This window comes from Pseudomonas sp. JY-Q (assembly GCF_001655295.1).
In the GTDB taxonomy this organism is placed as follows: Bacteria; Pseudomonadota; Gammaproteobacteria; order Pseudomonadales; family Pseudomonadaceae; genus Aquipseudomonas; species Aquipseudomonas alloputida.
In genome coordinates this window covers 2438963-3361708 of record NZ_CP011525.1, presented here as the reverse complement: position 1 = coordinate 3361708, position 922746 = coordinate 2438963, and the positions used below count along the sequence as shown (strand labels likewise).

The window sequence follows — 922746 nt, the reverse complement described above, 5'->3', positions numbered from 1 at the left end:
GGCAGCGTGCAAGGTCGGGCAGGACTGCTCGTTCTTGAGCAACTCGGCAAGTTGATAGCTCAGCGGGTCACCCGCCAGTTCGGCCCAACACGCTTCGTTCAACGTGATTGGCGGACAGTGCGTGGATTGAGGCTGATTACCGCCGGATATCTGCATCCACAACCGCTTGCTCGGGTGTGCCACAGGGGCCCACCAGTGATGGATGGGAGCCAGCCATTCGCTAACCCCAGGCAGCTCACGGTGCCTGTCCAGCACTAGCAGAGCCGCGGCGGTGTGGAAGCGCAACAGGTACGAATGGCCGTCCGTGCCCGTGACGATGTTGGCGTGGCTCAAGTGTCCGGCGAGCCGGGCAGCGGGAAGCGCGCTGACTATCCAGCCGCACACGGCGCCAGCAGCACCTTGTTCAAGTTGCCATTGGAAGTCGTACTGGGCCGAGACATCGGAACCGAGGCGCGAACCGAACAACCAAGGGCCTGCTGTCCGCAGGTTGCTGAACTGGGCTTGCTGCAGCAGTGGCCAGCAGCGGCCGGTGTAGTGCCCGGTCAGTTGTTCCTGCACCTCGGGTGTCAAGTTGGCCATTTCCACGATGGCGCTGAGGCGATAGTGATCGGATGCCCGCAGCACATCGACCATTGCTCTGACAAATGGGCTGGGCATCAGCTTGCTCCTTCCATGCGAATGATGGTGTGGCCGTCGGCGATCGCTTTGAGCAGGCAGCTGAGGCAAATGGGTTCGCCCGGCGCCGGTACGCCAGACGTTGAAGTGACGCGATTGCTACCCGTAGCCTGCTGGCTGACAGGCCCTTTGAAGGCCAGCGCCAGGCCGTCCAGCGTGATACCGGCGCCGTCGACTCTCAAAAGCCCCGCGGGGCTGCGGATCGTCAGGCTTTCGCTGACCTGGATGTCATAAACCTTGGTGGTGTGCCGGATGGCTTCGCCCGTTTGCAACGTGCTGTGACCGGCAACCACCTGTTCGCGGTGGCCGCCGATTTCTACCGTGTGGTTTGCCTTGGTGATGTCCTGCCGGTGGTTCCCTACCTGTTCGATTCGGTCCTTGCCTGTGGTGATCCTGTGGTTGCGACCAATCCTCAGGCTGTCGTCGTTGCCGATTTCGTGTACCCGGTTCTGGCCGATGCCAACAGATTCGTCACGGGCGATGTCTTCGCGACGGTCCTGACCGATCGAAATCGTCTCGTCTCGTTCGACGCGTTCGGTACGATCGTTACCCACGCGTGTGGTTTCGTCGTGCTTGACGATGTTGTTCTGGTCCCGCTCGGCATGAATGAACACCTCCTGCCGACCCAGTTCATCCTCGAAGCGCAGCTCGTTGAAGCCTTCGCCTTTATGGGTCTGGCTCTTGATGGTCATGCGCGTCTTGTGCTCGGGCAGGTCATAGGGCGGCAACTGGTTACCGCAATAGGTGCGCCCGGTGATCATCGGCTGGTCCGGGTCGGCGTTGACGTACTGGATGATCACATCCTGGCCGATGCGCGGGATGGCCATCGAACCCCAGCTGCCCCCCGCCCAACCTTGCGACACGCGCACCCAGCAGGAGCTGAACTCGTTGTTTTCGCTTTCCCGATCCCAAGGAAAGCTCACTTTCACGCGGCCCCATTGGTCGCAATAGATTTCCTCGCCCTTGGGCCCGACCACCGTCGCCATGTGCGGGCCGTCGATGCGTGGCTTGGGCAGGGGGGCCGGGCGCCATTCGGCCCTGCCGGGAACCAGCAATGCGTTCTGTTTGTAGCGGGTGCCTTGCTGCGAGCCGGCGGCCTCTTCCTGCAGGCTGGTGAACTGGGTGCCTTCGTGATGCACGCTGACCGTGCGCCAGTGCACGTTGAGGTCTTCACGCGGGTGCTCGATGAGGGTGAAGCTCAGCCCCGGTTGCAGGCGCACATCGTCGCCTTCCACTTCGGCAATGCGCGCATCATGGCGCAGGGCCGCAAGGCGGGTGGCAGTGAACGGAACCCCGACCGCATCACGCTTGTATCGGCCGGGGTAGTCGAAGCGCTCATAGTTCAGCGATTGATGGGTGTTGCTATTGTCGTACGCCCTGTGTTCCTGACGGTATTGCGGATGAGTGAAGGTGTAGTCCCGTTGCACCTGCTGCGCTGTTCGCACCTGTTCGCTGTAACGCAAGCGCCGCAGGCAAGGCCTGGCCTGATCGCCGCCTCCAACGGATCGGTACAGCACCTGATCGGGGCCAACGTCGTCATTGTGAAACCCTTCATCCTCATCATCGGTCTTGATGGCCCCCCGGCTGATCTGGCCCAGCGCCAGCAGCCGGTCAGTGATGACCAGCAAGTGCTGTTTCGGCGTGTGTTCGAAGCGGTAGACAATGCCTTCCTCGGCGGCCAGGCGGGCCATGAAGTCGAGGTCTGTTTCACCGGCCTGCACGCAAAATTCGCGCACCTGATGCGGGTCGAGACACTTCAGCTCGTAGGCATTCACGCCTTGGCGTTTGAGCATGATCTCGAGAATCTGCGGCACGGTTTTCTGCTGGAAGATGCGCCAGTTCGAGCGCAGCCCGGCGCGGGCCAGCATGGGCTCGACCAGTGCGCGGTAACGGGTGCGATGGAAGCCTGTTTCCCCTTGGCTGAAGGTGCTGATCAGGCCGTGCACGTAGCGCAACGGGCGCTCACCCTGCCAGAGGGTGAACAGCACCGGTTTGTCGAGGAGCTGGCCGAAGTCGACATCGTCTTCGAAACTGATCAGCTCCAGCTGCAGCTGGAACGGTGAGCTGATGGCTTCGTCCAGCTCGAACGACACCACCTCAAACTCGCTTCGGCCAACCAGCGGCTGGAAAGTGAAGCGCAAATCGGATTGGCTGGGCATGTGGCGTCCCCCGTTACTGCTGCAGAATGGCGTTGAGCGATTCGAGGACTTCGGCGGTTAGCAGGTCGAGGCGGTAGCTGTAGTAGCTGTAGGCGCAGACCATGGCGATGACCGAAATGACCAGCGGGGTCCACCAGGGCCACTGCCAGCGGCGCATACGGTGGGGGCAATGGACGACGTTGCTATAGGGGTCGCTCACTGTTTGCGGCGTGGGGCCACGCAGTTGGCGAATGACCTTGTGCATCCGGCTGATCAGCGCGCTGAGGATTTCATCGCCCTTGGGGTCAAGGGCGTATTTGCCTTGCAGGCCCAGGCAAAAGCAGAAGTACAGGAACTCCAGCACATCCTGGAATTCCTTTGGCGATTGCATGATGCGCTCGAGCAGCACGAAGATCTTTTCGCCGCCCTGGGTTTCGTCGTGGAAGATGCTCAGCAGCGGTTCGTGGCTCCAGCACGAGTTCTGGCCCCAGGGGCGGGTCATCACGGCCTCGTCCAGGTGCAGGCACAGGGCGTAGGAATAGACTTCCTGATGGATCGCGCAATAGCCGTGCTGTCGCATTTCTTCGCGAATAGTACTGACCTGTGTTTGCACGGTCTTGTGCACGAACTGGATGTTGGGCAGGTCATCCAGCGTGCGCAGGCGAATGACCAGGCCGAACAGCTGGCTTGCCGCGTCGAGCATGAGGTTGTCGTAGCCGCCGCGTAGCTGAAAGTCTGGATCGGCCGGGTAGCCGGGTAGATCGGTTGCGTATTCAGGACCCGCGCCGTCAGGAGGCGGTGGGGTTTCGTTTATGTCTTCGAGCAGGATTGGCTTTTGGGGGGGGGGCACTGGTTTGCCAGTGCGGTCGGACTCTTTGGGCATCCTTGATCCTCGTCTCTTGGCAGCTCAAACACTCGCGGTGGCCCCCCGCGTCCATGCGGTCGGGCATTAGCAGTTGCGAAAGCCTGAAGAGTAACTAGGAATCAATTTTTGTGGGAGATTGAAAGTTCCTAAAGCATTGTAGGAAGTTTCTTTGGAAGTTGTTGTCTAATTATTTCTGTCAAAAAATGAGTGATGTTTTATAGAGGGCTGATTTTTCTCATGACTGTTGTGACCACGTCTGCAAGTGCTGCGGCGCAGCATCAGATAGGACTGGGCTAAGTTCAGCCGCCTGCAGCGCGATGCGTCCATAGAAGAGCAAGGCTGTTGCCCAGGTTGTAAGCCAGACAAAGATCCCGGCCCAGAACGTATGAGACATGTAGTGCCAGCCCTGTAATACTCGGGTAGTGCCGTACACGAACCCGATCAGCAGAATGGCCACCAACAACTTGCGAGCATGTGCCCACCGATGGCGCAGGGCCACGAAATACAGCGCCAACAGCGTAAACCCGCTGGATGCATGGCCACCCGGCCAGCAACGGCCATCGCCGGGCTTGCTCCATAAAGAGAAGTTTTCGAACCATTCGACCCGGGGCTGCGAACCGCCATACAGCGTGGTTTCCACAGGGCAATACACGCTGGTATGGCTTTTCAGGTAGTGAATCACGGTGGTGCTCAGCGCGAACGCTACCACCACGAACAACAGGTCGCGTCGGTGTTGGGTGGTAAAGCGCAGCACCGGTGCAATACGGACCTTTTCCAGCGCCCGGGCAAGGCCCAGTTGGGGGCGGTTGGCCAAGCGCGGCCAGATGAACGACAGCAAGCTGCCTATGACGGCCAGTTCACCGGTCCAGTCCGGCAGGATGCGTGGCCATTTGTGAGTGACTTTCTCGAATAACGGGTTGTGCAGCAGCGGGAACTGGCCAGTGGCCGGGTCAAGCAGCAGGTTGCTGATCCAGCGATCGAAGTCTGTGAGGTCGAAGGCCATGAACACAATGGCGGCCAGCAATAGCGGCAGCAGCAGGTTGTTGCGGTAGAAGGTGGCGCGGGAGGGCATGTTCAGAGTTCCTTGGCATCAATGAGTGTGTGCCATTCACTGGCCGCCATTTGGCCCAGCACCTTCGTCTTGCCATCGTTGCCACGCGTGATGAACAGGGCGCTGGCATAGCTGTTCGCTGTTGCGCTAGAAGGCGCTTTGAGTGCCTGCTCCAGTTGCTCCATGCAGCCGCTGTGGCTGACCAGCACGAGGTTGTGGCCTTTTCGCTTGAGGGCAAAGGCATTTTCGGCAAAGTGGCCGTCACACTGATTAAGCCAGTCTTGTGTGGCAATGGTTTTACCGAACATGGCTTGTGCGGTCTGCCGGGTTCGCACCTCTGGGCTGGTCCAGACATCAACTGCGCCCAGGCCAAGGTGTTGCAACCCGAGGCCTATATCGGTGGTCGCCTGCCTGCCCGCGACGGTGATGCCGCTGGGGTCATTCAGGCACGCCTCACTGGAGCGGTCGCAGCGTTCGGCATGGCGCAATACGACAATCACCGAGCCTTTCGCCCAATCGGTATACAGCCCACTGTGCTGCAGGTGATGGGGATTGCCCAGGTTGGGGATGGCCGCGCGCTGCTGAGCCCAGGCTGCCGCTACGTCGAGCAAGAGCAGCAGGCACAACACCACCCATTGCGCTGTGCCCCAAGGCCATCGGTATATTGGCCCAAGCCGTGAAGCGGGGGAGTCGTCGATCACGTCGTGCAGCATGTTTGCCACTCCAGTCAGTCTGCTCCATGCAAGAGCGTCGGCACTGTAGGCAGTGGAATGTCGGCAGAGGGTGAGGTGGGTGTGAAAAAAGCCTTGCGCTGATGGGCGTGCGGTGGAGGTCAAGCCGGGTGAGAGGGTAAAAATGAAACCGGTTTCAAAACCTGTCTGAACGCGCTAGATTATTCGGCTGTCTTCTTGATGGCCTATCAAGATCACCTCTTTATTGAAAATCAGATGGCGCTTATCAAGGCCACCCCCACAGCCGATGAGGATTCGCAATGCCTGAGCATGCCCCAGACAACCCGCGCAGGGATTTTCTGCGCAAGACCTTGACCCTGATCCCTGTCGTTACAGTGGCCAGTACAGGGCTTGGCGTGGGCGCCAGCCAGCTGCTTGCGGCCCCGCAACCGCATCAGCAACCGAAAGTGCCGGCCACGCCGCCTGCGGGCAATTATCAACCGACATTCTTCAGCGCCGAAGAATGGGCTTTTGTACAAGCCGCTGTGTCGCGCATCATCCCGGCCGATGAGCTTGGCCCAGGGGCACTGGAAGCTGGCGCCGCCGAATTTATCGACCGGCAAATGAACACCCCCTACGCGACTGGCGCACAGTGGTACATGCAAGGGCCCTTCAACGCCGACGCCCCGCCCGAGCTGGGCTACCAGCTGCAGCTCAGCCCGCAACAAATCTACCGCCTGGGCATCGCTGCCGTGGACGGCTGGTGCAAGGCCAATGGCGGACAGGTTTTTGCTGCGCAAGATAGCGCTACCCGGGACCGCATTCTCAGCAAGTTGGAGGCAGGAGAGCTGGTTTTCGAAACCGTTCCGGCCAAGGTGTTCTTCAGCCTGCTGGTGCAAAACACGCGCGAAGGGTTCTTCTGCGACCCGATTCATGGCGGCAACAAAGGCATGGTCGGCTGGACCCAGATCGGCTTCCCCGGCGCCCGCGCCGACTTCATGGACTGGGTCGAGCGCAATGAGCCTTACCCGTTCCCGGCTGTATCGATCCGTGGTGAGAGGGCCTGAGGCATGGCGACTGTGTTGAACAAAGTAGATGCGGTGATCGTCGGCTTCGGCTGGGCCGGTGCGATCATGGCCAAAGAGCTGACCGAGGCCGGGCTGCACGTGGTAGCCCTGGAACGGGGGCCGATGCAGGATACCTACCCCGAAGGCAGCTACCCGCAGGTGATCGATGAGCTGACCTACAGCGTGCGCAAGAAGCTGTTCGTCGATGTATCGAAAGAAACCGTCACTGTCCGCCATAGCGTGAATGATGTGGCATTGCCCAATCGCCAGCTGGGCGCATTCCTGCCGGGCAAGGGCGTGGGGGGCGCGGGCCTGCACTGGTCGGGTGTGCACTTCCGGGTCGACCCCGTCGAGTTGCGCCTGCGCAGCCACTATGAAGAGCGCTACGGGCGCACGTTCATTCCCGAAGGCATGACCATCCAGGACTTCGGCGTCAGTTACGAAGAGCTGGAGCCCTATTTCGACTTTGCCGAAAAGGTCTTTGGCACTTCGGGCCAGGCCTGGACCGTCAAAGGCCAGGTGGTCGGTGAAGGGAAGGGCGGCAACCCCTATGCGCCAGACCGTTCCAACCCGTTCCCGCTGCCCGCGCAGAAGAACGTTGTATCGGCAAGGCTGTTCGAAAAGGCTGCCACCCGTCTGGGCTACAAACCCTACAACCTGCCGTCGGCCAACACCTCGGGGCCATACACCAACCCCTACGGGGCGCAGATGGGGCCGTGCAACTTCTGCGGTTTCTGCAGCGGCTACGTGTGTTACATGTACTCCAAGGCCTCGCCCAACGTGAATATCCTGCCGGCGCTGCGCCAGGTGCCCAACTTCGAGTTGCGGCCCAATGCCCATGTGCTGCGGGTGAACCTGGACGACAGCAAGCGCAAGGCCACCGGCGTGACCTACATCGATGCCCAGGGGCGCGAGGTGGAGCAGCCGGCAGAGCTGGTGATTCTGGCGGCTTTCCAGTTCAACAACGTGCGTCTGATGCTGCTTTCCGGCATTGGCAAACCTTACGATCCGGTAAAGAACGAAGGTGTGGTCGGGCGTAACTTCGCCTATCAGAACATGGGGACAGTCAAGGCGTTCTTCGACAAGGACACCTACACCAACAACTTCATCGGCGCGGGTGGCAATGGCATTGCCATCGACGATTTCAACGCCGACAACTTCGACCATGGCCCGCACGGCTTCGTCGGCGGTTCGCCAATGTGGGTGAACCAGGCCGGTAGCCGGCCGATTGCCGGTACCTCCAACCCGCCGGGGACGCCGGCCTGGGGCAGTGCCTGGAAGAAAGCCACGGCCGACTACTACACCCACCAGGTGTCGATGGACGCCCACGGCGCCCATCAGTCCTACCGTGGCAATTACCTGGACCTGGACCCCACCTACCGCGATGCCTACGGTCAGCCGCTGCTGCGCATGACGTTCGACTGGCAGGAAAACGACATCAAGATGAACCAGTTCATGGTCGATAAGCTGAGCAAGATCGCCCAAGCGATGAACCCCAAGGCCATTGCCGTGCTGGGCAAGCAGGTCAAGGACCACTTCAACACCGCCAGTTACCAGACCACCCACCTGAACGGCGGGGCGATCATGGGCACCGACCCCAAGACCAGTGCACTGAACCGCTACCTGCAAAGCTGGGACGTACACAACGTGTTCGTTCCGGGCGCTTCGGCGTTCCCGCAGGGGCTGGGTTACAACCCGACCGGGCTGGTGGCTGCGCTCACCTACTGGTCGGCCCGCGCCATCCGTGAGCAGTACCTGAAAAACCCCGGTCCGTTGGTCCAGGCTTGAGGAGCGATGAGCATGAAGACACTGTTGATCGCCACCCTGGTGCTGGGTGCCGGCGCGGCTGCACAGGCCGTAGCGAATGACGATGCGCAGGTACGCCTGGGCGAGTACCTGGCCCGCGCCGGTGACTGCGTGGCCTGCCATACCGCCAAAGACGGCAAGCCCTTTGCCGGTGGGTTGCCGATGGAAACGCCGATTGGCACGGTGTACTCCACCAACATCACCCCGGCGGCCAGTGGCATTGGCCAGTACAGCTTCGAAGACTTCGACCAGGCCGTGCGCAGGGGTATTGGCAAAGACGGCAGTACGCTCTATCCGGCCATGCCATACCCGTCGTATGCGCGGGTCAGCGAGCAGGACATGCAGGCGCTGTACGCCTATTTCATGAAGGGCGTGGAGCCTGTCGAGCAGGCGAACAAGGCCTCTGACATTCCCTGGCCGCTGAGCATGCGCTGGCCACTGGCAATCTGGCGCGGCCTGTTCGCACCAGAGGCCACGCCCTGGCAGGCATCGGCGACAGCTGACCCTGTGGTGAACCGCGGTGCGTACCTGGTCGAGGGCCTTGGGCATTGTGGCGCTTGTCATACGCCGCGGGCGCTGACCATGCAGGAGAAGGCCCTGAGCGCGGCCGATGGCGAGCAGTTTCTGGCCGGCAGCGCACCGCTGGAAGGCTGGATTGCCAAGAACCTGCGTGGTGATCACAAAGACGGCCTGGGCAGCTGGAGCGAAGCGCAGTTGGTGCAGTTTCTCAAGACTGGGCGCAGTGATCGCAGCGCCGTGTTCGGCGGCATGAGCGATGTGGTCGAGCACAGCATGCAGCACATGAGTGATGCCGACCTGACCGCTATCGCCCGCTACCTGAAAACCCTGCCGCCGAGTAATCCGAATGACCAGCCGCATGTGTACGACAAGCAGGTCGCGGATGCGCTATGGAAGGGTGACGACAGCAAGCCTGGGGCGGCGGTGTACATCGACAACTGCGCGGCCTGCCACCGCACCGACGGGCAGGGCTACACCCGCGTGTTCCCGGCTTTGGCCGGCAACCCGGTGGTGCAGACGGCGGATGCCACATCGCTGATCCATGTGGTGCTCGCCGGTGGCACGGTACCGGCAACGCACACTGCGCCGTCGAACTTCACCATGCCGGCTTTCGGCTGGCGTCTGAGTGACCAGGAGGTTGCCGAGGTGGTGAATTTCATTCGCAGCAGCTGGGGGAACCAGGGCAGTGCCGTCACCGCCGGTGATGTGAAGTCGCTTCGCTGACGTGTTTTTCTGCGCCCTCGCCCGTAGGAGCGGATTTACCCGCGAACACGGGCGAAGCCTGTGCCATCCCTAACCTCGATCCCGTAGATCTAAATCTATTAATATCAATGACCTATACAATATTCTTAATGCGATTTAAAATTTCCTGTCTTCGTGCCCGACCAACGGCCTGTTGACGAATCCGCGCATTTTTGCTGTATTGAAACCGGTTTCATCACTATTAAAACAATCATAAGGAAAACCCATGACCGACGCGCCTGCCCATACCCGCGAACGGGTCACCATCAGCGAAGTGGCGCGTGTTGCTGGCGTTTCCAAAGCCACCGTCTCCCGTTACATCGGTGGCGACCGCCAATTGCTGGCCGAAGCCACGGCCAAGCGGCTGGAAGAGGTCATCGAACGCCTCGGCTATCGCCCCAACCAGATGGCTCGCGGCCTCAAGCGCGGCCAGACGCGACTGATCGGCATGCTGGTGGCCGATATCCTCAACCCCTATTCAGTGGCCGTGATGCACGGCGTGGAAACCGCCTGCCGTCAGCATGGTTACAGCCTGGTGGTGTGCAACACCAACCGCGACGACGAGCAGGAGCGTCACCACCTGGTGGCCCTGCAGAGCTACAACGTCGAAGGGTTGATCGTGAACACGCTCGGTCACCACCCCGGCGAACTGCTCAACCTGCAGCGCGACATCCCCATGGTGCTGGTCGACCGCCAATTGCCCGAGCTGAATGTGGACCTTGTCGGCCTGGACAATGCTGACGCAGTCGAGCAGGCCCTGGACCACCTGCAGGCCCAGGGCTACCGCGACATCCTGGCGGTCAGCGAACCCCTCGATGGCACCAGTTCACGCCTGGAGCGGGTGCAGGCATTCGGCGCGTCGATCAGCCGTCGGCCAGGCATGCGTCAGCAGGTACTTGAAATCAGCGCCGGGCTGCAGGGCCAATTGGCTTCGTTTCTTGCCCACAGTGGTCATGGTCCGCAAGCCATCTTCACCTTCAACGGCGTTGCCACCTTGGCGGTGACCCGGGCCCTGCTCGAGGCCGGGCGCAACCTGGTTGCCGATGTCGGGCTGATCGCCCTCGACGACCTCGACTGGTACCCCTTGGTCGGCAAAGGCATCACCGCGCTGGCCCAGCCCACCGAGCGTATCGGCGTGGCGGCCTTCGAAAGCCTGCTCGGTCGTTTGCGCGGCGACAGCGGCGCAGCCCGGCGCATCGACTTCAAGGCCAACCTGATCATCCGCGGCTCAACCCAACCCCAGTAAGAAAACGGCAGGCTTGTGCCTGCTGTTGATCAAAAATGAAACCGGTTTCATAAGGATAAGAACAATGCAAGCGAACCCCGTTTCCATCAGTCTCTCCAGCTACGGCGCTGATGTTGTGCGCCAACGTGGCCAGGAGCAGTTTCTGGACCTGCTGGCAGCCGCTGGCGTCAGCCGCGTCGAATTGCGCGAAGAATTGTTCGCCAGTGCACCGGACGCAGCTGCGCTGGGTAGGGTCATTGCCGCGCTGCGCCTGGAATGCCTGTATTCCACCCCCCTTGAACTGTGGACCGCGCAAGGCGTGCCCGACCCGCTGCTGGTGCAGAAGCTGGAAATAGCCCGGGCGCTTGGCGCAGTGGCGCTGAAGGTTTCCTTGGGGCACTTCGATGAGCACTGCGATGTGACGGCCCTGGCGTCGCTGCTGCCTGCCCATGGGCCTCTGTTGCTGGTGGAAAACGATCAGACCGCACAAGGTGGCAGGATCGAACCGATGCTGCAGTTTTTCCAGCGTGTCGACCTGCTTGGGCTGCGCGTGGGCATGACGTTCGATATCGGTAACTGGCAGTGGCAGGGCGAGCCTGCGCCGCAAGCTGCAAGACAGCTAGGCCGTTGGGTGCGCTATGTGCATTGCAAGGCTGTGCAGCGCCGGGCTGATGGCCGTCTGGTTGCCATACCGCCGCAAGCAGCGGACCTGCAAGCGTGGGCAGCGTTGATGGCCGAGTTCGCGCCGGGCGTGGTGCGCGCCGTCGAGTACCCCCTGGTTGGCGAAGACCTGCTGGCGCTGACCCGGGCCCAGGTGCGTCACCTTTCTGCACTGGGCGCGGCGCAGGAGCTGGACCATGCATGAACATGACGTGCTGTGTTTCGGCGAAACCATGGCCATGTTCGTCGCCGAGCAAGCCGGCGATCTGGCCGGTGTCGGCCAGTTCGGCAAACGCATCGCCGGCGCCGACAGCAACGTGGCGATCGGCCTGGCGCGGCTGGGTTTCAAGGTGCGCTGGCTGAGCCGGGTAGGTGACGATTCGTTGGGCCGTTTCGTGCTCGACAGCTTGCGCTGCGAAGGCCTGGACTGTTCCGGTGTCGAGGTGGATGCCAACTACCCGACGGGTTTTCAGCTCAAGGCCCGCTGCGATGATGGCAGCGACCCGGCAGTGGAGTACTTTCGCCGCGGTTCGGCGGCCAGCAGGCTGTCACCTGCGATGGTGAGCCCCGTTTGGCTGCAGGCTCGCCACGTGCACGCTACCGGTATTCCGCTGGCGCTGTCGGACAGTTCGCGGGCGCTGTCCCACGCGCTGTTGGACGGGATGCGCGCAGCCGGTCGCAGCATATCGTTCGACCCCAACCTGCGCCCCTCGCTGTGGCCCGATCAAAGCAGCATGGTGCGTGAAATCAATGCCCTGGCGGCCAAGGCCGACTGGGTTTTACCGGGGCTGGAGGAGGGGCGGTTGCTGACCGGTCAGCACACGCCGGCCGATATCGCCGCGTTCTACCTGGACCAAGGGGTGGAACTGGTGGTGATCAAGCTGGGCGACGCTGGCGCCTACTTCCGCAGCGCCAAGGGCGAAGGGCAGGTAGCCCCCGTGCCAGTCAGCCGCGTGGTGGACACCGTCGGTGCAGGTGATGCCTTTGCCGTCGGTGTGCTCAGCGCGCTACTGGAGGGCCGTCCGGTAGCCGAGGCGGTAGCGCGCGGCAACTGGTGCGGCAGCCGTGCCGTGCAGTCGCGGGGCGACATGGAAGGGCTGCCGCTGCGCCATGAACTGGAGGCCTACGACTTGCGCAGAAGCGCGTGAAGGCCCCAACCCGAATCACCTGTTGCAACAAAAAAAACAAGCTCAGGAGCAACAAACCATGCAAAGCCAAAGCCTGGCACCGCGCCGCTGGTGGTACATCATCCCGATCGTGTTCTTTACCTACAGCTTGGCCTACCTGGACCGCGCCAATTACGGCTTCGCCGCCGCCTCCGGTATGGCCGAAGACCTGCACATCACCCCCGTGCTTTCGTCATTGCTGGGGGCGTTGTTCTTCCTCGGCTACTTCTTCTTCCAGGTACCTGGGGCGATTTACGCCGAAAAGCGTAGTGTGAAGAAGCTGATCTTCGTCTGCCTGATCCTTTGGGGCGGCCTTGCCACGCTTACCGGCATGGTCAGCAACGTCTACATGCTGATCGGTATCCGCTTCCTGCTCGGAGTGGTGGAGGCTGCGGTCATGCCGGCCATGCTGGTGTACCTGTGCCATTGGTTCACCCGGGCCGAGCGTTCGCGCGCCAACACCTTCCTGATGCTGGGCAACCCGGTGACCATTCTGTGGATGTCGGTGGTGTCGGGTTACCTGATCAAGCATTACGACTGGCGCTGGATGTTCATCATTGAAGGCCTGCCCGCCGTGATCTGGGCGTTCTTCTGGTGGCGCCTGGTGGATGACCGCCCGGCCCAGGTGACCTGGTTGAGCGAGCAGGAAAAGGCCGCCCTGGCGCAGGCGCTGGCTGCCGAGCAGCAGGGTATCAAGCCTGTAAAGAACTATCGCGAAGCGTTCCGCTCGCCGCAAGTGATCATCCTGGCGCTGCAGTACTTCTGCTGGAGCATCGGCGTGTATGGCTTCGTGCTGTGGCTGCCGTCGATCCTCAAGCAGGCGGCGAACGTCGATATCGTGCAGGCCGGCTGGCTGGCCTCGGTGCCCTACCTGGCGGCGGTGCTGGCGATGGTGGGCGTGTCTTGGGCGTCGGACCGCCTGCAAAAGCGCAAGCGCTTCGTCTGGCCGCCGCTGCTGATTGCCGCGTTGGCGTTCTATGGTTCTTACGCCTTGGGCAGCGAGCATTTCTGGCTGTCGTATGCATTGCTGGTGGTTGCTGGCGCCTGTATGTACGCACCCTATGGCCCATTCTTCGCGATCGTGCCCGAGATCCTGCCGGCCAACGTCGCAGGCGGCGCCATGGCGCTGATCAACAGCATGGGGGCGCTGGGCTCGTTTGGCGGTTCGTGGCTGGTGGGCTACCTCAATGGGGCTACGGGCGGGCCCGGCGCCTCTTATCTGTTCATGTGCGGTGCGCTGCTGACTGCAGTGGCGCTTACCGCTGCGCTCAATACTTCCCAGACCTCTGGCCGAGCAAAGCGCGATAGCTCGCGTCTGGCCATGAACCATTAGGAAATCTGCAATGAAGAAGCGAATCGTCCTGTATAAACGGCTGTCAGACGACTTGATGGCACGCCTGCAAGATCGCGTCGAGGTGACCTGGGTGGACACCACCCAGCCCGATGGCCTGGCCCGACTGCGCGATGCGTTGCCGGGGGCGCACGGGTTGCTGGGGGCCAGCCTGCGCCTGGATGCCAGCCTGCTCGACCTTGCCCCGCAACTGGAAGTGGTGTCGAGCGTTTCGGTGGGCGTGGACAACTACGACATTGCTGAACTCAGCAGGCGTGGTGTGATGCTTACCAACACGCCCGACGTGTTGACAGAAACCACGGCCGACACAGGCTTTGCCTTGATCCTGGCTACCGCCAGGCGGGTGGTGGAGCTGGCGAACTGGGTGCGTGACGGCCGTTGGCAGGCCAACCTGGGGCCGGCGCATTTTGGCAGTGATGTGCACGGCAAGACGCTAGGCATCGTCGGCATGGGCCGCATTGGCGAGGCCCTGGCCCGGCGCGCGGCCGCTGGCTTTGGCATGCGCGTGCTGTATCACAGCCAGCGTGCCAAGCCCGAGGTGGAAGCACGCTATGCCGCATGCCAGTGCAGCCTGGATGAGCTGTTGCAGCAGGCAGATTTCGTTTGCCTGACGGTGCCGTTGAGCGCTAGCACCGAAGGCCTGATAGGCGCACGGGAACTTGCGTTGATGAAGCCTGAGGCAATCCTGGTGAACATCTCACGCGGGCGTGTGGTGGATGAGCAGGCGCTGATCGAAGCGCTGCGGGCCAGGCGCATCCGCGGTGCGGGGCTGGACGTGTTCGTGCACGAGCCGCTGCCGAGCGACTCGCCGCTGTTGCAGCTTGATAACGTGGTAGCGACCCCGCACATCGGCTCGGCGACCGAGGACACCCGCCAGGCCATGGCGCGTTGCGCGGTGGACAACCTGCTCAGCGCGTTGGCCGGTGAGCGGCCGGTAAACCTGGTCAACGGCTGACGCGCCCCGGTTCCCACAGGGGCGCGCAGCCTTTGAAACGGTCAGCGGCAGTTGCCTGCCTTGCGATACCCCGCTGCCTGCGCTTCACCTTCGTTTGCGAAGGTAACCTGGTTCTTCGCTGCAACCTGGTTGTAGCCCGGGCAGCCGACTGACAGGTGATAGACGTGGCTGTTGCGGTTGCCAAGCACGGCGCCGACCGAACCGGCGCTGGCCAGGCTTGGTTTGGCCTCTGGCTTGGCTGCTTTTACCGGCACCGCCTCTACCACGCCGCTGCCAACCGGCTTGTAGCCGGCGGTCCACTTGCGTTCGCCGCTTACGAACGGGTTGGCATGGCCCATGATCGCGGCAATGCGCCGGTCGCGTTCTTTCTCCCAGGCCGACACCGGGTGTTGCTTGTCCCAGGCCATCAGCAGCTGTTGCTGTTGGCGCGACATGTTCAGCTTGTAGCGGTCGAACATGTAGAACGTGGTGCGGGCCACCAGGCCTTTGACTTCGTCACGCGGTTCGGCGGTGCGCTGGACGAAATCGACCTTGGTGGTGCATTGGCCGTATTCGCCGGCATTGCCAGTGACCATGCCGTAGTTGAAGTTGCTGCGGTCACCGTTGACCTCACCCACGGCCGGGTAAAGGTTGAACAGGTCGGCCTCCATGGCGCGGAACACCGGGTCGTTGTCCACGCAGTGCTCACGGCCGCCGTTCTTCCAGCACTGGCGCTGGTTGCCGAAGGTGTGGGCGGGCACGATGTGTTCCCACTCGGTGCGTTCGGCACGGTTCTGCTGCTTGCGCGTCTGGTAACCACACGAGGCGGCATCGATGCGCCCGCCAGACTTGCCCACCCAGGTCCATTTGCAACCGCAGTACAGGTCGCCCATGGCACTGCTGGCCTGGTCCAGGTAGACCTTCTGCTTGGCCACCACCTTGGCTTCGGTGAAGGTGGCCGGCGGGTTGGCCAAGGCAGGGAGGGTAAAGGAAAATAATAAGGTTACGGCGTAAAGCAGTGATTTCATGGGGAAAACATATTTCAGGTTGGGCCGCGCATTGTAATGGTTTCCCCGGGGCTGACCAGCTCGCGGAGCCATACCAATGGTCGGCCAGGGTCATCGCTGCCCATACGGCTGAAGGTGGCTGAGTCGAGCATGTCCCGCACCTGGGTGCCCATGCGCAGCAGGTGCTCGACGAAACCGGCACCGACGTCACCGTAATCCTCCAGGGAAACCCCGCTCTGGTTGTGCTGGATTGCCAGGTGGTAATGACTGACACCATCGCCGTTGCCGCTACCGCCCAGTACCACCGTGAAGCGTGGGCCAAGCAGGGTGGCCAGGCGTTGCTGCACCAGATCGAGCAGGGCGACGGGTATTTCATCTTCGCGCAGTGATGTAGGGAAACAGGGTGTGAACGGAGGCATGAGGGTGTCCTGCTGGGCGGGGTTCGAGTGCTGGCCAGCTTAGGCAAGGTGACTGTCAACTTGGGTAAAGCGGGGGTAAAAGCGGGTAATGCTCAACCCCCGTGCTGCGCGGTTCATTTCATGAGCAGCCTCAGAAGGTCTGCCCCAACGAGAACTGGAACACCTGGGTTTCGGCGTTATCCGGCTTTTTCAATGGCGCCGCCAGGCTGAAACTCAGCGGCCCCATCGGGCTGTACCAGGTCACGCCAACCCCCAGTGACACAGCCATCTGCGCCAGGTCGACGCTGCCGCAGCCTTGGGTGGTGGACAGGTAGCAGGTGTCGGCATATACGTTGCCGGCATCGACAAACACCGAGCTGCGCAGCTGGCTCTGGTCCTTCACGAAGGGCAGCGGGAACAGGTACTCGGCACCGCCGGTAATCAGGATATTACCCCCCAGCACATCGGTGTCGCGGTCGGAATAGTAAGCCTGCCCAGCGCTGGAATAGGCCCCGGTAGCCGGTGTGCTGCGCGGGCCGAGGGTGCCGTCCTTGAACCCGCGTACCGAGCCCTGCCCACCGGCGGTGTAGCTTTCATAGAATGGCAAGCCGTCGGTGGAGCCATAGCCGTTGCCGTAGCCCAGGTTGGTGTGCAGGCGCAGCGTGGTGTTGCTGGTGACCGGCAGGAAAGCCTGGCCGTCGTAGTCGAGCTTGTAGAACGACAGGTCGCTGCCAGGGGTGGTAGCCATCAGCGTCAGGCTCTGCGAGTGGCCCCGGGTGGCTAGCACGCCTTTGTTGAGGGTAGATTCCGACCAACCGATCGACGCCTTGAGGTTGTTGAAGCTTTTGCCTTCGCGGGAGATGAAATCGTAGATCTCGTCAGCGCTGTAGGTGCCGGGCGAAATGTCGTCGTGCTGCAGGGTCAGGCCGTAGGTCAGGCGCGAGGTTTCGTTGATCGGGTAGCCGAAGCTGACCCCGGCGCCGTAGCTGTTGATTGCATAGTACGAAACCCCATCGTCGTAGTAATCGCTGTAGTCGGTGGTGTTGTAGAACAGGTTGTAGCCCAGGCTCACGCCGTCGGCGGTGAAGTAGGGGTCGACGAAGCCGAAGTTGTACTTGGTCTGGTATTCCGAACGGGTCAGGCCGATGGACACCTTGTTACCGGTACCGAGGAAGTTGCTCTGGCTGATCGAACCACCCAGGATCAGGCCGGCGCTCTGGGCGAAACCGACGCTGGCGGTGATCGAACCCGAGGCCTGCTCTTCGACGCTGTAGTTGACGTCGACCTGGTCGTCGGTGCCAGGCACCTGCGGGGTCTCGACGTTGACTTCCTTGAAGAAGCCCAGGCGCTCCAGGCGGGTCTTGGACTGGTCGATCAGGTAGGTCGACGCCCAGCCACCTTCCATCTGGCGCATTTCGCGACGCAGCACTTCGTCTTCGGTCTTGGTGTTGCCGCGGTAGTTGATGCGGTTGACGTAGGCACGCTTGCCCGGGTCGACCACGAACATGATGTCGACGGTGTGGTCCTGGTCGTTTTGTTGCGGCACGCCGTTGACGTTGGCGAAGGTGTAGCCTTCGTTACCCAGGCGGCGGGTGATCAGCTCGGACGTGGTGGTCATCACCTTGCGCGAGAACACCTGGCCCGGCTGCACCAGCAGCAACGACTTGACCTGGTCTTCCGGCACCTTGAGGTCACCGGACAGCTTCACGTCGCGAACGGTGTATTTCTCGCCTTCGTTGATGTTGACGGTGATGTAGACGTGCTTCTTGTCCGGCGTGATGGACACCTGGGTGGAGGCGATGTCCATGTTGATGTAGCCGCGGTCCAGGTAGTAGGAACGCAGGCGCTCCAGGTCACCGGAGAGTTTTTCACGGGCGTACTTGTCGTCGTTCTTGAAGAACGACAGCCAGTTGGTGGTCTTCAGCTCGAACAGCTGCCCCAGGGTCTCATCATCGAATACGTTGTTGCCCACGATGTTGATGTGCTGGATGGCGGCGACGGTGCCTTCGTTGATCTTGATCTTCAGCGCCACACGGTTGCGCGGCTGCGGCACCACCTCGGCGTCGACCTCGGCCGAGTAGCGGCCTTGGGCCACGTACTGGCGCTGCAGCTCGTTACGCACACCTTCGAGGGTGGCACGCTGGAAGATCTCGCCTTCGGCCAGGCCCGATTGTTTCAGGCCCTTCATCAGGTCTTCGGTGCTGATCGCCTTGTTGCCTTCAATCTCGATGCTCGACACCGACGGGCGCTCGACCACGTTGATGATGAGCACATTGCCATCGCGGCTCAACTGGATGTCCTGGAAGAACCCGGTCTTGAACAAGGAACGCGTCGAGTCCACCAGGCGGCGGTCGTCGGCCTGGTCGCCAACGTTCAGCGGCAAGGCACCGAACACACTGCCAGCGGAAACCCGCTGCAGGCCGTTGACGCGAATGTCGGCGATCCTGAACGGTGAGGCCTGGGCCAGCGTGGCTTTCAGCAGCAGGATGGAGAGCAACAGGCGCGGGTAGTTCATCGGGGGTTCCAGACAAGCGGATTTGGAGGGAGGCGAGCGCGGGCAACCCGCAAGCAGCGGGCGATGAGGATACGGGCGGGCTGTGTACGGCGCGGTTAGCCGAGGGTAAAGATGTGTAAAGTCCGACCGGCCGGCGGTGACAGTGCCGGCGCGTAGGGCGATCATTACCCCCCCTGCAATTGCGATATCTGGCCCTGATGATCCCTGTGCTGCTGGTCGACGACGACCGCGAACTGACCGAAATGCTCTCTTTGTACCTGGCGCGCGAAGGCTTCCAGGCAACGGCCGTGGACACCGGCGAAGAAGGCGAGACCCAGGCGTTGTCCGGTGACTTCCAGGTGGTGGTGCTGGACGTCATGCTGCCCGGCATTTCGGGCATCGAAGTGTTACGCCGCGTGCGAGCGCGCAGCCAGGTGCCGGTACTGCTGCTGACGGCCCGTGGCGACAACATCGACCGCATCGCCGGCCTGGAGCTGGGTGCCGACGACTATGTACCCAAGCCCAGCTCTCCTGGCGAGCTGGTGGCGCGCCTGCGGGCGATACTGCGCCGCGTGAAGCCACACCTGATGGGTGAAACCAGCGCGCCCGAGGTACCTGAACAGGTACGCAGCGGTGCATTGAAAATGTGGCCGGGGCGGCGCGAGGCACGCTGGGGCGCAGCCACGCTGGAATTGACCGGCTCCGAGTTCAGCCTGCTCGAAGCCCTGGCGCGCCAGGCCGGTCAGCTGGTCAGCAAGCAGGACCTGTCGCTCAATGCCCTGGGCCGGCCGCTGACCCGTTATGACCGACGCATCGATGTGCACGTCAGCAGCATCCGGCAAAAACTTGGCCCGCGTGCCGATGGCAGCAGCTGGATCCAGAGCGTGCGCGGCATGGGCTACATGCTGATCGTCGAATGATGCGCCGGCGTCTGTTCTGGAAGCTGTTCCTGGCGTTCTGGCTGGCCAACACCCTGACCTTCCTGGTGGGGGCGGGGGCCTTCATGCTCAATGAGCTGCGCGGCGATACACCCGGGCTGCGTTCGCTGCTGGCCACCGAGCTGCAATTGCTCGAACGGCATGGCGAGCGGGCCGGCCGCCAGTTGCTGGACGTGTCGCCACAGCCGCAGGATGTGCAAGTAGGCCTTTACGACGATCAAGGCCGCTTGCTGGCTGGCCAAACGGTGCACGTGGCGCGTTTCGAGCAGGCACTGCTCGACCGTGACGGCCGCCCGCTGGTGCTGCGCGCTTCGGTGGCCACCCGTGTCGGTATGGCACCGCGCCCACGCAACCTTGGCCCGTTTGTGACAGGGGCGGTGATGAGCGCGCTGTTCGCGCTGTTGTGCAGCTTTTACCTGACCCGGCCGCTGACCTGGCTGCGCGAGGCCATGGGCCAGGTTGCCCAAGGCCGTTTCGATGTGCGGGTCAGGCCGCGGCTGGGCAAGCGCCGTGACGAAATCGTCGACCTGGCCGAGGACTGTGACCGCATGGCCGGCCAGCTCAAGGCCCTGGTGCAGGCCCAGCAGAACCTGCTGCATGATATTTCCCATGAGCTGCGCTCACCGCTTACCCGCATGCATGCCGCCATCGGCCTGATGCGCCAGCAACCTGACCGGCCCGACATGCTGGAGCGGGTCGAGCGCGAGTCGCGGCGCATGGACGACCTGATCGAGCAACTGCTGACCCTGGCCCGTGCCCAGTCCCGTCAAGGCAACAATGACTTCGCCAGCGTGGATGTGGTCGAACTGCTGGCGCAGATCGTCGAGGATGCCCGTTTCGAGGCAGGCATGAAGCAGTGCCAGGTGTCCTTGCTGGCTCAGGGCGCGTTTCTCATGCATGGCCATGAAGAGCTCCTGTACCGGGCTTTCGAGAACGTCATCCGCAATGCCGTGCGCTACACCAATCCCGGCACGGCGGTATTGGTGGAGGCCGCACCGGCACCAGGTGGGCAATGGTTGCAGGTGTGCGTCAGCGACCATGGCCCGGGCGTCGACCCGGCGCGCCTGCAGCGCATCTTCGAACCGTTCGACCGTGGCACCGACAGCAGCGACGGCTTCGGCCTGGGGCTGGCGATCGCCCAGCGTGCCATCGCCTTGCACGGTGGCAGCATCACCGCGCTGGCCGCCGCCACAGGGGGCTTGCGGGTACGCATCGAACTGCCGCAAGCCATTGCTACTTGAAGCCGGTGACCGCGTGGGGAACGTAAGGGGCCTGCAAGCGCGCCACCTCGTCCTCGCTCAGCTGCAGTGACAGTGCGCCCAGGGCATCGTCCAGGTGGGCGGGCTTCGAGGCGCCGACGATAGGGGCGCTAACGCCGGCCCTACCCAGCACCCAGGCCAGCGCAACCTGGGCCATCGGCACCCCCCGTTCGCTGGCGATCTGCTCGACCACATCGATTACCCGGCCGTCCTCCACCTCGGTCTTTTCATAGAACGACTGCCCGGACACATCGGTGCGCGTGCGCTGGGTTTGCTGCCCATGCGGTCGTGTCAGGCGGCCGCGCGCCATCGGGCTCCAGGGCATCAGGCCGACGCCTTGATCCAGGCACAGCGGGATCATCTCTCGCTCTTCTTCGCGGTAGATCAGGTTGAGGTAGTTCTGCATCGACACGAAGCGGCTCCAGCCATGGTTGGCGGCTACCTGCTGCGCCTTGGCGAACTGCCAGGCATACATCGACGATGCACCGATGTAGCGCGCCTTGCCGGCCTTGACCACATCATGCAGAGCTTCCATGGTTTCCTCGATGGGTGTGTGGTAGTCCCAGCGGTGGATCTGGTAAAGGTCGACGTAGTCTGTGCCCAGGCGGCTGAGGCTGGCGTCGATGTTGGCCATGATCGCCTTGCGTGACAAGCCTTGCTCATTGGGCCGGTTGGCGCCTTCCCACATGTTGGCAGGGAAGAACACCTTGGTGGCGATCACGGTTTCTTCGCGGCGGGTAAACTCCCTCAGGAGTTTGCCGAGGATGATTTCCGAGGTGCCGGCGGAATAGCTGTTGGCAGTGTCGAAGAAGTTGATGCCTTGCTCGACGGCATGGCGAATGATCGGCCGGCTGGCGTCTTCGCCCAAGGTCCAGGGATGAGTGCCGGCGTCGGGTTCACCGAAGGTCATGCAGCCCAGGCACAGCCTTGAAATGTCCAGCCCAGTGCTACCCAGCTTTACGTACTGCATCGTCGTCTCCTTCAAGGGCGTGAGTGATGGAGTTAGCCTAACGCTGGCAGGGTTGGGCGAAAATTCCGTATTGATGCATGCGCCATCTGCAAGAATTCACAAGCGTAGCAGCGGCCGCACCTGTTGCTGAAGGAAGTCGGTAACCGCCTTGATCCGCGGCGTGGCACGCACGTCTTCATGCACGGCCAGCCAGATTTCGATGCTCATTGTCTGTTGGGCGCTGCCTGCTTCTTTCAGACCGTGTTCCTGTGCCATGAACGCGGGCAGGCAGGCGATGCCGATGCCGCCGGCACAGGCTTGGGCCTGGATGCGCAGGTCATTGCTGTGCAATGCGAACGGCTGCTGGCCGGCCTGGAGGTTGAGCCATTGCTGTTGTGGGGAACGGGCCTGAGACTCGTCGTAGCCGATATAGCGCCTGACCGTTGCGCTGGCCAGGTAACCGGGCGAGGCATACAGCCGGTAATCCAGGTGCCCCAGCAGGCTGACCACCAGAGTTGGCTCTGTCGGCCTGGCCAGGGCGATGCTGATGTCAGCTTCGCGGCGGACCAAGGATGCCTTGGATTTGCTGCCTACCAGCTTCAGGCGCAGCTGTGGGTAGCGCTGGTACAGCTCGCCCAGGCGCCGGGCGACGATGCTGCCCAGCAGCGCCGGTGGTGCCGAGAGCACCACTTCGCCTTCCACTGTCTGTTGGCCGGCGCTGGCGAAATGCGCCAGGGCAAACGAGGACATGGCCATCTGCTCGGCGAGTTCCGCAACACGTTGGCCTTCGTGGGTGAGGGCATAGGCGCGGGGACGTCGGTCAACCAGCTTGAGCTTGAGCGAAGCTTCGAGCGAGGCGATGCGCCGGGCCACGGTGGCGTGGTCGACACCCAGGGTCTTGGCAGCGGCCGACAGCGAGCCGGCCGAGCTGAAGGCGGAGAAATGGCGCAGGTCTTCCCAATCGAACATGAATGACTCGGCAGTGGCGGGTGCATAAAGGGGTAGGGTAACCCTTTATGACCCTGCCGGCTTCAATGCCCGCCTTTCATCCGCCGCGCCACCAGGTAGATGCCCAGGCCAACCAGCGCAGTCGCGGCGCCGATGTACCCGGTGCTGGTCCAGCCCATGCCGGCAGTGATCGCCATGCCTCCCAGCCATGGCCCCAGGGCATTGGCCAGGTTGAACGCCGCATGGTTCGACGCCGCTGCCAGGCTAGGTGCCTCATGGGCAATGTCCATGAGGCGGATCTGTAGCGGTGCCGCCAGCGCGATCATGGTGCCCACCAGGCCGATGCCCAGCAGCAGGCTCCACAGCGCCTGGGCGGCGAAGGTAAAGAACAGCAGCACGGCGACCGACCATATCAGTACCAAGCCCACGGCGCGGAACTGCAGGCGGTCGAACAGCTTGCCGCCAGCGATGTTGCCGACGATACCGCCCACGCCGAACGCCGCCAGACCAAACGGAATCCACTGTGGCGACACCTGGGTCACGTGCAGCATGGTCGGTGCCAGGTAGCTGAACACGCAGAACATGCCGGCAAAACCGATCGAAGCGATGGCCAGCGCCATCCATACCTGTGGGAGGGCAAAGGCTTGTAGCTCCTTGCGCGGGTCGCTGCGTGTTTCGTCGTGGCGCTGGGGCACGAAACGCCAGACCAGAGCGATGGTGCACAGGGCGATCGCGCCGACCAGCACGAATGCCGAACGCCAACCGAAGTACTGGCCCAGGAAGGTGGCAACCGGGTTGCCGAGCAACATGGCCAAGGTCAGGCCCATCATTACCCGGGCAACCGCCCCCGCGCGCTGATCCTTGGCGACCATGCTCGAGGCGACCACTGCGGCAATGCCGAAGTAGGCGCCGTGGGGCAGGCCGCTGATGAAACGAAATGTGACCAGGCCACCGAACGAGGGGGCAAAGGCCGTGGCCAGGTTGCCCACGGCATACAGCAGCATCAACAGCAGCAGCATGTGCTTGCGCAACAGTTTGGCACCGAGAATGGCCAGTGTCGGTGCGCCAACCATCACCCCCAGCGCATACGCGCTGATGGCATGGCCCACCTGCGGCTCGCTCAACTGCAAATTGCTGGCAATGTCGGGCATCAGGCCCATGATGGCGAATTCGCCGGTGCCGATGGCAAAGCTGCCCAGTGCCATGGCGGCTTCCATCTTGGCGACGGTGTGTTTACTGGGGAGCGGGGGGCGTTCCTGGACTGACATTTGTATCCCTATTGAAACATGCTGAAACGTTCAAGGCGGGATAATAGTCAATCGATGGCTGCAACGTCGAGGATGCTGCCCCGGCTTCCGCGACGTTGCAGCCCGTTTCCTGCTCAGTGCGGGCGCGCTTGCTACGCCCCTGGCTGAAGTGACGGGACCCTGTGGCAGCGGGTACGCCTGCTCTTTTAGACTGCGGGCGGTGACGCGCCAACCCTCGGCAAACGGTGAGTACACGCGCCACACATTCGGTTCACAAGGACAACTGCAATGTCAGATACCCCGCGCAACCCGCTGCTTATCGATGGGGCCGTCGGCCAGATCGAGCTGTTGATCGACTACCCCGACGGACCACCCAAAGGGCTGGTGCTGGTCAGCCATCCGCAACCGCTGCTGGGCGGTAGCCCACGGCATATCGTGCCACTGACCCTGGCACGGCAGCTGCGTGCAGCCGGCTGGCAAGTGGTACGGCCGAGCTTTCGTGGGGTGGGGCAGACGCAAGGCGCGCACGACCAGGGCATCGGTGAAGCCGAGGATTGCATCGCGGTCATCCGTCACTTCAATCAGCAACAGCCCGAGCTGCCGGTAGCGCTGGTCGGGTTTTCCTTTGGGGCCTACGTGTTCGCCCGGGTTGCCTGTGCGCTGGAAGGGCAGTTGCAGGCAGTCGCATTGATGGGGCTGCCGGTGGGGGATGTACCGGGAGGGCGCTATTACGAGCCATTGCCGCTGCCTGGGGATTGCCTGTTACTCCATGGTGAACAGGATGAAATGGCACCGCTGGCCAACCTGCTGCAATGGGCTGGCCCTGAACAACGGGCGGTGTCGGTGTACGCCGGTGCCAATCATTTTTTCAAAGGCTGCCTGGGGCGTGCAGCGGAGCAGGTGATTGCTCATCTCGCCCAGAAGACTGGCCCTCACCGCTCCAGGTAATGCGTCTGTGCAGCAAAATCGATAAACCGCTTGCTGGCCAGCGACAGGTATTCCCCCGAGCGCCAGCACAAGCGGAAACTCATCTGCTGTGCTGGCCGGAACGGCACGCCGACGATGCCTGGCGTGCGTTGCTGCACCGAGCGCAGCAGGGTCGCCACCCCCATGTTGTCCAGCGCGGCCTGCACCACCAGCGAGACGAAGTTGCTCTGTAGCGCCACCTGGTAAGTGATGCCATGTTCGGCGAAGAACGCATCCAGAAGATGGCGTTGAACGAAGGTGCGATCGAACACCACCATGTCGGTATTGCGCAGGTCTTCGGCGGTGAGGTAGGCCTTGCCGGCATAGGGGTGATCCGGGTGCATGCACGCCAGCATCTCGTCGCTGCCCAGCAGGATCGACTCCTTGTCCGGCGGTACACGCCGGGACTCCAGCAGCGCCAGGTCGATTTCCCGTTGCTCCAGGCGATGGCCAATGTCTTCGGCACTGCCTTCGAACACGGTCATGGCAATGCCCGGGTACGACTTGCGGAAGGCGTTCATCAACCCGGGGACGTAGTGCAGGCCGAACATCGGCGGGATACCCAGGCGCACTTCACCGCGCTTGAGGTCGGCCATGTCGCGCAGCTCTTGCCGGGCAACGTCCATTTCGCGCAGGGCAGAGGCAATGCGCGGCAAGAACTGCTCGCCTTCTGCCGTGAGGATCACTTTGCGCGTGGTGCGGTTGAACAGGGTTACCCCCAGTTCTTCTTCCAGCCGGGTGACGGCCATGCTCAGCGCTGGCTGGGCGATGTGCAGGTGCTGCGCGGCTTTGGTGAAGCTGCCTTGCCGGACGATTTCGACACAGCAGCGCAATGCCTTGAGGTTCATTGAGGGGTGCTACCTTTCATGCGGGATGCATTCATAACGAACTGTGATGCTAAGCATCATAACAATATATTTATTATTATTAACCAGAGGGCCTACGATGCGCGCCACTGAGACATCCTGCAACATCTCAGTCACGCAGCTTAATAAATCTGCAATCCCACAAAGATTTTGAGGTAGTACCCCAAATGGCCAAGGCCGCCGATGTCGTTGTGCAATGCCTGGAAAACGAAGGTGTCGAGTATGTATTCGGCATTCCCGGTGAGGAAAACCTCGACCTGCTCGAATCCCTGCGCAAGTCGAAGATCAAGCTGGTACTGACCCGTCACGAGCAGTCTGCAGGTTTCATGGCTGCCACCTACGGTCGTCTGACCGGCAAGACCGGCGTCAGCCTGTCGACCCTCGGCCCTGGTGCCACCAACCTGGTGACCGCCAGCGCCTACGCCTACCTGGGCGGCATGCCGATGATGATGATCACCGGGCAGAAGCCGATCAAGAAGTCCAAGCAGGGTCGCTTCCAGATCATTGACGTGTGCGGCATGATGGACCCCATCACCAAGTACACCCACCAGTTCGCCTCGGCCGACAACATCCCGGCCCGCATGCGCGAAGCCTTCCGCCTGGCCGAAGAAGAAAAGCCGGGGGCGGTGCACCTGGAGCTGCCGGAAGACATCGCCGCCGAGCAGACCGACGCGCTGCCGATCCCGCGCAGCCTGCACCGCCGCCCGCTGGCCGAGCACGTGGCCATTGAAGCTGCCGTCGAGAAACTGCAGAACGCGCGTAACCCGATCCTGGTGATCGGTGCCGGTGCCAACCGCAAGATGACCGCCAAGGTCCTCAAGCAACTGATCGACAAGACCGGCATCCCGTTCATCACCACCCAAATGGGTAAAGGCGTGGTCGACGAGCGCCACCCGCGCTTCCTTGGCAACGCTGCGCTGTCGTCGGGCGACTTCGTTCACCGCGCCGTCGAAGCCGCCGACCTGATCATCAACATCGGCCACGATGTGATCGAGAAGCCGCCGTTCTTCATGGTCCGTGGCGGCACCGAAGTCATCCACATCAACTTCCGCTCTGCCGAAGTCGATGCCGTGTACTTCCCGCAAGTAGAAGTGATCGGCGACATCGCCAACGCCGTGTGGCAGATCAGTGAAGCACTGAACGACACGTCGCACTGGGACTTCACCCGCCTGATGGCCATCCGTGAAGCCAACGAAGCACAGATCGCCGAAGGCGCCGACGACGACCGCTTCCCGGTCTACCCACAGCGCATGGTGGCTGACATCCGTCGTGTACTGCCGTCCGAAGGCATCGTCGCCCTGGACAACGGCATCTACAAGATCTGGTTCGCCCGCAACTACAAAGCGCACAAGCCAAACACCGTGCTGCTGGACAACGCCCTGGCGACCATGGGCGCCGGCCTGCCATCGGCAATGGCTGCGCACCTGGTGCACCCGGACCGCCCGGTAATCTCGGTGTGCGGCGACGGCGGCTTCATGATGAACAGCCAGGAACTGGAGACTGCAGTACGTCTGGGCATGCACATCACCGTGGTGATCCTGCGTGACGACGGCTACGGCATGATCCGCTGGAAGCAGGCCAACATGGGCTTCACCGATTTCGGCCTGGACTACGGCAACCCGGACTTCGTCAAGTATGCCGAAGCCTACGGCGCCAACGGCCACCGCGTGGAAAGCGCCGAAGGCCTGCTGCCGCTGCTGGAGCACTGCATCAAGACCCCAGGTGTGCACGTGATCGACTGCCCGGTCGATTACAGCGAGAACGACCGCATCCTCAACAGCGAGCTGCGTGAGCGCGCGCTGGCAGTGTAAGCCCTGACAGGCCGGCGCCGTCTTTTTGCCGGCGCGGCCTGGTGCTGTAAAGAGGCCCGTATAGCTGACGGTGATGTGTCGGCTTTACGGGCCTTTTCGCAATACAAGGCTGCTTCTGTATCCCATTCACCCCAGCTCAAGCAGACCTTGCAGGCTGGCCAGAATGGCATTGGCGTCATAAGGCTTGCGGGTGATGGGCACATGCTGCAAGTGCTCGGGAATGCTGATGCCGTCGCCATAGCCGGTGGCAAAGAGGAACGGGACCTGCCGGCGAACCAGTTCATCTGCTACGGAAATGGAGGTTCCGGTGCCCAGGTTGACATCCAGTATTGCCGCGTCCGGTTTGTGGCTACCAAGCAGTTGCATGGCTTGGTCCTCGGAGCTGGCGGTGATCACGTCCTCGATTTGCGCATCGTTGAGAATTTGCTCCAGGCCTACTGCAATTACCAGTTGATCCTCGAGTATCAGCACACACAAACCCGAGCGCGCTGCAAACGCACCGTTTGCACGGGCCATAGGCGTGGCCGGGAGAGCGGTTACTGCCGCTTCGGCTACGGAAAGGTGCTTGGCCGGGATTCTGAAAAAGCCTTGCAGGCCTTCGGGGTGATATTCCACCGCGCTGGTGCCACCCAGGTCGAACGGGATGCTGCGGTCGATCAGCACCGTACCGAAGCCGCTGCGGCTGGGCGGGCGTACCGTTGGCCCACCACTTTCCCGCCAACTGATGGCACAAGCGTTGGTGGCGTCGATTGCCCAGCTCACCGAAAGCTTGCCGCCAGCCCGCGATAGCGCACCGTACTTGGCCGCGTTGGTGGCCAGTTCGTGCAGCACCAGGGCCATGACCGAGTACGCGCGCGCATCGAGGATGACGTTCGGGCCCTGCAACTCGATCACGTCGGCAGCCGTGCGATAGGGAGAAAGCTCGGCCTCCAGCAGCTTCGCCAGGCGCCCGCCACCGTCACCGCGCACCACCTGGTCATGGGCCAACGACAAGGCCTGGATACGCCCTTTGAGCGTTGCCACATAGTCCTGCAGGGTCTGGCTTTCCGGGGTCGGATGGGCAACCAGTGCACCAATCAGCGACAGGATGTTCTTGACCCTGTGGTTGAGCTCTTCGTTGAGCATGCGCTGGCGCACGTCGGCTTTGGCGCGTTCACTGGCGAGCAGTTCGCTGTTGTGCAGCACCACTTCGACGATAGCGGTACGGATGGCATCGCCAAACTGGCGGTCCTGCTCGGTCCAGGGTAGCGACTGCTGGTGAACGGTTTCTTTCCAGATGGCGAAGCTCTTGCGGGGCGTCAGGCGGTCGCCCAACGCGCCGCTGTCATAGGTCTTGTTCGGGTCCCCGGCCCAGTCGAGTGTCTCGATCACCTCCTTGCGGAAGAAGATCAAGTAATCCCTTGGGTGTTGCGACATCGGGACGATCAGCACACCCGACACATCATTAAAATACGCCTGGGCCGACGGGAGCACTGTCGACAGGCGATTGGACGCCCAGATTCGGCCTTCGCTGACCATGTCTGCCAGACGCAGCAGATCAGGCACGGCCGTTTGGGGCGGCGCCAGCCCTGCGCACGACCAGCGGCCTAGCAGCGACATGCCGATGCCGTCGCAGGGAATCAGCGACATCAACCGGGGCAGGCGTGCGTGGAAGAACCCATCAATGTCCGCCGCCTGGTTGGCGTCGCGCAGCAGGCTGTCCAGGGCTTTGTGGATGCGCACGGCGGCTTCGAGTTTTTGCCGGCTACGCAGGGTCTCGATATGCAGGGAGAAGAACTCACCGAACATCTCGGCGGCCACACGTTGCCCCATGGCCAGCGTGCGCGGTGCGTAGTGATGGCAGGCAATCATTCCCCACAGCTCGCCATTGACGATGACGGAAATCGACATCGAGGCGCCCACGCCCATGTTGCACAGGTATTCGCAATGGATCGGCGAGACGCTGCGCAGGTGCGCGTAGGACAGGTCGAGCGGTTCGCCCGAGGGGTCGAGCACCGGGTTGATGGCGACCGTATTGAACTGGGCGTCGGAGATTACCCGGATCGGGTTGCGCAGGTAGAGCGCGCGGGCCTGCTGGGGGATATCGGAGGCGGGGAAGTATTGGCCCATGAAGCTTTCGAGGTCGCTACGCTTGGACTCGGCAACCACCTTGCCGGCACCGTCGGCTCCCAGCTGGTAGATCATCACCCGGTCGTAACCGAGCACCGCCCTGACAAAGCGGGCGGCGTCGCGGAACAGCTTGTGGGTCTGGTCGATTTCGCGCAGTTGGGCAATCAGTGTGCGGGCCAGCTCGATCGGTTCGGCGATGCTCGCCCCGGCGGGCTCGAATTCGAGGATTGCCGTGCCTTTGTACAAGTGGGCGGCGATGTCGACGGCCGCGCCGTTGGGCAACGTCACGCCGAAACTGAGCGCGGGCCGCGAGGCATCCCGGGTACGGGCAAGTGCGTTGCGAAGCGTATGCGTGACCTCGTCACCCAGCACCGCGTGCAGTTTCTGACCATTGATATCGTTTGCTACACCCAGCATCTGTGGGGCGTTGACCGAATGGCGCAGCACTACGGTCGCCGAGGCATCACAGGCCAGCAGGCAGCCATGGGGCTGGATGCTCCCGGGAATCTGGATGGGCTCCCGGTCGCAGTTGGTCAGGTTAACGTGAGGGTTGTAGGTCATTGGCCCGTGCCTGTGGGTAAGGGGAGGCGGGCTGCAGGTCCGCCATCGTCCGTCAGCCTAGCAGGCATTGCACGCCTTGGGGATGGCGGGTCGGGCAATGCCGGTCCATTCCCAAGGCAATGCTTTGATCACAGCGTGGAGTACGGATGTACTCCCGTCGAGAATCGCTTGAAGGCAGCTACGATCAATGGTCTTATCCCGCGCTTGAGCCAACTGGTATTGCAAGATGAACCGCCCGCTGTTTATTTCCATCGATGGCCCCAAGGGTACCGGCAAGACCACGCTGCTGGAGGCCGTCACTCAAGCGTTACGGCTGGACGGGAACAAGGTGATCCGCCTTTGCGAAAGAAAGAATGATCCTCACCGGGGCGAGACCATGGCCCTGGTCAACCAGCTTTCCAGAAGCCCTTGCCAGGACCTTGAGTTCAAGGTTTGCGAACGCTTCGCTGAAAGCCGAGCCTGGATTTCCCGGCATGTACTGCCCAGGCAGCCCGCTGACAGCATCATCCTGATTGATCGCTGGTACCCCTCTGACGCTGCGTTTCGCCGCACAGTGCCGTTTGACAAGATCCTGCGCCTGAACCTCGAACGAAACGTGCAAGTGCCCGATTTGCATGTCGGGGTTGTCACAACGCCTGAAACCTCATGGGCGAGGGCCGCGGCGCGCACGCGTGGGCTGGGCAGTACGGTGATCCATAACCTGGAAGAACAGGTTGCCTGTACCGAGGCGTTCGAGCGTGCGGTTGCAGAGCAAGGCTGGGTGCTGTGCCGTAATGAAGGGACCGTCGACGAGGCAACGCGGCAGGTCGTTCGCGAGATTCAGGGCGTGCTTCGACACCTGTGAGGCTTGGGTAAGTACGGCCTGTCTACTGCCTCTGCAGGTATCAGGCGCCCTGGCGGTCGATATCACGGCGCAGGACTACCGACGTGGTAATGTCATCCACTGATTCGTGACGTGCCACGTTGTCACGTACCTGGTTGAGGTCGTCGATCGTTCGGGTCTCCACTTCAACCACCAGGTCAAGCTGACCGCTCACCGACGAAACCCGCCGTACGCGCGCGTCCGTTGCCAACTGGTCGAGCAGCCCCATGGCAGGCGTACGCTGCAACGTAACCAGCAAGATCGCGCGTATCACGTTGGCGTCTATTTCGCCGATGTCAGCGCGATAACCGCGAATGACTCCGCTGCGTTCAAGGTTGGCGACACGCTCGGTGGTGGCACTTCGGGAAAGGCCTATGCGGCCGGCTAACGCCTTGAGCGCAATACGCGCGTCCTTCGAAAGTACCTCAAGAATCTCACGATCTTTAGCGTCCAGGTCACGCATTGCAGCCCCTTGATAAGCTTGCCGTCATTATGCCGGTCGGAACCGGCATAATGCCTGTTGCGCCCGACCGTATGCAGGGTGTCCGTTTCGGCGGCGCATGACAAGCTATTGAAAAACAATCAGCGCGCTCGGAACCTGATGATATGACAGACCTTTCCCACCCGGCACCTCGGTTTTCGGCAAGCGATGCAGAGGGCCTTGCAAAAGATTTCTTCAATGTCACCGGCACTGCAACGCCCTTGGATGGGGAACGTGATCGCAATTACCGGCTGGATACGGGCGTAGACGCAGGCTGGATACTGAAAATCGTCAATGCCAGCGAGCCCAGGGTAGAAAGCGAGTTTCAAACCGCGCTACTCGATCACCTGGCCGTGCATGGCGCGCATTTGGGCGTACCACACCTGCGGGCCAGCGTGACGGGCGACTACCTGCCGTCTGTGGCCAGCAGCACCGGTGAACAGCACGCTGTGCGCCTGGTCAGCTGGCTGGCCGGCACGCCACTTGCCAAGGCCAGACGCTCCCTGGCGCTGATGAGAAACTTCGGCCAGGCACTCGGTGAACTTGACCGTGCGCTGCAGGGCTTCATGCACCCGGGCGCAGTCCGCGACCTGGACTGGGACTTACGCCATGCTGCGCGCTCCCGTTCGCGGCTGCACTGCATCAAGGACCCTGATCGCCGGGCCGTTGCCGAGCGCTTCATCACCCGGTTCGAGCAGACGGTACAGCCTGAACTGGCGTCCCTTCGCGCCCAGGTGATCCACAACGACGCCAACGACTGGAACATCCTGGTCGATGCCGAAACGGCCGGCAACGTGACTGGCTTCATCGATTTTGGCGATGCCGTGCACACCGTTCTGATTGCCGAGGTCGCAATCGCCAGCGCCTACGCCATTCTCGACATGGACGACCCGATCGGCGCTGCGGCTGCGCTGGTGGCCGGTTTCCATGAGAAGTACCCGTTGCAAGCGCAAGAGCTTGATGTGTTGTTCAACCTGATAGCCATGCGCTTGGTCATCAGCGTCACGTTCTCCGCTTCCCGGCAGGACCAGACCGACGACAACCCCTACCTGGCGATCAGTGAAGCGCCTGCCTGGCGTCTACTGGAACAGCTCGATTCGATGAACCCACGGTTGGCCTCCGGCATTTTGCGCAAGGCCTGTGGTTTCGATGCCATCGAAGGTGCGGGGGAAGTCCGCCGCTGGATTGCCGACAACCACAAGTCGTTTGCCGACCTGGTGCGCCCGTCAGCCGCCATTCTCGACAAGGTCATCGCGCCGTTTGGCGATGCCAGCCATGAGATGACCATTGCCTCGGCCCAGCAGCGCCCTGCAGATGCGACGCGGTGGTGGAATGAATGCTCTGCCGCGCACAAGGCCCCGCTGGGCATCGGGCCATGGGGCGAGGTACGTGCCGTCTATACCGACAGCGCCTTTGAGTCTCGCTTCATCAAGGGGCAGCACCGGACCCTGCATGTGGGGGTAGATTTGCTGATGCCAGCGGGTACGCCGTTGTACGCACCGATTGCCGGCACCGTCAGAAGCGTCGAGGTTGAGCCAGACCCGCTGGGTTATGGCGGCCTGGTGATGCTCGAGCACACCCCGCCCGGTTGCCCGCCATTTCTGACACTGTGGGGGCACATGGCCCACGAGGCGCTCAGCCGTTTGAAGGCCGGTGACAAGCTCGAAGCGGGCGATCTCGTCGGTTACATGGGCAGCGATCACGAGAACGGCGGCTGGATTCCCCACCTGCATCTGCAGTTGGTCACCGATACCCAGTTGCGCGCGTGCGAGGTCATTGGCGTGGGTGAGCCCGCATACCGCGAAGCGTGGGCCGACCTGTTCCCCGATGCCTCGGCCCTGGCCGGTATCCCGCCAGAGACCTACATCCAGCAGGGGATGACCAAGGCCCAGATCATTGCCAGGCGCAAGGAACTGCTGCTACCCAACCTGTCCATTTCGTACACCGACCCGATCAAGTTCGTGCGCGGTGATGGCGTATGGCTGATCGACAATTTCGGGCGGGCCTACCTGGACTGCTTCAACAACGTGTGCCACCTGGGCCATAGTCATCCCGACGTGGTCGAAGCCCTGACCCGCCAGGCTGCGCTGCTCAACACCAATACCCGCTACCTGCACGACAACATTGTCGAATACGCCGAACGCCTGACCGGCACTTTGCCCAAGGGCCTTTGCGTAGCATCCTTTGGCTGCTCGGGGAGTGAGGCCAACAGCCTGATGCTGCGTATGGCGCGCAACTACACAGGCAGTGATCAGGCGATCGTGCTGGACTGGGCCTACCACGGCACCACTCAGGAACTGATCGATCTGAGCCCTTACAAGTACAAGCGCAAGGCGGGCAAGGGCAGGGCGGCGCATGTTTACGAGGCCGTGGTCCCGGACAGCTACTACGCCCCCGAGCACTGGCCCGTGGAAGCGCACGGCAAGCGCTTTGCCGAGTCGGTGGCAGAGCAGTTGGATGCCATGCGCAAGGCAGGCAAGCGCCCCGGGTTTTTCATTGCCGAGTCGATCCCGAGCGTGGCGGGGCAGGTGTTTTTGCCCGAACACTACCTCGAGGAGGTGTATGCCATGGTGCGAGCCGAAGGTGGGCTGTGCCTGGCCGATGAGGTTCAGGTCGGGTTTGGCCGGGTCGGCAGCCACTGGTGGGCATTCGAGACCCAGGGCGTGGTCCCGGATGCCGTCAGCATGGGCAAACCCATTGGCAACGGCCACCCGATGTCGGCGGTGGTGACCACGCGCGAGGTTGCCGATGCTTTCAACAACGGCATGGAGTATTTCAATACCTTCGCCGGTAACCCGGTGTCATGCGCGGTAGGCCTGGCGGTGCTCGATGCAATCGAGCGCGACCAGTTGAAAGAAAACGCCTTGAATGTCGGCCGTTACCTGCTCGAGGGTTTGCGCAAGCTTCAGCAGCAATTCGACGTGATTGGTGATGTGCGCGGGTTGGGCCTGTTCCTCGGCATCGTGCTGGTCACTGACCGCCAGTCAAAGGCGCCAGCCACGGCCCTGGCCAGAAAAGTGGCTGATGGTGCCCGGGAGCGCGGCGTGTTGATCGGCACCGAAGGCCCGCATGACAACGTGCTGAAAATGCGCCCTTCGATGATTTTCAGCCGGGCCAATGCGGACTTCCTTCTCGAGGTGCTGAAAGACAGCTTCATCGCGGCGCTTAAATAGCGTTTCAGCGCGGGCAGGGCGTGCGCATGTGCACGCCCTGCGGCGCACCTATCTGGCGTGCCGGGCAGGTTGCCAGCATCAAGCGCCCCTGATGCTCAGGCCTTCGCGAGCCTGGCCATGCAGGCCGGCGGCCTCTGGCAATGCCGTGACCTTGATCGCGCGCACCGGTACGGCGAACTTGGCGCCGATTTGCGAGAACCGCTCCAGCAGCCTGAAGTTGATCGCTTGCTGAATGTCCATGTAAAGGTTGTAGCCTGGGTCCCGGACAATGTAGACACACTCGAACTCCAGCGCCTCTTTGCCGAAGCCGCGCAGGTGAGCGCGATCGAAACGCGCCTGCTCCTGGGCCTTGATGGCGTCTTCTACGATGGCTGGCGCTTTCTTCACGGCCTCGGTGGGCGTGTCGTAGGAAAGCCCGAACTCGAACACGATGCGACGCTCTTGCAGGCGCTTGTAATTCTGGATGGTGCTGCTGATCATGCTGGCGTTGGCCATGACGATCTGCTCGCCGCCGAGGCTGCGGATGCGTGTGGTTTTGAGGCCGACGTGCTCAACGGTGCCCGCCAGGGGCCCGATGACGATGAAGTCACCGATCTCGAACGGCTTGTCCACGGCGATCGACAACGAAGCGAACAGGTCGCCAAGGATATTCTGCACAGCCAGCGCCACCGCGATGCCGCCCACGCCAAGGCTGGCGACGAAGGCGGTGATGTTCACCCCCAGGTTCGACAGCATCGCCAGCACTACGACTGACCACAGCAGGACCCGCGCGCCCCAGGCCGAAAGGGTTGCCAGTGCGCTGCCCTGGTTCAGGCCGTCGGTACGGTGGCGGGCGAAGTAGCGGCTCAGGCCCAGGCCGATGGCGCGGTTGGCCCACAGGCCAATCTGCAAGGCAGCGACCACGAACCACAGGCTGCTGACCCTGCTCAGCCAGCGCTCGGGCAGGTCGAGCATGCTCAGGCCCACCAGCAATGAGGCCAGCAACAACAGAACGTTGCTGGTGCCGGAAAGCACCTTGGCCATTATCTGGCTCAGTGGGCCTTCGTGTTCGGACCAGCGCCGTACCCGGCGGATCAGGAAACTGATGGCGGCACGGGCGACCAGGAAGACTACGGTGGCGACTGTCAGCGCCACCAGCAGATTGAGAATGGAGATGCCGAATAGGGTGGTTTCGGTGAAAAACGCGATGATGCGGTCGTTCATGAGTACCTCGCCTCTGGGGTGATTTGCCAAGGTGCTTTCTTGGGACGTCAAAGAGGCGCAACAGGTCGATCGGATTTCACCACGCTGGGCAGACGGAGTCAGTCTCGTTAGATTTTCTTTAGTAACCGCAACAGTTTGTTCAGCATTGGCACGACTTGCGGGGTTCGATTGCCAACGCACGCTTGCCGCAACGGCTGCAGGCCCATGCCAACCTACACCTGTTCGACGATGCCGTGCGCACGCTGCGCCGAGCGCCGGGTGACGCCGTGGCCCAGGACCCTGCATAGCACTTCCTTGGAGGGGCTAGTGCTGCTTGTGCAATGTCTCCTGCTCCGGTTCGGCGACCGTGACCCGGTTACGGCCCGATACCTTGGAAAGGTACATGGCGCTGTCTGCACTGCTGAGCAAGGCGCCGAGCTCAGTGGCAGGGGCCTTCGCGAACGCTAAACCTATGCTTGCGGTGACCGGGTGTTCATCATTCACACGCAGTTTGGCTATCAGGGCCCGCAGGCGCTCGGCAACCTCAATCGCCGTGTCTGGCGGCGTATTGGGCAGCAGGATGGCGAACTCCTCGCCGCCCAGCCTGCCGGCAATGTCGTTGTCACGCAGGCTGGCACTGATCGCTGCACCGATGCGTTGCAGCACCTGGTCGCCTGCGGCATGCCCGAACGTGTCGTTGATCTGTTTGAAATGGTCGACGTCCAGCATCAACACGGCCATGAATGTACCCGCATCCCTGCACTGGACGTGCTGCGCCGAAGCGTTGTCGAAAAAAGCACGTCGGTTGTTCAGGCCGGTCAGTTCGTCCGTGCACGAGGCCACCATGGCAAGCCGATGCGCGCGTTGCATTTCGTGTTTCAGGCGCCAGGCCGTCGTCAATGCCGAGGACAGGCTTTGCGTCGCGCTGACCACGAACCAGGCGAACACCAGCACCGCCAAGGCTATCCCTTGTTGCAGCGTAGAAGGTTGCAACAGTAGCCAGCCTGTAGAAGGCAGCAAGACCAGGCCCATCGACACCAGGGTCATGTTGCGGTAGGAGGAGTAACACGACACCGCGCTGACAGACATGCCGACGGCAAACAACATGATCAGCGTCTGCCCCAGCGCGTCGTCGGTGGGCATTACGGCAAAGGCGCCCCAGCCCCAGATAGCCGCCGACAGCATCAGCGTGACCCAGTAACGCCACTCCCAGCGTTCGGCCGTGCGCTGGTTGGCCGGTGCTCGCAGATAGGCGAAGAACATGGCGGTACGCACGCCGGTCGACAGGCCCAATAACGTCATCCACACGATGACCCTTTGCGGGTCGAAACGCTCCCAGCCCAACCAGCACAGCATGACGGCGGCCAGGAAGCTGCCAAGCACAGCGGGCGCCGACTGGACAAACAGCTGTTCAAGCCGATCCCTCCGTACGGAGTAGGCTATTTCATCGCCGGGATCAAGGTTTGTCATGGCTGGCGCCGCCGCGTGTGACCGGTAGCGGATTCTGGCACTTTGACGGCGTCCTGGAAAAGCCTCCTGGCGTTCACATGTGATGCCCTTCGCCCTGTTCGATTGCTGGATTCAGAAAGCGTTGCGGTAAGTAGTGGCAGTGCAGCACAGGTTATCGCCACGGTTACGGCACCTGCGACGTTTCCCGTATTTCACGTCGTTGCGCGGATCCTTTTCTTGATCGAAGGCTGCCTTGGCTACACAGTTTCCCCTCGCAAGTTCAATCACGAACATAGCGTGTTTTCCGGCACTTCGAAAGCCAATTGATCGCGACGGCCAACAAGCGGTCGAGCAAGCCAAGGCCACTGAGGGCGTTGCCCGAGCCACTGGCGCCGACCAACGTGCAGGCTTTCAGAAGTCGAACGTCACGCCGGCATACAGCGCACGACCGTCACCCGGGGCGTGCAGGGAAGCCTCCGCACCATCCGGGTCGTACCACACGTACTCATAGTAGTGGTTGGTGAGGTTCTTCAACTGCAGGTCCACGCTCATGGTTTCGCTGACCTTGTACGTTGCACCGAGGTTCATCAGTACGTAGCCGCCATACGTACCTTGGGTGTTATCCCGCTCCAGGTAGTAGTTGGTCTGCCCGTTCGCCCAGGCAGTCAGTTGCAGCGCGGGAGTGGCCTGGTAGCTGATGCCGGTGTTCCACAGATGGTGTGGCACGTGATCGATTTCCTGGCCTTTGCTGCTTGGTAACGCGCTGCTGGGCTCAAGGATCTTGGAGTACTGCCAGGAGTAGGACATCCACACCTCGGTGCGTTCGTCCGGGTGCAGGTTGACCTGCAGGTCATAGCCCCAGCGGCGTGTTTCGCCGACGTTGTCCGACTCGCCGCTAGGGTCGTTCAGGCGACGGCTCACTTCGCCAGAGGCGTCCTGACGCCAATAGGCCACGCGGCCATCGACCCAGCTGGCCGGGGTGAACTTGACGCCGGTTTCCCAGCCTTCGTTGATCGAAGGGTCCAGGTCCTCGTTGCGCGGCGGCACCTTGTAGGCTGCGGCGCCCGTCCCGACCTGGAAGGTGCGGCCCCAGTTGGCGTAAACGCTGGCGAACTTCCACGGCGAATAGACAATGCTGAGCTTGGGCTGCTTGATCAGCCCGTAGTCGTTGATGTCGTAGTCCTGCCCGATCATCTTGTTGGTGAAGTCACCACTGATCTTGTCCACCCGGTAGGCCGGCACGATCTTCAGCGATTCGAACGGCTCGATCTCCGCCTGCACGTAGGCACCGACCGTGTTGAAGTCGAAGTCCTGGTCGCGTGTCTGCGCCTGGCGTACACGCTCCACGGTGCGGTAGCGTTCGCTGCGATTCTGTTGCTTCTGCACATCGCTTCCGCCTTCAAGGGCAAACGCATGCAGCCAGTCCACCTGTGGTCGCCAAGTCAGCGAGGTAATGGCACCGTACTGATCCTCGTACGTGTCGCGTTCCTGCTGCGAACTGCTGCGCCAGTACTGCGTCCAGCGACGGTCGTCATAGGTGTTGAGGTAGGTCTTGGCCGACCAGGACAGGGTCTGCGCCAGTTCGGTATCGAAATGCAGGCTGACCTGGTTCATCCGCCGCGTGCCCTTGTCCGTGGCGTTGTAGTCGTTGCTCATGCGCGGGTGGTGGCGGGCGTTGTCCTCGGTGAGGTAGCCGGCCTCCTGCGCTTCGGACTCGTAATGGCGGGCGATCAGGCCCACGCGGTAGTTGCCATCGTCCGGGGTGTAGAACCATTTACCGCCGAAGCTGTAGCGTTCGGTGTCGGCATGGTCGCGGTAGCCGTCGACCTGCTGGCGGGCGAAGAAGTAGTTCTGCGTCCAGTTACTGGTCTCGATGCCCTTGGCCAGTTGCACCTCGCGGGTGTTGAAGCTGCCATAACGCATGCGCGCTTTGTTGTAGTTGCCGCCGGTACGGGTATTGATGTTGACGTTGCCCGCAATGTTGTTCAGGCCATAGCGCGGGTCGCTGGTGCCGCGCACCACCTCGATGCTGTCGATGTCCATGGGGAACACCGAGTCGATGAAGGGCATGTTGCCGTCATTGGTGTTGCTGGGAATGCCGTCGATCAACAGTTTCACGGCGTTGATTTCGCCTTCGCCATTGAAACCGCGGAACGAAAGCTTGCCGGAGGTGGTGCCTTGGTTGAACTCGGTGAGCATCACCCCCGGTGCCCGGCGGAACAGCTCCCAGCTGTAGGCAACAGGCATCTTCTCGAGGATGTCGCCGCCCAGAATATCCACCGAACTGAGCACGCTGGTTGTGGCCAGGGGGCCGCTGTCGGTGCCGGTCACATTGACCGCGCCGAGGGTGAGTACCGAGTTTTCGGCAGGCAGTGTTTCAGCGATGGCAAGTGACAGTGGGTTGAGGCCGAACAAGGCGAGCACGGGCAATACGGCGCGTGCGGTGCAACGGGACGCAGGCATGTGTGGTTTCCTGGCAAAAACGGTCGGGCAAGGTCAGGCGTCGTGCAGCGCACGCCATGACCACAAGACAGCAGCGACGGTTTAGGCCAGGGGTGAGGCGCGGGGATTCAGCCGAGGCCACTGTTCTCGTGGCAGCGGCAAGGCATGACGGTCTCCCAGTAGAAGGTCGGCCGGCCAGTAGCGGGGGAACAGATGGCGGTAGTAATCACCGCCTGCCAAGGCATGGCTGGCATGGCCACAACAGCAGTCACCACGCTGATGCTTGGGTTCAGGGGAATGGTCGAGTTGCGGCAGGTCTGCCTTGAGCTGGGTCAACAGTGACTTGGGCAGGCTCTGGGCACCGTGCAGGCTGCAGAAGCTGCCAAATATCAACGACTGGCTGTCGATGCGGGGTGCCTGCAAGGCACGGTCAAGCGGCATCGCCAGCAGGTTGAACAGCAGGGCGAAGCAGGCGAACAGACAAAGTTGTGCACGTGCACGTGAGAGCATGAGTCACCCGACCGAACGTGGCGCGAATTGAGCCGCATCCGTTGCGGGCTGTATACATTGCGTGGCAGGCCATTTTGTCGCAGGTGCACCACGCTGAGGGCTCAATGACTGCGCATGCTGGCGGCCACCCTGAACACCCGCATCAGCCAGGCGAACAGGCGCAGCGCCTTTAGCGGCTGTTGCGCCCAATGGTCGGGCAACTCGGCGCAGCACCCCGCCGGCAAAGCCGGCAGGTGGGCAAGGCGCTCGGTCGGTGTCAGCTTGGGGTAGCCGCCCTACAGCATGGCAACCCCAGAGACGAACCACCGCGCCATGAACAGGCAGGCGACGATGCCCAGCCAGCGGTGCCACAGGTACAGCTGGCTCCACGCTCATCAGTAGCGCCAGTGCACAGCGACTTCCAGGCTGCGCGGTTCACCCAGGTAGTACTGGGTGTTGGTCTGGTGGATGAAGCGGGCATACACCTCGTCGGTGAGGTTGCGCAGCCGCGCGCTGACTTGCACGTGCTTGTCCAGGTCGTGGGTCATGGACAGCCCGTAGACGGTGTACGACGGTACCCATGCGGTGTTGGCGGTGTTGGCGTACACCGATGAGACATAGCGGGCATCGGCCCCGACCTGCCAGCCGGGCGCCAGGTCGTAGGTCAACCAGAGGTTGGCCACGCGGTCGGGGATGTTGACCGGGTGCTTACCCTTGCGCGAGTACACCACGCCGCCGATGGTTTCGTTGAATTCATCGTATTCGGCATTCACCCAACTGAAGTTGCCCGCCGCCAGCAGCTTGGACGTGACCTTGAACGAGGCTGCCAGCTCGATGCCGGTGGAGGTCTGCTGGCCCGCCTGCTCGGTGGTGTTGGGCACGGTCGAGGAGGGCACGGAGATATCCTTGCGCACGATGCGATACGCCGCTGCCGTCGCCGAGCCGCGGCCGTCGAGGAAGTCGAACTTGCTGCCTATCTCGACCTGACGGCCGGTGCTCAGGTCGAAGTCGCCGACCTGGCTGATCGAGGCGCTGGTCAGGGTACCGCCTGGTGGTTCGGCCGAGGTGCTGTATTGGGTGTACAGGCTGACGTTGGAGGTCAGGTCATAGACCAGGCCCAGGCGCCCGGTGATGGCGTCCCAGCGTCGGTCGAGCCTGGCTCGCGCCACATGGTCGACCACGTCGAAGTCGATATGGTCGTAGCGCAGCGCGGTGATCAATGACAGTTGATCGGTCAGGCGGGTACGGTTCTCGACGAAGGCCGAGGTGGTGTCGGTGGTGGTGGTTCTGCCCTTGGTCATGGGCGCGTCCATGCCGGGGATATCGAGGAAGTGCCCGGGTTCGAAGCTATTCGGGTCAACCGTGTCGAACGCCCCTTTGGACAGCGGGTAGTTGGTTTGCTGGTTGGTGCTGTAGTCCATGCCGAACGCCCAGTCGCTGGCCAGGCCGAACAACTGGCCCTGGTGGGTCAGCTCCAGCTTGTTGCCGTTGACCTCCTGGTCTTGCCGCTGGCGATAGCCGCCGGAGCGAGCGATGGCGCTGTTGTCGGCGTTGTAGCGATACACCTCGAGATTGCGGTAATCGCGCTGGCCGTTGTAGTGGTAGAAGGTATTACGCAGTTGGGTGGTGTCGTCGAAGCGGTAGTCGGTGATCGAGCGCAGCCACCGGGTGCGCTGCTCGTAGCGACCGTCTTCGACGTTGTAGTTGTTGAAACGGTTGTGCTTGTCGATGTGCAAGGTACCGACCAGTGGCTGCAATACGGGTGAGCCCCAGTAGGGGCTGTCCTCTTGCTCTTCCAGGTACTCGATGGCCAGCGTGTGCGAGAGCTGGTCGTTGATGTCGCTAAGCAGCGAGAAGGCCAGGTTGCCGGCCCCATTCTCCTGGCGATCGATATAGCCGTTGGTGCTGGTGCGGCTGTAGTCGAGGCGCGCATAGTGGCGTGGGCCGTCGCCCGTGTTCAGCGCCTTGTTGAAGGCAACCGACGTTTCCATGGTGTCGTAGCGTGCATAACTGACGCGCCCTTCGAAGGTGTCTTCGTCACGGCTTGCCAGCCGGGTGATGAAATTGAGGCTGCCACCGACAGCGCCGCTGCCGTTGAGGAAGGAGGACGGCCCGCCGAGCAATTCGACACGGTCATAGATCCAGGCGCCCACCGGGCGCGCCGCGCCGCCATACTGCAAATTGATGCCATTGAACAACTGGCTGATCTGGGCACCGTTGAACCCTCGGTACGCCACATATCCCCCCCAGCCGGGCGGAGCCGAGGCGTTAACCCCGGGCAGTGCATTGGCGGCGTCCTGGAAGTTACGTGCGCCAATGCGCTCCATGGTCTTGCGGTCGGCAACGCTGACGGAGGCGGGGTTCTCCCTGGCGCTCAGGTTCAGCCGCGAGCCGCTTTCGATGGGGCGATCAAGGTCAAGGCGGGTTGCCTCCGTGGGTTGATTGGCTGTGGCCGTGACATTGCTGGCCGGCAGGGTCAGGGTGTCATCCTGCGCCCAGGCACAGGTTGCGCTGCCAACGAGCAGCGCCAAAGTGGTCATGCGGAACATGCAAGGCTTCCTGGCTGAAATCGGTGAGCACACGCCCGCTGCCGATCAGGCGGCACGGGGACGTGGCGATGTCAGAACGCGAGAAGCGAAGCGGGAGAGGCGCGGGGATTGACCAGTGGCCAGCGCTGCTTGGGCAGGCGTGGCGGAGGTTGGTTGGGTAAAGGGCTGCCCGGCTCGCCGGCGAGCAGGGTCAGCAGGCCGAAAAAGACGGCCAGCAGTGTGGCGCTGAACAGGCTGGCGATCACGCAGTCACCGCCGGCAGGCAGGCTCGGATCGCTGAAGTCTTGCTCACCTTGGACCATGCCGCTGCTGTCGGCCGCGCACCAGGCGGCATCATCCAGGCCAGCCAGGCGCAACCCGGCCATTTGCCCATGGCCCATGGCGCACAGCAACGAGCCGAACAGGATGCTGAAATACAGCACCCAGGCGACCTGTGATCGTGTGTGGTGGGCCAGCTTCATTGCAGGACTCGGCGTGACAACTGAATGATCAGGTTTAGAGGTTGGCGAGGGATTCTACATGTTCTGGTGCATCTGAACAGGGGGGATTTTTCAAGCACGAATAGTCAATCGGGTACTGTCGGGGGAGGGCTATCGCAGCAATGTCGGCTTCATGTACAGGCCCACCGAGACTCAGTGCTCACCGATGAGTTCGGCAGCAAGAGCGCGGCGTTCGTAAAGCACAAGTCCACTGCCCGCGTGTGCAAACAAGCGCGCGGCATGCCGGCTGCAGCCGGGTTAAAATGCGCAGGGGTAACGAGATGGGCGACACCCTCGGAGAGGTAGGCCGCCACGCCTGTTGTTGCCAGTATGGGCGTGGTGAGATCCGGCCCCGAGTCAGTTCAAGCATGATGGCTGAGGCAGTCAACGCAGCGCGTGTGTGATCGATGGGAAGCTGCAGTTATTCATAAGCTGTTCCTTCAAAACCTCCACCGCTTTAGGCCTTCTGGGGTTGGACTTGTAAAGCAGGACTACCTGGCGCATGTAGCGGTCAGCGTCCGACACGGGCGTTGCCTGTACGTCGTCAGTTTTCAATCCCGCCCATAGCGGGACGACGGAGGCCCCCATACCTTTTGCGACCATGATGTAGATTGCATCTAGCGCATCCAGATTGCAGAGGACATCGGGTTGCAGGTTATTGTCATTCAAGTATTGCTGTGCAATCTGCCCACCCCAGGCATTTGAGTCATATCGAATCAGGTTTCGACCAAGAATCGTCGAGCGGATGTCGCGCTTGTCAATCGGGTCTTTGGTCAAAAGCATCAGGGGTTCTTCTCGAAGCACCTGTACACGAATGGTTTTGGGGACGGTGAAGGGCGGACATACCATGATTCCCGCATCGAGCTCTCCGCAGGCTACTTGTTCGTAAAGACTGCGCGAGTCCCCTGGCGTGATGCGTAGCCTCAGTTGCGGGGCAATACTTGATAGCTGATTCATGGCCTCCGGCAATAGGCCTGTCAACGCTGTAGAAATCGCGCCGATTTTGAGGTACCCGGACAGGCTACTGGTGTCCAGATCCTCTTTCAGCTCTGCTGCCCCCTGGATCAGATCTCGAATTTTCGGCAGCAACGACAGGCATTTCTCGGTAGGTTCGACAGCGTGTGCGCTTCGGTTCAGGAGTTCGCACGCCAGCGATTTCTCGAGTGCTTGTATACGTTGGCTGACTGCAGGTGCGGTCAGGTTTTCCCGTCGAGCAGCCGCTGCAATCGAGCCAGTTTCTATCACCGCCATCAGGCTTTCGAGAAATCGAGTGTCCAAAACATTTCCTTTCGCTGAGAGATGGAAAAATGCGCTTTAGCACGTGCGCGAGGCTACGCTAACCTCCCCAAAAGTTCTATCACGAAGCAAAGAGGTTAGTTATGAAATCGTTATTTCATGTTTCGTACCACGTCACAGATCTCGAAACGTCTCGTAACTTCTACGGTAACATTCTCGGCTGCAAAGAAGGCCGTACGAGTGAAACTTATGTGGATTACGATTTCTTCGGTCATCAGATTTCGCTTCACAAAGGTGTTCCTTTTCCAACTACCCGTACCGGTAAAGTCGGCGACCATGAAGTGCTGATGCCGCATATCGGCTTGGTGCTGCATCTGGATGACTGGTTCGCGATGGCAGACCGCCTGGCGCTTCATGGCGTGCAGTTCGACATACCGCCGGTTGTACGATTCCCGGGCCAACCTGGGGAGCAGCGAACGATGTTTTTCCTGGACCCCAGTGGCAACCCGATCGAGATCAAAGGGTTCAAGGACTTTGAAGGTGTATTTGCCACCTGATTGGCATAAACCTTCGGGACGCGCCTCCCGCTTTGTCTGCGTGAGATAAGAGGTGTGTATCGATGAGTGGCCACTCAATAAAAATAACAGGCTCCAACGATGTGTTTGGCATTTTTGCCGGCCAATGTACAGTCCAAATTATAATAACTGGAGGACGTATGGCGAAGACTAGTCTGGTGACTAGAATTATTGTAGGTCTTGTGCTTGGGGTTGTAGTGGGGGCACTTCTCAATTTCTTTCCCGAGTACAAAGCCTGGATAATCAGTAGCTTTTTGCAACCCGTCGGCGATATTTTCATCAAGATGATGAAGATGATTGTCATACCCCTTGTATTCGCGTGCATGGTCGGCGCGATTGCAGGCAATGGTGATAGCAAGGCGATAGGGCGGGTAGGGGTGAAAGCCTTGTTCTACTTCTTTGTCGTGACCAGCATCGCAATTGTGTGTGGCCTGCTGGTTGGCAATCTTGCGCAGCCAGGCGTAGGTGCTAACTTGACGACGCTGACAAACACCCAATCGCTCTCGCTTCCCTCTACCTCGGAGAGCACAGGGTTTGCTCAAGTCATCCTCAATATCATCCCGGACAATATCGTCGGTGCAATGGCGCAAGGAAAGCTGTTGCCTGTCCTGTTCTTCTCGGTCATGTTCGGCTTTGGGCTAAGTGCTCTGGACAAAGAGAAGAAAATGCCGTTGATCGCGGTAGTCAATGCCATTTCCGCGACGATGTTCAAGGTGACGCATATCGTGATGCACTACTCACCCATCGGGATCTTTGGCCTGATCGGCGTGACGGTAGCCAACTTCGGGCTTTCCGCGTTGCTGCCTCTGGCAAAACTGATTGCCGTCACCTACGTCGCCGTCATTCTGTTCGGCGTGGTCGTGCTGGGCGGCATCGCGAAGGTTGCAGGGATCAACATCTTCGACCTGATCAAGGCGATCAAGGATGAGTTGATCCTGGCGTTCAGTACTGCCGCCTCGGCGACTGTCATGCCCCAGCTGATTGAAAAGGTCGAGGCCTACGGTGCGCCGCGTTCGATTGCTACGTTGGTTATTCCTACGGGCTATTCCTTCAATCTGGATGGCGCATCGCTGTTCGTGGGCATCGGCACGCTGTTCATCGCGCAGCTGTATGAAATTCCCCTGAGCTTGGCTGACCAGGTGATGCTGATCATCATCATGGTGCTGACCTCCAAGGGCGCAGCCGGCGTCCCGGGTGCCATGTTCGTGATCTTGACCGCTACGCTGACCAGTGCCGGTCTGCCGGTGGAAGGTATTGCATTCATCGCCGGAGTCTATCGCTTGATGGACATGCCGATCACGGCGCTGAATGTCTTGGGCAACGCACTGGCGCCTCTGGTTGTGGCGAAGTGGGAGAACCAGTACCGGATGCCTGCTGCCCCGGAGGTAGCGCCCGAGGAGCGCCCGCAAGTGTTGACCTCTTCATTTAGCGCTGGGGGCTCGGCAAACGCGACCTAGTGTGTTCATCAACATGATCGCCCTGCATGTGATGCAAGTGCCCATCATGCAGGTAATCGACAGGCCCATCGTGTTCGGTTGCCGTGTGGCCGCAGCTGGGCTTGTGCCAATGGTCATGGTGCGGATGCTGGTTGCAGGCACTCATTCCGAACGCCTCCAACTGCCATACCTCGGCCGTCACGGCCGAGGTAGGTCGCTTATGTTACTCGTGGTGCGGCTCACCCAGGAACGTCAGTGAACTGAACAGGCTCTGCTGGGCGACGGGGCTGCCGTCTGCCATTGGCAGGGTAGCCTGGGCCGCGATGATGTTGAGTCCTTCATTGCGTACGGTGATACGTGCCCGCCCTTGCTTGTCGGTGGTGGCGCTGACCTGATGAGGGGCGCCCCGGTAATCGCCCTGCAGCGGGATATCCGCAGCCGGATTGCCATCGAGCAGTACCTGCACTTCCAGCGTCTTGCCTGGCCCGACTTGCACAGGGTCGCTCAGGGGGATAATCGCCAAACGCAGCATGTCCAGTTTCGGCAAGCGAGCACCGCGCTGGTAGATTGCCAGGCTGTACTTCAAGCTGTGGGTGGAGGCGATCGCATCCTTGACGTGGGTGCGATCCTGATTGACCCATTGCCTGTCCGGGCGCTGCGACCAAGGCCCGTTGTCCAGCAGCACGGCAAGTGCCGCAGGCGGGGTAAGTGGTTGCAGCACGGCATGATCCGCCAGGCGCTCGACCGTGACCGGGACCATGTTCCCGGTCGCGTCGAATGCCCAGGCGCGCTTGATCTTTTCCGCCTTGTAGGCGTTATCCTCGGCGCCGTGGCCGTACACGGCCTCGATACTGCCACGTCGCTCCTCGGTCCACAGGCCGTGGGCGCCTGCGTTGACGCTGACCATCAGGGTCAGCAGGGAAGCGACTTTCAACGATGGATGCATGATGGTTCCTCGGTTCAAAGGCTAAGGGTCAGGCTGACACTGAAGTTGCGTGGCTCCCCGGGCAGCACCCAAGCGCTGTTGTACGAGCGTTCGTAATACTTGCGGTCGAATAGGTTGTTGAGGTTAAGGCCGACGGTGACCTGTTCGCTGGCCTTGTAGTGCGCCAGCAGGTCGACCGTGCTGTAGGCGTCCAGGGTGAAGTCGCTGCCGGCCTGGCCGGAGCGTTCGCCGACGTAGTTCACCGCTGCGCCCACATCCGAGCCGCGCAGGGCACCGTCCTGGAATTCGTACACACCCATCAGGCTGCCGCTGTTACGGGCGATGCCGAGCAAGTCGCTGCCTTTGGGCAGGGCTGCGTCGCCTTTGGTGACCTCGGCGTCGATGTAGGCGTAGGCGCCGATCACTCGCAACGCGTCGGTCAGCTGGCCGCTGAACTGCAGGTCCAGGCCTTGGCTGCGCGCTTCGCCCGCCGCCACGCTCTCGCCAAGGGCGTCGGTGGTGATGACGTTCTCCTTGTCGATATGGAACAGGGCGATGGTCGCGCCCAGGCGGCTGTCGAGAAGGTCGAGCTTGACCCCGGTCTCGTAACCCAAGCCCTTTTCAGGCTTGTACACCTGGCCCTGGGTGCCGATGGTGTTGGGTTTGAACGAAGTGGATGCGTTGGCGAACACGCCGACTTGCGGGGTCAGTTGGTACAACACCCCGATGCGCGGTGTGGCAACGTCCTTTTCCTGGCTGTTGCTGAGACCCGTGGTGCGGTTCTGCGAGGTCTGCTCGAAGCGCTCCAGGCGTACGCCCAGCAACCCGCGCAGGCGCTCGGTGAAAGCGATCTGGTCTTGCAGGTTGATCGCGTAGCTTTCAGTGTGCTCGAAGAAGTCGTTGGCACGGGTGATGGCTGGCTTCGGCTTGCCGTATACCGGGTTGTAGATATCCAGCCCATACGCTGCGGAGGTGGCGCTTTGCGGGTACTTCTGGCTGTTGCGGTAGTTTTCGTACTCCAGCCCGACCAGGGTCTGATGCTGCCAGCCACCCAGCTCGAACTGCCCGTGCAGCTCGGCCTGGGTGATGTTGTCGTTCCATTCGAAGTCGCGTTCGCGATAGAAGCGCGTGATGGTGGTGCCCACCAGGGCCTGGGGTTCGGAGCTGTTGCCCTTGAGCGTACCCTGGGTGTAGTGGTTGGCCAGGCGCAGCGTCCAGTTGTCGTTGAGCACGTGTTCCAGCGCCACGTCGAGGGTCTGGTTGTCGTTGCGGATCTCGCCGACATTCGGCTCGCCAAGGAAGGTCGAGCGCTTGACCGACCCCATTTCGCCGTTGACCGCCGGAATGCCGCGGTCGAACACCGACTCGGTTCGGGAGAACTCGGTGTCGATCATCAGTCGGGTGTCGGGTGACAGTTGCCAGCTCAGGGAGGGGCTGACGATACGGCGCTCGCTGCCGACATGATCGCGGAAGCTGTCGTTGTCTTCGACGGCGAGGTTGATCCGGCCCAGCAGATTCCCCTCGCTGTCCAGCGGCGAGTTGGCGTCTAGGGCGGTGCGGTAGCGGTCCCAGCTGCCTGCGCTGAGCGTGAGCGTACTGAAGGCTTCGGCCTGGGGGCGCTTGGTGACGATGTTGACCAGCCCGCCAGGGTCGCCACGGCCGTACAGGCTGGCAGCCGGGCCTTTGAGCACTTCGATGCGTTCGATGTTCGACGTGTCCGGCGCGCTGTAGCTGCCGCGGTTGATGGCGAAACCGTTCTTGTACAGCTCGCCCGTGGTGAAGCCGCGCACACTGTAGTTGAGGAAAGTCAGGCCGCCGAAGTTGTTCTGCCGCGACACGCCGCCAGCAAAGTCCAGGGCGCGGTCGATGCGGGTGGTGTTGAGGTCCTTGATCACCTGCGCGGGCACGACGTCGATACTCTGCGGTGTGTCGCGCAGGTCGGTATCGGTGCGGGTGGCGGTGGCAGAGCGGTTGGCACGATAGCCTTGCACCGGCCCGTCGGCGCGTTCTTCGAGGTAGGCGTCGGTGATGGAGGTTTCGTTCAGCAGCAAGGGTTGTGCCGCTGAAATCGGCTGGCCGAACAAGCCCAGCGTCAGGCCGGCCAGAAGGGGGGCACGAGGGTTCACGTAAAGTCTCCGTTTTTCACGCTATAACGTTGCAATTTTGGGTACGTCCTGACTTGGGCACTGTCCACGAGCTCGAAGGGGATCGACGGATACACCATCAGGCTCGACGGTGTGGGCTGTGCAGGCCGCACTCGATGCCAACATCGATGCCGCGCGCTGCTTCGGGCGGTGCTGCATCACAGATGACAAGAAACCCTTGCGAGTAGAGCGGCCCGTCTTGCGTCAGGCCTGACAAATGAATCCTGATGAGAGAATGTTCATGTGTTGGGATGCGCATGTTATTAGATGTAATAACGTAACACCAGTGGTTAGCGCTCATTACCGGTTGCAAATGATTCTTGTTGGTCAGGCCCAGATGCCTGCGGGGCGGACCAGGCCGAGGCATCGTGCGGGTGCAGGCTTTCCAGGTGGCGAACGTGCACTTGGCTACCGCGGTAACCCTGCAGGCTTACCTGAATACGCCGCGCAGCATCCTCGACAAACATCAGGTTCTGCCCGTTGAGTGCCGCGAAAGCCTGTTCGTCAGCCCGTTTCACGGCGGTCTGAACCGGCGTGCGCAAGGCGCCTTCGACTTGGTCGATCAGGCCCAGCAACCCGAGATTAGGGGCATCGGCAGGCACCGCGACGCGCACCCGAGCTTCGCTGCGCTGGCTATGCGGCGTCGCCAGCGACGCATTGCTGCGCAGCCACTGCGCGACGGCGCTGGCTTCGAGCAGCGGCTGGTCCTTGAAGGTTCGCAGGAAGCCGTCCTCAATCAATTGTCGGGAGAGAGCGGCCGAGCACGGGCAGGTCGAGGAGTAGCCGATCCTGACCTCGATACTCAGGTTCAGTGCCCCGCCGACCTTCGTGGCGAGCACGTGAACCGGGTACGACTTCCAGCCAGAGAGGCCCTCGGTCACCAGCGCAGGGCGGCGAACCAACAAGTCGAAATCCAGGCGCAACCTGGCATTGCGGCTTTCGCAGTCCTGATGGCTGTCGATCATCTCCTGCAACAGCGCAAAGAGACTTGCCGGCGACACCGCCGCAGCCTGCCCCCAGGCGTCCAGCAGGCGATACAGCCTGGACATGTGAATGCCTTTGACGTGCGGTGCCGGCAGGTCGACCTGGACATCCGCCCGGGCATGTAGCTCGTGCTGGTAGGTCGCTTCTTCGATCCTTACCGGCAGGTCGATACCCTGCATGCCGACCCATTGCAACGGGCTTAGGCTGGGGGCCAGGTCGGTGACGGAAACGTCGGGTAATGCTGAGCTCATCATGTCTATCCAGTGGTGGGAGCCTTGCACGTAGCAGCAAGGGGTATGAATCAGTTCCAGCCGGGGAAGGGGTTGGTCAGCTTCATCCAGCCTTCCGTTCCCTGGGCCCGGTTCGCAGGCGAGCCAGAGGTAAGGCTTAATGTGGCTAGTTATAACATAACATTAAGGTCAGGTTGCAAATCATGTCCGTGCTCTTGAGCAGGCAGAGGCAGGAAGCCGCTTCGCCTGTGGCTGCTGGAGTGGGAGAAAACTGCTGGACAAGATCGACGCTGGCCTGGACCGCGTTGCCCGGGGCGAGCTGAAACGTAGTCGCTCGGGCAATTTCCATGTGCAGGAATGTCACACAATACCTGCGCATCACCAAGGAATTGCACGGTCAACGCTTTGTGGTTCGCTGCCTGACGTGTCAGGGAAAAGAACGCTATGGGTGACGCCACTATTCCTTGCACTTGTCCTGATTGAATGTGCAGATTTAGTGTTTGCTGTTGACAGCGTGCCTGCATTTTTTGCAATCACGCAGGATCCGTTCATCGTTTATACGTCGAACATCTTTGCAATTCTCGGCTTGCGCGCGCTCTATTTTGCATTGGCTGCGATGATCAGTCGCTTTGTTTACCTTAAGTAAGCCCTGGCTCTGGTGCTTGTCTTTATCGGCGCGAAAATCTTCCTTCATGGCGTTGTGGGTAAAGTGCCAGTCGAAATATCGTTGAGCGTTACCATCGGCCTTCTGATTGGCGGCGTGTTGCTTTCGCTTTGGAAAACCCGAGCGTCCGCTAACGCTCATTGAATGATTACGGCCGTTGACCGGCAGGACAAGGACACGCTCCGTAAGCATGGCATCGTGGCCTGCGCGTCCAATTACGAACGCCATGGGGACTCGTCCGAGTGGGTGATGACAGTGGCCGAGGCGATGCAGTAACGATCGCCTCTTGGGCCTTCACACTCGGTCAGTTGTCCCCGCAGGTTCAGTTTGTACGCGCTGGCCTAGCGCTCAGGTGCAGCTTTCTGCGTGGCGGCGCTCACGATGACCCTGAACGGACAGAGCATTATGTGTTGTCCTATGGGACAGCGGCGCAGTCTGTGATAATGGGGAATGAAAAGGGCCCTATCATGTTGACCATCTCCAATAACGTGCATCTGCCGGATGCCGAAATCGAACTCACCTACATCCGCGCGCAAGGCGCGGGCGGGCAAAATGTCAACAAGGTATCCAGCGCCGTGCACCTGCGCTTCGACATCCCGTCTTCATCGTTGCCCGAGTTTTACAAGGCGCGGCTGCTGGCGCTGCGTGACAGTCGTATCACCGGCGACGGCGTATTGATCATCAAGGGCCAGCAGTACCGCACACAGGAGCAGAACCGTGCGGACGCTTTGGCGCGTCTTGCCGAGTTGATCATCAACGCTGGCAAGACCGATAAGAAACGTCGCCCCACCAAGCCGACCCTGGGCTCCAAGACCCGCCGCCTCGAAGGAAAAGCCAGGCGCAGCGCTGTCAAGGCGGGTCGGGGGAGGGTGGAGTTCTAGTGTGGTGTTTCACAAATAACGACCATAACTCGCGGCGCTTTTTGCGCTCATGCGGCGTTGTCGCTCCTCGCCGTAGCTGGGCTACGACTCGTCGCGACGCCTTGCTTGAGCGCAAAAATCGCTCGCGAGTTATTGGCCGTATTTGCAAAACACCACACTAGGCTCTGTCAGTTGCGGTAGTCGTAATGTCGGCTGAGTGGGCCATGCAGCGCTGGGATCTTCTACCCCGCATCGGCTACTGACCTGGATGATCTGCGTTCCTACAGGCCCGTCGTGTCTCCGCACGGAACCTGGGCGCGTGTCAGCGTAGATAACTTTCTACTCGCCAAGGTCAGGCTGGAGGGTTTCAAATTCAGGCATCTCTAAATGAGACATTGGCGGTGTGGCGCTTGCACTGCAACAGGAAAGTGGAGCAGGTAGCCCTGATTTTCATTTCGGTTTGAATTTAAACTGCGTTAGGATGTTCTAAAGGTCACCTGTCCAACTTCGGAGTATCCCCATGTCGCGTCTGGCAGAATTTAGACAACTTGAGCAAAAATTGGCCGCCCAGTTGGCCGAACTGGAGGCCATGAAAGGCAGCCGTGAGCTTCAGAAAGAAATCGAGTTTGAGACCAAACTGCGCGATCTGCTGGGCCAATATGGCTATAGCCTTCGTGACATCATCAACCTTCTGGATCCACAGGCCAGTCGCCGTGCCGCACCTGCTGCCGCAGAGAAAGCACCTCGTCGCGCTCGTCAGGTTAAGCAGTACAAGAACCCGCACAACGGCGAGATCATCGAGACCAAAGGTGGCAACCACAAACTGCTGAAGGAGTGGAAGGCTCAATATGGATCTGATGTGGTCGAGTCTTGGGTTTCCTAAGTTCGATCAAAGACGCAAAAAAAGAAACGACCTCAGAGGCCGTTTCTTTTGCCCGTGGATTGGCAGGCTGTATCCCATGGTTTCCTCGACACTTGCCACGCTCAGGAAATGGCGTTTCTCCTAGCGACCTGCGGCCAAGGTTAGCGTCGGTATGAAAAGCCTTGAGACGGCTTTTCATACAGCGCCTGGAAGGCTGCTTGCAGACGGCCTGTAGTGATTGATGTCACTCGGGTAACGCATACACCCTGAACAATTTCTTCACGATATCGTTGGTCCCTCCCAAGTATTTGTCGTAGTCCTTTTCAATGGAGCCCGAACGATAGGCTTCGCTCAAGGCCGTATCGACCAGCAGGCGGAAGTCGTCGTCATTGCGCTCCACCATCATCGCCACCGGCGAGTACTCGAATATGCGGTCCAGGAGCATCAGGTTTTTGGGAGCCCCTTCCTTGGCTATTTCGTTTTTCAGCAACATGCGCTCGGCAAAGAACGCGTCCGCCTTGCCGTCGGCGACCAGCTTGATGCCCTCATCGTTGTTGGCCACGGTAACCAGTGAAGCGATTACACCAAGCAGGCGCATCCTTTCGCGAATCCAGTCTTCGGTTACACCGCCCTCAATGGTGGCGTATGTGTGGTTGGCCAGACCGCTGTTGATGCTTGCTCGCCAGGTCGGTCCGCTATTGGCGACTTTGCCATTGAGTACATTAAGCAGCGATTCGGGGGCATCCTTGCGCACCACGACAGAGAGACCGGCGGTGTAGATCGGTATGGCGTAACTGATCGTCTTGCGCCGTTCCAGAGTGGGCGGAGTCGGCGTGCAGAGAATATCGACTTTCCCCTGGCTCACCGCACTGACCTGCTCGTAAACCGTAACCGGCTGGTAGCGCACTTGCAGGTCCGGCAGGCCAAGTTCGCGCTTGAGCTTGTCTGCAACTTTAAGGCACTGCTCGATGGCATAGCCGCTGGCTTTGTCGCCTTCCTGCGTGCTGAAGGGGGCCAGGTCTGGCAGGTAGCCCATGGTGAAGCTGTGGCTGCTGCGCACGCGTTCAAGTGTGGAGGCACTGGCCATCAAAGGCAGCGTCAAAAACGCCAGAGCGAGCAAAAAACGGGTGGTTTTGATAAAGGGTACGTTCATGTCCGGTTTCCCCGTATGCAGATGTCTGTGCAGTCCTGGCTGCCGCGCCTAAGGATTGCCGGCCCCGGCCTGTTCGGCTGGCAGCGTGTCGGTGAAACGCTTGGCGAGGAAACCGTAGAGCAGGTAACCGAAGGCCAGTACCAGGGTGCCGCCCATCACCGCATCCTTGCCGCAGGCATACAGGGCATACAAGGAGTACGTCACCGCAACCAGCAGCACTACCAGGTTGCGCGCGTAGATCGTCGTTGAGACACCGGCCTTGTACATGATGACCAGCAGACCGGTCAGCGCGGTTAAATATGGGATGAGGTTAGTCACCGCCGCCAGGTTGACCAGCTTGCTGAACTGGGCGGCGGCATCCGGTGAAATGGTCGACAGGGCCATCAAGGTTTGCAGCACGCCACAGACGATCATGCCGACGACAGGGGCGTTCATGGCGTTGACCTTGCTGAAGAACTTGAGGAACAGGTTCTGGTCGGCGGTCATCTTGGCAGTTTGCGCCAAGGTAAATTGCCACCCCAGCAGCGAGCCGACACACGCCATGACTGCCAGGGCCATGACGATATGGCCTACCAATGGATTGAACATCGTGGCGTAGACCAGCGCGAAGGGCGCCGTGGACTTGGCCAGATCGGCATTGGGAATGATGCCCTGGATGACGGTGGTCGACAGTATATAGACACCGGCAGCCCCCAAGGTGCCGAACAGGCAGGCCAGTGGCACGTTGCGCTTGGGGTTTTCCACGGCATCGGTGGCTTGGGCCGCCGACTCCATGCCCAGGAACGCCCACAGGGTCAGAGGAATGGCTTTGGCGATGGACTCGGAAATCGGCAGATCGTTAGGGTTCCAGGCGGCGACCAGTACATCGGGCTTGAACCAGAACCAGCCGATGATGCAAAGGCCCGCTACCGGAATGATCACGCCCCAGACCGTGAAAGCACCGATCTTGCCGGTGATGCCGGGGCCGCCGAAGTTGGCGAAGGTGGTCAGCCAGATTAGCCCGATGGTGCCTATGCACAACGGGATGGCACCACTACCCAGCCAGGGCAAGAAAGCGGTCATGTAGCCCACCGCAGAGATGGCCACGGCTACGTTGGCGATGGCCAGAGACAGGAAGTACAGGTACGAGCAGAGGAAAAAACCCGACTTCGCGTGAGCCTCTTCGGTGTAGGCGGACAACCCGCCAGAGCGTGAGCAGAAGACGCCGCACTGGGCAAAACAATAAGCGATGGCCATCGAGCCGATTGCCGTGAAAAGCCACGACAACAGCGAGACGGCACCCAGTTGAGCCATGTTGGTAGGCAACATGATGATCCCCGAACCCATCATGTTGACTGTCACCAGCGTCGTGAGCCCGACCAGGCTCATTTTTTTGCTTGAATCAGCCATCGCAAACTCCTTGCCGCGTTCAATGTTTTGAACCTTGGTCCGGCAACGTGCAACGCGTGGCCGAATAGGGGGCTAATGCTCAATGCTTGACTACGTAAACTCTGCAGGGTGGGCGCACCTGGCAGATCTCGCTTGATCTTGACAGCAGGTTGGCAGGTTCAAAGCCCGGGAAAGGGCCATCGAACAGTGCTATCGCCAACAGGTAATCGACGATGGATTGCTTACGGCGGGTACTCCGTGGCGGTGCGGCGTTGCGTCGTTATCAGCGTGAACTCGATTAACCGTTAACAATTGATAAAGATCAATGATCCTTGCCTATTTCACTTCGTCCAACCGGCAGCGCCTTTGATATGACCTTGGCGGGTTATGGATAATGACTGTCACATCAGTTAGCGGGTACGGTGATCACCGGGGCTTGCGGCGCCACGCCTGTTTCGGCAAGAGAGAACAGTACCAGTATGAACAAAAACTCCGATTTGGATTTCATGTCGTGGTCGTCGATCCAAAACCAATAGTCGCGATAGTGCACAGCAGCATAGGCATCAGCGGGTCGCTCTTCGCTCGAATGGATGCGAACCAGAGGATCGTCCCACGGACTGGGATGATCGGGCACGGGAGGCATGGGGTTTGCTCGCCCATCTTGCAAATGCGCGGCAGGGGCCTCGATCGTCGCGGCGAGTTCCAGAAAGATTTCTGACATGGAGCGTGTCAGGAGCGCAATCTCGGTATCGCTCCTGGATACCATACCGAAAGTAAGCGTCAGTTCATCCTTGTCGGGCCGCAAGTGAAGAATCTTTCGTACGGTAAGGCGATCCTTCTCCACATCATCGGGGATGTCACGTTCGATCATGAGCACTTCGCTTCTTTCGTTGGCGCGGGTACTGACTCTTACACCTAGCGATTCCGAACGCTGTATCCGCCTTAACGCATCCAATAGCTCATAGAAACGTGGATCTGCGGCACGCAAGCGTGTAGGCGATACCGATCGATTGTACACACCATTCGCTGCTCGGACGGTCAATTGCAGCACGCGGTCGACCGGGTAGCCTGCCTGAATAAGCGAAAAAACGGCCTCAGGAGATAAGGGTTGCAACAAGTAGCGTGAGAACCGCTCCCCGGAAAGCGGTGTATAGCTGATTGTTGGACGATCTGTGTAAACGCCGGATGCGCCTATGGCCTGACTGCTACCGTCGTTGGGCCATCCCGAAAACCAGCCTGCTGCGAGGTTGACCTGACTTTGTATGGCGCTGGAGCTGATCACCGAAGAGACTTCCAGATACACCGGTGCATCGGCGTAGCGCAACTTGACGATATTGAGCAGTGTCTGTTCTTTCCAGGTCGTGGCAATCACTGTGCCGTAGTCTGTGCGATCGCGCTGTATCGAGGTCGGCCCCAGCGTACCGCAGCCTCCGACGTAGCACGCCGTGGCGATCAGTACCAACAGGCGGATACGGTACGGTAGGTGCGTGATCTTCGGCACTGAGGTCTGGTGATCCATAGTGTTGCCTCATGACGCATTTTTGGTGGGCCTCAGGTAATGGCATTCAGCGCGTTCGGTTAAGGCAACAGCACGGGGCGGCGGTGTCAGTCTTCTTCTCTCAATGCTTTGATCCGTCCGGATTTTTCTGCGGCTACCAACGCGGCATAGTCTTTTGCATTTTGCTTTGCATAGGTCATGACAAATTTGCCGATGGCCTGATCGAAGGAGTCCGACTTACCCAAATAGCCGCTAATCAGTGCCGCATCCCCGGATTTTGCATGGGCACGCGCGAGGGTACGACCGCATAGCTCGGCGTACAGCTTCATTTGTGTGGTCGTTGCGCCTTCGATCGGCGCAGACATTTTCATGTCTCGCAACTGCCGCACAAAGAAATGGCGGCCTTTTTGGCCTTGCGTCCAGCCCAGAAAAATGTCGCTGGAAGACTGCATCAGCCGCTGCCCTGTGACAATGCGTTGCCCCTGGTTCTCGTACTCGCTTTTTCCCGCGTAAGGCCCCAACACGGAAGGACACGCTTCCTTGAATTGCAGAAGCAGGGGGTGGTTCTCCGCGGAAAAGAACAGGCCGACAAAACAATAGGTGCCGACGCTCCCTATTCCGACGGCTTTGACGGCAAAGTCTTCGAGACGGTACCGATCAAACAGTATGCGGCGTTCATGGGGTAGCGATAATCGATAGTCTTGCAGTGCCGCATGCACCCGTTTATCAAAGTCCTTTTCATAGATATGAAACAGAACAGGGGGTTGATCGATCAGGCGTCGACGGCCCGCCACTTCACTGCTGATCATGGGATAAAGGTAATCGCCGACTCGAACCTTGGCTTTTTCTATCAATTGCTCACGGTTTTTTTTGATTTTGGCATTGGGGGCCATATCGATGATCGTTTGTGCATCCAGGTGGTCATACCAGACTTCCAGCGGGCTCAATTTCGAAAGCTCGCGTAGACGTTCCCGGTAAGCTTTAACGGATTTGACGGCGATCGCGTGGGCATCTTTTTCGCTGAGCCTGTTATCTGCAGCCGCGACGGCGAAGCTGATCGCCAGGCGTTTGACATCCCACTCCCAGGGGGCGGGAAGGGTTTCGTCGAAATCATTGATGTCAAAAATCAGATTGCGCTCGGGTGTCGCGAACAGTCCGAAGTTCAACAGGTGACAATCACCGCACGCCTGTACCCGAATGCCGGTGTTGGGGAGGCTGGCCAAGTCATGAACCATCAATCCCGCAGAACCGCGCAAGAAGGTGAAGGGGCTGCGCAACATGCGTCCATAGCGCACGGGCACTAGACTGGGGAGTCTATATCGATTGGACGCTTCAAGGAGATCGATAGGGTTACGATGCTTGCGCGGTGGTTTCCACACTGCGTGAGATGAGTGTGGCAGGCTCTCGCGTATCCGCTCTCCTGCGTTCAGGCGTTCTTTTCGCGAGCGAAAAGTCGGCTCGTAAATTCCGAACTTTGGTTCTCGAGCCGCACCCTGGACGGATTTCTTCTTACTGGGAGACATTTCCACTCCTTTACTCAACGAAGTCGAAGTTGTTCAGGAGCAAGATCGCGTTATGGTTCGGTCCCATCACAAAAGCGTAGCAGCCTGCCCCTGAGCTGCGTGGATGCTCCGCTTGGAAAACCGCACATTTCATAGCCTTGGCGGGAGCGTTTTGTGGTTTGCCTGTGAGCCGGATCCGTCATCCCGCGACACTGTCCTTCCAGCGCAAGTGTTTAACCTCGAGAGGGCCAAGGTACAGCTACCGCTGGCGTTGGCACGGCTAAACCGGTCTGCCGACACGGTGTCTCCATCATGCTCATGGTCGCTTTTGATTGGCAGTTGCTGTCAGTTTGTCCGCCTCGGTCACCCAGCCACCACCAGTCGCCTTGTACAGATCAATCATGTTGGTGAACACCGAACCGCGGGTGCGGGTGTAATCCAATTCGGCGTCGAACAGGCTGCGCTCGGCGTCCAGCACCTCGATGTAGCTGGTATAACCGTTGTCGTAGCGCAACCGTGCGTAATGGGCATAAGTGCTCAGTGCCTCGACTTGCCTGGCTTGGTAGGCCATCCGTTCTCTGGATTTGCTCGATGCGACCAAGGCATTTTCCACGTCCCTGAACGCCGATTGAATCGACTGTTGGTAAATTTGCAGCGCCTGTTTCTGGATGGCTTCAGCTTGCTGCACCTGCCCGGCAATACCGCCGGCTGTGAAGATTGGCATGCTTACCGCCACACCATAGGACCAGGTGGAAGCGGGTCCAGTGAACAGGTTCGACAGTTGGTTACTGGCGGAACCTAACAGGCCGGTCAGGGAAATAGTCGGGAAGTATTGAGCCTTGGCAGCGCCGATCTGTGCATTGGCCGATATCAGATTCAGTTCTGCCTGACGCAAGTCCGGTCGCCGTTCAAGCAAGTCTGATGGTAAGCCGGCCGGCACCGTTGGCAGATTCAGTTGGGCCAGGTCACGGCCGCGGATGATTGGCCCAGGGTTACGCCCAAGCAGCACGGCCAAGGCGTTTTCCTGTTGCGCGACCAGGGGTTGGAGTTGCGCAACTGACGCCTGGGTGCGCTCGAGTTCGGATTGATTCTGTGCCAGTTCCATTTCGGAAATGGTGCCGGCACCGTAGCGCAGTTTGAATATTTCGTAGGACTCACTGCGAGCCTTGGCGGTCGTGCGGGCGATTTCCAGTTCCCGGTCGAGGTCACGCAGGGTCACGTAGCTCGACGCAACCGAAGCGACCAGACTCAAGATCACGCTTCGACGGCCTTCTTCCGAGGCCAGCAAATCGGCACGGGCGGATTCATCCAGGCGGCGCAACCGGCCCCAGATATCCAGCTCCCAGTTCACACTGAGAATGGCCTGGTAGTTGTTGAACACCGGGTCCACCGATGGGTCCAGCGAGACCGGACCGGTGTCACGCGGCGAACGGGAGCGCTGCCCTTGGGCGCCCAGACCGACTTGTGGAAACAAGAGGGAACGGGTCTGGCCGTAACGGCCCTGGAATTCTTCGACCCGCGCGGCGGCAATCTTGATGTCCTTGTTTTCGAGCAGCGCCGTGCGGATCAGTTCATTCAGGACCGGGTCGTGGAACTGCTCCCACCACAGCGTATTCGACAGGTCTTTTGCTTCCTTGTCCGCATAACGGTAGGCAGCGGGGGTGTCGATTTTCGGGGGCTGGTAGTCTGGCCCCACCATGCAACCCGCCAGGCTCAGGCACAACATCAGCGGGATAGGAGGCTTACGCATCTCAATCCCCCTCATGTCGGTTTTGTGCCGCGCCGTCGGGAATCGTCGGAGCCTGCGTCGAAGCAGTTGGCTTGGCGGCTGTTTGGGCGTTGTCCTTTTCCCCGAACATTCGCTCCACCAGGTAATAGAACAGAGGGATGAAGAAGATCGCGATCACCGTCGCCGCCACCATGCCACCAATTACCCCGGTACCAATGGAGTGACGGCTATTCTCCGAGGCGCCGACGGCAATGGCCAGAGGCACGCAGCCGAGGATGAACGCCAGGGACGTCATTACGATAGGGCGCAGACGTTCTTTTGCTGCGGTCATCGCGGCATCGTAGGTCGACATGCCGGTTTCCCGGTTCAATACCGCAAATTCGAAAATCAGAATGGCGTTTTTGGCGGCCAGCGCCACCAGCATGGTCAAGCCGATCTGGAAATAGACGTCGTTGCTCAAGCCCCGAAGCAGGACGGCGAGCAGGGCGCCGAACAAGGCAAAGGGTACGGCCAGTAGCACACCCACGGGCAGTGACCACTTTTCGTACTGAGCCGCGAGGATCAGGAACACCATCACCAGACCGAAGATGAATACCTGGGAGGAGGCACCTCCGCTCTTTTTTTCCTCGAATGCCTCGCCACTCAATGCCAGCGCATAGTCATTGGTCATGATCTCCGCGCCGATTTCCTCCAGAGCCTTGAGTGCCTGGCCTGAACTGTAGCCTGGCGCCGGGTTCGCTGTGAGTTTGACCGCCGGGAAGTTGTTAAAACGTGTTAGCAGGTCGGGACCGGTGACGTAGCGGGTGGTCAGCAAGGCCTTGAGCGGCACCATGTCGAGGTTTTTGCTGCGCACGAAGATCTGCTGCAGGTCCTCGGCCTTCAAGCGATAGGCCGGTTCGGCCTGCAGAATCACCTGCCACAGGCGACTGAACTTGTTGAATTGCGAGACGTAGAGCGAGCCGAACATGGTCTGCATGGCGCTGTAGACATCTTCGACCGGTACGCCCAGGGATTCCGCTTTCTCGCGATCGACGTCGACCATCAATTGACGGGAAAACACGTTGAAGGTGGAGGTGATGACGCCCAGCTCCGGACGTGTCTTGGCTTTCGCCACCAGATTGGCGACCAGTTCCGCCAGTTGGTCGACATTGCCGTCGCCCTTGCTTTGAACCCAGACTTCCATGCCTCCGGTGGTACCCAGGCCGGGAATGGACGGTGGGTTGACCGGCAAGATGATCCCTCCCTGAACGGTAGAAAACGCCCGCGTGGCCTTCTGGATCACTGCGGGGGCGCTTTGTGCCTTGATGGTTTCGGCGTCCTTGTAACGCCCCTCGAAATCCTTGAAACCGACAAAAAACGCACCGGCATTGTTCTTGTTCTGGCCGTCGAGCAGGCTGTAGCCGTTCACAATCGCGACACCTTCGACGGCCTCATCCTTCATGAAGAAGTCACTGGCCAGTTTGCCGACCTCGGCGGTGCGATCCAGGCTGGCAGCGTCGGGCATGATCACCGCGCCAAGCAAGTAGCCCTGGTCTTCCGGTGGCAGGAACGCGCTGGGGATGCGCTCGGCCATCAACAGGATCAGCACGATCATGCCGGCAAAGAGTAGCAATGCCAGCACAAAGCGCTTGATCATGAACGCCACCGAGCGTGAATAGCCCTCGGTCAAGCGCTCGAAACTGCGTTCGAACCAGCGGAAAAAGGCGTTCTTGTCACCGTGCTGCGGTTTGAGTAGCAGGGAGGCCAGGGCGGGGGACAAGGTCAGGGCGACCAGGCCGGAAATTACTACAGATATGGCGATGGTGATCGCAAACTGTTTGTAGAGTTGACCGGTGATGCCGCCCATGAAGGCCACCGGAATGAACACCGCGCACAGTACCAGGACGATGGCCACCACCGGGCCTGCCACTTCATCCATCGCCCGTTTTGCCGCGTCCTTGGGCGTCATCTTGTGCACCTGCATGTTGCGTTCGACGTTTTCGATCACCACGATCGCGTCATCCACCACAATACCGATGGCCAACACCATGCCAAACAGCGTCAGCATGTTCACCGAAAACCCGAGTGCGGACATGCCGATGAACGTGCCGACGATCGACACCGGCACCGCGAGCACCGGAATGAGCGTGGCCCGCAGGCTCTGCAGGAAGATGTAGACCACGATAACCACCAGTACCAGGGCTTCGAAGAAGGTGTGGATTACCTCGGAAATCGAAGCTCGGGTAAAGGCCGTGGTGTCCATCACGATCTTGTACTCGATGCCCTCGGGAAACGTGGCCTTCATGTCCGAGAGGGTCTTGGTCACTGCTGCGGAAACATCCAGGGCATTGGCGCCGGGTTGCTGGTACACGGAAATCAGCGTCGCCGGCCGGCCCTGGTAGGTGCTGCGCAAGGAATAGTCTTTTTGCCCCAGCTCGGCGCGTCCAACGTCTTTGAGTCGAACAACCGCCGCGCCGTTGTTGCTGGCACGCAAGATGATGTTCTCGAATTCCGAAGGCTCGGTCAGGCGTCCCTTGGTGGTCACGGCAAACGACTGCTCCACGGGTTGCCCCGTAGGCGACTGGCCAACCCTGCCTACGGCGAACTGCTGGTTCTGATTGGCGACGGCTTTCTGTACATCGGCGGCGGTGATGCCCAGCTGGGCCATACGGTCAGGCTTTAGCCAGATCCGCATGGCGTAGTCCGGCGTGCCGAAGATACTGGCCTGGTTCGCCCCTGGAATCCGCTTGATCGCATCGAGGATATAAAGGTTGGCGTAGTTGGCGACATAGGTGCTGTCGTAGCGGTCGCCGGCGGAATACACCGCAAGCACCATCATGAAGGCCGAGGATTTTTTCTGTACCTGGATACCCTGGTTCTGCACGGCGGAGGGCAGTTGCGGCAGGGCCAGATTGACCCGGTTCTGCACGTCGACTTGCGCCAACGAAGGGTCGGTGCCTATTTCGAAAAAAACATTGAGGGTCATGTTGCCCGTCGCGGAGCTCGACGAGTTCATGTAGATCATGTTGTCGGCGCCATTGACCTGCTGTTCGATGGGCGCGGCCACGTTATTGGCCACGACTTGCGCATCGGCACCGGGGTACGTCGCGGCCACCGTAATCTGCGGCGGCGTTATATCCGGGTACTGCGCAACAGGGAGCTTGAGCATGGCCACTGCACCGGCCAGGGTGATGATGATGGAGATCACCGAAGCGAAGATCGGCCGGTCAATGCAATAGTGGGAAATGCTCACTGGCTTTTCCCCTCATCGGCTTTTGCTGTTTGCCCATCGGCTGAGCCTGTTGACGAGGCACCAGGTATACCGACGATCTTCAATGGCCCGTCTGGCGTGACCCTGATCGCGCCATCGACCACGATGCGCTCGCCGACCCGTAGCCCCTTGTTGATGAACCAGTTGTCACCTTGCCAGTCACCCACTTCAACCACGCGTTGCTCAGGTTTTCCCTCGGCATTGAGGACCCACACGAAGTGACTCTTGGAACCTTCCAGCACGGCTTTTTGCGGCACAAGAATGGCATTGGGTCGCGTAGCGCCTTTGGCCAGGGCTCTCACAAACTGACCAGGACGCAGCAAGCCATCGGGGTTGGCGAGCACTGCCCGAACCAGGAAGGTGCCAGTATCCTGACTGTAGGAAGGTGCCAGAAAATTCACCTTGCCAGTGTTGGGCGCCACGGTGCCGTCAGCCAATACCACTTCAACGATAAAATCACTACGCGGTGGAAAAATGAGATGGCCGGCGGCTATCTCGTCGCGGTATTTCAGCGTCTCGTTTTCCGAGAGGCTGAAGTTCACGTACATCGGGTCCATCTGTGACACCGAAGTCAATAACCCCGACTCACCTGGCGTCACATAACTGCCATCCTGTTTTTTGGCATAGCTCGAAAGTCCGGCAAGGGGTGAGCTGATGGTGGTGTAGCTGAGGTTCAACTGCGCGGTACGCACAGTACCCTCTGCGGCCAATACGGCGGCATGGGTCTCACGTTCGTTGCCCACCGCATTGTCAAGGTCCATCTTGCTGACCGCATTCTGCGCCGCCAGCGGCCGTACCCGCGCCAACGTGGACTTGGCTACCTCCCAGCGAGCTTGTTGCTGGGCCAGTTGGCCTTGGGCCGACAACAGCGCGGCCTCAAACGGTTTGCGGTCCATCTGGAACAGCGTTTGTCCGGCTTTGACCAAATCGCCTTCGGTGTACAGCCGCTTATCAAGGAAACCGGCCACGCGCGCACGGATTTCCACCTCGCGGGAACTTTGGGTCTGGGCAACGAATTCGAAAGTCACTGGCGTGTCGCGGGCGGTGACCGTCATCACAGTGACTTCAGGCGGGTTATGCGCAGGGGAGACGGGTTCTTTGCCGCAGCCGGCAACTAGACTTAAGGCGCCTAGGACAATGGCGATGGGCAAACCGACAGGCTGTCTGACAACATTAATGTTCCAGCGCATACCCTTCTCCGTGAAGCTCACTTGAACAGATGCATAGCCCGTCTCTTGTCACAACGCTAGCACCCGCAGAGGGTGGCACTTCTGACAAAAATCAAGTTGCAGCACGAGGTAACCGTGAGCGCCCTGGATGAGTACAGACCAGAATGACGCATGCGATGGCTATGCGTTTATTGGGAATATTTGATATTTCTCAAGTCTCTAGCACTTATCCGGCAGAAACTTCGATGCATCTGCGGTCAATAAATACTCCGCCTTGGTGGGCAACCCGTAATATTACGAAAATTCTTCGGCGGCGTTACAAGGCTGTCGTTAATAGTCAACAGAATCAAAGCGCCCTTCGGCGTGAAGGTTTTTATTCGTAATCGGCATATCCGAAGAGAGAAAACGTGAAGGTTGGCCGCGAGATTGAGCTGATCAAGGGTGACTTTAAAATGAGCTTGCGGGTCAGCTCCGTGTCAGCGCGAATGCCGAGAGTCTTTGCGCGTAACAGGCAATAGAACCCATCAGGAGCGGCCGTGTGAAACTTCATCTGAAAGCCTCAAGCACAGCCCACTCTGACACGGCGTCACTTCGTCTCAATGTCGTTTCAGGGCTCACGGCCTCTGCAGTCGTACTACCCAAGGCAATGGCCTACGCGACTGTCGCCGGCTTGCCTGTTGCCGTCGGTTTGTATACGGCCTTCGTCCCAATGTTGATTTACGCATTCCTGGGCACGTCGCGAGTGCTTAGCGTCAGCTCCTCCGCCACGCTGGCGATTCTGGCCGGTGCGCAGATCGGTCTGGCAGTACCCGATGGTGACCCCGGGAAGCTGATCACGGCCACGGCAACACTGACCGCAATGGTGGGCACCATGCTGCTGTTGGCGCGGCTAATACGCCTGGGTTTTCTCGCGAACTTCATTTCCTCCCCGGTGTTGAGCGGCTTCAAAGCAGGTGTCGGCCTTGTGATCGTGTTGGATCAGGTACCAAAACTTCTCGGCATCCACATCGCCAAACAGGGCTTTTTTCTCTATCTCCTCAACATTGTGCATCATGTACCCAGGAGCTCTCTGATCACGATCGCGGTCGCTGCAGCGGCGTTCCTGATCCTCATCGCAATGGAACGCGCGTGGCCACATTCGCCAGCACCACTTGTTGTGGTGGCAGGGAGTATCGCCGCCTCGTGGTACTTCGGCCTGCAGGCGCTCGGCGTTTCGACTGTCGGCTTGATTCCAGCAGGGTTACCCCCAATCACACTGCCCGATCTCACATTGGTTGAACAAATGATACCGGGTGCGCTCGGGATCGCGCTGATGAGCTTTACCGAAACGATTGCAGCAGGTCGTGCCTTTGTCCGGCCAGGCGATCCCCCGATCAATGCAAACCGCGAGTTGGTTGCTACCGGCCTGGGTAACCTCGGGGGCGCACTGCTGGGGGCGATGCCCGCCGGTGGAGGTACTTCGCAGACGGCGGTTGTCCGTGCCACCGGAGGCCACTCTCAAGCGGTCTCGATTGTCACTGCCGGCATGGCTTTCGCCACGATGCTGCTGCTTTCGGGGCTTCTCGGGTATCTGCCTCACGCTACATTGGCGGCCATCGTCATCTACTACTCGGTCGGGCTGATTCAACCCCGGGAATTCCAGGCTATTCGCAAGGTGCGCCCGATGGAGTTCCACTGGGCGCTCGTAGCGACGTTTGGTGTGCTGTTGTTTGGCACGCTGCAGGGCATCACGGTGGCAATCGTCGTATCGTTGGTCAGTCTGGCCTATCAGACGGCTCGTCCGCATGTGTACGTCCTGGGTCGCAAGCGCGGTACCGACGTGCTTCGGCCTTTATCGGAGGACCACCCAGATGATGAGACTTTCCCGGGGCTGTTGATCGTGCGGCCGGAGGGACGTCTGTTCTTCCTTAACGCGGACTATGTCAAAGAGCAGGTCATCGCGCTGGAAGCGCAGTACCATCCACATGTGGTGGTCTGGGACATGAGTGCCGTTCCCGACATCGAATACTCGGCACTGCAAGCTCTGATTGAAGGCGAAAAACACTTGGGCGAACTCGGTGCCAGTCTCTGGCTGGCGGGGTTGAACCCTGGTGTACTTGAAATGGTACGGCGTGCTGGGTTCGACGAAAAACTCGGGAGCGAGCGTATGCTGTTCAACGCTCATGCTGCGATCCTGCACTATCAGGATCAGGACGCCACGCCGTTGACGGCGTCGTAGTCATGAAGTCCTGGTAGCGCAATACTTCAGGTTTTTTCGCCGCGGTCCTTGTCGGCATGGGTCATTTGGTAGATATGATTGACCTCGGCGAAGAACACACCCGTGGATAAGCCGCACATGATGATACCCGTCAACCCTTCAATCAGCCCGAATAGGCGCCAGGGTTTCACCAGCACCACGTCACCGTAGCCGATGGTCGCGTAGGTCACTCCAGAGAAGTAAAGCGCCGTTTCGAAATCAGGCAGAGATCCTTGCCACACATAGAATGTCGCCCAAATCGAGACGGCGATCAAATGCAGCATGATCATGTAGCAGACAACCCAAACCAACCGCGCGCTGATGGCGCCTAGTTGCCGTAGGGGAACATTGTTTCTGCGGGACAGAAACTTTAGCATCAAGGCCAGACCGACGGCATGCACAACCACAGTGATGGCTGCCAGCCCCAACGCGAAAAAGATGCTTGAATACATCAGTGCTCCTTCCGGGTTTCCGCGTGACGGTTGCCATCATTGCCCCTTCTTTTCTCGCGCGCTCCCAAGGGAGGTTCTTCGGCTGTTTAGTGGGGGCCAAACTGTGTTTCTCGAGGTCGAGCTTCTGTGTACGCTCCGATGTCTTTTGGTAAAGAGTCTCGACGAATGTAGGTAGACGGACTTGATAAATATCAAGCACCTCCCTCGAGCTCGCGCGGGCGGGGTTTACGTACAAACTGTCCTGATGCGGGGCATTGATATTTGTCGGTAGGAAAACGGGATTGAAATCCACGTCATTCCGCCGCTGTGGGTGAAAACTTCAGGAGGGCCAGGAGGTAAGACGCCATGTCCTCCCGCGACTAACATACTCCCTGCGCCAGTTTGGCGCTGATTACCTCCAGGCTGGGCTTGAAAGGTGCTCCGCGAAGAAGTCGGAAAGGGCCTGAACTTTTCTCGGCCGTGCACGGGCTGATGGCGTCACGAAATACAGACCGCCCTGCGTCATGCGCCACTCAGGCAAGATGTGCTGTAGACGTCCATCGGCGAGATATTCGGCGGCGATGAACTCCGGAAGCTCAGCGATTGCAACCCCCGCCAGCAAAGGTGCGACTAATGCATCCGAGTTGGTGACGCGCAGGGGACCGCGCGGGGCCACATCTTGCTCGCTGCCATTATCGTGAGTGAAACGCCACACCTGGCTCCGTGCTCGATAGGCGTAGCTCATACACGCATGAGCGGCCAAGTCGCGGGGATGAGATGGATGGCCACGCCGGGCCAGATATGACGGGGCTGCTACGAGGAATTGGGTTACAGAACAAATTCGGCGAGCCACCAGGGAGGAATCGGGGAGGGCTGCGATCCGCAATGCCGCATCGAAACCATCGGCCACCAGGTCAACTGTCGAATCAGATAGGTGTAGATCAAGCTCTAGCTCTGGATAGAGCGTCAGCAACGCTGGGAGTAACGGCGCGACCCAGCGCAAGCCGAACGACATGGGCACAGCCAGCCGCACCAACCCGCGTGGTTGTACCGACAGCTCTTGGGCTTCGCTTTCCATTTCTTCAGCCTGGCGATACAACGCACTGGCCTGGTCAACCATACGTTGACCAAACTCGGTCACAGAGAGTTGACGTGACGTTCGGTTGAACAAGCGACCACCCAGGCGCTCCTCCAAGCGCGCAACCGCCCGCGATACCGTGGGAACCGACACACCCATTGCCCTGGCGGCGGCCGCGTAAGAGCCTTCCTCCGCCACCTTGGCGAACATGGCAAGCCCTTCAAAATCCGGAATTCTTGACATTTCAATTCTGCAATGATGACTTTCAAATGATTCTATTTTGAAATTATTTAGAGGTCGATACGCTTCTCCCACACCAAATCGCAATCTCGACGGGAGAAACACCATGAGCAAGAAACTGGAAGGTAAAGTCGCACTGGTCACTGGCGGAAGCACTGGCATCGGTTTGGCCACCGCCAAACGCTTCGCTGAAGAGGGCGCTCACGTCTACATCACCGGTCGCCGTCAAGCTGAATTGGACAAGGCGGTGGAACTGGTTGGCAACGCCACCGGTGTTGCCGTCGACTCCACGAAGCTCGAGCAGCTCGATACGCTGTATGCCCGCATTAACCAAAACCATGGTCGGCTCGACGTGCTGTTTGTCAACGCCGGCGGCGGCTCCATGCTGTCTTTGGGTGAGATCACCGAAGCTCATTACGACGATACATTCGATCGTAACGTGAAAGGCGTGTTGTTCACGGTTCAGAAGGCGCTGCCGCTACTGGCGCCGAAAGCGTCGATCATTCTGACCGGCTCCACGGCCGGTAGCTCGGGCACTGCGGCATTCAGTGTGTACTCCGCGTCTAAGGCGGCTGTTCGGGCCTTTGCACGGAGCTGGATTCTGGATTTGAAAGATCGCGCTGTCAGGGTCAACACCCTCAGCCCGGGCGCAACGCGTACGCCCGGCCTGGTCGACCTGGCTGGCCCAGATACAACACAACAGCAAGGCTTGCTCGACTACCTGGCTTCGCAGGTGCCAATGGGGCGGGTGGGTGAGCCCATCGAGATTGCCAATGCAGCCGTGTTCCTTGCCAGTGAAGACTCAAGCTTCGTGAACGGGGCTGAATTGTTCGTAGACGGTGGCCAGGCACAGATCTAAGGAAACATTTTTTGCTGTTGTTGACTGCGCATGGGGTAGCAGGTATCCCGCAGACACGCTTGGGAATGGACACCGACTTCGACAATCAAGTGGCAAGCCAGTGTGACCGCAGATAGTTGGCCACGCTGATCGGACAAATCACAAGGGGTTCGTAGAGACCTGTCATGCGGCCCAGGCCCAGATTGATCTCCTCAATACCCCTGATTGTTTCTGAAATTTTTAGCGGTTACGTCGGAGTGCAGATATTCCCCCCCGGCAAAGCATACCTGCGAAGCAGGCAACGGGGCCACGTAACGGGCCCCGTCGCCACAGCCGGATTTAGCGGTGGCTAACCACAACCGCTGGGTTATCTAAGAGCGTTGGGGGTTGTTGAGCCCAGATACTCTGGTCGATATTCACATCCTGAAAGGCACTGGCGGTCAGGACGGGTTCGGTAACACCCGCTTTACGTTGCTTGTCGTAGTCTGCGAGCAGCCTCAGGCCAACCTTGCACAGTAGCGTCAGGGCGACCAGGTTTACCAAGGCGGAAAGGGTCATGGTGATGTCGGCAAACGCGAATACGGTTGATAGGTCTTCCATCGAGCCCCAGAGGATGAGTGCTAGCACGACTGCGCGGTAGGCTAGAAGGACCTTGCGGCTTTCACCAAGGATAAACTTCAGGTTGTTCTCGCCGAGGTAGTAGTTGTAGAGGATCGAGGTAAACACGAACAATGCCAGTGCAGCGCTAATGAAAATGCGCCCCCATTCGCCCACAACCGCAGCGAGTGAGTTCTGGGTCAGAACCAGACCGTCACCGGCAAAGCCGGCGGTGTAGAAGCCGGACAACAGGATCAGCAGAGCAGTGCAGGTACAAATGACGAACGTGTCGAAGAACACGCTAAACGCCTGTACCACACCTTGAGAAATTGGATGCCTGACCTCAGCCACTGCCGCGACATTGGGAGCACTGCCCAGGCCGGCTTCATTGGCGAACACGCCTCGTTTGACTCCCATTACGATGGCGCTGCCAATGAGGCCGCCGAATGCCTGGTCCAGGCCGAAGGCGCTTTTGATGATGGTCAGCAGCATCATTGGCACGTGATCGAACTGCAAAACAATCACGTAGAGCGTTACCGCTACGTAGGCTAGCGTCTTCACCGGTACCAGCAGGTCTGCCACCTTCGCGATACGCTTGATGCCGCCTACAAATACCAGCCCCAGCACGACCGCCAGGACGATGCCCGAATGGGTAGGCTCGATGCCGAAGGCATTTTGCAGGGAGTGGGTTACAGCATGCGATTGCAGACCGTTGAATGAAAAACCAAAGGTGACGGTGAGCAAGATTGCCATCAGTACGCCGAGCCACCGCTTGTTCAACCCGTATTCAATGTAGAAGGACGGTCCGCCGTAGAATTGGCCGCTGGCATCTTTACGCTTGTACAACTGGGCCAAGCTACATTCCATCAGCGTGGTCGCCATGCCAACCAGAGCGGTGACCCACATCCAGAAGACAGCACCCGGACCACCCATTGTTACAGCGACTCCAACGCCGGCAATATTGCCTGCACCTACCCGACCCGCGAGGCTTAACATGAGCGCTTGAAACGAGCTAATTTGCGCTGAACTGCTGGTGAGGCTGTCTTTGAAAACTTTAAACATGTGCAGGAAATACCGAAGCTGCACAAAGCGTGTCTTGAGGGTGAAATAAGTGCCTAGTCCGACGACCAGGACGATGAGCAGCTTTCCCGAAAGAAAACCGTTGATGGCTTCGAGCATGGCGCAACCTCATTTTTATTTTTACTGGGGGAGTGCGAGCTTCACGCGGCCGACTCAGCCGCGTGTTTAAAGATATGATTCGCTCAGGCGCGGTCTTGCAAAGCCTTGATGTGCTTCCACATCAGGGCGGGATTCGAATACATCGGGAAATGACCGCAATCAGGGATGCACGCCAGTTCCACGCCTTGTGCTGCGATATGGTCAAGGTACGACAGGTGTGAGTTGGTGACTCCATACATGTATTGGCGCGGGAAGGGCAGTGCGAGGAACTTGTCCATCAACTTGGCATTGTCGGACAAATCCACCATGGATTCGAAAATGCCACGCACCGCGCCGGTCCGTACTTTATGCGCAAGGCTGGCCGCATAGAGTGCACTTGCAGGATCCGAAGCCAGCCGAGTGCGATCGATAAAGTCACGGAAGAAGCCCACGTCGTCATCACGGTTATGATCATGGATCTGTCGACTGAGGAAGCAATCCTCAGGTGCAATGTTGCCTTCGATATCAACGAAACTTTTAACGCGATCAGGCTCCTCGTGAGCCAATACCAAGCCGGTAAGTCCCCCCATGGAATGGCCTACCAGATGGAACTTGTCGATTCCGAAATGCGTGAGCACGGCTTGCGCGGTTTTCACCAGGAATGCGATGTTGATGCGCGAGAGGTCGGCGCACTCCGTTTCACCGCAGCCTGGCGCATCATAGGCAATGAAGGGGTGTCCTTCGAAAGATGCCTGCAGCGTGATATCGGCGTAATCCTCTTTGGTGGAACCGAAACCGTGAAGGAACAGGATGGGCGTTTTTGGCCCGGTGCGGTGTATCACCGCCACATCGAGCTGTACACCATCGATGTTCAGTGGGACTTTCTCGTACGTGAAGCGAGCTGCATGGGACACGGATACAAACTCCTATAACAGAGTCCCCAATGTTGAACTCGCAAAATGATTTGTAAAATACGAAGCCACGAAGCCTGTCATACGCCTGGCCTATGACAGCAAATCTTTTGCATGGTCGATCATTGCCTCTACCAGCGGATTTTTGTGCTCGTTATGCCAGGCCATGGCCGTGATCACCACTTTCACTTCGGGATGCAGGGGGCGGATAAGGACGTTCTCCGGCGCGAGTTTACCCATAGACGTCGGTACCAATGCGATGCCCTGTCCGCAACTGACAAAGGCGACTTGTGACGATACGGACCGCACCTGGTGGACGATGCGCGGAGCGAAGCCGCTGGCTTTGCACTGCCCAACCAGGTAGTCGAAGTACACAGGACTCACATCCCGTGAAGCCATGACCAGGGTTTCGTCCGCGAGGGCTTGTAGAGAGATTGACTCCTTGGCAGCCAAGGGATGGTCTTTGGGTAGCGCTACAGCCAGCCTATCTTCGGACAACGGCAAGGATTGAATATGTCGACCGAGATTCCCTTCCAGGCGTGCGAATGCAATGTCGATATCACCCGCCTCCAGTGCGGGTATGGCTTCCGCGCTATCTATCTCCCGAACCGATACCGTAATCAACGGATGGTTCTGTTTGAAGCGCTCGATCAGCGGGGGTAGCACGTCGATCATCGCCGATGTAATGGCTCCGATGGTCACCACGCCGGCATGGCCTGCGACGGCTTCGTGAACCGCCAACTCTAGTCGCTCCAGTTGATCAGCGAATTTCCGGACCGCGGGAAGAATCGCGGCGCCGACGGCAGTCAGCTGTGCTCCGCGGCGAGAACGGGTAAAAAGTTGAACGCGTAGCGACTGTTCGAGCGCCTGGATCTGCTCGGTCAACGGGGGTTGCGACATACCCAACCGCTTGGCCGCGCGACTGAAATTTTGGTCTTCTGCCACAGCCAGGAACAGCCAAAGGTGGCGTATCAAGCGAAAGTTGATCACGGCGCTTTTCCATAGGTTTAGGATATAACAAGCTTAGCTTCTTCGTAATATACGTATCAAATCTCGGCGCCGATACTCAAGCCTCACCTACAAGAGGCCTGCAACAGATGAGCTTGAAAGCCCCGCTTGAACGCCTGGCCGCGCTCGATACCAACACAGTGTCGGACGCGCTGGACTTCCTCGAACTGCCTGGCGCCACTAACGGCCTGATGCCGCTCTGGAACTGCCCCAAAATTGTCGGCCGGGCAAGCACCGTGCAACTGGGGCCCAAGCAAGACGTGGCGCCCACGGTTCACCTTATTACCCCGGTGGTAGAACGAGTCACTACCGACGACCGCGTGCTGGTGATTGCAGGGGGCGTCGACGGTATCTCCAGCTGGGGCGACATCCTGGCCAACGCGGCCCAGCGCAAAGGCATCCGTGGGTCGATCATTGATGGCTTCAGCCGCGACATCCGCGGCAGCGCCGATATCGGTTACCCGGTCTTCGGTCGCGGCGTGACCATGATCAGCGCGCGCAACCGGCTCATCCAGATCGACGCGGCCGTCAAAGTTCGCATGGCTGGTATTGAAGTTGATGAGGGTGACTATGTGATCGCCGACGAATGCGGCACCGTTTTCGTGCCGGCCAATGCCATCGAGGAAGTGCTTGATTTGGCCGAGCGTATAGACCGCCGCCAAGCCGGCATGGTCGACGCTGTCCGTGCCGGTCGCTCGGTCGAAGAAGTCATGCATGACACGCAATTCGAAGCCCTCAAGGTGGAGCACTGACATGAGCCTTTCTGATAAAGACCTGGTTGCCTTGTTTGAAGGCTTGGATACCCCGGGTGTATCTGACGCGATGGACAAGCTGGGCCTTCCAGGCCAGGCCTTCGGTATCGCACCGCTGGCAAACTACAGCCAGGTTGTGGTCGGCCCAGCCTTCACTGTTCAGTACGTCAGTGCGAGCACACCGCCCGGCACTGTCGGTGACTTCATTGATGAAGTAGCACCAGGCGACGTGGTGGTCATCGCCAATGAGGGCCGTACCGATTGCACGGTGTGGGGCGACATCATGACCCAGTACGCACTGGCCCGGGGTATTGCCGGCACGGTCATTGACGGAGTCTGCCGCGATGTGAACAAGGCACTGGGCGAAGGCTACCCGCTGTTCAGCAAAGGCCGTTTCATGCGTACCGGCAAGGACCGCGTGGAAGTCGTGGCTGTAAACCAGCCGGTGTCGGTTGGTCAAGCCCGCGTTTGCGCCCGCGACATCGTCGTCGCTGATGCCAATGGTGTCGTCATCGTCCCGCGTAATCGTGCTCAGGAGGTCGCTGAAACGGCACGTCGTATCGAACATGTCGAAGCACAGATCCGCGAACAGATCGCTACCGGCAAAAGCCTCAAAGAAGCGCGTGCCGCCCTCGGTTACCACTCCCTGCAGAGCAAACAGCCATGAGCCTTCCACACGATTATCAGAACATTGTAAAGGTCCTCGGTAGTTCCACCCTTTATGAGGCCTCTGGGCTCCCGTCTGCAGTCGACCGCGAGATTCGCGCTGTCTGGAAGGGCGCCTTCATTGCCGCACCCGCTTACCCGCTGCAGTGTTCGCCTGGTGACAACCTGGGCTTGCACTTGGCCGTGGCCAAAGCGCCGCGCGGTAGCGTCCTGGTCTGTGATTGCGCCGACTTCATTGCTGGCTACTGGGGGGAAGTGCTCACGGTGGCGGCGCAAGCCGCAGGCATTGTCGGTTTGGTAATCAATGGCGGCGTACGCGACATCGCCGCGCTTGAAGCGCATGGCTTCCCGGTGTTCGCGCGGGGTATCTCGGTCAAAGGGACCGTCAAGGCGACCACGCCTTCAGTAGGCAAACCGTTCGACTTCAGCGGTGCACAAGTAAGCGCCGGCGATCTGGTTGTCGCGGATGAGGACGGCGTGATCATCATCCCGGCGGATGCAGTCGAACGCACGCTACGCGAAGGCCAGAAACGTGCGGACAAAGAGGCATTGTTCATGGCCAAGCTGCGCGAGGGTCACACCACCATGGACCTGATGGGCCTTACTCACCCGGAGGAACACGCGTGAGCCTGGAAACGCTGAACCGTCGTCTGGAGGCTGCCAAGCCTTCGGCAACCTACAAGATCATCGACCGCGTGGCTGCGCGACGCGCAGAAGGCGCGAAGATCATTTCGCTTTGCGCGGGTGAGCCTGACTTCGATACGCCGGAGCACATCCGTACCGCAGCCATCAGTGCAATCAACAATGGTCATACTCGTTACACCCAGGTGGCCGGCCTTCGTGCGTTGCGAGAAGCCATCGCACGCAAATACCAGCGTGAAAATGGTCTCGACGTCAGCTGGCAGGACACGCTGGTTTGCAGCGGCGGCAAGCAAGTCATCTTCAATGCCCTGGCCGCAACCCTCAACGAAGGCGACGAAGTTGTGATCCCTGCGCCGTACTGGGTCAGCTATCCAGAAATGGTTGAGCTGTGTGGAGGGGAGTCGCGCATTGTTGCCTGCGGCGCCGAGTCGAGCTTCAAGTTGACCCCGCACGCACTGGCCGAAGCCATCGGCCCGAACACCCGCTGGCTGATCCTGAATTCGCCGTCCAATCCCACGGGCGCTGTGTACGATCGCGACGAACTGCAAGCGCTGGCTGAGGTGTTGCTGGCCCATCCGCAGGTTCTGATTCTGGCTGACGACATCTATGAGCACCTGATTTTCGACAACCGTGACTTCCTCACGCTTGCGCAGGTTGAACCACGTCTGGCTGCACGAACGTTGACCATGAATGGCGTATCGAAGGCTTATGCCATGACGGGTTGGCGAATCGGGTTTGCTACCGCTCCCCGCTGGCTGCTCGAGGCGATGGAGAAGCTTCAGGGGCAGCAGACCTCAGGCGCCTGTTCCATCTCGCAGCACGCAGCAATCGCTGCCCTCGACGGCCCGAAAGACTTCATCGCTCATAGCTGCGATGTCTTCCAGCGGCGTCGCGACTTTATGGTCGAGCTGCTCAACCAGGCGCCGGGCATCAGTTGCGAAGTTCCAGGAGGGGCTTTCTACGCTTTCGCCGACTGTTCCGGGCTGATCGGCAAGCGTTCTCCCGCCGGTTGTGAGTTGGTCAATGATGAGGCGGTGGCCCTGGCGTTGCTAGAGGAGGCCAACGTTGCAGTCGTTCAGGGCAGTGCTTTTGGTCTTTCAGGCTACCTGCGCATTGCTTACGCGCTCGATGACGATTCGCTGCGTGCGGCGTGTCAGGCCATCCACCGCTTCTGTGAGGACGCGCGATAGCTAGATAACCACACTGAAGCAGAGCAGCGAAAGGCTGCACCTCCTCAATTGCATATCTGCGATACAGGTGGTGCAGCCTTTTTGTTTGGCCGCAATCAATGTCCGCTCTGGACGGGGGCTGCGTGGCGGAATATGCCGGAATCCAGATGCTCGCAGCCCTTCAGCTCACCGTGCGTGGCAGCCTGCTGAAGGGCTGAGAGCAAACTGTTAACCCAGCTCGCGTTTGAGTTGTTCTCTGTCCAGCGCGCCATCCCAGCGTGCAACGAATAGTGTGGCTACGCCGTTGCCGATCACATTGATCAAAGCGCCACCTTCAGAAATAAAGCGATAAACCCCAAGTACCAACACCAGTCCGGCAGCGGGAATGACGTCGATTGAACCCAAGGTCGCGGCCAGTGTTATGAATGCACCACCTGTCACACTTGCAGCTCCTTTGGACGTCAGCAGCAGGATCAAAAGCAAGGTCACCTGATGGTAGAGCGACACGTCAATGTCCAACGCCTGGGCGATGAAGATCGCGAGCACCGTCATGTTGATGCAGCTGCCGTCGAGGTTGAAGCAGTAGCCCGATGGTACGACCAGGCCAACAGTGGACTTCTCGCAGCCAAGCCTCTCCAGCTTGCCCATCAGGCGTGGGAGAGCAGACTCCGAGGAAGAAGTGCCTAGCACCAGGACCAGTTCCTCACGGATATATTTGAGGAATTTCCAGAGGCTGAATCCAGCCAGACGCGCCACGATGTTCAAGACCACGAAGACGAATACCAAGCCCGTGATGTAATAGCACACCAGCAAGTTTACGTAGGCCCCCAGCGACTGGACACCATACTTGCCCACAGTGAATGCCATACCACCAAACGCCCCAAGCGGTGCGAGGTACATGACGATCTTGAGCATCCGGAAGAACGCCTTGGCGATCAGGTCGATGGTATTCAGCAGCGGTCTGCCCACCTCGCCCATTAGTTGCAGCCCGAACGCGAACAATACGGAAATGAACAGCACCTGTAGGATGTCACCGTCTGTGAACGCACCGAATACCGTGCTGGGAATGATATGAGTCAGAAATCCCACAACACTCTGGTCATGAGCCGCCTTGGTGTACCCGGCAATCGCTGATGCATCCAGTGTCGCAGAGTCAATGTGCATGCCAACTCCTGGCTTTAGCAGGTTGACACCGATGAGGCCGACGACTAATGCGATGGTGGTCAGCACCTCGAAATACACCAGGGATTTGAAGCCGATCCGCCCGATGCGCTTGAGGTCTTGCATGCTGGCGATCCCGCTGACCACCGTACAGAAGATGATCGGCGCAATGAGCATTTTGATCAGCTTGATGAACGTATCACCCAGCGGCTTCATCTGCTCACCCAGCCCAGGACTGTAATGCCCGAGAATGACACCCAGGACGATGGCGGCCAGCACCTGAACGTACAGATGGTGATAGAACGGTTTGCGACATGGCAAGGCGACGTCAGCGGTTTCTATCGAAGAGCTAATTGTTTTTGTCATGGCTCTACCTATTGGTCTGATTGAATCGATATTGGGTTCAAGTCACCACGTTGATCGGATCACCTTTGGCAAATGCCGTGATGTTCGCGGCAAGTACACTTTTAAGCCGTGCAACGCTGCTCTGGCTCGCCCAGGCCACGTGGGGTGTGATAATCAGATTGGGATGTGTGCAGTGGAGCAGAGGATGATCCGGACGGGGTGGTTCGGCGTAGAGCACGTCCAATGCCGCCCCGCCCAGCTGCCCATTGGCGAGCCCTGCCAGCACGGCGTTTTCGTCGATCAGAGGGCCTCGCGCGGTGTTTATGAGAACTGCACCGGGCTTCATCCGGGCTATCTGCGCAGAGCCAATCAGATACCGGGTTTGCGGTGTCAGCGGGCAATGAAGTGTGAGTGCGTCTGACCGGGCCAGTACCTCGTCGAATTCGGAGTAGCCTTCTCGCACCTTATGGGCGCCGCGGTGCTCGGCGAACAACACATTGATCTCCAGAGCGCGGGCAAGCCGAGCGACGCGACTGCCAATATCGCCACGACCAATGATACCGAGAGTCGAACCTTGCAGATCCTGAATCGGCTCCCCATGAACGCAAAAGTGCGATGACGCTGGCCACTCGGATGCAGAAGCGGTTCTGTAGGCAAGCAGTTGACGGCGCAGCGCAAACAACGAACACATGACGTGTTCGGCAACGCTCACCGCGCTGTATGCCGGAACATTGCACACGGTCACGCCTTGATCGCGGCAGGCTGCAATATCGACGCAGTCATAGCCAGTGGCGGCTACACAGATCAGTTTGAGTTTGGGCAGTTGTTCCAGTGCAAGTCGATCAATGCGCACTTTGTTGGTAATTGCGACGTCTGCCTCGGCCAATGCTTCAACTAACTGATCGAGGGGTGTTTTCTCCCGCTCGCTCCACTCAGTGGCTTCGAGCGGACGTGCTAATGGGGACGGCAGGCTGGCGCCGTCAAGAAGGACGATATTCATGGCAATGGATCTCTTCAGCGATTGGGTGCGAGAAGCTCGGAGATTTCAATCAGATTCAGGTCGGGATCACGTACATACACCGAGCGAATAGGTCCGGTTGCACCCGTTCTTTGTACGGGGCCATCGGTGATTGGCCAGCCCTCCGACTCCAGGCGCACCATCACGGCATCGAGCCCAATGCTTGTGATAAAGCACAGATCCAGAGCACCTGGCACAGGCAAGTGTGCCTTGGGTTCAAACTCCCGTCCGCGCTCGTGGACGTTGATTTTCTGATTACCGAAACATAGCGCCAACCGACCGCTGCCGAAGGTCTCGGCGCGCATTCCCAGCACCCGGACGTAGAAGTCCTTGCACGCCTGGATGTCGATTGTGGTGAGCACCAGGTGGTCGAGATGATCGATCATTGCGCACGCTCCAATTCGATATTGGTCATCTGCTTAGTGAGCGTATGCACATGCTCCGGTATCGGATGCAAATCCAGGCGCCTGCCTGCCCTGAGGATTTGGCTGGGCGTATCGTGGCCGATTAAACCTGGAAGGCGCGCTGATGCTGCCAGTACCCGGTGGAGATCCATGCCAGTGTCGTAACCCATCAGTTCGAGCATGTGCACCAGGTCTTCTGTGCAGACGTTGCCGCTCGCTCCCGGCGCGTAGGGGCAGCCACCGAGGCCGCCCAGAGAAGCATCGAAACGGTTAACGCCTGCGGCAAGCGCGGCCAGCGTGTTGGCCAAGGCCATGCCACGGGTATTGTGAAAATGCAGGGTTACTTGCAGGTTGGGAAAGCGTTCAAGCACTTGCCGGGACAGCGCTTCAACCTGAGACGGGTAAGCCATGCCAGTGGTGTCGCAGAGCGTTACGCCTCGCACTCCCAGTGCAGCAAAACGTTCAACGAAGCGAAGCACATCAGCGCTCGGGACGTCACCCTGCATTGGGCAACCGAAAACTGTCGACAATGAGACGTTTACTGCCACGGGGCCAGAGCCTATAACGGCAACCACATCCTTGAGTTGGGTAAACGATTGCTCCCGAGTCATTCGCAAGTTTGAGCGGTTGTGCGGTTCGCTGACTGACATCACCAGGTTGGCCTCATCAATGCCACAGCCTAATGCGCGTTCAGCTCCCCTAACGTTCGGCACAAGCACCGTGTACTCGACGCCAGGTTGGCGAGCTATGCCGGCCATGACCGCTTCGGCGTCACGCAGCGCCGGGATGGCCTTGGGCGACGTGAACGACGTGACTTCGATCTTGGTGTAACCACACTGACTCAACTCATTGATGAGCGAGATCTTATCATCGGTTTGTATAAAGTTTTTTTCGTTCTGGAAGCCATCACGGGTCGCAACTTCCTGCATGAACAGGCGTTTCATTTAAGGTACTCCGCTAATTAAATTAGGCCGCGCTGCCGCCATTGCTCTAGGGTGGGAGCATCGATGCCCAAACCGCCGAGAACCGCGTCGGTGTGTTCGCCCAGCCTCGGGGCGGGCGAACGTAATTGCCCGGGCGTTGCTTCGAGCTTGGGGACGATTCCAGGCAAAGTGACCGGCGTACCGTCATCCAGCTCGCTGCGGACCAACATGCCGCGGGCCTGGTAGTGGGGATCGGCAGCGATATCGGCTGCATCGTAGATTTTACCGGAGGGGATGTTGGCTTCTTTAAGCGCAGCAAGTACTTCGTCCAGTGGACGTTCAGCCGTCCAAGTAGAAATCGCAGCATCCAACCTGGCGACATGACGGACACGTCCGTCGTTTTGCTGAAGCTCAGGATCGTTGGCCAGATCGTGCCGATCGATTTTCTCCATCAGACGCTTGAAGATGCTGTCGCCATTACCTGCGATCAGAGCGTACTTTCCGTCTTGGCAACGATAAGCGTTGGTAGGGGCAATCCCCGGAAGGCTACTGCCCGCTGGCTCGCGTACAGTGCCGAACACCGAATGTTCAGGAATCAGACTCTCCATCATGTTGAAGACTGATTCGTAAAGCGCCACGTCCACCTGCTGACCTGTACCCTGGTTTTGCTCCCGGTGACGCAGGGCGAGGAGGACACCGATCACCCCATGCAGCGCCGATAACGAGTCACCCATCGACACGCCAACACGCACAGGCGTGCGCCCTGGCTCACCGGATAGATGACGCAGCCCGCCCATTGCTTCACCTATGACTCCAAAGCCTGGAAGATCGCGATAAGGTCCGGTCTGCCCGTAGCCTGATACACGCAACATGATCAGCTTTGGATTGATGCCACTCAGCACATCCCATCCAAGCCCCCATTTTTCGAGGGTTCCCGGACGAAAATTCTCTATGAGGATGTCAGCGTCTTGCATCAGTCGCTTCACGACGTCCTGCGCCTCTGCCTGGCGAAGATCCAGCGTGACGGATTGCTTGTTACGAGACTGGGCGGCCCACCACACAGAAGTGCCATTGTGCAGCAAGCGCCATTTACGCAAAGGGTCGCCCGTCACGGGAGGTTCAATCTTGATGACTTCGGCTCCGAACTCGGCGAGGATTTTTGCAGCGAAAGGCCCAGCGATCAGCTGTCCCATTTCGACGACTTTGATGCCATCCAGCGGTAGGCTCATGACGTTTTCCGTTCTTGTTGGAGGTTCTGCTTGGATCATCTCCCTAAAGCGCCGGCGTGAGAATTTCAAAGTTTTCCATTACACTTTCCAAAATGGAAACGATGGGGCGGTGCGTGCTGAATCTTCTTCAACTCGACCTGGCGTCTCTGAGGCTGCTGGTACTGGCGGCGAACAGCCAGAACCTGACGAAGGCTGCGGATGGCGCTCACATGACCGTATCGGCAGCCAGCAAGCGGCTCGCCGAACTCGAACGCGTCACCGACTGCACCCTGTTCATTCGACTTCCGAGAGGACTGCAGTTAACGCCAGCCGGGAGAGGCCTGGCCGAACATGCTCGGTTAATCCTCGAAGGTGTCGAACGTATGGCACATGATGCCAATGATTTTTCTCATGGCATCCGCGGGCACGTCAGGCTGTTCGCCAATACGTCAGCTGTAATCCAATTCCTTCCCAAGGACCTCAACACTTTCCTTGCGGCGAACCCGCACGTGCGTATCGGCATGGAAGAAGCGCTTAGCGACTCGACGATCCAGGCCGTTGAGGACGGGCGTGCCGATATAGGCATCTTCGCTGACAACGTATTGGCACCCAACCTGGAGGTAAGGCCCTATCGCGCAGACCAATTGGTGCTTTTGGTGCCAAACGATCACCCCTTGGCCGAATTCTCACAGGTGAGCTTTGCTGACACGCTCGATTATGACTACGTCGCGCTGAATCAAGGCAGTTCGCTATTGCGGCGCATTAACGATGCTGCCCATGAGGCGAGAAAACTGTTGAAGGTCAGAATTCAGGTGGCCAGCTTCGATGGCATCTGCCGAATGATCGAAGCTGGGTTGGGTATCGGAATTTTGCCTTTGGAAGCGGTGAGGCACGGGCTTCTTGAGACTACATTGAAAGCTGTCCCGCTTGTGGACGCTTGGGCATCTCGAACTTTATTCGCAGGTGTCGCGGTCAATACGCGACTGTCCCCAGAAGCCGCGAATCTCTTCAACTTCCTGACAAGTCTGGAATAAAATTGAGCTCCAGCAGGTAGCGGACGCTCATGAACTGACTGCTATCGGGCAGAAACGGCCTTTGCCACCTGCCATATGAGTTGATGCGTGCGCTGATATGTGGAAGGGACCGTGTCTGTCAGACGCTCCGCCACGGGAGGGCTGATCGGCAGCGGGTTTCAATCCGCCAACCCGGCCTTTTCCAGCACCTTGTCCAGCCAGGATTGATCCACAGCTCCAGTGGCGATTTCGGCCTTTACCCGCTCCTCATGGGCTTGATGAGCGCGGGCCTGAGCCAGCACCTGCTCGGCTGCCGCGAGGGGGAACGCCACGACGCCATCCTCGTCACCGACGATGATGTCACCCGGGTTCACCAGCATGCCGCCAACCGACACCGGCACGTTGATTTCGCCTGGCCCAGTCTTGTAGGGGCCGCAATGCACGACACCCCGTGCGTAACAGGGGCTCGAACGGAAGGAATCCACATCACGAATCGCGCCGTCGACGATGAACCCCACACAGCCGCGTTGTTCGGCGTAGAGCTTAATGAGCTCGCCGATGACCGCATTGTTGGTGTCGCCCTGGGCGTCGATCACCAATACATGACCCGGCTCGAGCAAGGTCAGGGCCTTGTAGATATAGAGATTATCACCGGGCCGGGTTTTGATGGTCAGTGCGGTACCCACCAGTTTGCCTGTGGTGTTGTAGCGGGTCAGGCCTCGGGCGCCAATGTGACGGCCGAGGTTGTCGCTGATGTGCGGGGTGACCACCGAAGCGAAAGCTTCGATGACTGACGCGGGGGCCAGAGCAGGTGAAGCGAGGATGCGGGACCCGGGTAACGACATGTTCAATCTCCTAATCAAGGGGCAACTATCGGGGGCATGCGCCGATGTTAGGAGAGAACAGGCTTTGCTTTTAGCGATATTTTTTTATCATAAACCATCGCCTCAAGTGATGATTAGCTGGTTGAAATTACAAGTTTGCTGGGCGAGACGGGCTACTTCGACCGTCAGCCCCTGGTAGCGGTCGGCCCTGTGAACGCAGACGTACTTGATAGTTGGCAGTGGCTGCTGCGTGTGGATCACCTTCAAGCGCCCCTGGGTGATAAGTGTGCCCATGCAGGCGAGCGGCAGGTAGCTGATGCCCACACCTGAGATGGTCAGGCCAACCTGCGCCACGAGGTAGTTGCTGGTCAGGGTCTTGCCAAGGCGAATGTCGTGTTCTGCCAGCCAGCGCTCGTAGGTCAGGCCGGTCCCAGAGCTGCCGCCCTGGGTCAATACGGTGAAGCTCGCCAGCGCATTCAGGCTGATGGCGCTGTCGCCTGGATACAAGGCGGGTGCACACATCCAGGCGTTCTCTACGGCCTTCAAGGGCGTGCTGATGAAGCGCGGATCGTGAAAGATGTCAGGCACTACGATGAGGTCTATCTCATCGTTTTCCAGCCGCCGCAATAGGTCGGTGCTGAGTTCGATGGAAGGCTCGAGGTCGACCCGTGGGTAGGTCTGATGTATGCGCTCGACCAGCGAGGGCAGCCAGGTGAGCGCGGTGAGCTCCGTCACCCCAAGGCGAAACCGCCGGATCAGGGTTTCCTTCGAGCTGATGCGTTCGAGCAAGTCGTCACGCTGGCGCAGCATGTCCACCGCGCAGGCATGCAGTTCGATGCCCTTTTGCGTAAGCCTGGCAGTGCGCTTGGAGCGATCGAAGATCGATACGCCGAAGGCATCCTCCAACTCCTGGACCCGTTTGGAAATCGCCGACTGCGACATGTTCAGTTTGGCGGCGGCGGCCTCGAAACTGCCCAGCTCGACAATCCAGTAAATGGCTTCGATCTGCTTCAGGGTGATCACGTTTATTACCTCGGCACGGCTGCTGTCTACGGCGAGTGGGATTCAGACTGTCCACTAAAAGCGATGATTTGAGTTGAGTTTTTGTCGCTTTTTTTCTTGTATCACCGTGCCTAGATTACCCGCGAATTACAACAACAAGGGTGTGCACATTATGTTGACCGCTGAAATAGTCCATGCCAAAGGTCGCAGCAGTTACCGCTGGATCGTTGCCGGGATGATCTTTTCCATCTACACCATCGCAGCGGCGGACAGGGCCAATCTCGGTGTCGCGCTGCCGTTCATCCGGCAGGAATTCGAGATGAGCAACGCCCAGGCTGGCGGCCTCATGAGCCTATTCCTATTGGCCTACGCACTGGCCCAGATTCCAGCCGGGTTGGCGTTCAGCAAATACGGCGTAAGCCGAATCCTGCCCGGCGCAATGATCATGACCTCGGCGCTAACCGGCCTGGTCGGCACGGCTGGCTCGCTGTTGGCATTGAAGCTCTATCGCCTGGGCCTGGGTGTGGCGGAGGGCCCGTTACCGATCAGCATGACGACCACCATCAACAACTGGTTCCCGCCCCGGGAAAAAGGCATCGCCTCGGGCATCTTTCTGTCTGCGGTGAAGTTCGGGCCAGTCATCGTCCCCCCCCTGTGCGCCGTGATCATTTCGGTGTGGGGCTGGCGCGAGGTGTTCTACTTCTTTGCCGTACCCGGGATCCTGCTGTCAATCGCCTGGTACTTCCTGGTTGCCGATCACCCCTCCAAGAGCCGGTTCGTCAACCAGGCCGAGTTGGACTACATCAGCGATCCGGCAGGGGCCGGCGGTACCGGAACCGCTGCGAGCAATACCGGGCGACCTAAAGCGCGCAGCTTTGCTCGGTTGGATGCCTTCATTCGTCGACGCGAAGTACCACTGCTTGAAACCCGACGCCAGGTGTTCGGCTCCTGGCAGATATGGGGCAGCGCGCTGAGCTACTGCTTCCAGCTGGGCGTGTCCAGCGTGCTTCTGGCCTGGATCCCGACCTATCTGATGACCGTCAAGGGCTTTTCTGTAATGAACATGGGCCTGGTCTCGGCAGCGCCCTGGGTCGGCGCCGTGTTGGGCAACCTGCTGGGCGGCTACTGCTCGGACCGCTGGCTGGCCGGACGGCGCAAGCCCGGAATGCTGCTGTCGGCGCTGGGTACCTCGGTGATGATGTACCTGTTGATCAATTCGCCCGCCGACCCATTGGCGTATGGGCTGCTGCTGATGGCCACGGGCGTGGTGCTGAGCCTGGGCTTTTCGTCCTATATGGTTTACCCCATGGCGCTGGCCAGCAAACAGACCTTCCCGATTGCCAATGCCATCGTCAACATGGTTGGCCAGTTGGGCGCCGCAGCCACTCCATTCCTGACTGGTCTTTTGCTCGACAGCTACGGCTGGAGCTACGTTTTCTCCTACTTGGCGATCGGCTCGTTCGTCAGTTTCATGTTGCTGTTGACCATTATCGAACCGGTCCCCAGAACGGCTACGACCTGAGGCTTTTTGCCCTGCACATTCTTTTATTTGATTACCGTACCAAGGAGCTGCTGATGAATACCGAAGACAAAGAATTGGTCGCGCTGTTCGAGGGCCTCGACACCCCCGGCGTATCCGATGCCATGGACAAGCTGGGCCTGCCAGGGCACTGCTTTGGCGTGATGCCGCTGGCCGACTACAAGCAAGTCGTGGTCGGCCCCGCGTTTACCGTCCGTTATGTGTCCGCCAGCGTGCCGCCGGGCACTGTCGGTGACTTCATCGAGGACGTGGGCGAGGGCGATGTGGTGGTGATCGACAATGACGGCCGGACTGATTGCACCGTCTGGGGCGACATAATGACCCAGTACGCCGGCTCACGAAAAATCGCCGCGACGGTGATTGACGGCGTTTGCCGAGATGTCAACAAAGCGCTGGGCGATGGCTACCCGCTGTTCACCAAGGGCCGCTTCATGCGCACCGGCAAGGACAGGGTCGAGGTCGGCGCAGTCAACGAGCCGGTGTCCATCGGCCAGGCGCGAGTCTGCGCTCGGGATATCGTCGTGGCCGACGCCAATGGCGTAGTGGTGGTGCCACGCGGGTGTGCCCGTGATGTCGCCCAGCTTGCCCGCCAGATCGAAGCCGTGGAGGCCGATATCCGCGCCGCCATCAGCCAGGGCAAGACCTTGAAGCAGGCCCGCGAGGACCTCGGTTACCACACCCTGCAGCGCAAAAGGTAAGTCCACCAAAGCCTGCCGCCGGCAGGCCTGCTCACTCAGGCAGGCGCGCTTCAATACAGGCGAGCCTGCTGTTTTCTCCGCGACTAATCGCGTGAACACTGCGTCGGCCTGCATAGCTGAAATGCCGGGATTCAATAGCAGCCCTTTGCTCATCCCAGTAGAATTTTGCAGTCGCGCGATGCGCTTTGCGCGCAACAGTGCCCCTCGAAACACGTTGGCGACGGTACTCACCAGCGTCGATCTCCTCCGTACATGAAGGCTGCTTGTGAACGCTGCTCTACGTCTCCCCGGACCCGTCGGCATCTTTTGCCTGGGGGTACTCCAGATCATGGTCTGGGGTGGGTCCTTCTTTATTTTGGCGGTGATGGGTGAGCCCATCCTGCGCGAGACCGGCTGGGATGGCCACTGGGTCTATGGAGCGCTGTCGCTCAGCTTAATGGTGTCCGCACTGCTTGCGCCGCTGGCCAGCCGCCTGGTGGTTCGCTACGGTGGTCGCCTGCAGATGGCCGCGAGCGGAATCGTGGTCGGGGCGGGGCTGTTGATCGTCGGCAACGCTAACAGCCTGCAAGTGTTTCTGCTGGCCTGGGTCGTCATTGGCGTCGGCATGGCCATTGGTCTTTACGAAGCCCTGTTTGCCACTCTCGGCGCCTTGTACGCCGAGCGGGCGGGCAGCGCGATCACTGGCATCACCTTGATCTCTGGTTTTGCCACCACCATCACTTGGCCGCTGGTGGCGTTCGCCATCGAGCAGTTCGGCTGGCGAGTTACCTGTACCGCTTATGCGCTGATGCTGATTGTCGTGGTCGCGCCGCTGTACCTCTGGGTACTGCCTGCGGGCCCGCACGGGGCCACAAGCAAGCCTGTGGCGGCGGCGACCGATGTCAGCGTCGACCGACGTCTGTACTTGTTGCTCATGTGGATCTTTGCGATCGGCGCGATCATCATGACAGCAGTTTCGGTGCAACTGGTGGCAGTGCTGCAGGGGTTGGGCCACAGTCTGGCTACGGCAATCGCCCTGAGTGCGCTATTGGGGCCCAGCCAAGTCGCTTCGCGCGTGCTGCAGATAGTCGCCCGCAAACGTCACCCGATCTGGACCGCATTAGTGTCTTCAGTGCTAGTGGCCGTGGGCGTGGCACTGGTTGCCCTGGCACCTGGCGCAACGGCACTGGGGTTATTGCTCTACGGCTGCGGCAACGGCCTGCGGGCCATCGTCCGGGGTTTGCTGCCCCTTGCGCTGATGCCGCCGGCGCAGTATGTGGCGCTGATGGGCAAGATGTCGCGGCCTTCGCTCATCGGTCAGGCGCTGACGCCGCTGGTCGGTGGCTACCTGCTTCAGCACTTTGGCGCCATGGGGGTGCTGGCAACGCTCGCTGCCTTGGCCGCCGTCAATGTCGTGCTAGTGCTGCTGGTCATGCGGTCACTGCCGGCCCGGCCCCTTTGAGCGCAGCCACCGAGGAGACAATTGCAATGTCACAATTGGACCGTGAAGGGCTGCTAATCGATGGGCCGGTGGGTAAGCTCCACCTGCTGCTCGATCATCCATCAACCTCACCGAAGGGGGGTGGCTATCGTCAGCCATCCGCAACCAATGTTGGGCGGCAGCCCCCGGCACATTTTCAAAGGCTGCCTGAGCCGGGCAGCAGAAGAGGTCTGCCGCTATCTACAGCAGAAACGCCCAGAAAGCCCGTTCTAGACAGCCATGCCTGGCAGGCATAGCTGTTAGACCTGTGGCACCTCTTCCCCCAAAATGACGCTATGCAAAGCTGTACCCGAGTTGGCAAAAACAATAACAACAAGGGTAAGCGATCATGAATGCAGACATGAGCACGGCACGTCCGTTGACGCGCAAAGAGCGCACAACCGCAATTGTGGGTGTGTGTTCCGGCAACTTGGTGGAATGGTACGACTTCTTCATCTACGCCTACACGTCGATCTACTTCGCATCACTGTTCTTCCCAGCTGGCGACCAGACCAGCCAACTGCTGGCCACGGCCGGTATCTTCGCTGTCGGTTTCTTCATGCGTCCACTGGGTGGCTGGATTTTCGGCTACATCGCCGATACCCGAGGGCGCAAGATCTCGATGATCATCTCAGTGTTCATGATGTGCGGCGGCTCGTTGATGATCGCGGTCATGCCCACGTATGCCACGGTGGGTGTGGCAGCGCCGGTGCTGCTGGTGATCGCGCGGCTGATGCAAGGGTTGTCGGTAGGCGCCGAGTACGGCACCGGCGCCACCTACATCAGCGAGGTATCCCGCGCCGGGCGGCGCTCGTTCTACGGCTCGTTCCAGTACATGACGATCATCGCCGGGCAACTGCTGGCGCTGCTGACGGTTGCGGTACTGCAACTGGTGCTGTCGGAACAGGACCTGAAGGCCTGGGGCTGGCGGGTACCGTTCCTGATCGGCGCGCTGGCTTCGATCGTGGTGGTCATCCTGCGCCGCACCATGCGCGAGACAGCCACTGAAGCGGGCATGAAGAGCAAGGAGTCCGGCTCGCTCCGAGGCCTGATGCAGCACCGGCGCGCGGTTTTGCTGACCTTTACCATCACCATCGGCTGCTCGCTGTACTTCTATACCTTTACCGCGTACATGCAGAAGTTCCTGGTAGTGAGTGTCGGTATCCCGGCCCCCACTGTGAGCATCATCATGGCTTCTGCACTGGTGATCTTCATGCTGGTGCAGCCGGTGTTCGGCCTGCTCGCAGACAAAATCGGCGTGCGCCGCAACATGATCTTGTTCGGCCTGCTGTCCACCTTCCTGGTTATCCCGTTGCTGTCCGCGATCAAGACAGTGCAGGACCCGCTTGCCGCGTTTGGGCTCGTGCTCGCCGGGTTGCTTATCGCAGCCTTCTATACCCCGGTCACCGGTGTACTCAAGGCCGACTTCTATCCGCCGACCGTGCGCGCCCTGGGTGTAGGGCTGCCGTACGCCGTGGGGGCCGCAATGTTCGGCGGATCGGCCGAGTACGTGGCGCTGACCTTCCGGTCCTTGGGGATGGAGCAGTACTTTTACCTGTACGTGGCGGTCATCGGCGCCATCACCCTGGTGTCGGCCCTGCTGATGCCAGACCTTGGCAAACACGGTTATCTCGATGGCGACGGCAAGGTCGAAGCGAACATCGGCGTACGCAAGTTCATGGGCCGTAAAGCGCTGCCCACCCACCCCAGCCACTGAGGCAAGGCGAGCATGATTGCTGAAAGGAAGAAGATCGTGCGCTTCGACGTCTGGTATCACCCGGTGATGGCCCAGATCCTCGAAGCTTCGCCCGATGTCGTGCTGCAAACCGTTGCCCGTGACCAGCCGCCTGCCGTCATCCTGCAGGCGTTGCGCAGCTGCCAGGTGTACCAGGTGCCCTCGGCGCGGGACGAACTCCCGCGACAGTGGTGTGTGACCGAGGCGCTGCTTTGCCAGTTGCCTGACCTGCTGTGTGTCTCGACCAATGGCGCCGGTTTCGACACAGTAGATGTCGAAGCCTGCACCCGCGCAGGTGTCCTGGTCGTCAACCAGTCTGGCGCCAACGCCCAATCGGTGGCCGAGGCCACGGTTGGGCTGATGCTCGATTGCGCGCGGCGTATCAGCGAATCGGACCGGCGCTTGCGCCGGGAACGCGGGTTTTCTCGTGAAGACTTGATGGGTAGCGAGCTGTGCGGTAAGACCTTGGGGCTGGTCGGTATCGGTGAAATTGGTACACGTGTCGCACGCATAGCCCAGGCCCTGGGCATGCAGGTGCTTGCCCAGGATCCCCTGCTGAGCGCGGAACAGATCGGCCAGCGGGGCGCTGCCAGTTGCACGTTGCAGAGCCTGTTGCAGCACAGTGATGTCGTCTCGATGCATTGCCCGCGTCTGGCTTCGACCTTGAACCTCATGAACGCGTCGGCTTTCGCGGCAATGCGCAAAGGGGCTGTGTTCATCAATACCGCACGTGGAGGCTTGCATGACGAGGCCGCGTTGTATGACACGTTGGCCTGCGGCCATCTTGGCGCTGCGGGAATCGACGTTTGGGACCAGGAGCCGCCGGCATTGGATCACCCCTTGCTCGGCCTGGAAAACGTAGTCGGCCTGTATCACACCGCAGGCGTCACCCACGAGGCCCGCAAGCGCATGGGAGCGTGGGCGGCTGAGCAGATTCTGCAGGTACTGCGCGGCGAGCCGGGGCCACGTATGGTCAACCCGCAGGCGTTTGATGTGTTCCGGCAACGGCTGAAGGCCAGTGACCATCGCGATACCTAGTGCCGCTTGCAGTACGCTCTGGCGGGTGCTGATCCGCCAGAGCATGTATTCTCCACTCACCTTGAAGGCAGTTCGTCAACCGTGGCATTGCCCGGGCTGCAGCAAGGCATTGCACATACGCAAGATGTGCTGCTCGATCCATCCTTCCTCGAAGGCCGCATTGCCAACCCGCAGACTATTGGCGCTCTCGATGATCGCCAGGAGCGCAACGGCGGCCCGGGCTGTGTCGCGTACGCAGTACTGACCGATAGCGCAACCCCGCTCGATGACCTGGTGCAGTGGCTCGGCCAGTTGCCCCATTGCCCGCTCCAGCCAGAGCCGGTGGCGGCCGTGCAGGTGCCTGGTTTCGTGACGAAGGATCATCTCCTCCTGGGGAAGGGCAACTTGCCGTGCCAGCGCAAAACGCACATAAGCATGCAGATCTTGAGGTTGGGCGCGGTTTGCCCAGGCCTGCTTGCGGCGCTCGACGATGTCGAGCACCACATTGAGCAGCAGATCCTGTTTGCAATCGACGTGATGGTAAAGGCTGCCGGGGAGAATACCGACGCGCAGGGCCAGCTTCCTCATGGTCATGGCGGTGTAGCCCATCTCGACCATCAGTTCGGTTGCAGCCTGGGTCAGGGGGGAGGGGCTGGGACGGACGGCTTCAAGCATAGGCCGGCATCCTCGACAGTGCGCCCAGCAGCCGGCAGAGCAGGCGTTTGCAGTAGCGCCGGGACCGGGGTGTGCCAGTGAGCAGACACATGGGGCACCTCTCTGGGTAGATGCCCCCGGTACCGCAGGCCGCTGCGCGTCAGAACAGAAGGAGTATGCGGTGCCGGGGGCGATAACGGGAGCGTCAGCCGGCCTGGAGCAGCATGGCGCGGGCGCGCAGGATGACGGGAGCGTCGACCATCTGGCCATCGAGGGTGAACACGCCAGCGCCAGTTTCAGCGTGTTCGACCACCCGCTGCGCCCAGTCCAGCTCGGCAGCCGAAGGCTTGAGCGCGGCGTGAATCACGCTGACCTGGCCAGGGTGAATGCACAGGGCGCCGGCAAAGCCCATGTCCCGGGCGAAGCGCACCTGACGCTGCAGCCCGTCGGTGTCCTGGATGGCAGGGAAGACGCCGTCCAGCGGCGCAGCCAGCCTGGCGACGCGGCTGTGCAGCAACACCGCATAGCGGGCATGGTCCAGTACCTGCCCGGCGGCGGCACTGCCGACGTTCAGCCCGAGGTCCAGGCCCAGATCCAGGCTGCCGAACGACAGACGGTCGACGCCTGTCGCTGCCGCCAGGAGGGGCAGCGCAGCCAGGCCCTTGGCACTTTCGATGATCGGCCACACCGCCTTGCCGGTGGCATGTGCGCGTTCGATCTGGCCGACGGTTTCCGCCTTGGGCAGCAAAATGCCGACGACGCCGGGGTGGCGCTGGCACAGCGCCAGGTCGGCCTCATGGGCCCAGTGGCCCGGCGCGTTGACGCGCACAAGCACTCGGGCCTGGGGTTGATCGCTGAGAAACTGCTCGAGGTTGTCGCGCGCCTGTTCCTTCAGCGCCTCTTCAACGGCATCCTCAAGGTCAACGATGACTCGATCTGCGCCACTGACCAATGCCTTGGGTATGCGCTCTGGGCGGGTAGCCGGCACGAACAGCGCGCTGCGTACGATCTCGGCGTTCATGGGCGTGCCCCCTGGGCGAATTCGATTTCGCCAACCTGCGCCTGACCGGCCTGATTACCCGCCCAGACCTGCGCCTTACCGTCACCGGTCAACCGCCCGCCGACTTGGAACGCATCCGGGCAGATCAGCGGGCGCACACCGCGATAGCTGAAGCGGCGGACCTTCAGTTGCGGGTTCGCGCGCACGAAGGCACGCAGGTTCAGGGTAGCGATCAGTGGGCCGTGGACCACCAGACCCGGGTACCCCTCGGTTTCAGTGACGTAGGGCCAGTCGTAATGGATGCGATGTCCGTTGAAGGTCACCGCCGAGTAGCGGAACAGTAGCGTCGGATCTGGTTGCACGCTTTCGCTCCAATCGCCGTGGGGCATCGGCTCGGTGCCGCCAAGCTTGGGCGGTGAGGGCTCGCGGTAGACGATGTCCTGCTCTTCAAGCAGTGCTCGCTGCCCGTCCTGCACATATTCATGCTGCACGGTGACGAACATCAGGGAGCCGGTACGCCCGTGCTTCTCCTCGACATTGAGGATGGTCGAGCGGCGGGACACCTGAGCATCGATCCGCAGCGGGCGGATGAACTCCAGTCGTCCTCCGGCCCACATGCGGTTGCGGTTATCTGCCGGGGGCAGAAAACCGCCCCGCGCCGGATGGCCGTCGCCACCCAGGCCGGCCGCTTCGACAGGCTCCTGAAAAAACGCCCAGTGCCAGAGCGCGGGCAGGGCATCCCCAGGGGCGGGTGCCGGCTCGCTCAAAGTGGCAGCAATACGCTTGACCAGGTTATGGCTGATGCAGTCATGGACAGTCTCGCTACGGCCAATCCATGTTTGGGGTGCAGGTGTACTCATTTTTTATTGTCCTTTACAGCGTCGAAGTCAGTGCCGGTACGATCTCGAACAGGTCGCCGACCAAACCGTAATCAGCTACCTGGAAGATAGGTGCTTCTTCATCCTTGTTGATCGCGACAATGACCTTGGCGTCCTTCATGCCGGCCAGGTGCTGAATAGCGCCGGAGATACCCACGGCGATGTACAACTGCGGCGCGACGATCTTGCCAGTCTGACCGACCTGCATGTCGTTGGGCACGAACCCTGCGTCTACCGCCGCGCGCGAAGCACCAACCGCAGCGCCGAGCTTGTCGGCCAGGCTATACAGGTGGCTGAAGTTTTCACCGTTGCCCATGCCACGACCGCCCGACACCACGATCTTGGCGGCGGTCAGCTCGGGGCGGTCGGACTTGGCCAGTTCTTCGCCGACAAATGCCGACAGACCTGCATCTGTAGCGCCACCCAGGGCCTCGATTGGCGCGCTGCCGCCTTCTGCCGGCACGGCCTCAAAACCGGTGGAGCGCACGGTGATGACTTTTACCGCAGCGCTGGATTGGACGGTGGCAATGGCGTTACCGGCGTAGATTGGACGCTTGAAGGTGTCAGCGGATTCGACCGAAATGATCTCGGAGATCTGGTCGACATCCAGCAGCGCAGCTACCCGTGGCAGGAGGTTCTTGCCGTAGCTGGTGGCCGGGGCCAGCACATGGCTGAAGTCGCGACCCAGGTTGGCCACCAAGGGCGCCACGTTTTCCGGGAGCTGATGGGCGTAGGCGGCATCGTCAGCCAGCAGCACTTTGGTCACCCCAGCGCACTGCGCGGCAGCGAACGCCACACCGGCTGCGTCCAGTCCGGCTACGAGAACGACGATGTCAGCGCCGATCTGGCGAGCGGCGGCCAGAGTGTGCAGGGTAGGGCCAGCAAGGATGCGATTGTCGTGTTCAGCAACTACCAGAATGCTCATCAGATCACCTTCGCTTCGTTCTTCAGCTTTTCGACCAGTTCGGCTACCGATTTGACCTTGATGCCAGCGCTGCGGGCTGCCGGGGCTTCAACTTTCAGGGTTTTGTTGGTGGAGGCGAGGGAAACGCCCAGCGCGTCTGGAGTCACAGTTTCCAGCGGCTTCTTCTTGGCCTTCATGATGTTCGGCAGCGACGCGTAGCGTGGCTCGTTCAGGCGCAGGTCGGTGGTGACGATGGCAGGCAGGTTCAGCGAAACGGTCTGCAGGCCGCCGTCGATTTCACGGGTGACGTTCAGCTTGTCGCCAGCGACTTCGACCTTGGAGGCGAAGGTGCCTTGGGCGTAGCCGGTCAGCGCGGCCAGCATCTGGCCGGTCTGGTTGTTGTCACTGTCGATGGCCTGTTTGCCGAGGATGACCAACTGCGGCTGCTCCTTGTCGACAACGGCTTTCAGTGCCTTGGCCACGGCCAGGGAATTCAGCTCGTCAGCGGCTTCGACCAGGATGGCGCGGTCGGTACCCAGGGCCAGGGCGGTACGCAGTTGCTCCTGGGCGGTGGTCGGGCCAACGGAAACCACGACGATCTCGGTCGCAACGCCTTTTTCCTTCAGGCGCACGGCTTCTTCCACGGCGATTTCGCAGAAGGGGTTCATGGACATCTTGACGTTAGCAAGGTCGACGCCGGAGTTGTCCGCCTTGACGCGAACCTTGACGTTGTAGTCGACCACTCGTTTGATTGCGACCAGCACTTTCATAGGCAGGGATACTCTGTGTTTGAGCAATGGCAACGAATGAGGAACACGGGGTCAGATGACCCCTGAATTGCGCAGTTGCTGAATACGTTCTTGGGGCAGGCCGAGTTCGGCAAGGATGCCTTCGCTGTGCTGGCCCAGTGCGGGCACCGGGTCCATGCGCGGTGCATAGGCGTTGCTGGTGGCCGGCGGCAGCAGGCTGGGCACTGATCCGGCGGCGGTGTCGATGCGACGCCAGCGGTCCCGGGCCTGCAGTTGCGGGTGGGCCCAGACACCCTGCATGTCATTGACCTTGGCATTGGCGATGCTGGCCCCATCGAGGCGCTCGATTACCGTGTCGAAGTCCAGCGCAGCGAAGGTCTCGACGATCAGTCCGCGCAGCGCATCGCGGTTGGTCACGCGCTTGAAGTTGGCACTGAAGCGCTCGTCACTGGCCAGTTCTGGTTGCTGCAGCACCTGTTCGCAGAACAGCTGCCACTCCCGCTCGTTCTGCAGGCCAAGCATGACGGTGCTGCCATCGCCCACCGGGAAGGGGCCGTACGGATAGATGGTGGCGTGCGCCGCGCCGGCACGTGGCGGTGGTGCGGCACCTTCGTAGGCGTAGTAGAGCGGGTAGTTCATCCACTCCACCAAGGCCTCGAGCATGGACACTTCCACTTGGCTGCCGATGCCGGTCTTTTCCCGCAGTAGGACCGCCGAAAGGATACCGGTATAGGCATACATGCCAGCGGCGATATCAGCGATCGAGTTGCCGGCCTTGGCCATCCCGTCTTCGCCCGGCCCACCGGTGACCGACAGGAAGCCGCCTTCGCTCTGGATCAGCAGGTCGTAGGCTTTTTTCTGTTCATAAGGGCCGCCCGCGCCATAGCCGGAGATATCGCAGACGATCAGCCGTGGGAATCGCGCGTGCAGCGCCTCGAAGCTCAGTCCCAGGCGTGCGGCCGCACCCGGTGCCAGGTTCTGCACCAACACATCGGCCTGCTCTAGCAGTTGGTCAAGAATATCGCCAGCGATTTCCTGCTTGAGGTCCAGGGCGAGACTTTCTTTCGACCGGTTGGTCCACACGAAATGCGATGCCAGACCGTTGACCCGCTGGTCGTAGCCCCGGGCGAAGTCGCCACTGCCGGGGCGCTCCACCTTGATGACCCGGGCGCCCAGGTCGGCCAACTGGCGGGTGCAGAAGGGCGCCGCGATCGCGTGTTCGAGGCTGATGACGGTAATGCCGTCAAGGGGGCGGATGGGCTGGCTCATGCTGGTTGTCTCTCTTGTTATGGCAGGCCCCCGTGGTTAACGGGGGCGGTCCGGATCAGAACGAACGTGGCAACTCCAGGAGGTGTTCGGCCACGTAGGACAGGATCAGGTTGGTCGAGATCGGCGCGACCTGGTACAGACGGGTTTCGCGGAACTTGCGCTCGACGTCGTATTCGTTGGCAAAGCCGAAGCCGCCGTGGGTCTGCAGGCAGGCGTTGGCCGCCTCCCAGCTGGCCTTGGCGGCGAGGTACTTGGCCATGTTGGCGGCTGCCCCGGCGTTGCGCCCGCTGTCGTATTCGGCACAGGCGCGCCAGCGCATCAGGTCGGCGGCTTCGATCTCGATGTGGGCTTCAGCGATGGGGAACTGCACGCCCTGGTTCTTGCCGATCGGCCGGCCGAACACCTCACGGTCACGGGCGTACTGGCTGGCTTTCTCGACAAACCAGCGGCCATCGCCGATGCATTCGGCGGCAATCAGGGTGCGCTCTGCGTTGAGGCCGTCGAGGATGTAGCGGAAGCCCTTGCCTTCTTCACCAATCAAACTACTGGCTGGGATTTCCAGGTTGTCGAAGAACAGCTCGTTGGTCTCGTGGTTCACCAGGTTGGCGATCGGCTGCACGGTCAGGCCGTTGCCGATGGCCTCGCGCAAGTCGACCAGGAAAATCGACATGCCATCGACCTTTTTCGTTACCTCGGCGAGCGGGGTGGTGCGTGCAAGCAGGATCATCAGATCGGAGTGCTGCACACGCGAGATCCACACCTTCTGACCATTGACCACATACTTGTCGCCCTGGCGAACTGCGGTGGTCTTGATCTTGGTGGTGTCGGTGCCGGTGGACGGCTCGGTCACGGCCATCGATTGCAGGCGCAGTTCGCCGCTGGCCAGTTTGGGCAGGTAATAGCGCTTCTGCTCGTCGCTGCCGTTACGCAGCAAGGTGAACATGTTGTACATCTGGCCGTGGATGGTGCCGGAGTTGCCGCCGCAGGCATTGACCTCTTCGAGAATTACAGAAGCCTCGGCCAGGCCCAGGCCGGAACCGCCGAACTCCTCGGGAATCATCGCCGACAGCCAACCCTCGTCGGTCATGGCCTTGACGAAGGCTTCAGGGAAGCCCTTTTCCTCGTCGATCTTGCGCCAGTACTCGGCGGGGAAGTCGCCACACAGGGCACGCACACCCTCACGAATGGCGTTGAGTTCTTCGTTGTTGTTGTCGTTCATCATCATTCTCCAAGGTGGACCGGGCCGGCAGCGTCATCGTGGTTCGGCCGCCGGCCGGCCCTTTAACACGGTCAGATGGGCTGGAAGCCCAGGGCAGCGCGGAAGCGGTTTTTGATGTAATGGCCATCGCGCGGCGGCAATACGCGGGGCGGGTTCTCGGCCTTGATCTTCACCGTCGCCAGCTTGACGCCATCACGGGTGGCGAAACGCTCGCGCAAGGCATGCACGCCGTCCATTTCACGAATTTCCTGAGCCCAGGAAAAACCGCAGGTCTCGGCGACCTGGTCCAACTGGATGCCGAACCCGGCGTGGCTGACCTGCATGCCGGTCTCACCGAAGTGGCCGTTATCCAGCACCACAATGGTCAGGTTCTTGGGTTGCTGCAGAGCAACCGTGGCCAGGGCACCAAAGCCCATCAGCAGTTCGCCGTCACCGGTGACCACCACCACGCTTTTGTCTGGCTGGGCATTGGCAAGGCCCAGACCCACGGTGATGGCGCTGCCCATGGCGGCCCAGAGGTAGTAGTTGTTGTCGTGATCGCCCGCGGCCATCACATCATAGGAGGCCGAGCCTAGGCCTGTGACCACAAGCACATCGTTGCGATCGGCGAGCAGGGTACGGACGACTTCACGGCGGCAGAGCACGTGGTTGGCGCTTACTTGACCCATTTCTTTTCTCCGATCAGACGCTGGCCAAGCAGCAGGGCAGTGGCGGCATCGCCATTGAAGGCCATGGTGGCGGCACCATGGAGAAGGGGCGCCACATCCTCAGGCTTGTCAGCGCGCCAAGTCATCACCTTCATCAGGTTTAGAGAGGCTTCGGTGGCTTGGCCCATGGGGTTCTGCCAGGCATTGAACTCCGCCCAGTCGCCGCGCATGGTCACCACCATCAAGAGTGGAAAACCGGCGCAGTTCTGCAGGGCAAGGGTGTTGATGCAGTTACCGACGCCGCTTGACTGCATCAGCAGAGCACCGCGCTCTCCGCCCAGCCAGGCGCCGGCCAGGTAACCGATGCCTTCTTCTTCGGTGGTGAGCACAACGGCCTTGATATCAGGGTCGGCGTAGGACATGCGGATGGCTGCCGAGTGGCCGGCATCCGGGACGAACACGACGTGTTTGACGTCGTGGGCCTTAAGGACACGGAACACGTCCTCTTGCCAGTTCTGTTCAGCTTCTTGCGATGACATGGGTATCTCCCGGCAGTGCTGCTTTTGTTTTTCCACATGATGGGGGGAGTTGCTGTGCACGACGACTACCGTTTTTTTCTTTGAGATATGCCGGGTCGGCATAGGTTGGCCCGTGGGATGGCGGGTCAGCGTTCGGCGCGACCAGCTGCCGCATAAAGTCAGGCATGGCTCGCGCAGGAGAGGTTGCCTCTATAGAAAGCGGGCATAGCTGATAGACACATGCAGTGCTTATGGGCCGCAGGCGAAGACGTTAGGTTGTCCACTCGGTTGCGGCCGTGCCGCTGTCGAATCAAAACAACAATAAGATCGAGGGTTGTCCATGATGCTTCGTTACCTGCGCACACTCGCCGGGTGGCTCACTGCTGAGCCGCCATTGGCCGATTCGCCATCCTCGCCCTGCCGGTTCCGGCACCTTGCACTGTCCTACTTCGTTCCGTAATGCACTGCTCAGGCGGTGACGGATCCTATTGCTTGAATACAGGTGCTCAATGAGACTCAAATTACCGTTGGCGGGCTGGATACTGCTGGCCATGTTCCTCGGCGTGGTGATCGGCTACGTCATTTTTCTCACCAGCCCGGACAAAGCCGCTGCTGCCCATACTGCCGGTTACATTTCGGTGATCTCGGACGTGTTCCTGAGGCTAATCAAGATGCTGATCGGGCCTCTGGTGTTTTCCACCCTGGTGGTGGGCATCGCTCACATGGGCGATGCCGGTGCAGTAGGCCGGGTGTTCGGCAAGGCCATGATATGGTTCTTGACGGCCTCGCTGCTGTCGCTGGCGGTCGGTCTGATGATGGCCAATATCCTGCAGCCGGGGCTGCATCTGGCGCTGCCCTTGCCGGACGTCAGTGAAACCACTTCGCTGCAGACCTCGGCCTTTACCCTCAAGGCCTTTGTCACCCACTTGGTACCCAGGTCGTTCGCCGAGGCCTTGGCCAACAACGAGATCCTGCAAATCGTGGTGTTCTCACTGTTCTTTGGGGTCGCCCTGGCGGCGCTGGGGGAAAAAGCCAAGGGCCTGGTACGCCTGACCGATGAACTGGCGCAGGCCATGCTGCTGATCACTGGCTACGTCATGAAGCTGGCGCCCTTGGCTGTCATGGCGGCCATGGCTGCCACGGTGGCAGTCAATGGCTTGTCGATCCTGGCCACGTTCGCCGTGTTCATGCGCGACTTCTATCTGGGCTTGGTCTTATTGTGGGTGTTGCTGGTGCTGGCCGGGGCGATGTTCCTGGGCCGGCGGGTGTTCGCCTTGCTGGCACTCATCAAGGAGGCGTTTCTGCTGGCGTTCGCCACAGCCAGTTCCGAATCGGCCTATCCGAAACTCCTCGCGGCGCTGGACCGCTTTGGGGTCAGCCGCAAGATTTCCAGCTTCGTGATGCCCATGGGTTACTCCTTCAACCTCGACGGCTCGATGATGTACTGCACCTTTGCCGTGCTGTTCATTGCCCAGGCGTACGGAATCGAGATGACCCTCGGCACGCAAATCCTCATGCTGCTGACCTTGATGCTGACCTCCAAGGGGCTCGCCGGGGTGCCTCGGGCATCGTTGGTAGTGATTGCCGCAACCCTGGTGCAGTTCGATATTCCTGAAGCGGGGCTGCTGTTGATCCTTGGGATCGACACCTTCCTCTACATGGGGCGTTCGGCCACCAATGCCGTGGGTAACTCGATCGCCACTGCGGTAGTGGCCAAGTGGGAAGGGGAACTGCAGGAACCGGACGCACAGCCGGCGAGCCCACGCGCCACTGACCCGGAAGTAGAGCGTTCAACAGCTTGAGGTCGGCGCTTGGCTGACACTGGAGGCCTGCGGGCGATTGCAGCGGGTGGAACAGGGCATTCATCCGTGCGGCCACACGTGTGTGGCCAGCCCGAGGGGTTAGCATGGGGTTCTAGCTGCTATGCTCAAATTCTATAGCTGGCGCCCGAGGCTGTCTTTAGACTGTCAAACACGCCGTTTCAGAGGCGCTCCTTTCCTTGCCAGTGGTTGACCGATGGACGTAACGCAACTCAAAACCCTGATCCACGTGGCTGAGCTGGGCAGCTTGAGCAAGGCGTCGGACCGGCTGCATGTCGCGCAACCGGCGTTGAGCCGGCAGATTCGGCAGTTGGAAAAGGAGCTGGGCGTTTACCTGTTCGAGCGCCATGGCCGTGGGATGGAAATCACCGCGGCGGGGCTCGAGGTGCTTGAGCGGGCCACCCGCATCATGAACGAGCTGGAGTCTATTCGTACTTCGGTCGCTGGCGGGCGCGCGGCCTTTCGCGGCATGGTCGCCATCGGTACCACGCCGACGATCGCCGAGATCGTCACCGTGCCGCTGGTCAAGCGCATCTGCGATACCCACCCGGACCTCTCCATCCGCTTTTCATCAGCCTTCAGCGGCTATCTGCTGGACTGGTTACAGCGGGGCGAACTGGAATTGGCCATCTCCTACGATCCGCAGCCGCTGCATACCCTGCGCATCGAACCGGTGATGATGGAAAACCTCGTGTTGGTGGGCCCTCCCGATTCGGGGCTGACCCTCGACACGGCGATCCCTTTCGCCCAGCTGGCCAGTGAACCGATGGTCTTGCCCAGCCCCCGCCATGGACTGCGCAAGATCATGGACCAATGTGCCCTGGAGCGCGGCTTCAAGATCACCACTAGCGTCGAGGCGGATTCATTCGGCGCGATGATCGACCTTGTGCGCAATGGCTTTGGTTACACCGCGTTGCCCTTGGCCTCGATCTACTCGCGCTTGAACGACGGCACGCTATGCGCGGCACCGCTGGTAGACCCTACGCCCATGCGAAAACTGGTGCTGGTGCTGCCGGCCGATCGCCAGGTGAGCCCGGCTACCCGCTATGTCGGCCAGACTTTCGTCGACATTGCCTCGGAGCTGGTGGCCGAAGGTATCTGGGCTGGGCATATGCTCTGACGCAGCCAGCTATTCAATTGAGGCATAACTGCTAGAGGGGAGCGGGTCTGGCCGCTATCCAGGTGAGGGCGTAGCTTTGCTCGGGAATAAAAGTCAGTGCGCTTTCGCTGACTTGTAAAATAATAGATCCCAGAAGGTACCCCCCATGATGCGCGTTTCATCGCCTCGCGTTTTGCCGCCCGCTTTTTCCCATCGCGACTCCAAACCGATCAATCGAACGTAAACCGACGCTGTCGTTCCTGCCTTACGTTTGCCTTAGATCTGGAGTTACCCCATGCACGCCAACAATAACAATCCCGCTGCGCCTGATATCCGCAACCTGACCAACCGCCAACGGATCCGCGCCATACTCGGTGCCTGCTCCGGCAACCTGGTGGAGTGGTACGACTTCTTCATCTACGCGTACACCTCGATTTATTTCGCAGCCCTGTTCTTCCCCCAGGGCGACCAGACCACGCAGTTGCTGGCGACCGCCGGAATCTTCGCCGTGGGCTTCTTCATGCGCCCGTTGGGCGGTTGGATCTTCGGCTACCTGGCCGACACCCGTGGTCGCAAGTTCTCCATGATCATCTCTGTGTTCCTGATGTGTGGCGGCTCGCTGATGATCGCCGTACTGCCCACTTATGAGTCCATCGGCATGGCAGCTCCGGTGCTGCTGCTGGTAGCCCGCTTGATGCAGGGGCTCTCGGTCGGTGCTGAATACGGCACCGGGGCCACCTACATCAGCGAAATTTCCCGCAAGGGCAAGCGCTGCTTCTTTGGCTCGTTCCAGTACTTCACCATCATCGCCGGCCAGTTGCTCGCGCTGCTGACGGTGGTGGTGCTGCAAAATGTGCTGCCAATCGAGGAGCTCAAGGCCTGGGGCTGGCGGATTCCGTTCTTCATCGGTGCGGTCAGCGCACTGGTAGTGGTGTATCTGCGCCGCTCGATGCTTGAGACCGCCCATGCCCAGGGCGCCAAACACAAGGAAGCCGGCTCGATCAAGGCACTGATGAAACACAAGAAAGCCGTGCTGCTGACCATTGCCATCACGGCCGGTTGCTCGCTGCATTTCTACACCTTCTCCACCTACATGCAGAAGTACTTGGTGGTGTCGGCCGGCTTCGACCCCTCGACGGTCAGCTTCATCATGACAGCCGCCCTGGTGGTGTTCATGTGCCTGCAGCCGGTGTTCGGGATGATGGCCGACCGGATCGGCTCGCGTAACAGCATGATTGCCTTCGGCCTGCTGTCGAGCCTGTTGATCGTGCCGTTGCTCACGGGCCTGAAGAGCGTCAACAACCCGTACGAGGCTTTCGCGCTGGTCATGCTCGGGCTGCTGATTGCAGCGTTCTATACGCCGGTGACCGGCGTGCTCAAGGCTGACCTGTATCCCGCCACCGTGCGCGCACTGGGGGTAGGTTTGCCTTATGCACTGGGCAATGCGCTGTGCGGCGGCACGGCCGAGTACGTGGCGCTGTCGTTGCGCGGCGCAGGGGTAGAGTCGTATTTCTACTACTACGTGGCGGCCATGAGTGCCATTACCCTGCTGGCTGCCGTGCTCATGCCTGACTTGCGCAAGCATGGTTACCTGGATGGCACCGGTGCGGTGGAGGAGCACACCGGCCTGCGCAGTGGCCCTGTGTACTCCAACGCTCGGGGCTGAGCTCCGGCCTGGGCAGCCGCTGGTGGTTGCCCGGATATCTTCATGATCGTACTGCCCGGTGCTGCAGCGTCCTCAAAATGCTCGATCGATTGCTGGAGGAGGGGAACGAAGCTTTGGCACATGAACGAGCCGCATTTGAGCTAGAGCGGAAGGAGATGAAAACTGAGCGAAGCACACTTTCGGGCGACTGTATTGTCCGCTCGGCGGCAGCCTTGCAGCCAGAGGGCGTAACCATCCAGTGGCGAGAGAATCGACTCAAGCTGGCAAGCCAATGGTCTCGTCTACATCCAGAGCTCGAGTTTCGGCATAGGCGTAGAAAGTCTGGATCGCGCGCAGATGTGAAGCCGCCGTAAGTAAGCGCAGTACCTCCGCTTGGATAGAGTGAACTGCGCCAATCGCGAAATGGGTAACGCCCCAAAGTCCCATATTCCTTAGGCCAAACTGTTTCCGCTGACCGAAAACTGACCCAGTTTCGCCCGTTGTGATGACTGAGGCCCTGAATGGCTTGGGCGCTCATGGCGCCCGAGCTTAGAAAATGTTGATTGGAAACTCGGTGATCAGCCTAACCTCATCGATGTCAAGGTACCTGTAGCCGCTGGTAGCGCGGTGAGTCGATTGCCTGAGACGAAATGATAAATCGCGCGCCGGCCCAGACTGGATCACGTACTTGATGTCGAAATTTCTCTCCCAGTGCTTGTTGTCCTTGTCGGTGTCATACACGTAGCGAGCGGTGTAGTAGGGGTTATGACTGTGCGAGTTATCCATTCCATCCCCCCTGATATACCTGGTCATAAAGCTAAGCCCTGGTATGCCTAGAGCTGCGAAGTCGTAGTCGTACCTCAGTTGCCACGACCTCTCGTTCGCTTCCGTGAACGTTGCGTACTGAACCGCGTTGCCTATAGTGATGGTGCCGCCCATGGTGCCAAACCCGATCCAGTCTAAGGGCTCGTCACCGTTGATCCTCTGGTGAATGACTGAGAGCGTGTTGTTGCCGCTGACCGAAAACTGACCCAGTTTCGCCCGTTGTGCTGACTGAAAACTGACCCAGGTGTTCCACTGCACCTGCTCAATTTTTGAGCAGGAGAACACAGGGTGATCAGCATGGAAATGATGGGCAAAATTCGGCGGATGTATTTCCGCGACAAGCTGTCGTTGCATGAGATAGCCAAGCGCACCGGACTGTCGCGCAACACCATCCGAAAATGGGTCAGAGCGCCGGAGTCCAAACAGCCGGTTTATCAGCGTCGAGCCGTGTTCAACAAGCTCAGTCCCTTTCACGAGATGTTGGAGCAAGCGCTGCGGGCTGATGCCTTAAGGGCCAAGCAACATCGTCGCAGTGCCAAGGCGCTGCTGGCCATGATCCGCGCTGAAGGCTATGACGGCGGCTACAGCCAGCTCACTGCCTTCGTTCGTCATTGGCGCGGAGAGCAAGGCAAGGCGGTACGGGCATTTGTGCCGTTGGCATTCGCCTTGGGCGAGGCCTTCCAGTTCGATTGGAGCGAGGAAGGCCTGCTGGTTGGCGGTGTTTTCAGGCGCGTCCAGGTCGCGCACATGAAGCTATGTGCCAGCCGAGCTTTCTGGCTAGTGGCCTATCCCAGCCAAGGGCATGAAATGCTGTTCGATGCCCATACCCGCTCATTCGCCGCCTTAGGTGGCGTGCCGCGTCGCGGCATCTACGACAACATGAAAACTGCGGTCGACAAGGTCTCCAAGGGTAAAGGCCGCACGGTCAATGCTCGCTTCATGGTGATGTGCTCGCACTACCTGTTCGACCCGGACTTCTGCAACGTAGCGTCCGGCTGGGAAAAAGGTATCGTCGAAAAGAATGTCCAAGACAGTCGGCGCCGCATCTGGCTGTCCGCCCGCGACAATACTTTCCATAGCTTCGAAGAGTTGAATGCCTGGCTTGCCCAGCGCTGCCGGGCTCTCTGGCATGAGCTGATTCATCCGCAGTACAACGGCCTTACCGTCGCAGAAGTCTTGGAATTGGAGCGCGTCGAAATGATGCCGATGCCGACGCCTTTCGACGGATATGTAGAACGCACGGTTCGCGTTTCCAGCACCTGTCTGATCAACGTGGCTCGCAACCGCTATTCAGTACCCTGTGAGCGTGTTGGCCAGTGGGTCAGCAGTCGGCTCTATCCCTCGCGAATCGTCGTGATTGCCGATGAGGGTGTGATTGCTAGCCATGAGCGCCTGTTTGATCGCGATCAGGTCAGCTACGACTGGCAACACTACATCCCCCTCATTGAACGCAAACCGGGGGCCCTACGCAATGGTGCCCCGTTTGCCGATCTGCCTAAGCCACTACGCCTGCTCAGGCGCGGGCTGCTGCGGAATCTACAGGGTGACCGGGTTATGACCCAGGTCTTGGCCGCCGTGCCCATCGCTGGCCTGGATGCTGTTCTCGTAGCGGTTGAGCTGGTTTTGGAGTCTGGCAGCCTGAGCGCTGACCACATCCTCAACATCGTGGCCCGTCTGACCGCTCGTGAAGCACCACCCTCGGTCGAAACCAACCTGCAACTGAACGTTACCCCTGTTGCCAATACCGCACGCTATGACCGGTTGCGCAGCACGGATGAGGAGGTGCGCAATGCGTGATCTCACAGAGGAACTCAAAGACTTACGCCTGCACGGCATGGCCGATGCCTGGGCAGAGCTGGCCGCACAAGGCGAATCTTCCACTGCGTCATCGAAATGGCTGATCGAGCATCTCCTTGATCAAGAGCACGCCGACCGAGCAGTACGCTCGGTGCATCATCAGATGAGCATGGCGAAACTGCCCATGCACCGTGACCTGGCTGGCTTCGACTTCGGTGTATCCAGCGCCGATGTCCGATTGATCAGGGAACTGTCCACTCTGGCCTTCACCGACACAGCGCAAAATGTGGTGTTCATCGGTGGCCCTGGCACCGGTAAAACGCACCTCGCTACTGCCTTGGCAGTGGCCGGCATCACCCAACATAACAAGCGTGTGCGTTTTCACTCCACAGTCGATCTGGTCAACCTGCTGGAGCGTGAAAAACATGAGGGCAAGACAGGGCGTATCGCCCGAGGACTACTGCGTGCAGATCTGGTAATCCTTGATGAGCTTGGCTACCTACCTTTCAGTCAGAGCGGCGGAGCCCTGCTGTTCCACCTGCTTTCGAAGCTTTACGAGCACACCAGCGTGATCATCACCACCAACCTCAGCTTCGCCGAGTGGTCGAGCGTATTTGGCGACGCCAAGATGACCACGGCCTTGCTCGACCGATTGACACACCACTGCCACATCGTCGAGACGGGGAATGAATCATACCGCCTGCAAAACAGCACCTTGGTGGCCAAGACCAAGATCCAGGCGAGGGAGCGCAGACGGCAGGATGTCGAGGAATCGGAGGACGACCCGTTTTGACCTCTTTGGGCTGGCCTTGCTGAGTGCAGGGTCAGCACTTTCACGACGCTGTCGACTGCTAGGCTTATCCACAATTGCCGGGGTCTAAATCGGCAAGCAGCCCTGGGTCATTTTTCAATCGGCAGGGTGGGTCAGTTTTCAATCAGCGCCGACACTCTCACCTCAAACGGACGGTTCTGGTCTGCAGGAACGATTTCGGTAATCGAGCGTTTGGAGGCCGGCTGTTTTGGTTCGCGCAGAGGAGGAAGCTGGCTGTTGTGGCTTGGGAAGAAGCGGAGGTAGTCAGCAGCTGCCTTGAGTGCTTCTTCTTCATTTTGAGCCAGGTAGTCGCCGAGCCCGCTCATGGCGCAGTGCATGCGAGCACCGCCCATTTGCTCTTCGGTTACCTTTTCGCCGATTGCCGCTTCAGCCAGGCGCGGAGAGCCCAGGTAAGCAGTTGCCTGTTTGTCGACCATGATGACCAGGTCGCACAATGCTGGCACATAGGCAGATCCGGCAGGTGATGGGCCGAACATGACGCAGAGCTGGGGCACTACACCCGAGATTTGCACCTGCGTGTAGAAAATGTTGCCCCATGCAATCCGCCCGAGGTAGCAGTCAAATTGGCTGTCGATACGAGCGCCAGCACTGTCCACCAGGTAGATGATTGGCATCTTGGCATCGACAGGAAGGGTTCAGTGCGATTCGAGCGAGCAGAATTAACCTTCAGGCTAATGCTTAGCAGGCTAAGCATCGGTATAGTCAGCGCATCCCCGATTAGCGAAGTGGTTAACTCGTGTCTGCACATCACTCTTTGGCTAAAGCTCGCTTGCTTGTTTCCCTGGCCATTTTGAGCGCGCTCGTAGGCAGTACAGCCCCATCCCCCTTGTACGGTCTTTATCAAGCGAACCTGCATTTTTCGTCGACAACCCTGACCTCGCTTTTTGCCGTTTACGCCATCGGCGTCTTGCTGGCATTGGCAGTCCTGGGAAGGCTTTCCGACCGCTTGGAGGATCGCCGCTGTGTCTTGGTACCGGCACTGTTTGCCGTGGCGGCTGGGTCATTGGTATTCGCATTTTCGACGGAGCTTGATGGGCTCTTCCTGGGACGCTTTTTGGCCGGCGTAGGTACGGGTGCACTTACCGGCAGCGCCAATGCGGCGCTGGTTGGTTTTGATGCTCAAGACCGCAAGCGGCATGCAGCGGTATTGGCCACCGTTTCCTTCACGTCCGGCGCAGCCTTGGGGCCGGTTCTGAGCTCAGCTGCCATCGCCGTTGATTTTTACCCTACGCTCAGTCCCTTTGTACTTAACGCTTGCCTGGCCATATTGACTGCAATTGGCTTATGTCGCGTGCAGTGGAGCGGGGAGGTTGTGCATCACATTCCCAAAGCAAGCGACGGCAGAGTGCGCTTGACCCTTGACGAACAAATGCGAGGTAGCTGGCGGGCGTTCACTCGGATCTCATTGATCCTGGTGGTCGCCTGGTCAGTTGGATCGGTTTTCGTCGCATTAGGGCCTTCGATGATCATCAGCACGCTGACGGAGGTCTCAGCGCACAGTCATGCCTCGGCGGGTTTACTTGTTACCGCGTTCCAGGCGACAGCGGGGATAACGCAATTCTTCTGCCGACGCGTCAGGCCTGAACTCGCCATGGGCAGTGGTGGGGCGTTGATATGCGCGGCCTGGGTGGGGTGCCTGGTCGCCTTGTACGTACATCAGCCATCAATCTTCGTACTCTTTACTGTCCTCGCAGGGGTGGGATATGGCGCGACGTTCGTGGGCGCAATGGGTGTTTTCACATCGCTTGCTCCTGGTACTCACAGAGCTGCTTTGGGATCGCTTTTCTATCTCGCAGGATATTTGGGGAGTGCGATCGGCATCATCGGTATGGGCGCGTTGGTGGATGCCTTAGGTATGGAGAACGCCTCAGCGGTAATGCTGGGGGTAGTCGCCATGTCGCTGGGGTATCTGTTATTGGGCAAGGACAGGGTGGTAGTGCCTAAGGAGTAGCGCGCTGCGGCCCGCCAAGGCAATGCCGCTGAGGCAGGTAAACCTCACATCGAAAATTCGGTGTCCGGGCGCTTGCAAGGCAGCAGCAGGGGCTGTGTATTTCTGTACAATTTCACCATTAGGGTGCGTAAATTCCACCCCTTTCAGCTCAGGGCTCCATAATGGCGGTTAACACGTTTGACGGAATCAGGGAGTTTGTCACCTCAGCTCAAACGCTCAGTTTTACTGCGGCAGCGCTGGAGCTTGGCGTGACCAGCTCTGCAGTAGGTAAAAGTGTTACTCGCCTTGAGGCCCGACTCGGTGTGAAGCTTCTGCATCGCACGACTCGGCGTCTTATATTGACGAGTGAAGGAGAGGCATTTCTCGCCAGTTGCCTTCGGGCCATTGACGAGCTGGCAGAATCGGAAAGTTTCCTTACCACCGGCCAGCAGGAGCCCGTTGGTCGGCTGCGTGTAGACCTACCGGCTGCGTTTGGCCGGCGGCACATTTTACCGACACTGATTGATCTTTCGGTTCGATATCACAAGCTTGATCTGTCAGTGAGCTTTAGTGAGCGGCTTGTCGATATCATCAATGATGGGGTCGACCTGGTGGTAAGGATTGGAACGCTCAAGGATGACGGGGAGATTGTCGCGCGAAAGCTCGGTAGCCAGAGCTTGCTGATTTGCGCCACACCCAATTACCTTGAGCGGCGCGGTGTCCCGCAGACCCGAGAAGATTTACTGTCTCACGATTGTATAGTCGGTTGGCGAAACGGCACTCGAAAAACCTGGATGCTGCTGGATGATAAAGGGCATGTCAGCGAGCAAGAGGTATGCGTGAAGCACGAGATGGGTGATGGAGAGATGTTGTTGGAGATGACACTTGCGGGGGGAGGGCTGGCGCAACTTCCAACCTGGCTCGTTCACGATCAGATCGAGCAAGGCCTCTTGATTCCTGTCCTTCAGCAGTATGAGGGGGCTGAAATGCCAATCCATGTCATCTGGCCGCGTACACGCTACATTCAGCCCAAGGTACGGATGATCGTCGATGCGCTCCTCGAGCTCGCTCAACGGGACTCGAAAATTTTCCGTCCTGACAGATGAAGCGTGACTTTCTATATGAAAAAGGCGACCCACGTTGAGGTCGCCTTTTTGTTCGCAGCGTGCTTGTTGGCCGACGCATGCCACCACCGCCAGGGACTGGGCTCAGGCAGGTTCAGCGCGCAGATGCTCTTCAGGCTGGGTTGTAGAATGGATAATCGACATATCCTTTTTCGCCACTGTTGCCGTAGAACGTCTCACGGTCAGGGGTGGCAAGGGGCCAGCCATTCTTCATGCGCTCAACTAGATCAGGGTTGGCGATGAAGGGGCGGCCAAAGGCGATTAAGTCGAGCTCGCCCGCCTCCAGAGCGGCTTCAGCGGATTCGCGATCAAACCCTCCCGCCGCAATGAGCGTGCCTCGGTACGATGCTCTGAATTGCTTGGCGAATCCTTGAGGCATCCGTTCCGCACCGATGGTCAGTTGGTCGCTCAAATGCACATACGCGATGTTTCGCTTTTGCAGTTCGGCCGCAACCGTTACCCATGTCTCGGCTTCATCTTCAAATGGCGCCATGTCGAAAAGCCGTCCGAAAGGGGAGATACGTACGCCCACTTTCTCTCGGCCAATTGCTGCCGCGACTGCATCGATGGTTTCGAGGAGAAGCCTGATTCGATTTTGGATCGAGCCTCCATACTCATCAGTACGGTCGTTCACAGTTGGATTGATGAACTGCTCGAATAAGTATCCATTGGCGCCATGGATTTCAATACCGTCGAATCCTGCTTCCATCGCCCTGCATGCAGCACGGACGAAATCGCCTTTGATGTCAGCAATTTCAGGGACGGTCAGGGCGCGCGGCTTACTGGCCTGGATCGGGCCAGGCTGATGGTTTTCATCGTAGGCGTACGCGTTGGAGTTAGCTGCCAGCTTGGCGCTCGAAGAGACAGGCGCTTCACCGTTGGGTTGCAAGCTGGTGTGTGATACACGGCCCACATGCCACAACTGGGCGAAAATGCAGCCCTGCTTCTGGTGAACGGCTGCGTTGACCCTTTTCCATCCTTCGACTTGTTCTTGCGTATACAACCCGGGGTTGAACAGGTATCCCCGCCCTTGCACCGAAACGGGTACACCTTCGGTGATGATCAGTCCGGCACCAGCGCGTTGCTGGTAGTACAGCACAGTCAGGTCATCGGGAACTGTCGTTTCAGCGCGTGCGCGCGTCATGGGGGCCATGACCACGCGATTCTTCAACGTGAGGCCTGACAAGAAGTAGGGCGTAAAAAGTATGCTCATTAGGATCTCTCTAGGGCGCGCTGTGATGGGCTGATCATGGAAATATACGCGTATTGCCTCTGCTGATAACCGTTGATTGATTCCAGGCATTGCGGAACTCGGTTCCATAATAATGCGTTGTGCCGAGCGTTAGTCAGCGGTACTCTCAGGTACATGTTCCTAGCGCACCATCGCGTAGTGCCGATATTTTAAAGCTTTCATGCCGCCGCATGAGGGAGATTTGATTGTCTACTGAGAATTATGATTTTGACCCGGCGCGCCTGCGGTGCCTTGATCTCAATAAGTTAGTCGTCTTTGTTGCCGTTCACCGGGCGAGGAGTGCAAGTGCTGCCGCAAGGATGCTTGGTGTCACTCAGCCCGCCATCAGTAACACGCTTAGTGACTTGAGATTGTTTTTTGGTGATGAACTTTTTGTCAGGCGGGGGAATAGACTTCATGCTACGACACAGGCAAACGCCATCGCTGCAATTTTAGAGCGCTCGCTACATTTGCTTGAGGAAACCTTTAACAGGTTTGCGCTGTAGTTCTTTAGTTGCAGGCTCCCATAGTGGGTTTCGATTATGAGCGAGTCGCTATAATGCGCTGTGTGAGTTGGTGCTTACTTTGTGAATGTGGAGAAAAACCAATTCAGAAAGTGAATCGCTAGGCTAGATTTTTGCAATGGTTGCGCGTGGCTGATCACGGTATTTTGGGCGAATGACGCCTTGCCGATGACGAGATTACATGAGAGTCACACTCACAACCCCACATGATCTTGCCTTTGCCGACCTGAGCCTTGATCTCCCGAAACGTGAGGCTATCTGCAAAAACAAGCGGATAGTGGTGAAGAGCACTTCTTTCAGGCTACTCACGCTTCTGGTCAGCAATGGGGATCATATCGTTAGCCGCGAAAGTATATTCAAGGGCGTCTGGGGCTTCCATTTTGACCCGGGCACCAAGCGTATTGAGGTGCAACTTTATTACCTGCGTAAGGTGTTGCGTTTACTGGACTCAACGACCGTCATTGAGACACACCGTGGTAAAGGTCTTAGGCTGTACGAGGTCGCAAAGTAAAGGTGGGCCCGTCCGTTGTCACTTGGGAGGCCCAAACCAACTCTGAAGTGAAGCTCTTCAAGGCCATCGTCGATTCTCTCGTGAGGCAAGCGGAACAGACAATCGCGTACCGCCGGCAAGACCGTGCTAGCCCACCTGTCACCATGGGGGGCTGAGCGCCGCATCCGTGGCGTAAGCAGGTCATGACGGCTTGGAAAGGGGCAGGGTGGAATTTCTATCCCTAACCTAGCGATTGAGAGTGATCGTGGCCCTCCTGCGAGGGCGGATCGTTTGCTCTGTACCGTATCTGCCGAAGACTGACGGTTAGGTCTCTCCTGGTTTAACTACCTGAGCCACCTAAGCGCCAGAGGGGTCAATTCGGCGTCAGTACCCATGCTGGGCTTTGATTGCTAGGTGGCCAAAAGAGACGCGTGAGTCCACATGGCGCAGCGCAGACTTCATATCCTTCCACCCGACATAACCCATTAGTGCCTTGATGTCCCAGCCATTCGCCGATGCCCAGGTCGCAAAACCCCGGCGCATCGAGTGGCTAGTGTAAAGGGCCTTCGGCAGGCCCGCTTCTTTGAAGACTCGTCATGCCACTGGCAATTGACCTCAATTGGAAGCTGAAGGTCAGCGCAGGCGAACGCGAGGTCCACTCGTTTAGACTTGGGCATGTCGGCCTCTGTAAGCTCCCAGATACCGAACTGCTCCAGCTCTCGGCTGATGAGCATGGCAAAGCGGTCTCTGCAGATGTTCTCAATGTAGGGCACACCGTTGTCGCTCCAGAAATGCTTATCCGATTTGGCCTCCAGTAAACGTAACGGGGGTTTGCGGGAATTTGACCGGAGGTATGTGGGATTGGACACTGACCCTGGCTCCCTTACATAGCACATGATTTAACATAATACGCATTATGCATAACTGCGTATTAGTCACCGGTACCGCTGGGTGGGCAGATTTAAAGCCAGGTACATGACAGCTCAGGCGCCTTTCCAGCTGTGACAGTACACGGAGTACACGGAAGCATTTCTGACCCCAATTTCGGAAGTAAATCGGCCTAAGCCCATTTTCAACCATATTCTGATCCCATTTACTGATCAGGTTGACTGCGCATCTGCTAGACCTTTTTCTCAATTCTGTCCATTGATGCCATGGGTGCAATCTTGCTTCTCGGCGCGGTTCTCCTCGCATTTGGAGATTTCTTTACGTTCCAAGTGCGCATGTACGACCTCAATGGTGCTAGGCAGAGCCTCATCAGTCCAAGTGGACTTGCGGTGTTAAGCTCCGATTATTTATCGATGAAACCACAGCGTCGGCGGGCTCACCGTTTTTCTGACCAAAGGTCGAAATCAGAGAAAAGAATTAACATTTACCTCAGTGCCTCAAGAAGAAATTAAGGCGCTACGGCGCCGGTCTAAAATAGCCGCCAGCGCGGATCCAATTCCCAATAACTGCATCATGCAAGTGCAGCTGATTGAGACCAGCTGACGCTGAGGCGTCCACGCCAGTCCGTTGATTGCGATTTAGACACTTCAAACGCCAAGAGCTCTCGATAACGCAAACGGGGAGCCTGCGAGAATATAGGCTTACGATACTGAATCATTGGAGTGATGCCTGGATTGGTTGCACCCATACGCGATAAACGCCAAACTCCCCTTCTTTTTCTACTTGCTTAACTCCAACTCAACTAAATGAATATTTAGTTGAGTTACTTCAACTATCTTGATGGTCGGCGCCCTTCGACCGTTTACCCTTCCGCTCAAAGTGATCAGGGTCAAGCAAAACTATGACCTGTCGGGGCGAGACAGAATGTTGCTTCGCTAAACTATCTAACTCAGCCAAGAAGCGCACCATGCTTGCTACCCTGGGTTCCTCTAGCTCTGCGCAAGCCTCTGCGTATTGCTGACCGATGGCACTGTTAATTTCGAAGAGGCGCGCGACGCTCTCGACATCGAAGAAGCCCTCTTTGACAAGCCCTTCCAGTGCTCTGTTGCGCTTACTCGACATCGACATTGACCCAGCCTCTCACCCGGAAAGGTTTTTCAGAGCTGTGTGATGCCTGCACGTCTTTGAGCCCCAAGATGTACCGAAGCTTCAACACAGTCTCAAGGCTCACGGATTTTTGATCCACATCACCTCTGGCAAGCAAGAGCGCTATGACCTCCTCCGCACTGAGCCGGTATTTCCTCATCAGCTTGGTTAGCTTCAATGAGAAATCGGAATCTGGCGTCTTCTCCCTTTCCTGAAGGACACTAATCTCTTGCTCCAGCTCGCTTATGCGCTGTTGAGCGAGGCGTATGGCCTCATGGCGGTTTGGGGCGTTCATAAGGCCTCGGCTCCACGGTCTCATTCTCGAATTGTAGCGTACGGAGCGGTCAACCTTTGCCGCCTGTCTGATCTGATGCCGTCACGATAGGTAAGATTAATCACCTAGATTGGAATCGACTGTCATCATCTCAAAATCGGTAACAGTCGGCGCACAATCGTTATTGATATGCATAGACCCGCGGTTTCGGCGAGATAGCTGATATTTTAGGCTTATTAATGAACCGCATATGATCGATAAGAATCGAGTTTCCGGCATTATCAGCTGTTTATTGAGAAGAATCGTCTCTACGATGATTGGCATTTATTGACGGCTAGCCATCGCCAATAGCAGCATGGCGCCATAGATTTATGCACTCTACCCGCACTGGCCTTCGCCAGGCTTACCACGACGCTGGCAATATATCCTTACCCTTTTCCCAAGGAGGATGGCCCGGCTCGAATTAGACAATCACCACACACGTGAGACCAATCAGCTCCGGCGCGCCCAATCGAGCGACCTCGAAGAAGGCCGAATCGGCGTCGTTAAGAGCATAAATTGACCCTAAGTAAAATTCTCCGACCATTCGAAAGGCTTTTAGATGCGGTGCCTCGCCCTGCTCTGCTTCGTCGTGTAGGCATTCCTTGCAGGCTGATTCTACTGACCCGACGGAGAATCCCATTCCGACGATAGCGACATGATGGTAAATTGCCACCGACGTGAGGATTGGTAGCCGAAGGAGCGCTTTGTGAGGAATGATCTGGTTGTAGCCTGCTTGGCTCTATCTCTTACCGGATGTGGAGATGGAGGCGAATCCTACAGAAAGCAGGCGGAGAGTCTTCGCGGAGACGTCAAATCTCTTCAGACACAGATTGCAGCTGCAAACAGCAGGATCAGCCAGCTCGAACAGGAAAATAAGACTCTCAAAGAGACACCGGCAGTGTTCTTAGCCCAGGTAAGAAAAGCTGTGGATGCCGGGGACGAGACAACCGCGAAGGCAGCCTTGGCATCGTTAACATCCCGCTACGCCGACTCCGCTGAAGCCGCGATCGGAAATGGCCTTTTGCAAAAAATGGTCAAGGATCGCGAAGCTAAGGAACAAGAAGAGCGCCGACTGGCGGCCCTTGGGATGAAAGCGATCCCGGTCAAAGGCTCGTTCACCGCGGACGACAGCGCCGTCTCGCTTCAGTCTGCTCAAGTGGCCGGCCAATGGAGCTTCAACGACCACGGTGACGAGTATGAGTACCGATCAGCTGAGCGCGGCTCTCGGTACATCACTGCGAAGGTGACCTACTCATCCAAGAGCAAAGATCCCCGCCTGGCCCCTCTGATCGTTTACGCATCAAACGGTGGTGAGCTTAAGCGGCTTGGTGTCATGGGCTTTGAGTTCGTTAGCTGGAGCAGCTATGCGACCTTCCTGGGTAACTACCACGACGACGCTAACGACTTTGCTCACAGAGCAAGCATCCGTTTCTCTATGGGGCTCCAAGTCCCGAACGAGGCAATCACTAAGCCGCTGTACATCGTAGCTTCCTCCTCAGGTTGCGCTGATCGTAGCTCGGATCGATTCGGTAACCCACCGGTAAGCTACTTGACCTACAGCTGTGACCAAGCTGCTCCCGCTGTGCTCCGGGCAAGTGATTTCAAAGAAGGCCGGTTCGGCATCGTTAAGCGCATCGATTGATTCTGAGGTAGGACTCTCATTCCATGAAAAAGGCTTTAATCGCAGCGGGCATCGCCCTGCTCTGTTTGGTCGTTTACACCCAGATCGCTATCTTCGCAGTACCGCCTATTGGAGCGGTACCCGAAGGGCGGACAGTCATCATGCTTCGCCTCAACAAGACGAATTTCATCGATAGCGCTGATGCGATGTGCGTTCGTATCCAGGGCTACGTCAACCTGCTTTGCCGTGGCATGACGATGGGAGCTGTAGTGAACGCTACCACCATCATTGCGCGTCTGCCCTACTCCGAAACCATCTACAAGATCAGTACTGGTGGGAACACCTACGATCGATAGTCCTACGGAGCACGTCATGTCGCCGGCGTAGATTACCCGCTAACCCTGTCCTGTGTATCAAACGAAGCTCTTGCGGGGGCTGTGCAGATCGGCCGGGACATGCTGCCGTTCGAATTAGGGTCACGGTTTATTTCTCAAGTCTTAACTGGTTTCGGATTGAGCAGTTCGAGAACCGCGTGGCATAGCTCTGGTTCCCCTAAATCAGCAATCAAGTCGTCTTGCGCTACTTCTTTCAGGCCTTTGCTAATCCAAGAAATTGAAGAATGTCCCCTCGGCAGCAGGCTTTCAATAGCATGGATAGCCTCGTCGGTGCTCTCTAGCTCACGCCAAAGCAGTAGCAATACTAGTGCTCGACGTTGCGGGTTGGTAGCCAGGCCTCGAGCGAGTTGGATGCGTTCATCAGGCGTCAATCGCACCGCTGCGGCTATGGTCAGCAATGGAGCAACGGTATAAGGCACTGTCAAAAGCACGTCGGTGCTGAGGCTCCGGATTATAGCTATATCTAGTTGCAGGCACTTCGCGACCAGTGCCCGGGCTGCCGCACGTCTCAGTTGAATGCGACCTGGCTTAATGGCAAGTTCGGCCAGCCACCTCTGAAGGGGCGTGCCTCCAAAAGCTGCGATGGTGCAGAGCAATTCTAGTCTGACCGCCCTGTCGCTGCTCTCAAGCGCGATTGCCTGTAGCTCCTGCAAAACATCATGCCCAATTGAGTCCATGTTTGCGATAGCCTCAGCGGCCAAACGAGCAATCGGAAAATAGTCGTCCTCTCCATAATGTCGGGAGAACGTTGACCACTGATCCTTCACAAGATGCAACAAGGCTGGCAAATGTTCTTGATGAGGTTTAGAAAGCAGTGCAGTTGCCAGCGCTCTTCGCACCGGGCTACCAGTCTTGCTCATCAATGATAGCAACTCGTCCGGTAGTGGTGCGGATATTTCCTCTGCCCTGGCAGTCAAGGCTTTTGCAACTACATGAGCAAATTTATGACTTAGAGCTGCCTGGATAATGCCACTCATCCCCAGGCATACAGCAGCGCTAATAGCTTCAATGCAAAGTGCTTTGTCGTCGGAATGAGATAAGATCCATTCGATATCCTCGCCGACAATGTCAGAAAAAACTTTATGCATTCGGATACGTAGCATGCGAATACTCACGCTTGATGCGCTAACATTTCTCAGCAGATTACTTGATGCTTTCGATAATGATGGTGGGGTATCCTTCCGGAAGGAAGACGCTGCGTAATATAATTCTTTGTAAAGAGGATCAAGATTTTCAATGGCTGCTGAAGCATCAATATTGCGATCGTCATTGTCAAACTTCTGTGTATCGGCAAGGTCAATCATAAGCTCAATGATCCGCTCATGATTCCCATCATTTTTCAAGCTATTTACAGCTTGAACTAATGAGTCAGGTGTGTGCTTGAGTAAGCAGGCTGATGCTGAGTGCCGAACCGATGAAAAACATGAACCCTCTCGTATTCTGCATAAAAGTTTTTGTTCAAAATCATTGCGCCAATGGGATTGAATCACGCCCCAAAAAGTTTCTTCGTGCTCACTCCCTGAGACGCACGCGAACGCACCCAGCAGTTCATCGCTAGACGGTGTCACTGCATCAGTTTCAATGCTCAAAGACCGCAACCAGTGCGGGCGGAGAAAGTTTTCATGTCGATGGTTTACCAAGAAACGCCACCCATGTTTCTTTCGGGCAGCATCTACATAGCCTTCTAGGAACTCCCAAGCTGTGTAACCATCATCATTTTGCGCTAAGTGTTCAGCATAGTCTGAGTTATAGACCTCGTTGATAAGAGTGATACGGTTCTCATCCGCTTCCTTTTGCTGCGCATCCGTTAGTGTACACGCCTCAACTGCGGCATCAACGATAGGCTCAAAGCCCTCAAGATCGCGTAGAGCGCCAGCTAGAACCACGTCGCTCGAAGAGGCCACCCCATATCTGACCATGGTCGCAGCCGTGTCTAGGTAAGCGCTGGTGAGGTTTGTGGCGATTCGATCAAGGTCATCTAAAAGGGATACGTGGTAATAAATACTATCGTGAGGAAGAGCATCCGCAATAAAACGTCTTGCAAGGGCAGCTACTGCAGGATCTTTTCCTAGGCGAGCGTACCATTGCTCGTCATGGTCAGGGCGCTCCCAAACATCAAAGCCTATGAACGATGAATCTGGTCGATTGAGTAGGTAGCGACTCAGTTCAGCAACGTTGGAATCAGGTGATCCAGCTGCGGCTGCAAGCCTCATATACTCCTTTAGTAGACAGCCGTCATCATTGAGACGCGCTGCCAACCATGCATCAATTCTGGGTGCAGCTTTAGGGAATCTCCGAACAAGCCTTCAGTTATGCGAGAATCCCCGCAACACCTGATCCGAGCCGCCCATGAGCCAGATGAGCTTTTCCGACTTTGAGTACGCCGGCAAGCGCAAGCAAACCCGCCGAGAGCGCTTCCTCGCCGAAATGGATCAGGTGGTGCCCTGGGCAGGCCTGCTGGAGCTGATCGAACCGTTCTACCCCAAGGCCGGCGGCGGTAGAAAACCCTATCCTCTGGAAACCATGCTGCGCATCCATCTGTTGCAGAACTGGTTCTCCCTGAGCGACCCGGCCATGGAAGAAGCGCTCTACGAAATCACGCCCATGCGCCAGTTCGCACGCCTGACGCTGAGCGCGCCAATCCCCGAAGACACCACGATCATGAACTTCCGGCACTTGCTGGAGAAGCATCAGCTCGCACCGGCAATCCTTGCGGTCATCAATGGTTATCTGCAGGAAAAAGGCCTGTCGCTGCGCCAAGGCACCATCGTCGATGCCACCATTATTCATGCCCCCAGCTCGACCAAAAATAAAGAAGGCAAGCGTGATCCCGAGATGCACCAGACCAAGAAAGGCGGTCAGTATTTCTTCGGGATGAAGGCGCACATCGGTGCCGATGTCGAGTCCGGCCTGGTGCATCACGTCCATGGCACCGCTGCCAATGTGGCCGATGTCACGCAGGTGGCTGAACTGCTGCATGGCGAAGAAAACGCCGTGTATGCAGATGCCGGTTACACCGGTGTCGAAAGGCGCGAAGAGCATGAAAATCGGGGGGTGATCTGGCAGATTGCAGCGCGTCGCAGCACCTATTCCAAGCTGAACCAGCGCAGCGTACTGTACAAAGCCAAGCGCAAGATCGAGTTCTGCAAGGCTCAGACACGGGCCAAGGTCGAGCATCCGTTTCGCGTGATCAAGCGGCAGTTTGGTTACGTGAAAATACGTTTTCGTGGGCTGATGAAAAACACGGCTCAGTTGACCACGCTGTTCGCCCTGGCAAACCTGTGGAGGGTTCGAAAACAGCTCATGGGTATGGGTGAGGTTCGCGTTTAACACGGAGAACCGGTCGAAAAAGCTCTCCGTACATGATTTTTCGGTCACTTTTCGTCCAATGACGCTGTAGGTGCCTGGAAAATTGCAACTTGCCGCGGCTGCACGACAAGTTGATCGGAGCATCCTTAGGTATGGTTTTAAGAGAAATTTCGGGGATTTCGCTGCATGCGGAGATGAGGCGTGTAGCGAACTCTACACCGAGATTGTTGTGCTGCCCGTCTTGCTCGATTAATATCTCAATGAATGCACGTAGCGCTCTTCGGGCTGGAACGTTTCCTCGCTTCAAAGCAGTTTCGATCCCCGCTTCAACCCGTGGGTGATAAAACGTCACATAGCCGTCGTTGTTACGAAGGTTGCGCGCGGCAACGAAGAAATCCACTAAAGGTGAGGTTCCATTTCTAAGTGCGCTGACTCTCTCTGCGAGATCGAGATCTAGATCGCGCAGTACCTGTACAGAGAGCTGATAATTAACCTTCAAAATGCCCCATATGATGGCGGCAGCGCAGAACTCATCCCTTGCCTCGATCTGCTGAACGACAGTCGATTCGATGGAGTTTTCTATTGCTTTTTCGATCGCATCATGGATAAAGCTGTGACCTCTGGAAGATTTTGTGCAGTCTGAAGCTCGAAGCGCATCGAAAAATTTTTCGATCTCGAGTGGCGCCCCCAGTTGCTTGAGTACTTGGTCTTCCGCAGCAGCTGCGTGCATCTGTGTAGAGCGAGGAAGAGTCTTAATTCTCGTCCGATAAAGCTTTCGTCGCTCGGCTTTGCCGTAGTGCTCAGCCTCGAGTGGGATGACCCAACCTTCGACGGATTTCAGCCCGCCAGAGGCTGAAGCGATGTCCCGGCGACTTGTTGCAATGAAGAGACGGTCTGCTCTTGCGGAACTGAGGAGTATTGAAAACTCGTCATTCCATTGGCGGCTAGATGAGTTCAAATCGTAGCGACCCCACGGATCCTCGATATCATAAATAACTGGAGGAGCAGTCTGATCATCTCGTACCTGCTGCGGGCCCTTACGTATCGAGACTCGGGTTAGCCCAGGTATTTCGCGCCGTAGATCGTCATAGAGTTTAGCTGTAGCGAATGTCTTACCAGTTCCTGACTGACCCACGATGATAGCGGCATGCTTAGGCCCTAACATTGCCTCGCGCAGATCCTGCCAGTTTTTAGGTAGGACATAATTCTCGAGCTCTGGGGAGCTCGCGAGAAAACCATCATACCTCCTGATGATCTGAGCAAGCTCTTCGCGGTGCCAGCGCCCTTCCCCCGCTCGGCGAATACGCAGCCGAGCCTCCTCCCTGAGAGTTTCTAAGCAACTTGTCCAACGTGAGTAGGGAACTCCAAACCGTTCGATCAAAAGCCGCTTGAGCTCCAATACTAAGCGCTCTTCGTCCATGCCCCCGATGATAGCAACTCGGCCCGCTGCGTCCTTCGGCAGCTCATCCACCAATTTAGCTGGCATCGCGCTTTTCCTGGGCCAACTGCCTGCGTGCTTGACGGCTAGCACTTTGGCTGAGCTATTCAACGCTGCGCTTGTAATCAAAAGGTATCGAATTTTGGGATTGCTCAGCCTTGCCGCAGCTGAAGGTCGAGTAGGGCTGCCGTGATTGAGGAGACGGCTGACTCCTTTCATCGTCCAGGCATCTCCGGAACGAAGTTTTGCCTGGACTACCAGTGTGTAATCATCCATGCCAGCCAGGGTTGACACTCGGCCAGGCTCATCGTCGAGTAGCTGCGCTTCAATATCCTCTTCACTAGCCGGCTCCAGTTCGATAGTCTGAGTTAGACCAGAACTCAACATTACGTCCAGCGCCAGCCAGATAGAGACGTCAGCTTGGTAGTCGTATCCAGCTAGAGAATGAGCACCAGAGCCAGCTTTACTTTGCTCATCCTCTTCTGATGGTAAAGAGGCCTGGGTGTCGTCCGACTTTGTCATACTGAATTTTCTTCCGTCCTGGCTCAGATGTGGATGCAGATACTACCCGAAAGAGACCGAATTTTGACGAGGTCGTGCATGCTTCCTAGCAATGCCTACGAAGGTAGCCGGCCTCTACGATCCCGAAAGTGCCGACGGGCGCAATAGGTCTCAGGGCATTTCGCGAGTACGTGAAGCCAGATAGGGTCTCGCAGTTGTACCGTTGACTACTAGCGATCTCCCTAACTGGGGAGTCACAATAAATGCATAGCGTCCTATCGAAAACCCCACTACTATCGCAGCTCAAGTCTATCCAGATTGGAGAAACGGGAAGATGTGGTCTTTGGCTATTCAGCAGTCAGGGCAACTTCATGTCGCTTAAGACTTCATTCGCGAATGTACTCCGTGCCCTTCGGAGCAAGCGACATATCAGCCAGCGAGACTTCGCCGACACTACCAGCCGTACCTACCTCTCGAAGCTTGAGCTCGCTAAGTCCAGCATCACTCTTGACAAGCTGGATCAAATTAGTCGGCGCCTGGATCTAAGCCCTCTCACGCTCCTTACCCTGACCTTAAGTGAGGAAACACATTCCTCAGTAGCTGAACTGATCACCCAGATGCGCAGAGAGATGGTCGAGCTTCAGGAAGGCGGAGGGTTGCAGGGCCTAGCAGCGAAAATTTTTGACCTGACTGATCCCCCTACTCCCTCATAACCTTCTCTAGTTCGGATTTCACCAGCTAGTAACGCTCAAGTAGCAAACTCAATGCAGACTGAAATGGCCTTTACAGACTGACGTGCTGCTTGCTCAATCGTCCGATCGCTCAAAGCGAGGCTTCCAGCTTGTGCGTTCTCCTGTTGCTCATCATGTGGCTTGTCGGCTTAAGTGTACGAAGCAGCTCAACAATCCAAGCCAGCACATGTTACATGCAGTGAAAAATTCTGCTGTTGCCCAATGGTTGTTGTGTCTTCGCTGACGCTATGATCAGTAACTCATGTCGGCCTACTTTGGGTGGAGAGGGACAAAGCAATGGCAAGGATTCGCAAGCTTGAGATCCAGAATTTCAGGTCGATAAGGCTCTTCACATGGACGCCCTCACCTGGGATTAACTGTCTGATCGGCCCAGGAGACAGTGGGAAATCTAGCATCCTCGATGCTATTGATTGGTGCTTGGGGGCGCGTCGTAGCGTCTCAATTGGGGACACAGACTTTTATGGTCTGGACGTCACCGCGCCTATCGTGATCAGTGCAACCATTGGTGCCCTGCCTGATGACCTGATCAACCTCGACGCATACGGTGACTTCTTGCGCGGGTTTGATTCTGCGACTGGAGATATCGAGGACGAACCTAGGGTTGGTCTGGAGACGGTTTTAACGCTCCGTTTGACGGTGGATGGTGGTCTGGAGCCAGTTTGGACGCTGCACTCTGACCGAGCTGCCGAGCATGGGCTGGAGCGTGGCCTAGCCTGGAAGGATAGGTCTCGGATCGCACCTGCCCGCATTGGTAGCTTCGCGAGCATGAACCTGTCATGGAGTCGCAACTCCATTCTTAACAAACTGACAGAGGAGCGGGCTGAGCTAGGTGGCGCGTTAGCGGCTGCCGCACGGGAAGCTCGTGCTAGCTTCGGCGATCAAGCGAGAGTTCAGCTTGAGCAGCCGCTGCAGATCGTTACAGACACCGCCAATAATCTAGGCGTTCCTGTCGGTGGTGCAGCGCAAGCCCTGTTGGATGCCCATTCGGTTTCGATCGGTGACGGGGCTATTGCTCTACACGATGCCCAGGGGATTCCATTGAGATCGCTTGGTACGGGCTCGTCTCGGCTTCTGGTGGCCGGTCTTCAACGCCGCGCTGCCCAAGCTGCCTCAATAGCGCTGGTTGATGAAGTTGAGTTCGGCCTTGAACCGCATCGCCTGATCCGCTTTTTGGACTCGCTGGGTGCAAAGGAAAGTGTACCGCCTCTGCAGGTATTTCTGACCACTCACTCACCAGTGGCTTTGCGCGAGCTGTCGGGTGATCAACTCTACGTTGTGCGCAAGCAAGGCGATCAGCACGATGTGAGGCTTGCCGGTACTTCGAACGATGTGCAGAGCACTCTCCGCTCTGATCCAGAGGCGTTCCTGGCTAAGCACGTTATCGTTTGCGAAGGAGCGAGCGAGGTAGGTCTTGTTCGAGGCCTGGATCAATACTGGGGGACACAGAGATTGCCGTCATTCATGGCTCTGGGAGGAGCCTATGTGGACGTCACTGGAGGTAGCACGGATAACTGTTACAACCGCGGGCTCGCGCTTCTCAGGCTTGGATACCGTGTTCTCGCCATTGTGGATGCTGACAAACCTGCCACACCTGAGGTTTTACAGAGTTTCCTCCAGGCAGGGGGAATGTCGATCACTTGGGGTGTCGGTCGCGCACTGGAAGACGAACTTTTTGCAAGCCTGCCCGACACTGCTCTTGATGCGCTGATGGCCAAAGCGATCGAAGACCCCGGCCGTGAACTGATGGCGGAGCACATACGCTCGAAGTCAGAAGGCACTTTGTCCTTGGATCAGGTGCTGGAGGCACGCAGGCAATTCACTCCATATCCCGCTGAGTACCGCAGAATACTTGGGATCGCCTCCCGGATCAGGAAGAAAGGCTGGTTCAAATCGGTCACTACGTATCAACACGTAGGTAAAAACATCATCGGGCCTCACTTGGCCGACTCGGATGCTGGATTTCAGCAAGTGATCAATGGCATCAAGGACTGGATTCATGCCTCCTGAAATCAACCTTTTCGACTTCGAGCGTGGTTCCGTTACTGCCCCAGCCGGTTGCGGGAAGACTCAACTGATCGCTGATACTCTTTCCCTGCATCGCCATGCGAAGCCGGTGCTTGTGCTGACGCACACAAATGCCGGCGTCGCAGCATTGCGGAATCGCCTAAAACGAGCAGGTATTCCTTCCGGATCCTATGACGTTGCTACCCTGGATGGGTTTTGCATTCGGATCATAAGCAAGTTTCCTATGCGAAGCGGGCATGATCCCGCAATTTTGCAGTTTCTAGATCGTCGAAATGACTACCCTGCAATTCGAATAGCTGCATCCAATCTGCTTAGCGCCGGCCACATCACTGGAGTCCTCAGGGCCACCTATTCAAGGTTGATCGTCGATGAATACCAGGACTGCAATCAGGCACAGCACGTGATCGTTGCTTGGCTTGGCCAAGCGCTGCAGACCTACGTTCTCGGTGACCCTATGCAAGCGATTTTCGATTTCGGCGGAAACCTCTTGGTCGACTGGCATGCTGATGTTCAACCTCATTTTCCTGCCATTGGAGTGTTAAGCACGCCGTGGCGATGGCGTCGTGTCGGACGAGAGGATATTGGCATCTGGTTATTACAGGCACGTGGATTGCTCGAGGCTGGCCGGCCAGTCGACTTGAGAGGTGCGCCTGCTGGAGTTCAGTGGATTCAAACCGCCCCGGCTACTGCAGAACAGCAGCGACGTAATGCGGCAATGGTACGAATTCAGGATGGCGAAAATGTCTTGATCATTGGCGACCCTATCAACGCCAATAGTCGCCAACGGTTGTCAAGCCAGGTACCTGGCGCGACCGTAGTGGAGAATGTAGAGCTCACTGACCTCGTGACCTTCTCTAGGGGATTTGATCCAGAAGCGGCAGGAGCTTTGGAGCTTTTGGTGCGCTTTGCTGGAAGCTTGATGACTGGAATCGGCCCTGCTGCCTTGCTGCCACGGGTTCAAACCATTCTCAATGGAAGAAATCGAACTGCACCCTCCCCACTCGAGCAGGCAACCGTCGCTTACAGCCAAGCACCAAGCCTCGCGAAAGCCGCTGAGCTTCTCGATAATTATGCTGGGCTGCAGGGAACACAGCTGTATCGCCCAGAGATGCTCAGGTGTTGTACCACTGCCCTCAGATTGGCTATGTCAGGAGCACACTCATTCCATCAGGCAGTCGTACACATCCGCGACAAGGCGCGATTCTCCGGTAGGCCCTTAAACCGCCGGGCTGTCGGTAGCACTCTTTTATTGAAAGGCCTCGAAGCGGACGTTGCCGTCATCTTGGAGCCCCAGGGCATGGATGCTCGCCACCTATATGTCGCGTTAACGCGTGGCGCGAGAAAAATTCTTGTATGTTCACAAACTCCGATCTTGCAGCCAGCCTAAGATCTGAGAAATCTGATTCGTCGCTAGTGGCGTTGGCGACGGCAGCTGATAGGCCTACATCTGGAAGTCGGTGAAGAACTGGAGGGACTGCTCTGCTTCCATGCGAAGACTCCCTGCTTCACTGGCGCCAGCACCTTGGTGGTGACGCGCATTACCATTCGCGTATGTTGATCAGTCGCTCTTGAAGCTCCGGTATCAGAAGCGCGAAGTGACTATGGGATTCGCACACTTCTCGCCAAAAACGCTAAACCTCCAGTCCACACATCGCAATGGATAGCCTGAATGCAAGACCTTCTTGAACGCCTGGCTGGGAAGAACCACCAGCCTCTAGCCGAAGACCGCCATGCTTGGCTAAGTGTTGTGGAGGCTCTTGTCAACTCGGGAGAGCATGATGAGCGGCTTCAGGATGCATTCGATTGTCTCGTTGATTCAGCTGGCGACGCGCAAGATGCCGCGATATTGCAGCGTGCGACTGATCTGGCAGGCAAGGTCATGGCGCTCTGCGAACCTGCTGCTGGGTGCCTTGTCCTGTATTCCTGCGCCAACGCCTGGTCTCACTTGCATGTGCTCGAATATCAAGAAAATGAGGAAGCCATCGTCAACCACCCGGCTTTACTGAACGAGCTGTATTTCCTGCGTGCCGCAATTCAACATGAGGGATTCGCTGCCACAACGGCTGATCGGCGGGCAAAGATCCATTGCAACCTTGGCAATGCCCTGAGCGCCTGCGGTCGCTGGATTGAAGCGTTGGCCGAATGGCGTAGAGCTTTGGTGGAGCAGCCTATTCTAGGCATGGCACTCGGCAATATGGGAATAGGTCTCGCACGATATGGCGGTGCACTCTACGACTCTGGACATACCTACTGGTTTTTTATTCATGCGCGTCGGTATCTAGAGTCTGCGATTGAAGGTGGATTAGGGCGTGACGGAGCGACCACGGATGAAGCCATCCAGGCGTTCAAGTGGTATCAGGTGAAGCTCGCTGCAGAGGTCGACCACGAAGATGACGCCCGATTGTTCGAGCATGGCCTTGGGAAAACAAAAGCGGAGCGCGCGTATCGTCAATGGTGCTTGGATAACCAGTTTTTCCTAAACCCCATGAACGACCTTGGCGCCCTGCCTGTCGCGTCCTATGACGCTTTGCGCCTGCCTAACCATGACGCTCAGGTCGGGATTACGTTCTTAGCCTTCTTCAACCAGATGAAACAAGAGTATGCCTACGCCCGCCATTGTCTGTTTCAAGGCGTCCACGCCCGTTCGATCCATTACGCTGACAAAGAGGTCGCTCTGACTTTCAACTGTGACTATGCCCTCTATACAATGGGGCTGGAACAGATCAAGACCGCATTCCGTAACGCCTACTCGCTACTGGACAAGGTAGCGTACTTCATCAACGGCTATTGGCAGTTGGGAATCCCTGAGCGTAACGTGAGCTTTCGAACACTTTGGTTCGAGCCACGCAGAAAAGGTGGGCCACCGCAGGAGTGGGCTGTTAGGCCAGAGTTCAAGGTCACCCAAAACTTGCCGCTTCGAGCGCTGTACTGGCTCTCTCAGGACATCTACTCAGAGGTGCTCAGGAACGTCGCGAGACCAGATGCAAAGGCCCTGGATGACTTGAGGAACCATCTTGAACACAAGCATGCCAAGGTCGTTGATGCATTCCATTGGATTGCTGGGGCATCAGAGCGCCAGGTTGACCAGCTAGCCTTTGTCATCGAGAGAGAGGATCTCGTTGCGAAGACCCTCCTCATCATGCGGTCGTGCCGTGCTGCGTTGGTTTACCTCTGTTTGGCCATGCATCATGAGGAATCGCAAGCCAGGTCAGAAGACGGAGCTATCGTCGTAGCGCTTCCTGTGGATGATTATCCGGACGATCTAAAGCTCTAACCCTAGAGCAGATGATCGCCCTGTGGCCAGCACGCCGAATCCTGCTCTTTGACTCAGATCGCCATGACTGAATTCGAGCCCCCAAACTGCTGGGTCAGATACACCAGCCTCCGGTGGTTGAACCTGGCACAACGCGCCAGCGCCAGCTCGCGCCTACCGGAGTCTTTCGGAGCGTAGCAATCTGTCTGTGGTGATGGAACCCTGATGATGTGCAGTCACGCTTTGAAGGGCAATTTTCCGATACAGCAGAACACGGATTCGAACCGTTCTCTCACTGTAAGCGTCCGGTGATCACATCCGCCCCTGGGTGCAGCAATCCGCTCGACAAAAGTCAGCCCGGTACGCGTGGATGTGGCGCAAATGCTCAATTTCGCTGGCCCGCTGCGTCAGCAGGAGCGTTAGTACATTCTGAAGATAGGCATACGGATTATGCCTAATTGAGCTCGCAACTCATCAGTCTCCAGGTAATGTCACCAAATTAGCGAGCCGATGAGCAATGCGCTTTGCCATTCAAGCGCCGTCTTCTCCCTGCGCCAGCACTGACCTGGCTGCGGTGGTAGTGCCTGCTCAGGCCACCCCGGCCCTCTAACTGACCCGGGGATGCCTTAACCATAGGGCTCAATGCTCTCACCGAACCAAGCGAGACTGAGGGCCCCTGCTGATCAGGGTAAAACTCACCCACCGACTATTGAGCCAAATGCTCCTTTAGTTGAGTAAGCAGACCTCTACGAGCTTCTGCAAAATCGAGGTCTTGGCCGCCTCGCGGAGCCTCACGATGTCATAAGTGAAACTGGAGAAGAACAGCTCGCCCAGTGGGTGATTCAGAACAGGGACGCGGTTACCGGCCTCGTCGGTAATCACAACGTTGTACACCAAGCTTTGCTTCGCGATGGTTCCGTTTGTGGCTTTGTTGGACGATACAAAGAACCATGCGCCCTCCACGCCGTTGTCCTGGATGAACACGCTGTGACGCTGGTTCTGCTTCGTTGGCGTGAGGTAGTACGGCAGTGAAGCCACGTCAGCACTAACCTGACGGGACGGTGCGGTACCATCGTCCTGTCGCTCTTGGTTATCGAACAGGGTGTTGCCGATTATGCAGGGCACTCGGAGAGTGTTGTAAGCGTTCAGCCACGTATTCGACTCCTTGTCACGGATCAGGAATGCGCCGTTCCAGAGGGCATCAAACGCCTTCTTACCTTCTTTTCTAAGCACAGCGCTCAGCGACTTGAACTCATAGTTAAACTCACCCTTGCAGGTCTCATCGAAGCGGCGCGAGCGTTCGATCTTGATGGTCTCGCCGTTCACAGTCACATCGAGAACCTGGATGTAGACGTTCTCGTATCGGTCACCTCGGCAGCTCACCAGCTGCAATGCGTGGTGGGGCAAAGTTGCGCCGCTGATTATCACGGCTTTGTCTCGGAAGATCGACTCCTTGAGTGCCAACTCCTGCAGGCATTTTTCGATAGCCGAATCAGAAGGCTTTTTCTTGAGGTCTACGTCCAAGCCTTGGCAGATGGTATCGACGGATGCCGCAAAGCGATGAAGCTTCACTGATGTGTAGTAGTCGTACTGCGCATCTGGACTGCGCTGGCTGTCATCGAGTGCTTGCCAGAAGCTGTTGTATGCCTCTGTTGCCTCTCCTTTGGCTTTCGAAATGCTAGTGCCGTTTTTGCTTTTACCAGGGGTTTTTACCTTTGGGCTGACGACCAAGTAGTTGGTGTTGCCGACCTTCAGCTCAGAGGGCAATGGCAGCCCCTCGCCGCTTAACACCTTACACGCTCCGAACTTATCGGCTAGGTCGCCAATGGTGCTCAGCCAGGCTTCAGTGGCTGCTGTGTCCTTAGCGGTATCGAGCAGCCATAGCGGGTTCGACATGGTCGGTAATCCCTCCAGGAATGTCCTGACCTGGTGGGTTGCTTGGTACACGATTGGGCTGTAATCGATGTCAGCGCGCTTCAAAAGCCGTTCGATGCGGTTCAAACAGTCAGTCTGGTGGTAATTGATGCTGTTGTGGTAAAGGTCGAGCGCCTTGGCTCCAGGGTTGTTGGTGGAAAACGCCATGTAGTTGCGATCACTGTTGGTGGTCGCGCTGAGAGCCTGTACGCGCTGGTAACGTTTACCACTCCAATCGAACATCAACATACCGGAGTCGGTGACCGGCCTGCTTGCCGATTCCACAGACGCAGCGCACTCCATGATTGCACGCTTGAGGGTGACAACAAGCTCCTGCTCCTTGGAGAAGTACAGCTCGTATTCCAGGGCCTCGAATACGTCATTACCGTTTCTGGCTGTACGGCTGAACACGAGACCAAGGTATAGATCCGCGTTGTACTCGACAGGTTCTATCTCGTACCGCTGGTGGACGTCATTGAGGTACGAGAGCTTGAGCTTCAGATCCACCAGCGCTTGGATCACGTAGCACGGATCGAGGGAATGCTCGGTGATCACTTGGCTGACATGGCCAGGCGCCGGTGCGTGCGTGCTCAGGTAGAGGAATCCAAACACCCCTTTTCTGCCGCCGAATTTGCTGTAGTGCAGCTTGGTCGAAGCTGGGATGCCCAGCGTTTTCCGGATGAAGTCCTTGATGGTGGAGTCGACCCGCGGGTAATAGACCTGCGCTTCTTCGCCGTACTTTCTGGTTACCTCGACCACGGCCGCCTGGATGTGACCATATCCCTCTTCGAGGACTGACAACCGGTCAATGATGCTGGCGAGGTCGCCAGGCAGCTTCAGCATGTTGGTGCGCGCCTTAGCGGCAGCGCCATTTTCCAGAAGGTTGATCGGGGTCATTGCGCGTTCCTTAGCAGCTGTACCAATGTGGGATTGATCATCAGGCGATCATCCACCCGGTGAGCCATGCCAGCCTCGGTCAGTGGCACGTAGCGGGTAATGATCTTGAAAGCGTTCAGAAAGTGGATCGACTGTCCGTGGGTAAACTCACGTTCAGCATTGAGGTCGTTGTCGTCCGGCTGTGTGTTGACGTACAGGAAACGAGGCGTGAGATTCAGGCGATCGCACAACTCAGTAATGTCTCTGCGCTTGGTTTCTGCCCTGCGCAACGTTTTAACCGAGAGCTCATGGTTATCCAGGCTGCCCGACCATCGCTTGACGTCGATGCAGATGAGTGTGTCCTGCGTCCGAACGAAGATGTCATAGCTTTCGTAGACTGCGGGCCCCAAGAGCTCGATGAGCTGATTGAGATCCAGGGGAGTGATCGTAAGGGCGGCAAGCACTTGGGAGAAAATGAACTCGCCGACGTTGCCCTTTAGCAGCGGTAAGAGCGCCGGATTAGGCAGATGGACATCAATGCCTTCGCTGGCCATATTGCATGCCATGTTAATGATGCTAGTACCTGACTCCCGGTCATCGCCATCGTTGCGAACGTAATCAGGGACGAGCCACTTCCCAGGCTGATACACGGCATACCCGTGCAAGAGGTCGCTCAGGTGGTAACGGCTGTCGGGAGTCGTACAGATGGTGACCCGATCCGTCACCGCCCGCGGCAAGTAGAAGGCGTTGATGATTTCTTGGTAGTAGCCAGAGGTTTCTACAAGTGGAGAGGCCAAGAGCTGGCGCACGTACTTCTCTGGTGCCGTAATACTCTCAGGAGATCTGAGCATCTCGTTGAAAGCCATCGCGTCCCTGTCACCTTCACGTGCGCTCCTGAGAATCTTGCTTCGAAAGGCGCCGGTGAAAAAGTTATCTATGTCGTCTGCGTCTGCAGCCACCTTGGCAGTGAACTCCTCGCGCTCTTCGTTGGCACCAAAACAGCGGCTCTCCGCTTGAGCCAGGCAAAACTGCATCAGCCTGTGGTTGAGCAGAGAGAGGCTATTGATTAGCAGATCATTGCCCTCTCGACGTAGTCGGCTGTACCGCACCACAAGATCGTTGATCACATCGCTGGGCAGGAAAATTTCGCTGTGCAGGTGGGTATCACGTCGCTCGACACGCCCTACTGCCTGAATGATAGCTTTGAGCACCGCCAGGTCATGCTCTTGATTCAGGATGCGTCGATTCTTTGGCTGCATCAGGTTCGAGTCGAACTGCGACAACCGAACTGCCTCGTTTTCACCACCCGCAATATGCTTGAGCAGCAGGATGTGGTTCTTGACGGTATTCAGCCCGGTGTCCTTCTCATGGATAGCGCTGTAGAACGGCGTGTTCACCAGCACTAGGCGATCAAAATCCTGGTGGAAGCCATCCTCGGTGCGCTCGACGAAAAGGTTGAGGCCCGTGCCTGCGCTGCCGTAGGAGGAAATCAGGCAAATGCGGGTGTCGGCGTCCACCTTCAGGTATTCATCGATATTGACCTCTCTGGCCAGCTGGGCGCTGAACAGGATGACCCGTATCTTGGTTCCACCCACGAAGGGTTTGAGCTCGAAGATTTTATCTTTGTACTGTGTCGAAAGGCCCTTGATGCGGCCTTCGATCCCCTGCGCAAACAGCTTTTTGAACAACTCGGCAAACCGGTTATTGAGTGAGAGTACGAAGGTGTTTTTGCCATCCCACGCAGCCATCAACATCGCCTCGATCTGCCGACGGTAGGCAGACATCCGGTACTTGTTGTCACGGAAGCCAGGCGGCAAAAGGGAGTTTGACCAGAAGCCGAAAGCGCTCTTGAAAGCAGGGTCACTGCGTAGGCCGCTGATGTCGTCAGCAGATGTTTTGTAGAAGGGTTTTACCTCCATCGTCCTGGCTTTGGCTCGCGCTGTTCGAAGGTCTGCCATCGCATCTACATCTGCAAACGAGCGCTCAATGACGCGTACATCCAGGTTGTCAGGTTGGGTCTCGCCATAACGAACCAGCATCTTTCTCGAGAAATTGCCTGAGTAGGAGTTTTTGAAGCCAGTCGTTGCGCTGAGGCACATCGCGCTGTTCTGGGTGGCGTGCAGGATACGCAGCAGCTTTACCTCGGGGAGCTCAAGGATCAGGTCAAGGTGGAAGTCAACGAAGACACGATTCTTGACCGCCTCACCACCAAAGGGAATTTCGTTAACTTTGATGAGCGAAAAGACAATCTTCGGAGCGAAAAAAGTGAAGAAGGCATCGACGAAGATTTCGGCGTCCCTGGCACGGTCAAACACCGAGGCTACGTAGGAATGATGTTGCCGGGAGGTTTTGATGAACTCCAGTAGAGGGGCGTTCTGACTGGCCTCCTGCCCTAGCTCCAGCAGCTGTCTCAGCGGGCTCTTCTGGGGTACTTTGGAGCAGGCGTAGAGTGCGCACAACATGAGCTGTAGGAAGTCGTGCAGGGTGGGGTCGGGATCGTCTGTGGGGGCTCCATCATCAAAATACAGACGGATCTCACTTTTTCCGCACACTGACCGCATCCTGATTCGCTTGAGCGCCTCCTCATTGTAGAAGCGCCTCGGCGTGAGGCTAAAGATGTTCCGAGACAACGCAAGGATTTGTTCGACATCGCGATTGTTGATCGTGATGTGACCCACGTTGCCAGAGCACATCGCCAGGATGGCATCCAGAGGAACGCTGGTCTGGCAATCATCTTCGTAGTGCCGGCGAAGATCCTGCATGAGTTCAACTGTTTCGTTGAACGCGATAGGCTCCTCATCGTCTGGGCCATACTTTGCCGAGACCATCTCCATCAGACGGTGCAGGCCGGCAATGACATGGGGTGGTTTCACCCTCTCGCTGACTAGCTTCTTCTTGCTCTCTTCAAAAATCCTGTCGTAACTGTCGTGCTCCTCATCGACGACGAGGTTGAAGGTGATGCCATGGGCCTGGAAAAAATTCGCCTCGTCCGAGATGAAGAAATCGTCTTTGAGGTAGGCGATTTGCTTGTCATGGGAAAAGCTACAAGCGGCGCCGATTGGCGCGATGGTGTCTTCCTCGGCATTCGTGGGCGAGCGCTTGGCGCCCAGTATTGCGTCAAAGCTCAGCTTCTTGATGTTCGGTTCTTTCTTCTTGTCGATGTATACGATGAACGCGCGCTTGAGGAATCGCGCAGTGGTGGCGATGAAGATGGTCGGCCCCACCTTGGCCCGCTCAAACGGCAATAGATGGTCGATCACTTCGACTTTCACGCGTTCTCGTTCAGTTCGAACACCTCTGAAACGGTCTTCAGTAGTCACGAATTGAGAACCGATCTTCTCCCTGATCACGGATTTCGCCAGATCGTGCAGCGCAAAGAGCAAGCGTTGTTTCGATGCGTCGATGCGGCGCTGCAACTCTATGTCACGAAGATGATCCGTCACGCCCAATTTCAGGTACCGCATGTGCTCGGATTCAGTGGCATTGAGCCCGCTGATGGCGCTGCTCAGTTCACTGATTGCTTCGCGGTAGTAGTCGGTGCTCAGGGCCCTGACCCAGCCGGCGTAAAGGTCTTCATTGCGTACCTTGGTCACCCAGCCGACGAAATTGAGGTCAGATAAGTCCCGCTCAGCCAGGAAACTCAAGATACTGACACCCCGTGCAGCTGCCCTTTCCTGGGTGATCTTGGAGACGTCGATCTGTGCCTTGTGCGGGGTGATGAAGAAGAGGTTGCGGTGGCCTCCGCCGCCGTCACGCACAACGGAGTGTTCGACGAACTGGTCGAAGACGTTGTAGGACTTGCCAAAGCCAGTACCATCGTTGGCAAAGCTAACTGATGGGTTAGGTTTGGCGTTGCCGTTGAAGAATGGAGCCAGACGAGTCCGGTGCGAGTTTATTTCGTGGCTGAGCTCCGAACTGATGCGACCTTCCCTGGCGTCCATGGTTAACCTCGATTGATCTTTTGATGATGGCAATCTAATGCATACAAAAGTCGAGGGTGCTTACAAACCGTATGGATTGCAAGAGCGTCAGTCGCAATGCCTGGGCGCATTTGGTGCTCAACGATGCCTTCTAGAATGCATGCTGACCACCTCTCAAGCCCAGCCTGGCAGTCTAAGTGCAAGGCTGTCGCTCGGGGGCACTGATAGAGCATTAGCTAGGAGTACATCTGTACTCCTGTGTCCGATGCTTCATTCATTGCAGTCGTCTGATCTATTCCTTCGAGATTTCCGCATTGCTTGAGGCTCGCAATTCCTTGATTTCAGCTTCTGCGCTTGCGAGTTTCTGGACTAAGTCGCCTTCCCTCTGCTGTGCCGCGGAGGCATCGGAGCGGGCTTCGCTAACCTCTTTGGTTTTGGCTTCGAGCTGGTGCGCCAGCAGCTCTTTGGCACCTTCCGCGCGAGCAGTCGCAGCATTAGCGATGCCCAGGTCGCCTCTCAGATTTTCGATAGCATCGCGATGCTGATTAGCCTCCTTGGCATGCTGCCGGTTCTCAGCGATCAAGCGTTCGTTGTCGCGGATCATGCGGGTGGCATCTTCCTGCTTAACCATCAGCGTCTGCTGGAGAACTGTCACCTCTTGCTGCATCTGGTAGATTTGAGCCTCGTGACGGTTTAAATCCTGGTCGCGCTGTTCCTTTACTGCTACCCGGTAGTGCTCGAGTGCTTCTCTGGCATGCGAGTGCTTCTCCTCCAGAGATTCGATCTGGGCGTCCTTCTCTTGGACACGAACCTCAAGGTCACTGCAGCTCTGGCTGATGCGGGCGTTACGGGTAATCTCGGTCTGAAGACTGGATTGAACGGTCTTGAGCTCTTCATCTTGAGTCTGCAGTGCTGACTGTAGCTTTGCGATCTCACGCTGCGCCTGTTCTAGGTGACCTTGAAGTGTACTGCTCTCTGCCTTCATCGCCTTTCGCTCAATTTCGAATGCAGACCGCTCGTGCGCCAGCGCTTCATTCCCCTCCTCCAGTAGGCGCTCAAGCATTTTGCCCACCATTTCCGTGAGTTCATCACTTAGGCGCGAAGGCGAAGCGGATGGTCGGGGATCATGTGCCTCAATCTCCTTCAAATATCTCTGAATCGTAGTCTTTGAGCCGGTATTTCCAAGCTCGATGCGTATCGCGTCGATGCTAGGGTTCTGCCCTCTCGACAGCAGGGCTTCGCGAGCCTTTCGCACCAGCACCAAGTTAATACCACCTCTAGCCATGACTGCCCCTACGATTTCGTACTGTTTTACGTTTTATGTAATTACGTGCCACTTTATCACTTTTCTAACATTAAAATCCCACAATTATTGGCAAGACATAATTGAGGATTATGGCTTGTCATGGTCGGAGTCGGGGGTAAAATGGCCTGGTAAGCGGTACAAGTGGCGAGTAAGAGCTACAGGAGCTCGAGATGGAGGATTGGCGTGGTTGATGCAGCCAGCAAGGCAGAGAAATACTTAGAGGCGAGCGTCCGAGAGAACACGTCAAAGAGCTACGCGGCTGCCCTCACCCACTACGAGGTGACCTGGGGCGGCTTTCTGCCAACCACCACCGAGTCAGTGGTGCGGTACATCGCTGAGTACGCCGACCAGCTGGCGCTGAGCACGCTCAAGCAGCGCTTGGCTGCACTCGCCAATTGGCATCAAAGCAACGGCTTTCCCGACCCGACTAAAGCCCCTAAGGTCAGGCAGTTGCTGAAAGGCATCCGGGCTCTGCATCCCGTACAGCAGAAGCAAGCTGCCCCGCTTGCCTTGCTACATCTCGAAAAAGCGGTAGCCCACCTCGAATACGAGGTTGCCCAGGCAAGAGCCGCGGGCAACATGGCCACCCTGCTCAAAGCGACTCGCGATATCGCCCTGCTCACAATCGGTTTCTGGAGGGGGTTCCGCGGGGACGAGCTGGCTAGGCTCACGATCGAGAATACCCATGCTGAGCGGTACGTCGGGATCAAGTTCTACTTAGGGTCGAGCAAAGGAGACCGGCAAAACACCGGGCGGGAGTACAAGACACCCTCGTTGAGCAAGCTCTGCCCGGTGGAGGCGTACCTAAACTGGATCGAAGCTGCTGGCCTAACCCGCGGCGGTGTGTTCAGGGGTATAGACCGATGGGGCAACATCAGTGATCGCCCGCTTGCGGCCCATAGCTTGATCCCCCTCCTTCGCGACATCCTGGATCGATGTGGATTGCCGTCCGAGATATACAGCGCTCACTCGATCCGACGCGGGTTTGCTACCTGGGCTGCCAGCTCAGGCTGGGACATTAAAACGCTTATGGAGTACGTGGGTTGGAGCGATATGAAATCAGCCCTTCGCTACGTAGAACCGGCTCAGCAGTTCGGTGGGCTAATCAGGAAGCCGGAAGGATGATACAGGACATCCCCATCATGGACGGTATGTGATACTGAGCAAGCGGGAGGTGTTTGAAAATCTTCCAGGTTTCACCTCCTTTTCTCTTCTCAGGCAGAGCAGTGCCACTCAGCCCTGATGCTGCGCGATAGGAGTGGGCAAAGTCTTTTGGTTGTCACAAGCACAAGAGGCAGGAAACTGGTTATCAGTCAATTTTCTTGATTGGTAGCACAAAGCGGCATGATTGATAAAAGCAGAGAGGGATAGCCTCTCTGCAGTGCCAAAAATTGAAACTACTGCGCGTTTCGTATCAACATTTTCAATCCATCAAAACAAAGAGATGCTACGGGTACCGGAGGCTGCACTTGACATTGATAGGTGGCGAGCCTAGCGCAAAGTTCATGTATTTGCCCAACCGCTTCGTTACCCTCAAACCCTCGGGCGCGCTTTCTTTCCACCCTGCTTTTAAATGACCGAACCCCAGACATATCGAAGCCCGGTTGAAGTTTTGAAAGTATGGAAATGATCGACCACGTAGCATCAGAAGCCACCTCAAATACCTCATCAGCGTACCGTCGATGCAGATTAGTCAACGTGCTCGAAAGCCCAGTTAGACTAAATAGAGCGTCAGAAATATCGAGCTGCACCGAGTTAATATCATCAGATAGAGCGAATAGCACTAGGACTGCGCTCTCGACAACGCATCGGCACTCCCCCTCACAGACTGACCACTCTCTGTAAAACCCTCGTTCATTCGAAGTATGCTCCGCTTCTCGGAAGAGGCTTACAGAGTCGTCAGCACTACCCTCCATTCGATATAGTTTAGCAAGCTTTGTACGCGATCGATGATGTTCAGGCTCAGCTTTGAACACTGCCTCTAGTACTGCCACAGCCGCCCTGCTTTTACCTTTATCATAAAGCGAGTCTGCTAGCTTAAATCGCCAAAAATCCAGATTAGATACTCGCTCTCCACGAGAGCGCCGGACTTCAGAAACAGCAAGATCTACAAAGACGCTTCTGATGTCCACATCAAAAGTCGTCTCAAGCACCTCCACTATCGCTTTGGCAATATATTTATGCCTCGTAAACACTGCGGTAGATGTGGTTGTAGCAGCAGCTTCCTGACCTAGTCTATTAATAACATGCTTCTGCAGCCTAGGGACTGTTGTGCCCATTACAGCAGCTAGAACCTCAAGAGACAGCTTATCAAAGTCTTCGGCATGCATAGCTGCAATATAACCAAGCGCGTCGCGCAGAGTTTTATCACCATCAATTGAAATATCATTTAGCTTGGACAGCATCTCAGCAGCATGCGACAACAAATCACCATTGTGGCGAGAAAGAAGGAGCGCACCGAAAAAAGCACCTGACTTAGATTTCGCCTCCTGCTTCGCATAAAATCTTAACTTCTCAACTCTCACTGCAGCATCTAAATTATTGAGATCCTCTCCTAGCCCTCTAGCGCCGAATGCGGCCCATGCTTCAACTATCTTCTCTGCATCAAGCTTACTGAGATCATTGAGCATAATTGACTTGTATGCAGAGCAAAAAGCCCATGGTAACGAGATAGCTTCCGATGATTTCCAGTCCGAATCACGGCAGGCTAAAATAAAATCAATTTTACCGTTAAAGTCTGAATAGTCGGCTTCAATGAAATTGGTGATGGCGCGCGCGACCTGATCAGCATCATCAATAACGACCAACCAGTCCGAATGCTGGCTCAGCACTGGAAGTAGTTGCTCAACGTCAAACGGCCGAGAATTATTTTTCCTATACAGAATTTTCTTTGTAGGATTGCTGCTCAGAATCTCATGTGCGGCCTGGAGTAAAGCAGTGGTCTTGCCCTCACAACCTGCTGCCAAAAGCGTGCAAATTACCGGCTCTGAATCTTTAGCATGCCCTTGCTGCCTATAGAATGTTTGTACCAACTGGGTGACAACTTCACGCCGAGGAATAGAAACTGATAATGCTTCCTTCCATCCTGGAATCGCGCCATCAAAAAAAGCTACAGCATCGTTTTCGGACAAAGGCGCGGTGTATTTTTCCAGACCATCCATACTCAATACATGCCAGCCTCCCGGGGGAACAGCACGCTTTATCGAAACGATAGAGACCTGAGTTTTTGGAAGCTCATAACGCCACACATCTCGATCCCGGTGTGCTTCAGGAAAACCTGCTGAACTGTGCTTCCATGTTTGTTCCTCTAGGCTCCATTCATAAGGCTTCAACTCCAGGTATTTGTTCTCAAAGTTTATATAGCCCCAAAGCAAGCTGTTTTTCCAAGGCATTCCTTCTGGCGCTTGGAATGACGCTCCAGCCTGGATCGCCATAAAAGAGCTACCATTTACATACTCAGGCTTACCCCACGCAGCATGCATATGCCCATGCAGATACAACGCATTGTATTGGGACAATAGCGTTTTTATAGCATCCCGATGACTTCTATCAAGCCAATCTAATGGGTGGTGACCAAGGACTATCACTACATCCTGAGGCTGGGTCTTTTCCAATGCCGCGCGAAGAAGCGCAATGCCAGGAGTTAAATTTCCTTCATCATCACTGTCGCGACATAACCACGAAGTATTTAGACCCACGACGGACACCGAGCCGGACTCTGCAACTATTCTCTCATTGTAGGTTCCGTCAATACCTGCAAGCTTCTTAATATATGCCGGAACCGCTTGCTCAACAAAATTGCCAAACCTCCCGACTAACATCCAACGATCGTCGAGAGACATATCACTCGGTTCGAAATTCCCGTCATCAATCGTTAGAAATTCTTCGCGCCCAAAGCGTTTGTTTGTATTCCGTTGGACGTCATGATTGCCAGGAACCAGAAAAATTCTTTCACTAAATTGATCCCCAAACAATTGCATCAATGGTAAAAAAATGCACTCATTGAACTGCGTGTACTCATCGACACTTGCAGAGTTAGCGATATCGCCCGTGATGAAAACCGCATCAGGCTCACCGTTTGATTTTATATACTCCGTCACGTGGGATATTATTTTTTTTGCTATAAACGGCTGCTGATAGGTAGTATCTGGCTTCTTCCCAAAATGGAAGTCTGAAAGATGCAGCCACCTAAATCCTTTCATGATTATACTTTCCTGAAAACTTAAGCGCTTCTACCACGGCCAGTATATTTAGCTGCCATTAGAATCAAACCTTACCTTCCTTGGCTCGCATCTTATTTCTGACCCCTAAGAAAAACGCGTCTAAAATAAAAGTAGTCACTCTTAACAGGTTCACCTGTGCAACCGAACCTGATCACTAGCAGCGCTAGTCAGCTTTGGCAAAGCATCCATGCGCGGCACAGACAGATTACTACGAAAATAAAGGCATTTCGACATCACGCTATCATTTTTATGCTACTAGTACAGCAGCAACGCGTTTCGTCAATTGTGACTGGCCGAATGTAGGGGGATTTTTAGCGTCCTCTACCTGACCATTCTAAACGCCCATATGCTCGTAAGCGTGCGCCCAACTGACTTCTGTTCGCCGCTTGCTGGGTCAACAAACTTGCGGCGGGTGTGACCCATGTCGCCGATCTCAGTGACGCCTTGCTCCAATCCCGCTTAGCAGCGGGCCTTCTTTTGCTTGTAGCTGCGACCGGTTGACCATGCAGAAACATTTCGTAGCATTGTACTACTCGGGTGGGGCTGGACGGACAAAGCAGTTGAAGCAGTTCCGCGACAAATTTCGCGCATCATGCTGATTCCCTCACGACAACGGTATGACCTGTCTTGAGGGGATCCGCCTTCCTCCCACTCGGCCAATGCGAGGCCATTTACGATCTCAGCCTCAAACCAGTGTGCTCGCGCCCCCTTCAGTATCTGATACCAAACTTGGTTTTTACTCGCCGAAATCGGTCTGCGCCGCGCAGCTACCAGCGCATCAGTTCTTGATGCGCTTTTTGGGCCAATTACATTAGCGTGGAGACTTTCAGCACAGGCTTCCTCCAGAGACAACGAACTGACTAATTGTCATTCTGCCTGAGAGCGTTCGCAAGGTTGGTTCGCAAGTCGCTTACGCCTACACTGCATAACGTCTGGGGGCAACAGCCGTTACAGCGTTTAGCAGCTATTTATTACTAGTGGTTAATCTCGGATGGGCCGCCAAGTGCGCGCAACTGGTAGTCAGTGACTGCCTGAAAGCTGTGCTCAGCCAGCAGCCGCAGGCGCTCCAGCTCAGTATCTGTCACTCCATTTGCTTGAGCCTGTTGATACCGTTTCATAGCCTCCACGGCATCGGTGTACATCGGATGGTCAGGAAGCAAAACGCTGTTGAGATCCTTCACCATGTTGGTAATTCCCAAGGTCTTTACGATCAGCTGAATCATAGCCTCGAAAACGTCGGCGTCTGCAGTATCGGTTTCGAGCTCTGTCGCACAGGTGAGAACTCATTGAGGACAGCCCCGAAATCAGCCTCTCTGCGGATGAGTGGCCTGGCGATGGCACACATCAATCTAATGTGCCGACTCACCCAAGGTACCGGCTTTGTGCAGTTGATAGTCGACCACGGTCTGGAACAAGTGATCTGCCTCAATGCGAAGGCGCTCGAGTTCAGCCTCGGGTCGACCCTGGGCCATCGCCCCGTGGACGCTCTGATTGCCTCCAGCGCATGCTTCAGGAGAGGCTCACCTGCTTCCGCCATGCCCAGCAGTGTTCTTCTCATTCCGGGTCTTTGGCCTGCCGATCAGTAGTACCTATTACGGTACACCCCGCACCTCCAAAGGTCATCTCAGGCTCGTATTGAAAGCGCAATGATGCTTAACCCTATCGCGCCCCTAGCCCCTTCGGGGATAGGCGATGTAGCGGAATCCCGTGTACCCTGTAGGCCGCAAGAGAGCACAAATTGCTCATCGGGTAGGCAGAGAGCACGGAGAGGACAGGCGCAATCATGAGCCAGGTGAACGAGATTGATCGCGGTGAGCACAGCCATGAGTGAACTCCCTAAGCAAGCAGCTCCACATGACCTTCCCTTGTGCCCAAATCGCATGATTGTTGCCGTTGATGCTCTACGGGGTGCTGGCTTTGCCCTCGAATTGCTGCGCGAACACTTGCGCCTCCGTGCGTCAGCTAAGTTGGTCTACTCCGAGTACGCAGACTGCTATTTTCTGCAGCTAGACGACGTCGATCGCTACCAAAACTCAAGGGTAGGAATGCTCGATGCAATGTCGACAATGCCTTTTCGTTCGAGCGAGATTTTTAGGCAAGAGATTTCGAGCTGGACACCTTCAGATATCGCTCAAGTCGTGGACACCGACGGTCTGAAAGCTCTGGGCGAGCTCGGGCTGATTTCGCCAGTGAGCTAAGACCGTCTGGCCCACATCTCCGCCGTTGAGGCCGACCAGGCTTTTTTGATCCCATGGTTGGCCTCGGCTGCTCCATCAGGGATGCGCTACGATTCGGCGCCCCCTCCCTTACCAATGACTAGACCAAAGCGGTACATACCTGATCTACAAGATGCCAGTTACCTCGGCTGAGGTAACCGGGATGGTAGGTGCGGTAGGCTTTTGAAGGCAAAGACGAGTGGATCACTTTTGAGAGCTGGCGTTGGTCATACTCCTCTACCGAAGCCCACTCTAGGTTGGGAAATTCGAGCTCAAGGTAGCGGTCGTAATCAGGGCCGGTAAAGAACACAACAGCGTCTGGACGGAGGATTTCGATCTCACGAGTCAGCAGCTGAGCGGAGGCGCGCCAGATGTCATCCGCTTCGCGGATGCTGCCGTTTTTGACAATGCTCGTCCCGTTTACAGCAGTTTTGAAAAGGTTGGTGTACAGAACCTTCGTCTCAAATCCCTCTGGCTCGTCTCCAACCGCCTCCCTGATCTGACGATACGCACGCCAGAATGGACTGTTGACGTTGCCTGGCTGATATCGTGAAAACTGAAAAGCCCGGTAGCCATGGATCATGGCCTCGACGCTGTTGGGGACATCCAGGAAATCCTCAATACCCTTGATTGCTGGATACGGCCACTCGTAGTAGTCACCCGGCTCAAAATCCCATCCCAGGGTTTCCTGCCCGACAATCAACACACGGTTGGTAGCCTTGCTCCAACCTTTGGGCACATCCATCAATATCAACGGCTCAACGCCTGCTCGTGGGAAATCTTCGAGTTCGCGCACAGTTGATTTATGAGTGTGGTAAAGCGCATGTAGACGGGCTCGAGTGTTTTCGAGCATCCATTGCGAAGATTCATCATCTCGGAGGATCGCACCTTCCGCCTCAAGGCGGGCTATGGTGTCCAGTGCTCGTTGGTAGCCGAACCCAGAGACTCGCTGAACCATCGAGACTCCAAAAGCTTGGTGTCCTTCCAAGCGAGACAGCAGTTCCAGATCTTCCATCACCACTTTCCTTCCGTGAGCATCAATTTCATTGGCCTTCAATGCGCTGCCTTGGCTAAGGGACATACCATCTAGTAGCTTTGAGATGGACTCGATCCCAGCCCTCATCCGTTGCGCAGCGATTGGGTTGGCAGAGTGAACCAGGATCAGCGGCGGAGTGAACCTACCTAATGCCACTTGCTGCTCGATCTACGTGATTACGTCGTAGCCTGTACCGCGCTGATCATCGCCTAAGTCATGATCCATGACTAAGCACCTCTACCTTTCGGCTCCGAAGCAAGCGAATGACTTCATCGGGCCAGTAGGCTCGCGTCCAGCCGACCGGAGCCGGACGTTGATCATCTAAATAGACCTTCACTGCGTTCCACCTATTCCAGTTGAGGAATTGGGGAAGCCCTTAAGGGGGTCGATTTGTGACAGCAAAAATGATTTTTTTTGCGAATAGTCTGAGCGGTTGCTAGCTCACGCCTCCTCTGCCTCGGCTTCAGCCTGAAAAACCTCAATAAGCTTCTGGTTGTAGTCGTCGAGGTAAGTCTGAAGCCCTGCACGGTCAACCAGTCGAACGGCCGCCGTAGCTGCAAGCTCCTTGGCTGACTTGGTGTAGTAGGAGTTGGTGACAACCATTGCTTCATCGCAGCCATAGAAGGCTTTGGCTGAGATCGCCTGCTGCACAGCAGCATTGCCGACCGAACCGCTGTAGTTCTTAGCCTGGATCACCATCGTCTTGCCGAATCGGCTCACGAACAGATCCGCGCCCTGATCAGCGGTCTTCTGCGTCTCCCGGACGTCGTATCCGATAGTCTGGAAAATTTCGACCAAGAACGCCTCAAACTGAAACCCGTCCATCGCGTCGACTAAGTACATGGTGATGAAGCGATTCGGGTTGAAGTGCTCGAGCTGGCTACCCAAACGCTCAACCAGGATGTCGAAGTAGATTTCTTCGCACAGACCTAACCCGGACTGAAATGTCTGAAGGGGAAGCAACGGAACGCCGATTGTGGTGGCAGCCTGAGAGTTGAACTGCAGTCCCGGGAACGAAGCGTCGCTTTCCCAAAGGTAGAAGTAAAACAGCGCTAGGTCAGCCCTGAATGTGGTTCCGGCTTCCTCGATCCAAGACCTCAGCGAGCTGGCCAGGTCGGATCGGATGTGGCGGCTGACCTCTCGAGAGAAGCCGGCGTACACAGAGTTGAAGGCGGTCGTGAGCAGTAATTTATCTAGCAAGGTAGGCAGCTGCTCAAGCTCGTCAAAGCCCCTGCGAATCAGCACCTCCCTGAAAAGCTCACGCTCTGTGTAGATGCCATCCATTCGTGCGCCTGGTACTGCTGCTTCGTCCACTCCACCCCCAACAGGATTGCGGGTGGTGTGAATGAAGTTGGTGAAGTACGGCTGCTTCAGCTCTGCGTATTTTCTGAGAACGCTATTCAGCAAGTCGTTCAGCTGAGCCTGCTCCTTCTTCTTCCCCCAGATGTCCTTCAGGAATCCTTTCGACTGGTACTGGAAATCGGGGTAGAAGGACGGATCGAGGGGCGTCATACCTTGCTGGGTATGCTGAGGCTGGGTGGTCGGCTCTGAAGCCCCGCATCGGGAACAATAGGTCTCAAAGGTCGAGCGATGGCACTGATTGCACTGATAGATCACGGTATATCGTCCCTGTCTCGTTAGCCGTGCGCGGCCACGCGTTCTGCTTGCTGAATAGCCGGCTTAGGCAATTCCATACGAAGGCTTTCACGGTACTGCTCCGCCGGCGCTTCATGGGTGACTTCGACGACAGCATCGTAATTTTCCCGAATGATTCTCTCGATCTCAGCAATGTCAGCCCGGAAGAACTCTTTGCGCCCGTTGACCTTGTTGAGGCGGCCAGTAGCAAAGTGATCGTGGAGCTTTGCCTCCAACGCTGGTGCATTGTTCGAGAAAACCATCGCATGCACGTCGAACCAGAATGGCACCGATGCATCACCCAGCTCATCTACCCGATCCATGGGTTCCAGGCGGCGAGTCATGCCAATCTTGTAGATGCCCTCTCCGAACGCTCCCAGGTTAGAAATCACATACACATAACCGGCTTTGGCGTTCTGCTCGCGGTAATCAATGAGCTTTTCTTCGCTCTCGAGCTCGGCTCGACCTGCCTCAACTTCGGCTAGCTTCACCAGCAGCGCCGAGCGCTCCTCATCAGATTGCACTTGCTCAAGGCGAGCCTGCAGGTCACGCATAGCAGTCGTGAAGTGCTTCCGCTCCTTGGCGATTTTTTCTCGCGCCGCGCGAATTTCTTGCTCGAGCTTCTGCTGCTCCCGCAGCTCTTCCCGGGCGCGTTTTGCCTGCTCCTTCTCCTCTTGCTTCTTGATCTGGAATTCATGAGCAAGGTGAAGCTCATCAAGCTTGAGATCGAGGTAGATGCCAGATATCTCGACGCTCATGATCTTGCCAAGTCGATTGCAAGCTTCAAACGATTTGAGGATTCGCTTCTCGCCGAGCTCGACGTTGTCAAATTTCACGTTTGCCACGCAGGCATCAGCTTCATTGTTGAACGAGCGAATCACCAGCTTGATCATGTCGTTGACCAGCTTACGGCCTTGGGCCTGGCTGTTGTTCACCGTCCAGTTCATGTTGCCGGTGGCCGCCTGCCGATTCTTGATAAGGACTTTCTGACGATCACGGACGTGATCCAGTCGAGCTTTGTACTCCTGACTGCTGGTTAGCTTGAACTTGGGCTCATAGAGGGCGAAGCTTTCCAGGAGCAGCGTCTCTTCCCAGACGAGTATCTGCCCCTGCAGATCAGTGGAGCGCTGGGCGAGAGCAGCCAACTCCCTTTCAGCACGTTGGGTTTGCTCGCGTACACCCGTCAGCCTCGCTTGCTCTTGCGCAATCAGCTGCTGGATATTCACTACATCCATGGCGCCGATCTTCGTAACGAGCTCTTGCAGTTGCGAATGCTGCAGCTGAAGCTCCGCAAGCTGTGTTTCAAGGGCTTCAGCACGCTGTCGATGGGCTGGCCCTTTCAGATAGTCGCTAAACGACATGGGTTCCTTCCTCGTTTGAGTCGAATGCTTAGAGCGGAGAAGCACGAGGTAAGTATGCGATCGCCCTACAATGATCTGCCGTGCGGAGCATTTCCGGCGTTAGCTAAATGCACCTCTTCCCTGCTGCGAATGAGCGTAACCGGAGTAAAATCATAAAGCCATCACGGAAGACAGCAAGCGTGAAGGGAATTACGATCGTGCCGTGAAGCTCATATCAAGCTGCTGCCTTGCGTTACTCAACTCCGCCTCAGCTTGCCGTAGCGCTTCCTTGATGCCCGTCCACATCAAGACCAATGTGGCAATTTTCTCGCGGGAGGCCGCCAACTCCTCCCCCATTACGACAAGCTCGCTCTGGAGGAGGAGGCACTGCTGCTCCAACAGCTCCTCGCGCGAAAAGAAAGCGAAGCGGTCGTCGACGATCTCATCCGAGTTGTTCATAACGCTGTTCACTGCCAAGAGTACAAATGTTCTCCTACGCAGCTTAGCGAGATATACTGTATGCATCAACAGTATCTCGACGAAGTGGCTCGCCCCCATCAACAACCTAGCCAGCTAGTCGCGAAGCTCAGGGGGAACGGCGGGTGCAGCGTCAAGATCACTGAGGAAAGGCATATTCGAAGGAGCCGCACATGTCCTTGAAGTCATCATTCGCCATCGTCCTTCGAGCGCTTCGCTGCAAGCGCAAACTCTCGCAGCGCGACTTTGGTGATACGAGTCGGACGTTCTTGTCCAAATTGGAAGGCGCTCGATCAAGCCTGACGCTGGACAAGCTCCAGCAAGTGAGCCAACGACTTGAACTGAGCCCCTTGACGCTGCTGACTCTTACTCTGAGTCAAGAGACCGGCAAACCGGCGGCCGACCTCATTCACGACCTTCGCTCAGAAATTGAAGGTCTGGAATGCGATGGGGGTGTGCCAGGCTTGGAAAACGCCGTCCATTGCATCACTGCTCGCAAGCCTCACGAACCCCAGGCCTCGCAGGCTCAGCAAACACAGCCCTACTTTCCAGTGCCTTGACTGCTAAGAACACTCGGGCGATCCGCCCGCTGGAAATGGCATCAGATCAATCCAGCCCAGGCTTCGATTCTGATGAGATTGTTGGCCACGGTTCATCATTGCTCCAGGTTTCTTCCAGGATCGTTTTGAACACGCCACTGAGCCCAGGGTGCTTACCCGATGCCTGTAGGTCTTTCACCAGGGCCCGCAGATCATCAGCCTCTTGGGCTGTCAGGATCAAATCACAGTAGTGCAGCCCTTCCGTAGCTTTTGTGAGCTGAGCTTTGTAGTCGTCCTGCATGGAAAAGCCTCTCTGTGCCTGGGCATCTGCCCGTTTGTTTGCGGCATGGAAGAACACCCAAACCGAACTTCGACATAGATAAGCAGCCTGGCGCCGCTCGCACAGCCCATCTCTGTACCGCCATACCCCTGTATATCGAAATCCACCGATCTCAGCTCAAAAAAAATGGGGGCAGCTCTGAATTTGAGCACAAAAGCAAAGCTAGCCGGCCAGACGGCCGGAGGAAGCGACTTCTTGCCAAGGCACCGAAGCCATAGCGGAGCAAGCAAGGCGCCAGGACAAGATTTCTGATCAAAAGTAGTCAGAAATTGTAGGCAGTAACTGAAGTGCAAAGGTTGGAGCGCAGGAGCAGCGCTGGATACGGTTATAGAGCCTTGCCGCGCTGCTTTTGTTGATTACAAAATATATACTCCGTCTCGCAAAAAAAATTTCAAGGGGGTGTATTGAAATTATTATTCGTGAGCCCTTTTCAAATCCCCTGTCAGCTACACAAAAATGCATGCTCTGCTGGCCGAACCAGCTCAACCCGCACACGACAGGCATCGCTCACATCCCACCTGGGCGGGCTCATAAGGCTCCGAACTGAAGGTGGTTTCGAAACCGGCATCGAGTCAGCACGTCCCTACGCTTGCAGCGCATGGAGTCATTCATCGTCTGAAGTCTCAGCTATCTGCCTTACCGAAAGGAGACTCGCGATCCAGCACAGCCGGCGGGGTTGCGCATGAGGTGCCGTAAGTGGGCTGGGCTCACCAGATAAGACCTCGTTCCCACCCATAAAAAAGCCCCCAACCGGAGGCTGATTCATCTCAATCCGACTTACTTAGAAACCCAGCTCTCTACTTCGACAGCCCCATATTCTGCTTTCCACTCCTTCAATTTCTTGTGATTGCCACCTTTGGTCTCGATCACTTCCCCGGAGTGTGGGTTCTTGTACAGCTTGACCTGACGCGCACGACGAGGGGCCTTTTCAGCGGCGGCCGGAGCAGCGGCACGGCGGTTGGCCTGTGGATCTAGGATGTTGATGATGTCACGCAAGCTGTAACCGTATTTGCTCAAAAGATCGCGTAGTTTGGTCTCAAATTCGATCTCCGCTTGCAGCTCAGAAGAACCTTTCATAGCTTCCAGTTCGGCCAGTTGTGCGGCCAATGTTTGCTCGAGCTTACGGAATTCTGCGAGACGGGACATAGATGCTTCCTCAAATACCGGATGAAATTAGTCTGTTACTGTAAACCATTCACAGCTCGACCTACTTAAAATTTGAGTATGCATTTCTATTCTTGTTCAATTTCTGTGCACTGGCGTTTAAGTACACCCGCCTGAGTCAGCAATGCGAATAGCTGAGCCTGCCGGCGCCATCAAAGAGCTGCTTCGCTCCCGGTGATCATGAAGGCTTTTCTCGCTGACACCAGCGTTTGAACCTAGACCGAGAATTCCCGGTCAATCTGTAACGGGGGATTGCAACAGGTGAGATACAGCGAATGGTTTCATTTGATCTGCAAAGAATGCTCATTGGCGAGTTCCCGCTGACCTTTCTCTTGGAGGTCGCCGTCCGCGTTTCAGCGGCGTTTCTAGCCGTGTTCTTCTTTCTGAAATTCAGTGGTCGACGTGGAATTAGGCAGCTGTCCCGATTCGAGCTCGTGGTGATCCTCACCTTGGGCTCAGCCGCAGGCGACGTGACGTTTTACGAAGATGTACCTCTCCTCCCGGTCGCGTTGGTTTTCCTCACGCTGCTCCTGCTTTATCGCGGAACCGTCTACATGATGAGGCGCAGCAGAACATGCGAGGCGTGGATCGATGGGTTGCCCATCACGGTCGTAAAGGACGGAATGTACGAGATCCATTCGCTGCGAAATTTGAACATCTCATCCAACGAGCTCTTTATGGAACTGCGCCAACAAGGCGTGGAACATCTCGGCCAGGTTCGACTCGGCCTATTGGAAACCGATGGCGATATCAGCCTGTATTTCTATGGGCCAGATGACACCCGGCCAGGGCTGTCGGTGCTCCCAGTCGAACATCGTCCAGAGTACCTGGCACCGCCGAACGCGGGCCTGCACTGTTGCGTCAGCTGCGGCTTCCCAACCTTCCATGAACCTCAAGACTCAGTCGTGTGTGAACGCTGCGGACACAACGTCTGGTCACCTGCACTGAATACCTTACGCAGCCGCTAGAACACATTTTCGCCATTGCTATCCCACACAACACCATCCCAACCGGGCGTGTATTTAGCCTACCAATGCTGGTCAGCCTGGACGGAGTGGGCGTACATCAATGCTTCGTCCGCGAGCTCCAACATATCGGCCAAGGTCGCTAAATCCACGGCATGCGTATCACGTAGTGCATATGCCTGATGCAGAAGCTCCCTGTGATGTTTCTTAGGTGCGAGGAGCAGGGCCTCGGTGTCGGTGAGGAGCTGCCGCCACTCTTGGATCGACATCACCGGCAGATTGGTGCCTGTCATGGCGGCATCCTCTTTAACTGTATGCACATACAGTATTCTGAAAAAGCCCGGCTGCATAGGTAGTGCGGAAAAAATGCACCTGCGATGGGAGCCAAGGTTGGCCGAAATCGAGCAGGGCTTGCCGAGCATCCCACAAGGCCTGTTTTCGGCTTACACAGCTTGGGTTCACGTAAGCGGTACGCGATAGCCCTCGCCCGATACTATTCACGTCCTTTTCACATGCGATGTGGGAGCGTTAGCTATCCCTACGTGTGATAGAAGCTCCCTCGCCCGCCTAGCAGCGGGCTTTCTTTTGCCCACAATTCTTCATCAACTCGGGCCATTCGTCCGTTGGGCTGTCCGCTTCATCGGCCAAGGCTGTCCTCTAAGGACACCAGCCAGAGCCTTTCTCATGCGACAGCTATTCCAATCGATAACTCTTCCCCTCGCCTGCACTCTGCTGTGGGCCTGCTCCGCCCCCGAAACGAAGTCTCCTGTGGAAACACCAGGCAGGCCCGAGTCTGCTAGAACCCAGCTGCTGGAAGCCGGCGCCGCGACGCTGCAGTCCAAGCCGCCCATTGAAGCGATCAACGCCTACCTGGATGGCTTTCACTTCTACAACGGGCATCCGGAGGTGCAGATGGAAGCGCACCACTACTGCTCCATCCTCAACGAGGATGTCATTCAGTGTGTGATATTCGACGGCAATACCAAGGGTGCGAAGATCATGGGCGTCGAGTACATCATCGACGAGAAGCTCTTTGCCGGGCTGCCCCTAAGGAGAAGGCAATGTGGCACAGCCATGGTTACGAGGTCTCCTCTGGGCAGTTGGTCGCCCCAGGCATTCCAGCACCGGCTGAGCATGCCCTGATGGAGCGCCTGGCGCATACCTATGGGAAGACGTGGCACACCTGGCACACCGATCAAGATAAAGCGCTGCCTGTAGGTGTGCCGCAGTTGATGATGGGCTTTACCACAGATGGGCAGGCTGACCCGGCGATGGTCGAACAGCGCAATCGGCGCTTGGGTGTGGATGCTGCGAAAACCAAAGCTGAGCGGGCTGACATTCGTATTACTGATGCTGATCCCCAGGCGGATGGCTGGCAGCACGGTAACGTCATTCAAATCACCGATCCAACCGGCGCGCATCTACACCGCCCCGCTACATCGACTCCGGCGAACACTAACAGCCGTTCCAGTCACTAGCAGCGGTCAGATGCATGTAGCTCTATTGTGGGCGTGCCCCACTGGGGACGGCTGTCGTAAACCGCACCCTCGCATAGCCAGGTTACGGCCCTATCGGGCTTCCATCCTCACGCCTTTGGCCCTCTGCGGGCCGGCGCGCTCCGCTTGCTATGGATAACAGAGCAGTGTCGAGGTGCCCCTGCTGGAAGCTTAAGAGGTTGCCACCTCATGGCCGACATCAAACATCAATTCAGGTCAGGAGCTTCCGCCTTGCCTTCGGCGTAGCCAAGGCCGAGTCCGCTGTCATTAGAGGATGAACTACGCTTCCTAAACAACACCGTAGATCGAAGACGCATTGCAGACGGTCGTTACGGCCGGATGCTGGTGGTAAGGGAATGGCCATTCTTCGGGATCCGAGACCCTCATCACCATCGTCGGGGTGCGCTCCGTGAGAATAAAACAGCTCCAGATTGCCCTTCTGTCACTCACGCTTCTCTTTGGTGGTTGTACAACAGCCTACATTCCCTACGAACCCAGTCACGCCTTGCCTGCTCACGATTCGGCGTTCGGCCGATCTATCCAGAGCCAGGTTGTCCCCCATCAAGGTCAATCGGGCTTTCGCCTATTCCCGGAGAGTGCCGAAGCTTTCGCCGCCCGCGCGGAGCTGATTCGCAGTGTCCAAAGCAGCATTGACCTGCAGTACTACATCGTCCACGACGGTATAAGTACTCGCATACTGCTGAGCGAGCTCCTCGTCGCTGCCGACCGGGGCGTGCGCGTCAGGATCTTGCTCGACGACACCACCAGCGATGATCTAGAGGAGACAATCGCGACACTGGCTATCCATCCGCATATACAGATCCGCGTGTTCAATCCTCTCCATTTGGGCCGCAGTACCGTCGTGACACGCACGATGGGCCGTCTGTTCAACCTCTCTCAGCAACACCGGCGTATGCACAACAAATTGTGGGTGGTGGACAATTGCGTGGCCATCGTCGGAGGGCGCAATCTGGGAGACGAGTATTTCGATGCAGAGCCCAACAGAAATTTTACCGATATCGACATGCTCAGTGTCGGCCCGGTCGCAGAGCAGTTGGGACATAGTTTCGACGAGTACTGGAACAGTGTCCTCAGCAAGCCCATCGAGCAGTTTATATCGTTCAAGCCGACCAGCAGAGATCTGAAAGACCTTCGCGCTCGACTGGACGACTCCCTGGAAGAAACGCGCAACCAAAACCATGAGCTTTATCAACAATTGATGACCTATACCACTCAGCCACGCCTCAACAACTGGCGCAGGGAGTTGATCTGGGCCTGGAATAAAGCGATGTGGGATGCGCCGAGCAAGGTGTTGGCGAGTGGTGAACCCGCTCCATATTTGCTGTTGGCCACCCAGTTGGCACCCGAGCTTAATGGGGTCAGCAAGGAGCTGATTCTGGTATCGGCCTACATGGTGCCTGGCCAGCCGGGGGTGGTGTACCTAACCCGTCAAGCCGACGCCGGCGTGTCGATCAGCTTGCTGACCAACTCGCTGGAAGCCACCGACGTACCGGCTTCGCACGGTGCTTACGCACCCTATCGCAAGACCTTGCTTGAGCACGGTGTGCAGTTGTTCGAATTACGTCGTCAAGCCGGTGATCGAAGCGACAGCGATACCAGGCCGCGCTTCTCTCGCAAGGGCTCCTCCAGCGGCCCTTCTAGCAGCTCCGACTCCAGCCTGCATACCAAGGCGATGGTTTTCGACCGGCAGAAAGCTTTTGTTGGTTCGTTCAATTTCGATTCGCGCTCTTTGCTGTGGAACACCGAGGTCGGTGTTTTGGTTGATGATCCGGAGCTCGCCGGACGGGTGCGCGAACTGGCGCTGGAGGGCATGGCTCCCGCGCTGAGCTACCAGGCTCGGCTGGAAGACAAAAATCTGGTTTGGGTTACCGAAGAAAATGGCCAACAACGCACGTTGACCACTGAACCGGGCGGCTGGTGGCGGCGCTTCAATTCGTGGCTCAGCAGCACGATAGGGCTTGAAAAGTTGCTATAGGGTGGGAAGGACAAATCATGCGATTGTCGACGAAAGGCCGCAGGCGGGTTATCAGCCAACTGATTATGGCGGTGAGTGTTTGCGTTATAGCAATCATCGTTGACACGCGGGTAGTAGCGCTACCTCAAACCGCTAATGAAATAAGGGGATTGCTGGAGTTTATAGAGACCAGTGACTGCACATTTATTCGGAACGGCACCGAATACGCAGGCCCCCGAGCCCGAGCGCACTTGGAGCAAAAGCTGAATTATCTCGAAAGCAAGAACAGGGTGAAAAGCGCGGAAGACTTCATTGACCTCGCTGCGACTAAAAGCAGTATGAGTGGCCGTGCCTATGAGGTGCGATGCTCACAAGGTACGCAACCGGCGGGCATCTGGTTACACCGAGAGCTCCAACGGCAACGGGAATTTCACTAAATCTCTTGAGTCCTCCGCTCCCAGCAGAATCGACCCAGCAGTTCATCAAAGCGGGGGCTGATGGAGCATTCCGGTTACTTTATCCACAAGCAGCTGGATGTCGAACGGCTTGGTAATGACGGCGGTACTGGGCGTCAGGAACCCACCCTTGAGAACCGCTGCCTCTGCAAAGCCGGTAACGAATAGAACCCGGAGGTCTGGAAACGCCTCACGGGCAGCATCTGCCACCTGCCGTCCATTCAGCGCGCCTGGAAGCCCCACATCAGTGACGAGCAGATTATAGGGCGGACACGAGCGAAGCGTTTGCATGGCGCCAGATCCATCTTCGGCTTCGTCGACTTCGTATCCAGCCTCCATCAAGGCTTCCACAATAGACATGCGCACGATAGGTTCGTCATCGACCACAAGGATTCGTCCTACACCTTGATCGCTAAGCGCTACCTGTCTGGCTTCTGCCAATTCGAGTAGTTCCAATTGCCCCTCGAATTTGGGTAACAAAAGCCGAATCGTCGTGCCCACGCCTTCCTGGGAGTGCACATCAACCTGACCACCTGACTGCAGCACGAAACCGTGCACCATAGAAAGTCCAAGTCCGGTGCCTTGGCCCAGTGGCTTGGTGGTGAAGAACGGGTCAAATATCCGCTTGATGTTTTCCTGCGAGATTCCGCTTCCCGAGTCGGTGACTGAAATAGCGATGTATTCTCCAGCAGGTAGGTCGGCACGCGTAGCCATCAGCTCGTCGAGTTCGATTGTCTGCGTCGTGATGGATATCGCTCCACGACCTTCGGGCATGGCATCACGCGAGTTGATCGCCAAATTGAGCAACGAACTCTCCAACTGGGCGGGGTCGATCCGGGCCAACCCAAGTGCCGGCTCTAACTGCGTGATGACTGTGATGCCCGGCCCAACCGAGCGGTTGATCAGGTCGACCAGATCGTCGATGAGTAAGTTGATGTCCGTAGGGCGTGGATCAAGCGTCTGCCGTCGCGAAAATGCGAGCAGGCGCTGGGTCAGCGACGCTGCTCGCTTGGCGCTGACTTGAATTCCTTCGAGCAGCCGCTCGGTAGCCTCCCATTTGCCCTGTTTCAACCGTCGGGACAGCAGATCAGCGCTGCCCAGTATCGCCGCCAGGATGTTGTTGAAGTCATGGGCAATCCCGCCCGTCAGTTGCCCGAGTGCTTCCATTTTTTGACTTTGGCGCAGGGCTTCGTTGGCCTGTGACAGCTCGTCAGTGCGTTGAGCAACCCGCTCTTCAAGCGTGGCCTTCGCCTGCTGTACCTGCCGAAAAAGCTGGGCGTTGTCTATGGCCACTGCTGCCTGAGCCGCCAGGGCGACGATCAGCCGTTCGTGCCGCTCTGTGAATTTTCCTGGTTCGGGGTGACCGAAAAACAGTCCTCCCAAAACATCGCCTGTTCTCGACACGACTGAAATCGCCAGGTAACTCCGCACTGGCAGATGCCCCTTGGGCATTCCGCGATGCGGCTCGAACTGGCCGTAGCGATGGTCGGCCAGGATGTCCAAGGATCGAACGACGCCCTCATTTCGGAATGTAGGTGCAAACACGGGGGTAGCGCGCGGATGACCTAACTTTTCGAAGGCCGACCGATCAGCCCCCGACAAGGTATACAGCTTCAGGTGTGCACCGGCCTCATCAACCTCATTGGCAAAATACGAACCAAAAGCTGCCCCTGTGAGCGATGTCGCTGCATCCGTGAGGTTTTGCACGATCCGCTCCAGATTCAAGTCACTGGCGAACGCCGCGTTGATGTCTCGGAGGATCTCAAGGGTTCGGCTTTCCTCTCTAAGCGCTCGCTCGGTTTCCACTCGGTTAGTGACATCGAAGCCCTCGCAAAAGATACCGGTCACGGCTCCTGCATCGTCGAACACAGGCTCATAAACGAAGTCCAGATAGCGGGTCTCTAGGCGCTCTGATTCCCAGAGCAGCGAAATAGGCGTGCCTTTAGCTACGAAACGCTCGCCCGACTTGAACACGTCATCCAGCCAGGAGAAATAACCCTGCCCCTCAAGATCAGGGAACACTTCTCGGACAGAGCGATTGAGGTAGCCTCGATCACCAAAGCTTCGCCTGAATGCCTCGTTGACGAATTCGAATACGTGATCAGGGCCTCTCAGTATTGTGATGAAGCCCGGCGCTTGGTCGAACATGCGTCGGTCTCGGCCCAGGGTAATGTGCGACGGTAGAGGCTCAAGAGCTGATGGATGGACTTCTTGACCTTGCACCAGAACAGCGACGATGTGCCCATCTAGAGCCCTCAATGGGCTCAAGCTGAAAGCCCACGGTTTTTCACGATCCAGACGAACCGGAAACTCCGAGTCCGAGAGCAACAACAGGCTTGCCTTCTCCATTACAGCTTCGAGCTGCAAGCTGACCCGCCCCCAGACCGCAGTCCAGACCTCATGTGCAGGCTTGCCCAGTCCTCGGGGGTGACGATGCCCCATCGCAGGGATCCAGGTGTCGTTGTAGAGCAGTGTTCTATCAGCGCCCCAAAGAATTGCAGTGGGCAGATCTGAACTGAGCAAGAAACTCACGGCGTGCTGCAGCGGAACCGGCCAATGCCCTGGGTCACCTAGATGGGTACTAGCCCAGTCCACTTGACGCATCTGGGTGGCAATCTGGCCGTCGTGCGTCACGAACGATTCGATTGCTGAACGCTGATCACCGCAATTCATATGAAAAGCACCACCAGGGAAGACTTATAAATCTAACCCAAGATTCACGCATCGGCGTGTCTGGCTGACAAAGAAGCTCGCAGCCGTAATTGTCATGCCATCGCTTGGCGTAGCTTTCCCCCCGAATCGGGCTGGCCAAGTTGGCCACGTCTCAAAGTGAACGTTCAGCACTTCGCGCCACTCCATGTACCGCACCTTGTTTAGCGATCAACACGGCAAGGGAAGGATCCTGATCAACAACCATGGAGAGGAAAGCTGTGAGCGTCACCTTGAGATGCCTCAAATGCGGTGGGCAAGACCTTGTAAGACCTCAGAGGTTGAACAAGAAGGCCATTCTGACGTGTAGAGAGTGTGCGGCCATTGCCAATTATGGCGATCTGATGGAGGCAGAAGGTAGACGGCTCATCGCCGACATCCGGCAGCGTCTGCCTCTCTTGGAAGCCGGATAGCAGCGCTCCGATTGCGAACAGCGGCCCAAGCTATGTCGCAAACTTTATTACACGATACGTTGCGCTTCACGATCTTTCGCGCACCCGGTCAGCTAATAGGAAAGTATAGGGAGCCTCCAGAATTTGGACAGCGTCTGAACAGAACACAGGCTCTCTGTGTGAACACACGAGGTGCGAGATCATGGCGAACGATCAAAACAAGACAGGTCAGCAAGGCAACACCGCACAAAACAATCCTGGTAATTTTGCCAACGACCGTGAGAAGGCTTCAGAGGCCGGTCATAAAGGCGGCCAAGCCTCGGGCGGCAATTTTGCCAACGATCCTCAGCGGGCCTCGGAAGCCGGCCAAAAAGGCGGTCTAATGTCCGGGGGAAGATCTGAAGATCAACAAACAGGGCAAGGTAGCGGCAGTGACTTTCAGGAAGACGCTCTTCAGCGTGCCGGTGGCGCAACCCAACGTGGTGGTCAAGGAGGACATACCACAGGCAGTAAAGCTGACCGGGAGCAGATTATGGATGAAGGGTCGCAAGCTATTCAGGATGAAGACAGCGGGATGACGGAAGACAACCGCTGAGCAACTATCCAGGGCTACGGATAGCCCTGGTTATTCACCCGACCGGATGTTAGATGGAGCAGTTTGCGTTGAGCAGTTGGCCGTCAGCATCTCCGCTTAACGACCAACCTTGAAATACGTAGTGTCTAGGCCACCTGCTTCGCTGCTGGCCGTTGATCTGTAGCCAGACGTCTGGCTCTACCAACACCCCAAGCCAGAGCTCGAGTCATAGATTCGCCGGGGCGAGAATCGAAGGCTTCTTCATGCAATGCCATTCCACAGCCAGCGTACACACCGATGAACATTTGCGTCTGACCGGTGCGCGAGAGCCTGACCTGGACATCAATCGTGGTGCCGTCGTCCAGTGTCTCGTCATGAGTCCGATGATGAAGCACTGGATCCGCCCAATCCCAAAAAACATCACCTCGAATACGCATGCCGCCCTCCTACGACTTTAGTCTTATACGGAAACCTGACCATAGCAAAGCAAGGAGGCAGTTCCAGGACTTAGGCGGTAGCACCGCGAAGTATCAGACAATCGGCGCAATTTTCGATACAAGAAAATTTCCTTGTACAAGTTTGCAGCAGTGGTCAGGCGGTCAGAGCAGCCAACTGGGTTGCCAAGAGGCCGGCTGCAGCGGAATTCAGCAAGTCAGGCGTGAGCTTTTCACGAAGCACCCATTTACACGCGACTATTTCATGGTCGGCCACAGGCTTCTCAGTTTCGTGGAATCGGGTGGTGAAGATGTGATGCACGACGAACCCACCCTGATCGAGCATAAAGAAAGCAGGCCATGCCCTTCAATGGATGTCTCCTCACGTAGCTCACTTGCTGCAGCACTATGAGGGGTCTCACCAGGCTCAATCGAACCACCCGGAAAATTCCATTTGCCGCTATTTTCCGAACAAGCAGTACCTTGCCGCTTCGCAGACAGATTATCGTCGCCTTGGATTTACTTCTGCATTTTCGTTCGTCCCGCGTGCACACACTCGAAACATCACCACCAATCAAAACCACCATCACGCGACTCAGAGCATGGGCGTCTTCCCTGAAGACGTTTCCATGGGGCGAATCGTTCAATCTCATTGGCGCATCAGCCCTCGGTTCGCCTCGGGTGAGCAGAGCTTGGATAGGTAAGCTCTACCTCGATGGTGCCGTCGGCCTTGTGGAATTTCACCGAGACGGTTTTGCCCCCGAAGAACTAAGACAGTACCGTAGTGCTAACAATTTGCAATAACGATAAAATTCACACACACAAGTCAATATCATTTTAGAAGGGAAATTAGAGTAGGTATTCGATTCACCAAACCTTCGAAAAATCAATACATCAATATCCTTGCGTGCAGTCATGAACCTAGCTATTACTTACGTCTCCAAGAGAGGGGATGGCAAAATGCAACCAAGATTCGTTATCGTTCCAGCGGTTCCTATAGAAAACGAATCATTCCAGGTTGGAAATCGGTTTTACGCCGCTACAAGCTCGGGAGGTTTTGATATCTACGACAATCAGGAAAAAATTAGAATAAAACGGAATTTCTCAAGTAAATCGCTAGCCATGGCAGCGTGCGAGAAGATGATCTTAGAATCGCGAAACCCGTCCGAGCAATTTCCAATAATGCGGACGGAATAGATTTCAAGAGGAGATTGCCTTCATGGCTCCGCCCACAGACAAGACCTACATTTATTATGGTGCTATTTCAATCGCAGCTGCCTTTGTATTCATTTGCATGGCTTATGAATTTTCGCAGGCGCAGCTAATATGGACAATCATACGTCACTACTAGAGTGTCTCCTTATTCTCACTGGCTCACTGATAGGCGTGGGCTTGGCGGCAGCTTTACTCCATTGGATCGTCTAGCACACTAAGTATGAGCCGTTTTTGGCTCACCAATCCCATCTGGCAGCACCCGAGGCTCCACATGCCCACCAAGCGGCTTATCGCCGAACAGGCGAATCAATACAGCGACGATGAGTGTGTAAAACTTATAAGAGAATTTTGGAATTCAGGAAAATCCCTCAATGAGTTCTGCATAATCAAAGGCTATCCTTCCTGTCAGGTAATGAAAAGATTGTTAAGTATCTCAAGAGCCCCATGTGAGCGCTCTGACAGTTCCAGCTGGTGTGACATCGCAGACATTGATGATCAATATAATGACGAGCAACTCAGCAGAATTGCCAGCAGCCTCGCACAACTGCACGCCCAATTAAGATCCATCAAGCAAGAGATCGAATCACTTATGAATGGGCTCCACTGTTCACAACCTGACAAGTAACGCCAAATCATTTTCGCAGGAGCACGAACTACTTAACCCATCAAGGTAAATTGCTAGGACTAAGCGACCTGATCAACCCATTCTAATTGGCCAGCCTCCAAATTATTTAAAACACTCTCTTCCTGACTGATGGATGACCTGACGGATTGAAGTTCAGTTCCGACCAGCATTTTGACGGCTCGAATTACTACCTGCTTTGGAATGTCTCGAAACGTTTGAAAGCTCCGGAGTAGAAAGGACGAGCTAGGCTTGCCGTATGGAGATGTGACGAGGGGCCAAGGATGCGACATCGAGGAGCAGTATTTTGGGCTTGGGCAGATCCTGCCTTGCAACACCATTCGCATCTGGAGTCGCTAGGGATGCTCCGATCAACTTGCCGCGCAGCGGCGGCAAGTCGTAATTTGCTCGGCGCGCAGCGCTATTGGCTAAAAATCGAATGATGCATCGCGTATTGAGGGCTTTTTCGCCCGATTTACCGTGTTAAGCGCGCAACTCACCCATACCCATCAGCTGTTTTCGAACCATCCACAGGTTTGACAGGGCGAACAGCGTGGTCAACTGAGCCGTGTTTTTCATCAGCCCACGAAAGCGCACTTTCACGTAGCCAAACTGCCGCTTGATCACTCGAAACGGATGCTCGACCTTGGCCCGTGTCTGAGCTTTGCAGTATTCGATCTTGCGCTTGACCTTGTAGAGCACGCTGCGCTTGTTCAGCTTGGAATAGGTACTGCGGCGTGCTGCAATCTGCCAGATCACCCCCCGATTTTCATGCTCTTCGCGCTTTTCGATACCGGTGTAACCGGCGTCTGCATACACGGCGTTCTCTTCGCCATGCAGCAGCTCAGCAACCTGTGTGACATCGGCCACATTGGCGGCGGTGCCATGGACGTGATGAACCAGGCCAGACTCGACATCGGCACCGATGTGAGCCTTCATCCCGAAGAAATATTGACCGCCTTTCTTGGTCTGGTGCATCTCGGGATCGCGCTTGCCTTCTTTATTTTTGGTGGAGCTGGGGGCATGAATAATGGTGGCATCGACGATGGTGCCTTGGCGCAGCGACAGGCCTTTTTCCTGCAAATAACCGTTGATGACCGCGAGGATTGCAGGTGCGAGCTGATGCTTCTCCAGCAAGTGCCGGAAGTTCATGATCGTGGTGTCTTCAGGGATCGGCGCGCTCAGGGTCAGGTGTGCAAACTGGCGCATGGGCGTGATTTCATAGAGCGCTTCCTCCATGGCTGGATCGCTCAAGGAGAACCAGTTCTGCAACAGGTGGATGCGCAGCATGGTTTCCAGAGGATAGGGTTTTCTACCGCCTCCGGCCTTGGGGTAGAACGGCTCGATCAACGCCAGAAGGCCTGTCCAGGGCACGACCTGATCCATCCCGGCGAGGAAGCGTTCGCGGCGGGTTTGCTTGCGCTTGCCGGCGTACTCAAAGTCGGAAAAACTCATCTGGCTCATGGGCGGCTCGGATCAGGTGGTGCGGTGATTTTCGCATAACTGAGGACTTGTTCGGAGATTCCCTAGCTGACGGAGCTTGGCTAGACATCCAGGTTCGGCTATCTCGCACTGGCGATACTCAACTGTTTATCGGGATCTACGAGCAATCCGGCCTAGCACGTGTTGAGGAAGCCTATGCAAAGCGGCCAGGTGAGACAGTAACTCGAGCAATGGCGTGGGGCGCTCGCAGAGGTCGGGCACTCGCTGAAACAGGCTCTCAAAGCAAAGCAGGCACTGTTTAGGTCGACGGAGGGAATCCCATGATTGATCCGATCATGCAGCTAGACGCTGAGTTAGAGTGGCTGGGTCAGATCGCAGACGAGCTCGAACGGGAGGTAGCTATCTGCCCTCTTACTCGGCCAACGCTGATCGCGTGGCTAACGGAGTGGGCAGCAAGGCCTGACGGAAAGGCAGGATTGAAGCGGGAGATCCCTCACCTTCCCCAGGCCTTGAAGTCGGCCTACGCAGAGTGGATTCATCACGGTGGGGGTCGCTGATATTACTGCCAGCGACCACCAATCCGTTGCCTAGGCTTTTACGCTACATGCTTCTCGGCAGGACGCTGCTCGGTCGCCAAGCATCTGGCTCTACCTACCCCCCATGCCAACGCGCGTGTCATCGACTCACCCGGGCGAGAGTCGTAAGCCTCTTCGTGAAGAGCCATCCCTGAGCCGGCATAGACGCCAATGAACAACTGCGTATGGCCCGTCCGCGACAGCCGCACCTGGATGTCCATGCTTGTGCCGTTGTCCAAAGTTTCATCGTGAGTTCTATGGTGGAGCGATGGATCAGCCCATTTCCAAAACACATCACCGCGAATCCGCATGCCGCCCTCCTACGACTTTAGTCTTATATGTGGGGTACCTCTACCATAGCGCAGCGAAGCCGAATCGGCATAACCACCGAGCGGATTATGGATCCGAAATATGACGGGATGTGAATGGTGGAGAAGCAGAACCGAGCGGCTAATTGGCTTCGAGGTACCCCGCCCTTTTAAAAGCCTTCTCAAGGTTGCTCCTGAGTGCCGACGTACACCACCTACCAACAGTAATCAGCGCTCCATGTGATCTGAGCCTGGCAGCATCCAGCTCCACCTGCCGTCCGCGCTTTCTCATCACAATTCTCGTCTCCGCCGCCAGATGCAGGCTCGCATCATCAGCGTTGGGTAGCTGAGTTTCCCGAGCTGAACCAGCTTGACTGTGCACCGTGATTTGCCGCGAGCGCAGTGCTTCATAGGCAGTGCGCAACAAGCGCCGAGCGAGACCTCGGTCTTTCGCTGAGCCTGCATCGCTTCCTATGACCAGACAGGCCGCCGCGAATACCTCGGCAATCAACTGCTCAGCCTGATCTTGGTTCTGATGTGGTATGGCATCTTCTTCCGTTTTCCGAGGAGAGCTTTGTGTTGCTTTGATGAGACAACTGACAAAGATTTTAGAGGGCAAACCTCCGCTACCTCCGTTTGTGAATCTGCATTGCCGGCCCCGCTTGGCCTGGTCTCATAGAGAAAACGACCAACGAGGCAGCATTTTGTTCGCTCGAAACGACTTCCTAACCTGCAAGGAGTGTCAGTAGTGGACTGCAAGATCTTGCCCTTTCGATTGTCTCGGCGGCACTATCATTCTCTTGGAGCCAACGCCTCTTGGCCGAGCGGAGAATCGATCCATGGACATTCAGCGCAGGAACAACGTCAGAGTCCATGGCGAAGGCACTTCGACTTTGGTCTTCTCTCACGACTTCGGCTGCGATCAGACTATGTGGCATTACCTGTTCCAGCACTTCACCAACCGCTTCCGTGTAGTGTTGTATGACTTGGTCGGCGCAGGCAGATCAGATCTGGATGCGTATGAAAGTGGGAAATACGATTCACTGGCCGCTTACGCACAAGACCTGAACGACGTCATAGATCACTTTGGGCGCGGCCCTGTAATCGTTGTCGGCCACTCGGTGAGTGCGATGATCGGCGCACTAGCCGACCGTCTTTCCCCGAATCGCCTAGCCGCTCATGTCATGGTTGGGCCCTCTCCGTGCTATATCGATTCTGATGGCTATGTGGGTGGGTTCAAGCTCGAAGACATTCACTCGCTCCTTCACACCTTGGACAGCAACTATCTGGGATGGTCGAGCGCGATGGCCCCTACCATCATGGGTTCACCAGGGCAGCCAGCCCTAGGCGACGAGCTTACAAATAGTTTCTGCCGCACAGATCCGGAGATCGCGAAGCAATTTGCTCGGCTGACCTTCTTATCCGACAACCGCGAAGACATCGCCGGGCTGGATACACCGACGCTCATCCTGCAGTCTTCCGATGACATGATTGCGCCGTTAACCGTGGGCGAGTACATGCATGCACAGTTGCCCAATAGTGTCCTTCATCTCGTAAATAACGTGGGACATTGCCCGCACATGAGCGCTCCATAAGCGTGTGCGGAAGCCATGGACAACTTCCTTCAGCCCTGGGTAAGCAAAGATGTCGATTGATAAGCCTCCGGCTCCCGACTTCGAGGATCTTTTCGACGGTGCCCCTTGTGGCCTGGTTGTCACCGACGAAGACGGCACCATCCTGCGCAGCAATCGGATTTTCAGCCTTTGGATGGGCATCAGCCAAGAAGCTCTTACCCAGCGTAGGTTTCAAGATCTCCTGACAATGGGCGGAAAAATCTTCCATCAGACCCACTGGGCGCCACTAATGCGCATGCAGGGCTCCGTTGCAGAGGTAAAACTTGACCTCAAAAACGCGAGCGAGCAGACAGTCACCATGCTGCTCAATGGCGTGAGGCGCGAGCATGCCGATGGCGTTTATTACGAACTGGCGCTGTTCGGGACGACTGATCGGGACAAGTATGAGCGCGAGATTGTGGAGTCACGCCAACGCGCCGAAAAGCTGCTATGGGAAAAAACAAGCGCAGAGGCAGCTTTACTGCAGGCAAAGGTGGAGCTAGATCACGCTTATGAAAAATCCCAACAGCGGGCTTTCTTTGCTGAACAAATGGTCGCTATCGCAAGCCATGACCTCAAGAATCCCCTCACCGCGATCAAAATGGCCGCAGACCTCTTGGTAAGAGGAGCACGTTCTCCAAGAGACACAGAATTACTGGGCCAAATCAGCCAGTCATCCGAGCGTGCTCAGCGGATGATCGCAGATCTTTTGGAGTTTGCATTGGCTAGGGTAGGTCGTGGAATCGGCATCACGCGAAGGACAGTTAATCTGCACATGGTCATTGAGCGAAGCGTAGACGAGCTACGTGTAGCCTTCCCCCAGGCAAGAATGATCCATGAGCAGGTAGGGGTAGGTTTGGCAGAGGTCGACTCTGACAGAATGCATCAGATTGTTGGAAACTTGGTGGCTAACAGTGTGGCTTACGGGGATCTTGACCAGCCCATAAAAGTCACGTCTACCCTGCAGGGGGATATAGCCATGCTATCGGTTCATAACCTGGGTAATGCTATACCCGAATCTTCGCTAGGTAGCCTCTTTGAGCCGATGACAAGAGTGAGCGAGCTGGACACAGATCTTAGAAGCGTAGGTCTGGGCTTGTTCATCGTCCGGGAAATAGCCAAGGCCCACGGCGGCGATGTGGCCGTCAATTCCACGAACGAAATGGGTACGTCTTTTTGTGTGAGTTTCCCCCGTACCGGTACTCCGCCCCCAATAGACGCACCACCCTGCTAAACACCTGGTCGGCGCTTCTCCTCTCGGATGAGCTGTTAGCCCACCTCAGACACTCCCAGCAGCGTCCGTTGAATTCGTATCGGGTGGATTATTGCGGTTGGTGCATTCGTACTCAGCGTCGGCACGTGTCGGCAGACGCAGGATCAGCCGCGTTTTCTCTTGGTTATCATAAAGATCGAACCCCACCTCCAATGCACGCGGGAAGCCAATCCGCCTAGGAAAATACTCTTTTCCAGCAGGGACAGCGGGAACCACAACGAAGCGCTTCAGCATGGCCACCCTCAATCTACAGTTCTTTAGCATTAATCTTGCTGTAGGAAGGATGCCTGCAATCCAAAGTTCATTTTCTTTGGTGAGGCGGCATGGATGAGGCTACGGGTAGGTACCAGACTCACCAGATATCCGGCGGCAACGACACCTTCACGATGAAAATCTCAAAGGCCGATTGATGGGCAATAGCCTTTACTCGCGATGCCATTTTGATGGCCACCGCCGACTATCGCTTTCCAATGCCCTCGAGCATTGAATGGGGTAATCTCCCGCCGCTTTTGCACCTCCCCCTCACCGACCGGATTTCTGGAGTAGCTATACGTGGAATGCTGCAACATTGGTGCTGCCGCAATATTGGCTTGGCGTAACCGATTTCTGAGAACGGATGCCCTCGGTGAGGATGATTATGAGAGGGCGTGCCGTAGCGCTGAAGACTTAGAATCTTCCGGGATCATCAGCCGTAGAGAATGGGTTCACCTGGTGAGGCAGGCCAACGCTGCGCTGCTCAATTTCGATGAGACACGTGCGGCCTAGCCATCTCTGGGGAACCGCCAACTGCGGTAGTAGTAGATTGAACGGGAGCGTTGCCCAGCAGCCCAATATGATGAGCAAGCCCAACGCCACTCATGAGGTAAAAAGCTATGGCCGCCCCAAAGGATCCCACCAATCTCCCGCTTGATCCGTATGTTGATCCAATACCGCACAATCCTGGCGAACCTGTCCCACAACCTGAGCCGGAAGCTCCAGATTGGCCTGAAGGCCAGGTTCCGCCAGAGGAGCAATCTGATGGTTGAGCGGTCACGCTAGTCTATCGCTCAAAGCAGTAATGACTACCACCGGACTTGTTGGTCTGAACTTTGCCGTCTGTCATGGCTTCCCCTGCATACCTATCACGGAAATATGCGGCTGCAGGAGCTGACCCCCCATGAGAGCATTGACCTACCACGGAGCACACGACGTCAGGGTCGACAACGTCCCTGATCCCATCATCGAGCAAGCAGACGACATTATCCTTAGGGTCACCGCCACCGCGATCTGCGGTTCAGACCTACATCTGTATCGAGGCAAGATTCCGGAAACCGAAGCAGGGGATATCTTCGGCCACGAGTTCATGGGAATCGTCGAGGACACCGGAAGTGCAGTCACTAATCTACAGATTGGCGACCGAGTGGTGATTCCCTTTGTTATCGCCTGCGGCAGTTGCTTCTTCTGTCAGCACGATCTGTTTGCCGCCTGCGAAACCACCAACACTGGGCGCGGCTCAATCATCAACAAGAAGGGCATTCCTCCAGGCGCGGCGCTGTTTGGATACAGCCATCTCTATGGCGGTATCCCTGGCGGTCAAGCTGACTACGTCAGGGTACCTAAAGGTAACGTCGGCCCGTTCAAAGTGCCCACCGACCTCACAGATGACAAGGTACTTTTCCTGTCCGATATTCTGCCGACCGCTTGGCAGGCGGTCATTAATGCCGAAATTGGCCAGGGCTCATCGGTGGCCATTTACGGCGCCGGGCCAGTGGGTTTGCTGAGTGCCGCCTGCGCGCGAATGCTCGGTGCCCAGACCATCTTCATGGTCGATGACAATGATTACCGCCTGGCATATGCGCGGGACGCTTACGGCGTTGTACCCATCAACTTCGAGCAGGATGACGATCCTGCAGACAGCATCATTCGTCAGACGCCAGGTATGCGCGGCGTTGACGCGGTGATCGACGCGGTCGGCTTTGAAGCCAAAGGCAGCACTGCCGAAACGGTGATGACGGCACTGAAGATTGAAGGCAGCAGTGGCAAAGCGCTGCGCCAGAGCATCGCTGCCGTGCGACGTGGCGGCGTTGTCAGCGTCCCGGGTGTGTACGCCGGCTTTATCCATGCCTTCATGTTCGGCGATGCCTTCGACAAGGGACTTACCTTCAAGATGGGCCAGACCCATGTCCAGAAGTACCTACCCGAACTGCTGGAGCACATCGAAGCAGGACGCCTGCAACCGGAACTGATCGTCACCCACCGCCTGGCACTCGAAGAAGCGGCCATGGGCTACAAGATGTTCGATCAAAAGCAAGATAACTGCCGCAAGGTCATCCTGGTGCCAGGCGCTGCGGCGGGCACCCTAGGCCCTGACTACGTGTAGAGGAGCCAAGGTCATGAACGGTCTCGCCAGTTACTTCTGGATTGCCGTGGCGGCAATTCTCTTACTCATCGACCTGTGGGCCATCGTGAGCGTATTCAGGAGCGACAAGACGGATGCGGTCAAGGCCGCCTGGGCTCTGCTGATCGTGGCGCTACCGCTTGTTGGACTGGGTATCTGGGGCGTTGCTGGCCCGCGAGGCATCAAGCGAGGCTCTGGGCCAACTTCTGACGAGCACAGCAAAGGCTGACATTTCTGAGCACCACCTATAGGGGGTTGCAACATGATTGATCAAGCGACAGGCATGAAATTAGGCGAACGCTACAGCGTAGAGAACGTCGAGCGCGCCCATCAATTTCCCGGTTTCTTTCTGGATGGAAAATACTACCTTGGCCCTGAACTGCTGACGGCTGTCGGCTGGCTCGAGGGGACAAAGTTCATCTATGACAGCCTGGATGCGGAAGGCGAGCCAGTCTTCCCGGATCGGGTGGCAGGCACCATCGAGGGGCTGAAATTGGTGCTGATCGACGGCACCCCCCTCGAGCTCTCGAGGATAGAAGCCAGTTCCATCCTCGCGTCGGCGACTAACGAGCCGGAGCAAGATCCACCGCCAGCCGAGCAGTCACGCCCTGCACCGACAAAAGGCCCCCTGCGGGGCAAAGTGGTGGTCATCACCGGCGCCTCAAGCGGCATAGGCAGGGCCGCCGCGCATGCGTTTGCCTGCAAAGGTGCTCGCCTGGTGCTGGCCGCACGCGATGAAGAAGCGCTGTTCGATGTTTTGGACGAGTGCACCGATTGCGGGACGGACGCCGTGGCAATTACCACCGACGTGACCCGCAGCGACCAGGTGCAAGCACTGGCCAAGCAGGCAGCTGAATTTGGCCATGGAAGGATCGATATCTGGGTCAACAACGCCGGCGTTGGCGCGGTCGGCAATTTCGAGGACACGCCATTGGAGGCACATGAACAGGTCATTCAAACCGACCTGGTCGGTTACCTGCGCGGCGCCCATGTGGCCCTGCCCTACTTCAAGGCGCAGCGCAGCGGCACTCTGATAAACACCCTGTCACTGGGCAGCTGGGTTGCCCAGCCCTACGCAGCGGCGTACTCGGCAAGCAAGTTCGGCCTGCGTGGCCTGACCGACGCGCTGCGGGGAGAGTTGATGGAATTTCCCGACATCCATGTCTGCGACATCTACCCAGCGGTCATGGACACGCCGGGTTTCAGGGATGGCGGCAACTACACCGGCCACGCCCTCACCCCGCCTGGGCCGATCTATGATCCCGAATTGGTGGCAAAGGCCATGGTGGCATGCGCTATTTCCCCTCGTGCGCACACCACAGTCGGCGCCGCCGCCCGCGTCGCCCATCTGGCCAGCTTCCTGGTTCCAGGACTACCGCTGCTTTCCGGATGGCTGACACGCTGGGGCTTAAACCGCAGTCCCAGTGCAGCGATTTCATCGGGCAACCTGTTCGAGCCACCCAGTGGGCGACGCAGCGTGGACGGCGGCTGGAGAAACCACAAAAACAACAAGCCTTTGTTGGTGAGTGCGGCAGTCCTCGGCATCATTGCCGGGTTAGTCATTACTCGCACGCAACGGCGGCGCCGCTGATTCGAACCACTCAGCATCGCGCAGGAACTTTGCCTGCCGGTGCCGGCCCCTATATGAGTTCTATCGGTACGAGGAGATGAACAATGAGTGCACAACTGAACGGCAAGCGCGTGGCCTTTCTGGTCACCGATGGCTTCGAGCAGGTAGAGCTGACGGGCCCGCGTGAGGCCTTGGAAAACAACGGTGCGGTGGTCGATATTCTAGGTGAAAAGGAAGGTGTGGTTCGTGGCTGGAACCATGACAAGCCCGCCGACGAATTCGCCGTTGATGCGACGTTCGACGGTGCCGACCTCGACCTCTACGACGCATTGGTGCTGCCTGGTGGCGTGCAGAATTCCGACACCATCCGCCTAATTCCCGGCGCGCAAAAGCTGGTGAAGAGCCATGACACGGCTGGTAAGCCGCTGGCCGTCATCTGTCACGGTGCCTGGCTGCTGGTGTCCAGCGGTTTGGCCAAGGGCAAGCGGATGACCAGCTATAAGACATTGCAGGACGACATTCGCAATGCGGGTGGCAATTGGGTGGATGAGCAGGTGGTGGTGGACGGCAACCTGATCACCAGCCGCCAGCCGGACGATATTCCGGCGTTCAACGAACAATTGATCAAAGCGCTGGCTGGCTGAGCCCAGTGTTCTGCTTCGCGCCCTCCGGTGAGGCTTCAAGGCGTGTGGAGGGCGCGGGTCACGCCAGCTGGATGTAGACCGAATAGGTGCCCAGCAAGACCCAGAAGCCGAGGAAAATCCAAGGCGTGCGCAGGGAGAAGAGCAGCGATTTGCGGTGCCCCGCCTGCGAGGTTTCAGCTTCGCAGAACAGCGGCGACTCGTCATACGCCAACCCCATCATGGGCTCACTGCGCAGCAGGTGGCTTTGCTTGAGCTGCCAGTGCTCGATGATCCGAAAGGCCGCGCGAATGCCTGGCCAGGCGTTCAGTGAGCTCAGCACGCCGAGCAGTGCGAGAAACGCCGGCACCATCAACGTGAACATCTCGCCCCAACCCTGGTTCAGGTTGCCCATCGACGACCCGAACGCGATGACCAGAAAAGACTGTGCCGCAAGATATGCATCGGTACGGTTGGCCAGGATGGTGGTCTCGTATTGGATCTCGCGTCGATAGAAATCCAGCCGCTCTTTGGGAGTACCGAACATCCTCGCCTTCTGCTGATCGATCTCATGTTCGGGGGTGGTGGGCGTGATGATTCGAGGCACTTGGACGCTCCAGATAGAGATCAAGCCTTGCACCTAAAGCGCAAGACGGGTCAGCGGTAGAGTTATCCAACTTCTCGAAAATTCAATGGAGAGAGGGGGTGACCGCCCGTCGCGCAATCACTGAACTTATCTCAACGCTGAGCTTTCGCACCTCTCGAACGGTTATGACTATTCTCAACTACAGGAGCTTCCTCGATGAGCGACTACCCCACTCCGCCGTTCCCATCTCAACCGCAAAGTGTTCCCGGTTCTCAACGCAAGATGGAGCCCTATCCGGACTGTGGTGAGCAGACCTACACCGGCAACAATCGCCTGGAAGGCAAAATCGCCTTGATTACCGGCGCCGATAGCGGCATTGGGCGCGCAGTAGCTATTGCCTACGCTCGGGAGGGCGCTGACGTTGCCATTTCCTACCTGGATGAACATGAAGATGCACAAGAAACCGCGCGCTGGGTTGAGGCTGCTGGCCGCCAATGCCTGTTGCTGCCAGGCGACCTAGCGCAGAAACAGCATTGCTACGACATCGTCGACAAGACCGTGGCGCAGTTTGGTCGTATCGATATTCTGGTCAACAACGCCGCGTTCCAGATGGCTCATGAGGGCCTGGACGAGATTGACGATGATGAATGGGTAAAGACCTTCGATACCAACATCACCGCCATTTTCCGCATTTGCCAGCGCGCGTTGCCCTCGATGCCCAAAGGCGGCTCGATCATCAACACCAGCTCGGTCAACTCCGACGACCCGTCACCCAGCCTGTTGGCGTATGCCGCCACTAAAGGGGCCATTGCCAATTTCACCGCAGGCCTGGCTCAATCGCTGGGCAAGAAAGGCATCCGGGTCAACAGTGTGGCACCAGGCCCGATCTGGACACCGCTGATTCCTGCCACCATGCCCGATGAAGCCGTCAGGAACTTCGGTTCGAGCTACCCGATGGGGCGGCCAGGGCAACCTGTGGAAGTAGCGCCGATCTACGTCTTGTTGGGCTCCGATGAAGCGAGTTACATCTCGGGCTCACGATATGGAGTAACCGGCGGCAAACCCATCCTCTGAAGGCATTGCTGAGGCCAGATATTACTGGCCTCGGTGCTTCTTCGTCTCCCCTTCATGCCGCGCTGTTTTCTGCGCGGTCGAGTCATGATCAGTGCCTGACGAACCATCCGGTCGGTGAGCATCGTTGTCGCGTTCTTCTTCACCCTGAGTTTTTGACGGGGCCTGCGGTCTATGCTCGGCGTCGGTGTGCTTTTTCATGCCCTGCCCTACCCTTATATCTATCATTCAAATAGCGGTTCGGAGCATGGCCCCGTGTTCCCTAAAGTGATGTCAGTACGAGCAATAAAGTTCAGGTCAAGAAACCAAGCGAACCTGCGCTAAACCGGTGAACCATTTGCCTGACTGATACGTCCACCGCAAAAGAACAACGAGTCGACACCAAGATGGCAAGTGACCCCGTACTGGCCGTGCTCGGCTATCTCAAAGACCACCACCTGGTACTCACCACTGCCGAGTCCTGTACAGCAGGCTGCATGGTCGCTTTGCTGGCGGCCTTCCCTGGTACGGGCGAGGTACTGGAAAGCGGCTATGTCGTGTATTCGCCCTCCGCCAAGAAGCGGCTACTAGGTGTGAGTCCGGAAACCATCGAACGGTACGGGCTGACCAGCGAGCCAGTTGCCTGGGAGATGGCGTTAGGGGCATTGAAAGACAGCGATGCCAACGTCGTTATTGCAACGACCGGTGTAGCCGGGCCTGGCCCAACATCCGGGGTTTTACCCGGCACGCTGTGCTTCGCGTGGGCGTTCGCCGGCGAGCCGATTGCCGTGTTTACCCGTACCCAGCGATTTTTTGGAGAGCGAGCGCAGGTCATGCACGACGGCGCCGTCTATGGGCTCACCCGCCTGATCCATTATCACGAGCGCTGGCTACGTGGGGAGCGCGCCTGAGGGGTATAACTGTGGCTGAGGATGAACTGGTGTCGAGACAGCACCCTGTCCAGGAAGACATGGCCATGCAACAGCGCGTTTGGCGCTTCGAACGTGTGGGTTGGTACGTGCTGGTGGTCATTGTCTTACTTGGGTTGGCCGGCGTCTTCGGCAACGGCCCGCTCAGCAATGCCCAGGTCACAAGCGCAGATGGCCGTTTGCATGTCGAGTATCAACGCCTCAGCCGTAGCGGCACGACTGACTCCCTGCGCATCACGGTTCGCGGTAGCGCCCGAGAACCCATCATGGTGCTACTCGATGGTTCACTACTGCGCGAAGCCAGTATCGAAACCCTGCAACCCCAACCACAAGCCTCATTCTCACAGGGCAAGGCCATTCTGCTGAAACTGGGTACCAGCGAGGATGGTATTGCCACGCTCTACCTCACCGTGCGCAGCGAGTATGTGGGCACTCTTGAAGGTATGGTGCGTGCAGGCCCATCCAGTGCAGTCCACTTCACCACCTTCCTATTTCCTTGAGGAGCGAGTGATGGATTCGATCCTCCGCGCAACCGGCATGTACGTCGCATTGATGCTGTTGTTTCGTATCGCTGGCAGACGCTCACTGGCCGATCTGACCACCTTTGACTTCGTCCTGTTACTGATCATCGGCGAAGCGACCCAACAAGCTTTGCTGGGCGATGACTTTTCCTTCACCAATGCCATGTTGGTCATTGCGACGCTGATAGTGCTGGATGTCGGACTGTCGCTCGCAAAACTCAATTCCAAGCCCTTGGCGCGGCTGCTCGACGGCCACGCCACGCTGGTCGTCGAGAATGGACGTTTTCTCCACCATCGCATGCGTCGAGCTCGGCTCACGGAAGACGACATCCTCGAATCGGCCCGGGACAGTCAAGGACTCGAAAAAGTTGAGCAGATCAAATTTGCCATCGTCGAGCGCAATGGAAAGATCTCGATCATACCCGACGAGTGATGACGCCCTTCTGCCCGCGCTGATTAAGTGACGAGGATTGCATGATGAGGTTCGATAGAGGGGATAGACACACCACCGCGCCGGGTAGTGAGCCACTCTCGCATCCGGGAGGTGTCGAAGATTTGACCCTCTTCCATCATCACCAGAACGAGCGTTTGGGACATGCGATAGCTCCCGCACTGCGAGCAATGGCGCTCCTCCCAACCCGCAACACATTCAACGGACTCAGCATGTCCGGCGCAAATCAGACAAGTCATGAAGCCTCCTTTTGCTCTTGTTAGTAGGAGGGTTGAAGTCAGGCGACTGGCGCCTGTGACGCTATTGAGATTTCGATGGCCATTTGAAATTCCCTTTATTGTGAATCCGTGAAAAGCGCGCGAGCTGGAAACTGAGACGAACTCTGCATTCGACGGCTATGTCCGAACAGGACAACCTACCTCGGAGGCGTCGCGTGGAAATTACATCGGTCGATGGATGGCAACACGGGGAGCCTCAGCGGGATGAAGGCGGCTGGTTGTTGCTGGAGGAGTACGGAGCGCTCGGCGATGGGCGCTCTGTAGCCTTGATTGGCCTGGATGGATCCATCGACTGGTGGTGTGTCCCCCATATGGATTCGCCTCCGCTGTTCGACCGATTACTCGCGCCCCATTCAGGTGGGTTCTTTTCCATTACGCCTTGCGAAAACTACCGCGCAGAACGCCGTTACCTTCCAGACAGTAATGTACTGGAGACACTGTTCGTTACGCCCAATGGCCGTGCCCGACTCACCGAGTCACTCAACAGCGGGCCAGCGGGCCGTTTGCCATGGGCCGAACTCGCCAGACGCATTGAGGGTATCGAAGGGCAAGTCGATTTCAACATCGCCATCGACTTTGGCACCCAAGCCGACACCGTCAGTCCCTACCTTGCACCGAACGACAACGGCTGCGTTTTCCATGCCGGACACATACTCGGTATGTTCATCCACGACGCCCAGGTGCGTATTGATCGCAAGGACGATATGGGCGTCAGGGCATTCGTCAGCGTTGGCCAAGGACAAAGAACCGTACTGGCTATCGTCGCGGGACGGGATGAGCCGTTGGTGCTTCCCCCGCTCGAACTCATCGACGAACGTATCGATGGCTCCCACCGTGAGTGGCAGCAATGGTCGAAAGGCCTGATCTACGACGGCCCGTTCAAATCGTTGGTTGTCCGCAATGCGCTGGCATTGAAGATTCTGCTGTCCTCACCGAGCGGCGCGATCATGGCGGCGGGCACCTCGTCGCTGCCTGAGCGGATAGGCGGGAACAAGAACTTCGATTACCGCTTCGCCTGGATCCGGGATGCCGGATATACCATCGAAGCCTTCCTCGCTATCGGCGCGCAGCCTGAGGCCAAGGCAGCCTTTACCTGGCTGTTGAATCGGCTAGGTGAACATGGCCCACGTGTATTTTATACACTCGACGGTGCCATCGGCGATTGCACCCGCCCGGTAGACCTGCCGGGTTACAAAAACTCGCCACCGGTGGTGGGCAACGACGCCCGCGACCAGCTCCAGCATGGAATATTCGGCGACATATTCGAGACCGCCCGTTGCTTTATCGACAGCGGAAATATCCTTGACGCGACAAGCGCGACGATCCTCTCAGGGCTGGCCGATCAATGCGCTGACAGCTGGAGACAGGCCGACGCCGGTATATGGGAGCTGCATGAAAAACGGCATTACACCTTGTCCAAGATCAGCTGCTGGCAGGCGCTGAGTCGGGCCATAGAGTTGGCAGATGGCGGCCACCTGCCGACCACCTGCCGTGAGCGGTGGCACCGTGAGCGTCAGCGTATCCAAACGTGGGTAGATGAGCATTGTTGGAACGAGAAACGCCAAACCTATGTGTTCTATGCGGGCAGCGACCGCCTGGACGCGTCCATCGCACTCGCAGTGCGTTTCGGCTACCCCTCAGGGCCACGCTTGCATAGCACACTCGAAGTCATACAGGCGGAACTGGGGACAGGGCCCTTTCACTACCGATTCAGTCAGGCCAGTGAAGAGGAAGGTTGCTTCCTCGCCTGTACTTTCTGGCTCATCGAAGCTTGGGCACTGATAGGTCAATGCGACCGCGCAGAAGACGCCTTCCACCGTGCGGTAAACGGCCTTGATCACGGCGTCGGCATTTATTCCGAAATGGTTGATCCATCCACCGGCCAGTTTCTTGGCAATCTGCCGCAGGGCTTGACCCATCTCGCGGCATTGCGCGCCGCACTGGCGATAGGGGGGCAAGGGCCAGAGCGCTAAAACAGATCGGCCTTACGCCAGTCATCATGATCGTTGAACCCTGCTGTTTTGGGCCACTCAACTCCTAGGAAGTCAATATTTATCCGCCCGTGACGAGGTGCCGCCATGAATGCTATTGATCTGCTGATTCAAGACCATAAGGTAGTCAAGAAACTGCTGGAAGAACTGTCATCGACCACTGAGCGGGCCGTAAAAAAACGCGCTGATTTGCTGCACCGCATCGAACAAGAGCTGCAAATCCACACCGCGTTGGAAGAGGACATTCTCTATCCAGCGATCAAGGAAGCCGGTGGTAAAGAGGAGGCCAAGATGTACTACGAGGCCAAGGAAGAACATCGGACAGTGGACTCACTGGTACTCCCTGACCTGCTCCATACCGAAACAGGAACGCTCGAATTCGCTGGTCGAGTGAAGGTGATGAAGGAGCTGCTTGAGCACCACATCGAGGAAGAGGAAGGCGAGCTCTTCCCCACCGCGAAGAAGCTTCTCGGTAAAGATCAATTGCAGGAGCTAGGACAAGCCATGGAGACCCAGAAAAAGCTGCTGAAGGGCGAGCAGCGTGCCGCTTGAATCGCCGCTTGAATCAAAGGCGCTTTGCCGGATCAGCGATCTGGCAATGGCGTCATGAATTGACGATTGGAACAGGTGCCGATGGAGAACTGGATCGAATTGCTGGAATGGCCTGCCATGGCGGTCACGGTATTGGCAGCCTGGTGTATCGGTTCACACCGTCCTAGACGACGCATGGTGGGTTTCTGCTGCTTCATCGCGAGCAACGTACTATGGTCAGTGTGGGGCTGGCAGGCTGAAGCTTGGGCATTGATTGTGTTGCAAGTAGTGCTTTTCCTCATGAATCTGAGGGGGTGGAGGAAAAACAAAAACACCTCGAAGAAAGCTCAGAGGGCGACGGCTACCCCCCAGGCGAATTGACTCGATCAGCCACGAAGAAACCTATTTCTGACAGTGCCGGCGGCAGAATCATTGACTAGAAAAAACGTAAGGTGATCCTGCCTTCGATGACCTAGAAACGCCCCGGTAACGAAGCTCTCGATGATTGAGTCGAATGCTGTCCTTGCTTGGGGAGCGCCTGCTCTATCGCCACGGTCAGCTCGTCGAGAGACCAAGGTTTGAAAAGGTAAGTTACTGGGGGGGTGACTTGCGAAGCATCCAGTTGATAGCCCGAGGTGAGGATGGCTGGTAACCCAGGCCACTTCTCATGCGCCATCGAGATGAATTCCATTCCCTTAATACTGCCGGGGACTCCATGGTCTACGACCATCAATGAGCACTCACCTTTCAGACCCATTAGATGTATCAAGGCATCTTCCGCATTGCCAAAAGCCTCGCAGGCTGCTCCCAGCTCCACAAGGATGTCCACCAAGAGCGTTCGCAAGGTTTCATCGTCCTCTACCACAACGACTGTCATCCCTGACAGTGACAAACCCTCTACATCGAGTTTCATCTGCCTCTCCTGTCCATAGCGGAAGAACTGAGTGTTCCACTCGTGGCTGCATACGTCGATGGCGGCATATGGCCATGCACCATTCAAACCTCATCGCCTACCCAAACATGGCCCTGGGTCTCCCGCAAAAAGATCTCCAGGGTCTTTGGGCCTATGCCTTCAAAGGACAAAATCCAAAGCTTGAAATCTTCATTGCTGAGGTCGCCAGCTTGCAGCGCCTTAAGTTGAGCCGCCCACTCTTCTTCCAATCTGCTGGCCAGTGCATGAAGACGCCGGGCGGTGGACTCATCGTAACGAGCATAACCCCCCTGGCCGAGCAGACGGACAAGAGTCGAATGCGAGCAGCGAGCAAGTTTGCCCGGTGTGTCGGCTCCGTGCTGATAGACCAGGACTCGATAGGTCTGAACAGCAACGCTTGAGCGTATGCGTTTTCCCATCAGGAAACTGGCGAGCAACCACCTGAACAAACCGTCGGCGCTCGTGACATCAATGCCGAGATCACGCGCTGTGACAATGGTCACCCCTTGGTTCGACGCGGGTCAGCCGAACGAGGGTAAGTGCGCTCCTCTTCAATCGTGCCATCTGCTTTATGAATTTTCACAGAGGCCGTTTTGCCTTCAAAGAAATCTGGCAGCATGCTGACCAATTCCTGCTTCGTCGCAGCCCGCTTGGATGCCCGGTCAGCACCGGCTTTCTTCAACTCCCAGCCATCCGACGTCGGGCTTAGGTGATAGTTATCCATAGTCTTCTCCTCCTGGCTAAATTGACTGGCCATCGTCTTGGATATCTTCTTCAGCTTCCGCTGCATCCGTGGCGTCAGCGTCATTCAAGGGTGGCGAAGTAGGCTTTTCCGGATCATTGACGAAGGGGACGTCGCTTGGCCCCTTCTCTTCGGTGCCCTCGGTCTTCGGTTGCATGGCAAAACCTCCAAACTGATGGATCAGGTCTACACACTAAGCGCCTTCACTGGCGCCTGAAAATTTCCCGACATCAATAGGTTGAGGAACGAACTCAGGGCCTTGGCCAGCCACCCGCCATTGCACAAGGGCAATGCCGTATCGCTCGGCTACAGGGCGGCTAACCAGCTTGATTTTCTGCTGACTGAATCGGGGGATGATGCCAACGCCGGCATCACAGCTGGCCCAATGCCAGGCGACGGCGTTGTCCATTTTTTCCAAACGAATGATGAATGTTCGGTGCTCACCGTGCAGTTCGTAGTCGACCACGTATAGTTGCTGTCCAACCATGAGAATCCCTCCTTTGATCCGTTATGGAGGTGCTGCACGGTAAAAAATTCAGTCGAGAAGGTGAACGGTGTTGGGAAGATAATAAGTATTCAGCTCCTCAACCGCCTTGTTTCAAGGAAGGCAACCGTATGCCTGCGCATGAAGCCTAAGTCCGATACCTCGATGCGTATGAATTCGTACATTACAGCCCAAGGCCAAGAGAACCTTGCGCAGATAGGTCAGCTGTACCTCCAAAACCTTCGTACCAGGGTCGAACTGAAAGCCCCACACATCCGCAAACAAAGTGGTACAGGGCACAACCTGCTCCGCGCGCTCCATCAAAAACGCCAGTAGTCTGCAGGAGGTCGCTTTGATGACCACCCGCAGGGCTCCGCATTTCATCTCACGACGTGACCGATCTAAATCCAGATCAGCCAGCGACGCGACTCTCCTGCTCCCTCGTCAGTCATTGCTGGGACACAGTCGTTAGGAGCCTCAGCAAACGCACCGCCGCCTGCGCCCCGTATGAGCCCTCTCTAGCTAAGCAGTCAGGCTATCAACGGCGACTTGATTTGATCAGGACGAGGCCATATCGCCCCTCGGCACCAAATCAAAAGGTCAAATATCTTTGCCAGCGCCCAGCAGGAGCAGCACGCAGCCGTGTGAAAACCCGAAAGGCAGATCAGGTTTGGCGCCGGGCTCAGAACTACTAAAAACTATCCCTGATCAATAATTATTGGTTCACCATAATTTGACCAAAAATGGGATCGGCTTCGCGTTCAGCAATACTTACCACCAACCTATCAGGCAGATTTTTTGACCAGTCCGTATGCGACATCATCTAAAATCGCATCGCCTTCCTCATCAAACATTGCAGCAAGCCACCGCGTCCGCTTCATTTCCGCAGTCTGACCGAAAAAGCATCTTTCGCAGAGATGGAGTTCGTATTCCTCGCCGCAATGTCGTGAGCCCGTACCCCATGAAGCATGCATCGTCCCGTATCGGAGCTCGCCTTCCCCATCTCGCGTAGACATACCGCAGACATCGCATACCACGTCGACAACCACATCGGGCTCACTTGCTTGTGTGACCTTCATTCTGCACCTCCGCCCCCACCTGCATGGGTCGCACTTTCAATCTAAACCTAACCAGACTCCGCAACTTAATGCTCAGCGTCGAGCGGCCAGATTCGGGTAGCCCACCCTGGGGGAGTAGTAACAGGCGATTGAGTGTACGCATGATAACCTTGCCCCAAGATCAATCTCTGGAGCATCCCGCTTGAGCACGCTAGCTGCGCCCGGTTATTACGAGACACTCCTTCACGCTCCTACTTTCTCCTGCGACCCAACCGGCAAACGCCAAGCCGAGCGTTGGAAACGCCTGGTGGATGACATCCACAAATCCACAACAGAGCAAGACCTGCGCGAGGCCCGAGGGAAGGCGGAGGGTTACATCATCGGCCTAATGGAATGTGGTCATCTACCACCAGATGGCGAACGCGACTACGTGATTCTTAGCTCGATTCATCGCCGTCAAGATTTTTTGCGTACACTCCTCGCGACGCTCACCTGATCCGCATACTAGACCTTTCAGGCGCCCGTAAAGGCGCCTGTCTCGCTCGTAGGAGAAGCGTCAGTTTGGTCTGCGCTTGTAATGAATGTTCGAAGACTCTTTCGGCCCGCTCCGCGCTTGAATGAAGTCAGAACAAAATTCCCTGCCTTTGTATCAACCACCCAGAAACGCCCTACTCTAATCAACGAGAAGATCGGTGTGGTGGTAAGCAAATATGCCCCTGTGCGCTTCTCAATAAGCCCTGGAACGATTTGACCAACCACGACCCCGACTGCGCAATCATTCAAGATTTCAACGTCGGTCAGATAGGCAGTGATCGGCACAGGATACTGCTGACCCATCGCTTGTATGATGCGCGTAAGCTGAAAAATCGATGGTTCTTCACCTGGGTACCTGATGATCTCATCTGTCATGTGTACTTGCGCTCCTGCGTCCAATTCAACACCCTCTGAGAGCATTCGCTCCTAGAGGCGCTTAGATTTCAATGATGAAGTCCGGTACAAAGCCGGTCTTTTCACCTGGATACCCTCTGGGGTTCGATATGAGCCGACATCCCGAGATGACGGTGTCGACCGCGTAATGGGTATGGCCGAAGATCCAGGCATCGGTCAGCGAAACTAGGTCATGCCATTGGTTGAAATACGCAGCACCGAGATGTCCTTCGTGTCCGTTACCAGCTACCTCCTGGATGGGGCAGTGGTGAGTGATCACAACCGTTTTTCCCTCAAAATCCTTAGCGAGTTCGGTGGCGAGAAAATCGCGAGCGACAATGTTCCGGGCAATGAGATCGACGGGGCGAAGCTTCCTGAAACCCTCTCCGCTCCGGATAACCTTAAAGTCATTCATCCACTCCCAGCACTCGTACATGGCTTTTTTGTAATCGCCGGTTGAGGTGAAGTCTGTCCAAGCGGTGGTGACCAAAAATCGGGTATCACCAATGACAAGGCATTCGTTCTCGAGGACATGCACATGCCCCGCCGCTGCTTCCTTCATCTTGAGGAGCGTACGATCCAGGTGGCCACCTTTGTAGTACTCGTGATTACCTGGGACGTAGATGACTGGACAACTGAAGGCTTGGTTCGCCCAAGCCACGCCCTGACTGCGCACCGAAATGTCCCCAGCGAGCACCACCAAATCTGCATCGACCTGGGGAGGCTCGAAGCCTCTGAACTCCAAATGCAGATCTGAGTAGATCAAAACTCTCATCGGCTCTCTCTCACTCCCAAGCAGCATTGAATGGATCGCTTCTCCAAGGCTTCACCGAAGGGAAGCCGGGCTATCTCGGGTAGCTCTACGGACGCAGCGAGAAGACCGTATCGAGGCTTGCCTGCTTCCTGCAGCCATCACCTAAAAGCAGGTAAAGAGTACTCCCGGTTTCAAAGACGCATGGATGGTCATACGAGATTCCAAAGTTACTGCGTACCCAGTGCCCAGGCGGGAAACGATTGCGACTGTCTCGGACGACTTCGTGAGCAAAGAGCACCAGAGGCAGTACCGCCTCTGATCTGAATTGCTCAAGCTCCACTGGTGTGAGCTGCAGGTCGGCAACGATCCACTTACGCACCAAGCAATAAGGCTTACCTGGGTGGTACACGTGAGCGAGCTCTATCAGCGCGCCATCGCCCCCCTCCCATCCTGAAACAACCTTGCCTTCCCCGTAGAAAAACTCACTCACCTCTTCCAGCGTGGCAGCCATGGTCAGACCTCGTCACTGCTGAAAACACGACCTGTGTCTGTGACGAACTCATAGACAGGAGAGCTCTCGGTACCACCGCTGACTCGGATCTCAGACAGTGGCTCCATGTAGCAACCAGTCTTGCGTAAGGCCAGTGGAGGAATCACGTAGACCCTGTGCACGTTCAGGAGCTCAGGTGATCCGTCCTCCCAGAGCGACTGGATCGTAGATACGTCAGACACAAGCTGTGACGTAGGGCCCAGGGCGCCCGCATCGAAACCTACCCCTTCGACCAGAAACATATAGGTGCAGCGGCTCAGGTTGATGGATTTCCAGAACAGGACTTCTGAGTCCTCGATCCTGAATCTGCCATGGAGCTCATCGCTCTTCGTTAAAAACACATATCTTCCTAGTATTGCGGGTCGCATGAGGGTGGCTCCATCCGGCGGGATAGCCAACATGCGACGGTCACTGAAGGCCTTCCATCCGACCCTAATCGTCATTATTTACCATTCATTGGCGGGAGCCAGCAACGCTAGCCTCTGATTCCACGCGGGCTGCAAGACCCAAGGGAAGCATCCTATGCACACCATGAACTATATGTCATGGCGTGCATAGGATCAATATGGCCTTATCCTCACTTTTGAGGATTCGACATGGTATCGAGGGAATCCCTCGCAGCAGTCCTGCGTCTCGCGCGAGCCAGTCGCGGGATGTCCCGTGATCAGCTGTACGCAAAGATCAAAAGCAAAATCGAGCCCCGCCACCTGCAGCGGCTGGAAAACGCCAAAACTGGTGTTACGTTGGAGATGCTAGGCAGCATCGCTGAAGCGCTGTGCTACGATCCGATGGCTTTGTTGATGGTGGCCTCAAGCTATGACGAGCAGTTGTCCATCGGGGAGCGCCGTGCGGCTCTGAAAAAGGAAATTCAAAAGCTTGATGCTCTGGGCATTGTTGCTGACATGCCAAAACACTTCTCGGAGGGCAAGCTAGTAAAGGAAAAAGCAGGATGGAGCCTTCCTGATAGCATTATCCAGGAAGCATTGACGTCTCGGGATCAGGGTTTCAGCCAGAGTGAGACTGCGAGAAAGCTAGGGATCCACCAGACGACAGTTGGTAGAATTTGGCGTAAGGCCCAAGATTAGTGGCATTGGTAGGATGTTCGTACCCAAAAGCACTTTGCCTGCTTGAGTATCTCAAGGTTGATTACTCATAAATATCAAGAAGAGTATAATGAGAAGCGCCACCTTATAAATCAAGACGAAGATCGCCATTAGAGCTGACATTAAAAAATACACAAAAAATATTCTGATTACTCTTCAGTAAGTAGTTATCAAAAGGATCCACATTTACTAGCAAAGGATTTCTGCGACGACAGCTGCAATTTGCAACGCTAGCTGCGAGCGCTACTTCTGGATTTTCCATAAATATGAGCGCATCGCGATGAATATAATCGCGATACACGCGAGCAGTCTCAAATATCATTGGCGCAACGTAGCTGGTGTGGTCGCCGTCGTGCCTATAATTCAAGACCAGCATGCGACAATTCAATTTCGTATAATGACGAAGCACACTCCATATCCGATAAAAGTCACCAATAGATTTATACATGGCCACCTCAACTTCGCAGGCCAGTGTTTTACGGCTCAGGTAGATTCTATTGAGAAATGTCCCCACATGACTAGACTGCATATGGAGTAAATCCCAAGGTGAAACCCCCCATTGCCGAGATAGTGTAATCAAGTAAGCCATTACACAGGGGCAGACAAACTCAAGATTCAATGCATACCAGGACTCTTCATTCAAGCGAGCGATACGTGCCAAGCATTTTCTATGCAATCGCAGGTATCGTTTGAATATATAGCGCCTTATTGACTTGGCCATTGCAATAACATCATCTAGGTCAGCCCTAGGCCGCGTCGCCTCTGTCTCGTTTGCTATTGTAAACCGCGCCATATAATATTTTAGAATTTCATGATAATAGCTCTCCTCAGCTAACTTTGATCGCGGAATCCTTAGAATTGTAATTGGCAGATAATTTGTCGTTGGCCCAGTTCGAGAGGCATGCCATGCCAGATACTTGAAGACGATATCTGCATTCTGACGCTCAGAAGGCAGCCCCACTACAACCTCATATACACCTTCCCCGATCAGTTTTTGAGCATTTTTTATCCAGTCATTGAGGCCGTCACACCAGACCTCAGCTTGAACGATATAATCTTTTGGAGCCTCTTCAGGCGCCTCAATACCAAGTATTAGTCTCATGTGTCGACATGCTTCTGAAATAGCTGCAATACCATGTTTTCTGTGCCCCTTTCTCTGCAATGCGTCGGAGCAATTCCGGCAGTACTCCAGAGGTAAATGATGCCACGGGCAATGTGAGACACACTCAAAATAGAAGACTACAGAATGATATCCATATTTAATGCATTCCGGACAGTGCCTAATCTTTGGGCACGGCCTCATTTCCAACGTTTGACGTCTCCAATCTGTAGGTAAAGGGAACCATCCATCTATATACGAGTATTTAAGCTCGCTAAGCGGAAGCCCACATGCCCTTTCCACTCTCCAATGAGGAACATGCTCGCCGTCCCACCAGCGATCCCTGACTGAAACCTGTCCTCGCGGCAACCCTATGATATCGCGTATTTCAGAAAAGGATTTCAGATGATTCCATTTAATCACGTGAAGAAAAACAAGCCAGGATGACTGATATTTAAAGGGGGGGCGTAGGTATGTTAATCGAACTGAATTTATGGGATTCATAGGGCACCGATAGTCTTTAATACCTCTACATAGTCTTTCAGCTTTGACTCGATCACAGCGGACTCTATGTCTTCACGCGACAATGTAAAACCTGCACCATCTTGCTCACTAGAGCGAATCAAGACCAGCCTGCACACTTCGAAAATATATTCGGTAGGCACTAGAGGAAGACTGAGTGCTTTGGCAGACGTCGCCATAACCTTGTAAATATCTGGAGCCGCGGCAGCGATACGAAAGCCAGCGGCATAAGCCTGAGGCAAAAAAAACTGAGTATAGCTGCAATCACTTCCTGTCGGATAAGTAAAGTCACTATCGTAACTTTTAAGGGTTTGGCCTATCCAGCCTTGGTCAGCGCAATAGGGCAAGTCCCACACTTCATTGAGAAATCTAACAATCAACTCCACACGCTTTTGCTGGCTCAATAAGTTTATTTTATGAGCAATTTGTGTTTGGCTGAAGCCGATAAGGGTTGTGTCGATATTATGCAGCGCAAGCTCATTCTGAATATGCTGTAGATGTTCGAAATCTTCCATGCTAAGTGCTTGAAGCTCATCTATAACCAAGACCCAATGTCGACCTAATTGATTCCGCAACCGACTTTCTATTTCATGCAACACTTTTGTTCGTATCGACGCGATCACCGGCCTAGTAGGTATGAGGATCCCTAGAACTTTCGCAAGGCTTATCACGATGCTCTCCCTACGTTTCAGATCCCCAATGGTGTCCGCAGATACCAGGCTAACGGATCTATCCTTGAAGGCAGGATGATGTTCCAGTGCACTAAGCACGAACTTGCATATCGTAGTTTTTCCCATTCGAGGAAATGCCTTAAAGACAAGGCTTTTTTTATGAAGTGCGATAGAGTCCATGACCACCTCAAGCACTTGAGGCATACTCGGCGTCAGTGCAACATAGTTTTTCGTCACTAATGGATGGCTCCAAAAGAGATTTCGTTGCTGCTGAGCGTCAAGCGGATCATAGGTACTCATGATGTCCTCTCAAAGGTTTTTTACCAAATCCAGGAGATCTAAGTCACTGAGCGCCACAAGGTATTCGCGTTTCGGTATTGACGTAGCGGCCACTGAGGGAGAAGATATGGGGAATTCCTTTACCTCGCCTTCAGCCACAAGCTCATTCTCGAGCGAGCTCTGAGACTGTTCAGATTTTACTCTGCCGAGTTTAGCTGCCGAATTTTTATCTTGTTTCTTACGCTCCGCAGCAGCATTGAGTTTGGCTTCAAGATAGCGGGTATACACTGTAACAATACACACACCCTTAACTCGAAAAATAATCTTTCTAGCAATGAGCGAGTTTATCTCCTTTCGAGTTCTGAGGCTGTGCGACATTTCAGCCCAATCACCTTGAACGGTGAGTGGGCCTATAGGTGATCCATTTTCTAGATATGCGTTCACGACGCGCAGGTCTGATTCCTGGACTTCAATTATGAGTCGTTTTCCTATGAGTTCTGGACTATCAATGAGTCGATGCGAGGTATATCTAGCCTTATGAATAGTGACGTAAGGTCGATGGCCATCTCTTACCCCTCCTTTAACCTCACGAGGAATCGTCACAGTAACCACCCCTAACGTTTCCCTCAAATCATGAGGTGGAAGCCTCGGCAAATAATGATCTTTCTTGATCAATTGTGAAACGGCTTCCAGTGGAGATAGGAAACGTAAACCTTCGGATGGCTCCGCGTTGAAATTTGCGTAATAGGCATATACTAACTGATCCAAATCATCGCTTGCGATCCGAAATTTGCATGCAGCTAGTTCAGGATCCTTAGCTCTACCCTCATCAGGGCCGGAACCAGTAGTGCTTGGAAAACGCTGTATCAAATCTTTTGCTATTCGCTTGAACGTATGTTCAATTTTTGGACGTCTTTCTGGACGACCAGGCACGCCGAAATCAAGGATGCACCCAGTTTGTTTCCTCAGATCAGAGCTCACTTTATGGCCTAGATGCGCAAGTGCATTATCCAATTTAATAAATAATGGCAAAATTTGCACCATTTCAGGAAGCAACTGTGAGGGATACCCTGCACCCTCGGACAACTCTAGATCCTTGATGGTAAACTCAGGCTTTGGCAGTTGGGCACTCAGCATTTGCCGCAATAACATCAAAACATCTTCAGCACTCACGTCATCGCCATGAACGACATAATACCAAAGCACTACACCAGTCAAAGACTCAACCGCCACAAGAATATGTAGCCGTTTCCGTACATGATAGGTTTCTAGACCATGTTCGTGCTCAAGGATCAAGACAAACATGGAATCTAGTGTATGCGAATCAATTTCTATGCTTTCCATCAGGCCTCTCGACCTGATCAGTGAGCGATGGCCTGTTCCCACGGGGATGTGAGCTATTGCGCCACTATCTCCGGTGAGTTGCACTGCATGCTCATAATGCTCTTCTCGCACCTTGTTAAAAAATTTAGTCAAGGGTTTGATTCCGTGGTACTTTGTATTGAATGGCCATTCTGTTTTCGGATGCTCTTTCTCCTTAAGTATTGCTATAAATTCCGAGTGAATATCACTGGCTCTATTCGAAAACGCATGCTTTACATTGCTCATGCCGTCTGACTTCGGCTTTGGCTTTGGCTTTTTTCTCAAAATAAGCGTCTTGAGTCTTGACTCAAGTTCTGGATACCGCTTAAACGTAGCTCCCAACAACCCGGCGAAGCCTGCGCCCGATTGCCACCGCGACGGATCAACAACCTTTGTCCGCGTGTAAACCTTGATGGCCATGTTGGGTAGAAGAGCACTATATCCGTACACAAACCCGTCTGGTGCTATAGTCAGACATCGCTTGATCATTTTTTTTAGATAGCTGCCATCGACAGTGGTCTGGTGCTTTATGTCTGCTATCGTGCACCCTTTCATATACATCTCTAGCGCTTGTTTCCGATGCTTAAATACTGCCGCATCTTCTGGAGACAACAAATGCTCAGATATACTTCTCCAAGGCATTGATGCCTTTACAAGCTCCACAATTTCGGAGCGCGACCGCCTCTTCATGGTCGACGCCACACTGTATTATACCCGAATCCATTTTTTTCCACTTCAATGCTAATACCTCCTGAGATTATTAGTCTACAGATAACTCCTAGTGCGATAGACTGATCTGGAAAGGATAACTCAGCAAGTAGGGACTTGATAGTGCCCTCCTTCATCAACTGCACTTGAGCTCCAACAAGTTCGGTTTCATGGTCGAGCAGATAGCCCCTAACCTGTGATGCCATAGCAATTACCTTCAGCCAAAACCCCAACTTGTGGGCCGCTAAGGCAAGATGCGCATAAGAAATTGAAACGAGTTGTCCGTGCCGAATGACCTGATCTATAAGGCAATACCTAATCGGGATGGTTCTTCGGTCAGGTGCTAGCGTTTCACTTGGGTCGATTTGGTGGAGCGCAACCGAGCCATCCCTGTGCTCAACCCATATCCCTCTGACTTTCTTGAAATTTTCTATCCCTTCCGTATCCACGCTCACGCTGACGTCTTCATCGAACCGGTAGGTCAGCACATCGGAAGAAGTCTCCAGCTCCGTAGCCCAGTGGATAATTTCCAAATCGCCCAGGATGATGAGGTCAGCATCCATCTTGGGGCTGTATGTCACCCATAAACTGCGGTTGTGCCCGCTAGTCTTTCTGCTAGCTGTCAGCTGCTTCCGGAGGTGCCCTTTGAGTGATGGCATTTTGGAGAGATCTCATTGGATACGTAGGTACGAAATTTCTTCCTAAATTTTAGTGCGACGAATGGTGTCGTTTAGGATCGATTTGCTACTGTCGCATCCGTTTAAATACCAGTAAGATATAAAAAAACTAATTTTAAAGTTTTATGTTCCAAATCTATCAGGTATTGATTCCACTCCTTGAATCGTAATGAGCCGTGATGCTATGGGGTCAAATTTAGCTCCTGATGGTGCCATGGGTTCATAGTTGCTTCCACAAGCTAGAAGTAACTTTCACCGAAAAGGCTCACTGAAAAACGAAACACCCAATCCAACTCATTGATTTTCCGAATTAAAGTTGGTAGTCGGGATAGGGTTATCGTTTCATCCGTGTACTCACGGAAGCCTCTTACCCTAATCTCGAAAGTAAATCGACCTAGGCCGATTTTTTTGCCTCATTCCAATCCATCTTGCTGCTCGGATCGCTTTCACAGCCGCAGACCCATTCAACGCTTCTGTCCACCGATGCCATGGATACAAGGCGCTTCCTGGCGCGACGAGCCTCGTCATTAAGGTGTCGATTTACGTCTATGTGTTACTGCAGCCACGTAAACTGCGTTAAGCAACCGTGCCAGCGCCTTTGCTATTTCTGAAGACTTGCGAAGGCCGCGTATGCTTACTCATCGATGAAAACACAAGCATCGGCGCGAACTCCTTTTTCTGACCAGAGGTCGAACCTGTGAAATCAGAAGAAACTTTAAGCGCGATGGCCTCGAGTGACTGCGGTTGCGCTGTCAATTCTGTACGGTTCCGAACACGCAATATCGGTGAGATCTGTTTCAGGTAGCTCATCATTATCCATGTGAAAATAAAGCATGAGATATTTGTAGAGCCGGGTTTTTCCAATCGCATTTGGCTCTGATTGGCACAGACGCCACGACCTTTCAATAGCCTAAATGCCCAGATCAATCCCAATAGACGCTTTCGCCTAACCTTGGCAACCCCTCAACCTAGAGCGGTTTACTCACTCAATAAACGATAAAATCGGTCAAAATCATCGCCCTGTACAGCTCTGTCTCAGTCAGTACACCCGTTAAATCTGCCTGGCGCGCGGGTGCACGCCAGCCATTCTGTATCCTCAAAGCCCAATTCCAGGCTACCTGAGCGCTTCAGTTTGCCACGAAGCTGTCCGATATCAGCGTGCGCCCGCAGCCCGATAACCCAGAGAACCTGAGATAAAGCCAGTCGGTTGCATTGTCGAGCAATAAATACCAAACTACCCTTCTTTTATGTAAGCGCGCGACCCAACTCGACTAAATGAATATTTAGTTGAGTTATACGCATAGCCTGTCTGGAAAGTGCCCTTCACGCTTCCCTCAATATCCGATAACTCTCAGGCCGGGATATTGTGTATTCCTCAGCGCCACTCTTTATTCAGGTTGTCCCATGTCATCGTTATCACCCTGTCTTCGAAAGTTACCGGTGCTTTCTGATGCTGAATTTCCAGCAGCTGACCGAAGAACAGCCGACGGTGCGAGCCTACCTGGCCTCCTTCCCCGCCCCCTAAACGTGGCCGAGGGCTACAGACGACTATGCAACTGGCCGCGCCCTCACCCGCCTTCAATGGGCGACTTTCGTCGGGATGGCAATGATAACGGGTGGTTCCATGTCGTCGGTAAGGGCAACGGGGTTGTCTCCTCTGCCCTCACCCAATGAAACCCACCCGCTGTTGTCTACGCGGCACGGCCGCAGCTTGCTTTACGCCTGGCGGCTTTTACTAAGCACTTCCAGCCCATTGAACAGCGCCATGCCGGCCAGCATCGCTGCCACAAACAGCCAGCCTTGCCAAAACCCGCCGGCCAGCAGCACCAGGGCCGGCCCTGGGCACACCCCGGCTAGCCCCCAGCCAATGCCGAAGATCAGGCTGCCACCCACTAGCCGTCGGTCAATGTCGCGCCGGGCAGGCAACTGCATCGCGCCGCCGAGCAAGGACACAGCGTGCTGACGCGCCCAAGCCATCGGCAGCAGTGCAACACCGATGGCGCCCACCATGACGAGTGCCAGTGACGGGTCCCACTGCCCCGCGAGGTCGAGAAACCCCAGTACCTTGGTGGGGTTTGCCATGCCCGACAGCAACAACCCCATGCCGAACAGCAACCCCGCGATGAATGCGCTGATCCGGGTCATTTCATGCTCCTGGGTAAAGGTGGCGAACCACGAAGACGGTCGCAAAGCCGGCCGCCATGAAGCACAACGTGGCCACCGCCGAGCGAGGGGACAGGCGAGAAAGGCCGCACACACCATGGCCACTGGTGCAGCCACTGCCATAGCGGGTACCCACGCCCACCAGAAGCCCTGCGACCATGAGCAACCAGGGGGCCGTACTGAAATGTACCGGGGGCATCGCCGAGAACGCTCGCCACACAAGTGGCGCCGCGATGATGCCCAGCAGAAACGACAGTTTCTCGCCACGCCCTTCTCCCGTGCGCTGCAATAGCGAGCCGAGCAAACCGCTGATACCGGCAATGCGCCCGTTCGCCACCACGAACAGCCCGGCGGCCAGGCCTATTAGTGCTCCGCCTGCCAGAGCCGACCACGGTGTGAAGGCAGCCATATCAACCAACATTTCAGTGCTCCCTATCCAACTGCAGAAATGAACCGGTTCCATCTTAACGCTGTGCCTGCACCGCTGGAATCCACCCCTTCGCGACGGCCCTTCGGGCCCATGGCCAGCCACGGGTCCAGATCAGCATGACCGCCCCAGCCAGCCACCAAGCCCATTTTCTTTGCTGGATGACTCATGGTGCCCTCCTGCGCGTACAGGCCTTGACGAAACCGGTCGGCCCCCTGTCACACCCTCATTCTCGTGCGCTGCGCCCCAGCCGCCGCGCCCCCGGCAATGCACTCACGCCATGCAATACCACACTGAGCAGAACGCAAGCGATGGTGCACGCGATGATCGTGCCAGCCTCTTGCAACGGCGCATCCAGTATCAGTATCGCGAACACGATGGACGCGAGCCCACGGGGGCCGAACCAGCCGATGAACAAGCGGCTCTCGGCGCTGAGTGTGCTCCCCGCCAGGCTGAACCAGACAGGCAGCATTCGCACCAGCGACAGGCTCGAAAGTGCGTAGAACCAGACGGAGGGTGCCATGATCTGCGAAGCCTTGGGCGCCACATAGGCGCCAAACACCACCCAGGTCAGCAGTGACAGCGCTTCACCGCATGACTCGCCGGTGACGATCAACGGCTGGGTTTCCCGTTTGAATAGGTAACCTGTCAGCAGCCCTGCACAGAACGCGGCGATAAAACCGCTGCCCCCCAGTGCCTGAGCGCTGGCGAAGCTCAGTAATGCCAGCGCGGGCATCACCAGTTGCTGCCAGGCCTCGATCTGCAGGCAATGGCGTTGCGACAGGCGTAACAACCCGCCTACCAACAGCGCAAGCGCCGCCCCCGTGAGAACACCGATACCCAACTCCTCCAGGAAGAAGTAGCCCGCCAAGGCAAAAGGCATCGTCGAGTGAGCCTCCGTCAACAATGCCAACAGCAAGAGTAGTACCGGCACGCAAATGCCGTCATTCAAGCCGCTTTCGACATTCAGGCTCTCGCGCACATCGGCCGGAACGTCGGGGTTGCTCACGACGGCCTTGCCGAGGGCGGCGTCGGTCGGGGCCAGTATCGTCGACAACAGCGCCATCTCCAGCCAGGGCATCCGTGGGAACATCAGCCAGGCAGCAAGCCAGCCCGCAATCAGTGTCAGCGGCAGGCCCAGGGTCAGCAAGCGCAAGGGCAGGCTACGGGATTGCCGCAATTGGGCCAGGTTGGCCTTGGCGGCATCATTGAACAGGACGATTGAGAGGGTGAGCTCGGCCAGCAAGCGAAGATCGTTGCGGTCCAGCGAAAGGTTCAACAACCCAAGCCCGGAGGGCCCTGCCACCAGGCCTGCCAGCAGAAACAACAGCGGCCCATTGACAGGTTTGGACTCAAGCGCGCCGGCCAGGCTGGCGTACAGCACCAGCAAGGCGGCCAGAACAGCCAGGTTCTGATACATGGCCACGCCTCGGGATCAAAAGCGTATGTAGCAACGCTATCACTGCCCGCGCAACGCGACGATCTGAAAGGCGGCAGAAGTTATCTTAGGTCAACTATGCAGGTAATAAAGAGCTCGCGTGCCGGTAACGGCCATGGCCCATCAGTGTCATCAGCAGGCTATTGGTGCCTGCGCCCGTCTGGTAGATGCAGTAATCCGCGATGCACTGAAACTCAGGTTCCTGGCCCGGACTCCGCTGGCTATCACTTGGCTTTTATCAAGCCCACCTCTAGGTGCCCGGGTAGGCTCCCGCCCAGTGATATCCAATAAAGGAGAAACACCATGAATCGCCCCGCTCCATCGAGGGTCCGCCTGTATGACGAAGACGATCTGGACAGCGTGCTGCGCTCGATGGCCCGCCAGGCCATGGCCTGTCTGCCTGCGTCCGAAGTGGCACTGGTAGGCATTCAGCGGCGTGGTGAGCCGCTGGCGCAGCGCTTGCAACTGCACCTGCAGGCACTCACCGGTGCTGCGCCCTTGCCGCTCTACCCGATCAAGGTCAAGCGTTATGCAGACGACCTGAGCCTCCTGCATGCCCATACTCAACTCACCGAAAACCCTGAACTCGCCAAGCTCGACCTTGCCGCAACCACCTTGCTGGTGGTCGATGACGTGCTCTACGAAGGGCACTCTCTGCTACGCACCTGCGCCTACCTCGCCGAACTGGGTGCGCGCCACATCATCAGCGCGGTGCTCGTCGACCGCCACGTCTGCCGCCAACCGGTGCATGCCGATATCGTCGGCATTCATCTGCAGGTCGCGGCGCAGGATATCGTCGAATGCCATGTGCCCCCCTACGAAGGTCAATTCTGCGTGGAGGTGGTGCGCCATGGCCGAACAGGCGATACCGCCTGATTCAACTGCCAGGTGTAGGCCTGATCGTCAGGATGCTGCACGGCGCATGGCTGACAAGCCGCTCGGTGGTATCGCCGATCAGCTTGGCCCAACGCCTGGCCTGCACGGCGCCGACCACCACCACATCGGCTCCCAGCGCAGCGATATGGGCCTTGATGACACGCAACGGCGCACCTTCGCTGAAGAATCGATGGTTGTGGGCGATGCCGTGGGCATCGGCCAACGCATCGAACGGCAACTGCAGCGATTCCCGCAGCTCATCCGCCCAAGGGCCGGCGAGGTCAGGATTTGCCAGCATGGCGATTGGCAGGTCGTAAGCCGAAAGCAGGTTCAGCGGGCCCTGGCATTGTGTTGCCAGTTGCTGACCGGCCATCACCAGTGCGTCATTGAGCGGCGAGGCGTGGGATACATCCACCGCGACCAGCACGCTAGCTGGCATGGCTGGGGCATTCGCCGGTACGAACATCAACGGCACCTCGCTCCCATGCAACAGTACCTGGTCAAGTGAAGTCCGGGCCCGCTGATCGATCAGGGAACAGCCCGAGCAGTCCTTGATCACCAGGTCAGGCGCATAGCGGGCAATGCAGGCCGGCACCAGGTCTCGGGGATCGGAGGTTTCCACGGCCTCGAAACCTGGGCGTGCCCCCCTTGCCGGCTGTTCATCGAGCAGCGCCTTGAGCGCTGTCCTGAAGTGCACGAATGAAACGCAAGGCCGCGGGGGTGTCGGCAACTCGTGGCGCAGGCGCAGTTCGCCGGGTTCATGAATACCCAGCACGTGCAGGGAAGCACCAGACGCCGCAGCCAGGGCCATGGCCCGGTCCAGCGCGGCATTGGCTTGAGCCTTGGTCATGATCAGCAAAATCCGGCGATACGGGCTCATCGGGCACCTCCCGGTGCGGCTGCAGGATAGCCTACGCCGCCGCAGCTTCAGCAGCGCGGGGCGCTGTTCCAAAACGGGATATTCGAACGCATCCTGGTCGCCGACAGCATCAAGCCCTTTCGCCTGCCCGCCCCTTGCCAGGCCCGGCTGGACATCGTCGCCACCAGCGCCCTGGTCGCCGAGCGCCTCACGCCCATGGCGTAGTCATCCGCACGTTCCTACACCACCAGGATGTTGCAAGGTACCTGGTACAACACATGTTCGGTGGTACTGCCGAACAGACGGTCCAGTCCCCGTGCGATGGGCCGCCCCAGGACCAGTACCTCCACCGGCTGTGATTCGACGTATGCGCTGAGCACCGCGACCGGTCGCCCCAGCACGAAATGGCAACGTTGCGGTGGTGCGCCGAAGCGTTCGGCCAGTTTCCTGAAATCATCCTCCAGCGCTTGGCGCAAGGGCTCGGCAATGTCACCGATGGCCCAGGCGGCATACCCCATATCGCCCATGTAGGCCATCGACAGATCGCAGGCGTGCAGCAGGTCCAGTTGCGCCCCTGTCTGCAAGGCCAAAGCACCGGCCTGCCGGACGATGCTGTCATTTCGGGCTTGCCCCTCTGGCGAGGTGTCGGCCACGTCCACCGCCGCCACGATCTGGCGCGGCAACGCCGGCTGGCTGGCACCGAGCAAGTAGACCGGGACCGGGCAGTGGCGCAACAGTTGCCAGTCAAGCGGCGTGAAGAAGGCGCGCTTGAGCGCAGGCTCATGCTCGACCTGCTTGAGCAGCAGGTCCGGTTGCATCTCCAGCACGTGCTGCAGAATGTCATCCTGCAGGTCGTTACTCCAGGCCACCTCGGTCGTCACCTGCACGCCGGAGGCACGCAGTGCGTTTGCCTGGGCTTCCAGCTGTTCATGCTGAGCAAGCCGATAAGCCTCCCGCTCCGCTTGATGCTTACCGGACTCCAGCAGCCAGAGTTTGTCCAATGACTCGAGCAAGGCGACGATGTGCAGGCTGGCCGATGCCGATCTGGCCAGTGCAACAGCCTGCTCCAGGGCGACCGCCTGGTGCAGCATTGGACGCATGATCAGCAACAGCCGTTGATAGTGACTCATGATGGCCTCCAACGGTGGGCCGGCCTGATCACTCAGGTCGCTCGGGTTGCATCGAGACGGGGCTTTTCGGCCGGCAGTGATTGACCGCTGCTGCCAGCATCCGGTCAACGCCGCCCTTGGCGCTTGATTTTTATCAAGCGTGCAAATGCCTGCAGCGGTGTTCAATGTTGGTCAAGGTAACGGTACAAGGCCTCCTCCTGGTCGAAATGCAGTTTTGCCAAGGTGTCCAGGCGTATGAGCTGGTGCTGGATTTCGTCGGCGCTCGGGTTGGCGGCGGCCTGGGCGAAATCCTCGTTCATGCGCGTCAGCAAATGGATCAGCCTGAACATTTCCCGGTGGGTATGGCTGAGCGGCGAGAGCGGATCCTCGCCTCCCATGTAGCGGCTCAACAGGGGGTACAGCTGCTCGTCGTCCCGCTCATGGCGCTCCAGCGAGCCATGCAGGGCGGCGACCAGGCGCCCGAGGTCGGCCCGCGCCTGCTCCGCAGGGCGGCTGGCAAAGTCCCGCGCCATCTGGCTCAGGTCGGTCAACACCCCGTCCAGTTGTCGATGCTCGTCCTGCATGCGCTGCAGGCTCTCGGTCGGCAACCCGTTGTGGCCATCGCCCGCAACCGGGCCGAGGGCGCGAAGGGCGTTGAGGATGATCAACAGGTCGATGCCTTCCTGCAGTACCGCCCCCATCACCGCAGGCAGGTAGCCGGCCGCAGCGAACAGCATGGCCAGCAGCGAGAGGCTCATGCCCACCCACACGCCTTGCCGGGCGATGTGCACGGTGTGTCGGGCGATGTCGAGCGCTTCGATCAGACGATCCAGCCTGTCGACCAGCAAGACCACGCCGGCTGACTGTGCCGAAGCAGTCACGCCGGACGCGCCCATGGCAACCCCGACATCGGCGGCAGCCAGTGCTGGCGCATCATTGATACCATCCCCGACCATCAGCGTGGGACCTCTTCGGCAACCTTCCTGCACCAGGCGGACCTTGTCCTGCGGTGAGAGGCCAGAGTGAAGCGCATCGATACCCGCTGTCAGCGCGATCATTTGCGCTGTCTGGGGGCGGTCGCCAGTCAGCATGACAATCTGGTCGATGCCGCGGGCTCGAAGCCGGCGCAGGGTCTGGGGTGTTTCTCGACGCACATCGTCGGCCAGCCGCAGCATCGCTTTCAATTCACCGTCCACGGCTACGAAACTGCCACTGCTGGCCAGATAGTCCAGCTGCTGCAAGCACACCTGTGCCCAAGGGCCCGCATCCCTGCCCTGCTGCACGTAAGCCAGCAGCCCCAAGCGCACGGCTTTGCCTTGTACCTGGCCGGCCAACCCTTGGCCTGGCGCCTCCTGCACCTGTTGCGGCGCCGCCAGGCTCAGGCCCCGCGCGAGGGCCGCATCGACAATAGCCCGAGCGATCGGATGGGTGGATGCCTGGGCCAATGACGCGGCCCACTGCAAGATCTGCAGCGGCGCGCCCTCCCCGTTAAGCTCGATCGATTGCAGCCGAGCATGGCCGCTGGTCAAGGTACCGGTCTTGTCGAGAAAAACCTGGCGGATCCCGGCGAGCGCCTCCAGTACCGCGCCATCGCGCACCAGAATGCTACGCCGCGCCGCTCGCGAGATGCCCGACAGCACGGCAATCGGCACCGCCAATATCAGGGGGCAAGGTGTGGCGACCACCAGCACCGCCAGCACGCGTTGCGGGTCGCCACTGGCCCACCAGGCGAGCACGGCGATCAGCAACGTCAGCGGGATGAACGCCAGCGCGTAGCGGTCAGCCAGGCGCACGAAGGGCGCCCGTGACTGGCGTGCCGCCTCGGCCAGGCGCACGATGCCGGCATAGGTGCTTTGTGCCGCAGTCTGCGTGGCCACCAGCACCATCGGCGCGCCGGCGTTGCACACCCCGCTGGCCACCGGCTCGCCGCAATGACGAGTGACGGGTAACGACTCCCCGGTCAGCGCCGCCTCGTCCAGGGTGGCCTGGGGACTCTGCAGGCGCCCGTCCACGGGCACGATTTCACCCAGGCGCACCAGCACGGCCTGCCCTGGCCTGACCTGATCCACCGCAACTTCGCGCAGCCCGTCTTGCTCCTGGATCCAGGCACGTTGCGGCGCTCGGTCGATCAGCGCCCGCAATTCGCGCTCGGCATGACGCACGCTGAACGCTTCAAGTGCTCGGCCAGTGGCCAGCATCAGCGCGACCACCGCAGCCACCAGCATGTTCTCCAGGGCCAGGGCGGCGGTGATCGACAGCAAGGCAATCAGGTCGATACCCGCCTCACCCCGGGCTAGGCGCCTGAACATTTCCACCGCCAGGACCCCGGCCATGACCAGGCCACCAGTTGCCCAGACCAGCGCGGCCCAGGCAGGCCGCTGCGCCGCATAGGCCACGCCGCCAGTCAGCAGGGCCAGCGTGCAGACCACCAGCAGTGCGGGGTCGAGCCATCGACGTGGCATGGCGGGCTACTTGCGTCTGGCCTGCTGGCGCAGTTGCTGCACTTCCTCCTGAGCCTGAGTTGCCCGCTTTAGGGCCTCGTTGGCGGTCTGCTCGACCAGATCGATGCGGTAACACACTTGATCGGCGCGCAACCTTGCGGTGGCGGCGTTGTTCTCCGCTGATTCCAGGCGCGCATCGTATTCCTGGGCGCGCCACGCCGTGCAGCCGGACGCGGTAACCAGCAACAGGCTTGCCCACCCGCAAAGCACATAACGTCGCATGTCGGTACCCTCGTGCATGGCCAGGACACGCTAAGTATCGATGGCGGCGTGCGCCGCACGCCTGACATTTGTCAACCGCGACCGGCCTGTTCACCCGGTTTGACCTTTATCAATCGCGCTGGGGGGCACAAGGGTAGAAACAAAGACTCAGGGCACCGCCCCTACCCTATCTGCTACCGGAGCCGATCATGAACGACCTTGACCTGCGAGACCTTGTGCTCGAAGAGCTGGAATTCAAACCCGATATCAATGCAGCCAGCATCGGTGTGACGGTGCAGAACGGCGTGGTGACCCTCTCCGGGCACGTCAACAGCTACGCCCAGAAAGTCAGTGCCGAGCGCACGGTCAAGGCCATGAAAGGCGTGCGCGGCCTGGCAGAGGAGATAGAGGTACGCCTGAACAAGCTCGAAGGTACCGCTGACGACACGATTGCCAGCCGTGCCCTGAACATCATCGCCTGGAGCTCGGACGCCAACGTGGAGGGCATCCAGGTCACCGTGCAAAAAGGGACGGTGACCTGGAAGGCCAGCTCGATTGGCAATACCAGAAGGAAGTGATCGAACAGGCGGTCTTGCGCTTGTCGGGTGTGGTTGGCGTACACAACCGCATCACCCTCAAAGCCCGGGCCGACGTGGTCGATATCAAGCGCCACATCGAGGACGCACTCAAGCGCAGCGCCGAAATCGAGGCCGGAGGCATCCGCGTCACGGTCGACGGTGGTGTGGTCAAGCTGGAAGGCAAGGTGCACTTGCTGCGCGAGCGAGAAGTGGTCGAGCGTGCGGCCTGGTCGGTGCCAGGCGTCAGCAAGGTCGAAGATTATCTGTTGATCGCCTAGCGCCGCCGCGCCGAGGACCGATGGCCATGAACAAGGATAAGCCCTGGACGCTCTACCTCCTGGCAGTTGGCCTGGCAGTGCTCGCTGCCGTGCAGTTCGGCCTGTTCAGCCAGCCGGCCGTGCAAGCCATTCCTTACAGCCAGTTCCTGCAACTACTCGATCAGCAGAAGGTCAGCGACCTGCATATCGAGCACGAGCGGATCCTCGGCAGGCTGCAGGAGCCGATCGATGGCCACTCGGTATTCTCCACCGTTCGCGTCGACCCGGCTCTGAGCGAGCAGCTGGGACGCTCTGGAGTCGCGTTCTCTGGCGTCGTCGAGGACAACACGGTAGCGACCGTGATGGGCGCGTTGATGCCGCTGTTGATGATGCTGGCGCTGTGGTACTTCCTGTTTCATGGCCTGGGGCAGAAACAGGGGTTGGGCGGGTTGATGGGGGTGGGCAAGTCGCGTGCGCGGGTCTATGTCGAACACGACACCCAGGTGACTTTCGCCGACGTGGCCGGTATCGACGACGTCAAGGGCGAGCTGACCGAGATCGTGTCCTTCCTGAAAAACAAGGCGTGGTATGCGCGCCTTGGCGCCCATGTGCCCAAGGGCACGCTGCTGGTAGGCCCACCCGGCACCGGCAAGACCCTGGTCGCCAAGGCCATCGCCGGGGAAGCGGCGGTGCCATTTTTCTCGATCTCCGGCTCGGAGTTCGTGGAGATGTTCGTGGGCGTGGGTGCCGCCCGGGTGCGTGACCTGTTCGACCAGGCCCGCCAAGCGGCGCCTTGCATCATCTTCATCGATGAGCTGGATGCCCTGGGCAAGATGCGCGGCGTCGGCAGCTTTGGCGGCAATGACGAGAAAGAGCAAACCCTCAATCAGTTGCTCGCCGAGCTCGACGGCTTCGACCCACGGGAAGGCGTGGTGCTGTTGGCAGCGACCAATCGCCCGGAAGTGCTGGACCCGGCGCTGCTGCGTGCCGGGCGCTTCGACCGGCAGATTCTCATCGACCGGCCCGACCGCAAGGGCCGCCTGGCGATCCTGAAAGTCCACCTGCACAAGATCATCTACAAGAACGACCTGGACTGCGAGCGGATTGCCGAGATCACCCCGGGCCTGACGGGCGCCGACCTGGCCAACCTGGTCAACGAGGCTGCCATCGTTGCCACCCGGCGGTCCAGCCAGTGGGTCGAGTTGCAGGACTTCACCGCTGCGGTCGAGCGACTGGTGGCGGGCATCGAGCGCAAAGGCAGCGTATTGCGCAGCGACGAGCGCCAGGTAGTGGCGTACCACGAAATGGGCCATGCCCTGGCCGCCAGTAGCCTGCCGGCGATGGACCCGGTGCACAAGGTGTCGATCATTCCCCGCGCCGCGGGTTCACTGGGCTACACCCTGCAACGGCCGACCGATGACCGCTACCTGATCAGCACGCAGATGCTGCGTGACCGCCTTGTCGTGCTGATGGCCGGGCGCGCCGCCGAGCACCTTGCGTTCGGCCAGGTCTCCACGGGGGCCGCCGACGACCTCGGGCGCGCCACCGATATCGCCCGCCAGCTGGTCACCCGCTTCGGCATGAGCCCGGTACTGGGCCAGGCGGTCCTTGAGCGCCAGCAAGCCGGCTATCTGGGTGACTCGCTGTTGCGTCAGGAGCGCAAGGACTACTCGGAGCAAACTGCGCGCGAGATCGACCTCGCTGTCCGCGGCTTGCTCGAAGAAGCCTATGGCCGCGCCCGGGCTTTGCTGGAGCAGCGCCGCGACGACCTGGATGCAGGCGCGCGTCTGTTGCTGGCCAAGGAGACCATCACCCCCGAAGAATTCCCGGCGTTGCAACCGCAAGCCAATGAGCCCGCCACCTATGTGCTGGTCGATGCCACGAAATGAACCGCCGATCCTGGCCAGGGTACCTGCGATGCTCTTTGTCACGCTGATCAATATGCTGGTGGTGATCCTGGTGGTGATCATTCATTACGAATGCCTGCTGCGCCTGAATGACTGGCTACCTCGGCTCAAGCTCTGGAGCCGCTTTCGCATCGTCGCAGGCGTGTTCGGCGCGCTGCTGGCCCATGCCCTGGAGGTGTGGTGTTTTGCCTTGGCCTATTACCTGATGGCCCATGCCCCAGGCTGGGGTACGCTCAGCGGCAATTTCGACGGCAGTTTCCTGGACTGCGTGTATTTTTCCTTCACCACCTACACCACCATAGGCTTCGGCGATATCGCCCCCACTGGCCACCTCAAGTACCTCACCGGCCTGCAGGCGCTGACGGGCCTGGTGCTGATCACCTGGACCGCCTCGTTCCTGTTCCTGGAAATGCAGAAGTACTGGAAGACCAAGTAAGGCGGGGTCAGGCACGCGACGCTGATGTCCAGCGCCATTGCGCAACTTCAGGCATGTCTTCGCCATGTTCGATGAGGTAGAGCTTGTGCTTCTCCATCGTGGCCCAATAGCGGGCGCGGGCCTGTTCGAGCTGGGGCTGCAAACGTGGCACGCGCTCGAACACATCGAGCAGCAGCTGGTAGCGGTCCAGATTGTTGATGACTGCCATGTCGAATGGCGTGGTGGTTGCGCCCTCTTCGCGAAAGCCCCGGACATGAAACCGTTGCGGATTGGCGCGTTTGTAGATCAGGCGGTGGATGAGCGCCGGATAGCCGTGGAAGGCAAAGATGACCGGTCGATCTTCGGTAAACAGCCCGTTGAAATCGCTGTCGGACAGCCCGTGAGGGTGCTGTTGCGACAGTTGCAGCGCCATGAGGTCAACGACATTCACCACCCTCACACGCACGTCTGGAGCCTGCTCTTGCAGCAGTGTAACCGCCGCCAGTACCTCCAGTGTCGGCACATCGCCCGCGCAGGCAAGCACCACCTCGGGCATCTCGTCGTCATGGCAGGCCCAGCCCCAGCGCCCGATACCTGATTGGCAGTGCACGGCGGCCGCTTCGCAATCGAGCCATTGCCACTCCATCTGCTTACCGGCAACGATCACATTGATGTACCCACGGCTGCGCAGGCAATGCTCAGCCACCGACAACAGGCAGTTGGCGTCAGGTGGCAGATAGATCCGCGCAAGGTTGGCCTTCTTGTTTGCCAGCAGGTCGAGCAAGCCCGGGTCCTGGTGCGAGAAACCATTATGGTCCTGCCGCCAGACATGCGAAGTCAGGAGGATATTCAATGAGGCGATCGGCTTGCGCCACGGCACCTCGGCAGCTGTCTTGAGCCATTTGGCATGTTGGTTGATCATAGAATCGACGATATGGATGAAAGCTTCGTAACAGGAAAACAGGCCATGGCGGCCCGTCAGCAGGTACCCCTCAAGCCAGCCCTCGCAGATGTGCTCACTGAGGATCTCCATGACCCGCCCCTGTGCCGAAAGGTGTCTATCATCGCTGGCCCGAGCATCTAGCCACACCTTGTCGGTCACCTCAAATACCGCATCCAGACGGTTGGACGCCGTTTCGTCAGGGCCGAACAGGCGGAAATTCTGCGACGCAAGGCTGTTCTTCATGACATCGCGTACATAACCACCCAGCACTCTGGTCGCCTCGGCCCGCACCTGACCAGGGCCCGGCATCGGCACGCAGTAATCGGCGTAGTGCGGCAAATCCAGGGCCCGCAATAAGAGACCGCCGTTGGCATGGGGGTTCGCGCTCATGCGTCGCCGGCCAGTTGGGGTCAGCGCGGCCAGCTCAGGCAACAACGTACCCTGTGCGTCAAAAAGCTCATGGGGGCGGTAACTTTCCAGCCATTGTTGCAGCTGCATCAGGTGCGGCGGTTTGCCAAGGTCCGCCAACGGCAACTGATGGGACCGCCAGGTGCCCTCTACGCGTTGCCCATCCACGTACCTGGGCCCCGTCCACCCTTTGGGGGTACGAAGAATCAGCACCGGCCACAAGGGCCTGTCGACCACCTGCGGGTCTTCGGCATGCCGCGCGAGGCGCTGGATCTGGCTGATCTTCTCGTAGATGACATCCAGCGTCCTGGCCAACGCGCGATGGACCTCCATCGGCTCGTCACCCTCGACGAAATACGGATCATAGCCATAGCCATACATGAGGCTGGTCAGCTCCTCCTCGCTGATCATCGACAGCACGCTGGGGTTGGCGATCTTGTAACCGTTCAGATGCAAGATGGGCAGCACCGCGCCGTCGCGGGCGGGGTTGAGGAACTTGTTGCAGTGCCAGCTGGCAGCCAGTGGCCCGGTTTCGGCCTCACCATCACCAATGACGCACGCCACGATCAGTTGCGGATTGTCCAGGGCGGCACCATAGGCATGGGCCAGCGAATAGCCCAGTTCGCCCCCTTCGTGAATGGAGCCAGGCACATGGGGGCCGACATGGCTGCCAATGCCATAAGGCCAGGAAAACTGCCGAAAGAGCCGGGCCATTCCAAGTGCGTTGCGCTCGACCGATGGGTTGAGCTCGGTGTAGGTACCGTCGAGGTATGCCTGAGCGACCAGGGCAGGACCGCCGTGGCCAGGCCCCGTGACGAACAGCACATTGAGGCTGTACTGGCGAATCAACCGGTTCAGATGGGTATAGACGAGGTTGAGCCCCGGGGAAGTCCCCCAGTGGCCCAGCAGCCGAGGTTTGACATCGGCCAAGGTCAAGGGCCTGGTCAACAAGGCATTGCCCTGCAGATAGATCTGGCCAACGGTGAGGTAGTTCGCCGCCCGCCAATAGGCATCCAGGCTTTCGAGCTCTTCAGTACCGGGGAAATCACTCATGCCAGCCTCCTTTCGTCATCGCGCACGGGGCGCTCAAAGGTCTTCGCCGCGAAGATCTTCCTCCCGCCGGCTCTGTTGACGGATCAGCAGTGACAGTTCTTACAGGTGGTCCGACAGCAGGCCCATCAGGTCGTCCGCCGTGGCGATTCCGACCAGCAGACCGAGATCATCGACGACCGGAATGCGTCGGATAGTGGCGCGCCGCGGCATAGATGGAGATACCGGGTGGTGCGGTGACCACGTCCCGTTTGCAGTATTTGCCAATGGACATCATGTGCTACCTCCACAGGCGGAGCCTCCTTGCTCCTTGATGCAGTGAGGATGGGTGATCATTTACCGCTCTTGATCGGAATCACCTTTTCCGGATGGATGGCTTCGGCGCGTTTGGGCAGGTGCACCAGCAGCACGCCCTTGTTGAACTGGGCGTTGATCTTCTCGGCGTCGACTTCACGGGGCAGTTGGAAAACCCGTTCGAAGCTGCCGTAATGGCGCTCGGACAGGTGATACGCCTTGCGTTTTTCGTCCACTTCTTCCTGTTTCTCGCCGCGGATCAACAGGTTGCCATTGACGAGCTTGATCTCGATATCCTTGTCGTCCACGCCAGGCAACTCGGCGCTGATGCGGTACTCCTCGGCAAGCTCGCTGATGTCCATGGCCGGCATGCCGTGGGTGAACAGGTCACGCCGCCAGAAAGGTTCGACATCGAACGGTGTTTGGCTGAACGGCATGCGCATCGGCCGCCGTCCAAAATCCTCGAACAGGCTGTCGATCTGACGGCGTAATTGCTGGAAGGGCCGCCACAACTCCGAAGGTTCGACGCTTGGCGGCGAAGCTTTGGTTGGCTGGGTTGCGACGGGGGTAGCAGGCACTTTCTTGGCAACTTCTGACATGGCGTCCTCCTCGAATGAGTAATGCCTCCCAGGGAGACGCTTCGATCATGCGCCGTGGGGCAGCAGCCCATTTGACCTTTATCAACAACGTGAAGTCCCTGCCGCCCGCTGGTTTGATCCTGATCAAAGTGCCGGATTGCCCACGGTCTAGGCTGATTACAGCAAGTCATCCTTACAGTGCGAGGCAGTCATGGACCGCGAGGGTGCCAGCGTTCGCTTGCTCCAGACATTGCCCGGCCTGGGCATCCAGCAATTCGTGCGCCTGGCCCTTTGCAGCCAGCCATGCGGCGAGGCAATGGCTGGCCAGTACTGCGTGCTCAGTGGTCGTACCGAGTGCTGGCCGTGCAGTTACGTGACCCTACCTGGCGTGGCCGGGCAATTTATCGTCAGCACCCAGAGCGCGCAGCCCGTGGGCCGTGCGGGGGAGCTGCTCGACTATTCCGGGCCGCTTGGCAGCGCTTGGCCGTTGCCCCTGCAAAGCACAAGGTTGCTGGCCATCAGTCGCGCCGACGGCCTGCTGCCGTTGTTGGGTGCGCTGGATGAGATTCGCTGCTGGCTGCCCTGGTTACAATTGCAGCTGTCACATGACGGCATTGCGGCCGAACTGCTGCCGGACGATTGTCGAACCTGGCTGTCGGCACTGTCGCCATTGCCGCGTGACTACAGCAGTGGCTGGTGGCAGACCAGGCATTTGCTGACCACTTTCCGCCCGGACACGGTGTACTGTTGCGCGCCGCCACAGGTGGCGCGCCAAGTGGCACGGTTGTGCTGGCAAACTGGCGTAGCCGCGCAGCGTATCTGGATACGCACAGACCATGTGTCACGCCCGATCTGGGTGGGGCACTCCCCCGAAAGCTGGCCTGTGCAACGCTATGACCGGGTGCTTGCCGCGCTCAAGTGGGCTCCTCCAGGCGGGTCAGGTTGACCAGGCCTTGCATGTCGATGAGCCTGACCTCACGCCCGGCGCACAGCATGAAACCTGCATGGACGAAACGGCTGAACAGTCGGCTGACCGTTTCCTGCGTGAGGTCCAGGTAGTTGGCGATATCACCACGGGACATGGGCAGGTTGAACACATCAGCCTGCAAGCCTCGCGCCTGGTAACGCGCGGACATGCCCAGCAGGAAGATCGCCAACCGCTGTTCGGCACGCCCATGGCAGCAGCGCAGGTGCTCGTCCTTGCCCTGGATCCCCAGGCTGAGCATGTGCAGCAACTGATAGCGCAGCCCTGAAATCTGGCCGGACAGGTCCACCAGTTGGTCCAGCCTGATGGCGCAGACCAGCGAGACTTCCAGGGCAACGGCAAAGCTTCGGTAACAACTGGCACCAATAGCGTCCAGCCCGAGCATTTCCCCCGGCAGGAGAAAGCCGGTCACCCGCTCGGTGCCCTCGGCATCGAGCAGAAAATTCTTGATCGCCCCGGAGCGCAAGGCATACACGTGCTCCATGGGTTCATTGGCCTTGAACAGGTACTCACCCCGCTTCAACGGCCGGTTACGGCGGACAATTCGCTCCAGCTTGGCCACTTCGTCGGCACTGAGGCTGGCTGCCAGGCAAAGCCGGCTCAACGAGCACGCAAGGCACTTGACCTGGAGCTTTGCTCCCATTTCCGCAAGGCCTGACATGATGATGCCTCTGCTTTTTTGCAGGCGTGTATCTATTGAAGTTAGCGGTTCCACTAAACGTTAGCGGTCTGTCCGACCAAGGGTCGGACGCTATCCCCGGCTATACCCGCTTTTTTCTATCGGTTTGACAAGTCATGTGGGAAGCAATTGACAACTGTCAAGTCAGCGATGGGCCCGCTGCCGAAACTGAACTTCCTTGTTCATTCGACACAGAGGACATTGCCATGGCGCCCGCCGAGACTTCCCGTGAGCATAAAACGCCTTCGTTCCCAAAACCTTCGGGTGAATACTGGATCGAAGCCCTTGAAAACGGCGTTCACGTATTGATCAGGCCCTTGCAAGCCCAGGACCGAGAACGCGAAAAAGCCTTCATCGAACGGCTGTCGCCCGAATCGCGGCATTTCCGCTTCCTGTGCCAGCTCAGGGAGCCCGGTGAAGCCATGCTCGACCAGCTGATGAAGGTCGACCAGGATCGCCAGGCGGCTTACGTCGCCCTTGCCCACGTGGATGGTGAATTGCAGGAAGTGGGCATTTCCCGCTACGCCACTGCTAGCGGCAAGGACGAGTGCGAGTGTGCCGTTACCGTCATGGACAGCTGGCAGCACCATGGCTTGGGTCGCCTGCTGCTCAAGCACCTGGTCGACCATGCCCGGGCCAAGGGCTTGCGGCAGATGTATTCGGTTGATGCAGCAGCCAACCAAGCGATGCGCGAGCTGGCCAAAGCGGCGGGGTTCACCACCGTCGCTGACCCGGATGATCCCAGCCAGGTCATCCACCGGCTCTCCCTGATCTGAACCCTGGGCCGTCGCACTGACGGGTCAATGCGCGGCGGCCCGATTACGGGAGGCTCTCCATGAGCGGCCCTTCGAAGACATTGATGGAAAAACTCTACGGCAAGCAGTATCAGGTCGACACTGCCGATATTGCCCCGGTGCTTCATCAGTACGCCGAACCTTTGCCGGACCTGGATACGCCGGCATTCGCAGCGCTGTTCGACCGCTATGCTGACGCGCGCGTCATCCTGCTGGGCGAGGCAAGCCACGGCAGCAGTGAGTTCTATCGCGCCCGCGCGGCGATCACCCGGCGCCTGATCGAACAGCATGGTTTCAACATCGTTGCTGTCGAGGCTGACTGGCCGGATGCCGGGCATGTCGATCAGTACGTCCGAGGCTTGGCGCACTCGGCGTGGAAACGCCATATTTTCAGCCGTTTTCCTACCTGGATGTGGCGTAATAGCGAAGTCAAAGCCTTCGCCCAATGGCTTCACGGGCACAACCGCCTGCTGCCCACCGACCACCGCGTGGAATTCCGCGGCCTGGATGTCTACAGCCTGCGCAATTCCATCCATGAAGTCCTGGCCTATCTGGACCGGGTCGATCCGCATCTGGCCCATGAAGCCCGCCGCCGTTACGGTTGCCTGACGCCGTGGCAGGACGACCCCGCGCTGTACGGGCACTTTGTCGAGCGCGGTGGCGTCATGCCTTGTGAGCAACCGGTGATCCAGCAGTTGAATGTCATGCTCGCCGAGCAACTGTCAGGGCTTGTCCACAATGATGAAGCCTTCTTCAACGCAACGCAGAACGCCCGTGTAATCATCGCTGCGGAACAGTACTACCGCGCCATTTACCGAGGTTCGACGGCTTCCTGGAATCTGCGCGACCGGCACATGTTCGATACCTTGCACGCACTGCTGGAACACCGTGGTCCCCACGCCAAGGCCGTGGTCTGGGCACACAATTCACACATCGGCAATGCCGGAGCCACGGAAATGGGCTGGAAAGGCCAGTTCACCATCGGCCAGCTTTGCCGCAGCGCTTTCGGGCACGACGCGGTGCTGATCGGCATGGCCACCGACCGCGGCCAGGTGGCCGCCGCCAATGACTGGGACGGCGACATGCAGATCAAGGAAATCCGTCCTTCGCGCAGCGACAGCTGGGAGCACCAGTTCCGCCTCGCAGGCGTGCCAGCCAGCCTGAGCGACTGGCGCGACCCACAGCGCAAGGCGTTGCGCCATGTGTTGTCCACGGCGCTACTCGAACGCGCCATCGGCGTCATCTATCGCCCCGAGAGCGAACGGCTGAGCCACTACTTCGAGGCGGTGCTGGCCGAGCAGTTCGATGCGCTGCTCTGGTTCGAACAGACCCAGCCAGTGACTGCCCTGCCCTTGCCGAAACAACAGCACCTTGAGCCTGAGGACGAAACCTATCCATTTGGTGTATGAGCCTCGGCGAAGCGCTATCAGGCGGATACGCGCTGCAGGGACTTCACAAACCCGTCACCGGCAAGCGCAGTGGCCCCCGTGCCTGCACCGAACAAGCCGATGCGCAACTTGCCAGCTTCATCGTCTGCGTGCGAACTTCACCCCTGCGCTCAGTCATGGGGGGCACTCCGGCAAAGTGCTTGCTGATCAGCTTGCCCCATGAGCGTCATGACTTCCTCGTCCGACGTCTGCGGGAAATCCTGGTACCAATAGCCAACCGAGACCATCCGCTCAGGCACACGCGGGCACACCAGCTCATCCACTTCACCGTACAGCGCTTCGAGCGTTTCTGGCGGTGCGACCGGGACGGCGACGACGATCCGCGCCGGTGACTGGGCTCGTGCAGCCTGTATCGCCGCCCTCATCGTGGCACCGGTCGCCAGGCCGTCATCAACGAGAATCACCACCTGATCCTTGAGTTGCTGGGCTGGCCGCCCTCCCCGGTAAGCCCGCTCGCGCCGCGCCAGTTCCTCGGTTTCCCTGGCAACCACGGCGTCGAACACCGCGCGATCTACCGGATAGGCCCGCAACATGTCGTCATTGAGGAAGGTTACTCCGCCGCTGGCTATCGCCCCCATGGCGAACTCGGGTTGAAACGGCATACCGAGCTTGCGCACCATCAGCAGGTCCAGGCGAACGTTGAGGGCAGTCGCGACTTCATAGGCCACCGGAACACCACCACGCGGCAGTGCAAGCACGATCACGTCGGGCCTGCCGGCATACCGGGCCAGTGGCTCTACCAGGCAACGTCCAGCCTGGGTACGGTCGACAAACACAGTTGGCAAGGCAAGATCATGGGACATGAACACCTCCCGCGCCGCGATGGGCGCCGGTCGTTTCAGCTGCCGATGGGAGCCGTTGATGGCTTCAAGGCGTGGCTGCACGCCCCGCCTCGGGCAGCAGGTCGAACTGCGCGAGGCAACGCTGCTCATCAGCGGGAGTCAGCGCCTTCAGACCGCTCACTTCCTGCATGGGCGTTTCGAACAGGGCCAGGCGCAGCACCCCATTGCGCTCCAGAAAGGTCTGTGCCAGGCACGTGCACACGGGTTTGCCGACCAGCGCAGCGAGCTTGTCATCCTCAGGCACCTCCACCTGGGCCTGCAGGTTGGCCGTGCAATTCTCCACGATCTGCGCCACGGAGCGCCCCGCCAGCCACACGGTGCCAGCACCGAGTAGGACCAGGAGCAGCAACACGCTTATCAACGTGTTCGATTCCCGGGTGATTGAACGCAGCAACGCCAGCCTGGCCTGCCAACCCGTCTGCTGGCCATTGAAAATGGCCTTGCCGACCGTGCGCTTGACGCCCCGCTGCACCGCCCACCCCAGCGCGACACTCAACGCCAGCAGGCCAAGGAGTACCGCCGGATCACGCATGGGCATGCGCCAGCTAGCGCTTAAGGCGCGATAGACGGACGCGGCGACGAGTAAAGCGACGATGGTCACGATCCAACCCAGGCTGCCCCTGGGCCTGTGCAACCAGGCCCGCAGTTTCGCCCTTGCTTGTGTACTCATGATTCACCTCCCGCGCCCGGCTAGCGCACAGGGTCGATGGCAACCGTTTCCTGATACTCAGGCACGCACACCTGCCAGCCGAGTTCGAGGCTGATTCGCCGCCGTAAGGTGTCGGCAGCGTGTGGCTCACCATGAATGACATAGGTCTGACGGGGTGGCCGGGTGAACCCGCGCAACCATTCCATGATTTCATCGGCATCGGCGTGCGCAGAAAGATTCTCCATCGCATGCACCTGTGCACGGATGGGCACATCCTCGCCGTGCAACCGCACACTGTGGGCGCCCGCGACGATATCGGCACCCCGCGTCCCCCCGGCTTGAAAGCCCGAGAACAGGATGCTGTTGCGTGGGTTGGGGGCCAGCGCCTTCAGGTGGTGAAGCACCCGTCCGCCGGTCGCCATGCCACTGGCGGCGATGATCACTGCGGGCTCGCGCAGCTGGTCCAGGTGCCTGGACTCATCGACTGTCCGGACGATGTGCGTGCCTCTGCACATGGCGGCGCACTCGGCTGCGGTCAGCCGATGTTCACTGCGGTACTGCTGGTACAAGGCGGTGGCGTCGGTGGCCATCGGGCTGTTCAGGTAGACCGGGACATCAGGGATCAACCGGTCGCGCTTGAGCGTGTACAGGTAATACATGAGCAGTTGGGCACGGCCGACGGCGAACGAGGGTACCAGGGTAATGCCGTGGCGCAGGAGCGTTTCGTTGATGACCTTGGCCAGGTACTGCTCGGTCGATTCGGCGGGATGCTGGCGGTCCCCATAGGTAGACTCGATCAACAGCACGTCCGCCGTCCTGACCAGCTCAGGCGCACGCATGATCGGATCCTGAGGGCGGCCGAGGTCACCCGAAAACAGCACGGTCTGCCCTTCGGCGCTGATCTGGACCGTGGCTGCCCCCAGAATATGTCCGGCGGTACGCAACAGTAGCTCCATGCCCTCTGCGATCATGGTCACCTGATGTAACGCCACGGGCCGAAACAGTGCCAGGGCACGTTTGGCATCCTGCTCGGTATAGAGCGGTTGCGCCGGCGCATGCTTGGAGTAACCGTGGCGATTGGCATGTTCGGCCTGCTCTTCCTGCAGCCGTGCACTGTCGAGCAGGAGGATTTCCGCCAAGGCGCACGTCGCCGGCGTGGCGTAGATCGGCCCGCGGTAGCCTTCCCGAACCAGCACCGGTAGATAACCACTGTGGTCAAGGTGGGCGTGGGTCAGCACCACCGCATCAAGCGCCCGCAGCGCCGGGGGCAGTGGCTGCCAGTTGCGCAGGCGCAGTTGCTTGAAACCCTGGAAGAGTCCGCAGTCGACCAATACCCGCGTGCTGTCACGGGTCAACAGGAATTTGCTGCCGGTCACGGTGCCGGTGCCGCCAAGAAATGTCAGTTGCATGGCCAAGGCTCCCAACTTTCGGCTATTTGGGGATGAACGGCGAGCACGCTGCACGGTGGGCGGCTGACGATACGCTCGGTGGTGTCTCCCAACAGTTTGTCTAGGCCTTTGGGTTGCACCACGCCCATCACCACCGCGTCGATGTCCAGGGCCGCGACCTGTTCACGGATCACCTGTACCGGGCCTCCTTCCATGAAATGTCGGCGGTCAGGCGCGACGCCTTCGGCATCGGCCAGCGCTTCGAAAGGTTCCTGCAGTGCCTCGCGCATCTCGTCGATCCACGCCTGGGTGACATTCATGTCCGAGGCAAATACCCCTGCCAGGTTGTAGGCCGATAGCAGATGCAGGTGCGCGTCACACTGCAACGCCAGCGCCTGGGCAGCACGAACCAGACCACGATTGAAGCACGCCTGAACGGCAGGCGTCTCACTGAACGCCGTATCCACTGCGACCAGCACACGCCGCGGCAATGAGATGGCCCCCGCCGGCACGAAATGGCTGACGCCTTTGAAACCTCGCATCAGCGCACAATCCAGTGGGGTGCCGAACACGCGCACCAGGGCCGACGCGGCTTCGCTGTCCTTGATGACCATATCGGGCTGCAGTTCACTGATGTAATCGATCGCCTGGCTGCGGATATCCTCCGCATTCAGGCTGTCGACCGTCAGCGTTATACCGCTGCCGCGATGCCGCTCTACCAATCCCGTCAACTGAGCGCGATAGTGCTCGTACTGGCGCTTGATATCGGCCTCGTTCAGCCGCTCTTCGCGCAGAAGGTGCTCCTCGCTTGGCTCGAACAAGCCCAGTACATGCACGCTGGCGCCGCTGACATGCGCCAAGGCAAGGGCTCTGCGCAAAGCGGCGGAATGCGGTTCTACCTCGGTCAGCAGCACCAGCAATTGTCGATATTGCCCCATGGTGAACCTCCGCGCTTTCGTGAGTGGGTGTGATGCTGACGATATTCCGCGCGCAGGATCGCTGCTGCTTGATGCAGATCAGAAAACCGCTACCCAGGCTGAACTTGATGATTGTCAGAACCGAAACGGCCCGCCACGTTAAAACGGCTGCACCAGGTACTGATCAAGCAACGGGAGGCGTCATGAACGGGCAGCAAACAGCACAGCCACAGACCTGCGAACACTGGGTCGAAAACCTCGAGGACGGTTCGGCGGTGCTGATCCGCCCACTGCGCGAAGAAGACCGCGAACGGGACAAGCGTTTTCTGAGCACCATCGCTTATGAATCACGGCGTTTTCGTTTCATTGCTGGGCTCAGCGGCGGCTTGCCTAGCTTGGACACGCAAGACATGCCCGTGGACTATCACCAGCGCATGGCCTATGTCGCCTTGGTTCATGTAGACGGTCAATTGCAACAAATCGGCGTCAGCCGCTATGCAGGCATACCTGGTAGTCCGCGGTGCGAATGTGCAGTGGCGGTCAGCGAAGACTGGCAGCGCAAGGGGTTGGGCAAGCGCCTGATGCAACACCTGATTGAAGCCGCACGGCGCAATGGCTTTCAGTGCATGGTCTCCAGGGATCTGGCCAGCAACTATGCCATGCACCGGCTGGTCAAGGCACTGGGCTTCACCTCACGCTACCCTGGCGGCGATGTGAGCGAGATCCTGCACGAACTTGACCTGCGGCCTTGAAAAAACAAGGCCCTTGCGGGCCTTGTGCTTCAGCCTTTGGAGCGCTCTGGAGAAATCACCAGCACACTGCTGGACAACCGATGCAAAACGCGCTCGGCAGTACTGCCGATGAACCAGCCGATGCCATGGTGGTGATAGCTGCCCATGACCAGCACGTCGATATCATTGTTATCCATGAACATGGCCAGGGCCTTTGCCGGGTCGCCGATGCGCATATGGCGGTGTTCGACGGCGATCCCGTTGCGTTCGGCAAGCTCTTGGAAGGCAGCGCTCTGAACGTCATGCAAGGTCTGGGCACGGTTCGAATCGAACAGGAACGAATGTTCCCGGCTGCCGCCGGCGTCCAGGTACATGGAACCCAGGTCGTAGGTGTACAGCAATTCGATCTGGGCATTGCACTGCAAGGTCAGCTTCAGCGCTTCGCTGATGATCTGGTCGTTGAAACCTTCAAACTGATCCTCAGGCCTGGACAGGTCCACCGCCGCCAGAATCCTGCGTGGCAACGCATGGCTCGCCTTGTGTACCAAGTGCAAGGGTATTCGCGTTTCGCGCAGCAGCTGGATATCCAGCGAGGTGAACATTGCGCGCATCCACCAAGGCTCATGCTCGAGCTCTTTGATCAGCATGGCAAACGGTTGCTCACGCAAGTGAATCAGGATCTCATTCAAGGGCTGCTGCACCCACACCACCTCGGTTGTGACGGTGACACCATTGCGCCGCATCGGCAACGCCTGGGTTTCCAGCCATGCCCGGTGCTGCTGCACGTAACCCTCGCGCATGACTGCGAGCGCTTGATCATTCACCAAGCCCGCCGTGGCAAGCCCTTCCACGTAGTCGAAAGCGACGATGTGCAGCGCCATCCCCTTGGCCTTGGCCAGCGCAGCGGCCCGGTCATAGGCCGGGGTTCGGCGCATCAGGGGGGAGGCGATCAGCAGCAGTCTTTGCGGAGTTTCCATGGCACACCTCTGAGGTTGCAATACGTAGGTAAAGCATCTGCCACCTACGTGTTGCGAACTTGATGTTTATCAACTGGAGGCACCTACCGACCAGTGGCATTGCCCATGGCGCAAGAACTTGACGCGGATCAATACCTCGGGACTTCGCCGGCGCACCCTGTACCCAGATCACAGCCACTTCAGGCCCCGCAGGCGTGCCATGGCGACACCGCCCTGAGTTTCACCTGCACTGCCGGCAGGGACGCCTTCATTCTGCATTGTCTACCGATACATGCTTTGGAGGCCCTGATGAACGTTTACGTGGAGAAGAACACAGAGCAGGGACGCTGTTGGGTACACATGGATGACTGGCGGGTGGGTTTCAGGACGGCTGCCGAAGCCGAGCGGTTTGTCGAACGGCTTACAAGCCGCCTCAATGCCCCCCACTCGCGTGACATGCTTGCTGATTGGTCGCCCCATGCTGGCGTGACCGTGGAGCTCGGTGCGCGTCATGGCGCAGGGGCCCAAAGCGGCCTCCAAAATGCGAAGGAGGCCTGAAAATGCCTGGCCAGCTGAAGGTCACCCTGCTCGACTCACCCAACGCATTGTCCAAGGCAAACCCTATTCACCTGAAACCGCTGGTGAACCACTGCATGGATTGCCGGGTCAGCGGTCTGTGCCTCCCCACGGGTCTGCCGGTTGACGACAACAGCTGCCTGGGCGCGTTGATAGGCCCACGCATGCGCATTCGCAAGGGTGCCGCGCTGTTCAATGCCAACGATCCGCTGTCCATGCTCTATGCCGTACGTTGCGGCAGTTTCAAGACCAGCCTGAACACCGCCGAGGGGCAAGGCGTGGTGATCAACTTCTGGATGCCGGGCGATGTACTCGGCCTCGATGCCATTGCCACAGAGCACCATGTCTGTGACGCCATTGCCCTGGAAGACAGCGAAGTCTGCCCCGTCCCCTATCGTCGCTTGCAAACCCTGGCGCGTGAGTTTCCGGAGCTGCAGCAGAGCCTTAATCGCTTGATGAGCCGCGAGATCGTGCGTGAGCACGGGCGCGTGCTGATGCTGTGCAACCTGACAGCAGAACAGCGGCTGGCCAGCTTCCTGGTGGGGCTCTCCAGACGCTTCGTCAGCCGCGGTTACTCTGCGCATGGCTTCATGTTGCGCATGTCTCGTGAAGACATGGCTTCGTACCTGGGGTTACGCCTGGAAACCGTGTGCCGATCCGTCGCCCGTCTTCGCGTGCTGGGTATCGTCGACCTGCATGGCAGATTGGTAGAAATTCTCGATATGCCTGCACTCATGGCACTGGAACAAGGTGGCGGGGAATGTGAGGTCAAGGTCCCGCTAAAGGCACCATGCTCGACGCCTTGAATGTTGGCCACGGCGCTGTGGCGCTGGGTATCGGCATGCTGGTGGGGCTGGAGCGCGAGCGTAAGAAGGGGCGTAACGAAGACCACGCGGCCGCCGGGCTCAGGACCTTCGCCATCACTGCATTGCTGGGCTACGTCAGCATGTTGCTGGCAGGTGCGGTGCTGGTCGCGGTTTCGAGTCTGGGCCTGGTGCTGATGCTCTGCATGCACTACCGCAGACATGCCGATAAAGACCCTGAAGTGACCAGTGAAATTGCCCTGCTGCTGGTGCTGACACTCGGAGCGCTTAGCCTTCATGAGCCTGAGCTCGCCGCAGCGGTGGGCGTGGTGCTCACCGTGCTGTTGGCGCTGCGACGCGAACTGCATCATTTCGTGCTGCAACAATTGAGCGAGGAAGAGCTGCGCGATGGCCTGATGTTGTCCACGGTGGCCTTGGTGGTACTGCCGCTGACACCGGACCAGTTTCTAGGCCCCTACAACATACTCAACCCGCGCACGATTTGTAACCTGGTGGTCTTGCTGATGGCCGTGGGTGCTTTAGGACACATCGTCATGCGCCTGATGGGGCCTCGCTATGGCCTGCCCTTGAGCGCGATCGCATCGGGCTTTGCTTCAAGTTCTGCCACCATTGCCCTGCTTGCGCACCGCGTCAGACAGCAAGGCGCTGCTGCCAGGCCATTTGCCGGCGCTGCCGTATTGTCCAATCTCGCCAGCATCACCCAATTTGCACTGGTGTTGAGCATCGTCGACCGTCGATTGCTCGACCCTTTCTGGTCATCGATTGCGCTGGGGGCACTGGTCACACTCGTGTATGGCGTGCTTCTGCTAGCACCTTGGCGTGCTGCTCATGGAGGATCCGCCACACATCCGGGCGATGGCGCGTTCAGTCTCTGGACAGCACTGGCGATCACCGCTGCGATAACCGGCATCGCCTTGTTCTCGGCATTTCTGCTTCAGCTTCTGGGCCCCAATGGCGTCAATCTCGCGGCTTTCGTCGGCGGCCTGGCCGATGCTCATGCGGCCACGGCCTCGATCGCCTCGTTGGTCGCTGCCGGACGAATCAGTGCGAATGAAATCGTCATACCGGGGTTGCTCGCATTGACGGGGAACACATTGAGCAAATGTGTTCTGGCCTTGAGCAACGGAGGTTTCAGCTTTTCGCGATACCTCATTCCAGGGCAACTGCTCATCCTGGGGGCAATGTGGTTGGGGTTGCTCCTGTAAGGACACAAGAACTGCCTGCTGGTAGTAGGTGACTTACCCTCAAGCCAACCCGCCAAAACGCTTGTAGAAACTCTCGCTCACATCCGGCAATGGGCCATCTGCTGTTTCCAGTGCTGCATTCAACCATTCTTCGGCTTTGGCAAACACCAGTCGGTAGAGGTTACGGCACAACTGCCGCGCAGCCCTTCCCTCCCAGTCCCCTGGCAGCAGTTCGTCAGGCAGTTGCGGGTCGCGCAGCAGCAGGCGGCGGTACTCGTGAATCAGCAGCGTGCGTGCCAGGAAGCAATCTTGAGCATCCAGCAACGGCTGCTCTTTCAAACCTTGCCACAGCGGCCTGAACAGCTGGATAAACTCACTGTATTGCTGCCCCAGTTCGTCGATACGCCAGCTTTCCCGCACCTGGGCGCGCATCGCCTTGGACGCGAGCACCTCCTGGGTGTGGGTGTCGAAGACGATACTGTCGTCGCCGGCCTCAAGGTCACGCAACGTGGCCACCAGGTCGGCACGGTCTGCCCGTGGGCAACCTAGCAGGTTCGGCGCCATGACACCAAACCCCTGCCACTCCAGCTCTTCACGCACGGCCTTGCGTTTACCCGCCTCGAGTTGCGACAGCAACACCAGCGTCCAGGCCCCGTCCCAGGCTGGCTGGCTTGGGCTATAGACGCGCTTGAAAGCTTTTTCGAAACGCCGACGGCCAGTGCCTGTCAGGCTGTAATAACTGCGTCGACCCACCTTTTCTGCAGTGAGCCAACCTTCTTTGGTCAGGCGAAAGATCGACGTGCGAATCAGCCGTTCATTGATGCCGATCGGTTCCAGCAGGTTGATCAGGCTACCGAGCCAGACTGTACCGCCGTGCGGCTCGATGGCATCGCCGTACAACGTGATGATCAGGGAACTGGCGCGGATCGGCGTCTGTTCCTGAAAACGGGTGATCAAGTGGTTCAGTGGGGCAAGAGTGCTCATGGGCGAACTGTGCGCGGATAAAGCACCGACTATACCTGTGCGGTGGGCCGCCTGGCCATTGCGTGTCGCTGCCAGGCTCATGCGCTCGCCTGGCCCTTGGGCCTGACCCCGGTGTCTTCCATGCGCGGGCGTCCCGGCTCTGCCTCGGCCAGCGGCGGGCATTCGACCATGCTGTTCATGCAGCGCTGCGCCAGGTGCTGGTACTCCGCCGTCCCGCGCTGTTTCCAGGCCAGCTCCTGATCGGTCAGTGGGCGTTTGACCTGGGCTGGCGACCCCATCACCAGGCTCTGCGCCGCGCATTCGAAGCCTGCCTTGACGAAGGCAGTGGCCGCGACAATGCAACGTGGTGCTACATGGGCGCCATCCATCACCACGGCGTTCATGCCGACCAACGCGTCTTCGCCCACTCGGCAGCCGTGCAGCACGGCGCCATGGCCGATGTGCCCGTTACGCTCTACTACGGTGTCGCCCCCCGGGAAACCGTGCATCACGCAGGTGTCCTGCAAGTTGGCACCCTCCTCCAGCACGATGCGGCCGAAATCGCCCCTGAGCGATGCCAGTGGGCCGATGTAGCAGCGGGGTCCAACGATGACGTCGCCGATCAGGACTGCACTGGGGTGCACGTAGGCTGTCGGGTGAACCACGGGCGTCAGGCCGTCCAGTCGATAGCAAGGCATGGCATCACTCCTGAAATGATTTGAAATTTCTTTCGATCTTGTATCAGAAGCTGTTTGGTCGTCAATCGTGTATCACTTGTGTTGATTTGATTCTGCCAGGCAAAAACCAGCGTTAAATACCAGAAAATAACCAGATGAACCGATTCTTCTGCAGGCATTGCTCTGCGGCTTTGGCCGCTGGAAAATAAAAAAGAGATACGCGAATACATTTTGAAACTTGCATTGACGTATCACATAGAGCATATACTGACCTCACCTGGTCGTGATCCCGCATTACGCCCCTGCAAACAATTCCAAAAAATGCCGGCCACGCGATGTGCCGTGCGTGCAGCCAGAGGAACCCGACATGCCGCGATATATCGATGTGCAGGCGCCCGAACACGGCGTTCAGCTCATTACCCTGCAACGGCCCGAGGCCTTGAATGCCCTGTGCACCGAGCTACTGGCAGAACTGGCTGCTGCGCTGCAGGCTGCCGGGGACGACGAGCATGTCCGGGCCACAGTGATTACCGGCAGTGCCAAAGCATTCGCCGCAGGCGCCGACATCCGCGAGATGGCTGATCGCGACCTGGTCGGCATCCTCAATGACCCGCGCGTAGCGCATTGGCAAAGCATCGCCGCATTCGCCAAACCGCTGATTGCCGCAGTCAACGGCTATGCCCTGGGTGGCGGCTGTGAACTGGCAATGTGCGCCGACATCGTCATCGCCGGTACCGACGCCCGTTTCGGCCAACCGGAAATCAACCTTGGCATCATCCCCGGTGCTGGCGGCACCCAGCGCCTGTTGCGTGCCGTCGGTAAGCCGTTGGCCATGCAGATGGTACTGACGGGGGAAGCCATCACTGCCCACCGCGCCCAGCAGGCCGGCCTGGTCAGCGAAATCACCCAGCCCGAACTCACCGTAGAACGCGCCATGCAGGTTGCCCGCAGCATCGCCGCCAAAGCGCCGCTGGCCGTGCGCCTGGCCAAGGAGGCGTTACTGAAGGCCGGTGATACCGACCTGGCCAGCGGCCTGCGCTTCGAGCGCCATGCCTTCACCCTGCTGGCTGGCACCGCCGACCGCGATGAAGGCATCCGCGCCTTCCAGGAAAAGCGCCAAGCCCGTTTCCAGGGGCGCTGATCATCATTCTCTCGACTGACGGAGCGAGTCTGTCATGACTTTCCAGCACATCCTGTTTTCCATCGAGGACGGCGTTGCCTTCCTTTCATTGAACCGCCCCGAGCAGCTGAACAGCTTCAATACGGCCATGCATCTGGAGGTGCGCGAAGCGCTCAAGCAAGTGCGCCAAAGCAGTGACGCGCGGGTGCTGCTGCTGACGGCTGAAGGCCGCGGCTTCTGCGCCGGGCAGGACCTGTCTGACCGCAACGTTGCCCCAGGCGCCGAAATGCCGGACCTGGGCCAATCGATCGACAAGTTCTACAACCCGCTGGTACGCACCCTGCGCGACCTGCCTTTGCCGGTGATCTGTGCGGTCAACGGCGTGGCGGCCGGTGCCGGTGCCAACATTCCCTTGGCCTGCGACCTGGTGCTGGCCGCCCGCTCGGCCAGTTTCATCCAGGCCTTCTGCAAGATCGGCCTGGTGCCGGACTCCGGTGGTACCTGGCTGCTGCCGCGCTTGGTCGGTATGGCCCGGGCCAAGGCGCTGGCCATGCTGGGCGAGCGCCTTGGCGCCGAACAGGCCGAGCAATGGGGGTTGATCCACCGCGTGGTGGATGATGCCGCGCTGCGTGACGAAGCCCTCACCCTCGCCCGCCAGCTCGCCGCCCAGCCCACCTACGGCCTGGCACTGATCAAGCGCAGCCTCAATGCCAGTTTCGACAACGGTTTTGAGGCGCAGCTGGAGCTGGAGCGCGACCTGCAGCGCCTGGCCGGGCGCAGCGAGGACTACCGCGAAGGCGTGAGCGCCTTCATGAACAAACGCACGCCAGCCTTCAAGGGGCGCTGAACATGGGCGCACTCGCAAGCAATGTGCAGGTGGCGGTGATCGGTGCCGGCGCCATGGGCGCCGGTATCGCCCAGGTCGCGGCCCAGGCCGGCCACCCCGTCAAACTCTACGACAACCGCCCGGGTGCTGCCGCCCAGGCGGTGACGGGTATCGATCGCCAACTGGCCCGGCTGGTGGACAAAGGAACGTTGCCGGCCGCTGAACGCGAAGCGATCAATGCCCGCCTGTGCCCGGTCGATACACTCGAAGCCTTGGCAGATGCCGGCCTGGTCATTGAAGCCATCGTCGAAAACCTGCAGGTGAAGCAGGCGTTGTTCGGCCAGCTCGAAACCCTGTGCGCAGCCGACTGTATCCTTGCCAGCAACACTTCGTCACTGTCCATCACCAGCCTCGCCGCTGGCCTTGAACGCCCGCAGCACCTGGTCGGTATGCACTTTTTCAACCCGGCACCGCTGATGGCGCTTGTCGAGGTGGTGTCGGGCCTGGCAACCGACCCGGCAGTGGCCGCACGCATCTACGCCACTGCCCAGGCCTGGGGCAAGCAGCCGGTCCATGCGCGCTCTACACCGGGTTTCATCGTCAACCGTGTAGCGCGGCCGTTCTATGCCGAAAGCCTGCGCCTGATGCAGGAAGGTGCCGCCGATTGCGCCAGCCTGGATGCGCTGATGCGTGACGCTGGCGGCTTTCGCATGGGGGCGTTCGAGCTGACCGACCTGATTGGCCATGACGTCAATTACGCTGTCACGTGTTCAGTATTCGATGCTTTCTATGGCGATTTCCGCTTCCAGCCTTCGCTGGTGCAGAAGGAACTGGTGGACGCCGGTCGCCTGGGGCGCAAGACCGGCCAAGGCTTCTATCGCTATGCCGAAGGCGTCGAGCGTCCGCAGCCGGCCGAACTGCACAGCCCCGCCTGCGCAGAGGCCTGCGTTGTCGAGGGCAACCTGGGGGTGATGCAGCCGCTGGTCGAGCGCCTTCGCCAAAGCGGCATTGCCGTGACCCAGCGCACCGGTAGTGGCTTGATTCAGGTGGGCGATGCCACCCTGGCCCTGTCCGATGGCCGCCTGGCCAGCCAGCGCGCCCGCGAAGACGGCCTGCGCAACCTTGTGCTGCTCGACCTGGCGCTGGACTACAGCAGCGCCACCCGCCTTGCCATCAGTTGGTTCGCCGATACCACTGACAGCGCCCGCGACCAAGCCGTAGCCTTGCTGCAGCGTGCCGGCCTGAAAGTGACCGGTGTCGCCGACCTGCCCGGCCTGGTGGTACTGCGCACCGTGGCAATGCTCGCCAACGAGGCCGCCGATGCGGTGCTTCAGGGCGTCGGCAGCGCCGCCGACATCGACCTGGCCATGCGCGCCGGCGTCAATTACCCCTGCGGCCCGCTGGCCTGGGCGGCGAACATCGGTATTGCCCATACCCTGCGCGTGCTCGACAACCTGCAGCGCAGCTACGGCGAGAGCCGCTACCGCCCTTCCCTGTTGTTGCGCCGCTGTGAAGCCAAAGGAGGCACCCTGCATGACTGAAGTGGAACTGGCACAAGCCTGTGCCGACGCCATGTACGCCCGCGACCCGGCCACTCAGGGCCTGGGCATCAGCCTGCTGGATGCCGGCCCAGGCCGGGCCAGCCTGCGCATGGCGGTACGTGCCGACATGATCCAGGGGCATGGCACCTGCCATGGCGGTTTCCTGTTCGCGTTGGCCGATTCGGCGTTCGCCTTCGCCTGCAATAGCTACGACCAGGCCACGGTGGCGCTGGGCTGCACCATCGACTACCTGGCCCCGGCACTGCGCGATGACGTGCTCACCGCCCACGCCAGCGAAGTCAGCCGCAAAGGCCGCACCGGCCTGTACGACGTGCGCATCGACAACCAGCGTGGTGAGCTGGTGGCGATGTTCCATGGCAAATCCTACAAAGTGCGCGGCACCGTGCTGGCGCAGGAGACGCAAGATGAATGAACCGACCCACGCCGATGCCTTGATCATCGACGCCGTGCGCACCCCCATTGGCCGCTATGCCGGGGCCCTGAGCAGCGTGCGCGCCGACGACCTGGCGGCCATCCCGCTCAAAGCCTTGATCCAGCGTCACCCCGAACTGGACTGGAAAGCCATTGATGACGTTATCTTCGGCTGTGCCAACCAGGCCGGCGAAGACAACCGCAACGTGGCCCACATGGCGAGCCTGCTGGCCGGGCTGCCACTCGAAGTACCAGGGACCACGATCAACCGCCTGTGCGGTTCCGGCCTGGATGCCATCGGCAATGCGGCACGTGCCCTGCGCTGCGGTGAAGCGGGGCTCATGCTGGCCGGTGGTGTGGAGTCCATGTCGCGTGCGCCGTTTGTGATGGGTAAGTCGGAACAGGCATTCGGCCGTGCGGCCGAGCTGTTCGACACCACCATCGGCTGGCGTTTCGTCAACCCGCTGATGAAGGCCGCCTACGGCATCGATTCGATGCCGGAAACCGCCGAAAACGTGGCTGAACAGTTCGGCATCTCGCGCGCCGATCAGGATGCCTTTGCCCTGCGCAGCCAGCACAAAGCCGCAGCAGCTCAGGCCCGCGGCCGCCTGGCGCGGGAAATCGTGCCGGTCGAAATCCCGCAACGCAAAGGCCCAGCCAAAGTGGTCGAGCATGACGAGCACCCGCGCGGCGACACGACCCTGGAGCAGCTGGCTCGGCTCGGGACGCCGTTTCGTGAAGGCGGCAGCGTAACGGCGGGTAATGCCTCCGGCGTGAATGACGGCGCTTGCGCCCTGCTGCTGGCCAACAGCGCCGCGGCCCGCCGCCATGGGTTGAAGGCCCGCGGTCGCATCGTCGGCATGGCGGTGGCCGGGGTTGAGCCCAGGCTGATGGGTATTGGTCCGGTGCCTGCGACCCGCAAGGTGCTGGCGCTCACCGGCCTGGCACTGGCTGACCTGGATGTCATCGAACTCAATGAGGCCTTTGCCGCCCAAGGGCTGGCCGTGTTGCGCGAACTGGGCCTGGCCGACGACGACCCACGCGTCAACCGCAACGGCGGCGCCATCGCCCTGGGCCATCCACTGGGCATGAGCGGTGCTCGATTGGTGACCACTGCCTTGCACGAGCTCGAAGAAACGGCCGGCCGCTACGCCCTGTGCACCATGTGCATCGGTGTAGGTCAAGGCATCGCCATGATCATCGAGCGCCTCTGAGCGGTTCGGGCCCTGCGCTTGTTACCGAACTGAACGCAGCCGTATATGCTGCCTCCATGACACTCACCGCGTGGCCTGCAACCGCTGGCGCGCGGCGTACAAGAACAATTCGAGTGAAGCCATGAACATGTACCATGATGCCGATCGTGCCCTGCTGGACCCGATGGAAACCGCCAGCGTCGACGCCCTGCGCCAGCACCAGCTGGAGCGTCTGCGTTGGAGCCTGAAGCACGCCTACGACAATGTGCCGCTGTACCGCCAGCGCTTTGCCGAGTGCGGCGCCCACCCCGATGACCTCAAGTGCCTGGAAGACCTGGCGAAGTTCCCCTTCACCGGCAAGAACGACCTGCGCGACAACTACCCCTACGGCATGTTCGCCGTGCCCCAGGAAGAAGTGGTGCGCCTGCATGCCTCCAGTGGCACCACCGGCAAGCCGACGGTGGTCGGCTACACCCAGAACGATATCGACACCTGGGCCAATGTGGTTGCCCGTTCGATTCGTGCGGCCGGCGGGCGCAAAGGTGACAAGGTGCATGTGTCCTACGGCTACGGGCTGTTCACCGGCGGGCTCGGCGCGCACTACGGCGCCGAGCGCCTGGGCTGCACCGTGATCCCCATGTCCGGTGGCCAGACCGAAAAGCAGGTGCAGCTGATTCGCGACTTCCAGCCCGACATCATCATGGTCACCCCGTCCTACATGCTCAACCTGGCTGATGAAATCGAGCGCCAGGGCATCGACCCCCACCACCTCAAGCTGCGCCTGGGCATTTTTGGTGCCGAGCCGTGGACCGACGAGCTGCGCCGTTCAATTGAGCAGCGCCTGGGCATCAATGCCCTCGATATCTATGGCCTGTCGGAGATCATGGGCCCCGGCGTGGCGATGGAGTGCATCGAGACCAAAGACGGCCCGACCATCTGGGAAGACCACTTCTATCCCGAGATCATCGACCCTGCCACCGGCGAGGTACTGCCGGATGGCCAGCTGGGCGAGCTGGTATTCACCTCGCTGAGCAAAGAGGCATTGCCGATGGTGCGCTACCGCACCCGTGACCTCACCCGGCTGCTGCCCGGCACCGCTCGGCCAATGCGGCGGATCGGCAAGATCACCGGCCGCAGTGACGACATGCTGATCATTCGCGGGGTCAATGTGTTCCCGACCCAGATCGAGGAACAGGTCCTAAAAATAAAACAGCTTTCAGAGCTGTATGAGATCCATCTGTATCGCAATTGGAACCTGGACAGTGTCCAAGTGCATGTGGAACTGCGCGCAGAGTGCCAGCACCTTGACGAAGGCCAGCGCAAGCTGGTCGTCGGGGAGTTGACCAAACAGATCAAGACTTACATCGGCATCAGCACCCAGGTGCACCTGCAACCCTGCGGCACGCTCAAGCGCTCCGAGGGCAAGGCGTGCCATGTGTTCGACAAACGGTTGGCCAGCTGACCCAATCGGCTGCCATTTCGGCCCCGGCATTGCCCGGGGCCTTTTTTTTGCCTGCGTTCCCTCGGGCACGCGATGCAGGCGCAGCCTTGTGCCGAGAGTGGGCTGCAACAGCCCCTTGGCCGGCAATGTGATACACAAATATTACTTGATACACATAAATGTGTTTGACGTTATGTTTTGTATCGCTTACAAATGACTCATGCCTTAGCAGGAGTCGCAGCACATGTACGCACAGCTAGTGGAAACCGGAGTCAAGCGCGTCAAGACGCTGGAAGAAATGTCCCCCGAGGAACGCAACTTCCAGGAAAAGATCGACGCCGAAATCAAGATCGAAGCCAAGAACTGGATGCCCGAGGCCTACCGCCAGACCCTCATCCGGCAGATCTCCCAGCACGCCCACTCTGAAATCGTCGGCATGCTGCCCGAAGGCAACTGGGTTACCCGTGCCCCAAGCCTCAAGCGCAAACTGCAGCTGATGGCCAAGATTCAGGACGAAGCCGGTCACGGCCTGTACCTGTACAGCGCCATGGAAACCCTGGGGGCTGACCGCGACGAAGAGATCGACAAACTGCACAGCGGCAAGGCCAAGTACTCGAGCATCTTCAACTACCCCACCCTCAGCTGGGCCGACATGGGCGCTGTGGGCTGGCTGGTGGATGGCGCCGCCATCGTCAATCAGGTGGTGCTGCAGCGCACCTCTTACGGCCCCTACTCCCGCGCGATGATCCGTATCTGCAAGGAAGAGAGCTTCCACCAGCGCCAGGGCTACGAAATGCTCCTGACCATGATGCGCCAGGGCACCCAAGCCCAGCGCGACATGGTTCAGGACGCCATCAACCGCCTGTGGTGGCCGGCGCTGATGATGTTCGGCCCGAGCGATGAACACTCGCCCAACAGCGCCCAGTCGATGGCCTGGAAGATCAAGCGCCAGACCAACGACGAACTGCGCCAGCGCTTCATCGACCAGACCGTGCCGCAGTTGGAGCTGCTTGGCTGCACTGCGCCTGACCCTGAGCTGAAGTGGAACGCCGAGCGCGGCCACTACGACTTTGGCGAAATCCAGTGGGACGAGTTCTACGAAGTGATCAAGGGCAATGGCCCGTGCAACCTGGAACGTGTCGCCACCCGGCGCAAGGCCACCGAGGATGGCGCCTGGGTACGCGAGGCCGCCGTGGCCTATGCGCGCAAGCAACAGAACAAGAACGCCGCCTGAGCGGCGATTGATGCGGAGATCGAAAATGTCTGTCTGGACCCTCTACGAAGTGTTCGTGCGCAGCAAGCACGGCCTTAACCACAAGCATGTCGGCAGCGTGCACGCCGCCGATGCCGCCATGGCCATCGAGAACGCCCGCGAGCTCTACACCCGCCGTAGCGAAGGTGTGAGCCTGTGGGTGGTGCCTTCGGCGCTGATCACCGCCTCCTCCCCCGATGAGAAAGACCCGCTGTTCGCCCCCTCGGACGACAAGGTCTATCGCCATGCCAGCTTCTACGAGCTGCCCGACGAAGTCGGACACATGTGAGGTGGGCCATGCATAAAGAAGCCCTTATCCCCTATCTGCTGTTGCTCGGCGACAGCGCCCTGGTCCAGGGCCAGCGCCTCTGTGAGTGGTGTGGCCGCGCCCCGGCCATCGAGGAAGAGCTGGCCCTGATGAACGTCGGCCTCGATCTGGTCGGCCAGGCCCGCAACTGGCTGGAGTATGCCGCCGAGCTACTCGACGATGGCCGGGATGCCGATGCCCTGGCGTTCCGCCGTGACGAGCGCGCCTACCGCAACCTGCTGCTGGTTGAGCAACCCAACGGTGATTTTGCCGTGACCATGACCAAGCAGTTCCTTTACGACGCGTGGCACTTCGCCGTGCTGCAGGAGCTGGTCGAGTCCAGCGACGCGCGAATCGCCGGGATTGCCGCCAAGGCCCTGAAGGAAGTCACCTACCACCTGCGCCGGTCCAGCGAATGGGTACAACGCCTGGGCGGTGGTACCGATGCCAGCCGCCAGCGCATGCTTGCCGCTATCCCGGTGCTGTGGCGCTTCACCGTTGAACTCACCGCTGGCAGCGACAACGAAGTCCGTCTGGCCGAATGCGGTATCGGCGCCGATCCAGCTACCGTCGGCGCCACCTGGCTGAAGCAGGTCACCGCGACGTTTGCTTCGGTCGAACTGCCGCTGCCCAAGGCCGCCAGCCACTTCTACCTGGATGGCCGCAAAGGCCTGCACACCGAGCATCTGGGCCTGCTGCTGGCCGAAATGCAGTTCCTGCCAAGGGCCTACCCCGATGCAACCTGGTGAACTGATTGCCGGCGACCGCGGCGCGCGGGCACAGCAAGGCGACGACCTGGCTCGTGCCTGGGCGGTATTGGGCCAGGTCATGGACCCTGAAGTGCCGGTGGTCAGCGTGGTCGACCTGGGGATCGTGCGCGATGTCGATTGGCGCGCCGGCCACCTGCACCTGGTGGTCACCCCGACCTACTCTGGCTGCCCGGCCACCGAAGTCATCGAAGGGGATATCCGCCAGGCGCTGGAACAGGCCGGTTTCACCGCGCCAGACCTGGAGCGCCGGCTGACCCCGGCCTGGAGCACCGACTGGATCAGCGAACTGGGCCGCGAGCGCCTGCGCGCATATGGCATTGCGCCGCCGCAAGGCAGCGCCAGCAAGCGCAGCCTGCTCGGCGAAGCCCCCCAGGTGTGCTGCCCGCAATGCGGCAGCGCCCATACCGAATTGCTCAGCCAGTTCGGCTCCACGGCCTGCAAGGCGCTGTACCGCTGCCGCGAGTGCCTGGAGCCATTCGACTATTTCAAATGCATTTGAGCCGTGGAGACCACCATGAGCCAGTTTCACAGCCTGACCATCAAGCAAGTGCGCAATGAGACCCGTGATGCGGTATCGATTGCCTTCGATGTGCCCGAGCACCTGCAGGACCAGTTCCGCTTCACTCAGGGCCAGTACCTGGTCATGCGCACCCAGCTGGATAACGAAGAAGTCCGCCGCTCCTACTCCATCTGCAGCGCCGTACAGGACGGCGAACTGCGCGTGGCCGTCAAGCGCGTACCGGGCGGGCGCTTCTCGGCGTTTGCCAATGAAGTGCTCAAGGAAGGCCAGCAGCTGGAAGTGATGCCGCCATCGGGCAGCTTCTTCGTGCCGCTGGACCCGGCTCGCCAGGGCAACTATCTGGGGGTGGCCGCCGGCAGCGGCATCACCCCGATACTGTCGATCATCGCCACTACGCTGGCCAGCGAGCCGCACAGCCGTTTCACCTTGCTGTACGGCAACCGCTCCAGTTCGGGGGCGCTGTTCCGCGACAAGCTCGAAGACCTGAAAAACCGTTACCTCGACCGCTTGAACCTGATTTTCGTGTTCAGCCGCGAACAGCAGGACGTCGACCTGTACAACGGCCGCATCGACGCCGACAAATGCGGCCAGCTGTTTTCGCGCTGGCTGGACGTTGCCGGGCTGGACGCGGCATTCATCTGCGGCCCGCAGGCGATGACCGAGACCGTGCGTGACAGCCTGCAGGCCAACGGCATGGCCAAGGAACGCATTCACTTCGAGCTGTTCGCCGCCGCCGGCAGCGAGGCCCGCCGCGAAGCCCGTGAGGCGGCACGCCAGGTGGATTCGGCGCTTAGCCACATCACCGTGATCAGCGACGGCCGCGCCCTTGCTTTCGACCTGCCGCGCAACACCCAGAACGTGCTCGACGCCGGCAACGCCATTGGTGCCGAGCTGCCCTACTCGTGCAAGGCCGGCGTGTGCTCCACCTGCAAGTGCCGGGTGATCGAGGGCGAAGTGGAGATGGACAGCAACCATGCCCTCGAAGACTACGAAGTGGCGGCCGGGTATGTGCTGTCGTGCCAGACCTACCCGGTGAGCGACAAGGTGGTGCTGGACTTCGACCAGTTGTAGACCGAGTCGACTGCTTCGCGGGTAAACCCGCTCCTACAGGGCCTGGGGCAGCATCCTTACCTGCGAAGAGGGCCTAAGCAACAACGCAATACCCCGCGTGACCTCAACACAACAATTACAAAACCAAGAGATCGCTTGCCATGACACCCGAACGCATAGAAAGCATCGCCAACCACCCCGACTTCCAGCACCTGGTGCGGCGCAAGCGCCGCCTCAACGGCAGCCTGACCCTGGCCATGCTGGTGGTCTACTACGGCTTCGTCCTGCTGGTTGCGTTTTCGCCCAGCACCCTCGGCCAGTCCCTCAGCGGCGGCGTGACCACGGTCGGCATGCTGGTGGGCGTGTTGATGGTGCTGCTGTCCTTTGCCCTGACCGGCATCTATGTGCACCGCGCCAACAATGTGCTCGACCCGCTCAACGACAAGGTCAAGCAGGAGTGCGCACAATGAACTGGACCGCCATTTCGATGTTCATGGTGTTTGTCTGCTTCACCCTGCTGGTCACCCGCTGGGCTGCCCTGCGCACCCGCTCGGCCAGTGACTTCTACACCGCCGGCGGCGGCTTGACCGGTATGCAGAACGGCCTGGCGATCGCTGGCGACATGATCAGTGCCGCTTCGTTCCTGGGCATTTCCGCGATGATGTTCATGAACGGCTACGACGGCCTGTTGTATGCCCTCGGTGTCCTGGCGGGCTGGCCGATCATCCTGTTCCTGATTGCCGAGCGCCTGCGTAACCTGGGCAAGTACACCTTTGCCGACGTAGTCAGCTACCGGCTGGCGCAAACCCCGGTGCGCTTGACCTCGGCTTTCGGCACCCTGGTGGTGGCGCTGATGTACCTGGTGGCGCAAATGGTCGGCGCCGGCAAGCTGATCGAGCTGCTGTTCGGCATCAGCTACCTGTACGCCGTGATGCTGGTCGGTGTGCTGATGGTTGCCTATGTCACCTTCGGGGGCATGCTCGCCACCACCTGGGTGCAGATCATCAAGGCAGTAATGCTGCTCTCAGGCACCAGTTTCATGGCCTTCATGGTGCTCAAGCACTTCGGCTTCAGCACCGAGGCCATGTTTGCCAGTGCCGTGGCCGTGCATGCCAAGGGCCAGGCGATCATGGCCCCAGGCGGCTTGTTGTCCAACCCGGTGGACGCCATTTCCCTCGGTTTGGGCATGATGTTCGGCACCGCTGGCCTGCCGCATATCCTGATGCGCTTTTTCACTGTCAGTGATGCCAAGGAAGCACGCAAGAGCGTGTTCTACGCCACCGGTTTCATTGGTTACTTCTACCTGCTGCTGATCGTTGTCGGCTTTGGCGCCATCGTCATGGTCGGCACTGAACCGTCCTACCGCGACGCCACTGGCGCCATCATCGGTGGCGGCAACATGGTCGCCGTGCACCTGGCCCAGGCCGTGGGTGGCAACCTGTTCCTGGGCTTCATCTCTGCCGTCGCCTTCGCCACCATTCTGGCTGTGGTCGCTGGCCTTGCGCTGTCCGGGGCATCGGCGGTGTCCCACGACCTGTATGCCTGCGTGATGCGCAAAGGCAAGGCGACCGAGCAAGAGGAAATGCGCGTGTCACGCATTGCCACGCTGGTCATCGGCCTGCTGGCAGTGATCCTGGGCCTGATGTTCGAGTCGCAGAACATTGCCTTCCTTTCCGGCCTGGTGCTGGCGGTGGCCGCTTCGGTCAACTTCCCGGTGCTGCTCCTTTCCATGTTCTGGAAAGGCCTGACCACCCGTGGCGCGGTGTGCGGCAGCATGGCCGGGCTGGTCTCGGCGGTGCTGTTGGTAGTGCTGGGCCCGGCGGTGTGGGTCAACGTGCTGCACAACGAAACGGCGCTGTTCCCCTACAGCAACCCTGCGCTGTTCTCCATGAGCCTGGCCTTCCTCAGTGCCTGGGTGTTCTCGGTTACCGACAGCTCCGAACGTGCCGTTGAAGAGCGTGGTCGCTACCTGGGCCAGTTCATCCGCTCCATGACCGGTATCGGTGCGGCTGGCGCCAGCAAACACTGACTTCAAGGACGAACAGACATGTCGGGTAAAACAACAACAATGAACCGCACACACTTCCTGTCAGCCGCCTGGCTGGCCACCTTCGCCCTGCCGATGCCCGCGCTGGCCGACTTCATCGGCGACAGCCATGCACGCCTGGAGCTGCGCAACCACTACATCAACCGTGATTTTCGCCAGAGCAACGCCCCGCAGGCCAAGGCAGAGGAATGGGGCCAAGGCTTTACCGCCAAGCTGGAATCGGGCTTTACCGAGGGCCCGGTCGGCTTTGGCGTGGACGCGCTGGGCCAGTTGGGCATCAAGCTCGATTCCAGCCGCGACCGTCGCAACACCGGCCTGCTGCCTTTTGGCCCGAACAGCCACGAACCGGTCGATGACTACAGCGAGCTAGGCCTGACCGGCAAGGTTCGCGTGTCCAAGAGCACCTTGCGGCTGGGCACCTTGCAGCCGATCCTGCCGGTGGTGGTGTACAACGACACCCGCCTGCTGGCCTCCACCTTCCAGGGTGGCCTGCTCACCAGTCAGGACCTCGATGGCCTCACCTTCAATGCCGGCCGCCTGACCAAGGCCAACCTGCGTGATTCCTCTGGCCGCGACGACATCGGCTATGGCGCTGCCAGCAGTGACCACCTGGACTTTGGTGGTGGCAGCTACGCCATCACCCCGCAAACCACGGTCAGCTATTACTACGCCAAGCTCCAGGACATCTACCGTCAGCAGTTCGTCGGTCTGATCGACACCCGCCCACTGGCAGAAGGACTGAGCCTGCGCAGTGACCTGCGCTACTTCGACAGCCGCAATGACGGCGCCGAGCGTGCCGGCAACATCGACAACCGTAACTTCAACGCCATGTTCACCCTGGGCGTGCGGGCGCACAAGTTCACCGCCACCTGGCAGCAGATGTCGGGTGACAGCGCCTTCCCGTTCGTCAACGGCGGCGACCCGTTCACCGTCAACCTGGTCACCTATAACACCTTTACCCGGGCCGGGCTGGACGCTTGGCAAGTGCGTTACGACTACGACTTCGTTGCCATGGGCATCCCCGGCCTGAGTTTCATGACCCGCTACACCGACGGTCGCCACGCGGAAACTGCCACCGTGACCAATGGCCGTGAGCGCGAGCGCGACACCGACATCACGTATGTCATCCAGAGTGGCCCGTTCAAGGACGTCAGCCTGCGCTGGCGCAATGTCACCTTCCGCTCCGGCAACGGCCTGACCAACGCCGTGGACGAAAACCGCCTGATCATCGGCTACACCCTGGCGCTGTGGTAACAGCACCCCTCACATTTTGAACAGCATGGAGAACAGCATGTCTGCCGCCCCTACTCTGCAAAGTTTCATCGCCGGCCGTTGGCTCGGCCAGCACGGCGCCCAGGCCCTGCGCAGCGCCCTCGACGGCCACGTACTGGCCTACAGCCATGAAGAGCGCCCGGACTTCGCCGAAGCTGTGGACTACGCGCGTGCACGCGGTCTTGCCTCGCTGATGGGCATGGATTTCCAACAACGTGCCCAACGCCTCAAAGCCCTGGCCCTGTACCTGGCCGAGCACAAGGAGCAGCTCTACGCCCTGTCGCACCACAGCGGCGCCACCCGGGCCGACAGCTGGATCGATATCGAAGGCGGCAACGCCACGCTGTTCTCCTATGCCGGCATCGGCAGCCGCGAGCTGCCGTCGGGTAACCTGGTGCACGAAGGGCCTGCCATACCGTTGGGCAAACAAGGCCATTTCGCCGGTAGTCACATCCTGGTGCCACGGGCAGGCGTTGCGGTGCACATCAACGCGTTCAACTTCCCCATCTGGGGCATGCTGGAGAAGTTTGCCCCGACGTTCCTGGCCGGTATGCCCTGCATCGTCAAGCCAGCGACCTCGACCAGCTATTTGACCGAGGCCGTGGTACGCCTGATGAATGCCTCCGGCCTGCTGCCCGAAGGCAGCCTGCAGCTTGTTATCGGCAGCACCGGCGACCTGCTCGACCGCCTGCAGGGGCAGGACGTGGTGACCTTCACCGGCTCCGCCGATACCGCTGCCAAATTGCGCGTGACGCCCAACCTGATTCGCAACTCGGTGCCGTTCACTGCCGAGGCCGACTCGCTCAACTGCGCCATCCTCGGCCCGGACGTGACACCGGACAGCGAAGAGTTTGACCTGTACATCAAGGAAGTGGTGCGTGAAATGACCACTAAAGCCGGGCAGAAGTGCACCGCCATCCGCCGTGCGATCGTCCCGGCCAGGCACCTGGATGCCGTCGCCACCCGCCTGCGCGAGCGCTTGAGCAAGGTCGTGGTTGGCGACCCGTCCCTGGAAGGTGTGCGCATGGGGGCCCTGGCCTCCCATGACCAGCAGCGCGATGTCGGCGAGCGGGTGCGCAGCCTGCTGCAGAGTTGTGATCAGCTGTTCGGCGCCAGCGATGGCTTTGCCCCGCGTGGCGAAGGCGTGGCTGAAGGCGCGTTCTTTGCGCCAACCTTGTTGCAGGCCCGCGACCCACATGCCGAGGGCGGCGCCCACGATATCGAAGCGTTCGGCCCGGTCAGTACGCTGATGGCCTATGACGACCTCGACGAAGCCTTGGCACTGGCTGCCCGTGGCAAAGGCAGCCTGGTGGCGACCCTGGTCACCGCCGACCGCAGCGTGGCCGCCAAGGCTATCCCGGTGGCTGCTGCCTGGCATGGCCGTCTGCTGGTGCTCGATAGCCAGGCTGCCAAGGAGTCCACTGGGCACGGCTCGCCGCTGCCGCAGCTCAAGCACGGTGGCCCGGGCCGCGCCGGTGGTGGTGAAGAGCTGGGTGGCCTGCGTGCGGTCAAGCATTACCTGCAGCGCGCCGCCGTACAAGGCTCGCCGAGCATGCTCACGGCGGTCACCGGCGAGTACGTGCGCGGCGGCGAAGTGATCGAAACCGACGTGCACCCGTTCCGTCGCTACTTCGAGCAGCTGCGTATCGGCGAGTCGCTGCTCACCCATCGCCGCACCGTGACAGAAGCTGACCTGGTCAATTTCGGCTGCCTGTCAGGCGACCATTTCTACATGCACTTCGACGAAATCGCCGCCAAGGCGTCGCAGTTCGGTAAACGCATTGCTCACGGTTACTTCGTACTGTCGGCAGCGGCCGGGCTGTTCGTGTCGCCCGGTGCCGGACCGGTGCTGGCCAACTATGGGCTGGACACCCTGCGCTTCATCAACCCGGTGGGCATTGGCGATACTATCCAGGCGCGCCTGACCTGCAAGCGCAAGATCGACCAAGGCAAGACCAGCCCGCTGGGGCAGCCGCAGGGGGTGGTGGCGTGGGATATGGAGGTGACCAATCAGCTGGGTGAGTTGGTGGCCAGCTATGACATCCTGACCTTGGTGCTGAAAAAACCAGAATGAGGAGTTGAAGCTACTGGCCTCCTCTCGGGCAAGCCGCCTCTGATCGGTAATGCCCAGTGCCCTTTGTAGGAGCGGGTTCACCCGCGAAGAGGCCGGTAGCTGCTCAAGCCGCTTAAGGACAGTTCACGGTATCTACGTACCTTATAGGAGCGGGCATCTCCGCTCCTGCAGTTTCTTTACCGGTTGCACGCGAGCTATTAGACCATCGCCGCCGGATCGCCCACCGACTGGTTGGGCTTGCTCCCCGAAATCCGCCAGCTCACGGCGGTAATGCCGTAACGCTCGGCCATCGGCCGACTGACCTTCCTGATTTTCTCGCGACCGAACTTGGGAATGATGCCGATGCCCGCATCACAACTTGCCCAATGCCAAGCCTCGGCATTGTCCAGGCGTTCCAGACGAATGATGAAACTGCGCGGCTGGTCATGCAGTTTGTAATCGATTATGTACAGCTGTGGACTAGGCATCGCAGGGGGCCTCCTCTTCTCCATGGATGACATTTTGATTGATCGGGCGGTGGCCAGAAGATTCAAAATTTTGTCCAACAAAATGTCATGGCGCGACTCCGGGGCGGTTACCCCGAAATCGCTGCTGGGCACCTATGGGGAGCTGGCGTTCAGCGAAAGCTCCCTCTCACTGGCTGCGGCCTGCGCGGTGGCTGTTGCGCCCCCCCTTGCGTCCGGCTTCCGATGCCCGTTGGCGGTCGTTGGCAAAGTTGCCGCCAGATGCCTGGCCACCCTTGTGGCCAGCGCGCGATGCCCTCTCGCGGTCATTGGCAAAGTTACCTGGGTTGGTTTCCTTGGTGCCGCCGCGCTGGCGGGTTCGCTCTTGGTCCTGCGCCATGTCGTTTCTCCTTGCGATGGATTGGCTGATCGCATGAATCGATGCCATGCCTAGCTTCCGAGCCCCCGATCGGTCGCTGTGCTCAATGGTTTTACAATCAGCTGACCGGTGGCACTAAAAACATGCAGGCAGGCTGTTTGCGTAATGGAAGTGACCGTTCGTCAGCTTCAACGCAACGTTTATTGCCAGCCAGGGCCGAAACTTCATGCAATAAAGGAATCGCCCAGGAGCCGGAATGAAACCAGTCAAGCATCGCGCCACCATCATTTGCCGGCATGGCAAGCAGCGCCACAAGTGGTTGTGGGTGAGAAAGCCGAAGGCGCCCTGGACCCTTCCAGGCGGCAAGATCGAACCCGGCGAGACGCCGATGCAGGCCGCGCAGCGGGAGTTGCTGGAAGAGACTGGGCTACAGGCTGAATCGCTGGTGTTGTTGATGCGCCACGAAACGTCAGAGCGTGTGCATTACGTGTTTGCAGCGGAGTTTGCCGAAGCACCGCAGCCCAAGGCCCGGCACGAAATTGCCGACTGCCGCTTTGCCCACCTGGATCAGGTGGCTGTGGTGAAGGGCGAGATCAAGGCCCTGATCCGCTCCTTGCTGGCTTGTGACGCGGGCATGGCGGCGTCCGTTCGGTAAGCTAGGCGTGCACACTCCACTGAACGGCGTCTGACGCGATCGGCATCTCGTCGATGGCATGGATCATTCCGTTTTCCAGCGCCTCCCGCGGCGCCAGTATCCTTGGATAGGCCATTAGATAGCGCGGTACATCCAGGACCTCGGCCGCGCCTTTCGTGCGCTCGGCCACGATCTGCGCATACAGGCGCAGGTCGTAATCCAGGCTCATCGCATACTCGGACATCCGCGAATGGTCCACCGAACCATGCAAGGTCCAATGAAACGGGTGGAAAAGAAACTTGCTGAAACTGCAAGCCGTGCGTCGCGCTCCGGCAAGGAAGAGGATATTGCCCATGGATTCCACCGTACCCAGGTTGTGGGTATGCACCTCCACGGGTAACCCCCGCAGAAAGTTGTACAGGGTGAAGCCATAGCTGCATTCGCCGCCCATGGTGGCGATGTTCAGTTGCAGAAGCTCGGCACCCTGTTGCAATGCCCGTGAGCAGGTCGTGATCAGGTTGCCGCAGGTAGACGAATTGATCGGCCCGGTGAAGTGGATGATATGTCTGGCCATGCTTGCCTCCGCGGGTGGCAGGTCATTGCTTGTGCTTTTGCACATCGTCGCCCAGCCCGGCCATCTGGCAGTGGGAGAAAGGCTCGAATGTCATCCGGGCACCCTGCCAGGAAACGGGTATGCGGTGGAGACGCCAGCTGCCGCAAAGTTCAACTCGGCGTCAGCATTTCCGTTGGTCAAGCGTTGTGAACCCTCGCCGGCCTTTGCCGGTCGCACTTTCAGAGCGACCGAACAAGGAACCGGCAGTGAGGACGGCAGCGTGAGCGATATTCGCATCGGTATCTCCGGGTGGCGCTATGGCCCCTGGCGCAAGGACTTCTACCCCAAAGGCCTGAGACAGGACGATGAACTGGCATTCGCTTCACGGGCGGTGAACAGCATCGAGATCAATGGCTCGTTCTACAGCCTGCAAACGCCCGAGCGCTATCTGGGCTGGCGTGAAGAAACGCCGGACGGCTTCGTGTTCGCGGTCAAGGGGCCGCGCTATATCACCCATGTGCGGCGGCTGAAGGACATCGAAGAGCCAGTGGCCAATTTTTTCGCCTCCGGGCCGCTGCTGTTGGGCGAAAAGCTCGGGCCGTTCCTGTGGCAGTTCCCTCCCAACATGAAGTTCGATGAAAACCGTTTTGCCCGGTTTCTGGCGCTGCTGCCACACACCCGCAAAGCGGCCCTTGAACGCGCCCAAGGCTGCGCCGAGCGCCTGAAGGGTAATGGCAGCCTTGCCATCAAGGGCAATGCTCGATTGCGCCACGCCGTCGAAATTCGCCACGAGAGTTTCCTCTGCGAAGCCTTCATCAAGCTGTTACGCAAGCATCGCGTGGCGCTGGTAGTGGCCGACAGCGCCGGCAAATGGCCCTGTGTCGAAGATGTGACCGCCGACTTCGTCTACATGCGCCTGCACGGGGACGTGGAGCTGTACAGCAGCGGATATACCGCACGCGCGCTGCGGCGCTGGAAGCAGCGTATCCAACAATGGAGTGAAGTTAAGCAGGCGGACGATGCCCGCCTGATCGTGCCGGGGCCGCCGCCTCGGTGTGCGGCACGGGATGTGTACTGCTACTTCGACAATGACCAGAAGGTGCACGCGCCATACGACGCCAGGCGCTTGCTGGAAAAGCTGTCCTTGGACCATGAGCTGATGACCGAGCCAGGCGTGGTGCCGGAGGTGGCCTTGTGAACAAGCCCCTGCCCGCCCCACGCTGCATCATCGACAAGGTGACCGCTGTACGCCGGCTCAATGTGTTGACGCTGAACGTGCACAAAGGCTTCACCTTCTTCAACCGGCGCTTCATTTTGCCCGAGTTGCGCGAGGCCGTACGGGCCACCGGCGCCGACCTGGTGTTTTTGCAAGAGGTGCACGGCAGTCATCAGCAGCATGCCCTGCGCCACCCTGCCTGGCCCGAAACGCCGCAGTACGAGTTTCTGGCCGACAGCATGTGGCCGCAGTTCGCCTATGGCCGCAATGCGGTGTATCCCCATGGCGACCACGGCAACGCGCTGTTGTCGAAATTCCCCATCAGCCGCTTCAACAACCTGGATGTGTCGGTGCAGGGCAATGAACAGCGTGGCCTGCTGCATTGCCAGCTGGAGGTGCCGGGCCATGACGAGGTGCATGCGGTATGCGTACACCTGGGCCTGCGCGAAGCACACCGGCAGCGCCAGGTGAAGCTGATGCTGGACCTGCTGGCCAGCCTGCCGCCCAACGCGCCGGTCATCATCGCCGGCGACTTCAACGACTGGCGGCTGAAGGCGGACGCGGTGCTCAGCGAACACCTGACAGAAGCCTTCGGCACCCCGGCGCGCAGTTTTCCCGCGCGCCTGCCGTTGTTGCGCCTGGACCGCATCTACTTGCGAAACGCGATGCCGGGGGCTGCCCAGGTGCTGTCCAAATACCCGTGGTCGCATTTGTCCGACCACGTACCACTGGCTGCGGAGATCAACCTGTGAACCGACCTTGGGTAGATGGCAACAGTGTGCAGTTGCTGATCAATGGCGAGCAGTACTACCCCCGCGTGTTCGAGGCCATGGCCCAGGCGCGGGAAGAAATATTGCTGGAAACCTTCATCATCTTCGACGACAAAGTGGGCAAGCAATTGCAGCAGGTGTTGATCGAGGCTGCCCGGCGCGGAGTACGCGTGGAAGTGGCCGCGGATGGCTACGGCACAGCCGAGCTGCCGGCTGAGTTCATTTCAGCGATGACCGACGCGGGTGTAAGCTTTCACGCGTTCGATCCACAGCCCCTGTTGTTGGGCATGCGCACCAACCTGTTTCGCCGTTTGCACCGCAAGATCGTGGTGGTCGATGGTGAGCGGGCCTTCATCGGCGGTATCAACTACAGCGCCGACCATTTAGGCGACTTTGGTGCCATGGCCAAGCAGGACTATGCCGTGGAGGTCACTGGGCCGGTCGTGGCGCAGGTCCATGCAGCCAGTAAGCGCCTGATGTCTCCCGTGCTGCAGCCCCCCAGTGCAGTACGCCCGGTTACCGAGCCCGCCGGAAGCAGCAGTGCGGTGTTGATCGAGCGTGACAACGGCATGCGCAGCACCGATATCGAGGCACACTACCTTCAGGCGTTTCGTAAAGCCCGGCAACGCATTGTGGTCGCCAATGCGTATTTCTTTCCAGGCTACCGACTGATGCGTGAGCTGCGCAACGCGGCCCGGCGTGGCGTGGAGGTTCGGTTGATCTTGCAGGGCCAGCCCGACATGCGCTGGGTCCGTGCATTGTCGCGCCTGCTGTACAACTACCTGCTGCGCGACGGCGTGAAGATTCATGAGTATTGCCAGCGGCCGTTGCACGGCAAGGTGGCACTGGTGGACGACCAATGGGCCACCGTTGGCTCCAGCAACCTCGACCCCTTGAGCCTGTCGTTCAACCTGGAGGCCAACCTGTTCATTCGTGATCGGGCCTTCAACCAGCAACTGCACCAGCATTTGCACGCACTGGCCAGCGAGCAATGCAAACCGGTGACCTTGGAGCGCATGATTCGCGGCTACTGGTGGCGAGCACCGTTGATCTTCGTGTGCTTCCACGTGATCCGCCACTTCCCCCGCATTGCGGGTTGGTTCCCTGCGCACCGGCAGCGTTTACGCTCGGTGCAGCCGGAAGCCGAACCCCAGGGCAACTTGCACGAGGGCAACTCCTGATGGCGCGCAAAAGCTGGCAGACCTGGGGCAAACGCGTGTTCACGCTCGCGTTTCTGATCCTGATCCCTGTGCTGCTGTACCTGCTGGCGCGCAACCTGGACTGGAACGAAGTGCGCCAGTCTTTGCTGGCCTACAAGCCTGGCACCCTTGCTATCGGCTTGGCGATCGCGTTGAGCAGCTACCTCGCGTTCGCCAGTTACGACCTGCTGGCCCGGGCTTACACGGGCCATACGCTACCTGTCCGGCAAGTCCTGCCAGTCGCGTTCGTGTGCTACGCCTTCAACCTCAACTTCACGACCTGGGTAGGCGGGGTTGCCTTGCGCTACCGACTCTACGGCCGACTGGGCCTGGATACCGCGACCATTACACGAATCCTCACCTTGGGGCTGTTGACCAACTGGATGGGCTATATGCTGCTGGCCGGCACCGTATTTGCCCTGGGCCTGGTCGAGATGCCCGGCAACTGGGCGGTGGGCACTACAGGCCTGCGCCTGATCGGCCTGCTGTTGCTGGCGATTGCGGGCGGCTACCTGCTGGCCTGTGGTTTCGCCAAGAAGCGCACCTGGTGCTGGCGCGACCACGAAGTGACGCTGCCCTCGCTGCGTCTGGCGCTGTGCCAGGTGGCGCTGGGTGCCAGCAACTGGGCACTGATGGCGCTGCTGATCTTCTGGTTGCTGCCGGGTGAAGCGTTCTACCCATCGATTCTCGGCATCCTGCTGATCAGTTGCGTGGCCGGTGTGGTGGCGCATATTCCTGCGGGGCTGGGCGTGCTGGAAGCGGTGTTTCTGGCCCTGCTGCACGGGCAGATGGCCCAGGGCACGCTGGTGGCTGCCCTGCTCGGCTACCGCACGTTGTACTACCTGATTCCGCTGCTGTTGGCAGTGGTGACCTACCTGATCCTGGAAAAGCGCGCCAAAGCCATGCGCCGGCGCGACAAGCCTGCTCAGACCTGAAAGGGGCCGTGTGCGCTGGAGCTGGCTGCGTGGCACCGGCTTTGCCGGTGTTCGCGGGTGAACCCGCTCCTACGGGGGGGCGCGCCAAGAAACCAACCCGGCGCGAGCCATGCGCCGTAAATGTAGGAGCGGGTTTACCCGCGAAGCAGGCAGCACGTTGCATGGCACCGGCTTTGCCGGTGTTCGCGGGTAAACCCGCTCCTACGGGGGGGCGCGCCAAGAAACCAACTCCGCGCAACACCCGAGGCCCAAAGGACTGGGCGATCGGGTGAAAGGGCTGCCCGCCTACTGGCTTCAGGGTGAAATCGGATCACTCGCTGGAAAAGTTTCATCCAGCGCATTGTCCACCGCGCTCTCGCCCGGCTTTTCACCACAATGGCAGTCCTGCATCCGGCATGGCTCACCCTTGCGGTGGCCGCTGGCGCAGGCCTCGCAGCAATAGGCCTTGCCGTCGCGCTGCAAGGCATTGGCATCCACCGTGCAGGAGCAGTGCGTACACGCGCAGCGTTGGTCGTTCATGGCTTGCTCTCCTCGTCGTCTATCACATCATCGGTCCAGGGCACCCCGTCCAGCGGCGCGGATCGGGCCAGTTCGGCCTCGTCCAGGCCAATGCCGCCACCGATCTCATCGGCATCCACCTCGCGCAGACGCTGGTCTGCCGGGCCGTCACTGCCGCCCGGTTCGTGGGGGTCGCGGGCACCGGTTTCGTCCAGCAGGGTGCCCGGGCTCAAATCGTCATAGGTGACATTGTCCTCATGCAGGCTGTCACTCAGCGCCTCGCCGCCGGTCATGCCACTGTGTGCCACGCGCTGGGGTGGGAACTCACGGGCGACCTCGGCGGCGGGTCGTTCGTCGCCCACACGCCCTTCGCGCTCATCCAGGCGTTCATCGAAATCCAGCTCATGCACGCTGCCCATGCGGTCTTCGGTGTCATCAATTTCGGTGGGGGTGTATGGCTTAGGTGCATCGGGTCGGGTCATGTGCGTTCTCCATCAGGTGGCTTCATTCGGTCGACTGCACCCGCTCACGGAAGATTCAGAGTTTTTTGAACTACCGCCTCGGCCGGCACCTCCCACCTTAGAGACTGTGATCTGCCCGGAGCCCGCCATGGCCAAGCCCCTGCAGGAATATGCGCGCAAGCGCGACTTCAACGCCACGCCCGAGCCCAGCGGCAAACGCAAACGTGGCAAGCGGGCCCATGCGCTGCAGTTCTGCATCCAGAAGCACGACGCCAGTCACCTGCACTACGACTTCCGCCTCGAGCTCGACGGCACCCTGAAAAGCTGGGCGATCCCCAAAGGCCCATCGCTGGACCCCAAAGTGCGCCGCCTGGCAGTGCATGTGGAGGACCATCCGTTGGACTACGCCGATTTCGAGGGGCGTATCCCTGAAGGCCACTATGGTGCAGGCGATGTGATCGTCTGGGACCGCGGTGTCTGGGAGCCTGAAGGCGATGCGCATGAAGCCTACGCCAAAGGCAAGCTGCGTTTCCGCCTGCAAGGCGAGAAGCTAGGCGGCGTGTGGAACCTGTTCCGCACCCACCTGGCCGGCAAGAAAGAGCAATGGATGCTGGTCAAGTCGCACGACGCCCAGGCGCGCAGCGAATCCGAGTACAGCATTGTCGAGGCCCTGCCCGACAGCGTGCTCAGCGAGCGCACGCTGGTGCCACGCAAACCCGCTGCACCCAAAGCCGCAACACCGCGCAGCAGCCGTAAACGCCCCGGCAACGTTCAAACGGCACACTTGCCAGCACAGCTACAGCCACAGCTGGCAACGCTGGTGGACGCTCCCCCCAGCGGTGACTGGCGCTACGAAGTCAAGTTCGATGGCTACCGTATCCTGGCCCGCATCGAGGGCCAGGACATCCGCCTGTTCACCCGCAACGGCCATGACTGGAGCAGCAAGATGCCCCGGCAGGTTGCCGCCTTGCGCGCGCTCGGTATCGACTCGGCCTGGCTCGATGGCGAAATGGTGGTGGCTGATGAGAATGGCATGGCTGACTTCCAGGCGTTGCAGAATGCCTTCGATACCGAGCACGACGAATACATCACCTATTACCTGTTCGACCTGCCATTTCTGGGCGGTCAGGACCTGCGACAGCTACCGCTGCAGCACCGCCGCGAGACATTGCGCCAACTGCTTGAGCACAACCATTCCGACGTCATCAAATATTCCGCCGACTTCGACCAACCTGTCGACTCACTGCTCGACAGTGCCTGCCGGCTGAAGCTGGAAGGCCTGATCGGCAAGCGAGCTGACAGTGTCTACAGCGGCCGCCGTAGCCCGGACTGGATCAAGCTCAAGTGCAAGCAACGCCAGGAATTCGTGATTGTCGGCTACACCGACCCCAAAGGCAGCCGCAGCGGCTTCGGTGCCCTGCTGCTGGCCCTGCACGACAATGACAGTGGCGAGCTGCGCTATGCCGGGAAGGTTGGTACCGGCTTCAATACCACGACACTGGCCAGCATCCATGCCCGGCTCAAGCCCCTGGAAATCGCCAGCCCTGCCCTGCCCTCGCCGCCCGCCGGAGCCGAAGCGCGTGGTGTGCACTGGCTGCGGCCGCAGTTGTTGGCTGAAGTCGCCTTTGCCCAGATGACCCGTGACGGCATCGTGCGCCATTCGGTGTTCCACGGCCTGCGCGATGACAAGGCGGCAACCGCCATTGACCTGGAGCGCGCCATGCCCGCAAAAACTGTATCCAACCGCAACAAGCAGGCCAAGGCGTCTGAGAACCTGGGTGAACTGCGGCTGACCCACCCCGACCGGGTCATCGATCCCACCACGGGTGTGACCAAGCGCGAGGTCGCCGAGTATTACGCCGGCATCAGCCAGTGGATCCTGCCCCAGCTCAAGCACCGCCCGGTGGCATTGGTGCGCGCCCCGGACGGCTTGGGCGGAGAGCTGTTCTTCCAGAAAAACGCGGGCCAGCTGCATATACCCAACGTACTCAGCTACGAAAAGGCCGAGGCAGGCCAGGCGGCGATGGTCATCAATCGCCCGGACACGCTGCTGGGCGCGGTGCAGATGAACATGCTGGAACTGCACACCTGGAACGCCACGGACAAGAATTTCGACAAACCGGACCGTTTCGTGCTCGACCTGGACCCTGACCCTGCGCTGCCCTGGAAGGCGATGGTGGAGGCGACCCAGCTGGCCCTCACCCTGCTGGACGAACTGGGCCTGAAGGTGTTCCTGAAAACCAGTGGTGGCAAGGGTATTCACGTGGTTGTGCCCTTGACCCGGCGAGCCGGCTGGGACGAGGTCAAGGACTTCAGCCACGCCATCGTCAGTTACCTGGCCAAGCTGTTTCCGGAGCGCCTGAGCGCGGTGTCGGGGCCAAAAAATCGCGTGGGACGCATCTTCATCGACTACCTGCGCAATGGCAAGGGCGCCACCACGGCGTGCGCCTACTCACTGCGTGCCCGTGAGGGGCTGCCTGTATCGGTGCCTATCTGGCGTGATGAACTGGCGCACATCAAAGCCGCCAACCAATGGAACATCACCAACCTGCGCGAGCGCCTGGCGGAGGTCGACGACCCTTGGGCCGACATGGGCAAGGTACGCCAGTCGATCACCGCGCGCATGCGCAAGCAGCTAGGGCTCGAATGATGACGCCCCTGCGATTGGACACGACCCGGGAGCCACGCCCATGAGCATCGTTCAGGACTTCAACCTGACCACCCTTGACCGCCTTTTACGCGCCTTTGGCGAACGCCAGCTACCGCTCAACCTCGATACCCAATTGCCGCAACTGATCCAGGCGCTGCAAGCTGATCACCTCGACCTGCTACCGTTGCCGGGGCAAGGCAACACCTTGCGTCGCTGGCAGACCTTGGCACGGGTGGCCGGCTGTGACCTGGCACTGGCCAAGCTCTACGAGGGCCATACCGATGCCTTGGCGATCCTGGCGGAATGCGGCGCAGCGCACCACGCCAACGACGGCATCTGGGGCGTATGGGCGGCAGAGCCGCCCGATGCGCGAGTCCACATCACTGCGCGTGAAGGCGACCAGGTGCACCTGAGTGGCACCAAGGCCTGGTGTTCCGGTGCCTTGCAGATCGATCGAGCGCTGATTACTGCCTGGGATGAGGCCGAGCAGCCGCAATTGGTGGCAATCGAGCTGTCACAGCCGAGCCAGGGCCTGAACATCGAGCACTGGCAGGCCGTTGGCATGGCCACTACCGCCAGTGTCGAGGTGGCGTTCAACGATACCCCAGGCACGCTCATCGGCGCGCCGGGCCAATACCTCTCGCGCCCTGGCTTCTGGCAAGGCGGTGCAGGTATCGCTGCCTGCTGGTACGGCGCGGCCGAGGCGCTGGCGGATTACCTGCGTGAACATTGCCGCAAACCCCGCCCAGACCCGCATGCCGATGCGCATCTGGGGGCTGTGGACGCTGCGTTGCATGGCGCCCGTGCATCACTGCGTGAATGTGCTGCCTGGATCGATCAGCAGCCCGGTGTGGATGCCAGTTTCGAAGTTCGCCGCACCCGCGCCCAGGTAGAACAGGCCGTAGAGCAGGTCATCAGCCACGTCGGGCGTGCCTTGGGGGCCACGCCGTTCTGTCGCAGCAGTCATTTTGCCCGGCTGAGCGCCGACCTGCCGGTGTTCCTGCGTCAGAGCCATGCCGAGCGCGATCTGGCGATGCTGGGCCAGCAGTTGGCCCACTTGCCAGCGGGGGTATGGCAGCTATGAACCAGAACCTGATCCAGTCCGCCGGTGGCACGCCCTGGACAGCCTGGCAGCATAGCGCGCACCTGGCGCGTGCAACCTGGCTCGATTCACGCCAACTGTGCCCGCCGGGGCGCCGGCTGGTATTGATTGCGCCGCACCCGGATGACGAAATTCTCATGGCTGGCGGCCTGCTGGCAGGCTTCAAAGGGCGCGAGGACGAGCTGGTGCTGATCTCCGCCACCGACGGCGAAGGCAGCCACCCCGGCTCCAGCCACTGGACCGAACATCGCTTGCGCCGCCAGCGCCCCCAGGAAAGCCGACAGGCCCTGCAACAGCTCGACCTTGACCTTGAGCGCCTGGACTGGCGCAGGCTCCATCTGAAGGACGGCCAGCTGCCGCGCGAAGAAGCGTTTCTGGCCAGTCACCTCACGCAGTTACTTCGCCCCAATGACCTGCTGATGGCCACCTGGCGCAGTGATGGCCATTGCGATCACGAGGTCGTCGGCCGCGCCGCTGCGCAGGCGGCTGCAGCCCGTGGGGTGCAATTGGCTGAGGTACCGGTCTGGGCCTGGCACTGGGCTGAGCCTGACGACCCGCGCCTGCCATGGCCCCGTGCGCACCGCGTGCAGCTCGATGAAAGCCGTCTGGCACGCAAGCGCAAGGCCTTGGCCGCCCACGTCAGCCAGCTGCAGCCGGACGGCGAGCAGCCGCCGGTGCTACCGCCGCACCTGCTGGATTGCCTTCTGCAACCTTTCGAACTGGTGTTTCTTTGAATGGAGCTGTCATGAGCCTCGATCCACAGTATTTTGCCGAGCTATACGCCACCCATGAAGACCCTTGGGCCTTTCGCACCCGCTGGTACGAGAAGCGCAAACGCGAGCTGGTGATGGCCAGCCTGCCACGCCAGTGCTACCAGCGCGTGTTCGAGCCAGCCTGCGCAAATGGCGAGCTCAGTGCGTTGCTGGCCGAGCGTTGCGCCGAACTGCTGTGCCAGGACCTGGACCCGACGGCCGTAGGCCTGGCCCGCGAACGCCTGGCTCACGTGCACAATGCCTTGGTCGAACGGGCCCGGTTACCGGGGGACTGGCCGGGCGGCCGCTTTGACCTGATCGTGCTCAGCGAGGTGGGTTACTACCTTGATCCTACCGACTGGCTGCAGGTGATCGAACAATCGGTGGCCAGCCTTACCTACGACGGCGCGTTACTGGCCTGCCACTGGAAGCACCCTATCGCGGGTTGCCCGCAGGACGGTCGCGACGTGCACCGCCTGTTGACCCGGCATTTGCCGTTGCATCAGCAGTTCCGCCATGAGGAGGCGGACTTCTTGCTGGAGTACTGGTCATGCCAGCCAAGCGTTGTCGACCTCGACGAGACGTGCCCATGATTGCCGTTGTCATCCCTGCACATAATGAAGCCCGCCGCCTTGGGCGATGCCTGCGGGCAGTGCTGATCGCTGCCCAGCAGGCGCAGCATGCGGGAATGCACGTGGAAGTGCTGGTGGTACTGGACCGCTGCAGTGACGGCAGCGCCGCCGTGGCGCGGCGTTTCGGCGTACACCTACTGGAGGTGGATGCCGGTAATGTCGGCATGGCACGTCGCGTGGGCGCGGCGCACATGGTCGAGCGGGGCGCCACGTGGTTGGCGTGCACCGATGCGGACAGCCAGGTCCCGGCGCACTGGCTGCTGTCGCAGTTGGCCTGTAGCGCCGAGGTGGTTTGCGGCACCGTGCATGTCGAGTACTGGCAACCCTGGCAGACAGCCGCGCTGCGCAAGCTCTACCAGAGCCGCTACCAGGCGTGTGAAGGGCATCGGCATGTGCACGGCGCAAACCTGGGGGTATGTGCCGATGCCTATGAGCGTGTGGGTGGCTTTCAGCCCCTGGCGGCGCATGAAGATGTGCAACTGGTCAGTGACCTGCAGGCCAGCGGCGCCCAGATCGTCTGGACCGCCAGGCATAGTGTGGCCACCAGCAGTCGACGTGACAGCCGCGCCCGCGAGGGGTTTGGTGATTACCTGGCTGGGTTGCAGGCGCAGTCTTGAACTCAATGGCATTGGCCGTGTTCATGAAGCCTTTCGCGTCTTCTTCACCGGTTTCTTGCCACCCAGGCTGCGCTTGAGCAGTTCGGTCAGGTCGAGGATGTCCGCACCTTTCTCGGCCCCTCCTGCGTCGCCCTTCTCCACCGCCTCGATCTTGCCCTTGCTGGCCTTCTCTTCCACCAGGTCCATGATCGTCTGGCGGAAGGCGTCATGATAATCCTCAGGCTTCCAGGGCCCGCTCATGTCCTCTACCAGGCGCTTGGCCATCTCCAGCTCACGCTTCTCCACCTTGCTATCGGTCACGCTGGCATCCAGCTCCAGCGTTTCCAGCCCGCGCACCTCTTCAGGCCAGCGCAAGGTGATCATCACCAGCGCATGGTCCAGAGGCCGCAGCAGCGCCAAGTGCTGCCGGGTATGCAATACCACGGTGGCCAGTGCCACCTTGCCGGTCTTTTCCAGCGTCTCGCGCAGCAAGGCGTACACCTTGCCGCCACGGCGGTCCGGGGTCAGGTAGTACGGCGTATCGAAATGCTGCAGCGGAATATCGCCCGCTTCCACAAAGGAAAAGATGTCGATTGTCTGGGTCGCTTCCGGCCGGGCCTTGCGGATCTCCTCCTCACTGATCACCACATAGCGGCCCTTCTCGAACTCTACGCCCTTGACGATATTGTCCTTGTCGATTTCCTTGCCGGTCACCTTGTTCACCCGCTTGTAGCCGACCGGCTCCATGCTGCGCTTGTCCAGCCAGTCGAAGTCCACGCGCTCGGTGCGCACGGCGGTATTCAGTGCCACGGGGATGTGCACAAGGCCAAAACTGATGGCGCCTTTCCAGATTGCCCGAGCCATGAGGGTGCTCCCAGGGTTGCCTGCTGATACCAGAAGTGACTGCACCGGGCGACAAAGGTTTAGCTGCCCTGCCCTGCGGCAACCGTCACGCCTGGCTGAACAACACCCGCTTGAACGCTTCGGCCGCCAAGTGCACTTGCACCGCCCAATCCCCCGCGGCTTCGCTGCCGGCATCATCGGAGATGTATTTCAGGCACACGAACGGAATACCTTCGTCACGCGCGATCAATGCCAGCACGTAGGCTTCCATGTCGACCACGTCGTAAGGTGCGTCGCCATGGTTGATCTCGAAGCTGTCACCGCTGCCACAGGTTTCCACAGCCAGGCCGGGTATTGCCGCCCCGTGTTCGAGTATCACCGGGGTATCGGACAAGGGCGTTTCATAGCGGGCAAAGCCCAGCGCGGTCACATCCATGTCGCGTTGTACGAAGCGGTTACAGCACACGACTTCGCCCTTGCCATGACGCTGGCTGCCAGCCGAGCCCAGGTTGACGATAAGCTTGGGCCTGCGCGTGGCGATCGCCTTGGTCAGGGCGATTGCGGCATTGACCTTGCCAATGCCGGTGAACACGGTGTTCACCTCGGTAAAGACATCGCCAGCCTCGGCCTCAAGCGCAAAGACGAACAGCGTGTCATTCAGGGAAATGTCGGGGAATTGCTTGATCAGCATCATGGAGCAGGTGTTTCCGAGTGGCTGCAAAGGGCGCGGCCATTGTCGGTCAACCCGGGCTAAATGCAAGTCCCGGCAGCCACCACGGCGCGTAGCGCCTGCCCTTTGCCAAGCCCGTCTGCCCTGGCCTGTGCCAGGCAGCGCAATTGCTGATCGGCATGGGTACCATGGCGCAGCACGTGCAGGGCGTGCTGGCAGGCGCGCTCGGCGTCCGCGCTGTCTATGGGTATCTGGGCCTGCAGTTGGGCGAGCCAGCCTTGCGCCGTGACCGGCTGCTGCTCGTGACAACCTATGAATTGTGCGTGGCGCCCATGGCGCATGGCACGCCAGTAGTTCTCCTGGGCGATCCAGCGCAATTCGCGGCTGCAGGGTAGCGAGTCATGGCGGTAGGCAATGCTGTGTTCAACCAGGTGGCGAAACAGTGCTGCAATGCACAGAACGTCTTCCAGATTCGGGCAGCCATCGCAGATGCGCAACTCCACTGTCGGATAGCGCCGCGAAGGCCGGATTGCCCACCAAAGGTCGCCATCGGCAGCCAGTGCACCGGTTCGCTGCAACAGGGTACGGTAGCGTTCATAGGCGGCCCAGTCCGGCAACGCTTCGGGCAAGCCCATGTGCGGCCACTCACCACAGATCACACGGCGATAGCTCATGTACCCGGTAGGCTGGCCAGCCCACAGGGGCGACGAAGTGCTCAACGCCAGCAAAAACGGTAACCAGGGCAAAAGGCGATTGATCAGTTGCATGCGGTCACAAGCTGGCGGCACGCCAACGTGCACATGCAGGCCATTGAGCAGGCTACGCCTTGCCACATGGCGGTAGTCATCGAACAGCTGCTTATAGTGCCCTTGTGCCGCGGGCTTCTGCAGCAGCCACGCGGCGCAGGGGTGGCTTGCCGCAGCGTATGGCCCCATCCCCTCTTCGGCCAATGCCACGCGCAGCCGCTGACGGCTGCGCTGGAAAAACTCACGTGCTTCATACAGGTTGGTGAACACCGGCGACGCCAGCTCGATCTGGCTGCGGAACATTTCCTGGGCGAAATAGCGGCCAAGTGCTTCACGGCAGCGCCCCATCACCGCGGGTGACGGTGTGGCCGGAACCTGACCCGAGCCCAGTTTCACCAGCAGGTACTCTTCCTCGATGCCGAACGTACAGGGCCGGATCATGCTGCCTCAGCGGCTGCGGGTAACGGTGAGCGCCACGGCGGCGATGCGCTCGACCTGTTCGTAGCCCGGCTCTGTCAGTTGCTCGCCAAATACGTCGGGGTCGATTTCCCGATACACCCAGGCCCATTGCGGACCGGCCAGGCGCAGGCGGATGGCTTCGAGCAAGGCATCGCGGCCTTCGACAATGGCCACGCCTGTGTATAGCAGCAACGTACCGTGGCGGCTCAGCCGATCGCGAGCCTGCTCCACGATACGTAGCGACAGGTCGACGCCTAGCGCGCCTCCGCCGTGACGGTACAGGCGGGCGTTGGGGTCAAGCATGTAGGGCGGGTTGGCAACGATCAGGTCGAACGTGCCGCTGATACCGTCCAGCAAGTCGCTGGGCTCGACCGACAGGTTACTCACACCCGCCAGGGCTGCATTGATTGCCGTATAGCGCAGTGCCAGGGGGTTGATGTCAACGGCGCTGACCTGTGCGTGCTGGGCGGCGCGGGCAATCAGCAAGGCGCCCACCCCGCTGCCACAGCCGATATCCACTGCATGCTCGACCCGCTCGGGGCAGTGCTGGAGGTGATCGCGGATGACCTGGGCAAAGCGGTAACTGTCCGGGCCGAAGAACACGGCATCGCTGGTGTCGGTTGGAAACGCCGAATGCAGCAACAGAAATTCATCCAGGCTGGACCAGCGTACCGTGCTGGTCAGCAGTTCACCCTGCGCAACTAACGCCTGCGCGCGTTCGAGCAACTGCAACTGATCTGCCGACAGCAAACCGGGGTCGAAAGGTCGGCTCCAGCCGAATACATCGCGCAGGGTGCTGGCCTGCCCGCAGCCCTCGCGGGCATTGACGCGCGCGTGGGTGGCGGGCGTTACGCAGGTAAAGCGGTATCCATCGGCACGCAGGCGCTGTCCCAGTTGCAGCAACGCCTGGTCTGCCTCGATTTGCCTGAGTGCGAGCATCATCAACGCGGTTCCTCCTGGCGCAGCCCGGTTACGCGCATGTAGGCGCGCGTGGCAGACAGACCGTCCGGCGTGGCGTGGCGGTTGCCAGCCATCCGCTGGATCAAGGCCTCGGGGGCCACATTCAAGGCGTCGTCGGGTATTTCCTCATGCACCTCCGGCAGCCCCCAACTGCCAGGGGCCACGCGGCGGATGGACGGCCGCCAGTCGTCGGCGATCCAGTCATGCCAAAGCTGTTTTTCATAGGCGTTGAATACACCGAACATCGCCGCAGACGGCCCCTCGATCAGCGTCCACCAGCGGCTGTTAGCTGGCGGCTGCCCTCTGCGGATCCAGCCATGGGCCTGCAATGCGGCAACGAATGCGGGCATGGCGCCGGGTTCGGCCAGCCATTGATTGATCGTGCGCTGCTGCAGGCGGCAATGGTCGGCATGCATGAACTGGCCGTATACCCGCTTGCGTTCCAAGGCTGCGAACAGTTCGCCTTGCAGGTCGAATTGGCGGATGAGGTCTGGCGTGGCGATACCCCGGTCATTCAGACGGTAGCCGCGGCGCACCCTCGCGTAGAACCCCAGGGGGTCACGCGGGGGGCTTAGCTGGTTCAATGACTGGATTGCCAGGCGCGCGTGGCCGCTGGCGGCATTGTCGATGGTCACGTGCAGCTGAAAATACTGCCCGTCGATGCCCAGCTCGGCCAGCTCGTACGTGGTGATCAGCAGATGCAGCGGTGGCTGCTCATAACCGAGGTTGTAGCCAACCACCTCTGGCAGGTAAGTGTCGCAATGCTGCCCCAGGGCAAGTTGCAGGGCCCCTTGCAGATATCGCGTGTCATCCAGGGGCATGGCCTCTACGCAACCCAGGCGACCAAGCAGACGCTGATAGATCAGCACATGGTTGCAGCGTGGGTCGCCGTTGCCGAGCTCTTCCAGGTAAGTGCGAATCAGCCCGTGGTAACGTGGATCGCGCCAGTGATGAAGGGTGCCCTGTAGCCAGGCGCCGTCGACGGCCTTGGTCGGCGCAACCTGTTGCAGGAACCACAATGCGTGGGCGCGGTTGGAAAAGTAACGGCGTGGCATGCCTTGACGGCGTTGTGCCAGGTAACGGGTATAGGCCTCGGCAACCTTGGCAGTATGCTTTCTGCTCCAGGCCGGCAACTCGGACGGTGTGTCGGGCAAGTCGTCCGGCATGCTTGCGGCACCCGCCAGTTGTTCCTCGAGCCATGAGGCGCTGCCAGCATCCTGCCCTGCGAGCATTGTTTCATAGCGTTTTCGCAGACTGGTCGACTCGGCGGCCACTTGCGCAGCGCTTGCAGTATTGCGGTTCATCACCGTCATGCCGTGCTCCTTGTCTACTTACTGGCTCGGCTTCTGCCCCGGCATCGGCTCGGGGTCGGGCGCAGGCTGCGGTGCAGGCTGGGTATCCGGTTGCTGCATCTGCAGCGAAGGCTTGCTGGGGTCGGAATCTTTGCCGGGGTGGTCATTGTCGCGGTCGAAACAGCCGCCGACCAAGCTCAGCGCCGCCATCAGGATGATCAGTGGAGTCAGTCGCATGGAGTACCCCCTTGGATAATTGCAGTGCCAGGTCGCCCCGGCACTGCGCCTTGGTCAGTTACGAACGGCCGCCCTTGTGGCCCGACTCGCGGTCGTGGGGCATGTTGCCGCCCGAGGACTGGCCGCCCTTGCGACCGGCTTCGGAAGCTTTTTCACGGTCATTGGCGAAATTGCCCGGGTTCTTGTTACCGCCTTGGCTGCCTTGTTGATTGCCGGTGCGGCTGTTGTCTTTAGTGGCCATGGTGTTCAAACCTCATATGACTTCGGAATGCACGGCAAGATGCCGTACACAGATTCGGAGTTCGGCGATATCGGCAGATTCGCTTTATTACGAGAGGTTCGGACCGGTGGCGTTAAATAAGCGGCATCGCCGTATTTGGTGCGCGTGTCAGTGGTGCGGCGGGCGATCCATGCGCGCCTGGCGCCGGCCCAGCCAGCCACCCGTCGCGGCCCAACCCACGGCAAGCAGCGCGCCGATCAGCATCGCCAATTGCGGGTGCTCGCCCATCACGTCCAACCCACGCTTGACCCAGCCGCTCAGCGCATCGCCGCCACGGTAGACCACCGTGTCGATGAAGTTCTTGGCTTTGTACTTGTCCTCGGCGGGCAGCACGGTGAACAGCATCTCCCGCCCTGGCCGTACCAGTGCGTATTCACCTGCCCGGCGCACCACCATCACCACCACGAACAGGGCAAACACCGGGGCCAGTGCCAGCCACAAGAAGCCGGCAGCCATGACCAGCGGCACTGCAACCAGCAACACACCGACACCCAGCCGACGGGCCAGGCGCCCGGTAAGAAAGACCTGGGTGAGGATGGCCAGGGCCTGCACAACCGTGTCGATCAGGCCGAACACCTGTGTCTGTCGGGTGCGGTCCGTGAAGGTTTCGCTGACAATACGCGCCTGCTCGAAGTACAGGAATGTGCTGACGCTGGCCAGCAATACCACGAACAAAGCGATGCCTAGCAGATAGGGCGAGCGCAGGACGGCGGTGGCGCCGGTAAACGGGTTGCCACCCAGTGGCCGCGCGTCCTGATGTTCGGTTTGCATCGCAATGGGTTGACGGGCTCGCAAGCGTTGCAGGAACAGTGTCGCGCCGATACTGCCCAGCAGAAATACCGCCGCCAGCACCAGTAACCCGGCATGGCCGAGCGGCGCCACCAGCAGGGTGCCAAGCAGGGGGCCACTGAGCCCACCCAGGCTGGCCCCGGCTGCCAGCAGGCCGAACAGCCGCTTGCCTTGGGCGGTAGAAAACAGATCGGCAAGCACGCTCCAGGCCAGCGAGATCGTCAGCAAATTGAACACCGACAGCCAGACATAGAACGCCCGGGCGGTCCAGAGATCGTCAGGGTTACCGGCCAACAGTGCCGCGAACAGCAACAGGTTGCTGGCGAAAAAACCATAAGTCCAAGGCAGGATATGCCTGCGCTGCACCCTGGAGGCCAGCCAGCCAAACAGCGGCAGGCACGCCAACGTGGCAATGAAGGTGCCGGTGAACAGCCACTGCAGGTTTTCCACGCCACCGGCAACGCCCAGGGTTTCGCGCACCGGGCGCAGCATGAAGTAACCGGTGAACAGCAGGTAGAACAGCAGCAAGCCGGCGATGACCGCCGGCCCCTCACCAGGCTGGATGTTCAGCCCTTGGTCCAGGCGCCGCCGCCAGGCTTGCATCATCTCAGGCAAACTGCGTGATCAGCGCCTGTTGCTGCGCCGGGGTGAGCATTGGCTCATGCCCGGCCTTGAGCTGATCGAGCTGGCGGTCAGGCCGACTGGTAGCGGGGATGACCGTGGTCACTGCCGGGTGGCTGATGGCGAACTTGAGATACAGCTGTGCCCAGCTGCCGATGCCTGCTTCGGCGGCCCAGCCCGGCAAGGCCTGGCCCTTGACCCGAGCGAACAGCCGACCATCGTCGAAGGCCCGATTGATCAACACCGCAACGCCCTTGTCCTGGCACAGCGGTAGCAATTCACGGGCAGCGTCAGGGGCGTTGACCGAGTAGTTGATCTGGATGAAGTCCAGCGGCTCGCTTCGCACGATACGCGCGACGTCGTCGTGGCCACTGTTCAGGTAATGGGTGATGCCGACATAACGCGTGCCGCCCTGCTGCTTCAGCTCGCGGGCATAAGGCAGCTGGGTCTGCCAGTCGCGCAGGTTGTGAATCTGCAGCAAGTCGACCTTGTCGGTGCGCAGGCTCCTGAGGCTGCCGGCCCACTGCGCTTGGGCTTCAGCCCGGCTATTGGCGGCGATCTTGGTGGCCAGGAAGCACTGGCGGTGCCAGCCGCCCTCCTCCAGCAACTGGCCGAGAATGCTGTCGGCGCCCCCGTAGTTGGGCGAGGTGTCGATCACCCGGCCGCCGCCTTCGAAAAATGCCTTCAGCACCGTTTTGAGCTGAAGGTATTGGGGCGAACCGCTTTCTACCTCGAAACTGCCCGACGTACCGGCACCGATCACCGGCAACGCTTCACCGGTGGACGGGACTTTACGGGCCAGCAAACCCGCCGGCACGGCAGCGTGCAGCCAAGGGCTGGCGGCGGCCAGCAACCCCAATGTTGCACCTGCGCGTAGGACTTCACGACGTGCGTACATGGAAAATCCCCCGTCATGAATCGGAAATCTTCAAGCCTAGCCGCTCTGTCCCTTGCCTGCGGGTGTTTCTGTATCTGGATGTTTAGAGATCAGGCCCGCAGCAAGGAGCTCAGATCGACACCCGTCTCGCTCATTGGCGGGCACCAGTAGTAGCCCCCCGTCAGCGGGCGGCTAAAGCGGTACAGCCCGTCGATGATGCCGTCTTCCAGGCCACTCATGCGCCGCAGCTGCACTTCGAATGCCTCGAAACTCTTGCCCAGCGCGACAAAGGCCAGGCCGGCGCCGCGTTGGTCGGCCCAGGCTACCGAGCGACGGACCATGAACGCCTCAGGTTCAAAGCTTTCCTGGGCGGTGCGCTTGACGTGCGCGGACTCGGGGGCGTCGTCGAGTTCTTCGTTATCGCTCAGGCGACGGCCGATGATGTTGTCCTGGTCTACCTGGGGCAGCGACTTGAAGTATTGCAGGTCGTGCTTCCACAGCTGGAACGCGGCAAAGCTGGCGCCATCTGCGGCAATGGCCGCTTGCACCGCCTCTTCGTCTACCGGGTTTTCGGTGCCGTCTTCATAACCGGTAAGGTCATGGCCGCCCCGGTGCAGGAAGCCATCAACGCTGTCGGCCAGGCCCAGCGCGGGAGCCAGCGCCTGCTCCAGGGCCTGGGCGCGCAGCAGCAGGTCGCCACGTTCGTCGCCACGCAGCCACAGCCACAGGGCGTGTTGGGTGCTGGGGTTCTCCACTGCAGCATCCAGCAGCGGGAACGGGCGCAGGCCTGGTATTTCACGGCCCAGGGCCTTGGCCAGCGGGGCGCCTACGCCCAGCAGCAACTGTTTGCCATCGACCTGCGGCAGCAAGGCATCCAGCGCGGCAGGCAACGCCTCGGGCGACTGCAGGGTGAAGAACAGGTGACGGGCGTGGGCCGGCACCGGGGTGGCAAGCAGACCTTGCTGGAACGGCATATCAGGCTAATCCTAAGGTAAAAACGGAATGCTACTTCGCCTGCATGCCTGCTGCAATGCGGCATGCAGCCTCGCCAGCCGCTGCACGTAGTAACAAACGGTTACCAAGAGCTGGCCCTTTGCAATTAGCTATCAATCAAGGCCGACCTACACTGCTTCAGATCCTTCGCCCGAGATCCCCCTCATGACCGCCTCGCCCCTGCTCACTGCGTTTCTGCCGCTTGCACTGGGCATCATCATGCTTGGCCTTGGGTTGTCGCTGACCCTGGCTGACTTCGCTCGCGTGGTGAAGTACCCAAAGCCCGTGGTGGTGGGCCTGGTGTGCCAGATCCTGCTGTTGCCGCTGGTGTGCTTCCTGATCGCCAACGGCTTTGGCCTGGAATCTGCCCTGGCAGTGGGGTTGATGCTGCTGGCTGCTTCGCCGGGCGGTACCACGGCCAACCTGTTCAGCCATCTGGCCCACGGTGACGTGGCGTTGAACATCACCCTGACGGCGGTCAACTCACTGATCGCGATCCTGACCATGCCGTTGCTGGTGAACCTGTCGCTGAGTTGGTTCATGGCCTCGGACCAGGCTATTCCACTGCAGTTCGCCAAGGTCATGCAGGTGTTCGCCATCGTCTTGCTGCCGGTGGCGCTGGGCATGCTGATTCGCCATTTTGCCCCGGCGTTCGCTGCGCGCATGGAAAAGCCGATGAAGCTGGTGGCTGCGCTGTTCCTGGCCTTCACCATCGTCCTGGCACTGGCCAAGGACTGGCAGACAGTGGTCGAGTACGCACCGGTGGTGGGCCTGGCGGCGCTGCTGTTCAACTTGCTGAGCCTGACGGTGGGCTATTGGGTGCCGCGGTTGTTGAGCATTCCCAAGCGCCAGGCGATTGCCATTGGTATGGAAATTGGCATCCATAACGGGACCTTGGCGATTGCCCTGGCGTTGAGCCCTTCGCTGCTGAACAACGCGACCATGGCGGTGCCCGCTGCGTTGTACAGCTTGATCATGTTCTTTACTGCGGCCGGGTTTGGCTGGTGGGTGAGCCGCGGGCATGTGACGGCAGAGCCCAAAGGTGAAACCGTGAACTGACGTCACCCAATGCCCGGCAGGTGCCGGGGATGCGTCACGATTGGCTGCGCCTGCTGCGCAGTTGCTGCTTCAACACCTTCAGCGGCGGCGCATAGAAGAACCCGAACGACACGCTCCCCGTGCGCCCCTTCACCGCATGGTGCAGGCGGTGTGCGCGGTGCAGGCGTTTCAGGTAGCGGTTGACCGGCCGCGGCTTGCGCGGCCAATGCCGGTGAAAGAAACCGTCGTGGGCCAGTACATACAGTGCGCCATACCCTGCCACACCACCGCCTACCCACTGTAAAGGCGCATAACCACTTTTGCCCAGCGCCACCAGCGCCGTGGCGATCAGCCCCAGGGCCACCAGGTACAGGTCGTTGGTTTCGAGCATGCCCAGGTGTGGCTCATGGTGCGATCGGTGCAGCCACCAGCCCCAGCCATGCATGATGTACTTGTGAGCCAGCGTACCAACGCCCTCCATGGCCACCAGGGTGCCGAACAATACGGCGAGATTGAACAGCATGGAACGGTCCGGGTGATGGCAAAGGGAGGCGCAAGGTTACCGGCTGCCCAGGTTTTTTTCCATGTGGGCGTGACCGGCTGCAGGCCGTTCACGGATGAAGCCATTGTCATGTGTTTGCCCTTGACCTGCTCTGCCCTGCGGCGTATGGTCCGCGACGCAATTTTGCCTTCCTCAACAGGAGACCTGCCTTGGACAGTAGCCCCAGTCGCTTGCGACAGGCCCGCGTGGCGCGCTAGCCCGGCAGTGTTCTGCACTGTCTGGCCGTGCTGGCAAGACGGTGGTTTCCTGTAACCCCCGCTTCTCCTTCCCTCCTCGTGGTCCTGCGCAATTTTCTGGTTATTTCAACCGCGCCAACTGATGGCGTTCATGCGGGCGTGTGCCTGCGGAAGAGGTTTGCTATGGATTGGAAAGTATTTCTGCTGCGCGTCAGCATTGCCCTGGTGCTGGGGGCGCTGATCGGTGCCGAGCGGCAATTGCGCCAACGCCTGACTGGGCTGCGCACCAATGCGCTGGTCAGTACCGGTGCCTGCCTGTTCGTATTGATGACCCAGGCGGTGCCAGGCATGGCGCCTGCCGATGCGTCGCGGGTCGCAGCCTATGTGGTGTCGGGCATCGGCTTTCTCGGCGGTGGTGTCATCATGCGCGATGGCTTCAATGTACGTGGCCTGAACACCGCGGCCACCTTGTGGTGCACGGCTGCGGTCGGCGTGCTGTGCAGCCTCGGGCTGATGATGGAGGCGGCACTGGGTAGCCTGGTGGTGCTCTGCGCCAACATCTTGTTGCGTGACATCGCCCAGCGCCTGGACCGTCAGGATGTGGTGCCGGCCAGCGAGGTGGAACAGCATTTCGAAGTCCGCATCGTCTGCCGCGGCGAGGATGAGATCCAGGTGCGTAGCCTGATGTTGCATAGCCTGGGCGACCCACAACTGCGCCTGCAGTCGTTGCAGAGCCAGGACCTGGACAACCCTGCGCGCCTGGAAGTGCGCGCCGAGCTATTGGGCACCACGCAGGCGCCGGCGCAATTGGAGCGCCTGGTCAGCAGGGTCAGCCTGGAGAAAGGTGTAAGCTCGGTGCGCTGGCAATTACAGCCGCAGGTGCTGGCGACGGATTAGAACGACAGGAGTGACTCATGCTTATCCGCCCTACCCTTGACCGTGACATCACGTGGCTGCCGGACGTCGAGCGCTCGGCAGCCCAGGCTTTTGTCAGTTGGCCGGCACTGGCCTGGCTGGCGCAAGGCGAAGTCATGGATTGCGCGGCGCACAGGGCTTTCGTCGAGGCAGGTGGTAGTTGGGTGGCGCAGGACCCGGCTGGGCGCATTGTGGGTTTTGCCTGCGCCCGGCTGGCGGATCAGGCATTGCACCTTCATGAGATATCGGTTCGCCAGGAGGCCCAAGGGCAAGGTGTCGGGCGCCGGTTGCTGCAGCAAGTGGTCGATGCAGGCCGCTGCGCCGGTGTACGCGAGCTGACGCTGACCACCTTTGTGGATGTGCCTTGGAATGCGCCGTTCTATGCCCGTTTCGGGTTCGAGAGGCTTCAGGAAAGCCGGCTTTGCGAACGACTCCAGAGCATCCTCGCCAGCGAGCATGCTCACGGTCTCAGCGGGCGTTGTGCAATGCGCCTGGGGCTTTAGCGTTTCATCGCGACGCATGGCGCCCCCGCGCGCTCCAGCCAGGTCAGCAACCCTGCCCCGCCGCCACACTACCCGCCACGCAATACCCGTCCCGCCCCTGCTGTTTGGCCTGGTACAACGCCCTGTCCGCCGCCGCGACCAGCGCCTCGGCAGTGACGCCCTCCCGCGCCAGGTCGACCACCGCGACCCCGGCACTGAACGATACCCTCCCCAATGGGCTAGCGGCATGTTCCAGTGCCTGTCGGCGCACCAGCTGCCGTAACTCCTGCACCAGCAGTTCCGCCCCGCGGCCATCGGTATCGGGCAGCAACAGCGTAAACTCCTCCCCACCATAGCGCACCGCCAGATCGGCCGGCCGTTTCAAGGCCTGCTGCAGCACGTCGGCAAAGCGTCGCAAGCACTGGTCGCCAGCCGGGTGACCGTAGCGGTCGTTGTAGGCCTTGAAGTAATCCAGGTCTAGCATCACCAGCGCCAGGGGGTAGCCTTGGCGCCGTGCACGGCGCAGCTCAGGTTCGAACACCCCATCCAGCCGCCGACGGTTACCCAGCCGGGTAAGGCTGTCGGTCAAGGCCAACGCTTTCAGCGTCTGATGCGCCTGGAGCAGCGCCCGCTCGATGGCGATCCGCTCGCGCAGTTGGCGCAGCACCACCCCGCCAAACGCTGCCAGCCCTACCAACAACAGCAGCAATCCCGCCACCGACTTGATCGCATCGTACCGCCAGGGCGCGACAATGGATTCACGCGACAGCCCCGCCTCCACGACCAACGGGTAGCTGGACAACGCGCGGTAGCCGTACAGCCGAGGTGTACCATCGACGACCGCTACCGCCTCCGCTACCCCTTCTGTGGCATACGGCAAGTGGTTGCGGAAGATCTCACTGTTGGCAAGACTTCGGCCTATCACCTGTTCCACGAACGGGCGCCGTACCAGCAGGGTGCCGTCGCGCTTGGCCAGCACCAGCGCGCCGCGCTCGTCGATCTTGAAGTCGCCGTAGTAACGCACGAACCACGCCACTTTGATGGTGCCAAGCAGTACACCGGCGAAGCGGCCGTCGGCATACTCCAGGCGCCTGGAAATAGGAATGATCAGGTCGCCGGTGGAACGGCTGCGCACCACCGAACCGATACGTACACCAGGGTCGGTATGGCTGCGGTGATAGGCGAAGTAGTCCCGGTCGGCGTTATTGGCGTTGGGCGGGATGGCCGCCTGATCAGTGACGATCCAGCTGCCGTCCGGGCCGTAAACGAAAAGCCCGTGCAACTGCGGCATGATGCGTTTTTGCTGCGCCAGCAAGGCATGCAGGCGCGGTCGGTCGATGTGATCGAAACCATCGCCTTCCAGGCGCTCGGCCAAGGCCGCGGTAATGGCGTCGACCTGGCGGATAGCGTCCTCGGCGTGCTGCGCCGTGGCCCGAGCCAGGTTGCTGACCATGTTCTCGGCGTTGTTATAGGCAACACGGTAGTCACGCCAGATGCGCCAGCCTTCCACCAGCACGAATGCCAGCATCACCACCAGCATGAACGCCAGTACCAGGCGGAACAGCGGCACCGCGCGCCCCTCGCCACTGATGGCGAAAACCCCATCGTTATCCTGTTTCCGGGCTGCGCACATTGGATTTCCTGGCCATACCGCGTTCGCCGCCTTTCACTATAGTTCAGCGTCGAACGGCCGGAACCTGCGCAAAAAAGATTAAACCTTTGCCACGCCTCAACCCTCAACCGTACGCGACATTGAGGTCGCGCCACGGTTTAAAGGAGTGAAGCATGAAGAGTCTCTTCATCAGACGCGTTGGTTTTTCCATGGTGTTAGGCCTGGCAGCGGTGCACGCAATGGCCGCGACTTCCGATGATTTCGTTGATGCGGCCACCGAAGCCGGCATTGCCGAAGTGGTGACTGGCAACCTGGCTCAGGAGAAAAGCCAGAACGCCGAGATCAAGGCATTCGCCCAGCAAATGGTCACCGACCACACTCAGGCCAACCAGAAACTCGGCGACATTGCCCGCAAGCTGGACATTTCCGTGCCGGATGAGGCCGCCATGACCGACAAGGTCAAGAAAATGATCCTGGAATGGCGCGATGAGTCCTTCGACAAGTCGTACCTCAACAACCAGGTAGACGCTCACGAAAAAGCGGTGGAGCTGTTCAAGAAGGAGGCTGCTTCGTCCGACAAGGCTGAACTGAAGGCCTTTGCCAGCGAAACATTGCCCAAACTCGAACAGCATCTGAAGCATGCCAAGGCACTTCAGTCCAAGCACGGCAAGTGAGGCCCCACATGAGTAACGATGCATTGAAGACCGAAGTACTTACCCGTCTGTTGCATGCGCACCCCGAAGGGCTAGGCAAGGAAGTGCTGGACAACTACCGCGGCGAAAAGGCGGTGGCCGGCATGCTCAAGACATTGCAGGAAGCCGGTTTGATTCACGACGGTAGCGTGGCGGTAAGCAGTGATCACCAGATCAGCGTGCACTACCCGATCAAGCTGTCGGCGGCGGGCGTAGAGGCCGCCAGGCGCGCCGAAGGCTGACCGTTGCCTGTTGTGGCCGTCGCCGGCAAGCCCGTTCCCAAGGGATAGCACATGGCTTGCCGGCGATAAAGGCCAGCAATCAGGAAAGACAGGGAAGAAACCACCCGCCAGGAAACGTCTGATTAATCTGCAACCGAGGCCAACTGCGCGCGACACTGCGCCAGCGCCTCGTCGCGTGCCTTCAATTGTTCCTCAAGCCACTGCAACTGCCGCGCCTGCTCGGCGCACACGTCGCGCCTGGTTTCAAGGTTCTGGGCTTGCACATCCAGCTGCCGGCGCATCTCTTCGCTGGCGCCTTGTGCCTGGGCCAGGATCGTGCGCAGGCCTTGGATCTGCGCATCGCGTTGTTCCAGCAACTCATCCTGCGCCCGGCATTCACTGGCCGCCTGACGATGCTCTCCCAGCAAACGCTCATTGTCACGGTGCAAGCGGGTAAGTTCGTCCTGCTTGACGATCATGCCCTGCTGCATCTGGCGTAATTCCACCTGCATCTGCTGCAACTGCGCTTCGTGGCGGCGCTGTTCCTGCTCACGCTGTTCACGGCTGGCATTGCGGTAGTGCTCCAGGGCGTCGCGGGCATGGCGGTGCTTGTCCTCCAACGATTTGACCTGCTCGTCCTTGTCAGCCAGGCGCACCTGCAACTCACCCAGCGACTGGTTGAGGCTGGCACTGCGCAGCTGTTCGGCTTGCAGCGTGCTCTGCGTGGACAACAGTTTTTCTGTCTCTGCAGCCAATGCCGCTGCATCGATCTTGTGTTGCTGGTGCGCTGCAGCCAGTGCCTGCTGGGCGATTTCCAGCTGCGCCTCAAGCGTCTCGCGCTGTTGCGTGAAGGTGCTCTCGGCCTGCTCGATCTTCAGGTCGGCCTCGTCCTGCAGCTGGGTTGCCAGTTGCCCAACCAGGCGGCTCAGCACATCACTCAGCGCGACCCCGCCTTCGGAAGCCACCGGCTGCTGGCCGTTCAGTTCCTTCAGGTAGCGGTGAATCGTGGTTTTGGAGCCGGTATTGCCCAATTCGATACGTATGGCATCGATGCTGGGGTTCTCACCCCGGGCGATCAGTGCCTGACGCGCCTGCTGCACTACCACCTTGTTGATGCCGCCACGGGCCATGCTTGCTCCTACGATTTTGTACTGTGTTATGTAACATGTAATTACGTACCAATTATGGCGATAGAAAACCCCTCCTGCAAACATTTCCTCAGGTGGAATAATCACGGCTTATCGTATGTGAGCATGCAAATTGCTCGAATGAGAGGAGTCAGCAAGTGGTGATGAGGTATTGCAGGGTAAGCACGACGATTCCAGTCACTGGAGTACGCGGAGAATGAGCTGTGAGTCCGGTTTGTCGAGGAGGCTCAAGGCATCGTTGGGTTGTGCTGGATCCACCGGAGAAGGCGGTGCCCGCGCGGTGCGGGCACTGCAGCTGATTTTCAGTGGTACTTCTGAAACATCACGCTAGTTGCCAGGGGGCTGATACACGTCCACCGCACTGGTATCCACCGCCTTGGGTAACAACCCCTCGCGATAGAACGCGTCGGCAATCCGTTGCTGCTCGGTCAGGTTGTCCAGCTTCACCGGCTGCACATCGTAACTGCGCCGGGCGTTGGCCTGCTGCACCGTGGCGCTGTCCAGATTCCCCCACAGCGGGCCAAGGATGCGGGCAGCGGCCTCGGGGTTGGCCTTGGTCCAGGCGCCGGCTTCACGCAATGCCAGGTACACCTGCTGCAATACCTCAGGATGTGCCTTGGCATAGTCGCTGCCGGCGAGGTAATAGCGCTGGTAACTGGCCAGTTCGCTACCGTCGGCCAGGATCCGTGCGTTCTGCTGACGCTGGGCGCTGGCCACGTAAGGGTCCCAGGTTACCCAGGCATCGACCTTGTGGTTCTCGAAGGCGGCGCGGCCATCGGCGGGGATCAGGTATGCCGGGGTGATGTCCTTGAAGGTCAGCCCAGCCTTGGCCAGGGCCTGGATCAACAGATAGTGGCTGCCAGCGGCTTTGGTCACCGCCACACGCTTGCCTTTGAGGTCGGCCAGGGTCTTGAGCGGTGAATCCGCCGGCACCAGGATCGCCTGGGCGGTCGGCGAAGGTGCTTCCCGGGCGAAATAGGTCAACTGGGCGCCTGCCGCTTGAGTGAATACCGGCACGGTGTCGGCAACGTCCGCCGAGAGGTCGACATTGCCCAGGTTCAGGGCCTCCAGCAGCGGCAGACCGCTGGGGAACTCGTGCCAGGTCACACGAATGCCCTCGGCCTGCAGGCGCTGTTCGAGGCTGCCCCGGGCCTTCAGCAGGGTCAGCAGGGTCGAGGACTTCTGGTAGCCGATGCGCAAGGTCTGCTCGGCGCTGGCAAGGCTTGGCAGCAAGGCGCTGGCGAGCAGCGCCAGGCCCAATTGACGCAGGGGTTTAAAGGTCATGGGTACGTCTCCGGGATCAGGGTTGCGCTGCAAGCTTGGCGGCGGCGGGAAGGGTGAAACCGGTGGCAAAGGTCGGGGCCACATCGAGGCGCTCGGTCATCAGGCCGTGGGCGTGGTAGAAGTCGGCGGTGTCCTGCTGCTCGGCTACGGTTTGCGTGTCGATTACCTGCCAGCGCAACTGCCGACGCTCGAATTGCAAGCGGGCGGCCTCTACCGGAAAGCCAATGATCGCTGCCAAGGTTCTCGAGTAGGTATCCAGGTGTTGGTTGGCCCACACCTGGGCTGCGGCCAGGCGGTTGAGATAGTCCTGCAGCGCCGCACGACGCGCAGGCTCCTCCAGCGCCTTGTCGGTGGCGGCAAGAAAACTGTTGCCGCTGGACAGGCCGCGACCGTTGACCAACACACGGCCCTGCCCACTCAACTCGGCCAGCGCTGTGTAAGGCTCCCAGGTCGACCAGGCATCCACCGAGCCGTTGGCCAGGGCGATCTTGGCGTCCACCGGCCCAAGGAAACGGAACTCCACGTCCTTCTCAGTCAGCCCTGCCTGGGCCAGCGCCTTGAGCGCCAGGTGGTGCCCGATCGACCCTCGCCCGGTGGCGATGCGCTTGCCCTTGAGCTCGGCTGCACTGCGCAGCGGCGCCTCCGGCCGCACCAGCAACGCCGTGCCATAAGGGTCGGACTTGTCCACTGCGATGGCCTTGACCGGTGCTCCGGAGGCCAGCACGAACAGCAGTGGCGCATCACCAATGATGCCGGCGTCGATCGCCCCAGCGTTGAGCGCCTCGGCCAGCGGCGCGGCGGCGGGGAACTCAGCCCAGCGTATATCGTAGGGCAGGTCGCGCAGAGCGTCGGCGGCCTCCAGCTGGGCGCGCATGTTACCCTTTTGGTCGCCGATGCGCAGGGTCAGGCGCTCGCCGGCGCCAGCATGACCGGCCAGCAGCAGGGCAACGGCAACGGTCAGCAGCTTCGTTCGGATGGACATGATGCTCCTCGGTGTCTTGGCGGGCGGCCTCATGCGGCCCGGGTCAAGCGACTCTAGCGAGATCCTTCAAATAAATTAAATTGATTTTAGGAATAACCTAATATGCGTTTTGTCTTCTAAAATCATCCCGATGGCGCTGCCCTCCAGTGCGATGATGCTGATGCCAGATTTTTTCCCGTTCGACCCAGAGAGCGCCGATTATGAAAATCGATGATATGGACGCCTTCGTCGCCGTCATTCGTTGCCAGTCCACCAACCTTGCCGCCGAGGCCCTGCAACTGACGCAGCCGGCCATCACCCGCCGGCTGCAGAATTTCGAGGAAGACCTCGGCGCCACCCTCCTCGACCGCAACACCAAGCCGCTCAAACCCACCCCCATGGGCTTGCGGGTCTACGAGCAGTGCAAGGCGATCCTGCGCGAGATTGACTCGCTGCGTGAACTGGTAGCCAACGATGGCGCGCCATCGGGCACCTTGCGCCTGGGTGTGCCGCAGACGTTGGGCGACGTTGTGCTGCTCGACGCCCTGGCACAGATCCGCGAGACCTACCCTCAACTGCGCACCCAGGTCACCAGCGGCTGGGGCAGCAGCCTGATCGCGCGTATGGAAAATGGTGAGCTGGACGCTGCGGCGGCACTGTTCCCGCCAGGCAAGATTTTCCCCGAAGGGATCGCCAGCCAGTCGATCGCGCGCATGCCGCTGAAGGTGGTCACGGCCAAGGGCGGCGCCGGCAAGCGCAGTTACAAACTCAAGGACTGCTACACCCGCGGCTGGGTGCTGAACCCGGATGGCTGTGGCTTCCGCGCCGGGTTGCAACGGGCATTGAGTGAGCAAGGGCTGAGCCTGTCGATCAACCTGGAAACCTTCGGCACCGAGTTGCAACTGGGGCTGGTCGCCAATGGCCAAGGCCTGGGACTGGTTCCCGAGCCGCTGCTGCAGACCAGCCGGCACCGCAATGCGCTGGATGTACTGAATATCAGCGATTTCAAGCCGCAGGTGGATCTGTGGCTGTTCCATCCGCGCTACCTGGGTAATTTGCAGGAGCCAGTGGAGCTTTTTGGTGAGGTGGCGGGACATCGATTGCTGGGTTGAGATCACTGGCCTGTGCAGCCTTGTGTGGCGAAAGGGCTGCAATACGGCCCTAACTCTAAATGCAATATGCGCATAACCAGAAAGATACTAAATTAGAAAAACTAATAATTAGCATAGAACTAAAAAGACTTTTACAGCCTTCATCCATACGAATACGGTCTTAAGCAGTACACCGTCATTCAGGGATGAGCCTCATGAGTCAACCGTCCGACAGCGCGCTCGCCGAGCTGACGCAGGCCCTCGCAGCTAACGCCGAGCGCTACGACCGCAGCGCCCAGTTCCCCCACGACAACTTCCACTTGCTGCACCGCCACGGGCTGCTCGCCCTCACCGTACCCCGTGCCCTCGGCGGAGGCGGCGCGGACCTTGCCAGCGCCCGCCGGGTGATCGGCGCGGTCGGCAAGGGTGACCCGGCCACCGCGCTGATCCTGGTGATGCAATACCTGCAACATTTTCGCCTGCAGGACGAAGCACGCTGGCCCGAGCCTCTGCGCCAGCGCGTGGCTTACGATGCCGTGCGGCACGGCGCGCTGATCAACGCCCTGCGCGTCGAACCTGAACTGGGCACCCCGGCCCGTGGTGGCCTGCCCGCCACCGTGGCGCGACGCACGGCCGAAGGCTGGCGCTTGAGCGGGCGAAAGATCTACTCCACCGGCAGCCACGGCCTGACCTGGTACCTGGTGTGGGGCCGCAGCGACGACACCGACCCGTTGGTCGGCGGCTTCCTTGTGCACCGCGACACGCCTGGCATCACGATCATCGATGACTGGGACCACCTGGGCATGCGCGCCACCTGCAGCCACGAAGTGCGCTTCGACGATGTGCTGATTCCCCTCGACCACGCCGTCAGCGTCAGCCCCGCCAGTGCCCCGAAGGCCGAACTCGACGGCGAGAGCCTACTGTGGATGGCGGTGCTACTGCCGGCCGTATACGACGGCGTGGCCCGCGCCGCGCGCGACTGGCTGGCGGGCTTTCTCAAGCAGCGCACACCTTCCAACCTGGGGGCGCCGCTGGCCAGCCTGCCACGCTTCCAGCATGTCCTGGGCCGCATCGATACCCTGCTGTTCGCCAACCAGAGCCTGCTCGACGGTGCCGCCGCCGGGCACATCTCACCCCAGCATGCCGGGCAGCTCAAGCATCTGGTCAGCGCCAACGCCATCCAGGCCGTGGAACTGGCCGTCGAGGCCGCCGGCAATCCCGGGCTGTCGCGGCGCAACCCGCTGGAGCGCCACTACCGCGATGTACTCTGCAGCCGGATCCACACCCCACAGGACGATGTGGTGTTCGGCCAGGTCGGTCGTGCCGCGCTGACGGAGGTACAGGCATGAACCACTCGATCATCGCCAGCCAGCTCGACGACCAGGCCAACCAGCACCTGCGCGAACACTTGCCAGGCCATGAAGTCATTGATATCGCCCCCGACCAGTTGGCTGTCGAAGCCCCCGCCGATGTGTTCATCCTGCGCCCGATCAATGTGCGTGGGCGACGCGTAGGCACCCCGCCACCCGGGTGGCCCTGGGGCCTGAAGTGGGTGCAACTGGTGTCTTCGGGCATCGACTTCTACCCCGACTGGGTGTTCCAGGGTGCAACGGTAACCAGCGGCAAAGGCGCCAATGCCGAACAAGTGGCCGAGTTTGCCCTGGCTTTGGTGTTCGCCGCCGCCAAGCAACTGCCCGGTCTGTGGGTCAAGAACGCCGACTGGCGCCTGACCCCGCTGGCACCTTTGCGTGGCCGCACCCTGGGCATCCTCGGCTTCGGCAGTATTGGCCAGAGCCTGGCGCGCAAGGCCGTGGCCCTGGGGCTTCGGGTTCTGGCCCTGAGCCGCCCCGGCCAGGCCATCGCCGATATCCCTGGCGTAGAACGTGTGGCCGACCTGCGACAGCTGTTCGCCGGCAGCGACCATCTGGTGCTGGCCGCCCCGCTCACTGTGGCCACCCGTGGCCTGATCGACCGCCAGGTCCTGGCCTATGCCCGCCCCGGCCTGCACCTGATCAACATTGCCCGCGGCGGCTTGATCGACCAACAGGCCCTGCTCGACGCCCTGGACAGCGGCTTGATCGGCCGGGCCAGCCTGGATGTCACCGAACCCGAGCCACTGCCGGCAGGCCACCCTTTGTACCACCACCCACGGGTGTTCCTGTCACCACACACCTCGGCCATTTCCGAGGACGGCTACCCGGCCTTCCTCGACGCCTTCATCGCCAACTTCCACCGCTACCGCGAGCAGGCGCCCCTGGCCAACCTGGTCGACACGGCGCGCGGCTATTGATTACCGGAGAGCACCCATGAGTCCACTGTCTGCCGTCACCACCAGCACCTACAACGTACGCGACCGGGTCAGCGCCGAAGAGTGGGAGGTGCGGGTCAAGCTGGCCGCCGCTTACCGTCTGGCTGCGCTGCTGCGCTGGACCGACCACATCTACACGCACTTCTCGGTCCGCGTGCCGGGGCCGCACGAGCATTTTCTGATAAACGCCTTCGGCCTGCTGTTCGACGAAATTACCGCCTCCAACCTGGTCAAGGTCGACGTCGACGGCGCAATCATCGACGACCCGCTGGGGCTGGGCATCAACCAGGCCGGCTACGTCATTCACAGCGCCATCCACCGCGCACGGCCTGATCTCAAGGCTGTGCTGCACACCCATACTCGCGACGGCGCGGCGGTGTCCGCCCAGCGCGACGGGTTGCTGCCGATCTCCCAGCATGCCTTGGCCTACTACAGCCGCGTGGTTTACCACGACTACGAAGGCGTCGCCCTGGACCTGGACGAGCAAGCACGGCTGGTGGCCAATCTGGGCGACAGCAACATTCTTATTTTGCGCAACCACGGGCTGCTGACCGGAGGTGTCAGCGTGGAACACGCGTTCCGTGAGCTGCATGGGCTGGAGCGGGCCTGCAACATCCAGGTCGCCGCCCAGGCCGGGGGCAACGACCAACTGTTACATGCTTCAGAGGCGGCGATTGCCAAGGTGCATGAGCAGTCCAAACGGTTTTCCGATGGTCAGGGGGAAGGCATCCAGCGGCATTGGGATGCGCTGATTCGGCAGTTGGATCGCGAGGGTCGCGATTACCAGGACTGACTCTAAGGCACCTTTTGCCTGTTCCTGAATTGGCCGGAACAGGAGAGCCCCCATTCATTGAAGGACGAATCCCATGCCCCCACTGCACCAGCTGCTCGCCATCGGCACCCTGGCCCTGGCCCTCACCGCCTGCTCGCCGGCCGACAACACCTCAACCAGCAAGACCCTCAACATCGCCTTCTGGGGTGACAACACCACGCTGGTCAGCGTCGACCCCTTTCAGGTCTACTGGCTCGAACACCGCGTGCTGCTGCGCAACGTCGCCGAGTCGCTCACTGACCAAGACCCGCAGACCGGCCGCATCATTCCGTGGCTGGCGAAAACCTGGGAGGTCGGTGCCGATGCCCTGAGCTACACCTTCCACCTGCGCGAGGACGTCACCTTCAGCAACGGCGAACGCTTCGATGCTCACGCCGTGAAAACCGCCTTCGACAGCAACAAAGCGTTCGCCACCCAGTTGCCGGCCACCTTCGGTGCCACCTACCTCGCCGGCTACGACCACGCCGAGGTGATCGACGACTTCACCGTGCGCCTGGTCCTGGCAAAACCCAACGCGGGCTTCCTTCAGGCCACGTCCACCACCAACCTGGCCATTCTCGCCCCGGCCTCGTACCGGCTGAGCGCGCAGCAACGCTCGCTGGGCAAGATAATCGGTACCGGGCCATTCATCCTCGATCACTACACCCCGGAGGTCGGCGCACGCCTGGTCAAGCGCGCTGATTACGCCTGGCCATCGGCCAACGTGCGCAACCAGGGCCCGGCGTACCTGGATGCCGTGGACATCAGCTACATCCCCGAAGAGAGCGTGCGCAACGGCCTGTTCCTGCAAGGCAAGGCCGACATCCTGTGGCCACGCAACCCGTTCTCGGAAGTCGACCTGAAGCTGTTTCAGTCCAAGGGCGCGACCATCCAGAGCCGTTCGCTGCCGGGCCCGGCGCTGAACCTCTACCCCAACACCCGCAACGACCGGCTGCTCGGTGACCGCCAAGTCCGCCTGGCGCTGCAGAAGGCCATCGACCGCACCAGCTACGCGCACACCGTCTACAACAGTGCGTTCCCGGTGGTGAGTGGCGTATACGACGTCACCACACCGTTCTTCAAAGCCCAAGCCGACAAGCTCGCTTACGACCCCAAAGGCGCCGAGCAACTGCTCGACGCCGCCGGCTGGCACAAAGGCGACGACGGCTACCGACACAAGAACGGCCAGCGCCTGACGCTGCGTTACAACCTCACACCCGCCGAAAGCGCCGGTGACGTGCTGGTACAGGACCAACTGCGCAAAGTGGGTATCGACCTCAAGCTGAACGTACTGACCCGCGCCGAGTGGGTGACCGGCAACTCGGCAGGCACCTACGACCTCACCTCCACCTACATGACCCGCGCCGACCCGATCATCCTGCAGACCATCCTCGACCCGCGCGCCGCCAACAGCGCCACGCTCGCCACCAACACCTACGAGCCCACCACCCTGGCCAAAGCTCAGGCGCTGTTCGACAGCGGTATCACCGCCACTGCCGACACGCAACGGGCCCAGGCCTACGGCCAACTGCAGGACCTGCTGGTCGACGAAGCGTCGGCGTTCCCGCTGTACGAGCGCGTCTGGCAGGCCGCCACCGCGCCGCGGGTCAAGCACTTCCACTGGACTGCCGAAGGCTTCGCCCTGCTCAGTGACATCCAGGTTGGCCAGCCATGAGACGCTACCTGATCGGCCGCGTCGGCCAGGCCCTGTTGGTGCTGTGGGGGGCTTATACCATCACCTACTTCATCCTCTACCTGCTGCCCGGCGACACCTTGGCGATCATGCTGAGCGCCTCCGGCATGGAAGCCGACGGCCTGTCGCCTGAGGACCTGGCCAAAGCACGCACTTACTACGGGCTGGACAAAGGCTTGTTCGAGCAGTATTTCGACCTGCTGTGGCGGGCCCTGCACGGCGACCTTGGCCAATCGCTGTCGCTGGGCCGACCGGTCACGGCACTGTTGGCCGAACGCCTGCCGCAGACCCTGGCCCTGGCCGGTGCCGCCATCGCCCTGTCGCTGCTGGCGGGTGTCGGCCTTGCCTGCCTGACCGCCTACCTGCAATGGCGTCCACTGAAGATTGCACTGGCGCGCCTGCCCTCGCTGGGCTTCTCGGTGCCGGTGTTCTGGATGGGCCTGCTGCTGCTCCAGGTGTTCGCTTTCGCGTTGGGCTGGTTTCCGGCCACCGGCAGCCAAGGCCTGGCCAGCCTGGTGCTGCCGGCCATCACCCTGGCGATCCCCAGCGCCGCGGTGTACGCCCAGGTGCTGCAACGCGGCTTTCAGGGCGTGTGGCAGGAGCCGTACATCACCACCGCCTTCGCCAAGGGCCTTAGCCGGGCCCAGGTTCAGGCACGCCATGGCCTGCGCAACGCGGCGCTGCCGCTATTGACGCTGGTCGGCCTGCAAGTCGGCAATACGGTGTCCGGGGCTGTACTGGTGGAAACCATCTTCTCGCGCAACGGCGTCGGCCGTCTGGCCCAGGAGGCTGTGCTGCGCCAGGACATCCCCGTAGTGCTGGCGATCGTCGGGGCGTCGGCTGCGGCCTTCGTGCTGGTGAACCTGATCGTCGACCTGTTCTACCCCTACCTCGATCCGCGCATCAAACACACCGTAAGGGTGAACTGAGATGACCCTCGACATCCCCCTGTCACCCCTCGACACTGCGCTCACCGAGCCCCGCCCTGCCGCCACCTGGAAGCGTCGCACGCGTTGGCAGCGCGCATACCAGGTGTTGGCCCCGCTGCTGCGCCGACCCGGTTTCAGCCTGGCGCTGCTGATCGTACTGTTCGCCCTGCTTTGCGCGCTGGCCCCGCACTGGCTCAGCAGCTTCGACCCCTACGCTACCGCGCCCGCCGACAAGCTCAGTCCACCCAGCCTGGCGCACTGGTTCGGCACCGACGAACTGGGCCGCGACCTCTACACCCGGGTGGTGTATGGCGCGCGCCTGTCGGTGCTCGCCGCCCTGCTGGCGGTGGCCATCGCCTTGCTGGGCGGCTTGGGCCTGGGCGTGCTGGCCGGTTTTGCCGGCGGGCGCGTCGACGCGGCGTTGATGCGCCTGATCGACGTACTGCTGGCCCTGCCCAGCCTGCTGTTGGCCCTGGCTATCGTCACCGCCATTGGCTTCGGCACCGTGCCGGTGGCCATCGCCGTGGGCGTCGGCATCCTGCCCGGTTTTGCCCGCACCACCCGAGCCGAAGTGCTGCGCATCAAGACCCTGCCCTTTGTGGAGGCCGCACGCCTGTGCGGTGCCAGCTGGGCACGCACCCTGCTGCGCCATGTACTGCCCAATGCCTGGAGCCCGGTAGCGGTGCTCGCCACCCTGGACTTCGGCGCGGCCATCCTGGCCACGGCCGGGCTGAGCTTCCTCGGCTTTGGCGCGGCGCCACCCGCCGCAGAATGGGGCACGCTGATCGCCAACGGCCGTCACTTCCTCATCACCGCCCCTTGGGTATCCCTGCTGCCGGGGCTGTTCGTGGTGGCCGTGGTGTTCAGCCTCAACCACCTGGCGCGCAGCGCCGAGGAGCATGCCCGATGAGCCAGTCACCCCTGATCGAGGTCCGCGACCTAAGCGTCAGCTACAGCGTCGCCGGGCAACGCAGCCAGGCCCTGCGCCAGCTGTCGTTCAGCCTGGTCCAGGGCGAGACCCTGGCGGTGGTGGGCGAGTCAGGCTCGGGCAAGTCGACCCTGGCCAACGCCCTGCTTGGTCTGTTGCCGGGCAATGCACGCATCGACCAAGGCCAGTTATGGGTCGATGGTGTCGATATGGCGCAAGCCAGCGAACGCGCCAGGCGCCAGTTGCGCGGGCGCACCATCGGCCTGGTGCCGCAAGACCCAATGGTCAGCCTTAACCCCACCCAACGGATCGGCCAGCAAATCGCCGAGGCGCTGCAGCTGGCGCGTGGACGACGCTATCCAGGCCAAGAGGCCGAGGTGCTGGCGCTGCTGGACCAGGTCGGCCTTGACGAGCCGGTGCTGCGGGCGCGGCAGTACCCCCATGAGCTGTCCGGCGGCATGCGCCAGCGGGTGCTGATTGCCATCGCCCTGGCCGGCGAGCCACGGCTGATAATCGCCGACGAGCCCACCAGTGCGCTGGACGTGACCGTGCAGCGGCGTATTCTCGATCACCTGCAACTGCTGGTCGCCGAGCGTGGCATCTCGCTGCTGATCATCACCCATGATCTGGGCATGGCATGTGACCGCGCCGACCGCCTGTTGGTGTTGAAGCAGGGTGAGCAGGTCGAACACGGCTCGCCCCGGCACATCCTCTGGGGCGCCCAGCAACCCTACACCCGCGCCCTGCTTGATGCCGCGCCGGCCTTCGTGCCACGGCGCAGGCCAGCCGCACCGCGCGGCCAGACGCCTCTGTTGCGTCTGAGCCATGTCGGCAAACGGTTCGAACTGCCCGGCAACAACGCGCACTACACCGCCCTGCACGACCTGAGCCTTGAACTGCATGCCGGGCAGACCCTGGCGATTGTCGGCGAATCCGGCTCGGGCAAGAGCACCGCCCTGCGCATCGCCCTGGGCCTGGAGAAGCCCAGCCAAGGGCAGGTGGTGTTCGCCGGCGAGGACGTCACCGATTACAGCTGGAGCCAGTTCCGCCCCTTGCGCCGGCGTATTCAGCTGGTGCAGCAAAACCCGTTCGCCGCGCTCGACCCGCGCTTCACCGTGTTCGACAGCATCGTCGAGCCGCTGGTCGCTTTCGGCCTGCTCCGGGGCGAGGCACTAGAGCGCAAGGCCCGCGAGCTGATCACACGGGTGCAATTGCCAGTGCAGTTCCTCGATCGCCTGCCCAGGGAATTGTCGGGTGGCCAGCGCCAACGCGTGGCGATTGCACGGGCGTTGGCACTTGAGCCAGAGGTGCTGCTGCTCGATGAGCCAGTCAGTGCACTGGACGTGTCTGTGCAGGCGCAGATCCTCGCCCTGCTGGACGAATTGCAGCGCGAGCTCGGCATGGCCTATGTGCTGGTCTCCCATGACCTGGCGGTGGTGGCGAGCATGGCAGACCAGGTGCTGGTGCTACGGCGCGGGCAGGTGGTCGAGCAAGGGCCGGCGCTGCAGGTGCTCAGCAAGTCGGCCAGCGCCTACACACGGGCGCTGATCGACGCGATACCAGGGCATTCACGCAGCGTGTTGCCCGTGGCGATTTAACGGTTGTGCCGTGCGGCACTGACGTGTTGCACGGATTGACCCTTGGTGCACATCTGAAAAGAGGTATTGATCATGAGTAAACGGCAGGTCCATCTCGGCGCCATGATCCACGGCGTCGGCCACAAAAGGAGTTCCATTGCATGAGCCTCGAATTCATTGGCCTGATAGGCCCCCATGAAAGCAGCGAATCACAGGCGCCGCGCGGACCGCAGGTTGACCTGGGCTTCATCAAGGCCTTCGCCCAGGCCCAGGAGTACGCCGGCTTCGACAAGGCCCTGCTGGCGGTGAATACCAGCGCGCCAGACTCGATGATTCTCGCCAGCTACGTGGCCGCGCTCACCGAGCGCATCGGCCTGCTGGTGGCACACCGCCCCGGTTTCCAGGCACCGACCTTCGCCGCCCGCCAATTCGCCACCCTCGACCAGCTCAGCCGCGGCCGTGCTTCGATCAACGTGATAACCGGCGGCGACAGCGGTGACCTGCAGCGCGACGGCGACTTTCTCGACAAAGAGGCCCGCTACGCACGCACCGACGAATACCTCGATGTGCTGCGTAACACCTGGACCCAGACGTCGCCCTTCGACCACCACGGCGACCACTACCGGGTAGAGGACAACCTGACCTTGGTCAAACCCGTGGGTAAGCTGCCGGTGTACTTCTCCGGCGCCTCGGACGCGGCGGTAGAAGTCGCGGCCAAGCATGCCGACGTCTACATGATGTGGGGCGAGCCGCTGGAGCAGGTGCGCGAACGCATCGCCCAGGTGCGCAAGGCCGCCGCTCGCTATGGGCGGGAGCAGCACATTCGCTTCAGCCTGTCGCTGCGGCCGATCCTGGGGGCCACCGAGGAGGAAGCCTGGGCCCGCGCTGAACGCATCCTGGCCGATGCACAGCAGCGTATTGGCATTCGCCAGGGCAACCGCCGCGAGAAGAATTTCGGCAAGAGCAACGTGGGGTCCGAACGGCTGGTGCAACTGGCCAGTCAGCGCAAGGTCCACGACACTCGGCTGTGGACAGAGATTGCCGCACTGGGTGGCGGGGCCGGTAATTCCACCTCGCTGGTCGGTACCGCCGAACAGGTCGCCGAAGCGGCGCTGGCGTACTACGACCTGGGCGTGAGCACGTTCCTGTTCCGTGGCTTCGATCAGTTGCGTGATGCCGTGGAGTATGGGCAGGCGCTGATTCCGCGGATTCGGGCGCTGGTAGCAGACCAGGAAGCCGGTCGCAGCACCCGCAGCGCCTGATCTGCAACGGCCTCTCCACGGCGAAGGCCGATCCTTCAGGTGATTGAAGATCCCTGAAGGATCGGTTGCTAGCCGCGAAGAGGCCGGCCCAGGCGATCTAACGGCCAGATCGCGGTATCGGCAACCCCAAACTTTCCCGAAGGGTCGTGCCCTCATACGCCGTGCGATACACCCCACGCGCCTGCAGCAACGGTACCACTTCTTCGGTAAACCGCCGGAACTGGCCAGGATGACCAATGTAGATATTGAACCCATCCAGCGCCCGCGCTTCGAACCACTCGGCCATCTTCGCCGCCACGGTTTCGGCCGAGCCAACGAAGGCCCCTGGCCGCAACTGACGGCCAAATTCAACAGCCTGACGCAGGCTGAAGGCCTTGTCCCGCGCCTGTTCGGCAATCCGCTTGGCATTCGTGAAAAAGCTGCTCCGTGCGAACGCCAGGCTCTCTTGCGGGAACGGGGCATCCAGGTCGTACTGGCTGAAATCATGCCAGCCGAAGTTGCGCCCGAATTCCTTCAACGCCAGTTCGAAACTGTGGTCGGCCTGCTGGTAATGGCGCTCGATCTCACGGGCGTGTGCGTCGTTGTCACCCACGTAGATCTCCGCGCCGGGCAATACCAACAACTGCTCCGGATCGCGGCCCAGGCGTGCGGCGCGGTGCTTGATGTCGCGGTAGAAGGCCTGGCCCTGCTCGATGCTGGCAGCGTGGGTGAACACCACATCAGCCGTGGCGGCCCCGAGCGCTCGGCCTTGTTCGGAATCGCCCGCCTGGAAGATCACCGGCTGCCCTTGGGGCGAGCGCTGGATGTTGAGCGGGCCGACGACCGAGAAATGCTTACCCTTGTGGTTGAGCGCATGCAGCTTGGTCGGGTCGAGGAACCGGCCACTGGCCCGATCACGGGGGAAAGCATCGTCTTCGTACGACTGCCACAGCCCCTGCACGACGTGCACATGCTCCTCGGCACGGGCGTAACGGGTGTCGTAGTCATAATGCTCGTCGAGCCCGTAGTTACCGGCAGTGCCGGCATCGCCGCTGGTGACCACGTTCCACCCCGCACGGCCCTTGCTGATCAGGTCCAGCGAAGCCAGGCGGCGGGCGACGTTGAAGGGCGCGTTGTAAGAAGTGGTAAGGGTACCCACCAGGCCGATATGGCGGGTGCTGACCGCCAGAGCCGAGAGCAGGGTCAACGGTTCCAGCCGATTAAGATAGTGCGAAGGCGAGCCGGGGGTGATGAACTGGCTGTCGACGATGAACATCAGGTCGAACAACGCGGCTTCCGCCTGCCGGGCGATGGCGATGTACCAGTCGATGTTCACGCTGGCGTCGGCGGGCAGTTCGGGGTCGAGCCACAGGTTGTGCCGCCCCGGGCCGCCACTGCCCATGGTCAGGGCACCGAGTTTGATCTGTCGTTTGCTCATGGGGAATTCCTGTTGGAAGGTTCATATCTGAATGTCGCCGCGGTCCTTGCGCAGCGGCCTAGTTATTGGCGAATGCTGCGTTGAACGAGGTATCGAACAGGCTTTGCGCCGGGTATGCCTTGATCAGCCCGAGCCCGGAGAAGAAGTCCACGGTTTTCTGCGCATCGGCGATCACCTGCGGGTCCAGCGGCGCGAGGTCGGTGCGTGCACGGGCGAACCAGGCACGGGCGATGTCCCGATCAGCACGGGTGAGCTTGGCCCACGCGTCGGCGTAGGCCTCGGTATTGGCGGGGGCGCTCAAGGTCCAGTCACGGGCCTTTTTCAGGCGCTGGAGGAAATCGGCGATCTGCGCACGCTTGAGTTCCACCGCCTTGCTGTTGGCGACCACGAAGCTCTGCGCCGGGATTACCCCATCGGCGGTGGCCAGCACCCGAGCGCCTTGCCGCTCCTGCTGAGTGACGTAAGGCTCCCAAGTGGCGATCACATCCACCGAACCACCGTCCAAGGCGTGGGATGCATCCAGCGCACTGAGGTAACGCAGTTCCACGGCATCACGCGGCACGCCGGCCTTGTCCAGGGCACTGAACAGCAATTGCTGGCTCCACGAGCCTTTCCAGATGGCCGCGCGCTTGCCGCGCAGGTCCTGCAGGCTGTGGATCGGCGAATCCTTGCGCGCCAGGATGGCCACGCCTTCGAGGTTCTGCCGGCTGACCGCAATCACCTTGATCGGCGCCCCCAAAGCACCGAGGAACAGGGGCGGCGCGTCGCCCAGCAGGCCAATATCGAGACTGCCGACGTTGAGCGCTTCGGCCACCGGGGAGCCTGCGGTGAACTGCTTCCATTCCAGGGTGTAAGGCAGTTGTTCCAGCACGCCGGCGGCTTCCATCACTGCACGCGCGTTGTAACTCTGGTCACCGACCACCAGGGTCTGGGCGGCGGCGGCAAGGCTGAAAGTGGTGGCCAACACGGTGGCGGCCAGCTGTTTGAAGTAACGCACGTTCGTCTCCAGATACCCGCTTGGGGCATGTGAGGCGATCCGCGCGTGCGGTCTCGTCTGTGGTTGTTTATAGCCCCGAGGTATTAACGGGGTACTTTTTATAATCTAATCGGTGTTGCGCATCCTGTGAAATGCACGTTGGGCATATCCTCATGCCTTTCACTGCGGCAATTTCAAATCAAACGGCCAATCCTGTAAATGCATTATTTGCATATTAGCTTATGTTTATTTTGCATTTTGAGAATAGAAAAAAGGTTTGCTAGGGTTAACTGAAACCTGAGAGCAGAGCCTGAACCATGACCGAACACCTGCGCCCGCAGCGCTTGCGCCACTTCATTGACCAGCTCGCCGCGCTGCTTGACCAACAGCCTGACGAAGCCACCCTGCTCGACGCAGGCCAAGGCCTGCTGGCCGAGCTGGTCGCCCATGACGACTGGCTGCCGGACGACCTCGCCCAGCCCGACCCACAGCGCTATCAGCAATACCTGCTGCACTGCGACTCGCGCCAACGTTTCTCGGTGGTGAGCTTCGTGTGGGGCCCGGGGCAGCAAACACCGATCCACGACCACCGGGTCTGGGGGCTGATCGGCATGCTGCGCGGTGCCGAGCACGCTCAGGGCTTCGTGCGTGACGCCAAGGGCGCTTTGTTGCCAGAGGGCGCCCCCCTACGCCTGGTACCCGGCCAGGTGGAAGCGGTGTCGCCGCGCATCGGCGACATTCATCAGGTGAGCAATGCGTTCGCCGACCAGGTATCGATCAGCATTCACGTCTATGGCGGCAACATCGGCGCCGTCAAGCGCGCGGTGTACGCCTTGGACGGCAGCGAAAAACCGTTTGTCTCCGGCTATTCCAATACCCGCCTGCCAAACATCTGGGACCTGTCCAAAGAGAACCCTGCCCCATGAGCACCGTCACCACCCGCCGTTACCACGACATCCGCCGTGCTTTACTGGCCCAGGAGGAGCTGGCCCTGATCGACGTCCGCGAAGAAGACCCTTTCGCCCAGGGCCATCCGCTGTTTGCGGCCAACATACCCCTGTCGAAGCTGGAGCTGGAAATCTTCGCCCGCGTTCCCCGGCGGGACACCGCCCTCACCGTCTACGATGACGGTGAGGGGCTCGCCGCCGTCGCCGCGCAGCGCTTACTGGTCCTGGGCTACATCAATGTTGCCGTGCTCGATGGCGGCCTCGCCGGCTGGCGCGCTGCGGGCGGCGAGTTGTTTCGCGATGTCAACGTGCCAAGCAAAGCTTTCGGCGAACGGGTGGAAAGCGTGCGCCACACGCCTTCGCTGGCTGCCGAACAGGTCAAGGCGCTGCTTGATGGACAGGCCAATGTGGTGGTCCTCGATGCCCGCCGCTTCGACGAATACCAGACCATGAGCATCCCCGGCGGCATCAGCGTGCCTGGCGCCGAACTGGTGCTGCGCGTGGCCGAACTGGCGCCTGACCCGGCGACCCAGGTGATCGTCAACTGTGCCGGGCGCACCCGTAGCATCATCGGCACCCAGTCGCTGATCAATGCCGGCATTCCCAATCCGGTGGCGGCCCTGCGCAATGGCACCATCGGCTGGACCCTGGCGGGGCAGCAACTGGCTCATGGTCAGGACCGCCGCTTTGCCGAGGTGGGTGCGGGTACCCGCGCCAACGCCGCCGGCCAGGCCCGGGCGGTAGCAGACCGCGCCGGCGTGCTGCGCCTGGACCGCGCCGGGCTGGGCCAGTGGCAGGCCGACACGCAGCGCACCCTCTACCTGTTCGATGTGCGTACGACCGAGGAATACAGCGCCGGCCATCTGCCGGGCAGCCGCTCGGTGCCCGGCGGGCAACTGGTTCAAGAGACCGACCACGTCGCCAGTGTGCGCGGGGCGCGCATCGCGCTGGTGGACGACGATGGCGTGCGCGCCAACATGAGCGCCTCGTGGCTGGCACAGATGGGCTGGCAGGTCGCTGTGGTCGACGGGCTGACTGCAGCGGACTTCAGCGACCGGGGTGAATGGCAACCGCCGCTGCCCGAATTGCCGGATGCCAGCGAAATAACCGTCGAGCAACTGGCCAGCTGGCTGCAGGAAGACGGCACCGTAGTGCTGGACTTCACCGCCAGTGCCAATTACGTCAAGCGCCATATCCCGGGCGCGTACTGGGCGATCCGTGCCCAGCTGGCCGACGCGCTGGAGCGACCGCCCGAGGCCCGCCGTTACGTGTTGACCTGTGGCAGCAGCCTGCTGGCGCGCTTCGCCGCGCGCGACCTGCAGTCGCTGACCCGCACGCCGGTTTACGTGCTCGCAGGAGGCACCGCACGCTGGATCGCCGCCGGTCTTCCATTGGAAGGCGGTGAGGCCCGCCTTGCCGTACCGCGCAGCGATCGCTACCGGCGCCCCTATGAAGGCACAGACAACCCACACGAGGCGATGCAGGGCTACCTGGACTGGGAATTTGGCTTGATTGCGCAGCTTGAGCGCGATGGCACTCATGGTTTCAGGGTGCTTTGAACCGTATCCACGGTGGTATTTGAAACGACGTGCTGGATCGAAAGCGGGCCTGGACGGCCGAGCGCTTTCGAACCAGACGCGTTACAAGGGAAATAACCGTTGCTGGTCGGCCCTCGTCGATACACAACGCTTGATGAATGATGATCAACGGAGCCTGGACCAGATACTCAGTGGTACGTCTGAAACATCACATTAGAAATGCACCTTGATCAATGCACTCAACGCGTTCTGATCGGTCGGAAAACCGTGGCTGTCTTCGATGCCATATTTGTCGGACCAATAGTCCCACTCGATCCCCGCATAGAAACGCGCCGGCGCTTGCCCCATCGCCTTACCGACGTCGTACTTGATCTGGGGGTTGAAGTGGAAACTCTTGGCTACATAGTTCGAGGTACCCTTCGTGCCCACATCATTGACGTACCACTCCAGATAACCGTCGAACAAAATGTCTGAGCGCCCGAGCGGTATCGTCATCGCCCAGGTCGGGTTGATCTGCCACTGTCCAGACGCTTTGCCGGTTATCCCATCGGGCTTGCGGTAGTAAGTGTTCAGTGAAAAACGATCAAAACCAGGCAGGTTCAGGTCAACAGCGGGCCCAAGCAGGTACTTTCGATTGCGCCCTTCTCCGCGCTCATAGGTGGCAGCGATCAACACATCCTTGACGATGCCATAGCTAAGACGGTGGCCACTGATTTTGCCCAGCGACAGTCGCGGTGAAAACTCGCCGTAATAGGTATAGCCATCGTTGCCGGACAAGCCGTTGGACCACTTGTTATCGACGAACAAGAACATGTCGCCCCAGGTCCAGCCACTGGCGTGCTCAAAGGTGATGGTTTGCTGGATATCGTTGCCGGTGCCATCGACTTTATAACCGTGCCCGTAGAGGTAGCTTAGGCTGTTGTTGCTCCACATCAGCGGATTCGCCTGGGCACTGCCAGTGGCCAGCGCGCAGAGTGGGACGACGCTGTGAAGCAGCCAGGAAAGAGCGTTCGGTTTCATTTGCATCCCTTGGGTCGTGATTGTTGGTTTTCGCCAGCAAGGGTATGCAGCAGCGGACGACCTCTCCTCTGGCCCCGGCTCATGCCGAGGCGCCACCCTTGCCGGGGGGAGCGGCGCGAGGCCGCCAGAGCAATGTCCCATGCCAACTTTTGGCACTGACCGCTTCTACTCGAGTTAGCGCAAAGCAGGGCGCGTGCCAACTAATCGGATACACGTAATTTGCTTATTGTGAGCAATCCTCAGGATCAATGAACACCATCCCATCAGAACATTGCGCACTTTATTAGTGCTCAATCGGTACGTTCTGCACCTTCTCAACTCACGCGTCAGTCCAGGCCCCCTCGGAGGCGGGGCGCTACACCGCAAAGTCAGCGGCTTCATGAAATTGGCATGCTTCTGGCTTCTTGTAGCAGCGAGTAGAAGCGGTCAGTGCCAGGCATGGCATGGGGCATTGCTCTTGCGTCCTTCGGGGCGTACATCCGAGCGGATGTTTGAACGAGGCTATGGCAGCCCCGGGCAAGAGAGCAATGTCAGTCGCCAGTTCACGCCCTTTTGCTTCGCGACGCCATTCTCTTCCCACGTTCTCTCCGCCCGGCTCCTTCGCTGTCGCGCTATCCGGCGCACGGTGGTTTTTGAATCGGGGTGAAGAACACATGATGAAAACGCGTTTGGCCTTGGCTCGCCCGCTACGCTCGCTGTTGGCAGCAGCGTTGCTCCCCACCACGCTGACGATCGCTCCGCTGGCGATCGCTGGCGACAAAGTCGTGTTGCTGACCTCTTGGTATGCTCAGGCCGAACAGGGCGGCTTCTACCAGGCACTGGCCGATGGGTTGTACGAAAAGGAAGGCCTGGATGTGTCCATCCGCATGGGGGGACCACAGGTCAATGGCATGCAACTGCTGGTCAGCAAGCAAGCTGATTTCATCGTCAACTATGACCTGCAGATTCTAAAAAGTGTCGAGCAAGGCCTGCCAGTGGTCGCAGTGGCTGCGCCCTTCCAGGGAGACCCGCAAGGGTTGATGACCCACGCGGACGTCAGCGGACTTGATGGGCTTGGCGGCAAGCCTGTGCTGGTGTCCACCTCGGGCCAGCAAACCTGGTGGCCTTGGCTGAAGGGTAAATATCAATTGGCTGACAACCAGGCGCGGCCTTACACCTTCAACCTGCAACCCTTTCTAGCCGACCCGCAAACCACACAACAGGCGTATGCCAGCTCGGAACTGTTCCAGGCGATAAAGGCAGGCGTGACGCCTAACTTTTTCCTCTTCGCAGATGCCGGTTATCCACCCTACGGATCCACCGTGGTCACCCGTCAAGACATCATCGCTCAGCACCCGGAGCGGGTAGCAGGTTTCGTGCGCGCCTCCATGGAGGGTTGGAAGCGCTATCTGGATGACCCCAGCGCCGGCAATGCACTGATCAAGCGCGACAACCCCAACATGACCGATGAACTGCTGGCCTGGGGCGTCTCGACCCTCAAGCAGTACCGCCTGGTCACCGGTGGAGAGGCCGCAACCCAGGGGATCGGCACCATGACTGACAGCCGCTGGCAAGCGACCCGCGACTTCATGGTCGAGGCGGGTCTGCTCGGTCCCGACGCACCTTGGCGCAACGCTTACACCACGCGCTTTGTGCAAGACCTGAAGGTACTCCCTGAGGCCGAGCAGGTCGGCAGCCGCTGAACACCCTAACAAGCTCAACGCTGTGAGGAATCCTGATTATGTTGGTTACCAAACAACCTGTATTACGCCGTTTCTGGTATGCCCTGCTCCCTATGACAGCCCTCGAAGACGGCCCCAAGCCATTCACCCTGCTGGGTGAAGCGCTGGTGTTGTGGAAGCGTCCCGATGGTACCCCGGTGGCAATGCAGGACCGCTGCTGCCACCGCACCGCCAAACTGTCCAAAGGCTTCGTCAGTGCTGAGGGCACTATCGCCTGCGGGTATCACGGCTGGGAATACGACTGCACCGGCACCTGCGTGAAGATCCCGCAGAATCCCACCGGCGCTATTCCTCCGGGTGCCGCGGTGAAGGCTTATCACTGCCAGGAGAAGTACGGCTATGCCTGGGTCAGCCTGGACGCCCCGCTACAACCGATCCCTGAGTTCCCGGAAGACGGCGCCCCTGGTTACCGACGCATCTTCCAGTTTTACGAAGAGTGGAAGACCAGCCCGCTGCGGGTCATGGAGAACTCCTTCGACAACTCGCACTTTTCCTTCGTGCACAAGGCCAATTTCGGCTTGTTCGACCAGCCCCAACCGGCCAGTTACGAATTTCGCGAAACCGATTATGGCTTCGAAGCCGAGACCCGCGTGCCGATCCGCAACCCCGAGGCAAGCTTCCGTATCACCGGTACGACCGAGCCGATCACCCAACGGCACCTGCTCAACCGCTATTACCTGCCCTTCTCTCGGCGCTTTGGCTGCATGTATCCGGACAGCGGCATCCACCACATCATCTACAACTGCGCCACGCCCATCGACGACAACCGACTGATGCTCGTGCAGTGGTTGTATCGCAACGACAGCGAAGACCAATGCTCAACCCAGGAACTGATCGACTGGGACGCGGCGATCACAGCCGAAGACCGCGACATCCTGGAAGCCACCGATCCTGACGCCTGTGTCGACACCCGCCGCAGGGTGGAACTGCACATGCCATCGGACAAGCCTGGGTTGGTTATTCGCCGGCAACTACTGGGTCTGCTTGAAGCCCATGGCGAGAGCGAAGTGTTCCTCAGCCACTGACACTTGCCCAACGCCCCGGTGCGCCGGGGCATTCACCACCGCTCATGACCCACGGGGAGAGCGCTATGTTGATGCAGACCCTATCCAAGGCCGGCGTCCAGCCGCAGGCCCTGCCGAACACCATCGGTGTGGACACCCCTTTGTTCGCCAATCAGGTGGAAAAAACCTACAGCAATGGCACCCATGCCTTGAGCCGCGTGAAACTGGCGATCGAACGCGGCGAGTTCGTCTCGCTCTTGGGCCCATCGGGGTGTGGCAAAAGCACCCTGCTGAAAATGTTCGCCGGGCTCGAACAGCCCTCCGCCGGCCATGTGCGCTGGTGGGGCAAGGATGCCCCGGGTACGGACCACCACACAGGCACACCGGGGCGCAATTTGGCCATGGTGTTCCAGGAAGCCACCCTGATGCCATGGGCCAAAGTGCACGACAACGTGCGCTTGCCCCTGGACTTGGCTGGCGCCCCCAAGGCCCAGAGCCAGCCCAAGGTGCAAGCCGCCCTGGAACTGGTGGGGCTGGGCAAGTTCGGCGACGTTTACCCGCGGGAGCTCTCCGGCGGTATGCAGATGCGCGCCTCCATTGCCCGGGCATTGGCCACCGAACCCAATCTGCTGCTGATGGACGAACCCTTCGGCGCCCTGGACGAGTTCACCCGCAACAAGCTCGATAGCGATCTGCGCCAGCTCTGGCTCCAGCGCGACCTGACGGTGGTATTCGTGACCCACAGCATCTTCGAGGCGGTGTACCTGTCTTCGCGGGTGGTCGTGATGGGCGCGCGTCCCGGTCGAGTGATCGCCGATGTAATCATCGACGGCCCACGGGAACGCGACGAGGCATACCGTACTTCGCCGGCGTTCATCGAGCAATGCGCGCACCTGTCCCGACTCCTGGCCCAGGCCAATGGCGACCCTTCCTGAGAGCATCATCATGAGCCGACCCTCTACTCCCTGGCTACGCCACCCTTCTGTACTACGCATCGCTTCACCGCTGCTGGTTGGCGCCTTGCTGCTCGGCGTCTGGCAACTGGCATGCATCGCCTGGAAAGTCCCGGTGTACCTGGTACCGTCACCGGCTGATATCGGCCGCACCCTGGTCGTCGATGGCCCGATGCTGCTGGGGGCACTGTGGATGACCCTGAAGATCACCTTTCTGTCATTCGCCCTCGCCGTGATCATCGGCACGCTGGCGGCGTTCGTATTCGTGCAGAGCCGCGTCGTGGAGGCCAGTCTGTTTCCCTACGCGATTCTGCTGCAGGTCACGCCGGTGGTGGCCATCGCGCCGCTGATCATCATCTGGTGCAGCGACACGACCTTGGCGTTGGTGATCTGCGCCACGCTGGTGGCGATCTTCCCGATCATCGCCAACACCTTCCTGGGCCTGCGCAGCGTCAACCCTGGCCTGCTCAACCTGTTCCACCTGAACCGTGCCAGCCGCTGGCAAGTGCTGTTGCGCCTGCGCATTCCCAGCGCCTTACCGTGCTTTTTCGCTGGCCTGCGCATCGCCAGTGGCTTGGCATTGATCGGCGCGGTGGTGGCCGAGTTCGTCGCCGGTACGGGCGGCACGGGTGCGGGCCTGGCCTATCAGATCCTGCAAGCGGGATTCCAGCTCAACATCCCCCGCCTATTCGCCGCCCTGGTGTTGATCGCCCTGACCGGCGTGGCGCTGTTCAGCCTGATGGCGTTGCTGGCGCGCTTGAGCCTGCGCCACTGGCACGAAAGCGAACTGGGCTGACTTCCATGCAAAACGCCGTACTGCCTATGGAGACGAACATGAAACACAGCAACAGCTGGCTGATCCGTAACGCCAGCGCCATCCTCACTGGCCTGCGCGGCGGCGCCGCGCGCCATGTCGGGCCGGACATCCGTATCACCCAGGGGCGTATCGCCGCCCTGGGCTCGCTGCAACCGTTACCAGGTGAGCAAGTGCTCGATGCCACCGATTGCGTGGTGTATCCAGGCTGGGTGAACACCCATCACCATCTGTTCCAGTCCTTGCTCAAGGGCATTCCCGCTGGCATCGACCAGAGCCTCGGTGCCTGGTTGGGGGCCGTGCCCTATCGCTATCGCGGGCTGTTCGATGAGCACAGTTTTCGCTTGGCCGCACGGGTCGGGCTGGTGGAGCTGGCCCGTTCCGGCTGCAGCACGGTGGCCGACCATCATTACCTGTACTTGCCAGGCATGGCCTTCGACAGCGCACAGATCCTCTTCGAAGAAGCCGAGCGCCTGGGACTGCGTTTCGTCCTTTGCCGGGGCGGCGCAACCCAGGTACGTCAGGCGGAAGGCCCCGCGACGGCCGGACCTGAGACCCTCACGCAGTACCTGGACGATGTTCAGCGCTTGGTGCAGGTCTACCATGATCCCGCCGATGATGCCTGGCGCCGTGTGGTAATGGCGCCGACCAGCCCGCCCTACTCAATGCCGCCCGAGCACCTGCGGGAGACCGCCCGCACCGCACGCCGCCTGGGCATCCGCCTGCACAGCCATCTGAGCGAAACCGTGGAGTACCAGAACGAAGTCCATGATCGCCACGGCCTCTCGCCCGTGGTGTTCTGCGCGGAGCAGGAATGGCTCGGGCCGGACGTGTGGTTCGCGCACCTGGTCAAGCTGAGCGCCGAAGAAATCCAGCTGCTGGGCGCCACCGGCACCGGCATCGCCCACTGCCCACAAAGCAATGGCCGGCTTGGCAGTGGTATCGCAGATATCGTTGCCATGGAGGCTGCAGGCATGTCGGTTTCGATCGGCGTGGATGGTGCTGCCTCCAACGAAGCCTGCGACATGATCAGCGAAACCCACGCCGCCTGGCTGATGCAAAGGGCCAAGGCCGGCGAACGCGCCATGGCCCGCCATGCTGGCGGCGATCTGGAGGGCGGTGCGCATGTCGCCACCGTGGAGGACGTCGTGCGCTGGGGCACGGCAGGTGGCGCCCAGGTGCTAGGCCTGGACGCCATCGGCACGCTGCAGGTCGGCATGGCGGCGGACTTGGCGATCTACCGCCTCGATCAACCCCGCTACTTCGGTCTGCATGATCTGGGTATCGCGCCAGTGGTAGGCGGTGGCCGTCCGACGCTGCGGGCATTGCTGGTGGGCGGCCGCCTGAGCGTGGAAAACGATGCGCTTCCTGGCTTGGACCTCGCCGAACTGGGCAGCCAGGCGCGGCAGGCTGTACTTCGCCTGCAACAGGCCGCGGGGGTACGCGCATGAGCTGGACGCCTCTGCAGGTGCGGGCCCTACGCCTCGAAGCCGAAGACGTGCTGGGTGTGGAACTGGCCCCGTCGGGTCCTGCTCCCCTGCCCTTCGACTGGGCACCCGGTGCTCATGTGGACCTGCGCCTGGGCAATGGCGTGGTACGCCAATACTCAGTGGTCAGCCTGCCCGAGGACGGTCATGTCTACCTGGGCATCAAGCGCGAAAAAGCCTCCCGCGGCGGCTCGCAATGGCTGCACGAGCACCTGCGGCTGGGTGCCCGGGTGGAGGTGGGCCTGCCGCGCAACCTCTTTCGCCTGCAACCTGGCACAGGACAGGTCGTCTTGGTGGCCGCAGGCATAGGAATCACGCCACTGCTCGCCATGTACCGGCAATGCCAAGCGCAAGGTCGGTCGGTGCGCTTGCTGTTTTTCACCCGCGATGCCAAACAGGTGCCCTTTGTCCAGTACCTCGATGCGGATACCGAGGTTCATGGAGGCTTGCGCGCCCCGATGATCGCCGGGTACCTGGAGGAACACCTGCCGGCCTGGGACGGCAGCGCAAGCCTCTATTGCTGTGGCCCTGCAGGTTTCATGGATTGTGTTGAGCACGTCGCGCTGGCAAGCGGCTGGCCAACCACGGCGCTTCATCGCGAACATTTCCAGGCCGCAGAGCCCACCTTGCACGTCGAACGTCACTGCACGCTGGTGCTACAGCGCAGTCGTCTCCAGGTCGAGGTGCAACCGGGCGAAAGTTTGGTACAAGCAGCATCGCGGGCTGGCGTGGAGCTACCCGTGTCATGTGGGATGGGTATCTGCGGCGCCTGTGTCAGCCGGGTCATCGAGGGGCAGCTTGATCACCGCGACGAGTACCTCAGCGATGCCCAGCGCAACAGCGGAGAATGGATAACGCCCTGCGTATCGGGCTGCCACAGCGCCCGGTTGGTGCTGGACGTTTGACCATCGCCCGCAGCTGCCTGACGGCCAACGGCTGACGGTAGCTGCGCACGCAAAACCGCTGACGCAGTCAATGGCCAAGGCGAGCGGCTCGCAGCCAGGACTTGATCCTGACCCGGTAAAGCTCCGTCTTGTGCCCAGGATTCTCTAGGGCCACCATAGGCGATCTTCAATAGATCATTGGCTAATGCATGACACTGGAAAATTACCAGGCAATCGCTGAAAGCATTGCCCTGCTGCTGTACCCCCACGCGGAAGTCGTCATTCATGAGATACGCGGCCAGACAATCGTTCATATCGCCAATAATTTCTCACATCGCAAGCTCGGCGATGATTCAGCACTCGGTTCAGAACTGGGTGACCTTTTGAAGGGTACCAACCTTGGTCCCTACGAGAAGCTCAACTGGAACGGTCAGAAGGTCCGCTCGATCAGTGCTGTGCTGCACAATTCGCAAGGCGAAGCCGAGTATCTGATGTGCATCAATCTGAACGTGTCGGTGCTGGAACAGGCGCGTGTGGCATTGGATGCGTTCTTCCAGATGAGTCGGCTGGAGCCGCAACCGGATGCGTTGTTCCGCAACGATTGGCAGGAGCGCATCAACACCTTCCTGCAAGCGTGGCTGCAAGCGCATAACCTGTCGCTGCAGACCTTGAAGATGAAAGACAAACGCAACCTTGTCCTGGCCTTGCATGCCGAGGGTGCATTCGAGGGGCGCAGCGGCGCCGATTACGTTGCCAACGTCCTCAGCATGGGGCGGGCCACCGTGTACAAATACCTGAAGGAAGTCAGGGCCTAGGCGGTATTGCCTGGCTGTAGGCACACGCTCTTGCTGTTGGTGGAATATTATTCTATGGTGGACAAATTATCCATACGCCTGCAAGGACCCGTCATGCCAGCCACCCCGTCCGTTGATGCCCAGTTCCTTGATACATTGCACCAAAACATTCAGGACGCCCATGCGGCGCTCCGCCCGGCCGTCAGCATTACCCCGCTCTTGCACAGCGCTCGTTTGTCGGCACTGACCGGCTGTGAAGTGCTGCTCAAATGCGAACACCTGCAGCACACCGGTTCATTCAAGTTTCGCGGTGCCAGCAACAAGATGCGCCTGCTGCCGGCCGAGGCGCGCAAGCAGGGGGTGATAGCCGCCTCATCCGGTAACCACGGGCAGGCCCTGGCCCTGGCCGGCAAGATGGCGGGCGTGCCAGTGAAGGTCTACACCACCACGGGCGCATCGGCATACAAAACAGAGGCAATGCGCGCGCTGGGCGCCGAAGTGGTCTGCCTGCCCACCGACCCGCTGAGTGCAGAGCTGGAAGCCGCCAGGCAAGCCAAGGCCCAGGGCGTACCTTTCGTGTCACCTTACAACGACCTGCAAGTCATTGCCGGCCAGGGCACCATAGGCGTGGAGTTGTTCGAGCAGGCGCCAGACCTGGACGCGGTGTTCGTCGCCGTGGGCGGTGGCGGGATGATTTCCGGTATCGGCGCCGCCCTGCGCGTCCTCAAGCCGGGCACTGAGATCATCGGCTGCTGGCCGGCAAATGACCCAACCCTGCAGCAATCACTCAAGGCCGGTGAAATCATCGAATTGGATGCCTGCGAAACGCTGTCGGACGGCACGGCTGGCGGCGTCGAGCCAGGCTCCATCACCTTCCCGCTTTGCCAGGCGCTGCTCACCGATACCGTGCTGGTCAGCGAGGACGAAATCCGCTGCGCCATGCGCGACATCGCCAGCAGTGAGCGCTGGATCATCGAAGGCGCTGCAGCGGTTGCGGTCGCCGGCATGCAGAAGCTCGCCGAACGCTATCAGGGCAAGCGTGTCGCGGTGATCCTGTGTGGCCGTAACATCCTGCTGGAGAAGTTCCTCGAGGCCGTTCAATGAGGGTCTTCAGCAAGGCGCAGATCATCGCTCGCTTCAACCCCGAGCTCGCGGTCAGCCAACTGGAGGAAGGCTTCATCGCCTACTCCGAAGGCAAGGTGCAGGTGCCGCCCGTGCAGGGCTTCGCATTCAAGGGCGCGAACGGTGACTGTTGCGTGAAGTCGGCCTACATCGAAGGCAGCCCGACCTTCACCGTCAAGCTTTCGACAGGCTTCTACGACAACCCGTCCAAGGGCCTGCCGAGCAATGATGGCTTGATGCTTGTGTTGTCTGCACACACCGGTCAGCCGCTGGCACTGCTGCAGGACCAAGGCTGGCTGACTGCCATGCGCACCGCATTGGCCGGGCGTATCGCCGCCCGGCTGCTGGCGCCGGCCCAGGTCAAGGCCATTGGCATCCTCGGCACCGGCATGCAGGCGCAGATGCAGCTTGAGCAGCTTCGCGCTGTTACTGATTGTCGCCAGGTGATTGTCTGGGGTCGGCATGAACGCGGGCTTGCGGCCTATACGGCATTTGCCCGCGAGCTGGGCTTCGCAGTGCACAGCACGCAGGATGCTGCCGAGGTTGCGGGCGCGGCAAACCTGATCGTCTGCACCACGCCTTCTCGCCAGGCGCTGTTGCACAGCGATTGGGTCCAGCCGGGCACGCATATCACCGCCGTCGGTGCCGATGCGCCCGGCAAGCAGGAACTGGACCCGGCACTGGTGGCAAGAGCAGACCGTATCATCGTCGACGCCATCGCGCAGTGCAGCCAGTACGGCGAAGTGGCCCATGCCCTCGGCAGTGGCCAGATCGACGCTCACCTGCTGATCGAGCTGGGTACGCTGCTGGCTGGCCGTGCCAAGGGGCGTGAGCACGACAGCCAGATTACCTTGGCGGACCTGACCGGTGTGGCAGTGCAGGATGCACAAGTCGCAAGCTACGCCCTGGCAGCCCTGTGCACCTGAGGCGACAACAGCGTCAGTGCAAACGTTGCACCTGCGCTGGCGTGCGCTGCATCAGCACCTTGCCATTGCGTACCGATACCAACGCGTGCCCCTGGCTGCGCACCATCTCGTAATCATCCGGCGCCGACAGCAGCAACAGGTTCGCCGGCCGACCCACCTCGATGCCATAGCGCTCGCCCAGGTTCAGTGTGCGGGCGCTGTTGTCGGTAATCAGGTCCAGGCAGCGCTGCAGGTCTTCATAGCCAAGCATGTGACAGATGTGCAGGCCGGCTTCGAGAATGCGCAGGATATTGCCATTGCCCAGTGGGTACCACGGGTCGACGATGGAGTCCTGGCCGAAGCACACGTTCATGCCGGCGCGGTCGATCTCGGCCACGCGGGTCACGCCACGACGCTTCGGGTAGTTGTCGAAGCGCCCTTGCAGGTGAATGCTCTCGGTCGGGCACGACACGAAGTTGATGCCCGACAGCTTGAGCAGGCGGAACAGCTTGTAGCAATACGCATTGTCATACGAGCCCATGGCCACGGTGTGGCTGGCCGTGACCCGGGCCCCCATACCGCGTACCCGCGCTTCTTCGGCCAACACTTCGAGGAAGCGTGATTGCGGGTCGTCGGTCTCGTCGCAGTGCACGTCCACCAGGCAGCCGGTGCGCTCGGCCAGGTCCATCAGGAACTTCACCGACGATACCCCCTGGTCGCGGGTATTTTCGAAATGCGGAATGCCGCCGACGACGTCGGCACCAATCGCCACGGCTTCAGTCATCAGCGCCCGGCCGTTGGCGTACGACTCGATGCCCTCCTGCGGGAAGGCGACAATCTGCAGGTCGATCAGCTCCCGCACTTCGTCACGCACCTCGACCATGGCCTTGAGCGCGGTGAGTTTCGGGTCGGTCACATCGACATGGGTGCGCACATGCTGGATACCGTGGTCCACCAGCATGCCGATGGTTTTTTTCGCACGGGTCTTGATGTCGTCGTGGGTGGTGATTTCCTTGCGCTCCGACCAGCGCTCGATGCCTTCGAACAACGTGCCGCTCATGTTCCACTTCGGCTCACCTGCGGTCAGCGTGGCATCTAGGTGAATGTGCGGCTCGACAAAGGGCGCGACCACCAGGTTTTGCCCGGCGTCCAGGTCATTGCCCGTAGCGGGCGCCACGACGTCGGTCTGGGGCACGATGGCGGCAATGCGCTCGCCGTTCAGTTCGACGCGGAACAGGCCAGGCTTGCCGCGCAGGCGTGCGTTGATGATGTTCATGCTGTTACTCCTTGCCGTGGGCTTCGCTCATGCGCCATACCAGCATGGCGACCGAAGCATTCATGCGAAAAAGCGGGTCGTCCAGCGACTGCCCGCTCAGTTGTTCGATGCGCTGGATGCGCTGATTGATCGTGTTGCGGTGCAGCCCCAGACGCTGTGCGGCCTTGAGCCCGTTGCCATTTTCCATGAGCAAGGCGTCGAGGGTATGCACCAAAGCATGGGCGTGTTTGCGCCCAGGGGCGATCAGCGGGCCGAGGGTGCGGCTGACGAAATCGTCAACCAGCGAGCGGTCGACAATACCTTGCAGTAGGCGCAACACGCCGAGCTCGCTGAAGTTGCAATAACCGTTGGCCGGGCGCAGATGCTGCGCCACATCCAGCGCCTGGCGTGCCTCGTTGAGGGCCTGGCGGTAGTGCGCGCAATCGTCAGCGAGGCTCGACAGGCCCATGTAGAGGCCCAGTTCACCTGTCGCGGCTTGCAGCTGCCGGTACAGCGCGCCCAAGGTCTCGGGTAAGTCGTGTGTATCGGCCAGCAGCACCACGAACAGGTCGCCCGGCAACTGCGCCGTCACACTGCCGGGCCGCTGGCGGCACCAGGCTTCGAGCTGGTCTTCCAGGGCCTGCCGGGTGGCTTGCCAGGTACGCTCGCCGTGGGCCAGCCCTTGGCGCTCGAACAAGGCGTCCACGCCCGTCAGGCGCAACGCCAGCAGGCGCCGCGGTTTATCCAGGGCCAGTTGCAGGTGTGCTGCCCGCTGCCGGGCAATCGCCAGGCTTGGGTAGTCGCCTGTGAGCAGTTGCCCAAGGATGTCGTTACGCGAGCGGCGCGCCTGGCTCATCTGTACCAGTGCAGTGCCGATCAGGTGGGTGACCACCACCATCTTCAGTGCGTAGGGCTGTTCGATCAGCGGCAAGCCCAGCTGCTCGGCGCGCGCGACAACGGGCGCCGGGATGCTCTGGATGAAACTGCCGCCGGTGAGAATCACCATGCCGGCAATGCCCACGGCCTCGCCATCCTCCACCAGGCTCAGCAGGTTGGCTTCGCCGCGCGGGTGATTGATGCCGGTGACGAATACCAGTTCACCGCCCATCACCCATTCGGCGATACCCTCGTTCTCCGCCACGTAAGGCCAGCGTACCCGCCGCTGCAGGTTGCGCGCGCCGGCCCGCACCTGCATTTCGTGCAGACCGGGCAAATGCAGGAGCTCGTCCAGCGCCAGGCTCACGGCTCGACGCCCGCCTGGCCGGGCGCGCGGCGGCGTGCGCCCAGCTCTAGAATGACGATGTAGCACACTGCCGAGGCGGCGATGCCCACCAGCGGCGCGACCCACGGTGAGGCATAGGCCAGTACTGCGCCCACGGCATAGGCAAACAGCCCGGTGAGGTTGTAGCGTGGCAGGTGTGCCGTACCCAGTGCCGGGTATTTGCCGCGGTGGCGGTACCAGAAATCAGCCATGATCACCCCACCCACCGGCGGAATGATCGACCCCAGCAGCACCAGGAACGGGATCAGCATTTCGTACATGCCACCCATCGCCAGCACAATGCCAACCCCGGCCGCCACCAGCGTTGCCGTGCGCCGGCGCTCGCTGCGCAACAAGTGGCAGGCGGCGGCCGACACGTTGTAGATGGTCGGACCCTGAATGGTCCACAGGTTCAGGCACAGCATCACCACGGCCGCGAACGACAGGCCCTGCAGCATCATCACGTCGACGATATCGGCCTGCTGATAAACCATCGCGCACCACGCCCCGGCCACCACCATCAGGCCGTTGCCAAGGAGGAATGCCACCACGCTGGCGATCACCGCTACCCGGCCACTGCGTGCCAGCCGTGTCCAGTTGGTGGCTTGGGTGGCGCCACTGGCGAAGGTGCCGAAGACCATGGTCACTGCCGCCGAAAAGGTCATGGTTTCATGTGGGACGACTGCAGCCAGGCCGGCAAAGCCACCGGCATCGCGGGTGGCGATGTACATGGACACCAACAGCAGCACGAACATCAATGGCACCGACACCCGCGACAACAGGTCCAGCCCCTTGAACCCGATGATGGCCGTAATGCTGAAACCCAGCCCGAACAGCACCATCAACGGCATGCCGAAACCATCCGCCAGCCCCAGCAGCTTGACCAGCACGATGGCCACCGTGGCCGTACCCCAGGCATACCAGCCCAGTTCGGCAAAACCCAGCAGAAAGTCCGAGAGCCGGCTCCCCGCTTCACCAAAACAGAAGCGCCCCATCAACACGGTATTCAGCCCGCTGCGTGAGGCGATGAAGGCCAGCACTGCGGCATACAAGGCAAGCAAACTGTTGCCGAGGGTCGCTACCCACAGCATGTCGACAAAACTGAATGCCATGCCCAGCTTGCCGCCGGCGAACATCGTGCCGGTAAAGAAGGTGAAGCTGAACAAGACCATCGCGATCGGCAGCAGGCCCTTGCGGGCGGACTGGGGGGCTTCGCTGAGTGGAAATTCGCTGGGTGAGCTCATTGCACGGGGCTCCGGGTGTGTAGTTGGGAGCGGAAAGAGCAATATGCGGGCCGCTTTTTCCTGCGCCGCCACCCGGAAGAAATCGGGCTGCTCGCCCAGAAATCCATATGCACTGTGCACATTAAAGCTGCGATCTGACGATCTGGAGTGTGCGGGACGACTTATTTTGAGGCGCTCATGCACCAAAGCGGGCCTGGGCTGGGTAGTAATCACCCAGCCCACGGCGGTTTACACGGTCCCGTCCAACCCCATTTGCCAGAAATCAGCCTCCAGGCTGGAGGCCTGGCCAAAAATCCCTGCCAGTTCGGCGAACCGCTGCTCGGTCATGCTGCGCGCTGCCAGTTCGTCCAGGTGCTTGCGCGCTGCTGCGGCCACCCCTTGGTAGCCCTCCCCGGCATACTCGCCAATCCACTCGCGGTAGGGGTGATTGCTCAAGTCGCCAATGCGCTCGGCCAGGGTCCGGCCGATTTCGGCATAGCCGATCACGCAAGGTGCCAGTGCCACATGCAGCTCCAGCAGGTCGCCGGCTGCGCCGCAGTCCAGCACATAACGGGTGTATGCCACCGTGGCCTGATGCTCTGGCGCGGCCTCGATGTCTGCCTGGGTCAAGCCCCAGCGTGCGCACAGGCGCACGTGCAGCTCGGTTTCATCCAGGATCGCCGACAGCCCGGCCTGCGCTGCACGAATGTCGGCCGGGCGGCGGCTTTTGTAGGCGGCCAGCGCCCAGGCGCGGGCGAACTGGATCAGGAACAGGTAATCCTGCACAAGGTAGGTCCGGAACGCTTCCTCGCTCAGCGTGCCCTCGCCCATCTGACGCACGAAGTCATGGTCTACGTAGCGGTTCCATTGTGGCGTGGCAGCGGCTTTGAGGCGCTCGAAGATATCCATGCTCATTTGCCCTCCGGGTACACTGCATCGAAGAAAGCCAGCTCCAGCGCCACGGTGCGCTGGTAGAAGTCACTTGCCAATGCGGCCTCCTGCGGGCCGACGCGGTCCAGTTCGGCCTGCAGGAAAGCGACGAATGCCTGGAATGCCGGGTTGTCATGCAGGGTAATCCACTCGGCATGGACGAAGTTGTCCGGCATCGGTTTCGGCGCCTTGAGCGCCCAGTCCAGGTACAGGCCTTCGGCAACGTTCAGCACCGCCAGTGCCGCTGCGTAGGAACGGGTGGCTGCCGCTTCGCGCATGATCGCCTTGAAACCTGCGGTAGGCGCGGTATCGGCCGGTTCACTGCGTTGCGCCGGGCTGACACCCAAGGCCTCGAAGGCACGCAGGAAGTAGGTGTTCTCGTCACTGCAGATCATCCCGGTAAAGCGGCCGAAGCGCAGGCGGGCTTCAAACGTGTCAGCGGTGGCGATGGCCGCGCCTAGCAGGGTCACGAAGCTGTCGAGGAAACGGTGGTCTTGGACCAGGTAGTCGACCATGATCGGGTCCGGCAGGCTGCCGTCGCACAATCGGGTCACGAAACGGTGGCCAACGGCCGCCGACCAGGTCGGCTCGCTCTGGCGGCGCAGGGACTGGCTGAAACGTTCGGTCATGTTGCTGTCCTTGATGAGGGTGACAGCGAGACCTTGAAAGTTGGCATGGACTGGCCTCGCAGTGAGGCCGGCAAAAAGGCAGGTTACAAGCCCCATCCCTTCGCCGGCATGATCCGGATCAGGTTCGAAGGGTCACCGCGCTGCAGCGTTCAGCGGTTTCTCAGCCCATTGCCGGGCTCCCCTTGGTGGCGCTCAGGTATACCCGAGGGCGCCGCGCCTGTCACTACCCAAACGGTGGGCAATGGTGACCCGCTAATGGGTATCTGTCCCCATTCTTGACGCGCCATCTTTTAGTGCACGCCAGACACTGCAAGGTTTTGTATGTCAAAGCATTACTGAAATATCTGTTGGCATAGCTGTTGCTGATGGCCATTTAACGGGCAAAACGCCATTGATGGCTTAAGGCCCTAAGGCCGCAAAAGAGGCTTAAGCCAATGAAAACACCTGCTGCGAGTCACGCGTCCAGACGCGTGTTCCATCTGTCCTCTGTCACGGCACTGATGATCAGCCTCGGATTGATCACGGCCATGGCATCCCCCCTCGACGACAACAGCATGCCACCGCCGACCGACCCGTCGGCCTACACCGACCAGCCGGACGACCCGACCGCTACCTTGCTTGAGCTGAACACCATGCCGGAGGCCAACGAAGGCTCGCTGGAGCTGACCGATGGCATGTATGGCGACCGCAACACGGTACGCACCGACAACGTGCTGCCGCCTGCCCTGCAAACGTCGGACAAGTACCCTACCAACGGCAAACCCAGCCCGTTGTTCGGTGCGCAACCTTTCACCCAGCAACTGTTGCTGTTCGAAGAATTCGGACCAGAGAAGCTCGACCCGACCACGCCGGTGCCCGATCTGACCTTCCCGGTACCGACCCTCGGCGCGGCCCCCGCCCAAGACCCCAACGTGGTGGCACGCAGCGGCCCCAGTGGCAACGCACTGGAAGCGTTCCTCAAGCAACCCGGCCTGTACCCGTTTCCGACCCAGTACGCCAACGTGCTGGACCGCAACCCATGGAAGGCGCAGATCGAGATGTTCCTCAACCGCCAGCCGGTCGGCTCGCCCGCTGAAGGCCGGCCACCAGGAAAAGGCTGGTCGCACCAGCGCTGGAACGAGTTTTACCCGCAGGCAGCGTTCAAGACCGCCCAGGCCGGTGCGCGCATCAACCTCGGCCTGCGCGACCGTAAGCAACTGCACAACTATGCCGTCGGTGAATTTGCCCCGGGCGGCCTGTACTACCAGACCTCCGACATTCCGACCACGCTGGGCACCACCAAGGGCATCGACACACGCTTCCATCCGAACATGCCGCTGCAAAACCACAAATCGCTCTGGACCTTCGACGGCACTTTCCCGCCCAAGCTGCTGATGGTGCGCTACGGCCAGCCAATTCTGATGCGCCATTACAATGCCCTGCCGATTGACCCCTCGGCCAACGGTGGCTTTGGCCTGCATACCATCTCGACCCACGAGCACAACGGCCACTCGCCGGCTGAAAGCGACGGCTTTGCCAACGCGTACTTCTTCCCCGGCCAGTACTACGACTACCGCTGGCCGGTGCAGCTGGCCGGCTACGACACCATCAACACCCGTGCCCAGGACCCGCGTGCCGCTTTCCCCTGCTCGCCGGGTGAAACCTTGTTCGTCAACGATGGTTCACCGGGCCTGAAAACCTGCGAGAACGGCAGTATCAAGATTCGTGGCGACTGGCGCGAAACCATGAGTACCCACTGGTTCCACGACCACATGATGGATTTCACGGCGCAGAACGTCTACAAGGGCAACGCCGTGATGATGAACTACTACAGCGCCCTGGACCGCGGCAACGAGGCCCTGCAGGACGGTGTCAACCTGCGCTTCCCAAGCGGGTCAGCCATGCCTTGGGGGAACCGTGACTATGACGTCAACCTGGTGGTTGCCGACAAAGCCTGGGATGCCAATGGCCAGCTGTGGTTCAACCCGTTCAACACGGACGGCTTCCTCGCTGACCAGATTCTGGTCAACTGGCAGTACAAGCCCAGGCTCAAGGTGCGTGCGCGCAGTTACCGCTTCCGTCTCCTCAACGGCTCGGTGTCGCGCTACTTCAAGTTCGCCGTGGTGCGGGAGATTGCCGGTACCAGTGGTGAGTTCAAAGGCCCGTCCGGCTCCAACCTGTCGTATGCGCGGGTGCCGTTCCACATGATCGCCAACGACGGCAACATCATGGAACACGCGGTGCCATTCGACGGCACGATGGACCTCAATGGTGACGGCAACCTGCAAGACAACAACGGCGTCTTGCCGTTGCAGGCCATTGCCGAGCGCTACGACATCATCATCAACTTCGCCAAGAACGGCATCAAGGCCGGCGACAAGCTGTACTTCGTCAACCTGATGGAGCACGACTCCGGCAAAGGTCCGAAGCAAGCTATCCCGTTGGCCGACGTGCTGTCGGAAAAATACAAGGCAGTAATCAAGCAGACCAGCAAAGGCCCGCAGTGGGACAACGGCGACCCGGCTGTCGGCAAGTTTCTGCAACTGTGGGTGCAACCGTACACCGGCCAGGACCTGAGCATGGACCCGGTAGCCTATGAGCCGGCCAAGCCAGGCAAGGCTGCAGGCCTGAAAATGCTGCCCCTGCCCATTGACCGCGACGCCGCAGCCGACCAGGCCAAACTCAAGGATGCCCGCCACCGCGAGTTCATCTTTGGCCGCTCTGACGGCACGGACACCACCCCGTGGACCATCAAGACCGACGGCGGCTTTGGCTACAGCATGGACCCGCGCCGCATCAGTGCCGCGCCGCAATTGGCCAACCAGTCCACCGACGGTGGTTTTAGCGGCGACGGCACCCTGGAAGTGTGGAAGATCGTCAACGGCGGCAATGGCTGGAGCCACCCGGTACACGTGCACTTCGAGGAAGGCGTGATTCTTAGCCGCGACGGCAAGGCCCCGCCAGAATGGGAAAAATGGGCGCGCAAGGATGTGTACCGTATCGGGTCGGAACCTGATTCGTCCGAAGAGGTGGAAATGGCCATCCGCTTCCGCGAGTTCGCCGGCACCTACATGGAGCACTGCCACAACACCCAGCACGAGGACTCTTCGATGCTGCTGCGCTGGGACATTGAACATCCGGGGCAGTTCCAGGTGATGCCCACCCCGCTGCCAGGATGGGACGGCGTGCGCTACATGGCCTCGGTAGGCCTGCCAACGTTCCGCACCAAAACCGATAACGACAATGACGACCCGGCCAACAAACCACCTGTCGTGGCCAATGACAGTGCCGCAACGACTGCAGGCAAGGCGATCACCCTGAACGTGCTGGCCAACGACAGCGACCCGGACGGCAACGTACCGCTCACGGTCACCGGCCTCAGCCAGCCAGACTCCGGCCAGGGAGCCGTCAGCACAGACGGCACCACCGTGACGTACAACCCACCCGCTACGGTCGCCACGCCGTTCACGGCCAGCTTCAATTACACGGCGCGTGATACCAAGGGGGCCGAGTCGGTGACCCCGGCCACGGTCAGCATCGCCGTCACCCCAGCAGTGGCGGCCGACGAGCTCAAGGTCACCAGTGCCACAGTGCAACTGCGTAGCGGCAACCGGTTCACCTGGGATGTGCAGGGGACAACCACGGTGGCCACGGGCAACAGCATCAGCGTGACTGCAGCAACCACCGGTGGTCCGGTAAGCCTGGGGAACGCGACGCTGACTGCCACGACTACGGGGGCCCGTTGGCGGGTAGCGGTGACCACCACCGGCTTTGGCCCGGCCACGCCAGCGACGGTCACGGTGAAATCGACGCTGGGCCAGACGGTGACAGCGCCAGTCACCTACAAGTGAGTGCAAAGCGGGGCCGCTATGCGGCCCCCATCAGCCAACCCACGAGGACCGCATCATGCCCAGCTCATGGCGATTCCTGCTGGTACTGGCGTTGTTCGCCGCCAGCATTCCGTTCTGGCCGTTGCAACCCCAACGAACGGTGGCCGAAGCAGCGGCCTCTCCCTGGGGGGCCAGCTATTTCCCCAACATCCCCTTGCTCACTCAGGACGGCGAAAAAGTGCATTTCTTCGACGACCTGATCAAGGACAAGGTGGTCGCCGTCAACTTCATCTTTACCGGCTGCTCCGACTCCTGCCCAGTAGAAACCGCTCGCCTGCGCCAGGTACAGAAAATCCTCGGTGACCGGGTCGGCAAAGACATCTTCCTCTACTCCATCAGCATCGACCCTTATAACGACACCCCCGCCACCCTCAAGCGCTATGCCGAAAAGTTCGGCATCGGCCCAGGCTGGACCTTGCTGACCGGCGAACCCGACGACATCGAGCAACTACGCCGCAGCCTGGGGCTGTGGATCGATGGCCTGGAAAACGGCCGCTCCAAAGACCACAACCTGAGCCTCATCATCGGCAACCAGGCCACCGGCCGCTGGATGAAAGCCTCACCTTTCGAAAGCCCGTACATCCTTGCCGACCGCCTGGGCAACAGCCTGCACAACTGGAAGCAGGCCAGCGCCATGAGCAATGACTACGCTCAGGCTCCGCAAATCCGCTCACCCAGCAGCGGCGAGCAGATATTCCGTACCCGCTGCTCGTCCTGCCATACCGTGGGCAACACCGAGCCAGGCCAGCCAGGCATCGGCCCCGACCTGCTGGGCGTGACCCGTCAGCGTGACGCCAACTGGCTGGCCCGCTGGCTCAAGGTGCCCGACCAGATGCTGGCCGAAAAAGACCCCTTGGCCATGCTGCTGTTCGAACAATACAACCGCCTGGCCATGCCCAACATGCGCTTGGGCGATGCCGAAGTCAGCGCAGTGATGAGCTACCTCGAAGAGGAAACGGCTCGCTTGCAAACACCCATGGCTAATAGGGAAATCCCCTAAAGGCTATTGGCCACCAGTCATCAGGCTGTCATCTTATTGTCGTATTTTCCGAGCATTACCCAGGGTCGGGAACTATCAGCAGTGATTCGCCGTTCGCTTTCCTCCTCCAGCCTTCTGCGACTGCTGATCCTGATGCTCTGTGCAGCGACCCTGGCCTTTCTCTGGGGGCTGCACGTCACGCAGAAAGCCACCGCCCGACAGGGTGCACTGTCGGCCAAGGCCGTCGAGCACCTGAACCTGGCCAGCATCGTGGGCGAAAACCTGCGACAGCTTGTCGACCGCGCCCAGGCGGTGGGTCGTGTTACCCAGGACGACATGAAAGCGCTGCGCCAAGGCAACTTCAGCCTGGTACCCAGCCTGGCCGCAGACCCAGTGTTCAAGCGCTTGAGCCTGTACGACCGACAAGGCTGGCTGCTAGCGGCCAGCCACACCGATGAGGCCGCCGAGTTGCCGGCAGACTGGTTGCACCAACTGCAGCGGCACATTGACCGCTACGGTTTCAAACCTTTCCTGCCGAGCATTCAGCCTGTCAGCCAAAACGCTGCCCCGCCCACTGGGCGCCTGCCCTTCCTGCTGCCGTTGACCAATTCGACCGGCCGGGAAATCGACAACCTTTTGCTGGTGCAATTGGACGTCGGCTACCTGGCGGTGCTGTTCCAGCCTATCGACCTGGGCAACAGTGGCCTGGTGCGTCTGCTGCAGGATGACGGCCTGGAGCGGCTGCGCATCGACAACAGCGGCGTGGTGACTGCGGGCGACCTATTGCAGCCACCGCTGCCGGCGCTAAACACCGAAGCGGGCATGCTGACCCAATACGTAGCGGGTGATGCCTACCAAAGCTTGTACCGCCATGCACCCGAGCACGGCTTCAGCGTGGTGGTCAGCCAGCGCCAGGCGGAAATCCTCGCACCCTCGACGCTGGCCTATTCCCGGCAGTTCTGGTTGAACCTGAGCATGACCCTGATGATCCTGGCCAGCCTGCTATGGACCTTGCGCCTGCTGCGCAAGCGCCAGGAGGCCTTCGACGCGCTGGAACATGCCCAGCAGGTCAATCAGCAACTGATCGTGCGCCTGGAGGACGAACACCGGCGCAGCAGCCACGCCGCTGCCACGGACCACCTCAGCGGCCTGCACAACCGCCGCCAGTTCGTCGAAGTGGCCAGCCAGGCGCTGACTCGGCAACGTGGCAAGCGCCGACTGATGGCGATCCTGTTCATCGACATGGACCGTTTCAAGTCGATCAACGACTCGCTCGGACACAAGATTGGTGACCTGCTGCTACAGGCTGTGGCCGGGCGTATCCAGCGCCTGCTGGAGCCCGGCGACGAGGCTTCGCGCTTTGGCGGCGACGAATTCGTGGTGCTGCTGGCCGGCGAGCGCAGCGAGGCGCAGATCAACGCCTGGGTCCACGAACTGGTGCAGAAACTGTCGGCCGCGTACGCCCTGGATGGCCAAGAGGTCAACACCAGCCCCAGCGTAGGGGTGAGCATCTGCCCGCGTGATGGCCAGGACATCGACAGCCTGATACGCAGTGCCGATGCTGCAATGTACTCGGCCAAGCAGGCTGGACGCGCGCAGTATCGCTTTTTCGACCCCTCGCTGAACCTGGCCGATATCCAGGCTTTCACCCTTGAGCAAGCGTTCGGCAGTGCCTTGGCCGAACGCCAGTTCGTGCTGCACTACCAGCCACAGATGCGCCTGGACACCCACCAGGTGCTGGCCTACGAGGCGCTGGTGCGCTGGGACCACCCTGATTTCGGCCTGCTGTACCCGGACCGCTTCATCGGCCTGGCCGAGCGCAGTGGTTTCATTGTCGAACTGGGTTGGGAGGTCATTCGGCTGGCCTGTGAAGCCTTGTCGAGCTGGAATGCCCAAGGCCGCAAGACACGGCTGGCAGTCAATGTCTCCGCCCTGCAGCTGCGTCAAGCCGATTTTGCTGACCGGCTGCTGAGCAAATTGCAGCATCATGGCATCGCGCCCCAGCAGCTGGAGCTGGAAATTACCGAAACCACCATCCTTGACCCCGAAGGCACGGCGGTGGCGCACCTGCATACGTTGCGCGGCGCAGGTTTGGGTATCAGTCTGGACGATTTTGGCCGTGGCTACGCCGGCTTTGCCCACCTGCATTCACTGCCCCTGAGCAAGCTGAAGATCGATCGTTCGCTGATCGCGGCGCTGTCCAACAGCCATGACGACAGCCCGATCGTGTCCTCCACCATCATCCTGGCCAAGCGCCTGGGCCTGGAAGTGGTGGCCGAGGGGGTGGAAACCCGTGAACAGGTGGTGTACCTGAAGCTTGCCGGCTGCGATATCGCCCAGGGCTACCACTTCAGCCGGCCATTGTCGCTGCCGCAGCTGTGGGTTTACCCGCCCTTCAACGGTATCGAGGACAAGGCATGCGTGTACTGAGCGCAACGGCAGGCTTGCCGATGGCGTTGAGCAAGGACAGGCAACGCATTTCGGTTTATCGTGTACCGATCACACACCGACACCCGCACCATGACCGATATCGAGCGCTACCTTCGCGCCGCCACCCGTGACAACACCCGGCGCAGCTACCAGGCCGCCATCGAGCACTTCGAAAGCCATTGGGGCGGCTTTCTCCCGGCCACCGCCGAGAGTATCGCCCGCTACCTGGCCGATCATGCCGACCAGCATGCAGTCAGCACCCTGCGCCAACGCCTGGCCGCGCTCAGCCAATGGCACGTCGCCCAAGGCTTCCCCGATCCGACCAAGGCGCCATTGGTGCGTCAGGTGCTACGCGGCATCCGCACCCTGCACCCGACGCCGCCCAAACAGGCCGCCCCGCTGTTGCTGCAACACCTGCAAACCGCTGTGACGTGTTTCGAAGAAGAAGCCCGACAAGCCCGCGAGCACCATGATTTGGCAGCCCTGCGCCGGGCTCGCCGTGACAGCGCCTTGCTGTTGCTGGGTTTCTGGCGTGGTTTTCGCGGCGATGAGCTGGCACGCCTGCGCATCGAACACATCCAGGCACAAGCCGGTGTCGGCATTACGCTTTTCCTGCCACGCAGCAAGGGCGACCGCGAAGCCTTGGGCGTCCAGCACCGCACCCCTGCGCTCAAGGCCTTGTGCCCTGTCACTGCCTACCTGCAATGGCTTGAAGTCGCCGGTATTGCCCATGGGCCGGTGTTCCGCAAACTCGACCGCTGGGGCAACCTTGGCGACAACGCGCTCAACAGCAACAGCCTGGTGGGCCTGCTGCGGCGCATGCTGGAACGCGCCGGGGTGCCGGCGGCGCTGTATACCGGCCACTCGCTACGGCGTGGCTTCGCCACCTGGGCCACGGCCAATGGTTGGGAACTGAAGTCGCTGATGAGCTATGTGGGCTGGAAAGACGCCAAGTCGGCGCTGCGCTACATCGACTCGGCGCAGCGTTTTGGCGATCTGGCCGTGCTACCGGCCAGTCAGGTGCAACCGCTTATTCCTTGAAGCTGTGCCTGGCGACGCCGCCCGTTTCCGGGCGGATGGCATACAGGTCGCCAGCGTCCGGATAATGGTGCAGGTCTTCTGGCGTCATGTCGTAACGCGCGGTGCTGATGTACAAGGTGTTCATCCCGGGCCCGCCAAAGCAGCAGCTGGTGGGGCACGGTACTGGCATCAACACCTGGTCGGTCAGGTACCCGTGGCGGTCGTAGCGCAGCAGGCAGCTGCCATGGTACTGGCACACCCACAGCCCGCCTTCGCGGTCCAGCGCCAGACCATCCGGCCGCCCCAGTTCGGCGGGGGTTTCGGCAAACAGCGTGACAGCCCCCAGCCGGCCTTCGATGAGGTACTCGGCGCGGTAGATCGCACGCGCCGCCGAATCGACGAAGTACACCGTATGGCCGTCCTGCGACCAGGCAAGGCCGGTGGGCAAGCCCATGTCATCGTGGATCACCTGGTCGCTCAACTGCCAGTCAAAGCGAAAAAGCGCCCCGGCATTGTCACTGAGGGCCTCGTCCATCAGGCCGGTGACGAAGCGTCCCTGTGGGTCGCAGGCGCCATCGTTGAAGCGGTAAGTCGAGCGCGGATGGACCGATGCCGAATGCTGGCTCACCTTGCGTGTTGGCACATCGAAGAGGGCTACGCTGGCATCCTCGGTGAAAATCAGGTTGCCCCGGTCGGTCAGCGCCAGGGCGCCAATGCGCGCGGCAGACTCGTAAAGGCACTCGACTTCGCCATCGGGTGTCAGGCCGTTGATACGCCCGCCAGAGATATCGACAAAGTACAGCACGCCGCTGCGTTCATCCCAGACCAGGCTTTCACCAAGGTCCGCGCGCGTGTTGGCCACTTTGACCGGCACGTAATTGCATTCCTTGATGCGGCTCCAGCGCTCGGCCACCTGCACACGGCCAAGGTCCCGAGGGTGGCTGACACTGCTGTGTTCGTTGAAGCGCGTGGCGATGTGCTGGCTATTGCTGGTGCGCAAGGTGCAATCAGTGGGACGGCACAGCGCACCGGCCAGGTGAGTAACGGGCATTTCTGGCTACCTTCAATTCTCCTTTCTTACGATATCAACAAAAAAATCAATGACTTAATATTAAAAGCATGCAACTTTGATATCCCATGGATATCACCGCCGAGTCGCCACGCTGCAGGATTGCTGGATGATCGAAACACGTTTGCTCAGGCAGTTCATCGCCGTGGCCGAAGAGCTGCACTTTCACAAGGCCGCCCAGCGCCTGCACATGGCGCAACCACCGCTGAGCCAGGCGATCAACCGGCTCGAGGAAAAGCTCGGTTTCGGCCTGCTTCTGCGCAACAAGCGCGGGGTGCGCCTGACCGCAGCGGGTGCAGCATTTCTCGACACCGCCTACCGCACGCTTGCTGAACTTGAACAAGGGATCGAGTACGCGCGCAACGTTTCTGCGGGGGTCAGCGGCAAATTGACCATCACGGCCATTTCCATCGCTTATTACGATTCGCTGCTCAACCGCTTGCGCCGCTTTCGGGAGACTTATCCGAACGTGCAGCTGACCATCCGCGAGATGCCATCCGCTTCCCAGGCCAAGGCCTTGCTGGCCGGTGAGGCGGACATCGGCTTCATGCGCAGGCTACCGCTGCCGGCCGGCACCCTGGAGGCACGCTTGCTGCTTGACGAGCAGATCGTCATGGCGCTGCCCGCCAGCCATTCCAAGGCGCGGCACGAGGCCGTCGACTTGCGCGAGTTTGCCGATGAGGACTTCGTGTTCACCCCGCAAGCGCTGGGCGGGGGCTACCACGCACAGTTGGTTGCGCTGTGCGAGTCGGCCGGGTTCTACCCCAAGGTCGTGCAGGAGGCGGCGCAGATCCACACCCTGCTGGGTCTGGTGGCCTGCGGCTTTGGCGTGGCCCTGGTGCCGGAGTCGTTCGTCCGCTCGACCCCGCGCGAACGCGTGCGGTTTTGCCCGATCCGCCCTATCGATGACCAGCCCGCCCCAGGGCTTGGGCTGTACATGAAATGGAGCGCCCAAAATACTTCGCCAGCGCTGGCCAACTTCATTGCCATGTTCGAGACGCAGCAATAAGGCCATTTCTGCACGGTGTTCAGCCTCGCTTCGCGCAGCGCCACAGCCGACCTATATCACAAGCCCTGGCCTGCAACAGCTCGGCAGCATTCACACACGCCTGCTCCAGGCTCATCGGTCCACTGGCCAGGGCAAATGCAGCGTCGACCCCATGGGCATACAACTGCTGATACCCCTCCCCCAAGGTCCCGGCCAGTACCACCACCGGCACGCCATGGCGCTTGGCAACCCGCGCCACCCCCATCGGCGTCTTGCCGCGCAGTGTCTGGGCATCGAAACGCCCCTCGCCCGTCACCACCAGATCTGCCCCTTGTGCCAGGGCGTCAAGGCCAGCCAGCTCAGCCACGACTTCCACTCCAGGGCGGAACTGCGCGTCCATGAATGCCCGGGCAGCGAAGCCCATGCCACCGGCCGCACCACAACCAGGGTAATCGCGCACATCCGCGCCCAACAGCAGCGCACAATGGTCGGCAAAATGATTCAGCGCGTGGTCCAGCGCCTCTACTTGCTGCGGGTTGGCGCCTTTCTGCGGGCCGAAGATCGCCGATGCGCCGTTGGCGCCACACAAGGGGTTGTCGACATCCGCCGCGACTTCAAACTGCACCCCGGCCAGGCGCGGGTCGAGACTGCTGGCGTCGATACGGGCCAGCTTGGCCAAGGCCAGGCCGCCCTCTTCCAGCGCTTGCCCGTCAGCATCCAGCAGGCGCAGGCCAAGCGCTCGCAACATGCCACTGCCGGCATCGTTGGTGGCGCTGCCACCGATGGCCAGCACCACACGCTGAGCGCCAGCGTCGAGGGCTGCGGCAATCAGCTCACCGGTCCCCCAGGTGCTGCTGCGGCAAGCATCGCGCTGGCCGGTTGGCACCCGTTGCAAGCCACTGGCCTGGGCCATTTCGATGATTGCGGTGCGACTTTGCGGCAACCAGCCCCAGCCGGCCTCGACGTGCTCCCCCAATGGCCCGCGCACGGACTGGCGGCGCAGTTCACCCTGGCTGGCGGCCAGGATCGCCTCCATGGTGCCTTCGCCACCGTCGGCCATTGGGCACTCGACCAGTTCAGCCTCGGGCCACGCTTCGCTCAGGCCCGCAGCGATGGCGCGGGCGACACCGGCAGCGTCGAGGCTGTCCTTGAACGAGTCGGGGGCAATGACGATTTTCATGGGGTTTCTCCTGTCCTGATGAGCGGCATGCTGACAGGTGGCTGCCCAGGTGGCCTCGGTCAAATGCACAAAACGCCGGCCGGGTTGTTTGGGCAGATGCCTTTTTGCCTGTTCTGGCCCAATCGCCGGCAAGTGAATACTTCAGTCAGCGGGCAACAGCTGCAACCCCAGATACAAGCTAAGCATCCCTTCCAGGCGCAGCGGGTCGACCTCACCCAGCTCGGCTATGCGCTCCAGTCGATAGCGCAGGCTGTTGCGGTGGATGCCCAGGGCATCGGCACAGGACTGGCTCTGGCCGTCATGTGCACACCAGGCGCGAAGGGTGGTGAGTAACTGGCCACTGCTGTCCTTGGCGCGGATGCGCTGCAACGGCTCCAACAGCTCGTCCAGCGCATCGTCGTTACGGTGGCGCCACAGCAGCGCCGGCAGCCGGTAGCGCTGCAGGCTGAGCAATCGTTCGCTGGGCAATACCTCGCGGCCATAGGCCAGCAAGTCACGCACCCGGCGGTAACCACGGCGTAACTGCTCCAGGCTCTGCGCTGCACTGCCCAGGGCCAGTCGCTCAATGTCCCAGCCGTGGCGTTGCAGGCGTTCCAGCAGGCGCAGTTCATCCAGTGCCACGCCTGCCGGGCGGCACCACAGCAACGACTGGCGGGCCGGGCTGACGCACCAGCTATCCGGATAACGGCTCATCAACCATGCGGCCAGCGCCTCGGCAGGTGGCCCCGACGTAATCTCGAACAGGCACGGTATCCGCGCCAGCTGAGGTTTCAAGCCCAACTGACGGGCTTCGTCCAGCAAGCGCGGGGCGTTACCGCTGCCGCCGAGCAACAGCGCCAGCAGGTCGTCACAGCGCTGCCTTCGCCATTGCTGGTCAGCCTGTAAATTGCGTTGGGCCAGCAGCATTTCGGCGGTCATGCGCACCAGCTCGCCATACGTGCGCACCTGCTGCGGGTCGCCGGTCAGGCCTAACACGCCCATCAGCCGCCCATCGAGCATCAATGGCAGGTTCACACCGGGCTGCACGCCCTTCAGGCACTTGGCCGCGTCGGTATCCAGCTCGACGATCCGGCCATTGGCCAAGACCAGCTGCGCCCCCTCGTGACGGGTGTTGATGCGCTCCGGCTCACCACTGCCCAGGATCAACCCTTGGCTGTCCATGACATTGACGTTGCAAGGCAAGATGGCCATTGCCCGGTCAACGATATCCTGCGCCAGGTCATGGTCGAGTTCGAACATTGCGTGGTCCTTTAGGTGTTTGGCTTTTGGGCTCGGGCACAGCAGCCTGGGCCAAGCGCTGTGCAAAAGCACAAAGACAGGCTAGCCGCAGTCCCCGAGACTCGTCAGGGCGAGCGCCGGAACAGGCGACGCGGCGAAAACCATAACAACAGAGAACCCGATCATGGCACACAGCCCCGCCCCTGACCAAGGCACGGACACCACCCGCAACGCGCTGTACCGGCGCATCACCTTGCGGCTGATTCCGTTCATTTTCATCTGCTACCTGTTCAACTACCTGGACCGCGTCAACGTCGGCTTTGCCAAGCTGCAGATGCTCGACGCCCTTAAATTCAGCGAAACGGTGTACGGCCTTGGCGCCGGCATCTTCTTCATCGGCTATGTACTGTGTGGCCTGCCAAGCAACCTGGCCCTCAATCGCTTCGGCCCACGGCGCTGGATCGCGCTGATGATGATCGCCTGGGGCAGCCTGTCCACCTGCCTGCTGTTCGTCACCACCCCTACCGAGTTCTACACCCTGCGCCTGCTCACCGGCGCTGCCGAAGCCGGCTTCTTCCCGGGTGTGGTGCTGTACCTCTCGCGCTGGTTCCCGGCGGCCCGGCGCGGCCGCATCATGGCCCTTTTCATGTCGGCGATCCCGGTATCGGGCCTGCTTGGCGGGCCGTTCTCCGGCTGGATCCTCGAACATTTTGCCGCCGGCCAGCACGGCCTGGCCGGCTGGCAGTGGATGTTCCTGATCCAGGGCCTGCCGACCGTGGCGTTGGGCGTACTGGCGGTGTTCCTGCTCAGTGACGGCTACCAGAAAGCCGCCTGGCTGAGCCCGGCTGAACGTCAACTGATTGCTGCCGACCTGCAGGCCGATGCTGCAAGCAAACCGAGCACCACCAGCGACAGCGTGCTGGCCGTGTTGACCAACCCGCTGATCTGGACCTTCGGCTTCGTCTATTTCTGCATCCAGAGCGGCGTATACGCGATCAACTTCTGGCTACCCTCGATCATCAAGAGCATGGGCTTCGACAACCCGCTGCTGATCGGCTGGCTCAGCGCCATCCCGTACCTGCTGGCAGGTGTGTTCATGATCCTTTGCGGGCGCTCGGCCGACCTGCGCAACGAGCGCCGCTGGCACCTGGTGGTGCCAATGCTGATGGGCGCCGTCGGCCTGCTGATTGCGGTGAACTTCGCCGGCAACCCGAGCATTGCCATTCTTGGCTTGTCGATCGCCACCATGGGCGCGCTCACCGGTTTGCCGATGTTCTGGCCAATGCCGACTGCGCTGCTCAGTGCCAGTGCCGCCGTGGCAGGTCTGGCGATCATCAACTCGGTAGGCCAGATGGCGGGGTTTCTCAGCCCGTACCTGGTCGGGTTCATCAAGGACCAGACCGGCTCAACCGATGCCGCACTGTATTCGCTCGCCGCGTTGATCGTATTGGGTAGCCTGGTGGCCTTGCGTGTAACGCGAGCGGGTTCGCTGAGTACTGCACGGGTGAGTTGAGGCATTCGCAGGCTTGCCCACGCCCACAAGTTTCAAGCCTGTGGGCGCGGGCAAGCCTGCAATGATGCCCACCCAAGCCACACCAAATCCACACCCGCCACCGATCGTCAGCTCAACGCATCCCCTTCCCGCCCCAGGCGTCAAATGGTTCCAAAGGCCCCTTTGGAGAAGCCCCCATGACCCAGTACGCCGTGGCCCGCTTGGCCCAGCTCGACGAGCACCGCCCCCTGCGCGTCCAGGCCGGCAACGAAGAACTCATCCTCATCCGCCAAGGCGATCAGGTACACGCCTACCAGGGCCACTGCCCCCACGCAGGCGCCCCCCTTGATGAAGGCGTGGTTTGCGGTGGTTTGCTGGTCTGCCCTTGGCACAAAGCTGCGTTCGCCGTTGACGATGGCGTGGTCTGTGAGCCGCCTGCACTCGCCGACCTGCGCCGCTACAAGGCGTGGATCAAGGGCGATGAAGTCTGGGTCGATGACCAGCCCCTGCCGGCAAGCGAACCGCCCAGGCACAGCGATGCCCGCTGTTTCGTGGTGGTCGGCGCCGGTGCCGCCGGCAGCGCCGCCGTCGCCACCCTGCTGGCTCATGGCTTCGCGGGCAGGCTGGTATGGATCGATCAGGAGCGCCAGCCGGCCTACGATCGCACAGCACTGAGCAAATTCGTGATTGCCGGGCAGATGCCGCCCGACGAGGTCCCCGCGCTGCTCGAAGCCGACGCCCTGCGCAAGGGCCAGCTGCAGCGCAAGCACGGCAAGGTGCGCACCCTGAACAGCCAGAAGCGCCAGGTCACCCTCGCCGATGGTCAGCAGATCGATTACGACGCCTGCCTGCTGGCAACCGGCGGTAAAGCACTGCGCCCCGACATTCCCGGCGCCGACCTGCCCGGGGTGTTCACCCTCCGCTCACTGGAAGATGCTGCACAGTTGCTCGACGCAGCCGAGCCTGGCCAACCGGTGGTCATCGTCGGTGACGGCTTCATCGGCCTGGAGGCAGCCTCGGCATTGCGCAAGTATGGCGTGCAGGTGCACGTGGTCTCGCGCCACGAAGTCCCTCTGGCCCGACAATTGGGCGAGCGTATCGGGCGCTGCATTCGCGCGCTGCATGAACGAAAAGGCATCACCTTCCACGGCCCCACCGAGGTCGAGCGGATCGAAGGCCAGGACAAGGTCGAAGCGGTGCAACTGGCCAATGGTGAACGGCTGCAGACCCCCTTGGTGCTGTTCGGCACCGGGGTAAAACCCGCCACCGCGTTCCTTCAAGGGGTGCCGCTTGGCGAAGACAAATCGGTGAGGGTCGACGCCGAAATGCGCGCAGCTGACGGTTTGTGGGCCGCCGGTGACATCGCCACGTTCCCGCTCTCGGGGCGCCCGGTGCGCATCGAGCACTGGCGCCTGGCCCAGCAACACGGGGTGATCGCCGCCGCCAACATGCTTGGCGAACAACGCCGTTATGCCGATGTACCGTTCTTTTGGACCTACCAGCATGGCCGTACCTATGAAGTGCTAGGCCATGCCAGAGACTGGAACCGGATCGAATTCGTCGGTGACCCGGAAAACGGCGATTTTGTTGCCCTGCAGTGTGTGGATGAACGCGTCGAGGCCGTTATCGCCAAGGGTTACTCCGATGCCATGGCGACGCTGTCGCAACGCCTGAAGCGCCCCTTGAGCCTGCAGGAGGCTTTGGCGCTCATTGGCTGAGGGGCGCCTTTCAATGCTTCCCGGTTGTGTGTAAAACAGGCAGGTCAGCCGACTGCATAAGGACCCACGCGCATGATCTACCGCCCCCTCGGCCACAGTGGCCTGCAGGTTTCCGCCCTTACCCTGGGCAGCATGATGTTCGGCGAGCAGACCCGTACCGAGGATGCCCTGCGCATCATCGACAAGGCCTGGGACCAAGGCATCAACTTCATCGACACCGCCGACGTGTACAACGCCGGGCGCTCGGAAGAAATCGTCGGTGAAGCCGTGGCGCGCCATCGCCATGACTGGGTCGTCGCCAGCAAGGTCGGCTTCGGCCCGGCCGACGGCCTGCCTAACCGCAGCGGGTTGTCGCGCAAGCACATCTTCAATGCCGTGGATGCCACACTGACCCGCATGGGCATGGACTATCTGGACATCTACTACCTGCACCGCGAAGACCACAAGGTACCGCTGGAGGAGACCGTGCAGGCCATTGGCGACTTGTTGCGCCAGGGCAAGATCCGCTACTGGGGGGTGTCCAATTTCCGTGGCTGGCGCATTGCCGAGGTCTGCCATGTTGCCGAGCGCCTTGGCGTGCCCAGGCCGGTAGTCAGCCAGCCGCTGTACAACATCGTCAACCGCCAGGCCGAGCCCGAACAGCTTACTGCCGCCGCCGCCCATGGTCTGGGCGTCGTACCCTTCAGCCCGCTGGCCCGGGGCGTGCTCAGTGGCAAGTATGCGCCGGGCGCGGTGCCGGACGCCGGCAGCCGCGCTGGGCGGCAGGACAAACGCATCATGGAAGTGGAGTGGCGCCAGGAGTCGCTGACCATTGCCCGGCAGGTTCAGGCGTATGCAGAGGCCAAGGGGGTGGGTATTGTCGAATTCGCCATTGCCTGGGTGTTGAATAACCAATGGGTCAGTTCGGCGATTGTCGGGCCGCGGACCGAGGAGCAGTGGGATACCTATGGCGGCGCATTGGCGGTGAAGATTACCGCGGAGGATGAGGCGTTCATCGATTCGTTGGTAACGCCAGGGCATGCGTCCACGCCGGGCTTCAATGACGTGGCGCATTATGTGAGTGGGCGGCTGGCGCGCAGCTGACGCATTGGGGAGCCCTGAGCCGGGCTCCCGGTCCCCCCTTTCCCCAATCACCTCGGTATCGTGCGCACCATTGGTTTTCCACCTCTGGAGCTGCAATGAAACTCTTGCAACCGCTGCAAATCGGCCCACTCACCCTGCCCAACCGCGTATTCATGGCCCCCCTCACCCGCCTGCGCAGCCTGGAGCCGGGTGATGTACCCACCGCGCTGATGGCCGAGTACTACCGTCAGCGCGCCAGTGCTGGCCTGATCATCACTGAAGCCACGCAAATCTCCTTCCAGGCCAAGGGCTATTCTGGCTCGCCCGGCATTCACAGCGCCGAACAGATCGCTGCCTGGAAGCACATCAACCAAGGCATCCATGCCGATGGCGGCCACAGCGCCGTGCAGGTGTGGCACACCGGGCGGGTGTCGCATACCTCGCTGCAACCTGGCGGCGAGGCACCCGTGGCCCCTTCGGCGCTGCCGGCGGACGCACGCACCACCCTGCGTGACGCGCAAGGCAACCTGACACGCGTGGAAACCTCCGCCCCCCGGGCGCTCAGCGAAGCGGAGATCGCTGGCATCGTCGCCGACTTTGGCCAGGCCGCGATCAATGCCTGTGAAGCCGGCTTCGACTTCATCGAGTTGCACGCCGCCCACGGTTACCTGCTGCACCAGTTCCTCACCCCCAGTGCCAACCAGCGCGAAGACCGCTACGGCGGCAGCGTTGAAAACCGTGCGCGCATTGTGCTGGAGGCGGTGGATGCGGCCATTGCCAACTGGAGCGCCGACCGGGTCGGTATTCGCGTGTTCCCGCTGGGTGGTTTCAATGGTGTGGACAATGGCGAAGACCAGGAAGCCGCCGGCCTGTACCTGATCCGCGAACTGGCCAAGCGAAACCTCGCCTACCTGCACCTGTCCGAGCCGGACTGGGCCGGTGGCAAGCCACTGCGTGACGAGTTCCGCCAGGCCATTCGCGCCGCCTACCCCGGGGTGATCATCGCGGCCGGTGCCTACACCGCCGAGAAAGGCGAAGACCTCATCGGGCGGGGTTTGATCGATGCCGTGGCGTTCGGGCGCGCCTACATTGCCAACCCCGACCTGGTGGAGCGTCTGCGGCTGCAAGCGCCGCTGAATGAGCACCGGGCGAAGTTCGATTACGCCAATGGGCCTGAAGGGTATACGGATTATCCGTTCCTGAAGCAGGCTTGATGCAAAAACGGGCGCTCTTGCGGGCGCCCGTTTTTTGTCGTGTCAGCCCAGTTCAGCCAGCGCCTGCGCGGCATAGGCATGTGACCGCTGCCGCGCCAGCGGGTCATGGATGCGGCAGTCGATCATCAGCTCGTCCGCCCCGGTCTGCTCGATCAGCGAGCGCAGCCCTTCCCTCACCCGTTCAGGCCCTCCGGCTACGGTGCAGGCCATCACCTGCTCGAGCACGGCGCGCTCGTGGTCCGGCAAGCGTTCGATGTAACCCTCTTGCGGCTTGGGCAGCAAGCCAAAGCGCCCGACATGCAGGTCCAGCATCCACTTGCGGTGGGAGCTGGCCAGGTAGTCCGCCTCAGCATCGCTGGCAGCGGCGAACAGGTTCATGCCAACCATCACATAGGGTTTGGCCAGTTGCGCGGACGGCTGGAAGTTGGCGCGGTAATGGGCAATGGCCTGCAGCAGGTAACGCGGGGCAAAGTGCGAGGCGAAGGCATAAGGCAGGCCCAGCTTCGCCGCCAGGTCAGCACCGAACAGGCTGGAACCGAGGATCCACACCGGCACATCGTGCGCACCCGGTACGCCGCGCACCCGGCGTTTGCCGTTGTCCGCCAGGTAATCACGCAGTTCGGCGATGTCCTGGCTGAAATCTCGCTCTGGCACGGCGCCGCGCAATGCACGCACGGTCGGCCCGGACGTGCCTGGCGCACGGCCCAGGCCCAGGTCGATACGGCCCGGGTGCAATGTATCGAGGGTGCCAAACTGTTCGGCCACCACCAACGGCGCATGGTTGGGCAGCATGATGCCGCCAGCCCCCACACGAATGTGTCGGGTGGCGTTGGCGATTTCGTTGATCACCAGCGACGTGGCAGCCGAGCCAATGCCCGGCATGGCATGGTGTTCGGCGATCCAGTAGCGGCTGTAGTGCTGTTGCTCGAGATGCCGCGCCAGCTGGCGGGATTCTTCGATCGCATCGGCGAAGGTCTTGCCTTCGCCGATCATGACCAGATCCAGTACGGACAGTGCAGTCATGGGGTCTCCAGAGGGATTATCAGTGGCTGCCAGTTTCCATGCTGCGCCGCCAGCGATAAACCCGGTTTCAGGCCCGGCATAGGGGCCTGGCATTCCCCAATCAGTATTCCCAAGGCACGCCCGGCTCCCAGCTGGCCACCAACAAGTCGATGAAGCCGCGTACCCGAGGGGACAGGTGGCGCTTGCTTGGGTAGACGATGCGAATGGGGTCTGCCGGGGGTCGGTAGGCGTGCAGTACCTCCACCAGATTGCCAGCGCGCAGGTCGTCACCGGTGATATAGGTAGGCAGGTGAATCAGGCCGAAACCGGCCCGGGCGCCGTCAAGCATGGCCTCGGAACTGTCGATGTTCAGCCGCCCGGGATCTTCGCACAGGTGCAGCCCCGCTTCTGTGTGAAAGCGCCAGGGCATGGCCTTCTCGCCCGCCAGGAAGGCGATCTTGTCATGGCCATAGAGGTCGCCGGGCATCTGCGGCACACCGCGCTTCTCCAGATACGCAGGCGATGCACAGGTCACGAACTGCTGCCAAGCGACGGTGCGCGTCAGCAATTGCGAGTCTTCCTTAGGTGCACCGATGCGCACGGCGACGTCCACGCCCTCTTCGACCAGATCAACGAAACGGTCGGTGAAGCGGATATCCGCCCGCAGTTCGGGCCATTGCTTGAGGTACTGGTCGAGGATAGGCAATACATGGCGCTGCCCGAGCGACAGCGGTGCGGTCAGGCGCAGGGTGCCGGTGGGCTTGCCGCGGCGCAGGGCCATGGTGCTTTCGACCTCGTCCAGGTCATCCAGAATCTGCCGCCAGCGCTCGAACGCCACCAGGCCTTCATCGGTCAGGCTCAGCTTGCGCGTAGTGCGGTTGAGCAGGCGCACCGCCATGCGGGCTTCCAGGCGGGCGATGCTCTTGCCAACCGCTGAACGCGTCAGGCCCAGGCTGGCAGCCGCAGCGGTGAAGCTACCGGCCTTCGCGGCGCTGACGAAAGCGGCGATATCGCCGAAGCGGTTGGGTTCCATGGTGTTTTCCTGACGCTGATCGAACCGCCATAGATGGGTGCGATTTCAGGCAATGCAAGGTTCCTGATCTAGTGGGGCTGCCTTGCAGCTTCCGTTTGCCCGAGGTAGCGATCGGTCCAGTTAGCCAGCGGCAGTGGCGGCTGCTGGTCGACAATGCGTCGCCAGATAAGCATCAGCTCTTGAGCGTTGAACAGCGAGCCAGGCCCGCTGCCTCGCCACGGCGAAGGGACACCGACCATCCACTGCCCTTGATGATCGCGCTGAGCCATGTTGAAACGGAAGGTGTAATTCCCCGGGATACCCATGCGCAGGTCGGTGACCACCAGTGCGTCGCCAATCTGGTCATAACGCAGCCAGTCATCGGTGAACCAGCGCAAGCGCTGGTGCAAAGGGTCATTGTTCAGTGCTTGCGCCAGTTCCAGGTTGCGCGACAAGCGTTGCATTTCGGGTGGTTGCTGGTCGAGCACGCTGCTGATGCCTTCGTAGTAATCGCCATCCGGGGCCTTGGCCAACACCCGCCAGACCAGGCTGTTGAAGGCCATCGGCACGGCACGCACCTCGCTCACGACGGTACCTTGCTGGTCCAGTGCCGACTGGAAGCGCTGCTCGGCAGCCATGCGCCCCGCCAGGCCGAAACCCAGGTAGCAGGTACTGAACACCAGGGCCATGGTCAGCAGGCGGGTAGCCCTGCGGGTCACGCCCTTCATGAGGGTGAAGACCACCGCAGCCAGCAGCGGCACGGTGTAGACCGGGTCGATAATGAACACCGCCGCCCAGCTTTCCGGGGTGGTGTGCAAAGGCCAGAACAACTGCGTGCCGTAAACCGTGAAGGCGTCGAGCACCGGATGGGTTACCAATACCAGCCAGAACGCCACAAAAAGCCTGGGCAAGGTATACCCCTTGCCGGGCCAGCGCCTGTTGACCAGCCAGGCCAACAGCAAGGCCAGGCCGGTGAGCACGAACAACGAGTGAGAGAAGCCGCGATGATAAGTCATCTGCGACACCGGGTCGGCATAGCGAATGATCACATCCAGGTCCGGCAGCGTGCCCAGTGCTGCACCATACAGCAGCGAGCGTCGGCCCTGGATGCGCCCGAGCACGGTCCCTTGCAGCGCCGCGCCGAGTACGGCTTGGGTGATGGAGTCCAAGGTGGGGATTCCTGAAAGAGTCGTTTCCGCACGCTACCCCCATACACCCCTGATGCGCAATTCTCCTGGAAGGCTCAGAACAGCTGCCAGGTGTACACCAGCGTCAGGCGGTTCTCGTCGATATCACTGCGGTAGTTGGAGCGCGCCATGGCGTTCCTCACCCGTATCCCCAACCCTTTCAGTGCCCCGCTCTGCACCGCATAGCCGATATCCAGGTCACGCTCGCGGTCACGCCCTTCGTAACCCAGCCCGGTGTCGACATTGTTACCGGTTATGTAGCGCACAGTCGCTGTCAGGCCCGGCACGCCCATGGCGGCGAAGTTGTAGTCGTAACGCACCTGGTACGAACGTTCGTCGGTGTAGGCAAACTCATAGGTCGGCACCTCGTTGCCCAGCGGCGAGATGTTGGCGAATACCCGTGGGAACGGGCTATCGCCATAAATGCCCTGGTAGCCGGCGTGGAAGCTGTGCCCGCCATGCCGGGCAGTGAACAGCGAGAAGAACGCCTGGTTGTCGATGTTGCCCAGCAGCGCATCGCCTTGCTCACGCGCGGTGAAATAACCCAGGTTGGCGCTGAGTACCCAGTCCCCGACGGGTTTGCTGTGCTTCAGGCCAACGAAGCCTTGTTGGTAGATGTCCTCCAGCTGACCGTACCAAAGGCTGACGCTGCTCTGGTTGGCATTGAACGCATAGTCCCCTCCCACATAGTTAAACGCGTCGCTTTCGGCCTGTCGCATCGGCACATGGCCAAGCATCGCGTTCATCTTGCCGTCGCCACCTTCGTTGCGCAGGTGGGTGCTTTTCAAGTGCCCGGCCTGCATAGTCAGCCCGTCGATTTCGGACGAACTCAAACTCAGGCCCTGATAGGTGGGTGGCAACAGGCGAATATCACTGAAGGTCAGCACCGGCAGGTTCGGTTGCAGTTCACCTGCACGCAGTTCGGTTTTTGATATCCGCGCCTTGAAGGTCGGCGCCAGGCGGCTGTACTCATCGGCAGCACGGCCGTCGCCATGCACCGGCAACAGGCCGGTGTTGGTGCGGTCTGGACTGCTGTCCAGCTTGATCCCCAGCAAGCCCAGGGCGTCCACGCCAAAGCCGACCGGGCCCGGGGTGTAGCCACTTTTGAAGTCGAGGATGAAACCCTGGGCCCACTCCTCGGCCTTGGACTGTTTGTTGGCCCCGACAATGTCGGAAAAATCGCGGCTGAAGTAGTAGTTACGGGCACTCAGGGTGGCTTTCGAGTCCTCGAAGAAGCCGCCTTCGGCAGCCAGCAGTGGCTGGCTGAGCAGTGTCAGGCCCAGGGCAACGCAAGGGGTGTGGTTCATTCCGAAGCTCTCTTGATCTTGTTTTTATGGGTAAAGCGTTGGAAAAACGGCAGTTCATGGGGTACGGCGCAGCACCTCCCGGGCACGTGGTTGGCGCAGCCTCAGCAGCGCGTGCGCCAGCAGGCCGAACAGCAGCCCCCAGAACGCCGCCGACAGGCCCAGGAAAGCCACCCCCGAAGCGGTGACCAGGAAGGTGAATAGCCCGGCGTCGCGCTCGGCCGGTTCTGCCAGGCTGCGGACCAAGGCTTCGCTGATGGCGCCATACAGGGCCAAACCGGCCAGGGCCGCGATCAGTACGGCGGGAAAGGCGGCGAACAGCGACATCAAGGTGGCCCCGGCAATGCCCAGTAGCAGGTACAACACACTGCCAGCCACCGCCGCTACATAGCGCCGTTGCGGGTTTTCATGGGCTTCATGGCCGGTGCACAGGCTGGCGGTAACCGCCGCCAGGTTCAGCCCGTGGCAACCGAACGGCGCCAGTAGCGCCCCAGCCAGGGCACTGGCGCTGATCAGCGGGCTGGCCGGCGTGGCGTAGCCAGCGTTGCGCAGTACCGCCATACCCGGCATGAATTGCCCGGTCAGTGCCACCAGCACCATCGGCAGCGCCAGGCTGAATACCGCCGCCAGGCTGAACTGGGGGGTGATCCACTGGGGTGAGGCCAGTTCCAGCACCAGTGCCTCGCTGCGCAACGTACCGCTGGCCACGGTCACCAGCATGCCCACGCCCAGCACCGCAGCCACGGCATAGCGCGGCTGCACCCGACGCATCAGCACGTAGGTGACGAACATCGCCAGTACCAGCAGCGGTTGCACCGGCAAGGCGCGGAACACCTCGATGCCAAAACTGAACAGGATCCCGGCCTGCATACCGGCAGCGATAGAACCCGGCAGGCGCGCGATGATGCGGTCGAAGGCCCCGCTGATGCCGATCAGCAGCAGGACCAGGTTGGCCACCAGGTAGGCACCCACGGCCTGCTCCAGGCCCAGTTGCGGCAAGGCGGTGACCAACAGGGCCGACCCCGGGATCGACCAGGCGATCACTACCGGCACGCGGTAGCGCAGGCTGAGCAGCGCACCGAGTACGGCACTGCCCATGGACACGGCCCAAACCCAGGACGACAACTGCTGGTGCGACAGGCCGACCGCTTCGGCGGCGTGGAAAATGATGACCAACGGGCCGGCATAGGAGATCGTCGTGGCAATGCTGCCGGCGACGATGGCCGACACAGAGCAGTCCTTGATCAGCGTTTTCATGAAGCTTCTCGCAAGGCAGCGGCCGGCCTTTGTGGCGGGCTCTTGTTTGGGTGTTGGCTGCTTCGCGGGCTTGCCCGCTCCCACAACGACTGCACAGGCTTCACCTGTGGGAGCGGGCATGCCCGCGAAACAGCCCACTCGGTGGATCAGGCCTCCTGCAAAGCCCGCGGCCGCCCGCTGCGCTGCTCATCGGCACCGCCCTGGGCCTGCTGCAACTGGAAGTCGAACTTCAGCTCGGCATGCCGACCCTCCGGCCCTTCGACGAACACCACCTCCCCGACCAGCCCGTCCCGTGTGGCATAGGCAAAGTCATCCCACAGGTACTTGTCCCCCGACAGGTTTATCTGCGTGGTCAGGTGCCGGTACCCGGGCGCCGAGATGAAGAAGTGCACATGCGCCGGGCGCTGGCCATGACGGCCCAGCAGGTCCAGGCATTCCTGGGTTGGCCCCTGCGGGTCGCAGCCATAGCCCGATGGCACGATGGAGCGCGCGCGGTAACGCCCTTGGGCATCGGTAACGATGCGCCGACGCAGGTTGTACGCCGACTGGCTTGGGTCGAAGAACGAATAGGTACCACGGGTATTGGCATGCCACAGGTCGACCGTGGCACCCGGCAGCGGGTGTCCGTGCGGGTCCAGCACCTGGCCTTCCAGGAACATCACCGTGGCCACGCCCTCCTCGCTGCCGTCGTCCATGCGCACTTCACCTTGGGCAATCGGTGCGCCAGCCACGTACAACGGGCCTTCGATGGTGCGTGGGGTACCGCCAACGCGCCCTGCCTCCTGGTCCTTGGCATCCTGCAGCAGGTCGAGGAAGTGTTCGATGCCCAGCCCCGCCACCAGCAGCCCGGCCTCGCCACGACCGCCCAGGCGATTGAGGTAGTCGACGGCGTGCCAGAACTCGTCTTCGCTGATGTCCAGGTCTTCGATCAGCCGCGCGGTATCCTGCAGCAGGCGCTGCACGATGCGTTTGAGGCGTGGGTTGCCGGCCGCATTACCAAAGCCTGCGGCCTCCTCGAAGAACTGCTGTACCTCGGCAGTATGGGAAATGTTCACGGTCATGGGGGGTTACCTCGTCTTGTTCTGTTCGGTTCAGGCCTGCGCCGCCAGGGCCTGGGCGTGGCGCCGACCACTGGCCAGGTGCACGGCCATGGCCAGCGCGGCGATGGCGCCAGGAATGGCGAAGGCGATGAAATTGAGTTGAAGTGGCAGGTTGATGCCCATCAGCGCACCGCCCAGCAGCGGGCCGACGATGGCGCCATTACGGCCGATGCCCGAGGCCCAGCCCAGGCCGGTAGAGCGCACCGACAGGCCGTACATCTGCGCCGCGCCGGCATACAGCAGAATCTGCGTACCAATGGTGGTGGCGCCGGCAATGAAGATCAGCAGGTACAGCACCGGCATCGGGCTGTTCACCCCCAGCAGGCTGATCGACAGTGCGGCGGCAATGAAGAACGCCACCTTCACCTTGACCAGGTTGTAGCGGTCGCCCAGCCAGCCGCCGAGGATTGCCCCGGCCATGCCGCCAAAGTTCAGGGCCAGCAGGAATGACAGGCTTGAGCCCAGGCTGTAGCCGGCGTTGGCCATCAGCTTTGGCAGCCAGGAACTCAGGGCGTAGACCATCAGCAGGCAGCAGAAGAACGCAACCCACAGCGCCAGGGTGCGAATCGCCAGGCCATTGCGGAACAGTTCCAGCACCGAAGCGCCGCTGCCTTTGCGGTCGGCCGCCTGAAGCACATCATCGGCCTGGACATCGCAGTCCGGGTCCAGCCGTTTGAGCAGTGAGCGTGCTTCCTCGATACGGCCTTGGCGCACCAGGAAACCGATGGATTCAGGCAGGTAATAAAGAATCACTGGTAACAGCAGCAGAGGCACCGCTGCGGCGAAGAACATCGACTCCCAGCAAAAACGCGGCAGCATGAAAATGCCGACACCTGCCGACAGCATGCCGCCCAGCGAATAGCCACTGAACATGATCGCCACCAGCGTGCTGCGCAGGCGCTTGGGCGCGTATTCGTTCATCAGTGCCACGGCGTTGGGCATCAGGCCACCACAGCCCAGGCCGGCGATGAAGCGGTAGATGCCAAACTCGCTCGGGCTGCTGGCAAAGCCGTTGAGGATGGTCGCCCCCGAGAACAAGGCGAAACAGATGGCAATGCCCTTCTTGCGCCCGATGCGGTCGGCCAGGCTGCCGAAGGCCAGGGCGCCGAACATCATGCCGAACAGCGCATAGCTGCCCAGTGCACCAGCCTGCAACGGGGTCAGGCCCCACTCTTTCATGATGACCGGCAGTACCACACCGTAGATGAACAGGTCATAGCCGTCGAAAATCAGCAGCAGGCCGCACCAGGCCATGACCATCCAGTGAAACGGGGAAAAGCGCGCATTGTCGATGATCGGGTGTACATCAAGGGTTCGCATGGCATCTGTCGCTCTTGTTTTTGTTGTGGAAGAAAACTTTTGCCTTGAGGTTGCAGTTCAGCCGAGGTCGCCGCCCCCAACCGGCAGGGTCACGCCGGTGATGTACGAGGCTTCGTCGGACGCGAGGAACAGAATGGCCCCCACCTGCTCGTCGATGCTGCCGTAGCGGTGCATCAGGCTGCTGTCGAGGGTCTGGTCGACGATCTGCTGGTACCAGTGCTTTTCCTGCTCGGTTTGCGCTGCACTGTTGCGGGGTACGCGCCGGGGCGGCGCTTCGGTGCCACCCGGCGCGGTGGCGTTGACACGGATCCCACGGCCAGCCGTTTCGAAGGCCAGGCAGGCGGTGAGCGCATTGACGCCGCCTTTGGCCGCGCCATAGGGCACACGGTTGACGCCACGGGTGGCGATGGACGAAACGTTGACGATGACGCCGTTGCCACGTTCAAGCATGTAGGGCAGCGCGGCATGGCAGCACCACAGTGTCGGGAATAGCGAACGGCGCACTTCGGCCTCGATCTGCTCGACATCGTAGTGCTCGAAAGGCTTTGCCCAGATGGTGCCGCCGACGTTGTTGACCAAGATGTCGAGGCGACCGAAGGTTTCCACCGCACTGGCCATGACCCGGGCGCAATCGGTGTGTTGCTCCAGGTCGGCGGTGAGGGTGAGCATGCCTTCGCCGGCCAGCTCGTGGACCAGTTCGGAACGGTCTACGGCCACCACTTGCGCACCTTCGGCCTTGAGCCGCCAGCACACACCCCGGCCGATGCCTTGGGCGGCACCGGTGACCAGGGCGACCTTGCCTTGGAATCTGTTGTTCATATGCAAATCTCCGCCTTCCCGCGCGCCCTGCAGGCGCGGGTTTACCCGCGAATGCGTCCGACAAGACAACGCTGCTGTACCTGCAGGCCTCTTCGCGGGTGAACCCGCTCCTACAGGGGCGGTGTCATGTTCGAAATGAAAGGAATCAGGCCGCAGCCGCAAACTTCTCGTAGTAGAAGTTGGCTGGGGTAATGCCCTGTTCGCGCACGTACTGGCTGACCGCTTCCACCATGGGTGGCGGGCCGCACAGGTACACATCCACATCGCCGTCATTGAGGTGGCGTGGCTCGATGTGCTGGGTGACATAGCCCTTCTGCGGGTACTGGCTGTCCGGGTTGGCGACGCAGGCGCTGTAGGTAAAGTTGGGGATACGTGCCGCCAGCGCTTGCAGGCGGTCGAGCTCGACCAGGTCGAAGTCGTTGGTCACGCCGTAGATCAGGTGCAACGGGTGCTCACTGCCCTGCTCGGCGATCTTCTCCAGCATCGCGGTGAAGGGTGCCAGCCCGGTACCACCCGCCAGCAGCAACAGCGGGCGCTGGATCGGCCGCAGGTAGAAGCTGCCCAACGGCCCGGCCAGGCTCAGGCTGTCGCCAGCCTTGGCAAGGTTGGTCAGGAAGCTGCTCATCAGCCCACCTGGTACGTTGCGGATCAGGAAGCTGACTTCGCCGTCCTTCTGCAGCGAGCTGAACGAGTAGGCCCGGCTCTGCTCGCTGCCCGGCACCTTGAGGTTGACATACTGCCCCGGCAGGAAGGCCAGACGGCTCAGGGCCTCACCCTTGATCGACAGGGCAATGGTGCTGACCGACAGCTGGCGGACATCGCTGATGGCGGCCTCGAAACTGGCCTGCTCGGTCTTGCACAGCTGCGACGAAGCCGGGATGCGGATGACGCAGTCGCTTTCGGCGCGCATCTGGCACGTCAGCACGTAGCCTTCGGCGATTTCGTCTTCGCTCAAGGCGTCTTCGATGAAGTTGTCGCCAAGGTCATAACGACCGGACTCAGCCTTGCACTTGCAGGTCCCGCAAGCGCCGTCACGGCAGTCCAGCGGAATGTTCATGCCTTGGCGGTAAGCGGCGTCGGCCACGGTTTCCTGACCGGTGGCTTCAATGAAACGGGTAACCCCGTCTTCGAAATTCAGTGCGATCTGGTAGCTCATGTTGCACCTCGCGGGCGAGCCGGGCCACGGCGCGTCACAAGACGCACCGGGCAATGCTCGCAAAACCCTGTATCAGATGTGGTAGATGTCGATGACCTGGCGGACGTAGTCGTTCTTCAGCACCACCTTCTTGGCCTTGATCAGCGGCTGCTCGCCGCGCAAGTCGAGGGTGTAAAAGCTGGTGCCGAAGTAACTGTCGGTGGTCTTGTAACGGAAGCTCAGAGTGTGCCAGTTGAAGCGCACCTGGCAGCTGCCCTCGCCCTGCTCGACGATCTCGATGTTGCTGATGTTGTGCGAGGTGCGGGTGTCGGGCACGGTCGCACTGGAGCGCTCGGTCTTGATGCGGAACACGCGGTCTTCCAGGCCGCCACGGTTGCCGTACCAAATCAGCGAGATTTCGCTTTGTGGGTCTTCGGTGAGGGTGTCGTCATCGTCCCAGCTCGGCATCCAGAAGCTGGCATCGCTGGCGTACAGTTCCAGCCACTGGTCCCACTGGGCATCGTCCAGGTAGCGCGCTTCGCGGTACAGGAAGTCGCGTACGGTTTCATACAGGCTCATTGCACGGCCTCCACGGGGATCAGCTGCTGTTCGTCCTTGAGGGCCTGGATCATGGTGTCCTGCCAGTATTTGTGCTGCAGCACGAACAGGCCTTCGTCCTCGGTGCGCACGCCCGACAGCAGGGGTTTGAGTTCAATCTCCTTGGCCGCCTCATCGGCGCCTTCGACCCAGTGTTTCGCGCCGCGAGACATGTCGTTCCAGCCGGTGCCGCCACCATAGCCAGTCTGGCACGAGCGGAATTCTTCCAGGTCGTCCGGGGTGGCCATGCCGCTGACGTTGAAGAAGTCTTCGTACTGGCGGATACGCTTGGCGCGGGCATCGGCGCTCTCGCCTTTCGGCGCGATGCAGTAGATGGTGATTTCGGTCTTGTTCACCGAAATCGGCCGTGCGACGCGGATCTGCGAGCTGAACTGGTCCATCAGGTACACGTTGGGGTACAGGCACAGGTTGCGCGAATTTTCGATCATCCAGTCGGCGCGCGCCTGGCCGAAATCGGCGGCCAGTTGGTCGCGGCGCTCATAGGCCGGGCGGTCTTCCGGGTTGGCCCAACGGGTCCACAGCAGCAGGTGGCCGTGGTCGAAGGAATAGAAACCGCCGCCCTGCTTGGCCCAGGCGCCAGCACTCATGGTCTTGATCTCGTCACCCGCCTCGCGCTGCTTGCGCTGGTTCTGGGTGGCGGCGTAGTTCCAGTGCACGGAGCTTACGTGGTAGCCGTCAGCGCCGTTTTCGGCGGTGAGCTTCCAGTTGCCTTCGTAAATGTACGAGCTGGCGCCACGCAGCACTTCCAGTCCTTCAGGCGACTGATCGACGATCATGTCGATGATCTTCGCTGACTCGCCCAGGTGCTCGACCAGCGGTTTCACATCGGTGTTCAGGCTGCCGAACAAAAAGCCCCGGTACGACTCGAAGCGTGCCACCTTGGTCAGGTCGTGGGAGCCGTCGCAGTTGAAGCTGTCGGGGTAGCCGGCGTTGCTCGGGTCTTTCACTTTCAGCAGTTTGCCGCTGTTGTTGAACGTCCAGCCGTGGAACGGGCAGGTATAGCTGGAACGGTTGCCGCGCTTGTGCCGGCACAGCATGGCACCGCGGTGGCTGCAGGCGTTGAGGAAGGCATTAAGCTCACCGTCCTTGTTGCGCGCGATGAAAATCGGCTGGCGCCCCATGGTCAGGGTGAGGAAGTCATTCTTCTCGGGGATCTGGCTTTCGTGGGCCAGGTAGATCCAGTTGCCCTCGAAGATGTGTTTCATTTCCAGGTCGAACAACCGTGGGTCGGTGAACATCTCCCGCTTGCAGCGGTAGATGCCCTTTTCACGGTCGTCCTCGAGCATGGCATTGAGGTAGTCGAATCCCAGGGACATGGCCAGGGTCTCCCTTGTTATTGTTTAGACCTGGTCAGGTTAGGGAGACGGCTGGCGGGGGGCTATCCGGATTGTGCAGAGTGTTATCCAAAACTTCTATTTCGGCGTACTCACCTCCTGACTTCCTTACCGGTTGGAGAAGGCAAATTCATTCTGATCTCAAGAAGTTCTTCGGCCACCTGCTCCGCAGCTCTTTTATGCAAATAGAATTCAGGCCCTTTGGCTTTAAATGCTCTGGCCAGCAACGTTGCACTATTGATTTGCCCGGCCAAAAAACCCTTCACGTTTTTCAAGTCGTTAACGACAGTTGGCGACATCGCTCCTGTAATTTTTGCAGCTTCAATTGACACTGCTGGGCGACTGGTCAGGGGTGAAGTAGAAAGAGCGCTTTCTAATCCGGGCGTGCCCCCGCGCGCGCGCGCGCTCTTCAAATTTTGCAGATTTTTTTCGAATCTATTATTCCAGTACACATCAGCAATAGAACCGTCGCGCGGAGGAGGATAGCCACGCTTGAGAGATTGTGATGTTTGCGTTGGATTTTTTAGCATGACTATGGCTTTGATCATGTGGCCCGTTGGATCAAGGTTATTCACTGGGTCAGCACCACAGTAACTGTAAGAGTTGTGTCCGCCCGCACCGAATGGGCTGAGGCTATCGGGCGAATTAAAGCGCATCAAAACCGGAATAAAAGCACGATACCCGCCCCCTAACACGTAGTGCCCCGTGGCAAACTCTTTTCGCTGTCCTCCGTACCGTAGCAATGACGCACATGGCTTACTGTCGTCGTACCCATACGCGGCATACCGGATAGAAGATAATTCGCGACCTTTGAACCGCATCACTGAGCCTTGAATATCCGTTGCGTAAAACCCTGCCTGACCATCATCACACTGCGCCAGCGTCCGGCCTGCTGCGCGCAATAAAGCCGAAGCTCCTGCGCCAGCATATTTGACCAGCGAAAGTCCTTCGGGAGAATAGAAATACAATTGTTTCTTTGACTGCAGCATGGCTGTCACCATCCATCCGGGATAGAACAAATGGTGGTTTAAGAGCAAAGCGCTCGCAACTGGCAGAAATGCCAGGTCTACAAGCCAAACGCCGTCACGCGCGCCGCTTGAACGTCTGTGAAGGCAACTCGCCAAACTGCTGCCGATAAACCTCGGAAAACCGCCCCAGATGAAGAAAGCCGTAATCCAGGGCCAATTCCGTCACACTGCGCACGCCACACGTAGGGTCGCTCAGGCAGGCGTGCACCCGTTCCAGTTTCCGCTGACGCACGTAATGCTTGGGCGTGGTGCCCAAGTGCTGGTCAAACAAGGCATATAACGAGCGCAAGCTCATGCAAGCCTGAGCTGCCAGTACTTCAGCTGACATTTCCAGTTTCAGGTTGCGTTCGATGTAATCAAGAATGCGCTCTAGCCCGGCCTGCTGAGCACTCAGGCTCTCGCGGCGGATATTGGTGCTCATCAGGGTCAGCAGCTTGCTGGCGACAATCTGGCTGTAATGGCCCTGCACTCTTGGCAGCGAATCGCTCACTTCCGCCTCGTGGCAAACCATGGCCAGCAGGTTCACGAAGCCATCCAGCTCCTCCAGCCGGTAATGATTGCGCAAGAACCGCACGCCCCCATCAGGCCGCTGCCAGCGCTGTTCATCGCAGATCGAGTCCAGCAGCCGGGTTGGCACCTTGAGGATGAACTTCTCGCAGTCTTCCGAGTAAGTCAGGTCAACCGGGTCGTCCGGGTTGATCAGCAGCAATTCGCCCGGCACCAGGTGCTGCTCGCGCTTGTGCCCGCGCCACAGGCAGTTGCCATTGAGCAAGACTTGCAGGTGGTAGATGGTTTCCAGCGCGGGCGACGTCACGCGAACACTGCCGCCATAGCTGATACGGCACAGGTCGAGCTCGGCGAACTTGCGATGGCTGAGGCTGGCCTGGGGGTGGGTGGTGCGGGACAGACCGATGCAATGCTGGCCTACATGCTGGTTCACATAATCGGACACAGCGTAAGGGTCGGCGTGGTGAAACACGCTACTGCGCTCGCTCAGCAGGCGGCTTTCCATAGGCAAGGCACTCGGTATCGTTATTGTTCTGGTCGCCGCGCCCTACCGCCTTGTGGGCTGTGGTTGCGGTCATCACGGTCATTCTATCGGGCTGGCAGCGCGTCGCAGGGGCAGGCGACAGCCGGCGGATAGGGGACACTACAGCAAAAAGGCGGGGGTTGGGCAATGCAACGATGGGATTGGCTGGGCGGATAGCGGACAGGTCCGGCGTCATACGTGTTCGTTTATCGAACAGTATCTTCCGGTACTCGCGTGGCCTGCACGTGACGGCGGACCAAGCGCTTCATTCACTGCACCGGCAGGAAGTTCATCAGCAACAGGCTCTGCGCGTAGTTCAAGCCTATGCGCCGATAACGCTCATCCAGCAACTCGGCCAGCAAGTCCAGCCGCGCGACGATCTTGCCGAACTCAACGGCAAAACTCAGGTTGCTGCCCTCCTCCGAGATCTCGTTCGAGAACAGCAGCAACACCCCATTGGCATCTTGCCGCTGGCTGAGCATCCATGTTGCCTTCTCGATATTGCGTGCGGCGTTGTTGACGAACAGGGGGTCGATGGTATCGGTCATGTAGAACTCGGTACGCCCGCCATGCGCGGTGATCAGCATGCTGCCAATGGCGTAGATGAAGGCGCCGACCCGGTCCCCACGAAACTCCGGGCTCAGGGCGTAGCTCAATGCCGCCAGGTCACGGCGGTTGCCCAGTTGCGGCAGCGGCCGGCGCTGTTCGATGGCAATGCGGATCTGTCGCTCGGCGGTGGCGGCGTCCAGGTAGCCAGACATCTTCCACTGGCTGGGGTTGCGCAGGTACAGCTTGTTCATCAGCAGGTACAGGCTTTGCAGGTTGTCGCGCATCGACAGCGTGGCCAGGCGGTCGACGCTGGTCTGGAACAGCTCGCTGGGTTTGCCGTTGCCGAGCTGGTTGACCATGTCACGGCCCTGCTGCTGCGTACAGGCGCACAGGCATGCGAGGGCACTTGTCAGTAGCAGGCGGGGAAAGAAATTGGAGTCGGTTAAAGCCATCGGCACAGGTTCGAAATTCGGCGGCCACATTGGAGATAAATAGGGCCCGGCCAAGCATAGAGCCCGGAAAATGGAAAAAGTGCACTGCGGTGGGAACAATGAACCTGACGTTGATAGCAAGTCTCGGTTTCAGTGTTGATGCAGCCAGGGGTACGCCACGACGGCTTTTCCTCCCTGCGGCGCGATCCAGCACCAACGACGCGTAAATGACTGTTGCACTGACCTTAACCGGCCCATTTGGCGATAGACCGGCTTCAGCAGCCCCGGCAGGTCACTCCCGTTACCTGGTAAATCTGACAGTACTCCAGCCTGCCCGAATGAGTCGATACTCTGCGCTCAAACGGAGGAAATCCCATGAGCACACGTATTTATAAAGCGGGTGAACTGGATCTCGAGTTCGGCGATGAGGGTTACGCCAAGCTACCGGAACCACCCAACGCCCTACATACGCCCTCGTCCTATGCCTGGACAATTGACTCAGCGGGCCGAATGATCTGGACCGCCGGTACCGCCATCGATAACAAGCTCTTCTACTATTGGACAACGCTGGATGCAAAGGGCGTTTGGCAACCCAAGCCCGGATTCGTCGAAATCGAAGACTCCCCTATAGATCCCGCGCTTTCCAATGAACAAAAAATTTATTTCCTCACGCCCGCGACAGCCGAAGGGAATTCGACCTTCATCACCTGCTCCCAATGTAATATATTGGAAAATGACGACCGGCTCTATTACGCCGCTATCGGGCACTTTCAAAACAACTTCACCCCCCTTGACGGCTTCGGCACAAAAGGCATGATAGTGGTTCGACCTGACGGCCATCCCACTTCGACAACTCCGCCCAGCACTGCCATTGCACATCGCCGTTCGGAAGCAAACTGTCTCAGCGATGCCAGTACTCCAGAGCAGCTGCAACGAGAAGACAGAGGTCGCGCAATGGCGCCAGCCACCCGTAGCGTACTGTTCGGCAATACGATCAAAACCTTGTACGCTTCTTCGCTTGATTCGCAACCGAACCAGACAGTCTGGCTTGCTTTGCATGATGCACAGACAGGCGTGCCAGTCGCCGGGCTCGGGCCGGATGGAAGTCGGAGCCAATGGCAGATTAAAAATTTTTTTGACAGTGATAGCCTATTCGTACCTCAAGGATGCCATTTCTTCGAGGACGGCGGATTCGCCCTGGTAGGCACTGAAGCGGGCGAAAGCATTGTCGCCAGATACAAAAGCAATGGGCAACTGGATCTCGATTTCAACAAAGTCGGGTTCATAAGGCTGAGTGCCCACACCATACAGCTTGGCGCGGATGAAGACAGAATCGTTATCGCGGTGAGCACACCTTTAATAACCGAACCCGTGAAGCTGTTGCTCCAAGTCTATGATAAGCACACAGGGGCGCTGGATACGACCTTCAACGAAACCGGGACGCTAAGTATAAAAATTGATCTCGGCATGATGATAAAAGGGATTGGTACACAAAATGTGATCATTGGGCAAACCGGTGACATCTACATCGCCGGAAACCTGTTTTACTATGATGGCCCTGCAATGTCGGATCGTGGCATCGTTCACAGAGTCACCCGCGACGGAAAACTGGACGTCAGCTTCGGGTCGGGAGGCCGCTACGTATTTCCCGATAAAGTGACTAAATTAGAAGAGGCGCAGTTACGGCCCGACGGCCTCCAGTTCGTTGCACTACTGGATGAAAATGCCGGTTACTGCGCCATGAAACTGTTGATCTGATCGCCATTGAAGCAAGGAACAAGCCATTGCATGACTCGCAGTGGCTTGTCACACGCAGCGGTCATGCCAGCAATTTCATTGTGCCTGGCGCAGCATCTCCAGCACCTGTGCATGCAGCGCAGGGTCCCCACAGGCCACCACGCACCCGCCATCCTGCGCCGAACTGCCATCCCATGCCGTGATCACGCCACCCGCCCCTTCGATGATCGGCATCAGCGCCTGAACGTCATACGGCTGAAGGCTCGCTTCGACAATCACGTCGACAAAGCCCGAGGCCAGCATGCAGTAGGCATAGCAGTCACCGCCATAACGCATCAACCGCGCCTTGCCGGCGACCGCTTCGAATGCCGCCTTGCGCTCGGCGGTGTCGAACATGTCCGGCGTGGTGCACATCAGCGTGGCGGCAGACAGGTCGGCGCAGGCACGCGTCTTCAGGGGCGTGCCACTGCGCCAGGCGCCTGCCGGGGTACCCACGAAACGTTCGCCGGTGAACGGCTGGTTCATCACCCCCAGCACCGGGCGGGTGCCGTCATTCAGGGCAATCAAGGTGCCCCACAGCGGCAAGCCGGTAATGAAGGCGCGGGTGCCATCGATCGGGTCCAGCACCCAGGTCAACGGGCTGCTGCCCACTGCAACGCCGGCCTCTTCGCCAAGAATGCCGTGCTCGGGGTAACGTGCCTGGATCAACTCACGCATGGCGTCTTCAGCGGCCTTGTCGGCCACGGTCACCGGGTCGTACAGACGCCCGCCCTTGTCCTCGACATCCAGGCTGGCGCGGAAGTACGGCGCGATCGCTGCAGCGGCAGCATCGGCCAATTGCTCGGCAAAGGCGCGATACTCAACGATCTGTTCAGCACTCAGGGACATGGGACGGGCCTCGTGACAATGATGGGGCACGCATCATACCCGACACATCGCCCCGGTGTACGCTGCGGCAGTCTAGACTGAAACTGATCAGGTCACCGGGGGGCTGCCACACGTGGAGGTGTGCGATGAGCCAGTTCAAACGTCTGTTCGTCATGCTCGGCCCGCAAATGCGTCATACGCCTGCGCTGCAACGCGCGGCGGCGTTGGCAGAGTCCAGCGGTGCCCTGCTGGATATCAATGTGTTCGTCGACGACGTCGACACCTTTGGCTTGATGAGCGATGGTCGTGAGCGTGAGCGGCTGCTCAGCGACAACCGCCAATGGCTGGTGGATGAGGCCGAACAGCTGAGCGATGCCGGCGTGGACGTGTCCACCGAGCTGTTGTTGACCCGCGACCCGCTGGGCAGCGTACTGGAACGGGTCGAACGGCTGGGCTGCGATCTGTTGGTCAAGGACGTACAGCACGAGCCCGTACTCAAACGCCTGCTGGTCACGCCGCTGGACTGGCAGTTGCTCAAGGACAGCCCGGTCGCCGTGCACCTGGTCAGCGACATTCGCCTGCCCCTGCCACGGCAGATCGCCGCCGCGGTGGACCTGAACAGCCACGGCGCTGGCGAACACCTGGACGAGCAGGTCATCCAGTGCGCCCATGACCTGGCCCTGCAGTGCAACGCCGAACTGCACCTGCTGCATGTGTGCGACGCGGCCAAGACCCACATCGCCGACTTCGGCGCCGGTACGGTCACCATGCCCGGCTTCGACAGCAGTGTGCGAACCGCGCAGCGGGCGGCGTTCAACCGCCTGGGCGACCATCACCAGATCCCGCTGGAGCGCCGGCACTTCCTCGAAGGGGCCGCGATCAGGGCCATTGCCCAGTTCGTCGGCCACAACCGGGTGGACGTGATCGTCATGGGCAGCCACCGGCATGACGCCATGCAGACATTCCTGGGCGGGACAACGGCGCATGTGCTGGAACACCCGCTGTGCAATGTGCTGGCGATCAAGGCTGTTCGCTGAGCTTCAGCAGCCTGCCCAGGGGGCAGGCAGGAATAACCTTGTACTGCGAAGAGGCACTTGCACCCACAGAGCAGCTTCTAACCTGTCGGCCCCTTCGCAGTGCCCTGCAGGCACGGTTGTCACTGACGCTTTATCTTCGCTGGTATCTGGTACACCAGTGCCACTCAAAATTAATGCATTTGATAATGATTCGTAGTATGTTCGCGGCGTTTCCCGACCCAGCCCCTCAGCGCCCTATTCAAGGACCGTACTGTCGATGCGCCGCACGTTCGTCTCGCTTTGTGTGCTTCATGCTGTCTCCCCGCTGGCCTTTGCCGAGCCTGAACCGCTCAGCGACCCTAACCCGATCGAACTCCAGGCCCTGAGCATTACCAGTACTGCCGACGGTGAACGCGCCGACGGCCCGGTCGAAGGCTACAAGGCCACCCGCTCGGCCAGTGCCACCCGCACCGACACGGCGCTGCACGAAACCCCGCAATCGGTCAGCGTGGTGCCCAAGGATGTGCTGGTAGACACGGGCGCCACGCGCCTGCAGGACGGCCTGGACTACGCCGGGGGTGTCGGCCGCGCCAACAACTTCGGCGGCCAGGGCCTGACAACGTTCACCGTGCGTGGCTTCACGACCGGGGAGTTCTATCGCAACGGCTTTCCGATCAACCGCGGTTACCCCAATGCTCCGGATGCCAACACCGTCGAGCGCCTGGAGGTCATCCGTGGCCCGGCCAGCAGCCTGTACGGCCGTGGCGACCCCGGCGGTACGTTCAACGTGGTCAGCAAGCAGCCGTTGCCCGAGTCCAAGGTCACCCTTGGCAGCCAGTTCGACGACCAGGGCATGCACCGTGCCACCCTTGATGCCACCGGGCCGCTGAGCCAGGACGGCTCGCTGGCCTACCGCCTGAACGTACTGGGCGAAGGCGGCGACAGCTTCCGCGACGATGTCGAAAGCGAGCGCTACGATGTCGCTCCGGTCATCAGCTGGCAGGTCAATGACGCCACGAAGATCACCTTCGAAGGCGATTTCATGCGCAACAACCACCCCCTCGATCGCGGCCTGACCCGCTACTCCACCCAGACCGGCAGCGCCTCGCGCGATACCTATATCTGGGAAAAAGGCAGCGACAACCTGCTGCACAATGACAACAACATGGCCCAGGTGCGTTTCGAGCACCTGCTCAATGACAACTGGTCGCTGGCTGGCGGGTTCCAGTTCCTCGATGGCTCGCTCAAGGGCAACGCTGTCGAAGCCGACGGCGCACCGGCAGATGGACGCACGCTGCAGCGCAACTTCAACTACCGCAAGCTGGAGTGGACCGACCGCGACTGGCAGCTGAACCTGACCGGGCATTTTGACACCGGCAATTTCAGCCATACCTTGTTGACCGGGGTCGAATACGAGAACTACGACTACAACTCGATCATCCAGCGTTCCTCGGCAGCCTACCCGATCGACATCTACAACCCGGAACTGGGCCAGCCGCGTCCGGCCCTGAACCGCACCACCACCTGGGACAAGGAAAACCTGCAGACGTGGGCGTTCTTCATTCAGGACCAAGTGGCCCTGACCGAGCGTTTGAAGGCATTGGCAGGCGTGCGCTTCGAGCGTTTCGAGCATGACTATGACAACAAGCTGAACAATGCCGGCGATTTCAGCAAGGGCGAAAACGGCGTCACACCCCGCCTTGGCTTGATCTACGACCTGACCGATACCCTGGCGGTCTACGCCAACACCGCACGCTCGTTCAAACCCAATACGGGCACGCCGGCCAGTGGCGGTGGTTTCGACCCGGAGAAGGGCAAATCCTACGAGCTGGGTGTGAAATGGGAGTCACTCGACCGCCAGTTGAGTGTCGACGCGGCGATCTACCACATCGTCAAGGAAAACGTACTGACCAACGACCCGAGCGACCTTACTGGTACTTACAAGATCGCGGCCGGCGAGGTGCGCAGCCGTGGCCTGGACATCAACGTCGCCGGCAACCTCACCCCCGAATGGCGCATGATCGGTGGCTATGCCTACGTGGACGCCGAAGTCACCAAGGACACCACCCTGCCCAAGGGAACGCGCCTGGCCAATATCCCGCGCAGCACCTTTAGCCTGCTGAACACTTACGAGTTCCAGGATGGCCTGGTCAAAGGCCTTGGCCTGGGCGTAGGCGTTAAGTATGTAGACGACCGTGCCGGGCAGACATCGGCAGCCACCTACACGATGGAACGCTACAGCGTGGTCGACCTGTTGAGCTTCTACAAGGTCAACGAACACGTGCGGTTGAACCTGGACGTGAAAAACGTGTTCAACAAGGGGTATGACGAGGGGGCGTTCAACAGCTACGTATACCCCGGCGCACCGCGCACGGTGCAGGCCGGCGTTTCGTATACCTTCTGAATTGCCGGGGCCGCGCCGCGGCCCCGTCATGTCAGAACGCTGTGCTATAGAACAGCGAGTACGACTCTATGCCGTCGTTTGGCTGCTTTATACCGGCGTTGGAGTAGTGCATGGCACGGATGCCTACCTTCTGTTCTCCCGGCAACTTCAGGCCAAAGCCGATACGGTCTTCAAAGTTGACCGCCGACCCCAGTCGCTGGTCGCCCACGTCGGTCTTTGAAAACGCTGCCAGGCCAATACCTGCCTCGATGTAAGGCGTGTAGGTAAAGCCGCTGAACTCATACGTGAACACCGGGCTGAACGACAGCGAGTGCGCACCACTGGCATCGCCACCTTCCCAATAGGTGTAGGCCGCATCCCAGTAACCGCTCACATGGCCGGCGCTGCTTTCCAGCCATGTCTTGTCCCAGTCGAACGACAGGCCGATACGGTACGTCATGTCACCTTGGCCAGTGGCGCCCACGGCGCCTGATATCTGCGCAGCCTGAACCAGATCGGCCCCGGCAAAGGCCAGCACTGCAACGGCCAGCGAAGCGGCTAGACGGGTTTTCATCAACGACTCTCCTGATGGTCTACACGGCAAGCGGGGGCTTGGGCCCCTCGATGTTTTGCGCTGACCGGTGCATCCAGACCGGTCATACGAAGTAATACTTTTCTGATTATTGTCCAGATAATCAGAAAGTTGGAAGTATATTGCCACTATTGGCTAAAACACTCGGTAAAGATGTGCTTGCCGGGCACAGGCATTCGCGAGGCGTGACCTTACCCCAGGCAGGAGTACATCCGTACTCCTGCCTGTCTCTTCATCAACGCCAATTAAGGCTAACGGTCGTGGGGGCCTTGCCCGTGACGGCCGCCCACTGCTGCACCGCCTGACCTTGGGCATTGCCAATGACCTTGTATTTGCCGGGAGGCAGCTGCACATACAGCAGTGGCCCGGCATCGGCGACGCTGATCACGGGCTGGCCCTGGGCAGTCTGGATATCGACGGTGGCCCCGCTCTGGAACTTGCCTTCCGGGCCGGTCGAAAGCTCTACGTGCAGGTCATAACCCGTGGTCTTGCGCAGGGCATTGGCCTCGTCCTGGCCGATACCGCCCTGCAGGTAGCGCACGCCATTCTGCTCCTGCGGTTGCAACTGCACGGCCTGCATGTCGATGGGGGCATTGAGGTCGGCGGCGGCGGCCAGGGTCCATGGCAGGGCCAGGGTGATCAGTAAGGCTGCGCCGAGCGCATAGTGATGGTTACGCATGGTACGACCCTCCTTTCGAGGATGGCTTACCTAGCATTTGATCCTCCCAGCGAAGGGGTGTTCGTGCTGATGCCTGGTCATGGAGATGAAATTCACTTCAGATAATCAGGTTATCGAGTGAAAACATCAGCTTGCGCGGCCTTCTTCAAGCAACTTCACGAACATGCTCAAACTGCGCGAGACCGTCCCCCGTCGCCATACCAGCCAGGTTTTCAGATAGCGGAAGTCCTCCGACATTGGCCAGGCGCTGACGGTGCTGCACCCGGGCATATTGTCGAGCATGCTGCGCGGCAGCATGGCCAGGCCGGCACCCGCACTGACGCAGGCCAACATGCCGTGGTACGACTCCATTTCGTGGATCTTGCCCGGTACCGCCTGGTCCTGCACGAACCAGTTCTCGAAGTGATGGCGGTATGAACAGTTGGCACGGAAGGCGTAGATGCTTTCACCGTTCACGTCCTGGGCGCGGGTCACCGGTGTATGGTTGAGCGGCGCAATGACCATCATCTCTTCCTCGAACACCGGTATGCCCTCCAGCGTCGGGTGCAGCACCGGGCCGTCGACGAACGCGGCCACCAGGCGGCCAGACAGCACGCCTTCGAGCATGGTCCCGGAGGGCCCGGTGGACAGGTCAAGGTCAACCTTGGGGTAGCGTTGGTTGTAGGCGGCCAGCAGCGCCGGGATGCGCACCGCCGCCGTGCTTTCCAGCGATCCGAGGGCAAAGGTGCCCTGCGGGTCTTCACCCGCCACGGTCAGCCGCGCCTCATGGACCAGGTCGAGGATGCGCCGGGTGTATTCGAGGAAGTTCCAACCCGCAGGCGACAGGCGCAGGCGGCTCTTCTCCCGAATGAACAGTTCTACACCCAAGTCCTCCTCCAGTTGCTTGATGCGCGTAGTCAGGTTCGACGGCACCCGATGGATGTGCTGCGCGGCGGCGCTGATGCTGCCCTGCTCTGCCACGGCCTTGAAGATCTCCAGTTGCACCAGGTCCACAGGCATTCTCCAAACGTGAATGTTTCGCTCATTATTATTCAGTTTTCATTAAAGCCATAGCCCACTAGTCTGGCCTCATTGATTAACAACAACGAGAGTGTCCCGCCATGAGCGCGATCAGCAGCCTGACCCACGCCATCTCCCTCGACCCGTACAGCGGCGAGCAGATTGGCGCCTACCCGTTCGACACCGACGCCGCACTGGAAGCGGCGCTGCAACGTGCCAAGGTTGGCTATCGCCAGTGGCGCCAGGTGTCGCTGGGTCAGCGCAGCGAGTACCTGCTGGCCCTGGCCGGTACCCTCGAAGCCAAGGCTGAAGCTTTCGCGCACATGATCAGCCGTGAAATTGGCAAGCCGATCGCCCAGGCCCGTGGTGAAGTCGCCAAATGCGTTGGCCTGTGCCGCTGGTACGCCGAGCACGGCCCGGCCATGCTCGCCGCCGAGCCGACCCAGGTAGAAAAAGCCCGTATCGAATACCGCCCGCTGGGCCCGATCCTGGCCGTGATGCCGTGGAACTTCCCGGTCTGGCAGGTGCTGCGCGGCGCCGTGCCGGCGATTCTGGCGGGTAACACCTACGTGCTCAAGCACGCACCGAACGTAATGGGCAGCGCCTACCTGATGGGTGAGCTGTTCAAGGATGCCGGCCTGCCGGAAGGCGTGTTCGAAGTGTTGAACGTGACCCCGGATGGCGTCACCCGCGCCATCAACGATCCGCGCATCGCCGCCGTGACCCTGACCGGCAGCGTGCGTGCCGGCATGGCGATTGGTGCACAGGCCGGTGCCGCGCTGAAGAAGTGCGTGTTGGAGCTGGGTGGCTCCGATCCCTTCATCGTGCTGGCCGATGCCGACCTGGATGCTGCCGTCCAGGCCGCGGTGATAGGCCGCTACCAGAACACCGGCCAGGTGTGCGCCGCCGCCAAGCGCCTGATCGTGGAAGCCAGCATCGTCGATGCGTTCACCCACAAGTTCGTTGAAGCCACTCGCCAGTTGAAAGTCGGCAACCCGCTGGAGGACGACACCTATATCGGCCCGATGGCCCGCTATGACCTGCGCGACGAGTTGGACGGCCAGGTTCAGGCGACGTTGGCCGAAGGCGCCACGTTGCTGCTGGGCGGCAACAAGGTCGAAGGCGTGGCCAACTTCTACGCGCCGACGGTGTTCGCCAATGTCACCCCGGACATGACCGCGTTCAAGCAGGAGCTGTTCGGCCCGGTAGCGGCGATCATCACTGCACGCGATGCTGACCATGCCGTGGAACTGGCCAACGACAGCGAGTTTGGCCTGGCCTCGACCATCTACACAGCCGACTATGCGCTGGCCGAACGCATGACCGCCGCACTGGATACCGGCGGCGTGTTCATCAACGGCTACTGCGCTTCCGACCCCCGCGTGGCGTTTGGTGGCGTGAAGAAGAGTGGTTTCGGCCGTGAGCTGTCGCACTTTGGTGTGCGCGAGTTCACCAATGCCCAGACCGTGTGGCTGGACCGTAACTGATTCATGACCCTGGGGCTGCTTTGCAGCCCCAGCTGCGTCAATCCCGAACCTGGTCCTTGACCCAGTCCAGCATCCCCCCCGGCACGATCAGTTCATGCCGCGCCCGCGAACAGGCGGTATACAACCCCGCCAGCATACGCGCCCGTTCATTGCGGTTACCCGCCACCTGCGGCGCCACCATCAGCTCCGGCGACACCATTACCCGGGCAAACTCCATGTTCTTCACATCCCGTACTCGCCCCAGGAACAGCTTCGGCGCCTTGTCCCAGCGGTAACGGCTCTTGGCCTTGGCAAAGTGCTCCGGCGTGTAGCCCTTGCGCAGCATATTGGCCACGGCGACGAACGCTTTGTCATCGCCCTTGTCCTGTTCCAGCGCCTGCCAGCTGGCATAGCGGAACAGCATCGGGTGGCGCGGCCGGGTGCCGTAGCGGTACAGCTCGATGCAGTCCTCGACGAACAGTTCAAAGTCCTTGCGAGCGCTTTTCAGCAACAAGAACGGCACCCCCTGATGCGTCAGGCGCTGGAACCAGCCAAACAGGCCCCATTCATCATCGACGATAAGCGCCGTGGGCTGTTCCGGCACCATCACCGTATCGAAGAAACTGACCCGGGTGTAGTGCTCGGCGTTGCCACTGAAGGCCGCCTGGATCGTGGCCGGGTGCGCCTGGATCAGCGGGTTGAGCACATTGTCCATTGCCGGCCCGGCGCGCAGTGAATGGTCGATGCAGCGTTGCCGGATGAAGCTGCCATGGTGCGGGCTGAGGCCGTTGAGGTTCTGCAGTTCGTCACCCAGGGTAATGATCGACTGCGGACTGCGATCGAGTACCGCCAGCATCGGTGCCGACAGCTCGTGGGCCTCGTCGACGATGACATGGGTGTAACGGCTGTCGATCACATGCTCGGTCAGCGACAGCAGCTTGACCCGGTGGTAGTCACGCACCGGTAGCTGAATGTCCCGCGCCGACGGGCGAATCAGCTCTTGCCAGTACAGACGCGCCTTTTCCAGCAGCACCTCCTGATCCAGCGGCGAGGTGCCAGGCCCGGCCCAGGGCAAGTGATGCAGCTGAAGCTGGGTATCGGCACTGTGGCAGAACGTGCGCACGGCGCGGATGCACAAGGCAACCACGTCACGCGCTGCGAGCGGGCCGATATCAGGGATGGCCAGCCAGCGCACCACTTGCGCTTCCTGGGGGCGCCAGGACAGCTTGGTGCGGTATGGATCGCGCAATCGCCAGCCGTTGCTGGTGAGGTCACGGTTGAGCAGCTCGTCAGCCAATTGGCCGAAGGTCAGCGCGGTATAGGCGGCAGCGTCCTTGACCCGCGCCTGCAGCGCGCGCAACTGCCCTTCGGTCAAGGCCAGCAGCAAGGTGCGCTGTGGCTCCAGCAGCCGGGCGAACTGGTGAATCAGGAAGGTCTTGCCGGTGCCGGCGAAACCTTGCACAGCCACCGACTCGTCGACGCCACTGAGGAATTCACGCAGCAGGCGGTTCTGCTGGTCGCTGAGCATCAAATCACTGGCCAGCGACGGCAGGTACACTGGGTGCAGCGGCGTGGCCCGTTGGCGGTAGCGGTCGGCGAACTGGAAGTTCCACTGGCCTTCGTCGTCCAGCCATTCGTCCGCCTGGTACTCCACTTCGGCCGACAGCAGTGCAATGCCATTTTCGCCCAGCATGCCCAGGCCCATGGCGAACGCTTCGCGATCGAATTGCTGCGCTACCTGGGCCTGGAAGCGCCCGGGGGCGACACCTTCGACTTCGTTTGCGATGCGCACGATTTCGGCGAAACGACGCTCCTGCGCGTCGGCCGACGCGGTGGCAGGCTGGCGTGGCAGGTTTTGCACGAACAGCACGGCAGCGGCATCGAGCACACTGGCGGTGGTGAAGAACTCGGTTACGGCGGCGCTGGCGAGGCGGTCAGCCTGGTCGCTGGGCAAAGGCAGGTAGAACATCGGCACCTCGGGTGAAATCAGGGCGGCACGATAGCAACTTTCGGCACGAGATGCTGGGTTCAGTTTTGGCGTGCCCCCTCAACCCCTGCCCCGTCTCAACGTCTCGCTCGGAAACTCCTTGAACAACTGCCGGTAACTCTCTGAAAATCTTCCCAAATGCCAGAACGACCAACGCATCGCCACCTCGGCGACAGTCACCCCTCCTCCCCGCAAAAGATCGCGCCGCGCGCCGTTCAACCGGCGCAGCCGCAACCAGTGCGCAGGCGGCATGCCGGTGAATGCTTTGAACGCCTGCTGCAACTGACGCAATGAAACCCCGGCAACCTCCGCCAGCTCCACCAGGTTCAGCGTTTCTTCCGGGCAGTCGGCCGCCCATTCGCTGACCCGGTGCATGATCGCCCTTTCCTCGTCCCGCCGCCCCAGGGCCACGCCCTGTAAACGCTGGCTGGCGTTGTCAAGAATGAACAGGCAGTCCTCCAGCAACTGCTCAGCCAGGGCCTGCCCCTGCAACGGGCAACCCTCCTCGCCCAGCCGGGTCAAGGTGGCGCTGAGCCAGCTGCCGAACAGCGCATTCTGGCCGCTGCCCAATGGCACCATGAACAACCCTTCCAGACGCTGCGGGTCTAGCCCATGGCGGGCCAGGAACGCCTGGTCGAACACGACCGCCACTTCGTGGTAGTTCTCCGGTGTGATCCAGATATTGCGACTTTGTTCGTTCAGCAGGTACAGGCTGTTCTCGCTGCGGTCGAAGCAAAACGCCAACGAGCCGCTTGGCGCGCGGAAAAACTGCTCCACCCGGGTGTTCAGGCGCTCTTCGTACACCTCCACACCCTCCAGCCCCAGACAACGCAGCTCACCGCTGAAGTACCCGGGCGACATCTGCCGGTACTGCTGCTGCCAGCCAGGGGTGGCGCGCACTTGCTCGGTGACGTCAGTGGTGTGGAAAGCCTGGACCTTCAACGCATTGGCGGTTGTCACACATCGTCCTGTATGCACTCTTTTGGTGCATTCGATACTGAAGAAAGTGGATAGATTGCCCCGGGGGGCTGCGACCAAGATAGTCTGCAGCGCGTCACCTGGGAAGCGTAACGCCTTCGCAACTGTTCAACGGTTTTCGCAAGCGCCCACGCTCCCCCACTAAAACCCAACCAAGAGGTCTGTATGAACGCCCCCTTCGATCAGCTGTCCACCTGGCTGAAAGAACACCGGATCACCGAAGTCGAATGCGTGATCAGCGACTTGACCGGCATCGCCCGCGGCAAGATTGCGCCCACCGCCAAGTTCCTCCATGAGCGAGGCATGCGCCTGCCAGAAAGCGTGCTGCTGCAGACGGTCACCGGCGACTACGTCGACGATGACATCTATTACAACCTGCTCGACGCCGCCGACATCGACATGGTCTGCCGCCCCGATCCCACCGCCGTTTACCAGATCCCGTGGGCGATCGAGCCAACCGCGATCGTGATCCACGACACCTTCGACAAGCAAGGCAACCCTATCGAGCTTTCGCCACGCAACGTGCTGAAGAAGGTGCTCAAGCTGTACGCCGACAAGGGCTGGCAGCCGATCGTCGCGCCCGAGATGGAGTTCTACCTGACCAAGCGCTGCGAAGACCCGGATTTGCCACTGCAGGTACCACTGGGGCGTTCCGGCCGTGCTGAAAGTGGCCGTCAGTCGTTCTCGATCGACGCCGCCAACGAATTCGACCCCCTGTTCGAGGACGTCTACGACTGGTGCGAGATCCAGGGCCTGGACCTGGATACGCTGATCCACGAAGACGGCCCGGCGCAGATGGAAATCAACTTCCGTCACGGCGACGCGCTGGACCTGGCCGACCAGATCACCGTGTTCAAGCGCACCATGCGCGAGGCCGCGCTCAAGCACAACGTGGCCGCCACGTTCATGGCCAAGCCGATCACCGATGAACCAGGCAGTGCCATGCACCTGCACCAGAGCGTGGTCGACATCGCCACTGGCAAACCGATCTTCGCCAACGAAGACGGCAGCATGAGCCCGCTGTTTCTGCATCACATCGGCGGCTTGCAGAAGTACATCCCCAAGCTGCTGCCGATGTTCGCGCCCAACGTCAACTCGTTCCGCCGCTTCCTGCCGGATACCTCGGCACCGGTCAACGTCGAGTGGGGCGAAGAAAACCGCACGGCCGGCCTGCGTGTGCCCACGTCCAGCCCTGAGGCGATGCGGGTGGAAAACCGTCTGCCGGGCGCCGATGCCAACCCTTACCTGGCCATCGCTGCCAGCCTGCTGTGCGGCTACCTGGGCATGGTCGAGCAGATCGACCCTAGCGCACCGGTGCAGGGCCGCGCCTATGAGCGACGCAACCTGCGCCTGCCGATCACCATCGAGGATGCGCTGCAGCACATGGAAGACTGCGAAACCGTGCAGCAGTACCTGGGCAAGCAGTTCGTCCAGGGCTACGTGGCGGTCAAGCGCGCCGAGCACGAGAACTACAAGCGCGTCATCAGCTCATGGGAGCGTGAATTCCTGATGCTGAGTGTCTGATCCACCGCGAGGGGTGCTTTGCACCCCATGCACAGGCAAGCCTGCTCTGAACTCCAAGAACAAGACCAACGAGGTGTTCCCATGCGTCATCTGCAAGCCCTGATCCCCGCTGCATTCACCCTGCTGTTCGCCACCACCACCCAGGCCGCGCCCACGGTCAGTGTGTACAACTGGACCGACTACATCGGTGACACCACCCTGGCCGACTTCCAGGCCAGCAGCGGAATCAAGGTGGTCTATGACGTGTTCGACTCCAACGAAACCCTTGAAGGCAAGCTGTTGGCCGGGCGCACGGGTTATGACGTGGTGGTACCGTCCAACCACTTCCTCGCCCGCCAGGCCCAGGCCGGCGCCTTCCTGCCGCTGGACCGCAGCAAGCTGCCGAACTGGCAGCACCTGGACCCCAAACTGCTCAAGCAACTTGAACAGAACGACCCCGGCAACCAGTACGCCGTGCCTTACCTGTGGGGCACCAATGGCATCGGCTACAACGTCGACAAGGTCAAGGCGGCACTGGGTGTGGACCATATCGACTCATGGGCGGTGCTGTTCGAGCCCGAGAACCTGAAAAAGCTCAAGCAGTGCGGCGTGGCATTCATGGACTCGCCCGATGAACTGTTCCCGGCCGTGCTCAACTACCTGGGCATGGACCCGCGCAGCGAAAAACCGGGCGACTACGCCAAGGCCGAGGCCCGCCTGCTCGAACTGCGCCCCTATATCACCTACTTCCACTCCTCCAAGTACGTCTCTGACCTTGCGAACGGCGATGTCTGCGTAGCGTTCGGCTACTCCGGCGACGTGTTCCAGGCCGCCAACCGCGCCGTAGAGGCGAAAAACGGCGTGAAGGTTGCCTACAGCATTCCCAAGGAAGGCAGCAACCTGTGGTTCGACCTGCTGGCCATCCCCAAGGACGCCAACAACCCCGAGCAGGCCCTGGCGTTCATCAACTACCTGCTCGACCCCAAAGTGATTGCCAAGGTCAGCGCCACGGTCGGCTATGCCAACGCCAACCCGGACGCCAAGGCCTACATGGATGCATCGCTGGTGAACAACCCCGAGATCTACCCACCCCAGGAGGTGCTGGACAAGCTGTACATCTCCAGCACCCCAAGCCCAAAAATCATGCGCGTCATGACCCGCTCCTGGAGCAAGATCAAGTCCAACCGCTGAGTCGAGAACGCTCATGTCTTTCAATACCCAACACACCGCCTCGTACTACGCCGCCACCGCGCGCGACGCGGCACCCTACCCCAGCCTGGACAGCGAACTGACGGCCGACGTATCCGTGATCGGCGGCGGACTGACTGGGGTCAATACAGCCCTGGAGCTGGCCGAGCGCGGCCTCTCGGTGGTACTGCTGGAAGCCCGACGCATCGGCTGGGGCGCCAGTGGGCGCAATGGCGGCCAGCTGATTCGCGGTATCGGCCATGATGTCAGCGGCTTTGCCCGGCATGTTGGCCAGGACGGTGTGCGCTACCTGAAGCAGGCCGGCATCGACTCAGTGGAACTGGTGGCCGAGCGCATCGCCCGCTACGGCATTGCCTGCGACCTGCGCTGGGGCTTCTGCGAACTGGCCAACACCACGGCGCAGTTCGCGGCCTTCAAGGAGGAACAGGACGACCTGGCCGCCCTGGGCTATCGCCATGAAACACGCCTGGTCAGCGCCGGGCAGTTGAACGAGATCGTCGCCAGCGACCAGTACGCTGGCGGCCTGGTCGACATGGGCTCGGGCCACCTGCACCCACTTGACCTGGTCCAGGGCGAAGCCCGTGCGGCCCACAGCCTGGGCGTGCGCATTTTCGAGCAAAGCCCGGTGCTGCGTATTGAGCACGGGCCCAGGTTGACGCTGCACACGGCGCGCGGCAAGGTGCGCGCAAGCAGCCTGGTGCTGGGCTGCAATGCGCACCTCGATGAACTGGAACCGCGCCTGAGCGGCAAGGTACTGCCGGCCGGCAGCTATGTGGTGGCCACCGAACCCTTGCCCGAAGCGCTGGCCAGCAGCCTGATCCCGCAGAACATGGCGCTGTGCGACCAGAAGGTCGGCCTGGACTACTACCGCCTCACCGCAGACCGCCGCTTGCTGTTCGGTGGCGCCTGCCACTATTCCGGGCGCGACCCTAAAGACATCGGCGCGTACATGCGGCCGAAGGTATTGAAGGTGTTCCCGCAACTGGCCAACGTGCGTATCGACTACCAGTGGGGTGGCATGATTGGTATCACCGCCAACCGTTTCCCCCAGGTCGGGCGCCTGAACCAGCACCCCAACGTGTATTACGCCCAGGGCTATTCAGGCCACGGGCTGAACGTGACGCACTGGACGGCGAAACTGCTGGCCGAAAGCATCGCCCTCGGCCACAGCCACGGCCTGGATGTGTTCAGCGCCGTGCCGCACCTGACCTTCCCCGGCGGCAAGGCCCTGCGCTCACCCCTGCTGGCACTGGGCATGTTGTGGTACCGCTTGCGTGAGGCCCTGGGTTGAGTGGGCCACAACGTTTGCAGCGCCCCTCAGGGCGAGCCACGCACTGTGTTCTTTTCAAAGAGGATTGCCCCGTCCACTGGCCAACTGCCTCGCACCTGCTAGCGTTGTTGAGGCCGACCTCTCACGGATGCCTTTTCATCATGAAATCATTGCCTCGCATTACCCTGTTGTGCGCCGCGCTGCTTGCCGTGGCCGCCTGCTCCAGCAACCGCGTGGACCCCAAGGATTACTCCGGCTTCCTCAAAGACTACAGCCGGCTGCAAGAGGCCAAGAGCCCGTCGGGTGACCCGGTCATGCGCTGGATCGACCCCAAGGTCAATATCAATCAATACAGCCAGGTATTCGTCGAGCCAAGCCAGTTCTACCCCAAGCCGCAGCCCACAGCGGTTATCTCGCAGCAGACGCTGCAGGAAATCACCCGCTACTTCAACGAGGCCCTGCGCCGCGAAATGGGCAGCGTGATGCCGTTGGCCAAGGGGCCTGGCCCGGGCGTGATCGTGGTACGCCCGGCGATCACGGCAGTGTCCACCAGTAACGAGGGCCTCAAGCCTTACGAGGTGATCCCTATCGCGCTTATCGCGGCGGGAGTGAATACCGCCATGGGTGGACGTGACCAGGACGTGGATGTCGGTGTGGAGGCAGCGTTCCTGGACGGCGCCAGCCAGAAGGTACTGGCCCAGGTGGTCCGCAAGGGCGCGGGCCAGGAACTGGAGAACGATACCCAGAAGCTGACCTTGAATGACGTCAAGCCGGTGCTCGATGGCTGGGCCAAAGACATGCGTGCGAGCTTCCTGGCAGCCAAGCAGAAAGGCCGCTGAGTCCGTCGCAACCGGGTTCAGGAGCGGCCCATCGTGACACAAGGCCGCTCCAGTTGACCGCATTAAAACTCAGCACTCGACAAAAGCGACCGCCAAACCGCCGCGCGAGGTTTCCTTGTAATTGGCATGCATGTCCGCCCCGGTATCACGCATGGTGCGGATCACCCGGTCGAGCGAGATGAAGTGCTCGCCATCCCCCCGCAGCGCCATCTGCACAGCGTTGATCGCCTTGACCGCAGCAATCGCATTGCGCTCGATGCACGGCACCTGCACCAGGCCGCCCACCGGGTCGCAGGTCAGCCCAAGGTTGTGCTCCAGGGCAATTTCGGCGGCGTTTTCAAGCTGGGGCGGCGTAGCACCCAGTACCTGCGCCAAGCCGGCAGCAGCCATCGAACAGGCTGAGCCCACCTCCCCCTGACAACCCACCTCGGCACCGGAAATCGAGGCGTTCTTTTTGCACAGGATGCCAACCGCCGCTGCGCCAAGCAGGAAGTCCACCACATCAGCATCGCAGGCACCGGAGTTGAACTTCATGTAGTAGTGCAACACCGCCGGGATAATGCCGGCTGCCCCGTTGGTGGGCGCGGTAACCATACGCCCACCGGCGGCATTCTCTTCATTGACCGCCAAGGCGAACAGGTTGACCCACTCCATGGCGCCAAGGGTCGAGCCGATCACGTTGGGCTTGCCCAACTCCTGCAGGCTGCGATGCAACCGCGCGGCGCGGCGCTTGACGTGCAAGCCGCCCGGCAGGACGCCCTCGTTGCGCAGGCCGTTCGCCACGCACTCACGCATGGCCGCCCAGATGCGCAGCAAGCCTTCGCGCACCTCGGCCTCCGGGCGCCAGGCGCACTCGTTGGCCATCATCAGTTGCGCCACGCTCAGGTTGTGGGCCTTGCACAAAGCCAGCAGTTGGGCACCACTGTCGAATTCATAAGGCAGCATCACGGCATTCGTGTCGCTTGCCGGCGCATCGATCTCGGCTTGCTCGACGATGAAGCCGCCGCCCACCGAAAAATAGGTCTGGCTCAACAGGCTGTGCTGCCCGTCCATGGCTTCCAGGCTCATGGCATTGGGGTGATAAGGCAGGCTCTCGTCGAGCAGCAGCATGTCACGGCCATAGTCGAAGGCCAGCGGATGGCTACCGTCGAGCATCAGGCAGTGCTCTTGCAGGACCTGTCCGATGCGCGACTCGATCGTGGACGGGTCGATACGGTCCGGCCACTGGCCCATCAAGCCTAGCAGGCACGCGCGGTCGGTGGCATGGCCAACCCCGGTAGCCGACAGCGAGCCATACAGCCGCACTTGCACGCGCGTTACCCGCGCCAGCACCCCCTGCTCACGCAAGGCCTGGGCAAAGGTGGCCGCCGCCCGCATCGGGCCCACGGTATGGGAACTGGACGGCCCGATGCCAATTTTGAAAAGGTCGAAAACACTGATAGCCATGCTAATGCCTGAGCCTACCCTGATATGCATCCAGGGTACGGTTGTCTGAAGAAATTGAGCGTTATTGCGAACTTGCGCGATACTGCCGCGCTGGCTCACGGATGACCAACGAAACCTCCTAAGCAAGCCTTTAGTGGTACTAAACGATGCGACGACAACTCAATGGTCAGATGTTCGTCTGGCTGCATGTATTTGCCTGCGCAGCCCGGCACTTGTCCTTCACCCGCTGCGCCGAAGAGCTGCACATCACCCCGGGCGCGGTCAGCCAGCAGATGCGCCAACTGGAAGAGCGCCTGGGCTACCGGCTGTTCCTGCGCCGGGCGCGCGGCGTGGAGCTGAGCGCCGAGGGGCAACGCCTGGCCCAGACGGTGGCTGAGGCCTACGGCAGTATCGAAGCCGAGCTGCTGCGGCTGGACGCGGGGGAAATCCGCGGCACATTGCGTGTGCGTTCGATCCCCTCGTTCCTGGCCAAATGGCTCACGCCGCGCTTGCCGCGTTTTCAACAGCGCTACCCGGATATCGAACTGCGCCTGGTCGCCGAAGACAGCGCCCAGGCGCTGACCCCGGGTGACTTCGACCTGGCCATCGACCTGAACGATGGTAGCTACCCAGGCATGCTCTCGACGCCGCTGCTGGACGAGCAGATCTTCCCGGTGTGCTCACCTGGCCTGCTGCGCGGGCGCCCGCCGCTACACGGCCCCGCTGACCTGGCGCACTACCCGCTGCTGCATGACATCACCGCCTGGCGTGGCAGTTCGGAATATGCCGAGTGGGAGTTCTACCTGGAAGGCATCGGCGCCGCCGGCCTGGATGTGCGGCGCGGGCACACTTTCAACCGCAACCACCTGACCATCGAGGCGGCGATTGCCGGTATCGGCGTGGCGATTGCACGACGCACGCTGCTCAATGACGAACTGGAGCGCGGCGCATTGATCGTGCCCTTTGGTGTACCGATCGCCAACCACAAGCGTTATGTGGTGCATTACCCGCCTGGCGGCTTGAACCAGCCAGGTGCGCGGGCGGTGCATGACTGGCTGGTGGAAGAAGCGCGGGGGTTCAGGGCGTTGCATCCGTTGAACAAGGAATAGCCACTTGGGCGCGCTTGAGCAGGAGCGCTTCGCTCAATAAGCCTGCTTACCGGTGAAGGCATTGAGCGTGCGCACCAGGATCACGAAGTCCAGCCACAACGACCAGTTGTTGATGTACTCGATGTCCGAGTCGACTCGCTGGATCATTTGCTCGATATCCTTGGTCTCCCCCCTGAACCCGCGCACCTGCGCCAAACCTGTCATGCCGGGCTTGATATTGTGGCGGGCAAAGTAGTCAACGATATCCTGCGAATACAAGGTGTCATGTTGCAAGGCATGCGGCCGCGGCCCTACCAGGGACATTTCCCCGGTCAGCACATTGAACAATTGTGGCAGTTCATCAAGGCTTGTACGCCGGATAAAGGCGCCGACCCGGGTCAACCGTGGGTCATTCTTCTGCGCCTGCTTGACCACACCTGCTTCCGGTTGGTGAACATGCATGCTGCGAAACTTCCAGATACGGAACGATTCTCCTGTCCAGCCGGTACGTTCCTGGCGGAAGAACACCGGCCCGCGGCTGTCGATCTTGATGGCCAGCGCAACAGCCAGCAACACAGGTGATGCAAACAGCAAAATCAACGCGGCCAGCACCCGGTCCTCAAGGTTTTTCAAGAACAGGCTCATGCCCGTCAAGGGTGTCTCCGACAAGGTCAGCACCGGAATGCCGGCAATTTCCCGCACGCTGTGGTTGATCAGGCGCAACGAGAAGATATCCGGCACCCAGTTCACCGCAATGCACTTGTCGAGCAACTTGAAGTAAACGTCGTTGATGACCTCGGAGCCACCCAGTGGCGTCACCAGGTACACCGTACGAATACCGTGTTGGGCCACCAGCTCGTCGAGGTCGCCAATATGCCCCAGCACTGGCAGGCGCTGCTTGCCCTCGGCACTCTCCAACCCCTGCCCATCGCCTTTGTCGAGCAGCACGCAGCCCAGCACTCGTTCGCCAAACCACGGGTTGTTGCTGATTTTCTGATACAGGAAGTTGGCCAGGTCACCGTTGCCGATGATCAGGGCATTGTCCAGGCGTGCATGCGCGCTAAAGCGCTTTTGCAGTTCGCGCACGGCAAAATGCAAGAATAGCTGGGCGACATAACCAATGACGAACAGTTGCACCACCAATAGCCGTGAATAGGTTTCGCTCTGTTTGGTCAGGAACGCCATGACGACCAGGAAGCAAAACGTTGCCGACCAGGCCTTGAACAGGCGGAACGCCTTGATCGACAGCCCGACGTTGGTGCGGTAGATGGCGTAATGATCATAAATGACTGCCAGTGCGCCAATCAGCAACAGCAGCATGATCACGTAATCGGATGTGATATAGCCGAACTGGTCGTAGATCAGGTACCAGGCAATACCGGTGACGGCAATACCATCGAGGCCGGCCTGAATGGCGTTACTGACACTGCTTCTTCTCTGGAGTAAGGAACGACTGCTTCTGGGTTCGAAAACCATTTCAGACCTCATCAAAATGAGCGTAGCAAGTGCCTTCCATCAAACAGCAAGTCTTGAAAACAGGTTACGCAAAACCCGTGCAGCAGGCGCGTAGCGCCCTCAAGCGATTGATATCACTGTAGCAGCCACCCGCTGCTGGCGTACCCGGAATCACCGCTTGTGCGAACTTTGACCGATTCATAGGGCCCGCCTGGCCGAAACCGCCGCCCGCCGGTACAGCAGGGTGCGCAACAGGAATAGCGGATTGCCCACCACGTAACGCATGAACAGGCGCTTGGGTTCGCGCAGCAGGCGGTACAGCCACTCGCCCCCCAAACGGCGCAGCCATTCGGGGGCACGGCTGACCTTGCCGCCGAGGAAGTCCAGGATCGCCCCACCGCACACGATCAGGCATGGCCCGCCAGTGACTGCCAACTCCGCTGCCACCGCTTCTTGCTTGGGCATGCCCATGCCCAGCACGATCAGCTCGGGTTGCTGCTCGCGGGCCAACTGCAAATAGGTTTCAAGGCTGGCGAAACCATCGTGAACCGACACCGGCACGATGCCAAACTCGGCTTCACAGCGCCGCACGGCCTGGTCCAGGTAGGGTTGCCGGGTGCCCCAGAAGGCGACCTTGCGCCCTCGGTAAGCAGCCATGAGCCTGGGAATGAAGTCAGTGCCGTTCATGTTCAGCCCAGGTTCCAGGCCCAGGCGGCGATACAGAATCGCCATGCCGGCGCCATCGCGCAGCAGCACATCTGCGGCCGACAGTGCCTGGCTGTAGCCACCATCGCGCACCACCAGGTTCATCGCATGGGCGTTGACGAAGCCCAGCACGGTGCCCGTATCCGGCGTAGCCAGGCGGTCGAGAAGACGTTGCACAGCGGCGTCATCAGCGATCACTTCCAGCTGGTCGATCACACGCTTCCAGCGATTCTGCCACTGATCCATCAGTCGTCATCCCGTTTTGAACGCACCCATTCAACCTGGCGCTTGATCAGGAAACTCAGGTACAAGGGAATTTTCCTGGCCGCGTAAAACGGCGCGTACAACAACACCGAGAACGGTATCACTTCACGGCAGAAGCGCGCCCAGGCCAACATCACGGCGAAGGCCAGCAAGGCCAAACCGGCAAAGGCGAGCCACGCGGGCGCCGCCAGGCCGAACAGCAGGTACGCCAGCCAGGTCACCAGGTTAAGCCCGAGCAAGGTCAGTACCAGCAACGCCAGGGGCGGCACCAGCAGGTCCAGGGTCAAGGCCGCCAGGCTAGCGTTGCGCTGGGTGATTGCAGCCATCGCCCGTTTGGGTGCGTCGGCAAGCATCAAGCCCAGATGGCCATGCTCCCAGCGGGTGCGTTGGCTGTTGAGGCCTTGCTGGCTGAGCGGGAACTGGCTAGTGACCAGTGCCTCGGGGCAGAAAGCAGGCGGCTTACCCTGCTGGCAAAGGTCCAGGCCCAGCTTCACATCCTCGACCAGATGACCATTGGCCAGGTTGATCAGGCTCAGATCGTGCCAGCCGAACGCCATGCCCGCGCCCATCAGCTGGCATGGCAGGCCCAGGCGCGCCCAGCCGCGTGGCCGCACCAGGTTCTTGACCCGCCAGGCAAACTCGGCAACTTGCACCCGCAACCCGGCACCTGCCGGTGCACGCATCAGGTACAGCGACTGTACCGGGCGGGCGAGTGCGTGGCAGCGGCGCGCCAGGCAATCGATCGCCCCCTCGCCCACCTGGCAGTCGGCATCCACCACGATGACCACCTCGGGCGGCCGCTGAGCCAGATGGCGCACGCCGAAATCCAATGCGTAACCTTTGCCGCGCAACCGCGTATCGTGGCGCTCTACCACTTCGGCGCCGGCCTCACGTGCCAACTGGGCCGTGTCATCCGAACAGTTGTCCGCCACGACCAGCAAGCGGTCGCCGTCCAGCAGTTGCGGCGTAACGCTCGCCAGCATCGCGCGAATGATCAATGCCTCATCGTGGGCGGGCACCAACACCGCCACTCGCGGGCGCTCGCCAATGCCCTTGGGCCTCGACCGCACCGGCAGGCAAGCCAGCAACACTTGCAGCACCAGCACCAACACCGGTACCAGGACGATGATCGCCAACAGGCCCAGTAACCAACCCAATACACTTATCATGCGTATGCCTTGAAATAGCCGGCCAGCCTGGCCGCCTCGGTGTCGATGTCATGCCGTTGCACCACACGCTGGTAGGCCACCTCGCCCATGCGCTGCAGTACCTCGGCCGGTTGCGCCAGGCAGTCGGCCATGGCTGTTGCCAGCTCGTCCACGGCGCCGGCAGGGAACAGCCAGCCGTTCTCGCCAGGCCGCACCAGCTCGGGGATACCCGCTACATAGGTGGTGAGCACGGGCCGACGCAAGGCCATGGCCTCCATGATGACCACGGGCAAGCCCTCGGCGAAACTGGGTAGCACCAGCGCACGGGCGGCCAGGATTTCCTCACGTACCTGCGCACTGCTGATCCAGCCAGTGATACGCACTTGCTGCTGCAAGCCGTGACGGGCAATCAAGGCCTCGATCTGCTCGCGCATTTCACCGTCACCCGCCAGCACCAGCTCGAAGGTGATCGACCGGGCAGCGAGACAGCGCGCCGCTTCGAGCAACAGCAGCTGGCCCTTCTGTTCGCACAGGCGCCCAACACACACCAGCCGTGGCGCCGATGGCACATCGACTGGCGCCACCTCATGGAAACCACGCTCCAGTCCGCAATGCACCACCTTCACCTTGCCCCAGTGCTCGTGCGCCACCCAACGGTACAGCTGGCTTCGTCCGTACGAGCTCACCGCCGCGACAAAGGCGGCGCGCTGCACCTTCTCACCCATGTGCAAGAACTGTGGTTTGTCGAATTCTTCCGGCCCGTGCACGGTAAAGCTGTATGTCGGCCCGCCCAGGACGTTGGCCAGCATGACCACTTCAGTAGAGTTGGTGCCGAAATGCGCGTGCACATGTGTTGCCTCCCCAGCCTGCAACCATTGCAGCACCAGGCAGGCCTCGGCCAGGTAGACCAGGTGGTAGGGCCAGGCACGGTCGGCCCGCAGGCCAAGGCGCATGGCCAGCCCCAGCGCCTGGAAAAACCGCCGCGGCTGCGTACGCAGTACTTGCCACGTCGGTGCCAACAACCCCTTGAGCCCACCTTGCAATACGTAGCGGGTCTTGCCCCGTTCGGTTGCGTCCTCGGCATCCTGCACCTCGGCGTCCCACCCACGCAGGGCTATACGTTGCACCTCAACCCCCTGGCGCTCCAGCGCCAGAATTTCGCGACGGATGAAACTGTGGCTGACTTTCGGGTACTGATTGATGAAGTAAGCAATATGCATACGAATCCAGATCCAAACCCGCTTGATGACCAACCTTCCCTGGCAACCTTCACTTCAGGCTGTCGACTACGGGCGGCCTGTCTACTGCCGATGCACTCACAGCAAATGCATCCCCCTGTTTTCCTTGTAGTCCAAGGTTGTGGTTGCTGCTTGGCAATGCTGCCTGCAAGCGGGTGAAAACATCGTCAAGCAATGCCTGGCGGCGGCGGTACATCGCCCGTTTCTTGGCCGGAATGTCAGCTTCCGCCCGTTGCGCCGGTGCTAGAGGCAGGGTAAAAAAGTCCTCACGGTCAGACGCTGTGGCGCCATGTTCCTGCCAGATCACGTCGTAGTTGGCCGCCAGGTCCTGGCCCTTGTCGCTGCCAAAATAGGGATGGCGATGGTGCCGGCAGGCGTCACTGACGGCATACAGCTGTGTCACACCCAGGGTCCTGCCCAGGCATTTCAACGCTTCGAGCAACAGACTGCGTGGCCGCAACCCTTCGAAGTCCTTGGTCAGGTCACGGTAGATAGCCAGTGAGGTTTCGCTGTCGATACCTTTGTGAATACCCTGCACCGCACCGATGAACAGGCTGGTCTCACCTTGGCTGCGGCCCAGGGTGAAGGCCAGGGATGCCACACGCAGGTCGGCCTGGAACAGGTTCAGCACCAGCTCGCCTTCGCGCTTGAACCAGATTGGTCGGTCCAGTACCAGGCAACAGCCCGGCGAGTGGCTGGACAGGTCACACAACTTCAGGTTTTCGTCGCGTCCCAGCAACAGCAACGCCGGGAACTGCCCAGCCACCTGTTCAAAGTGCGAAGCCACCACATCCAGACGCTGTGGCGCCTCCCAGCATCGGCTGATGTAAGGCCATTGCACGACACCGATACAATCCACACCCAGGCGCTGCAAACCGTGCGGGCCCAGCGCCGCCGTCATGCGCTGCAGGAACCCGTTCAGCTCAGGCCACTGCCTGGCGATCTGCCGTGCCAACTTGTACTTGTTGTGCATCGCCCGCAACGAGTAACCCGGTTGCAAGGTAAACACGCTTTTCACGAGGGTGCCGAGCATCATGGGTTTCTCTCACTTGTACTCGATCAAAGCCGATTTGCCAGCCGCAAGGCGGTGGCGCAGGAACTTCAGCTGGCCGAGCATTTCCGGGAATTTGCCCAACACCAGAAACACAGCCTGCAGCCAGTTCTCGCGCGTCGACTTGCCGCCGCGGCGGGCCAGGCGCACGGCCTGCAGTGGGTAGATCAACAGCAAGAGCAGGCCCCAGCCGCCCAGCAGCAGGCAGGCCAGCGCGATCACCAAGGGTATGCCCAGGCCCCACAACCAGGCCCGACGTGACTCACGCAGCCAATGCCGCTCGGGTGGCTGGCCATGCAGGTAGGCGCCCTCGGCATAGGCGTGCCCAGCACGCAGGCTACGCCGCCACCACTGGCTGAAACGGGTCATGCCGGCATCGTGCAGGGTCATCTCGGCAGCCAGTCGCCAGATTTTCCAGCCGTTGGCCCGCAAACGCACACACAGTTCAGGCTCTTCTCCGGCAATCAGGTCAGGCCGGAAGCCACCCACAGCTGCAAAAGCGTCTGCCCGCATCAGTGCATCGCCGCCACAGGCCTTGGCCTCACCGACCGGGGTATCCCACTCCAGGTCGCACAGCAAGTTGTACACCGACCGCTGCGGAAAGCGCTCACGCCGGCGACCACACACCACTGCCACGGCGGGGTGCTGCTCAAGAAAAGCCTGCGCCGTGGCCAGCCAGGTGGCATTCACCTCGCAGTCGCCATCGACGAACTGTACCAGTTGCATCGATGGCAACAGGCGCTGCAAGGCGGCAAAACCTTCATTGCGGGCGCGTGCGGCGGTGAACGGAATACTCATGTCCAGCGCCAGTACTGCCACGCCAAGGTTGGCGGCCAACTGCAGCGAACCATCGGTGGAACCCGAGTCGACGTACATGACTTTGTCGGCCCCGTGCGCCAGCGAAACAAGGCAGCGCTCGAGGCGCTGGCCTTCATTGCGGCCGATTACCACCACCCCGATCACCGTTGCCATAGGCCTCACTCGACCGATGCCACGGCGGCCGGTTGCCGGGCCTTGATGATGGCCGGCACCCCCACTGCCAGTGAATTGTCAGGCACATCTACCAGCACGACGGCATTGGCGCCGATGATCACGTTGTTGCCGATGCGAATACTGCCCAGCACCTTGGCCCCGGTGCCGATGTCGACGTTGTTGCCGAACACCGGGGCAATCGGCTCGTCGACATTCTTCAGGCCCACCACCACGCCGTTGCGGATACGGCAGTCATCGCCGAAGCGGGCATAGCCGCTGACAACGATGCCGCCAAAATGATCGATGACGAAGTTGCGCCCGATCACCACTTCGCACGGCAGTTCGATACCGGTGATGATCTGGACGAATTTGAACAGCACCTTGTAGATGAGCGAGCACAGTTTGCGCAGCAGTGCCGGGCGCAGCGTATAGCGCCAGCGGCCAAAGCGGTACACCAGCAATACCCAGAAGCCCTGGGCGCCCCAGTCCCCGCCATGGGCACGCAGGTCGGCGCGAATATTCTCGAACATGGCTCCACCTACCTTGTCGGTTGGCTGGCGTACCGGGTCTTGAACAGCAAAGACCAGGTTGCCCGGCAATGACGCCAGCAGGCCTGTATGGCGCCCCAGCCGCGTCGTTTCAACAGCGCCTTGAGTGCCAGCACCAAGTCGCCCAGCGTCACCAGCAGCATGTGCAGGGCAAGCCCCGCCACCCCGTGATGCTTGCGAAAGTACAGCAACTCGCTTTCGATCTGATAGGACGAGATCTGCCGGCTGGCGGCCTCCAGCTCCGCCACCGACTTGGAGCTTTCGCCACCGATATGCACCACCGTGGTATGCGGGTAAAACACCACTTTCCAGCCCGCTTCCTTCACCCGCTTGCAGTGGTCCACCTCCTCGTAATAAAGGAAATAGCGCGGGTCGAACAAACCCACCTTGTCGAGTACTTCGCGGCGTACGAGGTAGAAGCAGCCGGGCAACCAGTCACACTCGCGCACAGAGGCGTGGTCCCAGTTCATTTCGTCGACCATCTTCAGCCCTGGGAAGAACCGCCCCAACCCGGTACGCCCAACGAACACATTGAGCGGCGTGGGGAAGTAGCGACAGCTTGGTTGCAGGTCGCCATCGCGACCCTCCAGGCGCACCCCCAGTACGCCGCACTCCGGGTGGGCGTCCATATAGTCGAGCGTTTTTTGCAGCGAGTCGGCGGCAACGAAGGCATCGGTATTGAGCAGCAAGGCGTACTTGCCCTTGAGGTGCGCCAACAACTGGTTGTTGGCCCGGCCGAACCCCACGTTCTGCTTGTTGCTCAGCAGCAGAGCCTCGGGGCACACCTGGGCCATGCGCTGCACCGAGTCATCGCGCGAGGCATTGTCGACCACCAGGTAGCTGGCCAGCCGCTCGCTGTCGGCCCGGCGCAGTGCATCGAACATCGGCTGCAGCAGTCCAGCGGTATTGAAGTTCACCACCATGACATCCACAGGTTTGCTAGCCATTTTTGCCGTCCCCGAAGAAATACTGACGTCTTTGCGCCATCAATAGCGGTTCAACTTCCGGGTCATAGGCCCCGTTGCGCTGCTTCACCAGGTCTATCCATGGGTAGGCTTCGCAACGTGCCTCGACCCGTTGGATCAACTGCTCGGTGGTACAGATGAACACGGCCGGGTTGCCACCATAGACGGTGCCTGGTGGCACGTCCTTGGTCACCACCGCCCCCGCCGCCACGATGGATTCGGGCCCGATGGTCACGCGAGGCATCACGATCGCACCATGGCCGATGAAGCAATTGTCCTTGATGTCGATGAAACCGACCGAATCCAGGTGCTTGCCAAAGCGATGCTCGATCAGCAATACCACCCCGTCATGACCGATCAAGGTGCAGTCGGACAGGCCCACGCTGTTGCCGATGCGGACCAGCGACGGGTCGAGAAACTTGCAGCCTGTATTGACGAAGAAATTGCTGCCAACCGAGTGAAAATTGCCCCATCGGGCCAGATAGGCCCCCCATTCAAGACCAGAGGGGTTGCAGAACCTCCTGTAGAATTTGCCCCCTCGCCCGGTTGCATGGGCGTAGTGCGCCACTGCCTTGCGTATCCATCCCTTCATACTGCCTGGCCTCGCGATCTGAACAATCTGGAGTGTCCTGAGGCGTTCCGGTCTCGTTCTTCTAGGTGCTGACCGCATCGCACTCACCCGTGTACAACCTGCATCACGCAGCGGCGCTGCTGGCCGCTTTCATCTTGTTATCGAGGTGGTCGGCCAGCCGCACGGCAAATTGCAACAGCGGCATGGTCGGGTTGGAGGCGCCGCCCTTGGCAAAAATGCTGCTGCCGGCGACATACAGGTTTTCGGTACCGAACACCTTGCAATTGGCATCGACTACACCGAACTGTGGCGAGGCGGCCATACGCGTGGTGCCCATGTGATGGGCATGGGGCGCCATTTTCAGCGGAATCGAGGTGTCGTAGACGAAATCGTTGAGTTTGACGAACCCCAGATCCATGTCGGCGAACTGCTTGGCCAGTTCGCTGCCAATGCACTTGATGGTGTGCCGATCTTCGGCGCTCAGCACCCAATTGACATTGACCTTGGCCACGCCCAGCGCATCCTTCTCGTCCAGCAGCGAAATACGGCTGTGCAGGTTGGGGAACTGCTCGATCATGGTGCTGATCACGCCGTCACCAGGGCAACTGAACTTGGCGACGAAGGCGACCTTGTTGGCAAACCCCATGTCGCAGGCCAGGCTCTCGAGAAAATACTTCACCTCGGCAGTGCGGCCATAGGTCTGCACATCGGCCAGCAAAACAGCAGTGACATTGCCTTTACCGGCCTTGTACTCGTCGACGAAAGCATCGGTGGTGTAGTACTGGCGCGGCTCTGGGTCCTGCCCGGACTTAAGGATAAAAGTGCCCATTTCGATGTTCAGGTGTTCCATGAAACACCCGCCTACCAGCCCTTCCTTGCCCACCACGCCTGCGGCCACCAAGGTCTCGCTGTTGAGCAACTGCCGGGCATTCTCGATGGCACCTGTGGCCAGAATGAAATTGCCAGCCACCAGGCGTTGACGATTGCGCTCATAGTCGGACAACACCACCGCAGCCAGGTGGCCGGAAGCCTTGTCGAACTCCAGGTCAACGCAATTACAGTTGATGAATACGTCCAGGCCTGGGGTCTGCTCCAGTGCTGAAGCGTACTTTTGCGCAAAGCGTGTCGGCGTGCTGAGCAGAAAACGGTCCGCCTCGAAGTCACCACCATTGAGGCCGGCATTCATCGCGCGAAAATCCGAGCCAGGCGCCAGATCGACGATCTCCATCGCTGCCGGCAGGAAGCCTTCGATCTCCGAGTAGGGAATTGGCCAACCCGGCAAGTCGCCTGGCGGGGCGACGGCAAAATCCGAGGGAGTAAATGGACGACAACGGCCAGCCCAGTGATTGGAGGTACCACCCAGGTAACGCAGGCGGGTTTCCTCGGCATACAGTTCCAGGCCGGTGGATGAGCACGCGTACAAGCCTTGCGAGTGCGGCGCATATTCACGCCCCCCGCCTTCGGCGATCATGACGCTCCAGCCGGCGGCTGCCAGGCGCAAGCCCAAGGTTATACCCGCCGGGCCGGCCCCGATGATGCAGAAGTCATAGTGGTCGCGCAGCGCCTTCTGCTGCTGAAAGTCCTTGATCATACTGACGCGTTCCGGAAGTAACGGGACGGTAATACCCAACCGTTGATTACCACGAATCCGGGCTTTTCGACCGGCTTGCCGGCAACGGCCGCCGAGGCGCCGAACACCGCCCCCCCCACACTGAGCAAGACACAACTCTGGAGAAAACCTCTACGACCCAACTGCGCATTACAAAAAGTGAGCTTCTCCATGATCCCGTGACCTGTAGCCATGAAAGTTACACCCAGCAAACTGCGCTACAGCCAGTTGAAAAAGGCCGTCAACAGTGCCCCGCACAGCGCCCCGACCAGCAACATCGGCAGTACCATCAGCTCACGTTTGAGGCTGAAGATATCCAGTTTGCAGTTCACATACACAACCAGCACAAGCGTTGGCACAGCATGCAGGGCAACCCCCCAGATCGCCCACTCCACCCCGCCAATTGCCAGTAGTAGCGGCAACAGCCCCCATAACGAGACCAGGCGGATAATGTTGTCCATGGCCTGGTACTTGGTCAGGCCCAAGGCAATCCACACCTGATGAGCCAAGGTATAGCGCAATACGATGAACGATAGCGAGAGAATCGCCAGCATCGGCCCGGCTTCGCGGTAGCGATCGTCATACATCCAGCCGATCAGCAGCGGGCTGGCGGTCAGGAAACCGCCACAAATGAACAGCACCAGCAGGTCGACCAGCAGCCGAAAACGGAAATACAGCGCTTTCAGGCGCGGCTTGTCGTCGGCCCTGGCCGCCTCGCTGAAAGCAGGCAGCGCCACCGCGCCGACAATTTTCATGAGCGCGGTCTGCACCGCACCCAGGATCAGCACGGCGATCGAATACACACCCAGTTGCGCCGCCGACATGCTGGCGCCAAACCATATGCGGTCGCCGTACATCGCCAGCACGCCGACCATCGACGACAACAGGATCCAACGGCCAAACACGATCAACTCGGTGAGCGCCGAACGGTCCCAGCGCAGGTGGTTGTTGGGCCCCTCCAGGGCGGTGTGCCCCAGCACGGTCCAGACGACCGCCGAAACCAGGCCTGATAACACCAGCGCCCAGATCGAATGGGTCAGCAAGCCCAGCACCAGCATCACCACCAGGCCAGCCACCTGCGAGGCAAGGTCGACCAGCACCACGCGCTTTTGTTGGAAAGTTCGTACCGCCACATCTATCTTGGTGGACTGGAAACCCCAGATGACCGCCGACAGGCCGGTGACCGCCAGTACCATCGGCAGTACCGGCGCGGCATAAGTAGAGTCTGCCGGCCACAGCTCAGCCAGTTGTGCCAACCAGGCCCCCAGGGCCAGCAGCAGGGTAAGGGCAAACAGCAGGAAACCGCGGATGATCTGCACGGTCCAGGCGGTATTGAGAAAATCTGGATCGTCACCACGGTGGCTCTGGATGATGTTCTGGCGCAGGCCGACATCGGAAAGCAAATGCAGCAGTATCGAAACAGTGGTAGCAATGACCATCACGCCGAACATTTCCGGCAGCAGCAATCGGGCCATGATCAGATTGCCGCCCAGGCGCATCACCTGTGAAGCCACCTGCGAGACCAGGTTCCACGACCCGGCCCTCAGGGCACGCTTGCGCAGGCTCGCGGCAGCTGACACATCAATCGACGGCATGACTTCAATCTCTGACTGATTGGCTAAAAGTCACTATAGTTTCAATTAGCCACGATGCTAGCCGTTGCCCACCGAAGGAAAGGTGTACATAGCCGATGCCTGAACATTTTCGTGCGTTGATCGTCATCCTGTTTTTGGCGAGCGTGGTCTTCCTGATGGCGCGCCGGCCTGCCACCGACCTGATTCCGCTCAGCGACTACAAGCGCCGGCGCAATCTGTGGTTCCTGCTGACCCTGCTGGCTTTTTTCTCGCACAGCTTCTGGCTGTACCTGGGCGTGGGCGCGGTCGTCCTGTTGCTGGCCGGGCGCCGCGAGCACAATCCCATGGCGCTGTTCTACATGCTGCTGTTCCTGATCCCGCCAGCGTCGGTGCAGGTGCCCGGGTTTGGCGTGGTCAATTACCTGGTCGACCTGAACCATATTCGCCTGCTGAGCCTGTGCGTGCTGCTGCCGGCCGCGCTGCACCTGCGCCGCCAGGGTGACACCCTGCGCTTTGGCCGCACCTGGGCTGATAAATTGCTGGCGGCCGGCCTGCTGTTGCTGAGCGTGCTCTATTTACGCGAAACCACGCCTACCGACACGCTGCGCCAGGCGCTGTACCTGTATGTCGACGTACTCCTGCCGTATTACGTGGCCAGCCGTGGCCTACGTCAGATCAGCGACTTCAAGGACACCCTGCTGGCCTTCGTACTCGCCTCTTTCGTCATGGCGCTGATCGCTGTGGCCGAGTATGTGCGCCACTGGTTACTGTACAGCGCCCTGGTCGACGCCATGGGCGTGCCATGGAGCATGTCCGGCTACCTGAGCCGCGGCGGTGCGCTGCGGGCAAGCGTCACCACCGGCCAGGCGATTGTACTGGGTTACGTAATGAGCGTGGCCATCGGCCTGTTCCTGTTCGTGCAAGGCTATGTACAACGCCCGCTGCACAGGGCCATGGGCGCCCTGCTGCTGGCCGCCGGGCTGTTCGCGCCATTGTCGCGTGGCCCGTGGATCGGCGCCGTGGTCATCGTGGTGGTGTTCATTGCCCTGGGCAAAGGCGCCGTCAAGCGCCTGGCGCTGCTGGGTGCGGCTGGCATGCTGGCGTTGCCCTTGCTGACTGTCGTGCCTGGCGGCGACAAGGTGCTGGACCTGTTGCCGTACATCGGCAGCATCGAGAAAGAGAACATCACCTACCGCGAGCGGCTGATGGACAACGCCTGGATCGTCATCCAGCGCAACCCATTGTTCGGCTCCTTCGATTTCCGTAACACACCCGAAATGCAGGCGATGATCCAGGGCGAAGGCATCATCGATATCGTCAACACCTACATCAACCTGGCGCTGCGAGCCGGCCTGGTCGGGCTAGGCCTGTTCGTGGCGTTCTTTGCCGTGCTGCTGCTGGGTATCCGCAGGGCCATGCTCAGTTTTGCCGACAAGGATGACGAACGACGACAGCTCGGCCGGGTGTTGCTGGCAACGCTGATCGGCATTCTGGTCATCATCTTCACCGTCAGCAGCATCACCTTCATCCCGGTGGTGTACTGGTCTATCGCAGGGCTGGGCGTGGCCTACATCCAGATGGTTCGCCGCCTGCACAACAGCCCGGCCGTTGAGCTGGCAGAACCCGACCTACAACCCAGGTAATGCTCATGAATAGGCTGTCCCTGCGTCATTACGTGCGCCTTTCGGCCATTGCCGGCCTGGCCCTGCTGCCGCTGGCCAGCTGGGCTTCAGACTGGCAGGTCAGTGTCGATGAGCAAAATGGCTTGCCTACCGTGACACACGGCGGTGGCCCGGTCATGAAGGCCAAATTCGATTTCTGGGCTGCCAACTGGAGCTGGACCGGTTTCTATACCGACTTCAAGGTCAATGGCCCTTACCACTACACGCTGCGGGGCAAGAACAAGGAACTGGACTTCGACCTGCAGGCTGACATCCGTAAGGAACAGGCACAAACCCTGAGCTGGGCCTTCGACCTCGACGCCCGCAGCCGCCAGAACGGTGTCATGGGTGGCGGCATGGTGTTCCAGTTCGATCCGGCACAAATCGCCGGCGACATGGGGGCCCCGCAGTTGCTGCCCGACAACCGCGGCTGGACGTGGGGCAAGGCCGACCAGGGTCGCCGCATCGAAATGCGCTTCGACCCGCCACTGGCCAAGGTCTATTTCGAGCGCGGCAACCCGTCCGAGCTGCGCGCATTCCTCTACAAGGACCCGATCAGCGCCGGCCGCCAGCAGCTCAAGGCTGTGCTCAACGTGACCGGCGACATCGAACTCGGCCCGACGCCCACCGAGCGCTTCGGCCTGGCAGACCCCGCCAAGTGGCCTGATGACCAACTGGACTGGCGCACCTCGCCGGTGGACCTGTCGTTCCTCAACGCAGCGGAAAAACCCGCCGGCAAGCGTGGCTTCGTCAAGGCGGTCGGCGACCAGTTGATGTTCGCCGACAATACTCCAATACGCTTCTGGGGCACCAACCTGTCGGCCTACTCGCTGTTCAAAAGCCCCGACGACGAAATACGCCAACAGGCCAAACGCCTCTCGGCACTGGGTTTCAACCTGGTGCGCCTGCATCACCACGACTCGCCCTGGGTCAGCCCCAACGTATTTGGCGATGGCACCTTGGTGCGCGATACCCAGCAGCTCAGCACCGAATCGCTGCGCAAGCTCGACCTGTGGATCAAGTCACTCAAGGACGAAGGCATCTACATCTGGCTGGACATGCATGTGCAGCGTGCGTTTACCGCCAACGACAATATCGAAGACTTCAAGGAGCTGCCCGAGAAGGATGGTCGCGTCGACCTGAAGGGTTACGCCTACGTGAACGACAGTATCCAGCAAGCGATGAAACGCTTCGCCGAGCAGTACCTGACCCATGTGAACGAATACACGGGCCTGGCCTACAAGGACGACCCGGCCATCGCCGCCGTGCTGATCACCAACGAGAATGACCTGACCCAGCATTACGGCAACGCCCTGATGCCGAACAAGGATGTACCGCGCCACAGCGAGCGCTACATGACCGCGGCCAAGGCCTTTGCCAAACAGTTTGACCTGCCCGCCGACCTGACCTGGCGTGCCTGGGAGCATGGGCCGTCGAAGCTGTTGCTCAACGAGCTGGAACAACGCTTCAATGCCGACATGATCGCCCACTTGCGCAGCGTGGGCGTGAAAGTCCCCATTGCGACCACCAGCACCTGGGGCGGCAATGGGCTTAGCGCACTGCCGGCACTGAGCGTTGGTGATGTCATCGACGCCCACAGCTACGGCGACGCAGGCCAACTGGAGAAGAACCCGCTGACCAGCGACGGCATGATCGACTGGATTGCTGCCGCCCAGGTCGTCGGCAAACCGCTGACCGTCACCGAGTGGAACGCCGAGCCCTTCCCGCTGCCGGACCGTCACTCGCTACCCATTTACATCGCCGGCACTGCCAGCCACCAAGGCTGGGACGCCATGCTGCAATACGCCTACAGCCAACAAGCATTCAACCCAGGTTGGCGCACGGCGGACAACTGGCACGCGTACAACGACCCGGCGATGATCGCCACCCTGCCCGCCGCTGCCCTGCTCTATCGCCGTGCGGACGTGAAACCCGCCACCACTCGCTACGTGTTCGCACCGACACCTGACACCCTGTACAACCAGGAAATCACCCCGCGTAACTCACCGCTGTTGCGCACGGCCATGGAAAAGGGCCAGTTGCAGATCGCCCTGCCACACACGCCGCAATTGCCCTGGCTAAAACCTGCGCCCATCCCGGCAGGCGCGCAGGTGCTGCATGACCCGGGGCAATCGCTGCTGGCCGCCGATGCCACCGAGTCGGTGACCGATACGGGCGAGCTCAGGCGCAACTGGCAACAAGGCATCTACACCATCGACACGCCACTGACCCAGGCCGCCAGCGGCTGGCTGGGCGGCCGCCCGGTCAACCTGGGTGCCATTCAGATACAAGCGAAAACGCCTTACGCCAGCGTCGTGGTCCAGAGCCTGGACGGCAAGCCACTGGGCCAGTCGCGCGAGCTTCTGCTGTCTCTGGGCACCCGTGCCATGCCCAAGGCCGATGACAAGACGCCGTTCAATGTCGAGCCCCTTGAAGGCCGCCTGGACATCAAGGCACCCGCCGGCCTGAAACTGTTCGCCCGCGATGCACGGGAGCAGCTGAAACCGCTGCCGGTGGCCTACAAGGAGGGGCAATACACCATTACCTTCGACGGAACCTACATGTCCAATTGGCTATTCTTGAAATAGAGCATATGGCCATCTACGCTCAGGTCACCTGTAGCTGATCATCCCACCTGCACGTGTCAGGGAGTGTTCACTGCGTCTGTAAACAGCAGATTCCAGGAGGTGGGGATGAAATATCTGGTTGTGGGTGGTGCGGGCTACATTGGCTCGCACATGGTCAAGCACCTGCTCGCCGCCGGCCATGAAGTGCTGGTGGCGGACCTGGTCTCACCTGGCCCCGGTATCCAGTGGGCCAAGCTCGACATCGCCGACGAAGCCGCACTGGATGTGCTGTTTGGCGTGTGCCACTTCGATGCGGTGTTTCACTTCGCCTCGTTCATTCAAGTGGGCGAGTCGGTCAGTGCACCCGGCAAGTACTACCAGAACAACGTCGCAGCCACCCTTTCCCTGCTGCAGGCCATGGTCAATGCCGGCATCAGGCACCTGGTGTTTTCTTCGAGTGCCGCCGTTTACGGCAACCCGCAGTACGTGCCGATCGATGAAGCGCACACCAAGGTGCCGATCAACCCGTACGGGTTGAGCAAATGGATGGTCGAGCAGATTCTTGAGGACTTCGACCGGGCCTATGGTTTGAAGTCGGTATGCCTGCGCTATTTCAATGCAGCGGGCGCTGACCCGGAAGGCCAGCTAGGCGAGCGTCATGAACCGGAAACCCATCTGATCCCCTTGATCCTGCAGGCTGCATCTGGCCGGCGTGAGGCGGTGACAGTGTTTGGTCGCGACTACGACACACCGGATGGCACCTGCATACGCGACTACGTGCATGTGGCAGACCTGGCGGCGGCCCATGCACTGGCAGTGGATTATTTACTGGACGGTGGCGAGCGTGCCGCGTTCAACCTGGGCAATGGCCTGGGCTTTTCGGTGCAGCAGGTGATCGATACGGCCCGGGCAGTGACCGGGCGACAGATCAATGCCCTTGACGCACCGCGTCGCGCCGGCGACCCGCCACGGCTGGTGGCGGATGCGAGCAAAGCCATGCAGGTGCTGGGCTGGCGTCCGGCATTCGCCTCGCTGGAGCAGATTGTTCGGCATGCGTGGCAGTGGGAGTTGCAGTATCCCTGGGAGCGCTGAGTTGCCCTCGGCTTCCTGTAGGCGCAGCACAAGGCGGCGTCTACAGGCGCATTGCCAGAAGGCTCAGTAATAGGTGCGCGGCTGTTCGTCAGCCTTGTTCAACACTGTCCCGATCAGGTTCACCGTGCCCAGGTGATGCAGGCAATCCTCGATTTCCTTCTTGTTGTTCATTCCGTTGGCCACCACCAGCAACACGCAGTCGAACTTGGGTAACACGGTGATCGCATCGTCCGAGCTGAGCAGCGGTGGCAAATCGAAAATGCAGATGCGCGATTCGTAGCGGTTGCGCAAATCGCCAATCAGGTTGTTCACCTTGGGCGAGGACAGCATCTCGGTCGACAGGGGCACGGGTACCCGCGTTGGCAGCACCACGAAGCGCGGCAAGGTGGGGTTGACCAGGCAGTCCTGCAACTCGGCCTTGTCCGTCAGAAACTCGTTCAGTGCCTGCTCCATGGGCAGCCCCAGGTAACTGCCGACCTTGGGCCGGCGCAGGTCGAAGTCCACCAGCAACGCAGTCTTGGTGGTATGGTGGGCAATACTCATGGCCAGGTTGATCGCCAGCATTGTCTTGCCCGCTTCCGGCGTTGGCGAGGTGATGGCCAAGGTGCGCCAGCCGTTCTCATCCATGGCCCTGAGCACCTGCGTACGCAACAGGTCGATCGGCCCGTTCATGTTGGAGTTCTTGTTGTACGCCACGATGCGGTTACGCTCCAGGTGGTCTGCACGCAGCGGCACCACCTTGGTGTTCACGTAATCGAACTGACCCGGCACTTCGGCCAGCGCCGTACCGGGGGCGGGAGACAGTGCCTGGGGAGTACCCGGGGTAACCTGATGAATATTGTTGCCAACAGCCGGCTTGATCCTGTCCATCACTGCTTTCCCTATACAAACCGAGACATGACTTTGTACAACAGCACATCCAGTGGCATGTAGAACACGTGCACCAGCCCTATCATGATAGCTGCCAACGCCAGTGCCGCCAGGATCAGGCGATTGCGCCAGCGCTTGCGTCGAGCCACGTCGGCCCGGGTATCGATATAAGGCAGTGCCACCAGTACCCGTTTGCCCAGCAGACTTTCCAGGGCACCAACGCCACGCACGCGCTGATTGAGCATTTCCAGCAGCATCACCAACGCCCCGCCACCGGCCGGTGCCAGCACCAGACCCAGCGCAGCGATTTTCTTGCGGTTAGGCTTGATCGGCTTCTCAGGCAACAGAGGAGGCTCCAGCAGCACAAAGCGTTCAGCCTTGTTTTCCTGCTCGAGGCTTTCGGTAATCTTTGCGCCCATTTCCTTGGCACGAATCTCTTCGTATTTCTTGCGCGCGTTGTCGTGGTCACGCATCAAGGTCACCAGACCACGCTCGACTTGCGGCGCCTCGAGGATCTCGGCTTCGTAGCCTTCCATTTTCCGGGTCAGCTCACGCTTTTGTTCTGCCAGCGAGGCAATACGCACCTGGGCGGCGCTCATCTTGGCGCGAACACGGGCCGCGTCGAGGCTGACCGTGGACACGGCCGCAGTGCTCCCCCCACTGGCTTCGAGTGCCTGTATCTTGCGTTTGACCGACACTACATCCGGGTGGGCATCCTTGTAACGGGTCAGCAGCTGCGCGTATTCGGCTTTCAGGCTTGGCAGGTCGTCGGGCTGGTCGGCACGGGTTGGCCGGGTGCCCTCGGCAGCCTTGGTGGCAAGGCCGGCATTGGCCGCAGATAGCTCCAGCTCAAGGTAGCGCAGCTCCTCCTGGGCAGCCTTGTAGTCACGGTCGACCTCACGGAATTCCAGCTCCGCCCGCGACAGCATGTTCATCCGCAGGGTCTGGTGCTCGGGCAAGGCATTGGCATGGGCCTGCTTGAAATCGGCCAGCTGATTTTCCAGGGTGGCCAGCTCGGCACCCAGCTTGTTGGCTTCCTGGGTGAGGAATTCGGTGGTTTCGTTGGCCCGTTCGGTGCGCTGCTTGAGGTTTTCGTTGAGGAACAGCGTCACCAGTTCATCGGCGACTTCCTTGGCTACTTGTGCCTGTTTGTGCTCGAACGACACATTGAACGCCACGGTCGCTTCACCACGACCGCGCACGAAGGTGGTCAGGGTTTCGACCACGATCGCGTTGCGCATCTGGTCGATCTTGTCGCTTTCGCTGAAGCGCTTGTCGGCGAAGAGCTCGTACTTGCCGATGATGCGCAGCAGGTTGTCGCGGGTCATCACCCGTTGGCGGATCACCTCGATGCGCTCATCGGCAAAGCTGGTGTTGTTGGTCGACACCAGTTCAGGCGAAATCTGCTGCGACTCCACCAGAATGGTGCCGGTCGACTGGTAGATCGGCGGCACCATCAACGCGACGGCCACGGTCGCGGCGAGAATGACTGCGGCACTCACCCCTAACACCAGGGCCCTGTCCTTGATAATGGCGATGTAATCTCTGAGGGAGAGCTCGTAGTCAGACTTCATAGGGCCACCTGCCTGCAGTTCAGATGTCGGGGTACCTGTACGTCAACGTCAAACCAACGATCGTAGCGGTCGCATCCGGTACATGGTCCTGCTGCCGTTCCTTGTACATCAGCGACAGGCGCAGGTCCCAGTAAGGCGAAAACTGGCGGCTGGCCCATACGCTGTAAGTCTGCAGCGTGTTGGGCGACTGCCCTTTGCTGTCTTGCCACGCGGCGTCGGCACCGACCCGGGACAACTCGGTCAGCGCATAGCTCCACACACCACGCACCTGGTCCAGCTCGGCGAAGCCGCCTTCGGCGCTTGCTACCGTGCTGCGCTCGGCGGTAAAGCTGGCGTCGGCACGCGGGCCGGTGTACAGCAACGCAACCCCACCCTCCCCGCGCCGGCCGCCGTCATCACCTGACACTTGGTTGACGCCAACATGGGCATCGGCGCTCAAGCCTTCGGCAAGCTGGTATTTGATGCCGACTGCCGGGGTGTAGCTGTTGGAAGCGGTCGCGGTAAGGTCCTGTTCTGGCTCATAGCGCCGAGCACCAAAACGGGTATACAGGTCAGCTCGCTCACTCCAGGCGTAAGTCCAGGTAAAGACGTTCGCCAGTTCGTCGTAGCCCGTCAGCGTGCTGATGTCATAACGGGCACGGCTGTAGGTGGTTTCGTTGCTCAAGGTACTGCGCTCGGTCACCGCCTGGCTCCAGTTGCCAGTCAAGGTGTAAAGCTTCTGCGTACCGTCGGTGGTAATCACCCCGGTATCCAGTACTGTCCCCGACAATGTCGAGCTTTCGTTGTAGCGCCCCACCAGGCCGAACCGCCCCCGCTCGGTGGTGCGCTGCCAACCCAGGCTGATGTCAGGGTCTTCACGGTCATCGACGATATCCGTATCGGACGAGCGCAGCACATGCATGCCAAGCCCCAACCTCAATTCGTCACGGTCGAAAGTACCAATCAGGGTGTAATCCGGCGCGATGATCGTGCGCGTTATGCCCTTTTCCCCCGAGGTCAACAGCAATGGGTTGCTGTCGTATTCGACGGATGTCGGTACCACCACCGTAGACTGCCAATTTGCCGCCAGTACCGCGTCCGTGAACGGCAAGACCAGGATTGCCGTTGCAATGCGAGTTGTTCTAAGAAGAGGCATTAAATGTTCTTATTAAAGGCAAGATCAAGGAACGACCAGCGTATCGCCAGCCTGAAGTTGGATGTTGGTGGACATGTCCCGCCCAGACACCAGGTCCTTATATCGCACGGGCAGGATCTTTTGGGAAGCACCGGTGCCGCGGACCACCTTGATTTCGCTTTCATCCGCAAACTTGTCCAGGCCGCCCGACATGCTCAGCGCCTGCAATACGGCCGTGGGGCCTGCCATTTGCACAGGCCCGGGCTTGATCACTTTGCCCTGTACATAGACCATGTTGCCGGCAATGCTTTTGACGACAACGCTGACGTTAGGGTCGGGGAGGAATTTTTCGAGTTTGGCAGCGACCTGCTTTTCCACTGCCGTCACATCCAGCCCGGCAACATTGATGCGCCCGGCCAAGGGGAAGGTGATACTGCCATCGGGAAGTACGGTGGCTTCTTGACGCAGGCTGTCTTCCTGCCACACCGATACCATCACCACATCGCCGGGGCTGAGCAGGTAGGCAGCACTGCTCTGGTCGGCGTTACCGGCGCCAGACCACACCGTCAGCATGCAGAAAGCGGCAAACATTGAACGCACCATGAGGGTCCCTCCGGCCAAATGGCCCGACAAAGAGCACTGAATGAGAACAACACACCAACTCTCGCTCCGCTTCACGGCGCACAGCTGCCGTGATGGCCTCGACCTTCCTGGAGGCCCTTGCCTTGACGCTGCAGACGTGGCTGCAACGCCTTGTAAACGTTGGCCCTAGGGGCTACTGGGAATATAGCAACGGTTGGAGAATTCACAAGCCATGCTTGTGGCCTCGCAGCAATGGGTCACTTTAGGTACCCGGTATACGGCTCAGATCTTTCTGCGGTTGGCAACGGCAACAAAACCGACCACAGCAAAGGCAAAGAACCAGCCTGCAGTTGAAACAGGAATGATACTGTTCTGATTTATATACGAATCCGCTGCGCGGGCAGCACCACTTAGCATCACCAGCAAGAACATCGATTTGATTATCAGAGTCGTGCGCATACTCCCCTCCTAAAAACAGGAAAATCAATTAGTTATTGGCGCTGTGCTGCGGGAGTTGTTTCGTTGTTGACTTGAGCTTATGGGCACAATGACATTACGTCAATGATCCGACACCATAATAAAATTCAATGAGCGATGGGCGCATTCGTCAAAAAAACGGCATGCAGATTATGCAAGGGAGGGATGATGCGATGAACATGGCGTTTCACAGCTGAGAACACGTGGGGGCATGATTGCCCCCTGCGGTTTCATTCGTCTGCGTGGTGAACCACAACCAGTAACTGCGCCGGTGTCGCACCTACCGAGCGCAGGCGGTGCGGCGTCTGGGCATTGAAATGCAGGGCGTCGCCCTGCTCCAGCAACACCCGCTCACTCATGAAATCCACTTCCACCTGGCCTGCGTGAACAAACAGGAACTCTTCGCCCTGGTGTTCCTTGAACGTGGGGTCGCTGAACTCGGACGGCGGCTGAATCAGAAACGGCAGCAGGCTGCGCTGGCCAACCTGACTGGTGAGGGCCGCGTACCCCGGCCCTTGCCCATCGCCCACCAAGGCCTGGCGCTCGGTACGGCGCACCAGGCTGTAGCGGCTCTGACCGGGCTGTTCTTCGGCGAACAGCTCTTCGACATTGACGTTCAGTGCCCTCGCCAGTTTCAGCGCCGCAGCGATCGAGGGCGTGTTGAGGCCGCGCTCGACCTTGGACAGGTAGCTTTTGGTCATGCCAGTCTTTTCGGCCAGCATTTCCAGGGTCATCCCCAGTTTCTTACGCAGCAGTTTCAATCGGATAGACATGTGACGCGGGTTTCCCAGGCTGAGGCAGCCATGATACGCGTCTGAAAGCTGGCGCCAAGTCTCCAGGGGCCTCGAATCAAGGCATCACGGGCGGCACGTACTGCAGCGTTGTACCCAGCGCCCACAGCAACACCAGCACCAACGGCACATGCACCAGCAATTGCACGAACGAGAAACCGATCAGGTCGCGCGCCTTGAGCCCCAGCACGCCCAGCAGCGGCAGCATGTAGAACGGGTTGATCAGGTTCGGCAAAGCTTCGGCCGCGTTGTAGATCTGCACGGCCCACCCCAGGTGGTACTGCAGGTCGTTGGCCACCAGCATCACGTAAGGGGCCTCGATGATCCACTTGCCGCCACCTGAAGGGATGAAGAAGCCCAGCACCGCCGAATACACGCCCATCAGCACGGCATACGTGTCATGGGTGGCAATCTGGGTGAAGAACAGTGAAATATGGTGGGCCAGCGTCTGTTCATCGACGCCCTTCACCTGGGTGAGGATAGCGGCGATCGAACCATACAGCGGGAACTGGATGAGCACACCGGTGGTGGTCGGTACCGCGCGTGCCACCGCGTCAAGGAAGCTGCGTGGGCGCCAGTGCAGCAAAGCACCGAGCATGATGAACAACAGGTTGTAGGTGTTGAGCCCCGAGATGGCGGTAATCGCAGGTTTTGTCGCAAACTCCTGATACAGCCAGCCAGCAGCCAAGGCCACCAACAGCAGGATCAGGATCGGGCTGTGTTCCAGCCACTCCCCCGGGCGCGTGCGTTGCGGCGCGGGTGGCGCTGTGAAGCTGGGGTCGACACCGCAGTCTTCTGCGCTACGTGCGCTGTTCGGGCCCGGAGCGGTGGCATAGGCGATCACCAGCGAGACCACCACCAGTGCCGCCAACATCACGCCGGACTGCCAGAGAAAGATGGTTTCGGTAAACGGGATCACCCCGGTTATCGACAGGATTGAAGGTGGCAGACTGGCCGGGTTGGCCTGCAGCTGCGCCGCCGAGGATGACAGGCCCAACGCCCACACCGCACCCAGGCCCAGGTAAGCGGCCGCACCCGCAGCGCGGTAGTCCATCTTCAGGTCGGTGCGCCTTGCCAGGGCGCGCACCAACAAACCTCCAAACACCAGCGACAGCCCCCAGTTGAGCAAGGAGGCCAGCATCGAGATCAGTGCTACCCAGCACACTGCCGAGCGCCCATTGCCGGGGATGCGCGCCAGGCGATCGATCAGCCTCGCGGCGGGCGGCGAGCTGGCCACCACATAACCGCCGATGACCACGAAGGCCATCTGCATGGTGAACGGTATCAGGCTCCAGAAGCCGTCGCCAAACGCCTTGGCGGTGTCGGTCGGTTTGGCGCCCATGGCCAGTGCGCCGATACACACCAGCAGCACCGCCAGCGCGGCGAACACCCAGGAGTCGGGGAACCAGCGTTCAGCCCAGTTGGAGCAGCGCAAGGCAAAGCGCGCGGAGCGGCTGTCTTGAATTTCAGCGGCCACGGTTGAATTCCTTTTATTGGTTTTATGGGATGAAGCGGTACTGCCAGGCAACGCAAAAAACCTGTGGGAACGGGTTGACCCGCGAATGCGGCGGTCAATGTACCGACGCATTCGCGGGTCAACCCGCGCCTACAGGGTGAGATCACGTCATGCCTTAGAAGGTCATTTCCTTCACATCATCCGGCACGATCAGTTTGCCGGCGGTTTTCTCGATGATTTCCTCGACGCTGACCCCAGGCGCGGTCTCGCGCAGGATGAAGGCGCCGTCTTCGATTTCCAGGTAGGCCAGGTCGGTCAGCACCTTGCGGATGCAGCCCGCACCGGTCAACGGCAGGCTGCACTGTGGCAGCAACTTGGACTCGCCGTCCTTGGAGGCGTGGGTCATGGTAACGATGATGTTGTCGGCGCCGGCCACCAGGTCCATGGCCCCGCCCATGCCCTTGACCAGCTTGCCCGGAATCATCCACGAGGCGATGTTGCCCTGCACGTCCACCTCGAAAGCCCCCAGTACGGTCAGGTCGACGTGGCCGCCACGGATCATGGCGAACGATTGTGCCGAATCGAAAATCGAGGCGCCGCGGCGGGCGGTGACCGTTTGCTTGCCGGCATTGATCATGTCGGCATCGAGGGTGCTTTCGGTGGGGAATTCGCCCATGCCAAGCAGGCCGTTTTCCGATTGCAGCATCACATCCATGTCGGCGGGTACATAGTTGGCCACCAAGGTGGGGATGCCGATGCCCAGATTGACGTAGTAACCGTCCTTCAGTTCACGGGCAACGCGTTGCGCCATCTGTTCGCGGGTCAGTGCCATGGTCAGGATCTCTTTATTGTTCGGGTGGATGGCGCTCAGGCCTTGACGGTGCGCTTTTCGATACGTTTTTCGAAGGTGCCGACGATGACACGGTCCACGTAGATGCCCGGGGTGTGGATTTCGCTTGGCAGCAGCACGCCGGGTTCGACGATTTCTTCCACTTCGACCACGGTGATCTTGCCGGCGGTGGCCGCCAGCGGGTTGAAGTTTTGCGCAGTGTTGCGGTACACCACGTTGCCGTAGTGGTCGGCCTTCCAGCCCTTGACGATGGCGAAGTCACCGGTGATGGACTCTTCCAGGATGTACTTGCGGCCCTTGAACTCGCGGACTTCCTTGCCGTCGGCAACCGGGGTGCCATAGCCGGTGGCGGTGTAGAACGCCGGAATGCCGGCACCACCTGCGCGCATTTTTTCGGCGAGGGTGCCCTGTGGGGTCAGTTCCACTTCCAGCTCGCCACTGAGCAACTGGCGTTCGAACTCGGCGTTTTCGCCCACGTAGGAGGCGATCATCTTGCGAATCTGCCGGTCTTCCAGCAGCACGCCCAGGCCAAAACCGTCAACGCCGCAGTTGTTGGAAACCACGGTCAGGCCCTTGACGCCACGCCGCTTGATTTCGCTGATAAGGTTTTCCGGGATGCCGCACAGGCCGAAACCACCGGCCAGTACCGTCATGTTGTCGGTCAGGCCTTCGAGGGCCTGTTCATAGGTTGCAACGCGCTTGTCCAGTCCGGCCATGCTGATCCGCCTTTTGTAGTTGTTTAACCGACGAGGCTGTCGGTGAGCGTGTGCAGACATCTTCACCGCAAGCGACTGATTTGTTAATTTTGTTTTCGTCATCGATTGATAATTTTTACAAAACAAACGATAGGCCCGACATGAACGTCAAACAATTGCGCGCCTTTGTCGCCGTGGCCAAGTACCAGAGCTTCGCCCAGGCCGGTGAACACCTGCACGTTTCGCAACCGGCACTGAGCCTGACCATCAAGGCGCTGGAAGAAAACCTCGGCGGCGCCCTGCTCAGCCGCACCACGCGCAGCGTCAGCCTGACTGCCGAAGGCGAAGTGCTGCTGCCACTGGCACGCCGCCTGCTGGCCGACTGGGACGATACCGAAGAGATGCTGCGCCAGCGCTTTACCCTGCAATTGGGCCGTGTGTCAGTGGCGGCCATGCCGGCTTTTGCCGGCAACCTGTTGCCCCACGCGCTCAAGGTGTTTCGCCAGCGCTACCCCAAGGTCAACGTCACGGTGCACGACGTGATCAACGAACAGGTACAGGAACTGGTACGCCATCGCCGCGTCGAACTGGGCATCGGCTTCGAGCCGGATAACATCGATGGGCTGGACTTCCACCCGTTGTACATGGACCGCTTCGTTGCGGTAGTGGCCGCCGACTCGCCCTTGGCGCTGCTGCCCCAGGTCAGCTGGGCACAGCTGATGGCCGAAGATTTCGTGGCCCTGCAGCGCCCTTCGGCGGTGCGCCTGCTGATGGAGCAGAATGTGGCGGCCCGCCACGGCAAGCTGGCAGTCGCGTTCGAAAGCCACCAGCTGACGACCATCGGCCGCATGGTGGCCAGCGGCCTGGGGGTCAGTGCTGTGCCGGCGCTGTGCATCAACCAGATGCAGGAGCTGGGTGCCCGCTGCGTAACCTTGGTCGAGCCCACTGTCGAGCGGCGCATCGGCGTGATTGCCCTCAGCGAGCACAAGCTTTCCACCGCAGCGCAGGCACTGCTTGAGGTGCTTCTTTCCAATACCCGGATCCCGGAGGTGACATGCGTTACGTAAATCTGGCAGGCACGAGCGTTCCAGCCATCGGCCAAGGCACCTGGTACATGGGCGAAGACCCAGGTCGCAAGGCTGCCGAAGTCGCGGCGCTGCAACAGGGCATCGAGCTGGGCCTGAACCTGATCGACACCGCCGAGATGTATGCCGAAGGGGGGGCAGAAGAGGTCGTTGGCCAAGCCATTGCCGGGCGCCGCGACCGGGTATTTCTGGTCAGCAAGGTCTACCCGCACAATGCCGGCCTGCGCGGCATGGCGGCTGCCTGCGAACGCAGCCTCACGCGCCTGGGCACTGATTGCATCGACCTGTACCTGCTGCACTGGCGTGGTCAGCACCCGCTGGAGGAAACCGTCGAAGGCTTCGAGCGCTTGCGCGAGCAAGGCAAGATCAAGCGTTGGGGCGTGTCCAACTTCGACGTCGACGACCTGCGCGAACTGCACAACCCTGATTGTGCCACCAACCAGGTGTTGTATAACCCCGCCCAGCGTGGCATCGAATTCGACTTGCTACCGTGGTGCGAAAAACGTGGCTTGCCGACCATGGCCTACTGCCCGCTGGCTCAGGCCGGGCGCTTGTTGCAGCACCCGGTACTGGCGGAAATCGCCGAGCGCCATGGCGCCACACCGGCCCAGGTCAGCCTGGCCTGGGTGACCCGCGATGACGGCGTGATCGCCATCCCCAAGGCGGTGGCGCCCGAGCACGTGCGGCTCAATGCGGCGGCGGGAGCGCTGACCTTGACCGGTGAAGACCTGCGGGCGATCGACCGGGCGTTCCCTGCACCGACGCGCAAGCAGCGGTTGGCGATGGTGTAGGCGAGCACAAGCGGGACCAGGACGCGACCTTTGGGAGCAACTGTCTTGCTCAATTTCTAAAAGCTGACGCGATCCCTGTGGGAGCGGCCTTGTGTCGCGATAGGGCCGCGCAGCGGCCCCAGGATCTCGGCATCATGCATAGATTGCTGGGGCCGCTTTGCGGCCCTATCGCGACACAAGGCCGCTCCCACAGGGGGGGCTCAGGCCTAGTGGCAAACGTGGCCGTCGACCAAGGAATAACGCACCGTGGCCAATGAATGGTTGGGGCAGGCTCAAGGTTGCAGGCGGTCAATGTGGGGCATGCCCGCGAACACCGGCAAGGCCGGTGCCCTGCAACGCGGTGGCTGCTTCGCGGGCTCGCCCGCACCCACAGGGAACCACGCAAGTACCGAGCGTTGGGGGTCAGTGAAAATCCCGGCTGCGCACATCCAGCCCTTGCAGCAGCGGACTCACATCCTCCAACCGCCGCGCAATCAGGTGCCGCACCCCATTCTCCTGCTCCAACCGCCCACTGACCTTGAGCAGCTGCGAACCCACCAGCGCCCGCCGCTGCCGTTCGGCCAGCGCACGCCACACCACCACGTTGACCATGCCATGTTCGTCTTCCAGAGTAACGAAGGTCACACCGCTGGCGGTTTGAGGCCGTTGCCGGCCCACCACCAGCCCGGCCACGGCAATGTTGTCGCCATGCTCCACACCCTGCAATTCACTGGAGCTGCGACACCCCAGCGCCCTCAGGCGAGCGCGCAACAGGGCCAGCGGATGTGGGCCAAGCGTAGTGCCGAGGGTTTGATAATCGGCCATCAGGTCCTCGCCCACGGTTGGCACGGGCAATTGCACCGGTTCTTCAGGCAAGGCCTGCGCATCGGCGAACAACGGCAGCTGCGGCTGCACCGCCGCCACCTGCCAGCGCGCCTGATGCCGATCGCTGGCCAAGGCGCGCAGCGCCCCGCCATCAGCCAGGCGGGCACGGGCCCGTGCGTCCAGGCCGGCGCGCAGGCACAGGTCTTCGACGTTGCGCCACGGCCGCTGCGCCCTCGCCTGCTGCACGCGCCTGGCATCGGCTTCGGCCAGGCCACGCACCAGTCGCAGGCCCATGCGAATGGCCAGGGTGCCTTCAGCATCAGGCTCCAGGGTGCAGTCCCAGTCGCTGTGGCAGACATCAACCGGCCGTACCTCGATACCTTGGCGGCGAGCCTCTTGCAGCAGCTGATCAGGGCTGTAGAAGCCCATCGGCCAACTGTTGACCAACGCACAGGTGAAGATCGCCGGCTCATGGCACTTCAGCCAACTGCTGGCATAGCACAGCAAGGCAAAGCTGGCCGCATGCGACTCAGGGAAGCCATAGCTGCCAAACCCCTTGATCTGCTCGAAGATGCGCTCGGCAAACGCCAGCGTGTAACCATTGCGCAGCATGCCCTGCACCAGCCGTTCGCGGTGCGGTTCCAGCCCGCCGTGGCGCTTCCAGGCTGCCATGCTGCGGCGCAACTGGTCGGCCTCGCCCGGGGTATAGTCGGCCGCGACCATCGCCAGTTCCATCACCTGCTCCTGGAACAGCGGCACGCCCAAGGTACGTTCGAACACTTCCTTCAGTTGCGGCGACGGATACGTCACCGGTTCCTGCTTCAGGCGCCGGCGCAGGTACGGGTGCACCATGTCGCCCTGAATCGGCCCGGGGCGGACGATGGCGACCTCGATGACCAGGTCGTAGAACTTCTGGGGCCGCAGCCGCGGCAACATGGCCATTTGCGCGCGTGACTCGATCTGGAACACGCCCATGGTCTCGGCACGGCTGATCATGGCGTAGGTGGCCGGGTCTTCGCTGGGGATGGTCGCCAGGGTCAGGTGCCGGCCACGGTGGTGCTGCAGCAGGTCGAAACAGCGACGCAAGGCGCTGAGCATGCCCAACGCCAGTACGTCGACCTTGAGCAGGCCAACCATGTCCAGGTCATCCTTGTCCCACTGGATCACCGTGCGCTCCGGCATCGCGGCATTCTCCACCGGCACCAGCTGGTCGAGCGGTTGCTGGGAGATGACAAAACCGCCCGGGTGCTGTGACAGGTGCCGGGGGAAGCCGATCAGTTCGCCGGCCAGCACCAGCACCCGCCGCAGCGAAGGGCTGCCCGCTTCGAAACCGGCTTCGGCCAGGCGCTGGTCATCGGGTATGCGATCGCTCCAGCGGCCACAGCATTTGGCCAGGGCATCCACCTGGTCGGCAGGTAGCCCCAGCACCCGCGCCACATCCCGCACCGCACCGGCGGCATGGTAGGTGTTGACTACCGCAGTGAGCGCCGCCCGGTGCCGGCCATAGCGACGGAACACATACTGGATCACCTCCTCGCGCCGGTCGTGTTCGAAGTCCACGTCGATGTCCGGCGGCTCGTTGCGCTCGCGCGACAGGAAGCGCTCGAACAGCAGGTGGTGTTTCATGGGGTCAAGCTCGGTGATGCCCAGTACGAAGCACACCACCGAGTTGGCTGCCGACCCCCGGCCCTGGCATAGGATGCGCTGGCTGCGGGCGAAGGCGACAATGTCGTGCACCGTCAGGAAGTAGCTTTCGTAACCCAGCTCTTCGATCAGCCCCAGTTCCTTGGCAAGCACAGCCCGCACTTTGCCACTCGGCCCGTCTGGCCAGCGCAGCGGCATGCCTTGCTCGCACAGTTCGCGCAGCCAGCTTGCCGGGGTATGCCCCTCGGGCACCAGTTCGCGTGGGTACTGGTAGTTCAGTTCGCTCAGGTCAAACTGGCAGCGCCGGGCAATGACCAAGGTCTCGGCCAGCAGGTCGAGCGGATACAACTCGGCCAGTTGCGCCTGGCTGCGCAGGTGCCGTTCGCCATTGGCAAACAGAAAGCGCCCGGCCTCGCTCACCTGGCAATGCTGGCGGATGGCAGTCATGCAGTCCTGCAAGGCACGGCGACCACGCACGTGCATGTGCACGTCGCCACAGGCCACGGCGCGGATACCCACATCAGCCGCCAGTGCCCGCAACCGTTGCAGGCGCATGGCATCGTCACTGCCCCGGTGCAGGTGCACGGCCAGCCACAGGCGCTCAGCGAACACACTGCGCAGCCACGCGCCGGTAGCGGTATCGCCACTGTCAGCGGCCACCCACAAGGCCAGCAGGCCTTGGTGGTGCAGCAGCAGGTCATCACGAAACAGCTGGTACGCACCCTTCTCTGCCCGCCGCCGGGCACGGGTGATCAGCGCGCACAGGTTCTGGTAGCCGGTCAGGTTCTCGACCAGCAGCACCAGCTTGGGCCCGTCGCACAATTGCACCTCGCTGCCAACGATCAGCCGCAACTGGTGCACCTTGGCTGCCTGCCAGGCGCGCACGATACCGGCCAGCGTGCATTCGTCAGTGATTGCCAAGGCCTGGTAGCCCTGCTCGCGCGCACGCCGGAACAGCTCGTCGGCGCTCGATGCACCGCGCTGGAAGCTGAAGTTGGAAAGGCAATGCAGCTCGGCATAACCCGGGGTGTTCATGCGAACCAACCCTGCAGCCAAAGCGGGCCGGCCTGGCTCAGGTCGCGGTAGGCCCAGCCGCGCAAGCCGTCACGGGTTTCGATGCGGTAGTAGTCGCGACGCACATCGCCGCCATCCCACCAACCTGATTCGATGCGTTCGGCGTAGCCCTGCACCTGGTAGGCGGCGTCATCCAGCGCGATCGGTGCCGACAACAGCCACCCCGGGCGGCTGCCCGGTGCAACCGGCATGTTGCCTTGGGCACCCTGCTCCGCCAACTGCCAGGCGCATTCGGGGCGGTGATCGGCGGCTGCGCCAAGCCCCTTGACGGCCTCATCCCCCAGGCGGGCGCGCAACCGCTCACGCAATTGCGCCCAGGGTTGCGCCTGTTGCGCCCGCGGGTCGAACAACGCCTGATGCTGTGGCACGAAGGGTGGCAAGTCTTCGGCAACCAGCCGCAGGTTGCGCACCGGTGCGGGTATGCGCAGCGGCTCAAGGCGCCCACGGGCCAGCTCGAACAGCATCGCAGCATCGCGTTCGGCCGCCAGCAGGCCCACCTTGAGCAGGGTATCCGGCCCCTCGGCGTGCTCCAGATGCAGGCAGAAGCGCTGCACGCCACAGTCTCGCCCGGCCAGAAATGCAGCAAGGTCGTTGAGCATGCGCCGCAGCGGGAACAATAGCGCCTGGTGCGATTCGACGTCGAAGTTGAGTTCCAGCCGGGTTTCGAAACGGTCGGGTGGCTGGTAGAAGTCCAGCCCCAGGTTGCGCAGGCCGAGCAACTGGTCGAGGTGCAGCTGCACCTGGGCCGCAAAGCGCCTGGCCAAGGTATCGCGCGGCAAGGCCAATACCTGGCCCAGCTGGTGCAAGCCCATGCGGGCAAACGCTTCGGCCGCCTCTGCCGGCAGGCCGACGCGCGTGATGGGCATGCCAAGCAGCGCCGCTCGGGTGGCGTCGACATCGCCCACGGCCAGGCCATCGTGGCCATTGGCGAGCATGCGAGCAGCCACCGGGTTGCTGGCCAGGACAATGCGTTGACGCAGGCCCAGTTCTGCCAGTTCCTGACGCAGACGTGCCTCGAACAAGGGCCAGGGCCCGAACAGTTGCAGGCTGGAGCCCACTTCCAGCAGCAGCGCCCGAGGGTAATGCAGGCTGACCTGGGCACTGAAGCGGTAGGCCCAGGCCGCCAGCAACTGTTGCACCTGATCGATGCGTTTGGGGTCAGCTTCGACGCAGGTGAAGCCATCGGCCAGGGCACGCGCTGCGGTCAGGGTTTGCCCGGCGCGCAGGCCCAGTGCAGCGGCCGCCGGGTTGACTGCCTGCAACACGCGACGCTGGGTCGGCCCGCCAATCAGCACCAAGGGTGTGTCAGGGTCGTCACGCTCACGCAGGACGGTGTCCAGCGCAAGCTGCGGGAGCAGGATGCAGGCCCAGAGCATGGTGCATCAGCCCCGCCCCGGGCAGGGTATTGGCAGCGCTGGTGGCATGCCACCCCGGCTTTTCAGCACGCGCCATTGCGCCGGGCGTGTGTCGACTGCAATGCGCAGCGCTGCGGGTGAAGGGTTGTGCGACGCCTGCTGCGGCCTGCAGGCGAACGCCAGTGCCTGCCCGGTTTCGGCCGCTACCTGCAAGCGCCGCAGGGCGCGGTCATCGGCACGTTCCGGCCAGCACAGCACCGCCGCGCAACTGCCCGAGCGCAGGCACTGTTCGGCAGCCCACAGGGCATCGGCAGGCTCGGCATCCACCTGTACCAGCCAGCGCAGGTCCACCCCCGCTGCCTGCCAGGCCGGTGCAAAAGGGATGAAGGGTGGAGCCACCAGCACCACTCTGCTGGCTTCTGCACTCAGCCGAGCCAGGGTTGGCCACAGCAACTGCAATTCGCCACAGCCGGGGTTGGCCAGCAACAGCTCGCTCAGTGCTGCCGCCGGCCAGCCACCTTCCGGCAAACGTTCGTCGAGGGCCGCATGGCCGGTGGGCTGCAGCCCGAGTGGCCGCGCCTGGGCCTGCCGGCCGCGCCATACCCGGCGCTGCTCCAGCAGCCTGTCGAGGTCGACCACGGCGCCCATCAGTCACGCCTCAGCAAGCCGCAGAACACGCCTTCGATGAAAAAGTCCTGTTCGGGCTGCACATCGATCGGCGCATACGCAGGGTTGCGTGGCAACAGCCGGTAAGTGCCGCCTTGGCGTTGCAGGCGTTTGATGGTCACTTCGCCGTCCAGGCGCGCAACCACGATTTGCCCGTCGCGGGCGTCGGCCTGTTGCAGGATGCCGACCAGGTCACCGTCAAAGATGCCGTCGTCGATCATCGAGTCGCCCCGCACCTTCAGCAGGTAGTCGGGGGTACGGCGGAACAGGCTGGGGTCGAGCAGCAACTGCTCGTGGATGTCCAGGTCCGGGCCGATGGGGGCACCCGCCGCCACCTGGCCCAGCACGGGTATTTCGAGGATTTCCGGCCGGCGCAGCGGTTCGGCCAGGCGTATGCCCCGGGCCTGGTTTGGCGTGACATCGATGTAACCGGCCTGGCACAGGGCGGTGATGTGCTTGCGCGCAACGCTGCGCGAGGCAAAACCGAAGCGCGTGGCGATATCGGCCAGGCTCGGCGGCTGACCATGCTCGGCAATGCGCTCACGGATGAATTCGAAAATGGCGCGGCGTTTGGGGGTAAGAGTGTCCATGGAGCACATTTGTACTCTTTTCGGAGCACGCTGAACAGCCCCCTTCGTCGTCAGCTTTGGTTATGATCCCCTGGCTTGTGTTTTTTCATCTGGATATCCCATGCTGACCGCCCTGCTGTTCGACCTTGACGGTACCCTCACCGACACTGACACCCTGCACCTGCAGGCCTTTCGCCAACTGCTGCGCGAACACGACGGCCGCGAGCTGAGCCAGGCGCAGTTCGACGCCCAGGTCAGCGGCCGCGCCAACGGCGAGCTGTTCGCCGAGCTGTTCAGCGGCGCCAGCGTCGAACAGTGCCAGGCATTGGCCGACCGCAAGGAAGCGCTGTTTCGCGCGATGTCGCCGTCGCTTGAGCCAATGCCAGGCCTGTTGCGCCTGCTGGAGCATGCCCAGGCCCATGACATCGGCATGTGCGTGGTGACCAACGCACCGCGGCTGAACGCCGAGCACATGCTGAACGCCATGGGCCTGGGCCAGCACTTTGAACATGTGCTGGTGGCCGAAGAACTGGCACGGCCCAAACCGGACCCGCTGCCCTACCTCACCGGCCTGCAGCGGCTGGGTGCCGAGGCCGGGCAAGCGCTGGCCTTCGAGGACTCATTGCCGGGGACGGCTGCAGCCAGTGGCGCGGGGATCTTTACCGTGGGCGTGGCCACGACGCAGACCCCGGAGCGGTTGCTGGCGGCGGGCGCCAGGCTGGTTGTCGACGATTTCAATGATGCGGCGTTGTGGGCGTTGATCGAGCGTATGGCTTCAGACAGGGGCTGTGTTCCCGAAGGCTAGGGAGTGGGAGCCGAACCTGCTGGCGCTGCAGCCGGGGTGCCGGATGTACAACCTGGAACGCTAAGCCGTGACGCCGCATTTCGCCCTTGCAGCCATACCGCCAAAGCCGCCAACCCTGCGGGTAGCAACAACGAAGCGAATACCTGGGCAAAGCTCCAGCCCAGTGCCAGCATCTGTGCCCCGGCAAAGGCACTGAGAATCGCACCCAGGCGCCCGATGCCGCTCATCCAGCTGGCGCCGGTCGCCCGTGCTTCAGTCGGGTAAAAAGCCGCCGCCAGTGCATTCATGCCAACACTTGCCCCATTAAGGCCAAAGCCCACAGCGCTCGCAACCGCACACAACCAGGCGAAGTCCGCAGCGACCTGACCAATTGCAAAAATCACCGCACCACTGAACAGGAAGGTCAGTACCAGCACGCGCTGCGCCGGGTAGCGATCCATGGCCCAACCCACCGAAATCGCGCCCAACGGGCCGCCAATCTGGAAACAGGCGGTGACGATGGCCGCTTCGGCCACCGAAAACCCGCCCCCCTCCTTTACCAGCGTCGGCAACCAGCCGCTGAACAGATAGACCAGGAACAGCGCCAGCACGTACCCGCCCCAGAGCATGCAGGTACCAAAGCGATACCGCGCAGAGAGGATGGTGCCGATTGCACCGCCTGCAGCCTGGGCTTTACCGGGCAAGACAAAGGTCGTGTCGGCGTTGACATGCTCAGGTGCCAGGCGACGGACAATGGCCAGAATGCGCTTGCGGTCCGCCCCTTTGCTGACCAGGAACGTCACCGATTCCGGCAGGCGCCAATACAGCAACGGCAGGACCATCAGCGGCAACACCCCACCCAATGCCAAGACACTGCGCCAGCCCAGGTTCGGAATCATCCAGGCGCTGACGAAACCACCTGCCGCAGCGCCCAGGGAGAAGCCGCAGAATGCCAGGGTAATGAGCAGCGAGCGGCTGCGTGCCGGGGCATACTCGCTGACCAGGGTGCTGGCATTGGGCATGGCTGCGCCCAGGCCCAGGCCGGTCAGAAAGCGCAACGCGACCAGGGCTTCCAGGTTGGGTGAAAAGGCCGAGGCCAGTGTCCAGAGGCCAAACAGCAGCACGCTGCACAGCAACACCGCCTTGCGCCCGTAACGGTCCGCCAAGGGGCCGGCAATCAAGGCGCCGAGTGCCAGGCCGATCAACGCGGCGCTCAATACCGGGCCCAGACTTTGCGCATCCAGGCCCCAGTCGCTTTTCAATTGCGGGGCAATGAAGCCGATGATGGCGACGTCCAGGCCGTCCAGGGCGATGATGAGAAAGCCAAGGAACACCACCCATTTCTGGTAGCGGCCGATGGGTTGCTGGTCGATCAGTTGGCGCACGTCGAGCGTGTTGTTCATAGGTATCACCTGTTGTTGTTGTTATGACGGTGTTTGTCGCAGCCCTAGTGGAAAAGGCTGGGTAAGCGCACAGGCCTTATGATGCGTGTTTCCTGAGCCACCACCAGGTCGCGGGTGGCATGCAGGTACGCGGCAAAGTCCGGGTCGGCATCCCGCGCTGCGCTGCGCTTCTCGAAGTCATCGAGGCTGTCATAGCCCCACAAGTGCACCACCTGGTTCAACGGCCCGATGCTGCTGGTGTAAAACGCCAGGGGTGCACCGAGGTGGCGCAGCAGGATCGGCATCGCCAGCTGGTCGAACGCCTCGAGAAAGGCCGCCATGCCGCGTGGGCGAATGGTGTAGATGCGGTGGTCGACCACAGGCTTGTCCATCACGCCACCTCCCGTGCGTTGCCCGCCGCCAGCCCCTGCTCGACACCCGCCAGATGGCGCCCGGTGATGTAGGCAAAGGTCATGATCGGCCCCAGGGTGATGCCCGCCCCGGGGTAGTTGCCGCCCATGATGCTGGCGCGGTCGTTACCCACCGCATACAGGCCGTCGATGGCTTGCCCGTCGGCCGCCAACACTTCACCGGTCACACGGGTGCGCAGCCCGTCGAAAGTGCCCAGATCGCCCATGATGACTTTCACGGCAAAGTACGGCCCCTCGCCAACCGGCGCTACGCACGGGTTGGGTTGTTGCTGCGGGTCGGCCAGGTAGCGATTGAAGCTGGTGCTGCCGCGGCCGAACTGACGGTCTTCGCCGTGGACGGCCCCAAGGTTGTACTCGCGCACAGTCTGCTCCAGCCCTTGCGCATCGATACCGGCCTTGCCGGCCAACTCCGCCAGGGTCTGGCCCTTGAGCAGGTAACCGTTGCGCAGCAATGGCCCCAGCGGCATCGGCGCAGGCTTGGCAAAGCCCAGCCCGTATTTGGCCAGGGTGCGGCGGTCGCACACCAGCCACATGGCGGTTTCTGCCTGGTCGGAACACGCCTCGATCAGCGCTGCGCCTACGTCGTGGTAGGCATTCGACTCATTGGTGAATCGCTGCCCCGAACGCAGCACGCCGATCACACCCGGCTTGTAGCGGTCGAGCAAGTGCGGAAAGGCAATATGCCGCCCACCACCCACCGGCACCTTCGATACCGGCATCCAGGCTGCAGGTGCCTGCAGGCAGATATCGACCTTTGCTCCCAGCGCCTCGGCCATGCGCGCACCATCGCCGGTGTTGCCCGCTGGCACCGGTGAAAAATGCTCGCCGCCACGCCGTACATGCGGGTAGGCCTGGCGCAGCCGTTGCAGGTCATGGGAGAAACCGCCACAGGCCAGCACCACCCCACGCCGGGCCTCGATGCGCTGCTCGCTGCCGGCCTGCCCGGTCACCGCCCCCACTACCCGCGCCCCTTCGCGCAGCAACTGCCGCGCCGGGGTGCCTGTGAGAATCGGAATGCCCAGGTCCAGTGCCGAGCGTACCAGCCGTGCCGCCAGGGCATTGCCACTGGTGACCTGGGTGCCGCGTCGGTACAAGGCCAGCTCCTTCAAATGGGTCAGCAGGCGTTTGGCCACGTAGGCGAACGAGGTCAACGAACGGGTGACATTGAAGAAGTGCTTGAGGTCGGCATTCGACGAGTTGAACATCATGCCGATGAAGGTGATGGTCTTCAGCGGCGGGCGCAGCCGCGCCATGTCGGGCCCCAGACCACGGATGTCGTAAGGTGCGGCCAGTATCGAGCGGCCCACATCGACGCCGCCTTCCACCTGCGGGTGATAATCGGGGTACAGCGTGGGCACGAATTTGACTGCCGTCTCGCGCTCGAAAAACTCAACCATCTGCGGCGCGTAGCGCAAGAATGCCTCCACCCCGGCCGCATCGAAGCAGGCACCGGTTTCGTTGCGCAGGTAGGTCATGGCCGCTGCTTGGCTGTCATTGCCCCCGTGCCGGGTGCCCGGCACCCACAGCACACCGCCGGAAAACGCCGTGGTGCCGCCGAAGCACGCCTCCTTTTCGATGACGATCACATCCAGGCCAAGCTTTTTCGCCGTGATGGCTGTCGCCAGGCCGCCAGCACCCGCACCGATGACCAGTACATCGCAGCTACGCGTACTCATTGGCCTGCCCCCTCGAAGCCAGGGCGCGGGATCAATGCCATGGGCATGCTTTCCAGTCCGCCATCCACGGTCAGCTCGGCGCCGTTGATATAGTCGGCGCGGCGGCTGGCCAGAAACAGCACGGCTTCGGCGATGTCTTGCGGCTCACCGATGCGCTGGTTGGCGGTCATGGCGCTACGCCGGCGCGCCACCTGTGGGTCGGCATAGAACGCCGCCGACAATGGCGTGCGGATCAAACCCGGGCATACGGCGTTGCTGCGCACACCGCGCGGCCCCCATTCCACGGCGATCTGCCGCGACAACATGCTGACGCCTGCCTTCGCCGCGCTGTAAGCGCCACTGTTGGGTTGCGGGTAATGGGCTGCAATCGAGGCCACATGCACGATACGGCCCTGGCCGCAGTCCAGCATGGAACGGCCAAAGGCCTGGGCACACAAAAGGTAGCCACTGAGGTTGACCGCCAGCACCTGGTTCCATTGTTCCAGGCTTAGCGTGTCCAGCGCACCGGGGCGCAGCACGCTGGCATTGTTGACCAGTACATCGCAGCGCCCATGCAGCGCCTGTACCTGGGCCGCAGCCTGCTCCACGCTGGCCGGATCGGCAATGTCGCAGGCCAGGGCACTGACTTCGCCTGCACTGTGTTCCCCCAGGGTGGCCGCCAGTTCGCGGCATTTGTCCAGGTCGCGGTCAAGCAGCACCACGTGGGCCTGCTGCTCCACCAAGGCTGCGGCCAATGCTGCGCCAATGCCGCCGGCCGCGCCGGTCACCACGCATACGGCCGACTCCAGGCCTAGCCACTGAGAAAGGATCTTGTTGTTGTGCATGCTGCTCTCCAGAGCGTTGCTTGTTCTGGGCAACAGGCTATGGCCGGCAGGCCCACCGGCAGAATGGACAAAACCTGCAACCAGCCCCACATTCCCGTCAATTTGCCCACTGCGCCCTGAAGCCTGCGGGCAGCTATGGCACAGTAGCGGGTACTGAACAGAACAATTACAACACCATGAACAAGATCCCCAATTACGCCCTGTACGGTGAAACCGCGCAGCCGGTGTGGCACGAAGCCTTGCATGTGGAGCAGATATCCCAGCGCTCTGGCGCGCACAACTGGGAGATTGCCGCACACCGTCACGAAGGCTTGCTGCAGCTGTTGTACCTGCAAAGCGGTGGCGGCGAGGTGCTGTTCGACAGTGACCGGTTTCAGGTTCATGCACCCTGCGTGGTGTACGTCCCGGCGCAGGTGGTGCATGGATTTCATTGGGCCAGCCAGGTAGAAGGCCAGGTAATCACGGCTGCGCAGCACCCGCTGGATAGCATCGCCCAGGTGCTGGCACCCAACGTGCGGGTGCAACTGCGCAAACCACAGGTGATTGCCCTGCCCCACTGGGCCGCCGATGAAGACCCGTTGTTGCCCCTGTTTCGGGCCCTGCGCGAGGAATACCACAACCGCGCCCGCGAGCATGTGGCCAGCAGCATGGCGCTATTGCTGGCACTGATGATCCATGTCCTGCGCCATGAGCCGTACATGCCCGCAGGTGAGCAGCGCCCAGTATCAAGACGCAGCCAGCAACTGACGGCTTTTCGCGAGCTGGTAGACATGCACTACCGCGCGCACTGGCCACTGGCGGAATACGCCGCCGAATTGGGCATGACCCTGGTGACGTTGGGGCGGTTGTGCCAGGAACACCTGGGCATGACGCCGATGAATGTGATCAATGCCCGACTGGTGCTGGAGGCCAAGCGCATGCTCGGGCATTCGAGCCTGAGCGTGAAAGAGATCGCCCATGAGCTGGGGTTTGCCGATGTGGGGTATTTCAGCCGGTTCTTTCGCAAGCAGGCGGGGGTGAGCCCTAGCGGATTTCGGGAGGGCCAGTAACGCCCGCAGGTTCTGTGGGCGGTACTGGCAATGCACGCGTCTGTGGCTTACCCGCGAAGAAACCCGTGCAGGAAACATCAAACAGCCAAGGCCCGCTGCACTTCCCCCACCGTGGTCGCCAAACTGCTCAGGTGCAGGCTCGACACCCGCTCCACCGGCGCCTGATCCAGCGGCCATTGCAAGGCAATGCTGCCGACCAGGCGCCCTTCGGCATGTACCGGCAAGGCAATGGCGCGGATCAGGAACGGCAGGCGCACCGGGTATTCCCAGTAGCCTTCTGTGCGCTGACCAAAGCCCTTGTGCGCTTGTTCTTCGATATCGCGTAACAACCCGTCGTCACCCAGCCGCTCATGGGCCGCCAGGCGCTGCACTTCGTCCACCGCCAGCTCCCCGAGGCACGCCCGCCCCATCGCCGAATGAAACAGGCTGGCATGCTGCCCAACGATCTGACTGGTGAGCGGATAGCGCTTGCGCAGCACCTGGGGAATGGCGCTTTCCATCACCTCCAGCCGCTGGCCGTCGAAACACGACAGGTCAGCGACCAGCCCGGTGCGCTCACTCAGCTCCAGCAGCATGGGCGCTGCGCTTTCCACCAGGCGCCGCTTGAAACGCAACTGGCGGTCACCGAACAGGCGTCGCGCGCACAGCCGGTAGCGCCGGTCGGCAAGGCCGCGGTACACCCAGCCTTGCGCCTGCAAGGTGGCGATCATGCGCGACACCGTGGCCTTGGGCAGCGCCGTCAGGTAGTGCAGTTCTTCGAGGCCCAACGCCTGGTGTTCGCCCAGCAGGTCGACAATGGCCAGCGCCCGCTCCACCGAACGCACGCCGCCGCTGTCTGCCGTGATGCCCATGGGTATGACCTCCTTGTAGCGGGATGGTCAGGATAGCCAGCAAGATCCGCGCCTGCCCGTGCTTTCATGGCGCAAGCAGGCGTTGTGGCGGGCAGCGCACCACCCAGCGGGTGAGCTGTTCATGGGCATACGCCAGCTGCAGCACGGCATGGTCGGCCTGCGCCGGGCCTATGATTTGCAGGCCCATGGGCAACCCGGCAGCATTGAACCCCACCGGCACGCTGATGCTCGGCAAACCGGCCAGGGTCGGCCCGATCACCACTTCCATCCAGCGGTGGTAGGTGTCCATTGGCCGCCCCCCGACCACCGTTGGCCATGGCTGGCGTGCATCGAAAGGGAACACCTGGGCCGAGGGCAACAGCAGGAAGTCGTAACGCTCGAACAGCTTGCCCATGGCGCGGTACCAGTCACTGCGGTCCAACGAAGCCTGGTACAGCGCCGCCGCACTCAGCTGCAAGCCACCTTCCACCTCCCACTGTGCTTCGGGCTTGAGCAATGCGCGCTTGCCGGGGTCGGCATAGGCTGCGCCGAGGTTGCCATGCACCAGGAAGTGGCGGTGGGTCAGCCAGCATTGCCACAAGCGCGCCAGGTTGAATGCCGGCTGGCAGGCCTCGACCCGGCAGCCCAGCTCGGCAAAGTCGGCCAGCGCCGACTCGCACAGGCTCATTACCCCGTCATCCATCGGCAGATAGCCGTTGTAGTCGCCCAGCCAGCCCACCCGTACACCGCGAAAATCGCGCGGCAAGCCAACGGCAAAATCGCGCCGGCCTTCGCTCAGCGACAGCGGCGCCCGGGTATCAACACCCGCCTGTATCGACAGCAGCCGCGCCACGTCGACTACACTGCGGCCCATCGGCCCTTCTGTGGCCAACTGCTGCACGAACAGCTCGGGCGCCGGCCCATGCGGCACGCGGCCCTGCGATGGGCGCAGGCCGAACAGGTTATTGAACGCCGCCGGGTTGCGCAGCGAGCCCATCATGTCGCTGCCGTCGGCCACCGGCAGCAAGCGCATGGCCAGCGCCGCTGCAGCCCCACCGCTGCTGCCACCCGCCACCCGCGACGGGTCGTAGGCGTTGGTGGTGGTGCCGAACAAGGGGTTGTAGCTTTGCGAGCCCAGGCCAAACTCGGGCACATTGCTCTTGCCCAAGATCAATGCCCCGCTCGCCCGCACCCGCGCCACGCTGATCGCATCCTGCTCGGGTACCTGCTCGGCAAACAGCGGCGAGCCGAGCGTGGTACGCAGCCCGGCCGTGGCGGCGAGGTCCTTGATTGCCTGTGGCATGCCATGCATCCAGCCGCGCGAATGACCACAGGCCAGTTCGCGGTCACGCGTCTCGGCCTCGGCCAGCAGCACTTCGGCCGGGCGCAGCGAGACCAGTGCATTGACCTGCCGATTGAAGCGCTCGACATGCCCCAGGTAGGCCTGCATCACCTCCCGGCATGACAACTGGCGGGCATGGATGGCCTGGGACAGTGCCTCGGCATCGAGGGCAACAATGGGGTCGATGGCTAGCGGCTTCACGGTTTTACTCCAAGGTTGAAGGCGGCAGGCTTGACTGCCCGCGGTGCTTCTTTCAGGCAATAGGTGCCCAGCAATGTCAGCACGCAGGCAAACAGCACGTAGAACGCCGGCGCCACTGGGGTGCCGAGCACCTGGGTGAGCCAGGTCACGATCAACGGGGCAAAGCCACCGAACACCATCACCGCCACGTTGTAGGCCACCGACACGCCGGTGGAACGCACCTGGACCGGGAATTGTTCGGCCAGGGCAGTAGGTGCCGGGCCGAAGAAGCCACCGATGGCCGTGCACAACAGCAGTTGCATGACCAACAGGCGCTCCAGGGAAGGCGCAGCGGCCATCCACACATACAGTGGGTAAACCATCACGAAGAACGCCAGGGTGAAGGCCATCAGCACCGGGCGCCGCCCCAGCCGGTCAGACAGCGCCCCGGACAACGGAATCACGAGGGTCATCAGCCCCACGGCGAGCATCTGCACCAGCAGCACCTGGTCCAGCGGCAGGCCTAGGCTTTTGTGGGCGAAGGTCGGCATGTTCACCAGCACCACGTAGAACGATACCGTCGCGCCGCAGGCCAACCCCATCGACACCAGCAGGCTGCGCCGGTGTTCACGCAGCACCTGCCACAGGCTGGGCGACTGGCCCTTGGCATGGCGACGCGCCTCGACAAACGCCTCAGGCTCCTCCATATGCTTGCGGATCCACAGCCCGACCGGCCCGATCAGCAGGCCCAGCACGAACGGGATGCGCCAGCCCCAGCTGTCCAGCGCCTCAGGCGAGCACAGGTGGGTAACCAACGCCACCATTGCCGCCCCGGAAAACACCGCCAGGCACTGCCCTACCAATTGCCACGAACCATACAGGCCCTTGCGGTGGGCAGGCGCGCTTTCCACCAGAAATGCCGTGGCGCTGGCATATTCACCACCGGTGGCAAAGCCCTGCAGCATGCGCGCCACCACGATCAGCAGCGGCGCAGCCATGCCGATGGCCAGGTAGTCGGGTGCGAAGGCGATCATGGCGATGGACACGGTCATCAGGCGGATGATCATCTGCATGGCCGCCTTGCGGCCCTTGCGGTCGGAATACATGCCCAGCAGCACGCCGCCCACAGGGCGCATGAAAAACCCGACGCCGAAGGTGGCAAGGGCCATCAGCAGCGAGGCGTACGCGTCGTCGGACGGGAAGAACTGCCGGGCGATGATGCTGGCCAGAAAGCCATACACGATAAAGTCATACCATTCCAGGGCGTTGCCAATAACGGCGGCCACCACTTGCCGGGTACGCGACACGCCGGTGCTCGAAGTCTGCATAGGGAACACTCCACACAATGATTGGGTGATCGCCCAGGCGCAGTCGCGCCCGGGTTCCAGCGGCAGTGGTCAAAAAGGGACAATCAGGCAGGTGCCAGCCAGCGCTCTGCCAGCGCGCCCCAGTAGGCGGCGCCGGTCAGCAGGATGTCGTCGTTGAAGTCGTAGGCCGGGTTGTGCACCATCGGCCGGGATACACCATTGCCGATGAACAGGTAGGCCCCCGGGCAGCGCTGCAGCATCCAGGCGAAGTCTTCGCTGCCCATCAGCTTGCGGGTGTTGCCATCCACTGCCTGGGCGCCCAGCAACTCGACCCCTACCTGGGTGGCAAAGGCGTTTTCAGGGGCATGGTTGACCAGCACCGGGTAGGCCGGGCGGTGCTCGATGCTGGCGCGGCAGCCAAAGCTCTCGGCCTGACTGACGATGATTGCCCGCACTCGCTCAAGGGCCTGCGCCCGCACCTCGGCGTTCAGTGCGCGCAGGCTAAGGCGCAACAGCGCCTGTTGCGGAATCACGTTGGCCGCTTCGCCGGCCTGCAACGCGCCGACGGTAACCACTGCCGCCTCCTGCGCATCGATATTGCGCGCCACCACGGTTTGCAGCGCCATCACCACACTGGCGGCCGCCACCAGCGGGTCGACGGCTAGGTGCGGCATCGAGCCATGGCCACCCACCCCGTCCAGGGTCACCGTCAGCAGGTCTTGCGAAGCCATCATCGGCCCTTCACGAAACCCCAGGTGCCCGGCCGGCAGCCCTGGCATGTTGTGCATGCCGAATAGCGCATCACATGGGAAGCGCTCCAACAGGCCGTCGGCCAGCATCGCCTCGGCACCGCCCTGGCCCTCCTCGGCCGGCTGGAAGATCAGTGTCAGCGTGCCGTCGAACTGCCGGGTGGCCGCCAGGTAGCGCGCGGCGCCAAGCAGCATGGTGGTGTGCCCGTCATGACCACAGGCGTGCATGCAGCCTGGGTGCTGGCTGCTGTATGCCGCACCCGATGCTTCGTGGATGGGCAGCGCGTCCATGTCGGCGCGCAGGCCCAGCCGGCGGGGGCTACTGCCATTGCGCAGCACGCCGACCACGCCGGTCTTGCCGATACCGGTGTGCACTTCATAGCCCCATGCCTCCAGCAGTCGGGCGACCAATGCCGAGGTGCGGCTTTCTTCAAAGCCCAGTTCCGGGTGAGCGTGGATATCGTGACGAATCGCGTGCAGGTCGCTGGCCACGTCGGCGAGCCAGGCCTGGATATGCTGATGTCGGGACATGTGGAGTCTCCTCGCGCGGGTGGTTTCCCGTTCTTGTTGTTCGCCTTCAGGTCACGACAGGTGAGACAGGTCGTGCTTGGCTCACAGATAAGCGCGAGTGACGCGGGATCACAAACGAATGTGGTTCCGCCCAGCGGAACCAGTCGGGGGGAGAAGCGGAATGGGTGTGGAGCTGGAGTCGTAGGTAAAGCTGTACGTGGCGTTGTTTTCGTTGGCCAGCGCGGTCAGGCGAATGGCCTTATCGTACTCGTAGCGAACCCGCTGGCCCTTGGCATCCTGGCGGCTGCTCGGCAGGCCGCGGGCGGTGCGCATCAGGCGAGTGGTCTGGCCCTTGCCGTCGGTGTGGCTGAGCACCTGACCGTAGACGTTGTGGAAACACTAGCGGCTGTCGATTTCGCCCGAGAAGCGAAGCATCCCTTTAAAAAGCGAATGAACAAAGTCGGCACCCGCTTCTGCTTCAATGATGTTAAAGATCGTTCGCTGGGAACCAAAGGCCCCTGCCAAAAAATCACTATTCCCGCATCTAAAAATAAGCGCCAGATGCATCAACACAACAGAAACTAAAACTTAAAATTCATGCACCCCACATTCACCCGCATATGCCAAACAAGCAAAAAACACTAAAATCACTACACACGCATCAAAACTACTTTTCAAATATCAATCGTCTTCAAAGAGCTCCTTGACGTCTTCATCTCCCATCTGCTCGTATGGAGGCAACCCTGTAGAATCGTCTTCCGATATTTTTTGCTCATTCTCATTAACATCTATGCTTTTCAAGTCATATGGAGCAGTTCCGAACACAAATCTCAGCCCGTCCACTTTTTCATCATTTTCCCCTTTCGCATTACCAACCACACACCACTCCCCCTCCCCCATTTCCAATAACGAAAAAGTATCCAATATAGCCGGGAATTTTTTAATTTTATTTATGACAGATAGACCTTCACTGGGCGAAGCAGCTGTTTCAGAGTAAATTTCAGATACATAACCTAACTCAATCTTCCTTATCAGCCTCGCAAACCCATATAATTTCTCATCAATCTTGAAGGCAACAACATCACCTGCAGAGTACTTGACAGCTTTATTTTTGCGCACTAGAACATCCTCATGATTAGCTGAATTGGTTTGCAGTTCGTGAAACAAGCCGGAACCATTAACTTTGAGAGATAATTCAATCATATACCGTACCTCATCAATCGTCGGCCGCCGCCCTAAAGATTCGAGATATATTTCCTGCAGCTCCTCCAACAGATTCCCAATCCGATCCAAGGGAATATCGCCAATAATCAATTCAGTTTGGTTCGGTGCATTCCACCACCCCATCGTTAAAACTCCTCAGCAGGCTATGGAGCTCGACATTGATTTTTTTCCGCCGAGATTTGATGTTTTTTCATTGAAGCTATTTTCAAAGTACTGCTGACGAGTTGCGGATCTCATTTTACTCTGATGGTCGTACGAATTAATCTTATTACCTCTATTAATGTCAGATATAGCCTCACCTACAACACCAGTTTTGGTGCCGTGATGCTCGATGTAAGCTTGTTCGTAGCCTCGCGCCTGCCCGTAGGTGACATTACGATCAAGGACCTTCATCTTTCCACCATTCAGTCTGCCACTAGCAACATGCTCACCGCGGCGCTTGGTTACGTTATCGGTGATTCCAATGTAGTAAGGATCTTTAGCCCCTTTATCAAAAAGTGCGTAAACAAAATAGCCGGGTGCAGTTTCTGCCACCCATCCTAAAGGGTCGACCCAAGCAACAGGACTGGGGGCATAGAAGTAGAGATTAAATCCACCGTCGATTCCAATTGGGTCCTGAGAAATATACCTCCCACCTGTAGAGTCATAATAACGGAAGGTATTGTAGTGCAAAGTCGATTCTTCATCCAAGTACTGGCCCTGGAACCGAAGGTTCTGCTCGACCTCACCGATAACCAGTTGCTCTAACGCTCCCCACGAACGATATGTCGCCTGCCAAACGATTTTGCCGTCACTGTCCGTCAGCTCCAGCGGCGTACCAATCTGGTCAGTATGGAATTAATAGACCTTCTGCCCTTCCCCTTCAACCTGATCAACCCGCGCCAACGGCGCATAGCTACCGGCTCGTACAGGTACAAGATGCTCTGCCCAGGCGTTTCCTCCCGCAGCATCCTCAGCCCCTGCCAGAGGAAGCGTTTCTGCTCGACCTCGCCATTGATTTCAGCCCGCTTGGCTATTCGCCTCCCCAACCTGTCGTAACGATACTCGCCTTGGCTTTCCAGCTTGCCATTGACCAACGTCTCCGCCCGCACCAGCCGGTTCTCGCAGTCATAGCTGAAGTGCTGCAGCTTGCTGTGCCCCGAGCGCTTCTCGACCAGATTGCCCCACGGGTCGTAGCGGTACTCCTGATCGCGCCACTGTTTGATCCGGTTGTCCTTGACCTTGTCGAACTGCCGCGCATTGAAGTCCAGGCGGTTGGCTGCCGGGTCGTAGCGGAATTCCTCGCTGCCGAACAACGAGCCGGTATCGCGACTGCGCAATTGGCCGTTGGCTTCGTACTCGTACTTGATCTCGCCACGCAGCTTGTCCAGCGTACGCACCAGTTCACCCGCCGGGTCGTACTGATAACGGCGGTGGATCGGGTTGTAAGTGTGCTCGACTAGCAACGAGGTATTGATGCCGGTGTTGTGCACTTGCGAGAGCTTGTCGGCCGGCAAGGTCGAGGCAAACTGCCAGGCCTTGCGCCCCATGGCGTCATAACCGAAGCAACTGGTGAGCTTGCCCTGGGTCCGGTACACCTCACGGTGCAGGTCATCGCGCTCCATGTCACTGATGACCTGGCCGTCCAGGTTCAGCTGGTGCAGGTGGCCACTGCCGTAATACAGGTGATTGACCTTACGCCCATCCGGCAGGGTCAGCGTGGTCAGGTTGCTGAGTGGGTCGTACTCGTAGCCGAGCGTGCCGTCAGGGGTGATTTCTTGGGTCAGCCGGCCGAGCAGATCGTAGGGGTACTCAAGCTTTTCTTCCGTGATCCCAAGCTGCTTGCCGATCCCGCTCGGTTGCCGCTCGATGCTCAGCAACCGGTCACCGTCGTCGTATGCGAATGTCTGGCTCGCATCACGGTTGATCTTGGCGACCAAACGGCCAATGGCATCACGCTCGAACAGCGTATGGCGCTCGGGCCGCTCGGTATTTTCGCCATAGCCAATCTCATCCAGTCGTGTGAGATGGCCACCGACGTCGTAGCTGAAACGCCGGGTCAGGTTATCCACCCGCACTTCTTCGCTCAGCCGGTCCGAAGCGTCGTAGGCAAAGCTGTACGTGGCGTTGTTCTCGTTGACCAGCGCGGTCAGGCGAATGGCCTTGTCGTACTCGTAGCGAACCCGCTGGCCCTTGCCGTCGGTGTGGCTGAGCACCTGACCGTGGACGTTGTAGGTGAAGGTTTCCGTGGTGCCGTCGGGGTGGCTGGGCTAGACGCCATGCTGTCCAACATAGGTGTATAGCACGGGCCGCCTTCGGCCAGTTCGATTTCGATGCTGACGTGCTGGCCCAGTATGGATTTGAGCGGTACGAAGGAGTCACTAGCGATCTGGCAAGCTCGGTGTTGGAGCAAAATAAAATATACGACCGCCTCAAAGCCAGCGGTCGTTGCTTAGGGTATGCCGTTTAGCGAGCGAAACTCTACCTAACAGTTTCAATTTCCAGCGAAAACAAAATCGTGCACTGCCTCGACCAATCGAGAGTGAGTGAGCACCTGCTCATCTTTCCGATTGCGAATCAGAGTGAATACTTCTTTTTTTGGTGAAAGGACCTCCACCACACCCCCTCTGTAGTTCGTTATCTCAATAAACCCACTAACCACACCATTGAGGCTCTCTATCTCTGACAGCAGAGTAGGGTACTTCATCAGCACGCCTGCTTCATCTGTACCTGCTTCGGTCCCAGGATTGTCAAAATATACTTTAATTTTAGGGCAGACGTTTCTATCCCAACGAAAGACCGGAATGCTTCGCCGAATCATCTCTTTAAATTCAGCCTCAGACTCTCCTCCCGAAAACTCACATCGATGGATCGGAATACAAAGAAATAGATTATCTCGCTTAGATTCCAGTCGTCCTTTCAGGCTGCCATGATATGTATTGGGCAGTACCAACGCATGAGTAAATCCATATTTATTTTGCGAAATATTGAAGATAATAACTTCGCCCTGATCCAAAGCGCGAGGCGCTTGCTCAACAACCTCCACCGAAAATGCCCTGTCACTTAAGCCTTCAGATATAACCAGCAGGTCTTTCTCATCTGAGCTTTTCAAGCAATACTGGTAAACCACCTTGGGAAGCTTATGCTGAAAAAAATAGCAACCAGCGAATTCATCTACACTAGAAAAGGACTGCAATAAGTCACCTTTAGAGAACATACCAACCTCATTCATCGTCTCGCCCTCATGCTCTATCGATCAGGTCGCGAAAACGAAATCGACTGGAAACTGCTAGCCGAGAAATAGTCTTCGAATCATAACCTAGCCTGAAAGTTTCGCGCAAAGCCACTTCCCTTGGGCTCGCTGGCTTACGGCATGCACTGCCTGTGTTCAATCTTCTCGCAAAAATTCATACCTAACAATACTCGTTAGAGTCAGAGTTCTCCAAAAAAATTGACATCCATGAGTCCATCACATTCCATAAATCGATTCCTTCTGTGGGACTTTCTGACTTTTCATGCCACCAGATAAAAGCCTTGCCTTTGAATGGGCCATCACCCAAAGCCAAATAATTACCAGCCCCGCTAGAAAAAACTCCTAGCATATCAGGAAGCGTCGGATAATCTTCATCGCACAAATCCTTGATTGGAACAAAATCTTCCAACCTTGATGGCCCCATAGTACAACCAATATAAAACCCAAAGCCATTATGCAATCTTGAATAAAACTGCCTAAAGCTCGCAGGAAGGCTGGGATAACTATCGAGATCTGACCCTTCAACGCCTAGCGGAGCCCCGCCCATATAGAAATACAAATCACCACCCTCGCCATATACATACATGAGATACGGCCTATCACTCACTGCCAAAACAGTTCCTAGCACACATTTGTCGAGCCACGCGCTTACCCAAGGCAAAAACTCAGAAAAATCAGCCCACTCCACAGGAATATGTCTTTTTTCACTATCTAGAAAACCAAACCCAAGCCACTGCTTGGGAAAGTCGACTTCAAGAGGAACATCGTCAACTGAAAAACACACATCATAACCCTTTAGCTCGCTTGTAATACGCAGCCTTAAAGAATCAGACCAATTCATCTTCATATCACCTCAATAGCCCAAAAGCAAACCATTGATATATTGCTGTAATTCCGGCTCTAATTTAGCGCCCTTATCTACCATGGCAGAACGAAACGCCGGATCAACAAAAATATCCCCCTTCCTGTACAGCTCCCACTCGGTGAAATACTTTGCTCCTTTTGAAATATTTGCCACTTCACTCAACCCTTGGAAGTTCGGCTCGTAGCTTAGCAATTAACCCATTAGTTATTAAAGATCAGATTTTAGCATCTAACACCTGCAATAGGGCTTTAAATTAAAAATACATGACCGCACATCCGAAATCAGATCCGAACACTAAAAAATCTGACACAGAACGCCAACCCCAAACTCCTCGGGACCTATGCCGAGCTTATCATTCACCCTCATATAATCCCACATACTTCAAGCCATTATAATTCGACTTTAGAGGCTTGGAAATATTCGTACCACCATCGGAATACCAAAAAATTGCATTAGCCTTAGTAATACCAAGCCTCAAACACTCCGCCTTTAAATTCCCAATACAACTAGAATCAACCGCAGACTCAATCAAGATTTCATCTAGACTCACCTCCTCCGCTTTCCTTGGTATAATCCCTATGAAATCCTCGTCGTACCATCTCACACCAATATCTCTGCAAAACCCACAAACCTTGTATGCTGGATCATCCAAATCCACAGAATAGTCCAACTCAAAATACTGCAGATAGTCATCCTCCGAAGAGAAATTTGCACCTACCCAAACATGAACTTTCTCATACCGCTCAATATCATAAGAATCCATTTAGCATGCTCCTAGTTTCATGTGCTTGCCGTGATGTGAATCGATCACGCTAAGCGCTTGAGCTTTGCTTTGCGCGCCATTCAAATCTTCAATTAAATTATTATAGAACAGCCTTCCCGCTCTACTACCATGGTGCGGACCGTCCGGCACAGGATTACCATGTTTGTCTGTTACACCCACAAAAGTAATATCTTTAGTCGGCACCGTCATTTCCTTAAGCTCCTGAGCGGTAAAACCTAGTTCTTTTGCCTTCGCCCCTATAGAGACAGGAAACATTTCATGCTTACCTCCCGGGCTCCAAAGGGCAGCTTCTACAGATTTTTTATTATGCCGGTGTTGTGCACCTGCGAAAGCTTGTCGGCCGGCAAGGTCGAGGCAAACTGCCAGGCCTTGCGCCCCATGGCGTCATAACCGAAGCAGCTGGTGAGCTTGCCCTGGGTCCGGTACACCTCACGGTGCAGGTCATCGCGCTCCATGTCACTGATGACCTGGCCATCCAGGTTCAGCTGGTGCAGGTGGCCGCTGCCGTAGTACAGGTGATTGACCTTACGCCCATCCGGCAGGGTCAGCGTGGTCAGGTTGCTGAGTGGGTCGTACTCGTAGCCGAGCGTGCCGTCAGGGGTGATTTCTTTGGTCAGACGGCCGAGCAGATCGTAGGTGTATTCCAGCTTCTCTTCTGTGATCCCAAGCTGCTTGCCGATCCCGGTCGGTTGCCGCTTGATGCTCAGCAACCGGTCACCGTCGTCGTATGCGAATGTCTGGCTCGCATCACGGTTGATCTTGGCAACCAAACGCCCAATGGCATCACGCTCGAACAGCGTATGGCGCTCGGGCCGCTCGGCATTTTCGCCATAGCCAATCTCATCCAGTCGTGTGAGATGGCCACCGACGTTGTAGCTGAAACGCCGGGTCAGGTTATCCACCCGCACTTCTTCGCTCAGCCGGTCCGAAGCGTCGTAGGCAAAGCTGCACGTGGCGTTGTTTTCGTTGACCAGTGCGGTCAGGCGCTGCGCTTTGTCATGCTAGTAGCGAATCCACTGGCTCTTGGCGTGCTGGCGGCTGTTCACGCTAACTACACTGCAACCGTGAGGTCTGGACCTTGCATTTACGTCAAGGAAATCGCTGTTCTTCATAACCATTAGGGAAGACATTTATTATACCCACCAACTCGCCGGACTCATATTTAAAGCTCACTTCAAAGTCACTAAATGCAGATTCAATATGCTCTTTTTGCCGAACATGTATTTTTTCTAGGCGATTATCAGCGTAGACATAATTTGACTCACTGCATCCGTACTGACCCCAATTCATATCTTTCACCACCGCTCCCTCTTCAAGCAATGAAATCGAGATATTCCTAAGTTTTCCGGTGCTGGTAAAATGGACCCGCTCAATACCTCCGCCGCTATAGCGGTAGAATTCCTTATTGATAATTTTTTCAGACTGCCCATAAATCTCCACAAAAACCACTTTGTCATACTCATCCAAATGATACAGATGAGTATTTTTTATATGAGCTGGAATTTTCTTCAAGGCTTTTCCTTTTTTAAATCCGGCCCGCTCGATTTCATATGGGCTGACGTTATATAGCGGCCCCTTGCTTATTACTATTCTTCTCGATCTGTATAAAGCCTCAGACAAACAAGAAGACAGGACCTCCTCAACTCGCGATTCAATTTCTAGATATTTTCTTTCAAGATCTTTTAAGTTATTCATGCTTTTATCCAGCCTAGAATATTCCGAGGGCAATTTCAGAGTTGATCTTGTTCAACTCACTCAAGAAGTCACCACTGTTATTTATATAGCCCAAGCGATCAAAGACCTTCTGCTTATAAGCATTGGTGTGAATGCTTGCATGATTGGGCAAGGTGCTGCCAGGAGGAAGCTTAACTTTACTATTCGAGGGTAGGAAAATGCCATTTTCCGCAGCATTGATATCTATCCTCAAGCGCTCCATTTTAGTTTGAAGCGCCACCATTCTCACATCACTCGAGTTAGACATAACAATATGGTGCGCCGAGTTCTTAAACGCAGGCTCGGACTTACCCGCTGCCACCATATTAGCCCTAAGTGCTTTAGCATCAGTCGAGCATGTCAATCCCCAAGGATCAATCCATATCATAGGATTCACTGCGTACTGATATAGATTCAAACTACCCGTTAGCCCGATCGGGTCTTGAGTAACAAAGCGACCTGATTCAGAATCATAAAATCGGTAGATGTTGTAGTTAAGCCCCGTTTCGCCATCGAAGTACTGACCCTGAAAGCGTAAGTTCTGCTCAATCTTACTAGCAGACAGTTGCTCTACCGCCCCCCAAGAGCGGTACGTCGCCTGCCAAACAACCTCACCCAGGCTGTCCGTCAGCTCCAGCGGCGTACCAATCTGATCAGTATGGAAGTAATAGACCTTCTGCTCTTCCCCTTCAACCTGATCAACCCGCGCCAACGACGCATAGCTACCCGGCTCGTACAGGTACAAGATGCTCTGCCCAGGCGTTTCCTCCCGCAGCATCCTTAGCCCTTGCCAGAGAAAGCGCTTCTGCTCGACCTCGCCATTGATTTCAGCCTGCTTGGCTATTCGCCTCCCCAAGCTGTCGTAACGATACTCGCCTTGGCTTTCCAGCTTGCCATTGACCAACGTCTCCGCCCGCACCAGCCGGTTCTCACAGTCATAGCTGAAGTGCTGCAGCTTGCTGTGCCCCGAGCGTTTCTCGACCAGATTGCCCCACGGGTCGTAGCGGTACTCCTGATCCCGCCACTGTTTGATCCGGTTGTCCTTGACCTTGTCGAACTGCCGCGCATTGAAGTCCAGGCGGTTGGCTGCCGGGTCGTAGCGGAATTCCTCGCTGCCGATCAAGGAGCCAGTATCACGACTGCGCAACTGGCCGTTGGCTTCGTATTCGTACTTGATCTCACCGCGTAGCTTGTCGAGGGTACGCACCAGTTCACCGGCCGGGTCGTACTGGTAACGGCGGTGGATCGGGTTGTAGGCGTGCTCGACCAGCAACGAGGTATTGATGCCGGTGTTGTGCACCTGCGAGAGCTTGTCGGCCGGCAAGGTCGAGGCAAACTGCCAGGCCTTGCGCCCCATGGCGTCATAACCGAAGCAACTGGTGAGCTTGCCCTGGGTCCGGTACACCTCGCGGTGCAGGTCATCGCGCTCCATGTCGCTGATCACCTGACCATCCAGGTTCAGCTGGTGCAGGTGGCCACTGCCGTAATACAGGTGATTGACCTTACGCCCATCCGGCAGGGTCAGCGTGGTCAGGTTGCTGAGCGGGTCGTACTCGTAGCCAAGCGTGCCGTCAGGGGTGATTTCTTTGGTCAGACGGCCGAGCAGATCGTAGGTGTATTCCAGCTTTTCTTCCGTGATCCCAAGCTGCTTGCCGATCCCGGTCGGTTGCCGCTCGATGCTCAGCAACCGGTCACCGTCGTCGTATGCGAATGTCTGGCTCGCATCACGGTTGATCTTGGCAACCAAACGCCCAATGGCATCACGCTCGAACAGCGTATGGCGCTCCGGCCGTTCGGCATTCTCGCCATAGCCAATCTCATCCAGTCGTGTGAGATGGCCACCGACGTCGTAGCTGAAACGCCGGGTCAGGTTATCCACCCGCACTTCTTCGCTCAGCCGGTCCGAAGCGTCGTAGGCAAAGCTGTACGTGGCGTTGTTCTCGTTGACCAGCGCGGTCAGGCGAATGGCCTTGTCGTACTCGTAGCGAACCCGCTGGCCCTTGGCATCCTGGCGGCTGCTCGGCAGGCCGCGGGCGGTGCGCATCAGGCGAGTGGTCTGGCCCTTGCCGTCGGTGTGGCTGAGCACCTGACCGTAGACGTTGTAGGTGAAGCTTTCCGTGGTGCCGTCCGGGTGGCTGATGCGCAGCACTTCGCCGTCGGGCTTGCGCGCCAGCGTGGTGGTCTGGTTTAGCGCATCGGTCACCGCCACCAGGTGCTGGCGTTCGTCATAGCGGTAGTACGTACTCTTGCCCGAGCAGTCCTGGTAGCGCTCGACCTGGGCCAGGGTGTTCCACCACAGGTACTTGGACTTGTAGGTCGCATCGATGATGGTGTGCGGCAGGCCGTCATCGCTGTTCAGGTACTCGGTCATCTGGCCGAGGGCATCGATTTCGGCGAGCAGGTTGCCCTTGTCGTCGTAGCGCGCCTGCCAGGTGCTGCCATCCGGGTAGCTGACTTTGGTCACCAGCGTGGTCAGGTGGTGGTACTCGTACTGGATCTTGCGCCCCAGTGGATCGGTTTCTTCCAGCAGGCGGGCGTATTCATCGTACTTGAAGGCGAGCCGGTTGCCGTCTGGCAGGCCCAGGCCGACCATGTTGCCGTGCTCGTCCAGCTCGATGCCGTAACCTTCGCCACCGTAGTCGCGGCTGGCGACCACGCGGTGGTCGGCGTTGTACTGCACTTGCAGCTCGCGGCCGAGCACGTCGGTGGCCCAGCTGGTGCGGCTATCGAGGTCGTAGCGGAAGTGGTAGTGCTCGCCGTCGCTGGTCCAGTGCTCGACCACGCGCGGCTTGTCGCCCAGGGTTTGCCAGCGGTAGTGGCCACCTTCGGTGCAGACCTGTGCCAGTGCTGCCAAAGAGGTGGCGCCCTTCCTATGAAAGACGCAATTTCTGAATTGACGATTTATAGAGACATCGGGGCTTTCGCCCCAAAATACTACCTAACATGTTATTAAAGAACTACGGACTCCTGCAAAATACAATATTAGCAAATTCAAACAAAACCAACCATAGCGACAGACAGCGCTACCCAAGACCTCTCAACTTGATTATTTGATCAGTATATTTTTTGCATTTGGGATTCTACACAATTTAATATATTCCAGCAGGCATTCACGACCAGACATCGCCAATGCAAACTCAATAAGGTTGGTCAACAAAAAACCTTGTGAATATAACACTCCATATTTGAGACACAACAAATAGTCACGCATCAACCCAACAACTAAACCTTGTAGATATACACTTTTGAATCTTTACTGCAAAAATATAAGCCAACCACGTTTTCGCCATTTCGCTCAATGAATATCTCTGTGCTAGGAGCGCTATTGCTAGCATATACAATCATTGATGTTATCCTTGCTGCTTCACACCTATACTCATAGCACCAATATTCACCATCGTTCTCCAGGCGGCATGATATATTTGGTACTCCATTCTCAAATATAACCCCAGACGCCCTAATAGCCTCTCCGTCATCGTCAAAACGGATTGAATAAGTAGATTGCCCCTCCATCTGATATATCTCAGTTTCTATCACTGTCGCGTCCACACCATATATATCAGACCTATAAAAACCATACGGCTCAGAGCAATAGAACTTAAAGCAATTTTTTTTATTCTTTGGCTCAGAGTTGAGAATGGGAGACGGAGTCACCCCGGCTAATTCCAGACCATAAGGCAATATAGAAAAACTTGGCCCCCTAGACCATTTTACTTCTTCACTTATTATGCGCTGCACGGCCGCACTTTCAGAAAGATCCATATCAAGCTTAGATTTTAAAATCTCAACCAAACCTTTAAATTTATCAGGAATCACGACTACCTCCTAACAGCAAAAGTTTTACCGCTATTTAATTGCTCTTTGAGCTCTGCGAGCCCACTCAAAAAATCTTTCTTAGTTGTTCTGCCAGCCAATGTATCATACACATGTTGCTTGTAGGCATTTCCATGTATGCCAGCCCCCTTGTGTGGCGTCGCTAGTGTTCCGGGAACTCTAGCAGATTCTGTATTTGGCAACCAGATACCGTTTTTCCTGTTATTGATATCGATCCCCAGTTCTTTCATTTGCTTTCTCAAAGCTATCATTCTGGCGTCTTTTGAGTTGGACATTATGATGTGATGCGCGTCATACTGCCCTCCACCTACTGGTTTACTACCGAGGCTGTCTGCAAGTTTTTTCGCATCGGACCCGCAGGATAGCCCAAGTGGATCCAACCATAGGATCGGATTTAGAGCATACCCATAGAGATTCATTCCGCCGTCGATACTCAACGGGTCTTGCGTTACGAAACGGCCAACTTGTGGATCATAATATCTATAAGCATTGTAATGCAGCCCTGTCTCAAGATCACAGTATTGACCTTGAAAGCGCATGTGCTGCATAACTTGGTTGACCGTCAGCTGCTCTATCTCCCCCCAAGAACGATACGTCGCCTGCCAAACGATTTTGCCGTCACTGTCCGTCAGCTCCAGCGGCGTACCAATCTGGTCCGTATGGAAGTAATAGACCTTCTGCCCTTCCCCTTCAACCTGATCAACCCGCGCCAATGGCGCATAGCTACCCGGCTCGTACAGGTACAGGATGCTCTGCCCAGGCGTCTCCTCACGCAGCATTCGCAAGCCTTGCCAGAGAAAGCGCTTCTGCTCGACCTCGCCATTGATTTCAGCCTGCTTGGCTATTCGCCTCCCCAAGCTGTCGTAACGATACTCGCCTTGGCTTTCCAGCTTGCCATTGACCAACGTCTCCGCCCGCACCAGCCGGTTCTCGCAGTCATAGCTAAAATGCTGCAGCTTGCTGTGCCCCGAGCGCTTCTCGATCAGGTTGCCCCACGGGTCGTAGCGGTACTCCTGATCCCGCCACTGTTTGATGCGGTTGTCCTTGACCTTGTCGAACTGCCGCGCATTGAAGTCCAGGCGGTTGGCTGCCGGGTCGTAGCGGAACTCCTCGCTGCCGATCAGCGAACCGGTATCGCGACTGCGCAATTGGCCGTTGGCTTCGTACTCGTACTTGATCTCGCCGCGTAGCTTGTCGAGGGTACGCACCAGTTCACCGGCCGGGTCGTACTGATAACGGCGGTGGATCGGGTTGTAGGCGTGCTCCACCAGCAACGAGGTATTCACACCGGTGTTGTGCACTTGCGAGAGCTTGTCGGCCGGCAAGGTCGAGGCAAACTGCCAGGCCTTGCGCCCCATGGCGTCATAACCGAAGCAGCTGGTGAGCTTGCCCTGCGTGCGGTACACCTCGCGGTGCAGGTCGTCACGCTCCATGTCGCTGATCACCAACCCGTCCAGGTTCAGCTGGTGCAGGTGGCCGCTGCCGTAGTACAGGTGATTGACCTTGCGCCCATCCGGGAGGGTCAGCGTGGTCAGGTTGCTGAGTGGGTTGTACTCGTAGCCGAGCGTGCCGTCAGGGGTGATTTCTTTGGTCAGCCGACCGAGCAGATCGTAGGCGTACTCAAGCTTTTCTTCCGTGATCCCAAGCTGCTTGCCGATCCCGCTCGGTTGCCGCTCGATGCTCAGCAACCGGTCACCGTCGTCGTATGCGAATGTCTGGCTCGCATCACGGTTGATCTTGGCGACCAAACGGCCAATGGCATCACGCTCGAACAGCGTATGGCGCTCGGGCCGCTCGGCATTTTCGCCATAGCCAATCTCATCCAGTCGTGTGAGATGACCACCGACGTTGTAGCTGAAACGCCGGGTCAGGTTATCCACCCGCACTTCTTCGCTCAGCCGGTCCGAAGCGTCGTAGGCAAAGCTGTACGTGGCGTTGTTCTCGTTGACCAGCGCGGTCAGGCGAATGGCCTTGTCGTACTCGTAGCGAACCCGCTGGCCCTTGGCATCCTGGCGGCTGCTCGGCAGGCCACGGGCCGTGCGCATCAGGCGGGTGGTCTGGCCCTTGCCGTCGGTGTGGCTGAGCACCTGACCGTAGACGTTGTAGGTAAAGGTTTCCGTGGTGCCGTCCGGGTGGCTGATGCGCAGCACTTCACCGTCGGGCTTGCGCGCCAGCGTGGTGGTCTGGTTCAGCGCGTCTGTTACCGCGACCAGGTGCTGGCGCTCGTCATAGCGGTAGTACGTACTCTTGCCCGAGCAGTCCTGGTAGCGCTCGACCTGGGCCAGGGTGTTCCACCACAGGTACTTGGACTTGTAGGTCGCATCGATGATGGTGTGCGGCAGGCCGTCATCGCTGTTCAGGTACTCGGTCATCTGGCCGAGGGCATCGAATTCGGCGAGCAGGTTGCCCTTGTCGTCGTAACGCGCTCGCCAGGTGCTGCCATCCGGGTAGCTGACCTGGTTCACCAGCGTGGTCAGGTGATGATATTCGTAGGTGGTCTTGCGGCCCAGCGGGTCGGTCTCTTCGAGCAAGCGGGAGAATTCGTCGTACTTGAATTGCAGGCGGTTACCGTCCGGCAAGGTCAGGCCAACCATATTGCCGTGTTCGTCAAGCTCGATGGCGTAACGCTCGCCGCCATAGTCGCGGCTGGCGACCACGCGGTGGTCGGCGTTGTACTGCACTTCCAGCTCGCGGCCGAGCACGTCGGTGGCCCAGCTGGTGCGGCTATCGAGGTCGTAGCGGAAGTGGTAGTGCTCGCCGTCGCTGGTCCAGTGCTCGACCACACGTGGCTTGTCGCCCAGGGTTTGCCAACGGTAGTGGCAGCCCAGCCCCAGCGCGTTGCTGTGGGTCACCATCAGGCCGTCTGCGTAGCTGAAGCTGCGCACGGTGTCGCCGTTGCGGTTGATCACCGCGCTCAGCTGGCCGTGTTCGTCGTAGCGGTACTGGGTAAGCGTTTCCACCGCTTCGTTGTTCACCACGCGCTTGATGTCGGTCAGGCGACCCAGCGGGTTGTCGTAGTGCAGGTGCACGCGGGTGCCGCCGGTGGCGCTGATGTCGGTCAGTGTGCCGTCGGGCGTGCGGGTGAAGTGCAGGAAGTGGGCAAGGACGTTCTCGATACGCTGCAGCGGCACTTCGGTGTTGGTGTCTGGCACTTCTCTAGATTGTCGAGGGGTTGCAGGAGGTAATGAGCCACCTAGGATACAGGCCCGCACAATCACCTTACACGCTTAGCGAACGTGACTTTTGACAATGACACAAATAATTATATTAGCTAAGGCAGCTTCATTCCAGCCGCTCGACAGTATCGGCTAACGGAAAAATAGTTGAAGCTGGCACCCCAACTATTTTCAATAGCTTTTTCAATATCTTTCTTTCAACAATGCCACATAAAAACAAAAACCGAAGCCAGACTAAAAATGCCTCGAAAAATCAATCGTAAATACCATCTTGCTGAGATTTTTCGATAAATATATCCTGCAAGTCACCCTGAATATCTTCACCATCTAATTTTACAACAAAATCGCCCTCGAGGTCATCCGGAAAATGGACACCATCCAACGTCCCAAGCACTACAGAAGCGCTGTCTGCGATAACAACTTTAAAAAAGTTAATGATATCATACCTTTGAGTATCATCTAGCGATGCTAGAGCATTACGCGCACGAGCATATGAGTCCTTATCTCCGTTGACGGGTTTAGTAAGAGAATTTTTATATTGAGGGAAATTTTTCTCAAACAATTCGGAATAAATAGCATCAACAAATTTATTATCACCCATAAATTTCTCCCTTTACTTCCGCATTTCTGGATACATAGATTTATTCAGAGCGATTAGCTGCTGTAGCTTTTCATTTGGCACTTCTGGATAAACACGCCTAAGTTCTCTAATGTCGCGCGCAACCACATCACGAGCACTAGTAAAAGGGAGTCCTGTCCTGGGATTTATACTACTTCTAGACACAATTCCCACACCTTCTTTAGAAACTGTATGTCCTACTCGGGGTACCAGCATAGCAGGCCCTGTAGCAGGATCGTAGCCCTCGACAAGGTCTTTCATCAAATTTTTCTGCCCAACATGATGTGAGTCCAGGCCTAGATTCTTCCCTTTAACTGCATTTTTGTTTGCCTGATGGGTACTAACATCCCACTTATCACACGCTAGCCCTAATGAGTCTATCCAGGACTGAGTGTTTTTCGCATACTGATAAAGATTATCACCACCAAACAAACCAACAGGATCTTGTGTTACAAATCTCCCCAATGCCGGATCATAATAACGAAAAGTGTTGTAATGCAGCGCAGTCTCGCGGTCGAAGTATTGTCCCTGGAATCTTAGATTTTGCTCTACCCCATTGACCGTTAGCTGCTCTATCTCACCCCACGAGCGATATGTCGCCTGCCAGACAATCTCACCCTCGCTATCGGTCAGCTCCAGTGGGGTTCCAATCTGATCCGTATGGAAGTAATAGACCTTCTGCCCTTCCCCTTCAACCTGATCAACCCGCGCCAACGGCGCCACGGTGTCGCCGTTGCGGTTGATCACCGCGCTCAGCTGGCCGTGTTCGTCGTAGCGGTACTGGGTAAGCGTTTCCACCGCTTCGTTGTTCACCACACGTTTGATGCCGGTCAGGCGCCCCAGCGGGTTGTCGTAGTGCAGGTGCACGCGGGTACAGCCGGTGATTCATTGCAGCGGCACTTCGCTGTTGGTGTCCGGTACTTCACCGAAGTAGAAAAAGAGGAAGAACAGGCTGTCGCGGTTTTGGGGGTGTAGTGGCTGCCCTCCGAGCTGACTGCACTTATACAATACTCTTAAGCACAACCTAGGGACTCCATGTTAACAAGAGGCTGGCTCTACCAACATCTAGCAGAGCCAGATAAACCTGCATTCTATTAAACAGCCGACACTGACGAAACGACCACCCGAAAGGCAACGTTCGAAACATTATTATGGCCAAGATCAAAAAAATCGCACCCTTCAATATTCGCCATATTTCGATTGAATCGATGCCACCCCATCACCACCCACCTCAGTTTTCTTCAATCATTTCAACGTCATCGGGCAGCGACGCTAAAATCAAAGAATAAAAATCATCGAAACCTTCTGCTATTTTATAAAGATGACCGCTATCACCTTGCTCCGCTATATCATATTTATTAATGGAGTCAGATTCGTGCAAGTGGGTTCTATCCCAATAATAAACCCCTTCTCGCCCAGGCTCAGTAACTATCACATAAGGGTTCCCTCCCCCATCTTCCCCAATCGCCAAAACGCCATTAACAAATGCCAACTCAGAAATAAATTCTTGATTAAAGCTAATAATATCGTTGCATTCCTCTCCCGGTATAACCCCAAACAAACGATCAAAACTCACCTCCCCGTCTTGAACAGACTTCAACGGCAACTGCCCAAAATCAGGATCAGTCAAATAAAAACCATTCATGCGTGCCAGTATGTTTCTATACGCACTAGGCAAAGTAACATTAACTGCTGCCTCAAGTGAGTTTATCTCAGCATCAGTCAAACCAGCTTTGTAAACTATAGGCATTTTTCGACCCTATTAACAGCTTGATTTCATATTCTTAACACCACCCGAATGGGTGAACCTGTTGTGAATTTTTTTAGGAACTTCCTGCATCGTCTTCATATTCTCATGATGATGCCAAGTATTTTTCGAATAGTCTGCCTTACCCTGAGGTGCAAGTGCATCTGCCTTGCCAAAATCACCACCAGGATTTTTACCGTGATTCCCCTTCAAGTCAGGAACATCAACTTGCTGTCGTTCAAAAGGAGTAAAGTCAGGATGGCCGTCGGGATACCTTACTACATTACCCTCCCAATCTTTATAAACCCATGTTCGTCCGTCAATCTCCATATGCACAGAACCACCTTTATCTAGCCATTTGGCAACATCAGGGGAATGTGAAGGCTTTGCACTCCATCCCCAAGGATCAATCCAAGATATCGGATTGACTCCATAGCTATACAGGTTAGCTCCTCCCAATAATCCAATTGGGTCTTGATTCACAAATCGTCCAACTTCTGGATCGTAGAATCGAAAAGTATTGTAGTGCAGGCTCGATTCGCAATCAAAATATTGACCTTGGAATCGTATATTCTGCTCCACCTCACTAACTACTAGCTGCTCTACCGAGCCCCACGAGCGATAGGTCGCCTGCCAAACGATCTCGCCCTCGCTATTGGTCAGCTCGATCGGCGTACCGATCTGATCGGTATGGAAGTAATAAAGCTTTTGCTCCTCCCCTTCAGCCTGATCGACTCGCGCCAGCGGCGCATAGCTACCCGGCTCGTACAGGTACAAGATGCTCTTCGCAGGCGATTCCTCCCGCAGCATCCTCAGCCCCTGCCAGAGGAAGCGCTTCTGCTCGACCTCGCCATTGATTTCAGCCTGCTTGGCTATTCGCCTCCCCAAGCTGTCGTACCGATACTCGCCTTGGCTTTCCAGCTTGCCATTGACCAACGTCTCCGCCCGCACCAGCCGGTTCTCGCAGTCATAGCTAAAATGCTGCAGCTTGCTGTGCCCCGAGCGCTTCTCGACCAGATTGCCCCACGGGTCGTAGCGGTACTCCTGATCCCGCCACTGTTTGATGCGGTTGTCCTTGACCTTGTCGAACTGCCGCGCATTGAAGTCCAGGCGGTTGGCTGCCGGGTCGTAGCGGAACTCCTCGCTGCCGATCAGCGAACCGGTATCGCGACTGCGCAATTGGCCGTTGGCTTCGTACTCGTACTTGATCTCGCCGCGTAGCTTGTCGAGGGTACGCACCAGTTCACCGGCCGGGTCGTACTGATAACGGCGGTGGATCGGGTTGTAGGCGTGCTCCACCAGCAACGAGGTATTCACACCGGTGTTGTGCACTTGCGAGAGCTTGTCGGCCGGCAAGGTCGAGGCAAACTGCCAGGCCTTGCGCCCCATGGCGTCGTAACCGAAGCAACTGGTGAGCTTGCCCTGGGTCCGGTACACCTCGCGGTGCAGGTCATCGCGCTCCATGTCGCTGATCACCTGACCATCCAGGTTCAGCTGGTGCAGGTGGCCACTGCCGTAATACAGGTGATTGACCTTGCGCCCATCCGGCAGGGTCAGCGTGGTCAGGTTGCTGAGTGGGTCGTACTCGTAGCCAAGCGTTCCGGCGGAGGTGATTTCTTTCGTCAGCCGACCGAGCAGATCGTAGGCGTACTCAAGCTTTTCTTCCGTGATCCCAAGCTGCTTGCCGATCCCGCTCGGTTGCCGCTCGATGCTCAGCAACCGGTCACCGTCGTCGTATGCGAATGTCTGGCTCGCATCACGGTTGATCTTGGCGACCAAACGCCCAATGGCATCACGTTCGAACAGCGTATGGCGCTCGGGCCGTTCGGCATTCTCGCCATAGCCAATCTCATCCAGTCGTGTGAGATGGCCACCGACGTTGTAGCTGAAACGCCGGGTCAGGTTATCCACCCGCACTTCTTCGCTCAGCCGGTCCGAAGCGTCGTAGGCAAAGCTGTACGTGGCGTTGTTCTCGTTGACCAGCGCGGTCAGGCGAATGGCCTTGTCGTACTCGTAGCGAACCCGCTGGCCCTTGGCATCCTGGCGGCTGCTCGGCAGGCCGCGGGCGGTGCGCATCAGGCGAGTGGTCTGGCCCTTGCCGTCGGTGTGGCTGAGCACCTGACCGTAGACGTTGTAGGTGAAGCTTTCCGTGGTGCCGTCCGGGTGGCTGATGCGCAGCACTTCGCCGTCGGGCTTGCGCGCCAGCGTGGTGGTCTGGTTCAGCGCATCGGTCACCGCCACCAGGTGCTGGCGTTCGTCATAGCGGTAGTACGTACTCTTGCCCGAGCAGTCCTGGTAGCGCTCGACCTGGGCCAGGGTGTTCCACCACAGGTACTTGGACTTGTAGGTCGCATCGATGATGGTGTGCGGCAGGCCGTCATCGCTGTTCAGGTACTCGGTCATCTGGCCGAGGGCATCGAATTCGGCGAGCAGGTTGCCCTTGTCGTCGTAGCGCGCTCGCCAGGTGCTGCCGTCCGGGTAGCTGACCTGGGTCACCAGTGTGGTCAGGTGGTGATACTCGTAAACGGTCTTGCGGCCCAGCGGGTCGGTTTCTTCGAGCAAGCGGGAGAATTCGTCGTACTTGAATTGCAGGCGGTTACCGTCCGGCAAGGTCAGGCCGACCATGTTGCCCTGCTCGTCCAGTTCGATGGCATAGCGTTCGCCACCGTAGTCGCGGCTGGCGACCACGCGGTGGTCGGCGTTGTACTGCACTTCCAGCTCGCGGCCGAGCACGTCGGTGGCCCAGCTGGTGCGGCTATCGAGGTCGTAGCGGAAGTGGTAGTGCTCGCCGTCGCTGGTCCAGTGTTCGACCACACGTGGCTTGTCGCCCAGGGTTTGCCAACGGTAGTGGCAGCCCAGCCCCAGCGCGTTGCTGTGGGTCACCATCAGGCCGTCTGCGTAGCTGAAGCTGCGCACGGTGTCGCCGTTGCGGTTGATCACCGCGCTCAGCTGGCCGTGTTCGTCGTAGCGGTACTGGGTAAGCGTTTCCACCGCTTCGTTGTTCACCACGCGCTTGATGTCGGTCAGGCGACCCAGCGGGTTGTCGTAGTGCAGGTGCACGCGGGTGCCGCCGGTGGCGCTGATGTCGGTCAGTGTGCCGTCGGGCGTGCGGGTGAAGTGCAGGAAGTGGCCGAGGACGTTCTCGATACGCTGCAGCGGCACTTCGGTGTTGGTATCTGGCACTTCGCCGAAGTAGAAGAACAGGTTATCGAGGGTCTGCAGGATGTAGTGGCCGCCCTCGGTGCACACCAGGTACACCTGCTCGTGCGGGTTGTAGATGCGCTGCCCCGGTTGCAGGGTCACGAACGGGACTTCGCGGCCCTGGTTGTCGGTGAGGTAGATGAATGCCCCCTGGCGGCGCAGGCTCTGCTCCCAGGGCAGCACCCAGCCGCGGCCGAGTACGCTGTCGACCGTCAGGTCGCTGGCGTAGAAGCGCGACCACTCGATCGGCATCAGGCCCGGCAGGCTGAAGTCGATTTCATCGGGGATCAGCTTGCGGCCCGTCGTGAGGTCGACGGGGTTGCCGACCAGGCCGCCGATAGCCTTGCGGGCCACGGGTTCGACCACGTAACGGCTGGCCACCTCACCGGCGACGAAGCCGGCCGTGAACTTCAGCGCGCAAGGCATGACGGCTTTCATGCCGGCCTGGGTACCCGCCTTGATCAGTTGGGCGATACCGCCTGCGGCGCCGGCGATGGCCATCAGCACATCCACGGTGGTGCGCAGCCACTCCGGGACTTCATCGTCCACGGGCAGGTAACGGTAGGTGCCGCCGCCGATGATGACGTTGTCCGAACCACCGGAAATGGTGGCGCCGCAGGTCAGCTTGTCGCCCTTGCGCGCGGCGGCGACGCTGTTGATGAAGACGTTGGTCGAGCCTTCGGCAATCTGCACCGGCCCTGGGTGCTTGTCGCAGGCACCGATGCTTTTTTCGACGCGGGCGGCCTTGCGGCTGTTGATGAACACGTTGGGTGAGGCAGTGGTTATCGTCCCTGAGGGGGACGAGAACATACTGCCTATCGCCTCTCCGGCGGCAGTCAGCAAGCTGCCCCCGATGCCGGCTGCGAGGCCGGCCAGCAAGGCCACGCCGAACCCGCAGGTGAACGTGGCGATGGCCACCGTGGCCACCAGCGCAATCCCCAGGGCGGCCCCGATCAGGAAGCCCCCCAGCGCGCTGGTGTGCGCTATCTCGTCGCCGAACCTGGCCGCTTCGAACATGAGGGGTTACTCCTGTTCGCCGGACTCGGCGCTGGTTTCGGACGGGGCACGCGGGGTGAAGCTGGCCAACAGGTTGTCCCAGTCCTGGTTCTGCTGGGCACTGAAGTCGGCCTGTGCAGTGGTGGAGAAGATCAGGGCACGCCCGGGGCTGATGATGAAGGCGGCCTGGCGCTGGTACAGCGGGCGGCCCTGGTTCATGTAATAGGCGTCGATCTGGATACCGGCAATGGGTGCGGTAACCGAGAGCGTGACTGCCTTGTTGCCCATGCGGGTGTAGCCGCGCAGCTTGGAGGTGAGCAGCTTGACCTGGCGATCGACATAGGCCTGCAGCGCTTCGTCCGGCAGCAAGGTGTCACGCGAGATGGTGATGCTCAAGGGTGCTGGAACACTGGCACCCAGGACGAACATGTTGACCGTGCGGTCCTCGAAACCTGCCGGCAGCGCAATGCCGCCTTCCTGTAATTCGTAATCCATGCGATGAAAATTCCTGATAGCGAAAAAATCGGGGTCAGCCCTGCGCGAAGCCATCGAGCATGCGGTCGAACTCGGCCAGCCACTGGCTCAGGCCGGGCTTGCTGGGGTCGATCACGCTGGAGATATCCAGCCATTGCAGCGAATCGCTGCCGGCGATGGGCACCAGTGCGCCGACCAGGCGACCGTGCCGAGGCTCGTGGCCGGCATTGAAGTGAAAGTCCACGACCTTGGCCGGGTTCCCAGCCAGGAGGCAATCACGTTGGCGAATCACGCGCAGTTGCGGGTTCAATTCGCGCAAAGCCTCGACTGCGCGCTGGAACAGTTGCTCCAGCGGCTGCCTGGCGGGTACATCACGGCGGCGGATGCTGAGGCTGACCGGCTCGCCTTCATGCTCGAGGGTGGTCTGGATGTCGCGAAAACGAAAGCCGAGCGGAAACTGCAAGGAGAACCCTGCGAAGGTGAAAGCGCTGGCGACATCCTGCAACACGGCTGGCAGCGGTTCCGGCTCGGGCACAGGCTCGGGCACATGAGCAGCTTCCGCCAGACTGGCCAGCCGCGCAGACTCCTCTTGCGCTTCGCGCCTGGCAGAGATGCGGTCGTAGATCGAGGGCTTGTACATGAACCTTGCCTCAGTCGTTGATCCGCACTGCGGCGCCAGTGATCTGGGTGGTGTCGGTACTGGTGGTCACGATGACCTTGCCTTTGATCTCGATGCCTTCCGGGGTCAGCGTGATGCTGCTGTCGCCCACCTGCAGGATGATGTGCTGCTTGGCGGCCACCTGGATGAACTGGTTGTCGACCTGCAGGGTGTAGGAACCTTCGGTCACCTGCACCACGGTGTCTTTCTTGACCGTTTCGGTGTGCGTACCACCAACAGTAATCGAGCGGTTATTCCCCACATCATGGGTCTCATCCAGCTCGATCTCGGTATCCATGTTGCGCTCGGCATGCATGATGATCTGCTCGGCGCCGGCCTTGTCCTCGAAGCGGAAGAAGTTGGCGGTACCGCCGTCGCCCTTCATCGACCGCGTCAGGAAACCACTTTGGGTCTTGTTCGCCGGCAGCGACCATGGCGGAGTGTTGGTGCTGTTGTACAGGCTGCCCATGATCAGCGGCCGGTCCGGGTTGCCGTCAAGGAACACCACCACCACCTCGTCGCCTACGCGTGGGATCTGGATGCTGCCGAAGCCACCGCTGGCACCGGACTGGGCGACACGTACCCAGCACGAGCTGTGATCGTTGAACTGCCCCTGGCGATCCCAGTGAAACTGAAGCTTTACCCGGCCCAGTTCGTCGGTGAAGATTTCCTCGCCTGGGGGGCCGACAACGATGGCGGTCTGCGGGCCGTTGATCAAAGGCTTGCGGGTGTTTAACTGCGGGCGGTATGCGATTTTTTTACGCACGCACACGAATCGGTTGACGTAACCGGCCTGGTCGCCAGTCATGTAGTTGTTGCTGCCGCGATGCTCCACGCTCAGCAACAAAAACTTACGGTTCTCGGCGTCACCGGTGTCGTGCAGATAATGCTGGATCAACTCAAAAGTGTAACCCGGCTTCATGGCCCGGCAATTGCTCTCGCCGTAGAAGGTCTTGCCCATCAACTCGAGCGCTTCGATACGGTTGCGTACGATGGCTTCGCCATCTTCGTAGCTGCCATGGGTGTACTGGCCCGGGAAATCATAAATCTCGAACCTGTCCACATCGCCCTGTTGATTCAAGCTTTGCATGGTCACAGGTAGGAAGTTGCGCGGTTGGCGATAGTCGAACGTGCGAACGGCAATTTGACCGGATTGCAGCTGCCGCGTTGACTGCCACTGAGTAATGGAATCAGCGGTTTCGGTAACCGACGCGGAGTGGTAGCGAATCTGCGGCTGTTCGGGCAGCGGCAACAAGGTGCTGGAGTCATCGGTGATGACCATCAGGTGGGAGTCGGCCGTGTGCTCGAAGTAGTAGAAAAGCCCTTCGCTCTCAAGCAAGCGCTGCACAAAGTTGAAATCGCTCTCGCGGTACTGGGTAATGTAGCTGTGCGATTTGAGCGACTTGCTTACACGAAATTCGTACTTGGCCAGCGTGCCAAATCCGGCGAACACTTCACTGACAACAGCCTGGACCGATTTTTCTTGAAAAATGCGTGTATCGAAGCGGCAAGTCAGCATCCACAGCCACGGCCCTAGCACGGCTGCATAACGCACATAGCCGCCGTCGCTGCCTTGGGTGCTAAACCGCTGAACATAGCCGTTAATGTAGCGGAAAGAGCCGTTGGATAACTCGATTTCTATCGTGGCCTGGCTGCCAATCAGTGACTTGAGCTTTACATCGCTCTGTTGGCTGAGCAAGGCCAGATCGAATTCATAGAGTTTGGAAAGCTCTTCAGTGCCGGAAAAGTGCTCAAGCAAAAACTCATCGTTGGCTGTTTGTGTCAGGATATTCAGCTTGAACAATCGCCTGTTTTGCGGCGCGAGCATGGAAAGAACGTCAGTTAGCATAATTTACTCCCGGCGGTTGCAGGAGCTGAGTGCAACACGGTTATTGAATTGAAACCGGAGCATCATGCCGCATTGCCATGGCATTTTGCATGACCTCTCCCATCACCTCGATGGGGCATTTGAAGTCGAAGCGCTTGCGCGGTCGCATGTTCAGTTGCAGCGCAATGGCGTCCAGCTCCTCCTGGCTATGTACCGACAGGTCTGTGCCCTTGGGCAAGTACTGGCGAATCAGGCCGTTGATGTTTTCGTTGCTGCCGCGCTGCCAGGGGCTGTGCGGGTCGCAGAAGTAGATCGCCACGCCGGTTCTTTGGGTGATCTCGGCGTGTCGCGCCATCTCCCGGCCCTGGTCGTAAGTCATGCTCTTGCGCATCTCCAGCGGCATGCTATTGAGCGCGGCGCTGAAGCCTTCCAGCGCCGAAGTCGCCGTTGCGTCGTTCATCTTCACCAACATCAGGTAGCCACTGGTGCGTTCCACCAGCGTACCGACGGACGAGGCGTTGGCCTTACCCTTGATGAGGTCGCCTTCCCAATGCCCCGGCATCAGCCTGTCTTCAATCTCCGGCGGGCGCACATGAATACTGACCATCTCGGGGATCTGGCCGCGCCGATCCACGCCACCAGAGCGCGGCCGGCGCGTCGTCTTGCCTTGGCGCAGACAGATGATCAGCTCCTTACGCAGCTCACCCACTGGCAGGGCATAGATCGCGTTGTAGATCGTCTCGCGACAGACGTAGGCATCTCGCAGGTTGGGTATGTTCATGCTGCGCAGCTTGCCGGCAATCTGCTCGGGAGACAAACGCTCACGCAGCATATGGGTCACCAGTTCGAAGCGCTCGCTACCCGGCAACAGTTTTCGCATCGGTCGACAAACCTGGCGGCGGGCCTGCATTTGCTGCTGAGCCAGACGGGCCGAGTAGCCACCGCAAGCACCTCGGTTACGGCGCAGCTCACGGCTGATGGTCGAAGGGGATCGGTTGATCAAGCAGGCAATCCTGCGCAGGCTGAAGCCTTGGGTACGACCGATTTGAATGGTGGCGCGCTCTTCAACGCTGAGTTCGGTATAAGACATAGGGGCAGCACCGTACCGGAAAGGTCAGGTGTTGCACTCAGTTTTTGCCGCCGCCCCCTGTAACGGTGAACATCAGCGCGCCCGTACGGCGAAAAGCCTGCCCAACCACGAGGCAGCACGCATGCTCTGAATAGTTTCAATATCCATGAATGTGTATTGACGGTTTTCCTTCGCTTCGCGCACTTTCAGCTCTCTGAGTGCACTGATCTTGTCACGATTGTAAAACACCATGAACACGGACATTAGCGCAAAGAAGTAGATCAACCCGGTGGCCGGCACGTCATGGCTTTTCATCAGCGGATAGATCACGCTGCTCAAGCCCGCCGCCAAACCCGCCTGCCACCACTGAACTTTCTGGGGCGGCTCGATGGATTCCACGCGCTGCCCTTTAAAGTGGAGAATATCACTTTTACTGCGCCAGTAATAAGCCATTGCATAGGTCAACAACACCAGCACGACGGGTGCGAGCCCTAACATCAAAGAAGTCGCCGCTCCCAACTTCATTTTTTTGTAGGTAACACCCAGTGTCAGCAGCGATGCGAACATTGGTGCAACTGACATATTGAAGAACATGCGCAAATTCGCGAAACTTACAAAGTGCTCACTGCGGTAAGCACAATTGATGCACCACAGCGTCATAACGATAATGATCAGGATCGCCGGCACCGCCATGAATGGCGGCGCCACTCCGGTCATCATCAGGGCCAATATCACGACCAGCAGCCACACCGACCAGATTTTTTTAAAAAAACGTTCTGTGGTAAACATTTAATCCTTCCCCGTCAAGAAATTACCCAGGGTAGTGCCCAGCCCCGAAAAATCATCACTCATGACAAACTGAACTGCCAAACCCGCACCCAAAGACAAGGCAATCACGACTATAGCCGGCCCTGTTAGCCCGCCGACCAATACACCGACACCAAAGGCCAATGCATTGGTCGGCTGGGTGTAAGCTGACTTCTGGAAGAACTCCGAGACGCTTTTTGCCTCCGTCGCATCTAGGTAAGCCTGGGGGCCGAACGCCAATGCGCCGCCTAATTTGGCACCCGTCAGTACTTTGCCTACGCCACGGCTGCTGTACCCGGCCGAGTCAATATGGGCAGTTGCACGCATCGCCTTGGCGGTATTGAAAGCAGCCACATGCAGGTTACTGCCCCGACCGGGCAGCCTGTACAAACTTGCCTGGCTATTGGCGGGTATTTCGAAGTAGAGGTTTCCGCCCATGCGCACCAGTTTCAGGCGCCCTTTCATGGCCCTGGCGGCAGATACACTGCCGGGTTTGCCACGTGACGCTGCCCACTTCTTCAGCTTGCCGCGCGTGGCATCCGTCATGTTCAGCAGGTTTTCAACTTTGGTGGCTTTGGATGCGGCATGGCCTAGCGCAGCAACGTTGGCAAGCGTGCCGGGTAAATTTGCAGTTGAAAATAATAGTGCCCCTACGACTGGAATCTTCTCGGCCTTCTCCTTGATGGCCAGCAGTTCATCCGCGGCAAAACGCCCCGATTTTTCCATTTTTGCAATCAGGCTATAAAGTAACTGCGCGTATTCTTCGGCTTCGTCAGCACTCAACTGCGTTTCGGACGACTGTAGTTCAGCAACAAGAAACTCGGCGGCACTCATGTCATCAGCCGAATAAAGGCCGCCTACATCCATCTTGGCGTAGGTTCTGGCTGCTACAACACTTGGCCATGGCAGGTCACCCTGCCCGAGAAGGCCGTCTTGCCCGCCGAGGCCCATGGGGTCGGCTGCGGTACAGGGATAGATTCTGTTCACGATTCTGTTCACGCCTTGTCAAAAATCCTGCTTGCGCGACCTGCGCAGTATCGGCCCACGTCTCAGGCGCTGCGACCTATGCAGGCAAGCAAAGTTCCCAACAACACCTGAATATGCCAACCAGATCACAAATGGATTTGCCGGCCGAGTGTAGAGGGCGCAGGAAACACTGGAATGCGCAACTCTGTCAACTATGAATATCGCTCATCCTTCGCATTAGCCGTTATGAATGAGATGGCATTGCGCCATCTTTTGCCCATACACCAGCATTACCAAGAACGTTCACAGGACACTGTGGTCAATGTTCTACATAGCGCCTACGCTTGGGATACTTGTGACGCTGGGCTTGTGGGCGAAGGGGTACACACCCTGCCAGAAGCTGTTGACTTCAGGATCTGCCTGGCAGGTGTGCTGGATCAATGATGAGCGGTATTGTTTCAAGTCTGATTCCTATACCCGTGACGGCTGGCCTTGCAAGCGCATGAGTGATAAAAATGCCTGCATCCAGGTTGACGGGCGCCAGTAATTCTAATACCCACACCCACGTCGCTACTTGTAGGAAGTCATGACAAATACAGAAATCATCAAACAATTGGAAGCGCTCAAATGAGCCATTTCACTCCAATCTCCATCAAATTCAGGCTGCTCGCCGCCCCCACCCCGCTGACTTGCGTAAGCCATCCGGGCTTCAGCCTCCCCCCTGACAGCTACACAGAAAACAACTGAGTTAATAAATCCGCGAGCCTTGAAACATTCCTCGAATCAGGCCATCAATAGCTGTCGTAAGTCAGCTCTTCCATCTCGTGTCACCTTGGGATGCTCCGTCAACTTGCCGCGCGGAGACGGTGAGTTGATATTTCCCCGTCACGCAGGCTATCTATCGAAAAAGCGCTCAATGCGTCATGTTTTCAGAGGCTTTTCGCCCAGATTTCTCTTTTAAGCGCGCAGTTCACCCATACCCATCAGCTGTTTTCGAGCCATCCTCAGGTTCCACAGGGCGATCAGTGTGGTGGCCGGGGCGTTCGCCTTTGGCGTCGGCGCGGCGCCGGGCGCGGTGGCCGGCGCCGGCATTGGCCTGCAGGTCGGCAACCTGATCCTCATGGGCCTGGGGCTGTCCGCCATCGCCGAGTATTTTTATCAGGGCCTGCCGGCCTGCCTGTCGACCCTTCAGCAAGGCATGACCACGGCCTGGTTCGCCGAGGATGGCCTCAAGCCCGCTGGCCTGGACCCGAGCGGCGGTTCCGCGGCGCAGGCCCAGGAGCGTGTCGAGCGTGCTGCACGCCAGCTTGCTCGCGGGCAGGAGCAGTGGGTGTTGCTGTTACTGACAGCCATCGTCACCTACCTTACTCGGGGCCAGATGAAGGCCGGCGTCATGAGCAGCATGGAAAGCATTGCCGCCCGGAGCGCTCGGCTGCAGGCCGAGATCTCCAACAAGCAGCTGGCAGCCTGGTTGGCGAAGAATGAGCAGAAACTGTTGGCGCAGCCGGAGTTGCAGCCCAAAGAGGCCACACCGATCTCTCGTGCACAAGCGCAACCGGAGCCATTGCGACCACTACCCGATCGACCACCCATTGCTCAGGCACCGGATAAGCCAGGCTTAACGGAAGTTTCCCGTAGGGAGTACCTGAACAAGAAGTTCGCTCGAACGGGTAACTTGGCACAGGACATCAACATACGAGGCAACCAGGAAACTGCTGTAAACTTCTTCAAGTCACAGGGCTATAAGCCTGCCGACTACGAAGGCTACATGAACGGCTTGGACTTCACTCAACCAGTCTTCACGGAAACAATCAACCGGGGCAAGACACTTTGGCAATTCCAGGTGCCCGGCGGCCGGCAAGGCATGTGGTACTCTCCTACCCCTGACGTGGTGCCAGGGCAACTGGGGATCAACCCGCTTGGCCAGATCTACAAAACGGAAACCATCGTGCCCAAGATCGTGAACGTCTATCAGAGCACTGAGAAGGTCACGCTGCTGAGGAGTACCTCGGCACCGGTACTGGATACCTGGTCCGTTCCTTCCCAACCCTATAACGCCATTGGCGGTGCTCGGCAGATGACCTCTGGCCAACGCGAGCTCTTCAAACTGATAACACCAGGTGCATTATGAAACCCACAACCCCCCTCGGCTATGTACAGAAGGCTATCGACATTACCGCGCAGCGGAACAAGGCCTGTCCCGCTTACCCCATTTATGGGATGCTACTAAACCAACTTGACTATGTGAAAGCCGTGTTCGAAGGGCGTGAGCAAGATAAATCGAAACTCCACCAACTCAGTATCGGTGCCATTGCCTCGAAAGAATTCGAAGAAAATGACCCCGAGTTGGCCAGAGCACTGAAAGACGCCTATTACGTAGCCATCCAGTCGGCTCGTGGCCTCAAAATTCAACTGCCCGATTGATTGCCGACGTTCGATCAGGCCAGCCACTGAACATCGGGCGCAGTCACTGACGAAAGCTATAAACCCTACACCCAGCAGACTGAGCCACGATGGACATTTACGCACTCCGGCAAAAATCGATAGCGCTGCGTGTCATCATTGACCGGCTGAAGTCACACGACCCGGCCGCCATGAAGTTGAGTGTAGAGCTGACGCTCTTGTTGAACGCGGCAAAGCAGCAGCGGATCCGCACCCCGATGGAATGGCGTGACATCCCCGGAAGCTATCTGTTCACCGAAGAAGGGCTGCAGCAGTATGCCGATCTCGAGCACGCCTTCGCCGAGTTTCGTATCGAGCTCTCCGGGGGCGAGCCCCTACCCTGCACAAGCTCAAGGCGCGCATGGGGGAGAAACCCTCCCAGGGATGATGGGCGGGCAGCCTTGCCATCTTTTCATGAGTTCATTACGCCTTTGACGCATGGATGCAACGAAATAGCCCAAACTGTCCTTTTGCCCGGTATGCCGATGATGCGGTAGTGCATTGTCGTAGCCAGAGGCAAGCAGAACACGTGATGCGTTCAATCGCTTCACGTCTAGCGGTTTGTGGCCTCACGATGCATCCCGAGAAATCGAAAATCGTGTACTGCAAGGACAGCAATCGACGCGCAGGGTATCCGCATGTGAGCTTTACCTTCCTTGGTTTCACTTTTAGACCCAGGAAGGCAATCGGCCAGCAGAACAAGCTTTTTACCAGCTTCCTTCCGGGAGTCAGTGCGCAAGCGTTGAAGCGGATGCGGCGGGCAGTGCGCGAGTGCGGGGAGAGGTGCGCCCGTGAGTCCAGATACCAAGGCTTTGCCTTGATTATCCAATAATCAGCGACTGAAAATCGGGCTTTTCGGCATCCCAAAGCCGCCCATTTCCGACTGATGAGCAACTTGTTCGGAGTTTCCTTAAAGGACCATCTCCCATCAGCCAGGTCGAGCCGAAGCGCTTGCGAGAGCTTCATGCGAAACAGGACCCTGACTTTGTAGCGCACGATCAACAACTAAAACATGCAGAGACTTTTGCACCCGAGGTCTTAGCAACAAACAGATTAATGAGTATCTCGACAGCCCTGATGGTGGGCTATATCTGCAAAAGCTACGTGCCGCAAACTGCGACTACCACCGAATCTGGAGGTAACATTGACAGGGCGGGTGGCGCACTTCAATATCTTACCCCTAACCGTAATGAGTGGTCGACCACCAAGCTCATAGGCACTATTGATAACTAGGATAGACAATGAACACGCACACACTGAAGGCTACCGCTACAGCGCTTCGTGAAAAACTTGAGGCTCTCGAAGATCAAAATTCCGATGCGAAGCTGATGCTCAACACCCTACGCGGCCTCTTATTAAAAGCTGAAAATGGAAAAATTCATGCCCCCATGGAGGCTAGAGACATACCTGGTTACCGCTACTTACCGGAGACCAACTTACAGGACGATCGTAATCTCAGTCAGTTATTTGCAGAATTTTACATGGCATTGATTGATGGAGAGGAGTGGAGTTCCTTTAAGAAATTCCAAGCCAAAAATAAAAATCACGATTAGAAAAAGATGGAGAACATACAAGAAGCTTGCTCGAACGGGCAACTTGGCAGGACACCAATATACGAGGCAACCAGGATACTGCTGCCAACTTCTTCAAGTCACAGGGCTATAAGTCTGCCGATTACATCCCCCTGTTCATTGAGCCTCTGCATGATCACCGGAAAGAAATTGCGCGACTGACTATAGTCAAAGGTACGAACGGCGATCTTTCCGGGTTGCAGTAGCTATAAGGTTTCAACGATTTGTTCAGGCGGAAATCGCACTTTGCCAAGCTGCCAAAACCTGCAAATACCTCGCCAACTAGGTCTTGTACCGTCTTACCTTGGAAGATTCGCGAGTCGAGACGGCAAGTCAACATCACACTTCCTGGATAACTGGCGTCTAATATCGCTTATTTTCGGCTCTTGAGTGCAAAAACCCGAGCCAACCATGAAGCGTCACGTAACGCACGCACATATTCGATCTCAAGAAATGTGTATTGACGCGCCTCACGACGCTCGCGTTCTTTTAACGCCCTTAACGAAGCGATATTGGTGCGATTATAGAAGACCAAATACAGCGAAATGAAAACCATCACACACAGCACCACGGCCATAGAACTATTATAGTTCTTTATCGTCGGATACAGCAGACTACTCAACCCTGCACCAAGCCCGCCCACAACCCACGAATTGGCCTGCTCGGGTTCGAATACTTCTACCCGCTCACCGCGTAACAGGAATGAACTCGCCTTGCTTCGATGCCCATAGGCCAATGCGAAAGCCAACGCAGTAAGAATGAGCGGCACGGCGCTGATCGCAAGCGCCGCTACGCCTCCCATTTTTGATTGTTTGTACGTTATCGCCATTGACAGGACAAAGGCAAAAAGCGGCACGGCAGTCAAGCTGAAACAGAGACGTAAGGACGCAAAATCAGCAAATCTTTCCGAACGATAGGCGCATTTCACGCACCAGCAAAATGTAACAAAAGACGATACAGCCATGGGCACAAAAACAATCTTCGGCGCCACCCCAAGTGTCAACACTGAAATCATAAGCGTTAAAAACCAGAAGGCCCAAATTCGCGCAAAAAACCGTTCGGTCGTAAACATTTAATTCAATCTTTCCCAATCAGATAATCGCCCAAGTCAGTCCCCCAACCGGTTGCGTCATCACTCAAGGATACTCTGGGCTAGGCGCTATGCTGTCCAACATATGCGATGTAGCGCGAGCCGCCTTTGGCCACTTCGATTTCGATGCTGACTTGCTAGCCCATCATGAGCGGCACGCCGGAGTCTTCGCAGACCAGCAGCAGTTCGTAGTTGAACGCCCACGACAGGGCTTCGGTGCCCTTGAAGGTTTCCAGCAGCAGCTCCTGCTCGGGGTTGGCCAGGTTGTGAAACTTGAACAGGCGGCGGTTCTGTGGCGACAGCAGCGCGGAGGCCAAGTCCATGATCATGCGAAATCTCCTTGAAAACACGGCCAGCACGCGCTTGCGATGCTCAGCTGCAACCCTGATCTTGCGGGCGTATTCTGCATGCGCGCATAACGTGCTTGCGGAATCATGCGACTGCCTGCAGAAAGGAAAGTGCCATCATGCATTGAAATAAGTGCGACAGGATTCACATTCCCGAATGCCAGGCAGGCAGAAAGGCCCAAAGGAAACACCGGCAAAAGCTGCCCTGTCAACTCACTACAGGCCTAGGAAAACGGGGCAATACCGCCCTGCAAGGCAATGTCATATCGCCATCCTTCATCTTCCTCACTGGCGCCCGGAGGCCACCCGGCAATCGCCGAATGGCCCGTCACAGAAGGTTCTTGAGGTATCGATCAGAGCCCATGCCCGACAGCTCCCACTCGAACTGTCTCGCTACCTGACGCATCAGCTCCACTGGCGGAGAAAAATGTTTCATAACGTGGATTCACCGAAGAGGATATTCTTGCGATCGCCAAAGGCGAAATGCCCGACCCCCACCACCTATCCAGATCCAGATTATGTCGCGCAACATTTGGCCCAATTCCAAAATGGCGCCTCACGCTTCATGACCCAGACCAACCTTGAGAAATACGGCATCGCACAGAAAGATAGTACGTCGTTCATCATGCTAGGCCACGAAGCAACCGAACTACTTGCCAAGACAGCAGGTGACAAGCGCGCGTTGGAGCAAGCCCTTGGCTAGCCTGAGAATTTCCTTGATACCAATGCACTGGTCCCGGTAGACATCCCTGATCCGAAGCAGTTGAATCTACGGATTCCATCGGGAAATGAAGCCGGTGCTAACGAATTCTGGATCCCTGGTGGCAAGCTACCTGACGGCAACAGTGAAGTCGTCATAGACGCGGCGAGTATTGCCGCCAAGAGGTTCAATACCGCTCCCCTTTTTTGAAGGCCCCCTATGAAATTCAAAGATCTTTTCATCAGTCGTCAGCACATGTACTCAATCGGCATCGAAGAAGACGCTAGTCAGTATTACGTTTCGTTCCCCGTCAGCAACGACATGGTTGAATACGAAGAGTATTTCGCCATTGCTCCAGCTACATTTGATGCCTTCATGGATGACCCTGATGCGGCGCTGGCTTTCGTGATAAAATGCCGCAAAAGACAACTTGATGAATTATTAATCATCAAGCCGGGAAAAAATCGGGGCACGGCCATCTAGTGCCACATAGATAAATGCTGACGAAATCCGACACTGCATGACCGTTTGACCCTACCAACAAATGAGTGGTGCCATCTCACGCTGCGGTGAAGTGGTGCAGTCCCTTACCCCAATCAGGACTGACCATGAACACCGAAACACTCAAGCAGAAGATTCGCTGCCCCCCCCCGCACAGATCCGTACGTGCGGAACTACCGCATACGGCTCCTGCCTCAGGTACGTGTCGCGAAGCGTTCCTCTGGTTTCGATTCGTGGCGTACTTCACAGTTTCTGCCCGAACCGTCAAGGCTGGCCATAAAGCAATGCGTCCAGTTCATCATGCTGCGGCGAGAGATCGAAGAGCTTGGCTGCCAGTTCCTGGATATGTTGCGACCACGCAACCTTCTCCACCCACTCCGGCGGCATGCCGGACACGCCGTACAGCGCACCCGCCAACTGGCCGGCGGTGGCCGCGACACTGTCGGCATCATCGGCAAGGTTGGCGGCCAGGAAGATCGCGCCCTTGAAGTTGTCGGTGTTCCATACGGCCCACAGTGCCGCTTCCAAGGTATCGATGACGTAGCCGGAGGAGCGGATCTGTTCGCGGCTCTTTTGCTTGTACTCGCCCGCATTGATGATCATCGGGCGAGGCCGCAACGAACGCACCGCTGGGGCCAGGGCCTCCTCCTTGTCTGCACCGTTGAGCGCCAGATGCAGCTGTGCCGCAAACAGCTGACAGCAGTTCACTGCCTCGTCGGCGTTGTGGGTCACGCTGCTTTGCGTGACGCTTTCCCACCAGCTTGCCGACAGCGAGTGCCGGCGGAAGATTGCCGTAGGCGCAAGGCGGATGATGGAGCCATTGCCAGCCGTCGAGGGGTCATAGTTGCCTTGCCAGGTAATACCCTCGCGCAGCCAGCCTTCAAGGGCATTGCGCGTGGCATTGCCGATATCGAAACAACGACCGTTGGCACTGTTTTCCCCGCGCCGGTACCAGCGGACCAAGGCATCTGCGTAGTTGGCGTAATCGAACTTGCCCTTGCTCACATACGTGTCTGCCAGGCACAGCGCCATGCTGGTGTCATCAGTCCACTCACCCGCAACGAGGTTGAACGGGCCACCCCCGACCATGTCGCTCACCTGCCCCCTGTCGCGGGCCTGGAACTCGAGCGTGGTGCCGACCGCATCGCCGATGGCCAGGCCAAGCAGCGCGCCCTTGGCGCGGTCCAGTGCCTGCTCCGCGGTCAATGTGCAGGCCCTGGAGTGCAGCCAGCTTGGCTTGACCGCCGGCGCCGCCAGTGCATCAGACTGCAAGGTGGAGTCCATCCGCTGCTGCAACTGCCGGGAGGGCTCCGGCGACAGATGCGCATAACGTCGCACGTAGTCGGCCAGCAATGCGTTTGAGCTTCTTAGATCGATCATGGGATTTCTTTGAGAATGAATTGGGTAACGGAGCCATTGGCGTATCAACGATACCATTGCCTGCGGTCGAGGCCTTGATGATGCCCATCCAGTCAGGCCCCCTGGGCCTCTCAGCCTTCCAAGGCTGCGCGGGTGACATTGCCGATGTCGAAGCAACGGCCGTTGACGCGGTTTTCACCCTGCCGGTACCAGCGCACCATGGCATCGGCAAAGGTCCAGTGCCTGGTCCTGTGATAACGTGCTGAACCTGTTGTTCAGCCATGCCGGTTTGATCCGCGGCAGCCAGGGAATGCTCAGGCACACATGAAAGACCATCCCGAACTCTACGTAAGGTCCCCTATTCTTTTCCGGCTTACGGCCATCGGTCTGATGCTGTCCATGCTCGCCATGGGAGCACTGGCGGTGTACGCCTTATGGACAGATATCGTGCCCCTCTACGGCCGGATCTACCGTAATGCGCCGGTCGTGGAAACACCACTCAAAGCTTTCTTCATGATTGCATTCATTCCCCTGGGGCCTTGCCTGATCGTTGCCAGCCTGATCGCCGCATGGACCGGTCGAAAGTTTGACCCACCAAAAACCTCTTGGCTGCATGGGTTCCAGCTACGCTCGCTGCAACTGACAGTTGTGCTGATGGTTATCGTTGCTCCGACAATGATTGCGCTGACCACAGCCACGCTTTCGGCAAAGGACTACTGGTCGTGCCCGAAGCTCAGGATCTCGGGCTCCGGTTGGCAGATGTTCTGGGTCAACGATGAACGGGTGTGCTTCAAGCCGGATCATTACATCAACGACAATTGGCAATGCAAGGCAATCGATGGCAGAGACGTTTGCGTACAGGTCGATGGTCGTTGAGTTGGATGAAACCGGCTGCGCCGGTGTTCGCGGGCAGGCTGCCCGCGAATGCGGTGGCGGCTGTGACGGTGAATGACCAGGGATAGTGGCCGGCAGGTCCGGCCTATTCGCGGGTAAACCCGCTCCTACGGGCATCGCGCTAGCTATTAGATTTTGAACAATACAGTTTCCCCGCCGGACGCGACGAAACCGGTCGCATTGCCACCATCCTGACGCGCTTCCCCACCACGCTGCACGCACGCGGCCGGCGCACAAAATGAGAACTGATTCACTTTTTGAAAAAAACTTTTGTCGCCGATTTTCATCGCTTTCCAGCCCCTTTCGTACCCTGTCTTTAGGGCTTGAGCCCCCATCTCCTGCGCCCAAGACACGCTGTCAATATCACAGCGCCATTATTGCGCAGCGTCACACAACGGGGAAAAAATCGCCCCCTTCGCCGGAACTTCTTCCGCAGCGAGGTGCCCTACTCGGCATTGCTGGCAACACAATATTCATATGCCAGCACCCAAATTCGCTACAGCCGAAAGGCGATTTTTCAGGTCCACGCCACCGGCGTTTCAGGACGATCAAGCAGGCACATGGACGATGCACCAATGACACAGACATTCGATGTCGAAGCACTGATCAAGCTGCGTAGCCAGACGCGGGCGATCTCCGATGCGCTGAAGGCGCAGGCGGCGGATTACCTTGCCACCGTGGCACCGCTGATTCGTCCGCAAACCCTGTTTGGCGAATACCTGCAAGGCGCACAGCGCAGCAGCGGGCGCGAAACCCAGGGCCACTTCCAGGCCCTGGTCGAACTCTACGAACGTATCGGTTCGGCCGCGCCGTTCCAGCTGGTCACCGAGCTGGAAGTACCGCTGAACCTGATCAGCACCACCCCCGAACTGTTCCCGCTGGAATACGACAAGACCCTGGAACACAGCGGCCAGGTCATCCGCATCACCAGCCCGACCCGCTGGGTTGTGGGCTTCCACGCCTTCGACCTGGCGCGGTTTCGCAATGTCATCAAAGACCCCAACCGCAGCAGCGCCGAGCTGTACCGCTTCGTGGTGCACTACCTGGTGCTGTTCTACTGCCTGAGCAAGTCGCCTGGCCTTGGGCGGCTGTTCGAAGGCTTGCGCTACGGCCTGAGCTTCGAGCGCCTGAAGGGCTTTGGCGACCTGCCGTTCTGCGTCATCAGCTCGCCGGTGCGCTCGGAACTTCCCGACGACTCGGTCATCCGCAGCAGCACGCAGATTGCCGGCAACACCAGCTTCGAAGAACTGGTAGGCCGCGACAACATCCTGGAAATGAACGACGAAATCCGTCAGCGCCTGCTGCTGACGATCGAAGGACTGTAACGCGCAGCGCCCGGCACCGGGCCGCGCAATGATTCGCAGCGAATTGCTCGCACTGGAGAACACGATGGCGAAGAAGGAAAGCACTCAGCACAAACTCGACCGCGTTCGCGCGCCTCGGGTTCATATCACCTACGACGTGGACATCGGCGATGCCATCGAGAAAAAGGAGCTGCCCTTCGTCGTCGGCGTACTGGGTGATTTCTCCGGCAACCCGCTGGAGCCGCTGCCCAAGCTCAAGGACCGCAAGTTCGTGTACATCGACCGCGACAACTTCAACGGTGTGCTTAAGGGCATCAAGCCACGCCTGACCTACCGCGTCGACAACACCCTGGCCAAGAACGGTACCCAGCTGGGCGTGGAGCTGAACTTCAACAGCCTCGAAGACTTCGAGCCACAGAACGTGGTCAAGCAGGTCGAGCCGCTGCGCAAGCTGCTGGAAGTGCGCAACAAGCTGGCCGACCTGCGCAACAAGATGGGCGGCAACGACAAGCTCGAAGAGCTGCTGATGGATGTGCTGCAGAACACCGAAAAGCTCAAGACCTTGGGCAAGGAATTCGGCCGTGAAGCCGAAGTGAAAGACCCGTCCAGCGACGATCGCGCCTGAGCAGGAGCCCGAACATGACCGACAAGCAAACCGCACCGCAACAGGCCGGCGACCTGGTCGAAGTGGAAAACTTCGCACCACAGCCCTCGCTGCTCGACAGCATCATTTCGCAAAGCCGCGTGGCCCGCTCCGACACCGAGCGCAACCGCACCCGCGACCTGATTGGCGAACTGGTGAACCAGGTGCTCGAGGGTGAGATGACCCCGAGCAAGGACCTGATCGCCGTGCTCGATTCGCGCATCGCCGAAATCGACGCGATGCTCTCCGAGCAGATGAACGAGATCATGCACGCCCGCGAGTTCCAGCAGTTGGAAGCCTCCTGGCGCGGCCTGAAATACCAGGTAGACCAGACCGAGACCAGCACCACACTGAAGATCCACCTGCTCAATGCCTCGAAGAAAGACCTGGTGCGCGACCTGAAGGCCGCCAGCGAATTCGACCAGAGCGCACTGTTCAAGAAGGTCTACGAAGAAGAGTACGGCACCTTCGGTGGCGCACCTTTCGGCATGTTGATCGGTGACTACGAGTTCAACCGCAACCCCGAAGACATGTACCTGCTCGAAGAGATCTCGCACGTCGCGGCGGCGGCGCACGCGCCGTTCATCTCGGCCGCTTCGTCCGAGCTGTTCGGCTGGGACTCGTTCACCGAGATGTCCGGCCCGCGTGACCTGGCGAAGATCTTCGACACCGTGGAATACGCCAAGTGGAAGTCGTTCCGCGCCTCGGAAGACTCGCGCTACGTCGGCCTCACCCTGCCCCACGTGCTCGGTCGTCTGCCGTATGGCCCGGATACCACGCCAGTGGAAGAATTCAACTTCGTCGAAAGCGTCGATGGCCGCGACCACAACAAATACCTGTGGATGAACGCCGCCTACGCCCTCGGCACCCGCGTCACCGACGCCTTCGCCCGCTACGGCTGGTGCGTGGCCATCCGCGGCGTGGAAGGCGGCGGCCTGGTCGAAGGCCTGCCGACCCATACCTTCAAGACCGACGACGGCGAAATCGCCCTAAAGTGCCCGACCGAAATCGCCATCACCGACCGCCGCGAAAAAGAGCTGTCGGACCTGGGCTTCATCCCCCTGGTGCACTGCAAGGGCACCGACTATGCCGCGTTCTTCGGCACCCAGTCGGCGCAGAAACAGAAGCAGTACAACACCGACATCGCCAACGCCAACGCACGCCTGTCGGCCCAGCTGCAATACATCTTCGCCACTTCGCGCATCGCCCACTACATGAAGGCGATCATGCGCGACAAGATCGGCAGCTTTGCCTCGCGCATGGATGTCGAGCGCTTCCTCAACCAGTGGCTGGCCAGCTATGTGCTGCTCGACGACACCGCCAGCCAGGAGGCCAAGGCCAAGTTCCCGTTGCGCGAAGCGCGCGCCGAGGTGTTCGAAGTGCCCGGCAAGCCAGGCGTGTACAAGGCCGTGACCTACTTGCGCCCGCACTACCAGCTGGATGAACTGACCGCCTCGCTGCGGCTGGTTGCCGAGCTGCCACAGGGCGCGCGCGGCTGACAGGCCGTTGTGTACAGGGATGACACATGAGTAACCAGGCCCGCCTGCTGCCCTCGCTGCTCGACCGACTGCTGGACGACCGTCCCTACCAGTCGGCCGAGCCCGCAGCGCAGCGCACCTGCTCGCTGGCCGAGTACAAGGCCAGCATCGTCCGCGACCTCGAAGTCCTGGTGAACACCCGCCAGTCCCTGGTCGCCGAAGAGCTCGACGGCTTCAGCCAGCTCGGTGGTTCCATCCTTGAATACGGCATGCCGGACTTCATCAGCCGCAGCGTGCTCGACCCGCACGATCGTCGCCTGATCCAGCAACAGCTGGAGCGGGCGATCAGCACCGGAGACCGGCGCTTTCGCCGGGTCCGTGTTCAGCTGTTGGCCCAGCAGAACGGCCATCGCATGTTGACCTTCCGCGTGGACGCCGTATTGCGTCTGCAGGACATCAGCCGCCAGGTGTCATTCGACGCCGTGCTGCAGGTCAACACCCAGGAATACAAAGTGCAGAACCTCAACTGATGCTCGACGAACTGCTGCCCTACTACGAAAAGGAACTGTCGCACCTGCGCTTTCTCGGCCAGGAGTTTGCCGCGCAGTACCCGAAGATCGCTTCGCGGCTGCTGATCGAAGGCGACAACTGCGAAGACCCGCACACCGAGCGCCTGATCGAGGCGTTCTCGTTCCTGTCTGCGCGGGTGCACAAGAAACTCGATGACGAGTTTCCGGAAATCGTCGAATCCTTCCTCGAGGTGTTGTACCCCCACTACCTGCGCCCTACTCCGTCGATGTCGATTGTCGAACTGAGCCTGGGCAGGCACGAGAAAGTCACCGAAGCCTACCGCGTGGCGCGCCATACCGAGATGCATGCCAATCCCGTGGAAGGCGTGGTGTGCAAGTTCCGCACCTGCTACCCGGTAGAGCTGTGGCCGATTACCGTGCAGCAGGCCTCGTTCACGGAAATGGAACGTTCGGCCTTCAACGGGCACAGCGCCGACCTGGTCGCTCGTCTGCGCATCCGCCTGGCAGCCACTGGCGATGCCCTGTTCGGGCAGATGGACATGAACCGCCTGCGGTTCTTCCTCGACGGCGAAGCGACCCTGATGCTGCAGCTGTACGAGCTGCTGTTCAACAACCTGGCCAAGGCCACGCTAAGCTTCGACGACCAGGGCCGCCGCCGCGAAGTGGCGCTGCCGGCCGATGCCCTGAACACCGTGGGCTACGCCCGTGACGAAGGCTTGGTGGACTACTCCGAACGCTCATTCCTGGGCTACCGCCTGCTGCACGAGTATTTCACCTTCCCCGACAAGTTCATGTTCTTCGACCTCAGTGGATTTGCCCGCATCCTGCAGGGCAAGGCCATCGAGCAGGTAGAGGTCAACTTCTATTTCTCCGACTATGACCTCAGCGAGCGCCTGGCGCGGCTGACCCAGAACATCGGGCGCAACAACTTCAAGCTCAACTGCACGCCGATCATCAACCTGTTCCGCCAGCAGGCCGAGCCGATCAAGCTGACCCACACCCAGCACGAATACCCGGTCACCCCTGATACACGGCTGCACAACGCTGCAGAAGTGGTCTCGATCGACCGGGTACGGCGGGTGCGCAAACTCGGCGGTATCGACCAGGTCGCCACCTGCCAGCCGTTTTTCGAACCCCGGGGCGAGCAAGACCCACACAGCAGCTTCTGGGTTGCGCGCCGGCGAAACCAGGGTGACGCCACTGCCATGAGCATCCGCGTGGTCGACCGCGATCTGGAACTGATCGACGCCAGCAGCGACACCCTCAGTATCGGCCTTACCTGCAGCAACCGCGACGTGCCGCTGATGCTGCCGTTCGGTGGGGAACGGGGCGATTTCACCATTCCCGCCAACTCGGTGATCAAGGATATCCGCTGCCTGCGCAAGCCCACCGCCACGGTGCGTGTGCCCTTGGGCAAGGGCCTGATCTGGCGGTTGATCGCCCACCTGTCGCTGAACCATCTGTCGCTGGTCAGCCAGGGCCGGGAAGTGCTGCTGGAGCTGTTGTCGCTGTACAACTACCGCAATGTTTCCGCCATTCGCAAACAGATCAACGGCATCAAGGCGATCAGCAGCGAACCGGTGGTCGCGCGCATCGGCCACCCGCGGCCAAATTTCGTGCGCGGCGTCGGCATCACCCTGACCCTGGACGAAAGCCAGTTCATCGGCAGCGGCGTGTTTCTGTTCGGCAAAGTGCTGGACCACTTCTTCGGCCAGTACTGCTCGATGAACAGCTTCACCCAACTGACCCTGCGCACCCAACAACGAGAAAAGAGAGTCGTACAATGGCCAGCACGCACCGGCGATCAGCCCCTGGTCTGATCGATCAGGCCCGAGCCGAGCCGCACCGATTCGAATTCTTTCAATTGGTGCGCCTGCTCCGCCTGCACTACAGCCGCACCGGGCGCATGGACCTGGCAACCCGGCCGCACGAAGACCCGCTGCGTTTTCGTACCCAGTTGTCGCTGGCGTTCCCGGCCAGCGAGGTCAGCGACCTGCACTTCGAGCGCGAAGGCAAGGTGTCGCCGGCCGGCTTGCCGCTGTCGGAAGTGCAGGTCACCTTCATGGGCCTGGTCGGGCCGTCGGGCGTGCTGCCACGCCCGTACACCGAGCTGCTGCTCGAGCGCCACGTGCAGTATCGCGACGATGCCGCCCATGCGTTTCTCGACATCTTCTCGCACCGCATGACCACGCTGTTCTACGAGGCCTGGCAAAAATACAAATTCCACATCGAGCACGAGCGCAATGGCACTTCGGGCTTCGACGGCTACCTGCTCAACCTGGTTGGCCTCGGGCCGCGCGCCCAGAAGCTGAAGTTCGAAGAGCAACCGTCAGCATTGCGTCGTGAGCTGTTCAGCTATTTTGCCGGCCTGCTCAGCCAGAAACCGCGCAATGCGCTGAACCTTGAACGCATGCTCGGTTTCTATTTCTCGCTGCCGATCAAGGTCCAGCCGTTCGCCGGGCGCTGGCTGCACCTGCAGCCCGAACAATGCACCCAGCTTGGCCGCCGCAATGCCCAGCTCGGCCACAGCGCCGTCGCCGGCAACCGGGTCTGGGACTACCAGTCGTGCATCCGCATCGAGCTGGGCCCGCTGAGCCTGGCCGACTACCAGCGCTTCCAGCCGGGCACCGCCTGCTACCGCAAGCTGGTCGAGCTCGTGCGCTTCTATATAGGTGCCGAGCTGGATTTCGAAATTGCCCCGCGCCTCAAGCGCGAGGCGGTGCCACGCGCCCAACTGGGCCGCAGCGGCAATGTCGCCCTGGGCTGGCTGGGTTGGCTCAAACGCCCGGGTCGTGACGCGGAGCCTTCGCGTTGCGCCGTCTTCCACATTCCTTACGATGGGGTCGCCTTGTGAACCTGAAGTCTCTGTTCGCCAAGCTCAACGAAACCAGCCGCACGGCCACCGAAAGCGCGGCGGCCCTGTGCCTGTCCGAGCACCATTACGACGTGGAAGTGGAGCACCTGCTGCTGCAATTGCTCGACGACAACGACAGCGACCTGGCGCCGATCCTGCGCCACTACGAGGTCGTCGCCGAACGCCTGCAAGCGCAGCTGGTCACCGCCCTGGGCACCTTCAAGAAAGGTAATACCCGCACCCCGGCGCTGTCGCCGCACATTACCCGCATGATCGAGCAAGCCTGGTTGCTGGCCTCGATCGAATACGGCGTAGGCCAGGTGCGCAGCGCTCACCTGCTGCAGGCTCTGCTTGACGATGCTGAACTGCGTCGCGTGGTGATCGCCTCTGCGCCGGAGCTGGAAAAAATCAACGCCGATGACCTGCGCGTGAACCTTGCCGCGCTGGTGGAGGGTAGCGCCGAGTCCAGGCAGGCCAGCCCGCTGGCCAGCCCAGCGGCGCCAGTGAGCACGTCGAGCAAGGCCAGCGGCAAGACCCCAGCGCTGGACCAGTACACGGTCAACCTTACCCAAAGCGCCCGCGAAGGCCGCATCGACCCGGTGCTGGGCCGTGAGTTCGAAGTACGGCAGATGGTCGACATCCTCACCCGCCGCCGACAGAACAACCCGATCCTCACGGGCGAAGCCGGGGTCGGCAAAACCGCCGTGGTCGAAGGCCTGGCGCTGCGCATCGCCCAGGGTGACGTGCCGGCGGTGCTCAAGGACGTTGCCCTGCACACCCTCGACCTGGGCCTGTTGCAGGCCGGCGCCGGGGTCAAGGGCGAGTTCGAGAACCGCCTCAAGGCTGTGATCGAAGAGGTCAAGCGCAGCCTGCACCCGATCATCCTGTTCATCGACGAAGCCCACACCCTGATCGGCTCCGGCGGCCAGGCCGGGCAGAACGATGCCGCCAACCTGCTCAAGCCGGCCCTGGCCCGTGGCGAGTTGCGCACCATCGCTGCCACTACCTGGGCCGAATACAAGAAGTACTTCGAGAAGGACGCCGCCCTCGCCCGCCGCTTCCAGGTGGTCAAAGTGGAAGAGCCCGACGAAGACAAGGCCATTCACATGCTGCGCGGCCTGCTCGGCAAGATGCGCGAGCACCACAAGGTGGCGGTGATGGACGAAGCGCTGGTGCAGGCGGTACGCCTGTCCAACCGCTACATCACCGGCCGCCAGCTGCCCGACAAGGCGGTCAGCGTGCTCGACACAGCCTGCGCGCGCATTGCCCTGGCGCAATCTTCGCTGCCCGGCGCACTGGAAGACTGCCGCCGGCAGATCGACAACCTGCAAGCAGAAATCGGCGTGCTCGGCCACGAAGCCGGCAAGGGGCACGACCATGCCCGCCGCCTGGAAGCGCTGCAGGCTGCCCTGCAGGCCGAGCAGCAACAAGAACAGCAACTCAATGCCCAGTGGCAGCAGGAGCTGGAGCTGGTCGAACAGCTCAAGGCGCTGGACGCCGCCAACGATGCCGACGCTCAGCAGCTCAATACCCTGCGTGCCGAGCTGGCGCGCGTGCAAGGCGACCAGCCACTGGTCCATGCGCTGGTCGACAGCGGCGCCATCGCCCAGGTCATCAGCGGCTGGACCGGCATCCCGCTGGGCAAGATGCTGCGTGACGAAATCGATACCGTGCAGCGCCTGCCGGCCCTGCTTGGTGAACGCGTGCTGGGCCAGGACCACGCCCTGCACGAGATCGGCAAGCGCATCAAGATTTCCCGAGCGCGCATGGAAGACCCGAACAAACCGATTGGCGTGTTCCTGCTGCTCGGCCCCAGCGGCGTCGGCAAGACCGAAACCGCCCTGGCCCTGGCCGACACCTTGTACGGCGGCGAGCGCAACCTGATCACCATCAACATGTCCGAGTACCAGGAGGCCCACACCGTGTCGAGCCTCAAGGGCTCGCCACCCGGCTATGTCGGCTACGGCGAAGGCGGCGTGCTGACCGAGGCGGTGCGCCGCAAGCCGTACAGCGTGGTCTTGCTCGACGAGGTGGAAAAAGCCCACCCCGACGTGCTGGAACTGTTCTTCCAGGTGTTCGACAAGGGCGTGCTGGACGATGGCGAGGGCCGCGAAATCAATTTCCGCAACACGGTGATCATCCTCACCTCCAACACCGGCACCGAGCGCATCATGCAGACCTGCCTGAACGCCACCGAGCTGCCGACGCCCGAGGCGATCGTCGAGGACCTGCGCGACCAGCTCAACCATGTGTTCAAGCCGGCCTTCCTCGGTCGCCTGAGCATCGTGCCGTTCTACCCGGTGCAGGACCAGATCCTCGAGCGCATCGTCGCCCTCAAGCTCGAACGCATCGCCAAGCGCTTCGCCCGCAACCACCAGGCCGAGCTCAGCTATGACCAGGCGCTGGTCAAGGCCATCGCCGCGCGCTGCACCGAGGTCGACAGCGGCGCACGCAACATCGACAACATCCTGTCCCAGACCCTGATGCCCGAACTCGCCCAGCGCGTGCTCGAGCGCATGGCCCAGGACGCGCCGATCCAGCACCTTGCGATCGAGCTGGGCAGCGATGGCGATTTCGCCTATCGCCTGGCCTGACCAGTACCCGGAGGTTTTGCCGTCATGCAACACAAGCACATCGTCCTCAAACGCCTGACCGCAGCCGCCTTGCTGGTGGCGCTGGCCGGCTGCGGGGTCACCGACCGTATCGGCAAGCGCATGGAAGACAGCTGGGCGGCCGACATGCTGGCCGACAGCGAAAAGGTCATCCTGACCTCCGACGGCGGCAACCAGCTCAACCCCGACGCCGAGGGCAAGCCGCTGTCGGTGGTGATGCGCGTGTATCAGCTGACCGACCTCGAGCGCTTCGCGGCTACCGATGCCGAGACCCTGTGGGACGCCCCGGAAAAAGCCTTGGGCAACACCCTGGTGGAAACCCGCGAGATCACCCTGCTGCCCGGCATTGGCCAGATCGACCAGTGGCCGCTGGCCAAGAACGCGCGCTACGTCGGCGTGGCGGCGTTCTTCCGCGATGAGCAGGACGCGCGCTGGAAAGTCGCCTTCGACGCCAACTCGCTGCGCAAGGACGGTATCTGGTTCTCCTCCGACGGCCTGCGGGTGCTGGTGGACAACACCGAAATCAGCGCCATGCGGGGCGTAGACGTACTGAACAAACCGCCGACCGCCGACCAGCTGGCCGCTGCGCAGAAGGCCAAGGATGCCGACGCGACCCTCTCCGACAAGGTGCAGGACGCGGCCATCGACAAAGCCACCGACGCCGCCAGCCAGTCGGCCAGCAACGCCATGGATTCAACCTTCAATTCTTTAGTGGATAGCGTCAAATGAGCAAGCAGAGCCGGGTGATGTGGTCGGAAGGCATGTTCCTGCTGCCCCAGCACTTCCAGTATCAGGACGAATTCCATCAGCACCAGTTGGCTGAGGCGACCCTGCGCAGCACCCCTTTCCATTGGGGGGTTCAGGCGCTGCAGGTGGACGAGGACGCCCTGGCCAATGGTTCACTGCAGCTCAAGCGCCTGAAGCTGGTGTTCCCCGATGGCAGCCTCTACGACGCGCCGCAGCACGATCCGCTGCCGGCCGCGCGCGACCTCAAGGACCTGCTCAAGGCCAACGACCTGAAGGTGTATGCTGCGCTCAAGCTGCCCGAGCCATTCGGCCTCAACTACGTCGAGGATGGCCACGAACACAAGGCCGCACGGCGTTTCCGCAAGCAGTTCGACACCCTGCCCGACCTTAATGAAGGCGAGCTGGAAAACGAAATCACCAGCTTGCGCCTGAACGTCGTACTGCTGGTCGACGGTGACAGCCTCGACGGTTACAGCCACTGCCCACTGGCCAAGCTGACACGCAACAGCATGGGCGGTTTCAACGTTGACCCACATTTCGTCCACCCCACCTTGCACCTGGGCAGCCATGAGACCATTGCCGGCATCGGCAAGCGCCTGCTCGGCGCCCTGCAGGCCAAGAGCAAGGCGCTTTCCGGCCGACGCCGCGAGCGCGCCGACCAGATCGCCGAGTTCGGCTCCAGCGATGTGACCCTGTTCTGGCTGCTGAACACGGTCAACCGTGCCCACCCGCAGCTGGCGCATCTACTGGCCCACCCGCGCCTGCACCCGGAGCGCCTGTACCTGTTCCTGGCGGACCTTGCCGGCGGCCTGCTGACCTTCACCCTGGACACCCAGCTCAGCGACATCCCCGAGTACGACCACCACGACCCGGCCGCGTCGCTGGTCAAGCTCGACGAAATGATCCGGGTGATGCTCGACAACGTCGTGCCCAACCAGTGCATTGTCATCAACCTGACCCAGACCAAGCCATCGCACTGGCAAGGCCAACTGCACGACCCGCGCCTGGCCGAAGCCGACTTCTATATCGCCGTGCACGCCGACATGCCCGGCGCCAGCCTGCTGGAGCTGGTGCCCCGTGCCTTCAAGGTCGGTTCGCCGGAAGACATTGAAGTGGTGGTCAACAGCGCCATGCCGGGTGTCACCCTCAATCATGCCGCGCGGCTGCCGAACGCGATTCCGGTGCGCCTGGACAACCAGTACTTCGCCATCGAACCACACGGCACTGTGTATGAGCGAATGATCAGCGCCCAGGCCATCTGCTTCTATGCGCCCAGCGCCTTTACCAACCTCAAGCTTGAACTGATGGCGGTGCTCAAATGACCGAAGCCGTACTGCAACAGGGCGCCGTCCCGGCCGCCAGCGACAAACCGACGCTCAAGGACCTGGTCCAGGACTTCATCAGCATGGCGTTGATCGTACGTCGCGGCCGCCAGGTCACCTCGGTGCAGGCCTTCGAAGGTAGCGTCGAACGCTTCTTCGCCAACCTGGAACGTGATGCCCGTGCCGCCAACTACAGCGTCGAGCAGGTCAAGGACACCCAATACGCGTTGTGCGCCTTCCTCGACGAAAGCGTACTGCGCTCGGACGACAACGCGCTGCGTCGGCACTTTGAGCTGCAGCCGTTGCAGTTCCGCTATTTCGGCGTGCACCTGGCCGGCGAAGGCTTCTTCGAGAAGGTCGATGGGCTGCGCGCCGACGTCAAGCAGAACATCGACGTGCTCGAGGTTTACCACCTGTGCCTGGCACTGGGCTTCGAGGGCAAGTTCAGCCTCGGGCAGAAAGACCAGCTGCGTTACCTGGCCAATACCCTGGGCCAGGATATTGCCCGCTACCGCAAGGCGCCCAAAGCCCTTTCACCGGACTGGGCACTGCCCGACCAGGTGTCGCAGATGCTGCGCCACGAAGTACCGCTGTGGGTGTATCTGGCGCTGATCGCGTTGGTCTGCGTCGCCGTGTACCTGACGCTGGACTGGTTGCTGGACAAGGACGTCGCCGCCCTGTCCGAACAAATCCGCCAGCTGTTCAGTGCCTGAGCACATGCCCGGTAGCCGAGTCAGGAAGACATGAAAACATTACTGCGTCTGTTGAAAAGTTTCTGGGTGCTGCTGCCATTGCTGTGGCTGGCTAGCCTGTTGATTTGCTGGCTGGCCGCGCCGCTGGTGCCGTGGCTGCGTCATCATGTGCCTGAAGCGCTGGCAATCATCAGTGCCTGCTTCCTGCTGGTAATCGTGCTGCGCCAATACCAGCGCATTCGCGCCGAACACAACCTGGAGAACCTGCTGCAGATCGAGGTCGACCGCTCGTGGAATGCCACTGGCGAGTTCCGTGACCAGCAGGTGCTGCGTGAGCGCCTGAAGCACGCCATCGCCATGCTGCGCACCGACCGCTCCGCGGGTGGCGGCGGCAAGGCGGCGCTGTCCGACCTGCCCTGGTACCTGGTGGTCGGCATGTCGGCGGCCGGCAAGACCTCGCTGCTGACCCATTCCGGCCTGTCGGCCAGCATCGCTACGGCCAACGACAGCGAAAGCGGTACCCAGCACTGCGACTGGTACTTCAGCCCCGACGCCGTGATGATCGACACCGCCGGGCGCTACCTGCGCGACGACCAGTCGGCCAGCGAGTTCTCGGCCTTTCTGCGCATGCTGCGTAAGCAGCGCGGCAAAGCGGCGATCAATGGCCTGGTCCTGGTGGTCAGCCTGCCCGAACTGCTGGCGGCCAACAGCGATGAGCGCAATGCCCTGGCGGCCCAGCTGGTGGCCCGGGTGGAAGAATACGCCGAATGCCTCGATGCCAACCCGCCGGTTTACCTGATGCTGAGCAAGACCGACCAGTTGCCGGGCTTCAGCCAGGCTTTCGACGGCCTCGACCTGCACGAACGCCAGCAGCCGCTGGGCATGACCTTTGGCCTTTCGGAAATCCGCACCAACGGCCTGCACGCCGTGCTGCAGACGCGCCTGAAGAGGCTGCAGGCTCATATTCGCCAGCACGTCGACGCGCAGATGATCGCCCTCGGTGCCGAAGCCGACAGCACCCTGCTGAATTTCCCGCAGTACTTCGCCGCCCTCAGCGGTGTGCTCGAGCAATTCCTCGACCACTTCACCCGCGGCCATCGCGGCGGTGCCCCGCTGCTGCTACGTGGCCTGTACTTCACCAGTGCACTGCAGAACGGGCAGCAACTGGGGCAGGTCTATGAAGACGTCATCGCCGACGAATTCGCCCTGCAGGCCGCCTACGATGAACAGGCCGGGCACGTCGGCAAGGCCCTGGGCAACCGCAGCTACTTCATCACCGACACCTTCCGCCAGGTGATCTTCCCCGACCGCGACCTGATCCTTTACCAGTCGCGCCTGGGCCGCCAGGCTGCGTTCAGCCCGCTGCTACTGGGCCTGGCCGCCGCCACCGGGTTGCTGTTCATCGGTTGGCAAGCGCTGTCGTTCGCCAATAACCGCCAGTGGCTGGACAGCCTGCGCGGGCAGCTGGCGCACATCGAACAGGCAGCAGACCGCGAGCAGCAGCTGGCCGCAGGCAAGGGCCTGGAAGTGCTGCGTGAACAGATGGCCAACGTCGAGGCCCATCGCCTGCAGGGAGTGCCCTTGCAGTTGGGTGGCGGCCTGTACCAGGGCGAGGCGATTCACCAGGTGACCCGCAGCGCCTACCTGGCGCAGCTGCGCAGCCAGGCGCTGGAACCGATCGCACGCAGCCTGCAGGTGCAGATGCGGGCGTTCAACACCTTCGCCAACGGTATCAATCAGGAGCTGGAATTCACCCCGGCCCCGCAGCCGAAGAAGCGCAATGGCAAGCCGCTGGCCCCTGCCATTGCGGCCAGGGCCCAGGCCGCGCTGGGCAACACCCGCGCTGGCGCCTATGCCGCCAAGGTCAACCTGGCCACTGCCAGCGATGGCGCCGAGCTGTCCGCCGCCACCGGTGGGCTGTCACTGTCCGAAGAAATGCTCGGGCGCCTGGACGAGCAGCAGGTGGCCTCGATCATCGAGGCCTACAACACCCTCAAGCTGTACCTGTTGCTGACCGAGCCCCAGGCCCATCCAGACCCGGCCTTCGTCGCTGCCAGCCTGCCCCAGGCGTGGGCCAGCGCCGCCGCCGAAGGCACCCCGGCCGACGCTGGCGTGATCGCGGAAAATGCCCCGCTGTACGTGCAGTTGCTGGAACAGGGGCAGGCGCCGTCGTTGCCGCGCAACGAACAGCTGATCAACGAAACCCGGCAGAACCTCAAGTCGTTCATGATCTCCAGCTCGCTGGTCGATCGCGAGTACCTGCGCCTGCAGCTCGAGTCGAGCCGGCAGTTCCCGGCGCTGAGCCTCAACGACCTGGTCCCGCAACCAGGCCGCGCGCTGCTGTACGGAACCGCGGGTGTGCCGGCGATCTACACCCGCCAGGGCTGGGACACCTTCGTCAAGCCCGAGCTGATCAAGCTGGTGTCGGGCAACCTGCGCAACGAGTCGGACTGGGTGCTGGACGGCGAAGGCGGCGATGCCATCGTGCAGAAGGCCAACTTCGTGCGCGAGTTCATGACCCGCTACAAGCGCGACTACACCCAGGCCTGGTACAAGATGGTCAGCAGCGTTGGCGTGCGCCACTTCGCCGACCTGGCCTCGGCGACCCGGGAACTGGGGCTATTGAGCGACGTACAGAACTCGCCAGTGAAGAACCTGCTGCAGGCGGTCAACGACAATACCCAGTGGGACCTGCCGGTCAAGCAAGCCATCCCGGCCGCCGGCACCAGCCGCGATGACGGCTTCTGGAGCAAGGTCACCGGTCTGTTCGACGCCAACGACACCCTGCCTGCCAACGTCGCCCCGGCCCTGCCGGCGGTGGACGACGGCAGCCTGGCCAAGCGCTTCGAGCCGGTGGCGCGGGTGTTCGCTGAAAACAACGCCGAAGGTGCCGACAGCACCATCATGGACCGCTACCTGGCCGCCTTGCGCAAACTCAAGGTGCGCATGAACAACATCCAGCGTTCGCAGGATGTGGGCAAGAGCAGCAAACAGTTGATCAGCGAGACCCTGGAAGGCCAGCCGAGCGAAATCACCACCGTGCGCAACTACGTGGAAAGCAGCGTCGACACCAGCCAGGATGGCCTGTCGCGCTCGCTGCAGGGGCTGTTCAGCCTGCCCATCCAGTATGCCTGGGCGACCCTGCGCGACCCAGCCGGCGAGCAGATCGCCAAGGCCTGGGCGCAGCAGATCGCCAAGCCCTGGGAGCAGGTCATGGCACACCGTTACCCGATTGCCGGCAGCAGCCGCAACGAGGCTTCGGTGAAAGACCTGCAACGGTTCGTGGATCCCGACAGCGGCCTGCTGCCGGCCTTCAAGCGCAACGAAATCGGCAACCTGGCCGGTGGTGAAGGTCTGGGCGTGGGCGATGGCAAGGGGCCGGCGCTGGTCAACCCTGGCATGCTCAACAGCATCGACAAGGCCAGCTCCGTGGGCCAGGTGATCGCCAGCCTGTCGGACCGTGACAACGGCTTCGAAATCATGCTGGAACCTTCAGCCAACTTCACCGACATCGTCTTCACCCTCGATGGCCAGGAGCAGCACTACCGCAACGGCCGCAGCAGCTGGAACCGCTTCGCCTGGCCGGGCACCAGCACCGCGCCGGGCGCGCGCCTGGACGTCGTCACCCTGAGCGGCACACGGGTCACCGTGTTCGATTTCCCAGGGCGGTGGGGCCTGCTGCGCATGAACGAGAGCGCTCGGGTCGACGACCTGGACGGCATTCAGCAACGCTTCAGCTGGAACACCGCCAGCGGCCGCGTAAGCCTTGTCGTGCGCAACTTCGGTGGGGTCAAGCTGACCGATCTGGGTGACGTCAAGGCCCTGAGCGCCCTCAACAGCAGGGGCGCGCAATGATCGGTTGCTTCGGCAAGCTGCCGTCGAGCGCAGATTTCGTCAGCCTGCATGGGGCGGCGGAAGAAGTCTGCGAGTTCGACGCCTGGTTGCAGTCATCGCTGGCAGCCATGCGCTACCGCGATGACTGGCAGGCGTTGTTCGACGCGCTGCCGATGTGTTTTTTCACCTACCGCGCACGCAACGGCAACTGGCTACTGGGTGGCCTGCTCAGCTCGCGCGATGCCAGCCAGCGGCGCTACCCGTTCTTCATCTTCCAGCTGCTCAAGGGCGATGACAGTACTGGGCTGGTCAACCCGTTCACGCTTGGCGAGCTGTTCAGCGCGCAGATCAAGCCGATGCTGCACCAGGCCGTGCAAGGCGCCGACTGCGCCCGCCTGTTCGAACGGATCAAGGCCTTGCGCCCGCTGCAGGGCCAGGACCTGGACCTGTTCCGCCGGGTGCACGCCAAGTTCCTGCATGATTTCAGCTTCACGGATGTGGCCCGTGCCCTTCATGGGTCCTGGCCAGGTTTCGACAGTGCCACTGCCCTCGCCCACCTGCAGCTCGGCCGTGCCTCGCTGCTGGGCGACTTTGCAGGCGGCATCGAATTGCCGTTGCCGGCCGAACGTGGCCTTAAAAACCCCACTGCCGACCTGTGGCTGACCTGGCTGGCCCGCATGAGCGAACACCGAGCGCTGCCGGCAGTGAGCCTGTTGGCCGACGACTTCATGCACCCGCAGCTGTACTGCTTCCCGGCGCGCCACGCCAGCTGTGCCTACCGCCTGCTCAGTGGCTGTGCCGACCCGCGCCAGCACCTGGAGTTGCTCAGCCCGCTGACAACGGTGCCACGGCTGCACGATTACGACCGCCCCCTTGAACATGTCATCGACCAGTTCGTCGATGCACTGGATGCGACGCCTGTATGAACAAGCTCAAGTACTACTGCCTGCGCTACCAACCCTACCTGCTGGGCGTGGCGTTCTTCCTGGCGATTTTCCTGGTCTGGGCCATCGGCCGAGCCTTCGGCTTCGCCTCGCTGCACAGCCTGCTGGCCGGGATCGGCGTGTTTCTGCTGCTGTCGGCGGGCTATGTACTGCTGCTGTACCGCGGAGTGGGTCAGCACCACAACCTTGAAGGCCTGCTGCGCGACGACGCCGACCAGGCTGTACTCAGTGCAGCCCCGGCCGACCGGGAAGAAGTCAGCCTGTTGCGCGAGCGCCTGCTGCAGGGCATCGAGCGCCTGCACAGCAACAAGCCGCGCGGTACCTCGAACAAGGATGCACTGTATGCCCTGCCCTGGTACCTGGTCATTGGCCAGCCTGCCGCCGGCAAGAGCACGATGATCCTGCAGTCGGGCCTGAACTTCCCCTATGCCGAGCGCGAAGGCGTGCGGGTCGCGGGCCTGGGCGGCACGCGCAACTGCGACTGGTTCTTCAGTTCTGAAGCGGTACTGCTGGACACTGCCGGGCGCTACATGAACAGCCCCGAGGAAGCCGGCAAGTGGCGCGGCTTTTTGCAACTGCTGCGCCAGCATCGCCAGCGCCGCCCCCTTAACGGCTTGATCGTCAGCGTCAGCATCGCCGATATCCTGCATGGCTCGGTCGAAGACCAGGAGCGCGTGGCCAAGCGCCTGCGCGAACGCATTCAGGAAAGCTGCGCGCTGCTTGAAGTGCGCCTGCCAATCTACCTGGTTTTCACCAAGTGCGACCTGATCCCTGGTTTCACCGCGTTCTATCGCCAGCTGGACGACGCCGCGCGTGGTGAAGTGATGGGTAAAACCTTCTCTCACAAGGGGTACGAGCAAGCCGACTGGGGCCAGCGCTTCAGCAATGCGATGGACGAGCTGACCCGTTACTGGGGGCAGATGGCGAGCCAGCAGCTGGTGCAGCAGGACATACAAGTCACTCGGCAGAACAACGCCGCCTACCGCTTCCCGCTGGAGCTGGCCGCGCTCAAGCCGCGCCTGCATCAGTTCGTCGACAGCCTGCTGCGTGCCAACCCTTACCAGAATGCCGAAATGCTGCGCGGTTTCTATTTTACCGCGGCGCTGCAGGCCGACGAGGCTCAGTGGGGCTGCCACGGCCAGCATGTGGCCGAACGCTTCGCGCTCGAACACGCAGAAGGAACGGGCACTGCTGGCAGCCAGCCGGCGCCGCTGTTCATCAACAGCCTGTTCCGCAAAGTGATCATTCCCGACCAGCATTTGGTGGCGCTGTACACCAGCAACCACCGTGAACGCCGGCGCAAGGCCGGGTGGGTGGGCGCTGCCGGCCTGGCGGCACTGGTGCTGTGCAGCCTGTGGGGCTGGTCGTACCTGAACAACCGCGCCACCCTGGCCAGCATTGCCGACGAACTGGCCCAGGCCAAGGCCGACGACCAGGCGGCCAGCGGCCAGTACACCGCCTGGCGAAGCCTCGACCGCTTGCGCTTCTGGGCTGCTCACTACCATGAGCAACACCACGCAAAGGGCGTGCCCCTCAGCATGCGCCTGGGCCTGTACCAGGGCCATGAGGTCGAGCCGCTGCTGCGCAACCGCTACTTCGCCATGTTGCAGAACGTGATGCTAAAGCCCACGGCCGATAATCTGACCCGCACCCTGTACCTGCTGACCACGCTCAAGGTCTACCAGCGCAACACCCGTGAGCTGCAGCCAGTGAGCGGCATTGACAGCGTAGAGGCCGAGGCGCTGCCCCATGACAACCGCGCCCAGTCGATCGCCAATTTCGGAAAGGCTGCCCTGGACACTTACGTGATGCTTTCTCCGGGCCAGCGCGAGCATGCCGACCCGGCGTTTCTCAAGGCGCACCTGCCGGACTACTGGTACCCGGCCATCGCCCGCCATACCGGCAAGAGCATGGCCGCCGCTGGCAGCGAGGCCGGTGGCAACCAGGACTACCTGTATGCCAGCCGCCAGATCACGTTCTATAGCGACCAGATCCGTGAGCCAGATGTACCGCGCATCCTCGACAACGCCTTCCTGATGTCCAGTTCGCGCAACTACATCGACAGCCTGCGGGCCCAGTCACTGCGTGCGATCGAGACCATCACGCTGGAATCCGACACCCTGTTCGCCTTCGGCCGCGCCGATTTCCAGAGCCTGAAAAACGAAGGCCAGCATCAGCTGAGCGCAATTGCCAGCAAGCTGCTGAACACCCCGAATATCGGCAAGATCATCATCTCGGGGCACGCCGACCAACTGGGTGACAGCCAGGGCAACCTGCAGGTTTCGAAACAACGGGCGCAAACCATCCGCACCTATCTGGTTGGCAAGGGCGTACCTGGCGAGCTGGTGGTCGCGCAGGGCGAAGGCAGCCGCAAGCCATTGGTCAACTGCGACATGCAACAACCGCGAACGCAGTTGATCAAGTGCCTGGAGCCCAACCGCCGGGTGGAAATCGAAGTGCGTGGGCTTAACTGAGCCACGCCGCAATAACCGGTCGCTGGGGCCTCACAGGATGAGGCCCGGGCGGCGGCAAGCTACCTCTGCCGGCACGCCCGGCGAGGTCAAAACCAAGGGGCGCATGAGCAACCCTTTACATGTTGTTAATGGAGAGTTTCACAATGGCATTTGACGCGTATATCCAAATCGACGGCATCCCAGGCGAAGTACTGGATGAAAAACACAAGGACTGGATCGAAGTGCTGGGCTACGAGTACGGCGCCACCCAGGCTACGTCGGCAACCGCCAGCTCTTCGGGCGGTGCGTCCTCCGAGCGCGTTGCCCTGAGCGACTTCAAGATCCGCAAGGCAGTCGACAAGGCATCGGCCAAACTGTTCGAACACTGCTGCACCGGCAAGCACATCGCCAAGCTGAAGCTGAACGTGAACCGCGCCGGTGGCGACAAGGTCACCTACCTGACCATCGACATGGAAGAAGTGGTGGTCTCTTCGGTCAGGTTTGTCGCCGGTGGCAACCAGAGTGGTGAAGACAAGGCGGTCAGCGACCTGCCCGTTGAAGAAATCAGCTTCAACTTTGCCCGCATCAAAACCACCTACACCCAGCAGAACCGCACCGACGGCCAGGCCGGCGGCAACATCGTAGGTGGCTGGGACCGCACCGCGAACAAAGTGTTTGCCTAAGCACGTACCGAACCATGGGCCGCTTCGGCGGCCTGTGTTCCGCAGCGCGCCGGGTTTTCCGGCGCGCTGTTCATTAGCCATGTCCAGAGTGTTCTATGCCTGAAATTCTCAATGACCTCTCGCTGGCCACACTGGTCGCCCCTATCGAGGGTGGCAGTGGTGAAGACTTGAGCTTCTCTGCCTTGTTCGACCAGATCAAGGAGGCACGCCGGGCGGACCCTGACTACCTGACCCAGGGCGACTGGCAAACCGACTTGAAGACTGCCGACTGGGAGCAGGTGATCAACCTGTCGGCTCAAGGGCTTGCGCAGCAAAGCAAAGACCTGATGCTGGTGGCCTGGCTCTGCGAGGGGCTGGCCCAACGTGAACACTTCGAAGGCATCACCTTTGGCCTCGAGTTGACCGAACAGCTCCTGGTTGCGTTCTGGGAAACGCTGTATCCCACCCTCGAAGACGGCCTGGACGAGCGCGCGGCGCGACTGTCCTGGTTGAAGACCACGCTCACCGACATTGCCGGTGGCTTGCCCATTATCCAAGGGCAGCATTTTGGCGTGTTGCGCTATGACGAGTCACGCCATGTAGAAAACCTCGCCTTGCAAAACCCCAAGGCAATGCAGACAGCGCTGAACGAAGGCAAGATCAACGCCGAGATCTTCCAGCGCTCGGTAGCGCTTACCGACACCGATTACCTGCGCGCCAAGGCCCAGCAGATCGCTACCAGCCTGAATGCATGCAAACGCCTGCAGGCCAGCGCCGACCGCCTGTTCGGCCACGAGGCGCCCAGCTTTGCCAGCCTTGCCGACATGCTATCGCGTGCCAGCCAGCTGGCGGAAAAACTGCTCAAGGACCGCGGCGTAGAGCTTCACCCCGCCATCCCGGAGGAAGCACAGCCACAGGCCACGGGCGCCAACCTCCACGAAGCAGGTGAGCCGATGAATGCCACGCCCCCGACGACCGCGCCTGCAGCCCTGCGCACCACCCCGCTGACCCGCGACGAGGCATTCACCATGCTTGCGGGCATCGCCCAGTACTTCAAACAGAGCGAACCGCAAAGCCCGGTACCCTACCTGATCGAACGCGCTATCAAGTGGGGCAACATGCCGCTGGAAGGCTGGTTGAGTGACGTGATCAAGGACAACAATGTGGTGGACAACATCCGCGATGTGCTGGGCACCCGCTAGGGGCTGCAATAAAAGCCTTGAGACGGACGTCAGGTAAGGCGAAGACAGCCGGCGCCCTGCCACCCCACCGGCTCCATCGGGTAGATTCCTTGACTGCTGCCCACGCAAGGGCGCTGCAATTGCTGTTAACTTGAGCGCACTGCTCAGCATCAGACAAGGACTGCTTCATGCCTCCAAGCCCGACCACCCCAAGCGGTTTCATCCGCGTCCGTGGCGCCCGCGAGCACAACCTGAAGAACATCGATGTCGATATTCCCCGCGATGCCTTGGTGGTGTTCACCGGCGTGTCTGGCTCGGGCAAGTCTTCGTTGGCGTTCTCCACGCTGTATGCCGAAGCCCAGCGGCGTTATTTCGAATCGGTGGCGCCCTATGCCCGGCGCCTGATCGACCAGGTTGGCGTGCCGGATGTCGATGCCATCGACGGGCTACCGCCGGCGGTGGCCCTGCAGCAGCAACGCGGCACACCGAGTGCACGTTCCTCGGTGGGTAGCGTGACCACCTTGTCCAGTTCGATCCGCATGCTTTACTCCCGCGCAGGCCATTACCCGGCCGGGCAAGCGATGCTGTACGCCGAAGACTTTTCTCCGAACACGCCCCAGGGCGCTTGCCCGCAGTGCCATGGCCTGGGCCGTGTCTACGAGGTGACCGAAGCGACCATGGTTCCCGACCCGTCGCTGACCATTCGTGAGCGTGCGGTGGCGGCGTGGCCAATGGCGTGGCAAGGGCAAAACCTGCGCGACATCCTGGTCACGCTGGGCTATGACGTCGATATCCCTTGGCGCGACCTGCCTCAGGCGCAGCGCGACTGGATCTTGTTCACTGAAGAGACGCCCACCGCCCCCGTGTATGCCGGCCTGACCCCGGCGCAGACCCGCGAAGCGCTCAAGCGCAAGCTGGAGCCCAGCTATCAAGGCACGTTCATGGGTGCCCGCCGTTACGTGCTGCATACCTTCATGCACTCGCAGAGCGCGCAGATGCGCAAGCGTGTGGCCCAGTACATGCGCCCCAGCCCCTGCCCGCTGTGCCAAGGCAAACGCCTGAAGCGCGAAGCGCTGGCCGTGACCTTCGCCGGGCTGGACATCGCCGAACTGTCGCACCTGTCGTTGCAGGCGCTGGCTGAGGTGTTCCGCAAGGTGGCGGCAGCCGACTACCTGACCCGGCAGCAGGACGAGCTGACACTGGAAAAACGCCTGGCGGCCCAACGTATCGCCAAAGAACTGCTCGAACGCATTGATACGCTGCTTGACCTCGGCCTCGGTTACCTGGCCCTGGAGCGCAGCACCCCGACCTTGTCTTCTGGTGAACTGCAACGCCTGCGCCTGGCCACCCAGCTGAATTCGCAGCTGTTTGGGGTGGTTTACGTACTCGACGAGCCGTCGGCCGGCTTGCACCCGGCCGACAGTGAAGCGCTGTTCGAAGCCCTGCAGCGCCTGAAACAGGCTGGCAACTCGGTGTATGTGGTGGAGCACGACCTGGACACCATGCGCCGCGCCGACTGGCTGGTGGATGTAGGGCCAGCTGCCGGCGAACACGGCGGCACCATCCTCTACAGCGGGCCGCCCGCCGGCCTAGCCGAGGTGCAACAGTCATGCACCCGCACCTACCTGTTCGATGCCCCGGTACAGGCCACACGCGCCCCCCGCCAAGCACGCGACTGGCTGAAGCTTGAAGGCATCACGCGCAATAACCTCGATAACCTGAGCGCCGCATTTCCGTTGGGCTGCTTTACCGCCGTTACCGGTATTTCCGGCTCGGGCAAATCCAGCCTGGTCAGCCAGGCCCTGCTGGAACTGGTGGGGGCACACCTGGGCCATGCCGAGCAACCTAGCGAGCCCGAAGCGCAAAGCCTGGAAGACGAACCTGAACAGACCAGCAGCGGCCACGTAAGCGCCGGGCTTGGCAGCATCAAGCGGCTGGTGCAAGTTGACCAGAAGCCGATCGGCCGCACGCCGCGCTCCAACCTGGCCACCTACACAGGCCTGTTCGACCACGTGCGCAAATGCTTCGCGGCTACCGAGCAGGCCAAGGCACAGGGCTTCGACGCCGGGCGCTTTTCGTTCAACGTTGCCAAGGGCCGGTGCGCCAACTGCGAGGGAGAGGGTTTCGTCAGCGTCGAGCTGCTGTTCATGCCCAGCGTGTACGCGCCCTGCCCGACCTGCCAGGGTGCCCGCTACAACCCCGAAACCCTGGCGGTGAGCTGGCAAGGCATGAACATCGCGCAAGTGCTGCAGTTGACCGTCGACCAGGCCCTGCAGGTTTTTGCCGAGCAACCGCCTGCCCGCCGTTGCCTGCAGGTGCTGCAGGATATCGGCCTGGGCTACTTGCGTCTGGGCCAACCGGCCACCGAGCTGTCCGGTGGTGAAGCGCAGCGGATCAAGCTGGCGACCGAACTGCAGCGCATGGCCCGTGGGGCGACCCTGTATGTGCTGGATGAGCCCACCAACGGCTTGCACCCGCAGGACATCGACCGGCTGCTGGTACAGCTGAACCGCCTGGTAGAAAGCGGGCATAGCGTGGTGGTGGTCGAACATGACATGCGAGTGGTGGCACAGAGCGACTGGGTGATCGATATCGGGCCGGGGGCTGGCGATGCCGGGGGCAAGGTGGTGGTCAGTGGCACGCCGCAGGTGGTGGCGGCATGTACCGACAGCCGCACGGCCGCGTTTTTGGCCAAGGCCTTGTGAGCCTTGCGCATTGACTCAACGGAAATTGCTGTCGTTGCCTATCGCTTACATCCACCAAGCCAGCACCACCGGCAACCAGGCAAACGACAGCACCGTAGAACACATCACCAGGTTCGCCACCTGCTCTGGCTCACGGTTGGCCCGCACCGCCATCAGGTAGTTGAACACGGCTACCGGCATCGCCGACTGCACCATCAGCACCGCACGCTCCAGGCTGTCCATACCCAGTACCGCGCCCACTGCCCAGCCCACCGCAGCCCCCAGGCCAATGCGCAAACCGCCCAGCAGCATGCCGCTGCCCACGTGACGCAGGCGAATGCTGGCCAGTGACACCCCCAGGGTCAGCAGCATGAGCGGAATGGTCATGCCGCCCAGCAGGTCTGCGGTATTGGCCAGCCAACGCGGCAGTTCGAAATCGAGAAAAATGATGGGCATGCCGCCGACCAGGCTGATGATGATAGGGTTGCGCAGCAACGCCTTGAGCGAAGCCGCCGTGCCGGAGATGGCCATGCCGATGGTGAACTGCACGATCGACAGGGTCAGGAAAAATGCCACGGCCAGGGCCAGGCCATGCTCACCGAAGGCATACAGACTGATCGGCAGGCCCATGTTGCCGGTGTTGGGGAACATGAATGCCGGCAGCAGTACCCGCCAGTGCATGCCCGACGCGCGACACACCAGCAAAGCGGCCAAGGCCATCCCCAAGGTGCACAGCAAGCAGGCCACGGCCATGCTGGTAAAGGCATTCGGGTCCAGGTCGGTACGACTGAGGGTGGACAGTACCAGCGAAGGTGTGCCGACGGTCATCACCACCCGGGCGATGAAATCAGTGGGGTAATCCAGGCCCTTGCGGGCCCAGGCAAAACCAATGCCGGCGACGATGAAAACCGGGGCCAGGACTGCGAACAGCGACGCGAACATGGGGGGCCTTCCTTGATGGGGTTCAGCATTATGCCGCACTCAGTGAGAGTACCGGGCCGATCTCACCGCACGCAGGCGCCGCCATCGAAAATGTCTGTGGAAGACATGTTCATGTCGCGCTGAGACTGCGGCGTCTCGTCGCACGCCCAGGCCCCTTGGGCAAAAGCGTCCAAGCCCGTAGAATCCCGCTTCCTTTTCGCCCGTCGCCTTGAACGGTGGCAACCAGTAGCAATGACAGAGTCAGCGCCTGAACACATGAACGCACATGTGAAGTAGGCTCAACCCTCCCCGCCCGGCCCATCTCCCATAACGCCCAGCGGTTGAGTCTTGCCCAGGTCGCATCCGTGTCGCCACTCGCCCCTTGCCGGGTCGAGCCGGTGTGCGCGCCGAGAAGGTGCTCATTCCGCTCATCCAACTAGAGGTACGTATGTCTCCGCGTTTGCTGGCCATGGCGCTGGCGCCCCTGCTCGGGCTGTTCATCATTGCCCTGGGCAACGGCTTCATGTCTTCCCTGACCACCCTGCGCCTGGGCGCCGCCGGTGAGTCTGCAACCACCATTGGTATCGTCTCGTCGACCTACTTCATCGGCCTGACCCTCGGCGCCATCTTCAACGACCGGCTGATCCTGCGCATCGGCCACATCCGCGCCTACACCAGCTTCGCCTCGCTGATCGCCGTGACCATCCTGCTGCAAGGGTTGTTCTACGAGGTCACCTGGTGGTCGGTGCTACGCCTGATCAACGGCTGGGCCGCAGTGGGCGTGTTCCTGGTGATCGAAAGCTGGCTGCTGCTGGCCGGCGACGCGAAAATCCGCGGCCGCCTACTGGCGCTGTACATGATCGCCTTCTACGGCGCCGGGGTAATCGCCCAGGCCGGCCTTGGCGAAATCACCCAGCTAGGCGATACCGCCCCGTTCATGCTGGCCGGCGTGCTGGCCGCCCTGTCGGTGTTGCCGATCGTGATCCTGCCGCGGGTTTCGCCGCTGCTGGACCAGGTCGAACCCCTCAAACCCCGCCAGTTGCTGGGCGTGGCACCGTCGGGCCTGGTCGGCTGCTTCGGTTCGGGCGTAGCGATTGCCGGCATCTATGCGCTGCTGCCACTGTACCTTCAGCGCATCGGCTTGGAGGTGGGTGAGGTCGGCAACATGATGGCCTGGGTGATTCTTGGCGCGATGCTGCTGCAATACCCGGTCGGGCGCTGGTCCGACCGCAAGGATCGCCTCGATGTGCTGCTCGCGCTGGCCGCGTTGTGCGTTGTCCTGTCGCTTGTCACGGTGTTCCTGCCATCGGACTCGTTCCTGCTGCCGGCCATGCTGTTCCTGCTGGGTGGTGGCGTGTTCACCCTGTACCCGGTGGCGGTCAGCCATGCGGCCGACCGCGCGCCGTCCGATGCGCTGGTGCCGATGATCCAGGGCCTGCTGCTGATCAACTCGCTGGGCTCGGCCATGGCACCGGTGGCCATTTCGCCGATGATGACCGAGTTTGGCGAGGCTGGGCTGTTCTGGGCGTTTGCCGTGGTCAACCTGGCCATGGTGTGCTTCTTCATGTGGCGCCGCGGCAAGCGCCCGGCGGCAGAGCACCCGGCGCCGTTCACCGCTTCGACCACCTTCTCGCCAACCGGTGCCGAGTTGCGGGTGACCGAAGACCTGATGCATGCGGCGCAGGAGCATCCGCCGCTGGAGCCGGTCGAAACCCCGGCACCCGCACAGCGCTCGGAATCTTGTTGATTGCCACTCGTCGCCCAGAAGGCACCCGGCCAGCCGCTGCCAGCCAAACGAATGACAGATCTTGCACAAAGGAGAAGTCCCATGATCCGCATTCGCCCGCTGTCCCTGTGCCTGGCGCTGGCCCTGACCAGCCTCACCGGCGCTGCCTTCGCCGCCACCGACACCCATACCGACAGCCATCCGCAAACTGACCAGTCCGGCGGCAAGACTGCCGGTGAAGGCAGCAGCGTCAACAGCCCCGGTAGCAGCAAAGGTAACGACAGCAGTGACACCGGCAGCAACGCCGATGCCGCCGACGGTGCCTCTGGCGGCTCCAACAGCACCGGCGAAGCCACCGGCTCTGGTGCCGGAGCCAGCGGAGGCACTGCCGAGGACCAGGACAGCCGCTGAGGCAGACCTGGACTAGACTAAGCCCTTGACGCCCTGCCAAGGATTGACCATGCACCTCAGACACTGGCTGTTCGCTGCGTTGCTGCCCTGCACAGCGTTAGCCGCCGCGGGCGGCCAAGGCGCGATGTCGGTCAGTTCCTCGTCTTTCACCGATGGCGGCGTCATTGCCCTGCAACAGGTCGGCCAGGACCCAGCATGTGGGGCCGGTGAAGAGCGAACCCCGCAACTGAGCTGGGACAACCTGCCCGCAGGTACGCGATCACTGGCCCTGATCATGTTCGACCCGGACGGTGGCAAGGGCGTGGGTGTGGTGCACTGGGTGGCCTACAACATCGATCCCGAACAGGATGGGCTCAAGGAAGGCATGGCGGGGTTGAGCGGGCCCTACGTGACAGTGGGCCGCAACTCCCGTGGCACCCAGAGCTACCGCGGCCCCTGTCCACCCGCCGGCGACAACCCCCATCATTACGCCCTGACCCTGATTGCCACCGACCTGCCCTTGGGTACCTTGCCCGAGGGGCTGGACCGCAGCGGCCTGCTGCAACTGCTGCAAGGCCACGCCCTGGGGGCGCAGAGTCTGGTCGGGCGCTACGGCCATTGAACCAGTCAGTACAAAAATAAATGATCGGCCCTATAGCATTTATCCATTGAATGGCCCGCACGAACTGAAGTAAGCTCGGGCTCATTCACTGGAGAGCAACATGCCGAAACACACCCGCAACCCCGCCAACCACACCGGTCGCAGCCTGCGCCCTGTGCTGGCCGTTGCCGGCTGCGTGGCACCTGCCAGCTATTACTTTGGGTATTGGTTTAGCCACTAGGCGCCGATACCCACCCGGCGCCCACCTTCGAGGGGCCGCCGAACATGAGAATACTCAAACCCCCGGTCGGCTTCCCGACCGGGGGTTTTGCTTTTCAGGCCTTTGACCAACACCGATTCACCTTGAGGACAGATTCATGAACTACGCCACTTATTACTACGCAAACACCTCCGCCTGGCGATTTAGCCAATCCCGTTCGGGCCAGCCTGCCGCCTCCGATCGGTCTTCTACAGGTGGCAATGCAGCAGCCAATACGAATTCAACGATCTGTCGAACACCTCGATAGGGCCGACCATGCGGGCTTGAACCCGCTGTCCGCCCAGGGAAAAACGCCATGCACGCTTCCAGCCTCGCCCTGCCCCTGACCCAGCCGCAAGCGGCCAACACCACTGTCAGCAAACGCCTGCCCAGCCCGCACCTGCTCAAGCAACAGATGCCACTGCCCAGCGAACTGGCCCAGCAAGTCCAGGCCCATCGCCAGGCCATCCGCAACATCCTCGAAGGCCGCGACCCGCGCCTGCTGGTCATCGTCGGCCCCTGCTCGATTCATGACCCGCGCTCGGCCCTGGAATACGCCGACCGCCTGGCCGCCCTTGGCCGCGAAGTCAACGACAAGCTGCTGCTGGTGATGCGCGCCTACGTCGAAAAACCGCGTACTACAGTAGGCTGGAAAGGCCTGGCCTACGACCCGCACCTCGATGGCAGTGACGACATGCACTCGGGTATCGCCTTGTCCCGCGGGCTGATGCTGAACATGATCGAACGCGGCCTGCCAATTGCTACCGAGTTGCTGCAACCGATGGCCGCCGGCTACTTCGACGACCTGTTGGCCTGGGCCGCGATCGGCGCACGCACCACCGAATCGCAAATCCACCGCGAAATGGTCAGTGGCCTGGAACTGCCGGTCGGATTCAAGAACGGTACGGACGGCGGCATCGCCATCGCCAGCGACGCCATGCGCAGCGCGGCCCACCCACACCGCCACTTCGGTATGGATGCACAGGGCCACCCGGCGATCATCGAGACCTTGGGCAACCCGGACACACACCTTGTACTGCGTGGCGGCCACAAAGGCCCGAACCACGATGCCAACAGCATCGCCATGGCCCGCCAGGCGTTGGCCAAGGCCGGTCTGCAGGCACGGATCATGGTCGATTGCAGCCACGCCAACAGCGGCAAGGACCCGGCGCGCCAGCCAGCGGTCTTCAATGATGTGCTGGAACAGCGCCTGGCCGGCGACCGTTCGTTGGTCGGCGTCATGATCGAAGGGCACTTGTTCGATGGCTGCCAGGCGCTGGGCAAGGGCACACTGAAATACGGTGTGTCGATTACCGACGGCTGCCTGGGCTGGGCCTCCACCGAAACCCTGTTGCGTGAGGCGGCACAAAAACTGTAGGCCGAAGGTTGTAAGCCTGGCGAGACATACCCCGGACAAGTGCGCTAGGCTTGCCTTTTTACCCCCAAGGAGCAGTACCCATGGCCCGTGCAACCGCCCGCCACATTCTGGTCAGCAGCGAAGACAAGTGCAACGAACTCAAAGCCCAGATCGAAGCAGGCGCCGACTTCGCTGAAATCGCCAAAGCCAACTCCACCTGCCCGTCCAGCCGTCAGGGCGGTGACCTGGGCTCGTTCGGCCCAGGCCAGATGGTCAAGGAATTCGACACCGTGGTCTTCAGCGCCCCAGTCAACACTGTGCAAGGCCCGGTGAAGACCCAGTTCGGCTACCACCTGCTGGAAGTGACCAGCCGCCAGGACTGATTCACCCCTCCCGGTGATCAGCCCCCCTGTGGGAGCGGGTTTACCCGCGAAGAGGCCAGACCAGACAACCTCGTTGCCTGCTCCGACGCATTCGCGGGTAAAGCCGCTCCCACAAGTATTGTGGGGGCTTGTATTTTCGTGCATGGGCTTTACGGTCCAGGCCGCTCCCACCCACGCCCTCACGGTCTACGGCGAAGCCCCCCGCTACGCCGCCAGCTTCCGGCATTTCGACTATGTAAACCCCGACGCCCCCAAGGGCGGCATCTTGCGCCGTTCGGCCATCGAGATCGGCCAGTTCGACCATATCCTCCCCTACATCGACAAAGGCATCGGTGTCAGCGAAGTCGATGGTCTGTTGTACGCGCCACTGGCGGTACGCTCTTACGATGAACCCTATACCGTTTACGGCCTGATCGCCCGGCGCATGGAGCGCGGCCCCAATGATGAGTGGCTGCGTTTCGACATCGACCCACGCGCCACCTTCGCCGATGGCAGGCCGGTGCGCGCCGAAGACGTGCGTTTCACCTTCGAACTGCTGATGAGCAAGGGCAGCCTGAAGTACCGGACCCAGTTCGCCGACGTGGCCGGCGTGACCGTAGAAAGCCTGCACAGCGTGCGATTCGACTTGAAGCCCGAGCACGGCCGCACCTTGGCGCTGGACCTCGCCAGCCTGCCGGTAATGCCCGAGCACGACTGGCAGCAGCGCGATTTTGCCAACGGTGCCGGCTTCGACAAGCCGGTTGGCAGCGGGCCATACCGCATCGGGCGCATCGACAACGGCCGCAGCATCACCTTCGAACGCGACCCGACATGGTGGGCGCGTGACCTGCCGGCCAGCCGTGGCCGCTACAATTTCGACAAGCTGCGCATCGAGTACTTCGGCGACACCGAAGTGGCGCGCCAGGTACTCAAAGGCGGTGGCTACGACTACAACCGCGAGTTCTCCGCCACGGCCTACACCTTGGGCTACAACGGTGCGCAACTGGACGACGGCCGCCTGCAGCGCGCCCACCTGGGCCCGGCCAAACCGCAGGTGGCTCAGGGTTTTGTGTTCAACCTCGACCAGCCGCAGTTCAAGGACCGCCGTGTGCGGCAGGCGCTGGGTATGTTATGGGACTTCGAGTGGAGCAACCGGCAGATGATGCGCAACCTGTACATCCGCCAGCAAAGCGTGTTCTCCAATACGCCGTTGGCCGCTCGCCAGTTGCCGGATGCGGGTGAGTTGAAGCTGCTCGCCCCCTTGCGCGGCCAGGTGCCAGATGAAGTGTTCACCACGGTGTTCACTGCCCCGGTCACCGACGGCTCGGGGATCGTCCGTAAACAGCAGTTGCAGGCCCTGGCCCTGCTCGAACAAGCCGGCTGGCACCCCGAAGGCGACCGCCTGGTCAATAGCCAGGGCACGCCGCTGGCGTTCACGTTCCTCAATGGCCAGGCGGGCCTTGAACGCCTGCTGCTGCCGTGGAAGCGCAACCTGGCCCAGATCGGCGTGACCCTGAACATCCGCAACGTCGACTCGGCCCAGTACGTCAACCGGCTGATGGCGCGCGATTACGACATGATCGTCACCGGCTACCCGGTCACCCTGTCGCCGGGCGCCGAGTTGTACAACTACTTTGGCTCGGCGGCCGCTCACGACCCCGGCTCGAACAACCTGATGGTTTTGCAGGACCCGGCCGTAGACCACCTGATCGACGGCCTGGTCCGCGCCGACACCCAGGCCGACATGCTGCGCCACGCCCATGCCCTGGACCGCGTGCTGCAATGGAATTATTACTGGATCCCCAACTACTACCCGCCAGGCAGCTCCACCGCCTGGTGGAACCGCTTCGGCCTGCCCAAGGTCCAGGCCACCTATGACGAGGGCCTGGACACCTGGTGGGAGGTCAGCCCTACCCCGCTGACCAACGCGCAGATGGCCGAACGCCGGAAGGCCTCGCCATGACCGCTTATATCCTGCGCCGTCTGTTGCTGATCATCCCGACGCTGCTGGCAATCCTGCTGGTCAATTTCGCCATCGTCCAGGCCGCGCCGGGTGGGCCGGTGGAGCAAGCCGTGGCGCGCCTGCAGGGCATCGGTGGCGGCGCCCCCGGCGCGCGAACTGAAGTGGTCCATGGCGAATCCCGGGCCACACGCGGCCTGGACCCGAAACTGATCGAAGAGATCAAGCGCCAGTATGGCTTCGACAAATCCGCCCCCGAGCGGCTTTGGTTGATGCTCGGCCAGTATGCCCGGCTGGACTTTGGCAACAGCTTCTTCCGCGGCGCCAAAGTCACCGACCTGATTCTCGACAAGTTGCCGGTCACCCTCTCGCTGGGCTTCTGGGCCACGCTGATCACCTACCTGGTGTCGATTCCGCTGGGTATCCGCAAGGCGATGCGCCACGGCAGCCGCTTCGATGCCTGGAGCAGCGCGTTGATCGTGATCGGTTACGCCCTGCCTTCGTTCCTGTTCGCATTGCTGCTGATCGTCCTGTTTGCCGGCGGCACTTCGCTCAACTGGTTCCCGGTGCGCGGCCTGGTCTCGGACAATTTCGACGAGCTCAGCCTGCTGGGCAAGGTCGCCGACTACTTCTGGCACCTGGTGCTGCCGGTCGCGGCCCTGGTGATCGGTGGGTTCGCCACCCTCACGCTGTTGACCAAGAATGCCTTCCTCGACGAGGTTTCCCGCCAATACGTGGTCACTGCCCGGGCCAAGGGCCTCAGCGAACGCCGCGTGCTGTATGGCCACGTGTTGCGCAACGCCATGCTGCTGGTGGTGGCCGGGCTGCCACAGGCGCTGATCACGGTGTTTTTTGCCGGCTCGTTGCTGATCGAGGTGATCTTCTCGCTCGATGGCCTGGGCCGCATGAGCTATGAGGCCGCGGTGTCGCGGGACTACCCGGTGGTGTTCGGTACGCTGTTCATCTTCACCCTGGCGGGCCTGCTGATTCGCCTGCTCGGTGACCTCTCTTACACCCTGCTCGACCCGCGCATCGACTTCGATACGAGGGCGCACTGATGCTATCGCCCCTGTCGCGCCGTCGCCTGCAACGTTTTCGCCGCCACCGCCTGGGCTGGGTGTCGCTGTGGTTGTTTGCCGGCCTTCTGCTGCTGAGCCTTTGCGCCGAACTGGTGGCCAACGACAAGCCACTGCTGCTGGGCTACAAGGGCAATGTGTACGTGCCGGCGCTCAAACGCTATACCGAGCAGCAGTTCGGCGGGCAACTGCCGTTTCAGCCCGACTACCGCAGCGCCTATGTGCGCCAACTGATCGCGGAACAGGGTGGCTGGATGCTGTTCGCACCTATCCCGTTCAGTGCCGACACACCTAATTACGACCTGCAGGTGCCCACCCCCAGCCCGCCCAGTGCCAGCAACTGGCTAGGCACCGACGACCAAGGCCGTGACGTGCTGGCGCGGGTGCTTTATGGCACGCGGGTATCGCTGCTGTTCGCCTTTGCCCTGACCGTGGTCAGTGTGCTCATTGGCGTGGCGGCGGGCGCCCTGCAAGGCTACCACGGCGGCTGGGTCGACCTGTTCGGCCAGCGCTTGCTGGAGGTATGGTCGGGGTTGCCAGTGTTGTATCTGTTGATCATCCTCAGCGGTTTTGTCGAACCGGATTTCTGGTGGCTGCTGGGGATCATGGCGCTGTTCTCCTGGCTGACCCTGGTCGACGTCGTGCGCGCCGAGTTCCTGCGTGGGCGCAACCTGGAGTATGTAAAGGCAGCGCGGGCGTTGGGATTACCGGACAGTCAGGTAATGGTGCGGCATATCTTGCCCAATGCCATGAATGCCACGCTGACCTATGTGCCGTTCATGCTGACCGGGGCGATCACCACACTGACCGCGCTGGACTTTCTGGGCTTTGGCATGCCAGCGGGCAGCGCCTCGCTGGGCGAGCTGGTGACCCAGGGCAAGCAGCACCTGGAGGCGCCGTGGCTGGGCTTTACCGCGTTCTTTGCGCTGGCGGTGATCCTGTCACTGCTGGTGTTTATCGGGGATGCCTTGCGTGAGGCGTTTGACCCCCGACGATGAGTTTTCAGGCCAGGCCTTTTCGCGGCCTTGTGCCAATACATGATTCAGGATGTTCACCCATGCACGACAGCAACAGCCTCAAGGACTACCCCCAGGTACGGCAACTGGCGATCCGCTCGCTGTTCGAGATCATCGAACAGTCCAGCGAAGGCACGGTGATCGTCGACCGCCAGGCACGCATCGTCTGGATGAACGAACGCTACGCTCGGCGCTTTGGCCTGGCCGACGCTGCCAGTGCCATCGGCCAGCCGTGCGAAACAGTGATCCCCGGCAGCCTGATGCGCGACGTGGTGAGCAATGGCCGCCCCATCCTGCTGGACATGCTCGACACGCCGAACGAGCCGTTGGTGGTCATGCGCCTGCCCATCCACGATGACCAGGGCGCGCTGATCGGCGCCATTGGCTTTGCCCTGTTCGACGAACTGCGCAGCCTGTCGCCGCTGCTCAAGCGCTACGCCAGCATGCAGCAGGAACTGGCCTCGACCCGCTCGCAACTGCGCGCCCGCCAGGCCAAATACAGCTTCGCCCAGTTCGTAGGCAGCAGCGCGCCCAGCCTGGAAGCCAAGCGACGCGCCCGGCGTGGCGCCGGCAGTGATTCGCCCGTGTTGCTGCTGGGCGAAACCGGCACCGGCAAGGAGCTGCTGGCCCACGCCATTCACGCAGCGTCAGCACGGGCACACAAAGCTTTTGTCAGCATCAACAGCGCCGCCATCCCCGAGACGTTGCTGGAAGCCGAATTCTTCGGCACCGCGCCGGGTGCCTTTACCGGCGCTGACCGCAAAGGCCGCAGCGGCAAGCTGCAACTGGCCGAAGGCGGCACGCTGTTCCTCGACGAGATCGGCGACATGCCGCTGGCCCTGCAGAGCAAGCTGCTGCGGGTGTTGCAGGAAAAGGAATACGAACCGGTAGGATCGAACCAGATGCTGCGCAGCGATGTGCGCATCATTGCCGCCACCTCCATCGACCTGCAGGCAGCCATGGCCCGCGGGGCCTTCCGCGCCGACCTGTATTACCGGCTGAATGTGCTGCCGATCGAAGTCCCGCCGTTGCGACAACGGCTTGAGGACCTGCCCGCGCTGTGCGAGGCCATATTGGCTGAGCTGGGCAGCCAGTACGAGCTGGAAGCTGAAGCGCAGCAACTGCTGGCCAGGCATGCGTGGCCGGGGAACATTCGCGAGCTGCGCAATGTGCTGGAGCGCGCGACCCTGCTGGCGGATCAGCCCCGGTTGGGGGTGGCGGACCTGCGTGCGGCATTGGGGCCATTGAGCCCGCTGGCTGAAGCGCCCGTCCGGCAGCGCTACCGTGACGCGTGCGAGGCCTTTGAACGCGGCCTGATTGCCGGGGCGCTGGCCGAACAGGGAGGAAAAGTCCCAGAGGCCGCGGCAGCCTTAGGTCTGGGGCGGTCGACGCTGTACAAGAAGATGGCGGCACTTGGTCTCTGATTGGAGACTTTTGTTTCTGATTTGAGATTGCCGCCAGAGGTGCGCCCTTTATCACAGGCAAGCCAGCGATGGGCTGTAACGCAGCCCCTGGCGTCTCTGAAGGTAGACATAGACTTCTAACAAAACCCTTTAACCCTTACAAATCAGCCAGTTACATAGTTGGCACGATTCCCGCTATCTCCTGTTCAACGATAAAAACAAGACTCACCCAGGAGACCCACCCCGATGACCGTGCTCATCGCACTCGCCGCTCTGGCCTTGCTGATGCTGGCCGCCTACCGCGGTTACAGCGTAATCCTCTTCGCCCCCATCGCCGCCCTCGGCGCTGTGCTGCTCACCGACCCGGCTGCCGTCGCCCCTGCGTTCACGGGGGTGTTCATGGAGAAAATGGTCGGTTTCATCAAACTGTACTTCCCGGTATTCCTGCTGGGCGCGGTGTTCGGCAAGCTGATCGAGCTGTCCGGCTTCTCCCGCTCGATCGTCGCCGCGGCCATCCGCCTGCTCGGCACCCGCCAGGCGATGCTGGTCATCGTACTGGTCTGTGCCCTGCTCACTTACGGCGGTGTTTCGCTGTTCGTGGTGGTGTTCGCGGTGTACCCGTTCGCCGCCGAAATGTTCCGTCAGAGCAACATCCCCAAACGCCTGATCCCGGCCACCATCGCCCTGGGCGCATTCTCGTTCACCATGGACGCCCTGCCCGGCACCCCACAAATCCAGAACATCATCCCCAGCACCTTCTTCAACACCACCGCCTGGGCCGCACCGTGGCTGGGCCTGATCGGCACGCTGTTCGTGTTCCTTACCGGCATGGCCTACCTGCAGCGCCAGCGCAACAAGGCCCTGCGCGCCGGTGAAGGTTATGGCACCGACTTGCGCAACGAACCGGAAACCGCTGCCGACCTGAGCCTGCCCAACCCCTGGCTGGCGCTGTCGCCGCTGATACTGGTGGGGGTGATGAACCTGGTGTTCACCCACTGGATACCACAATGGTACGGCCCCAGTCACAGCCTGCAATTGCCAGGCATGAGCGCACCGGTACAAAGCGACGTGACCAAGCTGACGGCCATCTGGGCTGTGCAGGCCGCGTTGCTGGTGGGCATCCTGATGGTCCTGGTGTGCGCCTTTGGCGCCATTCGTACACGCCTGGCCGAAGGCACCAAAAGCGCGGTGGGTGGTGCCTTGCTGGCAGCCATGAACACCGCCTCGGAATACGGCTTTGGCGCGGTTATCGCCTCGCTGCCGGGTTTTCTGGTGCTGGCCGATGCCCTGCGCGGCATCCCCAACCCCTTGGTGAACGAAGCCATCACCGTGACCTTGCTGGCCGGCATCACCGGCTCCGCTTCGGGCGGCATGAGCATCGCCTTGGCAGCCATGGGCGACACGTTCATCGCCGCCGCCCACGCGACCGATATCCCGCTGGAAGTGCTACACCGGGTAGCCGCCATGGCCAGCGGTGGCATGGACACCCTGCCGCACAACGGCGCGGTGATCACCTTGCTGGCGGTGACCGGCCTCACCCACCGCGAGGCCTACAAGGACATTTTTGGTATTACCCTGATCAAGACCCTGGCGGTGTTCGTGGTGATCGCTACGTTCTACGCCACTGGCATCGTCTAAGGAGCATGGCATGACCCTTGAAGGCAAAACTGCACTCGTCACCGGTTCCACCAGCGGCATTGGCCTGGGCATCGCCCAGGTATTGGCCCGGGCTGGCGCCAACATCGTGCTCAACGGCTTTGGCGACCCGGGCCCCGCCATGGCGGAAATGGCCCGGCACGGGGTGAAGGTTGTGCATCACCCGGCCGACCTGTCGGAGGTGATCCAGATCGAGGCCTTGTTCAACCTGGCCGAACGTGAATTCGGCGGCGTCGACATCCTGGTCAACAACGCCGGTATCCAGCATGTGGCACCGGTTGAGCAGTTCCCGCCAGAAAGCTGGGACAAGATCATCGCCCTGAACCTGTCGGCCGTATTCCATGGCACACGCCTGGCGCTGCCGGGCATGCGCACGCGCAACTGGGGGCGCATCATCAATATCGCTTCGGTGCATGGCCTGGTCGGCTCGATGGGCAAGGCAGCCTACGTGGCAGCCAAGCATGGTGTGGTCGGCCTGACCAAGGTGGTAGGCCTGGAAACCGCCACCAGTCATGTCACCTGCAATGCCATTTGCCCGGGCTGGGTGCTGACACCGCTGGTGCAAAAGCAGATCGACGATCGTGCGGCCCAGGGTGGCGATCGGCTGCAAGCGCAGCACGATCTGCTGGCAGAAAAACAACCATCGCTGGCCTTCGTCACCCCCGAACACCTCGGTGAGCTGGTACTCTTCCTGTGCAGCGAGGCCGGTAGCCAGGTTCGCGGCGCCGCCTGGAACGTCGACGGTGGCTGGTTGGCCCAGTGACGGGCGGCCTGGGCCTGGCAACGGTCCCGCATTCGTTTATCAGCAAGGAGGCCTTATGCGCCCTACCCCAATGACCGCGATTCTGGCCCTGAGCCTGGCCGCCGCCGCACCTGCGATGGCCGCCAGCCTGAAGGACATCGCGCCCTACCCCGAGGCGGAAAAAGGCTTCACCCGGCAGGTTATCCACCTACCGGCCCAGGCCGACGAGTCGGCCTATAAACTGGAAATCCTGGCTGGCAAGACGCTGCAGGTCGACTGCAATCGTCAGCGCCTGGGCGGCAACCTGGAAGCACGCACCCTGGAAGGCTGGGGCTACAATTACTACCGCCTGGACAACGTCAGCGGCCCGGCCAGCACGCTGATGGCCTGCCCGGACAGCAAGAAGACCGAGGCCTTCGTGCCGGTGGTCGGCGATGGCTTCCTGCTGCGCTACAACAGCAAGCTGCCGGTGGTGGTGTATGTGCCCAAGGATGTCGAAGTGCGTTACCGCGTGTGGTCGGCATCGCAGGATGTGCAGAAGGCTAAAGTAGAGTAGGCAGGCCCCCTTTCTCTGCAGGGTCAGCCTCTTCGCACCACAAGGCTGATCCTGCCCTGAGCCTGTTTTGTTCCGGTAAAGGAGATTCGGCATGAACGATGTGCTCTGGCGCCCGTCCACAACGCAGATCGAGGCCAGCCGGATGGATGCCTTCCGCCGCCGGGTCAACCTGCGCTACAACGTGCAACTCAACGACTACCAGGCCCTGCACGGCTGGAGCATCGAACAGCGCCCCGCCTTCTGGCAAACCCTGGCCGAGTATTTCCACGTTCATTGGCATACGCCGCCCAGCCAGGTGCTCAGCGAAGGGCCGCAAATGCCCGATGCACAGTGGTTCGCCAATGCCACCCTGAACTTTGCCGAACACCTGCTGCGCCGCCGCGACGACCGCCCGGCCGTGGTCGCCGTGCGCGAAGACGGCCAACGCGAAGTGTTCACCCATGCCGAACTGGCCGCACAGGTGGCCGGGCTGCAAATGGCATTCAAGGCTGCAGGTATCGTCCCGGGCGACCGGGTAGCCGCCATCATGCCCAACACCTGGCAAACACTGGTGGCCATGCTCGCCTGCACCAGCCTTGGCGCGGTCTGGTCTACCTCCTCGCCCGAGTTCGGCGTGCACGGCATCATCGACCGCTTCGGCCAGATCGAACCCAAGCTGCTGATCGTCTGCGCCGGTTACGAGTATGCAGGCAAGGCCATCGACCAGGTGACCAAGGTCAACCAGGTGTGTGCGCAGTTGCCTGGCCTGGAGCAACTGATCGTGGTGCCCCATACCCGCAAAGGCACGCGTGCCGACGAATTCCAGGCAGCCAACGTCAGCCTGTGGGATGACTTCTTCCAGCCCGGCGGCGAGCCCCGTTTCACCCCGCTGCCGTTCGACCACCCGCTGTACATCCTCTATTCCAGTGGCACCACTGGCGTCCCCAAGTGCATTGTCCATCGCGCCGGAGGCGTGCTGTTGCAGCACCTCAAGGAACACGGCCTGCACAACGACCTGAAGGCCGATGACGTGCTGTTCTACTACACCACCTGCGGCTGGATGATGTGGAACTGGCTGGCCAGCGGCCTGGCGGTGGGTGCCACGCTGGTGCTGTACGACGGCTCGCCGTTCCACCCAGGCCCCGGGCGCCTTCTGGACCTGATAGAGGCCGAGGGTATCCACGCTTTCGGTACCAGCGCCAAGTACCTGGCGGCACTGGAGCAGGCAGGCCTGGAACCTGCCACCAGCCACTGCCTGACCAGCCTGCGGCTGTTGCTGTCCACCGGTTCGCCGCTGTCACCGCACAGCTATGACTATGTGTACGACAAGATCAAGGCCGACCTGTGGCTCGTGTCCATGTCGGGCGGCACGGACATTGTCTCCTGCTTCGTGCTGGGCAACCCGACCCTGCCTGTGCGTCGTGGCGAAATCCAGTGCAAGGGCCTGGGTATGGCGGTGGAGGTGTGGAACGAGCAGGGTCAGCCCGTGGTGGACGAAAAAGGTGAGCTGGTGTGCACGCGCAACTTCCCCTCGATGCCACTCGGTTTCTGGAACGACCCGGACGGTCGCCGTTACCACGATGCTTACTTCAGCCAGTTTCCGGGGGTGTGGGCCCAAGGCGACTACGCCGAGCAGCGTGCCAGCGGGGGCATGGTGATCCACGGTCGCTCCGACGCCGTGCTCAACCCGGGCGGCGTGCGCATTGGCACGGCGGAGATCTACCGCCAGGTGGAAAAAGTCGAACAGGTCGTGGAAAGCGTGGCCATCGGCCAGGACTGGAACGGGGATGTGCGGGTGGTGCTGTTCGTGCGCCTGCACGACGGCCTGCAGCTGGATGAAGCCCTGCGCCAGCACATCCGCCAGGTGATACGCCAGTACACCACACCCCGCCATGTCCCGGCGGTGATCGCCCAGGTCAGCGACATACCGCGCACCATCAGTGGCAAGCTGGTGGAACTGGCGATTCGCGATGTGGTGCATGGGCTGCCGGTTAAGAACACCGATGCCCTGGCCAACCCGGAGGCGCTTGATCAGTTTCGTGATCGCGCAGAGCTGAAGAGCTGACATTCATCGCGGCCATTTAGGCGCGATCGCTACAACAGGACTCAATCAGGCATAATGCCGCCTTTTTCCCCGATGCACAGGTAGCCCATGAAAGCCCAAGCCCGCCACATACTGGTCAAGACCGCTGACGAAGCCGAAAAGCTCAAGCAGCGCATCGCCAACGGTGAGGCTTTCGACGTGCTCGCCAAAAAGTGCTCTCTTTGCCCATCGGGCAAGCGCGGTGGTGACCTGGGCGAAATTCGCCCGGGGCAGATGGTCGGCGCCATCGATCAGGTGATCTTCAAGAAGCCTCTGCGTGTGGTACACGGGCCGATCAAGAGCAAATTCGGCTACCACCTGGTGCAAACGTTCTACCGCGACTAACGCGCTAGCCCTTTGCCACCTGACATTTTTGCCAGTTGTGGTCGTGACGCACTCCTCTATACAACCCCGGTAACCCTGTGCACCACGCGTGGTGCGCAGGTTTCCCTGGTGAATGGAGGTTTTCCTGATGCGTCTACGCCTGATGCTGACCCTGGGTTCGCTCCCGCTGCTGGGCATGGTCACGCCCGCCCAAGCAAATTGCACCTTCGCACCCGGCCCGGGTAACGACACCTACACCTGTGACAGCGGCACCGCACCCGCGTTGGTGGACAGCAGCGGCGATAACCGCCTGGTATTCCCGGCATCCGGTAGCGGCGCCGTTACCGGCGACGTAACTTTCGGCGCCGGCAAAGACAGCATCGACATGGGCTCTGGCAGCATCGGCGGCAACGTCAACCAGGGCGCCGGCATCGATGACTTCGTCATGAGCGGCGGCGTCATCGAAGGCAACCTCAACCAGGGTGATGGCCTGGACACCTTTCACATGAGCGGCGGCTGGATCAGGGGCACGTTCGACAGCGGCGACTATGCCGAAATGGACGACGGACGTATCGGCAACGTCAACATGCGGCTGGACGAGAACACCTTCATCATGCGTGGCGGCAGCGTCGACCGGAATGTCATCACGGCCTTCGACAAGGACTACATCGAAGTCTTCGAGGGCAACATCGGTGGCAACATCAGCGTCAGCGGTGGCGACGACCAGGTGCTGGTGCACGGTGGCCAGGTTGGCGGCGATGTGTTGCTGAGCTCTGGCAACGACCGCTTCACCTGGGACGGAGGCCGTATTGTCGGGCGCGTGGATGCCGGCCCAGGTGATGACACGGCACTGCTCAAAGGCCTTACGCCCGAGGTACTGAGTATCACGTTGGACGGCGGCGAAGGTAACGACAGCCTGACGTTCGATGCCAGCCAGCCGGCAGGCGGTGCCCACTATGTGAATTGGGAGCGCGTGGCACTGAACAACGGCAGCCGGCTGGCACTGGATGACACGCTGGTACTGGGCGACAGCAACAGCAGCACGGGCAGCCTCGCCCTCGACGCCAGCAGCCGCATCACGTCACGCCAAGGGGTGATCACTGCGTTTGCCCCTGGCCAGCGCGCCGCAATCAGCAACGCAGGCACACTTGACCTCACCGCCGGCAATGATGCCATGGGCCGCTTGAGCATCGAGGGCGATTACACCGGCAACAACGGCACCCTGCGCCTGAACAGCGTGCTGGCCGGCGATGGCGCTGCTTCCGATCGCCTGGTGGTCAGCCGCGGCGCCATCGCCGGCTCTACCCAGGTGCTCATCAACAACCTCAACGGCGCAGGCGCGGCGACTGCGCAGAACGGCATCCAGGTGGTCGAAGCCCGTGACGGCGCCACCAGCACGGCCACCGCCTTTGTACAGACCCAAAGGCTATCGGCCGGTGCCTACGACTATCGGCTGTTCAAAGGGGGCGTCACTGCCGGCAGTGAAAACAGCTGGTACCTGCGCTCGACGCTGGTTGCGCCACCCGCCCCAGCCCCTGTGCCGGCACCGGGCGAGCCGCCCGTGATCGCCCCGGCCGTCACCCCGCCCGTCGCTGCGCCAGCGCCCGGCCAGGCCGAGCTGCCTGCGCCGGTGCAGGGCCAAAGCCTGCCGCTGTACCGCCCCGAGGTCCCGGTGTATGCCGCAGCGCCGCGGGGTGCCGCGATCATCGCCCGTCAGGTATTGGGCACCTTCCACCAACGCCAGGGCGACCAGCTGTTACTGCAGGGTGAAAGCGCCCTGCCCGCCAGCTGGGGGCAAGCCTACGGCGGCACGCTGCGCCAGCAATGGAGCGGCACGGTCAGCCCGAGCCTGGATGGCGACCTGTACGGTTTCAAGGTGGGCCAGGACCTGTATGCCAAGGTTGGCGAGAACGGTTACCGCCAGCATGTCGGTATCTACGTAAGCCATAGCCGCCTGGACGCCGACGTCAAAGGGTTTGCCCTGGCCGTTCACGACCGCAGCGTGGGCGACCTGAAACTCGATGGCGACAGCGTGGGCACCTACTGGACGCTGGTCGGGCCACAGGGCGCGTACCTGGACGCGGTGTTGCAATACACCCGCCTGGATGGCCGCGCCCGCTCCGAGCGTGGCGACACGCTGAACCTCGACGGCCACGCCTGGACAGCTTCACTGGAATCGGGCTACCCCATCACCCTGTCCGAGCACTGGCGCGTGGAACCGCAAGCTCAGCTGATTGCGCAAAAGGTCGCGCTGGACAGCGCCAGCGACGGCGTCTCGCGCATCCGTCATGACGCCCAGGTCGAGCTGACCGGCCGCTTGGGCCTGCGCCTGGAGGGTGCGTTCACGGGGAGCAGCGGGCGCCTGTTGCAGCCCTATGCGCAGGTCAACCTGTGGCACGGCGACGGTGGGCGCGACACCTTGAGCTTCGATGACGCAGACAAGATCAAGACCGATTACCGCTATACCTCAGTGCAACTGGAAAGCGGTGTGGTCGCGCAGGTCAACGAAGCGCTGAGCCTGCATGGCGGCGTGCAGTACACCGCCAACCTGGACAGCCGCCAGCAGGAAGCCAGCGGCGTTAACCTGGGTGTGCGCTGGCAGTTCTAGCGGCGCGCAGCCAGCAGACCGAGGCCCGCGCAACCCAGCAAGGAAGCGCTGACCCGGTTGAACATCCGGCGTGGGCCGGGCTGGCTGAACCAGCGCTGCATGTAGGCGCCCAGGCCTGAGTAGATGGCAATGGCCGCCCATTCCAGCAGCAGGAACAACACACCCAGCCAAAGGAACTGCTCACTCACCGGGGTGCTGCTACCGACCGAGACGAACTGCGGCAGGAAGGCGGTGAAGATCAGGATGGCCTTGGGGTTGCCGGCCGCCACCCAGAACTCCTGGCGCGCCAGGCGCCAAGTGCCGCCTGGGTGATCGCTTGCCACCACGGCCTCGCTCACAGGTGCGCGCCACAGTTGCCAGGCGATGTAGAACAGGTAGGCCGCGCCCACCACCTTGATGGCCAGGAACAGGTATTCGCTGGTATGCAACACCACTGCCAGGCCCATCGCTGCCAGGGCGATCATGCCGCAGAAGGCAAGGATACGGCCGGCGCCGGCCACACAGGCGGTGCGCAGGCCGTAACGGCTGGCGTTGTGCAGTGACAACAGGTTGTTGGGCCCAGGCGCCATGTTCAAGGCGAAGCAGGCGGGGATGAAAAGCAGCAGGCTTGAAAGGTCCATTCTCGTTTTCCTCTGACAACAGCCCTCTATTTCGGTGGGTTCCGGGCCCTGCGGTCAAGTAACAGCCAGCGATAAAAACTGTACGGGTGCGCGGCACCTGTTACCCTGCCGACAATACCGAGGAGCCTGTAATGCCCCGTTCCCACGCTATCCTGTGGCGCGACCCGGCCCTGGCACATGTCGAAAGCCGGCGCGCCTGCCACAGCCGGGCCTGCTACAAGGCCCACAGCCACCCGACGTTTTCCATCGGTGCGGTGGATGCTGGCCGCAGCCATTTCACCGGGGCTGCCGACGGCCAGCAACACCTGGCACCCGGCACCCTGGTACTGGTCCCGGCCCACCGCGTGCATGCCTGCAACCCGGCACCCGGCCTGGCCTGGAGCTATCAGATGCTGCATGTGGATGCCGACTGGCTGACGCAGTTACGCCTGGAGTCGGGCCTTGGCGGTATCGAAGCCGGCGAACCGGTGCGCATCTGCAGGGAGGCTGAGGTGTATCGGCAGTTCTGCGCACTGAACAGGTTGCTGTTTTCCAGTGCCTGCAACGGCGAGAAAGATGCGGCGCTGATTGCCTTTCTGGGGGACCTGGATTTTTCCGCGCACCCACCGCTGGCAGCGGCCCCCGCCCTGGAAGCCGCCACCTTGAACGGGTTGCTTGCACGCATCGAACACCAGGACCCTGCGCAATTGAGCCTGGAGGTGTTGGCGCGGGAGGCCGGGCTTGGGCGCTATCAACTGATCCGCGCGTTTCGAGCGGCTACCGGGTTTACCCCGCATGCCTACCTGCTCAATGCCCGGGTCAATCGCGGGCGGCAACTGTTGAGTGAAGGGCTGGCCCTGGCGGAAGTGGCCTACCGGCTTGGCTTTGCTGACCAGAGCCATTTCCAGCGGGTGTTCAAGGCCCATGTGGGGGTTACGCCGGGGCAGTACCGCGGAAACTGAAGGCTGCTGCAGGTGCAATATTGTTCAATACGCCAGAACGGGCCCGGCAGCAGACTGCGGTTTTTCCGCAGAGCCGCCCCCAATGCAACAATTCATGATCATCGCCCTGGCCCACTTTCTTGCCCTGCTCTCACCTGGCCCGGACTTTTTCCTGGTCGCACGCAACGCGATCAACAGCGGCTGGCGCATCGCCAGCGGCGCCTGCCTGGGCATAGCGCTGGCCAATGGCGCGTTCATTGTCATCGCCTTCACCGGGCTTTCGGTACTGCAGCAGGGCAGCCTGCTGTTCACCACCCTGCAACTGGCCGGCGCCAGCTACCTGCTGTACATCGGCGTGCTGTTCCTGCGCCATGCCGGGCAAACCAGCCTGGGCACAGTCGCCGGTAGCCAGCGGGTTCATGGCTGGTGGCGCAGTTTGGGCATGGGCTTCTTGTCCGGCATCCTCAACCCCAAGAACGCGCTGTTCTATGCCAGCCTGGCCAGCATGGTCGCCAGCGTCAGCCCCGGCTGGAAAGCGGCCTACGCCCTATGGATGTTCAGCATCGTCCTGCTCTGGGACTTGCTGGTTGCCGTGGCCATCGGCAACCAGCGGGTACTGCGACGATTCGCCCGCAGCCTGGCGTGGCTGGAGCGGGCCTCGGGGGTCATGCTGGTGATGTTGGCGGGGGCGTTGTTGCTGCATCTGGCTCTGGGCTGACCCGTTGCAAGGTGCGCATGTCGACCAAGGTGAAATGGCCGCTGGCCCAGCCCCCCGTGTCCAAGTGCCACACATTGCCCAGCAGCTTGGCCTCCAGCACCGGGGTGTGGCCGACCAGCAGGGCTCGCAGGCCCTGCACCGGTTGGGTGTCACCCTCTTTCAGGCGCCGACGCGACCACTGGCACACTTGGCGCACCTCAGGGTCGTCATCCAGCTCCAGCCAGGAGCGTAAGACTGCCCAGTCGGCAAACGGGCTGTCGGCATGCAGCAGGCCTACCAGCCCGTCCGCACTCTCCACTTCCATGGCAATCGGCAACTGCTCGAACCGCTCCACGAAACGCAGTTGCTCGCGCCGCGGCAAGTCGAGGAACCAGCCCCCCCCGGCGGCGCGGTACATGCCCAGGTCGAGCCGCCCACCGCGCACGCGGGTGATTGCCAAGGCCTCATGATTGCCCTGGACGGCATGGAACCAAGGCTGGGCCAGCCAGTCCAGCGCTGCCTCGCTGTGCGGCCCACGGTCGACCAGGTCACCCACGCTGAACAGGCGGTCCACCGCCGGATCGAACCCTACCGCATCCAGGCATTGTTGCAGGCGCTGGAAGTGGCCATGGATATCGCCCACGGCCAGATCCCGTCCCCGGATATTGGCGATCATCCGCCGAAACCGTGCCATTACAGTGTTCCTCCGCTGGTAGCACCCTGCCCGCCTTTGCGCGGGCCGTGCGCATGGCGCTGTCACTGGACAGCATGGCACAAGGTACCGTGGCTGCGCAGGTCGGGGGGCGTTTTGCTGCGCACCCCAGGCTGCCTGAAAAACCCTTCACTGGAACAGGCGTTGGTGCCGATAGTATGCTCGGCACGTCAATCTTCACCAGGGAATGGTTCTGATGAAACTGTGCGCCGTACAACTGGCGTCGCTCAAGGGCGATTTGCCAGGCAACCTCCAGCGCCATCTGGTTTGCATCGAGCAGGCTGCGGCCCTGGGTGCCGAACTGGTGGTGTTCCCCGAGCTGTCGCTGACCGGCTATGAGCCGAGTGTGGCGCGCCAGTCCGCCCTGCCCGTCACCTCCGCACGCCTGGACCCGCTGCAGGCAGCCTGCGACCGCTTGGGCATTACCGTTGCCGTGGGCCTGCCATTGCCAACGCCCGACGGCATACGTATCGGCATGCCCGTCTTCTGCCCTGATGCGCCGCGCCAGGCCTATGCCAAGCAGCGCTTGCATGATGATGAGCTGCCTTACTTCACCCCAGGTCATCAGGCATTGCTGCTGGAGGTGGGTGAGCACCGGGTGGCGCCAGCGATCTGCTACGAATCGATGTTCATGGCGCATGCCGCCGTGGCCCGCGAGCGCGGTGCCGACCTGTACCTGGTCAGCGTTGCGAAAACCGCCAAGGGTATCCGCGAGGGATATGCGCACTATCCAGAGGTGGCACGCGAGCTGGGCATGCCGGTGTTGATGGCCAACTGCGTGGGGCCGGCCGACACTTTCATCGGTGCCGGCGGTTCTGCAGCATGGGACAGCCAGGGGCACTTGCTGGCCAGCCTGGATGACCACAGTGAAGGGCTGATCGTACTCGACACCCACAGTGCCAGCGCGATCACCCTGCCCTTGGCCCCGTACCTTGCATGATCTATCTGTTTCTAGCGTTACTGAGTTACGCCAGCACCTACTGCCTGGTCGGCTTGCTGATTCAGGGCCAACTTGCCGATGTGGCCGAGGGATTGCGCCATCGGCCCGATGCCCCTACGCCCGGCGAGTACCTGCGTGAGGTCGAGCCCCGCGCACGTCAGGCCCGGCGGCAATACACCCTGATCGCCGGCTCGGTGCTGGCCGTGCTGGCCTGCCTGATCGCCAGCGGGTTCGGTTGACGCCTTACAGGTCCAGCGCCAGGCTTTGCCGCCCTTCCAGCGCCAACAGATACTGCTTGGCCGCCAGGCCACCAGCAAAGCCGGTCAGGCTGCCCGACGCGCCGATTACCCGGTGACAGGGGGCGATGATCGAAATCGGGTTGCGGCCATTGGCAGCGCCAACCGCGCGTACCGCCCTGGGGTTGCCGAGCTGCCGGGCAATATCGCTGTAGCTGCGGGTTTCGCCGAACGGTATCGCCAGCAATGCGGCCCACACCTGGCGCTGGAACTCAGTACCGGCAAAGTCCAGCGCCAGCTCGAAACGCTGGCGCTTGCCGTCAAAGTACTCGCCCAGCTGACGAGCGGTTTCCCGCAGTACCGGGCACTGGTCGTCCCGGTGCAGTGCGCCCAGGCGTACGCGGTTTTCCCGCTCCTCTTCCCACAATACGGCTGCCAGGCAATTGCCACGGGCCACAAGGGTCAGCATGCCGACGGGCGATGGCATGATCGTGAATGCGCTGGACATAGCAGGCTCCTGCAAGTTGCGATCGGCCCACTGTACGCATCCACAGTCCTTGATGCACCCGCTTTCTTGCTCAGTTCATTGCGCAGCCGGCAATGTGCCGCGCCTGGCTGAGCGTGACCTTGGGTATCAGCTCAGCGGGAATGCGCGATGTTGCCGATAGGTTGTAGACGTGGAAATGCTCGCTGACCACTTCCCTGGCCATCAGCTTCAACGACGGCAGGATGCGGCTGTCCCAATGCTGGTCGAGCCCGCACGGCGAAGAAGGGCCCTGGCCGTCCTCGTAAAAGCGCCCGACGCTCTGGTCGAGGTCTACCCCCACCAGCAACACTTCCTCGAAGCCCAGGTGATAGGCCAACTGCAAGGCCACATAAGCCACCGTGCGGGCATCGAAAAAGCCATGGCCCATGTCTTTACTGAAGGCGATCGAGCGGCTGCGTTTGCTCCACAGTGCCCGGTTGCACACGCAACTGTCACCCTGGCCGCGCAAACCGTCCAGCAGGCTCGGCGTGTCGGCTTTGTGCAAGGCATAACACTGGGTGTGAGCTGGCACATCGGTACGCGCATACTGCTCTGGCCACAAGGCCAGGCGTTCGCTGTCGCGCACGGCAGTGGCGAACAAGGCCGGCTGTTGCTGGCAAAAGCTTTTGTCGGTGCACACGTAGAAGAAGGGTTTGATGCCGTGTTCGGCGGTCATGGCGACCGACCCATTCATGGCGATGATGGGCAAGTGCGCAAACTCGCCCAGCGGAAAATGTTTGGCAGAAGCGCCGGAGGCGAGGATCACCACGGGGCCCTGCTGGGAATTGCGACACGCCTCGAAACCGGAGAACGCCCCGCGTTCAGCGCTTGGCTGCGACGGAAGTATGTTCATCAATGGCATCTTTAACCGGACAGTACAAACCACAATACTGATCCGTGTATATGCCGTGGCCGCTTTTACCTAACTTTACCTGGGTGAACTTAAGTCAACCGCCATTCCCTTGTTTGGCGGGGTTTCAGCCTGGCTAATACCGGCTGGTCCAACTGCTATAACAGACCACCCCGGTGAAAAAGTGTTCCCCTGGTGCGATTCAGGAATAGCGATGACCATTACCGAGGCGACCGATGGTTGCCAAGTGCCTTTCGTCATGAGCCTGCTTGATGCTTGCGATCGGTGAGACTAATACTTAAATCTCTGCCTGGGGAGGCACGAAAAATGCAACCAAGATTCGTTATCGTTCCCGCTGTGCCGATCGAAAAGGAATCGTTCCGCGTTGGCAGCCGCTACTACGCCGCTACCGTGTGTGGAGGGTTCGACATTTATGACAATCAGGCAAAGGAGCGGCTCAAGCCGAGCTATCCGAGCCGCACGGAGGCGCAGGTGAAATGCGAGCATTTGAACAAGCGGGATGAGTTGGGGTAACTGCAGGAGATCGGGGCGGCTCAACCCGCTCGGGGCACGGGTTCAATCCAGGCATTGCTTGGCAGCCTGGCGTAATTTGTCGCCAGACAGAAAGCTGCCCTTGTAGAAGGTCGCGCGGCTGCCCTCGTGAGCGTCAACCACATCAAGCACATCGTCGCTTGCCACGGCGCTTGGCGCCGTGAGCCGGTAGCCATGGGCTATCGACTTCTGCGTGGCCTGTGGGGCCAGCGCCTGCCATTTTGGCAGGACACAGGCGGCGTACTGCTGCGGCGATTTTTGGGTCAGTTTGCTGGCAGTGGGTTTGCCGGGGCTTGCGCAACCGGCGAGGCTGGCAACCAACACAGTGGCGATAAAAATACGAAAGTCTGGCATTTGCAATCGACCGTTATGGATACGCTGCATTCTAACGGGCGTGACGCCGCGTTACTAATCAACCAAAGTCTTGCTGCAGGACGACGCCCAAGCGGGATCAGTGTAGCGCACCTGATATTTCTGCCAGTAGCCGGGGCACGCCGCAACAGTGAAACTCCCGAGGGACATCACACCACGACTCGGCAGGGCTTCATACCATGCAAACGAACGCCAACCACACTCAGTTCTTCTATCAGAACGGCAAACTCGTCACCCTTAAAACCGGTGAACAGGGCCATAGTATCTTTCGCTCGCCGGACGTACCCCTTGCCGAGCGACAATCAGACGACACCGACGCCATCGGATTGCTGGCAACTGACGACAAAGGTTCGGTGCTGCAGGTACAGGAGAAAAGCTGAAGCCCTGAGGATACTCCGGCGCCATTGCGAGCCAAACCCGGGGTCAGGGCTTGGCTCCCCTGTACAATACGATGGCTGCTATATCCAGGGCCAGCACACTGCCAACAATCACGAACATGATGTACAGATCCTCAGAGAGCATTGCCGTATCCCCCCAGATGCACCGGTTTCAAAAGGGGTAAGCAAATACTGATCCATTCAGTGCATCAGGTAGCACGCTGCGACTCAGCTGAACTTCAACTTGACCACTTTGCTCAGCGCCCAGCCACTGAAGACATAGAACGCATCCAGGTAGAAGCGCCCTGCGTAGTTGGGCAACGGCGTTTGATTCAACAGCACATCTGGCTCGGGCGCAGGAGGAAACAGTGCATAAAAGCCGTTGGGCAGCACTGCCAGTGCCAGCAGCAACAGGTAAGTCGAGGCTTGTAGCAGGGTGGCACGATTACTGGATCTGGCGGACCACTTCAGCCCGTAGTAGGCAACCAGGCCGGCAACAGGCAAAACCCAGAAATGCGTCGGCATCCCAATGAACATTTCGGCGACTACGCTTCTTGCTTCCACCTGCGACTCTCCATCCAAATACAACGATTATTACGGGCGGGGCCGGCAAATGCAAAGCAACGCTGCTCAGGCCATACCGGCTCCACCCGCCCTTTTTGAACGTTGCCGGGCAGGCGATCGGCAGACAAAAAGCCCGCTCTCGACGGCGGGCTATTGGTGTGGGGTTGGATGATTACGCTTTTGAACACATCAGTGCAGCATCCAGCAACCTGCCATGGTCGTACCAGGCATCACGTTGATAGGCCGTGAAGTGGCGCTCGGTTCCCGTGCCCCGCAACTCTACAAGGCCCTCTGCCTTGTCGGGGTCAGTGCTGTCGACGAAAAGCCTGATCGCGTTATCACCCTCGACTTCATAGGTTTTCACATTCCCTTGCAGCTCGCCTTTAACGCAGCCCAGGTAGGCGGGTGGGCTTTTCACGGTAGTGCCAGCGGTATAATCGTGGCTGTCACGCACATCAGGGTTTTGCGCACAGCCTGCGACGAACAACGAGGCTGCCCCGAATAACAGTATTACACCTGCTCGCGAACTTGAGTTTTTCACGCGACACGCTCCTGCAGCCCCCTCGAAAACTGGGAAATGTTGCCAAGCAGCCTGCCCTTTTTTTGGTTTTCTCATGCCCATGTTACTGCGCAACGACAACAGGGCATCAGGTTTGTTTGCTATATAGGGTTCGGGGCGTTTTCCTCACACCCTGCGTTGGCCCCGATTACGCGTAAGGCCTGACCCATAACCGGGGTCAGGGAATGGCATTGAGAAACACATAAGTCGCCGCCAGATCCAGTACCAGCACAGCAACCACGCTGAAAATCATGTAATAGCGGTCATCCTGAGTCATCTCTGCGTACTCCGCATGATCAATGTCTCAGGGGTCACAGCAATTCTCGTTCCAGCGCCCAGGTTCAGCCCGCTGGCACCGCGCCAGCCAAACAGCGCAATCGCGCAGTCAGTCCTTGATCTGGCATACGCCATTGGCTTTGTTCTTACCGGTATACGAGACGTCAGGCGAGCCGTCCGGGTTGATCGACAACGATACCGTTACCCCGCCATCTTTGGCCTCGAAATAGTTGTCATTGAATTTTTTCAGCGTGGCTTCCTTGCCATTGATATAGACAGGCCCACCTTTATCGGCATGGACCTCGATATTGCCGGGGCATGTTGCGTTCAACAGCGGAATACCGGCATGGGCAGCGCCCGATGCGGCAAGCAACAGGCCCAGTAACAAACGCTTCATTTGCAGTGTCCTCGTGGGGTTGTCGGGGGTGCGCGCGTTAAAGCAGTCCTGCGATAGCAAAGAGACTCATCGCGCGTTCGAGATGGTAGGCAAGCACTTGCAGGCTCATCTCGCTACGCATTTTTTTTCATTCAGTGCATCCAGTCCGCCCGTTGGCGGGTATTGACAGTGGGCGGCCTTTGACTGCCCAGCCCAATGACTTTCAGGAGCACTGCCCATGAACTTCAAATACTCCGCCTGCCTGTTTGCCTGCAGCCTCGCCCTTGCGCTGCCGCCCGCCCACGCCCAGACCACGCTGCCAGAAGCGGTCAAAGTCCCTGATGGCCATCGCGTCCTGCTCGAAACCGTCGGCGTCGGCGAGATCACCTACGAGTGCCGCGACAAGGCCAACACCCCCGGTCAGACCGAATGGACTTTCGTCGGCCCCAAGGCAGTGCTCAATGACCGTGGCGGTAAACAGGTGGGCGACTACTTTGGCCCACCCGCTACCTGGCAGGCCAAGGATGGCTCGAAAGTCACCGGCACCCAGTTGGCAGTGGCACCGGCGGACAAAGGCGCCATCCCCTATCAACTGGTCAAGGCCAACCCCGCCGAAGGCAAAGGTGCCATGCAGGGGGTCAGCTACATCCAGCGCCTGGCCACCCGCGGCGGTGTGGCGCCGTCAGTCGACTGCACGGCGCAGAACAAAGGTGCCAGGCAGGTCGTCCAGTACCAGGCTGACTATGTGTTCTGGACAGCCAAGTGACACGCACCTGACCCAACGCCCTGCGAGTGATGATCTACGCTCGATGGCAAGCCCCCCGGCTGGATGGCCGGGGTACTTGCCTTACACAAGGAAGCCACACACGTTGAACTCGCCGGCCACTCCCTTCGACTTCCACCGCTGCCTGTTAGCCTGTGCACAGGGTGACCGGCGGGCCCTGCAGGCGCTCTACGATCACGAAGGCGCGCGCCTGCTGGGCGTTGCCCGGCGTATCGCACGTGACGACGCCACCGCAGAAGACATCGTCCACGATGCGATCATCCGCATCTGGACCCGCGCTGCCAGCTTCGACCCGGCGCGCGGCTCGGCTCGAGGCTGGATCTACAGCATTACCCGCCACCTGGCGCTGAATTCGATACGTGATACCCGCCGTGAAACTGTACTGACCGATGCCGACACCGAAACTGCGTCAACATTGCACGGGAGGATTGATGACCTTGACCTCTGGTCCGGCTCAGCAAAGATTTACCGCTGTCTTGAACAACTGCAGCCCGCACCGCAACGCTGCATCCTGCACGCCTACGTGGACGGCTGCAGCCACGCCGAGATAGCCGGTTTATTGGGCGCGCCACTGGGCACTGTCAAGGCCTGGATCAAACGCAGCCTCAAAGCGCTACGGGAGTGCCTGGAATGAAGCCCGATTCTGCCGAAGAACTGGACAGCCTCGCCGGGGAATATGTGCTGGGGACCTTGTCGCCGGAGCAATATGCCGCGACGGCCGAACGCCTGCGTACCGACCCCGCGCTTCGCGCCGCCGTGGATGCCTGGGAGGCCCGGCTGCTGGAGCTGACCGCGCTGTCTACCCCGCAGCCCCCAAGCCCCCGCCTGTGGCGCCGTATCCAGCGCAGCCTCGACGAGCTGCCTGCAGCGCGCACACAGGCTCGCTGGTGGCAACGCCTCGGCCTGTGGCAAGGGCTCAGCGCCGCTGGGCTGGCTGCAAGCCTGCTGCTGGCGTTTACCTTGCTGACCACGCCCCCCTCTACCACGCAATACCTGGTGGTGCTGGTGGCGCCGAACAGCCAGGCCCCCGGCTGGGTGGTGCAGGCCAGCGACAGCCACATGATCGACCTGCTGCCGCTGGGCCGGGACACGGTCCCCGACGGCATGGCCTTGCAGTTCTGGACCAAGGGCGAGCAATGGCGTGCTCCGGTTTCGCTTGGCCTGGTCAAACCAGGCGAACCCTATCGAGTTCCGCTGGAAAGTTTGCCACCCTTGGAGGCCAATCAACTGTTCGAGCTGACGCTGGAGAAAGCCGGTGGCTCGCCTACCGGTCTGCCGACAGGGCCGGTGAAGTTCATTGGTCGCGCGGTGAAAGTGATATGACACGAAAGGGCCGCAGAACATGACTGCGGCCTTCGCAAGGCTGGACCTATGGTCAGGCGCGGATCACCTCAAGGCGATCCCGCCCAGCCTCTGTGATGGCGTTCTCTCCTTCATCGCTGATGCGATAACGTCCTGACACCATTTTGGTAATTGAGAACCGGACCAGCCCGCTTTGGGACAAGGCTTGGCCTGCTTCGAAGCGCATTGCCTGCTCCAGGTCGAAGATCTTGATCTCTCCGATTTTGTAGCGTGCAAACGCGACCAAGGCGTTATCCAGTTCTTGTTGACTGATCGTTGTAGCGACTTCCATTCGACCTCCCAGGTCATGAGAGCCCCGGTCCGTGGGGGGTGAAGGCAACGAACCGGGTGGCTTGTTGAAGGCGGACCGTACTATGCAGTCACGGAAGTCGCTACTGGCTTTCCATCCATGCTGGATGGGTAGGCAGCACGACACCCGCCACACCTACGGTCACTTCAAGAGCCGTCGCTGGCGGCGGAACGCTTACGGCCTTGATCTGCGTCGTCCTGTTCAGTGCCCGCTGCCCTTTACGCCCGTGCGCTTTGGGGCGAAAAGCTGCCGATCGTGAATGACCGCTATCGACCCGTCATCGGTTGTCCGTTCGCTGTAGGTCGTTAATGGCCCAAAGGATCCCGATTCCAACACCTGTCCCCCTGATGACGTGGCCGTGAACCCAACACAGCTAAGTACGCAATACCTGTTCACCAGCATTGGCCGGCAGGCGTACTGCATCAACCAACGCGGCGCAAGCAATCAGGCCGATACCGACAAGCGCCCAGCGGAAGTCGCCCACTGTCATCTCGCTTTCACTCCCCCGCAGCATCGTCGAGACCCTCAGCAGCAGGGCCGCAATCGCAACCCCGAGCGCCATCGCCAGTTGGAAGAACATGCTGAACAGCGTCGACGCCTGGCCCATCTGTGCTTTTGGCACCTCGGCAAACCCGATGGCGTTGTAGGTGGTGAACTGCATGGAACGAGACAGCCCGCCAATGAACAGCACCAGCGCCATCCAGTACCACGGCATGTCCTGCTGCAGGAGCAAGCACGCGAGAATGCAACCGACGCCGATCAAGCCATTGACCAGCAGCACTCGACGAAAGCCGTGGCGGCGCAGCAGCCCGGTGGTGAACGGTTTCATCGCGAGGTTGCCGACGAAGATCGCCAGCACCAGCAACCCGGCATCCACCGGCGAATAGCCGAAACCGATCTGCAGCAACAGCGGAATCAGGAACGGCAAGGCGCTGATCGACAGGCGGAACAACGTGCCGCCGATGATGCTGGCGCGGAACGTGGCGATGCCTAGGGTAGCCCGCGGTAGCAGCGGCGCCGGGTGACGCTGGCAATGGCGGATCGACAGCCAGGTCAGCAGCCCCCCCACGGCCACCAGTGCAGCGCCTGTGCCGAGGCCGTCGCCCGACAGCGAGCCGAGCATCTCCAGGCCCAGCAACCAGGTCGCGCAGGCCGAAGCGAGGAAGACGAAGCCGAGCCAGTCGAAACGGCGCGCTTCACTGGCACGCGTGTTGGGGACCAGCCACCACGCCGCTGCGATGGCCAGCAGGCCGAGCGGGATGTTCAGGTAGAAGATCCACGGCCACGACAGGTGGGTGACGATCAACCCGCCAATCGGTGGGCCGAGGACCGGCGCCACCAACCCGGGCCAGGTGATCACCGCAAGCACCTTCACCAGGTCCTGCTTCTCGGTGGTGCGCAGCACCACCAGACGCCCGACCGGTACCATCAGCGCGCCACCGATGCCTTGCAGCACCCGTGCGGCGACGAAGGTTTCCAAGGTTTGTGCCAATCCGCACAGCCACGAGGCCAGGGTGAACAGGCCAATGGCCCCGGCGAACACCTGGCGCGCGCCGAAGCGGTCGGCGACCCAGCCGCTGAGCGGGATGAACACCGCCACCGCCAGCAGGTAGGCGCTGATGCCGATGTTCAGGCTGACCGGGTTCTCGGCGAAGTCACGGGCCATCTGCGGCAGCGCGGTGGCGATGACGGTGGCGTCGAGGTTTTCCATGAAGAAGGTGACGGCGACCAGCAAGGCGATGCCGGTGTTGGGGACTGCGGGGGTGGCCAAGGGTTCAGTTCCTTCTGCAAAAGGAGAGTCTCGATTGTAGGAGCGGGTTTACCCGCGAACACCGGCGCACCCGGTGCCATGCCCCGCGTCACCTGCTTCGCGGGTAAACCCGCTCAGAGCGCCGAGCCATGCGGCCCTGCTCAGACCATGCTCATCGCCGCACGCAGCGCCAGCAGGTAGGTTTCGACACCAAACCCGCAGATCTGCCCGCGCACCACCTCGGCAAATACCGAGTGATGGCGGAACGGCTCCCTGGCATGGATGTTGGACATGTGCACTTCTACCACCGGCACTTCGATAATGGCCAATGCATCACGAATGCCGTAGCTGTAATGCGTCCAGGCACCGGCATTGATCAGCACCGCATCCACCCGGTCCTCATAGGCCTGATGGATGCGTTCGCACAGGGCGCCCTCGAAGTTGCTCTGGAAGCTCACGACCTGCGCCCCCAGCTCTTCGCCCAGGGCCTGCAACGCCTGGTCGATGTCGGCCAGGGTCGCTGTGCCGTACTGGCGCGGGTCGCGCTTGCCGAACATGTTGTGGTTGATGCCATGCAGCATCAGTACATTGGCGACCATCGACCTACTCCAGGGGAATCGTCAGCTGATCGATCACGGCACGTGTGTCGGGCCGCACCCCGCGCCACCAGGCAAACGCCTCGGCGGCCTGCTCCACCAGCATGCCGACGCCATCGGCCAGGCGCGCCTGGCCCTGCTCGCGAGCCAGGCGCAGGAAAGGCGTGAGGCCTTTGCCATAGGCCAGCTCGTAGGCCAAGGCCGCCTCACCCAGCACATCAGCCGGCAGTGGCGGCAAGTCAGCGGTCAGGCTCGCCGAGGTGGCGTTGACCACGATGTCGAACGATTGCCCTTCCAGCGCTTCGTAGCGGCTGATGCGCAGACGCGGGTGATCGAGCTCGTTACGCAGCGCCAGCGCCTTGGCCATGTCCCGGTTGGCGATCACCAGCTCGCGTGGGCCCGCCTGCAGGAACGGCAGCAACGCCCCGCGCACCGCGCCGCCAGCGCCCAGCAGCAGCACACGGCGGTTGCGCAGCGGCTCGCCAAGGTTCTCCTCGATGTCCCGCAGCAAACCGATGCCATCGAAGTTCTCGGCGACGATGCAGCCATCCTCGAACTTCAGCGCATTGGCCGCCCGTGCCAATTGCGCCCGCTCGCTGCGCCGGTCGGCCAGCTCGAAAGCACGCAGCTTGAACGGGGCAGTGATGTTCATGCCCTTCCCGCCTTCGCTACGAAACTGCAGTACCTGGGCTTCGAAGTCGTCCAGCGAGCCCTCGATAGCCCCGTATTCCAGCTGCTGGTTGCTGGCCTGGGCGAACAGGCCATGAATCAGCGGGGACTTGGTGTGGTTGATCGGTCGGCCGATCACTGCGTAGCGGTCGCTCATCGTGCATCTCCGTGGGTAAACAACACGCCATCCGCCTGCAAGGCAGTGATTTCTTCAGGGCTGAAGCCAAGCCCGGCGGCCACTTCGGCGTTGTGCTGGCCAAGGTCCGGGGCTACTTGGTGAATCGTGGTGTCGCAGTCGGAAAAGCGGAACGGCAGGTTGGCCAGGCGCAGCGTGCCGTAGCGTGGGTGCTGCTGCTCGATGACCATGTTGCGTGCCTGGATCTGCGGGTCGGCCAGCACTTCGTCGATGCGTTGAACCTTGGCACTGGGGATGTCGATGCCATCGAGCAACGCGAGGATCTCGGCCACCCGACGCGCGCCAACCCAGTCGCGGACCACCGCCAGGATCGCCTCGCGGTGGGCATTGCGGCCGTTGAGGCTGTGGTAGCGGCGGTCGCTACCGAACCCGGGCGGGCCGCCGTTGGCTTCGAGCATGGCCGCGAAGCGCTGCCAGGCATCGTCGACCTGGGCGGCGATCACCAGGTCGCCGTCGGTGGCGCGGAACACGCCGTACAGGGTCGAAGTGGGCATGTCGTGGCCGGTCTGCTGGGGCAACACAGTGCCACCGGACAGCGTGTAACACTGCACCGCGTATTCGTGCATCGACACCAGGGTGTCGTACAGCGCCATGTCGATGTGCTGGCCTCGGCCACTGCTCACCCGGCCGAGCAGCGCGGCATTGATCGCCGCCACCGCGTGGATGCCGGTGTACATGTCGCCCAGGGAAATACGCAGCAGCGGCGGTGCCTCGCCCGGCACGCCCACCATCTGCATGATCCCGCTCTTGGCCTCGGCGATCAGGCCGAAGCCGGCGCGGTGGGCGTCCGGCCCGGTATGGCCGTAGGCGGAAATCGAGCAGTACACCAGGCGCGGGTTGCGCGCCGACAGCTCGGCGTAGCCCAGGCCCAGCTTGTCCAGTGCGCCGGGGCGGTAGTTCTCGATGAACACGTCGGCCGAATCGGTCAGGCGCTGCATGAACGCCTTGCCGCTCGGGTCTTTCATGTTGACGCTGACGCCCTGCTTGCCCATGTTCAGCTGCAGGAAATAGCCGCTCTGCTGGTCGTCCAGGGTGAACGCATGCTGGCGGCCAGCGTCGCCGCTACCCGGCCGCTCGACCTTGATCACCTCTGCGCCGAGCGCCGCCAGGCAACGGCCGACATAGGGGCCGGCGAGGAAGTGGCTGTAGTCAATGACGCGGATACCCGCCAATGGCAATGCCTGGCTCATGCTGCTGCCCTCCGCGGCACCATCAACCGGTGCTCGCCACGTTGCACGACTTCGCCGTGCTGGTTGATCAGTTCCGAAGGCAGCACCACGATGCCCCAGCCAGGTCGGCTGTTGCTCGGGCGCATCGCCCCCACCCGCATGCGCACGTGAAGCACGTCGTAGACCTTGATCGGCAGCACGAAGTCCCAGGTCCAGCCCAGCGACATGCCCGGCACGAAGCGGTACTCGCACTGGGTCTTCAGGCCGTCGGCGATCGACAGCCCGAACAGGCCGTGGGCGACCAGGCAGCCAAAGTGGCTGGCGTTGGCGTAGGCCTCGTCGACATGCACCGGGGTGTGGTCGCCGGTGAGGTCGGCGTAGGCCAGGATGCGTTCGCGGGTCACGGTGTAGGTCGGGCTGATGCACTCATCGCCTTCGCGGGCATCGTCCCAGTACTTTTCAATCATGCTCATGCCTGCACCTCCGCGCGCGGGTCGATGGCCAGTGCCTGGGCTACGCATTTGGCCGGCAGCGCCTGGATGAACTCCACCGCCAGGCCATCAGGCAGGCGCAGCCAGTTGCGGCCCTGGGGCATCTCACTGACGCCAAAGCGTTGGGCGGCGGCCAGCGCCGCTTCCAGGTCTTCGCACATGATGCCCAGGTGCGCCAGGCGCCCTTCCGGGCCAGCGAAGTCCGGCTGGTGAATGAACTGCAGGCCGCCGAGGGTCCAGTACTGTGCCGGCTGCTCGACGTCACCCTGCACTTCACGCATGGTCATGCCGCACACCTCGCTGAAAAAGCGGATATGCCACTGAATGTCCTGCACCCAGAACGCCACGTGTTCGAGGTAGGCTTTTGACTGGCTCATGGGGTTTCCCTCTTCTGGTGATCGGCCATGGCGCGCTCGATACCCTTGATGCAGGCCACCAGGGTCGCGTTGACCGGCGTGGCCACGCCATGGCGCTGGCCCCAGCGCACGACGGAGCCGTTGATGAAGTCGATTTCGGTGATCGAGTTTTTTTCCAGGCTCTGCAGCATCGAGGTGCGGAAGCTCGCCGGCAGACCCTCGGCGGCCAGTGACCAGGCAGCCTCGGGGCTGGTCAGGCTCAAGCGGATGCCGGCGCGCTCGGCCACGGCAATGGCCTCGGCCACGGCGGCCTTGGCGGTGCTTTCCAGCAGCGGCGAGCTGTACAGCTGGCCGTAGCTGAGCATGGTGATGCCGCTCAATGCACCGGTGGCGACGTTGACCAGCAGCTTGTCCCACATGGTGCCGAGGATGTTGTCGCTGACCGTGGTGGCCAGCCCGGCATTGTTGAACGCTTCGGCGATGGCCTGCACGCGGGGCGTCAGCTGGCCGTCGAGCTCACCGATGAAAGTCTGTTTGCCGGCCACACCGGCGCGGATCGAGCCCGGTGCGAGGAGCACGCCGCCGACATAGGTCTTGCCAGCCAGCACCCGCTCGCGCCCCACCACTTCGGCCAGGATGTCCTCGTGGCCGAGCCCGTTCTGCAGCGACAGCACCAGCGTCTGTGGGCCTATCAGCGCGAGGGCACCGGCGATGGCCTCGGCAGTGTGAAACGACTTCACCAGCACCACCACCAAATCGGTCACGCCAACATCTTCGGCTTCAATGGCCGCGTTGACCGGTACATAGCGCTCGCCCCGTTCGTCCTGTACCCGCAGCCCATGCTGGTTCATCGCCTCGACGTGCGCGCGGCCGCGGTTCAGCAGCCAGGTTTCATGCCCTGCCTCGCTCAGGGCTGCGCCAATGGCGCACCCCAGTGCACCGGCGCCCAGAATGCAGATTTTCACGTCGCAGACCTCCTGTGATTTGCGATCACCTTATGCAGCGGGGTTTATTTGCGCTATACAATGACCTCAATACAGCTATTGAGAATCTCAATAATGACTACCCTGGAGGCCCTGCCCGAACCCAAGCTGCTGCAGCTGTTCGACGTGCTGTACCAATGCCGCAGCGTGACCCGCGCCGCCGAACAGTTAGGGCAGAGCCAGCCGACCATCAGCATCTGGCTGGCGCGCCTGCGCGAACAATTGAACGACCCGCTGTTCGTGCGTACGCCGGGCGGCATGGCCCCTACCCCCCGCGCCGATCAGCTGATAGGGCCGTGCCGCGAGGTGCTGGAATCGCTGCGCCGGCTGACCGCCTGGGAGCCACAGTTCATCGCCGCCACAGCGCAGCGGCGTTTTCGCCTGTGTGTCAGCGATGCCAGCCACATCACCTTGCTGCCCAGCATCCTCAACCATCTGCGCAGCCATGCACCGGGCATCCGCCTGGAGGCGGCGCGGATCGACGGCAATACCGAGAGCGCGCTGGAGTCGGGCGAAGCGGACCTGGCCATCGGCTTCGTGCCTTGGCTGGGAGGGGGGATGTATCAGCAGGTGCTGTTCGAGCAGGACTGGGTGTGCCTGAGCAACCCGCAGCATCCGCGCCTGGGCGATGGCATGAGCCTGGAGCGGTATCGGGCCGAGGGGCATGTGCAGATCAGTTTCGGCACCGGGCAGAAGCTGCTGGAAGCGGGATTGGCGCGGGCCGGGATAGAACGGCGGATCATGCTCGAGCTGCCAGCGTTTCTCGGGTTAGGGATGATAATCGGGACTACCGATCTCCTGGGCACCTTGCCGCGGCATATCGGGCAGACACTGGCCGATATGCATGGGCTACAGGTCCATGACTGCCCGTTCGAAGTGGAGGGGTTCACGGTCAAACAGCATTGGCATGCCCGCTATCATCAGGACAATGGAAATCGATGGTTGAGGGAAGTCGTTCGCGGATTGTTTCAGTAAGCCCGCCAAGCAGGCTCCCGTTTCGACTTGGATAGCAGGTCTGATTCAAGCCATCCGCTCTGGCCGCACGCCTATCTTCGCGAAGGATGGGCTTGGGTCGTAAATTGGCATTCACGACCGGCCGCTTTCGACCAGAAGCGGTCGCTCGATTATTTACTATTACGCGAACGGCCTGTTTCTGAGCACTTGCTTAGGGCGTCTAGGCGTCCATGAGGACACAGTCGCCACCTCCCGATTTCTGGGACTGATGAGCAAACCTCATGAACCCTTGCCGATTTCACCGTCTAGTCCCCGCTCGTTAGCTCGCTTACTGTTCTCCCAACGCCAAATGTCGGGAGATCCAAATGCACAAGCGCACACTCGGAAACAGTTCACTCGAAGTGTCAGCCCTGGGTTTGGGTTGCATGGGACTGAGCCATGGCTACGGCCCGGCGACTGACACAAAACAAGCCATTGCGCTGATCCGATCGGCGGTTGACCGAGGCGTCACGCTCTTCGATACCGCCGAGGTTTACGGCCCTTACCTGAACGAACAAGTGGTAGGCGAAGCCCTCGCCCCGGTGCGCGATCAAGTGGTCATCGCCACCAAGTTCGGCTTCACCTTCGGCGACGACAATAAACAGCAGATTCTCAACAGCCGCCCTGAGCACATCCGGGTCGCGGTCGAGGGTTCGTTGCGTCGACTGAAGACCGATTACATCGATCTGCTTTACCAGCACCGCGTCGATCCGGATGTGCCGATCGAGGACGTCGCCGGGGTGGTGAAAGACTTGATTGGCGAAGGTAAGGTCAAGCACTTCGGCCTGTCAGAAGCTGGTGCGCAGACCATTCGCCGTGCGCACGCGGTGCAGCCGGTCGCAGCGTTGCAAAGCGAATACTCGCTGTGGTGGCGCGAGCCTGAGCAGGAAATCCTGCCGACGCTGTGGGAGTTAGGCATCGGCCTCGTGCCGTTCAGCCCATTGGGCAAAGGTTTTCTCACCGGCACGGTGTCGGCGCAGGCCACTTACGGCAGCGACGATTTCCGCAGCATCGTTCCCCGTTTCAGTCAGTCGGCGCTGCAAGCCAATCAGGGACTGGTGGTGTTGATTCGTCAGATCGCCGCGCAGAAACAAGCGACACCCGCACAGATCGCACTGGCATGGCTGCTCGCTCAGGCGCCATGGATTGTGCCGATTCCGGGGACAACCAAACTGCATCGCCTGGAAGAAAACCTCGGCGGCGCGGACATCACGCTTGACGCCTTCGAACTTAAGGCAATTGATACAGCGCTGGCGCAGATTCGCATCGAAGGCGAGCGTTATCCCGAGGCCCTTAAGGCGCGCGTGGGTCGATGAGCAACGATCACGACCCGCTGCGGCGCACGGTGATCGCCGCACTGGCCAGCGCCCCGCTGCTGTCGCTCGCCGACACGCAAGGCGTCCGTCAAACACCGCGCTCAGGCTCGCGGATTCTGGTCGCGTACTTCTCGCGCTCAGGCAATACCCGCGTGGTCGCCGGGCTGATCCAGCGTGGACTCGGTGCCGATCTCTTCGAGATTCGCCCGGCCCACGCCTACCCCGAGGACTATCTGCAAACCGTGGAGCAAGCGCGTCAGGAGCGTGACAGCGGCTTCGAGCCCGAGCTGCAAAACAAGGTTCACGCCCTCAGCGACTACGACACGATCTATCTCGGCTTTCCGATCTGGGGTGAAACCGCCCCGCCCATCGTGCGCGCCTTTCTCAGCGCCCACGACCTGACCGGCAAGACCCTCATCCCCTTCAATACCCACGGCGGTTATGGCTTGGGCAACAGCCGCAGCGTGCTGGTCGAGCACGCGCCTAAGGTTAGGGTTCTCGAAGGTTTTGTGATGGAGAGTGAGCAGGAGCGCAAGACCATGGAACGTGTGAACGGCTGGCTGAGCAATCACCCCTGCACGCGTTAATCGAATTCTGTACGGAGTGACATCATGAAAATCCGCACGTTGGGCAATGGCCTGGAAGTGTCTGCACTGGGCCTTGGCTGCATGAGCATGACCTCGGCTTATGGGCCGGCTGCCGACAAAGCCGGCATGATCAAGCTGATTCGTTCGGCCCACGAGCAAGGCATCACTTTGTTCGACACCGCCGAAGCGTATGGCCCGTTCGCCAATGAAGAACTGCTGGGCGAGGCCTTGCAGCCGATCCGCGATCAGGTCGTCATCGCCACCAAGTTCGGCTTCGATATCGACCTGATCACCGGCGCACGCGGCGGTGGAACCAACAGCCGCCCGGAACATATACGCGCCGTGGCCGAGGCGTCGTTGAAGCGTCTGCGCACCGATTGCATCGACCTGTTTTATCAGCACCGCGTCGATCCGCAGGTCCCCATCGAAGACGTCGCCGGCACCGTCAAGGATCTGATCGCTGAGGGCAAGGTCAAGCATTTCGGCTTATCTGAGGCGGGTGTGCAAACCATTCGCCGGGCGCACGCGGTGCAAGCGGTCACAGCGGTGCAGAGCGAATATTCGCTGTTCTGGCGAGGCCCGGAGTTGGAGCTGCTGGCCGTACTGGAAGAACTGGGAATCGGTTTCGTACCGTTCAGTCCCCTCGGAGCCGGTTTCCTCACCGGCCAGATCGATGAGCACACGCAGTTCGATGCCAGCGATTTCCGCAACTTCGTCCCGCGTTTTTCCCCTGAAGCGCGCAAGGCCAATCTGGCATTGGTCGAGGTGGTGAAAGCCGTCGCGCAACGCAAACACGCCACGCCGGCGCAAGTGGCGCTGGCCTGGTTGCTCGCACAGAGACCGTGGATTGTGCCGATCCCAGGCACGACCAAACCCCATCGACTGGAAGAGAACCTGGGCGCAGTCGAACTGCAATTGACCGGTGACGATCTGCGCGAGATCAACCAACAGATGGCGCAGATTCAAGTGCACGGTGAACGCCTGCCGGAATCGGCACTGAAGATGACCGGACTCTGAGTCTGCCCAACGCGGCGCCACGTGCGGCGCCACTTTCGCGTCTGAACGGAGTTGACCCGATGAACCGATTGATTGCACCACTCGTTGCTTTGTCATTCATGGCGGCAGAATCCCAGGCCGCCAGCGAAATCCGCGTTACGCCGAACGGCTCGCAGCCCTCGGTCAAGGGCGCTGCTCAAAACTTTACCGGCACGGTGCGCGTTGATGGCCTGTTCAACGGTGATGCGCCGGCGCGCATCGGCGGCGGCACGGTGACCTTCGAGCCCGGCGCACGCACGGCGTGGCACACCCACCCGCTGGGGCAAACGCTGATCGTCACCGCCGGCGTCGGCTACGTGCAGCAAGAGGGCGGCCCGCGACAGGAAATCCGGCCGGGCGACACTGTCTGGATTCCGCCGCACACCCGTCACTGGCATGGCGCCACGGCCAGCAACGGCATGACCCACATCGCCATCGCTGAAGCCGAGGACGGCAACACCGTCACCTGGGCAGAACAGGTCTCGGAGGCGCAATACGCCGGCCAATGAAGTTACGGAATGTGTCGAAGTTGCTCGCCCGGCACCTTTATCGCAGTCCGTCATCCGCCCTGCAGGCCCCGCATCAGCGGGGTCGCGCCGGAATTGCAGCGGTAAGGTCAAGGTCGACTCATGAGCTCTGCTCAGAAGTCCATGCGCAATTTCGGGGTTAATCGATACAACCATCCTCCGTACGATCCAGCGACACCCCGGTGACCTGCAATGGATGGAGCCTTTCACGATGACCATTGACGCACGCAACAACGCTACCCTCCCCGCACTCATGGCGCTTTGTCTGGGCATCGGGGCGATGTTCAGCGTTACCACTCAAGCAACCGAGGCATCGCAGACCATGGCCAGCAAGCCCGCCAGCGCAGCCACCTTGTCGCGCCAACAACAAACGATCCCTCTGATCGCCGCGTTCATGGCGACCAGCGACATGCCCAACCTCAACACCGCGCTCAATCAAGGGCTCGATGCCGGCCTGACCATCAGCGAAACCCGGGAAATTCTGGTGCAGCTGTACGCCTATGTGGGCTTCCCGCGTAGCCTTAACGCCTTGAACGAGCTGATGACCGTGGTGCAGGCGCGCAAAAAGCGCGGTATCGAAGACGCGCCGGGGCGTGAGCCGAGCCGGCCGACCCCGATCGGGGATGAGTTGCTGGCCGCCGGCACTGCGAATCAAACCCGGATCTCCGGCGCCCCGGTCAAAGGCCCGGTGTTCGAGTTCGCGCCAGTGATCAACCGTTTCCTGCAAACCCACCTGTTCGGCGACATCTTCGAGCGTGACAACCTCGACTGGCAAAGCCGCGAACTGGCGACCGTCGGGGCCCTGGCGGCAACGCCTGGGGTCGAGCCGCAACTACGCTCGCACATGGCGGCGAGCCTGCGCGTCGGTCTGAGCCCGGCACAGTTGCACGAGGTCACGGAACTGCTGAAAAAACACGGCGACGCGCAGACGGCTGAACGCGCCAACACCGCGTTGGCCCAGGCCCTCGCGGCGTCGGGGAAATGACATGAAATCTGCAAAGTACCTGCTGAGCATCACGCTGTTGAGCCTGTTGGCGGCCTGCGCGAACCACCCCGATGGCCCGTTGCTGATTCAACAACAAGGCAGCTTCGCCGCAGGCGGAACGGTGACCACTGCACCGGGCACCTTCAACCCGTACCAACCGATGACGCCCAACGGCCAGACCTACCATGGTGACCATGCCTACGCCTTCTATCAAATCCCGGTGGATGCGCGAAAGCTGCCCATCGTCATGTGGCACGGTGCGGGTCAGTTTTCCAAGACCTGGGAAACCACCGCCGATGGTCGCGAAGGCTTTCAGAACATCTTTCTGCGCCGCCATTACGGCGTCTATCTGATTGATCAGCCCCGGCGTGGCGATGCCGGGCGCAGCATGGTCGAGACCACAATCAAGCCTGTGCCTGACGAACAACTGTGGTTCAACCAGTTCCGCATCGGCTTGTGGCCCAACTACTTCAAGGGCGTACAAGTGGCACAGGACGCCCAGACCCGCGAGCAGTTTTTCCGGGCGATGACGCCGAACACCGGGCCGTTCGACATGGGCGTGGTCGCTGATGGCGTGTCAGCACTTTTCGACAAAATCGGCCCAGGGATTTTATTCACCCACTCGCAAGGTGGCGGGCCGGGCTGGTTGACGGCGATCAAGAACGACAAGGTCAAGGCCATCGTGGCGTTCGAGCCGGGAAGCAGCTTCGTGTTTGCAGATGGTGAAGTGCCTGCGCCGATTCCCAGCGCGTTCGACACGGTGCAAGGCGCGGCGGTGCCGATGGAGCAATTCATGGCCCTCACTCGCATTCCGATCCTGATCCTTTACGGCGACAACATCCCGGAGCAGGCGGTCGACCTGCCCGCTCAGGACAGTTGGCGCGCACGCCTGAAAATGGCCCGGCTCTGGCGTGACGCGGTCAATCGCCACGGCGGTGATGTGAGACTGATCCACCTGCCGGAGATCGGCATTCACGGCAATACCCACTTCCCCATGTCGGATCTGAACAACGTGCAGATCGCTGACCTGGTCGCGCAATTCCTCAGAGATAAACAGCTGGACTGACCCAAACACATCTGCAACTGCCGCCCTTTTGATTGCTCAGGAGCTTCACGTGAAAAACACTCTCAAAGCCACGCTCATGTCGGCATTGGTCGGCCTCTCGGCGGGCGAAGCCTTGGCCGCCGATTACAAAAAGAACCCGTTCACCCTCTCCTACGACGGCGCGATCAGCAAGAACGAACCGGGCAAGGTCAACATCCACCCGGTCAGCTACAAACTCAATGGTCTGGACATCGCCGCCAACGTTTACACGCCAGCCAACTACGATGCGAAGAAGACCTACCCGACCGTGGTCGTTGCCCACCCCAATGGCGGCGTGAAAGAACAAGTCGCCGGTCTGTATGCCCAACGCCTGGCCGAACAGGGCTACATCACCATCACGGCCGATGCGGCTTATCAGGGTGCCAGCGGTGGTCAGCCGCGCAGCATCGATAAACCGGCGTATCGCATCGAAGACATTCACGGCATGGCCGACTTCATCAGCCAATTTGCCGGCGTCGATGACAAGCGTCTGGGCCTGCTCGGCATCTGTGGTGGCGGTGGTTATTCGTTGGCGGCAGCGCAAACCGACAAACGCTTCAAATCGCTGGCAACCGTGAGCATGTTCAATTCGGGCCGGGTACGTCGCAACGGCTACAACGACTCGCAACTGGACAGCATTCAGCAACGCCTGCAACAGGCGTCAGCAGCCCGCGCGCAAGAAGCGGCCGGCGGCGCGGTGCTGTACTCGGGCGATGCCAACCTCACCGACGAGCAGATTGCCAAACTGCCGTTCGAGCTGTATCGCCAAGGTTATGAATACTACTGGAAGACCCACGCGCACCCGAACTCGACCTTCAAATACACCACCAGCAGCCTGATCGACTTGATGCGTTTCGACGCCACTGACCATATCGAGCTGATCAACCAACCGTTGCTGATGATCGCGGGCAGCAAAGCCGATAGCCTGTACATGACGCAGGACGCCTTGCCCAAAGCCACCGGCACCACCGACAAGGAAGTGTTTATCCTCGACGGCGCGACGCACATCGAAACCTATTGGGTGCCGCGTTATGTCGATGCCGCAATTGGCAAACTGACCGCGTTTTACGCCCGCACCTTGTAATTACCGCTCTTGGGGTCGCGCTTCCGTGTGTAACCTGCTTTCATGGATTAATCCCGCGCCCCTCATGAGAGGTTCTCATCAATGTCACGCGCCAATCTAAACGACCTGCAAGCCTTCGTGGTCATCACTCGCGAAGGCAGTTTCACCCGCGCGGCCGCTCAGCTTGGCGTCTCGCAGTCAGCGCTGAGCCACACCATGCGCGCGCTGGAAAGCCGATTGGGCGTCCGCCTGCTGACACGTACCACCCGCAGCGTGTCGCCCACCGAGGCGGGTCAGCGGCTGTATCAATCGATGGCGCCGAGGTTCGATGAAATTGAACTCGAACTGGCTGCGGTCAGCGAGTTTCGTGACACCCCAGCAGGCAATGTGCGGATTCAAGCATCCGAACATGCCGCCAACAATATTCTGTGGCCCAAGCTATTGAAGGTGCTACCCGACTATCCGGACATCAAAGTCGAAATCACAGTCGACTACGCCCTCTCCGACATCGTCGCGCAACGCTATGACGCCGGAGTACGTTTGGGAGATCAGGTGGCTAAGGACATGATCGCCGTTCCTATCGGCCCACCCTTGCGCATCGCGGTCGTGGGCTCACCCGAGTATTTCAAACAGCGGCCGGTGCCGAAGGAGCCCGGTGATCTGGCCGCGCAAAATTGCATCAATCTACGCCTACCCACTCATGGCAGCCTGATGCAGTGGGATTTTGAGAAGGATGGTCACGAACTGAAGGCCCGTGTCGAAGGACAATGGACGTTCAACAGCAGCCTGCCGATCCTGCGTGCGGCCGTGGCGGGATGTGGCTTGGGGTTCCTGCCGGAGGACATGGTGGCGAAGGAGCTAGCGGACGGTAGCCTTGTGCGGGTATTGGAAGATTGGTGCCAACCCTTTGCCGGTTACCATCTCTACTACCCCAATCGCCGAGAACATTCGTCAGCGTTTGGCGTTGTAGTTGAAGCGTTACTCTACAAGCACTGAGTCATCGACCTTCAAGGCGTCTGACTTTTACCCGCCCCACAAACCCGCGAATGAGTAGATATCTTTGATCGATTGCAGGCGTACGCGACCGATTGCAATCGGTCGTTAGAAGTCCTTCGTGAAGGGCTGCTTTGGGTCCAGGCTGTGTGAAAACGCCTGCGATTGTCTAACCTTCTGATCGTCGAGATCGTGGCGCCAAGGCTGAGCATCTTCGGCATCGTAGGGCTACTTGAGGCGATCAGGGCGTGAATCCCGCCGCTTGCTGGCCCGTAAACAGGCATGTGGGCCAGCAAGCGCCCCATATGGCCTTCTTCTCTTCTGCTCCACCGGAACACGCTAAACCTAAGTCAGATTCAACCCACCGTCTGAAAGGAGTATCTCGCCGGTCAAGTAGTCCGACTCGACCAGCATGACAACAGCTTTTGCGATGTCGTCTGGGCTGGCGGCCCTGCGCATGGGTGCGCGAGTTCGCCACAACTCTTGGGCCTCTGTCCACTCTGCGGTCAGAGGCGTGTCGACCAAGCCAGGCGCCACAGCGTTTACGCGAATGTCTGGCCCCAGCGATAGCGCGAGCAAGCGGGTCATGTGATTTAGCGCAGCTTTGCTTACCGCATAGGGAATCGATGCGCCCTTAGGACGGGTACCGGCATGCGAACTGATGTTTACGACGCAACCTGCTCGACGGTAACGGGCGGCATCGCGCAGTGCCGACTCGGCCAAAGCAACCAGATGGAACGGTGCCACGACATTAACCTCGTTAAGCTCGTGCCACACCGTCGAACTGGCAGCGGCAAGGTCGCCGTGCGCAATGACTCTGCTAATACCGGCGTTATTGACCAGTACGTCGAGCTGCCCCCACGCGGCGATAGCCTCGTTAACAAGCCTGACCCTGTCAGCTTCGACAGCAAGATCAGCTTGCATGTAAATAGCCTGCTTCATTTCGGCAACCATCGCGCGTCCCGTATCCGCAGAATTTCGCGAATGGAGCACCACCGCATAGCCTGCCCGGCTAAGGACACGTGCAATGGCTGCACCGATACCGGACGTTGATCCTGTCACCAACGCAACGCGTAATGCGTTATCGGTTGTCGGATTGGGTGTCATATGGATATCTCGAATGGAGTGCTAAAGAGTAAGCGGCCAGCGTACACACCTTGCACAGATCAGTCAGCCATCCGCAGATGCGGAAGCAGTTGCTCGGTCTCACTGGCTCACTGCGTCGGCAGCCGCGTCAGCACATCGTTTAGCTACGCGCATGGGTCATGACCCTTCAGCCGCGCAGAAGCTGACAACGGGGGACACGCGAACATATCCGCTACCGGGAAACGCCACCTCCCCGTCTGCTTGGCCATCTACCAACGTCTGGATCTCTGCGAAGACATCTGAAGCCAGGCTAGCCGGGACGACCCAATTATCAAAAATCCCGCCCTCCTCTCGATTCTGGCCACAAGTCACAAAATGCCGGTCCCAAACTTCTGCTTCAGGCGCATTGCCAAACAGCCAACGAGCCCTCTACAGCGATCGTCATCTTGCGTCTCCCAGGCCCTTGTCATGCGCAGACGTTTCAATCCATTTTCGATACTGGCGCGTGCGATAAGCCATGAAGAGCTGTTGCACGATCAGCGCGCGCAACGGCGAAACGCTCGGATCAGGCTTTTTAGCCCGGCTGAGTTTGCGCAGTTGAAACTTCACTACTGCCATGTTTGCCAAGGATGCGATGGCTTTGTTTTTCCAGGTGATCGCCGGCAATTGAGGGGCGTTGTCTTTGCCCTGCAACCAGTCACGAGGCAAGTGCGGATCGATGGCTAACGCCGTGCCGATACCCACCATGTCCACACCGCTCTGCACGACGCTTTCGGCCACCGCGCGGCGACGTATACCGCCAGTGACCATCACCGGCATTTTGGCGACGGTTTGGAGATCACGGGCGAACTCGACGAAATAAGCTTCGCGAGCCAGGGTGCGACCATCGCGCGCGTCACCCTGCATGGCGGGTACTTCGTAGCTGCCTCCCGATAACTCCACCATGTCTACGCCCAGGTCGTTGAGCCACTCAACGACCTTTTTCGCGTCTTCGGTGGTGAACCCTCCGCGCTGGAAATCGGCGGAGTTGAGTTTGACCGCCACTGCAAAATCCACAGAAACCACGGCCCTGACCGCCTTGACGATTTCGAGCAACAGACGCGCCCGATTTTCCAGAGAGCCACCCTACTCGTCCTTCCTTTGGTTGGTCAACGGCGAAAGGAACTGGCTCAACAAATAGCCGTGGGCCGCGTGGATCTCCACACCTGTGAATCCGGCTTGTTCGCCCAGGCGTGCGGTGTTCGCAAAGCGCTGAATAACTTCTTCGATCACGCCGGGGGGCATCGCGTGAGGCGTGGCAAAACGCTTGGACATTGTGCCCAGTTCCAGCGGCACGGCTGACGGTGCCCAGGTTTTTTGCCCAAGATTGGACTGCATCTGCCGCCCTGGGTGGTTAATTTGCAACCAGAACTGCGCGCCGCCGGATCGACCAATACGCGCCCAGCGCTTGAACTTGTCCAGTTGCTGATCGTCCTGTAACACCACACCACCCGGTCCGGTCATGGCGCGGCCGTCGACCATCACATTGCCGGTGATAATCAGGCCGGCACCACCGTCGGCCCACGCTTGATAGAGACGCATGAGTGCTTCGGAAGGCGCCTGGTCGGCATCCGCCATGTTCTCTTCCATGGCGGCTTTGGCGATTCGGTTCTTGACGGTCGAACCGTTGGGAAGCATCAGGGTGTCGAACACATTCATGGAGCAGTCCTCAACTGGATATGCGGCCACCTTAAGTTTGAAGTCGACTTTAAGGTCAATACCTTTTTCAAGGTCAGTCGATTTTCAACGCGCCAGCACCTGGCAAGTGTGTCACCCGATGGGCGCCCGACAACCGAGTGGGGTGTTCAATCGAAGTCTTGGCAGCACCGGGTGAACAGCTCGAGCGCGAATCAAACCCCAGCGCCAGATGCGTCGGAAATTATTTGCAGCATTGGGGATTGACCTTAAAGCGAGGTTTAAGGTGAGCATGCGCTGACCTGCTTGAGTAATGGAACTCGGGTGATGCTCAAGACCGTTGTTTCTTATGCGTTGGTACTGATAGGTAGCGCTTTCATGACATTTTCAACTGCTGGCACCGCCGCTTCCACAATGACTGCCAAGAATCGCCAAATGCTGGTGATTCTGACCAATCACGCCAGATATCCCTCACGCACCGATTCCACGGGGTTGTGGCTTACTGAGCTGACGCATTTCACCGATGTGGTGGAGGCGGCTGGCTACAGCACAGTTTTTGCCAGTCCCAAAGGCGGTGCGGTGCCACTGGACGAGCGCAGTCTCGGTTGGCTCTACATGGACAAAGCCGCGCGTGAGCATTTGCAGTCCCCGGCCTTTCGCACTCGCTTGCAAAACACGCTGCCGATCGCCGATATCGATCCGTCCCAGTTCGGCGTCATCTACTTCACCGGGGGCCATGGCGTGATGTGGGACTTCCCCAATAATCCCGACCTGCGACGTGTCGCCGAAACCATCTACAACCAGGGTGGCATCGTCTCGGCCGTCTGCCATGGCGTAGCGGGCCTGCTGGATCTGAAGGATGAAAAGGGCCAGTTGATCATCAAGGGCAAGAACATCACCGGCTTCTCTGATCGCGAAGAGCTGTTCTCCGGCATGAAAAGCCAGGTGCCCTTCGTCCTTGAGGACAAGTTGGTGAGTCAGGGGGCTCGGTACCGCAAAGGCTGGCTGCCCTTCACGTCATTTGCCATCACGGATGGAAGGCTTGTCACCGGCCAAAACCCTCAATCACCCAAAGCCGTAGCTGAAGCCGTGGTGGCAGTGCTCTCTGGCAACAACGTCGCTCGCTGACCCCTCAAGCAGTTCCCACCCGCGGAGTAAGACCGATTGAAACTCGCACGCACCGTATTAACAGGATTGCTGTTCAGCTCAATTGCCAACCAAGGGTTGGCGGGGACGCCTGAAATGCTCACGCCGACTGAAACCAGCACAATCGAAATCGCAGGCCACCCAGTGCCGGTCGTCAAAGGCGGCCTGTACGACCGTTATCGCTCGAACCCGCCCTTGTCGGTGATTGCAGCAGAGCTGCCGGGTGTTGATTTGAGCTGGTTCAAAGGACTGGAAAAGCACAAGGTCGACATCGGCTTCGAGTCATACTCCCCGAACTTCTACTACCAGAACAGTCGGGTAACGGCTGTCTACACGGCCGACTTGAACGCACTTCGGGCATTGATGCCGCCGGAATTACTAGCAACCGCATCCCCCCTGCAAGTCTGGCCAGGCCGGGGCTTGGTTGCGTTTACTGCATACACCTATGAGCATTGTGATAACGACGCCTATAACGAAGTGGCCGTGTCGATCATTACCAACACGCCAGGCAAAGCCAATCTGGGTCCGTTCACACTGATTGGCCAGTCGATGTCCGGCGACTTCTGGGGCTATGTGCTCAAGCTGCCGGTCAACACCGAGCTTGCACGGGTGCGTGGTGTCGTCGGTTACAACCTGCCTAAATGGCTGACCGGTATCGACCGCAAAGAAGATGCCCAGTCTGTGGTCTATGACATCACCGACAGCCAGACCGGAAAAGTCGACGTGTCCTTCAAAGCGAAGAAACTCGACAAGCTCTCTCGCGAAGTCGATATCGTCACCAGCAGCTTCACCAATCTCGATCATCAGGGCCAGTTGGCATACGGTTATGCGGTTTCCCGCCAACTGCGTCACGGCTCGAGCCGCGACGCAGATTCAGCCACCCTCACACTAGGCGACGGCGCTCTGTCGAATTACCTCCGCACCCTGAAGTTGGGGAAAATGATGAAGTACGAATACGTGCCAGCGTTTCAGAGTGCGCTCTATGCACCCAAACCGCTCGCCGGCCTGATTGGCGAGCGCTGAGACCTTTTGCGCCTGTCAGGCCCCGGAAGCCTGGCGGGTGTTTTTTCTCGTTGAAGACGTTACCGCACGCTTGCCGGACGCTTGACCAACCCCTTCTTCACGCAAACGATTTATCAGCATTTGCGCATTGTCCGCACACGCCATGCCTTCGGGCTTACCCTCGATGCCTTCGATGACGAGCAGAAGTTGCGCTTTGTTTTGTGCCAGCCGTTCCTCCAGCGCACTGATTTCCTCAACCTTTTGCTTGAGCCCAGTGAGCAACTCGGCGTGCCGCCAGCCACTGGCGTCCATCGGCATCAACTGCCGGATCTCCTCCAAAGAAAAACCTGCTGCCTGTGCGCTGGTTATGAGTTGCAGCACCCATTCGGTATCAGGCGCATAGTCCCGGTATCCATTGGCCTTGCGCTCGACGGCGCTGATCAAGCCACTGGCTTCATAGAAACGGATGCGTGACGGAGCCAGCCCACTGATTTTTGCCAGTTCGCCTATTCTCATACCTCACCCTGAAAAACCTATTGACCTTAAAGTTGACTTTAAATCTAAAGTCATCGGGCGGCCAAGCACAACGTGTGACTTGGTCGCCTTGGTTTCATAGGGAAGCGGAGGCCGCGGATTCGATCATTCGTACACAATCACGCGTTCAGTGGCCGCTGATATCGTTCAGCCGCGTGGGTTTGTCGAATGTCAGACATCAGCCCTTGACGTGCACCTTCCAGTGCATCCCAGCGCTCGCCAACATGAAGTGGCGGGATGGTTACCAACTCGCGACGGTCGAAACCGACAAGTGCGGCATCGACCAGCTCACCGACCTCCATCACCTCCGGGAGTGTGTTGACGTCAATGCCGGCACGCGCCCAGATCTCGGTACGGGTCGCGGCTGGCAGCACCGCTTGCACGTACACGCCCTTGGGTGACAGCTCCTGACTCAGCCCCTGTGACAGAAACAGCACGAAGGCTTTGGTAGCGCCGTAGATGGACATGCCGAACTCGGGCAATTTCCAGGCGTGACGCTTACCACGGCGGTCAGTGTTTCCTTGCTTCCCCCCATCGAGGAGAACTGCCTGAGGGCCGACGCCGACGCAGATGACTACTACCGCAGCAAGATCCTCGCTGACCGTGTCGTGTTGTCGTTCCTTGAGAGCCACCCCCAGATGCATGCCTGTATGGTCCTGCCTGGCTGGATGTGGGAGCCTGGCGACATTGGCCCAACCTCGTCGGGGCAACTGGTCAACGATGTGGTACAGGGCAAGTTGCCCGGGTTGATCCCTGGCAGTTTTTCCATTGTCGATGCCCGCGATGTGGCATTGGCACACATTGCCGCAGCCAGACATGGACGCCGAGGTGAGCGCTATCTCGCGGCGGGTCGACATATGACAATGCGCGAACTGATGCCTGTTTTAGGACGCATGGCGGGCGTCAAGACACCCGCCCGACAAATACCGCTGCCCTTTCTATACACCTTGGCGGCTGTTCAGGAGATCTATGCGCGCCTGACCGGCAGACCCATTCTGCTGAGCATGGCCACGTTGCGTCTACTGGTTCGAGAGCAGGACCGCACCCGTTTCGACCAGCGCAAGAGTGAACAGGAGCTTGGGCTGAGTTTCCGGGCACTCGAGCTGACAATCGCCGACACCGTGGCGTGGTACCGTGATCATGGCGGGTTTGAAAAAGGCAGCCTGCTGTGAGCGGGGAAATAATCCTGATGCGCCACGGCCAGCCAAAACGAGTCACAGCCGTTGTTCGGTCACGGTTTCATGAATCGGATGATCTCCAAACACCTGATGGCAGACGGATGGAAACATCAAACGCGTAACGGCAGCCAGTATTGGAGTGCGACGGTCTATCGATATGCAGGTGTTGAAGCTTGAATCGCCCGGATTCCGAATACACATATCGGCGACAGTGATTGACCTGTAAGTGAGTGGCAAAAGCACACGCCTTGATGGACAATCCGGCGCCTCGAGGATTTATCGCCAAGGAACGGACATGGCACTGACCAGCAAGATTACCCCCTACGATCCCACATGGCCCGCCCGCTTCCTGACAGACAAGCCACTCATTGCCTCGGCATTCGACGCTGAACTGATTGCTATCCACCACGTTGGAAGCACGTCTGTCCCAGGGCTGGCGGCGAAGCCCGAACTCGATGTGCTCATTGAGGTTCACGCGCATCGCAATACCTCGACGCGGGACGAGGTGTTGATGGCTTTGGGGTATGTACGGGGAAGTGATCTGTCAGAGGGCCATCATTTCTACCGGCGCAATGTGGATGGGATTCGTACGCACAAGCTCCATGTTTGTACCCGCGACCACCTGACGATCACTCAGATGCTGGGGTTCAGAGATTTGCTCAGGCGCGATGCCTCGATCCGCCAACAGTATGAAACGCTGAAGCTTCAGTTGGAGTCGAGCAATACGGGTGGGATGGCTGAGTATCTAGAGAAAAAGGCGCCTTTCATTATCGCGGCGCTGCTTCATGCCGGTATAACCACGCGTGAATGATCGATTTTTCTGGCACACCCTTTCCTCCCGACAGTAGCGACGAAGTCACCACTTCGATTGCGGCCAGCTTGACCGGCCGCCGGCAACGCCTGGAACAAAGCCCCTCATATCAAGGAACAACTTTCATGATCACTTGCCATGTCCCCCTTTGGCAGTTGTTTGTGAAGGCCAGCCAAGGCTGGAAACGGGCATTTCTGGCAGGTAATTGCTGATTAATAAAGCTCGGGAGACTATTCACTTACCAACTGGATAACCGTCTTGCCCCTGCCGCGACCTTCCGCAACCTGTCGGAATGCGTCGTTGACCTCATCCAATGCAAACTGTTGCGGGTCCACCCGGATCGCCAGTTGCCCGGCATTGGCCAGAACGGCAGCCTCGCGCAGGATACTTCCATGGTGTTCGCGTCCCTTGCCGGTTAGCAGCGGTGCCAGGGTAAATACGCCCGAGTAGGTGGCACTTTTGAAGGATAAAGGCGCGAGGCTGTGCTGGCCCCAACCGAGGCAGCTGAGTACGTGCCCGGTATACGGCTTTACTGCCTTGAATGACGCGTCCAACGTGCTGCCGCCGACGGTGTCATAAACGATGTCGAAACCCTCCCCAGCCGTAAATTGTTCGACATAGGCCTCTACACGCTGCGTTTGATAGTCAATCGCCGTGGCCCCCAGCGCGCGAATGAAGTCGAGATTGCCCGCCGAACCGGTGGCGTAGACCTCGGCACCGCGAGCCTTGGCCAATTGCACCGCAACTTGGCCGACGCCACCTGCGCCGCCATGGATCAACACACGCTGACCACTACGAACATTGGCGTGATCTACCAAACCTTCCCAGGCGGTGATGAATACCAACGGCAGCGCGGCAGCCTCACGCATGCCGAGTGCATGCGGCTTTGATGCAATCAGCCTGGCATCCACGGCGATGTATTCGGCCAGGGTGCCTTGGGCGCCGCCGATGCCGCCGGCCATGCCGAAGACCTCCTGGCCAGGCGTGAAACCATCAACCGCCTCGCCCAGTTCGACGACCATCCCGGCGAGATCCAGGCCAAGCACGGCCGGCAACTCCTGGCGGGCGTGAGCACCCGCACCGATCGCAATCTTGGTGTCGAGCGGGTTGATCCCGGCGGCGTGAATCCGCACCAAAACCTGCCCCTTACCGGGCACAGGGCGGGCGATGTGGCGCACGACCAGCGGGGTCTGGGCGGATTCGGCGATAGCGGCAAGCATGGTCTGATTCATGACGGAAACCTCTGAATGAATGGACGCTTACAGGTTGCACCGCCTTCCTCATTCCGATAAGAAACTAAATTTGGATATTACTTATTCCCCAAAGAGGCCCAATAGCGATGGATCTGTTCGACAGCATGCGCATCTTCGTGCGCGTCGTGGAGCGTGGCTCGTTTTCCGCAGTGGCTCGGGAGCTGAACATGGGGCAGCCGGCAGTCAGCAAGCAGGTCCGTGCGTTGGAGCAGTACCTGGGCGGAGCCGTGTTCGCCCGCAGCACCCGGCACCTCGCCCTCACCGATCAAGGGCAACGCTTCTACAGCCACTGCCAGGAGATTCTCAGCCAGCTAGAGCATGCCACGCGCAGCTTCGCCAGCGGCCAGGAGCAGATCGCCGGCCCCCTGCGAATAGCCGCACCGGTCAGCTATGGGAGGCTGTGCATAGCGCCCCTGATCGGGGCTTTTCTACAGCGCCACCCCGATGTGCAGATCGACCTGCGCCTGAACGATTACAACGAAGACCTGCTCATGGAAAACATCGACCTGGCCATCCGCATTGGTGTGGTGAAGAGCGAGGGGCTGGTGGCCGTGCCCCTGGGCACCAGCACACGGCGAGTCTATGCTGCACCGGCCTATCTCGAACGCCATGGCCGGCCACGCGAGCCCGCCGAACTGGCAGGCCACAACTGCATCGCCTTCACCTTGCTTGAGCATTACGACCGCTGGCACTTCACCCGTCGTGACGAAGCACTTGAGGTTGCAATCAAAGGCAACGTCACCAGCAACAACAGCGAGGCCATTCGTGAACTGGTCCTCGGTGGCCTGGGCATCTCCCTGTCTCCCCAATGGCTGTTTGCTGCAGACTTCGAGCAGGGTAGCGTGTGTAGCCTGCTCGACGAATACCAGACGACCGCGCTGCCGGTCAGCGCCGTGTTCAGCCGTGAGCGGCGCCGCTCGGCAAGGACGATGGCGTTCATCGATTTTCTTCGGGAGAACGTATAAACCACCCCGATGGGGCGCAGGACCTCGCTCATTGCCTGGCGTACACGTCGGTCGACCAGGCGTCACACCGTCCCCTGCTGCAGCCATTGTTTCGGGCTCGCGCCCACCTTGCGGCGAAAGGTTCGGGCTAGCGCAGAAGGACTTTCGTAGCCGACCTCATCGGCGATCAGGGCAATGGGGCGCCCTTCGCGAAGGCGTTTTTGCGTCAAACTGATGCGCCAGTTCGCCAGGTAGTCCGCAGGCGTAATACCCACGATCTCGCGAAAGTGCGAAGCGAAGCTTGCCCGCGACATGCCCGAAAGATTCGCCAGTTCCGCCACCGACCAATTGCGCTGCGGCTCATCGTGGATCCCCACAAGCGCGCGAGACAGCTGAGCATTGGCCAGACCCGCCATCATTCCCGAGGCGATGCTGCGGCTGGCGATCAGGTGGCGAAGCAGCTGAATGATCATCAGCTCGAACAAGCGATTGAGAATGACATCACGACCACACTCATCTCCAAAGGCTTCTTCGAACAGCCAGTCAAGGGTGCCATCAAGGCCGTGCAATTCGCCAAGGGGCTTGATGATGAAGTCCGGCAAAGCCAAGGTCAGCGGATTGTTGGCGCCGCCATCGAACTGCAGGGTGGCGCACACTAACTCCGCTTCATCAGCGTCGGTGGCCAGCAAGTGATGCTCCTGCGGGCGCACCGCCAGAATCAGGGTGGGTTCGGTCAACTCGATACGCTGGCCACGCTTGTCCTTGAAGGCCAGACGCCCCGAGCGCAACAGATGGGCGTGGCCGACACTGTGTTGCCCAAGGTGGGTCGTTCCACAGAACCCGCCCTGGTGAAACGCGCTAGCGTGCAGGTTGAAGTGCTTAAGCAGGGTCGACAGTCGGTCCATAGCGCACTCAGGTTTAGACGATCTGTTGCATAACTTCGACGATCTGAAGCCGAAAGAAAAGTCTGCCTCTCTAGTATGGACTCCACGCTTGATAGACAAGCCGGTTAATACACCTATTGGAGAACGACCATGACTCGAATTACCGCTCTCTCGCTGGACCAGGCCCCTACTGGCTCGCGCGCAGCCCTCGAAGGCATTCAAAAAGGTCTCGGCTTCATTCCCAACGCATTCAAGACCCTGGCGCACGCTCCGGTCGCGCTCAATGGTTACCTGGGCCTCGCCCAAGCGTTGGGTAAAAGCTCACTGAGCGCCGCCGAGCGTGAAGTCGTTGCCCTGGCCACTTCGGAAATCAACGGGTGCGACTACTGCCTGGCTGCACACACCTTCTTCGGCGGCAAGGCGGGTTTGAGCGATGAGGCCGTAAGCCAAGCCCGAGCCGGCACACTCAGCGCGGTTGCCGCACTGGCGCAGCAGATCACGGCAAGGCGCGGCCAGTTGAGTGACGAGCAGATCGCTGCCGCGCGTGAGGCAGGGCTTACTGATAGCAAGATCGTGGAGGTGGTGGCACAGGTCACGCTGTTAACCCTGACCAACTACCTGAACAACATCGCCGCTACCAATATCGACTTTCCGCCATCGGCAAACTAGGAGGGTAACCGCCATGAGCCCTGTGACTATCTATACCACCCCGCACTGCCCATACTGCCTGAGCGCCAAGCGACTGCTGTCGAGCAAGGGCATCACCCCTGACGAAATCAACGTTGAAGCGTCACCCCTGCACCTGGCGGAAATGATGCAACGATCCCAACGCCGAACCGTCCCACAGATATTTGTTGGCAAGGTGCATGTCGGCGGCTTCGATGACTTGGCCCGTCTTGACCGCAAGGGCCAGCTCGAGGCATTGCTTCACGCTTGAAGCGCAAAGTGCTCCGGCATGTGAGCCCATCCGGAGCACTATTCATGTTCACTCAATGCCCATGCCATACGTGCCCACCTGCACAGCCGTTCTATCGCCCGCGCAACAGCACAGCGGCCCTAACCCGCTGCCTGCCAAAACTGCTCATGCGCTGAAATTCGGCATGGCTTACTGGCAGATGCTGGCAGTCCAGGATGCGTTTTTGGCGGCTGTGATCCACATCAGGATCATGCAGGTACACGAATTCGTCATCGCAACCCGTGACCAAGATCCAGTGCGGGGCCTTCAGACGAGTGAAACGGTAGCTGCTAATCAGCACCACCGGTCTGAACCCGGCTTGCAACGCTGACCGCACATCTAGGCCGGGCGCCAGCACCTGATGCACGTCGGTTTCGGCCAACGCCCCGGCAAAGCCGTCCTCGACCAATTGCATTACGTCTTTTTTCTGCGCGCTGCGCACCCCATCGAGGAACAGCGATCCAGGCTGGCTGACCACCATGCACACCTCGAACCCGCGGCGCCAAGCCGCCAGTGCAAGCCCCTGCGGGCTGCAGCCGCCGTGCCCTGCCGTCATGAAGATGGTGGTCGCTTCCCGCCACAGTTGAATTTCCTCGCTGCGGTGCATGGCCCGCCCTTGTTCGACCGCAGCCATGGCCATCAAAAGGCAGGCCGCTCCGCAGGTGAACTCGGTCGTTTGCGCGTAGTACGGCACTTGCCGTGCAGGGGGCGGAGCACTGCGCAGGATACGCTTCTCGAAACGCAGCGCCTGGCTGTGGTCTTCGTAGTAGTTCTCAACCACAGCGAAGCGTTGATAGCCATTGCTTTCGTACAAGCTGATGGCCGCAGGGTTGTCCGCGCGCACCTCCAGACGCAGCCATGCGCAATTACGCTCTAGCGCACTTGCCTGGGCCTGCTCCAGCAACTGCTGGCCCAACCCATGGCCGCGCCAGGCCGGGCTTACGGCAATTGAATACAGACGGGAAAGTGACGTGCCGCGATGGAACAGCAGCAGCGCATAGCCGGCCAGATGGCCCTGTTGTTCAGCGACAATAAGGCAGGCATTGGCGCGTCGCACCATCCAGTTGAAATTACGCGGGCTCAGGCGGTCGAGGGTGAAACAGTCCTGCTCCAGGGCAACCAGCGCATCGATATCGGCCACCGATGCAAAGCGAAAATCAAAAGCCATGGCAACACCGTAATGTTTGAGTAACGAACCGGGACAGGTCGGGAAACCCGTGATTTATTGAAGGGGCGTCTTCTTCAACAGGGATCGAATACTCATGTCAGCGGTGCAAGCCAACGTGGCCGAAGTATTGGCCAAAACCGAAGTTTCCACAATAACCCTCTCCGAGGAGCCACCCAGTAAGCGGAGCGCCGGTAACCGCTTGTTGATCGTGGTGGAGCGCAAGGAAGACTGGGCCAGCTACTTTCCCAGCGAGAGCCTGATGCTGGCCCAGGATTACTTTGAACACAGCGACGACGTTGCGAGGCGTACGCAGGTAATCAACCTGTGCCGCAGCTACAAGTATCTGGGGCAAGGCTACTACTGCTCGCTGCTCGCCGAGGCACGGGGCCACAAGGTGTTCCCGTCGGTGCGAACCATCAGCGAGCTTACCCGCAAGGCACTCTATGGCGTGGGGCTGGATGACCTGGAACGCACGCTGGAGCGAGCCCTGGCCGATCACCCCTATGGCAGCACCGAAGCCTTCACCCTCACCTTGTATTTCGGGCGGACCGCCATTGAACCCCTTCAGGATATCGGCCGACAGCTGTTCGAGTCGTTCCCCTGCCCTGTCTTGCTGGTGGAGTTTCGCAGGCGTGACACCTGGCAGATCGACGGGATCAAGGCCGGCGCGCTGCACAAACTGCGGGATGAGCAGCAGCACTTGTTTGCCGACGCGCTGGATGCCTTCAACCGCCGGACGTGGCGCCAGCCCGCCTCCAAACGCCTGGCCCGGTTCGACCTGGCGATTCTGCATGACCCGGCCGAGGCGCTGCCACCTTCCAATCCTGAGGCGCTGGAGCAGTTCATCGAAAACGGCAAACAGCTGGGCATCGATGTAGAGCTGATCGAAAAGAAGGACTATGCACGCCTGGCCGAATTTGACGCCTTGTTCATTCGGGAGACCACGCGGGTGGACGACCATACCTATCGCTTTGCCAAAAAGGCCGAAAGCGAAGGCCTGGTGGTGATCGACGACCCCTCCTCCATCCTGCGCTGCACCAACAAGGTGTATCTCGCCGATCTGCTCAAACGCCACAACCTCGGCGCACCGGCCACGGAAATCCTGTACAAGGACCGCCCGCAGGAACTCGAGCTTGTGGGCCGGCGCCTCGGTTTTCCGCTGGTGTTGAAGATTCCCGACGGCTGCTTTTCGAAAGGCGTGATCAAGGTCGCCGACGCCCAGGCACTGGCCTCGGCGGCACAGGAGTTTTTCGAACACTCGGTACTGTTGCTGGCCCAGGAGTACTGCTACACCGAATACGACTGGCGTATCGGCGTACTCAACGGTGAGGCGCTGTACGCCTGCCAGTACTTCATGTCCAAGGGCCACTGGCAGATCTACAACCACAAGGCCCAGGCCGGCGAAGTCAACGGCCTGTGCCGCGCGGTCCCGGTGGAACAGGCACCGCCCGAAGTCGTAAAGCTGGCCGTCGACACTGCCAGGCTGATCGGGCAAGGGCTGTACGGTGTGGACCTGAAGCAGACCGGCGACCGCGTACTGGTGATCGAAGTCAACGACAACCCCAACCTCGATGCTGGCACCGAAGACGCCGTGCTGGGTAACGCGCTTTACCAGCGAGTGCTGCAGGCTTTCGTGCAGCGGCTTGAACGTAAACACCTCGGCCAGGCCTGGTAAACGATGATCGAACACTACCTCGCCGTAGACGGTGCGCTTCTTGAAGCCCCCGAGGAACGAGCCAGCGTCTGGTTGTGTGTCGCGCCAGACGCCGCGGAGCAATCCAGGCTGTGCAAGTGCCTGGGGGTCAGCGCCCAGTCGCTGGAGTCCTCCCTGGACCCGGATGAAGTGGCGCGTATCGAGATCAAGCCCGATCACCTGTTCCTGATCTGGAAGCGCCCGGAAAACTTTGATGGCCGGGTATTCAATGTCTCGTCATTTGGCGTCGTACTCAGCGAAAAGCGCCTGGTGGTGATCTGCGCCGCCAACTCGCTACTCGCCGGGGTAGACCGGCAGACCGGCATGAGCACCCCACTGGATGTGCTGATGGCGATGCTGGCGGAGAGCGTGCATCACTACCTGGGCCACCTGCGGGTGGTAAAGCAGGTGGCCCGCGAAATCCAGCTGCAGTTCGATCGGACCATGGACAACCAGCACCTGGTGCAGATGTACAGCCTGAGCGAAAGCCTGGTGTATTACGTCAACGCCATTCAAAGCAATGGCACCGTGCTAGCCCTGCTGCGCAGCCATGGCCAGAAACACGGCTTCGGGCCCGAACAACTGGAAATGCTGAATGACCTGATCATCGAAAACGAGCAAAGCTACCAGCAGGCGAAGATCCATGCCCAGGTCTTTACCAACCTGATCGAGGCCCGCGGCAACCTGGCCAACAACGGCATGAACCACGCGCTGCGCAACCTGACCATGATCAATGTGGTGTTCCTGCCCTTGAACCTGCTCGCCAGCATCGGCGGCATGTCGGAGTTCAGCATGATGACCGCCGGCCTGCCCTGGTGGTGGACGTTCCCCGCGCTGCTGCTGGCCATGGCGGTACTCGGGGGGGCCATGGTCGTGGCGTTACGGCGTATGACCTGACCCGCCGTCCAGGAATTTTCGTCGACGTCTACCCATCACCCCGCAGGACGAGATCATGGAACAGTCATACATCGGGTTATTCATGCTGGCGCTGATTGCAATTACAGGCACCCTGATAAGTCTGTTTGAACACGGTCTATCTTCTAAGACTTGACTCAGATTGATCGGAGCCTTGATGCATGAACGCCCTCTGGATCGCACTGGCCATTTTTGGCTGCTTGGTCGCCGCCTCGCTGCTCATGATGCAGTGGTACCCAAAGCTGGCATCCCACCACAGGGATGAGGACACGAACACGGTAATTCGCCTGGTAGCTAACATTTTTGTGGTCATGACATCGCTGGTCTTTGGCTTGATGATCAATTCCGCCAAAAATACCTTCGAGTCCATCGACGCAAACTTCCATGGGTACGCAACCAGCATGATCATTTTTGATCGGACACTGCGGGGCTATGGCGATGCGGCCCAAGACACGCGCAATCGTCTGATCACCTATCTAGAGCACGCTATCGAGACGCCCTATCGGGGGGACGAGGCGCTGCAACACCGTAACAGCGAGGCGGCTAAATACTTGGATGACATAGGCAAAGCGCTGGCCGTTATAAGGCCTGTGGACCGCTACCATGAAACGATGCTTCAGGATATTCGTCAGCAATATCACTCGCTCATTGAGCAACGCTGGAGAATCGTCGAGCAGTCAGAGGGGGCAATTCCTGGCCCGCTTATTGGGATGCTTGCTGCTTGGTTGACGCTCATTTTCGCCAGTTTTGGATACCGTGCGCCTCGTAACTCGATGGTAAAAGGCATGTTCATCCTTTCTTCATTGCTTATTGCGGCTTCCGTGTACCTCGTATTGGACATGGACATACCATTTCACGGTCCTATCCAGATATCCGACGAGCCCCTGCGTAGAGCGCTCGCCGTGATGCAGCTCTAGTGTGGTGTTTCACAAATAACGACCATAACGCGCGGCGCTTTTTGCGCTCATGCGGCGTTGTCGCTCCTCGCCGTAGCTGGGCTACGACTCGTCGCGACGCCTTGCTTGAGCGCAAAAATCGCTCGCGAGTTATTGGCCGTATTTGCAAAACACCACACTAGGCTCTGTACGAAAAGTCTTGAGACGCAGGTCAGGCGAGGCTGTTTTCAACGCAGCATGGCCTGGCTCTGTTTGCCCGCCACGCTTGGGTGTGCCAACGTGCCAATGCTGCTGGCAGTAATGCCACAGTGGCCAGGGCCTGGATGAATGAACTCAGGGACAGGGCGCAACGGCAGATGACACCGGGTCAAGGAAGATCAGTTGCAAGGGCTCTGCCAGCAGCTGTTCAGCCTGCTCGGCAAACCGCTGGAAATGAGCAGTGGTCAGGTGCGCATCCAGGGCCTGCTGGTTATCGAACGCCTCGCGCATGTAGAACGTCCCTGGCTCGTCACGACGTTCGAACAGCATGTAGTCGCGGTTACCGGGCTCCGACCGAGTCGGTTCGATCAACGCCAGCAAGGCCGCTTTGAGCGTTGGTGCCTGGCCTGGTTTGGCCTTGAGGATGGCGAGGGAAACGAGGGGGTAATCTTGTCGGTTCACATCAAGCTCCTGGTCAGTTGCAAAGAGCAGGCACGGTAGTGCCTGCTTCAATGTGTGCATGCGTTTCACCGGGCGTAGCGCCGGGAATGTGCGCAGCGCAGAGAAACACGGTTCGTTCAAGCATGCATGCTCCTGGCAGACCGGATCGACCGGTCCGCCGTTGTCGGTCAAACAGGTTTCAGAAGCCTTCCAGGACGATCTTGCCGCGCGCCTTGCCACTCTCGACCAGCGCATGGGCACGGCGCATGTTGGCGGCATTGATGGCGCCGAAATGCTCGCCCAAGGTGGTCCGCAGGATACCTTGATCGATCAGCCCGGCCACGCGCTCGAGCAGCTCGTGCTGGCGCACCATGTCGTCGGTTTCGTAAAGCGAGCGGGTGAACATCAGCTCCCAGTGCAGCGACAGCGACTTGCGCTTGAGCGGCATGACGTCCAGGGTCTGCGGGTCGTCGATCACGCCCAGGCGACCTTGTGGTCGCAGCACTTCAACCAGTTGCGCAAAGTGTTGATCAGTATGGGTAAGGCTGGCGACATGGCTGACTGACTCGATCCCCAAGGCCTGCAGCTGCCCTTGCAGCGGCGCACTGTGATCGATGACGTGATGGGCGCCCAGTTCGCGTACCCAGTTGCTGGTCTCGGCGCGGGAGGCCGTGCCGATAACCGTCAGGCGGGTCAGTTGCCGGGCCAACTGCACCAGCATCGAACCGACGCCACCGGCAGCGCCAACGATCAGCAGGGCATCGCCCTCCCCGCCGCCCTCCACGATGCCCAGGCGATCGAACAGCAGTTCCCAGGCGGTGATGGCCGTCAGCGGCAGCGCGGCTGCCTGTGCTGCACCCAGGCTACGCGGTTGATGCCCGACGATACGTTCGTCAACCAGGTGATATTCGCTGTAGCTGCCGGGCCTGGCGATGGAGCCGGCGTAGTACACCTGGTCTCCGGGCTTGAACAGGGTCACCTGGGCCCCGACTTCGCGGACGATACCGGCCGCGTCCCAGCCGAGTATTTTCGGCTCACGCGTGAAAGTGCCGGCGCGCACCTTGGTGTCGACGGGGTTGACCGACACGGCGTTGACCTCGACCAGAAGGTCCCTGGGCCCAGGGCTGGGCTTGGGCATGAAGATGTCTTGAAGAGACGCAGGGTCTTCGATAGGCAAACCTTTGTGGATGAAACTGATCGCTTTCATGGGCACTCGCTGCTGAATGTGGTTTGATTTGGCATTGAGTCTGGCGTGCCTGGCGTCCGGGAAAAACGGGCCCTGCCCGTCAACACTTTCATTGCAGGAGTGATAATGATCCGTCTCGACGACCTGGGCATCTTCGTTCGCAGCGCCGCGCTGGGCAGCTTTACCGCGGCGGCCCGCGAGGCCGATCTGCTACCCGGCCAGGCGGCCGAAGCAGTCAAGCGCCTGGAGCGTGAGCTGGATGTGCGATTGTTTGCCCGCACCACGCGCAGCTTGCGCCTCACAGCCGAAGGCGAGCAGTACCTGCCCTCGGCCCTGATTGCCCTGGAAGCCCTCAGGCACGGGCGCGACAACCTGCGTCAGGAAAGCGCCCAGCTCAGCGGAACGTTGCAGGTGGCCGCGCCCTCCGATCTGGGGCGCAACGTGCTGCTGCCCTGGCTCACGGCGTTTCGCCGAGAGCATCCCCAGTTGAACCTGCGCTTCTTCCTCTCCGACCAGATCGCCGATCTGTTCCGCGATCCGGTGGATATCGCCATCCGCTATGGCCTGAACGCCGACGCCAACTATGTAGCCCTGCCACTGGCACCTTGGAACCGCAAGGTACTGGTGGCCTCGCCCGAGTACCTGGCGCGGGAAGGCACCGTGCAAGCCCCCGAAGATCTGCTCGAACACCAGTGCCTGCTGTACATGCAACAGGGCCGGGTCTACGACAAGTGGCAACTGGGTACGCAGACCGTCCAGGTGCGTGGCGCCCTGCTCTGCGACGACGCCGATATTGCCCGGCGCTGGGCCGTGGGCGGCGAAGGGATAACCTACAAGTCGTGGCTGGATGTGAGCGACGATGTGCTGGCGGGAAGACTTGTCGTGCTATTGCAGGACTACCCCGGGCCGACCATGCCTTTGAGCCTGGTGTGCCCGCACCGCAAGCAGTTGTCGCCTGCGGTAAGGCACCTGCACGCCTGGTTGTCCAGCCGCTTCGCCGAACTGGAGCGCGACTGATCAGCGGGAAGCCAGCCGCCCTGATCGAAAGCACGCCGGCACCCCGCTGCACGCAATCGAATAATTTCAAGCGCTGCTTGACCCGGGAGAACGATCGTTCTACTCTGGCTACATGGATAAGCCAATGACTGACACACGCGAAAAAATCCTGGCGACTGCCGAGAAGCTGATTTACGAAAACGGGATTCACGCCACGGGCATGGACCTGTTGGTAAAGACCTCGGGCGTCGCACGTAAAAGTATTTATCGCTATTTTGCGAATAAAGACGAGGTCGCAGCAGCGGCACTCAATGCACGCGATATACGTTGGATGACGTGGTTCAGAAGTGAATGCGAAAAAGCGCAAACGCCAGAAGCGCGCATCCTTGGCATTTTTGATGCACTCAAAAGTTGGTTCGCGTCTGAGGGTTTTCGTGGATGTGCTTTTATCAACACCGCCGGAGAGGTGGGTGACGCAGACGACCCTGTTCGACAGATCGCAAAACTGCATAAACAAAAGCTGCTGGACTACACGCTAGAACTGACCAGCGCATTAGGTGTTAACGATCCGACTGGCTTGGCCAAGCAACTTCTTTTGATTATAGAGGGCACGATAACCGTGGCCCACGTCATGGGTGATCACAGCGCGCTCGACAGTGCACGAGAAATCGCAAGGGTCTTGCTCAAAGATGTGCAGCGCGCAAGCGCTTTAAGTTAAAGAAATACCCACTCAACTGAACCATCCAAACGATTGGAGGCACCACCATGTCCAACGAACACGCTCGTCCGCCACTTCCTCCTTTCACTCGCGAATCGGCCATCGAAAAGGTCCGACTTGCCGAAGATGGTTGGAATACCCGTGAGCCGGAAAAGATTGCGCTGGCCTATACGGTGGACACCCAATGGCGTAACCGTGCCGAGTTTGCAAACAACCGTGAAGAAGCTCGGGACTTCCTCACTCGCAAGTGGAAGAAAGAACTGGACTACCGCTTGATCAAAGAGCTCTGGGCCTTCACCGACAACCGCATCGCCGTCCGTTACGCCTACGAGTGGCACGACGATTCGGGAAACTGGTTCCGCTCCTACGGCAACGAAAACTGGGAATTTGAAGCCGACGGCTTGATGCATCGCCGCTTTGCCTGCATTAACGACATGCCCATCAAGGAAAGCGAGCGAAAGTTCCACTGGCCACTGGGTCGCCGTCCGGATGATCACCCAGGTCTGAGTGAACTGGGCCTGTAATTCAGGTTTAACCTGATCCTTTTACATAAAGGATCAGGTGTTTTGTACAACTCAGCCCGGGGTCAGACGGCGGGGGCTATACCCAACTGTTTGACTGGGCATGACGCTGTGCTTAGGCATATTTCCTGGCCCCGTAAACACAGATGACAGCCCCCAGCGTCACGAGCAGCATCGTCCAGCTGACATGCTCGTGCAAAAGCAACGCTGCCAGCCCAAGCCCCATGAACGGCTGAAAGAGTTGCAGTTGGCCCACAGCCGCAATCCCCCCCTGGACGAGCCCTCGGTACCAGAACACAAACCCGATCAGCATGCTGAACAGTGAAACGTAGCCAAAGCTGAGCCATGCAGGAGCACTTACCCTGGCAAAGTCATCAGGGGCTGGAAGATTGACCACCGTCAGCAGCAGCATGACCGGTAACGCTACAAGCAATGCCCAACTGATTACCTGCCAACCACCCAATGTCCGCGAGAGGCGCGCCCCTTCGGCATAGCCCAAACCACAGACCACAACCGCAGCCAACATCAGCAGATCGCCCACCGCCGATGCCTCGCCTCCGTTCATCAAGGCATAGCCAACGACCAGCCCGGCACCTGTCAACGAGCACAACCAGAACAGTGGCCGAGGTCGCTCACCGCCCCGCAGAACCGCAAATACTGCGGTACACAATGGCAGGAGCCCGACAAAAACAATGGAATGAGCAGAGGTGATGTGCTGGAGGGCGAATGCTGTCAGTAGCGGGAAACCGATAACGACGCCGAGCGCTGTTACGGCCAATGGCGACAAATCCCCCCGTTTGGGGCGAGGCTGCCGTAGCACGATCAGGAAAAGCGCACCCAGCATGGCGGCAATTGTTGCCCTGGCACAGGTCAGGAACGTAGGTTCGAAAGCCGTGACTGCCACTCGGGTGGCCGGCAACGAGCCTGCAAAGATGGCGACGCCTATGAAACCATTGAGCCATCCGCTTGCTGATTTTTCCATCGGTAAGTCCTCGATAAGCCAAGGTTCAGTACATCACCGACAGGCTCGCCCAGGCCATGTACAATCCAATACACTTAAACCGAACTGTTAGGCATATTTATCCAGCACAGTTGAGGGTGTGATGAAACGGAGCGCAACGCGAATTCGAACTGTCATGGGTGAGATCCAGTCGCGGATAGCCTCTCGAACCTACACCCCGGGCGCGAGAATCCCCTCGGTCCGCGCGATGGCTCAGGCCATGCAAGTGTCGGTTTCTACGGTGCTTGAGGCCTATGAAAGGTTGATGGCAGAGGGTGTACTCAACTCTCGCCCTGGCTCCGGCTTTTACGTAGCCGGGCCAGTGGCCCCCCTGGTGCTCACCGAACTCGGCCCAAGGCTTGATCGTGAAGTGGACCCGCTGTGGATCTCGCGCCAGTCTCTAGACACCGCTAGCGATGCGTTGAAACCGGGGTGCGGGTGGCTACCGGCCTCCTGGATGTTCGAAGCCGGCTTGCGCAAGGCGCTTCGCACCGTTGCCCGTTCAGACACGTCGAAACTGACGGAGTACGCCTCGCCACTTGGGCATCTGCCGCTCAGGCAGTTCCTGTCACGCAAGCTGACAGGGATCGGGGTCGAAGCCCCTCTTGAACAGCTCATGCTCACTGAGTCCGGCACCCACGCCATCGACCTGATCTGCCGTTTTCTGCTTGAGCCGGGGGACACTGTGCTGGTCGACGACCCCTGCTATTTCAATTTTCACGCACTGCTGAAAGCGCACAGGGTGAACATCGTAGGCGTTCCCTACACCGCGACGGGCCCGGACATCGATGCATTCGGCGCTGCCCTGCTCGCGCATTCTCCCCGGTTGTACATAACCAATTCAGGCATCCACAACCCGACCGGCGCTACCCTGTCTCCGGTCACGGCACACAGGTTGCTGAAGCTGGCCGACAACTCCAGCCTGGTGATTGTAGAGGACGACATCTTCGGGGATTTCGAGAGTGCGCCAGCGCCACGGCTGTCTGCCTTCGATGGCCTCTCTCGTGTCATCCAGATCGGTAGCTTTTCCAAGACCATCTCCGCTTCGATTCGATGCGGCTACATCGCGGCTCGCAGTGACTGGATCGAGAGCCTGGTCGATCTCAAGATTGCGACCACATTCGGGGGTGGCCGCCTGGCCGCGGACATCATCCATCTGGCGATTACCGATAGCGGGTACCGGAAACACATGGAGAGTGTTCGCCTCAGGCTGGCCGAGGCTATGGACAGAACGGTAGCGAGGCTTCGGGCCATTGGCATCAAGCCCTGGATAACGCCCCAGTCAGGCATGTACGTCTGGTGCCAACTCCCTCAAGGCAAGGATGCAGCAACGCTGGCTCGGGCTTGCTTGAATGAAGGTGTAGTGCTGGCGCCTGGTAACGCGTTCAGCCAGTCGATGGCTGCGGGTGATTTCCTCCGTTTCAACGTTGCCCAATCAGGTGATGGCAAAATTTACGAAGTGTTGAAACGGGCGCTGAGTGCTTAGTCGCGTGACCATCCCCGTTCTGCCTGAGCAAGGATCGTTAGATGCAGGCCTTCATCTCCTTACATTCAACCTGGCCGAGGCTCGGGTATCAGGAAAGCACTGTTGAACGTGGTGAGTTCCAGGGTCTTTCAGGATGGGGCAAGCGGTAACCAGATGCAGACTTCAAACCCATCGCGTCGACCTGTTGCCGGGGAGAACAATGCCATGCGCGCGTTTACCCCCTGCACGATGGTTTTGGCAATCGCCAAGCCCAGCCCTGAACCACTGATCTCACTGTGACCGCGCACAAAACGCTCGGTCAGGTGCTCTAATACAGACTGCGGCACTGCCGGGCCGCTGTTGACTATCCGCAGCTGTGCCTGATCGGTGAGACTGACTTCGACCGGTTGGTCCGTTGCACCATACTTCAGCGCATTCTCAATCAGGTTGCGCAGCAGGATGCCAAACGCGTCCGGGTCAATGATCGAGTACACGCCGGCCTGACTTGGCAACTGCAACTCGATGCGCTGCCCGCTGCGCTGGTTCCACTCGTCGACGCCGTGGGCAAGCAACGGAATCAGGTCTTGTGGCGTTTCGGACAACAGCCCGCCGCCCTCCGCTTTGGCCAACTGCATGAGCTTTTCTGAAAGCCTTGAAAGCTCGCGCAACGCCTGCTCGATCTTCTGCGCACGCAGTCGCAGCGGACCTTCCGGCGCTTCGTGGTGTAACCGCTGGATCTGCGCCAGGGTCGAGGCCAATGGCGTGCGCAGCTCGTGAGCGCTGTTGGCGGTAAAGCTGCGCTCGGCCTCAAGGGCATTGCGTAAGCGCTCCAGCAGGTGATTGACCGCCTCCGCCAACGGATCGATTTCTGCTGGCAGGTGCGCCACCTTGATCGGCGACAAGTCACCCACACCGCGTGTTTCAATGGCACGACGATAAGCCCGCACGCTGCGCAGGCTGAAACGTACAAACAACCAAGTGCCCGCCAGGCTGACAGGAATCAACACCATTAGAGGCAACAACAACGCAAACAAGGCCTCCCGCGCGGCTTCACGACGATGACCAAGCGGTTCGGCCATCTCGATGAACAGTGTCTGGCGCAATGCGCTACCGCCATACAATCGGTATTTTTCAGAAGTGGAAAAACCTTCAGACGGTTGTCGGTTGAAAATCTCCGGGTTGGCGTCGTGAGATTGCATCAGGATCTTGCCCTTGGCGTCGCGCACCAGGTAAGTCAGGTACTCCTTGTGCATCTTCAGCGTCGCGACGTGTTGTGCAGTCCGGGATTCTTCCCGATTGCTGATTTCCAGCACAGCCAAGGGCAGGATGCGTTGTGCTGTCTCTTCCAAGGCGCTATCGAACGCTTCGTTCAACTCATGCCGCACCACGAGCCAGGCCCCCACTGTCGCTACCAGCCAGAGTAAGGTCATACCAAGCGTCAGCCCCAGGCCGAGACGTATCTGCAGGCTCGAAGACGGCTTCATGCGGACATTAACCGGTAGCCCATGCCTCGCACGGTTTCGATCAGTTCGCGTCCGAGTTTTTTACGTAGACGGCTGATGTATACCTCGATGGTATTGCTCTCGATTTCAGCGCCGAACGCATACAGCCGCTCTTCGAGCTGCGACTTTGACAGCAGTGCGCTGGGGCGCTGCACAAACGCCTCGAACAGCGCCCATTCCCGCGCCGTGAGGTCCACCGTCGCACTGCCCCGCTGCACCGTGCGGGCACTCATGTCGACCTGCAAATCACCGAGTTTGATCTGTGGATTGGGGTTGCCGCTATAACGGCGGCCCACCGCTGCCACGCGGGCCGAGAGTTCAAACAGGTCGAACGGTTTGACCAGGTAGTCATCGGCGCCAGCGTTCAGGCCGGCGATACGATCGGAAATCTGATCCTGGGCGGTCAGGATAATCACGGGGGTCACGTCTCCTGCCGCGCGTTGTTGACGCAGAAAGTCCAACCCGCGCCCGTCCGGAAGCATCAGGTCCAGCAAGATCAGGTCGTAAGGCGTGGTGCGGACGCTGTTGCGCGCGTGGTCCAGGCGCTGTACCCAATCGACGGCGTGGCCGTCATCGGCAATTTGTTCGCGCACCGCTTCACCCAGGCCTGGAGCGTCCTCAACCAATAGAACCCGCATCTGACATCTCCTGAGATGGTTGCCTTGCAGCACCTTAATCGCCTTGCCTGATGTGAATCTGAAGATTCAGCTGGCTGTCAGGTAGGCACTTTAGGTTATGCCACAGACGCCGCCCTCGACAGGAGACAAGTCATGAAATCCGGTTTTATTGCCAATGCCACGCTGTTGGGCTTGCTGGTCAGCGGTTACGCCCTGGCCGGTGACGACTGCAGCGACCCAGTAAGCGACTGGCAGCCTCGCGAAACCTTGCGTCAGCAGGTAGAGCGGCAATACGGCTGGCGCGTGCAGCGCATCAAGGTCGACGACGGCTGTTACGAACTCAAGGGCCTGGACCGCAAGGGCAATGACATCGAAGCCAGCTACTCCCCGGCATCGCTGCGCCTGAAGACACTCGAGGTCCATTTGCGCAATGACGGCGATGCCAATGACTATCTCGGCAGCCCGCTCGCCGAATGACAACTCACCTGTCTATGAATTTTCCTGCCGTTCAGGTTGCTGTCAGCCGGCAGGTCCAGGCTCTCGACCTGACGATCAAGAGGACACGCTCATGAAGAAGATCATCGCAGCAACCTGCCTCATCGGCGCCATTACCCTACCGGCGCTGGCCCAGGCCCGTGAAGTGACCCTGACCACGCAGCTCAAGGACTACAGCGGCAATGATGCCTACCTGGCGATCTACGTCACCGACGCCAATGGCCAGTACCAGAAAACCCTCTGGGTGGCCGGCAAGAAGGCCAAATATTACAAGCACCTGGCCGACTGGGCCCGGGGCAGCGGGATGAACCCGAGCGAGTTCGACGGGGTCAGCGGCGCCAGCGTCGGCAGTGGGGGCACGCTGAAAGTCAGCGTAGAACTGGCGGACACGCTGATTGATGCCGGGTATCAGATCCGCATCGACAGCGCCGTCGAGGACAAACGCGACGCCCGCGGCGATGTCAGCGTGCCGCTGACCTCCAAGGGCGCAGGCAAGCCCGCGACCGGCAATGCCTACGTCGACGCCTTTACTTACGACCTGTAGCACCCGCCACCTCCGGAGGCTGAACATGCTTCGTCAGTTCCATTCCCTTCCTGGCCTGATCGCCGCCCTGCTGGTCATGGTATTGGCCATCAGCGGCGCGATTCTGTCTGTCGAGCCGGCGCTGGAGCGTCTGCACAGCACGTCCACTTCTGCCGGGCAACTCAACGTCGGCCAACTTGCCGGGCGCGTGGCCAACCACTTTACGGGGGTGGAGCAGATCCAGCGCTCAGCGTCCGGCACGGTGATCGTCTACTACAACCAGAACGGCAAGGCCGGGGCGGAGAAGGTCGACCCACTGACCGGCCAAGGGCTCGCCCCTTACGAGCCATCCGCGTTCACCCGCTGGGTGAAAGACCTGCACCGCTCGCTGTTCCTTGGCACGCCGGGCCATGGGGTGTCGGGTGTTGGTGCCCTGCTCATGCTGGCGCTGTCAGTGTCCGGCGCGCTATTGCTGGCCCGACGCCTGGGTGGCTGGCGCAACCTGCTACGGCCGCTGCGGGGCACTTTCAGCCAGCGCTGGCATGCTGAAGTCGGGCGACTGGCCTTGCTCGGGCTGTTGTTGTCGGCACTGAGCGGGGCCTACCTGTCCGCCACCACGTTTGGTTTTATCGCCGACGGCAGTCAAGCTGAACCCGCCTTCCCTGCCCACGTCAGCGCCGGCCCGGCCTTGCCGGTGGCAAAACTGCAGGCCTTGCAAGCCACCGACCTGAACGACCTGCGCGAGCTGGTCTACCCGAGCCCCGGCAACCCTCGCGATGTGTTTTCCCTGCGCACAGCACAGGGCGATGGCTACGTGGACCAGGCCAGCGGCGCCTTGCTGTCCTATCAAGCCCACGACCCAATGCTCAACCTCTATGAATTGATCTACCAGTTGCACACTGGCGAAGGCCTCTGGTGGCTGGGCCTGCTGCTCGGGCTCTGCGCCCTCTGCGTGCCGTTGATGAGCGTGACCGGCATTCTGTTATGGTGGCGCCGCCGCAAAGCTGGCCCGCGCCTCCACCACAACAGCCCTGCTCATGCCGCCGACAGCGTGATTCTGGTGGGCAGTGAAAACAACAGCACCTGGGGTTTTGCCAAAACCTTGCATGACGCCTTGCACCAGAGCGGCCATCAGGTGCACAGCGCGGCGATGAATGACTGGTTGGGCGATTACCCTAATGCCAAACGAGTGTTCATCCTCACCGCGACCCACGGTGACGGCGATGCGCCGGCTTCGGCTTCGCAGTTCCTGGCGCGGCTGGCCAAAACCGGCGTCAAGCCCGGCCTACCCTTTGCGGTACTGGGCCTGGGCGACCGCCAATTTGCGCGATTCTGTCGGTACGCCCATCAAGTGCAGCATGCGATGTTGCAGGCCGGTGGCTCGCCATTGCTGGGGCTGGAGACCGTGAACCGCCAGTGCCCTCAGGCGTTTGCGCGTTGGGGCAACGCGCTGGGCGACGTGTTGGGGCAGGCGCTGGCGCTGGTTCACACCCCGCAGCAGCCGCGTACCCATTCATTGGAGCTGACAGAGCGGATTGCCTATGGCGAACAGGTAAATGCACCGACCCATGTCCTGCGCTTCAAAGCTCGCGGCGGACTGCCGAATTTTCTGGCCGGCGACCTGGTCGGGATTCTGCCCCCGGGCAGCCCAATCCCGCGCTTCTACTCGCTGGCCAGTGGCGCCCAGGACGGCGTGCTGGAGATCTGTGTGCGTAAACACAACGGGGGCATGTGCTCGGAGTTTCTTCACGGCCTGGACATTGGCGCGCAGATTGACGCCTTCATTCAGCCCAACCCGCAATTTCGTCCGGCATCGGGCACGCACCCGGTAATCCTGATCGGCGCCGGTACCGGTATCGGTCCTTTGGCCGGCTTTATCCGCAACAACAAGGCCCGACACCCGATGCACCTGTATTGGGGCGGGCGCAACCCGGCCTCGGACTTTCTCTACGAACCGGAGCTCAACCAATACTTGTCGGACCGCCGCCTGACGCAATTGCACGCCGCCTTTTCTCAAGTCCAGGAGCGCAGCTACGTACAAGACCGGCTGATCAGTGATGCCCTCGCCTTGCGCCGGCTGATTGAAAAAGGTGCCCAAGTGCTGGTGTGTGGCAGTCGCGAAATGGCCAAAGGCGTGATGCAGGCCCTGGATGAAGTCTTGGCGCCCCTCAACCTCAGCGTGCTGATCCTCAAGGCACAAGGACGCTACCGTGAAGATGTCTACTGAGTTGCAGCGTTATAGCCTGAACGGCGAAACCATGGGCACCCGCTACACCGCCCTGTTTTATGCCGGGGCCGGGATGGATACCGACGAACTTGGCCAGCAGTTGGCCCGCGCCGTGGCCCGGGTGGACCAGCAAATGTCCACCTGGAAACCCGAGTCGGACCTCAACCGCCTCAATGCCGCCCCCGAGCAGGAATGGGTATCGGTGCCCAAGGAACTGGTCACGGTGCTGTCTGCTGCATTGCGCGTCAGCCGGCAATCCGGCGGCGCCTTCGACATCGCTGTCGGTGACCTGGTGAGCGCGTGGGGCTTCGGCCCAGCGGCGCGGCAGGTCACAACGCAGGTGATCGATTCCCCTGCGCCGCGCACCCGGCTGTTAGCCAGCGGCGCATTGGAGGTTGAGCCACAACGCAACCAGGTGCGCAAGCGCGTGCCGCTGAGCCTTGACTTGAGTGGGATTGCCAAAGGGTTTGGCGTGGATGAACTGGCCCGTTGCCTGGAAGGTTCAGGTATCACGCGGTACTTGGTCGGTATCGATGGCGAGATGCGCGCCCGGGGCGTCAAACCTGACGGACAATGCTGGGTCGTGGCGCTGGAAAAGCCCAAAAGGGGCGTGCGGGAAGTCATGGGCGTCATGGCGCTTAGCGATATGTCAATCGCGACCTCCGGGGACTACCGGCAGTGGGTCGACATAGCCGGTCAGTCCTATGCTCACACCATGAACCCGGCCACCGGCGCACCACTGTGCAACGCGCTCGCCGCCGTTACCGTGGTGGCGACCTCGTGCATGCTCGCCGATGCCTGGGCCACGGCGCTGATGGTCCTGGGCGAAACCGAGGGCCCTCGTCTGGCTCAGGAACGCGGGATGGACGCACTGTTCGTGCTGCGCGAAGGTGAGCAGTTCAGGGAAATATCCATTGTCGGCGGACAGCTGCAGGTGCAAATTGAAGCCCGCTGACGCCGGCTGCCGGCCCGCTCGGCACCCGTGCAACGTGAACCGCCTGATGACAGGGAGCCGCGTCAAACAATGAAATTCATGCACAGGCACACCGAGGCACACAGAAGTGATCGTATCGGCTGGCTACGCGCCGCTGTCCTGGGTGCCAACGACGGCATTGTCTCTACCGCCAGCCTGCTGATTGGGGTCGCGGCGGCCAACGCCAGCCACGCCACGTTGCTGGTCACCGGAATGGCGGGGCTGATGGCCGGGGCCATGTCCATGGCCGCTGGCGAGTACATTTCGGTGCACTCCCAGGCCGATACCGAGCGGGCGGACCTGTCCCGCGAACGGGCAGAACTGGCCAGCGACCCGAAAGCTGAGCACGCCGAACTCGCCAACATCTACATGCAGCGTGGGGTAGCACCCGAGCTGGCACATCAAGTGGCCGATCAATTGATGGCCCATGACGCATTGGGCTCCCACGCCCGCGACGAACTGGGCATCAGCGCCACGCTCACCGCCAAACCGTTGCAGGCCGCCCTGGCGTCCGCCGCGAGCTTCGTGGTAGGCGCCGCCTTGCCGCTGGCGGTGACGTTTGTCGCACCGGAGCACAGCGTGGGCCCCTGGATATCGGGCATGTCATTGGTATTTCTCGGGTCATTGGGGGCTATTGCCGCCAAGGCTGGCGGGGCCAGCATCATGACGGGCGCCTGGCGGGTGACCTTCTGGGGGGCGTTGGCCATGGGCGTCACGGCACTGGTGGGGCACTTGTTTGGCGCGGTGGTCTAGCGCGAGAATCGGGCCTCAGGCCGCGCCATTGGCGGCCTATGCATCGATCCTGCCTAATACCGTTCGGCCAGGGCGCAGAACTCAGCGTCGGAGTATTCGGCCCAGTTTCTTCGATGTCATGAATTGTCTCAGCGGGTACGAATCTGAAGATTGAAAAGGGGCAATGGCAGGCGCTATAAATCAGGTTTAAAGCCGTTCGACAAGGCACATCATGCAGCTGCATTTCCGGCGTCTGAGCGACGCCCCCATCGCCGACATCATCGCACTCAACAACAACCCCGATGTCTTGCGCCAAATGCCCTTGGGTCGTCCCGACTTTGACGAACGCAAATGCAAGGTGTGGGTTGCCCAAAAAGAGGCCCAATGGGCACTGAATGGCTATGGTCCCTGGGCTTTTTTCGTTGACGGTCAATTCGCCGGCTGGGGTGGCCTGCAGCAGGAAGACGGCGACGCTGATCTTGCCTTGGTGCTTCATCCAGACTACTGGGGGCTTGGCAGAGTGATTTTCGATGAGATCGTACGGCGCGCTTTCCAGGAGATGGGGCTAGCGTCCATTACCCTATTGCTTCCATTAACCAGAACTCGAATCAAAGGTATTCTTCGCCTGGGGTTTTGCCTTGACGCAGAGGTGGATATCGACGGCACGCCCTTCTCACGCTATCGGCTACTCGCCACCGCAAAACATTGACTGGTTGGCGGGATCGCCGGGGCACGCCCCCTGCCCTAGTTGGGTTGTGGTATACCCACCTTGTGTGCCCTGTCACAGCGTTGCGCTCTGCTTAACCGGCAGTTGTACACGAAACGTTGTTCCCACTCCGACCTGGCTTGATACAGATATCTCTCCTCCGTGTTTCTTTACAATGCCGTAGGAAAGGGACAGGCCTAGCCCGGTTCCTTGGCCGACGGGCTTGGTGGTGAAAAAAGGATCGAAGATTTTCTTGATGTTCTCCGGTGCTATCCCAGCGCCTGTATCCGCAACGTCGATGCACACCCAGGCGCCTTGATGAACAGTGCCCAATGTGATGGTGCCCCGCTCGGGGCCCATGGCTTGGACGGCATTGAGCACAAGGTTCATTATCACTTGGTTGATCTGCGACGGCAGGCATTCGACAGGGGGTAACGGCTGGTACCGTTTTACCACGTCGGCTTTATGTTTCAGCTCGCTCGCTACGATGTTGAGCGTGGAGTCAATGCCCTGCTGCAAATCGGCTAATTGCCACTGCTTAGCGTTGTCAACGCGCGAGAAGTCTTTGAGGTCCTTGACGATATGCGCCACTCGACCGATTCCGTCCTTGGACTCCTTGATGAGGATCGGGATGTCTTCCATGAGGAATTCCAGCTCAGTCTGCTCACGAAGCCTTTGCAAGCGCCCAGTGGTTTCGTTTGCGCCGAGCATCAGTTCGGCCTCGCGATAGGCGTCGAGCATCGCTAACAGTTGTTGAAAGTACCCTCCCAGAGTGCCCAGGTTGGAGGACACGAAACCGATCGGATTGTTGATCTCGTGCGCCACGCCGGCGGCCATCTGCCCCAACGAGGCGAGCTTCTCCGATTGCACCAGCTGGCTTTCCAGCTGCTTGCGCTCCTCGATCTCCTGCTGCAGCGCCTCGCTGGCTTGGGTCAGTTGCTGGGTACGCCGCTCTACCCGCTGTTCGAGCTGGTGCATTTTCAGCGAGGCTCGTTGGGTCATTTCCCACTTGGTCAGCAAGGTGCTGGCCATTTGCTGGACCTCGATGTTGTCGAACGGTTTTTTCAGGATCAGCAGGCGATCGTGGGCCTGCAGCCGGTCGAGCAACTCATCCCAGGAATAGTCCGAGTAGGCGGTGCAGACGACTACCTGCAACAGCGGGTCCTCTTCCCACAGGTGCTCAATGGTTTGAGCGCCATCCCATCCACCTGGCATACGCATGTCGACGAAGGCTAACGCGTAAGGCTTGCTGGCCTGCAGCGCACGCTTCAGCAGGCCGAGCCCTTCCTCACCGCCATAGGCTGAATCGAGTTCGAATACCGGTCGGTCGTTCTTGATCTGCTCGCCAAACAACAACCCTTCCATCTCGTCCAGCTCAGTGTTCTGCGCTTTGGCCGGGGCAAGGATCTTGCGAAAATCCTCGTGGATAGTCGGCATGTCATCAATCAGCAGGATCCGGCGATTGGTCAGGTCACTCATGCAGGCTCCGTCACCGCGATCAGCGGGATCCTCAGGGTAAAGACAGCACCCAGGCCAGGGCCGTCGCTGTGTGCGGTCAGGTGACCATTCATCTCGATGGCGGCCAAGGCGCAACTGTGCAAGCCGAAGCCATGCCCGTCTTTGCGCGTGGTGAAGCCATGGGCAAAGATCTTCTGCAGGTTTTCGGGCGCAATGCCTTCGCCTTCGTCCAGCACGCTCATTTCCAGCAAGCCCCCCTCAATGATGCGCGTCCTGAGGATCATCGTCCGTGGGTCGCTGCCGGGGCCGGACATGGCGTACTTGGCGTTGCTGATCAGGTTGATCAGTATCAGCAACAGCCGATGCCGGTCGCCCATCACCAGAGGCAGATCTGCGAAGTCGCGCACTACCCTCACCTGATGCCGGATCAACGCGCCTGCGTTCATGCGCAGCGCGTCCTCGACCAGGTCGTTGACCGACAGCGGCACTGGTACATTTTTAGCCCCGGCGTAGGATTGCTGGGTGGCCACCACTTCCTTGATGTGGTCGATGCTCTTGTTCATCCGCTCCAGCTCGATCACCATCTCCTTCTGCTCCTCGGCGATCGCCTCGGTCAGCTGGTGGAGGTAGCCGGGAAGCAACCGGCCTCTGGGATCCTCGTCGAGAAACCGACCGATGTCAGTGGCATGCTCGCGGAACAGTTGCATGGCCTTGCCCAAACCCTGGGTTTTGCTGCTGCGCAACGTTCGAGCGATCAGATCAGAGGATGTGTTCACGCTGTTGAGCACGTTGCCCACGTTGTGCAACACATTGGTAGCGATCTCCGCCATGCCTGCTTGGCGCGCCGCGTTAAGCAATTCGCTCTGAGCGTTTCTGAGTTCCAGGGTGCGATCCTCGACCCGCTGTTCCAGGACGTCATTGGCGCTTTGCAACGCATTGTTGACCCGTCTCACCTCGGCGAAGCTGCGCACCAGCAGCGCAGCCAGGCAAATGACCGAGAATCAGCAAGCCGGATAGCCATAACGTGTAGAGATGGTTTTTACGGTTGATCCTTTCAACCTGCTGTTGATCCCTGTCCAGGAGGCTGGTGATCGTATCCAGGCGTTCGGCAACCGGGATCGCCTCGATCTGTTCGAGCAGGCGGTTGACGACAGGTTGCTCGCGCAGGATCAACGCCACGTGATTACTCAACAAATTGAGGGGCGTGTGGAATTCTTTGGGCAGGTTCTGCGCGTTAACAGCCAGGTTACCTAACCCCACCTCTATCTCGGCAGCCCTTTCCACAGAGGTAACCTGCGCGAACTCCAGGGCACTTAGCAACAGGTCATAAGTGTCAGCAACGAATACGTGTACCTCCGGCCGATTCGGGGCCAGCATGGTGTTGATCTGGGCCTGAATACCGTCCTCGGCTGTGGGTAGAAATGCCAACGAATTTCGCAGCAAGGCATTGTGCGATTTGAATTGCTCCACGAGCCGAGCCTTTTCCCCAAACGCAGAGAGAAAACCGTCATAGGCATCGCGCCACTGGTCTGCGTCAACGCGCCCTTGTTCGGCTTCCCGGCTGTCGAATCGTGCCCACAGCCGCTTCATCTCCTTGAGGGGGGTCACGAGTGGATCATAGTTATGAGAGACGGCTACCCGGGCCTTGAGCACCTCGTTTTCCCACACAGCATCCTGTTGCTTGAGCTGACGAATGAGATCTCGGGATTCGTTGTAGGTCTGGGTCTGCTCTGACCCGGAATTCAGGTACAGGTACAGCAGCATCGACGCCAGTACAAGGACCAACCCACTGAATAGAATCAGGCTTGTGCGCCGGGAAATCACCCTCATGGCTGACCCGCCTTTTCAGCAGTAAGGGTTTTGAGGAACAGCATGATGAGCCTGCGGTCCTCATCGCTTGGGATTCGTCCAAGCTGATACTGAAACATCACGTCAATCGCACGCTCCAGCGTAGGCGCCGAGCCATCGTGAAAATAGGGCGCGGTCATCGCCACATTGCGCAGGCTCGGCACTTTGAACACGCCCCGGTCGGCCTCCTCTCCGGTCACGTTGAAGCGGCCCTGATCCGCCTCGGTGGGGTGGCCGCGGTCCGCGATGTAGTCGCCGAACACGCCAAATTTCTGGAACATATTGCCCCCAATATTCACCCCTTGGTGGCAGGCGATGCAGCCATAGTCCTTGAAGCGCTGGTAGCCGTATTTTTCCTCCAGGGTAAGCGCCTCGGTATCGCCCTGCAGGTAACGATCGAAGCGCGCGCCAGGGGTAAGAAGCGTCCTTTGGTAATCGGCCAACGCGCTGAGGATGTTGTCCTTTGTCACCGCGTCCGGGTAGGCATCCTTGAACGCCTGGCGGTAATGCACGTCTGCAGCGATGCGCTGCTCGATCACGCGCCAGTCTCCGCCCATCTCGTGAGCGCTGGTGATCACGGCCTCCCCCTGCTCCTCGAGTGACTCGACCCGGCCATTCCAGAACTGTCGGAAATTAAGGCTGGCATTGAGTACCGTTGGCGTATTGAGCGTAAGCGGCAGGCCATCTGCCCCCATGGAAAACGCCCGGTCATCGGCCCCGTACTTGTCCAGACGGTGACAGCTGGCGCAGGACCGTGTGCCGTTGCGCGACAACCGCGGATCGTTGAACAACTGGCGGCCCAACTCGACACGCCCAGGTGTCAGAGTGGGTATCGGAGGCAGCGGCTTGAGCGGCTCGTCCAGCGGCTCCGCCCCGCTGCCTCCGCTCAGAACGAGCAGCACCCACAGGCCCAGACAACGGCGCAAGCGCTGCAGGTGAAGAGCGGAACGATAACGACAGGTTGTGCGCGCTGACATCCGGGAGAATCCTTTTCCCTGGGCTGACGGACTTACAGAAGGGTGGTGCCATGCCGTCAGGTTAGATGCCTTCCAGACAATTTGCCTGCCACCCGCCACACCTTGCCCGGCACCTGTCACGGAAAAATGAACTAGCCTTTGACCTAAGCGCTCGTTGAGCTCGAGTGCCTCCATCGATCGACCACGTGAGGCCTGCCATGGACGTGCAACCGCCCCTGATTTCACCCTATCGGCCGACCGTGTTGCTGGTAGACGACGAGGAGTCGATCCTTAACAGTCTGCGTCGGCTATTGCGCAGCCAACCCTATGACGTGAAGCTGGCGACCAGCGGAGAGCAGGCACTGGCGCAGATGGCCGAGGGCCCGGTTGATCTGGTGATGAGCGATGCGCGCATGCCCGGGATGGACGGCGCCACCTTGTTGGCACAGATCAATCAGCATCACCCATCGACCGTCAGGATCTTGCTGACCGGCTATGCCGACCCAAGCGCAATCATCAAGGCCGTGAATGACGGTCAAATCCACCGTTACATCAGCAAGCCCTGGAACGACGACGAATTGCTGATGACCTTGCGCCAGGCCCTGGACCACCAGCATTCCGAACGCGAGCGCCAACGCCTGGAGCTGCTGGCACGTCGGCAGAACGCCCAGTTGAGACTGCTCAATAACGACCTGGAGAAACGCGTTGCAGCCCGTACCGCGGAGCTGCAGCAGACCGCTGACATGCTCGATCTGGCCTACGAAGAACTGAAACACAGCTATGTGACCGGGACCGAGGTGTTCTCGATGTTGGCTAATCTGCGGCTGCCTCCAGCCAAGCAGACCAATCGACAGATCATCGAACTGGTGCGTTGCTACTGTCGGGTCCACGCCTTGGACGAGGCGATCAGCCGCGATCTGGCCATGGCTGCGGCGCTGTACAACATAGGCAAATTGAGTTGGCCGGATAGCATGATCGTAGCCCCATCGGACCAGCTGATGCACGGCGACCGCTATCGCGACTACCCACGCCAAAGTGAAGCGCTGCTGATGACCCTTGAGCCCATGAAAGATGCCGCGCGCCTGATCCTGCATCACCAGGAGCACTGGGACGGCAGCGGTTTCCCCGACCGGCTCAAGGGTGAAGCTATCCCGTTCGGCGCTCGCTTGCTCAAGCTGGCCGTGGACTTCGTTGAGCTGCAACGGGGTTTGATTCTTGAACGGCAGATGAACAGCGATGAGGCCTTGCTCTACCTGCGCAAGTACGCCGGCCGGTTGTATGACCCGGCACTCCTTGAGGATTTCGTCCAGGTTTGCGCCTCGTTCCACAGCGATCTCACCCTGGTGGACCCTGAAGTCCAGGTGTGTACCACCCGTGACCTGGCGCCGGGAATGGTGCTTGCGCGCAACCTGAACGCCGACAACGGCATGTTGCTGCTTAACGCCGGCAAGGTTTTGAGCGCCGCGCTGGTGGAAAAGCTGGTGGCCTTTGAATCGATGGAGGGTGGTAAGTACTGCATTTTCGTTCGGGTTCCCTCGAACGACCCTATAACGCCTGGAAGATCAGACTTGGCGCCGTGTTGAAGGAGGTGGGGCGCTCATTCAGCTCGGCACCATCAGAACTGCGCGTACAGCACCACGTCGGCGTCATCCACACCGGCAATACACCCAAGCGCTATGCTTGCTCTGGCAGGAGGGTTGCGCATGTGTGGAAGATTGAGTCAGTACCGAGGCATACACGACTTTGTCGAAACCCTGAGCCTGCCAGAGGCCTGGCGGAACAACGTCGGCGACCAGCCACTTGGCCGGTACAACGTTGCGCCGACCACGCCGGTGGCAGTGCTGCGAGTGGATGAAGCAGGCCCGCGGGCGGACCTGGTGAGATGGGGCTGGCGGCCGCATTGGGCGACCGACCGTGCCGCGCCGATCAACGCCAGGGTCGAAAAGGTGGCACACGGCCCCTTCTTCCGGGCGATCTGGCCGCACCGAGGCATAACGCCGATCGACGGCTGGTATGAATGGGTCGATGAAGGCGGACCGAAGAAACAGCCGTATTACATCCGACGCCGGGACGGGCGCCCTTCCCTTTGCGCCAGCATCGGCCAGTTCGCTGGCAGCGAGCATGATGGGTTCGTCATCATTACGGCCGATGCCCAGGGCGGAATGGTGGATGTGCACGACCGCAGGCCAGTGGTTTTGGCCCCAGACCTTGCGCATGAGTGGATGCAAACCGCGATGCCCGGGGAACAGGCCGAGCAGATGGTGCTGAACCTGGGTGAGCCAGCCGAGGCCTTCGAGTGGTATCGAGTGAGCACAGCCATTGGCAATGTGCGCAACCAAGGCGCCGAGCTGATAGAGCCGCTTCAGTGAAGCGGTAGTAGACCATGCTGGCCCTAGTACTGGCAGCGCAACATCATCGACCACTGATGTGCAGGGTTTCGACTCGGGGACCGCGTCGACTTGGAACCCGCACAGCATGACGATTGGTAACACCACCGTCCACAATGGCACTTGCACAAGCGGTTACTGTTGAAATGGCACGACTCGACGAACAGGGAATACCATTATCAAAGGCTGTACAGATTCCAAGGCAGTCGACCTGCCCGTGGTTGCGGTGGGTCCGATCGCAGGCCTCGGCGAACTCACCTGGCAGAACAAGTTCCGCTTTTCTGACTTTCCACGTACTGTTCAGCCATAACCTTCCCTTCGAGAATGGCTTCTGTCGAAGAGGAGAAGGGTCGACTCACACGCAGGGTTCGCGCCGTTGCGCCCGGCTTCCCTACCTCGACCAACATCCCCGTGGGAAATTCGACGCTCGACTCCCACAGCACGTAAATCGATGCCTGGTAACCAAGGTAGGAATGCACGTAAAGGTCATGACTGGTGGACTGAAGGCTCATCACTTTCTCCAACTGGGCGCCTCAATGCGCTTTTGATGGAGATACGACTCAAGCGATCTGACGAGCGTTCCGTTTTCCCTGCATCGTTATCCGTGAAGACGCGAGCCTCTGCGCGGGAGTGGTTCAGGCCCTGGTGCTTTGGGCGCAGGAAACGCCTTGGCGACCCAGTCGTGAGCACGCTCGAGCGCCCAGGCCATCGCCGCGGACAGTTTCTGTCCACGGCAGTCAGGGTGTACCTCTTCGAGCAAGAGCACGCCTTTTTTCCCGTAGATACCCAGGAAAAGTTGAGTGACGTTTTCAAGTGAGAGTCGGGCTTGGATGTTGATTAAAGTGCCGCAGGGAAGGCGCTCATCGTAGTTGCGGGAATGCAACGCAGAATTGGCCCATTCCCAATAGATTTTGCCGCGATTACGCATGGAACGGACCTTGAACTCATATTCTTGACTGGAGAGACAGAATACACAGCTGTTCCAATGAATCCACTGCTGAAGGTGTGTGTTACATTTTTTTACAGCTGCTTTTCATTTAACAGCCGTGATCGCCCCCTCCTTCAAGCGCCGCGCGATCAGCGCACGGTCGCTCAAGGAAAGTGGCTACGGTGTTCCGCTAGGCGAGCGCCATGAATTACCGGCGGATGGACCACCTGGCCTAGCGGACAGGCAACCTGGCGCATGACGCATCACGTTCCGCAGCCTTGGCGTCGGTATCGGCCTTGGAGTTCCATCGGTTCATTGCATGTGCTCGGATGGCTCATGCGTCGCTGCAAACACGAGATGCTGGTGGAGAGCCCTCAATCGAGAGCAAGATAACCGTGCCCAAGCGATGGGCAAGGTTTTCTGGCCGTCTTTCGACACAGGAGTGACCATGAAAGAACACCATTACGCTGTCACGGTAAATTGGATAGGTAACACGGGTGAAGGTACTGCCAGTTATACGGCGTACCAGAGAGACTTCAACGTGGAGGCTCCAGGCAAGGCACCTATCCTTGGCTCTGCCGACCCCGCCTTTCGCGGGAACCCTGAACGCTGGAACCCTGAAGACATGTTGCTGGCCTCGATCTCGGCCTGCCACAAGCTTTGGTATCTTCATCTGTGCGCAGTCAACAACGTGAACGTCCTGGAATATGTCGACTACCCGGTGGGCCGGATGCTTGAAGGGGATGGCCAGCGCAAGGGCCATTTCAAAGACGCTGAGTTAAGGCCTCAGGTCATTATCAGCAGCCAGTCTGATCTGGATCTTGCAAGACGCCTGCATGACGATGCTCACCACGAATGTTTTATTGCCAACTCAGTCAACTTCCCTATCAGATGCAGTGCTGTTATCAAGCATCAGGACTAGATGTTCTGAATACAACTGCATCCGTTGTTTAACAATGGCTTCTAATCGACGCTATCAATAGAAGGGGGGGACACTCTTTCACTAGAGGCCGATAAAGGGCGAAAGCTGATAATCACGACCGACCGCGATCAATCCAAAGCGAAAACCTGACCAGACGAAAACCAAGCATCATCGGGTGGTCCTGTTAAACGAGCGCGCATTGAACGCCTTCAACCATGCCCAGCCAATCGCTACCCTTCGCCGCATGGCGTCCAAGTCGGCCCACCCGACTAGCCCCTTCGTGTTCCAACCTAGCAAAGGTGGGCTGTGGATCAACGAGCCAAGTGTTACAATCCGCCCCTTCAAATCGGCGCTGAAGGCGCTGAACATCCGTGAACGCCGTCAGTACGACACCCGCCACACCTACGCCACCCTATGCCTGATGCCTGGGATGAACCCCGCGTTCATCGCGAGCCAGCTTGGCCACAGCGTCGAGATGTTGCTCTCTACCTACGCGAAATGGATCAGCTCCTCCTCGGACTGGAGGGAGCTGGAGAAGCTGACGCCCCGAGTCGAATTGGTCCAACATTGGCCCAAGACTGACCACAGGGCCTAAATACACCTCTGGAACCCCCGCAGGACAAGCACTTGATTTCTACCGCTAACATCACCATGCAGTTCGGCTCCAAGCCGCTGTTCGAAAACGTTTCCGTCAAATTCAACAACGGCAACCGCTACGGCCTGATCGGCGCCAACGGTTGCGGCAAGTCGACCTTCATGAAAATCCTCGGCGGTGACCTGGAGCCGTCCGCAGGCCAGGTCATGCTTGAGCCGAACACCCGCCTGGGCAAGCTGCGCCAGGACCAGTTCGCCTACGAGGAATTCACCGTGATCGACACGGTGATCATGGGCCACGGCCAGCTGTGGAAAGTCAAAGCCGAGCGTGACCGTATCTACTCGCTGCCGGAAATGACCGAAGAAGACGGCATGGCCGTCGCCGAGCTGGAAACCGAATTCGCCGAAATGGACGGCTACACCGCCGAGTCGCGCGCCGGTGAACTGCTGCTGGGCCTGGGTATTCCGCTGGACCAGCACTTCGGCCCGATGAGCGAAGTGGCACCGGGCTGGAAGCTGCGTGTCCTCCTGGCCCAGGCGCTGTTCTCGGACCCGGACGTGCTGCTGCTCGACGAACCGACCAACCACCTGGACATCAACACCATCCGCTGGCTGGAAACGATCCTCACGGCGCGTAACAGCACCATGATCATCATTTCCCACGACCGGCACTTCCTCAACAGCGTCTGCACCCACATGGCTGACCTGGATTACGGTGAGCTGCGCCTGTTCCCGGGCAACTATGACGAGTACATGACCGCAGCCACCCAGTCGCGTGAGCAGCTGCTGTCGGACAATGCCAAGAAGAAAGCCCAGATCGCCGAGCTGCAGACCTTTGTCAGCCGCTTCTCGGCCAACGCCTCCAAAGCCAAGCAGGCCACTTCTCGTGCCAAGCAGATCGACAAGATCCAGCTGGCCGAGGTCAAGCCGTCCAGCCGCGTCAGCCCGTTCATTCGCTTCGAACAGACGAAAAAACTGCACCGCCAGGCCGTGGTCGTCGAGAAAATGGCCAAAGCCTTCGACGACAAGGTGCTGTTCAAGAACTTCGACATCACCGTCGAAGCGGGCGAGCGCGTTGCGATCATCGGCCCCAACGGTATTGGCAAGACCACCCTGCTGCGCACCCTGGTCGGCGAGATGACCCCGGATGCGGGCTCGGTGAAGTGGACCGACAGCGCCGAAGTGGGCTACTACGCCCAGGACCACGCCCACGACTTCGAAGACGACATGAGCCTGTTCGACTGGATGGGCCAGTGGACCTCTGGCGAGCAGGTGATCCGCGGCACCCTGGGGCGCATGCTGTTCTCCAACGACGAAATCCTCAAGTCGGTGAAGGTGATTTCCGGTGGTGAACAAGGTCGCATGCTGTTCGGCAAGCTGATTTTGCAGAAGCCGAACGTGCTGGTGATGGACGAGCCGACCAACCACCTGGACATGGAATCGATCGAAGCGCTGAACCTGGCGCTGGAAAACTACCCGGGCACCCTGCTGTTCGTCAGCCACGACCGCGAGTTCGTGTCGTCGCTGGCCACGCGCATCATCGAGCTGTCGGCCGATGGTGTGGTGGACTTCAGCGGTACTTACGATGACTACCTGCGCAGCCAGGGTGTGCTGGTCTGATTGAAGGCCAAGGCCTGGCCACCTTGTGTGGCTGGGCCTCTTCGCGGGCTTGCCCGCGAAGCCCCCCTCCCACCGACTGACACTGCCCGACGAATAATTCGTTAGCCTGCTTTCTTTTCCTTTGCGCAACGGCCATGATGGGACCACGCCCAACCGCCCGCCCGCGAAAGAGCCCATGACCGCGCAACAACCTGCCCCCGCCAGTCACACGCTGCACATCACCCTGCAGATCTTGTCGATCGTTTTCTATACCTTCATTGCCTTCCTCTGCATCGGCCTGCCGATTGCGGTGCTGCCCAGCTATGTGCACGACCAGCTCGGCTTTGGCGCAGTGATCGCCGGTGTAACCATTGGCCTGCAGTACTTGGCCACGCTGCTGAGCCGCCCGTTTGCAGGCAGGGTGGCGGACACCTTGGGAGGGAAACAGGCCATCCGCTTTGGCCTGCTGGGGATTGCCGGTTGCGGGGTGTTGACGTTGCTGTCAGCCTGGACCCTCACCTTGCCGCTGCTGAGCCTGGCACTGCTGCTCGGTGGACGCTTGCTGCTGGGCATCGCCCAAGGGCTGATCGGCGTTGCCACCTTGAGCTGGGGCATCAGCCAGGTCGGCCCCGAACACACTGCCAGGGTGATCTCGTGGAACGGCATCGCCTCCTATGGCGCGATCGCCATCGGTGCGCCGATCGGCGTGCTGGCCGTGGACGGGCTGGACTTCAGCGTGCTGGGGCCGGCTTTGCTGGTGCTGGCAACCCTTGCCCTGCTGGTGCTTCGCAAGCGCCCCGACGTGGTCGTGGTACGCGGCGAGCGCCTGCCCTTCTGGTCGGCGTTCGGCCGGGTTGCCCCGTGTGGCCTGGGTTTGACCCTGGCCTCGATCGGCTACGGCACCTTGACCACCTTCGTCACCCTGTACTACCTCGAGCGCGGCTGGGCCGGTGCGGCCTGGTGCCTGAGTGCGTTTGGTGTGTGCTTCATCATTTCGCGGCTGCTGTTCGTCAACGCGGTCAACCGCTTTGGTGGCTACAACGTGGCGGTCGCCTGCATGGCCACCGAAGTGCTGGGCCTGGGCCTTCTGTGGCTGGCGCCCTCGCCGCCCTGGGCGCTGGTTGGCGCCGGGCTCACCGGTTTCGGGCTGTCGCTGGTGTACCCGGCATTGGGCGTGGAGGCGATCAAGCACGTCCCCAGCAGCAGCCGCGGCGCAGGGCTGGGTGCCTATGCTGTGTTCTTCGACATGGCCTTGGCCATTGCCGGCCCGGTGATGGGCGCCGTGGCGGTACACCTGGGGTATGCCTCGATCTTCTGCGTGGCGGCCCTGCTCGCCTTGGCCGGGGTCGGCCTAACGTTGTGGCTGGCGCGGCGCGCCCGCCGTAGCTGAACGCTCAGCCGGCGCTGGCGCGCCCAGCGCCTGGCTGAAGAACACTGCCGTTTCTCGCTGCAGCGAATGATGGATATGCCGGCGGTCGACGCCGTCGGCGTCCTTGCACAGCGCCGGCATTCGCGCGTACTGCTCGGCATCGCAGTGGGCCATGAACACGAAATGCCCGGCACCGGCCAACAGGCGGTAGTCCGGTGTAACCGGCAGTTTGCGGGCCAGGGCCTCGGCATTACGGTCTACGGCCACAAGCTGATCGCTGTCGCCACTGTAGATCAGTGCGGGAACCTGCACCCCGGCCAGCGCATGGCGCCCGAACAACAGGCTCAGCGGCGCCATCAACATGACCGCCCCCACTCGCGGGTCGGTCTCGGGCGCCAGTTCGCTACGGTCGGCAATCAGGATGCCGTGGGTCTTGCAGGCGTCTGTGTCATGCGGGCGCTCCAGGCAGTACTGACGCAGACGGTCCAGGTCGGGGCGTGCGCCAGACAGGATCAACGCGGTTTCTCCGCCGGCCGAGTAGCCAATCACGCCCACCTTGCCTTCATTCAGATAAGGCCCGACCACTGCATCATCACGCGCTGCGGTGATCGCCGCGCTGACTTGCAGCGGCCGCCCATAAAGATTGCTCAGGGTGCCAAGGCGACTGTGGTCGCGCACGTTGTCCCCCGGGTGCACCACCGCCACCACCACGAACCCTTGCCGCGCCAGCGACGTGGCCAGGTAATGCAAAGCCAATGGGCTGCCCGTATTGCCGTGAGACAGCACCAGCAACGGGAATCGCCCCATGGCGACGGGCGCCTCTTCGGCCACGTCGACGGGATACCCGTCTATACGGCTGATACGGGTTTTGCCAACGGCCGGGTAGAACGCCAGCGCTTGCATCGGGCGGCTATCGACCGGGTCGGTCAAGGTCATAAGGTGCAGGCCGGCAACCCACGGCGCGGCCTCGGCGCGGGCCAACAGGCCGCCGAGCAGGACCAGCGCCAACACGCAGCGTGCAAGGGTCATCGGCCAGCGGTTCCTTGCAGGACGAAGGGATAACCCAGCATAAAACCGGCTGGCGTTGTGCCGGATGAAAACTGGATGAAACCGCCGTCATGCAAGCTGCGCCTGCACCCTGTGCATTTGCGCATTGCGTCGAACCCATGGCATAGATGCAGGTCAACGTTTTCACGTGACCGTTTTCGCGCCTTTGAAGGAGATTCATGCATGAGCAAGCCTGCCTACGTGCCACCCAAAGTCTGGCGCAACGACGCAGCCTCCGGCGGCCAGTTCGCCAGCATCAACCGCCCGGTCGCCGGCCCGACTCACGACAAGGACCTGCCGCTGGGCAAACACCCGCTGCAGCTGTATTCCCTGGCTACGCCCAACGGCGTCAAGGTCACCATTGCCCTTGAAGAGCTGCTTGCCCTGGGCCACGCCGGTGCCGAATACGATGCCTGGCTGATCCGCATCGGCGAGGGTGATCAGTTTTCCAGTGGCTTCGTCCAGGTCAACCCCAACTCGAAGATTCCCGCCCTGCTCGACCGCAGCGTGGAGCCGCCGGTGCGGGTGTTCGAATCAGGTTCGATCCTGCTGTACCTGGCAGAAAAGTTTGGAGCATTGCTGCCAAAATCGCCGGCTGCGCGCACCGAATGCCTGAACTGGTTGTTCTGGCAGATGGGTGCGGCGCCTTACCTGGGCGGTGGTTTTGGCCACTTCTACGTGTACGCACCGGAAAAGTTCGAGTACGCCATCAACCGCTTCACCATGGAAGCCAAGCGTCAGCTGGACGTACTTGATCGTCGCTTGGCCGAAAGCCGTTATCTGGGCGGCGAGGCATACAGTATTGCTGATATTGCCGTGTGGCCGTGGTATGGCCAGCTGGTACGCGGCAACCTGTATGACGCGGCGCAGTTCCTGGCGGTTGACGAGTACCCGAACGTACAGCGCTGGGCCGAGGACATCGCCCAGCGCCCTGCTGTGCAGCGCGGTACACGCGTGAACCGTACCTGGGGAGATGAACACAGCCAGGTGCCGGAGCGCCATAGCGCCGCCGACCTGGAAGGTTGACGCAGACCGTGTGGGAGCGGCCCTTTGACAACAAAAGGCCGCCCCCACAATGGGCCGGGGAATGCCTGTGAATGCCCCCGACAATGCCCCCCTGCATAAAACCATTTGCCCCTGCGCAAACCTGCGTCCGCCAAGCCCTTCTTGTACACTCCTCGCATTAGCCCCCACCTGCACATTTTTTGGTGAACGCATGATCGAGGTAACCGAGGTTTCCATTGCCGAGCTGCGCGACGCGCTCGAGTCGGGCCGCACGACAGCGGTCGAGCTGGTCAAGGCCTACCTGGCGCGCATCGACGCCTACGATGGCGCCGACACGGCCACAGCCCTTAACGCCGTGGTGGTACGCAACCCGGAGGCGCTCAAAGAGGCCGAGGCCTCCGATGCCCGTCGTGCCAAGGGCCAGGTGCTTAGCCCGCTGGACGGCATCCCCTACACCGCCAAGGACAGCTACCTGGTCAAAGGCTTGACTGCCGCCTCCGGCAGCCCTGCCTTCAAGGACCTGGTCGCCCAGCGCGACGCCTTCACCATCGAGCGCCTGCGCGCCGCCGGTGCCGTGTGCCTGGGCAAGACCAACATGCCGCCCATGGCTAACGGTGGCATGCAGCGCGGTGTCTATGGCCGCGCCGAAAGCCCGTACAACGCCAACTACCTGACCGCGCCCTTCGCCTCGGGCTCGTCCAACGGTGCCGGTACCGCCACCGCCGCCAGCTTCAGCGCCTTTGGCCTGGCCGAAGAAACCTGGTCCAGCGGCCGTGGCCCGGCGTCCAATAACGGCCTGTGCGCCTACACCCCGTCGCGCGGGGTGATTTCGGTGCGTGGCAACTGGCCGCTGACGCCGACCATGGACGTGGTGGTGCCCTACGCCCGCACCATGGCCGACCTGCTGGAAATCCTCGACGTGGTGGTCGCCGATGACGCCGACAAGCGCGGCGACCTGTGGCGCCTGCAGCCGTGGGTGCCAATCCCCGCTGCCTCGACGGTACGTCCGGCTTCGTACCTTGAACTGGCGGTAGATGCCAGCGCGCTCAAGGGCAAGCGCTTTGGCGTACCACGCATGTATATAAATGCCGATCCCGAAGCGGGCACCGCCGAGAAACCAGGCATCGGCGGGCCGACCGGCCAACGCATCAACACCCGCGCCACGGTGATCGACCTGTGGCAACAAGCACGCCAGGCCCTGGAAGCGGCGGGTGCCGAAGTGCTGGAAGTGGACTTCCCGTTGGTGTCCAACTGCGAAGGCGACCGCCCAGGCGCGCCGACCGTGTACAACCGTGGCATCGTCAGCAAGGCATTCCTGCATGACGAACTGTGGGAACTGTCGGGCTGGGCCTTTGACGACTTCCTGCGCGCCAACGATGACCCCAAGCTTAACCGCCTGGCCGATGTCGACGGGCTGAAGATCTTCCCCCACGACCCGGGCACCCTGCCCAACCGTGAAGATGACCTGGCTGCCGGCATGGACGAGTACGTCAACATGGCCAAACGTGGCCTGAAGACCTGGGACCAGATCGAGACCCTGCCCGACGGCCTGCGCGGGCTGGAGCAGACCCGCAAGCTGGACCTGGAAGACTGGATGGACGAGCTGGGCCTGGACGCGGTGCTGTTCCCCACCGTAGCCGACGTTGGCCCGGCCGATGCCGATATCAACCCGGTATCGGCGGACATCGCCTGGAGCAACGGTGTCTGGGTAGCCAACGGCAACCTGGCAATCCGTCACCTGGGCGTGCCGACCGTGACCGTGCCGATGGGCGTGATGGCCGATATCGGTATGCCGGTGGGGCTGACCTTTGCCGGGAAGGCCTATAGCGACAACGCGCTGCTGAGTTTTGCTGCCGCGTTCGAGGCCACCGGCTCGCGCCGGATGATTCCGCCGCGCACGCCGGCGCTCGGCTGAGTCTTACAGGGCCCGCAAAAGCAGATCGCGAATTTCAACCATATGTGTAAAAATACACAAACAGTTGATTTTGCGGTCTGCCATGCCTATCACCCCCAGCGAAGAACGCCAACTCACCCTCACCGTGCTCAAGGCCGCGATCCAGGCCCTGGGCAGCGTTGCCGCGCGCAACATGGAAATACTCCTGCACGACCTTGACCACCCCGAACACTCGGTGGTGGCGATCGTCAACGGTCATCTTTCCGGCCGCAGCGTGGGCAGCCCGATCCTCGCCGCACCGGAGCAGGACCAGGGTTTCAAGGCACTGATGCAGGCCTCGGCCGACCAGCACGGCTGTGAGCCGGTGGTGCTGCCCGATTACCCCACTACGCTCAAAGGCCGCACGCTACGGAGTGCCACGGCAATCTTCCGTGACAGCAGCGGCCACCCCTTCGCCAGCCTGTGCGTCAACACCGACGTCACCGGCCTGGATGCTGCCATGAGCTTTCTCCAGCAGTTGCAGCCGCTGGGGGCCATACCGGCGGTCAACGAACCGGCCGACATGGAGCTGCTGATGAGCGAGATCATCCAGGCTGCCCTGCAGCGCAGCGGCCAGGGGCGGATGAACAAACAGGCCAAGGTCGAGGCCGTGCGCGTCATGCAGGAGCGCGGCCTGTTCATCGTCAAGGGCGGCGTCGAGAAGGCTGCCAGCGCTCTAGGCGTGACGCGCTACACCATTTACAACTACCTCGAGCAACTACGCGGAGCCAGCCAATGACCTTGCACATTCATACCCCCCTGATCGAGTCGCGCCCGCTGTCGTTGGCGGCCGGTCGTAATATCTGGCTCAAGCTCGACGCCCTGCAACCCTGCGGTTCGTTCAAACTGCGCGGTGTAGGCTACGCCTGCGAGGTACACCACGCGCGTGGCGCCCAGCACTTTGTGTCCTCGTCAGGTGGCAATGCCGGTTTGGCAGTCGCCTACGCCGGACGCAAGCTGGGGGTGCCGGTGACCGTGGTGGTACCCGAAACCACCACCGAACGGGCCAAGCAGCTGCTGCACCTGGAAGACGCCAAGGTGGTGGTGCACGGCAGTTCCTGGCAAGAGGCCAACGCCCTGGCACAGACACTGGTAGGCCCGAACGATGCCTTCATCCACCCATTCGACGACCCACTGCTGTGGGCCGGGCATGCCAGCCTGGTGGATGAAGTGGCCGAAGCCGGCCTGAAGCCGGACGCGGTGGTGTTGTCAGTCGGCGGGGGCGGCTTGCTCAGTGGCGTGGTAGAGGGGCTCAAGCGCAATGGCTGGGGCGATGTGCCGGTGCTGGCAGTAGAAACCGAGGGCGCGGCGTCGCTGCATGCGGCCATGCAGGCTGGGCATTCGGTGGAGCTGGAGCGCATCGCCTCGGTGGCCACGTCGCTGGGGGCCAAGCGTGTGGCTGATCAGGCGCTGACGTGCGTGCAGCAGCATCCGGTGCACAGCCATCTGGTCAGCGATCGCGCAGCGCTGGAGGCCTGTGAGCGGTTCTTGCTGGACCACCGTGTGCTGGTCGAGCCCGCGTGCGGGGCGGCGTTGGCAGTGGCCTATGATGCCAAGGCACTGGGCGCCTTGCGCAATGTACTGGTGGTGGTCTGTGGCGGCGCTACCGCAACACTGGAGCAGATCCAGGCCTGGCTGCAGCAGGCAGACTGAAGCTGCCATCTGTCGGGGGTGATCACGACAGTCACATGCACCTGATCTACTAGGCTCGCCGCAACCGAAAAAGCCCTCGCAATAGCGTCAACCCTGACGAAATGCGTATCCCGCCCTTTCGGTCTGCGGCAAGTGAAGGCACAATGCGTGTCCTTTTTTTGGCCGGCCTGGCCGGGGGCCTTTAAATGATCAAGACGCCGTATTACCTCATCGATAAAACCAAGCTGCTCAGCAACATGGAGAAGATCGCCTACGTGCGCGAACACTCCGGTGCCAAGGCGCTGCTCGCCCTCAAGTGCTTCGCCACCTGGTCGGTGTTCGACCTGATGCAGCAGTACATGGACGGTACCACCTCGTCCTCCCTGTTCGAGCTCAAGCTCGGCCGCCAGAAGTTCGCCGGCGAAACCCATGCCTATAGCGTGGCCTGGGCCGACGACGAGGTCGAGGAGATGCTTGAGAACTGCGACAAGATCATCTTCAACTCGATCGGCCAGCTGCAACGCTTTGCCGAACAGTCCGAAGGCAAGGTGCGTGGTCTGCGCGTCAACCCGCAGGTCAGCAGCTCCGACTACCTGCTGGCCGACCCGGCCCGCCCGTTCAGCCGCCTGGGCGAATGGGACCCGGCCAAGATCGAGCAGGTGATCGAACAGATCTCCGGTTTCATGTTCCACAACAATTGCGAGAACGGTGACTTCGGCCTGTTCGACAAGATGCTCACGCACATCGAAGAGCGATTCGGCCACCTGCTGCACAAGGTCGAGTGGGTCAGCCTGGGTGGCGGCATTCACTTCACCGGTGAAGACTATGCAGTAGACGCCTTCTGCGCGCGCCTGAAGGCGTTCTCGGAAAAATACGGCGTGCAGGTTTACCTGGAGCCGGGCGAAGCCGCCATCACCAACAGCGCCTCGCTGGAAGTGACCGTGCTCGATACCCTGTACAACGGCAAGCACCTGGCCGTGGTCGACAGCTCGATCGAAGCGCACCTGCTCGACCTGCTGATCTACCGCCTCAACGCCAAGATGGCCCCCAATGACGGCGAGCATACCTACATGGTCTGCGGCAAGTCATGCCTGGCCGGTGACATCTTCGGCGAGTACCAATTCGACCGTCCGCTGGCCATTGGCGATCGCCTGTCGTTCATCGACACGGCGGGTTACACCATGGTCAAGAAAAACTGGTTCAACGGGCTGAAGATGCCTTCCATCGTGGTCAAGCAGCTCGACGGCAGCGTCGAAGTCGTCCGCGAGTTCGGTTTCGAAGACTACGTTTCCAGCCTGTCGTAAGACCGGCTTTCAAGTAAGGAGCAAAGGGTAAATTGAAGAAGAACGTTCTTATCATTGGTGCAGGAGGTGTCGCCAAGGTGGTGGCCCACAAGTGCGCGCAGCATAACGACGAACTGGGTCGTATCGCCATCGCGTCACGGAACATCTCCAAATGCCAGGCCATCATCGACAGCGTCAAGGCCAAGGGTAGCCTCAAGGTACCCGCCGACATCCAGGCCTTCTCGCTCAATGCCCTCGATGTCGAGGCAACCAAGGCGCTGATCCGCGAAACCGAATCGCAGATCGTGATCAATGTGGGTTCCGCCTTCCTCAACATGTCGGTGCTGCGTGCTTGCATCGATACGGGTGTCGCCTATCTGGACACCGCCATCCACGAAGAGCCGGGCAAGATCTGCGAGACCCCACCGTGGTACGGCAACTACGAGTGGAAACACCTCGAAGAGTGCCAGGCAAAGAACATTACCGCCATTCTCGGCGTCGGTTTCGACCCGGGTGTGGTGAACAGCTACGCCAAGCTGGCGCAGCAACAGTATTTCGACAGCATTGATTCGATCGATATTCTCGACGTCAATGCCGGTTCACATGGCAAGTACTTTGCCACCAACTTCGACCCGGAAATCAACTTCCGCGAGTTCACCGGACAAGTGTGGAGCTGGCAGAACAGCCAGTGGACCAGCAACACCATGTTCGAGGTCAAGCGTACCGACGACCTGCCAGTGGTAGGCTCGCAAAACCTGTACCTGACCGGCCACGATGAAGTTCACTCGATTTCGAAGAACCTCAACGTCCCGAACGTGCGCTTCTGGATGAGCTTCGGCGAGCACTACATCAACGTGTTCACGGTACTGAAAAACCTGGGCCTGCTCAGCGAGCAACCGGTGAAAACCGCCGAAGGCCTGGAAGTGGTACCGCTGAAAGTAGTCAAGGCTGTACTGCCAGACCCGGCCTCGCTGGCCCCTGGCTACACCGGCAAGACCTGCATCGGCGACCTGGTCAAAGGCACCAAGGATGGCCAGCCGCGCGAAGTGTTCATCTACAACGTGGCCGACCACGAAGAAGCCTACGCCGAGACCGACAGCCAGGGCATTTCCTACACCGCCGGCGTACCGCCAGTGGCTGCCGCCCTGCTGGTAGCCCGTGGCGAGTGGGATGCCAAGCGCATGGTCAACGTCGAGGAGCTGCCAGCCGAGCCGTTCCTCAAGGCGCTGGACGTGATGGGCCTGCCGACCCGCGTCAAAGATGAAAAAGGCGATCGTCCTTGGGACGCTGAAGCCTAAGCAACAAACAGAAGGGGCGCCACATGGCGCCCCTTCTGCTTTCCAGGCCCAGCCACTTCGCGGGCAGCCCAGGCGCTCCACAGGCCTGAAACAAGCACGTAACCTGTGTGGGCGAGCCCGCGAAGAGGCCGGTGCAGGATCACGCTCTACTTGCGGGCCTCCAGAATCAGGTTGAACGGCGTCTGCGTCGCCCGCCGGAACCTGCTGAACCCTGCCTCCTCGAAGACCGCCCGCAACCGCGCCTCCCCGGCCTGCGCACCCAACCCCAGCCCCACTTCCTGCGACAACGAATTGGGCGTGCAGATAAACGTCGACGCCGCATAGAACAAGCGCCCGACCGGTGTCAGGTTACCCTCCAGCGAGTCCTCGGCATAAGGCTCCACCAGCATGACCGTGCCATCCGCTTTCAAAGCATGGTAGGCATGCCTGGCTGCCCCGACCGGGTCACCCATGTCGTGCAGGCAATCGAAGAAGCACACCAGGTCATGGTCATGCCCCGGGTACTCCTTGGCGCTGGCCTGCTGGAAGCTCACCCGCGACTCCAACCCCGCTTCACGCGCACGCGCGTTGGCGGTGACGATCGAAGGCTGATGATAGTCGTACCCCACGAAGGTCGACGCTGGAAACGCCTGCGCCATCACCAGCGTCGAGGCACCATGACCGCACCCCACATCCGCCACCTTGGCGCCCGCCTGCAGCTTGGCCACCACACCCTCCAGTGCCGGCAGCCAATCCGCTACCAGGAAGGTGCGATACCCCGGCCGGAAAAACCGCTCGGTACCGCTGAACATGCACGGGTGGTGATCGCCCCAGGCCAACCCGCCATCGCCGCGCATGGCGGCTACCAGCTTGTCCTTGTCATGGAACAGCGCCGCCACCACGGACGCGCCGCCGGCCATGTAGGCCGGAGAATCCTCCAGCGCCAGGGCCATGGCCTGTTCTTCAGGCAGCACAAAACGGCCCTTGTCATGGACCATGTAGCCCGATGCCGCCTGGGCATTCAACCATTCTCGCACCAGCCGCGGGTGGCAGCCGGTCTTTTCCGCCAGTTGCTCAGGGGTGACCGCCTGGCTGTCGGCCATGGCCCGGTACAGCCCCAGTTCATCGCCGAGAATGACATTGGCCAGCGTCGCCGCCGCGCCCATGTCGCCCACCAGCTTGCCCATGAAATCGTGAAGCCTTGCCTCGTCCATGACCTGCCCTCCTCTGCAAGAAGGCCATCGCCAACGAGGGACATCCGCTCCGGGAAGGCGGTGGTCGGTTCAAGGGTTTTCGTTCGCGGTACAACGCGCTAACGCGAGCTGTCATTAAGTTTAGATGCTCTGCCTGGGCGAAGTGGAATAAAGGCCTCATGGCCCACGAAAACATCCTTCAGGTAACAATTCCTAAACAAGGATGTGACATTTTTTTTCAGCTTTCCTATCAAGGAGCTGTCAAATGAAGGTCACGGTTTTCGGAACCGGCTATGTCGGCCTGACCCAGGCGGTGTGCCTGGCCCAGGTGGGCCATTCGGTGTTGTGCATGGATGTCGATGCCGATCGGGTGGCCAGCCTGAGTGAAGGCCATTGCCCGATCTTCGAGCCCGGCCTTGCGCCGCTGCTGGAGAAGAACCTCGCCTGCGGTCGGCTGCGCTTCACCACGGATGCCGCAGTCGCTGCCAACTATGCCAGGTTGCAGTTCATTGCCGTCGGTACTCCGCCGCAAGCCGATGGTAGCGCCGACCTGAAACACGTTTTCGCCGTGGTCGACAGCATCCTCGAACACGCTGACGGGCCCAAAGTAATCGTCAACAAGTCCACCGTGCCGGTGGGTACGGTACACCGCATCAAGGCACGCATCGCCCAGGCCGTGGCCGATACCAGCCGCTTCCAGGTGATCAGCAACCCGGAGTTTCTCAAGGAAGGCTCAGCGGTGGATGACTGCATGCGCCCCGAGCGCATCATCATCGGCGGCGCAGATGCGGCCGAAGTGGAGTTGCTACGCGAGCTTTACCTGCCGTTCAGCCGCAACCGCGAGAAGCTTATGGTCATGGATGCGCGCAGCGCCGAGCTGACCAAGTACGCGGCCAACTGCATGCTGGCCACCAAGATTTCCTTCATCAACGAAATCGCCAACCTGGCCGAGCACCTGGGGGCCGACATCGAAATGGTGCGCCGTGGCATCGGCTCGGACCCGCGCATCGGTTATGACTTCATCTACGCCGGCTGCGGTTTTGGCGGCTCGTGCTTCCCCAAAGACCTGCAAGCCCTGCGCCACAGTGCCGAGTCGGAAGGCTTCGAGACACAGTTGCTGCGCGCAGTAGCGTCGGTCAACGAGCAGCAGAAGGGACGGCTGTTCAGCAAGATCCAGCGCCACTACCCCGGCGGCCTGCGGGGCAAGGTATTTGCCCTGTGGGGGTTGTCGTTCAAGCCCAATACCAATGATATCCGCGAAGCCTCCAGCCGGGTCCTGCTGGAAGCACTGTGGGCCGCGGGCGCGCGGGTGCAGGCTCACGACCCTCAGGCCATGGAAGAAATCCGGCGCCACTACGGCCCGCGTGCCGACTTGCAACTGGTGCCCTGCAAGGACGATGCATTAAAGGGCGCAGATGCCTTGGTGATCGTCACCGAGTGGCAGGACTACCGCGTACTCAATCTGGACAAGGTGCCGCAGCAGTTGACCGACCGGGTGGTGTTCGACGGGCGCAACCTGTTCGAGCCCGAGCACATGGCCGCCGCCGGCCTGACTTATTACGGGATCGGCCGTGGCCAGGTGCAGCCAGTATGCCCGTACTGATTACCGGTGTGGCAGGTTTCATTGGCTACCACGTGGCGCGGCGCCTGTGCGAGGCCGGCATCGAAGTGGTCGGTATCGACAACCTTAATGCCTACTACAGCGTCGAGCTCAAGCGGGCGCGCCTGCAGGCGTTGTTCGGTTTTTCCAGCTTCCACTTCCATGCCCTCGACATCGCCAACCCTGCCGATTTGCAACCGCTGTTCGCCAGGCAGGCGTTCAGCGAGGTGATCCACCTGGCGGCCCAGGCCGGCGTGCGCTATTCACTGGACAACCCGGGTGCCTACGGCCAGGCCAACCTGGTTGGTTTCCTCAATGTTCTCGAGGCCTGCAGAGCGCAGCCACCACGCCACTTGATCTACGCCTCAAGCAGCTCCGTGTACGGAGCCAATGCCAAGCTGCCGTTCAGCATCGACGACCCGGTCGACCAGCCCGTGTCGCTCTATGCCGCCAGCAAGCGCGCCAATGAACTGATGGCGCACAGCTACGCCCACCTGTACCGCCTGCCGACCACCGGCCTGCGCTTTTTCACGGTCTACGGCCCCTGGGGCCGCCCCGACATGGCGCTGTTCAAATTCACCCGCGCCATGCTCGAGGGCCGGCCGATAGCGCTTTACAACAACGGCCTGATGGGCCGCGACTTCACCTACATCGACGACATCGTCGAAAGCATCGTGCGCCTGCGCCTGAAACCGCCCCGGCCAGCCGAGGGGAAACCACCCTGCCAACTGTTCAATATTGGCCGCGGTCAGCCGGTAAGGCTGCTGCATTTTGTCGAATGCCTGGAGGACGCCTTGGGTATCAAGGCCCAACGCGACTACCTGCCGCTGCAAGCGGGGGACGTGCTGGAAACCTGGGCCGAGGTCAGCTCACTGGCACGCTGGATCGACTTCTCCCCAGGCACATCGCTGGAACATGGCGTCAACGCCTTCGTTGGCTGGTACCGGGATTTCTACCGGGTTTGATCCACGCAATCACAACACGATCACAGGTAGCCTCATGAGCGATCCACTTGACCTCTCGGTACTGATCCCCGCCAAGAACGAGGTTGACAACCTGCCATCACTGCTGATGGAGATACGCACTGCACTCACGGCCGAACACTACGAAGTGCTGGTGGTCGACGACGGCAGCAGCGACGGCACCCTGAGCGTACTGCAACACCTGAAAAGCCAGGGCTACAGGCAATTGCGCATCCTGCGTCACGACCATTCGCTGGGCCAGAGCACCTCGCTGTGGCATGCCGCCCAGGCGGCCCGCGGCCACTGGCTGGCGACCTTGGATGGCGATGGCCAGAACGACCCGGCAGACATCCCCGGCATGCTAGCCCTGGTGCGCGCCAACCAGAACCTGGCCGGCGGCGTCAAGCTGGTGGCCGGGCACCGGGTCAACCGGCGTGACAGCGCCAGCAAGCGCTGGGCCTCGCGCGTAGCCAACGGCCTGCGCAGCCGCCTGCTCAAGGATGCCACGCCCGACACCGGCTGCGGGCTGAAGCTGATCGAGCGGGCAGCCTTCCTGCACCTGCCCTACTTCGACCATATGCACCGCTACATTCCGGCACTGATCCTGCGCCACAACGGCCGCATGCTGGTGCACCCGGTCAACCACCGGCCACGCCACGCCGGTGTCTCCAAGTATGGCAACCTGGACCGCGCCCTGGTCGGCATCCTCGACTTGTTCGGGGTGTGGTGGCTAATCCGCCGCACCCGCCTGCACAGCCGCCCGCAGGAGCTTGAAGGATGACCCGCGAAACCCTCTGGTTGATCATCGGCTTCGCGGGTCAGGCCGTTTTCACCGGGCGCTTCGTGCTGCAGTGGCTGTACAGCGAACTCAAGCGCCGCAGCGTGATCCCGGTAGGCTTCTGGTACCTGAGCATGCTCGGCAGCGCGCTACTGCTGACTTACGCCATCTACCGCCAGGACCCGGTCTTCATTATCGGCCAAAGCTTCGGCTTTCTGGTCTACCTGCGCAACCTGCAACTGATTGCCCGCCACCAGCAACTGAAGGAATAGCCCTTTGCCTAAGTTCAAGACAATCGGGGCCGAACGCCTGGCCCTGATCGCCCTCGCCGTGTTGCTGGTGGGCGCGGGAATCGGCTGGCGTCAGCCGATGAATGTCGATGAAGAACGCTTTCTCGGCGTGGCCCTGGAAATGCTGCAGAGCGGCAACTGGTTCATCCCACACCGTGCAGCAGAGATCTATGGCGACAAGCCACCGTTGTTCATGTGGACCGTGGCGCTGTTCAGCTACCTGACCGGCGCGCCCAACGTTGCCCTGTACCTGCCCGGGCTGCTGTCGGCGGCGACCATCACCTGGGTGCTGCATGACCTCGGGCGGCGCCTGTGGAACCGGCGCACCGGCGTGATCGCGGCCTTGTTGTTCCTGGCCACCTACCAGACCTACAGCATCCTGCGCACCGGGCAGATCGACAGTTTCCTGTGCCTTTGGGTTGCGCTGGGCCTCTACGGCATGCTGCGCCACCTGCTACTGGGGCCCGCCTGGGGCTGGTTCTACCTGGCTTGCGCATCCATGGGCCTGGGCATTATCAGCAAGGGGGTGGGTTTTGTTCCGGCGCTGATATTGCTGCCTTATGCCTGGGCGGTGCGCCATCGCTGGCGCGGCGTAGTCGCCATGCCCGGCCAGGGATGGCGCTGGAGCCTGGGGCTACTGTGGTTACTCGCCGGTTGCGCCGTATGGCTGCTGCCGCTGCTGGTGTCGATCGCCCATGGCGGCGGCGCGGCAGAGCTGGCCTACCTGAAGGAAATCCTGCTGCGTCAGACCGCCAGCCGCTACGCCAATGCCTGGGACCATCGCGAGCCGTTCTGGTACTTCTTCGTCAAGGTCATCCCCAAGTACTGGCTGCCTCTGATCCTGGCCCTGCCCTGGCTGGTACCGGCCTGGCGCCGGCAACTGCAAAAGCACGATGGCCGCTTCCTGCTGCTGCTAGGCTGGGTGGCATTGGTGCTGCTGTTCTTCAGCCTGAGCACCGGCAAGCGCAAGCTGTATATTTTCCCGGCGCTGCCAGGCCTGATTCTGGCCATGGCGCCGCTGGTGCCGTGGCTGCTCAAGCGCTGGTGGCAGCGTCGGCCGGGCTGGCACAAGGCATTCACCACAGCAGCCCTGGTATGGTTCGCCCTGTGGTTCGCGCGTGGTTTCGTCGAACCCGTGAAGGAGGGCCGCAACCCGCATGAGACGCTGATGAGCGACGCCGCACAGGCCACTGCCGGTGCCGAACTGGTGCTGGTCAACTGGCGCGAGGGGCATTGGCTATTTGCCCGGCAACCCATCGTGCACTTCGGCTTCACCGGCCAATCCAAAGTGGATGCAGCGGTCTACTGGCTGCGCCAGCACCCCACCGCCTTCGCCCTGGTTCCAGCCACCGAACTGGGCCAGTGCTTCAACGTCGACAAGGCACGCAAGCTGGGTGAAACCTCGCGGGCCAAATGGTATGTCGTCGGTGCAGATGCCGACAACGGTCAGTGCCAGGCCAGTGCCCCCAACGACGTCTACCACTTCGCCTGGGCCGATACCTGGCGCAACCCGCTGGTCGTTGAGGAACACGCAGGGAAATGACCCACCAGACCCTGCCGGTCCGGTGGGCGCTTAGGCGAATGCCCGCCGAACTACAGCGCCTGCCCGATCAGGTACTGCTCCAGGTCAAACTCGCGCTCCCCTATCCATATCGCTTGCAATCCATCAAATCTCAAAATACTGTATGAATATTCAGTATAGCGAGACCGCGCCATGCAACTCATCGCCAAACTCGGCATCCTGGCCGATGCCGCCAAGTACGACGCATCTTGCGCCAGCAGCGGCGCGCCCAAGCGTAACTCGCGCGGCGCTGACGGCCTGGGTGCTACCAATGGCATGGGTATCTGTCACAGCTACACCCCCGACGGCCGCTGCGTATCACTGCTCAAGGTACTGCTGACCAACTTCTGCCTGTATGACTGCCAGTACTGCGTCAACCGCCGCTCCAGCAACGTGCCACGCGCGCGCTTCAGCCCCGAGGAAGTGGTACGCCTGACCCTGGACTTCTACCGGCGCAACTGCATCAGCGGCCTGTTCCTCAGCTCCGGCATCATCCGCTCGGCGGACTACACCATGGAGCAGCTGATCCGTGTGGCCCGGCTGTTGCGCGAAGAGCACAGCTTCCGCGGCTACATCCACCTCAAGGCCATCCCCGATGCCGACCCGCTGCTGATCGAAGAGGCCGGGCGCCTGGCCGACCGTCTCAGCGTCAACATCGAACTGCCCACCGACGCCAGCCTCAAGCGACTGGCGCCGGAAAAGCAAGGGCGCACCATTCGCCAGGCCATGGGCGTGATTCATCAGGGCCAGCAGGCCGTGGCCAACGAGCCCAGGGCGCCGCGCTTTACCCCGGCCGGGCAGAGCACCCAAGTCATCGTCGGCGCCGACAGCACCGACGACAGTACCTTGCTGCGCAATGCCGAGTCGCTGTACCAGGGCTACGGCCTCAAGCGCGTGTACTACTCCGCCTTCAGCCCGATCCCCGACAGCCCCGGCAGCGTGCCCCTCGCCGCACCACCGCTGCTACGCGAACACCGCCTGTATCAAGCCGACTTCCTGCTGCGTGGCTATGGCTACAAGGCTGGCGAGCTGCTGGGCCACAGCGGTAACCTGGCACTGGACATCGACCCCAAGCTGGCCTGGGCGCTGGCCAACCGCGAAGTCTTCCCGCTGGACGTGAACCGCGCGGAACCTGCGCTACTGGCGCGTATCCCCGGCATCGGCCTGCGCAGCGTACAGCGCCTGGTCGCCCTGCGGCGGGAGCGGCGCATCCGTTATGACGACTTGATCCAGCTGCGCTGCGTGCTGGACAAGGCACGGCCGTTCATCGTCACCAGCGACTACCGCCCCGCCCAGGCCGAGCTGCGCAGCGGCTTGCTGCGCGCGCGCTTGAGTGAGCCGCCAGCGCCCGTGCAGATGGGGTTATGGGGGTGATCGCACTCGACTGCGACGACCTGTTCGCCACCTGGCGCGACCAGGCCCGGGTGTTGTTGAGCCATGGCATCGACCCGTCGGAAGTCACCTGGTCGCAAGGCCCGATGGCGGACCTGCTGGCCGTGCCGGCAGCGCCGCCTGAAGGGCCTGGCCCTTTCCGGGCCAAAGTCCCGGCCGCACTGCTGAGCCAGTTGGAGCAGGCCTCGCGCTACCGTGGCGAACAGCGCTGGAACCTGCTGTATGAAGTGCTGTGGCGCGTCGCCCATGGCGACCGCACGGCAATGCTGGCCGGTGACCGGCTGGGCAGTGAGCTGCAACGGCGCATCAAGCAGGTAACCCGCGAGGCACATCACTTGCACGCGTTTGTACGCTTCGTGCCGCTGCCTGATGAACTGGCTGAGCACTTGCAACTGGAGCTGGTGGCCTATCACGAGCCGGCACACGACATTCTGCACAGTGCCAGCGCGCATTTTGCCGACCGCCTGGGGCGTTTGCGCTGGTTGATTGCCACGCCACAGGATGGCATTCGCTTCGACGGCCAGTCCTTCGACTACCAGCGACAGTGCCCCGAGCCCTGGCGCCAGTGGGCCCGCAACGCCGAAGACCCCGGCGCCGAACTCTGGCGCACCTACTACCGCCACACCTTCAACCCGGCCCGCCTCAACCCGGACGCCTTGCGCCTGCACATGCCTGGGCGGTTCTGGCGGCATTTGCCGGAAGGCATGCTGATACCGCAACTTGAAGGCCTGGCGCGCCAAGGCAAACAGCGGGACGGCCAAGCCCTTGAGGTGGCCTCGCAAACCGGCAAGACCATCAGCAAACCTGCGCGCTCGGCGTAGCCGCGGAGCCCGTTGCGGCCCCGTCGGGCACAAGGCCGCTGCTACAGCGAAAACATCATGCTCAACTGAAGAGCCTGGCCAGGCAGGCCAGCTTCTTCTTGTACGAACGCCGCGCCTCCAGTGCCTGCTCCAGGCTCACCGGCAGGAACCGCGCCTGCTGGTTGGGCTGCATCTGCCCGATCAGGTCGAGGTCGGCACTGATCACCGTGCCGATCATGGCGTAGCCGCCCCCCGACACTGCATCGCGATGCAGGATGATCGGTTCCAACCCTGCCGGCACCTGGATCGATCCGATCGGGTAGCAGCTGTCGACGATATTGGACGGGTCCGACCCCGCACCGAACGGCTGCTCGCGCGGTTGGAAACTCAAGGCGCTGCCGCCTTTGTAGCGATAACCGATGCGGTCCGCTTCGGAGCCAACGGTCCAGGCGTCGGTGAAGAAACGTTGCGCTGCAGCTTCGGTCAGGCGGTGGAAGTACAGCCCAGGCACCACCCGCAACACCACCTCGCCCCCCAAGGCCTGACGCAGGGCCATGGGCAAGCTTGCACCGGCACGGGTCTTGCCGCTGGGCACGCCGACCGGCAGCAGGTCGCCCGCCATCAGTTTGCGCCCATGAAAGCCACCCAACGCGCCCAGCGCGTAGGTGGACCGGCTACCCAGTACCTCGGGCACATCGATGCCTCCGGCCACTGCCAGGTAGGCCCGGGCGCCCGCTGTTGGAAAGCCGAAACGCAACACTTGCCCGGCCCGCACGGCGAACGCCGTGTCCGGGCGCTGCTCGCGGCCATCGAGCAACGCTGGCATCTGCGCGCCGCACACAGCGACCAGTGCGTCCTGCCGGAACTCCAGCTCCGGCCCCACCAGCGCGCACTCCAGGCCCGCAGCGCCGGCCGGGTTGCCCACCAGGTGGTTGGCTGCGCTCAAGGCGTACTGGTCGAGTGCGCCGGACGGTGGAATGCCCAGGTGGTAGTAACCTTCGCGGCCCAGGTCCTGTACAGAAGTGGCCAAGCCCGGTTTGAGTACCTTGATCATGCCAGCACCTCCTGCAACGATTTGGGGTAGCCGACCGGGTCGGCGAGGAAGGCGTCCAGGGAAAACGTCACCGGGCGAATGCGCAGGTCGAAGCAGCCATCCTCCACCTCCGCCACCGCCCGGTCGTAGGTGCGGCGGTCGATAGGCTTGAACTGCACGATGTCACCCGGGCGGAAGAACACCATGTGCTCTTTCAGGTAATTCAAGGTCTGCTGCGGGTCGTAGATCGGTGCCGGGGTGACGCCAAACATCTGGTAGCCCCCGGCCCCGCGCACCGAGTAGATGCAACCAAAGCAGCCGCCATGGCCCAGGGTGAGCTTGGGCGTGTCGGTACGGGGGCGCAGGTACTTGGGCACCTGCAGCTGCCGCTGGCGCTCGACCATCTGGAACATGAACGGCAGGCCGGCAACAAAGCCGACCATCGACACGAACCATGGCGCGCCACTGTGGGCGGCGATGAAGGCCTCGACATCGGCCAGGCCGTTGATGCGCGCAGCGTACTCCAGGTCTGTGCTGGTGGGGTCCTGGTGGCGATCCCGAAAGCGCATCAGGGTTTCATGGGTCCAGGGGTCGTTGTACAGCACCGGGATCTCGATGATCCGCGTCTGCAACGAACGCTCGGCCACCGCCTGCGCTTCGGCGCCGCGCACGGCTTCGAGCAGTGCCTCGGGGGCGATACGGTCCGGGTCGAAGCGGACCTGGAAGGACGCGTTGGCCAGGCACACATCAAGCACGCCATCCAGGGCCATGCGCTCCACCGCACGGGTGACGGCCATACCCTTGAAAAAGGCCTCCAGCGACATGCTTTCGCTGACTTCGGCAAACAGGTGCTCGTCGGCGCCGAAGCTGTAACGGATCGGGGTTGTAGCAAGCGGTTCGGCCATGACAGTTCCTTTTCTTGGAATCTTTATAGAAAGGCAGGCGAAAACAAAATGCACGGGCTCCGGCGTGTCTGTTTGCCGGATGCCTGACGGGTTCAGCGCGGTGCACGCACCACGATGCCGGCCGCATCCAGTGCCTTGCGCGTGGCCTCGACCAGGTCCAGCGCGCCCGGGGTGTCACTGTGCAGGCAAATGGAATCGAATTCGATCGCCAGGTCCTGGCCTTCGACCGTGCGCACCACGCCTTGGCGGCAAGCACGCAGCACCCGCTCGGCGACGGCTTGGGGCTCATAGCCACGCACATTGCGGGTAAACACGATCGACCCGCTCAGGTCGTACTCGCGGTCGGCATAGAACTCGCGAATCACCGGCTGCCCCATTTCCTGGGCAATGCGGCAGATCACCGAACCCGGCATGCAGTACAGCAGCAACTCGGGCTCGATCACCCGCAGGTTCTGCACCAGCAAGCGCGCCGCTTCTTCGTCACGCGCCAAGTGCATGTACAGCGCCCCATGCGGCTTGATGTGCTGCAGGCGCACGCCCTGGGCACGAGCGATTTCACGCAGCGCGCCCAATTGATAGAGCATGTCGTCCACCAGTTCCTGCGCCGAGGCATTGATGTGCCGGCGGCCAAAGCCGACCAGGTCGCGGAAACCCGGGTGTGCTCCCACCGCAACCCCAAGGGCCTTGGCGCGCTCGACGGTGCGGCGCATGGTGCCGGGGTCGCCGGCATGGAAACCGGTGGCGATGTTGGCGCTGCTGATGTAGCCCATCAGTTCGTGATCGACGCCGTCGCCAATCGTCCACGGGCCAAAGCCCTCACCCATGTCCGAGTTGAAATCCACTGCTTGCATGACCGCGTCTCCTGGCACTTGTGACTGCATGCAAGCCACGTTAGATTCTCTACACCCCCTTGGGAAGATCTATAAACAGATGGGGTACCTTCTGAAAATCAGATACCCCGGGAGCCTACCGTGTCACTCACCTTGCGCCAGGTCCGCTACTTCGTTGCCACCGCTGAAATCGGCCAGATCTCCCAAGCGGCAATCCACCTGAACATCTCCCAGTCGGCAGTGACCACGGCCATCAAGGAGCTGGAAGCGATGCTCGGCGTGCTGTTGTTCCAGCGCTCGGCCCAAGGCATGAGCCTGACCGAAGCCGGCCGGCACTTCTTGAACCGTGCCTACGTCATCCTGCGCAGTGTCGACGATGCGTTGAACAGCCCGCTTCCGGACGTGCGTGCCAGTGGCCTGTTGCGCCTGGCGGCGAGTTACACGGTGATCGGCTACTTCCTGCCGCACCACTTGCAGCGCCTGGAGCACTGGCATCCGGACGTGACCCTGGAGCTGTACGAGCAGGAGCGCAGCGCCATCGAGCAAGGCCTGCTGGAGGGGCGTTTCGACATGGCGGTGGTGCTCACCGCCAACCTCACCCACCCCGACATCGTCTCGGAAACCCTGTTCAACTCCGAGCGCCGGCTGTGGCTGCCCGGGCATCACCCACTGTGCGAGCGCTCGGCCGTCAGCCTGGCCGATGTGGCCTGTGAGCCGTTCATTCTGTTGACCGTGGATGAGGCCGAGCACAGTGCCATGCGCTACTGGGAGCAGGCCGGGCAACGGCCAAGCGTAAGGGTGCGGACCAGCTCGGTGGAGGCCGTGCGCAGCATGGTCGCCAATGGCAGCGGTGTGGCGATCCTGTCGGACCTGGTGCACCGGCCGTGGTCGCTGGAGGGCAAGCGTATAGAGACAGTGAGCATCAGCGACCCGGTCACACCGATGAGCGTGGGGTTGGCCTGGCATCGGGAACGGGCATTCAGCCCGGCGATGCAGGCGGTGCGCAATTACTTCCATGATGCGTTTCTGGCACCGCAGCAGTTGTCGGCCCGGCGCTGAGCCTGCCTTTGCAAGCCCGTCCTCTTCGCGGGCGCGCCCGCTCCCACAGGTGCAGCGCAAATCTTCAGCGGTATGGGAGCCTGTGGGAGCGGGCAAGCCCGCGAAGAAACCAACACCCATCTCGGGCCGAACGTTCAGGCCGCGACGCCGTCATAACCTGAGCCGGTGCCGACACGCAAAGAGGACGCGAAATGACCCAGCCCGACCCGTCGTACGTCAAATGGCTTGAAGACCGCGCCATGCTCAAAGCCTCCCAGGCGCGCGCCAGCCTGTACTCAGGCCAGTCGCGCCTGTGGCAACAACCGTACGCCGAGGCGCAGCCACGCCGCGCCACCGAAATCGCCTCGGTGTGGCTGACCGTCTACCCCGACGCCATCATCGCGCCCGAGGGCTGCTCGGTACTCGGTGCCCTGGCCCACGAAGCGTTGTGGAAGCGCCTGTCGGAGATCGGCGTACAGGGTCTGCACACGGGCCCGATCAAACTGTCCGGTGGCATCCGCGGCCGCGAACTCACCCCCAGCGTGGACGGCAACTTCGACCGCATCAGCTTCGACATCGACCCGCTGTACGGCAGCGAGCAGGAACTGATCCAGATGAGCCGCATGGCCGCTGCGCACAATGCCGTGACCATCGACGACCTGATCCCCTCGCACACCGGCAAGGGCGCCGACTTCCGCCTGGCCGAGATCGCCCATGGCCCCTACCCGGGGCTGTACCACATGGTCGAGATCCGCGAAGAAGACTGGACGCTGCTGCCCGAGGTGCCCGCCGGGCGCGATGCGGTCAATTTACTGCCAGCTCAGTGTGACGAGCTGAAGGCGCGCCATTACATCGTTGGCCAGCTGCAGCGGGTAATCTTCTTCGAGCCGGGCGTGAAGGAAACCGACTGGAGCGCCACGCCGCCGATCACAGGCGTCGACGGCAAGACCCGCCGCTGGGTGTACCTGCATTACTTCAAGGAAGGCCAGCCCTCGCTGAACTGGCTGGACCCGACCTTTGCCGCCCAGCAGATGATCATTGGTGACGCGCTGCACGCGCTGGACTGCCTGGGTGCACGCGGCCTGCGCCTGGACGCCAACGGCTTTCTCGGCGTGGAAACCCGCGCCAGCGGCACCGCCTGGTCGGAAAGCCACCCGCTGTCGCTCGTCGGCAACCAGCTGATCGGAGGCATGATCCGCAAGGCCGGCGGTTTCAGCTTCCAGGAGCTGAACCTGACCCTCGATGACATTGCGCAGATGTCCAGGGGCGGTGCCGACCTGTCCTACGATTTCATTACCCGGCCGGCCTACCAGCATGCGCTGCTGACCGGCGACACCGAGTTCCTGCGCCTGATGCTCAAGGAGATGCACGCCTTCGGCATTGACCCGGCCTCGCTGATCCATGCCCTGCAGAACCACGACGAGCTGACCGTGGAGCTGGTGCATTTCTGGACCCTGCATGCTCACGACATGTACCTGTACAAGGGCCAGACCCTGCCAGGCAGCATTCTGCGGGAACATATCCGCGAAGAAATCTACGAACGGCTGTCGGGCGAGCATGCTCCGTACAACCTGCGCTTCGTGACCAACGGCATTGCCTGCACCACCGCCAGCCTGATCGCCGCTGCACTGGGTATCCGCGACCTTGAACAGATTGGCGTAGCGGATATCGAATTGATCAAGAAGGTGCACCTGCTGCTGGTCATGTACAACGCCATGCAGCCGGGGGTAGTCGCCTTGTCCGGCTGGGACCTGGTCGGTGCCCTGCCCTTGCCCGCCGAAGCGGTGGCCGAACGCATGCTCGACGGCGATACCCGCTGGATTCACCGAGGCGGCTATGACCTGGCCGGGCTTGACCCACAGGCGGCGGCTTCGGTGCGTGGCATGCCGCGTGCCCGGTCGCTTTACGGCAGCCTCGACAGCCAGCTGGACGAGGGTGATTCATTTGCCTGCCAGGTGAAGAAACTGCTGGCTGTGCGCCAGGCCTACGGCATCGCCACCAGCCGTCAGGTGCTGGTACCTGAGGTACGCAGCCCAGGGCTGCTGGTGATGGTGCATGAGTTGCCAGCCGGGCGCGGTATCCAGATCACTGCGCTGAACTTCGGCCAGGAGGCAATTGCCGAGGAACTGCTGTTGACCGGCTTCACACCTGGGCCGGTGGTCGACATGATCAACGAGACGGTCGAAGGCGATTTGACCGAGGACGGGCGCCTGATGGTGAACCTGGACCCCTACGAGGCGCTGTGCCTGCGGATCGTCAACAGCAGCGGGCATGTTTGAATCTGGCGTGGCCCTGCCGTCGGCAAACCGGTTTCGCCCGCAAGCACGCCGCCTGCCCCGCGCAGTTGCCAGACTCGCAAGCCGGCTTGCCAGCCAAGAAGCCGGTCTTGCATTTACGGCGCTACGGGCATAGCGTTCGGAAGTTTTCTTTTCCGTGCCCAGGAGCAACTCCATGTACACCGGCATCGTCCAGGCCGTCCGCCCTCTGCTTGATGTGACCACCTACCCGGGCCACAACCAGTTCACCATCGACCTCACCCCGGAACTGCTCGACGAACTGAAAATCGGTGCCAGCGTCAGTGTCGAAGGTACGTGCCTGTCCGTGACCGAAATCGACGGCAGCCAGGTCAGGTTCGACGCCATGACCGCTACCCTCGAACGCACCAATCTGAGCAGCTTCAAGCCTGGCCGGAGCGTGAACATCGAACGCTCAGCGAAGATGAACGCCGAAGTCGGCGGCCACCTGATGGCCGGCCACATCGCCACTACCGCCGAGATCGTCGAGCTGTCGATCAAGGAAACCGGCGCCTTCATCAAGTTCCGCATGCCGCCGCGATGGGGCAAGTACGTGTTCCCGCGCGGTTTCATCGGGGTCAATGGCTGCAGCCTGACGGTCGCTGACGTGGAGGATAACGTGATCACCATCAACCTGATCCCGGAAACCCTGCGTCAGACTACCTTCGCCAGCTACCACACAGGTGAACTGCTCAACATCGAGGTCGACCACCAGACCATGGTGCTGGTCGATGTGGTAGAGCGCACCATCAAAGGTACCCTGGCCCGCGAAAACCTGTTGCCCTGAGGCCTGCACATGCTCCCTAACGCCCTCCCCGCGCGCACAGCCAGGCGTTTGCGCCTGCAGGTAATGCGCGGTCGCGTCGGCCTTGGCCTGGTCGCCGCCCTGTCGGTGCTGGCCGGCATGACCGATGCCATCGGCTTGCTGGCACTGGGCGATTTCGTGTCGTTCATGAGTGGTAACACCACACGCCTGGCGGTGGCCATCAGTGAAGCTGACCTGGCCCTTGTGCTACGCCTCAGTGGCGCCGTACTGGGCTTCGTTGCGGGCAATGCGCTGGGTGTGCTCCTGGCTCGCGGATTGCGCCGTCGAGCCTGGCCGGTGCTGTTGGTGGTTGCCGCACTGCTGGCTTTCGCCGCAGCGTGGCCGTTGCCGGCCACCTTCCCTGCGCTGTTGGCGGCCACGCTGGCCATGGGCATGATCAATGCGGTCGTGGAACAGGTGAATGGCCTGCCCATTGGCCTGACTTACGTAACGGGCGCCCTGTCGCGTTTCGGCCGCGGCCTGGGGCGTTGGCTGCTGGGCGAGCGGCGCAATGGCTGGCGGGTCCAGTTGATACCTTGGGCCGGGATGTTGCTGGGCGCCGCGCTCGGCGCCTGGTTGCAACAACACCTGGGCCTGCAGGCGCTGGCCGGCAGTTGTGCGCTGGCCTGCGTGCTGGCATTGGTATCGCGGTTCATACCGCGTTCCTGGCAGCGTGGCTACATGCCGCGCTGATCATTCGATACGCGGGTGCTGCTGTGCCAGTTTTTCGCGCTTGGCTTCCAACTCGGCGATCTGCGCATCGATGTCCTCGATCTTCTGCTCGATGTTGTCGTGGTGCTCCTGCAGCAGTTCACGCGCCTCTTCGATGTCTGACGCCGCAGGGGCGGCGCCGCGCAGGGGCTTGTTGGCGGTTTCCTTCATGGTCAGGCCGGTGACCAGGCCGACAGCAGCGATCACCATCAGGTAATAGGCCGGCATGTACAGGTCGTTTGTGGTCTCCACCAGCCACGCAGCGAGGGTTGGAGTAAGGCCGGCGATCAGCACCGAGATATTGAAGGCGCTGGCCAGGGCGCTGTAACGGATGTGCGTGGGGAACATGGCCGGCAGCGTCGAGGCCATGACGCCGATGAAGAAGTTCAGCAACACGGCAATGATCAGCAGGCCGGCGAAAATAAGCCCAAGCACCCCACTGTTGATCAGCATGAATGCCGGAATGGCCAAGGCCAGCAGGCCGACACTGCCGACGATGATGAACGGCCGTCGGCCAAACTTGTCGCTGAGCAGACCGATGATCGGCTGCACGAACAGCATGCCGACCATGATCGCGATGATGATCAGCACGCCATGGTCTTCGCTGTAGTGCAGGTTGTGCGACAGGTAGCTGGGCATGTAGGTAAGCAGCATGTAGTAGGTGACGTTGGTGGCGATTACCACGCCGATGCAGGTCACCAGGCTGCGCCAGTGCTGGGTGGCCACCTCCTTGAACGACACCTTGGGCCCGGAGGCCAGGCCTTCACGATCGCCCTGTTCCAGCTTGTCGACGTGCTGCTGGAACGCAGGGGTTTCTTCCAGCGCATGGCGCAGGTAGAGGCCGATGATGCCCAGCGGCAGGGCCAGGAAGAACGGCAGGCGCCAGCCCCATTCGAGGAATTGTTCTTCACCCAGCACCGTGGAAATGAGCACCACCACCCCTGCGCCCAGCACAAAGCCGGCAATCGAACCGAAATCCAGCCAGCTGCCGAGAAAGCCGCGCTTGCGGTCTGGCGCGTACTCGGCAACGAAGATCGAGGCACCGGTGTATTCACCACCCACCGAAAAGCCCTGGGCCATCTTGGCCAGCAGCAACAGGATGGGCGCCCAGATACCAATGCTTGCATAGGACGGTATCAGGCCGATGGCGAAGGTGCTCAGGGACATGATCACGATGGTCGCGGCGAGGATTTTCTGCCGCCCGAACCTGTCGCCCAAGGCGCCGAAGAACAACCCGCCAAGGGGCCGGATCAGGAACGGCACCGAGAAGGTGGCCAAGGCCGCGATCATTTGCACGCTGGGGTCGGCGTTGGGGAAAAACACCTTGCCCAAGGCATAAGCGACGAAGCCATATACCCCAAAGTCGAACCACTCCATGGCGTTGCCCAGCGCGGCGGCCGTGATCGCCTTCTTCATCTTGGCGTCGTCGACGATGGTGATGTCCTTCAGGCCGATTGGCTGGACGCTTTTCTTGCGAGGTTTCATACCCGTATCCCTGTCGATGAATGCTCTAAGGGATCAGATACAACGGGACACTAAATAATTCAGCGCTTACTGTTTTTTTGTGTGTTTGCGGCACCCCCCAACGGCGCCCAAAGAAAAGCCGCTGCAATGGCAGCGGCTTTCATGACCAAGGCCTGGCTTCAGATACCTTCGCGCGCCAGGTCCATGGCGAAGTAGGTCAGGATCAGGTCGGCACCGGCACGCTTGATTGCGCCAATGCTTTCGCGCACCACCCGGCCTTCGTCGATGGCACCGGCCAGGCCACCGAACTTGATCATCGCATACTCGCCACTCACCTGGTACGCCGCCAGTGGCAGGCGCGAAGCGGCGCGGATGTCGGCGATCACATCAAGGTAGGCACCGGCCGGCTTGACCATCAGCACGTCCGCGCCTTCCTGCTCGTCGAGCAGCGATTCGCGCACCGCTTCGCGGCGGTTCATCGGGTTCATCTGGTAGCTTTTGCGGTCACCCTTCAGTGCAGTGCCACCGGCCTCACGGAACGGGCCATACAACGACGAGGCGAACTTGGTCGAGTAGGCCATGATCGCGGTGTCGTGGAAGCCGGCACCGTCCAGCGCGCTGCGGATAGCCTGCACCTGGCCGTCCATCGCCGCCGAGGGGGCAATGAAGTCGGCACCGGCAGCAGCGGCGATGACGGCCTGCTTGCCCAGGTTGGCCAGGGTGGCGTCGTTGTCCACGCCATGGTCATGCAGCACGCCGCAGTGACCGTGGCTGGTGTATTCGCAGAAGCAGGTGTCGGACATCACCACCATTTCCGGCACGGTGTCCTTGCAGATACGCGACATGCGCGCAACCAGGCCGTTTTCGTTCCAGGTGTCGCTGCCATCGGCATCCAGGTGGTGCGATACGCCAAAGGTCATCACCGACTTGATACCGGCGCGGGCATAGCGCTCGATTTCCTGGGCCAACAGTTTCTCGGGGATACGATTGACACCGGGCATGCTGGTGATCGGCACGAAATCATCGATGCCCTCTTCGACGAAGATCGGCAGGATCAGGTCTTCAAGGCGGAACTCGGTTTCCTGGAAGATCGTGCGCAGGGACTCGTTCTGGCGCAGGCGGCGGGGACGAACGGACGGGAATTGGTTGGACATGACAGCTCCAGGGAATTTGAACGGCGTATACCTTATGCCTGTCGCGCGCCAGTGAAAAGGCTAAATGACGAGATTGTGTCTTGCGTCAATGGCAACGGCCGGGGTTTGCCTGTGTTGGCCTCTTCGCGGGCAAAACCGCGCCCACAAATCCCGTAGGTGCGGGTTTACCCGAGAAGAGGCCGGTACAGGAATAAATTACTGCAGCCAGGGCGGCGTCACTTCCTCTGCCTTGGCCGGCCCATGCTCAGCCTCGGCGCGTGCTGCACGGCGGCGAGCGTCGTCCATCCGGGCGGCGTCGATCTCGCGCATCACCCCGGTTACGTCAGCTTCATGTTCGTCATCCTCGAACACCCCGGTCAACGGGCTGTCGGGCAGCAACTCGCCGGCCTCGTACAACGCCCACATCTCCTGCGCATAGCGGGTGCTTTTCAGCTCCGGGGCAAAGCGCCCGAAATAATGGGCCATGTTGTCCACATCGCGCTGCAGCATGCTGAAGGCGTGGTTGTTGGCGGCTGCATCCACTGCCTGCGGCAGGTCGATGATCACCGGCCCGTCCGGGCCGAGCAGCACGTTGAACTCGGACAGGTCGCCATGCACCATTCCGGCGCACAGCATCAGCACGACCTGGCGAATGACGAAGGCGTGGAACGCGCGGGCATCCTCCGCTTCCAGGTGTACGTCGTTCAGCCTCGGGGCCGCATCGCCATCGGCATCGGTGACCAGCTCCATCAGGAGCACACCGTCCTGGAAGTCGTAAGGCTTGGGCACCCTCACACCTGCGGCGGCCAAACGGAACAGCGCTGCCACTTCGGCGTTCTGCCAGGCATCTTCAGCTTCTTTGCGGCCGTACTTGCTGCCCTTGGCCATGGCCCGGGCCTGACGGCTGTTGCGTACCTTGCGGCCCTCCTGGTATTCGGCGGCCTGGCGGAAACTGCGCTTGTTGGCTTCTTTATAGACCTTGGCGCAGCGTACCTCGCTGCCACAGCGCACCACGTACACAGCGGCTTCCTTGCCACTCATCAACGGCCGTAGTACTTCGTCGACAAGGCCGTCTTCGATCAACGGTTCGATTCTTTTAGGTGTCTTCATCAGGCTGCGTTCAGGGTCCTGGCTTTGTTGGCGGACATCCTCTCACAGCCTGATGCGACTTGCTCGTCTGTCTTCAGGCCGGACGAATCAGGCGCCCTGCCCTACGCCAGCCACGGCCCCGCCGCGTGCCCGGCGCCGGGTCACCAGCACCCCCGAGCACACCACCAACACCGCCAGCACCATCGTCGAGACCACTTCCAGGCGATGATCCGGACGGAACAGCATCAATACCAGTACGCCGCTGATGAACAGGATCACGCCCCAGGTCAGCCACGGGAACAGCCACATGCGGTAACCCAGTGTCTTGCCCTGTGCCGTCAGGCGCTGGCGCAGGCGCAGCTGGGAAATGGCGATGACCAGATACACCAGCAAGGCAATGGCACCGGAGCTGGCCATGAGGAAGCCAAACACCTGAGCCGGCACCAGGTAGTTGGCGATCACCGCCAGGAAGGCAGCCCCCGTCGACAACAAGACTGCCACCACGGGTGTACCACTGCGGCTGGTTATCTGGGCACAGGCCGGGGCATCACCCCGGCGGCTAAGCGAATAGACCATGCGCGAGGCGGTGTACAGCGACGAATTGAGGCAACTGGTCACCGACGTCAGCACCACGAAGTCGATGATGGCCTTGGCATTTGGCACGCCGAGGGTGTCCAGCACCGTGACATAAGAGCCTTCGGTCGCCAGGCGTGGGTCGGTCCACGGTACCAATGCGATGACGATGAAGATCGACAGGATGTAGAACAGCGTTATCCGCCAGATCACCGAATTGGTGGCCTTGGAAATATGCTTGCCCGCCTCGTCGGATTCAGCCGCAGCGATGGTCACCACCTCGGCCCCGAGGAACGAGAACATGGTGATCAGCATCGCGCTCAGCACCGCACCAAAGCCGTTGGGCATGAAGCCCCCCGTATCCCACAGGCGCGAGACGCCGCTGACGCCGGACCCCGGCAACAGGCCGAAAATGGCGCAAACACCCAGGGCGATGAAGCTGACGATGGCCACCACCTTGACCAGTGCCAACCAGAACTCGAACTCACCGTAATTCTTCACGCTGAACAGGTTGGTGGCCGTCAGCAGCAACGTGATCACCAACGACAACACCCAGATCTCCATCTGCGGGACCCAGGAGTTGATGATGGTAGCGGCGATATTGGCCTCGATCGGAATGATCAGCACCCAGAACCACCAGTACAGCCAACCGATGGTGTAACCGGCCCATTTGCCGATGGCGAGGTCAGCGTAGGTTGAGAACGAGCCGGTGTCCGGGGAGGCAACCGCCATTTCGGCCAGCATGCGCATCACCAGCACCACCAGGCCGCCCGCCAGGATATAGGCCAGGATGGTGGCAGGCCCCGCTTCGGCGATGGCGCGGCCAGAGCCGACAAACAGCCCGGCGCCGATCACGCCGGCAATGGACAGCATGGTGACATGCCGTGATTTCAATCCATGACTCAAATTGTTCTTGTGGGTTTGCATGGTGCTACCTTGTTGTTTTTGTCATGCCCACGCGGGGGCCGCCGGCTGCACGTCACCGACGCAGGCGCGAAAAAGCCCGCCCTGCCCTGAATGGTGAGCAGGGCAGTACGGGTTGAGTAAAACGAAACCGCAGGAGGTGTTACCGGGGTGTCAGCTGGCAGCCCTCTGGTTGGCCGACAGGTCGGCCTTGGGGAAGCTGCCGCCCTGCAGGCCGACCTGCTCGCACACCTTCTCGACGATGTAGGCGCCGATCGGGATGGCCGAGGTAGCAGCTGGCGACGGTGCGTTGCACACGTTGACACTGCGTGCGGTGTTGACGAACAGGAAATCGTCGATCAGCTTGCCGTCGCGCGACACCGCCTGGGCACGCACGCCGGCCGGGTAAGGTGTGAGGTCGGCTTTGGTAATGCTCGGGCAGTACTTCTGCACCTGCTTGAGGTACCCGCCCTTGAACAGCGAGTTCTTCATCTCGATCAGGCCCGGGCGGAAGTTCTTCGCCAGCACCTTGAGGATGCCGGGCGTGGTCAGGGTCTGGAACAGGTCGCTGGGGCTGACATCGGTCTTGCGGTAGCCCTCGCGCTTCATCGCCAGCACGGCGTTGGGGCCTACGGTGACGGTGCCGTCGATCATGCGGGTCAGGTGCACCCCCAGGAAGGGCATCGACGGGTCGGGAATCGGGTAGATCAGGTGGTTGACGATCTGATTGTGCTGCTTGGGCAGCAGGTAGTATTCGCCACGGAACGGGCAGATCACGAATTCGGTACGCAGACCGAGCATGCTCACCACGCGGTCGGCCATCAGCCCCGAGCAGGTCACCAGGAAACGGCTGCGCAATTCATCGCGCTGGGTGCGCACGATCACTTCATTTGCCTGTTCCTGCAGGCCAACCACTTCTGCGCCATAGCGGATTTCGCCGCCGGCACGCTGGAACTCTGCGCCCATCGCAGCGGTGACCTGGGCGTAGTTGACGATGCCGCTGGACGGCACGAAGATGCCCCCCATACCGACGATGTTGGGCTCACGCTCGCGCAACTCGGCAGCCGACAGCCAGTAGCGTTCCAGGCCATTGGCCGCCGTGCGCTCCCACAGCGCCTTCATGCGCTGCATTTCCAGATCGTTGGTGGCGACCAGCAGCTTGCCGCACTCATCGAAATGAATGCCGTGCCGGGTGCAGAAGGCTTTGGTCGCCTTGTTGCCTTCCAGGCAGAAGCGCGCCTTGAGGCTGCCGGGGGTGTAATACACGCCGGCGTGGATCACGCCACTGTTATGGCCGGTCTGATGGCGGGCCGGGCCGGACTCTTTCTCCAGCAGGAGAATCTTCGCGTCCGGGTAGACCTTGATCAGGTGCATGGCCGTGGACATGCCCACAATCCCGCCGCCAATAATGATGAAATCGTACACAGCCTTACCTCACACGCAGGCATTGCCTGGCAGGCTCACCAAGGCCCGCACGGGGCCTGGTGGCATTGTTTTGTGCAAAAACGCGTGGGCGAGCGCCCGCCCCGCGCCCTGTCATTATTGCCCGCGCTGGTACAGCGGCTTGGGGAAGGCGACGTAACCACGCTGGCGCATCAGTTCGCGGCGCAGGCCCTCGTGCGGGGTGAAGCGATCGCGGCCATGCAGCCAGAACAGGTTGTTGATCAGCAGGAAACTGCCTACGCCTACCGGTACCGAGACCTTCTTGCCGCTGCCTTCCAGCGACTCGGACAAGGCGTTCAGCCAGATACCTTCCTCGTAGTTTTCCGGCTGCACGAACTGGTCAATGTAGCGCATGGTCGGCCGGCCTTCGGTATCGGTGTCGAATACCGAATGGAACACATCTTCGGCAACCTTTTTGCTCGGCGGTGCGGTCCAGCGCATTTCGCGACGGGCCATCGGGTGACGGAAGAACGCCTCGCACTGCTCCCAGTCGTCCAGGTGCAGCAGCAGCGAGTTGCCGCCTTCCATGTTCTTTTCGTCGATCTTCAGCATCAGCACATAGTCGGTGATCTGGTTCACGAACGTACCGTCGTTGTGCAGCTCCATCACACGGTGCGGCTGGCGCAGGTAGCTGTCGGAGTTGTCGCTGTTGACCACCACGAAGCGCGCATAGAACTGGCCACTCATGGCGTCATAGTTGGAACGGCCGATCAGGTGTGCACAGGCGGTGGTGAACTTGACCATGTCTTCGGCCTGGCTCACGTCGTCCAGGCCGATCGGGGTAATCAGCATGCCACCTGTGGCGCGGTCGAGGATGGTGTTGAGCAGCACCGGGCGCAGCGTGCCCTGGCACAGCTCGTCAAGGATTTCGCCTACGCGAAAACGCAGGAACGACTTGTACTCCAATGCCTGCACCGGCCATTGGGCAACGGCCTGCACGAACGCTTCGACAGTTTCCCGGGCAAAGGTCAGTTCCAGCAGGCGCGGCGACTGTTTCGAGGGGGCGATGGTGTAGCCCTGCGGTTCGAGAGGCAGTGGCATGACAAGTTCGTCGATCTGCGTAAAGGCGTTCATGGCAGTGTCCTGGCTAAAAAAGTAGGTGGCGCCGTCCGGTCATGACCTGGATCAGTGCGGGCGAGGTAAAAATATCGCCACTAACTAAAAATGTCTACATTTTTATGTTTCAACGACACTAACCGCGTTTGTCCATTGTTTTTCGTCGGCAGAGGGTTTCGGTATGATCGGCAAAACGTTTTGAGGAACAGGATCTTGGAAGCGCTCGCCCCCCGACAAAACTCAGCATTCAGCGGGTATGAGAGGCTCAAGAAGGACATCATCCGCGGGGTGTTCAAGCCCGGTGAAAAGCTATTGATGAGCGCCCTCAAGGAACGCTACGACCTGGGTGTGGGCCCGCTGCGCGAAGCACTGTCGCAACTGGTGGCCGAGCACCTGGTCAACGCGATCAGCCAGAAAGGCTACCGGGTAGCGCCCATGTCGCTGGATGAGATGAACGACATCTACGACGCCCGCGCCAACCTGGAAGCGATGATCATTGCCCTGGCCATCGAGCGCGGTGACGATGCCTGGGAGGCGTCGGTGCTGGCCCACTCGCATACCTTGGCCAAGGTGGTGGAAGTGAAAACCCGCGAGCAGCGGCTGGATGTGTGGGACGAGCGGCACAAGGCGTTCCATACTGCCATTGCCTCGGGCTGCGGCTCCAAGCACCTGCTGCAGGCACGCACCTACCTGTTCGACCAGGCCGAGCGCTACCGCCACCTGTGGCTGACGCAGACGGTGTTTTCCGAACAGGCGCTGGCGCTCAAGCGCCAGGAGCATGCGGCACTGGTCGAGGTGATCCTCGCCCGGGATGCCAAAACTGCCAGCGCCATGATGCGCTCGCACCTGATGACACCGGTACCGATCATTGCGCAGATCATGCACGCCGAAGGCATCGGTGCCCGCTAGATGAATTTTTCTTAAATCGCCGGTTGTCTATTCTTTGGCACAATCAGTTCTCCATTAGATGCCCAGGAACCAGCATGCCTCGCGTACTGACCATCGAAGACGACGCCGTCACCGGCCAGGAAATCGTCGCCGAACTTACCAGCCACGGCCTGGAAGTGGATTGGGCCGACAATGGCCGTGAAGGCCTGGCCAAAGCCATTGCGGGCGGCTACGACCTGATCACCCTGGACCGCATGCTGCCCGAGGTGGACGGCCTGACCATCGTCACCACCCTGCGCAACCTCAAGATCGCTACGCCGATCCTGATGATCAGCGCCCTCTCCGACGTCGATGAGCGGGTGCGCGGCCTGCGTGCCGGCGGGGACGACTACCTGACCAAGCCGTTCGCCTCCGACGAAATGGCTGCGCGAGTCGAGGTACTGCTGCGCCGTAACAGCGTCCCCATGACCCAGACCCGCTTGCAGGTTGCCGATCTGCAGCTGGACCTGATCAGCCACGAAGCGCGCCGCGGTGACAACACCCTCAACCTGTTGCCCACCGAATACAAGCTGCTGGAGTACCTGATGCGCCACAGCGGCCAGGTGATCACGCGGATGATGATTTTCGAGGAGGTCTGGGGCTATCACTTCGACCCGGGCACCAACCTGATCGACGTGCACATTGGCCGCCTGCGCAAAAAGATCGACTCACCCGGCCAGTCGCCGCTGATCCGTACGGTACGGGGCTCCGGCTATGCCATTGCTGAACCCGTCTAAAGGCTGGAGCTCTTCGACCAGCCGCCTGCTGGCGCTGTACAGCTTTCTGTTCGTGGCCTGGAGCAGCATCCTCATGGGGGTGCTGTACTTCGAGGTATCCAGCTACCTGAACAAACTCACCCGTCACTCCATGCTGCAACGCCAGCACCTGTTCGCCCACATGAGCGGCAAGCAACTGGACGACGCCCTGATTGCCAGCCAGGCCTTCGAGGAGCGCAGCTTTGACGCCTACGGTCTGTTCGATAGCCAGCTCAACCCGATTGGCGGCACCGTGCGGGCCTTGCCCCCAGAGCTCAGACTGGACGGCAAGATCCATGAATTGGAACGCTGCCTGGATGCCGACGACCCACGCATGCCCCGCGACAGCTGCGACGCGGTGGCAATCAAGGTACAGGATGGCCGGTGGCTGGTGCTGGTGCGTGACAATGGCTCGTTGTTCGTGGTTACCCGGATCATCCTGCACGCCCTGCTCTGGGGCATCTCGCTGACCCTGATCCCGGGTTTTGCCGGTTGGTACCTGCTACGGCGCAGGCCGCTCAAGCGTATACGGGCGATCCAGGCCCAGGCCGAACTGATCGTCGCCGGCGACCTGACCCACCGCCTGCCACTGTCGGCCCGCCGCGACGAACTGGACATGCTTGCGGCGATCGTCAATGCCATGCTCGACCGTATCGAACGGCTGATGCATGAGGTCAAGGGTGTATGCGACAACATTGCCCATGACCTGCGCACACCGCTGACCCGTCTGCGCGCCCAGCTGTACCGTATTCGCCAGCAAAGCGACGTGGATTCTGCGCAAGCCGAAGCGCTGGACCAGGCCATCGGCGAAACCGACACCTTGATGGCGCGCTTTCGCGGGTTGTTACGCATCAGCGAGCTGGAAGACCGCCAGCGCCGCGCCGGCTTCGTCCAGCTTGACCCGCATGAACTGCTGGTAGAACTGCACGATTTTTACCTGCCATTGGCCGAAGATGGCGGCATTCATCTGCAATTGCACCAACCTGCGCAGCTACCGGCACTGCACGGCGATCGCGAGCTGCTGTTCGAGGCGTTGGCGAATCTGGTGGGCAACGCGATCAAGTTTACGCCCGAGGGTGGTCGGGTGCGCATAAGCGCCACGCTGGATGACAACGGCGTGCACATGGCGATCGAGGATAGCGGGCCAGGTATTCCCGAAGAAGAGCGGACGGCCGTACTGAAACGGTTCTATCGCAGCGATGAAGGCCACCGCCATGCCGGCTTCGGGCTGGGGTTGTCGATCGTGGCGGCAATCGTCGACCTGCATGGGTTCGGGCTGGAGATTGGCGAAAGCGAATTGGGTGGGGCCAGGCTGGTATTGCACTGCCCGCTTGCGGGCCTAGCGAAGTAAAAGCGGGGGCTGCTTTGCGGCCCTTCGCGGGCACGCACGCTCCCACTGGTTGGCGCGACATCTCAAGTGTGCGCTATCCCTGTGGGAGCGTGCGTGCCCGCGAAGGGCTGCAACGCAGCCCCAGTTGCTTTAGTCAGCCAGGCGCCAGGTCGTCGTGCCCTTGCTGTCTTCCAGCACTACACCCATGGCGGTCAGCTGATCGCGAATGCGGTCGGACTCAGCCCAGTTCTTGTCCGCACGCGCCTGCAGGCGCGCCTGGATCAAGCCCTCGACTTCAGCCGCATCGACCTTGCCTTCGGCACCGGCACGCAGGAAGTCATCGGCCTCCAGCTGCAGCACACCCAGCACATCACCCAGCTCGCGCAGTCGACCGGCCAGGCCAGCAGCAGCCTCCACGTCGCTGTCGCGCAGGCGGTTGATCTCGCGCACCAGGTCGAACAGAACGGCACAGGCTTCGGGGGTGCCGAAGTCGTCGTTCATCGCCACGCTGAAGCGCTCGACAAACGCTTCGCCACCCTTGGCCGCCACCCGTGGCAGGCCGCGCAGGGCGTGGTAGAAGCGCTCCAGCGCGCCCTTGGCGTCACGCAGGCTGTCTTCCGAGTAGTTGATCGCGCTGCGGTAGTGGCTGGCCACCAGCAGGTAGCGCACCACCTCCGGGTGGTACTTCTCGAGCACGTCGCGGATGGTGAAGAAGTTGTTCAACGACTTGGACATCTTCTCGCCGTTGATACGGATCATGCCGCAATGCATCCAGGCGTTGGCGTACTGCTTGCCGGTGGCCGCCTCGCTCTGGGCAATCTCGTTCTCGTGGTGCGGGAACTCCAGGTCGCTGCCGCCGCCGTGAATGTCGAAGCTCTCGCCCAGGCAGCAGGTGGACATGACCGAGCACTCGATGTGCCAGCCCGGGCGACCCGGGCCCCATGGCGATTCCCAGCTTGGCTCGCCCGGCTTGACGCCCTTCCACAGGACGAAGTCGAGCGGGTCCTGCTTGGCTTCGTCGACCTCGATGCGTGCACCGATACGCAGGTCTTCGATCTTCTTGCGCGACAGCTTGCCGTAGCCGACGAACTTGCCGACCCGGTAGTACACATCGCCATTGCCTGGCGCGTAGGCGTACCCTTTGTCGATCAGGGTCTGGATCATCGCGTGCATGCCAGCGATATGGTCGGTGGCACGCGGCTCCTGGTCCGGCGGCAGAATGTTCAGGCGGCGCTCGTCTTCGTGCATCGCGTCGATCATGCGGGCGGTCAGGGCGTCGAAACTTTCGCCGTTCTCGTTGGCCCGGTTGATGATCTTGTCATCGATGTCAGTGATGTTGCGCACGTAGGTCAGCTCATAGCCACTCTTGCGCAGCCAGCGGGTGACCAGGTCGAAGGCCACCATGCTGCGGCCATGGCCCAGGTGGCAGTAGTCGTACACGGTCATGCCGCACACGTACATGCGCACCTTGTTGCCATCCAGCGGCTTGAAGACTTCCTTGGTTTTACTCAGGGTGTTGTAGATGGTAAGCACGGCGGTTCCTCAGCTGCCCCAGGAGTCACGCAGGGTGACAGTGCGGTTGAACACCGGGCGACCCGGCTGGCTGTCTTTCAGGTCGGCGCAGAAGTAGCCTTCACGCTCGAACTGGAAGCGGTCCTCGGGCTGCGCCTGGGCCAGCGACGGCTCGGCACGGCAACCGCTGAGTACTTGCAGCGAAGCCGGGTTGATGTTGTCCAGGAAGCTGCCGCCCTCCTCGGTCTTTTCCGGGTTCGGCGAGCGGAACAGGCGGTCGTACAGGCGCACTTCGCATTCGACGCTGCCCTCGGCCGGCACCCAGTGGATCACGCCCTTGACCTTGCGGCCTTCAGGGTTTTTGCCCAGGGTGTCGGGGTCGTACGAGCAACGCAGTTCGACGATATTGCCGTCGGCGTCCTTGATGGCTTCGTCAGCACGAATCACGTAGCTGCCGCGCAGGCGCACTTCACCGGCCGGTTCCAGGCGCTTGTAGCCCTTCGGCGGTTCTTCCATGAAGTCGTCGCGGTCGATGTACAGCTCGCGGGAGAACGGCAGCACACGCACGCCCATGTCTTCCTTCGGGTGACGTGGCAGCTCAAGCTGCTCGACCTGGCCTTCAGGGTAGTTGGTGATGACCACTTTCAGCGGGCGCAGCACACACATCGCGCGTGGCGCGGTGCGGTCCAGGTCGTCACGGATGCTGAACTCGAGCATCGACATGTCGACCACACCGTCGGAACGGTTGGTGCCGATCATTTCGCAGAAGTTGCGGATCGAAGCCGGCGTGTAGCCACGGCGACGGAAGCCGGACAAGGTCGACATGCGTGGGTCGTCCCAGGCATCGACGTGCTTCTCGTCCACAAGCTGCTTGAGCTTGCGCTTGGAGGTAATGGTGTAGTTCAGGTTCAGGCGGCTGAACTCGTACTGGCGCGGGTGTGCCGGCACCGGCAGGTTGTCGAGGAACCAGTCGTACAGCGGACGATGCCCTTCGAACTCCAGGGTGCAGATCGAGTGGGTAATGCCCTCGATGGCGTCCGACTGGCCGTGGGTGAAGTCGTAGTTGGGGTAGATGCACCACTTGTCGCCGGTCTGGTGGTGGTGGGCATGGCGAATGCGGTACAGGATAGGGTCGCGCAGGTTCATGTTTGGCGAGGCCATGTCGATCTTGGCCCGCAGCACACGCTCGCCGTCCTGGAATTCGCCAGCCTTCATGCGGGCGAACAGGTCGAGGTTTTCTTCCACGCTACGCTCGCGGAACGGGCTGTTCTTGCCCGGTTCCTTGAGGTTGCCGCGGTATTCCTTGGCTTGCTCAGGGGTGAGGTCGCAGACGTAGGCCTTGCCGCGCTTGATCAGCTCGACCGCCCAGTCGTGCAACTGGTCGAAATAGTCGGAGGCATAGCGCACGTCGCCGGCCCAGTCGAAGCCCAGCCACTTCACATCGCTCTGGATGGCGTCGATGTACTCCTGGTCTTCCTTGGCCGGGTTGGTATCGTCGAAGCGCAGGTGGCAGACGCCGCCGAATTCCTTGGCCAGGCCGAAGTTGACGCAGATCGACTTGGCGTGGCCAATGTGCAGATAACCATTGGGCTCCGGCGGGAAACGGGTGACGATACTGCTGTGCTTGCCCGAGTCCAGGTCGGCCTGGATGATCGGCCGCAGGAAGTTCGCAGGGACAGCGGGGGCGCCTTTGGCAGCGGCGTTGGGCGCGTTGTCGGCAGTGGGCTTGCTCATAGGATCCTTGAATGCGTGTGTCCAGCCTGGGTAGGCCGATTGAATCAAAGGGCCTATCATAGCCGAAGCAGTCAAGCTGCTGACAGCCGCGCCCGGACAAACTGATGTGATTTATCACGGCTTTTTGCCGCAGCCTGGCAAAATGGCCAGTGCGCGCCATGTGTCGTGATCGCCTGAACATACGTCAGGTGATAACCGGCGCCCTGCGCACCCTAATTTCTGATTGCCTTGAAAGAGCGAGTTTCAGCATGTCCAAAGTCAAACTGACCACCAACCACGGCGACATCGTCCTGCAACTGGACGCCGAGAAAGCGCCACTGACTACCGAAAACTTCGTTCAGTACGTCAAGGACGGCCACTACAATGGCACCGTATTCCACCGTGTGATCAAAGGCTTCATGATCCAGGGCGGCGGCTTCCAGGCCAGCATGAGCCAGAAGAAAACCCGCGCCAGCATCCAGAACGAAGCCGACAACGGCCTGAAGAACAAGAAGTACAGCATTGCCATGGCCCGTACCATGGAGCCGCACTCCGCCTCGGCGCAGTTCTTCATCAACGCCTCCGACAACGACTTCCTCAACCACAGCGGCAAGAACGTGCAAGGCTGGGGTTATGCCGTATTCGGCGAAGTGATCGAAGGCCGTGAAGTGGTCGACGCCATCGAAAAAGTGGCCACCGGTTCCAAAGCTGGCCACCAGGACGTACCGAAGGACGACGTGATCATCGAGAAAGCCGAGATCATTGAGTGATTCTGCTGATCTCTGATCTGCACCTGCAAGAAGAACGCCCGGATATTTCCCGGGCGTTTCTTGATCTGCTCGATGGCCGCGCCCGCCACGCCAAGGCCCTGTACATCCTTGGTGACTTCTTCGAAGCGTGGATTGGCGACGATGCCATGACGCCCTTCCAGCAGTCGATCTGCCAGGCCATGCGCCGGCTGAGCGACAGTGGCACGGCCATCTACCTGATGCATGGCAACCGTGACTTCCTGATTGGCCAGGCCTTCTGCGATGCCGCTGGTTGCACCTTGTTGCACGACCCCAGCGTGATCGAGCTGGGCGGTGAACAGGTGCTGCTGATGCATGGCGACACCCTGTGCACCCGCGACCTGGGCTACATGAAGATGCGCCGCCTGCTGCGCAATCCGCTGAGCTTGTGGATCCTGCGCCACCTGCCGCTGTCGGCCCGCTACAGGCTGGCGCGCAAGCTGCGCAATGAAAGCCGTACACAAACGCGGATGAAGTCCACTGAGATTGTCGACGTCACGCCGGAAGAAGTACCCAAGGTGATGGCGGCGCATGGCGTGCGCACCCTGGTGCATGGCCATACCCATCGGCCAGCGATTCACAAGCTGGTGGTCGATGGCCAACCGGCACGGCGTATCGTGCTGGGCGACTGGGATCGCCGCGGTTGGGCCTTGCAGGTTGACGAGCAGGGCTTTCAGTTGGCGCCGTTCGAGTTTTCCTGACATTACAGGGTCTCGCGGGCAAGCCCGCAGGCCCCTGTAGGAGCGGGTTTACCCGCGAATGGGCCGGCGCAGGCTGACGCCTCAGGGCTGGCTGACTACCGCCCCCTTGTCCCGCTCACTGATCACCACTTCCCGATACGCCGGGTCTGCCTTGATCTGAGCCTCGGTAAACGGAATCACCGCCAGTTGCTTGGCCGCAAATGCCTTGGTCTGGTCACTGGCATGCGCCGAAGCCTTCTCACTCGACTGGGAAAACGCAAGCAGGCCACGGGCGTCTGGCCCCTTGTCGGTAAAGCTGACCAGTTGCAGGTAGCTGGTGCCACTCACCACCAGCCGCTTGCCCTGCCCGTGCGGCACGCTGTAGATCGCGTTGTACACCCCTAGCGCCTGCGGGCCGCCCGGTACCGGCGTACCATCAAGGGCCTGTTGCACCTGCCCCCAGCGCGCTTCCCCGGCCACGCCACTTTCACTGACCTGCTTGAGCGACGCCAGTGCTGCCTGATGTACCAACCTGCTCACCGCCGCCTGCTCGACAGCCAGGCCGCGCGGGGTGTGCTGCGGGTCGGCCGGGTTGAATGCCACTCGCCAACTTTCCGGGTGCTCGGCCAGCGCATTGAACAGGTTCTGGAAGTGCACCAGGCCCATACCACTGTCGAGGTCGGCCTTGCCGTTCCAGGCGGTCAGGCTGCTGCACACGGCCTGCACATCTGCGCTGGCACCCTTGCACCATTGCAGCAGGTCTGGCAACACCAGGCTGGCCAGGTACACCTCGTCATCGGTGACCATGCGCTGCAGTTCATCTACACCTAACCGGGCTTTGCCCTGCAGGCGCTGCAAGGCAAAGCGGCCACGCATGCCCAGCGGCTGATCATTACGGCTGACCAGTGGAGAGTAGCCGGTCAGCGGCTGCGCCGGGTTGGCCATCCAGGCCGGGTCGTTGGAGTTCTGAACGAAGTCTTCACGCTCCAGGCTTGGCAGCAGCCGCGCCGGGAAGATGCCCGGTTGCGCCGCCTGCGCGTCAACCTTCCACTGGCATGCGCTCCGCGAGCCATCCAGCACCACCAGGCGCCCTTGTGCCTGCGGGTTGCTGCAGGTATCCAACAGTTGCTGGTCAACATAGGGCACTACCGACTGGTTCAGGTACAAGGCCCGCCCTCCCTCGTCCACGGCCAGCGTGTTGACCCAAGGGATACCTTGCAACTGCTCGACCGATCCCTTCAATGCCGCCAGGCTGCCGGCTCGGTTGATCTGGTACCACTGCTGCAACACCCGCGAGTTCTCAAGGTTGGCGTCTCGCACGCTGTAGGCCGCCTGCGCATCCCAGTCCAGGCGGCCTGGCCATTGCACCACCGGGCCGAACTGCGAACTGTAGACCGGCCGCTCAATCTGGCTCAGGCTGCCATCCGTGCCCTTGACCGCCACACGGATGGTTTGCCGGGCCATCGGCAGCGACTTGCCATCGAGCACATAGCGGGTCGGGTCTTTGGGGTCGAGTTGCAGACGGTAGAGCGTGAAGTGCTTGGAGGTGTCGACGGTGTGCGTCCACGCCAGGTGCCTGTTGAAACCGATGTTGACCACCGGCAGGCCCGGTAGCGCCGCGCCCATCACATCAAGCTGGCCGGGAATGGTCAGTTGCATCTGGTAGAAGCGCATGCCGCCCATCCACGGGAAGTGCGGGTTGGCCAGCAACAGGCCGCGGCCATTGGCTGAACGCTGCGCGCCTACTGCCACCGCATTGCTGCCGCGCTCCGCGGCGAACCGCTCCTGCCGGGCCAACGCGCTGGCAAAGCCCGCGGATGATTGCTGACGGGCCAGCGTTGGCGGTTGCGCCCCTGCCAACGCCTCAACGAACTGCCCGACACCGCCCTCGGCCAGTAAACGGCGGGTCAGTTTGACCAGATCCTGGCTGCTGATGGGCCGCACCCACTCACCATCGCCACACTCGGCGGGCAGCCCTTGACGACGGCGTTCGACCAACGCCCGGTTGTAGCCGCTGGCGTATCCCGCCAGCAATGCCTGCACCGGCGCAGGTTGCGCCTGCAGGAAGGCATCGACCGCCGCTGAGCTATTGAGCCAGGTGAAGAACAGGTCGCTGGTCAGGTTGTCACGCTGCTCCAGGGTCTTGCCCTTGGCGCCGAAATAGCGTGAGCGCTCACCGCTCACGGTCAGCACTTCATTGGCGAGCAGGCATAGGTTGTCCTGGGCGTAGGCATAGCCGACGCCATAGCCCAGGCCACGCTCATCCTTGGCCACGATATGCGGTACGCCGTATCGGGTATAGCGGATCTGGGCACTGGCGTCGGCTATCGCGGGCTGCGCCTGCACACCGACGCTGAAGGCCACCAGGGCAGCGGCCAGGCCGGCGCAAGTCATGGGACGGCAAAGTGGAAACACGGGCACTCCTCGGGTTCGGGGGTCATCCCGATCAGACGAATGGCCAGATGAATATTTTACGTATTACAAGGCGATGGAACGTCTTGATGAGAAACAGGCATTTTTTTCACGAATGGGTTGCAGTTTTTGCGTTCTCATTCGTCCTAGTAAGTGAGCCACCCACATTTCGGGTTCGTCCACGAAAAGGAGCATTCGCATGTACAACCCGCAAACCTCGATCCAGGCCGGGCGCGCGCCAGGCAAAGCGTCCAAGGAACAGGACGTATTTGCTGAAGAACGAATCGGCAACGAACAGATCCGCGAGCTGTTGCGCACCTTCGGCCTGCGCACCAGCCTTATCCGCCTCAAGGTTATCGATGCCTTGCACGCCGCCGACCGCAATGGCCGCAGTATTGGCGTACGCGGGGTGCACGCACAACTGGAACAGCTGGATATCCCGCTGTCGTTCCTCAGCGTGCGTGAAGTGCTCAAGCGCCTGTGTACCGAAGGCGTCATACAACTGGGTAGCGACAAGTGCTACAGGCTCAACCCCCAGGCACGCGCCGTACTGGAGCAAACACCCTCGCGCTGAGCGCATGGCCGGCCATACCTGGCCGGCCCGCGCAGATCAGGGCTTGACCTTGCGCCGCAGAATGCCGTTGATCACCACGACCACCACGGCAATGGCGATGGCCAGCATCTGGAAGGTCTGCTCACTGATCGTGCCCTGCTTCTGCAGGTGGGACAGGCCCAGCATCAGGCCCAGTACCACCAGGATGATCAGAAGTGAATATTTGAGGCGCTGCACGTGTGTCATCGAATGTTCCTTGCAACATCAGGGGCAAATGGCTCGCAACGAGCCGCGGCAATGATACAACGGTCACCGCCCCCGGCGCTGGATTTCCTGCTGGGTGGGGTGACGTCAGCCTGAAAGCATGGGGCTTCCTAGCACCCACGCCGGAGGCACCATGTACAAACCCCTGTTGTTCGCATCGCTGTTACTGACCCCGCTCTCGCTTCATGCACTGGACACCCAGCAGACGCCGGCCGAACACCTGCTCGAACTGGGCCGCGAGTTGGCCACCCATGCCGGTGCCAGCCAATGGCAACAACTGTGGCAACGCGTACGCCAGGCCGGTTACCTGCAGACCGAAACTGCACCGGTACATTTCAGCGTGCCCACAGCCCGCTTGCCCGACCTGGCCCGACAAACGCTGGCGCAGGCCGACCAGGCACAGCCTCTGAATCAGACCCAGGTACTGTACCGCCGCCACTTTGCCGACCAGGTCATCGGCCAGCGCAACGGCCAGCCGTTGCACGCGCTGTGCCTGCTGGTCGATTGGCGCACGTTGCCGCCGGGCATGCGCGCCACCCCTCAAGCCTATCTGGGTAGCGCCAGCTTGCTGAGCAGCTACCCGTGCGATTGAGGGGTGCCGCACCCGCTCCGCATCATCGCGAGCGACACGACAGGAAACCAGGAAGCACAGCCAGATGTCGACGCCATTTCCTACAGCGCCAGATATCGCTGCCTGCAAATCCTGTTCACCGAAGCTACAACCCCCAACCCATATGCCGCCTAGCGACGCGCCTCGGCTGTCGCACAGAATTTGCTCACACCTTCGACATAACGCCGCGGGTGATCGGGTCGCACATCCCATCTACCCCGAAGGAGCGCCATATGCAAATGCCAGATTTGAGCCAGATCGATATCAGCCAACTGCCCCACTCGCTGCAGGCACTGATCGACTGTATCGGCATCGAAAACGCCTACCAACTGACCTGCGCCTACGGCGGCAGGCCCAAGTACATCCCCAAGCACCGCGAGCGCACCAAGCTCGCTGACGTGCTGCCGGCCGAAGCGCTCGACGCACTGATCAAGCGCTTTGCCGGGGTCGCCCTGGAGATCCCCAAGGCTGACCACTTTCTGCGTCAGCTGCGCAACCAGCAGATCCAGAAGGAAAGCGCCAACGGTTTGTCCCGCAGCCTGCTGGCCAACAAGTACGGCCTGAGCCTGCGACAGATCGGCAACATCCGGCGCCAGGAGCTTTGCACGCGCTGACGCCCGAACACCTTGGCTGCTATTCGCGGCGGCCTTAACCCACTAGATAGAGCGAGCTTCCCGATATGTCGTTAGATAACAGCCTTATAGGCTCCGTGATCAATGCCCTGCCGATGGACCGCATGATCGCCGGTCCCTTGCAGGCCATGGTCCAGGCGCAGGTCACCGCCAGCAAATCCTACGCCGACTTCCTGATGCAGGTATGTGTCCAGGATGGCAAGGCAGTAGCCATTCAGTTCGACTACGACGAAACCATCGTCGACGAACAGGGCGAATACAAAGGGGTGGTCAGCAAGACCATGAAAGTGCCGCTGATGGCGGCCATTACCCACCCGAACATTTCCATCGAAGAGGGTAATGTTGAATTCGAGCTGGTTATCAACCAGATGTCGGAAGATGTTTCCAACAAGGACATGAGTGCAGAAGCTACCGGCTCACTGGGATGGGGGCCGTTCAGGCTTAACGTGAAAGGCAGCGTGAGCCACAAATCCACGCAAACCCGTAAAACAGACACCCGTGCCCGCTATGCCTTCAACACGACCCTGAAGCGTCAGGAACCGCCCGAAGCGATGATGAGGGTAATCGAGTTCCTCACTGACGCCGCAACCAAGCCAACCATTGTCCGAACCGCCGCACTGGAAAGCCCGGACGAAATATCCCAGGCGGACACCTTGAAACGGGCCGCGCCTGCAAACCTACCGACCCCGTAAAACGCTAGCGCTTGCCCCATAGCCCTTCCTGCCGGTAGCCGGAGGGGCACACCCTGGCCTGAGGAGTCGAATCGTTGCAAAAGCCCCCCGCCCCCATGACCTCCATTGACCTGCGTGAAATTACCCGCGGCCTGCAAGAAGCCGCCAGTGCCACCAACAGCCTGATTGCCCAGCAGTACATCAACCTGTTCGACCAGTTTTTCGAGTGCGACACAGAAGCGCTGGGCGCCCCCATGAAAGCCAAGATGGTCGAGGTGGCCATGGATGGGCAGCACATCATGCGCGTCCCCCTGTTTGCGCTGGTGTCACCGAAAGGCCTGGCCCTTGAGCGCATGCAGGTCGACCTGTCGGTAAGGGTCAAAGGCACCGAGGCGCAGCAGGCACTGCTGACCGCGAGCGAGAGCAAGGCCGCGAGCTTCAAGGTCACCATTGGTGGCCAAGGCCGCCAGGGCGAAAACCGCGACCCCGACGAAGTGCAGATCCGCATGCAGTTCCAGGCGAGCGAACCGCCAGAGGCCCTGAACCGGTTGATCGAGGAATACACCAACCTGATCGTCCCGGTACGCGCCACCACTCCACCGCCCTCACCCGACACCAACGAGTTCATCGAGGCGGCCACCGTCCGTTGATGGCCGCCACGCTGCGGGCCTAGAAGTCGCGCTTGTAGAAGATGTCCAGAGAGCTTGCCAGCCCACTGGCGGCCTCGAGGTAAACCTTCTTGCTCAGCTTGTAACGCAACGCGATCGTGTTGGCCGGTTCGAACACGCCCACCCCGTAACGAAGGCTGAGTTTCTCGGTAAGGTTACCGCTGGCGACCACGCTGGTGCTGTTGCCAGAACCTTCGGTATCCAGCTGAAAGTCGTCGATCCCCAGGCTCGACGCCAGGCTGCCGGTTATGCCGGCGCTCCCGGCAAGGCCCAGGCCCAGGGCCGCCTCGGCGAGCATGTTGTTATCTTCGCCGGTATTGCCCAATGGCCGCCCCAATACCAGGTACGAAAGCGCCTGCTCCTGGCTCATGGCCGGCTCCGAGAACACTTTGGTCGTCGGCTGCTCGGCGCTGCCGCTCAGGCGGATGCCGGCTATCACATCGTCAACCTTGCGGATCGCTTCGATGTCCAGGTATGGCTGGTCAATCGGGCCGGCGAACAGCAGACGCGCCCGGCGTATGGTGAGGCGCTGGCCGTAGGCACGGTAGCGGCCGTCTGCCAGGCTCAGTTCGCCACGGGTATCGAGGTTATCGCCGATGTGCACATGACCCAGCAGGTTGGCAGTCAGCCCGAAGCCGCTGAACGACAGCTTGTCGCGGCCGACTTCGACATCGATGTCCATGGCCATTGCCATGGGTGGTTTGCCTTCCTCGGTCTGGTGACCGACGATTACCGTGTCATCCGACACCTTGACCGTGGACGGCGGCAGCTCTCGTACTGTGATCTTGCCCTTGGGCACCTGCACCTTGCCGGTCACCGCCAGCTTGTCATCGATCAGGCGCAAGGTCAGGTCCGGGGCAACTTCCAGTGTGGCGTAGGGCTCGACCGCGACCGGCAGTTGCTGGCCTTGCAGACGCACGTCCATGCCCAGCGCCTGCCCCCAGGTGAGGTTGCCGCTCAACTGGCCACGTCCCGCCTCGCCACTGCGCCAGTTACCGTTGAGCTGCACTTGCTCGCCGGCAATCAGCGCCTGCAATGACAGGTCCTGAAGGCTGGCCGGCAGCTCGGCGCCACTGACTTCGCCACCGCTGAGCATCAGGTTGCCGTTGACCTGAGGTGCCAGCAAGGTGCCTGAAAGCCGACCACTGCCATTGAGCTGCCCGGCCAGGCGTTCGACCATGGGCACGAATGGGCGGGCCACCGACAGGTCCAGCCCGGCCAGTCGGAAATCACCCGACAACGGTTTGTTCTTGCCCAGCGGATCGAGCCGGGCGTTGACGTTCAGCTCACCCAGGCGCTCACCGCGAAACGCCAGGCGCGTATCGATGCGCCGCGGTGCCAGCGTGCTGTCCAGGCGCAGGGCCTGGTAAGGGAAATCGACCCAACGGCCTTTGTCGCGCACGCGCAAGGTGCCACCACTGGCATCGACAACGACAGTGCCCTTGGGGCCGCTGGCCGGGATGTCCAGGTTGATATCGGCATTGAGCAGGCCTTGCCAGGCAAAGTCCTTCGGCAGCCACTGGGCCAGGCTGCCCAGCGGGAACTGCTTGAGGTGGTAGCGCAGGCGCGGTTCGGGGGCCAGCCGCTGGTCGTCGCCACACAGGCTTGCCTGGCCGGAGCGCCAGCAGTGGGCCCCGAAGTCAAGCTGGCCGCTGGCCAGCCGCTGCAGGCGTGCGGGCGCCTGCAACTGCCAGTCCTGGCCACCGGCCTGGATGCGGCCAGTGGCCAAGCGTCCGCGCCAGTCACCTTTGTTCAACTGGCCATCCAGGCCAAGGTCGAGCTTGAGCTGCGGGCCATCCAGCGCGAGGGTCAAGGCCTGTTGGCGAATGTCGCCTTTGCCGTTGGCCTGCAACGTGCCCAAGGCGGTATCACCCAGGTGGATACCGGTTGCCTTGAGCCCGACTACACCGCGTTGGGCGTTGTCCAGGCGGGCATCCAGGTCCAACTGCTGCAGGCGGTTTTCGCCCTGGGCCAAGCGCTGGCCCTGCAGGGTGAGCGTACCTTGCGGGGCCTGCAAGGTGCCGGCGACATCCAGCCGGCCCTTGACCCCGCCTTGCAGCCTTGGCCACAACTGGCCCAGGCGCGGCAAGTCAAGGTCGACTTGCCCCGCCAGGCGCTGTTGCACGCTGCCACTGCCGTTGATGCGGTTGTCACCCAGCTGGATAGCCAGTGCGCCCAGGGTCCAGCTTTGCCCTGCCCCTTGGGCCTCGGCCTTGAGCATGGCTGGCTGGCCACGCAGGCGGCCTTTGAGGTCAAGCTGGGCATCGAGGGTAAGTGCATCGCCTTTCAGTTCGCCTTTGCTGCGCAGTGGCCCCGCCAGGGTACCGGGCAGCTCGGCCAGCCAATAGGCCGGGTCGAGCGCGGAGAGCTGCAGGTCGACATCCCAGGCCAGGGTGTCGGCAAAACGGACGGCGACACTGCCGGCTGCCTTGCCCTGGCCGGCAGTCAGCGCCAACTGCGGCAGTTTCACCTGGGTGAGGTCACCTTCGAACGGGCTGGCCAGGCTGAACGCTCCTGCCGGGCCGTCCAGGTCCCCCGTGAAAGTCCCCTGGTAATTGCCATCACGATAATGCACCTGGGTATTGAAGCGCTTGAGGGTGACCTCGGGCGGTGTCTCCAGTGGGTACAGACGCAACCACGGGAAGTCCTGCCAGTCCAGCTGCGCATCGGCGCTCAGGCCTTGCTGCCAGTCAGCCGTGGCTTGCAGCTTGACCCGTTGGCTGTCGCTGGCGGTCAGGTCCAGGGCATCGAGCCTGGCGCCTTTACTGTCTACCAGGCCGGACAGGACCAAGGCGATCGGTGACTGCTCGGCCGGCAGGCTGGCCCTGCCAGACAGTTGATAGCCATCGAGCAGATCGCCCTTGGCATCGAGCTCGAGCGCGTTCAATTGCAGGGTGTCAGGCAACGCACCAGCCGGCTTGAACGCCTCGGAGCGGATGTGCAAGGTCGCCGGCAGGTGCTCGGCCAATGCCTGCAACTGCCCGCTCAATGTGGCATCGAGGTAACCACTGCTGGTGCCGGCGAGCTCCAGCGTCTTCTGCAATTGGCCTTTGGCCGTCAATGCCAGTTGCCAGGGTTTTTCGTCTACCGCAGGCAACTGTAATTGCGCCTGTAGTGTTACCGGCCAGTCGCCTTCGGGTTGCAGGTCACCCTGCAGGCTCAGTTGCAGGTCGTCGCGCAGCAGCCGCAGGCTGTCGATGCGTATCCCGCTGCTGGTCCAGTGCGCAGCCAGTTGCAAATCGCCAAGCAGGTCGCTGCCATCCAGGCGCAGCTGCCCGACCTTGACCTCACCCAGTTCGATGGCCAGCGGCAAGCGCAGGGTCGGCAATTGCAGCGGGGCGCTCTCGGTCGGTTCGGTGCTTGGCGCAAAGGCCATGTCAATGCGGTCTGCCTGCAACCGGTCAATGCACAAGCTAGCGCGCAGCAAGCAAGCAGGCGACCAGGCCAGCGACGGCGCCTGCATCTCTACCGTGCTGCCGCCGTCGGCCCAGGTCAGCCGGCTGGCCTGCCAACTGCCCGCCAGGCGACCCTGGAAGTCGGCCACTTCAAGCCCGGGCACCTTACCCAGTGCCCAGCGGCTGCCGGCCTGGGTACCCAGCAGCAAGCCGAGCACCAGGCCCATGCTCGCGACGCCCCCCAGCAGGCCCAGTGAAGTAAATTTGATTACGCGTTTCACAGCTCGGGCCCCATGGAAAAGTGCAGGCGAATGCCCCCTTCGTCATCCAGCGCCTTGGCCAGGTCCAGGCGCAGCGGCCCGACCGGCGATACCCAGCGCACACCAAAGCCGACACCGGTCTTGAGGCTGGGCAGCTCCAGGTCATTGAACGAGTTGCCTTGGTCGACGAACGTCGCGACCCGCCATTTTTCGGTCAGCGAATACTGGTACTCGACACTGCCTGCCACCAGGTAGCGCCCGCCAATACGGTCACCGTCGCTGTTCTTCGGCGACAGGGTCTGGTAGTCGTAACCGCGCACACTCTGGTCGCCACCTGCGAAGAAACGCAGCGACGGCGGAATGTTGTTCTTGAAGCCATTGGTCGCACTGCCACCAAACTGTACGCGCCCGAGAAAGCGATGGTTGTGGCCGAGCGTGGTCAGGCCTTTGAGCAATACGTTGCCGTGCAGCAGGTTGGTGTCGGAAACCAGCCCTTCCTTGGCACCTTGAACATCGAACTGCAGGCGATAGCCGTTGTGCGGATCGATACGGTTGTCACTGCGCAGGAAGGAATAGCTGACGCCTGGCATCAGCAGGTTGCTCAAACCGGAGTCGTCACCCAGGCGATATTCTTCGCGTTGGTACTTGAGCGAAATCACCCGCTGCCAGCCACTGGGCAGCTTGCTGTGCCACTCGGGGCCGACCGTCAACAGCTTGCTGAGCGTGTCGGTGCCGGCAAGCTCCTCGTTCTGGTAGCCACCGGCAAAGCGCAGCTTGTCGGTCAGCGGCGGATCAAGCGGAATGTCGTACCACAGGCCGACGTTCTGGCGCGGTGCCGACAGTTCGGTTTCCCAGCCATAGCTGTGACCTTGCGGGTTGACCCAGTGGCGGGTCCAGTTGGCCTTGCCGCGTGGCCCGACGTCGGTCGAGAAGCCCAGGCCAAGGCCCATGGTGCGTGGTTTACGGGTTTCCAGGTGAACATCCACCGGGACTTCTTCGCCCACAGCAGCAGTGGGTGCCGCATCCACACGCACGCCTTCGAAATAGCCGCTCGATTGCAGGTCGTTGTTCAGTTCCGCGATCAGTTCCGAGTCGTAAGGGGTGCCCGGTTTGAACGAAACCATGCGCTGCAGCAGGTCCTCGTCCAGCGGCGCGTCGCCACCGAAGGTGACGGCGCCCAGGCGATAACGCGGGCCACTCTGGTAGACCAGTTCGATATCCGCCACACCCGCTTGTGGGTCAACGGCCAGGCGCTGGCTACTGAAGCGTCCACTGAAGAAGCCATAGCGCGACGCCTGGTTCTGGATCAACCGCTTGGCATCCTCGTAATGGCCGTGATTGAGTTGTTCACCCGCACGCAGGGCCTTGCTGTTAGGCACGCGGAAGGCCTTCATCTCGCTGGCAGGGCCCTCGATGCGCACGGTCACGTTGCGCAGGCGAATCGGTTCGCCCGGGTTGATGCTGATGATCAGTTGCGGGGGATGGTCGGCGTCGCTGGCAGGCTTGACCTCGGTATCGATCTGCGTTTGATAGTAGCCAAGTGCCTGCGCCGCTTTGCGCGCCTGCTCCTCTGCCCCGCGACTGAAGCGTAAAAGTGCTTCTTCGTCGCGGTCACCCAATGTGCCTATATAGCCTTCGACATTGGCCTTGAGCGCCTTGTTGGCCGGTTTCACCTTCACCAACAACTCGCTCTGGCCCCATGCTGCGAAACTGGCGACCCAGAATACCAGGCCCCAGGTCAATCTTCCTGAATACGTCATGCGGCGCATGCTACCAGAGCCAGGCGCTCAAGGGAGCCGCCCGGCGGCCTGTTCAGGCAAAAGCGGGTTTTGAAGAGACTGGATTAGGATGAAAGAACACCCTCTCTCGGATTGGTCCTACAGCTACTTCACCAATTTCCTCATAACCCTGACGCTGGTAAAAAGCCAGGTAGTGCTCGTTACCGGTGTCCAGCACCACCCCTTGGGTGCCTGGGTCTTCCGCGCACCAGTCGTGCACAGCTTGTAACAATTGCTCGCCGTAGTGCTTGCCCTGAAACTGCGGGTGCACCCCCAGCAAAGGCAACACATGCACCTGGTCAGTGGGCAGACAGCTGGCCAATGCAGCCTGGTAGTCCATGTAGCGCCGCGTACAGCGCAGGCCGGTACCCAGCATCATGCGCAGGCGCCAGGCCCAGCTGTCGGCCACGCCCAGCCGGCGCTGCGGCGGCACGATCAGGGCCAGGGCAATCAGGCGGTCCTCGACCAGCAGGCCGATGGCGGGCAGTTGCAGGTAGAAGTGCTGGCGCACCCATTCGCGCACCATCACCCGCAGGCGCCGCTCATACCCCGGGCGCTGGGCTTCGAAGATGTAGGCGAAGGTGGGCTCGTGGCGGTAGGCGTTGTACAGCAGCGAACGTGCCTCGCGGCTGTAACCATCGTCGAGCAGGCAGACACGGGCCGGGGCGGCTGTGGTTTCGGGCATTGCGGGCAGACCTCCTGGAATGGGCGTTCAGTGCCTTGGAGGTGCCCCAGCGTGCTTCGTTCACCCCCAACAGCACGTTAGCAGCAGGCTCGCCTGGCCGCCATGCTGGTGATGCAGGTCGATGTCGGCTAGCATCGCGCCTTTTACCGGGATTGTCTTTCCATGAAGATCGTCTGTTTCAACATCAACGGCCTGCGGGCCCGCCCGCATCAGCTGGCGGCGCTGATCGAAAAGCACCAGCCGGACGTGATCGGCCTGCAGGAAACCAAGGTCAGCGACGATCAGTTCCCGCTGGCCGACGTGCAGGCACTGGGTTACCACGTGCACTACCATGGCCAGAAAGGCCACTACGGCGTGGCCCTGCTGTCGCGCCAGCCGCCGCTGAGCCTGCACAAGGGCTTTGCCACCGACGAAGAGGATGCCCAGCGCCGCTTCATCTGGGGTACCTTTGCCGATGCCAACGGCAGCCCGATCACCATCATGAACGGCTATTTCCCCCAAGGCGAAAGCCGCGACCACCCCACCAAGTTCCCGGCCAAGCAGCGCTTCTACAGCGACCTGCAGGCACTGCTGGAAAGCCAGTTCCGCAACGACCAGCCAGTGCTGGTGATGGGCGACATGAACATCTCGCCGCAAGACTGTGATATCGGCATTGGCCCGGACAACGCCAAACGCTGGCTGAAGACCGGCAAGTGCAGCTTCCTGCCGGAGGAGCGTGAGTGGATGGAACGTTTGAAAGGCTGGGGGTTGGTAGACAGCTTCCGCCACCTGTACCCGGAGGTGACCGACCGTTTCAGCTGGTTCGACTACCGAAGCCGCGGCTTCGAGGACGAGCCCAAGCGCGGCCTGCGCATCGACCTGATCATGGCCTCGCAGCCGCTGGTGCCGCGCATCAAGGCAGCGGGCGTGGACTATGAGCTGCGCGGGATGGAAAAGCCGTCGGACCATGCGCCGATCTGGCTGGAGTTGAGCTGATTCGGGTGACGGGCCCAAGGTGCACACCTTGGGCCCACACTCACAACCCCAACCTCAACGCCTCCCCCACCCCCGCCCCACGCACATCGTCCGCCGCGCTGACCAAGGCAAAGTTATAAGCCCCATGCGACCAGTACCGCGCCTCCAGCTGGCCATCGACCCGCTGCCCGTCCGGCATGCGCCGATAAAGGTCGCCCGGCGAGCGCAGGAACAGGCTGATGCGCTGGCCCTTGCCATCTTCGAATACCAGTAATGCAGCCGGCCCCTGCTCGTTGCTGAGCAAGCGGGCGCCCACCGGTTTGAAGCCATACCCCGCCAGGTCCGGTAACTGGCCCACCCGGCTGAAATGACGGCCTAGCCAGTCGCGCAACCGCCCAGGATCACTGGCCTGGATATCCAGTGCTTCACTGCTGGCAAACAAACGGTGCGCCTGAACAGCATCAGCCATGGGCAGGTCGACCCGCGCCAAGGTTGCATCGCGCACTTGCCAGCCGCCCAAGCCCCCCACACCCAACGCCAGCATCACCACCGCCGCCGCCGCCCAACGCCGCTGCCGACGCTGGCGCAATTGCCGACGCAACTGGCCAAGGTCCAGCTGCGCCGCACCGGGCAGCTCGCCCAATCCGGCCAGCGCTGTGCGCAGCCGCCGGGCATCGGCGCGCCAGCCTTCCACCCGTGCCGCAGCTTGCGGGTTGGCCGCCAGCCAGGCCTGCACTTCGGCCCGGCGCACAGGTTCCAGGCGCTCATCGACGTAAGCGTGCAATTCGTCATCGCTGGGGATCAGGCGCGTCATTTCAGTCTCCGCAAGGCCGGGGGCTGGGGGTTGCCCTCGGTCAGTTCGCGCAAGGCATTGCGCGCGCGCGACAGGCGCGACATCACAGTGCCGATGGGGATGCCCAAGGCCTGGGCGGCCTCCTTGTAACTCAAGCCTTCGATGCTGACCAGCAACAACAAGGCACGCTGCTCCGCCGTCAGCCGGGCAAACGCCTGCAGGTCGGCCTGTGCCAGGACGATGGTTTCGAGGTTGTCACCGACCGGCTCATCGTCGTGCTCGTTACGGCCGAACCAGGACAACCAGCGCGCATGCAATCGCTCGCGGCGCTTACCGTCGAGGAACTGTCGATAAAGGATGGTGAACAGCCAGGCACGCAGGGCATCAGCGTCCCGCTGCTGGTCGCGACGGCTCAGGGCCCGCTCGACCGTGGCCTGCACCAGGTCGTCGGCGCTGCCCGGCTCGCGGGTCAGCCACACGGCAAAGCGGCGCAGGCGGGCCAGCAGCTCGCGCCACTGGTGGTCGTCCAAATCATGCATGGCTAGGTCCCGGCCTCTGGGGTTGTCAGTGTAAAGGGCAGACGCCTGTGAACACATTCTATTCCCAATGAGGGAATAACTTTTTCTCTGACACGTCGTACTGGCACCTTCACTGAACCGGACGATGACCATGAACACACCCTTGCACGGCTCGGCCAAAGCCTTGCGCCTGGCCGCCATTGGCGGCGTGCTGTTGGCCGCAGGTGCCGGCTTTGCCTATGCCGCTGGCTGGCTCGGCGAACCCCGACTGACGCCACAGCGCATCATCGACACCTTCGAAGCCCAAGCCGGGCATTACCCCGGCTACCGCAAGAACCACGCCAAGGGCTTGTGCGTGAGCGGCTACTTCCAGGCCAGCGGGCAGGCCGCCAACCTGTCCACGGCGCGCGCCTTCAGCCAGCAACGGGTGCCGGTGGTGGGCCGTTTTGCCATCGGCGGCGCCAACCCGTTCGCCCCGGATACGGGTATACCCGTACGCAGCCTGGCGATTGAGCTAAGCACCGACGATGGCCAGGTCTGGCGGACCGGCATGAACAACCCTCCGGTGCTGGCAGTCAGCACGCCGCAAGGGTTCTACCAGCAAGTACTGGCGAGCGCACCAGACCCGGCAACCGGCAAACCGGACCCTGGCAAGCTGCAGGCGTTCTTCGCCGCTCACCCGGAAAGCACGGCGTTTCGCCAATGGGCGGCGGGTTACAAACCCAGCGACAGCTTCGCCAACACGCAGTACCACAGTATCAATGCCTTCCGCCTGATCGACGCAGCGGGTGCGGCCCACCCGGTGCGTTGGCAGCTCGAGCCACAAACTGCATTTGCGGCATTACCCGCGCAGGTTGATGACAAGCAATTCCTGCAACACGACTTGCAGCAGCGCCTTGCCCAAGGCCCGTTGCGCTGGACGCTGCGCCTGGTACTGGCCGAACCTGGCGATGCCGTGGACGACCCTGCCCGGCCGTGGCCCGCCGAGCGGCGCAGCGTGGACGCTGGCACTCTGGTACTGGAACAGGTAGACGCCCCCGAGCAAGGGGCCTGCCGCGATCTCAACTTCGACCCGCTGATCCTGCCCCGCGGCATAGAGGCGTCAGCCGACCCGATCCTCGCCGCCCGCTCGGCCGCCTATTCCGAATCGTTCAACCGCCGTAGCCGCGAATCGCTCAGCACCGGAGCCAAGCCATGAAACCTCAAGCCTTCCACCCTTTCGCCCGCGTGTTGCACTGGCTGATGGCCGTGCTGATTCTGGCCATGCTGTTCATCGGCGTGAGCATGGTCGCCGACCTGTCGCTACGCCACCCGGTGCTGATCAGCCTGCACAAGGCCACCGGGCTGGCCCTGCTGGTGCTGGTGGTACTGCGCATTGCTGTGCGCCTGACCCTACCTCACCCGCCCCTGCCGAACGATCTGCCAAAACTGCAGCGCTGGGCCGCCGGAGCCTCGCATCTGCTGCTTTATGGCCTGATGCTGGCCATGCCGCTGCTGGGCTGGGCCATGCTGTCGGCAGGCGATTACCCGCGCCCGCTCGGCTTGCCCGCCATCGCCCCCCACAACCTGCAGCTATATGCTGTGTTGCGCCAGGCCCATGGCTGGGCCGGCTACCTGCTGTTTGCCACGGTGCTGGTGCATGTGGGGGCCGCTTTGATGCATGCGTGGGTGCGCCGTGACGGTGTGTTGCGTAGCATGTGGCCTGGCCCCTTGCACCGCAGCGAGTGAACGGTAGCAGCACGGGGTTCGACAATCGATAATGATTCCTAATAATATCGGTTTTGTTTGCCACTCTGCCCTGGACTGCCCATGAACGTCGCAAAGGATCCTGCAACCCTTCTGCCTGCCAGCACCCTGAACCTGCGCCCGCTGTTGCTGGCCAACATGGCCTGCACCATGTCGATGATGGCCTTCGTCGCCCTGATCGGCCCGATAGCCCGCCAGCTTGGCATGGCCACCTGGCAAGCCGGCGCCGCCGTGACCGTGGCCGGCGTGGTCTGGGTGCTGCTGGCCCGGCCCTGGGGCCGCGCGGCAGACCGCCTGGGCCGCCGGCGCATCCTGCTGCTGGGCAGCGCCGGCTTCACCCTGGCCTACTGGCTGCTGTGCCTGTTCGTCGAAGGTGCACTGCGCTGGATGCCGGGGGCGACCTTGGCGTTCATCGGCCTGATGATCGCGCGTGGTTGCATCGGCGCCTTTTATGCCGCCATCCCGGTGGGCTGCAATGCGCTGATCGCCGACCATGTCGAGCCGCAACGCCGGGCGCGGGCCATGGCCTCACTGGGGGCGGCCAACGCCGTCGGTCTGGTGGTCGGGCCGGCGCTGGCCGCACTGCTGGCGCGGCACAGCCTGAGCCTGCCGTTCCATATCATGTCGCTGCTGCCGGCCACTGCCTTCCTCGTGCTGTTTTTCACCCTCAAACCACAGGCGCTGCCGCACAGCCACGCCTCCAGCCCGGTGCGGCTGAACGACCCGCGCCTGCGCCGGCCGCTGCTGGTGGCATTCAGCGCCATGCTCAGCGTGACCGTGTCGCAGATCATCGTCGGTTTCTTTGCCCTTGACCGTTTGCATCTGGGCCCTGCCGAAGCGGCCCAGGCGGCTGGCATCGCCCTGACCACCGTGGGTGTGGCACTGATGCTGGCCCAGGTGATACTGCGCCAACTGGAGTGGCCACCGCTGAAGATGATCCGGGTGGGTGCCACGGTATCGGCACTGGGCTTTGCCTGTGGCTCGCTGGCCACCACGGCCCCCTGGCTGTGGGCTTGCTATTTTGTTGCGGCGGCGGGCATGGGCTTCGTCTTCCCGGCGTTTTCGGCACTGGCGGCCAATGCCATGCAGGCCTCCGAACAAGGCGCCACGGCCGGCTCCATTGGCGCCGCCCAAGGCATGGGCGCGGTGATCGGGCCGCTCGCCGGTACCTTGGTGTATGCCCTTGATCCGCGCTTGCCATTCCTGGCCGTGGCCGTGCTGTTGCTGCTGGTCGGGCTATGGCCAATGCCGCGTGAGCAGCGGGTTTGAGAAGCACAGCGCGCAAGGGCGCAGAGTGTGTTTTAATGCGCATCGCTCATTATTATTGACACCTCTGATTACAAGGCGGCTATGGACACGGGGACGCGACTCAAACTGGTGCGTGAACGCAACAACCTCTCCCAACGGGAACTGGCCCGTCGCAGCGGGCTGACCAATTCGACGATCTCGCAGATCGAGCAGAATCGCGTCAGCCCTTCGGTCAGCTCCCTGAAAAAACTGCTCGAGGGCATCCCCATGAGCCTGGCGGAGTTTTTCAGCTTCGACGAGCCGGTGCGTGAGGAACGCTACGTATTCCGTGGTGGCGAACAACCCGACCTGGGCCGCAATGGCCTGCGCATGCTGCTGGTCGGCGCCAGCGTCGAAGGCCGCCAAATGCGCATGCTGCGTGAGCTGTACGCACCCGGCGCCGACTCTGGCGAGCCGATCGTGCACGCTGAAGGCGAAGAATGCGGGTTGGTCACCCGTGGCACCGTCGAGCTGTGGGTCGACGGCCAGGTCAGCGTCCTCAATTCGGGCGACGGCTACTACATCCCCACGACCCTGCCGCACAGTTTCAAGAACATCGGCCCGGATGAGGCCGAGATCATCAGCGCCAACACGCCGGCGAATTTCTGATCTTGACGCACAGACCTTCACTGAGCGCCCGGGATGTCTATCAGTGCCTGCGTAATGTGGCCCTTGGCGTGCACCACCTTGAGGTGGCTGCACGCCGCGAGGGTGGCTTGGTCGATGTCGGTATCCAGGGCTGGCAACTGACGTTGGCCTTGGATACTGAAGGCTTGGCGCATTGCGTTCATTGCCAAGCCCCCGGCGGCGAACAGGCCGGGCTCGAGCACTGGCAGCGCTATGGCACCAACCCCACCGACCTGCTCAGCCTGTGGGAGCGCACTCAGCTGGAGAGGCTGCTGGCCCCCTGACGCAGCGCCTCCTCGACAAAGTCCAGGCGGTCCTGGCCGAAGAACATGCCATCACCGACAAAACAGGTGGGCGCGCCAAACACCCCGCGCGCCACAGCGGCCTCGGTCGCCTGCTTTAGCGCAGCTTTTACTTCGCTGTCAGCGGCCAGGGCATGAAAAACCTGCGGGTCGAAGCCTGCCTGCACGAGTGTTTCATTCAGCACAGCGCTGTCGCTCAGGTTGCGGCGCCGTACCCACAGCCCAGTGAACAGCACCGATAGCAATGCCTCGAACCGATCCGGTGAATGCAACTGGGTACCTGTCACGCCGCGCATCAAAGTCAGGGTATTGACCGGAAAGCCCGGCGGCACCCCGAACGGCACACCGTAGCGTTGGGCAAAGCGTGCCAGGTCGGTGAACATGTAGCGCCCTTTGGCCGGGATCATGGCCGGCGAAGCATTGCCGGTAGCCTGGAAAACCCCGCCAAGCAGCATTGGCCGGTAGCGCAGCGTAGCGCCGTGGCGGGCACACAGGTTCGGCAGTTGGGTCCAGGCCAGGTAACTGGCCGGGCTGCCCAGGTCAAAAAAGAAATCGACAGACGTGTGCATGGTGACGGTCCTTGCGTGTTAACGGGGGTTTACCAGCGTTCCATCCAGGGGCGCAGGTCCAGCTCGAACGTCCAGGCGTCGCGGGGCTGGGCGTGCAGGAACCAGTAACTGTCGGCAATGTGCGCCGGGTCAAGGATGCCATCCTGGTCCTTGAGGGCATAACGCTCGGGGAAGCTGTCACGGATGAAGGCCGTGTCGATGGCTCCGTCCACCACCACATGGGCGACATGGATGTTGCGTGGCCCCAACTCGCGCGCCATGCTCTGTGCCAGGGCACGCAAGCCATGCTTGGCGCCGGCGAAGGCGGCAAAACCGGCTGCGCCGCGGGTACCGGCTGTAGCGCCGGTGAACAGGAGGGTGCCGCGCTCACGCTGAACCATGCGCCGGGCCACCGCCTGCGCGGTGAGGAAACCGGCAAAGCAGGCCATTTCCCAGATCTTGAAGTACTTGCGTGGGGTTTCCTCGAGAATGCTGCACGGCACATTCGCGCCGATATTGAAGACAAATGCCTCAATCGGACCTATATCACGCTCGATAGTCTCCACCAGCGCGGTCACCTCCTCTTCCTTGCGCGCATCAGAGCCAAAACCGTAGGCCTGGCCGCCAGCGGCGTGTATTTCCTCCAGTAGCGGCTGCAGTTTGTCGGCCTGGCGCCGGGTTACGCAGGCAATATAGCCCTCACGCGCAAAGCGCTTGGCGATCTCACCCCCAGTGGCGTCGCCCGCCCCGATCACCAGCACGACTTTTTGTTGGTCTGACATGCCTGCCTCCATGGGTAAATGATCGTTTAGTAAACGAACGCTATGCTATGATCGCGGTCATCGTCAAGCCTGTCTGCCGAGGCATGTGAATGCGCTATTCCAACGAACACAAACAGCAAACCCGCGAACGGTTGCTGGCCAGCAGCGGCGCGCTGGCCAAACGCGGGGGTTTTGCCAGCACCGGCGTGGCCGGGTTGATGAAAGCGATCGGCCTGACCGGCGGTGCCTTCTACAACCACTTCCCGTCCAAGGACGACCTGTTTACCGAGGTGGTACGCCAGGAGCTGAGCAACAGCCCCCTGGCACGCCTGGCTTGCCAAGGCGCCAACCGCGAACGCCTGGGCCGCTGTCTGCAGCAGTACCTGAGCCTGGCCCACCTGCGCAATGCCGAAGGTGGATGCCCGCTGCCGCCGCTGGGTGTGGAAATCGCCCGGGCCGACACGCCGGTGCGTGAAGTGGCTGAGCACTGGCTGGTAGAGCTGCACCAGGCCTGGAGCACAACCTTGGAGGATGAGCAGCTAGCCTGGGTGCTGATAAGCCAGTGCGTAGGGGCATTGCTGGTCGGGCGCATGCTGGCCAGTGAAAGCGTGCAAGCGCAGGTACTGGGCGCCAGCCGCCAGTTTGTCGAACAGGCCCTGCATGAGACGGATTAGTGCCCTGCTGAGTTTGCTATTGGCCCTGCCAGCGCTTGCCGAACAGGCCTGCCCGCCTGGGCAGTATCAAGTGTGCCTGATGGGCTGCTTCTGCGCCCCGATCGACCCAGGCCAGGCCGGGCAGATCCTCAAGGAGGTGGAGGTCATGGCCTCGTCCAGCCTGACCTACGCCTTGCGCCAGGCCCGCGACGAAGCCACGGCCAGCGGAGTGCAGCCGATTCCGTTGCATATTCGGGCGCAGCTTGAACCTTGGTATGACTTTGCCGTGCTCGACGCGGCGCGCTTCCGGGTGGGGGATGAGCAACAGATGAGCGCAGCCAATGCGCTATTGCAGAACCCCGATGTGAACGCCGTTACACTGATCGACACGATCATCTTCCGCCGGGCCGCCGATGCCGAGGACAACGTGGCCTTGTGGGCGCACGAGCTCAAGCATGTGCAGCAGTATCAGGAGCTGGGCGTGGAGGCGTTTGCCCGACGCTATACGCGTAACTACGACGACCTGGAGGGGCCGGCCTACAAGATCGAGGCCGAAGTCGACAAGGCGCTGCGCGAGCGTCGTTCAGGCCTGGCCCGCTGATTGGCCAGGGATGTTGGCCAGCAGGGCCGGCCCTTTCGCGGGTGAACCCGCTCCTACAACGGCATGTGTCCAACTCCCGCTGTGTGTCCGCGACCGCGTAGGAGCGGGTTTACCCGCGAATACGGTGGCGACTGCGACGGTGAATGGCCAGGGATACTGGCCAGCAGGGCCGGCCCCTTCGCGGGTAAACCCGCTCCTACAACGGCATGTGTTCAACTCCCGCTGTGTGTCCGCGACCGCGTAGGAGCGGGTTTACCCGCGAATACGGTGGCGGCTGCGACGGTGAACAGCGGGTAGAGATTGGCCAGCAGGGCCGGCCCTTTCGCGGGTGAACCCGCTCCTACGGGCGACCGCGCAGGATGTTCGAATCTTGAGCAAGGCGTTCACCTTGGGCACGTAAAAGGTCATCTGGCAGACAGCTCTTCGACACTGATCTCGCGCATCCGGAACTTCTGCACCTTGCCCGTAACCGTCATCGGAAACGCGTCGACAAAACGGAAGTACCTGGGCACCTTGAAGTGCGCAATCCTTGCCCTCGCCCACTCACGCAACGCTTCCTCACTGACAGCATGCCCCGGGTGCAGGCGCACCCAGGCCACGATCTCTTCACCGTACTTGCTGCACGGCACGCCAATCACCTGCACATCGGCCACCGCCGGATGGGTGAAGAAGAACTCCTCCAGCTCGCGCGGATAAATGTTCTCGCCGCCGCGAATGATCATGTCCTTGCTGCGTCCGACAATACGCACATAGCCCTGCTCGTCCATCACCGCCAGGTCGCCAGTGTGCATCCAGCCCTCTGCGTCGATGCTCTCGGCGGTGGCTTTGGGGTTGTTCCAGTAACCCAGCATCACGCTGTAGCCGCGGGTGCACAGTTCGCCGATCTCGCCACGCGGGACAGTGTTGCCTTCGGCGTCCACCACCTTGCTCTCCAGCCGGGGCTGGGTGCGACCGACGCTGGTCACGCGACGCTCCAGGTCGTCAGCGGCACCGGTCTGCAAGGACACCGGGCTGGTCTCGGTCATGCCATAGGCAATCTGCACTTCGGCCATGTGCATCTCGCCAATCACCCGACGCATCACCTCGATCGGGCAGGTCGCGCCGGCCATGATCCCGGTGCGCAGGCTCGACAGGTCGAACTCACCACGCTGCGGATGGTCCAGTTCGGCAATGAACATGGTCGGCACGCCATACAGCGCAGTGGCTTTTTCCTGCGCCACTGCCCGCAGCGTGGCCAGCGGGTCGAAGGCATCGCTGGGGTAAATCAGTGCGCTGCCGTGGGTCATGCAGCCAAGGTTGGCCATGACCATGCCGAAGCAGTGGTACAGCGGCACCGGCACCACCAGCCGATCGTGCTCGGTAAGGCCCAGGCTTTCACCGACCATGTACCCGTTGTTGAGGATATTGCTGTGGCTAAGGGTGGCCCCCTTGGGGAAACCGGTGGTGCCTGAGGTGTACTGGATATTGATCGGGTCGTCGCAACGCAGTTGTGCCTGGCGCGCGGCCAGGGCCTCGCCGCTGACGGCCTCGGCACGGGCCTGCAATGCGTGCCAAGCCAGGAAGCCCGGCGGTGGCGACAGCGCCAGGCTGACCACGCCACGCAGCTCGGGGAAGCGCTCGCAGATCAGCGCGCCCGGTTGGCCGTTGGCCAGGCCCGGGAGCAGGCCCTGCAGCGTGGCGTGGTAATCGGAGGTCTTGAACGCATCGGCACAGATCACCCAGCGGCAGCCGGACTGGCCAAGGGCGTAGTCCAGTTCGCTGGAACGGTAGGCCGGGTTGATGTTGACCAGGATCGCGCCAACCTTGGCGCTGGCGAACTGGGTAATGCACCACTCGGCGCAGTTGGGTGCCCAGATGCCAAGACGGTCACCGGGCTGCACGCCCAGGGCCATCAGCGCGCGGGCGTGCTGGTCGACGGCGTCGGCCAGTTGCCGCCACGTGTAGCGCAGGGCCTGATGGTGAACCACCAGCGCCTCACGCTCGGGGAAGCGGGCCACGGTGGCGTCGAAGGCGTCGCCGATGCATTGGGTCAGCAGGGGCTTGTCCTGGTTGCCCTGGGTGTAGCTTGGCTGGGGCATGGGCGTTCTCTTGTTGTTCTTGTGTTTTCTGTGCTGGCTTCTTCGCGGGTGAACCCGCTCCTACAAAAACCTCCACCGGCCTCAAATGTGACGCCGTCCTTTGTAGGTTTACCCGCGAAGAGGCACACACCGGTTTAGCGAACGAACACCTGCGGCGTCGTGGTAGACATGTCACCACCCGGCAACTTGATGTTCTTCACCTTTTCCAGCGTATCCGGGTTGAACACCGCCAGGTCATTGAAGGTGCCGCCCAAGTAAAGCTTGTCGCCCTTCTTGTCGAACGTCACGCAGTAGTAGGTGTGCTCCAGATTAGCCGCCTTGATCAGCTTGCGCTGTTTGATGTCGTACTTGGCCAGGCGGTTGAGGACGCCGTAGATCTGGTTCGGGTCCTTGGGCGAGCGAAGGCCGGTGAAGTACAGCTCGGTCAGGTCGGCGAACTCCTGGGTGTGGGTCTTGCCGGTCTTCAGGTCGATGCTCAGGTAGCCATACAGCGGTTCGGCGGTGGCCGGGTCCTGCTTGTCATCCTTGAACTTGGCAATGGTGTACAGCATGGTGAACTCATGGCGCGGGCTCTGGTGCGGCCAGAAGTACAGCACATCCGGGGCGCTGTAGCCTTTGCGGTTCCAGTTGCGCAGCGGCAGGGCTACCGAGTATTTGCCGGTCTTCACGTCCATCTTGTAAATGTCCGGCCCGGCAACGTACAGGCTGCCATCGTCGGAAGCGCGCATCAGGTACATCTGGCGCGGCATCGGGAAGGTGCGTACGGGCTTGGCCTGAAGGCCATCGGCGGTGCTGAACACCTCCAGCCGGGGTGGCTTGACCACGTAATGGTCGTTCAGCCTCTGGGTCGGGTTGACCGTGGCATACACCTCTTTGCCGTCTGGGCTGATGGCGAACGAATAGATCGACCGGCCGACTTCACCGGCTACGCTGGACAGGTTGGCGTGGAAGGTGTTCTTGCAAGTGTCCAGGTCGATGCCGTAGATGTCGCCGTAATGGTTGTTGAGCACGTAGGCGGTGCGATTGTCCGGCGCCATCATTGCGGTGCCAGGGCCGAACTTGTCCGGCATCCGGCAGCTCTTGTAGACCGTGTCACTGGCCACATCGACCACATGCAGGTTGTTCGGGTAGTTGGTCACGATCATGTATTCGTGGCCAGCCTTCAGTGCCGGGCCAGTGTCGTCGGCCTGTGCCAGCCCGGCGCCCATGGCGGCGATGGTGAGCGCCAATGGCGCGCAGCGTCCAGCTTTCATGCGGTTTCCCCTTGTCATTCTTGTTGGGCCGTCACTTGTCTTTCGGGAACACGGTGCCGAGGTTGCGCCAGTCCTCTGCCGAGTTGGTCGCCTGGGCGTTCCAGTCCTGGTAGGTGCTCATCATGTCCGGCACCTGGGCCGGCCACCAGCAAGGGTCGGAACAACCATAAAGGTCGGCCTCCATCGGCTGGCACAGCGAGCTCACGCCGCCAAAGGCGTCCACCTCCCAGCCGGGGTCGGTAGTGGCCGTGCAGCCGGCCACCGCGCTCATTGCCATCACGTCTTCGACACGGTCTTCGGCGGCGGCCTGCTCCAGGATGCGCGCCTTGTTGTTCAGGGGCTTCAAGTGCTTCATGTCAATGCGCCTTCCGCGGGGTGATGTAGCGATCGATGAAGGCCGGGTTGGCGGCCATGATGCGGCTGTAGACTTCAATGCCGAAGTCCACCCAGTCGCGCATCAGTTCGCAGTAGTGATACGTCGGGTGCTGCGGGTCGCCGTAGCGCGCATAGCTTTCGTGGTAGCAGCCGCCGGAGCACAGGTTGCGGATACGACAGCTTTCACAGCCGGTGTTGCTGCGGTCCAGGCGCTGCGACAGGAAGTCGTTGAGCTGCACCTGCTTCACGCCCTGGTGCACGTTACCGAAGGTGGGCAGGCTGGAGCCGGTGAAGCGGTGGCACAGGTTCAACTCACCTTCGTGGTCCACTGCCAGCATCTTCAACCCGGCGCCACACGGCAGGGCCTTCTTGTGGCCTTCGTGGATGTCGGTGATCAGCTGATGCAGGTTGGAGAACCCGATGTTGCGGTGCTCCAGTGCCGCCTCCAGGTAGCGCCGGCCGAGTGCCTTCATGTTGGCGAAGACTTGCACCAGCTCGTCGGCAGTGAGGTTGAAGTCGGCCATGTCGCCAGAGGTAACCGGGGCAAAGCCGACCTCGGCGAAACCCATTTCGTTGAACAGGTGGTTCCAAATGGTTTCAACGTCGGTAATGCCACGGGTCAGCGTGACCCGCGCGCCCACCGGCCGGCTGGTGTAGCGCGACAGCAGCAGGTCGGCCTTGCGCCGCACCACGTCATAGGTGCCCTGCCCGCCCACGGTGATACGGTTGCGGTCGTGCACGGTCTTGGGGCCATCGATGCTGATCGACAGGCCAAAGCGGTGGGCGTTGAGCCAATCGATGATTTCTTCGGTCAGCAAGGTAGCATTGGTGGTCATGATGAACTCCACCTGCTTGCCCGCCTCGGCGAACCGCCGCTCGCAGTAAGCCACCATGTGCTCGATCAACGGCCGGTTGGACAGCGGTTCGCCACCGAAGAACACCACGCTGTAGCGCTGCTCGTTGGGTGATTCCTTGAGCAGCATCTCCACCGAGGCTTCGGCGGTGGCGGTACTCATCTTCTTGCCGGCGGAAGGCTTGTCCAGGTCTTCCTTGTAGCAATAGGTGCAGCTGAGGTTGCAACCGGTGTTGACGTTGAGCACCACGGTGTTAAGTGCGGTGCGCTCGACTTGCCTGAGGGCGATTTCCGGGGTCAGCGGCGAGCCGTCGCTGACCAGCTCCAGCGCGATCAGCTCGCGCAGGGTGTCCTGGATATCGTCGCCGGCAAACTGCTGGCCAAGGCGCTGCATCAGCTCCTCGGCCGAGCAGCCTTGCTGGCGCAAGGTGTCGATGATGCCGCCGGTCACCGCGTCAGCGGTGAACAGCGAACTGCTGGGGATATGGAACAGCATGCGGTCGGCATCAACCTGTACTTCGTGCAGGTTGCGTTCGACCAGGTTCAGTAGTACGCCCATGGCGACCTCCCGATAATCGATCCGTTGGAAAACCGTTGCAGCCTGCCGTTACGGCAGCGGCGGGTTATTCCAGCGCTGTACGGTGACGATCATGTGCCCTTCGCCGGTCTGGCCACCGTCGGCCAGCGTGGCGATGACCTTCAGGTTACCGGCGTTGTTGGTCATCATCTTGCGCTCAGGGTTGGGCCCGGCACCGCCTGGCACGAACACACCGTCGGCCTGCATCTGCCCGGCGAACTTGACGTCTTCATCCTCGACAGCACGCTCGTTGAACGGCTCGACCTTCCAGCTGGCCGGCAGGTAGCCGATACGCAGCGGCTGGCCATTGGCATCCTTGCCCCAGGCTTCGGCCTCGAAACGCCCCTGCACTTTCGGCACGGAGGCACCGTTCTCGCCAATGCGCGCGATGGAGAACGCCGGCACGACCTTCACTTCATCGACTTTGTCGTAAACCGCCAGGTTCACGCCCTTGAGCGCACCTACCGCCACCTCGCGCAGCCCTGGCCTGGCATCGGCCGCGGCACGGGCCTTGACCCTTACCAGGGTCGGGGTCTGCTCCAGCACTTCGGTCACTTCCACCCCGGCGCCCAGGTCCGGCTTGCCAGTCAGGCCGCTGCCAACCAGGGTGATTTCGCTTTCGCCTCCGGCTTTGATGAACGCCGGTTGTACCGCCAGCAACTGCGCCTTGCCTTCTTTTACGGCGCTGAAGTCCAGGCCGCGCTCATCGTGATCGGCTTCGAACATACGGCCTTTCATTTCGCCATCCAGCGCGGCGAACACCTGACGCAGGTTGGCATCGCCAACCTTCACATTGCCCCGCCATTCATAACCGTTGTACAGGATGGCCGAGCCGCTGCCGTTGAACGGTGTACCGTCGGCGTAAGCGCCCTTGACCTCGACCTTGAAGGTATCGCCCTCTCCGGCCGTGACGCTCATTACCCCACGTACATCGCCCTTGGCCAGCATATGGCCGCTGAATGCCCACTGCCCCGGCAGTACGTCCGCCTTGGGTTTGGCCTTCTGCCATTCGTCCCAGGCCGCGCTGTCCATCGGGAAGCGCTTGGCAAGGTCCGGCACCACTTGCTGCAGGGCGATCGGCAGCCAGTCGCGGTCACGCGCCTGGGCCTGGTATTCAAGGGACGGCCATTGGCCAAGGTGGAAGTGGACCAGGTGTTCCCACTCCTTGGCCGGGCGCCGTTGCAAGGCGACACGGGCACCCGAGTGGCAACGGCCACAGGTCTCGCTGAGCTGGGTGTCGAAGTGCTCGACGGTATTGAGCCGACGCTCCATGGCGTAACGCACGCCATCGGTTTCGCTGGGCGCCAGGCCCTGTTTGTCGGCCAGGTATTTGACCAGCGTGCGACGGTCGTCGTCGCTGATCTGAAGGCCATGCATCACCTGCATGCGGGCGATGCTCATCAGCCAGCCTTCCGGCGTCTTGCGCTGGTGGCTGATGCGGCTATAGGTGTCGTTGCCTTCGGGGATATGGCACCCCATGCACTTGTTCTGCAACAGGCTCGGGCCCTGCTCGGCCGCCATGGCCTGGGTGCTCAGCAGCGCGGCGGCGACCAGCGCCAGTTTGCCCGCATGCCGCCGGAGTCGAGTTGTCTTCAAGGTCAGACCTCCACGGTTGTTGTTCTTATCGTTTTCGCACGCTTTGGTACAGCAGGTGTGCATGTGACGGTTGTGATACAGGAACTGTGCCAGTTAGGGTAAAAGCGTTTCCTTTCAACCCTTTAAGCGGTTTTCGGGGCTTGGCCAGGAGCCGGGATGGCCATTTGCAGCGTGCCATTTCGCGACAGGGTGTTTCATGTTGAGACAGGGCCCGCGAAGAGGCCGAACAGCCACTGTTTCACCACCGTCTCACACCGTCTCAATGTGCAACAGCGCAACCTGGCAAACGCAGCCTTGCGCTCAGGCAAAACCCAACGCCCACAACGCTTTGCGGCCATCTGCCCAGGTTGGCACGGCCATTGCGCCAGTGCCCGTCACATCCAATGACAAGAGGCACAGCCCCATGCTTTCCGAACTGCCCATCCTGCCCGCCACCCGCGCCTTTCTCGAACGCAAGCTGAAGATGCGCATCGGTGCCGACTGGCAGGACGCCGCCAGCGGTCGCACCCTGTCGTTCCGCAACCCGGCCACCGGCGAGGTGCTGGGTGAAGTGCCGGCCGCCGAGGCCGAAGATGTCGACCGCGCCGTGCGCGCTGCGCGCCAGGCCTTCGACGACTCGCCCTGGAGCCGCATGCGCCCGCGCGAGCGGCAGAACCTGCTGTGGCGCCTGGCCGACCTGATGGAGCGCGATGCGCGCCAGCTGGCCGAACTGGAATGCCTGAACAATGGCAAGAGCGCCGCCGTGGCCCAGGTGATGGACGTGCAACTGGCCATCGACTTCCTGCGCTATATGGCGGGCTGGGCCACCAAGATCGAGGGTAGCACCGTCGAAGCGTCCATGCCGCTGATGCCCAACGACCAGTTCCACGGCTTCGTGCGCCGCGAAGCAGTGGGCGTGGTTGGCGCCATCGTTGCCTGGAACTTCCCACTGCTGCTGGCCTGCTGGAAGCTCGGCCCGGCACTGGCCACCGGCTGCACCGTGGTGCTCAAGCCTGCCGATGAAACCCCACTGAGCGTGCTCAAGCTGGCCGAGCTGGTCGACGAGGCCGGCTACCCGGCCGGCGTGTTCAACGTGGTTACCGGTACTGGCCTGAACGCCGGCGCCGCGCTCAGCCGCCACCCCGGCGTAGACAAACTGACCTTCACCGGCTCCACCGAGGTCGGCAAGCTGATCGGCAAGGCGGCCATGGACAACATGACCCGCGTCACCCTGGAACTGGGCGGCAAATCGCCGACCATCGTCATGCCCGACGCCAACCTGCAGGAAGCCGCAGCCGGCGCGGCCACGGCGATCTTCTTCAACCAGGGCCAGGTGTGCTGCGCAGGCTCGCGGCTATATGTGCACCGCAAGCACTTCGACAATGTGGTGGCCGACATCGCCGCAATTGCCAATGCCATGAAGCTGGGCAACGGGCTGGACCCGGCGGTGCAGATGGGCCCGCTGATTTCAGCCAAGCAGCAGGACCGCGTCACCGGCTACATCGAGCTTGGCCGCGAACTGGGTGCAACCATCGCCTGCGGGGGTGAAGGTTTCGGGCCTGGTTACTTCGTCAAGCCGACGGTGATTGTCGATGTGGACCAGCGTCACCGCCTGGTACAGGAAGAAATCTTCGGGCCGGTACTGGTGGCGATGCCATTCGATGACATCGACGAAGTGATCGGCATGGCCAACGACAATCCCTACGGCCTGGGTGCAAGTATCTGGTCCAACGACCTGGCCGCCGTGCACCGCATGATCCCGCGCATCAAGTCCGGCTCGGTGTGGGTCAACTGCCACAGCGCGCTGGACCCGGCGCTGCCGTTTGGTGGCTACAAGATGTCTGGCGTTGGTCGTGAGATGGGCTCAGCGGCCATCGAGCACTACACCGAGCTGAAATCGGTGTTGATCAAGCTCTGATCCTTTTTCCTGTACCGGCCTCTTCGCGGGTGAACCCGCTCCTACACCCGGTATCACGTGCCTTGTAGGCGCGGATTCACCCGCGAAGAGGCCGGTACAGGCGACACAAAAACAACAATAAAAACCATGGAGCAAACCCATGAGGCACACACTCGCCTGCACATTGGCCCTGCTGTTAACCGCCCCCGCCAGCCAAGCCTACGAGCTGTACAACCACGATGGCACCACCCTCAACGCCAACCTCGAAGCCCTGTTCGGCGTCTTCCACAGCGACGAAAGCTTCAACCAGGCCGGCAACCGCCAACCCGGCAGCACCGCCTGGCAGGAAGGCTACGTCAAATACGGCCTCAGCGGCAGCCAGACCCTGGCCGATAGCGGCACCCTCTACGGGGCCTTCAGCCTGCTCAGTTCCGCCACCTGGGGCGATGGCGACGCCGCCGGCCTGACCCTGGGTGACGAACGCCGCACCGCCATCGAAGACCTGTATTTGGGCTGGCGCTCGGCCAACCTGTTCCCGGCGCTGGGCGAAGATGGCGTGGACATTTCCGGTGGCCGCCAGGTCGTCACCCTGGGTGATGGTTTTCTGATCCAGGGTGACCCGGTCAACCTGGGCAAGGTCGACCTGGGGGCCAACTTCGATCGCGGCGGTGCCTACTACCTGGCCGCACGCAAGGCCTTCGACCGCACCGCCGTGCTGCGCCTGGGTGGCAACCAGGGCTGGCGCGGTGACCTGATGTGGTTGAAGTCCGACAACCATTACCAGGCCGACACTTCCCTGGCGGTCGCCAACCTGGAGCACGTCGCCGATACCGGTACCGTCGGCCTGAGCTGGATCCGCGGCCTCGACGTGGACCAGCGCTACGCGCAGATCATGGGCCTGGAACACCGCGACGGCATGGACACCGCCAGCCTGCGCGGGCGCGGCAACCTGGGCGTCAAAGACCTGGAGCTGGCCGCCGAGTACGTGACCCAGGACAAGACCGGCGGGCGCGAGAATGCCTGGTACCTGGAGGGCAACTGGACCTTCTCCCAACTGCCCTGGTCACCCACCGCCACCTACCGCTACAGCCGCTTCTCCGAAGGCTTCGACCCGCTGTTCTATGGCCTGAGCCGGGGTTACGGTACCTGGTTCCAGGGTGAAGTGGCAGCCAACTATGCCGGGCCCTTCAACAAGAACAGCCAAGTGCACCATGTAGCGCTGAAGGGCAAGCCACGGGACAACCTGACCGTCGGCGCGCTGTACTTCGACTTCGACACGCTGGACACCGACCAGGGCAACCTTGGCGGGCGCGAGTTGGATCTGTATGTGGAATGGATGGTCAACGACCACCTGCTGATCAGCCCGGTGGTGGGGTTCTACAAGCCGGAGCGCAGTGCGGCCAATGGCGGTACGCAGTTGGGCGGGCGGGATACCGGGACTTACCTGCAATTGATTGTCGGGACCTTTTTCTGATTAGAAATCCCGGGCCGCTTTGCGGCCCATCAGCACATCTGCCAAACCAGGCGCTCAAGCGTAATGGCTCGCCAATTTTTTGCTCATACTTTTCATCTTGCAGTACCTGACCGGCACACCGCGAGGAAGCCCCCCATATATTGGGTAATACGCTCGTGGTCCGCCTTGTCGCGCCCAGACTTTAATATCTTCGGGCAATGTAGGTAGCAATTTAACACTCGACAATCAACCGGGGTGAATGTATTGATCGAGCCACGAACGAGTGGGGTCTGAGCTTCAGCAAGCAATGCCTCCATAGACCCTGTCAATTTTGCCAGTAGCTTCTTGTCTCTCAAGCTGCACATCATTCATCTCCCATGGATGATTTTCTGAGAGAACCGGAGATTGACATGAGATTTTTTTATCAAGGCGCACATCAACATAGCTGCATCGAGAAAACCACTGCCCGTACAGCTTTTCGCCAGGGCGAGCAACTGCTCGCACTGCAGCAATCAGGTTTGCTGCCGCGTACATCGTTAATGCCAACAGACGTGGCCAACTCCGTTTTTGAACATGAACGCAGAGCTATCGCCTATTCCCCTTATGGCCATGACGGACTGAAAAACCCCATCCATTTCGGATTCAAAGGAGAATACCGCGATACACTCACGGGAAATTATCTTCTGGGCAACGGCTACAGGCTATACAATCCGGTTATTATGCGATTCCAAAGTCCCGATCATGATGCTCCATTCGATCGGGGTGGAATTAATGCCTATACCTACGTGTTGGGCGACCCCATAAACTTACGAGACCCTTCTGGGCATCAACCCATCGGTATCGGAAAAATAGCCTTTAGCTATGAAGGCTGGGCTGCGAGGTTGGATGATCTTGCAGTTTTCTGGACCTCGGACCTGTCAAGTCCCACCGGGCTCGTCTTGAACATCTACGGGCATGGAGCACCAGGAAAAATTCAGATGAGTCGGGGTAACCTGATATCGGGTACCAAGATGCTAGCGGCCCTCAACGATGAGCTGGGCATCGATGCTTCCCAACAACCCATCCATCTAATCTCCTGTTACTCTGCAAACCGTCCTCATGGCGGTGGACTTTCGATGATGGAACAACTCATGAACAAGACTCAATCATCTGTGACGGGATATCAGGGCCCCGTACACGTCCGTGAGGTGTATACCCCTGACCGCTATGCAATCGAAATTGTCGAGTCCAACACTTTCAAGCCAGGCTCAGAAAACCATAAGAAATTTCTCTACCATCCGGTGACAATTTCTCCAGGCAATACGGAGGCCTTAGCTCTTCATCCCAGGGATAATTACTCATTAAGCAATAACATCAGACGGCTGTAAGAGTGAACGTGCCCCCCCATGACCCAGACCTCAAGTGCGGTGTCCAGTAGGGCTGATTTACCGCCTCCTGGTCTCAAACCAAGCCAACCCCTGCTCCCTTAGCCACCGCCGCACGCTCCTCTGCTGTTCACCCGCAAGCCCCGACAATACCGCCTCAACAGGCCGCCCACTGCGTATTTGTCGCACCACCGGCGCCAGTTCCACCCCCTGCAAATGCCACACCCCCAACGGCTGATCCGCTGTCACCACGACCTCGGCTTCATCCACCAGCCCGTCACGCAGCACCGGCCGCCGCTCAACCCGCACCGCTTGCCAATCAGCCGCCTGATGCAGGGGTTGCGCATCCGGCCAACCCTGGCGCCGGGCCCAGAACGGTTGCCCCACCCGGCTTTGTTCCTGGGCATAGAAATCCCGGCCAATGCGGGCAAAACGCAAGTACAGCTGCTCGACCCGCTGCTGGTGAAACTGCCGCGCCAACTCGGCCCGCTCAGGCCTGCGCAGCAACGTGTTGATCACCACCGGCGCCTGCAATGCCGAAGAGAGCGACTGAAAAATCCCGTTGCCCGACAGCGGGTCAACAGCCATGGCGGCATCCCCCACCCGGATCCAGTCCTGCCCGACACATTCACCCGCCAGAATGGCGCTACTGCTGCGTGCATGCACCTGTGCCGGTATCAATGCCTGATCGTTGAACAGTTCAGCGACCAACGCACTGCGGCCCCGCAACGCCACGCAGTACGCTGCCAGCCCAGCCTTTCCCGGCAGCCCGGCAGCGTCCTGGGTGACTTGCCAGTAACAGCGGCCATCTTCCAGCCGTGCCATCCACGCCCAGCCATCCTCCAGGCTCTCCACCGCCGACGCAGGCGCACCAGGGCTACCCTGCCAGACATTGAGCAAGCTGACCGTTTCCGGCCCACGCAGGCGGTCTGCGGCCAGGGGTGCCTGACGGCCTCGGGCCTCGACCAGGAAATCAGCAGTCAGCACCTGCCCATCGTCCAGGCGCACATGATGACCGACCCCCTGCACGACCTCACGCACCCGCCCCTCGACCACACTCACGCCTGCGCGCTGAAGGTCTTCGCGCAGCGCCTGGTCAAAGCGTTGCCGGTCGAGCAAAAACTCCTGGTTCATGTGCAGGTGCTGGCCGTTCCAGAGCACCTGGCGAGTGGCCGGCATGGCCGCCTGGCTCAAGGCCCCGCCAAGGCCTGCGTGACGCAAGCCCTCCAGCACCCGCTGCGAAACGCCTTCAACTGCCGCGAAACGGCGCCATTGCGACACCACCGTCACGGTGTAACCCAACCGCCGCAAGCCAATGGCCGTGGCGGCACCCGCAGGGCCGGCGCCCAGCACCACAATGCGCAACTCAGCCATGGCGGCCACCTCGCCGCTCGGGCCCTTTGAAGGCCGCATGTTCACGCAACCAGTCATGCACTTGCTGGCGGTCCATTCCCTGGGCATCACGCAGCAAGGCGGCAATCTTCCCGCTCAACGCCGCGCAACCCAGGCTCGCACCCGCCCGCTCACCCGCGCCCACGTACGCGCCAAAATCCGCCTGTCGAGTACCCAGCCACGACCACTGGCCCGGTGCACAACGGGCATCGCCAGTGACCCGAATGACGCCTGGGTAGCTGGCCGGGAACACCGGCCCACCCTGCGCCGGGCTGGATGCACACAACACCACACCTGCGGCCAAAGCCTCGGCACAGGCCTGGTGCAATACAGGCCGGTCCTGCTGCAAGCCAAGGCTCAGGTTGACCAGCGTGGCCCCCGCCTCCACCAGCCACAGCAATGCGGCAGCCACCTGCAACGCACTGGTGCTGGCCTGGGCACTGAACACCTGGGCTACCAGCACCGACACAGGACCGGCCTGGTGTTGCAAGCTGGCGAGCACCGCACTGCCGTGCCCAAGTTGGTCGGGGAGCATTTCACCTTCGCGCAACTGGCCGTCTTCCAGCCAGAAACGGCGGGCGTCCCGCAAGCCGTTGGCCTGCTCCGGCGAGCAGCCGCTGTCGATGATGCCAACGCGCACGTCAGTGCCCATGCTTGATCACCTCCTGCGCCAGCACCTGCAACTGGCCGTCATGCAGTTGCAGGTGCAGGTCGGCATCGGCCAGGGTCGAAGCCCGGTGGCTGATCAGGATGCGCGTACGGCCGGCGAACAGCTGGTCGATGGCCGCGATCACTTCACGTTCGGTGGCCTCATCCACCGCCGAAGTGGCCTCGTCCAGCACCAGGATCGCCGGGGCCTGCAACACTGCACGAGCAATGGCGATGCGTTGTTTCTGCCCCCCGGACAACTGCTGGCCGCGCTCGCCCAGCAAGCCATCCAGGCCCAGCGGCAGGCTGTCGACCAGGCTGTCCAGCCGCGCCAGGCGCACCACCCGTTCCAGTTCATCACGGCTGGCCTCGGGCACGCCATAAGCCAGGTTCTGCGCCAGGGTGCCACGGAACAGCACGATGTCCTGGCTGACCACGGCGATTCGCCTGCGCAGCGCAGCCAGGTCTAGGTCGCGCAGGTCGACGCCATCCAGCAGGATGCGCCCGGCGTCCGGGTCGTAGAAGCGCTGCAGCAGGTCGATCAGGGTTGACTTGCCCACGCCGGAGGCACCGCTGATGGCGACTTTCAGGCCACCCGGGATGCTCACCTGCACGTTGTTCAGTACCGCACCCTGGCGCCCCTCATGGGCAAAGCTCAGCGCCTCCAGGCGCAACTCGCCTGGGCCATCGGGGATGGGCTGCGGATTGACTGCCTGATGCACGGTCACCGCTTCGCGCTTGAGCTCCATGACCCGCCCCAGGCTCACGGCCATGCGCTGCACCGCCACATACAGGCCCAGCAGGCTCTGCACCGGCCCCACGGCCATGCCCATGTAGGTAGAAAAGGCGATCAACGCGCCCAACTGCCAAGTACCCTGGATCACCCACCAGCCACCGACCAGGAACGCACAGGCGCGGCACCACGAGGTGAGCGTGCCGGGGATGGCCTGGGTGAAGAATTCGGTCACCTGCACCTTCAGCAGCTGGCGCATGTAACCTTGCCCAAGCTGGTCCAGGCGCCCTGCTTCCCGGCCTTGCTGGCCGGCCGCCTGGATGAACTTCATCGCCGGCAGGGTCTCGACCAGAAAAGACGACACATCCGCCGAGCGCTCACGCAGGTTGCGCACTTCGCGTTCCACCTTGCGCCGCATCCAGCGCAGCCACAGCACCTCGATCGGCACCAGCAGCGCCAACAACAGGGACAACTGCCACGACAGCATCAGCATCAACGCCACCGCGCCCACCAGGCCGATCACCGCCGACACCGCCGAGAACAGCGAGTCCACGGCAAAGCGCTGGATCTCTGCCACATCGCCATCCAGCCGCGAAAGAATGTCGCCGATACGCCGCCGCCCGTAGAAGGTCGGCGACAACTGCTGCAGATGGCGGTAAAGGTCGTCACGCAGGGCAAACAGGATGCGCCCCGACAAGCGCGTATGCAGGTAGCGGTTGACCCCAGCCAGCACAGTGCCCAGCAGGCCCGCGCCGATCATGATTGCCGCCATGTGCCAAAGCGTTTGGTAATCCTTGGCCAGCAGCCCCTCATCGATCAGGGTCTTGACCAGCCAGGGTTGCGCCAGCGCCAGCAGCGATGCACCCAGCGACAAGCCGAGCAACAGGCCGATGGCACGCCGGTGTGGGCGCACGAAACCATACAGCCAGGCCAACGCCTGGCGCATGAGTACAGGGTCGCTGGAATCCACCAGCCTTGCGAACAGGCCGCCCACGTCAGCCGCGCAACTGCTTGAGCTTGCGATACAGCGTCGCCCGGCTGATACCCAGTGCCTCGGCGGCGGCCGAGACGTTGCCCTGGTGGCGCGCCAGAGCACCGCGGATCTGTTCCAGTTCACTGTCCTTGAGGCTGCCGGAGGGCGCTGCGCTGCTGGCGAGTTCGTCCAGCAGGCAGTCGGTAAGGTGATCGAGTGTCAGCACCTGCTCGCCATCCTCGCGCATGGCCAGGGCGGTGCGCACCACCATTTCCAGCTGGCGGATGTTGCCAGGCCAGTCGAAGCCTTCGAGCAACGCGGTCAACGCCGGGTCGAGGGTTACGCCACGCGCATCAGCCTTGTCCAGCAGGCCCTGGATGATCGCCGCCAGGTCATCACGTTCGCGCAGGGCCGGCAGGCGCAGCGACACGCCGTTGACCCGGTAGAACAGGTCTTCACGGAAGTGTTGTTCCTGCACCAGGCGCTTGAGGTCGCGGTGGGTGGCGCAGATCAGCGCCACGTCGATGTCCTGCTCGTCACCCGCCCCCAAGGGTGCTACGCGGCGCTCCTGCAGCACCCGCAGCAGGCGTGCTTGCAGGGCCAGCGGCATGTCGCCGATTTCGTCGAGGAACAGCGTGCCACCATGGGCCTGCATCAGCCGCCCGACCATGCCACCCCGGCGCGAACCGGTGAAGGCGCCCTCGCGATAGCCGAACAGCTCGGACTCGATGAGCCCTTCGGGAATGGCCGCGCAGTTGACTGCCACAAACGGTTTGTCGGCACGCGGGCTGGCCTGGTGCAAGGCCCGAGCGACCACTTCCTTGCCGGTACCGGTTTCGCCCAGCAGCAACACTGGCAAACCATTGCCAAGCCCCTGGCGAGCCATGCGCAGGTTGCGCGCCAGGCGTTGATCACCTCCGGCCAGAGCATCGAGTGCCGGCGACTGTTTGCTCAAGGCCGGCTTGCCAGGTGGTGTGCTGGGGCTGACCCGACCATGGCGCGGCAGCTGTAGGGCACGGAAATAGAACTCGCCCTTGGCGGTCTGCACGCTGCTCACCCCGCCCTGCCACAGGCGAGCGATAAAGGCCGGGGAACGTTCGCCCAGCAGGTCGGTGCTACGCCGCCCAATCAGTTCGTGACGCGGCACCTGCAACAGCTGGCAGGCACTGTCGTTGGCAGCCAGCACTTCGCCGTCCAGGCTCAGGGCCAACAGGCCGTGCCAGGCACTGTTGAGGTACTGCGGGCGGCTGTGGAAGGCCAGCACCAGCTGGTCCGGGTGGCACAGGCCAAACAGGCGGCTTTCAATGTTGCCGGCTGCCAGCATCAGGGTCGACAGGCTGTCCTGCGGTTGCGCCATCACCCCTTCGCGGGTGATGTCGAGCACGCCGATCACCTCGCCGCGCGGGTCGCGCAGCGGCACGGAAGTACAGGAGAACGGGCTCAGGCGGTCAAGGTAATGTTCGCCGCAGTTGATCAGCGTCGGCCGGCCTTCGACCACGGCCGTGCCGATGGCATTGGTGCCACGCAGCGATTCGCTCCAGCAACTGCCCGGGTGCAGATCGCGCAGGCCTTCGCGTTGCAGCACGTGCTTCTGGCCTTCGATGGCCAGCACGTTGGCCTGGGCATCGCCGAGGATGACGATGCCAGCCTTGCCCTGGCGCGCGACCAGGTAGTCGAGTTCGGGGGTAACGGCATCGATCAGCAGGCGGTTGCGCTCCAGCAGCAGGCGCAGGTCATGGCCCTGTTCCAGGCCCAGGCCGACCTGCTCGCCCTGCAGGCAGTCCAGGCCGTGGCCCAGGCTGCGGCGCCAGGAGGCGTCGATCTCGTCGCGCAGCATGCCCAGCGGTAGTTCGCCTTCGCTGGCCAGCTTCAGGCGGGCCTCGCGGGATTCGTGCAGCGGGTCGTGGGCGTTTGTTATAAGTTGTCGCGCCATTTTCTACTCCGGCTGTGCCCCGCGATGTGACGGGGTACGGGCTTGGGAATTTTCCGCAGTGTGCGGGAGAAATGGCTGGGCGTCATCTGGTTGGTGAATGCGTCGTGGCTGGGGCATGGCGCGCGGTTTGAGTGGAGGCCCCCGGGTATCGGCGTCAATCAAATGATGGTGTTGCCTGCACCGGCCGCTTCGCGGGTAAACCCGCTCCTACAGAGCTTGCGCCAAACTTGATACCCGTGCAATCCCGATCAAACCAGGCGCTCCCACCGTTGGAAGAGATCGTCATTCCATCAACCAAACTTAGCCTACGACGAAAACACTGAGCTCGTATTCGGTCGCTTAGCTAAAACGGGATCATAAAATTCTGGATGAGTGGAGCGTACCACTTCACTAATGAGTCGCCTGAGGGTAGTCTGCGCGCTGTTATCATCAACATATTTCAGCCGACTCAGCGCAACGCGCCCGCCCCACTCACTCAAGCCACCTCCACCATTTAAGACCTTGTACTCAATCGCACTTATCAGCAGGTCATCAGAAATTTGAGTTTCACTTTTCACACCTTGTCTCCGCGCCTGTGCAACCATGTTTTTCGCAAACTCCCCCGCGCGCGGCATTTCGCGTTTTTTGCTTATCCAAAACATCTCGGGCACCGCCCCCCCTGACGTCTCCCTACCAGCCATTTTCAAGTAAAGTGGATGGCTGCCATTAACCGGTATCGTGTCAACAAGCGCCGACATAGCGGACAGCGTCGTGGGCGTGGGCTTTGGCGCACGTTGAATAGCATGCGACCGCCAGCTTACACCGTAAGGTTGCCGAGATGTCCAAGGGGAAGGTATGACTGGCACTTTCATTCGCCCGTCAGTGTCGAGATAATTAATCGGATCTCCCTCACAATATGCGTACGCATTGATCCCACCCGCGCCAAATGGACTTATCACGTCAGGTGAAAAAAAACGCATCAACATCGAACTGTAGGCACGCACCCCACTACCAAGTAGATCGCATTCAGATGCCACATCTCGATGCTCACCATTATAACCAAGGAGTGATTCTCTGGAGGCAGCCTGATCAAACCCATAAGGGCTATAGCATCGCGTGCTTCGGGCCCGAAGTATGGAATTTTGTCGATCTGCAGCCAGAAGCAAATGCGTTTCTTCGCAGATCTCTCCCAATACCAAATTAACACCAGCAAACACACTGCAAGCCTTATCCGTACTCACCTTGGCAGCTAATCGCTGCCCCTTGTAAAAAAATTAAACATTGCCTATCCCATTCTCAACCAACCTTTACTGAACAATGGCCTACTCCAACACAGGCGCAACTATCAAAAATATCAGGTCGAAGATAAATCGCCTGCACGGTATCTTCGCTAACAAACCCGCGCCAAGTCCGAGGCAGCGTCAGTTCATAGGAACTGGCTTGCCCGCGAAGACACCTTAGAACCTGATCACTTGCTGCTGATTCTGGCTCAAGAAGGGGTCTCGTTCATCGAAAACTCGGCGAGTATTTGCTTCTTCGCGAATTCAATAGACGATGGCCGAAGCCTGGCACTTCAGGCCGCTGCACTACCGCCAATTCATCGGATGTCAACTGTCAAATTTATCAGTCGCTGAAAATGAATTTCTCGAACATACTCCAAAAAAACCATGGTAAATCTCGATGAGCAGTCAACGTCACCTCCTGCACTTCTACATGCATACGCACTTACACTCGGTGCTGACAAGCGCTGCCAGCGCTACGTTCTTCCGTGACAGCTCCGTAGTACTGGCCGAATTATTGTGTGAAGCCAATCAGACAGCGACCACGCTTGTAGGCTCTGACATGGCCAGATCACCCATAACCCGCAGTACGAAAAGCACCTCCTTACCGCAGGCTTACACCTCATACGGCTACGAGCAACCGCCAGAGCCCACGCTCAAATTAACGGGTTTTACCGGCCAACCCCGATCAGTGTCTGCGAATTTATACCTGATGGGCAGTGGACGCCGTGCCTATAATACTGTCCTCATGCGCTTCTGTTCCCCTGACGATCTGAGTCCATTTTCGAAAGGCGGAGTCAATGCTTACGCTTACTGCAACAACGACCCCACAAATTACTCAGATCAATCGGGGCGTGTCCCGGTAGCGAACCAAATCGCCACCAAAAGTTCTACACTCGTAAATAAGATACAGCCGGCAAGCAAAACCATAACAAAAACAATTCCCAGGCATGACCTGGAGTTTGATTTTGTCGAAGAACTTATGTCTAGAAAGCCCTCTCACAATACCAGCAAAGTAGACCGAGCAGGCACTGGGGTCGACACAGTTAAAAATTTAACAACCGACCAAATCGAATCCACATTCAGACCAGAAATTCCGCAAAAAAATGCACACTCCGACATAAACACCTCAGTGCTAACTCCTATTACACCCACTGAGGTAGACTTCCTCGTATCCTATCAAAAAACTGTACCAGAACAGATTTCAATCACAGGACTTGACGCTTGGGTGGCTGCTCGAATACTCAATCTAAGACCTAAAGCCTCTCAGAGGCATGCCGGCCTATCCTACGATGACGCAAACAAAGTAACCCTGAGCCTAAACGCCCAATTAGGCTTGCTTCGAAGAACAACCTAGCCCTTCACTGACCCTATTCTAGCCCAGCCGAATGAAACGTCATATATCGCCCCGACCACCGCATCCAGGACCTGCTACTGAGCCAGCAGCAGATCCTCCTGGCGAACGACCAACTCTATAATTTACCTTAAACTTCAGTGACCAAGTGACTTACGCAGCCTAAGGCTAATATCATGCCCGCTTAAAGGCCCTTATCATTCATCAAGGCTGCTGATTCTGGCTCAAGAACTTGCCCACTGTGGCCTTGCCATCAGCTGGATTCCCCGCCACCTGCCACAACCGCCGCTCGATCCCCTGCGCCAGCAAGTGCCCCACCGCCGATTCAATCGCCGACAGCACGCACAACTGCGCCGGTTCATTGGTGGTCTACCCGACCTCGGCCTCCAGCAGCTTCTTGAACTCGATGAACTTAATCACCCCTGCACTGCGGCCGACCGAGTAGAGGGTCTTGCTGGTCATCACAATGGCCAGACACCTCAAGATCTTGCGATGGCGCACTCTTTCAAGGTGATCGGTGAGGCCTGGACGAAAACGCCGGAGCGATTCCCTATCAATCCGCCCCCTCTCATTCGGGGACCGTCCCCCTCGCGGGCCATACTTACCAGATCCTCTTTGAGCGCCGGAGGCGATATTAGGTAAAACTGTGAGAGCCACTGGCATGGATTAACCCGCCGTTACACACCCCAACAGTATATGTCAACTGTTAAAAATAACGATTGCGCCCCCTATTCACTAATCTATATATACCTACAATATTAAACAAACCAGGAGCAATGATCGATGCTACGCTATACCCCCTATGGTTGGCACATGGCGGCTGACCACTCAACCCTCGCATTCAACGATCAAGCGTTCGATAAAGCATCCGATGGGTATTTACTCGGGAATGGTCGGCGCGGATACAAGCCGCGTTTGATGCGCTTTTGTTCGCCGGACAACTTAAGTCCATTTCAATCAGGCGGCATCAACAGCTACGCCTACTGCCAAGGAGATCCGATCAACTTTGTTGACCCAAGCGGCCATACGGGCGTTAAGCCACCACACCAAATTCTGGCCGCGCGAGAATTACCGCCTCCGCCACAACTAAACATTCCAAGAGCATTGAAACAGCGGTCACCCCAATTAATGTTTGATGATTACCTAAAACTATTAAACAACAAAAAACCAAGCTTCTATACCATGGAGAGTCTCGAGAGACTCAAGGGACCACACACAGATGTCATGATCCGACATTCGGCACGTGATGCTTACGCTTCGCGTAGCAGCAAAAATTTTAGCCACCTGGTAATAAAGGAGCACCGAGACCGCTTAATATTAGCAGGCATCGACGAAGTTACACTACAGCAACAATCCCAAGCCAGAAAGGCGATAAACCTTGGCATACCCCCGAGAAAACCTGAAATCCTACCACTGTACCGTGGATTACTTGAGATCCGTAACTTATATGAGCCCCCTACAGTGGGTTACCCTACTCTACTCAGCGGGCCAAGTGCGCTTCACGGGCGCAACTATCAGGAGCAGGTAAAAATACTAAGAAACAGAACGATAGCCTAGCCGGTAGCTTATGCTGTTGCCTGCATCGAAAAAGCTAACGTCTCGAGATGCTTTAGGGAAACTCCAATCAAGTTGCCCGAGACCTGAAATTCGCAATGTTTTGAAGCAAGTTCAGCACAGGTCAGGCGGCCTGTGCTGAATTGATCAGAGCCTCCCGAACAGTCAATCAGGCTGCTGATTCTGGCTCAAGAACTTGTCCACCGTGGCCTTGCCATCAGCTGGATCCCCCGCCACCTGCCACAACCGCCGCTCGATCCCCTGCGCCAGCAAGTGCCCCACCGCCGATTCAATCGCCGACAGCACGCACAACTGCGCCGGTTCATTGGTGGTATACCCCACCTCGGCTTCCAGCAGCTTCTTGAACTCGATGAACTTGAACACGCCGGCACTGCGCCCTACCGAGTAGATGGTCTTGCTGGTCATCACGTTGGCCAGCACCTGCCCGGTGCGCACGTCCACAGCGCGCAGGTTGACGGTGACCTGGTCCACCCGGTACTCGCGGGAGATGTCGATGCCTAGGTAGCGGGCGCCTTCGCCACCGCTGCGCACGTTGGTGTCGGTTGGGCCTCATCTGGTTGATGGAGCCCGTTAGGGTTGAGCAAGGAAGATAAACACTGAGTTACAAATATCAGAAGCTTCCTACTTGGCGCCAAATCATCAACACCCCGTTTATTTCCATCCCTCCACGGCGCTCGTACCCTTCCAGTACACCCTCACCCTGAACGCTACTCCACGTTGCAGCGCCCACAGGGCTGTGCCCCGCGCATCAAGGACATGCCATGTACCGACAATCCGATCTGCGCTTCAGCTTCCAGCCCTTGGCCGGTGATCATGAATTCGAGGTAGTTTCATTCGAACTTGACGAAGCCATCAGCGCACCCTTCCAGCTGAGGCTGGAATTGATCAGTCACGAGGATGACGCCGACTTCGGTAATTTGCTCGATAAACCGGCGCTGTTCACTATTTGGAAAGGGCAGCGCCCACTGCGCTTCGTGCACGGTCTGATCAGCACGTTCAGCCAGGGCGAAACCGGCTTTTACCGCACTCGTTACCACGCCTTGGTCGAGCCGACGCTGGCCCGGGCTGAGTTGCGTTCAAACTGGCGCATCTTCCAGCAAAAAACCGTACCGCAAATCCTTGAACTGATGCTGCAGCGTCAAGGCATCAGCCGTTATGAAATCAGGAGCATCGGTGAGCACCAGGTACGCGAGTTCTGTGTGCAGGCCGGTGAAACCGACCTCCATTTCATCGCCCGCCTGGCGGGCGAAGAGGGTTTCGTCTATTGCTTCGAGCACACGCCGAATCACCATCAACTGGTCATCACCGACCGGCTACTGACGCTGGGACAGATCAGCCGATGGGCAACAACTGCCGATGAAGACAATGAAGGCTTTTTCGAACAGGACGAGGTCGGTCCCGACCAGGTACTGTACCGGGCCATGGGCGGTGGCGATCAGGCCAGGCCTTGCCTGAAGCGCCTGCATTACAGCGAACAGGTTCGTACTGCGCGGCAGGTGCAACGTGACTACACCTTTACTAACCCACAGTATCGGCAGGAACACCGAGCATCCGACAGTCGTATCACCCATCAGTCCCGGAACTATGAGCGTTTCGACTACCCCGGCCGTTACAAGCGTGATGCGGTTGGCGTGCCCTTCACAGCCAACCGTCTCACCGCCCTGCGTCATGATGCCTGCATTGCGGAGGTTGAAGGCGACGATGTACGGCTGCAGCCAGGCCTGAGTTTCACCCTTGTCGAACATCCCCGCAAAGATCTCAACGCACACTGGCGCGTGATGCGTGTGCACCATGAAGGCAGCCAATTCACCAGTCTGCAGGAAGAAGCAAGCGGTGCCGATCAGAGTACACGCTACACACAGGAAGCCGTGCTGGTGCCCGGCCGAATCGAATGGCGACCCGCACCGCTGGACAGGCCTCGTATCGATGGCCCACAGATGGCTACCGTTGTCGGTCCAACCGGCGAAGAGATCTATTGCGACGAATGGGGGCGGGTCAAGGTCAGCTTCCCATGGGATCGGGAAAGCAACAACAATGAGTTCAGCTCCTGCTGGGTACGCGTGTCGCAAGGCTGGGCCGGGGGCAGCTGGGGCTCGATGGCCATCCCGCGCATCGGCCAGGATGTGATCATCCAATACGTCAACGCCGACCCCGACCAACCAATGATCACCGGACGCACCTACTGCGGGGATCAACTGCCGCCCTATGACCTGCCGGAACACAAGACCCGCATGACCATCAAGAGCCAGACCCACAAGGGCATTGGCTTCAACGAATTGCGATTCGAAGATGAACTGGGTCGCCAAGAAGTGTTCATGCATGCAGAAAGGGATATGAACACCAAGGTCAAGCACGACCAGACCCTCAATGTCGGTAACGACCGCGCCACTGCAACAGGCCGGGACCACACCACCAGCATTGCGCGTGACGAATCAATCGAAACAGGCCGGGACCGCCGCGATCATGTTCACCAGGACCGTTTCACCAGGATCGACCGCAACGACATCCACACGGTCGGTAACTCAAGCCGCACCAAGATCACCGCCGACCACAGCCTGAACATCGGCGGCGACCAGTCACTTGTCATCGAAGGCACGCGTGCCATTGAGGCCCGCACGGCGCAACGCCTGTTGACCCGGGCGTACATGCTTCAGGGTACGGAACGGATCCACATCCGTGGTCCGAGCGGCAAGATCATTTTCGATGCCGACGGCATCACCATCGAAGCGCCCAACATCCGCTTCAAAGGCAACGTCACCTACCAGACACCGGTACAGGCCCAACTCGATGCCATCGAAGCCGCTGTCCGCGAGGGCTCGCCGCTGATCGAAGAGTGCCCTTTTGCCGGTGAGGATGACGCATGAGCCTGCACCGCCAACTAACTGAGGGAAGCCTGTGCACGGGGACCGTGAACGCAAGCCTGTTCGTGCTTGCCGAAGCGTCGGCCAATCCGGACCTGCTGGGTAGGCTGGAGTTTCATGCCAGCCAACACCACAGCCTTTGGTATCTGGAATATGACGCCGGGTTGGAGAGGCATGCCCCAATACTCTTCCAACTGATCGCGGGCAGCGAAGTGGACGCGTGGCTAGGCGCACTGAAGGGGCGTTTCACCGGTACCGTGATCGAGGCCGCCTTGCCCCTTGAAGCGCTCGCACGGCACCTGCGCCGCTTTGGCAAAGCTCAGGCAGGACGACGTCGTTATTTTTTGAGGCTTGGTGACCCCCAATCATTAAGCCTGTACGTCGCCTCACTGACCTACCGCCCAGACATCCTGGGCCGGCTGTTCGACAACGGACGGGTACGCAGGCTCTACTTCCACGATGCGCGCACCGGGCTTGCGCTCGGCGCACAGCCGCTGTTTGAGCAAGCAGAACATGGCAGCGAACGGGAGGGCTGCCTGGCTTGGCTGCCACTGCGCCATGAGGTGTCGGGATGATTCTGCAAAGTCTGGATCTGGATGCACTACAAGGGGCGGTACTGTGGTCAACCAACCGCAGGCTGTCTGACTTCCTGCTAGAGACGTTGAATGGTTCGCTTCCACGCTTTCATACCCGCGGCGAGGATGTTCCTCCCTTCGTAGCCAAAGCGGGGGCGCTCGTCAGCAAAAACGGTTACACCTGCGGCAAGGAGTACAGCTTGCTCGTGCTCAGCCATTTATTGTTAGGCTTGGGGTGGTGGGCCGATCCCGCGTGCGAATCGGTGTGGTCAATCAGACAAGCACCTGGCCTCACCCAGAATGAGCAACTTGACCTGCTGACCATGCAGGCGGCAAATCACCGTTCACGGTGGGAGCGTCAGCTTACCCCCATGCACGACATCACACTGGGGATGTTGCGCTGGACCGACGACGACCGCGACCAAGACCGCCGGTGGCGATCGCTGGAACAACTGATGGCCCTGCGTGGCGTACCTGAAGACGCATATCATGCGTGCTATTGCCGCTATGAGTCGGATGCCTGCAGCCGCTATGCGCTGCCCGTCATCGACCACGTGGAGCTTAACGGAAACGAAATCCGCGCCTATCGCTATTACGGCAAACGGCTACCGCAGCCCTCCGACGACCTGCACAAGCTGTCCCAATTGTCCCGCAACCGAGTGCTGCTGCATGTCCTCCTGGCCATAGCATTCGGTCGTTACTTCTTCCTCAACCCTTTGTTCACTCCCTGGGTGAAGTCGCTGGAGGCCACCGACTCGCCCAGCGAGCGACGCCACGCGTTGGCAAGTCAACTTGCAGCTCATCAACAGGCACTCAAGGAGCCGAGCCCGCATGTTTGAATCATCTGCTTTACAAGCCTTGAGTCATGCCGCACTCAACGGAGCGCTACCCATTCCTCCAGACATTTGCGTGCCGTGCTCTCTTCCCGGTGCAATGTTTTCGCTCGACGGTGGTGATGGCTGCGACCAGTTACTGGGCATTCCGTCGCAGAACGGCGTTGGCCCCGCTTGGTTTCGCAACAACCCCTGGATCCGCGACCCAGTACGCAATCACCGCGACACCTTCCTCCAGCAAGTGCTGGAACATGCTGGCGATACGCTGGGCAATGCCTGGCTGGCAGATTTTTACGCCTTTGCCGCTCGCGAAAAGCTGCAATTGGTATGCATCGACGATGAAATCCGCCTGGACGAACTGGCCCCGCCAGTACTCGACCACATGGGCAAGCGCGACCAGCAAGGCTTCGGCTTCACCCTGCACAGCAATTTCCTGTTCACCGACCACAAGATCTACTTCGCCACCTTCACCCACGTAGAGTGGCGCGAAGCGCAACGGGAAGAATACATCGACGAGCACGGCACCCAGCGCATCAGTCCACCCTACACCTGGCACACACCCAGCGGCCTTTACCCAATCAACCTGGCCTGCGAACAGCTGGCCCGCCACTATGCCGAAGCCAAGGGCCGCGCACGCCTGTGGCAAGGCGTTATCGGTGCGGGCGAATTCGCCCTCGGGCTTCTGGCAGTCATCCCGGTGATGCGGGGTGTCAAGGGTGCCCTCACCCGCGGCCGCTATGCTTTCGTCGCCCTGGAAGCCGCCCTGGCAGCAGACGCCATGATCGATGGCAGCAGCCGCATGATCACCGGCGAAGGCCTGAGTATCGGCGAGCAGTTCTTCACCGACCTGGCGCGCCTGGCCGACCCAGGCACCGCCGAGGCACGTGGCAAGCAAGTGTTCATGGCCATCAACCTGGCCTTGCTGCTGCCGGCCGCCATGGGCGGCGCCCGCTGGCTGATGCACAAGCTGCGGCCTGGGAGTATCACTACCGTGCACCTGGACAACGCCGCACTGTCGCAAGAAGACGTCCGTCGCCTGGGCAACCGCAGCGCTGGCGAAGTCACCGTACTGGAAACCCGCATCCAGCGCCGCACCCGCGAAGGTGAGCTATCGGTCACTGCCCGCGAACTGCACTCGGTAGACCGCAATGCCAGCCAGGTCGCACTCGACGTGGTCGGCGGCAAGGCCGACTACGCCTTCATGGCCACCACCCTGCGTGACCGGCTGGTGGCACTGATCCAGCACAGCGTCGGCCCAGTGCGTATGGGCGGTAGCCTGACCCGCGTCGTCGCCGATGCCGGCGAAGAAGCCTTGGCAGCGGCCCTGGTCAGTCACTGGAAGGTCAAGCCCGAAAACATCCTCGGCATGAGTACCCACCCCTCCCGGCCCAGCCAGTTCGGCTTGAAGAACAAGAGCGACCAAGGCATCGACATGCTGGTGTACGTACCGCCTCCGCCTTCGATGACGGTACGAAATCCGACGACGCAGGAAATGCGCCATCACATTGATGGGCTGAAAGGCACGGCGCCGCTGAACGAGCTGAAGTTCGAGGCGGGGACGTTGTTGGTGATAGAAGTGAAGACGACCCTTGGAAAAAGCAGGACGCCTGGATTCCTGAACACACAAATGGCCGGCGGAAGTGCGAATGTGGAGCGTATACAAAGATTGATAGCACGAAGGAAGGGAGGCTGGAACATCGACAACCTGAAGGTAGCAATGCCTGAGATTGCAGCCAAAGCAACACATCTGCGCAATGCAATGAGCAGCGGAAAAATCTCATACCTTCACGCGCAGGTGTTTCTTGCTCCTAGCGGACAGCTAAACAAGGTTGCGGGCAACTCGACCGGAATTCAGATAAATACCTGGTGACGAAAATGGCATCAACCTCTAGATCTCGACTAACCAGTAGCCTCAGAAACATTCGCGATTGGGCATCATCTGACGCATCACTTGAAAGACGCAGAATCACTGATTACATACAAGGGAATGACAGCATCGCTATTGCCGCCGACGAAGTATTCAGGCTCGGCATGAATAGCATAGGAGACAGTCTACTCCAAGCCGCTGAAAACCCATACGCGAAAGCGCCCCAAACACTGGCTACGGGCATATTGAGGCTATTAGTAGGAAACAGCGTAATCATCGAGAATCTTAAAGGCACTTCCCGAACCGGCCTTGATGATCTGGATGGCATCACCCATGTAATGCTATGCGCCCTGGCAACCGGACAATTTACGGTGGTAGTACCTTGCCATGATGCAGTCTTCTCCGGCATTAACAATGGCTACGGTGTGAGAGATGGTCACAATCCACCGATTGGCACCACGCTACGTTACGCCGCCTTTGGCCTGAGCATCATCGGCGACTGGCTAGACAAACCGCTAGACCTCGACAAACACGCCCTGCCCCGCGACCCTGCCTGGGGCCAGCTGGTCGCTCACTGGCGCGAGCCCGACCCCGACAAGCTGATGCCGATGCTGGTCACCGCCTGCGATACCCACGTTGAACGCATCGCCCTGACTTCCCGCGAACTCGACTCCGGCAGCTTCGAATTCGGCTCGCCCTTTGAAGCCGTCTACCCTGCCGAAATCCTCGCCATTCTCAACCTGCGGCGCTCGATGGGCCTGCCAAACCCTTCCATCGACCACCCACTGATGAAGACGCCCTACGCTCAGCTGACCTGCCCGCCAGGCATGCGCTTCGAGCCGGATGAGTTACTGATGCGTTTCCTGGCTGCGGCCTGCAAGTATGATCCCGATGCCGTACCGGCTGGGCTTTACGAAGCCGTCGTGCAGAACAGTGCAGAGGATTGAGCGATGTCCAGAAAAGGCGCAATTCGCAAAGGCGACCCTCACAGTGGCGGAGGCCGGATGGGGGAAGGAAGCGGGATGGTTGTCAACGGGCGGCCGCAATGCATCCTTGGTGATCATGCGCCCTGCCCGCTTCATGGTGGGACATTTGCACTGGTATCTGGCGGTGATCGTGGTGTGCTGTGCAACGGTATTGCGTTGGTGTTCGAGCCGGCAGAGCTTGCGTGTGGATGCAGGGTTTCATCCACCTGCTCGGGACCTTACGCCAAAGATGAATGAGCGCGCAGCGGATCTTCGGGGCTTGTTCCACACATTGGTTTCGGGCCAATTAATCTTTTGCCAATGCGCCCTCACCTGACAATCAGCGGAGCAACCCTCGATATCGGATCGGACAAACGAGGCGGATAAAGATAACCACACAGAAGTGGCCGGACCGAAACAAGTGTGTGCGGGCTTGCCGCGCGGGCGGCATTCGATCTTACAGGCGCCCAATCCCGATCGCCAAGCACCTGGACGCCCCGCCCTCAGTCCTGCACCGCATTCCCGCGCCCGGCCAACGGTTGCCTCTCAACCCCATCCAGCAACGCCTCCACCACCGCCTTGGCCGAATCCAACCCATGGTCATTGCTCAACAGCAGATCACGGCAGGTGCCCTTGGCCAGTTCCAGCGCCTTGAGGTTGGTCGCAAACGCCCCTTTCAGCAGCGTGGACAGGTGCACCAGCGCATCTTCGTAATCCACGCCCGAACGAACGGCGAACAACGGTGGATGGCTGCATTATCGCGACACAAGGCCCACACATCGACCGCGCAGGTGCCGTTGAATCTGCTTCAAGGCTGCTGATTCTGGCTCAAGAACTTGTCCACCGTGGCCTTGCCATCAGCTGGATCCCCCGCCACCTGCCACAACCGCCGCTCGATCCCCTGCGCCAGCAAGTGCCCCACCGCCGATTCAATCGCCGACAGCACGCACAACTGCGCCGGTTCATTGGTGGTATACCCCACCTCGGCTTCCAGCAGCTTCTTGAACTCGATGAACTTGAACACGCCGGCACTGCGCCCTACCGAGTAGATGGTCTTGCTGGTCATCACGTTGGCCAGCACCTGCCCGGTGCGCACGTCCACAGCGCGCAGGTTGACGGTGACCTGGTCCACCCGGTACTCGCGGGAGATGTCGATGCCCAGGTAGCGGGCGCCTTCGCCGCCGCTGCGCACGTTGGTGTCGTAGGCAATGATGCCGCCCTCCAACATCAGGTTGGCGGCCTGCAACGGTGGCAGCTCGCCCATGATGTTTTCCGCCACATCAGGCTTTTTCTGCGATGCGCGGATGATCTTGCGCTCGGTCAGCAGGTTCTGCAGCCCTTCACGCTCCAGCACCACGAACCAGCCGCTGGCACTCAGGGCGTCCATCAACATGCTGGCCGCGCCTTGGGTGACGCTGGTGGAGAACGAGCTGGCCGGGGTCGGCTTGTACTGCCCGGTCTGGTCGCGGAAGCCATACACCACGGCCATCAGCCGGCCTTTGGGCCGTGGCATGTTGATCAGGTCGTAGTAGGTCGAGGCCCGAGGGGTCAGGGTCGGGGTTTCCGAGTCCTGTTCGGCCGACATGGGTTCGCGCAGGCTGCAACCACTTTGCAGGCCCAGGGCGGTGAGGATCAGCAGCGCGCTCAGCAGACGTTTCATGGTGTTCTCTCCCCAACATAAAAGCCCTTCCCTCTCAGGGGTTCAGGCCGCTGACCTCAATGATCGAAATTTCTCCTGTGGCACGATCGGTGACCTTGATGCTCAAGGCCCCGGAATCGTCGATGACGTCGATGAGAAACGCATCGGTCGCCATGCTGCCGGTGTTGCCGTTACTGATGTTGTCCAGCAACTGCGACAACATCCGCGACTCCAGCTGGTTGCTGAAGCGCTCAAGGGCCGTGGTGCCGGTAAAGGCCGAGGCGCGGTCCTTGAGGTCCGGGTCGTCGTAGTCGTTCTGCGCCTGGGCGTTGTTCAGCAGCCAGGTGCCGTTCAACGGGTTGCCGCCAAAGGCCGGGTTGACCGGGGTGTACACCAGCTCGGTGGCCTGGGCAGCACAGGCGCTGGCCAGCAGGCAGGCGGCAATGCAACGGGGTATGCGGTGGTTCATAGCTCGTCCCTCTCCAAGTCGGTGGTGTCCTGTAGCAGGCGTTGCAGCTTGCGTTGAATGATCTGCTGCTTGACCAGGTCGGCAGCGGCGACGGCCTCGTCTTTGAGCTCGGTGGTATTGGGTGGCAGGAAGCGGCGGTACACCACTTCACGCTCGAACTCCACCGTCACCAGGCTGCCCCAGCGGGCATCGGGGCGTTCGCGTACCACCAGGTTGAAGTCCAGACGGCTGGTGGCACGCAGGCGGTCGGCGAAGTAGTAGTAAAAGTCGTGGCCAATGTGCGAGATGGTGTTGTCGACGATAAAACCCTGCATCTCGTCTTCAGCACCCGCCTTGGCGCAGGTAGTCACCCCAGCCATCAGCAGCAGGCTCAGGCACAGCGCAGTCAGGCGCTTCATGGCGTGTCTCCCGGGCCCGCATTCGTCTGCACACCGCGTGCACTTTCGGTAAAGGCCTGCTCGGCGACGAACTGCCAGTCGCTGTAGTGCTCCATCCCCTCGAACCCGCTCCATTCGGCGCTGAAGCCACTGCGCTTGAAAGGGGTGGCGTCCGAACGGCTGTAAACGCCAGTGATACGGCCGTCGATCGAGCGCAGCAGGCCCCATTCGTCGCTGTTGCTGATCGGGTCAGGGTAAAGCCTGCGGATGTGCCGTTTGGCCTGCGGAAAACGGTTGTCCTGCAGCAGGTCGGCCAGGTCTTGCGGGTACTGGGCCAGCCCGGGGGATGCGCGGTAGTAGCTGCGCAGGGCCTGGGCGTACTGGCTGCCGACCCACAGCAACTGGCGTTCGCGGTCGCGCTGGGCGGCGCTCGCCCAGATCGTGCCGGTGGCCGCCAGGGCCACGCTGCTGACCGCAATCAGCAGCAGCACACCCAGGTAGGTGAAGCCGCCGTTGGCCTTACCATTCAGCGAAGAGGCTGCCATCACGCGCCCTCCCTGTGGCACCGCTCTTGATATCGGCCACGCCGCCCGCCACGCCCTCGGGGGGCGGTACCAGCTGCCAGGCATCACTGCGCTCGGTGATCGGGTCGACCGGTGTGTTGCGCAGGTAACGTTGCTCCACCAGTTGTTCCAGCGAATCGGGGTAGTGGCCGGTATCACCGTAGTAGTGGTCCAGCGCCTCGCGTAGCACTGCCAGGCTCTGACGCAGGGTGGCCTCGCGCGAGCTTTCCAGGCTGTTGAAGTAGCGCGGCATGGCGATGGTCATCAGCGTGGCGATGATCGCCATCACCACCAGCAGTTCGATCAGGGTGAAGCCTTTGCTGCGTTTCATGGCTGTCACCATTGCCCGTAAGGGATATTGTTCAGGCCTTTGCCGCGGGCCCTGGAATACACGTCGAACACGTCTTCGCCGTCGCGCGGGTTGTCGGGACTGCTGTCGTAGGCACGCAGGCCCCAGCCGCCTTCGTCTTCATCCTTTGCCGCCACCAGCGGGTCGTGCGGGATGCGCCGCAGGAAGTAGAACTTGGCGCCCTTGGCACTGCGCACATCGCGCACGCCCTCTACCAGCACCTGCAGGTTCGGCGGGTAGCCACTGCTGTCCACGCGCTTCTCGATGTAGCCGGCGTCGAAGGCCCGCTTGTAGGCATCGATGGCGTCGCGAATCTGGTACAGCGCCTCGCGCAGTTGCTGCTCCTTGCCGCGGCGTACCACCGTTTCGGTCAGCGGCGCGGCCATGCTGGCGAGCAACCCGAGCAGTGCCAGGGTCAGCACCACCTCGATCAGGCTGAAGCCGTGCATGCGACGCCGCGCGTTCATGGCCGTGGGCTCCCGTTGACCGGGGCGACCGCCATCTGGCTGTCCACGACCGGTTCATCGGTGGTCGGCGCATTACCGGGTACGTCCATCGGCGGCAGTGGCGCCATCTGGCGCACCTGCATGGCCGACTCGGTGCCCGTGGAAAACTCCATGTCCGACGGGCTCTGGTACGGCAGGTTACGTACGATGCGCGGGGTGATCGCCAGCACCAGCTCACTCTTGCTCATGTCGTCCTTGTTGCTGCCGAACAGCCGGCCCAGGCCCGGGATATCGCCAAGGCCGGGAATCTTGTTGCCACTGGCGTTGTGGTCGTTGCGCACCAGGCCGGCCAGCACCTGGGTTTCGCCGTCATGCAGGCGCAGGCTGGTCTGCGCGTTGCGGGTGTCGACCTGGACGGGGATGGTGCCCTGGCGGGTGGCCTCCAGCGGGGTGGCGTTGCTGACCTCCAGCGCCACCTTGATCGCCACTTCGTTGTTCAGGTGCACGGTGGGCTGCACTTCTAGCTTCAGGCCGACGTCCAGGTAGGTGACGCTCTCGGTAATGACCGGCCCTTGGGTCGACGGCACCGAGGTGGCGCTGATGATCGGTACTCGCTGGCCGATGTGGATGCGCGCTTGCTCGCGGTTGCTGACGCGGATCACCGGGCTGGCCAGGGTGTTGATGTCTTTGTCCTGGGCGTTGATCTTGGCCTGCGGCGCCGGCGCAATGCTGATGCGGCTGGAATTGATGCCCTTGAGCTGGTCGAGCACGCTGACCGGGTTGCCATCGTCGTTCAGCACGCCGAAGGTGTTCGGCCATTGCAGGCCAAGGTCGAGGATGCGCGAGGTGGCCACCTCCATCACCTCCACTTCCAGCACCACCTCGGGGTTGGACTGGTCCTGCGACTGCAGCAGCTTCTCGGCCATGCGCACCGCGTCCGACGTGTCGCGCATGGTCAGGGTGTTGAGGCGCTCGTCAACGAACACGTCGCGGGTCTTGAGCATGGTCTTGACCATGTTCAACGCGGTATTGGCGTCGATGCTGGTCAGATAGAACGTACGCATGACCAGTTCCTGGTAGTCCTTGGTCTTCTGCGGCGAATCGGGGTAGACCATGACGGTGTTGTCGTTGACGATCTTCTGGCGCAGCTGGTTTTGTTCCAGCAGCAGCGCTATCGCGTCCTCGATGCGCACCTCGCGCACGAAGATGGTGGCTTTCATGTCCGGGCGCAGGTCCTTGTCGAAGATGAAGTTGATGCCGGCCACCTGCGACAGCACTTCGAAGATGGTCTTCAGGTTGGCATCGCGAAACTCCAGGGTGACCGGCCGTTCGAGCTTGCTGCGTAATTGCGGGTACGGCTGCGCGGTGCGTGCCTGCACGTTTTCGATGTCGCTGCGCAGCGTTATGCCCTTCTGGTTCTGCGGGTCCAGACGCAAGACTTCGCGCATGTAACGTTCGGCACCGAACAGGTCGCCCTGGCGCAGCGCCGCCTGGCCAAGCGCTACGCGATCGTCCAGGGTGCGGATCAGCTCCAGCTGGCGAATGCCATCCTGGGCGCGGCGGTTGTTCGGCTCCAGGGTGAGCACCCGGCCATAGCTCATGCGGGCATTGGCGAAGTCATGGCGGACGCGGTCGCTGTCGGCCTGGGTAATCAAGGCCTCGACAGCCGCCTGGCGGCTGTGGGCCAGGGCGATATTCAGCTCTGTGTCACGCGGGTCGTCGCGCAGGGCCTCTTCCAGGCGGGCGATGCCGGCCTCGTACTGGCCCTCTTTCATCAACTGGTCGCTGTCCTGGCGAACCGCACTGGAGCCGCAACCGGCAATGGCCACGCACAGCGCCACGAGCAGAAACGGAGCAGGCTTGCACAGCTTTGACGACTTCATGGTGCGCTCCCGACAGACAAGGTCTGCGACTGGTGCAAAGGCAGGTAGACCAGGTTCAGCTCGCTGGCCGATACCCGATCGAGGCGATAGGTGTCTTCGATCACGTCGCCTTGGCGCACGACGTAGAGTTTTTCGCCGCTCTGCAGGAAGACCTGCAGGTCGTCGCGGTCACCCATGCGGCCGATGAACTGGAAAGGCAGCTCCGGGGCCGTCGGGGCCGCGGCGACGACAGGTGCGGTCATAACCGGTTGTTCGGTGACCGTGGCCAGGGTTCTGGGTGGCGTCCATTGCTGGGTTGGGAACAGGTCGCGGGCGGCCTGTTCCGGCCCTTTCGCGGGTAAGCCCGCGCCGACCATGGACACAGCGCTTTCTGTTGCAGGCGCGGGTTTACCCGCGAAGGCCGCGACGCCATCGTCCTGGCCAAACCAATGGTCCGGTGCCCAGGCCAGCGCCGCGCTCACGCCAAGGAAGCCGGCCCAGATGACTGCACGTTGTGTGTTCATCATGACCTCGACAGGTAAAGGGTCATGCGCAGGCGGGCATTGAGCTCGCTGTCGCCGATGCGTTTGCGTTGCAGCTCAAGGTCTTCCAGCACCAGCGTCGGCAGTTGCTTGAGCAGGCCCTTGATAAAGCCGCGAATCTGCGGGTAGCTGCCGCGCACTGGCAGCACGATCTGGTAGCGGGCCAGCTGGGTCTTGGGGTCGATGCCCAGCGCGTATTCACCGCGGGCCAAGCTGATGCGCTCGGCGCTGGCCAGGCGGTACAGACGCTCGATCAGCTCGCTGGCCTGGGGCTGACCGGGCAGTTGCTGGCGCAGGCTGTCGAGGGCCTGCTGCTCGGGCTGGACCGCAATCTTCAGCTCACCCCGCTTGACACGCCCTACCTGTTCGCTGGCCTGCGCTTCGCTGGCGCGCAGTTCGCGTACGCTTTGCCATTGCGGCAGCACGCCGGCACACCCCACGCCAATGGCGAGCAGGCCTACGGCTACGGCAGCCAGGCCTACCGGGCCGACAACGCGCAGGCGCTCCTGGAGGATCAGGCGGCTGAACGATTCAAGGGCGCGCATGGCCGATCTCCCAGGTGGCGGTGAGGGTGAAGCGCACCGGGTGCTCGGGCCGCGCAGCGAGCACTTCGTGGTTGAGCAGCGACACGTCGCTGAGCTCGTCGCTGGCTTCCAGCCGCTGGTGGTACTGCAGCATCGCTTCGAGGTTGCGCGCCTCGGCGGCAATGCGCACCTGGCCCTTGCGCGCATCCGGCGTCAGACCGAGCAGCGCGACGTCGTCCTGCGGCATGGCTTCAAGCATGGCGAACAGTTGCTGCCAAGGACGTTGCAGTTGCTGCGACACACTGCGCATTTGTGCCAGGCGCTCAGCCTGCTCCCGGCTGGCAGCGCTGTTCTTGGGTTCTGCGATGGCCGGGCGGCGGCCCAGTTGCAGTTCCAGGCTATGGACGCTGGCTTCCAGTGCCACTTGCTCGGTCTGCAAGCGTTGCTGCAGCAGCACCAGGCCGGCGACCATGGCGCTGGCAAGGACGAGCAGCGACCAAACCAGCGGTCCGCTGCGCCGTGGCTGGAATTCCAGGTCGAGGCGGCGCATGTCAGGCCACCGCCCGCCACATGGCGCACAGCGGGTCGGCTTCGCTGGCCGGCTGGCACAATTGCACGGCCGCCAGTTGCGGCACGTCGCAGCGGCCCGGGGCATGCAGGTACACCCGCGGCAGGTGCTCGCCGTACAGCTCACAGGTACGCTCGATCAGTGCTTGCAGGGCCTGGTCGCTGTCAGCGCAACCTTGCGCCAGCACTTGCTGCCAGGCACCGCCGGCGGCCAGCAGCAATACACTGCGGCGCGGCTCGGCCAGCACGAACAGGAAGTCCCCCTGCTCCAGCTGTGACCAGCAACGGTTGTAGGCAGCCATCAGGTATGGCTGCACCGAGCGCAGGCTCAGGCGGCTTTCCCGGCCCAGTGCCTGCAGCCGCTGCAGCAAGGCTTCGGGCAGCGCCGTGGCGATGCGGGCGGCACCGGCAGGCTCCGGTGACAGCACGATGCGCCAGTCGTCCAACGGCTGCCCGTAGAGGTTTTCGAAGCAAGCGCGGGCATAGGCGTCCAGCTCGCGAGGGTGGCCGATGGCGTCACTCCAGGGCACCAGGCAGAAGCGGCTGTAGCGGGCCGACAGCAGCACCCGCAACTGGGCGCCACGTACCGCATGCTCGGCCAGCAGTGCGGCCAGCCCGTCGACGGCAGCATCCCAGGTCGGTTGGATGGCGTCGCTGCTGAACGCGCGGCTGCCCAGCCATTGGTGGTGATTGTTGTGCCAGCGACCCAGGCCGACACCCTCGGCGCCCAATACGGCGCAGTAACGGTCAGATGAATGTGACACGGTTGATCTCCTCAAGGGTGGTACGGCCATCGCGGACCAGGTCCAGGGCCGAGGCTCGCAGCAGGCGCAGGCCGCGCTGGCAGGCAAGCGTCTTGATCTGCGCCAGCGGGCGGCGCTCCACGATCATTTGCCGCAGGTCGTCATCCAGGTGCAGCAGTTCGGCAATGGCACTGCGGCCGCGGTAACCACTGCCACGGCAGTGGCCGCAACCCTTGACACGGACGAACGTCCAGCCGGCCACCCCCTCGCGGGTCAGGCCTGAGCCATACAGGGTGTCGTCATCGTGTTCGCAGGGCGTGGCGCAGTGCGGGCAGGCCAGGCGAATCAGGCGCTGGGCCAGCACCGCGTTGAGCGCAGAAACGAAGCTGTAGGGGTCGACCTGCATCTGGCTGAAGCGGCCAATCACGTCGAACACGTTGTTGGCGTGGATGGTGGTGAACACCAGGTGGCCGGTGAGCGCCGATTGCACGGCAATCTGGGCCGTGTCGGGGTCACGGATTTCACCGACCAGGATCTTGTCCGGGTCGTGACGCAGGATCGAGCGCAGGCCGCGGGCGAAGGTCAGGCCCTTCTTCTCGTTGACCGGGATCTGCAGCACGCCGGGCAGTTGATACTCGACCGGGTCCTCGATGGTGATGATCTTGTCCACGCCATGGTTGATCTCGCTGATCATGGCGTACAGGGTGGTGGTCTTGCCGCTGCCTGTAGGGCCGGTGACCAGGATCATGCCGTAGGGTTCTGCCGCCAACCGGCGCAGGGCGCGCAAGGTCTCGTCGGCAAAGCCCAAGGCTTGCAGCTGCACGCCGCTGACCCGGTCGGACAAGTCCTGCTTGTCGAGCACCCGCAGCACGGCATCTTCACCGAAGATGCTAGGCATGATCGACACCCGAAAGTCGATTTGCCGGTCGCCCACGGCCACCTTGAAGCGGCCGTCCTGGGGCACGCGCTTTTCGCCGATGTCCAGCTCGGCCATGACCTTGATGCGCGAGATCACCTGGTCGGCGAAGGCGCTGCCACTGGCCTTGCCGGCACCGTTGAGCACGCCGTCGATGCGGTACTTGATGGTCAGGCCCTGGCCGGTCATGCCCAGGTGGATGTCGCTGGCGTGCAGCTTGAGGGCGTCGTACAGGGTGGAGTTGACCAGCTTGACCACGCGGCTCTGGTCTTCGCTGATACTGGCCAGCGACAGGCGTTGCAGCGGGTCGCTTTCGCTGCTGGCGTCGGCGTCGTGGTCAAGGGCATCGACTGCGTGGAAGCTTTCTTCATGACGGGCCAGGAAGGTGGCCAGGTCGGCGGCGTGGGCCAGGTAAAGCGGCGCGCCTTGCAGTACGTCGTCGATCCAGGCCAGGCGGGCGTGGTCGAAGGGGTCGGCGAACACGCCCAGCAGTTGGCCGCCTTGCTCGATCAGCACACATTCGCGCTTGAGGCACTGGGCCAAGGCCAGCTTGTCGAAGCGTGGGGTGCTGGCCAGCAGGCTGTGGCTGTCGAGTACCGGGTAATGCAGGGTCAGGCCCAGGCGCTGGGTGAAGGTGTCGGGGGTGTCGCAGGCCAGGCGTTCCAGGCAGTCGAGCAGGCGCTCGTCGGTGGCTTGCAGACGGGCCTGGGCCAGCAGTTCGCGGGGGTAGGTCTGGCACGGGTTTACCGGTGCCGGCCCTTTCGCGGGTGAACCCGCTCCTACAGGTTCAGTGCAATCCTGTGGGAGCGGGTTCACCCGCGAAAGGGCCGGTGCAGGCTTTGCAGATTCCGGGGTTGCATCGAATGCTTCTGGCATGGCCTGCGACTCCGCTCAGGGGCGCGTCGCAGGCTGGCTCGGCCAGGGGTGCGGGCGCCGCTATTCCCCTGTGAGCAGTTGATCGTCGTCGGGACCTGGTGGCTTGGCGCCGTTACGGCGGCGGTCGGCCAACACCCAGCTTCCATCGTACAACTGCAGGGGGAACGATTCGTTCCTGTTCTGGCGTCGTTCGACGAACCCTTCGGCCGGGTTGTCCGTGGCCCTGCGCCGGCGCTCGATGCCCAGCAGGTCGAAGATCGCACGCGCCAGCTCCATCAGTGGGAACGGCTTGAACAGGACGTGACTCACACCGAGTTCGGCGGCCCGCTCACGCACCTCGACGGTGGGGTGGGCGGTGATCAGCACGAAGTGGCATTGCCTGTTCTTGCGTACAGCCTCCAGAACCTGAAAACCTTCCATGTCGGGCAGGCGGTAATCCAGCACAACTACTTGCGGTGCCAGGCTATCAGCCTGTTCGATACCACTGGCACCGTCGTGGGCAACATGAACTTCCAGGCCTTGCGCCTGCAGATACGCTTGCAGGTTCTGCGCAAGAGTCTGTTCGTCATCGACTACCAATACTCTGTTCACCAAGGTCGACTCCCCAATACTGCCCGGTTCCCCGGTCTGCGAAGTGCGCCCTTGTAGAGACTTGAGCAGGCTTCGTGCCAGGCGTGAATAGTCATGTTGCACCACTGTAAGCCACTGATTTTACTAGGGTGCTGGCCAGCAACCCACCTACGCTGAGCAGGCGCACCCACCCTGTTCCCCACAAGCGGGGAAAATGATGGCACATTGCCAAACCCTAATTCCCCAGCATTGGGGCAAGCGCCATCAACGGCCTCAGTCAGCGATCTCCACTTTAGCGGACTCGCGCAAACGTTGGCGCACGGATTGGCGCGCCTGCGCCTCCCGCTGCCCGATGAGCGTTGCCCTGGCCAAGGCCAGACCGTGTTCGCGTATGACCGATGGATTATCACTTTGGTTCTGCGCTCCTTGCAGTCTCTGCTGGTTGGCATCATAAAATGCCTCCACTTCGCCCTGGCTCGGCGCGTCGACTGCGCTGAGCAGGGCGTACACTTGCTGGGCCGCCATCTCATGCCGGGTGTACTCAGTGTACTGCGCCCTGTCGAAGCCCGCCTCTGCCAGTCGCCTTTCGAATAACGCCGGGCTGCCAAACGCCGCTTCTATCTCGCCAACCTGTGCCGACACGTGTTCATCGCTGACGGCAATGCCTTGGCGTTGCGCTTCCTGCCACAACAACTCCTTGTCGATCAGCTCGTCCAACGCTTGGTCACGCAGGCGTTTGTACAGGCCTGGGTTGCGGATGCTAGTCACCGCTCGCCCCTGGGCGTCCAGGTACTCGCTGAAGTAGCGCTCCAGGCGCATCAACCCGATCTCGACACCATTGACCCGCGCCGCTGGCACATCGGCCCAGCTCGCCCTGGTCAGCACCAGCAACAGGCACAACCACACGATCCGCATGACAACCTCCGCTCAAGGGCTGACCGGCACTGGCCGGTAGGGGGTGACCGCAGTAAAGCGTGGCCCGGGCAGGGCCACCGCCACCACATGGGCACCTGCCATGCCCTGGCGGCGACCAGGGCCAAAGCCCAGTGCCGGGGTCAGGCCGGTGGGCACATCGTGCAAGCCTTCGAGCGCAGCGATCAGTTGCTCGCGGCTGGCATCCCGTCCAATCTGCTTCAGCGCTTCGCTCAGCAGGCGCAACGCGCACAGCGTATTGACCTGCAACGACACCTGGCGCGGGTCCAGGCCCTGGCGCTGCTGCAGCCCGGCGAGCGTAGCCTGGCCTTGCTCGGTCCAGTCCTCTGGCACGTAGGGGTAGGCCAGAAACAGCCGCTGCGACCACTGCGCCGGCAAGCGCGCCACAGCGCCGGCTACCTGACTGGAAGCGGCGAACAGGTAGGGCTCGCGGCCCGCCACCTGCAACGCCGCCGCCAACTCGGCAAAGGCCTGGGCGCGGCCAAGGAAGACGATGCCCTGCCCGTCCACCGCCTGGCCGTCGAACGCCTGGATAGCGGGTGGCACCCAGCCCTGCTGTCGTAAACGCTCGCGCACCTGCTCGGCCAACGCGGCGTGTTCGTTACCGGCATACACCACGCGTAACTCATCCGGCGCCAAGCCCAGCGCCACACGGGCATGGCCTGCCAGGCTCAGCAATTGCTCGGGCAAGCCGGGCAGCGGGTCGAAGATCTGTGCGCTGCCGCCGCTGCGCGGGGTACTGCCGACCATCGGCACGTTCTGTGGCGCCAGCAAGGTCGTCAGGCGCTGGTCGAGCATGGGCGCCAATGGCGCGATCAGGGCGAACACTCGCTTTTGCTCGAGCAACTGTTGCAAGGCGCGTTCGGCACTGACCGGGTCGGAGCCTGGGTCAAGCACCACCAGTTCCAGGCGCCGCCCGTGAATGCCGCCTTGCTGGTTGAGTTGACCCACGCCGTCTTCCAGCACGGCGCGCACCACCTGCCCGGCTTCAGCCAGCGGACCGCTCGCGGGCAGCAGGGTCCCAAGGCGCAGCACGCCCTCTTCCACACCAGGGTCACGTTCTTCGGCCAAGCGTTTGAGATAGGCGGTGAGGTTGCGCTGGTCGGCCAAGGTCAACTCGAAGCGTGGCATGGCCGGGTCGAGGCGATTGCCAGCCGGGTCGATACCCTGCTGGATGGCCCGCGCCAGGCTGCTGTCGGTGTAGGCCGGGTAGCGGCGGCCGTTGGCCTCGCGCGGGCCCTGGCCGAGTGCCAGGCGTTGCCAGTCGAGGCCGGGGGGGCGAACACCGCCTTCGGCACGGCCACGGCCGTCGCTGCCATGGCAACTGGCGCAGGGCAGCACGCTGGCGGGGACTGTGATGTCACTGGCGCCGACCCGGGCTTGCAATTGAGCGTCGCTACTGGAAACGCCCTCGCGGTAGAGGCGTTTGCCGGCTTGTTCGTGGTCGGTCAGGCCCAGGGCCAAGGCTGAGGTCGAAGATGCCATGCCAAGCACGCATGTGAGCCATATCGCAAGCCCTGTGGGCGCGGCCTTGTGTCGCGAAAGGCGCGCGCAGCGCGCCCCTCTTTCTGCGCGTGAGCTGCCACTGCCGGGGCTGCTGCGCAGCCCTTTCGCGACGCAAGGCCGCTCCCACAAAAGCGGATGCCACAGAGGCCAATTCCCCAGGCGGCCCATGATACTCACCGACCGGCCAACGGCTGGGTCAACAGTTGCATGCGCTGGGCAATCGCCACTGGTGGTGCATCCGGGCGAATCTTGCTCCAGCGTTTACCTGCAACATCACCGGCAATCAGCTGCGTCGAATGCTGCTCGGGACTCGGCAGGAACTGCCCTATACGGCCAAGCACCAGGTCGACATTGGCCTTGTCACCGGTCAGGAACAACCAGTTCGGCCCATCCACCCCTTGCTTGGCGGCGAACGCCTTCAGCGCCTCGGGGGTGTCGTTCAGCGGGTCACTGCTGATCGACACGAAGGTCACCTGGGCGGCCAGGGCTGGCCCCATGGCCTCGCGCACCTCGCGCAGCTTGCGGGTGATCAACGGGCAGGCATCGGTGCAATGGGTGAAGATCACGTTGAGCATCACCACCTTGTCCTTGAGCACGTCACTGTAAAAGCGCAGCTCGCGGCCATTCTGGTCCTTCAGCACGGTGTCGGTGAACCAGGTCTTGGCGTCGCGTGTACCGCCACCACTGGCCATCGCCTGCGGTGCTGGCTGCGGCTCGGGGGGTTGCGGCGCATGGCCTTCGTGGGCGAACGCCACCGACGTGAGGATCCACAGGCAGCCACCCAGTACCAGCCAGTCGAATGCGCGCATGCCAGCGCGGTGGGAGGTTGCAGTGCTCATGGTTGCACCTCGTGATGGTCGGCAATGGCGGTGCTCTTGGCATGTACCCGGCGCGCACTGAGGCGGTTGATTTCTTCGATCAATACGCCCGGGTCGGTGAAGCCGTAGTAACGCGTCCAGTGCCCGCTACGCCCGTCACCCACCAGTATCAGCGGCGGGTGCTGGCTGAGGTCGGCGTTGAAGCTGCCCAGCCCCTTCAGGGTTTCGGTGATGGCGTACGGGGTACCGGTCAGCCAGCTCCAGCCCGGCCCTTTCTGGAATGCCTTGGCATAGTTTTGCAGGCGCTTGGCGTCGTCACGCTGAGGGTCGACACTGATCGACACCAGGCGAACCTCCTCGCCTACCCGGCCGCCCAGCTGCTGCTGGACCTTGCCCATGATCGACGACACCACCGGGCATACCGTGGTGCAGCTGGTGTAAATGAAGCCCATGACCACCAGATGGTCACCCACCAGGTCTTTCTCCAGGCGTACCGGCATGCCTTCCTGGTTCAGCAGCGACACATCGGCAAAACGCACACTGGCCTTTTCCTGATGCGCCGCCGGGGGCTGCCCGGCATGGCCGTCATGCGCGTGACCGGCGTGGGCCATGGCCAGGTGGCTGGCGAATGCCAGGCTCAGGGCCAACAGTGTGCAAGCAGGCTTGGCGTTCATCGCACATTCCTCACGTCAGTCTGGGAGGCGTTGGTTGCAGCAGCCGGCAGAACGCGCAGGCTGGTGTAGTTTTCTTCGGCAAACTTGCGCCCCAACGAGGGCGACTGCACATGCAGGTACCAGGCGCCGGCCTCAGGCAAGTTCAGCGCTGCCTGGTAGACCCCCTCGCCCACCTCTTGCAGCTGCAGGTTGCGCGGCATCGACGATGGCGCCAGGAAGTAGCGCAGGCTCAAGTCGTTCAGGCCCAGGCGCGGCTGCCCGTCATCACCGACAATCCGTACCCGCGCGGTGAAGTCGCTGTGCTGCGGCAGCGGCTGGTCGAGGCCGATGAACTCGGCACGCGCACCTTTACGTTTGCTGGCATCGCTCCCTGCGGCCACTTCGGTACTGAAGCAATGAATGATTTGCGGCTGGTTGAGCAGGAAGGCAACGTCGAACTTGCCGGCGGCGGGCAGCTTCACCGTCGAGCCATACACCCCGGGGGCCACTTCGCGCAGGCTGCGGTCAACGACGATGGCGGCGCGGGCCTGGTGGCCGCGGTTGTTGTAGCCGGACATCGGTGCATTCATGCCTTCGGCATAGAAGTAGGTGGTGTTGTCCACCGGGTTGACCACGAACACCGAATTGTCATCACGCGATACCGACAGCCCCTGGGCCAGTGGCAGGTCGCCGGCCTGGCGCGGCGCTGCGGGGCCAGCCTCGAAGCCTTGCACGATGGGCGCACGCCCCTCGCCCAGGCTGGCCAGATTGATCATGCTCACTTTCGGCGAGGCCAGGCCACGCACATAGGCATAGCCTTTGGTGAACGTCAGCTGGTACGGTTCGGCCGCCACCGGAATGCGGTGGATCAGCTTGTCGGTACTGGCGTCGATGACCAGGGCCTGGTTCTCCAGGGTATTGAGCACGATGCCGTAGCGGCCATCATGGCTGAAGCGCATCGGCCCCAGGCCCTGTTCGGCCTGGACCGTGTGGCGCAACTGATGGCTGCGGGCATCGAACACCCGTACGCTGCCCTCCTCGCCATCGACCACGTACACGGCCTGGGACAGCGCCGAATAGCTGACCGACAGCGGGTGCGGGCCTACCTTGATGGTCTTGGCCAGGCGCATTTCCGGGATGTCGATGACGCTCAGGGTGCCGCTGTCGCGATTGCTGACATAGGCATAGCGCGAGTCGGCGCTGAAGGCGATTTCGTGGTGCCCGGTACCGGTGTTGAAGTGCTTCATGGCGCTGCGCCCCGGCACGTCGATCACTGTTACCCCGCCTTTGCCCGGGTCGCTGCTGTTGTTGCCAACCCACAGCCGATGCTGGTCCGGCTGCAGGGCCACGCGCAGCGGCTGGTCGCCGGCGTCCAGGTCGGCCACGCGGGTGAAGGTTTCGGTATCGATCACCGAGACCTTGCCCCGCTCGGGTATCGACACGAAAACCTGCTTGTCGTCGCTGGTGGCCGCCCAGTCCATGGGCCGCCCTGGCAGCTCGATGCGGGCCATGGTGCTGGTCACGCCCCCCACCGACACCGTCGGGTCGATCACTGTCAGGCTGGCGTCATTGTTCAACATCAGCAAGAAGTAGCTGTTCAGGTCGAGCAGCGGCCGGGCCCCGATGCTGCTCTTGAGAAACAGCGCGACCCGCGCCTTGCAGCTCTGCTCGCGGTCCCCGGCCGGGGCCGACTGCGCCGGGTCGATCCACGCCCCCGGGGCCATGCCCGACAGCGGTTGGCCACTGGTCTGGTCGCTGAGCTTGAAGCGGATGTTGGCGAAGCCGCCCTCCTTCAGTTCGCCGCCGGCCAATGGCCGGGCCTCGAACTCCACGTTCACGCCGTCCCGGCTGAGCCGGTGCAAGGCCTGCGAGCCGCCCCGTTCCTGCAACAGCTCGCGCGGGTCGCACCATAGCTTTTCGTACGCCACGCCCAGGCCAATCAGCGCTACCCCTAGCACTACCCCCAAGTAAGCAGGGCGAGTCTTTTTGTTCATGCTCGCGTTCCCCTTCCGTCACTGCGCCGGGGCCGTTGCCGGCGGCGCTTCGTTGGTCACCCGCAAGATCCCCCACAGCCCCGAGAGGTTGCCGTAGGCGGCGTAGTCGCGGAACAGGTAGTCACCCGTCACCGCGTTGGCACCGCCGGCACTCGGCAACATGAAGCTGAAGTGCGCCGCTGGCAGCACGCTTTCCTGCGCGCCGATGTACATGGCCATCGGGTTGTAGCCAAAGCGCACCGAACCGATACCAGGCAGGCCAATCGGGTAACCGTCCGCATCGCTCTTCTCGGCCTGGTAGTTGTGCAGTGGCCATACGTGCCCGTCCAGCTGGTAGACCATGCCGCGGCTGCCACCACTGGGCATCACGATATGGTTGCGTACCGGTTGGCCAGGCTTGGCGTACAGCACCGGGGTTTGCGGGTCGCCACCGACCAGGGCGTTGGCGTAGGCCATGTGGGCGTTGGGTACATCACCAAAGCCCAGGCCATTGGCGCGGCCGAATGGCGAGTCGGGCGCCATGCCGAAGCGCAGCCACAACGGTTCGGTCTTGTAGTTGACCGCCATGTTGCCGTTGTCTTGCGGGTCACCGGCAGCACCGTTGCCTTCGGTATTGATGCCTTCTACCGGACGACCATCGGCCCAGCGCATGTTCAGCGCGCGCTGCCACACCGTGACGAAGTCGCGGTAGTCCGGCTGGCCGCTGACCTTCACCGTGGCCTGGGTACGGGTAGCAGTATCCTCGGTCCAGGTGGCGGTTTGCGGCAGGATGCTCATGGCGCCCACCAGACCTTTTTGCGGCTGCTTGATGAAGTCTGACGGGGTCAGGTTGAGGCCGCCGAACTCGATAGGCGTGGTGTTTATGTTGTCCACTGTGCGGCCCAGCTGCGACACCGGTTTGCCTTCACGCTCCAGGTGGCCGGCGTAGTACTGGTACTCCTTGGTCGGGTAAGCGCCGCTGGTGCCGGCACGTGGTGGCACGGTCTGCACCGGGTTCAGGCCAACGTTGGCACCGTCTGACTTGGTGATGTCGTAGGCCAGCAGTTGCGCATGCAGGCCCACGTGGCTGGACGGCCGCATCAGGTTGTTGGCAAAGGCGGTGGAGCCTTCGCTGTCGAAGCGGTCACGCTTGACCACGTTGTGCATCACTGCAGTGCTCGGCAGGTCTGGCATCACCAGTGGCAAGCGGTTCTCCAGGGTGATGCTGATGCAGTCGCCGGCATTGGCGCGCAGTACCAGCGGCTCTACCGGGACACCCGCCTTGAGCTTGCCGGTGGTGGCATCGAGGTCAGCCTTGCGCACGTACAGGATCGCGGTCGGGTCATGCAGCGGCGCACTGTGGCCACCGATGGTGAAAGGCTCCCCATCTTCGGGGTCTACCCCGCTCACCAGCGGGATGGCGGTTCTACGGCTGTTGAACACCAGGGTGCCGCCGTTGGCCTTGAGCGCGCCACCGACATGCTGGCCGACGCCCGCCGGGTCATTGATGCTGACGCCGTTACGGTTTTCGAGGATGTCGTTGGCCAGCGCTGCTACGATCTCGTAGCTGCGCTTGACCGTGGTGCGGGTACCGATGCCGTTCGGGTTGGCCGTGGTTTTCGGGCAGATGCCGTTGAAGTTCACGGTGTTGCGCATGGCCACCGGCTGCGGGTTGTTGGGCAGCGGGAACAGGTCGGCACGCTGCGCGGTGTAGTTGCGCATGATGCCCCAGATACCGTTCCAATAGCCCTCCAAGGCCGCGTCCAGCGAGTACAGGTAGTCGCCGTTGGTGGCTGCCGAACTGGAGATCATCGACACCGGCGCCATGAAGCCCAACTGCTCGGAGATGCCGATCATTTGCGACGACTTCCAGCCCGAGTTGGAGCTGTTGCCGAAGCCAGAACCGTTCTGCAGCCATTTCACGCCGTGCAGGGTGACGTTGTGCTCCTCTTCATGGCCACCGGCGTGCATGCGCAGGCGCACGTTGTCGCCGGAATAGGTGCGCAGCAACGGGGTGAACGGGTCGCCCGGCTCGGCGCCAGCCGTGTTGACATGCGGCGGGAACAGCGTAGTGCCGCCGGTAGGGCCGACTGCCGAGGTAATCGCCGATGGCGACAGGTTCATCGCCGGGATGGCGCGGTCGGTACGGGTTTGCAGGGCATAGCTGAGGTCGCCGGCCAGGCCGTCGGCCTGCATGCCACGCTTGCCGTCCGGGCCGACCTTGTTCGGGTCATACACGCGCAGGGCCAGCGGCTCGTTGCGGTAGTTGACGACGAACATCCCCGGGTCATCCACCGAGATCGCCTGCGGGCATGGCCGGCTTGGGCAGCCCGGGTTGAGACCGCCGCGTTTCTCGACGATGGCTTCGAGCAGGTTCGACGCCTTGCCGCGCACGGGCGGGTTGATGGCGTAGCGGAAGCTGTCGGCTGTGGCCGGGTACGACTGGGCATTGGGAATGCCGTCCGGCCCTGCGCCTACGTACACCCCGGCTTCATAGGCATGCTGGAAGTCACTGTACTCCAGGAAGAACTCGCGGTAGCTGTCGTTCTTGCCGTCGCCATCGTGGTCGCCGGTCTGGATCACCGCCTGCCACGAGGTCGGGCCGCCGTCCTGGCGCGTGGCCGGGTTGTACAGCTGCTCGCCGGTTTCGGCGTGGTACCAGGTGGAGCCGGCCGGTTCGGCCAGCACGGTGGCATACAGGCCCAGTTGCTGGTGAGTCGATGGGCCAAGGTGGTCATGGGTGAAGATGGTACCCAGGCCGCGGTCGACGTTATGCACGTTCACCAGCGGGTCTGCGAACCAGCGCTGCATCGCGGTACGTGCGCCCAGCCAGTCGGCGCGACCAAAGCGGCCGAAGTACGGGTGCTGCCTGGCTTTCGGGCAGGCTGCGGTGCCTTCGCGGCTATCCCCTTCAGTGCAGCCATTGTAATTACGAATGGCCTCTACGCGCTCGACCACGCTACCGGGCGAAAGTATGCCGTCTTCGTAGTTCCAGCCGTTGGCCGAGCCGTCGGCAGCGGTCAGGTCCCACTTGGGCAGGTGGATGTGCTGGCCGATCACGTCGGTCGGGGTGCGCACCTGGTAATCGTCCATCTCATAGATGTTCGGGATCAGGTTGGTGTGCTGGTACATCGCGCAGTCGAAGGTGTTCATGCGCATCACCAGCGGCTCTGGCGGGCGCTGCTTGGTAATGACCGGCCAGGCGTCTTCCCACAGGGCAATGATGCGTGCCTGCGGGAAGTGGTAGCCCACTTTGTTGTACACCGCGTCGAACTGGATGTTGGCCCCTTTGTAGATGCGGGGGCGGTCGGCGGTGAAGGCCGAGGCGCCACGGAAGTTCACGCCCGTCAGGCTCTCTCCACTGTTGAACTCCCCAACCCCGGAAGACTGGGTCAGGCGTTTTCCACGGTCATCCATGCACGGCTCGTAGTACGGCGCACCTGCAGTCGGCAACGCGCCGTTGGTGCGGAACGCCTTGGCCACCGGCTGGCTGCCGGGGATCAAGGCATAGCTGGGGTGTTCAGCCATGGCGTGGAACTGCATGGCGGCCTGCTCGACATCGGTGCCCTCTTCCGGCAGGTAAATGGGCTTGGCCTTGTGCACGACCTTGGTGAAGTCCAGTTTGGTGGTGGTGGTCTCCGCCACGCCACCGGCGGACACACCGTCCAGTGCATGGCGGCCAAGGCCGCCGTCCCAGCCATCGACCTGGTTCGCATCCAGGTTGGCCCACAGGGCTTTACCACTGTCTTTCAGTTGCCGGGCCAGGGCCGGGTCGAGCATGTCCAGGGGCGGGGTTGGCGGGCGGTTGCCCACGCTGCTTTCCATGCCGCCGATCCAGAACGGGTAGCCTGGGTTTTTCAGCGTGCCGTCGGCGTTGCGGTTGGCCTCGGTGCGGTCGACCAGCGCCAGCGAGCCCACGGCCTTGCGCACGGGCGCCTCGCTGGCGTGGTCGTCATCATCCTCGTCTTCGTGGTCATCATCGTTGGCAGCAACCAACGCTTCGGAGAGCTTGGGCACGACCACGACTTTGCCGGGCATGGGCGCCATGGCCTTGCCAGGTAACGGCACGATGGCCGGAATCGGCGTACCGGCAACGATCTCGCCATCGGGCAGGGCCCGGGCGCCAGCGGCCGGCTTACCGCTACGCAGGGCGAACGGGGTACTGTGGAAGCCATTCTCGCCCTGCCCGCTCACCTCCAGCCGCGTGCCTTCCTCGAACACGTCATGTACCCGCCACATGGCCCACATGCCCTGGGCGAAGTGCGGGTAGAAGTGACAGTGATAAATGGCATCGCCGGCAACGCGGTTGCGGTTGCCCGAACCACCGTTGGCGATTTCGTAGGTGTAGCCGACGCCGGCGCCGATGCCTTGGGCATCGATGTAGTCGGAGTTGTCGTCATTGGGGTTGAACAACCACTGATGGCCGTGCAAGTGGAAGATGTGCTGCTCGTGCCCGTTGTGGGTGTTGCGGAACTTGGTGAAGTCACCGATATAGCTGTGGTGCACGTTGGCAGGCTCTGAGGGGTAGAGGGCCATGCTGGCCTTGACCCCGACGGCGCTGGCCGGCGGCACCTCGCCCGGGCGGATGTGTTCCAGGCCGACGTTGGCCGGTACATCCACCAGGGTGCCTATATCGCCGACCGTGTGGGCGCTGAGGAAGAACTCCTCATAGGCACACGACAGGCAGTCGTGCATCGGCCCCACCCCCAAGCGGTTGGCCACCACTTCGGCACCCATCCCACCAGAGCCGTAATTGATCATGAACGAATCGCGCGCCGGCTCCAGCACGTGGCCCATCACCGGGTCGGCCCAGTAGCCAGGGAAGGCCTGGGTACCGGCAACCTCGTCGGCGAACTGCGAGGCGAAATCACGGAATGCTTCCAGTCGGTTGGGCAGCGCCGGGTTGCGTTTGCCCACGCTTTCCAGCGGGTAAGTGGAACTGGGGAAGCTACCGTCAGGGTTGGGCCCCATGACGATGGCATCGGTTTCGCTGCTGATGATCTCGTTGCCGTTGACCATGGCAATGATCGGTTTGCCGGCCTTGCCTTCGGCGATCCACGGTTCGACCTGCGGATAACGGGCTTCGTAGTCGATCACGGGCTGGCCGGTGGCGGTTCGCCCCGTGGTGGCCAGGCGCATTTCTTCTTCAGTGAGGGTGTTGCGGTAGGTACGGCCCAGTTTGGGCACGACCACCACCTGGCCGAACAAGCCGTTGGAGACGTTGCCCGCCGTGCCCTCGCCGCCGAACGTAGCGGCTTTGCTGGTGGCGGCGAAGGCCCCTTCGCGCTCGGCATACAGGGTGTAGCTGCGGGTGCTGCCGGGGCTGACGAAGAAGTTGCCGTTACGCCCGGTATAGGCGGAAATATCGGCAATGCTGTTCACCGCCTGCATCCCGTTGACCTGGAAGCCGACCATGCGCTCGGCCACCTGTTCGTCGGCGACAAAGCCTTCGCCGCCTTCGTTTTCAACCTCCGGCCCCTCTGCCTCACCCTCGGGCTCTTCAGCCTCGATACCGTGCTTGTTGGGGTTCGCCTTGTAATCCAGCAGGTTGGTCAGGTTGACCGTCAGGCAGTCACCGGCCGCCACGCGCAGCACGATAGGCCGCGGGCGCTTGTCCGGGCGCAGGGTGACCTTGCCCGGTACCGCGGCCCCGCCCTTGCTGAGGGGGACCTGCTTGTCGTCCACCACGTCCTCACGAAGGGCAAACATCATGCCGTTGGCGTTTTGCGCGCCAAGGCGGTTGAACATCAGTGGCTGGTCCAGTGCCACCACGTTGGCGACCAGGGTGCGCTGGCACTGCACAGCCGCCTCGCTGGTTGCTTCCCAGCCAAGCAAGGCCAGTACAAGTGATGACAGGATGGGGCCTTTGAGTGGCGTCGACATGCTGCACCTCCGGGACACAGGATCTCTGCCGGGAGCTGGAGCAAGGTGTGTGCCAGAAGAAAAATCCAATATTAATCAATAACTTGTACGATCAACCGCAACGGATTGGGGAGGATCCCCCAGCAGGTTCCCCCGAATCGGGGGACGAAATCCCGTGGGGGCAAAGGCTGCTCCACAGGCGCGCGCTGGCCTCACACAAGGTAAAAACGCACGGTACCCTTGCACAATTGTCGATTGTGCAAGGCAAATTCGCATGCCAGGATCCTGCGATCCTCCAGCGAACTCCAGACTTCACTTGGAAAATCAATAACAAAGCAGGGAGAACGCAATGACTGCACACGCTCATACCCCGGCAGCAACCGACCATGTATTGGCCGAGGTCCGCAACCAGATCGGCCACCTGACCCTGAACCGCCCAGCCGGTCTCAATGCCCTGACCCTGGACATGGTGCGCAGCCTGCGTCAGCACCTGGACCAGTGGGCCGACAACCCGCAGGTACGCGCCGTGGTCCTGCGCGGCGAAGGCCCCAAGGGGTTCTGTGCCGGTGGCGATATCCGCTCGCTGTACGACAGCTTCAAGGCCGGCGACACGCTGCATGAAACCTTTTTCGTCGAAGAGTACGCCCTCGACCTGGTCATCCACCGCTACCGCAAGCCAATACTGGTGGTGATGGACGGCTTCACCCTCGGGGGCGGCATGGGCCTGGCCCAGGGCTGCGACCTGCGCGTGGTCACCGAGCGCAGCCGGCTGGGCATGCCCGAGGTCGGCATCGGCTACTTCCCGGACGTGGGCGGCAGCTACTTCCTCTCGCGCATCCCCGGCGAGCTGGGCATCTACCTGGGTGTCAGCGGTGCCCAGATCCAGGCGGCCGACGCCTTGTATTGCGGCCTGGCCGACTGGTACCTGGCCAGCGATCAGCTCGCTGCCCTCGACCGGGGCCTCGACCAGCTCGACTTCAGCGACCACCCGCTCAAGGACCTGCAAAACCTGCTGGCCAGGCTCGGCACCCAGACACTGGATGATGCGCCACTGGAAAAGCTGCGCCCGGCCATCGACCACTTCTTCGCCCTGCCCGACCTGCCAGCCATCGTCGAGCAACTGCGTGCGGTGAGCCTCGGCGACAGCCACGCCTGGGCGGTGGCCACCGCCGATCAGCTGGAAACCCGCTCGCCTCTGGCCATGGCGGTTACGCTGGAGATGCTGCGCCGGGGGCGCGAGCTGGGCATTGACGACTGCTTTGCCATGGAACTGCACCTGGACCGCCAGTGGTTCCAGCACGGCGACATCATCGAAGGCGTGCGTGCCCTGATCATCGACAAGGACAAGCAGCCCCGCTGGAACCCGCCGACCCTGGCCGCGCTGCAAGGCCAGCGGGTCGAACAATTCTTCGAAGGCTTGTGAGCCCGGGAGTACACAGATGCAAGACCTCGAACTGAGCGAAGAACAGATCATGATCCGCGACATGGCCCGGGACTTTGCCCGTGGCGAAATCGCACCCCATGCCCAGGCTTGGGAAAAGGCCGGCTGGATCGATGATGGCGTGGTGCGCAAGATGGGCGAACTGGGCCTGTTGGGCATGGTGGTGCCCGAGGACTTCGGCGGCAGCTACACCGACTATGTCGCCTATGCCCTGGCCGTGGAAGAGATCGCCGCCGGCTGCGGCGCCACCGGGGCGATGATGAGCATCCACAACTCGGTAGGTTGCGGCCCGCTGCTGGCCTACGGCACCGCCGACCAGCAACAGCAGTGGCTGCCACGCCTGGCCAGCGGCGAGGTGATTGGCTGCTTCTGCCTGACCGAGCCACAGGCCGGCTCCGAGGCGCACAACCTGCGCACCCGCGCCGAGCTGGTGGATGGCCAGTGGGTCATCAACGGTGCCAAGCAGTTCGTCAGCAATGCCCGCCGTGCCGGCCTGGCGATCGTCTTCGCAGTGACCGACCCGGAGCTGGGCAAGAAAGGCCTGTCGGCGTTCCTGGTGCCCACCGACAACCCTGGGTTCAAGGTTGATCGCAGTGAGCACAAGATGGGCATTCGCGCCTCCGATACCTGCGCAGTGACCTTCGACAACTGCCGCATTCCTGCCGCCAATATCCTCGGTGAGCGTGGCAAGGGCCTGGCCATTGCCCTGTCCAACCTCGAAGGCGGCCGTATCGGCATTGCCGCCCAGGCCTTGGGCATCGCCCGCGCCGCATTCGAAGCGGCGCTGGTCTACTCGCGTGACCGCATACAGTTTGGCAAGCCGATCAACGAACACCAGAGCATTGCCAACCTGCTGGCCGACATGCAGGTGCAGGTGAACGCCGCACGTTTGCTGATCCTGCACGCCGCCCGCCTGCGCAGCGCCGGCAAGCCGTGCCTGTCGGAAGCGTCACAGGCCAAGCTGTTCGCTTCGGAGATGGCCGAGCGGGTGTGCTCGATGGCCATCCAGGTGCATGGTGGGTACGGCTATCTGGAAGATTACCCGGTGGAGCGCTACTACCGGGATGCGCGGATTACCCAGATCTATGAAGGGTCGAGCGAGATCCAGCGCATGCTGATTGCACGGGAATTGAAAAACTATCCGCTGTAACGCAAAGGCAACGCGGTTCTTGGGGGCGCGGGCGACGCTGTGGCTGGCACCGGCTTTGCCGGTGTTCGCGGGCGCGCCCGCTCCCACAGGACCCTCTCGCCTCAGCGCCAATACCGCGCGTCATCCACCACCCTGGCATGCCCCTCGAACAGCGCCGGCAACTGCTCCTTGAGGTAGTCGATCCAGGTGCGCACCTTGGCGTCCAGGTAGTGGCGTGACGGATACATCGCATACAGCGCACTCTCCCTCAACCGATACGGTGCCAACAACCGGCGCAAGCGCCCCTGCTCGATCGCCTCGCTGGCGGTGTAGAACGGCAGCAGGCCAATGCCCATGCCCAGCTCGCTGGCCACCAGCATGGCGTCGGCAACGTTGGTGGAAAAACTGTCATTCGGCGCAATCACGCACTGGTCAACCCCTTGCGGGAACACCCAGTCGCCTTCGTACATCGGGTAAGCCATGCGCAGGCAGCGATGGCCGTGCAAGTCTTCGGGGCGCTCCGGTACACCGTGGGTATCCAGGTAACCGGGGGCCGCGCAGGGGATGCTGAAAATGTTGCCCAGCGGCACAGCGATCAGCTGCGAATCCGGCAGCGCACCGTCCACGGTGATCACCACGTCATGCCCTTCTGCCAGCGGGTCGGGGTTGCGCTGCGACAGCGTCAGCTCGATCACCACTTCCGGGTATAGCGTGTTGTAGCCGGCCACCAGCGGCATCAGCAACAGCCCCATGCCGTGCGGGCAGTGCAAACGCAGATGGCCGCGAGGCGTGAGGTGCGCCCCTCGCGCTTCGCCCACGGCTTCTTCGGTCAGCAGCATGATCTGCCGTGCACGCTCCAGAAACCGCTCACCCGCCTCGCTCATGCGCAAGCGCCGGGTGGTGCGGTGCAGCAGGCGGGTCTGCAGCTGGTTCTCCAGCTCGGCAACGATGCGCGAAACCTGCGCTGCAGAAATATCCAGAGCATTGGCAGCTGCAGCGAAGCTGCCACATTCCACCACACGGGTGAAGGTACGCATGGCATGCAGCATGTCCATGAAGGTGTGCTCCTTTCTTTGTCTTATTCTTGCGTTACAGGCAGGAATCTATCACGGTTTAGCCCATTTATTGTGGATGACCAATGAATAGATCATTAGCCATCCATTAAAAAGGAGCCTGTCATGAAACGCTCGATCGCTGTCCTTGCCATTGCCGCTGCCTTCGCCTCGTTCGGTGCTTTTGCCGATGCCGGCAACAACCAGCCAGTCAGCAGCCAATATGAATACGGCATGCCGCTGGACGTGGCCAAGGTCATCTCCATCACACCGGCCAGCAACGCAGCCGACTGCCAGGTAGGCACCGCACACATGGTGTACGTCGACCATCAGGGCCAGAAGCGCGAAATCGACTACCGGGAAATGGGCAACTGCTCGCAGCAGTGAGTCAGGCCAGCACCTGGGTGATCCAGCCCACCTGCTGATTGAAATCGTCGATCTTCGCCTGAGGCACCGCACCGCGGGCCCGCTGGAAATTGGCCAGGGTCTGCTGCTTCTGCCGCAGCATGCGCCGCCACTTGACCACAAACGCCTCGCTTTTCTCCTGCATCAACACGGGGCCGAAGTACAGCTGTTCAGCGCTATACACCCCCCTGCCCGGCTCGGCGACGATGATCTCGTAATCGAAGCGGTTTTCCCGTAGCAGCTCTTCGCTGACGATCTGGTAACCATTGCCCGCCAGCCACTGGCGCAGTTCGCGCTCACCGCCATTGGGCTGCAGTACCAGGCGCGTGACGCCGCCAAGGCGCTGCTTGCCGGCTTCGAGTATCTCGCACATGGTGTCGCCGCCCATCCCGCAGATGCTCACCACCGAGATACGGTCTTGCGGTTCGACCGCTGCCAGCCCATCGGCCAGGCGTACGGTTACCTGCGTTTGCAGGCCGTTTCTGCGCACATTGCGCTGGGCCGAGGCGAACGGCGTCTGTGCCACTTCACCCGCTACCGCGGCCTCGAGCACGCCACGCAGCATCAAGGCCACCGGCAGGTAGCCGTGGTCCGAGCCAATGTCGGCCAGGCGCGCGCCCTGTGGCACATGGGCGGCCACACGCTCCAGGCGCCTGGACAAAGTCTGTTCGTTCAACGTAAACCCCTGGTTTTGCAATCGCCTGCGATTCTGACGGCGAACGCCGCGCATTTCAAACGCCGAGGCACCCTCGACCGGGCAGGTGCGCTCGCGTAGGCTTGCCGTTTTCCTTCCGTTGCAAGGCAGACACACCATGGCACATGCAGACATCATCTACACCCCGGACCCGGACGCCGAGTCGATTTCCTCGGACGTTGCCGAGTACAACGGCGTGCTGGTCACCACGCAAATCCCGACCCACGCCGACGGCAGCCTGGAACTGGGCGGCATCGTCGAGCAGAGCGAATGCACCCTGCAGGCGCTGAAAGTGGCCCTGGAAAAGGCCGGCAGCGGTATGGACCGCGTGCTGCACCTGACCATCTACCTGACCGACATGGCCGACCGCGCAGCGTTCAACGAGGTGTACCAGCGCTTCTTCAGCAAGCCCTGGCCGGTGCGTGCGGCGGTGGGTGTGGCTTCACTGGCCTTTGAAGGCATGCGTGTGGAAGTGACGGCGATGGCTGCCAAGCGCTGAGCTGCGCTTGTTGGGGTGCGCAGCGCCCCCAACATCGTTGACTGACTGCAAGATCGCCGGGGCCGCTCTGCGGCCCTTTCGCGACGCAAGGCCGCTCCCACAGTTGCGCGTACTCGCAGCCAATCCCGCACCTCTCGGCACCCCAATGATGCCGCCAGCCCGTTTCACCGCTACAATGCCCGCCTAAACCGTGACAGCCCGAAAATATAACGACATGTCCCTTCCAAAGAATCACCTGGAACTGCTCAGCCCTGCCCGTGACATGGCCATCGCCCGTGAAGCGATCCTGCACGGCGCTGACGCCATCTATATCGGCGGCCCGAGCTTCGGCGCGCGCCATAACGCCTGCAACGAAGTCAGCGATATCGCCGAGCTGGTCGAGTTCGCCCATCGCTACCATGCACGCGTGTTCACCACCATCAACACCATCCTGCACGACAACGAGCTGGAACCGGCGCGCAAGCTGATTCACCAGCTGTACGATGCCGGCGTTGACGCGCTGATCGTGCAGGACCTTGGGGTGATGGAGCTGGACATCCCGCCGATCGAGCTGCATGCCAGCACCCAGACCGACATCCGCACCCTGGAACGGGCCAAGTTCCTCGACCAGGCTGGCTTCTCGCAACTGGTACTGGCGCGGGAGCTGAACCTGCAGCAAATCCGCGCCATCGCCGCCGAAACCGATGCCGCCATCGAGTTCTTCATCCACGGCGCGCTGTGCGTGGCATTCTCTGGCCAATGCAACATTTCCCATGCGCAGACCGGCCGCAGCGCCAACCGTGGTGATTGCTCGCAAGCCTGCCGCCTGCCCTACACGCTGAAAGATGACCAGGGCCGCGTGGTTGCGTTCGAGAAACACCTGCTGTCGATGAAGGACAACAACCAGACCGCCAACCTGGCTGACCTGGTCGATGCCGGCGTGCGCTCGTTCAAGATCGAGGGCCGCTACAAGGACATGGGCTATGTGAAGAACATCACCGCCCATTACCGCAAAGAGCTCGATGCCATCCTTGAAGACCGCCCTCAGTACGCCCGCGCGTCCAGCGGCCGTACCGAACACTTCTTCCTGCCCGACCCGGATAAAACCTTCCACCGCGGCAGCACCGACTACTTCGTGACCGACCGCAAGGTCGATATCGGCGCCTTCGACTCGCCAACCTTCACCGGCCTGCCGGTGGGCGTAGTCGAAAAGGTCGGCAAGCGTGACATGCAAGTGGTCACCGACGTACCGCTGACCAACGGCGACGGCCTCAATGTGCTGGTCAAGCGCGAAGTGGTGGGCTTCCGCGCCAACATCGCCGAACCGCGTGGCGAATTCGAAGAAGACGGCCAGAAGCGCTACCGCTATCGCGTCGAGCCCAACGAAATGCCCGAAGGACTGCACAAGCTGCGGCCCAACCACCCGCTGTCGCGCAACCTCGACCACAACTGGCAACAGGCCCTGCAACGCACCTCCTCCGAACGCCGGGTCGGCGTGGAGTGGCACGCTGTCCTGCGCGAGCAGCGCTTGATGCTTACCCTCAGCAGTGAAGAAGGCGTGAGCGTGCAGGTGGCCCTGGACGGCCCATTCGGCGTAGCCAACAAGCCTCAGCAGGCACTGGAGCAGTTGCACGACCTGCTCGGCCAACTGGGCACCACCCTGTACCACGCCGACCGCATCGAACTGGATGCCCCGCAGGCGTACTTCATTCCCAACTCGCAGCTCAAGGCCCTGCGCCGCGAAGCCATCGAGGCACTGACTGCAGCACGCGTGCAGGCGCATCCGCGTGGCGGGCGCAAGGCCGAGACCACGCCACCGCCGGTGTACCCCGAGTCGCACCTGTCGTTCCTGGCCAACGTATACAACCAGAAGGCCCGCGACTTCTACCACCGCCACGGCGTGCAACTGATCGATGCGGCCTATGAAGCGCATGAAGAACACGGCGAAGTGCCGGTGATGATCACCAAGCACTGCCTGCGCTTCTCCTTCAACCTGTGCCCCAAGCAGGCCAAGGGCGTGACCGGCGTGCGTACCAAGGTGGCACCGATGCAGCTGATTCAGGGTGACGAAGTGCTGACCCTGAAGTTCGACTGCAAGCCGTGCGAGATGCATGTGATCGGCAAGATGAAGAGCCACATCATCGACCTGCCGACCCCGGGCAGCGCGGTGGCCCAGGTGGTGGGGCATATCAGCCCCGAAGACTTGCTCAAGACCATCCCGCGCGGACCGCACTGAGTTCGCCGGGCAGGGCCTCTTCGCGGCTAAACCGATGCGTGTCCACCCCCGGTGTAGGAGCGGGTTTACCCGCGAATACGGTAGCCGCGACAACGGTGAACGGTGGGTGGACATTGGCCAGCAGGCCCGGCCCTTTCGCGGGTGAACCCGCTCCTACATAGGCTTGTGCTTCCCCTGTAGGAGCGGGTTCACCCGCGAATACGGTAGCGGCGACAACAGTGAACGGCCGGTGGACATTGGCCAGCAGGCCCGGCCCTTTCGCGGGTGAACCCGCTCCTACGCAGGCTTGTGCTTCCCCTGTAGGAGCGGGTTTACCCGCGAATACGGTAGCCGCGACAACGGTGAACGGCGGGTGGACATTGGCCAGCAGGCCCGGCCCTTTCGCGGGTGAACCCGCTCCTACGCGGGCTTGTGTAAGAGCGGCTTCAAAGAACAGCGCAAGCGTACCTCAGCAGCGCTCAGCGTATCTGGTGCTTGTGCAACAACCGATAGAACGTCGGCCGTGAAATGCCCAGCACCTTGGCCGCCACGCTCAGGTTGTCGCTGTGCCGGTTGAGCACATCGCACAGCGCCTGGCGCTCGGCGCGCTGCTTGTATTCTTCCAGCGTGCCCAGCGGCTGTTGTTCCGGGTCGAGCAGTTGCAACCCCAAGTCCTGCGCCTCGATCTGCCGCCCTTCGGCCAGCACCAACCCGCGGCGCACGCGGTTGGCCAGTTCGCGCACATTGCCCGGCCAGTCATGCCGCCCCATCGCCGCCAGGGCATGGTCGCTGAACGACCGTGGCCGACGCCCGGTCTCCACACTGTAGAAATGGGCAAAATGGTTGGCCAGCATCGACAGGTCACCATGCCGGTCGCGCAACGGCGCGGTCACCACCTGCAAGACGTTCAGGCGGTAATACAGGTCTTCGCGGAAACGCCCTTGCTCGATGGCCCGCTCAAGGTCCACATGGGTGGCCGCCAGCACCCGTACATCCACCGGTATGGGCTGGCTGCCACCCACGCGCTCAATGTGCTTCTCTTGCAAAAAACGCAGCAAGTTGGCCTGCAATTCCAACGGCAGGTCGCCGATTTCATCAAGAAACAATGTGCCGCCATCGGCCGCTTCGATACGCCCGGTCTTGCGCTGGTGGGCACCGGTAAAGGCGCCCTTCTCATGGCCGAACAGTTCGGACTGGATCAAGTGCTCGGGGATCGCCCCGCAGTTGATCGCGATGAACGGCTGCTCGCTGCGTTGCGACTGACGGTGCAAGGTGCGCGCCACCAGCTCTTTGCCGGTGCCGCTCTCCCCGCGGATCAGCACAGGCGATTCGGTGGGTGCCAGTTTACCCAGCAACTTGCGCAACTCGCGGATAGGCCGGCTTTCGCCGAGCAACTCATGGGTTGCCTCATCGACCTTGATGGCCCCCTTGCCGCGCAAGCGCGCCATGCCGAAGGCCCGGCCCAGGGTTACCTGCACGCGGGAGACGTCGAACGGCAGGGTATGGAAGTCGAAAAACCACTCACACACAAAATCACCGAACGCCGGCATGCGCAACTGATCGGCGCTGAGCACGGCAATCCATTCGGTGTTGCTGCGCTTGATCATGTCCTTGACCGCGTCCGGGTGCCTCAGGTGCGAAGCCTGCAAGCGCAATAGCCCGACATCGCACGTGTGGTCCAGCGCAGCCCCGAGCATACAGCTGTCCACATCCCAGCCTGCGTTGCGCAGGCCAGGTAACAAGCGGTGGCAATCGTCGCAGGGGTCGACGATAAGCAAACGGCGTTGAGCGGCAGGCTGCTGCATGACCGATCCTTGGCGCCAGTTTTTGGTTTTTTGAAGTAAAACAGCAAGTTGTGGCGCCCGTTTAACAGTAGCAACGAAGTTGACGGTTCCCAGTACCGTCTGTCTGCCGAATCATTTTTTTACAAACCGCCACGGGAATTTTCGCACTTTATCGACATCACATGGCGGCGCAGGCAAGAACAGCGTCGACCCTGAAGAAAAATTTACAGCCAATGTGTGACTTACCCACGAACAACGAGCATCAGTAGACATAACCCCGCGCTGCACTTCGCGATCAATGAGGCGACTTTGAAGCAACGCGGACTTCACTTCGATGTTTGGGACCATAGAGAGACCGAACCATGAATGCCCCGCTCCGTGTCAACGAAGCACTGCTGATTGCCGACCACGCCTTCGAACCTTTCCAGTGCGTAGCCTGGGATGCACCCAACGGTACTGGTGAACTGAGCCTGGCAGTGATCGACCGGACCAGCACCCGCATCGGCGCCAAGCAAGTGTCGTCGCGCATCTACTCCGACCCGGCCCAGTGGGCCAGCCTGATCGAAGAAGTGCGCGCCGAATTGTGTGAAAAGGGCTACGACCTGCAACCGTGGTCGATGCCGAAGTAATATTGGCCAGCACAACAAGTGCGTGCATGGTCACGCACTTGTACAACTTCTCTGTTGCTGTTGTGGCAACTTTCCCAATTGCGACAACGTGTCGCAACCTGCCAGTTCAATCCACCACCTTGAATTGTTGCAAGTGCTGGTAATCAGCCTGCAATTGTTCTGCCAGACGCTGCGCGCGTCCCAGGCGCACGGGCGCCAGTTCCATATCGACCAACAACGTGGCGCATGGCATCGGCTGCACGGTATTGCTGTGCTGCAGGCGACCGTCGGTGAACACCAGGCAACGCAAGGCCTCTTGCGGATGGGCTCGCTGCCGCGCCTGTAGCCAGTGCCGCGCCTGTTCCAGTGCGGCGATCAGCGGCGTGCCCCCACCTGCTCCCAAGGCCTGCAGCCAGGGTTGCAAGGCAGCGGATGCCTTCAGCCCGTGGCGCTGCCACTGTGGTGTGCGCCCGCTGGCAGTCAGCAGGGCCAGGCGGGCGCGTTGTCGATAGGCTTGGTCGAACAATGCCGCCAGCAGCCCTTTGGTCTGTACCAGCGCCTGATGGCGCCGGGTTGAAGCCGAGGCATCGACGATCACCAGCCACAATTCTGCCGGCCTGCCTTGGCGCTGCTGCCAGCACAGGTCCTGTCGCTGGCGTGGCCGCCCTTTGAGCAAGGTCGGCAGCCAGGCTACCCGGCCGGCCGCCGCATTTCGCACGAGGCCACGGCGGGTACCGTTCTGCTTGCCTATGCCCGTTCTGGCATCCGCCCCGTTGGCTGGTGGCTGGGGGATGCTCAGGGCTTTTTTGCCCAGTTCGGCACCTCGCGGCGGGCGCCGCTGGCTACCGGCTGTGCCGGTAATGCCCCCCAGTCGCCCTGCCCACCCTGTTCGCCCGGGTTGCCGGCGCCGGGCTGCTGGTCAGGCGGCTGTGGCGCCGACGGCGGGCTGGCCTGGGGCGTCATACGGCGGCGATGGCGCAGGGCGAATTCGGCCACCGCCTCGACATCCACTTCTTCGATAGCTGCAGCCCCACGCCAGGCACAGTGGGCGCGCGCAGCGCGCAGCCACACCAGGTCGGCGCGCAGGCCGTCCACGCCGGCGGCGTAGCAGCGCTCGGTAATCCAGGCAAGCGCCTGGTCATCCAGGGCAATGTCGGCCAAGGCCTGGCGCGCCGCGTGGCAGCGCTCGCGCAGTTGCGCCTGGGCCTGGGCCCAGTGTGCGCAGAACGCCTGAGGGTCACTGTCGAAGGCCAGACGGCGGCGAATGATCTGCTGCCGGGCCTCGGGCTCCGGCAAGCCCTCCAGCGCCACGTTCAAGCCGAAACGGTCGAGCAACTGCGGGCGCAGTTCGCCCTCTTCCGGGTTCATGGTGCCGATCAGTACGAAGCGGGCGCTGTGCCGATGCGAGATACCGTCACGTTCGATACGGTTTGTGCCGCTGGCAGCCACGTCAAGCAACAGATCGACCAAGGTGTCGGGCAGCAGGTTGACTTCATCGACATACAGCACACCGCCGTCGGCCTGGGCCAGCACGCCCGGGGAAAACTGCGCCTTGCCCTGCCCCAGCGCGGCATCCAGGTCGAGGGTGCCGACCAACCGCTCTTCACTGGCGCCCAATGGCAAGGTGACGAACGGGCCTTCGCCAAGCAGGTCGGCCAGGCCACGGGCCAGGGTGCTCTTGGCCATGCCACGCGGCCCTTCGATCAGCACACCACCGATCCTGGGGTCGATGGCGGTCAGGCACAGCGCCAGCTTGAGGTCGTCTGCACCGACCACGGCCGCCAGCGGAAATTGTACGGGTTCACTCATTTCAAGCCTGTTCCTCGCCATCGAGCAGTTGGTCCTCAAGGGCTTCGCGGTAGTCGCCCGGCGCCTGCCACAAGCCGCGCTGCTGGGCCTCCAGCAGGCGCTCGGTGAGGTCGCGCAGGGCCTCGGGGTTGTGCTCGCGCATGAAATCGCGGGTTGCCGGGTCGAGCACATAGGCATCGGCCAGCCCCTGGTAATGATGGTCGTCGATCAGGTGCGTGGTGGCGTCGAAGGCGAACAGGTTGTCGACTGTCGCGGCCATCTCGAAGGCCCCCTTGTAGCCGTGACGCTTGACCCCGTCGATCCACTTGGGATTGAGCGCACGCGCGCGGATCACCCGGTTCAGCTCTTCCTTGAGGGTACGGATGCGCGGTCGGTCGGCCTGGCTGTGGTCGCCATGGTAGCTGGCCACCACCGCCCCGGACAGGGTTTCCGAGGCCGCCAGCATGCCGCCCTGGAACTGGTAGTAATCGTTGGAATCGAGCAGGTCGTGCTCGTGGTTGTCCTGGTTCTGCAGCACCGCCTGCACCTTGGCCAGGCGCTGGGCGAACTGGGCGCGGGCCGGGGTGCCGTCGTCGCTGCCGCCGTAGGCATAGCCGCCATGGTTGAGGTAGACCTCTGCCAGGTCGTCGCGGCTGTGCCACAAGCGCCCGTCGATGGCGTTCTGCACCCCGGCACCGTATGCGCCGGGTTTGGCACCGAACACCCGCCAGCCAGCCTGACGTGCAGCCTGCTCGGCATCCACGCCTTGAGCCTGCAGCGCGGCCCGCTCGCTGCGCACGCGGGCAGCCAGGGGGTTGAGGTCGTCAGGTTCGTCCAGCGCGGCCACGGCCTGCACGGCGGCGTCGAACAGGCGGATCAGGTTACCGAAGGCATCGCGGAAGAAGCCGGAAACGCGCAAGGTCACATCCACCCGCGGGCGGTCGAGCAGGCTCAACGGCAAGATTTCGAAGTCGTCGACGCGCTGGCTGCCGGTGGCCCAGACAGGCCGCACGCCCATCAGCGCCATGGCCTGCGCGATGTCGTCGCCGCCGGTGCGCATGGTCGCCGTGCCCCACACCGACAGGCCGAGCTGACGCAAGTGATCGCCGTGGTCCTGCAGATGGCGCTCGAGGATCAGGCTGGCCGAGGCGAAGCCCAGGCGCCAGGCTGTGGTGGTGGGCAGGTTGCGCACGTCCACCGTATAGAAGTTGCGGCCAGTGGGCAGCACATCAAGGCGCCCTCGGCTAGGCGCACCACTGGGGCCGGCGGGCACGAAGCGCCCGGCCAGTGCCGCCAGCAGGCCATGCATTTCAGCCGTGCCGCAGGCGTCAAGGCTGGGGGCTACCGCTTCACACAGGGCCTGCACTACAGCGTGCACCGGTTGCCACTCACTCAGGTCGGGTAACTGTGCCGTGCCCTCCAGTGCCTGCCCGATCACCTGAAGTGCCAGCAGCTCAAGGCGCTCGCGGGTGTCGCCACAGGTGCGCCAAGGTTCATTGCTCATGGCCTGCAGCTGTTCAGGGCGTATGCCCTGCCACGGCTGCCCAAGGTCGCAATCGAGCGGGTCCCAGCCCGGTATCAGTGCGTTGGCCAAAGCCCGCAGCAGGCTGGCATTACCGCCACGGCCGTCGCCACGCTCGACCCGCAACAACGCCAGCAGCGTATCCAGGCGTAGCCGCCCTTCAGGTGACTGACCAAACACGTGCAGGCCATCGCGAATCTGCGACTCCTTCAGGTCGCACAGGTAGGTATCCAGGCGCGGCAGCCAGAGCGCCGCATCGTCCAGTTGCCCTTCCAGTTGCAACTCACGGTCGATGTGGTTGGCCTTGACCAGCTCGAGGATGTCACGCTGCAACTCGCGGGCACGTCGAGGGTCGAGCAACTGCGCTTCATAGAACTCGTCGGCCAGTTGTTCCAGGTGGCGTAGCGGGCCATAGGTTTCGGCACGGGTCAGCGGCGGCATCAGGTGGTCAATGATCACCGCCTGGGTGCGGCGCTTGGCCTGGGCACCCTCGCCCGGGTCATTGACGATAAACGGGTAGATGTTCGGCAGCGGACCCAGCAGCGCGTCCGGCCAGCACTGCGCCGACAGCCCGACGCCTTTGCCCGGCAGCCATTCGAGGTTGCCATGCTTGCCAACGTGGATCACCGCATCGGCGGCAAATGCGTGACGCAGCCAGAAATGAAATGCCAGGTAGCCATGCGGTGGCACCAGGTCAGGGTCGTGATACACCGCGCTAGGGTCGACCTGGTAGCCCCGCGCCGGCTGGATACCGACGAAGGTCAAGCCAAAGCGCAGGCCGGCAACCATCAGCCGGCCGCTGCGGAACATCGGGTCCTGTTCGGGTGGCCCCCAGCGTTCCAGTACTGCCTGGCGGTTGGCCTGCGGCAGGCGCTCGAAGGCCACCTGGTAATCGGCCAGGCTCAGGCTCTGGGCACAGGGACGCTGGTCGAGATGGTCGAGGTCGTTGGTCACGCCACCGAGCAGCTGGTGGATCAGTTGCGTACCGCTGCCCGGCAACTCGGCCAGCGGATAGCCTTCGGCCTGCAGCGCCTTGAGGATGTTGAGTGCGGCAGCGGGCGTGTCCAGGCCGACGCCATTACCAATGCGGCCATCCCGGGTCGGGTAGTTGGCCAGCACCAATGCCACGCGCTTCTGGGCATTGGGCAGGCGGGCCAGCTCGACCCAGCGGCGGGCCAGCTCGGCGACAAAGTCCATGCGCTCGGGGTGGGCGCGGTAGCAGACAACGTCGGACTGGCTGCGCTCGCTGCGCCAGGCCATGTCCTTGAAGCTGACCGGGCGCGTGATGATGCGCCCGTCCAGCTCCGGCAATGCAATGTGCATGGCCAGGTCGCGCGCGCCCAGGCCCTGCTCGCTGGCTTCCCAGCCAGGCTGGTTGTCCTGCGCACAGATGGCCTGCAGCACCGGGATGTCGCGGCGAAACGGGCGCAGGTTGGGGCGCTCGGGGCTGGACAAGGCGAAACCGGTGGTATTGACCAGCACTTCGGCGCCGACCTCGTCCAGCCAGGCTTCGACCTGTTCCAGGCAGGCGCTTTCCTTGAGGCTGGCCACGGCGATCGGCAACGGGTTCAGGCCGGCAGCCTGCAGGCGCTGGCAGAACACGTCGATGAAGGCGGTATTGGCCGCTTGCAGGTGCGAACGGTAGAACAGCAGCGGCGCCACTGGCTGCTCGGGGTGCCAGTGCGGGTACCAGTCCTCGAGTGTCGCGCTGCCCTTGGCGGGGTGATAGACCGCCGTGCGCGGCAAAGGCTGCGGCTCGTCCCAGGCATAGTCGCGGCCCAGCCATTGGCTGGCCAGGCAGTTGAACAGGTTGATGGCGTTGGCCTTGCCGCCCTGGCGCAGGTAATGCCAAAGCCGCTCGGCCTGCTCACCGCGGACGTTGCCCAGGCGGGTCAGCTCCGGGTCCGGGCGGTCATCGCCCGGCACCAGAATCAGCTGCACGCCACGGGCGGCCAGCTCGACCAGTTGTTCGACACCATAGCGCCAGTAACCAACGCCACCGTGCAGCGACACCAGGATGACCTTGGCGTGGCGCAGCACCTGGTCGACATACAGGTCGACCGAGGCATGGTTCTGGACCTGCATCGGGTTGGCCAGGCGCAGGCTGGGAAAGTCTTCGGGCAATTGCTCGGCGGTGTCGGCGAGCAAGGCCAGGTGTGAATCGCCGCTGCAGAGAATCACCAGCTCGGCGGGTGTCTGGCCGAGGTCGGCAATGCTGTCATCCGGTACAAAACCACCGGGCTGGGTCCGCAGCAGGTGCATGGGTCAGGCGCCCAGTGCCTGGCGCAGGCGCGCTTCCAGCTGGGCAGCATCGAGGTCCTGGCCGATCAGCACCAGGCGGGTGATGCGCGGCTCATCGGCGCGCCAGGCGCGGTCGAAGTGCTTGTCGAAACGGGTGCCCACGCCTTGTACCAGCAGGCGCATCGGCTTGCCCGGGATGGCGGCGAAGCCTTTGGCGCGCAGGATACCGAACTCCACCACCAACTGGGTCAATGCATCGAGCAGCAGGCTTTCGTCGGCTTCTGGCAGGTCGATGGAGATGGAGTCGAAAGCGTCGTGGTCATGATCGTCATGATCGTCGCCGTCGTGGTGCGAATCGTGGTGGGTTCGGCGGCCATCGATATGCGCCTCGGACTCGGCACCCACGCCCAGCAGCACCTCCAGTGGCAGCTTGCCGCTGCTGGCCTCGATCACTTTCACCGCCGGCGGCAGTTCTTCGGCCACCTCGGCACGCACCTTGGCCAGGCCTTCGGCGTCGATCAGGTCGGCCTTGTTCAACACCACCAGGTCGGCGCTGGCCAACTGGTCAGCAAACAGCTCATGCAGGGGCGATTCATGGTCCAGGTTAGGATCGAGCTTGCGCTGGGCATCGACCTGGTCCGGGTAGGCAGCAAAGGTGCCGGCGGCCACGGCCGGGCTGTCGACCACGGTGATGACCGCATCGACGGTGCAGGCGTTACGGATTTCCGGCCACTGGAACGCTTGTACCAATGGCTTGGGCAGGGCCAGGCCGCTGGTTTCGATGAGGATGTGGTCGAGGTCGCCACGGCGGGCCACCAGCTCGCGCATCACCGGGAAGAATTCTTCCTGCACGGTGCAGCACAGGCAGCCGTTGGCCAGCTCGTAGACGCGGCCGCTGGCTTCTTCTTCGGTGCACCCGATGCTGCACTGCTTGAGGATCTCGCCATCGATGCCCAGTTCACCGAACTCGTTGACGATGACCGCAATGCGGCGCCCCTGGGCGTTGTCGAGCATGTGGCGCAGCAAGGTGGTCTTGCCCGATCCGAGGAAGCCGGTGACGATGGTGACGGGGAGCTTGGCCAGTGTTTTCATGTCGCATTGCCCTTGGCAGTGTGGCGCGGGCATGCAGGACGACAGCCGCAGGCCAGGCCGGCCGGGCTTGTTCGCCACCGGATCACCCCGCCCGGTTGAAAGTCGAAAACGTGACGAGGCAGGTCTCCTGGCTTGCACCGTTCCATGTCCCCGTTCAGTCGAACAGCGGGCTGGCGGGATGACGCCTTCCCGCGCGCTGGCGCAGTGGCTGTGTCGATCCGTTGTCGGTGCTTACAGTTGCGGGGGCAGCCGCGGCTTGTACCGCGTTCCCGTCTTAGCTTCGGCCAGGCCGAAGAACCTCGAAGTGGGCAAGGCTACGCAGTGGCTGGCGGGTGGTCAACCATTGCTGCCGGCTGGTCGACCATAAGGGGAGCAACTGCGCTACAGTGGCACCTTTTCAACGGACAAGGACGCCCCATGCCCCTCGCCCCCGCCCTACCGGTACTGCGTATGTTCTCGGCCGACAAGGCCAAGGCTTTCTACCTGGATTGTCTGCAGGTGCAGGGGCAGGCCCCGTTAGACAACCACCTGCGCTTTTGCCAGCAGATCGATGACGAGGCCAACCCATGAAGGCACTGGGCAAACGCGAAATAGGCCGCCTGGAGCGGGAGTTGGTGGCATGCCTGACCGATGCCTGCGAAACCGCCAAGGCGGAGATTGTCGGCTTCTGTTGGCTAACCCATCGCCTCAACCCGGAGGACTTTCCGAGCAGCCTGCGTATTACCTGGGTATTCGAGCAAGAGGCCGACAAGGCAGCGGCCGTGGTCGGTGATGCGAAGGCGCGCATGCTGGCACTTACCGCTCTGGCGCTGGAGCAAGCCGGCATTGAGCTGGACCATCCGGCCTGGCATGTACGATTCGACAGTGAAGAAGCCTGCGCGCACGGCCACGGCGGAGACTGGGCCAAGCGCTTGCAGACGCAGCGCTGAGCCCCAACCGGCAGCCGGTGCTTTACCCGGCCCCAGACGGTCCGTTAGGCTACGCATTCTCTAAATGACGAGGTGTTCGTCCAATGCGCCATTGATGCCGCCGTCCGTTCGACGGCCAGTCTTCAGCCTCCGGTTCGTTCCGGAGATGTCGCGGCATTTGTGGAGTTGTGCATGACGAACACGTCGATTCTGACGCTGGACAGCGTCTCCTTGGCCTTGCCTGATGGCAGGCCGCTGTTTAGCAACCTCAACGAAACCTTCGACCAACGCCGCACCGGCCTGGTCGGGCGCAATGGCGTGGGCAAAAGCCTGCTAGGGCAGATTCTTGCCGGCCGGCGTGAACCGAGCAGCGGCCATTGTCGGCGCCTCGGGCCTGTCCATTTGCTGGACCAGCAAGTCATCGCGCGCAGCGCCACGCTGGCCGACCTGGCCCAAGTGGGGCCGGTGATTGCGGCGCTGGAGCGCATCGAGCAAGGCAGCATCAAGCCCCAGGATTTCGACACCGTTGGCGAGCGCTGGGATATCCGCGAGCAATTGCAGCTGCAGCTTGAGGGCCACGGGCTGGGTCAACTCGACTGGCGCCAGCCCGCACGGACCCTGAGCGGTGGCCAAGCCATGCGCGTGGCACTGATTGGCGCGTGGCTCAGCGATGCCGATTACCTGATCCTCGATGAGCCAAGCAATCACCTGGACAGCAACGCCCGTGCCCAGCTGCTGAGCATGATCGAAGCCTGGGACCGTGGCTTGCTGGTGATTAGCCACGACCGCAGCCTGCTGGCGCACATGGCACGCATTGTCGAATTATCCAGCCTGGGCTTGCAGGCCTACGGTGGCAACTACAGCCTCTATAGTGCGCAAAAAGCCAACCAGACGGCGCAGGCGCAGCAGCAACTTGCCCGGCTGAAGCAGGAGCAGCAACGCCAGGCCCGTGAACTGCAGCGCCAACGCGAAGACCTGGAGCGCCATCAAGCCCGGGCCGGGCGCCAAGCCAAGCACGCCAACCAGGCCAAAATCCTGGTCGACCGCAAGCAGGAGCGCAGCCAGGCCACTGCTGGCAAGCAGCGCCGCGACCATCGCGATGCTCGGCAAACGCTACTGGGCAAAGTGCGTGACGCCGCCCGCGAGGTGGAGCAAGACAGCGCTATTACCTTGCACGCGCCCACTCCTCAGCGTCATCCGGGCCGAGAGGTCTTGGCCTTGCAGGCACTTTGCTTGCCCCATGGCACCCGCAAAGCGCTTGACCTGCGCTTGTGCCTGGGCCAGCGCGTAGGGCTGATCGGCGCCAATGGCAGTGGCAAGTCCACCCTGCTCAGGCTGCTGAATGGGGAATTGCCAGCATCGCCCGACAATGTGCGCCTCAGTGGCGAGACCGCCCTACTCGACCAGCACTGCAGCACACTGGCAGGCAACCGCAGCGTGCTCGAACACCTGCGCCAAGCCAACCCGACGCTGGCCCAGGGAAAATTGCGCAGCCGCCTGGCGCAACTGGGCCTGGATGCAGCCCGTATCGAACTGCCCAGTAGCCTACTGAGCGGCGGCGAGCGTATGAAGGCGGCGCTGGCCGCCGTGCTGTACCGCGAACGGCCGCTCGATCTGTTGCTGCTGGACGAACCCGGCAACCACCTGGACCTGCCATCGCTGACAGCCCTGGAAGGTATGCTTGGGCAGTTTCGCGGGGCGCTGATAGTGGCGTCCCATGATGCGGTATTGCTGGAAAACCTGGCGCTGGATGAGTACTTGCTGTTGTAGACACCGAAAAAAAAGCATCGCAGCCTATCAATTCGTGACTGGCCGTTCCCGATCCGCCAAGGATGGTTTAAGGTGGCATGGTGCGCATATAACAGCAGCCCGAGCGATCGGGCACTTGCAAGACAATGAGGGTGTCATGAGCAACGAAAGCATTAATTGGGACAAGCTGGGTTTCGACTACATCAAGACCGACAAACGCTACCTGTCCGTATGGCGCAATGGCGAGTGGGACAAGGGCACCCTGACCGAAGACAACGTACTGCACATCAGTGAAGGCTCCACGGCCCTGCACTACGGCCAGCAGTGCTTCGAAGGCCTGAAGGCCTACCGTTGCAAGGACGGCTCGATCAACCTGTTCCGCCCGGACCAGAATGCGGCCCGCATGCAGCGCAGCTGCGCACGCCTGCTGATGCCGCACGTGCCGACCGATGTGTTCATCGAAGCGTGCAAGCAAGTGGTCAAGGCGAATGAAAAGTTCGTGCCACCGCACGGCAAAGGCGCCCTGTACCTGCGCCCGTTCGTGATCGGCACCGGCGACAACATTGGCGTGCGCACCGCCCCCGAGTTCATCTTCTCGGTGTTCGCCATCCCGGTTGGTTCGTACTTCAAGGGCGGCATGAAGCCGCACAACTTCCAGATTTCCAGCTTCGACCGTGCTGCCCCGCAGGGCACCGGTGCGGCCAAGGTCGGTGGCAACTACGCTGCCAGCCTGCAGCCGGGTGCTGAAGCGAAGAAGGCCAACTTCGCCGACGCCATCTACCTCGACCCGCTGACCCACACCAAGATCGAGGAAGTCGGTTCGGCCAACTTCTTCGGCATCACCGCCAACAACGAGTTCGTCACCCCGAAATCGGCCTCGGTACTGCCAGGCATCACCCGCCTCTCGCTGATGGAACTGGCGCAATCGCGTCTGGGCCTGACCGTGATCGAAGGCGATGTCGAGATCAGCAAGCTGGACCGCTTCGTCGAAGCCGGTGCCTGCGGCACCGCAGCCGTGATCACCCCGATCGGCGGCATCGAGTACAACGGTAAGCTGCACGTGTTCCACGACGTGGAGAAGGTCGGCCCGGTTACCCAGAAGCTCTACAACGAGCTGACCGGTATCCAGAGCGGCGATGTAGAGGCACCGGCAGGCTGGATCGTCAAGGTCGCCTGAGGCGCATCAGCTGTATGAAAACGGGGCATGCCAGCGATGGCATGCCCCGTTTTTCATGGGTTTATACGGCCACCTTGAGCGGTTGTACCCGCAAAGCAGGCGACGCGGGGCATGACACCGGCTGCGCCCATCCCCCACATGTGTCCACCACCGTGGTAGGAGCGGGTTTACCCGCGAATACGGTGGTGGCGGCGACGGTGAACGGCGGGTGGAAATTGACCAGCAGGGCCGGCCCTTTCGCGGGTGAACCCGCTCCTACGACGGCCTGCGCCCAACCACCGACCTGTGCCCCCCCATGGTAGGAGCGGGTTTACCCGCGAATACGGTGGCGGCAGCGACGGTGAACGGCGGGTGGAGATTGGCCAGCAGGCCCGGCCCTTTCGCGGGTGAACCCGCTCCTACGGCGGCCTGCGCCCAACCACCGACCTGTGCCCCCCATGGTAGGAGCGGGTTTACCCGCGAATACGGTGGCGGCGGCGACGGTGAACGGCGTGTAGAGATTGGCCAGCAGGCCCGGCCCTTTCGCGGGTGAACCCGCTCCTACGACGGCCTGTGTCCAACCCACGAGGTGTGTCCACCACCGTGGTAGGAGCGGGTTTACCCGCGAATACGGTGGCGGCAGCGACGGTGAACGGCGGGTGGAAATTGGCCAGCAGGGCCGGCCCTTTCGCGGGTGAACCCGCTCCTACGACGGCCTGCGCCCAACCACCGACCTGTGTCCACCTCCGATCAGTGAACCGCGCCAGGTGGCAGAATCATGCCAGGTGCCGCTGCACCAGCAGGTGCCGGGCTTTGTCGAACGCCCAGTTGTAGACCACGGTGTAGGGCAGGATGATCACGAAGAAGCCCAGCTCCACCATGAACGCCTGCAGCAGCGAAATCTCCAGCATCCAAGCCGCCACCGGCAGGCACCACACCACCAGGCCGGCTTCGAAGCCAAGACCGTGCACGAAACGCGTACTGGCCTTCCAGTTGATGCGTTCGGTTTGCACCCAGCGATCAACCAGTGCGTTGTAGACCATGTTCCACAGCATGGCGATCACCGACAGGGTCACCGCCAGCGCGCCCGCCGTTGCCAACGACTTGCCCATGATCCAGGACAGCAGCGGCGCACACAGCAGTACCGCAAAAACTTCATAGCCAACGGCGTGGACCAGGCGTTCGGTGAAAGACACGTTTTTCATTGCACATTCCATCCATTGCGGGAGTCGTGCTTCCCATTTTCTTTGATAGAACTGATACTCGCGACATAGCTACCATCGGTTTTATCAATACCATGCGTTACTCTCCCGAAGCTCTGGTCGCCTTTACCGAAGCCGCCTCACTCGGTTCGTTTTCTGCGGCGGCGCGCAAGCTGCGCAAAAGCCAGTCCACTGTCAGCATCGCCATCGCCAATTTCGAGGCCGATATCGGCTGCCCACTGTTTGACCGCAATGGCCGCCACCCCACGCTCAATGAGGCGGGCAGGCAGGTGCTGAGCCATGTCGAAGCAATTCTCGATGCCAGCGCCCAGCTCGATGCGCTGGCAGTGCGACTGGCGCAAAATGTCGAGGCGCTGGTATCTGTGGTGATGTCGGACAGCTACAGCGTAACGTTCCAGGGGGCGGTGATGACTCGTTTCGCCCAGCACTACCCCCATACCGAGCTACGCTGCGGCCCGGCGGAGGACGCTGATGTGATCGAGATGATCCAGCAGGGCCTGGCCCATGTCGGCATCCTTGCCACACAGCCCGGCTACCCCGCCGACGTGGCCGTGGCGCGCTTGCCGGAGCAGGCAGAGTTCGGCGTGTATGTCGCCAGCGAGCATCCGCTAGCAAGCCTGGCGCAGGTAAAGGCGCAGCATCTGGAGAACGCACGACAGCTGTATATCAAGACCTATGCCCCCAGCCTGCACCATGGCCGTGGCCAAGCGTGGTCGGCACCGGATTACCTTACCCTGCTGGAGTTCGCCGTGCGCGGGTTTGGCTGGGCCGAGCTGCCCAGGGCGCTGGTAAAACGGTTTGGCAACGAGCTGGTGGAGTTGCAGATAGCGGGTTACCCCCGGCGGGTGGATATGGATGTGGCCTGGTCGAGCCGGCGTGCCTTGGGGCCGGCCGGGCAATGGCTGGTGCGACAGATGTTGGGCCAATAGTTTGTCGCCTGCCCGAACTTGAAGTGCGCCCAGACACAACAACCGGTACACCCAGCGACAAGCCTTCCCCCCACCCCGCCCCTTAGCCTGTCACCACGCGCCGCCCCGCTGCGGCACGCACCCAAAAAGCACAAGAACAAACGTTGGTGACCTATGCAGACAGTAGATCCGATCACCCTTGCGGTTGTCCGGGGTGCGCTGGAGACAGCGCAACGCGAAATGACCCTGACCCTGGAAAAGACCGGGCGCTCCAGTGTGTTCAACCTGGCACACGACTATTCCAACTCGCTGTTCGACCACTTGCCGGAAATGATCCTGCAGGGCCAGGACATTCCCATCCACCTGGGCTCGCTGATACCGGCCATGAAATGCGTGGCCGAGTTCTTCGGCGACGACATCGCCGAAGGCGACGTGATCTACCACAACGACCCCGCCTACAAGGGCAGCCATATTCTCGACTGCTGCATGTACAAACCGGTGTATTACCAGGGCGAGCTGGTGTTCTGGACCGTCTGCAAGGGCCACCTGACCGACATCGGCGGCCCGGTGCCGGCGGGCTACAACCCCGATGCCAAGGAGATCTATGCCGAGGGCCTGCGCATTCCACCGGTCAAGCTGTGGGAAAAGGGCAAGCGTCGTGAGGACGTGATCAACTTCATGCTCACCAACATGCGCGCCCGCCCTTATCAGGAAGGCGACCTCAATGCCCAGTATGGTGCCTGCAAGGTCGGCGAGCGGCACCTGCTGGAGCTGCTGGACAAGTACGGCGTGGCACAGGTGCGTGCCTGCATCGCCGAACTGAAGAACATGGCCGACCGACACATGCGGGCGCTGTTGCGCGATGTGCCGGATGGTGACTACAGCGGCACCGCCGTGCTCGAAGATGCCGGCCACGGCCTGGGCGAACTGGCCATCACCGCCCATGTGCAGATCCGTGGCGACCAGGCCCATGTGCGCATCGAAAGCCCGCCGCAGGTGCCGTACTTCATCAATTCCTATGAGGGCAACTCGGTATCCGGGGTTTACCTGGGGCTGATGATGTTCGCCCAGGTGGCGCCGCCTTACAACGAAGGCCTGTATCGCTGCGTAACGGTCGATGTCGGCCCCAGGGGTACGCTGTGCAATGCCGAGGAACCCGCGCCCCACGTCAATTGCACCACCACGCCGATGGAAACCCTCGCCGATGCCGTGCGCACGGCACTGGAACAGGCCTCGCCACAGCGGGTAACGGCCTCCTGGGGGCATACCAGCGGCATCAACATTGCCGGCCGCGACCCGCGCAACGGCAATAGCGAGTACGTGACGATGGTGCTGGCCTCGATCATTTCCGGTGCCGGTGCCAACAAGGTGATGGATGGCTGGCACGCCTGCGGCCCGCTGTGCTGCTTCGGGGCGCTGATGAGCGGTGATATCGAGCTGCTCGAACACGCTTATCCGGTGCTGATCCACCGCTACAGCCTGATGGCCGACAGTGGTGGCGCCGGTGAGTTACGCGGGGGTTCGGGCACCCGCCTGGAGATCGAGCCCCTGGACCACGCCATGACCGTGGTCGGCTTCGGCGAGGGCCGCCAGTTGCCCACCGCTGGTGCCGCCGGGGCTCGCAATGCCCTGCTCGAGCCCAAACTGGGCCGGCTGATCCATCGCCATGCCGATGGCCGCGAAGACCACTACACGCAGAACCCCATGCTCACCCTGCAGCCCGGCGAACGCATCATCAACATCAACCCAGGGGGTGGTGGCTACGGCGACCCACTGCGCCGTCGGGTCGCAGCAGTACTGGAGGACGTGCGCAACGGCCTGGTCTCGCCACAAGGCGCAGCCCTGGAATATGGCGTGGTCCTCGATGCCGATGGCCAATTGGACGAAACAGCCACCCACCTTGCCCGCGCCCCGCGCTAACCGGAGAACACGCATGCGTAACCAATATCGCCTGGGCGTAGACGCCGGCGGCACTTTCACCGATTTCATCCTGGCCGATCGCGACGGCGGCGTGCAGCTGTTCAAGGCCCCCTCCACGCCGCAGGACGGCACCTTGGCCATTCGCGCTGGCCTGGCACAGATTGCTGACGCCACCGGGCGCAGCCCGGCCGAACTGATCGCCAACTGTGACCTGTGCATCAACGGCACCACCGTGGCCCTCAACGCGCTGATCGAGCGCACCGGGGTCAAGGTGGGCCTGCTGTGCACCGAGGGGCACGAGGACAGCCTGGAAATCCGCCTGGGCCACAAGGAAGAGGGCCACCGCTACGACGCCCACTACCCGCCGGCACACATGCTTGCCCCACGCCACCTGCGCCGCCCGATCGGTGGCCGAATCCTTGGCGATGGCCGTGAGCACAGCCCGCTGGACGAAGCCGCCATCCATGCCGCCATCGACTACTTCCGTGCCGAAGGCGTGCAGGCCGTGGCCATTTCCTTCCTGTGGTCGGTGCGCAACCCTAGCCACGAACAACGGGCCGCCGAACTGGTACGGGCTGCCCTGCCCGAGGTGTTCGTCTGCACCGGCTGCGAGGTGTTCCCGCAGATTCGCGAATACACCCGCACCTCCACCACCGTGGTCAACGCCTACCTCAGCCCGGTAATGGCACGTTACGTGGCGCGCATCGACAGCCTGTTTCAGGCACTTGGCGCACAGCAGCCAGTACGCTACTTCCAGTCCAATGGCGGGTTGGCGCCCGGGCACCTGATGCGTGAGCGCGCCGTCAACGCGATCAACTCCGGTCCGGCCTCAGCGCCACAAGCCGGGCTGGCGGTAGCGAGGCCGTTCGGGATCGACAACGTCATCACCGTGGACATGGGCGGCACCTCGTTCGACATCACCCTGACCAATGGCGGACGCACCAACTTCAGCAAGGACGTGGACTTCCTGCGCCAGCGCATCGGCGTGCCGATGATCCAGGTGGAGACCCTGGGTGCCGGCGGTGGCTCCATCGCCCACCTGGACGAGTTTGGCATGCTCCAGGTCGGACCGCGCAGCGCCGGCGCCATGCCTGGGCCGGTGTGCTACGGCAAGGGTGGCCGCGAACCCACGGTCACCGACGCCAACCTGGCACTTGGCTACCTGCCCGACGGCGCACTGCTGGGCGGCAGTATCCGCCTGAACCGCCAGGCCGCGCTGGACGCCATCCGGAGCACGATCGCCGAACCGTTGGGCATCAGTGTGGAACGCGCGGCATTCGGCATCACCACCCTGGTCAACCTGAACATGGTCAACGGCATCCGCCGCGTATCGATCGAGCGCGGTCACGACCCGCGCGACTTCGCCCTGATCGGCGCAGGCGGTGCGGCGGGCATGCACGTGGTGCGCCTGGCCGAAGAAATCGGCATGCACACCGTGCTGATCCCCAAGGTGGCCTCGGGCTTGTGTGCGTTCGGCCAGATCCTGTCCGACGTGCGCTACGACCAGCTCACCAGCCTGTCAATGCGCCTGGACGCCGGGCACGTCGACCTGGCGCAACTCAACCAGGCCCTCGCCGAACTGCGTCAGCAAGGGCTGGCCAACCTGCGCGAAGACGGCTTTGGCGACCAGGCCAGCAGCTGCCACTACACCTTGGAGATGCGCTACCTGGGGCAAATTCATGAGTGCAGTGTGGACCTGCAGCAGCACAGCCTGGACGAGGCAGGGCTGGCCGCGCTGGTCAGCCGCTTCCACAGCCGCCACCAGACCCTGTACTCGTACAGCGAACCCGACAGCCCGGTGGAGCTGGTGAACCTGGAGTGCTCGGTGATCGGCCACCTGCCACGCCCGCCGCAACCCGAGCTGCAGGGACCGGCCGAGCCCCCCGCCCCCACCGCGCAATCCGTCCGCCCGATGCTGTTCAGTGCCGACGGTGAATGGCAGCCCACACCGGTGTTCAACGGTAACCACCTGTTGCCAGGGCAGACCGTGCATGGCCCCTGTGTGATCGAGGAAGACACCACCAACATTGTCCTGCCACCCGGCTGGCAAGCTCGCCTGGAGCCTTCGGCCACCTACCGAGTGACACGCGGGGGTTGATCTTGCGGTCGGCGCGCGCCGATCATGGGCCTGACAACCGCCCGGCAGTTTTGCGCTGCCGGGCGGTTTTTACAATAACAAGAGCTGCTTGAGTAGCTTGCCTGCAGTTCCTTTTTTCAATGCTGCCCTCTTTGAAAAAGGACCCACCATGCCCACAGAACTCTCGACCCACGGCTGGCCACAGCCTGAACGCCAGGCACGCTGGGCCGAAGCCATCAGTGACACCTATTTCCCATTGAGCCTTGAATTTGCTGCCGGACAGCCGTTCGATGGCCACCTGCAGCGCTGGAGTACGCCGAGCACGCCACTGAGCCTGTCGCGCCTGCGGTCCAGCCAGCTGGGTTACTCGCGCAGTAACGCGCACATCGGCCAGGACCATGAAGCGTTCTACCTGGTGACCGTGCCGCATGGCAGCGAGGTGCACTTTGAACAGGACGGCCACCAGATCAGTTGCAGCCCGGGCGGTTTCATCGTCGAGCGCGGCGATGCACCCTACCGCTTCCACTACGGCACGCAGAACGACTTGTGGGTGCTCAAGCTGCCCGAGCGTGCGCTCAAAGCCAACCTGCTGGGGCACAAGCGCTATACCCGGCATTGCTTCGATGCCCGTCAGGGCCTGGGGCGCATCTTCGTCGAGCAACTCGACCTGTGTGCCCGCCATTTCGACACCAGCCCCCCGGCAGCCCGGCATCTACTGCTGGAACAGGCCTCCGCCACCCTGCTGCTGGCCTTGCAACAGGATGAGCGCGTGCTGGGCAGCGAAGGCAGCAACCTCAGCACCCTGCACCTGACGCGGGTCGAGCAGTACGTGCAGCAAAACCTGGGTGACCCCGAGCTGTCGCCACAAACCATCGCCAGCGCCTGTGGGCTGTCGCTGCGTTATCTGCACAAGTTGTTCGCGATCACGCCCTACACCCTTGGCGAGTGGGTACGCCGTCAACGCCTGGAGGCCGTGCACCGGCAACTGCTTGACCCGCATTGCCACCTGGCCATCGGCGAACTGGCATTTCGCTGGGGCTTTGCCGATCAGGCGCAGTTCACCCGGGCGTTCCGCCAGCAGTATGGGTGCACGGCGAGCGAGGTGCGGGCTACGCGTACGCACTGATCACAACAACGGAAAATTGCCCGCGCTCACAAGGGGCGCGGTCGCGTTGGCTTGGCGGGCTCAATCCCCCGCCGCCACATCCACCACTTTCCAGCTGTCGTCCGGGTCGAAGCGTTTCATCTCCTTCGCCAGCCTGTCGCCATGCGGCCCGAGGTCTTTCTCGAACACTTGGCCGTCATGGCTGATCATGAAGCTCATCACCCCGGTGTCGTCGTACTTGGCCGGCCAGGCGACCATGGCGAAGCCACGGCTCATCTGGTTACCGATCAGGTAGCTGTAGGCACCGCCCGGGGCGGATGGGCCCTGTGCATCCAGGATGCGGAAGTGGTAGCCATACCAGGCGTCACCGACCACATCCTGGCCGAACAGCGGACCCAACGGGCTGACGTCACCGTCGCCATCGTCATCCCAATACAGCCCGTCATGCTTGCCCGGCTCGCTGAAAATCCTCTGTGCGTACTCCAGCGCACCATTGCCGTTATGGTCCTGGGTGGCGTAGTCCATTTGCGCATCGTGATAGGCCAGCAGCGACTGCAGAACACCCAGCTCGTTGCGCCCGATACGACGGGCGCGGATTTCGGCACTGCCCGCCTTGAGGTCGAAGCGCCAGCCCTGGCTGGTTCTGGTCAGCGGTATGGGCAAGGTCCAGTGACCGGTGCCCACCGCCAGGATGGCCTTGCCCTCGCCTGACATGTCGATGCTGTGCTGTGCGCGATACTGCTCCAGAAAGGTATCCACATCGCTGCGTTGCACACCACCGCGCGGTATGTAGGTGCGCCAGTCATCGCCCAGCAACTGGGCCAGGCGGGCTTCATCAGGTTTTTCCTGGCCCAGCGCCGCAACAAAGGCTTCCACGGCCTTCTCCGGCGTTGGGAAGGTTTGCTGGGCAGCGGCCATGAACGACCAGGCCAAACCTGCCGTCAGCAGCAATGCAGCCAGTGTTGGGCGCTTCATCGACGGCCTCCTGCGCCGCGACGCGCGGGCGCACTGGGCCGGGAGATCGGGTGCCCGGCGGCACGAGACGCACCTGGCCGCTGAGCGAACGACTGGCTGGTATGGCCGCGGTTGGCCTGCACGCTGGTGCGCGACGGCGAGCGCACACCGTCGAAGGCATTGTTGCGGGCACGGCCTGCCGTATTGGCAGGACGGCTCTGCGCCGGCTGCCGCACCTGGCCGTCGCCCTGCCGGCGTTGATTGGCCAGGTTGCCGTTCTGCTGGCGGCCTTGGTCATTGCGGGTTTCCTGCCGACGGTCAGTCGCCCGCGCGCCATCATCACGGGACGGCATGCGGTTGCCGTCGGGATTGCCTGCCTTGGCCTCGCGCATTTGCTCGCGGGCCTGACGGTTACTGGTAGCCGGCCGTTCGATACCTGCGCGGTCCATCGATGCCCTGGCTTTGTCTCGGGCCTGGGCCCGTTGGGCGTCGTCGCCGCGGAACGCGGTGCGCTGAGTGGCACCGTCCAGCTGGCGGCCGTACTGCTGACGGCTGCGAGAGTCGCGGTATGGCACACCGTCGCGGTTGGCGGCATTGTGCTGCCATTTGTTCTGGTTGTTGGTGATGCGGTTGTTGACGTTGAGGTTGTTGTAGCGGTTGACGTCAATGTCGATGTCATTGTTGTCCCAGTCGCAATCGCCCCACAGCGAGGCGACAATTGCCACGCCGGTACCGAAGGCCAGGCCGGCCACCAGCGCGGAACCGGGGTAGTACATGGGCGGCGGCGGGTAATACACCGGCGGCGAGGCCGGGTAGGCCCAAGTGCCATAGGTGGTGGTCGGGTTATAGCTGGGCACATACACCACTTGCGGGTCGGCCGGCTCGATGACGATGGTGGTGGGCGGGCTGCTGGCCGCTGCCCCTTGGGTGCTACTGCCGCTGGCGGCTGGCGCAGGTGCGGTCTGCACGGTTACGTTCTGGTACTGGCTGCTCTGCAGATTGCCGGCGGCCTGCGCCTGGTGGCGCAAACGCTGCACGCTGCCCATGACATCATCGGGCTGGGCGAGGAAAGCATCGCCCAGGCGCTGCACCCAGACCGGGTCCTGGCCAAGCGTTGCCAGCACCTGCGGGAAGGCCACCAGTGCCTGTACGCTAGGGTCCCAGGGCTGCTTGGCCACTTGCCTGACCGCATCGTCGCCGGTGGCCTTGGGGTTGGCCTTGGACCAGGTCACGGCTTCATTGACCTGCCCCGGGTAGGTTGACGCCATCAGCACCTGAGCCAGCAACTGATCAGGGTACAAGGCAATGGGGGCCAGCATCTGGTCCAGTTGCTCCTGGGAGAACACCGGGTCCTTGGCCACGGGCGTGGCAGCGGATGGCGCCGGATCCGGCGCGGGCACGTCTTCGGCCAGCACCAGGCCCGGGGCAGCGCTCAGGCAAAGCAGTGCCGACAGGACAGCAAACAATGGCATGCGCATCGCTTATCCCCATGAGGTCAGACCGCGTGGGTTAAGGGTAGCAATGGCAGTGCTTTTGACCAGACGAGGGGACGCTAACTTTTCGCGCTTCAACGGTGGGATGGTTGATGCATTTGAGTCTATAGGTGGGCTTCGCCGGAACCGTCGATAGTCACTATCGAGCGGGGCAATTTCTAACGAACGCTGTGGCCGCATAACCTAGCGCCATCCCCACGCTGCTTCCTAGACTGCCCTGGAGCTAACCAATGAATACCTTGGCCCGCCAGCTGTCCGCCACCCTTGTCGTTTTTGCCATCGCCGTGATCAGCGGCTGTGCCAGCCACCCTGAACTGCGCCCGTACACCGCCGAGGAAACCCGCCAGTTGCAACTGGAAGCCTTGCAGCGCCGCGGCCTGTCACTGGACAATTACGAGCAGCAACGGCGGGTGATCCTGCGTGCCGGTAACCTGCCTGTCGTGACCGAGGCTGCCGACGCTGAACCTTCGACCAAAGGCTGAACGGGCTAACCGGCGGTTCCCTCCCTCCACTTGCGCAGGTATCCTCTACCGCTCAACCGCAAGCCTTCCAGGACGGAGACCATGATCAGGCCCCTTCTGTTGCTGAGTGCTGCGCTGCTTTTAAGCCCCGCGTCGCAAGCCCAGCAGATGAAACGCCAACTGGGCGATTTCGACTTCACACTCGGCACCACCCCCTCACGCAGCATGGCGCAAGGGCTTATCTCACCCAGTGCCGTTGGCGCATTCCATGGCGGGCTAGACCTCAGCCACCCCAATGGCTGGTACCTGGGCCAGTACGCCCCAAGCATGGGCGTCACCCCTGACTCGACCCTGCGCCTGGACAGCTACCTGGGCTACAAGCACCATTTCGACAGCAGCCTGGGCTACGAGGTAGGGCTGATCCATTACAGTCAGCCCAATATCGCAGGCCCCGACAGCTACGCCCTGTATGGGGGGATTTCGGTGCTGGGCAGCCGCTTCGGCGGGGCGCTGCGCGACACCCCCGACAACCGCACGGGCACGCTGTTCGCCGACTTCGGCCATCTGCCGATGTTCGACGTCGACTTCACCGTCAAGCTCGCCCACCACCGCCTGGGCACGCCGTTCACCATTGGCGATGGCAGCCAGGTGAATACCTTTTCCGATTGGTCACTGGAGCTGTCGCGGCCCTGGCTGGGCATCGACCTGAACCTGATCTACAGCAACTCCAGCCTGAGTGGCGCGAGCTGCGATGCCTATTCGGGCATCAATACCTATTGCGACAGCGTGGTCACACTCAAGGCCCAGCGCAGCTTTTTTTAACGGCGCGGCGCCAGCGCCAGGGCAATGCCGCCCAACACCACCACACAGGCGATCAACAAGCGCAACGACACCGACTCGCCGATCAGGGCAACCCCGCCCAGTGCGGCAATCACCGGCACGCTGAGCTGCAGGGTCGCCGCCTGTTGCGCACTGATCTGCCTGACCACGCCATACCAAACGGCATAGCCTGCGCCAGAAGCCAGCACACCGGAACCCAAGGCATACAACAAGCCAAGTGGCGTGAGGTGCGGGCCGGCCCCCAGCAACAGCATCGGTAGCAGCAGCACCAGGCACGGCAAGCTGCGGGCAAAATTGCCGGCAGTGTCGGCCAGCGGCCTGGGCGAGCCTTTGCCCAGTAGCGTATATACCCCCCAGGCCACACCGGACAGGGCCATCAGCAAGCCACTGGCCAACGGCGGCGCCGAGACGCCAGGCAACAGCAGCACCAGCAGGCCGGCAAAGGCGATCAGCATGCCCAGCAGCATGCGTACCGTGATGTGTTCGCCCCTGTACCACGCGAAGCCGAACATAGTGATCTGCACGGCACCGAACAGCAACAACGCCCCCACCCCTGCCCCCAGTTGCAGGTACGCCGCAGAAAACAGGAACGCGTACAGGAACAGGGCCAAGCCGCCCCACCAACTGCCGCCCATGGTGTGCACCGGGCTGCGCAGGCGAATCAGCAACAGCAGAAACAGCGCACCACTGGCCAGGCGGACCATGGTGAAGGACACCGGGTCGATGGCCCCGTCCTTCAGCGCCAGCCGGCAGAACACCGAGTTGGCGGCAAACGCCACCAGGCTGAAAAGGGCAGGCCAAAGCCAGGCGCTGGTCTTGCGGTCAGTAAGCGTGGTCGTGCCTGTACTCATGGTGTGGTCACCTCTGAGTGGGATTGTTGTTATAGCGGCATTTAGTCAGGACCGGCACCGATATACAAGGAAGAATCCACCGTGGAGGATGGCACCGGCTACGCCGGTGTTCGCGGGTAAACCCGCGCCTACGGGCGACCGCGCCGGCTTTTCAGGTTTTGAGCAAGACGGCGGCTACTGCTTCGATCTCCACCAGCATGCCGTCCAGCGCCAGCCGGGGCACCGGTATCAGCGTGCAGGTCGGTTTCATGTGCGCCCCCCAGGCCCTGTCGGCCTCGGCCACCCATTGGTGCAGGCGCGCTTCGGAGTGCTCGACAATCAGCAGGGTCAGCTTGAACACCTGGGCCAGGCTGGCACCTTTCGACGCCAGGGCCCGTTCCAGGTTGGCCAGCGCCTGCCGGGCCTGTTCGGCGAATACGGGTGACAACTGGCCCTGGCTATCCTCCCCACCCTGACCGGCGATGAACAGCAGACGGCTGTCAGCGCGCACTTCGGCGACATGGGAGTAGGCGTTGCCACTGGGGTCGTAGAGGCCTTCGGGGTTGCTTAGCTGGAATGCGCTTGATGGGGTCACGACAAGCCCTTGCTCGGTTGGAAGAGCGTCGGAGTATCGGACCTTAAGTTAACTCGAGGTCAAGCCTGAAGTAGGACATTTCGTACAAGGCATCGTCATGTTGGAACCAAGCGTGTGTTTGCGCAGCGGCTGTCAGGCCTTAGATTGCAAAGCCCGGCATGGAGGCCTTTAACCAACAAGGAAAAACCGATGAGCAAATTTGATTTTCAGCTGGCCTATACCATCAAGCCGCACAGCGCTCCACGCGATGAAACCGATGCGGCACAGGCACGTCTGCACCTGCGGGAAAAGCTCGGCCTGGACACCGTCGAGCACATTGAAACCACGCTGCTTGGCATGATCACGCTCAATGGCACCACCCTCGCTGACCGCAAGCGGGAAGCTGAAAAGCTGGTCCGCGATTACATCCATGACGCGCTCAAGGAACTGCGCGTACTGTCCACCGTGAAGTTCTACGGCTGCCTGATGGTGGACGGGCTGGGGCCAGCCATGCGTTTCGACATCCTGCCCAAATGACCCTCGACGGCCTCAGGCGCCCCCGCGCCCGAGGCCGCAAACCGTCATTTTTCCTGCAGCACCGCCCTGCCCTTCACCGCCCGCGGCCCGCGCCAGGCCCAGAACAGCAAACCGGGGAAAGGTGCGTAGACCACGAAGACGATCCACAGCATCTTGCGCTCGGCGCGCCGTTCACTGCCGATGATGTGCCAGATGGCCCAGATCTCCAGCAGAATGACCAAGGCTGCGATGATGATCCAGATCGTACCGATTTCCATGAGCGCTCTCCCAATGGCATGTATTGGGTTGGGTTGCTGCAAGCGCTGAGGGTTCAGATTGATTTGACTCGCGCCTCTTTGCAGGCGCGGCGAAAAGGCCTTATTGCCGTGGTGCATTCTCCAGCGCAGCCTTCAACGCCGCTGCATCGGTGAACGCCCGCTGGCTGACCAGCACGCCCTGCTGCAGTTGTAACCACTGCACCTGGCCCTCCTGCCCGGGGTAACGGCTCGCCACTCGCCCATCACGGTCGAGCAGCACCCGGTAGCTGTAATCGCGCATGGCCGGGACAGCGAAGAGTTTGCTGATCAGCGCAGGCATGCGCTGAATGTCGGCCACGAATACAGCGGCGCGTGCTTCCAGGTAGCCCTTGGGCTGCTCGGCCAGTGCCGCCTTGACCAGCTTGGCACCGTCCATATCGCGCGCCACCAGCAGTATCTGCGTGTCGGCAGCAAGGCTGTAGGCCTGGTCGTACTGGTCGAGCAGTGTGAACGGGGCAAGCTTGTCGCCCTGCTCCAGGGCGTTGGCCAGCAACGGCAACAGGCTGAGCAACACTACAGCGGCATATCTCATCAGGGGCATCCTCAATGACGGAAGGTCAGCATAGCGGTAAAGCGCCAGGACAGGCAGGTTTGCCTGAACACGACCTGTAATACGACACAGCCACCCGGGAGATTGTCTTTCCTCCGGGCACCGTCCACACTCTGCGGGCCAGCCAGGAAGCGGAGTTCAGAGTGCCCACGCCACGCCAGTTCAGCCAAAAGACCAGCACCAGCAACATGCTACGGCTCAAAACAAGCAGCGCCAATGCCCAGGCGCCCTATCGGGTCGACTTTATCCTGCTCGAACACTTCTCGATGGCCAGTTTCACGGTGGCCATGGACGTACTGGTCACGGCCAACCTGCTACGTGCCGACAGCTTCCGGTTCACCCCGCTGTCGCTGGACGGCGACCGGGTGCTCAGCGACCTGGGGCTGGAACTGGTGGCCACCGAGCTGTCCGCCGCGGCGCTGAAGGAGCTGGACCTGTTGGTGGTCTGTGGCGGCTTGCGCACACCACTCAAGTACCCGGAACTCGATCGCCTGCTGGACGATTGCGCGGCCCACGGCATGGCCTTGGGCGGCTTGTGGAACGGCGCCTGGTTCCTTGGCCGTGCCGGGGTGCTGGACGACTACGGTTGCAGCATCCACCCCGAGCAACGTGCCAGCCTGTCGGAGCGCAGCCCGCAAACCCGCATCACCCCGGCCAGCTTTACCCTCGACCGTGACCGCCTCAGCGCCGCCAGCCCCAATGGCGCCATGGAGCTGATGCTGGGCCTGGTACGCCGGCTGTATGGTGATGGCCTGGCCGAAGGCGTCGAGGAAATCCTGTCATTCTCCGGTGCGCGCTACCGCCAGGTGGGTCCTGGGGCGAAGAAGTCCATGAGCCTGCACCTGCGCACCATTGTCGAGCTGATGGAGAACAACCTCGAGGAAACCCTCAGCCTCGACCAGCTGGCCGCCTACAGCGGGCGCTCGCGGCGGCAGATCGACCGCCTGTTCCAGGCCCAGCTGGGCACGTCGCCCCGGCGCTATTACATGGAGCTGCGCATCACCAAGAGCCGCCGGCTGCTGCAGTATTCCGACCTGTCGGTAATGGAAGTGGCAGTGGCCTGCGGGTTTGTCTCGGTGTCGCACTTCAGCAAGTGCTATGCGGCGTATTTCGGCTACCCGCCGTCGCGGGAGCAACGGCTGGGCGAGTGACCGAGGCCCTTTGAGTCTGCCCAGGCGCTCGAGCAATCTCAGGTACGAGGTTCGAGCTGGATATACCGCAATACCGCATCACAGATCATGGCTTTGTGGCGCAGCTTTACCTGCTCATCAGACAGGTCGATCTGGAAGATCTCGCCAAAGGTATGGCGGTTCGACACCCGGTAGAAGCAGAACGAGCTCATCAGCATGTGCAGGTCGATGACCTCGATGCCGGCGCGGAACACGCCTTCCTGAACGCCACGGCGCAGGGTGTTGCCCAGGGCCTCCAGCACCAGGCTGCTCATTTCGCGAATGGCCGGCGACTGCTTGACGTACTCGCCATAGTGGATGTTTTCGGTGCAGATGATGCGCACGAAATCGACGTTGCGGTCATGGTGATCGAAGGTGAACTCCACCAGCCGGCGGATCGCCTGCTCAGCCGGTAACGACTCCAGATCCAGGCTCTGTTCGGTCTTGCGGATATCCCCGTACAACTTCACCAGGCACTCGCAATACAGCTGCTCCTTGCTGCCGAAGTAGTAGTAGATCATGCGCTTGGAAGTGGCGGTGCGTTCGGCGATGGCGTCGACGCGGGCGCCGGCCAGCCCTTGCTGAACGAACTCGTTGATGGCGGCCTGGAGGATGTCCTCGCGTGTTTTCTCAGGGTTGTTCTTGCGCGTTTTGCGCACCCCTTCGGTTTCAGGCTGGCCGAGGCCGACTACGGAATCACTCATACCCACTCACAGGCTGTTTATTGGAATGCCGGGATTATCCGTTAGCGCGGCCATGCAGGGAAGCACGCTGTTGGTCGGGTAGCCATGATGCCTTGGGCTCAAGCAGCGCGGTCAGCCTGCGGGCACTGATCATCAGCCAGGCGCACAGTCAGTTACGCTGGGCAGTCGCAGTCGCGGGCGCCGGCGCGGGCGTCAGGCGCAGCACGCGGTTACGCCCACCTTCAGCGAGCAGATAACCCCCGACACCATCGGCGATGATCGCCTGCGGAGCCTTGAGGAAAGTCAGCACAGTTTGCTGGCTGCCATCGGCATCGATGCGCAGCAGGCGCGCACGGTGTGTGTTGTCCTCGCTGATCCATAGGCCACGTTGATCACAATACAAGAATGTAGGGTTACGCAGACCGTCGACCACCACCGGGTCGCTGCCATCGTCGGACAGGGAGCGGACCCTGCCATTGGCCTTTTCGGTGTACAGCAGGCGGCCGTCGCTGCAGCGGGTCAGGCCTTCGGTTTCGGTCAGGCCGGACCGCAGTACATCCAGCTGCCCGCTGCTCCAGTCATAGCGCATCAGGCGACCATTGCCCTTGCGGTCTTCGATGGCATAAAGATAGTTGCCTTCGTTCCAGAGGCCTTGCACGCTCTCGCCGTCGAACAGCCGGGTGACCTGGCCATCGCGGGACAGGCTGACAGGTGCCAGGCCACCTTCCTGGCTGAACACCCAGCCGCCCTGCGCCGCGACCATACCGTCGGGCTTGGACAGGTTATCGATCAGCACGACGCGCTCGCCCGTAGCCGTGATCTTGAGGATGCTGCCCCGGCCGTCATCCAGTTCACGGCTGACCAGCAGGCTGCCATCCGTTTGCGGTAACAGCGAGGCGGCTTTGGTTACGTCGCGATGCAACACCTCAACATCCCAGCCGGTAGCGGCCTGAACCGGGTAGAAACTCTGCCACGCGAAGAAGCCCAAGGTGGCCGCGAGCAGGCCGGAGGTAGCAGTCAAGGCGATGCGGGCGCTGCGCTTGCGCAGGATGTGCGGCATGAAGGGGGCTCCTCGGAATCGTTGCGGATCCTAGCAAGCGAATGTGAAAAAAATGTCGAAAGCTGCACAAACGGGTGCTGCAGGACCCGCCGATCTCAGCCCATGGCGCCTCCAACAACGATAGGCACCCCGCTACTAAAAACAAAAGGATATAAAAATAACTAAACAATCTAACAAACTGGAATATATAAATTGAAAGCCAAACGCCACCTCCTTAGTCTGGGCAGATCGCCTCTCACCCGATTCAAGGAGCAATGCCCATGCCCAAACATGCCTTCTCCCCATTACGCCGTCTGCTGATCGGCGGTTTACTGGCCAGCGTCGCCAGCGCCCTGCTGCCCTGGTCCGAAGCCATTGCCGACGACGCCAGGACACTGCGCATCGGCTACCAGAAATTCAACAGCATCAACATCCTCAAAGGCAGCGGCGCCCTGGAGAAGGCCCTGGCACCGCAAGGTGTGAAGGTCAGCTGGCATGAGTTCGCCGCAGGCCCCCAGCTCCTGGAGGCACTGAGCACCGGCGCCATCGACCTCGGCCACGCAGCCGATGCCCCCTCGGTGTTCGCCCAGGCCGCCGGCAAGCCTGTGGTCTACCTGGCCGCCGAACAACCCTACCCACGCGGCATTGGCCTGGTCGTGCGCGAGCAGGACCACCTGGCCAGTGTGCAGGACCTGAAAGGCAAGCGCGTGGCCACCGGCCGCGGCTGGAATGCCCAATACCTGCTGGCCGTAGCCCTGCAGCAGGCTGGGCTCAGTTACAAGGACATTACCCCCGCCTACGTCAACAATGCCGCCGATGCCGTGGCCGCCTTGCAATCGGGCAGCGTGCAGGCCGTGACCCTGTGGGACCCGTTCCTCGCCGCCGCAGAAAGCCAGCCAGGGTTGAAAAACCTGCGCGACGGCAGCGGCCTGTCCAACAACCGCACCTTCTACCTGTCCACAGCCCGCTATGCCGACGAGCACCGTGCACTGCTGAAAACCTTCTTTGCCGAGCTGAGCAAGGTCAGCCAGTGGGCCAACGCCAAGCCCGCCGAAGTGGCCGCGCTGCTGGCACCGCAGCTGGGGATCAGCACCCAGGTGCTGGAAGTGGCCAGCGAACGGCGCAACTACAACGCCGTCGCTATCACCCCGCAGATCGTTGCCGAACAACAGAAGCTGGCGGACACCTTCCAGGGCCTGGGCCTGATTCCACGCAAGCTACAGGTGGCCGAAGCGGTCTACCCGGCTTCCGTGTTGCCTTGAACGGAGCGCGCTGACCATGCCTCGCCCGATCCGCTTCAACGCCTTCAGCATGAACGCTGCCAGCCACCAGTCCCCTGGGCTGTGGCGCCATCCGCGCAACACCAGTGTGGCGTTCAACCGCCTAAGTTACTGGACCGACCTGGCCCGCCTGCTCGAGCGCGGCCTGTTCGACGCCCTGTTCATCGCCGATGTGCTGGGTATCTACGACGTCTATCAAGGCAGCCCGCAAGCCGCCCTGCGCGGTGGCGTGCAGGTGCCGGTCAATGATCCGCTGCTGCTGGTGCCGGCAATGGCCGGGGTGACCGAGCACCTGGGTTTTGGTGTCACCTTTTCGCTGACCTACGAACACCCCTACCCCTTCGCCCGGCGCATGTCCACGCTCGACCACCTGAGCAATGGCCGGGTCGGCTGGAACATCGTCACCGGGTATCTGGACAGCGCTGCGCGCAACCTCGGCCTGGCGCGTCAACTGGGCCACGACCAACGCTACGACCTGGCCGAGGAATACCTGCAAGTGCTGTACAAACTGTGGGAGAATAGCTGGGACGACGACGCCGTGCTGCTGGAGCGTGAAAGCGGGCGCTATATCGAACCCTCGCGGGTACACCCGATCAACCATGTGGGCGAGCACTTCCAGGTGCCCGGCATGCACCTGTGCCAGCCGTCGCCGCAACGCACCCCGGTGTTGTTCCAGGCCGGTGCGTCGGCACGCGGCCAGCAGTTTGCAGCACGGCATGCCGAATGCGTGTTCATCAGCGGGCCAACGCCGACGGTGTTGCGCCGCTACGCCGACGGCATCCGCCAGGCCTGCGAAGCGGCCGGGCGTGGCCGTGACGAAGTGCTGATCTACGCCCAGGCGCTGTTGATTGTCGCCCCCACGCGGGAAGAAGCCGAGGCCCGCTTTAACGACTATCGCCGCTATGTCGACCTGGACGCTGCCCTGGCGCTGCTGTCAGGCTGGACCGGTATCGACTTCGCCGGCCTCGACCCCGATGCACCGATCGAGTACGTCGAGAACGATGCTGGCCGTGCTGCCCTGGCAGCCTTTACCGCCGCCGACCCCACTCGCCGCTGGACCGTACGCGAAGCCGCCGAGTTCGTTGGCCTGGGCGGTCGCGGCCCCGTGCTGATCGGCGCTGCCAGCGAGGTGGCCGACCAGCTGGAAACCTGGCTGGACCATACCGGCATCGACGGTTTCAACCTGACCTACGCCGTGCAACCGGACGACCTGGCCAATGTGGTCGACCTGCTGGTGCCCGAGCTGCAACGGCGCGGCCGCTACCCGCTGAGCTACACAGAGGGCCCCCTGCGCCACAAGCTGTTCGGCCGCGGCGGCCAGCTGCCCGAACGGCACGTTGGGCGCCAGGTCAGCATTCAGCGATCAAATACCGGGTATTCCAACATTTAATTTGTGGATGCCACGCACTCGACCCTATTCTGTGGCCACATCCCCTGCGCCGCACCGGCCGGTGCGGTTCAAGGCATGGGGAGAGAACAACAAGTCGAGATCGTCCATGTCGAACCATTCGTACTTCGCCCCCCACGGTGGGCACCCGGCTCAAACCGAGCTGCTGACTGACCGTGCCATGTTCACCGAAGCCTATGCCGTCATCCCTAAAGGCGTGATGCGTGACATCGTCACCAGCCACCTGCCCTTTTGGGACAAGATGCGCATGTGGGTCATCGCCCGCCCGCTGACCGGTTTTGCCGAAACGTTCTCCCAGTACATCGTCGAACTGGCCCCGGAAGGCGGCAGCGAGCGCCCTGAGCTGGACGCCGATGCGGAAGCCGTGGTGTTCATCGTCGAAGGCGAACTGGACATCACCGTCGAAGGCAAACACCACACCCTGGTTCCTGGCGGCTACGCCTTCCTGGCCCCGGGCGCCGAGTGGAGCCTGCGTAACAACAGCAAGTCCAACGTCACCTTCCACTGGCTGCGCAAGCACTACCAGAAGGTTGAAGGCCTGGACGTACCGGAATCCTTCGTCACCCACCGCGACAACGCCACCGTCATCGAGATGCCGGGCACCGAAGGCCGCTGGAAAACCACCCGCTTTGTCGACATGGCCGACATGCGCCACGACATGCACGTGAACATCGTCACCTTCCAGCCCGGCGGTGTGATTCCGTTCGCAGAAACCCACGTGATGGAACACGGCCTGTACGTGCTGGAAGGCAAGGCAGTTTACCGCCTGAACCAGGACTGGGTCGAAGTGGAAGCCGGCGACTTCATGTGGCTGCGTGCCTTCTGCCCGCAAGCCTGCTACGCCGGCGGCCCAGGCAACTTCAGCTACCTGCTGTACAAGGACGTGAACCGTCACGTACACCTGACGCTGAACCCTAAGCGCTAAGCCCAGGCTGATGCCCGCAAGCCCGCCAACCTGGCGGGCTTTCTGTTTGCCGCGCATACTGAAATACCCACCCCTGCAGGGTACCGGCCATGAACCGCTGCCTGCTGCTCGCGGCCTTGCTGCTGTGCGCCTCTGCCCTGGCCGCCGATGACTGGCACCTGGCCTACGACCGCGAAGGCATTCGCGTGTACCTGAAAGATGCAGGCGACTCGCCCTACCAGCAATTTCGTGGTGTCAGCACCATGAAAGCCAGCCTGCGCACGCTCACTGACCTGCAGGATAACCTGCGGGTGGCCTGCAAGTGGCTGTACGCCTGTGACCAGATGCGGCTGCTGGATGTGGAGGATGACAACACCTGGGTGTACCTGACCACTCAGCTGCCTTGGCCGGCGAGGCCACGGGACATTGTGCTGAAAGTGACCAGCGAACGCCTGGTCGACGGTACCCTGGTGCGCCACCTGAGCGCCGATCCCGACAGGATCCCCAGGGTTGACGGCCTGATCCGGGTAGAGCACCTGAGTGGCGTGTGGCAGATGAGACCGCTGGGTGACCGGGTGACCGAGGTGACCTACCAGTTGCAGGCCGCCCCTGCCGGGGATGTGCCGGGGTGGCTGGCCAACCGGTTTGTGGTGGATACACCGGTGGTGACGTTGCGAACGTTGCGAGCGGTGGCTGAGCGCCAACCTTGAAGTGCCGCCAGGCCGCAGACCGACTGCAGCAGGGCCAGCAGCTTTTTATGCAATACCCCTCTCTGGCTCAGCGGTCACATCTTGTAGGTCGACAGCAGGATGCTGGTCTCGGTGTTCTCGATATGCGGGATCGAGCGGATGGTGTTCAGCGCCCGGTCGAACGCTTCGAGGGTGTCGGCGCGCAGCTCTGCCATCAAGTCCCAGCGGCCATTGGTGGTGTGGATGGCCACCACATTGGGATGCCCGCGCAGCGCGTGCTTGACCTCTGCGGCATGGTGGCCGCTGATGCCGATGCTGGTGATTGCCCGCACCCCCTGGTCCAGCGCATCGGAGCGCAGACGCACCGTATAACCGATGATCACACCCTGCTCTTCAAGCCGGGTGATGCGGTTATGCACCGTTGCCCTGGCCACCTTCAGCTTCTTCGCCAGGGTCAGCACCGGGGTACGTGCGTTGTCCCGCAACAGTGCAATCAGTTCCCGATCGATCGTGTCCATAAGCCTGCCAAATAATCAGATTGCTACGTTGGGTTGGCAGATTGTCCAGAAGCCTGACGAAACTGACAACCTGTATGCTTCCGATTGGCGCAACCTGTCATCAAAATGTTCATGCGGCTTCACTTCGATAATCTCAAGCGCTTACCCCGCACTGCTGGGCAAGCGCACAATAAAAAGGTGCAAGAGCATGACGTATTTCATTGATGTTCCAACCATGTCGGACTTGGTGCATGACATTGGCGTAGCGCCGTTTATTGGCGAGCTTGCCGCTGCCCTGCGGGACGATTTCAAACGCTGGCAGGCGTTTGACAAGTCCGCGCGCGTTGCCAGCCACTCGGAAGTGGGCGTGATCGAACTGATGCCGGTCGCCGACAAAAGCCGCTATGCCTTCAAATACGTCAACGGCCACCCGGCCAATACTGCACGCAACCTGCATACGGTGATGGCCTTCGGTGTACTGGCCGATGTCGACTCCGGTTACCCGGTGCTGCTGTCCGAACTGACCATCGCCACCGCCCTGCGCACCGCAGCGACTTCGCTGATGGCAGCCCAGGCACTGGCCCGCCCGAACGCGCGCAAGATGGCGCTGATCGGCAACGGCGCGCAAAGCGAATTCCAGGCCCTGGCCTTCCACAAGCACCTGGGCATCGAAGAAATCGTCGCCTACGACACCGACCCGCTGGCCACCGCCAAGCTTATCGCCAACCTCAAGGAATACAGCGGCTTGACCATCCGCCGGGCCAGCTCGGTAGCCGAGGCAGTGAAAGGCGTGGACATCATCACCACGGTAACGGCCGACAAGGCCTACGCCACCATCATTACCCCCGACATGCTGGAGCCCGGTATGCACCTGAACGCCGTGGGCGGTGACTGCCCAGGCAAAACCGAGCTGCACGCCGATGTGCTGCGCAACGCACGGGTGTTCGTCGAGTACGAGCCACAAACCCGTATCGAAGGTGAGATCCAGCAGCTGCCGGCGGACTTTCCGGTGGTCGACCTGTGGCGCGTGCTGCGCGGTGAAACCGAGGGCCGCCAAAGCGACAGCCAGGTCACTGTGTTCGATTCGGTGGGCTTCGCCCTCGAAGACTACACCGTACTACGGTACGTACTACAGCAAGCCGAAAAGCGCGGGATGGGTGCCAAGATCGACCTGGTGCCGTGGGTTGAGGACGACCCGAAAGACCTGTTCAGCCACACCCGAGGCCGCGCTGGCAAAAGCCGCATCCGACGGGTTGCCTGACATTGAATCGGTTTAGTCGAACGTGTGGGAGCAGGCATGCCCGCTAAGCAGGCTGCACGGTGCATGGCACGGGCTTAGCCCGTGCTCGCCGGAAAAGCCCACAGTGATCGCACTGGCGTTGGGTCGTGTGCAAGCGCATTTCCCACTGACCGTCAGATCCCACCGCCCGCCAGCAACTGCGTCATCACCTCAGCCAACGCCTTGACCATCACATCCGCTGTCGGCCGGTGCACGATGACGATCTCATAGCTGTCGACCTCCGGCAGCCCTTGCCCGGCCCCCAGCACCCTGTGCTCGCCGGTGGCCGCCCTGGGTGGCAGCAGGCTGATACCCATGCCATCGGCGACCGCAGCCTGGATGCCACTGAGGCTGGAACTGGTAAAGCTGATGCGCCAGCGCCGCCCCATGCCTTCGATGGCGTTGATCATGTCCTCGCGGTACAGGCCGCGTGGCGGAAAGGTGACCAACGGGATCGGGTCCAGCTCGAAGGCAGGCGTGTGTGCGCTGTCGATCCACTGCAGACGCTCTGGCCAACAGGCCACGCCCTCACGGCTGTTGCGCCGCTGCTTGAGCAGCACCAGGTCAAGTTCGCCATTGTCATAGGCCTGGCTCAGGTCACGGCACAAGCCGCTGGTCACTTCGAGCTTCACCTGTGGGTGCAGCCGGCTGAATGCCGACAGCGCATTGGTGGTACGCCCGCCCACGAAGTCCTCGGGCACACCAAGCCGTACCGTGGTGCCCACCATCGCCCCGGCCAGGGCTTCAAGCATCTGATCGTTCAGGGCCAGCATGTGCCGGGCATAGCCGAGCAAGGTCTGCCCGGCGTCGGTCGGCAGCACATCACGGTTGCCTCGCACCAGCAGGCGGTGGCCAACCATATCTTCCAGGCGGCGCACTTTCTGGCTGATCGTCGACTGGGTCGAATGCAGCCGCGCGGCAGCGGTGGTGAAGCTGCCGCAGTCGGCCACCACGACAATGGCGCGCAGCAGGTCGAGGTCGAACAGAGCCCTATTCGATTTCACGCTGATAGACATCTAGATATTCAACGACTGAATGGCAAGTCTGCGTTCTATCACGGCTAGTCACCGAGGGCCACTCCTTCCCGCCGAGGATCGGCACCGCCTGACCAACCCTCGCCGCTGCGCTGGATGATCTGCATGCCGCTGGTCATGGTCATCGGTGTCACCTCATGGCCCCAGGCTGCCAACTGGCGGATCAGCGCCGGGCTGCTCAGCCCTGCTTCCACTTCGGTGCCGGCATTGCGGCTGCCGAAGTTGGGCAGGCCCGCGGCCTGTTGCGGGTCGAGCTGCCAATCCAGCAGGCCGACCAGTGCCTTGTTCACGTAACCGATGATTTGCGAACCACCCGGCGAACCGACGCTCGCGACAAACTCGCCCGTGGCACGCGAGAACACCAATGTCGGCGCCATGGCCGACAGCGGCCGTTTGCCCGGCTGCACCCGATTGGCCACAGGCTTGCCGTGCTCGTGGGGGATGAACGAGAAGTCGGTCAGCTGATTGTTGAGCAGGAAGCCCTTGACCATCAGGTGCGAGCCAAATGCGGCCTCCACCGAGGTGGTCATGGCCAGGGCCTGGCCGCTGTCATCCACCGCACTGAGGTGAGAGGTGGAGATGCGCAGTGGCGAGCGGTCGGGCGCAAGCGCCAAGTCCGCTCCTTGCGGCTGGCCCGGGCGGGCGTGCTTCATGCTGTGCTCGCCGATCAGCGCCGCGCGGCTGGCCAGATAAGCAGAATCGGTCAGGGCCTTGACCGGGACGGGCACGTAGTCGTTGTCGGCCAGGTACTGAGCGCGGTCGGCGTAGGCCAGGCGCTCGGCCTCGGCGATCAGGTGCACGGCCAAGGGCGGGGCTTCCAGGCGGGCCGGGAACGAGGTGACCAGCGGTCGCAGCGCTGCCAGGTCGCGTTGCGGCGCGGTGCGCTGCACGGCTTCGAGCAGGCCCAAGGTCTGCAGCACAGTCACCCCACCCGAGGAGGGTGGCGGCATGCCGCATATTTGCCAGGCCTTGTAGGGACCGCACAACGGCTCGCGCTCCTTGGCCTGGTACTGCTGCAAGTCCTGCAGCGACAGATACCCGGCATTGGCATGGCCACGCACCGTGGCGACGATGGCTTCGGCCATTTCACCGCTGTAGAACACCTCGGGCCCCTGTGCGGCGATCTGCTCCAAGGTATGGGCCAACTCAGGGTTGCGCAGGATCGTACCCACGGCCAACGGCCTACCCTGTTCATCCAGGAAGTAACGGGCCATTGCGGGTGAACGGGCAATGTAGGGGTCCCCGGCCAGTAGCGTGTGCAGGCGCTCGGAAACCGCGAAGCCGTTGCGTGCCAAGGCGATGGCCGGGGCGAACAGGTCGTGCCAGGGCAACTTGCCGTGCTGCTCGTGGGCCTGTTTCAGGGCACGCAGCACCCCGGGCACGCCCACCGAACGCCCACCGATCTGCGCCACCCGGAACGGCATGGGTGTGCCATCGGCTTGCAGGAACAGTTTTTCCGTCACCGCCGCAGGTGCTGCCTCACGCCCGTCGAATGCCTGCACGCGCTTGCCATCCCAGTACAGGATGAACGCCCCGCCACCGATCCCACTGGACTGCGGCTCGACCAGTGTCAGCACCATTTGCATGGCGATGGCGGCGTCAATCGCACTGCCGCCGGCACGCAACATCGCCCGCCCCGCTTCACTGGCCAGCGGGTTGGCTGCGGCAACCATGTGCCGGCTGGCGTGCACCGGCTGCAAACCGCTGCGGTAGCCGGAGGCCAGTTCCGGTGGCGTGGGCAATACCTGGTCGGCGCCGGCCCAGTTACTGGTAACCAGCAGGCACAGAGCGCCGATCAGCGGGGTGGGATATTTCATCGTCATGCATCCTGCCATCACCTATTCAGCGAAGCACTGTCGGTCATACACAGTCTCGACTTCAAGCCTTGGTGTAATTACCGGCAAGCCATTCGCTGACCAATGCAGCCCTCGCTCCCTGCATGAGTGCCAGGTTTGCGCAATGACGGATCAGGTCACTTCTTCGAACGGCAGCCCCACATAGTTCTCGGCAATGTTCACCAGCCCCGCCGGCGAGGTCAGGAAGTACTCGCGGTCAGCTTCCTGCATCTTCTGGTCCCAAGCGTCCTTGTGGCTACCGAAGTCATGCAGCAGTTGGGTCATGAACCAGCTGAAGCGCTCGCCCTTCCACACGCGGCGCAGGGCCAGCGGCGAGTATTGCGCAAGCAGGTCGACGCGCCCTTCGTGGTACACCTTGACCAGAATGCGGTACAGGTAGTTGACGTCCGAGGCCGCCAGGTTAAGGCCTTTGGCACCCGTAGGGGGGACGATGTGCGCCGCGTCACCCACCAGGAACAGGTGACCATACTGCATGGGTTCGACCACCAGGCTACGCAGTGGCGCAATGCTTTTTTCCAACGCGGGGCCTGTGACCAGGTCCGCCGCCACCTCGGCGGGCAAACGGGCTTTCAGTTCGTCCCAGAAACGCTCGTCAGACCACTCCTCGACCCGATCCTGCAAAGGTACCTGCAGGTAGTAGCGGCTGCGTGTTTGCGAGCGTTGGCTACACAACGCGAAACCGCGCACATGGTGGGCGTAGATCAGCTCGTGATTGACCGGCGGTGTGTCCGACAGCAGGCCCAACCAGCCAAACGGGTAAACCCGTTCATACTGCTTCAGCACGCCCTCCGGGATGCTCTGCCGCGAGATGCCGCGAGATGCCGTGGAAGCCGTCGCAGCCGGCGATATAGTCGCAGTCAACCCGCTGCACCCGGCCATCCTTTTCGAACGTCAGGTAGGGCTTCTCGCCTTTCAATTCATGCGGCTGAACGTTGGCGGCTGAATAGATGATCGGCGCACCACTGGCTTCACGGGCCCGCATCAGGTCACGGGTGACCTCGGTCTGGCCGTAGACCATCACCGTCTTGCCACCGGTCAGCGCCTTGAGGTCCAGGCGTTGACGGCGCCCGCCAACCAGCAGCTCGACCCCCTCGTGCACCAGGCCTTCACGGTCCATGCGCTCGGCCACGCCGGCCTCGCGCAGCAGGTCGACCGTGCCTTGCTCCAGCACCCCGGCGCGGATGCGGCCTAGTACGTACTCGGCGGTCTGGCGTTCGACGATGATGTTATCGATACCGGCCTTGTGCAGCAGCTGGCCCAGCAGCAGGCCAGACGGACCTGCACCAATAATTGCAACCTGAGTTTTCATTGTTGTTGTCTCTGTTCGGACGATACCGGCCTGGGACTGGCAGCGGGGCGGCATCTGCTGTTAGGGTTTGCCATTGCATTTTTACTGGCAGAAAACGCCGTTTAAGTGTGCTATTCCATAAAAAACCTGCACTTTTACGAAAAGCGTTCGATTAACGGACAGGCCAACCCAGATGAAATCCACCCTCCCCGGCGTCCCGTTGTTCAAGCTGTATGGCGAAAATCAGGCCTGGCCCGGCACCGACCTGCTGCACTGCGAGTCGATCCCGGCACGCAGCCGCCTGCATCACTGGGAGATCAAGCCGCACCAGCATGCCGAGCTGTTCCAGCTGCTGTATGTACAGCGTGGCCAGGCCCAGGTGGAGATCGAGGGCGTGCGCAGTGCCATCGGCGAAGCGGCGATCCAGGTCGTACCACCGATGACCGTGCATGGTTTTCGCTTCAGCGCCGATATCCAGGGCTATGTCCTGACCTTTGGTACTGCCCTTGTAGCGAACCTGGAACAGCGCCTGGGCGCGCCACTGACGGTGCTGGCACAGCCTGCGTGTTATCCGTTGGGCCATGACCGCGTGCACCTGCGCAGCCTGGTCGACACCTTGCAGCGGGAGTACCAAGGCAATGCCCCGGCACGCGCCGCGATGCTGGAAGCGTTGGTGACCGCGCTGATGGTGTGGATCAGCCGCCGTCAGCAGCAAGGGCAGGCACCGCGTAACCGTGATGAACGTGACCGCCTGTTGCTGGGGCAATACTTGCGCTTGGTCGAAGCGCATTACCGCGAGCATCTGTCGGTTGAAGACTTTGCCGCGCGGCTGAATATTCCGAGTTTGCAACTGAACCAGCTGTGCCGGGCACTGAGCGGTCAGACTGCATTGCAGGTGGTGCACCAGCGGTTGTTGCTGGAGGCGCGACGCAACCTTATTTACACGCGGATGAGCATTGGGCAGTTGTCGGATAGCCTGGGGTTTACCGACCCGACCTACTTCGCCCGGTGGTTCAAGCGCTTGAGTGGGCAAACGCCCAATGCGTATCGCAGATCAGGGTTGTCGGAATAATCCTTGGCGGCCTCTTCTTGACGTATACGTCAACCTGCCCTCAGGATATCCGCATACCCCACGCCGAGCCCGAGCATGAGCACTCAGACCTACAGCATCTCCGACCTGTCCCGCGAACTGGACATCACCACCCGCGCTATCCGCTTCTACGAAGAACAGGGCCTGCTCAGCCCTGAGCGTCGTGGCCTGGAACGTATCTACTCACCGCGCGACAAGGTCAGCCTGAAGCTCATCCTGCGCGGCAAGCGCATTGGCTTTTCCCTGGCCGAGTGCCGCGAGTTGATCGAACTGTACGACCCCACCAGCGGCAACCTCAAACAGCTCAACAGCATGCTGGCGAAGATTGCCGAGCGCCGCGCCCAGCTGGAGCAGCAGATGCTGGACATTCACCAGATGCAACTGGAACTGGACACCGCCCAGGAGCGCTGCGAACAAGCCCTGGCCGCCACCCTGAACAACAAAGACAACCGCTGAACGCCACAGGAAACCCGCCATGTCCTTGCCCAAACACGTCCGCCTGGTCGAAGTCGGCCCCCGCGACGGCCTGCAGAACGAAGCCCAGCCCATCAGCGTCGCCGACAAGGTACGCCTGGTCAACGACCTCACCGAAGCGGGCCTGGCCTATATAGAAGTGGGCAGTTTCGTGTCCCCCAAGTGGGTGCCACAGATGGCCGGCTCTGCCGAGGTATTCGCCGGCATCCAGCAGCGCCCCGGTGTGACGTATGCCGCACTGGCGCCGAACCTGCGCGGTTTCGAGGACGCCCTGGCTGCCGGGGTCAAGGAAGTAGCGGTGTTCGCTGCCGCCTCCGAAGCGTTCTCGCAACGCAACATCAATTGTTCGATCAGCGAAAGCCTCAAGCGCTTCGAACCCATCATGGACGCTGCGCGCAGCCACGGCGTGCGCGTGCGCGGGTATGTGTCATGTGTGCTTGGCTGCCCTTACGAGGGCAAGGTCAGCGCCGAGCAGGTGGCCCCGGTGGCCCGCGCCCTGCACGACATGGGCTGCTACGAGGTCTCGCTGGGTGACACCATTGGCACCGGCACCGCAGGCGACACCCGACGCCTGTTCGAGGTGGTGTCGGCCCAGGTACCGCGCGAGCAGTTGGCCGGACACTTCCATGACACTTACGGCCAGGCCTTGGCCAACGTCTATGCCAGCCTGCTCGAGGGCATCAGCGTATTCGACAGCTCGGTAGCCGGGCTGGGCGGCTGCCCTTACGCCAAGGGTGCTACCGGCAATATCGCCAGTGAAGACGTTGTGTACCTGCTGCAGGGGCTTGGCATTGAAACCGGCATCGACCTGGGCCGGCTGATAGCCGCCGGCCAGCGCATCAGCGGCGTGCTGGGCCGCGACAACGGGTCGCGGGTAGCACGGGCGTGCAGCGCACAATAGGTCACACCGGTGTCACATTGGTGTGGGTGAAGTGTTACCTCCCGCACATTTCACAGCAAAAAATCGGGTAACAGGGAAACAAATCGGCAGAATTTCAGGCTGGGCGGTGTCGACCAAAATTCTTAAATCATTGATTTTAAAGGGTTTTTAAAAGTTGGCACGCACCCTGCTATATCTCTGGTACAAGAACAAAAAAAACGCGATACCCAATAAAAACAACAGGTAACGGCTCTGACATAACAAGAACAACACGGCAGAGGCGTAGCAAGCAGATTTTTTTGGAGTCGACACGCTTTTCAGGGGTTCGCCCCGCGGTCTGGCACAGAACAATAAAACTACCTCAAGGTAGCGGCAGCCAGGTTCGGATCAGCAATGATGAAAGCAGGTCAGCGCTCAAAAAAATACGTTTGCTCTTGACCCCGCATGGGGGTCGCCCGCAACACCAGGACAAGCCGACAAAAACAACAAAAGGCCGGTCCCAATAATAAAAAAAGAGCAGGCAACAACGCTTTGAGGGGAGCTTCGGCTCCCCTCAGTGCTTCCTGCCCTCTTCCTCCTTCTGCTTCTCCTCATCTTGTCCTTCGACCTTCTCCACCAGCAACGGCATCGTGCCCAGTACCAGCAGGGCCAGTACCGTGCTGATCAGCGCCGTGGCTTCGCGCCCCATGCCAGCCGCCGTGCCAATGGCAGCCGTCATCCATAGCCCGGCAGCGGTCGTCAGGCCCTTCACATGGCTGGTGTCCTGGCCGTTACCCTTCAGAATGGTACCCGCACCGAGAAAACCGATACCGGCAACGATGCCCTGGATCACCCGACTGAGTGCCTGTTCATCGGCCCCCGCCATACTGGGCGCCAGCACGAACAGGGCGGCCCCCAGCGACACCAGCATGTGGGTACGCACCCCGGCAGACTTGCCCTTGTGTTCGCGCTCGAAGCCCAGTACTGCGCCGAGCACAGCAGCCATCAGCAAGCGCACAAGGATTTGCGTGACCTCGCGCTCATCGGTGACATCGGCGAATTCCGCCTGGATTGCTTGCCAGATGACGTCCATCGCAGTTGTGTCCCCTGCTTGAGCTTCATGAATCCGCCCGCCACGTCAGCAGGCCTGCCCTCTGCAAGGTTGACCGTCACACGTACTGCAAAGTGCCGCTCAGCTTGCTGATGCAGCAACTGGCCCCTGACCGCGGTCCACCCTGTAATCACCCCGGGAGGACCCCACCATGCCCATTGAAATCGACGAAACCACCCGCCGCTGCACACTGATCGGCGAAGGCCTGCGCATCGAGGGCGAAGGCCCGGATATCGAGATCATCACCGACGAACAGTTGCGTATGTCGGTGGCCATACTGGCCGGCCAACGCGTGCCCATTACCGAAACCGAGGCCGATGCACTGACCGTGGCGGGTGCGGTGGATAGCCGCAGGCATCTGAAGGCCAGCGCGCCAGGCTCGGTGATATGAGGCTTGGCGGGGCCATGCGGCAAATCTGATATGGTTTTTATCGTAAAATCTGAACCTGTGCTGATAACAGCTTCAGCGCCATAGTGCTCATGCCTGATCGAGGCCTGATGAGCACCGAACCATGAACGATAGAATCCCTTTTACAGAGATCGCCACCGCCCCAGCCAACATCCAAGCGCGACGCACCGACAGCGGCATCCAGACCCGCAGCTTTACCGGGCTTTACCGTAACCTGCGCATCGGCTTTGCCGGCGCCCTGTTCGTACTGTTCTTCGGCACGGCCTGGCTGAACTGGAACGGCCGCCAGGCCGTACTGTGGGACCTGGGAAACAGCAAGTTCCACATCTTCGGCGCCACCTTCTGGCCACAGGACTTCATCCTGCTGTCGGCGTTGCTGATCATCTGTGCCTTTGGCCTGTTCGCCATCACCGTCTACGCCGGGCGCGTCTGGTGCGGTTACAGTTGCCCACAAAGCACCTGGACCTGGCTATTCATGTGGTGCGAAAAGGTTACCGAGGGGGACCGCAACCAGCGCATCAAGCTGGCCGCGGCGCCCTGGAGCCTGAACAAACTGGCCCGTCGCACGCTCAAACACAGCCTGTGGTTGGCCATTGGCGTGCTCACGGGGCTGACCTTCGTCGGCTACTTCACCCCGATCCGGCCACTGGCCGCAGAATTGCTCACCTTGCAACTGGGCGGTGTGGCACTGTTCTGGGTGCTGTTCTTCACGGCCGCTACCTACATCAATGCCGGCCTGCTGCGTGAAGCGGTGTGCCTGCACATGTGCCCGTATGCGCGCTTCCAGAGCGTGATGTTCGACAAGGACACCCTGGCGGTCGCTTACGACCCGCGTCGTGGCGAGGCCCGTGGTCCGCGCAAGAAAGGCAGTGATGTCGGTGCCCAGGGACTGGGTGACTGCATCGATTGCACCCTGTGCGTGCAGGTGTGCCCCACCGGCATCGACATCCGTGATGGCTTGCAGATGGCTTGCATCGGCTGTGCCGCGTGCATCGACGCCTGTGACGGGGTAATGGACAAGATGGGTTACGCCCGCGGCCTGATTGGCTACAAGTCCGAGCACAGCCTGCAAGGCGGTACCACGCACTGGCTGCGCCCGCGCCTGTTGGGCTACGCTGCCGCACTGCTGGTCATGATCGGGGCACTGGTGGTGGCCCTGCAGATGCGCCCGATGGTATCGCTGGATGTGATCAAGGACCGCGGCCTGTTCCGTGAAAACGCCCAAGGCCAGATCGAGAACATTTACCTGCTCAAGGTCATCAACAAGACCGAACGTACCCAGCACTATCAATTGCGCCTGCTGGACGCTGACGGTTTCACCCTGCAGGGCAGTAGCGCACTGGTCATCCCAGCTGGCGAAATGAGCGAACTGCCGGTGTCGGTGGCAATGCTCGCCGAGCGCCCGACCAGCAGCTCGCAGACGCTGAGCTTTGAAATCAGCGAGCGTGACGACCCCGCTATCCGCAGCGTGGCGCACAGTCGCTTCGTCGCCCCCATGAACCGCTGATCCCTTACACTCACGCCACCTTGCCTGCCAGGCTGGACAGAAGGCCAGAATGAAACGCTACGAACGCTTCGCCGATGACATTGCCGAACTGATCCGCTCCGGGGTGCTGGGCCCCGGCCAGCGCGTGCCGTCCGTACGCTACGCCAGCCAGACCCACGGGGTCAGCCCGTCTACCGTGTTCCAGGCCTATTACCTGCTGGAACGCCGCGGGCTGATCCGCGCCCGGCCGCGCTCCGGGTATTTCGTCAACGCCCACGTTCCGCGTCAGTTCTGCGAGCCGCAAGCGCTGCAGCCGGTGAGCGAGTCTACCGATGTCGACGTCAGCGCCTTGGTATTTTCGATCCTCGACTCGATCAAGGACCCCAACACCATTGCCTTCGGCTCAGCCTTTCCCAGCCCTGAGCTGTTCCCGCTGCAACGCCTGTCGCGCTCACTGGCCAGTGCCAGCCGCAGCATGGACCCGCGCATGGTGGTGACCGATCTGTCCCCCGGCAACCCGCAGCTGCGCCGGCAGATCGCCCTGCGCTACATGGTCGGTGGGCTGATGCTGCCGATGGAAGAGCTGCTGATCACCAACGGCGCACTGGAGGCCCTGAACCTGTGCCTGCAGGCCGTGACCCAGCCGGGCGACCTGGTCGCCATCGAGGCCCCGGCCTTCTATGCCTGCCTGCAGGTGCTGGAGCGGCTCAAGCTCAAGGCCGTGGAAATCCCCGTGCACCCGCGCGAGGGCATGGACCTGGGGGTGCTGGCGCAGACCCTGGAAAAGCACCCGGTAAAGGCCGTGTGGTGCATGACCAATTTCCAGAACCCGGTGGGTGCAAGCATGCCGGAGGCCAAGAAACAGGCCCTGGTGGAGTTGCTGGCGCGCCATCAGGTGCCGTTGATCGAAGACGATGTATACGCCGAGCTGTACTACTCGCAACAGGCGCCCAAACCCGCCAAGGCCTTCGACACTCAGGGCCTGGTCATGCACTGCGGCTCGTTCGCCAAAAGCCTGGCACCGGGCTATCGCATTGGCTGGGTGGCCGCCGGGCGCTTTGCGCAGAAGATCGAGCGGTTGAAACTGATGACCTCCCTGTGTGCCTCCATGCCGGCTCAGGCGGCCATCGCCGACTACCTGCAACACGGCGGCTACGACCGCCACCTGCGCAAGCTGCGCTACGCGCTGGAGGGCCAGCAGGCCAACATGCTGGCAGCCATCGCCCGCCACTTCCCGGCGCAGACACGGGTCAGCCAGCCCTCCGGCGGCTACTTCCTGTGGCTGGAACTGCCCGAGCAGATGGACGCCCTCAAGCTGTTCCACATGGCCCTGGCCCAAGGCATCAGCATCGCCCCTGGGCCGATCTTTTCGCCCACCCGACGCTTTGGCAATTGCATCCGCCTGAACTACGGCAGCCCCTGGCATGACGGCGCCGAACAGGCCATGGAAACCCTCGGGCGGATCATTCGCTCGTTCTGATAGCGAGGGGCCCGAGGGGCGACTATAGTTGCTCGATCCGATCATCAGGCCTTCGTCATGCAGCCAGATACGCTTGCGTCCTTTGCCCAATTGCAAGCGCGTGTCGCAGAACTGGAAGCACGGCTGGCAGAGCGCGAAGACAGCGTCCAGGCGCATGACAGGCTGCTTGGAGAACTGCTCGACAACAGCCCAGCCAACGTGTTTGCTGCCGACCGCAGGATGCGCCTGTTGGCCATCAATCGCACGGCGCGCGAAACCTTCGAACGTTACCGAGGCTTCGTGCCGCAGATTGGCGACTACGTACCCCAGTTCCTGACCGATCAACCCGACATCATGGGCCGCCTGGCCCCGATATGGCCGCGCATACTGGCAGGGGAAGCGTTCATCGACACCGTCACCTTCGGGCTGGACGACGCACCACGCCACTACGAAATTCGCTACCACCCGTGGCTCGATGCTCAGCAGCGAATTCAGGGCGGCTACCTGTTCGCCTATGACATCACGCAGCGCGTGACCGAACAGGAACGCCTGCAGCAGGCCGAAGAAGCACTGCGCCAGGCGCAGAAGATGGAGGCGGTCGGCCAGTTGACCGGCGGGATTGCCCATGATTTCAACAACCTGCTGGCCAGCATCCTTGGCGCCCTGGAACTGGCCGGGCAACGTCTGGTGCAGCAACGCCTGGCGGACACCGCGCAGCTGCTTGAACTCAGCCGGCACAACGCCCAACGCGCCGCAGCCTTGGTGCAGCGCTTGCTGGCATTCTCACGGCAGCAGACGCTGGTCCCGCAACGGGTCGATGTGCAGCAACTGGTGGCAGGTATGCACGACCTGATCAGCAGCTCCACCGGCCCCTATGTCGACTACCACGACCAGACACATGCCGGACTATGGCCTATCCGAATAGACGCACAGCAACTGGAAAACGCGCTGCTCAACCTGTGCATCAACGCCCGTGACGCCATGCCGCTTGGCGGCACCTTGAGCATCGGTTGCGCCAATGTCGACGTGCAAGGCGCCGAAGCCAGACAGCGGGGCCTGGCCACTGGCCAGTTTCTGCGTATCCGCGTTGAAGACACCGGCATGGGCATGTCCAAAGCAGTGATGCAGCGCGCCCTAGAGCCCTTCTTCACCACCAAGCCGCTCGGCCAGGGCACTGGCCTTGGGCTGTCGATGGTCTACGGCTTTGTGCGGCAATCCGGTGGCCAGCTGGTCATCGATAGCACGCCTGGCCAGGGTACGGCCATCAACCTGTATCTCCCCTGCGATGAAAGCATCGCCGCCGCTTCACCCAGCCCCCACGTCGAGGGGCCTGCGCCTGCGGCCTCGCTTCAGCAGCGCGCGTGCAGGGTGATGCTGGTGGAAGACGAGCCGGCCCTGCGCCTGGTCATGCTGGAGGTATTGATAGATCAGGGCCATGAAGTTCAGGCATTCGAAGATGGCCGGCAGGCATACAAGGCCTTGCGGGAAGCCCCTGCACCGGACTTGCTGATCACCGATGTCGGCCTGCCTGGGGGTATCGATGGCTACCAACTCGCGGACGCCTGTCGAAGTATTGCCCCCCATGCAGCGGTGCTGCTGATCACAGGCTATGACCTTGCGCACAGTACGGCAAAAGTGCGGCCCGACCGGTGCACCGAACTGCTGGCCAAGCCATTCGATCTTCAAGCACTTGCCCAGGCGCTTGAACGGCTGCTGGGGAGCACCGCCCAGTCACCCTGAGTGGCTATTCGCCTGCAGGTGAACACGTTAAAGTCAGGACTTTTCATTGGCCGGACGCAGGCATGCCTTCTCGTGATCTGAACTCACTGCGCCAACAAGTCGAAGACCTCCAGCGACAGAACACACTGCTGGAGCAACGGCTTGCAAGCCACCAGGCGCACGACCAGGACTTCTATCGCTCACTGTTCGACACCATGGACGAAGGCTTCTGCATCATCGAGTTCTTCGATGGCCCCCATGGCCCCCTGAGTGACTACGTGCACGTGCTGGCCAACGCAGCCTATGCCAAACACGCCGGCATCCCCAACGTGGTCGGGCAAAAACTGCGCGAGATGGTGCCCGATGAGGCGGATGACTGGGTGGCCCGCTATGGCGCGGTGCTTCGCACCGGCGAACCGCTGCACTTCGAGCAGGAACTGATTGCCACGGGCCACGTGCTGTCGGTGACCACTTTTCGCATAGAACCTGCCGAGAAACGCCAGGTAGCGGTACTGTTCAAGGATGTCACCGAACGCCGGCGTGCAGAGCAGGCCCTGCAGCGCCTGAACGAAGAGCTCGAACAACGGGTGAATGCCGCACTGGCGGAGCGACGCTTGTTTGCCGAGCTGGTCGATCACAGTGTGGTCAATGTGCATGTGATCGACAAGGACCTGCGCTGGCTGGCTGTCAATCGCCAGGCCAGGCATGACTTCCACCTGCTGTACGGGAGGACACCCGAAATCGGCGACTACCTGCCCGGGTTGTTCGAGGATGGCACCGCCGGCCAGACGCCTGTTCTGCCGATGTGGCAGCGCGCCCTGGCAGGCGAGCAGTTCATCGAGATCGGCACCTTCGGCAAGCCCCCCGCGCTGCGCCATTATGAGTTGCGCTTCAACGCCTTGCGCGACCCAGAAGGCGAGGTACATGGCGCGTTTCTGTTCGCCTATGACATCAGTGAGCGAGTACAGGAGCAGGAACGCTTGGCCAAGGCCGAAGCGGCGTTGCGCCAGGCACAGAAGATGGAAGCCGTAGGCCAGCTCAGTGGCGGCATAGCCCACGACTTCAACAACTTGCTGGGCGGCATCCTGGGCGCCCAGGAGCTGATGCGGCAACGCCTTGAGCAGTCACGCTTCGACGCCCTGGCGCCCTTGCTGGAGCTGTCCAGCAGCGCGGCGCAGCGGGCCTCTTCGCTGGTGCACCGGCTGCTGGCCTTCTCCCGCCAGCAGACCCTGCAACCCTGCTCCACGCAAGTGGCCACCTTGGTGGCCGGCATGGAAGACCTGCTGCGCCGCACCATCGGCCCGGCGATTACCTTGAGCAGCCGCTTTGCCAGCCAGCTGTGGCCGACCTTCATCGACCCTCCCCAACTGGAAAGCGCCTTGCTCAACTTATGCATCAACGCGCGCGATGCCATGCCTGCCGGTGGTGTGATCGAGATCATTGGCGACAACCTGCAGCTTGACGACGAGCAGGCCATGGCACTGGAACTGCCGGCCAGCGAGTTCGTGCGGCTGAGCATCGTCGACAACGGTAGCGGCATGTCGGCTGAAGTTGTCGAGCGCGCAGTCGAGCCGTTCTTCACCACCAAGCCGATGGGCCAGGGCACCGGCCTGGGTCTGTCCATGACCTATGGCTTCGTGCGCCAGTCGGGTGGGCAATTACGGGTGCTGTCGGTGCCTGGCGAGGGTACCCGTATCGAGCTGCTGTTACCCCGCCACCACGAGCAAGCCCAGGCGCCAATCAGCAAACCTCCGCGCACGCTCTTGCAAAGAAGCAGCGAGACTGCAAAACGCATTCTGTTGGTTGAAGATCAGACGGCCTTGCGCCTGGTGATTGGCGAAGTGTTGGAAGAGCTGGGCTATCGGGTGGACGCCTTCGAGAACGGTCCGTCTGCCCTCACCCACCTGCAAAGCGGCGAACGGCCAGACTTGCTGCTGAGCGATGTCGGCCTGCCTGGCGGCCTGAATGGCCGCCAGGTAGCCGAACGCTGCCGTGAGCGCTACCCGGACCTCAAGGTGCTGTTGATCACCGGTTACGATGAGAGCGCGGCGCTCAGCGACGGCCAACCGCTGCAAGGTACGTTGGTGTTGACCAAGCCGTTCGAACTGGAAGCACTGGCAGAGCGGGTTCGCGAGCTGCTGGAACCTTGACGGGCGCGCTCAGCGCCCGCCGCCCAGGTCGATGAAGCTGCCGGTGGCATAGGAGGCTTTGTCCGAGAGCAACCAGAGGATGGCCTCGGCCACTTCCTCGGGATACCCTCCTCGGCCCATGGGCAAGCCAGGTTCAAGCTTGCTGACGCGATCCGGGTCGCCAGAAAGCGCATGGAAACCGGTATGGATATACCCCGGTCGTACGCCATTGACGCGCACGCCCTCGCCTGCCACTTCTTTGGCCAGGCCGATGGTGAAGGTGTCGAGCGCGCCCTTGGAGGCGGCATAGTCGACATATTCGTTGGGCGAACCCAGGCGTGCGGCGACCGATGATACGTTGACGATGGCCCCGCCTTGCCCGCCATGCCGGCGCGCCATGCGCAGCAGGGCGTGCTTGGCGCAGAGCATGGGGCCGACGACGTTGGTCTTCATGACGTTCAGCAGACGGAACTCGGACATGTCCTCGACCCTGCTCTGCTGGCCGATGGTGCCGGCGTTGTTGACCAGTGCTGTGACGGGGCCGAGCTCATCGTCGACGCGCAGGAACAGCTGGATGATTTCATCTTCGACGCTGACGTCGGCGCGCACCGCGATGGCCTCGGCGCCCAGGGCGCGGACCTGGCTGAGGATGGCTTCGGCGGCCTGGTCATCGGCGTGATAGTTGATGCAGATGCGGTAGCCCTGGCGGGCGGCCAGCAGCGCAGTGGCGGCGCCGATACCGCGGCTGCCGCCGGTGATGACAATGACGTTCTCCATGGGTTTGCCAATGGTTTGGGGAAGGGAGCATCGACAATAGGCGAAATGGCGCTGCGTTGGAATGACGAAGATCAGCACAGCCACCCCTCTGCTGTTGATCTGGCTGTTGATCTGGCTGTTGATCTTGATCTTGATCTTCGCGACTTCAGGAGGCCGAACGCAGGCCTTGCGGAGGCAGGTGACGGGCATGGATGCCCGTCAAGCGCTGAGGCCCCAGGATGGGGCCTTCGGCGCGGTCCTGCCGGGAGCAAGGCCGGAGTGAGGGAACCCCGGAGCGCAGCGCAGGGGCCGGATGATGGGAGCGCATGTACGGGTCACCCACATGGGTTACACAAAAGTTCACTCACATAGGTGACAACACCTGGAGTGTTACATAACCATCAGTGGCATCCCGCACATCGACTCTACCAAGGATGATGGGACCGAAAATAACATCCCAAATGCCATCTCCGACTTGCTCCAGCCCAATGGTCTGGTGCTTGAGCACGTAACCTACGTAGATCCTCAGGCCACGGCGGTTAATGATGCCGCAGCTATCCGCCGGTAAACTCTCGACATGGCTGGGGTAGGTCATCTCAGGAAGTTTTTCAGGGAATGGGCGTGGTGAGGGCTGGTAGCAAGACGCCGGTGTTTTCTGTTTCAGTGCTTCATGCAAGCGCTCGTAATTGTAGTGTTGTCGAAAGCGATCAAAATGCCGCTGTTGAGCTTCCCAGGCCACTGCCGGCGGTGATGGCAGCGTGCTTTTGAGTGTCCGATGCATGCGTTCGTGGCGGCCATTTTGCTCAGGCCTTCCAGGTGCAATGCGCTCAGGAATGATGCCTAGACGCAGCCACCAGATGGACAGCTGAGAAAGTCCTGCACGTCCTTTACTGGCAAACGGCACACCGTTATCGGTACGAATACGCTCAGGCAGGCCATTTTCCCGAAACACCTGGGTGAAAACGGCCTGCGTTTCCAGAAGGTTGGTATTAGGCATGCTGTGGCAGGCGAGCAGGAAGCGGCTGGCGTGATCCATGATCGTTAGTGGATAGCACCAGACGCCTGCGCCTGTCAGAAATTGGCCCTTGTAGTCAGCACTGAACAGCTGGTTAGGCGACTCTGCCTTCTCCAGTGGCTTGGGGTAGACCGCTACACGCTGACGTAAACGGCGTGGGTTGACCAACTCGGCCTTCTTGAGGATGTTGTAAATCGCTGTCTTAGAAGGCGGCGCCTGATCAGGGAAGCGCTCCTGCAGCGCAGCCTGGATCTTTTTCGGACCAGGTTCCGTTTCGCCTCGACTGCGCAGTTCGATGATGGCTTCGCGAACTGCAGCGGGGACGACCCAGTTCTGCGTCAACCGGCGGCGGCTGCGTTCTTCCAGCCCCGAAGGCCCCTCTTTCTCATATCGCTCGACCCATTTGTAGCCGGTCTTACGGCTGATCTCGTAGGCCTGGCACAGGGCGCTGAAGCTGGGCGGCCCTTGCAGGTAATCCGCGATGAAAAGCATTTTCAGGTCCATAGGTTTCAGCTCTCGCCAAGGCATGGTCAGATCCTCGAAAACCGACCTTGCCAGTTAAAGACTGTTACCTATGTGCGTGAACTGATTTGTAACCTATGTGGGTGAGTCATACCCGCAGCGTTTTTTGGTTACTTTTTGTCGCGTTTGACAAAAAGTGACTCGCCGTAAGGGCGAAAAGGTGAGTCTGTGTCGCCATCGCGAATGGACTGTTCGCTGAGTCAAAACAGACGAATTTGCTTCTTGCTTCTTGCTTCTTTGATGTGGGCATTCACATCGAGTAGGTATTCATTCACGCAGGTGGCGCATAGTCACCGTTCCGCCCTTACGGCGGGTCACTTTTTGTCAAACGCGACAAAAAGTAACCAAAAAACGCTGGCTCCTATCATCCGGCCCCTGCGCTACGCTCCGGGGTTCCCTCGCTACGGTCTTGCTCCCGGGAGTACGCGCTGCAGGCCCCATCCATGGGGCCTCAGCGCTTGACGGGCATCCATGCCCGTCACCTCCCTTCGCAAGCCCTACGCTCGGCCTCCTGAAGTCGCAATCCGCGGCGCCTGTGCTATCGCGCGCTTAGAAGCAAAATCAAAAGCCGAAGCGAGAGCGAGAGCACTCAATGCCCTGCCGATGCCGGGCCCGCCTTGGCGGTAAAGGGCGGCTTGGCGAACCACACCAGCAGAATCAACCCGGCAAACACCCAGCTCATCAAGGTGAAATAATCCACCGTCGACATCATGTAAGCCTGACCATTGAGTATCTGCTCCAGCTGCGCGTAACTCTGCGGGCTGGCGCCGCCCAACTGCTCAAGGGTATGCCGCGTCGTCGGGTCGAACTGGCTGATGTGCTCACTCAGGTAGGCATGGTGCTGATCCGCCCGACGAATCCAGATCCAGGTAGTCAACGAAGCCGCAAAACTCCCGCCCAAGGTTCGCAGGAATGTAGCCAGCCCCGAACCGTCGGCAATCTGGTGCGGCGGCAAGTCAGACAGCAGAATGCTCAAGGTCGGCATGAAGAACAACGCCACGCCAATCCCCATGAACAACTGCACCAAGGCCACGTGCTGGAAGTCCACCTCGCTGGTGAAACCGGCACGCATGTAGCAACTGATGCCGATCGCCAGGAACGCCAACCCAGCCAGCACCCGCAGGTCGAAACGGTGCGCATATTTGCCCACGAACGGCGACATGATCACCGGCAGCAAACCGATCGGCGCCACCGCCAGGCCCGCCCACGTCGCGGTATAGCCCATCTGCGTCTGCAACCACTGCGGCAGGATCAGGTTGATACCGAAGAACCCGGCATACCCCCCGACCAGCACGATGGTGCCAATGCGGAAGTTGCGGTGCACAAACAGGCGCAAGTTGACCACCGGGTGCCGGTCGGTCAGTTCCCAGATCACGAATACCGCCAGGAACACCACCGAAACCAGGCTGCCGACAATGATGAACGACGACTCGAACCAGTCCAGATCGTTGCCCTTGTCCAGCACTACCTGCAAGGCCCCAACGCCGATAATCAGGGTCAGCAGGCCAATGTAATCCATCGGCTGGCGGCTGGTGACCACCGGGCGCGTGCGCATCTGCTGGCGCACCACGGCAGCTGCAAACAGGCCGATGGGCACGTTGATGAAGAAGATCCATGGCCAGCTGTAGCTATCGGTAATCCAGCCCCCAAGAATCGGCCCGGCAATCGGCGCCACCACCGTGACCATCGCCAGCAGCGCCAGGGCCATCCCCCGTTTTGCCGGGGGATAGACAGCAATCAGCAGGGTCTGGGTCATCGGGTAAAGCGGCCCGGCGACCACACCCTGCAAGACGCGAAACCCGACCAGCTCGGGCATCGACTGGGCGATACCGCACAGGAACGAAGCCAGCACGAACAGCAGCGTGGCCCAGATGAACAGTTTCACTTCACCAAAGCGCCGGCTCAGCCAGCCGGTCAGCGGCAAGGCGATAGCGTTGCTCACCGCGAACGAGGTGATGACCCAGGTGCCTTGCTCGTAGCTCACCCCCAGGTTGCCGGAAATGGTCGGCAGGGCCACGTTGGCGATGGTGGTGTCCAGCACCTGCATGAACGTCGCGAGCGACAGGCCGATGGTGGTCAGCAGCAGACTTGGCGGCGTGAACTGGGCAGCGGCGTTGTTGCTCATCGTTGCGCCGTCTTGCCGGTTGCACTGTTCTCGTGAATCAGCCGGGCGATCAGGTTGTCGGCTTCGATCATCTGGTGGTCATACACCTGGGTGGTGTAGCTGGCCTTCTGCGGTGGCTGCTGGGCCAGGGTCGGGCCGCTCTGGTCATGCAGGTCGACTTCAACCACGGTGGACAGGCCAATACGTAGCGGGTGGTCCTTGAGCTGGTCGGGGCTGAGGTGGATGCGCACGGGCACTCGCTGGACAATCTTGATCCAGTTACCGGTGGCGTTCTGCGCCGGCAGCAAGGCAAAGGCGCTGCCGGTGCCCGCGCCAAGGCTGTCGACCGTGCCGCTGTACTTGACCTCGCTGCCGTACACATCAGCGGTGATTTCCACCGGCTGGCCGATGCGCATCTCTCGCAGCTGGGTTTCCTTGAAGTTGGCATCGATCCACACCTGATCCAGCGGGATGACCGCCATGGTCGCGGTGCCCGGCTGCAGGCGCTGGCCCAACTGGACGGTACGCTTGGCGACGTAGCCGGTGACCGGCGCGACCAATGTGGTGCGGGCGTGGTCGAGGTAGGCCTGGCGCAGGTCGGCAGCTGCAGCCATGACATCGGGGTGCGAGGACACCACGGTGTCGTCGACCAGCGCGCTGCTGGTGCTGAGCTGTTGCCGCGCGCTGTTGACGGCGGCCTGGGCAACGCTCAGGTCGTCGCGGGCATGGGACAGTTCTTCGGCGGCAATCGCACCACTGTCAGCCAGCACCTTGCGCCGGTTGAAGTCCTGCTGCGCCTTGCGCAGTTCGGCTTGGCGCGTTTCCAGTTGAGCCTTCAGCGAGTCGACGTTGCTGTACAGCCCGCGCACCTGCCGCACGCTGCGTGCCAGCTTGGCTTCGGCGGACTGCAAGGCCACTTCGCTGTCGGCCGGGTCGAATTGCAGCAACACCTGGCCGGCGTGGACCAGGTCGCCGTCATCGGCCCCGATGCTGATAACGGTGCCAGCGACCAGCGGGGTGATCTCCACCACGTTGCCGTTGACATACGCATCGTCGGTGCTTTCGTGCCAACGCCCGACAATGCTGTACCAGGCCCAGGTGCCGACCCCTGCCAGGATCAGCAGCAACAGCAGGCCAAGCAACCAAGCCTTGCGCTTGCGCGACGGCTCGGGCGAGACGGAGGGAGTCGGGGTGTCTGCGGGAGTGGCCATGACAATACCTTGGATAATTCGTTACAGGGTTCAACGGTCGCCGAAGCGGCGGATCGTCAACGGGTCGCCAGCACCGAGCAGCACCTTGGCCAGCAGGCCTTCCAGGGTCTTGAGCTCCTCTGGTGCCAGCACGCCGCACAACTCGTTCATGGCGGCGGCGCCAATTTCCGGCAGGCGGTTGGCCAGGCGCTGGCCGTCGGCGGTGAGTGCCAGGCGCACCTGGCGACGGTCGTCGGCGCAGCGGTTGCGCACGATCAGCTCCTTCTGCTCGAGGCGGTCGAGCATGCGGGTCATCGATCCGCTGTCCAGGCCCAGGTAACGGCACAGTTCGGCCGGGGTATCCAACTGGTACTGGGTGACGATGATCAGCACTTTGAACTGCGCGGCGGTGACGCCCTCTGACTCCAGGTGCCAGTCAAGAATGCGGTCTTTGAGAATCGCAGCACGGCCAAGCAACATGCCGATGGCGCAGGTTTGGAAGTTCTCGGGAGAAAAATGGGCCATCGTTGGCTGCTCAGTTAAGTGTGTAGAAATATTACTGCCTAGGCAGTGAATGTCAAAGCTTTCATTAGCTAGCTATGAAATAGTGGGTGTTTTCTGGCTGTCACACCGCCCCAGCAGGCGCGCATTGCGTCCCATCGCGACACGCAACGCCGCCCCTGCCAGGGGCTACGTAAAGGCGGCTACCGCGCTCGCAGGCCCAGCGCCTCCACCGCCCCGCAAGCAATCGCCATCCCCACCAGCTCTGCGAGGCTGCCTGCCTGCAACCGCTTCATCACCCGGCCTCGGTACAGGTCCACCGTTTTGACGCTGATGCCCAACTGCTCGGCAATCTCGCGGTTGTTCAACCCTTGGGCCAACGGTACGAAGACGTCTCGCTCACGCGGCGTCAGGCCGTCGATGCGCGCCTGCACCAAGGCCAGCGCCTGATCGCCCTCTCGCGCCAGCCCGGCGTGCTCCAGCGCAGCCTGAACGCTGTCGAGCAGCAGCTGGTCGTTGTAGGGTTTTTCGATGAAGTCGCAGGCGCCGGCCTTGAACGCCCGCACCACGATCGGTACATCGGCATGACCGCTGACGAAGATCACCGGCACCATCAGGCCACGCTCGCGCATCGCCTGCTGCACAGCCAGCCCGCCCAGCCCCGGCATGCGCACGTCCAACAGCACACACGCGGGCCCATCATCGACGCAGGCGTCGAGAAACGCCTGCCCGCTGGCGAATGGCAAGGCTTGCAGGCCCACCGACTGCAGCAGCCAGACCGTAGAGTCGCGCATACCCTGGTCGTCATCGACCACATACACTTTTGCTTGCAACACTGCCTCCCCTTATTCCCTGCTGACCGCCAGCCGGCAGCACAGTACCAGACCGCCGTTGTCACCCGCCCGCGCCCACAGGCTGCCACCGAAGCCTTCGATCAGGCTGCGGCTCATGCTCAAGCCCAAGCCCAGGCCGTCGGCCTTGCTGGTGGTAAACGGCGTAAAGATTTCATCCAGCCGCTCCGGTGCCACGCCCGGGCCCTGGTCGGCGACCTCGACCAGCACCCCATCGCCATCGCGCGCCGCGCAGAGCAGGATACGTGACGGTCGCTCACCCTGCTGCTCGCGATTGGCATCGATGGCATTGCGCAGCAGGTTGAGCAGCACCTGCTCCAGCAGCACCCGGTCGGCATACACCAAGGGCAGTTGAGCGCTCATGCGAAGTTCCACCTGCACCTGGTCCCGCGCGGCTTCCCAGGCGCACAGGCGCATGGCTTCGCCGGCCAGCTCGGCCACGTCCAGTGCCTGCAGGCGGCGCGGTTCCTTGCGCAGAAAAGCACGCAGACGGCGGATCACTTCGGCGGCATGGTTGGCCTGCTCGCTGATACGCTGCAGGCCCTGGCCAACCCGCTCGCGCGCCTGGGGATCACGTTCCAGGCCCTGCAGGTAACGCTGACTGGCGTTGGCATAGTTGACCACCGCGGCCAGTGGCTGATTGATCTCGTGGGCGATGCCCGAGGCCAGCTCGCCCAGGGTCGCGAGGCGGGCACTGTGCGCCAGGCTTTCCTGCGCTTCGATGCGCAAGGTGATGTCGCGGGACACGCTGACCACCTCCACCACCGCGCCGGTGTAGGTCTCGCGGATCGCCCGGCTGGCAATTTCGAACCAACGGTAGTCACCTGTCGCCTGGCGTACCCGGCAGGTCATCGTGTGGTAGCCGTCCTGGTCCAGCGCGGCCGCGGCCTGGCGCAGTACCTGACGCCGCTCGCGCGGATGCAGCAGGGTATGTACAGGCATGCCACGCAGTTGCTCGGGCCACAGGCCGAGCAGGCGGTAGGCTGCCGGTGAGGCATCGAGAAAGCGGCCATCGGGGCTGTGCCGGGAAATCAGGTCGGTGGTGTTTTCGATGATCAGCCGATACAGGCGCCGGGCGCGGCTGGCTTCGCGTGCGCCATGGCGCTCTTCGCTGGCATCGCGGCAGCGGCCCAGCACCTGCTGGCCCTGGTTGTCCGGCATGAACGTCCATAGCACGATGCGTTCGCCGACCTGCACTTCCACATCGCTGATCGCCCGATGCTGGCGCAGACAGGCACGCACCAGGGCCGCGCAATTGGCCGGCAGCCAGCAAGCCAGCTCAGGCCCTTCGGCGACCCAGGCCTGCAGTGCCGGGTTGAGTGCCAGCGGGCTTGCATCACTGGCCAGTAACAGACTGGGTTGTGGGTCTTTGGCGAGCAAGGGGTAAGCAGTGTCATCCACAGTAGGCGGCCTATTTTTATAGTAGTTTTACTATATTGCTATAGTCGATATTCCTAATACCATAGCGACTCGCGTAAAACTGCGACAGAGGGGGCGGCCCACCGTCCGCCCCCTGCACCCTGAACAGAGCTAACAATCAGCCATCGGGGGCCAGGTGCACAGGCTGCGTCTGCCTCCCTTACAGGATTACCGCATGTCGATCTATGCCCAGGGCCTGATGCCCGCTGCCGTCAACCATGTCGCCCTCCCCCCGCTGAGCTTCATCGAACGCACCGCTGCCGTGTACGGCAACTACCCGGCCGTCATCCACGGCGCCATCCGCCGCAACTGGCAAGAAACCTACCAACGCTGTCGGCGCCTGGCCAGCGCCCTGGCCGGTCGTGGCATTGGCCGTGGCGACACCGTGGCAGTGATGCTGCCCAACACCCCGACCATGCTCGAGGCGCACTTCGGCGTCCCCATGACCGGTGCCGTGCTCAATACCCTGAACGTGCGCCTGGATGCCGAGGCCATTGCCTTCATGCTGCAGCATGGCGAGGCCAAAGTGCTGATCACCGACCGCGAGTTCCATGCGGTCATCGAAGGCGCTCTGGCACTGCTTGAACACCCGCCGCTGGTGGTTGATGTGGATGACCCGGAGTACGGCGAAGGCCGCGCGGTCAGCCAGCTGGACTATGAGGCCCTGCTCAACGAAGGCGACCCGGAATTTGCCTGGGAATGGCCCGATGACGAGTGGCAGGCCATATCGCTGAACTACACCTCCGGCACCACCGGCAACCCCAAGGGCGTGGTCTACCACCACCGTGGTGCCTACCTGAACGCCCTGGGCAACCAGATGACCTGGGCCATGGGCCACCGCCCGGTGTACCTGTGGACGTTGCCGATGTTCCACTGCAACGGCTGGTGCTACCCCTGGACCATCACCGCCCTGGCCGGCACCCATGTGTTCCTGCGCCGGGTCGACCCGCAGAAGATCCTGACCCTGATCCGCGAGCACAAAGTCAGCCACCTGTGCGGTGCGCCGATCGTGCTCAACGCGCTGGTCAACATGCCCGAGGCGGCCAAGGCAGCCATCGAGCACCCGGTGCAGGCCATGGTCGCCGGCGCCGCTCCACCGGCCAAGGTCATCGGCGCCGTGGAAGAAATGGGCATCAAGGTCACCCACACCTACGGCCTGACCGAGGTTTATGGCCCGGTGACCGTGTGTGCCTGGCATGACGAATGGGACGCGCTTTCGCTGGAGGAGCGTGCACGCATCAAGTCTCGCCAAGGCGTGCGCTACCCGACCCTCGATGGCCTGATGGTCGCCGACCCGCAAACCCTTCAGCCAGTACCCCGCGACGGCAATACCCTGGGCGAAATCTTCATGCGCGGCAACACGGTGATGAAGGGTTACCTGAAAAACCCTGAAGCCACCGCCGAAGCCTTCCGTGGCGGCTGGTTCCACACCGGCGACCTGGCCGTGTGGCATGCCGACGGCTATATCGAGATCAAGGACCGGCTCAAGGACATCATCATTTCCGGTGGCGAAAACATCTCCACCATCGAGGTCGAAGACGCCCTGTACAAGCACCCGGCAGTGCTGGAAGCCGCCGTGGTGGCACGCCCGGATGAAAAATGGGGGGAAACCCCGTGCGCCTTCGTTGCCCTGAAGCCGGGCCGAGAGGACACCCGTGAAGCCGACATCACCAGTTGGTGCCGCGAGCACCTGGCCGGGTTCAAGGTGCCGAAGACCGTGGTGTTCGGCGAGCTGCCCAAGACCTCGACCGGCAAGATCCAGAAGTACGTGCTGCGCGACCGGGCCAAGGCCCTCTGATGCCGTAGCCGCCCCCTTCAGGCGCAGCACACGGCTGCGCCTGAAGGTTCAGCGCACGCCCAACCCTCCCTCACTATTGCAAGAGCTGCCGATGACCACCTATTCCGCCCCCCTGCGCGACATGCGCTTCGTCCTGCATGACGTGTTCAACGCTTCAGGCCTGTGGGCCCGACTGCCCGCCCTGGCCGAACGCATCGATGCCGACACTGCCGACGCCATTCTCGAGGAAGCATCAAAAGTCACCGGCCAGCTGATCGCCCCGCTCAGCCGCAACGGTGACGAGCAAGGTGTGTGCTTCGACGCAGGCCAAGTCACCACCCCCGAAGGCTTTCGCGAGGCCTGGAACACCTACCGCGAAGGTGGCTGGGTCGGCTTGGGCGGCAACCCGGAACACGGCGGCATGGGCATGCCAAAGATGCTCGGCGTGCTGTTCGAAGAGATGCTCTACGCGGCTGACTGCAGCTTCAGCCTGTATTCGGCATTGAGCGCAGGCAGTTGCCTGGCGATCGATGCCCACGCCAGCGAAGCGCTCAAGGCCACTTACCTGCCACCGCTGTACGAAGGCCGCTGGGCCGGCACCATGTGCCTGACCGAACCCCATGCCGGCACTGACCTGGGGCTGATCCGCACCCGCGCCGAGCCTCAGGCCGATGGCAGCGTGCGCATCAGTGGCAGCAAGATCTTCATTACCGGCGGCGAGCAGGACCTGACCGAGAACATCGTCCACCTGGTGCTGGCCAAGCTGCCGGATGCGCCCGCCGGTGCCAAAGGCATATCGCTGTTTCTGGTCCCCAAATTCCTGGTCGAGGCCGATGGCCGCCTGGGCGCGCGCAATGCTGTCCATTGTGGCTCGATCGAACACAAGATGGGCATCAAGGCCTCGGCGACCTGCGTCATGAACTTTGACGGTGCCATCGGTTACCTGGTGGGCGAACCGAACAAGGGCCTGGCAGCGATGTTCACCATGATGAACTACGAGCGCCTGTCCATCGGCATACAGGGCATCGGTTGTGCCGAAGCCTCCTACCAGAGCGCCGCCCGCTATGCCAACGAGCGCCTGCAGAGCCGCGCAGCGACTGGCCCGCAGGCACACGACAAGGTGGCCGACCCGATCATCCACCATGGTGATGTTCGGCGCATGCTGCTGACCATGCGCACCCTCACCGAAGCAGGTCGGGCGTTCGCCGTCTACGTTGGCCAGCAACTGGACGTGGCGCGCTATGCCGAGGACGCTGGCGAACGCGAGCATGCCCAGCGCCTGGTGGCACTGCTGACACCGGTGGCCAAGGCATTCTTCACCGACAACGGTCTGGAAAGCTGCGTGCTTGGCCAGCAGGTGTACGGCGGTCATGGCTACATCCGCGAATGGGGCCAGGAGCAACGGGTGCGAGACGTGCGCATTGCGCAAATCTATGAAGGCACCAACGGCATTCAGGCCCTTGATCTGCTGGGGCGCAAGGTGCTGGCCGACGGTGGTCAGGCGTTGGCCAGCTTTGCCAGCGAAGTGCGGGCCTTCAGTGTGGATGCGCCCTTGCACCGCGAGGCCCTGCAGGCGAGCCTGGCGCGGCTCGAGGCCACCAGCAGCTGGCTGCGGGCGCAGGCTGGCGAGGATGCCAACCTGGTCAGCGCGGTAGCCGTTGAGTACCTGCAGCTGTTCGGGCTGACGGCCTATGCGTACATGTGGGCGCGGATGGCGGCGGTGGCGCTGGCCAAACGTGATGAGGACGAGGCGTTTCATGGTGCGAAGCTTGCCTGTGCGACGTTCTATTTCCAGCGGGTCTTGCCGCGGGGGTTGGGGCTGGAGGCGAGCATTCGGGCCGGTAGTGGCAGCCTTTATGGGCTAGAGGCCGCACAGTTCTGACCGGTGTGTCACTGACGCGCTTGTTGCAAGGGCAGCCGTGTGCTGCGAAGAGGGCCGGTACAGGTTACCGAATCGGTACTGCAAACACTGACCTCTTCGCCGCACCAGGCCGCCCCGGAAGCGATTGCAGACATCGTCTTTTGCCCGCGAAGGGTTCTCAAACGCTGAAAAACCGTGGTCAATCCGACGAAAAACCGGCACAACTGATAGTCATTCGCCATTACATTGGTTCTCGGGAGCACTCTCGCAAGGGTAGAATGCGCAAAACCCGGAGCCGCAATGAACCACGACCGCCTCAATCCCAGCCCAGACGATGCCATCACCGACGCCGCAGCGCATTGGTGCATGCGCCTGCACGCCGACGATTGCACGCAGGCCGAGCGTGAAGCATTCGCTGGCTGGTTGGCGGCCGACCCGCGGCATGCCGAAGAATATCAGGCGATGCTGGAAATCTGGCAAACAGCCGACCTGCTGCCGCGTAGCGCCACCGTCATCGACTTCAACCCACCTGCCAAACACGCCGCCCGCCCCCGCAACTGGCGGCCGCTGGCGTCTGCTGCGGCCATCGCCCTGGCAGTGCTGCCGCTGGCCGGCTGGATGGGGTGGGAACAGGGCTGGTTGCCCAACCACTACCAGCACGTCGAAGCCGGTGACCACATGCAGACCGTGGAGCTCAGCGACGGCAGCACGGTACAGCTCAACCTGCACACCGAGCTCACCTTCCTCAACTACAAGGACCAGCGCCAGGTCACGCTCAAGCGCGGCGAGGCGTTCTTCAAGGTGCGACACGACAGCAGCCACCCGTTCATCGTGCGTGCAGGCAGTGGCCAGACCCGGGTCACCGGCACCCAGTTCAACGTGTGGAAGTACCAGGACCAGGTGAAGGTCACCCTGGTGGAAGGTTCAGTGCTGGTGTCCAGTGAGGGCAATGCCGGTGGCTACCGCCTTGGCCCTGGCATGCAGGCCAGCTACCACAAGGGCGACTTCGAGCCGCAGCTGGAGCAAAGCGACGACTATGGCAACAGCCTGGCATGGCGCAGCGGCAAGCTGGTGCTCGACAACCTGAGCCTGGAACAGGCGCTGCCGGTGATAAACCGCTACCTCGACGCCCCGCTGCGACTGGCCGATGCAAGCACCGGCCGCATTCGCATCAGCGGCATCTACAACACCCGTGAGGTGGGGCGCCTGGTCAACAACCTGCCCAAAGTCCTGCCGGTCTACCTGACCCGCAGCAAGGACGGCAGCACCGTGCTCAATCGCATCTCGCCGCCGCCCGACAAGGGCTGACGCCCTCCCCCGCCTTACAAGGTCATCGCCGCCAACCAACCGAACGCCAGCAGCGGCAGGTTGTAATGGATGAAGGTCGGCACCACGGTGTCCCAGATGTGGTGGTGCTGGCCATCCACGTTCAGGCCCGAGGTCGGGCCCAGGGTCGAGTCCGAGGCCGGCGAACCTGCATCACCCAGCGCACCGGCAGTACCAATGATGCACACCGTGGCCAACGGGTCGAAGCCCAGTTGTACGCACAGTGGCACGAAAATCGCCGCCAGGATCGGCACGGTGGAGAACGACGAGCCGATCCCCATCGTCACCAAAAGGCCTACCAACAGCATCAGCAGGGCACCGACGCCCTTGCTGTGGTCGATCCACTGCGCCGAGGTTTCCACCAGGCTCTTCACCTCACCGGTGGCCTTCATCACCTCGGCAAAACCGGACGCGGTAATCATGATGAAGCCGATCATGGCCATCATCTTCATGCCTTCGGTGAACAGGTCGTCGGTCTCTTTCCACTTGACGATGCCCGACAGCGAGAAGATCAGGAAACCGACCATGGCACCGATGATCATCGAGTCCAGCAACAGCTGGACAATGAAGGCTGCCGCGATCGCCAGCCCGGCCACCAGCAAGGTCAGCGGGTTGTACTGCACGCTCACCTGCTCCACCTGCTGGATCCGCGCCAGGTCGTAGTCACGCTTCTTGCGGTAGCTGATGAACACCGCCACCAGCAGGCCGACGAGCATGCCGGCAGCAGGGACGGCCATGGCGTGGGTGACGTTGACGCCGCTCACATCGACACCCGCGCGGGCCACATTGGCCAACAGGATCTCGTTGAGGAAGATGTTGCCGAAGCCCACCGGCAGGAACATGTACGGGGTGATCAGGCCAAAGGTGATCACACAGGCGATCAGCCGGCGGTCGATACGCAGGCGCGTCAGCACGTACAACAGAGGGGGTACCAGCAGCGGAATGAAGGCAATGTGGATGGGCAGGATGTTCTGGGACGACACGGCCACCACCAGCATCAGGCCGATCATCAGCCATTTGACCTTGCCGCCCTTGGCGTCGCCCTGTCGGTCGATCATGGCCAGGGCGCGGTCGGCCAGCGCATGGGCCAGGCCAGACTTGGCGATTGCCACGGCAAAGGCACCCAGCAGTGCATAGGACAAAGCCACCGTGGCACCACCGCCGAGGCCACCGTTGAAGGCCTTGAGCGTGCCTTCGATGCCCAGGCCGCCCACCAGCCCACCGGCCAGGGCGCCGATGATCAGGGCGATGACCACGTGCACGCGGGACAGGCTGAGTATCAGCATGATGCCGACCGCGGCGATCACTGCATTCATGGTTGGCTTACCTCATTACGACAGAAAAAAGCGCGAACTCTGAAGCAGTAGGCGGCAGATGTCAAAAGCGCCTTGATACGGCGCGTTAGTGGCGGTCAAATTTAAATTGAATGTTTGAATAAAGAAAAAACGGCAGGGGCCGATATTGAGGGAGGCAGCGAGGTGCCTGGCCGCAGCGCTTTGGCACCTCCCGGCCCCACCGCAGATAAAGCCATAACCCTTAATGCCAAAAAAGGGATCCGCCCCCATGCCTTTGCGACAACTTTCCATACAGTGGAAGATCACCCTGCTCGCCGGTCTCTGTCTGGCCGCTATCGTCACCTTGCTCGTCGGCCTGTCGCTGTACCGCATGGATCACAGTTCGGACCTGGTCAAGGCCAGCAGCATGCAGATGCTGACCGAGGCGGCGCAGTCGCGTATCGAGTCACAAGGTGAAGTGCAAGCGCTGAACATTCGCCGCCAGTTCATGGATGCCTACCAGTACGGCGCCGGCTTCGCCCGTCAGGTGCTGTTCCTGCGCGAGCAGGCCGAAAAGCGCTTTCTCGATGCCTTCGACCTGCGCGAGGACATGACCCGCCAGGTACGCGCCGCACTGCAAGCCAACCCCGACCTGCTCGGCCTGTCACTGGTGTTCGAGCCCAATGCCCTGGACAACAAGGACAGCCTGTTTGCCGGCAAGGCAGCATTGGGCAGCAACGAAACCGGGCGCTTTGCCCTGTACTGGTCGCAGCCACGCGCCGGCCAGTTGACCTCGATGGCCCTGCCCGAACATGACATGGCCAACACCGAGATCGGCCCCAGCGGCCAGCCGGCCAACACCTGGTGGGTATGCCCACGCACCTCCGGCAAGGTGTGCGTGGTAGAGCCGTACTTCTACGACATCGATGGCCAGCAGGTGCTGATGACCAGCATCGTGTTCCCGCTGGCGGTCAACGGCAAGATCATTGCCACCCTGTCCATCGACATCAACCTCAATAGCCTGCAGGCGCTGAGCCAGGAGGCCAGCCGCAGCCTCTATGAAGGCCGCACCACGGTCGGCATTCTGACCCCGGTCGGCCTGCTGGCCGGCTACAGCGCCGATGCCAGCAAGCTGGCCCAGCGCTTTGACCAGGTAGACCCGGTCAAAGGCGCCGAGCTGGTGCGCAAGCTGGCCGATGGCAAGCTGACCATCCTCCACGACCGGCAGCGCTTGAAGGTGCTGGCTGCATTCCGGCCAATCCCGGACGCCCAGCCTTGGGGCGTGTTGCTGGATGTGCCGGAAAACGCCCTGACCGGGCCGGCCGAAACCCTGAAGCAGGAACTTGACGCGCTCAATACCAGCGGCACCTTGCTGGAACTGAGCCTGGGCCTGGCCGCCGCCATTGTCGGCCTGCTGCTGGTATGGCTGATGGCCCGCGGCGTTACCCGGCCGATCCTCGGCGTGGCCGCCATGCTCAAGGACATTGCCAGCGGCGAAGGCGACCTGACCCGTCGCCTGACCTACCAGAAACAGGACGAACTGGGCGAACTGGCCGGCTGGTTCAACCGCTTCCTCGACAAGTTGCAGCCAACCATCGCCGAGGTCAAACGCTCGGTGCAGGCCGCCCGAGGCACGGCCGACCAGTCCTCGGCGATTGCCACTGAAACCAGCGCCGGCATGGAGCAGCAGTACCGCCAGGTCGACCAGGTAGCCACCGCCTCCCATGAAATGAGCGCCACCGCCCAGGACGTTGCCCGCAGCGCCGCCCAGGCTGCGCAGGCGGCGCGCGATGCCGACCAGGCCACCCGCGAGGGCTTGGCGGTAATCGACCGCACCACCAGCAGCATCGGTGCCCTGGCCGCCAACATGAGCGACACCATGGCCGAAATAGAAGGCCTGGCGCAGAACAGCGAGAAGATCGGCTCGGTACTGGAAGTGATCCGCTCGATCGCCGAACAGACCAACCTGCTGGCACTCAACGCTGCCATCGAAGCTGCCCGCGCCGGAGAGGCCGGCCGTGGCTTTGCCGTGGTCGCCGATGAGGTGCGCAACCTTGCCCAGCGCACTCAGGAGTCGGTGGAAGAAACCCGTCAGGTCATCGAAGCCCTGCAGAACGGCACCCGCGAAGTGGTCGGCGCCATGGACCACAGCCACCGCCAGGCCCAAGGTGGCGTGGAGCAGGTCGGCCAAGCCGTCACGGCATTGCAGCGCATTGGCCAGGCGGTGACGGTGATCACCGACATGAACCTGCAGATCGCCTCTGCCGCCGAGGAGCAAAGCGCGGTAGCCGAGGAAATCAACAGCAACGTGGCGACCATTCGTGATGTCACTGAATCCCTGTCAGGCCAGGCCAACGAGTCGGCGCGGGTCAGCCAGTCGCTGAACAGCCTGGCCAACCAGCAGCAAGCGCTGATGGACCAGTTCCGCGTCTGAAGCGAACGGGGCCACGCCAGTGGCCCTGAAACTGACAAAACCTCGTCGTCTACACTTGCCCCCACCGCCAAGGCATGGCGAACGACGAGGTTCACATGAAGAGCATTTCAACGCTGCTGGCCGGGCTGCTGTTGACGGTGGGCCTGGCCAGCACCGACAGCGCCACATCGGCAGAGCAACCTGCGCCTATCCATTTTGGTGCCATCGGCTGGGAAAGCGGCGCCCTCACCACCGAGATCCTGCGCCTGATCGTGGAGCGCGGCTACGGCTACCGCACCGACACCCTGCCTGGCAGCACGGTCAGCATGGAGGTGGCCCTGGCGCGCAATGACCTGCAAGTGATCGCCGAGGAATGGGCCGGGCGCAGCCCTGCCTGGGTCAAGGCCGAACAGGCCGGCCAGGTGTTCGCACTGGGCGATACGGTCAAAAATGCAGAGGAAGGTTGGTGGGTACCGGCCTATGTGATCGAGGGCGATGCCGCACGCAACCTGAAGCCCGTGGCGCCTGAGCTGCACAGTGTCGAGGACCTCAAGCGTTACCCGCAGGTATTTTCTGACCCCGAATCGCCCGGTAAAGGGCGTTTTCTCAACAGCCCAAGCGGCTGGACGTCTGAAACCGTCAACAGCCAAAAGCTCAAGGCCTATGGCCTGGATGGCCTCTACAACAACTTCCGCAGTGGCTCCGGCGCCGCGATGGACGCCGAGATCGGTTCGGCTATCCGGCGCGGCAAACCTGTGCTGTTCTACTACTGGAACCCGACCCCGCTGATGGGGCGCTACAAGCTCATCCGGCTGGAAGAACCCCCGTTCGATGCCCAGGCCTGGGCCACCCTCACCGACCCCGCCAACCCCAACCCGAAAGGCAGCCGCTCGCTGCCGGCAAAGTTGTCGATCGGCGTGTCCAAAGCCTTTCGCGAAAACTACCCAGACTTGGTCAGTGTGTTCGAACAGGTCAACCTGCCCATCGATCGCCTGAACAAGGCCCTGGCCGTCATGAGCGAAAAACGCACGCCCCCGCGTGAAGCCGCCCTCACCTTCCTGCGCGATCACCGCGAGGTGTGGAAAGCCTGGCTGCCGGCGGACATCGCCGCCAAGGTCGAGGCCAGCCTGTGAGCAGCGGTTTCCCGCAGACCCTGCAGTTTTCCTTCGCCGACAGCATCAACCGCCTGGTCGACGGGTTGGTATTGAACTACGGCGACCACCTGCGCAGTTTTTCTGACCAGTTGCTGCAACTGCTGGTCGGCCTGGAGAACCTGTTGCGTCTGTTGCCTTGGTGGCTGTTGTTGTTGCTGGTGGGTCTGCTGGCCTGGCACGCCAGCCGCAGCCTGCTGCGCAGCGCCGTGCTGGTCGCGCTGCTGGCCTTGATCGGTATGCTCGGGCTCTGGGACAAGCTGCTGCAGACCCTGGCCCTGGTGCTGGTCAGTACCGGCCTGTGCGTACTGGTGGGTGTACCGCTGGGCATCCTGCTGGCCGCCCGGCCACTGGCCAGGCGGCTGCTGTTGCCGGTCCTCGATGTGATGCAGACGCTACCTGCGTTCGTTTACCTGATCCCGGTGCTGATGCTGTTTGGCCTGGGCAAGGTGCCTGCCGTGTTCGCCACGCTGATCTACGCCCTGCCGCCGCTGGTGCGGTTGACCGAGCTGGGCTTGAGCCAGATCGACCCCTCGTTGCTGCAGGCCGCACACGGCCTTGGCGCAAGCCGCTGGCAGCGGTTGCGGCGCATCGCCCTGCCCCTGGCGCTGCCGAGTATCATGGCCGGGCTCAACCAGTCGGTCATGATGGCCTTGTCGATGGTGGTCGTGGCGTCGATGATCGGCGCCCGTGGGTTGGGTGAGGATGTGCTGGCGGGGATCCAGACCTTGAATGTTGGCCAAGGGATGGAGGCCGGGCTGGCAATTGTCGCCCTGGCCATGGTGATCGACCGGATCAGCCAGGCCTATGGGCGTAGCAGTCGCTGAGCCGTATCGGCAAGGCCTGGGAGCAGCCTTGTGCTGCGAGAGGGCCGGGCCCGACAATATGCCTCTGTCAGCTGAGAACCGGACCTCAACCGCATGTCCCTGAAAGCCCTGCGCACCTTGGTGACCATCGCCCGCCACGGCACCTTTGCCCGCGCCGCCGACCTGCTCAGCCTCACCCCCTCGGCGGTCAGCCTGCACATCAAAACCCTCGAAGACGAACTGAAGGTGGCCTTGTTCGACCGTAGCCGCAGGCAGGTGGTGCTGACCGAAGCCGGCCAGTTGGCGGTGGCCCGCGCCGAAAGCCTTCTGGCTGCCTATGACGAACTGGCCGATGCCCTGGCCAGCGGCCCAAGCCTGCGCGGCCGCTTGCGCCTCGGGGCGATCCACACGGTGCTGGCGCGGCGCTTGCCCAAGGCGCTGGTGTGGATCAAGGCCCATCACCCGCAGCTACACATCAGCGTGGCCTCGGGCATGTCGGCGGAGCTGGCGCGGCGCGTGGAAGACGGGGAGCTCGATGCGGCGATCACCACCGAACCGGTCAGCCCTTACCCGCAGAGCCTGGACTTTACACCGCTGTTCGAGGACCGTTTCTGGGCCATTGCCAGCCCTGAGCTGGCCGGGTATAGCGTGCCGCAGTTGCTGGCCAGCCAGCCATTCCTGCGCTTCGACAAGCGTGCCTGGGCCGGCCGGCAGATCGAGCAGGAACTACGCCGCCAGCAGGTGCAGGTGAGCGAACTGATGGAACTGGACAGCCAGGAAGCCCTGGCGCGCATGGCGGTGATGGGCCTGGGCGTGGCGGTCATTCCCATGGCGGATGACGACCTGCAACGCTTGCCACCCGCCACCTGCCTGCCGTTTGGCGAGCCGCAGCTGACCCGGCGGGTGGTGTTGCTGGAGCATGAAAAAAGCCAGCGGCGGCATTTGAGTGCGGTGTTGAAGACCGCCCTGGAAGCCTGACACCAGGCTGCTCCAAAGCGCGATCTGCACCCACCAACATGCATTTTCCCTCAACGGTCACTGAAGAAAACAACGTTTTTACAGATTGATCCGCCCCCGTAGTCTGTGCACGTACCCGACCACGGAATGCTGACCATGCTGCACTTGCTGCTGACCACCCTGCTCCCCATCATCCTGCTGATTGCCCTGGGTACCTTCCTGCGCCTTCGCGGTTTTCTTGCCGAGAGCTTCTGGCCTGGCGCCGAGCGCCTGAGCTACTACGTCCTGCTGCCGTCGCTGTTCCTCCATGGCCTGGCCACTGCCAACCTCGATGGCATACCGGTGCTGGGCATGGCCGGCGCACTGATGCTCTCGACCCTGGCCGGTGCCGTATTGCTGATGCTGTATCAGGGCGCGGCGAACCATGAGGGTGCCGACTTCACCTCGGTGTTTCAGGGCGGTATCCGCTTCAACAACTACATCGGTGCCACCCTGGCTGCGGGCATCTACGGCAGCGCCGGGATTGCCCTGGCGGCGGTGGCCAACGCTGCCATCGTGCCCTTGGTCAACCTGCTCTGCGTGCTGGTGTTTGCCCGCTTCAGCGCCCGTCACAGTTCGCCCGCCACAGTGCTTCGGGCGATCTTCGCCAACCCGTTGATCGTCGGCTGCGCAGGGGGGCTGGTGCTACGGGCCACGGGGCTGGGCTTGCCGGCCGGTATCGACGCCACGGTCAAGGCCTTGGGCCAGGCCGCACTGCCTTTGGGCCTGCTGTGTGTCGGCGCTGCCCTGGGCGGCGCCAGCCTCGGCCAGCAGGTACGGCCGCTGATGGCAGCATCGACGTTCAAGTTCCTGGTCATGCCACTGACCACCTGGGGCGTTTGCCGGCTGCTCGGCCTGAGTGGCCAGGCAGCGGTGGTGGCGGTGTTGTTCCAGGCGCTGCCAACCGCTTCGTCATCTTATGTCATGGCCCGGCAAATGGGCGGCAATGCGCCACTGATGGCCACCCTCATCGCCCTGCAGACCGTGGCTGCGGCCGCCACCCTGCCTTTGGTATTAATGCTTACGCTTGGCTAGACTGAAATTCTGCCCACTGCCTGGTAATGTGCCCATGCGCCTTCACTTGATGCTGATCGGCTTGACCTCGGCCCTGCTCGCAGACCCCCTGTATGCCGCTGATCCAGCCAAAGCCGCCGTTGCCGAGGACAAGGCCGCAGTGCTTGAAGAAAAGGTCGTCGAAGATGCGCCGCCCCCCAGGAAGGCAGAGAAACTGACCCCAGGCGAAACGCAGGCAGTGGACCCGGCTGGCCAGGCGCCGCTGGATGACAGCATCACCTGCCTGGCACGTACCATCTACTGGGAAGCCAAAGGCGCCGACGCCAAAGACATGACCGCAGTGGCCAGTGTGGTGCTCAACCGCCTGGGCCACGATGGCTTTCCCGACACCATCTGCGCGGTAGTCAAACAGGGTGTGGAGACCAAGGCGTGTCAGTTCTCATGGTGGTGTGACGGGCGCCCGGACCAGGTCGAGGAACCGCAACGCTACGACGTTGCCAAAGAGATCGCACGCAAGGCGCTGAACCAGCAGTTGAAAGACCCCACCGGCGGTGCGTTGTACTTTCACGACCGCACGGTGCGCCCCGACTGGGCGAAGGCTTATCGCAAGACCGCGCAGACCACCCACTTCCTGTTCTACAAGCCGAACCAGGCGTTGGCCCATTGACGCGTAAACGGCTGACAACGCCGGCCCGATGCGAATGACTGGCACCTGACCGCACTTTTCCACGGGCCTGGGGTCTACTCCCTCTTTTGCCGCCAGTAACGATTGCCGGTGTTTTCATTGCCTTGCACGACCTCGGGCCAAAAGCTCCGGGCTTGTGTAGGATGAGCAGCGCACACCACGACGCTGCCAGTCATAGGGAGATCCACATGCGCGTCCTGACATCCGTTGTCGCCTTGTCACTGGGCCTGGTCGTTTCGACCGGGGCGCTGGCAGCCACCGGCGAAGAGGCGCAGTTGATCGATTCGATCAATGTCTACCGCAGCAAGGCCCAGCCCTGCGGTGGCGAGGCGTCGTTGGAACTGCCGCCGCTCAACAGCGACACACGCCTAGCGCTGTCGCCAGAGGGCACCCGCGACCTGCAACAGGCCATGACCCGCGCCGCCTACCCCATGGTCAGCGTCCAGGCCATCAGCCTGTCGGGGCCACGCGACGCACGCGCCGCCATGCATGCCATCGAGGAAAGCTTCTGCCAGGTGGTGCTCGACCCACAATTCGTCGATATCGGCGTCAGCCAGGAGGGCCGCGACTGGCGCATCGTGCTGGCACGGCCGCTGCTCAGCGGCCGCCTGGGCGACTGGCAGGCCGAGGGACAGAAGGTGCTGCAGGAGGTCAACGCCGCGCGCAAGGTGCCACGGCAATGCGGCGGCCAGCCGTTTGCCGCCGCCCCGCCACTGAGCTGGAGCACAGTGCTGGCCGGGGTCGCCGCCAACCACACTCGGGCCATGGCCAACCAGAACTTCTTCGATCACATCGACAAAGATGGCCGCACACCCGGTGACCGGGCGGAACTGGCCGGGTATCTGTATCAGCAGATCGGCGAAAATATCACCGCCGGGCGTGACACCGCGCAAAAGGTCGTCAACGGCTGGCTGGACAGCCCGGGGCACTGCGCCACGCTGATGAATCCGGACTTCCGTGAACTGGGCGCTGCCTATGCGATGGACCCCAAGAGCGATGCAGGGATCTACTGGACAGGGTTGTTCGGGACGCCGCAGTAGATCACGTGAACGGGTAATGACCTGCACGCAACTGCAGGGCCGTACACCCAAACCGACGCCGCACGCACTTGCCAAGGTAGCTGGCATCACCCAGGCCCACCTCATCGGCAATCTGCGCCAGGCTGTGGCTGGAGTTGAGCAAACGCCAGCGCGCCTGCTGCAAGCGCATCTCCAGCCACCAGGCCTTGGTGCTCATGCCGTGGCTGGCCTGGAACTGCCGGTCCAGTTGACGCCGGCTGATGCCCAGTTCTGCGGCCAGTTGCTCCACGGCCAACGGCGTGCCCAGGTGATGACGCATCAGTGCTTGCGCCCGTTGCACCTGGCGCCCCTGACCAGTACCCAGCTCCAGCGAGCGCAAGGCGTGACGGCTGTCGCGGGTCTCGTCCACCAGCATGTCAGCCAGCCCTTTGAGCGCACGGGTTCGCCCGCAAGCGCGTGACAGTAGTGCAACGGCCAGGTCTATGGCGGCAGTGCCACCGGCGCACGTGATGCGGTTGCCATCGATGCAGTACAACTGCTCGCGCAGCAGCTGCAACTGCGGAAAAGCAGCACGAAACTCGGCTTCGTGACGCCAGTGCACCACCACCTTGTGCCCCTGCAGCAGGCCGCAGGCAGCCAGCAGGAAGGCGCCATTGTCGACCCCCACCAGCTTGACTCCCGCCTTGGCGGCCTGCCTGAGCAACGCCTGGTAACGTGGCGCCAGCGCCGCGGTGGCCATGGCACTGCGACCGCCGAACACCACCAGGTAGTCGAAAAGGGCGAGGTCGAGCTGATCGGCAATGGCCTCGACCTGCAGCACCGCGCCACTGCTTGACGGTACCGGCTCAAGGCTGAGCCCCGCCACTGTCCAGCTGCAATAGCGTTGCTGGCTGTAGTCCTCGTCGTCGGCGCTGAAGCGCAATTTGTCGAGAAAGGCGCCAAACGGCAGCAAGGCAAAATCCGGTAACGGCATGATCAGCAAGCGAATGTCGGGCGGCATGAAACCATGTCCAGAAAAGACTCTTGTATGACCAGATAATACTCTTCCAGCTTGAGCGTTGCGCCATAGACTGTCGCCCTCTCTCGAACACGGCAATTTTCAACATGGCACTGGACACCTGGCTCATCTACCTGCTGGCCAGCATCGGCCTGTCGCTGACCCCGGGGCCCAACAGCCTGTTGGCGTTGACCCATGGCGCGCTCTATGGCGCACGGCGAACGCTGTTCACCATCGTGGGCGGGGTATTGGGTTTCAGCGCCCTCATCGCCTTGACCATGTTCGGCCTCAGCGCACTGCTACAGACCTCGGCGGCAGTGCTGAGCGTCCTGAAGTGGGTGGGTGGGGCTTATTTGATCTGGCTGGGCATTCAACTGTGGCGCAGTCCAGGCCTGCAGCTGGAACTGACCGCGCACAGCGCGCGGCTGGGCAATGCCGGGCTGTTTCGCCAAGGCCTGCTTTCGGCCATGGCGAACCCCAAGGTGCTGCTGTTCTATGGTGCCTTCCTGCCGCAGTTCATCGACCCACAGCGAGGGCTGGTGCTGCAATTTGCGGTGATGGCCGCGACCTTTGCCAGCGTCGAGTGCCTGGTCGAATACCTGCTGGCGCGCCTGGCGTTTCGCATTCGACCATGGCTGGCCAAGGGTGGCAAAGGTTTCAATCGCTGCTGCGGGAGCCTGTTTGCCTTGATTGGCCTGGCGCTGCCGCTTGGCCGATAGCGGGCCCGCGAACACGGGTGAAACCCGTGCCACCACCGCGTAACGGTTCAACCCCGGCGTGCTTTGAGTAGAAACACAACCAGCGCCACACCCGGCAACCCCGCCCCCACCAGTGCCACGCCATGCCAGCCAAACTGGCTGAACAACGCACTGGCCACCGCCGACCCCAGCGCCCCGCCGAGGAAGATGCTGGTCATGTACACCGCATTCAGCCGCCCGCGGCTGGCAGGGTCCAGTGCGTACACTTCACGCTGGCCGATGACCATGTTCATCTGCACCGCAAAGTCCAGCAACACGCCGGTAAGGCCCAGGCCAATCACGCTGTATCCCGGCACTGTCAGCCCCAGCAACAAGGCCGCCGGCGCCAGCAGCAGCGCCAGCAGCGAGCCGGCCCGGGCATGCCCGGCATCGGCCAGCCGGCCGGCCATGGGCGCAGCAACGGCACCCACCGCGCCGACAAGGGCGAACACAGCGATCTGGCTTTGTGACAGGCCATGCTCCCCGGCAAGCGCCATCGGCACCGCCGTCCAGTAAAGGCTGAACGCTGCAAACATCAATGCCTGGAACAACGAACGCTGGCGCAACAGCGGATAACGACGCAGCAGTGTGAGCAGCGACAGCATCAGCCCGGCATAGCTGGCTTTGTGCTCGGGCCGCCGCTGCGGCAAGGTCAATGACAGCAACAGGATGATCGCCAGCATTACCCCGGCGGCGCCAATGAACACCGCACGCCAGCCAAAGTGGTCGGCCACCACGCTCGACAGCGGTCGCGCCAGCAGGATGCCCAGCAGCAAGCCGCCCATGATGTTACCGACCACACGACCACGCTGCTGCTCCGGCGCCAGATGCGCCGCCAGCGGGATGAGCATCTGCACCGACACCGAACTGAAGCCGATCAGCAGTGCGTAACCCAGGAACAGTTGCCCCTGGCCACTGCTGCTGGTGCCCGCCAGCAGCAGGCTGACGCAGGCCAGGACCGCGGTGGCCACCATCAGGCGGCGGTTTTCCAGCAGGTCGGCCAGCGGTACCAGCAATAACAGGCCCAGGGCATAGCCCAACTGCGTGAGCGAAACGATCAGGCTGGCATGCTCGGTGGACAGCCCCAGGTCGGGGGCGATCAGCCCGACGATGGGCTGGGCGTAGTAGATGTTGGCAACGATCGCGCCGCAGCAGAACGCCAGCAGCACTACCAGAGCCCGGCTCAGGCTGGCGGCTGCCGGTTGCGCTGTCGCAAGGGAGGGGTTCATGCGAAGTTCCTCGACAAGGGTTGGGTATATGCCGGCCACCTTACCCATGGACGTCAGCGCCGAGAATCCCGCGGTGGCGCAATGCGGCTTTGCGCACTGCGCAACACTAGTGACCGTGTATGAGCAAATTTTCGCAAAAGTCGATGAATGCGTTTACCCGCCGTGAGCCCCGGTGGTTGGGCATATACAGGGCGTTGATGCTGCTATTGGCTGCGCCAGGACTGGCCTGCCAGTCGGGGAATACCCGTTGCAGGCGCCCTGCCAACACATCCTCGCGTACCAGCCAATCGGCCAGCAGTGCGATACCACTGCCTGCCAGTGCCGTTTCACGCAACATGTCGGCATTGGCGCTGCGCAAGGGCCCGCTTACGTCCAGTTCCAGGCTGTCCTGGCCACAGGTCAGGCGCCAGGGGCGCGCTTTCTGCCCATAGCGAAAGCGCAGGCAGGCATGGTCAAGCAACTCCCGGGGATGCTGCAGTGGCTCACGCCCGGCCAGGTAAGCCGGGCTGGCCACCAGCCAACGCTGAAAACGGCCGAGCCGGCGGCACACCAATTCGTCATTGGGCGAAGGGTCACCCAGGCGAATCGACAGGTCATAGCGCCCGTCAAGCAAGTCGTCCAGGCGGTCGCTGAGGTCGATGTCCAGTTCCAGCGCCGGGTGCTGCGCCAGGAATGGCCCCAGGTGCGGGGCGATGACCCGCCGGCCGAACTCCACTGGCAGGCTCAGGCGCAGTACACCGACAGGCTCCTCGCCGCGATCGGCGATGCTGGCATCCGCCTCGTCCAGTGCTTCAAAAATTCCCCGTGCCCGCTGGTAGTAACGGGCGCCGGCCTCGGTCAGGCTGACCTGGCGCGTCGAGCGGTTGAGCAAGGTGGCGCCCAGCGACGCTTCCAGGGCATCGACCAGACGTGTCACCGACGATGTCGCCAGCCCTAGCCTGCGCGCGGCAGCAGAAAAGCCTTGGGCATCGACAGTGGCCACGAACATTTTCATCGCCAGCAGCTTGTCCATGTTCAGCCCGTCTTCCAAAACTCGGAAAGTTCTTACAAACAGCCGGGCGGGTCAAGCCGCGCGCGCCAAGGCGATTGCGTCCATAGTGGAATCCACCCATTTCCAAGGAGGCTCACCATGACCCTGAACAACCTGCTGACCGCCCTGCCGCCCTGCGATCCCGCCAGCGCCGAACGTGTCGACGAATTGCTCAGCCGCCCGGGCATCCGCGTGGAGCGTATCGTCTCCAGCGGGCAGGCCAGCCCACCCGGCTTCTGGTACGACCAGGCCGAAGGCGAGTGGATCATGTTGCTCAGTGGGGCTGCCGCCCTGCGTTTCGAGCACGAGCGCCACACCCGCCTGCTGGCGCCGGGCGATTGTCTGGACATCCCCCCGCACGACCGCCACCGCGTGGAATGGACCGCGCCCGGCACCGCCACCATCTGGCTCGCGGTGTTCTATAGCAGCAGCACCCCATGGCCGGCCTGAAGGGGCCATGCCTGCCCGTGCAGAAGACGCAGTTGTCCCGTCGCCGTGCAAGGTTGGGCTTACGACCAAAGCATGAATACAAATCGAATAGGCGTCATAAACGCCCCGTTCAATGCGTTTTTCAGCACATTATCTATACTTTTAGCCACATCTTCGTAAGTTCAGCCCTGCGACAATCAGCCTCGCTCAATTATGTACCAACTTGTTAATTAGCAAGCTAAGGGCTTAAACTGCGCGCATTCCACCTGCTGAGATCCCTGGCATGAAAGAAACACCGCGCGCCTCTGGCGCCACAAACTTCATCCTGGTCGGCCTGGGCGTGATCATCGCCCTGCTCGGCCTCCTCCTGGCTGCTGGCGGCGTCAAGCTCGCCGGTCTGGGCGGTTCCTGGTACTTCCTGATCGGCGGCTTGGCCATGGCCATCGCCGGTGTTCTCATTGCTCGCCGCAAGAAGGCTGGCGCCTGGCTGTATGCCGTGTTCCTGGTCGGTACTGCCATCTGGGCACTGATCGATGCGGGCCTGGTGTTCTGGCCGCTGTTCTCGCGCCTGTTCATGTTCGGCGCAATCGGCATGGTCGTGGCGCTGGTTTACCCGCTGCTGGCGCGTGCCAACGGCGCCAGCGCCGGGCGCGGTGCGTACGGCGTAGCCGGGGTAATGGCCGTGGTATTGGTGATCGCGGTCGGCAACATGTTCGTTGCCCACCCAAGCGTCGCCCCCACCGGCAAAGGCCCGGGCATGACCCCGGTCGAAGCCGGCAAAGAACAGAAAGACTGGGCCCACTACGGCAACACCGAAGGTGGCAGCCGCTTCGCCGCGCTTGACCAGATCAACCGGGACAACGTCAACAAGCTGAAAGTGGCCTGGACCTACCACACTGGCGACGTGGCGGTCAGCGACGGCAACGGTGCCGAAGACCAGCTGACCCCGCTGCAGATTGGCAACAAGGTGTTCATCTGCACCCCGCACAACAACCTGATCGCACTCGATGCCGACACCGGCAAAGAACTGTGGAAGAACGAAATCAACGCCCAGTCCAAGGTCTGGCAGCGCTGCCGTGGCATGGCGTACTTCGACGCCACCGCCGCCATCGCCCAACCGACCCAGCCAAACAGCTCGCCGGTCACCGGCGGTACCGTACCGGCTGGCGCCAACTGCCAGCGTCGCCTGCTGACCAACACCATCGATGGCCGCCTGATTGCCGTCGACGCCGACACCGGCGAGTTCTGCCAGGGCTTCGGCAACAACGGCCAGGTCAACCTGATGGCCGGCCTGGGTAACGTGCCAGACTCCTACTACCAGCTGTCTTCGGCACCGCTGATGGCCGGCACTACCGTAGTGGTCGGCGGCCGTGTTGCCGACAACGTCCAGACCGATATGCCAGGCGGCGTGATCCGCGGCTTTGACGTGATCACCGGTGAAATGCGCTGGGCCTTCGACCCGGGCAACCCGGAAGACCGCCAGGCTCCGCAGGGCGACAAGACCTACGTGCGCAGCACCCCGAACAGCTGGGCACCGATGTCCTATGACCCGGCGATGAACACCGTGTTCCTGCCGATGGGCTCGTCCTCCACCGACATCTACGGTGTTGAACGCAGCAAGCTGGACCACACCTACGGCGCTTCGGTGCTGGCCCTGGATGCCGCCACCGGCAACCAGAAGTGGGTGTTCCAGACGGTGCACAACGACCTGTGGGACTTCGACCTGCCGATGCAGCCGAGCCTGATCGACTTCACCAAGGACGACGGCCAGTCGGTACCTGCGGTGGTGATCGGCACCAAGGCCGGGCAGATCTACGTGCTCGACCGTGCCACCGGCAAGCCGCTGACCCAGGTCGACGAAGTACCGGTCAAGCCAAGCAACATCCCGAACGAGCCGTACTCCCCTACCCAGCCCAAGTCGGTGGGCATGCCGCAGATCGGCGCGCAGACCCTGACCGAATCGGACATGTGGGGCGCCACCCCGTATGACCAACTGCTGTGCCGCATCGACTTCAAGAAGATGCGCTACGACGGCCTGTACACCGCGCCGGGTACCGACCTGTCGCTGAGCTTCCCGGGTTCGCTGGGTGGCATGAACTGGGGCAGCATTTCTACCGACCCGGTACATGGCTTCATCTTCGTCAACGACATGCGTCTGGGCCTGTGGATCCAGATGATCCCGTCGCAGAACAAAGGTGGCGCGGCTTCCGGTGGCGAAGCACTGAACACTGGCATGGGCGCGGTACCGCTCAAGGGCACCCCGTATGCCGTGAACAAGAACCGCTTCCTGTCGGTCGCCGGCATTCCATGCCAGGCACCGCCGTTCGGCACCCTGACCGCCATCGACATGAAGACCCGCCAGGTGGCCTGGCAGGTGCCGGTAGGCACCGTTGAAGACACCGGCCCGCTCGGCATCCGCATGCACCTGCCGATCAAGATCGGCCTGCCAACCCTTGGCGGCACCCTGTCGACCCAAGGCGGCCTGGTGTTCATCGCCGGTACCCAGGACTTCTACCTGCGTGCCTACGACAGCAGCAACGGTAACGAAATCTGGAAGGCTCGCCTGCCCGTGGGCAGCCAGGGCGGCCCGATGACCTACGTCTCGCCGAAGACCGGCAAGCAGTACGTGGTGATCACCGCTGGCGGCGCCCGCCAGTCGACTGACCGCGGCGACTATGTGATTTCTTACGCTCTGCCGTAAGACCGCGTCGCCTGCTTCGCGGGCAAGCCCGCTCCTACAAGGCCCCTGTAGGAGCGGGCTTGCCCGCGAATGCCCCTCAAAGACAATCCGAGATTCTGTAATGCCATCCGCAATTCGCATCACCCCCACCCTGCTGCTGGCCCTGGCCAGCACCACCGCACTTGCCAACGACGACCTCATGACCCGCAGCACCCTGACCGGTGACTGGGGCGGCCTGCGTCATCAACTCGAAGAAGACGGCGTCAAGATCACCGGCGACTACAGCGGTGAAACCGCCTACAACGCCCATGGCGGCCTGCACCGTTCGGCGCGCTATTCGCAGAACGTCAAGCTGGGCGTGCAGTTCGACCTGTCGAAACTGTACGGCCTGGACAACGGCGGCAAGGTCCAGCTGACCATCAACGACCGCCGCGGCAACAGCGCCTCGGAAGACCTGGTAGGCAACCGCCTGCCAATCCAGGAAAACTTCGGCGGCCTGTACACCCGCCTGACCGAGCTGAGCTACGAGCGCACGCTGTTCACCCCGGCGCTCAACGTAAAACTCGGCTACATGGCCATGGGCAACGACCTCGGCGGCCTGGACAGCGGCATCCTGTGCAACTTCATGAACGCCGGCTTCTGCGGCCACCCGCTGAACATGTCGGGCGGCAGTGGCTGGACCAATTACCCCAACGCCCACCTCGGCGTGCGGGTGAAGTACGACCTGTCACCTGCCTGGCAGTTGCGCGTGGCGGCGTTCAACGTCGACCCCGAAAGCAACGGCAACTCCAGCCGCGCTTGGCACCTGGGGCCCAAGCACACCACCGGCACCGTGGTACCGGTAGAACTGGTATACAAGCTGCAGGGTGAACTGCCAGGCGAGTACAAGCTTGGTTACTACTACGACAGCTCTGATGTGAAACGCATCGGCAGCGATGATGAAGTGTCCGGCCGGGGTGGACATTACCTGCTGGTCGACCAGGCGGTGTGGAACGACCAGGCCTCCCCAGGCCGAAGCCTGCACGCCTTCGGCCAGTACTCGGCGTCGAGCAAGGCCGCTTCGCCGTTCACCAAGTGGTATGGCGCCGGCGTGGTGCTGTACAAGCCGTTCGAAGGCCGCCCGAAGGATACCGTGGCACTGGGTTACGGCCGGGCCGTACCCAACCCGCGTAGCCGCGATGTGCTGGAAGATGCCGCGTTCAACGCGGGCCAGCAGTTCCCGGATATCGACAGCGCCGAACAGTTGATCGAACTGAGCTACGGCTACCAGGCCACGCCATGGCTGAACCTGCGCCCGGATGTGCAATACATCATCGAGCCAGGGGCGTTTTCGGGCAAAGACATCGACAATGCACTCGTGGTCGGCCTGCAGGTCAAGGCGACCTTCTGAACCGCCGGGGCCGCACTGCGGCCCCATCCGCCGGCGCAACCCTCAAGCCTGTTTGAGGTAGTCCACTAGTCTCAGCAGCATGGCATCACAGCCGCGCAACTGCTCGACACTGACAAACTCATCCGGCTTATGGCCCTGGTCCATGCTGCCAGGGCCGCACACCACGGTGGGGATGCCCGCCTGGTCGAACAAGCCACCTTCGGTACCAAACGCTACCGTGCCGAACGTATCCGAGCCGCTGAGTAGCGCCACCAAGCGCGCAGCCTCGCTGTCTTCCGGTGTCGCCAGCCCCGGATAGGCACTCAGCGGCGCCAGGCGAATGGCGCTGGCGGTATTGACCTTGCGCATACGCGGCAGCAACTCGGCTTCAGCATAGGTTTGTAACTGTTCGGCCACCGCCTGCGCCTCGAACCCAGGGAGCGCGCGCACTTCGAAATCGAACTCGCACTCGGCCGGCACGATGTTCAGCGCCCTGCCCCCTTTGATCACCCCGGTCTGCACCGTGGAGAACGGCGGATCGAAGCGCTCGTCGTGATGAGCCGGCAGTGCCAGGGCCTCGCCGATTTCACCCAACTTGCCAATCAGTTTCGCCGCATACTCGATGGCGTTCACCCCATACGGCGCGTACGCCGAATGGCACGCTGCGCCCTGTACCTGGCAACGCATTGCCAGCTTGCCCTTGTGCCCCAGCACCGGTTTGAGTTCGGTGGGTTCACCGATCAGACACAGCCGTGGTTTACACGGGCGCTGTTGGAGGGCAGCCAGCATCGAGCGCACGCCCAGGCAACCGACTTCTTCGTCATAGGAAAATGCCAGGTGTACCGGCATGCGCAGCGGCTGCGCGAGAAACGCGGGCACAGCAGCCAGCACCGAGGCGATAAAGCCTTTCATGTCGGCCGTGCCGCGGCCATACAGACGGCCGTCACGCTCACTCAGGGCAAACGGCTCGACCGTCCAGGCCTGGCCATCCACCGGCACCACATCGGTATGCCCAGACAGCACCACACCACCCACATCCCTGGGGCCGACAGTGGCGAACAGGTTGGCCTTGGTGCCCTCCGGGTTATGGAACAGCTCGCACGCCACCCCCAGCTCGGCCAGGTAATCACGGATAAAACCGATCAGCGCCAGGTTGGAGTCGCGGCTCACCGTGGCAAAGCCGATCAGCCGGGCCAGCAGCGCGCGACTGGCAAATTCACTCATCGCCCGGCACCCCATAGCTTGGCGCGGCGGTCGGGTTGAGGGCGCGGGTGACGTAATCCTGCATCTGCGGGCGATAGGCTTGCCACAAGCCATCGAGCACGCCGATCGGGTCGCTGTCGGCCCAATCGACGCGCAGGTCCACCAGCGGCCAGGTCAGCTCGCCAGCAATCTTCAGCGCCGCTGAGTGCACGGGCCCGGCTTCGCCACCCGCTGCCATCGCCGCGTGCATGGCTGCCAGCAGGCGCTCGGCCAGGTGGCCGCCGGCCTGCTCGAAGGCCAGCACCATGGCTTCGATCACCTGGGTCGAGGACAGCAGGTTGCCGGCCGCCGCGCATTGTTCGCCGGCCATTGCATGGTGTGTTCCCAAGGCTTCCCGCCCGGTGAACAGGGCCACCTGGCCGTGGCTGTCGATCACCGTGACCTGGCGGTACTCACTCCAGCCATTGGCACTGAGCACCCTGTCCAGCGCAGCGGCGGGCGGCAACTGGCCATGCTCCAGGGCATCGAGAATCTGCGGGCCCAGCGCCGGCAGGGTGATGTTCTGGGTCGAGACTGCGCCCACACCGGCACGCACCCAGGGGCAACGAGCCCCCACGGCGATGCTCGACGAGCTGATGGCGATACCGACCTGGCCGGTTTCCTGGCAACGACCGATGATGGAGAACGTCATGTCATGGTTCCTGTTGTGCTGTGCGATACACGGCATTCTGAGTGGAACCTTCGGGCGGGCGAAACGACCTTTTTCCGAGGGGGTAGGCAGGAAAAAACTAGGCTCACGGGCCCGCTCTCTGCACCCGCTCGAAAAACCACGTCACCCACCCGGCCAACCTGCCCCACAGGCCAGAGAAATCAAGGCCTTCGCCGTTTTATCGGCAAGCACCAGCTAAATACTATTTTCGCCATTTCCACGGCATCCCTAGTCTGGCTCCAGGCAACGGCGGTCCTCCAAACCGACCTGACAAAAACCGCCTGAACAAGGGCTCGGACATGACACTGAACAACCTCGAAATCGACACCCTCGTCGTCGGCGCCGGCCAGGCCGGCGTGGCCATGAGCGAACACCTGAGCAAGCTTGGCGTGCCGCACCTGGTACTGGAGCGCAACCGCATCGCGCAGGCCTGGCGTACTGGCCGCTGGGACTCACTGGTCGCCAACGGCCCGGCCTGGCACGACCGCTTCCCGGGGCTGGAATTCAACCTCGACGCCGATGCGTTCGCCGGCAAGGACCAGGTGGCCGACTACTTCGAGCAGTACGTACGCAAGTACAACCTGCCCGTGCGCACCGGCATTGAAGTGAAGCGCGTGGTGCGTAACAGCGACCGCCCAGGCTTCACCATCGACACCAATGAGGGCGTGATTCGCGCCAACCGCGTAGTCGCTGCCACCGGCCCGTTCCAGAAGCCGGTGATCCCAGCCATCGCGCCGAAAGACAGCAACCTGCACCAGATTCATTCCGCCGCTTATTTCAACCCAGAGCAGTTGCCTGAAGGCGCGGTACTGGTGGTCGGTGCCGGTTCTTCCGGTGTGCAGATTGCCGAGGAATTGATGCGCGCCGGGCGCCAGGTGTACCTGTCGGTCGGCGCCCACGACCGCCCGCCGCGTGCCTACCGCAACCGTGACTTCTGCTGGTGGCTGGGCGTGCTGGGCGAGTGGGACGCGGAAATTGCCAAACCCGGTCGCGAGCATGTGACCATCGCGGTCAGCGGCGCCCGTGGTGGCCACACCGTGGACTTCCGCGCCCTCGCCCACCAGGGCATGACCCTGGTCGGCCTGACCCAGTCGTTCGAGAACGGCGTCGCGCGCTTCCAGGACAACCTGGTCGAGAACATCAACCGCGGCGACGACAACTACCTGGCCCTGCTGGATGCGGCCGATGCCTACATCGAACGCAACGGCCTGGACCTGCCGGAAGAGCCCGAAGCCCGCCAGCGCCTGGCCGACCCGGAGTGCATGCGCAACCCGCTGCAGCAGCTGGACCTGGCCAATGCCGGCGTCCGCAGCATCATCTGGGCCACCGGTTACGGCGTGGACTTCAGCTGGCTGCAGGTAGACACCTTCGATGCCAACGGCAAGCCCCAGCACCAGCGTGGTGTGGCCCGTGAACCGGGCGTGTACTTCCTCGGCCTGCCGTGGTTGTCGCGCCGTGGTTCATCGTTCATCTGGGGGGTGTGGCACGACGCCAAGCACGTCGCCGGCCACATCGCCACGCAACGTACCTACACCGCCTACCGCGACCGCGAGCAACGCGCAGCGGATGAGCAGCAAACCGCCAAGATCAGCAATGTCAGCACCCTCGGAGCCCACTGATGCCTACCCATACTCGCATCCGCATGTTCAACACCAAGGAAACCTACCCCAACCAGACCCTGGACAACGACTTGTGCCAGGCCGTGCGGGCAGGCAATACCATCTACGTGCGTGGCCAGGTCGGTACCGACTTCGAAGGCAAGCTGGTAGGCCTGGGTGACCCGCGCGCACAAACCGAACAGGCGATGAAGAACGTCAAGCAACTGCTTGAAGAAGCCGGCTCGGACCTGTCGCACATCGTCAAGACCACCACCTACATCACCGACCCGCGCTTCCGCGAGCCGGTGTACAAAGAGGTGGGCAAGTGGCTCAAGGGCGTGTTCCCGATTTCCACCGGGTTGGTGGTGGCCGGGTTGGCCCAGGCCGAGTGGCTGATGGAGATCGACGTGATCGCCGTGGTACCCGATCAGGAATAACCACAGGCCTGAATGACGGCGGGTGACTGCCACCTGCCCGTCCAGCCACGCCTGGGTTGCCCGTGCCGCTGCTTGCAAGCGTTGAGGTGCGGGCACGCCAACGGACGACGGCACTTGCACACCGAGACGTCGCCCGCAGTTCGCGCGTGGCTGGCTACCCGGCGCAGCTCCAACGCCATCGGACGTACCACACCCAGTCCATTCAGTAGGTCGCCCTCCCGCCGCTGAGGTCAAACACAAAGCCAGTGGTAAAGCTGCACTCAGGCCCGGCGATCCAGCTGACCATGTTGGCAATCTCCTCGGCCTTGAGGAAGCGCCCCATGGGGATCTTGGCCTTGCTCGCGGCAATATGCTCGGCCGTCATCTCGGCCATCAGCGGCGTCTCGACCATCGCCGGTGCCACGCAGTTGAGCAGCACGCCATCCTGCGCCAGCTCCTTGGCTGCCGCCTTGGTGAAAGCGATGACCCCGGCCTTGGCTGCCGAATAGCCCGAGATGTACTGCACACCCTCCTTGCCGGCCATGGAGGCGATATTGACGATGCGCCCGTAGCCGCGCTCACGCATGTGCGCGATGGCGGTGCGGCAGCAATAGAACACACCGTTCAGGTCGATGGCGATGACCTTGTCCCAGGCGTCTGGCGGGTACTCCCAAGACGCCACCACCGGGCCGTTGATGCCGGCATTGTTGACCAAGATCTGCACCTGCCCCAAACGCGCCAGCGTCTGGGCAAAAGCCGCCTCCACCGAGGCCAGCGACGACACATCCACTGCCTGGCGCAGCACCGGCTCGAAGCCGTTTTCCGTACTGTTCCAGCCATCGACGGCAAGGTCCCAGATCACCACCTGGGCGCCGGCGACATGCAAGCGGCGGGCAATCGCCAGGCCGATGCCACGCATGCCACCGGTGACGATAGCGGTTTGGCCTTGCAGGTACTGGCTCATTGTTCAGCTCCATTTTCGACAGAAGGAATATCCGGCAAGCGACGCAGGTCACATGCCTTTTGGGGCGCTAGCCGAGACGATCCTCCAGGCCATGGAGGATGCCGCCCGGGACGGGTGTTCTGTTCAGTGTTCATCACGATTGCGCGCTTGTTGTTTGAAGGGCACACAACGGAGGGGCTAGGCAAACCCGAACAATCGCCGAGGGGTGTCCCACATCACTGTGCGGCGCAGCCGGGCATCCGGCATCAGGCGCTCGGCCAACTTCAGCAGCGGGCCGTAGTCCACCCGCGCGGGCTGGCGAATGAACGGCCAGTCCGAACCCCACACACAGGCTTGGGCGCCAAAGGCTTCGAGCAGGCCCTGCACGTATGCACTGCTCTGTTCGAACAAGGCATCCGCTGCGGCAAACTTCTGCATGCCTGACAGCTTCACGCAGGCGCGGCCGCTGTCGGCCAGCCGCAGCAACGCCTGGAAGCCGGCTTGCTGGACACCGGCAGCGACATCCGGGCGGCCGCAATGGTCAATCAACAGAAGAGCCTGCGAGCCTTGCAGCAGGCCGTGCAGGTCCAGCAACTGGTCATCACACACCTGCAGCTGGGCGAACATGCCAAGCTCGGCGAGCTTGCCGAACAGCCCGTCAACGCCCTTTAGGCTGGCTACCCCGTACAGCGCGGGGTTGAAGGCGATACCCACCACGCCTTGCGCCTGCAACGCCGCCAGCGCATCGAGGTTGATGTCCGCCTTGACCACCGCCACCCCCTTGAACCGCCCCTGCCCGCTGGCCAAGGCATGCAGCAGGCAGCGGTTGTCGGTGTGGTAGCCGCTATTGGGGCCCACCAGCAAGGCATGTTGCACGCCGTAAGCGTCCATCACTCGGGTGAACTGCGCCTGGGTGGCGACCTCTTGGCCGGAGGGCGCATAGGGTGCATCGGGGTGATAGGGGAAACGGGCGGGGTCAAACAAATGGTTATGGCAATCGATCTTCGCTTCGTCAAATATGTTCACGCAGCACTCCCGTCAAGCGCCACTGCGCTTGTCTGCAGATCTTGTTATTGTGCGCCGCAAGGGCAGTTAGGCTGGGGTTAACGATACTGTGTGGCCGGCTTTGACGCTCATACCCAGATGGCGAAAACCATAACCGAAGGTAATACACATGCTGCTTGGCAACGAAGGCGCAGACGCAAGCCCCATGGTGTTCAAGCTGCGGCACATGGAAGTGTTCAGGGCGGTGATGCTGACGGGCTCGATCAGCGCGGCGGCCAAATTGCTGTATGTGTCGCAGCCGGCGGTGAGCAAGCTGATCCAGTACATCGAAGCGCGCCTGGCCTACCCGCTGTTCGAGCGCGTCAACAACCGCCTGGTGCCGACGGCCGAAGCGCAGGTGCTGTTTCGCGAGGTCGAGCGGGTGTACCAGGCAGCGTTGCAGGTCAACGAATGTGCCCTGGCGCTGGGCGCTGGCGGCCAGCGCAAGTTGCGTATCTCGTGCAGTGCATCGTTGTCCACGGTGGTGATCCCGATGGCCCTGGCCCAGCTCAAGCGTGAATCACCGTCACTGAATATCGAGTGGCAAACCTCGTTGATGGGCGAAATGCCCAACCAGATCTTGTCGAAGAAGGTCGACCTGTCGATCGCCGCCCTGCCGGTGGTGCACGACCACCTGCATTCGCAAGCGTTCATGCGTGGACGCATGGTAGTGGTGATGCCGCCGGGTCACCCTTTGGCCGGTCAGCCCGCGCTGACCCTGCAGCAGCTGGAGGGCCATGCGTTGCTGCTGTTCCGGCCCGACATGCCGTTTGGCGAGCTGTTGGCCGAACACATCGGGCGCCGCGGGCTACAGCTGAAATCTCTGTTGTCGTTCACCAATGCCAACGAGGCTGTGGCGTTGGTCAAGCAAGGCATGGGCATCAGCGTGATCGACGAGTTCGTTGCACAGGACAGCGGGCTGGCGGTGGTGCCGTTGGCCGATGAGATTCACTTCGATATCAGCTTCGTCTATTCGCGCTTCGAGCCGCCCTCGCATGCAGCGCTGCAGTTGATGCGGGTGTTGCAGGGGCAGGCGCAGAAGCTGGGCCGGGCGCTTGCGCCGGGCTGATCAGCTACGCAACTGCCCCACCGAGTCGCCTGATTCCCGGTCGCACCCGCTCCCGCTGGGTAGGTACACATGGGTTCGGTTTAAAAGCCGACCGTGGCCGAGAGCAGATAGGTCCGCGGGGTGGACAGGGTCAACCCCGGCTCACTGTCATCCGACGCCCCTGCCGAGCTCCAGTAGCGATCATCGAGCACATTCTCGACACTGGCCCGCAAGGTAACCTCGGTGGCGTCCACCTTGAAGGCGTAACGTGCGCCCAGGTCATAACGCTCCCAGCCGTCGATGCGCTTGCTGTTATTCTGGTCCAGGTACTGCGAGCTGGAGTGAGTGCCGCGCGCTGTGAAGGTCAGGCCGTTCACCCCCGGCACGTCCCATTCAGCCCCCAGATTGACGTTGTATTCGGGCGTGGCCGGCGCACGGTTGCCATCGTAGGCACCGCCGACGGTGTCGGTCAGCTCGCTGTCGATATACATCACCCCACCCAACACCCGCACGCCCTGCACCGGCTCACCGAACACACTCAGCTCGATGCCGCGGTTGTCACGCTTGCCATTGGGGCCGAACACCCGCGAGGCAGGGTTGGTCTCGTAGGCCGGCTGGCGAATGCGGAAGGCGCTGGCAGTAAAGGCCACCTGGCCGAGGTCGTACTTGGCCCCCACCTCGATCTGGCGGCTGGTGAACGGCGGGAAGATCTGGTCTTCGTTGATCGAGGTCGAGGGGGCGATCTTGCCTTGGCTCAGGCCCTCCATGTAGTTGGCGTACAACGAGAGCTGGTCGGTGACCTTGAGCAATACGCCCCCAGAAGGCGAGACCTTTTCTTCGTCATAGCCCGTATCACCTTTGACGCCGTCGCTCCAGTCATCCACCTGCACCCGTTGCCAGCGCGCACCCAGGGTCAACAGCAGGCGGTCGTCAAAAAAGCCAAGGGTATCGGCCAGGGCCACGCCGGAGAAGCGGTTTTCCGTGTAGACCTCGGGGTCGAGGCGGGTTGGCGTACCGGGTGTCGGTGCGGCCACCGGGTCGTAGAGGTTGCTCGGCGCCGAGGCATAGCGCGCCCCGCCGTTGGTGAAGTCCATGTAGTAATAGGTGGCGGCCAGGTTCAGCGCGTGGCTCACCGGCCCGGTATGGAACCAGTGACGTAAACCAGCCATGGCGGTGCGCACCGACTCGTCCCGGGTAAAGTCACGCGGCTGCACGGTGAAGTCGCCGGCATCGTTGGTGATCGACACATTATGGCGCAGGAAGTCATGGTTGCTCTTGCGCGCGCCAACCGCACCATAGGCCAGCAGCGATTCGCTGATATCGTACTCGGCGTTCAGCGCACCGAAGGTGTCGTTGGTACGCGCCTTGCTCCAGGCCTGGGCGTAGTTGTGGCGTACGTCATTGGCATTGGGCACCTTGGCATTGGCACCGACCAGCACACGCTCCTGCGGGGCGTCAGTGTCGCGTTCGGTGTGGCCAAGGTCTGCCGAGAGACGCAGGCGCTCGCCTCGAAAATCCAGGCCCAGCACCGCCATTTCGCGGTCGACGCGCTGGTGGTCCCATTCGGTATCACCGGCCTGCTTCACGCCATTGAAGCGCACGCCGAACTGCTGGCCTTCACCAAAGCGACGGCCGATGTCCACTGCGCCGCCAGCCTGGCCGGCCGAGGCGTAGCTGCCGGTGAATTCGGTGATCGGCTTGTCAGCGGCTCGCTTGGGCTGCACATTGATACCGCCGCCCACGCTGCCACGCGGCGATATGCCGTTGATCAACTGGCTGGGGCCTTTGATGATGTCGACCCGGTCGGCCATTTCCATGTCGATCGAATAGGTCGGCAAGATGCCATAGAGACCGTTGTAGGCCACATCACTGTTGAACAGGCTGAAGCCGCGAATGGTGAACTGCTCGAAACGCCCGCCCGCCGGGTTGGTAGCACGCACTGAAGGGTCACTGGCAATCAGCTCGCCCAAGGTGCGCGCCTGTTGGTTCTTGACCAGGTCGCTGGTGTAGCTGGTGATGCTGAACGGGGTTTCCATGAAGTCGCGCGAACCGAGCAAGCCTTGTGCCCCTTGGCGTGCCACTTGGCCACCGGCATACGGCTGCGCTTCGTTGCCTGCGGCCAGGCCCCCGACGATGCGGGTGGGGGCGATTTCCAGCGCGCCACTGGCCTGGGGGGCTGGCATCAGGGTGAAGGCCCCCTCACCCACTGGTAGCGCCTGCAGGCCGCTACTGCGCAGCAACTGGTTGAAGCCTTCATCGACACTGTAACGACCGGACAAGCCGTTACTTTGCCGGCCCTCTACCAATGCCGGGTCCAGCGAAAGGCTGACACCGGCCTGGTCGGCGAAATGGGTCAAGGCGGCACCCAAGCTGGCTGGCGCCACCTGGAACGTACGCCGGGCCGGCTCATCGGCCCAGGCGGGTGCACACAACAGCAGGCTCATCGCGAACAATGGATGTGCTGCGCGCGCCAGTGGGCGCAGGCGGCAAGTTTTTACTGCAGGCATTGAACAAGGCTCCCCTTTTATTTTCTCCTACCGGTAATGACCGGCGAGTGAAAAAAAGGGGACAGCCTCATGCTCGATGTTCTCGTGCGGTCAGGCTCACCCAATAACGCGTGCGGGTCTGCACTTGCAACGGCAGGCTGGCGGCGAGCAGGGCCAACACCCGGTCGGTGTCGTCAAGGCGGAACGTGCCGGTAACACGCAAGCGCTCCAGTTCTGGTGCCCAGCGCAGTACGCCGGGGCGATACCTGCGCAGTTCGTGCAGCAACTCGCCCAGCGGGCGGTCGTCCAGCCGAAGCGCACCTTCGCGCCAGCCCAGTTGCCATGCGTCGAACGCTTTGACAGGGCCAACGCCGGCCGCCTGCAAACTGGCCTGTTGGCCGGCCTGTAGCATCACGGCTGGACCCCGCAACGGCTGCAGGCTGACCGCCCCCTTGATCGCCGACACCCGGCAGGCCTCATCAAGCAGGCGCAGGCACGCCTCGCCCTCACTGAGCACCACCCGGCCGTAAGGCACCTGCAAGGTGAGGCTCAGGTTAGCGGGCACGCTGACGGCCACTTCACCGCGCAGCAGTGCCACGCGGCCTGCACCCAGCTCGATATCGACCGCACTGTCGGTGTTCAACTGCAACAAGGTGCCGTCGCTCAGCAGTGCCTGCCTGCGCTCTCCTACCGCGGTGCGCATGTCGGCGGTCCAGGCATCCAGCGGCAGCTCACGGCTCACCAGCCAGGCCACCGGCAACAACGCCGTCACACCCAGGGCTTGTTTGAGCAATGCCCGACGACCGGCATCCGGACGATCCAGGGCGGCCATCGCCAATGCGCCGGGCAACCCGGCAAACCGCGCTCGCAGCAGCGATGCCTTTTGCCAGGCGTCTTCGTGCAGGTGACTGCTGGCGCGCCATTGCGCCAGACGCTGCAGGTCAGATTCGCTTGCGTCGCCAGAATCCAGTAATGCTAGCCAACGGGCTGCAGCACGCAGCGCCTCGCGGGTTTCTGGGGGGTGGGGGCTCATTGCAACTCGGCCAACAGGCAATGTTCGTAAGCCTGCGCCATGTAGCGTTTCACCGAGCGCTGGCAGACGCCCAGGCGCTGGCCAATCTCGGCGTAGCCCAAGCCTTCCAGCTGGCTCCAGAGAAAGGCCTTGCGTATCGGCGGCTTGAGGCCGTCGAGCAATTCATCCAGTGCTTGCAGGGTTTCGAGCAGTACCCAGCGCTGTTCTGGCGACGGCACGTGTTGCTCGGGCAACTGCGCCAAGGCATCAAGGTAGGCCCGCTCCAGGCTACGGCGCTGGTGGAAGTTGCTGAGCAAACGCTTGCCCACGGTCAGCAGGTAGGCACGCGGTTCGCGTATGTCTGCCAGCGGCTGGGCGCTGGCCAGAATGCGCAGAAAAGTATCCTGACTGAGGTCGGCGGCATCCCAGGCATTGCCCATACGCCGGCGCAGCCAGGTTTCAAGCCAGCCGCGATGCTCCCGGTACAGGGCAGGCAGGCCAGGCTCCGGTGGCGGCGCGGCGTCGATCATGAGGAGGGTCCTGCGGCGGGGTAAATAAGATTAATTCTAATTTACATCACACCACAGAACCAAGCGGTTTGTTACCGGTCAGGCAATTGCTTCATCGACCAGCACTTGTGCTTCCTGCACCAGACGCTGCAAATGCGCCTCGTCGATGAAGCTTTCAGCGTAGATCTTGTAGATGTCTTCAGTACCCGACGGGCGCGCGGCGAACCAGCCATTGGCCGTCATCACCTTAAGCCCGCCAATCGCCTGGCCATTACCTGGGGCGTGGCTGAGGATCTGCACGATCGGCTCACCGGCCAGTTCGGTCGACTTCACCTGCTCCGGCGCCAGCTTGCTCAGCAACGCCTTCTGCCGCGCATCGGCCTTGGCCTCGACACGGGTGGCGAACGGCTTGCCCAGCGCGTCGGTCAGGTCGGCATAAGCCTGGCTCGGGTTACGCCCGGTACGGGCGGTCATTTCGGCGGCCAGCAAGGCCGGGATCAACCCGTCCTTGTCGGTGGCCCACACCGAGCCATCGCGGCGCAGGAACGAAGCCCCTGCACTTTCTTCGCCACCAAAACCGAGCGAACCGTCGAACAGGCCCTGGGCGAAGAACTTGAAGCCCACCGGCACCTCATACAGATCGCGGCCCAGGCGTTGGGTAACGCGGTCGATCAGGCCGCTGGAGACCACGGTCTTGCCCACGGCGGCGTCGGTGCGCCACTGCGGACGGTGGCGGAACAGGTAGTCGATGGCCACGGCGAGGTAGTTGTTGGGTTGCAGCAGGCCGTCAGGGGTGACGATGCCGTGGCGGTCGTGGTCCGGGTCGCAGGCGAAGGCCACGTCAAAGCGCTCGCGCAGGCCTATCAGGCCCTGCATGGCATACGGTGAGGAAGGGTCCATGCGGATCTGGCCGTCCCAGTCGACGGTCATGAAGCGGAAGGTCGGGTCGACCTCGGTGTTCACCACTTCCAGGTCCAGCTGGTAGTGCTTGGCAATGGCCGACCAGTAGCGTACCCCTGCCCCGCCCAGCGGGTCGACGCCCAGGCGCAACCCGGCGCCACGGATGACATCGAAATCGATGACGTTTTCCAGGTCGGCCACATAGTTGCTGACGTAATCGTGGCGGTGGGTGGTCGGCGCCTGCAGCGCCTGGGCATGGTCCATGCGCTTGACGCCCGCCAGGTTAGCCGCCAGCAGCTCGTTGGCCTTGCCCTCGATCCACTTGGTCACGTCGCTGTCGGCCGGGCCGCCGTTGGGCGGGTTGTACTTGAAGCCACCGCTTTGCGGCGGGTTGTGCGACGGGGTGATGACAATACCGTCAGCCAGGCCCTGCGTACGGCCACGGTTGTGGCAGAGGATGGCGTGGGAAACCGCCGGCGTCGGCGTGTATTCGTCATCCTTGGACAGCATCACCTGCACGCCGTTGGCGGCCAGCACTTCCAGGGCGCTGGCGGTCGCCGGCGCTGACAGGGCGTGGGTATCGGCGCCGATGAACAGCGGGCCATCGATGCCTTTTTCCTGGCGGTACAGGCAAATCGCCTGGCTAATGGCCAGGACGTGATACTCGTTGAAACTCAATTCAAGCGAACTGCCCCGGTGCCCCGAGGTGCCGAAGGCCACGCGCTGGGCCGCCACGGCAGCGTCTGGGCGGCCCGTGTAATAGGCGGTAAGCAGCCGGGGAATATCGACCAGCACGCTGGCCGGAGCCGGCTTGCCTGCCAAAGGACTGAGCGTCATGCAAAAACCTCGAGTTCAACGGATGTTGGTGTTGGAACGTGCAGTGTACTGAGAGTTGCAATGCCGTGCGATGGGGGACTCAAAGAAACCCCAGGCCCTGCAGGGTATTGCGCCTCCCACCCAACCCTATGACGGTCTAGAGTACAAGCCATACCCCTTGTGAATGAGGCCCCATGGCTTTCCATCGCCTGACCCGCACACACCCCCGCCTGAGCCTCGCCGCTGCAGTCGGCCTCGCTGGCGCCTGGCTGATCCCCGCCGGTGATACCGTGCAGCACATCCTCGCTGGCTGGAACCTGGGGGTGTGGCTGTACCTGCTGCTGGTGCTCTACCTGAGCTGGACAGCCAGCCCGGAAAAGGTCCGCAAAGTCGCCGGCGTCGAAGACGAGAACGCAGGCCTGGTCCTGCTGACCGTGTGCATCGCCGCCATCGCCAGCCTTGCCGCGGTCACCCTGCAACTGGTCTCCAGCCGCGGCCTGCAAGGCACGGCCCTGGCCGTGCACTATCTCTACACCGGCCTGACCGTCGCCGGTTCCTGGCTGCTGATCGGCTGCATATTCACCCTGCACTACGCCCGCCTGTTCTACACCGGGCAAAACCACGAACCCCCACTGCGCTTCGCTGATGGCGAGCGCAACCCGGATTACTGGGACTTCCACTACTTCTCGTTCACCATCAGCGTGGCGGTGCAAACCTCGGACGTGGGCGTCGCCGGGCGTGGGTTGCGGCGGGTGGTGCTGGCGCATTCGTTGGTGGGCTTCGTGTTCAATACGGCGATTCTGGGGTTCACTATCAACATCGCTGCCGGGTTGCTGGGTTAAGCAAGCCGCTCGTCTGAAAAACCTGCGCGTCGAACGTAAGCGAACGCCACGAAACCCGATGGTTACCTGACACCTTGCGGTCGGGAAAACGTTTGCCCATGCAGCCAGCCCACACACTTCACCCATGACAAGGGTGTGACCGCTGTCATGCATTCGCACATTTGTCGTACTTGCAACCGATAATCGCGCGTAGCAGGTGCTATCTTTAGTTTCCCGGCGGCCGCATCGATGTGGCCACCCGCTCATCACGTCCAGGTACGGACAAGGAGGCTGGCATGAACAAGATGACGTTCCCCAACGCCTGCCAGGTGATGCGCTGGCATTTCCATCCGTTGGGTTTCGAGGCCAGCATGGATGCGCCACGCAGCATGGTTGCGCGGCTGTTCGACCGCGCCAGCGGTGAAACCCTGCTGGCGATTGCGGGCATCCCCTGTGCAGCGATCATGGCCGCCGCCGATGTAGAGCGCATCATCGAGGCCGTCGAGGCGGAAATGGATGCCTTCATTCCCGCCTTTACCTTGCGCGATGCAGTCTAGGCTCTGTTTTCAACGCAGCCTCACCGAGTATCAAGGCTCTTCATACAGCGCCTAGCCCGCAGCAGTGAGTTCCGGGCCCATGGCCTGCAACTTGCTCATGAACTGCTCGGCCGGCACGGGCTGGCCCAGCAGGTAGCCCTGCAACGAATCACACCCCAGACGGGTCAGGAAGTCCTGCTGCTTGTCGGTTTCAACCCCCTCGGCAACGATACGCAGGCCTAACGCCTGGCCCAGCGCGACAATTGCCGAAACAATCGCTGCATCGTCACTGTCCTGCTCCAGGTCGCGTACGAAACCGCGGTCGATTTTCAGCTCGTTGGCTGGCAGGCGCTTGAGGTACATCAGGCTGGAATAGCCCGTACCAAAGTCATCAATGGACAAGTCCACGCCCATGTCGGACAGGCGCTGCAGCACGGTCAGGCTGGCATCGGCATCGTGCATGGCGGTGGTTTCGGTAATTTCCAGTGTCAGGCAGTTGGCTGGCAAGCCGTTCTGCTGCAGGGCGCGGGCCACGCTGTCGACCAGACCGGCATGGCAGAACTGGATGGCCGACAGGTTCACCGCCATGCGCCAGCCATGGTGCCCCTGGTCTAGCCACTGACGCATCTGACGGCAGGCCTCAGTGAGTACCCACTCACCAATGGGGATGATCAGGCCGGTCTTTTCTGCCAGGCCGATGAAGCGGTCAGGCAGCAGCAGGCCCTGCTGCGGGTGCTCCCAGCGCAGCAATGCTTCGGCACCGATCGGCTGGCAGGCCTGGGCGTCGAACTTGGGCTGATAATGCAAGCGGAACTGGCGCTGCTCAAGCGCCAGGCGCAAGTCCTGCAGCAGCTGCAACTGCTGGCGCGCGTTGCTGTTCATCGACACATCGAAGAAGCTGTAACCGTTCTTGCCGGCGCTCTTGGCATGGTACATGGCAGCGTCGGCGTTACGCAGCAACTCATGCTGGTCCTGGCCATTGCCCGGGTACAGAACGATGCCCAGGCTCGCCGACAGTTGCAGGTCGTGCTCGGCCACGCGGAAAGGCCGGGACACCAGGTTGACCTGCTTGACCGCCACGTCCATGGCATCGTTCGGCTCCTGCAGTTCCACCAGCAGCACGAATTCGTCGCCGCCAATCCGTGCCAGCGTGTCCTGGCTGTGCAGGTGGCCGCGCAGGCGGGCCGCCACCGCTTTGAGCAGAAGGTCACCGATATGATGGCCAAAGGCATCGTTGACGGGTTTGAAGCCGTCCAGATCAATGAACATCAGGGCAAAACAACCGCCCTGCTCCGCCACTTTGGCAATGGCCTGTTCGATGCGGTCCGCCAGCAGGGTACGGTTGGGCAGATCGGTGAGGGTGTCGTGCAAGGCCAGTTGGGTCAGTTCCTGGTTGGCCAAGGTCAGCGAACGGGCCAACTCGGCAGTACGTGCCTCGAGACGCGCGTCCAGCACCGAAGTCAGCAAAGCCACTGCCAGTACTGCCAGCGTGGTGATCAGCACCAGGTAAACCAGGCTGTCCCCCTGCAACCCGCCCCCCAGCGCGCCGCAGAAGCTGCCCTCGGGGAAGTTTGCCGCTGCCATGCCGGTGTAATGCATGCCCACGATGGCAACGCCCATGACCACCGCCGCCAGGCCGCGGATCTGCCGTATATAGGGTGTGTGTGTGCGCAGGCGGAAGGCAATCCACAATGCCGCCGCCGAGGCGCCTACGGCAATCAGCAACGAAGCGCCGAACAACGTCGGGTCGTAATCGATGCCCGGCAGCATGCGCAGGGCAGCCATGCCGGTGTAGTGCATGCAAGCGATACCGGCGCCCATGATCAGCGCGCCAAACCCCAACTGCGGCGCTGGCAGGCTCGGCTGGCTGACCAGCCACAAGGCAAAGCCCGAGGACAGCACAGCGATCAGCAGCGAAAACGCGGTCAGGGCCAGGTCGTACCCCAAGTCGATGGGCAAGCTGAAGGCAAGCATGCCAATGAAGTGCATCGACCACACGCCGATGCCCATGGCCAACGCACCGCCGCCCATCCACAGGCAGGCAGCGCGGCCCTTGGCCGTGGCGATGCGGCCGGTCAGGTCAAGGGCGGTATAGGATGCCAGGATCGCCACGCACAGCGAAATCAACACCAGCGAAGAGGAGTAGCTACCGGTCAGCATTGAGAGTTCCAGCGCCGGGACAGGGGGCCCGACAAAAGCTGACGATTGTACTCAAGCTTAAGCGAAACGCACGGGGTTTTTGCGAATGGGAATGGATCCAATAACCGCAGTCTACCCCTCTGCGTTCGGTCAATTCTGCTCGGCAAACGCCTGTTCTGCATCCCAGCCGCCGCCCAACGCAGCCACCAGTTGCACACTGGCCACCAGGCGCCCTTGCAGCAGGTTCAGCACGCTGCGCTCGTTGCTCAGCGCCGTGGTTTGCACGTTGACCACATCCAGATAGCCGATCAGCCCGGCACGGTACTGGTTTTCGGTCAGGCGCAACGACTCACGGGCGGCGTCAAGCGCCTCTTGGCGCACCACGGCTTCATCGCCATACACCTTCAGTTGAACCAGCAGGTTTTCCACTTCCTTGAAGCCGTCCAGCACGGTCTGGCGGTACTGCGCCACCGTCTGGTCATACACGGCCACCGTGCGGTCGACCTCGGCGCTGCGTTTGCCGGCGTCGAACAGGGTCAGCGCCAACTGCGGGCCTACCGACCAGTAGCGGTTGGGCAGCTCGATCCAGTTGCTGAAGCTGCTGCTGGAATAACCACCACTCATGCTCAGGCTGAGGTCCGGGAAGTAGGCTGCCCGCGACACCCCGATGTTGGCGTTGGCCGCCATCACGTTGCGTTCGGCTGCCGCGATGTCCGGGCGCCGCTCCAGCAGCTGCGAAGGCAGCGAAACCGGTATTTGCGGCAACGCGGGAATCGCCTTGCTGTCGGCCAGGGCGAAGTCGGCAGGCGTCTTGCCCAGCAGCACGGCGATGGCGTTTTCGAACTGCGCACGCTGCCAGATCAGGTCAATCAGGTCAGCCTGGGTGCTTTTGAGCTGCGTACGGGCCTGGGCCACGGCATCCGGGCCGGCGACACCGGCGCGGTACTGGTTTTCGTTCATTCGCAGCGAGCGCTCATAAGCCGCCACGGTGGCTTCCAGCAAGCGCTTCTGCTCATCGATCACCCGCAATTGCAGGTAGTTCTGCACCAGCTCCGACTGTTGGCTCAAGCGGATCGACGCAAGGTCGGCGAAACTCGCTTCGGCACTGGCCTCGTTGGCATTCAGGGTTTCGCGCAGCTTGCCCCACAGGTCGATCTCCCAGCTCACGCCCAACTGCGCGTTGTAGGTGTTGCGAATGCCGCTGCTGTTATTGGACAGGCTGGAACTGGAGCTGCCGGTGCCCTGCGCCGAACGGTTCTTGCTGGCGCTCAGGTCCAGGCTGGGGAACAGCGCCGCACGGCTGCTGCGCACCAGCGCCTGGGCCTGGCGGTACTGGGCTTCTGATTGCGCCACGGTCTGGTTGCTGCGGTTAAGCTCTTCGACCAGCGCGTTGAGCCCGGCATCACCGTAGATTTCCCACCAGGCGCCACGGGCGATGGCGTCGGACGGCGAGGCCTGGGTCCAACCTTCGGCGTGCTTGAACTGCGCCGCCGTGCTGTTCAGCTCGGGGCGGTGGTAGTCCGGGCTCAGGGTACAGGCACTGAGCAAGGCCACGCACAACCCGGCACCAAGCAGGCGCGAGCCACGGCCACGGGTCAGTGCCTGCAGGGCACGGTGAAGTGGGGTCTGGGCAAAAGTCATAGCGGGGTTTCCAGGGCGGCGTCGGTGCGCACGCCGCGCCAACGGTTGAAACGGTGGCGCAGGCGGTCCAGGTACAGGTAAACCACCGGCGTCGTATAAAGGGTGAGGATCTGGCTGAACACCAGGCCACCGATGATGGTCAGGCCCAGCGGCTGACGCATTTCTGCGCCTTCAGCCTGGCTCAGCAGCAACGGCAATGCGCCAAGGATCGCTGCCAGGGTGGTCATCAGGATCGGCCGCAGGCGCAGCAGGCAGGCCCGGCGAATCGACTCTTCCGGCGAAAAGCCCTGATGGCGCTCCAGCTGCAAGGCCAGGTCGATCATCAGGATGGCATTCTTTTTCACCACCCCGATCAACAGGAACAGCCCCAGCAACGAGATCAGGCTGAACTCGCCACCGGTGACGTACAGCGCCAGCAAGGCACCGACGCCCGCCGAAGGCAGTGTCGAGAGAATGGTCAGCGGGTGAATGTAGCTTTCATACAGAATACCCAGCACCAGGTACACCAGCAGCAGTGCGCCAAGGATCATGAATGGCTGGCCCTGCTGGGTCTGGGCAAAGGCATCGGCAGTGCCGCCGAGCTTGGCAATCACCTCCTCGGGCAGGCCCAGTTTGGCTACCGCGCGCTCCAGTGCCGCCATGGCCTGGTCGGGGCTGTAGCCCTCGGCGACGTCGAAGGCGATGTCTTCCGAAGCGAACTGGCCTTCGTGGCTGACCCGGTCGTTGGCCAGGCTGTTCTCGTAGTGGGCGATGGTCGACAGCGGCACCCGGGCGCCGTCGGCAGTGATCACCTGCACTTGCTCCAGCGTGCTCGGGTCCCAGGCGTATTTTGGGTTGATCTCGAGCACCACCTGGTACTGGTTGAGGCTGTCGTAGATGGTGGAGATCTGCCGCTGGCTGTAGGCGTTGTTCAGTACTGCGGTGACCATGTCCATGTCGATGCCCAGGCGCTTGGCCTGGTCACGGTCGACCACCAGCGTCACCTGTTGGGTACCGGCACCATCGCGGGCGTCAATGGCGGTCAGCTCAGGCAGTGCACGCAGCGCCGCGACCACCTTGGGGAACCATTCGCGCAACGCCGCCAGGTCGCCACTTTGCAGGGTATACAGGTACTGAGAGGAGGTCTGGTCACGCCCACCGCCCCCCAGTTGCAGGTCCTGGTCGGCCATCAGGAACAGGCGCCCGCCGGGCACTTTGGGCAGCTCCTTGCGCAGGCGTTCGATCACCTTCTGCGCATCGATCTTGCGCTCGCTGATCGGTTTCAGGCGCACCAGCACCATGGCGTTGTTGGTACCGCTGTTGCCACCGATGAAACCGGCAACGCTCTGTACTGCCGGGTCGGCCAGCAAGGCGCGGCGGTAGATTTCCATCTTCGGCTGCATCACCGTGAACGACAGGCCGTCGTCACCCCGGATGAAGCCCATCAACTGGCCGGTATCCTGCTGGGGTATCAGCGTCTTGGGCACCACCACGTACAGGGCGATGTTGATGCCGATGGTGGCCAACAGGCTGAGCAGGGTCAGGCGCTTGTGGCGCAGGGCCCAGCCCAGGCTGCGGTCATAGGCAGCAACCATGCGCTGATGCAGCTTGTCGCTCCAGCGCTGCAGGCGTGTCTGCTGGGCCTGGTGCGGCTTGAGCCAGCGGGCGCAGAGCATCGGTGTAAGGGTGAGCGACACCACCAGCGAGACGATGATCGCCGCCGCCAGGGTGATGGAAAACTCCTGGAACAGGTTGCGCACGATGCCGCCCATGAACAGGATGGAGACGAACACCGCCACCAGCGACACGTTCATCGACAGCAAGGTGAAGCCCACCTCCTTGGCGCCCAGGAAGGCCGCCTTCATCGGTGGCTGGCCGTTCTCGATGTGCCTGGAGATGTTTTCCAGCACCACGATGGCATCGTCCACCACCAGCCCGGTGGCAAGGATCAGCGCCATCAGCGACAGGTTGTTGAGCGAGAAACCGCACACGTACATGACTGCGAACGTCCCCACCAGCGATACCGGCACCGCCAGGCTGGGGATCAGCGAGGCGCGCAGGCTGCCGAGGAACAGGTAGACCACCAGGATCACCAGCACCACGGCGATCAGCAGGGTGTGCTCGGCCTCTTTGAGGGTAGCCTTGATCACGGGCGAGCGGTCCATGGCCACGTTCAGTTGCACGCTGGCGGGCAGCAACGACTGCAATGCCGGTAGCTGCGCCTTGATCTGGTCGACCGTTTCGATGATGTTGGCGCCGCTCTGGCGGTTGACCACCAGCAACACCGCTGCCTGGTCGTTGAAGAAGCCGCTGTTGTAACGGTTTTCAACGCCGTCGGTGACAGTCGCCACGTCAGACAGGCGCAGAATGGTGCCGTTCTGCTGGCGAATCACCACCGGCTCGTAATCCTTGGCGCTTTCCAGCTGGTCGTTGGCCCGCACCTGCCAGTTGCGCTCGGTGTCCTCGACAAAGCCCATGGGCCGGCGCTGGTTGGCGTTGGACACGGCCGTGCGCACTTCGTCCAGCGACAGGTTGTACTGGTTGAGCAGTTGCGGCTCGACGGCAATACGCACGGCCGGCAGCGAACTGCCGCCGATCTGCACCTCCCCTACCCCCGATACCTGAGCCAGGCTCTGTGAAAGGATGGTGTCGGCCAGGTCATACAGCTGGCCCTTCTGCAACACATCCGAGGTCAGCGACAGCACCATGATCGGCGCCTGCGACGGGTTGATCTTCTTGTAGGTGGGCATGCTACGCATGCCACTGGGCAGCAGGTTGCGGGTAGCGTTGATCGCCGCTTGCACCTCACGGGCTGCGCCATCGATGTCACGGCCCATCTCGAAGCCGATGATTACCCGTGTCGACCCCTGGTTGGAGCTGCTGGTGAGCGTGGTGACGCCGGCAATGCTGCCCAGCTTGCGTTCCAGCGGTGTGGCCACGGTGGACGCCATGACCTCGGGGCTGGCACCAGAGAGGTTCGCCGACACCACGATCACCGGGAAGTCCATTTGCGGCAGTGGCGCCACCGGTAGCAAGCCAAAGCTGACCCCACCCAGCAGCATGATTGCCAGGCTCAACAGCATGGTCGCCACCGGGCGACGGATGAAAGGCCCAGACAGGTTCATGCCTGGGCCTGCTTCACGTCAGTGGCCGGGCGCAGGCGGCGGGCCAGGCGATCGAAGTACAGGTAGATGACCGGGGTGGTGAACAGCGTCAGCACCTGGCTGACCAGCAACCCGCCGACCATCACCAGGCCCAGTGGCTGGCGCAGTTCGGCACCGGAACCGGTGGCAAGCATCAGCGGCACCGCACCAAACAGCGCGGCCAGGGTGGTCATCAGGATCGGCCGGAAGCGCAGCAGCGCCGCCTGGTAGATGGCATCACGCGGGCTCATGCCCTGGTGGCGCTCGGCCTCCAGGGCGAAGTCGATCATCATGATCGCGTTCTTCTTGACGATACCGATCAGCAGGATGATGCCGATGATAGCGATCATGCCCAGGTCGTTACCGCTGATGAGCAAAGCCAGCAAGGCACCGACCGCCGCCGACGGCAGGGTCGAGAGGATGGTGATCGGGTGGATGTAGCTTTCGTACAGCACCCCCAGCACGATGTACATGGTCACCACCGCCGCCAGAATCAGCAGCAAGGTGCTCGACAACGATGCCTGGAAGGCCTCGGCCGCACCCTGGAAGCGGGTTTGCACACCCAGCGGCATGCCGATGTCCTGCTGCACCTGCTCGATCACCTGCACGGCTTCGCCCAGCGACGCGCCGTGAGCCAGGTTGAACGACAAGGTCACTGCCGGGAACTGGCCGATGTGAGAAATAGCCAGCTGGGCTTGACGCTGCTCGATCCGCGCCAGCGCCGAAAGGCGCACCTGGCCGCCATCGGTGGCCTTGACGTGGATCGACTCCAGCGCCTGCGGGCCGATCGTGGCGGCGTCCTTGGACTGCAACACCACGCGGTACTGGCTGGCCTGAGTGTAGATGGTCGAGATCTGCCGCTGGCCGAAGGCGTCGTACAGGGCATTGGTGATCTGCGACACGCTGATCCCCAGGCGGCTGGCCATGTCACGGTCGATGACCAGGTACACCTGCAAGCCCTTGTCCTGCAGGTCGCTGGCCACATCGGCCAGTTCCGGGCGCTGCTGCAGCGCCTGCACCAGCTTGCCACTCCACTGCGCCAGCAGGTCGGCGTCCGGCGACGACAGGCTGAACTGATACTGGGTCCGGCTGACCCGGTCCTCGATGCTCAGGTCTTGCACCGGCTGCATGAACAGGCGGATGCCCACCAGCCGGTCGACCTGCGGCTGCAGGCGGCTGATCACTTCGCTGGCGCTGACATCGCGCTCGCCGTGGGGCTTGAGGTTGATCAGCAGGCGACCACTGTTGAGCGTGGCGTTGTCGCCGTCTACGCCAATGTAGGACGACAGGCTTTGCACGGCCGGGTCTTGCAGGATGACCTTGCTCAGGGCCTGCTGACGTTCGCTCATGGCGGCGAACGAGGTGGACTGAGGCGCTTCGGAAATACCCTGGATCACCCCCGTGTCCTGCACCGGGAAGAAGCCCTTGGGCACGACCATGTACAGAAACACCGTGAGCACCAGGCTGGCCACCGCCACCAGCAAGGTCAGCGGCTGATGCTTGAGCACCCACTGCAGGGCACTGCCGTAGTGCTTGATCAGCCAGTCGATCCAGGCGCCACTGGCACGGTAGAAGCGGCCTTGTTCTTCTTCCTTGGGCTCGCGCTTGAGCAGACGCGCGCACATCATCGGTGTCAGGGTCAGGGACACCACCAGGGAAATCAGAATGGCGACTGCCAGCGTGATGGCGAACTCGCGGAACAGGCGACCGACCACGTCCGCCATGAACAGCAACGGGATCAGGACCGCAATCAGCGAGAAGGTCAGCGAAATCAGGGTGAAGCCAATCTGTCGGGCGCCCTTGAGCGCCGCCTGCATGGGCGTCTCGCCCTCTTCGATATGCCGGGAGATGTTCTCCAGCATGACGATGGCATCATCGACCACAAAGCCGGTGGCGATGGTCAGGGCCATGAGTGTCAGGTTGTTGACCGAGAACCCGGCCAGGTACATGACCCCGAACGTCCCGATCAGCGACAGTGGCACGGCAATCGACGGAATGAGGGTGGCGCTGAAGCGGCGCAAGAAGACGAAGGTGACCATCACCACCAGAACGATGGCGATCAGCAGTTCGTGCTGCACGTCCTTGACCGCGGCACGAATGGTCTGGGTGCGGTCGGTCAGCACCGAGACATCGAGGCCGGCCGGCAGGTTGTCGGTGATCGACGGCAGTAGGCCCTTGATGCGGTCGACCACTTCGATCACGTTGGCGCCCGGCTGACGCTGGATGTTCAGCAGCACAGCATGGTTCTCGTTCGCCCAGGCGGCCAGCCGCTCGTTCTCGGCGCCGTCGACGATTTCGGCCACATCTTTCAGGCGCAGCGGCGCACCGTTGTTGTAGGCCAGGATCAGGTTGGCGTATTCCTCGGGAGAACGCAGCTGGTCGTTGGCATCGAGCATCGACACCCGGGTCGGGCCGTCGAAGTTGCCTTTGGGCTGGTTGACGTTGGAGGCACCGATCAGCGTGCGCACGTCATCCAGATTCAAGCCATTGGCCGCCAGGGCGTCGACGTTGACCTTGATGCGTACCGCCTGGCGCTGGCCACCGGCAATGCTGACCATGCCCACGCCGCTGATTTGCGCCAGCTTTTGCGCCACGCGGGTATCGACCAGGTCGTTGAGCTTGGGTAGCGGCATGGTCTTGCTGGAGATGGCCAGGGTCAGCACCGGGGTGTCGGCCGGGTTGACCTTGTTGTACACCGGCGGTGCCGGCAGGTCACTGGGCAGCAGGTTGCTGGCGGCGTTGATCGCGGCCTGCACCTGTTGCTCGGCAACGTCCATGTTCATGTCGAGGTTGAAACGCAAGGTCAGCACCGACGCGCCGCCAGAACTGGTCGAGGCCATCTGTTCCAGGCCCGGCATCTGGCCGAACTGGCGCTCCAGTGGCGCGGTGACAGCGCTGGTCATCACCTGCGGACTGGCGCCGGGGTACAGGGTCATGACGCGAATGGTCGGGTAATCCACCTGCGGCAAGGCGGAAACCGGCAGCAACTTGTAGGCGATCAGGCCAGCCAGCACGATGGCCAGCATGCTCAGCGTGGTGGCGACCGGGCGCAGGATGAACAGGCGCGAGAGGTTCATGCGCCCGCCTTGCCTGCTGCGTTGCCAGGTTGTGCTTCATCTGTTTGCGCCGCGCCCTTGGTTTCCTGCCCTTGCAGGTGCTGGCCCGGGGTGGTCGGCACTTGCGAGCTGTCTTCGACCACTTCCACCTGGGTGCCTTCGCGCAGGCGGTCGGTGCCTTCCAGCACCAGGCGGTCGCCAGCCTTCAAGCCGTCGAGAATGACGCTGTTCTCGCCATCGCTGGCGCCCACCTTGAGCTTGCGGACATTGACGGTGCTCTTCTCGTTGACCACATAGGCAAAGGTGCCATCGTTGCCAAACTGGATGGCCGCGGCCGGGGCCATGACCACCTGTTTGAGGGTGTCGGCCAGCAAGCGCACGTTGACGAACTGGTTGGGGAACAGGGCCAGGTCCTTGTTCTCGAAACGGCCTTTGAACTTCAGCGTGCCGGTGGTGGTGTCGATCTGGTTGTCGATGCTGCCCAGCACACCGGTGGACTGCAGCTTGCTGTCACCGCGGTCCCAGGCCTCGACCGGCAGGCTGGCGCCACTGCGGTAGCGCTCCAGCACAGTGCTCAGTTCGGTTTCCGGCAGGGTGAAGGCGACGTTGATCGGCTCGGTTTGGGTGATGACTACCAGCGCGGTGGTGTCGTTGGCGGCCACCAGGTTGCCCAGATCGAGCTGGCGCAGGCCCACACGGCCACTGATCGGCGCACGGATCTGGGTGAAATCGAGGTTCAGGCGGGCGTCGTTGACCTGTGCCTGATTGGTCTTGACCAGCCCCTGGAACTGCGCAACCTGGGCTTGGGCAGTGTCCAGGGTTTGCTTGGCGATGCTGTCTTCGGCGTACAGGCCTTTATAGCGGGCCAGGTCGACCTGAGCATTCTTCAACTGCGCCTGGTTCTGCGCCAAGGTGCCTTCGGCCTGCTGCAGGGCGATGCGATAAGGGCGCGGGTCGATTTCGGCCAGCAGGTCGCCAGCCTTGACGCGCTGGCCTTCCTTGAAGTGGATGTTCACCAGTTCGCCAGCCACGCGGCTGCGCACATTGACCGTATTGGTCGCGGTGACCGTGCCCAAGGCTTTGTAGTAGAGGGGGAAGTCGCCTGTCCGCACCGGCACGACACGTACGGGTACCGGGTCACTGGAGCCGCCAAAACCTGGGCGGCCGCCGATCATGCCCATGCCCTTGCCACCGCGCATGCCACTGGCTTCTTTATGCGCAGGCGTCGCTGCGGGCCACAGCCACCAGGCCAGTGCAGCCACCAGCAGCAGGATCAGCAGGCCGACGAGCCAGCGACGAAGGGAACGGGAATTGGACGCTTGCATGGGTTGAACGAACCTTGTTCGGAATGACGACTTGGGGAGGATGAACGATAAGCACTGCCATCGTTTTAGCAAAGGGCCTTTACCAGAGGTTTACCTTTGCCTGACGTTGCCAAGCGGCGGAATTTTAAATGAAAACGGCCCGGAACGTGTTCCGGGCCGTTACAGGGTGTTGCTTGGAGCGGTGGCGGGCCTGAAGGTTCGGTTGCCTGGTCTGGCCCCTTCGCGGGTGAACCCGCTCCTACGGGGATGTCACAGCCGTTGAAACCTGTGCCGCACGTTGTAGGAGCGGGTTTACCCGCGAAGAGGCCATCACAGGCTACAGACGCCCGCCCTGCCCCACGCAATCCTTACTTCAGTACAGCCAGCGCCGCGTCGTAGTTCGGCTCGTCAGCAATTTCGCCAACCAGTTCGCTGTGCAGCACCTTGTCGTTCTCGTCCAGCACCACCACGGCGCGGGCGGCCAGGCCGGCCAGCGGGCCGTCGGCGATGGCTACGCCGTAGTTTTCGAGGAACTCGCGGCCACGCAGGGTCGACAGGTTCTTCACGTTGTCCAGCCCTTCAGTGCCGCAGAAGCGTGCCTGGGCGAACGGCAGGTCAGCCGAGATGCACAGCACCACGGTGTTGGCAACGTCGTTGGCCTGGGCGTTGAACTTGCGCACCGAGGTGGCGCAGGTTGGGGTATCGACGCTTGGGAAGATATTCAGCACCTTGCGCTTGCCGGCGTAGTCTTTCAGCGACTTGTCAGCCAGGCCTTCACCTACCAGGGAGAAAGCCGGAGCCTGGGCGCCGGCCTGTGGCAGGTTACCGTTGACCTGTACCGGGTTGCCTTTGAGAGTCACTTGAGCCATGACGAAATCCTTATGCGGGGTTTGAAAAGGACACTGAGTTAAGCATGAAGGCAGCCGGGTGCCTATGGGGGCAGGTGAAATTGTTCCATTGCCGGACGATTTTTGTGGACAAAAAATGCCGATAGCCGCGGTTACGGCCAGTGGCCTCACCGTTGCCGAACGCCCATCCCGGCCTCTCCCTACAATTCCTACACCTCTATCGGAAGTTTCGCTACCAAGCTCACCTTGTACATCTTTAGCGTACTGATTTACTGGATGACGAAAGCTATTTCTTGCAGTTCCAATCGAGGAGTTAATGGCATGAACCACCCCGCTGGTTCGCTTCGGCGCCACCTGTGCTCGACATTGCTGATTTTGTTATGTCTGCTGGGTGTGTTTCCTCTGGACGTGATCCTCCCATCATTCCCTGCGCTCTCAGATGAGTTTCGGGTCGACACAAAACAGATTGCGTACTCAGTGAGCTTTTTTGCTGTCGGTGTGGCCATGGCGCAAATCGTGATCGGCCCACTGTCGGATGGCATCGGGCGCAAGCGTTTGTTGCTCGCTGGGTTGAGCGTATCCATTGTGGGGGCGCTCGGTTGCGTAGTTTCAACCCATTATGAAACGTTCATGGCCTTTCGCTTGGTGCAGGCCCTGGGTTGCGGCAGCCTCGTGCTAGGCCAGGCGCTTGTGCAGGACCTCTACAGCGGTACACAACGCAATGCCATGCGCATCCTGTTAACAAGCACGAGCGGGTTGTTCATCTCCCTGTCACCGCTGGCAGGTGCCTTTCTTCAACAGTCGTTTGGCTGGAAGGCAAGCTTTACGGTATTCGTGATCATCGCTGCAATCGTTTCACTTCTATCGTGTGTGCTGCTCCATGACGCACCTGCGTCGCATGACCGGGCGCCAAGCATGTCCAGTTATCGGGTGATGCTGCGAGACACGGACTATCTCGCGCATTCCATGCTCTCCAGCCTCGCCTTTGCCTGCCATTTTTCCTTTATCGTCATAGCGCCCTTGCTGCTGATGGGCAGGCTGGAGCTGACGGCCTATCAATTCTCTCTGGTCTTTATCGGCTATGGGTTGGCATACATCGTCGGCGGCATGGCTGCGACCTACCTGAACAGTCGCGTAAGCCCGCAAGCTCAAATAAAAGCAGGCTTGCTGCTTATAAGTACGGCGGGCATCACCCTTTTGATGTGGGAATGGGTAGCAGGTTTATCTGTGCTGGGTGTTCTGCTGCCGATGATTGTCTGTACCACCGGGACAACCCTGGTACGCCCCGCCGCAACGACCCAGGCTTTGGCGCGCTATCCGCGTCAGGCAGGTGCGGCAGCGTCGCTCAATACGACATTGCTGTTCGCCGGCGCCGGTTTGACGAGCACTCTGGTCGCAGGCTTAGAAAGCGCGCTAACGGCGGGCTTGGGCGTGCTGTTCGTGGTGGCCAGCCTGTGCGGAGGGTGGCTGCTTGCATGCACCAAGGACGATGGAATGCAACGCTGCTGAAACCTTGATCAGGCAAAAAAATGCCCGGGTGGCGACAAGCGACCCGGGCATTCTTGAATGAAACGGGTGAATCAGCTTACAAGGCCGTACACCACCGAAGTCAGCGCAACCAGGCCGACCACAACGACGAACACGTTGGAGGCCGCACCGCTGTACTTGCGCATCGATGGCACACGGCGAATGGCGTACATCGGCATCAGGAACAACAGCACCGCGAGAATCGGGCCGCCGAGCGACTCGATCATGCCGAGAATGCTTGGGTTGAGGGTGGCAACGATCCAGCAGACTACCAGCATCAGTGCGGCAACCACGCGGTCCAGGGCCTTGGCGCCTGGGCGCGCACCGGTCTTGGCGATGATGCCCTTCAGGCCTTCGCTGGCACCGATATAGTGGCCGAGGAACGACTTGGCGATGGCCACGAAGGCGATCAACGGCGCAGCGAACGCGATGGTCGGGTTGCTGAAGTGGTTGGCCAGGTACGACAGGATCGACAGGTTCTGCGCCTTGGCTTCGGCCAGCTGGGCGCTGCTCAGGGTGAGCACGCAGCTGAACACGAAGAACAGCACCATCACCACCATCAGCAGGTGGGCACGACGCAGGATCTGGCCGCTGCGCTCATCGGCGTGCTCGCCGTAACGGCGCTTCTGGTCGACGGCAAAGGCCGAGATGATCGGCGAATGGTTGAACGAGAACACCATCACCGGAATGGCCAGCCACAGGGTGTGCAGGAAGGCCGAGGCCGGCGGCACCTCTGTGGCGCTGTCGAGAATGCCACCGGTCCAGTGCGGCACCAGGTACAGGCCCAGCAACGCCAGCGCAACGATGAACGGGTAGACCAGCAGGCTCATGACCTTAACCGTGGCCTGCTCCCCGCAGCGCACGATGGCCAGCAGGCCGAGGATCAGCACGAATGACAGGATTGCCCGTGGCGGCGGCTGCATGTGCAGCTGGTGTTCCATGAAGCTGGACACGGTGTTGGTCAGCGCCACGCTGTAGATAAGCAGAATCGGGAAGATGGCGAAGAAGTACAGCACGGTGATCGAGGCACCGGCGGTGATGCCGAAATGCTCCTTGACCACTTCGGTGATGTCGCTGCCATCGCGCCCGGAAAGGACGAAGCGGGTCAGCCCGCGATGGGCGAAATAGGTCATCGGGAAGGCCAGCACGGCCAGGATCAACAGCGGCCAGAAGCCGCCAAGGCCGGCGTTGATCGGCAGGAACAGTGTCCCGGCGCCGATGGCTGTGCCGAACAGGCCCAGCATCCAGGTGGTGTCGTGACGCGCCCAAGTGCCGAGGGCTGCGGGGGTCGATTCTGCAAAGCGTTGTTCAACGCTTGGGGCCTGCTCATTCATTCCGGGTGAAGCTCCACTCGCAAGACTGCAACAGGCTGAGAATGGCGAAATAGACGTTTCGCCCAACTCAACCGGAAAAGAGGGGCGCGATTGTGCACGGAAAGGTTGCACTTGCGAAGCCCTTTTCCGAGGAGCGGTTGCACTTGTCTTTACAAGTGGAAGGCATTGCTGGTGTCGTTCGGTGGAATGTCGCGGCCTTGGGGCCTGTGGGAGCGGCCTGTGGGAGCGGCCTTGCGTCGCGAAAGGGCCGCAAAGCGGCCCCAGCAATGTCAGCGGCATAGCTGCAATCGTGGCCCCTTTCGCGACGCAAGGCCGCTCCCACAAAGTCCAACCGCGCCCCACAGGAGGGGCCGCAGCTGGTCCCTTGGCGAGTTACTTCTGAACGGCAGCGAACGCTTCGGCAACCCGTTGCAGGTTGGCCGGGCGCAGGCCGGACATGCACACACGGCCGCTGTCGATCAGGTACACGCCGAACTCGTCACGCAGGCGACGTACCTGCTCGAAGCTAAAGCCGGTGTAGCTGAACATGCCGCGCTGGCGCAGGAAGAACTGGAAGTCCTGGCCCGGCAGCAGCACGGCCAGGGCATCGACCAACGCCTGGCGCATGTCGAGGATACGCTTGCGCATCACTTCGACTTCTTCGGCCCACTGGGCATTCAGGCCAGCATCGCTCAGTACGCCAGCAACCAGCTGGGCGCCGAAGTTGGGCGGGCTGGAGTAGTTGCGGCGCACGGTGGCCTTCAGCTGGCCAAGCACGCTCTGGGCAGTGGCCTCGTCATCGCACACCACCGACAGGCCGCCCACCCGCTCGCCATACAGCGAGAAGATTTTCGAGAAGGAGTTGCTGACCAGGCACGGCACGCCGGCACGGGCCATTTCGCGGATAGCGTAGGCGTCTTCTACCAAGCCTTCGGCGAAGCCTTGATAAGCGATGTCGAGGAACGGGATCAGCTGGCGCGCCTTGACCACTTCGACCACTTGTTGCCACTGGTGCTGCTGCAGATCGGCACCGGTAGGGTTGTGGCAGCACGGGTGCAGCAGCACCACGCTGTTGGCCGGCAGGCTCTGCAAGGTGGCCAGCATGCCGTCAAAGTCCACGCCGCGGGTGGCCTGGTCGAAGTACGGGTAGGTGTGCACCTTGAAGCCTGCACCTTCGAAGATGGCGCGGTGGTTGTCCCAGGTCGGGTTGCTGACCCAGACTTCGGACTGCGGGAAGTAGCGCTTGAGGAAGTCGGCACCAACCTTCAGGGCGCCGGAGCCACCCACGGTCTGTACGGTGGCCACCCGGCCGCCGGTCACGGCCGGGTGATCAGCACCGAACAGCAGCGCCTGGATGGCTTGGCGGTAGCTGGCCAGGCCTTCCATCGGCAGGTACAGGGAGGCTTCGTGGTCCTGACCGGCAATGCGTTTTTCCACCGCATCCACCGCCGCCAGTTGCGGCACCACGCCGGCCTCATCGTAGTACAGGCCAATACTCAGGTTGACCTTGTCGGCGCGCGGGTCGGCCTTGAAGGTTTCCATCAACGAGAGGATCGGGTCGCCGGCATAGGCATCGACATGTTTGAACACAGCGTGCAGCTCCTTGGATCAGGACGGTACGGAAAGTCAGCCCTGAGCATACCCGCAGAGCGGGCTCAGGAACATCCACTATTGTGCAAGGTTGTCTATGCAACATTGCATGGCTGGAAATTCGTGCTGGATTCTTCGCGGGTAAACCCGCTCCTACGGGTTCAGCGCACAGCCTGGGAACAGCTCAGGCACCTGTGGGTTTACCCGCGAAGGGGCCAGATCAGCCAAGCAGCTCTTTCAGGCCTTGCAACTCCTGCTCGGTCACCGCCACCCCCTCCTCCTCGGCCACCTCGCGCTCACGGTAGCGCCGCTCGCCCGGCATGCGCGTCAGCCCCACCGCCTGCATGTGCTCCACCAGCTCGCGGCTGCGCTGGGCAAAGCGCTCGCCCTCGGCCTTGCCTGGGTCGATGACGATGATCAACTGCCCGGTCCATGGCGTTTTCGCCCCCGGATGCCCGGACCAATCGAACTCCCAGGAGAAATGACCGCCGGTCAGCGCCGCCGCCAGCAGCTCGACCATCATCGACAACGCCGAGCCCTTGTGCCCGCCAAATGGCAGCAGGGCGCCGCCTTCCAGGATCGCCTTCGGGTCGGTGGTCGGCTGGCCATCGGCATCCACCCCCATGCCCTCCGGCAATTGCTGGCCGGCGCGCGCGGCAATCTGCACATCGCCATGGGCCATGGCACTGGTGGCCATGTCGAAAACGATCGGGTCATGCTCGGCGCAAGGCGCAGCAAAAGCGATGGGGTTGGTACCGAACAGCGGCTTGCGCGCACCATGCGGCACCACGCAGGTCATGCTGTTGACCACGCTAAGGGCTACCAGGCCCTCTTCGGCGAACGGCTCGACATCCGGCCATAGCGCGGCGAAGTGGTGCGAGTTGTGGATCGCCAGCACGGCAATGCCTGCGTTGCGCGCCTTCGCCACCAACAGCTCACGGGCCGCCGCCAGTGCTGGCTGGGCAAAACCGCCCGCAGCATCGACACGCACATAGCCGGCGGCCACGTCGCTGACCTGTGGCGTGGCCTGGCCATCGACCCAGCCGCTGGCCAAGGTCGAGACATAACCGGGCATGCGGAACACCCCATGGCTATGGGCGCCATCACGCTGGGCGCTGGCGCAGTTGTGGGCCAGCACCCGGGCCACGGCCTCGCTGCACCCATGGCGCTGGAAAATGGCCTGCAACAGGCTTTGCAGCTCGGTAAAAGGCACGCGCACAACGGTGCTGGTGGAAGGTGCGGACATCTGAAGCTCCTTGTTGATTTTGGAATGGCTACAGCGTTGCAACGACAAAAACTTTCCTTCATGTGACAGCAATCTGTCAAATGTTGACTTGATGACAGAAAACATTCATTTTCTTCCCAAGCCTCACCCCTGGAGCCGCAGCATGAGCCAACTGATCAAGCAACGCCTGGAAAACAGCCTCGAAGGGGCCGCTGCCTCGGGTCGCAAGATCGCCACCTACATGCTTGCCAACCTGCACGAACTGCCGTTCCAGACCTCGGCCAGCATTGCCGCCAAGCTGGGCGTCAGCGAATCCAGCGTCGGGCGCTACTGTCGCTCACTGGGTTATGCCCACCTCAAGGCGCTTAAGCAAGACCTGCAGAACGATCTGGGCGATGGCCCGTGGCTGGTAGGCGATCGTCTGCAAGATTACCGCCAGAACCAGGACGCCAGCGACAACGCCGGCAGCCTGGAGCTGGAAATCGCCGCCCTGGTGCGCGTACACGAATACCGCCAGAGCCCCGCCTGGCACACCGTGGCGCAACGCCTGGCGAGCACACCGCGGGTGTTCATCGCCGGTTTCCAGACCGAGCGCGGCATCGCCATGTGCATGAGCCACCTGCTGCAATACCTGCGCGATGGTGTGCAACTGGTGGACATCAGCGCCGGGCACTTCGGCGAAGTGCTGCTGGGCCGCGCCGAAGACAGCGCCCTAGTGGTGTTCGAGGCGCGCCGTTATTCCCGCCATGCCCTGATGCTGTGCCAGAAGGCGCGCGAGGCTGGCATTGCGGTCACCCTGGTGACCGACACCTTCTGTGACTGGGCGGATGCCAATGCCGACGAGGTGTTCCGCATCCCCACCGAGTTCAACCTGTTCTGGGAATCCACCTCGACGATGCTGTCGTGGGTGCATCTGATGGTCAACGAGGTCTGCAAGAAGCTCGGACCGGATGTTGAAAAACGCTTGGAAGCAACTGCCGCTCTACATAACGAATTCGTCGGCTACACCTCGTGGTCGACGGGCAAACAACAATAGCAAGAGTGCAATGAGGTGCGAGATGAACAAGTCCATGGCCTTGCTGGGTGCGTGCGCCCTGCTGCTGGCGGGTGCCGCCAGCGCTGAAACCCTGCGGTTCGCCACCGAGGGTGCCTACCCGCCCTTCAACTATGTAGACGCCGATAACAAGCTGCATGGCTTCGATGTCGACATCACCCATGCCCTGTGCGAACAGATGAAAGTCGAATGCACGCTGGTGGCGCAGGACTGGGAAGGCATCATCCCCGCCCTGATGGCGCGCAAGTATGACGCGATAGTGGCATCGATGATCGACACCGAAGAGCGACGCAAGAAGATCGCCTTCACCGAGCACTACTACCGCACGCCCCTGACCGTGGCGGTTGCCAAGGACAGCAAGATCGACAGCGCCCAGACCGACTTTGTCGGCTACACCGTCGGTGCGCAGTCTTCCTCTACCCAGGCCATCTACGCCGAAGACGTGTACGGCAAGGCCGGTGCCGACGTGAAACTGTACCCGACCATGGACGAAGCCAACGCAGACCTGGCGGCCGGCCGCCTGGACGGCGTGATTGCCGACAAATTCCCGCTGCACGAGTGGATGAACAAGAACGGCGGGGATTGCTGCAAGATCCTTGGCGACGTGGCCGACACCAAGGCCGATGCCGCGATCGCTGTGCGCAAGGACGACGAAGCCCTGCGCCAGCGCCTGAATACCGCGCTGCAACAGATTGTGGCCAACGGCACCTACCAGAAGATCGCCAGCAAGTACTTTGCTTTCGATATCTACAACTGATCTTCAGGAAGTTGTGCGCCCCCCCTGTGGGAGCGGCCTTGCGTAGCGGCCCCGGCAATCTCTGCAGTTGCATAAACCCTGGGCCGCTACGCAGCCCGTTCGCGACGCAAGGCCGCTCCCACAAGGCCGCATAACCTGCCCAAGAGGTTCGTCATGCTCGATCAATTGTCCTTGCTGTCTTTCGCCAGCGGAGGCTGGGGCCAGGCGTTGCTGGCCGGCGCGCTGGTTACCGTTTCCCTGGCCTTGGCCTGCCTGCCCATCGGCCTGCCACTGGGCCTGGTGGTCGCCCTGGCGGCGCGCTCACGCAAACGCCTGCCACGGGCCTGGGCCACCACTTTTTCCACTGTCTTCCGCGGCCTGCCCGAGCTGCTGACGTTGCTGATCATCTATTACGGCTGCCAGATCGCCGCGCAGAAGATCCTCGCCGCCATGGGCTACCAAGGTGAGTTCCTCATCAACACCTTCCTCGCCGCGATGATCGCCTTCAGCCTGGTGTTCGCCGCGTTTTCCAGCGAGATCTGGCTGGCCGCCTTCAAGACCCTGCCCAAGGGCCAGCTGGAAGCCTGCTCGGCGCTTGGGCTTAGCAAGCGCACCGGTTTCTTCAAGGTGCTGCTGCCGCAACTGACCCGCATCGCCCTGCCCGGCTTGTCCAACAACTGGCTGTCGCTGCTCAAGGACACCTCGCTGGTGTCGACCATCTCGCTGGTCGACCTGATGCGCCAGACCAACCTGGCGGTCAGCGTAACCAAGGAGCCGATGTTCTTCTACGGCGTCGCCTGCCTGGGCTACCTGCTGTTCGCGGCACTGTCCGGGCGCGTGTTCGCCTACATCGAACGGCGCAGCAACCGCCACCTGCAAGGAGCACGCGCATGAGCTTCGATCAACTGCTGGCAATGGTGCTTGACCCCGACCTGCTGGAACGCTACGGCCCGCGCTTCATCGACGGCCTGCTGGTAACCGCCAAGCTGGTGGCGATTTCCTTCAGCCTGGGTGCTGTGCTCGGCCTTCTGCTGGCCCTTGCCCGCCTGTCTCGCAGCCTGGTACTGCAGCGCATGGCAGCCGGCTACGTGTACTTCTTCCGCGGTTCGCCGCTGCTGGCGCAATTGTTCCTGCTGTATTACGGCCTGGGTTCGCTCAAGGGCTTCTGGCAGGACGTCGGCCTGTGGTGGTTCTTCCGGGATGCGTGGTTTTGCACCTTGCTGGCGTTCACCCTGAACACTGCCGCCTACCAGGCCGAGATCTTCCGCGGCAGCCTGATGGCGGTTGCGCCTGGCCAGCATGAAGCGGCGCGGGCGCTGAACCTGAAGCGCTCGACCACGTTCTTCAAGGTGATATTGCCGCAGTCGCTGCTGGTGGCCATTGGCCCGTTGGGCAACGAACTGATCCTGATGATCAAGGCCAGCGCGATCGCCTCGCTGGTGACGATCTACGACCTGATGGGCGTGACCAAACTGGCCTTCTCGCGCAGTTTCGACTTCCAGATCTACCTGTGGGCCGCCGTGCTCTACCTGGTGATCGTCGAACTGGTGCGGCGCCTGTTGAAACACCTGGAAGCCCGCCTGGGCCGCCACCTGAACTGACCGAAGGATACGTTTCATGCATTGCCAGACCCTTGTCCTCGGCGCCGGCATCGTCGGCGTCAGCACCGCGCTGCACCTGCAGGCACGCGGGCGCCAGGTAATTCTGATCGACCGCGACGAACCGGGCAGCGGCACCAGCCACGGTAACGCCGGGCTGATCGAGCGCTCCAGTGTCATCCCCTATGCCTTCCCGCGGCAACTCGGCGCACTGCTGCGCTACGGCCTGAACCGCCAGCCCGATGTGCGCTACAGCCTGGCGCACCTGCCCAAGGCCGCACCGTGGCTGTGGCGTTACTGGCGCCAGTCGGCACCCGGGCGCCTGGCCGGCGCCGCCGCCGATATGTTGCCGCTGGTGCAGCGCTGTGTCGACGAGCATGACGCGCTGATCGCTGCCGCCGGCCTGGAGGGCCTGGTGCAAGCCAAAGGCTGGATCGAAGTGTTCCGCGACCCCGCGCTGTTCGAGCAGGCAAAAACCGATGCCAAGGGCCTGAGCCGCTACGGCTTGCGGTTCGAAATCCTTGAATGCGGGCAGCTGCAGGCACGTGAACATCAGCTGGACGCCACCGTGGTCGGTGGCATCCACTGGCTCGACCCGAAAACCGTGAACAACCCCGGCGCGCTCACCCGTGGCTATGCGGCGCTGTTCCTGCAGCGCGGCGGGCAGTTCGTGCATGGCGATGCGCGCAGCCTGCGCCAGGCCAATGGCCAATGGCGGGTAGAGAGCCAGCGTGGCCCGATCACTGCCGACGAGGTGGTGGCCTGCCTTGGGCCTCAGTCAGCCGACCTGTTCAGCGGCCTGGGCTACCAGATCCCGCTGGCCATCAAGCGGGGCTACCACATGCACTACAGCACCCGTGACGGCGCTCAGCTGGAGCACTCGATCTGCGACACCCAAGGCGGCTATGTACTGGCGCCGATGGCGCGCGGCGTGCGCCTGACCACCGGCATCGAGTTCGACGCAGCCAGTGCGCCTGGCAATCAGATTCAGCTGGGCCGCTGCGAGGCCTTGGCGCGCAAGCTGTTCCCGGCCCTCGGCGAACGTCTGGACGACACGCCATGGCTGGGCCGCCGCCCCTGCCTGCCCGACATGCGCCCGGTGATCGGGCCGGCGCCGCGCCACCCAGGGCTGTGGTTCAACTTCGGCCATGCCCATCACGGCCTCACGCTGGGGCCGGTCTGCGGTCGGCTGCTGGCCGAGCTGCTCACTGGCGAGCCCCCCTTCACCGACCCCGCGCCTTACAGCGCGACCCGTTTCGACTGAACCCACGCGGGAGAACAACAAGATGACCGCACCACTGAGCCTTGCCACCCTTGCCCCCGAACCCGACCCGCGTTCGGTGCTGATACGCATCGAAGGCCTGAACAAGCACTATGGCGCGTTCCACGTGCTGCGTGACATCGACCTGCAGGTGCGCGAAGGCGAACGCATCGTGCTGTGCGGGCCGTCCGGCTCGGGCAAGTCGACCCTGATCCGTTGCATCAACCGCCTGGAAGTCGCCCAGCAGGGCAGCATCCAGGTGGACGGCATCGACCTGGCGGCCACCACGCGCGAGGCTGCACAGGTACGCAGCGACATCGGCATGGTGTTCCAGCACTTCAACCTGTTCCCGCACATGAGCGTGCTCGACAACTGCCTGCTGGCCCCCACCAGCGTGCGCGGGCTGTCACGCAAGGACGCCGAGGAGCGGGCACGCATGTACCTGAGCAAGGTCGGCATCGAAAGCCAGGCGCACAAGTACCCCAGCCAGCTGTCCGGCGGCCAGCAGCAGCGCGTGGCAATCGCCCGGGCGCTGTGCATGAAGCCGCGGATCATGCTGTTCGACGAGCCCACTTCGGCGCTGGACCCGGAAATGGTCGCCGAGGTGCTGGACGTACTGGTGCAGTTGGCTGGCACGGGCATGACCATGCTGTGCGTCACCCATGAAATGGGCTTTGCCCGGCAGGTCGCCGAGCGGGTGCTGTTCCTTGAGGGTGGGCAGATCATCGAGGACAGCCCGCCGCAGGTGTTCTTCAACCAGCCGCGCACCGAGCGGGCCAAGGCGTTCCTGGCGCAGATACTGCACTGATTGAATACCTGTCACTGGACTTTGTGGGAGCGGCCTTGCGTCGCGAGAGGGCTGCGCAGCAGCCCCGGCAATCTATGCACAGAGCTGAAATCCGAGGGCCGCTTTGCGGCCCTTTCGCGACACAAGGCCGCCCCCACATGGACCGAGGTGATTTCAAGCGACCTAATCATTGCGCCGCTGCAATGACCCAACTGCATCGTTAAATATTATTGACCGCAGCCCCTGCCAAACCCACGCCGCCACAGGCCCGCATCGGTTTCAGCCCCCAGAAAACGGCGTATCCCCCGCGTTAAAGCCCGCTTCCGTCGTTTGACATATCGAACGGCTCTGGCAAGCTATCTACAAGCCCCGACCGGAATCGTCGCCTCTGACGAGCCGGCAGTGCTCGGGGCTACAGGCAGCACCCAAGGCCCCGCGCCGTGCGCCTGCACAACAACGACAGGTCGAACCTGTCCCAAGGTGACATATGTCCAACAGCAACATTGGCAACAAGCAACCTTCCCTGCGCAAACCCGTCGTCCTGATGACCATGGGCAGCCAAGAGCGCAAAGGCCATGACTACCAGGTCATGACCCACAAATACATTACCCCGCTGGTCGAGTTCTCCGATTGCGTCCCGGTGTTGGTGCCTACCTGCTGCGGCACTGACGACCTCGAGACCTACCTGGACATGGCCGACGGCGTTTACCTGACTGGCGCTGGCAGCAACATCGACCCGGCCCTGTATGGCCAGGAAAACCAGACCCCAGGCAAAGGCCAGGACCAGAACCGCGACCTGTTCGACATTCCGCTGGTCAAGGCGGCGATCAAGCGTGGCCTGCCCATTTTCGGCATCTGCCGCGGCATGCAAGAAATCAACGTGGCCCTGGGTGGCGACATTTACCAGAAGGTGTATGCCGAACCTGGGTTCAATGACCACCGGGAAAACCCGGAAGACCCGGTCGAAGTGCAGTACGCCCAGGTGCATGGGGTGAAGATCCAGCCGGGCAGCTGGCTGCACGACACCCTGGGTACCGACGAGATTCGCGTCAACTCGCTGCATGGCCAAGGCCTGCACAAGCTTGGCGCCGGTATTGAAGCGATCGCCCGTGCCGAAGATGGCCTGGTCGAAGCGATTCACGCGCCAAGCATTTCGCCGTTCTTGTTCGCGGTGCAGTGGCACCCTGAATGGCAGGCGGCGAAGAACCCTGACTCGATAAAGATCTTCCAGGCTTTCGGCGATGCTTGCCGGGCCCAGGTACGCAAGGCGCAAATCAAGCGCCAGCACGCGGCCTGACCTTCAGTTTCCTCTGCTTTGATCGCGGGGCGGTGCAAGGCCGCCCCCGTTTCCCCGGTCACCCTCTGCTGGTCCCAGAACACTTCCCGTGGAATCGGGCGGCGGGCTTGTGCCTGTCTCCGCGATCGTTTTTTCCTTTCCCTTAAGAGATACGATGACTGCCATGTGTTTGTCGTCGTCCCTGCTGCGCCTGTGAAATCGAGCGCCGCCCGCGCGACGCTTCGCGGGTAAACCCGCTCCTACGTTTGTTTCGGGCCAGTTATGCCTGTGGCATTTGCGCGCGAACGCCTTGGCGCATGCCTCGATATCGCGTCGTACAAACAAGGCGGTCGCGCGCGTCTGGCACAGGCGATACTGGCCCGAAACAAACGTAGGAGCGGGTTTACCCGCGAAGCGCCGCGCGGGCGGCGCTCGATCTGCGCCACAACACACCTATCCAGACGGCCACCCTGGCGAGAACACAAAACTCTGAAAAAGGACTAGTCATCGCACAAGTTGTACGATAACTTACCTCCAACGCAAAACAACACCCCCTCACCCAAGCGCCACAGGATGCCAACAACAATGAATCCACAAGAACTTAAATCCATCCTCTCCCACGGCCTGCTGTCTTTCCCGGTCACCGACTTCAATGCCCAGGGCGACTTCAACCCGGCTGGCTACATCAAGCGCCTTGAGTGGCTGGCCCCCTACGGCGCCAGCGCGCTGTTCGCCGCTGGCGGTACCGGTGAATTCTTCTCCCTGGCCGCCAGCGAATACAGCCAGGTGATCAAGACCGCGGTCGACACCTGCGCCACTTCGGTGCCGATCCTCGCCGGTGTCGGTGGCTCTACCCGTCAGGCCATCGAATACGCGCAAGAAGCCGAGCGCCTGGGTGCCAAGGGCCTGCTGTTGCTGCCGCACTACCTGACCGAAGCCAGCCAGGACGGCGTCGCCGCCCACGTCGAAGCGGTGTGCAAATCGGTAAACATCGGGGTGGTGGTGTACAACCGCAACGTCTGCCGCCTGAACGCCGACCTGCTGGAAAAACTGGCCGAGCGCTGCCCGAACCTGATCGGCTACAAGGACGGCCTGGGTGATATCGAACTGATGGTGTCGATCCGTCGTCGCCTGGGCGAGCGCTTCAGCTACCTGGGTGGCCTGCCGACCGCCGAAGTGTATGCTGCCGCCTACAAGGCCCTGGGCGTACCGGTTTACTCCTCCGCGGTGTTCAACTTCGTGCCGAAAACCGCCATGGACTTCTACAACGCCATCGCCCGTGACGACCACGCCGCCGTGGCCAAGCTGATCGACGATTTCTTCCTGCCCTACCTGGACATCCGCAACCGCAAGGCCGGCTACGCCGTGAGCATCGTCAAGGCCGGCGCCAGAATTGCCGGTTACGACGCTGGCCCGGTGCGCACTCCGCTGACCGACCTCACCGCCGAAGAGTACGAAATGCTCGCCGCGCTGATGGACAAGATGGGCCCGCAGTAAGCGCTGCCCGCGGCCTGCCAGATGCCGCACCCGGAGTGGGCCTACCCCCACTCCGGTTACAATTCGTGAGCCCGCACAAAAATAACTAGTGGGAGTTTTGCCAGCATGCAAGCGACTAAGAAAACGCATGTGCGCTACCTGATCCTGTTCATGCTGTTTCTGGTGACCACGATCAACTATGCCGACCGCGCTACCATTGCTATCGCAGGCTCCAGCCTGCAGAAAGACCTCGGCATTGACGCCGTAACCCTCGGTTATATCTTTTCCGCCTTCGGATGGGCTTACGTGGCTGGCCAGATTCCTGGTGGCTGGCTGCTCGATCGCTTCGGTTCCAAGAACGTCTACGCCTTCAGCATCTTCACCTGGTCGCTGTTCACCCTGCTGCAGGGTTTTGTCGGTGGCCTGCCGGTTGCCTGGGCCGTGGTCACCCTCTTCACCCTGCGCTTCCTGGTCGGTTTCGCCGAAGCCCCGTCATTCCCGGGTAACGCGCGCATCGTCGCCGCATGGTTCCCGACCCAGGAACGCGGCACGGCGTCGGCCATCTTCAACTCGGCGCAGTATTTCGCCACTGCACTGTTCGCCCCGATCATGGGCTGGATCGTGTTCAGCTTCGGCTGGGAGCACGTCTTCGTGGTCATGGGTGTGCTGGGCATCATCTTCTCGATGGTGTGGCTGAAGACCATCTACAATCCGCGCCAACACCCGCGCATCAGCCAAAGCGAACTCGAGCACATCGAGCAGAACGGCGGCCTGGTCGACATGGACCAGAAGCGCGGCAGCGACGGCCCGAAATGGGGTTACATCAAGCAGTTGCTGACCAGCCGCATGCTGCTGGGCGTATACCTGGGCCAGTACTGCATCAACGCCATCACCTACTTCTTCCTCACCTGGTTCCCGGTGTACCTGGTGCAGGAACGTGGCATGACCATTCTCAAGGCCGGCTTCATCGCCTCGCTGCCGGCGGTGTGTGGTTTTATCGGCGGCGTCCTGGGTGGCGTGATCTCCGACTGGCTGCTGCGCCGCGGCAACTCGCTGACCTTTTCGCGCAAACTGCCGATTGTCTGTGGCCTGCTGCTGTCCACCACCATGGTGTTCTGCAACTACGTCGATGCCGAGTGGATGGTGGTTGGCTTCATGACGCTGGCGTTTTTCGGCAAGGGCATTGGCGCACTGGGCTGGGCGGTGGTCGCGGACACTTCACCCAAGCAGATTGCCGGGCTGTCCGGTGGCCTGTTCAACACCTTCGGCAACATCGCGTCGATCACCACCCCTATCGTGATCGGCTACATCATCAGCGCCACCGGCTCGTTCAAGTGGGCGCTTGTGTACGTGGGTGCCAACGCGCTGGTCGCGGTATTCAGCTATCTGGTTATCGTCGGCCCCATCAAGCGTATCGAATTGCGTGATGCTGCCCCGAAGCCACACGCTGAGCCTGCCACCGACGGCGAACTGGCCAGCTCCCGTCACTGAAAAAACACGCCCGCGCCGGGTCACCCGGCATGGGCGGATGTACAAAAGCCTGAGAACCTGACAAGTAGGGCCCAAACATGCAGTTGATCGAACATTCCGACTCGCCCCGCTACGTCCGCCTGCACGACGACGACAACGTCGTGGTCGTTGTCAACGACGGCGGCTTGGGCGAAGGCGCCCGCTTCGCCGACGGCCTGACCCTGATCGAAGGCGTGCCGCAAAGCCACAAGGTGGCCACCGTGGCCATCGCCAAGGGCGAGCCCGTGCGCCGCTACGGGCAAATCATCGGCTACGCGCTGGAAGACCTGCGCCAAGGCAACTGGGTTCAGGAAAGCCAGCTGGCCATGCCGGCCGCCCCGGACCTGGACAGCCTGCCGCGCTGCGATGCAGTGCCACAACCGCTGCCGCCGCTGGAGGGCTTCACCTTCGAGGGCTATCGCAACGCCGACGGCACTGTCGGCACCCGCAATATCCTCGGCATCACCACCACCGTGCAGTGCGTGACCGGCGTGCTGGAACATGCAGTCAAGCGCATTCGCAACGAACTACTGCCCAAATACCCCAACGTCGATGACGTGGTAGCCATTACCCACAGCTACGGCTGCGGTGTGGCAATCAACGCCAGCGACGCTTACATCCCGATCCGCACCGTGCGCAACCTGGCGCGCAACCCCAACCTGGGCGGCGAGGCACTGGTGATCAGCCTGGGCTGTGAAAAACTGCAAGCCAGCCAGGTGATGCACGACAACGACCCCTCGGTGGACCTCAGCGACCCATGGCTGTACCGCCTGCAAGATGCCAGCCTTGGCTTTGTTGAAATGATCGAGCAGATCATGGACCTGGCCGAAACCCGCCTGAAGAAGCTCGACCAGCGCCGCCGCGAAACGGTCCCGGCCAGCGAACTGATCCTCGGTATGCAATGCGGTGGCAGCGACGCCTTCTCGGGCATAACCGCCAACCCGGCACTGGGCTATGCCGCCGACCTGCTGGTCCGCGCTGGCGCCACCGTGCTGTTCTCTGAAGTGACCGAGGTGCGCGACGCGATCTACATGCTGACCTCGCGCGCGGAAAACCAGGACGTTGCCGACGCGTTGGTGCGCGAAATGGACTGGTACGACCGCTACCTGCAGCAAGGCGCCGCCGACCGCAGCGCCAACACCACGCCGGGCAACAAGAAAGGCGGGCTGTCGAACATCGTCGAGAAATCGCTGGGTTCGATCGTCAAGTCGGGCAGCGGCGCTATCCAGGGTGTGCTCGGCCCAGGCGAACGGGTCAATCGCAAAGGCCTGATTTTCTGCGCCACCCCAGCCAGCGACTTTGTCTGCGGCACCTTGCAGCTGGCAGCCGGCATGAACCTGCACGTCTTTACTACCGGCCGCGGCACCCCGTATGGCCTGGCCATGGCACCGGTGGTCAAAGTGTGCACCCGCAGCGAACTGGCCCAGCGCTGGCCCGACCTGATCGACATCGACGCCGGTCGCATCGCCAGTGGCCGCTCGACCATCGAGGAGCTGGGCTGGGAGCTGTTCCATTACTACCTGGACGTGGCCAGCGGCCGCAAGCAGACCTGGGCCGAACAACACCGGTTGCACAACGACATCACCCTGTTCAACCCGGCGCCCATTACCTGATGCCGCAGCCCTGACCACGCATTCACACACGCCACTCTCAATCCCACAGGAGCACCCCATGCCTGAAATCCTCGGCCATAACTTCATCGCCGGTCAGCGCAGTGCCGCTGGCCCTCAGCGCCTGCAGAGCCTGGACGCCAGCACTGGCGAAGCCCTGCCCTACAGCTTTGCCCAGGCCACCGAAGCCGAAGTGGACCAGGCCGCCAAGGCCGCTGCCGCTGCCTTCGCCGAGTTCCGCCAACTGGCTCCGGCACGTCGGGCCGAGTTCCTCGACGCCATCGCCGCTGAACTCGACGAACTGGATGACGCCTTCGTCGCCATCGTCTGCCGCGAAACTGCACTGCCCGCCGCCCGTATCCAGGGCGAGCGCGGCCGCACCAGCGGGCAGATGCGCCTGTTCGCCCAAGTGCTGCGCCGCGGCGACTTCCTCGGCGCGCGCATCGACCTGGCACTGCCCGAGCGCCAGCCGCTGCCACGCGTAGACCTGCGCCAGATGCGCATCGGCGTGGGCCCGGTCGCCGTGTTCGGGGCCAGCAACTTCCCGCTGGCCTTCTCCACCGCCGGTGGTGATACCGCGGCCGCCCTCGCCGCGGGCTGCCCGGTGGTATTCAAGGCGCACAGCGGGCACATGGCCACGGCCGACCTGGTCGGCTGCGCCATCGTGCGCGCCGCTGAGCGTACCGGCATGCCCAAGGGCGTGTTCAACATGGTATTTGGTGGCGGCGTGGGCGAGTGGCTGGTCAAGCACCCCGCCATCCAGGCGGTTGGCTTCACCGGCTCGCTCAAAGGCGGCGATGCCCTTTGCCGCATGGCCGCTGAGCGCCCGCAGCCAATCCCGGTATTTGCCGAGATGTCGAGCATCAACCCGGTCATCATCCTGCCGGGCGCCCTGGCCAAGCGTGGCGAAGCCATTGCCCGCGAGTTGGCGGGGTCCGTGTGCATGGGCGCCGGGCAGTTCTGCACCAACCCTGGGTTGGTGATTGGCCTGCAGTCACCACAGTACAGCCAGCTGCTCGCCGACCTTGGCCAGTACCTGGACCAGCAAGCCGGGCAAACCATGCTCAACGCTGGCGGCCTGCGCAGCTACGTTGGCGGCCTTGAACACCTGCATGCCCATGCCGGTATCGAGCATGTGGCCGGCCAGGCGCAGGAAGGCAACCAGGCACGCGCTCAGCTGTTCAAGGCCGATGCACGCCTGCTGGTCGAGTCCGACCCGCTGTTGCAGGAAGAAGTGTTTGGGCCCACCACCGTGGCTGTAGAGGTGCAGGACCACGACCAACTGCGCGACGCGCTGCTCGGCCTGCGCGGCCAGCTGACCGCGACGCTGATCGGCGAGGCGGAAGACTTCGATGCCTTCGCCTGGCTGGTGCCGCTGCTGGAGGAGAAAGTCGGGCGAATCCTGGTCAATGGCTACCCGACCGGTGTCGAAGTCTGTGATGCGATGGTGCACGGAGGCCCGTACCCGGCGACCTCCGATGCGCGTGGCACCTCGGTCGGCACGTTGGCCATCGACCGCTTCCTGCGCCCGGTGTGCTACCAGAACTACCCGCAGACACTGCTGCCTGAGGCACTGCGCGACGGCAACCCGCTGGGGCTGCGGCGGTTGGTGAACGGGCAGTGGAGTGACGGGGCGATCTGACCGGTGCAAGCAACAAGAAAGCCCTGCGCACGGCGGGGCTTTTCTTTTTGACTGTACCGGCCTCTTCGCGGGCAAGCCCGCTCCTACAGGGCTATCTTGCCCGCGAAGAGGCCAGTACTGGCAGCAAAGGCTTCAGGTCCCTTGCGCTTCCGCCGCCTCATGCGCCTGGCGCAAGCGCTCGCGGCTGTTGCTAAGGTGCATGCGCATGGCCATCTTCGCCCCTTCGCTGTCACGCCGGGCAATCGCCTCATAGATCGCCTCGTGCTCATGCATCAGGCGACTCATGTAATGCGCCTGATCATCATGGGCCAGGCGCGCCGAATTCAGCCGGGTGCGCGGAATGATGCTGGTACCCAGGTGGTTGATGATGTCGGCGAAGTAGTGGTTGCCGCTGGCCTGGGCAATGCGAAGGTGGAACTGGAAGTCCGCCGACACCGCATCGGTGGCGTGGGCCGCCCCCTCGTTGAGTTCGTCCAGCGCCGCCCGCATACCGGCCAGGGCTTCGTCGCTTCGCCGCTGGGCCGCCAGCCCGGCCGACTCGATCTCCAGGGCAATGCGCAACTCCAGCACCGCCAGCACCTCGCGCAGGGTGACCACGGTGGCCGGGTCGATACGGAAACCGCCCGTAGCCGGCGCATCCAGCACGAAGGTGCCGATGCCGTGGCGGGTCTCAACCTGCCCGGCGGCCTGCAACCGCGAGATCGCCTCACGCACCACCGTGCGGCTGACGCCCTCCTCGGCCATGATCTGCGATTCGGTCGGCAGCTTGTCGCCGCGCTTGAGCTGGCCGCTGCGAATGCGTTCGGTCAGCACCGTGACCAGTTCCTGGGCCAGACTGCGCGGCTTGCGCCGGGTCCTTGCCTGTACCTGCTGCTCTGTCATTGCCCTGTATTTCACCTTGAAAGACAGCGCTCATCATAGCGCAAGCGGTTGTACGATCACATACACCCCGTGCGGTATTTATTGCCATCTTTGCAGTCCCTGGCCCCTGAAAAACGCACAGAATTCCTGGCCCATGACGTGCGCAAGCCTGTACTGTACGCCTCCACGCTCACTGTTCCATGGAAGGAATCTGCAGTATGAAAACCCTCGACCGCCTTTTGCTCGGCAGTGGCCTGCTGATCCCCCTCTGGCTGCTGGTGGGGGTATGGCTCACCGCTCAGGCCTACCCTGGCTATGATCACCTGCAACAGGCCATGAGCCAGCTTGGCGCGGCCGGTTCGCCAACCCACAGCTGGTCGCCACGGGTCAACAATTTCCCTCTGGCCCTGCTGTTTGCCCTGTTTGCCTGGGGCCTGGTGCGGCGCTGGCGCAGTTCGAAGCTGGCGCTGCTGAGTGCGGGCCTGGTGTTGCTGCATGGCATGGGCAGTTTGGGCACCGGCTGGTTCCCTTGCGACCAGGGCTGTGCACCGGCACAGCCATCTACCTCGCAGCAACTGCATAACCTGTTTGGTCTGCTGATGTTCCTCTCACTGACCTTGGCCAGCGCCGTATGGGCATGGCTGGGCAACCGCATTGCCGGCTCCCCCGCCTTGGCGCTGCTTTCCCTGGCTTGCGTGGTGTTGGCCATCATCACCGTCGCGTTGATGGGCCAGGCAGCGCAGAGTGGCCAGCTGTTCGGCCTCTATCAACGCCTTAACTACGGTGTTTCGGTGCTCTGGGTTGCCAGCCTGGCCTGGACAAGCCTGCGCAGGCCCTTGGCCAGCCCGCTGCGCATGGCTGTGACCTGACGGCAAATTGCTGGCCCACGGCTGCGGAAAGCGAAGGCAAACTCCGTTCTCTTTCAGATGCTTAGGACAGCAACATGCGAGTACTTCTAGCAACGATGGCCGGCTGCCTGCTGGCCACCTTCGCTTTCGGCGCCCAAGCCAGGGCACTGAGCCAGAACGATCGCCACACCTGCAGCTGGGGCGCGCAGATAGCCGCCGAGGCCCAACAGGCCAAGCTTTCCGGGGTGACCTTGTATGCCACGCGCAAGAAGCTGCAGGTACGCAAATTCCCCAAACCCTGGATGCGCATGACTGCCTTCGGCATTACCGAGCAGACGTACAACAGCCGCTCACGGCTCAAGCCGGCAGCGATAAAGCGGACTTACTTTGAGCAGTGTGTTCAGCATGCGACTGCAAGAAGATAATTGTTTTTTATCAGTAAATTACAGAGCAAACATAAACCCATTTAGTAGAATTCATGTGCTGTGAAGTGACCTCTATCGCCAGCAGCTTGTAAGCGCGTGCAAGAGTCAAGCATTTGTTAAGCTGATACAAGTCGCCAGAAATAACCAAGGCCATTCACCTGATGGATGAACTGCGCAAGATCGACCTCAACCTGCTGCTCGCCCTGCATGCCCTGCTCAGTGAACGGCACGTGACCCGCGCAGCCCTGCGCCTGCACCGCAGCCAACCGGCGGTGAGCCACGCCTTGGCGCAGTTGCGCAAACACTTCGACGACCCTTTGCTGGTACGCCAAGGCGGCGGCATGGCCCTTACCGCCCGCGCCCAATCCCTGGCACAACCGTTACAGGATGCACTGAGCAATCTCGACAGCCTGCTGGCCACCCCGCTATTCGAGCCAGCCAGGGCCCAGCGCCGGTTCCGGCTGTCGCTGTCCGACTACGCCTCGCGCATCATCCTGCCGCACCTGTTGCGCCACCTGCGCCAAGTCGCGCCCGGGGTGGACCTGGCCATCAGCCAGGCCAGCCGTGAAACCATGTTGGCGCAGTTGCTCGATGGCGAACTGGATCTGGCCCTGGGCCTGTTCCCCGAACTGCCTCAGGACATCACCGTCCAGCCCCTGTTTGCGGATCGCTTCATCAGCGTTGCCGATCGCCAGGCGCTGCCTGCCAGCGGCGGCATGGCCCTGGAAGACTGGCTGGCACGCCCACATGTATTGATGGCCATGCGCCCGGATGCTTTCGATGAAATCGAGCGCGCACTGGCCGCCCGGGGCCTGCAACGCCGTATCGCCCTGGCCATGCCGCACTGGAGTGCGGCAGTCGAAGTGCTGGCCGGCACCGACCTGATCCTGACGGTGGCCAGCCGCGCCGTGGGGTCGTTGCGCCAGCACAGGACACTGCGCCAGTTCACGCCGCCACTGGCCATCCCCTCGTTCGACTATCAGCAAGCCTGGCACAACCGCAAGGACAGTGACCCCGGGCACCGCTGGCTGCGCGAAACCGTATGGGCCTGCAGCCAAGCAGGGCGCTGATCAGTTTTCTTGCCCCTTCACAGCTGCCGTGGAATGGGCCGGTGACGCCGTTGCCCAAGGGCCTTGTACCAGCAACACTCCGCACAGGATCAGCACCACGCCAGCCACCCTGGCCAGGCTAAGCGGCTTGCCACCCAGCCCCATCACCCCGTAGTGGTCGGCAAGCACTGCCGTGATGATCTGCCCTGCCACCACCAGTACCAGGAACCCTGCTGCGCCAAGTTTCGGGGTGAGTGCTGCGGCGCCGGCTACATACAGTGCCCCCAGCACGCCACCAATCCATAACCACCAGGGCCCTTGCAAGGCCTTGCCCATGTCTGGTGCCGGTACCCGGATAATCAGCAGCGCAGCGATCACCACCAGCATGCTCACCGTCAACGATGTGAAAGCCCCCCACAGCCAGTGCCCAAGGGCCCGGCCTACCGCAGCATTGCCGGCGGCCTGAAATGGCAACACAGCACCGGCAAGCAACGCCATTGCCACAGGAAGCACCAGCAGGAGCATCGATTTACTGAACATGGCAGTCCTCATCCAAGGTATCGATGGCCACCATGATGGTGCATTACCCAGTACTGATAGAAATCAAAATCCTGCACTTGAACTATTCGTACCATGCATAGTGAAACATCCCTTCCGTCCGGCGTGCGCATGTTGTCTTAACCCTGAAACATCTGTGCTGTTGACTTACTAAGGCACCAAGATAAACTGCGCCTTATGAATACGCTTGAGAACAAGCATCACATCATGCTCGATGCACTGGCCGAGGCCCCCGCTGACGCCAGGCAGAACGTGCGCCTGTGTTTCGAACTGCTGTCCGCTGCAGCGGCCATCAACCGGGTATGCGCCGCACGGTTGGCCCGCCATAACCTGTCGGAAGGGCGGTTCGCAATCCTCCTGACCTTGCAAGGTGCAGGCGGCCGCCTGGCACCGCTGGAGCTGGCGACGCGCCTGGCAATCACCTCAGGCACCGTGACCGGCCTGCTCGACGGCCTGCAGGGTGATGGCTTTATCAAGCGCCGCAAGGACGCCCATGACCGGCGCAAGCTGAGCATCAGCCTTACCTCGGCAGGCATAGCGGTACTCGACGCCGTTTTCGCCGAACACACCGACTGGATCGGCACGATCATGCAGTCACTGGACAACGCGCAACGTGATGCCCTGTCCGCCACGCTACAGGCACTCTCGGCCAGTCCTGCCCTGGCACTGCCACCGGACAAGCACTGAACCCAAGGCACACCCGCAAGACCACATGGAGGTGGATGATGTTGCAGAATCAGAGCCTATTGGCCCGGCTTGGCAGGAAGCCCCGGGTACATAGCGAACACGACCAGTCAAGTCGTCGCCAACCTTGGCTCGCGGCCCGCCTGCCAGGGTCGCTTTACCGGCGCCTGTTCATCCGCCGGCTTGCCAGACAGCCAGTGGCCATCGAAGGTTTCAGCTTTCGCCCATCGAAGACTCGGCACTGGGCCGTCCACTGGAGGCTGTGCACGTGCCTGGCCGGCAATCGACTGCACCGTGCCACTGCTATAGAGCCTTAGCCATGAGCGACGACCGAAAGTCCCTGATCGACCTTGGCCAACTGCCAACCCGCAACCTGGCCGAATGCCTGGCGGTGGATCAAGCCGCCTTGGTCAACGCCTTGACAGGCCAACTGCCAGCAGCATTGGTTGAGCACCTCGCTGCCAGTGCGGACCAGGCCCAGGCACTAGGCCTGTCAAAAAAAGTGGCGGCCATTGGCCTGGCGTTGGGCAAATGGCTGGAGCAAGCCGCCGAGTCGTTACGCCAGCACGTGTTCGAGCAATGCTGCACGCACCCGTCCGATACCGTGCGCAGTTGGGCAGCGTTCGCCCAGGCGTACCTGTCACGCTCGCAGCCTGCGGAAGATGCCCTGCTGGCGCAGTTTCGCTTCGCCCGCGATGAGCACTTCGGCGTGCGTGAATGGGCATGGATTGCCCTGCGCCCGCGCCTGGCCCAGCACCTTGAAGCGGCCCTGGCGCTACTCGGCCGCCATACCGGTGATGCAGACCCGCTGGTACGTCGGTTCTGCATCGAGATCCTGCGCCCGCGCGGCGTTTGGTGCGAGCACATTGCCACGCTCAAGCAACAACCAGAAGTGGCCGAGCCGTTGCTGGTACCGCTGCTGGCCGAAGCTGAGAAATACGCCCAGGACTCAGTCGCCAATTGGCTCAACGATGCCAGCAAGACCCGCCCCGACTGGGTACTTCAGCTGTTTCAGCGCCATCCCCCGGCCTGCAAGGCCTCACAGCGCATCCAGACCCGGGCTACCCGAAGCCTGCGGCAGTGACACACCACAAGTCGACTACCCCTATCGTGCAGAGCCCCAGGCCTTGATCGAAGCCGCCGGCTACTGAGGCCCGCTCCCCGGCACCAGCCTGCCCGGACCGCAAACGGCCGATCGTAGGCGAGTAACCGAGGTCGGCAACGGCCGAGGTCAGCGCGAGGTTTCGACGCGCAGTACTTCGGTGTAGATCGCGTCGACAGTCTGGCCAACCTTGAGGTTCTTCATGCGTTTCTGCAGGTCTGGGTTCTCGACCTTGACCACCTGCAGCTTGCCCTCCGGTGGCAACAAGCTCACCTCATGCGTCTTGAGGTCGATCTTCTTGATCTGAGAGGTAACCTTGACCTGGCGGAACGCCTCGCCGCCCGGGTTAGGGTTTTGCTCGGTTGCACGAATGGTACCGGACTCTTCAGTCGCTTTCGGCGCCCCACCCACTTCCGGATTGAGCACATAGGCCACGGCGCGTGTCACGTAGATGTCGACTTGGTCACCGACTTTCAGGTTGGGCAGCGCCTTGGCCTTTTCGGTCAGCTGGAACGTCACATCCTTCTTCTCGTCAGGGCCTTTCACCGTGACTTGTCGGGTGGCCAGGTCGATAGCCGTTACCTGTGTGGTGACATGGCTTTCCAGCGCCTCGCTCCCGATGGGGATACCGGCAGCCTGTACCGTGAAGCTGGCAGCAGAGGCCAGCGTGGCAAGGGCTACAGCACGAGCGAGAGTACGAATGGGGTTCATAGGCGTGCTTCCCTGTGATCAAGTCCGAATAGGCGCGTGAAAGGCTCACGCGCTAACAAGCATAGCCATTACCTGCCGCCTTGCCGGCCCTCCCGGTTGGCGACACATTTCGTCGCAGAGATCACTGTTATAGCTAATACGAATTCTTTACACTTGCTTTACATTTGCAAATCATTACTATTCGTGACCCCGATAACAACAAAGAGTCGCCTGTAATGGCAAAAAGGTCTGTTGCCCCAGCATCCATTTCCATGCTGGGCCTGCTCGTTGTGCCTGCTGTCCACGCTGCCGCCCAAACCGATACGCAAAGTAGCCTCGCCCTGCCCGCCACCGCCGTCACCAGCGTCTATGAGCAGCAAAGCTACAAGGCCAGTGAAAGCCGCAGCGCCATGAAGATCGACGCGCCGCTGCGCGATATCCCGCAAACCGTCAACGTCGTTCCCGAAAGTGTGATCAAGGACCAAGGCGCACAGTCCATGGAAGACGTGCTGAAGAACGTGCCCGGCATCGGCCTGTCCAACGGCGACGGCCAACGCGATCAGGTGACCATCCGTGGCTTCAGCGCCATTGGCGACATGTACATAGACGGCGTGCGTGACGACGCCCTGTACTTTCGCGACCTGTCCAACATCGAGCGTGTCGAGGTGATCAAGGGCCCGGCCGCGGTGCTGTATGGCCGTGGCTCCTCGGGCGGGCTGATCAACAGCATCAGCAAAAAACCAAGCTTCACGCCCAAGCGCGAAGTCGGCATGAACGTCGACAGCGAAGGCAAACGCCGAACCCAGTTCGACACCGGCTGGGCCGACCCGCAAAGCAACCAGGCCTACCGCGTGACCGGTGCCTTCGAAGACAGCGACACCTTCCGCGATGATGGCTACATCGACCGCAAGGCCATCGCACCGTCGGCCTACTTCCGTCTCTCGGACGACCTGGAACTGAACCTGGGCGCCACCTACCTGTACGACAAGCGTCTGATCGACTTCGGCATCCCGGCCCTGGGAAACCGCCCGGTGGACGTGGACCGCGACAAGCGCTTTGGCTCTGGCGATGCGGACCAGGATTACGCCCGCAGCGAGGTGTTCTCGCTTACAGCCAGCCTGGACTACCGCATCAACGACAACTTCACCCTGACCAACACCAGCCGTTACTACCGCTACGACCTGGACCGCAACAACACCTTGGCCGACAGCAGCCCGACGCGCTTCGTCACCGCGCCCGACGGTGAACTGCTGATCAAGCTCAACCGCGGCAACGTCGCCCGCGATGAGTACGGTGTGTTCAACCAGACGGAGCTCAAGCAACAAGCGCAACTGGCCGGCATGCAGCACAACCTGTTGTACGGCGTGGAAGCAGGCTTTCAGGACAAGTACCAGCGCGTGCTGAGCCAGACCAACGTGGCCCAGGTACCGGTGTACCGTGATGCCTTGGTGCCGGTACCGGAACATGCCGCCAACCTGTCGTCCAAGGGCACCAACTTCCAGCAGACCACCGGTCTGTACGTGCAGGACATGATCGAGCTGAACGCGCACTGGAAGGCACTGGTCGGTGTGCGTTATGACATCTTTGGCCAGGAGTACGACGACGACCGCGTGCAAAACATCGACCTGGATCGTACCGACAAGACCTGGAGCCCGCGTGCGGGTCTGGTCTACCAGCCAGACGCCATCCAGTCCTACTACGTGTCGGTCAGCCGCAGCTATCAGCCTTCGGGCGAAGTGTTCGCGGTGAGCCCGAGCAACCAGCACCTGGAGCCGGAAGAAACCACCAACTATGAAATCGGCGCCAAATGGGACCTGCTCGACAGCCGCCTGTCACTGACCGCCGCAGTGTTCCGCCTTGAGCGCACCAACATGAAGACTGCCGACCCGGCCAACCCCAACCTGACCGTATTGGCTGGCGAACAGCGTACCGATGGCTTTGAAGCCACCGTCAGCGGGCATCTCACCGACAAGTGGCAAATCTATGCCGGATACGCTTACCTGGACGCCGAAATCACCAAGTCCAACAGCAAGACCAATGGCGTGGCGAACGAAGGCCAGACCCCTACCCTGACGCCGCGCAACAGCGCCAACGTCTGGCTGGTACGTACCCTGACACCAGAGTGGCGTGTGGCCGCCGGAGCCAACTACGTCGACGAACGCTACACAGCGCTCGACAATGTGGTGGTGATGCCAGGCTATACCACCTTCGACGCCGCGCTGCTGTACAGCGTGCCGCAGTGGGATGCCGCGCTGCGCCTGAAGAACGTGTTCGACCGTGACTACTATGCCTCGGCACATGGCTCGGTCGACCTGATCACCCCAGGGGCACCGCGCACACTGGAAGCCAGCTTCAACTACCGCTTCTGACCCACGCGCAATGCCTGTCAGTCAGCAATTGGGCCGCTCTGCGGCCCATCGCCAGCAAGATTTGCCGAATTGACCCGATAGCATTCAGCGATTCCGCGTCACCCGCCACACCGTATTCGCCAGGTCATCGGCAATGATCAACGCCCCACGCGGGTCCACCGTCACCCCAACCGGTCGCCCCCGGGTCTTGCCATCCTCACCGCGAAAGCCCGTGGCGAAGTCGATCGGCTCCCCAGCAGGCTTGCCATTGCTGAACGGCACGAAAATCACCTTGTAGCCCACCGGGTTGGGCCGGTTCCAGCTGCCGTGCTCGCCCACGAATACACCGTCGGCAAAGCGCTCGCCCATTGCCGAGGACGAGAAGTCCACACCCAGTGCAGCCACATGCGAACCCAGGCTGTAATCCGGCTTGATCGCCGCCGCCACCTTGTCCGGGTCCTGCGGCCGCACCCGCTCATCCACATGCTGGCCCCAGTAGCTGTAAGGCCAACCATAGAAGCCCCCTTCACGTACCGAAGTGAGGTAGTCCGGCACCAGGTCGGGGCCCAGCTCATCCCGCTCGTTGACCACCGTCCACAACTGCCCGGTCTGCGGCTGGATGGTCAATGCTGTCGGGTTACGCAAGCCGGTGGCATAGGGCCGGTGTGCGCCGGTCTCGGCATCGACCTGCCAGACCATGGCCCGATCGATCTCCACCTCCAGGCCGCGCTCGGTGATATTGCTGTTCGAGCCGATACCCACATACAAGAAGCGGCCATCCGGGCTGATGGTCAGCGCCTTGGTCCAATGGTGGTTGATTTCGGCCGGCAGGTCGGTGACCTTGGTTGGCGGGCCGTCGGCCTGGGTCTGGCCTTCCTTGTAGTCAAAGCGCACCAGCGCATCCTGGTTGGCTACATACAGCTTGCCGTTGGCATAGGCCAAGCCGTACGGTGCGTTGAGGTTATCCGCAAACACGGCCTGTACCTCGTAGTTGCCATCGCCATCAGCATCGCGCAGCAAGGTCAGGCGGTTGCCACCCTTGACCTGGGTATTGCCCTTGGCCTTGATCTGGCTGGCGATCACATCCTTGGGCTTGAGCTTGGCCGCGCTGCCTCCCCGGCCCTCAGCCACCAGAATGTCGCCATTGGGCAGCACCAGGCTCTGGCGCGGGATTTTCAGGCCGGTGGCAATGGCGGTGACACTGAAGCCCTCCGGCACGGTCGGTTTCAGTTCGCCCCAGGCAGCCGGTTGCGCAATCTTCATGCTCGGCAGCAAGCCGCGCTGAGGCTCCGGCAGCTTCGGGTCCGGGCCATGGGCCTGGGTCGGCTCGCCGTCGCCACCACAGGCACTCAGCAATAGCGCCACGCCCAACAGGCTAAATGCATGCAAAGGCTTCATGCCACACCTCCTGAACGCAGGTTGCTCAAACCGGTCCAGGCGGCCACAACCGCGAGCACTGTCACGATGACCGACAACACCAACCCAGAAGGCATCACCGCCCAGGCGTCCTTGGCATGCTCAAAGGCATTGATCAGCCCAAGCCCCCAAGTCACCAGCAGCAGCACGAAGTACAGCGTAGCGCGCCCGCCCTTGCGCTCGGCGCGGATCAGGTTGGCCAGCGCGAACAACAGAGCCAGCCCACAGAACACCAGGGCACCGGCGATCAGCCAGGCGGCGAAGTTGCTCCACTGAATCTGGTAGCTGTTGTAGTAGGCGATATCGCTCAGCAGCGCGCCAAGGAACAACGGTACACTGCCCGCCAGCAGCAGGGCATGCAGCGGGCTGGGCGTACAGCGGTAAAGGGTTTGATCAGGTGCGGTCACGGTGCCTCCTTTTCATTCAGTGACCCAGGGTTGATGGTCTTGCGCCATCAGGTAAGCGCGGGGTGCGCTTAGCAAAGGAGCCCCTTGACGCCCCGATAGTTCACCGCTTCGCTGTAATGAAATATCCTGCAAGGCATTTGCTGCCAAGCGCAGAAGGGGAATACATGAGCAGACCAAACGCGTACTGGGCCCTGGCCACCCTGCTCGGCCTCAGCCTGGCTCTCGCCGGCTGCTCCAGCAACGCCAGCAAGGCACGCTACGCCACGCCTGCAGTGGGCTCCAACTGCTTTGCCAAGGCCGTCCCCACTACCGGGGAAGGCGGCCTGGCCTGGGGCAATACATTGAGCATTGCGCGACAGAAATCCCTGAATAACTGCGTGCGTTATGCCAGCCGCTCGGGAGGCACGCCCAGGACTTGCCAGGTAGTGATGGCCAAGTGCAAAAACTGAACATATAACAATCTCAAAGTACGAAACTTCCTACAAAAACACTGCAACTTTTCACACGATATTGCGCAAACACAATACATATACACTCAAATAAAATCTTACACTTTCAGCCTCGACCCAAAAGCAGCGATCGAGGCATTGTCTTTCACTTGAATTCCAGATACTTGATCGCCCGCGCATCTTAGCAAGTAAGTAGGAAACTTCTTACAGCATAGAGTCGGGCCTGAAATCCAGCACAGTATGAATAACGGCATTTCAGTATTGTCAGTACTGAAAGTTGCCGCAGTGCGTCTCTGGTTCGAAAAGACTGTCTCTCTGAGCAAGGAGCTCGCATGACCAATGCCTCCGTCAGCAGCGCCACCTCCGGCCCTGCCTGCAGCGCACGCGTGCCCATCCTGCCAGTGCGCTACGCCATCGTACCCCGCACCGGCGACGCCCCCGCCTGCCGCTATGCCGATGCAGGCTTCAACCTGGAACAAGGCTTCTCTCCACTGCAGCACTCGGCCTACACCCTCCGCGCTGTGCGCCCAGGCTATGTCTACGTGTTCATGAAAGGCCCTCTGGGCGAAAAGCTGGTCATTCATGAGCACGTCGGCGCGGGCCTCTACAAGGAGCTGCGCTACCAAGGGCTGGAGGACTACCACCGCCGTGAGCGCTACCTGTCCGGCCAGAGCACCGGCTGGGTGTGGGCCGACACCTGCCAGGACACCGCCGAGGAAGTGTGGATCGGCTACAGCCCGCACCTGTGGACCAACGCCATCACCGCCCGTATCACCGGTTCGGCAGCCCTGCGCAAACGGCACATGCGCCAGCTGGACATGGCCGAGCTGGTGAGCGGCAATCAGGCGCCGTCCACCCAGCCCCATGTGTTGCCGGTCAGTGCCCTGCAAACCTGGGTCGAAGACTTCAAGCCAACCGAGCGGCGCATGCCGCTGACCTGGAGCAGCGACCCGGTCACCGAAACCTTGCCCATCGGCAACCTCAATGCCATCGCCCGCCACTACCCCTGGACCCAGCCGAAAGTGCCAGTGGTGGTGGCGCTCGCCGACGCCGAAGGCATGGCCCTGGACCTGAGCCTGTCGGTCTCGGCCTACCAGCATCAACTGCGTGACCTGATGCCGGCCGAGCAACTGGAGCACACAAAACCCGCCCAACCTCCCGAGCAGGAGCGCGTGCCGGCATGCTACCGGCTGGATGCCGAACAGCTCAGCCCGCAGAGCCGCGACTTTCACCATCGCAACCTGGTCGCCATGCTGCTGAACAAGACGCTGGAAAGCCTGTACCCGGCGGATGCACCTTCACCGGAACTGGCCGCGTTCAGGCTGGGCACGTCACGCCGGGGGCCTGCCCTGTCGCCGGCCGAGTCACATTTCCAGGCCCTCACCCATGAAGATTACTCCCCTAATGGCGCGCGCCTGGCACAGCGCCTCGATGTCGACAAATACCGGCGCTTCCTCGCCGAACGCGACGCACTGGAACGGCGGATTGCCGCCCTGCGCAACCTGGCCTTGCAAGCCAGCAACGATCATGACGCCTGGCTGGCGACGGCCGAACCCCAACACATTGATAACCCCTACAGCCTGGCTGCGGCACTGGCCTGTTACGACCGCGACGAACGCACCTCCGCCCGCGGTCTGGAAATCTCACTGGCCTTGCTGATTCACCCGATGGGCCAGCCGACACCCGGCACCGAAGATCATGACCGACGCTTCAAACGCCTGGAGCAATGGCTGGACCAACACGACAGCCCGCTTTACACCGCCTTGGCGCCGTTCAACCCGTTCAAGGACAAAGCCGATTCGATCGGCGCCATGTTCGGCGCCAGCGACAACGTGATCGAAGGGCTCGCCGGTCGCTTCCCGGCCATGGCGGACATCACCGACCTCACCGCCCAGTCGGTCAATGCCGTGGTGCTCAAGCGCCTGCGTGGCCAAACCCGTTGGGATGCCAGCCATGGCCTGCGCCAGCAAGTGTTGCTGGCAGCGCGCGAGGCCAATGCCGAGAAAGCGCTGGGGTTGTTGGCGGCGCGCTATCGCATCACCGAGCAGGCCATTACGGAAAATCCCTTTAGCCAGGAGGTGCAGCGGTATTTGAAGAGCGGCATGGCGCAGGTTGAAGAGATGAAAGCGTTGCGCATTTCGGGTAGCCGCACGGTGTCCATCGAGCTGACCACCACTGCGCGGGTGAAACCCAACTTTCTGGGGTTGCTCACCTCCGGCGGTGGTGGCGGTTTAAACGCGGGGATGCTGTGGTTCAACATCTTATCGCTCAAGACGGCTTACAACAGCCTGCAAAAGAGCGACGCACCGGAATACACCATGGGGTTCGCTTCATCTGTTTTCGGGGTGATCGGTGCAGCGGCGGCGACATTGGTCAGCGTGCGGGCGACGCAAAAGGCCATGATGTTGAAGTGGATCTCAACGGCGCCAGGCATGGCCTTTGGTAACGGCATCATCAACTTTCTGACGAGTAATCTTTTCGCGCGGGCATCAGGCTACCCGGCGATAATAATTGGGTTTTCCTCAGATATTTTTAAGGCAGTACGTCAATGGCAGAACGGCAATCTTATTTCAGGCTTATATACAGCGGCCGCCAGCGCGACTACTGCTTTAGGTTCGATTCTTGTTCTAGAAGGAAGCCTTGCCATCGCGGGCACGACAGTCCTCATTCCTTTTGCAGGCTGGACAGCAGCTGGAATCGCCTTGATCGGAGCAACTTTGATCGGTGGAGGACTATTCCTCTACTCAAAAGCACACTCCCGCCTTCACAGCCCTTTAGAATTATGGGCCAGCAGAAGCATATTCGGGACAAGGGAAAATGATGGAGAAATACGGGAGAATATAGAGTTAGACTTTGATAAAAAATTGCCACCCTTTCGCCACATCCACGAAGAAATCAAGTCATGGCAGATTGAATTTCTCTCACCGAAAGCATTGTTGGCACCGTATTCTGAGCAGCTCGGCTTAGGCGCCCTAACGACACATTTGGATATAAATAACAAATGGCCAACACCTGACTGGGCAACAATTATCCATACACAGGTCATTAAACAAAACGCAACACTCGAGCTAACTATACTTTTACCAGAATTCGTATTAGGTCAAAGCGAATGGTCAGGGAGCTTAGTGAGCCAGAACCTCGACAGGCAGACAACCCCACTCCAAATAACCCCTGACTGCCATATCACCCCAGCAGGCTTATTACTTCATTACAAAACTGATGCTAGACAAATCAGGTCTGCCACGCTAACGATTAATTACTATGCCAACCAAGGACTGGATGACGACACCCCTTCTACTACCACTATTCATCTGGAACGCTAAACCTATGGCGACTATCTGGTTTTTTAATCAAGCCCACAATTCAGGATTCAAGCCAAAAATTTCCGGACAACTTATTCAAACAACCAGTTCACACTTATGCCTGCGAAACCCTTGGGTGTCCGACTCTGTATTCATGGGAAAAATCTACACAGCCATGTTTCTATTTACCTGGATATTCTCATGCTACAATCTCATTAACGAAAATATAGATTACTCAATCAACGGCGGCGACATTTTCATTGCCATCCTGATCTCACTCCCCTTTATTTTTACCCCATTCTTAGCCTACAGAATACTTTTCATAAAAAACTTATCGAACATATATTTAAATCGACACACAAAGAAAATCTACTATAAGCGATTCAAAAAACTCATAATATTTGACTGGAGCCAAGTCGCAGGCGGTCTTTTCAGTCGCACAGAATTCAGTGGTTCCTCCTTCACCACCAGCTATGCCCTCGCCTTCGCCCCCCGCCGCGAAGACGGCAGCCTGCATCAAAAAGACTGCCTCTGGGTCGACAGCAACGAACCCACCGAACCCGGCGTCAAACATGTGGCCGAAGTGTGGGAATACCTGCGCCACTTCATGGACCACGGCCCGGACAAACTCCCCCCGCCCGGTGAACCCAACTGGTGGCACAAGCCACTGCACGCCATCTGCCTGACCCCGGCAGAAGCCTGGCGCCACTATGCCCCTTGGCGAACCGGCGAGCCCGGTGAAATGCAGGGCAAAAAGAACTGGCAATTGCCGTTCTGGGCCGTGCTGTTTCCCTACAACCTCTCCGTCGCACTCTGCTGGTATGGCATCTGCCGCCTGTTCAACGTCCGAGCAGCGCCACCGCCTCCCGAAGCATTTGAGGAGGCCCCAGCGCATTCAACCCAAAGGAAACGCACATGAGCGACACCTCTGTCAGCAGCGCTACCTCCGGGCCCGGCCTGCAGCTAACGCGTATCCATCCTGACGGTGCACTACACCAACGTGCCAGGCACCCGCGACTTCCCGGCCATGGCTAACATCACCGACCTCACCGCCCAGTCGGTCAATGCCGTGGTGCTCAAGCGCCTGCGTGGCCAGACCCGTTGGGATGCCAGCCATGGCCTGCGCCAGCAAGTGTTGCTGGCAGCGCGCGAGGCCAATGCCGAGAAAGCGCTGGGGTTGTTGGCGGCGCGCTATCGCATCACCGAGCAGGCCATTACGGAAAATCCCTTTAGCCAGGAGGTGCAGCGGTATTTGAAGAGCGGCATGGCGCAGGTTGAAGAGATGAAAGCGTTGCGCATTTCGGGTAGCCGCACGGTATCCATCGAGCTGACCACCACTGCGCGTGCGAAACCTAACTTCCTTGGGTTGCTCACTTCCGGCGGTGGGGGTGGTTTAAACGCGGGGATGCTGTGGTTCAATGTGATCTCGCTGAAGACGGCGTTCAGCAACCTGCAGCAGAGTGACGCACCGGAATACACGATGGGGTTTGCTTCATCAGTCTTCGGGGTGATCGGCGCGGCGGTAGTGACGCTGGTTAGCGTGCGGGCCACGCATAAAGCCGTAGTCATCAAGTTCAGTTCTACGGCGCCAGGAATGGCGTTTGGAAATGGCATAGTAAAGCACTTAAGTAGCAATTTATTCGCCCGCGCCTCTGGCTACCCGGCGATTATCCTTGGACTAACCTCAGACATATTAAAAGGGTATCGACAGTCCCGAAATGGGGGGGCTCTATCAGGTGCGTATACTGCTGCTGGTGGATTCACATCTGCCGCTGGATCCGCTCTTATACTGGAAGCTAGCCTCGCGATTTCTGGCCCAACATCTTTAATCCCCTTCGCAGGCTGGGCTGCTGCGGGTCTCGTGCTTGTCGGTGCTATCGTGCTTGTCGGTGGGCTTTACCTACACGCTAAAGCACATGAGCGCCTCCATACTCCGATAGAGCTTTGGGCAAGCAGAAGTATTTTTGGCACAAGAGAGAACGATGGCGAAATCCGTTCTGGGATTAAGTTAGACCACCAGAAACTTCTCCCCAGCTTCACCAATATCAACGAAGAGCTTGAAGCCTGGCATACTCAGATCTACGCTCCCATTGCTCTGACTGCTGAACAAACAGCACGGCTAAATCTTGAAGGGCTTACTACACGATTGATTATCAACAATCAGTGGCCAACACCAGATTGGGCAACAATCATCCATAGCCATGTAGACGAGGGCATGGCCACCATTGAACTAACCGTACTCCTAAAAGACTTCATTATAGGGCAGAGCTTATGGCATGGCACCTTAAGCACCTTGGACTTCGACAGCAAGGCAACTCCCTCAAAGACTGAGCCGACCTGCCACTTAACTTGCGCAGGCCTTGTTTTACATTACAGAATCGATAGAGCCAGAGCAAAAAGCGGCACTCTATTTATAAATCTTCTACCAAACCAAGGTTTATCCGCCAATACTCATTCAACCTCAACCCTTCATGTCGAGAGGTAGCACTGTGGCCACAACATGGTTATTTAGTCCACACCAAAACACTTATATCCAACCAAAAATCCACGGACAGATCAGCAAAATAACCACTACATTAGCGCAGCTCAGAAATCCATGGGTTTCCGACTCAGTCTTCATGGCCAAGATGTATACCGCCACGATTTTAGCCATCGCGATTGTATCCTACACAGGATTTTTCACCCACTCAATCAATTACCAACAGGAAGGGGCATATGTATTTATTGCAATACAGCTCCTCGGGCCATTTATTTTTACTCCATTCTTAGCTTACCGTGTTTTCTTAATAAAAAAACTTTCTGAAATATACCTCAATAGAGCCACCAAAAAAATCTATTACAAACGCATAAACACACTCATGGTTATTGATTGGAATAACACAAGAGGCGGTATTTTCAAACGCACAGAATTCGGCGGCTCCTCCTTCACCACCAGCTATGCCCTCGCCTTCGCCCCCCGCCGCGAAGACGGCAGCCTGCATCAAAAAGACTGCCTCTGGATCGACAGCAACGAACCCACCGAGCCCGGCGTCAAGCATGTCGCCGAGGTATGGGAATACCTCCGCCACTTCATGGACCACGGCCCAGACAAACTCCCTCCGCCCGGTGAACCCAACTGGTGGCACAAGCCACTGCACGCCATCTGCCTGACCCCGGCAGAAGCCTGGCGCCACTATGCCCCTTGGCGAACCGGCGAGCCCGGTGAAATGCAGGGTAAAAAGAACTGGCAATTGCCGTTCTGGGCCGTGCTGTTCCCCTACAACCTCTCCGTCGCCCTCTGCTGGTATGGCATCTGCCGCCTGTTCAACGTCCGAGCAGCGCCACCGCCACCAGCAGCCTTCGAAGAAGCCCCCGTTCAACCCGGCAAAAGGAAGCGCAAATGAAACCCATCGTACTGGTAGGCCATCGTCATAGCTGCCCGCTCCATGGCGAAGGCACTGTGGAAACCGGCGCAAATGCAACATTCGTGGATGGCAAGGCCGTCGCTCGTGTGGGCGATCGCATCAGTTGTGGCGCCGTTATCGAAACCGGCGCTGCCTGCACAATCATCGAGGGCCACCCCGCAGCAAGGGAGGGTGACACCACCAGTCATGGAGGGACGTTGATCGAGGGGGACCAGGGTTGGCTCATTGATTGAAAGCCACTACCGGCTACCGAGCCGGATGCTGAAGCCTGCCAGTCAACAGGTTTGGGCCGTCCAGCGGCCCAACTGGCGAGCAAAGCCACCTTTCTGGGTGCCCCGTTCTCACACGCATGGCGCCATGCCCGCAGACTGCGCCATGTCTGCGTCAATCCAGCACTGGCCGAAGCAACGCCTGTGCCTCATACAGGGTCGGCAAATACCGCAACCGTATCTCATCAATACTCAACCGCGAAGCATGAGTCGTGATGGTCAGCGTCGCTTTCAACTGACCGGCCCGTCCCAGCAATGGCACCCCCAGCACCCGCATACCGATTTCATATTCCTGATCAACGATACAGAACCCCTGCCCCTTCACGCGCAACAGCTCAGCGTCCAGCTGCGCCCGGTCTGTCAGTGTGTAAGGCGTCAACGCCCGCAGCGGCTGACGGGCAAAGTATTCGTCCCGCTCCCCCTCATCCAGCCAGGCCAGCCAGACCCGCCCGCCGGCCGTGCAATACATGGGTACCCGCGAGCCCGGCCTGATCGACAAAGACGCCACATGGCTATACCGGCTACGCACCAGATGGATGATCTCATCGCCATCGCGGGTACCCACCGATACGTGCTCCTGGGTCTGGCGCGCCACCTGTTCAACAATCGGCCGCAGCATGCGCGGCAGTTGCGCCGAGTCCACATAGGCCTGGCCGATACGCAAGGCCTTGGGGGTCAGCCAGTACTCACGGCTGTCAGTTTCGGCAAAGCCCTCATGCACCAAGGTCAGCAGAAACCGCCGCACCGCACTGGGCGTAAGGCCAGACAACCTGGCCGCCTGCGGCACACTCAGGCGCGGCTGCTCGGCGCTGAACAGTTGCATCAGCGCCAGGCCTTTCTGCAAGCCCGCGATCAAGTCACGGGGATGGATGGCGGGTGTGTTCATGCATTCGACTCGCTACCAGAGGAACAAAAACAGCCGATTACTGCGATAACCGGATCATGACTGCGATTATCGCATTAAGTGGCCGCTTGACGCATTGTTGCACGCGTCCCTCTGCCTCACCCTTGCCTCCATAACAACGCCAATAAGGAGGTCAGCATGATTCGAGGTTCCACTGAACTGGTCGCCATCGTCGGTTCGCCCATCGCCCAGGTGAAGTCTCCGGAAAACTTCAACACCTGGTTCAACCACAACAACTGCAACCTCGCCATGCTGCCCTTCGACCTGCACGAGGCGGCGCTGGACAGCTTTGCGGATACCCTGCGTGGCTGGCAGAACCTGCGCGGTTGCGTGGTCACCGTGCCTTACAAGCAGGCGCTGGCCAACCGCGTGGACGGCCTGAGCGAGCGCGCAGCTGCCCTGGGTTCGGTCAATGTGATACGTCGCGAGCGCGACGGACGCCTGCTGGGCGACAACGTGGACGGCGCCGGCTTCCTCGGCGCTGCGCACAAGCATGGCTTCGAGCCGGCGGGCAAACGGGCACTGGTGATCGGTTGCGGCGGTGTTGGCAGTGCCATTGCCTATGCACTGGCTGAGGCAGGGATCGCCAGCATTACCCTCAGCGACCCCAGCACAGCACGCATGGGTGCTGTATGCGAACTGCTCGGCAACGGCTTCCCCGGGCTCACGGTCAGCACACAGTTCAATGGGCTGGAAGACTTCGACCTGGTGGCCAACGCGTCCCCAGTCGGCATGGGCACCCGCGCAGAGCTGCCGCTGTCCGCCGCCCTGCTGGCTACCCTGCTGCCAGACACCCTGGTCGCCGACGTGGTCACCTCACCCGAGATAACCCCGCTGCTGAACCGCGCGCGGCAAGTAGGTTGCAGGATCCAGACTGGCCCGGAAATGGCCTTCGCCCAACTGGGCCACCTTGGCGCCTTCATGGGCGTCACACCGTTGGAGATCTGAAGCCATGACGACTCTGGAGCACACACACAACAGCTTCGACCTGGTTGTGCTGGGCAGCGGTGCCGGTGGTTTTGCCGCTGCCGCCACGGCGGCCCGCCGTGGGCTGAAGGTGCTGGTGGTGGAAAAGGCCGAACGCTTTGGCGGCACCTCGGCGATTTCTGGCGGCGCGGTGTGGCTGTACGGCACCGACCAAGCCCGTGACGCCGGCGCCAAGGACTCCCCCGAGGCAATGCGCACCTACCTCAAGCAGGTCATCGGCGACGGCTACGATCCCGCCTTGGGCGATGCCTTCATCGAGCATGGCCACCAAGCGCTGCGCTGGCTGGAGCAGAACACCGAACTGCGTTATGCCCTGCGCCCACTCTCGCCCGACTATTACCCGGATGCACCCGGCGCCACTCAGTTCGGCCGGGCGCTGGAAATGGTCGAATACGACGGCAAGCACCTGGGCACACGCTTCAAGGACCTGCAGATGCCACCGCCCGGCATGCTGCTGTTCGGCGGCATGATGGTCAACCGGGTGGATATCCAGCATTTCCTCAGCATTCGCCGCTCACCCAAGTCGCTGTGGCATTGCCTGAAGCTGATGGCGCGTTACGCGCGCGACCGCCTGCAGCACCCACGCGGCACCCGGCTTACCACCGGCAACGCATTGATCGCCCGCCTGGCCACCAGCGCCTTCGCCCACGGCACGCAGTTGTGGTTGCGCAGCGAAGCCGTGGAGCTGATCGCCGAGCACGGCGTGATCACGGGCGTGGTCGTACAGCGCGAGGGCCGCCGTGAGCGGGTAATGGCCCGTGGTGGCGTGGTGTGCGCCATGGGCGGATTCGCAGCAGGCGCAATGGCCGCCGGCTACCGCCCTGCTCAAAAGGCGCCGCACCTGACCATGTCACCACCGGCCAACGACGGAGCCGCCCTGCGCCTTGCCCAGGCCGTGGCAGCAGCCGAGGGCGAGAGCCTGGCGGCCAACTTTTTCTGGGCACCGGTTTCCGAACTGCGTCATGCCGATGGTGAACGTGAGCGCTTCCCGCACCTGGTCACCGACCGCGCCAAGCCGGGCGTGATTGCGGTAGACCAAGCCGGGCGGCGCTTCGTCAACGAGTCCGACTCCTACCACCACTTCGTGCACACCATGTTCGCCAACGGCATTGCCAGCTGCTGGCTGGTCTGCGATGCCGAAGCAATGAACCGGTACGGGCTTGGCCTGGCGCGGCCCAAGCCCGTCAACAACCAGGCGTTGATCGACGCAGGCTACCTGTATCGGGCCACCACATCGCAGGCACTGGCCCTGGCCATCGGCGTCGATCCACAGGTGTTTGCGCAAACACTTGCACAGTTCAACAGCGATGCCAGCAATGGCATCGACCGAGCATTTGGCAAAGGCGGCAACAGTTACAACCGCTACATGGGCGACCCGCAACATACGCCCAACCCATGCTTGGCACCCCTGACCAAGGGGCCGTTCTATGCCATCCGCATTCACACCGGCGACCTCGGTTCAGCCCGTGGCCTGGTGACCAACGCCGATGCCAACGTGCTGAACCGCAGCGGTTTGCCCATTCCCGGGCTGTATGCGGTCGGCAACGACATGAACTCACTGATGAAGGGCACCTACCCCGGCCCCGGCATCACTCTGGGCCCTGCCCTCACCTTCGGCTGGCTTGCTGCCAACCACATCACCGCGCGCCTGCAGGCGCCGGCTACCCCTACGGAGAAACCGGCATGTACTACGAACTGAGAACCTACACCCTCGACCCATTGAAAATGGCCGACTGGCTGGCCCTGTACCAAAGCCACGCACTTGAGGTGCAGAGCGAACACCTGGGCAACCTGGTGGGCTTTTTCACCAGCGAGTTCGGTGACGTCAACCAAGTGGTACACATCTGGGGCTATGCCAGCCTCGACGACCGCATGGCGCGCCGCGCAGCCATGGCGGCAGACTCACGCTGGGCGGAATTCTCGCGACGCAACCGCGAGCTGGGCGCGGTACTGCGCCTGCAATCGCGGCTGCTGCGCCCGACCGGTTTCTCACCGCTGCAGTAAGCCACACGCCACCTCTTCCAACAGCCGAGCGGACCCCTTCCATGCCCCCTCTTGAATGTGACGTACTCGTCATCGGCTCCGGCGCCTCTGGCCTGGCTGCCGCCGTAACCGCCGCGCATCATGGCCTGAAAGTGGTCGTCGCGGAAAAAGCCAGCCAGCTGGGCGGCACCAGTGCCTGGTCGGGGGGCTGGTTGTGGATACCGCGCAACCCTCTGGCCATCGCCGAAGGCATCGTCGAAGCCGACGATGCCCCGGAGCGCTATTTGCGTGCGCAAACCCACACCCGCGAGCTGGACCCGCGTCAACGCGCCTTCCTGCGCCATGGTCCGGAAATGGTGGCGTTCTTCCAGCAACACACTGCCGTGCAGTTCCAGTGCGGCAGCCGTATGCCCGACATGCGTGAAGGCGATGGCAGTGCACGCGGTGGTCGCTCGCTGTGTGCATTACCTTACGACGGGCGACGGCTAGGGCCTTGGCTGCACACGTTACGCCCACCGCTGGACATCGTCAGCCTGGCCGGCATGGGCATTGCCGGAGGTGCCGACATGGCTGCCTTCTTCAACGCCACACGCTCGCCGAAGGCAGCGCTGCATGTTGGCAAGCGCCTGTTGCGCCATGGCCGAGACCTGCTGCTGCACCGTCGCGGCCTGCATCTGGTCAATGGCAACGCGCTGGTGGCGCGCCTGCTGCGCAGCGCCCTTGATCGTGGCGTGACATTGCTGACCGAGAAAGCGGCCAGCCGTCTGTTGTTGTGCGAGGAACGGGCCAACGGCGCGCTGTTTGCCGATGGCCAAACGATCTACGCACGGCGTGGTGTGGTGCTGGCCTGCGGTGGCTTCCCACATGATCGCCAGCGTATCTCGCAACTGATACCGCACGCGCCGGACGGTGACCAGCATTACTCCGCTGCGCCCAGGGAGAATAGCGGTGATGGTTTGCGCCTGGGCGAACAGGCGGGTGGGCGGGTGTCTGCGGCAGGCGCCCACGGGGGCGCCTGGGCGCCGGTATCGCAGGTACCGCGCCGCAATGGCCATTTCGGCCATTTCCCACACCTGATCGACCGTGCCAAGCCCGGTTTCATCGCCGTGCGCCGCGATGGTCGGCGCTTCGTCAACGAAGCCGATTGCTACCACGACTTCATGAACGCGCTGTTCGCCGCCACGCCGCAGGCTGAGCAGCCGGAGGCCTGGCTGATCTGCGACCATGCTGCGCAACGGCGCTATGGCATCGGTTGGGCCAAGCCCTTTCCCTTCCCTACCCGCTTCTATCAGCGCAGTGGCTATTTGCACAGCGGCGCTACCCTGGCGCAACTGGCGCAGCGCTGCGGGATCGACGCCGAGCAGTTGCAGCGCACGGTGGCGGACTTCAACCATCATGCGGCACAAGGTGAAGACCCTACCTTTCTACGTGGCGCGTCGGCCTACAACCGGGCCCAAGGCGACCCGCAGCAGGCACCCAACCCGTCGCTTCGGCCGTTGCTGAAGGGGCCGTTCCATGCGGTGAAACTGCTGCCAGGCAGCCTTGGCACCTTCGCCGGCCTGGACACAGACGCCTCAGCCCGCGTACTGGACCACGCAGGGCAGCCGATACCCGGGTTGTTTGCAGTGGGTAACGACATGCACAGCGTGATGGGTGGGTACTACCCGAGCGGCGGCATTACCCTTGGCCCTGGGATGACCTTCGGGTATCTGGCCGGTAGAGCGTTGAGCGGGGGCCGTGCACATCATTGATGTCGGTGTTGCGCCCATCAGGCAACCAGGGCCAAAGCCTTCTACCCTTCAGTGACGTGAATACCTGCCGCGCCCGCAGGCCAACGCAACCGTTCGATAACCGAACAGTAGCCCGTCTCTTGAATTGACGCTGCCGTCTTCACTGCTCACCATGCACCGGCCTTGCGTGCCCCCCCTGCCTGGGAAACGGTCACGTACCCGTAGCACCGCAGCTGAATACAATTTCAAGAAACGAGCAGTCTATGAACCACTCCAAGATCCCCCCCGCCGCGCCCCGGATGTCCCAGGGCTCGATCGGCGACAAGCTCCGCGGCGCCTTCGGCGTCGGCAAGACCCGTTGGGGCATGCTCGCCCTGGTGTTCTTCGCCACCACCCTGAACTACATCGACCGCGCCGCCCTCGGCATCATGCAGCCCGTGCTGGCCAAGGAAATGAGCTGGACGGCGATGGACTACGCCAACATCAATTTCTGGTTCCAGGTCGGCTATGCCATCGGCTTTCTGCTGCAAGGCCGACTGATCGACAAGGTCGGGGTCAAACGGGCCTTCTTCTTCGCTGTACTGCTGTGGAGCCTGGCCACGGGTGCCCACGGCCTGGCCACCTCGGCGGCAGGTTTCATGGTCTGCCGCTTCATCCTCGGCCTGACCGAGGCCGCCAACTACCCGGCCTGCGTCAAGACCGTGCGCCTGTGGTTCCCGGCGGGTGAGCGGGCGATTGCAACGGGGCTGTTCAACGCCGGTACCAACGTTGGTGCCATGGTCACCCCCGCGCTGTTGCCGCTGATCCTGGCTGTGTGGGGCTGGCAGGCTGCGTTCATCGCCATGGGCAGCCTGGGCCTGGTGTGGGTCGTGCTGTGGGTATTGAAGTACTACAACCCTGAAGACCACCCCCGCGTGCGTCAGAGCGAGGTGCAGTACATCCAGCAGGATGATGAGCCCGAGCCGACCCGCGTGCCGTTCAGCCGGATCCTGCGCCTGCGTGGCACCTGGGCTTTTGCAGTGGCCTATGCGATTACCGCACCGGTGTTCTGGTTCTACCTGTACTGGCTGCCGCCGTTCCTGAACCAGCAATACAGCCTGGGCATCAACGTGACCCAGATGGGGATCCCGTTGATCATCATCTGGCTGACGGCAGACTTCGGCAGCATCGGGGGTGGCATTCTGTCGTCGTGGCTGATCGGCCGTGGCGTGCGTGCCACGACGGCGCGGCTGGTGTCCATGCTGATCTTTGCCTGCACCATGCTCAGCGTCATCTTTGCCGCCAACGCCAGTGGACTGTGGGTCGCGGTGGCGGCCATCTCGATCGCGGTGGGCGCGCACCAGGCGTGGACGGCGAATATCTGGAGCCTGGTGATGGACTACACACCCAAGCATCTGGTGAGCACCGTATTCGGCTTCGGCAGCATGTGTGCGGCAATTGGCGGGATGTTCATGACGCAGATTGTCGGCAGCGTGCTGACCGCTACCAACAACAACTATGCCGTGCTGTTTACCATGATCCCCGCCATGTACTTCCTGGCGCTGGTGTGGATGTATTTCATGGCACCGCGCAAGGTCGAGAGCGCCTGAGAGCGCTAGCCACTTACCTCTACGGGGCCCTTGCGGGCCCTTTTTTTGGCCTGGTATTTCTTGAGAAGCAAACAACGACAAGGCAATGTTCGGCGTGGGAGCGGGTTCACTCACGAACGTGACGCAGCCGGTGACAGGCGCCACGTTCGCTCGATCAGACGGTGGCCAACACCGCCTTGGCTTTCTCCAGCGCCATGCGCGCGCGCTGTTCGCCGCTGATGCCCTGCTCCAGCAATTGCCGCGTGGGGATTTCCAGGCTCAGCGGCACGCTCGGCGGCAAGGCGCGCAACAGGCCAACCAGGTCAGCATCGCCATCACCCGGGAAGCGTCGCTCGTTACGCGCCTGGCGCAGGATCTCGTCCATGTCGGCCGGTACCGGACCAGCAACGTCACACAGTTGGGCATAGCGCATGCGCTGCGGCGCCAGCTGCGCCAGGTCGTCCAGCGAAGAGCCGGAGCGGTTGAAGTGGAAGGCATCCACCAGCACGCAGCCATTGGCGCGGTCGGCGTTGGCCACCACCCGCATGGCCTGGCGCAGGTCACGTACGTCGGTCCAGGGCATGAACTCCAGGTGAGGGTGAATGCCGTATTGCGCCGCCAGCTCGCACAATGCGGCAAAGCGTTCGGTCAGGCGCGCTTCGTCGGGGTCGTTGCCCGCTACCAGCAATTCAGTGCCACCCAACCCGGCGCCCACCGCCAGGATCGCTTCGAAATCGGCCACACAGGTGGCCGGTTCAAGACGCAGGATCTCCAGGTCGAGCACCTTGATACCCGTGTCGCGCAAGCGCGCCTGGGTTTGCCGGCGCAGTTCGGCATCGGCGACCAACGGGAAATGCCGCTCCTGTTCGGTGGCTGGCACCAGCCGTAGGCCGACATGGCTGTAACCCGCTCGGGCGGCGGCCTCGACCATGTCCGGTGGAGACAGCTCGAGCACCGTCAGGGCCGCGAGGGAAAAAATTCGATCAGTCATTTATCATCACCCGCCATAGTAAGGTTGTATCAGCCAATGTGCTCGGGCGCGCAAGCCCGACCGCTTTGGGCTGCCTGCCTTATCGCTTCGATCAGCGCCAGTGTGCGCCCCCCGTCGGCAGCGTCGATCAGCGGCGCCTGTTCACCCCGGGCAACCCGCACAAAATGCTGCAATTGCAGGGTCAATGCCTCGCCGGCGGGGATGCTTTCCGAGCTTTGCAACAGGGGCGTATGCCAGCCCGAGCCTGCCTCGGCGTAATGCCAGCGCTTGAGCTGGGGAATGCTCAGTGCTCCTTGGGTACCGGCCAGCAGATAGCACGGCTGGCCATCCTGGCGCGGGTACACAGGGCTTTCGCCAGCGTCCAGCTCCCAGCTCCACGGTGCAGCCACCGCGTCGGACCCGGTCAGGCTGCCCAGGGCACCGTTGGCAAACTGCAGCAGCACCGCGGCGCTGTCTTCGTTGGCAAAACCGCGGACATCGTTGCGGGTGAAGGCCTGCACCTGCACCACCTCGCCGCACAGGTAACGCAACAGGTCAAGGTCGTGGATCAGGTTGGTCAGCAAGAAACCGGCCCCTGGCTCGCGACGCCAGGGCGTTTCGAAATAGCTGTCGGGCTTTTGCAGTTGCCACAGCGCGGTGACGTTGATCAAACGGCCCAGCTTGCCTTCGTTGATCACCTGGTGCGCCTTGGCGATCAGCGGATTGTGTCGGCGATGGTGCCCTACAAGCACCGGCACACCTCGGCGGCGTGAGGCTTCCACCAGTGCACGCACTTCATCCAGGTTCACGCCCACCGGTTTCTCCACCAGCACAGGCACTCCGGCCTCGACACAATCCAGGGCGGTGGCGACATGCAGGTTGTTGGGGTTAGCGACGATCACTGCCTCGGGGCGCGCATGCGCCAACATTTGCCGGTGGTCGGCAAAGCAGGGCACACCGCACTCGGCAGCGAAGGCCTCGGCCTGCGGGCCGGGGTCGGCTACCGCACACAGTTGGGCTTGCGGCACATTGCGCAAGTGCTGGTAATGCTGCCGGCCCATAATGCCGGCGCCAATCAAGGCAATACGAAGGGGTGCGTTCAACAGCCTGTCCTCTTGTCATTGTTGTTATGAAATTCTGAAACCGGGTTCCAAAATTCATACTCGACAATTTAGAACCAAGTTCAGCTTTTCAGAAGAACGGGCGCAACAGACTGTGCGGTAATCGACCGGAATATCCTCTCAGGCAAACAGCTCGCTGGCGGGGCTGGCCGCCGACAGCTCTTCTGCCGCCGACAGCAATAGCGGTGCCAGCGCGGTAAGGCGGCTTTGTGCCAGCCGCGCGCTGGGCCCGGCGATGCTCAGCACGCCGATCACCTCGTCACTTTGCGGGCGGCGTACCACTGCGGCCAGGGCTGAGGTGCCGATGGCGGAGGTCTCCTCGACCCAGGCATACCCACGCTCGCGGGCGCGGTGCAGGTAGGCGAGCAGCTCGTCGGTGGAGCGTGGCGCGTTCGGGCCGAACTGGTCGGGGTCGGCAATACCTTGGCGCAACACCATCTGCAGCGCCTGCTCATCGTCCAGGCTGGCCAGCCAGGCATGCCCGGAGGCGGTATAGAACAGCGGCGCGTCGCGCCCCATATCCGGGTCGTAGCGCAGCCCGGAGCGGGCCCCCTGAGACTTGGCGATCCAGGTTTGCCGGGCACCGTCGATCACCCCAAGGCGCACCAGCTCACCGCTGTCCTGGGCCAGGCGGTCAAGAATCGGCTGGATGATGTCGGCACCGTTGCTGGCGAGGTAACGAAAGCCCAGCGCTACCAGCTTGGCCGACAGCTGATAGCGGCTGTTTTCCCGGTTCTGGCGCACGTAGCCCAGCCGCACCAGCTCCGTGAGCATGCGGTGGGCAGCGCTTTTGGGAATGTCCAGGCGCTCGGCCAGGGTTTGTAACGGCAGCCCTTGGGGTTCACCGGTAAGGCTTTCTAAAAGACTGAAGGCGCGTTCGATCTGACTACCAGCCATGTCACAGGTCCCTGATTTTTTTGCGGATTCTAGAAGATGATTCCACATCGTCGCTAGCCAGCGCAGCTCGGGCCACCTCGAATGTCCGATGATCGCCCAGTTCTTGCCTGACATGACCAACCTGACCTTGCAGGACCACCCGCTGCCGATAAGAATATGGAACATTGTTCTAATAAAAGCACAGGAAACCCGCAATGCCTTCCGCTCCTCTCGAAACCGAATGCGATGTACTGGTCATAGGTTCTGGCGCCGCCGGGCTGGCGGCGGCTGTCACGGCTGCCTGGCATGGGCAGAAGGTGATCGTGGCGGAGAAAGAACCGGTGTTTGGCGGCGCCACCGCCTGGTCCGGCGGCTGGGCCTGGGTGCCACGCAACCCGCTGGCGCGCAGGGCCGGCATCGAGGAAGACATCGAGCAGCCGCGGACTTATCTGCGCCATGAGCTGGGGGCGAACTACAATGCCGAGCGCGTCGATGCCTTCCTTGAGGCGTGCCCGCACATGGTGGCGTTTTTCGAGAAGTACACGGCGTTGCAGTTTGCCGACGGCAACGGCATCCCGGACATGCATGGCGATACGCCGGGGGCAGCCCTTGGCGGCCACCAGGTGATCGCCGCGCCCTACGATGCCCGCGAGGTTGGCGCCCTGCTGCCACGCTTGCGCAAGACCATGCGCGAAACCTCGTTCATGGGCATGCCGATCATGGCCGGTGCCGACCTTGCCGCCTTCCTCAACATGACCCGCTCACCCAAAGCCCTGCTGCACGTGTGCAAGCGCTTTGGCCGCCACCTGTACCACCTGGCCCGCCATGGTCGGGCCATGCACCTGGTCAACGGTGTGGCACTGGTGGCGCGCCTGGCTAAATCGGCACAGGACCTGGGTGTGCACCTGCAAGCGTCGGCGCCGGCCAAACGCCTGCTGATCGAGGGTGGCCAGGTACGCGGGGCGTGGGTCGCGACGCCACAGGGCGAGCAGCTGATCCGCGCCAAGGCCGTGGTGCTGGCGGCAGGTGGTTTCCCCAATGACAACGCCCGGCGCCAGCAACTGTTCCCGCGCGATGCCAGCGGCCACGACAACCTGGCGCTGCCGCCCAAGGGGTGTTCTGGCGATGGCCTGCGCCTGGGCGAATCCGCCGGCGGTGTGGTTGCCACCGACCTGAAGTCGCCGGTGGCCTGGGCACCGGTTTCACAGGTGCCGTATCGCGACGGCAGCGTCGGCCACTTCCCGCACATTATCGAGCGCGGCAAACCGGGCGTTATCGGCGTGCTGGCCAACGGCAAGCGTTTCGTCAACGAAGCGCATGGCTATTACGACTATGTGTCGGCCATGGTCGCTGCAGTGCCGCAGGGCCAGGAGGTGTGCTCGTGGCTGGTTTGCGATCATCGCTTCTTGCGCCGCTATGGCCTGGGGCATGCTCGCCCGGCACCGCTGCCGGTAGGGCCGCATGTGCGCAACGGCTACCTGAAACGCGGCGCCACGCTCGAGCAGCTCGCCCAGGCCTGCGGCATTGACCCGTCCGGGCTGCGCGCCACGGTCACTGACTTCAATAACCATGCCCGTAACGGCCAGGACCCGGCGTTTGGCCGTGGTTCCACGCCGTTCAACCGCAAGCAGGGTGACCCACAGCACAAGGGCCCTAACCCTTGCGTGGCGCCCATCGAGCACGGGCCGTTCTATGCGGTGAAAGTAAAGCCCGGCTGTTTTGGCACCTTCGCCGGGTTGCGCACCGACGGCAATGCCCGTGTACTGGATGAGGCCGGGCAACCGATTGCAGGCCTGTATGCAGCAGGTACCGACATGGCCAGCGTGTTTGGTGGCTGGTACCCGTCGGGCGGCATCAACCTGGGGCCGGCGCTGACCTTTGGCTATGTCGCCGGGCGGCACATTGCCGGGGTGCAGGGGTATGAGTGAGCTGATCCACAATACCCGGGTGGTCGGCGCTCTGCAGGAGGACGCAGGGAAAGGCCGTGGCGCTTGAATCGAGCGCCACGCGGTCTGATTTTTCAGCGCTGTCGTCCCTCAGCTCACAGGTCTCGCTGCGCTGCGCTCCTGAATCTGCGCCAGCCAGTAGACCACATCCACCTCGTCGATCTGCTCGGTGCGCAGGAAGCGCTCGGCATATTGGCGGTATACCCCGCTGCTGAGGAACAGTTGTAGCAGTTGCCCGTCGACGTGCCCCTCGCGGGCCATGGCCACCAGGATCTTCACCGATTCGGACAGCGTCTTCGGGGGTTTGTAAGGCCGGTCTGCTGCCGTCAGTGCTTCGAAGATGTCGGCAATCGCCATCACCCGCTCGGCGATGCCCAGGTCCTGCCCGCCCAGGCGGCGCGGATAGCCGCTGCCGTTCATCTTTTCGTGGTGGTTGCCGGCGATGTCGGGTACCCGCTTGAGGTGGCGCGGGAGCGGCAGTGCACTGAGCATGATGATGGTCTGCACGATGTGTTCGTTGATCTTGAAGCGTTCTTCGTCCGTCAGCGTGCCACGGCGGATGGACAGGTTGTACAGCTCGCCATAGTTGCTGGCGTGGCCTGGCAGGTGCATGTCGAACCCCCAGATATTACGCGGGTCGTCCTTTACCACCGGCGGCGTGCGGGTGCCCCAGGGCACGCAGTGCTCGGGGCGATCAGCCAGCAATGGCTCCTCTGTCGGCAGTGCAGGCTGCGGCACGCCGACAAGGCGTTCCGCCTCGTCACGGGAGATGCCCAGGCGGTTATCGAAATGGCGCAGCCAGCGGCGCTTGCCGATCACCTGCAAGCGCTGGATATCGGTGTCCTGCATGAACTCGCCGCCGATGTTGGCCTGGGCGACGAAAGCGAAGTCGTCCTGCAGCTCGGCCTGGCTTCGCTGCAGTGCGGCTTTCAGCACCTGCTGGTCGGCGCCACTGGCCAGGCCTTGCCAGTAGGCCAGCTCCGCATCGCGCCACAGCACTTCGAAACGCATGCGGACTTCGTGGATGCGGTTGTACAGGGTCTCCAGCTTGGTCGCCTTGTCCACCACGTACTCGGGGCTGGTGACCTTGCCACAATCGTGCAGCCACGCTGCCACACGGAACTCGTACCGTTCTGCCTCGGTCATGCTGAAGCTGGCGAACGGGCCGCTGTCGGCTGCCACTGCCTGATCCAGCAGCATCTGCGCCAGCTGAGGCACCCGCTCGCAGTGGCCACCGGTATAGGGGCTCTTGGCATCGATGGCGTCTGCCAGCAGCTTGATCATGGCGTCCAGCAGGCGTTGCTGGGCTTCGACCAACTGGCGGGTTTCGATAGCCACCGCAGCCACTCCGGACAATTCCTCGACAAAGCGCCGGAATGCCTCGCCCACCCGCTCCTGCGCCTGCTCTTCGTCCATTTGCAGGACCAGGATGCCCAACAGTGCCTGGCTACGGTCATTCAGCACCACGGCCAGACTGCGCTCATGCAGGCCGAGGGCCTGGGTCACTGTTACAGCCAAGTGCTGCCGGGCGCCCTCATCCACTGCCAGCTCGCTTGGGTAGTGTTCACCGCGGCACGAGGCGGCCAGGCGCAGCAAAGCCTGTTCAGCGTCATACAGGTAAACCCCGCCGGCGTCGCCCCCGGCAGCTTCTACCAGATGGTTCAGCACGCCGTCGAGCATGCGCTCCAGGTTTCGCTCACGGCTGAGCGTAAGGGTAATCGCCTGAAAGTGGCGAATGGTACCGGACATGCGGCTCAGCACGCGGCTCAGTTCACGCACCTCGGAAACCCGCGAGTGCACGCCCACCTCACGGCTGAAATCAAAACTGGCCAAGCCTTGAACCTGCTCGCGCAACAGCCGCAGCGGGCGGCCAATGCGCCGGCCAAGCACACCGCCGAGCACCAGCAGCACGGCCATCAGCGCCACGGTCCAGAGCAACTGCTCGTACAAGACTTTGCGCGCCCCCACCAGTAACTCGTGGCCGGGTACGGCAATCAGCACGTACAAGTCGTGCCCGGCCAGGGTGGTCAGATGCACACGAATGCCATACCAGGTCTGGCCATCCACCTGATAAGGCTGAGGCTGGTTGCCCTTGGGCAGGTCAGCGTATAGCCGCGCCAGGCTGGGAGCGCCCAGCTCGGCGACACGCGACAGGCGCACGCCTTGCCCTTCGTGCACGATTGCCCGCTGCGGGTCCGGATAGGCCACAACGTTGCCCTGGTCATCGACCACCACGATCTCGGTACCCGGGGTCATGCGCAGGTCCTGAGTCTCGCTGGCCAAGTCGTTGACCGAGACATCCAGGCCGATCACGGCGCCACCGTCGACGCTACGTTGGGCCATGGTCAAGCCGACCTCGCGGGTGGTGAAGAACACATAAGGGCGAGTCAGCACCGTAGAGGGTTGTACCGTGGCTTCAGCGAACCAGGGGCGCAGGCGTGGATCGTAGCGATAGTCAGGTTTGGCCTGGGCCTGCAACAGGTTCAGCGCCCGATCATAAAAACGCCACTCGCCCTGCACCTTGGCGCCCTCGCCATGGCTGACGCTCTGCACCAGAAATGCCGTGCCCGGTGGAGCGGCGAAACGCTGCATCAGCTGCGGGTCATGCAGGCGACGCACCAGCAGGAACTCGCCGCTGGGGTAACCCAGATAGGCGGCGCTGAGCATGCGGTTGGCGTCCAGCATTTCCACCAGCTGTGGCAGCCGATCCAGGCGCTGTGCCTGGGTGTGCACAGTCGGGTTGTGGGCAAGCAGGCGAATGCTGCTTTGCGCAGGCTCAATCAGGCGCCTGGCGCGCTCGTCGATCGTCTTGGCAACCTGCTGGGCGGCATCGCCAGCAGCAGCCACAAGGGTTTGGCGAATACCGCGGTACCCCTGCCAGGCCAGGGCAGCGCCGAGCAGCAGCATGCCCAGCACGATGGCCAGCGCCACCAGCCACTGCAGTGAAATACCACGTCCTCTATTGCCAACGACACGCCCCGTCGACACGCAGCCCATCCCAGGTACTCCATGTGCGGCACATTGCCTTGGCTGATGTCTGCAGCAGTGTAGAGTGCATGTGAGCGTTCTGCCGGGCCGGCAACACGTTTACAGACGATCGTGCAAGGCTTTGTACCGCGACGCAGGCGACGTGGGCCATGATCAGGACATCAGCCGCGCAACTGGTACCAGGTGGTCTTGAGCTGCGAATACTTGTCGAACGAATGCAGTGACAGATCACGGCCAAACCCCGACTGCTTGCCCCCACCGAACGGCACCGTCACATCCAGCGCATCGACCGTGTTCACCGATACGGTACCGGCTTTCAACGCCCGCGCTACCCGGTGCACCTGGTTGAAGTCGTCACTCCACACCGAGGCTGCCAGGCCATAGATGCTGTCGTTGGCCAGGCGCACCGCTTCTTCTTCGGTGTCGAAGGCGCTGACCGCCAGCACCGGGCCGAACACCTCCTCCCGCGCCAGGCCCATGCGGCCCTCGACACCGGCAAAAATGGTCGGCTCGATGTAGTTGTCCGAACCTTCGACGGTCAGGCGTCGGCCGCCACACACCAATCGCGCGCCCTCTTGCCCGGCACGCACGATGGCGGCCTCGATGCGGCCGGTCTGCTCGGCATCGACAATGGCCCCGGCGCGGCTCGCCGGATCCAGCGGGTTACCGGGCAGCCACTGGCGAGCCTTGGCCTGCAGGCGCTCGATGAACTCATCGTGGATGGCACGCTGCACGTACAGCCGCGAGTTGGCCGAACACACCTCGCCCTGGTTGAAGAAAATGCCGAAGGCGGCCTTTTCCGCCGCCAGGTCCAGGTCCTGGCAGTTGTCGAACACCAGGTTTGGGCTCTTGCCGCCGCACTCCAGCCACACCTGCTTGAGGTTGGACTGCGCCGAGTACTGCATGAAGTACTTGCCCACCTGGGTGGAGCCGGTGAATACCAGGCAGTCCACATCCGGGTGCAGGCCCAGCGCCTGCCCGGCCTGCTCGCCCAGGCCCGGCACCACGTTCAGTACGCCTTCCGGCAACCCCGCTTCCAGCGCCAGTTGGGCCAGGCGCAGGGCCGAAAACGGTGATTGCTCGGCGGGCTTGAGTACCACGCTGTTACCGGCAGCCAGCGCCGGGGCCAGCTTCCAGGCGGCCATGTCGAGGGGGAAATTCCACGGCACCACAGCCGCGACCACACCGAGTGCTTCGCGGGTGATGGTGGCCAGCGCCGTGGGCGCCGTGGGCGCCACTTGGTCGTACAGCTTGTCCAGCGCTTCGCCGTACCAGCCGAACACGTGTGCCGAGCCCGGCACGTCGATGTTGTAGGCGTCCATCACCGGCTTGCCCATGTTCAGCGAGTCCAGCAATGCCAGTTCTTCACGATGGGCCATGATCAGCTCGGCCAGGCGCAGCAGCACTTTCTTGCGCTCGCCCGGCGCCATGCGCGGCCAGGGGCCTTGCTCGAAGGCTCGACGGGCGCTGGCGACAGCCAGGTCGACCTCGGCCTGGCCGCAGGCGGTAACCTGTGCCATTACGTTGTGGGTGGCGGGGTTGATGGCTGCGAAGGTGGCGCCATCCTGTGCGTTGACGGGTTTGCCGCTGATAAGCGCCTGGGATGGCAGGTACAGATCCGAAGCGCGCTGTTGCCAGAATTCGAGGGTATACATGTGTACTCCTGGTAAACATGGGAGCAATCTTTTGGATGGGGGCGTCGTCCCACGGATGAATCGCCGGGGCTGCTTTGCAGCCCAATCGCGACACAAGGCCGCTCCCAAAAGAACAGCGTTGCCCCTGCAAGCGACGCGATTGCTGTGGGAGCGGCCTTGCGTCGCGATCGGGGCGCGAAGCGCCCCCAGAAGGCTTAGAGCTTGCCGACCAGCCGCGCCGTGCGGTCTACGGCTATCCGGGTCTTCTCCACCAGCTCATCCAGCTCGCTGTGGTTGGCGATCAAGGCCGGGGCCATGATCATCCGGCCCAGGGTCGAGCGAATGATCACCCCTTCCTCGAAACCAAAGGTGCGGCACTGCCAGGCCAGGTCGTTCTCGTTGGCAAAGCGCTTGCGCGTCGGCTTGTGCTCGGCAAACTGCAGCGCCGCCACCAGCCCGGCCCCTTGCACCTGACCGATCAATGGGTGGTCGGCAAACACTTCCCGCAGAATGCGCTGCAGGTACGGCCCCGTGTCGTCCTTCACCTGGCGCACGATGCCTTCGTCACGCAGCGCCTTCAGGTTGGCGATGGCCACTGCCGCCGCCACCGGGTGGCCGGAATAGGTCAGGCCGTGGGCAAATACCCCGCCGCGCTCCACCAACGCCTCGGCAATGCGCTTGCTCAGCACCAGGCCGCCCATGGGCACATAGCCGCTGGTCAGGCCCTTGGCAATCGACAAGGTGTCGGGCTCGAAGCCGAAGTATTCATGGGCGAACCATTCGCCGGTGCGGCCAAAGCCACCGATCACCTCATCGGCGCACAGCAGCACGTCGTATTGGCGGCAGATACGCTGGATTTCCGGCCAGTAGCTTTCCGGCGGGAAGATCATGCCGCCGGCCCCCTGGAAGGGTTCGGCAATGAAGCCGGCAACGTTCTCGGCACCCAGTTCGAGGATTTTTTCCTCCAGCTGCAGGGCGCAGCGGCGGCCGAACTCGGCCGGAGTCAGTTCACCGCCCTCGGCGTACCAGTAAGGTTCGTCGATGTGTGCCACATCCGGAATCAGCCCGCCCATGTCGTGCATGAACTTCATCCCGCCCAGCGCCGTGGCCGCCAGGGTTGAGCCGTGGTAGCCGTTCCAGCGGCCGATCATGATTTTCTTGCCTGGCTGGCCAACCACCTGCCAATAGCGGCGCACGGTGCGGATCAGTACCTCGTTGGCCTCGGAGCCGGAGTTGGTGTAGATCGCGTGGCTGTAGTGCCCCGGCAGCAGGCTGAACAGCAACTCGGACAGTTCGATCACCGCCGGGTGGGTGGTGTGGAAGAACATGTTGTAGTAGGCCAGCTGATCCATCTGCGTGGCTGCGGCGGCCGTCAGGTCACGACGGCCATAACCGAGCTGGGTGCACCACAGGCCGGACATGCCATCCAGGTAACGCTTGCCCTCGCTGTCCCACAGGTGCAGGCGTTCGCCACCGACGATCACCCGCGGCCCTTCGGCGTTCAGCGCCTTCTGGTCGAGGAAGGCATGAATGTGGTGGGCGGCATCGGCTGCCTGATAGTCACGGGTCTGGCGTTGCGGGGCGAAAGGCGCGTTCATTGTTGGTTTTCCTTTGCGGTGGGGTTGCAGGGAAGCTGGCGCTCAGCGCAGCTTGCCCATGTAGCTTTCCAGCGGGTCCTTGCCCAGCACGCCCTGGGCATTGGCCAGTGCGTCGATGAACAGGGAGAACAGTTCGGACTGGGTGCCGATGTCGAGCTTGACGTAGACGTTCTTGCGGTGCGACTTGATGGTGTCTTCCGACACCCCCAGCCGCTCGGCCAGCGACCTGGTCGAGTGACCACGCAGGATCAGCTGGGCGATACGGCATTCACGCTCGGTCAGCAGCGAGCTGCCGAAGTTGTTCAGCGCGGCATGGATACGTTGCTCGAGGATGTTCTCGAAGCGGCCTGCGCGGCTGTCCAGCCCGGCAAAATGCTTGCCGAGTACCGCCAGCACCCAAGGCGTGATGAGCCCGAACCGCGTGCGGCTTTGCCCATCCAGCTTGTCGGTGAAGGCCAGCGACACCGCCAGGCTTTGCCCGGGCGCCACCTGCAGGATGTAGTTGAGTTCGTCCTCCAGGTGCGAGTGGCGGTAGAACGATTGGTAGTATTCGCTGACCTCGAAGTGATCGGGCGCCACTTCGAACAGGCCGTAGCAGCCGGATTCGACCTGTTCCACACAAGCACCGTAGAACGGGTCAAGCAGGTAGAAGCCCGACAGGTAGCGGCTGACATTGCCCTCGGGCTGCCAAGGTGCCTTGTCATCCTGCTCGAACAGCGCACAGGGCATGCCGTCGTGCGGGTACAGGTACACCGTGGTCGCCTGGATCGGCCGTATCACACTCAATGCAGCAAACAGGCTGGCGGCAAAGCCGGCCGGCCGATCGCCTCGGTGACCTTGGCCTGGTGCTCGAACCATTGTGCTGAAAGCAATTGATTAGTCACTGTAAGCCTGCCGTTTCTTCTCAGTGGCACCGCCGCCAGTGCGGTGCGTCGTTGAGCAGATACTCCCACGGGGCTGCAGGCACCGGAATCACCCTTTGGGGTGAGCCGGGCAAGGGCAGTGGCCGCTCACCCCAAAGGGTGATTCCGGGTGCCTGCAGGGTGTGGGAGCATCAACCCGCCCCAGCGCTGCGAGCTTTCCGCTCGACCTCCTTGCACAGCACCTAACGGTTGCGAGCCTGCTCGCCTGCCGCGGTGTCCTGCATCCCTTTTCAGGAGTTAGCAATGCATACAACAACAAGTACAGCCCATAGCCCCGCCCCGCATGCACCCTCGCAACCCGGTACCAGCACCGGCCGCTTCCGCAAGTCCATGAGCATGACCGCCCTGGTGCTGTTTGGCCTGGCCTACATGGTGCCCCTGGCCGTATTCACCACCTACGGGCTGGTCACCCAGATGACCAAAGGGCACCTGCCCACCGCCTACCTGCTCACGCTCGCCGCCATGCTGCTGACCGCCTACAGTTACGGCCGCATGGTCCAGGCCCACCCCTACTCCGGCTCGGTCTACACCTACACGCGCAAGGCCTTCGGCAGCCATATCGGCTTCATCACCGGTTGGACACTGCTGCTCGATTACATCTTTCTGCCGCTGCTCAGCTACCTGCTGATCGGCATCTACATGTCGGAATACTTCCCGACCATCCATGCCTGGGTGTGGGTGGCGGGCTCCATTGCCCTGGTCACCTTCCTCAACCTGATCGGCATCGAGTCGATCACCCGGGTCAACTGGATCCTGGTGGTGGTGCAACTGGTGTTCATCATCGTCTTCGTCGCCCTGTCCATTCTCAAGCTCAGCGGACAGGCGGAGCCGGTGTCGCTGCTGGCCCCCTTGCACCACGAAGGCTTCAGCGTGCCGTTGATCATGACCGGCGCCGCCGTGCTGTGCCTGTCGTTCCTCGGCTTCGATGCGGTATCGACCATGGCTGAGGAAACCAGTAACCCGACCTACCGCATTCCCGTGGCGATTCTGGCGGTGTCGTTGATCGGCGGCCTGCTGTTTCTGGTGGTGTCTTATTGCGCACAGATGGTGTTCCCCGATTGGGGCAGCTTCGCCGATCCGGATTCGGCGTCGGTCGACGTGATGCGCCGGGTGGGCGGCGAGCTGCTGGTAACCGCCTTCACCGCGACCTACGTGGCCGGCTGCTTCGCCTCGGCCATGGTGTCCCAGGCCAGCGTGTCGCGCGTACTGTTCGCCATGGGCCGTGACGGCGCATTGCCGCGGGCATTCGGCCAGCTGGTGACGAAAAAGCGCGTGCCGGCCACTGCCATCCTGGTGGTCAGCCTGCTGTCGCTGATCGCCCTGGTGATCACCCTGGATACCGTGGCGAACATGATCAGCTTTGGCGCACTGTTCGCCTTTTCGGCGGTGAACCTGGCGGTGGTCAAGCACTACCTGGTTGATCAGAAACTGCGCGGTTGCCGCAACTGCCTGCTGTACGGCGCCATTCCTGGCCTGGGCTTTCTCAGCACGCTGTGGCTATGGAGCAGCCTGACCAGCCTGTCGTTCACCATCGGCCTGTGCTGGATGGGCCTGGGCCTGTTGGTGCTACTGGGGCTGACCCGGGCGTTGCGCGTGAAGCTGCCAGAGTTGCAGATGGCCGAGTGAGCCCTGACGCCTTGCGCGACCGCTCCTGCAGGGCATCGCGAGAACCCGGGTGATAACTGCTCGTTATCACCCGATCCGGATTAATCATTATTCAGCCCCCCGTTCGCCCCCTACAGTCCTGACCCACGATTGTCATTGCCAACGGGAAACGAAATGTCCATCGAACACCGCCTGAACCACATCGCCGGCCAGCTCAGTGGCCACGGTGACGTGCTGCTGCACAGCCTCGACGCCCACACCGGTGAAGCACTGCCCTACGCCTTCCACCAGGCGACTGGCGATGAGGTGGAGGCCGCCGCGCAGGCCGCCGAGGTGGCCTACCCGAGCTACCGCAGCACCCGCCCGGACCAACGCGCCGCTTTTCTCGACGCGATCGCCAGCGAACTGGACGCGTTGGGTGATGACTTCATCCAGGATGTGATGCGCGAAACCGCACTGCCTGAAGCACGCATCCGCGGCGAACGCAGCCGCACCAGCAACCAGCTGCGCCTGTTTGCCGAGGTGGTACGGCGTGGCGACTTTTACGCTGCACGCATCGACCGCGCCCTGCCCCAGCGCACCCCGCTGCCGCGCCCGGACCTGCGCCAGTACCGCATCGGCGTGGGCCCGGTGGCCGTGTTCGGCGCCAGCAACTTCCCTCTGGCCTTCTCCACCGCTGGCGGTGACACCGCTTCGGCGCTGGCCGCCGGCTGCCCGGTGGTGTTCAAGGCACACAGTGGGCACATGCTCACTGCGGCCCATGTGGCCGCGGCCATCGACCGAGCAGTGACCGGCAGCGGTATGCCGGCAGGCGTTTTCAACATGATCTACGGTGCCGGTGTGGGCGAAGCGCTGGTCAAGCACCCAGCCATCCAGGCAGTCGGCTTTACCGGCTCGCTGCGCGGTGGCCGCGCCCTGTGCGACATGGCCGCAGCGCGCCCGCAGCCGATCCCTGTGTTCGCCGAAATGAGCAGTATCAACCCGGTGATCGTGCTGCCGCAGGCTCTGCAGGCTCGCGGTGAACAGGTGGCAACCGAGCTGGCCGCCTCGGTGGTGCTGGGCTGCGGGCAGTTCTGCACCAACCCGGGCCTGGTGGTGGGTATCCGGTCGCCACACTTCGAGCATTTCCTGCAAACGCTGGTGGCACGCATGGCCGACCAAGGCCCGCAGACCATGCTCAACGTGGGCACCCTGCGCAGCTACCAGAACGCTGTGCAGCACTTGCTGGCGCACCCGGGTATCCAGCATCTGGCCGGCCAACCGCAAACGGGTAACCAGGCTCAGCCGCAGTTGTTCAAGGCCGACGTAAGCCTGCTGCTCAATGGCGACCCGCTGTTGCAGGAAGAAGTGTTCGGCCCTTGCACCGTGGTGGTTGAAGTGGCCGATGCCCAGCAACTGGCCGAAGCATTGCGTCACCTGCAAGGTCAGCTGACCGCCACCCTGATTGCCGAACCTGACGACCTGCACGCCTTTGCCTCACTGGTGCCGTTGCTGGAACGCAAGGCCGGGCGCTTGCTGCTCAATGGCTACCCGACCGGTGTGGAGGTTTCCGATGCCATGGTGCATGGCGGCCCTTACCCGGCCACCTCCGACGCCCGCGGCACTTCGGTCGGCACCTTGGCCATCGACCGCTTCCTGCGCCCGGTGTGCTTCCAGAACTACCCGGACGCACTGCTGCCGGATGCCTTGAAAAACGCTAACCCGCTGGGGATTGCCCGGTTGCTGGAGGGTGTGAGCAGCCGCGAGGCGGTGTGATCTTTCATGGCTGCAACCCGTGCCGGCCTCTTCGCGGCTCAAGCCGCCAAGAGGCCGGCACGGGTACTTCGAGCTGTATACAATCAGTAAAAAGCTTGCTTACAATACCGAGCGCCTATGACATCGGTAATCGCCGATGCGTATTGCGCAGGCTTGCACCATGTCATCTACAAACCCTGCAAAAACGCTCCTCGTCAAAAACGCCGCGCTGCTGGTCACCATGGACGGCGAACGCCGCGAAATCAAGAACGGCGGCCTGTTCATCGAAGGCAACCTGATCAAGCAAGTCGGCCCCAGCGATACCCTGCCGCAACACGCCGACGTGGTTCTGGACATGGCCGGCAAGGTGGTCATCCCAGGCCTGGTCAACACCCACCACCACATGTACCAGAGCCTCACCCGCGTGGTACCGGCAGCTCAGGACGGCGAGCTGTTCAACTGGTTGACCAACCTGTACCCGATCTGGGCGCGCCTGACCCCCGAGATGATCGCGGTGTCGACCCAGACCGCCATGGCCGAGCTGATCCTGTCCGGCTGCACCACCTCCAGCGACCATCTGTATATCTACCCCAACGGCTGCAAGCTCGACGACAGCATCCACGCGGCGGCCGAGATCGGCATGCGCTTCCACGCCGCGCGCGGCAGCATGAGCGTGGGGCAGAGCCAAGGCGGCCTGCCACCTGACGCGGTGGTGGAAAAGGAAGCCGACATCCTCAAGGAATCGCAACGCCTGATCGAGGACTACCACGATGCCAGCCACGGCTCGATGCGCCGTATCGTGGTCGCGCCATGCTCGCCGTTCTCGGTCAGCCGCGACCTGATGCGCGAAGCTGCCGTGCTGGCGCGCCAGTATGGGGTGTCGCTGCACACCCACCTGGCCGAGAACGTCAACGACATCGCCTACAGCCGCGAGAAGTTCGGCATGACCCCTGCCGAGTACGCCGAAGACCTTGGCTGGGTCGGCCATGATGTATGGCATGCCCACTGCGTGCAGCTCGACCAGCACGGCATTGAGCTGTTCGCCCGCACCGGCACCGGCGTCGCCCACTGCCCATGCTCGAACATGCGGCTGGCCTCGGGCATCGCCCCGGTACGCAAGATGCGCGACCACGGCGTACCGGTGGGCCTGGGGGTCGATGGCTCTGCCTCCAACGACGGCGCCAGCATGATCGGTGAAGTGCGCCAGGCCCTGCTGCTGCAACGGGTGGGCTTCGGCCCTGACGCGATGACCGCACGCGAAGCACTGGAGATTGCCACCCTGGGTGGCGCGAAAGTGCTCAACCGCAATGATATCGGCGCCCTGGCCCCGGGCATGGTCGCCGATTTCGTCGCCTTCGACCTGGGCCATGTGGCGTATGCCGGCGGCCACCATGACCCATTGGCGGCACTGGTGTTCTGCACCCCGACCCAGGTGCATACCAGCGTGATCAACGGCCGCGTCGTGGTGAAAGACGGCCAGCTGGCCACCGTCGACCTGCCGCGCGTACTGGAACGCCACAACCAGCTGGCCCATCAGCTGGTCAGTGGCACTTGAGGCCAGGCATCAGCTCGGCATCGCCGGGTTGAATGAAGGTCATGCGCAGCCCTCTGGGCTGCGCTGTCATGTAGAAAAGCTGCGGGTAGCGCGCACTACGATTTCACGTTCACTCAAAGGTCCATGACCATCTCATGCCAGGCCATACCGCCGTGGTCCGACGGCGACGGTTTCACGTATCGGTAGCCCAGCTTCTGGTACAGGGCCACATGCTGCTCCTTGCACATCAGGTGAATGGTCTGCTTGCCCGCCGCGTGCATGCGCCCGATGAATTCGTTCATCAACAGTTTGGCGTAGCCTTTGCCCTGATGGGCCGGGTCTACAACCACCGACATGATCACCACGTTCGCGGCCGCCGGGTCATGGCCGACCAGCTCTTTGAAGGCCTCGTCGGACATCACGACCTCATGGGCGCAGCCACTGTTGATGAAACCAACAATCTCGCCGTCGCTTTCCAGCACCAGGAAGCCTTGTGGGTACTGCGTGATACGCGTGCGGATTTTCTCCAGCGTGGCCGCCTCATCCCCTTCATAGGCGCCAATTTCGATGGCGTAGCAACGCTCGGCATCGGCGGGAACGGGGGTGCGGAACTGAAGGGCGCTCATGGCAAGTATCCTTGGCAATGGTAAAGACAGCCGCCATGATAAATGAGCCTCGACCTTGCGCTCCATCATTGCGAACTCGGTCAGGTCCGGCGTGTGACGCTTGCTGCCTGCCAAGGAGGGCAAGCATCATGGGGGCCTTGCTCTATTGCCACGGATACGCCGATGACCGCTGTAACTTCCCCCTTCACCGAACCCAGCCGCTGCAAACGCCTGAAAGCGGCCAGCAGCAGGGATCATGACAGCGTCGATCAACTGGTAATGGCAGCGCGGCCCTTCGAGAACCGCGAGCGTTATGGTCGCTTCCTGCAGGTGCAGCACCGCTTTCATGGCAGCCTGCTGGCGTTGTATCAGGATGAACAGCTCAACCAGCAACTGCCGGGGCTGGCGGCGCTGTCACGTTTTGCGGCAGTCGAGGCCGACCTGCGCGACCTGGGCCTGTCGCTGCCAACGTCCACCCAACCGGTCTGTGTCAGCTCGGCCCAGGCCTTGGGATGGCTGTATTGCAGTGAAGGCTCCAACCTGGGGGCGGCGTTTCTCTACAAGCACACGCAACGTCTTGGGCTGGAGGGTGACAAGGGCGCCCGCCACCTGGCCCCCCACCCGGATGGCCGAGCGCTGCATTGGCGCGCATTTGTTGCCAGGCTGGACAGCCTGGTGCTGGGGGATCAGGAAGAAGCAGAGGTGGTGAAAGGGGCGATTGCTGCGTTCGACAGTTACCGGCGGCATTTGCGTGAGGTGTTTGCAGGCCTATGACTGACCAGTGGGGCACTCACGGCGGCTACTGCACAGCGCCAACCACCCCGGCAAAGTTCTTCAAGTTGTTGCTGTAGCGAACTTTTTCCTGATTCCCTGTCTATGTGTGAGGCACAGAAAGGTAGCGGAACGCGAGACAGGGTTCGCCCCACACCTGCTGGCCAGATGGCTCATTCGTTATCAGAGGTTGGCTACGCTCATGAAAATACATGTCGCAAGGTTGGTGCTGCTCGGCCTGTTCTCGCTCGCGGCGGTGGGCACGGCATCGGCAACGCAAATGGAAGCCGCCGAACCGGTTTCACCGGCTGTCCAGTCACCGTTAAAGCCAGCCGGCAACCCTTGGTCGAGCGTGGCCAGCGTGGCCGTTGAACAGCCAGCCACCCTCCTGGCGCATGATGACGATCGCTGGCACGACCACCGAAGCGACTGGCGCCGCGAACAGTGGCGGCGTGAACAAGCCCGCCGGGACTGGGAGCGGCGGCGCGACTGGGAACGGCGCCGTGATTGGGAGCGCCGCCATGAGCGCGCCATGCGCCAGCGTCATCATGACGCGCATCATTACTACCGCCGTTGAAGCCCAAGCAATCGGTTTTAGGGGCAGTGTCAGTCGGCCAGCTGCGGAGCCTCCCCCGCCGCCTCTGCCTCCATCTTCAAGCGGTCCGCCTTGCAGATGTACTTGGGCTTGCGTGGCGCCAGTTTGGCACTGGCCTTTTTGGCATGCGCCTGCAATAGCTGCTTGATCTTCTTACGACGGTTCATAGTCTACGGGGCCTTTCAGGACGTTTCGCTGCCGCCATCATACCCCGGCAGCCTGGGAAAACGCAGTGAACAGCCCAGCTTATGCCTGCTACGGCCACGCAGGTCACAGGATTCAACGCGTTGACGTATTTTTCACAGTCCGCAGATTAGCGTCACGCCCTTTCCGGTCACGCGCACAACCGCTGGCCGCCAAGGTACGACGAGGCATACGTGTCAAACACTACATCCCCCGCCGCGCACAAGCGCGTGGACTGGGCCGGCCTCGGCTGGCTCTTGCTGTTCTTCTGGTATTTTTCCGGTGTAACCCAGGCGCTGCTGCTGTTCAGCGGGACGACCGGCTTCGCCGGTTTTCGCGATGCGTTATTCCTCAGCAGCCTATGGCTGGCGCCCGTCCTGCTGCTGCCGCGCTTCACCCGCGCCACCGCGGCGATCATTGGTCTGGTGCTGTGGGCTGCATCGCTGGTGGGCCTGAGCTACTTCGGCATCTATCGCCAGGAATTTTCACAAAGCGTCATCTTTGTGATGTTCGAGTCCAACACCGCCGAGGCTGGTGAGTACTTCAGCCAATACTTCAGCGTGGGGCTGGGCCTGGCACTGGTGCTGTACACGCTGGTAGCGGTAATGCTATGGCGGCGCGTGCGCCCGGTCAGCCTGCCGCTGCGCAGCCGCCTGCCGGTGGTCGTGCTATTGCTGGTGGCCAACCTGGTCATGCCGTTCTACAAGCAGATGGTCACCCAGGAGCGAAACTTCGCCGATGCGCTCGAAAAAGTGCAGCAGCGAATGGAGCCGGCCGTCCCTTGGCAGTTGCTGGTCGGCTACCGACAGTACCGCCAGCAACTGGACAACATGCAGAAACTGCTGGCCCAGAATGCCGCACTGCCACCGCTGCAAAACCTGCGAGACAGCAGTGGTACAGCGCCACGCACCCTGGTATTGGTGCTCGGCGAGTCGACCACCCGCGAGCACATGCACCTGTATGGCTATAACCGCGATACCACGCCCAACCTCGACGCGCTGGCCGCCAGCGACAAGGGCCTGACCGTGTTCCGCGACGTGGTATCGCCGCGCCCGTACACCATCGAAGTGATGCAGCAGATCCTCACGTTCGGCGACGAGCAGAACCCGGACCGCTTCCTCAGCGACCCGTCGCTGATCAACCTGCTGAAACAGGCAGGCTACAAGACCTTCTGGATCACCAACCAGCAGACCTTGACCAAGCGCAACACCATGCTCACCACCTTCTCGCAGCAAACAGACGCGCCGGTGTACCTGAACAACCAGCGCAACCAGAATGCCAGCCAGTACGATGACGTGGTGCTGGCACCGTTCGAAAAAGCCCTGCAAGACCCTGCGCCCAACAAGTTCATCATCGTGCACCTGCTGGGCACGCACATGGACTACCGCTACCGCTACCCGGACGACTATGCGCACTTCAACGACAAGCAAGGTGTGCCAGCCAAGCTGACGGCGGACCAGGTAGAAACCTACAACTTCTATGACAACGCGGTGCGCTACAACGACTATGTGGTGTCGAACTTGATCAAGCGTTATGCGGCAGGCAACCCCAACGGGTTCCTGATGTACCTGTCCGATCATGGTGAAGACGTGTACAGCTCCGGTGACCACGACCGCCTGGGGCGCAATGAAGGCGCACCGACCCGGCCGATGTACACCATCCCGTTCCTGCTGTGGACCTCGCCTAGCTGGCAGGCCGAACACCCGCGTGACTTGCAGGCAATGGCCAACCGCCCCTACAGCAGTTCGCATCTGATCCATACCCTGTCAGACCTGGCCGGATTGAGCTACGACCGCTATGAACCGGCCAAGAGCCTGGTGAGCCCACAGTTCGTGGCAGCACCACGCTGGATCGGCGACCCGTACCGCAAGGATGGCTTGCGCGAGTTCGATCAGCTGCCGCAGGACAAGGCCGAAGGGGCACAGGAAACAGCCAGCACCCGGCAGTAATAAGGCCGGTTCATGCCCGGCAGCTACCCTGCAGGGCACTCCCCCGCACCGCCTCGGCCAACTTGCGCAGGTTGGCCTGGTGTGCATTCACCAGGCTGGTGATGCTGTTGTCCGCGGCAGTCTGCACAGACGTACGGCAGGTCAGCTCGGCCTGCCCTTGCTGCTTCAGGCGCCACACCGCCTCCAGCGAGGCATAGCGCCCCGGTACCGTGTCGAAGCGCTGCACATCCACCCGCAGCGACGCCTTGCCACCGCCCGCCGGGCCGCCCAACAGGTCCTGCAGGGCGCTGCGGAATTCATCCACCAGGTTGGCGCCCCACCACTCCGTCTCCAGGATGGCCAGGCCGCTCTGCCCTTGCCGCACCACCAACTGTGGGCGGTCGACCTGGGGCGGCACAGCCACCCTGACCACCTGGATGCGCTGGCCGCTGTCACGTACCGGTTCGCTCGGTACCAACGTGTGGTAGTTGTTCGGCGTACTGCTGCAGCCCCCGAGCCACACCAGCAGGCTGGCCACACATACATTGCGCAGTCGTTGCATCGGCTGTCTCCTCAGGGTTCAAGGTCTGCGGGCCCGGCCGCTTTCGGCCGGCCACGAATGAGCGACTCGGGGTGGCGGCCCAGGTAGTCGGCAAGGTCACGTAGCGAACGCGACATACGCTCCAGCTCGTCCAGTGTTTCGCCCATTCGCTCGCGCTGCGGCGAATCTTCGGAAATGGCCGAGTTGGCCGTGCGCAGGGTCTTGTGCACCTCGTCCAGCGCCACCTTCACCTCCGGCAGCGTCTGGCCATTGAACTGCCTGAGGCTGGCGCGCAGCTCACGCAAGCTACCGTCCAGGTTACCGGCGATGCTTTCCAGCGGCAGCTTGGCAATGCGCTCCATCACCCGCTGCAGCTGTTCCTGCAACTGCTCAAGGCTGCCGGGCAGCGTCGGGATCATGATGGGGTTGGCAGCCATGTCGAAGGTCACCTTGGGGGCATCCGGGTAGAAGTCCAGCGAAATGAACATCTGCCCGGTGATCAGGTTGCCGCTACGCGCCTGGGCCCGCAGCCCATGTTCGACAAACGTGCCAATCAGTTTCCGCGCACCTTCAAAATCGCCCTCGGTGTGCTTGAACACCGCCAGCATCTTGCGGTGCACCGGCCCTAGCCGCTGGGGGTAGATCACCGCATCGACCACTACCGGGAAGGTTTGCCGCGTAGCATCGTAATCGAGCTGGATCGAGGTGACCCGGCCAAATTCCACACCCTTGAACTCCACTGGCGCCCCCACCGACAGGCCCCGCATGGCCTGGTCGAAGCGCAACTGCAGGTACTGTGCCTGGCCATGCGGAGGCGACAGCGCCATGTCGCGGTCGGCGAATAGCTGGAAGCGGGACTGGTCGGCAGCAGGCTCGGCTTGCGCGGCGAAATCGGGCGAGCCGAAGGCCAGCCCGCCCACCAGAATCGACGACAGCGATTCGGTATCGACCTTCAGGCCATTGGCACCGATCTGCATGTCGATGCCACTGGCATTCCAGAAGCGCGTGTCATCAGTGACGAATGTGTCGTAGGGCGCCTGCACGAACACGCCAATCTCTACCCCCTTGCCATCACTCTGGAGCGCAAAGGAAACCACTTCGCCCACCGGGATCTTGCGGTAGTAGATCGAAGAACCGATATCCAGCGAGCCCAGGTCGCTGGCGACAAGAACGAAACGCTTGCCCTTTTCGTCATAGGTGATCGGCGGTGGCAGCTCCAGGCCGACAAAGGACTTTTCCGGCACCTTCGACTCGCCGGAATCGGCCCCGATGAAACTGCCCGAAAGCAGCGTGTCCACCCCGGAAACCCCGCCCACGCCGATGCGCGGTCGCACCACCCAGAAGCGCGCCCCCTGGGTAGCAAACGAACGGGCATCGTTGGAGAGCTGAACCTTGGCCACCACGCTCTTATTGTCGTCGGCCAAGTCCACCGTGGTCACTTCGCCGATCACCACGCTGCGGTATTTTACCTGGGTCTTGTGCGCCACCAATCCCTCGCCGCTGTGGAAAGAAATGGTGATCACCGGCCCTTGCTGCATCCAGTTGCGCACCACCAGCGAAGCGCCGATCAGGATCGCCAGGATCGGCACGATCCATACCAGCGACACACTCCAACGTCGGGTGCGCACTTCAACCTGCCCAGGGCCCTCGCGCTTGTCAGTCTGTTGCCCCATCAATGCGGCCTCCCCTCGTTGGCATGGCTATCCCAGATCAAGCGTGGATCAAAGCTCATCGCAGAGAACATGGTCAGCACTACCACCATGCCAAAAAACAGAATGCCCACACGCGGCTCGATGGTGCCCAGCCCGCGCAGTTGCACCAGCGCAGCCACCAACGCCACTACCATCACATCGAGCATGGACCAATAGCCGATCAGCTCGACGAAGCGGTACAACTGCGAACGCTGCCGGCAGGCCCAGGAAGAACCACGCTGGGCAGTGAACAGCAGCAGGCCAAGGGAAAAGAACTTGATGGCGGGCACACCCACGCTGGCAATGAAAATGATCAGCGCGATGTCCCAGGCCCCGGCTTCCCAGAACTCCAGCACGCCACCGCCAATGGTGCTTTCTGTACCACTGCCGAGCATTTCCGTGTGCATCACCGGCAGCAGGTTGGCGGGGATGTAGAAAATCAGTGCGGCCAGCAGAAACGCCCAGCCACGGCTGATGGCATTGGCCTTGCGCCGGTGAATGACGGCGCCGCAACGGTTGCAGGTGTGCGCGCCACTGCGCGTGTCGCATGCCTGGCCACAGCCATGGCACAGACACAAGCCAAGGTCGTGCGCCATGGCTGGGACAGTCATACCTGTTCCCACAAATCGCGGATGTCCTTGCCGGCAATGTGGATGATCAACATGCTCAGTGCGGCCAGGGCCAGCAGGCCGATACCGGGGATCACATCGAGCAGCCCCGCCAGCTTGATCACCGCCACCATCGCCCCCAGCAGACACACCTCCAGCATGCTCCAGGGCCGCAGGCTTTCCAGGCCACGCATGCACAGGGCAAAGCCGGGGGCACGCTGACCGGCAAGGGCAAAACTCAACACCCAGCACAACAGGGCAATTTGCAGCAGCGGCGCAAAAATGATCGACAGCGCCATGACCAGGGCGATGAAGGTGATACTGCCGTGACTGAGGATCTGCACGGCGTCCCACAATGTGGCCGAGTGGGTCAGCCCCTGCATGCCGATGGTCATCACCGGGTAATAGTTGGCGAACACCAGCAGGACACCGCCAGTCACACTCAATGCCAGCCGCTGCTCGATGGTCAGTGACCTGTGCCGGTACAGCACGCCGCCACAGCGCGGGCAAAGGGCTCGTTGATGTTTGAGCAGCGGTGCGCGGTGGTACACCGTGTCGCAATACTCACAGATGATCAGATCTTGCGTCTGGCTCATGGTTTGCCCGCAGGTAGCCTTGGATCAGGCCAAGAGGCTAATCGGAACGGCGTCTGATATCCGGTGTAGACCATCTGGGCAAAACTTCCATCACGACCTCAAAGGCGAACTATCCTGTGAGGCGGGCTTTCTGCCCGGTGGAGGTGTGCCATGCGTACGTTCACGTGGAGTTACCTGTTGATGCTGCTGTGCGCAGCATCGGCCGCCCAGGCGCAGTCGGTGGTGCCGCTCAAGGGCCAGAGCAGCCAGCAGATGCAACTGGATATCAACGATTGCAATACCGTCGCCACCAATGCCGCAAACGGCACGGCGACGTCCAGCGACCCCCATGTCGGTGGCCGGGTTCGCGGTGCAGCTGCGGGTGCCGCCGCCGGTGCTGTAGGCGCGCAGGTGCGCGGCAACCAGCATGACGCGTTGTACGACCGGGTGGGTGACGATGCCAAGCAGCAATACCGGCAGAACCGTGCCGGCGAAGTGGCCGCCGCCGGGGCCGCGGTCGGTGGCATGCGCCAGCGTCAGGACCGGCGCCAGGACCGGCGCGGCCAGGACGAGGCAAAAACCCAGGCCCATGCCAGTGCCTACAGCGGTTGCCTGCAGGGGCGCGGCTATCAGGTCAGCCCCTGAGCAATGCCACGCCATGCGCCTCCTGCCGGGGTAGCATGGCGTGCTCAGTTCAGGAACTTCGCCAGCTCTTCCCGGCAAAACTCCACGAACAACTGCGCCGGTTTGGTCAGCTGGACTCGCTTCAACCACGCCGCAGCCAGCCCCGACAGCGCCACCGGCTCGGCAATGTCGAGCATTGCCAGGCGCTGGCCGTCATAGGTGTATTCCGAGTGCGGACGGGTTACCAGCAACGAAAAACCGAAACCCTGACCGACCATACCGCGCACCATCTCGATCGACGGCGAACTGAAGACAATGTTCGGTGCCAGGCCCATCTCGTTGAACAAGCTGACGAAGTAGGTGCGGCTAGGGGCCACGTCCAGCAGGATCATCGGCTCCGGGCACAGGTCGCGCAGCGAGACCTGGGCCTGGCCGGCAAAGCGGTGGTTCTCGGGTAGCAGCACATAGGGCTTCTGCGGCGGCATCAGTGGCTCGGCCTCGATGGTGCCATCCAGGTCGTGGTCATAGAGAAATGCCAGGTCGAATGTTCCGGCGGTCAGGCCCTGGATCAGGTCCTGCTGTTCACCGTCGCGCAGGCGAATGTCCACACCCGGGTAGCGCTGACGAAAACCGGCGATCAGGCGCGGCAGGTAGAGTGGCGCCACGGTTTCGAAACAGCCAATGTCGATTTGCCCGGCGACGGTATCGTTGTCGGCCAGGGCATTCTGTTCGAACTCATGGGCCATCTGCAGCAGCGACTTGGTCTTGGCGTAGAAGCGTTTGCCGCTGGGTGTCAATGACACGCCCTGGGCGTGGTGGCGGATGAACAGCTGCACACCGAAACTTTCCTCCAGGCTCTTGATGGCCGTGGAGATGGACGGCTGGGCGATGTACAGCTGGCGTGACGCTTCGGCCACACTGCCCGCTTCCACGGTGGTGACGAAGTACTTCAGTTGTCGCAAGGTATAGGCAGCCACAGGGTACCTCTCTGACGCGGGTCTTGGCAGGCTGGGATCATGCCTCACACTTTACCCTTGGCTGCCGCTCTGCGGGCGCTGAGCGCTGAAGGATTTACCTATGCCTTGAACAGGTTTTTTGTAGGGTCTGCCAGTACCTCGTCTCACAGGCCTGCGCAAACCGGCGCCGCACCACGCTTGCACCTGTAACGGGCCCCCGTGGCACTGCAACCACTGGTCAAAAACGCCCGAACGTCTTTACTGATAGTCATCGGCCCCAGGTAAACGGTGTGTGCTTATGAAGATCGTGGTCACCAGCATCCTCGTCGACGACCAGGCCAAGGCCCTGGCTTTCTACCACTACGTACTCGGTTTCGAGCCAAGACACGACATCCCCATGGGCCGGCACCGCTGGTTGACCCTGACTTCGCCCAACGACCCCAATGGCGTCGAACTGCTGCTGGAACCCGACGCGCACCCGGCGGCCAAGGTATACAAGGCCGCGCTCAAGCAGGATGGCATCCCCGCCACCTCGTTCGGCGTGCGCGATATCCAGGCCGAATACACCCGGCTCTGTGCAGCCGGTGTGCAGTTCATCCGGCCACCAACCCCAATGGGGCCGGTTACCGTGGCGGTGTTCGATGACACGTGCGGCAACTTGATCCAGATTGCCCAGAAGCACTAGCCGGTTGCCCTTACCCCAATGCGCACCCACAAGGAAAAAAGATGCGCCACGAATTCAGCGAAGTGCTCAACGACCTGGTCGACTATTTTCTGCTTGGCGATATCCAGTTGCTCGAACGCTTCAAGCAAGACCATCAACTGCCCGACGACCTGGCCGGTGCGTTCACCCACGGTGACAGCGGCGACCAGGCGGTGCGCGAAGGCATCGTGCTGCCGCTGGCCGGTGTCGACAACCTGCCCTACCGCATCCTGTTCACCCTCGATAACCACACCCCGGCCCTGCGCGAGGCCGGCAGCCGCCTGAAGCACCGGCGCAATGGCTATGTACTGCGGGTCGAGCACGGTGCGCTGATGCTGTACACCTGGCGCATCCTGCAGCACTTCACGCCCAAGACCCTGGGTGACCTGATGGCGCGTTACCAGGTGCCAGGGCGGCCGATCATCGAACTGGACAATGGCTGGTACGACGTGGAGGTGCTGGCGGGGGCACTGGTGCGCGACGGGTTGTACGAGCCGGCATTCGAGTTCGTGCTGAAGAAGCGCTGGAGCCGGGGTGAGGCGACAGCTGTGGATACCGGGTATGCATTCGGGCTTCGTGGCTACTTCGACTGATTGATCGCCTGTGCCGGCCTCTTCGCGGGCAAGCCCGCTCCTACACAGCATTCGAGGCCTGTGCCGGCCTCTTCGCGGGTGAACCCGCTCCTACACAGCATTCGAGGCCTGTGTCGGCCTCTTCGCGGGTGAACCCGCTCCTACACAGCATTCGAGGCCTGTGTCGGCCTCTTCGCGGGTGAACCCGCTCCTACACAGCGTTCGAGGCCTGTGCTGATCATTTCGCGGGTGAACCCGCTCCTGCAGCGAAGGGGCCAGCACAGGCAAACTCGACCTTCAGGTGTGAGTGATATCCCGATCCTTGGTCTCCGGCAGGAAGAAGATCCCCAATACCGCCGTCATCACGGCAATCACGATCGGGTACCACAAGCCGTAATAGATATCCCCGGTCGCTGCCACCATGGCAAACGCCACGGTCGGCAGGAAGCCGCCGAACCAGCCATTCCCGATGTGGTAAGGCAGCGACATCGAGGTGTAGCGGATGCGCGCCGGGAACAGCTCCACCAGCCAAGCGGCAATCGGCCCGTAGACCATGGTCACGTAGATCACCAGAATGGTCAGCAGCAACAGCACCATCGGGTAGTGGATCTTCGCTGGGTCGGCCTTTTCCGGGTAGCCCGCCTCTTTCAATGCACCACTCAGGGTTGCGGTAAACGCTTCGCTTTGCACCTTAAAGTCGGCCGCCGCCAGGCTGCTGCCATCAAAGCTCGGCAATACCCGTTCGCCAATGCGGATCTGTGCCACGCTGCCGGGCTCCGCCGCTTCATTGGTATAGGGGATGGCGCGCTTGGCCAGCAGGCTCTTGGCAATGTCGCAGGAGCTGGTGAATTTGGCCTTGCCCACCGGGTCGAACTGGAACGCACATTGGCCCGGGTCGGCCACCACCACCACCGGGTTCTGCTCCTGGGCAACGAATACATCCGGGTTGCCGTACTCGGTCAGCGCCTTGAAGATCGGGAAATAGGTCAGTGCGGCGATGATGCAGCCGGCCATGATGATTTTCTTGCGGCCAATCCGGTCGGACAGGCTGCCAAAGAAAATGAAGAATGGTGTGCCGATCAACAGTGAACCGGCAATCAGCAGGTTGGCGGTCTGCGGCTCGATCTTGAGCGTCTGCAACAGGAAGAACAACGCGTAGAACTGCCCGGTGTACCACACCACGGCCTGGCCGGCGGTGCCGCCGAGCAGCGACATGATCACCACCTTGAGGTTGTCCCAGCGGGCGAACGATTCGGTCAGGGGCGCCTTGGATGCCTTGCCCTCGGCCTTCATCTTCATGAATACCGGCGACTCGTTCAACTGCAGACGGATGTACACCGAAATCGCCAGCAGCAGAATCGACAGCAGGAACGGTATCCGCCAGCCCCAGGCCTCGAACGCTTCCGTCCCCATGGCCGTGCGACAGGCCATGATCACCAGCAGCGACAGGAACAGCCCCAGGGTGGCAGTCGTCTGGATCCAGGCGGTGAAAAAGCCGCGTCGGCCCTTGGGCGCATGCTCGGCCACGTAGGTGGCCGCGCCGCCGTACTCACCGCCCAGCGCCAGCCCCTGCAGCAAGCGCAGGGTGATCAGGATGATCGGCGCGGCCACGCCAATCGTGGCGTAGCCCGGTAGCAGCCCCACCACTGCGGTGGACAAGCCCATGATGACAATGGTGATGAGAAAGGTGTACTTGCGCCCGATCATGTCGCCCAGGCGACCGAACACGATGGCGCCGAACGGTCGGACGGCAAAGCCGGCGGCAAAGGCCAGCAAGGCGAAGATGAACGAGGTGGTTTCATTGACGCCAGCGAAGAAGTGCCTGGCGATAATCGCGGCGAGTGAGCCGTACAGGTAGAAGTCGTACCATTCGAACACCGTGCCCAGGGACGAGGCGAAGATGACCTTGCGCTCCTCCCTGGTGATGCCGCGTTGGGGCGCGCTGCTGCCCGTGGATGCGCTGTCGAGAACCGCCATGGGTTGCCTCCGTCATGTTGTCATGCAGGCCGGAGCACCTCACAACCACTTCACCGTCGCACCCAGGCCCTTGAGCTTGCTTTGTTTGCGCGAAGCACGACGAGGCGGGCCGCCTCGGATCGCAGCAAGGTAAATGAAGCATAATCGGGATTGCCTGGATATCCACCCGCCAGGCCCTGCACAAGAAGGCGGCCTGGACTACACGGCAGCACCGGGTGATGGGCGATATCGGGTTGGCTGACGATTTTGGCGGGGGCGGTTTCACCCGCCAGGCACTACCGGCCCCTTCAACTCGACCTGATTACCATCCGGGTCGTAGCAGTAAAGCGAAAGCCCCTCGCCTTCGGCACCATAACGCTTCTCTGCAGGCTCCACCTTTACCCCGGCGGCTTCCAGATAGGCCGTCAACGCGGCCTCGTCAAACGGCTCGATGCGCAGGCAGAAATGGTGCAGGTTGCGCCCTTCCACGCCCGGTGCAGCTCCGCCTGGCTGCCCCAGCGGGCCATCCAGGGTTACCAGGTCGATCATCGCCGTGCCCGTGGCCAGGTGCACCATGCCCAAGTCTTCGCGCACGCGGCTGACGGTGCAGCCGAGCAGTTCGGTGTAAAAGGCAACACTGCGCGGCAGGTCGCTGACCCGCAACACAAGGTGGTCGATGTGCTTGATGGTGAAAGGCCGCATGCCGGGCTCCCTGTGGCGTGTTTGCGAATACGTTCGCCACCATAGCCCAGGTTCACGCGGCGTGACCAGAATCAGCTACTCGTTCACCAAGCGTTGCAGAACGCCCCCTTCATGGCGCGTCAGGATACGCAGCAACTGGTCGACCAGCGCCCGGTCCGGCGCATCCAGGTGGAAGTGGTGCCCGCCTGGGTGCCAGGAGACTTTCGCCTGGCTGGGCAAGGCGGCCTGACGCCGGGTAAAGGCCTCGCCGGTGAAGGCCCCCTGGCGGCCGAACAGCAGGTACAACGGGCAGCGGATCTGACTGAGCAGGTCGCAGGCTTCGCGCTCGGTCAGGGGCATGGGTTCGGGTAATACCAGCCGCGGGTCGTGGCGCCAGCAATAGCCATCGTCCAGCTGTAGCAGGTCGCGCAGCGCCAGCAGCCGAGCGGCACCTTCCGACAGTTCGGTGTCCAGCCGCTCGCGGCGTTGCGCCAGGGCGGTGTCCAGGTCGTCGAAGCGACCAACATCCGGCTCGGCAAAACCCGGCAACTGGCTACGCTGTACCATGCGCTTGAGCCGGTAAGCCCGCGCCAGGTGCTGCACGCGGTCATCCTCGGCCACCGTGAACGGTGCCCCCATGCCGTCGAGGAAGGTCATGCTGGCAATGCCACTGGTCATGGCCGCCAGCAGCGACGCTATACCGGTGCCCATCCCATGGGCCAGCACATGAAATTGCGCCAGGCCCAGGCTGTCGGTCACCGCCAGCATGTCTTCGGCATGCTCCCACAGGTAATAGCCGCTGTCGTGGCGACGATGCCCAGAACGGCCATGGCCGATCAGGTCGGGGGCCACCACGAAGCAGCCGTCCAGCATCGGTGCCAGGCGCTCGAACGAGGCAGCGTTATCCAGCCAGCCATGCAAGGCCAATATGGGAATACCGTCTTCTGCCCCCCAGGTGCGAACCGCTATTTCAACGCCATCGAGGTCTAGCAGGTGGTCTTTCGGACTGCACAGCGAACGCATTGCGATTCTCCTTGGCTGAAGCCTGCACCATGGCCTGCCTCACCCTCTCGCAGATGCTCCCTCGCTGCCAGCCCCCCACCGACCCGCGCATACGCAGGACCGACTGCTGCCAACAACTATCTACCGCACCCCGGCGCCTTGATCAGCGTGGACTGTCTCCCCCCACAAAAGAGATGGTGACCATGACAACCCCGACACCGTTACATCAAAGCCAGATAACCCGATCGTTACCGAAATGGAGCAAGGCGCTCCAACCCACGCATACGCGCAAAGTGGTGCAGAGCCTGTACAAGGAGTACCTCGATGAAGATGGCACCCCTTACTCGTGGTATGCCACTGCCGATGAGCCAATGCGTGAGCAGTTGCACAGCGCGTTGCAAACCCGTAACAAACGGCTGGCGCAGGTCAAGCAGGCGCTGGGCGAGTTCAAGGACATCATCGCGTTCTGCGGCCCTCTGTTGACCGAGCGGTTGAAGCTGAATGTACCCGTAGACAGGGCGCAGTATGTGTTCCAGCCCTTTGAGTCAGAGGCCAACATCTGGGTTGGCGTTCCCGATGTGGAAACGCCTTTGGTCCCGGACGTGGAAGCGGACGTGCTGGCCACCCGCCCCGTAGGCCAGCCGCAAACACGCAGTTTGCTGGAGGCTGCCCTGCACAACTTCGAGGGGCTGGACGAAGTCGGTCCCTACAGCAGGCTCACCGACGCCGCTGGCAGCGACACGCCCCTGGCAGGCCTGACGATGGCGGACTTCGTGAGACATTGTCGGGCACTGGACCTTGGCAAACGCTATCAAGACCATTTGCTTGCAACCCATGAAGGCGCCAATCGCGCTGAAATCCAGCGCCTGTCGATTGCAGCGAACCGTGAGGCCTTGAGGGTCCAGGCATTGATCGCCAAGCTCAAAGGCCTGCTGAGCCAGGCCGGGCTCGATGCGCTTGGGCAACTGTGCGACGGCAAGCCTCACCCCACCTATGAAAACGAGGCGTTGCATTGCTGGCACTTCAACCTGTTCGATACCCCCGTCCACGAAATACTGTTCATCGGGCCAGACAACCCTTACCGCAAGAACCCCTGCATTGTGTATGTCCCTGGCGACAGCGAGCACCCGGTAAGGGAGTTCGCTTCTCGTCAGGAAGCGGGCAAGCACCTGCGCAGCCGGCTATTGCAAAGCGAGTTTCGCCGCGCTTTGGTGCATTTCGCCTACAAGGACAGGCAAAAAGAACTCGCCGTAAAGCTGGAAATCGCGCTGTTCGAAGAGGATGAAGCGGGCATACGCAAACCCCGCATCATGCCAGTGATCCCTTTCACGCTCTCGCCCATCAGGACCGACCCTTGGACGTCCTTGTACAACGCACACCTTGCGCGCATGAAGGCCGACGCAAAAACCATTGCTGTGCCTACCGCCGAAGTCGACGCCAACGCCCGCAATGAGCGTCTGAAGTACTGGTTCGACCTGGGGATGAACGTGCTGAATGTCGCCGCGTTCTTCGTGCCGGGTTTGAACACGGTCATGCTAGGTGTTTTTGCTTACGACCTGATGAGCTCTGTTTTCACCGGGTTCGAGGCCTGGGAAGAAGGTGATACCCGGCAGGCACTGGCGCAGTTGGAATCGCTGGCCATCAACGCGGGCGTGATTGCCGGCTTTGCAGTGGGCACCAGGATCGTCCAGGCGTCTGGCTTTGTCGATGCACTGAAACGTGTATGGCATGAAGACAAGGAGGTGCTCTGGCACCCCGACATGAAACCCTATGCGAGCACGGCGGCTATTCCTGAGGGGGCTCAACCCGATTTGCTCGGCCATGTACACGTCGATGGGAAGACCTACCTGAAGCTGGATGGAACCCTGTACGAGGTGTTTCAGGGCACTGATCAGCAATGGCGCGTGCGCCACCCCGATGACGCGCAGGCCTATGCCCCACGCTTGCTGCATCAGGGTAACGCCCGCTGGCAACTGGCCCATGAGCAGCCTCTGGAATGGGACCGCGCACAGCTCGCGCGCCGCCTCGGCAGCCATAGTGCAGGCCTGGACGACAGCGAACTGGACCATGCCATGCGCAGTACCGGTACCGATCCAGACGTGCTGCGCCGCACCCAGGCAACGGGCCTGCGTCCACCCGCTTTGTTGATCGACACGCTGCAGCGGTTGCAACTGGACAATCAGACACAACAGATCATCAACTGCGTACGCCATGGGCTGCCGCTGGCTGCGTACAAGAACTTTGCCTTGCCCGAGTTGCTGCGCCTGCCGGGGTGGCCCGAGGGGAACGTACTCAAGGTTTACCAAGGGCCAGAACCCTGGGGCGAATCTGTGCGCTACGGCCCCCCTCACACGCTGGGCCAGACAGAAATCGAAATTACCCGTACCGACCTGGACAATGGCCAATTGAGCCAGACCGTGCTGGATCAGATGGATGAAGAAGCCATTGGGCATTTGCTCGGTGACACACCAACCGAGCACCGATCGTCCGCACTGAACAACAAGCTCGCGCAACACCTGGAACAGCACCGCGAAGCGCTGTTCGAGAGCCTGCAACAAAGACACCGCCCCGCACGCCCAGCAACCGCACAAACCCTCGCCCGGCAGTTTCCTGGGCTGCCGGACAGCGCGCTTGAAGCATTGCTTGGCAACATCAGCAACGCCGAACGGGAACGCCTGACCAACGGCCGGGTGCCGCTTCGCATTGCCGAAGAAGCACGCCTTCTGCAAGCTCGAGCGCGGCTTGACCGCGCCCTCCTCGGCCTGTTCAGGCCTAGCCTGGCCAACGACGACAGTCTACGCATCAAACAGGCGCTGCAAGCCGCGCACCCGCAGGCTGACCCGGCCCGGTTGCTGCAACTTGCCCTTGACGATCGCCAGCACTGCGCCTCACTGATCGGCCAGCAACCCATCAACCCCAGGTTCCGCTCCCCTTTGCGGTTGGCCAACGGCCAGCTGGGCTATCCCCTGAGCGGCCGTGGCCTGCAAGGACGAGCCTTGCCGGCTGCACGTCGACTCCGGGCGCTCTACCCCGAACTCAGCAGCGAGCAAATCAGTGGTCTACAAGCCGAACTGGCTCGAGGAGGCGACCTGGGTAGCGCGATCAACCAACTGGAGGTCGAGCAGCGTACCCTCAACCGGGATCTCAACCGCTGGGTAAGCACCGCCCGCACCCTTGAAGAGCGCTTTGATCGCCAGCAATGCACCGAGCGACTGATGAGTGCTTCGCGCCGTGAAGGCGGCGCGCAACGCGCAGTGCTGGTACTGAGCCATATGCAACTGGAAGCGCTGCCAGCGTTCACTGCCCGTATGCCGCATATACGGCACCTCGTCCTTGAGGGGTTGCAGATGCAACGCCTGGAGGGCGGCTTCCTGGCAAACTTCCCTGACCTGAGCACCCTGGAAATTGTCGGTAACCCGGAGATGGACGCTGAAGCATTGTTCGAGGCGCTCAAGTCTGCCCCACGGCTACGCGAGCTGGGCCTGACAGGCAATGGCTTGACTACCCTTTCAGCCACTGCCCAGCAGGCCATTGGGGCGATGCCTGGCCTGCGGGTACTCGGCCTCAGCCGTAACCGGCTGCGGCTCGATAATGCCAGCCTCGCCTTCCTGACGCGTTTGCCCCTGGATGGACTTGGCCTGGGCAGCAACCAGATCACACTGGATGAGAGCCTGGCCGCCCAGTTTCAGGACATGATCCATCCCAAGGTACTGCACATGTCGGGCAACCCACTGCGGCTGGCGCCAGACCTGCGCTTCATGGCCCGCCTCAGCCACCTGGACCTTGACCGCTGCGAACTGCAGCAGTGGCCCGACAGCCTGACCGTCCTGATGAGCCAGCCCCAGTACCAACTGCGCTACCTGAACCTGTCGTCCAACCGCATTCGTACCCTGCCAGACTTGCCTGGTGTGCTGCGTACCCCGTTTGCCCGCGATGTCGCCGCGCACTTGCCGGAGCGCCGCTGGCTGTTCAACTACAACACCCTGGAAGCCCAGACACGAGCACGCCTGGGCAGCAGCGGCGTCAACGTATTCGAGCACGCAGAAGACGTGCCACTGTGGCAAGGCATTTTCCGTGGCGAGGCGAGCAGTGCCGAGGAGCAACTGTGGAGCGACCTGTTTGACCAAGGTGAAAACGTATCGCTGCTGGGCGTACTCGAACGTCTTGCCCAATCGGCAGAAGCGCAGCGTGATGGCGAGGCCCTGAGGGCACGCGTCTGGAAGCTGTTGGATGACGCGGCCCGCGACACCGCGCTGCGTGAACGCCTCGCCACCGTGGCCGGCGACTTCCCGCCAACCTGTGGCGACGCAGGTGCCGACGCGTTCAGTGCCTTGGAGATAGAAGTACTGGCCCACGAAGCGGCAGCCGTCGCCGGTAGTCGACCCGCTGATCTACTGAGCCTGTATGGCAAGTTGTACCGACGCAGTCAGGTCAATCAACTGGCCGATCGCATCAGCTGGAGAAGGTCCTTGCGCAAACAGGCGCTGCTCGACGGGGCCTTCGATGAAAACCTCCCCCCCTACGATGAGCTGGACGACCCCTCAGCCTTTCCAGACAGCGAACTTCAAACGGGGCTGGTGGACGATGTCGAGGTACGTTTGGCCTTGCGCCAGTCGCTGGCCAGCGCGCTGGACTACCCTGAGCCGAGCCGAGGCATGCTGTACCGCAATACGGCCAGAATCAACGACACAATCATCGAAATGGTGAAAGCTGCGGTCCGTTCCCTGGACAGGGATGCCATCGCTCGGGAGCAATGGTTGACCCAGCAGCCGGGCTGGGTCGAGTACTTGAAACGAGAGCATGCGGCACAGTTCAGCCTGATCACCGACTTCTGGCGGCCAGGCCTTGACTACCTCTATTACTGCCTGGATGAAACCGCCGACCCGGTGACATCCCTGGACAGCTCTGTGCGACGAGCCTTGGCCAGGGTCATGCCTGAAAGCCCGGTGGATGCTGAGGGCAGGCTGCGGCGCGTCGTGCTCAACGAGCAGCAGTATCGCCAGGGCGTGGACGCGCTGACTGCCGAGCAGCAGCAGGTTGAAACCGGTCTGCTGATCAGCCTCACCCGCCAGACGCAAACAATCGGCCGCTGAACCCCACTCACTGCCCGCGCAGGTCTTCGAAGAAGGCCTGCTTGCCGTCCACCTGGCTGGACGCCCGTGGGGCCGCTGCGGCGTCACCACTGACGGCCTCCACGTGCCAATAGCAGTGCTGCACTGCACGGGTCACCGCCACGTAGGCCAAGCGCTGCACTTCTTCCTTCTGTGCCGAGTCGAACGGTTGAGCATCACCTGCCCTGCCCAGCCCGGCCTGACGGTATACCTGGTTCTTGTAGGGTGAGCTGGTCAGGTACTGGCAGTCACCCAGCATGAACACCGCATCGGCCTGTAAACCCTTGGCACTGTGGTAGGTCAGCTGGCGCAGCCGGCGCTGCTCGGCCGGAAGCGCCGCGTCGGCGTGCAGCACGCTTTGCAGGTGCTCGTTCATCAACGCTCGGTCACTGCCCTTGCGGTACAGCATCATGACCGTCTCACCCCGCTGGTAATGCTCGACAAGCGTTTCGCCCAACGCAGCCTCGTCACGGTCGAACACCTTGACCGGCGAGCCGGGCAACTCAGCCGCCGGGCCACTGGCGCGGGCTTTCTTGCCGGCAATCGCCGGGGTGCCCTTGACCAGGTGCTCGGCCGCATCGATCACCTGTTGCTGGCATCGGTAGTTGTCGACCAGCATCACCCGCGTGTTGGCCGGCGACGGGAACGCCTTGGTGAACTCCATGAAATACTTGGGCGAGCTACCACGCCAGCCGTAGATCGATTGCCAGTCGTCCCCCACGCACAGCAACGACGAATGCTGGGCATGGCGCCCGGTGTGCATGGCCGGGCCGCGGCGCCGTATTTCGGCGAGGCTGGCACGCAACCAACTGACGATCTGTGGCGACACGTCCTGGAACTCGTCGATCATCAGGTGCGCCAGCGGCCGCAGCAACGGATCGGGCAGCAAGTGCAGGTTTTCTGGGTTGTTCTCGCCAAACAAGGCGAACATGCGGTTGTAGCTCATCACCGGCGGCGACTGGTCCAGCAGGTGCGCTTCCAGGGCTTTCCAGTACAGCGCCAAGGCCTCGAAGAACAGTGCATCGCTATCGCCGGACGGAAAGCTCATCGCCGCCACCGCTTTGTTCACCTCCAACCCAAGGTTTTCGATGAAATTGGCCGCACTGACGAACGCATCCAGCAGCGGCGCCGGGGCCAGTTCGCCCTTGACCTTGTACTCGAAGCCAGGCCCGGCCACGGCATCGCCCGCCAACGATGCCGCCAGGCGCCTGGCCATGGCGTAGTTGTCGAGCCAGATCAGCGGCCTGTCGCAGAACGCCTGCAACAGTGTGCGCTTGACCGCCCACTCGGCACGCACGGTCAGCTTGGCGCCGGGGCGCTGGTACTGCACGCTTTGTGCGGGGTCGAAGCCCAGCACCACCAAAGGCCCCTGGCCTTCCAGGCGGCCATGCACATGGAAGCGGCTGCCACGGATGTCGACCGTTTCGCGGCAGGGCTCGATGCCCTTGATCGGCCAGACGCCAGCGGCGAACCACAGGTCCTCGATCACGTCGCACAGTTCTTCGTCGCGCTGGGCGGCCAATTGGGTCACCTGTGCGCGCTTCTGCACATCGGGGTTGTTCGGGTCCAGCGGTTTCAGTTGCAAGGCTTCGCTGCGCAACTGGCCGACCAGCTCGGCAAAACGCGGGCTCTCGCCCAGCAAGCTGCTGTAGCACTGGTTCAGCTGCTGGCGCTGGGCATCGTTCAGGCGCAGGTCGAACGGGTTGCTGTCGGCCTCGGCCTCACGCCCGGCAGGCATCTCGTGGCCCAGTGTTTCAAATGCACGCACCTGGCCGAAGCCAGGCAGGCTGCGCACCAGCGGCAGGATGCGCGAATGGAACGTGCGCACCAGCTCGCGGGCCTGCGCAGGCTGCAGGTTGATCTGCCACAGGGCGAACACCTGCAGCAGGCGCTTGATGAAGTCCTTGCGCGACTCGCGGGTGAAGGTGACCACGGTCATCGCATCCAGCTCGTAACCCAGGTAATGACGCAGCAGCAGGATACGCAGCACCAGCGACGTGGACTTGCCTGCCCCGGCGCCTGCCACCACGCAGGTAGACGGGGTGTCACTGAAGATCAGCTTCCATTGCGCGGCGCTGGGCTGGGCTTCGGCGGGCAGGCGCTGGGCGACATCGGCCTTGAAGCGCTTCTTCAACTCGGCCGTCAACGGCAGGCGCCAGTCGTCGAACAAGTTGTCATCCTGGCCTGGCACGGCGGCGCTGTCGGGGCGCGTATCGCGGATCACCAGCACCTGGCGCCCCGCTTCATAGCCCTCCACCCGACCACGCTCGAACCCTTCACGCACGCCATCGGCATGGCCAGTGCGCTGGCCTGTGGCGTGGCCGAGGAACCACGAGTCGCGGTGCTGGGCTTGCAGGCGGGTCAGGCCACGCCCCAGCAAGCGGGCGGCCAGGCGGCGAAACCAGGGCAACTGGGCAGGAGGGGTAAGGTCGGCGGGGGCCAAGGGTTGCTCGTGGGCCACGGTCACTCCGTTGAAAAACAAAACAGCAGGCATGTTCGCCGCATCGACGAAAAATCGCCAGCGAATGCTTGCAGATCAGTGGATTAGGCGATGAAGCGAATAAAACATCGCAGAAAAAACATCTATAAAACAGATTGTTTTAAGCCGATATTTACGCTTATTTTCGATGTTTCTTTAGCGCATCATGGCGTCATTCCACTGATTCAAGGAGCACGACCATGCTGCAACTGCGACCCTTCGAAAGCCTCGGCCACGCCAACCATGGCTGGCTCGATGCCCACCACCATTTCTCGTTTGCCGAGTACTACGACCCGGCACGCATGCACTGGGGTAACCTGCGGGTTTGGAACGACGACCTGATCGCGGCCGGCAGCGGCTTCCCACCGCACCCGCACCGCGACATGGAAATCATCACGTATGTGCGTGAAGGCGCGATCAGCCACCAGGACAGCCTGGGCAACAAGGGCCGTACCGAAGCCGGTGATGTTCAGGTAATGAGCGCCGGTACCGGCATTGTGCACAGCGAGTACAACCTGGAAGACATCGATACACGAATTTTCCAGATCTGGATCGTGCCGGAGCGCACCGGTGAAGCACCGCAGTGGGGTAGCCGGCCGTTCCCCAAAGGCGAGCGCGGCGAAGGCTTCGTGACCTTGGCCAGCGGCCGCGCGGGTGACGAGGACAGCCTGCAGATCCGTACCGATGCCCGTCTGGTGGCTGCCACCCTGCGGGCGGGTGAAACCGCCGAGTACCGCTTCGATGCCGCACGCCGGGGTTACCTGGTGCCGGCCAAGGGGCTGGTGGAAGTCAACGGGTTGCGGGCCAAGGCGCGCGATGGCGTGGCGATCGAGCAGGAAGCGGTGCTGCGGGTGACCGCCATCGAGGACAGCGAGATCGTGCTTGTGGATGTGGCCTGAAAACCAGGCCTGTGACAATCCATGTCGCAGCGCAAGGCGGCTCCCATGGAACAACCGCTAATCCGTCGGGTTAGCAGGGTTTTATGGGGGCACGCTTGCAGCCCTGGACCTGCCCGGCTATCGCAAGGCAGCCTTCAAATATTGGCGCCATCAGCCAGCCTGCACTAGCGTTGTGCTACCAGCCAGCCCAACGTTCCTGCGGAGTACTCGATCATCATGCCGGACCTGCGCCCGAACCCGACGCTGTGCCTGGAGTACCGTGCCGAACAGCCCATTCACCACGCTTTCATCCAGCAGGCCAGCCGCTGCCCGGCGGCCATTGCCATCATTGGCCAGCACACAACCTGCAACTACTCCCAACTGGAGCAGATCAGCGCGGGCATTGCCGCGTTTCTGGTTAAAAACGCCACCAGCGGCACCGATCGTGTGGTCATCGTCACCCGCCGCAGCGCCGCCCTGGTATACGCCATGCTCGGCTGCCTGCGTGCCGGCCTGGCCTTCACCGTGGCTGACGCCGCTTACCCTGCCGCGCGTATCGAGCAAATCGTCAACACCCTGAAGCCTGCGGTGATACTGCGCTGTGCCGAGGCAACCGTCGACGTCGGCCAGCCCATGGTCGTCACGGTGCCTGAAGCCCCCGCGGAGGCGCTGCAGGCCTTCCCTCGCCAACCTGTCGCGCTGCCCGCTGTCAGCCCTGAGCAGCCGGCCTACATCACCTTCACCTCGGGCAGCACCGGTGAACCCAAGGGCATCGTTACCCACCACGCACCGCTGGTGCACTTCATCGACTGGCATGTGCGCCAGCATGGCTTTACCCAGGCCGACACCTTCTCGCTGCTTTCTGGCCTGGGCCACGACCCGGTATACCGCGACGTGTTCACGCCACTGTCGCTTGGCGCGACCATTGCCTGCCCGGCGCAGTCGACCCTGACCGACCCCTCACGGCTGGCCAGCTGGCTTCAGCAGCACGGTGTGAGCGTGATCCACCTCACCCCGCCGCTGGGCAAGCTGATCGAAACTGGCGCACACCTGAACGGCCAGGTTCTCGACCACCTGCGCTACCTGTTCTGGGGTGGCGATGCACTCAGCCCGACGCAGTACCAGCAGGTCCGCGCCATCGCACCGAATGCCGTCAATGTGAACTTCTACGGCACCACCGAAACCCCACAGGCCATGGCTTTCCATACCCTCGACCCGGAAATGGACAATGCCCGGGTGCCCTTGGGCAAAGGCATTGCCGATGCACAATTGCTGGTGATAAACCCGGCCAACCAGCTGGTCAGCGAGGGCGAGACAGGCGAAATCCTGATCCGCAGCCCCTACCTGTCGCGGGGATACTGGGGCGACCCGGGGCTGACCGAAGCCAAATTCATCGCCAACCCGTTCACCGCTGACGCGGCTGACCGCTGTTACCGCACGGGCGACCTGGGCACCTACCTGGCCGATGGCAGCGCCAGTTTTCTGGGGCGTGCTGACAGCCAGGTGAAAATCCGTGGGCATCGCATCGAGCTGGCGGAAATCGAGAACACCATCAGCCGGCACCCACACATAGGGCAATGCGTGGTCCTGGCCAACCACGAGGGTGCATCGACCCGGCTGGTGGCCTATTGCGTCGCACAGCAGGCCACCCGAGCTGACGAACTGCGCCAGGCCCTCGCCGGCCAGTTGCCTGACTACATGGTACCGGCGCTGTTCGTGTTCCTTGATGCCCTGCCGCTCACCCCAAACGGCAAGGTCGACAAACGCGCGCTGCCTGCTGCATTTGACGACAGTATCAGCCCACCGTTGTCACCCTTGGCCGAAAAGCTGAGTACAGCCTGGGCACGCATCCTCCAGGTGCCGCGCCTGGACGCCAGGTTGAGCTTTGTCGAGCTGGGCGGCGACTCGCTGTCGTTCGTACAGGCTTCGCGCGTGCTCGAAGCACTCATCGGCCACCTGCCTGAACGTTGGGAAACCCTGCCGGTGTGCCAACTGGCCGAGCTGAGTGCGCCCCCCAAAGGCACGTGGCGGGTAATGGAGATGCCGGTGTTCATCCGCATGCTCGCCATCATCCTGATTGTGGTCGGCCACCTGGGCGAGTTCGACCACTGGCTGATCGTCGGCGAAACCTCGGTGCTGTTTCTGGTCTCCGGCATCGCCCTGGCGCGCTTTCAGCTCAAGGCCATCGAAGCGCGTGGCGATGCACGCACGCTGCTCAGGTCACTGGCAGCCATCGTGGTGCCAACACTGTTGTATACCGCATTGATCCAGCTGGTATTCGACCGGCTGCATTGGCAATCGCTGCTGCTGGTTTCCAACTGGTTCCCCGCCAGCGAGGTCAGCCTGTTCAACTATTGGTACATCGAAGTGTTGGTGCAGATGATCGTGATCATTGGCCTGGTGCTGTCGATCAAGCGCGTGCGCCAGGTGCTGGTTGCCGATCCGTTTCGCTGGCTGATCATCGCTGCCTGTGCACTGGTAGCGCTGGATGTGTTCCTCAACCAGTTCGTATTCGACGCCAGTGCCCTGCTCAACCGGGTACCCCAGCACTTCCTGGCGGTGATGGTGCTGGGCATGGCCGTGCACCATGCCGACACGACCTCACGCAAATGGGTGGCCAGTGCGGTGGCCGTGCTGGTGGTGGGTGAGCTGGACCTGATGGCGGTTGCCGGTGTTGGCTGGCAAGCGTTCACACGCTATGTCGACATCGCCCTCCCAGCGATACTGGCGCTTGTCTGGTTCCGCTCGGTGCCAGTACCCGCCCTGGTTGCACGGGCAGGTGCGGTGATCGCTTCGTCAACCTTGTATATCTACCTGACGCATTTCCAGTTCGAGTCGGTGGCGGACCATGTTTTCAGGCACCCGCTGTTCGAGGTGGCCCTGGCAATCGCTGGAGGGGTGCTGGTGAGCTATTGCTGGAACACCCTGTTACGTCTGCTGTTTACCCGCAGGCGCAAGCAGCACCAGGCGCGTGGAGCCGATCCAGCTGAGCGTGCCACCTCTGCCTGAACGAAGATGTCCCCGCCGGCGCATGCACTACGCGCGTCCGGCCAGTTCAGCCAGCACCTCGACCGAGGTGGTGACCTGGCGGAAGTGGTGCTTCCACAGGTCGGTCCCCAGCTTGCCCGAGCGGTCCAGCGATGACCCTATTGTCATGTCTGTCACCAGCGTGGGCATCAGCCCTGCATCGAACAGGGCAAAGCCGGCGGCCAGCACGCAGGTTTCGGTCTGCAACCCACACACCAGCACCCGCTCGACACCCAGTTGCCGGATGTAGTCGATAGCTTCGGCACTTTGTCCATAGCCATGCTTGACGAACACCTGGTCGGCCTCGACCAGGCTCTCGTCCTCGGCCGCCGGGTGCCAACCGAGCTGGCGCTCGAACGGCGTGACCTGTTCATCGTGCAACTCGACCGAGGCTATGGTGGGAATGTTCGCTGACAACCGCCGCAAACCATCGACCAGCCACTCGGGCGGGCTGAAGGTGGACTGAACATCGACGATGAGCAAAACCTGGCGCATACCTTACTCCGGCCATCATGCAAAATGGCGCGGAGTATAACGCGTGGCGCCGGGGCTTGATCACCAATCGATACATCCCACCAACATGCCGGCTCAAGCTCGCCGAATACCTTGGCGCGCCCTGGCCCTGCAGGCTGCCGTAGCTGCGACGTATTCCTTCAGGCTATGATCGGTCACCCTGCCGCGGACACCCTGAGCCATGCCCGTAGACCTGCAAGCGTTGTACCCCAGGCTGATCCATCTGATGCTGGACACGGTATTCGTGGTCGACAGGGACAACCAGATCGTGTTCGTCAGTGATGCCTGCAAGACACTGCTGGGCTACCAGGCCTGCGAGCTGATCGGCACGTCCATCACCCAGTACATGCACCCTGACGACCTCGCGGCCACGCGCGCCTCGATCATGCGGGTGATGAACGGCCAGCCGCACTACGACTTTTGCAACCGTTACCTTCGCAAGGACGGCAGCGTGGTGCACATTTTGTGGGCGGCCTGCTGGTCCGAGGAGGCCCAAGCGCGTATCGGCGTGGCGCGGGACGTTACCGCCCAGCGCAAGGCCGAAGACGAACTGCGCTTCCTCGCCCATCATGACCCTCTGACCCGGCTGGCCAACCGCGCCATGTTCAATGAACGGCTGGACACTGCCCTGGCCGCGGCCCGGCGTCACAACCGCAGGCTGGCCTTGCTGTTCCTCGATATCAATGACTTCAAGCAGATCAACGACAACCACGGCCACAGCGTGGGTGACCGGGTCCTGTGCACACTGGCCCGCCGCCTGGAAAGCTGCGTAGGGGCGGCTGGCACGGTAGCGCGGATGGGCGGTGACGAATTCACCGTGCTATTGCCCGATTGCCCGTCGCCGGAGGCCATTGCCACGCACGTACAGCACATTCTCGCGGTCATGGCCGAACCGCTCGACGCCGAGTTTGCTGGCATCGATGCACCGTCCTGCAGTATTGGCGTGGCCCGCTTTCCCGAAGACGGCAACGATGCCGACATGTTACTGCGCCATGCTGACGGGCACATGTACCGAATCAAGCGCCAACGCGCTGCGACTGGCTGAAAGCAAGGGCACACCGCATGGCTGAACACCTGCAAGCAACTGCCGGGCAAACACCCGCCTCTGTCGGCCTGGGCCAGGCATTGCTGTTCTGGCTGAAGCTGGGTTTCGTCAGTTTCGGCGGCCCGGCCGGGCAGATTGCGATCATGCATCAGGAGCTGGTGGAGCGGCGCCGCTGGATCAGTGAACGGCGTTTCCTGCATGCCCTCAACTACTGCATGTTGCTGCCCGGGCCCGAGGCCCAGCAACTGGCCACCTACATCGGCTGGCTGATGCACCGCACCTGGGGCGGGGTGATGGCCGGCGCTCTGTTCGTGCTCCCGTCGCTGTTCATCCTGATCGGCCTGTCGTGGGTGTACCTGACCTGGAGCGAAGTACCGGTGGTCGCCGGGATTTTCGAAGGGATCAAGCCGGCCGTGACCGCCATCGTCGTGCATGCCGCCCACCGCATTGGCACGCGGGCGCTGAAGAACGGCTGGTTATGGGCCATTGCCGCGGCCTCGTTCGTGGCCATTTTCGCGCTTGACGTCCCCTTCCCGCTGATCGTGCTGGCGGCCGCACTGCTGGGTTATGTCGGTGGCCGGCTGCTGCCGGCACAGTTCGCGCCCGGTGGTGGCCACAGCGCAGCCAGGGCCCGCCAGCGCCCGGCGTTGATCGACGACGATACCCCGATACCCGCGCACGCCCGCTTCAGCTGGGGCCGTCTGGTGACCTTGCTGCTGGCAGTTGCAGCGCTTTGGCTTCTGCCCATGGGCCTGCTGATGGCGGCCTTTGGCTGGCACGGCACACTGACGCAAATGGGCTGGTTCTTCACCAAGGCGGCGCTGCTGACTTTCGGCGGTGCCTATGCGGTGCTGCCCTATGTCTATCAAGGGGCTGTCGGCCACTATGGCTGGCTGTCGCCCACGCAGATGATCGATGGCCTGGCGCTGGGCGAGACCACGCCCGGGCCGCTGATCATGGTGGTGGCCTTTGTCGGTTTCGTCGGCGGCTACCTGCAGCCGATGTTCGGCGCCCACCAGGCGTTCCTCGCGGGCGCAGTGGCAGCGAGCCTGGTGACCTGGTTCACCTTCCTGCCCTCGTTCCTGTTCATCCTCGCCGGAGGCCCGCTGGTGGAGTCGACCCACAACGAACTGAAGTTCACCGCCCCACTGACCGGGATCACTGCGGCGGTGGTGGGGGTAATCCTCAACCTTGCGCTGTTCTTCGGCTACCACGTGCTGTGGCCGGCCGGGTTCGATGGCGCGTTCCACTGGTCCTCGGCGGTGATAGCGCTCGCGGCGGCTGTGGCGCTGTTCCGCTACAAGCGCGGGGTGATACACGTGCTGATCGGCTGCGCCGTTGCCGGGCTCGCCCTTCACCTTTTCCGCTGATGGAGCCGATCATGCGCAACCCTGAAGACGCCTTGCTCGACAGTTGGCACCAGAACGCCCAGGCCTGGATCGACGCCGTACGCCATGGCGCCATCGAAAGCCGTCGCCAGGTCACTGACCAGGCCATCCTGCTGGCCATCCTCGGCCGCCAGCCCGAACGGGTGCTCGACCTGGGCTGCGGTGAGGGCTGGCTGCTGCGCGCGCTGGCCGGCCGGGGTATCGAGGCCGTGGGCGTCGACGGCGACAGTACCCTGGTGGATGCAGCGCAGGCTGCGGGCGCGGGTGAGGTGCACCTGGCCAGCTATGCGCAGCTGGCTGAGGCGAAGGTGCATGTTGGCAAGGACTATGACGTGATCTGCGCCAACTTCGCGCTGTTGCATCAGGACATCATTGAACTGTTGTCGGCCATGCGTACTTTGCTGGTGCCAGGCGGTGCACTGGTGATCCAGACCCTGCACCCGTGGAGCGTGGCCGGCGGGGCTTATCAGGATGGCTGGCGAGAGGAGTCTTTTGCCGGGTTTGCCGGGGATTGGCAACCGATGCCTTGGTATTTCCGCACCCTGGCCAGCTGGCTGAATGCGCTGGACATGGCGGGGTTGCGACTGGTCAGTCTGCAGGAACCGCAGCACCCGCAGAGCGCGGTGCCGCAGTCGTTGTTGATGGTGGCTGAGCGTCACTGAATCGGGCCGTAACGATCCTGTGGAAGCAGGGTTCACCCCGCTCCCACAAGACAGGCCGGTGCAGGCGACTACAGCACCGGCTTGCGCGCCGCGCCGCTTCGGGCCTTGGCCATGGCTGCCAGGCGAACCGCAACGTTGGCAGCGCCGTAACCGGCGTACCCCGCCTTGCGCTGGATGATCTCGAAGAAGAAACGCTCCTCGAACGGCTCGGTATAGACGTGGAACAGCTCGCCACCTTGAGCGTCACGGTCGTACAGCACGTTGTAGTACGCCAGTTCGCTGAGGAACTCGTCGTCGAAATCGAAACGCGCCGCCAGGTCGTCGTAGTAGTTCAGCGGGATTTCCAGCAGCGGTACCCCTGCCAGCTTGGCCCGCGCCACTTCGCGGAAGATGTCGTCACAATCGAAAGCGATGTGATGCACGCCCGAACCACGGTAGCTTGACAGCGCATGGGCGATGGCGGTGTTGCGGTTTTCCGAGATGTTCAGCGGCAGGCGCAAGGTGCCGCACTGGCTGCGCAGGGCGCGGCTCTTGACCAGGCCATACGGGTCGGGCAGCACCACTTCGTCGTCGGCGGCGAAGTCGAACAAGCTCTTGTAGAACAGCACCCAGCTGTCCAGCGACTCGGCCGGCAAGGCCAGGGCCATGTGGTCGATGCGGCGCAAGCCGCCGGTCGCGGCTGCGTTGTTGTCCAGGCTGAAGTCGGTGTCGTACAGGGTGTGGCCGGCAGTGCCCTGCTCTACCAGGTACAGCAAGCTGCCATCGGGCGCACGCACCGCCGGCACTTCGCATTCGTTGGGGCCGACCAGGCCGCGGAACGGCTGGCCACGGAAGGCGGTGGCCCGCTTCAGGGCCGCTTGCTGGTCCTTGACCCGCAGCGCAGTGGCGCACAGCGACGGGCCATGGGCCTCGAAGAAGTTGTGGCCAAAGGAATACGGTTCGGCGTTCAGCACAATGTTGATATCACCCTGGCGCAGCAGTTGCACTTCTTTGCTGCGGTGCTTGCCGGCTTCGGCAAAGCCCAGGCGCTTCAGCCAGTTGCCCAGGCGCGCGCCGACGGCTTCGTCGACCGCGAACTCCAGGAACTCCACGCCGTCATAAGCGCTGGCCGGCGGCGGGGAGAACAGCACGCCAGGTTCGATCGGCGTGTTTTCCTGCTCCAGGCGCAAGCGGGTCTGCTCTTCGAGGTACAGCAGCGAACGCAAGCCGTCAGCGGCATTCTGCCGGGTCGGTGCGGCGCGGAAGCCGTCGTTGAAGATTTCCAGCGACAGCGGGCCACGGTAACCCGTGGCGAGGATCGGCGCGAGGAAACCGGCCATGTCCATTTCGCCCTGCCCCGGGAAGCAGCGAAAGTGGCGGCTCCACTCCAGCACATCCATGGCCAGAATCGGCGCATCGGCCATTTGCACGAAGAAAATCTTGTCGCCGGGGATGTCGCGGATCGCGCTGGGGTCACCTTTGAGCGACAAGGTGTGGAAGCTGTCGAGGATCACCCCGAGTGCCGGGTGGTCGGCCTGGCGCACCAGGTTCCACACTTGCTGGTAAGTGTTGACGTGGCGGCCCCAGGCCAGCGCTTCGTAACCAATGCGCAGGCCACGCTTGCCAGCATGTTCGCCCAGCAGGCGCAGGTCGTCGACCAACAGTTGCTCGTCACCCAGGGCATCGGCCTGGACGTTGCTGCACACCAGCACCAGGTCGGTACCCAGCTCCTGCATCAGGTCGAACTTGCGTTCGGCGCGGTCGAGGTTTTTCTGCAGGCGGTCACGGCGGCAGCCTTCAAAGTCGCGGAAAGGCTGGAACAAGGTGATGGCAATGCCCAGGTCGGCGCACATCTGGCGCACCTGGCGCGGGCTGCCAGCGTAATAGAGCAGATCGTTCTCGAAGATCTCGACGCCGTCAAAACCGGCGGCGGCGATGGCTTCGAGCTTTTCCGGCAGAGTGCCGCTCAAGGACACGGTAGCGATCGAACGCTGCATGGCGGGAGTTCCTTGTTGTTGGAAGAATACGGTGCCATTCGGGCAAACAACCCCTGTCACAGTTTATGGCACGATCGATTATTCGCAGGTAAAGTCGTCGCTTCAATCTCTTTGTACGGAATGGTTAGTTTTGCGTTCGATTATCGCACAAAACCCGTTTTAGCGAATTGCTAGACCGCGGGCCCGTGGTCAACATGGACCACAGACGCAGGCACACCGACCGTTGCCTCCTGCCTTGGCATAACCTCTGGCGGAACCTGCGCAAACAACAATAACAACGGAGACAACGATGGCTCACTCCAGCTCGCAAGCAAAGAAAGCGACCGCCAGTGGATGGATAGGCTCGGCACTCGAGTACTACGACTTCTTCATCTACGCCCAGGCCGCTGCGCTGATTTTCCCGCAGATTTTCTTCCCTAACACCGACCCGAAAATGGCCATCATTGCCTCGTTGGCCACCTATGGCGTGGGCTACCTGGCACGCCCGATCGGCGCCTTCGTACTGGGCCACTGGGGTGACACCCGCGGTCGCAAGAACGTATTGCTGCTGTGCATGTTCCTGATGGGCCTGTCGACCATGGCTGTCGGCCTGCTACCCACCTACCACGACATCGGCTACCTCGCACCGGCCTTGCTGGTGGTGTTGCGCCTGATCCAGGGCTTTGCCGTGGCCGGGGAAATTTCCGGTGCCAGCTCGATGATCATGGAGCACGCGCCGTTTGGCCGAAGAGGCTACTACGCCAGTTTCACCCTGCAAGGTGTGCAAGCGGGCCAGGTACTGGCGGCGGCGGTATTCCTGCCACTGGCGTACTTCATGCCCAGCGAAGCCTTTACCGAATGGGGCTGGCGCATTCCGTTCCTGATGAGCGCCATCGTGCTGGTTGCCGGCTTCATCATCCGTAAGGAAGTGCACGAAACCCCGGCGTTCGTTCAAGAAGAGAAACAGGACAAGGTTGTCAAGTCGCCCATCAGCGAAGCCTTCCGCCACAGCTGGAAGCACATGGTGCTGGTGATGTTCATGGCACTGATGAACGTGATCCCGGTGGTGGCCACCATCTTCGGCGCGGCCTACGCGGTGCAGCCGGCGTATGGCATCGGCTTCGACAAGAGCGTGTACCTGTGGATTCCGGTGGTCGGCAACATCGTCGCGGTGCTGGTGATCCCGTTCGTGGGCAACCTGTCTGACAAGATCGGCCGTCGCCCGACCATGATCGCTGGCTGCCTGGGCTCTGGCCTGCTGGCCTTCGTCTACCTGTATGCGATCAGCATCCAGAACGTGCCGATGGCGTTCGCCGCCTCGATCGTCATGTGGGGCATGGTCTACCAGGGTTACAACGCGGTGTTCCCAAGCTTCTACCCAGAGCTGTTCCACACCCGCTACCGCGTTACGGCCATGGCCATCGCGCAGAACATCGGCACCATGCTGACCGCCATGCTGCCCGCGCTGTTCGCAATGGTTGCCCCACCTGGCTCGGACAACATTCCGCTGGTAGTCGGTGGGCTGGCCTTCTTCATCACCGGCGTGTGCGCCCTGGCGGCCTACATTGCCCCGGAAACCCACCGCCTGGCGATGGACGACCTGGGCAACCCAGACGCCAAGCCGATGGAAAAGGCTGCCTATGAAGCCAGCCGTAAAGGTAGCTTTCAGGCGGTGAGCCACTGATAGATTGCAGGGGCTGCCTTGCAGCCCCTTCGCGGGCAAGCCCGCTCACACAGGTACCGTACAGGCTTCAGCCCTGATGCGATCCTTTGAGAGCGGGCTTGCCCGCGAAGGCTTCAGCCCTTGATCACGTCCTGCAGACGTGCCCACAGCCGCTGCACATCCCCCCGCTCGGTCGGCAGCGCACCAATCGAAACCCGCACCATCCACCGCCCGTCCAGTGTAGCCGGCGTCACATAAGCATCGCCGGATGCATTCAACCGCTCGGCCCAACCCTTGGTATGCGCATCCAGCGCCTCCCCTTCAAGCCCCGCCGGTCGATGGCGAATGCACAAGGTCTGCAGCTGTACTGGCGCCAGCACTTCCCACTCCGCCGCCGCCTCGACCTGCCCCGCCAGCCACTGGGCATTATCCAGGTCACGCCGCAGCCGCGCCTGCAATGCATCGACACCCTCGCTGCGCAACATGAACCACAGCTTCAACGCACGGAACCGACGGCCCAGCGGAATGCCCCAGTCGCGCAGGTTCTTCACCTCGCCATCCACCGCCGACTGCAGGTAGCTGGGATTGGTGCTCATCACCCGGATCAGGTGCTGCGGATCGCGCACGTAGTAGATCGAGCAATCGAAGGCCACACCCAGCCATTTGTGCGCGTTGACCACCACCGAATCGGCCAGCTCGATGCCGTCCCACATCCAGCGGCACTCGGGCAGGATCATCGCCGAGCCGGCCATGGCCGAATCAACGTGCAACCACAGCCCATTGGCCTGGGCGATTTCGCCCACCGCGCGCAGCGGGTCGAGGGCAGTGGTCGTCGTGGTGCCGGTGGTGGCAACCACGGCGCAGGGCTGGTTGCCGGCAGCCAGGTCCTGTTCGATCGCCGCCTGCAGTGCTTCTGGGCGAAGGGCGTAGCGGTCGTCGGTGGGGATCAGGCGGATATTGTCGCGGCCAAAACCTGCCAGCAGTGCAGCCTTGTCCACCGAGCTGTGGGCGTGGGCGCTGACATACACGATCAAAGGCTTGGGCTCGGCCTGCAGGCCACCACGTACCAAGGCGTAGTCAGTGGCGCGTTCACGGGCACTGATCAGCGCCACCAGGGTGCTGGTCGAGGCAGTGTCCTGGATCACCCCACTCCACTGGCCAGACAGGCCAAGCAACTGGCGCAGCCAGTCGAGGGTGGTTTCTTCCAGTTCGCTCAGGGCCGGGCTGGATTGCCAGGACAGGCCCAGCACGCCCAGACCGGTACTGAGGAAGTCCCCCAGCACCGAGGACAGGGTGCCATTGGAAGGGAAATAGCCATAGAAATCCGGGTGCTGCCAATGGGACAGGCCGGGCATGACCAGGTTATTGACGTCGTCGAGAATGGCCGCGAAAGGTTCGCCTTGTTGAGGGGCAGTTGCGGGCAAGGCGGCCTTGAGATAGCCAGGTTCGACCTGGGCCATGACCGGGCGTTCGCCCACGGTCTGGCGGTAGTCGGCAATCAGGTCGATCAGTTGGTGGCCGTACTGGCGGAATTGTTCGGGGGTCACGCTAGCTCTCCTGGAGTTATCCATTGCCTGTGCTGGCCCTTTCGCGGGTAAACCCGCGCCTACAGCCGCGAAGAAGCCGCACAATCAACACAATGCCCCAGTCTAGGCACCTATCCCCAACCGAATAACCCCCGCTTCACGCATAGCTGCTATGGCAAACCCGCATGCCCACCCTGCACCCCGAACTGCGACTGACGCCACAGCTCGAACACCCGGTTGCGCAACCAGCGGTGCTCGGCCGAAGCCTGCAGGCGCTGGTGCCACACCACCCAATAGCGCTGGCTGTGGTCAATGAAGCCCAGTGGCCGCCAGGCCAGGTGATGTAAACGGCACAACTGCCGGGCAATATGCTCGGGGACCGTGGCCACTGCCTGACTGTTGGCAATCACTTGTACCGTGGCGCAGAAGAACGGCACTTCCAGGCTGACCCGCCGCTGCAGGCCCTGTGCACGCAAGTGCCGGTCGATGAAGCTGTCCTTGTCGCCACCGCCCGAAATGCGCACATGCTTGTACGCCAGGTAGTCGGCCTGGCTGAGCGCGGCCTGCGCGGCCAACGGATGATCCTGGCGCATCAGGCATACCGCGCGGTCCTCACCCAACAGCCGTCCGTGCAGGTTGGGCGGCGACTCGTCGAACAAGGTGGTCGCCAGGTCGATTTCTCCGCTGGCCAGCAAGGCGTATTGGCCGGCCTGCCAGGTGCGGTACTCCAGCGACACACCTGGCGCTTCGCGCTCCAGCGCCGCCACCAGCAGCGGCAGCATGTGCTCGGCCACATAGTCCGAAGCGGCCAGGCAGAACCGCCGCTCGCAACGCGCCGGGTCGAAGATGGCGGGCTGGCGCAGCGCGTGCAGTTCTTCGAGCACCTGGCGCAAAGGCTCGACCAGGGCTTCGGCGTGTTCGCTAAGCACGTAACCACGCCCTTGGCGCACCAGCAATGGATCATCGAAGGCTTCGCGCAGGTGGGCCAACTGGCGGCTCAGGGCCGATTGGCTGACACCCAGGCGCTCGGCTGCGTGGCTGAGGTTTTTAAGCTGCAACAGGTGGTCGAGGGTACGCAGGTGGGCGAGGCTGAGGGAGGCGAAGGTGGGGTTCATGCAGGCTCCCTGCGGTGGAATTCAAAAGCCTATTCGCGGGCAAGCCCGCTCTCACAGGGTTCTCACATCGTTCAGCATCGTGAAAAACCTGTGGGAGCGGGCTTGCCCGCGAACAGGCCGCAACGCGGCCCCGACGATTACTCGGTCAGGCCAACATAGACGTTCTGCACGTCATCGTGCTCGTCGATCGCCTCGAGGAACGCTTCGACCTCGGCCAACGCTTCAGCACTCAGGCTGGCCGCGCTTACCGGGTTTTTAGGGGTGTAGCCGATTTTTGCTGCGGTCACGGTGAAACCATGCTCTGGCAGGGCCTTCTGCACCGCGTCCAGGTCGGTGGTGTCGGTGATGAACAGGGTCGAGCCCTCTTCTTCACCTTCCTCGAAGTCCTGGGCACCGGCTTCGATCGCGGCCATTTCCGGATCAGCGTCAGCGCTCGCAGGCGTGGCTTCGATCAGGCCTACATGGTTGAAGTCCCACGCTACCGAACCGCTGGCACCCAGCTGGCCCTTGCGGAACAGCACGCGGATCTGCGCGACGGTGCGGTTGATGTTGTCGGTCAGGCACTCGACGATCAGCGGTACCTGGTGCGGTGCGAAACCTTCATAGCTCACCGCATGGTATTGCACGGCATCACCGTCCAGGCCAGCGCCCTTGCGGATTGCCCGATCCAGGGTCTCGCGGGTCATCGAAGCTTTCTTGGCTTGCACGATGGCCAGGCGCAGGCGCGGGTTCATGTCGGGATCGGCACCCGACTTGGCCGCGATCTGGATTTCCTTGGACAGCTTGCCCATGATCTTGCCTTTGGCATTGGCCGCTGTTTCTCTATGTTTGGCTTTCCACTGTGCGCCCATGTCGACTCTCTTGTTTCAGCGGCCGGTTCAGGAAGCGACCGGCCAAAAGTGGGTGCATTTTATACGCCCTCGAGCATGGGATCGACAAGAAATCTCATCAGCCTTTATCGGCCTTGCCCGCCGCTGCGGCAAACCGCGCCAACCGCACGTCCAGCCTTCGCGGGCGCACACCACGATCTTCGGCCTGCTCCTTGCGGCGGATGGCATTGCGCACCATCAGCGAGCCCAGGTAGCGGATCGGCTCGGGCGGGAACAACCCCAGCGGCCCTTTGACCAGCGGCGACCGGGTCCACGGGTTGTCCAGCCCCAGCGCCAGCGACGAAAGAATCTGCCCGCCCATGTGGCACGGGCCAACACCGCTGCCGGAGTAACCAAAGCCATAGAACACGTTGCCCTGCCCGTCCAACCGACCAAAGAACGGCAGGCCGGTTACCGAGCGATCCGACGGCCCGTTCCAGCTGGCCGCCAGTGGCACCTCGGCCAAGGCCGGGAAAAAGCCGCCAAGGCTTTCGCGCAGCAACCGCCGATACGGCGACGGCTGGTCGAACACCGGCAACATGCGCCCGCCATAGGCAAACGTGTTGCCGCCCTTGCCGAGCATCAGCCGGCCATCGGAGGTGTTGTGGTAGTAGTGCACGAAAATACGCGAGTCGAGCACGCTGATGCCGCTGTCCAGGCCGATCTGGCGCAGCAGCTCGGGGCACGGTTCGGTAATGACCATGTCGCTGGAAACGATCGCCACACTGCGCTCGAACTGCGGGAAGACGCGCGCCATCCAGGCATTGAGGCCCAGCACGACACGGTCGGCGCGCAGCGTGCCGTGGGCCGTGCGTACCTGCACCGGGGCGCCGTGTTCCAGGCCGGTCATGGCGGTGCCTTCGTAGAGGCGCACGCCGCGCTGCAAGGCCACGCGGCGCAGGCCGCGCACCAGTTTGCCAGGCTGCACGGTGGCGGCGGCCGGCGAGAACCAGCCCTCCAGGTGCCGTCCCGAACCGGCCAGGCGCTGCACCTGCTCCAGCGGCAAGCGGCGGAACGAGTTGATGCCCTTGTGCTCCAACGCGGCGATCACCGCGTCGGTGGCACCGACCTGCGCTGCGTTGGTGGCCGTGTACAGCGTGCCGTCCAGGCGGTAGTCGCAGTCGATGCCATTGGCCGCGCAGAACACACCGATGTCTGCGATGCTGCGCTCCGACTCGCGCACCAGCCGCACCGCCTCCGCCGCCCCGAACAGGCGTTCGAGGGTGAAGTACTTGGCCGACCAGGACAACGCACACCCCCCATTGCGGCCGCTGGCACCGGCACCACAGATGTCGGCCTCGATCAGCACCACATCCAGGGCCGGTACCGCTTCCTTGAGCATCAGTGCCGTCCACAGGCCGGTGTAGCCGCCGCCGACAATGCACACATCGCAACGGGTATCGCCTTGCAGCGGCGGGCATACCGCCTCCTGCGCCGAATCCAGGGCCTGTTGCAGCCAGAAGGGTCTCATTCGCTCGCTTTCCTTTAAGTACGCAGTGGCTTGATTGCCATGCTGGTGTTCGGTGCCACGTCGGTGCCTTGCGCGCTGCTGGCCGGGCGGCTGTTCCAGTGCGGCAGCAACACCAGCGCCGAGAACAGCGCACAGCCCGCGAACACGATGAACACCGTGACGCCGTCGAAGTAACCCGGCAGCAGCCCACCCAGCACCGCGCCCACCGAGCCACAGCCGTTGACGAAACCTGCTGCGGTGGCGCCGGCCTTGGCGGTGCCGAAGTCGATGGCTGCAGCGCCGCTGATCATCGAGTCCGGCCCGTACAGGGTCAGGCCCATGACGAACAGCAGCGCCACCACCAGCAGCACGCTGCCGGTGTGCATGGCCGCCATGAACGCCGCCAGTGTCACGGTCAGCAGCACCAGGCTGATCACGCAGGCCGGCATGCGCCGGGCGCCAAACAGTTTGTCGGAGGCCAGGCCGATCATGATCGGGCCAAGCAGCCCGGCCAGTTCGAAAGCAGTCGGGATGATTGCCGCGCCCACTTTGCCCACCGAGGGCATCTGCTCGAAGACGATTACAGGGCCCCACAGCAAGATGGCGTAGCGCGCCGGCTTCAGCAGGAAATACGCCAGGCCCAGGGTCAACACCGTGCGGTTGCGCAAGATTTCCCGCAGGGGTGCCCACACGCTGCACAGGTTGTCGGCCGGGGCCATGCTTTGCGGCTCGGGCTCAACCGCCGGCAAGCCGACGTCCTCGGGTTTGTTGCGCTGCAGGAAGAAGAACAGCACCGCCACCAGCGCCACCACGACCGCGCTGGAGAAGAACGCCGCATGCCAGGTGCCCACCAGGGTGTAGGCCCACCAGCCCGCGAACGGCGACGCCACCAGGCCGCCGAAGGCATAGCAGGAACTCCACAGGCCCAGCACCCGCCCGCGCTGCGAAGCCGGGAAGAAGCTGCCGATGTTCTTGCACAAGCCGGCCCAGCCGGTGGATTGCGCCAGGCCCTGTACCAGCATGCAGGTGGCGAAGATCGGGAAGGTTGCGTAACTGCCCATCACCACTGCCGCCGCCGCAGAAATCAGCAACCCGCCCAGCACGACCACGCGCGGGCCGAAGCGGTCGGCAAGCATGCCCCAGGTGAATTGGCCCACGGCATAGGCGGCCAGGTAGATGGCGTCCAGGTTGGCCATGGCGGCCTTGTCGAGCATGAAGCCTGGGTCTTCGGCGATGCCCAGTTTGGCCACCGAGAAGGCTTTGCGGGTGAAGTAGAAGGCGGCGTAAGCCAGCCAGGTGATGGCGAAAATCTGGATGCGCCAGCGTTTGAACGCGGCTAGGGATTGATTCATGTAAGTCTGACCTCTTGCTCAAGTGTGCCGGCAGAATGTGAAGAAACGCCTGTCTTGTTCTTGTGTTACGCACAGCGATGACGAGACTGTCATCGGGTCAGGTGGCGCCGTGTGAGCGCCATGGCCCTGGCGGCACTCGTGGTGCCAGCGTCGGGCTGAAATCCATGGAAACAGTTGCTGTAAGATAAATAAAATCGATTTATCGTATTACACACATAAGCCCAGCTTGTTACTGAGGTCGTCATGTCGGTTTCCCACGCTCAACTCAAGGCTTTCCACGCGGTGGCCGTACACGGCAGCTTTACCCGCGCCGCTGAAAGGCTGTTTCTTACCCAGCCTGCGGTGTCCGATCAGGTGCGCAAACTGGAGGAGCGCTTCGGCGTATTGCTGTTCCACCGCAACAAACGCTCGGTGCAGCTCACCGACCTTGGCGAGCGGCTGCTGGGCATCAGCCAACGCCTGTTCGCCTGCGAGGCCGAGGCACAAGAGCTGCTGCACGACTCGCGTGCGCTGCACACCGGCAGCCTGGTGCTGGCAGTGGATGCGCCGGTGCACGTGCTGCCGCAGATCGCCCGCTTCTGCCAGCGTTATCCGGGTATCCAGGTGAAGATCGAAACCGGCAATACCGACGAATCGCTGGCGCGGCTGTTCAGCTATCAGGCCGACCTGGCCCTGCTGGGGCGGGATGTCGACGATGAGCGCCTGCATTGCCTGCCGCTGCGTCGTGACCCGATGGTGGCGTTCGTTTCCCACCACCACCCATGGGCCAGCCGTGGCTCGATCAGCCTGGCCGACCTGGACGACACGCCACTGGTGCTGCGCGAGCCCGGCTCGGTGACGCGGCAGACGCTGGAGGAAGAGATGCAACGTGCCGGCCTGCGGATACGCGCAGCGATCCAGGTGGAAGGCCGGGAAGCGGCGCGTGAAGCGGTGGTGGTAGGGATTGGTGTGGGCGTGGTGTCGGCGGCGGAGTTCGGTGCCGATGCGCGGGTGTGTGCGTTGCCGATCGTCGATTGCCAGCGGCATTTGACCGAGACCCTGGTGTGCCTGAGCGAGCAGCGTACGCGCCGGGTGGTGGCGACTTTCCTGCAGATGGTCGAGGAAGGGGTGTAGGCCAGATCAGGCAACCCGACTATGCTGGGATAACCCCAATCCCCGGGCGCCCACCCCATGCTCTACCGCCTTGCCGCCGACACCCTGGTGCTGCTGCACCTGGCCTTCATCCTGCTGGTGCTGTTCGGCGGGCTGCTGGTGCTGCGCTGGCGCCCTGCCCTGTTGCTGCACTTGCCGGCCCTGGCCTGGGGCCTGGCGGTGGAGTGCCTGCACCTGGGCTGCCCGCTGACCACCTGGGAAAACCGCATGCGCAATGCCGCCGGTGACGCCGGTTACCAGGGCAGCTTCGTCGAGCACTACGTCTGGCCACTGATCTACCCCGCCGGCCTGACCCCGCAGATCCAGCTGCTGCTGGGCACCCTCGTGCTGGCGCTGAACCTCGGCATCTACAGCTACGTGGCCTGGCGCTGGCGCCGCCCTAGCGGGTAGCGATCACGAACAACCGCGGGAAGGGCAACAGGACCTTGCCATCAGAGGCCGGCGGATAATCGCGCTGCATGGCCTGCAGGTACATCTGCAGGAAGTCGGCCTGCTCCTGCTCATCAAGCCTGGCCAGATAAGGCCGCAACGCCGAGCCCTTGAACCATTCCACTACCGCTTCGGCGCCCCCCATCAACGGGTGATGATAGGTGGTGCGCCACACATCCACCCGTGCGCACAGCGGGCTGAGCAAGTCGTAGTAGAACGCCGCGTTGTGCCGTGGCGGCAGCTGCAAGTCGGCGAACTTCGCCGCCCAGGGGCCTTGGCTTGCGATCTCGCGCAACTGCCGGTGGGCCGGCTCGTCGAGGTTGTCCGGGGTCTGCACGGCCAGGCTGGCGCCTTCGCTGAGCTGGCGCACCAGGTGCGGATACAGCAAGGCGTGGTCAGGTACCCATTGCAGCGAGGCATTGGCCAGGATCAGGTCCTGCGGCTCGGGGGCAGCCCAGCCGGCAATGTCGGCAATGACCGTGCGCACACGCGGGATGCACAGCCGCTTGCGCTCACGGGCCTTGTCGATCATGTCCGGGTCGCTGTCCAGCGCCGTCACCTGAGCATCGGGGTAACGTTGCAGCAGCACTTCGGTCGAGTTACCGGGGCCGCACCCCAGGTCGGTGGCGTGGCGCACCGGCCGTGGCGGGATGGCGGCAATCAGGTCGCGTACGGCGCGTGTGCGTTCGTCTTCGAACAGGGAATACTGGTTGGCAGACCAGGCCATGTGCGGCTCCTTTGGGCGGGCAATGTGCCTAGCATATGCCATCTGTCGCCCGGCGGGACGGTTGCGAACGGATTACCCCGGAACTGATCACCTCTGCTTGAAGTCAGTCCTTGCATGCGCACGCCCTTGAAGACCTACATCGCCCTCGCCATCCTGGCCCTGATCGCTGCGGCCGCCCTGCTCGGTTCACCGTGGATGAACCAGCGTTTCCACATGCCTGCAGAAAAAGCCCAGGCCCAACAACGCGAAACGGCCGGGTCCCCAAGGGAGCCGGCCGTTTCCAGACGCGAGTGACGCTTAGTGCTGCTTGCTACCAGAGCGGATCTGGTGCACCACACCCATCGCCACCACGACCGCCGCAGCGATACCGGTGGAAATGACCAGAATCTGGTAGTCAGGCATGAAGGCCATGGTGACCAGGGCAGCCACGATGAACGCGATCACCAGGTAGGTCAGCCACGGGAACAGCCACATCTTCAGGCGTACTTCCTTGCCCTCGGCAATCAGCTTGCGGCGCATGCGCAGCTGCGAGAAGGCGATGACCAGATACACCAGCAGGGCGATCATGCCGGTGGTGTTCATCAGGGTGTCCAGCACGTCTTTCGGGCGCAGGGTCTCGCTGAAGTTGATCAATGCACACACCACGGCCACGGCGCACGAGCCCATGATCGCGTACACCGGTACACCGGTACCGGCGCGGGTGATCTTGAAGAACGACGGCGCATCGCCACGCTGGGCCAGGGAGAACAGCATGCGCGAAGCGGTGTAGTGGCCCGAGATCAGGCAGCTGCTCACCGAAGTCAGCACCACGAAGTTCATCAGCAGCTCGGCATACGGCACGCCCAGCAGTTCCAGGGTACGGCGATAGGCGCCATAGCCAGAAACACCCAGGTGCGGGTCGTTCCACGGTACCAGGCAGACGATCAGGAAGATCGAGCCGACGTAGAACAGGCACACACGCCAGACCACCGAGTTGGTCGCCTTGACGATCTGCGCAGCCGGGTCTTTGGCTTCGGAAGCGGCGATGGTGACGATTTCGGCGCCGAGGAAGGCGAACATCACCCCGAGCAAGGCACCGATCACAGTGGTGATGCCATTGGGCATGAAGCCTTCGGCGGTGAGGTGGCTGATGCCACGCACTTCACCGAACTGCCAGATGTTCATCACGGCAGCGGTACACACGATCAGGAAGCAGACGATCGCAATCACCTTGATCAAGGCGAACCAGAACTCGAACTCACCGTAGTGCTTGACGTTGAAGAAGTTGACGGTGATCAGCAACAGGGTCGTGGCCAGCACGAACACGTTGACGCTGACGTCGGGGAAGAAACCATGCAGGATCTTGCCCGCCACATAAGCTTCCCAGGCCATGAGGATGACCCAGTACCACCAGTACAGCCAGCCGATGGTGAAACCGGCCCAACGGCCAATGGCGCGGTCGGCGTAGGTTGAGAACGAGCCGGTGTCAGGCGAGGAAGTCGCCATTTCACCCAGCATGCGCATGATCAGCACCACCAGGATGCCGCCTGCCAGGTAGGCCAGGACAGCGGCTGGGCCGGCACTGTGGATCACGCTGCCGGAACCGACGAACAAGGCGCCGCCAATAACCCCGGCGATCGACATCATCGTCAGGTGGCGCGACTTCAGCGAGGCACTGAGCTTGCTCTCGTGCCCGCTTTTCGCGGTGGTGGTTGTGGATGTTGCGTCCATCAGTTGTGTACCCCGTGCTTCTTTTTATCCAAGGAAAACTGTGAAACCCCGATGGCTGGCGATTTCACCTGTACATCAGTGCTAATGCGGGCAGGATGGTGTGAACTTACACACGCAGGCCTTCCATGGCGGCCTGCTGACGCGCCCCAGGGCGACTGCCTGAGGCGAACTGAACATGCTTTATGTGGCGATATCCGACACCTAATGTAAAAATGTCCGACGCAGAGAGCCATGCACAGTGGCATGAATCTCGCACTGCACTGTATAGGTCGCCCATGCAGTACACCCTGCAGACGCCAGGCGATACGCACCCTGAAGGCCCCGAATGTTCGAATTACATCCAGACTCCTCAACCCCGCTGGTCAACCAGATCATCGATGGGCTGCGCGAGCTGATCGACAACCAAACCCTCAAGCCAGGCGCCAAGGTCCCGTCGATCCGCGCCTTTGCCGCCAGCTATTCGGTGAGTACCTTCACCGTGGTCGAGGCCTACGACCGCCTGGTCGCCCAGGGGCTGCTGGTGAGCCGTGGCAATGCGGGGTTCTTCGTCAACCGTGCGGCGGGCGAACTGCTGGAGCAGCACAACACCGAGGCCGACACCAGTCGACCAACGTTCAACTCCGAGTGGTACCTGCAGCAGATTTTCGAAATCCGCCAGTTGCCGTACAAACCGGGGTGCGGCTGGCTGCCCAACGACTGGATGTACGAAGACGGCCTGCGCCGCGGCCTGCGCCAGGTGGCCGGCAGCCCGCTGGAGTTGTCGGGGTACGGCGACCCCATGGGCCTGATGGAGCTGCGTGCGCTGACCGCCCAGAACCTGCAACAAGAGCTGTCGATCGTCGCCAACCCAGCACAGCTGATGCTCACCCACGGCGCCAGCCAGGCCCTGGACCTGGCCGCACGCACACTGGTACGCCCGGGCGACGTAGTGCTGGTGGACGACCCCGGCTACCCCAACCTGATGAGCATTCTGCGTACCCAGGGCGCGACCTTGGTCGGCGTGCCGCGCACCCCGGCCGGCTACGACCTGAACCAGCTGGAACAGTTGCTGACACACCACCGCCCGACCGCGTTTTTCACCCAGCCACACCTACACAGCCCGACCTGCTCGCGCACCCCGCTGCCGCAGTTGCACCGCCTGCTGCAGCTTGCCAGCCAGCATGGCTTCCGCCTGGTGGAGAACAACCTGTACGCCGACATGGTCGCCGAGCCGCAGCCATGCCTGGCCAGCCTCGACCATCTGCAGCAGGTGGTGTACGTGGGCAGCTATTCCAAGAGCATTTCGCCCAACGTGCGGGTCGGCTACATGCTGGCCAACCCCGAGCTGATGCAAAAACTGCTGCACCTGAAGATGCGCTCAGGCCTGACCACCTCGCAGGTGATGGAGCGCGTGGTGTATGCGGCGATCATCGACGGGCGCTGGCGCAAGCACCTCAAGCGCCTGCGCCAGCGGCTGGCCGAGGCGCATCAGGAAGTTGGGCGGCATCTGCATCGATTGGGCTTCGAACTGTTCACCGAATCGGATGAAGGCATGTACATCTGGACCCGCCACCCGGCCATTCCCGACAGTGCCGCGTTGCTGGATGATGCGCTGGAGAAAGGCATCATGCTCGGCCCAGGGCAGTTGTTCATGGTCGACGCCAAGGCGACCGGGTGGATGCGGTTCAACGTGGCGTTCAGTACGGATCCGGCGATGTGGGAGTTGTTGGAGAAGGTCTTCGTCAAGCATGTGCGCCGGGGTGGGATGTAGTTCGCCACGACATCCGCACCGCCTGTGAGATCAAGCGCCGCCCGCGCGCCACGACATCTCACAGGCATTGAAGATGTTGTGGCCTGCACTTATTGGCTCCATCACCCCCTTCGCGCTTACTCCTCTCGCCCCAAATATTCCTGGCGCGTTAGAGCCTGTGACTACAAGGAGCAGGTGCAGGAAAGTGACTGGGGCAGGGAGCAGGTTTGAACTGTGTGATCAAAGAAGTTAAGAAGAAGTGTTGTGCCTCATGAGCCACCGAATTATAAAGACTGCATCTACTGCTTTTTCCCGCCAGAGTCAGGCCTACCGCCACTGTAGGTGGTTTTCAATTCTCCCTATCCCGGCGTGAGAATTATAGGGGCTTACAGCTGACGCCCCTACAACCTGGACAAAGCCGGGGGCCCAATCGAACGAATGGATTGGAGAGAGGCCCGGATCACAGCAGGCGGCGTCGAGTTAGTCAAATTACAAACAAGTCGACTTCTGCCGTCAGGCGCGAACAAAATGATGATAGATAGACTCGAAAAAATCTACAGCGCACACTACAAGCAACCGACATCGACAAGCGATTTTTCATACATGAAATAAGGGGGCTTGAGCACCTCCGCGCCCTTGGCATTGCTGATAAAATTCTACCAACTGATGGCGGCGAGACTTGGAACAATATTCACGCAGCCACTTTGGAAGACTATCAGCCTGGATCAGACGCCGAGCTATTATATACAGCGCAAGCGCTAGAAGCAGAGGTAATCCAGCTTGAGCGGGAAAACCATGGATACCATTCACGATGTAATTAAAAACGAATCTCCTACGGATGTAATTTTATTTTTCACCAGAGGCACTGGCATCTCCCACCCGCAACTAGACAGGTTGTACACCCAGAACAGTTGGATTTACCTAGGTGACTGCATTGGCCTCATCGAACTGATCAGAAAAATGACGAGCGACGGCTTGATTGAGCAAAAAGCCGGTGGATATGTGAAAGGTCCAAAATGGACGGCACCAAAATTCATGCTCGAAAATAAGTACACTTTCAATCAAAGTTGACAGCACACCAGCGGGCGTTGGCCGACGTACCCGGTGCGGTGCAGTTCGTCGGCGACACTGACGCCATCGGCATCGCGAATGGCCAGCGCCTCGGCCAGCGCGAGGCTGCCGGTGAACACCGCCGAGCCGAACAGGGCCGGGATGAAGCGCGCGCCCTCCTCGTTGGTCCATACGGCAATGTCCAGTGGCTTGCGGGTTTGGATGTCCAGGTCGCTCAGGCGCCGCACCACTTGACCGAGGCCTGATGCCACAACTTGGATCCCATCTTGTGACGAGGTATGCTAGGCAATAGCTAAACGCCACTACCCAGGCAGGCTTGATGCCTGCCTTCAAGGATGAGCCCTTTGCCCAGCCACCCGACCCGCCACACCATCGCCCGCCAGTGGCAACTGCTCAAGTTACTGCCCAGCCGCCACCCAGGCATGAGCTCCACCCAGTTGCAGGCTGCCCTGACAACCGTGGGCCATTCCACCAGCAAACGCACCGTCGAGCGCGACCTGGTGGAGCTCGCCGCACTGTTCCCGCTACAGTGCAACAGTAAAGGCATGCCTTATGGCTGGTACTGGCAACCGGGCTTGAGCCTGGGCGAAGCGCAGCAGCTGCAACCCGACGCACTTGCCCCCCCGACACACGTCGTACTGTATGCCTGGGTCGATGACGCGCTGGCCCGCCGCCTGGAGCAATCACCCCTGTCCGTCGATATGCAACTGACGCCCCAGGCTGGCGGCGGCGCCGCGCTGGTGGCCACCGTCGACGACAACCGCGCGCTGATGGGCTGGCTGCTGTCCCAGGCGGGGTCGATCCGCATCCAGGCGCCGCAGGCGCTGCGCGCGGCCATGATTGAACAATTGCGCCAGAGCCTGGCGCTGCATGAGGGCGAAGGCGGCTGCAAGCAATAGCGCCAACGGCGTCAGTAGGTTCCCGGATACGCCCCGCCATCGATCAGCAGGTTCTGCCCGGTGATGTACCCGGCATGCGCGCTGCACAGAAATGCGCAATACGCGCCAAACTCCGCGGCATCGCCAAAACGCGACGCCGGAATGGCCTTGCGCCGCGCCTGGGCAGTGACTTCCACATCACCACCCGCAGCCTTCAAGGTCTTTTGCAGGCGCGCCGTGTCGAACGCCCCAGGCAACAGGTTGTTGAGTGTCACATTGCAGCCCGCCAAACGCTGCTGCCGGGCCAGGCCGGCAATGAATCCAGTCAGGCCACTGCGGGCACCGTTGGATAAACTCAGCATGTCGATCGGTGCCTTCACCGCGCCGGAGGTGATATTCACCACCCGGCCAAAACCACGCTCGGCCATGCCATCGACCACCGCCTTGATCAGCTCGATGGGCGTGAGCATGTTGGCATCCAGCGCCTTAAGCCAGTCATCACGCCCCCAATCACGGAAGTCCCCCGGTGGCGGGCCACCGGCGTTGTTGACCAGAATGTCGACCTGCGGGCAGGCCGCCAACAGCGCCTGGCGCACCTTGGGATCGGCAACATCCCCTGCCACGGTATGGACCTCGATGCCCGGGCAGGCCCTGCGCAACTCGCTGGCGGTCTGCTCCAGGGTGGCTTGGGTACGGGCATTGATGACCAGGTTGACGCCTTCTTTGCCCAACGCTTCGGCGCAGCCTTTGCCAAGGCCTTGACTGGCCGCGCAGACGATGGCCCAGCGGCCGGTGATGCCTAGATCCATTGGTTTACTCCTTGATGCAATCAGGGTGACAGGGTGACTGACAGGCGCTGCCGGGGCAATCTAGAGGACAGGACAGGGCCACCGATAATGAAAAGAACTGATCCACCGATAACCGCCGCTTATCCCTGCCAGCGCTTCGGCAACGGACTGGAAATCAATGGGGACCGTCACACTTCACCCGCCGTCAGTTCCTCCACCAGCAATCGTGCCGCAGGCGATAACGGCGCCGCGACCCGGTGCACGATGCCGAACGGCTCGCTCAGCGCCCGTAGCGGCACCGCCAGCGACACCAGCAACCCGCGCTGCTCGGCAAAGGCCGCCACTGCACGGGGAATGACCGCCACCAATGTCGGGTCATCTTCAAGCAGCATGAAGGTGGCGAAGGTGGAGAAGGTCTCCAGCGGATAACGCGACACCGCCACCCCAGCCTCGCTCAACTCGCGTTCCAGCGCTTGGCGCATGGGCATGTTGGCCGGATAAACCACCCAGCGATAATGGCTAAGGTCGCTGATCTTGAGTGCCGCCGCCCCGGCCAGCGGATGCTGCGGATGCGCGACCACCGCCAGCGGCTCCTGGGCCAGTTCGACAAAGCCATATTCCGCCGCGTTGCGGCCCAGCCCTGGTCGGCAGATGGCCAGGTCCAGGCGCCCTTCGTCCAGCTGGGCGAGCAGGTTGGCGCTGGTATTCTCGGCAATTTCCACTGCCAGTTGCGGCTGTTTGCGGCGCAAGCGCCCGAGGGCGCTGACCAGTGTGGGCATCGCCCCCATGATACTGCCCACCGCCAGCCGCCCGCCCTGGCCTTGGACGATGCCCAACACCTCTTCGCGCAGATGCCCCAGGTCGCTGTGGATCAGCCGCGCGTAGCGCACCACGCAGCGGCCCACCTCGTTGGCAACCAGGCCGCTGGGCATTCGCTGGAACAACGGTACGCCCAGCACCTCCTCGACCTCGCGCAGGGCCTTGGTGGCGCCGGGCTGGGAAATGGCCATGGCTTCAGCTGCCTTGTGCAGCGAGCCACAGCGGTCCAGCTCAATCAGCAAGCGCAACTGGCGCAGGCGCAGGCGAGAAAAAATGGCGTCCAGAGAAGGAATCATCAGGCAGGCTCGGCAGGGGTTTCGTCATGCCGAGCACTATAGAGGGTCGTCTGCGGGGGCGTGTTGCGTTTTCAGCAAATGACCCTTGATCGCAGAACGCATGCACGCATTTTTCTGCAGGCTGTTTTACCGCGGAACACGACGCGCCAGGCAGGCATAGGCCAAGCCCAGTACGCTGGCCGCCAGTATGCCAAGCAGTATCATCAGCTCACGGCTGTAACGGGCCACCATGGCCGGAAAACCGATGACTTCGCGGTACACTTGCACATTGGCCTCACCATTGGCATGGCTGATACTGACCCCGCCATGGCGGATCTGCGAGTAGTCGGCATCGAAATACACCCACACCTTGCAGGTGCCACCTGGCTCGATGGCCGGGATATCAACCTGGGCGGTGGGGGTTTCCAGCAGCGTGTCGTTGCCGGCAGCATCGCGCACCTGCACCAGGCCTTTGGCTGGCAGGCGGATTTTTACCTGCCGGACCTGCGCATTACCGCTGTTGTGCAGTTCGATCAGCAGGCCGGCACGGTGGTCGACCAGCCCGGCCTCGAAAGGCTTGGCGAACAGCTGGGCATAAGGGGCCTGCGCCATTTCGATGAGCCGCTCGACCTGATCATGGCCCAGCTGGCCTTGAACGATACCGTTGATTTGCCCCTGCAACTGCTCGTACTTCAGCTGTTCGCTGGCCTTGCTGATCCGCTCGCTGAACTGGCTGGGGTAAGTGAGGTAGGCATAGGTCAGTGACGCCTCAAGGCGCGGATTGCCCCTGAGCAACGCATAGGCGGCCAACAGGACCACCAGGCCGATCAGCACGGCGACGAGAAGCTTCCCCACCTTGTCCCAGCTCAATGCATGCTTCCTTCTGTCGTGTTGCAGACGATTAAAACCGCCCAAGGGTGCCAAGTTCGCGCCCCCCAGGCAAGCCTGGCTAGGCTTCGCCCCCGCCTTCGCGCGCCTGACGTATCTGCAGCAGCTGGCCGTCGATCAGTGACTTGGCCATCCCGGCCAGGTAGTACGTGGCCTTCATCATCACCTGGCGGTCGTCAGGCCTGTCGATGGCCTTGCGGGTAATCTCGGTGATGCAGCCCATGATGCCCGAAGCTTCCATCAGTGCGGTGCGTATTGGCAGTTGCGGTTTCATTTGCACCAGTTCGGCATCGCTGTTGCCAAAGCGGCTCGCGGCTTGCACGACATAGGGCTTGCTGCTGTTTTTCGGCGTTTCGCTGTCCATGTCCATTCCTCAAGGTTAGGCGCTTGCCGAGGCTAGGCCGCTGCCTACCCCATTACAATGACAAAGGGGTGGAAAGGGTCACTTTAGGAAATGGACTACAAGAACCCTGCACAGGGAGTGCCGAGCCACCGCTCAGCCCCCCCCTTGACCCGCCCCCGACAGTGGCGGACGATCAACCTCCCCCACACAAGGACGAACACCATGCTGCGGATACTGGGAAGAGCCTCTTCCATCAATGTGCGAAAAGTCCTGTGGGCCTGCGCCGAATTCGAGATCGCGTTCGAGCGCGAAGACTGGGGTTCTGGCTTCAAGGCCACTGACAGCACCGAGTTCCTCGCGCTGAACCCCAACGCCATGGTTCCGGTGATCCAGGACGGCGACTTCACCTTGTGGGAATCCAATAGCATCATCCGCTACCTGGCCAGCCGCTACGGCGCCACCGCGCCACCGCGTTCTATCCCGGCGAGGCCCAGGCGCGGGCGCGGATCGACCAGTGGATCGACTGGCAGGCCTCGGACCTCAACCGCTCTTGGAGCTACGCGTTCATGTCGCTGGTCAGGCATTCGCCCGCTCACCAGGACCCGCAAGCACTGGCTGCCGGTTGTGCCGAGTGGTCACGCTACATGCGCATCCTCGACCGCCAGCTGGCCGGCACCGGTGCCTATGTGGCCGGCAGCCAGTTCACCCTGGCCGACATCCCGATCGGCCTGTCGGTCAACCGCTGGTTCGAAACGCCGTTCGAGCACCCGCACCTGCCCGCGGTGCGCGATTATTACGAGCGCCTGAGCGAGCGCCCTGCCTATCACCTGCATGGCCGAAACGGTACCCCGTAGTACCCGCAAGGAAGTGTATCGAGGGGCGCAAGGCGCCCCAAGGTTCCGGCCTGTTACACCGCAACCTGCCGCCCGGCTAGCCCCCCTCGCCCACGCCAGGCAAACAGCAGCACCAGCACCAGCCCCAGCGTCGCCATCGCAGCCCCCGCCAGGGAAATCGCCGGGTAGCCCAGCCCCGCGTTGATCACCGCGCCTCCCAGCGCCGCACCGATCGCATTGCCCAGGTTGAACGCGCCAATGTTCACCGCCGAGGCCAGGTTGGGCGCATCCTTGGCCGCTTCCATGACCCGCATTTGCAGCGGCGGCACCAGGGCAAAGCTGGCCGCACCCCAGACCAGGATCGCCAGGGCAGTCGTCAGCGGCCAGTCCAGTACCAGCGGAAACACCAGCAGCACGGCAATCAGCCCAGCCAGTGACAGGAGCAGGGTGCGATCGATCGAGCGGTCCGCCGCCTTGCCGCCCCATACGTTGCCCAAGGTCAGGCCGACACCGAACAGCACCAGCATCGCCGTCACGAAGGGGGTGGACGCCGCCGCTTCATGCTGCAGGATCGGCGCAATGTAGGTGAACACCGTGAACATGGCGCTGGAGCCCACCACGGTCAGCAACAAGGCCGCCAGTACCGGCCTGCGGCCCAGCACACGGATCTCGGCCATGGCACCCTCGCCCTTGGGCGACGCAACATTGGGCAGTGCGTACCAGAGTGTGGTCATCGCCACCAGGCCAAGCCCGGCAATACCCCAGAACGCCGTGCGCCAACCCAGCATTTCACCCAACCAGGTCGCCAACGGCACGCCGCCGATGGTGGCCAGGGTCAAACCCATGAACATTGCAGCCACGGCCCCGGCGCGCTTCTCGGGCGGCACCACACTGGCCGCGACGATCGAGCCGATGCCAAAAAAGGCGCCGTGGTTGAGTGAAGTGACCACGCGGGCCACCAGCAGGCTGGCGTAGTCGCTGGCCAGGGCCGACATCAGGTTGCCCAAAGTGAAAATGGCCATCAGCCCGATCAACAGGTAACGGCGCGGGATCTTCACCGTGGCCAGGGTCATCAGCGGCGCGCCGATCAGCACGCCAATGGCATAGGCACTGACCAGCAGCCCGGCAGCAGGAATCGAAACGCCAAGGTCGGTAGCGATACTGGGCAACATGCCCATGGGGGCGAACTCTGTAACGCCGATGCCGAAGGCACCGATGGCGAGTGCGACAAGCGGTGGATTGATACGCATGGCAAGCTCCTTATCTATGCCGCAAATGCTACGATCCGTTTAAAATGCGCACTAGACTGCATTTTTGCGAACCACCTTTGCTTGAGAGGCACAAATGGACTTCAGTGGCAGATCCGGCGAGATGGAGATTTTTGCCAAGGTGGCGCAAGCGGGCAGCCTGTCTGCTGCCGCCCGAGCGCTAGGCCTGACGCCCTCGGCGGTCAGCCGCATTCTCGCCCGCACCGAACAGCGCCTGGGTACCCGCCTGCTGCTGCGCACGACCCGGGCGCTCACCCTCACCCCCGAGGGAGAGGCCTACCTGCGCGGCGCACGGCGGGTGCTGGCGGACATGCTCGAAGTGGAAGAAGCCATCACTGACCAAGGTGTGCCACGCGGGCGCTTGCGGGTCAGCGCTGCGCTGGGCCATGCCCGGTTGACCGTAGTGCCGCTGCTGGCGGCCTTCAGCGCACGCTACCCGCAAGTGCTGGTTGACCTGACCCTCAGCGACGAGGTGGCCGACATTCTCGGCGGCCAGGCCGACGTCGCGCTGCGCTTCGGTCACCTGCCGGACAGCTCATTGAGCGCTCGCGCCATTGGCGAGACCGGCCAGGTAGTGGTGGCCTCGCCCGATTACCTGCAACGCCACGGTACCCCGCTTGAACCTGAAGACCTGGCCCGGCACAACTGCCTGCGCTTCAACTTCCGCCGCGCGATGCCCGACTGGCCGTTTCACCGCGACGGGCATACGTTCTCACTGAAGGTTAAAGGGAATATCGAATGCAGCAGCGGCGAAGCGCTGGCACAGCTGGCCAGGCTGGGCGCCGGCGTGGCGCGTATCGGCACCTTTACCGTGGCCGATGACCTGGCCAACGGGCAACTGGTGCCGTTGCTGGAGGCTTACAACCCGGGTGATCGGGAACCGATTCATGCGGTGTTCGTCGGCGGCCCGGCGATGCCGGCGCGGGTGCGGGTGTTTGTGGATTTTCTGGTGGAGCAGCTATCTGGTGGCCAGTAGAGCCGGCCTCGTGTCGCGACAGGGCCGCCAACGCATGGCGGTTGCATCACTGGGCGGCAAAGCCGGTGCTGATGTGCAGCGACTGCAGCCTGACCTGACACCGATACCGCCCGTTAGGTTATCTTCGACGCTTCCCTGTACCGCCCGGGCCAGACCACCATGCGCATTGTCATTCCCGACGACTACCAAAATGTAATCCGTACCCTCGATTGCTTCGGCAAGCTGAGCGGGCATGCTGTCAGCGTCCTTCATGAGCTCCCGCCTGCCACGCTGGAACAACTTGCCGCACGTTTTGCCGATGCCGACGCCCTGGTACTCACCCGCGAACGCACACGCATCGACGCTGCCTTGCTCGACCGCCTGCCCAACCTCAAGCTGATCAGCCAGACCGGCAAGGTGTCCAGCCACCTCGACCTGGCTGCCTGCACCGCGCGCGGCATTGCCGTGACCGAGGGACGCGGATCGCCGGTAGCGCCTGCCGAACTGGCCTGGGCGCTGATCCTCAATGCCCGCCGGCAACTGGTGCCGGCCATTGATGCCTTCCGCCAAGGCCAATGGCAGGTCAACCTGGGCCAGGCGCTGGCCGGGCAGACGCTGGGCATCTGGGGCTATGGCAAGATCGGCCAGCGCCTGGCGCGTTATGCGCAGGCTTTCGACATGCCCGTGCTGGTGTGGGGCAGCGACAACAGCCGCGCCGCAGCCAAAGCCGATGGCCACGCTGCTGCCGCCTCGCGTGAGGCGTTTTTTGCCGAGGCGGATATTGTCAGCCTGAACCTGCGCCTTTCGGATCAGACACGCCATGGAGTGACCTTCGACGACCTGTCCCACATGAAGCCCGACGCCTTGCTGGTGAACGTCAGCCGCGCGGAACTGATTGCACCAGGCGCATTACTGCAGGCATTGGATGTCGGGCGGCCGGGCTACGCGGCGGTGGATGTTTATGAGGAAGAGCCGTTACTCGACCCGGCCCATCCACTGCTGCGCCACCCACGTGTACTCAGCACGCCCCACCTGGGGTATGTGGAGAAGAACGGCTACGAGCTGTACTTCGGTGACGCCTTCGACAATGTGCTGGCGTTTTTCGAAGGGGTGCCGAAGAACGTCGCCAACCCGCAAGCTTTGGCACTTCAACGCTGAACCCAGTGCAGCCTTGAGGTTGCACTACCCAAGCAGGTGCAGCCCCAGCGTAAACACAGCCACGGCCAAGGCGACCAACGACACCCCATGACGTTCCAGGTACGCGGGCCAACCGGCTGCTGACTGCGCCACGCATTGACATTGGCGCTCAGCCAGGCCGGTCAAGCGCGTCTCCACACTGTCCACACGGTCTGCCTGGGTGCTCGCTGCCAGCGCGAGCTTCTTCAGCGCCGTGGTGACCGTGATGGACAGCCCCTCCCGAGCCTGATTGCTGGCGGCCAGTTGCTGCTGGCACTGCTCAAGGTGCTTGCGAATCGCCCCTTCCTTCTGCACACGGGCCAGGGTAGTTGCCACGAGCTTTTTGTTCAGCGCCTCGATACTGGCCTGCAGTGCGTCATGCCCGGGGGCCTGCTGGGCCAACGCGTCTGCCTCATGCTGGGGCTCGTGCATCGTGTTCCCATTCACCTCGGCAAGCGGAGTCAGGGTGCCGTGTTCATGTAGCTGGTTCATCAATCACTGTCCGGATACTGCGGTAAGGGGCGAGAAGCTATCAAAATGACATTACCGGATCCACTGATCAGTCGCGCAATTGACGGCTTTCGTCAGAACGTGCGCGTACACTTGCCTTCATGCCACTCGCAGGAGCCGCTTCATGCCCTACCCCATTGAAGAAAAACTGGTCATCGGCGTAGCCTCGAGTGCGCTGTTCGACCTCTCCGTCTCCGATGACATCTACCAGACCCAAGGTGTCGAGGCTTACCGCCAGCACCAGGAGCAAAACCTGGACGAGCCGTTCCCCAGGGGGGTGGCGCTCCCGTTCATTCGCCGCTTCCTGAGCATCAACAAGGCGTTCCCCGACCAGTTGCCGGTGGAAGTGGTGCTGCTCTCGCGCAACTCGCCGGAAACCGGCCTGCGGGTGTTCCGCTCCATCAGCCACTATCAGTTGGACATCACCCGCGCGGCATTCATGTCGGGCCGCTCGCCCTACGAATACATCCCGGCGTTCAATGCCTCGCTGTTCCTCAGCGCCAACGAGGAAGATGTGCAAAAGGCCATCGACGCCAACTACCCTGCCGGGCGTGTACTGCCTACGCGCATCTACGATGATGAAATCGACACTGAGCTGCGGGTGGCCTTCGACTTCGATGGCGTGATTGCCGACGACGAGGCAGAGAGTGTTTACAAGCGCAACGACAACCTGGACGACTTTCAGGAACACGAGCGCATGCACAAGGGCACCCCGCATTCGCCGGGGCCACTGGCAGACCTTTACCGCAAGCTCTCGCGGATACGCATGCTGGAGGACCGCAAGCTGGCCGAGGACCCGACGTACCAGCGGATTCTGCGCATTGCCATCGTCACGGCGCGCAACGCGCCTTCGCATGAGCGGGTGGTGACAACCTTGAAGGATTGGGGCGTATCCCCGGATGAGTGCTTTTTTCTAGGCGGTATGGATAAACCCAGGGTGTTGTCGATATTGAAGCCGCATGTGTTTTTCGACGACCAGCGCACGCACCTGCAATCGCCAGCGGGAAACCTGCCGATGGTGCATGTACCGTTTGGGGTGGCGAACAGCGTGCGCTCGCCTCAGGAACCCGACGTGAAGCAGGATCAACCGCCGATCAGCGCATCATCCTGCATGCCCTAAAGCGCAAACACCGGCGCTGTGCCACGCGCGGTTCGGGCGACCAAGGTGCGTGCGCCCGTGCCGGGTACGCGCTTGCAACCCGGCCGAGAGGGCGCGGTCCGTCGCGGGGTCAACTTAGCGCGGGCCGCCACCCTGATGGCCACCAAAACCACCGCCGTGGCCACCCCCACCATGACCACCGCCACCTCCCGGCGGCATGAACATCCAGCAACCCGACAAGGCGGATACCAGCGCCGCCACCAAGGCTACGCGCAAAAGGTTTTTCGACTTCATTGAAACGCTCCACAAGGCTAGATCTGCTGCCTGCCTTAGCGGATCGGGCAGCGACACGATTCTAGAGCTGCGGTGTGATGGCACAGGGAAACTTTGCATATCTTTACTGTCGACCCAGTGGCCGCAAACGCCGCGCAGGGACCACCAGAATGATCCTCCTTGACCCATGCCCACTCGCCGCCGCATGCTCGAACGCTTCCACCCACGCTCAAGGAACGATTGCATGAAGCTGGAAACGCTTGCCATCCATGCGGGCTTCAGCCCCGACCCGACCACCAAGGCGGTGGCCGTACCGATCTACCAAACCACCTCCTTCGCCTTCGACGACACCCAGCACGGCGCCGACCTGTTTGACCTGAAGGTTGCCGGCAACATCTATTCGCGCATCATGAACCCCACCAACGACGTGCTCGAGCAGCGCATGGCCGCCCTGGAAGGCGGGGTTGGCGCGCTGGCCGTCGCCTCGGGCATGGCGGCTATCACCTACGCCATCCAGACCGTCGCCGAAGCCGGCGACAATATCGTCTCGGTGGCCAAGCTGTACGGCGGCACCTACAACCTGCTGGCGCACACCCTGCCACGCATGGGAATCCACACCCGCTTCGCGGCCCATGACGATATCGCCGCCCTCGAAGCGCTGATCGACGCGCGTACCAAAGCGGTATTCTGCGAGTCCATCGGCAATCCCGCCGGCAATATCGTTGATATCGCTGCGCTGGCCGAGGCCGCCCACCGCCACGGGGTGCCGCTGATCGTAGACAATACCGTGGCCACCCCGGTGCTGTGCCGGCCGTTCGAGCACGGCGCCGATATCGTCGTGCACTCGCTGACCAAGTACATCGGCGGTCACGGCACCAGCATCGGCGGCATCGTCATCGACTCCGGCAAATTCCCCTGGGCCGAAAACAAGGAACGCTTCGCCCTGCTCAACACCCCCGACCCGTCCTACCACGGCGTCACCTACACCGAAGCTTTCGGGCCTGCCGCCTTCATCGGCCGCTGCCGTGTGGTGCCCTTGCGCAACACCGGCGCCGCGCTGTCGCCGTTCAACGCCTTCCTGATCCTGCAAGGCCTGGAAACCCTGGCCCTGCGCATGGAGCGCCATACCGAGAACGCGCTAAAGGTCGCCCATTACCTGCAAGCCCACGAGCAAGTGGCCTGGGTGAAGTTCGCCGGGCTGCCCGACCACCCCGAACATGAACTGGCCCAGCGCTACACCGGCGGCAAGCCGGCGTCGATCCTGTCGTTCGGTATCAAGGGCGGCCAGGCGGCTGGCGCGCGCTTCATCGACGCATTGCAGTTGGTGGTACGCCTGGTGAACATCGGCGACGCCAAGTCACTGGCCTGCCACCCCGCTTCCACTACTCACCGTCAGCTCAACGACGAGGAACTGGAGAAGGCCGGCGTGCCACGGGACATGGTGCGCCTGTCGATCGGCATCGAACACAGTGACGACATCATCGCCGACCTGGCCCAGGCCTTGGAGGCCAGCCGCGGCTGATTCCTCCGCGCCCTACCCAATGTCGAAGGCGGGCGCACCTTCATCAAGCGTGGATGCACCCGCAATGACCCTGTTTTACCTGAAACTCACCATCACCCCCCTGCTGATGTGGGCCATCTCCCTCGCCTCCCGGCGCTGGGGCGGCCTGCTAGGCGGATTGCTGTCCGGCCTGCCGATCACCTCGGCGCTGGTGATGACCTTCCTGTGCCTGGAACAGGGCACGGCCTTCGCCCTGGGCGCATTGCCCGGCGCACTGGGCGGCCTGGCGGCGGTGCAGGCCACCTACACCGTCTACCTGCTGGCCACGCGCACACTCGGCATCGCCGTGGCCGTACTGCTGGCGTTGCTGTTCTATGGCCTGGCCGCCTATGCCTTTACCCACTGGGGCAGCCTGTACCTGTCGATTGCAGTGGCGTTGGTGCTGATCGGCGTGCTGATCCGCGCCAGCGGCCGCGAGCCCAAACCTGATACCTTGGCCCGCCCCCGGCACCGGCACTGGGAAATCCCGTTGCGCATGGTATCTGCCACTTCCCTGCTGATGATCACCACCAGCCTGGCCAGTTGGCTGGGCCCGGCGACCAGCGGGATGCTGGCGCCGATTCCGGTGATTGCCTGGCCACTGGTGGTGTTCGCCCATGTGCAGGGCGGGCGAGCCGGGATGGCGGCAATGGTGCGAGGGAATGCGATCGGCGCGGTGGGGGTGATTGCGTTCTATCTGGTATTGGCGGGGCTGCTGGAAACGTGGGGCGTTGGCGTGACCATCGGGCTGGCCATGCTGTGCGCTGTGGTGCTGACCCTTGGGCTGGCCGCGGTGTTGCGGCGGCGTTGATAGGCCGTTGGGCTGCTGCGCAGCCCATCGCAGGCACGCCAGCGCCTACAGGGACCGAGCGGACTGCTCGCACCTGCGGCCTTAGTCGAACGCCCCGTTCAACACCTCATAGATGATCCCGGTCGCCACGGCGACCAGAATCAGGTCTGCGCCCGCTTGCATCCACTCATACCCGTCGTAGTGAGGCAGCTGCCCCAACAGACGGCCATCCAGTTTCTTGGCGATACCAGGTGGCAGGGGCTTGCCGCGGGCCAGGTTCTTCTGAATGCCTGGAGGCAACGCCGGGCCCGAGCTCCAGTAGTTGCGGTGGCCACCGAGGATGCCCAGTACATCGCCACGGTCGATGGACGGGCCGCCGTGCCAGTCATTGCCGCCGGCGCTCTGCTTGTGGCCGCCCGAATTGCCCTGACCCTGGCCCTGGCCCTGACCCTGGGCGTGCGGCGCCTGACCCTTGCCGTGCCCCTGACCTTGGCCCTGGCCTTTGCCATTACCCGGGTCGGCGAGCACCGGGCCAGAGGCCAAGGCCACCGCCAATGAGGTGACAATGGCTGTCATGATTGTTGATCTGGCCATGTGAGCATCCTTTGCGCGAGAGGTTGCCCCACACTATAGACGGTGCGCACGCCTGCTTCACTTGCAACAGCCTCAGCAGGGGTGGCTGACAAGGCAGGCACGCTTCGGCCACAATCGGTCGCCTGGTCCACGCTGGGAAGCACTGCATGCTCACTACCCTCGCCATCGGCAACTACCGCTCGATCAACCACCTGGTGCTGCCGCTGAGCCAACTCAACCTGGTGACCGGTGCCAACGGCAGCGGCAAATCCAACCTGTACAAGGCGCTGCGCCTGCTGGCCGAAACCGCACAGGGCGGTGTGGTCGAAGCCCTCGCCCGTGAAGGCGGGCTGGATTCGACCTGGTGGGCCGGCCCAGAAACCAGCGCACGAATGCGGCGCGGCGAAGTGCCCATCCAAGGCCAGCATCCGAGCGAAGCCAGGCGCCTGCGCCTGGGCTTTGCCACCGAAGACCTCGGTTTTGCCATCACCCTCGGCCTACCAATTCCCCTGCCGTATCCGAGCGCGTTCATGCTCGACCCTGAAATAAAGTGCGAGGCCATCTGGGGCGCTGGCGCCTATCGCCCCTCTTCCTTGCTGGTCGAGCGCAAGAATGCCCTGGTGCGGGCCCGCGAGGGCAACCGCTGGGCAGTGCTCGATCAGCATGCTGACAGCGGCGAGAGCTTTTTCAACATCGTCGGCCGGCCACGCCAGGCACCGGAAATCGGTGACCTGCGCGCGTTCATCAACAGCTGGCGGTTTTACGATCACTTCCGGATTGACCGTGATGCGCCTTGCCGTCAACCCCAACTGGGCACTCGCTCGCCGGTACTGCATCACGACGGGCGCAACCTTGCCTCAGCATTGCAGACCATTATCGAAATTGGTGATGTGGAGGATCTGGTGGAAGCGCTGAATGACGCGTTTCCCGGCAGCCGTCTGGAGGTCAATGCGCCACCTGGCGGGCTGTTCAGTGTACGGCTGCACCAGCACGGTCTTTTGCGCCCGCTCGAGGGTGCTGAATTGTCGGACGGCACCCTGCGTTATCTTCTGCTGATGGCCGCCCTGCTCACACCACGGCCGCCATCGCTGATGGTGTTGAACGAACCGGAAACCAGTCTGCACGCGGACCTGCTTCCGGCCTTGGCGCGGCTGATCATTCGTGCATCACGCCGTAGCCAGGTTTGGGTGGTATCGCACAGTGCGCCATTAATCAACGCGCTGGCAGCCTGTGACGGGTGCAATGTGCTAGAGCTGGAAAAAATACAAGGGCAAACCCAGCTGCGGGGGGTTGGGTTGCTGGATGAGCCGCTGTGGCGCTGGGCTGACTGAATTCAAGGACGGTATGAGCCCGGCATGACTAACCGGCCCCGGTAATCTCGTCCATGAACTGGGTAAGAAAGGTTTCAAGCCGGGTATGACGCTCGGCAGCAAGGCGAGCCCCTTCTTGGGTCTTAAAGCCCGAAGCGAGCTTGAGCAGTTTGGTCTGGAAGTGCTCGATGGCATACGCCCCGTCCTGGTACGCCCTCTGCTGCGCGAAAGGATTCTCGACGTCATAGAGCGCCGACCCCATTCGCCCGGCGACGTAAAAACACCGGGCAATACCCACCGCGCCGATGGCGTCAAGCCGGTCACTGTCCTGAAGGATGCAGGCCTCACGTGTCAGCGGTTCGAACCCCGCCGAGTAACTGTGCGTTTTGATCGCATGCACTACCTGCTCAACACGCCCACTCGGCCAGCCCATCTCAGCAAGGACTGATGCAGCCTTGTTCGCCGATAACGTCGAGGCCTGCCCACGTAACGGCGAATGCTTTTCCACCGCCACACAGTCGTGCAGCACCGTCGCCGCAAGCAAGATTTCAAGGTCGCCACCCTCTACCCGCTGAATCCGGTGCGCATTGACCCACACGCGCTGAATATGGGCCAAGTCGTGGGAGCCATCACGCTGGTCGGACGGCAGATACTTCAGCAAGACAGTGGCAAGGCACTGATAAGGGGCAAACGCTTGGCGGGTCATCTTCGGTAGGTTCCATTTCCGGTGAATGCGCGGGTTCACGGGCGCCGTCCGGACACTGCCTGGGCAAGCACCGAGAGCCTGCATGTCGGTTTCAAAGCCTGTACAGCACTGGCAGGAGCAGCCTTGTGCTGCGATGAGGATGTTACTGCCAAAGTAGATCCTCAGCCCTATCTGCACCTTGCTACTAAGTATTTCCGTCAACAACACGTTTGTTACTGGGAGCACTTGTATTCGATCAGCAAGGAGTCAATGGATGTCCGCTCGCTTTTCCTCCCCCGCCACCCGTATTCGCCAAACCGCGCTAGCGGTCAGCTTCGCGGGCTCGCTGCTGGGCACTGCACATGCCTGGGCCGAGCCTGTGGGTTACAGCATCCCGGCAGGGTCATTGGCTCACGCACTCGACCAGTTTGCCGACGCCAGCGGTGCAGTCATCAGTTTCAGCCATGAAGCAGTCGCAGGCTTACACAGCAAAGGGCTGCACGGCAATTACGCGCTGCATCAGGCGTTGGCAGAACTGCTGCAAGGCAGTGGCTTGCAGGTGCAGGCAGCGGGCGACAAGCGCTTCATGCTGGTCAGCGCTGAACAGGATGGCGCCATGGAGCTTGCGGCAACCACCGTCTCCAGCATGGCCCTGGGTGCCACCACCGAAGGCACCGGCAGCTACACCACCGGCTCGGTCAATACCGCAACCGGGCTGCGGTTGTCTGCACGCGAGACACCCCAATCGGTCAGCGTGGTCACCCGCCAGCAGATTGAAGACCAGAACCTGAACGATGTTGCCCAGGTGCTTGAACAGACACCAGGCGTGGTCGTTGACAGCATGGGGCCCGCCGGAAGCGACGCCAACCATATCTACGTGCGCGGCTTCGAGGTCGGCAGCATCCAGGTGGACGGCATCAACCGCCCCGATACCTTTGGCTTCAGGGACGACCTCTCTGACATGGTGTCGTATGACCGGGTAGAGGTAGTGCGCGGTGCCACGGGCCTGATGTCCGGCACTGGCGACCCGGGCGCCACCGTCAACCTGATCCGCAAGAAGCCGACCCTGGAAACACAACGCAAGCTGACCTTGAAAGCGGGCTCGTGGGACAACTACCGCACCGAGCTGGACGTTTCTGGCAAATTGACGCAAAGCGGCAATGTCCGCGGGCGCTTTGTCGCCTCCAATACCGACAGCCAGAGCTACGTCGACCGCCAATCGCTGGAGCAGCAGGTGGCCTATGGGGTGCTGGAGTGGGACATCACCGACAGCACGATGCTGACAGCAGGTGCGGAATATCAGGAGATGGACAACGACGGGGCAGGCAACCACGGCTTCCCGATGTTCAATTCAGATGGCAGTCACTTCAGCCCCTCCCGCGCGTTCAATTCGGCTTCGGACTGGAGCTATCACAAGCGTCGCACCAAGACGGTATTCACTACGCTGGAGCATCAACTGGACAACGGCTGGCAATTGAAACTGAATGCCGAACACAGCCGTCGCAGCTATGACGACGCCTTCGCCACCGCTGCCAGCGGCACCGTCAAGCCCGATGGCAGTGGCATCAGCACCTGGACGGGGCGTTGGGCCGGCGAGCCCCGGCAGACCTCATTCGACCTGTCGGCGTCGGGCCCGTTCGCGCTGTTGTCACGCGAGCACCAGGCCTACCTCGGGGCCAGTCACTACCGCGCCTACTACCGCAACGACGGTTACCCACTGTGGGCGATCCAGACCATCGACAACATTTACACCTGGGACGGTTCGCTGGCGATACCAGACGCCATCCATGCCAAGTCCTCGGAAGACGCGCTGGATGAAACCCAGGACGGCCTGGTGGCTTCGGTACGCTGGAGCCTGGCCGATGACCTGTCGCTGATTACCGGGGCGCGGCTGATCGACTGGAAACGCGACGAAACCTCTACCACCCTGTCGTCCGGCGCGACAAGCCGCACCTCGCGTAGCGAAACCGGGGTCGTCACGCCCTACCTTGGCCTGGTGTATGACCTCAACGAGCACTGGTCGGCCTATGCCAGTTACACCACCATTTTCAAACCGCAGAGCAACAAGGATATCAACGGGACCTACCTGGACCCGCTGGAAGGTGTTAACTACGAGCTCGGTCTGAAGAGTGAGTTCTGGGACCAGCGCCTGACCGCGGCTTTCAGCGTTTTCGAGGTGCACCAGGACAACCTGGCGGTAGCCGACGGAAGCAACCTGGCGCCAGACGGCAACCAGGCCTACCGTGCCGAATCGGGTACCAAGACACGTGGTTTCGAGATGGAAATGGCGGGCGAGATTTTGCCTGATTGGCAGGTCTCGGCCAGCTACACCTATGCGGTGAGCAAGGACTCGGATGGCGACCGCCTGAACACTGAAATACCGCGAGACACGTTGAAACTGTTCACCAGCTACCGCCTGCCGACCCTGCCACAGTTGAAGGTCGGGGGTGGTGTGCGCTGGCAGGGTACCGAATATTACAAGAGCGCCGGGCCCAACAACGAAACGTTCACCCAGGACCCCTACAGCGTGGTCGACCTGATGGCTCAATATGCCTTCACGCCGCAGACCAGCGTTTCACTGAACCTCAACAACGTGTTGGACAAAACCTACTACACGGCGATTGGCGCGCGCGGCTGGTATGGCAGCCCACGCAGCGCCACGGCCACGTTGGTGTACGCGTTCTGACCCGCCAAGGCGACGCCTGATGGCCCCTGAGTTCGCAGATCAGAACACCGACCATCCGATCCGCGAACTGAGCAGCTCAAGCGCCGCCATCCCGGCCAGGGAGTTGCCCGCAGCGTTCAACTCTGGCGACCACACGCATACGGTAAATTGACCCGGCACGATCGCCACGATCCCGCCACCCACACCACTCTTGCCAGGCAAACCCACCCTGAAGGCGAAATTCCCCGCCTCGTCATACAGCCCGCTGGTGGCCATGATCGAGTTCACTTGTTGGGTCTGGCGCCGCGTCAGGATCTGCTCACCGCTGTGCTTGCAGAACCCATCATTGGCCAGGAAGCAGAATGCCCGCGCCAGGTCCAGGCAGTTCATTTGCAGTGCGCAGTAACTGAAGTAACTGCGCAGCACCGTCTCGACCTCGTTATGGAAGTTGCCAAATGACTGCATCAGGTACGCCATGGCAGCGTTGCGCGCGCGAAACTGATATTCCGAATCAGCGACCCGGGTATTGATCGAGATGTGGGGGTTGCCTGAAAGCCGTCGGACAAAATCGCGCATCGACAACGTGGGGGCAGCGAAGCGCGACTGATTGATATCGCAGATCACCAATGCCCCTGCATTGATGAACGGGTTACGCGGCCGCCCGCGCTCGAACTCCAGCTGTACCAACGAGTTGAACGGCTGCCCCGAAGGCTCATGCCCCAGCCGCTCCCAAATGGCTTCACCCGAATGGCCAATGGCCTGAACCAGGCTGAACACCTTGGAAATGCTCTGCACCGAGAATGGCACCCGCGCGTCGCCTGCGCAGTGATAACTGCCATCGTTGCCATAGACAGCGATGCCCAGCTGGTTCGCCGGCACGTCCGCCAGCGCGGGAATGTAGTCAGCGACTTTGCCCTTGCCGATCAAGGGACGTACTTCTTCGAGAATCTCGTTCAACAGCGTTTGCATGGAAGGCCCTGTATCAATCCCCAGACGACGGCGAGGGGCAGTCTTCTTGACGAAGACTGAGCGGGAGAGATCACACATTCAGAAACAAATCACCGTCAGCGTCTTCATCACCCGGAAGCCTGACGACGCCAGCAGCGCATCAGGTCTTTTACAGGGCAACAGCTTGCTGCCGAGCGGCACAGCTTGACGCGACATTAGCGCCACGAAGTCTGCGATAAAAAAATTGGATATCTCATTAAAGAAATCCCGCAGGCGCTGCCCTGGACCATGGGATTACAGTCCGCCCCACGCCGTCGTCCGGCGGGGTGGTTGCTGCTGGGCCATTACGCGTTCGAAGCCTTACCGGAACCCGGCGCAATTCACACCAATACAAGAACAAAGGTGACCACGCATGCTTAAGCCTCCTGTCGATGCCCCTATCGATGTCAAAGACTGGATCGATAACCGCCCCATTGCTGCCTACCAGTGGCTGATTCTGTCGCTGTGCTTCCTGATCGTGCTGTTCGATGGCTTCGATGTCGCCGTCATGGGTTTCATCGCGCCTTCGCTGATGCAGGACTGGGGCCTGTCGCGCGCCGCCTTTGGCCCGGTGATGAGTGCCGGCATGGTCGGCCTTGCCATCGGCGCACTGACCGCCGGCCCGTATGCCGACCGGTTGGGCCGCAAGAAAGTGCTGCTGATCGCGGTCAGCGGTTTCAGCCTGCTGAGCCTGGCCTGCGCCTTCGCCCGCAACCCCTATGAACTGGCTGTGTTACGGCTGCTGACCGGCATTGCCCTGGGTGCGGCCATGCCCAACTGCACCACCCTGCTCGCCGAATACCTGCCCACACGCAACCGCTCGCTGATGATCACCATCATGTTCACCGGCTTCAACATGGGCTCGGGCCTAGGCGGCTTTCTGTCCGCCTGGCTGATCCCTCATCACGGCTGGAAGTCGGTACTGCTGGCCGGCGGCCTGCTGCCATTGGCTTTGCTGCCCCTGCTGTGGTGGCTGCTGCCAGAGTCCGCCCGCTTCCTGGCTGCACGCCAGGCACCGGCCAGCCAGATTGCGGCAGCCTTGGCCAAGCTCGGCGGCCGCTTCGCTGCCGGCACCCGCTTCATCGTCAGTGAGCCAACCACGCAGCACAAGGCACCGGCCCGGCAGCTGTTCAGCGAGCGCTACCGGTTGGGCACCCTGGCCCTGTGGCTGACCTATTTCATGGGCCTGCTGGTGATCTACCTGACCATGGGCTGGTTGCCGACGCTGCTGCGTGATGGCGGGCTGTCCATCGAGCGCGCCGCCACCATCACGGGCCTGTTCCAGATCGGCGGCGCAGTGGGCGCAATCGTGGTCGGCTGGATCATGGACCGACGCAACCCCAACCGGGTCATCGCCATCGCCTACGCCCTCGGCGGCCTGTGCATCGTCTCACTGGGCGCCCTGAGCCTGGAGTCGAGCCTGCTGGTGGTGGGCGTGGCGGCTGCCGGGTTCTGCATGAGCGGCGCGCAGACCGGCCTGAACGCCTTCGCCCCTGGCTACTACCCGACCGAGTTCCGCGCCACAGGTGTAAGCTGGATGCTCGGTATCGGGCGCTTCGGGGCCATTTTCGGCTCCCTCATCGGTGGTGCCGTGCTCAGCCTGGGGCTGGGCCTGCCGCTGCTGTTCACCCTCCTCGGCCTGCCGGCATTCGCCGCCGCCCTGGCGATCCTGGCCAACGGCCACGCCCGGCTGCGCGCGACCCCCGCAGTAACCGCGCCGTAACCTGTAACAGAGGACTTTCGCATGGCTCGTATCATTGGTGGCCTGGCCGTCTCCCACACCCCAACCATCGGCTTCGCAGTCGACCACGACAAACAGGAAGAAGCCGCCTGGGCGCCGATCTTCGAAAGCTTCGAGCCGATCCGCACATGGCTGCAGCAGCGCCAGCCGGACGTACTCTTCTATATCTTCAACGACCACATCACCTCGTTCTTCTTTGACCATTACAGCGCCTTCACCCTGGGCGTAGACGAGCAGTATGGCGTGGCCGATGAAGGGGGCAATCCGCGGGACCTGCCGCCAGTGGGCGGCCACGCAGCGCTGTCGCGGCACATCGGCCAGAGCCTGATGGCCGATGAGTTCGACATGAGCTTTTTCCGCGACAAGCCGCTGGACCACGGCTTCTTCTCGCCCATGTCGGCGCTGCTGCCCTGCGATGAAAGCTGGCCCGTACAGATCGTGCCGCTGCAGGTCGGCGTACTGCAGCTGCCGATCCCCACGGCCCGGCGCTGCTACAAACTGGGCCAGGCATTGCGCCGCGCCATCGAGAGCTACCCCGAAGACCTCAAGGTGGCGATCGTCGCCACCGGCGGGGTGTCACACCAGGTGCATGGCGAGCGTTGCGGCTTCAACAACCCGGAATGGGACGCGCAGTTCCTTGACCTGCTGGTGAACGACCCGCAGCGCCTTACCGAGATGACACTGGCCGAGTACGCCACGCTCGGCGGCATGGAAGGCGCCGAGGTGATCACCTGGCTGATCATGCGTGGCGCATTGTCTGCCAACGTTGAGCGCAAGCACCAAAGCTACTACCTGCCGTCGATGACCGGCATTGCCACCCTGCTGCTGGAAAACCGCGACCAGGCACTGCCGGCACCGGTCAACGAACGCCACCGCCAGCACATGCAGCATCAGCTGGCAGGGGCTGAGCAGCTTGAGGGCACCTATCCCTACACCCTGGAGCGCAGTGCCAAGGGCTACCGCCTGAACAAGTTCTTGCATCGCATGATCGAGCCGCAGTGGCGCCAGCGCTTCCTGAGCGAACCCGAAGCGCTGTACCGCGAGGCAGGCCTGAGCGAAGAGGAAAGCGACCTGCTGCGCCGCCGCGACTGGCGTGGGCTGATCCACTACGGGGTGATCTTCTTCGTACTGGAGAAGCTGGGCGCCGTACTGGGTGTGTCCAACCTGGACATTTACGCCGCCATGCGCGGGCAGAGCATCGAAGACTTCATGAAGACCCGTAACCAGCAGGTTCGCTACTCGGTGGCCGGCAAAGCACCCAACTGACCGATGCAACCCGCTTGATCGTGTGACGGCGCGTCCCGCGCCGCCACCCCCACCGCTCCCTGATTCAACCTGCCCAGCGCCGATGCGCCGCTGGCAGGCAGCGCTTTGCCCATCCCTGGAGAATAAAAATAATGAAATGCCGCACCCTTTACCCGCTCGTCCCCACATTCGCACTGGCAGCCAGCCTGCCACTGCAAGCCCTGGCCGAAGGCTTCGTCGACGATGCCAAGGCAAGCCTGACGTTGCGTAACTTCTACATGAACCGCGACTACACGGGCACGGCAAGCCAAGGCAAAGCCGAGGAATGGACGCAAAGTTTCATCCTTGACTTCAAGTCCGGCTACACCCCCGGCGTGGTCGGTTTCGGCGTTGACGTGCTGGGCCTTTACAGCATCAAACTTGATGGCGGCAAGGGCACCGCCGGCACGCAGTTGCTGCCTGTTCATGACGACGGGCGCCCGGCGGACGACTTTGGCCGCACGGCGCTGGCGGGCAAGATGCGGGTGTCCAAGACGGAACTCAAAGTCGGTGAGTGGTCGCCTACACTGCCCATCCTGCGCGCCGATGACGGCCGCTCGCTGCCACAAACCTTGCAGGGCGCGCAGGTCACCTCCAACGAGCTGGCCGGCCTAAGCCTGTATGGCGGCCAGTTCCGCCAGAACAGCCCGCGCAACGACGCCAGCATGCAGGACATGAGCCTGTTCACGCGCACTGCCTTCACCTCGGACCGCTTCAACTTCGCCGGCGGCGAATACCGCTTCAACCAGGAGCGCACCCTGGTCGGCGCCTGGTATGCCCAGCTGGAAGACATCTACCAGCAGCGCTACTTCCAGGTGCAGCATCAACAGCCGCTGGGCAACTGGGTACTGGGCGCCAACCTGGGCTACTTCTGGGGCAAGGACGACGGTGGCGCCAAGGCAGGCGAACTGGACAACCGCACCGCTTCGGGCCTGTTCTCGGCGAAGCGGGGTGGCAACACGTTCTACGTCGGTTTGCAGAAGGTCATGGGCGATGATGAATGGTTCCGGGTCAACGGCACCAGCGGCGGCACGCTGGCCAACGACGCCTTCGGCTCCAGCTACGAAAGCGCCCGCGAGCGCTCCTGGCAGGTGCGCCACGACTTCAACTTCGTGGTGCTTGGCATACCCGGCCTGACCCTGATGAACCGCTATATCCACGGCGACAACGTGCACAACGCCAGCACCCAGGACGGCACCGAGTGGGGCCGCGAAAGCGAGCTGGCCTATGTGATCCAGTCTGGGCCGTTCAAGGCCCTGAACCTCAAGTGGCGCAACTCCAGCCAGCGCCGGGACTGGGGCAGCACCAACAGTTTCGATGAGAACAGGCTGATCGTCAGCTACCCGCTGAGCCTGCTTTGAGGCCCCTCCCGAGCTTATGCCTGCTCGGTGATAACCTGGCGGATACAGGCCATCAGCGCGACTGCCGCCGGTGACTGCAGGCAGCCACTGCGCTGCATGAGGCCGATGGCGCGGGCAGTGCCGGGCAGTGCCAGCGGCAGGCGTTGCAGTTCGCCGCTGGCAATCTCGTAAGCCAACTGGTGCGCAGACACCGCCGCCAGCATATCCGAACGCACCAGCAGGCCACGGATAACCGCCAGATCAGCGCTTTCCACCACCGGCCACGGCGCTGTCAGGCCCGCGGCGGCGAAGCAGTTGTCGAGCAGCTGGCGGGCCGGCGAACCGGCCCGCGGCAACACCCAGCGCGCCTGGTGCACGTCCTTGAGCGTCAGGTGTGTGTGCAACAGCGGGTGCCCTCGACGGGCCAGCACCACCATTTCCTCGTTGATGAGCGGCTCGCCCACCAGATCGCTGGCATAGTCGTGAGGCCGCAAGGCGCCCAAGACGAAATCCACATCCCCTACCCGCAGCTCGGTTGCCAGCAGGTCGAACGGGCTTTCGTTGGTCACCACCCGAACCTGTGGGTGCTGGGCCGTGAAGCGCAAAATAGCATCCGGCAGAATGCGTGAGCGCCCCAGCGGCAGCGCGCCGACATGCACCACCCCGCGCAGGGTGCCTTGCATCGCGCTCAGGTCACTGTCCAGCAGGCGCAACTCGTTCAGCGCCCGGCGGATGGGGAACAGAATGTCCCGGCTGGCCACAGTGGGCTGCAGGCCGCGCGACGTGCGCACGAACAAGGGCTGTCCACACCCGCCTTCGAGCACCTTCAAGGCCGCACTGACCGCCGGCTGGCTAAGGCCGAAGTGCCGCGCCACGGTTTGCATGTGCCGTGTTTCACAGAGCTTCACGAACACCTGCAGGCGCCGCGCCTGAAACAGGTAGAGGGGCTCGCCCTGCGCGGTGCCCAGCAAACTCGGCACGCCGTCCAGTTCCGCCAGCACGCGCTGTGCGCGCGGCAGCAGGCACTCGCCATAGTCGGTCAGGCGCATGCCATTGGCATGGCGCTCGAACAGGGGCACGGCAAAGCGCGCCTCCAGCTCGGCGATGGCGCGGGTGACCACGGACTGAGCACGGAACAACACTTCCGTCGCCCGCGAAACGCTGCCCAACTCGGCTACCCGGATGAACGCGCGGACTTGCATCAGGTTGGGCAGTTCGACATCGATCATAAGGGCTCCCGGCGCTCGGCTCGTGACTGCGGCGACTATGCCTCTACCCCGCTTGCCCGGCAATAAATAAAACGCATAGCCGCTGCAAATGAACGCATTAGTGCCCTGCACAGGCCAATGACATCCTGCGCCCACCCCCACTGCAGGAGCCAACGAACCATGAATACCCCACAAAAATCCGCCCTGGTGGTCAGCGCACATTCGGCCGACTTTGTCTGGCGTGCCGGTGGCGCCATTGCGCTGCACGCTGAGCAAGGCTATGCCATGCACGTGGTCTGCCTGTCTTTCGGTGAGCGTGGTGAGTCTGCCAAGCTGTGGCGCAAGGGTGAGATGACCGAAGCCAAGGTCAAGGACGCTCGCCGTGAAGAGGCCATGGCGGCGGCCGAAATCCTCGGTGCCAGCGTGGAGTTCTTCGACATCGGCGACTACCCGATGCGCGCCGACAAGGACACCCTGTTCCGCCTGGCCGATGTGTATCGCCGGATACAACCGGAGTTCGTACTCAGCCACTCCCTCAAAGACCCTTACAACTACGACCACCCGCTGGCCATGCACCTGGCCCAGGAAGCCCGCATTATCGCGCAGGCTGAAGGCTACAAGCCGGGCGAGAAGATCGTTGGCGCACCGCCGGTGTACGCCTTTGAGCCGCACCAGCCCGAGCAGTGCGAATGGCGCCCGGACACGTTCCTGGACATTACCTCGGTGTGGGACAAAAAGTATGCCGCCATCCAGTGCATGGCCGGCCAGGAACACCTCTGGGAGTACTACACCCGTGTAGCCCTGCAGCGCGGCGTGCAAGCCAAACGTAACGTGGGCATCACCAGTGCACGCAACATCGTCTACGCCGAAGGCCTGCAGAGCGTGTTCCCACGCGTGACGGAGAACCTGGCATGAGCGGGCTGATCGGCAAGACCGGCATCGTCGTGCGTAATATCCCACGCGTTGAGCCGCACATCATCAATGCCCTGGGCCGGCTGGGTGTCGCCACGGTGCATGAGGCCCAAGGTCGCAAGGGGCTGCTCAATACTGCCGTGCGCCCCCTCCAGCAAGGTGTGGCGGTGGCCGGCAGCGCGGTAACCGTGCTGGTGGCCCCAGGCGACAACTGGATGTTCCATGTTGCCGTGGAACAGTGCCGCCCAGGCGACGTACTGGTGGTGGCGCCCAGCTCGCCGTGCAGCGATGGCTATTTCGGCGACCTGCTGGCGACCTCGCTCCAGGCCCGCGGCGTGCGCGGCCTGGTGATCGATGCGGGCGTGCGCGACAGCCAGACACTGCGCGACATGGGCTTTGCCGTGTGGTCCCGCGCCATCAATGCCCAAGGCACAGTGAAGGAAGTGCTGGGTTCGGTGAACCTGCCGCTGCTGTGTGCCGGGCAGCTCGTCCATGCCGGTGACATCGTGGTGGCCGATGACGACGGCGTAGTGGTGGTGCGCCATGGCGAAGCCCAGGCGGTACTCGAAGCCGCCACCCAGCGCGCCGACCTGGAAGAACGCAAACGCCTGCGCCTGGCCGCCGGCGAGCTTGGCCTGGACATCTACGAGATGCGCCCGCGCCTGGCGGCGAAGGGCCTGCGTTATGTCGACCACCTCACCGACCTGGAAGGCTGAACATGGGCCAGACCCGCATACCCTGCCTGCTGATGCGCGGCGGCACCTCCAAGGGCGCCTATTTTCTGCATGACGACCTGCCCGCCCCTGGCCCGCTGCGCGACCGGGTGCTGCTGGCGGTGATGGGCTCGCCCGATGCCCGGCAGATTGACGGCATCGGCGGCGCCGACTCGCTCACCAGCAAAGTCGCCATCATCCGCGCTTCGCCGCGCGATGACGCCGACGTGGACTACCTGTTCGCTCAGGTGGTCGTGGACGAGGCGCGGGTGGACTATGGGCAAAACTGCGGCAACATTCTGGCCGGCGTAGGGCCGTTCGCCCTCGAGCGCGGCCTGGTGGCCGCCAGCGGCGCGAGCACACCGGTGCGCATCTTCATGGAAAACACCGGGCAGATCGCCGTCGCCCAGGTGCCAACCGCCGATGGCCAGGTGGAGTATGCAGGCGATACCCGTATTGATGGGGTGCCGGGCCGTGGGGCGGCGCTGGTGGTCACGTTTGCCGACGTGGCCGGCGCCAGCTGCGGAGCCCTGTTGCCCACCGGCAACAGCCGCGACTGTGTCGAGGGTGTGGAAGTCACCTGCATCGACAACGGCATGCCGGTGGTACTGCTGCGTGCCGAGGACCTTGGCGTGACCGGCTACGAGCCGTGCGAAACGCTGGAGGCCGACAGCGCCCTGAAAACACGCCTGGAAGCCATCCGCCTGCAACTGGGCCCACGCATGAACCTGGGTGATGTCAGCCAGCGCAATGTGCCAAAAATGTGCCTGCTGTCGGCACCGCGCAACGGCGGCACGGTCAATACGCGCTCGTTCATCCCGCACCGCTGCCATGCGTCCATCGGGGTGTTTGGTGCGGTGAGTGTTGCTACGGCCTGCTTGATTGAAGGGTCGGTTGCACAGGGCCTTGCCAGCACGTCCGGCGGTGATCGTCAGCGTTTGGCGGTGGAGCATCCGAGCGGGGAATTTACGGTGGAAATCACCCTGGAACATGGCGTGATCAAGGGGTGCGGGTTGGTGAGGACGGCGCGTTTGCTGTTTGACGGGGTTGTGTGCATTGGTCGGGATATCTGGGGTGGGCCGCAGAAGTGACTCATCAATGGTTGCTTGGGGTTTCAAAAATGAATGGACACCGCAAGTGCACTGACCAGCAAACAGAGGCTCGCTACAGCAGTGAGATGCACGCGCATCGGCAGATACCACCCCGGCATCGCTTGCGCCAGTTTGCGATCCTGCCAAAGATGGCCGACAAAACCAAAGGTCAACACCAGACACCCCAATGGCACAGGCAGCAACGTGCCAACCCAACCGATCAAGGCCGGTATAACGCTCCACACCAGTCGCTCTTGACGCTGCTTTGCGGGCAAACCCTGCAACGTCATGGCAAACCCCCAGTGCAGGGCACCGACGAAGCTCAATATCACCGCGCCATAGCCAACCATCATCATCGAGAAAAACGCTCGATGTTCAGCCGAAAAGAGGATGAGCGCCGTCAAACCAAGAAACGGCAGCAGGCCGCCGTAACCCAGGACAGCGAAGCGGCTTGGAGATAACGCAGTAGCATCGGTATTCATCTGGGCGCCCCTTCGCGACGGTTCAGGACCGGACGTCAACTGTGTCGTCCAATGAGGTTAAGGAATTCGTGCCGCGTAGAGGGGTCGTCGCGAAATTCACCTAACATCACGGATGTCATCATCACCGAGTTCTGCTTCTCTACACCGCGCATCATCATGCACATATGCTTGGCTTCGATCACGACCGCTACCCCTGCGGCATCCGTGACTTCCTGCACGGCATACGCAATTTGCCGCGTGAGGTTTTCCTGTATCTGTAAACGACGGGCGAACATATCCACCACGCGTGCAACCTTGGAAAGCCCTAACACGCGCCCTGTTGGCAGGTACGCGACATGCGCCTTGCCAATAAACGGCAACATGTGGTGTTCGCACAATGAGTAGAGCTCAATGTCACGCACCACAATCATTTCATCGTTTTCACTCTCGAACAGAGCACCGTTCACGACCTCGTGAAGATCCTGGGCATACCCGTTGCACAAGTACTGCATCGCTTTTGCCGCACGCTGGGGTGTGTCCAGAAGCCCTTCGCGCTGCGGGTTTTCACCAATACCGACCAGGATTTCATGGTAGTGCTCGGCTAACGAATGTGACATTTGGACTCCTCACCGCTACAACGGTGCCCGCCATCGGGATGTGGTAGCCAGGCCAAGTGTGGCCTCAATCGACAGAACAGCCTGTAAAGCACCGAAAACAGGGGACGTAGCGGACGCCAAGCCAGTGGCGCGACCCACAGGCCCACATCCGCAGCACGCCAACTCCACAAGGTGGCGTCCAAGCCTGTAACCCAGTGCCCGCTCGCGAACCTTCCATGCAGGCATGACCTCAGTTGCTCAACCGTCAAGCCCAACGCCCCTGCATCGAAATCATCAGCACTGATGTCAACCAGGATGAGCTTTCCCCCGGTCGATTGCCTGCGCAGGAAGGCGATCTCCCGAGCGCACAACGGGCAGGCGCCGTCAAAGTACAGGGTGAAGGGCCACTCGCAATACATGTACAACCTCTCATGCTTGTACAGGTTTTTGTATAAGTTAGCTGAAACCAGGAAATTCGCAATGGGGGGCTGGGAGATGTTCGCCGGTGGGTTTGTATTGCCGGTGAGATCGAGCGCCGCCAAACCTCCCATGGCCGACACCTTCCACTCAAGGCCGCATGAGCGGCTCGATCCCGATCCATTTCTTAACGGGGTGATAGCAGAGCTTCAGCGGCGGAATCTGCACCTTGCGGTCCTGCACATCCAGTGCCCCCAGATGAATCGTCCACTTGGAATCTGCCTCGAACTTGTCCGTCTGAAAGATCACGTAAGCCGAGCCATAGCGCTTGTTGTTGGTCATCCTGGGAATCATCCGGTGCACTTCATCGCTGTTGATGTCATATGGCGATGGCCGGGCGGTCTTCTCATTCACCAACGGAAAGTCGTAGGTCTCGTTGATGCCCAAGTACACCTCGGGCCGCGCATTCAGGCGCGAGCCGTCTTCAAAGGTGATGTAAGCCTGACGGCTGTCATACAGCACCGGTATCGGCGGCTCGCCACGCTTGGCATCGGTCGACGGGCGTTGGCGGTCTTTGTTGTAGGCGATCATTTGCACAAAGAATTCCTGCCGCGAGTACTTCTCGCCCGGGTACTGCACGTACAGGCTTTGCTCATAGCGCTTTTCGCCCCATAGGGCGGCGTGGTCGTAGAGGTAGGTTTCCAGGTAGAGGGTGGTCTCCCCCTGCGGGCCTGGCACTTTGAACTGGAACTCGGATTCGCAAAGGTCCGCGTAGGCGGCGCGTTCGCGTTTCCAGGGGAGGCAGGCGGTCAATGAAGCGGCTGCCAGCAGCAGCATGAGAGAGAGTGTGCGTTGCAGGTTATTCATGACCGGCCCTGGTCCAGATGCGAATGGATCAGTTTCGAGGGCTGGGTCGCGCAAGTCCATACTGACCCTTTGCCATTATCGCGATACAGACAACACACCTTGCAACCGCTCTGGAAGTGACCACAACGCCGCAACCGGATTTGCTAAGATCGCGGCCTTTCCGCTGGGTGAACTGCATGTTCACCCGAGCCATCTGCAGCCTGCTGGAAGACCCGATGAACAAACTGATCCTGCCTTTCGCCATCTTCGTTAGCGTCATCATCACAGGGAAGATCGCCGAGCATTACGGCCTGGAGGGCAGCTGGAAAGTCGGCCTACTGTGCCTCGTTGCAGCTGCCGTCCAGATCACGGTTACCCGCTTTCAGCGCCACCAGCGGCAGAAAGCCGAGCTTTAAAGGGCGCGGGGCCCTCTGGATGATCACGTTATGGGGACCTTTCTTTCACCCCATTTTCACAGTGGCTTGGGCAGGATGAAGCTATCCCTACGTGATAGTACTTAGCCCGCCTCGGCGGGCTTTCTTTTGCCCGCATGTTTCCTGTCGACGTTTTGGGGAACGGGAGCGGGTCGAAAAATCAGAAATTACCCCTTCCTTGTAGGCCATTTCCCAAAGATACTCCTCGCGCCTGATTTTCGTTGCACATGGAAATAGTCAGCCCTAGTCTCGGCCTGTCGCCACCCATTGGCGGCACGGTTTTGACAGACCGTGGTTCACTGAGAGCATGTGCAATGCCAGTTATGGCAGCTGTGCGTGGGGCACCTTCGTGTGCGCCGGGATTCTCAGTGCCCCCGGTCTGTCAACCCACAAACAGCTGCCACCCTTCCGTTTGACAGCGGTACTGCGGCAGCCCTGTAAGGCACTGAGAGGGTTTATGCTGAAAATAGTACCTGATCCACCCCACAACGTTCTTTCCTTGGAAGACACCCTGATTCAGGCTACGGACTACGCGTTATGCGCGGCGACCGTCGTGCATCAGGCAATGCTGCTGCAGCCCAAGTCCCCCGCGTCGATTTTGATGATGACCTCGATGCATGAACTGGAGACCTTGAGAGCTTTGCTCGAGTCCGCAATAGCCCAAGTGCAGATGCCCAGTGAGCCTCGGACTATGCATTGACGTGTCGCTGATGTACTGCCTGGGCCGGCCTCTTCGCGGATACCCCCTCCCAGGCACTCCCTCAGCCTTAAAGACTGCCGTGCTCCTGTAGGAGCGGGTTCACCCGCGAATAGGCCCGTACAGGCTGAAGCAATCTTGGGGAAACTGAACAATGTCCACAGAAGAAACCAAATTCACCGTCGGCAAAACCACCTTCTACCAAGGTGAAAACCAGACCCATCCCCTCTTCCGCATCGAAGCCGGCATCCCCTGCCAAAGCGCCCGTGAACAGGCGTCCGAGCTGATGGGCTATGCACGGGACATGACTCTGGATGGATTGATGGAAGATAAACCTCAGTTGATCTGGGCTTCGCACTACCTTTGCGCGTTAGCCAAGGCACTGATGGATGATGCTGAACTGGGCATGATGCGCTGAATGACTCATCATTGACTGGGTGCCTTCAAGACCTATGCGACTCCCGGTTTTGAAGGCGACTCAACGACCTAACCCCTGCCCCTTTCTTGCTAGACGTGATCCAAGATTCAGTTCCATCGATTGCGACATCAAAGCCGAACCCTCACGCAAAGGCTCCGGTGCGCCGACTGCATGAAATCCGCTCGCTTTGTACAAGTGCATCGCCGGGCTATCTGCAATCGTCACACCAAGACGAACACATGCCGCACCGCGATCTTCAGCCCATGTGATAGCCCTCTCAAGCAAGGCACTCCCGGCTCCGAGCCCACGTGCATCAGGCGCAACCCACATCTGGAAAATCTCGACAACGCTTGACTCAACGTCGGATGCCTTGCACCACACCAAGCCACACGCCTCATTATTCCTATGAGCGAAGAAAGCTTGAGCAGTGCTGGAGCTAGCGACCGCTGATACGCGGGCTAGCCAATCATCGTCGTCCCGGACTGATTCACGCTCGTGAGTACTCGCGAACGCCTCATGAGAGTCACGTAGGGCCCGCAGACGTAGATCCCGATAAGATCGCCAATCAGATGCTGCTACAGGGCGAACAAAGAGCATACCACCTCCATTGTGCATTGCTTCAGCGAGCGCTATTGGCGTGTTAGAAGATACTCATATTATTGGATTGAACGCTGTAGCTAGGCTACTGAGGTTCGACGACCCATCGTCCGCGTAACATGCCTTTCAGCTCATCGACACTGAGGGTCATGTCGCGCTTGCGGTGGACTACCGCATGACAGTTGGCACATAACGTTACGAGGTCTGTCTCAGGATTCACAGCCTGTTCTCCACCAAATTTCGAAATAGGTACTACGTGATGAACGTGAATGAAGCCCTTTGCATGTTCGCCGTAAGCCTGCTCGAAATCAAAACCGCATGCTTTGCAGTCAAGCCCGTGAATAGCGATGGCCTTCATCCTAAGATCTTTCCGGCGCTCGTATCGGGTTACAAAGTAGCTTGTCTTGCTGCCTTCATTAGCCGATTCAAATGTAATCGGATCGTCTTCTGATTGCGGTAGAGCAGTATCCAAGAGGGATGACACCGGGCGAGTGTCGACGGCAGCACAGCCACTAAACTTGAGGGCTGATGGCAGCTTTGGCGTCAGAAGCGCTCATCACCGATAGCCGGCAAGATCAGCTCCCGTACAAACGAAGCCCCGGACAAGCGCAACAGCGCGTCGACCATAGTGACCACATCATGCACCGGTACCTGGCGCCGCTCGCCACGTGCTGCGGCTTGCGCCAATGGCGTGTTCAGGGAGTCGTCGGTATTCAGATAACCCAGTTGAAGCACGGTCACCGCCAGGTTGTCATCCCTGAAACCTTCGCGCAGCGCATCAGCCATGCCGTTGAGGGCGAACTTTGAGGCGCCGAACGCTACCTCCGGGCGCCCACTCTGGCGAAGAGCTGAGGTCGAACCGGTGAGGATCAACTGCGGCCGGGGCGCACCAAGCAACTTGGGCACCAGGCGCTTGAGCAAAAGCAGCGTGGCTGTGATATTCACCTCGACCAGGCTGGTGATCGATTCGTCGCTGTCGTCAAGGAAGGCATAGTGCTCGCTGAAGGCGTGTTCTTCCCAGATGCCAACGTTGTAGATCAGGACATCCAGATCGGCAGGTGCCCGATCCGCGATCTGTGCCACAGCCGCCGTTGGCTTGGCAAGGTCGGCATCGACCCACTGCAGATCGATGCCCGGGGCAAGGGCCAAGTCTGACGGCTGTTTGCGTGATACGCCGATCAGCGTGTCCCCTGGCTTGCCGAGCCCTTCGAGCAAAGCCCGGCCCAACCCTCTTCCGGCGCCTACGATCATCATCTTCATCTGTTGCTCCTTTTAACTGAAATGCTCCAAGCTTCCCTAGGCCGCTCAACTCCAGCGGACATTCAGTACGACGAAGTGCAGCAGGATCCAGACCATCAACAGCAGATGGGTCAGTTGCAACCCTTCCTGGCGGATCCAGTAGCCGAACCATATCCCGCCCAGCAGCATCGCGAACAGGAACCCGAGCGTTGCGCTCAAGGCCAGGTTCAACCAGGGCCGCGCCACCTCCAAGCCGGCGCCAAGCAGCAGTTCATAGCAGCCAACCCAAGCCGCGAGAACGGCGGCTGCCTGTGTCAGCACGATGATCGACAAGGCCAAGCGATGGATGGCGTGAGAGGTCATCGCTCGCACCAGCAAAGGGAGGCTGATTCCGGGAGGTTGGGTCAGCGGCGCCATCGACATGGTCTCCCCGATCGCCCCGGCTGAGCTGGCAAAGGCCTGCAGGTTGTTGATCAGGCTGATACTCAGCCACAGGCTCAAGCCAATGCAGCAGGTGATCTGGAAAATCAGCAGTGAAGTCGGAGTGTCCATTCCGGGTCCTTTGTGAGTTCGTTTCCGAAAGCAGCGAGAGCGTCCGGACGCCACTCTAAAACCTTGACTTAACTCGAGGTCAATACCGGATTTCCAATAAGGCAGGCAGGGGCGACAACCTCAACCGTTTGTTCAAGCCGTCTGTAGGTCTGAGAAGTTTGTCGAGGTCTTCGGCGACCGACCGAGCCGCGCCGATCAACGCCACAGGTATGACCCACTGGAGGATCCGGGATAGAGCCAACCGGTTTGCTATGCTCTCTACTTCGGCTGGCCTGAAGGCGCCGAGCGTGTGCGGCATTGGCCAAGATGCTTGAGATTTTTCTATCCGCGTTTGTGAAAAAACGAACCAAGGAGTGGAGTAACAGACATGCCAGCTTGTCCCCTACCCGCTGATGAAGCACTTCGTCAGCGCACACTTGATGACATGGACTTGGTCGATACGCCGGCCGAGCATTATCTTGATACCTTGGTACGACTCACCCAAGAACTAGCCCAGGTGGAGACCGTTCTGATCAGCCTAATCGATCAGGATCGGCAGTGGTTCAAGGCTCGAATCGGCATCGAGGTAAGCGAGACGAAGCGCAATGTGTCCTTTTGCGGCTACGCGATTCTCGGTGAAGATACCTTGATGGTTTCCGACGCCAGGTGCGATTCACGCTTCGAGGACAATCCCCTCGTGCTGAACCCACCCTATATCCGGTTCTATGCGGGCCACCCGTTACGTGCCTCAAATGGCAAAGCCATTGGCACCCTGTGCATGTTCGATCCTCGGCCGCGGAAGCTCAGCGAGGCACAACAGGCTCATTTTCGGGACTTAGCCACGCTCACCGAGGGTTATTTGCAACTGCGGAGCCTAGCGCAGGTCACTCGCGCTCTGCGTGTTGAAATGGATCGCGGGCAGCGCAGGGCTTTGCTTGATCCTTTGACACAACTATGGAACCGCGGGGCGTTGGCAGCATTTCAGAACCGAGAGCTTCGTTTGGCTGAGGAGCGAGGTTTACAGCTAGGTGCCGTATACGCAGACCTCGACCGTTTCAAATCCGTCAATGACGAGCATGGCCACGATGCCGGCGATAAAGTGCTCTGCGAGTGCGCCCGCCGACTGCGGGCTACGCTTCGGCCAGATGACCTGCTGGTACGCCAGGGAGGAGAGGAGTTCGTGGCCTTGCTACGGGTTAAAGATAGCCAAGAATTAACGCAGATTGCGGAGCGCTTGCGTCAGTCAATCGGCAGCGCGCCGTTTTTGATGCCCGGCGGCCCTCGGAAGATGACCATGAGCATTGGATGCACCCTGCTCACCCAGGGTGAGCAGATTGATGATGCAATAAAGCGCGCTGACGGCGGTCTCTATGCGGCCAAACATGGGGGGCGTGACCAGGTTGTCTATGTGCCAGCGTTATCCTGAGGACGTTAAGACTCGGTAACATGGAGCGATACTCCCCTATACGAGAGCACCTCATCTGGACAGGCGCTCGCTAAGCGAACGTTCGATGTTCGAAAGCCGCAATCGTGCGCTTCATGAAACGAATTGAGTTAGCGCCCTGAGCTTCGGCATTGAGGGGGCGCTGAAACTCAGCGGGTCCCGGCGAGCCACGAGATTCACTGATGCCGCTTCGGTGAGGGAGTGTTGATAAAGGCGGCAAACAAAGTTTCAGCGACGGACTCGCGTGGGCCGGTGCTGACAATTTTGAAGAGGAGGCAGGCGTAAAATCCTGAGACGTCACGCAAAAGTCACGCACATGAAAAAGGCCATCCCTTTCGGAAATGGCCTAAGTCATTGAAATATATGGTCGGGACGGAGTGATTCGAACACTCGACCCCTTGCACCCCATGCAAGTGCGCTACCGGGCTGCGCTACGCCCCGACTGGGCTTTGAAGCATGTTCTCAATCTTGCCGAGAACGTTGAAGAATGTACCCTAACCCTCTGATAAATGAAAGCTTTTTCTCAAAAAAATTTCCATTCATCAGAAACCCGGTTTACTTCTTCAAAACCACCAACACATCCTCCAACTCAACAATCATCTGCCGAATCAGCTGCTTGTACTGGCTGGATTCATCTTTAGCCTCATCACTGGAGAGCCTCAACCGCGCCCCGCCAATGGTGAACCCCTGATCATACAGCAGCGCACGAATCTGGCGGATCATCAGCACATCCTGGCGCTGGTAATACCGCCGGTTCCCCCGCCGCTTCACAGGGTTCAGCTGGTCGAACTCCTGCTCCCAATACCGCAGCACGTGTGGTTTTACGGCACACAACTCGCTCACTTCACCAATGGTGAAGTAGCGTTTGCCCGGTATGGGGGGCAGTTCGTCGTTATGGCTTGGTTCCAGCATAGGCCTCAACCCGGGCCTTCAACTTCTGCCCTGGACGAAAGGTGACGACGCGCCGTGCAGTGATCGGGATTTCTTCCCCTGTCTTGGGGTTACGGCCCGGCCGCTGGCGTTTGTCGCGAAGGTCGAAGTTGCCGAAACCGGACAGCTTGACCTGCTCGTTCTCTTCAAGTGCGTGCCGAATTTCTTCGAAAAACAGCTCGACCAGCTCCTTGGCCTCACGCTTGTTAAGCCCCAGCTCCTCGTACAGCCTTTCGGCCATCTCAGCTTTCGTCAGAGCACCCATGCCGTTATTTCCTTAACGTGGTGTTCAACCTTTGTTCGAGCGAGGTGAGGATGTTTTGCAGGGTAGTGTTCACCTCATCGTCGTTAAGAGTGCGCGATGGATGCTGCCAGGTCAAGCCGACGGCAAGGCTTTTTCTATCAGGATCAATGCCTTTACCTTGGTACACATCAAACAGCCTGAGGTCTGTGAGCCATTCGCCTGCATTGTCACGAATTAATTCAAGCACCGCGCTAGAAGCCACATCACGTCCTGCGATCAAAGCCAGGTCACGACGGGTTTCCGGGAACTTGGACAGTTCGCTGAATTTCGGCAGGCGGCCTTCGACCACGTCGCCCAGCACCAGCTCGAACAGGAACACCGGGCGGTCCAGGCCCAGGGCCTTGGCCAGCTCTGGGTGGATGGCGCCGAGGTAGCCGACCAGTTTGCCGTCACGCTCGATGGCAGCAGTCTGGCCTGGGTGCAGGGCTGGGTGTTTGCCGGCGCTGAAGGTGAAGTCGCTCAGGGCGCCGGAGTAGCCCAGCAGGGCTTCCACGTCGGCTTTGACGTCGAAGAAGTCGACGCCGTCGCGGCCGTTGGCCCAGCCTTCTGGCAGGCGGCTGCCGGTGATGACGCCGGCAATCATTGGCTGCTGCTGCAGGTCACCCAGTTGGCCGACAAAGCGCAGGCCGCTTTCGAACAGGCGCACGCGGTCTTGCTGGCGGTTCAGGTTGTGCTGCAGTGCCTTGACCAGGCCCGGCCACAGCGAGGCGCGCATGGCGGCCATGTCGCTGGAGATGGGGTTGGCCAGCAGCAGCGGCTCTACGCCCGGGCTGAACAGTTCGAACAGTTTCGGGTCGATGAAGCTGTAGGTGATGGCTTCCTGGTAGCCGCGGGCAACCAGCAGGCGGCGCAGGGTCGGCAGGTCACCGCGGGTTTCCGGCTTGCCCTGTGGGGCCAGGCGGGCTTGCGGGTAACGAACCGGCAGGTTGTTGTAGCCGTACAGGCGGGCCAGCTCTTCGATCAGGTCCACTTCCAGGCTGATGTCGAAGCGGTGGCTTGGTACGCTGACGGTCCACTGCCCTTCCCCGCTCTTGGTCGTGGTCAGCTCGAGGGCGTTGAGCAACTGCTCGACCTGGGCTGGGTCCATTTCCATGCCAAGCATCTGGGTGATGCGTTCGGCGCGCAGGGTGACCGGGGCTACTTGTGGCAGGTGCTGTTCGCTGACCGCTTCGACCACAGGGCCGGCTTCGCCGCCAACGATGTCCAGCAGCAACTGCGTGGCGCGCTCCATGGCTTCGCGGGCCAGTTGCGAGTCGACGCCGCGCTCGTAGCGGTGCGAGGCATCGGTGTGCAGGCCGTAGGAACGGGCTTTACCGGCGACGGAAATCGGCTCGAAGAAGGCGCTTTCCAGGAACAGGTCGCGGGTTTTTTCGGTGTTCACACCGCTGTGCTCGCCCCCCATGACGCCGGCGATGGCCAAGGCGCGGGTGTGGTCGGCGATGACCAGGGTGTCAGCACGCAGGGCCACTTCCTGGCCGTCGAGCAGGACGAGCTTTTCGCCCTCTTCGGCCATGCGCACGCGGATGCCGCCGTTGATTTCCGCCAGGTCGAAGGCGTGCATCGGCTGGCCGAGTTCGAGCATCACGTAGTTGGTGATGTCGACGGCGGCGTCGATGCTGCGAACGTCGCTGCGGCGCAGGCGCTCGACCATCCACAGTGGGGTTGGCTTGCTCAGGTCGACGTTACGGATAACGCGGCCCAGGTAGCGCGGGCAGGCAGCCGGGGCGCTGACTTCGACCGGGCGCACTTCGTCATGGGCGGCCGCTACGGCTGGCACCACCGGGCGGGTGACCGGGGTGTCGTACAGGGCGCTGACGTCGCGTGCCAGGCCGGCGATGGACAGGCAGTCGCCGCGGTTCGGGGTCAGGCCGATTTCGATGCTGGCATCATCCAGGCTCAGGTACGTGCGAATGTCTTCGCCAACCGGAGCGTCGGCAGCCAGTTCCAGCAGGCCGTCGTTTTCTTCGCTGATCTGCAGTTCGGCAGCCGAGCACAGCATGCCGAAGGACTCGACACCGCGCAGCTTGGCCTTCTTGATCTTGAAGTCGCCTGGCAGTTCGGCACCGATCATGGCGAACGGGATCTTGATGCCTGGGCGGGCGTTAGGGGCGCCGCACACAACCTGGAAGGTTTCCTGACCGCTGCTTACCTGGCACACGCGCAGCTTGTCGGCGTCCGGGTGTTGTTCGGTGGCGAGAATTTCGCCCACGACGATGCCGCTGAACTGGCCGGCAGCGGGGGTAACGCTGTCAACTTCGAGGCCGGCCATGGACAGGCGGGCGACCAGTTCGTCACGGGAGACTTGCGGGTTGACCCAACCGCGCAGCCACTGTTCACTGAATTTCATGCTGTTCTCCTGAAAGTTGCGTCGATTGGGCCTAGCGGAATTGGGCTAGGAACCGCAGGTCGTTGTCGAAGAACAGACGCAAATCGTTGACGCCATAGCGCAGCATGGCCAGGCGCTCGGCACCCATGCCGAAGGCAAAGCCCTGGAACTCTTCTGGGTCGATGCCGGACATGCGCAACACATTCGGGTGCACCATGCCGCAGCCCATCACTTCCAGCCAGCCGGTTTGCTTGCACACGCGGCAGCCGTTGCCGGAACACATCACGCACTGGATGTCGACTTCTGCAGACGGCTCGGTGAAGGGGAAGAACGATGGGCGGAAACGGACCGCCAGTTCTTTCTCGAAGAATACGCGCAGGAATTCTTCGATGGTGCCCTTGAGGTCGGCGAAGTTGATATCGCGATCGATCAGCAGGCCTTCGACCTGGTGGAACATCGGCGAGTGGGTGATATCCGAGTCGCAGCGGTATACGCGGCCCGGGCACACAATGCGGATGGGCGGCTGGGTGGACTCCATGGTCCGCACCTGCACCGGCGAGGTGTGGGTGCGCAGCAGCATGTTGGCATTGAAGTAGAAGGTGTCGTGCATCGCCCGCGCCGGGTGGTGGCCAGGGATGTTGAGCGCTTCGAAGTTGTGGTAGTCGTCTTCCACCTCTGGGCCTTCGGCAATGCCGTAGCCAATGTGGGTGAAGAACTGCTCGATGCGCTCGAGTGTACGGGTGATCGGGTGCAGGCCACCGGTGGCCTGGCCGCGGCCTGGCAGGGTGACGTCAATGCATTCGGCAGCCAGGCGAGCGCTGAGCTCGGCTTCTTCAAAGGCAGCCTTGCGGGCATTGAGCACAACGGTGACGCGCTCTTTGGCGTCGTTGATCAGCGCGCCGACTTTCGGCCGCTCTTCGGCTGGCAGGTTGCCCAGGGTCTTCATCACCTGGGTCAGTTCGCCCTTCTTGCCGAGATAATTAACCCGGATCTGTTCCAGGGCGTTGATGTCTTCAGCGCGTTCCACGGCCTCTAGGGCTTGGGAGACCAGCGCATCCAGGTTTTCCATGTACAGACTCCAGATACGAAAATAGGGGAAGAGCTTTGAAGGCTCTTCCCCTATCGATGACGTTCAATGCCCGGCAGCGCTAGCACCGCCGGGTGATTGTCGCGGGTACTTAAGCCAGAACGGCTTTAGCTTTCTCGACAATCGCAGCAAACGCCGCTTTTTCGTTCACTGCCAGATCAGCCAGAACCTTACGGTCGATTTCGATCGAAGCCTTTTTCAGGCCAGCAATCAGACGGCTGTAGGACAGACCGTTGGTGCGGGCACCGGCGTTGATACGAGCGATCCACAGTGCGCGGAACTGACGCTTCTTCTGGCGACGGTCGCGGTAGGCGTATTGGCCTGCCTTGATGACCGCTTGCTTGGCTACACGGAATACGCGCGAACGTGCACCGTAGTAACCTTTAGCCAGTTTCAGAATTTTTTTGTGACGCTTACGAGCGATAACGCCGCGCTTAACACGAGCCATGAGTAACTTCCTCTATCTTAACCAGAATTAACGAACGCGCAGCATGCGCTCGACTTTTGCGACGTCGGACGGGTGCAGCAAGCTGGCACCGCGCAGTTGACGCTTACGCTTGGTCGACATTTTGGTCAGGATGTGGCTCTTGAAAGCGTGCTTGTGCTTGAAGCCCGAAGCTGTCTTCAGGAAGCGCTTCGCAGCACCGCTCTTGGTTTTCATTTTTGGCATGTTGGAACTCCGCATTCGATAAAATTACACATAATCATCAGGCCTGCCGTGCCCGGGAGATTACTTCTTTTTCTTGGGGGCGATGACCATCATAAGCTGGCGTCCTTCCATCTTCGGATGCTGCTCAACGGTGCCGTATTCGGCGAGGTCGGCTTCGACCCGCTTCAACAGCTCCATGCCCAGCTCCTGGTGGGCCATCTCACGACCACGGAATCTCAGAGAGATCTTGGCCTTGTCCCCATCGGTAAGGAAACGTACCAGGTTGCGTAGTTTTACCTGGTAATCCCCATCCTCCGTCCCTGGACGAAACTTGATTTCTTTGATCTGGATCTGCTTCTGGTTTTTCTTGGCTTCGTTAGCCTGCTTCTTCTTCTCGAAGAGGTGCTTGCCGTAGTCCATGACCTTGCAGACGGGGGGTACCGCGTCTGCAGAGATTTCTACCAGGTCCAGCTTCGCTTCATCAGCGATACGCAGCGCTTCATCAATCGAGACGATGCCAACCTGCTCGCCGTCTGCGCCAATTAACCGAACCTCGCGGGCCGAGATATTCTCGTTGATCGGGGCCTTCGGTACAGCACGCTTATCGTTTCTCATTTCACGCTTAATAGTCATTACTCCGATTCTTGGCGACCACGCCGGGAAACCGCTTGTGTCAGCAGCTCAACGAATTGGGCGACGGGCATGGAGCCCAGGTCTGCGCCTTCGCGAGTACGCACAGCGACGGTTTGCGTTTCGACTTCGCGGTCCCCTATAACCAAAAGGTACGGGACCTTGAGCAAAGTATGCTCGCGGATTTTAAAGCCGATCTTCTCATTTCTCAAGTCCGACTTGGCACGGAAACCGCTTCCATTCAGAGATTTCTCAACCTCGAGGGCGAAATCGGCCTGCTTGTCGGTGATATTCATGATCACCGCCTGGGTTGGGGCCAGCCACGCCGGGAACACGCCAGCATAGTGCTCGATCAGCATGCCGATGAAGCGCTCGAACGAACCGAGGATGGCGCGGTGCAGCATGACCGGGCGAACTCGGCTGTTATCTTCGGCGATATAGCTGGCATCCAGACGCTCTGGCAGGTTCGGGTCGTACTGCAGGGTACCGCACTGCCAGTTACGGCCGAGGCAGTCGCGCAGGGTAAACTCGATTTTCGGACCGTAGAAGGCACCCTCGCCCGGCTGGTATTCCCACTCAAGGCCGGATTCGTTCAGGGCGTCGGCCAGTGCTGTTTCAGCACGGTCCCACAACTCTTCGGAACCGACACGCTTGGCCGGACGAGTGGACAGTTTCATGGCGATGTCGCTGAAACCGAAGTCCTTGTACACGTCCAGGGTCAGCTTGATGAAGTCGGCGGCTTCTTTCTTCACCTGTTCTTCGGTGCAGAAAATGTGCGCATCGTCCTGTACGAAGCCACGCACGCGCATGATGCCATGCAGTGCGCCCGACGGCTCGTTACGGTGGCAGGCACCGAACTCGGCCAGACGCAGCGGCAGGTCGCGGTAGCTTTTCAGGCCCTGGTTGAACACCTGCACGTGGCACGGGCAGTTCATCGGTTTTACCGCGTAGTCACGGCTTTCCGACGAAGTGGTGAACATGTTTTCGGCATAGTTGGACCAGTGGCCGGAACGTTCCCACAGGATGCGGTCGACAACCTGCGGGGTCTTGATTTCCTGGTAGCCGTTTTCGCGCTGCACGCCACGCATGTACTGCTCGAGTACCTGGTAGACGGTCCAGCCGTTGGCGTGCCAGAACACCATGCCCGGGGCTTCTTCCTGCAGGTGGAACAGGTCGAGCTGCTTGCCGATCTTGCGGTGGTCGCGTTTTTCGGCTTCTTCGATGCGCTGGATGTACGCAGCCAGCTGCTTCTTGTCAGCCCAGGCCGTGCCGTACACGCGCTGCAGCTGCTCGTTCTTGGCATCGCCGCGCCAGTAGGCGCCGGACAGCTTGGTCAGCTTGAATGCCTTGAGGAAGCGGGTGTTCGGCACGTGCGGGCCACGGCACATGTCGACGTATTCTTCGTGGTAGTACAGGCCCATGGCCTGTTCATCCGGCATGTCTTCGACCAGACGCAGCTTGTAGTCTTCGCCACGGGCCTTGAACACATCGATGACTTCGGCGCGCGGGGTCATTTTCTTGACCACGTCGTAGTCTTTTTCGATCAGCTCCATCATGCGCTTTTCGATGGCGGCCATGTCTTCTGGGGTGAAGGGGCGCTCGTAGGCGATGTCGTAATAGAAGCCTTCGTCAATGACCGGGCCGATCACCATCTTGGCGGTCGGGTACAGCTGCTTCACGGCGTGGCCAACCAGGTGGGCGCACGAGTGACGGATGATCTCCAGTCCCTCTTCATCTTTAGGGGTGATGATCTGCAGGGTGGCGTCGTTGCTGATCAGGTCACACGCATCGACCAGCTTGCCGTCGACCTTGCCGGCCACAGTGGCCTTGGCCAGGCCAGCGCCGATGGAAGCGGCTACTTCAGCTACGGATACGGCGTGATCGAACGAACGTTGACTGCCATCGGGAAGAGTAATAACGGGCATGGCGCCTCCTCTCCTAGTGGTGACCCCTACCAAAGGTCACGTGGGTTGGGATGAGCCAGTACAAGATCCGACCTGCCTTCCGGTAAAAGGAAGCCTGCCCCACAGTGGCAGAAGCCTTTCGGCTTGTCAGGGACGAACCAGAGTGACTGGAAAGAAAAAAGATAGCTGCAACCGGCAACAGCGCGACTGCAAGCCGAGCATGCTAGCACGCGGGTTGCACCCCAGGCAGAAATATTTGGAAATTGCACCACAACGGTGAACTAACGCGGAAAAATACCGCTCAGACTTTGGGAAGCAACCTACTCTTGATGAGACCTTAACCCAAGGAGTAACTGGTGATGCGAGTTCCGTCTCTTCTGGCCCTGGCGGCCGCTGGCGCCCTGCTGCTGCCCGTGGCTGCGAACGCCGGCAACTTCCCAGCCGGGAAGGAGGCCGCCTACATGACCCAGTGCACGCAAGTGGCCAGCGGCCAGGGCGTTGACGCTGCCACCGCGAAAAAACACTGCGACTGCGGCGCGCAAGCCATCAAAAAGAACTTCACCGACGCCGAGATTGCCGACCTCGACAGCAAGGACGGCGTTGACGCCAAGCTGATGCAGAAGGCGCAGTCGGTGGTGAGACAGGCCTGCGCACCGAAGAGCTGAAACCTTAAAGCCGGTGATGACCAGCCATTCTTTGAGCTGGATCAATATCCTGCGAAGGTAAAAGGCGCTAGATGCGCAGAATTAGACTATGATGTATCCCGTGCTCCGTAGCCTCGGCCGCATTGCACCACTGAAAAAACTAAATGTTCTGGAGATTCACCCATGTCCAATCGCCAACAAGGCACCGTCAAATGGTTCAATGATGAGAAAGGCTACGGCTTCATCACCCCAGCAGGCGGCGGCGACGACCTGTTCGTACACTTCAAAGCCATCGAATCTGACGGCTTCAAGAGCCTGAAAGAAGGCCAGACTGTTTCCTTCGTCGCCGAGCGCGGCCAGAAGGGCATGCAGGCTGCACAGGTTCGTCCGGAGTAATTCGGATAGCTGTAAAAAAACCCGCCCTTGTGGCGGGTTTTTTTATGGGTGATGCATCATCTGAGTGGGGCGGGATTGCCTGCGAAACCGACTGTAGGGTGAATGGCACGGGCTTTGCCCGTGTTCGCGGGTGAACCCGCTCCTACAAGGCGACCGCGCAGGCTTTTCACATTTTGCGCAAGGCAGTTGCCCCCGCGTGCATCAACCGCAGTTGACGCGGGTTACCCTACCCTGCTCGTCCACGTTCAGGTTCAAGCGCTCGGAGCGGTACTCCAGGGTGACCACGTCGTGCGGCTTGAGAATGCGCGCCATCTGCGAGCCGCTGGCCTTGCGTGCCTGCTCCAGCAATTCGGCGCTGGCCTGCTTGCCCAGGGCAAAGTCGGCACCACTGGCTTCGCAGCGGCCATCGTTGCCCGCTGGCGCGGCACCACCATCAGCATTGCCACCAGTGCTGCAACCCGCCAGGACAGCAGCCACAGCCAGAGTTGCCAGGTAAGCACGGGTACGGAACATGAAGCCTCCTAAATCGGTCCGGGAACTGCCTGATCCGACAGCTCCGCTCATCATTTGTTGCAAAACCGGTCAAGTCTGCCTGAACTGCAGCGGCGAGGCGAAAAGCAATCGTGACCGGATTTTGCACAACGTGCTGTATTTGCCATATGCTTAGCCCGCACGGTCACCGGCGCAAAGCCATGATTTGCTGCAAGAAGTGGAGCGCATCCCGCCTCCATCGAACACCAGGGTCAGGTGTTCCCCCTTCGTTCCGGGCCCCCAGCGAGAGCTTTTCATGAGCACCCACAGCATCGATGCCGATATCAAGGTCAAATGGGCCGAGGGCCAGAGCGCGTACAGCCCTGGCACACCGGAAGAGTTACTGTTGATCGCCATCGACCTGTTGGTGCGCGACAACGGTGCCGAGGCGGCACGCAGCTTCATCGACCAGGTATTCGAGCGTTACGCGCCGCACGCGGCTATTCCAATCGCGCCAGACGGTCACTGAGCAGGTTGAACAGCCCCTGGGCATCACCCTGCTCCACCCACAGCACATTCGCCGGCCGCTTGAGCACACCGTACCAGTCTGCAACTGTCTGGCCGAAAGTGGCCCCTTCGCGGCTGTCGATGCTCATGTGGATACGCCGGCCACTGAACAGCTCGGGCTTTAACAGGTAGGCGATGACGCTGGCGTCGTGCACAGGGCCGCCAGGTATGCCATACACGTCCATATCGTGGGTGATGTAGGCATTGAGGATATCCACCACGCGCTTGCTGGCCTGGTTGTTCACGGCTGCCAGTTGCTTCAGGCGGGCGTTACTGGTCAGCAGCTTGTGCGTGACGTCCAGCGGCAGGTAGGTCAGCTGTACGCCGCTGGCCAGCACCACTTCGGCGGCGTGCGGGTCGGCATAGAGGTTGAACTCCGCCACCGGGGTGATGTTGCCGCCGTTGAAATGGGCTCCCCCCATGACCACCACCTCTTTGATGCCGTTGACGATGCTCGGGCGCTGGATCAGCGCCAGGGCCAGGTTGGTCTGCGGGCCGAGCATGGCGACAGTGATGCTGTGCGGTTTGGCTGCGCTGAGGGTATCGACCAGGTATTGCACGGCATTGCCCTGGGCCAGAGGCGCTTTCGGCTCGTGCACCGGTACACCGGTGAGGCCTTCTTCGCCATGAACGTCGGCGGCGTAGATCGGCGTGCGCACCAATGGGCGGCCGGCACCGGCGTACACCGGGATGTCTTCACGCCCCGCCCATTCGCAGGCCAGGCGGGCATTGCGCGAGGTCTTGTCCAGGCGCACGTTGCCGGCCACGGTGGTGATGGCGCGGATATTGAGTTCGTTGGGCGAAGCCATGGCCAGAAACAGCGCGACCACGTCGTCCGCGCCGGGATCGGTGTCGATGATCAGGTCGATGGGTGCGGCCTGGAGGGTGGAGGCTGTGGCCATGAAGACGACTCCTTGTAGCAGGGACTTGAGCATGGATGGCACTCCTGTTGCCTATGAATCATGCGTTTACACAGCCCGGCGTCCTTTGTGGAAGCGGCTAGAAGGTGACGCCGGAGATGAGGGCGATGTTGCTGTAGGGCTGGCACTCGCCTGTACGCACCACCGCACGGGCACTGCGCGACAGCACTTTGAAATCCTCATGGGTCAGCCATTCGCGCTTGCCCAGCTTGCCCTTCAGTCGCTCGATTTCGACCAGCGCGGGTGGCACCACTTTCTGCATTTCCTCGGCCAGCACGTGGCGCTCAACCTGCAATTCGCTCAGCACCACCCGCAGCACACTGGCGAAGTCCGGCAGGCCAGGCGTAATGGCCAGGTCGATCAGCTCGACACCCGGCGGCACCGGCAGCCCGGCATCGCCGATCACCAGGATATCGCCATGCCCCATGCCGGCGATGACTCGCGACAGGGCAACGTTCAGCAGCGGGGTTTTCTTCATGGCGTCAGCTCCGCCAGGTAGGGAATCGACGGCTGGGCACCGGCACGGGTAACCGACAATGCCGCGGCACGCTGACCAAAGGCGATCGCCTCGCCCTCCTTCAGCCCACGCACCAGGGCGGCAGCAAAGCCACCAATGAAGGTATCGCCGGCAGCGGTGGTGTCCAGCGGTTGCACGCGCGGCGCCGGATAGTGCTGATGGCCTTGGGCAGTAACCAGCAAGGCACCTTGCGCACCCAAGGTGATGATCACTTTGCCTGCCCCCAGCTGCAGCAAGCGCTCACCTGCGCGCCGGGCACTGTCCTGGTCGGTCACCGCCACACCGGTCAAGGCTTCGGCCTCGCTTTCGTTAGGGGTAAGGTAATCGATATGCGCAAACCAGTCCGCTGGCAAGGGGCCGGTAGCGGGTGCTGGATTCAGGATGACCTGCTTGCCCAGCTCACGCGCCCTGGCCAGTGTGCACGCCACAGTGTCAGTGGGCACTTCCAGCTGGCAGATGACCACCTCGGCGGCCTGCAGCAGTGCATCGAAACGCAGCACCGACTGCGACGTCAGCAGGCCGTTGGCGCCGGGAATGATGACAATACAGTTCTGGCTGGCAGCATCCACCGTGATCAGCGCCACACCGCTGGACGTGCCCGGGCAGGTGCTGACACCCTGACAGTCGATACCCTCGACATACAAGGCCCGGTGCAGTTGCCGACCGTAATCATCATCCCCCACATTGCCGATCATCGCCACGCTGCCCCCCAGCCGCGCTACCGCCACCGCCTGGTTGGCACCCTTGCCGCCCGGCACCGTGAAAAAGCTATCGCCGGGGAGTGTTTCGCCGGCCCGGGGCAGGCGCTGGGCGCGGACCACCAGGTCCATGTTGAGGCTGCCGACCACCACAACCTTGGCATTCATGACGTTTCCTTAGCGTTAGCGGTATTCATTGAACAGGTCCGGGCGCGGCCCGGTGGATTCACGCAAGACGATACGCGGGGCGACGATACGCTGCTCCGCCGCGCCTTGCCGGGGCGTAGCGATACGCGTCAGCAGCAACGAGGCAGCGCTCTCGCCCAGCTCGCGGATCGACTGGCCCACGGTGGTCAGTGGTGGGTACACGTAGCGGCTCAGTTCGATGTCGTCGAAGCCGATCACCGACAGCTCGCCGGGTACGCTGATATTGCGTTCGGCGGCAGCGCGCAGCACACCAAAGCCGATCATGTCGTTGCCGGCAAAAATCGCCGAGGGCCGCTTGCCTTCCAGCACCTGCGCCGCCGCTGCATGGCCACCCGGGCTGGTGAAGTCGCAGTGCAGTACACGGCTGCCCAGCACAGGCGCACCGGCTTCGGCCATGGCACGGCGGAAGCCGCTCAGGCGCAGCTGGGTAACACCGGTTTCGGCGGGGCCGCCGATATAGGCGACGTCGCGATGGCCCAGCTCCAGCAGGTGCCGGGTGGCCAGGTACGCCCCCTGCTCGTGGTCAATGCGCACCAGGTCGGCATCGACGCCTTCCAGCTCACGGTCGACGATGACCATTGGCGTGCGCACACCGGCCAGGCTTTGCAGCAGGTCGTCGTCCTGGCCCACCGAGGCCACTACCAGGCCGTCGATACGTTTTTCCAGCAGCACGCGCAGGTAGCTGCGCTGCTTCTGCGGGTTGTCGTCGGAGTTGCACAGGATCACGCAATAGCCGTTGCGCTCGCAGGCGTCTTCGATACCCCGCGCCAGCTCGGCAAAGTAAGGGTTGACGCTGTTGGGCACCAACAGGCCGATGGTGGCCGTACTGCGCGCCTTCAGCGAGCGCGCCACCGCACTGGGCACGTAATCCAGTTCGATGATGGCGGCTTCCACTTTCAGCCGCACCTGCTCGCTGACCGGACGGGTCTTGTTGAGTACATGGGACACGGTGGTGTACGAAATACCCGCCAGTGCCGCGACGTCTTTGATGGTTGCCATGGTGTCAGTTCCGCCGGCCTGCGCGCCGGCTACGGTAAGTGTCGAGCACAACGGCGATGACGATCACCGCCCCGGTGATGATGCGTTTGGTCGGCTCGCTGGCGCCGATCTGCGCCAGCCCGGCGGCCAATACGGAAATGATCAGTACGCCAAAGAAGGTGCTGATGACCGAGCCACGCCCGCCCATCAGGCTGGTACCGCCGATCACGACGGCGGCAATGACCTGCAACTCCAGGCCAGACCCGGCGTTGGGGTCGGCGGCTTCCAGCCGCGAGATCTGGAACAGTGCGGCCAGGCCGGCGAGCAGGCCCATCAGGGCGAACACCAGCACTTTGTAAGGGCGCGGATCGATACCGGCCAGGCGCACGGCCTCTTCGTTGGTGCCGATACCGATCAGGTAACGGCCGAACACCGTGCGCGTCAGTACCAACTGGGCGAGCACGATCACCAGCAAGGCGATGATAAACGCTGGCGAAACACCAAAGGCGACCGGGTTGGAGAACCAGGCATAGGCGTCGCCGATATAGGCGGTGCGCGAGTCGGTGAACTGGTAGGCCAGGCCACGGGCCATCTCCAGCACACCAAGCGAGACGATGAACGACGGGATGCGCCAGGCCACGGTGACGCCACCGGTAATGCTGCCGGCCAATGCGGCCACAGCCATGCCCAGCAGCGCCGAGGGCAGCACGCCCCAGCCCCAGCCGAGTATCGCCACGCTCACCGTCGAGGCGGCCAGCGCCAGCACCGAGCCCACCGACAGGTCGATGCCGCCGATGATCAACACGAAGGTCATGCCCACCGCCAGCACCATCAGGTCCGGGATCTGGTTGGCCAGCGTGCTGAAGGTGCCATACGACCAGAAGTGGCTGCTGAGGAACGAGAACAGCACGATCATCGCCAGCAAGGCGCCAGCCAGGCCCAGGTAGGTGCCCAGGCCAAAGTAGGTACCGCTGCGGCGCACGGGGGCGGCTTCCTGGTTGTTGAGCGGGGTGGTTTTCATGCATCCATCCTGGGGGCTGCATCATGCAGCAGCGCGTCACGTTTCTGATAACCGGCGAAGGCGGCGGCAAGCAACTGGTCCTGGCTCCAATGATCACGCGCGAAGGTGTCGATCAGGCGGCCGGCGGACAGCACGGCGATGCGGTCGCAAATCAGCATCAGTTCGCGCAGGTCACTGGACACCACCACCAAGGCCTTGCCTTGGCGCGCCAGCTCGGCCAGCAGGCCATAA

At 61.3% G+C, this 922746-nt stretch carries 817 protein-coding genes, 1 tRNA gene, 27 pseudogenes and 2 riboswitches (2 of these 847 only partly in view); of the genes and pseudogenes, 413 read left to right on the top strand and 432 right to left on the bottom strand.

Going from position 1 to position 922746, the window contains the following annotated elements; genetic code table 11:
• The 5 genes from AA098_RS15265 to AA098_RS15245 form a co-directional block, all read right to left on the bottom strand.
• Nucleotides 1-657 carry the 5' portion of a DUF4123 domain-containing protein gene (locus AA098_RS15265; RefSeq protein WP_064614665.1) on the bottom strand. The gene continues 222 nt to the left of window position 1, outside the view, so 657 of the gene's 879 nt are visible here — the first part of the coding sequence; its start codon is at nucleotides 655-657; the stop codon falls past the left edge of the window.
• Nucleotides 657-2834, bottom strand: a complete 2178-nt coding sequence (locus tag AA098_RS15260) for a type VI secretion system Vgr family protein (RefSeq protein WP_064614663.1) — start codon at nucleotides 2832-2834, stop codon at nucleotides 657-659. The genes AA098_RS15265 and AA098_RS15260 overlap by 1 nt, the downstream gene beginning before the upstream one ends.
• Before the next feature lie 13 nt (nucleotides 2835-2847).
• Nucleotides 2848-3696: a type IVB secretion system protein IcmH/DotU gene (gene icmH, locus AA098_RS15255; RefSeq protein ID WP_064614657.1), complete on the bottom strand. Its 849-nt coding sequence runs from the start codon at nucleotides 3694-3696 to the stop codon at nucleotides 2848-2850.
• 217 nt (nucleotides 3697-3913) lie between these two features.
• Nucleotides 3914-4750 (bottom strand): phosphatase PAP2 family protein, encoded by an 837-nt coding sequence (locus tag AA098_RS15250; protein WP_004374964.1) that lies wholly within the window; start codon nucleotides 4748-4750, stop codon nucleotides 3914-3916.
• A gap of 2 nt (nucleotides 4751-4752) precedes the next feature.
• Entirely contained in the window at nucleotides 4753-5442 is a 690-nt protein-coding gene (locus tag AA098_RS15245; RefSeq protein WP_004374962.1) for a histidine phosphatase family protein, read from the bottom strand.
• Between the two features lie 278 nt (nucleotides 5443-5720).
• On the opposite strand from AA098_RS15245, the gene AA098_RS15240 reads away from it, so the two are divergent.
• The 8 genes from AA098_RS15240 (at nucleotide 5721) to AA098_RS15205 (ending at nucleotide 14890) form a co-directional block, all read left to right on the top strand.
• Nucleotides 5721-6467 carry a gluconate 2-dehydrogenase subunit 3 family protein gene (locus AA098_RS15240; RefSeq protein ID WP_004374959.1) on the top strand — a complete coding sequence of 249 codons (747 nt, stop codon included), beginning with the start codon at nucleotides 5721-5723 and terminating at the stop codon, nucleotides 6465-6467.
• A gap of 3 nt (nucleotides 6468-6470) precedes the next feature.
• A complete protein-coding gene (locus AA098_RS15235; RefSeq protein ID WP_004574130.1) occupies nucleotides 6471-8255 on the top strand; it encodes a GMC family oxidoreductase in 1785 nt (594 codons plus the stop codon).
• Nucleotides 8256-8267: 12 nt separating this feature from the next.
• Nucleotides 8268-9515, top strand: a complete 1248-nt coding sequence (locus tag AA098_RS15230) for a cytochrome c (protein WP_064614650.1) — start codon at nucleotides 8268-8270, stop codon at nucleotides 9513-9515.
• Nucleotides 9516-9759: 244 nt separating this feature from the next.
• Nucleotides 9760-10779 (top strand): transcriptional regulator PtxS, encoded by a 1020-nt coding sequence (ptxS, locus tag AA098_RS15225; RefSeq protein WP_064614648.1) that lies wholly within the window; start codon nucleotides 9760-9762, stop codon nucleotides 10777-10779.
• A gap of 64 nt (nucleotides 10780-10843) precedes the next feature.
• Nucleotides 10844-11623 carry a sugar phosphate isomerase/epimerase gene (locus AA098_RS15220; RefSeq protein WP_017148327.1) on the top strand — a complete coding sequence of 260 codons (780 nt, stop codon included), beginning with the start codon at nucleotides 10844-10846 and terminating at the stop codon, nucleotides 11621-11623.
• On the top strand, nucleotides 11616-12566 hold the full coding sequence (locus AA098_RS15215; RefSeq protein WP_004374947.1) for a sugar kinase: 951 nt from the start codon (nucleotides 11616-11618) through the stop codon (nucleotides 12564-12566). Before AA098_RS15220 ends, AA098_RS15215 begins: the two co-directional genes overlap by 8 nt.
• A 58-nt stretch (nucleotides 12567-12624) precedes the next feature.
• Entirely contained in the window at nucleotides 12625-13917 is a 1293-nt protein-coding gene (locus AA098_RS15210; protein ID WP_004574122.1) for an MFS transporter, read from the top strand.
• A 10-nt stretch (nucleotides 13918-13927) separates the two neighbouring features.
• Nucleotides 13928-14890 (top strand): D-glycerate dehydrogenase, encoded by a 963-nt coding sequence (locus AA098_RS15205; protein WP_014861723.1) that lies wholly within the window; start codon nucleotides 13928-13930, stop codon nucleotides 14888-14890.
• A 41-nt stretch (nucleotides 14891-14931) separates the two neighbouring features.
• Here AA098_RS15205 and AA098_RS15200 read toward each other — a convergent pair whose 3' ends face one another.
• The 3 genes from AA098_RS15200 to bamA all read right to left on the bottom strand — a co-directional run bounded on the left by AA098_RS15200 (nucleotide 14932) and on the right by bamA (nucleotide 18789).
• Nucleotides 14932-15897, bottom strand: coding sequence for an endonuclease (locus AA098_RS15200; protein ID WP_004374941.1), 966 nt, complete (start codon nucleotides 15895-15897; stop codon nucleotides 14932-14934).
• A 14-nt stretch (nucleotides 15898-15911) separates the two neighbouring features.
• Nucleotides 15912-16295 carry a hypothetical protein gene (locus AA098_RS15195; protein WP_047605232.1) on the bottom strand — a complete coding sequence of 128 codons (384 nt, stop codon included), beginning with the start codon at nucleotides 16293-16295 and terminating at the stop codon, nucleotides 15912-15914.
• Between the two features lie 130 nt (nucleotides 16296-16425).
• Nucleotides 16426-18789, bottom strand: coding sequence for an outer membrane protein assembly factor BamA (gene bamA / locus AA098_RS15190; protein WP_064614646.1), 2364 nt, complete (start codon nucleotides 18787-18789; stop codon nucleotides 16426-16428).
• Between the two features lie 197 nt (nucleotides 18790-18986).
• Between bamA and AA098_RS15185 the strand changes: the two genes are divergently transcribed.
• Together AA098_RS15185 and AA098_RS15180 are read left to right on the top strand one after the other, a co-directional pair.
• Entirely contained in the window at nucleotides 18987-19688 is a 702-nt protein-coding gene (locus AA098_RS15185; protein WP_004374934.1) for a response regulator transcription factor, read from the top strand.
• Nucleotides 19685-20947, top strand: coding sequence for an ATP-binding protein (locus AA098_RS15180; protein WP_064614644.1), 1263 nt, complete (start codon nucleotides 19685-19687; stop codon nucleotides 20945-20947). Before AA098_RS15185 ends, AA098_RS15180 begins: the two co-directional genes overlap by 4 nt.
• Here the strand turns inward: AA098_RS15180 and AA098_RS15175 are convergent.
• The 3 genes from AA098_RS15175 to AA098_RS15165 all read right to left on the bottom strand — a co-directional run bounded on the left by AA098_RS15175 (nucleotide 20940) and on the right by AA098_RS15165 (nucleotide 24130).
• Nucleotides 20940-21935: an aldo/keto reductase gene (locus AA098_RS15175; protein WP_004576843.1), complete on the bottom strand. Its 996-nt coding sequence runs from the start codon at nucleotides 21933-21935 to the stop codon at nucleotides 20940-20942. The two genes, AA098_RS15180 and AA098_RS15175, sit on opposite strands and share 8 nt — an antisense overlap.
• Nucleotides 21936-22031: 96 nt before the next feature.
• Nucleotides 22032-22883: a LysR family transcriptional regulator gene (locus AA098_RS15170; RefSeq protein ID WP_004374928.1), complete on the bottom strand. Its 852-nt coding sequence runs from the start codon at nucleotides 22881-22883 to the stop codon at nucleotides 22032-22034.
• 62 nt (nucleotides 22884-22945) lie between these two features.
• The gene (locus AA098_RS15165) at nucleotides 22946-24130 is read right to left on the bottom strand and encodes an MFS transporter (protein ID WP_012052224.1); all 1185 of its coding nucleotides are present in this window, start codon (nucleotides 24128-24130) and stop codon (nucleotides 22946-22948) included.
• Nucleotides 24131-24397: 267 nt separating this feature from the next.
• Here AA098_RS15165 and AA098_RS15160 point away from each other — a divergent pair, with 267 nt between their 5' ends.
• Entirely contained in the window at nucleotides 24398-25057 is a 660-nt protein-coding gene (locus tag AA098_RS15160) for an alpha/beta hydrolase (RefSeq protein ID WP_012052225.1), read from the top strand.
• Here AA098_RS15160 and AA098_RS15155 read toward each other — a convergent pair.
• Nucleotides 25042-25923, bottom strand: coding sequence for a LysR family transcriptional regulator (locus AA098_RS15155; RefSeq protein ID WP_004374921.1), 882 nt, complete (start codon nucleotides 25921-25923; stop codon nucleotides 25042-25044). The two genes, AA098_RS15160 and AA098_RS15155, sit on opposite strands and share 16 nt — an antisense overlap.
• 185 nt (nucleotides 25924-26108) lie before the next feature.
• Between AA098_RS15155 and AA098_RS15150 the strand changes: the two genes are divergently transcribed.
• Nucleotides 26109-27752, top strand: coding sequence for an acetolactate synthase large subunit (locus AA098_RS15150; RefSeq protein WP_004576806.1), 1644 nt, complete (start codon nucleotides 26109-26111; stop codon nucleotides 27750-27752).
• Nucleotides 27753-27878: 126 nt separating this feature from the next.
• On the opposite strand, the gene AA098_RS15145 is transcribed toward AA098_RS15150, so the two are convergent.
• Nucleotides 27879-30422, bottom strand: a complete 2544-nt coding sequence (locus AA098_RS15145) for an HWE histidine kinase domain-containing protein (protein ID WP_064614642.1) — start codon at nucleotides 30420-30422, stop codon at nucleotides 27879-27881.
• Between the two features lie 226 nt (nucleotides 30423-30648).
• Between AA098_RS15145 and AA098_RS15140 the strand changes: the two genes are divergently transcribed.
• Entirely contained in the window at nucleotides 30649-31266 is a 618-nt protein-coding gene (locus tag AA098_RS15140) for a dTMP kinase (RefSeq protein ID WP_064614640.1), read from the top strand.
• 40 nt (nucleotides 31267-31306) lie between these two features.
• Here the strand turns inward: AA098_RS15140 and AA098_RS15135 are convergent, their stop codons facing one another.
• Complete coding sequence (locus AA098_RS15135; protein WP_004374903.1) at nucleotides 31307-31747, bottom strand: Lrp/AsnC family transcriptional regulator; 441 nt, start codon at nucleotides 31745-31747, stop codon at nucleotides 31307-31309.
• A gap of 143 nt (nucleotides 31748-31890) precedes the next feature.
• Here AA098_RS15135 and AA098_RS15130 point away from each other — a divergent pair, with 143 nt between their 5' ends.
• Nucleotides 31891-34938 carry an aminotransferase class III-fold pyridoxal phosphate-dependent enzyme gene (locus AA098_RS15130; RefSeq protein WP_064614638.1) on the top strand — a complete coding sequence of 1016 codons (3048 nt, stop codon included), beginning with the start codon at nucleotides 31891-31893 and terminating at the stop codon, nucleotides 34936-34938.
• A 78-nt stretch (nucleotides 34939-35016) separates the two neighbouring features.
• On the opposite strand, the gene AA098_RS15125 is transcribed toward AA098_RS15130, so the two are convergent.
• Nucleotides 35017-36141 carry a mechanosensitive ion channel family protein gene (locus tag AA098_RS15125; RefSeq protein ID WP_064614636.1) on the bottom strand — a complete coding sequence of 375 codons (1125 nt, stop codon included), beginning with the start codon at nucleotides 36139-36141 and terminating at the stop codon, nucleotides 35017-35019.
• A 155-nt stretch (nucleotides 36142-36296) separates the two neighbouring features.
• Here AA098_RS15125 and AA098_RS29835 point away from each other — a divergent pair, with 155 nt between their 5' ends.
• Nucleotides 36297-36428, top strand: coding sequence for a hypothetical protein (locus tag AA098_RS29835; RefSeq protein WP_004374893.1), 132 nt, complete (start codon nucleotides 36297-36299; stop codon nucleotides 36426-36428).
• Nucleotides 36429-36444: 16 nt separating this feature from the next.
• Here the strand turns inward: AA098_RS29835 and AA098_RS15120 are convergent, their stop codons facing one another.
• From AA098_RS15120 to AA098_RS15095, 7 genes and pseudogenes are all read right to left on the bottom strand, one after another.
• A complete protein-coding gene (locus AA098_RS15120; protein WP_004374892.1) occupies nucleotides 36445-37503 on the bottom strand; it encodes a diguanylate cyclase in 1059 nt (352 codons plus the stop codon).
• A gap of 477 nt (nucleotides 37504-37980) precedes the next feature.
• Nucleotides 37981-40032, bottom strand: coding sequence for a TonB-dependent receptor (locus tag AA098_RS15115; RefSeq protein WP_064614634.1), 2052 nt, complete (start codon nucleotides 40030-40032; stop codon nucleotides 37981-37983).
• A gap of 81 nt (nucleotides 40033-40113) precedes the next feature.
• Nucleotides 40114-40521 carry a DUF2946 family protein gene (locus tag AA098_RS15110; protein ID WP_004374888.1) on the bottom strand — a complete coding sequence of 136 codons (408 nt, stop codon included), beginning with the start codon at nucleotides 40519-40521 and terminating at the stop codon, nucleotides 40114-40116.
• Between the two features lie 194 nt (nucleotides 40522-40715).
• Nucleotides 40716-40835: pseudogene (locus AA098_RS29830) on the bottom strand (hypothetical protein); the annotation flags it as partial.
• A 60-nt stretch (nucleotides 40836-40895) separates the two neighbouring features.
• Nucleotides 40896-43049: a TonB-dependent siderophore receptor gene (locus tag AA098_RS15105; protein WP_064614632.1), complete on the bottom strand. Its 2154-nt coding sequence runs from the start codon at nucleotides 43047-43049 to the stop codon at nucleotides 40896-40898.
• Between the two features lie 71 nt (nucleotides 43050-43120).
• The gene (locus AA098_RS15100) at nucleotides 43121-43510 is read right to left on the bottom strand and encodes a DUF2946 family protein (protein WP_004374882.1); all 390 of its coding nucleotides are present in this window, start codon (nucleotides 43508-43510) and stop codon (nucleotides 43121-43123) included.
• A gap of 402 nt (nucleotides 43511-43912) precedes the next feature.
• Nucleotides 43913-44806, bottom strand: a complete 894-nt coding sequence (locus AA098_RS15095; RefSeq protein ID WP_004374880.1) for a LysR family transcriptional regulator — start codon at nucleotides 44804-44806, stop codon at nucleotides 43913-43915.
• A gap of 101 nt (nucleotides 44807-44907) precedes the next feature.
• Here AA098_RS15095 and AA098_RS15090 point away from each other — a divergent pair, with 101 nt between their 5' ends.
• The gene (locus AA098_RS15090; RefSeq protein WP_004577558.1) at nucleotides 44908-45321 is read left to right on the top strand and encodes a VOC family protein; all 414 of its coding nucleotides are present in this window, start codon (nucleotides 44908-44910) and stop codon (nucleotides 45319-45321) included.
• A 158-nt stretch (nucleotides 45322-45479) separates the two neighbouring features.
• Nucleotides 45480-46796, top strand: coding sequence for a cation:dicarboxylate symporter family transporter (locus AA098_RS15085; protein ID WP_004577557.1), 1317 nt, complete (start codon nucleotides 45480-45482; stop codon nucleotides 46794-46796).
• A gap of 202 nt (nucleotides 46797-46998) precedes the next feature.
• On the opposite strand, the gene AA098_RS15080 is transcribed toward AA098_RS15085, so the two are convergent.
• The 3 genes from AA098_RS15080 to folE2 form a co-directional block, all read right to left on the bottom strand.
• Nucleotides 46999-47721 carry a DUF4198 domain-containing protein gene (locus tag AA098_RS15080; protein ID WP_064614630.1) on the bottom strand — a complete coding sequence of 241 codons (723 nt, stop codon included), beginning with the start codon at nucleotides 47719-47721 and terminating at the stop codon, nucleotides 46999-47001.
• A 14-nt stretch (nucleotides 47722-47735) separates the two neighbouring features.
• Nucleotides 47736-49826 (bottom strand): TonB-dependent siderophore receptor, encoded by a 2091-nt coding sequence (locus AA098_RS15075; RefSeq protein WP_064614626.1) that lies wholly within the window; start codon nucleotides 49824-49826, stop codon nucleotides 47736-47738.
• Between the two features lie 308 nt (nucleotides 49827-50134).
• Entirely contained in the window at nucleotides 50135-51079 is a 945-nt protein-coding gene (gene folE2 / locus AA098_RS15070; RefSeq protein ID WP_064614624.1) for a GTP cyclohydrolase FolE2, read from the bottom strand.
• Nucleotides 51080-51432: 353 nt separating this feature from the next.
• On the opposite strand from folE2, the pseudogene AA098_RS15060 reads away from it, so the two are divergent.
• The 3 genes and pseudogenes from AA098_RS15060 to AA098_RS15045 form a co-directional block, all read left to right on the top strand.
• Nucleotides 51433-51866, top strand: a pseudogene (locus tag AA098_RS15060) (TerC family protein); the annotation flags it as partial.
• 323 nt (nucleotides 51867-52189) lie between these two features.
• Nucleotides 52190-52603, top strand: a complete 414-nt coding sequence (arfB, locus tag AA098_RS15050; protein ID WP_004374860.1) for an alternative ribosome rescue aminoacyl-tRNA hydrolase ArfB — start codon at nucleotides 52190-52192, stop codon at nucleotides 52601-52603.
• Between the two features lie 499 nt (nucleotides 52604-53102).
• Nucleotides 53103-53465, top strand: a complete 363-nt coding sequence (locus AA098_RS15045; protein WP_004374858.1) for a histone-like nucleoid-structuring protein, MvaT/MvaU family — start codon at nucleotides 53103-53105, stop codon at nucleotides 53463-53465.
• Nucleotides 53466-53688: 223 nt separating this feature from the next.
• Here the strand turns inward: AA098_RS15045 and AA098_RS15040 are convergent, their stop codons facing one another.
• The 7 genes from AA098_RS15040 to AA098_RS15010 all read right to left on the bottom strand — a co-directional run bounded on the left by AA098_RS15040 (nucleotide 53689) and on the right by AA098_RS15010 (nucleotide 64999).
• Nucleotides 53689-54597 (bottom strand): amino acid ABC transporter substrate-binding protein, encoded by a 909-nt coding sequence (locus AA098_RS15040; protein ID WP_004374856.1) that lies wholly within the window; start codon nucleotides 54595-54597, stop codon nucleotides 53689-53691.
• A 48-nt stretch (nucleotides 54598-54645) separates the two neighbouring features.
• Nucleotides 54646-55986 (bottom strand): putrescine-ornithine antiporter, encoded by a 1341-nt coding sequence (gene potE / locus AA098_RS15035; protein WP_004374854.1) that lies wholly within the window; start codon nucleotides 55984-55986, stop codon nucleotides 54646-54648.
• Nucleotides 55987-56371: 385 nt separating this feature from the next.
• Nucleotides 56372-57484: a hypothetical protein gene (locus AA098_RS15030; protein WP_064614622.1), complete on the bottom strand. Its 1113-nt coding sequence runs from the start codon at nucleotides 57482-57484 to the stop codon at nucleotides 56372-56374.
• A gap of 86 nt (nucleotides 57485-57570) precedes the next feature.
• Complete coding sequence (locus tag AA098_RS15025) at nucleotides 57571-58986, bottom strand: DUF2252 domain-containing protein (RefSeq protein ID WP_217427663.1); 1416 nt, start codon at nucleotides 58984-58986, stop codon at nucleotides 57571-57573.
• A gap of 295 nt (nucleotides 58987-59281) precedes the next feature.
• A complete protein-coding gene (locus AA098_RS15020; RefSeq protein ID WP_014861895.1) occupies nucleotides 59282-60715 on the bottom strand; it encodes an efflux transporter outer membrane subunit in 1434 nt (477 codons plus the stop codon).
• A gap of 1 nt (nucleotide 60716) precedes the next feature.
• The gene (locus AA098_RS15015; protein WP_064614620.1) at nucleotides 60717-63926 is read right to left on the bottom strand and encodes an efflux RND transporter permease subunit; all 3210 of its coding nucleotides are present in this window, start codon (nucleotides 63924-63926) and stop codon (nucleotides 60717-60719) included.
• On the bottom strand, nucleotides 63923-64999 hold the full coding sequence (locus tag AA098_RS15010; RefSeq protein WP_004374843.1) for an efflux RND transporter periplasmic adaptor subunit: 1077 nt from the start codon (nucleotides 64997-64999) through the stop codon (nucleotides 63923-63925). The genes AA098_RS15015 and AA098_RS15010 overlap by 4 nt, the downstream gene beginning before the upstream one ends.
• 652 nt (nucleotides 65000-65651) lie before the next feature.
• Here AA098_RS15010 and AA098_RS15005 point away from each other — a divergent pair.
• The gene (locus AA098_RS15005; protein ID WP_064614618.1) at nucleotides 65652-67331 is read left to right on the top strand and encodes a SulP family inorganic anion transporter; all 1680 of its coding nucleotides are present in this window, start codon (nucleotides 65652-65654) and stop codon (nucleotides 67329-67331) included.
• A gap of 26 nt (nucleotides 67332-67357) precedes the next feature.
• On the opposite strand, the gene AA098_RS15000 is transcribed toward AA098_RS15005, so the two are convergent.
• The gene (locus AA098_RS15000) at nucleotides 67358-67801 is read right to left on the bottom strand and encodes a potassium channel family protein (protein ID WP_064614613.1); all 444 of its coding nucleotides are present in this window, start codon (nucleotides 67799-67801) and stop codon (nucleotides 67358-67360) included.
• 391 nt (nucleotides 67802-68192) lie between these two features.
• On the bottom strand, nucleotides 68193-69101 hold the full coding sequence (locus tag AA098_RS14995) for a LysR family transcriptional regulator (RefSeq protein WP_019751499.1): 909 nt from the start codon (nucleotides 69099-69101) through the stop codon (nucleotides 68193-68195).
• Between the two features lie 103 nt (nucleotides 69102-69204).
• On the opposite strand from AA098_RS14995, the gene AA098_RS14990 reads away from it, so the two are divergent.
• On the top strand, nucleotides 69205-69957 hold the full coding sequence (locus tag AA098_RS14990) for an SDR family NAD(P)-dependent oxidoreductase (protein WP_064614612.1): 753 nt from the start codon (nucleotides 69205-69207) through the stop codon (nucleotides 69955-69957).
• A gap of 318 nt (nucleotides 69958-70275) precedes the next feature.
• Here AA098_RS14990 and AA098_RS14985 read toward each other — a convergent pair whose 3' ends face one another.
• From AA098_RS14985 to AA098_RS14975, 3 genes are all read right to left on the bottom strand, one after another.
• Entirely contained in the window at nucleotides 70276-71712 is a 1437-nt protein-coding gene (locus AA098_RS14985; RefSeq protein WP_064614611.1) for a sodium:alanine symporter family protein, read from the bottom strand.
• An 83-nt stretch (nucleotides 71713-71795) separates the two neighbouring features.
• Nucleotides 71796-72605 carry an alpha/beta fold hydrolase gene (locus AA098_RS14980; RefSeq protein ID WP_047602664.1) on the bottom strand — a complete coding sequence of 270 codons (810 nt, stop codon included), beginning with the start codon at nucleotides 72603-72605 and terminating at the stop codon, nucleotides 71796-71798.
• Between the two features lie 90 nt (nucleotides 72606-72695).
• Nucleotides 72696-73592 carry a LysR family transcriptional regulator gene (locus tag AA098_RS14975; protein WP_064614608.1) on the bottom strand — a complete coding sequence of 299 codons (897 nt, stop codon included), beginning with the start codon at nucleotides 73590-73592 and terminating at the stop codon, nucleotides 72696-72698.
• Nucleotides 73593-73699: 107 nt separating this feature from the next.
• Between AA098_RS14975 and AA098_RS14970 the strand changes: the two genes are divergently transcribed.
• The 4 genes from AA098_RS14970 to AA098_RS14955 are packed head-to-tail and all read left to right on the top strand — an operon-like array spanning nucleotide 73700 to nucleotide 76860.
• Entirely contained in the window at nucleotides 73700-74362 is a 663-nt protein-coding gene (locus tag AA098_RS14970; protein WP_060545574.1) for an RraA family protein, read from the top strand.
• 1 nt (nucleotide 74363) lies between these two features.
• Entirely contained in the window at nucleotides 74364-75029 is a 666-nt protein-coding gene (locus AA098_RS14965; RefSeq protein ID WP_064614606.1) for an RraA family protein, read from the top strand.
• On the top strand, nucleotides 75026-75655 hold the full coding sequence (locus tag AA098_RS14960; protein ID WP_060545570.1) for an RraA family protein: 630 nt from the start codon (nucleotides 75026-75028) through the stop codon (nucleotides 75653-75655). The genes AA098_RS14965 and AA098_RS14960 overlap by 4 nt, the downstream gene beginning before the upstream one ends.
• A complete protein-coding gene (locus AA098_RS14955; RefSeq protein ID WP_064614604.1) occupies nucleotides 75652-76860 on the top strand; it encodes a pyridoxal phosphate-dependent aminotransferase in 1209 nt (402 codons plus the stop codon). Before AA098_RS14960 ends, AA098_RS14955 begins: the two co-directional genes overlap by 4 nt.
• A 207-nt stretch (nucleotides 76861-77067) precedes the next feature.
• Here the strand turns inward: AA098_RS14955 and AA098_RS14950 are convergent, their stop codons facing one another.
• From AA098_RS14950 to AA098_RS14930, 5 genes are read right to left on the bottom strand one after another with little or no spacing between them, the layout of a single operon-like run.
• Entirely contained in the window at nucleotides 77068-78366 is a 1299-nt protein-coding gene (locus tag AA098_RS14950; protein ID WP_047602670.1) for a dicarboxylate/amino acid:cation symporter, read from the bottom strand.
• Between the two features lie 37 nt (nucleotides 78367-78403).
• Nucleotides 78404-79345 (bottom strand): D-2-hydroxyacid dehydrogenase, encoded by a 942-nt coding sequence (locus AA098_RS14945; RefSeq protein WP_060545564.1) that lies wholly within the window; start codon nucleotides 79343-79345, stop codon nucleotides 78404-78406.
• Between the two features lie 14 nt (nucleotides 79346-79359).
• Nucleotides 79360-79749: a VOC family protein gene (locus tag AA098_RS14940; protein ID WP_047602672.1), complete on the bottom strand. Its 390-nt coding sequence runs from the start codon at nucleotides 79747-79749 to the stop codon at nucleotides 79360-79362.
• Nucleotides 79746-80711 (bottom strand): hydroxymethylglutaryl-CoA lyase, encoded by a 966-nt coding sequence (locus AA098_RS14935; protein WP_047602673.1) that lies wholly within the window; start codon nucleotides 80709-80711, stop codon nucleotides 79746-79748. The genes AA098_RS14940 and AA098_RS14935 overlap by 4 nt, the downstream gene beginning before the upstream one ends.
• Nucleotides 80712-80728: 17 nt before the next feature.
• Entirely contained in the window at nucleotides 80729-81919 is a 1191-nt protein-coding gene (locus tag AA098_RS14930; RefSeq protein WP_047602674.1) for a CaiB/BaiF CoA-transferase family protein, read from the bottom strand.
• Between the two features lie 101 nt (nucleotides 81920-82020).
• Between AA098_RS14930 and AA098_RS14925 the strand changes: the two genes are divergently transcribed.
• Nucleotides 82021-82932, top strand: a complete 912-nt coding sequence (locus AA098_RS14925; RefSeq protein WP_269807256.1) for a LysR family transcriptional regulator — start codon at nucleotides 82021-82023, stop codon at nucleotides 82930-82932.
• A 158-nt stretch (nucleotides 82933-83090) separates the two neighbouring features.
• On the opposite strand, the gene AA098_RS14920 is transcribed toward AA098_RS14925, so the two are convergent.
• A complete protein-coding gene (locus tag AA098_RS14920) occupies nucleotides 83091-83756 on the bottom strand; it encodes an RraA family protein (protein WP_047602675.1) in 666 nt (221 codons plus the stop codon).
• Between the two features lie 102 nt (nucleotides 83757-83858).
• Complete coding sequence (locus AA098_RS14915) at nucleotides 83859-84758, bottom strand: LysR family transcriptional regulator (protein WP_064614602.1); 900 nt, start codon at nucleotides 84756-84758, stop codon at nucleotides 83859-83861.
• Between the two features lie 151 nt (nucleotides 84759-84909).
• Between AA098_RS14915 and AA098_RS14910 the strand changes: the two genes are divergently transcribed.
• From AA098_RS14910 to AA098_RS14890, 5 genes are all read left to right on the top strand, one after another.
• The gene (locus AA098_RS14910) at nucleotides 84910-86259 is read left to right on the top strand and encodes an MFS transporter (protein ID WP_060545558.1); all 1350 of its coding nucleotides are present in this window, start codon (nucleotides 84910-84912) and stop codon (nucleotides 86257-86259) included.
• Between the two features lie 53 nt (nucleotides 86260-86312).
• Nucleotides 86313-86975 carry an RraA family protein gene (locus AA098_RS14905; RefSeq protein WP_060545557.1) on the top strand — a complete coding sequence of 221 codons (663 nt, stop codon included), beginning with the start codon at nucleotides 86313-86315 and terminating at the stop codon, nucleotides 86973-86975.
• A gap of 328 nt (nucleotides 86976-87303) precedes the next feature.
• Nucleotides 87304-88416 (top strand): MFS transporter, encoded by a 1113-nt coding sequence (locus AA098_RS14900; protein WP_060545555.1) that lies wholly within the window; start codon nucleotides 87304-87306, stop codon nucleotides 88414-88416.
• A 379-nt stretch (nucleotides 88417-88795) separates the two neighbouring features.
• On the top strand, nucleotides 88796-90151 hold the full coding sequence (locus tag AA098_RS14895; RefSeq protein ID WP_098090422.1) for an MFS family transporter: 1356 nt from the start codon (nucleotides 88796-88798) through the stop codon (nucleotides 90149-90151).
• A gap of 12 nt (nucleotides 90152-90163) precedes the next feature.
• Nucleotides 90164-91207: a hydroxyacid dehydrogenase gene (locus AA098_RS14890; RefSeq protein ID WP_064614598.1), complete on the top strand. Its 1044-nt coding sequence runs from the start codon at nucleotides 90164-90166 to the stop codon at nucleotides 91205-91207.
• Between the two features lie 75 nt (nucleotides 91208-91282).
• Here the strand turns inward: AA098_RS14890 and AA098_RS14885 are convergent, their stop codons facing one another.
• From AA098_RS14885 to AA098_RS14845, 9 genes are all read right to left on the bottom strand, one after another.
• Entirely contained in the window at nucleotides 91283-91861 is a 579-nt protein-coding gene (locus tag AA098_RS14885; RefSeq protein WP_064614597.1) for a TetR/AcrR family transcriptional regulator, read from the bottom strand.
• Nucleotides 91862-92045: 184 nt separating this feature from the next.
• Nucleotides 92046-92861, bottom strand: coding sequence for a CoA ester lyase (locus AA098_RS14880; protein ID WP_064614596.1), 816 nt, complete (start codon nucleotides 92859-92861; stop codon nucleotides 92046-92048).
• Nucleotides 92858-93700, bottom strand: coding sequence for a MaoC family dehydratase N-terminal domain-containing protein (locus AA098_RS14875; RefSeq protein WP_064614595.1), 843 nt, complete (start codon nucleotides 93698-93700; stop codon nucleotides 92858-92860). Before AA098_RS14875 ends, AA098_RS14880 begins: the two co-directional genes overlap by 4 nt.
• A gap of 13 nt (nucleotides 93701-93713) precedes the next feature.
• Complete coding sequence (locus AA098_RS14870) at nucleotides 93714-94643, bottom strand: electron transfer flavoprotein subunit alpha/FixB family protein (protein ID WP_064614594.1); 930 nt, start codon at nucleotides 94641-94643, stop codon at nucleotides 93714-93716.
• Nucleotides 94643-95392 (bottom strand): electron transfer flavoprotein subunit beta/FixA family protein, encoded by a 750-nt coding sequence (locus AA098_RS14865; RefSeq protein ID WP_064614589.1) that lies wholly within the window; start codon nucleotides 95390-95392, stop codon nucleotides 94643-94645. The genes AA098_RS14870 and AA098_RS14865 overlap by 1 nt, the downstream gene beginning before the upstream one ends.
• A gap of 51 nt (nucleotides 95393-95443) precedes the next feature.
• The gene (locus tag AA098_RS14860) at nucleotides 95444-96640 is read right to left on the bottom strand and encodes a CaiB/BaiF CoA-transferase family protein (protein WP_060545542.1); all 1197 of its coding nucleotides are present in this window, start codon (nucleotides 96638-96640) and stop codon (nucleotides 95444-95446) included.
• A gap of 55 nt (nucleotides 96641-96695) precedes the next feature.
• Nucleotides 96696-97859, bottom strand: coding sequence for an acyl-CoA dehydrogenase family protein (locus AA098_RS14855; protein ID WP_064614587.1), 1164 nt, complete (start codon nucleotides 97857-97859; stop codon nucleotides 96696-96698).
• A 71-nt stretch (nucleotides 97860-97930) separates the two neighbouring features.
• Nucleotides 97931-98527 (bottom strand): thiamine pyrophosphate-dependent enzyme, encoded by a 597-nt coding sequence (locus tag AA098_RS14850; RefSeq protein ID WP_064614586.1) that lies wholly within the window; start codon nucleotides 98525-98527, stop codon nucleotides 97931-97933.
• On the bottom strand, nucleotides 98515-99045 hold the full coding sequence (locus AA098_RS14845) for a thiamine pyrophosphate-binding protein (RefSeq protein WP_047602690.1): 531 nt from the start codon (nucleotides 99043-99045) through the stop codon (nucleotides 98515-98517). The genes AA098_RS14850 and AA098_RS14845 overlap by 13 nt, the downstream gene beginning before the upstream one ends.
• 488 nt (nucleotides 99046-99533) lie before the next feature.
• Here AA098_RS14845 and AA098_RS14840 point away from each other — a divergent pair, with 488 nt between their 5' ends.
• From AA098_RS14840 to AA098_RS14830, 3 genes are all read left to right on the top strand, one after another.
• Nucleotides 99534-100826 carry a dicarboxylate/amino acid:cation symporter gene (locus AA098_RS14840; RefSeq protein ID WP_064614585.1) on the top strand — a complete coding sequence of 431 codons (1293 nt, stop codon included), beginning with the start codon at nucleotides 99534-99536 and terminating at the stop codon, nucleotides 100824-100826.
• A gap of 214 nt (nucleotides 100827-101040) precedes the next feature.
• Entirely contained in the window at nucleotides 101041-101964 is a 924-nt protein-coding gene (locus tag AA098_RS14835; protein ID WP_047602692.1) for a LysR family transcriptional regulator, read from the top strand.
• 274 nt (nucleotides 101965-102238) lie between these two features.
• Nucleotides 102239-103609: an MFS family transporter gene (locus AA098_RS14830; protein ID WP_064614584.1), complete on the top strand. Its 1371-nt coding sequence runs from the start codon at nucleotides 102239-102241 to the stop codon at nucleotides 103607-103609.
• A 528-nt stretch (nucleotides 103610-104137) separates the two neighbouring features.
• Here the strand turns inward: AA098_RS14830 and AA098_RS14825 are convergent.
• Entirely contained in the window at nucleotides 104138-104671 is a 534-nt protein-coding gene (locus AA098_RS14825) for an OprD family outer membrane porin (protein ID WP_177342679.1), read from the bottom strand.
• Between the two features lie 39 nt (nucleotides 104672-104710).
• On the opposite strand from AA098_RS14825, the gene istA reads away from it, so the two are divergent.
• Together istA and istB are read left to right on the top strand one after the other, a co-directional pair.
• Nucleotides 104711-106210, top strand: a complete 1500-nt coding sequence (gene istA / locus AA098_RS14820; RefSeq protein WP_169725187.1) for an IS21 family transposase — start codon at nucleotides 104711-104713, stop codon at nucleotides 106208-106210.
• Nucleotides 106203-107003: an IS21-like element helper ATPase IstB gene (istB, locus tag AA098_RS14815; RefSeq protein WP_013970780.1), complete on the top strand. Its 801-nt coding sequence runs from the start codon at nucleotides 106203-106205 to the stop codon at nucleotides 107001-107003. Before istA ends, istB begins: the two co-directional genes overlap by 8 nt.
• A 131-nt stretch (nucleotides 107004-107134) precedes the next feature.
• Here the strand turns inward: istB and AA098_RS14810 are convergent, their stop codons facing one another.
• Nucleotides 107135-107656, bottom strand: a complete 522-nt coding sequence (locus AA098_RS14810; RefSeq protein WP_256544644.1) for a carboxyl transferase domain-containing protein — start codon at nucleotides 107654-107656, stop codon at nucleotides 107135-107137.
• Nucleotides 107657-107778: 122 nt separating this feature from the next.
• Here AA098_RS14810 and AA098_RS14805 point away from each other — a divergent pair, with 122 nt between their 5' ends.
• Both AA098_RS14805 and AA098_RS14800 read left to right on the top strand, forming a co-directional pair.
• Nucleotides 107779-108993 carry an MFS transporter gene (locus tag AA098_RS14805; protein ID WP_082916903.1) on the top strand — a complete coding sequence of 405 codons (1215 nt, stop codon included), beginning with the start codon at nucleotides 107779-107781 and terminating at the stop codon, nucleotides 108991-108993.
• 161 nt (nucleotides 108994-109154) lie between these two features.
• On the top strand, nucleotides 109155-110078 hold the full coding sequence (locus AA098_RS14800; protein WP_064614580.1) for a LysR family transcriptional regulator: 924 nt from the start codon (nucleotides 109155-109157) through the stop codon (nucleotides 110076-110078).
• Between the two features lie 130 nt (nucleotides 110079-110208).
• On the opposite strand, the gene AA098_RS14795 is transcribed toward AA098_RS14800, so the two are convergent.
• A complete protein-coding gene (locus tag AA098_RS14795; RefSeq protein WP_064614578.1) occupies nucleotides 110209-111309 on the bottom strand; it encodes an alkene reductase in 1101 nt (366 codons plus the stop codon).
• 224 nt (nucleotides 111310-111533) lie between these two features.
• Between AA098_RS14795 and AA098_RS28520 the strand changes: the two genes are divergently transcribed.
• Nucleotides 111534-111833: a LysR family transcriptional regulator gene (locus AA098_RS28520; RefSeq protein ID WP_080756684.1), complete on the top strand. Its 300-nt coding sequence runs from the start codon at nucleotides 111534-111536 to the stop codon at nucleotides 111831-111833.
• A gap of 199 nt (nucleotides 111834-112032) precedes the next feature.
• Entirely contained in the window at nucleotides 112033-112362 is a 330-nt protein-coding gene (locus AA098_RS14785; protein ID WP_064614574.1) for a winged helix-turn-helix domain-containing protein, read from the top strand.
• A 363-nt stretch (nucleotides 112363-112725) separates the two neighbouring features.
• Here the strand turns inward: AA098_RS14785 and AA098_RS28515 are convergent, their stop codons facing one another.
• Complete coding sequence (locus tag AA098_RS28515) at nucleotides 112726-112914, bottom strand: hypothetical protein (protein WP_256545455.1); 189 nt, start codon at nucleotides 112912-112914, stop codon at nucleotides 112726-112728.
• 1426 nt (nucleotides 112915-114340) lie between these two features.
• Nucleotides 114341-114670: a hypothetical protein gene (locus AA098_RS14770; RefSeq protein ID WP_064614568.1), complete on the bottom strand. Its 330-nt coding sequence runs from the start codon at nucleotides 114668-114670 to the stop codon at nucleotides 114341-114343.
• 727 nt (nucleotides 114671-115397) lie between these two features.
• Between AA098_RS14770 and AA098_RS14765 the strand changes: the two genes are divergently transcribed.
• Both AA098_RS14765 and AA098_RS14760 read left to right on the top strand, forming a co-directional pair.
• Entirely contained in the window at nucleotides 115398-116333 is a 936-nt protein-coding gene (locus tag AA098_RS14765; RefSeq protein ID WP_064614566.1) for a PspA/IM30 family protein, read from the top strand.
• A gap of 23 nt (nucleotides 116334-116356) precedes the next feature.
• On the top strand, nucleotides 116357-116668 hold the full coding sequence (locus AA098_RS14760) for a hypothetical protein (RefSeq protein ID WP_064614564.1): 312 nt from the start codon (nucleotides 116357-116359) through the stop codon (nucleotides 116666-116668).
• Nucleotides 116669-116802: 134 nt separating this feature from the next.
• Here AA098_RS14760 and AA098_RS29245 read toward each other — a convergent pair whose 3' ends face one another.
• The gene (locus AA098_RS29245; RefSeq protein ID WP_156747525.1) at nucleotides 116803-118920 is read right to left on the bottom strand and encodes a HEAT repeat domain-containing protein; all 2118 of its coding nucleotides are present in this window, start codon (nucleotides 118918-118920) and stop codon (nucleotides 116803-116805) included.
• A gap of 136 nt (nucleotides 118921-119056) precedes the next feature.
• Between AA098_RS29245 and AA098_RS14750 the strand changes: the two genes are divergently transcribed.
• The gene (locus tag AA098_RS14750; protein ID WP_003117291.1) at nucleotides 119057-120037 is read left to right on the top strand and encodes an IS5-like element ISPa41 family transposase; all 981 of its coding nucleotides are present in this window, start codon (nucleotides 119057-119059) and stop codon (nucleotides 120035-120037) included.
• Here the strand turns inward: AA098_RS14750 and AA098_RS14745 are convergent.
• Entirely contained in the window at nucleotides 120009-121976 is a 1968-nt protein-coding gene (locus AA098_RS14745; protein ID WP_064614559.1) for a hypothetical protein, read from the bottom strand. The two genes, AA098_RS14750 and AA098_RS14745, sit on opposite strands and share 29 nt — an antisense overlap.
• A gap of 242 nt (nucleotides 121977-122218) precedes the next feature.
• Between AA098_RS14745 and AA098_RS14740 the strand changes: the two genes are divergently transcribed.
• From AA098_RS14740 to AA098_RS14725, 4 genes are all read left to right on the top strand, one after another.
• A complete protein-coding gene (locus AA098_RS14740; protein WP_371914691.1) occupies nucleotides 122219-122668 on the top strand; it encodes a helix-turn-helix domain-containing protein in 450 nt (149 codons plus the stop codon).
• A gap of 315 nt (nucleotides 122669-122983) precedes the next feature.
• The gene (locus tag AA098_RS14735; RefSeq protein ID WP_064614557.1) at nucleotides 122984-124714 is read left to right on the top strand and encodes an ATP-dependent endonuclease; all 1731 of its coding nucleotides are present in this window, start codon (nucleotides 122984-122986) and stop codon (nucleotides 124712-124714) included.
• Nucleotides 124704-126119, top strand: coding sequence for a UvrD-helicase domain-containing protein (locus AA098_RS14730; protein ID WP_064614555.1), 1416 nt, complete (start codon nucleotides 124704-124706; stop codon nucleotides 126117-126119). Before AA098_RS14735 ends, AA098_RS14730 begins: the two co-directional genes overlap by 11 nt.
• Before the next feature lie 282 nt (nucleotides 126120-126401).
• On the top strand, nucleotides 126402-128006 hold the full coding sequence (locus AA098_RS14725) for an LA2681 family HEPN domain-containing protein (protein WP_256544643.1): 1605 nt from the start codon (nucleotides 126402-126404) through the stop codon (nucleotides 128004-128006).
• A gap of 705 nt (nucleotides 128007-128711) precedes the next feature.
• Here the strand turns inward: AA098_RS14725 and AA098_RS14720 are convergent.
• The 3 genes from AA098_RS14720 to AA098_RS14710 form a co-directional block, all read right to left on the bottom strand.
• Complete coding sequence (locus tag AA098_RS14720; protein WP_064614553.1) at nucleotides 128712-130796, bottom strand: hypothetical protein; 2085 nt, start codon at nucleotides 130794-130796, stop codon at nucleotides 128712-128714.
• A complete protein-coding gene (locus tag AA098_RS14715) occupies nucleotides 130793-134716 on the bottom strand; it encodes a hypothetical protein (protein WP_064614551.1) in 3924 nt (1307 codons plus the stop codon). The genes AA098_RS14720 and AA098_RS14715 overlap by 4 nt, the downstream gene beginning before the upstream one ends.
• A gap of 271 nt (nucleotides 134717-134987) precedes the next feature.
• Entirely contained in the window at nucleotides 134988-135980 is a 993-nt protein-coding gene (locus AA098_RS14710) for a DNA-binding protein (RefSeq protein ID WP_064614549.1), read from the bottom strand.
• Nucleotides 135981-136184: 204 nt separating this feature from the next.
• Here AA098_RS14710 and AA098_RS14705 point away from each other — a divergent pair, with 204 nt between their 5' ends.
• On the top strand, nucleotides 136185-137126 hold the full coding sequence (locus tag AA098_RS14705; RefSeq protein ID WP_064614547.1) for a tyrosine-type recombinase/integrase: 942 nt from the start codon (nucleotides 136185-136187) through the stop codon (nucleotides 137124-137126).
• Between the two features lie 272 nt (nucleotides 137127-137398).
• On the opposite strand, the gene AA098_RS14700 is transcribed toward AA098_RS14705, so the two are convergent.
• The 3 genes and pseudogenes from AA098_RS14700 to AA098_RS29825 form a co-directional block, all read right to left on the bottom strand.
• Nucleotides 137399-140203 carry a metallophosphoesterase gene (locus tag AA098_RS14700; protein WP_082916900.1) on the bottom strand — a complete coding sequence of 935 codons (2805 nt, stop codon included), beginning with the start codon at nucleotides 140201-140203 and terminating at the stop codon, nucleotides 137399-137401.
• Nucleotides 140204-141198: 995 nt separating this feature from the next.
• Entirely contained in the window at nucleotides 141199-141408 is a 210-nt protein-coding gene (locus tag AA098_RS14695; protein ID WP_064615221.1) for a hypothetical protein, read from the bottom strand.
• A gap of 165 nt (nucleotides 141409-141573) precedes the next feature.
• Nucleotides 141574-141782 (bottom strand): annotated as a pseudogene (locus AA098_RS29825) (hypothetical protein).
• A 265-nt stretch (nucleotides 141783-142047) separates the two neighbouring features.
• Between AA098_RS29825 and AA098_RS28500 the strand changes: the two are divergent.
• Nucleotides 142048-142422, top strand: a complete 375-nt coding sequence (locus AA098_RS28500) for a hypothetical protein (RefSeq protein ID WP_256544642.1) — start codon at nucleotides 142048-142050, stop codon at nucleotides 142420-142422.
• Between the two features lie 118 nt (nucleotides 142423-142540).
• On the opposite strand, the gene AA098_RS29240 is transcribed toward AA098_RS28500, so the two are convergent.
• The 5 genes from AA098_RS29240 to AA098_RS14665 all read right to left on the bottom strand — a co-directional run bounded on the left by AA098_RS29240 (nucleotide 142541) and on the right by AA098_RS14665 (nucleotide 146910).
• Nucleotides 142541-143455 (bottom strand): hypothetical protein, encoded by a 915-nt coding sequence (locus AA098_RS29240; RefSeq protein ID WP_064614541.1) that lies wholly within the window; start codon nucleotides 143453-143455, stop codon nucleotides 142541-142543.
• A gap of 235 nt (nucleotides 143456-143690) precedes the next feature.
• Complete coding sequence (locus AA098_RS30220; protein ID WP_371914690.1) at nucleotides 143691-143813, bottom strand: cyclic-phosphate processing receiver domain-containing protein; 123 nt, start codon at nucleotides 143811-143813, stop codon at nucleotides 143691-143693.
• A 104-nt stretch (nucleotides 143814-143917) separates the two neighbouring features.
• On the bottom strand, nucleotides 143918-145093 hold the full coding sequence (locus AA098_RS14675) for a restriction endonuclease (RefSeq protein WP_064614539.1): 1176 nt from the start codon (nucleotides 145091-145093) through the stop codon (nucleotides 143918-143920).
• Nucleotides 145094-145113: 20 nt separating this feature from the next.
• Nucleotides 145114-146472 (bottom strand): DUF4041 domain-containing protein, encoded by a 1359-nt coding sequence (locus tag AA098_RS14670; protein ID WP_064614537.1) that lies wholly within the window; start codon nucleotides 146470-146472, stop codon nucleotides 145114-145116.
• A gap of 189 nt (nucleotides 146473-146661) precedes the next feature.
• The gene (locus AA098_RS14665; protein ID WP_064615216.1) at nucleotides 146662-146910 is read right to left on the bottom strand and encodes a hypothetical protein; all 249 of its coding nucleotides are present in this window, start codon (nucleotides 146908-146910) and stop codon (nucleotides 146662-146664) included.
• A 191-nt stretch (nucleotides 146911-147101) separates the two neighbouring features.
• On the opposite strand from AA098_RS14665, the gene AA098_RS14660 reads away from it, so the two are divergent.
• Nucleotides 147102-147488 carry a helix-turn-helix domain-containing protein gene (locus AA098_RS14660; protein ID WP_064614535.1) on the top strand — a complete coding sequence of 129 codons (387 nt, stop codon included), beginning with the start codon at nucleotides 147102-147104 and terminating at the stop codon, nucleotides 147486-147488.
• Between the two features lie 46 nt (nucleotides 147489-147534).
• Here AA098_RS14660 and AA098_RS14655 read toward each other — a convergent pair whose 3' ends face one another.
• A complete protein-coding gene (locus AA098_RS14655; protein ID WP_064614533.1) occupies nucleotides 147535-147768 on the bottom strand; it encodes a hypothetical protein in 234 nt (77 codons plus the stop codon).
• A gap of 816 nt (nucleotides 147769-148584) precedes the next feature.
• A complete protein-coding gene (locus AA098_RS14650) occupies nucleotides 148585-148953 on the bottom strand; it encodes a histone-like nucleoid-structuring protein, MvaT/MvaU family (protein ID WP_064614531.1) in 369 nt (122 codons plus the stop codon).
• Nucleotides 148954-149246: 293 nt separating this feature from the next.
• Between AA098_RS14650 and AA098_RS14645 the strand changes: the two genes are divergently transcribed.
• Nucleotides 149247-149939 (top strand): DUF421 domain-containing protein, encoded by a 693-nt coding sequence (locus AA098_RS14645; RefSeq protein WP_064614529.1) that lies wholly within the window; start codon nucleotides 149247-149249, stop codon nucleotides 149937-149939.
• Between the two features lie 59 nt (nucleotides 149940-149998).
• Here AA098_RS14645 and AA098_RS29820 read toward each other — a convergent pair whose 3' ends face one another.
• Nucleotides 149999-150358, bottom strand: a complete 360-nt coding sequence (locus AA098_RS29820; RefSeq protein WP_256544641.1) for a hypothetical protein — start codon at nucleotides 150356-150358, stop codon at nucleotides 149999-150001.
• A 262-nt stretch (nucleotides 150359-150620) separates the two neighbouring features.
• Between AA098_RS29820 and AA098_RS14635 the strand changes: the two are divergent.
• From AA098_RS14635 to AA098_RS29540, 3 genes and pseudogenes are all read left to right on the top strand, one after another.
• Nucleotides 150621-151414: pseudogene (locus AA098_RS14635) on the top strand (OBAP family protein).
• Between the two features lie 427 nt (nucleotides 151415-151841).
• Entirely contained in the window at nucleotides 151842-153428 is a 1587-nt protein-coding gene (locus AA098_RS14630) for a phospholipase D family protein (protein ID WP_064615212.1), read from the top strand.
• Nucleotides 153429-153493: 65 nt separating this feature from the next.
• The gene (locus AA098_RS29540) at nucleotides 153494-153844 is read left to right on the top strand and encodes a DUF5329 domain-containing protein (RefSeq protein WP_256545453.1); all 351 of its coding nucleotides are present in this window, start codon (nucleotides 153494-153496) and stop codon (nucleotides 153842-153844) included.
• A 45-nt stretch (nucleotides 153845-153889) separates the two neighbouring features.
• Here AA098_RS29540 and AA098_RS14620 read toward each other — a convergent pair whose 3' ends face one another.
• Entirely contained in the window at nucleotides 153890-156535 is a 2646-nt protein-coding gene (locus AA098_RS14620) for an ATP-binding protein (protein WP_064614526.1), read from the bottom strand.
• Nucleotides 156536-157165: 630 nt separating this feature from the next.
• On the opposite strand from AA098_RS14620, the gene AA098_RS14610 reads away from it, so the two are divergent.
• Nucleotides 157166-157558 carry a general stress protein gene (locus AA098_RS14610; RefSeq protein WP_064614522.1) on the top strand — a complete coding sequence of 131 codons (393 nt, stop codon included), beginning with the start codon at nucleotides 157166-157168 and terminating at the stop codon, nucleotides 157556-157558.
• A 125-nt stretch (nucleotides 157559-157683) separates the two neighbouring features.
• On the opposite strand, the gene AA098_RS29815 is transcribed toward AA098_RS14610, so the two are convergent.
• Nucleotides 157684-157974, bottom strand: a complete 291-nt coding sequence (locus AA098_RS29815; protein WP_064614520.1) for a hypothetical protein — start codon at nucleotides 157972-157974, stop codon at nucleotides 157684-157686.
• A 255-nt stretch (nucleotides 157975-158229) separates the two neighbouring features.
• Complete coding sequence (locus tag AA098_RS14600; RefSeq protein WP_256545451.1) at nucleotides 158230-158472, bottom strand: NUDIX domain-containing protein; 243 nt, start codon at nucleotides 158470-158472, stop codon at nucleotides 158230-158232.
• A gap of 459 nt (nucleotides 158473-158931) precedes the next feature.
• Between AA098_RS14600 and AA098_RS29805 the strand changes: the two genes are divergently transcribed.
• Nucleotides 158932-159168, top strand: a complete 237-nt coding sequence (locus AA098_RS29805; protein ID WP_082916951.1) for a hypothetical protein — start codon at nucleotides 158932-158934, stop codon at nucleotides 159166-159168.
• A 1123-nt stretch (nucleotides 159169-160291) separates the two neighbouring features.
• Here the strand turns inward: AA098_RS29805 and AA098_RS14595 are convergent.
• Both AA098_RS14595 and AA098_RS29800 read right to left on the bottom strand, forming a co-directional pair.
• Entirely contained in the window at nucleotides 160292-161272 is a 981-nt protein-coding gene (locus AA098_RS14595; RefSeq protein ID WP_064614518.1) for an IS5 family transposase, read from the bottom strand.
• Nucleotides 161273-161846: 574 nt separating this feature from the next.
• Nucleotides 161847-162137 (bottom strand): hypothetical protein, encoded by a 291-nt coding sequence (locus AA098_RS29800; RefSeq protein ID WP_064614514.1) that lies wholly within the window; start codon nucleotides 162135-162137, stop codon nucleotides 161847-161849.
• A gap of 836 nt (nucleotides 162138-162973) precedes the next feature.
• Between AA098_RS29800 and AA098_RS14575 the strand changes: the two genes are divergently transcribed.
• Complete coding sequence (locus tag AA098_RS14575; protein ID WP_064614510.1) at nucleotides 162974-163729, top strand: alpha/beta fold hydrolase; 756 nt, start codon at nucleotides 162974-162976, stop codon at nucleotides 163727-163729.
• 49 nt (nucleotides 163730-163778) lie between these two features.
• On the top strand, nucleotides 163779-164981 hold the full coding sequence (locus AA098_RS14570; RefSeq protein ID WP_064614508.1) for a PAS domain-containing sensor histidine kinase: 1203 nt from the start codon (nucleotides 163779-163781) through the stop codon (nucleotides 164979-164981).
• 45 nt (nucleotides 164982-165026) lie between these two features.
• On the opposite strand, the gene AA098_RS14565 is transcribed toward AA098_RS14570, so the two are convergent.
• On the bottom strand, nucleotides 165027-165254 hold the full coding sequence (locus AA098_RS14565) for a hypothetical protein (protein ID WP_371914689.1): 228 nt from the start codon (nucleotides 165252-165254) through the stop codon (nucleotides 165027-165029).
• A gap of 922 nt (nucleotides 165255-166176) precedes the next feature.
• On the opposite strand from AA098_RS14565, the gene AA098_RS14560 reads away from it, so the two are divergent.
• The 4 genes from AA098_RS14560 to AA098_RS14545 all read left to right on the top strand — a co-directional run bounded on the left by AA098_RS14560 (nucleotide 166177) and on the right by AA098_RS14545 (nucleotide 169611).
• A complete protein-coding gene (locus AA098_RS14560; RefSeq protein WP_064614506.1) occupies nucleotides 166177-167379 on the top strand; it encodes a zinc-dependent alcohol dehydrogenase in 1203 nt (400 codons plus the stop codon).
• 13 nt (nucleotides 167380-167392) lie between these two features.
• The gene (locus tag AA098_RS14555) at nucleotides 167393-167626 is read left to right on the top strand and encodes a PLD nuclease N-terminal domain-containing protein (protein WP_064614504.1); all 234 of its coding nucleotides are present in this window, start codon (nucleotides 167393-167395) and stop codon (nucleotides 167624-167626) included.
• A gap of 33 nt (nucleotides 167627-167659) precedes the next feature.
• Entirely contained in the window at nucleotides 167660-168988 is a 1329-nt protein-coding gene (locus AA098_RS14550) for an SDR family oxidoreductase (protein ID WP_064614502.1), read from the top strand.
• An 83-nt stretch (nucleotides 168989-169071) separates the two neighbouring features.
• Complete coding sequence (locus tag AA098_RS14545) at nucleotides 169072-169611, top strand: type 1 glutamine amidotransferase domain-containing protein (RefSeq protein WP_064614500.1); 540 nt, start codon at nucleotides 169072-169074, stop codon at nucleotides 169609-169611.
• A gap of 58 nt (nucleotides 169612-169669) precedes the next feature.
• On the opposite strand, the gene AA098_RS14540 is transcribed toward AA098_RS14545, so the two are convergent.
• Nucleotides 169670-170194: a hypothetical protein gene (locus AA098_RS14540; RefSeq protein ID WP_064614498.1), complete on the bottom strand. Its 525-nt coding sequence runs from the start codon at nucleotides 170192-170194 to the stop codon at nucleotides 169670-169672.
• 195 nt (nucleotides 170195-170389) lie between these two features.
• Here AA098_RS14540 and AA098_RS14535 point away from each other — a divergent pair, with 195 nt between their 5' ends.
• The 7 genes from AA098_RS14535 (at nucleotide 170390) to AA098_RS29790 (ending at nucleotide 176305) form a co-directional block, all read left to right on the top strand.
• Nucleotides 170390-171247, top strand: coding sequence for a glucose 1-dehydrogenase (locus AA098_RS14535; protein ID WP_064614496.1), 858 nt, complete (start codon nucleotides 170390-170392; stop codon nucleotides 171245-171247).
• Nucleotides 171248-171630: 383 nt separating this feature from the next.
• Nucleotides 171631-172134 carry a CinA family protein gene (locus AA098_RS14530; protein WP_064614494.1) on the top strand — a complete coding sequence of 168 codons (504 nt, stop codon included), beginning with the start codon at nucleotides 171631-171633 and terminating at the stop codon, nucleotides 172132-172134.
• 65 nt (nucleotides 172135-172199) lie between these two features.
• Nucleotides 172200-172652 carry a hypothetical protein gene (locus tag AA098_RS14525; protein WP_064615209.1) on the top strand — a complete coding sequence of 151 codons (453 nt, stop codon included), beginning with the start codon at nucleotides 172200-172202 and terminating at the stop codon, nucleotides 172650-172652.
• Nucleotides 172653-172662: 10 nt separating this feature from the next.
• Nucleotides 172663-173106, top strand: a complete 444-nt coding sequence (locus AA098_RS14520; RefSeq protein ID WP_064614492.1) for a DUF421 domain-containing protein — start codon at nucleotides 172663-172665, stop codon at nucleotides 173104-173106.
• A 514-nt stretch (nucleotides 173107-173620) separates the two neighbouring features.
• Nucleotides 173621-175375 (top strand): glycoside hydrolase family 15 protein, encoded by a 1755-nt coding sequence (locus tag AA098_RS14510; protein ID WP_064615207.1) that lies wholly within the window; start codon nucleotides 173621-173623, stop codon nucleotides 175373-175375.
• A gap of 105 nt (nucleotides 175376-175480) precedes the next feature.
• Nucleotides 175481-175945, top strand: coding sequence for a hemerythrin domain-containing protein (locus tag AA098_RS14505; protein WP_064614487.1), 465 nt, complete (start codon nucleotides 175481-175483; stop codon nucleotides 175943-175945).
• An 81-nt stretch (nucleotides 175946-176026) separates the two neighbouring features.
• Nucleotides 176027-176305: a hypothetical protein gene (locus tag AA098_RS29790; protein WP_064615205.1), complete on the top strand. Its 279-nt coding sequence runs from the start codon at nucleotides 176027-176029 to the stop codon at nucleotides 176303-176305.
• Between the two features lie 91 nt (nucleotides 176306-176396).
• Here the strand turns inward: AA098_RS29790 and AA098_RS14495 are convergent, their stop codons facing one another.
• From AA098_RS14495 to AA098_RS14470, 7 genes are all read right to left on the bottom strand, one after another.
• The gene (locus AA098_RS14495; RefSeq protein WP_064614485.1) at nucleotides 176397-176837 is read right to left on the bottom strand and encodes a response regulator; all 441 of its coding nucleotides are present in this window, start codon (nucleotides 176835-176837) and stop codon (nucleotides 176397-176399) included.
• An 83-nt stretch (nucleotides 176838-176920) separates the two neighbouring features.
• Entirely contained in the window at nucleotides 176921-177358 is a 438-nt protein-coding gene (locus tag AA098_RS28470) for a DNA methylase (RefSeq protein ID WP_082916897.1), read from the bottom strand.
• On the bottom strand, nucleotides 177355-177579 hold the full coding sequence (locus AA098_RS14485; protein WP_064615203.1) for a DUF2188 domain-containing protein: 225 nt from the start codon (nucleotides 177577-177579) through the stop codon (nucleotides 177355-177357). The genes AA098_RS28470 and AA098_RS14485 overlap by 4 nt, the downstream gene beginning before the upstream one ends.
• Before the next feature lie 16 nt (nucleotides 177580-177595).
• Nucleotides 177596-177754, bottom strand: a complete 159-nt coding sequence (locus tag AA098_RS29535; RefSeq protein WP_177342678.1) for a hypothetical protein — start codon at nucleotides 177752-177754, stop codon at nucleotides 177596-177598.
• 36 nt (nucleotides 177755-177790) lie between these two features.
• Entirely contained in the window at nucleotides 177791-178084 is a 294-nt protein-coding gene (locus AA098_RS14480) for a DUF6555 family protein (protein WP_064614481.1), read from the bottom strand.
• A gap of 111 nt (nucleotides 178085-178195) precedes the next feature.
• Nucleotides 178196-178465: a helix-turn-helix domain-containing protein gene (locus tag AA098_RS30215; protein WP_082916896.1), complete on the bottom strand. Its 270-nt coding sequence runs from the start codon at nucleotides 178463-178465 to the stop codon at nucleotides 178196-178198.
• Nucleotides 178466-178866: 401 nt separating this feature from the next.
• A complete protein-coding gene (locus tag AA098_RS14470) occupies nucleotides 178867-179160 on the bottom strand; it encodes a hypothetical protein (RefSeq protein ID WP_064614477.1) in 294 nt (97 codons plus the stop codon).
• A 181-nt stretch (nucleotides 179161-179341) separates the two neighbouring features.
• On the opposite strand from AA098_RS14470, the gene AA098_RS14465 reads away from it, so the two are divergent.
• The gene (locus tag AA098_RS14465; protein ID WP_064614475.1) at nucleotides 179342-179635 is read left to right on the top strand and encodes a hypothetical protein; all 294 of its coding nucleotides are present in this window, start codon (nucleotides 179342-179344) and stop codon (nucleotides 179633-179635) included.
• Nucleotides 179636-179652: 17 nt separating this feature from the next.
• Here the strand turns inward: AA098_RS14465 and AA098_RS14460 are convergent, their stop codons facing one another.
• The 3 genes from AA098_RS14460 to AA098_RS14450 form a co-directional block, all read right to left on the bottom strand.
• Nucleotides 179653-180048, bottom strand: a complete 396-nt coding sequence (locus AA098_RS14460; protein WP_064614473.1) for a hypothetical protein — start codon at nucleotides 180046-180048, stop codon at nucleotides 179653-179655.
• A gap of 61 nt (nucleotides 180049-180109) precedes the next feature.
• Nucleotides 180110-180841 carry a metallophosphoesterase family protein gene (locus AA098_RS14455; RefSeq protein WP_064615201.1) on the bottom strand — a complete coding sequence of 244 codons (732 nt, stop codon included), beginning with the start codon at nucleotides 180839-180841 and terminating at the stop codon, nucleotides 180110-180112.
• An 85-nt stretch (nucleotides 180842-180926) separates the two neighbouring features.
• Nucleotides 180927-181331, bottom strand: a complete 405-nt coding sequence (locus AA098_RS14450) for a hypothetical protein (protein ID WP_064614471.1) — start codon at nucleotides 181329-181331, stop codon at nucleotides 180927-180929.
• Between the two features lie 635 nt (nucleotides 181332-181966).
• Here AA098_RS14450 and AA098_RS14440 point away from each other — a divergent pair.
• Complete coding sequence (locus AA098_RS14440) at nucleotides 181967-182455, top strand: helix-turn-helix domain-containing protein (RefSeq protein WP_064614469.1); 489 nt, start codon at nucleotides 181967-181969, stop codon at nucleotides 182453-182455.
• 103 nt (nucleotides 182456-182558) lie between these two features.
• On the opposite strand, the gene AA098_RS29235 is transcribed toward AA098_RS14440, so the two are convergent.
• The 7 genes from AA098_RS29235 to AA098_RS14405 form a co-directional block, all read right to left on the bottom strand.
• A complete protein-coding gene (locus tag AA098_RS29235) occupies nucleotides 182559-183575 on the bottom strand; it encodes a hypothetical protein (protein WP_156747524.1) in 1017 nt (338 codons plus the stop codon).
• 497 nt (nucleotides 183576-184072) lie between these two features.
• Entirely contained in the window at nucleotides 184073-185065 is a 993-nt protein-coding gene (locus tag AA098_RS14430; protein WP_064614465.1) for an ATP-binding protein, read from the bottom strand.
• A 9-nt stretch (nucleotides 185066-185074) separates the two neighbouring features.
• The gene (locus AA098_RS14425; RefSeq protein ID WP_156747523.1) at nucleotides 185075-187096 is read right to left on the bottom strand and encodes a hypothetical protein; all 2022 of its coding nucleotides are present in this window, start codon (nucleotides 187094-187096) and stop codon (nucleotides 185075-185077) included.
• Nucleotides 187093-187773 carry a hypothetical protein gene (locus AA098_RS14420; RefSeq protein WP_064614461.1) on the bottom strand — a complete coding sequence of 227 codons (681 nt, stop codon included), beginning with the start codon at nucleotides 187771-187773 and terminating at the stop codon, nucleotides 187093-187095. The genes AA098_RS14425 and AA098_RS14420 overlap by 4 nt, the downstream gene beginning before the upstream one ends.
• A gap of 1734 nt (nucleotides 187774-189507) precedes the next feature.
• Nucleotides 189508-189936, bottom strand: coding sequence for a DUF6691 family protein (locus tag AA098_RS14415; protein WP_004577360.1), 429 nt, complete (start codon nucleotides 189934-189936; stop codon nucleotides 189508-189510).
• 1 nt (nucleotide 189937) lies between these two features.
• Nucleotides 189938-190375: a YeeE/YedE family protein gene (locus tag AA098_RS14410; protein WP_054888288.1), complete on the bottom strand. Its 438-nt coding sequence runs from the start codon at nucleotides 190373-190375 to the stop codon at nucleotides 189938-189940.
• Nucleotides 190376-190607: 232 nt separating this feature from the next.
• Nucleotides 190608-191801 carry a cation:proton antiporter gene (locus tag AA098_RS14405; protein ID WP_004577362.1) on the bottom strand — a complete coding sequence of 398 codons (1194 nt, stop codon included), beginning with the start codon at nucleotides 191799-191801 and terminating at the stop codon, nucleotides 190608-190610.
• A gap of 321 nt (nucleotides 191802-192122) precedes the next feature.
• On the opposite strand from AA098_RS14405, the gene AA098_RS14400 reads away from it, so the two are divergent.
• Nucleotides 192123-192695, top strand: coding sequence for a bifunctional pyr operon transcriptional regulator/uracil phosphoribosyltransferase (locus AA098_RS14400; protein ID WP_004374603.1), 573 nt, complete (start codon nucleotides 192123-192125; stop codon nucleotides 192693-192695).
• Nucleotide 192696: 1 nt separating this feature from the next.
• On the opposite strand, the gene AA098_RS14395 is transcribed toward AA098_RS14400, so the two are convergent.
• The 4 genes from AA098_RS14395 to AA098_RS14380 all read right to left on the bottom strand — a co-directional run bounded on the left by AA098_RS14395 (nucleotide 192697) and on the right by AA098_RS14380 (nucleotide 197386).
• Nucleotides 192697-193575 (bottom strand): universal stress protein, encoded by an 879-nt coding sequence (locus AA098_RS14395; RefSeq protein ID WP_064614459.1) that lies wholly within the window; start codon nucleotides 193573-193575, stop codon nucleotides 192697-192699.
• A 218-nt stretch (nucleotides 193576-193793) separates the two neighbouring features.
• The gene (locus AA098_RS14390; RefSeq protein WP_054888290.1) at nucleotides 193794-194684 is read right to left on the bottom strand and encodes a universal stress protein; all 891 of its coding nucleotides are present in this window, start codon (nucleotides 194682-194684) and stop codon (nucleotides 193794-193796) included.
• 161 nt (nucleotides 194685-194845) lie between these two features.
• Nucleotides 194846-197125, bottom strand: coding sequence for a heavy metal translocating P-type ATPase (locus AA098_RS14385; protein WP_064614457.1), 2280 nt, complete (start codon nucleotides 197123-197125; stop codon nucleotides 194846-194848).
• Nucleotides 197126-197131: 6 nt separating this feature from the next.
• Nucleotides 197132-197386, bottom strand: a complete 255-nt coding sequence (locus AA098_RS14380) for a hypothetical protein (RefSeq protein ID WP_004374594.1) — start codon at nucleotides 197384-197386, stop codon at nucleotides 197132-197134.
• A 188-nt stretch (nucleotides 197387-197574) separates the two neighbouring features.
• Here AA098_RS14380 and AA098_RS14375 point away from each other — a divergent pair.
• From AA098_RS14375 to AA098_RS14365, 3 genes and pseudogenes are all read left to right on the top strand, one after another.
• Nucleotides 197575-198221, top strand: a pseudogene (locus AA098_RS14375) (BON domain-containing protein).
• Between the two features lie 26 nt (nucleotides 198222-198247).
• A complete protein-coding gene (gene ftsH, locus AA098_RS14370) occupies nucleotides 198248-200089 on the top strand; it encodes an ATP-dependent zinc metalloprotease FtsH (protein ID WP_004374589.1) in 1842 nt (613 codons plus the stop codon).
• Nucleotides 200090-200117: 28 nt separating this feature from the next.
• Nucleotides 200118-200543, top strand: a complete 426-nt coding sequence (locus tag AA098_RS14365; RefSeq protein ID WP_004374587.1) for a potassium channel family protein — start codon at nucleotides 200118-200120, stop codon at nucleotides 200541-200543.
• 7 nt (nucleotides 200544-200550) lie between these two features.
• Here the strand turns inward: AA098_RS14365 and AA098_RS14360 are convergent, their stop codons facing one another.
• Together AA098_RS14360 and AA098_RS14355 are read right to left on the bottom strand one after the other, a co-directional pair.
• A complete protein-coding gene (locus AA098_RS14360) occupies nucleotides 200551-202926 on the bottom strand; it encodes a phosphoketolase (protein ID WP_004374585.1) in 2376 nt (791 codons plus the stop codon).
• 329 nt (nucleotides 202927-203255) lie between these two features.
• Nucleotides 203256-203816: an Hsp20/alpha crystallin family protein gene (locus AA098_RS14355; protein WP_004374581.1), complete on the bottom strand. Its 561-nt coding sequence runs from the start codon at nucleotides 203814-203816 to the stop codon at nucleotides 203256-203258.
• Between the two features lie 190 nt (nucleotides 203817-204006).
• Here AA098_RS14355 and AA098_RS14350 point away from each other — a divergent pair, with 190 nt between their 5' ends.
• Entirely contained in the window at nucleotides 204007-204741 is a 735-nt protein-coding gene (locus AA098_RS14350; protein ID WP_004374578.1) for a hypothetical protein, read from the top strand.
• Here AA098_RS14350 and AA098_RS14345 read toward each other — a convergent pair.
• The gene (locus tag AA098_RS14345) at nucleotides 204710-205441 is read right to left on the bottom strand and encodes a transcriptional regulator FNR (RefSeq protein WP_004374575.1); all 732 of its coding nucleotides are present in this window, start codon (nucleotides 205439-205441) and stop codon (nucleotides 204710-204712) included. The two genes, AA098_RS14350 and AA098_RS14345, sit on opposite strands and share 32 nt — an antisense overlap.
• A gap of 224 nt (nucleotides 205442-205665) precedes the next feature.
• On the opposite strand from AA098_RS14345, the gene AA098_RS14340 reads away from it, so the two are divergent.
• The gene (locus tag AA098_RS14340) at nucleotides 205666-206235 is read left to right on the top strand and encodes a GNAT family N-acetyltransferase (RefSeq protein ID WP_004374572.1); all 570 of its coding nucleotides are present in this window, start codon (nucleotides 205666-205668) and stop codon (nucleotides 206233-206235) included.
• Between the two features lie 59 nt (nucleotides 206236-206294).
• Nucleotides 206295-207662 (top strand): erythromycin esterase family protein, encoded by a 1368-nt coding sequence (locus AA098_RS14335; protein WP_054888293.1) that lies wholly within the window; start codon nucleotides 206295-206297, stop codon nucleotides 207660-207662.
• Between the two features lie 149 nt (nucleotides 207663-207811).
• Here AA098_RS14335 and AA098_RS14330 read toward each other — a convergent pair whose 3' ends face one another.
• The 4 genes from AA098_RS14330 to AA098_RS14315 form a co-directional block, all read right to left on the bottom strand.
• The gene (locus tag AA098_RS14330; RefSeq protein WP_004374568.1) at nucleotides 207812-208504 is read right to left on the bottom strand and encodes a phosphoribosyltransferase; all 693 of its coding nucleotides are present in this window, start codon (nucleotides 208502-208504) and stop codon (nucleotides 207812-207814) included.
• A 64-nt stretch (nucleotides 208505-208568) separates the two neighbouring features.
• Nucleotides 208569-209213 carry a hypothetical protein gene (locus AA098_RS14325; RefSeq protein ID WP_232435460.1) on the bottom strand — a complete coding sequence of 215 codons (645 nt, stop codon included), beginning with the start codon at nucleotides 209211-209213 and terminating at the stop codon, nucleotides 208569-208571.
• A gap of 20 nt (nucleotides 209214-209233) precedes the next feature.
• A complete protein-coding gene (locus AA098_RS14320) occupies nucleotides 209234-210601 on the bottom strand; it encodes an MBL fold metallo-hydrolase RNA specificity domain-containing protein (protein WP_004374564.1) in 1368 nt (455 codons plus the stop codon).
• Nucleotides 210592-211518 (bottom strand): universal stress protein, encoded by a 927-nt coding sequence (locus AA098_RS14315; RefSeq protein ID WP_004577371.1) that lies wholly within the window; start codon nucleotides 211516-211518, stop codon nucleotides 210592-210594. Before AA098_RS14315 ends, AA098_RS14320 begins: the two co-directional genes overlap by 10 nt.
• Nucleotides 211519-211700: 182 nt before the next feature.
• Here AA098_RS14315 and AA098_RS14310 point away from each other — a divergent pair, with 182 nt between their 5' ends.
• Nucleotides 211701-212249 carry a GNAT family N-acetyltransferase gene (locus AA098_RS14310; protein ID WP_047602802.1) on the top strand — a complete coding sequence of 183 codons (549 nt, stop codon included), beginning with the start codon at nucleotides 211701-211703 and terminating at the stop codon, nucleotides 212247-212249.
• Between the two features lie 29 nt (nucleotides 212250-212278).
• Here the strand turns inward: AA098_RS14310 and AA098_RS14305 are convergent, their stop codons facing one another.
• Entirely contained in the window at nucleotides 212279-213205 is a 927-nt protein-coding gene (locus tag AA098_RS14305) for a universal stress protein (RefSeq protein ID WP_004577372.1), read from the bottom strand.
• Between the two features lie 539 nt (nucleotides 213206-213744).
• On the opposite strand from AA098_RS14305, the gene fnrC reads away from it, so the two are divergent.
• Nucleotides 213745-214566: a Crp/Fnr family transcriptional regulator FnrC gene (gene fnrC, locus AA098_RS14295; protein ID WP_004577374.1), complete on the top strand. Its 822-nt coding sequence runs from the start codon at nucleotides 213745-213747 to the stop codon at nucleotides 214564-214566.
• Nucleotides 214551-215789, top strand: a complete 1239-nt coding sequence (locus AA098_RS14290; protein ID WP_054888296.1) for a DUF4010 domain-containing protein — start codon at nucleotides 214551-214553, stop codon at nucleotides 215787-215789. Before fnrC ends, AA098_RS14290 begins: the two co-directional genes overlap by 16 nt.
• A 39-nt stretch (nucleotides 215790-215828) precedes the next feature.
• Here the strand turns inward: AA098_RS14290 and paaX are convergent, their stop codons facing one another.
• From paaX to AA098_RS29230, 3 genes are all read right to left on the bottom strand, one after another.
• Nucleotides 215829-216752, bottom strand: coding sequence for a phenylacetic acid degradation operon negative regulatory protein PaaX (paaX, locus tag AA098_RS14285; RefSeq protein WP_004374548.1), 924 nt, complete (start codon nucleotides 216750-216752; stop codon nucleotides 215829-215831).
• A 77-nt stretch (nucleotides 216753-216829) separates the two neighbouring features.
• The gene (paaY, locus tag AA098_RS14280; protein ID WP_004374546.1) at nucleotides 216830-217429 is read right to left on the bottom strand and encodes a phenylacetic acid degradation protein PaaY; all 600 of its coding nucleotides are present in this window, start codon (nucleotides 217427-217429) and stop codon (nucleotides 216830-216832) included.
• Nucleotides 217402-217638, bottom strand: a complete 237-nt coding sequence (locus tag AA098_RS29230) for a hypothetical protein (RefSeq protein ID WP_140400497.1) — start codon at nucleotides 217636-217638, stop codon at nucleotides 217402-217404. The genes paaY and AA098_RS29230 overlap by 28 nt, the downstream gene beginning before the upstream one ends.
• 137 nt (nucleotides 217639-217775) lie before the next feature.
• On the opposite strand from AA098_RS29230, the gene paaF reads away from it, so the two are divergent.
• From paaF to paaZ, 15 genes and pseudogenes are all read left to right on the top strand, one after another.
• Nucleotides 217776-218549, top strand: a complete 774-nt coding sequence (paaF, locus tag AA098_RS14275) for a 2,3-dehydroadipyl-CoA hydratase PaaF (RefSeq protein ID WP_004577376.1) — start codon at nucleotides 217776-217778, stop codon at nucleotides 218547-218549.
• Between the two features lie 34 nt (nucleotides 218550-218583).
• Nucleotides 218584-219375, top strand: a complete 792-nt coding sequence (paaG, locus tag AA098_RS14270) for a 2-(1,2-epoxy-1,2-dihydrophenyl)acetyl-CoA isomerase PaaG (protein WP_004374541.1) — start codon at nucleotides 218584-218586, stop codon at nucleotides 219373-219375.
• 2 nt (nucleotides 219376-219377) lie between these two features.
• Complete coding sequence (gene paaH, locus AA098_RS14265; protein ID WP_064614453.1) at nucleotides 219378-220895, top strand: 3-hydroxyacyl-CoA dehydrogenase PaaH; 1518 nt, start codon at nucleotides 219378-219380, stop codon at nucleotides 220893-220895.
• Nucleotides 220888-221328, top strand: coding sequence for a hydroxyphenylacetyl-CoA thioesterase PaaI (gene paaI / locus AA098_RS14260; RefSeq protein WP_012052299.1), 441 nt, complete (start codon nucleotides 220888-220890; stop codon nucleotides 221326-221328). Before paaH ends, paaI begins: the two co-directional genes overlap by 8 nt.
• Nucleotides 221321-222541, top strand: a complete 1221-nt coding sequence (pcaF, locus tag AA098_RS14255) for a 3-oxoadipyl-CoA thiolase (RefSeq protein ID WP_004374536.1) — start codon at nucleotides 221321-221323, stop codon at nucleotides 222539-222541. Before paaI ends, pcaF begins: the two co-directional genes overlap by 8 nt.
• Before the next feature lie 121 nt (nucleotides 222542-222662).
• On the top strand, nucleotides 222663-223982 hold the full coding sequence (gene paaK, locus AA098_RS14250; RefSeq protein ID WP_064615197.1) for a phenylacetate--CoA ligase PaaK: 1320 nt from the start codon (nucleotides 222663-222665) through the stop codon (nucleotides 223980-223982).
• 223 nt (nucleotides 223983-224205) lie between these two features.
• Nucleotides 224206-225195, top strand: a complete 990-nt coding sequence (gene paaA / locus AA098_RS14245) for a 1,2-phenylacetyl-CoA epoxidase subunit PaaA (RefSeq protein WP_060537305.1) — start codon at nucleotides 224206-224208, stop codon at nucleotides 225193-225195.
• Nucleotides 225196-225220: 25 nt separating this feature from the next.
• Entirely contained in the window at nucleotides 225221-225502 is a 282-nt protein-coding gene (paaB, locus tag AA098_RS14240; RefSeq protein ID WP_004374528.1) for a 1,2-phenylacetyl-CoA epoxidase subunit PaaB, read from the top strand.
• Between the two features lie 8 nt (nucleotides 225503-225510).
• The gene (paaC, locus tag AA098_RS14235; RefSeq protein ID WP_047602810.1) at nucleotides 225511-226269 is read left to right on the top strand and encodes a 1,2-phenylacetyl-CoA epoxidase subunit PaaC; all 759 of its coding nucleotides are present in this window, start codon (nucleotides 225511-225513) and stop codon (nucleotides 226267-226269) included.
• Nucleotides 226256-226789 (top strand): 1,2-phenylacetyl-CoA epoxidase subunit PaaD, encoded by a 534-nt coding sequence (gene paaD, locus AA098_RS14230; RefSeq protein ID WP_004577381.1) that lies wholly within the window; start codon nucleotides 226256-226258, stop codon nucleotides 226787-226789. The genes paaC and paaD overlap by 14 nt, the downstream gene beginning before the upstream one ends.
• A 15-nt stretch (nucleotides 226790-226804) precedes the next feature.
• On the top strand, nucleotides 226805-227881 hold the full coding sequence (gene paaE, locus AA098_RS14225; RefSeq protein WP_004577382.1) for a 1,2-phenylacetyl-CoA epoxidase subunit PaaE: 1077 nt from the start codon (nucleotides 226805-226807) through the stop codon (nucleotides 227879-227881).
• A 140-nt stretch (nucleotides 227882-228021) separates the two neighbouring features.
• The gene (locus AA098_RS14220; RefSeq protein ID WP_004374508.1) at nucleotides 228022-228330 is read left to right on the top strand and encodes a DUF485 domain-containing protein; all 309 of its coding nucleotides are present in this window, start codon (nucleotides 228022-228024) and stop codon (nucleotides 228328-228330) included.
• A pseudogene (locus tag AA098_RS14215) lies at nucleotides 228321-229889 on the top strand (cation acetate symporter); the annotation flags it as partial. The gene AA098_RS14220 and the pseudogene AA098_RS14215, both read left to right, overlap by 10 nt.
• Nucleotides 229890-229928: 39 nt before the next feature.
• Nucleotides 229929-231161, top strand: a complete 1233-nt coding sequence (locus tag AA098_RS14210) for an OprD family porin (protein WP_004577384.1) — start codon at nucleotides 229929-229931, stop codon at nucleotides 231159-231161.
• A 37-nt stretch (nucleotides 231162-231198) separates the two neighbouring features.
• Complete coding sequence (gene paaZ, locus AA098_RS14205) at nucleotides 231199-233253, top strand: phenylacetic acid degradation bifunctional protein PaaZ (RefSeq protein WP_064614451.1); 2055 nt, start codon at nucleotides 231199-231201, stop codon at nucleotides 233251-233253.
• Nucleotides 233254-233450: 197 nt separating this feature from the next.
• Here the strand turns inward: paaZ and AA098_RS14200 are convergent, their stop codons facing one another.
• Together AA098_RS14200 and AA098_RS14195 are read right to left on the bottom strand one after the other, a co-directional pair.
• Complete coding sequence (locus AA098_RS14200; RefSeq protein WP_004374494.1) at nucleotides 233451-233720, bottom strand: DUF6555 family protein; 270 nt, start codon at nucleotides 233718-233720, stop codon at nucleotides 233451-233453.
• Nucleotides 233721-233886: 166 nt separating this feature from the next.
• Entirely contained in the window at nucleotides 233887-234096 is a 210-nt protein-coding gene (locus AA098_RS14195; protein ID WP_004374491.1) for a general stress protein, read from the bottom strand.
• Between the two features lie 235 nt (nucleotides 234097-234331).
• On the opposite strand from AA098_RS14195, the gene AA098_RS14190 reads away from it, so the two are divergent.
• The gene (locus AA098_RS14190; protein WP_064614449.1) at nucleotides 234332-234730 is read left to right on the top strand and encodes an NUDIX hydrolase; all 399 of its coding nucleotides are present in this window, start codon (nucleotides 234332-234334) and stop codon (nucleotides 234728-234730) included.
• A gap of 1 nt (nucleotide 234731) precedes the next feature.
• Here the strand turns inward: AA098_RS14190 and AA098_RS14185 are convergent, their stop codons facing one another.
• Nucleotides 234732-235283, bottom strand: a complete 552-nt coding sequence (locus AA098_RS14185) for an ATP-dependent Clp protease proteolytic subunit (protein WP_014862002.1) — start codon at nucleotides 235281-235283, stop codon at nucleotides 234732-234734.
• Nucleotides 235284-235407: 124 nt separating this feature from the next.
• On the opposite strand from AA098_RS14185, the gene AA098_RS14180 reads away from it, so the two are divergent.
• The 4 genes from AA098_RS14180 to AA098_RS14165 are packed head-to-tail and all read left to right on the top strand — an operon-like array spanning nucleotide 235408 to nucleotide 239382.
• Nucleotides 235408-236460: a DUF72 domain-containing protein gene (locus AA098_RS14180; RefSeq protein ID WP_064614447.1), complete on the top strand. Its 1053-nt coding sequence runs from the start codon at nucleotides 235408-235410 to the stop codon at nucleotides 236458-236460.
• Complete coding sequence (locus AA098_RS14175; RefSeq protein WP_004374485.1) at nucleotides 236457-237230, top strand: endonuclease/exonuclease/phosphatase family protein; 774 nt, start codon at nucleotides 236457-236459, stop codon at nucleotides 237228-237230. The genes AA098_RS14180 and AA098_RS14175 overlap by 4 nt, the downstream gene beginning before the upstream one ends.
• Nucleotides 237227-238429, top strand: a complete 1203-nt coding sequence (gene clsB, locus AA098_RS14170; RefSeq protein WP_004374483.1) for a cardiolipin synthase ClsB — start codon at nucleotides 237227-237229, stop codon at nucleotides 238427-238429. Before AA098_RS14175 ends, clsB begins: the two co-directional genes overlap by 4 nt.
• Nucleotides 238429-239382: a lysylphosphatidylglycerol synthase domain-containing protein gene (locus tag AA098_RS14165; RefSeq protein WP_004374481.1), complete on the top strand. Its 954-nt coding sequence runs from the start codon at nucleotides 238429-238431 to the stop codon at nucleotides 239380-239382. The genes clsB and AA098_RS14165 overlap by 1 nt, the downstream gene beginning before the upstream one ends.
• Before the next feature lie 294 nt (nucleotides 239383-239676).
• Here the strand turns inward: AA098_RS14165 and AA098_RS14160 are convergent, their stop codons facing one another.
• Nucleotides 239677-239901, bottom strand: coding sequence for a metallothionein (locus AA098_RS14160; protein ID WP_004576227.1), 225 nt, complete (start codon nucleotides 239899-239901; stop codon nucleotides 239677-239679).
• The gene (locus AA098_RS14155; RefSeq protein WP_004374478.1) at nucleotides 239898-240362 is read right to left on the bottom strand and encodes a hypothetical protein; all 465 of its coding nucleotides are present in this window, start codon (nucleotides 240360-240362) and stop codon (nucleotides 239898-239900) included. The genes AA098_RS14160 and AA098_RS14155 overlap by 4 nt, the downstream gene beginning before the upstream one ends.
• A gap of 127 nt (nucleotides 240363-240489) precedes the next feature.
• On the opposite strand from AA098_RS14155, the gene ligD reads away from it, so the two are divergent.
• From ligD to AA098_RS14130, 5 genes are read left to right on the top strand one after another with little or no spacing between them, the layout of a single operon-like run.
• Nucleotides 240490-242991: a DNA ligase D gene (gene ligD / locus AA098_RS14150; RefSeq protein ID WP_064614445.1), complete on the top strand. Its 2502-nt coding sequence runs from the start codon at nucleotides 240490-240492 to the stop codon at nucleotides 242989-242991.
• Nucleotides 242992-243031: 40 nt separating this feature from the next.
• Nucleotides 243032-244075 carry an acyl-CoA dehydrogenase family protein gene (locus AA098_RS14145; protein ID WP_004374475.1) on the top strand — a complete coding sequence of 348 codons (1044 nt, stop codon included), beginning with the start codon at nucleotides 243032-243034 and terminating at the stop codon, nucleotides 244073-244075.
• Nucleotides 244072-244827 (top strand): PIG-L deacetylase family protein, encoded by a 756-nt coding sequence (locus AA098_RS14140; protein ID WP_004374473.1) that lies wholly within the window; start codon nucleotides 244072-244074, stop codon nucleotides 244825-244827. The genes AA098_RS14145 and AA098_RS14140 overlap by 4 nt, the downstream gene beginning before the upstream one ends.
• Before the next feature lie 11 nt (nucleotides 244828-244838).
• Nucleotides 244839-245438 (top strand): bifunctional 2-polyprenyl-6-hydroxyphenol methylase/3-demethylubiquinol 3-O-methyltransferase UbiG, encoded by a 600-nt coding sequence (locus tag AA098_RS14135; RefSeq protein ID WP_004576230.1) that lies wholly within the window; start codon nucleotides 244839-244841, stop codon nucleotides 245436-245438.
• Nucleotides 245435-246094, top strand: coding sequence for a glycosyltransferase family 2 protein (locus AA098_RS14130; protein ID WP_054888307.1), 660 nt, complete (start codon nucleotides 245435-245437; stop codon nucleotides 246092-246094). Before AA098_RS14135 ends, AA098_RS14130 begins: the two co-directional genes overlap by 4 nt.
• A 21-nt stretch (nucleotides 246095-246115) precedes the next feature.
• Here AA098_RS14130 and AA098_RS14125 read toward each other — a convergent pair whose 3' ends face one another.
• The 10 genes and pseudogenes from AA098_RS14125 to AA098_RS14080 form a co-directional block, all read right to left on the bottom strand.
• Nucleotides 246116-246937 (bottom strand): Ku protein, encoded by an 822-nt coding sequence (locus tag AA098_RS14125; RefSeq protein ID WP_004576232.1) that lies wholly within the window; start codon nucleotides 246935-246937, stop codon nucleotides 246116-246118.
• A gap of 85 nt (nucleotides 246938-247022) precedes the next feature.
• Nucleotides 247023-247610 (bottom strand): nucleoside phosphorylase-like protein, encoded by a 588-nt coding sequence (locus AA098_RS14120; protein WP_004576233.1) that lies wholly within the window; start codon nucleotides 247608-247610, stop codon nucleotides 247023-247025.
• A gap of 56 nt (nucleotides 247611-247666) precedes the next feature.
• Nucleotides 247667-248773, bottom strand: coding sequence for a carboxylate-amine ligase (locus AA098_RS14115; RefSeq protein WP_060545103.1), 1107 nt, complete (start codon nucleotides 248771-248773; stop codon nucleotides 247667-247669).
• Nucleotides 248774-248779: 6 nt separating this feature from the next.
• Nucleotides 248780-249733 (bottom strand): class I SAM-dependent methyltransferase, encoded by a 954-nt coding sequence (locus AA098_RS14110; RefSeq protein ID WP_060545105.1) that lies wholly within the window; start codon nucleotides 249731-249733, stop codon nucleotides 248780-248782.
• Nucleotides 249733-251064: an iron-containing redox enzyme family protein gene (locus AA098_RS14105; RefSeq protein ID WP_060545107.1), complete on the bottom strand. Its 1332-nt coding sequence runs from the start codon at nucleotides 251062-251064 to the stop codon at nucleotides 249733-249735. Before AA098_RS14105 ends, AA098_RS14110 begins: the two co-directional genes overlap by 1 nt.
• An 18-nt stretch (nucleotides 251065-251082) precedes the next feature.
• Nucleotides 251083-251280 carry a hypothetical protein gene (locus tag AA098_RS14100; protein ID WP_060545108.1) on the bottom strand — a complete coding sequence of 66 codons (198 nt, stop codon included), beginning with the start codon at nucleotides 251278-251280 and terminating at the stop codon, nucleotides 251083-251085.
• Between the two features lie 58 nt (nucleotides 251281-251338).
• Nucleotides 251339-251464: pseudogene (locus AA098_RS14095) on the bottom strand (general stress protein); the annotation flags it as partial.
• 204 nt (nucleotides 251465-251668) lie between these two features.
• Entirely contained in the window at nucleotides 251669-252952 is a 1284-nt protein-coding gene (locus AA098_RS14090; RefSeq protein WP_064615195.1) for an NTP/NDP exchange transporter, read from the bottom strand.
• A gap of 4 nt (nucleotides 252953-252956) precedes the next feature.
• On the bottom strand, nucleotides 252957-253868 hold the full coding sequence (locus tag AA098_RS14085; RefSeq protein WP_060545110.1) for an aldo/keto reductase: 912 nt from the start codon (nucleotides 253866-253868) through the stop codon (nucleotides 252957-252959).
• An 89-nt stretch (nucleotides 253869-253957) separates the two neighbouring features.
• Nucleotides 253958-254821: a Dyp-type peroxidase gene (locus AA098_RS14080; RefSeq protein ID WP_004374450.1), complete on the bottom strand. Its 864-nt coding sequence runs from the start codon at nucleotides 254819-254821 to the stop codon at nucleotides 253958-253960.
• A 184-nt stretch (nucleotides 254822-255005) separates the two neighbouring features.
• Between AA098_RS14080 and AA098_RS14075 the strand changes: the two genes are divergently transcribed.
• Nucleotides 255006-255899: a bile acid:sodium symporter family protein gene (locus AA098_RS14075; RefSeq protein ID WP_004576240.1), complete on the top strand. Its 894-nt coding sequence runs from the start codon at nucleotides 255006-255008 to the stop codon at nucleotides 255897-255899.
• 34 nt (nucleotides 255900-255933) lie between these two features.
• Here AA098_RS14075 and AA098_RS14070 read toward each other — a convergent pair whose 3' ends face one another.
• Entirely contained in the window at nucleotides 255934-256401 is a 468-nt protein-coding gene (locus AA098_RS14070; RefSeq protein WP_004576241.1) for a sterol desaturase family protein, read from the bottom strand.
• A gap of 398 nt (nucleotides 256402-256799) precedes the next feature.
• On the opposite strand from AA098_RS14070, the gene AA098_RS14065 reads away from it, so the two are divergent.
• Nucleotides 256800-257513, top strand: a complete 714-nt coding sequence (locus tag AA098_RS14065) for an MgtC/SapB family protein (protein WP_054888314.1) — start codon at nucleotides 256800-256802, stop codon at nucleotides 257511-257513.
• Nucleotides 257514-257530: 17 nt separating this feature from the next.
• Entirely contained in the window at nucleotides 257531-258034 is a 504-nt protein-coding gene (locus AA098_RS14060) for a GNAT family N-acetyltransferase (protein WP_054888315.1), read from the top strand.
• A 43-nt stretch (nucleotides 258035-258077) separates the two neighbouring features.
• Here AA098_RS14060 and AA098_RS14055 read toward each other — a convergent pair whose 3' ends face one another.
• Nucleotides 258078-259646 (bottom strand): sensor domain-containing diguanylate cyclase, encoded by a 1569-nt coding sequence (locus AA098_RS14055; protein ID WP_064614442.1) that lies wholly within the window; start codon nucleotides 259644-259646, stop codon nucleotides 258078-258080.
• Between the two features lie 152 nt (nucleotides 259647-259798).
• Between AA098_RS14055 and AA098_RS14050 the strand changes: the two genes are divergently transcribed.
• Both AA098_RS14050 and AA098_RS14045 read left to right on the top strand, forming a co-directional pair.
• Nucleotides 259799-260299: a DUF4142 domain-containing protein gene (locus tag AA098_RS14050; protein ID WP_064614440.1), complete on the top strand. Its 501-nt coding sequence runs from the start codon at nucleotides 259799-259801 to the stop codon at nucleotides 260297-260299.
• An 8-nt stretch (nucleotides 260300-260307) separates the two neighbouring features.
• Nucleotides 260308-260559: a hypothetical protein gene (locus AA098_RS14045; RefSeq protein WP_004374436.1), complete on the top strand. Its 252-nt coding sequence runs from the start codon at nucleotides 260308-260310 to the stop codon at nucleotides 260557-260559.
• Nucleotides 260560-260681: 122 nt separating this feature from the next.
• Here AA098_RS14045 and AA098_RS14040 read toward each other — a convergent pair whose 3' ends face one another.
• The 3 genes from AA098_RS14040 to AA098_RS14030 form a co-directional block, all read right to left on the bottom strand.
• The gene (locus AA098_RS14040) at nucleotides 260682-261668 is read right to left on the bottom strand and encodes a DNA-binding protein (RefSeq protein WP_019751603.1); all 987 of its coding nucleotides are present in this window, start codon (nucleotides 261666-261668) and stop codon (nucleotides 260682-260684) included.
• A 345-nt stretch (nucleotides 261669-262013) separates the two neighbouring features.
• Nucleotides 262014-262970: an aliphatic sulfonate ABC transporter substrate-binding protein gene (locus AA098_RS14035; protein WP_004374433.1), complete on the bottom strand. Its 957-nt coding sequence runs from the start codon at nucleotides 262968-262970 to the stop codon at nucleotides 262014-262016.
• A gap of 16 nt (nucleotides 262971-262986) precedes the next feature.
• Nucleotides 262987-263952 (bottom strand): ABC transporter substrate-binding protein, encoded by a 966-nt coding sequence (locus AA098_RS14030; RefSeq protein ID WP_004374431.1) that lies wholly within the window; start codon nucleotides 263950-263952, stop codon nucleotides 262987-262989.
• A 200-nt stretch (nucleotides 263953-264152) separates the two neighbouring features.
• Between AA098_RS14030 and AA098_RS14025 the strand changes: the two genes are divergently transcribed.
• From AA098_RS14025 to AA098_RS13985, 9 genes are all read left to right on the top strand, one after another.
• Nucleotides 264153-265043, top strand: a complete 891-nt coding sequence (locus AA098_RS14025; RefSeq protein WP_004374429.1) for a LysR family transcriptional regulator — start codon at nucleotides 264153-264155, stop codon at nucleotides 265041-265043.
• A gap of 194 nt (nucleotides 265044-265237) precedes the next feature.
• Nucleotides 265238-266371 carry an acyl-CoA dehydrogenase family protein gene (locus AA098_RS14020; RefSeq protein ID WP_060545115.1) on the top strand — a complete coding sequence of 378 codons (1134 nt, stop codon included), beginning with the start codon at nucleotides 265238-265240 and terminating at the stop codon, nucleotides 266369-266371.
• Nucleotides 266368-267312 carry a D-isomer specific 2-hydroxyacid dehydrogenase family protein gene (locus tag AA098_RS14015; protein ID WP_004576247.1) on the top strand — a complete coding sequence of 315 codons (945 nt, stop codon included), beginning with the start codon at nucleotides 266368-266370 and terminating at the stop codon, nucleotides 267310-267312. The genes AA098_RS14020 and AA098_RS14015 overlap by 4 nt, the downstream gene beginning before the upstream one ends.
• Nucleotides 267313-267328: 16 nt before the next feature.
• The gene (locus tag AA098_RS14010; RefSeq protein WP_004576248.1) at nucleotides 267329-268123 is read left to right on the top strand and encodes a class II aldolase/adducin family protein; all 795 of its coding nucleotides are present in this window, start codon (nucleotides 267329-267331) and stop codon (nucleotides 268121-268123) included.
• Between the two features lie 73 nt (nucleotides 268124-268196).
• Nucleotides 268197-269816: an ABC transporter substrate-binding protein gene (locus AA098_RS14005; protein WP_004576249.1), complete on the top strand. Its 1620-nt coding sequence runs from the start codon at nucleotides 268197-268199 to the stop codon at nucleotides 269814-269816.
• Complete coding sequence (locus AA098_RS14000) at nucleotides 269813-270763, top strand: ABC transporter permease (RefSeq protein ID WP_004374422.1); 951 nt, start codon at nucleotides 269813-269815, stop codon at nucleotides 270761-270763. Before AA098_RS14005 ends, AA098_RS14000 begins: the two co-directional genes overlap by 4 nt.
• Before the next feature lies 1 nt (nucleotide 270764).
• Complete coding sequence (locus AA098_RS13995) at nucleotides 270765-271673, top strand: ABC transporter permease (protein WP_064614437.1); 909 nt, start codon at nucleotides 270765-270767, stop codon at nucleotides 271671-271673.
• The gene (locus AA098_RS13990; protein WP_064614433.1) at nucleotides 271670-273289 is read left to right on the top strand and encodes an ABC transporter ATP-binding protein; all 1620 of its coding nucleotides are present in this window, start codon (nucleotides 271670-271672) and stop codon (nucleotides 273287-273289) included. Before AA098_RS13995 ends, AA098_RS13990 begins: the two co-directional genes overlap by 4 nt.
• 140 nt (nucleotides 273290-273429) lie before the next feature.
• A complete protein-coding gene (locus AA098_RS13985; protein ID WP_004374416.1) occupies nucleotides 273430-274530 on the top strand; it encodes an LLM class flavin-dependent oxidoreductase in 1101 nt (366 codons plus the stop codon).
• Between the two features lie 97 nt (nucleotides 274531-274627).
• Here the strand turns inward: AA098_RS13985 and AA098_RS13980 are convergent, their stop codons facing one another.
• Both AA098_RS13980 and AA098_RS13975 read right to left on the bottom strand, forming a co-directional pair.
• Nucleotides 274628-275947 (bottom strand): LLM class flavin-dependent oxidoreductase, encoded by a 1320-nt coding sequence (locus tag AA098_RS13980; RefSeq protein ID WP_064614432.1) that lies wholly within the window; start codon nucleotides 275945-275947, stop codon nucleotides 274628-274630.
• A gap of 58 nt (nucleotides 275948-276005) precedes the next feature.
• A complete protein-coding gene (locus AA098_RS13975) occupies nucleotides 276006-276944 on the bottom strand; it encodes an ABC transporter substrate-binding protein (protein ID WP_004374412.1) in 939 nt (312 codons plus the stop codon).
• A 296-nt stretch (nucleotides 276945-277240) separates the two neighbouring features.
• On the opposite strand from AA098_RS13975, the gene AA098_RS13970 reads away from it, so the two are divergent.
• Nucleotides 277241-277849, top strand: a complete 609-nt coding sequence (locus tag AA098_RS13970; protein ID WP_004374411.1) for a cysteine dioxygenase — start codon at nucleotides 277241-277243, stop codon at nucleotides 277847-277849.
• Nucleotides 277846-279429 (top strand): rhodanese-related sulfurtransferase, encoded by a 1584-nt coding sequence (locus tag AA098_RS13965; protein ID WP_064614430.1) that lies wholly within the window; start codon nucleotides 277846-277848, stop codon nucleotides 279427-279429. Before AA098_RS13970 ends, AA098_RS13965 begins: the two co-directional genes overlap by 4 nt.
• A 192-nt stretch (nucleotides 279430-279621) precedes the next feature.
• On the opposite strand, the gene AA098_RS13960 is transcribed toward AA098_RS13965, so the two are convergent.
• Nucleotides 279622-280428 (bottom strand): membrane protein, encoded by an 807-nt coding sequence (locus tag AA098_RS13960; protein ID WP_019751605.1) that lies wholly within the window; start codon nucleotides 280426-280428, stop codon nucleotides 279622-279624.
• A 656-nt stretch (nucleotides 280429-281084) separates the two neighbouring features.
• On the opposite strand from AA098_RS13960, the gene AA098_RS13955 reads away from it, so the two are divergent.
• From AA098_RS13955 to AA098_RS13915, 9 genes are all read left to right on the top strand, one after another.
• The gene (locus tag AA098_RS13955; RefSeq protein ID WP_004576255.1) at nucleotides 281085-282110 is read left to right on the top strand and encodes an ABC transporter substrate-binding protein; all 1026 of its coding nucleotides are present in this window, start codon (nucleotides 281085-281087) and stop codon (nucleotides 282108-282110) included.
• 38 nt (nucleotides 282111-282148) lie between these two features.
• Nucleotides 282149-283174 carry an aromatic ring-hydroxylating dioxygenase subunit alpha gene (locus tag AA098_RS13950; RefSeq protein WP_004374403.1) on the top strand — a complete coding sequence of 342 codons (1026 nt, stop codon included), beginning with the start codon at nucleotides 282149-282151 and terminating at the stop codon, nucleotides 283172-283174.
• Between the two features lie 65 nt (nucleotides 283175-283239).
• The gene (locus tag AA098_RS13945; protein ID WP_082916895.1) at nucleotides 283240-284088 is read left to right on the top strand and encodes an ABC transporter ATP-binding protein; all 849 of its coding nucleotides are present in this window, start codon (nucleotides 283240-283242) and stop codon (nucleotides 284086-284088) included.
• Between the two features lie 85 nt (nucleotides 284089-284173).
• Nucleotides 284174-284902 (top strand): ABC transporter permease, encoded by a 729-nt coding sequence (locus AA098_RS13940; protein WP_064614428.1) that lies wholly within the window; start codon nucleotides 284174-284176, stop codon nucleotides 284900-284902.
• A gap of 38 nt (nucleotides 284903-284940) precedes the next feature.
• Nucleotides 284941-286371, top strand: coding sequence for an amidohydrolase family protein (locus AA098_RS13935; protein WP_004576256.1), 1431 nt, complete (start codon nucleotides 284941-284943; stop codon nucleotides 286369-286371).
• Nucleotides 286368-287312, top strand: a complete 945-nt coding sequence (locus tag AA098_RS13930) for a PDR/VanB family oxidoreductase (RefSeq protein ID WP_004374395.1) — start codon at nucleotides 286368-286370, stop codon at nucleotides 287310-287312. Before AA098_RS13935 ends, AA098_RS13930 begins: the two co-directional genes overlap by 4 nt.
• 188 nt (nucleotides 287313-287500) lie before the next feature.
• Nucleotides 287501-288106, top strand: coding sequence for a transcriptional regulator (locus AA098_RS13925; protein ID WP_004374393.1), 606 nt, complete (start codon nucleotides 287501-287503; stop codon nucleotides 288104-288106).
• Nucleotides 288107-288199: 93 nt separating this feature from the next.
• On the top strand, nucleotides 288200-289189 hold the full coding sequence (locus AA098_RS13920; RefSeq protein ID WP_004576258.1) for a threonine/serine dehydratase: 990 nt from the start codon (nucleotides 288200-288202) through the stop codon (nucleotides 289187-289189).
• Complete coding sequence (locus AA098_RS13915; RefSeq protein ID WP_064614426.1) at nucleotides 289186-290133, top strand: ornithine cyclodeaminase family protein; 948 nt, start codon at nucleotides 289186-289188, stop codon at nucleotides 290131-290133. The genes AA098_RS13920 and AA098_RS13915 overlap by 4 nt, the downstream gene beginning before the upstream one ends.
• Nucleotides 290134-290146: 13 nt before the next feature.
• On the opposite strand, the gene codA is transcribed toward AA098_RS13915, so the two are convergent.
• The 5 genes from codA to AA098_RS13890 all read right to left on the bottom strand — a co-directional run bounded on the left by codA (nucleotide 290147) and on the right by AA098_RS13890 (nucleotide 295410).
• Nucleotides 290147-291388 carry a cytosine deaminase gene (codA, locus tag AA098_RS13910; RefSeq protein WP_054888326.1) on the bottom strand — a complete coding sequence of 414 codons (1242 nt, stop codon included), beginning with the start codon at nucleotides 291386-291388 and terminating at the stop codon, nucleotides 290147-290149.
• A 4-nt stretch (nucleotides 291389-291392) separates the two neighbouring features.
• Nucleotides 291393-292610, bottom strand: coding sequence for a PucR family transcriptional regulator (locus AA098_RS13905; protein WP_064614424.1), 1218 nt, complete (start codon nucleotides 292608-292610; stop codon nucleotides 291393-291395).
• Nucleotides 292607-293872 (bottom strand): cytosine permease, encoded by a 1266-nt coding sequence (codB, locus tag AA098_RS13900; protein WP_004576261.1) that lies wholly within the window; start codon nucleotides 293870-293872, stop codon nucleotides 292607-292609. The genes AA098_RS13905 and codB overlap by 4 nt, the downstream gene beginning before the upstream one ends.
• 228 nt (nucleotides 293873-294100) lie before the next feature.
• The gene (gene tenA, locus AA098_RS13895) at nucleotides 294101-294766 is read right to left on the bottom strand and encodes a thiaminase II (protein WP_064614423.1); all 666 of its coding nucleotides are present in this window, start codon (nucleotides 294764-294766) and stop codon (nucleotides 294101-294103) included.
• Nucleotides 294763-295410, bottom strand: coding sequence for a TenA family protein (locus AA098_RS13890; RefSeq protein WP_060537357.1), 648 nt, complete (start codon nucleotides 295408-295410; stop codon nucleotides 294763-294765). Before AA098_RS13890 ends, tenA begins: the two co-directional genes overlap by 4 nt.
• Before the next feature lie 78 nt (nucleotides 295411-295488).
• Nucleotides 295489-295603: riboswitch (TPP riboswitch) on the bottom strand.
• A 241-nt stretch (nucleotides 295604-295844) separates the two neighbouring features.
• Between AA098_RS13890 and AA098_RS13885 the strand changes: the two genes are divergently transcribed.
• From AA098_RS13885 to AA098_RS13870, 4 genes are all read left to right on the top strand, one after another.
• Nucleotides 295845-299240 carry an Ig-like domain-containing protein gene (locus AA098_RS13885; protein WP_064614421.1) on the top strand — a complete coding sequence of 1132 codons (3396 nt, stop codon included), beginning with the start codon at nucleotides 295845-295847 and terminating at the stop codon, nucleotides 299238-299240.
• Between the two features lie 55 nt (nucleotides 299241-299295).
• Complete coding sequence (locus AA098_RS13880; protein WP_064614419.1) at nucleotides 299296-300279, top strand: SCO family protein; 984 nt, start codon at nucleotides 299296-299298, stop codon at nucleotides 300277-300279.
• Nucleotides 300280-300360: 81 nt separating this feature from the next.
• On the top strand, nucleotides 300361-302688 hold the full coding sequence (locus AA098_RS13875) for a bifunctional diguanylate cyclase/phosphodiesterase (RefSeq protein ID WP_004576265.1): 2328 nt from the start codon (nucleotides 300361-300363) through the stop codon (nucleotides 302686-302688).
• Between the two features lie 60 nt (nucleotides 302689-302748).
• Nucleotides 302749-303729, top strand: a complete 981-nt coding sequence (locus AA098_RS13870; RefSeq protein WP_079732525.1) for a site-specific integrase — start codon at nucleotides 302749-302751, stop codon at nucleotides 303727-303729.
• On the opposite strand, the gene AA098_RS13865 is transcribed toward AA098_RS13870, so the two are convergent.
• The gene (locus AA098_RS13865; RefSeq protein WP_064614418.1) at nucleotides 303719-304759 is read right to left on the bottom strand and encodes an SMP-30/gluconolactonase/LRE family protein; all 1041 of its coding nucleotides are present in this window, start codon (nucleotides 304757-304759) and stop codon (nucleotides 303719-303721) included. The two genes, AA098_RS13870 and AA098_RS13865, sit on opposite strands and share 11 nt — an antisense overlap.
• 127 nt (nucleotides 304760-304886) lie before the next feature.
• On the opposite strand from AA098_RS13865, the gene AA098_RS13860 reads away from it, so the two are divergent.
• Nucleotides 304887-305786 (top strand): LysR family transcriptional regulator, encoded by a 900-nt coding sequence (locus tag AA098_RS13860; protein ID WP_004374362.1) that lies wholly within the window; start codon nucleotides 304887-304889, stop codon nucleotides 305784-305786.
• Nucleotides 305787-305805: 19 nt separating this feature from the next.
• Here the strand turns inward: AA098_RS13860 and AA098_RS13855 are convergent, their stop codons facing one another.
• Both AA098_RS13855 and AA098_RS13850 read right to left on the bottom strand, forming a co-directional pair.
• Entirely contained in the window at nucleotides 305806-306945 is a 1140-nt protein-coding gene (locus AA098_RS13855; RefSeq protein ID WP_064614413.1) for a glycerate kinase, read from the bottom strand.
• Between the two features lie 141 nt (nucleotides 306946-307086).
• The gene (locus AA098_RS13850; RefSeq protein WP_060537365.1) at nucleotides 307087-308184 is read right to left on the bottom strand and encodes a sugar diacid recognition domain-containing protein; all 1098 of its coding nucleotides are present in this window, start codon (nucleotides 308182-308184) and stop codon (nucleotides 307087-307089) included.
• 163 nt (nucleotides 308185-308347) lie between these two features.
• Here AA098_RS13850 and AA098_RS13845 point away from each other — a divergent pair, with 163 nt between their 5' ends.
• From AA098_RS13845 to AA098_RS13830, 4 genes are all read left to right on the top strand, one after another.
• Nucleotides 308348-309676, top strand: coding sequence for an MFS transporter (locus AA098_RS13845; RefSeq protein WP_012052349.1), 1329 nt, complete (start codon nucleotides 308348-308350; stop codon nucleotides 309674-309676).
• A gap of 176 nt (nucleotides 309677-309852) precedes the next feature.
• Entirely contained in the window at nucleotides 309853-311373 is a 1521-nt protein-coding gene (locus AA098_RS13840; RefSeq protein ID WP_060545137.1) for an apoptosis inducing factor family protein, read from the top strand.
• Nucleotides 311374-311445: 72 nt separating this feature from the next.
• Complete coding sequence (locus AA098_RS13835; protein WP_064614411.1) at nucleotides 311446-312456, top strand: aldo/keto reductase; 1011 nt, start codon at nucleotides 311446-311448, stop codon at nucleotides 312454-312456.
• 95 nt (nucleotides 312457-312551) lie between these two features.
• Entirely contained in the window at nucleotides 312552-313649 is a 1098-nt protein-coding gene (locus tag AA098_RS13830; protein WP_004374351.1) for an alkene reductase, read from the top strand.
• 42 nt (nucleotides 313650-313691) lie between these two features.
• Here the strand turns inward: AA098_RS13830 and AA098_RS13825 are convergent, their stop codons facing one another.
• The 14 genes from AA098_RS13825 to AA098_RS13760 all read right to left on the bottom strand — a co-directional run bounded on the left by AA098_RS13825 (nucleotide 313692) and on the right by AA098_RS13760 (nucleotide 328826).
• Nucleotides 313692-314672: an LLM class flavin-dependent oxidoreductase gene (locus tag AA098_RS13825; RefSeq protein ID WP_064614409.1), complete on the bottom strand. Its 981-nt coding sequence runs from the start codon at nucleotides 314670-314672 to the stop codon at nucleotides 313692-313694.
• A gap of 100 nt (nucleotides 314673-314772) precedes the next feature.
• Entirely contained in the window at nucleotides 314773-315684 is a 912-nt protein-coding gene (locus tag AA098_RS13820) for a LysR family transcriptional regulator (protein ID WP_004374343.1), read from the bottom strand.
• Nucleotides 315685-315752: 68 nt separating this feature from the next.
• Nucleotides 315753-316832, bottom strand: a complete 1080-nt coding sequence (locus AA098_RS13815) for a metal-dependent hydrolase (RefSeq protein WP_064614407.1) — start codon at nucleotides 316830-316832, stop codon at nucleotides 315753-315755.
• A 74-nt stretch (nucleotides 316833-316906) separates the two neighbouring features.
• On the bottom strand, nucleotides 316907-318157 hold the full coding sequence (locus AA098_RS13810) for an OprD family porin (RefSeq protein ID WP_004374339.1): 1251 nt from the start codon (nucleotides 318155-318157) through the stop codon (nucleotides 316907-316909).
• Between the two features lie 54 nt (nucleotides 318158-318211).
• Nucleotides 318212-319411, bottom strand: coding sequence for a benzoate/H(+) symporter BenE family transporter (locus AA098_RS13805; protein WP_064614405.1), 1200 nt, complete (start codon nucleotides 319409-319411; stop codon nucleotides 318212-318214).
• 146 nt (nucleotides 319412-319557) lie between these two features.
• The gene (gene catA / locus AA098_RS13800) at nucleotides 319558-320472 is read right to left on the bottom strand and encodes a catechol 1,2-dioxygenase (RefSeq protein WP_004576272.1); all 915 of its coding nucleotides are present in this window, start codon (nucleotides 320470-320472) and stop codon (nucleotides 319558-319560) included.
• A 30-nt stretch (nucleotides 320473-320502) separates the two neighbouring features.
• On the bottom strand, nucleotides 320503-321831 hold the full coding sequence (locus AA098_RS13795) for an aromatic acid/H+ symport family MFS transporter (RefSeq protein ID WP_064614403.1): 1329 nt from the start codon (nucleotides 321829-321831) through the stop codon (nucleotides 320503-320505).
• Between the two features lie 57 nt (nucleotides 321832-321888).
• A complete protein-coding gene (locus tag AA098_RS13790; RefSeq protein ID WP_004576274.1) occupies nucleotides 321889-322650 on the bottom strand; it encodes a 1,6-dihydroxycyclohexa-2,4-diene-1-carboxylate dehydrogenase in 762 nt (253 codons plus the stop codon).
• 145 nt (nucleotides 322651-322795) lie between these two features.
• Nucleotides 322796-323806 (bottom strand): benzoate 1,2-dioxygenase electron transfer component BenC, encoded by a 1011-nt coding sequence (benC, locus tag AA098_RS13785; protein WP_004576275.1) that lies wholly within the window; start codon nucleotides 323804-323806, stop codon nucleotides 322796-322798.
• 72 nt (nucleotides 323807-323878) lie between these two features.
• A complete protein-coding gene (gene benB / locus AA098_RS13780; RefSeq protein ID WP_004374327.1) occupies nucleotides 323879-324364 on the bottom strand; it encodes a benzoate 1,2-dioxygenase small subunit in 486 nt (161 codons plus the stop codon).
• Nucleotides 324361-325719 carry a benzoate 1,2-dioxygenase large subunit gene (gene benA, locus AA098_RS13775; protein ID WP_064614402.1) on the bottom strand — a complete coding sequence of 453 codons (1359 nt, stop codon included), beginning with the start codon at nucleotides 325717-325719 and terminating at the stop codon, nucleotides 324361-324363. Before benA ends, benB begins: the two co-directional genes overlap by 4 nt.
• Before the next feature lie 110 nt (nucleotides 325720-325829).
• Nucleotides 325830-326726 (bottom strand): RHS repeat-associated core domain-containing protein, encoded by an 897-nt coding sequence (locus AA098_RS29530; protein WP_232435446.1) that lies wholly within the window; start codon nucleotides 326724-326726, stop codon nucleotides 325830-325832.
• 94 nt (nucleotides 326727-326820) lie between these two features.
• On the bottom strand, nucleotides 326821-327777 hold the full coding sequence (gene benR, locus AA098_RS13765; protein ID WP_064614400.1) for a benABC operon transcriptional activator BenR: 957 nt from the start codon (nucleotides 327775-327777) through the stop codon (nucleotides 326821-326823).
• 287 nt (nucleotides 327778-328064) lie between these two features.
• Complete coding sequence (locus AA098_RS13760; RefSeq protein WP_064614398.1) at nucleotides 328065-328826, bottom strand: hypothetical protein; 762 nt, start codon at nucleotides 328824-328826, stop codon at nucleotides 328065-328067.
• A 324-nt stretch (nucleotides 328827-329150) separates the two neighbouring features.
• On the opposite strand from AA098_RS13760, the gene AA098_RS13755 reads away from it, so the two are divergent.
• Nucleotides 329151-330533 (top strand): hypothetical protein, encoded by a 1383-nt coding sequence (locus AA098_RS13755; protein ID WP_064614396.1) that lies wholly within the window; start codon nucleotides 329151-329153, stop codon nucleotides 330531-330533.
• 75 nt (nucleotides 330534-330608) lie between these two features.
• Here AA098_RS13755 and hisN read toward each other — a convergent pair whose 3' ends face one another.
• A complete protein-coding gene (hisN, locus tag AA098_RS13750) occupies nucleotides 330609-331400 on the bottom strand; it encodes a histidinol-phosphatase (protein WP_064614393.1) in 792 nt (263 codons plus the stop codon).
• 125 nt (nucleotides 331401-331525) lie between these two features.
• Here hisN and AA098_RS13745 point away from each other — a divergent pair, with 125 nt between their 5' ends.
• Entirely contained in the window at nucleotides 331526-332416 is an 891-nt protein-coding gene (locus AA098_RS13745) for a universal stress protein (protein WP_064614391.1), read from the top strand.
• 256 nt (nucleotides 332417-332672) lie between these two features.
• On the top strand, nucleotides 332673-334799 hold the full coding sequence (locus tag AA098_RS13740) for a TonB-dependent siderophore receptor (RefSeq protein ID WP_064614389.1): 2127 nt from the start codon (nucleotides 332673-332675) through the stop codon (nucleotides 334797-334799).
• 31 nt (nucleotides 334800-334830) lie between these two features.
• Here the strand turns inward: AA098_RS13740 and AA098_RS13735 are convergent, their stop codons facing one another.
• From AA098_RS13735 to AA098_RS13725, 3 genes are all read right to left on the bottom strand, one after another.
• Nucleotides 334831-335352: an acyloxyacyl hydrolase gene (locus tag AA098_RS13735; protein WP_004374308.1), complete on the bottom strand. Its 522-nt coding sequence runs from the start codon at nucleotides 335350-335352 to the stop codon at nucleotides 334831-334833.
• A 253-nt stretch (nucleotides 335353-335605) separates the two neighbouring features.
• Nucleotides 335606-336049 (bottom strand): hypothetical protein, encoded by a 444-nt coding sequence (locus AA098_RS13730; protein ID WP_004374305.1) that lies wholly within the window; start codon nucleotides 336047-336049, stop codon nucleotides 335606-335608.
• A 126-nt stretch (nucleotides 336050-336175) separates the two neighbouring features.
• Nucleotides 336176-337042 (bottom strand): LysR family transcriptional regulator, encoded by an 867-nt coding sequence (locus AA098_RS13725; RefSeq protein WP_004374302.1) that lies wholly within the window; start codon nucleotides 337040-337042, stop codon nucleotides 336176-336178.
• Between the two features lie 107 nt (nucleotides 337043-337149).
• Here AA098_RS13725 and AA098_RS13720 point away from each other — a divergent pair, with 107 nt between their 5' ends.
• On the top strand, nucleotides 337150-338535 hold the full coding sequence (locus AA098_RS13720) for an aldehyde dehydrogenase family protein (protein WP_004576278.1): 1386 nt from the start codon (nucleotides 337150-337152) through the stop codon (nucleotides 338533-338535).
• 37 nt (nucleotides 338536-338572) lie between these two features.
• Here AA098_RS13720 and AA098_RS13715 read toward each other — a convergent pair whose 3' ends face one another.
• Both AA098_RS13715 and AA098_RS13710 read right to left on the bottom strand, forming a co-directional pair.
• Entirely contained in the window at nucleotides 338573-340483 is a 1911-nt protein-coding gene (locus tag AA098_RS13715; protein WP_004576279.1) for an AAA family ATPase, read from the bottom strand.
• Nucleotides 340484-340561: 78 nt separating this feature from the next.
• A complete protein-coding gene (locus AA098_RS13710) occupies nucleotides 340562-341461 on the bottom strand; it encodes a helix-turn-helix domain-containing protein (RefSeq protein WP_004374296.1) in 900 nt (299 codons plus the stop codon).
• Between the two features lie 183 nt (nucleotides 341462-341644).
• Here AA098_RS13710 and AA098_RS13705 point away from each other — a divergent pair, with 183 nt between their 5' ends.
• From AA098_RS13705 to AA098_RS13690, 4 genes are all read left to right on the top strand, one after another.
• The gene (locus AA098_RS13705) at nucleotides 341645-343003 is read left to right on the top strand and encodes a glutamine synthetase family protein (protein WP_004374294.1); all 1359 of its coding nucleotides are present in this window, start codon (nucleotides 341645-341647) and stop codon (nucleotides 343001-343003) included.
• Between the two features lie 81 nt (nucleotides 343004-343084).
• Entirely contained in the window at nucleotides 343085-344173 is a 1089-nt protein-coding gene (locus tag AA098_RS13700) for a polyamine ABC transporter substrate-binding protein (protein WP_004374291.1), read from the top strand.
• A gap of 13 nt (nucleotides 344174-344186) precedes the next feature.
• A complete protein-coding gene (locus AA098_RS13695) occupies nucleotides 344187-345482 on the top strand; it encodes an FAD-binding oxidoreductase (RefSeq protein ID WP_064614387.1) in 1296 nt (431 codons plus the stop codon).
• 140 nt (nucleotides 345483-345622) lie between these two features.
• The gene (locus tag AA098_RS13690; protein ID WP_004374288.1) at nucleotides 345623-346300 is read left to right on the top strand and encodes a DUF3313 domain-containing protein; all 678 of its coding nucleotides are present in this window, start codon (nucleotides 345623-345625) and stop codon (nucleotides 346298-346300) included.
• A 69-nt stretch (nucleotides 346301-346369) separates the two neighbouring features.
• Here the strand turns inward: AA098_RS13690 and AA098_RS13685 are convergent, their stop codons facing one another.
• On the bottom strand, nucleotides 346370-347746 hold the full coding sequence (locus AA098_RS13685) for an L-serine ammonia-lyase (RefSeq protein WP_064614385.1): 1377 nt from the start codon (nucleotides 347744-347746) through the stop codon (nucleotides 346370-346372).
• 146 nt (nucleotides 347747-347892) lie between these two features.
• Between AA098_RS13685 and AA098_RS13680 the strand changes: the two genes are divergently transcribed.
• Complete coding sequence (locus AA098_RS13680; RefSeq protein ID WP_014859593.1) at nucleotides 347893-348834, top strand: LysR substrate-binding domain-containing protein; 942 nt, start codon at nucleotides 347893-347895, stop codon at nucleotides 348832-348834.
• 33 nt (nucleotides 348835-348867) lie between these two features.
• Here the strand turns inward: AA098_RS13680 and AA098_RS13675 are convergent, their stop codons facing one another.
• The 11 genes from AA098_RS13675 to AA098_RS13625 form a co-directional block, all read right to left on the bottom strand.
• The gene (locus AA098_RS13675) at nucleotides 348868-350289 is read right to left on the bottom strand and encodes an undecaprenyl-phosphate glucose phosphotransferase (RefSeq protein WP_004374281.1); all 1422 of its coding nucleotides are present in this window, start codon (nucleotides 350287-350289) and stop codon (nucleotides 348868-348870) included.
• Nucleotides 350290-350466: 177 nt separating this feature from the next.
• Nucleotides 350467-351219, bottom strand: coding sequence for a WecB/TagA/CpsF family glycosyltransferase (locus tag AA098_RS13670; RefSeq protein ID WP_004374277.1), 753 nt, complete (start codon nucleotides 351217-351219; stop codon nucleotides 350467-350469).
• The gene (locus tag AA098_RS13665) at nucleotides 351219-352406 is read right to left on the bottom strand and encodes a glycosyltransferase family 2 protein (RefSeq protein ID WP_004576281.1); all 1188 of its coding nucleotides are present in this window, start codon (nucleotides 352404-352406) and stop codon (nucleotides 351219-351221) included. The genes AA098_RS13670 and AA098_RS13665 overlap by 1 nt, the downstream gene beginning before the upstream one ends.
• Nucleotides 352403-353605, bottom strand: a complete 1203-nt coding sequence (locus AA098_RS13660) for a glycosyltransferase (RefSeq protein WP_004374272.1) — start codon at nucleotides 353603-353605, stop codon at nucleotides 352403-352405. Before AA098_RS13660 ends, AA098_RS13665 begins: the two co-directional genes overlap by 4 nt.
• A 49-nt stretch (nucleotides 353606-353654) precedes the next feature.
• A complete protein-coding gene (locus tag AA098_RS13655) occupies nucleotides 353655-354659 on the bottom strand; it encodes a VirK/YbjX family protein (RefSeq protein ID WP_012052375.1) in 1005 nt (334 codons plus the stop codon).
• Between the two features lie 9 nt (nucleotides 354660-354668).
• Complete coding sequence (locus AA098_RS13650) at nucleotides 354669-355646, bottom strand: glycosyltransferase family 2 protein (protein ID WP_004374266.1); 978 nt, start codon at nucleotides 355644-355646, stop codon at nucleotides 354669-354671.
• 5 nt (nucleotides 355647-355651) lie between these two features.
• Nucleotides 355652-356176 carry a serine O-acetyltransferase gene (locus tag AA098_RS13645; protein ID WP_004374263.1) on the bottom strand — a complete coding sequence of 175 codons (525 nt, stop codon included), beginning with the start codon at nucleotides 356174-356176 and terminating at the stop codon, nucleotides 355652-355654.
• Nucleotides 356177-356184: 8 nt separating this feature from the next.
• Nucleotides 356185-357141, bottom strand: a complete 957-nt coding sequence (locus AA098_RS13640) for a glycosyltransferase family 2 protein (RefSeq protein ID WP_004374259.1) — start codon at nucleotides 357139-357141, stop codon at nucleotides 356185-356187.
• Complete coding sequence (locus AA098_RS13635) at nucleotides 357134-357751, bottom strand: acyltransferase (RefSeq protein WP_004374256.1); 618 nt, start codon at nucleotides 357749-357751, stop codon at nucleotides 357134-357136. Before AA098_RS13635 ends, AA098_RS13640 begins: the two co-directional genes overlap by 8 nt.
• Before the next feature lie 103 nt (nucleotides 357752-357854).
• The gene (locus tag AA098_RS13630) at nucleotides 357855-359321 is read right to left on the bottom strand and encodes a GMC oxidoreductase (protein WP_064614383.1); all 1467 of its coding nucleotides are present in this window, start codon (nucleotides 359319-359321) and stop codon (nucleotides 357855-357857) included.
• A gap of 236 nt (nucleotides 359322-359557) precedes the next feature.
• A complete protein-coding gene (locus AA098_RS13625; protein ID WP_004374251.1) occupies nucleotides 359558-360934 on the bottom strand; it encodes an oligosaccharide flippase family protein in 1377 nt (458 codons plus the stop codon).
• A gap of 95 nt (nucleotides 360935-361029) precedes the next feature.
• Here AA098_RS13625 and AA098_RS13620 point away from each other — a divergent pair, with 95 nt between their 5' ends.
• From AA098_RS13620 to galE, 3 genes are all read left to right on the top strand, one after another.
• On the top strand, nucleotides 361030-362556 hold the full coding sequence (locus AA098_RS13620; RefSeq protein ID WP_004374249.1) for an O-antigen ligase: 1527 nt from the start codon (nucleotides 361030-361032) through the stop codon (nucleotides 362554-362556).
• Nucleotides 362557-362561: 5 nt separating this feature from the next.
• Nucleotides 362562-365162 carry a cellulase family glycosylhydrolase gene (locus AA098_RS13615; protein WP_064614381.1) on the top strand — a complete coding sequence of 867 codons (2601 nt, stop codon included), beginning with the start codon at nucleotides 362562-362564 and terminating at the stop codon, nucleotides 365160-365162.
• 105 nt (nucleotides 365163-365267) lie between these two features.
• Nucleotides 365268-366233 (top strand): UDP-glucose 4-epimerase GalE, encoded by a 966-nt coding sequence (gene galE / locus AA098_RS13610; RefSeq protein ID WP_054888348.1) that lies wholly within the window; start codon nucleotides 365268-365270, stop codon nucleotides 366231-366233.
• A 63-nt stretch (nucleotides 366234-366296) separates the two neighbouring features.
• Here galE and AA098_RS13605 read toward each other — a convergent pair whose 3' ends face one another.
• From AA098_RS13605 to AA098_RS13570, 9 genes are all read right to left on the bottom strand, one after another.
• Nucleotides 366297-367103: a CpsD/CapB family tyrosine-protein kinase gene (locus tag AA098_RS13605; RefSeq protein ID WP_004576287.1), complete on the bottom strand. Its 807-nt coding sequence runs from the start codon at nucleotides 367101-367103 to the stop codon at nucleotides 366297-366299.
• Between the two features lie 11 nt (nucleotides 367104-367114).
• The gene (locus AA098_RS13600; protein ID WP_004374243.1) at nucleotides 367115-368677 is read right to left on the bottom strand and encodes a Wzz/FepE/Etk N-terminal domain-containing protein; all 1563 of its coding nucleotides are present in this window, start codon (nucleotides 368675-368677) and stop codon (nucleotides 367115-367117) included.
• A gap of 19 nt (nucleotides 368678-368696) precedes the next feature.
• The gene (locus AA098_RS13595) at nucleotides 368697-369812 is read right to left on the bottom strand and encodes a hypothetical protein (RefSeq protein WP_019751669.1); all 1116 of its coding nucleotides are present in this window, start codon (nucleotides 369810-369812) and stop codon (nucleotides 368697-368699) included.
• A gap of 24 nt (nucleotides 369813-369836) precedes the next feature.
• Complete coding sequence (locus tag AA098_RS13590) at nucleotides 369837-370394, bottom strand: polysaccharide biosynthesis/export family protein (protein ID WP_004374240.1); 558 nt, start codon at nucleotides 370392-370394, stop codon at nucleotides 369837-369839.
• Between the two features lie 261 nt (nucleotides 370395-370655).
• Nucleotides 370656-370832, bottom strand: coding sequence for an EPS-associated small membrane protein EppA (eppA, locus tag AA098_RS29525; RefSeq protein ID WP_004374238.1), 177 nt, complete (start codon nucleotides 370830-370832; stop codon nucleotides 370656-370658).
• Between the two features lie 248 nt (nucleotides 370833-371080).
• On the bottom strand, nucleotides 371081-371623 hold the full coding sequence (locus AA098_RS13585; RefSeq protein WP_004374236.1) for a helix-turn-helix domain-containing protein: 543 nt from the start codon (nucleotides 371621-371623) through the stop codon (nucleotides 371081-371083).
• 76 nt (nucleotides 371624-371699) lie between these two features.
• Nucleotides 371700-373118, bottom strand: a complete 1419-nt coding sequence (locus AA098_RS13580; RefSeq protein ID WP_004576289.1) for a short-chain fatty acid transporter — start codon at nucleotides 373116-373118, stop codon at nucleotides 371700-371702.
• 154 nt (nucleotides 373119-373272) lie between these two features.
• A complete protein-coding gene (locus tag AA098_RS13575) occupies nucleotides 373273-373929 on the bottom strand; it encodes a CoA transferase subunit B (RefSeq protein ID WP_004576290.1) in 657 nt (218 codons plus the stop codon).
• A gap of 35 nt (nucleotides 373930-373964) precedes the next feature.
• Entirely contained in the window at nucleotides 373965-374663 is a 699-nt protein-coding gene (locus AA098_RS13570; RefSeq protein ID WP_004374230.1) for a CoA transferase subunit A, read from the bottom strand.
• 140 nt (nucleotides 374664-374803) lie between these two features.
• Between AA098_RS13570 and AA098_RS13565 the strand changes: the two genes are divergently transcribed.
• Both AA098_RS13565 and AA098_RS13560 read left to right on the top strand, forming a co-directional pair.
• Nucleotides 374804-375709: a LysR family transcriptional regulator gene (locus AA098_RS13565; protein WP_004374224.1), complete on the top strand. Its 906-nt coding sequence runs from the start codon at nucleotides 374804-374806 to the stop codon at nucleotides 375707-375709.
• Entirely contained in the window at nucleotides 375697-376518 is an 822-nt protein-coding gene (locus tag AA098_RS13560; protein WP_004374220.1) for an aldo/keto reductase, read from the top strand. The genes AA098_RS13565 and AA098_RS13560 overlap by 13 nt, the downstream gene beginning before the upstream one ends.
• 402 nt (nucleotides 376519-376920) lie before the next feature.
• On the opposite strand, the gene AA098_RS13555 is transcribed toward AA098_RS13560, so the two are convergent.
• The 4 genes from AA098_RS13555 to lexA are packed head-to-tail and all read right to left on the bottom strand — an operon-like array spanning nucleotide 376921 to nucleotide 382660.
• Nucleotides 376921-380001, bottom strand: coding sequence for an error-prone DNA polymerase (locus AA098_RS13555; protein WP_054888352.1), 3081 nt, complete (start codon nucleotides 379999-380001; stop codon nucleotides 376921-376923).
• Complete coding sequence (locus AA098_RS13550; RefSeq protein ID WP_004576292.1) at nucleotides 379998-381416, bottom strand: DNA polymerase Y family protein; 1419 nt, start codon at nucleotides 381414-381416, stop codon at nucleotides 379998-380000. The genes AA098_RS13555 and AA098_RS13550 overlap by 4 nt, the downstream gene beginning before the upstream one ends.
• A 6-nt stretch (nucleotides 381417-381422) precedes the next feature.
• Nucleotides 381423-382043, bottom strand: coding sequence for a translesion DNA synthesis-associated protein ImuA (gene imuA / locus AA098_RS13545; RefSeq protein ID WP_004374214.1), 621 nt, complete (start codon nucleotides 382041-382043; stop codon nucleotides 381423-381425).
• A complete protein-coding gene (gene lexA / locus AA098_RS13540; protein ID WP_012052394.1) occupies nucleotides 382043-382660 on the bottom strand; it encodes a transcriptional repressor LexA in 618 nt (205 codons plus the stop codon). Before lexA ends, imuA begins: the two co-directional genes overlap by 1 nt.
• 91 nt (nucleotides 382661-382751) lie before the next feature.
• Between lexA and AA098_RS13535 the strand changes: the two genes are divergently transcribed.
• The gene (locus AA098_RS13535; protein ID WP_004374207.1) at nucleotides 382752-383435 is read left to right on the top strand and encodes an HAD family phosphatase; all 684 of its coding nucleotides are present in this window, start codon (nucleotides 382752-382754) and stop codon (nucleotides 383433-383435) included.
• Here the strand turns inward: AA098_RS13535 and AA098_RS13530 are convergent.
• The 4 genes from AA098_RS13530 to AA098_RS13515 are packed head-to-tail and all read right to left on the bottom strand — an operon-like array spanning nucleotide 383432 to nucleotide 387727.
• A complete protein-coding gene (locus AA098_RS13530; protein ID WP_004374205.1) occupies nucleotides 383432-384817 on the bottom strand; it encodes an MFS transporter in 1386 nt (461 codons plus the stop codon). The two genes, AA098_RS13535 and AA098_RS13530, sit on opposite strands and share 4 nt — an antisense overlap.
• Before the next feature lie 44 nt (nucleotides 384818-384861).
• Entirely contained in the window at nucleotides 384862-385188 is a 327-nt protein-coding gene (locus AA098_RS13525; protein WP_004374204.1) for an NIPSNAP family protein, read from the bottom strand.
• Entirely contained in the window at nucleotides 385188-386903 is a 1716-nt protein-coding gene (locus tag AA098_RS13520) for an FAD-dependent oxidoreductase (RefSeq protein ID WP_004576293.1), read from the bottom strand. Before AA098_RS13520 ends, AA098_RS13525 begins: the two co-directional genes overlap by 1 nt.
• Complete coding sequence (locus AA098_RS13515; RefSeq protein WP_012052398.1) at nucleotides 386900-387727, bottom strand: SDR family NAD(P)-dependent oxidoreductase; 828 nt, start codon at nucleotides 387725-387727, stop codon at nucleotides 386900-386902. The genes AA098_RS13520 and AA098_RS13515 overlap by 4 nt, the downstream gene beginning before the upstream one ends.
• A gap of 176 nt (nucleotides 387728-387903) precedes the next feature.
• Here AA098_RS13515 and AA098_RS13510 point away from each other — a divergent pair, with 176 nt between their 5' ends.
• Entirely contained in the window at nucleotides 387904-388776 is an 873-nt protein-coding gene (locus tag AA098_RS13510) for a helix-turn-helix domain-containing protein (RefSeq protein WP_026031933.1), read from the top strand.
• Between the two features lie 77 nt (nucleotides 388777-388853).
• On the opposite strand, the gene AA098_RS13505 is transcribed toward AA098_RS13510, so the two are convergent.
• The 27 genes and pseudogenes from AA098_RS13505 to AA098_RS13395 all read right to left on the bottom strand — a co-directional run bounded on the left by AA098_RS13505 (nucleotide 388854) and on the right by AA098_RS13395 (nucleotide 420920).
• Nucleotides 388854-389627: an IclR family transcriptional regulator gene (locus AA098_RS13505; RefSeq protein ID WP_004576295.1), complete on the bottom strand. Its 774-nt coding sequence runs from the start codon at nucleotides 389625-389627 to the stop codon at nucleotides 388854-388856.
• A 64-nt stretch (nucleotides 389628-389691) separates the two neighbouring features.
• Nucleotides 389692-391149, bottom strand: coding sequence for an amidase (locus AA098_RS13500; protein WP_064614379.1), 1458 nt, complete (start codon nucleotides 391147-391149; stop codon nucleotides 389692-389694).
• Entirely contained in the window at nucleotides 391146-392456 is a 1311-nt protein-coding gene (locus tag AA098_RS13495; protein ID WP_064614377.1) for a citrate-proton symporter, read from the bottom strand. Before AA098_RS13495 ends, AA098_RS13500 begins: the two co-directional genes overlap by 4 nt.
• An 83-nt stretch (nucleotides 392457-392539) precedes the next feature.
• Complete coding sequence (locus tag AA098_RS13490) at nucleotides 392540-393715, bottom strand: M20 aminoacylase family protein (protein ID WP_064614375.1); 1176 nt, start codon at nucleotides 393713-393715, stop codon at nucleotides 392540-392542.
• A 171-nt stretch (nucleotides 393716-393886) separates the two neighbouring features.
• Nucleotides 393887-394087, bottom strand: a pseudogene (locus tag AA098_RS13485) (sugar-binding protein); the annotation flags it as partial.
• Nucleotides 394088-394375: 288 nt separating this feature from the next.
• Entirely contained in the window at nucleotides 394376-395041 is a 666-nt protein-coding gene (locus tag AA098_RS13480; RefSeq protein ID WP_064614371.1) for a cytoplasmic protein, read from the bottom strand.
• Between the two features lie 413 nt (nucleotides 395042-395454).
• Nucleotides 395455-397164: pseudogene (locus AA098_RS29785) on the bottom strand (RHS repeat-associated core domain-containing protein); the annotation flags it as partial.
• Nucleotides 397165-397391: 227 nt separating this feature from the next.
• Complete coding sequence (locus AA098_RS13470) at nucleotides 397392-398129, bottom strand: hypothetical protein (RefSeq protein WP_003248447.1); 738 nt, start codon at nucleotides 398127-398129, stop codon at nucleotides 397392-397394.
• A gap of 181 nt (nucleotides 398130-398310) precedes the next feature.
• A complete protein-coding gene (locus AA098_RS29225) occupies nucleotides 398311-398991 on the bottom strand; it encodes an SMI1/KNR4 family protein (protein ID WP_152442295.1) in 681 nt (226 codons plus the stop codon).
• 12 nt (nucleotides 398992-399003) lie between these two features.
• Nucleotides 399004-399207 (bottom strand): hypothetical protein, encoded by a 204-nt coding sequence (locus AA098_RS29220; protein WP_152442294.1) that lies wholly within the window; start codon nucleotides 399205-399207, stop codon nucleotides 399004-399006.
• 160 nt (nucleotides 399208-399367) lie between these two features.
• Nucleotides 399368-399778 (bottom strand): immunity 22 family protein, encoded by a 411-nt coding sequence (locus AA098_RS13465; RefSeq protein ID WP_003248445.1) that lies wholly within the window; start codon nucleotides 399776-399778, stop codon nucleotides 399368-399370.
• Nucleotides 399779-400054, bottom strand: coding sequence for a hypothetical protein (locus AA098_RS29215; protein ID WP_152442293.1), 276 nt, complete (start codon nucleotides 400052-400054; stop codon nucleotides 399779-399781).
• 38 nt (nucleotides 400055-400092) lie between these two features.
• A pseudogene (locus tag AA098_RS13460) lies at nucleotides 400093-400842 on the bottom strand (sugar-binding protein); the annotation flags it as partial.
• 46 nt (nucleotides 400843-400888) lie between these two features.
• Nucleotides 400889-401494 carry a hypothetical protein gene (locus tag AA098_RS28420; RefSeq protein ID WP_082916894.1) on the bottom strand — a complete coding sequence of 202 codons (606 nt, stop codon included), beginning with the start codon at nucleotides 401492-401494 and terminating at the stop codon, nucleotides 400889-400891.
• 13 nt (nucleotides 401495-401507) lie between these two features.
• Nucleotides 401508-404336, bottom strand: a pseudogene (locus AA098_RS13450) (RHS repeat-associated core domain-containing protein); the annotation flags it as partial.
• A gap of 398 nt (nucleotides 404337-404734) precedes the next feature.
• Entirely contained in the window at nucleotides 404735-405328 is a 594-nt protein-coding gene (locus tag AA098_RS29210) for a hypothetical protein (protein ID WP_152442331.1), read from the bottom strand.
• 2 nt (nucleotides 405329-405330) lie between these two features.
• Nucleotides 405331-408533 (bottom strand): annotated as a pseudogene (locus tag AA098_RS13445) (RHS repeat-associated core domain-containing protein); the annotation flags it as partial.
• Nucleotides 408534-408775: 242 nt separating this feature from the next.
• Nucleotides 408776-409123, bottom strand: a complete 348-nt coding sequence (locus AA098_RS13440) for a hypothetical protein (RefSeq protein WP_004577243.1) — start codon at nucleotides 409121-409123, stop codon at nucleotides 408776-408778.
• A gap of 12 nt (nucleotides 409124-409135) precedes the next feature.
• Nucleotides 409136-409867 (bottom strand): annotated as a pseudogene (locus AA098_RS13435) (RHS repeat domain-containing protein); the annotation flags it as partial.
• A 505-nt stretch (nucleotides 409868-410372) separates the two neighbouring features.
• A complete protein-coding gene (locus AA098_RS13430) occupies nucleotides 410373-410891 on the bottom strand; it encodes an SMI1/KNR4 family protein (RefSeq protein WP_080635003.1) in 519 nt (172 codons plus the stop codon).
• Between the two features lie 12 nt (nucleotides 410892-410903).
• Complete coding sequence (locus tag AA098_RS13425) at nucleotides 410904-415106, bottom strand: RHS repeat-associated core domain-containing protein (protein ID WP_082916893.1); 4203 nt, start codon at nucleotides 415104-415106, stop codon at nucleotides 410904-410906.
• A 6-nt stretch (nucleotides 415107-415112) separates the two neighbouring features.
• Complete coding sequence (locus AA098_RS13420; RefSeq protein ID WP_003248404.1) at nucleotides 415113-415580, bottom strand: DcrB-related protein; 468 nt, start codon at nucleotides 415578-415580, stop codon at nucleotides 415113-415115.
• Nucleotides 415581-415614: 34 nt separating this feature from the next.
• Complete coding sequence (locus tag AA098_RS13415; protein WP_004576629.1) at nucleotides 415615-416199, bottom strand: DcrB-related protein; 585 nt, start codon at nucleotides 416197-416199, stop codon at nucleotides 415615-415617.
• A 10-nt stretch (nucleotides 416200-416209) separates the two neighbouring features.
• Nucleotides 416210-418066: a type VI secretion system tip protein TssI/VgrG gene (gene tssI, locus AA098_RS13410; RefSeq protein ID WP_033725266.1), complete on the bottom strand. Its 1857-nt coding sequence runs from the start codon at nucleotides 418064-418066 to the stop codon at nucleotides 416210-416212.
• Between the two features lie 40 nt (nucleotides 418067-418106).
• Entirely contained in the window at nucleotides 418107-419135 is a 1029-nt protein-coding gene (locus AA098_RS13405; RefSeq protein ID WP_011911495.1) for an IS30-like element ISPsp7 family transposase, read from the bottom strand.
• Between the two features lie 72 nt (nucleotides 419136-419207).
• Nucleotides 419208-419903, bottom strand: a complete 696-nt coding sequence (locus tag AA098_RS13400; RefSeq protein WP_003248399.1) for a hypothetical protein — start codon at nucleotides 419901-419903, stop codon at nucleotides 419208-419210.
• Nucleotides 419904-420920 carry a hypothetical protein gene (locus AA098_RS13395; protein ID WP_003248396.1) on the bottom strand — a complete coding sequence of 339 codons (1017 nt, stop codon included), beginning with the start codon at nucleotides 420918-420920 and terminating at the stop codon, nucleotides 419904-419906. It lies immediately after the preceding gene.
• Nucleotides 420921-421082: 162 nt separating this feature from the next.
• Between AA098_RS13395 and AA098_RS29200 the strand changes: the two genes are divergently transcribed.
• The 7 genes and pseudogenes from AA098_RS29200 (at nucleotide 421083) to AA098_RS29780 (ending at nucleotide 425106) form a co-directional block, all read left to right on the top strand.
• Complete coding sequence (locus AA098_RS29200) at nucleotides 421083-421331, top strand: hypothetical protein (protein WP_019751687.1); 249 nt, start codon at nucleotides 421083-421085, stop codon at nucleotides 421329-421331.
• Nucleotides 421332-421914: 583 nt separating this feature from the next.
• A complete protein-coding gene (locus AA098_RS13385; protein ID WP_003248393.1) occupies nucleotides 421915-423018 on the top strand; it encodes a polymorphic toxin type 46 domain-containing protein in 1104 nt (367 codons plus the stop codon).
• Nucleotides 423015-423311, top strand: coding sequence for an immunity protein Tsi6 family protein (locus tag AA098_RS13380; protein ID WP_003248391.1), 297 nt, complete (start codon nucleotides 423015-423017; stop codon nucleotides 423309-423311). The genes AA098_RS13385 and AA098_RS13380 overlap by 4 nt, the downstream gene beginning before the upstream one ends.
• Nucleotides 423312-423400: 89 nt before the next feature.
• Nucleotides 423401-423717, top strand: a pseudogene (locus AA098_RS13375) (hypothetical protein).
• Between the two features lie 30 nt (nucleotides 423718-423747).
• Nucleotides 423748-424098, top strand: a pseudogene (locus AA098_RS13370) (reverse transcriptase domain-containing protein); the annotation flags it as partial.
• A 472-nt stretch (nucleotides 424099-424570) separates the two neighbouring features.
• On the top strand, nucleotides 424571-424882 hold the full coding sequence (locus AA098_RS13365) for a hypothetical protein (protein ID WP_003248386.1): 312 nt from the start codon (nucleotides 424571-424573) through the stop codon (nucleotides 424880-424882).
• A 26-nt stretch (nucleotides 424883-424908) separates the two neighbouring features.
• The gene (locus tag AA098_RS29780; RefSeq protein ID WP_003248382.1) at nucleotides 424909-425106 is read left to right on the top strand and encodes a polymorphic toxin type 46 domain-containing protein; all 198 of its coding nucleotides are present in this window, start codon (nucleotides 424909-424911) and stop codon (nucleotides 425104-425106) included.
• Here the strand turns inward: AA098_RS29780 and AA098_RS30210 are convergent.
• The 3 genes and pseudogenes from AA098_RS30210 to AA098_RS13350 all read right to left on the bottom strand — a co-directional run.
• On the bottom strand, nucleotides 425037-425240 hold the full coding sequence (locus AA098_RS30210) for a contractile injection system protein, VgrG/Pvc8 family (RefSeq protein ID WP_121783557.1): 204 nt from the start codon (nucleotides 425238-425240) through the stop codon (nucleotides 425037-425039). The genes AA098_RS29780 and AA098_RS30210 overlap by 70 nt on opposite strands.
• A gap of 33 nt (nucleotides 425241-425273) precedes the next feature.
• Nucleotides 425274-425972, bottom strand: a complete 699-nt coding sequence (locus AA098_RS13355; protein WP_003248379.1) for a hypothetical protein — start codon at nucleotides 425970-425972, stop codon at nucleotides 425274-425276.
• Nucleotides 425973-426130: 158 nt separating this feature from the next.
• Nucleotides 426131-426319, bottom strand: a pseudogene (locus AA098_RS13350) (type VI secretion system tip protein VgrG); the annotation flags it as partial.
• Between the two features lie 583 nt (nucleotides 426320-426902).
• Here AA098_RS13350 and AA098_RS29775 point away from each other — a divergent pair.
• Both AA098_RS29775 and AA098_RS13340 read left to right on the top strand, forming a co-directional pair.
• On the top strand, nucleotides 426903-427040 hold the full coding sequence (locus AA098_RS29775) for a hypothetical protein (protein ID WP_227743095.1): 138 nt from the start codon (nucleotides 426903-426905) through the stop codon (nucleotides 427038-427040).
• Nucleotides 427041-427256: 216 nt separating this feature from the next.
• Entirely contained in the window at nucleotides 427257-427520 is a 264-nt protein-coding gene (locus AA098_RS13340; RefSeq protein ID WP_060544991.1) for a hypothetical protein, read from the top strand.
• Between the two features lie 282 nt (nucleotides 427521-427802).
• Here AA098_RS13340 and tri1 read toward each other — a convergent pair whose 3' ends face one another.
• On the bottom strand, nucleotides 427803-428918 hold the full coding sequence (tri1, locus tag AA098_RS13335; protein WP_060544990.1) for an ADP-ribosylarginine hydrolase Tri1: 1116 nt from the start codon (nucleotides 428916-428918) through the stop codon (nucleotides 427803-427805).
• Nucleotides 428919-429221: 303 nt separating this feature from the next.
• On the opposite strand from tri1, the gene AA098_RS13325 reads away from it, so the two are divergent.
• Nucleotides 429222-429773, top strand: a complete 552-nt coding sequence (locus AA098_RS13325; RefSeq protein WP_064614365.1) for a hypothetical protein — start codon at nucleotides 429222-429224, stop codon at nucleotides 429771-429773.
• Nucleotides 429774-429919: 146 nt separating this feature from the next.
• Here the strand turns inward: AA098_RS13325 and AA098_RS29515 are convergent, their stop codons facing one another.
• Complete coding sequence (locus AA098_RS29515; protein ID WP_177342676.1) at nucleotides 429920-430078, bottom strand: hypothetical protein; 159 nt, start codon at nucleotides 430076-430078, stop codon at nucleotides 429920-429922.
• Nucleotides 430079-430366: 288 nt separating this feature from the next.
• On the opposite strand from AA098_RS29515, the gene AA098_RS13315 reads away from it, so the two are divergent.
• From AA098_RS13315 to AA098_RS13240, 16 genes are all read left to right on the top strand, one after another.
• Nucleotides 430367-431116 carry a hypothetical protein gene (locus AA098_RS13315; protein WP_028697263.1) on the top strand — a complete coding sequence of 250 codons (750 nt, stop codon included), beginning with the start codon at nucleotides 430367-430369 and terminating at the stop codon, nucleotides 431114-431116.
• 64 nt (nucleotides 431117-431180) lie between these two features.
• Nucleotides 431181-431720 (top strand): type VI secretion system contractile sheath small subunit, encoded by a 540-nt coding sequence (tssB, locus tag AA098_RS13310; RefSeq protein WP_003248358.1) that lies wholly within the window; start codon nucleotides 431181-431183, stop codon nucleotides 431718-431720.
• Nucleotides 431721-431734: 14 nt separating this feature from the next.
• The gene (gene tssC / locus AA098_RS13305) at nucleotides 431735-433237 is read left to right on the top strand and encodes a type VI secretion system contractile sheath large subunit (protein WP_003248356.1); all 1503 of its coding nucleotides are present in this window, start codon (nucleotides 431735-431737) and stop codon (nucleotides 433235-433237) included.
• 26 nt (nucleotides 433238-433263) lie between these two features.
• On the top strand, nucleotides 433264-433746 hold the full coding sequence (tssE, locus tag AA098_RS13300; RefSeq protein ID WP_003248355.1) for a type VI secretion system baseplate subunit TssE: 483 nt from the start codon (nucleotides 433264-433266) through the stop codon (nucleotides 433744-433746).
• Nucleotides 433746-435566, top strand: a complete 1821-nt coding sequence (tssF, locus tag AA098_RS13295; protein WP_004576637.1) for a type VI secretion system baseplate subunit TssF — start codon at nucleotides 433746-433748, stop codon at nucleotides 435564-435566. Before tssE ends, tssF begins: the two co-directional genes overlap by 1 nt.
• Nucleotides 435530-436600, top strand: coding sequence for a type VI secretion system baseplate subunit TssG (gene tssG / locus AA098_RS13290; protein ID WP_003248350.1), 1071 nt, complete (start codon nucleotides 435530-435532; stop codon nucleotides 436598-436600). Before tssF ends, tssG begins: the two co-directional genes overlap by 37 nt.
• A complete protein-coding gene (gene tssH / locus AA098_RS13285; protein ID WP_064614361.1) occupies nucleotides 436597-439194 on the top strand; it encodes a type VI secretion system ATPase TssH in 2598 nt (865 codons plus the stop codon). Before tssG ends, tssH begins: the two co-directional genes overlap by 4 nt.
• A 24-nt stretch (nucleotides 439195-439218) precedes the next feature.
• Nucleotides 439219-439941, top strand: coding sequence for a type VI secretion system lipoprotein TssJ (gene tssJ / locus AA098_RS13280; protein WP_003248345.1), 723 nt, complete (start codon nucleotides 439219-439221; stop codon nucleotides 439939-439941).
• Entirely contained in the window at nucleotides 439938-441281 is a 1344-nt protein-coding gene (tssK, locus tag AA098_RS13275; protein ID WP_003248343.1) for a type VI secretion system baseplate subunit TssK, read from the top strand. The genes tssJ and tssK overlap by 4 nt, the downstream gene beginning before the upstream one ends.
• Nucleotides 441278-441994 (top strand): type IVB secretion system protein IcmH/DotU, encoded by a 717-nt coding sequence (gene icmH / locus AA098_RS13270; protein ID WP_003248342.1) that lies wholly within the window; start codon nucleotides 441278-441280, stop codon nucleotides 441992-441994. The genes tssK and icmH (AA098_RS13270) overlap by 4 nt, the downstream gene beginning before the upstream one ends.
• Nucleotides 441995-442024: 30 nt before the next feature.
• Nucleotides 442025-445828: a type VI secretion protein IcmF/TssM N-terminal domain-containing protein gene (locus AA098_RS13265; protein ID WP_064614360.1), complete on the top strand. Its 3804-nt coding sequence runs from the start codon at nucleotides 442025-442027 to the stop codon at nucleotides 445826-445828.
• Nucleotides 445825-446733: a type VI secretion system-associated protein TagF gene (gene tagF / locus AA098_RS13260; protein ID WP_003248338.1), complete on the top strand. Its 909-nt coding sequence runs from the start codon at nucleotides 445825-445827 to the stop codon at nucleotides 446731-446733. Before AA098_RS13265 ends, tagF begins: the two co-directional genes overlap by 4 nt.
• Nucleotides 446730-449225, top strand: a complete 2496-nt coding sequence (gene tssM / locus AA098_RS13255) for a type VI secretion system membrane subunit TssM (RefSeq protein WP_064614358.1) — start codon at nucleotides 446730-446732, stop codon at nucleotides 449223-449225. Before tagF ends, tssM begins: the two co-directional genes overlap by 4 nt.
• Before the next feature lie 143 nt (nucleotides 449226-449368).
• A complete protein-coding gene (locus AA098_RS13250) occupies nucleotides 449369-449887 on the top strand; it encodes a type VI secretion system tube protein Hcp (protein ID WP_003248334.1) in 519 nt (172 codons plus the stop codon).
• Between the two features lie 95 nt (nucleotides 449888-449982).
• Nucleotides 449983-451068 (top strand): type VI secretion system protein TssA, encoded by a 1086-nt coding sequence (gene tssA / locus AA098_RS13245; RefSeq protein ID WP_004576643.1) that lies wholly within the window; start codon nucleotides 449983-449985, stop codon nucleotides 451066-451068.
• Nucleotides 451069-451235: 167 nt separating this feature from the next.
• Nucleotides 451236-453752 (top strand): excinuclease ABC subunit UvrA, encoded by a 2517-nt coding sequence (locus tag AA098_RS13240; RefSeq protein ID WP_064614356.1) that lies wholly within the window; start codon nucleotides 451236-451238, stop codon nucleotides 453750-453752.
• A 45-nt stretch (nucleotides 453753-453797) separates the two neighbouring features.
• Here AA098_RS13240 and AA098_RS13235 read toward each other — a convergent pair whose 3' ends face one another.
• Nucleotides 453798-454673 carry an AEC family transporter gene (locus AA098_RS13235; RefSeq protein ID WP_060537984.1) on the bottom strand — a complete coding sequence of 292 codons (876 nt, stop codon included), beginning with the start codon at nucleotides 454671-454673 and terminating at the stop codon, nucleotides 453798-453800.
• 427 nt (nucleotides 454674-455100) lie between these two features.
• Here AA098_RS13235 and AA098_RS13230 point away from each other — a divergent pair, with 427 nt between their 5' ends.
• From AA098_RS13230 to AA098_RS13160, 15 genes are all read left to right on the top strand, one after another.
• On the top strand, nucleotides 455101-456399 hold the full coding sequence (locus AA098_RS13230) for an MFS transporter (protein ID WP_003248327.1): 1299 nt from the start codon (nucleotides 455101-455103) through the stop codon (nucleotides 456397-456399).
• A gap of 81 nt (nucleotides 456400-456480) precedes the next feature.
• On the top strand, nucleotides 456481-456789 hold the full coding sequence (locus AA098_RS13225) for a hypothetical protein (protein WP_003248325.1): 309 nt from the start codon (nucleotides 456481-456483) through the stop codon (nucleotides 456787-456789).
• Between the two features lie 49 nt (nucleotides 456790-456838).
• On the top strand, nucleotides 456839-457390 hold the full coding sequence (locus AA098_RS13220) for a YbhB/YbcL family Raf kinase inhibitor-like protein (protein WP_003248323.1): 552 nt from the start codon (nucleotides 456839-456841) through the stop codon (nucleotides 457388-457390).
• Nucleotides 457391-457944: 554 nt separating this feature from the next.
• Nucleotides 457945-459006 (top strand): 3-deoxy-7-phosphoheptulonate synthase, encoded by a 1062-nt coding sequence (locus tag AA098_RS13215; protein WP_003248320.1) that lies wholly within the window; start codon nucleotides 457945-457947, stop codon nucleotides 459004-459006.
• Nucleotides 459007-459086: 80 nt separating this feature from the next.
• Complete coding sequence (locus tag AA098_RS13210) at nucleotides 459087-459368, top strand: peptidylprolyl isomerase (protein ID WP_003248318.1); 282 nt, start codon at nucleotides 459087-459089, stop codon at nucleotides 459366-459368.
• A gap of 142 nt (nucleotides 459369-459510) precedes the next feature.
• On the top strand, nucleotides 459511-461310 hold the full coding sequence (locus AA098_RS13205) for an extracellular solute-binding protein (protein ID WP_064614354.1): 1800 nt from the start codon (nucleotides 459511-459513) through the stop codon (nucleotides 461308-461310).
• Nucleotides 461307-462365, top strand: coding sequence for a microcin C ABC transporter permease YejB (locus tag AA098_RS13200; protein WP_003248306.1), 1059 nt, complete (start codon nucleotides 461307-461309; stop codon nucleotides 462363-462365). The genes AA098_RS13205 and AA098_RS13200 overlap by 4 nt, the downstream gene beginning before the upstream one ends.
• Complete coding sequence (locus tag AA098_RS13195; protein WP_019751708.1) at nucleotides 462365-463381, top strand: ABC transporter permease; 1017 nt, start codon at nucleotides 462365-462367, stop codon at nucleotides 463379-463381. Before AA098_RS13200 ends, AA098_RS13195 begins: the two co-directional genes overlap by 1 nt.
• A 59-nt stretch (nucleotides 463382-463440) precedes the next feature.
• The gene (locus tag AA098_RS13190) at nucleotides 463441-464823 is read left to right on the top strand and encodes a sigma-54-dependent Fis family transcriptional regulator (protein WP_003248302.1); all 1383 of its coding nucleotides are present in this window, start codon (nucleotides 463441-463443) and stop codon (nucleotides 464821-464823) included.
• Between the two features lie 225 nt (nucleotides 464824-465048).
• Nucleotides 465049-466440 carry a GntP family permease gene (locus tag AA098_RS13185; RefSeq protein ID WP_064614352.1) on the top strand — a complete coding sequence of 464 codons (1392 nt, stop codon included), beginning with the start codon at nucleotides 465049-465051 and terminating at the stop codon, nucleotides 466438-466440.
• Nucleotides 466441-466450: 10 nt separating this feature from the next.
• Nucleotides 466451-467221 carry a 3-hydroxybutyrate dehydrogenase gene (gene hbdH, locus AA098_RS13180; protein ID WP_060544984.1) on the top strand — a complete coding sequence of 257 codons (771 nt, stop codon included), beginning with the start codon at nucleotides 466451-466453 and terminating at the stop codon, nucleotides 467219-467221.
• Between the two features lie 55 nt (nucleotides 467222-467276).
• Nucleotides 467277-467756, top strand: a complete 480-nt coding sequence (eco, locus tag AA098_RS13175) for a serine protease inhibitor ecotin (RefSeq protein WP_019751711.1) — start codon at nucleotides 467277-467279, stop codon at nucleotides 467754-467756.
• A 91-nt stretch (nucleotides 467757-467847) separates the two neighbouring features.
• On the top strand, nucleotides 467848-469800 hold the full coding sequence (locus AA098_RS13170; protein ID WP_064614350.1) for an acetoacetate--CoA ligase: 1953 nt from the start codon (nucleotides 467848-467850) through the stop codon (nucleotides 469798-469800).
• An 87-nt stretch (nucleotides 469801-469887) separates the two neighbouring features.
• Nucleotides 469888-470163 (top strand): peptidylprolyl isomerase, encoded by a 276-nt coding sequence (locus AA098_RS13165; protein ID WP_004576651.1) that lies wholly within the window; start codon nucleotides 469888-469890, stop codon nucleotides 470161-470163.
• Between the two features lie 112 nt (nucleotides 470164-470275).
• Entirely contained in the window at nucleotides 470276-472750 is a 2475-nt protein-coding gene (locus tag AA098_RS13160; protein ID WP_064614347.1) for an autotransporter outer membrane beta-barrel domain-containing protein, read from the top strand.
• Here AA098_RS13160 and AA098_RS13155 read toward each other — a convergent pair.
• Entirely contained in the window at nucleotides 472747-473370 is a 624-nt protein-coding gene (locus AA098_RS13155) for a LysE family translocator (RefSeq protein WP_003248288.1), read from the bottom strand. The genes AA098_RS13160 and AA098_RS13155 overlap by 4 nt on opposite strands.
• A 131-nt stretch (nucleotides 473371-473501) precedes the next feature.
• Here AA098_RS13155 and AA098_RS13150 point away from each other — a divergent pair, with 131 nt between their 5' ends.
• Nucleotides 473502-474311 carry an AraC family transcriptional regulator gene (locus AA098_RS13150; protein ID WP_064614344.1) on the top strand — a complete coding sequence of 270 codons (810 nt, stop codon included), beginning with the start codon at nucleotides 473502-473504 and terminating at the stop codon, nucleotides 474309-474311.
• Between the two features lie 82 nt (nucleotides 474312-474393).
• Entirely contained in the window at nucleotides 474394-475008 is a 615-nt protein-coding gene (locus AA098_RS13145) for a LysE family translocator (RefSeq protein ID WP_064614340.1), read from the top strand.
• Here the strand turns inward: AA098_RS13145 and AA098_RS13140 are convergent.
• Complete coding sequence (locus AA098_RS13140; protein ID WP_029380652.1) at nucleotides 474956-475681, bottom strand: serine/threonine protein phosphatase; 726 nt, start codon at nucleotides 475679-475681, stop codon at nucleotides 474956-474958. The two genes, AA098_RS13145 and AA098_RS13140, sit on opposite strands and share 53 nt — an antisense overlap.
• 214 nt (nucleotides 475682-475895) lie before the next feature.
• On the opposite strand from AA098_RS13140, the gene AA098_RS13135 reads away from it, so the two are divergent.
• Nucleotides 475896-476639 (top strand): carbon-nitrogen hydrolase family protein, encoded by a 744-nt coding sequence (locus AA098_RS13135; protein WP_064614338.1) that lies wholly within the window; start codon nucleotides 475896-475898, stop codon nucleotides 476637-476639.
• Entirely contained in the window at nucleotides 476636-476878 is a 243-nt protein-coding gene (locus tag AA098_RS13130) for a hypothetical protein (protein WP_014591082.1), read from the top strand. The genes AA098_RS13135 and AA098_RS13130 overlap by 4 nt, the downstream gene beginning before the upstream one ends.
• Nucleotides 476879-476882: 4 nt before the next feature.
• Here the strand turns inward: AA098_RS13130 and AA098_RS13125 are convergent, their stop codons facing one another.
• A complete protein-coding gene (locus tag AA098_RS13125) occupies nucleotides 476883-477383 on the bottom strand; it encodes a methylated-DNA--[protein]-cysteine S-methyltransferase (protein WP_004576657.1) in 501 nt (166 codons plus the stop codon).
• Between the two features lie 70 nt (nucleotides 477384-477453).
• Nucleotides 477454-478254, bottom strand: a complete 801-nt coding sequence (locus AA098_RS13120) for a DUF115 domain-containing protein (protein ID WP_003248275.1) — start codon at nucleotides 478252-478254, stop codon at nucleotides 477454-477456.
• Nucleotides 478255-478578: 324 nt separating this feature from the next.
• Between AA098_RS13120 and AA098_RS13115 the strand changes: the two genes are divergently transcribed.
• Nucleotides 478579-478785, top strand: a complete 207-nt coding sequence (locus AA098_RS13115) for a hypothetical protein (RefSeq protein WP_003248274.1) — start codon at nucleotides 478579-478581, stop codon at nucleotides 478783-478785.
• A gap of 42 nt (nucleotides 478786-478827) precedes the next feature.
• Here the strand turns inward: AA098_RS13115 and AA098_RS13110 are convergent, their stop codons facing one another.
• The gene (locus AA098_RS13110; RefSeq protein WP_033726762.1) at nucleotides 478828-479187 is read right to left on the bottom strand and encodes a hypothetical protein; all 360 of its coding nucleotides are present in this window, start codon (nucleotides 479185-479187) and stop codon (nucleotides 478828-478830) included.
• Nucleotides 479188-479354: 167 nt separating this feature from the next.
• Here AA098_RS13110 and AA098_RS13105 point away from each other — a divergent pair, with 167 nt between their 5' ends.
• Nucleotides 479355-479555, top strand: a complete 201-nt coding sequence (locus AA098_RS13105) for a hypothetical protein (protein ID WP_003248269.1) — start codon at nucleotides 479355-479357, stop codon at nucleotides 479553-479555.
• 225 nt (nucleotides 479556-479780) lie between these two features.
• Here the strand turns inward: AA098_RS13105 and AA098_RS13100 are convergent, their stop codons facing one another.
• From AA098_RS13100 to AA098_RS13090, 3 genes are all read right to left on the bottom strand, one after another.
• Nucleotides 479781-480089 (bottom strand): hypothetical protein, encoded by a 309-nt coding sequence (locus tag AA098_RS13100; protein ID WP_003248263.1) that lies wholly within the window; start codon nucleotides 480087-480089, stop codon nucleotides 479781-479783.
• 199 nt (nucleotides 480090-480288) lie between these two features.
• Nucleotides 480289-480657, bottom strand: a complete 369-nt coding sequence (locus tag AA098_RS13095) for a hypothetical protein (protein ID WP_060537975.1) — start codon at nucleotides 480655-480657, stop codon at nucleotides 480289-480291.
• Between the two features lie 403 nt (nucleotides 480658-481060).
• The gene (locus AA098_RS13090) at nucleotides 481061-481348 is read right to left on the bottom strand and encodes a hypothetical protein (RefSeq protein ID WP_064614335.1); all 288 of its coding nucleotides are present in this window, start codon (nucleotides 481346-481348) and stop codon (nucleotides 481061-481063) included.
• Nucleotides 481349-481565: 217 nt separating this feature from the next.
• On the opposite strand from AA098_RS13090, the gene AA098_RS13085 reads away from it, so the two are divergent.
• The 3 genes from AA098_RS13085 (at nucleotide 481566) to AA098_RS13075 (ending at nucleotide 483434) form a co-directional block, all read left to right on the top strand.
• On the top strand, nucleotides 481566-482093 hold the full coding sequence (locus tag AA098_RS13085) for a DUF3455 domain-containing protein (protein ID WP_003248255.1): 528 nt from the start codon (nucleotides 481566-481568) through the stop codon (nucleotides 482091-482093).
• Nucleotides 482094-482196: 103 nt separating this feature from the next.
• Complete coding sequence (locus AA098_RS13080) at nucleotides 482197-482745, top strand: sigma-70 family RNA polymerase sigma factor (RefSeq protein WP_064614333.1); 549 nt, start codon at nucleotides 482197-482199, stop codon at nucleotides 482743-482745.
• The gene (locus AA098_RS13075; protein WP_064614331.1) at nucleotides 482742-483434 is read left to right on the top strand and encodes an anti-sigma factor domain-containing protein; all 693 of its coding nucleotides are present in this window, start codon (nucleotides 482742-482744) and stop codon (nucleotides 483432-483434) included. Before AA098_RS13080 ends, AA098_RS13075 begins: the two co-directional genes overlap by 4 nt.
• Before the next feature lie 52 nt (nucleotides 483435-483486).
• On the opposite strand, the gene AA098_RS13070 is transcribed toward AA098_RS13075, so the two are convergent.
• From AA098_RS13070 to AA098_RS13035, 8 genes are all read right to left on the bottom strand, one after another.
• Nucleotides 483487-483744 (bottom strand): hypothetical protein, encoded by a 258-nt coding sequence (locus tag AA098_RS13070; RefSeq protein WP_064614329.1) that lies wholly within the window; start codon nucleotides 483742-483744, stop codon nucleotides 483487-483489.
• A gap of 391 nt (nucleotides 483745-484135) precedes the next feature.
• Nucleotides 484136-485533 (bottom strand): MFS transporter, encoded by a 1398-nt coding sequence (locus tag AA098_RS13065; protein WP_064614328.1) that lies wholly within the window; start codon nucleotides 485531-485533, stop codon nucleotides 484136-484138.
• A gap of 140 nt (nucleotides 485534-485673) precedes the next feature.
• Nucleotides 485674-486111 carry a type II 3-dehydroquinate dehydratase gene (gene aroQ, locus AA098_RS13060; RefSeq protein WP_003248245.1) on the bottom strand — a complete coding sequence of 146 codons (438 nt, stop codon included), beginning with the start codon at nucleotides 486109-486111 and terminating at the stop codon, nucleotides 485674-485676.
• Between the two features lie 4 nt (nucleotides 486112-486115).
• Nucleotides 486116-486934, bottom strand: a complete 819-nt coding sequence (aroE, locus tag AA098_RS13055) for a shikimate dehydrogenase (protein WP_014861125.1) — start codon at nucleotides 486932-486934, stop codon at nucleotides 486116-486118.
• Nucleotides 486931-488163 (bottom strand): CaiB/BaiF CoA-transferase family protein, encoded by a 1233-nt coding sequence (locus tag AA098_RS13050; protein ID WP_064614326.1) that lies wholly within the window; start codon nucleotides 488161-488163, stop codon nucleotides 486931-486933. Before AA098_RS13050 ends, aroE begins: the two co-directional genes overlap by 4 nt.
• Nucleotides 488160-488615: a MaoC family dehydratase gene (locus tag AA098_RS13045; protein ID WP_064614324.1), complete on the bottom strand. Its 456-nt coding sequence runs from the start codon at nucleotides 488613-488615 to the stop codon at nucleotides 488160-488162. The genes AA098_RS13050 and AA098_RS13045 overlap by 4 nt, the downstream gene beginning before the upstream one ends.
• A complete protein-coding gene (locus tag AA098_RS13040; protein ID WP_003248238.1) occupies nucleotides 488612-489010 on the bottom strand; it encodes a VOC family protein in 399 nt (132 codons plus the stop codon). Before AA098_RS13040 ends, AA098_RS13045 begins: the two co-directional genes overlap by 4 nt.
• Nucleotides 489007-489954: a ketopantoate reductase family protein gene (locus AA098_RS13035; protein ID WP_064614322.1), complete on the bottom strand. Its 948-nt coding sequence runs from the start codon at nucleotides 489952-489954 to the stop codon at nucleotides 489007-489009. Before AA098_RS13035 ends, AA098_RS13040 begins: the two co-directional genes overlap by 4 nt.
• A 93-nt stretch (nucleotides 489955-490047) precedes the next feature.
• On the opposite strand from AA098_RS13035, the gene AA098_RS13030 reads away from it, so the two are divergent.
• From AA098_RS13030 to AA098_RS12990, 9 genes are all read left to right on the top strand, one after another.
• Nucleotides 490048-490947 (top strand): LysR family transcriptional regulator, encoded by a 900-nt coding sequence (locus AA098_RS13030; RefSeq protein ID WP_003248234.1) that lies wholly within the window; start codon nucleotides 490048-490050, stop codon nucleotides 490945-490947.
• Nucleotides 490948-491291: 344 nt separating this feature from the next.
• A complete protein-coding gene (locus tag AA098_RS13025) occupies nucleotides 491292-492281 on the top strand; it encodes an aldo/keto reductase (protein WP_004576666.1) in 990 nt (329 codons plus the stop codon).
• Nucleotides 492278-492868, top strand: coding sequence for a flavodoxin (locus AA098_RS13020; protein ID WP_003248230.1), 591 nt, complete (start codon nucleotides 492278-492280; stop codon nucleotides 492866-492868). The genes AA098_RS13025 and AA098_RS13020 overlap by 4 nt, the downstream gene beginning before the upstream one ends.
• A 24-nt stretch (nucleotides 492869-492892) precedes the next feature.
• On the top strand, nucleotides 492893-493885 hold the full coding sequence (locus AA098_RS13015; RefSeq protein WP_003248228.1) for an aldo/keto reductase: 993 nt from the start codon (nucleotides 492893-492895) through the stop codon (nucleotides 493883-493885).
• Between the two features lie 59 nt (nucleotides 493886-493944).
• Entirely contained in the window at nucleotides 493945-494412 is a 468-nt protein-coding gene (locus tag AA098_RS13010; protein ID WP_003248227.1) for a cupin domain-containing protein, read from the top strand.
• Between the two features lie 229 nt (nucleotides 494413-494641).
• A complete protein-coding gene (locus AA098_RS13005) occupies nucleotides 494642-495415 on the top strand; it encodes a carboxymuconolactone decarboxylase family protein (protein ID WP_064614320.1) in 774 nt (257 codons plus the stop codon).
• 121 nt (nucleotides 495416-495536) lie between these two features.
• The gene (locus tag AA098_RS13000; protein WP_177342694.1) at nucleotides 495537-496481 is read left to right on the top strand and encodes an alpha/beta fold hydrolase; all 945 of its coding nucleotides are present in this window, start codon (nucleotides 495537-495539) and stop codon (nucleotides 496479-496481) included.
• A gap of 49 nt (nucleotides 496482-496530) precedes the next feature.
• Nucleotides 496531-497583 carry an alpha/beta hydrolase gene (locus AA098_RS12995; RefSeq protein WP_054888819.1) on the top strand — a complete coding sequence of 351 codons (1053 nt, stop codon included), beginning with the start codon at nucleotides 496531-496533 and terminating at the stop codon, nucleotides 497581-497583.
• Nucleotides 497584-497664: 81 nt separating this feature from the next.
• Nucleotides 497665-498558 carry a LysR family transcriptional regulator gene (locus tag AA098_RS12990; RefSeq protein ID WP_003248221.1) on the top strand — a complete coding sequence of 298 codons (894 nt, stop codon included), beginning with the start codon at nucleotides 497665-497667 and terminating at the stop codon, nucleotides 498556-498558.
• A gap of 342 nt (nucleotides 498559-498900) precedes the next feature.
• Here the strand turns inward: AA098_RS12990 and AA098_RS12985 are convergent, their stop codons facing one another.
• The 3 genes and pseudogenes from AA098_RS12985 to AA098_RS12980 form a co-directional block, all read right to left on the bottom strand.
• Nucleotides 498901-499662, bottom strand: coding sequence for an SDR family NAD(P)-dependent oxidoreductase (locus AA098_RS12985; RefSeq protein ID WP_082916892.1), 762 nt, complete (start codon nucleotides 499660-499662; stop codon nucleotides 498901-498903).
• Between the two features lie 156 nt (nucleotides 499663-499818).
• On the bottom strand, nucleotides 499819-500013 hold the full coding sequence (locus tag AA098_RS30205; RefSeq protein WP_346641559.1) for a DUF6196 family protein: 195 nt from the start codon (nucleotides 500011-500013) through the stop codon (nucleotides 499819-499821).
• Nucleotides 500014-500082: 69 nt separating this feature from the next.
• Nucleotides 500083-501339, bottom strand: a pseudogene (locus AA098_RS12980) (NADH:flavin oxidoreductase/NADH oxidase family protein).
• Between the two features lie 300 nt (nucleotides 501340-501639).
• Between AA098_RS12980 and AA098_RS12975 the strand changes: the two are divergent.
• Nucleotides 501640-502443: a type 1 glutamine amidotransferase domain-containing protein gene (locus AA098_RS12975; protein ID WP_054888817.1), complete on the top strand. Its 804-nt coding sequence runs from the start codon at nucleotides 501640-501642 to the stop codon at nucleotides 502441-502443.
• Between the two features lie 114 nt (nucleotides 502444-502557).
• The gene (locus AA098_RS12970) at nucleotides 502558-503484 is read left to right on the top strand and encodes a hypothetical protein (protein WP_064615192.1); all 927 of its coding nucleotides are present in this window, start codon (nucleotides 502558-502560) and stop codon (nucleotides 503482-503484) included.
• A 15-nt stretch (nucleotides 503485-503499) separates the two neighbouring features.
• On the opposite strand, the gene AA098_RS12965 is transcribed toward AA098_RS12970, so the two are convergent.
• Both AA098_RS12965 and AA098_RS30200 read right to left on the bottom strand, forming a co-directional pair.
• A complete protein-coding gene (locus tag AA098_RS12965) occupies nucleotides 503500-503979 on the bottom strand; it encodes a MerR family transcriptional regulator (RefSeq protein ID WP_054888816.1) in 480 nt (159 codons plus the stop codon).
• Between the two features lie 137 nt (nucleotides 503980-504116).
• Complete coding sequence (locus AA098_RS30200; protein ID WP_371914696.1) at nucleotides 504117-504854, bottom strand: SDR family NAD(P)-dependent oxidoreductase; 738 nt, start codon at nucleotides 504852-504854, stop codon at nucleotides 504117-504119.
• 6 nt (nucleotides 504855-504860) lie between these two features.
• On the opposite strand from AA098_RS30200, the gene AA098_RS30195 reads away from it, so the two are divergent.
• The 3 genes and pseudogenes from AA098_RS30195 to AA098_RS12950 all read left to right on the top strand — a co-directional run bounded on the left by AA098_RS30195 (nucleotide 504861) and on the right by AA098_RS12950 (nucleotide 505986).
• Complete coding sequence (locus AA098_RS30195; RefSeq protein ID WP_371914695.1) at nucleotides 504861-505169, top strand: hypothetical protein; 309 nt, start codon at nucleotides 504861-504863, stop codon at nucleotides 505167-505169.
• Between the two features lie 51 nt (nucleotides 505170-505220).
• A pseudogene (locus tag AA098_RS29770) lies at nucleotides 505221-505352 on the top strand (histidine phosphatase family protein); the annotation flags it as partial.
• 118 nt (nucleotides 505353-505470) lie between these two features.
• Complete coding sequence (locus AA098_RS12950) at nucleotides 505471-505986, top strand: GrpB family protein (protein WP_019438508.1); 516 nt, start codon at nucleotides 505471-505473, stop codon at nucleotides 505984-505986.
• Between the two features lie 230 nt (nucleotides 505987-506216).
• Here the strand turns inward: AA098_RS12950 and AA098_RS12945 are convergent, their stop codons facing one another.
• Nucleotides 506217-507218 (bottom strand): zinc-dependent alcohol dehydrogenase family protein, encoded by a 1002-nt coding sequence (locus AA098_RS12945; RefSeq protein WP_064614314.1) that lies wholly within the window; start codon nucleotides 507216-507218, stop codon nucleotides 506217-506219.
• A 107-nt stretch (nucleotides 507219-507325) separates the two neighbouring features.
• On the opposite strand from AA098_RS12945, the gene AA098_RS12940 reads away from it, so the two are divergent.
• Nucleotides 507326-508204 carry a LysR family transcriptional regulator gene (locus tag AA098_RS12940; RefSeq protein WP_054888815.1) on the top strand — a complete coding sequence of 293 codons (879 nt, stop codon included), beginning with the start codon at nucleotides 507326-507328 and terminating at the stop codon, nucleotides 508202-508204.
• Between the two features lie 62 nt (nucleotides 508205-508266).
• Here AA098_RS12940 and AA098_RS12935 read toward each other — a convergent pair whose 3' ends face one another.
• Nucleotides 508267-509088, bottom strand: coding sequence for an AraC family transcriptional regulator (locus tag AA098_RS12935; RefSeq protein ID WP_064614312.1), 822 nt, complete (start codon nucleotides 509086-509088; stop codon nucleotides 508267-508269).
• A gap of 129 nt (nucleotides 509089-509217) precedes the next feature.
• Here AA098_RS12935 and AA098_RS12930 point away from each other — a divergent pair, with 129 nt between their 5' ends.
• On the top strand, nucleotides 509218-509736 hold the full coding sequence (locus tag AA098_RS12930) for a carboxymuconolactone decarboxylase family protein (RefSeq protein WP_060537945.1): 519 nt from the start codon (nucleotides 509218-509220) through the stop codon (nucleotides 509734-509736).
• A 13-nt stretch (nucleotides 509737-509749) separates the two neighbouring features.
• Nucleotides 509750-510004, top strand: coding sequence for a glutaredoxin 3 (gene grxC, locus AA098_RS12925; protein ID WP_064614310.1), 255 nt, complete (start codon nucleotides 509750-509752; stop codon nucleotides 510002-510004).
• Between the two features lie 91 nt (nucleotides 510005-510095).
• On the opposite strand, the gene AA098_RS12920 is transcribed toward grxC, so the two are convergent.
• Nucleotides 510096-511190, bottom strand: coding sequence for a GNAT family N-acetyltransferase/peptidase C39 family protein (locus tag AA098_RS12920; protein WP_004576679.1), 1095 nt, complete (start codon nucleotides 511188-511190; stop codon nucleotides 510096-510098).
• A gap of 94 nt (nucleotides 511191-511284) precedes the next feature.
• Between AA098_RS12920 and AA098_RS12915 the strand changes: the two genes are divergently transcribed.
• From AA098_RS12915 to AA098_RS12905, 3 genes are all read left to right on the top strand, one after another.
• Nucleotides 511285-512865, top strand: a complete 1581-nt coding sequence (locus AA098_RS12915; protein ID WP_064614308.1) for a RimK family protein — start codon at nucleotides 511285-511287, stop codon at nucleotides 512863-512865.
• A gap of 3 nt (nucleotides 512866-512868) precedes the next feature.
• Nucleotides 512869-513780, top strand: coding sequence for a magnesium transporter CorA family protein (locus AA098_RS12910; protein WP_064614307.1), 912 nt, complete (start codon nucleotides 512869-512871; stop codon nucleotides 513778-513780).
• Between the two features lie 179 nt (nucleotides 513781-513959).
• Nucleotides 513960-514715 (top strand): DUF4239 domain-containing protein, encoded by a 756-nt coding sequence (locus AA098_RS12905; protein ID WP_003248187.1) that lies wholly within the window; start codon nucleotides 513960-513962, stop codon nucleotides 514713-514715.
• Nucleotides 514716-515027: 312 nt separating this feature from the next.
• Here AA098_RS12905 and AA098_RS12900 read toward each other — a convergent pair whose 3' ends face one another.
• Together AA098_RS12900 and AA098_RS12895 are read right to left on the bottom strand one after the other, a co-directional pair.
• Nucleotides 515028-515414: a putative quinol monooxygenase gene (locus AA098_RS12900; RefSeq protein WP_082916947.1), complete on the bottom strand. Its 387-nt coding sequence runs from the start codon at nucleotides 515412-515414 to the stop codon at nucleotides 515028-515030.
• Nucleotides 515415-515532: 118 nt separating this feature from the next.
• A complete protein-coding gene (locus AA098_RS12895; protein ID WP_003248183.1) occupies nucleotides 515533-516540 on the bottom strand; it encodes a zinc-binding alcohol dehydrogenase family protein in 1008 nt (335 codons plus the stop codon).
• 105 nt (nucleotides 516541-516645) lie between these two features.
• Between AA098_RS12895 and AA098_RS12890 the strand changes: the two genes are divergently transcribed.
• The 3 genes from AA098_RS12890 to AA098_RS12880 all read left to right on the top strand — a co-directional run bounded on the left by AA098_RS12890 (nucleotide 516646) and on the right by AA098_RS12880 (nucleotide 518757).
• Entirely contained in the window at nucleotides 516646-517536 is an 891-nt protein-coding gene (locus tag AA098_RS12890; RefSeq protein WP_017147641.1) for a LysR family transcriptional regulator, read from the top strand.
• Nucleotides 517537-517660: 124 nt separating this feature from the next.
• A complete protein-coding gene (locus AA098_RS12885) occupies nucleotides 517661-518233 on the top strand; it encodes a TetR/AcrR family transcriptional regulator (protein WP_212627727.1) in 573 nt (190 codons plus the stop codon).
• Nucleotides 518234-518280: 47 nt separating this feature from the next.
• Nucleotides 518281-518757 carry a nuclear transport factor 2 family protein gene (locus AA098_RS12880; protein WP_003248177.1) on the top strand — a complete coding sequence of 159 codons (477 nt, stop codon included), beginning with the start codon at nucleotides 518281-518283 and terminating at the stop codon, nucleotides 518755-518757.
• Between the two features lie 112 nt (nucleotides 518758-518869).
• Here the strand turns inward: AA098_RS12880 and AA098_RS12875 are convergent, their stop codons facing one another.
• Entirely contained in the window at nucleotides 518870-519736 is an 867-nt protein-coding gene (locus AA098_RS12875; RefSeq protein ID WP_003248175.1) for a DMT family transporter, read from the bottom strand.
• Nucleotides 519737-519857: 121 nt separating this feature from the next.
• Here AA098_RS12875 and AA098_RS12870 point away from each other — a divergent pair, with 121 nt between their 5' ends.
• Nucleotides 519858-521240, top strand: a complete 1383-nt coding sequence (locus tag AA098_RS12870) for a PLP-dependent aminotransferase family protein (protein WP_054888809.1) — start codon at nucleotides 519858-519860, stop codon at nucleotides 521238-521240.
• Nucleotides 521241-521368: 128 nt separating this feature from the next.
• Here AA098_RS12870 and AA098_RS12865 read toward each other — a convergent pair whose 3' ends face one another.
• Nucleotides 521369-522703 (bottom strand): ATP-binding protein, encoded by a 1335-nt coding sequence (locus AA098_RS12865; protein ID WP_064614305.1) that lies wholly within the window; start codon nucleotides 522701-522703, stop codon nucleotides 521369-521371.
• Nucleotides 522700-523359: a response regulator transcription factor gene (locus AA098_RS12860; RefSeq protein ID WP_003248169.1), complete on the bottom strand. Its 660-nt coding sequence runs from the start codon at nucleotides 523357-523359 to the stop codon at nucleotides 522700-522702. Before AA098_RS12860 ends, AA098_RS12865 begins: the two co-directional genes overlap by 4 nt.
• A 132-nt stretch (nucleotides 523360-523491) precedes the next feature.
• On the opposite strand from AA098_RS12860, the gene AA098_RS12855 reads away from it, so the two are divergent.
• The 6 genes from AA098_RS12855 (at nucleotide 523492) to AA098_RS12830 (ending at nucleotide 528997) form a co-directional block, all read left to right on the top strand.
• Entirely contained in the window at nucleotides 523492-523815 is a 324-nt protein-coding gene (locus AA098_RS12855; RefSeq protein ID WP_003248168.1) for a PepSY domain-containing protein, read from the top strand.
• A gap of 91 nt (nucleotides 523816-523906) precedes the next feature.
• Complete coding sequence (locus AA098_RS12850; protein WP_003248166.1) at nucleotides 523907-524377, top strand: DUF2271 domain-containing protein; 471 nt, start codon at nucleotides 523907-523909, stop codon at nucleotides 524375-524377.
• A gap of 25 nt (nucleotides 524378-524402) precedes the next feature.
• A complete protein-coding gene (locus tag AA098_RS12845) occupies nucleotides 524403-526583 on the top strand; it encodes a PepSY domain-containing protein (RefSeq protein WP_064614303.1) in 2181 nt (726 codons plus the stop codon).
• Nucleotides 526573-527538, top strand: coding sequence for an FAD:protein FMN transferase (locus tag AA098_RS12840; RefSeq protein WP_047604930.1), 966 nt, complete (start codon nucleotides 526573-526575; stop codon nucleotides 527536-527538). The genes AA098_RS12845 and AA098_RS12840 overlap by 11 nt, the downstream gene beginning before the upstream one ends.
• Before the next feature lie 69 nt (nucleotides 527539-527607).
• Nucleotides 527608-528309, top strand: coding sequence for a VIT family protein (locus AA098_RS12835; protein ID WP_003248160.1), 702 nt, complete (start codon nucleotides 527608-527610; stop codon nucleotides 528307-528309).
• 211 nt (nucleotides 528310-528520) lie between these two features.
• Entirely contained in the window at nucleotides 528521-528997 is a 477-nt protein-coding gene (locus tag AA098_RS12830) for a GNAT family N-acetyltransferase (protein WP_014861093.1), read from the top strand.
• A 72-nt stretch (nucleotides 528998-529069) separates the two neighbouring features.
• Here the strand turns inward: AA098_RS12830 and AA098_RS12825 are convergent, their stop codons facing one another.
• The 3 genes and pseudogenes from AA098_RS12825 to AA098_RS12815 form a co-directional block, all read right to left on the bottom strand.
• On the bottom strand, nucleotides 529070-530473 hold the full coding sequence (locus tag AA098_RS12825) for an ATP-binding protein (RefSeq protein ID WP_064614301.1): 1404 nt from the start codon (nucleotides 530471-530473) through the stop codon (nucleotides 529070-529072).
• A pseudogene (locus AA098_RS12820) lies at nucleotides 530470-532282 on the bottom strand (DAHL domain-containing protein). The gene AA098_RS12825 and the pseudogene AA098_RS12820 overlap by 4 nt, the downstream one beginning before the upstream one ends.
• Nucleotides 532279-533277 (bottom strand): cytochrome-c peroxidase, encoded by a 999-nt coding sequence (locus AA098_RS12815; RefSeq protein WP_047604933.1) that lies wholly within the window; start codon nucleotides 533275-533277, stop codon nucleotides 532279-532281. Before AA098_RS12815 ends, AA098_RS12820 begins: the two are co-directional and overlap by 4 nt.
• Before the next feature lie 197 nt (nucleotides 533278-533474).
• On the opposite strand from AA098_RS12815, the gene AA098_RS12810 reads away from it, so the two are divergent.
• Nucleotides 533475-534839 carry an HD domain-containing phosphohydrolase gene (locus AA098_RS12810; RefSeq protein ID WP_064614298.1) on the top strand — a complete coding sequence of 455 codons (1365 nt, stop codon included), beginning with the start codon at nucleotides 533475-533477 and terminating at the stop codon, nucleotides 534837-534839.
• 120 nt (nucleotides 534840-534959) lie between these two features.
• Nucleotides 534960-535625: an SOS response-associated peptidase gene (locus AA098_RS12805; RefSeq protein WP_064614296.1), complete on the top strand. Its 666-nt coding sequence runs from the start codon at nucleotides 534960-534962 to the stop codon at nucleotides 535623-535625.
• Nucleotides 535626-535897: 272 nt separating this feature from the next.
• Here the strand turns inward: AA098_RS12805 and AA098_RS12800 are convergent, their stop codons facing one another.
• Nucleotides 535898-536155, bottom strand: coding sequence for a hypothetical protein (locus tag AA098_RS12800; protein WP_064614294.1), 258 nt, complete (start codon nucleotides 536153-536155; stop codon nucleotides 535898-535900).
• Between the two features lie 86 nt (nucleotides 536156-536241).
• Nucleotides 536242-536571, bottom strand: coding sequence for a hypothetical protein (locus AA098_RS29510; RefSeq protein ID WP_080634978.1), 330 nt, complete (start codon nucleotides 536569-536571; stop codon nucleotides 536242-536244).
• Nucleotides 536572-537019: 448 nt separating this feature from the next.
• Here AA098_RS29510 and AA098_RS12790 point away from each other — a divergent pair, with 448 nt between their 5' ends.
• The 4 genes from AA098_RS12790 (at nucleotide 537020) to AA098_RS12775 (ending at nucleotide 541076) form a co-directional block, all read left to right on the top strand.
• Nucleotides 537020-537493, top strand: a complete 474-nt coding sequence (locus tag AA098_RS12790; RefSeq protein ID WP_003248145.1) for an OsmC family protein — start codon at nucleotides 537020-537022, stop codon at nucleotides 537491-537493.
• Between the two features lie 175 nt (nucleotides 537494-537668).
• Entirely contained in the window at nucleotides 537669-538088 is a 420-nt protein-coding gene (locus AA098_RS12785) for a hypothetical protein (RefSeq protein WP_003248143.1), read from the top strand.
• A 32-nt stretch (nucleotides 538089-538120) separates the two neighbouring features.
• Nucleotides 538121-539707 carry an ABC-F family ATPase gene (locus tag AA098_RS12780; RefSeq protein ID WP_003248141.1) on the top strand — a complete coding sequence of 529 codons (1587 nt, stop codon included), beginning with the start codon at nucleotides 538121-538123 and terminating at the stop codon, nucleotides 539705-539707.
• 175 nt (nucleotides 539708-539882) lie between these two features.
• Nucleotides 539883-541076, top strand: coding sequence for an MFS transporter (locus tag AA098_RS12775; protein ID WP_004576697.1), 1194 nt, complete (start codon nucleotides 539883-539885; stop codon nucleotides 541074-541076).
• Here the strand turns inward: AA098_RS12775 and AA098_RS12770 are convergent.
• Complete coding sequence (locus AA098_RS12770; protein WP_003248136.1) at nucleotides 541038-542084, bottom strand: dienelactone hydrolase; 1047 nt, start codon at nucleotides 542082-542084, stop codon at nucleotides 541038-541040. The two genes, AA098_RS12775 and AA098_RS12770, sit on opposite strands and share 39 nt — an antisense overlap.
• Before the next feature lie 201 nt (nucleotides 542085-542285).
• Here AA098_RS12770 and yghU point away from each other — a divergent pair, with 201 nt between their 5' ends.
• The 6 genes from yghU (at nucleotide 542286) to AA098_RS12740 (ending at nucleotide 549253) form a co-directional block, all read left to right on the top strand.
• Nucleotides 542286-543128 carry a glutathione-dependent disulfide-bond oxidoreductase gene (yghU, locus tag AA098_RS12765; RefSeq protein ID WP_054888802.1) on the top strand — a complete coding sequence of 281 codons (843 nt, stop codon included), beginning with the start codon at nucleotides 542286-542288 and terminating at the stop codon, nucleotides 543126-543128.
• 190 nt (nucleotides 543129-543318) lie between these two features.
• On the top strand, nucleotides 543319-545022 hold the full coding sequence (locus AA098_RS12760; protein WP_003248130.1) for an amidase: 1704 nt from the start codon (nucleotides 543319-543321) through the stop codon (nucleotides 545020-545022).
• An 82-nt stretch (nucleotides 545023-545104) separates the two neighbouring features.
• On the top strand, nucleotides 545105-545779 hold the full coding sequence (locus AA098_RS12755; RefSeq protein ID WP_003248128.1) for a transcriptional regulator: 675 nt from the start codon (nucleotides 545105-545107) through the stop codon (nucleotides 545777-545779).
• The gene (locus tag AA098_RS12750) at nucleotides 545776-546693 is read left to right on the top strand and encodes a pyridoxal-phosphate dependent enzyme (protein ID WP_054889000.1); all 918 of its coding nucleotides are present in this window, start codon (nucleotides 545776-545778) and stop codon (nucleotides 546691-546693) included. The genes AA098_RS12755 and AA098_RS12750 overlap by 4 nt, the downstream gene beginning before the upstream one ends.
• A 185-nt stretch (nucleotides 546694-546878) precedes the next feature.
• Nucleotides 546879-547976, top strand: coding sequence for a carboxynorspermidine decarboxylase (gene nspC, locus AA098_RS12745; protein WP_003248125.1), 1098 nt, complete (start codon nucleotides 546879-546881; stop codon nucleotides 547974-547976).
• Nucleotides 547977-548008: 32 nt separating this feature from the next.
• Nucleotides 548009-549253: a saccharopine dehydrogenase family protein gene (locus AA098_RS12740; RefSeq protein ID WP_003248123.1), complete on the top strand. Its 1245-nt coding sequence runs from the start codon at nucleotides 548009-548011 to the stop codon at nucleotides 549251-549253.
• Nucleotides 549254-549399: 146 nt separating this feature from the next.
• Here the strand turns inward: AA098_RS12740 and AA098_RS12735 are convergent, their stop codons facing one another.
• A complete protein-coding gene (locus AA098_RS12735) occupies nucleotides 549400-550446 on the bottom strand; it encodes a class I SAM-dependent methyltransferase (protein WP_003248119.1) in 1047 nt (348 codons plus the stop codon).
• Nucleotides 550447-550690: 244 nt separating this feature from the next.
• Between AA098_RS12735 and AA098_RS12730 the strand changes: the two genes are divergently transcribed.
• The 7 genes from AA098_RS12730 (at nucleotide 550691) to AA098_RS12700 (ending at nucleotide 557829) form a co-directional block, all read left to right on the top strand.
• Nucleotides 550691-552028: a UDP-glucose/GDP-mannose dehydrogenase family protein gene (locus AA098_RS12730; RefSeq protein WP_054888999.1), complete on the top strand. Its 1338-nt coding sequence runs from the start codon at nucleotides 550691-550693 to the stop codon at nucleotides 552026-552028.
• Nucleotides 552016-552990 carry an NAD-dependent epimerase/dehydratase family protein gene (locus tag AA098_RS12725; protein ID WP_060537925.1) on the top strand — a complete coding sequence of 325 codons (975 nt, stop codon included), beginning with the start codon at nucleotides 552016-552018 and terminating at the stop codon, nucleotides 552988-552990. Before AA098_RS12730 ends, AA098_RS12725 begins: the two co-directional genes overlap by 13 nt.
• Nucleotides 552991-553024: 34 nt before the next feature.
• Nucleotides 553025-553768 carry a glycosyltransferase family 2 protein gene (locus AA098_RS12720; protein WP_060537923.1) on the top strand — a complete coding sequence of 248 codons (744 nt, stop codon included), beginning with the start codon at nucleotides 553025-553027 and terminating at the stop codon, nucleotides 553766-553768.
• Nucleotides 553765-554037 carry a lipid-A-disaccharide synthase N-terminal domain-containing protein gene (locus AA098_RS12715; RefSeq protein WP_003248111.1) on the top strand — a complete coding sequence of 91 codons (273 nt, stop codon included), beginning with the start codon at nucleotides 553765-553767 and terminating at the stop codon, nucleotides 554035-554037. The genes AA098_RS12720 and AA098_RS12715 overlap by 4 nt, the downstream gene beginning before the upstream one ends.
• Before the next feature lie 4 nt (nucleotides 554038-554041).
• The gene (locus AA098_RS12710) at nucleotides 554042-555598 is read left to right on the top strand and encodes a glycosyltransferase family 39 protein (protein WP_003248108.1); all 1557 of its coding nucleotides are present in this window, start codon (nucleotides 554042-554044) and stop codon (nucleotides 555596-555598) included.
• Between the two features lie 171 nt (nucleotides 555599-555769).
• Nucleotides 555770-556990: a putative DNA modification/repair radical SAM protein gene (locus AA098_RS12705; RefSeq protein ID WP_003248106.1), complete on the top strand. Its 1221-nt coding sequence runs from the start codon at nucleotides 555770-555772 to the stop codon at nucleotides 556988-556990.
• Nucleotides 556981-557829 (top strand): TIGR03915 family putative DNA repair protein, encoded by an 849-nt coding sequence (locus AA098_RS12700; RefSeq protein WP_014861078.1) that lies wholly within the window; start codon nucleotides 556981-556983, stop codon nucleotides 557827-557829. The genes AA098_RS12705 and AA098_RS12700 overlap by 10 nt, the downstream gene beginning before the upstream one ends.
• A 61-nt stretch (nucleotides 557830-557890) precedes the next feature.
• On the opposite strand, the gene AA098_RS12695 is transcribed toward AA098_RS12700, so the two are convergent.
• The 3 genes from AA098_RS12695 to AA098_RS12685 form a co-directional block, all read right to left on the bottom strand.
• Nucleotides 557891-558862, bottom strand: a complete 972-nt coding sequence (locus tag AA098_RS12695; RefSeq protein WP_003248102.1) for a biotin-dependent carboxyltransferase family protein — start codon at nucleotides 558860-558862, stop codon at nucleotides 557891-557893.
• Complete coding sequence (locus AA098_RS12690; RefSeq protein WP_003248100.1) at nucleotides 558859-559746, bottom strand: allophanate hydrolase subunit 1; 888 nt, start codon at nucleotides 559744-559746, stop codon at nucleotides 558859-558861. The genes AA098_RS12695 and AA098_RS12690 overlap by 4 nt, the downstream gene beginning before the upstream one ends.
• A gap of 92 nt (nucleotides 559747-559838) precedes the next feature.
• Nucleotides 559839-560597 carry a 5-oxoprolinase subunit PxpA gene (locus tag AA098_RS12685; RefSeq protein ID WP_004576703.1) on the bottom strand — a complete coding sequence of 253 codons (759 nt, stop codon included), beginning with the start codon at nucleotides 560595-560597 and terminating at the stop codon, nucleotides 559839-559841.
• Nucleotides 560598-560717: 120 nt separating this feature from the next.
• On the opposite strand from AA098_RS12685, the gene AA098_RS12680 reads away from it, so the two are divergent.
• From AA098_RS12680 to AA098_RS12665, 4 genes are all read left to right on the top strand, one after another.
• Entirely contained in the window at nucleotides 560718-561635 is a 918-nt protein-coding gene (locus AA098_RS12680; RefSeq protein WP_064614292.1) for a LysR family transcriptional regulator, read from the top strand.
• A 191-nt stretch (nucleotides 561636-561826) separates the two neighbouring features.
• On the top strand, nucleotides 561827-563893 hold the full coding sequence (gene treS / locus AA098_RS12675; protein WP_004576705.1) for a maltose alpha-D-glucosyltransferase: 2067 nt from the start codon (nucleotides 561827-561829) through the stop codon (nucleotides 563891-563893).
• Nucleotides 563894-564065: 172 nt separating this feature from the next.
• The gene (locus tag AA098_RS12670; protein WP_003248093.1) at nucleotides 564066-564695 is read left to right on the top strand and encodes a riboflavin synthase; all 630 of its coding nucleotides are present in this window, start codon (nucleotides 564066-564068) and stop codon (nucleotides 564693-564695) included.
• Nucleotides 564696-564704: 9 nt separating this feature from the next.
• The gene (locus AA098_RS12665; protein ID WP_003248091.1) at nucleotides 564705-565406 is read left to right on the top strand and encodes a YoaK family protein; all 702 of its coding nucleotides are present in this window, start codon (nucleotides 564705-564707) and stop codon (nucleotides 565404-565406) included.
• On the opposite strand, the gene proP is transcribed toward AA098_RS12665, so the two are convergent.
• The 6 genes from proP to glaH all read right to left on the bottom strand — a co-directional run bounded on the left by proP (nucleotide 565407) and on the right by glaH (nucleotide 573103).
• Nucleotides 565407-566909: a glycine betaine/L-proline transporter ProP gene (gene proP / locus AA098_RS12660; protein WP_004576707.1), complete on the bottom strand. Its 1503-nt coding sequence runs from the start codon at nucleotides 566907-566909 to the stop codon at nucleotides 565407-565409. It lies immediately after the preceding gene.
• 158 nt (nucleotides 566910-567067) lie between these two features.
• The gene (gene hemB, locus AA098_RS12655) at nucleotides 567068-568042 is read right to left on the bottom strand and encodes a porphobilinogen synthase (protein ID WP_010953815.1); all 975 of its coding nucleotides are present in this window, start codon (nucleotides 568040-568042) and stop codon (nucleotides 567068-567070) included.
• Between the two features lie 195 nt (nucleotides 568043-568237).
• Entirely contained in the window at nucleotides 568238-569131 is an 894-nt protein-coding gene (locus AA098_RS12650; RefSeq protein ID WP_019437052.1) for a PA4780 family RIO1-like protein kinase, read from the bottom strand.
• Between the two features lie 87 nt (nucleotides 569132-569218).
• Nucleotides 569219-570610, bottom strand: coding sequence for a GABA permease (gene gabP, locus AA098_RS12645; RefSeq protein WP_012052530.1), 1392 nt, complete (start codon nucleotides 570608-570610; stop codon nucleotides 569219-569221).
• 150 nt (nucleotides 570611-570760) lie between these two features.
• Entirely contained in the window at nucleotides 570761-572011 is a 1251-nt protein-coding gene (lhgO, locus tag AA098_RS12640; protein WP_003248081.1) for an L-2-hydroxyglutarate oxidase, read from the bottom strand.
• Between the two features lie 114 nt (nucleotides 572012-572125).
• Nucleotides 572126-573103, bottom strand: a complete 978-nt coding sequence (gene glaH / locus AA098_RS12635) for a glutarate dioxygenase GlaH (RefSeq protein ID WP_003248080.1) — start codon at nucleotides 573101-573103, stop codon at nucleotides 572126-572128.
• A gap of 195 nt (nucleotides 573104-573298) precedes the next feature.
• Here glaH and csiR point away from each other — a divergent pair, with 195 nt between their 5' ends.
• The 3 genes from csiR to AA098_RS12620 all read left to right on the top strand — a co-directional run bounded on the left by csiR (nucleotide 573299) and on the right by AA098_RS12620 (nucleotide 576118).
• A complete protein-coding gene (csiR, locus tag AA098_RS12630; protein WP_003248079.1) occupies nucleotides 573299-573994 on the top strand; it encodes a DNA-binding transcriptional regulator CsiR in 696 nt (231 codons plus the stop codon).
• Nucleotides 573995-574068: 74 nt separating this feature from the next.
• Complete coding sequence (locus tag AA098_RS12625) at nucleotides 574069-574749, top strand: response regulator transcription factor (RefSeq protein ID WP_003248078.1); 681 nt, start codon at nucleotides 574069-574071, stop codon at nucleotides 574747-574749.
• The gene (locus AA098_RS12620) at nucleotides 574727-576118 is read left to right on the top strand and encodes a HAMP domain-containing sensor histidine kinase (RefSeq protein WP_014859286.1); all 1392 of its coding nucleotides are present in this window, start codon (nucleotides 574727-574729) and stop codon (nucleotides 576116-576118) included. Before AA098_RS12625 ends, AA098_RS12620 begins: the two co-directional genes overlap by 23 nt.
• Nucleotides 576119-576247: 129 nt before the next feature.
• Here the strand turns inward: AA098_RS12620 and cysS are convergent, their stop codons facing one another.
• Nucleotides 576248-577630, bottom strand: coding sequence for a cysteine--tRNA ligase (cysS, locus tag AA098_RS12615; protein ID WP_014591235.1), 1383 nt, complete (start codon nucleotides 577628-577630; stop codon nucleotides 576248-576250).
• A gap of 9 nt (nucleotides 577631-577639) precedes the next feature.
• Nucleotides 577640-579343 (bottom strand): glutamine--tRNA ligase/YqeY domain fusion protein, encoded by a 1704-nt coding sequence (locus tag AA098_RS12610; protein ID WP_003248073.1) that lies wholly within the window; start codon nucleotides 579341-579343, stop codon nucleotides 577640-577642.
• Nucleotides 579344-579591: 248 nt separating this feature from the next.
• Here AA098_RS12610 and AA098_RS12605 point away from each other — a divergent pair, with 248 nt between their 5' ends.
• Nucleotides 579592-580092, top strand: coding sequence for a peptidylprolyl isomerase (locus tag AA098_RS12605; RefSeq protein ID WP_064614290.1), 501 nt, complete (start codon nucleotides 579592-579594; stop codon nucleotides 580090-580092).
• Nucleotides 580089-580811 (top strand): UDP-2,3-diacylglucosamine diphosphatase, encoded by a 723-nt coding sequence (locus AA098_RS12600; protein ID WP_004576710.1) that lies wholly within the window; start codon nucleotides 580089-580091, stop codon nucleotides 580809-580811. The genes AA098_RS12605 and AA098_RS12600 overlap by 4 nt, the downstream gene beginning before the upstream one ends.
• Before the next feature lie 81 nt (nucleotides 580812-580892).
• Here the strand turns inward: AA098_RS12600 and AA098_RS12595 are convergent, their stop codons facing one another.
• Nucleotides 580893-583205 carry an acylase gene (locus AA098_RS12595; RefSeq protein WP_060538862.1) on the bottom strand — a complete coding sequence of 771 codons (2313 nt, stop codon included), beginning with the start codon at nucleotides 583203-583205 and terminating at the stop codon, nucleotides 580893-580895.
• Between the two features lie 196 nt (nucleotides 583206-583401).
• Here AA098_RS12595 and AA098_RS12590 point away from each other — a divergent pair, with 196 nt between their 5' ends.
• Nucleotides 583402-583776, top strand: coding sequence for a hypothetical protein (locus tag AA098_RS12590; RefSeq protein WP_003248065.1), 375 nt, complete (start codon nucleotides 583402-583404; stop codon nucleotides 583774-583776).
• Between the two features lie 36 nt (nucleotides 583777-583812).
• Here the strand turns inward: AA098_RS12590 and AA098_RS12585 are convergent, their stop codons facing one another.
• Complete coding sequence (locus AA098_RS12585) at nucleotides 583813-584001, bottom strand: hypothetical protein (RefSeq protein ID WP_003248064.1); 189 nt, start codon at nucleotides 583999-584001, stop codon at nucleotides 583813-583815.
• 151 nt (nucleotides 584002-584152) lie between these two features.
• Here AA098_RS12585 and AA098_RS12580 point away from each other — a divergent pair, with 151 nt between their 5' ends.
• The 4 genes from AA098_RS12580 to AA098_RS12565 all read left to right on the top strand — a co-directional run bounded on the left by AA098_RS12580 (nucleotide 584153) and on the right by AA098_RS12565 (nucleotide 586582).
• Complete coding sequence (locus tag AA098_RS12580) at nucleotides 584153-584611, top strand: hypothetical protein (protein WP_003248060.1); 459 nt, start codon at nucleotides 584153-584155, stop codon at nucleotides 584609-584611.
• 251 nt (nucleotides 584612-584862) lie between these two features.
• Nucleotides 584863-585243 (top strand): Mor transcription activator family protein, encoded by a 381-nt coding sequence (locus AA098_RS12575; RefSeq protein ID WP_003248057.1) that lies wholly within the window; start codon nucleotides 584863-584865, stop codon nucleotides 585241-585243.
• 65 nt (nucleotides 585244-585308) lie between these two features.
• Nucleotides 585309-585953: a DUF2589 domain-containing protein gene (locus AA098_RS12570; RefSeq protein WP_012052541.1), complete on the top strand. Its 645-nt coding sequence runs from the start codon at nucleotides 585309-585311 to the stop codon at nucleotides 585951-585953.
• 74 nt (nucleotides 585954-586027) lie between these two features.
• Nucleotides 586028-586582, top strand: coding sequence for a DUF2589 domain-containing protein (locus tag AA098_RS12565; RefSeq protein ID WP_010953797.1), 555 nt, complete (start codon nucleotides 586028-586030; stop codon nucleotides 586580-586582).
• A gap of 19 nt (nucleotides 586583-586601) precedes the next feature.
• Here the strand turns inward: AA098_RS12565 and AA098_RS12560 are convergent, their stop codons facing one another.
• From AA098_RS12560 to AA098_RS12550, 3 genes are read right to left on the bottom strand one after another with little or no spacing between them, the layout of a single operon-like run.
• The gene (locus tag AA098_RS12560; RefSeq protein ID WP_054888991.1) at nucleotides 586602-590276 is read right to left on the bottom strand and encodes a translocation/assembly module TamB domain-containing protein; all 3675 of its coding nucleotides are present in this window, start codon (nucleotides 590274-590276) and stop codon (nucleotides 586602-586604) included.
• Complete coding sequence (locus AA098_RS12555; RefSeq protein WP_047604984.1) at nucleotides 590273-592015, bottom strand: autotransporter assembly complex family protein; 1743 nt, start codon at nucleotides 592013-592015, stop codon at nucleotides 590273-590275. The genes AA098_RS12560 and AA098_RS12555 overlap by 4 nt, the downstream gene beginning before the upstream one ends.
• Before the next feature lie 52 nt (nucleotides 592016-592067).
• Complete coding sequence (locus AA098_RS12550; protein WP_004576713.1) at nucleotides 592068-592718, bottom strand: N-acetyltransferase; 651 nt, start codon at nucleotides 592716-592718, stop codon at nucleotides 592068-592070.
• A gap of 162 nt (nucleotides 592719-592880) precedes the next feature.
• Here AA098_RS12550 and xthA point away from each other — a divergent pair, with 162 nt between their 5' ends.
• A complete protein-coding gene (gene xthA / locus AA098_RS12545) occupies nucleotides 592881-593693 on the top strand; it encodes an exodeoxyribonuclease III (RefSeq protein WP_003248046.1) in 813 nt (270 codons plus the stop codon).
• A gap of 40 nt (nucleotides 593694-593733) precedes the next feature.
• On the opposite strand, the gene AA098_RS12540 is transcribed toward xthA, so the two are convergent.
• Entirely contained in the window at nucleotides 593734-594486 is a 753-nt protein-coding gene (locus AA098_RS12540; RefSeq protein ID WP_064614288.1) for an anti-sigma factor, read from the bottom strand.
• Complete coding sequence (locus AA098_RS12535) at nucleotides 594483-595004, bottom strand: sigma-70 family RNA polymerase sigma factor (protein WP_004577197.1); 522 nt, start codon at nucleotides 595002-595004, stop codon at nucleotides 594483-594485. Before AA098_RS12535 ends, AA098_RS12540 begins: the two co-directional genes overlap by 4 nt.
• A gap of 124 nt (nucleotides 595005-595128) precedes the next feature.
• Between AA098_RS12535 and AA098_RS12530 the strand changes: the two genes are divergently transcribed.
• The 5 genes from AA098_RS12530 to AA098_RS12510 all read left to right on the top strand — a co-directional run bounded on the left by AA098_RS12530 (nucleotide 595129) and on the right by AA098_RS12510 (nucleotide 598927).
• The gene (locus AA098_RS12530) at nucleotides 595129-596181 is read left to right on the top strand and encodes a catalase family peroxidase (RefSeq protein ID WP_064614286.1); all 1053 of its coding nucleotides are present in this window, start codon (nucleotides 595129-595131) and stop codon (nucleotides 596179-596181) included.
• Complete coding sequence (locus tag AA098_RS12525) at nucleotides 596178-596711, top strand: cytochrome b (RefSeq protein ID WP_003248038.1); 534 nt, start codon at nucleotides 596178-596180, stop codon at nucleotides 596709-596711. Before AA098_RS12530 ends, AA098_RS12525 begins: the two co-directional genes overlap by 4 nt.
• An 81-nt stretch (nucleotides 596712-596792) precedes the next feature.
• Nucleotides 596793-597998 carry an MFS transporter gene (locus AA098_RS12520; protein WP_064614284.1) on the top strand — a complete coding sequence of 402 codons (1206 nt, stop codon included), beginning with the start codon at nucleotides 596793-596795 and terminating at the stop codon, nucleotides 597996-597998.
• A gap of 81 nt (nucleotides 597999-598079) precedes the next feature.
• The gene (locus AA098_RS12515) at nucleotides 598080-598625 is read left to right on the top strand and encodes a cupin domain-containing protein (protein ID WP_003248033.1); all 546 of its coding nucleotides are present in this window, start codon (nucleotides 598080-598082) and stop codon (nucleotides 598623-598625) included.
• Nucleotides 598626-598627: 2 nt separating this feature from the next.
• On the top strand, nucleotides 598628-598927 hold the full coding sequence (locus AA098_RS12510) for a hypothetical protein (protein WP_012052548.1): 300 nt from the start codon (nucleotides 598628-598630) through the stop codon (nucleotides 598925-598927).
• On the opposite strand, the gene AA098_RS12505 is transcribed toward AA098_RS12510, so the two are convergent.
• Together AA098_RS12505 and AA098_RS12500 are read right to left on the bottom strand one after the other, a co-directional pair.
• The gene (locus AA098_RS12505) at nucleotides 598900-599514 is read right to left on the bottom strand and encodes a 2-hydroxychromene-2-carboxylate isomerase (RefSeq protein ID WP_064614281.1); all 615 of its coding nucleotides are present in this window, start codon (nucleotides 599512-599514) and stop codon (nucleotides 598900-598902) included. The genes AA098_RS12510 and AA098_RS12505 overlap by 28 nt on opposite strands.
• Nucleotides 599515-599543: 29 nt before the next feature.
• Nucleotides 599544-600275 carry an SDR family oxidoreductase gene (locus tag AA098_RS12500; RefSeq protein WP_003248017.1) on the bottom strand — a complete coding sequence of 244 codons (732 nt, stop codon included), beginning with the start codon at nucleotides 600273-600275 and terminating at the stop codon, nucleotides 599544-599546.
• An 89-nt stretch (nucleotides 600276-600364) separates the two neighbouring features.
• Between AA098_RS12500 and AA098_RS12495 the strand changes: the two genes are divergently transcribed.
• Nucleotides 600365-600928, top strand: coding sequence for a TetR/AcrR family transcriptional regulator (locus AA098_RS12495; RefSeq protein ID WP_003248015.1), 564 nt, complete (start codon nucleotides 600365-600367; stop codon nucleotides 600926-600928).
• Entirely contained in the window at nucleotides 600915-601508 is a 594-nt protein-coding gene (locus tag AA098_RS12490; RefSeq protein WP_033726962.1) for a DUF4157 domain-containing protein, read from the top strand. The genes AA098_RS12495 and AA098_RS12490 overlap by 14 nt, the downstream gene beginning before the upstream one ends.
• Before the next feature lie 404 nt (nucleotides 601509-601912).
• Here the strand turns inward: AA098_RS12490 and AA098_RS12485 are convergent, their stop codons facing one another.
• The 5 genes from AA098_RS12485 to peaA form a co-directional block, all read right to left on the bottom strand.
• Nucleotides 601913-603586, bottom strand: a complete 1674-nt coding sequence (locus tag AA098_RS12485; RefSeq protein ID WP_003248011.1) for a fatty acid CoA ligase family protein — start codon at nucleotides 603584-603586, stop codon at nucleotides 601913-601915.
• A gap of 134 nt (nucleotides 603587-603720) precedes the next feature.
• The gene (peaD, locus tag AA098_RS12480; RefSeq protein ID WP_064614280.1) at nucleotides 603721-604839 is read right to left on the bottom strand and encodes a quinohemoprotein amine dehydrogenase subunit beta; all 1119 of its coding nucleotides are present in this window, start codon (nucleotides 604837-604839) and stop codon (nucleotides 603721-603723) included.
• 31 nt (nucleotides 604840-604870) lie between these two features.
• Nucleotides 604871-605194, bottom strand: a complete 324-nt coding sequence (gene qhpC / locus AA098_RS12475) for a quinohemoprotein amine dehydrogenase subunit gamma (protein ID WP_003248007.1) — start codon at nucleotides 605192-605194, stop codon at nucleotides 604871-604873.
• A 1-nt stretch (nucleotide 605195) separates the two neighbouring features.
• Nucleotides 605196-606626 carry a quinohemoprotein amine dehydrogenase maturation protein gene (gene peaB, locus AA098_RS12470; RefSeq protein WP_054888987.1) on the bottom strand — a complete coding sequence of 477 codons (1431 nt, stop codon included), beginning with the start codon at nucleotides 606624-606626 and terminating at the stop codon, nucleotides 605196-605198.
• Between the two features lie 48 nt (nucleotides 606627-606674).
• Nucleotides 606675-608240, bottom strand: coding sequence for a quinohemoprotein amine dehydrogenase subunit alpha (gene peaA, locus AA098_RS12465; protein ID WP_029611842.1), 1566 nt, complete (start codon nucleotides 608238-608240; stop codon nucleotides 606675-606677).
• Nucleotides 608241-608643: 403 nt separating this feature from the next.
• Here peaA and AA098_RS12460 point away from each other — a divergent pair, with 403 nt between their 5' ends.
• From AA098_RS12460 to AA098_RS12450, 3 genes are all read left to right on the top strand, one after another.
• Nucleotides 608644-610137 (top strand): aldehyde dehydrogenase, encoded by a 1494-nt coding sequence (locus AA098_RS12460; protein WP_003248002.1) that lies wholly within the window; start codon nucleotides 608644-608646, stop codon nucleotides 610135-610137.
• A 139-nt stretch (nucleotides 610138-610276) separates the two neighbouring features.
• Nucleotides 610277-611590 (top strand): hypothetical protein, encoded by a 1314-nt coding sequence (locus AA098_RS12455; RefSeq protein WP_003247999.1) that lies wholly within the window; start codon nucleotides 610277-610279, stop codon nucleotides 611588-611590.
• 389 nt (nucleotides 611591-611979) lie between these two features.
• Nucleotides 611980-612936, top strand: coding sequence for an RHS repeat-associated core domain-containing protein (locus AA098_RS12450; RefSeq protein WP_060544951.1), 957 nt, complete (start codon nucleotides 611980-611982; stop codon nucleotides 612934-612936).
• 57 nt (nucleotides 612937-612993) lie between these two features.
• On the opposite strand, the gene AA098_RS12445 is transcribed toward AA098_RS12450, so the two are convergent.
• The 5 genes from AA098_RS12445 to AA098_RS28390 form a co-directional block, all read right to left on the bottom strand.
• Nucleotides 612994-614307 (bottom strand): NAD(P)/FAD-dependent oxidoreductase, encoded by a 1314-nt coding sequence (locus tag AA098_RS12445; protein WP_060538859.1) that lies wholly within the window; start codon nucleotides 614305-614307, stop codon nucleotides 612994-612996.
• Nucleotides 614300-614977, bottom strand: coding sequence for a S8 family serine peptidase (locus tag AA098_RS12440; RefSeq protein ID WP_064614278.1), 678 nt, complete (start codon nucleotides 614975-614977; stop codon nucleotides 614300-614302). Before AA098_RS12440 ends, AA098_RS12445 begins: the two co-directional genes overlap by 8 nt.
• On the bottom strand, nucleotides 614967-616700 hold the full coding sequence (locus tag AA098_RS12435) for an ABC transporter ATP-binding protein (protein WP_003247992.1): 1734 nt from the start codon (nucleotides 616698-616700) through the stop codon (nucleotides 614967-614969). Before AA098_RS12435 ends, AA098_RS12440 begins: the two co-directional genes overlap by 11 nt.
• Nucleotide 616701: 1 nt before the next feature.
• Nucleotides 616702-618612 carry a sigma-54-dependent Fis family transcriptional regulator gene (locus tag AA098_RS12430; protein ID WP_014859944.1) on the bottom strand — a complete coding sequence of 637 codons (1911 nt, stop codon included), beginning with the start codon at nucleotides 618610-618612 and terminating at the stop codon, nucleotides 616702-616704.
• A gap of 305 nt (nucleotides 618613-618917) precedes the next feature.
• On the bottom strand, nucleotides 618918-619808 hold the full coding sequence (locus tag AA098_RS28390; RefSeq protein ID WP_177342674.1) for an RHS repeat-associated core domain-containing protein: 891 nt from the start codon (nucleotides 619806-619808) through the stop codon (nucleotides 618918-618920).
• 463 nt (nucleotides 619809-620271) lie between these two features.
• On the opposite strand from AA098_RS28390, the gene AA098_RS30190 reads away from it, so the two are divergent.
• Nucleotides 620272-621228, top strand: coding sequence for an RHS repeat-associated core domain-containing protein (locus AA098_RS30190; protein ID WP_082916888.1), 957 nt, complete (start codon nucleotides 620272-620274; stop codon nucleotides 621226-621228).
• Between the two features lie 201 nt (nucleotides 621229-621429).
• On the opposite strand, the pseudogene AA098_RS28380 reads toward AA098_RS30190, so the two are convergent.
• Nucleotides 621430-621699 (bottom strand): annotated as a pseudogene (locus AA098_RS28380) (CsgG/HfaB family protein); the annotation flags it as partial.
• A 309-nt stretch (nucleotides 621700-622008) separates the two neighbouring features.
• Here AA098_RS28380 and AA098_RS30185 point away from each other — a divergent pair.
• Nucleotides 622009-622782, top strand: coding sequence for an RHS repeat-associated core domain-containing protein (locus AA098_RS30185; RefSeq protein ID WP_082423818.1), 774 nt, complete (start codon nucleotides 622009-622011; stop codon nucleotides 622780-622782).
• A gap of 162 nt (nucleotides 622783-622944) precedes the next feature.
• Here AA098_RS30185 and AA098_RS12425 read toward each other — a convergent pair.
• A pseudogene (locus tag AA098_RS12425) lies at nucleotides 622945-623340 on the bottom strand (CsgG/HfaB family protein); the annotation flags it as partial.
• A 221-nt stretch (nucleotides 623341-623561) separates the two neighbouring features.
• Here AA098_RS12425 and AA098_RS12420 point away from each other — a divergent pair.
• From AA098_RS12420 to AA098_RS28370, 6 genes are all read left to right on the top strand, one after another.
• Nucleotides 623562-625664 carry a type VI secretion system Vgr family protein gene (locus tag AA098_RS12420; RefSeq protein ID WP_004574332.1) on the top strand — a complete coding sequence of 701 codons (2103 nt, stop codon included), beginning with the start codon at nucleotides 623562-623564 and terminating at the stop codon, nucleotides 625662-625664.
• The gene (locus AA098_RS12415) at nucleotides 625661-626236 is read left to right on the top strand and encodes a DUF4123 domain-containing protein (protein WP_003247981.1); all 576 of its coding nucleotides are present in this window, start codon (nucleotides 625661-625663) and stop codon (nucleotides 626234-626236) included. Before AA098_RS12420 ends, AA098_RS12415 begins: the two co-directional genes overlap by 4 nt.
• Nucleotides 626233-627075 (top strand): hypothetical protein, encoded by an 843-nt coding sequence (locus tag AA098_RS12410; RefSeq protein ID WP_003247980.1) that lies wholly within the window; start codon nucleotides 626233-626235, stop codon nucleotides 627073-627075. The genes AA098_RS12415 and AA098_RS12410 overlap by 4 nt, the downstream gene beginning before the upstream one ends.
• A gap of 94 nt (nucleotides 627076-627169) precedes the next feature.
• The gene (locus tag AA098_RS12405) at nucleotides 627170-628939 is read left to right on the top strand and encodes a hypothetical protein (protein WP_003247978.1); all 1770 of its coding nucleotides are present in this window, start codon (nucleotides 627170-627172) and stop codon (nucleotides 628937-628939) included.
• Between the two features lie 422 nt (nucleotides 628940-629361).
• On the top strand, nucleotides 629362-629883 hold the full coding sequence (locus tag AA098_RS12400) for a hypothetical protein (RefSeq protein ID WP_227743093.1): 522 nt from the start codon (nucleotides 629362-629364) through the stop codon (nucleotides 629881-629883).
• Between the two features lie 3 nt (nucleotides 629884-629886).
• Nucleotides 629887-630159, top strand: a complete 273-nt coding sequence (locus tag AA098_RS28370; protein ID WP_004574333.1) for a PAAR domain-containing protein — start codon at nucleotides 629887-629889, stop codon at nucleotides 630157-630159.
• 245 nt (nucleotides 630160-630404) lie between these two features.
• Here AA098_RS28370 and AA098_RS12395 read toward each other — a convergent pair whose 3' ends face one another.
• The 20 genes from AA098_RS12395 to mnxG all read right to left on the bottom strand — a co-directional run bounded on the left by AA098_RS12395 (nucleotide 630405) and on the right by mnxG (nucleotide 652110).
• Nucleotides 630405-630641: a hypothetical protein gene (locus AA098_RS12395; RefSeq protein WP_003247974.1), complete on the bottom strand. Its 237-nt coding sequence runs from the start codon at nucleotides 630639-630641 to the stop codon at nucleotides 630405-630407.
• A 68-nt stretch (nucleotides 630642-630709) separates the two neighbouring features.
• Nucleotides 630710-631561 carry a CsgG/HfaB family protein gene (locus AA098_RS12390; protein WP_012052154.1) on the bottom strand — a complete coding sequence of 284 codons (852 nt, stop codon included), beginning with the start codon at nucleotides 631559-631561 and terminating at the stop codon, nucleotides 630710-630712.
• 34 nt (nucleotides 631562-631595) lie between these two features.
• Nucleotides 631596-632009 (bottom strand): curli assembly protein CsgF, encoded by a 414-nt coding sequence (locus tag AA098_RS12385; RefSeq protein ID WP_003247970.1) that lies wholly within the window; start codon nucleotides 632007-632009, stop codon nucleotides 631596-631598.
• Nucleotides 632006-632407, bottom strand: a complete 402-nt coding sequence (csgE, locus tag AA098_RS12380; RefSeq protein WP_003247969.1) for a curli production assembly/transport protein CsgE — start codon at nucleotides 632405-632407, stop codon at nucleotides 632006-632008. Before csgE ends, AA098_RS12385 begins: the two co-directional genes overlap by 4 nt.
• Nucleotides 632404-632931 (bottom strand): type II secretion system protein, encoded by a 528-nt coding sequence (locus tag AA098_RS12375; RefSeq protein WP_003247967.1) that lies wholly within the window; start codon nucleotides 632929-632931, stop codon nucleotides 632404-632406. Before AA098_RS12375 ends, csgE begins: the two co-directional genes overlap by 4 nt.
• Nucleotides 632906-633280, bottom strand: a complete 375-nt coding sequence (locus tag AA098_RS12370) for a type II secretion system protein (RefSeq protein WP_003247965.1) — start codon at nucleotides 633278-633280, stop codon at nucleotides 632906-632908. The genes AA098_RS12375 and AA098_RS12370 overlap by 26 nt, the downstream gene beginning before the upstream one ends.
• Nucleotides 633281-633285: 5 nt before the next feature.
• On the bottom strand, nucleotides 633286-633765 hold the full coding sequence (locus tag AA098_RS12365) for a type II secretion system protein (protein WP_003247963.1): 480 nt from the start codon (nucleotides 633763-633765) through the stop codon (nucleotides 633286-633288).
• Complete coding sequence (locus tag AA098_RS12360; RefSeq protein WP_064614276.1) at nucleotides 633762-635627, bottom strand: secretin N-terminal domain-containing protein; 1866 nt, start codon at nucleotides 635625-635627, stop codon at nucleotides 633762-633764. The genes AA098_RS12365 and AA098_RS12360 overlap by 4 nt, the downstream gene beginning before the upstream one ends.
• The gene (locus AA098_RS12355; RefSeq protein WP_054888978.1) at nucleotides 635624-636130 is read right to left on the bottom strand and encodes a hypothetical protein; all 507 of its coding nucleotides are present in this window, start codon (nucleotides 636128-636130) and stop codon (nucleotides 635624-635626) included. The genes AA098_RS12360 and AA098_RS12355 overlap by 4 nt, the downstream gene beginning before the upstream one ends.
• The gene (pilO, locus tag AA098_RS12350; protein WP_003247957.1) at nucleotides 636130-636693 is read right to left on the bottom strand and encodes a type 4a pilus biogenesis protein PilO; all 564 of its coding nucleotides are present in this window, start codon (nucleotides 636691-636693) and stop codon (nucleotides 636130-636132) included. Before pilO ends, AA098_RS12355 begins: the two co-directional genes overlap by 1 nt.
• Nucleotides 636680-637222, bottom strand: coding sequence for a hypothetical protein (locus AA098_RS12345; protein WP_003247955.1), 543 nt, complete (start codon nucleotides 637220-637222; stop codon nucleotides 636680-636682). Before AA098_RS12345 ends, pilO begins: the two co-directional genes overlap by 14 nt.
• 1 nt (nucleotide 637223) lies before the next feature.
• Nucleotides 637224-638003: a hypothetical protein gene (locus AA098_RS12340; RefSeq protein WP_003247953.1), complete on the bottom strand. Its 780-nt coding sequence runs from the start codon at nucleotides 638001-638003 to the stop codon at nucleotides 637224-637226.
• The gene (locus tag AA098_RS12335) at nucleotides 637987-639774 is read right to left on the bottom strand and encodes a GspE/PulE family protein (protein ID WP_227743092.1); all 1788 of its coding nucleotides are present in this window, start codon (nucleotides 639772-639774) and stop codon (nucleotides 637987-637989) included. Before AA098_RS12335 ends, AA098_RS12340 begins: the two co-directional genes overlap by 17 nt.
• A 60-nt stretch (nucleotides 639775-639834) precedes the next feature.
• A complete protein-coding gene (locus AA098_RS12330) occupies nucleotides 639835-640368 on the bottom strand; it encodes a response regulator (protein WP_017148304.1) in 534 nt (177 codons plus the stop codon).
• Between the two features lie 249 nt (nucleotides 640369-640617).
• On the bottom strand, nucleotides 640618-641259 hold the full coding sequence (locus tag AA098_RS12325; RefSeq protein WP_054888977.1) for a SurA N-terminal domain-containing protein: 642 nt from the start codon (nucleotides 641257-641259) through the stop codon (nucleotides 640618-640620).
• A gap of 12 nt (nucleotides 641260-641271) precedes the next feature.
• Nucleotides 641272-642762 carry an ABC transporter substrate-binding protein gene (locus tag AA098_RS12320; protein WP_004577517.1) on the bottom strand — a complete coding sequence of 497 codons (1491 nt, stop codon included), beginning with the start codon at nucleotides 642760-642762 and terminating at the stop codon, nucleotides 641272-641274.
• Nucleotides 642763-642956: 194 nt separating this feature from the next.
• Nucleotides 642957-643622, bottom strand: coding sequence for an SCO family protein (locus tag AA098_RS12315; protein ID WP_004577518.1), 666 nt, complete (start codon nucleotides 643620-643622; stop codon nucleotides 642957-642959).
• Complete coding sequence (locus AA098_RS12310; protein ID WP_004577519.1) at nucleotides 643619-644275, bottom strand: SCO family protein; 657 nt, start codon at nucleotides 644273-644275, stop codon at nucleotides 643619-643621. The genes AA098_RS12315 and AA098_RS12310 overlap by 4 nt, the downstream gene beginning before the upstream one ends.
• A complete protein-coding gene (locus AA098_RS12305) occupies nucleotides 644272-646248 on the bottom strand; it encodes a cytochrome D1 domain-containing protein (protein WP_003247941.1) in 1977 nt (658 codons plus the stop codon). Before AA098_RS12305 ends, AA098_RS12310 begins: the two co-directional genes overlap by 4 nt.
• An 18-nt stretch (nucleotides 646249-646266) precedes the next feature.
• Complete coding sequence (gene mnxG, locus AA098_RS12300) at nucleotides 646267-652110, bottom strand: manganese-oxidizing multicopper oxidase MnxG (RefSeq protein ID WP_003247939.1); 5844 nt, start codon at nucleotides 652108-652110, stop codon at nucleotides 646267-646269.
• Nucleotides 652111-652438: 328 nt separating this feature from the next.
• Here mnxG and AA098_RS12295 point away from each other — a divergent pair, with 328 nt between their 5' ends.
• Together AA098_RS12295 and AA098_RS12290 are read left to right on the top strand one after the other, a co-directional pair.
• Nucleotides 652439-653512, top strand: a complete 1074-nt coding sequence (locus tag AA098_RS12295) for an enoyl-CoA hydratase/isomerase family protein (RefSeq protein ID WP_012052142.1) — start codon at nucleotides 652439-652441, stop codon at nucleotides 653510-653512.
• A gap of 16 nt (nucleotides 653513-653528) precedes the next feature.
• A complete protein-coding gene (locus AA098_RS12290) occupies nucleotides 653529-654680 on the top strand; it encodes an acyl-CoA dehydrogenase family protein (protein WP_003247935.1) in 1152 nt (383 codons plus the stop codon).
• A gap of 101 nt (nucleotides 654681-654781) precedes the next feature.
• On the opposite strand, the gene AA098_RS12285 is transcribed toward AA098_RS12290, so the two are convergent.
• Complete coding sequence (locus AA098_RS12285) at nucleotides 654782-655714, bottom strand: LysR family transcriptional regulator (protein WP_003247933.1); 933 nt, start codon at nucleotides 655712-655714, stop codon at nucleotides 654782-654784.
• Between the two features lie 123 nt (nucleotides 655715-655837).
• Between AA098_RS12285 and AA098_RS12280 the strand changes: the two genes are divergently transcribed.
• Nucleotides 655838-656098, top strand: a complete 261-nt coding sequence (locus tag AA098_RS12280) for a DUF2790 domain-containing protein (protein ID WP_003247932.1) — start codon at nucleotides 655838-655840, stop codon at nucleotides 656096-656098.
• A gap of 1 nt (nucleotide 656099) precedes the next feature.
• Here the strand turns inward: AA098_RS12280 and AA098_RS12275 are convergent, their stop codons facing one another.
• On the bottom strand, nucleotides 656100-656792 hold the full coding sequence (locus tag AA098_RS12275; RefSeq protein ID WP_054888976.1) for a tRNA (adenine(22)-N(1))-methyltransferase TrmK: 693 nt from the start codon (nucleotides 656790-656792) through the stop codon (nucleotides 656100-656102).
• Nucleotides 656793-656928: 136 nt separating this feature from the next.
• Here AA098_RS12275 and AA098_RS12270 point away from each other — a divergent pair, with 136 nt between their 5' ends.
• Together AA098_RS12270 and AA098_RS12265 are read left to right on the top strand one after the other, a co-directional pair.
• Complete coding sequence (locus tag AA098_RS12270) at nucleotides 656929-657309, top strand: RidA family protein (RefSeq protein WP_004577524.1); 381 nt, start codon at nucleotides 656929-656931, stop codon at nucleotides 657307-657309.
• A gap of 214 nt (nucleotides 657310-657523) precedes the next feature.
• Nucleotides 657524-659524 (top strand): U32 family peptidase, encoded by a 2001-nt coding sequence (locus AA098_RS12265; RefSeq protein WP_064614273.1) that lies wholly within the window; start codon nucleotides 657524-657526, stop codon nucleotides 659522-659524.
• Nucleotides 659525-659982: 458 nt separating this feature from the next.
• On the opposite strand, the gene AA098_RS12260 is transcribed toward AA098_RS12265, so the two are convergent.
• Nucleotides 659983-661308 (bottom strand): sigma-54 dependent transcriptional regulator, encoded by a 1326-nt coding sequence (locus AA098_RS12260; RefSeq protein ID WP_003247925.1) that lies wholly within the window; start codon nucleotides 661306-661308, stop codon nucleotides 659983-659985.
• 341 nt (nucleotides 661309-661649) lie between these two features.
• On the opposite strand from AA098_RS12260, the gene AA098_RS12255 reads away from it, so the two are divergent.
• Nucleotides 661650-661916, top strand: coding sequence for a hypothetical protein (locus tag AA098_RS12255; RefSeq protein ID WP_003247923.1), 267 nt, complete (start codon nucleotides 661650-661652; stop codon nucleotides 661914-661916).
• Nucleotides 661917-662022: 106 nt separating this feature from the next.
• On the opposite strand, the gene AA098_RS12250 is transcribed toward AA098_RS12255, so the two are convergent.
• The 4 genes from AA098_RS12250 to cobW form a co-directional block, all read right to left on the bottom strand.
• Entirely contained in the window at nucleotides 662023-662613 is a 591-nt protein-coding gene (locus AA098_RS12250; RefSeq protein ID WP_054889711.1) for a VWA domain-containing protein, read from the bottom strand.
• A 77-nt stretch (nucleotides 662614-662690) separates the two neighbouring features.
• Nucleotides 662691-663704: an ATP-binding protein gene (locus AA098_RS12245; RefSeq protein ID WP_004577135.1), complete on the bottom strand. Its 1014-nt coding sequence runs from the start codon at nucleotides 663702-663704 to the stop codon at nucleotides 662691-662693.
• Nucleotide 663705: 1 nt separating this feature from the next.
• The gene (gene cobN / locus AA098_RS12240) at nucleotides 663706-667467 is read right to left on the bottom strand and encodes a cobaltochelatase subunit CobN (RefSeq protein ID WP_060538851.1); all 3762 of its coding nucleotides are present in this window, start codon (nucleotides 667465-667467) and stop codon (nucleotides 663706-663708) included.
• A 3-nt stretch (nucleotides 667468-667470) separates the two neighbouring features.
• Entirely contained in the window at nucleotides 667471-668538 is a 1068-nt protein-coding gene (gene cobW, locus AA098_RS12235; RefSeq protein WP_003247913.1) for a cobalamin biosynthesis protein CobW, read from the bottom strand.
• Between the two features lie 99 nt (nucleotides 668539-668637).
• A riboswitch (cobalamin riboswitch) is annotated at nucleotides 668638-668855 on the bottom strand.
• A 100-nt stretch (nucleotides 668856-668955) separates the two neighbouring features.
• Between cobW and AA098_RS29500 the strand changes: the two genes are divergently transcribed.
• The 4 genes from AA098_RS29500 (at nucleotide 668956) to AA098_RS12220 (ending at nucleotide 672372) form a co-directional block, all read left to right on the top strand.
• Nucleotides 668956-669108: a hypothetical protein gene (locus AA098_RS29500; protein ID WP_004577132.1), complete on the top strand. Its 153-nt coding sequence runs from the start codon at nucleotides 668956-668958 to the stop codon at nucleotides 669106-669108.
• Nucleotides 669105-669467, top strand: a complete 363-nt coding sequence (locus tag AA098_RS12230; protein WP_004577131.1) for a hypothetical protein — start codon at nucleotides 669105-669107, stop codon at nucleotides 669465-669467. The genes AA098_RS29500 and AA098_RS12230 overlap by 4 nt, the downstream gene beginning before the upstream one ends.
• A gap of 171 nt (nucleotides 669468-669638) precedes the next feature.
• Nucleotides 669639-671216 (top strand): ATP-binding cassette domain-containing protein, encoded by a 1578-nt coding sequence (locus AA098_RS12225; protein WP_014859998.1) that lies wholly within the window; start codon nucleotides 669639-669641, stop codon nucleotides 671214-671216.
• Nucleotides 671217-671352: 136 nt separating this feature from the next.
• On the top strand, nucleotides 671353-672372 hold the full coding sequence (locus AA098_RS12220) for a branched-chain amino acid aminotransferase (protein WP_064614271.1): 1020 nt from the start codon (nucleotides 671353-671355) through the stop codon (nucleotides 672370-672372).
• 755 nt (nucleotides 672373-673127) lie between these two features.
• Here the strand turns inward: AA098_RS12220 and AA098_RS12215 are convergent.
• Nucleotides 673128-673556, bottom strand: coding sequence for a multidrug/biocide efflux PACE transporter (locus AA098_RS12215; RefSeq protein WP_004577017.1), 429 nt, complete (start codon nucleotides 673554-673556; stop codon nucleotides 673128-673130).
• Between the two features lie 92 nt (nucleotides 673557-673648).
• On the opposite strand from AA098_RS12215, the gene AA098_RS12210 reads away from it, so the two are divergent.
• The 4 genes from AA098_RS12210 to AA098_RS12195 all read left to right on the top strand — a co-directional run bounded on the left by AA098_RS12210 (nucleotide 673649) and on the right by AA098_RS12195 (nucleotide 679605).
• Nucleotides 673649-674503 carry a LysR family transcriptional regulator gene (locus AA098_RS12210; protein WP_003247901.1) on the top strand — a complete coding sequence of 285 codons (855 nt, stop codon included), beginning with the start codon at nucleotides 673649-673651 and terminating at the stop codon, nucleotides 674501-674503.
• A gap of 153 nt (nucleotides 674504-674656) precedes the next feature.
• Nucleotides 674657-676402, top strand: a complete 1746-nt coding sequence (locus tag AA098_RS12205; protein WP_054889562.1) for a hydantoinase B/oxoprolinase family protein — start codon at nucleotides 674657-674659, stop codon at nucleotides 676400-676402.
• A 13-nt stretch (nucleotides 676403-676415) separates the two neighbouring features.
• Nucleotides 676416-678500: a hydantoinase/oxoprolinase family protein gene (locus tag AA098_RS12200; RefSeq protein ID WP_064614268.1), complete on the top strand. Its 2085-nt coding sequence runs from the start codon at nucleotides 676416-676418 to the stop codon at nucleotides 678498-678500.
• Between the two features lie 148 nt (nucleotides 678501-678648).
• Nucleotides 678649-679605, top strand: a complete 957-nt coding sequence (locus AA098_RS12195) for a helix-turn-helix domain-containing protein (RefSeq protein ID WP_060545461.1) — start codon at nucleotides 678649-678651, stop codon at nucleotides 679603-679605.
• Between the two features lie 60 nt (nucleotides 679606-679665).
• Here the strand turns inward: AA098_RS12195 and AA098_RS12190 are convergent, their stop codons facing one another.
• A complete protein-coding gene (locus AA098_RS12190) occupies nucleotides 679666-680559 on the bottom strand; it encodes a DUF2950 domain-containing protein (RefSeq protein WP_064614266.1) in 894 nt (297 codons plus the stop codon).
• Nucleotides 680556-682016: a DUF3300 domain-containing protein gene (locus AA098_RS12185; protein ID WP_064614265.1), complete on the bottom strand. Its 1461-nt coding sequence runs from the start codon at nucleotides 682014-682016 to the stop codon at nucleotides 680556-680558. Before AA098_RS12185 ends, AA098_RS12190 begins: the two co-directional genes overlap by 4 nt.
• A 245-nt stretch (nucleotides 682017-682261) precedes the next feature.
• Between AA098_RS12185 and AA098_RS12180 the strand changes: the two genes are divergently transcribed.
• Both AA098_RS12180 and AA098_RS12175 read left to right on the top strand, forming a co-directional pair.
• Nucleotides 682262-682513, top strand: a complete 252-nt coding sequence (locus tag AA098_RS12180) for a hypothetical protein (protein WP_064614264.1) — start codon at nucleotides 682262-682264, stop codon at nucleotides 682511-682513.
• An 81-nt stretch (nucleotides 682514-682594) separates the two neighbouring features.
• The gene (locus tag AA098_RS12175) at nucleotides 682595-683314 is read left to right on the top strand and encodes a TorF family putative porin (RefSeq protein WP_064614263.1); all 720 of its coding nucleotides are present in this window, start codon (nucleotides 682595-682597) and stop codon (nucleotides 683312-683314) included.
• Here the strand turns inward: AA098_RS12175 and AA098_RS12170 are convergent.
• Together AA098_RS12170 and AA098_RS12165 are read right to left on the bottom strand one after the other, a co-directional pair.
• The gene (locus tag AA098_RS12170) at nucleotides 683311-684183 is read right to left on the bottom strand and encodes a DMT family transporter (RefSeq protein ID WP_064614262.1); all 873 of its coding nucleotides are present in this window, start codon (nucleotides 684181-684183) and stop codon (nucleotides 683311-683313) included. The genes AA098_RS12175 and AA098_RS12170 overlap by 4 nt on opposite strands.
• A 151-nt stretch (nucleotides 684184-684334) precedes the next feature.
• Nucleotides 684335-684757: a RidA family protein gene (locus AA098_RS12165; protein WP_010954380.1), complete on the bottom strand. Its 423-nt coding sequence runs from the start codon at nucleotides 684755-684757 to the stop codon at nucleotides 684335-684337.
• A 189-nt stretch (nucleotides 684758-684946) separates the two neighbouring features.
• Here AA098_RS12165 and AA098_RS12160 point away from each other — a divergent pair, with 189 nt between their 5' ends.
• A complete protein-coding gene (locus tag AA098_RS12160; protein WP_003247879.1) occupies nucleotides 684947-685273 on the top strand; it encodes a hypothetical protein in 327 nt (108 codons plus the stop codon).
• A 44-nt stretch (nucleotides 685274-685317) separates the two neighbouring features.
• Here AA098_RS12160 and AA098_RS12155 read toward each other — a convergent pair whose 3' ends face one another.
• The gene (locus tag AA098_RS12155; RefSeq protein ID WP_003247877.1) at nucleotides 685318-685530 is read right to left on the bottom strand and encodes a PLDc N-terminal domain-containing protein; all 213 of its coding nucleotides are present in this window, start codon (nucleotides 685528-685530) and stop codon (nucleotides 685318-685320) included.
• 100 nt (nucleotides 685531-685630) lie between these two features.
• The gene (locus AA098_RS12150; protein ID WP_012052122.1) at nucleotides 685631-686101 is read right to left on the bottom strand and encodes a hypothetical protein; all 471 of its coding nucleotides are present in this window, start codon (nucleotides 686099-686101) and stop codon (nucleotides 685631-685633) included.
• Nucleotides 686102-686262: 161 nt separating this feature from the next.
• On the opposite strand from AA098_RS12150, the gene AA098_RS12145 reads away from it, so the two are divergent.
• Nucleotides 686263-687270: a GlxA family transcriptional regulator gene (locus AA098_RS12145; RefSeq protein WP_004577025.1), complete on the top strand. Its 1008-nt coding sequence runs from the start codon at nucleotides 686263-686265 to the stop codon at nucleotides 687268-687270.
• A 38-nt stretch (nucleotides 687271-687308) separates the two neighbouring features.
• Here AA098_RS12145 and AA098_RS12140 read toward each other — a convergent pair whose 3' ends face one another.
• Both AA098_RS12140 and AA098_RS12135 read right to left on the bottom strand, forming a co-directional pair.
• On the bottom strand, nucleotides 687309-687992 hold the full coding sequence (locus tag AA098_RS12140; protein WP_003247872.1) for a TetR/AcrR family transcriptional regulator: 684 nt from the start codon (nucleotides 687990-687992) through the stop codon (nucleotides 687309-687311).
• Nucleotides 687993-688140: 148 nt separating this feature from the next.
• Nucleotides 688141-689031, bottom strand: a complete 891-nt coding sequence (locus tag AA098_RS12135) for a hypothetical protein (RefSeq protein ID WP_064614261.1) — start codon at nucleotides 689029-689031, stop codon at nucleotides 688141-688143.
• 260 nt (nucleotides 689032-689291) lie between these two features.
• On the opposite strand from AA098_RS12135, the gene AA098_RS12130 reads away from it, so the two are divergent.
• The 4 genes from AA098_RS12130 to AA098_RS12115 all read left to right on the top strand — a co-directional run bounded on the left by AA098_RS12130 (nucleotide 689292) and on the right by AA098_RS12115 (nucleotide 693312).
• Nucleotides 689292-690272 (top strand): aliphatic sulfonate ABC transporter substrate-binding protein, encoded by a 981-nt coding sequence (locus tag AA098_RS12130; RefSeq protein ID WP_003247868.1) that lies wholly within the window; start codon nucleotides 689292-689294, stop codon nucleotides 690270-690272.
• Between the two features lie 16 nt (nucleotides 690273-690288).
• Nucleotides 690289-691680: an LLM class flavin-dependent oxidoreductase gene (locus AA098_RS12125; RefSeq protein WP_064614260.1), complete on the top strand. Its 1392-nt coding sequence runs from the start codon at nucleotides 690289-690291 to the stop codon at nucleotides 691678-691680.
• 106 nt (nucleotides 691681-691786) lie between these two features.
• The gene (locus tag AA098_RS12120) at nucleotides 691787-692623 is read left to right on the top strand and encodes a bifunctional allantoicase/(S)-ureidoglycine aminohydrolase (protein WP_003247865.1); all 837 of its coding nucleotides are present in this window, start codon (nucleotides 691787-691789) and stop codon (nucleotides 692621-692623) included.
• A gap of 89 nt (nucleotides 692624-692712) precedes the next feature.
• Nucleotides 692713-693312, top strand: a complete 600-nt coding sequence (locus AA098_RS12115) for an START domain-containing protein (protein ID WP_064614259.1) — start codon at nucleotides 692713-692715, stop codon at nucleotides 693310-693312.
• 74 nt (nucleotides 693313-693386) lie between these two features.
• On the opposite strand, the gene AA098_RS12110 is transcribed toward AA098_RS12115, so the two are convergent.
• Complete coding sequence (locus AA098_RS12110; protein WP_003247861.1) at nucleotides 693387-693809, bottom strand: Lrp/AsnC family transcriptional regulator; 423 nt, start codon at nucleotides 693807-693809, stop codon at nucleotides 693387-693389.
• 187 nt (nucleotides 693810-693996) lie between these two features.
• On the opposite strand from AA098_RS12110, the gene AA098_RS12105 reads away from it, so the two are divergent.
• Entirely contained in the window at nucleotides 693997-695049 is a 1053-nt protein-coding gene (locus AA098_RS12105; RefSeq protein ID WP_054889557.1) for an ornithine cyclodeaminase, read from the top strand.
• A gap of 152 nt (nucleotides 695050-695201) precedes the next feature.
• On the opposite strand, the gene AA098_RS12100 is transcribed toward AA098_RS12105, so the two are convergent.
• The 3 genes and pseudogenes from AA098_RS12100 to pobA form a co-directional block, all read right to left on the bottom strand.
• The gene (locus AA098_RS12100; protein WP_003247855.1) at nucleotides 695202-696083 is read right to left on the bottom strand and encodes a LysR substrate-binding domain-containing protein; all 882 of its coding nucleotides are present in this window, start codon (nucleotides 696081-696083) and stop codon (nucleotides 695202-695204) included.
• A 44-nt stretch (nucleotides 696084-696127) separates the two neighbouring features.
• Nucleotides 696128-697918, bottom strand: a complete 1791-nt coding sequence (gene ggt / locus AA098_RS12095; protein ID WP_064614258.1) for a gamma-glutamyltransferase — start codon at nucleotides 697916-697918, stop codon at nucleotides 696128-696130.
• Nucleotides 697919-698068: 150 nt separating this feature from the next.
• A pseudogene (pobA, locus tag AA098_RS12090) lies at nucleotides 698069-699266 on the bottom strand (4-hydroxybenzoate 3-monooxygenase).
• A gap of 172 nt (nucleotides 699267-699438) precedes the next feature.
• Between pobA and AA098_RS12085 the strand changes: the two are divergent.
• From AA098_RS12085 to AA098_RS12075, 3 genes are all read left to right on the top strand, one after another.
• Nucleotides 699439-700317 carry a helix-turn-helix domain-containing protein gene (locus AA098_RS12085; protein WP_003247849.1) on the top strand — a complete coding sequence of 293 codons (879 nt, stop codon included), beginning with the start codon at nucleotides 699439-699441 and terminating at the stop codon, nucleotides 700315-700317.
• 75 nt (nucleotides 700318-700392) lie between these two features.
• Complete coding sequence (locus tag AA098_RS12080; RefSeq protein ID WP_003247847.1) at nucleotides 700393-700791, top strand: MerR family DNA-binding transcriptional regulator; 399 nt, start codon at nucleotides 700393-700395, stop codon at nucleotides 700789-700791.
• A gap of 19 nt (nucleotides 700792-700810) precedes the next feature.
• Nucleotides 700811-701710 (top strand): hydroxymethylglutaryl-CoA lyase, encoded by a 900-nt coding sequence (locus AA098_RS12075; protein WP_003247838.1) that lies wholly within the window; start codon nucleotides 700811-700813, stop codon nucleotides 701708-701710.
• Between the two features lie 532 nt (nucleotides 701711-702242).
• Here AA098_RS12075 and AA098_RS12070 read toward each other — a convergent pair.
• Nucleotides 702243-702761 carry an MgtC/SapB family protein gene (locus AA098_RS12070; protein WP_003247836.1) on the bottom strand — a complete coding sequence of 173 codons (519 nt, stop codon included), beginning with the start codon at nucleotides 702759-702761 and terminating at the stop codon, nucleotides 702243-702245.
• Nucleotides 702762-702930: 169 nt separating this feature from the next.
• Between AA098_RS12070 and AA098_RS12065 the strand changes: the two genes are divergently transcribed.
• From AA098_RS12065 to AA098_RS12045, 5 genes are all read left to right on the top strand, one after another.
• On the top strand, nucleotides 702931-703170 hold the full coding sequence (locus AA098_RS12065) for a DUF3203 family protein (RefSeq protein WP_003247835.1): 240 nt from the start codon (nucleotides 702931-702933) through the stop codon (nucleotides 703168-703170).
• 121 nt (nucleotides 703171-703291) lie between these two features.
• Nucleotides 703292-704695, top strand: coding sequence for a cytochrome c oxidase accessory protein CcoG (ccoG, locus tag AA098_RS12060; RefSeq protein ID WP_064614257.1), 1404 nt, complete (start codon nucleotides 703292-703294; stop codon nucleotides 704693-704695).
• A 49-nt stretch (nucleotides 704696-704744) separates the two neighbouring features.
• Nucleotides 704745-706154 (top strand): GntR family transcriptional regulator MpaR, encoded by a 1410-nt coding sequence (gene mapR, locus AA098_RS12055; protein ID WP_054889555.1) that lies wholly within the window; start codon nucleotides 704745-704747, stop codon nucleotides 706152-706154.
• Nucleotides 706155-706211: 57 nt separating this feature from the next.
• Nucleotides 706212-707873: a PAS domain-containing sensor histidine kinase gene (locus AA098_RS12050; RefSeq protein ID WP_064614256.1), complete on the top strand. Its 1662-nt coding sequence runs from the start codon at nucleotides 706212-706214 to the stop codon at nucleotides 707871-707873.
• A gap of 62 nt (nucleotides 707874-707935) precedes the next feature.
• A complete protein-coding gene (locus AA098_RS12045) occupies nucleotides 707936-710002 on the top strand; it encodes a PAS domain-containing protein (RefSeq protein ID WP_064614255.1) in 2067 nt (688 codons plus the stop codon).
• Between the two features lie 9 nt (nucleotides 710003-710011).
• Here AA098_RS12045 and AA098_RS12040 read toward each other — a convergent pair whose 3' ends face one another.
• The 7 genes from AA098_RS12040 to AA098_RS12010 all read right to left on the bottom strand — a co-directional run bounded on the left by AA098_RS12040 (nucleotide 710012) and on the right by AA098_RS12010 (nucleotide 718321).
• On the bottom strand, nucleotides 710012-710758 hold the full coding sequence (locus AA098_RS12040; protein WP_029380669.1) for an SDR family oxidoreductase: 747 nt from the start codon (nucleotides 710756-710758) through the stop codon (nucleotides 710012-710014).
• A 343-nt stretch (nucleotides 710759-711101) separates the two neighbouring features.
• Nucleotides 711102-712280 carry an integrase core domain-containing protein gene (locus tag AA098_RS12035; RefSeq protein WP_064614054.1) on the bottom strand — a complete coding sequence of 393 codons (1179 nt, stop codon included), beginning with the start codon at nucleotides 712278-712280 and terminating at the stop codon, nucleotides 711102-711104.
• Nucleotides 712281-712863: 583 nt separating this feature from the next.
• Complete coding sequence (locus AA098_RS12030) at nucleotides 712864-714399, bottom strand: DHA2 family efflux MFS transporter permease subunit (RefSeq protein ID WP_064614254.1); 1536 nt, start codon at nucleotides 714397-714399, stop codon at nucleotides 712864-712866.
• Nucleotides 714396-715589 carry an HlyD family secretion protein gene (locus AA098_RS12025; RefSeq protein WP_003247813.1) on the bottom strand — a complete coding sequence of 398 codons (1194 nt, stop codon included), beginning with the start codon at nucleotides 715587-715589 and terminating at the stop codon, nucleotides 714396-714398. Before AA098_RS12025 ends, AA098_RS12030 begins: the two co-directional genes overlap by 4 nt.
• A 30-nt stretch (nucleotides 715590-715619) precedes the next feature.
• On the bottom strand, nucleotides 715620-716093 hold the full coding sequence (locus AA098_RS12020) for a MarR family winged helix-turn-helix transcriptional regulator (RefSeq protein ID WP_064614253.1): 474 nt from the start codon (nucleotides 716091-716093) through the stop codon (nucleotides 715620-715622).
• Between the two features lie 179 nt (nucleotides 716094-716272).
• Complete coding sequence (locus AA098_RS12015) at nucleotides 716273-716905, bottom strand: response regulator transcription factor (RefSeq protein ID WP_014860281.1); 633 nt, start codon at nucleotides 716903-716905, stop codon at nucleotides 716273-716275.
• Between the two features lie 9 nt (nucleotides 716906-716914).
• Nucleotides 716915-718321: a sensor histidine kinase gene (locus AA098_RS12010; RefSeq protein WP_060538462.1), complete on the bottom strand. Its 1407-nt coding sequence runs from the start codon at nucleotides 718319-718321 to the stop codon at nucleotides 716915-716917.
• A gap of 193 nt (nucleotides 718322-718514) precedes the next feature.
• On the opposite strand from AA098_RS12010, the gene AA098_RS12005 reads away from it, so the two are divergent.
• From AA098_RS12005 to AA098_RS11995, 3 genes are all read left to right on the top strand, one after another.
• Nucleotides 718515-720137: an acyl-CoA synthetase gene (locus AA098_RS12005; protein WP_064614252.1), complete on the top strand. Its 1623-nt coding sequence runs from the start codon at nucleotides 718515-718517 to the stop codon at nucleotides 720135-720137.
• Nucleotides 720138-720228: 91 nt separating this feature from the next.
• Nucleotides 720229-721998, top strand: coding sequence for an acyl-CoA dehydrogenase C-terminal domain-containing protein (locus tag AA098_RS12000; RefSeq protein WP_003247803.1), 1770 nt, complete (start codon nucleotides 720229-720231; stop codon nucleotides 721996-721998).
• Between the two features lie 279 nt (nucleotides 721999-722277).
• On the top strand, nucleotides 722278-723285 hold the full coding sequence (locus tag AA098_RS11995; RefSeq protein WP_064614251.1) for a FecR family protein: 1008 nt from the start codon (nucleotides 722278-722280) through the stop codon (nucleotides 723283-723285).
• A 14-nt stretch (nucleotides 723286-723299) separates the two neighbouring features.
• Here AA098_RS11995 and AA098_RS11990 read toward each other — a convergent pair whose 3' ends face one another.
• Nucleotides 723300-724619 carry a Na+/H+ antiporter family protein gene (locus AA098_RS11990; protein WP_003247798.1) on the bottom strand — a complete coding sequence of 440 codons (1320 nt, stop codon included), beginning with the start codon at nucleotides 724617-724619 and terminating at the stop codon, nucleotides 723300-723302.
• 223 nt (nucleotides 724620-724842) lie between these two features.
• Between AA098_RS11990 and AA098_RS30180 the strand changes: the two are divergent.
• The 8 genes and pseudogenes from AA098_RS30180 to AA098_RS11950 form a co-directional block, all read left to right on the top strand.
• Nucleotides 724843-726153 (top strand): annotated as a pseudogene (locus AA098_RS30180) (HAMP domain-containing protein); the annotation flags it as partial.
• A gap of 102 nt (nucleotides 726154-726255) precedes the next feature.
• A complete protein-coding gene (locus AA098_RS30175) occupies nucleotides 726256-727011 on the top strand; it encodes a methyl-accepting chemotaxis protein (protein WP_241792063.1) in 756 nt (251 codons plus the stop codon).
• Between the two features lie 95 nt (nucleotides 727012-727106).
• Complete coding sequence (locus AA098_RS11975; protein ID WP_014860276.1) at nucleotides 727107-728123, top strand: ABC transporter substrate-binding protein; 1017 nt, start codon at nucleotides 727107-727109, stop codon at nucleotides 728121-728123.
• Nucleotides 728120-728968 (top strand): proline/glycine betaine ABC transporter permease, encoded by an 849-nt coding sequence (locus tag AA098_RS11970; protein WP_003247791.1) that lies wholly within the window; start codon nucleotides 728120-728122, stop codon nucleotides 728966-728968. Before AA098_RS11975 ends, AA098_RS11970 begins: the two co-directional genes overlap by 4 nt.
• A 93-nt stretch (nucleotides 728969-729061) precedes the next feature.
• Nucleotides 729062-729925: a LysR family transcriptional regulator gene (locus tag AA098_RS11965; RefSeq protein WP_064614250.1), complete on the top strand. Its 864-nt coding sequence runs from the start codon at nucleotides 729062-729064 to the stop codon at nucleotides 729923-729925.
• A gap of 135 nt (nucleotides 729926-730060) precedes the next feature.
• Nucleotides 730061-730978 (top strand): AEC family transporter, encoded by a 918-nt coding sequence (locus AA098_RS11960; protein ID WP_003247787.1) that lies wholly within the window; start codon nucleotides 730061-730063, stop codon nucleotides 730976-730978.
• A gap of 34 nt (nucleotides 730979-731012) precedes the next feature.
• The gene (locus AA098_RS11955) at nucleotides 731013-731624 is read left to right on the top strand and encodes a cell wall hydrolase (RefSeq protein WP_003247785.1); all 612 of its coding nucleotides are present in this window, start codon (nucleotides 731013-731015) and stop codon (nucleotides 731622-731624) included.
• 206 nt (nucleotides 731625-731830) lie between these two features.
• Nucleotides 731831-732682 carry a CAP domain-containing protein gene (locus AA098_RS11950; protein WP_054889308.1) on the top strand — a complete coding sequence of 284 codons (852 nt, stop codon included), beginning with the start codon at nucleotides 731831-731833 and terminating at the stop codon, nucleotides 732680-732682.
• 1 nt (nucleotide 732683) lies between these two features.
• Here the strand turns inward: AA098_RS11950 and AA098_RS11945 are convergent, their stop codons facing one another.
• On the bottom strand, nucleotides 732684-733661 hold the full coding sequence (locus tag AA098_RS11945; protein WP_060545430.1) for a GlxA family transcriptional regulator: 978 nt from the start codon (nucleotides 733659-733661) through the stop codon (nucleotides 732684-732686).
• A gap of 104 nt (nucleotides 733662-733765) precedes the next feature.
• Between AA098_RS11945 and AA098_RS11940 the strand changes: the two genes are divergently transcribed.
• Nucleotides 733766-734377: a LysE family translocator gene (locus tag AA098_RS11940; protein ID WP_014753413.1), complete on the top strand. Its 612-nt coding sequence runs from the start codon at nucleotides 733766-733768 to the stop codon at nucleotides 734375-734377.
• A gap of 47 nt (nucleotides 734378-734424) precedes the next feature.
• Here AA098_RS11940 and AA098_RS11935 read toward each other — a convergent pair whose 3' ends face one another.
• Nucleotides 734425-735624 carry an MFS transporter gene (locus tag AA098_RS11935; RefSeq protein ID WP_064614249.1) on the bottom strand — a complete coding sequence of 400 codons (1200 nt, stop codon included), beginning with the start codon at nucleotides 735622-735624 and terminating at the stop codon, nucleotides 734425-734427.
• 106 nt (nucleotides 735625-735730) lie between these two features.
• The gene (locus tag AA098_RS11930; RefSeq protein WP_054889313.1) at nucleotides 735731-736636 is read right to left on the bottom strand and encodes a LysR family transcriptional regulator; all 906 of its coding nucleotides are present in this window, start codon (nucleotides 736634-736636) and stop codon (nucleotides 735731-735733) included.
• Between the two features lie 117 nt (nucleotides 736637-736753).
• On the opposite strand from AA098_RS11930, the gene AA098_RS11925 reads away from it, so the two are divergent.
• The 3 genes from AA098_RS11925 (at nucleotide 736754) to AA098_RS11915 (ending at nucleotide 741153) form a co-directional block, all read left to right on the top strand.
• Nucleotides 736754-737104 (top strand): cupin domain-containing protein, encoded by a 351-nt coding sequence (locus AA098_RS11925; RefSeq protein ID WP_054889304.1) that lies wholly within the window; start codon nucleotides 736754-736756, stop codon nucleotides 737102-737104.
• Between the two features lie 262 nt (nucleotides 737105-737366).
• Nucleotides 737367-739784: a glucose/quinate/shikimate family membrane-bound PQQ-dependent dehydrogenase gene (locus tag AA098_RS11920; protein WP_060538458.1), complete on the top strand. Its 2418-nt coding sequence runs from the start codon at nucleotides 737367-737369 to the stop codon at nucleotides 739782-739784.
• A gap of 100 nt (nucleotides 739785-739884) precedes the next feature.
• A complete protein-coding gene (locus AA098_RS11915; protein ID WP_004575294.1) occupies nucleotides 739885-741153 on the top strand; it encodes a carbohydrate porin in 1269 nt (422 codons plus the stop codon).
• A gap of 42 nt (nucleotides 741154-741195) precedes the next feature.
• Here the strand turns inward: AA098_RS11915 and argE are convergent, their stop codons facing one another.
• Nucleotides 741196-742356, bottom strand: coding sequence for an acetylornithine deacetylase (gene argE, locus AA098_RS11910; RefSeq protein ID WP_064614248.1), 1161 nt, complete (start codon nucleotides 742354-742356; stop codon nucleotides 741196-741198).
• Nucleotides 742349-743026 (bottom strand): DUF1028 domain-containing protein, encoded by a 678-nt coding sequence (locus AA098_RS11905; RefSeq protein ID WP_012052092.1) that lies wholly within the window; start codon nucleotides 743024-743026, stop codon nucleotides 742349-742351. Before AA098_RS11905 ends, argE begins: the two co-directional genes overlap by 8 nt.
• 317 nt (nucleotides 743027-743343) lie before the next feature.
• Between AA098_RS11905 and AA098_RS11900 the strand changes: the two genes are divergently transcribed.
• Both AA098_RS11900 and AA098_RS11895 read left to right on the top strand, forming a co-directional pair.
• Nucleotides 743344-744663 carry an NAD(P)/FAD-dependent oxidoreductase gene (locus AA098_RS11900; protein ID WP_064614247.1) on the top strand — a complete coding sequence of 440 codons (1320 nt, stop codon included), beginning with the start codon at nucleotides 743344-743346 and terminating at the stop codon, nucleotides 744661-744663.
• Entirely contained in the window at nucleotides 744663-745079 is a 417-nt protein-coding gene (locus AA098_RS11895; RefSeq protein ID WP_003247763.1) for a RidA family protein, read from the top strand. The genes AA098_RS11900 and AA098_RS11895 overlap by 1 nt, the downstream gene beginning before the upstream one ends.
• Before the next feature lie 202 nt (nucleotides 745080-745281).
• On the opposite strand, the gene AA098_RS11890 is transcribed toward AA098_RS11895, so the two are convergent.
• The gene (locus tag AA098_RS11890) at nucleotides 745282-746022 is read right to left on the bottom strand and encodes an SDR family NAD(P)-dependent oxidoreductase (RefSeq protein WP_003247762.1); all 741 of its coding nucleotides are present in this window, start codon (nucleotides 746020-746022) and stop codon (nucleotides 745282-745284) included.
• Between the two features lie 177 nt (nucleotides 746023-746199).
• Nucleotides 746200-747027 (bottom strand): amidohydrolase, encoded by an 828-nt coding sequence (locus tag AA098_RS11885; RefSeq protein ID WP_064614246.1) that lies wholly within the window; start codon nucleotides 747025-747027, stop codon nucleotides 746200-746202.
• 148 nt (nucleotides 747028-747175) lie between these two features.
• Between AA098_RS11885 and AA098_RS11880 the strand changes: the two genes are divergently transcribed.
• Entirely contained in the window at nucleotides 747176-748114 is a 939-nt protein-coding gene (locus AA098_RS11880; RefSeq protein WP_004575289.1) for a LysR family transcriptional regulator, read from the top strand.
• A gap of 80 nt (nucleotides 748115-748194) precedes the next feature.
• Here AA098_RS11880 and AA098_RS11875 read toward each other — a convergent pair whose 3' ends face one another.
• From AA098_RS11875 to pgm, 4 genes are all read right to left on the bottom strand, one after another.
• The gene (locus AA098_RS11875) at nucleotides 748195-750600 is read right to left on the bottom strand and encodes a TonB-dependent receptor (protein WP_064614245.1); all 2406 of its coding nucleotides are present in this window, start codon (nucleotides 750598-750600) and stop codon (nucleotides 748195-748197) included.
• Nucleotides 750601-750667: 67 nt separating this feature from the next.
• Complete coding sequence (locus tag AA098_RS11870) at nucleotides 750668-751612, bottom strand: FecR domain-containing protein (RefSeq protein ID WP_064614244.1); 945 nt, start codon at nucleotides 751610-751612, stop codon at nucleotides 750668-750670.
• Complete coding sequence (locus AA098_RS11865; protein ID WP_003247751.1) at nucleotides 751609-752121, bottom strand: sigma-70 family RNA polymerase sigma factor; 513 nt, start codon at nucleotides 752119-752121, stop codon at nucleotides 751609-751611. Before AA098_RS11865 ends, AA098_RS11870 begins: the two co-directional genes overlap by 4 nt.
• 78 nt (nucleotides 752122-752199) lie before the next feature.
• A complete protein-coding gene (pgm, locus tag AA098_RS11860) occupies nucleotides 752200-753837 on the bottom strand; it encodes a phosphoglucomutase (alpha-D-glucose-1,6-bisphosphate-dependent) (protein WP_003247749.1) in 1638 nt (545 codons plus the stop codon).
• A gap of 173 nt (nucleotides 753838-754010) precedes the next feature.
• On the opposite strand from pgm, the gene AA098_RS11855 reads away from it, so the two are divergent.
• Nucleotides 754011-754658 carry a DUF1345 domain-containing protein gene (locus AA098_RS11855; RefSeq protein WP_003247748.1) on the top strand — a complete coding sequence of 216 codons (648 nt, stop codon included), beginning with the start codon at nucleotides 754011-754013 and terminating at the stop codon, nucleotides 754656-754658.
• Nucleotides 754659-754933: 275 nt separating this feature from the next.
• Entirely contained in the window at nucleotides 754934-755194 is a 261-nt protein-coding gene (locus tag AA098_RS11850) for a DUF1652 domain-containing protein (protein WP_003247746.1), read from the top strand.
• A 51-nt stretch (nucleotides 755195-755245) separates the two neighbouring features.
• Here AA098_RS11850 and AA098_RS11845 read toward each other — a convergent pair whose 3' ends face one another.
• The 6 genes from AA098_RS11845 to tpx form a co-directional block, all read right to left on the bottom strand.
• Nucleotides 755246-757333 (bottom strand): bifunctional diguanylate cyclase/phosphodiesterase, encoded by a 2088-nt coding sequence (locus tag AA098_RS11845; RefSeq protein WP_064614243.1) that lies wholly within the window; start codon nucleotides 757331-757333, stop codon nucleotides 755246-755248.
• A 129-nt stretch (nucleotides 757334-757462) separates the two neighbouring features.
• A complete protein-coding gene (locus tag AA098_RS11840) occupies nucleotides 757463-758953 on the bottom strand; it encodes an efflux transporter outer membrane subunit (RefSeq protein WP_012052084.1) in 1491 nt (496 codons plus the stop codon).
• Complete coding sequence (locus AA098_RS11835; RefSeq protein ID WP_003247741.1) at nucleotides 758950-762057, bottom strand: efflux RND transporter permease subunit; 3108 nt, start codon at nucleotides 762055-762057, stop codon at nucleotides 758950-758952. Before AA098_RS11835 ends, AA098_RS11840 begins: the two co-directional genes overlap by 4 nt.
• Nucleotides 762054-765152: an MdtB/MuxB family multidrug efflux RND transporter permease subunit gene (locus tag AA098_RS11830; protein ID WP_060538453.1), complete on the bottom strand. Its 3099-nt coding sequence runs from the start codon at nucleotides 765150-765152 to the stop codon at nucleotides 762054-762056. The genes AA098_RS11835 and AA098_RS11830 overlap by 4 nt, the downstream gene beginning before the upstream one ends.
• Entirely contained in the window at nucleotides 765149-766456 is a 1308-nt protein-coding gene (locus tag AA098_RS11825) for an MdtA/MuxA family multidrug efflux RND transporter periplasmic adaptor subunit (RefSeq protein ID WP_004575283.1), read from the bottom strand. The genes AA098_RS11830 and AA098_RS11825 overlap by 4 nt, the downstream gene beginning before the upstream one ends.
• A 347-nt stretch (nucleotides 766457-766803) precedes the next feature.
• Nucleotides 766804-767304 (bottom strand): thiol peroxidase, encoded by a 501-nt coding sequence (gene tpx, locus AA098_RS11820; RefSeq protein WP_003247734.1) that lies wholly within the window; start codon nucleotides 767302-767304, stop codon nucleotides 766804-766806.
• A 300-nt stretch (nucleotides 767305-767604) separates the two neighbouring features.
• On the opposite strand from tpx, the gene AA098_RS11815 reads away from it, so the two are divergent.
• Nucleotides 767605-768792 carry an MFS transporter gene (locus AA098_RS11815; protein WP_064614242.1) on the top strand — a complete coding sequence of 396 codons (1188 nt, stop codon included), beginning with the start codon at nucleotides 767605-767607 and terminating at the stop codon, nucleotides 768790-768792.
• A 71-nt stretch (nucleotides 768793-768863) separates the two neighbouring features.
• Here AA098_RS11815 and AA098_RS11810 read toward each other — a convergent pair whose 3' ends face one another.
• The 3 genes from AA098_RS11810 to AA098_RS11800 all read right to left on the bottom strand — a co-directional run bounded on the left by AA098_RS11810 (nucleotide 768864) and on the right by AA098_RS11800 (nucleotide 772959).
• On the bottom strand, nucleotides 768864-770144 hold the full coding sequence (locus AA098_RS11810) for a serine/threonine transporter (RefSeq protein ID WP_012052080.1): 1281 nt from the start codon (nucleotides 770142-770144) through the stop codon (nucleotides 768864-768866).
• 372 nt (nucleotides 770145-770516) lie between these two features.
• Nucleotides 770517-771713, bottom strand: coding sequence for an amino acid aminotransferase (locus tag AA098_RS11805; RefSeq protein ID WP_064614241.1), 1197 nt, complete (start codon nucleotides 771711-771713; stop codon nucleotides 770517-770519).
• A 220-nt stretch (nucleotides 771714-771933) separates the two neighbouring features.
• Entirely contained in the window at nucleotides 771934-772959 is a 1026-nt protein-coding gene (locus tag AA098_RS11800; protein ID WP_003247726.1) for an Ldh family oxidoreductase, read from the bottom strand.
• Between the two features lie 142 nt (nucleotides 772960-773101).
• Between AA098_RS11800 and AA098_RS11795 the strand changes: the two genes are divergently transcribed.
• The 11 genes from AA098_RS11795 to AA098_RS11745 all read left to right on the top strand — a co-directional run bounded on the left by AA098_RS11795 (nucleotide 773102) and on the right by AA098_RS11745 (nucleotide 785887).
• Complete coding sequence (locus AA098_RS11795) at nucleotides 773102-773974, top strand: MurR/RpiR family transcriptional regulator (protein ID WP_004575280.1); 873 nt, start codon at nucleotides 773102-773104, stop codon at nucleotides 773972-773974.
• A 22-nt stretch (nucleotides 773975-773996) separates the two neighbouring features.
• A complete protein-coding gene (locus tag AA098_RS11790; RefSeq protein ID WP_003247722.1) occupies nucleotides 773997-774749 on the top strand; it encodes a transporter substrate-binding domain-containing protein in 753 nt (250 codons plus the stop codon).
• Nucleotides 774750-774902: 153 nt separating this feature from the next.
• The gene (locus AA098_RS11785) at nucleotides 774903-775622 is read left to right on the top strand and encodes an ABC transporter permease (RefSeq protein WP_003247720.1); all 720 of its coding nucleotides are present in this window, start codon (nucleotides 774903-774905) and stop codon (nucleotides 775620-775622) included.
• Nucleotides 775619-776329 carry an ABC transporter permease gene (locus tag AA098_RS11780; protein ID WP_003247716.1) on the top strand — a complete coding sequence of 237 codons (711 nt, stop codon included), beginning with the start codon at nucleotides 775619-775621 and terminating at the stop codon, nucleotides 776327-776329. The genes AA098_RS11785 and AA098_RS11780 overlap by 4 nt, the downstream gene beginning before the upstream one ends.
• Nucleotides 776330-776345: 16 nt before the next feature.
• Nucleotides 776346-777590, top strand: coding sequence for an FAD-binding oxidoreductase (locus AA098_RS11775; RefSeq protein WP_003247714.1), 1245 nt, complete (start codon nucleotides 776346-776348; stop codon nucleotides 777588-777590).
• A gap of 22 nt (nucleotides 777591-777612) precedes the next feature.
• Nucleotides 777613-778395, top strand: coding sequence for an amino acid ABC transporter ATP-binding protein (locus AA098_RS11770; RefSeq protein ID WP_003247711.1), 783 nt, complete (start codon nucleotides 777613-777615; stop codon nucleotides 778393-778395).
• Between the two features lie 466 nt (nucleotides 778396-778861).
• Entirely contained in the window at nucleotides 778862-779671 is an 810-nt protein-coding gene (locus tag AA098_RS11765; RefSeq protein ID WP_004575279.1) for a gamma-glutamyl-gamma-aminobutyrate hydrolase family protein, read from the top strand.
• Nucleotides 779672-780235: 564 nt separating this feature from the next.
• Complete coding sequence (gene kdgD, locus AA098_RS11760; RefSeq protein WP_003247703.1) at nucleotides 780236-781147, top strand: 5-dehydro-4-deoxyglucarate dehydratase; 912 nt, start codon at nucleotides 780236-780238, stop codon at nucleotides 781145-781147.
• Nucleotides 781148-781252: 105 nt separating this feature from the next.
• Nucleotides 781253-782617 (top strand): MFS transporter, encoded by a 1365-nt coding sequence (locus AA098_RS11755; protein WP_003247701.1) that lies wholly within the window; start codon nucleotides 781253-781255, stop codon nucleotides 782615-782617.
• A gap of 77 nt (nucleotides 782618-782694) precedes the next feature.
• Nucleotides 782695-784248: a galactarate dehydratase gene (gene garD / locus AA098_RS11750; protein ID WP_064614240.1), complete on the top strand. Its 1554-nt coding sequence runs from the start codon at nucleotides 782695-782697 to the stop codon at nucleotides 784246-784248.
• Nucleotides 784249-784306: 58 nt separating this feature from the next.
• A complete protein-coding gene (locus AA098_RS11745) occupies nucleotides 784307-785887 on the top strand; it encodes an aldehyde dehydrogenase (NADP(+)) (RefSeq protein WP_003247696.1) in 1581 nt (526 codons plus the stop codon).
• Between the two features lie 132 nt (nucleotides 785888-786019).
• Here AA098_RS11745 and AA098_RS11740 read toward each other — a convergent pair whose 3' ends face one another.
• The gene (locus AA098_RS11740; RefSeq protein ID WP_003247694.1) at nucleotides 786020-786769 is read right to left on the bottom strand and encodes a FadR/GntR family transcriptional regulator; all 750 of its coding nucleotides are present in this window, start codon (nucleotides 786767-786769) and stop codon (nucleotides 786020-786022) included.
• Between the two features lie 197 nt (nucleotides 786770-786966).
• Here AA098_RS11740 and AA098_RS11735 point away from each other — a divergent pair, with 197 nt between their 5' ends.
• The 3 genes from AA098_RS11735 (at nucleotide 786967) to AA098_RS11725 (ending at nucleotide 789091) form a co-directional block, all read left to right on the top strand.
• Nucleotides 786967-787617: a DUF998 domain-containing protein gene (locus AA098_RS11735; RefSeq protein ID WP_004575277.1), complete on the top strand. Its 651-nt coding sequence runs from the start codon at nucleotides 786967-786969 to the stop codon at nucleotides 787615-787617.
• Between the two features lie 74 nt (nucleotides 787618-787691).
• Complete coding sequence (locus tag AA098_RS11730; RefSeq protein WP_004575276.1) at nucleotides 787692-788021, top strand: hypothetical protein; 330 nt, start codon at nucleotides 787692-787694, stop codon at nucleotides 788019-788021.
• A gap of 161 nt (nucleotides 788022-788182) precedes the next feature.
• Nucleotides 788183-789091 carry a LysR family transcriptional regulator gene (locus AA098_RS11725; protein ID WP_004575275.1) on the top strand — a complete coding sequence of 303 codons (909 nt, stop codon included), beginning with the start codon at nucleotides 788183-788185 and terminating at the stop codon, nucleotides 789089-789091.
• Here the strand turns inward: AA098_RS11725 and AA098_RS11720 are convergent, their stop codons facing one another.
• Nucleotides 789092-789610 (bottom strand): DMT family transporter, encoded by a 519-nt coding sequence (locus AA098_RS11720; RefSeq protein WP_054889290.1) that lies wholly within the window; start codon nucleotides 789608-789610, stop codon nucleotides 789092-789094. It abuts the gene before it with no gap.
• Nucleotides 789611-789805: 195 nt separating this feature from the next.
• Between AA098_RS11720 and AA098_RS11715 the strand changes: the two genes are divergently transcribed.
• Both AA098_RS11715 and AA098_RS11710 read left to right on the top strand, forming a co-directional pair.
• Complete coding sequence (locus tag AA098_RS11715; RefSeq protein ID WP_003247680.1) at nucleotides 789806-790315, top strand: MarR family winged helix-turn-helix transcriptional regulator; 510 nt, start codon at nucleotides 789806-789808, stop codon at nucleotides 790313-790315.
• 316 nt (nucleotides 790316-790631) lie between these two features.
• Nucleotides 790632-791396 carry a hypothetical protein gene (locus AA098_RS11710; RefSeq protein ID WP_064614239.1) on the top strand — a complete coding sequence of 255 codons (765 nt, stop codon included), beginning with the start codon at nucleotides 790632-790634 and terminating at the stop codon, nucleotides 791394-791396.
• A gap of 147 nt (nucleotides 791397-791543) precedes the next feature.
• Here the strand turns inward: AA098_RS11710 and AA098_RS11705 are convergent, their stop codons facing one another.
• On the bottom strand, nucleotides 791544-792125 hold the full coding sequence (locus tag AA098_RS11705) for a hypothetical protein (protein ID WP_003247673.1): 582 nt from the start codon (nucleotides 792123-792125) through the stop codon (nucleotides 791544-791546).
• A 215-nt stretch (nucleotides 792126-792340) separates the two neighbouring features.
• Here AA098_RS11705 and AA098_RS11700 point away from each other — a divergent pair, with 215 nt between their 5' ends.
• Entirely contained in the window at nucleotides 792341-794473 is a 2133-nt protein-coding gene (locus AA098_RS11700) for a TonB-dependent siderophore receptor (RefSeq protein WP_014861625.1), read from the top strand.
• An 84-nt stretch (nucleotides 794474-794557) separates the two neighbouring features.
• Here AA098_RS11700 and AA098_RS11695 read toward each other — a convergent pair whose 3' ends face one another.
• Together AA098_RS11695 and AA098_RS11690 are read right to left on the bottom strand one after the other, a co-directional pair.
• Nucleotides 794558-795850, bottom strand: coding sequence for a sorbosone dehydrogenase family protein (locus AA098_RS11695; RefSeq protein ID WP_060538450.1), 1293 nt, complete (start codon nucleotides 795848-795850; stop codon nucleotides 794558-794560).
• Nucleotides 795847-796275, bottom strand: a complete 429-nt coding sequence (locus AA098_RS11690) for a DUF2231 domain-containing protein (RefSeq protein WP_003247665.1) — start codon at nucleotides 796273-796275, stop codon at nucleotides 795847-795849. The genes AA098_RS11695 and AA098_RS11690 overlap by 4 nt, the downstream gene beginning before the upstream one ends.
• A 164-nt stretch (nucleotides 796276-796439) precedes the next feature.
• On the opposite strand from AA098_RS11690, the gene AA098_RS11685 reads away from it, so the two are divergent.
• The 6 genes from AA098_RS11685 (at nucleotide 796440) to AA098_RS11655 (ending at nucleotide 803663) form a co-directional block, all read left to right on the top strand.
• On the top strand, nucleotides 796440-796724 hold the full coding sequence (locus tag AA098_RS11685) for a hypothetical protein (RefSeq protein ID WP_003247660.1): 285 nt from the start codon (nucleotides 796440-796442) through the stop codon (nucleotides 796722-796724).
• A 332-nt stretch (nucleotides 796725-797056) separates the two neighbouring features.
• A complete protein-coding gene (locus tag AA098_RS11680; RefSeq protein WP_064614238.1) occupies nucleotides 797057-800047 on the top strand; it encodes a T6SS effector BTH_I2691 family protein in 2991 nt (996 codons plus the stop codon).
• 4 nt (nucleotides 800048-800051) lie between these two features.
• Nucleotides 800052-800945, top strand: a complete 894-nt coding sequence (locus AA098_RS29180) for a DUF6708 domain-containing protein (RefSeq protein ID WP_054888801.1) — start codon at nucleotides 800052-800054, stop codon at nucleotides 800943-800945.
• 108 nt (nucleotides 800946-801053) lie between these two features.
• On the top strand, nucleotides 801054-802511 hold the full coding sequence (locus AA098_RS11665; RefSeq protein WP_064614237.1) for a hypothetical protein: 1458 nt from the start codon (nucleotides 801054-801056) through the stop codon (nucleotides 802509-802511).
• Between the two features lie 4 nt (nucleotides 802512-802515).
• On the top strand, nucleotides 802516-803409 hold the full coding sequence (locus tag AA098_RS11660; RefSeq protein WP_033725618.1) for a DUF6708 domain-containing protein: 894 nt from the start codon (nucleotides 802516-802518) through the stop codon (nucleotides 803407-803409).
• Complete coding sequence (locus AA098_RS11655) at nucleotides 803406-803663, top strand: PAAR domain-containing protein (RefSeq protein WP_003250871.1); 258 nt, start codon at nucleotides 803406-803408, stop codon at nucleotides 803661-803663. The genes AA098_RS11660 and AA098_RS11655 overlap by 4 nt, the downstream gene beginning before the upstream one ends.
• Nucleotides 803664-803814: 151 nt before the next feature.
• Here AA098_RS11655 and AA098_RS11650 read toward each other — a convergent pair whose 3' ends face one another.
• Nucleotides 803815-804585: an IclR family transcriptional regulator gene (locus AA098_RS11650; protein WP_003250869.1), complete on the bottom strand. Its 771-nt coding sequence runs from the start codon at nucleotides 804583-804585 to the stop codon at nucleotides 803815-803817.
• A gap of 156 nt (nucleotides 804586-804741) precedes the next feature.
• Here AA098_RS11650 and AA098_RS11645 point away from each other — a divergent pair, with 156 nt between their 5' ends.
• From AA098_RS11645 to AA098_RS11625, 5 genes are all read left to right on the top strand, one after another.
• Entirely contained in the window at nucleotides 804742-805551 is an 810-nt protein-coding gene (locus tag AA098_RS11645; protein ID WP_003250867.1) for a shikimate dehydrogenase, read from the top strand.
• Between the two features lie 4 nt (nucleotides 805552-805555).
• Nucleotides 805556-807289, top strand: a complete 1734-nt coding sequence (locus tag AA098_RS11640) for an FAD-dependent oxidoreductase (RefSeq protein WP_003250865.1) — start codon at nucleotides 805556-805558, stop codon at nucleotides 807287-807289.
• Nucleotides 807274-807594 (top strand): NIPSNAP family protein, encoded by a 321-nt coding sequence (locus AA098_RS11635; RefSeq protein WP_003250862.1) that lies wholly within the window; start codon nucleotides 807274-807276, stop codon nucleotides 807592-807594. The genes AA098_RS11640 and AA098_RS11635 overlap by 16 nt, the downstream gene beginning before the upstream one ends.
• A gap of 41 nt (nucleotides 807595-807635) precedes the next feature.
• The gene (locus AA098_RS11630; RefSeq protein ID WP_064614236.1) at nucleotides 807636-809324 is read left to right on the top strand and encodes an FAD-dependent oxidoreductase; all 1689 of its coding nucleotides are present in this window, start codon (nucleotides 807636-807638) and stop codon (nucleotides 809322-809324) included.
• 242 nt (nucleotides 809325-809566) lie between these two features.
• Nucleotides 809567-810892, top strand: coding sequence for an MFS transporter (locus AA098_RS11625; protein ID WP_003250858.1), 1326 nt, complete (start codon nucleotides 809567-809569; stop codon nucleotides 810890-810892).
• A gap of 154 nt (nucleotides 810893-811046) precedes the next feature.
• Here AA098_RS11625 and AA098_RS11620 read toward each other — a convergent pair whose 3' ends face one another.
• From AA098_RS11620 to AA098_RS11610, 3 genes are all read right to left on the bottom strand, one after another.
• Nucleotides 811047-811862 carry a sugar phosphate isomerase/epimerase gene (locus AA098_RS11620; protein ID WP_004575429.1) on the bottom strand — a complete coding sequence of 272 codons (816 nt, stop codon included), beginning with the start codon at nucleotides 811860-811862 and terminating at the stop codon, nucleotides 811047-811049.
• Nucleotides 811863-811891: 29 nt separating this feature from the next.
• Entirely contained in the window at nucleotides 811892-812944 is a 1053-nt protein-coding gene (locus tag AA098_RS11615) for a Gfo/Idh/MocA family protein (protein WP_004575428.1), read from the bottom strand.
• A 138-nt stretch (nucleotides 812945-813082) separates the two neighbouring features.
• Nucleotides 813083-813859 (bottom strand): IclR family transcriptional regulator, encoded by a 777-nt coding sequence (locus tag AA098_RS11610; RefSeq protein ID WP_064614235.1) that lies wholly within the window; start codon nucleotides 813857-813859, stop codon nucleotides 813083-813085.
• A 194-nt stretch (nucleotides 813860-814053) separates the two neighbouring features.
• Here AA098_RS11610 and AA098_RS11605 point away from each other — a divergent pair, with 194 nt between their 5' ends.
• Nucleotides 814054-815766: an FAD-dependent oxidoreductase gene (locus tag AA098_RS11605; RefSeq protein WP_003250851.1), complete on the top strand. Its 1713-nt coding sequence runs from the start codon at nucleotides 814054-814056 to the stop codon at nucleotides 815764-815766.
• Between the two features lie 108 nt (nucleotides 815767-815874).
• Here AA098_RS11605 and AA098_RS11600 read toward each other — a convergent pair whose 3' ends face one another.
• The 4 genes and pseudogenes from AA098_RS11600 to AA098_RS11585 all read right to left on the bottom strand — a co-directional run bounded on the left by AA098_RS11600 (nucleotide 815875) and on the right by AA098_RS11585 (nucleotide 822888).
• Nucleotides 815875-818781 (bottom strand): HD domain-containing phosphohydrolase, encoded by a 2907-nt coding sequence (locus AA098_RS11600; protein ID WP_064614234.1) that lies wholly within the window; start codon nucleotides 818779-818781, stop codon nucleotides 815875-815877.
• A 152-nt stretch (nucleotides 818782-818933) separates the two neighbouring features.
• Nucleotides 818934-820427: an aldehyde dehydrogenase gene (locus tag AA098_RS11595; protein WP_054888795.1), complete on the bottom strand. Its 1494-nt coding sequence runs from the start codon at nucleotides 820425-820427 to the stop codon at nucleotides 818934-818936.
• A gap of 194 nt (nucleotides 820428-820621) precedes the next feature.
• On the bottom strand, nucleotides 820622-822004 hold the full coding sequence (locus AA098_RS11590) for an aspartate aminotransferase family protein (protein WP_003250846.1): 1383 nt from the start codon (nucleotides 822002-822004) through the stop codon (nucleotides 820622-820624).
• A gap of 42 nt (nucleotides 822005-822046) precedes the next feature.
• Nucleotides 822047-822888: pseudogene (locus tag AA098_RS11585) on the bottom strand (LuxR C-terminal-related transcriptional regulator).
• Nucleotides 822889-823170: 282 nt separating this feature from the next.
• Here AA098_RS11585 and AA098_RS11580 point away from each other — a divergent pair.
• The 3 genes from AA098_RS11580 (at nucleotide 823171) to AA098_RS11570 (ending at nucleotide 827821) form a co-directional block, all read left to right on the top strand.
• Complete coding sequence (locus AA098_RS11580; RefSeq protein WP_012052810.1) at nucleotides 823171-824553, top strand: APC family permease; 1383 nt, start codon at nucleotides 823171-823173, stop codon at nucleotides 824551-824553.
• Nucleotides 824554-824706: 153 nt separating this feature from the next.
• The gene (locus AA098_RS11575; protein ID WP_064614233.1) at nucleotides 824707-826287 is read left to right on the top strand and encodes an aldehyde dehydrogenase (NADP(+)); all 1581 of its coding nucleotides are present in this window, start codon (nucleotides 824707-824709) and stop codon (nucleotides 826285-826287) included.
• 160 nt (nucleotides 826288-826447) lie between these two features.
• Nucleotides 826448-827821: an 8-oxoguanine deaminase gene (locus AA098_RS11570; RefSeq protein WP_019751907.1), complete on the top strand. Its 1374-nt coding sequence runs from the start codon at nucleotides 826448-826450 to the stop codon at nucleotides 827819-827821.
• Nucleotides 827822-827934: 113 nt separating this feature from the next.
• On the opposite strand, the gene AA098_RS11565 is transcribed toward AA098_RS11570, so the two are convergent.
• Entirely contained in the window at nucleotides 827935-828426 is a 492-nt protein-coding gene (locus AA098_RS11565) for a GNAT family N-acetyltransferase (RefSeq protein ID WP_047603929.1), read from the bottom strand.
• A 162-nt stretch (nucleotides 828427-828588) separates the two neighbouring features.
• On the opposite strand from AA098_RS11565, the gene AA098_RS11560 reads away from it, so the two are divergent.
• Both AA098_RS11560 and AA098_RS11555 read left to right on the top strand, forming a co-directional pair.
• The gene (locus tag AA098_RS11560; RefSeq protein ID WP_003250835.1) at nucleotides 828589-829179 is read left to right on the top strand and encodes a biliverdin-producing heme oxygenase; all 591 of its coding nucleotides are present in this window, start codon (nucleotides 828589-828591) and stop codon (nucleotides 829177-829179) included.
• Between the two features lie 199 nt (nucleotides 829180-829378).
• Nucleotides 829379-829753 (top strand): hypothetical protein, encoded by a 375-nt coding sequence (locus tag AA098_RS11555; protein WP_064614232.1) that lies wholly within the window; start codon nucleotides 829379-829381, stop codon nucleotides 829751-829753.
• A gap of 29 nt (nucleotides 829754-829782) precedes the next feature.
• Here the strand turns inward: AA098_RS11555 and AA098_RS11550 are convergent, their stop codons facing one another.
• Nucleotides 829783-829938 (bottom strand): DUF2986 domain-containing protein, encoded by a 156-nt coding sequence (locus AA098_RS11550; RefSeq protein WP_003250831.1) that lies wholly within the window; start codon nucleotides 829936-829938, stop codon nucleotides 829783-829785.
• A 210-nt stretch (nucleotides 829939-830148) separates the two neighbouring features.
• Between AA098_RS11550 and AA098_RS11545 the strand changes: the two genes are divergently transcribed.
• The gene (locus AA098_RS11545; RefSeq protein WP_082916886.1) at nucleotides 830149-831903 is read left to right on the top strand and encodes a phosphoethanolamine transferase CptA; all 1755 of its coding nucleotides are present in this window, start codon (nucleotides 830149-830151) and stop codon (nucleotides 831901-831903) included.
• 10 nt (nucleotides 831904-831913) lie between these two features.
• Here the strand turns inward: AA098_RS11545 and AA098_RS11540 are convergent, their stop codons facing one another.
• From AA098_RS11540 to AA098_RS11525, 4 genes are read right to left on the bottom strand one after another with little or no spacing between them, the layout of a single operon-like run.
• The gene (locus AA098_RS11540; protein ID WP_004575415.1) at nucleotides 831914-832444 is read right to left on the bottom strand and encodes a membrane integrity-associated transporter subunit PqiC; all 531 of its coding nucleotides are present in this window, start codon (nucleotides 832442-832444) and stop codon (nucleotides 831914-831916) included.
• Nucleotides 832445-832455: 11 nt separating this feature from the next.
• Nucleotides 832456-834096: an intermembrane transport protein PqiB gene (locus tag AA098_RS11535; RefSeq protein WP_004575414.1), complete on the bottom strand. Its 1641-nt coding sequence runs from the start codon at nucleotides 834094-834096 to the stop codon at nucleotides 832456-832458.
• Nucleotides 834096-834725 carry a paraquat-inducible protein A gene (locus AA098_RS11530; RefSeq protein WP_012052818.1) on the bottom strand — a complete coding sequence of 210 codons (630 nt, stop codon included), beginning with the start codon at nucleotides 834723-834725 and terminating at the stop codon, nucleotides 834096-834098. Before AA098_RS11530 ends, AA098_RS11535 begins: the two co-directional genes overlap by 1 nt.
• Nucleotides 834722-835318: a paraquat-inducible protein A gene (locus AA098_RS11525; protein ID WP_003250821.1), complete on the bottom strand. Its 597-nt coding sequence runs from the start codon at nucleotides 835316-835318 to the stop codon at nucleotides 834722-834724. Before AA098_RS11525 ends, AA098_RS11530 begins: the two co-directional genes overlap by 4 nt.
• Nucleotides 835319-835468: 150 nt before the next feature.
• Here AA098_RS11525 and AA098_RS11520 point away from each other — a divergent pair, with 150 nt between their 5' ends.
• Nucleotides 835469-835942, top strand: a complete 474-nt coding sequence (locus tag AA098_RS11520; RefSeq protein ID WP_003250819.1) for a YMGG-like glycine zipper-containing protein — start codon at nucleotides 835469-835471, stop codon at nucleotides 835940-835942.
• Between the two features lie 44 nt (nucleotides 835943-835986).
• Here the strand turns inward: AA098_RS11520 and AA098_RS11515 are convergent, their stop codons facing one another.
• Nucleotides 835987-836898: a LysR family transcriptional regulator gene (locus tag AA098_RS11515; RefSeq protein WP_004575413.1), complete on the bottom strand. Its 912-nt coding sequence runs from the start codon at nucleotides 836896-836898 to the stop codon at nucleotides 835987-835989.
• A gap of 277 nt (nucleotides 836899-837175) precedes the next feature.
• Here AA098_RS11515 and AA098_RS11510 point away from each other — a divergent pair, with 277 nt between their 5' ends.
• Nucleotides 837176-837562, top strand: coding sequence for a VOC family protein (locus AA098_RS11510; RefSeq protein ID WP_003250815.1), 387 nt, complete (start codon nucleotides 837176-837178; stop codon nucleotides 837560-837562).
• A 41-nt stretch (nucleotides 837563-837603) separates the two neighbouring features.
• The gene (locus AA098_RS11505) at nucleotides 837604-838173 is read left to right on the top strand and encodes a hypothetical protein (protein WP_003250813.1); all 570 of its coding nucleotides are present in this window, start codon (nucleotides 837604-837606) and stop codon (nucleotides 838171-838173) included.
• 276 nt (nucleotides 838174-838449) lie between these two features.
• Here AA098_RS11505 and AA098_RS11500 read toward each other — a convergent pair whose 3' ends face one another.
• The 3 genes from AA098_RS11500 to AA098_RS11490 form a co-directional block, all read right to left on the bottom strand.
• Complete coding sequence (locus tag AA098_RS11500; RefSeq protein ID WP_014860841.1) at nucleotides 838450-840129, bottom strand: MFS transporter; 1680 nt, start codon at nucleotides 840127-840129, stop codon at nucleotides 838450-838452.
• A gap of 261 nt (nucleotides 840130-840390) precedes the next feature.
• The gene (locus AA098_RS11495) at nucleotides 840391-840810 is read right to left on the bottom strand and encodes a VOC family protein (RefSeq protein ID WP_003250810.1); all 420 of its coding nucleotides are present in this window, start codon (nucleotides 840808-840810) and stop codon (nucleotides 840391-840393) included.
• 75 nt (nucleotides 840811-840885) lie between these two features.
• Nucleotides 840886-841812: an alpha/beta fold hydrolase gene (locus AA098_RS11490; RefSeq protein WP_003250808.1), complete on the bottom strand. Its 927-nt coding sequence runs from the start codon at nucleotides 841810-841812 to the stop codon at nucleotides 840886-840888.
• Nucleotides 841813-841994: 182 nt separating this feature from the next.
• Here AA098_RS11490 and AA098_RS11485 point away from each other — a divergent pair, with 182 nt between their 5' ends.
• Entirely contained in the window at nucleotides 841995-846884 is a 4890-nt protein-coding gene (locus AA098_RS11485; protein ID WP_371914694.1) for an NEL-type E3 ubiquitin ligase domain-containing protein, read from the top strand.
• Nucleotides 846885-846891: 7 nt separating this feature from the next.
• On the opposite strand, the gene AA098_RS11480 is transcribed toward AA098_RS11485, so the two are convergent.
• Entirely contained in the window at nucleotides 846892-849396 is a 2505-nt protein-coding gene (locus AA098_RS11480; RefSeq protein ID WP_064614229.1) for a UvrD-helicase domain-containing protein, read from the bottom strand.
• A gap of 185 nt (nucleotides 849397-849581) precedes the next feature.
• On the opposite strand from AA098_RS11480, the gene AA098_RS11475 reads away from it, so the two are divergent.
• Nucleotides 849582-850280, top strand: a complete 699-nt coding sequence (locus AA098_RS11475; RefSeq protein WP_003250802.1) for a pirin family protein — start codon at nucleotides 849582-849584, stop codon at nucleotides 850278-850280.
• A gap of 216 nt (nucleotides 850281-850496) precedes the next feature.
• Nucleotides 850497-853268, top strand: a complete 2772-nt coding sequence (locus tag AA098_RS11470) for an amino acid adenylation domain-containing protein (RefSeq protein ID WP_003250800.1) — start codon at nucleotides 850497-850499, stop codon at nucleotides 853266-853268.
• Between the two features lie 27 nt (nucleotides 853269-853295).
• Here AA098_RS11470 and AA098_RS11465 read toward each other — a convergent pair whose 3' ends face one another.
• Nucleotides 853296-853781 (bottom strand): isochorismatase family protein, encoded by a 486-nt coding sequence (locus tag AA098_RS11465; RefSeq protein ID WP_004575408.1) that lies wholly within the window; start codon nucleotides 853779-853781, stop codon nucleotides 853296-853298.
• Between the two features lie 199 nt (nucleotides 853782-853980).
• On the opposite strand from AA098_RS11465, the gene AA098_RS11460 reads away from it, so the two are divergent.
• Genes AA098_RS11460 through AA098_RS11450 form a run of 3 tightly spaced genes read left to right on the top strand, consistent with a single transcriptional unit; the run spans nucleotide 853981 to nucleotide 856894 of the window.
• Nucleotides 853981-854844 carry a sensor domain-containing diguanylate cyclase gene (locus tag AA098_RS11460; RefSeq protein WP_004575407.1) on the top strand — a complete coding sequence of 288 codons (864 nt, stop codon included), beginning with the start codon at nucleotides 853981-853983 and terminating at the stop codon, nucleotides 854842-854844.
• Between the two features lie 17 nt (nucleotides 854845-854861).
• The gene (gene chrA / locus AA098_RS11455) at nucleotides 854862-856214 is read left to right on the top strand and encodes a chromate efflux transporter (protein WP_003250794.1); all 1353 of its coding nucleotides are present in this window, start codon (nucleotides 854862-854864) and stop codon (nucleotides 856212-856214) included.
• A gap of 11 nt (nucleotides 856215-856225) precedes the next feature.
• The gene (locus tag AA098_RS11450) at nucleotides 856226-856894 is read left to right on the top strand and encodes a bifunctional 2-polyprenyl-6-hydroxyphenol methylase/3-demethylubiquinol 3-O-methyltransferase UbiG (protein ID WP_004575406.1); all 669 of its coding nucleotides are present in this window, start codon (nucleotides 856226-856228) and stop codon (nucleotides 856892-856894) included.
• A gap of 68 nt (nucleotides 856895-856962) precedes the next feature.
• Here AA098_RS11450 and quiC read toward each other — a convergent pair whose 3' ends face one another.
• On the bottom strand, nucleotides 856963-858870 hold the full coding sequence (quiC, locus tag AA098_RS11445) for a 3-dehydroshikimate dehydratase QuiC (protein WP_004575405.1): 1908 nt from the start codon (nucleotides 858868-858870) through the stop codon (nucleotides 856963-856965).
• A 289-nt stretch (nucleotides 858871-859159) separates the two neighbouring features.
• Between quiC and AA098_RS11440 the strand changes: the two genes are divergently transcribed.
• Nucleotides 859160-860533 (top strand): MFS transporter, encoded by a 1374-nt coding sequence (locus AA098_RS11440; protein ID WP_064614228.1) that lies wholly within the window; start codon nucleotides 859160-859162, stop codon nucleotides 860531-860533.
• Between the two features lie 113 nt (nucleotides 860534-860646).
• Here AA098_RS11440 and AA098_RS11435 read toward each other — a convergent pair whose 3' ends face one another.
• From AA098_RS11435 to AA098_RS11415, 5 genes are all read right to left on the bottom strand, one after another.
• Nucleotides 860647-862059 carry a DOPA decarboxylase gene (locus tag AA098_RS11435; RefSeq protein WP_003250785.1) on the bottom strand — a complete coding sequence of 471 codons (1413 nt, stop codon included), beginning with the start codon at nucleotides 862057-862059 and terminating at the stop codon, nucleotides 860647-860649.
• A gap of 149 nt (nucleotides 862060-862208) precedes the next feature.
• Nucleotides 862209-863153, bottom strand: a complete 945-nt coding sequence (locus AA098_RS11430; RefSeq protein WP_003250783.1) for a LysR family transcriptional regulator — start codon at nucleotides 863151-863153, stop codon at nucleotides 862209-862211.
• Nucleotides 863154-863290: 137 nt separating this feature from the next.
• The gene (locus AA098_RS11425) at nucleotides 863291-864004 is read right to left on the bottom strand and encodes a YebC/PmpR family DNA-binding transcriptional regulator (RefSeq protein ID WP_004575404.1); all 714 of its coding nucleotides are present in this window, start codon (nucleotides 864002-864004) and stop codon (nucleotides 863291-863293) included.
• A 97-nt stretch (nucleotides 864005-864101) separates the two neighbouring features.
• On the bottom strand, nucleotides 864102-865493 hold the full coding sequence (locus AA098_RS11420; RefSeq protein ID WP_060544797.1) for an FAD-dependent oxidoreductase: 1392 nt from the start codon (nucleotides 865491-865493) through the stop codon (nucleotides 864102-864104).
• A gap of 14 nt (nucleotides 865494-865507) precedes the next feature.
• Nucleotides 865508-866824: an MFS transporter gene (locus AA098_RS11415; protein WP_019751922.1), complete on the bottom strand. Its 1317-nt coding sequence runs from the start codon at nucleotides 866822-866824 to the stop codon at nucleotides 865508-865510.
• 243 nt (nucleotides 866825-867067) lie between these two features.
• Here AA098_RS11415 and AA098_RS11410 point away from each other — a divergent pair, with 243 nt between their 5' ends.
• On the top strand, nucleotides 867068-867937 hold the full coding sequence (locus AA098_RS11410) for a LysR substrate-binding domain-containing protein (protein WP_003250776.1): 870 nt from the start codon (nucleotides 867068-867070) through the stop codon (nucleotides 867935-867937).
• Nucleotides 867938-867994: 57 nt separating this feature from the next.
• A complete protein-coding gene (locus tag AA098_RS11405) occupies nucleotides 867995-868366 on the top strand; it encodes a DUF2784 domain-containing protein (RefSeq protein WP_003250774.1) in 372 nt (123 codons plus the stop codon).
• Here AA098_RS11405 and tam read toward each other — a convergent pair.
• Nucleotides 868356-869132, bottom strand: coding sequence for a trans-aconitate 2-methyltransferase (tam, locus tag AA098_RS11400; RefSeq protein ID WP_003250773.1), 777 nt, complete (start codon nucleotides 869130-869132; stop codon nucleotides 868356-868358). The genes AA098_RS11405 and tam overlap by 11 nt on opposite strands.
• Before the next feature lie 114 nt (nucleotides 869133-869246).
• On the opposite strand from tam, the gene AA098_RS11395 reads away from it, so the two are divergent.
• Nucleotides 869247-869426 carry a hypothetical protein gene (locus AA098_RS11395; RefSeq protein WP_003250772.1) on the top strand — a complete coding sequence of 60 codons (180 nt, stop codon included), beginning with the start codon at nucleotides 869247-869249 and terminating at the stop codon, nucleotides 869424-869426.
• Between the two features lie 3 nt (nucleotides 869427-869429).
• Here AA098_RS11395 and AA098_RS11390 read toward each other — a convergent pair whose 3' ends face one another.
• Entirely contained in the window at nucleotides 869430-870842 is a 1413-nt protein-coding gene (locus tag AA098_RS11390) for an amino acid permease (RefSeq protein ID WP_004575400.1), read from the bottom strand.
• A 325-nt stretch (nucleotides 870843-871167) separates the two neighbouring features.
• Between AA098_RS11390 and AA098_RS11385 the strand changes: the two genes are divergently transcribed.
• Both AA098_RS11385 and AA098_RS11380 read left to right on the top strand, forming a co-directional pair.
• Nucleotides 871168-872592 (top strand): PLP-dependent aminotransferase family protein, encoded by a 1425-nt coding sequence (locus AA098_RS11385; RefSeq protein WP_003250769.1) that lies wholly within the window; start codon nucleotides 871168-871170, stop codon nucleotides 872590-872592.
• Between the two features lie 774 nt (nucleotides 872593-873366).
• Complete coding sequence (locus tag AA098_RS11380) at nucleotides 873367-873642, top strand: hypothetical protein (protein WP_003250767.1); 276 nt, start codon at nucleotides 873367-873369, stop codon at nucleotides 873640-873642.
• An 8-nt stretch (nucleotides 873643-873650) separates the two neighbouring features.
• Here the strand turns inward: AA098_RS11380 and AA098_RS11375 are convergent.
• Nucleotides 873651-873893, bottom strand: a pseudogene (locus tag AA098_RS11375) (Zn-dependent hydrolase); the annotation flags it as partial.
• A 93-nt stretch (nucleotides 873894-873986) separates the two neighbouring features.
• Between AA098_RS11375 and AA098_RS11370 the strand changes: the two are divergent.
• Nucleotides 873987-874541 carry a WYL domain-containing protein gene (locus tag AA098_RS11370; RefSeq protein WP_064614227.1) on the top strand — a complete coding sequence of 185 codons (555 nt, stop codon included), beginning with the start codon at nucleotides 873987-873989 and terminating at the stop codon, nucleotides 874539-874541.
• Between the two features lie 11 nt (nucleotides 874542-874552).
• Here the strand turns inward: AA098_RS11370 and AA098_RS11365 are convergent, their stop codons facing one another.
• From AA098_RS11365 to AA098_RS11350, 4 genes are all read right to left on the bottom strand, one after another.
• Nucleotides 874553-875329: an SDR family oxidoreductase gene (locus tag AA098_RS11365; protein WP_064614226.1), complete on the bottom strand. Its 777-nt coding sequence runs from the start codon at nucleotides 875327-875329 to the stop codon at nucleotides 874553-874555.
• A 167-nt stretch (nucleotides 875330-875496) separates the two neighbouring features.
• Nucleotides 875497-876423, bottom strand: a complete 927-nt coding sequence (locus AA098_RS11360) for a LysR family transcriptional regulator (RefSeq protein WP_003250758.1) — start codon at nucleotides 876421-876423, stop codon at nucleotides 875497-875499.
• Between the two features lie 126 nt (nucleotides 876424-876549).
• The gene (locus tag AA098_RS11355) at nucleotides 876550-877272 is read right to left on the bottom strand and encodes a hypothetical protein (RefSeq protein WP_060537557.1); all 723 of its coding nucleotides are present in this window, start codon (nucleotides 877270-877272) and stop codon (nucleotides 876550-876552) included.
• 79 nt (nucleotides 877273-877351) lie between these two features.
• Nucleotides 877352-877654: a DUF3077 domain-containing protein gene (locus tag AA098_RS11350; protein WP_003250754.1), complete on the bottom strand. Its 303-nt coding sequence runs from the start codon at nucleotides 877652-877654 to the stop codon at nucleotides 877352-877354.
• A 201-nt stretch (nucleotides 877655-877855) separates the two neighbouring features.
• Here AA098_RS11350 and AA098_RS11345 point away from each other — a divergent pair.
• A pseudogene (locus AA098_RS11345) lies at nucleotides 877856-878487 on the top strand (glutathione S-transferase family protein).
• Between the two features lie 53 nt (nucleotides 878488-878540).
• Here the strand turns inward: AA098_RS11345 and AA098_RS11340 are convergent.
• Nucleotides 878541-879716, bottom strand: a complete 1176-nt coding sequence (locus AA098_RS11340) for an MFS transporter (protein WP_064614225.1) — start codon at nucleotides 879714-879716, stop codon at nucleotides 878541-878543.
• A 94-nt stretch (nucleotides 879717-879810) separates the two neighbouring features.
• On the opposite strand from AA098_RS11340, the gene AA098_RS11335 reads away from it, so the two are divergent.
• Both AA098_RS11335 and AA098_RS11330 read left to right on the top strand, forming a co-directional pair.
• Nucleotides 879811-880710, top strand: a complete 900-nt coding sequence (locus tag AA098_RS11335; protein WP_064614224.1) for a LysR substrate-binding domain-containing protein — start codon at nucleotides 879811-879813, stop codon at nucleotides 880708-880710.
• A gap of 159 nt (nucleotides 880711-880869) precedes the next feature.
• Complete coding sequence (locus AA098_RS11330; RefSeq protein ID WP_064614223.1) at nucleotides 880870-881847, top strand: D-2-hydroxyacid dehydrogenase family protein; 978 nt, start codon at nucleotides 880870-880872, stop codon at nucleotides 881845-881847.
• Nucleotides 881848-881871: 24 nt separating this feature from the next.
• Here AA098_RS11330 and AA098_RS11325 read toward each other — a convergent pair whose 3' ends face one another.
• Nucleotides 881872-882357, bottom strand: coding sequence for a hypothetical protein (locus AA098_RS11325; protein ID WP_054888778.1), 486 nt, complete (start codon nucleotides 882355-882357; stop codon nucleotides 881872-881874).
• Between the two features lie 142 nt (nucleotides 882358-882499).
• Between AA098_RS11325 and AA098_RS11320 the strand changes: the two genes are divergently transcribed.
• Nucleotides 882500-883495 carry a 5'-nucleotidase gene (locus tag AA098_RS11320; protein ID WP_003250743.1) on the top strand — a complete coding sequence of 332 codons (996 nt, stop codon included), beginning with the start codon at nucleotides 882500-882502 and terminating at the stop codon, nucleotides 883493-883495.
• A 114-nt stretch (nucleotides 883496-883609) separates the two neighbouring features.
• Here the strand turns inward: AA098_RS11320 and AA098_RS29495 are convergent, their stop codons facing one another.
• Nucleotides 883610-883768, bottom strand: a complete 159-nt coding sequence (locus AA098_RS29495; protein ID WP_003250741.1) for a hypothetical protein — start codon at nucleotides 883766-883768, stop codon at nucleotides 883610-883612.
• 223 nt (nucleotides 883769-883991) lie between these two features.
• On the opposite strand from AA098_RS29495, the gene AA098_RS11315 reads away from it, so the two are divergent.
• Nucleotides 883992-885269: a bifunctional O-acetylhomoserine aminocarboxypropyltransferase/cysteine synthase gene (locus AA098_RS11315; RefSeq protein WP_004575388.1), complete on the top strand. Its 1278-nt coding sequence runs from the start codon at nucleotides 883992-883994 to the stop codon at nucleotides 885267-885269.
• 64 nt (nucleotides 885270-885333) lie between these two features.
• Nucleotides 885334-886098 carry a hypothetical protein gene (locus AA098_RS11310; protein WP_003250736.1) on the top strand — a complete coding sequence of 255 codons (765 nt, stop codon included), beginning with the start codon at nucleotides 885334-885336 and terminating at the stop codon, nucleotides 886096-886098.
• An 81-nt stretch (nucleotides 886099-886179) separates the two neighbouring features.
• Here AA098_RS11310 and AA098_RS11305 read toward each other — a convergent pair whose 3' ends face one another.
• Nucleotides 886180-886671 carry an anti-virulence regulator CigR family protein gene (locus AA098_RS11305; RefSeq protein ID WP_033725579.1) on the bottom strand — a complete coding sequence of 164 codons (492 nt, stop codon included), beginning with the start codon at nucleotides 886669-886671 and terminating at the stop codon, nucleotides 886180-886182.
• Between the two features lie 146 nt (nucleotides 886672-886817).
• Here AA098_RS11305 and AA098_RS11300 point away from each other — a divergent pair, with 146 nt between their 5' ends.
• A complete protein-coding gene (locus AA098_RS11300) occupies nucleotides 886818-887981 on the top strand; it encodes an AAA family ATPase (RefSeq protein ID WP_004575386.1) in 1164 nt (387 codons plus the stop codon).
• A gap of 28 nt (nucleotides 887982-888009) precedes the next feature.
• Here AA098_RS11300 and AA098_RS11295 read toward each other — a convergent pair whose 3' ends face one another.
• Nucleotides 888010-888666 carry an HD domain-containing protein gene (locus tag AA098_RS11295; RefSeq protein ID WP_064614222.1) on the bottom strand — a complete coding sequence of 219 codons (657 nt, stop codon included), beginning with the start codon at nucleotides 888664-888666 and terminating at the stop codon, nucleotides 888010-888012.
• Nucleotides 888667-888919: 253 nt separating this feature from the next.
• On the opposite strand from AA098_RS11295, the gene AA098_RS11290 reads away from it, so the two are divergent.
• Complete coding sequence (locus AA098_RS11290; RefSeq protein WP_064614221.1) at nucleotides 888920-891331, top strand: TonB-dependent siderophore receptor; 2412 nt, start codon at nucleotides 888920-888922, stop codon at nucleotides 891329-891331.
• A 39-nt stretch (nucleotides 891332-891370) separates the two neighbouring features.
• Here AA098_RS11290 and glsB read toward each other — a convergent pair whose 3' ends face one another.
• Nucleotides 891371-892279, bottom strand: a complete 909-nt coding sequence (gene glsB / locus AA098_RS11285; protein ID WP_004575383.1) for a glutaminase B — start codon at nucleotides 892277-892279, stop codon at nucleotides 891371-891373.
• A 391-nt stretch (nucleotides 892280-892670) separates the two neighbouring features.
• Here glsB and AA098_RS11280 point away from each other — a divergent pair, with 391 nt between their 5' ends.
• From AA098_RS11280 to AA098_RS11270, 3 genes are all read left to right on the top strand, one after another.
• Nucleotides 892671-894020 carry an aromatic acid/H+ symport family MFS transporter gene (locus AA098_RS11280; RefSeq protein WP_003250723.1) on the top strand — a complete coding sequence of 450 codons (1350 nt, stop codon included), beginning with the start codon at nucleotides 892671-892673 and terminating at the stop codon, nucleotides 894018-894020.
• A gap of 21 nt (nucleotides 894021-894041) precedes the next feature.
• Nucleotides 894042-895304: a gallate dioxygenase gene (locus tag AA098_RS11275; protein WP_004575382.1), complete on the top strand. Its 1263-nt coding sequence runs from the start codon at nucleotides 894042-894044 to the stop codon at nucleotides 895302-895304.
• Between the two features lie 131 nt (nucleotides 895305-895435).
• The gene (locus AA098_RS11270; RefSeq protein ID WP_060544800.1) at nucleotides 895436-896683 is read left to right on the top strand and encodes an OprD family porin; all 1248 of its coding nucleotides are present in this window, start codon (nucleotides 895436-895438) and stop codon (nucleotides 896681-896683) included.
• 14 nt (nucleotides 896684-896697) lie between these two features.
• On the opposite strand, the gene AA098_RS11265 is transcribed toward AA098_RS11270, so the two are convergent.
• The gene (locus AA098_RS11265; RefSeq protein ID WP_003250717.1) at nucleotides 896698-897891 is read right to left on the bottom strand and encodes a LysR family transcriptional regulator; all 1194 of its coding nucleotides are present in this window, start codon (nucleotides 897889-897891) and stop codon (nucleotides 896698-896700) included.
• Nucleotides 897892-898008: 117 nt separating this feature from the next.
• On the opposite strand from AA098_RS11265, the gene galB reads away from it, so the two are divergent.
• From galB to AA098_RS11250, 3 genes are read left to right on the top strand one after another with little or no spacing between them, the layout of a single operon-like run.
• The gene (gene galB / locus AA098_RS11260; protein ID WP_127644145.1) at nucleotides 898009-898785 is read left to right on the top strand and encodes a 4-oxalmesaconate hydratase; all 777 of its coding nucleotides are present in this window, start codon (nucleotides 898009-898011) and stop codon (nucleotides 898783-898785) included.
• Nucleotides 898782-899498 (top strand): 4-carboxy-4-hydroxy-2-oxoadipate aldolase/oxaloacetate decarboxylase, encoded by a 717-nt coding sequence (locus tag AA098_RS11255; RefSeq protein ID WP_060544802.1) that lies wholly within the window; start codon nucleotides 898782-898784, stop codon nucleotides 899496-899498. Before galB ends, AA098_RS11255 begins: the two co-directional genes overlap by 4 nt.
• A 2-nt stretch (nucleotides 899499-899500) precedes the next feature.
• Nucleotides 899501-900586 carry a 4-oxalomesaconate tautomerase gene (locus AA098_RS11250; protein ID WP_060544803.1) on the top strand — a complete coding sequence of 362 codons (1086 nt, stop codon included), beginning with the start codon at nucleotides 899501-899503 and terminating at the stop codon, nucleotides 900584-900586.
• A 23-nt stretch (nucleotides 900587-900609) separates the two neighbouring features.
• Here the strand turns inward: AA098_RS11250 and AA098_RS11245 are convergent, their stop codons facing one another.
• The 4 genes from AA098_RS11245 to AA098_RS11230 all read right to left on the bottom strand — a co-directional run bounded on the left by AA098_RS11245 (nucleotide 900610) and on the right by AA098_RS11230 (nucleotide 902927).
• Nucleotides 900610-901068 carry a DUF3429 domain-containing protein gene (locus tag AA098_RS11245; protein ID WP_004575376.1) on the bottom strand — a complete coding sequence of 153 codons (459 nt, stop codon included), beginning with the start codon at nucleotides 901066-901068 and terminating at the stop codon, nucleotides 900610-900612.
• Nucleotides 901069-901103: 35 nt separating this feature from the next.
• Entirely contained in the window at nucleotides 901104-901664 is a 561-nt protein-coding gene (gene folE, locus AA098_RS11240; protein WP_004575375.1) for a GTP cyclohydrolase I FolE, read from the bottom strand.
• On the bottom strand, nucleotides 901649-902062 hold the full coding sequence (locus AA098_RS11235) for a thiol-disulfide oxidoreductase DCC family protein (RefSeq protein WP_012052868.1): 414 nt from the start codon (nucleotides 902060-902062) through the stop codon (nucleotides 901649-901651). The genes folE and AA098_RS11235 overlap by 16 nt, the downstream gene beginning before the upstream one ends.
• A gap of 148 nt (nucleotides 902063-902210) precedes the next feature.
• On the bottom strand, nucleotides 902211-902927 hold the full coding sequence (locus AA098_RS11230; RefSeq protein WP_004575373.1) for a hypothetical protein: 717 nt from the start codon (nucleotides 902925-902927) through the stop codon (nucleotides 902211-902213).
• Between the two features lie 176 nt (nucleotides 902928-903103).
• Between AA098_RS11230 and AA098_RS11225 the strand changes: the two genes are divergently transcribed.
• The 3 genes from AA098_RS11225 (at nucleotide 903104) to AA098_RS11215 (ending at nucleotide 904455) form a co-directional block, all read left to right on the top strand.
• Nucleotides 903104-903322: a hypothetical protein gene (locus AA098_RS11225; protein ID WP_004575372.1), complete on the top strand. Its 219-nt coding sequence runs from the start codon at nucleotides 903104-903106 to the stop codon at nucleotides 903320-903322.
• Nucleotides 903323-903797: 475 nt separating this feature from the next.
• The gene (locus tag AA098_RS29760) at nucleotides 903798-904040 is read left to right on the top strand and encodes a hypothetical protein (protein ID WP_041167026.1); all 243 of its coding nucleotides are present in this window, start codon (nucleotides 903798-903800) and stop codon (nucleotides 904038-904040) included.
• A 151-nt stretch (nucleotides 904041-904191) separates the two neighbouring features.
• Nucleotides 904192-904455: a DUF3077 domain-containing protein gene (locus AA098_RS11215; protein ID WP_003250694.1), complete on the top strand. Its 264-nt coding sequence runs from the start codon at nucleotides 904192-904194 to the stop codon at nucleotides 904453-904455.
• Between the two features lie 60 nt (nucleotides 904456-904515).
• Here the strand turns inward: AA098_RS11215 and AA098_RS28335 are convergent, their stop codons facing one another.
• The 4 genes and pseudogenes from AA098_RS28335 to AA098_RS11200 all read right to left on the bottom strand — a co-directional run bounded on the left by AA098_RS28335 (nucleotide 904516) and on the right by AA098_RS11200 (nucleotide 906843).
• Nucleotides 904516-905070, bottom strand: coding sequence for a GNAT family N-acetyltransferase (locus AA098_RS28335; protein WP_080634906.1), 555 nt, complete (start codon nucleotides 905068-905070; stop codon nucleotides 904516-904518).
• A 67-nt stretch (nucleotides 905071-905137) separates the two neighbouring features.
• Nucleotides 905138-905482 (bottom strand): annotated as a pseudogene (locus AA098_RS11210) (HNH endonuclease); the annotation flags it as partial.
• A gap of 113 nt (nucleotides 905483-905595) precedes the next feature.
• Nucleotides 905596-906312: an SDR family oxidoreductase gene (locus AA098_RS11205; protein WP_003250689.1), complete on the bottom strand. Its 717-nt coding sequence runs from the start codon at nucleotides 906310-906312 to the stop codon at nucleotides 905596-905598.
• Nucleotides 906313-906357: 45 nt separating this feature from the next.
• On the bottom strand, nucleotides 906358-906843 hold the full coding sequence (locus AA098_RS11200; RefSeq protein ID WP_003250687.1) for a DUF2165 domain-containing protein: 486 nt from the start codon (nucleotides 906841-906843) through the stop codon (nucleotides 906358-906360).
• Nucleotides 906844-907210: 367 nt separating this feature from the next.
• Here AA098_RS11200 and AA098_RS11190 point away from each other — a divergent pair, with 367 nt between their 5' ends.
• The gene (locus tag AA098_RS11190) at nucleotides 907211-908248 is read left to right on the top strand and encodes a sensor domain-containing diguanylate cyclase (RefSeq protein WP_064614220.1); all 1038 of its coding nucleotides are present in this window, start codon (nucleotides 907211-907213) and stop codon (nucleotides 908246-908248) included.
• A 382-nt stretch (nucleotides 908249-908630) separates the two neighbouring features.
• Here the strand turns inward: AA098_RS11190 and AA098_RS11185 are convergent.
• The 9 genes from AA098_RS11185 to thrS form a co-directional block, all read right to left on the bottom strand.
• A tRNA-Pro gene (locus AA098_RS11185) sits at nucleotides 908631-908707 on the bottom strand.
• A 114-nt stretch (nucleotides 908708-908821) separates the two neighbouring features.
• Entirely contained in the window at nucleotides 908822-909178 is a 357-nt protein-coding gene (locus tag AA098_RS11180; RefSeq protein ID WP_003250681.1) for a MerR family transcriptional regulator, read from the bottom strand.
• The gene (gene ihfA, locus AA098_RS11175) at nucleotides 909159-909461 is read right to left on the bottom strand and encodes an integration host factor subunit alpha (protein ID WP_003250679.1); all 303 of its coding nucleotides are present in this window, start codon (nucleotides 909459-909461) and stop codon (nucleotides 909159-909161) included. The genes AA098_RS11180 and ihfA overlap by 20 nt, the downstream gene beginning before the upstream one ends.
• A gap of 4 nt (nucleotides 909462-909465) precedes the next feature.
• Nucleotides 909466-911847: a phenylalanine--tRNA ligase subunit beta gene (pheT, locus tag AA098_RS11170; protein WP_004574323.1), complete on the bottom strand. Its 2382-nt coding sequence runs from the start codon at nucleotides 911845-911847 to the stop codon at nucleotides 909466-909468.
• Nucleotides 911848-911878: 31 nt separating this feature from the next.
• Nucleotides 911879-912895, bottom strand: coding sequence for a phenylalanine--tRNA ligase subunit alpha (pheS, locus tag AA098_RS11165; RefSeq protein ID WP_003250674.1), 1017 nt, complete (start codon nucleotides 912893-912895; stop codon nucleotides 911879-911881).
• A gap of 109 nt (nucleotides 912896-913004) precedes the next feature.
• Nucleotides 913005-913361, bottom strand: coding sequence for a 50S ribosomal protein L20 (gene rplT, locus AA098_RS11160; RefSeq protein ID WP_003250671.1), 357 nt, complete (start codon nucleotides 913359-913361; stop codon nucleotides 913005-913007).
• Between the two features lie 27 nt (nucleotides 913362-913388).
• Nucleotides 913389-913583: a 50S ribosomal protein L35 gene (rpmI, locus tag AA098_RS11155; RefSeq protein ID WP_003250667.1), complete on the bottom strand. Its 195-nt coding sequence runs from the start codon at nucleotides 913581-913583 to the stop codon at nucleotides 913389-913391.
• A gap of 60 nt (nucleotides 913584-913643) precedes the next feature.
• Nucleotides 913644-914195 (bottom strand): translation initiation factor IF-3, encoded by a 552-nt coding sequence (infC, locus tag AA098_RS11150; protein ID WP_012052879.1) that lies wholly within the window; start codon nucleotides 914193-914195, stop codon nucleotides 913644-913646.
• Nucleotides 914195-916117, bottom strand: a complete 1923-nt coding sequence (gene thrS / locus AA098_RS11145; RefSeq protein WP_004574324.1) for a threonine--tRNA ligase — start codon at nucleotides 916115-916117, stop codon at nucleotides 914195-914197. Before thrS ends, infC begins: the two co-directional genes overlap by 1 nt.
• A gap of 338 nt (nucleotides 916118-916455) precedes the next feature.
• Here thrS and AA098_RS11140 point away from each other — a divergent pair, with 338 nt between their 5' ends.
• Both AA098_RS11140 and AA098_RS11135 read left to right on the top strand, forming a co-directional pair.
• The gene (locus AA098_RS11140) at nucleotides 916456-916761 is read left to right on the top strand and encodes a hypothetical protein (protein WP_003250658.1); all 306 of its coding nucleotides are present in this window, start codon (nucleotides 916456-916458) and stop codon (nucleotides 916759-916761) included.
• Nucleotides 916762-916923: 162 nt separating this feature from the next.
• Nucleotides 916924-917136 (top strand): cold-shock protein, encoded by a 213-nt coding sequence (locus tag AA098_RS11135; RefSeq protein WP_003250656.1) that lies wholly within the window; start codon nucleotides 916924-916926, stop codon nucleotides 917134-917136.
• Nucleotides 917137-917337: 201 nt separating this feature from the next.
• Here AA098_RS11135 and AA098_RS11130 read toward each other — a convergent pair whose 3' ends face one another.
• The gene (locus tag AA098_RS11130; protein WP_003250651.1) at nucleotides 917338-917649 is read right to left on the bottom strand and encodes an I78 family peptidase inhibitor; all 312 of its coding nucleotides are present in this window, start codon (nucleotides 917647-917649) and stop codon (nucleotides 917338-917340) included.
• A gap of 274 nt (nucleotides 917650-917923) precedes the next feature.
• Between AA098_RS11130 and AA098_RS11125 the strand changes: the two genes are divergently transcribed.
• On the top strand, nucleotides 917924-918136 hold the full coding sequence (locus tag AA098_RS11125; RefSeq protein WP_003250649.1) for a hypothetical protein: 213 nt from the start codon (nucleotides 917924-917926) through the stop codon (nucleotides 918134-918136).
• Here the strand turns inward: AA098_RS11125 and AA098_RS11120 are convergent.
• The 6 genes from AA098_RS11120 to AA098_RS11095 form a co-directional block, all read right to left on the bottom strand.
• Complete coding sequence (locus AA098_RS11120; protein WP_033726383.1) at nucleotides 918108-919109, bottom strand: nucleoside hydrolase; 1002 nt, start codon at nucleotides 919107-919109, stop codon at nucleotides 918108-918110. The two genes, AA098_RS11125 and AA098_RS11120, sit on opposite strands and share 29 nt — an antisense overlap.
• Before the next feature lie 64 nt (nucleotides 919110-919173).
• A complete protein-coding gene (gene rbsD / locus AA098_RS11115) occupies nucleotides 919174-919572 on the bottom strand; it encodes a D-ribose pyranase (RefSeq protein ID WP_003250646.1) in 399 nt (132 codons plus the stop codon).
• Nucleotides 919569-920477: a ribokinase gene (gene rbsK, locus AA098_RS11110; protein WP_064614219.1), complete on the bottom strand. Its 909-nt coding sequence runs from the start codon at nucleotides 920475-920477 to the stop codon at nucleotides 919569-919571. The genes rbsD and rbsK overlap by 4 nt, the downstream gene beginning before the upstream one ends.
• 15 nt (nucleotides 920478-920492) lie before the next feature.
• The gene (locus tag AA098_RS11105) at nucleotides 920493-921515 is read right to left on the bottom strand and encodes a LacI family DNA-binding transcriptional regulator (protein ID WP_004574326.1); all 1023 of its coding nucleotides are present in this window, start codon (nucleotides 921513-921515) and stop codon (nucleotides 920493-920495) included.
• Nucleotides 921516-921519: 4 nt separating this feature from the next.
• Entirely contained in the window at nucleotides 921520-922515 is a 996-nt protein-coding gene (locus AA098_RS11100) for an ABC transporter permease (protein WP_003250639.1), read from the bottom strand.
• Nucleotides 922512-922746 carry the 3' end of a sugar ABC transporter ATP-binding protein gene (locus AA098_RS11095; protein ID WP_003250637.1) on the bottom strand. It continues 1319 nt past the right edge of the window, so 235 of the gene's 1554 nt are visible here — the last part of the coding sequence; its start codon lies beyond the right edge, outside the window; the stop codon is at nucleotides 922512-922514. The genes AA098_RS11100 and AA098_RS11095 overlap by 4 nt, the downstream gene beginning before the upstream one ends.

Bases quoted from the DNA above. Each gene is read 5' to 3' on its own strand.
- AA098_RS14025 (WP_004374429.1), top strand. From the start codon at position 264,153: ATGAAAATCGATGATATGGACGCCTTCGTCGCCGTCATTCGTTGCCAG.
- AA098_RS15045 (WP_004374858.1), top strand. From the start codon at position 53,103: ATGTCGCGTCTGGCAGAATTTAGACAACTTGAGCAAAAATTGGCCGCC.
- mapR (WP_054889555.1), top strand. From the start codon at position 704,745: ATGAAACGCTACGAACGCTTCGCCGATGACATTGCCGAACTGATCCGC.
- AA098_RS29510 (WP_080634978.1), bottom strand. From the start codon at position 536,571: ATGCGTAATCGCGGCAAAATCTATTGGGAATGGGCCAATTCTGCGTTG.
- AA098_RS11320 (WP_003250743.1), top strand. From the start codon at position 882,500: ATGCCCTACCCCATTGAAGAAAAACTGGTCATCGGCGTAGCCTCGAGT.
- AA098_RS12610 (WP_003248073.1), bottom strand. From the start codon at position 579,343: ATGAGCAAGCCCACTGCCGACAACGCGCCCAACGCCGCTGCCAAAGGC.
- AA098_RS12555 (WP_047604984.1), bottom strand. From the start codon at position 592,015: ATGACGTATTCAGGAAGATTGACCTGGGGCCTGGTATTCTGGGTCGCC.
- AA098_RS14650 (WP_064614531.1), bottom strand. From the start codon at position 148,953: ATGTCCCGTCTCGCAGAATTCCGTAAGCTCGAGCAAACATTGGCCGCA.
- potE (WP_004374854.1), bottom strand. From the start codon at position 55,986: ATGGCTGATTCAAGCAAAAAAATGAGCCTGGTCGGGCTCACGACGCTG.
- AA098_RS12360 (WP_064614276.1), bottom strand. From the start codon at position 635,627: ATGAAGTCGTCAAAGCTGTGCAAGCCTGCTCCGTTTCTGCTCGTGGCG.
- AA098_RS13365 (WP_003248386.1), top strand. From the start codon at position 424,571: ATGAACACGCACACACTGAAGGCTACCGCTACAGCGCTTCGTGAAAAA.
- AA098_RS14665 (WP_064615216.1), bottom strand. From the start codon at position 146,910: ATGAACAACTCGGATGAGATCGTCGACGACCGCTTCGCTTTCTTTTCG.
- AA098_RS11580 (WP_012052810.1), top strand. From the start codon at position 823,171: ATGCATACAACAACAAGTACAGCCCATAGCCCCGCCCCGCATGCACCC.
- AA098_RS14155 (WP_004374478.1), bottom strand. From the start codon at position 240,362: ATGACCCGACCCGATGCACCTAAGCCATACACCCCCACCGAAATTGAT.
- AA098_RS13665 (WP_004576281.1), bottom strand. From the start codon at position 352,406: ATGATAAGTGTATTGGGTTGGTTACTGGGCCTGTTGGCGATCATCGTC.
- AA098_RS14735 (WP_064614557.1), top strand. From the start codon at position 122,984: ATGGCAAGGATTCGCAAGCTTGAGATCCAGAATTTCAGGTCGATAAGG.
- AA098_RS11620 (WP_004575429.1), bottom strand. From the start codon at position 811,862: ATGACTGATCGAATTTTTTCCCTCGCGGCCCTGACGGTGCTCGAGCTG.
- AA098_RS11360 (WP_003250758.1), bottom strand. From the start codon at position 876,423: ATGATTCCTTCTCTGGACGCCATTTTTTCTCGCCTGCGCCTGCGCCAG.
- AA098_RS14410 (WP_054888288.1), bottom strand. From the start codon at position 190,375: ATGTTGGTTGATATGGCTGCCTTCACACCGTGGTCGGCTCTGGCAGGC.
- AA098_RS11100 (WP_003250639.1), bottom strand. From the start codon at position 922,515: ATGAAAACCACCCCGCTCAACAACCAGGAAGCCGCCCCCGTGCGCCGC.
- AA098_RS13825 (WP_064614409.1), bottom strand. From the start codon at position 314,672: ATGACTGCACTGTCCGTACTGGATCTGGTCATGATCGGCGAAGGCAAG.
- AA098_RS11605 (WP_003250851.1), top strand. From the start codon at position 814,054: ATGCCTTCCGCTCCTCTCGAAACCGAATGCGATGTACTGGTCATAGGT.
- AA098_RS14110 (WP_060545105.1), bottom strand. From the start codon at position 249,733: ATGATGCTCGCACTCAGGCAAATCGAGGCAGACCAGGCGTTGCTGCAA.
- fnrC (WP_004577374.1), top strand. From the start codon at position 213,745: ATGCCTGGCCAGCTGAAGGTCACCCTGCTCGACTCACCCAACGCATTG.
- AA098_RS13230 (WP_003248327.1), top strand. From the start codon at position 455,101: ATGTCTCCGCGTTTGCTGGCCATGGCGCTGGCGCCCCTGCTCGGGCTG.
- AA098_RS11200 (WP_003250687.1), bottom strand. From the start codon at position 906,843: ATGGACACTCCGACTTCACTGCTGATTTTCCAGATCACCTGCTGCATT.
- ligD (WP_064614445.1), top strand. From the start codon at position 240,490: ATGGCCAAGCCCCTGCAGGAATATGCGCGCAAGCGCGACTTCAACGCC.
- AA098_RS12865 (WP_064614305.1), bottom strand. From the start codon at position 522,703: ATGAAGCCGTCTTCGAGCCTGCAGATACGTCTCGGCCTGGGGCTGACG.
- AA098_RS13955 (WP_004576255.1), top strand. From the start codon at position 281,085: ATGAAAACGCGTTTGGCCTTGGCTCGCCCGCTACGCTCGCTGTTGGCA.
- AA098_RS11930 (WP_054889313.1), bottom strand. From the start codon at position 736,636: ATGGACAAGCTGCTGGCGATGAAAATGTTCGTGGCCACTGTCGATGCC.
- AA098_RS14380 (WP_004374594.1), bottom strand. From the start codon at position 197,386: ATGCGACGTTATGTGCTTTGCGGGTGGGCAAGCCTGTTGCTGGTTACC.
- AA098_RS11945 (WP_060545430.1), bottom strand. From the start codon at position 733,661: ATGCCGCCCGACATTCGCTTGCTGATCATGCCGTTACCGGATTTTGCC.
- AA098_RS13125 (WP_004576657.1), bottom strand. From the start codon at position 477,383: ATGTCCAGCGCATTCACGATCATGCCATCGCCCGTCGGCATGCTGACC.
- arfB (WP_004374860.1), top strand. From the start codon at position 52,190: ATGTTGACCATCTCCAATAACGTGCATCTGCCGGATGCCGAAATCGAA.
- AA098_RS12105 (WP_054889557.1), top strand. From the start codon at position 693,997: ATGACGTATTTCATTGATGTTCCAACCATGTCGGACTTGGTGCATGAC.
- AA098_RS29800 (WP_064614514.1), bottom strand. From the start codon at position 162,137: ATGCGGATTCGCGGTGATGTGTTTTGGAAATGGGCTGATCCATCGCTC.
- tssJ (WP_003248345.1), top strand. From the start codon at position 439,219: ATGCAACACAAGCACATCGTCCTCAAACGCCTGACCGCAGCCGCCTTG.
- AA098_RS12890 (WP_017147641.1), top strand. From the start codon at position 516,646: ATGATCCGTCTCGACGACCTGGGCATCTTCGTTCGCAGCGCCGCGCTG.
- AA098_RS13105 (WP_003248269.1), top strand. From the start codon at position 479,355: ATGCAAACGAACGCCAACCACACTCAGTTCTTCTATCAGAACGGCAAA.
- AA098_RS14005 (WP_004576249.1), top strand. From the start codon at position 268,197: ATGCCCCCACTGCACCAGCTGCTCGCCATCGGCACCCTGGCCCTGGCC.
- AA098_RS29820 (WP_256544641.1), bottom strand. From the start codon at position 150,358: ATGCTCGGCAAGCCCTGCTCGATTTCGGCCAACCTTGGCTCCCATCGC.
- AA098_RS11685 (WP_003247660.1), top strand. From the start codon at position 796,440: ATGAGCAGACCAAACGCGTACTGGGCCCTGGCCACCCTGCTCGGCCTC.
- AA098_RS14045 (WP_004374436.1), top strand. From the start codon at position 260,308: ATGAGTAACGATGCATTGAAGACCGAAGTACTTACCCGTCTGTTGCAT.
- AA098_RS15140 (WP_064614640.1), top strand. From the start codon at position 30,649: ATGAACCGCCCGCTGTTTATTTCCATCGATGGCCCCAAGGGTACCGGC.
- AA098_RS11470 (WP_003250800.1), top strand. From the start codon at position 850,497: ATGCCGGACCTGCGCCCGAACCCGACGCTGTGCCTGGAGTACCGTGCC.
- paaZ (WP_064614451.1), top strand. From the start codon at position 231,199: ATGTCTGCCGCCCCTACTCTGCAAAGTTTCATCGCCGGCCGTTGGCTC.
- AA098_RS13715 (WP_004576279.1), bottom strand. From the start codon at position 340,483: ATGTTCTACCTGCCTTTGCCCAGCGACCAGGCTGACCGCCTCGCCAGC.
- AA098_RS11215 (WP_003250694.1), top strand. From the start codon at position 904,192: ATGTCCACAGAAGAAACCAAATTCACCGTCGGCAAAACCACCTTCTAC.
- AA098_RS14290 (WP_054888296.1), top strand. From the start codon at position 214,551: ATGCTCGACGCCTTGAATGTTGGCCACGGCGCTGTGGCGCTGGGTATC.
- AA098_RS11575 (WP_064614233.1), top strand. From the start codon at position 824,707: ATGTCCATCGAACACCGCCTGAACCACATCGCCGGCCAGCTCAGTGGC.
- AA098_RS14455 (WP_064615201.1), bottom strand. From the start codon at position 180,841: ATGAGAGTTTTGATCTACTCAGATCTGCATTTGGAGTTCAGAGGCTTC.
- AA098_RS28420 (WP_082916894.1), bottom strand. From the start codon at position 401,494: ATGAATAACTTAAAAGATCTTGAAAGAAAATATCTAGAAATTGAATCG.
- AA098_RS13560 (WP_004374220.1), top strand. From the start codon at position 375,697: ATGCGTTACGTAAATCTGGCAGGCACGAGCGTTCCAGCCATCGGCCAA.
- cobW (WP_003247913.1), bottom strand. From the start codon at position 668,538: ATGAAAACACTGGCCAAGCTCCCCGTCACCATCGTCACCGGCTTCCTC.
- AA098_RS13160 (WP_064614347.1), top strand. From the start codon at position 470,276: ATGGAGGTTTTCCTGATGCGTCTACGCCTGATGCTGACCCTGGGTTCG.
- AA098_RS15145 (WP_064614642.1), bottom strand. From the start codon at position 30,422: ATGACCTACAACCCTCACGTTAACCTGACCAACTGCGACCGGGAGCCC.
- AA098_RS14185 (WP_014862002.1), bottom strand. From the start codon at position 235,283: ATGGCCAGACATATCATCCACTTCACCGGGCCGATCAATTCGTCTACC.
- AA098_RS13640 (WP_004374259.1), bottom strand. From the start codon at position 357,141: ATGGCTAGCAAACCTGTGGATGTCATGGTGGTGAACTTCAATACCGCT.
- AA098_RS11900 (WP_064614247.1), top strand. From the start codon at position 743,344: ATGACACTGAACAACCTCGAAATCGACACCCTCGTCGTCGGCGCCGGC.
- AA098_RS11920 (WP_060538458.1), top strand. From the start codon at position 737,367: ATGAAAGAAACACCGCGCGCCTCTGGCGCCACAAACTTCATCCTGGTC.
- AA098_RS11630 (WP_064614236.1), top strand. From the start codon at position 807,636: ATGCCCCCTCTTGAATGTGACGTACTCGTCATCGGCTCCGGCGCCTCT.
- tssI (WP_033725266.1), bottom strand. From the start codon at position 418,066: ATGCTAACTGACGTTCTTTCCATGCTCGCGCCGCAAAACAGGCGATTG.
- AA098_RS13995 (WP_064614437.1), top strand. From the start codon at position 270,765: ATGACCCTCGACATCCCCCTGTCACCCCTCGACACTGCGCTCACCGAG.
- AA098_RS11610 (WP_064614235.1), bottom strand. From the start codon at position 813,859: ATGGCTGGTAGTCAGATCGAACGCGCCTTCAGTCTTTTAGAAAGCCTT.
- AA098_RS12810 (WP_064614298.1), top strand. From the start codon at position 533,475: ATGGACGTGCAACCGCCCCTGATTTCACCCTATCGGCCGACCGTGTTG.
- tpx (WP_003247734.1), bottom strand. From the start codon at position 767,304: ATGGCTCAAGTGACTCTCAAAGGCAACCCGGTACAGGTCAACGGTAAC.
- AA098_RS15230 (WP_064614650.1), top strand. From the start codon at position 8,268: ATGAAGACACTGTTGATCGCCACCCTGGTGCTGGGTGCCGGCGCGGCT.
- AA098_RS11520 (WP_003250819.1), top strand. From the start codon at position 835,469: ATGCGTACGTTCACGTGGAGTTACCTGTTGATGCTGCTGTGCGCAGCA.
- pheT (WP_004574323.1), bottom strand. From the start codon at position 911,847: ATGAAATTCAGTGAACAGTGGCTGCGCGGTTGGGTCAACCCGCAAGTC.
- AA098_RS11450 (WP_004575406.1), top strand. From the start codon at position 856,226: ATGCGCAACCCTGAAGACGCCTTGCTCGACAGTTGGCACCAGAACGCC.
- AA098_RS11295 (WP_064614222.1), bottom strand. From the start codon at position 888,666: ATGACCCGCCAAGCGTTTGCCCCTTATCAGTGCCTTGCCACTGTCTTG.
- AA098_RS12860 (WP_003248169.1), bottom strand. From the start codon at position 523,359: ATGCGGGTTCTATTGGTTGAGGACGCTCCAGGCCTGGGTGAAGCGGTG.
- AA098_RS15165 (WP_012052224.1), bottom strand. From the start codon at position 24,130: ATGTCAGTCCAGGAACGCCCCCCGCTCCCCAGTAAACACACCGTCGCC.
- tagF (WP_003248338.1), top strand. From the start codon at position 445,825: ATGATCGGTTGCTTCGGCAAGCTGCCGTCGAGCGCAGATTTCGTCAGC.
- eppA (WP_004374238.1), bottom strand. From the start codon at position 370,832: ATGCGCACGACTCTGATAATCAAATCGATGTTCTTGCTGGTGATGCTA.
- AA098_RS12570 (WP_012052541.1), top strand. From the start codon at position 585,309: ATGTCGTTAGATAACAGCCTTATAGGCTCCGTGATCAATGCCCTGCCG.
- AA098_RS12585 (WP_003248064.1), bottom strand. From the start codon at position 584,001: ATGACACACGTGCAGCGCCTCAAATATTCACTTCTGATCATCCTGGTG.
- AA098_RS12505 (WP_064614281.1), bottom strand. From the start codon at position 599,514: ATGCACACGTCTGTCGATTTCTTTTTTGACCTGGGCAGCCCGGCCAGT.
- AA098_RS13070 (WP_064614329.1), bottom strand. From the start codon at position 483,744: ATGGAAGTCGCTACAACGATCAGTCAACAAGAACTGGATAACGCCTTG.
- AA098_RS13235 (WP_060537984.1), bottom strand. From the start codon at position 454,673: ATGTTCGCGTCGCTGTTCGCAGTCCTGGCCCCGGTTTTCATCGTCGCC.
- AA098_RS13740 (WP_064614389.1), top strand. From the start codon at position 332,673: ATGCGCCGCACGTTCGTCTCGCTTTGTGTGCTTCATGCTGTCTCCCCG.
- AA098_RS11940 (WP_014753413.1), top strand. From the start codon at position 733,766: ATGGCACTGGACACCTGGCTCATCTACCTGCTGGCCAGCATCGGCCTG.
- AA098_RS13465 (WP_003248445.1), bottom strand. From the start codon at position 399,778: ATGGATTCTTATGATATTGAGCGGTATGAGAAAGTTCATGTTTGGGTA.
- AA098_RS11245 (WP_004575376.1), bottom strand. From the start codon at position 901,068: ATGAATACCGATGCTACTGCGTTATCTCCAAGCCGCTTCGCTGTCCTG.
- AA098_RS12190 (WP_064614266.1), bottom strand. From the start codon at position 680,559: ATGAAGCGCCCAACACTGGCTGCATTGCTGCTGACGGCAGGTTTGGCC.
- AA098_RS11490 (WP_003250808.1), bottom strand. From the start codon at position 841,812: ATGCGTTCGCTGTGCAGTCCGAAAGACCACCTGCTAGACCTCGATGGC.
- AA098_RS12620 (WP_014859286.1), top strand. From the start codon at position 574,727: ATGCCATTGCTGAACCCGTCTAAAGGCTGGAGCTCTTCGACCAGCCGC.
- AA098_RS14495 (WP_064614485.1), bottom strand. From the start codon at position 176,837: ATGAAACTCGATGTAGAGGGTTTGTCACTGTCAGGGATGACAGTCGTT.
- AA098_RS11330 (WP_064614223.1), top strand. From the start codon at position 880,870: ATGCGCATTGTCATTCCCGACGACTACCAAAATGTAATCCGTACCCTC.
- AA098_RS12080 (WP_003247847.1), top strand. From the start codon at position 700,393: ATGAGCACTCAGACCTACAGCATCTCCGACCTGTCCCGCGAACTGGAC.
- AA098_RS13195 (WP_019751708.1), top strand. From the start codon at position 462,365: ATGCTATCGCCCCTGTCGCGCCGTCGCCTGCAACGTTTTCGCCGCCAC.
- AA098_RS12590 (WP_003248065.1), top strand. From the start codon at position 583,402: ATGTACAACCCGCAAACCTCGATCCAGGCCGGGCGCGCGCCAGGCAAA.
- nspC (WP_003248125.1), top strand. From the start codon at position 546,879: ATGATCAAGACGCCGTATTACCTCATCGATAAAACCAAGCTGCTCAGC.
- AA098_RS14545 (WP_064614500.1), top strand. From the start codon at position 169,072: ATGAGTGCACAACTGAACGGCAAGCGCGTGGCCTTTCTGGTCACCGAT.
- AA098_RS13850 (WP_060537365.1), bottom strand. From the start codon at position 308,184: ATGTTCGAACTCGACCATGACCTGGCGCAGGATATCGTTGACCGGGCA.
- AA098_RS14785 (WP_064614574.1), top strand. From the start codon at position 112,033: ATGAGAGTCACACTCACAACCCCACATGATCTTGCCTTTGCCGACCTG.
- AA098_RS11680 (WP_064614238.1), top strand. From the start codon at position 797,057: ATGACCAATGCCTCCGTCAGCAGCGCCACCTCCGGCCCTGCCTGCAGC.
- AA098_RS11770 (WP_003247711.1), top strand. From the start codon at position 777,613: ATGACCGCACCACTGAGCCTTGCCACCCTTGCCCCCGAACCCGACCCG.
- AA098_RS13045 (WP_064614324.1), bottom strand. From the start codon at position 488,615: ATGAGCATGATTGAAAAGTACTGGGACGATGCCCGCGAAGGCGATGAG.
- gabP (WP_012052530.1), bottom strand. From the start codon at position 570,610: ATGCAAACCCACAAGAACAATTTGAGTCATGGATTGAAATCACGGCAT.
- AA098_RS15155 (WP_004374921.1), bottom strand. From the start codon at position 25,923: ATGAACCTCAAGGCATTGCGCTGCTGTGTCGAAATCGTCCGGCAAGGC.
- AA098_RS13680 (WP_014859593.1), top strand. From the start codon at position 347,893: ATGCGACGACAACTCAATGGTCAGATGTTCGTCTGGCTGCATGTATTT.
- AA098_RS12900 (WP_082916947.1), bottom strand. From the start codon at position 515,414: ATGCACACATTGAAGCAGGCACTACCGTGCCTGCTCTTTGCAACTGAC.
- pcaF (WP_004374536.1), top strand. From the start codon at position 221,321: ATGAATGAACCGACCCACGCCGATGCCTTGATCATCGACGCCGTGCGC.
- AA098_RS13835 (WP_064614411.1), top strand. From the start codon at position 311,446: ATGATCTACCGCCCCCTCGGCCACAGTGGCCTGCAGGTTTCCGCCCTT.
- AA098_RS11420 (WP_060544797.1), bottom strand. From the start codon at position 865,493: ATGAGACCCTTCTGGCTGCAACAGGCCCTGGATTCGGCGCAGGAGGCG.
- AA098_RS14485 (WP_064615203.1), bottom strand. From the start codon at position 177,579: ATGGATAACTATCACCTAAGCCCGACGTCGGATGGCTGGGAGTTGAAG.
- AA098_RS13115 (WP_003248274.1), top strand. From the start codon at position 478,579: ATGCAACCAAGATTCGTTATCGTTCCCGCTGTGCCGATCGAAAAGGAA.
- AA098_RS11105 (WP_004574326.1), bottom strand. From the start codon at position 921,515: ATGGCAACCATCAAAGACGTCGCGGCACTGGCGGGTATTTCGTACACC.
- AA098_RS14050 (WP_064614440.1), top strand. From the start codon at position 259,799: ATGAAGAGTCTCTTCATCAGACGCGTTGGTTTTTCCATGGTGTTAGGC.
- AA098_RS13025 (WP_004576666.1), top strand. From the start codon at position 491,292: ATGCACAAGCGCACACTCGGAAACAGTTCACTCGAAGTGTCAGCCCTG.
- AA098_RS12420 (WP_004574332.1), top strand. From the start codon at position 623,562: ATGTACCGACAATCCGATCTGCGCTTCAGCTTCCAGCCCTTGGCCGGT.
- AA098_RS12910 (WP_064614307.1), top strand. From the start codon at position 512,869: ATGATCGAACACTACCTCGCCGTAGACGGTGCGCTTCTTGAAGCCCCC.
- AA098_RS11840 (WP_012052084.1), bottom strand. From the start codon at position 758,953: ATGACTTTTGCCCAGACCCCACTTCACCGTGCCCTGCAGGCACTGACC.
- AA098_RS12415 (WP_003247981.1), top strand. From the start codon at position 625,661: ATGAGCCTGCACCGCCAACTAACTGAGGGAAGCCTGTGCACGGGGACC.
- AA098_RS11385 (WP_003250769.1), top strand. From the start codon at position 871,168: ATGTTCGAATTACATCCAGACTCCTCAACCCCGCTGGTCAACCAGATC.
- AA098_RS12650 (WP_019437052.1), bottom strand. From the start codon at position 569,131: ATGAAGACACCTAAAAGAATCGAACCGTTGATCGAAGACGGCCTTGTC.
- AA098_RS28335 (WP_080634906.1), bottom strand. From the start codon at position 905,070: ATGCACAATGGAGGTGGTATGCTCTTTGTTCGCCCTGTAGCAGCATCT.
- AA098_RS11995 (WP_064614251.1), top strand. From the start codon at position 722,278: ATGAACCACGACCGCCTCAATCCCAGCCCAGACGATGCCATCACCGAC.
- AA098_RS14325 (WP_232435460.1), bottom strand. From the start codon at position 209,213: ATGAGTACACAAGCAAGGGCGAAACTGCGGGCCTGGTTGCACAGGCCC.
- AA098_RS11875 (WP_064614245.1), bottom strand. From the start codon at position 750,600: ATGCCTGCAGTAAAAACTTGCCGCCTGCGCCCACTGGCGCGCGCAGCA.
- tri1 (WP_060544990.1), bottom strand. From the start codon at position 428,918: ATGATCGATCTAAGAAGCTCAAACGCATTGCTGGCCGACTACGTGCGA.
- AA098_RS15240 (WP_004374959.1), top strand. From the start codon at position 5,721: ATGCCTGAGCATGCCCCAGACAACCCGCGCAGGGATTTTCTGCGCAAG.
- AA098_RS30175 (WP_241792063.1), top strand. From the start codon at position 726,256: ATGGAGCAGCAGTACCGCCAGGTCGACCAGGTAGCCACCGCCTCCCAT.
- paaK (WP_064615197.1), top strand. From the start codon at position 222,663: ATGAACATGTACCATGATGCCGATCGTGCCCTGCTGGACCCGATGGAA.
- AA098_RS13515 (WP_012052398.1), bottom strand. From the start codon at position 387,727: ATGCACAACAACAAGATCCTTTCTCAGTGGCTAGGCCTGGAGTCGGCC.
- AA098_RS14860 (WP_060545542.1), bottom strand. From the start codon at position 96,640: ATGAGCCAGCCCATCCGCCCCCTTGACGGCATTACCGTCATCAGCCTC.
- AA098_RS12520 (WP_064614284.1), top strand. From the start codon at position 596,793: ATGAACGTCGCAAAGGATCCTGCAACCCTTCTGCCTGCCAGCACCCTG.
- peaB (WP_054888987.1), bottom strand. From the start codon at position 606,626: ATGGGCGTACTACTGAACCTGGTCGAACGCAACCTGCACGAAGTACAG.
- AA098_RS14310 (WP_047602802.1), top strand. From the start codon at position 211,701: ATGAACGGGCAGCAAACAGCACAGCCACAGACCTGCGAACACTGGGTC.
- AA098_RS15115 (WP_064614634.1), bottom strand. From the start codon at position 40,032: ATGCCTGCGTCCCGTTGCACCGCACGCGCCGTATTGCCCGTGCTCGCC.
- AA098_RS12495 (WP_003248015.1), top strand. From the start codon at position 600,365: ATGCGCTATTCCAACGAACACAAACAGCAAACCCGCGAACGGTTGCTG.
- AA098_RS12085 (WP_003247849.1), top strand. From the start codon at position 699,439: ATGAAATCCACCCTCCCCGGCGTCCCGTTGTTCAAGCTGTATGGCGAA.
- AA098_RS13020 (WP_003248230.1), top strand. From the start codon at position 492,278: ATGAGCAACGATCACGACCCGCTGCGGCGCACGGTGATCGCCGCACTG.
- AA098_RS14480 (WP_064614481.1), bottom strand. From the start codon at position 178,084: ATGGTTGGACAGCAACTATACGTGGTCGACTACGAACTGCACGGTGAG.
- AA098_RS15090 (WP_004577558.1), top strand. From the start codon at position 44,908: ATGAAATCGTTATTTCATGTTTCGTACCACGTCACAGATCTCGAAACG.
- AA098_RS12840 (WP_047604930.1), top strand. From the start codon at position 526,573: ATGTCTACTGAGTTGCAGCGTTATAGCCTGAACGGCGAAACCATGGGC.
- pheS (WP_003250674.1), bottom strand. From the start codon at position 912,895: ATGGAAAACCTGGATGCGCTGGTCTCCCAAGCCCTAGAGGCCGTGGAA.
- AA098_RS13015 (WP_003248228.1), top strand. From the start codon at position 492,893: ATGAAAATCCGCACGTTGGGCAATGGCCTGGAAGTGTCTGCACTGGGC.
- aroQ (WP_003248245.1), bottom strand. From the start codon at position 486,111: ATGGTCGCCAATGTACTGATGCTGCATGGCATCAACCACAACATGTTC.
- AA098_RS12160 (WP_003247879.1), top strand. From the start codon at position 684,947: ATGAGCAAATTTGATTTTCAGCTGGCCTATACCATCAAGCCGCACAGC.
- AA098_RS14015 (WP_004576247.1), top strand. From the start codon at position 266,368: ATGAACCACTCGATCATCGCCAGCCAGCTCGACGACCAGGCCAACCAG.
- AA098_RS14210 (WP_004577384.1), top strand. From the start codon at position 229,929: ATGAACCGCACACACTTCCTGTCAGCCGCCTGGCTGGCCACCTTCGCC.
- AA098_RS14365 (WP_004374587.1), top strand. From the start codon at position 200,118: ATGCTCTTTGTCACGCTGATCAATATGCTGGTGGTGATCCTGGTGGTG.
- ftsH (WP_004374589.1), top strand. From the start codon at position 198,248: ATGAACAAGGATAAGCCCTGGACGCTCTACCTCCTGGCAGTTGGCCTG.
- AA098_RS11140 (WP_003250658.1), top strand. From the start codon at position 916,456: ATGCGAGTTCCGTCTCTTCTGGCCCTGGCGGCCGCTGGCGCCCTGCTG.
- ptxS (WP_064614648.1), top strand. From the start codon at position 9,760: ATGACCGACGCGCCTGCCCATACCCGCGAACGGGTCACCATCAGCGAA.
- AA098_RS14320 (WP_004374564.1), bottom strand. From the start codon at position 210,601: ATGCAACTGACATTTCTTGGCGGCACCGGCACCGTGACCGGCAGCAAA.
- AA098_RS13920 (WP_004576258.1), top strand. From the start codon at position 288,200: ATGCCAGCCACCCCGTCCGTTGATGCCCAGTTCCTTGATACATTGCAC.
- AA098_RS13735 (WP_004374308.1), bottom strand. From the start codon at position 335,352: ATGAAAACCCGTCTAGCCGCTTCGCTGGCCGTTGCAGTGCTGGCCTTT.
- AA098_RS12625 (WP_003248078.1), top strand. From the start codon at position 574,069: ATGCCTCGCGTACTGACCATCGAAGACGACGCCGTCACCGGCCAGGAA.
- AA098_RS13550 (WP_004576292.1), bottom strand. From the start codon at position 381,416: ATGCTCTGGGCCTGCATCCTGCTCCCGCAGCTTGCGCTGGACACCGTC.
- AA098_RS14000 (WP_004374422.1), top strand. From the start codon at position 269,813: ATGAGACGCTACCTGATCGGCCGCGTCGGCCAGGCCCTGTTGGTGCTG.
- AA098_RS12155 (WP_003247877.1), bottom strand. From the start codon at position 685,530: ATGGAAATCGGTACGATCTGGATCATCATCGCAGCCTTGGTCATTCTG.
- AA098_RS13970 (WP_004374411.1), top strand. From the start codon at position 277,241: ATGACCGAACACCTGCGCCCGCAGCGCTTGCGCCACTTCATTGACCAG.
- AA098_RS11430 (WP_003250783.1), bottom strand. From the start codon at position 863,153: ATGAACCCCACCTTCGCCTCCCTCAGCCTCGCCCACCTGCGTACCCTC.
- AA098_RS12725 (WP_060537925.1), top strand. From the start codon at position 552,016: ATGCCCGTACTGATTACCGGTGTGGCAGGTTTCATTGGCTACCACGTG.
- AA098_RS13945 (WP_082916895.1), top strand. From the start codon at position 283,240: ATGTTGATGCAGACCCTATCCAAGGCCGGCGTCCAGCCGCAGGCCCTG.
- AA098_RS12205 (WP_054889562.1), top strand. From the start codon at position 674,657: ATGCAGACAGTAGATCCGATCACCCTTGCGGTTGTCCGGGGTGCGCTG.
- AA098_RS14220 (WP_004374508.1), top strand. From the start codon at position 228,022: ATGACACCCGAACGCATAGAAAGCATCGCCAACCACCCCGACTTCCAG.
- AA098_RS12870 (WP_054888809.1), top strand. From the start codon at position 519,858: ATGAAACGGAGCGCAACGCGAATTCGAACTGTCATGGGTGAGATCCAG.
- AA098_RS11775 (WP_003247714.1), top strand. From the start codon at position 776,346: ATGCATTGCCAGACCCTTGTCCTCGGCGCCGGCATCGTCGGCGTCAGC.
- AA098_RS13200 (WP_003248306.1), top strand. From the start codon at position 461,307: ATGACCGCTTATATCCTGCGCCGTCTGTTGCTGATCATCCCGACGCTG.
- AA098_RS13590 (WP_004374240.1), bottom strand. From the start codon at position 370,394: ATGGTGCGTTCAATGTTTGCCGCTTTCTGCATGCTGACGGTGTGGTCT.
- benC (WP_004576275.1), bottom strand. From the start codon at position 323,806: ATGAGCTACCAGATCGCACTGAATTTCGAAGACGGGGTTACCCGTTTC.
- AA098_RS11505 (WP_003250813.1), top strand. From the start codon at position 837,604: ATGCGCCACGAATTCAGCGAAGTGCTCAACGACCTGGTCGACTATTTT.
- AA098_RS12605 (WP_064614290.1), top strand. From the start codon at position 579,592: ATGTCCAAAGTCAAACTGACCACCAACCACGGCGACATCGTCCTGCAA.
- folE (WP_004575375.1), bottom strand. From the start codon at position 901,664: ATGTCACATTCGTTAGCCGAGCACTACCATGAAATCCTGGTCGGTATT.
- rpmI (WP_003250667.1), bottom strand. From the start codon at position 913,583: ATGCCAAAAATGAAAACCAAGAGCGGTGCTGCGAAGCGCTTCCTGAAG.
- AA098_RS13165 (WP_004576651.1), top strand. From the start codon at position 469,888: ATGAAAGCCCAAGCCCGCCACATACTGGTCAAGACCGCTGACGAAGCC.
- AA098_RS12115 (WP_064614259.1), top strand. From the start codon at position 692,713: ATGAACCGCTGCCTGCTGCTCGCGGCCTTGCTGCTGTGCGCCTCTGCC.
- AA098_RS13440 (WP_004577243.1), bottom strand. From the start codon at position 409,123: ATGGGTGATAATAAATTTGTTGATGCTATTTATTCCGAATTGTTTGAG.
- AA098_RS11905 (WP_012052092.1), bottom strand. From the start codon at position 743,026: ATGACGTTCTCCATCATCGGTCGTTGCCAGGAAACCGGCCAGGTCGGT.
- codA (WP_054888326.1), bottom strand. From the start codon at position 291,388: ATGAACATCATCAACGCACGCCTGCGCGGCAAGCCTGGCCTGTTCCGC.
- AA098_RS13990 (WP_064614433.1), top strand. From the start codon at position 271,670: ATGAGCCAGTCACCCCTGATCGAGGTCCGCGACCTAAGCGTCAGCTAC.
- AA098_RS14930 (WP_047602674.1), bottom strand. From the start codon at position 81,919: ATGAGCCTACCGCTGGATGGCATCAAAGTCGTCGAAATGGGACAGCTG.
- AA098_RS12230 (WP_004577131.1), top strand. From the start codon at position 669,105: ATGAAGGCACTGGGCAAACGCGAAATAGGCCGCCTGGAGCGGGAGTTG.
- AA098_RS14080 (WP_004374450.1), bottom strand. From the start codon at position 254,821: ATGCCGTTCCAGCAAGGTCTGCTTGCCACCCCGGTGCCGGCCCACGCC.
- AA098_RS13050 (WP_064614326.1), bottom strand. From the start codon at position 488,163: ATGAGCCAGGCATTGCCATTGGCGGGTATCCGCGTCATTGACTACAGC.
- thrS (WP_004574324.1), bottom strand. From the start codon at position 916,117: ATGCCCGTTATTACTCTTCCCGATGGCAGTCAACGTTCGTTCGATCAC.
- AA098_RS14190 (WP_064614449.1), top strand. From the start codon at position 234,332: ATGAAACCAGTCAAGCATCGCGCCACCATCATTTGCCGGCATGGCAAG.
- AA098_RS29240 (WP_064614541.1), bottom strand. From the start codon at position 143,455: ATGGAAGATCTGGAACTGCTGTCTCGCTTGGAAGGACACCAAGCTTTT.
- AA098_RS11135 (WP_003250656.1), top strand. From the start codon at position 916,924: ATGTCCAATCGCCAACAAGGCACCGTCAAATGGTTCAATGATGAGAAA.
- AA098_RS13935 (WP_004576256.1), top strand. From the start codon at position 284,941: ATGAAACACAGCAACAGCTGGCTGATCCGTAACGCCAGCGCCATCCTC.
- AA098_RS15195 (WP_047605232.1), bottom strand. From the start codon at position 16,295: ATGCCTCCGTTCACACCCTGTTTCCCTACATCACTGCGCGAAGATGAA.
- AA098_RS12125 (WP_064614260.1), top strand. From the start codon at position 690,289: ATGCCTCGCCCGATCCGCTTCAACGCCTTCAGCATGAACGCTGCCAGC.
- AA098_RS14420 (WP_064614461.1), bottom strand. From the start codon at position 187,773: ATGCCATCACTCAAAGGGCACCTCCGGAAGCAGCTGACAGCTAGCAGA.
- AA098_RS12430 (WP_014859944.1), bottom strand. From the start codon at position 618,612: ATGGCGCGACAACTTATAACAAACGCCCACGACCCGCTGCACGAATCC.
- AA098_RS11440 (WP_064614228.1), top strand. From the start codon at position 859,160: ATGGCTCACTCCAGCTCGCAAGCAAAGAAAGCGACCGCCAGTGGATGG.
- AA098_RS14730 (WP_064614555.1), top strand. From the start codon at position 124,704: ATGCCTCCTGAAATCAACCTTTTCGACTTCGAGCGTGGTTCCGTTACT.
- benA (WP_064614402.1), bottom strand. From the start codon at position 325,719: ATGTCCCTGGGATTCGACTACCTCAATGCCATGCTCGAGGACGACCGT.
- icmH (WP_064614657.1), bottom strand. From the start codon at position 3,696: ATGCCCAAAGAGTCCGACCGCACTGGCAAACCAGTGCCCCCCCCCCAA.
- AA098_RS15100 (WP_004374882.1), bottom strand. From the start codon at position 43,510: ATGAAGCTGGCCCACCACACACGATCACAGGTCGCCTGGGTGCTGTAT.
- AA098_RS12855 (WP_003248168.1), top strand. From the start codon at position 523,492: ATGAAATCCGGTTTTATTGCCAATGCCACGCTGTTGGGCTTGCTGGTC.
- AA098_RS11560 (WP_003250835.1), top strand. From the start codon at position 828,589: ATGACCGCTGTAACTTCCCCCTTCACCGAACCCAGCCGCTGCAAACGC.
- AA098_RS29530 (WP_232435446.1), bottom strand. From the start codon at position 326,726: ATGCTGCAGTCAAAGAAACAATTGTATTTCTATTCTCCCGAAGGACTT.
- AA098_RS29815 (WP_064614520.1), bottom strand. From the start codon at position 157,974: ATGCGTATTCGAGGTGATGTTTTTTGGGATTGGGCGGATCCAGTGCTT.
- AA098_RS14100 (WP_060545108.1), bottom strand. From the start codon at position 251,280: ATGCGACTGACTCCACTGATCATCCTGATGGCGGCGCTGAGCTTGGTC.
- AA098_RS12100 (WP_003247855.1), bottom strand. From the start codon at position 696,083: ATGTCTATCAGCGTGAAATCGAATAGGGCTCTGTTCGACCTCGACCTG.
- AA098_RS12755 (WP_003248128.1), top strand. From the start codon at position 545,105: ATGCCTATCACCCCCAGCGAAGAACGCCAACTCACCCTCACCGTGCTC.
- AA098_RS11975 (WP_014860276.1), top strand. From the start codon at position 727,107: ATGAAGAGCATTTCAACGCTGCTGGCCGGGCTGCTGTTGACGGTGGGC.
- AA098_RS12040 (WP_029380669.1), bottom strand. From the start codon at position 710,758: ATGGAGAACGTCATTGTCATCACCGGCGGCAGCCGCGGTATCGGCGCC.
- AA098_RS14925 (WP_269807256.1), top strand. From the start codon at position 82,021: ATGGGGCGGTGCGTGCTGAATCTTCTTCAACTCGACCTGGCGTCTCTG.
- AA098_RS12020 (WP_064614253.1), bottom strand. From the start codon at position 716,093: ATGGCCCATTTTTCTCCCGAGAACTTCCAAACCTGCGCCATCGGCATG.
- AA098_RS11990 (WP_003247798.1), bottom strand. From the start codon at position 724,619: ATGAATGCAGTGATCGCCGCGGTCGGCATCATGCTGATACTCAGCCTG.
- AA098_RS12575 (WP_003248057.1), top strand. From the start codon at position 584,863: ATGCAAATGCCAGATTTGAGCCAGATCGATATCAGCCAACTGCCCCAC.
- AA098_RS11955 (WP_003247785.1), top strand. From the start codon at position 731,013: ATGCGCCTTCACTTGATGCTGATCGGCTTGACCTCGGCCCTGCTCGCA.
- AA098_RS11315 (WP_004575388.1), top strand. From the start codon at position 883,992: ATGAAGCTGGAAACGCTTGCCATCCATGCGGGCTTCAGCCCCGACCCG.
- AA098_RS14020 (WP_060545115.1), top strand. From the start codon at position 265,238: ATGAGTCAACCGTCCGACAGCGCGCTCGCCGAGCTGACGCAGGCCCTC.
- AA098_RS12670 (WP_003248093.1), top strand. From the start codon at position 564,066: ATGTACACCGGCATCGTCCAGGCCGTCCGCCCTCTGCTTGATGTGACC.
- argE (WP_064614248.1), bottom strand. From the start codon at position 742,356: ATGAGTGAATTTGCCAGTCGCGCGCTGCTGGCCCGGCTGATCGGCTTT.
- AA098_RS12375 (WP_003247967.1), bottom strand. From the start codon at position 632,931: ATGGCAGCCTCTTCGCTGAATGGTAAGGCCAACGGCGGCTTCACCTAC.
- AA098_RS12200 (WP_064614268.1), top strand. From the start codon at position 676,416: ATGCGTAACCAATATCGCCTGGGCGTAGACGCCGGCGGCACTTTCACC.
- AA098_RS14560 (WP_064614506.1), top strand. From the start codon at position 166,177: ATGAGAGCATTGACCTACCACGGAGCACACGACGTCAGGGTCGACAAC.
- AA098_RS14700 (WP_082916900.1), bottom strand. From the start codon at position 140,203: ATGAAAGGATTTAGGTGGCTGCATCTTTCAGACTTCCATTTTGGGAAG.
- bamA (WP_064614646.1), bottom strand. From the start codon at position 18,789: ATGAACTACCCGCGCCTGTTGCTCTCCATCCTGCTGCTGAAAGCCACG.
- istB (WP_013970780.1), top strand. From the start codon at position 106,203: ATGCGTGATCTCACAGAGGAACTCAAAGACTTACGCCTGCACGGCATG.
- AA098_RS12835 (WP_003248160.1), top strand. From the start codon at position 527,608: ATGAAATTCATGCACAGGCACACCGAGGCACACAGAAGTGATCGTATC.
- AA098_RS11785 (WP_003247720.1), top strand. From the start codon at position 774,903: ATGCTCGATCAATTGTCCTTGCTGTCTTTCGCCAGCGGAGGCTGGGGC.
- AA098_RS12070 (WP_003247836.1), bottom strand. From the start codon at position 702,761: ATGGACGTCATCTGGCAAGCAATCCAGGCGGAATTCGCCGATGTCACC.
- AA098_RS15025 (WP_217427663.1), bottom strand. From the start codon at position 58,986: ATGTCTCCCAGTAAGAAGAAATCCGTCCAGGGTGCGGCTCGAGAACCA.
- AA098_RS12750 (WP_054889000.1), top strand. From the start codon at position 545,776: ATGACCTTGCACATTCATACCCCCCTGATCGAGTCGCGCCCGCTGTCG.
- lexA (WP_012052394.1), bottom strand. From the start codon at position 382,660: ATGTGCTCCATGGACACTCTTACCCCCAAACGCCGCGCCATTTTCGAA.
- AA098_RS12305 (WP_003247941.1), bottom strand. From the start codon at position 646,248: ATGAACAAAAAGACTCGCCCTGCTTACTTGGGGGTAGTGCTAGGGGTA.
- AA098_RS11595 (WP_054888795.1), bottom strand. From the start codon at position 820,427: ATGTATACCCTCGAATTCTGGCAACAGCGCGCTTCGGATCTGTACCTG.
- AA098_RS13985 (WP_004374416.1), top strand. From the start codon at position 273,430: ATGAGCCTCGAATTCATTGGCCTGATAGGCCCCCATGAAAGCAGCGAA.
- AA098_RS12695 (WP_003248102.1), bottom strand. From the start codon at position 558,862: ATGATCAAGGTACTCAAACCGGGCTTGGCCACTTCTGTACAGGACCTG.
- AA098_RS11465 (WP_004575408.1), bottom strand. From the start codon at position 853,781: ATGCGCCAGGTTTTGCTCATCGTCGATGTTCAGTCCACCTTCAGCCCG.
- AA098_RS14450 (WP_064614471.1), bottom strand. From the start codon at position 181,331: ATGGCTGCCACGCTGGAAGAGGTGAGTGAGTTTTTCTACGGGGAAGGC.
- AA098_RS12075 (WP_003247838.1), top strand. From the start codon at position 700,811: ATGTCCTTGCCCAAACACGTCCGCCTGGTCGAAGTCGGCCCCCGCGAC.
- AA098_RS14115 (WP_060545103.1), bottom strand. From the start codon at position 248,773: ATGATCCGGCCCTGTACGTTCGGCATCGAGGAAGAGTACCTGCTGGTG.
- galE (WP_054888348.1), top strand. From the start codon at position 365,268: ATGAAATATCTGGTTGTGGGTGGTGCGGGCTACATTGGCTCGCACATG.
- AA098_RS12280 (WP_003247932.1), top strand. From the start codon at position 655,838: ATGAAACGCTCGATCGCTGTCCTTGCCATTGCCGCTGCCTTCGCCTCG.
- AA098_RS12885 (WP_212627727.1), top strand. From the start codon at position 517,661: ATGACTGACACACGCGAAAAAATCCTGGCGACTGCCGAGAAGCTGATT.
- AA098_RS13130 (WP_014591082.1), top strand. From the start codon at position 476,636: ATGATCTATCTGTTTCTAGCGTTACTGAGTTACGCCAGCACCTACTGC.
- AA098_RS14085 (WP_060545110.1), bottom strand. From the start codon at position 253,868: ATGTACGCACGTCGTGAAGTCCTACGCGCAGGTGCAACATTGGGGTTG.
- rbsD (WP_003250646.1), bottom strand. From the start codon at position 919,572: ATGAAGAAAACCCCGCTGCTGAACGTTGCCCTGTCGCGAGTCATCGCC.
- AA098_RS13820 (WP_004374343.1), bottom strand. From the start codon at position 315,684: ATGGAACCCAACCGCTTCGGCGATATCGCCGCTTTCGTCAGCGCCGCG.
- paaD (WP_004577381.1), top strand. From the start codon at position 226,256: ATGCAACCTGGTGAACTGATTGCCGGCGACCGCGGCGCGCGGGCACAG.
- AA098_RS13340 (WP_060544991.1), top strand. From the start codon at position 427,257: ATGAAATTCAAAGATCTTTTCATCAGTCGTCAGCACATGTACTCAATC.
- AA098_RS13810 (WP_004374339.1), bottom strand. From the start codon at position 318,157: ATGAACCACACCCCTTGCGTTGCCCTGGGCCTGACACTGCTCAGCCAG.
- AA098_RS14340 (WP_004374572.1), top strand. From the start codon at position 205,666: ATGGCGCCCGCCGAGACTTCCCGTGAGCATAAAACGCCTTCGTTCCCA.
- AA098_RS13670 (WP_004374277.1), bottom strand. From the start codon at position 351,219: ATGGATCAGTGGCAGAATCGCTGGAAGCGTGTGATCGACCAGCTGGAA.
- AA098_RS14555 (WP_064614504.1), top strand. From the start codon at position 167,393: ATGAACGGTCTCGCCAGTTACTTCTGGATTGCCGTGGCGGCAATTCTC.
- paaG (WP_004374541.1), top strand. From the start codon at position 218,584: ATGACTTTCCAGCACATCCTGTTTTCCATCGAGGACGGCGTTGCCTTC.
- AA098_RS14565 (WP_371914689.1), bottom strand. From the start codon at position 165,254: ATGCTGAAGCGCTTCGTTGTGGTTCCCGCTGTCCCTGCTGGAAAAGAG.
- garD (WP_064614240.1), top strand. From the start codon at position 782,695: ATGCAGTTGATCGAACATTCCGACTCGCCCCGCTACGTCCGCCTGCAC.
- AA098_RS14670 (WP_064614537.1), bottom strand. From the start codon at position 146,472: ATGTCGTTTAGCGACTATCTGAAAGGGCCAGCCCATCGACAGCGTGCT.
- AA098_RS11780 (WP_003247716.1), top strand. From the start codon at position 775,619: ATGAGCTTCGATCAACTGCTGGCAATGGTGCTTGACCCCGACCTGCTG.
- AA098_RS12185 (WP_064614265.1), bottom strand. From the start codon at position 682,016: ATGCGCATGCCATTGTTTGCTGTCCTGTCGGCACTGCTTTGCCTGAGC.
- AA098_RS11705 (WP_003247673.1), bottom strand. From the start codon at position 792,125: ATGAACCCCATTCGTACTCTCGCTCGTGCTGTAGCCCTTGCCACGCTG.
- AA098_RS12170 (WP_064614262.1), bottom strand. From the start codon at position 684,183: ATGAGTACAGGCACGACCACGCTTACTGACCGCAAGACCAGCGCCTGG.
- AA098_RS12035 (WP_064614054.1), bottom strand. From the start codon at position 712,280: ATGCCTTGGCGAGAGCTGAAACCTATGGACCTGAAAATGCTTTTCATC.
- AA098_RS14710 (WP_064614549.1), bottom strand. From the start codon at position 135,980: ATGGCTAGAGGTGGTATTAACTTGGTGCTGGTGCGAAAGGCTCGCGAA.
- AA098_RS13620 (WP_004374249.1), top strand. From the start codon at position 361,030: ATGCCTGAACATTTTCGTGCGTTGATCGTCATCCTGTTTTTGGCGAGC.
- paaH (WP_064614453.1), top strand. From the start codon at position 219,378: ATGGGCGCACTCGCAAGCAATGTGCAGGTGGCGGTGATCGGTGCCGGC.
- AA098_RS11280 (WP_003250723.1), top strand. From the start codon at position 892,671: ATGCTTAAGCCTCCTGTCGATGCCCCTATCGATGTCAAAGACTGGATC.
- AA098_RS29200 (WP_019751687.1), top strand. From the start codon at position 421,083: ATGCGCAACTCTGTCAACTATGAATATCGCTCATCCTTCGCATTAGCC.
- AA098_RS11485 (WP_371914694.1), top strand. From the start codon at position 841,995: ATGACAACCCCGACACCGTTACATCAAAGCCAGATAACCCGATCGTTA.
- AA098_RS13980 (WP_064614432.1), bottom strand. From the start codon at position 275,947: ATGAGCAAACGACAGATCAAACTCGGTGCCCTGACCATGGGCAGTGGC.
- AA098_RS12760 (WP_003248130.1), top strand. From the start codon at position 543,319: ATGATCGAGGTAACCGAGGTTTCCATTGCCGAGCTGCGCGACGCGCTC.
- pilO (WP_003247957.1), bottom strand. From the start codon at position 636,693: ATGCGCGCCCTTGAATCGTTCAGCCGCCTGATCCTCCAGGAGCGCCTG.
- AA098_RS11125 (WP_003250649.1), top strand. From the start codon at position 917,924: ATGAGCACCCACAGCATCGATGCCGATATCAAGGTCAAATGGGCCGAG.
- AA098_RS12005 (WP_064614252.1), top strand. From the start codon at position 718,515: ATGTCGATCTATGCCCAGGGCCTGATGCCCGCTGCCGTCAACCATGTC.
- AA098_RS29775 (WP_227743095.1), top strand. From the start codon at position 426,903: ATGACCCAGACCAACCTTGAGAAATACGGCATCGCACAGAAAGATAGT.
- AA098_RS14865 (WP_064614589.1), bottom strand. From the start codon at position 95,392: ATGAAAGTGCTGGTCGCAATCAAACGAGTGGTCGACTACAACGTCAAG.
- AA098_RS13525 (WP_004374204.1), bottom strand. From the start codon at position 385,188: ATGGACAAGCCTGTGGTCGACCACCGCATCTACACCATTCGCCCACGC.
- AA098_RS13155 (WP_003248288.1), bottom strand. From the start codon at position 473,370: ATGGACCTTTCAAGCCTGCTGCTTTTCATCCCCGCCTGCTTCGCCTTG.
- AA098_RS12450 (WP_060544951.1), top strand. From the start codon at position 611,980: ATGAGATTTTTTTATCAAGGCGCACATCAACATAGCTGCATCGAGAAA.
- glsB (WP_004575383.1), bottom strand. From the start codon at position 892,279: ATGCAAACGCTGTTGAACGAGATTCTCGAAGAAGTACGTCCCTTGATC.
- AA098_RS13090 (WP_064614335.1), bottom strand. From the start codon at position 481,348: ATGAAGCGTTTGTTACTGGGCCTGTTGCTTGCCGCATCGGGCGCTGCC.
- AA098_RS11880 (WP_004575289.1), top strand. From the start codon at position 747,176: ATGCTGCTTGGCAACGAAGGCGCAGACGCAAGCCCCATGGTGTTCAAG.
- AA098_RS13805 (WP_064614405.1), bottom strand. From the start codon at position 319,411: ATGAAAACGCTGATCAAGGACTGCTCTGTGTCGGCCATCGTCGCCGGC.
- AA098_RS14505 (WP_064614487.1), top strand. From the start codon at position 175,481: ATGAATGCTATTGATCTGCTGATTCAAGACCATAAGGTAGTCAAGAAA.
- AA098_RS12445 (WP_060538859.1), bottom strand. From the start codon at position 614,307: ATGGCTGAGTTGCGCATTGTGGTGCTGGGCGCCGGCCCTGCGGGTGCC.
- AA098_RS13315 (WP_028697263.1), top strand. From the start codon at position 430,367: ATGACACAGACATTCGATGTCGAAGCACTGATCAAGCTGCGTAGCCAG.
- AA098_RS11550 (WP_003250831.1), bottom strand. From the start codon at position 829,938: ATGAACCGTCGTAAGAAGATCAAGCAGCTATTGCAGGCGCATGCCAAA.
- AA098_RS15080 (WP_064614630.1), bottom strand. From the start codon at position 47,721: ATGCATCCATCGTTGAAAGTCGCTTCCCTGCTGACCCTGATGGTCAGC.
- AA098_RS11835 (WP_003247741.1), bottom strand. From the start codon at position 762,057: ATGAACCTGTCTGGGCCTTTCATCCGTCGCCCGGTGGCGACCATGCTG.
- AA098_RS13110 (WP_033726762.1), bottom strand. From the start codon at position 479,187: ATGCAGCGTATCCATAACGGTCGATTGCAAATGCCAGACTTTCGTATT.
- AA098_RS14425 (WP_156747523.1), bottom strand. From the start codon at position 187,096: ATGAAGAGGCGGTCGCGCTCCGAAATTGTGGAGCTTGTAAAGGCATCA.
- AA098_RS14200 (WP_004374494.1), bottom strand. From the start codon at position 233,720: ATGCCTAGTCCACAGCTGTACATAATCGATTACAAACTGCATGACCAG.
- AA098_RS12195 (WP_060545461.1), top strand. From the start codon at position 678,649: ATGCCCACAGAACTCTCGACCCACGGCTGGCCACAGCCTGAACGCCAG.
- AA098_RS14330 (WP_004374568.1), bottom strand. From the start codon at position 208,504: ATGTCCCATGATCTTGCCTTGCCAACTGTGTTTGTCGACCGTACCCAG.
- AA098_RS14795 (WP_064614578.1), bottom strand. From the start codon at position 111,309: ATGAGCATACTTTTTACGCCCTACTTCTTGTCAGGCCTCACGTTGAAG.
- galB (WP_127644145.1), top strand. From the start codon at position 898,009: ATGACATCCTGCGCCCACCCCCACTGCAGGAGCCAACGAACCATGAAT.
- AA098_RS14125 (WP_004576232.1), bottom strand. From the start codon at position 246,937: ATGGCTCGGGCAATCTGGAAAGGCGCCATCAGTTTTGGCCTTGTGCAC.
- AA098_RS12705 (WP_003248106.1), top strand. From the start codon at position 555,770: ATGCAACTCATCGCCAAACTCGGCATCCTGGCCGATGCCGCCAAGTAC.
- AA098_RS15110 (WP_004374888.1), bottom strand. From the start codon at position 40,521: ATGCTCTCACGTGCACGTGCACAACTTTGTCTGTTCGCCTGCTTCGCC.
- AA098_RS11870 (WP_064614244.1), bottom strand. From the start codon at position 751,612: ATGAGCCCCCACCCCCCAGAAACCCGCGAGGCGCTGCGTGCTGCAGCC.
- AA098_RS13700 (WP_004374291.1), top strand. From the start codon at position 343,085: ATGCGTCATCTGCAAGCCCTGATCCCCGCTGCATTCACCCTGCTGTTC.
- AA098_RS13625 (WP_004374251.1), bottom strand. From the start codon at position 360,934: ATGCCGTCGATTGATGTGTCAGCTGCCGCGAGCCTGCGCAAGCGTGCC.
- AA098_RS14960 (WP_060545570.1), top strand. From the start codon at position 75,026: ATGAGCCTTCCACACGATTATCAGAACATTGTAAAGGTCCTCGGTAGT.
- AA098_RS13495 (WP_064614377.1), bottom strand. From the start codon at position 392,456: ATGCAGACTTCGAGCACCGGCGTGTCGCGTACCCGGCAAGTGGTGGCC.
- AA098_RS29180 (WP_054888801.1), top strand. From the start codon at position 800,052: ATGGCGACTATCTGGTTTTTTAATCAAGCCCACAATTCAGGATTCAAG.
- AA098_RS12025 (WP_003247813.1), bottom strand. From the start codon at position 715,589: ATGGCCACTCCCGCAGACACCCCGACTCCCTCCGTCTCGCCCGAGCCG.
- paaX (WP_004374548.1), bottom strand. From the start codon at position 216,752: ATGAGCACTCTTGCCCCACTGAACCACTTGATCACCCGTTTTCAGGAA.
- paaA (WP_060537305.1), top strand. From the start codon at position 224,206: ATGTACGCACAGCTAGTGGAAACCGGAGTCAAGCGCGTCAAGACGCTG.
- AA098_RS12270 (WP_004577524.1), top strand. From the start codon at position 656,929: ATGGCACATGCAGACATCATCTACACCCCGGACCCGGACGCCGAGTCG.
- AA098_RS29230 (WP_140400497.1), bottom strand. From the start codon at position 217,638: ATGTATTCGCGTATCTCTTTTTTATTTTCCAGCGGCCAAAGCCGCAGA.
- AA098_RS14065 (WP_054888314.1), top strand. From the start codon at position 256,800: ATGGATTGGAAAGTATTTCTGCTGCGCGTCAGCATTGCCCTGGTGCTG.
- AA098_RS13040 (WP_003248238.1), bottom strand. From the start codon at position 489,010: ATGAGCCAGTCAAAAGCCTACCTCGAACACGTGGCGTTCTGGGTGCAG.
- proP (WP_004576707.1), bottom strand. From the start codon at position 566,909: ATGAAACCTCGCAAGAAAAGCGTCCAGCCAATCGGCCTGAAGGACATC.
- AA098_RS13480 (WP_064614371.1), bottom strand. From the start codon at position 395,041: ATGGGGTGGTGGAATGCACCGAACCAAACTGAATTGATTATTGGCGAT.
- AA098_RS14750 (WP_003117291.1), top strand. From the start codon at position 119,057: ATGAGCCAGATGAGCTTTTCCGACTTTGAGTACGCCGGCAAGCGCAAG.
- AA098_RS12030 (WP_064614254.1), bottom strand. From the start codon at position 714,399: ATGAGCAACAACGCCGCTGCCCAGTTCACGCCGCCAAGTCTGCTGCTG.
- AA098_RS13415 (WP_004576629.1), bottom strand. From the start codon at position 416,199: ATGTACAAGCCCTCGATCTACGACCGCATCTCTGCCAGGCGCGAAGCG.
- AA098_RS13925 (WP_004374393.1), top strand. From the start codon at position 287,501: ATGACACTGGAAAATTACCAGGCAATCGCTGAAAGCATTGCCCTGCTG.
- AA098_RS12225 (WP_014859998.1), top strand. From the start codon at position 669,639: ATGACGAACACGTCGATTCTGACGCTGGACAGCGTCTCCTTGGCCTTG.
- AA098_RS11935 (WP_064614249.1), bottom strand. From the start codon at position 735,624: ATGAACCCCTCCCTTGCGACAGCGCAACCGGCAGCCGCCAGCCTGAGC.
- AA098_RS15130 (WP_064614638.1), top strand. From the start codon at position 31,891: ATGACAGACCTTTCCCACCCGGCACCTCGGTTTTCGGCAAGCGATGCA.
- AA098_RS13425 (WP_082916893.1), bottom strand. From the start codon at position 415,106: ATGTTCGAAGCGGCCAGGTTCGGCGACGAGATAGCGCACACCAGCGCG.
- AA098_RS11735 (WP_004575277.1), top strand. From the start codon at position 786,967: ATGAAAACCCTCGACCGCCTTTTGCTCGGCAGTGGCCTGCTGATCCCC.
- AA098_RS13220 (WP_003248323.1), top strand. From the start codon at position 456,839: ATGCACCTCAGACACTGGCTGTTCGCTGCGTTGCTGCCCTGCACAGCG.
- AA098_RS15135 (WP_004374903.1), bottom strand. From the start codon at position 31,747: ATGCGTGACCTGGACGCTAAAGATCGTGAGATTCTTGAGGTACTTTCG.
- AA098_RS12150 (WP_012052122.1), bottom strand. From the start codon at position 686,101: ATGAGATATGCCGCTGTAGTGTTGCTCAGCCTGTTGCCGTTGCTGGCC.
- AA098_RS11960 (WP_003247787.1), top strand. From the start codon at position 730,061: ATGCTGCACTTGCTGCTGACCACCCTGCTCCCCATCATCCTGCTGATT.
- AA098_RS14645 (WP_064614529.1), top strand. From the start codon at position 149,247: ATGGTTTCATTTGATCTGCAAAGAATGCTCATTGGCGAGTTCCCGCTG.
- AA098_RS14105 (WP_060545107.1), bottom strand. From the start codon at position 251,064: ATGACGGTGATGAACCGCAATACTGCAAGCGCTGCGCAAGTGGCCGCC.
- AA098_RS13140 (WP_029380652.1), bottom strand. From the start codon at position 475,681: ATGGCACGGTTTCGGCGGATGATCGCCAATATCCGGGGACGGGATCTG.
- AA098_RS11365 (WP_064614226.1), bottom strand. From the start codon at position 875,329: ATGGATCTAGGCATCACCGGCCGCTGGGCCATCGTCTGCGCGGCCAGT.
- AA098_RS13655 (WP_012052375.1), bottom strand. From the start codon at position 354,659: ATGATGCTCGGCACCCTCGTGAAAAGCGTGTTTACCTTGCAACCGGGT.
- AA098_RS11645 (WP_003250867.1), top strand. From the start codon at position 804,742: ATGATTCGAGGTTCCACTGAACTGGTCGCCATCGTCGGTTCGCCCATC.
- AA098_RS13795 (WP_064614403.1), bottom strand. From the start codon at position 321,831: ATGCGAACCCTTGATGTACACCCGATCATCGACAATGCGCGCTTTTCC.
- AA098_RS11790 (WP_003247722.1), top strand. From the start codon at position 773,997: ATGAACAAGTCCATGGCCTTGCTGGGTGCGTGCGCCCTGCTGCTGGCG.
- AA098_RS14070 (WP_004576241.1), bottom strand. From the start codon at position 256,401: ATGCTGTTCAATCTCGCCGTATTGTTCGGCACCCTGGTGGCCATGGAG.
- AA098_RS12990 (WP_003248221.1), top strand. From the start codon at position 497,665: ATGTCACGCGCCAATCTAAACGACCTGCAAGCCTTCGTGGTCATCACT.
- AA098_RS15020 (WP_014861895.1), bottom strand. From the start codon at position 60,715: ATGCGTAAGCCTCCTATCCCGCTGATGTTGTGCCTGAGCCTGGCGGGT.
- AA098_RS14725 (WP_256544643.1), top strand. From the start codon at position 126,402: ATGCAAGACCTTCTTGAACGCCTGGCTGGGAAGAACCACCAGCCTCTA.
- AA098_RS11755 (WP_003247701.1), top strand. From the start codon at position 781,253: ATGCAAGCGACTAAGAAAACGCATGTGCGCTACCTGATCCTGTTCATG.
- AA098_RS11765 (WP_004575279.1), top strand. From the start codon at position 778,862: ATGTCCAACAGCAACATTGGCAACAAGCAACCTTCCCTGCGCAAACCC.
- AA098_RS12920 (WP_004576679.1), bottom strand. From the start codon at position 511,190: ATGGCTTTTGATTTTCGCTTTGCATCGGTGGCCGATATCGATGCGCTG.
- AA098_RS14145 (WP_004374475.1), top strand. From the start codon at position 243,032: ATGAGCATCGTTCAGGACTTCAACCTGACCACCCTTGACCGCCTTTTA.
- AA098_RS14895 (WP_098090422.1), top strand. From the start codon at position 88,796: ATGAGCACGGCACGTCCGTTGACGCGCAAAGAGCGCACAACCGCAATT.
- AA098_RS11825 (WP_004575283.1), bottom strand. From the start codon at position 766,456: ATGCAAGCGTCCAATTCCCGTTCCCTTCGTCGCTGGCTCGTCGGCCTG.
- AA098_RS13865 (WP_064614418.1), bottom strand. From the start codon at position 304,759: ATGCCCGTTACTCACCTGGCCGGTGCGCTGTGCCGTCCCACTGATTGC.
- AA098_RS29245 (WP_156747525.1), bottom strand. From the start codon at position 118,920: ATGAGGCTTGCAGCCGCAGCTGGATCACCTGATTCCAACGTTGCTGAA.
- AA098_RS12355 (WP_054888978.1), bottom strand. From the start codon at position 636,130: ATGAACACACAACGTGCAGTCATCTGGGCCGGCTTCCTTGGCGTGAGC.
- AA098_RS13605 (WP_004576287.1), bottom strand. From the start codon at position 367,103: ATGGACAGGATCAAGCCGGCTGTTGGCAACAATATTCATCAGGTTACC.
- AA098_RS13705 (WP_004374294.1), top strand. From the start codon at position 341,645: ATGAACGCCCCCTTCGATCAGCTGTCCACCTGGCTGAAAGAACACCGG.
- AA098_RS13600 (WP_004374243.1), bottom strand. From the start codon at position 368,677: ATGAAGTCTGACTACGAGCTCTCCCTCAGAGATTACATCGCCATTATC.
- AA098_RS14935 (WP_047602673.1), bottom strand. From the start codon at position 80,711: ATGAAACGCCTGTTCATGCAGGAAGTTGCGACCCGTGATGGCTTCCAG.
- AA098_RS13930 (WP_004374395.1), top strand. From the start codon at position 286,368: ATGAGCTGGACGCCTCTGCAGGTGCGGGCCCTACGCCTCGAAGCCGAA.
- AA098_RS13010 (WP_003248227.1), top strand. From the start codon at position 493,945: ATGAACCGATTGATTGCACCACTCGTTGCTTTGTCATTCATGGCGGCA.
- AA098_RS14620 (WP_064614526.1), bottom strand. From the start codon at position 156,535: ATGAATTGCGGTGATCAGCGTTCAGCAATCGAATCGTTCGTGACGCAC.
- imuA (WP_004374214.1), bottom strand. From the start codon at position 382,043: ATGGGCGCCGTGGTCGACCTCGACAGGCTGCTGGAGCAGCGCCGGGTA.
- AA098_RS12790 (WP_003248145.1), top strand. From the start codon at position 537,020: ATGAAAGAACACCATTACGCTGTCACGGTAAATTGGATAGGTAACACG.
- AA098_RS15010 (WP_004374843.1), bottom strand. From the start codon at position 64,999: ATGACGGTCACCGCCCGCGACACGCCAGTGACTTTCGAATTCGTTGCC.
- AA098_RS12210 (WP_003247901.1), top strand. From the start codon at position 673,649: ATGCGTTACTCTCCCGAAGCTCTGGTCGCCTTTACCGAAGCCGCCTCA.
- AA098_RS11850 (WP_003247746.1), top strand. From the start codon at position 754,934: ATGAACAAGATGACGTTCCCCAACGCCTGCCAGGTGATGCGCTGGCAT.
- AA098_RS12805 (WP_064614296.1), top strand. From the start codon at position 534,960: ATGTGTGGAAGATTGAGTCAGTACCGAGGCATACACGACTTTGTCGAA.
- AA098_RS14035 (WP_004374433.1), bottom strand. From the start codon at position 262,970: ATGACCTTTAAACCCCTGCGTCAATTGGGCCTGGCGCTGCTCGCCAGC.
- cobN (WP_060538851.1), bottom strand. From the start codon at position 667,467: ATGCACCTGCTGCGGACCCAGCCCGGTGGTTTTGTACCGGATGACAGC.
- AA098_RS12310 (WP_004577519.1), bottom strand. From the start codon at position 644,275: ATGAACGCCAAGCCTGCTTGCACACTGTTGGCCCTGAGCCTGGCATTC.
- AA098_RS13120 (WP_003248275.1), bottom strand. From the start codon at position 478,254: ATGAACATACTTCCGTCGCAGCCAAGCGCTGAACGCGGGGCGTTCTCC.
- istA (WP_169725187.1), top strand. From the start codon at position 104,711: ATGGAAATGATGGGCAAAATTCGGCGGATGTATTTCCGCGACAAGCTG.
- AA098_RS11500 (WP_014860841.1), bottom strand. From the start codon at position 840,129: ATGGCGGTTCTCGACAGCGCATCCACGGGCAGCAGCGCGCCCCAACGC.
- AA098_RS11740 (WP_003247694.1), bottom strand. From the start codon at position 786,769: ATGACAGAGCAGCAGGTACAGGCAAGGACCCGGCGCAAGCCGCGCAGT.
- AA098_RS30215 (WP_082916896.1), bottom strand. From the start codon at position 178,465: ATGAAATGCGGAGCCCTGCGGGTGGTCATCAAAGCGACCTCCTGCAGA.
- AA098_RS12315 (WP_004577518.1), bottom strand. From the start codon at position 643,622: ATGAGCACTGCAACCTCCCACCGCGCTGGCATGCGCGCATTCGACTGG.
- AA098_RS14470 (WP_064614477.1), bottom strand. From the start codon at position 179,160: ATGAAGGTCACACAAGCAAGTGAGCCCGATGTGGTTGTCGACGTGGTA.
- tenA (WP_064614423.1), bottom strand. From the start codon at position 294,766: ATGAGCATGGATATCTTCGAGCGCCTCAAAGCCGCTGCCACGCCACAA.
- AA098_RS11695 (WP_060538450.1), bottom strand. From the start codon at position 795,850: ATGAAGCCTTTGCATGCATTTAGCCTGTTGGGCGTGGCGCTATTGCTG.
- AA098_RS14345 (WP_004374575.1), bottom strand. From the start codon at position 205,441: ATGTCAGGCCTTGCGGAAATGGGAGCAAAGCTCCAGGTCAAGTGCCTT.
- AA098_RS13660 (WP_004374272.1), bottom strand. From the start codon at position 353,605: ATGCATATTGCTTACTTCATCAATCAGTACCCGAAAGTCAGCCACAGT.
- AA098_RS14940 (WP_047602672.1), bottom strand. From the start codon at position 79,749: ATGATCGATCATCTCGACCACCTGGTGCTCACCACAATCGACATCCAG.
- AA098_RS14405 (WP_004577362.1), bottom strand. From the start codon at position 191,801: ATGTATCAGAACCTGGCTGTTCTGGCCGCCTTGCTGGTGCTGTACGCC.
- AA098_RS13720 (WP_004576278.1), top strand. From the start codon at position 337,150: ATGAGCGCGATCAGCAGCCTGACCCACGCCATCTCCCTCGACCCGTAC.
- AA098_RS11255 (WP_060544802.1), top strand. From the start codon at position 898,782: ATGAGCGGGCTGATCGGCAAGACCGGCATCGTCGTGCGTAATATCCCA.
- AA098_RS11925 (WP_054889304.1), top strand. From the start codon at position 736,754: ATGACCCTGAACAACCTGCTGACCGCCCTGCCGCCCTGCGATCCCGCC.
- AA098_RS14055 (WP_064614442.1), bottom strand. From the start codon at position 259,646: ATGTGCGCAGCCCGGAAACAGGATAACGATGGGGTTTTCGCCATCAGT.
- AA098_RS14720 (WP_064614553.1), bottom strand. From the start codon at position 130,796: ATGACCCCGATCAACCTTCTGGAAAATGGCGCTGCCGCTAAGGCGCGC.
- AA098_RS13760 (WP_064614398.1), bottom strand. From the start codon at position 328,826: ATGTGGCCGCCGAATTTCGAACCTGTGCCGATGGCTTTAACCGACTCC.
- AA098_RS13240 (WP_064614356.1), top strand. From the start codon at position 451,236: ATGCCTCCAAGCCCGACCACCCCAAGCGGTTTCATCCGCGTCCGTGGC.
- AA098_RS14385 (WP_064614457.1), bottom strand. From the start codon at position 197,125: ATGCCACGTCGATGGCTCGACCCCGCACTGCTGGTGGTCTGCACGCTG.
- AA098_RS13215 (WP_003248320.1), top strand. From the start codon at position 457,945: ATGCACGCTTCCAGCCTCGCCCTGCCCCTGACCCAGCCGCAAGCGGCC.
- AA098_RS13490 (WP_064614375.1), bottom strand. From the start codon at position 393,715: ATGTCCCGACATCAGCATATCCAGGCCTGGCTCGCCGACGTGGCCAGC.
- grxC (WP_064614310.1), top strand. From the start codon at position 509,750: ATGAGCCCTGTGACTATCTATACCACCCCGCACTGCCCATACTGCCTG.
- AA098_RS11265 (WP_003250717.1), bottom strand. From the start codon at position 897,891: ATGATCGATGTCGAACTGCCCAACCTGATGCAAGTCCGCGCGTTCATC.
- AA098_RS14575 (WP_064614510.1), top strand. From the start codon at position 162,974: ATGGACATTCAGCGCAGGAACAACGTCAGAGTCCATGGCGAAGGCACT.
- AA098_RS11380 (WP_003250767.1), top strand. From the start codon at position 873,367: ATGGATACCATTCACGATGTAATTAAAAACGAATCTCCTACGGATGTA.
- AA098_RS12965 (WP_054888816.1), bottom strand. From the start codon at position 503,979: ATGAGAATAGGCGAACTGGCAAAAATCAGTGGGCTGGCTCCGTCACGC.
- AA098_RS13380 (WP_003248391.1), top strand. From the start codon at position 423,015: ATGAAACCCACAACCCCCCTCGGCTATGTACAGAAGGCTATCGACATT.
- AA098_RS12135 (WP_064614261.1), bottom strand. From the start codon at position 689,031: ATGCCGCACATCCTGCGCAAGCGCAGCGCCCGCATCGCCTTGACTGCT.
- AA098_RS13685 (WP_064614385.1), bottom strand. From the start codon at position 347,746: ATGGCTATCAGTGTTTTCGACCTTTTCAAAATTGGCATCGGGCCGTCC.
- peaD (WP_064614280.1), bottom strand. From the start codon at position 604,839: ATGAAAGCTGGACGCTGCGCGCCATTGGCGCTCACCATCGCCGCCATG.
- AA098_RS15235 (WP_004574130.1), top strand. From the start codon at position 6,471: ATGGCGACTGTGTTGAACAAAGTAGATGCGGTGATCGTCGGCTTCGGC.
- AA098_RS11120 (WP_033726383.1), bottom strand. From the start codon at position 919,109: ATGCTCAAGTCCCTGCTACAAGGAGTCGTCTTCATGGCCACAGCCTCC.
- AA098_RS11830 (WP_060538453.1), bottom strand. From the start codon at position 765,152: ATGAACCTCTCGCGCCTGTTCATCCTGCGCCCGGTCGCCACCACGCTG.
- icmH (WP_003248342.1), top strand. From the start codon at position 441,278: ATGACCGAAGCCGTACTGCAACAGGGCGCCGTCCCGGCCGCCAGCGAC.
- AA098_RS11495 (WP_003250810.1), bottom strand. From the start codon at position 840,810: ATGCGGCCTTTCACCATCAAGCACATCGACCACCTTGTGTTGCGGGTC.
- AA098_RS14760 (WP_064614564.1), top strand. From the start codon at position 116,357: ATGAAAAAGGCTTTAATCGCAGCGGGCATCGCCCTGCTCTGTTTGGTC.
- AA098_RS12730 (WP_054888999.1), top strand. From the start codon at position 550,691: ATGAAGGTCACGGTTTTCGGAACCGGCTATGTCGGCCTGACCCAGGCG.
- AA098_RS14570 (WP_064614508.1), top strand. From the start codon at position 163,779: ATGTCGATTGATAAGCCTCCGGCTCCCGACTTCGAGGATCTTTTCGAC.
- AA098_RS11325 (WP_054888778.1), bottom strand. From the start codon at position 882,357: ATGAACCAGCTACATGAACACGGCACCCTGACTCCGCTTGCCGAGGTG.
- AA098_RS13520 (WP_004576293.1), bottom strand. From the start codon at position 386,903: ATGAGTACGCGTAGCTGCGATGTACTGGTCATCGGTGCGGGTGCTGGC.
- AA098_RS12845 (WP_064614303.1), top strand. From the start codon at position 524,403: ATGCTTCGTCAGTTCCATTCCCTTCCTGGCCTGATCGCCGCCCTGCTG.
- AA098_RS11540 (WP_004575415.1), bottom strand. From the start codon at position 832,444: ATGCAACGACTGCGCAATGTATGTGTGGCCAGCCTGCTGGTGTGGCTC.
- tssM (WP_064614358.1), top strand. From the start codon at position 446,730: ATGAACAAGCTCAAGTACTACTGCCTGCGCTACCAACCCTACCTGCTG.
- AA098_RS12830 (WP_014861093.1), top strand. From the start codon at position 528,521: ATGCAGCTGCATTTCCGGCGTCTGAGCGACGCCCCCATCGCCGACATC.
- AA098_RS12370 (WP_003247965.1), bottom strand. From the start codon at position 633,280: ATGAAACGCAGCAAAGGCTTCACCCTGATCGAACTGCTGGTGGTGATG.
- AA098_RS14530 (WP_064614494.1), top strand. From the start codon at position 171,631: ATGGCAAGTGACCCCGTACTGGCCGTGCTCGGCTATCTCAAAGACCAC.
- AA098_RS12775 (WP_004576697.1), top strand. From the start codon at position 539,883: ATGACCGCGCAACAACCTGCCCCCGCCAGTCACACGCTGCACATCACC.
- hisN (WP_064614393.1), bottom strand. From the start codon at position 331,400: ATGTCCCTGAGTGCTGAACAGATCGTTGAGTATCGCGCCTTTGCCGAG.
- AA098_RS12550 (WP_004576713.1), bottom strand. From the start codon at position 592,718: ATGCCCGAAACCACAGCCGCCCCGGCCCGTGTCTGCCTGCTCGACGAT.
- AA098_RS11205 (WP_003250689.1), bottom strand. From the start codon at position 906,312: ATGAAGATGATGATCGTAGGCGCCGGAAGAGGGTTGGGCCGGGCTTTG.
- AA098_RS29495 (WP_003250741.1), bottom strand. From the start codon at position 883,768: ATGAAGTCGAAAAACCTTTTGCGCGTAGCCTTGGTGGCGGCGCTGGTA.
- AA098_RS13510 (WP_026031933.1), top strand. From the start codon at position 387,904: ATGAACAAGATCCCCAATTACGCCCTGTACGGTGAAACCGCGCAGCCG.
- hemB (WP_010953815.1), bottom strand. From the start codon at position 568,042: ATGTCCAACCAATTCCCGTCCGTTCGTCCCCGCCGCCTGCGCCAGAAC.
- AA098_RS14610 (WP_064614522.1), top strand. From the start codon at position 157,166: ATGGCGAACGATCAAAACAAGACAGGTCAGCAAGGCAACACCGCACAA.
- AA098_RS12770 (WP_003248136.1), bottom strand. From the start codon at position 542,084: ATGACCCTTGCACGCTGCGTGTTGGCGCTGGTCCTGCTCGGCGGCCTG.
- AA098_RS11460 (WP_004575407.1), top strand. From the start codon at position 853,981: ATGCCCGTAGACCTGCAAGCGTTGTACCCCAGGCTGATCCATCTGATG.
- AA098_RS13845 (WP_012052349.1), top strand. From the start codon at position 308,348: ATGGCACACAGCCCCGCCCCTGACCAAGGCACGGACACCACCCGCAAC.
- AA098_RS14835 (WP_047602692.1), top strand. From the start codon at position 101,041: ATGGACGTAACGCAACTCAAAACCCTGATCCACGTGGCTGAGCTGGGC.
- AA098_RS15040 (WP_004374856.1), bottom strand. From the start codon at position 54,597: ATGAACGTACCCTTTATCAAAACCACCCGTTTTTTGCTCGCTCTGGCG.
- paaY (WP_004374546.1), bottom strand. From the start codon at position 217,429: ATGCCTTGCTATCGACTGGACGGCCTGACGCCCGTGGTTCACCCGACA.
- AA098_RS14430 (WP_064614465.1), bottom strand. From the start codon at position 185,065: ATGAGTACCTATGATCCGCTTGACGCTCAGCAGCAACGAAATCTCTTT.
- AA098_RS11950 (WP_054889308.1), top strand. From the start codon at position 731,831: ATGCGCGTCCTGACATCCGTTGTCGCCTTGTCACTGGGCCTGGTCGTT.
- AA098_RS11665 (WP_064614237.1), top strand. From the start codon at position 801,054: ATGGCTAACATCACCGACCTCACCGCCCAGTCGGTCAATGCCGTGGTG.
- AA098_RS11230 (WP_004575373.1), bottom strand. From the start codon at position 902,927: ATGAATAACCTGCAACGCACACTCTCTCTCATGCTGCTGCTGGCAGCC.
- AA098_RS13535 (WP_004374207.1), top strand. From the start codon at position 382,752: ATGCTGACCGCCCTGCTGTTCGACCTTGACGGTACCCTCACCGACACT.
- AA098_RS12945 (WP_064614314.1), bottom strand. From the start codon at position 507,218: ATGAATCAGACCATGCTTGCCGCTATCGCCGAATCCGCCCAGACCCCG.
- AA098_RS11480 (WP_064614229.1), bottom strand. From the start codon at position 849,396: ATGCCTGCTGTTTTGTTTTTCAACGGAGTGACCGTGGCCCACGAGCAA.
- AA098_RS13690 (WP_004374288.1), top strand. From the start codon at position 345,623: ATGAAATCATTGCCTCGCATTACCCTGTTGTGCGCCGCGCTGCTTGCC.
- AA098_RS14040 (WP_019751603.1), bottom strand. From the start codon at position 261,668: ATGGCCCGTGGCGGCATCAACAAGGTGGTAGTGCAGCAGGCGCGTCAG.
- AA098_RS14400 (WP_004374603.1), top strand. From the start codon at position 192,123: ATGAATCGCCCCGCTCCATCGAGGGTCCGCCTGTATGACGAAGACGAT.
- AA098_RS11795 (WP_004575280.1), top strand. From the start codon at position 773,102: ATGAGCCAACTGATCAAGCAACGCCTGGAAAACAGCCTCGAAGGGGCC.
- AA098_RS14595 (WP_064614518.1), bottom strand. From the start codon at position 161,272: ATGAGCCAGATGAGTTTTTCCGACTTTGAGTACGCCGGCAAGCGCAAG.
- AA098_RS12405 (WP_003247978.1), top strand. From the start codon at position 627,170: ATGTTTTCGCTCGACGGTGGTGATGGCTGCGACCAGTTACTGGGCATT.
- AA098_RS12485 (WP_003248011.1), bottom strand. From the start codon at position 603,586: ATGCCCCAGCCAAGCTACACCCAGGGCAACCAGGACAAGCCCCTGCTG.
- AA098_RS12580 (WP_003248060.1), top strand. From the start codon at position 584,153: ATGTACAAACCCCTGTTGTTCGCATCGCTGTTACTGACCCCGCTCTCG.
- AA098_RS12875 (WP_003248175.1), bottom strand. From the start codon at position 519,736: ATGGAAAAATCAGCAAGCGGATGGCTCAATGGTTTCATAGGCGTCGCC.
- AA098_RS14060 (WP_054888315.1), top strand. From the start codon at position 257,531: ATGCTTATCCGCCCTACCCTTGACCGTGACATCACGTGGCTGCCGGAC.
- AA098_RS11965 (WP_064614250.1), top strand. From the start codon at position 729,062: ATGTCCCTGAAAGCCCTGCGCACCTTGGTGACCATCGCCCGCCACGGC.
- AA098_RS12180 (WP_064614264.1), top strand. From the start codon at position 682,262: ATGAATACCTTGGCCCGCCAGCTGTCCGCCACCCTTGTCGTTTTTGCC.
- AA098_RS14995 (WP_019751499.1), bottom strand. From the start codon at position 69,101: ATGTCAAGAATTCCGGATTTTGAAGGGCTTGCCATGTTCGCCAAGGTG.
- AA098_RS12260 (WP_003247925.1), bottom strand. From the start codon at position 661,308: ATGCAGCAGCCTGCCGCTCAACGCCGTTTGCTTATCGTCGACCCCTGC.
- benB (WP_004374327.1), bottom strand. From the start codon at position 324,364: ATGAGCCTGTATGAAACCGTACGCGACTTCCTGTACCGCGAAGCGCGC.
- AA098_RS13100 (WP_003248263.1), bottom strand. From the start codon at position 480,089: ATGTTCATTGGGATGCCGACGCATTTCTGGGTTTTGCCTGTTGCCGGC.
- chrA (WP_003250794.1), top strand. From the start codon at position 854,862: ATGGCTGAACACCTGCAAGCAACTGCCGGGCAAACACCCGCCTCTGTC.
- AA098_RS14090 (WP_064615195.1), bottom strand. From the start codon at position 252,952: ATGCAAGCCTGGCGGCGGCGCCTGGACCAAGGGCTGAACATCCAGCCT.
- AA098_RS29535 (WP_177342678.1), bottom strand. From the start codon at position 177,754: ATGCAACCGAAGACCGAGGGCACCGAAGAGAAGGGGCCAAGCGACGTC.
- AA098_RS14900 (WP_060545555.1), top strand. From the start codon at position 87,304: ATGGTCTGGGGTGGGTCCTTCTTTATTTTGGCGGTGATGGGTGAGCCC.
- hbdH (WP_060544984.1), top strand. From the start codon at position 466,451: ATGACCCTTGAAGGCAAAACTGCACTCGTCACCGGTTCCACCAGCGGC.
- AA098_RS14905 (WP_060545557.1), top strand. From the start codon at position 86,313: ATGAATACCGAAGACAAAGAATTGGTCGCGCTGTTCGAGGGCCTCGAC.
- AA098_RS13005 (WP_064614320.1), top strand. From the start codon at position 494,642: ATGACCATTGACGCACGCAACAACGCTACCCTCCCCGCACTCATGGCG.
- AA098_RS11730 (WP_004575276.1), top strand. From the start codon at position 787,692: ATGCGAGTACTTCTAGCAACGATGGCCGGCTGCCTGCTGGCCACCTTC.
- AA098_RS14395 (WP_064614459.1), bottom strand. From the start codon at position 193,575: ATGAGCCCGTATCGCCGGATTTTGCTGATCATGACCAAGGCTCAAGCC.
- AA098_RS11600 (WP_064614234.1), bottom strand. From the start codon at position 818,781: ATGGGCTGCGTGTCGACGGGGCGTGTCGTTGGCAATAGAGGACGTGGT.
- AA098_RS13595 (WP_019751669.1), bottom strand. From the start codon at position 369,812: ATGCCTCTTCTTAGAACAACTCGCATTGCAACGGCAATCCTGGTCTTG.
- AA098_RS28370 (WP_004574333.1), top strand. From the start codon at position 629,887: ATGTCCAGAAAAGGCGCAATTCGCAAAGGCGACCCTCACAGTGGCGGA.
- AA098_RS13630 (WP_064614383.1), bottom strand. From the start codon at position 359,321: ATGATCAAGGACTTTCAGCAGCAGAAGGCGCTGCGCGACCACTATGAC.
- AA098_RS13645 (WP_004374263.1), bottom strand. From the start codon at position 356,176: ATGTTCGAGAATATTCGCGCCGACCTGCGTGCCCATGGCGGGGACTGG.
- AA098_RS14890 (WP_064614598.1), top strand. From the start codon at position 90,164: ATGATTGCTGAAAGGAAGAAGATCGTGCGCTTCGACGTCTGGTATCAC.
- AA098_RS11275 (WP_004575382.1), top strand. From the start codon at position 894,042: ATGGCTCGTATCATTGGTGGCCTGGCCGTCTCCCACACCCCAACCATC.
- AA098_RS14885 (WP_064614597.1), bottom strand. From the start codon at position 91,861: ATGCTTGAAGCCGTCCGTCCCAGCCCCTCCCCCCTGACCCAGGCTGCA.
- AA098_RS15000 (WP_064614613.1), bottom strand. From the start codon at position 67,801: ATGTATTCAAGCATCTTTTTCGCGTTGGGGCTGGCAGCCATCACTGTG.
- AA098_RS13470 (WP_003248447.1), bottom strand. From the start codon at position 398,129: ATGAATGAGGTTGGTATGTTCTCTAAAGGTGACTTATTGCAGTCCTTT.
- AA098_RS14655 (WP_064614533.1), bottom strand. From the start codon at position 147,768: ATGCAGGACGACTACAAAGCTCAGCTCACAAAAGCTACGGAAGGGCTG.
- AA098_RS12985 (WP_082916892.1), bottom strand. From the start codon at position 499,662: ATGACACCCAATCCGACAACCGATAACGCATTACGCGTTGCGTTGGTG.
- AA098_RS13855 (WP_064614413.1), bottom strand. From the start codon at position 306,945: ATGAAAATCGTCATTGCCCCCGACTCGTTCAAGGACAGCCTCGACGCT.
- AA098_RS14715 (WP_064614551.1), bottom strand. From the start codon at position 134,716: ATGGACGCCAGGGAAGGTCGCATCAGTTCGGAGCTCAGCCACGAAATA.
- tssA (WP_004576643.1), top strand. From the start codon at position 449,983: ATGCCTGAAATTCTCAATGACCTCTCGCTGGCCACACTGGTCGCCCCT.
- eco (WP_019751711.1), top strand. From the start codon at position 467,277: ATGCGCCCTACCCCAATGACCGCGATTCTGGCCCTGAGCCTGGCCGCC.
- AA098_RS13170 (WP_064614350.1), top strand. From the start codon at position 467,848: ATGAACGATGTGCTCTGGCGCCCGTCCACAACGCAGATCGAGGCCAGC.
- AA098_RS13830 (WP_004374351.1), top strand. From the start codon at position 312,552: ATGAAACTCTTGCAACCGCTGCAAATCGGCCCACTCACCCTGCCCAAC.
- AA098_RS12295 (WP_012052142.1), top strand. From the start codon at position 652,439: ATGACTGCACACGCTCATACCCCGGCAGCAACCGACCATGTATTGGCC.
- tssB (WP_003248358.1), top strand. From the start codon at position 431,181: ATGGCGAAGAAGGAAAGCACTCAGCACAAACTCGACCGCGTTCGCGCG.
- tssC (WP_003248356.1), top strand. From the start codon at position 431,735: ATGACCGACAAGCAAACCGCACCGCAACAGGCCGGCGACCTGGTCGAA.
- AA098_RS29500 (WP_004577132.1), top strand. From the start codon at position 668,956: ATGCCCCTCGCCCCCGCCCTACCGGTACTGCGTATGTTCTCGGCCGAC.
- AA098_RS14965 (WP_064614606.1), top strand. From the start codon at position 74,364: ATGAGCCTTTCTGATAAAGACCTGGTTGCCTTGTTTGAAGGCTTGGAT.
- AA098_RS13745 (WP_064614391.1), top strand. From the start codon at position 331,526: ATGAGCCAGTTCAAACGTCTGTTCGTCATGCTCGGCCCGCAAATGCGT.
- AA098_RS11640 (WP_003250865.1), top strand. From the start codon at position 805,556: ATGACGACTCTGGAGCACACACACAACAGCTTCGACCTGGTTGTGCTG.
- AA098_RS13505 (WP_004576295.1), bottom strand. From the start codon at position 389,627: ATGGGCATCACGGCAGACAGCGGCGGCGTGCGTTCGGTGGAGCGGGCG.
- AA098_RS12950 (WP_019438508.1), top strand. From the start codon at position 505,471: ATGGCACTGACCAGCAAGATTACCCCCTACGATCCCACATGGCCCGCC.
- qhpC (WP_003248007.1), bottom strand. From the start codon at position 605,194: ATGAAGCACTTGAAGCCCCTGAACAACAAGGCGCGCATCCTGGAGCAG.
- AA098_RS14130 (WP_054888307.1), top strand. From the start codon at position 245,435: ATGATTGCCGTTGTCATCCCTGCACATAATGAAGCCCGCCGCCTTGGG.
- AA098_RS13915 (WP_064614426.1), top strand. From the start codon at position 289,186: ATGAGGGTCTTCAGCAAGGCGCAGATCATCGCTCGCTTCAACCCCGAG.
- AA098_RS11410 (WP_003250776.1), top strand. From the start codon at position 867,068: ATGTCGGTTTCCCACGCTCAACTCAAGGCTTTCCACGCGGTGGCCGTA.
- AA098_RS12140 (WP_003247872.1), bottom strand. From the start codon at position 687,992: ATGAGTGATTCCGTAGTCGGCCTCGGCCAGCCTGAAACCGAAGGGGTG.
- AA098_RS14120 (WP_004576233.1), bottom strand. From the start codon at position 247,610: ATGATGCTGATCAAGCAATTCCCCGACATTTCCCTGAATGACACGCTG.
- AA098_RS11475 (WP_003250802.1), top strand. From the start codon at position 849,582: ATGCTGCAACTGCGACCCTTCGAAAGCCTCGGCCACGCCAACCATGGC.
- AA098_RS11650 (WP_003250869.1), bottom strand. From the start codon at position 804,585: ATGAACACACCCGCCATCCATCCCCGTGACTTGATCGCGGGCTTGCAG.
- AA098_RS14360 (WP_004374585.1), bottom strand. From the start codon at position 202,926: ATGAGTGATTTCCCCGGTACTGAAGAGCTCGAAAGCCTGGATGCCTAT.
- AA098_RS11190 (WP_064614220.1), top strand. From the start codon at position 907,211: ATGCCAGCTTGTCCCCTACCCGCTGATGAAGCACTTCGTCAGCGCACA.
- AA098_RS11710 (WP_064614239.1), top strand. From the start codon at position 790,632: ATGAGCGACGACCGAAAGTCCCTGATCGACCTTGGCCAACTGCCAACC.
- AA098_RS12325 (WP_054888977.1), bottom strand. From the start codon at position 641,259: ATGCGGATCGTGTGGTTGTGCCTGTTGCTGGTGCTGACCAGGGCGAGC.
- AA098_RS11250 (WP_060544803.1), top strand. From the start codon at position 899,501: ATGGGCCAGACCCGCATACCCTGCCTGCTGATGCGCGGCGGCACCTCC.
- AA098_RS13730 (WP_004374305.1), bottom strand. From the start codon at position 336,049: ATGCGTAACCATCACTATGCGCTCGGCGCAGCCTTACTGATCACCCTG.
- AA098_RS11390 (WP_004575400.1), bottom strand. From the start codon at position 870,842: ATGGACGCAACATCCACAACCACCACCGCGAAAAGCGGGCACGAGAGC.
- AA098_RS14010 (WP_004576248.1), top strand. From the start codon at position 267,329: ATGAGTCCACTGTCTGCCGTCACCACCAGCACCTACAACGTACGCGAC.
- AA098_RS11425 (WP_004575404.1), bottom strand. From the start codon at position 864,004: ATGGGCGCACAGTGGAAAGCCAAACATAGAGAAACAGCGGCCAATGCC.
- AA098_RS13145 (WP_064614340.1), top strand. From the start codon at position 474,394: ATGCAACAATTCATGATCATCGCCCTGGCCCACTTTCTTGCCCTGCTC.
- AA098_RS13885 (WP_064614421.1), top strand. From the start codon at position 295,845: ATGAAAACACCTGCTGCGAGTCACGCGTCCAGACGCGTGTTCCATCTG.
- catA (WP_004576272.1), bottom strand. From the start codon at position 320,472: ATGACCGTGAACATTTCCCATACTGCCGAGGTACAGCAGTTCTTCGAG.
- AA098_RS12720 (WP_060537923.1), top strand. From the start codon at position 553,025: ATGAGCGATCCACTTGACCTCTCGGTACTGATCCCCGCCAAGAACGAG.
- AA098_RS14550 (WP_064614502.1), top strand. From the start codon at position 167,660: ATGATTGATCAAGCGACAGGCATGAAATTAGGCGAACGCTACAGCGTA.
- tssK (WP_003248343.1), top strand. From the start codon at position 439,938: ATGAGCAAGCAGAGCCGGGTGATGTGGTCGGAAGGCATGTTCCTGCTG.
- AA098_RS13675 (WP_004374281.1), bottom strand. From the start codon at position 350,289: ATGGTTTTCGAACCCAGAAGCAGTCGTTCCTTACTCCAGAGAAGAAGC.
- AA098_RS12440 (WP_064614278.1), bottom strand. From the start codon at position 614,977: ATGGGCACTGACGTGCGCGTTGGCATCATCGACAGCGGCTGCTCGCCG.
- AA098_RS11725 (WP_004575275.1), top strand. From the start codon at position 788,183: ATGGATGAACTGCGCAAGATCGACCTCAACCTGCTGCTCGCCCTGCAT.
- AA098_RS14910 (WP_060545558.1), top strand. From the start codon at position 84,910: ATGTTGACCGCTGAAATAGTCCATGCCAAAGGTCGCAGCAGTTACCGC.
- AA098_RS11565 (WP_047603929.1), bottom strand. From the start codon at position 828,426: ATGAGCGCCCTTCAGTTCCGCACCCCCGTTCCCGCCGATGCCGAGCGT.
- quiC (WP_004575405.1), bottom strand. From the start codon at position 858,870: ATGCAGCGTTCGATCGCTACCGTGTCCTTGAGCGGCACTCTGCCGGAA.
- AA098_RS13555 (WP_054888352.1), bottom strand. From the start codon at position 380,001: ATGAACACCCCGGGTTATGCCGAGCTGCATTGCCTTTCCAACTTCAGC.
- AA098_RS29760 (WP_041167026.1), top strand. From the start codon at position 903,798: ATGCTGAAAATAGTACCTGATCCACCCCACAACGTTCTTTCCTTGGAA.
- AA098_RS14195 (WP_004374491.1), bottom strand. From the start codon at position 234,096: ATGGCGCAGGACCAAGAGCGAACCCGCCAGCGCGGCGGCACCAAGGAA.
- AA098_RS13790 (WP_004576274.1), bottom strand. From the start codon at position 322,650: ATGAACAACAGATTCCAAGGCAAGGTCGCCCTGGTCACCGGTGCCGCC.
- AA098_RS12065 (WP_003247835.1), top strand. From the start codon at position 702,931: ATGCCCATTGAAATCGACGAAACCACCCGCCGCTGCACACTGATCGGC.
- folE2 (WP_064614624.1), bottom strand. From the start codon at position 51,079: ATGAGCTCAGCATTACCCGACGTTTCCGTCACCGACCTGGCCCCCAGC.
- AA098_RS11915 (WP_004575294.1), top strand. From the start codon at position 739,885: ATGCCATCCGCAATTCGCATCACCCCCACCCTGCTGCTGGCCCTGGCC.
- rbsK (WP_064614219.1), bottom strand. From the start codon at position 920,477: ATGAATGCCAAGGTTGTGGTGGTCGGCAGCCTCAACATGGACCTGGTG.
- AA098_RS11570 (WP_019751907.1), top strand. From the start codon at position 826,448: ATGTCATCTACAAACCCTGCAAAAACGCTCCTCGTCAAAAACGCCGCG.
- AA098_RS15105 (WP_064614632.1), bottom strand. From the start codon at position 43,049: ATGTTCCGCATGACCACTTTGGCGCTGCTCGTTGGCAGCGCAACCTGT.
- AA098_RS11845 (WP_064614243.1), bottom strand. From the start codon at position 757,333: ATGCTGACCGGTAGCTACTCCTCTTCGCTGGTGTTGATTTCGCTGTGC.
- AA098_RS12245 (WP_004577135.1), bottom strand. From the start codon at position 663,704: ATGAGTGAACCCGTACAATTTCCGCTGGCGGCCGTGGTCGGTGCAGAC.
- AA098_RS13965 (WP_064614430.1), top strand. From the start codon at position 277,846: ATGAGCACCGTCACCACCCGCCGTTACCACGACATCCGCCGTGCTTTA.
- AA098_RS14850 (WP_064614586.1), bottom strand. From the start codon at position 98,527: ATGGGTCAAGTAAGCGCCAACCACGTGCTCTGCCGCCGTGAAGTCGTC.
- AA098_RS14920 (WP_047602675.1), bottom strand. From the start codon at position 83,756: ATGTCGTTACCCGGGTCCCGCATCCTCGCTTCACCTGCTCTGGCCCCC.
- AA098_RS13085 (WP_003248255.1), top strand. From the start codon at position 481,566: ATGAACTTCAAATACTCCGCCTGCCTGTTTGCCTGCAGCCTCGCCCTT.
- AA098_RS12880 (WP_003248177.1), top strand. From the start codon at position 518,281: ATGTCCAACGAACACGCTCGTCCGCCACTTCCTCCTTTCACTCGCGAA.
- aroE (WP_014861125.1), bottom strand. From the start codon at position 486,934: ATGAGCGACCGCTACGCAGTGATCGGCCGACCGATCAACCACACCAAG.
- AA098_RS14315 (WP_004577371.1), bottom strand. From the start codon at position 211,518: ATGGGGCAATATCGACAATTGCTGGTGCTGCTGACCGAGGTAGAACCG.
- AA098_RS12685 (WP_004576703.1), bottom strand. From the start codon at position 560,597: ATGCAAGCAGTGGATTTCAACTCGGACATGGGTGAGGGCTTTGGCCCG.
- AA098_RS12940 (WP_054888815.1), top strand. From the start codon at position 507,326: ATGGATCTGTTCGACAGCATGCGCATCTTCGTGCGCGTCGTGGAGCGT.
- AA098_RS12850 (WP_003248166.1), top strand. From the start codon at position 523,907: ATGAAGAAGATCATCGCAGCAACCTGCCTCATCGGCGCCATTACCCTA.
- AA098_RS12000 (WP_003247803.1), top strand. From the start codon at position 720,229: ATGACCACCTATTCCGCCCCCCTGCGCGACATGCGCTTCGTCCTGCAT.
- AA098_RS14520 (WP_064614492.1), top strand. From the start codon at position 172,663: ATGGATTCGATCCTCCGCGCAACCGGCATGTACGTCGCATTGATGCTG.
- AA098_RS13695 (WP_064614387.1), top strand. From the start codon at position 344,187: ATGTCTTTCAATACCCAACACACCGCCTCGTACTACGCCGCCACCGCG.
- AA098_RS14830 (WP_064614584.1), top strand. From the start codon at position 102,239: ATGCACGCCAACAATAACAATCCCGCTGCGCCTGATATCCGCAACCTG.
- AA098_RS29215 (WP_152442293.1), bottom strand. From the start codon at position 400,054: ATGTTTCCTGTCTCTATAGGGGCGAAGGCAAAAGAACTAGGTTTTACC.
- AA098_RS11655 (WP_003250871.1), top strand. From the start codon at position 803,406: ATGAAACCCATCGTACTGGTAGGCCATCGTCATAGCTGCCCGCTCCAT.
- AA098_RS13185 (WP_064614352.1), top strand. From the start codon at position 465,049: ATGACCGTGCTCATCGCACTCGCCGCTCTGGCCTTGCTGATGCTGGCC.
- AA098_RS14770 (WP_064614568.1), bottom strand. From the start codon at position 114,670: ATGAACGCCCCAAACCGCCATGAGGCCATACGCCTCGCTCAACAGCGC.
- AA098_RS12490 (WP_033726962.1), top strand. From the start codon at position 600,915: ATGAGACGGATTAGTGCCCTGCTGAGTTTGCTATTGGCCCTGCCAGCG.
- AA098_RS12265 (WP_064614273.1), top strand. From the start codon at position 657,524: ATGTCCCTTCCAAAGAATCACCTGGAACTGCTCAGCCCTGCCCGTGAC.
- AA098_RS15185 (WP_004374934.1), top strand. From the start codon at position 18,987: ATGATCCCTGTGCTGCTGGTCGACGACGACCGCGAACTGACCGAAATG.
- AA098_RS13575 (WP_004576290.1), bottom strand. From the start codon at position 373,929: ATGGCACTGACCCGCGAACAGATGGCGCAACGCGTTGCCCGTGAACTG.
- AA098_RS14880 (WP_064614596.1), bottom strand. From the start codon at position 92,861: ATGAACGCCGAGATCGTACGCAGCGCGCTGTTCGTGCCGGCTACCCGC.
- AA098_RS11890 (WP_003247762.1), bottom strand. From the start codon at position 746,022: ATGAGCCAGTACCTGCAAGGCCAAACCGCTATCGTCACCGGTGGCATG.
- AA098_RS11865 (WP_003247751.1), bottom strand. From the start codon at position 752,121: ATGATCGACGCCGCGCCGCCACCGGAGCCTGGCCTGCCTGCCCTGTAC.
- AA098_RS12970 (WP_064615192.1), top strand. From the start codon at position 502,558: ATGCTCACGCCGACTGAAACCAGCACAATCGAAATCGCAGGCCACCCA.
- AA098_RS12320 (WP_004577517.1), bottom strand. From the start codon at position 642,762: ATGGCATCTTCGACCTCAGCCTTGGCCCTGGGCCTGACCGACCACGAA.
- AA098_RS14855 (WP_064614587.1), bottom strand. From the start codon at position 97,859: ATGAACGACAACAACAACGAAGAACTCAACGCCATTCGTGAGGGTGTG.
- AA098_RS12530 (WP_064614286.1), top strand. From the start codon at position 595,129: ATGACCATGAACACACCCTTGCACGGCTCGGCCAAAGCCTTGCGCCTG.
- AA098_RS12665 (WP_003248091.1), top strand. From the start codon at position 564,705: ATGCTCCCTAACGCCCTCCCCGCGCGCACAGCCAGGCGTTTGCGCCTG.
- AA098_RS12220 (WP_064614271.1), top strand. From the start codon at position 671,353: ATGAGCAACGAAAGCATTAATTGGGACAAGCTGGGTTTCGACTACATC.
- AA098_RS11720 (WP_054889290.1), bottom strand. From the start codon at position 789,610: ATGTTCAGTAAATCGATGCTCCTGCTGGTGCTTCCTGTGGCAATGGCG.
- AA098_RS11810 (WP_012052080.1), bottom strand. From the start codon at position 770,144: ATGAATGAGCAGGCCCCAAGCGTTGAACAACGCTTTGCAGAATCGACC.
- AA098_RS14075 (WP_004576240.1), top strand. From the start codon at position 255,006: ATGACCGCCTCGCCCCTGCTCACTGCGTTTCTGCCGCTTGCACTGGGC.
- AA098_RS12700 (WP_014861078.1), top strand. From the start codon at position 556,981: ATGGGGGTGATCGCACTCGACTGCGACGACCTGTTCGCCACCTGGCGC.
- AA098_RS13890 (WP_060537357.1), bottom strand. From the start codon at position 295,410: ATGACCGAACGTTTCAGCCAGTCCCTGCGCCGCCAGAGCGAGCCGACC.
- AA098_RS14945 (WP_060545564.1), bottom strand. From the start codon at position 79,345: ATGAATATCGTCCTTCTTGACGGCGCCAGCCTGCCGTCCCCATTAGCA.
- AA098_RS13615 (WP_064614381.1), top strand. From the start codon at position 362,562: ATGAATAGGCTGTCCCTGCGTCATTACGTGCGCCTTTCGGCCATTGCC.
- rplT (WP_003250671.1), bottom strand. From the start codon at position 913,361: ATGGCTCGTGTTAAGCGCGGCGTTATCGCTCGTAAGCGTCACAAAAAA.
- AA098_RS12800 (WP_064614294.1), bottom strand. From the start codon at position 536,155: ATGAGCCTTCAGTCCACCAGTCATGACCTTTACGTGCATTCCTACCTT.
- AA098_RS12175 (WP_064614263.1), top strand. From the start codon at position 682,595: ATGATCAGGCCCCTTCTGTTGCTGAGTGCTGCGCTGCTTTTAAGCCCC.
- AA098_RS12905 (WP_003248187.1), top strand. From the start codon at position 513,960: ATGAACGCCCTCTGGATCGCACTGGCCATTTTTGGCTGCTTGGTCGCC.
- AA098_RS14745 (WP_064614559.1), bottom strand. From the start codon at position 121,976: ATGACAAAGTCGGACGACACCCAGGCCTCTTTACCATCAGAAGAGGAT.
- AA098_RS15260 (WP_064614663.1), bottom strand. From the start codon at position 2,834: ATGCCCAGCCAATCCGATTTGCGCTTCACTTTCCAGCCGCTGGTTGGC.
- AA098_RS29540 (WP_256545453.1), top strand. From the start codon at position 153,494: ATGGCGGTGAGTGTTTGCGTTATAGCAATCATCGTTGACACGCGGGTA.
- AA098_RS11130 (WP_003250651.1), bottom strand. From the start codon at position 917,649: ATGTTCCGTACCCGTGCTTACCTGGCAACTCTGGCTGTGGCTGCTGTC.
- AA098_RS11305 (WP_033725579.1), bottom strand. From the start codon at position 886,671: ATGGCCAGATCAACAATCATGACAGCCATTGTCACCTCATTGGCGGTG.
- benR (WP_064614400.1), bottom strand. From the start codon at position 327,777: ATGGAAAGCCGCCTGCTGAGCGAGCGCAGTAGCGTGTTTCACCACGCC.
- AA098_RS12525 (WP_003248038.1), top strand. From the start codon at position 596,178: ATGAAACCTCAAGCCTTCCACCCTTTCGCCCGCGTGTTGCACTGGCTG.
- AA098_RS13325 (WP_064614365.1), top strand. From the start codon at position 429,222: ATGAAAGACCATCCCGAACTCTACGTAAGGTCCCCTATTCTTTTCCGG.
- AA098_RS15250 (WP_004374964.1), bottom strand. From the start codon at position 4,750: ATGCCCTCCCGCGCCACCTTCTACCGCAACAACCTGCTGCTGCCGCTA.
- AA098_RS14845 (WP_047602690.1), bottom strand. From the start codon at position 99,045: ATGTCATCGCAAGAAGCTGAACAGAACTGGCAAGAGGACGTGTTCCGT.
- AA098_RS14305 (WP_004577372.1), bottom strand. From the start codon at position 213,205: ATGGAAACTCCGCAAAGACTGCTGCTGATCGCCTCCCCCCTGATGCGC.
- ihfA (WP_003250679.1), bottom strand. From the start codon at position 909,461: ATGGGTGCTCTGACGAAAGCTGAGATGGCCGAAAGGCTGTACGAGGAG.
- AA098_RS13960 (WP_019751605.1), bottom strand. From the start codon at position 280,428: ATGAAACCGAACGCTCTTTCCTGGCTGCTTCACAGCGTCGTCCCACTC.
- AA098_RS14350 (WP_004374578.1), top strand. From the start codon at position 204,007: ATGGACCGCGAGGGTGCCAGCGTTCGCTTGCTCCAGACATTGCCCGGC.
- AA098_RS13405 (WP_011911495.1), bottom strand. From the start codon at position 419,135: ATGTCTTATACCGAACTCAGCGTTGAAGAGCGCGCCACCATTCAAATC.
- AA098_RS13635 (WP_004374256.1), bottom strand. From the start codon at position 357,751: ATGAAGGGATGGATACGCAAGGCAGTGGCGCACTACGCCCATGCAACC.
- codB (WP_004576261.1), bottom strand. From the start codon at position 293,872: ATGAGCTCACCCAGCGAATTTCCACTCAGCGAAGCCCCCCAGTCCGCC.
- AA098_RS12345 (WP_003247955.1), bottom strand. From the start codon at position 637,222: ATGCGCCGCCTCGACCTGGAATTCCAGCCACGGCGCAGCGGACCGCTG.
- AA098_RS14165 (WP_004374481.1), top strand. From the start codon at position 238,429: ATGGCGCGCAAAAGCTGGCAGACCTGGGGCAAACGCGTGTTCACGCTC.
- AA098_RS12930 (WP_060537945.1), top strand. From the start codon at position 509,218: ATGACTCGAATTACCGCTCTCTCGCTGGACCAGGCCCCTACTGGCTCG.
- AA098_RS13250 (WP_003248334.1), top strand. From the start codon at position 449,369: ATGGCATTTGACGCGTATATCCAAATCGACGGCATCCCAGGCGAAGTA.
- AA098_RS29790 (WP_064615205.1), top strand. From the start codon at position 176,027: ATGGAGAACTGGATCGAATTGCTGGAATGGCCTGCCATGGCGGTCACG.
- AA098_RS14030 (WP_004374431.1), bottom strand. From the start codon at position 263,952: ATGTCCATCCGAACGAAGCTGCTGACCGTTGCCGTTGCCCTGCTGCTG.
- AA098_RS28500 (WP_256544642.1), top strand. From the start codon at position 142,048: ATGAGTGAACTCCCTAAGCAAGCAGCTCCACATGACCTTCCCTTGTGC.
- AA098_RS14135 (WP_004576230.1), top strand. From the start codon at position 244,839: ATGAGCCTCGATCCACAGTATTTTGCCGAGCTATACGCCACCCATGAA.
- paaC (WP_047602810.1), top strand. From the start codon at position 225,511: ATGCATAAAGAAGCCCTTATCCCCTATCTGCTGTTGCTCGGCGACAGC.
- paaB (WP_004374528.1), top strand. From the start codon at position 225,221: ATGTCTGTCTGGACCCTCTACGAAGTGTTCGTGCGCAGCAAGCACGGC.
- AA098_RS12050 (WP_064614256.1), top strand. From the start codon at position 706,212: ATGCAGCCAGATACGCTTGCGTCCTTTGCCCAATTGCAAGCGCGTGTC.
- AA098_RS12130 (WP_003247868.1), top strand. From the start codon at position 689,292: ATGCCCAAACATGCCTTCTCCCCATTACGCCGTCTGCTGATCGGCGGT.
- AA098_RS13585 (WP_004374236.1), bottom strand. From the start codon at position 371,623: ATGTCTATCCGATTGAAACTGCTGCGTAAGAAACTGGGGATGACCCTG.
- AA098_RS14810 (WP_256544644.1), bottom strand. From the start codon at position 107,656: ATGCCAATCATCTACCTGGTGGACAGTGCTGGCGCTCGTATCGACAGC.
- AA098_RS11290 (WP_064614221.1), top strand. From the start codon at position 888,920: ATGTCCGCTCGCTTTTCCTCCCCCGCCACCCGTATTCGCCAAACCGCG.
- AA098_RS15085 (WP_004577557.1), top strand. From the start codon at position 45,480: ATGGCGAAGACTAGTCTGGTGACTAGAATTATTGTAGGTCTTGTGCTT.
- paaF (WP_004577376.1), top strand. From the start codon at position 217,776: ATGCCGCGATATATCGATGTGCAGGCGCCCGAACACGGCGTTCAGCTC.
- AA098_RS11405 (WP_003250774.1), top strand. From the start codon at position 867,995: ATGCTCTACCGCCTTGCCGCCGACACCCTGGTGCTGCTGCACCTGGCC.
- AA098_RS14535 (WP_064614496.1), top strand. From the start codon at position 170,390: ATGAGCGACTACCCCACTCCGCCGTTCCCATCTCAACCGCAAAGTGTT.
- AA098_RS11635 (WP_003250862.1), top strand. From the start codon at position 807,274: ATGTACTACGAACTGAGAACCTACACCCTCGACCCATTGAAAATGGCC.
- AA098_RS12500 (WP_003248017.1), bottom strand. From the start codon at position 600,275: ATGTCAGACCAACAAAAAGTCGTGCTGGTGATCGGGGCGGGCGACGCC.
- AA098_RS13565 (WP_004374224.1), top strand. From the start codon at position 374,804: ATGAACGTCAAACAATTGCGCGCCTTTGTCGCCGTGGCCAAGTACCAG.
- paaE (WP_004577382.1), top strand. From the start codon at position 226,805: ATGAGCCAGTTTCACAGCCTGACCATCAAGCAAGTGCGCAATGAGACC.
- AA098_RS13420 (WP_003248404.1), bottom strand. From the start codon at position 415,580: ATGGATTACGAATTACAGGAAGGCGGCATTGCGCTGCCGGCAGGTTTC.
- AA098_RS12390 (WP_012052154.1), bottom strand. From the start codon at position 631,561: ATGAAACGTCTGCTGAGCGCGCTGCTGATCCTCACCGCCCTGGGCCTG.
- AA098_RS12110 (WP_003247861.1), bottom strand. From the start codon at position 693,809: ATGGACACGATCGATCGGGAACTGATTGCACTGTTGCGGGACAACGCA.
- AA098_RS13210 (WP_003248318.1), top strand. From the start codon at position 459,087: ATGGCCCGTGCAACCGCCCGCCACATTCTGGTCAGCAGCGAAGACAAG.
- AA098_RS30185 (WP_082423818.1), top strand. From the start codon at position 622,009: ATGCTACGCTATACCCCCTATGGTTGGCACATGGCGGCTGACCACTCA.
- AA098_RS29235 (WP_156747524.1), bottom strand. From the start codon at position 183,575: ATGAGACTAATACTTGGTATTGAGGCGCCTGAAGAGGCTCCAAAAGAT.
- csgE (WP_003247969.1), bottom strand. From the start codon at position 632,407: ATGAAGCGCCTGACTGCGCTGTGCCTGAGCCTGCTGCTGATGGCTGGG.
- AA098_RS15200 (WP_004374941.1), bottom strand. From the start codon at position 15,897: ATGAAATCACTGCTTTACGCCGTAACCTTATTATTTTCCTTTACCCTC.
- AA098_RS11855 (WP_003247748.1), top strand. From the start codon at position 754,011: ATGGCTTTCCATCGCCTGACCCGCACACACCCCCGCCTGAGCCTCGCC.
- AA098_RS12410 (WP_003247980.1), top strand. From the start codon at position 626,233: ATGATTCTGCAAAGTCTGGATCTGGATGCACTACAAGGGGCGGTACTG.
- AA098_RS14990 (WP_064614612.1), top strand. From the start codon at position 69,205: ATGAGCAAGAAACTGGAAGGTAAAGTCGCACTGGTCACTGGCGGAAGC.
- AA098_RS13840 (WP_060545137.1), top strand. From the start codon at position 309,853: ATGACCCAGTACGCCGTGGCCCGCTTGGCCCAGCTCGACGAGCACCGC.
- AA098_RS15215 (WP_004374947.1), top strand. From the start codon at position 11,616: ATGCATGAACATGACGTGCTGTGTTTCGGCGAAACCATGGCCATGTTC.
- AA098_RS11340 (WP_064614225.1), bottom strand. From the start codon at position 879,716: ATGCGTATCAATCCACCGCTTGTCGCACTCGCCATCGGTGCCTTCGGC.
- AA098_RS11530 (WP_012052818.1), bottom strand. From the start codon at position 834,725: ATGACTGTCCCAGCCATGGCGCACGACCTTGGCTTGTGTCTGTGCCAT.
- AA098_RS12335 (WP_227743092.1), bottom strand. From the start codon at position 639,774: ATGCCAGAAGCATTCGATGCAACCCCGGAATCTGCAAAGCCTGCACCG.
- AA098_RS15210 (WP_004574122.1), top strand. From the start codon at position 12,625: ATGCAAAGCCAAAGCCTGGCACCGCGCCGCTGGTGGTACATCATCCCG.
- AA098_RS15205 (WP_014861723.1), top strand. From the start codon at position 13,928: ATGAAGAAGCGAATCGTCCTGTATAAACGGCTGTCAGACGACTTGATG.
- AA098_RS14695 (WP_064615221.1), bottom strand. From the start codon at position 141,408: ATGGTGAAGGATCTCAACAGCGTTTTGCTTCCTGACCATCCGATGTAC.
- xthA (WP_003248046.1), top strand. From the start codon at position 592,881: ATGAAGATCGTCTGTTTCAACATCAACGGCCTGCGGGCCCGCCCGCAT.
- AA098_RS14950 (WP_047602670.1), bottom strand. From the start codon at position 78,366: ATGACAAAAACAATTAGCTCTTCGATAGAAACCGCTGACGTCGCCTTG.
- AA098_RS14740 (WP_371914691.1), top strand. From the start codon at position 122,219: ATGCATAGCGTCCTATCGAAAACCCCACTACTATCGCAGCTCAAGTCT.
- AA098_RS11225 (WP_004575372.1), top strand. From the start codon at position 903,104: ATGTTCACCCGAGCCATCTGCAGCCTGCTGGAAGACCCGATGAACAAA.
- AA098_RS29515 (WP_177342676.1), bottom strand. From the start codon at position 430,078: ATGAAAATCGGCGACAAAAGTTTTTTTCAAAAAGTGAATCAGTTCTCA.
- AA098_RS29805 (WP_082916951.1), top strand. From the start codon at position 158,932: ATGCAACCAAGATTCGTTATCGTTCCAGCGGTTCCTATAGAAAACGAA.
- AA098_RS11270 (WP_060544800.1), top strand. From the start codon at position 895,436: ATGAAATGCCGCACCCTTTACCCGCTCGTCCCCACATTCGCACTGGCA.
- AA098_RS14440 (WP_064614469.1), top strand. From the start codon at position 181,967: ATGGTATCGAGGGAATCCCTCGCAGCAGTCCTGCGTCTCGCGCGAGCC.
- AA098_RS15180 (WP_064614644.1), top strand. From the start codon at position 19,685: ATGATGCGCCGGCGTCTGTTCTGGAAGCTGTTCCTGGCGTTCTGGCTG.
- AA098_RS12815 (WP_047604933.1), bottom strand. From the start codon at position 533,277: ATGTCAGCGCGCACAACCTGTCGTTATCGTTCCGCTCTTCACCTGCAG.
- AA098_RS15160 (WP_012052225.1), top strand. From the start codon at position 24,398: ATGTCAGATACCCCGCGCAACCCGCTGCTTATCGATGGGGCCGTCGGC.
- AA098_RS30195 (WP_371914695.1), top strand. From the start codon at position 504,861: ATGCGCGAACTGATGCCTGTTTTAGGACGCATGGCGGGCGTCAAGACA.
- AA098_RS12690 (WP_003248100.1), bottom strand. From the start codon at position 559,746: ATGGCCGAACCGCTTGCTACAACCCCGATCCGTTACAGCTTCGGCGCC.
- AA098_RS11395 (WP_003250772.1), top strand. From the start codon at position 869,247: ATGCGCACGCCCTTGAAGACCTACATCGCCCTCGCCATCCTGGCCCTG.
- AA098_RS11310 (WP_003250736.1), top strand. From the start codon at position 885,334: ATGACCCTGTTTTACCTGAAACTCACCATCACCCCCCTGCTGATGTGG.
- AA098_RS13860 (WP_004374362.1), top strand. From the start codon at position 304,887: ATGATCGAAACACGTTTGCTCAGGCAGTTCATCGCCGTGGCCGAAGAG.
- AA098_RS11510 (WP_003250815.1), top strand. From the start codon at position 837,176: ATGAAGATCGTGGTCACCAGCATCCTCGTCGACGACCAGGCCAAGGCC.
- AA098_RS11415 (WP_019751922.1), bottom strand. From the start codon at position 866,824: ATGAATCAATCCCTAGCCGCGTTCAAACGCTGGCGCATCCAGATTTTC.
- AA098_RS15125 (WP_064614636.1), bottom strand. From the start codon at position 36,141: ATGAACGACCGCATCATCGCGTTTTTCACCGAAACCACCCTATTCGGC.
- AA098_RS13225 (WP_003248325.1), top strand. From the start codon at position 456,481: ATGATCCGCATTCGCCCGCTGTCCCTGTGCCTGGCGCTGGCCCTGACC.
- AA098_RS11525 (WP_003250821.1), bottom strand. From the start codon at position 835,318: ATGAGCCAGACGCAAGATCTGATCATCTGTGAGTATTGCGACACGGTG.
- AA098_RS11350 (WP_003250754.1), bottom strand. From the start codon at position 877,654: ATGGACAGCGAAACGCCGAAAAACAGCAGCAAGCCCTATGTCGTGCAA.
- AA098_RS13355 (WP_003248379.1), bottom strand. From the start codon at position 425,972: ATGTTTACGACCGAACGGTTTTTTGCGCGAATTTGGGCCTTCTGGTTT.
- AA098_RS15030 (WP_064614622.1), bottom strand. From the start codon at position 57,484: ATGGATCACCAGACCTCAGTGCCGAAGATCACGCACCTACCGTACCGT.
- AA098_RS12915 (WP_064614308.1), top strand. From the start codon at position 511,285: ATGTCAGCGGTGCAAGCCAACGTGGCCGAAGTATTGGCCAAAACCGAA.
- AA098_RS15150 (WP_004576806.1), top strand. From the start codon at position 26,109: ATGGCCAAGGCCGCCGATGTCGTTGTGCAATGCCTGGAAAACGAAGGT.
- AA098_RS14525 (WP_064615209.1), top strand. From the start codon at position 172,200: ATGCAACAGCGCGTTTGGCGCTTCGAACGTGTGGGTTGGTACGTGCTG.
- ggt (WP_064614258.1), bottom strand. From the start codon at position 697,918: ATGAAATATCCCACCCCGCTGATCGGCGCTCTGTGCCTGCTGGTTACC.
- paaI (WP_012052299.1), top strand. From the start codon at position 220,888: ATGACTGAAGTGGAACTGGCACAAGCCTGTGCCGACGCCATGTACGCC.
- AA098_RS14335 (WP_054888293.1), top strand. From the start codon at position 206,295: ATGAGCGGCCCTTCGAAGACATTGATGGAAAAACTCTACGGCAAGCAG.
- AA098_RS13570 (WP_004374230.1), bottom strand. From the start codon at position 374,663: ATGGCCGGACTGGACAAGCGCGTTGCAACCTATGAACAGGCCCTCGAA.
- AA098_RS13135 (WP_064614338.1), top strand. From the start codon at position 475,896: ATGAAACTGTGCGCCGTACAACTGGCGTCGCTCAAGGGCGATTTGCCA.
- AA098_RS11800 (WP_003247726.1), bottom strand. From the start codon at position 772,959: ATGTCCGCACCTTCCACCAGCACCGTTGTGCGCGTGCCTTTTACCGAG.
- AA098_RS11535 (WP_004575414.1), bottom strand. From the start codon at position 834,096: ATGGGGCAACAGACTGACAAGCGCGAGGGCCCTGGGCAGGTTGAAGTG.
- AA098_RS12215 (WP_004577017.1), bottom strand. From the start codon at position 673,556: ATGAAAAACGTGTCTTTCACCGAACGCCTGGTCCACGCCGTTGGCTAT.
- AA098_RS11180 (WP_003250681.1), bottom strand. From the start codon at position 909,178: ATGCTGGAACCAAGCCATAACGACGAACTGCCCCCCATACCGGGCAAA.
- AA098_RS13880 (WP_064614419.1), top strand. From the start codon at position 299,296: ATGCCCAGCTCATGGCGATTCCTGCTGGTACTGGCGTTGTTCGCCGCC.
- AA098_RS12515 (WP_003248033.1), top strand. From the start codon at position 598,080: ATGGACACGGGGACGCGACTCAAACTGGTGCGTGAACGCAACAACCTC.
- AA098_RS29225 (WP_152442295.1), bottom strand. From the start codon at position 398,991: ATGAATTGGTCTGATTCTTTAAGGCTGCGTATTACAAGCGAGCTAAAG.
- AA098_RS14160 (WP_004576227.1), bottom strand. From the start codon at position 239,901: ATGAACGACCAACGCTGCGCGTGTACGCACTGCTCCTGCACGGTGGAT.
- AA098_RS13075 (WP_064614331.1), top strand. From the start codon at position 482,742: ATGAAGCCCGATTCTGCCGAAGAACTGGACAGCCTCGCCGGGGAATAT.
- AA098_RS11895 (WP_003247763.1), top strand. From the start codon at position 744,663: ATGCCTACCCATACTCGCATCCGCATGTTCAACACCAAGGAAACCTAC.
- AA098_RS14390 (WP_054888290.1), bottom strand. From the start codon at position 194,684: ATGAGTCACTATCAACGGCTGTTGCTGATCATGCGTCCAATGCTGCAC.
- AA098_RS12255 (WP_003247923.1), top strand. From the start codon at position 661,650: ATGAATGCCCCGCTCCGTGTCAACGAAGCACTGCTGATTGCCGACCAC.
- AA098_RS13205 (WP_064614354.1), top strand. From the start codon at position 459,511: ATGGGCTTTACGGTCCAGGCCGCTCCCACCCACGCCCTCACGGTCTAC.
- tssF (WP_004576637.1), top strand. From the start codon at position 433,746: ATGCTCGACGAACTGCTGCCCTACTACGAAAAGGAACTGTCGCACCTG.
- AA098_RS12120 (WP_003247865.1), top strand. From the start codon at position 691,787: ATGTCGAACCATTCGTACTTCGCCCCCCACGGTGGGCACCCGGCTCAA.
- AA098_RS12285 (WP_003247933.1), bottom strand. From the start codon at position 655,714: ATGGACATGCTGCATGCCATGCGTACCTTCACCCGTGTGGTGGAATGT.
- AA098_RS13030 (WP_003248234.1), top strand. From the start codon at position 490,048: ATGACTACCCTGGAGGCCCTGCCCGAACCCAAGCTGCTGCAGCTGTTC.
- AA098_RS12385 (WP_003247970.1), bottom strand. From the start codon at position 632,009: ATGAACCACCGCATACCCCGTTGCATTGCCGCCTGCCTGCTGGCCAGC.
- AA098_RS15175 (WP_004576843.1), bottom strand. From the start codon at position 21,935: ATGCAGTACGTAAAGCTGGGTAGCACTGGGCTGGACATTTCAAGGCTG.
- AA098_RS15170 (WP_004374928.1), bottom strand. From the start codon at position 22,883: ATGTTCGATTGGGAAGACCTGCGCCATTTCTCCGCCTTCAGCTCGGCC.
- AA098_RS14840 (WP_064614585.1), top strand. From the start codon at position 99,534: ATGAGACTCAAATTACCGTTGGCGGGCTGGATACTGCTGGCCATGTTC.
- AA098_RS14970 (WP_060545574.1), top strand. From the start codon at position 73,700: ATGAGCTTGAAAGCCCCGCTTGAACGCCTGGCCGCGCTCGATACCAAC.
- AA098_RS13265 (WP_064614360.1), top strand. From the start codon at position 442,025: ATGAAAACATTACTGCGTCTGTTGAAAAGTTTCTGGGTGCTGCTGCCA.
- AA098_RS12535 (WP_004577197.1), bottom strand. From the start codon at position 595,004: ATGCATGATTTGGACGACCACCAGTGGCGCGAGCTGCTGGCCCGCCTG.
- AA098_RS12715 (WP_003248111.1), top strand. From the start codon at position 553,765: ATGACCCGCGAAACCCTCTGGTTGATCATCGGCTTCGCGGGTCAGGCC.
- AA098_RS12455 (WP_003247999.1), top strand. From the start codon at position 610,277: ATGAGGCACACACTCGCCTGCACATTGGCCCTGCTGTTAACCGCCCCC.
- AA098_RS30190 (WP_082916888.1), top strand. From the start codon at position 620,272: ATGAGCAGTCAACGTCACCTCCTGCACTTCTACATGCATACGCACTTA.
- AA098_RS12540 (WP_064614288.1), bottom strand. From the start codon at position 594,486: ATGACGCGCCTGATCCCCAGCGATGACGAATTGCACGCTTACGTCGAT.
- AA098_RS11715 (WP_003247680.1), top strand. From the start codon at position 789,806: ATGAATACGCTTGAGAACAAGCATCACATCATGCTCGATGCACTGGCC.
- AA098_RS14660 (WP_064614535.1), top strand. From the start codon at position 147,102: ATGTCCTTGAAGTCATCATTCGCCATCGTCCTTCGAGCGCTTCGCTGC.
- infC (WP_012052879.1), bottom strand. From the start codon at position 914,195: ATGACTATTAAGCGTGAAATGAGAAACGATAAGCGTGCTGTACCGAAG.
- kdgD (WP_003247703.1), top strand. From the start codon at position 780,236: ATGAATCCACAAGAACTTAAATCCATCCTCTCCCACGGCCTGCTGTCT.
- AA098_RS12460 (WP_003248002.1), top strand. From the start codon at position 608,644: ATGCTTTCCGAACTGCCCATCCTGCCCGCCACCCGCGCCTTTCTCGAA.
- AA098_RS14415 (WP_004577360.1), bottom strand. From the start codon at position 189,936: ATGACCCGGATCAGCGCATTCATCGCGGGGTTGCTGTTCGGCATGGGG.
- ccoG (WP_064614257.1), top strand. From the start codon at position 703,292: ATGAACGATAGAATCCCTTTTACAGAGATCGCCACCGCCCCAGCCAAC.
- AA098_RS11625 (WP_003250858.1), top strand. From the start codon at position 809,567: ATGAACCACTCCAAGATCCCCCCCGCCGCGCCCCGGATGTCCCAGGGC.
- AA098_RS13950 (WP_004374403.1), top strand. From the start codon at position 282,149: ATGTTGGTTACCAAACAACCTGTATTACGCCGTTTCTGGTATGCCCTG.
- AA098_RS14875 (WP_064614595.1), bottom strand. From the start codon at position 93,700: ATGAGTACACCTGCACCCCAAACATGGATTGGCCGTAGCGAGACTGTC.
- yghU (WP_054888802.1), top strand. From the start codon at position 542,286: ATGAGCAAGCCTGCCTACGTGCCACCCAAAGTCTGGCGCAACGACGCA.
- AA098_RS12735 (WP_003248119.1), bottom strand. From the start codon at position 550,446: ATGGACGAGGCAAGGCTTCACGATTTCATGGGCAAGCTGGTGGGCGAC.
- AA098_RS14460 (WP_064614473.1), bottom strand. From the start codon at position 180,048: ATGACAGATGAGATCATCAGGTACCCAGGTGAAGAACCATCGATTTTT.
- AA098_RS13150 (WP_064614344.1), top strand. From the start codon at position 473,502: ATGCCCCGTTCCCACGCTATCCTGTGGCGCGACCCGGCCCTGGCACAT.
- AA098_RS15245 (WP_004374962.1), bottom strand. From the start codon at position 5,442: ATGCTGCACGACGTGATCGACGACTCCCCCGCTTCACGGCTTGGGCCA.
- AA098_RS11300 (WP_004575386.1), top strand. From the start codon at position 886,818: ATGCTCACTACCCTCGCCATCGGCAACTACCGCTCGATCAACCACCTG.
- treS (WP_004576705.1), top strand. From the start codon at position 561,827: ATGACCCAGCCCGACCCGTCGTACGTCAAATGGCTTGAAGACCGCGCC.
- AA098_RS14800 (WP_064614580.1), top strand. From the start codon at position 109,155: ATGGCGGTTAACACGTTTGACGGAATCAGGGAGTTTGTCACCTCAGCT.
- AA098_RS14140 (WP_004374473.1), top strand. From the start codon at position 244,072: ATGAACCAGAACCTGATCCAGTCCGCCGGTGGCACGCCCTGGACAGCC.
- mnxG (WP_003247939.1), bottom strand. From the start codon at position 652,110: ATGTCGACGCCACTCAAAGGCCCCATCCTGTCATCACTTGTACTGGCC.
- AA098_RS13755 (WP_064614396.1), top strand. From the start codon at position 329,151: ATGAGCACACGTATTTATAAAGCGGGTGAACTGGATCTCGAGTTCGGC.
- AA098_RS13400 (WP_003248399.1), bottom strand. From the start codon at position 419,903: ATGTTTACCACAGAACGTTTTTTTAAAAAAATCTGGTCGGTGTGGCTG.
- AA098_RS11815 (WP_064614242.1), top strand. From the start codon at position 767,605: ATGAACCACCCCGCTGGTTCGCTTCGGCGCCACCTGTGCTCGACATTG.
- AA098_RS14355 (WP_004374581.1), bottom strand. From the start codon at position 203,816: ATGTCAGAAGTTGCCAAGAAAGTGCCTGCTACCCCCGTCGCAACCCAG.
- AA098_RS11235 (WP_012052868.1), bottom strand. From the start codon at position 902,062: ATGTATTGCGAGTGGCCCTTCACCCTGTACTTTGACGGCGCCTGCCCG.
- AA098_RS30200 (WP_371914696.1), bottom strand. From the start codon at position 504,854: ATGTCGACCCGCCGCGAGATAGCGCTCACCTCGGCGTCCATGTCTGGC.
- pgm (WP_003247749.1), bottom strand. From the start codon at position 753,837: ATGACGCTCAGTCCTTTGGCAGGCAAGCCGGCTCCGGCCAGCGTGCTG.
- AA098_RS11700 (WP_014861625.1), top strand. From the start codon at position 792,341: ATGGCAAAAAGGTCTGTTGCCCCAGCATCCATTTCCATGCTGGGCCTG.
- tam (WP_003250773.1), bottom strand. From the start codon at position 869,132: ATGGCCTGGTCTGCCAACCAGTATTCCCTGTTCGAAGACGAACGCACA.
- AA098_RS13530 (WP_004374205.1), bottom strand. From the start codon at position 384,817: ATGAACAACACGCTCGACGTGCGCCAACTGATCGACCAGCAACCCATC.
- AA098_RS30210 (WP_121783557.1), bottom strand. From the start codon at position 425,240: ATGTTGACTTGCCGTCTCGACTCGCGAATCTTCCAAGGTAAGACGGTA.
- AA098_RS13430 (WP_080635003.1), bottom strand. From the start codon at position 410,891: ATGCCTATAGTTTACAAAGCTGGTTTGACTGATGCTGAGATAAACTCA.
- AA098_RS12825 (WP_064614301.1), bottom strand. From the start codon at position 530,473: ATGAGTGACCTGACCAATCGCCGGATCCTGCTGATTGATGACATGCCG.
- AA098_RS14870 (WP_064614594.1), bottom strand. From the start codon at position 94,643: ATGAGCATTCTGGTAGTTGCTGAACACGACAATCGCATCCTTGCTGGC.
- AA098_RS15220 (WP_017148327.1), top strand. From the start codon at position 10,844: ATGCAAGCGAACCCCGTTTCCATCAGTCTCTCCAGCTACGGCGCTGAT.
- AA098_RS12935 (WP_064614312.1), bottom strand. From the start codon at position 509,088: ATGGACCGACTGTCGACCCTGCTTAAGCACTTCAACCTGCACGCTAGC.
- AA098_RS12895 (WP_003248183.1), bottom strand. From the start codon at position 516,540: ATGAAAGCGATCAGTTTCATCCACAAAGGTTTGCCTATCGAAGACCCT.
- tssG (WP_003248350.1), top strand. From the start codon at position 435,530: ATGGCCAGCACGCACCGGCGATCAGCCCCTGGTCTGATCGATCAGGCC.
- AA098_RS13650 (WP_004374266.1), bottom strand. From the start codon at position 355,646: ATGGCAACGGTGATCGGGGTGGTGGTAATCGGCCGCAATGAAGGCCAG.
- AA098_RS12290 (WP_003247935.1), top strand. From the start codon at position 653,529: ATGCAAGACCTCGAACTGAGCGAAGAACAGATCATGATCCGCGACATG.
- AA098_RS11745 (WP_003247696.1), top strand. From the start codon at position 784,307: ATGCCTGAAATCCTCGGCCATAACTTCATCGCCGGTCAGCGCAGTGCC.
- AA098_RS11590 (WP_003250846.1), bottom strand. From the start codon at position 822,004: ATGAACGCGCCTTTCGCCCCGCAACGCCAGACCCGTGACTATCAGGCA.
- AA098_RS13190 (WP_003248302.1), top strand. From the start codon at position 463,441: ATGCACGACAGCAACAGCCTCAAGGACTACCCCCAGGTACGGCAACTG.
- tssE (WP_003248355.1), top strand. From the start codon at position 433,264: ATGAGTAACCAGGCCCGCCTGCTGCCCTCGCTGCTCGACCGACTGCTG.
- AA098_RS14985 (WP_064614611.1), bottom strand. From the start codon at position 71,712: ATGCTCGAAGCCATCAACGGTTTTCTTTCGGGAAAGCTGCTCATCGTC.
- glaH (WP_003248080.1), bottom strand. From the start codon at position 573,103: ATGAACGCCTTTACGCAGATCGACGAACTTGTCATGCCACTGCCTCTC.
- AA098_RS12365 (WP_003247963.1), bottom strand. From the start codon at position 633,765: ATGAACGCGCGGCGTCGCATGCACGGCTTCAGCCTGATCGAGGTGGTG.
- AA098_RS12045 (WP_064614255.1), top strand. From the start codon at position 707,936: ATGCCTTCTCGTGATCTGAACTCACTGCGCCAACAAGTCGAAGACCTC.
- AA098_RS11555 (WP_064614232.1), top strand. From the start codon at position 829,379: ATGAAAATACATGTCGCAAGGTTGGTGCTGCTCGGCCTGTTCTCGCTC.
- AA098_RS11335 (WP_064614224.1), top strand. From the start codon at position 879,811: ATGGACTTCAGTGGCAGATCCGGCGAGATGGAGATTTTTGCCAAGGTG.